Consider the following 697,231-nt stretch of genomic DNA (forward strand, 5'->3'; position numbering starts at 1 on the left):
GCATCAAGGCATTGCCTGGCATCGTGAATGCCGTTGGTAAAGATATTGAAGTTTGGATGGATGGCGGCATTCGGTCCGGCCAGGATGTTTTGAAGGCCTGGGCATTGGGTGCACGTGGCACGATGATTGGTCGACCTTTCCTCTATGGCTTGGGCGCCATGGGCGAAGCTGGTGTTACCAAATGCTTAGACATTATTCATAATGAATTGGATATCACGATGGCGTTTACAGGTCACCGTGACATTCAAAATGTGACTAAAGATATTTTATATCCAGGAACTTTTTAAAATTCCACACTTAGCCAATTACCCTGTACTAGTTTTTGTCATTTCCGCTGTAGTCCTCTCGGGCTCAGTGTGGTTTGGCAATGCGGTACTGAGTGCATTCCGCACCAAAGATACTGAGACCTCGGCAGACCTGGGCATTATTCAGACTGCAACACTGACCTTGCTGGGTTTGATTATTGGCTTTACCTTCTCTATGGCCATGGCTCGATACGACTTGAGACAGACTTATGAAGAGGCCGAAGCAAATGCAATTGGGACTGAATTCCTGAGGGCAGATCTTTTGCCTAGCAAAACTGCCGAGAGCATCAAAGGCTTACTCAACGAATATGTAGATCAGCGGATCTTGTTTTACTCTAAGCAAGATAGAGAGACTGCCAAACAAATTACCCAGCGCACTCTTGCACTTGAAAATGCGATGTGGAATGAATTGCTTCCTATTGCTCGCACACAATCAACACCCACGATTGCGCTGGTGATTTCCGGCATGAATGATGTGATTAACTCCCATGGCTATACTCAGGCAGCTTGGTGGAATCGTATCCCCACTGCTGCCTGGTGGCTCATGGCTGCAGTTGCTGTATGCGCAAATGTATTAGTTGGTTTTGGCGCGCGAAACTTTCAGCGCAACGTGGGACTATTTATGATTTTTCCCATCATGATTTCAATCGCATTCTTTTTGATTGCCGATATTGATAGTCCTCGTGGTGGCGTTATTCGTATTGATCCACGAAATTTGATTGATTTAAAACACAATATGAACTCCGCACAGGGCTCCGTCTCTACTATAGGTGTTAAAAAATGAAGCGTGTAGTAGATGTCTATAAAGATAGAGGTCGTGAACTCGTATGGACTTATGTCATTCACCTTGGCAATTTGGAGTTTCATCCAGCTCAGATTGATTTTGAACAAGAGGCTCTCAGACTGTCTCAGATTGACAAACGTGGCGCCCCGAATGAGTTGAGCGCTAGAGCTAGACTCACCATTAGATAATTTTTTTACTTCAGTTCAGATCTATGAAACCTTTAAGCAAAAAAGCCAAGATGGCAGTTGGATGGACCATCTTAATGACCGTCATTGGCACAGCCATGCTCCATCAATGGGAATTCTTTGCAATGGGTTGCGCATCTATTGCTATGCTGATCCTAGCCAACCAATATGGACTCTTAAAAGATCCTGACGATAAAAAATAAGGCCCCCATCTCTCGATAGAGGCCTTGATCGATCTTTAGATTACAGCGTTGGGTAGTCTGTATACCCTACTTCTGCCCCACCGTAAAACGTTGCACGGTTATAAGCATTGAGTGCTGCGCCCTGCTTAAAGCGTTCGGCTAAATCTGGGTTAGCGATATACAAACGTCCATAAGCGACTGCATCGGCTAGGCCGGCCTCAAGCACAGCTTCTCCCATCGCTTGATCATATCCACCGGCACTAATAAATTGACCTTGATATGCAGCCCGGAAAATCTCCGAGGTAATTGGGGCATCTCCATCAATCTGATCATTGCCACCCGCAGTCGTTGAGCGTGGCTCAATCATGTGAACATAGGACAGCTTGTAGCCGTTGAGCTTTTGAATCACCGCAGTGAACAAAGCAACCGGATCGCTATCAGCCATGTCATTAAAGCTGCCATATGGTGATAAGCGAACACCGATGCGATCGCTTGGATAGACCTTCGAAACTGACTCAACTACCTCGCCCAATAAGCGAATACGGTTTTCAATTGAACCACCGTAGTCATCAGTGCGTTGATTGGTCTTGTCTTGCAAGAACTGATCTAGCAGGTAACCGTTAGCTGAGTGGATTTCTACACCATCAAAGCCGGCTGCTTTTGCATTAACAGCGGCTAATTCAAAATCTTTGAGCAGCCCAGCAATATCTGCAGTTGTCATTGCCTTTGGAGTTTCGTAATCATGCAACTTCCAATCGGCACCGTAAGTTTGACCAGCAGGTGCAATCGCAGACGGTGCTTCTGGCAAGCCTTGCTCAGGATGCAAGGAGGAGTGAGAGATGCGGCCTACATGCCATAGCTGAGCTACCATCTTGCCACCTTTGGCATGCACTGCACTCACAATCTCTTTCCAAGCAGCAGTTTGCTCAGCAGAATAGATTCCAGGAGTTGCTGGGTAGCCTTTTCCAAGCGGAGAAATCTGTGTGGCCTCACTAATGATGAGACCAGCACTCGCTCTTTGCTCGTAATATGTTTTTGCCAAAGGACTTGGCACATCCCCTTCAATAGCACGCATTCTAGTGAGCGGTGCCATCACAAGACGGTTCTTGAGCTCAATTGAGCCAAGCTTAACGGGGGTAAACATGATTTCTTTTCCGGACATGAGACTCTTTCTTTTTTACTGATATAAATTATTGAATGCCGACTGTAGCAAGAATGCTCAATTCTTGCTTACTCCTTACGCAAACCCTTGACGGCGCCACGTGCAGTCTTTGCACCTCTCTTAAAACGAGCCTGTATGCAATCGGAGAAAGCCTGAAACTCGTCTAGGTGAGCAGTAGAAGAGCGAGCTACTAAAGCAATCACCCGCTTTGGTGCAGGAGGTGCAAGTGGACGTGCCTCTAAGCTGGTGCCATTTAACAAGCCGCCCCTAACAGCCATCTCCGGAAGCAATGCAATTCCCATTCCAGAGTCCACCATCTGGAGAAGAGTAAGTAAACTCGTAGCCTCCATTCCATCTGCATTACGAATATCTGAGCGCTTACAGGCTTGCAGTGTGTGTTCACGCAAGCAGTGCCCTTCCTCTAAAAGCAATAATCTCTCCGCCATTTTTGCAGGTAGGTGAATCTCTTTTCCTTTAAGGGCGGGATCATCCTCTGGAGCAACCAACCAAAACTCATCATCAAATAACTCTTTGACCAATAAGCCTGAGGTTTCATAGGGCAAAGCAATCAGAATGAAATCCAATTGATGCTCAGCTAATCTAGTTAATAGATTAGCCGTCAGGTCTTCTCTCAAAGCAATTTTTAGACTTGGGAAACGCGTCCGAATATCAGGCAGGACATTTGGTAACAAGAATGGTGCAATCGTTGGAATCACACCTAAGCGAATAGTTCCAGCCATTGGCTTTCCAACGGCATCGGCGTATTCCACAAGATCTTCAGAGGATGCCAAGATTGCCTTTGCCCTCTCCAAAATTTCCAAGCCAATGGGGGTGATCGCTACGTTTTGGCGGTCCCGCTCGACTAGGCGCACTCCGAGCCCATCTTCAAGCTCTTTAAGGCCCGCACTCAAGGTGGATTGACCTACAAAGCAGACCTCAGCCGCACGAGTGAAATTAAGTTCTTGAGCAATAGCTACAAAATAACGAAGTTGACGTAATGAAGGGAGGGCAGCCATGATTTGCAAAAGCTCCTATAATCAATTTATTAGATAAATAATATCATTGTTATTTGCTGTACAGATAATCTGTCGCCCAGCAATGAATACCATCCAAAGCCTAGAGTCTGCTCTTGCAGGCGCCTTTCAGAAATAAAACGAAATTAAATTTAAACTGATCCAATTATCTTTAAGGAAACATCATGAATTCTTGGCAATGTATCGTATGCGGCTTCATCTATGACGAAGCAAAGGGCTTACCGGAGGATGGCATTCCTGCCGGCACTGCCTGGGCTGACGTCCCTGAAGACTGGGAATGCCCAGACTGTGGTGTAGCTAAATCCGATTTTGAAATGGTTCAAATTTCTTAATTTAAGCGATACACCAATCATTCAACTGCATTATTAGGGAGTCCTGCTTTGGATCATCAGAATCAAGCATCAGAAATTGTCATCATTGGTAGCGGCTTAGCTGGATACACCGTCATTCGCGAACTTCGCAAACTCGATAAGACCGTCCCGGTGACGCTAGTAACCCGTGAGCCAGGCTATTTCTATTCAAAGCCTATGCTCTCTACTGCCTTAGCAAGCAACAAGTCTGCAGAGCAACTGGTTTCCACCAATGCTGAAGGCATGGCCACGCAACTAGAGATGACTATTCTGGGTGATGTTGATGTCACCGCAATAGATACTGTTGCCCAAACCATTACTACATCCAAAGGAAGTATTTCTTATGGAAAGTTAGTTCTAGGATTGGGTGCAGATCAAATTCGCCTGCCTTTGCAGGGCAATGCCGCAAATGAGGTCATCACGGTCAATGACTTAGAAGAATATGCGCAGTTTCGTAAAACAATTACAGGCAAAAAACGGGTTGCCATCCTAGGAGCCGGCCTGATTGGATGCGAGTTTGCCAATGATTTGGTTTTGGGATCCCATGAAGTGGATGTGATTGACTTAGCACCGCAAGCTTTAGGTCGTCTCCTCCCAGAAGCTGCAGCACAAGCACTTCAAGCCAAGCTTAGTGAGGTAGGCGTACGCTGGCACTTTGGAACTACCGTACAGTCCGTTGATCGTAACGGTGACTCCCTATCAATCACTCTAGCCAATGGCTCAGTGATTACTAGTGATGTATTTCTGTCGGCTGTTGGCCTCAAGCCTCGCATGGACTTAGCCAAAGCCGCTGGAATTGCAACTGGCTCAGGCATCACCGTCAATCGTCAGTTAGAGACTAGCGCCAAAAATGTATACGCCATTGGAGACTGTGCCGAGGTTGAAGGCTTAGTTCTCCCTTATGTCATGCCAATCATGCAGGCAGCGCGTGCGTTAGCTCCAAACCTCCTCGGACAGCCAGCCACTCTTACCTACCCAGCCATGCCAGTGATGGTGAAGACGCCCGCATTACCAACCATCGTTTCACCACCAGCCAAAGGTGCGAAAGGCGAGTGGAAAATCAATTTAGTAGAAGGTGGATTAGAGGCACGCTTTGAATCTGGCGAGGGCAAACTACTAGGCTTCGCGCTTCTCGGTGCAGCAACAGCTCAACGTGGCGCACTCACCAAAGAACTGCCTCCGATACTGCCATAACTGCTTATTCTGACTTCAGATTTCCAGTAGATATTGAATAAGAAAAGGCCCGCAATTGCGGGCCTTTTTAATCATACAAGCAGCTTCATTATGTAACGATCACAAACCATGTTGAGTTGTGTGATTGCGCCACCATCAAAAACAGCATTGGCACAGAAAGCATGGTGTTGAAGCGTGAAGTCAGCATTGCAACGCGTGCAGACTTTGCTTTTATATCCGGCTCAACCGCAACAATACCTAAGGCACGTTTTTGATTTGGCCAAATAATGAACCAAACGTTAAAGGCCATCACTAAAGCAATCCACATACCCAGACCAATTGCGCGGAATGGAGCTTGCAAAGTAAATGCTTGATGTGCATAACCATTCAACACAGCCAAAATTAAACCGCTAACTACCGTAAATAAGGCTGCCCAACGGAACCAAAACAATGCAGTTGGAGCAATGACTTTTCCAATCGCAGGTTTTTGCTCATCTGGGATCTTAGGCATCGAAGGAATCTGCACAAAATTGAAATACCAAAGCAAACCAATCCACATCACGCCAACCATCACGTGAATCCAACGGAATAAGAATGGCAGTTCAATAGAGCTGAGGTTTGCACCCAAAGCTAAAACAATTAAAACGAGAAGCACAAAACCAGCTAAAACTGTGCGCCCTAATGAGGTAAAGATAGATGACATAAAAGCTCTCTTGGTGAAAATGTAGGTATCAGCAGGTTTTAAGCAAAATTCTTGCTAGCAAAATCCCAGTTCACTACATTCCAGAAATTCTCTACGTACTTTGGACGAGCATTACGAGTATCGATGTAATAAGCATGCTCCCAAACGTCGCAAGTCATCAAAGGCTTGGCATCCGTTGTTAAAGGTGTAGCCGCATTGCTTGTAGAAACCAAATCAAGGGAGCCATCGGCCTTCTTCACTAACCATGCCCAGCCTGAACCAAATGTGCCAACTGCACATTTTGTGAACTCTTCTTTGAATTTATCGAAAGAGCCCCACTTAGCATTGATTGCATCAGCCAAGGGACCGGTTGGTGCACCACCGCCGTTTGGCTTCATGCTATTCCAATAGAAAGTATGGTTCCATACTTGGGCTGCGTTATTGAAAACACCGCCAGATGATTTTTTAATGATGTCTTCTAAAGAAGCATTTTCAAACTCGGTGCCTTTAACCAAGTTATTCAAATTGGTTACATAGGTTTGATGATGTTTGCCATAGTGAAACTCTAGAGTTTCTTTTGAGATGAATGGTGAAAGCGCATCTAATGCGTAAGGTAGTTGAGGTAATGTATGTTCCATCATTTTTTCCTTGTAAGACGTATTAATCGGTAGCTATAGCAGCCATATTCGCCCTAACTATAGACGATTCTGGCAATTTTGTTTGGGTAGGGAAAAATGGGGGCTGGCATGCAATCCCCCCTTATTAGATTACTGGGCAGTCCAGCCGCCATCCATATTCCAGGCCACTCCGCGCACCTCAGAGGCATCGGGTCCGCAGAGGAAAACAGCTAATGCGGCTAATTGCTCAGGAGCGACAAATTCGCCCGAAGGTTGCTTCTCGGAAACCAAGGCTTTTTTGGCTTCTTCATTTGAAATCCCATCGCGTTCTGCGCGCGCATCCACCTGCTTTTGCACCAAGGGGGTAAGGACCCAGCCCGGGCAAATTGCATTGCAGGTAATACCGGTCTTGGCATTCTCAAGCGCGGTTACTTTAGTCAAGCCTACGATGCCATGCTTTGCCGCCACGTAAGCCGACTTTTGAATAGAACCAACCAAACCATGAACCGATGCGATATTGATAATACGACCCCAATTACGCTGCTTCATTCCAGGCAAGGCGTGGTGAGAAGTGTAGAAAGCCGAACTTAAGTTAATTGCGATGATCGATTCCCATTTATCTGCTGGAAAGTCTTCAATATTGGCTGTGTACTGAATACCGGCGTTATTAACCAAAATGTCGAGGGAGCCAAATCGCTTTTCAGTTTGCTTGATGAGATCTTCAATCTCAGCAGGCTTACTCATATCAGCACCGTGGTAATCAACCTCAACACCACAGGCCTTAATGGCAGCAATAGCTGCATCCTTGTCACCAAAACCGTTCACCATAATATTGGCGCCCTGCTTTGCCAGGCCAATTGCCATTGCCAAGCCAATGCCACTAGTAGAGCCAGTAACCAGAGCGGTTTTACCTTTTAAATGAGACATGTTCTTATTCGCTATATCAAGTTAATCGCAGACCCCCTCTTGGGGGTCTGCGGATGTTCAAAGCTTGATGTTACAGGATGCAGCAGCCCATTTAATATGGGGAATGCACTAATTCAGATGAGCCCTTAATTAGACCTTGCCAAGCGCTTTCAGAATCTTTTCACAGGTAATAGGCTGATCGAATACTGCAGTATTAAAAGGCGCTAAGGCATCGTTAATTGCATTCTGAACCGCTCCGGGAGCACCAGCAGTACCAGCCTCGCCAGCACCTTTTGCCCCCAACTTAGATGACTGGGTTGGAGTCTCAACGTGAGCGACTTCAATATCTGGCATTTCGTTAGCCATAGGGACCAAATAATCAGCCATACTGCCATTGCGAAGCAAGCCACTATCGTCATAGAGACACTCTTCGAAAAGGACGCCACCAATACCCTGAACAATGGCTCCGCGCACTTGCTCATCCACCAACATGGGATTAAGCACACGGCCACAATCCTCGACTGCCCAATGCTTTAAGAGCTTTACAAATCCAGTGTCAGGATCCACCTCAACATATGAAGCCTGAACACCATTGGTAAAGATAAATGGATATTCTTTTTGAGTGTAATGGCGTGTAACCATCAAATCAGCAGAGAATCCAACCGGCAAAGTATCAGTGCGGAAATAACCAATGCGACCAATCTCGCTAAATGGTAGCAATTGTTCCCCGCTGGCCTTGTCCAAAACATGGCCACGTCGCACTGATAACTCCTCTACCGGCCTATTTAAGATTGCGCCGGCAAGTTTTAAGATATTCTCTTGGAGCGCCTGACATGCCAATAACACTGCTTCACCACCAACTCCAGCACCACGAGAGGCCCACGTACCCCCGCCATAAGGGGTGACATCCGTATCGCCAGTAATGATGCGAACATCTTTTATAGAGAGTCCAACAGCATCGGCAGCAATTTGTGCATAGATACCTTCAGTACCCTGACCTTGCTCGCCAACACCAATCAATATTGAAACCACGCCACTAGGATCAAGTCGCGCAGAGGCGCCATCCTGAGATGCAATACGAGCACCACCTACACCATAGAAGGCTGGACTTGGATTGGTTAACTCAATTAATGTGGCAAAACCAATTCCACGATAGATGCCCTTTTTTCGCAACTCGGCTTGCTCCTTGCGCAAAGCAGAGTAGTTCATCATCTTTTCAATCGTTCGCAAGCATTGCTCATGCGACAACACTTCTAGCTTAATTCCCGAAATGCCAGAGCAAGGATACGCATCATCAGGAATCACGTTACGCTTACGGAACTCCAAAGGGTCCATCTTTAACTTTTGCGCAGCTAAATCCACCAAACCCTCAGTCACAGCGCAGGCAATCGGATGCCCCACTCCACGATATTGGCAGGTAGGCGTTTTATTCTGAAAAACTACATTGAGCTTGGCTCTGTAATTTTGATGCTTGTATGGACCACCAACCAAGTTAACCACTTGATTACCCTCAATAGCACTGGTTCTAGGAAACATAGAATAGGGGCCAATAGCAGTAAGGTCATCAATCTCAAAGGCCAAGATGTCGCCATCTTTATTGGCCGCAATTCGTCCCTTAATTCGATGCTCGCGGGCATGAATGTCGCTTGTAAACGATTCGAGTCGATCTGCAACAAATTTGACCGGACGCTCTAACATCATCGCCAAACCCACCGTTGCAAAATCATCTGGATATGCGTGAACCTTAATGCCAAAAGATCCACCCACGTCTTTACAAATAACATGGACATCAGACTCAGAAAGACCAAACTGGCGGCAATATAAGTCTTGCATCATGTGTGGCGCTTGCTGGGAGTGATAAACCGTCAGACGGCGATCGCCAGGGTTATAGTCTGCAATTTGGCAACGAGGCTCAAGGGTCACGCCAGTGTGGCGACCAAAGCCAAAAGTAGCCTCTGCAACTACATCGGCCGTTGCAAAAACCTCATCAACCTGACCAACATCCAAGCTACGAGTAAAGCAGAGGTTGTCACCAAGCTCTGGATGAATGACTGGCGTCTCTGGATCCAATGCTGTTTCCATAGAAACTACTGCAGGCAACTCCTCCCACTCAACATCAATTAATTGCAAAGCATCCTCTGCCTGAGCACGAGTTTCAGCAACAACAGCAACGACCGGCTCACCTTGCCAGCAAGCCCTATCAATTGCTAATGCATATTGAGGGGCAGACTTCATGCCAGCTAGATGACCTAAAGTAGCAACCCATGGCTTGCACAGCTCTGCCATCTTGACACCATCCACTATGGCAAGTACACCAGGCATCTTGCTTGCTTGCTCTGTATGAATTTTTCCAATCTTCATATGAGCTACTGGGGAACGCCAATACACCACATGCCCCATTCTGGGCAATTGAATGTCGTCTACATAGGTACCTTGACCCTCGATGAGTCGACGCGCCTTATGCCTGGGCTCACTATTACCTATGTAGCGTTGATCATTTGTTACCGGATCAAGCACCAATCCTTTGAGGTCTGCTGGCTTATTCATAATCAGTTTTTCCAGTCTACTTAAGCGAGAGCAACAACGGGTTTGATTTTTTCGCCTTTGGCGCGAGCTTCAAGCACGGCCATGATGGCGTCTACGATAGAGTGATAGCCAGTGCAACGGCAGTAATTGCCAGAGATCCATTCACGCACTTCTTCACGCGTAGCATTTGGCTGTTTTTCAATCAACTCCGCAGCGGCAAGCAACATTCCGGAGGAACAGAATCCGCATTGCATCGCGTTGTGACGCATAAAGGCTTCTTGCAAGTCCCCTAATGCACCAATTTTCGTGAGGCCCTCAATCGTCTCGACAACACATCCATCAGCTTGCACGGCTAAGTACAAGCAACCACGAATGATTTGCCCGTTAACCTTGACAGTACATGCACCGCATGCACCCTGCTCACAGCCAAGGTGAGGGCCCTTTAAGTGAAGATCTTCACGCAAAAAATCCACCAAATGTCGACGCGGCTCAATCTCAGCATTGACCACTGAACCATTAACAGTCAACGTAATTTTTTTCTTTAAGCTCATTTCAATCTCCGAACTTGATTTATTTTTCTGATAATTAGTTAAGCAATTAAATGCTTTAAGCCGCGCTCTAATAAAACACCAATTAAATGTTGTTTAGTTTCTGCACTGTTAGTGATATCTGCAATCGCCTCAATCTCGCCCCTAGCGGCGGCAACTGCGCTAGCAATCAAATCATCGTTTAGAGACTTACCCTCAACCAAGGCTTGAGCTTTTGTCGCCATTACCGGCGTAGCACCAACAGAGAAGAAAGTGAAAGTGCACTCGCTTAGAACATTGCCGGCTTTATTTGCAACTAAAGCAAGGCCAGCAACAGCATAGTCTCCATGGCGACGAGCTAACTCATGAAAATAAAAAACTTGATCACTGCTTGCAATTGGCATTTCAGTTGCCACAAGAATTTCATTGGGCTCTAGGGATGTGGTGTACAGATCAATGAAAAAGTCTTGCGCTGAAATGCGACGCTCACCATTAGGGCCGGCAATCAACATCGTTGCATTGAGTGCCAAACTACAGGCAGGCCATTCAGCCGCAGGATCACCGTAAGCCAATGAGCCGCCCCAAGTTCCGAGATTTCGGATGGCTCTATGTGCGATGTGCGGCACAGCAGCCTTGAGTAGCGGCGCATGTTGCGCAATCAATTTTGAGTCTTCAATTTCGGTGTGAGTGACTAAGGCTCCAATGCGCAATTGGTTGCCGATTACAGAAATCCCTTTGAGCTCATCGAGATTGGTAATGTCAATGAGAATGCTAGGCTCTGAGAGGCGGAGGTTGAGCGTAGCCAAAAGCGTCTGACCTCCAGCAATTAAACGAGCATCTTCACCCGCTTCAGCCAGCAATGCTATGGCCGCACTAAGCATCTTCGGTTTTGCATAATCAAATGCTGCTGCTTTCATTAAATCTCCTCCACCGCTTTTATATTTATATCGCTAAACCTTATTTGGCCTGCGCGTCCGACTCTAAGGGCGCCACCTCACCACCCAATTCTTTTGCAAATCGCTGAAAAAAGTCATCTGCAATCTTTTTGGCTGAAGCGCTAATTAAACGTCCGCCAATTTGTCCCAACTTACCCCCAATAGAGGCCTCTGTCGTATAAGAGATCAAAGTTCCACCTTCGGCAGCCCTCAATTCAACTCGTGAGCGCCCTTTTGCAAAGCCTGCAGCGCCGCCCGACCCTTCAAATGCCATTGAGCAGGATTGATCGGGAACAACATCACTCAGCAAAAGCTTTCCAGCGAATCTAGCTCTCACGGGCCCAATCTTGAACATGACCTTAGCGTGTATCTCCTCGGGCGAGATACGGCTAATTTCCTCACAGCCAGGAATGGACTTCGCTAGAACATCAATGTCATTCAAACCCTTCCAAACATCTGGGATTGGAGCAGCAATGAGTTGCTCGCCATTTAGTTCCATTACTTCTCCTTGGGGTTTGTACGAATAGAGTCTTATCTACCAATTGTTCAACAATGTACCATTATTTAACTTTTGGTCAATAAGGCCAAATTCGGATAAACCCTGATGACAATGAGTTTCGATCGAGACCGCAGCACAAGAAACAGTGTCGCTTCAGAAGTGACTGTCTCTGAGGTGCCCGCTCGTCGCAGAATGAGTACGGCAGATCGTAAGCGTCAAATACTGGATCGCGCAATTCAGTACTTTGCAAAACATGGAATTGATGGGCAACTCAGAAACTTAACAAAAGGGCTAGGTGTTACTCACACCCTGCTCTATCACTACTTTCCTACAAAGGATGCCTTAATTAAAGCCGTCTATGAGGATGTGTTTGAATCACGCTGGAAGCCAGAATGGGAGCAGTTACTAGATGACAAGCAGCTTTCACCAGAAGAAAAATTTAACGCGTTTTACACCGACTACTCAAATACGGTTCTCACCTACGATTTCGTGCGCATTTTGATTTTCTCAGGCTTAAGTGATCACTCAATCAGCGATCGATTCTTTGAGCTATTGCGCGATCGCCTATTGCCTAGACTCATTCGAGAAACTCGCAAACACTGCGGTCGCAGCACACGCGGCAAGCCTTCGCAGCGGGAATTAGAGTTTTTAATGGGTCTGCATGGTGGTATTTTTTACATCGGCATGCGCCGCTGGATTTATGGTCAAGCCATCTACGACTCAGGCAATCCCAATACAGAACAAGAAATCATCCAAGATCGCATTAGCTCTTACCTTATCTCAGCAAAAGCTTTATTTACTACCAGTAGAAAATAATATGACAAACCTCAGCCTAAATCATTTTTCCATACGAAGTCTTGAGATTGAGAAGACCACTCAGTTTTACAGCGAAGTACTAGGCCTGACAGTGGGGCCACGCCCAGAGTTTCCATTTCCAGGAGTTTGGCTTTACAACGGCGATGTAAACGATTGGGCTAATTCAGTCCTGCATTTAATTGCGATTGATAAGAATGATCCAAACGGCCTAAAGCAATATCTGGGTGAGCGTGACCCAAGTTCACTATATGGCTCTGGTGCCGTTGATCACATAGCATTCTTTGCCAAGGGACTGGAATCTAAATTAGCCCATCTTGATAAATTAGGCGTTCCGTGCAGGCAGCGAACAGTGCCAGCCCTGCAGCTTCACCAGCTTTTTTTAGACGACCCTAATGGCATCGTGATTGAGTTAAATTACCCTGCAGCTGAAAAAGCAGCGCTGGATGCCAAGGCTGCATAAGCAAAAAATGTCAAAAATTCTAGTCATCGGCGGATCCCTTGGAGGCTTATTTATAGCCAACATATTGCTGCGCCAAGGTCACGATGTCACCCTACTGGAAAAGACCGTTGGGTCTTTAGATGGTCGAGGCGCCGGAATCGTGACACATGATGCACTGGCAGATGCATTGCGTGAAGCAGGCATTGCTGTTGATAACAGCCTAGGAATTGCCGTATCGAAGCGCGTTACCTTGGGTGTCGATGGTGAGAGCTTAGGTGAAATGCAGCTTCCACAGATCCTAACTTCATGGAGCCGCCTTTACCACTTATTAAAAGAGAATTTTCCAAGTGAGCGTTACTTACAGGGCAAGAATGTATGCACAGTAAATCAAGACTCTAGTAGTGTTCAGGTAATCTGCGAGGATGGCAGCACCTATGGGGCAGATCTGCTAATTGCTTCTGACGGCATCCGCTCAGCAGTAAGGGCCCAAGTAGCACCAAATATTCAACCCGAATATGCGGGATATTTTGCATGGCGCGGTGTTTGCGATGAAAGTCATTTGTCGAATTACACCTTGGACACTTTATTTAATTATTTTGGATTCTGTCTGCCGAATGGCGAACAGATGCTTGGTTATCCAGTCGCAGGCCCCGGCAATGACACCAGGCCAGGTAAACGCCGCTATAACTTTGTTTGGTATCGCCCCGCGTCTGAGGATGTTGAGCTAGTCAAGCTTTTGACTGATGCGGATGGCCACCATTATCCAACTGGTATCCCACCACTAAAAGTGTCATGGAAGCATATCGCCGAAATGCGAACTGTTGCTCGAGAAATTCTGGCGCCCCAATATGCAGAAATTTTAGAAAAAACGGCCTCACCCTTCCTGCAAGCAATTTACGACCTTCGATCAGAGCAAATAGTCTTTGGCAGAATTGCCTTAATGGGTGATGCAGCTTTTGTTGGTCGACCACATGTTGGGATGGGCGTTACTAAAGCAGGTGATGAGGCAATGGCGATTGCGCGTCACATTAAGGCATTGGGTGCAAGCCCTGCAGCGCTCATGGCATACAGCAATGAACGACTCAATCTTGGGCAGCAGGTTGTTGCGAGAGCCCAATACCTAGGGCGTTACATGCAAGCCCAAGGCGGCAAAGGTACGAGGGATGGTAATAGCCTTCGCAGAAATGCAGACACCGTGATGGCGGAGACAGCAATTGATATCAGCAACTTGCTAGCCGAAGGGAAAGCAGTTCCAGAATCGCATTAAAAACTTGATGTAGATTTACGTATTACCAGAAGCGTTCAGTTAAGATTTACGAAGCAAAAAGTATTCTTATTAACAAACTGTTTTAAATGGAGGAGACAACCATGAAACAAAAAGTAACGAATCAAACCAGAAGAAAGATGTTGATCGGCGGAGCTGCTGCAGCTAGTACCCCGCTTTGGATGAACATGGCGAGTGCCCAATCTGAAACTATCAAGATTGGCTTCCCTACGCCGCTAACAGGCCCCTTCTCCGCCGAAGCACAGGATCAAGTAAAAGCGGCTGAACTGGCTATTAAAGAATTCAACGATGCAGGTGGCTTCAATGGTCGCAAAGCTGAACTGTTGGTGCGTGATGACAAGCTCAATCCAGGCGAAGCTGCAACGCGTACCCTGGAATTGATTGAAAAAGATAAGGTGAATTTTGTTGTGGGCTCACTGTCTGCAGCAACCCAACTCTCCATTAATGCCGTTTGCAAAGAGCGCAAGGTACTTTTTAATTCCATCAGTCAATCTGATGCTATTAATGAAGCAAAAGATTGGAGCGTATACACTTTCCATGAAGCATTGAATCCAACCATGACAGCTGGCGCAGTAGCTCGCTACTCTATCCCGCGTTTTGGCAAAAAAATTGTATACCTCACTGCTGACTATGCTTATGGTCATGAGATGGTGCGCGCCTTTGAACGTGCAGGCAAAGAGATGGGCGCTACTACTTTGGCAGATATTCGCCATCCGTTAGGTGCATCTGATTATTCCGCGTTCTTGCCACGTATTAAAGCCCTGAACCCGGACATTTTGGTTCTCTGTAACTTTGGTCGCGATCTGGTGAATGCTGCAAAACAATGTACCGATTTTGGCCTGAAGTCCAGCATGAAAATTGTTACTCCCGTATTGCTCTACACTGCTCGCCTAGCTGGAGGCCCGGAAGCATTCGAAGGAATTATCGGTGGCACTTCTTACTATTGGGGTCTCGAGGATCGCATCCCAACAGCAAAAACATTCAACGATGCATTCCGCAAAATGTACAACGGTTCAGTGCCATCAGACTACGGTGCACTAGGTTACGCTGGCGTAAAAACCGTTCTTGCAGCTGTTAAAGTCGCCAAATCTACCGACACAATGAAGGTGGTTACTGCCTTAGAAAATCTCAAATACGACTTCTATAAGGGTCCTGAGTACTACCGCAAGTGTGACCATCAAGCTGTTCAAACAGTCATCATCGTGGAGTCCAAATCAAAGAATATGAAAGATAAGTATGACGTCTTCAATATTCTGACGATTGAACCAACAACTGAGAAGAATATGCGTAGTTGCGCGGAGCTGGGCCACAAGGCTTAAATCTGAAATTTCAGGGCAGATCAACTGATTTGTCCTGAACCCTCCCCCGATGCCTATGGTTGAAGGGGAGTTTTTATGAGCACTAATATGACCGGCCTTACATTTGAACTTCTTTGCATGCAGCTACTAACCGGGGTTGCCCTGGGTAGCATCTATGCACTACTCGCCCTTGGCTTATGCCTTATTTTTGGCATGCTCAATGTGGTGAACTTTGCCCATGGCGCCTTTTTTATGGTTGGCGCATTTATGGGTGTCTATTTCCTGGGTGTAACCGGGAATTTTTGGTTTAGCTTAATTCTGACACCGCTTGCTACTGGCGTCCTTGGATTATTGACTGAGCGATTCTTAGTGCGCCCCTTATACGGTCGCGGCATAGATTACCCGCTTTTACTTACCTTTGGACTGTCTTATGTCCTTATTGAGGCAATGCGCGTCACTTTTGGCATTGAAGGTTTACCTTCAGTCACTCCAGACGGATTAAAAGGCACCATGGACGTTGGTATTGGCTTTTTCCCAAAATATCGTCTATTCCTGATTGCAGCTACAGCGGTCATTATTTTCGGGGTCTGGTTTTTCATTCAAAAGACACGCTTCGGTCTCATCATTAAGGCGGGTGCTGCTGACCAAGAGATCGTAAAGGTACTTGGTGTTGACATTGCCAAGGTGTGGCTAATGGTGTTTGGACTTGGTTGTGCGATCGCCGGTCTATCTGGAATACTAGCCTCACCTACTCGCTCCGTTAACCCTGAAATGGGTATTCCAATCTTGGCAGAGTCTTTTGTTGTTACGGTTGTTGGGGGTATGGGCTCGCCAGTCGGCGCTGTTGTCGCAGGATTATTGGTTGGCATTGTCTATAGCATGACATCCTTATTTTTCCCAGATCTTGCAGAGCTCTCCATCTTTGTCTTGATGGCAGTAGTTCTTTTAATCCGACCACAAGGTTTATTTGGCAAAGCGGGGGCGATGGGTTAATCCCCCGAATATTTATGAAATCATTTTTCCAACTCATTGGACGCCATCGCGTGCTCGCAAGTAGCCTCTTCCTGATGATCTTTCCATTCATCATGCCGTATGAAGCGCTTGCCATCAATATCTTGATCTTTGGCTTATTTGCCATGGGCTTCAATCTCCTGTTCGGCTACATGGGGCTTCTATCGTTTGGGCATGCGGCCTTCCTTGGTATTGGCAGCTACCTCACTGGCATTGGAATCGTCCACTACGCCATGCCTTGGGGTGCGGCAATCATAGTGGGCGTGATTGGTGCAGCTATTGGTGGACTCATTATGGGCTTCCTAGCCATTCGTACCAGAGGTATTTACTTCTCAATGGTCACGCTAGCTTTAGGTCAAATTGTGTTTTATTGCTTTTATAAGGCAGAAAGTTTGACTGGCGGAGAGAATGGCTTAAGAGGGGTACGGGTTGATTCCTTCAATATTCTTGGCATCCCAGTAGATTTTCTAAATCCACTAGTAAAGTACTACATCATTCTCTTTTTTGTAGTCATTGCTATTTGGCTCATCTCTCGAATTCTGAGCTCCCCTCTTGGCGCTGTAATGGAGGCTATTCGCGAAAATGAGAAACGTGCTGCGGCCTGCGGATTTGATGTCGCCCGTACGAAGCTATTGGTATTTGTATTGTCAGCCGCCATCTGTGGCCTAGCCGGTTCATTACGTGCACTCCATCTGTCGATTGTTCCGATAGACTCACTCCACTACCTCCAATCAGGACAGGCTGTAATGATGAGTATTTTGGGCGGTATGGGCACTTTCTTTGGGCCATTTATTGGTGCCGCAGTCATGCTCTATTTAGAGGATGTGGTAACCACTTTCACCAAGCACTGGATGGCCGTCATTGGACTAGTGTTCATGTTCTTTGTATTGTTCTTCCCCAAAGGAATCTGGGGAACCATCTTGAGCAAGCTAAACCTCAATCAGGATTCGAAATAATGAGCAGCTCAAACCAAACCCCTATCCTCGAGGCCCGCAATGTCAGCAAGAGCTTTGGGAAATTTAAGGCCCTGCAAGATGTATCGACCACATTTATGCCTGGCTCACTCACAGCAATCATTGGCCCCAATGGCGCAGGAAAGAGCACATTCTTCAATGTCCTCAGCGGCGCCTTTCCCCCTACAAGCGGTCAAATATTATTTAACGGTAAAGATATTACCGGCATGCAGCAATATGAATTTGCTCGTATCGGTATCTCTAAGAGTTTTCAGATTACAAATGTTTTTAAGCAACTAAGCGTTCATGAAAATGTCCGCGTTGCCGCACAAATGGAAACGGCGCGCTACAACTTTTTACGAAATGCCCAAAGCTATCCAGGGCCAATCGAGCTTGCTGACCAACTCTTACGTCGCGTCAATCTAGAGCACCTGCGCAATAAAAAAACGGGTGACTTGGCTCATGGTCAGCAACGTGCATTAGAAATCGCTATGGCCCTGGCTTGTAACCCTAGTCTTCTGTTGCTAGATGAACCAACTGCGGGCATGTCCCCTGAAGAGACCCTCGTGATGATGGATCTTATTCGCACGCTAGCAAATGAAAGAACGGTTATTTTGGTTGAACATAAGATGAAACTTATCATGGGTTTATGTAAACGCATCATCGTTCTGCATCATGGTGAGTTTTTGGCCGAAGGTACTCCAGAAGAAATTCAAAATAATGCAGAGGTACGACGTGTGTACCTAGGCCAAGGTTAACGAAGGTTTATATATGTTGCGCGTAGAAAATTTAAATGCCTGGTATGACCGTAGCCATGTTCTACAGGGAGTATCTTTGGAAGTAAATAAGGGTGAAATCGTTACATTAATGGGCCGCAATGGTGCTGGCAAGACGACCACCCTACGCTCCTTAATGGGCCTGCTCTCAAAAAGGGAGGGCAAGGCCTCTATTGATGGCATCTCATTCTTGAATCTTGCTGCGCATGAGCGCTACCACTTAGGTTTGGCATACGTCCCGGAGGATCGGCGTATTGTTCCAGGATTAACTGTCAAAGAAAATTTAGAGCTGGGCGTTATTGCCAAGAAAAGTCGTGGTGATATGAGCGCCATGGTCGACGAGATCGCAGAAACCTTTCCCCGCCTCAAGGAGAGATTGCATCAAGATGGAACCTCTATGTCAGGCGGTGAACAGCAGATGCTAGCCATCGCACGAGCTATGATTGCAAAGCCTAAAGTCATTCTTTTAGATGAGCCATCAGAAGGCATCATGCCAGTCTTGGTAGAAGAAATGTTTGAGCTGTTTGCCAAACTCAAGCAACAAGGTATAACGATCTTATTGGTTGAGCAAAATGTTCAACAAGCACTCAAGATTTCTGACCGTGCCTATATCTTGGATCAAGGCGAAATTGTTTTCCATGACACCGCCCAAAATCTTTTAAATAATGATGAGATTCAGCAAAAATATTGCGCTGTATAAGTCTTAAACGCCTTGTTTAAATGATATGAAGCCAATGCCCCAGTTGGTGCCAGACGCTATTAGGGACTAAGGTTAAAAGCCAGGTCATGGTGAGATAACGCAGCAGTTTGCCTATAAACATATATACGAGACAAGGGGCCCAAGCCAACCTGAGCCAGCCTGCCGCCAAACAAAGGGGGTCACCAAAACCAGGCAACCAAGACAAGAGGAGCATCTTAGGCCCCCGCTCTTCCAGCCAGCGCTGCATTCTGCTGTTAGAAGGCCCCTTTAGAGACTCGAAACTATTACGGCTAATCAGCCCTAGCCACCAATCCAACATACCCCCTAAGGTGTTCCCAATAGTGGCAACCATAATCGCGACCCAATATAAATGGGGGTTGACTGAAACATACCCAAAAAGGATGGGCTCAGAGCCGACAGGTAGCAAAGTGGCAGAGACAAAGGCGCTGATAAAAACTGCCGGCAAGCCAACTGATGGCATCCCAAAAAATTCAAAAAACTGGCTCAGCATTTGCTCCATTAAGCAAGGAGTCCTAGCGGGTTTACAAGTGAGCATCTGGTCATCCCTCAAGTATGCCCCAATAGGTATCGAAACCGTCCGCCATCTGAGTTTGATGCCTACTCTGGCTCGCCCGAAATTCTCAATTCTTGCTTAAACTGTAGGTATTAACCCATTTATCAACCACCTTTTTATAGATAGTCACATGAATCACCCCATTCCCAAGCCCGACCAATACCAAGACATGCGTGAAGCCTTACGCGACCTTTGCGGCAGTTTTGACTCCGCTTACTGGCAAAAAGTAGATCATGAACGGGCTTACCCAGAAGCTTTCGTTGATGCAATGGCAGAGGCTGGCTGGTTGGCTGCCTTGATTCCCGAGGAATTTGGTGGCTCAGGCTTAGGCCTTGCTGAAGCCTCAGTGATCATGGAAGAAATTAACTTCTCTGGTGGCAATGCGGGTTCTTGTCACGGCCAGATGTACAACATGGGCACCCTGCTGCGCCATGGCTCTGATGTGCAGAAGAAGCTCTACCTTCCCAAAATTGCTACTGGTGAATTGCGCCTCCAAAGCATGGCGGTTACTGAACCCACAACAGGTACCGATACCACCAAGCTCAAAACGACTGCCGTCAAAAAAGGTGACAAGTATGTTGTGAATGGCCAGAAGGTGTGGATCTCCCGTATTCAGCATTCTGACTTGATGATTCTTTTAGCGCGCACTACTCCGCTGGCAGAAGTAAAGAAAAAATCTGAGGGCATGTCGATCTTTATCGTTGATCTCAAACAGGCGATTGGCAACGGCATGGCAATCCAGCCGATTGCCAATATGGTCAATCATGAAACCAATGAAGTCTTCTTCGACAACCTCGAGATCCCTGCAGAGAATTTAATTGGTGAAGAAGGTCAAGGGTTTAAATATATTTTGGATGGCCTCAATGCAGAGCGTGTCCTGATTGCAGCGGAGTGTATTGGTGATGCCTATTGGTTTGTCGATAAATCACGTCGTTATGCCAATGAGCGCGTCGTGTTTGATCGCCCTATTGGTAAGAATCAAGGTATTCAGTTTCCAATTGCGGACTCTTTTATTGAGACTGAAGCTGCCAATCTAATGCGCTTTAAGGCTTGTGAGCTATTTGATACCAAGCAAGCTTGTGGCGCCGAATCCAATATGGCCAAGTACTTAGCGGCTAAAGCATCTTGGGAAGCGGCTAATGTCTGTTTGCAAACCCACGGCGGCTTTGGTTTTGCTAATGAATATGATGTCGAGCGCAAGTTCCGAGAAACCCGCCTCTATCAAGTAGCGCCAATCTCGACCAACCTCATCTACTCTTACGTAGCTGAGCATATCTTAGGCCTGCCTCGCTCTTTCTAATTCTTTAGAATTTTTTTCTTTTATTCAGTTTTCGGACCAGTAATTACATGAGCATTCGCCCTTTAGATGGCATTACCGTAGTGTCTTTGGAGCACGCTATTGCTGCTCCTTTTTGTACACGCCAATTAGCGGATTTAGGTGCACGGGTCATTAAGGTGGAGCGGCCTGGAGCTGGCGACTTTGCCCGAGCATATGATGAACGCGTCAACGGCATGTCATCTCATTTCACTTGGGTGAATCGCTCTAAGGAAAGCCTAACCTTAGATCTCAAGCAAGAATCTGCCCTCGCAGCTCTCAAGGCACTTCTCAAAACAGCGGATGTGCTCGTGCAGAACTTAGCACCTGGCGCGGCAGCTCGTATGGGCTTAACTGCAGAGCTCTTACAGAAAGACAATCCAGGTTTAATTTTGTGCGACATCTCTGGCTATGGAATCGATGGCCCTTATCGCGACAAAAAGGCCTATGACTTGCTAATTCAAAGTGAAGCTGGATTCTTATCAGTTACCGGCACTCCCGAGACCCCCAGTAAGGCGGGTAATTCAATTGCTGATATTGCTGCAGGCATGTACGCCTACACGAATGTGCTGGCTGCCCTCTTGCAAAGAGGTAAGACTGGTAAGGGATCAACTATCGACGTTTCCATGCTCGAGTCTTTAGGTGAATGGATGAGCTATCCGCTCTACTACGCTTATGAGGGCGCCGCCCCTCCTCCTCGTAATGGTGCATCTCATGCCACGATTTATCCTTATGGGCCATTTAAGGCGGGCGATGGTGGCACGGTCATGCTGGGACTTCAAAACGACCGTGAGTGGGTTTTATTTTGCGAGGTAGTGCTCGAAAATTCAACGCTAGCCAAAGATGCGCGCTTTGATAAAAACTTCAAACGCAATGAGAAGCGAGATGAATTGCTCTCCATTATTGATGCTTGTTTTAGCAAGCTCACTACCGAGCAAGTGATTGCAAAGCTGGATCAAGCCCAAATTGCTAATGCACGTCTGAATGATATGCAAGGCTTATGGAATCATGAGCAACTCAAAGCAAGGGATCGCTGGGTACAGGTGGAGTCGCCCGTAGGCCTTGTTCCAGCTATGCTACCTCCCGGTAGCAACAATAGCTTCGACTACCGCATGGATGCTATTCCCGCTGTGGGCCAGCACACCAATGCAATCCTATCTGAGCTGGGCATATCAACAAGTCAAATCGAATCGATGCGCGCTCAAGGAGCGATTTAAAGTAGAGGTGAAGACAGGTGGGCAGCGTTCTCAAGCATGACACGCCAACGTGGTCGCTTAGCCCACTTGACCGGATCGACCATATCGGATTGGGCCAGGTAGGACTCAATCAAAGTCTCTAGCTTGGCGCAAAACTCATCGTTGTACACAATTAAGCTAATTTCAAAATTCAGTCGCAAGCTGCGCTGATCAAAATTGACTGAACCGAAAACCGCTACTCGCTTATCTATCAATAAGCTCTTAGTGTGCAGCAGCCCACCATGGAACTCGGCAATATTGACGCCAGCACCCATTAAGTCAGCATAGAAACTGCGACTACTCCAGGCGACTAATGTCGAATCGTTTAATTTAGGAACAATTAAAGTGACCTTCACGCCACGACCAGCAGCCGCCATCAAGGCCTGAATTAAGCCATCATCTGGACCAAAGTACGGCGTCGTAATAATGAGCTCTTCACGCGCATCCATGATGGCTGAGAGCAACACTTGATACAAGATATCGTCACGATAAACGGGTCCAGAAGAAAACTCTTGAGCCAGTACACGACCTACGGCGGGAGTAGATGCTGGTATCACGTCATCGAAATGTGTAATGCTGGGATTATCTACACTCCAATCGAAAGAGAATGTCAGCTCAAATTGAGATGCTACCGGTCCTTCGATTCTGACCATGGCATCGACCCACTCACCCACACCAGAATCCTGTTTAAAACTGCGCGGATCAACCATGTTCATGCTGCCAGTCCAAACAATGGTGTTATCGATCACAAATATTTTTCGATGTAGCCTGAGGTCAGCACGGCGAAACTGGAAGCGGCCAATCTGAATTGGCAATGCTTCAGTGACCTGAATGCCAGCATTTCTGAAGCGGCTAGGCCAGCTTGATTTAAACCAGTCTTTGCTGCCCAAGGAATCTAGTAAGACCTTGCAAGCTACACCTCGTTTAGCCGCCGCAATTAAAGCCTCACCCACGCGATCTGCATCACCGCCAAGAGCCCAAATATAAAATTCTAGATGTAGTGATTTCTTTGCCTGATTTATTTCATCAATAAAATCTTGCAGAATGTTCAGTGAATTCGTGTGAAGTTCAATCTGATTACCGGCAATCACCGGGGAGCCATTCTTAGACTGCGCCAAGAGACTTAGCGCCCTACCCTCAACTGGTAGCAATTGCCTATCGGCCTGATAGTGCGTACGCATTGCTTCCGTAATGGCAGCGTACTCTTTATCCATGCGAATAATTTTTCGCGTGAGCTTTCGACCTACTGGACGTTCGCCAATCAAAACGTAGAGACTGATACCAAGAAGCGGGAACAAAACCACAATGAGGAACCATGCAAGAACCACTCCTACCGGCCTTCTGACGGAGATTAATCTGAAGCCAAACAGAAGCACAATAAGAATGTGGAGTAATGGAACCCAAATAAGAGAGAAGCCAAAAGTAGTTCCCAATAAATAATTTAAAAAGCTCATTCGATTTCCAGTTCAGCAGTAATACCCAAGTGATCAGAAAGCTTCATCCATTCGCGCAGTATTTCTGCAGAATGAATCTTCAAGCCTCGCACATAAATTCGGTCCATCGGCAAAATCGGCTTCACGCTGGGAAAAGTTTTTGCAGGGGCGCCTGTGAGCGCCTCAAAAACTTCACTAAACCCAGCGGCACGCATCGGTGCGCTGACGCGATTACGCCAATCATTAAAGTCACCAGCCACAATAGTGGGGCCACCATTAGCAAGCGTATCAATGTAGCGAATAATTTCTTCCAATTGACGCTCTCGCCCTCTTTCAAATAAAGCCAGGTGCACACAGAAACAATGGATTGGGGTTGTAACACCCTCCAACTGAGTAATGCTATGGAGTAAGCCACGCCGCTCAAATCGATAGGCCGAAATATCGTAGTTTTCACCCTTGTGCAAAGGTCTTTTAGACAGAATGGCATTACCGTGATGACCATCTGGATATTCAACATTTTTACCGTAATGCCAATCATGCCAAAAGTCTTCAGATAAAAAATGGGTCAGCTCTGTCACAGGCCATTGACCAAATCTCCTAATACGCCCGCGATGCTCTTGCTGAAGCTCTTGCAAAAACAGTAAATCAGGATGATGACTGCGCATCTTCTGACGCAACTCATAAATCGTGGATTTTCTATGCAAGGGTGATAAGCCCTTATGCACATTCATCGTCATGACGCTAAAGCGGCCCAACTGCAATTGCGTCATTAAAACTGTCCTGCAGCACGCTGCCGTCGCACACGTGCTAAATAGATTTCACCCTCAACTAGATCTTGGCATTGCATGCATTTATTGCAAATCGATGCCTGCTCACGCAACTCATCAATCGAGTCGATGGGATGGGTATCGAGATATTCACGAAGATCAACATCGAGAACCTCATTACAGAGGCAAATGACTTCAGCCATGAACTTAAGAAAAGGAAATTGTGTGCATTTATGCCATTTTGCCATCGCCTTGCTAGAATCAAGCCCATGTTGATGACCTTTCAGGACGCCTTTAAGCTTCTCGCGCATTTAGATGCCGGGGTGATGGGTATTGTCCTGGTCTCCTTACAGGTCAGTTTGACGGCGCTGCTCTTGGGCACACTGATCGGACTCCCTTTAGGAGCACTTCTAGCGACCGAAGAATTCAAAGGCAAAAAGACCATTACGGTCACCCTAAATACCCTGATGGGCGTTCCCACGGTCATCGTTGGCGTGGTGGTCTACCTCATGCTCTCCCGAACAGGGCCTTTGGGGGTATGGGGATGGCTTTTTACACCCAAAGGTATGATCGTGGCCCAAACACTCCTTACAACCCCCTTAATCGCTGCCCTAAGCCGTCAAATCCTGGAGGATTCCTGGAGAATTCATCGGGATTCCTTTATGGCGCTCCGCTTACCCAGAATATCCTCCCTGAAATGGCTGATTTGGGACTGCCGCTTCTCACTCACAATTGCCGTCCTGGCTGGACTTGCCAGAGCGATATCCGAGGTTGGCGCTGTGATGATCGTCGGCGGCAATATTGATAAATCCACCCGCACCATGACAACGGCGATTGCTCTAGAGACCAGTAAAGGCGATCTACCTTTAGCGCTAGCCCTTGGCATCGTCCTACTGGGTATTGTGTTGCTGGCAAATCTCTTTACATTTGCAGTACGAGAAATTGCGGAGCGTCGCTATGGTTAATGCCATCGAACAATTTGTACAATTCATTGAATTGAAAGGCGTCATCGTCAAAAGTGATGGACGCATCATCTTAGATATTCCACATGCAGTCATTCCTGCCGATCGAATTTGCGCCTGCATTGGTCCTAATGGCGCAGGAAAAACAACCTTCCTCAAATTGATTGATGGTTTGATCAAACCAGATTCAGGCACGGTCACCCACTCCAGCGGCTCGATCAAATCATCTCTCGTATTGCATCACACACCCATGATTAAGGCTTCGACAAAAACCAATATTGCCATGGTGAAAGATGCTGATCCCTCTATTCAGTCTGGTGCGATTGAAGCAGTGATGGAGCAAATCGGCTTAAGTCATCTTGCCAACAGCCCTGCGCATAAATTGTCAGCAGGCGAAAGGCAAAAACTCTGCCTAGGTCGAGTCATTCTGCAAAAACCCAATTTGGTTTTGCTTGATGAGCCTACAGCCAATTTGGATCCCAATACCACCGAGCAAGTAGAAGAAATCATTCGTCAATTTAAGCATCAAGGCTCCAACGTGATCTTCACGTCTCACCAACTTGCACAAGTACAACGTATTGCAGAGTACATTCTCTTCATCGATCAGGGTCAGCTAAAAGAAAAAGGACCCGTAGGTCCTTTCTTTACTGATCCTCAAACACAAGCAGCTAAACGCTACTTACATCAAGAGTTACTCGCCGAGTAATTACTTTGCTGCTGGCGCTGCAGCTACAGGCGCAACAAATGGAGGTGGCGCAACACAGGCTGCAGGAGCCGGTGTTCCAGGCACTCTAAATTGATCCGCAACCTTGTTTTGAGCTTGGCATAACTTAAATGCACCAACTCGATCGCCATAAGCAGCCTTTGCTTTAGCCAAAGTAGCAGCCTCTTGAGCTTCAGGGCTTAACGGTGGCAAAGCAGCAAAAGCAGCTGCGGTAGCGAATGAGAATAGTGTGAAAGCGATGATTTTTTTCATGGCCATGTCCTTATTTATTAACCTTGTCATGCCAGAGCTCATGATGCTCCTTAGCCCAAGTAGCATCTACGTAGCCGGTCTTCATACCGTCCAAAGAACCTTGCATACCAATAGAGCCGATGTAGATGTGTCCCATTGCCATGGCAGTCATCAAGATCGCTGTTGAGCTATGAATGATGTTAGCTAGCTGCATAGTACCGCGCAGATATTGAACGTCCATGAATGGCACGATCATATCGAGTACAAAACCAGAAGCTGAAATGGTCAATCCCAAAACAACCATACCAAACCAGAACCAGATCTTTTCACCCATGTTGAAAAAACCTGCAGGTGGGTGCTTGCCAGTCAAGGCGCCACCAAGCGTCATCAACCAGTTGAGATCGCCCTTACCTGGAATATTGCGAGTAGCAAACAGTAAGAAGAAAATCACCACGCTCAAAGTGAACAACGGACCAGAGTAGTTATGGATATTCTTGCAAACCATCAGGAAGGAGCCATAAGCAGCACCACCCATTAGTGGTAGCGCAAAAAACTTGCCCCACATAATCAGGATACCGGTTAATGCCAGACCAACAAAGCTAGCTGCCATTACCCAGTGAGTAAAGCGCTCAAAGCCATTAAAGCGTTTGATCTTGACACCTGACATCGGGGCATGCAGCTTGATTGGACCCTTAATCAAGTAGAGCGCAGCAATAGCGAAGAAAGCAATCGCTAGCAACCACCCTCCGTAAACAGTGATCACACCGTTACGAATCAAGCGCCACTGTTGACCTGCACGCTGAATTAATACGCTTGCCTCTTTGTCCGGAATACTGACATAGTTGTAAGGGTCGCTATTAGCTGTATCCCAGATAGCACCCTCTTTAGGGGCAGTGTTTGCTGGTTGAGATTGCGCTTGGGTGCCATTAGGAATCGCATTGAGATTCTTAGGAATATCAATTCCACTTGGCGATGGCAAAGGTTGCATAGGCGCACGATCGGCCAATGAAACCCCGCTCAATAAACTCAGTGATACGCCCAGAGCCAAGACCCAGGAGCGACTAACACTTGAAAATGATCGATTCATACGAATATCCTTAAACGTTTTCGTTTTATTTATTGTTGTTTAACTGATCACTTAGCGCGTGAATACTCAGATTGCTTCTGATTGCGCTTGTTAATCGCCTCCGTCCAACTAGCTTGATCACCTGGAGTCCAACCCTTCGTCATAAATCCGTTATCAGCACCCATATAAGGAGCTACATCAGGACGCTTTGCAGCTTTGGCTGCAATTTCAGGAGGTTCGGAGCAAGCGGCTAGCAAAGCACCGGCCGCTAAACAGACGCCGAGAGTTTTGAAATTGAATTTCATGACTTTGCTCCTGGAATTTTGTCAGCAGGTGTTGGTTTAGGTGCAGGTGAGCCTGAAGGGCCGTAGGCGGTTGACCAACCAAAAATATCGGTACTTGGATATCTGCCATTGGCTTCACGTACTGAAACACGTTTAGCGTAAATAGAAGAAATCACTTCGTCATCGCCACCAATCAAAGCCTTGGTTGAGCACATCTCAGCACATAAAGGTAACTTACCTTCTGCCAAACGATTGCGACCGTATTTCTCGAATTCAGCAACACTTCCATTGGCTTCTGGACCACCGCTACAGAAGGTGCACTTATCCATTTTGCTGCGTGAACCAAAGGCGCCTTGGCTTAAGAACTGAGGCGCGCCAAATGGGCAAGCAAATGAGCAGTAGCCACAACCGATACAGATGTCCTTGTCATGCAAGACCACACCCTCGTCGGTGCGATAGAAGCAATCCACTGGGCAGACAGCCATACAAGGGGCATCTGAGCAGTGCATACAAGCAACTGAAACGGATTTCTCTTGACCAACTACACCGTCATTTACCGTAACAACTCGGCGACGGGTAATACCCCAAGGTACTTCGTTATCGTTTTTACAAGCAGTGACACAGCCGTTGCACTCAATGCATCGTTCTGTATCGCAGATAAATTTCATTCTTGCCATGGTGTTCTCCTGACTTTATTTTTTAACTTAGGCAAATTTTTCGATTTGGCACATGGTGGTTTTGGTTTCTTGCATCATCGTTACCTGGTCATAGCCATAGGTAGTTGCAGTATTAACCGCTTCACCTAGAACTACTGGGGCTGCGCCCTCAGGGTAATGTTTACGCAAGTCGTTACCTTGCCACCAGCCGGCAAAGTGGAATGGCACAAACGCTGTGTCTTGGTCAACACGTGGCGTTACCAAGGCGCGAACCTTGATCTTGGCACCCGTTGGTGACTTGACCCAAACGTAGTCCCAATTCTTAATGCCGCGTGCTTCAGCAGCCTTAGGATTGATCTCCACGAAGTTTTCTTGTTGCAACTCAGCCAACCATGGGTTGGAACGAGTCTCATCTCCTCCACCTTCGTACTCAACCAAACGACCAGAGGTCAGGATGATTGGGAACTTCTCGTAGAGCTTCTCATTCAAGTTCTTGTCTTGAACTGTCTTGTAGAGAGTCGGCAAGCGCCAGAAATTCTTCTTGTCGGCAGATGTTGGGTACTTACGCATCATCGCTTCATTGGTACTGTAGAGCGCTTCACGGTGAGTTGGAATGGCATCTGGGAAGTTCCACACTACTGCACGAGCCTTCGCATTACCGAATGGATGGCAACCATTCTTCATGACAACGCGCTGAATACCACCAGACAAGTCGGTCTTCCAGTTCTTACCATCAGCAAGCTTCTGCTCTTCTTCAGTCAACTGATTCCACCAACCCAGTTTTTTCACGAGTACGTGATCAAACTCTGGGTAACCAGTGGTAATCGCTGAGCCCTTAGAGTAGGAACCATCTTCAGCCAACAAATTCTTGCCATCTTTTTCTACACCAAAGTTCGCACGGAAGTTACCGCCACCTTCCATCACACTCTTACTGGTGTCATAGAGGTTTGGTGAACCTGGATGCTTGATAGCAGCTGTGCCGTAACAAGGCCAAGGCAAACCGTAGTAATCACCTGTTGTGTCGTAACCCGTTACTGGATCAACACCACCACGTGACTTCAAAGTCTTCGGATCGAATACTCCAGCCATTCTCATGTGCGCTTTCAAGCGCTCAGGAGTTTGACCTGTGTAACCAATTGTCCAAACTGAACGGTTGATCTCACGCAAGATATCTTCGATCTGCGGCTCTTTCCATTGCTTACCAGCAAATTTGGAATTGAGCATCTTGAAGTTCTTGGAAAGCTCATCACCGAAACCAAGGCGATCAGCAAACGCTTGCATGATCACGTGGTCAGGAACAGACTCAAACAATGGATCGATAACTTTCTCGCGCCACTGTAATGAGCGGTTAGAGGCTGTGCATGAACCAGTTGTTTCGAACTGCGTTGTAGCTGGCAACAAGTACACATTGCGATTTTTGTTTACAGACTGACCTTCAGCAGGAGGCATTGCTGCCATTGCCGCAGTCGCACTTGGATATGGATCAACAACAACCAATAAATCCAGCTTATCCATCGCGCGCTTCATATCGAGACCGCGAGTTTGTGAGTTTGGTGCGTGACCCCAGAAGAACAAACCTTTTACATTGGTCTGTTGATCGATCATGTCATTCTTCTCAAGTACTGCATCGACCCAACGAGAAACCGTAGTACCGGATTTCTCCATCATGTCAGGCGCATAGCGACCTTTGATCCACTCGTAGTCAACGCCCCATACAGTTGCGTAGTGCTTCCAAGAACCCGCTGCAAGACCATAGTAGCCAGGCAATGAATCTGGGTTAGGACCAACGTCAGTAGCACCTTGAACGTTATCGTGACCACGGAAAATGTTTGCGCCGCCACCAGACTTACCGATGTTGCCCAAAGCCAATTGCAAAATACAAGACGCACGAACCATGGCATTACCAATGGTGTGCTGTGTTTGACCCATACACCAAACTAAAGTGCTTGGGCGATTCTTGGCCATAGTTTCAGCAACTTTGTACATCTGCGCTTCTGGAACACCGCAAGCCTCTTCTACATTCTTCGGAGTCCACTTTTCCATTACTTCTTTGCGGATCTCATCCATGCCGTAGACGCGGTCATTGATGTACTTCTTATCTTCCCAGCCGTTATTAAAGATGTGATACAGAACGCCGAACAAGAAAGGAATATCAGTACCGGAGCGAATACGAACATACTGATCTGACTTCGCTGCAGTACGTGTGTAGCGTGGGTCAACTACGATAACTTTGCAACCATTCTCTTTTGCATGCAACAAGCTGAGCATGGACACTGGATGCGCTTCTGCAGCGTTAGAGCCAATGTAGAGAGCTGCCTTGGCATTCATCATGTCGTTGTAGCTATTGGTCATCGCACCATAGCCCCAGGTGTTAGCAACACCAGCAACTGTTGTGGAGTGACAGATACGTGCTTGATGGTCTGTGTTGTTAGTTCCGAAGAAAGAAACCCACTTACGCATTAAATAAGCTTGCTCGTTATTGTGCTTTGATGAGCCAATAAAGAAGAGTGAATCTGGGCTGTACTTACTACGCAAATCTTTCATCTGCGCAGTAATTTCAGTCAGAGCTTGATCCCAGGAAATGCGCTGATATTTACCATCCACTAACTTCATTGGGTAACGCAAACGGAAGTCACCGTGGCCATGCTCACGCAAAGATGCGCCCTTGGCACAGTAAGCACCCAAGTTAATCGGGGAATCAAATGCGGAGTCTTGACGAACCCAAACACCATTCTCAACAGTCGCATCCGTAGCGCAACCTACTGAACAGTGAGTACAGATTGTTCTTTTAACTTCAATCTTGCCCTTACCGTCTAGCATGGCCTTACCAGGCTCTGCTACCGCTTTTTGCACCAGACTTAATTGGCTCGCTGCGATACCAGCACCAACGCCAACACCTGAGCGCTTGAGGAAGGTACGACGATCCATCGTTGGCACCGCAGACTGAAGTCCACGTGAGAGGCTGCCGATGAGGCGTGATGCAGGCGTGGCACGACTGCTTTGTGGGGTATTGGATTTACGAGTCAGACTCATATGTTGTCCCTGAAAAATATTTTTATTTAATTATTTGGAAACGACTTCATTAACAACTAGGTTTAAAGCATTGTGGTTTCGTAGTACTTACGAATGTGCGCAGATAACTGGTAACCGTCATCTTTACCTTGAACAGTACTGCCGATTTCTTGAATTACTGCCTTACCGATTGAAGTTTGCGAAGCTACTGCAACAGCACCAACAGTGGCACCCGCTCCAATAAAAAACTTTCTGCGTGAAGGCTTGTTTTCTTCATTTACTGCAGTTGCGGATTTAGTAGTCATCGCATGCTCCTAGTTAGTGCAAATTTGATATAGATCAAGTGTAATTGGTAATTGTATTTTTTGCATATTTGCAATTAATTTTCTTCTAGGGGTTTTCCTCTTGTGCAGCGCAACATCAAATCATGTCAAAGCTCTGCCCTTCGATAGCCAGAAATTCCCTAGTTAAGGCAGCTACAGAATGGTAGAGATGCATATCTGGAATCGCCTCTATTGCATCGCACAATTCGTCATACCAAGGACGAACATGGCTGTTGAAAAAGGCGCGTTGGTTTGTGAGGTTAGAAATCTCGACATCGTCCCCTGCTATGAGATATCTCATGACTTCGCATAAGGCAGATAGATGATCCTCAGTCTCCGTAACCTCTTCAGCCGACTCCAGACCAAAAGTATCTAGATCGCGACGGATGTCCACCAAAGGCTTCTCATTTAAATGGCCGGCCATATAAAAAGAGCCATTCAAAATCACATTAGGGCGACCTACGCTAATGAAATTGCGATCAAATTCCTCATGCCAGGCTTTGGCAGGGTTGTTTTTAGCAACTTCAACTACGCTATGCCAAACCTTAGCCAGGGGAGCATCCTCCACCTTAGGCTCCTCTCCATCCGGAATCGAGGCTGCTATTTGATCCAATAATTCCTGATCGGGCGGCTGATGAAAGAATCGAGCAATCAAACCGTATAAATCCGCTCTAGCCAAATCCTCTGGGAGGCCTACGTCACCCACTTCGGTAGAGGCGCCCTCTTTTATCTGCTCGCTCATAACTCTTTCTTCACCATATCGACAACACGACAATCACCGCACATCTTCAGTCTATCGAGTGCTGCGCCAGCAAATGCGCCATGTGCACCCAATTTCACCAGCATTAAATCCACCATCTTGGCGGTTCCAAATACTTTGCCGCAGCTGATGCAATGGAAAGGCTTAGTCTCATTAATCTCGACTCTTTGTTTGCGCTCTTCTACCGTCTGCAAACGAGGTGCCAAGACTAAAGCTTGCTCCGGGCAAGTTTTGACACAGATGCCGCACTGCACGCACTGCTTTTCAATAAAGGAAAGCTTAGGCTCGTCAAGGTTATCTAGCAGCGCACCCTCAGGGCAGCTTCCCACACAAGACATACACAGCGTGCAGGCATCCTTATTGATATTGAGCCCGCCCAAGAAAGAAGATTTAGGCAGAGCAACCCCGCCCGCAGGAAGCGGTGTTTTAGCTTGCTTTTGTAGATGCTCCAAAACCATCTCAACGGTTTCGCGCTTTTGATTGCTTAAACCGAAGCTAGCAGGTGAGCAAATTGCTGGCAGAGCGCCGCGCTGACGCAGCTTAGCCATTGCAGTAGATACTGGTTGCAGATCTTCTACGGAGTCGAGTTGTATTAGTGAGAACCTAGCATCGAAACCATATGCAGCCAAAATCGCATTGCCCAACTCAGTCTGTGTTTCTAGTGCAGCACGATACGATGGATCTTCATCGCCAGTAAGCAATAGAACTACTTCACCAAAACCATAACTGAGTGCACCAAGCCATAAATCCAAACCGGTGGAGGCGATATGCTCAATGCCGTAAGGCAATACAAAGGATGGCAAAGATTCATATTGCTTCGGTCTTAAGTGAGCCAAGCGTCCTAAGGAATCTAGTGCTTGAGTTCCAGCCTTGAGTGAATGTAACAACAAAGCAGGTGCTTGGGCCTGCTTAGTCTTGGCGCTCTCAGCAGTAAAAACATTGGCAAGCGTTTTAACTTCTTTGCCTTGATGAGTCACGCTTGGGTAGTTGTAGCGCATTGCACCAGACGGACAGACTGTTGAGCAAGCACCACATCCCATACAAAGATTTGGATTGACCTCTACAGTGCCTTGCCCGTTTTTAAACAAGGAAGATATTGCGCCTGTAGAACAGACATCGATACAAGCGTTGCACCCTACTTTACCGTTACGACCATGTGCGCAAATCTTTTCGGTATAGGCAAAATATTTAGGCTTTTCAAACTCGCCAACCAAACCGAGCAATTGGTTTGCAACCAAGGATTGCTCGAATGGATCCTGACCAGGAGCAAAGTAACCTTGTGGAGTTTGGCTCATACGCATCTGCGGATCAGCGCGCAGATCCATAATCAAATCAAACTCCGAGCTACGTTGACGCTCAACACGATCAAAGTTAATTGCGCCGATACCAGCACATGCCGTGACACAGTCGCGATGGGATTTACATTTATTTAAATCAATCTGGAACGATTCATCAATCGCGCCCTCAGGGCATACCTCAACACAAGCTCCACAGCGGGTACACATCTCTGGATCGATTGGGTTTTTCAGATCCCATTCCACAGTAAAGTTACCGAGATAACCATCGAGCTTAGTAAGCTTGCCTGTATAGATTGGGAAGTTTCTGGCGATTGGCAATGCACCAGGTTTAGTGCATAAAACAGAAACATCAAGAGAGTCACTGAGTTTTTCAGCCCAAGGAAGTGCTTGATCTCCAGCGCCAACAATGAGCAAGCGGCCTTGGCTTTCATAATTCACTACTGGCACAGGCTCTGCCTCTGGCATATCAGCCAAGGCGAGCAAAGCGGCAATCTTTGGAGTGGAGTTTTTAGCCTCTTGCGTCCAGCCAGCCACCTCACGAATATTGACAAAACGCAATGGCGCTACCAAAGGCTTTTCAGATTGCTCGGCCAACTCACCAAATAAAGCACGCTCTTGAGTGCAAGCAATAACAATCGAGTCGCTACCATCAAATGCTTTGATAACTGAGCCGACTTCCTGTCTACATAAGGAAGTGTGCATGGTGACGCCTAGAGACTTTGCATCCAAAGGCATGGTTCCATTGCAATTACAGACTAATTTTTGACTCATCGATATCTTCTTAACTGGTTTTCTTATCCACGGGTATGGGGTCGATATCCCCCACTTCCTGAATAGGCATTGGTGTGGATGTTAAATCAGTCTGAGGAGTTAGGGGTAAAGCCTGCTCTTTTGGCTCAGACACTTCCTTGGCGGAAGTTTGTGTATCCGGAACTTTCTCATCATCCTTGCGGAAAATATTGAGCATGTCTGACTGCACCATGCGTTTGAGCATTTCCAATGGAATGGGATCCGGTTTGGAGTAATCATCAATATAGATGTCCAGACCATCCATGATGTTGAAGTGTGGGTCTGAGAACATCTTCTTCATCGCTGCTTGCTGAACTGCAGGATCTACATCCGGCTTCATAAAGGCGGAAAAATCAGGGGCAAAGCGGTCTATTTTCTCCACATCCTCAAGAGTTGCCGATGGAGGTGCATCTTGGACATTGGTATTGGGAGTTTCTGCCTCTGAGCTAGATACTAATTCTTGCTTGGGCGGATCGGCGGGTTTTTTCTCAGGCTCGAGCTGCTCTCCAGACTTGAGACGCGACCAACGATTTAAAAATCCGCCAGCCATTAATCCTCCACCCCACGATTAGCGCCTTTGAATGATTCAGGACGATGTCGCTTTTTCGGCTCAGGGCGGTAATGCTCATTCACAAACTCTTGCAACCAAGAAGCGTGCTCTGCCGATAAAGGAACGTTATCCACCGATTCACCGCCATCTAACAAGCGACCCGCTTCGTTGTAGCTCACACAAATGCGATGTGGGACGGCAATCGTAGACTCCGATTTCGCTAGTTCGATAGACTGCGCATCAATATAACGCTCGAGGTCATCTTCTAAGCGCCACATTACGAACCAACAGGGTTGGGCTGCAGACAGGTTGAGGTAGTAGCCCTCACTTTCATCCGGGAACAGGTTGAGCTCATATCCAGTGAACAACCAAGACTCACCTTGATCATCGCGGCCTAAAAACTGGCCAACAATTTTTCCCTCATCGGCGGATGCATGATTGAACTGCCCAAAATCTGGCAATACCTCCTGCGGCGCCCACCGATAGGAAATCCAGGGGTTATCAACGAACTGCTTACGCATGAGAACTGCAAAACGCATAAGGCCTTAAGTGTTCTGAACCACGATGTTAGGAAATTTACTGCTCATATCTTTTGAAAGCGCCGCTACTTTAATGGCGACCTGTCTTGCAATCGTCTTATAGATTGCACTGATAGCGCCATCAGGATCAGCCACCACTGTTGGGCGTCCTGCATCAGCTTGTTCACGAATTGACAAATTGAGAGGCAATGAACCCAAAAAGTCTGCGCCATATTCTTGACACATCTTCTGGCCACCGCCAGTGCCAAACACATGCTCCTCATGACCGCAGCTTGGGCAGACATAAGTACTCATGTTTTCGATGATGCCGACAATCGGAACACCAACCTTCTCAAACATCTTGAGACCCTTGCGTGCGTCAAGCAAAGCAATATCTTGAGGAGTAGTCACAATGACCGCACCAGTAACAGGCACCTTCTGAGCCAGTGTTAACTGAATATCGCCAGTACCTGGCGGCATATCCACAATCAGGTAATCCAGATCGCGCCAGCGAGTCTGACGCAGCAGTTGTTCTAAAGCAGAGGTCACCATTGGGCCACGCCACACCATCGGCGCATCATCATCAATCAAGAAACCAATTGAGCTCGCTTGAAGACCGTGACCCTCCATCGGCTCCATCGTGTTTTCTTCAATGGACTCCGGTCTACCGGTGATGCCCAACATCATTGGTTGACTTGGGCCATAAATATCTGCATCCAACATGCCCACTTGTGCGCCTTCAGCAGCTAAAGCAAGAGCAAGATTAACTGCGGTAGTTGACTTTCCAACCCCACCCTTACCGCTGGCTACTGCAATAATATTTTTTACATTCGGCAACAACTTGACTCCGCGCTGGACGGAATGTGCAACGATTTGACTGCTGACATTCACGCTGACATTTTTAACCTCAGGTAATTCACGGAGTACTGCAATCACTGATTTACGAATGGCGTCAAACTGACTTTTCGCTGGATATCCCAGAACTATGTCTAGACTAATATCTCCACCCTCTACACGCAGGTTTTTGACGCTCTTTGCCGACACAAAATCCTTTTTTGTATTTGGGTCAACCAAAGCTTTTAATGCTGTTTGCACAGCCTCTACAGTAAGCGCCACCGAATTCTCCTAAGATAAACAAGCCCGTGAGGGAATCTCAATAAGACCTATTGAGATTTATTACAAATAATCAAATAGTGGGTAGATTAACCGCACATGCAAAAAATTGCTAAAGCCGAATTTTAGGCTTATTGAGAAACAGGAAATCCTGCCTCTGTGATTAGCTGCGCTGCTAGCTCATGGGAAAGCTTGGTTTCGAGGCTTACTACCTGTGTTGCTAGGTCTGCTTGAACTTGGGCCTGAGGGTCTTGAGCCTGAATGGCCCGGGTAACGGCATTAATACAACCACCACACGTCATTCCTGAAACCTTGAGCGTAAACATAACTACCCCTTTAAAGCTGTCAAAACACGGTTGTTGATGGCTTTTTTTCGCCTTGCGGTAGATTATCTTCTACATGAGCCCCCAAAAACCGACCAATTCAGAGTTTTTTAGCCTCGATATCGGCGGAATGACTTGCGCCTCGTGCGTGAGTCGCGTAGAAAAAGCTTTGAGCAAGATTCCTGGGGTTGAGGCAGCTACTGTCAATCTAGCCACTGAACAAGCCAGAGTTCGGATAAAGCGTGGCTCATCTAATCTCGCAGAAATCATCGCCTTAGTTAAAAAGACAGGTTACGAGGCTAAAGAGAGCTCCGTTCGGGGTAGTTTGGATCAGAAAAGCGTTAAATCTTTTTGGGCAGCCGATGGCTTGGGTCGTGTTGTCTTGAGTTTTCTACTCTCCGCTCCACTCTTCTTGCCGATGCTCTTCATGCCTTTTGGCATTCACTGGTCTTTGTCAGGATGGTGGCAACTAGCTCTAGCCACACCAGTGCAATTGATCTTAGGCTGGCGTTTCTATGTAGCAGGCTACAAATCCTTAATGGCTGGTGCGGGCAATATGGACTTACTGGTTGCTCTGGGCACCAGCGCTGCCTTCGGACTGAGCCTGTATACCTTGCTCACCTCAAGCCATGCACATGAACTTTACTTTGAGGGATCAGCAGTCATTATTTGCATGGTCCTATTAGGTAAATGGCTAGAGGCACGCGCTAAGCAACAAACCAGCGAAGCGATTCGCGCCCTACAAAAGCTCTGGCCTGAACATGCCAAAGTATTAAACGCGGATTGTGATCTCAAAAGTAATACAGGTGTAAGTGACGATCAATACCGCGACTTACCTTTGGATCAAGTGCTGCCTGGAGATCGGGTATTCATACTTCCCGGTGAACGCATTCCAGTTGATGGGGTCATTATGTTGGGCGCTAGCCACGTTGATGAATCCCTACTCACTGGTGAAAGCGAGCCTGTCAAGAAATTAGCTGAATCAAAAGTCATTGGTGGGGCCTTAAATGGAGAAGGGTCGCTGATAGTGGCCGCTCAAGCGGTTGGCGTTGAAAGCGTGCTCTCAAAAATCATCAACTTAGTAGAAGAGGCGCAAACACAAAAAGCACCAATTCAAAAATTGGTTGATCAGGTAAGTGCAATCTTTGTGCCTTCCGTCATGATTCTTGCGCTCATGACTGGCATCGGCAACTGGCTTTACTTAGACTCCATCTCTATCGCCATCTTGCGTGCCGTCTCGGTTCTCGTGATCGCATGCCCTTGTGCGCTTGGCTTGACCACTCCAGCAGCAATCATGGCTGGCACCGGTATAGCTGCACGCTTTGGCATTCTGATCAAAGACCCACAAGTATTGGAGTTAGCCCACAAACTCAATATAGTTGCCTTTGATAAGACTGGCACATTAACTATTGGCAAGCCACGCATGCTTGCCCTACTTCCTTTTGATCACTCCTCTGCCGATGTTGATCAAATACTCGCCACTGCTGCAGGCCTGCAATTAGGTAGTGAGCATCCTTTGGCTAAAGCCCTCCTGGATGCCGCTAAAGAAAAAGGTGTCGCACCAATTGCTAGCTCATTGAGCAAAGGCTTGCCCGGCATTGGAATTGAAGGCGTACCCAGTACGGGTTCTTTTATGGGTCAAACGCTTCGCTTGCAAAGCGTGGCTTCGTTGGAAGGTAGCAGTCAACACAATCTCATTTTGCAAAAGGCGCAAACCTGTTTTGAGCAGGGTCACACTGTTTCCGTCTTGATGAACTTAGGAGGTAATGACGGGGAAACGTCAACTCCAATTGCTGTAATTGCTTTTGGAGATGAGCTCAAGCCCAATGCCAAATCCGCGGTTGATGCATTACATGCATTACAGATTCGTACAGTGCTGCTCTCTGGTGATAATTTATCTGCCGCTACCCGCGTAGGAAAGGCTATTGGGATTGATGAAGTGTTTGCTCAAATCATGCCCGGCAATAAAGCGGAAATTATTCAACGCTTGCAAACTGGTTCCGGAGGACAACGGCAGTTTGTGGCGATGATTGGTGATGGCGTGAATGATGCGCCAGCACTGGCTGTGGCAGATGTTGGCATGGCGATGTCTACTGGTACTGATGTCGCAATGCAAGCCGCTGGAATTACCTTAATGCGTGGAGATCCCACTCTAGTAGCTGATGCGATTGATATCTCGAAGAAAACTTGGGACAAGATTCGTCAAAATTTATTTTGGGCATTTGCATTTAATACGATTGGTATACCGCTGGCAGCTTTGGGTTACCTATCGCCCATGCTAGCCGGTAGCGCGATGGCGCTCTCGAGCTTCTGCGTATTGAGCAATGCTCTACTCTTAAAGCGCTGGAGCCCTCAGCACGCTTGAGTTATTTCGGATTCTTGCGCACCAAGTCAATGTCGCCGTAAAGAGCACGGGTTTCTGATTTAGTGTTATCGGTATCAGTCAGCAGTGCAATACCAATGACATTACCCGGAGCTTCACCATAAGCTAACTTGTAGTCTGCAGCTAGGTCTCGTTCGTGTTTTTTCCACTCACCCAAACCATCCCAACCAGAATCAACCACAATCATCTTCACTCGGGATGTGTGCGCATTGTTCAATACTGTATTGATTGGGTTCTTGCCCGACCATACATACATCACTGTGGCGTAAGGCATCTCTTGACCACTAATCAAGCTAGCCATCTCAAAGGTCATCTTTTCTTTTAAAGGCAGCTTTGACTTATTGCCATCAAAAGCAACCAAAATACGGAGTGGTGCATCGTCATGCTGGCTTTGTGCATTGTCTGCTTGCGGTATCGCGCCTACTGCCTTCCACTCCCATTGCAGCCATAAGTTTTGCGCTGAACGGGGGCGGAGTTTAACTGCAAGCCCTGAAGCTGAAGTTTTGGAATTGGCTGCAAGCACCGTGCGACCCTGATATTTTTCGAGTCGGTAAATGGTGTTCTTTTTGTAAGGTGCTATACGATAGAAATGCCAACCATCTGGCATGCCATCGCGCGGCTTCTCAGCAGAGAATTTCGGTAAATCCTCTTGGGCTGGCAGCTGGTCGGCATTAAATGCTTGCCCAGCCTCATTCTCGATGGAATTGCCAGTTAAGCCCGCACAGCCAAGCAAAGAGGTGGCCATAGCAGCGAGCAGCAAAAGGGATCGAAAGCTGTTTTTTGTAAGCATCTATTGAATTGTCCCAAAGAATGGGGTGCTAAGTCTAAAATCGTGTGATGCGCCATCATTCACCCTCAAGCTGGGCTGCTATCAGCATCTGCATTGCTGCGGTGGTGCATTTTGCCCTGGGCTTCTCGATTGAGTTTTCTGTTGATGAAGCCCATTACGCTTTATACGCACAGCATCTTGCTTGGAGCTATTTTGATCATCCGCCACTAGTGGGCTGGATCCAGTGGCCACTAGTGGCCCTGACCTCATCCGAAGGAATTATTCGCCTGATTCCAGAATTGCTTTGGATCATCTCTGCACTCTTGGTCTATCAAGTCACTGTTGAAATCCATCGTTTGATACAAGGGCGCAATGCGGGCTACCTCACTACCACTCTCCCTTCCGCAAACCTTTGCGGATTGATGGCTGTTTTAGCAATCATCGCAGCCCCACTTCCCCATGTGTTAGCAATTGGTCTTTTACCAGACACACTACTGGCTCCCTTAAGCCTGGGCTTGATGCTGATGGCTTTGCGCTGGACTCGAAAGGATCACTTCTCACTTGTTGACTGGATCATCACCGGCTCAATACTGGGCTTGGCGGGACTGAGCAAATACACCGCGGCATTTACCGCATTTGCCTTGCTCTTCGTTTTTTTAGCTTCACCCAAAAAAGCTTGGCTCAGTAGTGCAGGTTTCTGGATAGCCGCAGTCATCGCCTTACTCTGCATTAGCCCAGTGCTGTATTGGAACTGGATGAATGATTGGATCTCATTCAAATATCAAATTGCGCATGGCAGCGGTGGCACTTGGGCATGGCGTAGGGTCGGCGCCTTTATTGGCATTCAGATTGCCTGCTTTGGACCTCTATTACTTTTAGGTGTCTATACATTCCTCAAGAATTGTCTGCACTCACAAAAGCTTGTTCTGATTGCTTTGCTGAGTTTTTTCATCATCCCCTTTGCAATTTTTGCATCGCTGTCTGGAGGCGGTAGCCTGCCTCACTGGACCACACCCGCGTGGTTTTGCCTAGCGCCATTTGCTGGCATTGGTCTAGCTAAGGCATGGGCTTTACAACATCGCATAGCAATTCGAATCTTATTTATTGGGCAGCTGCTGATTTGCTTGCTAGGCTTTGGCTATGTTTTAGCAGGCGGGGTGAATACCGCTGCCATCAAATCCAATCCCATTGCCGACCTTTATGGCTGGAAGATTGCCGGAGCAAAAGCTGCTCAGTTAGTGCAGGCTACTAAAGCAAACGGAATTGCAGTACAAAACTGGACTTTGGGTAGTCGCGCCGCTTGGTATGCCCAGCCTCTTCCAGTCTTTGTGCTGGATCAACGACAGGATCAGTTTGACCTTTGGTTTGGGCAATTACCAGCCGGGGCAAGCGTTGTTCTCCTGAATTGGTCAGGAATGGCTTTTAAGCCTCCTGTAGGCAGCAATCTCGCCTTTGAGCTGTGCGAACCCTTGGACAGCCTGGAAATCATTCGGTTTGGGCAGGCTTTATCCAAATTTGACTACAGTCTTTGCCGCAACTGGCAGGATGCTGGCGTAGCGCGTTAATTCCCCAAATTCAATACCTTAGGGGGCTTAGGCATTATCCTTACGCCTATGAGTTCACAACCCCAAGTCACCCCAAAAGCCACATCTGGGTGGAAAGCAATCCTCAAGCGGGCTTGGCCCACGATTCGTGTTTTGCTGTCGGTCGCCCTCCTCTGGAAAGCAACCAGTGGAATTGATTGGCATGCACTCCTAGATTCTGATATTCAAATGCAGCCTTGGTGGTTTTTGGCCGCAGGACTCACGATGCTCTCAGCGTTTATTTGCGGCGGACTTCGCTGGGGATTTTTAATGCGCAAAGTGGGGTTTCAGGGAAGCCTCACTAATTTTGTCGCACTCTACTTAGCTGGTGGATTGATTAACCAAGGATTGCCGAGCACGCTGGGTGGTGACAGCTATCGCGCTATTACTGCAACCCATTTAAATAGCAGCGGCAAGTTGACTGAAGAAAAAGAGTTAGATGAAGAGCTTCATCACTCCGTTGACTTGGAGCATGCCACCCCTAAACTGCGTCTGAGTTTTTCCATGGTTTTAGTGGATCGCCTACTAGGCTTAGCCGGAAATAATTTGCTCGGTGGCCTTGGTCTCATTTTGGGTGGCGCTACTTTGGCTGCCTGGGGAACAGACTTAGGCTATGCCGTGACTGGCGTCATGCTTGTATCAGGATTGTTGATCGCCGCAATTTTGGCCTGGGGTCCTAGCTGTAATTTGCTGCAAAAACTATTAGACCGCCTACAAATGAATCACGCACTACCTGGTATTAAGCTGGCATTTTCTTGGCCTATGAATGTGGCTCAAGCCGTCTTTGCAATTGGGATTCATTTCCTAACTATCTTGACACTGCTCTTCTGCCTCAAGGCCTATGGAGTGGATGCACCGATTGAAGCCCTCATGATTGGCCTGCCTGCATTAAGCCTGCTGTTGATGCTGCCAATTAGCATCTCTGGCTGGGGTTTGCGCGAGGCCACACTCTCTTCAGTACTAGCATTGTGGGGTGTAAGCCCTTCCATGACAGTACTCGCATCCATTAGCTACGGCGCCATTACCGTGTTATCGGTTTTGCCTGGTGCTTACTTTTTATTAAAACGGAAGTAATTCTTTTAGAGCCCTACTATGAGTATTAGCGTTAACACCATGCGCGCCATTGACCATTGGGTTGGTGTACCCCTCTGCGCGTTAGCAAGTCCGATAGTTGCCCTAATGGATAGCGTCAAAAATATCTTTAGTCGTAGTCCAGATGCGCCACGCAATCTACTCTTTATTGAGTTATCAGAAATGGGTAGTGCGATCTTGGTAGATCCAGCTATGCGTAACGCACAGGCTCGTGGTGCTGAATTATTTTTCCTGATCTTTAAAAGTAATCGTGCCAGCCTCACTTTATTAAATACCGTTAAGCCTGAGAATATTTTCACCATTGACTCTTCAAGCTTGGGCGGCTTAATTAAAGACACGCTTAAATTTTTACTACTAGCTCGCAAGCATCGTATTGACACCGTCATTGATCTAGAGCTGTTCTCTCGCTTCACCGCATTACTTACCGGCCTCTGTGGTGCACGTCGTCGTGTGGGTTATCACATCTTTCATGGTGAAGGCTTGTGGCGTGGCTTTATGTTGACACGCAAGGTTCATTACAACCCGCACATTCACATTACCAAGAATTTCCTTTCTTTGATTCATGCGGCCTTTGCTACGCAGATTGAAGTACCGTTTAGCAAAATACATATTCCCGACTCTGAAGTGCGTTTGGAGCAAGCGGCAATCGATCCAACCGTATTGAACAAAGTTCGTGAGCGTATTGAGAAGCTCAGTGAGACTTTTGGCATTCAGTTTAAGCAAGGTGAGCAACGCCTTATTTTGGTCAATCCCAATGCAAGTGACTTATTGCCGCAAAGACGCTGGGCACAGCAGCGCTTTTCCGAACTCATTCAAGGTTTGCATCAACTTTATCCGAATGATCTGATTTTGATTACCGGCTCCCCTGCCGAATTTGAGTATGTTGAGAAAGTACGCTCCGTTGCTAATGTCAAAAATGCATTGAACTTTGCAGGCCAAGTGAGCTTTGCAGAATTACCGCCGCTCTATACGCTGTCCGATGTGATGGTGACCAATGATTCTGGCCCCGGTCATTTTTCTGCTGTTACGCCATTACGAACAGTCGTCCTATTCGGACCAGAAACCCCAGCACTCTATGGCTCTGTTGGTAAGTCAATTGCGATTACGGCAAATCTAGCTTGCTCTCCATGTGTCAGTGCAGCTAATCATCGCAAGACGCCATGCCATGACAATGTCTGCATGCAAGCCATTACTGTTCCTCAAGTATTGGAGAAGATGGTGCATCAACTCAAGGAAGCCGACCAAGGGCGAACACGTTAATTCGCATGACTGAGCAGCGCAAATCCGTTTTTGCAATTGCATCCATTTGGATTTGGTGCATCCCGCTGCTACCTCTCGGTTTAGCAATCGCCATTTACTTTGGTGAATTACAAACGCCGACATTTTTATTCATCAATCGCTACACCCAGGTTCTTCCGGATCCCATTTGGACTTGGCTTACCTTTATTGGTAATGGCTGGGGCATCTTTGCACTGTGCTTTCCATTGCTGGTACTAGCCCCCCGCTTACTCTGCGCAGGACTATTAGCCTCTGCAATTGGTGGCACGCTTAGTCAAATCATTAAACCTTTTTTAGCATTTCCTCGCCCTGCGGGAGTCTTGGCTTTAGAAGATTTTTACCGAATTGGTGAGCCTTTGTTGCATAGAGCTATGCCCTCCGGACATACGCTCACTGCTTTTGCCGTGATCTCCGGAATCTACTTTGCTCGTGATCGAGATAAAAGAACCTCTTTGTGGTGGATCTTCATCATTGCTAGCTTTTCCGGTATTTCCCGAAATGCATTAGGCGCTCACTGGCTCACTGATGTCCTAGCCGGCTGTGCTATTGGTCTGTGGTCCGGAATGCTTGGAGCGGCATTGGCTAGACTGATTCCAGAGGCGCGACTGGCCGCCAATCAGATTGGGCCACGCTTACTTGCTCTTGGTGGTCTCGCAACTATCTACGTACTTCTCACACAAACTCTAGACTCTGCCCTCAATCAATCCTTACAGTATGCGTGTGTGGCATTAATCAGTATTACCTTAGCTTTATTTATTAAAGCGCAAAAACCTAGGGCCATATAAGTATGTTTAGCTATCGCCATGCTTTCCATGCAGGCAGCCATGCCGATATTTTGAAACATCTGGTGATGATTCATTTGGTGGAGTATCTACAAGAAAAACCTGGGGCTTTGACCATGGTTGATACCCATGCAGGTGCCGGTATTTATAGTCTGATTGACGGTTTTGCAGCGGTCAGCAATGAAGCGGATCAAGGTATTTATCGTTTAGCTAAATTTGCGGAGACTAACGCCGTAAGTCCTGGGATTTCCAATTATCTCGACTTCATTCGGGCGGAGAATGCTGCCGAAGAGATTACGATCTATCCTGGCTCTCCATTTATTCTGGCGCGATTACTTAGAACACAAGACCGTCTGAAACTCTTTGAGCTACACCCAAAAGAGATTGATATCTTGCATCACAATATTAGCGAGCTCAAGCAATCAAAACAAATTGATATCTATGCAGAGGATAGCTTTGCAAGGTTAAAGGGCTTGATGCCGCCGCCGAGTAGACGTGGACTGGTTTTAATTGATCCCTCTTACGAAGATAAGCAGGACTATCGGTATCTCGAGACTACGATGGAGGAGGCGCTACATCGCTTCGCCACCGGATGTTATGCAATCTGGTATCCATGCCTTTCTCGCAGAGAGTCAGCAGCCCTACCCGATCATATGAAAAAGATTGCGGCAGCTCATAAACGCTCTTGGTTACATGTTGAGCTGCGAGTTGAGAATGCCCCTAAAGAACGACGTCTTCAGGCTAGCGGCATGTTCATCATCAATCCACCGTGGACTTTAGAAAAACAATTGGCTGAAAGTCTGCCTATTCTAGTGAAAGCATTGGGGCAAGATGGTGGTGCTGGGTTTGTATTGAAGAGTTTTGAGGCTTAATCCAAGACTTGAATCATGACCTCATTCCGACGCATGAAGGGTAGCGTCCAGGGTGGGTTGTAGCGCGCAAACTGAGGCTCACCGGTTGACTTCAGATTCTTGAGCTTCATCCAATCACGCAGTGCCTGGGTTTTTTCTTTGACCTTCTCTTCGTTGTAAAAACCAGAAAAAATAATTACCGCCTTTTTCTCTGCGGGCAACTCTCTTATTTTGACTTGTGGATCTAATGGTTTTGGCAGACTAGCTAAGGTGTACTCAGCAGGCATAACAAACGATACCGTCCATTGATTGCCCGAACTTTCAATTCCTACAGGAGCGGTCATCGCAATCTTTGCACTCTTATTTTGCTCACTTGACTCTATGCCAACTGGCGCAGTCATGGCAATTTTTTCAGATACCTGATTTTTTCCAAAGATATAGGCGGCAATCAAACGAAATCCTTGGCTAGACGCCGCATCTAAATCACCATCCACTTTAACCTCGGCCACGATGAGGGGTGCATAAGCACGCAATTCAAATGGCTCGGATTTCTCGAGAAGAGTGTACTTTGGTTCTTCAGTTGCCATTGCAGCGCTCGCAATCAATATGCTGGTGAGGAATACTAAAACTCGCAAGGAGAAATCCTTAATGTGAAAGTGCTACCACTGAGACTGAATAGTAAATCCCGAGGCATCATATTGAATATGCGCTTGCGCACCCACTGGCAAAGTCAGCTTCTCGGCTTGATGCCCAAATGGCAAACCAGTCAAAATGGGAATATGGTCAGGAAGGCGCTTGCGAATAGCCTCGATCGCACTCTCTAGCGTGTAACCACGATCATGGTCATACAGGCGATAGGCTGAGAATCCACCTAAGAGGATAGCGCTTTGATTGCTTAATATGCCCGCATCCAATAACTGCATCAACATCCGCTCAATCCGGTAAGGGTGCTCATTCACATCCTCTAAAAATAAAATCCCGCCTTGTGTTTGTTCTTTGCTTGGCAAGTAAGGTGTTCCAACTAGACCAGCCAGTACTGTTAAGTTTCCACCCCACAGCATGCCCGAAGCTTGACCCGCAGTTGACTGTCTTAAGAAATCTTGATGAGTCTTGATGGTGCAATCGAATTGACGTTCGTTGACGGCTTTCTGAAAATATGCCCACATCAATGCATTGGGTGTAACGCCCTGCCCGCCCTGACAAGAAAAATCAAAATTCAGCATAGGGCCTGCCAAAGTGACTGCACCAGTCTTTGCCAGTAAGCCCAATTGAAAGACCGTGAAATCGCTATGTCCACAAATCTGCAGACCACTTTTGATCGCTTTCGCAATCGCATCCCACTCAATATCTGGGAGTAAGCGATGTAATCCATAGCCACCACGCATGGCGACAACAGCAATCTCAGGGGAGAGCTTGGCGAGTTGATTTATTTCAGCCAAACGCTCAGCATCAGAGCCAGCGAAACGTTGCTCGATTCGGTCTACACAGGCAGTATTGAGAACCTCAATGCCTTGCTGTTTGAGCCACTCGATTCCAGCTAATGGACTACGAGTATCTGGACTCGCTCCTGAAGGAGCAATCAAATGAATTTGCTTCAACGCCGCTCCTTAAAAAAATTGCGCAGTATTTGCCCGCACTCTTCGCTCATGATGCCACCTTCAACTTGAGTCTGGTGGTTAATCTGCTTTTCTGAGAATACATTGAGAACACTGCCTGCAGCACCAGTTTTCGGATCCGTGGCACCAAATACAACACGATCAATCCGAGCATGAAGCATCGCTCCAGCGCACATGGTGCAGGGCTCAAGAGTGACATAGAGAGTGGTGCCGGGTAATCGATAGTTCGATTCGTCTAAGGCGGCAGAGCGTAAGGCCATCATCTCAGCATGGGCACTAGGATCACTATTGCTAATTGGCTGATTAAAACCAGTGGAAATAACTTGACCATCTCGCACCAATACAGCGCCGACCGGCACTTCACCAGCGACTGCAGCGAGCTTGGCTTGGTCCAAAGCTTGCTGCATAAATTGGCGATCAAGCTCTGCTTGCATATTGCTTCTTAAGCGTGAGTAACGTCAGCCCAGCAATTGGGAGTTTCATAAAGACGAATGGCTGCCAGCTTGAGTCGACCATCGAAGGCTTTTTCAAAAACGGGCTGCAACACCTTGAAGGCTGCGCTAGCTAAGTTCTCAACAGTAGGCACATGCTCCATGACTACGGTCTTGTGATTTGGAATGGAATTTAAATAATCCACTAATCCAGCATCTTCCCTGGCTACTAAGAATGCATGGTCCCAAGGCTCAACCACATATTGATTCGTAAGACGCTTGATATCTCCAAAATCTAAGACCATGCCATCGTCTGCTTTACCAGGATGATCTGCGATTACGCCAGTAAGCGTAACTTCAATTGCATAGCGATGGCCATGCAGGTGACGACACTGCCCATCATGATTCGGAATGCGATGACCTGAGTCAAACTCAAGTCGACGGGTAATGGAGATAGCTTCTTGCTTGGCGGTCATGATTGCTTTTCTAAATACTTGAATAAGGCGTGGTGAAATACTATCGAATACCGATCATTTTATGGGTCTGAACACTCAAACGCCATAAAGGTCGCTTTTGACACAGGCGAACTGCTAATGCGAGGTTTTCTTGTAGGTTTGGGCCGTCCATAGCTTGCAAGAAGCGATTGCGATAATCCATCTTCTCAAACCGAGCCAATAAGCTCTCAAGGGAAATATGGCCTTGCTGAGGAATCACCAGCTTAATCTCATCGGCCTGCAACACAATAAGCTCAGATCCAGCTTTAGGGCTCACACATACCCAATCCACTCCCTTAGGAACCTTAATCGTGCCGTTGGTCTCAATCGCAATAGCAAACCCTTTAGCATGTAAAGCGTCGATTAAATCGGTATCGAGTTGCAATAGTGGCTCGCCACCAGTAAATACAACATAACGCTGCTGCGGTCCCGCTGAGGTACTGTTCCAGACCTCCTCAATGGTGTCAGCCAACAGAGAGGCAGTTTCAAATTTACCGCCGCCAACGCCATCACTTCCCACGAAGTCGGTATCGCAAAATTGGCAAACTGCAGTAGCGCGATCTTCTTCGCGACCACTCCAGAGATTGCAGCCGGCAAAGCGACAAAATACAGCTGCACGACCAGCGTGGGCGCCCTCACCCTGAAGGGTTGGAAAGAGTTCTTTTACGGTATACATAGCAATCTGCTGATTTTAAGCGCTTTACTTACTTCCAGGACACCAGCTCCCACTCTAAGTAGTCTTCCCAGAGGGCATTACTCCAAAACATACCAGCCCATAAATAGCGTCCATAGCCACGCCGGATAACCCAACGACCGACTTCCGGGGAAAACCAAACATCTTCTTGGCGATAGTTGGCGACTCGAGAAAAGTCATTGCTAGTGAAGAATGGTGCTTCATTTTGATACTTCAAGACCGGAAACTGCCCAGCAGGGGTGCCGACACCCTCCCACCCTAGTGCCGATATATTAAGGCCCCAGTAATAATCATTATCCGGATAACCAACTACTTGATAGCGGTCGCGATAAAAACCAGACCATCCCGGGACGAGTTGCTCAGGCCATAAAGGAATCGGCTTCAAAAACTTTTGCGGTGGATTCCAATGGGGATCCTGCAAAACATAACCCCAAGGCTGCTGGATCTCATCGGGAAGTGGCCCTGCTTTTAGTCCACTGCGCTCAATGCGAATCTGAGGCCCAACAGAAATGACTCTCTCGGTAACAATATCCACTAACTCTTGGTTGAAGACATTGCGCACGTTGTAGACCCACTGCTGCCCTACTTGCGGTGCCCTCACCTTCGGAGGGTTCACGGGTTGAGGTAAAGGCGTTGAAGTTGGGTAAGGTTGACCGGCGATACAGGCTGCCAGCAACGCTGGCGACAATAGCAAAAGCAATCTTCGCACAGCGTTTATTTGTAGGAGTTGAGTTGCCATTGATAACTACCTTCCAGAATGACTGCACCAATTTGCCCCTGAATTTGATAAGAACCGGATGTTTCACGCGCGACCCAGCGGCCAATTTGTGGAGCAAACCAAACTATTTCCTTGCGAATGCAGTCGACCTTGTTGGGATCTTCACTCTCATAATTAATCAGAGTCTGAAAACGTAGCGCTACAAACTCTCCAGCAGGAACAGTAATTTTTTCCCAGCCTTGCACGCTCATATGTTCTTGCCAGTTCATTCGCAAGTCTGAATAGCCTGCAATACTGTACTTAGTGTTGAACTGCTTTGCCCAGGTGGTAGATAGCTGCTCAGGCCAAAGCGGCAAAGAAGGGCTGAAGTTCAACAAGCGTGACCACTGCGTATCCGTAGAAACCATTCCCCATGAAGTCTGAATTTCACTGGGTAGACGAGCACCATCAGCAGTCATACGATCGATCACAATCGTGGATCCGATATTAGAAACACGCTCAGTAATTACATCCAAAGTTTTGCCATCAAAGATGTTTTTCTTGATGTAAGTCCACTCTTGTCCAATTTGTGGAGAGCGAACCATTGGCAGTGGTTTTGGTTGAGCAACCGGAATGCCACGCTCATATGAAAGTCCGCCACAAGCAACTGGAGCCAAGGCGGCTGACATGATAAAAGTGCGTCGAGATAAATTCATATTGCTATCCATGATGATTTATTGATGATTTAGTCCTTTTGCTATTTTATTGCGCCCTACTGTAGTTTTTGGAATACCCGACACATCAAACCACTTGTGCGTCTCCTCCTCAAAGCCCACGCCGTGCATAAAGTTATAAATCGCTTTTTTGAGACCAAGGCCCAGAAGATCATGATCTACCCCGGTAGGATCAATAAAGGCAACATCATTCTTAGCAAAACTAATAGGTGGCAATGGAACTAACTCAATTCCATAAGCAGTCGGATCAAGCCCTACCGGAGAATGCACTGTACAAGTAAAGCGATGGAAGAAGCCGCTCTGGATGCAGCCATTTTCAAAAAGCTGACGAACGTATTCGAGTGAGTCGACGGTCTCTTGAACGGTTTGCGTTGGGAAACCGTACATAAGATAAGCATGCACCAAGATGCCAGCATCCGAGAATCCTTTTGTTACTTTAGCAACCTGCTCAACAGAGACGCCTTTTTTCATCAGATCGAGAAGTCTGTCGGAGGCAACCTCTAGCCCACCGGACATAGCGATGCAACCACTTTGAGCTAATAACTCACATAACTCAGGCGTGAAGGTCTTTTCAAAGCGGATATTGCCCCACCAAGAAATCACCACCTTGCGCCGAATGAGTTCTTCAGCAAGGGCTTTCAAGATCTTCGGTGGCGCAGCCTCGTCTACAAAATGAAATCCTGTCTGACCAGTCTCTGCAACGATTGCCTCGATACGATCAACCAATAGACTTGCTGAAGCAGTTTCATAACGAGAAATGTAATCTAGGCTGACATCGCAAAAGCTACATTTTTTCCAATAACATCCATGAGCAACTGTGAGCTTATTCCAGCGGCCATCACTCCACAAGCGATGCATGGGATTGAGCATATCTAGCAGCGATAAATACGAATTTAGTGGAAGACCATCCCAAGTGGCAGTACCCACCTCTTCAAAAGGTACATCAGGCTCTTGCCAATTGATGTAACGCACTTCATTACCAGCAGTTCGGATAAATGTACGTACCAACCTTTCGGCAGAGCGCTTGTCATTTAAATGCTCTAACAGAGCAAGCAAAGGCCGCTCACCGGAATCTAGTGTGATGTAGTCTACAAAATCAAATAGGCGTGGATCAGTGAGCTCACGTAACTCGGTATTCACGTAGCCGCCGCCAAGACCAATCCGAATATCAGGGTAATGTTGTTTGATAGTTTGGGCAATTCGTAATGCGGCGTACATTGCCCCAGGAAATGGCACTGAGAGTAGTACCAAGCTAGGTCGATGCTTTTCAATGGAAGATTTGGTCAGATCTTGTAGATGCAAATCCATTAATGTGGGGCTTGCTGCTAGAGCATCTGCTAAAGGCGTGAACGTAGGCTGACTCCCTGCCAAAGATTCTGCATAGCGAACAAACTCAAAACGCTCATCTACAGCATCACGTAGGACATCGGATAGATCATTGAGATATAGGGTAGCTAAATGACGTGCCCGATCCTGAGATCCCAGCGCACCAAATGCCCATGCCAATGAATCTCCACCCTCTTCCTCATCATATGCATCTAGAGATACAAAGCGTGGGCCTTCAGGCAATAAAGTGCGGCTGTTAATGCGATGGGCAAGGGTACTATCGCGCCCTTGCAAAAATGCAATCGACAAAGTAATCGTGCTTTGATAATCCGCAAAGTAATCCAGGAAGAAATTGACGCTCGCGCTACGATCTTCTTCTGAGACTTTTAATGCTTGATTTTTAATCTCTAGCAAACCCTGCGGAGTAAAAAAACTCAGAACCAAGGCTAATGCTAAATCCTCTTGAACGGCATCAAAACCCCGTGAGCGTAGAAAGCCAGTGAGATAGGCCGTAGAAGGATACGGCGTATTAAGCTGAGTCATCGGCGGAATGATGCTCAGAATCTTCATGCTGCCTGTGTCCGTTTATCGCTAAGCAATTCCAACAACTCTAACTCCTCAGAGCTAAAGCCAGCTTGCTCACGCGCATCAAAGTTAAACGGCCCCCTCAAGGTAGGTGCACGGTATTTTTCGGCTAAGTCCCGATAAGTTGTAATCGGCGATAAGTTGTCATTGGCGCACAAGAAATTAAACCAGCGATTGCCAACCAGCACATGTCCAATCTCATCACGAAGAATGATCTCTAGAATTTCTACAGCACGATTGTCTTGAATTTGCTTGAATCGATCCCGAATCTCCGGAACCGCATCAAGACCCCTGGCCTCCATTGTCCGAGGAACTAGGGCCATGCGAGCAATCACTGAATCAGTCGTTCTCTCAACCATCTCCCACAAACTATTGTGGGCCGGAAAATCTCCATAGCAAAACCCAAAGGACTGTAAATGGGCATTAATCAGACTGAAATGATATGACTCCTCTTTGGCAACTCTGAGCCAGTCTTCGTAATACGCTTTAGGCATATTCGGAAAACGCCAAATTGCATCGAGCGCTAAATTCATGGCATTAAATTCAATATGCGCCAAGGAGTGCCAAAGAATAGCTCTGCCCTCAACTGTATCCATTTTTCTTTTGGGAACAAACTTTGGTGCCACTAAGTCAGGCTTAGCAGGTCGCCCAGGAAGGCAATGATTTTGACTATCGGGGTTGGCCGCTGGATTTACAGCAATGTGTCCGGCTTGATACTCATCGAACAAGTTGGCCAACTGGCCAACCTTGGATTGCACATCGGTATTTGCCAGTATTGCGAGGGAAGTTTCTCGTAACTCAAGCATGGTTATGGGCAAAGGCGAGCTAAAGTCGCCTATTCCCACTCAATAGTTGCTGGCGGTTTTCCGCTAATGTCGTAGACGACACGATTAATGCCACGTACTTCGTTGATGATGCGGTTAGATACCTTACCTAATAAATCATGCGGCAAGTGGGCCCAATGTGCAGTCATAAAGTCTTGCGTTTGAACGGCTCTGAGAGCAACTACATATTCGTAGGTTCTGCCGTCACCCATAACTCCCACAGACTTCACCGGCAAGAATACTGCGAAGGCTTGACTGGTGAGGTCATACCAAGATTTTTGACTGACTTCATCAATCGTATTGCGCAGCTCTTCAATAAAGATCGCGTCAGCACGTTGCAGTAAGTCGGCAAATTCTGATTTCACCTCACCTAAGATGCGCACGCCCAGACCAGGGCCTGGGAATGGATGGCGATAGACCATTTCACGCGGTAAGCCTAAGGCAACGCCGAGTTCGCGGACTTCATCTTTAAATAACTCACGCAATGGCTCAAGCAGCTTGAGGTGCATATCTTCAGGCAGACCACCCACATTGTGGTGGCTCTTAATCGTATGCGCACCCTTCTTGCCTTTACCAGCAGACTCAATGACGTCTGGATAAATAGTGCCTTGAGCAAGCCACTTGGCATTTTGAATCTTGCCAGACTCAGCCTGGAAAATCTCAACGAATTCTTTACCAATAATTTTGCGTTTCGCTTCTGGATCCGCAACACCAGCAAGCTCAGACATAAATTTCTCTTTGGCATCTACCCGAATTACTTTGACACCGAGGTTACGAGCAAACATTTCCATCACCATGTCGCCTTCGTTTAAACGAAGCAAACCATGGTCAACAAATACGCAAGTGAGCTGCTCACCAATCGCACGATGGATTAATGCTGCTGCTACGCTGGAGTCGACGCCACCAGATAAACCGAGAATGACTTCTTCATCACCAACTTGCTTACGAATATGCTCAACCGCTTCGCTAATGTAGTCGCCCATTACCCAGTCAGGTTTGCACTTGCAGATATCGTGTACAAAGCGACTCAAGATAGCCTCGCCTTGCAAGGTATGCGTTACTTCAGGATGAAATTGGAATGCATAGAAACGACGCTCTTCATCCGCCATACCGGCAATTGGGCAAGACTCCGTTGAAGCCATCAACTTAAATGCTGGGGGCAGTGTCGTTACAGAGTCGCCATGACTCATCCACACTTTGAGAATGCCATGGCCTTCACTAGTAGAAAAGTCTTGGATGCCTTTGAGCAAATTAGTATGGCCATGGGCACGCACTTCGGAGTAGCCGAACTCACGGGCTTTACCCAAGGATTCTGCAGAAGCAACTGCGCCACCCAATTGGGTTGCCATAGTTTGCATACCGTAGCAAATACCTAAAACAGGAACGCCTAATTCAAAAACGATTTGTGGTGCGCGAGGACTACCCTCTTCTGTAACCGAGCTTGGTCCACCAGAAAGAATGATTCCCTTGCCACCCTGCTCTTGAATGAATTTACGAATAAATTCTGGATCGCAATCGTATGGATGGATTTCAGAATAGATGCGGGCATCACGCACGCGCCTGGCAATTAATTGGGTGACTTGTGAACCAAAGTCGAGAATCAGTATTTTGTCGTGCACGAAAGGAACAGTCTTAATCAATATGGTAATTCGGGGCTTCCTTCGTGATCTTCACATCATGAACGTGTGACTCGCGTACACCCGCTGAAGTGATTTCCACAAAATTCGCTTTCTCATGAAGTTCATCAATCGTCTTGCAACCTAAGTAGCCCATTGAAGAACGAATACCACCAGTCAGTTGATGCAAGATAGCGAGCACGCTGCCTTTATAAGGCACTTGACCTTCAATACCTTCTGGCACCAGCTTCTCAGCATTAGCTGCACTGATATCGCTTTGGAAATAACGATCAGCAGAGCCATCAGCCATCGCGCCCAAAGAGCCCATGCCGCGATAGCTCTTGTATGAACGACCTTGGTATAAAAACACTTCACCAGGAGCTTCTTCGGTACCAGCAAACATACCACCCATCATGACCGAACTTGCACCAGCAGCTAAGGCTTTAGCAACATCACCGGAGTAACGCACGCCACCGTCAGCAATCAGAGGAATGCCTGTACCTTTGAGTGCGGCAGCCACATTCACAATCGCGCTAATTTGAGGAACGCCTACACCAGCAACAATACGAGTTGTACAAATAGAGCCTGGCCCAATACCCACCTTAACGCCATCAGCACCATGATCAGCCAATGCTCTAGCAGCATCACCAGTAGCAATGTTTCCACCAATCACTTGGACGTGAGGATAATTTTTCTTAACCCATTTCACGCGATCCAAGACACCTTGGCTATGACCGTGAGCGGTATCCACCACAATCACATCAACACCCGCACGGACTAAGAGCTCAATACGCTCATCGTTATCAGGGCCTACACCAACAGCAGCACCAACGCGCAACTTACCTTCACCATCTTTACAAGCATTTGGATGCTCAGTCGCTTTCAAAATATCTTTAACAGTAATGAGGCCACGCAATTCAAATTTGTCATTGACAACTAAGACTCGCTCTAAGCGATGCTGACTCATCAAGCGCTTCGCCTCTTCTAGGGAGCAACCTTCTTTGACCGTGATCAAGCGCTCACGTGGAGTCATCTTGGATTTCACTGGCGCATCTAAGTCTTCTTCAAAGCGCAAGTCGCGATTGGTAATGATGCCCACCACTTCTTTACCAGTGAGTACTGGGAATCCAGAGAAGCCATGCTCTCGAGACAGTTGAATGACTTGACGTAGCGTGACATCCGGACTCACCGTAATGGGGTCACGCAAAATACCAGATTCGTAGCGTTTGACTTTAGCTACTTCTCTAGCCTGCTCAGCAGGCTTGAGATTTTTATGAACAATACCAATACCACCTTCACTGGCCATGGCAATTGCCAAACGGCCTTCAGTGACGGTATCCATCGCTGCGGACACCAACGGTGTATTAAGTGAAATATCTCGAGTTAACTTACTTGCCAAGCTGGCATCTCGAGGGAGTACCGAAGAATAAGCCGGTACGAGGAGCACATCGTCAAAAGTGAGTGCTTTTTGAATGAGTCGCATGCAAAACCCCTAGTCGCAAAAACCGATTATAGCCTCCTAGCCTTTCTTTTAGCTGCGGCGGCCTGGAATTTGGCATCCTGGTTCTGGTTAGCCTTCTTGCGGCGGACAGCCTTGGGGTCTACCAGGAGGGGTGAATATAGCTCCAGACGATCGCCCTCATAAATGGGGCTATCCCAATCCTTGCGCTTGCCAAAGACGCCAAAACAGCCTTTTCTGGCCAAGATAGGATCATCGGGACCTTGGGCGATTCCGGCTTTGACCAAGGCCAGACCCACTGTGGGGCTCTCAGATACAGATAAATGGAGCGTGAAGGGGTTTAGTTTGGGTTCACCTAGGCGGGCATCACAAATCAGGATCTCCATAGACTGATTAGCCATATAGGTCTTCAGCTCGCTTGACGAAGCAATCTACAAAGGTGCCTGCAATATGGCCGAATACTGGGCCAATGACCTTGTCGAGAATGACGCTCTTAAATTCCCAGTGGAGTTTAAATTCCACCTTACAGGCATCTTCCTTGAGAGGAATAAAGTTCCATTGCCCAGAAAAATGCTTGAATGGGCCATCCACAAAGACCATATCAATGGTTTCAGGGCGATGATTGATGTTTCGAGTATGAAAGTACTGATTAATACCCTTGAAATGGATATTGATTTTGGCATCCAAAACAGTCTCAGATTGCTCAAAAATTTCCACCCCGCCACACCAGGGCAGGAACTCAGGGTAGTGCGCAACGTCGGTGACTAAGCCATACATGCGGTCAGCCGATTGGCCAATTAAAACGGTCTTGTAGACGTCTGCCATAATCGATCTTGAGAAGCTAAATAAATATGAGTATCGTCGATAACAAAAAAGCCTTCTTCGATTATTTTATCGAGGAACGGTTCGAGGCAGGGCTGGTTCTGGAAGGCTGGGAAGTAAAAGCCATTCGCGCTGGTCGAGTCCACATTAAAGAAGCGTATGTTGTCATCCGTCGGGCGGAGCTATTCCTGATCGGCTGTCACATCACCCCTCTGCTATCGGCCTCTACTCATATCGTTCCTGATAGCACCCGCACCCGCAAACTTCTCCTCAACGCCATTGAGATTAAAAAGCTGATCGGCAAAGTTGAGCAAAAGGGCTACACACTCGTCCCACTGAACCTACATTTCTCTAAAGGCAATGTGAAGTGCGAGATTGGGCTGGCTCGAGGCAAGAAACAGCATGACAAGCGTGCGGCAACCAAAGAGCGTGAATGGGAAGTCCAAAAGGGACGTATCGCTAGAGGCGACCTCAACGCTTAATCGGATTAATGCACCAATAAAGTGCATAGAGCACCAAGCTGCTCCATCCCATCGCTTTTTCAATACTCAAAGGCATTAGTTTGTAACTATGAAATTGCCTTTTGATGAAATGCTCGACGCCAGCGGAAAAGCGCGTCCCCATTACCAAGTTTTCCATAACTGGCTTAAGCAGCAAAGCGATACCCTCATGGGCCTCAAGCGAGCTGAAGCTGATCTCATCTTTCGACGAGTTGGCATTACTTTTGCGGTCTATGGAGATGATCTTGGATCCGAGAGAACCATTCCGTTTGATCAAGTTCCCCGCATCTTTACCGCCAAAGAGTGGGAACAATTAGAAGCTGGCCTGCGTCAACGGGTAAAAGCACTCAATCGCTTCATTTATGACGTCTATCACGAGGAAGAAATTATCAAAGCAGGAATCATTCCTGCTGAGCAGATTTATAACAACGCGCAATATCGTCCAGAGATGCGCAATGTCAATGTGCCACGAGACATCTACGCTCAGATTGCTGGAATCGATATCGTACGCGCTGGTGAAGGCGAGTTCTACGTTCTAGAAGATAACTTACGCGTTCCATCCGGTGTTTCTTATATGGTTGAGGATCGCAAAATGATGATGCGACTCTTCCCAGATCTATTCCAAAAATATCGGGTTGCGCCTGTTGAGCACTATCCCGACTTTTTATTAGAGTGTCTGAAGTCTGTCAAACCCGATGACGTCAAAAAACCCAATGTCGTAGTACTCACACCGGGCATGTATAACTCGGCCTATTTTGAGCATAGCTACCTCGCCCAACAAATGGGGGTTGAATTAGTTGAAGGCAAAGATTTGTTTGTGAAGAACGAGCAAGTGTTCATGCGCACAACTCAAGGCCCCGAGCGTGTGGATGTGATTTATCGCCGCGTTGATGATGATTTCTTGGATCCGCTTGCATTCCGCTCTGATTCAACATTGGGGGTTGCTGGACTGCTTTCAGCACATCGTGCAGGTAATGTGACTTTAGCCAATGCAATTGGTACCGGCATTGCAGATGACAAGTCAATCTATCCCTACGTGCCTGACATGATTGAGTTCTATTTGGGTGAGAAACCCATTCTCAATAATGTGCCAACCTTCCAATGTCGTCAGCCAGATGATCTCGCTTACACCCTGGCTAATTTAGACAAATTGGTGGTGAAGTTAACGCATGGTGCTGGCGGCTATGGCATGCTAGTTGGTCCAGCATCCACCAAAGCAGAGATAGAAGAATTCCGTGGACATCTGATTGCTAATCCGGATAAATATATTGCCCAACCAACACTGGCACTCTCCACTTGCCCAACCTTTGTTGAATCTGGTGTTGCACCCCGCCATATTGATTTGCGCCCATTCGTATTGTCCGGAAAAACCATCAAGATGGTTCCAGGCGGCCTCACACGGGTTGCTCTTAAGGAAGGCTCTTTAGTTGTGAACTCCTCTCAGGGTGGCGGCACTAAAGACACCTGGGTTTTAGAAGAATAAAAAGGATAAGCCAATATGTTGAGTCGTACCGCTGATTGCCTTTACTGGATGGCCCGCTATACAGAACGTGCAGAAAATACTGCCCGCATGTTAGACGTCAATCACCAAACATCCCTTCTTCCACAGCCTGCAGAATTTTTAGAGCAAAGCTGGAAAAAATTACTGACGATCTCCAAGCTAGAAGATGCGTTCTTGATGAAATATGATGTAGTCACTCGTGAGAATGTCTTGGATTTCATGATTTATGAGACTAGCAATCCTTCCAGTATTGTGTCTTGCTTATTTGCCGCTCGTGAGAATGCCCGCGTCATTCGGGGCAAGATTACGTCTGAAGCATGGGAAACCCAGAACACTACTTGGCTGGAGTTACAGCGCATTCTAGAAGCTCGTAATCAAGCCGACCCCAGTAGATTATTGGAATGGGTAAAGCATCGCTGCCACCTATTTAGAGGTGTCATGCATGGCACCATGCTCAAGAATGAAGCCTTCTACTTTATGAATGTTGGCACCCTACTAGAGAGGGCTGATAACACTGCGCGGATTTTAGAAACGAAATATGAAGGTCAAGCCGCACTAAAGGTATTACGTACCGATAAAATAGATCCAGCAGCTGGGGGTGATGGCAACTTCTTTGATTTTTATCACTGGGCCGCCCTACTGCGATCTGTCTCTGCTTTTGAGATCTATCGACAGATCTACTCCGATCAAGTGACCCCTAAACAAGTGGCGCAACTCCTCATATTTAATAAACAAATGCCGCGCTCATTGGTGTGCTGTGTCAACGAGCTCATTCCTCTGATTGCAGAGATGAAGAATCAGCAATCCAAAGAAATTGAACGCCTGCTAGGCAAACTTAAGGCAAGCCTAGACTACTCCGATATTGATGAGGTCTTCTCGCAAGGCTTAGAGGAATTCATCAAAGAGTTCTTAGAGCGCATCAATCATATTGCTGATGAATTCAGCAATGCCTACCTCATACCATTAGCTGTAGCTTAAAGATCGCCATGCACCTGAAGATTCGTCACCGCACAGAATATCGCTATGAAACGCCCGTGCGTTATTCCATTCAAGAGTTACGCCTCACACCACCCGATGTCGCCGGTCAAGCGATCGAGAAGTGGAAAGTCAGCACCCCTATTAAGGCAAGCACCTCTCTGGATGCTTTTGGAAACCTCTATAGCGTATTTGTTCAAGAAAATGCATACACCTCCATGATGATTGAGGCTGAGGGTGAAGTACATACACAAGATGCTTTTGAGTTTATGGATGAGGCCAAAGCAGTCTCTCCCTATCATCTCCTGCAGCAAACCAATTTAACTGAGCCTACAGCAGAAATGCTGGAGTATTTTGCAGCCTCCCTTCCCAAGACAAACTCAATTGATGAGGTACTAGCATTAGCGGCAGCAGTTCAAGGAACGATTCTGTATTTCCCAGGGCAAACTAATTCAGCAACCACCGCCGCCCAATCTTTTGCGATGAAGTCGGGTGTTTGCCAAGACCATGCGCACATCATGTTGGGTCTGTGTCGTGCTTCGGGGATTCCGGCACGCTATGTCAGTGGATACTTTTTTGCTGAGGATTCACCAAACCTAGCTAGCCATGCCTGGATTGATTTCTGTGCAGATATTGATCAAGGACTTTGGCTAAGCATCGACATTACCAATGCTTGCTTTACCGATGCTCGCCATGTTCGCCTGGCAATTGGCAGAGATTACTACTCAGCGGCACCAGTTAAAGGAGTACGCTCCGGCGGAGTTGGTGAGGAGTTAAGTGCCAGCATCTCGATTATCGAAGTCAAGTAAGCGATAATTCAGAGAAATAGTTAAAGGGGTTGTGGGATGACGTATTGCGTTGGGCTTTGCCTAAAAGATGGCTTGGTATTTTTATCTGACACTCGCACCAATGCAGGCGTTGATCAAATTGGCACCTTCAGAAAAATGTCTTTATTCCAGAAGGATAAAGATCGCTTTTTCACCCTGATGAGTGCTGGCAACCTTGCCATTACTCAAGCGGTTAAAGAGATCTTGCTACAAGGCCAGCTTCTCAATGGGAAAAATCTGTGGAATGTAGATAGTTCTCACGATGCAGCTGTTGTCATTGGCGATGCCATCAAGCAGGTTTACGACCGAGATCACAAAGCCCTAGAAAAGGCCGGGATTGATTTCAATTGCAATCTCATTTTTGGTGGGCAGATTAAAGGTGAACGCCCGAGACTCTTTAATATCTATTCGGCCGGTAACTTCATTGAAGCTACACCAGAGACTTGTTACTTCCAGATCGGGGAGTCCAAATACGGTAAGCCAATCTTAGATAGAGTGATCAGTTTTGATACGCCACTCAACTTAGCCACCAAGTGCGCATTGATCTCTATGGATTCCACTCTAAACAGCAATATTTCTGTTGGCCTACCGCTAGACCTATTGGTTTATGAAAAGAACTCATTGCAAGCTAGCAAGCTAGTCACCATGGATGAGTCCAACCCCTACTTCCAAATGATTCATCAGCTATGGGGTGAAAAATTACGCTCTGCATTTAATTCGATTGCAGAGCCAAGCTGGTCTGGAGCAACCCCCTCCCGCTCGATTGCGTCACCTGCCAAGAAGATGGGTGCGGTGCCGATTCATCGAGCCACTAAAAAAATTCCAGTTAAAACTACGAAAGCATCTGCTAAGTCGACTACAAAGAAACCCAAAGTCACAGCAAAGACCCGAAGCAGAGTCTAATCAATCATTGGTCGAGATAAATTTCGCTGATCTCAATTAAGTTGAGATCGGGGTCGCGTACATAGACAGAATTGATTTTTGAAGTTGCACCTGTTCTGATAATGGGACCCTCAATAATCGGCCATCCTTCTTTCTTCAGTTGTGAAATCACTGCCGTCAATGGACGGTCCGCGATAAAGCAAAGATCCTGGGATCCCGGCGTTGGAAAATTCGCTTTAGGCTCGAACTCTTTACCCTTGATATGCAGATTCATTTTCTGAGCGCCGAACTTAAATGCCTTACGTTCAACTGGTGGCGTTCCCCCAATAAAGGACTCTAACTTCATCCCCAATACGCGAGTGTAGAAGTCAATGCATGCAGCTTCATTTGCTGTTGTTATTACCAAGTGGTCTAGGTGATCAATCATATATCCTCCAAGTTGATTTTCTAACGCAATTCATCAACATAATCTGGGGTTGGATGCAGGTCGCAAGTACTTCCAGCTTTAGCAATTTGACCTGGCACAGGGTGTCCAACAATCAAAGGCAGCTCCCTTGCCAAATGAATTAATCTTGGGACATTAATACCAGTCTCATAACCCATGGCATCCAGCATATAAATTGCATCTTCGCTGGAAATATTGCCACTAGCTCCGGGAGCGTATGGGCAACCACCTAAACCTCCAAGCGACCCATCAAAACGTGTAATACCAGATTGCACTGCCGCTAACACATTGGCAAGACCCATTCCCCTGGTGTTATGAAAATGCATCGTGAGCTGTAGATTTGGAAATCGCTTTTGCAAAGCCGCTGACATTTGCGCCACCTGCTTAGGATTGGTCATGCCAGTCGTGTCGCAAATCGTTAAGCCTCGAACCCCAAGATCCGCAAAGCGCTCAGCAAACCCCTCCACTACATTTTCCGGCACCTCACCCTCCATGGGGCAACCAAAACAGGTGGATAAAGAAACGTTGATGGGCGTCCTTCCATCAACATATTTGATAACTTCTGCCAACCCAGAAAAACTCTTTTCTCTTGTCATCCGAAGATTGGCGAGGTTATGCGTCTCTGAAGTCGACATGACCAGATTAAATTCATCTGCACGAGACTCGAAGGCACGCTCAGCACCACGCAAGTTAGGCACTAACACCGTGTATTCAACCCCCGGAACTCGCTGGATTTTTCCCATGACTTCCTCAGCATCGCGGAGCATCGGTATCGCCTTAGGGGACGTAAATGAGGTCACCTCAAGCTTGGCGAAACCGCATTGACTCAACTCATCAATGAGTCGCACTTTATCTGCTGTCGGGATAAAGCTTGGCTCAATCTGAAAGCCATCCCTTGTCACTACGTCATTGAAATAAATTCTAGTCATGCGCTTCTCTTTTCATTATTTAGTAAATGCAACACCGCGCGCCTTGAGTGATACTACCTGTGAGTCGCTCAAGCCAATATCACGTAATATTTCTTCGGTATTTTGACCAATATCGGGCGCTAATGTTTTGATTGAACCTGGGGTGCGGGAGAGTTTGGGGAAAACACCAGGAACATCCACACTTGTTCCATCTTGCATCTTGATGGTCTCGATATTGCCTCGAGCTTTGTAGTGCGGATCCTTTGCGATATCGGCTACGGTATAGATTTTTCCAGCTGGAACTGCTACAGAATCTAGGGCCTCCAATGCCACATCAGTACTGACCGTTTTAGCCCACTCACCAATTACCTGATCAAGTTCCATAACGCGCTTGACCCGCCCATCATTATTTTCTAATTGCGGATCATCGCCCAAATCCTCTCGACCAATCAACTTCATTAGTCGTTTAAAAATACTATCCCCGTTGCCAGCAATCAGAATGTAACCACCATCTGCACATAAGTAGGCATTGGTAGGAGCAATTCCCGGAAGTGCACTACCCGCAGCCTGCCTTACTTCACCAAATGCGCTGTACTCAGGCAAGAGACTCTCCATACAATTAAAAACTGCTTCATACAAGGCAATATCTATTACCTGACCTTTGCCACTCCGATGACGCTCCTGTAAGGCCATCAAAATGCCGATCACTCCATGCAAAGAAGCCAATGTATCGCCAATGCTAATACCTACACGGACAGGAACTCTTCCAGGCTCAGCGGTTAAGTGGCGTAAACCACCCATCGCCTCCGCTACAACTCCAAAGCCAGGCTTATCCCTGTATGGGCCGGTTTGGCCGTATCCACTAATTCTGAGAACAATTAAGCGAGGATTAATTTTAAGCAGCTCATTTGGATCAAGCCCCCAAGCCTCTAAGGTCCCTGGACGAAAATTCTCGATCAAGATATCTGCATCTTTTGCAAGCGTTCTGACAATATCTTGCGCCTCTACTTGCTTCAAATCCAACGAGAGAGAGCGTTTATTGCGAGACTGCACTTGCCACCAGATTGAAGTGCCATCTTTTAGCAATCGCCACTTGCGCAGAGCATCGCCCACCTTGGGCGGCTCAATCTTGACAACATCTGCTCCAAAGTCCGCTAAGGTTTTAGCGGCAAATGGTCCAGCAATGAGCTGACCCATTTCAATGACTTTCAGACCGGATAATGGCTCCATTGGGCCTCCTTGTTTGCAATTTCAACAACATAATGCCCAATCTAAACCTTGTAAATTGCTATCCCAAGGGGCAGCCTTCTCATTTTGCGAAGGCTTGGCTAGAATAAACCTATGAAGCCCTACATCAACCCCGCCAGAATCGACTTTGTCACCCTTAAGCTCTTTTGCGCCACTGCCCAGTCGGGAAGCATCACCAAAGGCGCAGCAGAATGCAATCTAGCGCTATCAGCTGCAAGCAGAAGAATTTCAGAACTGGAAGATGTGATTGGTAATGCACTCTTAGAGAGGAGTGCCAAGGGGGTCACGCTAACCCAAGCTGGTCACGCAGTAATGCAGCACGCTCTGCGTCTCTATCAAGGATTTGAACAATTTAGCGAAGAGTTAGGTGCATATGCAAGTGGCACCAAAGGGCATGTTCGACTTTGGGCAAATATGTCAGCCCTAACCGAGTTTCTGCCAGCTACATTAGCCAGCTTTTTAAAGGTACATTCTGAAATTCAAGTAGATCTTGAAGAGCAGCTTAGCGGGGATATTGTGAAGTCCTTGCTAGACGGTATTTCAGATATTGGTGTATTCGCTGAAGGCACCCCCACTGCTGGATTAAGTACCCATATCATTGGTCATGATGAATTAGTGATTGTTTGCAGTAAATCACACCCACTCAAAAGCAGAAAGCAAATTGCTTTTGAAGAATGTCTTGATTACGACATCGTAGGCTTAAATCGTGGAAGCTCTTTATTAGAGCTAACCTCAAGATCAGCTGAGCGTCTTGGCAAAGCAATGCGACTCAGAATTCAAGTTCGAAGTTATGACGCCATGTGTCAAATGATTGCCGCTAACTTAGGCATCGGAGTTTTACCGCTTCAGGCTTGTGAATCTCAAATCAAGGCAATGAATTTGGGGTACATCAAGCTAAGCGATCCTTGGGCAAAACGCAATTTATTACTAGCAAGTAAAGAAGGTGTCGCCCTGTCCCCAGCATCAACCCTCTTAAGAAAACATCTTATTGAGGCGCTCGTTAAAAAATAAGGCGCAAATAAATTGCGCCTTATTTTGTTAACTGACTATCAGCAGAACTTATTTCTTACCCAACATTTCCCAAGTAGCCACTACGCTATCTGGGTTGAGGGAGATGGAAGTGATGCCCTTAGCAACCAACCAACGGGCAAAGTCTGGGTGGTCTGAAGGGCCTTGACCGCAAATACCAACGTATTTGTTTTGTTTGCGGCAAGCCTCAATGGAGCGGGCAATCATGAACTCAACCGCAGGATCGCGCTCATCAAAGTCAATTGCCAACAATTCCATACCGGAGTCACGATCAAGACCCAGAGTTAACTGAGTCATATCGTTTGAACCGATTGAGAATCCATCAAAATGTTCGAGGAATTGGTCAGCCAAGATTGCATTGGAAGGAATCTCGCACATCATGATGAGACGCAAGCCATTGACGCCGCGCTTAAGACCAAATTTCGCCATCATGTCGATCACGCGCTCAGCCTGCTTAATGGTACGGACAAAGGGAACCATGATCTCGACGTTATCCAGACCCATCTCTTCGCGAACACGCTTCATTGCAGCGCACTCTAAGGCAAAGGCTTCGCCGAAATCTGCTGATACGTAACGGGATGCGCCACGGAAACCGAGCATTGGATTCTCTTCGTCCGGCTCATAGCGTGAACCACCGATGAGTTTCTTGTACTCATTTGACTTAAAGTCAGAGAGGCGAACGATGACTGGTTTTGGATAGAAAGCAGCAGCAATTGTTGCTACGCCCTCAACTAATTTATCTTCGTAGAACTGACGTGGGCTTGCATAACCGCGAGCAACACTTTCTACAGCGCGCTTGAGATCAGGATCAATATTTGGGTACTCCAGAACAGCGCGTGGATGTACGCCAATGTAGTTATTGATGATGAACTCGAGACGAGCTAAGCCAACACCAGCATTGGGGATTTGGCAGAAATCAAAAGCCAACTGAGGATTACCGATATTCATGGTGATCTTGACTGGAATCTCTGGCAATACACCACGAGAAACTTCAGTCACTTCAGTCTCAATCAAGCCATCATAAATATGGCCCTCATCGCCTTCTGCACAAGAAACTGTCACCATCATGCCGTCTTGCAAATGCTCTGTTGCGTCACCACAACCGACAACTGCAGGAACGCCCAACTCACGAGCAATAATCGCTGCATGACAAGTACGACCACCGCGGTTAGTCACAATCGCGGAAGCGCGCTTCATCACAGGCTCCCAGTTAGGGTCAGTCATATCAGCAACCAATACGTCGCCTGGCTGTACACGATCCATTTCGCTTGGATCACGAATCACACGTACTGGACCTGCACCAATCTTTTGACCAATCGCACGACCCTTAGCAAGAACCTTAGACGTACCCTTGAGCTTGTAGCGCATTTCTACTTGGCCAGCTGCTTGACTCTTTACTGTCTCTGGACGTGCTTGCAGGATGTAAATGCGACCATCTTGACCATCTTTACCCCACTCGATATCCATTGGACGACCGTAGTGCTTTTCAATAATCACGGCATATTTGGCTAATTCAGTAATATCAGCATCTTCTAATGAAAAACGATTGCGCTTCTCTGGAGCCACATCCACAGTCATCACCTTCTCAGCAGAACCTGCTGGGGCGAATTGCATCTGAATTAACTTGGAACCTAAAGAGCGGCGAATGATCGCCTTTTTATCTTGAGCCAAAGTGGTTTTGAACACATAGAACTCATCTGGGTTCACTGCGCCCTGCACCACTGTCTCACCCAAGCCATAGCTTGAGGTAATAAACACGACATCCTCAAAGCCAGATTCAGTATCCAGAGTAAACATCACGCCAGCAGCACCGAGGTCAGAGCGAACCATGCGCTGGATACCAGCAGATAAGGCTACTTCAGCATGAGCAAAACCCTTGTGAACGCGATAAGAAATCGCACGATCGTTGTACAGGGAAGCAAATACTTCACGAATCTTCTTCAAAACATCATCAATACCTTCGACGTTCAAGAAAGTTTCTTGTTGTCCAGCAAATGAAGCATCAGGCAAGTCTTCGGCAGTCGCAGAAGATCGCACCGCGAATGAACCCTTACCGGAGTCATCTAATTTTTTAAAAGCTGCTCGGATTTCTTCATCAAGGCGTGCTTGAAACGGTGCAGTCTCAATCCAGCCACGAATTTCTTTACCAGCCTCAGCCAGTGCACGAACATCATCAATATTGAGGTTTTCCAAACGTTTCTGAATACGCTCGGTCAAATTGTTGTGCTCTAAGAAATCACGAAACGCCAATGAGGTAGTTGCAAATCCAGTGGGCACACGCACACCCGTGGAGGACAACTGAGAAATCATTTCACCGAGTGAGGCATTTTTACCGCCGACCGACTCAACGTCAGTCATTCGGAGTTGCTCAAAAGGCAAAACATAGGCATTTGCTACATCGTTACTTTGTTGCTGTTGGTTGGACATAAAATACTCTCTAAAGATAAGGAAACTGGTCGAGCGGCCGAATAAAATACGGCATACTTCATTAACTACATATTGTAGTGCTGACCACGATTTTTTAGGCCAATCTCATGTCTACCCAAACCCGCATTGTTTTTATCGTTTCCGATGGCACCGGCATTACCGCAGAGAACTTCAGCCAGTCGATTTTGGCCCAATTTGAGGCCACTTTTAAGCATATTCGGGTGCCTTTTGTGGATAGCCCTGAAAAAGCCCATGATGCTGTTTCTAGCATCAATCAGGCAGCCTCTAAATATGGGGTGCAACCTATCGTTTTCACCACTTTGGTGAATCCCGAACTGAATCAGATTGTCAGCAAGGCTAATGGCTTGATTTTGGATATGTTTCAGACCTTCGTGGCACCTCTAGAGCAAGCCTTAGGGGTCAAATCGACTCATGCCATGAACCGCCTGCACCACAATGCCGATACCGAGGCCTATAAAAACCGTATTGAGGCGATTAACTACTCATTAGCCCATGATGACGGCCAGTCCAACCGTAACCTAGCGGAGGCAGATGTCATCCTAGTAGGCATATCTCGCGTCGGTAAAACGCCAACCAGCCTATACCTGGCAATGCAATATGGCATGAAGGCGGCCAACTACCCCCTCATTCCGGAAGATTTTGAGCGTGGGCAATTACCAAAAGATTTAATTCCTTATCGCAATAAGATTTTTGGCCTCATGATTGATGCTGAACGTTTGTCCGAGATTCGTAATGAGCGACGCCCTGGCAGTAACTATGCGAAGCTAGAAAACTGCCGCTACGAAATCAATGAAGCCACCGCGATGATGAAAAAGGAATCCATTCCTTGGGTGGCTACCACCAGTAAATCCATTGAAGAGATTGCTACTACCGTATTGCAATCGATTAAGTCGGATAAAACAATTTTAGGTTAAGACTGCATTTTTTAGTTCCTACGGACCCGCACAGTTTCAAATAAACAAACTGCCGCTGCTGTAGATACATTGAGCGATTCGACTCTGGGATCAATCGGAATAGATACGCCTTTGGCTTGAGCCATAAGGTCTTCAGAAACGCCCTGACCTTCACTTCCCATTACCCAAGCAACTGGATGAATCAATACCTTGGGCATATTAAATAGATCGAGCTCGCCATCGGCAGTAGCGGCCAGTAAAGGTGAGGTTACGGCGCTAAGGACTTGCTGAGTTGACCAACCTTCATAAAGATCTAGCAAGCGATGAGCGCCCATGCCGGCGCGCAATACCTTGCTTGACCACAGATGAGCACAACCCGTTAAAGCAATCACTTGAGTAAAGCCCGCTGCTGCGGCAGTACGCAAGATAGAACCCACATTGCCTGCGTCTTGAATGCGATCCAAAATAATCACATCACCAGCAATCGTCGCAACCGACTTTTGGGGATTTAATGCAGTTTGAGGAAGATCTAGCAAGCCTGCAATCTGCGGAGCATTCACCAAATCAGAAAGCAGATCCCATAAACCTTTATCCAATTGATAAACGCGAGTCTCAGGACAAACTTCGACATGGTCATAGACAGCCTGGGCAATCTCTGGATTTTGCAAGCCTAACTCTGAGGTAATTAAAGTCTTGAGTGCTGGATTACCCACCCAAGTTTGTACTAAATGAATTCCTTCAAGCAATGCCTGACCACAAGCAAACCTCGCCTTTTGACCTTTAGGGCCGGTAGCTTGTAATTGACGAATCTCTTTAAACAGAGAATTGTCTTTTGAGCTGATAAATTCCATTTTCATACTTGGGATTATCGACTATGCAGTGACAGTACATTGCGAACAGGTGAAAAGCTGCGACGATGTTGATCGCAGGCACCAAATTCCTTTAAGGCAGCAAAATGCGCCTCTGTTGGATATCCCATATGTTGAGCAAAGCCATACTGAGGATGGAGCTCATGCAAAGCCATCATTTGACGATCACGTGTCACTTTCGCCAAGATGGAGGCTGCAGAGATAGCGGGCTCTTTTGTGTCGCCCTTCACAATAGCTTCTGCCGATATCGGCAATTCAGGGCAGCGGTTGCCATCAATCAAAGCTTTATCTGGCCATACGCCCAAACGCGTAGTGAGATCTTCAATGGCACGGCGCATTGCCAACATCGTTGCTTGCAGAATATTGATCTCATCAATCTCAGCGGGACTCGCTTCACCGATACCCCAAGCTTTTGCCTTGAGCTGAATTTGCTCAAATAAAAACTCGCGCCTGGCTGCGGATAATTTCTTTGAATCTTTTAATCCAGTAATAGGATTTTCAGGATCAAGAACAACTGCGCCAGCGACCACCGCTCCAGCTAATGGACCACGCCCTGCTTCATCAACACCACACACCCAAATTACGCTCACGCAGTAATCCGATTTTTAGCGGCACTCATCGTTTGCGCAACAGCTTGCGCTACTAATAGGCCGGTCGGCCTACGCAAGGTCTCATGCATTTCCGCAAAACGGGTTTTTAGTTGAGCGACTTTACTAGGATTGTTTAACCAGGCTAGCAAGGCATCGGCCAACTTACTCGGAGTAGCATCGTCCTGTAGAAGTTCAGGAACGACAAACTCGCCACAGAGAATGTTCGGCAAACCCACATAAGGTAAGTAGCCCTGTCTTTTCATGATCTGCGCTGTTAGCCAAGGCACCTTATAAGAAATAACCATCGGCTTTTTCCAGAGCGCTGCCTGTAATGTTGCTGTGCCACTAGCAATGAGCACAACATCGGCAGCCTCGAGAACTATGTCAGCCTCACCATCAATCAAATAGATATGAAGATCTGAGTTCTTCTCTAGAGTGGCTTTGAGTAGAGATTCCAAGGGGTCACGTAGGCGTGGTGTTGCCACTGGGATTACAAAATGTAGAGCCTGTCCTGGCACACGCTTCACAAGCTCTGCGATGGTTTCAAAAAAGACAGGTGCGATGAGTTCAATCTCAGAGCCGCGGCTACCTGGCAGAACAGAAACCACAATTCCATCCAATGTGTTGGCTGACAGGTTTAGGATTTTTTCAATTTTCTGCTTAGCGGCGGCCGGGTTTGGCTCCAATGGAATCTCACTTGCTAGCGGATGTCCAACGTAAGTAGCAGCAATGCCAGCACGTTCATAAATCTCAGTTTCGAAGGGGAAGATGCAGAGCATGCGCTCTACTGCTTGCTTGATCTTCGTAATGCGCCCTGCTCGCCAAGCCCAAATCGATGGGGAAACAAAATGTAAGGTTGGAATACCCGCCTTGCGCAAAGCCAACTCAACCCCTAAATTGAAATCTGGAGCATCAATACCTAAGTAGACATCGGGACGTCCTTCACCGAGCAAGTTGGCAATCAGTTCTTTTCGGAGTTTCAGAATAGCTGGCAATTGTTTAATTGCCTCAACATAACCACGAACACTGAGTGTCTCCATTGGCCAATCTGAGCGCAGACCTTCGGCCTGCATACGGGGACCGCCAATTCCATAGACCTCCAAATTGGAGGTGTCGGGGATCTGCTTTAATGCGCTTAATACTGGCGCTGCCAGCAAGTCACCCGAGGGCTCCCCGGCAACACAAGCAAGTTTGGACACTCGATTTACTCTATCGAATAATGCCGCGCGTGGAGGCAGCAATAAAATCATGGAACTCGGTCAGCTTTTCTGCAGTAGCAGCATCTGAGGTGCTAGCAAGTGCCATCTTCTGAATCTCCACCTTCGCCTCTTCGAAACTCAAGCCGTCTTTATAGAGAACTTTGTACGCCTGACGTAATGCAGAAATCGTTTCGCTTGAGAAACCGCGACGCTTTAAGCCTTCCACGTTAATACCATGAGGAGAAGCCTTATCGCCAGCCGCAATCACAAATGGCGGAATATCTTGCACTAATGCAGAGGCGCCACCCAACATAGCATGTTGACCGATGCGGGCAAATTGATGCACACCAGACATGCCACCCATAATCGCCCAGTCACTCACCTTCACGTGACCAGCAATTTGTGCATTACTCGAGAAAATCGTATGGTTACCGATTTGGCAATCATGCGCAATGTGCACATAAGCCATGATCCAGTTGTCATCACCAATTCTGGTGATGCCCTCATCCTGAGACGTACCAGTATGAATAGTGGTGAACTCACGAATCGTATTGCGATCGCCAATAATCAACTGGGTAGGCTCGCCACGGTATTTCATATCCTGAGGAGGGCCACCAATGGCAGCAAAGTGAGCAAACGTATTTTCTTTCCCGATCGTGGTGCAACCCTCGATCACAGTGTGAGAGCCAATTTTGCTACCAGCGCCAATTTTGACGTTTGGGCCAATAACAGAATATGGGCCAATCTCTACGTCACTAGCGATTTCAGCCTTACTGTCAACTACAGCGGATGCATGAATCCGAGTCATTACGCACCTTTCGTACGAACAGCACAAGTGATATTAGCTTCAGCAGCAAGCTCTCCATCAACAGTGGCTTGAACCTGAAACTTATAGATACCAGCACGCTCACGCTCTAATTTAGCCGTCATGATCAACTGGTCGCCAGGTAATACTGGTTTCTTAAAGCGAGCACCATCAATACCGGCAAAGTAGTAAATAGCATTCTCTTCGCGCACTTCTGAAAAAGTAAGAAGTGCGGCAGTTTGAGCAAGTGCCTCAATAATTAAAACGCCTGGCATTACCGGAAAATCCGGGAAGTGCCCCTGAAAGAACGGCTCATTCATAGTCACATTCTTTAAGGCAGTAATACTTTGACGAGGTTCAATCTCCAACACCCGATCAACCAATAAAAATGGGTAGCGATGTGGTAACAACTTCAAAATTTGATTGATGTCGATAGCGATGGGTTTGCTCATGTGTTTACCTGCTGAATAAAGTATTTATATTAATTAATATGCTGATAAGTTTATTTAGACTTATCCAATAATCGTAAGCGTTGGCGTATTTTATCGAGACCGCGCAGAATCGCAGCGTTTTTCTCCCAAGCACCGTGGAGCATTGATGGATAAACGCCTGTGTAATGCTGACCAGGCTCGATAATCGAACGAATAATGGAGGTATTACCGGATACCGTTGTTCGATCCGCAATAGTGAGATGTCCAGCAAAATTAGCTGCACCGCCAATAATGCAGAAATTACCAATCTTGGTGCTACCCGAGATCGCTGCACAACCAGCAATCACACAGCAGCTACCCACTACTACGTTGTGCGCAATTTGTACTTGGTTATCAATCTTTGTGCCATTACCAATGATGGTATTACTCATAGCGCCACGATCAATTGTGGTTGATGCCCCAATTTCAACATCATTGCCAATCACTACGGCACCCGTTTGAGGGATCTTCACCCACTCACCACCCGCGGCAGAAAAATCAGGGGCAAAACCAAAACCATCTGCACCAATCACAGCGCCGCTATGAATAATGCAACGCTCGCCAATAGTAGTTTCTGAATAAATAGAGACATTTGGGTAAATCAAAGTGTCACCACCGATAGTGGAATTGCTAGCAACTGCAGTATTACCCAATAAGGTGACCCGCTCCCCTAATTTCACGCCAGGGCCAATTTGGACAAACGGACCAATATGGCAGGATGCAGGAATAGCTACTGAAGAATCAATGGCTGCACTTGGGTGAATTCCAGGCGCATAAACAGGCGCTGAAGCTTTAGCAAAGTGCTGCGCCATTCTGGCAAAAGTTGCATATGGATTTTTAGAGACAAAATACACGCGCTGCGCAGAGTTTGCGCTTGGATTTGCCTGAAGAAAATCCAAATCCGCCTGGCTAACAATCAAGCCACCAGCAGCGCTATCTCTAGCCTGCTGGCGATACAAGGGATTGGAAAGAAAGGAGGTTTGGGTGGACTGCGCTCGCTCTAGAGGAGCAAGGCCCTGAAGCGCGAGGGAGCCATCCCCCACCAAGCTTACTTGAAACTGTTCGGCTAGCTCGATGGCGGTGGGCATAAAACTTACTTGAGACTGTTCAAGGCCTTGATGACATCATCAGTAACATCAACCTTTGGATTGGCATAGGCTGGATCCTGAATAATGACATCAATTTTTCTTTGGTCAGCGATTTGCTTAAGGGCTTGATTGGCTTTTTCAGCAATCTTGGCTCGCTCTTCGAAGTTACGCTGATTGAGATCTTCTGTGTACTCACGTTGCTTGCGTTGCAATTCACGATCTTGATCTGCTAACTCACGTTGACGACGCAAACGCTCTGCCTCGGACATCACCGCCGAGTCACGATCTAACTTTTCAGCTGCAGCCTTAATTTTTTCAGCGCTACTACGAATTTCATTCTGACGCTTCATAAATTCATTTTGCAACTTAGTCTGGCTTGCCTTAGCCATATTCGATTCGTTGAATACTTTTTCAACGTTTACAGCTGCAACTCGTGTTCCAGCATCTTGAGCAAATGCCTGCGGTAAAGCAATTATTGATAACACGGCTATTAAACCGCATTGAATCCATGTAGAAGATTGATGAAGCTTCATAAAACTTTCCTTAAACAATTAAAACGCTGTACCCACTTGGAACTGCAAACGCTGAATGTTATCCGTTGGTAACGATTTGATCGGAATACCATAGCTGAACTTGAGTGGACCCAGTGGTGATATCCATGATAATCCTAAGCCATAAGAATATCGTAAGACGAGATTGATATTTTCGTTATAAACGTTACCACCATCCACGAAACTAAATACGCGCAAGGTTTTATCAACTCCAGATCCAGGAACCGGGACGGTGTACTCAACATTACTGACGATTTTAGACTGACCACCGGAAGGCTGATTCAGGCCGGTAAAGGTATTTCGGTAGGTGGGTCCAAGCGACCCTGGAGCATAGCCTCGAACTGACCCAATACCACCCACATAGTAGTTTTTAGTGATTGGGAATGGGTACTTGCCGTAGGCCTCACCATAACCAACTTCACCATTAAAGGACAGAATATTGCCCTTTGAGAAGGAGTGATATTTTTGATACTGGCCAAAGAGGCGGTAGAACATCATGTTTCCGACAGGAGTTCCCACTTCAGCATTCAGTTGCTGCAAAGATCCTGTAGACGGAATCAGCGCACTATCACGTCCGTCACGGGACCAACCTATAGTAACTGGCACGTTATATGTAGTCAGCGTATTAGGGTAACCGGGTGCAGGCACGCCATAGTCTTGCATGTAAGTCAAATAAGGTTGCGGAGTATTTGAGCTTGAAGAGATTCTGAACGCCTCAATACCGGTTCCAAAGAAAACTCGATCAACCTCAGTATAGGGAACACCGAATTTGATATTGCTACCAACAGACTTAATTTGATAATTAGGATCGCCGGTGTAATACAGTGGCTTGGATGAGCGGTAGTACAAATCAGTGAAACGACTAATACCATCTTCAGTGAAGTAAGGATCGTAATTTGACAATGCCAAGCTTTGATTGATCTTGCCGAGAGAGAAATTCAAACCCACCGCAGTACCCGTTCCAAAGGCGTTCTCTTGGTTAATACCAGCAGAGAGAATTAATTTTTCAGTTGAGGAGAAACCTGCGCCAATCGTAATGGCACCTGTTGGCTTTTCTGTCACCTTCACGTTTACGTCAACTTGATCTGGAGATCCAGGAACATCTTGCGTAGATACATCAGTCTCCGTGAAATAGCCTAACCTACCTAAACGTTTCTTAGATAGCTCAATTTTTTCAGTGTCGAACCAAGAGCTTTCAAATTGACGCATCTCACGACGAATTACCATGTCGCGAGTCTTGGCATTTCCCGTAACGTTTACCTGACGGACATAAACACGACGACCTGGGTCTACTACGAGCGTCAAATCAACTTCACTCAGTTCGCGACGAATATCCGGTTGCGGGTTAATGGTTGCAAACGCATAACCATACGAACCTAAAATTTCTGCAATCGCCTTGGTGCTCTCGGTCAACTTAGCTGAGGAGAAAGTATCTCCCGGCTTGAGGCTAACTAGCTGAATTAACTCAGCCTCTTTACCCAATAATTCACCAGCCAAGCGGACATCTTTAACCTTGAACTTATTACCTTCACGAATACTAACGGTGAGGTAGATACCTTTTTTGTCCGGAGTAATGGAAACCTGAGTGGATTCAATCACGAATTCAAGATAACCCCGATTCAGGTAGTAAGAGCGGATGTTCTCTAAGTCGGCCGTGAGCTTTTGCTTGGAGTACAAATTGTCTTTGCTGTACCAAGAAAGCCAGCCACCAGTTTTTAACTGCATCTGGCTTTTCAGCGTGCTCTCGCTAAACACATTGTTACCGATGAAATTAATCTCTTGGATCTTGGCCACAGGGCCTTCATCGATATTGAAATAAATCGCTACTTGATTGCGCTCCACCGGAGTGACGGTTGCAACTACCTGAGCCGCATACATACCCTTGCCGACATATTGACGCTTGAGCTCTTGCTCAGCTTTATCAATCAACGCTTTGTCATAGAAACGCGCTTCAGCCACACCAACTGCTTTTAAGGATTTACGCACCACTTCCTGGTCAAACTCTTTCATCCCAGTAAATTCAATGCGAGAAATTGTGGGACGCTCTTCAACAATAACAATCAGCACGTTACCCTGGGCTTGAATTTGTACATCCCGGAAAAAGCCAGTGCTGTACAAAGCCTTGATGGACTCAGCACTCTTCTCTTCTGTAAAGGTATCACCTACCTGAACTGGCAGATAACTAAAGACTGTACCCGGCTCAACTCGCTGCAGACCTTCGATTCGAATGTCTTTGATAACAAATGGATCAGCTGCTTGCGCATTAAGGCAGAAACCTGCCGCAAGAATGAAAGCGACTTGAGCAACAAATCGAGTGATGGAGCGAAAAGAAGGGGTCAAAAAATTCAAGGTGAAAGATAGCGTTGCAAATCATTAAACAAGGCCAGTAAGGAAATACCTATCAGCAGCAAAAAACCCACTTTTTGGAGCTTTTCCTGAAGGGATAATGAAATTCGCTTACCAGCAACTAACTCCCATGCATCATACAGGAGCTGACCCCCATCTAGCATTGGTAAAGGCACTAAATTCAAGAGCCCAATACTGATGCTCATGAGGGCTAAGAAGGCCACAAATGGCTGCCAGCCTACTTGGGCAGACTTCCCTGCCATATCCGCAATGCTCAGTGGCCCACCCAGCTGTTTTAGGGTCGTTTTGCCAGTGAATAAACCCAGCATTAGCCTCATGGAGACCTTGCTGATTAAGTAGACTCGCTGACTAGCAAAAGCTAGGGCATCAATAGGGCCTAATTTAAGCTCTGTCCACTCTGAGGGCAGACTCATTTGGGGAAGCAGGCCAAGAGCCTGAAATGGGTCGGATTCTGGTGCGACTGGGGGTAAATCACTCTGTCTAAAAGACTTCAGATGGCGAGCGCCAGTGGCATCTTGCATCTCCAACGCAAAGCCCTGCTCCGCGGTAAGTGCATCCAATAAAAGCCAACGTAAGGCATTCCAACTAGGAACAGCCTCAAACTCTTCCAGAATCGGGGTACCGCTATTGTCAGATGAGAGGGATTGCCATCCAATTACCTGGTCACCTGCTGCAACCCCCAGTTTTGCAGCAATGGATTGCTCCGGTGGAGCTTGGAGCCGAGCAGGCAATTGAGGTACGCCCGATACATAAATTACAGAGAACAAAATGACTGCCAGTAGGAAGTTGGCGAAGGGCCCTGCTGCTACGATCAAAGAGCGTTGCCAAAGCGGCTTTACATCAAAAGATTCAGAACGCTCTTTTTCTGAAATGGTTTGCTGACCATCGCGACCATCGAGCAGTTTGACGTAACCACCCAGAGGAATAGAGGCGAGGACCCACTCAGTACCATTTTGAGCACGAAAAGTAACAATGGGTTTACCAAAACCCAAAGCAAAGCGCAGTACCTTAACCCCACATAAACGCGCTGCCAAAAAATGGCCATACTCATGAAAGCTCACCAATACACCCAATGTTGCTAGGAAGGCAGCAAGAGTAATTAAGGCCTGCATCAATCTACCAATTTATTTCTGAAGAGCGCGAATGAACTGATTCGCGGACTGGCGGGCAAGCGCATCAGCCTCAAGAATGGCCTCCAAAGAATCTGCTGCAACCGGAGGTAAGGTATTCAAACAGTGCTCGACAACATCCGCAATCTTTAAGTAAGGCAAGCCATCATACAGGAAGGCTGCAACAGCAACCTCATTGGCAGCATTCAATATAGCGGGAGCAGTAGCGCCCGCCTTTGCGGCAGCAAAGGCTAAACTCAAACAAGGAAATTGAGCGAAATTGGGCTCCGTAAAGCTAAGGCCAGATAGCTGCGTTAGGTTTAAGGGGGTGACACCAGCATCAATACGCTCAGGCCAAGCTAACCCATAAGCAATTGGAGTGCGCATATCGGGCTGGCCCATTTGCGCCAGCACGGAGCCATCGCGATAACGCACCATCGAGTGCACTACGCTCTGCGGATGAATTAGCACCTTAATTTTTTCTAGAGGCAAACCAAACAACCAAAAGGCTTCGATCACTTCCAGACCCTTGTTCATCATCGTCGCCGAATCAACTGAAATCTTTCTACCCATCACCCAGTTAGGATGCGCACAAGCTTGCTCAGGGGTAATGCCGACTAAATCTGCAAGTGTTTTATCTCTGAATGGCCCACCAGAAGCAGTTAACCACAACTCTTCAACACCCAAATGCTCGGATGGATTTTTAGTAAAGCGATCTGGCAGACATTGGAAGATTGCGTTGTGTTCGCTATCAATCGGGAGTAGCTCACCACCACCTGCTTTCATGGCCTGCATGAATAAATTACCTGACATCACCAGCGCTTCTTTGTTGGCTAGTAATACTCTCTTGCCAGCTTGTGCTGCGGCTAAAGCAGGCACTAGGCCGGCCGCCCCCACAATCGCTGCCATGACAGTCTCACATCCAGATTCGGTTACGGCCTCAACCAATGCCTTTGGTCCGAAGAGAACTTGAGTAGCAATCTTTTTGTCTTGCAAAATTCGACTTAGTTGAGCGGCACCATCGGCATCAGCGACCACCGCAATAGCCGGATTAAATTCAATACATTGCTCAGCCAAACGTTCAACCTGTTTTGCGGCGGTTAAAGCCACCACTTTGAAGCGATCAGGATGGGCGCGGATCACATCTAAGGTGTTAACACCAATCGACCCCGTAGACCCCAGGATGGCAACGTGTTTCAAAGACATTAAATGAATCCAGCCAACAAAGCGGCAATGGGCATAGTTGGTATCAGCGCATCAACACGATCAAGCACACCCCCATGACCAGGCAATAGATGACTACTATCCTTCACTCCAGCTAGGCGCTTGAGCTGAGACTCAAACAAATCTCCGAAGACGCTGAACGCTACCAATACGGTGACCATTACCAACATGGGTACCCAACCAAATTGGATAGCCCAAGCACCAAACAAAGTATCGCCTAGCGGTAAATAGGTGACGCATAAGAATGCGTAGACATAACAAAGAAATAGACCGCCCACAGCGCCCTCGATCGACTTGCCTGGGCTAATCTGAGCTGCTAGCTTGTGCTTACCAAATGCTTTACCAACAAAATAGGCACCTATGTCAGCAACCCAAACTAAAGCCATACTGCTGAGTAAGAAGACTAGACCGAGCTCACGCAAGAAGACCAGGGCGAACCAAGTCGCTGGAAGAATGATCAGGCCCAGAATGCTGTAGAAAGATTTGAACTTTTCAAGAGAGAGGTTCATGCCTTTTGCCAAAATGAATGGCGCTATAAAAAACCAAAATAGAACTGCCATCATCAACAAAGAGAACTGCCATGTGATTGCCTGCATACCTAGCAACAACAGAATAATAGCCAGGCAAAAAACAGCATAAAGCCAGGCGGCCTTCTTGGCTCCTGGTGCAATCATGCGACTCCACTCCCATGCGGCAGCCACTAGCGCCACTAGAAAAAATCCACCCAAGTAGATCGGAGGCAATAAGAACAAGATAGGCAATAGCACTGCCATCAAGATAGTGGCAGTGATGATTCGGGTTTTAAGCATATGGAAGTATGTGAGGTAATTTAGACTGCGTCGCTCAATGGCTCGGAAGCCAACTGAGCACTTGTGCGTCCAAAGCGACGCTCGCGCTGACTAAACCAATCGAAAGCTTTATGTAATTCAGCTTCATCAAAATCAGGCCAAAGGGTATCCGTGAAATACAACTCGGTATAGGCTAACTGCCACAATAAGAAGTTGCTCACCCTTTGCTCACCACCGGTACGAATAAATAAATCGGGCTCTGGTGCATAAGCCATTGATAGATGGGTCTGCAATAATTCTTCGGAGACTTGCTCGGGCTTCAAGCCGGGGTTGGCAACTAAACATTGACGCATCGCCTGCAAAATATCCCAGCGTCCACCATAGTTGGCGGCAATGGTAAAGGTCAGCCCCTTACAACCTGCTGTCTTTTCTTCGGAAAATTGCACCATCTCTTGAATCGCAGAATCAAAACGACTTAAGTCGCCAACGAGGCGTAAAGAGATGTCGTTTTCAGCAAGACGTGAGACTTCACTTTTTAATGACTTTAAAAACAATTTCATTAAAAAGCCCACTTCTTCCGGTGGACGACGCCAATTCTCAGAGCTAAATGCAAAAACGGTGAGGTATTCCACACCAAGGCGGCGGCACTCTTGAACAATTTTACGGACTGCTCCCAATCCTTCTGAGTGCCCCGCTACGCGCGGCATGAAACGCTTACTTGCCCAACGCCCGTTGCCATCCATGATGATGGCAACATGGCGAGGAATAGCACTAATCTCCGGAACAACCAGGGTAGAGCTAGTGTGCTGTGTCATGAAGCGAATAATGGAAAGTGAATCTGACGATTAAACCGTCATGATCTCTTTTTCTTTTTCAGCGACGAGCTTGTCGATCTCAACAACTGTACGATCTGTCATCTTCTGAATATCGTCAGTAGCACGACGCTCGTCATCCTCAGAAATTTCTTTATCCTTAGTTAAGCGCTTGAGGTGTTCATTGGCATCGCGACGCAAATTACGCACAGCGATTTTGGCATCTTCACCTTCGTTCTTCACTACTTTAGTTAAATCACGACGGCGCTCTTCTGTCAAAGCAGGCATTGGCACACGAATTACCGTGCCCTGTGAAGCCGGATTAAGTCCTAAGTCAGAATCACGAATCGCCTTCTCAATAGCACCAACCATCGTTTTTTCAAATGGCTGAACATTAATGGTTCTAGCGTCAGCCAAACCCAAGCTAGCCACTTGGCTGAGCGGCGTTGGATTACCGTAGTAATCCACCTGAATGTGCTCCAGAATTCCTGGGTTTGCACGGCCAGAACGAATCTTCGCCAAATTGGATTTCAAAGCCTCAAGAGACTTCTGCATCTTTTGATCGGTAGTGGTTTTAATTTCTGCTGCGGACATCAAGCCTCCTATTAAACGTGTACTAAAGTACCTTCAGATTCACCCTGAACCACACGCATCAATGCGCCTGGCTTGAGAATTGAAAATACTTTGATTGGTAATTTACGATCACGACACAAAGCAAATGCAGTTGCGTCCATCACTTGCAAGTTTTTGATGATGGCCTCATCAAAAGTAATTGTTTTATAAAGAGTGGCCGTTGGGTCTTTCATTGGATCAGCACTATAGATACCGTCAACCTTGGTAGCCTTTAGAACGATCTCTGCAGCCATCTCGGCGCCGCGTAAGGCAGCAGCGGTATCAGTTGTAAAGAATGGGTTACCCGTACCCGCAGCAAAGATCACTACTTTGCCTTCACTTAATGCACGGATCGCACGCGGACGAATGTATGGCTCAACCACTTGATCCATTCTCAAAGCAGATTGCACGCGAGCTTCAACCCCTTTTTGGCGCAATGCATCTTGCAGTGCAAGCGAGTTCATCATGGTGGCAAGCATTCCCATGTAGTCAGCCGTTGCACGATCCATACCGGCCGCACCACCTGCTACACCGCGGAAAATATTTCCTCCACCGATCACGATAGCCAGCTGAACACCGCTATTCACTACATCGGCAATTTCTTTCACCATGGAATCAATAGTGACTGGATTGATGCCAAAAGCATCGTCTCCCATGAGGGCTTCACCAGAGAGTTTTAAGAGAACACGTTTGTAGGCTGGCATCGTTTTATTTTCCGTAATTTGCTAAGCAATTTACTCGCTTAGCTTATTGATCTTTAAGTACTTTTTAATAGCTTGCCCAAATTATAAAGGGCTTGGCACGGATCAAACAAAAGGGCATAGAAACCGAGGTTTCCATGCCCTTTTGGGTATTACAGCCTTACTGGGCAAGCCCAGCAGTTTTGGAGCTAATTAAGCACCTTTAGCAGCGGCAACCTGAGCAGCAACTTCTGCTGCAAAGTCGTCTTGACGCTTCTCAATGCCCTCGCCCACAACAAACATGGTGAAACCCTTGATTGTGGTGTTAGCGGCCTTGAGCATTTGCTCAACTGATTGCTTATCGTTTTTCACGAAAGTTTGGTTCAACAAAGAAACCTCTTTGAGGTACTTCTGAATAGAACCTTCAACCATCTTCTCAACGATTTCTGGTGGTTTGCCAGATTCAGCAGCTTTTTGAACAGCAACACTACGCTCAACAGCAATTGCTTCAGCAGGAACATCCGCCATCGACAAAGCCACTGGCTTCATCGCAGCAATATGCATGGCTACGTCTTTAGCTGCAGTCTCATCGCCTTCGAACTCAACCATGACACCAATACGAGTGCCGTGGAGGTAAGAAACCAACTTGTTGCTACCAGCAAAACGTTTGAAGCGGCGTGGCATGATGTTCTCGCCGATCTTACCGATCAAGGCGCTACGAACTTCATCAACAGTTTGACCGTTCATTGGCAATGCAAGTAATGCAGCAACGTCAGCTGGATTCTTTTCAGAAATCAGATTTGCGCAGGCTTGTGTGAATGCTAAGAAATCATCGTTCTTTGAAACGAAGTCAGTCTCACAGTTCACTTCAAGCAAAGTACCTGTAGTGCCATTGATAGCTGAAGCAACAATACCTTCGGCAGTAACGCGGGATGCCGCTTTACCAGCTTTGCTACCCAGCTTTACACGCAGAATTTCTTCTGCACGAGCCATATCGCCATCAGCCTCAGTCAATGCTTTTTTGCACTCCATCATCGGAGCATCAGTCTTGGCGCGTAACTCGCCAACCATTGCAGCGGTAATAGCGGCCATTATTCAGCTTTCCCTTCTTCAACAAACTCTTCTTCGCCTTCTTTAACGGCAGTCAAGATTTCTTGAACAGAGTTTGATTTACCTTCGAGGATTGCATCAGCAATACCACGAGCGTAGAGAAGAACAGCTTTGCTGGAGTCATCGTTACCAGGGATGATGTAATCAACACCTTCTGGTGAGTGGTTGGTATCCACTACAGCGATAACAGGAATACCAAGCTTGTTAGCTTCTGTAATAGCAATCTTGTGATAGCCAACGTCCACTACGAAAATAGCATCAGGAACGCCGTTCAAATCTTGAATACCGCCAAGCGCTTTTTGCAACTTGTCGAGATCGCGATCGTTAGTCAAAGCCTCTTTCTTGGAAAGCTTTTCCCAATCGCCAGCTTCTTTAGCAACTGCCATATCCTTCAAACGCTTGAGGGAACCTTTAACAGTTTTGAAGTTCGTGAGCGTACCGCCCAACCAACGGCTGTCGATGTAAGGCATACCAGCACGAGCAGCTTCTTCAGCAATGATCTCGCGTGATTGACGCTTAGTACCAACGAATAAGATGGTTCCACGATTAGCAGCAACTTGTTTTGCAAATTTCAGGGCGTCCTGAAACATTGGCAATGTTTTTTCTAAGTTGATGATGTGAATTTTGTTGCGATGGCCGAAAATATAAGGGGCCATTCTTGGGGACCAGAAACGGGTTTGGTGACCAAAATGGCAACCGGCTTCCAGCATTTGACGCATAGTTACTGACATAACTTCTCCTAAGGGTTAGTTTCTAAGATTGAGTCCTAGCTGCGCTAAAAAACGCCACCCTGGAAGGCTCAACCCGCGATTTCAGATCAAAATTGACCTGAGAGCGAAATTATAGCTTAAATATCAATGGTCTAGACGCCCCACCCCTAGCCCCTAACTAGAAAACCTGCTCAGAAATGCCATTTAATGATGCATTTGCCTATTATTTAAGCATTACGAATCTACCAAAAAGCCCCAAGTCGTTGATAATCAAGGCATGAATAGTGTATTTACCGCCGAAAAAGACATCCAAGGGATGCGCGAAGCTGGCCGTTTAGCCAGTGAAGTTCTTGACCACGTTGCGCCACACGTTAAAGCTGGCGTCAGTACAGCTGAATTGGATCGCATTTGTCATGAGTACATGCGCGATGTCCAAAAGACCATTCCAGCGCCACTCAACTATCAGCCGCCAGGCTACCCACCCTTTCCGGCATCCATCTGCACTTCGGTCAATGATGTGATTTGCCATGGCATTCCCGGTGAGAAGATTTTAAAAACCGGGGACGTTGTGAACCTGGATATCACCGTCATTACGCCAGATGGTTATTACGGCGATACCAGCCGCATGTTTATGGTTGGTGAGGTTTCAGTATTAGCTAAACGTCTCACCCAAATTACCTTTGAATGCATGTGGCTTGGCATTGCACAAGTCAAACCTGGCGCATCGCTTGGTGACATTGGTCACGTCATCCAGACCCATGCTGAAAAAGCAGGCTACTCGGTTGTTCGTGAATATTGCGGACATGGGATTGGCAAAGTATTTCATCAAGACCCACAAATTCTTCACTATGGTCGCCCCGGCACTGGTGAGAAATTGAAAGAAGGTATGACCTTCACGATTGAGCCAATGATTAATGCTGGCAAACGCGACATTCGCACGATGCCTGATCAGTGGACAGTCAAGACCAAAGACCGCAGCCTCTCCGCACAATGGGAGCACACGCTTTTGGTAACGGCAACTGGCGTTGAGGTGTTAACTTGGTCAGAGGGCAGCAATCCGGCTCCAGATTGCGTTAAGGGTCTGTCTTTTAGACCAAGCCTAGCCAACGCTTAATTACTCAATTAACTCAAGCGCAATGGGTGAAACTCTCGCAGCAATGAAGCCCATTGCAGATATTGCCAGTTTAAGAGCTGCACGCGAGCTCGCTTATGCCGAATTTCGCGAGCACCAAGTTGTTGGGCGACTAACCAAGCAACTAAGCAAGCTCAGTGATGAACTCCTCATCAGCTTATGGAACTCATGTGACTTAAATACAGATGCTGCTCTAGTAGCTGTGGGCGGATTTGGTAGAGGCGCATTATTTCCCTATTCGGATATTGATATTCTGATTTTGCTACCCGCAGATAAGCAATTCTTCGAAGAAGTATTGGCTGCCAAGATTGAAAAGTTTGTAGCGCAATGTTGGGATACTGGCTTAGAGATTGGGTCCTCCGTTCGCACTGTTGCCGAATGTGTTTCTGAGGCAGAGCAAGATATTACCGTTCGTACCTCCCTATTGGAATCACGACTCATCTGCGGCAAGAAAGCCCTCTTCAAAGAATTTGAATCTGTTTATGAGAAGACCTTAGATCCAAAGTCATTCTTTCAGGCCAAGCTGGCAGAGCAAATCCAGCGTCACTACAAATACCAAGATACGCCTTACTCTTTAGAGCCCAATTGCAAAGAGAGCCCTGGTGGATTACGTGACCTTCAAGTGATTTCTTGGGTCAGTAAAGCAGCGCACCTAGGTAATACATTTAAAGATCTCAGTCTTGCTGGGCTGGTAACTCAACGTGAGTTAACCGAGCTCAATCGCAACCAGCGTTTTTTAGAAACCCTGCGCGCTAACTTGCACCTCCTTGCAAAGCGTAGGCAAGACGTATTGGCGTTTGACTTACAGGCCCCTCTTGCTGCAGCTATGGGCATCGAAGAAGAATCTTCTAGATTAGCCAGCGAAGCAATCATGCGTCGCTACTATTGGGCAGCGAAAGCAGTCAATCAATTAAACGATGTGCTTTTGCAAAATATTGAAGCACTTCTCTTCCCTCAAGAATCTAAAACAACTCATGCTATTGCCGGCGAAGGCAATGAATGCTTTTTTGAGCGTCAAGGTGTTCTAGATATCACCGATCCTCAGTTGTTTCAGAAACACCCAGAGCAAATTCTGCGAACCTTCTTAGTATTTGCACAAACAGCTAACGTCAAAAGTCTATCTGCAACGATCTTTAGAGCTCTGTACAACGCACGCCAGAAGATGGATAGCAAATGGCGCAAGGATCCAGTTAACCGCGCACTCTTTATCGAGATCCTGAAAGAGCCTGAGGGAGTTAGTCGTGCATTCCAGCTTATGAATCGCACTAGCGTCCTCGGTCGCTATCTACCAGCCTTCAGAAGAATCGTCGGTCAAATGCAGCATGACTTGTTTCACGTTTACACAGTCGATCAACATATCCTGATGGTGCTGCGTAATGTGCGTCGCTTTATGGTGGTTGAGCATACGCATGAGTTTCCTTTTTGCAGCAGCTTGATCGCCCATTTTGAGAAGCCTTGGCTCTTAGTCATTGCCGCCCTCTTTCATGACATTGCCAAAGGACGTGGTGGTGATCACTCCGAGCTTGGTAAAGCTGACATGCGCAAGTTTGCAAAAGATCATGGTCTAGACAAAGCAGATACCGAACTCTTGGTTTGGCTAGTTGCAGAGCACCTAAACATGAGTCAAGTTGCCCAGAAACAAGACATTACAGATCCAGAGGTAGTGCAAGCATTTGCTAATAAGGTGGGTGATGAGCGCCATCTCACTGCGCTGTACCTATTGACGGTTGCCGATGTTCGTGGAACTAGCCCTAAAGTATGGAATGCCTGGAAAGGCAAACTATTGGAGGATCTGTATCGAGTTACCTTACGTGTATTGGGTGGCGCAAAGCCAGACGCATCTTCAGAGCTGGCACAACATCAAGAAGAATCCCGTGCCAAGTTGCGTCTTTACGCAATTGAGGACTCTGCTTACGAGAATCTTTGGAAGCAATTGGATGTTGCCTTCTTTTTACGTCAAGATGCCGCAGATATTGCCTGGCTTACACGTCATCTCTATAACAAGGTGGATAGCGATATTCCTGTCGTACGAGCCCGCCTCTCACCGGTTGGCGAAGGTTTGCAGATTGCCGTCTACGTGAAGGATCAAGAAGATCTCTTCGCCAGAATTTGCGCTTACTTTGAGCGCCACGGTTTCTCAATTTGGGATGCCCGTATTCATACAACAAAACATGGCTATGCACTAGATACCTTCCAGATCTCAGGCAGTAATTTGGTGGATGAAGGTGGAAGCTATCGTGATCTGATTCAACTAGTGGAATACGAGCTCACAGCTGCATTACAAAATAATGATCCCCTGCCATCACCTAGCATGGGAAGACTTTCAAGACAGTCTCGCACCTTCCCTATTCAGCCACGCGTGCACATGATTCCGGATGAGCGTGGTCACTACTACGCACTGTCACTATCGGCTAGCGATAGAACCGGCCTTCTTTATGCAATCTCCAGGGTCTTGGCTAAGCATCAGGTTTCACTTCACACCGCGCGCATCAACACCTTGGGTGAGCGAGTAGAAGACGTATTTCTATTGGATGCGGCTAACTTGAGCAAGAATCCAAAGTTACAGATCTTGCTGGAGACGGATTTGCTCGAGGCACTAGGGGCTTAAGGGTCTTAAGTCAAGAGTTGAAGCATGCTTGCTTCATCAATTACCGGAACACCCAACTCTTCAGCTTTAGTGAGTTTGCTGCCAGCATCTGATCCTGCAACTACGTAGTCGGTTTTCTTGGAGACTGAGCCAGCGACTTTAGCACCTGCTTTTTCGAGAAGAGCTTTTGCTTCGTCACGCGTCATTGTTGGGAATGTACCTGTAAGTACAAAGGTTTTTCCTGCAACTGCTGCGCTGATGACTTTTTCTTCTACGGAGAGCTGCATTCCTGAGGCCAGGAGTTGCTCAATCACTTCGCGATTGTGAGCTTCTTCCATGAAGCTAGTGATGGAGTCTGCTACTACAGGGCCAACGTCTTTAACCGTCAGCAAGTCTTCGAGGGTGGCATCCATCAGGGCATGCATAGTTTGGTAGTGATTGGCCAAGTCTTTGGCAGTAGTCTCACCCACATGACGAATACCTAAGGCAAAGATAAATCTCGCTAGGGTCGTGTTTCTAGATTGGTTAATTGCCTGGATCAGGTTATCAGCAGACTTCTCACCCATGCGCTCTAGGTTGGCGATTGCAGTAAAGCCGAGGCGATAGAGATCAGCCGGGGTTCTAACTAGATTGTGATCGACTAATTGATCAACGATCTTCTCGCCCAAACCTTCAATATCTAAAGCCCTTCTATGGGCAAAATGAATTAATGCCTGCTTGCGCTGTGCGCCACAGAATAAGCCGCCACTACAGCGGGCTACTGCTTCATCGGCCAAGCGCTCGATATGTGAATCACATACAGGGCAATTTGTTGGCATGACAAACTCTTGCGCATCATTTGGCCTACGCTCTTTGACTACCGAAACCACTTCCGGAATGACATCCCCTGCTCGTCTCACTGAAACGGTGTCGCCAATACGCACATCTTTACGCTTCACTTCGTCTTCATTGTGGAGGGTGGCGTTAGTGACGGTGACACCCCCTACTTCAACTGGAGCAAGTCTTGCAACTGGGGTGATAGCGCCCGTGCGTCCTACTTGCACATCAATTCCGAGAACGGTAGTTAAGGCTTCTTGTGCAGGGAACTTGTGGGCTAAAGCAAAACGAGGAGCTCTGGATACAAAACCCAACTTGGCTTGTTCAGCAAAGGAGTTGACCTTATAAACCACACCATCAATGTCATAAGGCAAAGAATCGCGTTTGGCACCAACTTCGTTATAGAAAGCCAAAATCTCTTCTACAGATTTAAGAACACGGCGCTCTGAGCAAACTGGTAAACCCAGCTTGACGTAAGCATTGAGTAATTCTTCATGGGTTTTTGGCAACCAAGATTGCGGCTCTAGCGCCCCAAGTCCATAAGCAAAGAATGAGAGCGGTCTCTTGGCAGTGATCTTGGAATCTAACTGACGCAAACTACCCGCTGCAGCATTACGGGGGTTGGCGAACTCCTTCTCACCATGGGCAGCAGCTTGCTCATTCATGCTCTGGAAGTCTTTGAGATACATAAAGACTTCACCACGCACTTCTAATACTTTTGGGATATTGTCTCCAGAGAGCTTGAGTGGAATAGCCCGAATCGTTTTGATGTTGGCAGTGACATCTTCACCGCTAGCGCCATCACCACGAGTAGCCGCCCTCACTAGGGATCCATCTTCATAGCGCAAGGAGATTGCTAAACCATCAAATTTGAGTTCGCCTGCGTAATCTACTTGATCAACATGCAAACCCTCGCGACAACGTCGATCAAAAGCAGCGAGCTCTGCATCTTCAAACGCATTATTCAAGGAGAGCATCGGCACAGCATGGGTTACGGAGTCAAACTCTTTTAATGCAGCACCGCCCACTCTTTGTGAAAGTGAATCTGCAGTAATCCATTCTGGGTGACTTGCCTCTATCTCGATGAGCTCTCGATATAGACGGTCGTACTCGCTATCAGGAACTATGGGGTTATCGAGGACGTAATAAGCATGCTCTAAGCGTGCTAACTCAGTCTGTAAGAATGCGTAGCGATCCGCTAAATTTGTCGGACTTAAGGACGACAAAGCGATTCCTTAGCTAAAGAGTCTGCTGGCAGTAGAAGAGCCAGCCGGAACGCCACCCTTCTCAAGATTGGCATATAAGGCATCAAGGTGCTGACGAATGCTGATCACTGCAGCTTCAGTCAAATTGATGCCGTTGTCATCAACCAAGCGACCATGGGCAGCTTGAGAAATCTCAAAGCCCTCACTGAGCATGCGTTCAAAAGCACGTTCTTCATGCGACACCAAGGGGACTTCAAGCAATAAGGTGACTTGCTTAACAGGTGCATTTGGATCGATCTCTGCACTGGTAAAGATGAGCGTGCCATTGCTATAAAACTCATAGGCACGGCCATTGCGAGAAAGTCTAAAACCGCGTTTGCGCATCAAGGCATCGAAATTAGCACCAGGAGTCGCCTCATCGAAAAGCACATTGATACTTAATTGAATATCGCTTTCAGCAGCCATGGCATCGAGCTCTTTAGCACTTTCGAGCATGGTATTCACGCTGGGCATATCAATTTGGGAACCCAAGGTCTCCGCCAATGCTTGAGCACGAGAACAAAAATCAGATAGCTCCAGAACACCAATTGGGCCGCGGCGACTCGCCAGTTGAATAGCCAGCTGTAGCTCAGAGTAAGACGCTTCCGGGCGCAACGCCTCCCAGTCTTCAGCAGCATCTATATCCGCATTTAAGCCCTCACACATCCAACGTGCGGCTGAAGTTACAGGAACATCATTCCAAGCATTGATTTCTTCTAAGATTTCAGCGCCACTAATCCCTTCGTCAAAACGCAGGGTAATGACGCAATCAATGCGAGGGTCAATTGAGAAACTCTCAGGAATCGAGGGGGTTGAAAAATTGACATCACCAAATGTAGGCTCAGCACGCTCTTCAGCCTCAGCAAAGCCTGAGCCAAAAGAAGGCTCCTTTGCAAAGCGATCATCAGCAGAATATTCACCAGCAGCTTTTGCCTTGCGGCGTGCACGAGCGTATTTAAGATTCAGAATGGCGACTGATATGAGAATCAGTAGGCCAATCACAGCCAAAGCGAACTGCAAGTCAGACAAACCTAGCATTGTCATGAATTGCTCTAGATCCACTTAAGCCGCCTCCACCATAGATACCGCAGAAGAAATATCCACCGCCACAATACGAGATACACCCTGCTCTTGCATGGTCACACCAATCAACTGATGAGCGATTTCCATAGTGATCTTGTTATGTGAGATGAACACAAATTGTGTCTTATTCGACATTTTGGCAACCATCTGCGCATAACGCAAGGTGTTCGCATCATCTAAAGGTGCATCAACCTCATCAAGCAAGCAGAACGGTGCAGGATTAAGGAGGAATAAGGAGAAGACCAAGGCAATCGCAGTCAAGGCCTTTTCACCACCAGAGAGTAAGTAGATCGAGCTGTTCTTCTTGCCTGGAGGCTGAGCCATCACTTGAACGCCAGCATCCAAAATTTCTTCACCAGTCATTACCAACTCGGCATGACCGCCACCGAATAGTTCGGGGAACAGTTTTCCGAAATGGGTATTCACCTGATCAAACGTACCTTGCAAGAGATCACGAGTTTCCGCATCGATCTTGGCAATCGCATCCGTCAAAGTCTGCATCGCTTCGTTCAAGTCAGCCGATTGTGCATCCAAGAACTGCTTGCGCTCACGTGAACTGGAGAGCTCATCCAAGGCGGCCATATTGACCGGACCCAAAGATTGAATTTCTGAATTGAGGCGGTTTACTTCGGTTTGCAAAGCACCAACCTTCAAATCTGGACTAAAGCTCGCTTCTAATGCGGTGAGGTCTGCTTCGGCATCAGAGAGTAAGGTTGCAAACTGCTCAAAGTTCAAACGGGCAGCCTGTTCACGCAACTGCAAATCCACGACCTTGTCACGCATTGGCTGCAGACTACGCTCAATTTGCAAGCGCACTTCATCCGCTTCACGTAATTGATGCAATAAAGCATCTTGCTCAGTACGGGCATTTGCCAATGCTGCTTCGCGAGCACTGCGAGCTAGCAGGAGGCCTTGTAATTTATCTTGCGCCTCTTCATCGCTGAGCGTTTCCAACTCTTGCTCGGAAGTAGCTTGCTTATCCTGAATCTCCATAATCTGCACACGTGCAGTACTTTGATCACGTTGCAAATCCGCAATACGTTGCTGTAAAGAACGTGTGGCAAATGCTGCCTCTTGAGCTGACATCTCAGATGAGCGCAACGCTTCACGCAGACGATCACGCTCTTGAGTAGCTAGCTCGAGTTTTTCTTGAGCGATCGCCAGATTCTCTTGCAAGCCTTGCTTAGACTCTTCTGACTGAGCAAGCTCTTCCGCTGATTGCTCTTGAGTTTGAGTCAATTGCTCCATCTGCTGACGCAACTCGCTTAACTCACCCTGAATTTGTTCAGCGCGTTGGCTGTACTTTTCTTCAGCTTGAGTTAATTGCATTCTTTCTACTTCAAAGCCGTGTACTTCTTGTACAGCTTGCTCTGCAGCAATACGAGTTTGCTCAGCAGCTTGATGTGCGGCCTGATAGTTGGCAACACATTGATCCAACTCACCCTGCAACTCACTTTGAATTAACTTCTGTGCACGCAATTGCTTCTCGAGACCTTCCATCTCTTGAGCGCGTGCCAACATGCCAGCTTGCTCAGAGTCAGCGGCGTACAACTGCACACCTACACGACTGACTAAGTGACCTTGTTGAGTAACAAAAGCACCACCAGCGGGTAACTTCTCACGGCGATTCAATGCATCTTCCAGGCCATTGGCAATGTAGATGTTATCTAACCACTCTTGCAATACGCCAGCAACACCGGGTGCGCCTGCGCTCTGAACACGAGTCAATAAAGGTGTGAAATCTGCTGGCACAGTTGTGTGCGCAGGAGAAATATCTTCCGTTAACAAAATGGCTAAACGACTTGGAGGGGCATCATTTGCTAAAGCTAAAGTTTCTTGAACGCTCTTGGCTGTAACAGCAGCCAAACGCTCGCGCAATACGGACTCCAGAGCAGCTTCCCAGCCACTCTCCACTTTGAGCTCTTGCCATAAACGCTTGCTCTCTTTTAAGCCTTTGCTCTCAAGCCATGGGCCAATCTTGCCTTGAGCTTGAACGCTAGCTTGCAATGCAGTCAGTGCAGTGAGCTTTGCTTCGGTTTGAGCCAACTCTTGGTTAGCTGATTGAATCTGTTGTTGCGCAGTGTTACGAGCCTCATCAGCTGCAGGAACACGTTGTTGTGCCTCTCCCGCTTTTTGTCTAGCCTCATCCACCTTGCGTTGTGCCATCGCATGACGATCAATTGCCATTTGCAATGCCTCAGCATCGGGTCTGCGCATACCTGCAAGCTCAGCCTCAAGACGGGTATCGCGCCCTTTGAGCTCTTCTACTTGTGTAGCGATAGCTTTAACGCGCTCACCTAAACTAGCTAAGCGCTGATCAATCGTGGCCAGGTTCTCACGGGCATCATTGAGTTCACGTGCATGAACTTGATAAGCCTCTTCGCGAGCTGGCATTTGCTCTTGCAAGCCAGATAAATCTGCAATGAGTGTTTGCTCTTTTTCTGCAGCGAGGCTGAGCTCTTGCTCGGCCGAACGCTGTGCTTGCGCAGCATCCGTTTCTTGAACGGTCCAGCGTTGTAGTTGAGCTTGTAAATCTAGGGATTGTTGTTGCAGACGCTGACGCGCTTCTTGCACATAACGAATCTGTGACTCAACCTGACTCACATCAGCATTGGTTTGATACAAGTCACCTTGAGCTTGAGAAACCTTGTCTTGTAAAGCGTACTGTTCAGTACGCATGGTTTCAAGTTCAGTTTCAGCATGACGCATTTTTGCGGTCTGCTCTTCCAGGCTGACTTGAGTGTCGCGAATGCCGTTAGCGTGACGCTCTTGCTCTTTGCCAGCTTCAGTCTGGCGCACAAACCAGAGTAACTGTTGCTGAGACTTCATCTCAGTAGAGAGTTCAGCATGACGCTCAGCTACGGTTGCCTGCTTCTCTAAGCGGGTGAGCTGTTGATCGAGCTCACGTAGGATATCTTCTACGCGTACTAAGTTTTCTTTTGTATCTTCAAGACGGGAGGCTGTTTCTTTGCGACGCTCTTTGTATTTAGAAACACCAGCAGCCTCTTCCAAGAAAACACGTAGCTCTTCTGGCTTTGCTTCTAAGATGCGATTGATCGTACCTTGTCCGATGATGGCATAGCCTCTTGGCCCCATACCCGTACCCAAGAAAATATCTTGAATATCTTTACGACGGACCACTTGATTGTTCACGTAATAACTAGAGTTACCGTCACGTGTCAGAACGCGTTTAATACCTAATTCTGTAAAAGCACTCCATTGACCTTGAGCGCGTCCTTCTGAATTATCAAAAATGAGTTCTACGCTGGCACGACCAGATGGTTTGCGCAATCCAGAACCATTAAAAATAACGTCCTGCATGGATTCACCACGCAATTCACTGGCGCGAGACTCACCCAAAACCCAACGTACCGCGTCAATAATGTTCGACTTTCCGCAACCGTTAGGACCCACAACACCGATCAATTGACCTGGCATTTCGAAATGGGTTGGGTCGACGAAGGACTTAAAGCCGGAAAGTTTGATGGATTTCAGTTGCACGGCGTACTTTGCAGGGAAAAAAGGGGTTCAAATAAGGGGGTAAAAATTATTACTAAAGTGGGAAGATGATAGCAAGCTTGGGGCTCCTCACACGGGTTTTTGCCCCACCGATATAATGATTAATCTACTTCCAGGGGCAAAACCCCTTAACAATCTGATAGTTAACTGAAAAGCATGAGCCAATCACCACAAAGCATCATCGAACAAGCCTGGGAAAACCGCGCAAACCTGTCTCCGGAGGCTGTTTCCGGGGAAATCCGTAACGCCGTGAACGCCGTTCTCGAGGGCCTGAATACGGGCAGCATTCGCGTAGCTGAGCGCCGTAGCGTCGGCAAATGGGAAGTGAACCAGTGGGTTAAAAAGGCAGTTTTGCTGTCTTTCCGCCTGGAAGACAACAAGCCCATGGGCGCTGGTGGCTATACCCAGTTCTACGACAAGGTGCCTAGCAAGTTCGAGAACTACACCGCTGAAGACTTCGCCAATGGCGGCTTCCGCGTAGTTCCCCCTGCAATGGCTCGCCGTGGCTCATTTATTGGCAAAAATGCCGTTTTAATGCCTTCATACGTCAATATTGGCGCCTATGTAGGCGAAGGCACCATGGTGGATACCTGGGCAACTGTAGGTTCATGCGCCCAAATCGGTAAAAACGTTCACCTTTCTGGTGGTGTTGGCATTGGTGGTGTTTTGGAACCAATCCAAGCTGGCCCAGTCATTATTGAAGATAACTGCTTTATTGGCGCCCGCTCTGAAGTCGTTGAAGGCGTAGTTATTGAAGAAAACGCTGTTCTCTCAATGGGCGTATACATTGGTCAAAGCACCAAGATCTACGATCGTGAAACCGGTGAGATCCATTACGGTCGCGTTCCAGCAGGCTCTGTTGTGGTGCCAGGCTCCCTTCCTTCTGCTTGTGGCAAGTACAGCCTCTACGCTGCGATCATTGTAAAGAAGGTGGATGCTCAAACTAGAGCAAAGACTGCCATTAACGAACTCTTGCGCGATTAAGCCAAAGCTATGAGCTCTACCCTTGAGTTAACTGAAGCCCTCATCTCCTGCCGCTCGGTAACGCCAGCGGACGGAGGCTGTCAGGAGCTCATCGCCAAGCGTCTTCAAGCAATTGGTTTTCATACTGAGAGTGTGATTAGTGGTCCTGAGAGTTTTCAGGTCACCAATCTGTGGGCAATCAAAAAAGGTAGCGCCGGAGATCAAGGTGAAGTCTTGATGTTTGCCGGCCATACCGATGTTGTGCCAACCGGTCCACTGGAAAAATGGACCAATGATCCATTTACCCCCACCATTCGGGATGGCATGCTCTACGGTCGTGGCGCTGCGGATATGAAAACCTCTCTCGCAGCATTTGTTGTGGCTACAGAAGAATTCGTCATCACTCATCCCAATCACAAAGGCTCCATTGCCTTTTTGATTACCAGTGATGAAGAAGGTCCGGCTAACGATGGCACTGTCATCATGTGCGAGCGCTTGCAAAAGCAAGGGCAGCGTTTAGATTATTGCGTCATTGGTGAGCCGACTTCAGTTGACCAGCTGGGCGACATGATTAAGAACGGTCGCCGTGGATCACTTTCAGGCAAGCTTCGAGTTAAAGGTATTCAGGCACATATCGCCTACCCTCACCTTGGTAAGAACCCGATTCATATTTCTGCACCAGCGATTCAAGCACTGGTAGAGACTGAGTGGGATAAAGGTAATCAATACTTTCAGCCTACTAGTTTTCAGATTTCCAATATTCATGCCGGCACTGGCGCAAACAATGTCATACCTGGTGAACTGGCTGTGGATTTCAACTTCCGCTTCTCTACTGAGAGTAAGCCAGAAGAATTACGTAGCCGTCTAGAGGCAATTCTGATTGCTGCAGGTCTCGACTTTGAGATTGACTGGGTCTTAGGTGGCAGTCCATTTATTACGGGCGATGGCGAACTAGCAGGCGCTCTGCGCAAAGCCATTAAAGCAGAAACCAAAATCGATACAGAACTCTCCACCACTGGCGGTACAAGTGATGGCCGCTTCATTGCCAAGATCTGCAAAGAGGTTGTGGAGTTTGGTCCACTCAATGCAACAAGTCACAAAATTGATGAGTGCGTGATCGTGGATGATGTTGTGCCACTCAAAAATATCTTCCGCAAGACTCTCGAGCAACTCGTTGCTTAAGCGTATTTAGCCAATCACCTCTCTTACCAATTTCTAATGGACCCTGCGCCCCAGCAATCTCTGACGCTTGATCAATGCATTGATCAAATTGCCCAACGACTAGAAGCAGCGGATTTACATTACGGGCATGGTGCAGTTGATGCTGGGAGCGAGGCTCTATGGATTGCTAGTAAGCAATTGGATCTGAGTCCTGCAGATGCACTTGATCATCTAGAGCAAGTCATGACTGTGGAGCAAATTGCCAAAGCATTTGAGGTTGCACACACCCGTATTTCTACACGCAAGCCTTTGGCCTATATTTTGGGTGAAGCTTGGTTGATGGGTGTGCCATTTTTCTCCAGCGAGCAAAGTATTGTTCCTCGTTCTTGGATTGCCGAGTTAATCGTTGATGGCTCACTAGAGCCTTGGCTACCAGCGGATGGTAAAGCCCTAGACCTTTGTACCGGCAATGGCTCTCTAGCGATTTTATTAGCATTAGCTTGCCCTGATATTCATGTGAGTGCTTGTGATATCAGCCTGCCTGCATTAGCAGTGGCCTCCCGCAATCTGGATCGTCATGGCCTCACTTCACAAGTAGAACTCTTTGAAGGTGATCTATGGGATGCATTACCAGAACCCCATGAAGATAATCTCTTTGATCTCATTATTTGTAACCCGCCTTACGTCAACGCCAACTCCATGAATGCCCTACCCGCTGAATACCATGCAGAGCCCGCTCTCGCATTGGCTGGAGGTGATGACGGGATGGATCTGATCCGCAAGATTATTGCTGGCGCGCCTGACTATCTATCCGAACGTGGCGCCATTCTGATTGAGATCGGCAATGAGTATGAGCACTTTAAAAAAGCGTTTCCACAGATCCCCGTGATTTGGATGGAAGTATCTGCGGGTGATGAGCAAGTACTACTCATTCAAGCGGAAGACTTACGCTAAGTTTTTGTTGCTTTAGCTCAGCTCAGCTGCTGCAGAGATGGCTTGATCAATACGCTCTACTGGTATCACTCTTAATCCTGGAATCTTTGTCTTCGGCATATTGGCCTTCGGAATGATGGCCACAGTAAAGCCAAGCTTAGCTGCTTCTTTCAGGCGCTCCTGACCACGTGGGCAGGGACGAATCTCTCCAGCCAAACCAACCTCTCCGAATACGATTAACTCTTTTGGAAGCGCTTTATTACGAATAGAAGATTGGATTGCTAACAGCACTGCTAAGTCAGCTGCCGGCTCTGAGATCTTCACGCCACCAACGGCATTCAAGAAGACATCTTGATCAAAGCAGGCGACACCTGCGTGACGATGCAATACCGCTAAGAGCATTGCCAAGCGCGCCTGCTCCAAACCAACGGCCAAACGGCGTGGATTCGGAATATGCGCAGTATCTACGAGCGCCTGAATCTCTACCAAGAGTGGACGACTACCTTCTTGTGTAACCAACACACAAGCACCAGGCACCATCTCCGCATGCTGAGATAGGAAAATCGCTGAGGGATTAGCAACGCCACGTAGACCTTTTTCGGTCATGGCAAATACGCCCAGCTCATTGACTGCGCCAAAGCGATTTTTAATGGAGCGTACCAATCTAAATGAAGAGTGAGTATCACCCTCAAAATAGAGAACGGTATCCACAATATGCTCAAGCACGCGAGGACCAGCTAAGTGGCCATCTTTAGTCACGTGACCCACCATCAATACACAGATACCGCTGGATTTAGCAGCTCTCGTTAATTGCGCAGCACACTCCCTTACCTGCGCCACAGAACCTGGAGCAGAACTCAGTACCTCGGAATACAAGGTCTGAATGGAGTCCACCACTAAGACCTGCGGCTTCACCGTATCCATGATGGATAGAAGCTTTTCTAGCTGTATCTCTGCGAGTACTTCTAATTGGGGCGCATCCAATGCGATACGTTTTGCACGTAAAGCGATTTGTGCAGCAGATTCTTCACCGCTACTGTAAAGAACATTCATGCCAGCAGCACTCATCTCAGCGAGTGCTTGAAGCAATAAGGTCGATTTACCAATGCCGGGATCACCACCCAATAAAACGACTCCGCCAGGAACCAATCCACCACCCAGTACGCGATCAAACTCCTCTACGCCAGTACTAAAGCGTGGAAGATCTTCTGCGCTGATAGCGGAGAGCTTTTGACGAGGAAGTGACTGCGCCAGACCTTGAAAGCGGGGATTCGAACTCACCTCCGGCAAGCCCTCCTCCAGCGTATTCCACGCCTGACATGAAGGGCACTGCCCTTGCCATTTAGCAGAGGTGCCTCCACAGGATTGACAGATATAGATTGTTTTAATCTTGGCCAAAGTGTTACCTAGTAATTAATAAGTGGGTGCAGCAGTAAAAATCAATTAATCGAGCTGTGTGCCCGCTTTGTTCTCTTGAGCACGCTTAGGCGCATCTTTGCGGCGTTGCTCCACATCGGCTGCGCGAGCAGCTGCTGCTTTTTGCTTTTCTTCAAATTCTTTTTGATTGGCTGAGCGCTCAGCAGCTTTTTCAGCAGAAGCGCGTTCAGCGATCTTAGCGGCATCACGCTGATCCTTAATGCTGGCGCGCAACTTGCGCTGTACTTCATGCAACTCCACTTCCTGCGCACGAATGGGATCAATCTCTTTACGATACTCTGCACGAGCATCCCTCAAGCAGCTATTCACCCAATACTTTTGATAGCACTCAGAGTTCTTTTTATCCCAGCGGTATTTAGCCCAATCGCGCTGCAATTCGAGCTGACCCTCAATCTTGTCAAGCTGCTCTAGCTGCGCTTCTTCAGCAGGGGTACCTAGCACCAAATTGCTGAAGGAACAAACCACAAGGAATGCCCCCAGGGAGAACAGGGTGCGCAAGGTGACAGACTTTCTCAAATCTCTACCTTTGCGCCGAGCTCAACTAAACGATTAGCAGGGATCTTGAAGAAGTCAGATTGGCGGCCGGCATTTTGGTACATCCAACAGAAGAGACGTTCACGCCAAATTGCCATACCCGGAATTGCTGATGGAACGATCGTATCGCGCGATAAGAAGAATGAGGTATTCATTAAATCAAACTTCATGCCAAAGGTCTTCTCGATGAGATCAATAATGGAACCCATGTCTGGAGTTTCTTTGAAGCCATAGATAGCACGTACCACATGGATATTGCCACCAAGGTCCTTCATAGTGATGCGCTCTTCATCGCTAACATAAGGCACGTCCCAAATACTGACCTTCAAGAAGAAGACTCGCTCATGCAGAACATGGTTGTGCTTCAGGTTGTGCAAGAAAGATACTGGCAAGTAATCAACGTGCGCTGTGAGGAATACTGCAGTACCCTCAACCCGATGTGGCGGATGCTTCAGTAGGGACTCAATGAAGCTACCCAACTGAATGCCCTCTTCCATTGCGCGCTGGCGCAGAATCTGACGACCTCTATACCAAGTAATCAGGCAGGTAAAGCACAATAAGCCCAAAGCCAATGGATACCAACCACCATCTTTAATCTTAATTAAATTCGCGGTCCAGAAAGCAATATCAACAACAAAAAATAAGGCTGTAATTACGCTGACTAATATGATGTTCATCTTCCACTCACGGAACATCACCACGGCCAATAAGATGGTAGTAATCAACATCGTTGATGTCACAGAAATACCGTAAGCTGCCGCTAGATTGACTGATTCCCTAAACTCAATAATGGTGACTACGACCATAAAGAGTAAGGCCCAGTTCACTATCGGGATATAAATCTGCCCCTGCTCAGAATCAGAAGTATGCTGAATATTCATACGCGGCATAAAGCCGAGCAAGATCGCCTGACTCACCAGCGAATAAGCTCCAGAAATAACCGCCTGCGAGGCAATCACAGTAGCTGCCGTTGCCAAACCTACTGTTGGCCATAAAGCCCAATCCGGCACCATCAAATAAAACGGGTTTTTAACAGCCTCTGGATTCGACAGAAGTAAGGCGCCTTGACCTAAATAATTAATTAATAAACTAGGTAACACAATCAGCAACCAAGCATAACGAACTGGAGTGCGCCCGAAGTGACCCATATCTAAATACAAAGCCTCGACACCAGTGACAACCAAAACGACAGCACCCATCACGATATAAGCGGTAGTTGGGTGCTCAATGATGAAGTTCATGGCATACCAAGGATTGAATGCAGCAACAATCTCTGGTGCATCACCAATATTAATAATGCCTAAGGCAGCAAGAGTTAAAAACCAAGCCAAAGTGATTGGGCCAAACAACTTACCAACAGCAGCGGTCCCAAATTTTTGGATCAGAAATAGGCAAACCAAAATCACTAATGAAATCGGGATAACAAATTTACTTAGGCCAGGCGCCGCAATCTCAATACCTTCAACGGCAGATAAAACAGAAATTGCTGGCGTAATGACAGATTCGCCCAGCAACATACAGGCGCCCAACATACCGATAATCATGAAGAAGAAGTAACTCTTTGACTTGCTATCAAATGAACGCAGAGCCAGAGCCATTAATGAGAGAACGCCACCCTCCCCTTTGTTATCCGCACGCATCACGAACAGAACGTACTTCACTGTCACCACCAAAATGAGAGCCCAGATCATCATGGAGATGACGCCAAAGAGAGCTTCAGGTGTATATGCGATCCCATGATGAGGATCGAAACATTCTTTCAGGGCGTAGAGTGGGCTAGTACCGATGTCGCCAAAGACCACACCAATTGCCGCAAGCATCATTACGCCGAGGCTTTTTTTATGCTCGCCACCTGATCCATGAACCTCAACTGGATTCAAAAGAGTGGAACTAGAAAATTCTGGATTGCTAATGGACATCTCAAAACCTTAAGGTGATGTTGCACGGCAATATGTTACTCCTTATGCAGCCTGACTCGGGAGTGATATTTACACTTCAAAACCGCATATTTCAGCTCTATTTAAAGGTATATCTCGACAGAGACCCCTAAAAAATGGTAGAATCTCAGCTTCAGACGCGGGGTGGAGCAGTCTGGCAGCTCGTCGGGCTCATAACCCGAAGGTCGTAGGTTCAAATCCTGCCCCCGCAACCACAAACCCTTGATTTCAAAGGGTTTTTTGGTTTCTGAAGGTCCGAAAAGCACTAAAGTTAAAACTTTGGTGCTTTTTTGTTTGAACAGCCAGCCCAATGTTCATATGGTTTTAAGCTAAAAATGAGCTTTCCAAGGTAGCTCAAAATCATCTACGAATTGAGACATGACTATATGTGGGGGTCGTGGATAAAGTGTTCCAAGCCTCTTCATTAGTAACTCAAGCATTTTTTCAGCCTCAACCCTTCTGGGTACCGTAAAGGCGTTCATCTCATCTATCTCAAGATTCTGGTTTTCGTTTTGAATATGAATACGATTTCGGAGGCTCACCAGCTTTCCAAGATAGTTATAAACATTGGGGTCGCTTGTTTGTAGAAGATTAAGCTCCTCGATTAACTTAATCTTTTTATCCATGTTATAGGACTTTCTATTCCTCAACTTCTCCAAATTTTCACTCGATAATCCGTCAATACCCTCTCGAGTAAAAAGTTTTGACCTACCAATAAAGTCATAAATTATGGCTTCACAAATGGAAACAAGAATTACGGTTATCGGCTTCTCAAGAAACCCTTTTTGTTGAACTGGGAGACCCTCTCTCGAAATATAAAGAGCCCTCAAAACATCAAGGTTGTAGTGAATGTTGTCACCGAGCTTGAAGCTACCAATAAAAGAGCTTGAGACCTTGAACATATTCAGGTGGATAGTTGGTTAATCTTCAATCATAATAACTTTGTTACTAAAAATTAAATCTAATTCATCCATGAGAAAAATCCATCTTTACATAGCTTTAACCAGCCTCCTACTCATATTAGGTGGATGTAATCGTCCCATCGACTTAACGGGAACATGGAAATTGGATACGGAAAAAACAACATCCTCTGAGAGTCTTAAAAAGTGGATGAACTACCTTAAAGAAAATTCAAACGACAAAATGGCTGAGGATTACAAAAAATTGTTGAGAATACTGGAACCCTTATGGGGTCCATTGATATTAAGGACAACAAATTTCTATTTGGTGGCTATTCGTGTGAAGTCGTAAAGTTTAGTAAAACAGAGGGGGCTCGATGTCTGGATCTAGGTACCAAGGAACAAAAATATCTAGGATTCGAGGTTGAGTCAAACGATCTATACATCTACCTGACACCCACCCTACCACCATTCATATACAAAAAATAAACGGACTCTAAATCATGTGGATTTTAATCACCCTCGGAATGTTGAGCCTACTATTAATTGGCTCATCCATAGATCTAGCTTTTTACAGATCGAAAGATGAAACTGGATCAGAGAAAATTATTCAATTCATCAAAACAATTATTGTTCAGATAATTATTTCAGCCATCATTCTCGTAGCTTCAGGCTACTTGATGATTTCACTTGAAGAAGCAAACGCTATTCGAGATACAACAAGCAATACACCAGAATTTTTTAGAGCCATCTTCAAAGGTATTGGGTGTGTTGTTGGATTGGGATTCCTCTATTACGCTTTCATCAAACAACGAGCTGTTGTTAAGGGTGAGGATTAACTAGTAAGGCTCTCATCGAGGAATAGTTCAGCTTAATATCCATTTCACCGTTAAGCCACCTATGAATAGCCAACATTGATTCACCGTTGGCTTTTTTCTTTTTCATTTCAGCTATTAACTTTTGTTCTTTAAGGTTGGGAACCTTTTTACCCTTAACCACATTAAATCCAAACCCTCGTCGACCACCAACGAAGTAACCCTGACTTTTTCTCATTTGCTTCACTTCGCTTATTCGTGAAGCAATTCTTTCTCGTTCGAAGGAAGCAAAAGCTGAAAGGATTGTGAAAATAATAGCCCCAACACCGTTTCCAGTGACATCCCCTCCAAGGTCAATTGAATGGACACTACAGTTTCGCTCCTTGAGTAAATGAAGCGTATTCAAAGCATCTCGTGTGTTACGGAAGCCTCTATCGAGCTTTGGGAAAATTAAAATGTCACCCGACTGAATTACATCAAGCAATTTCGAGCCCTCAGGTCGACTATTAAATTCAAGTCCACCACTAACCCCTCTCTCGACAAATACACAGCTCTCTTCAAGGCTTAAGCCTCTCGACAAAGCGTAACTAGTAACTTGCTTAATTTGGGCTTCGAGTGAATCACCCTCATTAGCCTGTTGAATCGTTGAAACCCGAACATAACCATAAACAGCCATTTTTAGCCCTTTTCAAAAATCGATCGAGACGAACTATTGATGGTTTTCGAATTAAAGACAACAACGATTGTTGGTTAGATACATCTTTCCTTCAATTTGTAATATTGATAGACTTACTTTAATTATGAAAAATATACCTTGTGAAGACTTTTGGAATTTAGTTGTAAAACCAACGATTGATGAGTTTCTTGAAAACCCAAATTCTTTTCAGAGAACTGTTTTAGCCGTTTGGTCACTAGATTCAATGGTTAGTCATATGTCTTATGAGAACAAATACAATCCAAACAGTCTAAATGAAGTAGACTTCAAAAATAAATTGGCTGTTGAGGTGAAGACATTTAACTCCATAAGAGAAGCCTCAAACTCTCTGAAACACGCTGTCAGGAATTCAAATTCTCAAACCGAAGGTTCAAATTCAATTGAAATAAGAGAGCGAGGATGGGGAGAGGCTGAGTGGGGTGTTGACGAATTTGGGGGAACCCCAATACCTCTAGTTAATTTTAAAACCGGTAGTTCATCAAGCCTAAAATACTCAATTGATGATTTTTCAAGCTGGATTCAAATAAAAATTTTCAGTTAATTAAACTAGTCTTTAGCTCAACCAAATCGGACTCAATAGAGCCAAAACAGCTATACCCATTGATATCCACTGTCCTATCCGAGCCCTCTTTTCTACACCATCAATGTGCCTTTGAAAAAGTATTTGATTTATTACCATCGCTTGAATAATCGCTCTGTGTTGAACAAAGTCGTTAATTATTGGCTCTAAAGATAGTCGACTAAGAATTTCTTTTAATTCTTCATCATTTTTTTTAGAAATTACTTCAAAATTAAATTCATTCATATCTAATCCTTTTAAGGGAATAAACCTTTACCTACATTTTGAACAGATAAGGAAGCTTTCTTCTTGAGCCTTCCAATGATAGCTGTGATTATTCTTCTTTTTAGTTCAGCCTCTCTTGGTGGATCGTTAGGTTTTAAACGCTCTTTATCTCTCAGGATATCTAAATCCATAGCCACCTTCCAGTATGGCTTCTTAACTCCCTTTAGCTTCAGCCACTCTAAATGGTCATAAACCTTTAAAGCCCTTTCTAGACCCTCGAAGTTTGGCTGACCCTTGAATTGATATTTGGCTTTACTATTTTTTGCTTGTTGAACACCACGCTGACCCTTATGGTGTTTTATCAATAAGTCATTCAATCGCTTCTTTAAGTGTCTTTTAGGGAGGGAAAGTGGAAAACTGATTGTTAGCTGATTTTCTCCAGTAACAACATCCCCAACCTCTAGTACTCGAACAGTTGATTGGGCTACAGGGTTCGAGAATAGATTAGCCCCTCGATCACCTTCAGACCACCACTTCTGAAAATCATCCGATCGAACGTCCCCAAAATCTTGATAAAGCTTGTTCAGCTTCCCCGATCCTTCAGATTCACAACACTTCAAGTATTCCTGATTTCTCTTCAAATAAGACCACCACCAGTAATAGACAGTCTTTTTCCAAGAATCTGGATGTTTTTTCTTTGTTACACGACCAAATGTGGGGTGTTGATAGGGAAAGTTTCTCTGGATGGAATTTTTATTCTTTTTCATACCCAAAATATAACAAATATTCATAACACTTTAAATAACTCATTTAATCACATACTCTGATTTAATTCACTTTTCTGAAATAATAGAGATATGAATTAAACGATGTAAGTCATTGTTTTAAATCATATTTTTAATAAATTTTACTTATAGGATTAATAACATGGGAAATTTAACTGAATACTTCAATCCAGATTACGAACAGGAAGAATTTGAACGGAAACACAGATTTTTAAGTGAGATAAAAACCAAGAGAGACCATTATGAAAAATTATTAGTCGAGTTTCTTCATGACTTTGTACTTGATGGAAAGCCTCTTTCCGAATCGTATCTAGTAGCTTATGAAGAACTTCTTGAAGATACCCAAAAAGGAAGGCTACCTTCCTCGATGTTTATTTTTGAACATATGGTTTTTTCTGTAGATGAACTTCCATATGACCCAGGATACGAAAACCTACATTAATTTTTTTATAAATAGTTTTACGGTCGTTTTACCTGAGTGAGTTTTGGACTAATAGATGGACATGATCCCCTAGTCTGAAGCTCACTTTACAACTTGAAATTAAAGAACCACTTCGAGAAGGGGTATGACCTTACTTTGTCAAAAAATACTGAAATAGAAAGAATTGAATGAAACCTGAATATCTAGAACCGTGGAAACAAATCTACCCGACTAAAACTGAACTAACTAAAGCTTGGTCTGATTGGTTTCAATCTAAAACTGATGAATGGGAACTATTTACTATGACTGTAGTTTTTAAGTCCGGCGGGAAAGTAGCTAGACCAGATAAATGGTGTTCTGAATATAAAACCAGAGTTCTACAAAAAATTAGACGAGCAATTGAACCAAACCAAAAAAACCAAGAACTAGCTATACCTTTTGAGGAGTTCTTTTATTACGAGAAAGATGATTCTCCATTCTATAGAGTTTCACGGTCACATAAACCACATCACATACACTCGTTAATACCAATCAGAAAATCTCAAGTCTATCGTTTTTGGTCTATTGATAAAAATGACTTAAAAAGGAAAATTAAGAAAGATTTAAATTCCATTAAAACTATTCAATCAGTTGATGTTGAAAGAATAAAGCCTGATCAAACTATAGACTGGATTAGTTATATCCTAAAAGGTAAATCAATTTAGTCTATGAAGTTTTCCGCGAGTACTGATGATGTAGTCTGAACTAAAGCTAGACCAGTTCCAGATGTAGTTGAAATACTGGTTCATGTAGAGAGGATTAATGATCGTAAAGATTGTTCCATTAAATAACCCGAATCTTTTGTACTGAAACTTAAGTTCACTAGGTTCAAAGTCTCCATCAAACTCTAGCTCTGAATTTCCGTTCTTAAACCCACTTTCTGAAACATAAAAGAATTCTTCTGTACCCGTCTTTTTCCTAGATGAACCAAGAATCGGAAGATAAGTTCTTTCATAGTCCGTTAATAGAGCCTCTTTAAGACCGATAGGAGCTTGGTTCACTTTTATTTCAAACGAGGGCTTTCCTTCGACTTGATAAAAGCCGTAGAGATCGTTTTCGTTGTTTCTCGTTGTTTTAAGACTCTCGTACAGTTCACCTGTTCGACCAGTTTTGATTAACTGTTTCAATTCCACCTTAGATATTGGTGTCGTAGATAACCGAAACATCTTTCCTTGAGCTAATAGCTTATTTTTCATACTTCCTCCTGTGATCTATTTATTTCACCGAATTACTTACGTTAAAAATTAACTAAATAGAAATACCATCAAAAACACAAGGAGGGGCTTTGACAAAGGTCTTAAATAGAAATCAAATTTTAGGAATCAGAACTACAGAAGATTTTGTTAAGAGATTCGATTCTTTATGTAATCGACTGGGTTACAACAGAAGTGAAATCATTAGATACGCTTTAAAACGCTTTTATAACGAGCATTTCAACAATCCAGAGGGCTTTTCGAGAGTCAGAAAGGAACTTTACTGATGATGGGATTTTTAGAGTGGGTCGAATTTAATAAGAAGAAAAAGCAAAAGGAAGAAAAGAATGTCGGATCAATTAGCCAAGCAGGTTCAAAAAACGGGAATGTCGATATCAAAAGAGAAGCTGATCGATTTGATCAAGAAATCCCAGAACCAATCGTTTACCGTTTCTCAGACCCAAGGTAGTAAAGCGCTTGTGGTCGTCATTTAACTAGGGATTCTTAAAGTACTTTTCAACAATCGAGTCAAATCCACTCATAGAATGGCTAACCACACGACTTTTAGGCTTTTGAATTAAGTCGTTAACCAAAAAGACTCGACCATTCGTCTTAAGCAGCTCGGTGATCTCCTCGTAACTATCCAACACATAAAAGTAAGCACTTTCATGTTGAATACATTTATTTTTGACTACTAAAGTATTCCCAGCTGAGGTAAGTAGGAGGGTTAAATCTTCACTGTCCTTTTTACAATTCACGCTTGGATTCACATAATAGAAACAAATATCTTTACACGTAATACCTAGCTCAGAATCCTCGTTATTAATCGTATGAGCGTTTTTATAACTTCCACCGATTGTTAGCTTCCATTCGTCAATTGGATTTGATCTTGAAGAAAAAGATACAAAAGCGAGTGATAGGAATAGCAGTCTTAAAAACATCTGAGCTAGATTGAGCTATTTAAGGACTCATTAAGCTGTTCATAACTACGATGAAGCTTATTGGTAGGTGAAATCACCCTCTTTCGACCGTCTTCCTTTGATTCTGAGATTGTTATCCAATCACTGTCCTTTAATTTCATAACGTGATTTCTAACACCGATATCACTATGGTTAACGCTTGTATAAATGTGTTTAAAGGTTAGCTCTTTACCCTCTAACTCATACAACATGATGAGATTTAAAAGGTCTAATCTAATAAATGAATTGTTTATTGGTAATAAATGTGAGCTCTGCTTCCTAATTTGACTTAGAGCTAATACAAATTCAATTTGATTAGGTGAATTATTGATAATTTTCATAAGAGATTCGTAAATATCTCTTAAGGGGAGAAAAAGATCAAAGTAAATTAGTTAAAAACTTTTAATGTATTTTTGATCTATCAGAGTTCATGACTCTTTTTGTACCCAAAAAACCTCTATTTGGCTTAACCACAACACTTATACAGAGATTTATCTCCTTTTAATGGGCTTTTATTCAAAATAGTTGTATAGCTAACTAAATCTGTTATAGTGAGAACATGTTTGAACACTGTCTCTACTTCAATACGACCTCACTAGCCCGTCAATTAGAACGGGAGTGGACAGTAGCCTTTAAGCCATTTGGCTTAACACCCTCTCAGGCTTTTATGATTCGTGTCATCCTTGATAAGGAACAGATTACTGGTTCCGATTTAGCGCTGGAGCTCAATATCTCTAAAGCTACTTGTTCCCGAACTCTTGATGGTCTTTTTGAGCTTGGCTTCGTTAAAAAGGTTCACACAGGTAAAGACGCTCGAAGCTATGAGCTCCACCCTACCCCAAAAGCCAAGTCTCTTAAAGCTCAAATCAATCAAGCCAGTGGTGATGTAACCAAAAGAATTAAGAAGGTAATTGGTACAGACAGTTTCGAGACCACCGTTTTGAGCCTGAGAAACATCGGCTCATCTATTAAGTAGTTTTTTTTGACAAAGTAGTTGTATAGCTAACTAAATGGAGAAGTGAAAATGCCGATTTTGACCGTGAAAGTAAGTGGTAAAAAGTCTCAAGAGCTAACTAAGCAAATTGGGGAGTTATTGATGGACTTAACGAGCCGTATTCTCAAAAAGAAGAGAGAGGTGACAGCTATAGCTATTGATTATGTAGATCACGACTCTTGGTTTGTTGGAGGTGAGCTACTAAGCGTGGTCGGAAAAAATAGCTTTTATTTCGACATCAAGGTCACAGACGAAACAAATACTAAAGACGAAAAGGCTCAATACATTAAGGAGGCTTTTGAAGGATTTAATCGAATTCTCGGAAATCTTCATGAAGAAAGCTACATCTATGTTCAAGATGTAAGAGCCACTTCATACGGGTTTGGAGGTAAAACCCAAGAATACCGTTACCACCATTAATAGCTTAAAGAGCCACTCTAAAGTGGCTCTTTTTTTATGTCCCGAGCCTTCTGAGGTTTCTTATCAATAAATGAATGTAGTTGTTTTCGAGCCTGAGCCGTTGTTAAATGAGCCCCATAGAACTGTTCAATAACAGCTTGTGAAGTTCGAGCATTTTTAGCTAGAACTAATGTGTCTACCTGAGAATAGATCAATCTAAACATGATTGAGGTGTGACGAAGACTGTAGAGCTGAATATTCTTACCAGTCTTTTCCTGTAGCTTTGATTGAGCCACCACCTCACGGAATAGACGACCCCAAGTACTCATCATGGTGGTTCTGTTTAAGTAGCTCGGGAAGAAAACATAATCATCAGGCTTAATGTACGGTGATCCTTCAAGCTCCTCTAGAGCCTTCTGACGCTTCTTATCATCCTGAATTACTTTTGCTTCTTTGGTTTTTCTAGCGTGTTCAGCTTTTCTAAACTTCACCAGCTCTTCATAAATCTCAACACACTCCGGCATTGTTTGAACTTCACGAGCTGTGGTCTTGGTAGCTGGGTGAGTGAGAACCAACCACTCGACTGGCTCTCCATCAATATCTTTATCGATCTTACGGGTCACATGTTTGTGTTTTAGAACTTTGATGTCCGATGGTCTTAAGAATGAATTGACCATGAACTTATTCAAAAGCCTCATCTCTTCAGTAATCGGGACACCTCGAACCACCACCCCTTCTTTAGCTAAATCACGAGCTGTATTGTTTAGCTTGGTGTATTCACCCATCGTAAGGAAATCACGCTTTTCTTTAGTCTTTAATCGTTCAGAGATTTTTGGAAATAATGGAATCGCTTTAATCACACCCTCTTGAACAGCGTGTTTGAAGATTTTGTGGGTCAGAGAAAGATAGTGTTTCTTGGTGGCTGGAGAAAGCTCCTTTTCGTTAAGCTTTTCCATCATCCCTACTAGATCCTTGTGGTCAATCTCGGAAATGAGCTTTTCACCAAAATGAGGGATCAGGAAATTGTTGATTTTTCCCTTATCGTTCAAATACAGGCTTTTCTTAGCTGTGGTCTTTTCAATATCCAGTAGAGAAACGGCTAAACCAGAGAAAGAGCGAGTTTTTACCTTTGACCCAGACTTACCCCCTTTATTTTGTAAAAGTTCATAGAAGAACTCTTTAGCTACCTCTATAGCTTCCTTTTTGACCTCGGTTTTGGTCGATCTCATCCTCATCTGACCATTCACATAAACCCGAGCCCACCAAAAACGGGAACATTCGACCTTAAAAATGACCAGTTTTTCAGGAAATTTAGGGATACTTTGTTTGGTTCCCTCTACGATTTTGGCTCGTCCCACGGTGTTTTAACCTCTTAATGACTTTGGTGCTCAGTTTAGTGCTTTTTAGGGAATAAGCCTAGAGCCTATATGAAATATAGGTTAAAAAGTCTGGTGCTTCGGGACACTGGCTCTCATAACCCGAAGGTCGTAGGTTCAAATCCTGCCCCCGCAACCAGTAATTCAGTACTAAGCCCTTAATTCTTAAGGGCTTTTTGCTTTTCTGGGCCTCCATAAAAACTCAAAAGCTTCAAAAGTCATTAGTTTGGCACCCTTAAACACCTGCTTTCATTGAATATGACTCAATGCTCTAATAAGCAGAAATCAAGTTACGGAACTTAGTTATGACAGATCAATCCAATCTAGAGCACTTAGAAGAAGCCGGGACTGCTAAGGCCGCTTCTTTGACTGAGGGCGCTACTAATGCGATTGCCGGTAGTGATGAACATCAGGCTGATGCGGAAAAGCATGGAATCAATCGCTCAACAAAGGCTGCCAAGAGTAAGCGTGAAATTATGGAAGACTTAAGTCGTGAGCGATTTCCTTGGGAAGAGTAAGTTCTGAGTCATCCAATGAAAAACCGCCCGAGGGCGGTTTTTTGCATTTCCTTAATTGAGTCTAATGTGTGTGACCTTGTGAGCTCATGGGCTTTTTATTGGAATTAGCATTTGGCATGCTTCCACCATTCATCATTTTCTGATGTGCCCCCTTCATCTCTTCATGCATTTCTGGATGACAGAACTCATGGTCATCATTACTGCTGGCACCGCCCATTTGATGCGAGCTTGCCCCCTTGTAACCCAGGAGAGAAGGATCAAGCATCCCAGCAATCATAGCGATATGTCCAAACACTAGAAATAAAGCGACGCAGATCGCATGAATTTTCAGCTTACCCATTTGATCTAAGGTTTTATTCACAAAACCAAACTCCTGCAGGGCTATCCAAATGAGAGGCAAGCCCCCGATGAGATAACTAGCAACTGCAATTACATCTATAGCGGTGCGCCATTCATTACTCCTGGTAATCGGTAGCACGGCAGTAGTCATTAAATAGGCAATGATGCCAATGAAATACAGGCCAACTGTCGTACCTGCAAATCGATTGAGATGATAAACAAAGCCATCAAATTTTCTAGTGAATAAGATATACAGCTCAGTAATTGCCAAAGTTTCAGCAAGCACGATCGGGATAGCCATAAAGATTAAGAGATTCCAAGGCTGATTGACAGCCAATAACTCCATGTAGTGAGTCATGTTCATTACTATTCTCCAAAACGGAAATTATCAAAGGCATTTAAATGCCGCAATCAAAAGTGATTACAGGTAATTTCTGGGAGGCTTGTAAATGGACTCGGCAATATTAGATGCAGGTGTTGAAATATCGCCATGTAGGTATACGTCGACCTGCTTGGTTGAAACTAACTCAGGCGAAATAGTCAGAATCGCAACGACAGCACAGCAATAATGCGTAGCACTAGTATTGCTACTCGACTTGCCTTCCTCAACATGACTAACTGATGCCACTCCTTGGCAATGGTCATGCAATGAGGTCATTACTTCGGCACTTGATGTATTTAAGTCGACAGGCATCATCGCAGCATTGATTTGGCTGGCAAAGAAGCTAATAAGTAAAAAAGTGATGAATTTCTTCATATATTGAGTTTACGCTCTATTGGGGTTGCCTGTGCCACAAGCGCTTACTATGCTGCCGCCAAAATACTACCTCGTCCTGCTTCAGTCTTGATTTTGATAAAAATTCCCAAACTTGTGCACCCGTGCTCGGCGTCTGATAAAAAGGAATGTCCATGCCTTGATATCGAGCCGTAACAGTTGGGTGTGGATGCCCATAACGATTGCGATACCCATTTTGCGCAAATGCTTGATCAGGACCCAGTGCTGATAAGAGCTCTTGAGATGAGGATGTTTTACTGCCGTGGTGTGGCGCCATGAATATCAAAGTCCTATCCTTTAAATCATTGAGGGCTGCTTGAGTTAAGCGCTCAGTAATTTTTGCCTCACCCTGCTTTTCTACATCACCCGTCAACCAAAATGAAGTTCTTGAGTTGCGCACTTCCAAGACGCAACTCACTTCATTGGGCTTTCGGGGGTGCTGGTCCTCAAAAACCGTATGCTCATGCGGATGCCATATGTGAAACTCCACTCCATCCCATGACCATCGTTGACCAAAGCGACAGGGTATGGCGGGAATTTTTCTATCCTCCAAATTGGCGAGCAAGGGATTGGTGCTCGGTAACGAACCCATCATCGAATCAAAGTGAATATCTTTTAATAGGGTTGCAGCTCCTCCAATGTGATCGCTATCACTATGGCTAATGACCATCCGATCAATATGATCAATCCCCCTCCCTCTTAAATACGGCAGGATAATTCTTTGACCAGCATTGTCTTTTCCCTGAATGGGGCCGGTGTCGTATAGCAAGCGTTTAGTTTTAGTTTCGATGAGGACTGCAGTACCTTGGCCGATATCCAGTACAGATGCCCGAAACTCGCCTTTTGCTAAATTGAAATTTATCATGGGCTGAACAAATAGAGTTGTACACAACGCCAGGCCACCAGCTCTAGATACCCAATTCTCTCTTATGCACCCGGGACGAATCGTAATAACGATGCCAATGGTTGATAAGGCTATTGCCCACCAAGCTGGCTGACTGGACCAAGCAATTGCCCATCGCCAACTCGCCATCCAAGTAAGCATGATCGCCAAGCAATCCATCGTCGTATGTGCTGGTATCAGTAGCCATTTACCAATGAAGTCAGGCAATAAAGCGCCGGCAATGGCCAGAGGCGTCACGATGTAACTCACCACAGGAATGGCAACAGCATTTGCCAGCGGGGAAACGATTGAGACTTGATAAAACCAATATAAGGTCAATGGTAGGAGCGCGATCGTGACAACTGCCTGCACTCGACAAGCCTCTCTTAGAGCTTGAGTAAGTCTGTAACGCCAAGCAAGCTCCAGCTCTCTGCCAGTAGGCAAACCTAATAAGCCATCCGAACTCTGCATCGCATACAAAATAGCCGCCACTGCCCCATACGAGAGCCAGAATCCTGGCGTGTAAGGTGCCATTGGATCAATCAGCAGAACAACAAATAGAGCCCACCACCAGATATCAAATGATCGCGGGTTTCTGCCAGACCATAGCGCAAATGCCACTACTCCCACCATATACATAGTTCGCTGTGCCGGAATCTGAAATCCCGCCAACCAGGCATATACAAATGCCGTCAAAAACCCAACTGCCGCTGCAAACTTGTTAACGGGAATCCAAAGCGGCAGAGTATTGCGACGCCATAAAAACCTGGCAAGCATGGCCCCAAATCCAGCCAACATCGTCACATGGAGGCCTGATATGGAAATGAGATGCCCAATACCGGTAGCATTAAATACGCGCCAATCTTCTTGATCGATCGCATTTTGATCCCCCATCACCAACGCTGCAATGACACCGCCATAGCGCGCGTCCTTCGAAAGCAAGCGCTGAATCTTTTGTCTTAATTTCCAACGCTGGTACTCCATGGCTAGAGCAAACTCAGTCAAGCCGATATCTTTCTCGAGCAATAGCTTTCCCGATCTCACTGATCCGCTGGCGCCAAAATCTTGATGAAAGGACCAACGCTCAAAATCGAAAGTATGGGGATTGAGGGATCCATAAGGCCTTTTGACTTTGACCTTGAATTCCCATCGCTGTCCTGGAATCACTTGGGGAATATCTTGTGGGTTGCGCCATGCTGGTTGCCAACTCAAATACACCTGCGGCGGGAAGGACTCAATGAACTCCTTACCCAAAAATGCCCGATCTACCTGAAAAGAAAATTTGGCACCCCCAGGAGAGCTCTGCGGCAAAGCATTGACCCTGCCCTCGAGAACCAAATCTTTGCCCTCATACTCGATTGAAAGGATATTCGCTAGTCGACTTTGTGCGTAATGCGCATTCCAAGCAAAACCCAAAATAAAACAGCATGCACTTAGTAATACGCTACTTAGATAACTGCATTGAATTAATGAGCCATTGATGTAAACGCTAGATAGAAGAATGAAGATAGTTGTAATGCATATCCAAGGCCAATACTCAGGCACGGCTGGCAAAAATAGAAGGAGCGATCCCCCGGCGATGAACGCCGCAATATTGATTCGCAAGCTCTTAAGAAGCGGATTTTGGGTTTAGGTTGTTAGCCATTAGAGATGACCAACGGGGTAATACTTGCATGGCATTTTGCCAAACTGCTTTTGAAAAGACTTCCTCACTGACGCCACGAATGTCTGCTAAATGCTGAGCAATTCTGGGAAGTAAAGCGGGTTCATTAAATTGCCCACCTTCCTCCCTTAGCCAGGCGGGTGGAATATCGGGCGCATCAGTTTCAGTAACGATGCTCTCTAGCGGCAGCTCTTTTAAGAGGCGGCGAATCTGTAATGCTCGTGTATAAGTTGCAGCACCGCCAAATCCTAACTTAAAACCCAGCTCGATGAATTGCTCAGCTTGCTGATGGCTGCCATTAAAAGCATGCGCAATACCACCAGGAACTTTTCTTTTGCGCAGCGCTTTAAGAATGGCATCTTGCGAACGACGCACATGCAAAATGACTGGTAACTGAAACTGTTGAGCTAAATCGAGCTGCGCATGAAAGAAATGCTCTTGGCGCTGAGGATCGAGGCCTTCCACAAAATAATCTAGACCGATCTCGCCAACACCCACGAAGCGAGGATCATATAATGATTGTTCAATTTGCTTTTGAAGAATATCGATATCACCCTCTTGGGCTTGATTGATATACAGAGGATGAATACCTAGGGTGTAAACCAATCCTGGTATTTGATTACCGTACTGGTTTGCTAAATTTTTAGCCAGCCCCCAATCAGAGGCTTGAACTGTCGGCAGCAAAATAGCTTTAAGACCTGTATTCGCTGCACCTGAAATAATTTCCGGAAGAATATCTTTAAACTCCGGAGCATCTATATGGCAATGGGTATCAACCCATGCGAGTTCTTGAGCAACTTCACTCATTTAGAGAAGGTCTTTAATACTCCGCGCTCTAAATGCAAAATTCGGTCGCAACGTTTAGCGCGAATCGGATCATGAGTGACGATCACAAAAGCAGTGCCCTGCTCACGTGCAATATCTAACATTAAGTCAAATACGCCATCTGCAGTTTCAGTATCAAGATTGCCTGTTGGCTCATCTGCTAAGACGCAAGCAGGATTACCTACTAAGGCGCGGGCAACTGCAACACGTTGACGCTCCCCGCCAGATAGCTCACCCGGGGTGTGCTGCACTCGCTTTGATAGTCCAACTGCGTGCAACATTGTGTTGGCACGCTCCATGGACTCTTGATTGCTCAGCCCACGAATACGCAGAGGTAGCGCTACATTCTCAACAGCACTGAATTCATCCAAGAGATGATGGAATTGGTAAATGAATCCCAAACTGTGATTGCGCAGTTGATCTAGCTTTTTGATAGACAACTGATGAAGATTCTCGCCAGCCAGCATGACTGTCCCTGAGCTTGGTGTATCCAAACCACCCAAGAGATGCAGTAAGGTACTTTTACCTGAACCAGAGGATCCAACGATAGCCACCTTCTCAGAAGCGCTCACTTGTAAATCAATTTCCTTCAGGACATCAACTGCTGTTGGTCCTTTGCCGTAGGTCTTTGCCAGACCAGAGGCGCTGAGAATGATTGGGTTGGGATTATTCATAACGTAATGCCTCAGCAGGCTGAACTTGAGCCGCTCGTCTACTTGGGTAAAGGGTAGCTAATACAGAAAGGCCAAAAGCCATTAAGCCCACTGTAACGACATCAGACAAACGCACGTCTGAAGGTAGCTCACTAATAAAGTAGACATCACGTGGCAAGAAGCGAACCCGGAAGATCGCCTCAATCGCAGGAACAATCACATCAATATTTAAAGCAATCAGAAGCCCCAAGCCAACGCCCGCGAGAGAACCTAATAAACCTATTGCTAAGCCTTGAACCAAGAAGATCCGCTGAATAAGTCCTGGACTCGCACCCATCGTTCTTAAGATAGCAATATCTGCCTGCTTCTCGTTCACAGTCATGACTAAAGTCGATACCAGATTGAAGGCAGCCACAGCAATAATCAATGTGAGGATGATGAACATCATCTTTCTTTCGGTTTGCACAGCAGCGAACCAATTTCGGTTAGATCGTGACCAATCGCTGACCCATAAAGCTTGGGGAACAACTTGGGCTAATTCAGCAGCAATTTCTGGGGCACGCTGCATATCGTCTACCTTAACCCGCAAACCAGATGGGTCTTGCAAGCGCAATAAAGCGGCAGCATCTTTCCAATGCATGATGGCTAAAGAACTATCGTATTCATAATGACCGCTATCGACAATTCCAAGAACTTGTAGTGTTCGCATTCTGGGCATAGCACCTGCAGGAGTCAGGTCACTCTCTGGCACGATTAAATTCACGCGATCACCGACGCGGGCACCAACAATATTCGCGAGTTGTGCTCCTAGGGCAACACCAAAAGTACCTGGCTTGAGATCCTCAATACTGCCGGCAACAAACTGCTTTGGCAGATCAGAAACCTTACCTTCTTCACTAGGTAGCACTCCACGAATCGCGACACCACGCATCACACTATCGCGACTCAATAAGCCTTGCGAGCTGACCATAGGGGCAACGCCCACGACGTGAGGCTGCGCAGCCACCTTCAGCGCAATCGGCTCCCAATTAGCCAAGCCATCTGGGGCAGTAATTTCAACATGGGAGAGAACCGACAGCATGCGGTCACGAACTTCCTTCTGGAAGCCATTCATGACAGAAAGCACCACAATCAGGGCGGCAACACCCAAGGCGATGCCAGCGGTTGAGATTCCGGAAATAAAGGAAAGGAAGCCATCACGCTTACCCACGGTCTTGCGACGCTTAGATCGGGTGTAGCGCAGGCCAATTTCTAGCTCAATAGGAAGTCTCAACATAGATACAGTTTAGTGAATTCAACGAGCAAACTGATGGATTCTGTAAATGCCACCTAAAATCAGGGGAATGACTGCTAATTTAAGACCCCAATCCAGCGCTTTGCGCCGTTTCACCCTTATGGTGTCAGGGGAAGATGCCATTGACGCCGGATTAGAGCAAAATGTGCCGCCTAGCGGTTTGCCACAAGAACGCTTCTTATTAGGAGACCGGCTACCTATTGCCCCAGTCTTGCTATTAGGACAAAGTGATTTAGCAGTCAATCCAAATGAAACGATTGTCTGCCTTCAGCCAGTTCACCTGCACGCTACCCGGGATCATTTGATCTTAATGGCTCAAAGTGAGATTGATCTGACTAAAGATGAATCTGCCCGATTACTCAATGTTGTCCTACCCTTTATCGAAGAAGATTTTGGAAGCAAAATCTTATTTCAAGGGCAGCGTGATTGGTTTATTCCAGCAGGGCCATTTGCTAGTCTCGCAACACACTCCATTGATCAGGCGCATGGTCGCAATATTGATTGGTGGATGCCGCGCGATACCAGCGAACTTGGTGTTGCTAAGCTCTGGCGCAAACTCCAAAATGAAATACAGATGCTCTGGCACATTGATCCAGTCAATGCGGAGCGGGAACAACGCGGATACCCCAGCATGAATTCTCTTTGGATTAGCGGTATTGGCAAGTTGACTGATATTCAGACACCGCAATTACTGAAGAACGTAACCCAGTTATACGGAGATCATCCCCTCTTAGCTGGATTAGCCAAATACCTTGGAATCCCACAGCAGAATGAAATTGATTTTTCAAATCTGCAAAATACCTTTGCATGGATTGATCGCCCTGAGAACACTTGGGACAAGCTGAGAGAGAGCCTCTTAAATAATAAGTTGGATGAAATTGAAATCATTGATTTCCCCAAGGGCCAAGTTCGCCACCAGATACTCACAGCTAAAGACTTAAACAAAAAGTCATGGGCATTCTGGAAAAAACCAGAACCCTTGACTTGGCAAGAAATCATTTCAGCATGAGCGTATTTTCTAGGCGCCCCTTCTCTGACAGAACGGCTAGCTGGCTACAGCAAAGCGGTCTACACCCATTACTGGCCAGACTGTATGCGGCACGCGGCATTGATAAACCAGATGAGCTCTCATTAGATCTGAAGCAGTTACTCTCGCCAGTGGAGCTAAAGAACTGTATTACCACCGCTTCTCTATTAGCAGATATTCTGGGGCGCAAAGAATCGATGCTGGTAGTGGCCGACTATGACTGCGATGGCGCTACTGCCTGTGCTGTTGCACTCCGTGGTTTAAAGATGCTGGGTGGAGCAGATACCCCTATTCAGTTTTTAGTACCTAACCGTTTTACGATGGGCTATGGACTCACTCCAGAGGTAGTAGATCTATCGGCCCTACAAACTCCCAAACCCAAATATCTCATCACTGTAGATAACGGCATTGCCAGCGAGGCTGGGGTTGATCGAGCTCGCGAGTTAGGCATGGAAGTCATCGTGACTGACCATCATTTGCCAGGCGATCGACTACCTAAAGCCACTGCAATCGTAAATCCCAATCAGCCTGGCTGCAGTTTTCCAAGCAAAGCGCTTGCAGGCGTGGGTGTGATGTTCTATTTATTGGTGGCTCTACGCGCCGAGCTTCGAAAGCGCGGAAAATTTACTGCTGAGACTCAACCTAAGATTGAGAACCTATTAGATCTCGTGGCATTAGGCACCGTGGCTGATGTTGCTCAACTGGATCGCAATAATCGCATCTTAGTTTCCAATGGCTTGAAGCGTATTCGCGCAGGAGTATCCCAAGCGGGTATGCAGGCACTATTTCAGGCTGCAGTTCGAGACCCTCGTAAGGCCAATACATTTGATTTGGGATTTGCTATCGGCCCTCGCCTCAACGCGGCGGGACGCTTAGCAGATATGACCTTAGGCATTCGCTTATTACTAAGCGATAAACCCGACGAGGCTATAGAGCTCGCTTATGAACTTGACCGTATTAATCGCGAGAGACGCGTGATTGAGGGCGGAATGCAAGAAGCCGCCCTCGCCCATCTCGCAGAAGATCAATTAGCAGGCACTATGGCAGAGCGCTCGAGCATTTGCCTCTGGAATGCAGAATGGCATCAAGGCGTGGTTGGTATCGTAGCCTCACGCCTCAAAGAACGCTTTAATCGTCCTGCGATTGTTTTTGCGCCCGCCGATGGTGCTAGCGGAGAAGAGTTGCGTGGCTCCGGCAGATCATTGACAGGCTTTCATCTACGCGATGCCTTGGACATTGTTTCCAAACGCGAGCCAGGTCTGATTCTCAAGTTTGGTGGTCATGCCATGGCAGCAGGCCTGAGCATTAGAAAAGCTGATTTTGAAAAGTTTGATACTCTGTTTCAGCAGGTGGCTAATGAATTGCTGAACGATGAGCTATTGGAGCGTCGCCATATTCATGATGGCTCGCTCGATCTTTCTGAATTCACACCCGAAACGGGCGATCTCCTTGCCGAAGAAATCTGGGGCCAGGGCTTTCCTCAACCCATTTTTTATGGGGAATTTGAGGTTGGGCAGCAAAGCCTCATGAAAGAAAAACATCTGCGCTTGCAGCTTCGTCCTATTGGCGATGGTCAACTGGCTAGCAAACCCTTTACAGGGGTTTGGTTCAATCGAACCCAGCCTTTGCCAGCCAAGGCCAAGCTGGCATATCGCCTAGTAACAGACCGCTTCCAGGGGCAGGCACGCGTGCAACTCATGATTGAGGCCCACGACGAGGCATAAGCTGCAATAACCCCCTTATAATTAGGGGATGGAAGCCGAACAACTTAATATTATTTCAAATACCCTTTCCGATCTGCTCACTCGTGAGCAAGCACTTCGGGGGTATCTTTGACTTCGAAGTAAAGTCACGACGCCTTACTGAAGTTAACTCTATTCTTGAAGATCCCACCATTTGGGACGATCAAAAGAAAGCACAAGCCCTCGGCAAAGAAAAGAAATTGCTCGATGGTGTTGTTGCCACCCTTACCGATTTAAATAGCAATATCACTGGCGCCCTCGAATTATTCGACATGGCTAAAGAAGAAAGTGATTTTGAAACGATCGCCGCGATCGAGCAAGATGTTGAGAGCTATAGCAAGATCATTCATGATCTTGAGTTCCGCCGTATGTTCCATAACGAGATGGATTCCTGCAATTGCTTTATCGATATTCAAGCGGGTGCCGGTGGGACAGAAGCTTGCGACTGGGCTAGCATGCTCTTCCGTCAATACCTCAAGTATTGCGAGCGCAAAGGCTACAAAACAGAAATTCTTGAAGAATCGGATGGTGATGTTGCAGGTATCAAAAGTGCAACAATCAAAGTCGATGGTGAATATGCTTATGGCCATCTTCGCTCAGAGACTGGCGTACACCGCTTAGTACGTAAGTCACCCTTTGATTCATCGAATGGTCGTCACACCTCTTTTGCCAGTATTTATGTGTATCCAGAGATTGATGACTCGATTGAGATTGATGTCAACCCCGCGGACATTCGTACTGACACCTATCGCGCTTCGGGTGCAGGCGGTCAGCACATCAACAAAACTGACTCAGCCGTTCGTTTAACTCACCTCCCCACCGGAATTGTGGTGCAGTGTCAGAACGACCGAAGCCAGCACCGCAATAGAGCTGAAGCGATGACGATGTTGAAGTCACGCCTTTATGAGCACGAGATGCAAAAGCGTCGCGCTGAACAGGATAAGCTTGAAGCCAGCAAAACAGATGTGGGCTGGGGTCATCAGATCCGCTCATACGTGCTCGATCAAAGCCGCATTAAAGACTTGCGTACGAACGTTGAGATTTCCAATACACAAAAGGTGTTGGATGGTGATCTCGATGCCTTTATTGAAGCCAGCCTGAAGCAAGGCGTCTGATTTACCACCCCCATTCCAGCTATAAATATTCCATATGAACGATCAAGCGAACTCCAATACGAACCCAGCTGCAGCTACTGAAGCTGTTGATGAAAATCACATCATTGCTGAACGCCGCGAAAAATTGGCCAAGCTACGCCAAGGCGGAGTAGCGTTTCCAAACGACTTTGTGCCAACCCACTTAGCTGCAGATCTACACACTCATTACGACAGCCTCACTAAAGAAGAGTTAGCCGCCAAAAAGGTGCATGTGAAAGTTGCTGGCCGTATGGTGCTCAAGCGTGTCATGGGTAAAGCGAGCTTTGCCACCATTCAGGATCGTAGTGGTCAGATTCAGTTCTACATCAATGATGAAATCAGTGGTGCAGATACTCATGGTGCTTTTAAACACTGGGATATGGGCGACTTTATTTCTGCTGAAGGTAATTTATTTAAGACCAATAAGGGTGAGCTTTCAGTCGAATGCAGTAATCTGCGTCTCCTCAGCAAATCCCTACGCCCTCTTCCAGATAAATTCCATGGCCTCTCAGATTTAGAGACTAAGTACCGTCAGCGCTATGTTGATTTAATTGTAAATCCAGAAAGTCGCAATACTTTCAGAGCGCGAAGCAATACGATTGCCTCCTTGCGCCGTCATATGCTCGATGCTGACTTCATGGAAGTTGAAACACCGATGCTCCACCCAATTCCGGGTGGCGCTACAGCTAAACCATTTATCACTCACCACAATGCTCTAGACATGCAAATGTTTTTGCGTATTGCGCCAGAGCTGTACTTGAAGCGCCTAGTAGTCGGCGGCTTTGAGCGCGTCTTTGAAATCAATCGCAACTTCCGTAACGAGGGCGTCAGCCCACGTCACAATCCAGAATTTACGATGATGGAGTTCTATGCAGCCTATACGGATTACCGCTGGTTGATGGACTTCACTGAAGGCTTGATTCGTGCAGCGGCGATTGATGCGCAGGGTACTGCAGTATTGACCCATCAAGGCCGTGAGCTTAATCTCAGTAAGCCATTCCAGCGCTTAACGATTACTGAAGCTATCTTGAAATATTGCGGTCAGTCCAATAAGAGCTATGAGCCTGCTCAATTAGAAGATGCTGCATTCATTCGTGCTGAGTTGAAAAAAGGTGGCGAGAATCCAGATAGCCCTACTCTGAAGAACGCGGGTATTGGCGCACTGCAATTGGCATTATTTGAATTGGTTGCTGAGTCACACCTCTGGGAGCCAACCTACATCATCGATTACCCAATCGAAGTAAGCCCTCTCGCCCGTGAATCTGATACACGCCCTGGTATTACTGAGCGTTTTGAATTGTTTATTACCGGTCGTGAGATTGCCAACGGCTTCTCAGAGTTAAACGATGCCGAAGATCAAGCCAACCGCTTCCGCAAGCAAGTGGAGCAAAAAGAAGCTGGCGATGAAGAAGCAATGTACTTCGACCATGACTTCATTCGCGCGCTGGAGTATGGCATGCCTCCAACCGGCGGTTGTGGTATCGGCATTGATCGCTTAGTCATGTTGTTGACGGATGCGCCCAATATTCGTGATGTGATTTTGTTCCCACATCTGCGTCGCGAAGAAGAGTAATTAGTTCAATCGTCGACCTCAGGAAATCAAAAAGCCGCAGAATTCAACTTCTGCGGCTTTTTTACGGAATGGAAGCACTCAACTTGCTGGATAAAGCTTCGTGTTTTCGCTATCGATTACCGTGACATTGACTGGAATGCCCAAGCTAACACTAGAAGATACGGTACAGAAATCCTGAAACTGAGCCAATACACGCTCTAGGTTTTCGAGTGTATTTCCTGGTACACCAATACGAATCTCTACCGCAATTGACAGAATACGCAGACGGTTTTCTGAATTTCTACCGATCTCGCAACTGGCTTTAGTCTCGATTGGCTCTGGATTTTGCTTAAACTTTCTCAGCGCAAAAAGAAGTGAGTCAGACAAACAATTAGCCACACCTGCTAGTAAGAACTGGGATGGAGTTGCACCTTGAGATCTACCTAAGGGCGGAGGCTCATCCCCATAAATGGGATCACGTTCTTCATTGTAATAAATAGCAAATTGATAGTCCGATTGCTGAACTAGTCTTACAGAAGGTTGGCCACTCATAAAAGCTCCAATAACTTAAAACACCATCTTAATAGATAGCGGGAATTAATTTCTTGACCCTGTACTGATATTCCCGATAACTCGGAAAACGCTCTGCAAGCCAAACCTCTTCCCGCCTAGCTTTGATGTCAAACAGGAAAAATAGGCCAATGGAGTATGCAAGCACATAAACACCAGGAAATAGACACAGCCAAGCAAGTGCCGCTAGCAGAACCCCAAAATAGATCGGGTGCCGCACAAAACGATATAACCCAGTCTGAATCAGTACAGCATCATCTTTGGGGCAAGGCAAGGGAGTGAAGTTTTTTCCCAGATTGATCACCGCTATCGCCATAATCAGGCAGGCTAGAAAACTAATGGCGATTCCGCAGGATTGAAGAATGGTGGTGAATGGTTCAGAACTCACCAATGGAGCCCCTTGAGGCCCAAACAGAATGAGGCAAATCAACGCCCCCTGAATCACTACATACCATGCACCTCTTGCAAAGATAGTTTGAGGGGCTGATGAATTCATGATGTGACCTTAAGGAGATAAGATCACAGTCTATCTTGATTTAGTAAGTTACAGCCTTACTAAAGTGCTCATCAATACTGGTCTCGTCTTGACTCAAAACATGTTGTGCAATCAGGAAAACGCCGGAAATAAAGCTGAGGGCAACAAGTACGCCAAAGGCATGATATTGATTTAAGCCACTCTGATTCAGCGCCTCTAGATAAAGGGCGCTTTCAAATGCTAGGTGGGTAGATAAGCTCAATAGAGCCAAACCCAAAAATATCTGGGTGATGGTCAAAAATAAGGGTTTTTGGACTTTAGGCTTTGTGGACATACGATTCTTTCAATTGGGTATGAGTGGATCATATGGGGCTAGCAGGCATAAGTAAAAGAATCCCTTTTTATAAGCTAAATACTTTTTTATCTATAGATCCATCCCCAGAATGAGGATAATTAAGGTTTTGCATCCACTATTAAGCACTTATGGCAGCCTACAACACCGAAACCGTTCTTACCGTTCACCACTGGAACGACACCCTCTTTAGCTTTACCACCACCAGAAATAAAGGTCTGCGCTTTCGTAGCGGCCATTTTTTGATGATTGGCCTAGAGGTTGAAGGTAAGCCTTTAGTCAGAGCTTATAGCGTTGCTAGCCCCAATTATGAAGAGCACTTGGAGTTTTTAAGTATCAAAGTTCAGGATGGCCCCCTTACCTCCCGCCTTCAGAAGATTCAGGTGGGCGACCCGATTTTGGTGAGCGAAAAGTCCGTTGGCACACTGGTCATTGATGACTTGAATCCAGGCAAGCATCTATACCTTTTTAGTACTGGTACAGGATTGGCGCCATTTATGAGCATCATTCGTGATCCCGATACCTATGAAAAGTTTGAAAAGGTAGTGCTCATACACGGTGTACGTTTGGTGAGCGAATTGGCTTATGGCGAATACATTAAAAATGAATTAACTCAGGATGAATATATTGGCGAAATCATCCGTGAGAAGTTAATTTATTACCCAACGGTGACACGTGAGGCTTTTAAGCACACCGGTCGCCTGACTACTGCAATTGAATCGGGGCAACTCTTTAAAGATATTGGTCTGCCTCCATTAGACCCAGCAGTAGATCGCGCCATGATCTGCGGCAGCCCATCTATGCTCAAAGAGACTGCTGAGATGCTAGATGCTAAAGGCTTCAAGGTGTCTCCAAGCCTCGGTCAATTAGGTGATTATGTGTTCGAGCGTGCTTTTGTAGAAAAGTAATCCGAGTCATATACCTAAAAGTAATTTAGGCATAGCTATATGTTCCTTGTGAATATATAGACCCCTTGGTAAATTATTCCTAACAAGATTTTTTACCAAGGAACGCAGATGTCCCCAGTACGCGAACACTACAACCCGATCATTACCCAGCTTTTGCGTGAGCATGATCAACTGCCACACGAGAATGTGATTGAGCGAAAAAACTTCCAGCGTAGAATTTTATTCTTGATGACCACCATCAAGATGGAAGAGTTTGAGGATTCTTACGCTTAAAAAAATTACCAAGAACTGGTAATGAAAATTAAGCCGATTGCCGCAATAAATAAAGTTTCAACAACTAACATCACCACTGGCTGCCAACCCAATTTGGCCAACTCTTGAAAATTGGTTTTTAGTCCGGCTGCACCAATAGCAATTACCAGCATCCAACGAGAAATATCGCCAATAGAATGTGTTGCTGAACTTGGCAAAATCTGCATGGATGCAACAACTGATAAGGCAACAAAACCCAATAAGAATGTTGGTATCAGGCGCAAGCTGCCCCACCCTAAGCGTTGAGATGATTTTTCAGCTCCAAAGAAAATGGAGATAAACAAAACAACAGGTAGCAGCAGAGCTACACGGAAAAGCTTCACAACGGTTGCAACGTCACCCGCCTCAGGCCCAAACAACATACCTGCAGCAACCACCTGCGCTACATCATGAATCGTTGCCCCTAAGAAGATGCCCGCTGGCAAAGCAGTGATATTCAATAACTGCAAGGCAAAGGGATAAACAACCATGGCAATAGTAGAAAGGACTGTTACCCCCACCACTACCAGCAATGTAAATCGCTCATTCTCTTTTGTTTTGGGAAGAACAGAGGCAACAGCTAACGCAGCAGAGGCTCCACATATACCAACAGATCCACCTGCAATCAAACCGAAGTCGGGAGAGAGCTTTAATAGTCTCGCAAGGAAAAATCCAAGCGTTACCGTAGCTGCAACCGCAAACATCACCATTAATCCGGTATTCAAACCAATTGCACCAATATCTGCAAACGTAATACGAATGCCCAGAAACGCAACGCCTAATCGCAATACTGTTTTTGCGCAGAAATCGATTCCTGGCTTAACAGTCTCATTGAGGTATAAAAAATGAAGTGATAAGCCTATTAACAAGGCATAGAGAAGCTGGGGTCCACCATAATTCTCGGAGAGAAAGCTGGTGGACATGGCGATGACAAGACAAACCAACAGCCCTGGGATATTTTTGCGAGCAGTAATGAACATCTAGGCTAGGCCACTAACTCACTAAAGTACTCATGTTGGCTCGTATTCAGAGTGGAGACACGCCACTCCAAGGGTTCATCCTGAATACCCAGCGCCACCCTTCTGATCACCAATACAGGCGAATCCGGATTTAATCCAAGCCATTCTGCATGTTGCTTACCAGCAAGACCAGCGCGCAAACGTTCACTGCTTCGCACAACAGTCTGGCCGTATTCCATTTGATACATCTGATAAATACTTCCCTTGCGCTCAATAAAATCGGCGCGGGTTAAATTTTTGAACCGCTTTTTATCTAGCGTGATCTGATCGATCATCACGCACTGGCCCTCCAATGAGAGCCGATTGGTAATTCGCCAAACTGGAGAGCCTTCTTTAATCTGCAGCTTGCCAGCCTCTTCTTTATTGGCAGCTGCTGTATTTAATGAGACTAGCTCAACCTTGGGATAAACCTTCTTTTCAACGTCATGCTTTACGACATGAAAAAAGTAATACAACAGTCTTTTGAGATCATGCTCAACAACATAGGTGCCCCTGCCTTGGCGCCGGACCACGATACCTTCCGCGACTAACTCATCCACTGCCTTGCGCAGGGTTCCTATTGATACATCTAACTCTTTCGATAAATCCTTTTCGGCAGGCAAAGCCTGCCCCATAGGATATCGACCCCTGACCAGATCCTCGGTGATCTTCTGCTTGACTTCTTGATAAGCGGTCAGGTTTCTCATGCTAGAGACTTAAGCTGATTCGTATAAACGAGTTAATACGAACTCACGATGGCCAAGAATCTCTGAGGCAGTCAATTCACCATCGGCTGTGCGCTTTAAGCACTCCAACAGTTTGTTGCCTGCATCGTCCATATTCTCTTCGCGACGCAATAAGCCAGAGACGTCAACGTCAATGTGCTCACCCATTGTGCGAACAGTCTTTGGATTTGCGCAAATCTTAATTACTGGAAGAATTGCATTACCAATGACGTTACCCTGCCCTGTTGGGAAGAAGTGAGCCGTGAAACCAGCTGCTGCGCACAAAGTCACCATTTCAGCGGCTGCTGATGATGAGTCCATAAAGTGAAGCCCAGGAATGGTTGGCTCTTCACCCTTATCCAGCACGCTATCCACAATACATTTCTTACCAATTTTTTGGATATTGCCTAAGGCCTTCTCTTCGATGGTTGTCAAACCGCCCGCAATATTGCCTTTTGTTGGCTGAGAATCAGATAAGTCACTTGTCTTATGACGCTCAATCACATCCTGGTAGCGATCAAACATCTCGCGGAATTTTTTCTTGACCTCAGGAGTACGGCAACGCGCTTCAACTAAATGCTCGCCACCAGTTAACTCGGTAGTTTCACCGAATACCAAGGTAGAACCAATTCCATACAACTTATCAAAGGCATCACCTACGGTTGGGTTTGCACCGCAACCAGAAGTGGTATCAGACTCACCGCACTTGGTGGAAACCCACAACTCTGAGAGAGGAGCGGAAACACGTTTTTGCTTAGACGCATGCTTCATCATGCTGTAAGCAGCTTTACTGGCGGAGGCAATCGTCGCTGTATCGCCATTGCCCTCAATCCAGAAGCCCTCAACTGGCTTGCCTGATGCCTTGATGCCATCAACAATGATTTTTGTCCACTGTGGCTCAATACCAATGACCACTACAGCGGCTACGTTTGGATTGCAACCTGTTCCAATCAAAGTACGGAAATGCAAATCCAAGTCGGCTCCAAACTGTAAACGACCATAGGAGTGAGGAATTGCCATGGTTCCTTTGATATTGTTTGCTACTGCCTCACAGGCTGCATTAGACAGGTCGTCTAAAGGCAAAATCAATACATGATTACGAATACCCATGCGGCCGTTTTCACGGCGATAACCTAAAAAGGTCGCGTCTTTCAAATTAGTCATTTTTTATATCTCTTTCAATGAATAGGTAAATAAGGTGCCGGATTACCAGCGCTTAGTTTTTACGTTTTGGACGTGAAGGTGCTCGCCTTTTTTGATTGGAGCTACTACCTTGCCAATATCAACGCCGTATTTCATGACAGTGTCGCCTGGCTTGAAATCGTTCAATGAAATTTTGTGACCAATAGGAATATCACTTTCAGACTTGATATTTAAGGTGAGATCACCATCCATAACCCAACCAATCAAATCAGTACCAGCTTTTACACCCTCAACCACAACTACACCTACGCCATCTGCTGGCTCATGCACGACAAAGTGGATCATTACTATCTCCTCAATAATCTCATTTATAAAAAACTACTTAGTCCATGACTGGCGAATACCAGCCTGAATTTCTTCTACAACAACATCAGAAACTGTTACCCCGCCTTTAAAACCGGCAGCGCGCTGTTGAAAACGGCGCTGACCAGGTAGGCGGGTTCCCGCATCTGCACTTAATTCCCTCAAGAAGTCTTGAATGCGATTGGCAAAAATAGTGGGGCCTGCCAAACCAGGATCAATAGTTAAGATCAGTTGACCAATGCGTGGGCGATTTCCTTTGGGGTCAAAAAAGGAATCTGCCTCATAGGAAAATCTGCTGCCTGAGAGACCAACTACTAGTAATTCAACGATCAAGGCAAGCAAAGCACCCTTATCACCACCCAAGGGAACCATTAAGCCCTGAAGACCTTCCTGCGGATCGGTGGTTGGCTTACCGTCAGCGGTCAACGCCCACCCCTCCGGGATTTTTTGGCCATTTTTTGCCGCCACCAATAATTTTCCACGGGCAACTGCTGAAAGCGACATATCAATCACTAGCGGATCGGCAGCATCAATTGGAAAAGCTGCGGCCAAGGGATTGGTCCCAAACATCGCTCTTGCACCGCCAACCATGGGCATTGCGGCTGGAGTATTTCCAAACAACAAAGAGATATATCCCGCCCTTGCTGCAGCCTCAACGTAATGTCCCGCAACACCAAAATGATGGCTATTAGTTACTGCCACCAAACCAAGGCCATTTTTTGAGGCTAAATTTACTGATAGGTCTGTAGCAAAGCGAAGTGCTGGAAAGGCCAATCCATCGCGCGCATCAACCAAAGCGGCTGAAGTTTTAAATGGTCTTACCTTAAGCTTAGGCGCCAATTCAATACGGCCATTTTTAGCATGTCCGGCGTATTGCGCCACTCTAGCCAATCCATGCGATGCGAGACCATCTAGCTCGGCTAAAGCCAAAAATTGAGCTGTTTCATGGGCCGCCTTAGGGTCTAAGCCAGCAGCCTTCAGACCCGAATCTGCCAAAGTCAGTATTTCAGAGTAGGTGAGATTCATGCGTAGATCCTGCAATCATGAGCAATCAAAGTCCGCCCTTCAAAACACAGGGTTTTAGGGGCTTGACTTAGTCGATTGTTAGGGATCAAAATAGAGCACATATCTGAATCATATAGATGATTTAGATATCTTGCAAGAACCAATTCATTGTGCGGCGCAACGAATACAAAGCGGTGCTTCAGGATGGGCGGGGGAGACAGTAGTGACATATAAGCATATAACTATTAAATCGCAGTTGAGTATGTTTTTTTGATAACTAAGTAACTAAGATACAAAGATCAAATTTCCACTGGAGGTCACCGATGTTTAAGATTCAAAAATATAAGTTGAGTAGACGTTTAGTTTTAATAGCTGGGGCACTTACCCTGGCACTACCCCAATTAGCGACAGCACAATCTTGGCCAACAAAGCCAATTAAATTAATCATTCCATTTGCAGCCGGCGGTACCACTGACATTCTTGGTCGACTCTTAGCTCAACAACTAACAAAGGATCTAGGGCAAAACGTTATTGTTGAAAACAAAGGTGGTGCCGGTGGAAATATCGCGGCAGAATTTGTGGCTCAAGCCCCTGCTGACGGCTATACCATCATGCTTGCATCAGGCAGCATGCTTACTGTGAATCCTAATTTGTATAAAAAATTACCTGTTAATTATGCAAAAGACTTTGTTTACATCACCAACGTAGCAAGTGGTCCAATGTTGTTATCAGTAAGTACAAAATTACCTGTTAAGAATTTCGGTGAGTTTATTGCCTACGCAAAAACCAAGGACCTGAACTTTGGCTCAGCTGGAATCGGTAGCCAGGTTCATATGGCGGGTGAGAATTTGACTTATGCCGCCAACATTCCAGCAACGCATGTTCCATATAAAGGTGAGTCTGCCGCAATTAATGATTTAGTCTCTGGTCAAATTGACTTCATGGTGGGCAACCTGACCGCGGCAACTGGCTTTGCTAAGAATGGTCAAATTAAACCATTGGCTGTAACTAGTGCTAAACGCGTCAAACAGTTACCAGACATTCCAACTGTTGCTGAATCTGGCATCCCTGGATTTGAGAGCACCGGTTGGTTTGGCTTAGTGGCACCAGCAAATACACCAAAAGCAATTACCGAGAAAATCTATGATGCCACTGTAAAAGCGGTGAGTTCCGAAGCTATGAAAAAGAGTTTGGACCTTAACGGTTTAACAGCCGTTGTCAATAATCAAAGAGACTTTGAAGCTCAAGTGAAGGCCGAGTCAGCCTCATGGGAGAAGGTTATTAAGGGTCGCAATATTAGCGCTCAGTAAGAACTGCTAGCGGCAAGTAAAAAGCGAGGATACGTCCTCGCTTTTTTTATTTTCTCGGAAAATATTTTTATGTAATTTGCCTCAGCAATAACATGGAACCAGAAAATACCAATATGGATCCATAGGCGATACGCATAGAAGCATTGCTCAGCTTAGTGTGGACATGGGAGCCCACCCAAATTCCCAAGAACGTCACTGGCATTAAGCAAACCGCAAGGCCAAGCACCTCCCAACTTAAGATAAGCCCCGTAACCAACATTAATGCGAGCCGCAAAAATGTCAGCATAAAAAGAATGAAGGCCATAGTTGCGCGCAGCACCTTTGGATTGGCAATTCGTAAACCAAGGTAGGAAACGTACAGCGGGCCACCAGTAGCAAATAGAGCAGTAAATACACCCCCAAAGAAGCCGGCAGGTATTGCCCACCATCTACTAATGGGATCGAAAGTTTCTACATTTCTCTTCACCAATACGCGCAGGCCATTGATGGCTGCAAAAATACCGAGAACGAGTAGTAAAGGCTCACCTGGTGCCTTCACCAATAAAAAGATACCTAAGACCATCCCGACCAAGCTACAAGGGAATAGCCACTTTAATTCTTGGGTATTCGCATCGCCAGATGACTTTCTGCCGATATACAGCGCTGCACACATATCGATGATGACCATCATCGGAACCACAGCTTTGAGAGGGTATATCTGTACCAGCAAGGGGACGGCTACTATTGATGAGCCGAACCCGGAAACTCCAAAGATAAAAAATGCGCAAAGAACAATAACTGCTGCTAACGCAAATGAAGCTGGTTCAATTAATTCAAAAATAATTAAGCCTCTACCAAAATAGTTTCACCAGGTTTAATCATCGTAAATTGAACTGGTTTATTTTTAATCATAAGCCCATCTTTACCCAACTGAACTGCAGTGAAGTAAGACTCCTCCAAAGAGCCGGGTTGAGGAAAATCATCGCGATAATGAGCGCCCCTCGAGTTTTCTCTAGAGAGGGCAGCCTCTGTTACCGACTTACTTACCAAGATGAGATTACTTAAATTCATCCAATCTTGCCAGGTAATGCTGTATTCCCTCTGAATGTCGCCGACCCCCATTTGATGCAATTGCTGATCCAGTTGATCGAGCTTCACCCGGGCACGCAATAAACTTTCTCTCGTTCTAGAAATGCCCACATCATCCCACATACATTCTGCTAAGGCATCGCGGATCGCTTCAATATCTCCTGCCGGCTTCTCCAGTGGAGCCTCATGCGCCTGAATGCTGGCATGAACCTCATCCATATTGCATTCATGCAAACTCCGGGACGTTACCCAATTCGCCATTTCTTCACCGGCAATACCACCGAATACCGTTGAGTTAGCTACGCCATTACCACCCAGACGATTTGCACCGTGTACACCACCAGTATCCTCGCCTGCTGCAAATAGACCTGGCAACTCAGTACTGCAATCTGCCTTAAAAATCAAACCACCCATCATGTAGTGTGCAGTTGGAACAACCTCCACAAGATCTCCGGCTAAATCAAAGCCGCTATCGGCGCATCGCTCAACCATGCCCTTGAATTGCTTACGAACATTATCTGGGCCAAGGTGACTCATCTGAATATAGACACCACCATTCGGTGTTGCTCTACCCGCCCTGATTTCAGAATTAATGGAGCGCGAAACAATGTCTCGTGTAGCACGCTCATTGCGAGGATCATAGTTACCCATAAATCGCTCGTGATTGCCATTGAGTAAATATCCGCCTGCACCGCGCAAACCTTCCTCAAGAACGGTTCCGGTCATCCTGGTGCCAGGCCCTGCCAACATGCCTGTTGGATGAAACTGCACCATCTCCATGTCACGCAGAGTGAGTCCAGCGCGCAGTGCCATAGCCAGGCCATCACAACTCTTGTCACCTGAGGGGGTGTGGTACTTGTACATTGTGGGCCCGCCACCAGTAGCCAAAAGCACTGCTTTAGCTCTTACTAGCGTGAACTCACCAGTCTGCATATTCAGCATGAGCACTCCAGCTAAGGACTTACCGTCAGCACTATGAATTAGCTCAACCGCCCTATGCTCCTCAAGGCGATGGATTCCTCTGGCCCATACTTGCTCAGCAAGGCGACTAATAATTTCAATACCAGTCAAGTCACCTTTATGGACTGTGCGATCGAAGGTTTGGCCAGCGAATGCCTTTTGATGCACTGTTCCGTCTGGATTGCGATCAAAGAAACAACCAAGCTCATTTTCAAGCTCATGAATACGTTCAACTGCTTTGTTTACCAGTGTCCAGGCTAGCTCTTGGTCTGATAACCATTTGCCACCTTCAATCGTATCCATAAAATGGCGCTCAACTGAATCGCCCTCTGCCAAAGCGACGTTGTAGCCGCCTTGAACCATTCTGGTACAACCACACTTACCAAGCAGACCTTTTACAGCGATGGTGATGTGAAGATCTGGATTGGTTTGGTGGGCGTGCAGTGCTGCAAAAAGCCCTGCTCCACCAGAGCCTAAGATCAGGATGTCGGTTTCAAGAGTGGTAATGCTCATGACGGAATTCCTAGACTCTTTAATACAGCCTCTTTATTTCGAGCAACATCGCTTTTTACCTCTTGATAAATACTGCCGCCATGACTATCCATAGCGACTAATAGAGGGCCAAAGTCTTTAATCTTAAAACGCCAAAGTGACTCTGGATTGAGATCGTCCATATCAACATCTTCAATCTGCTCGATCCAGGTTGTTTCTAGTGCTGCCGTACCGCCAATGATTGCAAGATACACACCACCAATTTCCTGGAAGGCTGCAGCAGATCCTTCGCGCATGCCACCCTTACCCACAATCATTCGTACGCCATTTTGAGTCATCAAGGGATGTGTAAAACGCTCCATACGATCTGATGTAGTAGTACCAATACAAATCGGCTGATATCCTGCCGGGAACCCCTCACTGACAGGGACCTTGCGCACATTCGGAGCCGTATGAATGACCGCGTGCCCATTAAGATCAAATCGGGTTTTTCTGCCCTTATCAAATAAGTGGATCTGCGTAGCATCCCGAATACCAAACAAGGTGTTTTGCAAAGTCACCGTGTCATTAATGCGAAGCTTACGAATGTCAGCTTCGCTAACAGGAGTTGGAAGGTTGTAGTGGGCCATCTTTATTCCTAGAATCCGTAAGTCACACCGTCAGGCGTGAAAGTTGCTCGCGCCCTGCGAGCAGAATGGCACTGCATATTCACTGCGACAGGATTTAAGGTGATATGCGTGTGAGCAAGTTCTACATGAACAGCAAATGCCGTACCATCACCACCTAAACCTTGGGGACCAATGCCCAGCTTGTTCACAGCGGCAGTCAACTCCTGCTCCAATTTAGCACCCTCTTCATCGCTGCATACACTACCCAATGCTCTTGTGGCAGCTCGCTTAGCCATCGCAACACATTGTTCAGATGTGCCGCCAATACCAACCCCCACAATGGTTGGGGGGCAGGTCTTGCCTCCAGCAGATACAACGCTCTCTATAACAAAGGCTTTAACACCATTAATTCCATCAGCAGGAATGGCCATCTTTAAAAAGGAATTATTTTCCGAGCCACTTCCTTTGGGAACCATCTCAATCTCAAGCATTTGGTCATCGTCACAAAAATCAATACTGATTGCAGGCATATCAATGCCGCAGGAAGTGTGATTATTTTTACGTGTAATAGGATGGACAACTGAGGAGCGTAGTGGATATTCAGTAGTTGCACGCTCACAGCCTTTGCGAATAGCTGCCTTAAGCTCCATGCCATCAAGCTGAACATTGCGGCCAATCTTGACTTTGTAAATAGGTAAGCCAGTATCTTGGCAGAGAAGGTTATCCTCGCGCTCAGCTACTGAAATATTGGTGATCATCGTTTTTAAGACAACCTGGGCACGCGCATCGGACTCACCTTGATTTAAACGCTCAATACCAGCCTTCACATCATCTGGCAGAACTTTTAAAGCACGGATATAGAGCTCCTTACAAGCCTCTTCAACTGCTTTCATTTGTAACTGCATCGCATTACCCAATCAGTTTGCTAAATACAAAAATAGAAGGCCACAAGCTATGCCGAATAAGATGGCTGCTTGCGTCCAAGCCTTACGAAGGCCGCGCCACGGACCAAACTCAATCATGAGCAGTCGAATGCCACCGACCAAATGAATGGCTAGCAAAATAACGAGAGCCCATTCACCAAATTTGAATATCCAAAAATCAGTTAGACCTAAATAGCGCTCAAAGCCACTAGCTCCACGTAATGACTGAGAAAGCATTAAGAAATGCAAAGGAATAAAACAAGCTAATAACAAGCCAGAGAAACGATGGCATGCGAAGGCAAAATAAGAGAGATGACTTTTTGCGCGTAAATCGAGTGTTGGCCTAGATCTCATGGAGTACCTCCGGTATAGAGGCCAATCACCGCTGTAGTTCCGAGAATAATAATGAGAGCCCCTAGGATCCAAGATAGCGCCTTGGAAACAAATCCCTTGCAACATGTTTCTTCGAGAATATTAGCCAATCCAATAGGTGCATGCACAAAACAGGCCAAGACAAAAATCTCATAAAAAATAGCAAAGGCGATATTGCCTTGGGTGCGCCCCAAGATCTCTTCAGCGGTTAAGCCGCCTCGAATTGCGTAGAAAATAATCATGAGATGAATTGCCACGCACAGGCCCAAAACCATTGCACTAATTCTTTGGGCATACCAAAGTTTCGCCTGCAATACTCCTTGGCTCATAACTTACCCCACTTGCTGCCACGCACTGCAGCCCTGGCTACTAGTTTCTTAAGACCAGCAATGCTGGCTGTAGGTTCCAGCTTCTTGGGACAGCGCTCAGTACAAGATCCCTGCGTATGACATGCATGACAACCTTCATCACCAGCAACAGCACGCAGGCGATCCAATTGCTGCACATCACGCACATCGTTTGTTAGTGTCCAAGCACGATTCAGGGCTGCAGGGCCAAGATAGTTGGGGCGCTTTTCAACAACCTCACAAGAGGAATAGCAAACTCCACAACCAATACATTCGATGCCAGCATTAGCCAACTGGCGCTCAATCGATTCTGGCTCTACTTTCGCAAAATTATCATGACGTGTTTTATCGCCCTTGAAGAAACCGACAGCACCTTTCCACTTGTTAAAGAACTCTCGCATATCTGTTGCAAGATCTTTAATGACAGGAAGATTATTTAAGGGTGCGATCTCAAGTGAGTCACCCTCCACAATCTGAGAAACGTGCGTGCGACATGTCCAGCGAGCAACGCCATTCACTGTCATAGCGCAAGAACCACACATACCAACTCGACAAGCGAAGCGATAACTTAGGGTTGGATCGAGCTTGCGCTGAATATAGGTAACAACATCCAGCACCGTTTGATTTGGATTTCGAGGCACCAAATACTCAACAAACTCACCTTCTTGAGCACCGCGCCAGACTTTGACTTTGAGATCTACATTGGACATGGCCTGATTATATCGATAGATAGTAAAAAATAAATCGAATATAATTTTCTTTGAGATAAATAAATACTTTATATTTAATACCATGCCTAGCATCCGAGTACTCAAAAACTTCCTGGCCATTTCAAGACACAAGAGCGTGGCGGCGGCTGCACGTGAGATAGGTCTTACGGCTGCCGCTGCGGGTCAGCAATTGCAGCAATTAGAGGCAGATATTGGTGTTGAGCTTTTTGACAGAACCAAGCGCTCTATGACCTTAAATCATCATGGCAGAGCCTTAGTTGAGCCAATCCAAGAAATCATCGCACGCTATGAAGCCTTGGGCTCTGACTTTAAATCTGAACTTAGCGGAACTATTGTTCTAGGTGCCCTCGTTTCAACCTTAATGGGAGCATTTGGAAACACATTGAATGAGCTCAAGCAGAACTACCCAGAACTCGAAATCAAACTCATTGCAGGTCTTTCGAATAACTTTCTTGATCAGGTAATTGAAGGCAGTCTAGATGCGGCGATTGTGACCGAATCCCCCTACGCATTACCGCAGAACATTCAATGGACGGAGTTATATACGGAGCCAATGGTTCTCATTTCTCCGGCCCGCACCAGCAAAAAAGGCGCTACACCCAAAGAGATTGCCAATGAACTGCCATTTATGCGCTTCGAAAGAAATACTTGGACAGGTCACCTAGTAGATCAAACTATTCGAGCAAACAAACTCAGCATTAAAGAAGGCATGGAACTCAATTCAGTTGAGGCGATTATTGAACTTGTCAGACAGGGACTTGGGTACTCAATTGTTCCCAAACTTGCCAATGTATCCTGGGATAACGATCGCCAACTCAAAATCTCCGCACTCCCCGGCAAAACGATTTTCCGAAAAGTGGGTTTGCTGGAAAAACGCAAACACTCACGTGAAAATATCACCCAAGAAATTAAAAAGTACTTCCTAGATGAGGTATCTGCAAAAAGAAAAGCCACCCCTTAGGGTGGCTTGAAAGAAAATCTATGGAGGTAAAACTAAAGAATGAACAACAAGTTCATCGTATTCCCCTGCCCCCTCCCTGAATTATTGTTTTGCCTGCTTTAAGTGCGTTATGCTTTAATTTGGTGCATATTTTCAGATATGTGCCATTCGGTAAAATCAATACATATTCAACCTATATAAAGGGGTGCCAATGTTGGCAACAAAGAAGATGGGCATTCCATCTCGTTTCATAGCAAGTCTACTCTCGGCTGCACTCATTATTCCTGCGACAGCTCCTGTGGCATATGCCCAGAACACGAGCCAACAGCAGACAGCAAAGCTTACGCAAGCACAACTAGAAGCCTTGGTAGCGCCGATCGCTCTCTACCCAGATGCACTAGTCTCACAAGTGCTGATGGCATCGACCTACCCTTTGGAGATTGCTGAGGCATCCAATTGGGTTAAATCCAATGCCAACTTAAAAGGTGATGCTCTGAATAAAGCATTGCAGCAGCAAAACTGGGATGCCAGCGTCAAATCTTTAGTGTCATTTCCACCGGTACTGGAGATGATGGGCTCTCAATTAAGCTGGACTCAACAATTGGGTAATGCAGTTTTGGCTCAGCAATCTGATGCCATGAATGCTATCCAAGCATTGCGTGCCAAGGCGAAAAAAGCCGGCACATTGGAGTCAAACTCTCAGCAGACAGTTAGCACTCAAGGTAGTGGCAGCAGTCAGACCATCATCATTGAGCCTGCGAACCCTCAAGTTGTCTATGTCCCCACTTATAACCCAACCGTTGTTTATGGTGCATGGGCCTACCCAGCATATCCTCCATACGCCTACTATCCACCTGGATACGTAGCGGGCACTGCCCTCCTCTCCTTTGGGGTTGGCATGGCAGTTGGAGCAGCACTTTGGGGTGGTTGCCATTGGGGTGGCGGTTATGGCGGTGGATCGCTGACCGTAAACAACAATAACTTCAACAATTTCAATAAGAACACCAACAATAACTGGAACGGCAATCGCAATGGTGGGTCCAGCGACTGGAAACCAGATCAGCAACGCCGCAATGCCAATCTTGGTGGAGGCGCCGGAGCGAACGCGAGTCGCGACGCTGAGCGTGATCAATTACGCCAGAACCTCCAACGTGGAGATTTGAGCGGCAATCGTGCTGGCGATCGAGCTGCAAATCGCTCGGGTGCCGATCGAACAGGTGACAGAAGTAGCGCTGACCGCGGCGGTAATTTTGGTGGCGGAGATCGTGCTGCTAGCCGAACTTCCGGTGGTGGTGATCGATTTGGTGGCGGTGGCGGATTTGGCGATACACGCGGTGCTCGCTTTGATGGCGGCGGTGATCACTTTGGTGGTGGCCATGGTGGTGGCTTTGGCGGTGGTGGTCGTGGTCGCCGCTAATTACTCACGCTTATCTACATTGACATATATAAAATTGATTAAAGGAATGAACATGAAGAAATTTTTAATTGCAGCTACCCTAGCCTTCGGAATGGCAACTAGCATGCAAGCAGCCAACGCAACTACTACTGATGAACTGCTTCAATACTGCAAAGGCGATGGAAGCACAAACGTTACTTGCCAAATTTATGGCCAAGCTGTTTATGACACCTACCTTGCAACACGTAACCCAAAAACTGCTCCTAGTAAGATTTGCGTCAAGCAACCTGCACCATCACGTATTCAGGTGGTAGATGAATACATTGCCTGGGCCAATGCAAACCCATCTAACGGACCAAAACCAGCAGCAGAAACGATGTTGAAGTTTTTAGAGGGTGTGTTCCCTTGCGGAAAGTAATGCATTCAATTGCTTGATCTTCTAATCTAGCATTAAAAAAGCCACCCCTAGGGTGGCTTTTTGTTTCTTGAAAACTTTAAATCAATTAATGATTTTCTTTGGCGTGATTGATAGAGTACTTCGGAATCTCAATCACCAGATCCTGACGTGCAACAATTGCTTGGCAAGACAATCGTGACTGGGGATTCAGACCCCATGCGCGATCAAGCAAGTCCTCTTCATTCTCATCAGGCTCATTAAGGCTCTGATAACCCTCTTTCACAATCACGTGACAGGTAGTGCAAGCACAAACCATATCGCAAGCATGTTCAATTGGAATATTGTTTTCTAGCAAGGCTTCACAAACAGAGGTACCTGGAGTTACTTCCAGCACAGCGCCTTCGGGGCAATACTCGCTATGGGGTAGAACAACGATCTGAGTCATCTTAATAATTTTCTTTTCTTAAATTTCAGCAACATTCTTACCAGCTAAAGCCTTCTGGATACTTGCGTTCATGCGCTTTTGAGCAAAGTCATCAGTAGCCTTGGCGGCATGATCTACCGCTTTCCTCAAAATATCGCTATCCGCCTCTTCTGTCAGAACCTTTCGCAAGGTGGACATCTCTTGATCAACACTCGCTTGCTCTTGCTCATTCAACAATCCACGATCAGAATCTAAGGCAGTTTGCACAGCATCCAATAAACGCTGTGCATTCACCTGCTCTTCACGCAAGGATCTCGCTAAGAGATCTACTTTGGCTGAAGCAAAACCATCTTGCAACATCCGGGTAATCTCAGCATCGGTTAAACCATAAGAAGGCTTAATATCAATCGAAGCTTGTACGCCAGAGCCCTGCTCCATAGCGCTAACAGAGAGCAAGCCATCCGCATCTACCTGAAATGTCACCCGAATACGGGCAGCACCAGCAGCCATAGGTGGAATGCCACGCAATTCAAACTTACCGAGAGATCGACAATCTTGCGCTAACTCGCGCTCACCTTGAACTACCTGAATTGCTAGCGCAGTTTGGCCGTCTTTAAAGGTCGTAAAGTCTTGTGCACGCGCTACTGGAATAGGCGTATTGCGCGGAATAATTTTTTCTACCAAACCGCCCATGGTTTCAAGACCAAGGGAAAGAGGAATCACATCTAGCAATAACCACTCATCATCTTTACTTTGATTGCCAGCAAGTAAATCTGCTTGCATGGCTGCACCCAAAGCAACCACTTGATCTGGATTGAGATTATTTAAGGGTTTAGTGCCAAACAATTCGCCAACTGCACGTTGCACATGAGGCATGCGAGTCGCACCACCCACCATCACCACACCCTTCACTTCTTCAGCCTTGAGGCCGGCGTCGCGCAAAGCCTTTTTTACTGCTGTTAATGTTTTGCTAATGAGGTTCTGAGTAATCTCAAAGAACTGGGCCTGACTGATGCCGACATTCACTACTGTGCCATCGGCAAGAGTTTCGTGAACGCGAGCTAAGGGGTTGTGACTCAATTGTTCTTTTGCATGCTTGCAAGAGAGTAATAATTTACGATGATCATGAATCGAGAGCGGAGGAAGTTTTGCTTGCTCGATGACCCAGCAATATAAGCGATGATCAAAGTCATCACCACCTAGAGCAGAGTCACCGCCAGTTGAGAGCACTTCAAATACTCCCCTGCTCATACGCAAGATCGAGATATCGAAAGTTCCGCCACCCAAGTCGTATACAGCGTAGGTACCTTCAGATGCATTATCTAATCCATAGGCAATTGCAGCTGCAGTAGGCTCGTTGAGCAATCGCAATACTTCAATGCCAGCCAATCTAGCAGCATCTTTAGTGGCCTGGCGCTGTGCATCATCAAAATATGCAGGTACAGTAATCACTGCGCCAACAATATCGTCATTTACAGAATCTTCAGCCAGTTGACGCAAGCGCGCCAAAATTTCTGCAGAGACTTCAATGGGACTCTTATCGCCAGCCACTGTTCGTAACTTCAACATTCCTGGCTCATCTACAAAGTCGTAAGGTGCGTTCTCAATGTTTTCTACATCGGCAATGCCGCGACCCATGAAGCGCTTGACAGAAACAATCGTATTTTTGGGATCAGCAACAATACTTTCAATCGCCTCAAAGCCAGCTTGTGTTCTACCGTTAGGCAAGTAACGCACTACTGAAGGCAATAGTTCGCGCCCTTCTGCATCCGGAAGAACTTTAGGCAAAGCATCTCGCACGATCGCTACCAAGGAGTTGGTAGTGCCCAAGTCAATGCCGATCGCAATCCGCCGCTGATGCGGAGCAAGTGATTTACCAGGTTCGGAGATTTGTAATAAGGCCATGGGGACTAGAGTGTAAAGCTATACCAAAGCAGAGATGGCATCATTTAGCTCGAGCGCAAACTTATCAATAAAAAGAAGACCTCTGAGCAACTCAGCAGCACGCTCATAATTCTTGGCGCCATCGATAGCTTGCGTAATCTCTACCAAGGTATCGCGCTTGGACTGATCAACCTCTTCGGCTAAAGCCTCTAGCGCACCGAGATCCTCATCTTGATCTTCAAGACTCTCACGCCACTCCATTTGCTTCATCAGAAAAGCGGCTGGCATGGCAGTATTCGTTTCCAGACGAGCGTCTACTCCATGGAGTTGGCATATATAGAGCCCGCGCTGGATAGGATTCTTGAGTGTCTGAAAAGCGGTATTAGCTAATGTAGCCATTTGCATGGCCAATCGCTGCTCAGCATCACTTCCACGAGCATGGCGATCCGGATGAACCTCTTTTTGGATTGCCAGATAAGTCTGATCTAATGCAGACAAATCCAGCTTGAATTGTTGCTCTAAACCAAAGAAACGAAAGTAATCGTCAGACGCGGAAGGATTCACCACAACCACACTCATCTTTTACATTCGGATTCTGAAACTTAAAGCCTTCGTTGAGGCCCTCACGAACAAAATCCAATTCAGTGCCATCTAAATAGGCCAAGCTCTTGGGATCAATAAAAATAGTGATGCCATTGGATTCGAACTTTGTATCCTCTGGAGCGGCCTCATCTACGTACTCTAGTTGATAGGCTAAGCCAGAACAACCAGTAGTGCGAACACCTAAGCGTAAGCCACAGCCTTTGCCGCGCTTATCTAAATTGCGCTGAACATGTTTTGCTGCTTTGTCGGTTAAGGTAATTGCCATGGTGAAAGCCTCTTTATCTTTACTGAGCTGGATGCTTTTCTTTATAGTCAGCAACTGCGGCCTTAATGGCATCCTCAGCCAAAATTGAGCAGTGAATTTTTACAGGGGGCAAAGCCAACTCTTCTGCAATTAAGGAGTTTTTAATCTCTAAGGCTTGGTCCAAAGTTTTACCTTTAACCCACTCGGTTACCAAAGAAGAAGATGCAATCGCAGAGCCGCAACCGTAAGTTTTGAACTTAGCGTCTTCAATCACGCCTTGGTCATTGACACGGATTTGTAATTTCATAACATCGCCGCATGCAGGTGCACCAACCATGCCAGTACCTACCTGGTCATCACCTTTTTCAAAAGAACCCACGTTACGGGGATTTTCATAATGATCAATTACTTTGTCGCTATATGCCATGGTATTTCCTCGTTATTTCTCTTATCTATTGTTTAGCTTAACTATCTTGAATACTGTTTAGTGTGCTGCCCACTGGATGGTGCTGAGATCAATACCATCTTTAAACATTTCCCAAAGTGGTGAAAGTTCGCGCAACTTCGCAATCTTCTCTTTCACCAGCTTGATTGTGAAATCCACTTCCTGTTCGGTAGTAAAGCGCCCCAGAGTAAAGCGAATTGAGCTATGGGCTAATTCATCGTTACGACCAAGTGCCCGCAATACATAAGAAGGCTCTAGGGATGCTGAAGTACATGCAGAACCAGATGAGATGGCCAAATCTTTCAATGCCATCAACATCGATTCACCTTCAACATAGTTAAAGCTGATATTCAGGTTATGTGGAACACGGTGATCCATATCACCATTCACATAAACCTCTTCAATATCTTTCAAACCATTGAGCAAGCGATCACGCAAAGCGCGGATGCGAGCATTGCCTGAAACCATCTCAAGACGGGCAATGCGGAAAGCCTCTCCCATGCCAACAATTTGGTGAACCGCCAAAGTACCAGAACGCATGCCACGCTCATGACCGCCACCGTGAATCTGTGCCTCAATACGAATACGAGGCTTACGACGGACAAACAGTGCGCCAATACCTTTTGGACCATAAGTCTTGTGAGCAGAGAAACTCATTAAATCGACTTTAACTTTCTCTAAATCAATCTCTACCTTGCCAGTCGCTTGCGCTGCATCCACATGCAATATCACACCACGGGAACGGCACAATTCACCAATTTTCGGGATATCTTGCACTACACCAATCTCGTTGTTCACGTACATAACTGATGCCAAGATAGTGCCTGGCTTCATTGCTGCCTCTAGCTGAGCAAAATCAATCAATCCATTAGGCAACACATCTAAATAAGTTACTTCAAAGCCTTCGCGCTCCAACTCACGGCAAGTATCTAAGGTTGCTTTGTGCTCAGTCTTCACGGTGATGATGTGATTACCACGCTCTTTATAAAAGTGAGCGGCACCTTTGAGAGCCAGGTTAATACTTTCAGTTGCGCCACTGGTGAACACAATCTCTCTAGGGTCAGCATGAACTAGCTGGGCTACTTCTGAACGCGCCCACTCAACCGCCTCCTCCGCAGCCCAACCATAGGCGTGACTACGGGATGCCGCATTACCGAATTGCTCACGCAAGTAAGGCAACATCTTATCGACCACGCGTGGATCAATCGGCGTAGTAGCTGAATAGTCCATATATACCGGGAAGTGCTTAGGACTAAACATGGGAACTGCCTGCTGGGGAATGTCTTGTGGTGCGTTCATTTTTATTTATCTATCAATGGGCTAAGAAATTAATCGCGCGACTCAACTTTGCTGAGCCAAGTTAAAAACAGAATTCACAAGAGGCCGCTTGGGGGCGACTTCTTTTGTTGCTGCGACTGCTGTTGCCGGCTTTTCTGCCTTTACGCTATCAGTCTTGGCTTTTTTGGGACGTAAATCGTGCAATACGATTCCACGCCCTGATTGCTGCTGCACCAAGTCACGCAAAGTTACCGAGCTGAGGTACTCCACCATCTTGGCATTCAGGTTTGACCATAAATCATGGGTCATACATCGACCATGGTTTTCTTCATCACTATGGCAATTGCCTTTGCCACCACATTGGGTAGCGTCTAAGGGCTCATCGACTGCCACAATGATGTCGGCCACACTAATCTCTTCCGACTTGCGGGCAAGGGTGTAACCACCACCTGGGCCACGAGTGCTATCAACAATATTGAAACGGCGTAATTTGCCGAACAATTGCTCGAGGTAAGACAGGGAAATCTTCTGTCTCTGGCTAATTCCGGCCAAAGTTACAGGCCCGTGCGTTTCACGCAGGGCTAAATCAATCATTGCGGTTACTGCAAAACGGCCTTTGGTTGTAAGTCTCATATGTCACCTTGGTAATGGATTGTTATGGACAGCTAACAGCCGGGCGGGTAATACCCGACCATTCCACTCAACTTTAACATATACCCAACTATTTTGCTCAGGATTGAAAGACCCCTAGATAGCGTCCCGTGAGCGCGCCCCGAAAGCCATTTCCTTAACCTTTGTAAGGCGATCACGGGTAGCTGCGGCCTTTTCAAACTCCAGATTCTTGGCTTCCGAGTTCATTTGCTTCTCTAAGCGCTTGATTTCGCCTGCCAGGTCCTTCTCGCTCATATCTTCATAGCGAGCCCGCTCCTGCTCCACTTGCATCTCAGAGCGCTTCTCTTTGACGTCATAGACCCCATCAATGATGTCCTTGATACGCTTCTGAACTCCTCTTGGCTCTATCCCATTTGCTTTGTTAAAGGCCACCTGTTTGGTGCGGCGGCGCTCAGTCTCACCCATCGCACGCTTCATGGAATCGGTAATTCGGTCGGCATACAAAATTGCCTTACCTTTGACATTTCGCGCCGCCCTACCAATCGTTTGGATCAAGCTACGCTCAGAGCGTAAGAAGCCCTCTTTATCTGCATCCAAAATGGCAACTAATGAGACCTCAGGAATATCCAAGCCCTCACGCAATAAATTAATACCCACCAAGACATCGAAGACACCCAAACGCAAATCGCGCAGAATTTCTACCCGCTCAACCGTATCAATATCGGAGTGGACATAACGTACCTTTACGCCGTTATCCGATAAGTAATCAGTTAACTGCTCGGCCATCCGTTTTGTTAAGACTGTAACCAAGACACGCTCATGCACCTTGACGCGCTCATGAATCTGACTGAGTAAATCATCTACTTGCGAGCTTGCTGGTAACACTTCAATTTCTGGATCCACTAATCCCGTTGGCCTAGCCACTTGCTCGACTACTTGTCCAGTGTGCGTATTTTCATAATCAGCTGGTGTAGCAGAAACAAAAACGGTTTGACGCATCTTTGTTTCAAACTCAGTGAACTTGAGTGGTCGGTTATCCATTGCTGAAGGCAAGCGGAAACCAAACTCCACCAAAGTATGTTTGCGAGATTTATCACCGTTGTACATGGCATTGAGCTGTCCGATAAGTACGTGACTCTCGTCCAGGAACATCAAGGCATCATTTGGCAAGTAGTCCACCAAGGTAGGTGGCGCCTCTCCAGGCATAGCGCCCGAGAGGTGGCGGGAGTAGTTCTCAATACCCTTGCAGAAACCCAATTCATTGAGCATCTCCAAATCAAAGCGAGTGCGCTGCTCGAGACGCTGAGCTTCAACTAACTTGCCGTCCTTAACGAACTCATCTAAGCGAATACGTAGTTCAGCCTTAATCGTTTCAATCGCCTTCAGAACCGTGTCGCGGGGAGTAACGTAGTGTGAACTTGGATAAACGGTGAAGCGTGGAATTTTCTGACGAATTTTTCCAGTGAGGGGATCAAAAAATTGCAAACTCTCAATGACATCATCAAAGAGCTCAACGCGCACAGCTAATTCATTGTGCTCAGCTGGGAAAATATCAATTGTGTCGCCGCGCACTCGGAAAACGCCACGCTTGAAATCCATTTCATTGCGGTCGTATTGCATTGCAATTAAACGCATCAAAATATCGCGCTGACTCATCTTGTCACCAGGACGTAAAGTCATCACCATGCTGTGATAGTCACCTGGATTACCGATACCGTAAATTGCAGAGACAGTCGCCACAATGATGACATCCCGTCGCTCTAACAAACTCTTGGTAGCAGACAGTCGCATTTGCTCAATGTGCTCATTGATGGATGAATCTTTTTCAATAAACAAATCTCGCGTCGGCACATAGGCCTCTGGCTGGTAGTAGTCGTAGTAACTGACGAAATACTCCACTGCATTTTTTGGGAAAAACTCCCGAAACTCACTGTAAAGCTGGGCAGCCAAGGTCTTATTAGGGGCAAAAATGATCGCAGGACGGCCCGTTCTAGCAATCACATTGGCCATCGTGAAGGTTTTACCCGAACCAGTAACCCCTAAAAGGGTCTGGAAAGTCAATCCATCCTCAATTCCAGCCACCAGAGCATCAATAGCAGCTGGCTGATCCCCTGCTGGCGGAAATGGCTGATACAGCTGAAATGGGGAATCCGGGAACGAAATGAACTTAGCCGGATCCAGGTCGTGACCCACCTCGCCCAAAGGATCGGCTACCGGGGTTTTCTTGCTTTCAGCGACTTTGGAATTTGAGGAACTTTTAGGCAACTTAGGGGGCATCTCAGCTATCATTTCACTTGTGACAATTAGTTCACAGCGAATTTTGTACAAACATTGATTTTGCCGTTTTTATTTGGAAATAGTTGAATCTAGACTCAAAAACAGCCATTTAAAGTAAATTTAACTGAATTTAACGTCAATTAACACTGAAATACCCTTTTTAACCTACATTACCACCCCCTTTTCGACCCCCAAATGAACCTTTTTACCTCAGTCCAGTTAGCCCCTAAAGACCCCATTTTTGGCCTCACAGAAGCCTATGTCGCAGATCAACGTGCAGACAAGGTGAACTTGGGTGTTGGCGTCTATTACACCGATGAAGGCAAGGTACCTCTCTTAAAGGCAGTCATTAAAGCTGAGGAAGCAATTGTCGCGAAGCAGTCTCCGCGCAGCTATATTCCAATCGAAGGCCCTAACCCCTACAACAGTGCAGTACAGAACCTCTTGTTTGGCGCAGACTCTTCGCTTATTAAAGACGGTCGCGTTGTCACCGCGGAATGCCTTGGTGGCACTGGTGCGTTGCGCGTTGGCGCAGATTTTATTAAGCGTCTTAATTTAAATGCACCTTGCGCGATCAGCAACCCAACCTGGGAAAACCATCGCGGCATTTTTGAATCCGCAGGATTTGAAGTGGTTGAGTACACCTATTTCGATGGCAAGACTCGTGGCGTTGATTTTGATGGCATGGTGAAATCTTTAGAGTCTTTCCCAAAGTTCACCACAGTCTTATTGCATGCTTGCTGCCACAACCCAACTGGCGCCGACATTACTGAAGCGCAATGGCGTCAGGTAATTGAGATTTGCAAAGCAAAGCAACTGATTCCATTTTTAGATATGGCTTACCAAGGGTTTGCTGCTGGTATCGAGCAAGACGGTATTGCTGTTCGTTTATTTGCTGACTCTGGCATGTCTTTCTTTGTATCAAGCTCTTTCTCTAAATCCTTCTCACTCTATGGTGAGCGAGTTGGTGCACTGTCTATCGTGACTCAAAGCAAAGATGAATCCACTCGCGTACTTTCTCAATTGAAGCGCGTGATTCGCACAAACTACTCCAACCCCCCAACTCATGGTGCTGCAATTGCAGCCGCCGTTCTGAATTCGCCAGAACTCAGACAGCTATGGGAAGATGAGTTGGCACAAATGCGTGATCGCATCAAGGCAATGCGTCATGGACTTGTAGAAAAATTGGCCGCCGCTGGCGCAAAGCAAGACTTTGCTTTTATTGAAGCTCAGCGCGGTATGTTTTCTTACTCCGGATTAACTGCGGAACAAGTAGAACGTTTACAAAAAGAGGATGGCATTTATGCCCTCTCCACTGGCCGCATTTGTGTGGCCGCCCTCAATACCAAAAATATTGATAAGGTAGCTCAAGCAATCGCCCGCGTATTAGCGTAACAACCGGTAATAAGCGGTTACACGGATTTACTAGGAGTCAACATGCTATATCAGCTACACGAATTTCAAAAAGCCTTACTTCAACCAATGAGCTCATGGGCTCGTGCTGCTTCTGAAGCTTTTATCAATGCTTCAAACCCTGCATCAAAGGTTCCTGGCTCAGAACGTTTAGCCGCAAGTTACGAACTCCTATACCGCCTAGGGAAAGACTATAAGAAACCCGAATTTGGTATTCGCTCCGTGCAAGCACATGGTCGCGAAGTGGCGATTCATGAGAGAACTATCGTAGCCAAACCATTTTGCAATCTGATTCGCTTCAAGCGTTTCTCTGATGATCTTGATGTCATTAAAAAGCTCAAAGATGATCCAGCGGTTTTGGTTGTTGCACCTTTATCCGGCCACCACTCAACACTATTGCGTGACACTGTGCGCACCCTCCTGCAAGACCACAAGGTGTATATCACCGATTGGATTGACGCACGCATTGTTCCAGCTGATGCTGGTGATTTTGGTTTAGATGACTATGTGCATTATGTTCAGGATTTCATCCGTGCAATCGGCGCTGAGAACTTGCATGTGATCTCCGTATGTCAACCAACAGTTCCTACATTAGGCGCAATCTCTTTAATGGCTTCCGCTGGTGAAAAGACACCAGCCTCTATGATCATGATGGGTGGCCCAATTGATGCACGCAAGTCACCGACTGCTGTGAATAACTTGGCCGATCAAAAATCGTATGACTGGTTTGAAAGTCATGTAATTTATAAGGTACCACCTAGCTACCCAGGTGCTGGTCGCAAAGTGTATCCAGGCTTCTTACAACACACTGGCTTTATCGCCATGAATCCTCAGAACCACCTGCAGTCACATTGGGATTACTTCCAGAACTTAGTGCGCGGCGATGAACAAGATGCCGAAGCGCATATTCGTTTCTATGATGAGTACAACGCAGTACTCGATATGGATGCGAAGTTCTACTTAGACACGATCAAGACGGTATTCCAGGACTACTCATTACCAAACGGTACCTGGGAAGTATCTGGCGATCTAGTGAAACCACAGGATATTAAGAAAACCGCCCTTCTCACCGTTGAAGGTGAATTAGACGACATCTCTGGCAGTGGACAAACCCGCTCAGCCCACGCCTTATGTGCTGGCATTCCAAAAGCTGATAAGGACCACTACGAAGTTGCGGGCGCTGGTCACTACGGCATCTTCTCTGGCCGTCGTTGGCGTGAGAAGGTATATCCAAAAATTAAGTCGTTTATTCGTGAGCATCAAGGTGTTCAGAAGAAAACAAAAGCTCGACCCCCAAAACTGGGATCTAAAAAGGCTGCATAAACCAGCGGCGCGACTCTCGGGTCGCGCTTCTAGTTTTAGGGCGCCTCAATTGCAATGAACATCCAGCAGACGAAAGAACTAGCTAATCGTCTCGAGGATATTCTTCCTCAAACCCAATGTACTAAATGTAGCTATCCTGACTGCAGAGCTTATGCAGAGGCCATGGCGACTGGTGAGGCTCTACCAAATCGTTGTCCACCGGGAGGTGTGGAGGGCATTCAAAGGCTCAGCGCTATCCTCACCCCCATCTTCCCTCAGGATGCTTTTGAACTACATCCTGAAATCAACCCCGAATGTGGCATCGAGCGCCCCAGACCAGTTGCCCTTATTGACTCCAAGACTTGCATCGGCTGCACCTTGTGCATTCAGGCATGTCCTGTAGATGCCATTGTCGGCGCCTCTAAGCAAATGCACGTAGTCTTGAGCGATTGGTGCACTGGTTGTGATCTCTGTATACCGCCCTGCCCTGTAGATTGCATCACGATGGTTGATGTCACTCAGGAGAAAACTGGTTGGGATGCCTGGACCCCGGAATTAGCCGCACTGGCACGTAGACGATACGAATCGCGTGACCTGCGCTTAGATCGCGAGCAGCGCGACAATGATGAGCGACTGGCAAAGAAGGCTGCTGCAAAATTAGTCGCCGTCAACGCAGAGAACCCAGACTCAGAAGAAGCCATAAAAGAACAAGAGAGAAAGCGCGCAATCATTGCTGCCGCCATTGCAAGGGCCCAGCAAAAGAAATGATGAATCTTGAAAAACGTCAGGCTTTCTTCGAATTGCTCAGGGAAAATAATCCACATCCAGAAACGGAACTGGAGTACAGCTCCCCATTTGAGTTACTGATAGCAGTTTTACTCTCTGCACAAGCAACCGACATTTCAGTAAATAAAGGCACTCGCAAGCTATTTCAGATTGCCAATACACCTCAAGCACTTTTGGAACTGGGTGAGGAAGGCGTTAAACCCTATATTCAGCACATTGGTTTATTCAATTCCAAAGGAAGGCATATTCAAGAGACCTGCCGACTCCTAATCGAAAAGCATGGTGGCGAAGTGCCTCAAAATCGGGAAGATTTAGAGACACTTCCAGGTGTCGGCAGAAAGACCGCGAACGTTATTCTCAATACTGCTTTTGGTCAGCCCACCATGGCAGTTGATACCCACATCTTTAGAGTCTCAAACCGAACTGGCTTAGCGCCCGGCAAAGATGTTGTAAAAGTGGAAGAGCAATTACTCAAGCGTGTACCAAAAGAATTTTTGATGGATGCGCATCATTGGCTTATTCTGCATGGTAGATATACCTGCAAAGCACGCAATCCCGATTGCGAGCAATGCATTGTTGAACCGCTGTGTGAGTTCAAACAAAAAACTGGTAAAGGAAAAGTTCGTGGCAATATTTAATCCAACCCGTGAAGAAGTGCGTCGCTTTTTTTGCGATACCTGGAAAAAGAAAACCGAAGATCACATTCTGACGCCAATGGAAATACTTGCAAGCGACTGGATGACTGAACACCCGGAGTATCATGCCCTGCTCGCCGATCCAGAAGGCGCTGTTGCGCAAGACTACACGCCAGAGCGCGGGGAAACCAATCCTTTTTTGCATCTCTCGATGCACTTATCAATTAGCGAACAAATCTCCATCGATCAACCATCAGGTATCAAGGCGATTGCGGAGAGGCTTGCTAAGAAACTGGGCTCGGAGCATGAAGCTCAACATGCCATGATGGAATGCCTAGGACAAGTGATGTGGGAAGCACAACGAGAGGGTCAGCCACTGAGCCCCGAAAAATATCTAGAGGCCTTGCAGCGTCTCAATTAGTGACTGCGCTTTACCAGCATCTGCTTGCTCAGGATGACAGTAGAAACCACCAGAAAAGCAAATACCATATTCATTGCCGTGAGGTGATCGCCTAAGAAGAAGCTTGAAGCTAGCAGCGTGCAAAAAGGCTGAATCAACTGAACTTGACTGACCCTTGCAATCCCACCAACTGCAAGCCCCTCATACCAAAAGAAGAAGCCCAAATACATTGGAAACAAGCTCAGGTATACAAAACTGGTCCAAGCAATGGCATCTGCATTCAAATAGATAGAAGAGTATGTGAAATACGTCATGATGAAGTTGATGGGCAATGAAATCACTAGCGCCCAAGAAATCACGATGCGAGGATTCATCTTTCGGGAGAGCTCACCCCCCTCTACGTATCCAATACAGGCACAAACCCCACCAAGCACCAAGAGGCCATCGATATAAGTAAAACTGCCAGAACTTTTGAGTAGCGCATAAATGATTACCAAGCCAGCACCCAACATCGACACTAACCAGAAGCCAACGGAGGGACGCTCCTTGAATCGAATCACTCCGATCACCGTAGTCGCTAAGGGCATCATTCCCAAAATCACGGCGCCATGTGAGGAGGAACCCTCTTTCATAGCGACAGTAGTAAAGATTGGAAATCCAAATACAACACCCAAAGCAATTACTGCAAGCTTAGCTAAATCAGTTTTACTGGGAAGCGGTACCTGTTTATAAGAAAGATAGGCCAAGGCAACTAAGCCCGCTAAAGCGGCTCTACCAAATGCAATGAAATAGGGGCTGAAGCTGACAACTGCAATCTTGCTTATCGGCAAAGTTAGACTAAATACGAGAATGCCGACAAAGCCAATCAGCATTCCCTTTGTTTCTTTATTCACATGTACACTCAAAAAGGTAAATGATCCTAGAAACTAGGATCAAATAATTTACGGTTCGAGGTCAAAAACAAACCCCCTCAGCTGAATAGAATATCCAAATTTGGGGGTCAGCTAAAAGTGGTTTTTTACCCGGGAACTACGCGGTAATAAAAAGCATTTCCACCATAAAGAGGCCTCATTCGGAAGCCTTGACACTGATAGAAGTTAATGCCATTTCTTGGAGCCAGAAAACATCCAGGCAACAGATTTGGAAAAGTTGAGCCGATTGGTGGGATTGAATAGCCAACAGGAGCTGCTGGTCCGGGGGCAACTACTACTGGTGCAGGCTGCTGCACATAAACAGGCGCTGGAGCTTGCTCAACTACCACCGGAGGTGAGGTAGAGCCTTCAACTACCTCAGCACCCGCCACAACTGCTGCAGGCCCCACCCAACCAGGTCCGCAACGCCAGCAACCGCCGCCACCCCAGCCTGGGCCGCGCCACCCCCCACGATAACCATGCCAATAAGCTTCAGCATCCGTTACAGCAGTTAATGTAGTTAAACCAACTAAACCCAATAAAACGTACGAAAAAATTTTCATATGATGTCCCTAATGCTTTTAATTAAGTGGCGCATCAGGCTGCGCAAATTCAATAGTGAGGGCCTTTGAGAATCTACTAGCATCAAAGCGCACCCCTGGAATACTGGAATTGAGTTTCCAGTTTTTATATTGCAGCGTTGTTCTTGGCAAAGATTTGTCACCCAAGTAAATCCATGAGGCCATATAAGGAAGATTATCTTTTGCGCCAATCCAGATTTGACCCTGAAGCTCTCTACCAGCCATCACAATGACATTAGTCTCAACCCCGCCTACTAACTTTGTCTTACCAACGATAAAAGCATCGGTGAGGCCTTGAGTTAAGTGAGCATATGGGTTGGATAGGATGAGATCATCACCAGGAAAAAATAACCCCGCTTTGTCGTACGCAAATTTGGCAGCCTCATCGATATTGCTAGGCGCACTAGTGACGGCCACGAGATTTTTTTCTGGACTATAGGCAAATAATTGCTTGCCATTAAATAGAACCTCACTTGATGGCCCATCACCCCAAACAACTACATCAAATTTATTAGGTCGCTGAAGCGCTACTTTTGCGGCAGTTGAATAGATCACCGGAAGACCGTCAATAGACGGAAACTCTGATAAGACTAGGGCCTCAAACTGCATAGACTTGGCAGCGGCTAACTTATCCGTCATTGCCTTAAGCAACTCCAAGGCTGCAGGCTCAATTGCCGTCATGCCTTTTGGTAACTGGGGTCTTTTCCCCGCCTCAGGCCGATTGATATTCGCAGACTGAGCGCTGGCAACACCCAAAATGCAGCATGAAACCAGAGCAGCAACGATCTTGCTAAAGGAATACATAAACGACCTTAAGATTGAGTTGGTGTAATACAAATTCTATTGCAATAGTGATGACTATAAACAAAGAATTAAGCGGGCAAACCCCTATACAGAGATTTGATACTTATTGACTAACGCCTTTAATGTGTAAATTCTCTATATCAGCAACTAATTTGCTCAGGCGCTCTTTATCAGCAGCACTTAATGCCTGATCATTCTTTTGGGCTTGCAGCGAAACCTCAGCATCTTCTAAGTCGAGAACCACTTCAATTGCGCGTTTACTTTTTTCCTTATCAGTACCATCAATTAACTGATAGAGATTGAAATACAAAGCAGATAGACTTTGATTTTCCAAAGTGGGACTTAAAGGGAACTTACTTTTAAATACACTGGCCAAAGCAGACTTAGCGTCACCGACTGTTTTTGCATGGCGCAAAAAGTACTTCATATTTTGGATGCGATTACCAATCTCAAATTGATACTCGATTAATTGAGCCTTATTTTTTTGCTCAGTCTCATAATGATGTTGAATTTGCTGAAGTCCAGCGGCACCACCAGTAATCACTACCGAGGACAAAAACCACATACCCACGGAAGAGTTGAGAAACTCCATTAACTTGGCTGAGAATTTTTTCTCTACCAATTTCACGTCTTCTTCCAGTAAATTAAGGCCTGATTTAAGGCTTGCAGTCTCGGCCTCTAACTTTATCTTTAGCTCGTGACGAAATTTCTCTTCAGCCTCGATAATGGATTTTCTATCGTTACTCAACATGTGGCGTTACCTATTTAATGGACCCAAGAGAGACTTCAATACTGCGCTGTATTTAATAAGATGTGCACTCATTCCCTTGAAAATGAGCTTGCACTACAACATTATTTTGAATCGAGAAGACGGTAGAGCAATACAAGGGAGTAACAGTCCTCCCCCAGTAACCACCCTGAACATAAACACCATCATTACGGGCATAAGTTAGATACCTTGTATTTCCGCTAATCACAATCGATGAAGGCAGCCCCCAACCAGCCTCTAGCGCTTGCTCAGATTGGCCAACCCAGGCCTGCAAATTTGCCTGGTAATTGGCTGCCGTTGAACAGCCAACCAATATCAGCGCAATACTTAAATAAAGCGACTTTAAAAATTTCATGGGTATTTTTGCAAAATCATTAGGAAAGTGCTGCTATTGCCGACTTAATCGCCTTTGGCAACTCTTGAGCCAGTTTTTTTCTATGCTCTAAATTGCTTGCTAGAGTTTGCTGAGTCTTTGCAGACCAAGCCGATCCCGGAAAGAAGGCATCGTCCTTGTATCTCGGAATGATGTGCCAATGAATATGCGGCACCATATTACCCAAGGCAGCAATATTCACCTTGTCTGGCTGCATCATATGACGCACCGCTTCCTCCACAGCAAATACCAAGGCCATGAGGTGCTCACGCTCACCATGAGTGAGATCAGTCATTTCGGCGACATGACGATTCCAGATTACCCGGCAAAAACCAGGTAGGTCAGGATCGTTTACCAGGATGACTCGGCAGTCATCTCCACGCCAGATCAATTGACCCTCTTCAGGCTTGAGTTCTTCTTTACAGAGCACGCAATTAGTCATGTGAAGAATGTATACGAAAACGGCATCTAAGTCACCCTTGTGGGGTAATTTAGATGCCGAGACAGTAAGGATAGATTGATTACTGCACCACTGCTATGAACTGCTTAGGGATTTCTTAGTGGAACTGCTCTTCTTCTGTAGAACCAGTCAATGCTGTTACTGAAGACTTACCACCTTGGATCACTGTGGTTACATCGTCAAAGTAACCAGTACCAACCTCTTGCTGATGCGATACGAATGTGTAACCACGATCACGAGCAGCAAATTCTGGCTCCTGTACTTTCTCGATATAAGCAGTCATACCGCGCTGCATATAGTCTTGGGCCAAGTCGAACATGTTGTACCACATGGAATGAATACCAGCCAAAGTGATGAACTGATACTTGTAGCCCATTGCACCTAATTCACGTTGGAACTTCGCAATCGTTGCGTCATCCAAGTTCTTCTTCCAGTTGAAAGATGGTGAGCAGTTGTAAGCCAACATTTTGCCTGGGAACTTCGCACGAATTGCTTCTGCGAACTTACGGGCAAATTCCAAATCAGGCGTACCTGTCTCACACCAAACCATATCAGCATATGCAGCGTATGCCAAACCACGAGAGATAGCTTGATCCAAGCCCTTACGTGTTTTGTAGAAGCCCTCAGCAGTACGCTCACCTGTCAAGAATGGCTTGTCGTTTGCATCGTAGTCGGATGTCAATAAGTCAGCAGCTTCAGCATCAGTACGAGCCAAGATGATGGTTGGAACACCCATGACGTCAGCAGCCAAACGTGCAGAGATCAATTTCTGAACTGATTCAGTAGTAGGCAACAATACCTTTCCACCCAAGTGACCGCATTTCTTTACAGAAGAGAGTTGGTCTTCGAAGTGAACGCCAGCAGCACCCTGCTTGATCAATGCTTTGCTTAATTCAAATGCATTTAGTACACCACCGAAACCCGCTTCAGCATCAGCAACGATTGGAGCAAAGTACTCAATGTAACCAGCATCGCCTTTGTTAATGCCTTTAGCGGTTTGGATTTCGTCGGCACGTTGGAATGAGTTGTTAATACGCTCAACCATCTTTGGAACTGAGTCAACTGGATACAAAGATTGATCTGGATACATTGCTGCGTAAGAGTTACCGTCAGCAGCAACTTGCCAACCTGACAAGTAGATTGCCTGAACGCCAGCTTTAACTTGTTGCATTGCCTGTCCACCAGTCAATGCACCTAAACAGTTAACGTAAGCTTCGTTATTCACCAACTCCCAGAGACGCTCTGCACCATGTTTGGCTAATGTGTGCTCAATCTTCAATGAACCACGAAGACGCACAACATCCTCAGCTGTGTAGCCACGGGTAATACCTTTCCAGCGTGGATTGGTATCCCAGTCCTTTTGTAGTGCTGCGATTTCTGCTTTGCGATCTGCCATGTTTTTCTCCCTAAGTTAAACAAGTACTTCAAATATTTGGACATTCAAGTCTTATGTCTTATATAAGAGTTTAAGGATCTAGAAACAGCATGCAAGAACTATTTAAATAAATTATGAAAATAATTAACTCAATTAATTCAGCTACTTAAAAAGATTTTTTTATATTGTGAAACGCTTCTCCAAAGGGTGAGAGTACGCCCAAGGGGAAATATTGCACTGCATTTTGCGTACGGGAATGTCTTTTCACATTATGAAAAGAGAGAAGGTCTTTTAGGCGGCTTGAGGCTTGCCAATAGAGGCGACCTTAAATCCAGTCAAAATAATCATGAGCTGTAGGATCGCCACTCCGACAAATAGCAGCTTAGGTAAACCGATATCTAGGAAGATTCCAAAGATCAATGGGCTCATAGCTGCACCGAGATCAATCCCGGAATACACAATGCCATACACCCTACCGGATGAGCCGGAAGGTGTTGCAGAGCGAATCATCAAATCACGTGATGGTGCGGCAATGCCCAGACCAAGACCAATCACAATGAAGGCAATCACAATCAACTCGATTGGAATCAAACCTGTCGCCAACAATAGCCCCATCACAATATTTACAGTGAAGCAAATCGTAATAATGCGTTCTGGCACTTTTAATTTAGTTGCTAAATAACCGCCCAATAACATACCGCCTGCACCACCCATAGACATCAGAGTGAGATAGTAATTTCCAGAACTGACAGCGATGTCATAGATTTTAAAAAGTGCCGTTGGCGCAAATGATTGCAAGCCGGTCGTTGCAGCCATGCTGAAGAAAAAGAAAATCCAACAAAGCCAAACAACGGGCAGCTTCAGAAAACCAAAGGTACTCATGGGCGCACCACCAGGATTGCTTTGAGCATGACTAGCCTGAGATTCCTCGCGTCTTGCATGGACATCATCAATTAAGCGCGCCCTACCAATCCACAGGGTGAGTAGGATCAGGGCCTCAAGTACTGCAGCAGAGAGAAATGCAATCCGCCAATCAGCAATACTTGCTACCGCCACCATAAAGGCTGGAGCTGCGGCCCAACCAATATAACCCGTTACTCCATGAATGGAATAAGCATAGGGCAAATTCGGAGGTGAGATTTTATGGTTGATTAATGTGTAATCGACCGGATGAAAGACGCCATTGCCGCAACCTGCAATCACCGCGCCCAACACCAACATAGCATAGCCATTACTTTGAGAGTAAGTGAGTGCAGCCAATGCCAGTAAACCGACGCCAGCGAACAATACTGGGCGAGCACCAATCCGATCAACTAAAAATCCAGATGCCGCCTGAACAATGCAGGAGACTACGAAGAAGATGGTCATGAGCAGACCCAACTCAGCGTAGTTAAAGCCAAATTCTGCCTTCAACCATGGGAACATGGGCGGCAGAATTAAATGGAAGAAATGGGAGCTGCCGTGAGCCAGGCTAATCAGACCAACCACCCGGACATCACTGGCGCGCCTCATTACTAGGGCATCAGTCATGTACCGAGTTTACTGGCACAGGAAAGTTCCTGCTGAAATACAGCGGTATTACTTGCTGAAGCTGAAATCGCCGTTCTGATCGACGCCCACGGGAACGGTGTCCTTAGGGCCAAACTTACCTTCCAAGATCATCTTAGACACTGGGTTCTCGATATATTGCTGAATCGCACGCTTGAGTGGTCTTGCCCCAAATACGGGATCAAAACCAACTTCCGCAATCTTACTCAGAGCAGCATCGCTAACTTCCATCTGCATATCGACCTTCGCCAATCGATCAGATAAGTTCTTCAGCAAGATCTTCGCAATATTAGCGATATTGCCTTTATCCAAGCCATGGAATACCACGATCTCATCAATACGATTGAGGAACTCAGGACGGAAGTGATTCTTCAACTCTTCAAATACGGCATCCTTGATCTCGGATTGTTTCTTATCGGTCATAGACTGAATGAGATGGGAACCAATATTGCTAGTCATCACAATCACCGTATTTTTAAAGTCGACAGTGCGACCTTGACCATCGGTTAAGCGGCCATCGTCTAACACTTGTAGAAGTACATTAAAGACATCTGGATGTGCCTTCTCAATCTCATCAAATAAGATCACGCTATAAGGATGGCGACGCACTTGCTCAGTTAAGTAACCACCCTCTTCGTAACCCACATAACCTGGAGGCGCGCCGATCAAACGAGCAACGCTATGCTTCTCCATGAACTCACTCATGTCGATACGGATGAGATGATCTTCGCTATCAAACAAGAAACCAGCCAAAGCTTTGCAGAGCTCAGTCTTACCAACACCCGTTGGCCCAAGGAATAAGAATGAGCCATAAGGACGATTCTCTTCAGCGAGACCGGCACGGGAGCGACGAATCGCATCCGATACCGCACGTATAGCCTCCTCTTGACCAACTACTCGCTTATGCAATAACTCTTCCATCTTCAGCAGCTTGTCGCGCTCACCCTGCATCATCTTCGATACCGGAATACCTGTGGCACGTGAGACTACTTCCGCAATCTCTTCGGCGCCCACTTGGGTACGTAAGAGTTTGTTTTTGACTACGCCATCTTTATCACCTTTTGCTTCGGCAGCGGCGGCAGATTTAAGCTTCGCTTCGAGCTCAGGCAACTTTCCATATTGCAACTCTGCAACTTGCTCTAACTTACCATCGCGTTGCAACTTAGCAATATCGGCACGAACTTTTTCAATCTCCTCTTTGAGATGAGCGGCACCCAGCACAGCACCTTTTTCCGCCTTCCAGATTTCTTCCAGATCTGCATACTCAGCGCCTAAGCGTTTGATCTCATCTTCAATGAGACCAAGGCGCTTTTGAGACGCTTCATCCTTTTCTTTCTTGACGGCTTCACGCTCAATCTTGAGCTGAATGAGGCGACGCTCCAGCTTATCCATCACCTCTGGCTTGGAATCAATTTCCATCCGAATGCGTGATCCAGCCTCATCAATGAGGTCGATCGCCTTATCTGGCAAGAAACGATCCGTAATGTAGCGGTGTGATAGCTCGGCTGCTGCCACAATAGCAGGATCGGTAATCTCAATGCCATGGTGAAGCTCATAACGTTCTTGCAAACCACGCAAGATGGCAATAGTTGCCTCAACACTAGGCTCTTCCACCATCACTTTTTGGAAACGGCGCTCAAGTGCTGGATCTTTCTCAATGTACTTTCGGTATTCATCCAGAGTGGTAGCACCGATGCAATGCAATTCACCACGCGCTAAGGCGGGCTTCAGCATATTGCCGGCATCCATTGCGCCATCACCCTTACCAGCACCAACCATCGTATGGATCTCATCAATAAAGATGATGGTTTGACCTTCGTCTTTAGCTACATCGCTCAAAACAGCCTTAAGGCGCTCTTCGAATTCACCACGATACTTAGCGCCAGCCAATAGCAATGCCATATCCAGCACTAGGACGCGCTTGTTCTTGAGGGTCTCAGGGACTTCACCATTAATAATGCGTTGGGCTAAACCCTCGACGATGGCAGTCTTACCTACACCTGGCTCACCAATCAGCACTGGATTATTTTTACCGCGACGTTGCAAAATCTGAATGGTGCGACGAATTTCATCATCGCGACCAATCACAGGATCGAGCTTACCCATGCGGGCACGCTCAGTTAAATCGACGGTGTATTTCTTTAAGGCTTCACGTTGACCTTCAGCATCTGCACTATTCACTGATTCTCCTCCGCGTACTAAATCAATAGCCGCCTCTAACGATTTACGATTTAGACCATTCTCACGAGCAATCTTGCCAAGCTCGCCTTTGTCATCTGCCACCACCAGCAAAAAGAGCTCGCCAGCAATAAATTGATCATTGCGCTTATTGGCTTCTTTCTCACATAAGTTGAGCCAATTGCTTAAATCACGGCCGACCTGAACTTCACCGCTAGTACCCTGCACTTCAGGCAAGTTGCTAATCAGTTTTTCGGTAGCCTTCTCAAGACCCGGAACATTCACGCCCGCACGGGTTAATAAACTCTTGGCGCCGCCATCGGAGTCACGCAACATGGCCAACAGCAAATGAGCCGGCTCGATGTATTGATTGTCTTTTGCCAAAGCAAGACTTTGCGCCTCGCTGAGCGCCTCTTGAAACTTCGTAGTTAATTTATCTATTCTCATTTTCTAAATCCTATCTACTTGATCTATTTTTATATATTTATATCTATAGAATATAGGGGCATTCTTGGTAATTTCAAGTCCGTTAGACCTCTTTTTAAGCGAATTTCTCCCTATTTTGACCTGGCTTGTTTACCTCTTAGAGTGCTCTGATGGCAGCTATTACGCTGGGATTACGAACCGCCTAGAACATCGCTTGGCAGCCCATAATTCCGGGGAAGGTGCGCGTTATACGAGAGCGCGCAGACCAGTTACCCTTTTGGCCACGCAAGAGCACCCAGATCGATCTGAGGCCTCCAAGGCGGAGGCTAGATTGAAGAAATTACCTAGATCTGAAAAGTTGGGGTTTTTTAAACCCTAGGCTAGCGATTGGATTTACGCAGGATCTTTGAGCATTAAAGGGATTACTTGATTCTTAAAGCTTCCGGCCAGTGCCTTTTTTAAGATCTTATAAATATCTAGGTCAAATTCAGCCTCTCCTGAGTCAGCCAATTCATAAAGCTCTTCCTCGTTGATCGCCGTACCTAGATAACGCCAGCGATCAACTACGAGCATATGGCCTGCCTCTTTGATTGCAACGGGCCCTGAATAAGGCCAAACCTGAACCTGAAATAATTCCAATGCAGTCTTCAACTGAAGATTATGTAACTCGATAGGAGATTGACTGATACAAGCACCCCCGCATTGCTTCACTTGATAACCAAAGCAAGCCTTACCCTCAATACGCTTCTCTAAACCCAGAAGCGCTTCACAGAGACGATATTTTTTGGCTATTGCCTTGAGATAGGAATTGGCCTCTCTTTTGCTATAGAACAAGCCAAACAAATTTTCTTGAACCCCGGGATCCAGCTCACGGTGGCCAACCAACTCTGGACTGAGCACGCCATGCTCATCTAACCCCAACTTCCAAGCACAAAGATCTTTAGAGCGGCGTAATTTAATGTTCATGCTAGGCATGCGCTCTTTAATGAGCTGTGACTCTAAAATCAGTGCGCCCAACTCTCCGCTAGTTTCAATCCAATCGATATCCCTTACCTGCAAGGAGAGCTTCATCTCCTTACGCAAACTTAGCGCACCTTGAAAATGCCCCATCACTCTACTGCGCAAGGAGATACTCTTACCAATGTAGAGTGGGAGCCGATTCTCGCCATAAAAAATATAGCAGCCCGGCTTCTCTGGAATGGAATCCACCAGAGCTTTATCAATATTGGGTGGCAAGCTCGCATTGCCAATGAGCTGATTCACTGCTTTCAGCAGGGCCTCGCGCCCCAGCTTTGCTTCGCATACTCGCCAAAACTGAAGCAGCAAATCCGCATCACCCAAGGCGCGATGCCGTGAGCTAATTTTGAGACCATGTGCGCTGATGATGGTGTCCAGATTATGTCTAGCCTGCTCAGGAAATAGCAATCTAGAGAGTTTCACGGTGCAAAGTACCTTAGGCTTGAAGTCGATACCCACACGCTTAAAGGAGGCCTTCAAAAATCCATAATCAAATCGGGCGTTATGGGCCACAAAAATCTTACCCTCTAGCTCTCGAGCAATGTCTGTCGCCAAACCCTCAAAGGGAGGTTGCTTGCTCACCATGTCTGGGCGGATGCCAGTCAAGACCTGTATGTTTTGCGGAATAAATGTTTGGGGATTAATGAGGCTTTCCCAAGACTCCACCTGATCATGAATCAGGGATTTGATACCTACCTCAGTAATGCGATCGCGCTCAAAATGAGAGCCCGTTGTCTCAATATCAACAAATGCCAACGGGGGATACTCGAGGTGATTCGCCGACATCAGGGCTCAAGAATTACTTTTTAGCTTGATACTTCGCAATACTCGCTTTGAGATCGCTGTATTCTTCGCACCCAAATAGGCAGGCCTTATCCAACCTAGCCAACATTGCTTCAGCCCCAGGTAAGTCCTTCTTCATCAACAGTAGTTCACCGTAATACTCCAAAGCCGATCTATGACTTGGATCAATCTTGAGTGCTGCCTGGTAGTACTTTTCGGATAACACCAAATCAGGTGGCTGCTTTTTACGAAGGCTATATCCCATGAGGTTATTCCAGTCCGCTGAATTGACCTCATTGGCTGACTGCAGTTGCTTTAATGCCTGCTCATAGTTATTGGATTTAATGCTGGCACGAGCATCCGTTAGCCAAGCAGGATCTGATCTAGTTGGAGCACTGTCAGCAGCAACAGAAACTACCCATGGCGCTATTGATATCACTAAAAATATAAATATCTTGCTAAGTAAATTCCGTTTCATTGCTTTCTTCTCCTGGAGCCTTATATTGAATCTGCTTTATGCAGGTAGTCACCAAAACTGAAAATAGAATTTGGCCCTAGCGGAACATCCTCCACCTTCTTAAAAGGCGTCTTAATTACCCTCTGAACCTCACCCTTAGATGGCTTATGCACTTTTAATTCTGGGTAAGAAAAAGTCTGACGCTCTGGCGCGGTTTTGGCATCACTAAATCGCGGCACATAATCTTTAATGGCATCAGAAAGATTCATATTGGCCATACAGCTGAGCATATATGTCTCTAGGGATTGGTATAGCTCACTTGCAATATCGCAAGCCTCAACCTTACGCTTTTTGATGTAATTCATGGCCAGCACAACATCCTTAATGGTGACCATCCGGGGATCTTGCAAGAGTGTGTAGCCGCCGTTTCGACCCTTTGTGCCCTTGACAATGCCGGCAGCACGCAATGCGCTGAGCAATAACTCAATTCGACTAATCGATAATTTTTGACGTTGCGCTAACTCTAGACCAGTAACTGGCTGAAGACTGCTCGAATGGGAGGCTATGTCCACCAGGGTATTGAGCGCGGCTTTTACTGCTGTATTGACATTCATGATGAATTTAGAAGAAATGTTAGATTTAAATCAGTATCAGCTTAAATTGTTATTTCTGCAGGAGAGCAAGATTTAACCCTTGCGTACCCATGGTTGCAATCAACTTAAGTAAGGTCGTAGCTCAGCAATGAGGCTCTTCAATTGCTCGCGCCTAAGAAACTGACCGAGCTCAACCCTCTGCCCTGTCTGCTCAATAAAAAAGACCTTTGCATGCTCTTCCGGATGGGAGAGCTTGGCCCAGTGAGTATTAAATTCAGTCACAGTCTCTTTATAGGCAATAAACTTTCTCACCAATAAGCGCGTACCGCTAATTTCAATTGATTCAAAATCTAAGGCATGACGGCAGTAGATCAAAAATCCAACAGTGACTGCGGTTAACTCTATCGCAGTGAAAATGAGGATAATTTTTACCCCAGCCAACAAAAACCCAGTGGCCACAGTTAATGAGAGGCAAACCAGGGCGATATAAAACTTCAGCAACTGACCTGGGGTCAGCGCACAATTGCGCCTCATCTTCCAGATTTTCATGATGGAATAAGGATCTCTATAAAGCAGGCAGCCTAGTTATTGGCAGACTGAGCTTGCTTAGCCTTTTCTAGCTGATCAGCACTACGCTGCTGAAAATCAACCATAGAGTGGTAGCCCATTTGGTAGCAAGGGCAATGTTTTCCCAGAATCCAGCGTGCGAGCTTAACCCGTAGTTTTTGCATCATTTTTAATCTCCTGTGAACAGCATCATTTTGGCTGAAATCCGGAATTACTGCTGAAGAGGCTATGAATTCAAGGGCTCAGCAAACTCAACGCAAATCCTTTAAATTAAATGTATGACAAATAATCCCACCACAGCCAGCTGGATACCTCTTTTCCCCCTAGGAACCACCCTATTCCCAGGTGGCGTCATTGCCCTCAAAATTTTTGAAGCACGTTATCTAGATATGATGAAACGTTGCTTACGTGAAGACTCGCCTTTCGGGGTTGTCAGCATTCTCGACAACCAGCCGATTGATTCAGATGCAAGTGCGCTCGCCAACTTTTCAAATATTGGCACCCTAGCGAAATTGGAAGAGTTTGATCCAATCCAGCCCGCTCTTTATATGACCAAGTCCTATGGGACTCAGCGCTTTCATGTTTTAGACATGAAGCAAGAAGCCGATGGTCTATGGATGGGTCAAGTTGAATTGATTGATGCTGATCCTGAGATACCGCTACCAAAAGAACATGAAAAGGTAGCCGCAATTCTTCATGAAATTATTGCTGTCATCAAAAGCGAGGATTTACTTGGGGATGATGCCTTCAAAATCCCAGAAAATCTGGATGATTGCGGATGGGTCTCCAATCGATTGGCTGAACTTCTACCGCTTCCCCCAGCTCAGAAAAACCACTTACTTGCTCAAAGTAACCCCCGAATCCGACTCGATTTAATTTCAGAGATCATTGAAGATAACGATCTTCGCAACACCCTAATTCATTAAAAAATATGATTGATGAGCTAATTCGTCGATCAATTCGAGAAATGGTAGGCGGTGGTGGTCCACCAGTCGCATTTTTGGAGCCCGCTGGTGACAGAGGCTTGTTCGGGCCAGAATCTGTAGCCTGGAAAGTACATGCAGATTTTATTTCAATGATGATCGGCGGCATCAGCTCATTGGTCATGCAAGCCTTGCATCCTAAGGCGCTTGCTGGCGTATGGGATCACTCCAGCTTCAGAGAGGATCTCAAAGGTCGATTAGGAAGAACTGCATTTTTCATTGCCGCAACTACTTATGGCTCAAATGAAATGGCTAATCATGCTATTGATCGCGTCAATCAGATCCACCAGAAGGTCACTGGCTTTGATGAATTTAACGAGCCTTATAGGGCCGATGACCCCCAGCTACTGGCATGGGTTCATTTAACAGAAACCCGAAGCTTTATGCGCTCTTATGAGTCATATCGAAGCGAGCCTCTCCATGCGCAAGCAAAAGATCAGTATTTCTTAGAAATGAAAATGCTAGGTGAAAGGTTGGGAGCAATTGATCTTCCAGATAGCTATTCCGGTACTGAGCATACGATCAGGCAGTACATCCCCCAACTTCACTATGGTGACAGGGCCAAAAGCATTATTGGGATGCTCGACAATTTTCCAAGCAATCTCAGCGCCAAGCCTTTTGTCAAAATGATCAGTCGCGCAGGGTTTCTGAACCTACCAGATTGGGTATATCCCATCATTCATCGACCCCAACCAAGCAGACTAGAGAGATTGGCCATGAGTTCTGCCATTCGACTCATGGCGATACCAGTTAGAGAGGCGCTAAAAGATGGCGTAGCTGCTCACTCCCTGCGTAGGGTAAATGGACTTACCAAATAAAAAAGGAAGCCAGTAAAACCTGTGTTAAAGGGGGTCCTGGGATTCGGGCTTAGCTTGATCAACTTCGGAATCTGGTTTTATAGCCTGAGTTTTTGCTGACAATAAAGGGGGTGCGCTCATTTTCTCGCCATCCCACACTTGACCGCACCAACACTCACCCGCTTGATTGATGATGCAGACGCCCGAGCCACAGCAACGCTTATCTGGTGCTTTCATAATTAACCCATTCATCCTGAACAATTCATAATGGAATCTATTCTAGAGTTTTTATTGAAATAGCGTACTCAACCCAGCCTGATTCACTAGCCATGCAAAACCAGTTATTTGATCGACAAGACGTCACAGAGCCAGTGCTACTGTTGGCAAAAGATGGTCGAGTTGAATATCTCAACAGTTTTTACGACGCAGAAACTGCTGATGGCCTGTTTAACAATCTACTGGATTCGCTTACCTGGGAATCGGATGAACTTCTCATGTTCGGGAAATTGGTCCGAACCGCCAGAAAAGTTGCTTGGGTGGGTGACCCAGGGTGCCTGTACGCCTACTCTGGAGTTCAAAAAAAGCCGCAGCCTTGGAGCAAAGAGTTGACTCAAATGAGAAATAAGCTCGAGCAATTTACTGGGCATAGCTATAACTCTTGCTTACTGAATCTGTATCACACTGGCGATGAAGGCATGGGTTGGCATAGCGACAACGAGAAAGAATTGGATAGTGCAGTCCCTATCGTATCCATTAGCCTGGGTGCTCGACGCAAATTTGCATTTCGCCACAAGCAAGACAATATCACTAACTCAGTATTCCTAGAGCATGGCAGCTTACTTATCATGCACCCTCCAATTCAAGAGCATTGGCAACACAGTCTTCTCAAGACAAAGACTGTTACAAGTTCACGAATCAATCTCACCTTTCGAAAAATACTTCCCCACATATGAATAGCAATACAGAAATGAAGAAGGTGGCAATTATTGGCGCGGGAATTGCAGGCCTCTCCTGTGCGCAGGAGCTTCAGTCACATGGTATGTCGGTGGATATCTTTGAAAAAAGTCGCGGCCCTAGTGGCCGGATGAGCACCCGTCGAAGCAATGATTGGTCAGCAGATCATGGCGCACAATACTTCACCGCCAGAGATCCCCGCTTTATGCAGGAAGTGCAAACTTGGGTTCAGGCCGGTACTGCAGTGATCTGGAAACCCAAGCTTAAGGTATACGAGGCTGGCTTATGGCGCGAAAGCAAGTCTCAAGAAATCCGCTATGTTGGCACCCCCAACATGAACTCACCTGGCAAGCATCTTGCCAAATCATTATCAATTCAGTATGAGACCACCATCTCACAATTAGAGCGTCGAGATGATCAATGGCATCTTCGGTGCAATGAGAATGCAGAAATCAATGCGGCATATGATTTTGTTGTTTTAGCTATACCTGCCCCCCAGGCTCACGCTTTACTGAAGGATATTGATGCGAGGGCTTCTGACATTACCTCCTCAGCCCAGATGAAAGCCTGCTGGACCATGATGGCGAACCTTCCGAACCAAGCCAGAACCGATTTTGATGCCGCTTTTATCAATCAAGAAATCATTAGCTGGATTTGTCAAAATGAGTCCAAGCCAATGCGCCAAGGCAATATGTGGACTATTCATGGCAGTCCTAACTGGAGCCAAGAGAATGTTGAGCTCAGTAAAGAGGATGCCCAAGACCAGATGGTGAAATGCCTGACTGATCTCGGATTGAATTGTCAGGATGCTGAAATCAGTATGCACCGCTGGCGCTATGCAAGTGGCGGCTTAGAAAATCCAATCGGCTTTTTTACGCTGCCAGATATCGGCTTGGGACTTTGTGGGGACTGGCTGAATGGTGGCAGAATCGAAGGTGCTTGGTTAAGCGGTCTCGAATTGGCTTTGAAACTCAAAGAGTTATCGAGCTAAATTATTTCCAACGCGCCATTGCGGCGTCATCAGTCACGCGAGCATCCACCCACTTACTGCCTTCTGGGGTTTCTTCTTTCTTCCAAAATGGCGCCGCAGTTTTCAGGTAGTCCATGATGAACTCGCAAGCAGCGAATGCTTCTCCCCGGTGAGCACTAGTAACCGCAACTAAGACAATTTGATCTTCCGGCAGAAGCGGGCCCACTCGATGGATCACTAGAGTCTTGTAAAGATCCCAACGGCCTCTAGCTTGTTGGATGATTTCTTCTAGGGATTTTTCTGTCATGCCGGGATAGTGTTCCAGCGTCATACCCTTAACTTGACTACCATCATTCATATCTCGGACGGTACCCACAAAAGTTACTATCGCACCAACACGAGGATCATCCTTGCGTAACGCCTTTACTTCAGCAGTGAGATCAAAGTCTTGCTCTTGAATGCGGATGAAATCGTTCTGCATCTTATCCGCCAGTAACTGGAGGGAAGAAAGCCACTTCAGCGCCTTCTACTAGCGCAGTAGAGTCGCTCACCATCACTTGATTCAAGGCGCAACGAATTACCTTACCACTTGCCAATACTTCAGCCCAAGGATTGCCACGCTGAACAAGATGATCTCTTAAGTCAGCAATCGTTTTAACTTCTGCTGGCGCAGTAATAGTCTCACCAGAAAGACCAAGGCCCTCTCTCAAGGAAGCAAAGAATCGTAATTCAAGTTTCATATGCGAATCCTAATACGATTAAGAGAGGAGTGCATTAAATGGAATGTACTTCACCATATCGCCGGCTTTAATTGCTTGTCCCGGAGGGCAATCGAGTAAGCCGTCGCCCCATGAGGCGCTTGTCAGTACGCCAGAGCTCTGGTTTGGAAATAGATCTAACCCACCCTGCGCATTGATCTTGACTCTCAGAAACTCGTTACGACGATCACCTTTAAGCCAATCAAAGTCGGCTCGCATTGGGTAGGACTGTGGCATACCTGCATCCCGCCCTTGTAGCTTCAGAATAAACGGGCGGACAAATAGGAGAAATGTCACAAAACTAGACACTGGATTGCCAGGGAGTCCAATAAACCAAGTTTCCCCATCCTTACTCTCAGTTGATTTGCGCACAGCACCAAAAGCCAAAGGCTTGCCGGGCTTAATAGCAATCTGCCAAAGATCCAATCTACCCTCAGCAGTCACTGCAGGCTTAATGTGATCCTCTTCACCAACAGAGACACCACCAGAAGTAATAATCAGATCATGATCCTTACTAGCCTTGCGAAGCGTTTCTTTGGTTGACTCAAGACTATCGGGAACGATTCCAAAATCAGTGGCCTCACATCCCAAGGATTTAATACAAGCTAACAAAGTATCGCGATTGGAGTTGTAGATGCCGCCCGGTTTGAGTGGTTCGCCTGGTAGCGAAAGCTCATCACCAGTGAAAAATGCAGCAACTCTCACTTTACGTTTTACATTCAGATGCGTTAAGCCAGCAGATGCCGCAACACCTAATTCTTGTGGCCTCAAATAAGTTCCCGCAGTTAGGGCTGTTTTGCCGGCAGTCAGGTCTTCACCTCTGCGACGGATCCATTGACCTGATGTTGGGGCGATATTGACTTGTACTTGATCAGTTGAACCCTCTGGAATGGCGCAATCTTCTTGCATCACAACCGCATCAGCACCCGGAGGAACAGGAGCCCCAGTGAAGATTCTGGCGGCAGTCCCTGGCTCTAGCTGCGTACCCATGGATCCCGCCGGAATACGTTGCGCAATCTTGAGAGCACTTCCAGGAGTTTGGGTATCTGCAGTACGCACCGCGTAACCATCCATTGAAGTGTTATCGAGCGGAGGCACATCCACCAAGCTATTCACATTTTCTGCCAGTACACGGCCGAGCGCGGCTTGCATAGCGACCGTCTCACTCTCACCTACAGCCTTTGCATTTGACAGCAGGTGGTCTAAAGCCTGCTGAGCAGTCAACATCGGAGGCTTAGTCATAGCGCTTAATTTCTGAGTTAATTAACGTGGGCAGTTATGAAGCTTTTCACTTGATTGACATCAGCATCGATATTTTCAACGCGCTGCGGCTTTGACTTGATATCTTTAAATGCTGGCGGGCATTCTGCTGGACGCCCCAATGCCACTTCAATCGTTTCTTCAAATTTAATAGGCAATGCAGTTTCCAAAACAATCATCGGAATACCTGCCTGCAAATGCTCACGCGCCACCTTCACACCATCAGCAGTATGCGTATCAATCATCACGCCATACTGCGAATCAATATTACGAATTGTCTCTAGGCGGTTTTCATGAGTGCTGCGACCAGATTGAAATCCATACTGAGCAATATCTTTAAAGACAGCATCCTTGGAAATATCAAAGCCACCAGCCTCATCTACCTGCTTAAACATCCCGGCAGTTGCCTTACCATCTTTGCCCATCAGATCAAATACAAAGCGCTCAAAGTTACTTGCCTTAGAGATATCCATAGATGGGCTGGAGGTGTGCAAGGTCTCAGCAGACTTACGTGCACGATACACACCGGTGCGAAAGAACTCGTCGAGAACATCATTCTCATTCGTAGCGGCAATCAAATGCGCAATTGGTAAGCCCATCATACGGGCAATGTGACCAGCGCAGATATTACCAAAGTTACCTGATGGCACAGTAAAAGAGACTTTCTCTGCGCTTGATTTGGTTGCCAGCAAATAACCTTGGAAGTAATACACCACCTGAGCCACTACACGACCCCAGTTAATGGAGTTCACGGTGCCAATTTGGTGATTCGCTTTATAACTGTGGTCATTGCTGACTGCCTTGACAATATCTTGGCAGTCATCAAATACGCCAGCAACTGCCAGGTTAAAAATATTGGGGTCTTGCAAAGAATACATTTGTGCAGATTGGAAAGAGCTCATCTTGCCACGTGGTGACAGCATGAACACTTTCACACCCTCTTTGCCACGCATGGCATATTCAGCTGCACTACCTGTATCGCCAGAAGTCGCGCCCAAAATATTGAGCTTCTGACCTTGCTTCTTCAAAGCGTATTCAAAGAGATTGCCGAGCAACTGCATCGCCATATCTTTGAACGCCAATGTGGGTCCGTTAGACAAACTCAGTAAACCAATGCGTGTACCCTGCTCTTCGCCCAACCAATGTAATGGGGTGATGTCTTTGGCATTATCTTCAGCACGACCATTGCAATAGACTTGCTCTGTATATGTCTTACGCAGTAAGGCGCGTAAATCTGCCTCAGGAATATCGTCACAATAGAGACTTAAGACTTCATAAGCGAGATCAGCATAAGACAGGCCACGCCAAGAATCCAGCTGCTCTTTAGTGACTTGCGGGTACTCAGTAGGTAGGTATAGGCCACCATCTGGCGCCAATCCACCGAGCAGGATTTCTAAAAAGGATTGCTGTGGGCTATTGCCCCGAGTTGATTGGTAACGCATGTATTTATCTTAGGAAAGATTTTCTAAACGGATCTTCACCACTTCGCCTGCAACCGTTTTCAGATTTTGAATTTCCTGAATTGCTGCCAGCATGTGCTTTTCTTTAGTCTCGTGAGTCAGTGCAACTAAATCAGTTTGACTTTCACCCTCGTCCGCCTCTTTTTGCAAGAGCGCATCAATGGAGATACTATGCGACGCCAAAATCTTCGTGATATCAGCCAATACACCTGCCTGATCAGCCACTCGCAAGCGCAGGTAATAACTGGTGGTGATTTCACCCATTGGCAATACGGTGATGTCGCGCACTGCATCAGGCTGGAATGCTAAATAAGGGACACGGTTCTCAGGGCTTGCGCCCAATAAACGGGTGATATCTACTAAGTCAGCAATGACAGCAGAGGCGGTTGGCTCAGAGCCTGCACCTTTACCGTAGTAAAGCGTTGTACCAACCGCATCGCCAAATACCTGAACGGCATTCATAGCGCCTTCTACGTTTGCAATAAGACGCTTGGTCGGAATCAAGGTTGGGTGCACGCGCAACTCAACACCTGTTGTTGTCTTCTTGGCAATGCCCAACAACTTGATGCGATAACCCAACTGCTCAGCATATTTAATATCGATGGCATCTAACTTCGTAATACCTTCAACGTGGGCTTTTTCAAATTGCATTGGGATACCAAATGCAATTGCACTCATGATGGTTGCCTTGTGAGCAGCGTCTACACCTTCAATATCAAATGTAGGATCCGCTTCTGCGTAACCCAAACGCTGCGCTTCTTTCAAGACGGTCGCAAAGTCCAAACCTTTGTCACGCATCTCAGAAAGAATGAAATTCGTTGTGCCATTAATAATGCCGGCGATCCACTCAATACGGTTTGCAGTTAAACCTTCGCGAAGTGCTTTGATAATCGGAATACCACCAGCAACAGCAGCCTCAAACGCGACCATCACACCCTTTTCGTGGGCAGCTTTAAAAATCTCGTTGCCATGAACGGCAATCAAAGCCTTGTTGGCTGTCACTACATGCTTACCCGCGGCGATTGCTTCGAGTACTAAATCTTTAGCAATACCGTAACCACCGATCAACTCAACAACGATATCGATTTCAGGATTGCTAATTACGGCACGAGCGTCACTCACCACTTGCGCACGGTCTTTTACCAACTCCTTAGCGCGCTCTACATTGAGGTCAGCAACAGTATTGATGCGGATACCACGACCAGCGCGACGGGTAATTTCATCCTGGTTGCGCTCGAGAACAGTAAATACACCACCACCTACAGTGCCAATACCTAATAGACCAACTTGAATCGGTTTCATGATGCCTTTGTTGCTGTTGAATTAGCCGCTTTACGACTATGTTTTTGACGATAACGCTCAAGAAAACGTGCAAGGCGGCTGATAGCCTCTTTAAGCACATCCTCATGGGGTAAGAACACTACACGGAAGTGGTCCGGCTTGACCCAGTTAAAGCCGGAGCCCTGCACTAACAACACTTTTTCCTCTTTCAAAAGATCGGCTACAAACTGCTGATCATCTTCGATTGGATACATTTCAGGATCCAGCTTTGGAAATAGGTACAAAGCAGACTTGGGTTTAACGCAAGTCACACCAGGGATTTCGGTAATGAGCTTCCAGGCGAGATCGCGTTGCTTCGCCAAACGTCCGCCTTCATTCACCAAATCATTAATACTTTGATAGCCACCCAATGCTGTTTGAATTGCATACTGACCTGGCACGTTGGCGCACAAACGCATTGAGGACAACATATTGAGACCTTCGATGTAATCTCGAATCATCTCTTTGTCGCCAGAAACCACCATCCAGCCAGCACGGTAGCCGCATGAGCGATAGTTCTTAGATAAGCCATTAAAAGTGATAGTGACTACATCGGTAGATAAGGATGCTAAGGAAATATGTTTCTCATGGTCATACAACATCTTGTCGTAAATCTCATCAGCAAACAGAATCAATCCATGCTCACGGGCGATGGAAGTTAGCTCTGTGAGCACCTCTTTGGAATAAATGGCGCCAGTCGGATTGTTGGGGTTAATCACCACAATAGCCTTAGTGCGAGGCGTAATCTTTTTGCGCAAGTCTGCTAAATCAGGCGCCCAGTCTTTGGACTCGTCGCAGAGGTAGTGAACAGGGGTGCCACCAGACAAACTTACGGCTGCTGTCCACAATGGATAGTCGGGAGCTGGCACCAATACTTCATCGCCGTTATTGAGTAATGCGTTCATTGCTAATACGATTAACTCAGAAACGCCATTACCAGTGTAGATGTCATCCAAAGTAACGCCCTGGATGCCTTTTTCTTGGCAATACTGCATGATGGCCTTGCGAGCTGCAAAAATCCCCTTGGAATCGGAGTACGCTGAGGCATTACCCAAATTACGAATCATGTCTAGCTGAATCTCTTCAGGAGGATCAAAACCAAAAACACCCACATTCCCGATGTTTAATTTGATGATTTTGTGACCCTCTTCCTCCATGCGCTGAGCGAGCTCCAGCACGGGTCCACGAATGTCGTAGCAGACGTGATTGAGTTTTTCGGACTTTAGGATCGGTTTCACAATAAATTAAAGGGTAAGTTCTTGAAAACTAGGAAAAAACAGCTGGCTATAATCCTCATAATTATGACAGAGAGTCCACGTGAAGCTTCAATCTGACCCCCATTCCGGAGCCAATACGATCACCGGTTACGGTGATGGCTACATTGAGATCAATAAGATCCCCTACAGTCACGCCGTTTTATTGAGCTCAGATGGGGAAATACTGGAGTGGGCTGTGAAGTCCTTTGACGAGCTAAGCACAGCAGATTTCGCCAAAATGGCCTCGCTTAAGCCTGAATTGATCATTATTGGGACCGGTAAACGCCAGCGCTTCCCAAAGCCTGAGCTCTTAAAAACCCTGATCGAAGCCAAGCTTGGCTTCGAAGTCATGGATTCCCAAGCTGCTTGTCGCACTTACAACATTCTGGTTGGTGAAGGTCGCCAGGTACTACTCGCCCTGATCGTGGAAGCCGTCTGATGCAGTTTGGTCAAATTCGGCAGTCCAGCGCCCTCAACCCAGCGTCTATTTTGATTCTGGTCCTCATTTATGCCTTGCTGTGGTTTGGCACCCTCAACTATCGCCACCTCATTCCGTCTGACGAAGGGCGTTACGCCGAGATTGCACGTGAGATGCTTGTCACTGGAGACTGGGTTACTCCCCGCTACAACGGCTACAAGTATTTTGAAAAACCTCCCTTACAAATTTGGGCTACCGCCACTGCATTTAATCTTTTTGGCATCGGCGACTGGCAGGCGCGCTTGTGGACTGCACTTACCGGCTTTCTAACAATTGTATTTATTGGGTTTACGGGCGCTCGCGTATATAGCGCAAGGGCAGGCTGGTTAGCTGCAATTGCTTTAGCATCCAGCCCAATGTGGGTCATTGGTGGGCACATCAACTCACTTGATATGGGGTTATCAGCATTTTTAGTTGCTGCACTCTGCAGTCTTTTATTGGCACAAACTGCACGCAACTCGAGTGACACCAGAAAATGGATGTGGGCCTGCTGGGCCTTTATGGCCTTAGCTACCTTATCCAAAGGCGTCATCGGGGTTGCTATCCCCGGTATGGTCTTTGTTGCTTATTCCATTACAGCGTGGGACTGGAAAATCTGGAAACGGCTGCACATTATTAGTGGCACGATTTTGTTTTTAGCAATTACTGCACCTTGGTTTGTTCTAGTGGCGCAACGTAATCCAGAGTTTCTAGAGTTCTTCTTTATTCATGAACACCTGCAACGTTTTACGCAAACAGCACACAGCAGAACGGGCCCGATTTATTTCTTCATCCCACTGCTGCTGCTAGGCTTTTTGCCATGGCTTGCACAAACCCCTGGAGCCCTTGCTCAGGCTTGGCGAGAGCGTAATCGCGAGTTCTCCAGCGGCTGGTTACTCACCTGCTGGTTTGCCGTCATTATGGGATTTTTTAGTATCTCTCAATCTAAATTACCGGGCTACATCATCCCAGTCTTTCCAGCACTGGCAATGCTTGTTGGGCATTGCTTAGATCGCAAATTAGACTCTAGCAATTCACTGGGATTGTCTTGGAAGTTACAAACTCTCTTCTTTGCAATTTTGGGTGGAGTTGGATTTTTCTTTTTGGATCAGGTTGGAAAGCAAGCCCGGCCTGATGAGATCGAATCCTATGCTCAATACACGTATTGGATTATTGCAGCACTCATTGCATTAATTACATTCAGCCTACTGGCGCTCATGCAAAGTAAACGCAATGGCCTGAGCAGCATCATCAGTTTTGCGAGTGGCTTTTTTCTCTGCGCAATCATCGCCGGCACAGGGCACGAAACTCTCGGCCGCGCAGTGTCTGGTATCGACTTAGTGGAAAAAGTGAAAGCCGGCATCCCAGAAAAAGTTAATTTTTACTCCATACGAATCCTGGATCACACGGTGCCTTTTTATTTGGGTAGAACCATGATCATGGTGGAGTCTCCAGATGAGCTTGGATTTGGTGTGAAACAAGAGCCCCATTTGTGGCTCCCCACCTTTGAGGCCTTTATCGAGCGCTGGAAAGAAGATCAGACAGCTTATGCATTAATGGTTCCAGAGCAATATATTGAGTTACAGAAACTCAATGTCCCCATGCAAGAAGTGGGTAGAGATTCTCGGCGCGTCATCGTGAAACACCCAGAATCACCAAGCAACTCGGCACAATAAATACCTAAGGCCACTATGTCAGTCACCCAAAGTACTCTGCCTTTTATTCCGTTTACGCGCCCACACTTCAATCAAGAAACAATTGATGCGGTTGCAGAGGTATTACGCTCTGGTTGGGTAACTTCGGGACCAAAACTAGCAGAGTTTGAGGCTGCCTTAAGTCAATACTTTGGTGGTCGCCCAGTGCGTTGTTTTGCCAACGGCACAGCGACTATGAAAATCGCATTGCAAGTTGCGGGCATTGGCCCTGGTGATGAAGTCATTACTACTCCAATCTCGTGGGTTGCCACTTCCAATGTCATTTTGAGCGTAGGTGCTACGCCTGTGTTTGTGGATATTGATCCTGTCACTCGCAATATTGATTTAAGCAAGCTGAGTGCAGCAGTTACATCGAAGACGCGCGCCATCATGCCGGTTTACTTGGCTGGGCTACCCGTCAATATGGATCAACTCTATGAGCTTGCGAAGCAATACAAGCTACGCGTGATTGAAGATGCAGCGCAAGCATTTGGCTCGCAGTGGAATGGGCAAAAGATCGGTAGCATCGGTGATCTTGTGAGCTTTAGTTTTCAAGCCAATAAAAATTTATCTACCGTTGAAGGCGGCTGTCTAGTTCTCAACAATGCTGACGAAGCAAAGCTTGCAGAGAAGCTTCGTCTGCAAGGTCTCACACGCCAAGGCATGGATGGGATGGACGTAGATGTACTTGGCGGTAAGGACAATTTGACAGATGTGAACGCCGTGATTGGATTACATCAACTCAAACAGTTACCAGAGTTTCAGGCACGCAGGACTGCCTTAGCTAGACAGTACTTTGATGTCATTCGTAGTGAAGTGCAATCTGCTGGTTTAGGTATTTTGAATTTAGAACTGCCAGTTGAAAACTTCACCGACAGTAATTGGCACATGTTCCAAGTCGTACTCCCTCTTGAGCAACTGAATGTGGATCGCGCGCAAGTAATGACTGAACTGAAAGATCTGGGTATTGGCACTGGAGTGCATTACCCGGCAATTACTGGCTTCACGCTGTATCAAAAGCTGGGTTACCAAGTTTCAGCCACTCCGGTAGCGGAGCGTATTGGTCGCTCTATCTTGACCCTCCCCCTTTTCCCGGGCATGGCAGATGCAGATATTGGCCGCATAGCTAGCGCTTTTGTTGGAATTCTGAAGAAACACTACAAAAACTAGAGTCGAGAGCAGAATCAGGCAAAATTGCAGCATGACTGCAAATTTAGCTACCCAAGCCTGCAATCCAACACTCAGCATTGTTATCCCCGTTTATAACGAGGAAGACGGCCTTCAAGCCCTCTTTGATCGCCTATATCCTGCGCTAGATGTTATGGCCAGCAAGCGCAACATTGCCTATGAAGTGGTGTTTGTGAATGATGGCAGCAAAGATCGCTCTGCCGGCATCTTGGCCAAGCAAGTTGAATTGCGTCCTGATGTCACTCGTGCAGTCTTGTTTCACAGCAACTTTGGTCAGCACATGGCCATCATGGCTGGCTTTGAATATTCCCGCGGGGAACACATCATTACCCTCGACGCTGATTTACAGAATCCCCCCGAAGAAATTGACGCCTTGGTAAATGAATTACTGAAAGGTCATGACTACGTTGGCACTATTCGCGCGGATCGTCGTGACAGCTTCTTCAGAAAATTTGCCTCCCGCGCCATGAATCATTTGCGCGAGAAAATTACTCGTATCACCATGACTGATCAAGGCTGTATGCTACGTGGCTACAGCCGTCGCATCGTCGACCTGGTGCGTCAGTGCGATGAAAGCAACACCTTTATTCCAGCGCTGGCTTACACCTTCGCATCCAATCCCACTGAGATCAGTGTCAAGCATGAAGAACGCTTTGCTGGTGAATCGAAATACAGTCTCTATCAACTCATACGCTTGAACTTTGATTTGGTGACCGGCTTCTCCGTAATGCCTTTGCAGATTTTCTCGATCTTGGGAATGTTGCTGGCAATGGCTGCAGGCAGCCTTTTTATATACCTCTTAGTTCGCCGCTTCGTTTTAGGTGCCGAGGTTGAAGGGGTTTTCACACTCTTCGCCCTCACCTTCTTCTTAATTGGCGTAATGCTATTTGGCCTTGGCTTACTCGGTGAATACATTGGTCGCATCTACCAACAGGTTCGTGAGCGTCCACGCTATGTTGTGCAAACTGTTTTAGAGAAAAAATAATTGCACGCAGTCGTCTTTGCTTATCACGATGTTGGCGTGAATTGCCTGAAGGCATTACTGGGCGCAGGCATTCAAATAGATCTAGTGGTTACCCATCAAGATGATCCAAATGAGAATGTCTGGTTTGGGAGCGTTGCTAAACTTTGTGAGGATAAAAAAATTCCTTACATCACACCAGATGCAAATCAGTTAATCGATCTCGTGCCGCAGATTCAGAAACTGGTACCCGATTACCTTTTTTCTTTTTACTACCGCCACATGATTCCAGCGGAACTCTTGGCCTGCGCCAAGATTGGTGCCTTGAATATGCACGGCTCATTGCTGCCAAAGTTCCGTGGGCGAGCGCCAGTCAATTGGGCCATTCTTCATGGAGAAACTGAAACTGGCGCCACATTGCACATCATGGAAGCCAAGCCAGATGCGGGAGATATTGTGGGACAGTCAGCCATCTCGATTGGCCCCAATGAAACTGCTACGGAAGTGTTTGGCAAAGTCAGTCAAGCAGCGGTTAAGGTAATAAATCAGGTATTACCTGAGCTAGTTCAGGGTCACATCCCCAGAAAGCCCAATAATCTGGCTCAGGGTAGCTATTTTGGCGGTCGTAAGCCTGCAGATGGGCAAATTCTTTGGCAACAGACGGCCCAGCAGGTACATAACCTTGTGAGAGCTGTTGCACCCCCTTATCCCGGGGCTTTTACCGACTGGCAAGGTCAACGCAGGATCGTGGCTCGTACCAGCCTAGAGGGGCCGTTTCCAGAGGAGCTAGATCTTCAGGTTCCCGGCATCCAAGTGGTTGATAATCAGGTATTCGGCGTTTGCGGTGACCAAAAAGTAGTAGCGATACTGGAATGGTTCCCAGCAAATAGCTAACAAATTAAAAGTAGCACCCTTTAGATTAAAAACGAGGCAGTAAAGATGAAAAAAGTACTCATTCTTGGCGTAAATGGCTTTATCGGTCACCACTTATCAAAGCGCATCCTAGAGACAACCGATTGGGATGTCTATGGCATGGATATGCAAAATGATCGCCTTGGTGATTTGGTAAACCATCCCCGCATGCATTTCTTTGAGGGTGATATCACCATCAATAAAGAGTGGGTTGAATATCACATCCGCAAATGCGACGTCATTCTGCCTTTGGTAGCAATCGCGACCCCAGCAACTTACGTTCAGCAGCCGCTCAAAGTATTTGAGCTCGACTTCGAAGCCAATTTACCTATCGTGCGCTCAGCCGTTAAATACAAAAAGCATTTGGTGTTTCCATCTACCTCCGAAGTCTATGGCATGTGTGAAGATGGCGAATTTGACCCCGCCAAATCCAATATGGTTTACGGTCCGATCAATAAACCACGCTGGATCTATGCTTGTTCTAAGCAATTGATGGACCGCGTAATTTGGGGTTACGGCATGGAAGGTTTGCGCTTTACCCTCTTCCGCCCATTTAACTGGATTGGCCCTGGTCTAGATAGCATCTACACACCAAAAGAAGGCTCTTCACGTGTAGTAACTCAGTTCCTAGGTCACATCGTTCGTGGCGAACCAATCAATGTTGTTGATGGTGGCGCCCAGAAACGCGCCTTTACTTACGTTGATGATGGTATCGACGCCTTAATGCGCATCATCGATAACAAAGATGGTGTTGCGAACGGCAAGATCTATAACATTGGTAACCCAAAGAACAATCACTCTATTCGTGAACTCGCGAATCAAATGTTGGAAATTGCTCGCAGCATTCCAGAGTACGCAAAGACAGCGAATGAAGTGAAGATTGTAGAAACGACTTCTGGTGCTTACTACGGCGAAGGCTATCAAGACGTTCAGAATCGCGTTCCTGCAATTGACAACACGATGAGTGAATTGGGCTGGAAGCCAACCACCAATATGAACGATGCGCTGAAGAATATTTTTGAAGCCTATCGTGAAGATGTGGAAAAAGCACGCCACCTGGTTGATAACGAATAAGCACCGAGGTTCATGGCTAAGATTGCACTCAAGGTAGATGTTGATACCTTACGCGGTACCAAAGAAGGCGTCCCTAATCTAGCGCGTACACTTGAGCGCTTTGGCCTTAAAGCCACCTTCTTATTCAGCTTAGGGCCAGACCATACTGGCTGGGCACTTAAGCGCGTCTTTAGGCCAGGCTTTCTCAAGAAAGTGAGCCGCACTTCCGTTGTGGAGCACTACGGTATTAAGACTCTGCTTTACGGCGTTCTTCTTCCCGGACCAGATATTGGCAAACAAGCGGCAACTGAAATGCGTGCGATTGATGCTGCTGGCCATGAAACCGGAATTCATACTTGGGATCATGTGGCTTGGCAAGATGCCGTGCGCAATCGTGACCCTGAGTGGACTAAAGCGCAGATGCAAAAAAGCTGGGATCGTTTTGTGGAAATCTTTGGCCACCCACCAGTTACTTATGGCGCAGCTGGCTGGCAAATGAATGAGGCTGCTTTTGAGCAGCTTGATCAATGGGGCATCAAATATTCTTCCGATGGCAGAGCTGAACCTAACTTGATGCCCTATCGTTTTGTACTGCCCTCTGGCAAAGCAAAACATGTCCAGTACCCCACTACACTCCCGACTTTTGATGAGTTGATTGGTATTGATGATGCTGATGAGTTTGGTGCCGTGAAGAAGCTCCTGGAAATCACCCAAAGCAATCCAAATGATCAAGTTTTTACACTGCATGCCGAGCTTGAAGGTCAAAAGCTCCTACCCGCCTTTGAGCAACTCTTGGCTGGCTGGCTGAATCAAGGGCATGACCTGGTTACCATGGGTGAGCTTCATCAATCTTGGGAAGCCACCAAGCAACTCGATAAAATAGCCGTACAGCCCGTCACCTGGGGAGAGATTCCCAACCGAAGTGGCGAACTCATTTTGCAAGCCGTATAAGTAGTACAAAAGTTAATTAAGAGAGTCTCATCATGACAGTAGAAATCGGTAAACCAATGCCCCAATGCGCAATCCCAGCAACATCAGGATTGACCTTCACACCAGATTCAGCCAAAGGTAAAAAACTGGTTGTCTACTTTTATCCAAAAGACATGACTCCTGGTTGCACTGCGGAGTCTGGTGAATTCCGTGACAACATTGATGCCTTTACTAAAGCCAATACTTTGGTTGTTGGCGTATCTCGGGATAGCCTCAAATCTCATGACAACTTCCGCAGCAAGCTTGAGTTGCCATTTGAGCTTGTTGCTGACACCGAAGAAATCCTATGCCAAATTTTTGGCGTAATGAAGATGAAGAATATGTACGGTAAACAGGTTCGTGGTGTTGAGCGCAGTACCTTCCTTTTTGACTCTTCGGGCAAGCTCGTTAAAGAGTGGCGCGGCCTTAAGGTTCCCGGTCATGTGACAGAGGTATTACAAGCCGCCCAAGCTACTCAATAATTTTTTTAAATTAATTTAATCCGGGGTACTTGCAAAGCCCCAAATTTGGGGTAAAGTTGTTCATATGCACCGTAAACGACGGGAAAGTCTAACAGTCCGTTTGACTCATCAGCCTGAATACTTCATAACAGGCTCGGTAAACAACCCCCGCCGTTTTACAGATCGTTTTGCACCCAGTTTCGTTATAAACCGTCAATGCAATCCGCTTGACGGTTTTTTCTTTTAGGAGAGTCTGCATGCCATTGCCCCCAATCCCAACTCAAATTGCTGGCCAAGTAAAAATTAGTAGCAAAGACACTCCAAATTTAAAGAAACGTCCTGCCCCAGCAAAAACCGTTGCGATGGAAAGTCATGCTCCAGATTGGGCGATAGATACAGAGGAAGATCTTTCTGCTGCCGAAGTAGCGCTCGAGAAAATCAAAAGTGATCGCAGTCCAATTGCGCCACGTAATGACCGTAGCGATAAGAGGGCAGCAATCGTCCCAGAAAAACCAAAGCGCATTATTCGCACTGGTCCGCCAAGCCTCTTTGTACTCGATACCAATGTATTGATGCATGACCCTAGCTCTCTGTTCCGCTTTTCTGAACATGACCTCTTCTTGCCAATGACCACCTTGGAGGAATTGGATAATCACAAGAAAGGGATGACAGAAGTTGCTCGTAATGCTCGTACCGTCAGCCGCTCTCTTGATCAACTGGTCGCCGGAACTAGCGGCACCCTAGATGAAGGCATTCCGCTCAATAAGCTTGGCAATCAGGATGTCTCGGGCCGTCTCTTTTTCCAGACCAAACTTACCACCCAGGCATTGCCAGAGGGTCTGCCTGAGGGTAAGGGTGACAATCTGATCCTCGCTGTTGTGAGCGAGCTCCAAAAGACACGTAAAGGCCAAGAAGTTGTTCTGGTATCCAAAGATATCAATATGCGTATTAAGGCTCGTGCCTTAGGTCTGCCTGCTGAAGACTATTTCAATGACCAGGTGCTGGAAGACCGAGACTTAATGTATTCCGGAGTCATGGCATTACCAGCAGACTTTTGGCCAAAGCATGGCAAAGATATGGAAAGCTGGGCTGACGGCAAATCCGGCACGATGTTTTATAGAGTCACCGGCCCTTCAGTGCCAAGCATGTTAGTCAATGAGTTTGTCTATCAAGAAAATCCAGACGGATCTACACCTTTTTATGCGCAAGTAAAAGAGATTAATGGCAAGACCGCCCTGCTGCAGACTTTGAGAGATTTTTCACATCAAAAGAACAATGTGTGGAGTGTGACTGCGCGCAATCGCGAACAAAACTTTGCAATGAACTTGCTGATGAACCCTGATGTGGATTTCATTACCTTGTTAGGTCAAGCCGGTACTGGTAAAACCCTTCTAGCCTTAGCCGCTGGCCTGGAGCAGGTCCTAGATAGCAAGCGCTATAACGAAATCATCATTACTCGCGCTACCGTTCCCGTTGGTGAAGATATTGGTTTCTTGCCCGGTACCGAAGAAGAAAAGATGCAGCCGTGGATGGGTGCATTTGACGACAACCTGGAGGTGCTGCAACGCAATGAAGATGGTGCTGGCGAATGGGGTCGCGCTGCTACGCAAGAATTGATTCGCTCACGCATCAAAGTAAAGAGCATGAACTTCATGCGCGGCAGAACCTTTGTGAGCAAATTTGTGATTATTGACGAAGCGCAAAACTTAACTCCTAAACAAATGAAGACTTTGGTCACTCGTGCAGGCCCAGGAACAAAGATTATCTGTTTAGGCAATATTGCACAGATCGACACACCCTATTTAACTGAAGGATCTTCAGGCCTAACCTATGTAGTGGATCGCTTTAAGGGCTGGCGTCATGGTGGTCATGTGACTCTGGCTCGTGGCGAGCGCTCACGTCTTGCGGATCATGCTGCTGACGCACTCTAAGCGCCCTCCCTCATGCCGCACTCTGATAGGGTGCGGCATTTTTATTTGTGCCCTGCTCTCGCTCTCAGGATGCAGTAGCTTTGGCTCAAAAAATAATGCAGCTAAAGTTTCTCAGTTCAAACAAGATACCAGTGTAGGCACAGAGGACATCTCTATTGCGGCTGTAGGTTTAGTTGGAGTGCCCTATCGCTATGGCGGCAACAATCCCAAGGGTGGATTTGATTGCAGTGGGCTAATTGCCTACGTCTACCAGAAGTCGGCCAATATCAAACTCCCAAGAACCATTCAAGAGATGAGCAACCGCGGCCAAAGCGTAGATAACGGACCACCTGCGCCGGGAGACCTTGTCTTTTTTAATACTACCGGCGCGAAGTATTCACACGCGGGCATCTATGTGGGTCAAGGTAGGTTTGTCCATGCCCCAAGCGCTGGTGGAACAGTGCGCTTAGAGTACATCACCACCCCATATTGGGCGGCAAGGTTTACTGAAGCAAGAAGATTGACGCCTTAGCTATTAGCCTTTCAGTTGATAGCATTTACACCGTATTCCCAAAATATCCAATATTGTTTACATTTGCATGTAGAACAATTGGTTCTTTAGATTACTCATTTGGGAGTGGCTCGCATGAAGAAAATTATCATCGCCTTAAGCATTGCATTCAGTTTTGTAATTCCATCTGTTGCTTTTGCAGATCAAGCAGCCTGTGAAGCCAAAGCAGTTAGCAAAGAAGGTAAGCCACTGTATGGTGCCGCTAAAGACGCGTCTATCAAGAAATGTATGGGTGATGCCAAGCCCAACGATTGCGAAGCTAAGGCAGTAAGTAAGGACGGTAAGCCACTGTATGGTGCCGCTAAAGCTGCATCGATTAAGAAGTGTGAAGGCGGAAAGTAAATATCTTTTACATCAAGTAAAAAGCCTCGCAGTGCGAGGCTTTTTTTTCAACTGTTTTTTAGTTGTGAGTTAGAAAGGCTCGTAGCCACCAGACGAATAGCCAACTGACCCCATCGCTAAGTTATCAAACTTGGTATACGGACCCTGCCAGCTCAAACGTACAGTACCAATTGGTCCGTTACGCTGTTTGCCAATAATAATCTCTGCCATACCTTTATCTTGCGTTGTATCTGGGTGATATACCTCATCACGATAGATGAACATAATTAAGTCGGCATCTTGCTCAATTGCACCTGACTCACGCAAATCAGACATGATTGGGCGCTTATTAGGGCGCTGCTCTAGACCACGATTTAGCTGTGACAAGGCTACAACTGGGCACTGCAATTCTTTTGCAAGCGATTTAAGGGAGCGTGAGATTTCAGAAATCTCCGTTGCTCGGTTCTCAGAACCCGAACCGCTCATTAACTGCAGGTAATCAATCACAACGAGACCAAGTGTTCCGCCAAAGTTACGAGCAATACGACGCGCACGTGCACGTAACTCTAGGCTAGATAGAGCGCCAGTCTCATCAATCAAAATTTGGGTATTACTTAAACGGGCAATGGCATCAGTAACGCGTGGCCACTCATCATCTTGCAACTTTCCGGTACGCATACGACCTTGGTCAACGCGCCCTACTGAACCCAGCAAACGGGCTGCCAATTGCTCGCCTGACATCTCCATTGAGAAAACAACAACTGGTAATCCTTCGGCTAGGGCAACGTTCTCGGCAATGTTTAATGCGAACGCCGTTTTTCCCATCGACGGTCTTCCAGCAACAATTACCAAATCGCCCTTTTGCAGACCGCTTGTTTGTTTATCTAGATCAATGAATCCAGTTGCAATACCGGTGATGTCGCTACCACCCTGGCGGTTGTAAAGCTCATCGATACGAGCAACAACGGTTTTAAGCAAGGGCTCGATCTCGAGGTAGTCGGCTTTGCGACTACCCTCTTCACCAATTTGTAGAATGCGTGATTCCGCTTCATCCAACAGTGTTCTGACTGAACGACCCTCTGGGACAAATGCAGAGTTCACGATATTGTCAGAAACTTCAATTAGGCGACGCAGAATGCTGCGATCGCGAACAATGTCGGCATAACCTTTGATGTTCGCTGCACTTGGCGTGCTTTGCGCTAATGAATTGAGGTAGTCAATCCCAACTAAATCACCACCCTGCTCAGACTTAACAGCCTCATGAACAGTAATGACGTCAGCAGGATGATTGTCGCCAACTAAACGCTGAATGACCTTATAGATCAGAGCATGTTCAGGACGATAGAAATCTTTATCAGTTAACACGCCACCTAGACGATCCCAGGCTGTGTTATCGATCAGTAGACCGCCGAGCAAAGATTGCTCGGCTTCTACAGAATGCGGTGGTACTTTTAAAGCCTGCAAGGCTGCATCCCCAGAACCCATCATGCCAGGATTTGACATAAGGGAGCGTGAGCGGGATTCAGCCATGAGGCTAGCTTACAGATCTAAAACTTACGCTTGCTCGCCAACTACACGGATAGTGATGTCAGCCACTACATCGGTATGAACAGCTACCGCTACAGGGTGATCACCAACCATCTTCAACGGACCAGTAGGCATACGAACAGAAGCTTTTTCGATTACAAAGCCTTTTGCTTTCAAAGCATCAGCGATGTCATGGTTGGTTACAGAACCAAACAAACGACCGTCAACACCTGCTTTTTGACCGATTTCAAGAACCAAGTCTTTGAGCTTTGCGCCAACTGCTTCGGCAGCAGCTAATTTCTCAGCAGCCAACTTCTCTAGCTCAGCACGACGTACTGCGAAGTCAGCGATTGCTGTTTCGGTTGCACGACGAGCTTTACGTTGTGGGATTAGGAAATTACGAGCGTAACCGTCTTTAACACGAACGATGTCACCGAGGTTGCCCAGGTTAATTACTTTTTCTAAAAGAATGATTTGCATTGAGGGCTCCCAATTATTTCTTGTGTTGATCAGAGAATGGCAACAAAGCCAAATAACGAGCACGCTTGATAGCAGTGTCTAACTGACGCTGATACTTCGCTTTTGTGCCTGTCAAACGTGCAGGAGTAATCTTGGCGTTCTCGCCAATGAAGTCCTTCAATGTGTCTACATCTTTGTAGTCAATCTGCTCTACGCCAGCAACAGTGAAACGGCAATAACGCTTACGCTTGAACAATGGGTTCTGAGCTGGTTTCTTTTTGAAATCGGGTTTCTTTCCAAACGCCATGATGATTTCCTCTTTAATTTTTCAATTGAATATGGGTGATATGGAAAACCAGTCTTTGATTACGTAGAGTCTTGGGTGCCAAGAATCCTTCAAACACTGCCTCGGCTCCTAAATCCATTTGCTCTAAGCCCTTTTGTATCGGACCTATTGCTATGGCTTCAACACTCATCTGAATTTTCCTAGCCACTCCTACCTCGTTTACCTCGCCACTATGTTCTAGCTGGCAATGCATCACCGGTATTCCTGCTGGTGTAAATCGAATCGCGTCTTTAGCTACCAAGAATGCAGTTAGGGTGAAATGATTCAACGCCGCTCCGTCACTCTGATACGTTTTCTAGTCTGTGTATTCCTCTTCAAATTTCTAACTTAAGCCGCCGCTACAGGAGCGTCGGATTGAGCTGATTTGCGCGCTTCTTCACGTTGCACTTCTTTCATCATGATGGAAGGCTCTGTTTCAGCTTTCTTAGTCTTGATAATGAGGTGACGCAAAACAGCATCGTTAAATTTGAATGCGTGCTCGAGCTCGTCCAGAGTTTTCTGGTCGCACTCAATGTTCATGCAAACGTAATGGGCTTTAGCAAGTTTGTCGATCATGTAAGCCATCTGACGACGACCCCAATCTTCCATACGATGAATTTTGCCGCCAGCAGCAGCTAATGTCGCTTTGTAGCGATCGATCATCGCAGGCACTTGCTCGCTTTGGTCCGGGTGGACGATAAAGACGATTTCATAATGACGCATCTAACACTCCTTAAGGATAAAGTCACCTGGGCGTCTTGCTAACTTCCGATGGTTTTAAAGTTAGCGCCAGTGTGACAAGGTAGTAACAAATTGTAGGTAAAACTAACTACACAAATTTACAGCTTTTAAGTCCTTACCGAATTTCAGGTAAGTCCGCTATTCTAGCAAAAAAATCCTGCCAAGTCAGGGGTTTACCGGCTTTATTTGCCTGCTTTGCGGCATTTAAGGCCAATTGGAGTGCAATTCTGGCTCTAGGAGCAGTCAATGCCCCTGAAGCACAACATCCAGCCGGATCCACCTCGGGAATATTTCTCAAGGTAGCGCCAGCGCCGGTTCTGGTGGTTCTCACCAAGGCAATGCCTTGAGTCATGGCCTGATGTAAAGGCTGTGCCCAATCATCATGAAAGCCGCCATGCCCTGTTCCTGCCACTAAAAAGCCCTGAACGGGGGTTTTGAGCCAATGGGCAATAGTTTCGGGGCGGGCACCTGCATGACTAGTCAAAATCTCAACCCAAGGCCAATCACCTGCCCCAGGAATCGGTAAATCTTCATTCCAAGCTGCCTGAACGGCCTTCACGCCAGATAACCAAGATGGATTAATGAGGCCCACCGAACTGGTTGGAGCGTCTTGTAACGGTGCATTGAGGGCTGTGGCGTGGCGCTTGGCTAGATCGAGCGCCATACATCCGCGCCCGTCCATCACCGCATAAATGCCACCAGGGCAGTTATCAATCGATGTGGAAGCCCAGCGCAAAGCATCAAGCAAATTAGAAGGGCCATCCGCACCAGGCGCGTTACTTGGCAGCATCGCCCCTGTCAGAATGACCCTCTTAGACTGAGTCTGAGCTAACTTTCCGCAAGTTACTTGCAAAAATAAGCCCGTCTCTTCAATCGTATCGGTACCGTGGGTAATCACAATTCCCTTTACAGCAGCCTCTAATAGAGCCTTTCTTACAGTAAGCCCAAGATCAGTAAGGTGAGCATCGGTCAAATTGCGACTATTAATATTCTCCAACTGCCGTGAAACCAGCTTGACCCCCTCAGGAACCACTGACTGAACCTGCGCCACTAAGGCATCCACCCCGACCTTGCCAGCTTCATATTGAAGGGGGTTTTCTTCGGGTTTGGGCGCAAGGCCTGCAATAGTCCCACCCATACCCAAGATGAGGAGATGGGCCGTGCTTTCAGAAATGCTGGAGTTTGTGCTCATTTCTTTATTATCCGCTTCCAAATGACTTGAATATTCAAATAGTGCTGTATACAATCCCAGTATGGACATAAATACAGTCGATTTTCCAGAGGAGCTGACTGCCCTCCCCAAGCTGACCTCACGCCAAAGTGAGATTTTGGAATTGATCACCAAAGCCATCGATGAAAGCGGTTCACCTCCAACGCGTGCCGAGATCGCAACCCAACTCGGCTTTGCTTCTGCGAACGCTGCTGAAGAGCACTTACGCGCATTAGCAAAAAAAGGATACATCGAGCTGACGCCAGGAACTTCGCGTGGCATTCGTATTCCACAGCGCTTTAACCAGACTCACAATCCAAATAAATATCGTCAGATGTCTTTACCTTCTGGCGCACTTCAACAACTCACACTGCCGCTCATTGGTCGTGTTGCTGCAGGCTCTCCAATCACAGCTATCGAGCATATTGAAAAACAAGTGCCGATTGATCCAAGCTTATTTAGCAAGGGTGCTGATTACTTGCTAAAAGTAGTTGGCATGAGTATGCGCGATGCTGGAATTTTAGATGGTGACTACCTGGCTGTAAGAAAAACTTCTGAAGTGCGTAACGGCGATATCGTAGTTGCGCGCCTAGATGATGAAGTCACAGTAAAACGTTGGAACCAAAAGAAAACTGCGGATGGTATGGTGATTGAATTACAGGCTGAGAACCCAGACTTTAAAAATATTTTGGTGGATAGACGTCAACCAAACTTCGCCATAGAGGGTCAGGCTGTTGGCCTCATTAGGGCTGGCGGGCTATAAGACTTAGCCTGGAAAGCAAAAGGCCTCGTTTAGAGGCCTTTTTCTATAGATGAGCGATATAACTATTTTTATTTTTTGGTCGGCGTAACGACATTTGCATTCTTTGGTGATGCGGTAATCGTGATGATTGTTTTAGGTCCACCAAATGAGCCTTCATTTAACTCAATGGTTGAAGTACGATCACCTTTAGTAAAAACCAAAATACTGGTTTTTGATTTCACGGCACTAATCGTGGTCCAACCAGCCCTTGGATATTCAGCTTGGAAAAATGCATAAATATCCGTTGGGGTCTGCACACCAGATAAAACTACGCGACCCACCCAGTTATCACCGCGACCAATGATTAAAGAATCTGCACCAATAATTTTTGATGCTGCGGGTAATGGCATATCACCCAATAGTTGAGACTGAATTTCTTGAACTTCACTAGGCGTCCCGGTTGGAGAATCCCCCGAAGAAGCGCAGGCTAGCAATAGACCAGATAGCGCTAAGGCTAATATGAATTTTTGGAGTCTTTTCGGTTGCATCATGTTCTTGCCCTGGTAATCAATCTAAATTACTGGAGGCGCGTGAGGGAATCGAACCCCCGTACGAAGCTTTGCAGGCTCCTGCCTAACCACTCGGCCAACGCGCCATATGCTTGAATCAAAAAATGGGAAGCTTTTTAGGGCTTCCCATCGAACTTGGAGCGGGAAAGGAGGTTCGAACTCCCGACCTATACCTTGGCAAGGTATCGCTCTACCAGCTGAGCTATTCCCGCATAACAGGGCAGTAGTTTAACAAACAATTTAAGAGAACGCATTATTTGTCAGTAAGCCTAAAAACTAATAAGACTGACGTTTCGATCAAACCCTTATCAGCTATGGGTTTGTGGACTTTATTCAGCCTTATCAACTAGCTGAGGCAAAGCCTTTTTCATGTAATAGAACATGGACCAAAGCGTCAAAAAGCATGCAATCCAAATCAACCAAGTGCCAACTTGTGCACAATTCAACCAACCAAATAAGGTGTCGTTTAACAATAAAAATGGAATCGCTACGAGTTGAGCAGTGGTTTTTAACTTACCAACCATGTGCACGGCAACGCTTTTTCCAGCACCCAATAGCGCCATCCACTCCCTTAATGCCGAGATGGTAATTTCACGACCAATAATGATGAGGGCCACCCAGACTTGGACGCGATCCATATTGAGCAAAACAAGCAATGAAGCAGCTACGATTAATTTATCTGCCACGGGGTCTAAGAATTGACCGAATGCTGATTCTTGTTTCATCTTGCGAGCCAAGAAACCATCCAACCAATCAGTTACTGCCGCAAAAACAAAAATCACGGTAGCAGTGAGGTTTTTGTCGAAAGGAGTCAGCCAGCTACCAGGCAAATAGAACACTGCAACCACGAGCGGAATTGCGGCTACGCGCAACCAAGTCAGGGCAATGGGCAAATTAAAAGGCATGGCACAAGCATAAACCAATGTGAGCGCACTGGGAAATCAATGGAGTTGCTTATAGATTTGCTCGGCCAGTGCAGTGGAAATTCCCTCAACACTAGAAAGCTCTTCAATCGTGGCGTTAGAAACACCCCGCAAACCCCCAAAACGGGCGAGTAATTTTTGGCGTCGCTTAGCCCCTATCCCCTCGATCTCCTCTAACTGAGAAACTGCTCTAGCTTTTGCTCGTTTAGCCCGCATGCCGGTGATAGCAAAGCGATGCGCTTCATCACGGATTTGCGCTACCAACAGCAAAGCGGCACTATCAATACCCAGCTCGAGCGATCTACGTCCATCTGCAAAGATAAGTGTCTCAAGACCTACCTTACGACCCTCGCCTTTGGCAACACCAACGATCAATCCAATATCCATACCGAATTCAGAAAGGACTTGTCTTGCCATTTCAACTTGACCTTTACCACCGTCGATCAATATGACTTGCGGCATCTTCTCAACAGGGAGTTCTTGAAAGTTCGCATAACGGCGTTGCAAGACCTGACGCATGGCTGCGTAGTCATCACCTGGGGTAATGTCGTTGATATTGAAACGGCGATATTCGCTAGGCTGCATTGCGTTTTTGGAATACACCACACAAGACGCTTGAGTAGCCTCTCCAGAAGTATGGCTAATATCAAAACATTCAATACGTAGTTGCTCAAGACTTTCTAATTCCAACGCCAGGACATCAGCTAATGCTCGGGCTCTCGCCAATTGACCACCTGTCTCTACCAAACGCTTCGCTATCGCAATCTTGGCATTACCCTCAGCCATACCCAACCAATGCCGTCTCTGACCTTGTGGCTGATGCAGGAAGGTAATGCGCTTACCAGCTTGTGCGTTCAATAAATCGTGTAAACCTTCCGGAGCTGTTTGCCCGGAAACATCGTCAGTACTTTCTTCCGGTGCCGCAATATCATCAACCAGCTTTCTCAGGGGGTGGTTCAGAATCAATACGGGTGGAATTAAATTAGTCGTCGCTTCACCATCGCCTGACTTCTCCTCCAGATAATGCTGAGCAATAAAGGCCTCGAGAATTTCTGCAGGTGGTGGCAGCTCCCCTGAACTAGAGCGCAGGCCCTTAGGGAAGTAAGCACGATCTCCCAAATGGCGACCTCCACGAATCATTGCCAAATTGACGCAAACTACACCTTCCATTTGGGCTACAGCAATCACATCGACATCACCTTCACCATCAGCGACGGTATCCATGGATTGCTGTTGCAGGACGCTCGAAAGATCCGCAATACGATCCCTCAGCACTGCAGCCATTTCAAACTCCATAGCATCGCTATAAGCATGCATTTTCTTTTCAAGCTCAGACAGCACGCGACTATGGTCGCCTTCTAAAAAACGGGTTGCTTGAGCTACATCCTGCCCATATTGCTCTGCGTTCAGACGACCAACGCAAGGCGCACTACAGCGATGAATTTGATGCAATAAGCATGGTCGACTGCGGTTTTTAAATACAGAGTCCTCGCAGGTTCTCAAGCGAAACACTTTCTGCAAAATCTGCACGCTATTGCGCACCGCCCATGAATTTGGGAATGGGCCAAAGTAGTGATTGCGCTTATCCGTTTTGCCACGATAGGAGGCCAAGCGAGGAAACTGGTGACCTGTCAACATGACATAGGGATAAGACTTATCATCTCTAAAGAGAATGTTGAATGGAGGGGCCAACTCCTTAATGAGATTGTTCTCTAGAATTAAGGCTTCGGTTTCTGAGCGTGTTACTGTAGTTTCGTAGCGAGCAATTTTTCCCACCATCAGCTCTATTCGTGGTGAAAGCTGGGTTCGTTGGAAGTAACTAGATACACGCTTTTTGAGGTTGCGCGCTTTACCGACATACAGAATATGTCCCGCCTCATCAAAGAAGCGATACACCCCCGGCAATCCGGGTAGCCGTTTAACATCCTGCTGAAGGGTTTCAAAAAGCGAATTGCTCATGCGTTGGGATATTTTCTGTCAAATCGTAGACAACTATGGTGATGCCGGTGTTTGCTGGCGTCTAGCAAGAAGCTTAACAAGCCTTCACGGCCAAGACGTGCGCATTTTCTGCGACGATCTACCAACCCTTAATTTACTCGCTTCTGGTGTTGATCCAGAAATCAAGCGCCGTATCGACATTCAACCCTGGGAAGCAAGCCATCACAATAGCCGTCATCCAGTAGAAACGCCTGACGTGGTGATTGAGGCATTTGGGTGTGACCTCCCCGAGCGCTACCTAGCAGGCCTACTCATTGCCTCCAAAAAACCCATCATCCTGAACCTAGAGTACTTAAGCGCAGAACCTTGGATTGTGGACTTTCATCAGAAAGCCTCCCCACAGGCACACGGCATTCCAAAGTACTTCTTCTTCCCAGGCTTCCAGGAAAATGCGGGCGGCATCTTGATTGATCCAATCCCTAGGGACTCGTCACTCACTGAGCAATGCATTCCGGAGAGTCTAAAGACTAGCTGGAAACTCTTGCGACCCAATACCAAACGTATCAGTGTTTTTTGCTACCCGGGTGTACCGCTACTGAAATGGCTGGAAGATCTATCGACATTAGATGAGGACTTCGACATCGTGTTGACACATGGTCAACGTGAACAATTGCAATTCAGCTCCACTCACCCTACCCAGCCACTTACTTTGCCCGACTCTATTCAGTTGATCTCTATTCCATTTGTTTCTCAAGATGAATACGACTGGGTCCTTTCTCAATGCGATTTCAATATCGTTCGAGGCGAAGATTCTTTCGTCCGAGCTCAACTCGCTGGAAAGCCCTTCATTTGGCATATTTACCCCCAAGAAGATGGCGCCCATAAAACTAAGTTAGCCGCCTTTTTAGACCTCTATCTTGAAAATGCATCGCAAGAGCTTAAACATGCCGTCATAGCCGCCATGACTTGGGCAATGCCTAGCGAGTGGTATCAATCTATCAATGAATGGAGCGCCCATTCCAAGGCTTGGCGAGCAGATTTACTTGAAAAACAAGCTGATGGTGGCCTGGCTGCCCGTCTAATGGGCTTTGTAGCCTGATCTTGTGCGAAATCCACCTGCGGGCGGTTACAATCTTGTTTTTGATAAAAACCGCAGAAAATCAGCTCTGCACCCAGGAATAGCAAGATGAAAACAGCACAAGAACTCCGCGTTGGTAACGTAGTAATGATCGGCACCGATGCCATGGTCGTTTTAAAAGCGGAATACAGCCGCTCAGGCCGCAACTCTTCAGTTGTAAAAATGAAATTTAAGAACTTGTTAACCGGCGCACCTAACGAAGGTGTTTACAAAGCTGATGACAAATTCGATGTAGTGATCCTCGACAAGAAAGACTGCACCTACTCTTACTTCGCAGATCCAATGTATGTATTTATGGACGGCGACTACAACCAATATGAAGTTGAAGCTGAATTCATGGGCGATGCATTGAACTACCTCGAAGAAAGCATGCCTTGTGAAGTAGTGTTCTACGAAGGTAAAGCACTCTCAGTAGCAATGCCAAACTCTTTAGTTCGTGAAATCATTTATACAGAGCCAGCAGTTAAAGGGGATACCAGCTCAGGCAAAGTATTGAAGACTGCAAAACTAGCTACTGGCTATGAATTGCAAGTTCCATTGTTCTGCAACACTGGTGACAAGATCGAGATCGATACTCGTACTGGTGAATATCGTAGTCGCGCTAACTAATTAGCTCGCTCGATAGCAAAAAGCCCGGCATGCCGGGCTTTTTTATTACTGAAAGTTTTTACTTATCACCTAGGCAATGAGCTTTAGCTGCTGGAGCAAGCCTTTGGCATGCTGGTATTGCGCCTCAGACTGCAACGCATCCCAAGCTGGAGCCGTGGAGGTTGGCATCAAGCGATTTAATCGAATGGCAGACTCCGCTTGTTTTGCTTTTGAGACTTTCAACTGACTAAGCAATTGATCTGCAAGGTCCGGGCGATTACAAATTAACACCGCATCACATCCAGCCTCAAGTGCCATATCTGCGCCCTTCACTACAGAACCGGCAACGCTCGCACCCTCCATCGAGAGGTCATCACTAAAAATTACGCCTTCAAAGCCCAGCTCTTGACGCAAAATGGAATGTAACCAAACTTTAGAAAAGCCTGCTGGGTTCTTATCTACTTTCGGATAAATCACATGGGCTGGCATTACTGCAGTTAGACTCAGATCCAACCATTCATAAGGCTTAGCGTCGTCATTCAGAATTTGTTTCAAAGGACGCTCATCCACCGGAATGGCCACATGAGAATCCGCTTCTGCCCAGCCATGGCCTGGGAAGTGCTTACCGCAGTTGGCCATACCGGCAAGACGTAAACCTTCATTCAAGCTCTTGGCTAATGCAAAAGTAATTTGTGGATCACGACTAAATGCGCGATCTCCAATTACACCGCTGCGACCAAAATCAAGATCTAGGACTGGAGTAAAGCTAAAGTCCACACCACAAGCACGCAATTCGGCAGCCAAAACATATCCACAGGCAGTAGCTGCTGCCATTGCAATCGCAGCCGATTCTGCGGGATGTTTTGATTTATCCGTTGATTTATTTTTGGATCCCCAGAGTTCACCAAGCTTACGCATAGCAGGTAAATGGGTAAAGCCGTCAGTCCTACAGCGCTGCACACGGCCACCCTCATGATCAATCGAGATTAATACGTCAGAACGGAGTTTTTTAATTTCTGCAGTTAGTTTGGTAAGTTGCTTACGATTGGCAAAATTTCTACCAAATAAAATCACGCCACCAGTCAGTGGATGCAAGATGCGACGGCGATCTTCGGCATTTAACTCAAGACCAACAACATCTAAAGTAACTGGGCCTGGTTTCATAGTCGACTTACTCATGTATTCCTCGAAATTTTTTAGTTTTATCTATTTTTGATGCTTGTTTATTTTTGAACTACGATGACATGAGCTATTGCCATGTCTTGCTCGTCACTTACAGTCACTTGAGCTTCCCAGTTTTTCTCTTTCATGAATACCGCTAACGCACCAAGATAAGATGTCACCGGCTTTCCACTAGGTTCATTCAGGGTCTGGAGGGACCTCCAAGTCATTGGCATTCTCATGCCAAGACCAATTGCTTTAGAGAATGCTTCTTTTGCAGCAAAGCGCGTTGCCAAGAAAGCAATGCCCCGCTTGTGATTTCTGGCTAAGCGATGCTTGAACACCGCCATCTCATCTGGTCCCAGAATTTTTTCAGCTAATCGACCGTGAGTACGATCGTAAGCAGCTTGAAGCCGCTCGATTTGCAGGATGTCTGTGCCAATACCGATGATCATTTTTATATTACTAAGCTTATTCTGATTTGGAAGCGTTAGCCCTACCCTGATCCATCAGAGCTTTCATGTCCGTGATTGCTTTTTGCCAACCCTTAAAGAGGGCTTCAGCAACAATAGCATGACCAATATTCAGCTCAGAGAGCTCAGCAATAGCTGCTACCGGCATCACATTACCCTCATGCAAACCATGGCCTGCATTAACACGTAGTCCAATACTTCTGCCAAACTGAGCGGCTTTTCTGATGCGCTCAAGCTCTTGCTTCTGTTGATCACCAGCTAGATCTGCGTATCGACCGGTATGCAATTCGACTACTGTTGCGCCAACATCTTTGGCAGCCTGAATTTGCTTTTCTTCTGGATCAATAAAAAGTGAGACCCTGATGCCTGCAGCTTTTAACTGTGTAGTGGCTGCTTTGACTGCATCAAAGTGACCCAGCACATCCAAGCCGCCTTCAGTAGTGACTTCTTCGCGCTTTTCAGGAACCAGGCAAACATCATGCGGCTGAACTCGACAGGCGATGTTGATCATCTCTGGTGTTACGGCGCACTCCAAATTCATACGCGTCTGAATCAAAGGACGCAAAGCCATCAAATCCGCATCTTTAATATGGCGGCGATCTTCGCGTAAATGCAGGGTAATTAAATCAGCGCCAGCCTCTTCAGCTAAATGGGCAGCTTTTAAAGGATCTGGATAAACCGTGCCACGCGCATTACGTAAAGTAGCGACGTGATCGATATTGATGCCAAGCTCAAGAGTATTGGAGTCGCTCATATTTGTAGCTTACTAGATTTTCTTGAGATCAATCAAAATTTGGCGGGTAGTGAGCACTTGATCCTGAAGGTGTAGACCCAATAAGAAACGCATCAACTGCTTGCTCTCAGAAAGCGTCTCTTGATCAGAAAAGTCGCCCGCTGCAATAGCTAGCAATGATTTTCCACTTAAGACTGGCCAGTGGCCTGGATCATCGCCTTGAGCAGGCCTTACGCCACGCTCTGGTTGATATACATATTGCTCATTGGAAATAGGAGTGCTATTAGTTTCGACACAGCGATCCAGCGCTGCTGCATAACCCGTTTCCTGCAAGAGTGTTAACTCGAAAGGACGCAGAATTTCTTCTAAGCCTTTGGATTCAAATTCAAGATTCGATAAAGCGGAGATCGTATCGGTGTAATGGTCGTAGAGTCTTTCATAGTCGTCTTCACGCGCCAGAAACTTGACTAACAACTCATTGAGATAAAACCCACAGAGTAAGGCGTCGCCAACTAAGGAAGGAGTACCGCCAACCCACTCGGACTTCGTTAAAGTTCGTAACTCAGACTTCCCGCTCCAAGAAACCAATAGAGGCTGAAAGCGCTGTAAGACTGGACGCAATACTGAGTGTGGGCGCTTGGCACCCTTGGCAATCAAGGCCATGCGACCATGCTGACGTGTAAACACATCCAGAATTAAGCTAGTTTCCTTGTAGGGAATGCTGTGCAATACAAAAGCGGGTTCGTCAGCAACACGAATGGAGGCCATGAATAATTACTCTAGACCCTGCGCCCGTAATTCAGCGCGATCATCTGCCCAGCCACGTTTGACCTTAACCCAAGTCTCCAAGAAGACCTTTCCATCAAAGAGCTTTTCCATATCAATGCGGGCATCGGTAGAAATCTTCTTGAGTCGCTCACCCTTGGCACCAATAATCATCGCCTTGTGGCTATCGCGATCAACCAAAATGGTTGCTGCGATACGGCGCATTTTGCCGTCCATCTTGAACTGATCAATCACTACTGTGCTGGTGTAAGGCAACTCTTCCCCGGTAAAGCGGAAGACCTTCTCGCGCAGGATCTCAGCTGCCAAGAAACGCTCACTGCGATCAGTAATGGTATCGCCATCGTAGACCGCTGGTGCCTCAGGTAAGTAGCCTTCGAGTACGTCTAACAATCTTTCAACATCCCCAGGACTCTTAGCACTCATCGGCACGATTTCAGCGAACTCAGACTTCTGATCTTCGTGACCGCCCAATTCACACCAAGGGCGAGCCATCTCTTTAATAAAGTTCAGTAGCGCCTGATCCCGCTCAGAAGGAGTCTGAAAGCGACTATTAAATAGATCTAATTTATTTAAAACCAAGACAATGGGTAAATCATCTGGCAGTAACTTCAAAACTTTCTTGTCATCTTCGCCAAAGTAGCCTGCTTCAACCACAAAGCAAGCCACATTCACATCTTGCAAAGCCGTAGTGACCGTGCGGTTCAAGGCCTTATTCAGGGTATTCATCAAACGAGTTTGAAAGCCCGGCGTATCGATGAAGATGAACTGCGTCTCTTCGCGATTCTGAATACCTAAAATACGGTGCCGCGTGGTTTGTGCTTTACGGGATGTAATACTGATCTTCTGACCAACCAAGGCATTCAAGAGGGTTGATTTGCCCATATTGGGACGGCCAACAATGGCGATAGTGCCGCATCTAAACACGATTAGCCCTTCAGCTTAAGATTTAACTGCTCTTCGGTTGCTACTTTTTTCGCTGCCTTCTTTTTCGCTGACCGAGTCTTTTTAGGTTTACCTAGCGCTTGTGGCAAAGCTTTCAGGGCTGATACCAGGGCTAGCTTAGCTGCCGCTTGCTCAGCCGCACGTCGCGACGCGCCCTCACCCTTAACTGCAACCTTGAGATTAGGTATTAAACACTCTACCTCGAATTGCTGATTATGAGCTGCACCGCTAGTCCCAGTGACGTTATAAGTAGGCAACGGTAACTGATAGCTTTGCAAACATTCTTGCAATAAAGTTTTGTCATCCTTACCCAAAGTTTTTGGGTCAACATTAGCCAGAATGATGGAATACAGTTTGCGCAAGCAGTTCTTGGCAGCATCAAATCCGCCATCCAAGAATATGGCACCAGTGACTGCTTCAAGTGTGTCAGCAAGGATGGATGGGCGACGGAAGCCGCCACTCTTTAACTCACCCTCACCTAAGCGCAGATAGTCTGATAGCGATAGGGTTTGAGCAATCTCATAGAGCGCTTGTTGCTTAACTAAGTTGGCCCGTACGCGAGAAAGATCACCTTCATCTAAATCGGAATAACGCTCATAGAGCATTTCAGCGACGACACAATTGAGGATCGAGTCACCTAAAAACTCCAAGCGCTCATTATTTTTCTTGCTGTGACTGCGATGCGTAAGAGCTTGATTCAGTAACTCTAGTTTTTTAAATGTGTAGCCCAGTTGCGCTTGCAGCGGTGCAGTTTCAATGACGGCGCGGGCGTTCATAGTCTTATTCGAAGCCGCCAATACGGCCAAGATTTCCGAGATTCAACCAAACAAAGAATGCTCTACCGACAATATTTTTATCTGGCACAAATCCCCAGTAACGAGAATCAGCACTGTTATCACGGTTATCACCCATGGCAAAGTAATGCCCTGCTGGGACCGTACAAGTCAGACCGGCATAAATGTACTGGCAGTTTTCAAATCCAGGGAAACGCTCTGCAGGAAACATGCCAGCAGGACGATCAGGATCGTTCAGAATCTCATGCTTGTTGCCACCCAAGTCCGCAGGAAATGATTCTGCAAAGCGCTTGGCATAACGCATATTTTCTGGATCAAGATAAGACTCACCACCACTGTATTGCAATGGCTGACCATTCACTGTTAAACGCTTGTCTTGATAGGTAATAGTGTCGCCTGGCAAAGCCACGACGCGCTTAATGTAATCAATGGATTCATCGCGGGGATAGCGGAATACCACGACATCGCCACGTTTTGGGGAACCCAGATCAACCACTTTCTGATTAATCACCGGCAAACGAATACCGTAGGTAAATTTATTCACCAGAATAAAGTCGCCAATCTGCAGAGTCGGAATCATGGAGCCCGATGGAATTTTGAATGGCTCCACAATAAAAGAGCGCAATACAAACACCGCACAAATGACTGGGAAGAAACCAGCCGTGTATTCCAACCATAAAGGCATACGGTCGATACCAACCATACGTCTTTGCGGAGCAAAGTAGTAGCGATCAGCAATCCAGGCAACGCCCGAAACTACTACCAAGATAAATAGGATGAGTGCAAAGTTCATTAGTCGTCTACCTGCAAAATGGCTAAGAAGGCTTCTTGTGGAATCTCCACGTTACCTACCTGCTTCATGCGCTTCTTACCTTCTTTTTGCTTCTCTAATAATTTGCGCTTACGAGAGATGTCGCCACCATAGCATTTTGCCAATACGTTCTTACGCAAGGCTTTCACGTTTTCACGGGCAACAATATTGCTACCAATTGCCGCCTGAATAGCCACATCAAACATTTGACGCGGAATGATGCCGCGCATCTTAGCAACCACTTCGCGCCCGCGATGTTGACTGTTACTGCGGTGAACAATCACCGACAGCGCATCCACACGCTCGCTATTAATCAGGATGTCGACTTTCACTACATCTGCCGGACGATATTCTTTGAACTCGTAATCCATCGATGCATAGCCACGGGAGATCGACTTCATCTTGTCGAAGAAATCGAGAACAATCTCAGCCATAGGTAGCTCATAGGTGAGCTTTACTTGGCGACCGAGGTAATTCATATCCATCTGAATACCGCGCTTACCAACGCACAGGGTAATGATCGCTCCCACATACTCTTGTGGCATGTACAGATTGACCGTCACAATAGGCTCAAGAATCGTATTGATCTTGCTAGCCTCAGGCATCTTTGATGGGTTATCTACCGATAAGATAGTGCCATCAGATTGCTCCACTTGATACACCACCGTTGGTGCGGTAGTGATGAGATTCATGCCGTACTGACGCTCTAAACGCTCTTGCACAATCTCCATATGGAGCAAGCCCAAGAAGCCACAACGGAATCCAAAACCCAGTGCTTGGGAAACCTCAGGCTCATACAAGAGTGAGGCATCATTTAGCTGCAACTTCTCTAAAGATTCACGAAGTTGATCGTATTCGCTGGACTCTACTGGATACAGACCCGCAAAGACTTGGGGTTTTACTTCTTTAAAGCCAGGCAGCGGTTCACTCGCAGGTACTCGACCTTGTTGCCCAGTGGTATGTGTGACGGTATCACCTACCTTGGCAGCTTTTAATTCCTTAATACCAGCAATGACGAAGCCCACTTGGCCAGCAGACAACTCTGGGCGGTCTACAGACTTTGGACTAAATACACCCACATGCTCCACTAGGTGGGTTGAACCATTGGACATCAAGGTAATTTTTTCTTTTGGCTTGAGGGTGCCATTCACGACACGCACCAACATCACCACACCAACGTAATTATCAAACCAAGAATCAATGATTAAAGCTTGAAGTGGATCCGCTGCATTGCCTTTAGGGGGTGGTACGCGAGCAATCATTTCTTCAATGACATCCTGCACACCTAACCCCGTTTTAGCTGAACAAGTCACCGCTTCCGATGCGTCAATACCAATCACATCTTCAATTTCTTTTTTAGCGCGATCAGGATCGGCCTGGGGCAAGTCAATCTTATTCAGAACTGGGACTACTTCAACACCCAACTCTAGCGCCATGTAGCAGTTAGCCACCGTTTGTGCCTCAACACCTTGGCTGGCATCGACCACTAATAATGCGCCTTCACACGCTGAGAGTGAACGACTCACCTCATAGGAAAAGTCGACGTGTCCCGGCGTGTCAATCAAATTGATGTTGTAGGTTTTACCGTCCTTAGACTTATAAGTCAGCGCCGCTGTTTGGGCCTTAATAGTGATGCCGCGCTCACGTTCGATATCCATCGAATCTAGAACCTGAGCTTCCATTTCACGATCAGAGAGACCGCCACAGAGTTGAATAATGCGATCAGCAAGCGTTGATTTGCCGTGATCAATGTGGGCGATGATAGAAAAATTGCGGATTAAATCCATAGCGTCTTATGTGGTCTTCAAAAAACGCCTTGTCAGAGCGCACCACAATGATGCGCTGCAAAAAGCCGTCTTAGAGAGATTGTAATGGGTGGCGCCAAAATAGCGCCAAACCCGTTTATTTCATCTAAAAACCCTGCTTTTGGCTTATTTTGGCCTGACAGGAATAACCATGGTGCTGTCGGCTCGACGGACGAAAACCGGGACCGACTTATTGGAGTCCAAACCCTTCACCAAGCTCTCAAACTGCTTTACGCTGGTGATATCCGCATCTGCAATCCGAATAATGACGTCCCCAGGACGAACCCCTGCACGTGCCAAGGGGCCATCTCCTAGACCAGTAACCTCAACGCCACCACGGATATTGAGCTCCTTCCTCTTGCTATCGGAGGGCTCAGAGACTGCCACCCCAAGAGAATTGGCATTTCCGCCTGATGAACCCGAGTTATCCGATTTCTTCACGGCAGCTTGACCGGCTTCGGTATCCACTACGGAAACCATCAAGTCCCTGGTGGATCCTTTGCGCCAAACCTGTACGCTGGCACTGGTGCCTGGCTTGGTATCACCAACAGCTCGGGGCAGATCGGTGGATTTGCCAATATCACGGCCATTGAAACTGAGAATCACGTCACCAGACTCAATGCCACCCGCTGCTGCTGGTCCACCTGGTTCAACATTGCGAACATAGGCGCCACGAGGCTTACCAAGTCCAAGGCTCTCGGCAATTTCTTTGGTCATTTCACCTAAAGCAACCCCAATCCGACCACGAGTCATTTTTCCATTGGTACGCAGTTGCTCTGCAACACGCATCGCTTCATCAATTGGAATGGCAAAAGAGATACCCATGTATCCACCAGAGCGACTAAAGATTTGCGAGTTAATACCAATGACTTGTCCGGCGGTATTCAATAAAGGACCGCCAGAGTTTCCGGGGTTAACTGCGACGTCAGTCTGAATAAAAGGCAGGTAGTCGCCAGTATCACGACTCTTGGCAGACACAATGCCCGCGGTCACGGTATTTTCTAAGCCGAATGGGGAGCCAATCGCCAATACCCACTCTCCCACTCTCACACGAGAGGAGTCGCCCAGAGACAATCTTGGCAAATCACGCGCGTCGATTTTGACAACCGCCACATCAGTGCGTTTATCCATGCCTAATAACTTAGCTTTGTACTCACGCTTGTCGGTCAAGGTGACATAGATCGTATTGGCGCCCTCGACTACGTGGGCATTAGTCAATATCAAACCATTGGATTCAATAATGAAACCAGAACCTACCCCACGATCCGCCTCTTGTGGCTTGCCGGGATTAGGTTGAGCTTGTTTGGGTCCCCCAGGCAAACCTGGAATAGGTACGCCGAAGAAGCGACGAAAGAATTCAGCTTGATCCTCTGGCATGCCTGGAAAGCCACCCTGAGATTGCTGCTGCATCACTTTTTCAGTGGTGCGAATATTGACTACAGCTGGACTAGCTCGCTCAACTAAATCAGCAAAATCAGGAATAGAGACGCGTGGACTCTGAGCATAGGCCTGTGGAATAAACGCAATTTGCCCCAAGCTAAGAATAGCTACGAGCGCAATAAGATACTTTTTCATAATGCTATAGACCTGCTTGGTAAAAACCAATAATTAAAGAAACGAAGGAGTGAAACAACCTAATTAGGATATTAGGTCAGTTTGCCAAAAATCAAGGTACCGTTAGTACCCCCAAAGCCAAAGTTGTTTTTGACGGCGTGGTCGATCTTCACGTCGCGAGCAGTATTGGCGCAGTAGTCCAAATCACACTCTGGATCTTGATTGAAGATGTTGATTGTTGGTGGAGATTTCTGGTTATGTAGGGCCAGAATAGTAAAGACAGACTCCAAGCCGCCAGCACCGCCTAAAAGGTGGCCAGTCATCGACTTCGTGGAGTTAATCAAAGTCTTCTTGGCATGATCGCCAAGAGCAGCCTTGATAGCGCCAGTTTCGTTCTTATCACCCAAAGGTGTCGACGTACCATGCGCATTAATGTATTGAATCTGATCGGCGTTTAAGCCGGCATCGCGCATCGCATTCACCATGCAACGACGTGGACCATCCATATTTGGGGCAGTCATGTGATATGCATCACCACTCATACCGAAGCCCAAGAGCTCACAGTAGATTTTTGCACCGCGCGCCTTAGCATGCTCATACTCTTCTAAGACAATCACGCCAGCACCCTCACCTAGAACGAAACCGTCACGGTCTCTATCCCATGGACGTGAAGCTGTAGCCGGGTCATCGTTACGAGTCGAGAGTGCACGAGCTGAGGCAAAGCCACCAACGCCCAATGCGGAGATGGTGGATTCAGCGCCGCCAGCAACCATCACATCGGCATCGCCATACTGAATTAGGCGCGCTGCCAATCCAATACTGTGCAACCCAGTAGTACAAGCTGTTACTGCAGCGACGTTTGGACCTTTAAGGCCAAACAAGATGCTGAGGTGGCCAGAAATCATATTAATGATTGAGCCTGGCACAAAGAATGGGGAGATACGGCGAGGACCGCGAGCTAGCAACTCAGCGCCGGTTTCTTCAATCATTGGCAAACCACCAATACCCGAACCAACCATCACGCCAATGCGCTCGGCGTTCTCTTCTGTTACTTGCAGACCGCTATCGCGAATAGCTTGCGTACCAGCAGCGATGCCGTAATGGATAAAGGTATCCATATGGCGCGCCTCTTTGGCAGAAACATATTCTTCCACATTGAAATCTTTCACCTCACCGGCGAAATGCACGCTCAGCGGAGTGTGGTCAAACTTCGTGATGGTAGCAATGCCTGATTTGCCCGCGAGCAAATTAGACCAAGCTACATCAACCGAGTTACCAACTGGTGAAATCAGGCCTAAGCCGGTAACAACAACCCGGCGACGGCCATTTGATGCTGACACAGTATTAGCTTTTGACTAAGCTAGGGAATTAACCCTGAGCTTTTGACTGAGCAAAATCGATAGCGAGCTGAACAGTAGTAATTTTTTCAGCTTCTTCATCCGGAATTTCAATCCCGAATTCGTCTTCCAAAGCCATTACCAATTCAACAGTGTCAAGAGAGTCTGCGCCCAAGTCGTTCACAAAAGAAGATTCATTTTTGATATCTGCTTCTGCGACGCCCAATTGCTCAGCGACGATCTTCTTAACGCGTTGTTCGATGTTATCCATTAATTCCCCCAAGGGTTGTAAAAAAACGATGAAAAGGATTTTATCAGCTTGACGGGCTAAATTAGTAAATCCGCCAAAAAATGATCAAATTTCTGCTTTATTTTTAGGCTAAATAGAGGCCACCATTGACGTGCAAGGTGTTCCCAGTGATGTATCCAGCTGCTGGAGAGGCTAAAAACGCCACTGCCTGAGCGACATCTTCCGGGCTGCCTAGGCGAGCCAAGGGAATATTCGCTTTTAGGCTATTTTGCTGCTCTTCGCTCAAGGCACGGGTCATATCAGTATCAATAAAGCCAGGGGCTACACAATTGACGGTGATATTACGGCTACCAATTTCACGAGCCAGGGCGCGGGTCATTCCGGAGACACCTGATTTAGCCGCAGCGTAATTGGCTTGTCCAGGATTGCCCATATGGCCAACAATTGAGGTGATATTAATAATGCGGCCAGCACGCGCCTTCATCATTGGGCGCATTACCGCCTGCGACAACCGGAACACCGCACTTAAGTTGGTATCGATCACATCGGTCCACTCATCTGTTTTCATGCGCATAGCCAAGTTATCGCGAGTGATGCCTGCGTTATTCACCAAAATATTGATGCCGCCAAAATCTTTGACAATCAAATCAATGATGTCTTCGCAAGCCTTTGGATCTGTCACATTTAATACTTCGCCACGACCGCCGCTCGCTTGCAAACGGGCATTGATTGCTTTGGCGCCATCCTCAGACGTTGCAGTACCAATCACCTTGGCACCACATTTCACCAATTCATCCGCAATGGCTTGACCAATACCGCGCGACGCGCCGGTTACCAATGCAATTTGTCCGCTTAAGTCGAGATTCATATTTGTCTTCCGTCGTTTCTGGATGGTTTCTTTGATGCTGCTTATTGATATCTTTACTTTACTGTAGCCAAGGCTTCGGCAAGGCTGGCTTCATCAAAAATAGGAATGCCAACGACATTCTCATTAATACGCTTAGTCAGTCCAGCCAATACCTTGCCAGGACCGCATTCCACTACTTGAGTAATACCCTGCTGCGCCATGGCATTGATAGTCTCTTGCCAACGTACAGGCTTAGCAGCTTGACGCACAAGAGCATCCTTAATCGCTGCCGGATCATTCAGCACATTGACATCAACGTTATTGACTACAGAAATAGTGGGAACCTTAAATTCAATACCCGCTAAGTAGCCTTGAAGTTTTTCTGAGGCCGGCTGTAGCAATGATGAATGAAATGGTGCAGATACTGGCAATGGCAAAGCGCGCTTTGCACCAGCAGCCTTGAGTAATTCACAGGCCTTGGTCACCGCATCACTGCCACCCGCAATGACGACTTGTCCTGGGGCATTGAAGTTCACTGCCTCAACTACACCACCAGAGGCTACAGCAGCTTCAGCACAAACTGCCTTCACAATCGCATCGTCCAAACCCAAGATCGCAGCCATACCGCCAGTACCAACCGGCACCGCTGTCTGCATAGCTTGCGCACGAAAGCGCACTAAAGGCACAGCGTCCTTAAAGGAGATTACGCCGGCAGCGACTAAGGCAGAGTATTCACCCAAGCTATGACCAGCCATCATCTGAGGAACAGCGCCACCAGCAGCCAACCAAGCGCGATAAAACGCGATCGCAGCAGTCAACATCACAGGCTGGGTATTGGTTGTTAAAGACAATGCTTCTGCAGGGCCTTCAGCAATCAGTTTTGCAACATCTTCACCCAAAGCTTCTGAAGCTTCTTGCAAAGTCGCACGTACCTCTGGGCGATCCGCAATCGAGTTGAGCATCCCAACGGATTGGGAACCTTGGCCAGGGAATACAAATGCAAATGTCATAGGATTAATCGCTGAATAATAGTTGTGAATGTATTTTTAGCTTTTGTGCTTTGTTTAGTGCTTCGCTTTAGTACTTAATGACTGCCGCGCCCCAAGCAAAGCCACCGCCCACACCCTCTAGCAAGAGGTGCTGGCCTCGTTGGATTTGACCAGAACGAACACCAACATCCAAGGCAAGCGGTATAGATGCAGCGGACGTATTACCGTGTTCATGAACAGTCACAATGACATTGTCCATCGACATGCCCATCTTACGAGCCGTGCTTTCCATGATGCGAATATTGGCTTGATGTGGCACTAACCAATCAATTTGTTCTGGTTTGAGATTGGCTTTTTCTAAAGCCTCATGCGCGACTTGTTCAAGCACTTTAACGGCCAACTTAAATACTGCAGGGCCATCCATAGTTAAATAAGCAGTTCCTTCAACACCACCCTGCTTTGCGCGCCCTGGAACACAGAGGATGTCGCGTTGACTACCATCAGCATGCAAAGCTGTTGCCAGAATGCCAGGCTCAGAAGAAGCCTCTAGAACCACTGCACCAGCGCCATCGCCAAACAAAACAGAAGTAGTGCGATCTTGAAAATCCAAAATGCGAGAGAAAGTTTCTGCACCCAAAACCAATACTTTTTTGTAAGTACCTGTACGAATAAATGCATCTGCAATAGCGAGTGCATAAGTGAAACCAGCGCATACCGCCTGTACATCAAATGCTGCGCAATTGGTATGAGCGCCTAATTTGTCTTGCACTACGCACGCCGTACTTGGGAAGCCGCCCAAATGATCTGGTGTTGATGTTGCCAAAATAATGAGGTCAAGATCTTCTGAAGTGCAGTTAGCCGCTTTTAATGCAGCTTCAGCAGCTTTGACTGCCAAGTCACTGGTGAGCTGATTATCTGCGGCAAAGTGACGAGCAGAAATTCCGCTGCGAGTCACAATCCATTCATCACTAGTCTCAAGACCAATCTTCGCTAAACGCTCAACGAGGTCTTGATTGCTTAAACGCTGCTCCGGGAGATAGCTCCCAGTTCCTGCTATCCGTGAATAGATACTCATGATTATTTTGTCTCCGCCACAAAAGCTTGAGCGATACGCTCTACCATGCGATTTTTTGCTGCTTCATATGCCCTATCGAGCGCAAAACCAAATGCAAAACGATCTGCTGAGCCATGGCTCTTAATTACACAACCGCGCAAACCTAAAAGTACTGCGCCGTTATAACGACGATGATCCACGCGCTTGCGTACACGCAACAATGGCACCATGGCGCAAATCGCCATGAGCTTGGTAAGCCATGATCGATTAAATTCTTCTTTAATTAAGCCACTCATCATCTTCGCCAAGCCTTCGCTTGCCTTAAGGACGACGTTGCCAACAAAACCGTCGCACACCACGATATCCGTAGTGCCCTTGAAAATATCATTACCTTCTACGTTGCCATAAAAGTTCAAGTTAGTTTGGCGTAGAAGCTCGCTCGTCTGCTTCACCACTTCATTGCCCTTAATTACTTCTTCACCAATATTGAGAAGACCGATAGAAGGGTTTTGTGTGCCATCGACCACTTGAACCATTACGTTAGCCATTTGGGCAAACTGCACTAGATGCATAGGCTCGCAGTCTGCGTTAGCACCGAGGTCCAGCATAGTAGTGCCGCGCCCTTTTTCATTAGGGATCGCAGTGGCAATTGCAGGGCGATCTACTCCATCAAGGGTTTTGAGAATGTAGCGGGAGATTGCCATCAAGGCACCCGTATTACCTGAAGAGATGATTGCGTCAGCTAAGCCTTCTTTGACTTGCTCGATAGCAACGCGCATCGAAGAATCTTTTTTACGGCGCAGTGCTACCTCAATCGGATCATCCATCAAGACAACCTCACTTGCGGGAATAATCTGGATGCGCTCTATTGGCGCTTTTGGAAATTTACTCAAGGCTTGCTTGAGCACTTCCGGATTGCCAACCAAGGCAATCTTCACATCGGCATGTTTTTCGAGAAAATCGCAACAAGCGGGGACCGTAACGACTGCCCCATGATCTCCGCCCATGGCATCGATAGCAAGAGTGACACTCATAAAATCAAGTATTGCTGCAAGTGGTTTTTTTCAAAGAAAAAAGCGGCTTTTATTGGAGCCGCTTCTATCTTTTAGACTAAAGAATTAGTCGTTTTTTGTTTTAACAACTTTACGACCACGGTAGTAGCCGTTTGGTGAAATGTGGTGGCGCAAATGAGCCTCACCAGTTGTGGCTTCAACAGCCGTAGCAGGTGCGGTCAAAAAGTCGTGCGCACGGTGCATGCCACGTTTGGATGGGGATTTTTTATTCTGTTGGACGGCCATATTGAACTCCTAAGCAAGGCGACATTCTAGCATGTAAATTGAGCTAAATGCTTGATTAATTGATAAAACAACTTTGAAAAGCCACCACCAATGCAAGTGGTCTAATCAATTTTTCTTCATATTTTTCAATATGTTAAAGGGATTCTGAGGCTTTTCAGAGGCATCTGCAGCTTCCCCGCCCTCTCCAAATGAAGATGCGTGGGGTTGGCAAGCACCATCTGGATGCTTTGGAATTAAGGGCAAGGAGAGCAGGATTTCATCCTCGATTAAGCCTAGGAGGTCAAAGTGCTGACTTGCCACTAAGGGCTCCTGCTGGTCATCCTCCATAGGAAAGGCGTCCGCCTCCTCTTCGGTGGCCACCAGAACAAACCGACTAGCTTGAGCCAAATCTAAGCCGCAATCCCGTAAACAGCTCTGACAAACTAAGTGAATACGACCTTTTACGGCCAGTTCCAACACTTGCTGGGGATCAGAACCTGGAGAATCTACAAAATGGGTTTTGACCTCCCAATGAAATCCATCTCCTGGCTCAATGCTAGAAGCCTCTTCAGCTACCCTCGGCAAGGCTGAAATCTCTAAAAAACCAGTGCCTTGATAGGATTGGGGGGCGCAAAAATCGATCCGGCTCAAAGCCTTGGGATCAGCGGATAACTCAACTTGAGGTAAAACTTGATTACGATTCATGACATCAGTCTAAATGAAGGCTTCACCGAAAGTACAAGCAGTGATGATTAATTCACCAAAAAAACTAATCCTGGCATCTACCTCAGTCTATCGTCGCGAGCTCCTAGAGCGCCTGCGCATGCCTTTTGATGTCATTTCGCCGAAGGTTGATGAAACCCCCCTCCCTGGTGAAGGAACCGTGGATTTGGCCCTGCGCCTAGCCAAAGCAAAAGCTGCAGCGGTAGCCAAAGATCACCCTGAGGCTTGGGTCATTGGCTCCGATCAAGTGGCCGATCTTTGTGGCGCCGCGATTGGTAAACCAGGAAACTTTGAACGCGCTATGGCGCAACTACAACTGATGCGCGGTGCCACTGTGACTTTTCAAACAGCACTATGTCTGATGCATGGCGATGTCGAAACAACCGTCAACATTCCTACGGAAGTTACCTTTCGCAAACTCTCAGATGATGTTTTAGAGGCATACCTTCATGCCGAAGAACCCTACGACTGCGCTGGTAGCGCCAAATCCGAAGGCTTAGGAATTTCACTCTTAGAATCCATCAGGAGTGATGATCCTACAGCCTTAATTGGCTTGCCTTTAATTGCTTTGAGCGGCCTCTTGCGTGAAGCTGGCTTTGTTATTCCGGCAAAGAAATAGACACAGAAAAATTAAATTAATGAGCTCTACCCTTGGCACCCTCTTTTTAATCCCCAATACTTTGGGTGACGATGCTCGCGTCGAACAATTACCTTGGGTACTACCAAGCGAAACCATTACCCAAACTGCCAAGCTGACTCATTGGATTGTTGAGGATGCCAAAACTGCGCGTGCTTTTTTAAAGGCAGTCGATAGCGTTTCTCCTTTAGCTTGCACCATTCAAGAAATGCAGATGAGTGAGTGGCGTGGTGTTGCACGCAACGCCAAGTACGGCGATGCAGTCAAACCAATGGATTTACTCAAACCACTGATCGCCGGCAAAGACATGGGACTGATGTCAGAGGCAGGTGTTCCAGGTGTTGCGGATCCCGGCGCAGAGCTCGTGCTAGCAGCACATAAGCTGGGTGCTAAAGTAAAACCACTGGTTGGCCCAAGCTCTATTTTGCTAGGTCTGATGGCTAGCGGTTTGAATGGTCAGCGCTTCGCATTTCAAGGCTACGTTCCTCATGATGCGCAAGATCGCATTGCGCGATTGAAACAGTTGGAATCGGAATCTAGAAAGTTACAGCAGACGCAAATTTGGATTGAGACACCGTATCGCAATACTGCGATGTTGATGGCCTGCCTGAATACACTGTCACCGCAATCGATGCTTTGCATGGGAATGGATCTCAGCCTGCCAAGCGAGATGATTGCAACACTCTCGATTGCTGACTGGCGTAAGCGCTTCCCTAATGAGGCTGCCTGCGCTTCATTACAAAATAGGCCAGCAGTATTTCTATTGCTGGCCTAGGCATTTGGCTTGCTACTACCTTGATCGATTTTTTTACTTTAGGTCAGGTGTCTTAACTAAAGCTTTGCCTGCTGCAGCGCCAAACTCAGCACCAAAACGTTTCGCAACACGTTCAGCGAAATTCTCCTTCATGGTGTAGTCCAGGATATCTGGTGCTTTAAAGATATCGCGCGCGACAGTCTCTACTGTTCCGTAGCCATCCACCAAGCCAATTTTGATTGCTTGTTCGCCGTTCCAAACGCGACCTGAGAACATCTCTGGTGTTTCTTTTAGACGGTCGCCGCGACCCGCTTTGACCACCGCAATAAATTGCTGATGGATCTCATCGATCATAGTTTTAATCATCTCGACTTGCTGAGGATTTTCTTTGGAGAATGGGTCCATCATTCCCTTGTTTGAGCCTGCGGCAATCATGCGACGGGTTACGCCTAACTTATCCATCAAGCCAGTGAAACCAAAGCCTTCCATAATTACGCCAATAGATCCCACCAAGCTGGCCTTATCAACCAAAATCTGATCGCCAGCAACGGCTACGTAGTAACCACCTGAAGCGCAGATGTCTTCGACTACGACATAAAACGGTTTGTTTGGATAGAGCTTGCGTAAGCGATGAATTTCGTCATTCATCATGCCGGCTTGAACTGGAGAGCCGCCAGGACTATTGATGCGCAAGACTACGCCAGCACTATTTTCATTTTCAAAAGCAGCTGTTAAAGATGAATTGATATCCAATGCATTGGCCATTGAACTAGAGGAAATCTCCCCTTCCAGAGTAACTAAAGCCGTGTGCTTCTCCATTCCCATGCCGCGCCCTGGCAGATGGAAATCAAATACTGCGAGCACTATGCCAACAAAAACAATGAGAGTCAGAATACGAAACACGGCTTTCCAGCGACGCGCCTTACGAGTCTCTTTTAAGTTCTCGAGCAGCAAGTGCTCTAGAGCTTGGCGCTCCCAATTTTGATTGGCGTTCTCGGATTGATTTTGATCCATCTTTTTAATCCTTAATGACTAACTAGTTTTTAACAGTGAGATTGTCGCTAAGCCATTGGCCCAACTGCGACACATCATCCACATGAATCAATGATGGCGCTTCTTTTAAAGTGCTCGGAGGATGTGCACCATACGTTACCGCAACCGCATCCACCCCCGCATTAGCTGCCATATCTAAATCATGGGTAGTATCACCAATCATCAACATACGACGCATCGGTACTTGCATGACATCTGAAAGCTCTAGGAGCATTCCAGGATGGGGCTTAGAGAAGGATTCATCTGCAGTGCGCGTTTCATGAAATATCTGCTCTAGCTGGTGATGTTTTAAGGATCGATCCAATCCAACACGAGATTTGCCTGTCGCAACACCCAACAAGTAACCATCTTCCCGCAAACTGTGTAGCAGTTCACGAATACCTGGAAACAAATCAAGCTCGTGATCCTTGGCGAGATAGTGATAACGAAAGCGCTCGGTTAACTTGGGAAAATGTGCCGGCTCAATCCACGGAACCGCCCTTCTCAGTGAATCCTGGATACCCAAGCCAATGACAGAGCTAGCTAAGGTGTCATCAGGTGCCTTGAAACCTAAGTCACGGCAAGCTTGCTGAATACAGTTCACGATCGTTGGCGTGGAGTCCATGATGGTTCCATCCCAATCCCACACAATCAGGTCGTAACGTCTATCGGGCTTTTGCTCTTCAAGCATTGTTGGGCACTTCAAAAGTTTTCATCATTGCAGTAAATTCAGCGGGTAGTGGCGATTCAATCCGCATTTTCTCGCCAGTACGGGGATGCGTAAAGCCAGCTAAATGGGCATGCAGATATAAGCGCTTGGATTTCACCATCTTGTCTTGATCTTCAAACCCGTACTTATCATCGCCCAAAATGGAGTGACCTAATTTTTGTAGATGCACGCGGATTTGATGAGTACGCCCCGTTTTTAACTGGGCTTCAGCTAGAGTAATCGCCACCTCTCCACATTTCATCAATTTAGTGACACGCAAGGCGGTATGGCTTGGTAGGCCATCTGGGTCAACGCGAACGCGACGCTCACCATTGGCCAATAAGTATTTATGTAATGCAAACTTGAGCTGCATCGTGCCCGCACCCTGAGCAATCTCGCCATGGGCTAGCAAGTAGTAACGTTTGTCGGTTTGCCCTTCGCGGATTTGGCGATGCAATTCCACTAGAGCGCTGCGCTTCTTTGCCAAAAGCAAGACACCCGAGGTATCTCGATCCAAACGATGAACTAATTCCAAGAATTTGAGCTCAGGGCGGGTAATGCGCAGAGTTTCAATAACGCCCAGGGCAATACCTGAACCGCCATGCACTGCCAAACCTGCTGGCTTATTCACGATTAATAGGGCTTCATCTTCAAACAAAATAGGCATTTTGTCGGAGTACCCCTGCGCCCGAGATTTAGTTTGAGCAGTATTAACTGCTGCCATTTGGGCGGGCTCAGCAATCCGAACTGGTGGGACTCTGACTACATCCCCCTCAACCAAACGGGTAGTCGGCTCAGCCCTTTTCTTATTTACCCGAACTTCCCCAGAGCGAATAATCCGGTAAACATGGCTTTTGGGGACCCCTTTAGCCCAACGCAACAGGTAGTTATCCAGACGCTGGCCGGCCTCTTCAGGACCAATGGTTTGAAGATGAACGGCGGCTGGAGCGGTGGTTTTTGCCTGCGAGGGCTTGGAAATGGGTTCGGATTTCATGATTTATCTCTCTTGCCACCTCGACGAGGGTCGACAAGGGACTTAACAATACCCCATTGTCGTTCAACTTGTGCCGTATAATCAACGCTCTAGCCAATTTATTGGCCCGGGACTTACCTGATTCAGGTTGGAATCGTGGAGCTTGGAGTCGCCCTTAATAGACTCCCGGGGTTGCCCCTCCCCCGTTGTAATGAGGCGCAGGGTTGGTGTGCCGTATGCCGCGACCCGCGATTAGAAGACAGTTTTCAGGCGCGCGCCTGCATTGATGACCTAAAGGAGGTCTCTGCGGCGATCGTCAAGTGTGGCACCGGTTTAACAACATTGAACTTGGTGTACTAGGCAATAAGTGCCTGGATTTGCTTGATCCACACTCCAAAGCCGCCAATGGGCTATGCCCCAAGCGGTATCTAACTTGTCCCTAACGCAGCGCGCAACGACGCACTCCCAATAGGAGAGTGTTATGAAACGCATGTTATTTAATGCAACTCAACAAGAAGAGTTGCGAGTTGCCATCGTCGATGGTCAAAAACTCATCGATATCGATATCGAAGCTGCCGGTCGTGAACAACGTAAAGGCAATATTTATAAAGGTGTTATTACCCGCATTGAGCCTTCGCTCGAAGCTTGCTTTGTAAATTACGGCGAAGAACGCCATGGCTTCTTGCCATTTAAAGAAGTTGCCCGCACCTACTTTAAAGAGGGTATTGATGTCCGTAATGCCTCTATTAAAGATGCTTTACGCGAAGGCCAAGAAATCATTGTCCAGGTAGAAAAAGAAGAGCGTGGCCAAAAAGGCGCTGCCCTCACCTCTTTTGTCTCCCTAGCAGGTCGCTATTTGGTATTAATGCCAAATAACCCACGTGGAGGCGGCGTTTCTCGTCGCATTGAAGGCGAAGACCGTCAAGAACTCCGCGAAGCAATGTCCCAATTGCAAGTACCAGATGGCATGAGCATCATTGCTCGTACAGCCGGTATTGGCCGTGACGCTACTGAATTGCAGTGGGATTTAAGCTACCTCATGCAATTGTGGACAGCGATTGATGAAGCCGCTAAAGGCAACTCAGCACCATTATTGATTTACCTCGAGTCCAGCTTAGTGATTCGCGCAATCCGCGATTACTTCCAACCAGATATCGGTGAGATCCTCATCGATACGGACGATATCTACGAGCAAGCTGCGGCATTTATGTCAGTAGTGATGCCAGATAACTTGCCACGCGTGAAGCGTTACCAGGACGATGTTCCATTGTTCTCTCGCTTCCAAATCGAGCACCAAATTGAAACTGCGTACTCACGTACCGTGCCATTGCCTTCTGGTGGTGCGATTGTGATTGACCATACCGAAGCTTTGGTTTCAGTGGACGTCAACTCTGCACGCGCAACCCGCGGCTCTGATATTGAAGAGACTGCAACTCGCACCAACTTAGAAGCCGCCGACGAAATTGCCCGTCAAGCACGTTTACGTGACTTGGGTGGTTTGATCGTCATCGACTTCATTGATATGGAATCGAGCAAGGCTCAGAAGGATGTTGAGAATCGCTTACGCGATGCTTTGCGTCATGACCGTGCTCGTGTTCAGATGGGCAAGATCTCCAAATTTGGTTTGATGGAGATGTCGCGCCAACGTTTACGCCCTGCTCTCTCCGAAGGTAGTCACGTAACCTGCCCACGTTGTAACGGAACTGGCCATATCCGCGATACCGAATCATCTGCATTGCAAGTCTTGCGCATTATTCAAGAAGAGGCAATGAAAGAAAATACTGCCGCTATTCATACACAAGTTCCAGTTGAAGTAGCTGCGTTCTTGCTCAATGAGAAGCGCGCTGAAGTCATCAAGATTGAGTCACGCTTTAAAGTCAATGTCTTGATGGTTCCTAATAAGCATTTAGAAACTCCGCATTACAAGCTTGAGCGTTTACGTCATGACGACCCCCGTCTTGATGACCAAAAAGCCAGCTATGTGATGGCTGAAGAAGCTGCCCGTGAACTTGAAACCGATACCGCAGTAAGCCGTAAGGATGCAGATGTAAAAGCTCGTCCTGAAGCCGCTGTAAAAGGTATTACGCCTAATGCACCAGCGCCGGTAAGTCAGCCACGCCCTGCGCGTGCTGAAAAGGCTGCTACTGAGACTGCAAGCTCTGGTGGATTCTTCGGTTTTATTAAGAGCCTATTCTCTTCAGCGCCTGCGCCAGAAGCAAAGCCTGCTCCTAGTGCACCACGTGGTCGCAATCAAAATAACCGTAACGGTAATAACCGTAACCGCGGTCGTCGTGGTGATCGTAATGATCGTGGTGAGCGTCCAGCCGAAGGAGCAGCAGCTTCTGAAGGTACAAACACGCCACGCGAAGCAGGCTCAGGTAGAGGTCGTCAAGACGGCCGTAACCGTAACGGCAATCGCAACCAAAACAATCAAAATCCAAAGCCAGAAAATCAAGCTGCGGTAACTCCAGCAACCGAGGCCGCTCCTGGTACGGATGCAGCTCCTAGCGTTGATGGTGAAGAGCGTCGTGGTCGTGGTCGCAACCGTCGTGGTCGTGGTCGCGGTCAACGTGGTGAACGTAGCGAGTCCACTGGTGATGCAGCAATTGCATCTGTTGTTGCAGTAGCGACTTCATTCTCAGGTCCTCCAGCAGGAATGGGTGGAGCCTCTGCCTCCATGCCGATTCAAAACATTGCTCAAAGCTTTGGAAATACAGTTGCATCGGCAGCTTCTAATGAAGTGAAAGAGCGTGCACCGCGTGCGCCTAGAGAGCCAAGAGAGCAACGCGCGCCGCGCCAAAGCAATCGCCCTGATAACGCTTCAGCAGCACCTGCCCCACAAGCAGTAGCAGTAGCTGCACCAGCACCAGCAATTGAGGTCATTGCAAAACCAATGCCTGAACTCCCAAAGGTTGCCTTCCAGGCACTTGAAGAGACTCCATTGCATAGCGTAGTTCAGTCTGCTGGCATGGTTTGGGTTGCAACAGACTCTAGCAAGCATCAGGAAGCGCAATCACAGATCAAGGCAGAGCCAGAAGTTTTGCCGATGGGTAGAACGCCAAAGGCGCCTGTGAGCCTGCAAAATGGTCCAATGGTTTTGGTAGAAACCGGCGGCCAAGAAAAAACGGTTTAATCTCATTTCTCCAGACTGCTATTTATCCCAAAAGGATATTTGGCAGTTTGGCAGAAACACCGTTTCACGGCCATAATTACACATGGTTGAAAAAGTAATCCCGATACGTTTAGATGAAGGCAAAGGCCTAACGCCGTCCATTCCAGGACAGCTCTTGCCTGCGAACACCTCAACCAAAGATACTCGTGGACGCCCTTTACGTGATTTACGCATCTCCGTCACAGATCGCTGTAATTTCCGCTGCACTTATTGCATGCCCAAAGAAATCTTCGATAAAGATTATCCCTATCTTTCTCATAATGAATTACTGAGCTTTGAAGAGATCACTCGCCTCACGACGATCTTTGCTTCATTGGGTGTAGAAAAAATTCGACTCACTGGTGGCGAACCTTTGCTGCGTAAAAATCTCGAGGTGTTGATTGAGATGTTAGCCAAGATTCGTACCACGGCAGATCAGCCTCTTGATCTCACACTCACTACGAACGGCAGTATTTTGCGCAAGAAGGCGGCTGCATTAAAAGCAGCTGGCTTGCATCGCCTCACTATTAGTCTTGATGGTCTGAATGATGACATCTTCAAAAAAATGAATGATGTTGACTTCCCGGTCACAGACGTGCTGGATGGAATTGCTGCAGCTCAAGAAGTTGGCTTTACCAACCTCAAAGTCAATATGGTTGTTAAGAAAGGTACAAACGACCAAGAGATTATTGGCATGGCTAAGCACTTCAAGGGAAGTGGCGTAACACTGCGCTTTATTGAATTTATGGATGTAGGCAGCTCTAACGGCTGGGATATGTCTCAAGTACTTCCATCTCAGGAAGTTGCCAACCGGATTAACGCCATCTTTCCGATAGAGCCTATTGAGGCCAACTATCCTGGTGAAGTTGCGCAGCGCTGGCGCTATGTTGATGGCTCCGGTGAAATTGGCTTCATCTCTAGCGTCACACAAACTTTCTGTCACGAGTGCACACGTGCTCGCATCTCGACAGATGGTCAGCTTTATCTTTGCCTATTTGCAAATGAGGGTTTTGACTTCAAAACTCTCTTGCGTTCTGATAGAAGTGATTTAGAAATTGCCAACGCCATTATGTCAACCTGGTCTGGACGCAATGATCACTATTCGGAGATTCGCGGATCCAATACTGCTGGATCGACTTCCGGTCGTAAAGTAGAAATGTCTTACATCGGCGGCTAATGATTACCTCAGAGCAAATTACGGGTTTAATTTTGGCGGGTGGCCGCGCCCAAAGAATGGGCGGTATTGATAAAGGCTTGATTCCCTTTCATGGCAAAGCGCTGATTGAATCCGCCATCAGTCGACTTAAGCCTCAAGTCAGCACTATTCTGATTAATGCGAACCGCAGCATTACAAAGTATTCACACTATGGCTACCCAGTACTCATGGATGAAACACCTGACTTCTCTGGCCCATTAGCTGGATTCTCAGTCGGTCTGAAACATTGCAAAACCCCTTACTTGCTGACATCGCCTTGCGACTCCCCTTTATTGCCAATTGATCTTGCTATCAGGATGGCAACTCAACTTGAGGACCATGATTTAGAACTCGTTTTTGCCTCATCTAAAGAAGATGATGGAAAGATTTGGTCACAGCCGGTTTTCTGTTTGATGAAAAGTGGCTTGAAAAATTCCTTGGATGCTTTTTTAAGCAAAGGGGATCTAAAGATTGATCGCTGGTTTAAAGAATTACGATCTGGCACGGTAGTTTTTGAAAACCCACAAGCATTTGCGAATGTGAATACACCAGAAGAATTGGCTGCCCTAGAAAAAGTATCGTCATGACAGACTCAATCAAGCACTCCCCAAATAGCCCTATTCTTTTGACTGCTTCACTTCATGTGGATGAAGCACGTAAGGCTATCGCCAATCTCGTCGATGAAATGCTTCAAGAGTCTCGCAAGCTAAATCATGCGAGCGATATTGAGTCGGTCACTTTAGACCAAGCGATCAACCGCATCTTGGCGGAAGATTTACTTTCCCCGATCGATGTCCCAGCCGCCGATAACTCCGCTATGGATGGCTTTGCCTTTCATGGTGATTGCTTGGGAAATAGTGAAACCCTAGTTACCCTGAAGATCGTTGGCACAGCCTATGCTGGCAAACCTTATGAGGGGGCTATTGGTACAGGTGAATGTCTCAAGATTATGACCGGCGCAGTTATGCCTCACGACTGCGATACCGTTATCCCGCAAGAATTCACCGAATCTGCAAATGAATCCCTTGTCAGCTTTAAACAAAACCAATTGAAGCATGGAGAGAACCGTCGACTACGTGGTGAAGATTTGCAAAGTGGCAAAGCCGCTATTACAGCTGGTCGTTTATTGCGACCATCTGATCTTGGTCTAGCTGCATCACTCGGTATCGCCAAGCTCAAAGTACATCGCAAACTCAAGGTTGCCATTCTTTCCTCTGGAGATGAGTTGCGCCCTCTTGGAGAGTCTCTTAATGCAGGTAGTATTTATGACAGCAATCGTTACAGTCTAACTGGCCTACTCAATCGCCTCAATATGGAAATCATGGATTGCGGAATTGTGCGCGATGATCCCGCCTCACTAAAAGCCGCATTCTTAGAGGCCGCCACCAAAGCAGATGTCCTCATTTCGTCGGGCGGAGTATCGGTTGGCGAAGCGGACTTTACCAAGCAAATCATGCAAGAGTTGGGCGATGTAGGCTTTTGGAAAATTGCTATGCGCCCGGGTCGCCCCATGGCCTTTGGCATGGTCAAGCCAGTCGAGGGATCTCAGCGGAAAACTCTCTTCTTTGGCCTACCTGGCAACCCAGTGGCTGTGATGGTGACTTTCTATCAATTTGTCCGCTCCGCTTTATTGCAACTCAGTGGCGCAAGCCAGACTGAGCCACCAATGACCCAGGCGATTGCCGAGGCTCCGATTCGGAAAAAGCCAGGTCGGACAGAGTTTCAGCGGGCCATTGTGGGGCGTGGTTCAGATGGAAAGCCAACAGTCAAACTGACCGGCAGCCAGGGCGCAGGAATTTTGCGATCGATGAGTGAGGCAAATTGCTTTGTCATTCTGCCGCACGACCAAGGCAATGTGGCCGCCGGAGACTGGGTTGATGTGGCGCTTTTCGACGGACTGCTTTAAGATTGCACCTCATGAAGCTCACCAAAAAAGAAATTGTCTACGTCGATCCAATGCATACCGCCAAAACCCTGGTTTTGGTTTACCTCTGCTTCTCTGTGCCAATTGTGTTGTTAGCCTTGTTTGTAGCCTTCATTCGTGACGGCGCCATTCCTGGTTTTACCGTTCTCTCCGCATTGATTCTGAATGCTCTACTTGGCTTTGCTTTGCTGTGGATTGCGTGCAAGGTCTACAACTGGGTAGCAGGCAAATTTGGTGGGATTGAACTTGCTCTGCGTGAGCTCCCCGAAGAAATCGAAGCCGATTAATTCGTAAAGGCTTCAGAATTAATTAAGCTTGGCGGTTTCTTTCCATCTAGCGCTGCTCGCAAATTATCAATCGCAAGATCCACCATCGCTCTCCGTGTTTTTTCTGTAGCACTGGCAATATGCGGAGCCAACACAATATTGCTGCACTTGAGTAACTCTGGATGCACTTGAGGCTCACCCTCGAATACATCCAAGCCAGCTGCAAATATCTTTCTGCTTTGCAATGCTTGTGCTAAAGCCACATCATCCACAATACCGCCGCGGGCAATGTTAATCAGGGTTGCAGTCGGTTTCATCATGGCGATTTCTGCTGCGCCAATCGTGTGATGATTTTGTGCGGTATAGGGCAGCACTAACACCACATGATCAGCAGTGCGGAGTAATTCTTCTTTGGAAACGTAAGTGGCACCACAAGCTTTTTCATCTGCCTCAGAGAGATGGCTGCGGTTGTGATAAATCACTTTCATACCAAAGCCTAATGCGCGCTTTGCAATGCCCTGCCCAATACGTCCCATGCCAATAATGCCAACAGTGCTGTGATGTAAATCCATGCCAAGGGGATTGTTCACAATCGACCATTGATCCCACTGACCACTTCTCACCCAATGCTCAGACTCTGTAATCCGTCTGGCAGTTGCCATCAATAAAGCAAAGCCAAAATCCGCGGTTGTATCCGTAAGGACATCAGGGGTATTGGTAGCCATGACACCAGCAGCACTAATGGCCGGAACATCAAAGTTGTTATAGCCAACGGAAATATTGGCGACCACCTTCAGATTTTTCGCCCCAGCGAGGGCTGCCGCGTCAATTCTCTCGCTACCAGCAACCAAAGCCCCCTCCACCTCTGAAAGCGCTTTTTTAAGCTCTTCTGGGCTCATTATTTTGTCGGACTGGTTAGAGTGAACCTCATAGGACTGCTCTAATTTGGCTAGTGCCTCAGGAAATATCGCTCTTGCAACTAAGATCTTCGGCTTGGAGGTATTTGTAGAGTTATTGGCTGGAGTGTTCATAGCGTGACTTTACCTCAAGTAAATTAGGGCTTTTGCCTGAAAAATAGGCTGATTCAGCTAAAATTGAGTTTTATAACTTGGCAGTCCATTGATCTGGACGCCTCACCAGTAAACCACCATGACTTACGTTGTTACCGAAGCCTGCATCCGTTGCAAATACACCGATTGCGTTGACGTCTGCCCAGTCGATTGTTTTCGTGAAGGCCCTAACTTTTTAGTAATCGATCCAGATGAATGTATCGATTGCGCAGTGTGCGTACCTGAGTGCCCAGTGAATGCGATTTATGCGGAAGATGATGTTCCAGGAGATCAACAGGCATTCATCAAGTTGAACGCTGAGCTGTCTCCCTCATGGACATCGATCACGAAATCCAAAGCCGCCCTCCCGGAAGCGGAAGAGTGGAAAGATGTTAAAAATAAACTTGACCAACTGGTAAAGTAAATTGCACTCCCCCATTGAAACCGATGCAGTCATTATTGGCGCCGGTCCGGTGGGGCTCTTCCAAGTCTTCGAACTTGGACTCCTAGAAATTAAAGCGCATGTCATTGACTCACTACCCGAAGTGGGAGGCCAATGCATTGAGCTCTATCCAGATAAACCGATCTATGACATTCCGGCGATTCCGATTTGTACTGGTCGTGAGCTGGTGAGCAATCTACTGAAACAAATTGAGCCATTCAAACCACAGTTTCACTTAAATCAAGAGGTCTCTACCCTTGAGAAACAAGCGGATGATCGCTTTTTGATTCGCACATCCCAAGATCAGCAATTTTTGAGCAAAGCTATTTTTATAGCTGCCGGTGTTGGTGCATTTCAACCCCGTACACTCAATCTCGATGGCATAGAAACTTTTGTGGATAAGCAAGTCTTCTATCGCGTCAGAAATCCTGAGCAATTTGCTGGCAAGCGAATGGTGATTTGTGGTGGCGGAGACTCCGCATTGGACTGGGCTTTGCATTTTGCCGATCAAGCAGCTAGCGTGACACTAATCCACCGCAGGGATGAATTCAAAGCGGCACCTCAATCGGTTGCCAAGATGCGCGCCCTTTGTGCCACCGGTAAGATGCAACTCATCATCGGACAAATTACCGGTCTTGAGTCTTCCAATGACAAGCTCACTGAAATTGCCGTCACCAATATTGATGGCGAAGTGCAGATGCTTAGATTAGATGCACTCTTACTCTTTTATGGACTCTCACCTAAATTGGGCCCTATAGCTGACTGGGGCTTAGATATCGATCGCAAACAAATTGCCGTCGATACCGCCTGCTTTCAGACCAGCACACCCGGTATTTATGCTGTTGGGGACATCAATATCTACCCAGGCAAGAAAAAACTGATTTTGTCAGGCTTTCATGAGGCAGCCTTAGCAGCCTTTGCTGCAGCTGCCTATTTGGCCCCTGAAAAGCAGATTCAACTGCAGTACACCACCACCTCTCCGAAGCTGCATAAAGCGCTTGGGGTAAGCCCGCCGACATTCGAGTAAGCTCTTAATATCACTGAATCATCTAGCTGAATAAACCTATGCATCAATATCACAATCTCATGAAGGAAGTCCTTGAAAAAGGCGTCCAGAAATCCGATAGAACCGGCACTGGCACTATCTCCATCTTTGGTCATCAGATGCGCTTTAATCTGGCCGAAGGCTTTCCGATGGTCACGACTAAAAAGTTGCATCTCAAGTCCATCATCCTGGAATTACTTTGGTTTCTCAAAGGTAGTACGGATAACAACTGGCTTAAAGAGCGCGGTGTTTCCATTTGGAATGAGTGGGCAGCTCCAGATGGTGACTTAGGTCCAATTTATGGTTACCAATGGCGTTCATGGCCAGCGCCTAATGGTGAGCACATTGACCAAATTGCTGAAGTTGTAGAGACCCTTAAAAAGAATCCGGATTCGCGTCGCATTATTGTTTCCGCCTGGAACGTGGCCGATATCCCTCGTATGGCTTTAGCACCTTGCCATGCTTTCTTTCAGTTTTACGTTGCCGATGGCAAGCTCTCTTGCCAGTTGTATCAACGTAGTGCGGATATTTTCCTGGGTGTGCCCTTCAATATTGCCAGCTATGCCCTACTGACCCACATGATGGCTCAGCAATGTAATTTAGAGGTGGGTGACTTTGTGTGGACTGGTGGCGATTGCCATCTCTACAGCAACCACTTAGAGCAAGTTGATCTTCAGCTATCCAGAGACTTTTTCCCCCTACCTAAGCTCAATATTTTGCGTAAGCCGGATTCTATCTTTGATTATGAATTCGAAGATTTTGAAATTGCTGGCTATGAATCTCATCCCGCCATTAAAGCTCCTGTAGCTGTTTAAGAAATTAGATTACCTATGACTACAAATCAGCACCCCGCAATCTCCATGATTGTTGCCCGCTCACGCAATCATGTGATTGGCCGCGACAATCAAATGCCCTGGAAGATTTCTGCTGATTTGCAGTTCTTCAAAAAGGTAACGATGGGACACCCTGTCATCATGGGTCGTAAGACCTGGGAATCCATTGGTCGCCCGCTTCCAGGGCGTCGCAATATCGTTGTGAGTCGCAATGCCGATCTCAAGCTGACAGGTGCGGAGGTGGTTAACTCACTCGATGCAGCACTCGCGACCTTGAATGAATTCCCCCGCGTATTTGTGATTGGTGGAGAGCAACTCTTTACTCAAGCTTTCCCAATGGCAGATCGTCTTTACATTACTGAAATTGATATCGATGTTGACGGGGGCGATACTTTCTTTACCGTACCCAATGAATCTGAGTGGAAGGAAGTTGAGCGCACCCCAGCATCTGAGGGTGAGATTACTTTTCACTTCATTACACTCGAACGCAAGTAACTAGACGAACTGTACTTAAAAAGATAAAGGGCCCTAAGGAGCCCTTTTCTACTCCACTGATTACACTTTGAGCATCACAGTTTCTTTGCAAAACTATATTGAGAAAATGCTTGCTCAGCCACATTGAACCACTGCGCTTCCATGTTTCTAAAGGCTCGATAGTCTTCGAAGATTTTCTTGAACTGGGGATTCTTGGCAGACTCTTCAGCATAGGTTTCTTGGCTAGCCTTAAAGCAGGCGTCCATTACTGAGGTATTGAACTTACGCAAAACTGCACCACCTTGTACGAGGCGCTGCAAGGCTGGTGGATTCAAAGCATCGTACTTAGCGCACATATCTGTGTGGGCCTCAAAACATGCTGCCTGCCATGCCGCTTGATACGACGGAGGCAATGAATCCCACTGCTTCTTGTTTACCAAGAATGAAAGTCCGGCCGCACCCTCCCAGAATGCAGGGTAGTAATAGTTTTTAGCGACCTTAGCAAGACCCAATTTCTCATCATCGTAAGGGCCGACAAATTCAGCAGCGTCAATCGTGCCTTTTTCTAATGCAGAATAAATTTCACCAGCAGGTAACTGTTGCGGCACGACACCTAACTTCGCAAGCACCTGTCCAGCAAAACCAGCAATACGGAATTTAAGACCCTTAAGATCTTCTGGAGACTTGATCTCTTTGCGGAACCAGCCACCCATCTGAGTACCAGTTTGTCCGCCTAAGAAGTTCACGATGTTGTAACTGGCGTAGAGCTCACGCATCAGCTTCATGCCATTACCATGCAACATCCAAGCAGATTGCTGGCGTGCTGTCATGCCAAAAGGAGCAGCCGTATCAAAAATAAATGCGCTGTTCTTACCTAAGTAGTAATAGCTGGCGGTATGACCACACTCCACCGTACCGTTTTGAACTGCATCTAACACTTGTAATGCTGGCACCACTTCACCAGCGGCAAATACTTTGACATTGAACTTACCATCGGTTGCTTTACGCAATGCATTAGCAAATACTTCTGGCGTACCAAACAATGTATCAAGTGATTTAGGAAAGCTCGAGACTAAACGCCAATTAAGAGTTGGCAAACCCTGCGCAATAGATGGTGCCGCTAATGCCGCAGCGCCTGCGCCGATAGTAGCTTTCTTTAAAAAGGAACGTCTTTGCATCTTCATCTCCAAAATAATTTTTTTGCTGTTCTGTTGTTCTGTTGTTCTGCTTTTTCTTTATTTACCGCCAACTGTCATAGATCCAATTAAGATAGAACCGGTTTCTTTCGTGCCGCGAATTAATGAATCACTGCCAATCATCTGAATATCCATCAGCATATCGCGCAAGTTGCTTGCAATCGTAATACCTTCTACTGGATATTGGATCTCGCCGTTTTCTACCCAATATCCAAAGGCACCACGAGAATAATCGCCAGTAACGTAGTTCACTCCCTGACCCATCAGCTCGGTAACTAGTAGGCCGGTACCCATTGCTTTTAAGAGTGCAGGCAATCCCCCTTTAGGCGTCTTACGACTTTGCAATGTGAGATGGTGAGAGCCACCAGCATTACCAGTAGTTTTCATACCCAGCTTTCTGGCGGAGTAGGTGGACAGGAAATAGCCTTGCAACACACCCTTATCGACTACTGTTCTTGCGCTTGTCTTTACACCCTCTTCATCAAAAGGTGCGCTACCTGTCATTGACTTAAGGTGAGGGTTTTCAAACAGGCTGACGTGTTTTGGCAATACTTGCTTCCCCAAGCTATCCAATAGAAAACTGGAGCGGCGATATAGAGCGCCACCAGATACCGCTTGCACTAATCCACCCAAAAGACCAGCAGCTAAAGGGGCTTCGAAAATGACTGGGCAACGGCGAGTGGTAAGCGACCTAGCCTTAAGGCGTGAGAGTGCGCGCTCTGCTGCGTACTTACCAATCAAAGCTGGATCGGCCAACTCTTCAGGGATACGGGAACTGGAGTACCAATCATCACGCTGCATGAGTGCCTTTTTTCCGCCCCCATTTGCAATCGGTGCGCACGAAATGTAGTGGCGTGAGAATGGATAGCCCCCCATAAATCCGTGACTAGTTCCCATCATGAAATGTGCATGATGTGCAGATACTGAAGCACCATCACTATTTTGAATTTGCTTACTCACTGCAAAAGCGGCGCCTTCAGCAGCACGCGCAATATCGATTGCCGTCGCCGAGTCCAAGTCCCATGGATGAAATAAATCGAGATCCAGCGGATGCTTTTCCAGAAGCTCTTTTTCAGCAGGGCCGGCACACAGATCTTCCGCCGTATGTTGAGCGATATGGTACGCAGCCTCAACTGTCGCCTTTAAAGAATCTTTGGAGAAATCACTCGTACTAGCATTACCGCGACGATGCCCTAAAAAGACCGTCACACCAACCTGCTTGTCTAAACTTTGCTCTATGGTCTCGACCTCGCCTTTGCGAACAGTGACCGAGAGACCTTGCCCCTCAGAAACCTCCGCCACGGCATCCGAGGCGCCCCGTCTTTTGGCTTCTGTGAGCATGAAATCAATGATTTCTTGAAACTGATTTGATGAGTATGTAAACATGCCCTAATAATAGCTAGAATAGAAACATGAAGCATACCGAAGCTTGGAAAAGATCCACCCCCAACGAAATCAAAATTGGCCTAATCTCGATCTCTGATAGGGCGAGTAAGGGCGTTTATACCGATGAAGGTATCCCTGCCCTGCAATTATGGCTAGAGACTGCCATTAGCACCCCCTGCGTTTTTCATGAGCGCCTGATTGCCGACGAGCGAGAGGTTATTACTGAAACCATCGTAGAGCTGACGGATGATCTGGGTTGCGATCTAGTCCTCACCACAGGCGGCACAGGCCCCTCCAGTAGAGATGTGACCCCTGAGGCCACAATGGATGCCGGAACCCGGGAAATGCCCGGATTTGGCGAGCAAATGCGTCAAATTAGCCTGCGCTTTGTACCTACCGCTATTTTGTCCCGTCAAACAGCTGTTTTACGAGAAATCGAGGGACACACCGCCCTCGTCATTAATTTGCCAGGTCAACCTAAATCCATCAAAGAAACCCTCGAAGGCTTAAAAGATTCCGAGGGAAAGTCGATTGTTCCAGGGATCTTTGCTGCCGTGCCCTACTGCATTGATCTCATCGGCGGCCCCTACATTGAAACCGATGAGACCATCGTCAAATCTTTTAGACCTAAGAGCGCAATCAAGAAATAAACCGCGGGATTTTCATTCAATAAAAAGGGCCTATTTCCAGGCCCTTTTGTTTATTGCGAATGCCAGGATTTACTCCGGCAAAGGAACGATAAACTTTTCTCGGTAATACTTCAGCTCTTCAATAGACTCTTCAATATCTGCCAAGGCGGTGTGAGCCTGTTTTTTGGTGAAGCCTTTCACCAATTCAGGATGCCAACGCTTACACAGCTCCTTGAGAGTGGAAACATCAATATTCCGATAATGAAAGAATGCCTCTAGTTTTGGCATGTATTTCGCCATAAAGCGGCGATCCTGGCCAATCGTATTGCCACACATTGGGGCGATACCGGGCTTGATGTATTTCTTCAGAAAAGCGATACATTCAGCTTCAGCTGTGGCTTCGTCTGTGGTTGATGCCTTGACCTTATCAATAAGCCCAGAACGTCCGTGGGTACCCTTATTCCACGCATCCATTGCATCCAGCAAAGCGTCATCCTGGTGGATCACCCAAACAGGGGCGGTGGCAATAGTGTTGAGATAGGCATCAGTCACGATCACGGCAATTTCCAAAATCCGCTCTTTTTCAGGGTCTAGGCCTGACATCTCCATATCCACCCAAATCAGGTGCTCGTTGGCTGGCGCCGTTTTTACTGCCGGGGTAACATTTTTTTCACTCATATCTATAATCATCTCATGACATTCACAATCGTTTTTCTAATCGCCTTCATCGCCAGCTTTGGTCTACGCCACTGGCTATCTCAACGCCAAATCCGCCACGTCGCCATCCACCGCGATACGGTGCCCGCCGAGTTTGCCTCTCAGATCTCCCTGGCAGAGCATCAAAAGGCTGCTGACTATACGATCGCCAAACTGCGCCTTGGTATTTTAGAGAACGGTGTCAGCGCAATTATCTTGATTGGCTTTACGCTCTTGGGTGGCTTGCAGATCTTAAACTTCTCACTCTTACAGCTTTTGGGCGAAGGCGTTACGCAACAAATTGCTTTGCTTGTATCGATTGTGCTGATCTCCGGAATTATTGATCTACCCTTCTCCTGGTACAAACAGTTTTACTTAGAAGAGCGTTTTGGCTTTAATCGCATGAACACCAAACTCTTCTTTAGCGATATGTTTAAGGGTATCGGCGTTGGTGGTGCGATTGGCATCCCGCTCCTCTGGGTCATCCTCAGTCTGATGGCCCAAGCGGGTGACTTTTGGTGGCTTTGGGCCTGGGGTGTTCTCACTGCTTTCAGCCTATTAATGCAATGGATCTTTCCGACCTTTATCGCACCGATCTTTAATAAGTTTGAGGCGCTTGAAGAAGGCTCACTTAAGACACAAATTGAAGACTTGCTAAAACGTTGTGATTTTGCAAGCCAAGGTCTTTTTGTGATGGATGGCAGCAAACGTAGCGCGCATGGCAATGCATTTTTTGCTGGCATGGGTAAAGCGAAGCGGATTGTCTTTTTTGACACGCTGATTGAAAAACTCAATCCGGGCGAAGTAGAAGCGGTGCTTGCTCACGAACTCGGCCATTACAAGTGCAACCATATCCGCAAACGCCTGCTAGTTTCATTTGCACTGAGCTTCGCCACTCTTGCACTTCTAGGCTGGGTCAGTACTCAGCCCTGGTTCTACAGCGATCTCGGTGTGATGCCTAATCCGAATGGTTATAACGGCGGCCTGGCATTAGCACTCTTCATGCTGGTATCACCTGTCTTTAGCTTTTTCTTAACTCCACTGTCTAGCCTGGCATCACGTAAACATGAATACGAAGCGGATGGCTTTGCTGCAGATAAATCCTCTGCAAGCGATTTGATCTCCGCCCTAGTCAAGCTCTATCAAGATAATGCATCGACCTTAACGCCAGACCCGATCTATACGGCTTTTTATAGTTCGCATCCACCTGCCCCATTGCGCATTGCCAATCTCAAGCGATTTAGCTAAAAAGTATTTGGCCTAATGGAACAATTTCATGCGCTACTAACTGCCTCTTATGGAAGGCATTATTTAGCGCAGCGCTTAGTCAAAGATGAGCGCGGAAATGAATCCCCTGTTGGCGATTTAATTCAGGTTAGCACACCGGCCAAGCAGCACATTGGCGCCGTGGGCGATCGCATGTTGCTGGAGATGACCTCAGCAGATCAAGCACGCATTATTCGCATCGAGCCGCGAGAGAATTTACTATATCGATCCGATGCCTTTAAAAGCAAATTGATTGCCTCAAATGTAGATCAAATATTGGTGGTGCTAGCTACGCAGCCCGCCTTCTCGCCTGATCTTTTAGGAAGGGCAGTTGTTGCTGCAGAGACCAATCAAATTGGTTTGCATATCTTGCTGAATAAATGCGACCTCAAAGATAACTTAGAGCACGCTCGCAAAATGATTGCGCCCTATGCACGTATGGGCTACCCCGTAACAGAGGTATCTGCGAAGTTTGATGAGGCCTCCATCGAAGCATTACGTCCTGCTATTTGTGGCAAGGTGTCAGTGTTCGTAGGCCAATCCGGCATGGGCAAATCCAGCCTACTGAATGCCTGGGTTCCCAATGCAGCAGCCATCACTCAAGAATATTCAGTACGCCTAGACACCGGCAAACACACCACCACTGCTTGTCGCTACTTTGAACTGCCAGAGGCTTGGGGGCGTGATGCTAGCGGTAAATTAGGCGCTTTAATTGATTCCCCAGGCTTTCAAGAATTTGGTTTAGCCCATATGTCGGTCAGCGAACTAGAGCATGCCTTTAGAGAGTTTCATGATCTACTGGGTAAGTGTCGCTTTCATAACTGCGCGCACCAATCAGAACCCGATTGTGCAATACGCGAAGCCGTCGACAGAAATGAAATAGCGCCAGAAAGACTGGCGCTATTTAGACAATTACGCTCTGACTCAAAAACAGCCGATACGCAGATTCAGGGAATTAGCCAAGCCAAAGAGCGATGGTCAGCATTAGCAATAAAGCCATCCAAGCGATAACCAAGCGCCATACCAAGCCGATGGCGGAGCGCATAGTACGCTCATTCGGCTCAAGACCTACTTCATAAACAACTGGTTCACCAGCTTCAGCCATACGCAAAGCTTCGTCACTATCAGGCTCACTCATAGGCTCACCCAAGCGAACACCCAAGGCGCCGCTTCCTGATGCCAAGATGACTGCTGACAAAGAGTCAGCCCATTTGCCAGTCAAGTGGCGCCATGCATAGACAGCACCTTCAAAGTTACCAACAATCGCAAAGCCCATTGCCGTAATGCGTGCAGGAATCCAATCCAGTACGTAGAAGAAATGGCGTGCCGCTTCACTTAAGTTGAAATCGCCCTTCTCTGACCAGCGCTGTGCGGCCGTATCCACCAAGCGATACAAGACTACACCTGCAGGACCCATTGGCATTAAGAACCAGAACAACACACCGAATACATGGTGATGCGAGCCAATAATGGCGCGCTCTAGCGCAAGGGAAATCACTTCAGTCTCTGTGAGATTGGAAGCATCCAACTCAGGACCATACCACTCACCTAGGGCTTGGCGGGCTGCCGGCAAATCATGGTTTGCGATTGCCTCATGTACCAGTGTGAAGGAGTGGCTAAATTGACGGAAACCAAAAAATAAATAGGCAATTAATACGTTCCACACGAATCCCAAAATTGGGAAGGTCACCATGAAGATAACGTAAATTACGAAGACAAGAAACGTTGGCAAAATAAAAGCGACTAAACAAGCCATACGAGCACCAATTGGGCTCGCACCATCTTCCGTCTTACCACCAAATTCGCCGGCGACCCAATCCAACCAACGAGCGCTCATCCGCGCGATCCAATGAGTCGAAGTGACTGGGCGATATTGCTCAGCAATGAGGGCGAAGAGGATAGAAAAGAAAGTCATACTTTTAGTAAATGATAAAGGTTACGCAACATTCCAGCAGTAGCACCCCAGATAAAACGATTTTCATAGGGCATTGAATAAAACCGACGACTACCCTGATCACTCTCCCAGACCCGTACTTGATGATTTACAGGATCCATTAAAAAATGTAAAGGCACTTCAAAAACATCCGCCACTTCAAAGGTATCTAAGACATATTCTGCCTGAGGTTGCACCAATCCCACAACTGGCGTCACACTATAGCCCGAAACCGTTAAATACTGGGGCAAATGGCCAATGATCTCAACCCCACGGCGATCTAGGCCGATTTCTTCTTCACTCTCTCGTAAAGCGGTGTCATTAGGACTGGAATCACCTGGATCCATGCGCCCACCGGGGAAACTAATTTGGCCAGCATGGTCATGCAGATGATCTGTTCTTTGGGTCAATAACACCGAGAGACCCTCGCCCCTCTGAAGCAAAGGAATTAATACAGCTGCCCGAGTTACCTTTCCAGCAGCCTGACGTTGCTGAATAATCCCTGCTGCGATCACTTGTCGATTCTCATCCGTGATCTCTGGCTGCCAAGCAGGTGGATTCTGAAAGCGGCTCTTTAGACTCAAAGGATCCAAATGATGCTGAGCAACTTTAGGTTGACTACCGCAGACCTCATGAATTGGAATTGCTTGCGCATCAAAACTCAATGGCGTGACTGCGCTCAATCTCTGCTCTTGGGGTTTCGGGTTTTGAGTCATTCGTTTATTTTAGGGCAATAAAAAAGGCGACCTAGGCCGCCTTCTTTTTGGATTAAAGCAAACCTTATTCCGCTACTGTCTCAGCAACTGCTTTAACTTTGCGTGCAGGAAGTTTTTCTTTAATACGTGCAGACTTACCTGAACGATCACGCAAGTAGTACAACTTCGCGCGACGTACATCACCGCGACGCTTCACTTCAATGCTAGCGATCAATGGTGAGTAAGTTTGGAATGTACGCTCTACACCTTCGCCAGATGAAATCTTGCGAACGATAAAGCTGGAATTCAGTCCGCGATTGCGCTTAGCAATCACAACGCCTTCAAAGGCCTGGGTACGCTTACGTGTACCTTCAACTACGTTTACGCCAACAACTACTGTATCGCCAGGAGCGAAAGTAGGAAGCACTTTGTTAGCACTTAAGCGAGCAATTTCTTCTTGCTCAATTTTTTCGATCAAATTCATTATTAATCCTTAAACATCTTGTCAGCGTTTAATCCCGAGACTTTCGTCAACGGACCAGACAGAGGATGCAGTTAAAACTATTTCACTAAATCAAAACACAAACACTTCATTCAAAACCATAATTACTTACAGCGTTCGAAGAAATTGCTCATCTTCTTTACTTAGCAACCCATTAGCTCTTGCCGATTTAATTAAATCAGGTCTAAGCCTTAGCGTCAGCTCTAAAGACTTCTGCCGACGCCAATCCGCTATTTTAGCGTGATGTCCGCCCAAAAGCACGTCCGGAACAGATAAATTTTCATATATTTCAGGGCGGGTGTAGTGTGGGTAGTCCAAAAGGCCATTCATAAAGCTATCCTGGACAGCGGATTCGCCATCACCAAGGGCGCCTGGAATGAGGCGAATAACCGCATCCATCATGGTCATAGCAGGTAATTCGCCACCAGAAACCACAAAATCACCCATAGAAAGCTGCAAATCGACGTTCCGATCAATAAAACGCTGGTCAACAGCCTCATATCGACCGCAAATAAAAGTTAAATTGCCATAATTAAGGATATCTGTCGCTATCTTCTGAGAAAAGACCTCCCCCTGAGGTGCCAAGAGGCAAATTGGCCCAGAAGCGACATTGTGAGTTTGATGGGCAGCCTTAACAGCAGATATGGTGTCTTCCAATGGTTTTGCCATCATCACCATACCGGGGCCACCACCATAAGCGCGATCATCTACTGTCTTGCGGGGATCAGAGCAGTAGTCACGGGGATTCCAGAGATTGACACTGGCAAGGCCCTGCTCACAAGCGCGCCCAGTAATCCCCCACTGCGTTAAAGCAGGAAACATTTCGGGAAATAAGGTGACTACATCAAAGCGCATATTGGAAATGGGGGATCAATAACGTTTTTGTATTTAAGGCTGACTACCAGTCAGGTTGCCAGTCTAGAGTAATCAGTCTATTTGGCAAGTCAACGTTTTGTACTGCTTCTTTTACGAATGGCACTAGTTGTTTAACTGTTTTGGTTTCTGGATCGCCAAGAGCAATGATTCCATGGGCGCCGTTATCGTTGATATCAATCACCTCACCTAGACTCTCGCCTTGAAGATTAATTGCTTTGCAACCAATTAGATCAACCCAGTAATAACTATCACGCTCTGCCTTTGGAAATACTTCGCGCGCAACTAAGATGCGAGCACCTTTTAAGGCCTCAGCCTGATCGCGATCAGTGATGCCATCCAATGCAATCACTACGGTACCGCTATGCATCTTGGCCTGCTTCACCTTGTAAAGCTTTAATGAGGCCTGCTCATGAGATGTAGTAACACCCGCACTCCGACGAGGAATGAGGGATAACCAAAGTTCTTTGCTAGATAAGAGCGCTACGGGATCGGAAGAATGAGGGCGAACCTTAATCTGACCCTGTAAGCCTTGAGCGTCCTGAACTGCACCGAGCTCAATCAAATCATCTAGGGAAGGTGTATTCATATTGAAGCCACCTCAACTCCCCAAATAACACTACAAGTAAATTCTGCTACCAAAGACTTTATCGTTGAGAGAAAGTCTTTGGATATGAAGTCTTTAGACTGCAGGATTGTTTTTGATCAAACGAACAACTGTTGGAGAGATCTGCGCGCCAACACCAGTCCAATAGGTCAAACGATCTTGAGCAATACGCATTGCCTGCTCTGTCGCTGCTGCCTGTGGATTGAAGTAACCAATACGCTCGATAAAGTTCGAGTCGCGACGATTGCGCTTGTCTGTAGCCACGATGCTATAAAAAGGGCGCTTCTTTGAACCGCCGCGTGCCAGTCGAATGACGACCATACTTATTCCTTAAAATCTAAAATGAAAACAGGTTGATTACAACCCAATGAAATTACTACAAAATCTTGGGCTCCAGCTAACCGAGCAAATTATCAAAACAAATGCACGGTATGGCGGAAAACCTCATATTCTAGACGAAAACCCCTACTTGATCCACCTATTTAAGCGGACGTGTTTTTAGCTTCAACAGTAGAATAGAAACCAGAAATTCTTAAAATAATTATTAAAAACAATAACTTACAGAAATAGTGCTATGAAAACCGCCATTTTTAGATCCCCCAGAGGCCCTATAAAGCGCTTTTTTATCATTCTTTCTTGCCTCGGTTTAGGTTTTTTGACCGCCTGCGCCAATGTCATACCACCGTGTACTGCCAAAACGAGCCCGCCAAGCAGTGAGTTCAGAAACACCAAATGGGAGTTGACTCGCTGGAATCTCCCGCCCAATAGCAAAGGCGAAGTTCGTACTCGGCAGATACCTCAAGGCGAAAACAGCAACCCCATCCAAATCATCTTTGATGCCAATGGTGAGCGTGTGAGTGGGTCTACAGGCTGCAATCGTTTCACCGCACGTATTACTGAAGATGCCAGAGGCTTCACGCTAGATCAGATCGCCAGTACGAAGATGGCCTGCGCGCCTCAACGCATGGAATTAGAAAATGATTTTCTCTACGAATTAAATGACTACCGCTCAATCGTTCGCAATGGCGATCAACTGTTGATGATTGGCGCAGATCGTGAAGTGTTAAGTTTTATACAAAAAAGTAATTTGCCAAAATAAAATGTCCTTTATTGCAATACCAATTCGTCACCGAAAGTCTGAATGAAAAAATACAAACTCCTATTCTGTTCACTTGGATTATTTTTCCCGGGGACTGGCTTTAACTGTTTTTATTTACAAGGGTTTAAATCCTTCTGGGGCTGGGCTCAACTATTTTCATTTGTTGGCGGAATCGCTGGCTGGCTAATTCTCAAAGAGACGCAGTTTCACTCTGCACCGGGCTGGGTATTAATCACCTTCGGCTTTATTACATTTGAGGCAAGTTGGTTAACAACGATTGCTTATGGCCTACGCGCTGATGAAAAGTGGGATGCGCAATTTAACCCAGGCCTAGAGCCAAGTCGTGCAACCAAATCAGGTTGGCCGGTTGTGCTGACGGTTATTTTTTCTTTGGTGTTTGGTGCAGGCGTCATGATGACCTTCCTAGCAATCGCATTTGAGCAATTCTTCATCTCCCAGCTTCAGGAAGCAAGAAAGCTATCCCAGTAATGCGGATAGCTTTTTATATCTGAAATACACCCCGTTAATAACGGGGTCGACTCTATGAGAGCGCTTTAGTTAGCTCTGGAACAGCCACATTCAAGTCGGCAACCAGGCCATAATCAGCAACACTAAAGATTGGCGCTTCTGGATCTTTATTAATCGCCACGATCACCTTGGAATCTTTCATACCGGCTAAGTGCTGAATCGCACCAGAAATACCAACGGCAACGTAAAGCTGTGGAGCCACAATCTTGCCAGTCTGACCAACCTGGTAATCATTTGGAACATACCCAGCATCAACCGCAGCACGTGATGCACCCAAGGCAGCACCAAGCTTATCCGCCAAGGGCACAACAATCTCTTGATACTTCTCGCCAGAACCTAAGCCGCGACCACCAGACACAATGATTTTGGCGGCAGTCAATTCTGGACGATCAGACTTAGTTAATTCACGTCCAACAAAAGAGGACTTATCCTCAGAGTTCGTTGCCGCAACTTTCTCAATAGCAGCAGATCCTCCCGTACTTGCCACCGGATCAAAGCCGGTGGTGCGAACGGTAATGACTTTAACTGGGTCAATTGACTGCACAGTCGCAATCGCATTACCTGCATAAATCGGACGCTCAAAGGTGTCAGATGAAATAACCCTGGTGATATCTGATAGCTGAGCTACATCTAACTTCGCAGCAACGCGTGGTAATACATTCTTACCATTGGCAGTAGCTGGGGCAAGAATATAAGCATAGTCATTGGCAATCGCCAATATTTGAGCAGCTAAAGGTTCAGCCAGTTGATCGGCCAAAGATGCCGCATCCGCCTGAATCACTTTACGCACTCCAGCAATTTGACAAGCTGCAGTAGCTACAGCATCAGCACCACTACCAGCAACCAATACATCCACCTCGGGAGAGCATTGCAAAGCAGCAGCAACTGCGTTGAGCGTAGCGGCCTTTAAAGATTGATTATCGTGTTCAGCAATCACAAGTGCGGCCATTTAAATCACCTTCGCTTCATTTTTAAGTTTATCGACTAAGGCAGCCACATCAGCCACCATCACACCAGCAGAGCGCTTAGGCGGATCTTCTACTTTGAGAGTCTTCAGGCGTGAGGCAATGTCAACACCAAGCTCTTCTGGCTTCACAATTTCTAAGGTCTTCTTCTTTGCCTTCATGATGTTAGGCAAAGTGACATAACGTGGCTCATTTAAACGTAAGTCGGTAGTAATGACTGCAGGCAAGGTAATAGCAATGGTCTCTAGACCACCATCGACCTCACGCGTCACACTCGCTTTACCATCAGCAACCACTACTTTGGAGGCAAATGTCGCCTGAGGAATATCCATCAAGCTAGCCAACATCTGACCGGTCTGATTGCTGTCATCATCAATCGCCTGTTTACCCAGGATCACGATCTGCGCCTGCTCTTTTTCAGAAAGTGCTTGGAGAATTTTTGCGACGGCTAAAGGCTGTAACTCAGCATCAGTCTCCACCAAAATAGCTCGGTCTGCACCGATCGCTAAAGCAGTGCGTAGTGTTTCTTGACATTGGGTTGGTCCAGCGGACACCACTACTATCTCAGTTGCAATGCCGGCCTCTTTCAGGCGCACAGCCTCTTCAACGGCAATCTCATCAAATGGGTTCATGCTCATTTTGACGTTTGCCAGATCGACACCAGAGTTATCTGACTTTACTCGAATTTTGACGTTGTAATCTACAACACGCTTTATTGCTACTAAGATTTTCATGCTTCATTCTCAATTATTTGAAGTGACTCTAGTATTTTATCTTCCCATTGCGATTCATTGCTCAAGTTGAATCGCATTTTCAAACTCATACTAGATATCGGCTAGCGCCTTAACGTGCGCCACCACACTTCGACCTAAAGCAGAAAGGTTGTAACCACCCTCTAGGCAACTAACGATGCGGCCTTGAGCATACTGGTTGGCAACCCCTTTAAGCTGTTTGGTAATCCAAGCATAGTCGTCCTCTACTAAGCCCATCTGCCCTAAATCATCCTCACGGTGAGCATCAAAGCCTGCGGAGATGATGATGAGCTCTGGCTCAAAGTCCCGTAGACGCGGCATCCACTGCTCTTCCACTATCGAGCGCACTACATCACCCCGTGTAGAGGCAGGAAGCGGCACATTCACCATATTGTTTGCTCCATCCAAGCCGCTGTATGGATAAAACGGATGCTGAAAGAAGCTACACATTAGGACATTAGGGTCATTGAAAAATGCTGCTTCAGTACCGTTACCGTGATGCACATCAAAATCGATGATGGCCACACGTTCGATACCGTAAGTCTCCATCGCATACCGAGCTGCTACAGCGACATTATCAAAGACACAAAATCCCATGGAGCGGGTCGGCTCCGCATGATGTCCTGGTGGGCGAATGGCGCAAAATACATTGTCAACCTCACCCTTCATTACTGCATCAACACCCGCAATTGCAGCACCTGCTGCACGTAGTGCAGCGCTCCAAGTATGGGGGTTCATAATAGTGTCACCATCGAGCATGAAATAACCACTGGCTGGTGAGCGCTCTTTAACAAAGGCAATATGATCTGGACTATGGACTAACTCCAGCTGATCTTCAGTTGCTAATGGTGCATCCAAGTGGTGCAGAAAGCGGTCGATGCCACTACGAATCAATTGATCATTGATTGCCTGAATCCGCTCAGGGCACTCGGGATGATGGCTACCCATCTCATGTTTTAGAAAATCTGGGTGAGTTATGTATCCTGTTGTCATGACTAGAAATCCTCAATAGCAAAACTGTAGTTTTTATAATGTAATCAAACCTGCTAAAACCTTAAAAATCCACTTCCTTATCCATGAATTTTCGTGTCTCCTACCTTGCTTCAATACTATCAATAGCGCTACTACTTGGCGCCTGTTCCAGCGCCCCCGTTCAGCAAGCTAGCCCTACAGAGACTATCGTAAACCAGTCCGAGGATACTGCGACAGAAGCTCGATTTAGCCAAAACCTCAACCAGTTAATTGCGCAAGTTGCTCAAACCCAGGGAATCCCTCAGGCGAGCCTGGAATCAGGCTTCTCAGATGCCAAAACGATTCCATCCATTCGCAAACTGGTACTACCCCCGTCGGGTAGCTTTAAAAAGAATTGGGTAGCCTATCGTAAGCGCTTTATTGAGCCGGTCCGCCTGAAGGCAGGCAAAGCGTTTTGGGAACAAAACCAGGCATTCCTGAATAAAGTTGAGCAAGAATCAGGCGTTCCGGCTGAGGTCATTGTCTCCATTATTGGGATTGAAACCATCTATGGCCGCCAAACTGGAAATTTCCGGGTAAAGGATGTGCTTTCTACGCTTGCCTTCAGCTACCCAGATACACCCAATAAGGCAAGTCGCGAACAGCTTTTTAAAGATCAGCTTCAGGAACTGATCCTCATGTGCTGGACTGAGGGTGGCGGAAGCCTTCCTGCAAAGAACAGTACTCAAGGATTAAATCCGGTGCGATTTAATGCCTGCCTTAATCAAAATAGCTCCTACGCTGGCGCAATGGGTTTGCCGCAATTCATGCCAAGTAGTATTCGCAGCTTTGCTGTAGATGGTGATGGTGATGGGCGCATTGACCTCAAGCAAAGTCCTAAAGATGCTATTGCTAGCGTGGCCAATTTCATGAGAAAACATGGCTGGCAGCCTGGCATGCCGATTTACTTCCCCGTGCAGGATGGAGCAATCAGTGAAGCGAGAGCCTTAGCAGACGGTGAGCCGCAACTCAAATACACCATTCAAGATCTCATCACAAAAGGTATCTTGACTAAAGAACAGGGCGACCTGCAAGCAGGTGGCGTTGAGCCGCAAAGCAAGGCACTTATTGTCGATCTTCCCTACCCCGATAAGGATGGCAATGATCAAGTTCGTTATGTAGTTGGCTTGAATAATTTTTTAACGATTGTACAGTACAACCGCAGCTACTTTTACGCGCAAAGTGTTGCTGAGTTTGCAGAAGCTCTAGGATACAAAAATCAAAGCGTCGTTACTGCTCCAGCAAGCAAAGTGAAGTCAGAAACAAAGTCAGGTGAGCCAGCCAAACCCAAACCGAAGAAGCCTGCTAACAAGAAAAAACAAAAGCAGGCTTAACGTAGCTCAGACCAAATGCATTACGCTGGGAAAACCCCAGTAGAAAGATAACGGTCACCACGGTCGCAGACGATAAATACAATCGTTGCATTCTCAACCTGGCGAGCGATGCGCAAGGCAACTACTAAAGCACCCCCAGCTGAAATACCGCAGAAGATACCCTCTTCGGCCGCAAGACGGCGAGCCATCTCTTCTGCATCTGCTTGACTGACATATTCAATACGATCAACCTTGTCGCCTTGATAAATCTTAGGCAGGTACTCTGGAGCCCATTTACGAATACCTGGAATCTGAGAACCTTCTTCTGGTTGCGCGCCAATAATCTGAATATTGGGATTCATGGACTTGAGATAAGTGGAGACTCCGGTAATGGTTCCAGTAGTACCCATCGATGAAACAAAGTGGGTAACTTGGCCATCAGTATCACGCCAGATTTCTGGGCCAGTGGTCTCGATATGAGCGCGGGGGTTATCTGGATTTGCAAATTGATCCAACAATCTTCCGCGACCCTCTTTCTGCAATTGCAATGCATAGTCGCGAGCAAACTCCATGCCACCAGAGGCTGCTGTCAAAATTAACTCAGCACCGTAAGCAGCCATACTTTGTCGACGTTCAATACTTTGATTTTCAGGCATCACCAAAACCATCTTGTAACCCAACATCGCAGCAGTCATTGCCAAGGCAATGCCCGTATTACCGCTGGTAGCCTCAATGAGGGTGTCGCCAGGTTTGATTTCGCCGCGCTCTTGTGCGCGCAGGATCATCGACAGCGCAGGTCGGTCTTTCACCGACCCGGCTGGATTATTACCCTCCAACTTTCCTAAGATCAGATTATTTTTAGAATCGTTTTCTGCGCCAGGAATGCGTTGTAAACGAACCAGGGGTGTATTACCCACGGTCTGTGAAATAGTTAAGTAGGAAGGTGTGCTCATGAAACCATTTTAGCCATAAGCCAGGCTAGACGTAAAAGGGTTTAATTTCGGCGACTTGGTTCCGCACGATCCGAATGATGACGCGAACCACTTTGACCGCGTGAGCTACGTCTGCTAGCCTTGGAACCCTCTTTATTAGTCCTGCCGTGCGGTTCACGAAAAGAGCTCGGGGCCTCAATAGTTAAACCGTTATCCACCATCTTTTCCACGGATTTCATACCAATTCCGCGAACCCGTTTTTGCAGGTCATTCGCATCCTGGTAATGACCCCCATCTAAGCGCTCCGCAATAATGGTTTTCGCTTTAGATGGCCCAATACCCTTAATACTCTCCAACTCAGACTGAGTTGCAGTATTGACATTCACTGGTGAAGCTGTAGCCAATGCAGAGACAGCCACTAATGCCGAAAATACCAAAGACTTTAATAATTGATTCATTTAATCTCCATCAGTTAATAAAAAATCCACCTACACAAAGTGCAAGTGGATCAGTTACAACGAATGGGGGTTCAGTTAGTTTACTGTTTTTAAGCTCTTAAAGCGGGCTCGCCAAGAAATCTGCATTGGCTGATAGCCAAGCTATATAACGGCTGACACCCTGCTCCACATTGAGGAAGGGCTCTGAGTATCCAGCGGCACGCAACTTAGTTAAATCCGCTTGTGTAAAACACTGGTACTTACCTTTGAGCGCATCCGGAAACGGAATGTATTCAATCGCTTTTTCTTTAACCAACTCTTCTAAGCTAGCAGGATTGGCATGATCAATTTTGCGCATGGCATTGGCTACTGCATGAGCAACATCGTTAAATGGTTGCGCACGACCGCTGCCGAGGTTGAAGATACCGCTGATTTCTGGGTGATCCAAGAAATATAAATTTACTTTCACCACATCTTCAACTGATACAAAGTCACGACTCTGCTCACCAGCAGCATAGCCACCATATTCACCAAAAAGCTTTACTTTGCCATTGGCTTTGTATTGGTGATATTGATGGAATGCTACTGAAGCCATTCGACCTTTATGTGATTCACGTGGACCGTACACATTAAAGTAGCGGAAACCAACCACCTGAGCAGTATTAGCTTTTTCAGCAAAACGCTTACGCATCACTTGGTCAAATAGGAATTTGGAGTAACCATAAATATTTAATGGCTTCTCATGCTCACGACTCTCTACAAACACGTCGGAGCCACCGTAGGTTGCTGCCGAAGAGGCGTAAAGCAATTGCACTTTTTGCTCTGTGCAGATATCGAGCAAGTCCATGGTGTAACGATAATTATTCGCCATCATGAAGATGCCGTCGGTTTCCATCGTATCGGAGCAAGCTCCTTCATGAAACACTGCCCTCACCTTGCCAAAACGACCACTTCTAAATGCCTCCAGAAATTCGTCTTTATCAAGGTAGTCAATGATGTCTAAGTCCGCTAGATTGCGATACTTATCAGCGGGACGTAAATCATCGACCGCAATAATATTTTTCTCACCACGCGCATTGAGCGCCTGAACAATATTGGCACCAATAAAGCCAGCAGCGCCAGTAACGATAATTGTCATTGCAATTCCTCTGAAGTAACGGTAGCGGTACCCAATTTACCAACCACAATACCACCCGCACGATTCGCTAAAGCCATCGCTCTTTCAAGCGGCCAACCTGCTGCTAATGCCACTGCGAGAGTGCCGATGACCGTATCCCCTGCGCCTGATACATCAAATACTTCACGCGCTTGCGCCTTAACGTGACTGACGCCCGCCTCTGTGAATAAACTCATACCCTCTTCTGAGCGGGTCAGCAATAAAGCTTCGAGGTTTAATGACTTTCTGAGGTCTTGCGCTCTCTTAGTGAGATCCTCTTCACTGGTCCATTGACCAACTACCTGACGGAGTTCACTTCGGTTTGGAGTGAGTACGGTGGCACCGCGGTACTTAGCATAGTCATCACCCTTTGGGTCGACTAGGATCATTTTCTTCTGGGCACGCGCCTGCTCAATCATTAAGGCAACTTGGCCCAACGCACCTTTGCCATAGTCAGACAAAATCACGACATCAGCATCACCAACAAGCTTTTCATAACGCTCTAACTTATGCGCTAGCGCTGACTCACTAGGAGCTTCTTCAAAATCTAAACGAATCAATTGTTGCTGTCTTGCAATGACGCGCAGCTTCACAGTGGTTGGCACTTTGCCATCGACTTCAAGCTGACTATCTACACCGCTTGACTTCAGCAACTCGGTAACGCGATGTCCTGGCTCATCGTCACCAATCACACCCAAAATCGTTGTCTTTGCGCCAAGGGCTGCAACGTTACGCGCCACGTTAGCCGCACCACCCAAACGTTCATCAATCTTACCAACCTGAACAACTGGCACCGGTGCCTCTGGAGAGATCCGATTCGTATCACCAAACCAATAGCGATCCAGCATGACATCGCCCACTACCAATAAGCGGGCTTTAGAAAATTGTTCTCGGTTGGCTTTTTCCACGATGTAACTAATCTCTCTAATCTTTCGAATGGATTCTGTTGTACTGGTAATTAATTATGACGACCAATACCCTGGTACTCAATGCCTAATTCTTGCATAGCTTGTGGCTCATACAGATTACGGCCATCAAAGATGATGGGGTTCTTCAATTTGGCTTTCAGAAGATCAAAATCCGGACTACGGAAGGCTTTCCACTCAGTGACTATCACTAGGGCATCAGCACCTTGGGTGGCTGCCATTGGATCATCCACCAAACTAACCTGTTTGAGACCTTCTGGATTGCCTTTAAAGTCCACTTCTAGGCAGTGCTGAGTTTCTGGCATCGCTACTGGGTCATGAGCTACGATCTGGGCACCTCGCTTGACTAGCTCTTGAATAATGACTCGACTAGGGGCTTCGCGCATATCGTCGGTATTCGGTTTAAATGCTAAACCCCACATGGCGAACTTCTTACCCTTCAGGTCGGCACCAAAGCGTTTTTCAATCTTCTCTACGAGGATGTACTTTTGAGCTTCGTTCACCGCCTCAACAGCATCGAGAATCTTCAAATCGCGACCATACTCAATCGCAGTCTTCGACAGGGCAGAAACATCCTTTGGAAAGCAAGAGCCGCCATAACCAGTACCGGAGTATAAAAACCCGTAACCAATACGAGAGTCCGAACCAATGCCTTGGCGCACTGCTTCAATATCCGCTCCAACCAAGTCAGCCAGATTCGCTAACTCGTTCATAAAAGAGATGCGGGTGGCTAACATCGCATTGGCTGCGTATTTAGTAAGCTCAGCACTCTTCACATCCATGTAGTAGGTACGCTCATGGTGGCGGTTAAAGGGGGCGTAAAGTTTGCGCATTTGTTCCTTAGCACGCAGACCAGCCGGGGTGCTTTGTGTACCAATCACAATACGATCTGGGCGCATAAAGTCTTCTACAGCTGCACCCTCTTTCAGAAACTCGGGATTAGAAACTACGGAGCACAGCTCTGGGGAGAGACTTCTCTTTTGGAGCTCTTCAGTAATAGCGGCTTGCACCTTATCAGCAGTGCCTACTGGCACAGTCGATTTATCGACAATCACCTTAGGGGTGGTCATATGGCGACCAATATTTCGGGCTGCTGCTACGACGTACTGCAGATCAGCAGAACCATCTTCATCAGGAGGGGTACCAACGGCAATAAATTGAATATCGCCATGAGCAACTGAAGCAGCAATGTCAGTAGAGAACTGCAAACGCCCCGCCGCGCGATTGCGCTCAATCATCTCTTTGAGGCCTGGCTCATAAATGGGAACACCGCCAGAGTTGAGAATCTCAATCTTCTTGGGATCTACGTCCACACAAAAGACGCTATTACCTTGCTCCGCTAGGCAGGCGCCCGTAACAAGACCAACGTAACCGCTGCCGATGATAGTGACTTTCAATATATCTCCAAATAACTCTATTTACATTGAAGGGCCGCTAGGAACGGCTCCTTCGCTGCGTCTCGGGGAGTATGCCTCCCAGTGATTGCAACCCGGACACTGCCAGTAAAAACGTCTCGCCCTAAAACCACAGTTACCGCAGGTGTAACGAGCCAAACTGGTTGTGCGCTGCTTTAATAAACTTAATGTAGCCTGCAAATCCGATACCCGCTCTGGCGTACCGTTGCTCTCCGCCAAGGCCAAACGGGTCTCAGCCAACTTGGAGAGCGCACTCAAGCTTGGTGAATGTTGCATCACCTCAACGAGCATCACTTCCGCAGCTTGTGCGCCACGAATTTGAGTCATATGCTTTTGCACAATATCGAGCAACTCACCAGAAGCCTGGGTTTTTAATAGCTCACAAAGTGCACTTAAGCCTTCATCTGCTTTATTTAGCGCAGTGTGTGCCGCCATCCAACGATCCGCAAGTAAATGCATATAGGCAGGATGTGTTTTCGCAATCACGGCCCATACCTCAATTGCCTGGGCTGGGCGATCCATGGCAATTAAATAATCACCCTGCAAAATCAATGCGCGCGCATGGTGGGGAACTACCTGCAATGCTAATTGCACCGATTGCTCAACCTCTGGCAAATCCTTGCGACGTAGTGCCTCTTGACCAATCTCGCAATGAAACTGAGCAATTTCCGTGTGATGGGATTTTCCTTGCAAGCCTTCTAGCTCACTGGCGGCAATAATGGCTTTTTTCCAATCCCGCTCAATTTGGTACATCTCCAACAAACTCTCTTTTGCAGGCGCTGCAAACTTGCCTTCACCCACGCGATTTAATGAAGCTTCAGCACGGTCTAATAATCCAGCTCGGAGAAAATCACGGCCCAATTCATAAGCGGCATGATCTCGATCGCGTGGCTTTAAGTCATCACGATTAGCCAAGTGCTGGTGAACTCGAATGGCACGCTCAGTTTCGCCGCGGCGACGGAATAAATTACCTAAAGCAAAATGAAGTTCAATAGTTTCGGGATCGAGCTGAGCAATCTTGACCAAGGTTTCAATCGCTTGGTCTGGCTGTTCATTTAATAAAAGGCTTAAACCTTTAAATGTGGAGCGTTGCTGACGCATACGCTCACGTTCATCCATACGGTTTTCAAGATGGAGATCCCAGCGCGAAGCCAGCCAACCAATAGCAAACATGACTGGTAATAACAGTAGCCAGGAGGTTGCGATCTGAATCATGCTGTGCAGAACATCAATAAAAAAATGGTCCGAATGGACCACTGGATATGCGCTATGTGACTAGGCACCAGAACCCTCTTTAGGGCTCACTTGCTTCAAAGGCTTATAGTCAACACGCTCACGTAATTCTTTTCCAGGCTTGAAATGGGGCACCCGTTTTTCTGGGATCAATACTTTCTCACCAGATTTTGGATTGCGGCCAGTACGCGCAGGACGGTGATGCAAAACAAAGCTACCAACACCGCGCAACTCAATCCGCTTGCCTTCGGCTAAAGCGTGAGTCATGGTGTCTAGCAAAGTTTTTACTGCTAACTCCACATCACGAGGTAATAGCTGGGGAAACTGTTCCGCCAAGCTCTCCACGAGTTCGGAGCGAGTAATTGCTTGTTGCTCTTGATCTGACATGATCTATCAATAAAAAACCGCCGCTCTCCTAATGGAAAGCGGCGATATTGATTTAGCCTTGATTGTCCAACTTCGCTTTTAACAAAGCACCCAAGTTGGTTGTGCCGGACTGCGCATCACCTTGGAGTTTGCTCATAGCGTCTTGTTGGTCAGAGCTGTCTTTAGCTTTGATTGAAAGATTGATTGCACGTGACTTACGATCAATGTTGATGATCATTGCAGTTACAGTGTCGCCTTCTTTCAATACATTGCGTGCATCTTCAACGCGATCTGTTGAGATCTCAGAAGCACGCAAGTAAGCTTCAACTTCATCGGCCAAGTGAATAGTTGCACCCTTAGCATCAACAGCCTTCACAGTACCAGTTACAAGGCTGCCCTTGTCGCTTACGGATGTGTAGTTATTGAATGGGTCACCAGACAATTGCTTGATACCAAGAGAGATACGCTCTTTCTCAACATCAATAGCCAATACAGTAGCTTCAACTTCATCGCCTTTTTTGTATTTCTTAACAGCTTCTTCTCCTGGCTCATTCCATGAGAGGTCTGAGAGGTGAACCAAACCGTCGATACCACCAGGCAAACCAATGAACACACCGAAGTCAGTAATAGACTTGATTGCGCCAGTCAACTTGTCGCCTTTTTGTTGGCCACGTGAGAACTCTTCCCATGGATTTGCTTTGCACTGCTTGATGCCCAAGCTGATACGACGCTTGTCTTCATCAATGTCCAGAACCATGACTTCAACTTCGGTTCCTAATGCAGTAGCTTTGCTTGGAGCAACGTTCTTGTTAGTCCAATCCATTTCAGAAACGTGTACCAAACCTTCGATACCAGATTCGATTTCTACGAATGCGCCGTAGTCAGTCAGGTTAGTTACCTTACCGAATAAACGGGTGTTTGGTGGGTAACGACGAGCGATACCAACCCATGGATCATCACCAAGTTGTTTCACACCGAGTGAAACACGGTTCTTCTCTTGATCGAACTTCAAAATCTTAGCGGTAACTTCTTGACCAACAGTCAACATCTCGCTTGGGTGACGCACACGACGCCATGCCAAGTCGGTAATGTGCAAGAGGCCATCGATACCACCGAGGTCCACGAATGCGCCGTAGTCAGTGATGTTCTTAACGATACCTTGAACAACGCTACCTTCTTTGAGGTTAGACATCAACTTCGCACGCTCTTCACCTTGGCTAGCTTCAACAACTGCACGACGTGATAACACTACGTTATTACGCTTACGGTCAAGCTTGATAACCTTGAACTCCATCGTCTTACCTTCGTAAGGGCTGGTGTCCTTGATTGGGCGTGTATCAACGAGTGATCCAGGCAAGAATGCACGGATACCGTTAACCATGACTGTCAAGCCGCCCTTAACCTTACCAGTAACAGTACCGGTAACGATCTCAGCTTGCTCGAGAGCTTTTTCCAAATTCATCCATGATGCCAAGCGCTTAGCTTTGTCACGGGAAAGGATTGTGTCGCCATAGCCGTTCTCAAGAGCGTCAATAGCAACAGAAACGAAATCGCCAGGAGCTACTTCAATCTCGCCAGCATCGTTATGGAATTCTTCAACAGGAATAAACGCTTCGGATTTCAATCCAGCGTTAACAACGACGAAGTTATGGTCGATGCGAAGTACTTCAGCCGAAATAACTTGGCCGGTCTTCATATTCGATCGGGTTAATGATTCTTCAAATAGTTCTGCAAATGATTCAGACATTTATATATTCACTTTGTGCCGCCAGAAGGCCTGACGGGTTAGATTAAAAAAGCCCCAAGAAACACGCTAAATTAGAAAATCGCGTTGTAGAGTTTCTTAAGACGCCAAAACAACTTCTACTACCGTTTACTTCCCACCAAAAACTAAGCTATTTTTGATTGATACCAATCTAAAACCGTCTTAACTGCTTGATCTATCGATAATTCTGATGTTTCAAGCACTTTAGCGCCGTCTGCAACTAACAAAGGTGCGGCACCTCGACTACTGTCTCTGGCATCGCGCTCTTGCAAATCCTGCAGCAAGTCATCGAGTTTAGCAGAAATTCCCTTAGCTATCAATTGCTTATACCGACGTTCGGCCCTAGCTTCGGCCGTTGCCGTCAGGAAAACCTTCAAAACTGCATCTGGAAATATCACGCTAGCCATATCCCGGCCATCAGCAACCAAGCCCGGAGTAGCCCTAAAACCATGCTGGACTGCAACTAAAGCCTGCCTCACCTCAGGATGGACTGCAATTGCCGAAGCACGTAAGCCAATGCTTTCCGTACGAATGGCCTCAGTTACATCTTCAGAATTGAGCAGAATTTGGCCATTTTTGAAGGAAATCACCAGTTTTTTAGCCAAAATACCTAGTTCTGGGCCATTTTTGGGGTCAATGGATGCTTTTTGACTGCCCAGGGCAACCAGTCGATATAGCGCCCCACTATCCAGGTAATGAAAACCCAACTTTTCCGCCACCAAGGAGGCAACCGTACCCTTGCCAGAAGCAGTAGGTCCATCAATCGCGATGACTGGAGGCAAATTCATCAAAAAGGCTTTTAAGAAACGATCTTTGCAAACTCTGCAAAGTAAGTGGGGAAGGTTTTGGCAACGCAATTGGGATCATTGATCTGCAGCGCATTAGGGCCAAAAGCGGCCAATGAGAAACACATCGCCATGCGATGGTCATCATAAGTATCAATGCCTTCGGCAGGAGACTTCCAATTAGCGGGGATTTGAGGAGCTTGCACCACGATGTAATCGGCACCCTCCTCAACGATAGCCCCAACCTTTTTCAACTCTTTTGCCATCGCTGCGATGCGGTCGGTTTCTTTTACGCGCCAACTAGCAATATTGTTCAAGCGGGTTGGTCCTTCAGCAAACAATCCAGCAACAGCAAGTGTCATCGCCGCATCCGGAATTTCCGTGCAATCAATCGTGATGCCCTTGAGTTTGCCATTGGTATTCTTCACGCCAGCAACCTCGATCCAATCTTCTCCAGAAGAAATCTTAGCGCCCATCAATGCCAATGCATCTGCAAATGCAACATCCCCTTGAATGCTCTCATTACCAACACCCAGGACGCGCACCGGTCCGCCACCAATCGCGCCAAGCGCCAAGAAATAAGATGCCGATGATGCATCACCCTCAACCGATAAAACGCCAGGACTTTGATAGACCGCATCAGCAGTTTTGGCAGGAATCACAAATGACTGCGCATCAGGGCAAGCCACTCTGACACCAAAGCGCGCCATGAGCTTGAGTGTGATGTCGATATAAGGGCGAGAAATCAATTCGCCTATGACTTCAATCTTGACAGGCTCTTTAGCCACTAAAGGCAAGGCCATCAATAAGGCGGTTAAGAACTGACTAGAGACATCGCCACGTACCTTAACAACATCTTGGATTGAAATATCCGCCGCAACAATCTTGATCGGTGGATAGCCTTCTTGTAATTCGTAATCAATCTTTGCGCCGACTTGTCGCAATCCATCTACCAGATCCCGAATAGGACGTTCATGCATACGAGGCACGCCAGATAGACGATAGTTACCACCTTGCATTGCAAGGGCAGCTGTTAGCGGACGAATTGCCGTTCCCGCATTACCCATAAAAAGATCTGCGTTTTGGACTGGGAACTTGCCCCCACAACCCTCAACGACACAGACTTTGTCTGCTTGATCGATTACAGATAAACCCAACTGACGAAGCGCATTACGCATCACCTGGGTATCGTCAGCATCTAGTAAATTTTTGAGGGTAGTTGTGCCTGAAGATAAAGCGGCCAATAACAAGGCGCGATTCGAAATACTCTTAGAGCCTGGTAAGACTATCGAACCCTGTGCTCGCTTGAATGGTCCAATCTTGATGTCTGGCAAACCGCTCATCAAAGTACATCCAAATCTTGGCGAGCTTTGCTAGCTTTATTAAATAACTTCTCAAGACCTGCACCATCATTGTCGGCAATCAATTTACGCATGTGATTGACGATGAGTAGGTATTGATCGAGCTCTTTTAGAACTGCGGTGCGATTACCTAAGCAAATATCGCGCCACATTTCAGGACTCGAGGCAGCAATTCGCGTGAAATCTTTGAAACCTGCGCCAACATGACTCAGTTTTTGATCGGCATCTTCAGAATTCACAACGCTGGCCATTAATGCATAAGAAAGGATGTGCGGCAAATGGGAAACAGCTGCGTAGATCGCATCATGCTGGACGCAAGAAATCTTTTTCACGACTGAGCCAGCCGACTGCCAAAAACCTTCGATTAAATCGGTGTCTTGCGGCGAATTTTCTTGTAGCGGGCAAAGAATGGTTTGCTTGCCTTCAAATAAATCTGCCTTGGCAGCGCTAGCGCCATGTTGTGCACCACCAGCAATAGGGTGTGCAGGAACAAATTGGCAAGCCTTTTTACCCAACACTTCCTTGGCAGCCAAAATCACATCGCCCTTAGTGCTGCCAGCATCTGTCAGCATGGTCCGAGGTTCTAAGTGCGGCTCAATCGTTTCAAAAGCAGTACGCATCTGCGCCACCGGCACACACAACACAATCACATCGGATTGTTTTGCTGCCTCGACTAAATCCACCACTGCATCAATTGCACCCATCTTGAGCGCTTGATCTAAATTTTTAGCGCTACGACCAACACCCAAAACCTTGTTCACTACACCTGCTTTTTTTAATGCCAAACCCAAGGAGGCACCAATCAAGCCAACACCAACAATAGTGACGGTGCCGTAATTACTGGATGGATTAATGATGGCCATGGGGCTTTTTGAATGATCGATTTATTTTGAATTACTGCTTCGCCAAAATATCTTTAAGCGCAACAATAAAAGCGGCATTTTCTTCGGGCAAGCCGATAGAAATACGCAACCATTGTGGCAAACCATAGTTACCAACTGGACGAACAATAATGCCGCGCTTTAGCAACTCCAAATTAATACGAGCGCCAGCACCATCATCCTCACCCACTTTTACCAACACAAAATTACCAGCCGATGGAAGGTAAGTTAGGCCAAGTGCATCAAAAGCTTGGGTTAATTGGGTAAAGCCAGCACGATTGAGTTCAAAACCTTGCTGCAGGAAATGAGAATCCTGAAATGCGGCTATTGCTGCTGCTTGCGCAAGACTATTCACGTTAAATGGCTGACGAATTCGATTGAGCAAATCGGTTAAAGCAGGTTGAGCTACACCGTAACCAATGCGTAAGCCTGCTAAGCCATAAGCCTTGGAGAAGCTGCGCGACAAAATCATGTTTGGAAAACGTTTTACCCAAGAAATTGCGTCATAACGCTGTTCTGGAGTGAGGTACTCGTTATAAGCTTCATCTAAGACCACTACTACGTGAGATGGCAACGCAGTCAAGAAATCTTCGATTTCTTTCGCTGTCAGGTAGCTGCCAGTCGGATTATTTGGGTTAGCCACAAATACCAACTTAGCTTTATCACCAGCAGCTTTCACTGCCTGCAACATGGCAGGTAAATCATGGCCATACATTTCAGTAGCAGCTACTTCCACTGCTTTTGCACCAACTGCTTGAGTCGCTAATGGATAAACAGCAAAAGCATGTTTAGAGAAAATAACCTCATCACCAGCTTGGGCTACTGCGCGGGCAGCCAACTCCAAAATATCGTTACTACCATTACCCAAGGTAATCCAATCAGTTGGAACACCTAAACGCGCCGACAGCACATTCTTGAGTTCAAAACCATTGGAGTCTGGGTAACGACCCAAATCACTCGCAGCCTTGAGCATCGCATCTTGAGCTGACTTGGGCATACCCAATGGATTTTCATTCGATGCGAGCTTCACAATCTTGTTTTCATCAAGACCGTATTCACGCGCAACTTCACTAATAGGTCGCCCGCCAACATAAGGCGCTATGGCATGAATATGCTTTAAACCGATATTAGATTTTGTTGTCATACTGAATGAGGATATGAGCCGAGATTTTTATAAAAAGCAGCGGTCGTTTTTAACTCTTCTAATGCTTTTGCTACTTTCGCGTCTTCAGCATGTCCTGACACATCAATATAAAAGTGATACTCCCAAGTACCCTTGCGAGCAGGACGAGACTCAAAGCGATTCATGGAAACACCATGCCTTGCCAGGGGCTCCAATAAACGATGTACAGCTCCCGGTTGGTTATCGACCGATAGGACTAAGGAAGTTTGATCTTTGCCGGTAGGCTGACACTCATAAGTGCCAACTACGACAAAACGTGTTCGGTTATGCGGATCATCCTGAATCTGTGCAGCGACCGCCTGCAATCCATAGGCTTCTTGAGCGGGATCACCAGCGATTGCTGCCAAGCTTGGATCAATCGAGGCCATGCGGGCAGCCTCAGCATTACTGCTAACTGCCTCACGCTTTAAGTGGGGAGCATGCAAACTCAACCATTGCTGACATTGCGCTAGAGCTTGGGCATGTGCACATACGGTTGTGACGCCATCTAGCTTGCCACTCTTAGTTAAGAGGTGGTGACGAATAGGCAGCACTACTTCACCGCTGATACGCATTGGAGAATCTAAGAGCAAATCTAAAGTACGGGAAATGGCGCCCTCGCTAGAGTTCTCAACTGGAACTACTCCAAATTGAGCGGCGCCCTTTTCAACAGCTTTAAATACTTCATCCAGGCTATTGCAAGGCAAACCTGCAATCGAGTGACCAAAATAGGTTTGCGCTGCTTGCTCTGAGAATGTTCCTACTGGGCCAAGATAAGCAATCGTCTGACGCGCTTCTAAGGCGCGACAAGCAGACATCACTTCACGCCAAATTGCGGCGATGCCATTGGGCAACAAGGGACCCTTACTGAGCTCCTGCAAGCGCGCTACAACCTGACGCTCACGCTCAGGCCTAAATACTGGAGAAGAAAAGCCACCTTTGATGTGACCTACTTCTTGGGCAGCCTTAGCTCGCTGGGTGAGTAAATCTAAAATTTGTGCATCGAGTGTGTCGATCTTGTCACGAATTGGCGCTAAGCGCTGCTCTTCAGTACTCTGGTCTTTGGAGCTCATTAGGCACGCCTTTCAAAGTCACGCATAAATTCCACTAAGGCCTTTACGCCCTCTAGCGGCATTGCATTGTAGATACTGGCGCGCATACCTCCAGCCGCCTTATGGCCACGCAAGGCAACCAAGCCTGCTGCATTAGATTGCTCCAAGAACTGGGCATTTAAATTTTCATCCTTCAAGAAGAAGGTGACATTCATTCTGGAGCGATATTCTTTAGGAATACGATTTTCGTAAAGACTGCTTTGATCCAAAAAGCTGTAGAGTAATTGCGCTTTTTCTTGGTTGCGCTTCTCAATCTCTTTTACGCCACCTTGTTTTAGCAACCACTTAAAGCCCAACCCAGCCATATAAATTGAAAAAGTTGGTGGTGTGTTGAGCATCGAATCAGTCGCCGCCTGCTTAGACCAATCCCAAATCGATGGGGTGATCTTCATGCTGTGCCCCATCAAGTCCTTACGCACGATCACGATCGTCACGCCAGATGGGCCAATATTCTTTTGTGCACCACCAAACCAGACGCCGCATTTTGTGACATCCATTTCTTTAGAAAGGATGTTGCTAGAAATATCGGCAACCAGTAACTTGCCATTCACGTCTGGCACATCAGGAAACTCTACACCGCCAATAGTTTCATTAGCGCAGTAGTGAACATAAGCAGCATCGTCCGATAGTTGCCAAGTAGAGCGATCTGGAATCGTATTGAATTTTTCAGATGCTGAAGATGCAGCTAGATGAGCAACACCAAATTTTTCCGCTTCTTTAAATGACTTTTCAGACCAAACGCCAGTGACTAAAAAGTCTGCCTTAGGGCCATTTTTAGCCAAAGGCATCAGGTTCATTGGAATAGCAGCATTTTGACCTAAGCCACCACCTTGAAGCATCAAGATTTCATAGGAATCCGGAATACCCATGAGAGTGCGCAAGTCTTGCAGCACCTCCTCATAAAGAGCCATGAACTCTTTACCGCGATGACTAACTTCCATCACGCTGGCGCCTAAGCCCTGCCAGTTCAACATCTCTGCAGCGGCCTGCTGCAAGACCTCTTCAGGCAAGGTAGCAGGCCCCGCAGCGAAATTGAAAATGCGGCGGTCAAACGTCATGATGAATTAATTAACCTTGTATGAATGCCAATTAGGCATCACCAGCTTCATCAGAATTGGAATCAACTGCTGGATCGGCGGAAGCATCACCACCTTCGCCGTCTTCTCCATCATCCAAATCATTCTCATCATCAGAATCGCTTTCAGCAATACGCTGCAAGCCAGACAAACGCGTACCTTCATCGACGTTGATCAAGGTGACGCCTTGCGTTGCGCGCCCCATCTCACGAATCTCTGAAACACGAGTGCGCACCAAGATACCGCCTGTAGTGATCAACATAATTTGATCTTCAGGCGATACCAAAGCAGCAGCGACAACTTTACCGTTACGCTCAGTGGTCTGAATAGCGATCATGCCCTTAGTGCCGCGGCCATGACGGGTGTATTCACCGATCGGCGTACGTTTACCAAAACCATTTTCGGTTGCCGTTAATACGCTGCTTGGAATAGCAAGTCCATTTGCGTCAACGACAACTGCTTCAGCACCTTCGGCAGCTTCAGCCGGGGCAACCAACATGGCAATCACTTGATGACCTTCGCCCAAGTTCATACCGCGCACACCACGTGCAGTACGGCCCATTGGACGCACATCGTTCTCATCAAAGCGAACGGCTTTGCCGGCATCAGAGAACAACATCACATCATGCTGACCATCAGTAATAGCCGCGCCAACTAAGAAGTCATTTTCATTTAAGTCGACCGCAATAATTCCGGCTTTGCGTGGATTGGAGAAGTCAGACAAGCGTGTCTTCTTCACAGTGCCCAAGCTGGTAGCCATAAAGACGTAATGATCATCTTGATACCCCTTAATCGGGAGAATCACCGTAATCTTTTCGCCTTCAATCAGCGGGAACATATTGACTATTGGCTTGCCACGTGAGTTACGGCTACCTTGTGGAACCTCCCACACTTTGAGCCAGTACATACGTCCACGATCCGAGAAGCACAGAATGATGTCATGCGTATTCGCAACGAAGAGCGTTTCAATCCAATCTTCATTCTTGGTAGCTGCTGCTTGCTTGCCACGACCACCACGTTTTTGCGCACGGTATTCACTCAGAGGCTGACTCTTCATATAACCCGTGTTGGAAAGTGTGACCACCATATCTTGCGGAGTAATCAAGTCTTCAGTGAACAACTCGGTTGCATTCATTTCAATAAATGAACGACGACCACTATCTCCACCAGCAATACCAAACTCAGCTTGCACTTCTTTCAACTCAGACTCAATGACTTGAGTGACCCGCTCTGGCTTAGCAAGCAAGTCGAGCAAATCAGAAATCTCTGCCATCACATCTTTGTACTCATTCACAATCTTGTCTTGCTCAAGGCCAGTCAAGCGTTGCAAACGCATCTGCAAAATTTCTTGTGCTTGGCTATCAGATAAGCGATAAAGACCGGTCGTTTGCATACCGTATTCAGGCAACAAACCTTCAGGACGATAAGCATTGCGGCCGCCCGGGGTATCGGTCTCTGCACGCGCCAACATCTCGCGCACCATAGAAGAGTCCCAAGCTTTACTCATTAATTCTGACTTAGCAACCACTGGGTTTGCTGCAGCTTTAATAATGGCAATGAATTCATCAATGTTTGCCAAGGCGACTGCCAAACCTTCTAAGACGTGACCACGCTCGCGCGCTTTGCGTAATTCAAAAATCGTACGGCGTGTCACCACTTCACGACGATGCTGCAAGAAGTATTCCAGCATTTGCTTCAGATTCAATAGGCGTGGCTGGTTGTCCACTAGGGCAACCATGTTCATACCGAAGTTATCTTGCAGCTGAGTACTCTTGTACAAATTATTGAGAACCACTTCAGGCACTTCACCGCGCTTGAGCTCGATCACTACGCGCATACCTGACTTATCAGATTCATCACGCAGATCAGAAATACCTTCTACTTTTTTCTCATTCACCAACTCAGCAATACGCTCGAGTAAGTTCTTTTTATTTACTTGGTATGGCAACTCGTCAACGATGATGGCCTGACGCGCACCCTTATCAAGGTCCTCAAAGTGGGTCTTGGCACGCATCACGACACGGCCACGGCCAGTGCGATAGCCCTCTCGAACCCCTTGAACGCCATAAATAATGCCGGCAGTCGGGAAATCCGGAGCAGGGATGATCTCAATCAGCTCGTCGATCGTGCATTCTGGGTTGTGCAGGACGTGCAAGCAGGCTGAAACCACCTCATCCAGGTTGTGGGGAGGGATATTGGTCGCCATACCCACCGCGATACCTGAACTGCCGTTAATCAGCAAATTAGGTACTTTTGCAGGAAGAATCAGGGGCTCTTTCTCACTACCGTCGTAGTTTGGCCCGAAATCCACGGTTTCCTTGTCTAAATCGGCCAAAAGCTCATGGGCGATCTTGCGGAGGCGGATCTCGGTATACCGCATTGCAGCAGCGTTATCGCCGTCTACGGAGCCAAAGTTGCCCTGTCCGTCAACTAGCATATAGCGCAGAGAGAAGTCCTGAGCCATGCGAACAATCGTGTCATACACCGCAGAATCGCCATGTGGATGGTATTTACCGATCACATCGCCAACTATACGGGCAGATTTTTTGTAAGCACGGTTCCAATCGTTGTTTAATTCATACATCGCGAATAAGACCCGGCGATGAACCGGTTTGAGTCCGTCACGCACGTCTGGCAGGGCTCTGCCGACAATGACGCTCATTGCGTAGTCCAAATAGGACCGCCGCATTTCGTCTTCTAGGGATATTGGTAGTGTTTCTTTAGCGGCTTGTTCCATTTAGAAATAATATCATTTTGATGACTGATAGCCCCTATGCTAAGATTCTGTCAGTTTGTACGAAATTGAGATGTGTCGCTTTGCGGTTTTTTGCTTCAAAGTAGGGCGAATTACATTTAAGTTTGACTTTAATTAAAAAAGAGATTTTTGAGGACTAAAAATGAACAAAACCCTAAAACTGGTACTTGCTGGCGTAATTTCTGTTGCTGCTACTGCTACTTCCGCCCAAAACGTTGACAACTGGGTCAACTCAAGTGGTTTAGCTTGGAAAAACGGCGATGGCACATTGTGCTGGCGCGATGCTAGCTGGACACCTGCAACTGCAGCCAAAGGTTGCGACGGCTTCCTAACACCAAAACCAGCTGCATCTGGTGTAAGCCAAAGCAAGATCACTTTGCAAGCTGACACACTCTATGACTTCGACAAAGCAACATTGAAGCCAGAAGGTCAAGCAACTTTAGACAAAATCGCTAAAGACTTAAGCAAGATCAAATTAGAAGTCATTATTGCTGTTGGTAACACTGATAGCGTTGGTACTGATGCTTACAACATGGCTCTCGGCCAGCGTCGTGCTCAGTCCGTTAAAGCTTACTTGGTAAGCAAAGGTGTTGACGGTAGCCGTATTTACACAGAATCAAAAGGCAAGAGCAATCCAGTTGCAAGCAATGCAACTGCTGAAGGCCGCGCTAAGAACCGCCGTACCGATATCGAAGTTGTTGGTACAGCTGCAGTTAAGTAATTCTTCTTACTTGTAAAAAAGCCCGGTTCTGCCGGGCTTTTTTATTTCCGCTATATTCGTAATTCATTTATCTCAGCGTGCTTAAAGCACCTTTATCCCCATGAACGTCGATCAATCCGAAATCGCCAAATTTAGCGCCCTAGCCCATCGTTGGTGGGATCCCAATAGTGAATTCAAGCCTTTACATGCCATCAACCCCCTGCGCCTTAACTGGATTAAGTCCTTTGTTGATTTGGACGGCAAGAAAGTTGTCGATATAGGTTGTGGTGGTGGCATTTTGGCCGAGTCCATTGCGCAATCAGGTGCCCATACCTGCGGCATCGATTTATCGGAAAAAGCCCTCAAAGTTGCTGAATTACATGCACTCGAGGTAGGCGCCAAGCTTAAATACCGCGCGATTTCAGCTGAAGCGCTCGCTGAGGAAGAGCCAGAACAATATGACGTTGTGACATGCATGGAAATGCTAGAGCATGTCCCAGACCCAGCATCTATTGTTCGAGCTTGTGCAAAACTCTGCAAGCCTGGTGGCACCCTCTTTTTTAGCACCCTAAACCGCAATCCTAAGTCCTACTTATTCGCCATTATTGGTGCCGAATACATCCTCCGCTTGCTTCCAAAAGGCACTCATGAGTACGCTAAATTCATTAAACCTTCTGAATTAGTGGCTTTTACTCGCCAAGCTGGACTTGAGATGATCGGCATCAAGGGGATGAGTTACAACCCTATTACTCAGGTCTACAGCCTAGGTGAAGATGTCGATGTGAACTACATGATTGCGGTGCGTAAATGAGTAGGGGGTTAGCGAGCCCTTACAAGGGTGTCTTTTTTGATCTCGATGGCACTCTGGCTGACACAGCCCCAGACCTCGTAGCGGCAGCCAATCAACTCCTCATCGCCAGAAACCTTCCCCCTAAGCAATATGAAGTATTACGGCCTTGTGCCTCTGCTGGAGCACGTGGACTGATTGGTGGCGCCTTTGGAATCAATACCGATCACCCAGACTTCATTCCTTTGCGTGATGAATTCTTTGCGAACTATGAGAAGGATTTGCTGGTAAACAGCGTACTTTTCGAGGGTGTAGACCATCTCCTCAATCAATTGGATAGCGCCAAGCTTCCCTGGGGCATTGTGACCAATAAGAGTGAGCGCTTTACTCATCCCCTCACAGAGCTGATGGGTCTGCGCCAAAGAGCGGTATCAACGATCTCTGGCGACACCACTCCTCACTCAAAACCACATCCTGAGCCCATCTTGCATGCAGCTAGAGTTGCCAATATTGACCCCAGTAAATCGGTTTATGTAGGTGACGATATTAGAGACATCGTGGCAGGCAAAGCGGCAGGAATGAAGACGATTGCAGCAGCGTACGGCTATTGCGGCTGTGAAGAGCCTCCAGAGGCCTGGGGCGCCGATTACTTAGTGCGCCACCCAAGGGAACTACTGGAAATCATCTTCCCGCAGTAGGGCTTAATTACCCGTCTGCAAGATATCCAACAATTTAAGGCCAAGAGCCTTAAAATAGAGCTTCCAATGCATGAACTCCGGGGTCGACATGGTTTCGACGTGGATTACAAAGCATCAAGGGCATACCGAGGACCCGTTATCTCGTAAATCAATGGGAATGCAATAACTGCAAACGACGAACGTTTCGCACTAGCCGCTTAATTGCGGTTGCCCCTGAACTGACTCTCTCTTGGGTCAGCTAGCGCAAGCTAGATCAGGGTCATTTACAAGAGATAAGATCATTTCATGTCACGGGGAATGATTCGAAAACTAAGTGAATCGCCAGCGTGGAACATGTCAGTCTGTGACTAGCTAGCTAAATTAAATGACATGACTAAGTATGTAGAACTTGTTGTAGAGGATTTGCGGACGCGGGTTCGATTCCCGCCGACTCCACCAATTAGCAGTCAATTGATTTGATCAATAGTCAAACGCCACCTTCTTGGGTGGCGTTTTTCTTTGCTGCTATTTTTTACTTCGCATACATTGGATTAACGCTTGGGTGTTTTACCAACCATCTTTGCAGCTCTCAAGAAATCAAAGTCAACACCCTTATCCGCCTGTGTCACTGTATCCAAAAATAGCTTTAAGTAACCACGCTCTGCAGTGGGCTCAATCACTGGGTTTTCTTTTGCACGCTTAGCCAACTCTTCCTCAGAGACCAATAAACTAATCTCACGATTTTTTACGCTCAAGCGAATGTGATCGCCATTCATTACATGCGCGAGTGGCCCACCGACTGCAGCTTCTGGAGTCACGTGCAACACAATTGTTCCAAACGCCGTTCCACTCATACGACCATCAGAGATACGAACGATATCTTTCACACCAGCACGCGCAAGCTTCATTGGAATCGGAATGTATCCTGCCTCAGGCATGCCAGGTGCACCTTTAGGGCCAATATTCTTGAGCACCAAAATATCATCTGCCGTGACATCTAAGTCTGGGCTATCAATTCGATTAGCAAGATCCTCACTATTCTCAAAGACGACTGCGCGACCTTCATGCTCCATGAGTTTTTCATGGGCTGCAGATTGCTTGATGATAGCGCCGCCAGGGGCAAGGTTCCCATGCAAGACCGCAATACTGCCGCGTGGATAAATTGGGTTATCGAACTGGCGAACCACATCCTGCTTAAAGCTTGGTGGAGCTGCATCAATCTCTTCACCTAAAGTGCGGCCAGTCACCGTCATTGCATTCAGCTTCAACAAAGGCTTTAGCTGACGCAACAAGGTTGTCATGCCACCGGCATCATGGAAGTTCTCCATATAGTGATCACCAGATGGTTTCAAATCAACCAGTACCGGCGTCTCGTCACCCATCTTATCGAGAGCATCTAAGTCAATTTCTAGACCCATACGTCCAGCGATAGCGGCTAAGTGAACAATGCCATTAGTTGATCCGCCAATCGCTAGCAAAACACGCATTGCATTTTCAAAAGCGTCCGCAGTTAATACTTTGTCAATGGTTAAACCATCTTTTGCCATCTGTACTGCACGAGTACCGGTCTCTTCTGCAATTCGAATGCGATCTGCCGTTACCGCTGGTGGGCTAGCCCCTCCAGGCACGGTCATACCCAGTGCCTCAGAGATGCAAGCCATCGTACTAGCGGTACCCATCACTGAGCAGGTACCAACACTCGCCACCAACTGATCATTGACTTCATCTTTTTCAGCTTCATCAATTTCACCAGCGCGGAATTTTCCCCAATAGCGGCGACAGTCGGTGCACGCACCTACGCGCTCACTTCGATGCGAACCAGTTAGCATTGAACCAGTGATTAACTGAATGGCAGGTAAGCCCGCTGAGGCCGCACCCATCATTTGTGCCGGCACTGTTTTATCGCAACCACCAATCATGACTACCGCATCCATTGGTTGAGCGCGTAGCATCTCCTCGGTATCCATGGACATCAGGTTACGCAAATACATACTGGTCGGGGCAGCAAAGCTTTCATGAATGGAAATCGTCGGAAAATCCATCGGCAAACCGCCCGCCAACATCACGCCGCGTTTTACAGCCTCAATTAACTGCGGCATATTGCCATGACAGGGGTTGTAAGCACTGCCAGTATTGATGATCCCAATCACAGGACGATCTAAGGCGCTATTGGTGTAGCCAGCACCCTTGATAAATGCCTTACGTAAAAATAAAGAGAAGCCTTTATCACCATAACTTGTTAAACCCTTACGCAAGCCACTTTCGCTTGCCTGCTTTTTCTCTTTACTCTTATCGGTTGTCATAAAACATTCTTTAATTTAAAAATAGTGAACTCAATTTTGATATTCAGTCGGCTCTTATTCAGCCTTAATATCTGCATCTTTAATGACTTTTTCCCAGCGCTTCACCTCACCCGCTAACAAGGTTGCAGATTGTTTTGGCCTTGTTGGAGCTGCAGCGTAAACACCCTGCTTTAAGAATGCTTCTTTAACTTCTGGATTTACTAGTAACTTAGCAATCGCAGTATTCAACTGATCGATGATCGCCACGGGTGTGCCAGTTGGCGCCAACACACCAAAGGTGGAGCTAACCTCTAATGCAGGCATACCCGATTCAGCTGTCGTAGGCACATCAGGCAACATTGAAATGCGCTTTGCAGTAGTGACAGCTAATGGTCGGAGTTGTCCAGAGGTAATAAACGGTAGCGCAGCTGGAACCGTTTCCACCATCAAGTTGACCTGACCTGCAACCAAATCAGTCATCGCTGGTCCACTACCCTTATAAGGAACATGTGTAATTTTTAAGCCAGCTTCTCGCTGGAAAATTTCGGCGCCCATACGTTGAGGAGCTCCAGGGCCTGATGAGGCGTAATTCATCTTATCTGGATTGGCTTTTGCATACTCGACTAAGCCTTTTAATGTTCTTACAGGAACATTGGGATTAACAACCACTACCAAAGGTACTGAACCCACAATCATGACCGGTGAAAAATCCTTGAGAAGGTCGTAGCGCAACTTGCCTTTTTCAAGGGTTGCCATAGTCGAGTGTGAGGTCACAGCGCCCATTAATAAGGTGTAACCATCTGGACTTGCTTTAGCAACGGCCTCTGCTCCGATATTGCCGCCAGCGCCACCGCGGTTTTCAACAATGACTTGCTGCCCTAGGGAGTCCCCAAGATTCTTAGCCAGAATGCGCCCGATCACGTCGGTAGCCCCTCCTGGGGGATAGGGAACAACTAGTTTAATTGGCCTATCCGGATAAGCGGCATGCACCATGCCAGAAAAACCCAGGACTAGGGCTAACTGAACAATGGAACGGCACAATCTACCTGCTTGAAAGTTGATCATTTTTGTCTCCTTGAAACATCTTTATTTTTTATGATTTCAATATACTAAACTTTTACTAATCTCAGCACTTGAGCGTGCTAACCTTCCTCAATTCTCTCCACAAGGATCGCCATGTCTAACATTCAACCCTTCCATCTTGCGTTTCCAGTGGACAACCTAGCCGCTGCGCGAACTTTTTATGGCAAGACCTTAGGCTGCCCAGAAGGGCGCAGTTCGGATGAGTGGATTGATTTTGATTTCTTCGGACATCAGCTTGTTGCCCACCTCGCACCTGAAGAATGCGGCCATGCGAGCTCAAATGAGGTTGACGGACATCAAGTTCCGGTAAAACATTTTGGAGTTGTGCTGACGATGCAAGATTGGCATGCCCTAGCTGATCGCCTACGTAATAGCGGCATGAAGTTCATCATTGAACCCCAAATTCGCTTTAAGGGGATGGTTGGCGAACAGGCAACAATGTTCTTCCTCGATCCCGCTGGCAATGCCCTGGAATTCAAAGCATTTGAAGATCCAAGCCAGCTATTTGCAAAATAATTGACTTGGATGATTGGACTACCAATTTTTAAAAGAATTGGTAGCTCATACCCGCCTGAAAGTTTAAGGGTGCACCAGCAAATATCCCATCTGGACTTCTGCTAGAAATATAACGTCGATTTAATAGATTATTGACGACCCCAAATACTTTTAAAGCCTTATTCACCTCATAATTAACACTCCAGTTCACAGTCGTGATCGAAGGAATCTCCCCCAAAGTACCAATCGCATTTTGAACCACAGTATTCGCGGAATCTGCGTATTGGGGTGATAGGTAATTGAGACTCAGCAGTGTTTTAAAACCATTTTTCTGATAATTGACCCCTAGGTTTGAAACCAGCTTGGCGGTATACGGAATTCGATTTCCATCTTTACCCATAGAGGAATTTCCCACAAACCTTGCAACAGGGATGTAAGTAAGATTTCCATTAAGTCCCCATCCTCCAGCTAGTTGATACCCCAAAGCCAACTCCGTACCTTGATGCAAACTCTTGCCGCCATTTGCCTTAGTAATACCTGAGGCTAGACTTTGATTCACAATCTGATTGCTAAAGTTCATACTAAAAACAGCTGCGTCATATGTGAAGCCCGCATTTTTACCCCGCAATCCGAATTCAACATTAGTAGAACGCTCTGGATCTAGTTGCTGATCTACACCTTTTTCACTGATAGCAGTTGCGAGCTGTGCCGGTGCAAACCCTTTGTACATGCTGGAATAAATCTGTAGCTCTGGCGCAATCTGCCAAGTTGCTCCAATTTGGGGAACAGATTCGAGGTTTTTGGCACTCCCCGAAGTATTGGTGATGATGTTATTTCTACTCTGTCGGTAACTCTCGAGTCGCAACCCAGGAATAATGGCTAAGTTCTTACTGAGTAAGAAACGATTCTGCAGATACATTGCCATTGAGTTAGCCTTGTTTTCCTCGTGACCCAAAACACTGCCGGACTTCAGGAAACTAGTAGAGCCCACCATTTGATTAATTTGTGATTCAGTGTGCAGGCGTATTCCAAACTCCAGCTCGTTATCAATCCCCATAGCATTGAAGGCTTGATTCAAGCGGGAGTCCACCCCCAACATTTGGAACTCACGATTACGCCCGAACATGCAGTTAGTGGAACCATTGCAGGGGTTGAAGACTGTTTGATCAGCATTTCGGGCAGCAACACTTTGCCGCCAATAGTCACGATCCAATTTACTCCAATAGACCAGAGTATTGAGCTTCGTACCATGGCCAATCTCCCAGGAGTGATTGAGGTCAACTGCATTTCGTTGTGTAACGAAATAATCATTTGGTGCCGGGTTTGAAGAATACTTACCGATGTATTGATTTGGTCTTAAGCCTACGTACGAAGTATTGATATTGTTGTCGTAGTGGGTGTACTTCAGACTAAGCCATTGATCCTGATCAATGGCTATCCCACCCTTAAATAAAATATCGTACATCTTGTAACCATTTGCCTGATAACCATCAGACTCTGATTTGATGATGTTGATCCCTGCAACTGCGCCATTTGATTCAGACTTACCGCCTGCCTCAATCTGAGCCAATCGATAACCATAATTACCAGCCTTACCAGATAACTTAAACCCTTGTTCAGGCGTCTTGGTAAGGTAGTTAATGACACCACCAATATTCGAAGGGCCATACTGAAGTCCAGACGCACCTTTGAGCACCTCTATTCCACTCATGCGGTCCACGGGAGGACTGTAATAAGACGCGCTGGAAATAAACAGGCTTGGGTGAATTGGTGCGCCATCCTCTAAGAGCAATACTTTTTGGCTGCGGCTAGGATTCAAGCCGCGTATACCAATATTTGGTATTGAGCCGAGCCCACCCTCGTCTCCACGAATAGTGACACCTGGAACCGTCTTTAGTGCATCTTGAAGCGATAGGGGCTGAAGTATCTCTAATTGTTGTTGATCGATAACATCAACTGTGCCGGGAATCTTCGAGCGTGCACCCTCCTCTCGACCCACAATATCTATTCGCGGTAACTCCACATCTTGAGCATAAACACTCATCGCCAATGTCCCTCCATACGCCAATATGGCGCTTGAGGCCAAAGCCATTCCTTGCTGCTTCATATGCAATCTCCAGAGATATAAACAAAAAATCGCTGGCTACTTGCATATCAAAAATACGTTTGCTGGCTAAAAGGGGTACGGTTTTTTACTTGGTCAAAATTAACTTTCCAAGCTTGGTAATACTTAAAACGTATCGCTGATCATCATGGACAATCACGACCGACTTTTCTTTTCCAAGTAAGTTTGCACTGGGTATCACCTTGCCAACAATAGAGCCGTAACTGGAAACTGCTTGAGCAAGATCGTCAATACGCTCACTCATTTCAGGACTCCAATTGAAAGTGGATTGGCAATTGATAACACTCAGATACATTTTCTGATGTCGTACTCAAAGCTGAAAATCTCCAAGCCTTTACAGCCTCCATAGCTGATCGATCTAGGTTTTGATATCCAGAGCTTTGGCTGAGTCGTACGCTCTCGACAAAGCCGTGAGATCCAATACATAACCTTAGATGAACCGATCCTTGCTCACCCATGCGCCGACTCGCAAGCGGGTAAGGAGGTTTTGGGTTGAAAAATAAACTCCTTTGAGCAAGCCCCTGATCGCCTTGTTTTGATGGCGATCCACTACTGGCAACCCTCTGTGTCTCACCCTTGCCTTGAGTGGCGCCAGAAGTAGTGGCGATAATGACATTAGCATCACGATGATTTGATCTTAGTGTGGGGACATTTAGCTGATTTTGAGATTGAGAGCGATGCTCACCAAGCTTTAGGCTGACGGTAATAACCTCTTGCAAATCGGGGTTCAACACTCTGAATGGATGATGCAAAATCCAAATCACTAAGCCTGCATGAACTGCAATCACCAAACAAACAAATGGGAAATATCTTTCAATGGTTGATTGCTGAGTCTTCAAAAAACACCTTTACATACATCGATACATTTACATTAGATGATAATTATTCTCATTTATTGTATGTAACAGCATGAGTATTAACAACCCCTGAAGTTAAGGGGGTGAATACCGTAGGGATATTAGAATTTTGTGAAAGTAATAAAAATTACTTAACTGCCAGACGCCACAAAGAAGTTGTTTCAGCAGATCTCGCAAAGTACAGCAGATCGGATTGATCAAACGGCTTACTGTGTTTTGGCTTCGTGTCGATACGGCTAATCACCTTAAGGTCCGCTCTATCAATCCACTCTAGCAATTCTTGCCTGGATCTTAGGCCGAGATGCTCAGCTAAGTCAGACAAAATTAACCAGCCCTCTCCATTTGGTAGCAAATGGTTTTTCAAACCATCTAAAAATCCTTTGAGCATTTGACTGTCGGGGTCATACACTGCATGCTCAAGAGTAGAGCTTGGTCTTGCTGGCACCCAAGGCGGATTACACACAATCAAAGTAGCCTTTCCTGCTGGAAATAAATTGGCTTTCATAATCTCTACTTGAGAATTTAAATTCAAAAGTGCAATATTTTCTTTAGCGCATGCAAGCGCCCTGCCATCTAGATCGGTAGCGATAATATTATTGATGCCGCGCATAGCCAGGATCACTGACAGGACACCAGTACCAGTGCCAATATCGAAGGCTAATGACTCAGCCTCCAAGGCTTGGGGTAGAGGAGCGCTGCAAACTAACTCGAGATACTCACCGCGTATCGGCGAAAAAACTCCGTAATGGGGATAGATAAAAATAGGTTCGCCTTCCTCATCAGCAAGGACCGGCACACCATTTTTACGCCACTCATGCGCACTGATTACCCCTAAGAGCTCGCGCATGGAAATCACATAGGGGTCACTAGTTGAACCATAGGCCTCAAGGCAAGCTATTGCTACATCAGGAGCTCTTCGCAAAGGGATGGAGTGATCGGCATTGCACTCAATCAGCAACATACCCAGCACCCGCGCCCGCTGTGACTGAATCAAGCGATGCTTATTAAATAAATCAATCGGTGATGGCGCCTGAGAAGTCTTAGAAGATGGATCTACCCTCTTGCTTGCACGCTTAGATTTCTTGGAGGGTTTATCAATGCGCCTTACTAAGGCTTGTAGTAGCTGACGGGCATTTTGGAAATCACCTCGCCATAAGATGGCAGTTCCCTCACAAGCTAAATGATAAGCATCGTCCGCTGTGAGAGTGTCATCAGCAATGACTAATTTTTTATGAGGCGCTATGCCATTTTCAGAATGCCAAACCGCTGAACAGGTCTGGCCGCCCTCTTCCCAGTGAATGGAACTGCTCTGATTCATGAATTACTCAGGAGGATGCTCCTCAGGATTCACATCCAAGGCAATCAGAAATCGAGAAACCATGTTGTAAGCTGCCACCACAGTGACCAGCTCAACCGTATCGGTATTGCCAAGCGCGGCTTGCAAACGCTTCATCAGAGCGCTCTCAACCTGAATATTGCGAGTCATCTGAAACGTCAATTCCGCTGCATCATTTTCAACTGCGGAAAATAGATTGCTTGGGAAACTAGGTTGGCCAATTAAACGTAGCGCCTTTACCTGTTCCTCAGTACCCCCTGCTTTGATGAATGGAGGAGCATGATGAAAAAACTCATACTCAGCACCATTGAGGACGGCTACCCCACACATGGCGAGTTCACGCAACTTTGGATCTAAGGAGAGGTTATTACGTATCTCACCCACAAAATGATTCCAACCCTCGGCAATCGGGGTGCTATGCAGCAGCATGCGGTCTAAATTGATGAACTGACCACCCCGACGCTGGCGAATTGCAGCTACTAGCTCGGCTGGTTCTGCCAAATCCATTGGCTGGTAAGGAATTAAACGTTCAGACATGGGTGCTCTTGGGGTATTTTTATGAAAATGATAGGTTAGGACTTAGATTATCACTCGAATACCGTCTTCCTCGATAATGTCGATATCGCCACACAATATTTGCCATGAAACCGATTCTGAACATAGCCGCCTACTTATTTGTCAGCCTAGACAATCTGGTTGAGTTGCGCGCCAAAATTCTGGATGAGTGCAACACCCGGAATCTCAAAGGAACGATCTTGTTAACCGGTGAAGGTATCAATATGTTCTTGGCTGGCAATGATTCTGAATTACGTGGCTTCTTAGACTGGCTTCGACTAGACCATCGCTTCAAATCATTGGTGTCAAAAGATAGTCGGTCTGAATCACAACCATTCAAAAAAATGTTGGTCAAAATTAAGAATGAAATCATTCGCATGAATCACCCAACGATTCGTCCGGAAGAGGGTCGTGCCAATTTCATTGCGCCCAAAAAATTACAAGAGTGGCTTGATCGTGGTACGGATGACTTAGGGCGCCCTGTAATCATGGTAGATACACGTAATGCATTCGAAGTTGAGTATGGAACTTTTGAGAATGCACTGCATTTCAATATCGAAAAATTTACAGAGTTTCCTGCGGCAATTTCGGCAAAAAAAGATGAGTTAGCTGATAAGACCCTAGTGAGCTTTTGTACTGGCGGAATTCGTTGTGAAAAGTCAGGTCTTTACATGCGCGAGATTGGCATGGAGCATAGCTATCAACTGGAAGGTGGCATCCTCAAGTACTTTGAGGAGGTCGGATCAGCCCACTACACGGGCACTTGCTTTGTGTTTGATGAGCGAGAGGCTTTGGAGCCCAACCTGGATTCCATTCCAGTGGAGCACTCCATTCGCAAAAAACTCAAAGACTAAACAAAGCGATTACTTTGACTTACCCACCAAAGTCATATGCTCAACAAAAGGTGGTTTTGCAAAGAATGGGCCAACAATGGCTCGCCAATCAGCAAAAGCCTCTGACCCACGAAAATCTACCGTATGATTTTCCAGAGTATCCCAGTAAATCAACAATAGGTAACGCGCCGGATTCTCAATGGTGCGATTAACCTTAAAGCCTTGAAAACCCTTGGCTTTGGCAATAACAGTATTTACGCCGCGCAAAATAGCCTCCTCAAACTCGGCAGACTTGCTCGGATCAATTTCAATATCGCAGTGTTCCAAAATCATCGGTATTCCTTTTGTCAAAATCAATGTAGATAGATAGTAAACTTAATCAGCATAATAAATAACGATATTAGAGACATGGCCAATTTACCTAACGTTGTCATTCTTGGTGACTATGAGCGCGCCCTTCGTCGCTTTTCCAGTTGGACTAAAGTGGATCAGCTTTGCCAGATCGCCATTCATCATGAACCCCTATTCGGCGAAGCCCTATATGAGGCGGTTAAAGATGCTGATGTGATTGTGCTGGTGAGGGATCGCACCCCAATTAACGAAGCTTTGATTGCGCGCCTACCAAAGCTCAAGCTTTTCATGTTCACCGGCAAGCGCAATGGCACCCTAGATGCATCAGCCCTGATATCGCGCAATATTCCGATTGCCTGCACCCCCGGCGGTCCCTCCAAAGAAACTACTACCGAGCTAACCTGGGCATTGATTTTGGGAGCCTCAAAACAATTGCTCACTCAACATCATCTGGTGCGCTCTGGCAGCTGGCGCGATGATCTTTCCGTTCTACCAATGCTGTCTGGCGAACGCCTGGGAATTATTGGTCTAGGCTCGATCGGTAGCTCTGTTGCACGCGTAGGGAAAGCATTTGGAATGGAGCTTGTCGCATGGAGCCCTAATATGACAGCCGAGCGAGCTGCCGCTCAAGATGCCAAGTCCGTCAGCCTAGAAGAGCTTTTGAAAACATCCAAGGTTGTCAGTCTTCATCTTGTAGCTGGGCCCAATACCAAAGAATTGATTGGTGCTGAAGCCTTGGCAATAATGCGCCCCGATGCAGTCTTAGTAAACACTTCGCGCTCTGCCCTCATTGATACACGGGCTCTACAAGATGCACTTGCTGCTGGTAGGCCTGGTCAAGCGGCAATTGATGTCTTCGATACCGAGCCACTCCCTTCAAATGATGTTCTGAGAAATACGCCGAACTTACTCACCACACCACACCTCGGGTTTGTGGCTGAGCCTGTTTTTGCAATGTTCTCTAAAGGCATCGTCGATACCTTGGAAGCATGGATTGATCAAAAGCCAATTCCCCATCCATTCGAACCTTAATTCACTTGAAGACACTGACCCCCGCAGAATTATTTATCAGCTTTAGCAAAATCGGGATGTCTGGTTTTGGTGGTGTACTACCGTGGGCACGTCGCACCCTGGTTGAGCGAGACAAGGTATTAAGCTCTGAAGAATTCAGTGCCATTTTGGGTATCTGCCAAATTGTTCCGGGCCCCAATATTGTCAATCTTGCAGTATGTGTTGGTTCTCGCTTTGCTGGCGCTAAGGGCGCATTAGCTGCCGTTCTGGGTTTAACGCTAGGCCCTATCTGCATTGTGATGCTACTGGCTATTCTGTATACACATTACAGCTACCTAGACTCAGTGCAAGGAGTACTGCGAGGCATTTCTGCAGTTGGCGTCGGATTAATCGCATCCACCGGAATCAAAATGTTGCGCGATGAATTTCGCTTTCCAGCAATGCTATTGGTAGTGCTTGTCACTGTTATTGCTGCCAGCTATTACCAACTTGGTCTTGGTTGGGTGGTTCTCATTGCATCGCCACTTGCTTGGATTTTGGCGCAAAAGAAAGCTCGCAAAATATGAGTATTTTGCTGAGCCTCTTTCTGAAACTTTCTGCGTTTTCGCTGATTGCATTTGGAGGAGTAAACGCCCTACTCCCAAGTCTGCTCAATTTATCGGTTTATCAAGAGCATTGGATTGACCTGCAGACCTTTGCTGATTATTTCGCTATTGCTCAAGCCGCACCGGGACCCAACTTCATGACGGTGACTCTGATCGGCTGGCATGTCTATGGCGCTTTAGGTGCTGTGATTGCAACGATTGCAATTGCTTGGCCATCATCCATTCTGGTCTACCACCTGCAGCGCCTAATATTGGGTATGCGGGATGCGCATAAAAAGAAATCGATTCAGTATGCGGCTGCAGCACTTGCTATTGGTCTAGTCTTATCTTCAGCATGGCAGATTGCCCTACAAATCAATCATAGCTACGCAGCCTATGGGCTGACGCTATTTACTATCGGCATCACTGTTTTTACTCGCTGGCACCCTTTGTACCTCATTGGGCTAGGCGCTATTCTGGGAGCATTAGGCTTAATATGAAAATCATTCCAATCTCTCAAATCTTCATTCTATTTTTGACAAGCCTGGGCACAGCTTATGCGCAGTCGAGCTATCCCAATAAACCGATTACTGTAGTTGTGCCTTACGGCGCCGGAGGAAGTGCGGATTCCCGAAGTAGGCAGTTAGCCCAAAAAATGAGTTTGAGTCTGAAGCAACCGTTTGTGATTGACAATAAGCCGGGTGCCGGCGGAAATATTGGTACTGAATTTATTGCAAAGGCTGCACCAGATGGCTACACCATTGGTATGGGCAACTTTGCACCACTGGCTGTGAATAAAACGTTGTTTAGCTCCTTACGTTACGACCCCGAAACAGATCTTAGCCCCATTATCTTGATTGAAAAGGGTCCGCTGATTTTGGTGGTGAATCCGAATTCGCAATACAAATCTATCCAGGATATTGTTAGCGCAGCCAAGGCAAAGCCAGGAACCTTGACATTCTCTTCAGGAGGCATCGGTGGCAGCCATCAACTGTCAGCAGAACTATTTATGCAGAATGCTGGCATCCAAATGATCCACGTGCCATATAAAAGCGGTTCTGCTGCGCTCACTGATTTGATGGCGGGTAATGTAGACATGATGTTTGATCAAATGTACTCCGCAGTTCCTAGCATCAAAGCAGATAAATTGCGCCCTATTGCGATTACAAGCAAAAAGAGATCCCCACTCTTTCCAAACGTACCCAGCTTTGCAGAACTCGGCTACCCCAAAGTGGAAGTACTCAACTGGCAGGGATTTATTGCCCCCGCAGGAACTCCTAAACCAATTATTGATAAGTTAAATAAAGCTGCGAATGAGGCGCTTAAGGACCCACAACTACGAGAATTAATGCTGTCTCAAGGTAATGAAATTGGTGGTGGTAGTCCCGCTGATTTTGCAGCGCTCATCAAATCAGAATCTGCAAAATGGAGTGCCGTAGTCAAGGCCGGCAATATCAAGCCTGAGTAAGCTTATTTAAAATACTTACTTCAGCGCTTGATAAGTCAAGATACCCAAGAAGGTTAAGACGAGCGAGCCCACCAAATTCATTAAGGCAGTACCCAGCGCCCAAGTGACCTCTCCGCGCTGTAAAAAACCCACCACTTCTGCTGAAAAGCTAGAGAAGGTAGTGAGACCACCTAAGAAACCCGTAACAATGAACAACTTCCACTCAGGAGAAAGGCTTGGGTTATTGCCAAAGAAAGCCACGGCGATTCCAATCAAGTAGCCACCAACCATATTGGAAATAAAAGTTCCTAAAGGAAGTGTCGCTGCAAGGCTGACTGTTGCAAGATTAAATCCCGCTCTTAGTAAAGCACCGAGACCAGCACCACAGAAGACTGCAAGAATAGATAGCCACATATTGAATATTTATTGAATTGAAAAAGTCAGCATACTGATAGAGCCCATTTCCACTCCATCAACCAATATCTTAGGAGCCTCACCATGCTCTTGCAGGGCAAGCACATACAAAGCAGGCCAATAATGCTCAGGGGTCGGAATAGACAAGTGAGCAGCATCCCCGAATTGCTCCCAATTGATCAGAGTCTCATGGTGGTTTGCTTTCATCTCTGAAACAAAGAAATCATTGAACTCACTAGCCCAAGGATAAGGCGCTGCACCCTCCTCCCAGTGAATGGTCCGCAAGTTGTGCACAACATTGCCGCTAGCCAAAATCAAAATGTTCTCATCCCGCAAAGGGCGTAATTTCTTGGCGAGCGCATAGTGCTCTGCAGCTGATATAGAGCCATCTAAACTCAACTGAACCACAGGAATATCGGCATCTGGATAAAGGTACTTGAGAACAGACCAGGCACCGTGGTCAATACCCCATTCATTCTCTTCCAATACAACAGGAACATCTAGCAATTCTGTGATGCGATCAGCTAAGGCAGGACTACCCGGCGCTGGATATTGAATATCAAATAAGGCTTGCGGGAATCCACCAAAGTCATGAATCGTTTTGGGTTTAGGCATTGCAGTAACCCAAACTCCGCGGGTTACCCAATGAGCCGAGATGACTAGGATGGCATCTGGGCGTTTGAGTGATCTGCCAAGAGTTGCCCAAGCTGCTGTATAGCGATTGGGCTCAATGGCATACATCGGACTGCCATGGCCAGCAAATACTGCAGGTTGGCGATGGCTAGTCATTAATGCAGATTAGCCGAATACGTAACCAGTATGAGCTGCAACCAATGCAAACAAAATAGCCAAGCTAGTAGCGGCTGCCAACATCACGATCAAAGTGATGATTTTCTTATTGACTTCGTCTTTCGACTCTTTATGCCATTCGTTCATGCTAAATCCTCGTTAAACACATTAATTAGTGTTGCAATTATCCACTATCGGCCTCGGCCAGCCTTACGCATCATGGCTTTTCCGCCTCCAAAGCCTGCCTGAGGCCTACCGCCTGGGCCAGATGGGCCTTTTGGGGCGGGTGGACGGGCTACCGGCTTGGCTGCAACAGGCTTAGCTGGGGTTTTTGATTCAGGTTTTTTATCGTCAGTCACTTTTTGCTCCTATAGATATCATATTGCCATGATTACTGACTATTCTATCCAAGCTATCGCCATCAACGCGATTCCTTTGATTTTTGCCATCACCATCCATGAAGCAGCCCATGGCTATGCAGCCCGCCAGCTTGGTGACAATACCGCTTACATGCTCGGCAGGGTTAGCCTCAACCCCATTAAACATATTGATCCCATTGGGACCATCCTCATCCCTTTGCTGCTCATTTTGTCGGGATCCCCGTTTTTAGTGGGCTACGCCAAGCCCGTACCTGTCAATTTTGGGCGCCTACGCCATCCCCGCATTGACTCTATTTGGGTGGCCTTGGCTGGCCCTGGATCGAATTTCATCCAAGCATTGATTTGGCTGACACTGCTGATTGGGATAGTGGGGTTTGGGGTCAACGAAAAGTTCTTGATCTCGATGTCCCAGGCTGGCATTACCTGGAATTTGGGTTTACTAGTTTTTAATCTATTTCCATTGCCGCCACTGGATGGCGGACGTATTCTTGCAGGACTTCTGCCGGCGCGCCAATCTATTGCCCTAGGAAAACTAGAGCCTTGGGGTTTCTTTATCGTTCTTGGATTAGTTTTCACCGGCCTGATAGGCAGCTTCTGGATGACCCCTCTAATGGCCTTTTTTGAATGGCTCATCCTTCTTTTGACCAGTCCTTTGAGAATGATTTTCTAAGTAAATTCGCGTCGACAACAGCCAGCATTCAAGAGTATGCTGATCACATAGCCTTATCCCTGAATTGATTGAACTTACTGGAGCTCCTGATGAAATTCAAACACCTTGTTTTAGCGACCCTTACACCGACCTTGCTACTTAGCGGCATTGCCTACGCTCAGTTTAAGAAGCCTGAGGATGCAATTAAGTATCGTCAGAGCGCATTTACCGTGATGGCCAATTCTTTTGGAAAGATTGGCGCAGTAGTTAAAGGTGAGGCACCGTTTAATAAAGATGAAGTAGCTAAAAATGCAGCTGTTGTTGCAATGCTCTCCACTTTGCCATGGCAAGCATTTGGTCCAGGCACCGAGGGTGGCAATGCGCTTCCAGGCGTTTGGTCAGACAACGCTAAATTTAAAGCTGCTGGAGAAAAAATGCAGCTGGCTGTAGCAAATCTCAATACTGCCGCACAGTCAGGCGATCAAGAGGCGATTAAAAAAGCGTTTGGCGCAGCTGGCGCCACCTGTAAAGGTTGCCATGACGACTTTAAGAAAAAGTAATCAGCGAGTAATCAAGTAACCCAAAATTACGGCAATCACGCTCAGTAGCACTAAAGCGAAGCCACGTTGTAAACCTCCATCCTTGGAGGCTTGACCCAAGTCAGATGGCAAATACCTTGCCTCCTCGCTTGGGTCAATTTCTTTATCACCCAATAACATTGGCTTAATTAAATTCTCACCCTTGAACTTTTGGTAATAAAAAATTGCGCAGAGGTGGGTAACAATTAAAACAATCAAGACCTTTTCATTGAAGTAATGAATTGAAGTAAGTAACTCAACTGTGCTGCTAGAAACATATTTCGAAAATGGTCCCTCAAAAGCAATATCGTCGTTTGCAAACAGGCCGGTAATTGCTTGAAGTCCGACCGAGCAGAGTAAGGCCAGAACAGATAAAGCACCTAAGGGGTTATGACCAAGACCAGCTTTCGCTTTTCCTGAGAGGTAATTGAGCAAGCCTCTAGGACTTGGGACAAAATGGATAAAGCGGGCATGGTGCGAACCAATGAAGCCCCAGCAGATCCGAAAAATAATTAAGCTTAAAACACAGTAGCCAACTCGCGCATGCCACTCCATGGCATTGCCACCGATCTTGACGGTAATGAAGCTACCAACGATGCAAATGACCAAAAGCCAATGAAATAGGCGAATCGGTAAATCCCAGACGCGAATGATTTTTTTCATCATTGCAGAATAAATCAAAGCATGGGATTGCTCCTGTTTTATTTAATCTCGGGCAGATCCTTCTGAATGATCTTTAAACCTTCGCGAAGAGCTTCTTGATAACGCTCTCGTTCCGCCTTCATTGTCTCGGTGGTCCAAGAGTAAAAACCTTCACCAGTTTTCATGCCTAACTTGCCACTGGCGATGCGATCACTTAAACATTTCGCAATCTCAGGGGAATTATTCAGAGTTGGATAAATCGTCGCCCCGCCAGCGCCATGCACATCTAAGCCGGCATGATCCCTCTGCATCGCAGGTCCTGCGGCGATATAGCGAAAGCCAAAGCCAAAGCGAACAGCCTTATCAATATCTTCCAAACTAGCAATCCCAGCATCAACCATCGCAAAGGCTTCGCGCGACAAGGCATGCTGCAGACGATTCGCCAGAAAACCTGGTAAATCTTTTTTCACAGTGACGGGCACCATGCCGCAAGCGGTCATTAAACGAGACAAGCTTTCGCCAACCATCGGCGAAGTCTTTTGGCCGTAGACCACTTCTACGCAAGGTACTAGATGCGCCGGCATGAAGAAATGCAAACCGATCATCCGTGCTGCGGTTTTCAACCCTTTTGAAATATCGCTAATGGGAAAGCTAGTGCTGTTACTAGCCAGGACAGCTTCCGGTTTTGCGTATTGCTCCAACTTGGCAAATAACTCTTGCTTGATATCGAGGCGCTCAGGCACACACTCAATTACCAAATCAATTTCAGACCAATCTATTTCTTCTAATGAACCTGCCGTAGACAGCAAATGCAGACGATGTTCGTAACCCAGATCAATCATGGTATTGGCAAAGTAGTCTGGCAACAGTGCGCGACGCTCCGTGGTCGGCTCAAGCACCTGAACCGCACAACCCCCGCGAGCACATACAGCTGCCACATCAGCACCCATGGTGCCACCACCAACGATGACAACTTTAGTTTCAGATGGGGTAAACAACATCTCAATTTCTCCTTTGGGGGCAAGATAAGGATTACAAATCCTCTTACAATGCTTTCATTATTCCAATAAAAAAGTAAGTGAGACATGATCCCAGTCAATTCAGTACTGCAGGTCGGACAATTTCCAGAAGTAATGCAAACGGCAATCGACCAGCGCATTACCCCGGTGCGCTATCCCGACCTTAGCGCCAGCATTCCGCCTGGTTCTTTCGAAAGTATTCTGATTCGCTCAAATACGCAGCTACCCATCCAATTGCTGGAGAAACTCCCTTCAGTCAAGATGGTGGCTACATGTGGTGTGGGCTATGACAACCTGCCCTTGGATTACCTCAAAGAAAAAGGTATCAAAGCAAGCAATACTCCAGGCGTTCTCAATGATGCGGTTTGCGAACTAGCCATTGGCATGCTGTTTGGTTTGTTGCGCCGCATACCGCAGGCACATGAGTTTGTTAAAAGCACAGCTTGGTCTAAGGGTTTATTCACGGTCACTACAACGCTGGCTGGCAAGCAAGTAGGCATTGCCGGAATGGGTCGTATTGGTCAAGACCTTGCTAAGCGTCTAGAGCCTTTCAAAGTCAAGATTGCCTATACCGGTCCTGGCCGAAAAGAAGTCCCCTATGAGTACTATCCCGACATTCAGTCTCTGGCCAAGGCTAGTGACGTCCTATTTCTGGCTTGTCCTGCAACTCCAGAAACAGAAAAAATGGTTGGCAAAGCCGTCTTGAAGGCCTTAGGACCGAAGGGCTACTTGGTTAATATTGCCCGCGGTAGCGTCGTGGATGAGGCCGCACTTTTGGTTGCACTGCAGCAAAAAGAGATCGCTGGAGCAGCACTCGATGTGTTCGAAAATGAACCAAATCCGAACCCTGGGTTCCTAAATATTGATAATGTCTTACTAACCCCGCATATTGGAAGCGCAACTTCTGAAACGCGACAATTAATGACGAACTTAGCAATAGATAATTTAGAAGCTTTCTATAATAAAAAACCACTTCTGACTGAAGTACAAAATTAAATTGGAGTAAGTAATGACCATTTCCCTACACCCTTCCACACTGCCTGCGGTGCTGTCGCCCGTATTGACTCCATTTAAAGAAGACGGCAGTCCTGATGCACAAAAATTACTAAAGCAATGCAAATGGCTTGAGGCGAATGGTGTCGGCCAAGCCATCTTTGGAACAAACTCCGAAGCCAACTCGATGTCTGCCCGTCAAAAGATGGCGACATTAACAACTTTGGTTGAGGGTGGCTTGAACCCAGCCCACATGATGCCTGGTACAGGTGCCACATCCATCGATGCCACAGTCAATATGACTCGCCATGCGCTTGAGCATAAGTGCGCTGGAGTATTGATGTTGCCGCCGTTCTATTACAAAGATATTACTGATGATGGCCTCTTCGCATATTTCTCTGAAGTGATTCAAAAAGTGGGTGAGTCTGGATTGCAAATTTATATCTACAACATTCCACCTGTTACCAAGATCAATCTGAGCCTTTCTTTGCTGGAGCGCCTAGTAAAAGCCTATCCAAAAACAGTTGTCGGCATGAAAGACAGTTCTGGTGATTGGGCGTATACAGAATCCGTCATCAAGCTCTTGGCACCGTCAGGTTTCCGCGTTTACGCAGGTAGCGAAGTATTTCTGATGCGCGCCTTGCGTGCCGGTGGCGTTGGCTGTATCTCCGCTACGGCTAACGTAAACCCTAGGGCTATCGCTGAATTGGCAGCCCATTGGAGGGAATCTGACGCAGATCAACGCCAGACCGCCTTAGATCAAGTACGCTCTGTATTTGCTCAATATCAGATGATTGCCGGTATGAAAACAGCAGTTGCACACTTCAGCAAAGACTCCGAGTGGTTGCGTGTTCGCCCACCACTCATGCAGTTGAGTGCAGACCAGCAAGCCAAATTACTGAGTGAATTGCAAAAAATTAATTTCAGCATGCCAGGCCTTTAATTAAATAGAACCAAAACAGGAGACAAAAAATGAAGCTTATTAAAGTAATTGCTGTATCTCTCACGATGATGTTTGGTGCCGCACAAGCGCAAAACATCTCTATTGCAACCGGCGGCACGGGTGGCGTTTACTATCCAATGGGTGGAGGCCTAGCCTCAGTCTTATCGAAGCATGTACCAGGAATGTCAGCAACTGCTGAAGTGACAGGTGGCTCAGTTGATAATTTAAAACTTGTTGGTACTGGCAAACCTTACGTTGGCTTCTCTATGGCAGATGCTGCCAAAGATGCAAAAGATGGTGAAGATAAATTTAAGGGTAAGCCAATAGATTTACGAAATCTCTTGATCCTCTATCCAAACCAAATGCACGTTGTTACCGTAGAGTCCACCGGCATTAAGACAATGAAGGATCTCAAAGGCAAGCGTGTTAGTACAGGTGCCCCAGGTAGCGCAACTGAAGTGATGGCTTTCCGCCTCCTCGAAGCAGCTGGCTTAGACAAAGACAAAGACGTTAAGCGCGAGCGTTTGAGCGTTGCAGAGTCAGTCAATGCTGTTAAAGATCGCAAAATCGATGCATTCTTCTGGGTTGGCGGCTTACCAACAGCGGCTGTGACAGATCTTGCCAACAGTCCAGGCATGAAAATTGTCATGGTAGACAGCGCTGCTGAAGTTCCTGCTATGAATAAAAAATATGGCAATCTCTATTTCCCAGCTGTGATTACAAAGCAAACTTATAGCGGCATGGAAAAAGATAACAATGTGGCAGCGGTTGCAAATCTGCTGGTTGTGAATGCCTCTATGCCAGATGCAGAAGCATACAAAATTGTTAAAGCTGTTTTTGATAATCAACTTGAACTGGTCCGCTCACATGCTGAGTACAGAAATATCAAGTTAGAGAACCAAAAAGCGAATGCTACACCGATTGCATATCATCCAGGCGCTTTAAAGTACTTTAAAGAAAAAGGCGTCAAAGTAAATTAAATCAAATTGATTTTTGAGAACAGGAGTGTCTTTGGGCACTCCTGAATTTTTTGATAGTTCCGTATTAGCAAGACAAAAAAGTTGTAAACAAAAAAATAGGTAGAGACATGACACAAGCTGCAATTGACAATGAAACACAAGAAAAATTAGACGCCTTTATTAAGCAAGAAGAGGGCGACTCAAATGACTATAAAGGCCTACTAGCTATCTTCATCACGCTAGTGGCAGTGGGCATGTCTTTGTTTCATTTATATGCAGCCTACTCGATCGTTCCAACTCACCAACTCAGAGTCGTTCACGTTGCTCTAGTCTTGTTTTTAGTGTTCTTAAGCTTTCCTATTGCCGCTCGTTTTAAAAACAAATTGATGTTTTGGGATGTTTTACTTGCCGTAGGCTCAATCGCTATCGCTTATTACATTCTGGCTGGTGGCGATGATCTGATGGACAGAAATACTGACCCAAATTCTACTGATGTCATGGTTGGTATTGCCCTCATCCTCATCATCTTAGAAGCTGTCAGAAGAACAAATGGCATGGTGCTCGTCACCGTTACAGTGCTTTTCTTGCTGTATGCCTTCTTTGGCAACTACCTCCCGGCTCCATGGACCCACAAAGGTTATGGCTTAGATAGGCTGGTAGGCTATATGTATATGAGTCTCGAAGGAATCTACGGAACTGCGGTCGATGTATCTGCAACCTTGATTATTCTTTTCACGATCTTTGGCGCCTTTTTACAATTTACTGGCGCAGGGAAATTCTTCATCGACTTCTCTTTTGCCGCCATGGGCGGTAAATCATCTGGAGTAGGCAGAACGATTGTTCTATCCTCATTCCTAATGGGTGGCCCATCAGGATCAGGTGTTGCTACTACTGTGACTGTTGGTTCGGTAGCCGCCCCAATGCTCGACAAAGTCGGATATGAAAAAAATGCAGCGGGTGGCTTACTAGCAGCTGGTGGCTTAGGAGCAATTATTTCTCCACCAGTACTGGGCGCGGCAGCATTCTTGATTGCTGACTTCCTCAAAATCTCCTATTTAGATGTGTTGCTCATGGCAACCATACCTACGATTCTGTTCTACCTTGGCTTGTTTGTCATGGTGGAAATCGATGTACGTAAGTACGGCATGAAAGGCATTCAATTCCCATCCGCAGAAAGTGCTTGGCAGTTAACTAAAAAGTATTGGTTTCATTTTTTCTCTTTAATATCCATCGTGGTGTTCATGATGCTGGGCTTCTCGCCTGTGATGTCAGTCTTTTGGGCGACCATTGTTTCTGCACTGTCTAGTATGTTGCGTGAAGATACTGCAATCATTCCATGGGCCTGGTTTAGAGGCAAAGAACCCATTCTTTCTGGGATTTATCAATCCAATTTAGTTAAAGCACTCTCGTCGGGCTCTACAGGTGTACTCGCGATTGCCGCAACGTGTGCTGGCGCAGGTCTGATTGTTGGTACCGTTACCCTCACCGGCCTTGGTCTCAAATTTAGTTCGATTGTGATTCAGTACGCGGGTGGCTCATTACTTCTCACAGCCATCTTTACAGCATTGATTGTCTGGATCGTCGGCCTCGCAGTACCGGTAACCGCTTCTTATATTATTTGTGCCGTGATCGCCGCACCAGCCCTCATTAACTTAGGTGTGCCTGCATTTGCTGCACATATGTTTATCTTCTATTACGCAGTGCTTTCTGAGGTTTCCCCTCCGACCGCCCTTTCACCTTTTGCTGCTGCAGCGATATGCAAAGGCAACCCGTATAAAACTACTTTGCAAACCTGGAAGTATGTTGCGCCCGCCATCCTAGTGCCATTTATGTTTGTACTTGATGAGTCTGGTGTCAGCTTATTGTTGATGGGCTCGACATCGGCCTTAGAACAGGCAGACTGGTCTCAGATTGCATGGATTTCATTTACAGCTGTAGTTGGCATCATTTGTTTGGCCGGCGGCTTACAAGGTTGGTTCATTGAAAAAACCAAGGTATTTGAGCGAGTCATTATGGTGATCTCTGGGGTAGCGCTAGCCTATCCTTCAACAGAAGCAGACTTAATTGGCTTCGCTGGTTTTGGCTTAGTACTCATTACTCAGTTCATGACCCACTATAAGATGAGACCTAAAGCATCTTAAAGTTATGCAGCTCACTGCTGCAGTTCACAATGAGTGAAGCGCAGCAACAAAAAATAATCCCGCTCAGTGCGGGATTATTTTTTACTATTAACTACTCAGCAATGCAACAGATACGTTAGAGAATCTTTGTCCAGGCTGCCTTGCCAGCATATTTTTTGATTGCGGCTTCATCAAACTCAAATCCCAATCCGGGGGTTTTATGCAGAATCAAATCACCGTTTTTGAAAGTGAGCTGTTTATTAATCAATCTGCGGAAGTTCAATACTTGATCATCTAAGAAGAATTCCACAAAACGTGCATTCGGAGTTGCGGCCACCAGAGGGGCATGTAAGTCATGCATCCAATGCGGGCAAACAATCACGCCTTTTAAGTCCGCGTAAGCAGAAATACGGCGCCATTCGGTAATACCGCCACACACCGCCGCATCTGACTGCAAAATTGCAGCGCCCCCCGCATCAATTAGCTCTCTAAAACGCCAGCGTCCAGCCTCCATCTCACCGGTAGCGACGTTAATCGTAGTTTGGCGGGCCAGAGCTGCATGCAGGTCAATCGCATCTGGTGAAAATGGCTCTTCAATCCAGTAGGGGTTATAAGCCTCAAAGCGTCGAATGTATTCCAAAGCTGTTGGTAAATCACGCCATGCATTATTGGCATCCAAGGTCAACAGAACATCCTCACCCACTGCCTTACGAGCAGCCTTAACGCGTGCCTCCTCTTCCCTTGGGGAAAGACGTCCTACTTTCATTTTGACAGCCTTAAAGCCTTGTTTAACGTAGGATTCCATCTCTTTACCCAACTTAGCAGGGGTTTTACCATCCAAATAGTAACCACCGCTGGCATAAGCCGGAACTCGATCATCGACGACCGATCCTAGATATTGGTGAAGTGGCAGCTTTGCAGCACGGGCATTTAAATCCCAGAGCGCTGTATCCAGAATGGAGATGCCACGCATCACGGCGCCAGCGCGCCCCTGCAAAATAGACTCGTTGTACATATCCATCCACAAACCTTCACTGCGATGGCTATTTTGACCAATGAGCTTAGGAGCCAGCAATTGTTCAACTGCAATCTTGGCAATATCCCCACCAGCACTACCGACATAGCAGAATCCGATGCCCTCATTACCGTCCTTACCCCTCACCTTCACTAAGCAATAGTGGCGCTCTGAAACGGTTCGCGTTGAAAAGGAGGTGACCTTATCTAGAGGCACCGCAACCGCTGCAACTGATACTGACTCAATGATGGGCATGAAAATTCCTTTAATTAAAAATTTATTGTATCTACAACTTTTTTCACTTTCCTTGACCAACTTCAATAGAAAATTGCTGCACTACAACATAAAAAACATGCAGGCTGACGACAATATTGGATAATTGAATAGTGAATAAAAAAGTGAGCCCCTTACCTTACTTGCTGAAAAACCTGATCAAGGCTATCGGACTCTCTCTGATCGTTTTCATGTCTAGCGCGCAAGCGCAACAAGCAAATCAAGCTGGCAAAGTAAACAAAACCCCTCAGGTAAAACAAAAAGTTGCCAGCACCAGCAATAAGCAGGCTGGTATTCAGCTTAAAGAAAATTCACTGAGTCGTGGCAGCAAGAGCATGAGCTTAAATCCTGAGCTATTCAAACGGATTGAGGGCACACCCATTAATGACGGTGGCGCAAACTTAGATTACCGCGTCCAACGTGGTTGCCTACGTCGCAGCTTTAACGAAGAAAATCTCCCGGCCAATTTAGGCCTAGAGGATCGCAGTTTCAATGACTTCTTCAAATCCCAAACCAAGGGGTTCTTCGATAGGATGCGCGGGAATTGCATTCCTTATGCTTTAGCCCTGGGTAGTCGGAATCGCTTCGAATCGCTCAGCATCATGAATGGTCCGCTTCAAGACGCCAAGACAGAGGTTTGGACCTTTACTCCTTCGGCGGCTGGAAGCTTCTTGATTCAACAAGACTACTTAAAGGATGAGTCGAAGCGATTTACGGAAATTCAACTCCCCCTGAGGGATGTTTTATACGACCCTAAAAAAGTAGGCGATAAATTACCTGTTGAATTAGTTTGGGAACTGAACTCTGTAATCAAGCAAATTTATCCCGAGGAAAATAATTCGCTTGAAAATACGAACAGCATTGTTCGTCTGATTGTGGACTTTGGTGACAAAGAACGCTGGGCACAAATTTGGGCCGCAGAAATCATTGATCCAGCATCTGGCGAAGTATTTTCAAGCGCATTCTGGGTTGATAGAAGTGATATTCCAGGCGGCTTTTATACGGCTGATGGAGAATCTATCGAACGTACCTTTTGGACTAACCCCTTAAGCTATCGACGCATCTCACGGGGTGTCGGCAGCGTACGAGCCTCTAGCAAGAAGGCTGCGCCCCCGAAGAATGGCGCCCCCGTAGCGGCGCCTAAACAGCGATATCGCACTCATATGGGGATTGATTACTCAGCACCTACTGGGACACCAATCTTTAGCGTGGCTACAGGTAAGGTAGTTCATTTAGGCTATAGCGGTGCGTTTGGCAATCTCATTATTCTTGAGCACCCTGGAAACTATCGCACCTACTATGCCCATTTAAGTAATTACAACGTAGAACTAGAGGTAGGCAATGAAGTTCGGCGCGGTTTAGAAATTGGCTACGTTGGATCAACTGGACGATCCACTGGGCCACACCTTCATTTTGAATTAAGAAAAGATGGAGTCTATGTTGATCCTTATGCCACCAAGACTCAGCTGGACTTATGGAATATGCGCGATAGTGATAGCGGCCTACTCACTAGAGAAATTTTATTGCTCGGTACTCCGCCAGCGAACTAGTTACTCATCAAAATCAAAAATGATGAGCAAAGAAAAGGGGGCCACGAGGACCCCTGCATTTATCCAGAGCGTGGGTATTAACCAAGGACCAATACTGGTAATTTGGAGTGCACAATTACTTCATGTGTTTCACTACCCAATAAAACACTCTTAATTCCGGTACGCTTGTGTGAAGCCATCACAATGACATCAGCCTTCGATTTCTTGGCGCCCTCTAAAATACCCTCAGCCAAATTGCTATTGGACACATGAAGGGTATTCACCTTCAGACCAGCGCCTAAGGCAAGGCTAGCTTTTTTAAAGATGTCCTTAGCGAATGCTTCGCACACCTTTTGATGATCTTTTTGAGAAATTCCATAACCCATGGTGCTGTCGGAATAGATCATTGGTGGCATTGGGTCGGAAACATAGGCCAATGTGACCGAAGCTTTATCTGCCTTAGCAAGTTCAGCCACTTTTTTTAAGGCCTTTTTACTGACGTCGGAACCATCAACTGGTACTAATAGGTGCTTGAACATATTGACTCCTGTTAAATTAAACACTGGTGTCTCTCAATCCATCATAATCCTTATTATCAAACTGTAAAAGCATAAAAAAGGGAACTGAATTGCTCAAGTACTTTGCAGTGTATTTCTCATTTCTACTGTCGCTAGTCGTGATTGATTTGATTTGGCTGCTTGGCATTGCCAAAAACCTCTATCGTGACGAGATGGGCTCACTGATGGCTAGCGAGCCCAAACTGCTTGCTGGACTGGCTTTTTACCTCTTGTATGCGCTGGGTGCATCCATTTTTGTCATTCTGCCGGCAATCTCCAAACAATCTTGGCTATATGCATTGCAATATGGCGCTCTTTTTGGCTTCTTTTGCTATATGACTTACGATTTAACTAATCTGGCAGTCATTCGCGATTTTCCAACGCGATTAGCATTGATCGATATTGCTTGGGGGTCTGCTGTTACGGCCTTATCCGCAGCAATAGCCTATTGGTTTGGCAGCCGCGTAGCCTAAAGATCCCTCTCAAATGCATTTCTTTCACCCAAAACTACTGGATTGTTTCAAGGGCTATAACGGCGCTCTTTTCAGCAAAGATATCTTGGCTGGCATTACCGTTGGAGTCGTTGCGCTACCTTTAGCAATGGCATTTGCGATCGCGAGCGGTCTCAAACCGGAAGCAGGCATTTTTACGGCAATTATTGCTGGTGGATTAATTTCCCTATTAGGTGGAAGTCGCGTTCAAATCGGCGGTCCAGCTGGCGCCTTTATCGTGATTGTTTACGGCATTGTTGAGCACTATGGCCTTGCTAATTTACTTTTAGCAACTGCTATGTCTGGAGTGTTTTTATTCCTGATGGGACTCTTTCGACTTGGGACATTAATTCGCTTTATTCCAGTCGCAGTCATTATTGGATTTACAAACGGCATCGCTGTGCTAATTGGCCTATCTCAAGTTAAAGAATTTTTTGGCTTGCAAATTACCAAGATGCCTGCTGAATTTTTTCAAGCAGTCCAAACTCTGTATGATGCTGCCGACACTATCAACCCCACTGCCTTAGGCTTATCACTTGGAAGCTTGGCACTCTTAATTGCTTGGCGTTGTTTTCAAAAATATCTCGGCCATCTTCGTCACCTTCCGGGAACGGTAGTTGCAATGGCTGCAGCCACCATAATCACCAGTCTCTTTAGCCTTCCTGTAGATACGATCGGCAGTCGTTTTGGCGGCATCCCTTCCGGCCTACCCAGCTTTGAATGGATCCCAATTAGCTGGAGTACTGCGCAATTTGTCATCGCCCCAGCAATTACGCTAGCTCTGCTTGGCGCCATTGAATCTTTACTCTGTGCGCGAATCGCTGATGGACTGATTCATGATCGCCATGAATCCAATCAAGAGCTGATGGCCCAAGGTGTTGCCAATTTAGTCAGTCCATTTTTTGGTGGCATGCCAGCTACTGGGACCATCGCAAGAACAGTCACTAACGTACAAAGCGGCGCTAGCACTCCGATTTCTGGAATCATTCACTCCATAACCTTGTTGGCGATTGTTTTGTTTGGTGCCCCTCTAGCCAAAAATATTCCCTTAGCCAGCCTAGCAGCGATCCTGATGTATGTCGCTTGGAATATGGGTGAGTGGAGAAAGTTTGCAGACCTGAAACAATTCCGTCTGCCCTATCGCTTGACCATGCTAAGCGTCTTTTTCCTGACGATTGTCCTCGACCTCACTGTTGCAATACAGGTAGGACTACTTCTAGCATTCATTACTTTTATCTACCGCATCTCAAGTCTATCGCGCTATGAATCAGCTAGTACCACCGACTTTCCAGAACTACAGCAACACCAAGGTCAGATTGCTGCAATCAGAATCTATGGCGCGATCTTTTTTGGCGCAGTCAAATTGTTGGAGAGTATCGAAAAAGAGTTGCCCTCCAAAGTTTTAGTACTTGACCTCAAGAACGTAATCTATATCGATGTCTCTGGCATGGATGCCCTGCTTGAGCTTGAGGAGACCTGTAAGAATCATGGTGTCAAGCTCATGATTTGCGGTTTAGTACATCAGCCTTACGAGATGGCTGTACGTGGAGGTCTTTTTGAGCGGCTAGCAGATGATTACATTTACCCAGATCTAAAACAGGGTATCGCCACAGCAGTCAGCCACCTGAACACGCATTAACTAATACAGAATCCGCCTTTGAGTAAGGCTTCTGGCAAATACCAAGCACGATAAAGACCAAAGAGTCCCGCAGACAATAAAAGGCCTGCGGCGATGTATCTGACCCAAACGTATCGCCCAAATTGGGTCAGGGCTGCCGAAAATTTAGAAATCAGCAATAAATTAGGCAAGGTACCCAAACCAAATGCCAGCATGAGTGCCGCCCCCGTTAAGACATCACCCGACAAAAAGGCGAGCGGTAAAACACTGTAGACCAAGCCGCAAGGAACAAGCCCCCAAACCATGCCACTAAACCAGCGGGATGAGCGCCCCGTAAAGGTTCCTAAATATTTAGCCCAGTATGTTGCCATCCGCGCACCAAGCCACTTTCCAACAACGAAGCGTTGACTTGAGTCCTGTCGTAAAAGACGCATCCCCATCACCAATAAAATCAATGATGTGAAAGCAAATAAAGGTCGCTGAATAGGTACGACATTTTGTTGCCACAAGGCAGCGCCAATCCAAGCAGCGACAGCGCCAAGCAATACATAGGTCGTTAAGCGCCCTAAATGCATGATGAGCTGAAGATAGAAGAGTTGAGACTTAGTTTGTAATGGGGTGTAAGTGAGCTCCCGAGGGCTTCCCTGGCGCTCAATTGCAGCTGCAATGCCGCCGCACATTAAAGCGCAGTGCCATCCACTGACTAGGGCACCTAAGAAGACGGCTAACAAAAGACTAGAAGTCAGCATTTGGGATCCAGTGGTACGGAGAAATCATCAAATTGGACATTATCCGAGTAGAATAAACTCATCTGATAACTTGATCTAATATGAATTACACCAACTCAGATGTCCCTAGCGGTAAATGCTCAGTCTGCGTGCTGGGTCAGTTTTGCCTGCCAGTAGGGATTAGCTCAAGTGATATTGCCAAAATTGATACCCTCGTAAAAGAGCGTGTCCACCTACAAAAAGGTGAAAGCCTTTACCGTCATGGTGACCCACTTACCGCCGTATATAGCGTCCGCTTTGGAACCCTGAAGACTGAATATGGGCTAGAGGATGGACGTCAACAAGTGATTGGCTTTTATCTGCCTGGGGAGATCTTGGGGCTCGATGGTATTGGCGAGGGAAGCTATCAATCCGAAGCGATTGCCTTAGAAGAGAGTGAAGTCTGCATTATTCGCTATGAGGCATTTGAGGATTTAGCGCGCCAAATTCCAGCTCTACAAAAACAGTTTCACCGCATTCTGAGCCGCGAACTTACACAAGATCAACGTCACCTACTCTCATTGGGCAGTATGCGCGCAGAAGAGCGTTTGGCGGCTTTCTTATTGAGTCTTTCTCAACGCCTAGCTGCTCGCGGCTATCAAAATAATGAATTTGATTTACGCATGAGTCGCGTAGAAATTGGAAGCTATCTTGGCATCCAGATTGAGACGGTCAGCAGAATGCTTTCACGCTTTGCTGAGTCGGGACTGATTCAAATCAAACAGCGTCACATTAAACTGATTGATATGGATGGGCTGCATGAACTAGCTGGCGTCCCCAATCCAGACCGCACTGTTCAAATCAAGCCCATACACGCTTAGATCAAGCCGCGATCGTGCCCCTTAGCGCCATCCGAGTCGATGCCTGGCAGGATATAGGCTGTAAGAGCGCTCGAGAATGAGCAAAAACTCCAAATAATAAAAAATCCAATGGTGTAAATACCTTCATCCGAGATATTGGGGTGATAACCAAAGAATAAAAGCTCGGCAGGATGTACAACGCTAAAAAGCAGGCCCTCAGCCAAAATAGAAACTAAGAATGATGGCCACATGATCCAGATGAATAGACGGTACTTCATTTGCGACCCTGCTCTACTTTAAGTTGCTCTACCTTTAATCCACGTTTCACCACGCCATCGCGAACAGGCTTATCTGAATAGAGATTGATAGCCAAATAAATCGTAATCACGCAACCGATAGCGGCGACTGCTGGTCCGCTAATGAGTAACCAAGGCCATAGCTGCTTAAACCAAGGTTTGTTTGTTTCATGTTGTGACATATTCAGCCTCTCTATCTCTTGCAATATAGCTTAGCGGGGAACAATAAAACTAGATTTTTCTTCGCGAGTTCTGGTGATCAACGTATTGCCAGACTTCTCATGACCAATCACATCAAAATGAATTGGGTAGTTACCGGGCTCATGTGCCCCAACAGTAGTACTTACTTTAACCGGAATTAATAGATTGCTAGCCGGACCCACCTCAACCTCAGTAACAACTTGCCCCTGTGAATTCAGGATTCTCAAGTCAGATAAACCGCTGGCCTTCAGCTCTACATTCATATCGTGTTCGGAAGCATTCATGATCTGAATGCGATAGATATTTTCAATACGAACACCATCCACCTCGCGAGCCAGAGCGCCTCGATCTCTCATCACATCAACTCGTAATGGATTTCGGGTAATTAATGAAATCAGGAAAGCGCTAGTCAGAACCGTAATGAAAGCAGCATAAATCAAAACGCGTGGACGCAAAATATGGCGTATAGCACTCTGATTGCTTTCTTGATCTTCAATAGCCCTCTCAGTGGTATACCGAATTAAGCCCTTTGGATAATCCACTTTCTCCATCACCTGATCACAAGCATCAATGCAGGCACCACAACCAATACACATGTACTGAAGGCCGTCACGAATATCAATCCCAGTTGGGCAGACCTGCACGCAAATACTGCAATCAACACAATCGCCTAAGCCTAAAGTAGCATGGTCGGCAGACTTACTACGACTACCTCTTGGCTCTCCACGAACTTTGTCATAGGTCACCAGGAAAGTATCTTTATCGACCATCACGCTTTGAAAGCGTGCGTATGGGCACATGTACTTACACACCTGCTCACGCATGAAACCGGCATTACCCCAAGTTGCAAAGCTGTAGAAACATAACCAGAAGGTTTGCCATGGACCAAGCGAAAAATGCAGAATCGCCGTAGCCAGAGTTTCAATTGGAGTGAAATAGCCAATGAAAGTAAAACCAGTCCAGAAAGCAATCAAGAACCAGAGGAAATGCTTAGTGATTTTGAGGCGCCACTTACGCAAACCCCATGGCCACTCTTCTCCGTCTAAACGAATACGCGCAAATCGATCACCCTCAACCTTGCGCTCGATCCACATAAAGATTTCGGTATAAACCGTTTGTGGGCAGGCATAGCCACAAAATAATCGCCCTGCAATTGCGGTAAATAAAAAGAGGGCTAAAGCGGACAAAATTAATAGGAGTGTGAGATAGATCACATCCTGCGGCCACAGAACTAAGCCAAAGATATAAAACTTACGCTGAATTAAATCAAATAGAACTGCTTGGCGATCGTTCCAGCTAAGCCATGGGAGTCCGTAAAACAGTAACTGTGTGGCAATCACTAAAATAATGCGCCAGCGGGCAAAGAGCCCGCTAACAGATCGTGGATAAATTTTTCGCCGAACCTCGTAAAGAGATTCCTCGATGACATCTATAGGAATAGGCTTCCCAATCGGCGAATGATCTGACACTATTTATTTAGCCGCAGCAGTTTTATTATTAGACAAACCCCAGACGTAGGCCGTTAAAAGATGAATCTTTTCGGGGCTCAATACTTTGTCTTGAGAAGGCATCATCGCCATCCGGCCCTTAGTCAGGGTCTCCACAATAGTTGCCTCTGATCCACCATATAACCAGGTTTTATCAGTAAGGTTAGGTGCACCCATGGCAATATTGCCTTTACCATCCGCGCCATGACAGGCTATGCAATTAGTTTTAAATAATTCTGCGCCACGAGCAACTTTTGCATCATCAGCAGGTAGCCCAGACAAACTGCGAACATAGTTAGCTAAATCCACAATCTGCGCACTCTCGAGATGTCCATATGCAGGCATCACTCCATTGCGGCCGTTAATCAGAGTTGTCTTAATATTTTCAGGGGATCCGCCGTAGAGCCAGTCACCATCGGTTAAATTTGGAAACCCTTTAGAGCCACCAGCATCTGAACCATGGCATTGAGCGCAGGAGTTTAAAAACAAACGTTGTCCCATTTCACGAGCCTTAGGATCAGCAGCAACCTGCTCAATATCCATTTGCACGTATTTAGCGTACACCGGCTTTAACTCATCATTAGCCTCTGTCATGGAGCTCATCAATGCGCCATCAGTAGAGTAGCCCACCACACCTGGATATGAACCGAGGCCAGGGAACAGTACTAAATAAACTAACCCAAAGATGCAGGAGAACAAAAACATCCACATCCACCAGCGAGGCAATGGATTATTGAGCTCACGCAAATCACCGTCCCAAACATGTCCAGTATCAGCCACAGCACCATCAGCTGTGTGAACTACCTTAGTTTTGCGCTGAGAAAACAGCAACCAGATACACCAAACAATACCGACTAATGAAACCAGCGCGATGTAATTGCTCCAACCGCTATTAAAAAAGTCACTCATGATTTGTCCTTGCTAAATTCATCTGGAAGATCAAATGGCAGCTCAGCCGACTCTTCGTTGGCTGACTTTCTGCTAGGCGACCAAGCCCACCAAATAATCCCAACAAAAAAAACGAGTCCGATGACTGTTGAAAAAGCGGAGAGATAAGCTGTGATCTGTTCCATTTGATTTATATAGTTTTTAAATTAATAAGCTGGTTGATTACTTCGCTACAACTTCATCGACGATGATGTAACGGCGATTAACACCCAAACCTTGAAGGTAGGCAATCAATGCATCTTCTTCAGTCTTGCCTTCCAACTCTTTAGGAGCTTCTGCAATCATTTCATCGGTGTAAGGAACACCTAAACGACGCATCGCCACCATATGAGACTGGATTGAGGAAGCATCAGCAGCATTCTTTTGCAACCAAGGGTATCCAGGCATATTGGACTCAGGCACCACATCACGAGGATTGCGAAGGTGAATACGATGCCAATCATCCGAGTAGCGGGCACCAACACGGGCTAAATCAGGACCGGTACGTTTACTGCCCCACAAGAATGGGCGATCGAATACGGATTCGCCAGCTAATGAGTAAGGACCGTAACGCTCCACCTCTGAACGTAATGTACGGATCTGCTGTGAATGGCAACCTACACAACCTTCACGCTGGTAGATATCACGACCAGCCAAACGCAGTGCAGTATATGGTGCCACGCCAGGACTAGGTTCGGTGGTTGTGTGCTGAAAAAATAGCGGCACAATTTGAACCAAACCAGCAATCGAAACCACAATGATGGTGGCAATAATTAACCAACCAACGTTTTTCTCAAGCGTTCCGTGGGAAAAGAATTTATTTTCATTAGACATGTTCTTCTCCTTAGTGAGCAGTTACAGATGCTTGTGGAATTGGGGCATTCACGAATGTTTTGCCAGTCACTGTTTTATAAACGTTGTATGCCATCAAGAACATGCCGCTTAAGTAACAAATACCACCCAACAGACGAATCACATAGAAGGGATAGGTTGCTTTTACAGATTCAACGAAGCTGTATGTGAGAGTTCCGTCTGGCTCGAAGGCTCTCCACATCAAACCTTGCATCACGCCAGCAATCCACATCGCAGCAATGTAGAGAACAACACCGACAGTAGCGATCCAGAAATGCACTTCAATTAAGCGCGTGCTGTACATGTCTTTTTGACCCACTAAACGTGGAATCAGGTAGTACAAAGAACCAATCGTAATCATGGCAACCCAACCTAGAGCGCCCGAGTGCACGTGACCAATAGTCCAGTCGGTGTAATGTGACAGGCTGTTCACAGTCTTGATAGACATCATGGAGCCTTCAAAGGTAGACATCCCGTAGAAAGACAATGCCACTACCAAGAATTTCAAGATGGGATCGGTGCGCAATTTAAACCAAGCGCCAGATAAAGTCATGATGCCGTTGATCATGCCGCCCCATGATGGAGCCAATAAAATAATGGAGAACACGGTTCCCAGTGACTGAGTCCAGTCTGGCAAAGAAGTGTGCTGCAAATGGTGAGGACCTGCCCACATATAAGTGAAGTTCAAAGCCCAGAAATGGACGATGGACAAGCGATATGAGTAGATTGGGCGCTCTGCTTGCTTAGGGATGAAGTAGTACATCATGCCCAAGAAGCTGGTTGTGAGGAAGAAACCAACTGCATTGTGGCCATACCACCACTGCACCATGGCATCCTGCACACCCGCATATGCAGAGTAGGATTTCCACAAGCTCGCTGGCATTTCTAAGTTATTAAAAATATGCAGAATAGCAATTGTCAGAATGTATGCGCCAAAGAACCAATTGGAAACATAAATATGTTTTGTTTTGCGCTTCATGATGGTGCCAAAGAACACCACTGCGTAGGCAACCCAAACCAAGGTAATGAGGATGTCAATAGGCCACTCAAGCTCCGCATACTCTTTGGAGGTGGAGATACCTAAAGGCAAGGTCACTGCGGCCAATACGATTACTAATTGCCAGCCCCAGAAGGTGAAGGCCGCTAGCTTGTCACAAAAGAGTCTTGCTTGGCAGGTACGCTGCACGATGTAATAAGACGTGGCAAACAAGGCAGATCCACCGAAGGCAAAAATCACTGCATTGGTATGCAATGGACGCAAGCGACCGTAGCTTAACCATGGAATATTAAAAGTGATGTCTGGCCAAATGAGCTGCGCAGCGAGGATGACCCCCACGAGCATGCCCACAATTCCCCAAAGTACCGTAACAATGGCAAATTGGCTGACAACCTTGTAATTGAAGGTATCTTGATTGCTCCCCACGGTAAGTCCCATGGTTTCTCCTTTTTTGTGACCAAACAGCGACATAATCCAAATAGACTGAGATGATTATCAAAGTAAGGCTTTGGGTGCGTTTTGATCTATATCAAAAAGGATGCGTGCATTTGCGCTATCTGATACTTCAATGAATTTGCTGTATTAGCTAAATACCTAAAAAATATAGTTATTTTTTCTAGTGGTCACTCATATTTTTGGACTTGGGAGTATCGTCATCCATCAAAATAGCCTCCCCCGGCCCTTCTAAATCATCAAACTGACCCGCCTTTACGGACCAATAGAAAATCCAGGCCAAAAGACCAATTAAGAGCAGGGAAATAGGGATTAATAGAAAAAGGCTTTCCATACCTCTAGTCTAGGCCTTTCTGAGTCGCCAGGCATTTAATGTGACCGCGAGGGAGGATAAGGACATTCCAATGCCAGCAACCCAGGGATTGACCCAACCCATCATTGCCACGGGAATTGCCAGCAAGTTGTAAACCAAAGCCCAGCTTAAGTTTTGCTTAATGATCCGCTGAGTTTTATCCGCTAGCAATAAAGATTGGGCCAAGGGAGCTAAGGAACTTGCTGTCAAAATTGCATCCGCACCTGCTGTAGCAAGTGGCGCACCAGCACCAACAGCAATAGAGACATCTGCTCTCGCCAATAAAGGGGCATCGTTAATGCCATCACCAATTGCCCAGACGAAATGACCTTTATTTTGTAAAGCTTCAATGTAGTGATATTTATCTTCTGGTGAGCAAGCGCCTTTGAAGGTATCGATACCAACTTGATGTGCCCACCACGATACTGTCGCAGGATCATCCCCTGAAACTAAATGCACTCTAATTTTGCGAGCTTGCGCTGCAGTTAATAATTTCTCGAGACCCGCTCTTGGGGTATCTAAGAACAAAAAGCTCGCAATCAAACCCTTGTCATCTGCTAAATGCACTTGCCCATATTGCCCCTCTTGCGCAATCCGCTGAGCACCTACCCAAGCAGCACTGCCGAGTTGATATACGCCAGAGCTGAGCCCTTTGCCTAATTGATTGGTAACAGGTGTAGGCAAGACTACTAGCGGCAGACTCTCAGCCTCAGCAGCGCGTAATAATGACAAGGCAAGTGGATGCTTTTGCCCAGCCTCCATCGCTGCGACAAGACTTAATACGTCTGACCTTGAAAATTCTGATCGAGCGATCCGAATTTCTTTTAACTCTGGTTGACCCATAGTGAGCGTACCCGTTTTATCGAGCACTAAATCTGTAGCTTTAACTAAGCCCTCTAGCACATGACCACGCACAATCAATAAACCTAGTTTAGTTACTGCACCCTGGGCTGCAGCCATTGCCGTTGGCACAGCAAGGGATAAAGCACAAGGGCAGCTCGCCACCAGCACTGAAACTAATACTATCCAAGCCCTACTGGGATCGACGTACCACCAAATTGCCGAGGATAAAAAAGCGGTAATCAACAAAAAGCCAACAAAATATCCAGCCCATTTTTCTGCGAGACTCACCATGAGAGGTTTGGCTTGCAGCGCCTGATCGAGCAATGAGGCGATTCCTGCGATGCGCGTGGATTGACCTACTGCATCAATTCTCATGAGCATCGGATTGAGGATATTGTGCGTACCTGCATACACCCGATCACCAATCTTTTTATCAATTGGTTTGGATTCGCCAGTGAGCAGTGACTCATCTAAAGAACTCTCGTACTCAATCAAAGTGCCGTCAGCCGGAACAATATCGCCAGGAGGAACGCGTAGAACTTCACCGGGATTGCAATTAACCACTGGCACAATTTCTACTTGCTGAGATGCGGGATAGTTCGGCACTCTTTCACAAGTAGCAGGCAACTGTTTAGCCAAGGCTTCCGCTCCACCCTGAGCATCCTGACGAGCCAATAGCTCCACATAGCGGGCAGCCAAGATAAAGGCGACAAACATCGTGATGGAATCAAAGTAGCCCTGTCCTGAGCCAGTAGCGAGATTCACAGTACCAGCAGAGAATGCTAAGGCTAAGGCTAAAGCAATCGGCACGTCCATGCCCAACATATGTGTTTGGCGAAACGAGATAACACTGCGCCATGCCGCTTGGAAGATTGGTCCTGCTGAATACAGCATGACTGGCACAGTAAGGGCCCAGCTAGTCCAACCCAGTAAAAGATCGTACTCTGCCGTGATATCACTATCACCCACATAGCTGGGCCATGCATACATCATGACTTGCATCATGCCTAGCAATGCCACTCCAAGACGGGTGAGTAGTTGACGACGTTCTTTTTTGGATTTCTCAATCGACAGTGAGGGCTCGAAAGGCCAAGCCTCATAACCAATCCGCTCTACTTCAAATAGCAAACGTGCCAGACTAGTTTGTTCTGGTGAGAATTCAGCCTTCAGCTTTTGACTAACGTAATTAATCTGTACATCTTTAACACCAGGAATGCGTCGCAAGTGTTGCTCACATAACCACACGCAAGCAGCACAGCGAATCTTTTCAAGTCGTAAAGTGGTTTCTAAATTACCCTCTTCCCCACTGGACCGAGTATATCGACCGAGCAAAGAGGGATCGTCGTAGGGGGCAAGATTATCGGGAATTTCATTTGAGGCTAGATAAGCTGCTGGCTTATCGCTTGACTGTGCTCGGCGCGCATAAAACACCTCAAGACCTTCGCCATGAATTGTTTGCGCAATTGCCATACAACCAGCACAACAGAATTTTTTCTTGATACCAGCTAACTCTAGTTCGTATGAGTCACCTGGAAGAATAAAACTTCCACAGTGATAGCAGCTATTACCTGGCAAGCTAGAGCTCATGAAGAATTATTAATTTCGGGTTAGCGGCTTGCTTACCCAACCATTGCGACGTTCGTATAGAACAAACAGCACACCCCAGATCACTACCGCAGCATAAGCCCAGACCCAAGAAACTTCTGAGGCACGCGAACCTGTTAGGTCAAGCACAAAGCCAAAGATAGCTGGGCCCAACAAACCGCCACCAAAGCCCATCAATGAATGCAAACCCATTGCAGCGCCTTTGATATTTTCTTGAGCACTAACAACTAAGCCCGCAGTCAAAGTCGCAGAATCGGCCATGATGAAAATGGTATGCCCTACAGCCAAAGCAATAATCAACCACCAGGATTGGCCCGTTGATAAAGCGAGCGCAACACCACATGCTGCGCTAGATATCATGACAAAGAAAATCCATTTTTGACGACCTATTCTTAAGGCAATCTCGTTCCCAATAATGGATGCGGGAACGCCGAAGAAATTAATCACGCCCGCAAGAGTGGTAGCAGTTAGTAGAAAAGGAGCGCCCGTCACAATGGCACAGAAACCAAAAAAAGCGACGATCCAGCTACGAGAAGCAAATAATTCGATCGAATGCACGGTATAGCCAAAAATAAATCCTGAAGCTGTTTTGTCTTGCAAGACTAGGCGCCACTTATCAACCGGGAAAATGTCATGCAAGCGAATCCGAATTGGGCCATGCCACTTCTCATGGGTAAGTGCAGGAATAAATATGAACACAATCATCGAGGCAGTGAATGGGCCTAAGGCAATGATTCCAAAAACATAGCGCCAGCCCAAACTATCCAAGATCCAGCCGGAGCAGAGATAAGAGAAGCCAGTACCAATGCCAAAGAAAGCGGTATAGAAAGCAATATGGCGACTTAACTCACCTGTCTTAATGCGATCCGACAGAATTTTTAAGCCAGGCATGTAGGTGCCTGCCAAGCCAGCCCCATTGAGCGCCATAAAGATCAAAGCAGTCCAAAAGTTATAGGCTAAGAAACCCATACCCAGCAATCCACAAGTGGCTGAAAGACCACCCATGAGATAGACCTTTTTTGCATCGACACGATCCGTCAGAGCAGTTGCTAATGGAACCATCAGCATGTAACCAAAGAAGAAGGCGCTAGCAATCAGTCCAGACTGTAAATTAGTGAGCTGCCATTCGTCTTGTAGTGTTGTCAGCACTACGGCATAACAGGCAAAGCCCAACAGCGCGCAGGTTTGCGCCATGAGCATGAACGGGGTGTAACCGGTAGGTTTAAAGCGCATGGGACCTTACTGCTGACTTCGATCAGGCGAATCCTGGAAACCATTCGAGCGGAAGGTAAGCACCAAGGTATCTCTATAGCCATGAGGACCCAATGGCTGAATGGGAGTAGATTCATGAATCATGCGCTCATCATTCATGAGCAATAAAGACCATGGTTCAGTCAATGTAAATCTCAAGCCAGAAGAGCCACCCGCATCAAAAATACGGGTCTCACCACCTTTGATACCTACGCGATTGAGCAAAAAGACGGCTACAAAATCTACGCCATCGCGATGCGCACCCTCAGGAGTTGGGCGCCCAATTCCATCGGTTGTATCAATTCGAAATTGATGCGCCTCCACGAACCAAGTGCTTACCTGTTTGACACTACTGAGTACACGAGCCAATCCCAATAAGAGAGATTGCCAGGCTGGATTGCTAGTGAGCTGAGTCTGTGAAGGTTCAAACCAGCGCTCGATGCCGCCATGTAAGGCGTTGTAGTTGACCGACTGCCAATGGGCTCGATGCGGCACCATCAACAAAGATTCGCCCTTAATCTCAAAGCTGGAATGGCGACGAAAGCGGTATCGCCCACCATCCTTTAAATAAGGATCGCGTGGCAAACCCTCCCAGAATTGAGTGAGATTGAGCAACTGATCAAGATCAACATGTGCAATTTCTGAGACGTCCTGCGCGGAAATCACTGCAAAACCACCATCTCGAAGAGATTGAGCTACACCCTTTGCAGGAGTCAGTGGCGGCAAAAGGTTTGAAAGAGTCATGGATCTATTTTAGGCGCTTACCAAACGATTTAGGAATACAGATTTAAACGACCGCGTACTTCCCCTACATGCCCCTTTAAGTCGTATAACTCTTTCGCATCCAGCATAGAGACCTTGATATTACCCACTCTTCTCTCAATATCCTCCAAGTCCCTAAAGTTCTTTTCCTTGAGCTCTGGATTGGATGCGTTTTTTTCTATTTTCTTGAGCTCGTCGTATACCCGAGATAACTTGAGTCGCAAGAGTAAATTCTTAGCTGCAGGTATATAAGTAAATAAGGGAATCAAAATTACCAACAGTGGGATCACAATTTTTGCAAATCGTCCAATCCATACAGCCGTCCAAAACGGAAGATGACGATGCAGCAAAGAGGGGCCATCTTTTAAATAAATTTCTGCATCTACATGCAAGGGGAAGTCCAGGCCAGTGCCGGACGGAAACTCCCCTGGCTTTTGTAAGTAGGAATATGTTTTGAGAATCTCGTAAGTTTCGCCAAGCAATAAGGTCACTAATGCAGGACTGACATCCTGCTTACCCACCAAGGTCGCAGTTGCCGCTAAGACCTGTATATCTTGACGCGGAAGGTCATATGCAATGCTCACTACCCCACGCGGCACTGTCACCTTAGATAAAAAAGGAAATAGGTGAACATAGGCTTCAGCCTGCTCAAAACTCATTAAGCGAATACCGGGAGTTTCATAGAAACTCTTCACTAATGGTGCCTCGGCTGCACTGACCAAAAATACAGCGTCTAACTCACCCTTTTTAAACTTCTCTAAGGCATCGAGTGGCTTTAGCTTTTCAGCACGTATATCACCCAAAGATAATCCACTTGCCTCAAGCAAATGAGAGGCCAATGAGAGAGTGCCACTACCTTCATTACCGATGGAGACCCGCTTACCTTTGAGCTGGCTCAACAAACCCAATCGTCCAGATTCATTTGGGAAACTCGACTCTCGATACCAGACCCAAACTGGTTCGTAAAAGACACCGGCAATTGAGACAAAATTGGGGTGCTTTGATAAGTCAGCCACGCCACCCTGAACCATTGCAAAATCAACCCCAGAATCAGGGTTGTTAAGTAAAGCTAAGTTGTCGCTAGTGCCGCCAGTGGTACGTAACTTGAGTGATACACCTTCTTGAGCTAATTCAGTCTGGAGTTTTTTACCAAACTCCTGATACAAGCCGGTCGGAAAACCAGTAGCCAATTCAATAGATCTAGGTGGAGGCGGAACCAGAACCCAGAGTGTTGCAAACAGTATGGCAACCAGAATCAAAAAGGCAATACCAACTGCCAGAGGGTTATAGATATTTTTGCGTATGAAGTCCATAAGAATACTTTTCGTTTTTGCCATTATGCCCCGAGCCTAAAGATCAGGAGCGGAATGAATTCATTCAAATTATTTCGAGATAAGATGGGGGTTTTCACAGAATCATCAGGATTGCAATGAACTCAGACCTCAATAAAGTAGCCCTTGTCACAGGGGCTGGAACAGGTATTGGTAAAGCAGCGGCAAAAGCGCTTTTGCAGGGTGGGTTTCGTGTTGTCCTAGCCGGCAGAAACCTGGAGAAACTCAATAGAGCTATTGAGGATATAGGTGGGAGTAAGCAAAACTGCCTCGCCCTGAGCTGTGATGTTGGCAATCCCGAGCAAGTCAAACACTTATTTTCAGAGATCCAAAAACAGTTTGGCCGTATTGATGTACTTTTTAATAATGCCGGCATGGGTGCCCCAGCCATTCCCATGGAGGAGCTAAGCTACGAACAATGGATGAATGTCGTGAACGCCAATCTCTGTGGCGCTTTCTTTTGCTCCCAAGAAGCTATTCGCATGATGAAGATGCAATCCCCACAAGGAGGCCGAATCATTAATAACGGCTCTATCTCTGCGCATGCGCCTCGTCCAATGTCCGCTCCATACACAGCTACTAAACATGCCATCACTGGTTTAACAAAATCGATTGCATTGGATGGCCGCCCGTTTCATATCGCTTGCGGTCAAATTGATATTGGTAATGCGGGCACTGAAATGACCATCCCCATGGCTGCTGGTATTTTGCAGCCGGATGGCTCAAAAAAGGTAGAGCCACTTATGGATGTGGATCATGTTGGGCAAGCCGTCTTACATATGGCTCAACTACCCCTAGAAAGTAATATTCTTTCTATGACTATCATGGCAACCAACATGCCATTTGTTGGTCGGGGCTAATTAAGGCCGAATCTGATCAATCAATAAACGGGCATTGGTGGTGCCAACCTTGATGGTTTGGGGTGCAGATATCAAGTCTCCAGATTCTGGCATTGCCATCCCTGTTTTTGAGATCCGCACTTCCACTGACACCTCAGGCAATTGAGAGATCAATGCATTTGGGCTCATTGCTAAAGAATCATTGAGAACAAAACTAATAGGAAATGCAGTAACTGAAGTTTTAAGTACTGCTACTGGCATGCGCTCCCCTGGCTTACGAGCAATCACCATTAAGATATCACCCGCTTTCACTTTGGACTGAAGCGCAGAGGATATTCCGACCTGCCCACTCACCCCTTGATTGCTGATCGCCGGAGTACTAGCTGGGGCAAGACCTCCCTTTTTACGGGCTTCAGCAATAGATGAAGCAATTGCACGAGCTTCATCTGTATCAGGAGGAAGCTGGATTGCCAACTTTTCCCAAGACTGGACGGCAGCTTTGTAGTTTTGTGCATTAAAGGCTGCCGTACCAGAAAGCCATAGAGCCAATAGATTGTTAGGATCGAGCGCTAATGCTTTATTAATGAGTTGTTGTGGCTTGCCAGCAAAATTACCATTGGCATTTGCCGCCAACACATCGGCATAGTCTGCCAGTAATTGCGGATCAGAATCAATGAAAGAGCCTGCGCGAGCATAAGCATTGGCAGCTTCAGCATTGCGACCCAAAATTCGATAGGAGCGCGCTAACATCGCCCAACCCTTCAAATTGTCAGGCTCTTTTTCCATCTTGGCAGCAAACTCAGTAACCATCTGCTCAACAGACTCTTGAGTCATTGGCTTTTCAGCATTCTTTTCAGCGATCCGAGATGCATCGCCAAGATAGAAATAAAAGCCTGCTGAAAGTAGAACTACAAAAAGGCAAATTCCAATAATCGTTTTCTTGGGTGAGCCCAATACAGCCAGGTCATCTGCCTCATCGGTATCCTGAAACAGTCGCTGACGCATTTCTGCATGGGTCTGTTCATAGCTATCGTTATCTACCCTGCCCGCCAAATGATCAGCCTCAAGCTTATCAAGCTCTTCTCGGTAAATAGCTGCATTCATCTGGCGACGCGATGTAGCGGACTCTCTCTCTGGAAAAAATAATGGGCGCAATAACAGCACCAAGACCAAGATCAACAAGAGGGCGGCGGGTATTAAAAAACTAGTCATGTAGATTTTCTGTTGAACTGGATTTTGCATCCCGAAGTAGCGCATCAATGCGCCGATTATCTGCTTCGGATAAGGTGGCGCTAGGCATACTCTGATTTCTGCGACGCAGATAAACCATGAGGCCAATAATGCCTGCTAGCAAAATCACAAAAGGGCCTATCCACAAGAGCCAGGTAATCGGCTTCACAGGCGGTCGATACAAAACAAAATCGCCATAACGCTCGACCATAAAATTCCGAATTTGCTCGTCAGTCTTGCCCTCGTTGATGAGAATACGAATTTCTCGACGCAAATCATTTGCCAAATCTGAGCGCGAGCCTGCCAGGGATTCATTTTGGCAGACTAGACAGCGCATTTCTTCTGAAATCGTAATGAGGCGCTGCTCTGTCACGGGATCATCTGCAAGGGGAACTGCATCTTTAGCAAAAGAGCTATTGATTGCACAAGCTAGTGCAATAGTCGCCAAGGTAGATAGGAGCAGCTTTTTCACAATCACTTGAGCTCACCCAATAGAGGAATCATCTTCTTATTCAGTAATTCCATCGTGATGGGGCCAATATGCTTAAACCGAATCACCCCAGCCTTATCAATTACATATGTCTCTGGAACGCCATACACTCCATAGTCAATACCAACGCGCCCATTAGCATCAAAGGCAGATAAAACATAAGGATCACCTTGGCGAGCAAGCATTGCCATAGCATCATCACGCTTATCTTTGTAATCCAAACCAATAATCGGTGCTAGCTGCAACTTGCCAAGCTCAACGAGAACAGGATGTTCTTCACGACAAGCAACACACCAAGAGGCCCATACATTCAAAATCCAGACTTTCCCCTTCATGCTCTCGGGTGAAAAGGTTTTCTGAGGATCTGCCAGTTGCGGCAATTCAAAAGCAGGAGCTTGCTTACCAATGAGAGGAGAAGGTAGTTCGTGTGGATCACGACTTAAGCCTACTGCTAAAAACCCAACCAACACGACAAACAAAACGAGTGGAATTAAAAACTTGGCTTTCATGCTGCCACTTTCTTCAACTTCATGCGATAACGTTTATCTGACATAGCTAGAACGCCACCCAGCGCCATCAATAAGCAACCACCCCAAATCCAATCCACAAAAGGTTTGTAATAGACTCGTACCGCCCAGGCTTTATCGTCCAACTCCTCGCCCAAGGAAACGTAGATATCCCTTGTCAGACCTACGTCAATCGCAGCCTCAGTCATTGGCATGGTTGAAGAAAAGTAGCTACGTTTTTCTGGATACATCGTGGCTTCTAACTTCCCATTGCGGGTGAGTAAGAAAGTTCCTTGCATCGCTTTGTAGTTTGGGCCCGGAACTGGGTCAACACTCTGAAGCTGAATTTCGTAACCACCCACACTAACGCTCTCACCCGCAAGCATGCGCACATCTTTTTCTTCTTGATATGCGCCTACCATGGTGACGCCAATGACAAATACCGCTATACCGAGATGCGCTACCTGCATACCGATAAATGATCGTGTTGGCTTACCTGCTTTTGCTTGACGAATGATTTGCAAAATGCCGGAAGCAATGACCCAGAAAGCCAATAAGAAACCAAGGCTACTGAGCCAAGTAAATTCACCCATGGCAAATGGAATCAAAGCGGCAGCTATCACCGCCACCAGAGCTGCGATCCATAGCCGCTTGATCACATCCACGAGGTTGGAATTCTTCCAGTTTGTCCAAGGCCCAATTCCCATCAACACCAACAGAGGAATCATGATGGGTACAAAAACACTATTGAAGTATGGAGGGCCGACTGAGATCTTGCCCAAATGGAGAGCATCGATCAGCAAAGGATAAAGGGTGCCCAAGAGCACCGATGCAGCAGACACCACCAAGAACACATTACCCAGCAAAATAAAAGTCTCACGGGATGTGAAGCTGAACTTACCACCCATCGTGCTCTTGGGAGCACGCCAAGCGTAGAGGATTAAAGAGGAACCCACTACCAATACTAAGAAGATCAAAATAAAGATGCCGCGTTTTGGGTCAGTCGCAAATGCATGCACTGAAGTCAGCACTCCTGAGCGCACCAAGAATGTTCCTAGAAGTGAAAGTGAGAAAGCGGTAATCGCCAACAATACTGTCCAGCTCTTAAAGCCGCCACGCTTCTCAGTCACCGCCAAAGAATGGAGCAAGGCAGTGCCTACCAGCCATGGAATGAATGAGGCATTCTCAACGGGATCCCAGAACCACCAACCACCCCAACCCAACTCGTAATAAGCCCACCAAGAACCCAAGGCAATACCCAGCGTTAGAAATACCCAAGCGGCGGTTGTCCATGGGCGTGACCAACGCGCCCAAGCGGCATCAAGGCGACCAGATAATAAAGAAGCAATCGCAAATGCAAATGCTACTGAGAAGCCAACGTAACCCATATACAACATCGGTGGATGAAAGACCAATCCTGGATCTTGTAAAAGCGGGTTTAAAGAGCGCCCATCCTGGGCTGCCGGTAAGAGTCGCTCAAACGGATTAGAGGTCAAGAGAACAAATAAAAGCAGTCCGGTAATCACTAAGCCCAAGACCCCGATCACACGAGCGACCATAAATTCATCTAAAGCCTTAGAAAGCTGGGCCACTAAAAATGTCCAAGTAGATAGCAAGAAAACCCAAAGCAATAAAGAGCCTTCATGACCGCCCCACACAGCGCCCAAGCGATACATCACGGGCATTTGTGAGTTTGAATGATCTGCTACATAGAGGACAGAAAAGTCATTCGAGTAGAAGCTCCAGGCCAAAATCACAAATGCAATGGCGAGCAATAGGAAAACGGATTGTGCAGCAGGTCTTGCCAACAGGATCCATTCGCGTCGACCTTGATGAGCGCCCACCAAGGGCAGGATCCCCTGGAGGATGGCAATACATAGGGCCAGAATTAATGCGTAATGCCCAAACTCAGGAATCATTATTTATTTCCATTTTTTTGAGCTTGCTCTAAAGCATGCTGAGCCTCTGGAGGCATATAGTTTTCATCATGCTTAGCCAATACTTCGCTAGCAATAAATTGCCCATTTGAATTGAGACGCCCTTGAATAACTGCGCCCTTACCTTCTTTAAATAAATCTGGAAGAATGCCGGTGTAAGCCACAGGAATATCTTTCACCATATCAGTGATCACAAAGTTCACGGTTAGGCCATCGCGTTTAACCGATCCATCTTTGACCATACCGCCAATTCGGAAAACCTGGCCATCTGGGGACTTACCGGCAGCTACTTCACTTGGTGTAACGTACAAAGCAATATTACTATTGAGCGCATTCAAAATCAGTACTGCCGCAATGCTGATAGCAATGAGTGCGCCAACAATCATGGCTGCTCGTTTATGTCTTGGTTTCACTGACTACCCTTTTGATCAAACTGTTCTGCCATCACTTCACGTTGCAGCCTTCGTACGATTGCTTTATGGCGCACGCGAATAGCCAGTGGCTCTAAAAAGAGCACCAGAGCACAAGCACCAAAGCTACACCAGACATACAGGGCATAACCGCCCATCGCAAAGAATTCGGCTGGACTATTCCACATCAACGCTTTACCTCGTTTAATTGCTTAACCCAATCAGTATGAGCCTCGCGCTCCAAAATGATGGCGCGTACACGCATTAACCCTACTGCGATTGAGTACATCCAGAAGCATAGAGCCATTAACAGCATCCCCCAGAGCATGGTCTGTGCCATCGCTGGAGCCTTGGTTAATGAGACGGAGGCGCCTTGATGCAAGGTATTCCACCACTTCACTGAAAAATAAATAATGGGCACGTTCACTACACCAACCAAGGCCAAGATCGCGCCCGCCTTATCGGCGCGGCGAGCATTGTCAATGGAGGCTTGTAAAGCAATAAATCCGAGGTATAGAAAGAGCAGAATTAATTCGGAAGTTAAACGCGCATCCCACACCCACCAAGCACCCCACATGGGCTTACCCCAGAATGCACCAGTCCACAAAGACAGGGAAGCCATCCAAGCACCGATAGGGGCTAAGGCCTGCGCCATCATTGCTGATAGGCGCGTATTAAATACCAACCCTAATCCAGCCCAAGCGGCCATCACTAGGTAGATGAACATAGACATCCAGGAGGCGGGCACATGAACAAAAATAATACGGTAACCCTGACCCTGTACTGCATCTACGGGTGCCACAAAGAAGCTCACCCATAAACCAGCAGCACCAAAAATAAACGTGAGTGCCCAGAACCAAGGAATCATTTTTCCAGCGAGCGGATAAAAGGTGCTTGGGCTCGAGAATTTGAACCAATTCAGGATGCGACTAGAAGATAAATTATTTACATTACTCATTCGATGGCAATCTTTACAGCATTAGCACTAACCCAAGGCATAAATGCTAATGCCAAAATGAATAAAGCGCCCAATAGGGAAAAATGTCCTGTGACATCAAGACCCACACTACTGGCGTAGACAGCGCCAGCGCCAAAAATCAAAACAGGGACATAGAGAGGCAATATCAGAAGGCTCATCAAGACACTAGCGCCCCTAACCCCGAGAGTTAAAGCCGCACCAATCGAGCCCAGTAAAGACAAGACTGGCGTCCCCAGCAATAATGCTGCCATCAGCACCTTCAGAGATTGCGCATCCAAATCAAACTGAATACCAATCACTGGCGCCAGCACAACCAGGGGCAGCCCACAAACCAGCCAATGGGCAACAATCTTGCCAAATACCAAGGCCGTAAATGAATTGGGGGACAAGACCAATTGCTCTAAAGTGCCATCGGCGTAATCAGCCGCAAACATCCGCTGCAAACCTAGCAATGTCGACAGTAAGGCAGCAACCCAAATGACCCCAGGCGCAATCTTTCTGAGTAAGGCGGTATCAGCACCAATTCCCAACGGGAACAAGCTGGTCACAATCACGAAGAAAAATAATGCGGTTAAGACTTCGCTCTTGCGACGCATCACCAGCAATAGATCACGATGAACAATAGCTATAAAGGCATTCATAGATCTAATACCCTCAGACCAGGAATCGCTAGTGGCTGATGACTTGTCAGCACCACCAAGCCATTAGCCTCAAGATGCTCCGCTATCAAGTCTTGTAACTCCTGTACGGCATGGGTATCTAAGGCATTAAAAGGCTCATCCAAAATCCAGACCTGCGCCCGTCGCGTCACCATGCGTGCCATCAAGACTCGTTTTTTTTGACCCGCTGATAAGCAGTTCGCAGGTAGATCTTCGCGCCCCTTGAGTCCAAATCGCCAAAGCGCAGAAAAAGCATCTTGCTCGGAAAGTTCAACCCCATCAATCGCTGCATACATACGCAAATTTTCGATGGCACTCAGATCCTCTTTCAGCGCATCGCGATGACCTAAAAATAAGAGCTTGCTGTGATATTCAGATGCCTCTTTTTGAATGGAATGGCTATTCCAGACAACTTCTCCAGCCTCAGGGGAGGCTAGGCCAGTGAGAAGGCGCAATAGACTGGTTTTACCAACGCCATTCTCACCACGAACATGCAAGCACTGACCAGCAAATACCTGCAAATGAAGATCTTTAAAAAGCTCTCGCTCACCCCGCACGCAAGATATCGCCCGAGCCTCAAGGGCTGCGGTTAAAGGCGCTGGGAAGGAGGAATTAATAGCTGTCATGGGAAGAAATGGCTTGAATCAAACCACCCCACGCATTGTCCAAGACCCACTTGGGGCTGTCAAACAAGCAAAAAACGGTCTTTAAAGAAGAAAATTCTTTTAATTCAATTGCTTAGCCAATTATAAGCGGAGTGGGTGGGAAGCATTCTCCCCCTTGATCCCACTCCCAAACAGGCTTAATGCCCTTCTGACCAGCTTTAAGGGAGCTTTGCCACTGACAGGCCCTGCACCTGATATTGAGCAATCAGATCAGCCACCAAACCAGATCGAATGAATTCCGCCACACAGGCATTTAAAAACTCAAGCGACTCCAGGTGGGATTTTTTAGCAGCAACTGCCTGCTGAATTCCTGTGAATTGACCCTCTAAAAGTCTAGATCCAGGAATATCTTTAGAGACAGAAACGAGGCCGGTTTTCAAGCCCGCCAAGGCCTCTAATTTTTCGCTGATAAACAATTCATTGCTAGCTTTCACGCTATCAGCATGGGCTAGGCTCGCATGTTTGAGATTGCGTTGTAACCATAGGTCATAAGCACTCTTATGAAAAGATGCAATCCGAATGCCTGGCTGATCTACCTGAGATAACTCAGTGATGGGTGAATGAGCGGGTACCAGGTAAGTAGCCTCTAGCTCGACATAAGCAGGTGTGAACGTAATATTTTGAGCGCGAGATGGATCAGAGCCCAACAAAGAGATACCGCACCTCCCACTCACAACAGCCTCAACTACCTCATTCTGCGTATTAAAGCCTATCAGATTTACTTCCACACCCAAACGCTTTGCAATGGCTCGACAGATATCTGGCGAGATACCAGTCGGCTCGCCAGAGGGTGATCTACCGGTCACTAATAGGATATTACCCAAATAGACCCCAGCAGTTAGAACACCATTCGGTGCGAGCTGTTCCAATACTTTAGGTGAAATGTTATTCAAACGTGACCCCAGATTTGTATGTGTTTTTTGAACTATAACGGATAAAGAATCAATATAAAAAAGCCCCGCTTCATCAGCGAGGCTCTCAATCAAACTGCATGAGTCAGCCGATTACTCGGCAAGCAAAAAATTAAGGTGTAATGATGATCGCACCTGAAACTTTTCTTCCCTCTGCTGCCTTGTGCGCATCAGCTGCTTGCTCGAGCGAGAACTTAGCGCCAATTTGTACTTTCACTCGACCCTGAGCGATTGCATCAAATACTGCACGGGCGTTTTCTTGAAGAAGCTCTGGAGTAGCGTTGTGCGGGAACACAGAAGGTCTAGTCAAGAATAGGCAACCCTTCTTGTTTAGAATTTCTGGGTGAATATCTGGCGCTGGGCCGGAGGCAGCTCCGAACAGAGCCACAGTTCCAAATGGCGCAGCACAATCAAGCGATCCCAAGAAAGTGGTTTTAGCCACTGAGTCATAAACAATATTTGCCTTGCGGCCACCGGTTGCTTTGATCACCTCTTCAACCCAATTCGGCTTTGAGTAATCCACTACAGCATCGCATCCCGCCTCTTTTGCTGCAGCGAACTTAGCTTCAGATCCTACAGTGCCCACCACAAAAGCGCCCAAGGACTTTGCCCAACCCGCTAAGATTTGCCCAACACCACCAGCAGCAGCATGCACTAAGACAACGTCGCCAGATTTCACTTTATATGTCTTCTGAATCAAGTATTGCGCAGTCATTGCCTTGAAGAACACGGCGGCGGCAACTTGATCCGACACATCATCTGGAACAGATACCAACTTATCTACCGCAACATTACGTGCGCTGGCATAAGCACCGATACCGGCATTCATATACATCACGCGATCACCCACTTTGAATCGCGTAACGCCTTCACCAAGCGCCTCGACCACACCAACCGCTTCGTGACCTAAACCTGTTGGCAACTCTAATGGATAAACACCAGAGCGCTGGTACACATCAATAAAGTTAAAACCAATCGCAGTTTGACGAAGTTGCACTTCACCTTTACCTGGAGCTGGCAGCTCTTTATCAATTAACTGAATCACATCGGCATTACCGAGTTCTGAAAGACTAACAATTCGAGCAGTTGTCACAAGTCACCTTATTATTTTTATGTAAAAAATTATCTTACCGCAAGCGAAGATGACGCAGGCTCATCTTCTTCGACAACAGCCCATGTACTGTCGCCAAGTTTTTTAACAGCCATGGAATAGGTCCAAGCATCAGGAATACCGCAACTCCACTGATCCGGGCCATTCTGAATCAATACGTTCGTACCAATACGGCTATCAAAATACAGGTGATAGGTTTTGCCATGCAAAGGGTTAAAGCTAAATTTAGCGCTATGCACCATTTCTGTAGCATCTAATCGCGCTTGAAGTGATCTAGCCTGCTTCATCAGCACTTCAGCCTGCTCCATAATGCGGTCGTATTCGAGCTTGGCATTTTGGCGGGCAACGTTAACCGCTTTGTCTTTTTCCTCTAGAACCTTGATTGGCGCAAAAACAGGTGCGCCCACTTCCATAGGATATTCAATACCAGCATGTCGCGCTGGATCAGTGTCTTCAATTCTCATGACTTTTTAACCTGCTGATTTATATGGCGAAAGTGTGACACAAATTCACAAAATGCGTTGTAGCAGGCTACTGGAGGGATAAATACCTTATAGGGAGTTCAAATCCCCTAAAAGACCCTTGGCATGCGCCTGAATTGCCTGCTGATCTGCATCGCTAATTCGGGATAAATTCGCGGTCATTAAGCGGGTACGCGGACTTGCCTCAAATTGTTTGCGATGCTTGATCAAGAAATTCCAATACAAATTGGTCATAGGGCAAGCACTCTCACCAAAGCGCACATCAGGCTTGTATTGGCAAGAATCGCAGTAATTACTCATCCGTTTTACATAGGCGCCACTGGCGACATAGGGTTTGCTAGTAAAGCGACCCCCGCTCGCAAATAAAGCCATGCCCGCTGTATTAGGAAGCTCGACCCATTCAATCGCATCAATATAAATAGCGAGATACCAATCACATACTGCTTTGGGTAGCACCTCCGCTAGCAAAGCAAAATTTCCCGTAACCATCAGACGTTGGATGTGATGGGCGTAACCATAATCGAGCGTTTGACCAATTGCCTGCTGCATACAACGCATTTTAGTTTTACCAGTCCAGTACCACTCGGGCAATGGATTGTGGTGATCATAAAAATTGTCTTGCGCCATCTGCGGCATATCAAGGTAGTACATACCGCGCACAAATTCACGCCATCCCAAAATCTGACGAATAAATCCTTCCACCGTAGCTAGATCTAAATCATCTTTCTTCCACGCTTTGAGGACAGCAGCAATCACTTCTCTAGGATTGAGCAACTTTAAATTCATTGAGCTGGAGAGCAAGGAATGCCACCCAAAAGGCGTATCCGTCCACATCGCATCTTCATGAATACCAAAAGTCGGCAAGCGATGGTCCACAAACCCTTTAAGCGCCTGCAATGCTTGTGCGCGGGTAACTGGCCACTGAAAGTGTGCCAAGGACCCAGGATGCTGAGGAAATGTTTTCTCAACAAGTGCAATCACTTCTTGAGTGATGTCATCTGGCTCAAATAACTCTGGTGGCGGAATTAAGCCTGGTCCCTTTTTTGGAAACGGTTTGCGATTGTCTCGGTCAAAGTTCCACTGTCCACCCTCAGGGTTACCTTCTTTATCAACCAGAATATTGTGGGTCTTGCGCATCAGTCGATAGAAATACTCCAAGCGCAATTCTTTTTTGCCAGCAACCCAATTCTCAAACTCATGGCGTGAGCAATAAAAATGGGGATCCTCTTGCATTTCCAAGTGGATGTTTAACTCAGATGCTAAGCCCTCTATTTCGCACTTGAGTCGATACTCCCCTGGCTCAAGACATGCTAAATGTGTAAATTTTTTCTTGGCAATCAACTCTCGTAGCGTATCGCCAATCGACTGTGGCGACTGCTTCATGTAAATGAGCGGCAAACCCCGCTCTTCAAGTTGCTTAGCAAAATGCCGCATCGCCGATAAGAACAAAACGATTTTGGCCTTATGCGACCAAACATACTGAGCCTCATCAATGGACTCAATCATCACGATATGGTCACTCTGAGGATTGAGGCTTTCTAATATCGGGCTATCGATATCTAGCTGGTCACCCAGAATGAGAACGAGCTTTTTCAATGCAAATCTTTCAAAGAGACATCAAATATTGGATATAAAGTGGGCAAGATCAGAGGGCTATTTAGCGCTTGTAAAAGCTGAGCGTCACTTCACCCAAATTGATACCAAATTTACTCATTTGAGCCTTATTAATCATGACCTTCGGGCTGACTAGGTACATCCAGTCATCAAATTGCACATGGTAGATGGAGTTATCAACAGGCAGGGCTAGTGTGTAGGCCCAGTTCAAGGCATTGCCAGCAGATTCACCAATAGCTTCGCCGATGACGTCATCTGCAGTGCCAGTGTATTTGCCGGGAGCCGTTTCCACTAGAGTCCAGATACGCTTTTGCTTAGTGCCATCGGAGTACTCAAAGCTCTCATCCAAAATACCTGTCTTCTTGCCATTCACAACCGACCATTTGGCAACCAATAAAACGGTGAAGCGTTTTTTAACTTCACCACTACGATCCGTGAAGATGCCGTATGCATCAATCGTGCCATTGAAGTATTCACTTAAATCCAGTTTTGGTGTTTCTTGCGCGTATTGCTTCACTGAAGGTGAAGAGCAGCCCAATAAACCGAATGCAATCAAAGAAATAACTAAATACTTTTTAAGGTATTGGATTTTAGACATTAACAGGCTCCAGTAATCAGTGGGGGTGGGCAACCATTACCCAGCAATTCAGATCTCAGCTTTGGTACGCTTGTTTTGGAATCAAGCCAAATTCCAAAGAAGGCTTTAGAAAAATCTGCCCCAGGAATTTGGGCAATTTTCTTACCGTCATAAAACAAAGTGGTGCCTTGTTTTGGTGAGTAGACTCCAGTGAGCGTTTGTCCTGGCTCTACATTAGGCAAGATTGCTGCAAGCTCTTTACCCCAAATAGCAGACTGCGCTTCAGACACACCAATATTCCTCATCTCATCAGCAGTCCGACTCGCGATGGCCGCACCAGAAAATGACTTTTGATATTTGATATCCAAGGCAAAGTCAGCAGAATCCTTGCTTGCAGGGCGATATAGGGTTGCATCATAGACATGAAAGCCCCAAAAGTTGAGCCGGCCAGTACCCTGAGGCTGCACTTGATTTATTACGCCTTCAATATGCGCCAAGCTCTTGGCTGATAAAGGGCCACTCAGCAGAGCTAAGGACAGCAATAGGGCAGTACTGCTTTGTGAAATTATTTTCATCATCCTCCCTTTATTTGTGTTTACCAGTTACATTAACCAACCATAAGGCGGATGGCCCAAATAGACCGGAAATTGCATGACGGTGCTTGGCAAAAAAACGATAAGCCCAAACTAAGGCTGGGCGAAGGCTTGGTCGAGAAAATAACCAGGCCAACTTGGGCAAGTTCGCTCTTGCGTAAGCGGCCGAGAAGACATCTACACCATTAATCAGTTCGCCGTCATCGTACTGAGCGTACATTGAATCTAAAGCTTGCTGGCAAGATATACCAATCTCATCAGCGCTGTAGCGATTGGAGTTCACATCTACAAAGCTCAGCAACCCTGATTGATTACGACCAGACAAAAACAATATCTCTGCCTGACATAAAGGACAGAGGCCATCATAAAACATGGTGAGCTTTCTCATGGTCATCACTTTTGCTTGTACTGCATTGAGCAATACGCGCGCGTTACCAACTTACTTCTGAGGGCGACATGCTTAGTTGCTCTACCCGTTACCCGCTGACGCCATAAATTGAATGAGCCTCTCTTGAGCTCTTTACGCATCAGCGCAATCACTTGCGGCTCGGATAGTCCAAAACTTTGCTCAATCGCATCAAATGGTGTGCGATCTTCCCATGCCATTTCGATCACTCGTGAGAGCTCAGCTGTAGAGAGTGCTTGTGTTGTCTTGGTACCCATCAAGCAAGTTTAAGACTTATTCAATAAACTAGCTGAGCACCATTTTTCTCCCCTTTTTAGCGCAGCCCTTATGCCTCTTGTCCCACAACCCTTTCGTGCTTTGATTATTGGATCCTCCGGGACTATTGGGACTGCTTTTATGGAGTTATTAGAAGCCTCCCCTGATTGTGAGGCGGTTTACGGCCTTCATCGCAACTCAGAGCACCCAATCGATTACCAAGATCTCACCACGATTGAATCTGCAGCAGCGAGCTTGACTCAAGAAGGCCCTTTTCAGCTCATCATTAATACGATTGGTGTATTGCATTCTGAGAACTGGATGCCTGAGAAGAAACTGGATGACCTCAATGCAGAGCAATTGCAGATGTTGATGCAAATTAATGCCATTGGGCCCGGATTAACCATCAAGCACTTCGCCAAATTACTTGATCCAGCGGGATCGGTGATGGCAACCCTCTCTGCCAAAGTGGGCAGCATAGAAGACAATCGTTTGGGAGGTTGGTTTAGCTATCGCGCCTCGAAGTCAGCATTAAACATGCTCATCAAAACAGCCTCGATTGAATTTGGCAGAACGAAACCCAATACAGCCTTAGTAGCCCTGCATCCAGGAACCGTGAACTCACGTCTATCCAAACCCTTTAAGGGCGAGCAAATTGGTAGATCTCCTTTGGATGCTGCCAGCGACATGCTCACACTATTGCTAGCACTCCAAAAAACTGACTCAGGTAGTTTTCTGAGTTACTCTGGAGAAAAGTTGCCCTGGTAACCCAATTATGAAGATCAAATTTTTACCTGCACTACTTGTTTCGCTAGCAACCCTCATTGGAGCTCATGGCAGTGCTCTCGCCCAAACTGAGTTAGCTAATGCCATGCAAGATGGTCAACACGTTTTACTCATGCGCCATGCCGATGCGCCCGGATATGGCGATCCTAGGGGCTATCAATTAACGCAGTGCTCAACCCAACGCAATCTGGGTGAAGCAGGTAAGCGCCAGGCTCAGCAGACTGGTGAGTGGCTGGCCAAGCAGGGCATCACTCAAGCGCAAGTCTACAGCAGCCCCTGGTGTCGCTGTGTAGATACGGCAACCCTTCTCAATAAGGGCTCAGTTAAAAAGGAGGCAGCACTCGGGTCTTTCTTTGACGATATGAGTCAGGCCCAAAGGCAAACTGATGATTTAGCCAAACTCATTCAGGCTGAGCGCAAAAAATATCCTCATGCACCGATCATCATGGTGACCCATCATGTCAATATCCAATCCTTCGCAGGCAAAGTTCTCAATTCGGGTGACATGATCTTGGTCAAAGTCAATTCCTCGGGTCAAGCCGTGTCTCACAAGCTCTTCCCTAGCCCCACCTAAGTCATAATTGATCCATCACCACATCATCACTTAAAGAGCTTCCATGTCGACTGAATTACCCCTGAATGTATTAGGCCAACCATTAGTTCCCTGCTCTTTTGATCCTTTGACAGGATTTTTTAGAGATGGCTGCTGTAAAACAAATGAACAAGATCTAGGCAGTCATTTGGTCTGCGCGATTGTCAGCAATGATTTTCTGCAATTTAGCCTCAAGCGCGGCAACGACCTCATTACCCCGCGTCCTGAATATCAATTCCCTGGACTCATTGCTGGAGATCAATGGTGTCTTTGCTTGAATCGCTGGATTGAAGCTTTGGAAGCCAACTGTGCACCCATGATCAAACTAGAGAGCACCCACATCAAAGCTTTGGAGAAAGTTTCTCTAGAAGTGTTGGAGCAATACGCAGCAGTGGAACAGCTATAAAACTGTACTAAGACGAGAGCCAAAGTTTGCGGTAGATTTCTCTTGGATCGTGGTCTTGAGTTTGCTTGGCCACATTAAAAGGTCTGCCACCTCTAGGGTCTGTTCCGCGACCAGCAATGTAAAGCCAATTACCTTGATTGCTATACACATCATAGTCAATCAGTTGAGACTCAAACCACGCTGCGCCTGCACGCCAATCACCCTGCATGTCGTATATCCAGTAACTAGCCACAATTTGGCGCATCCGATTAGAGAGATAGCCGCTTTGATGTAATTCGCGCATACCTGCGTCGACTAAATCAGTGCCCGTATTACCAGTACACCACTGTTCAAAGCTGGGTGCATAGGATGGCTTTACAGGCACGCCTGTTAGACCACTGGCGCGATATAACTTCTGACCGTACTTAAAGTGAATAAAGCGGAAATAGTCACGCCACAGTAACTCAAACCAAAGCCAGTAAGTACCATCATTAGCACCATAGCGATTTTCATAATCACTTAACTGTGCGGCAATATCCCGCGCTGAAATACAACCCAAGGCAAGCCATGCGGAAAACTTACTAGAGTAATCCATGCCAATAAGTTGATTACGAGTCTCCTTATAGCTATCGGGTAAACGCCGCTCAAGATATTGCTTGAGGTGCGCTTGCGCATGACTGGCTCCCCCCAATAAATAGGGGTGTGAAACTGATTGAGCTGTTGTAGGCAGCATTGAAGCCTGAGACAAAATTGCTGGTAGCGATGGAATTTTCTTAGGCGCATTGATGGGCTGAGCGAACTTCAGTTGCGCTCGCTCTACCTCGCGACGAAATGCAGTGAACACATCCGGCATTTTTGCTAACTCAAATGGGAGGGTCAACGGATCTAACATGCTGGATTGCCAGAACTCATTAACATCGGCACCCTGCTCCTGCAACATTCGCACTTGCTCAATTTCTTCAGGCGCTTCAATTTGCTCGCAGTAGATTGCATCCGCAGCGCTATCCTTCAATAGCTGTAGCAATACTTCTGATGGCTGACCAGAAAACTCCAGCAAGTCAGAGCCCTGCGCACGTAACTGAGCCTTCAAGTCATCTAGGGATGCCCTTAAGAAAGCCTTCCGGTGCAGTCCCAGTCGCTCAAAACCATAAACCGTTTCTTGCTCTTTGGAGTCATGAATGAAAACCGGCAAAAGAGAATCTGCCTTTAAACAGGCTTGTGTAAATGCTGGGTTATCCGCTAAGCGCAAATCATTGCAAAACCAGTAAATCAATGTGCTCATAGATTAGGCCTCAGCCTTATTGCTCGGCTTTTTAGAGCGGCAGGCATCAGAGCAATATTTGACCTCATCCCAGTTTTTAGCCCAGGATTTACGCCAAGTCATTTCTTTGCCACAGACTAGGCAAGTCTTGCTGGGCAAAAATGATTTATTTCCCTTAAAACCTGATTTTTCAGATCGAGCCATACCTACCTATAGAAAAACGAATAGACTATCCAACACACGTCAAAGTCAAATGAAGACAAAATTGTTTTGAAAGCTTTTTATACCGACCACTATGTTTTACCACTTCCACCGGGGCACCGCTTTCCGATGGAAAAGTATAGTCAGCTAAGAGACCGTGTTAGCAATCTAAATGGGGTTCAGCTTGTCGAGGCGCCATCCGTTACCGATACGGAGATCCTATATGCACATGATCCAAGCTACCTCATCAAAATCCTCTCAGGGGAAATAAGCGCTCAGGAGCAACAAGAAATTGGCTTTCCCTGGAGTGAAAAGATGGTTGAGCGCTCACGCCGTTCTGCTGGCGCTACGCTTGCAGCTGCTAAAGCAGCGCTCAGCGAGGGCTTGGCTGCTAACTTGGCTGGTGGCACTCATCATGCCTACCGTGATAGAGGTAGTGGCTTTTGCGTATTTAATGATTCCGCAATTACTGCAAAAGCATTACAAAAAGAGATTCATCCAAAACTGAAGATAGCCATCGTAGATTTGGATGTACACCAAGGAAATGGCACAGCATCCATTCTTCAAAATGACAAATCCATCTTTACGCTATCGATTCATGGAGAAAATAATTTCCCATTCACTAAAGAGCAGAGTGATCTGGATATTGGACTGCCTAATGGCTGTGAAGATGCTGATTACCTCAACGCCCTTAATCAAGGCTTTGATGTCCTGAACACATTTAAGCCCGACTTCATTATTTACCTAGCGGGTGCAGACCCCCACGAAGGCGATAGGCTGGGAAAGTTAAGCATTAGCAAAGATGGCATGCGCCAGAGAGATGAATGCGTTTTCCAGTATGGCTTAGATCGCCAAATTCCAATTGCATTTAGTATGGCAGGCGGTTACGGCAGAGAAATTCAATCGACTGTAGATATTCACTTTCAAACCATTCAAACTGCACTGCGATACCAACAATAATTTTCGTGAATTACTGTTTCTTAGACGGCAAGGAATTTAAAGTTTTTACATCATTTAATTGCTTGTCGACTAGGTATAGTGTTCCACCATAGTTTGCCTGTAGATCATATCCAGACAAGCCAACTGTATAGATTGAAATATACGGATTGAAAGAGCGGACAGTTCCACCAGAGCCTGCAGAGAAGTTTGCATCCACATCCATGCCACCACGCTGTCCATCAATTGACGTTAACAAAAACTGATCGATGGCATCCGTATTTTTAAAGATGATGACTTGGTACTGTTGCTGATATCCAGCACCGACACCCTCACCTGTTTTCATGGCTTCCATAAAAACGGGTTCAGAACGACGCTTATCAAATAGCACGCCCTCACCTCTAGCAAGGACCAGCAAGACAACGTTCACATTGGTTGTATCAAATACGGCGTAAGCTGGGGCGGCCTCGATCTCTTTTTTAATTGCTGGATTTTGTTTAATTAAAGCCGCTAAGCCTGTCTTTGACATCGCGAGAGTGGCTTGTCTTTTCTGCAGAATTTCTTGCTCAGTTAAAGGCTTTCCATCGCTACCAGTCGACTGACAGCCCACCAGAATCAATGCACAAAGAGCAGCCAATAACCTTGAGAGAAGCAACATGAGAACCCTAAAATGAAGAAGTTTAAAGTCCACAAAATCTATAAGGACTATGGAAATAGATATAAAAACCATATTTTATATGGTTTGTAGAGGGGCTATCACCAAGTATGCTGGTAATTACCCACTAAAGTCATCGCCTTTATATCTAGCTGTAGATAAAATACGAGCGCTATGTTTCGCACTCGACTTCTTGTTCTCTTATTTACTCTTTTTACACCGTTCATGGTGTGGGCAGTTGATTTGCAGCCAAACGATATTGTTGCCCCTTTACCCAATAAGAATTACATCACGGTGAGTTACCTCAATACCGAGAACAACACCCTCTATAGAAATGGTAGCGTTGTATCGAGTAGCCCTGTTATCGAAACCCAGAGTGCGATTTTTCGTGGTACTCGAACGTATGATCTTGGCAGTCTGCCAGCAGTCAGTTTTATTCAACTACCCTATGGCTCTATTCAACCAGGGGGCTCACTAGCGAGCCAAGCAGGCGATACTGGCGTTGGTGATCTCACTATTGCAACAGCAATATGGCCGTATCACAACAGAGTCACCAGAACCTATTTCGGTCTAGCGGGTTATCTGATTAGTCCAACTGGTAGCTATTCTAGTCAGCGAGCGTTTAATGTTGGTGAAAATCGCTTCCGTACAGACTTGCAGATGGGCTTTCAAACGCCGATTACTTCTAATGTGGATGGCATGATTGCAGTAGACACCATGTGGTTTGGTGGCAATGGTCAATGTGCAGCTGCATGCGGCTTAAGTACTAACGGATCCTTGACCCAAAAGCCCCTGACCACTACACAGCTAGGCCCTATCTATCGTATCAATCCAATCTTTACCGTAGCGGCCTCTTACTTTTATGTAACTGGTGGCGCCACCTCCGTTAACAACACCTATAGAAATGATGTAGCAAATACGCAAAGATTTTTATTAAGTGGGCAAGCTCACACACCAATTGGCAGACTCTCTTTGCAGTATGGGCGAGATACAGAAATCAAAAACGGCTTCGCTCAAACCCGCTTGCTTGCCGTGCGACTCATGAAAGAGTTTTAATCACAAAACAGTACTGATTAGTATTGCTAATGAGGATTGTTTAATACTGATTCGATTTATAGTTGGTCCAGTATTTCTGCATCTCAATGAATAAGAATGATGCGGACCAGGTAATTAGGATGAAGCCCGTCAGCGCCTCCACTCCAGTCAAATAGCGTAGGTAGCCTTGCGCCACAATCTCGCCGTAACCCAAAGTGGTGAAGGTAACAAATGACAGGTAGGCGCAATCTAACAAAATGCCGTGACCTGATAGCTCACCAACAAGTCCACCCATAACGGGGAACTGCAGGGTAAAGAAGTAGCCTAAGGCAAACAACCAGATCTCTGCTACATGGGCCATAAAGATGGCGCCAACCCCTACGAGCACGCGAAAACGCGGCGCAATATGGGATATTTTGGGTAGCAGCTTATCAAGCTGAAAAAGCGCTTCGTAATGCATCAGGATCGCAATAAGCGCTAGGGATCCATTGATGATGAAGGCGGTAATGAGCAACATCGGTAAATTATCCCCCATTTTCTGGGGGATAAATCATCAACCAGTAATGACAGTATCGCCTTTTAGGGCATCGACTTTGGCAAAGTACTTTTTAGCGTAGGCAAGTAACTGTCCATCAGTAGGATGATCCACGGTCTCAATACCAACCACTTTATCGGCAATGTTGTGATCATGCTTAGTGGCATGCTTCATCAAATCCAATTTTGCAGAGCCAGGCCCCACAATCAAAATCTCTTTAGATTCCATAACTGCTTGAATGACTTCATGCAGGTAATGCTGATCTGGTTCAGCACGTGCGCCACTCACAGAGCCACTCTTGTGATGAACGTTTTTATGTGTCGATCTAGTCTTGATGACTTCACTTTCACTAGCAGTGGGGTTGAAGTAAATAACGTGAGCCTCTTGATGGTCGATCCAGATGACTGAGTGATTAAATGACATATTTTTTCTTTCTTTTAAAAAATGGAATACTTAATACAGCGGAAATAATTAATCTAAAACTAGATCATGACTAAAAAGGTGGACAGCCCCATCTACAGCAAAGCCATTCAATATCTTTTGCTCAGCAATTGAAAGCAGCTTTAATTGGTGATTTTTAAATAATTGCAATGCATTTGTCTCGACGCCATCAGGATCTAAGTCCTGAAGGGCCTCATAACTAAAGGTGCATTTGAGGGGCTTGCCATCAAGCATTGCTGGATAAGAGACGTCGCCATTCTCTAAAACGACTGCGGGACCAACAAATTCAAGCTTCATGGGGGCTCACCTTATTAAAATAGTCAAAGACCCTAATAGTTTGAACCTTATAAGCAAAGTGTACTTGATATACATCAAACTCTTCGCCACTAGCTAGTGTGCATCGATCTTTCGTTGGGCTAAAAAGTTCTGAGTAGTTCTGGCTAGATGAATATCGTGAGTCCTAGCTAAGACTGCGGATCGCCTCAGGAGGTCTTCAGATGGAGTCTCCAAACTAGAGTCTTTTCCTACAAAGAGAATTTGGTTCATTCGATCATCCTCCACTACCAATACAGATGGATGATCAAAGACTCGATCAATTCGCTCTTGATAGACCTGGTTCAGCCCTGCCGCACCAGAGAAGTTAATAACTAAGACACCATGGGGATTTAAGCATGCCAGACAGCTGGCATAAAAATCCTCACTACACAGTTGAGCTGCTTGTCCTAACTTGGTATATCCATCAACCAGCAATACATCAAATTTTTCTTCTGTATTTCTCAAATAAGCTGCACCATCAGCCTCAAGAACCCTGAACTGATTACTATTTTCCGGGACATGAAACTGATCCTTTAGTGCAATGACTTTTGGATTATTTTCAAGTACCAGAATGGATGCTTTAGGTAAGTGATGATGGCAATATTTAGCGATTGATCCGCCACCCAAACCAATCATAGCAATGCTCTGAGGATCAGGATGAAAGAGAAGGAAACCCATCATGGTCTCGGTATAGCTCACTACCAGGCGAATAGGCGCCTGCATATCCATCAGACTTTGGGTGGATTCGCTATCAAAATAGAGCGCCTTGAACTTCTTGCTCTCGACGATATAGGGCTCTCCTTGAACACCATCAAACCTTTCTTTTAATTTAGAAAGGCCTTCCTTAAGGCTTTGGATTCCTGCTGAGTGGATGAGCGACATCCCCCATCATAAAGCCCTGGAGCGAAGCCAAGCGAGACTAGCTGCGCCAAGAAATAGAATGGGGAACGACTTAGAAATGGTTTTCTATCACCATCTCTGATTCAGGAATAAAGCCTGGCTTTGGCCAAGCTGCTTGTACGCCTTTCCCGATAGCCAGCATTGCGGCAATGGCATAGTCTTTGGGCAAGTGAATAAGCTCAGCCACCTTGTCGAAATCAAATCCTACCATTGGGCATGAGTCATAGCCCATTCCCTTGGCAGCAAGCATGAGAGTCTGGAGCATGATTCCAGCAGAACGCATCGCCTCATCTCTTTGTAATTGCTCTTTGCCTGCATAAAATGGATGAATCCACGGCACCAAGATATCTTGCGCTTCTTTTGGAGCATTTACCCAGTAGCGCGCTGGATCTTTTTCCCAAGCCTTGATGTCTACGGTAACTACAAACAGCAAGGAAGCATCAGTCACTTGCGCTTGGTTGTTCGCAGCTGCGCGCAATTGGGTTCTCAAGCCCTTATCGGTCACATTGACTAAGCGCCAGTGCTGGATATTGAATGATGAAGGAGCCAGTTTGGCCAACTCAATCAACTGATTGGTTTCTTGCTGAGTAAATTGATGGGTGGGATCAAAGTACTTCACTGATCTGCGTTCACGAATGGCGTCAAAGGTATTCATAGGCTTTCTTGATGTCTAGGTTAAGTGCTTTAGTTAGGAGAATCACAGCGCGGGACTGTTTCAACTGTAAAAAATTATCGTTATCGATATTTTGCATGACTTTGCATCATTCTGTATGAGACTAAAGCCGCTAAGTAGATTGCCCGCTATATCTTTAGCGTAAATTTGCTTTAATCAAGCTAATAATCTCGTCATAGCATTGACGAAGCTTTCGCCAAAGCATCTGGATTGGTCTTAATGGATTCATATCCCCATATTAATCGGCATTGGTAAAGTGTCGCAGCCTGTGGCTCAAGCCCTCATAACTTGAAGGCCAGCAAAGATAGGGGATTTACGCTACATTGCTTAGAGAACCCATCAAGAAAGCCCTGTATGCCATCAAGCGCATTTGTAGAACTGAAAGATCTAGTGCTGAGTACCCAAATAGGCACTTACGCTCCTGGGGCGGTTGTTCCTGATCGGCACCTCTTGGATCTCACGCTGGCAATTGATCCTGGTCTTGTACTGATTGAGGATGATGTCATGGGAAATGTTTTTGACTACGACCCACTTGTTTTACAAATAGACCAGCTTGCGCAAGATGGCCATTATGAAACCCAAGAACGCTTGATGACCAGAATTGTTGAGGCTTGTGCACAGTATCCGCAAATTCAGTCTCTGACGATGAGTCTACGCAAGACTCCCGTTAGGCAAGGTTCAGGCGTCCTAGGTATACGCCTGGAGATTGATGCTCAAACCCTCGATCGGATGAGGCCAAGAATCTAGCCCTGCTCTTCCACCGCCTCAATGAGATGGTCATACTTTAAGAAGTTTTCACGATGCCTTCTGTAATACAGCAACCCTTCCTGAAGGCTAGCAACACTAGCGCCCTGCTCTAGCATTTTGTCCCACAGGTTCCAGTCCTCTTGAGCATGAACTCCATCAGCATATCTGCGCTTATATCCAATCTTCTGAGCTAAGTCAGTGCGATACATCATGGAGCCATGATGCTTACCTTCTCGATCCCAATACAAATCACCTTGATAGGTAATGGTTTCACCAGGAACACGATCATGGATTTCTTCCTTGAGTTCGCCGGTGACCACGATGTCGTAGGTCACAATATCAGCACTCGCTTTAGACAGCAGCTCGATAGCATCTGAACGCAGCCAATTATCAGCACCGATGAACAAGGTGTATTCCGTATTAATGCGGGATAACAGCTCATGAAAGTTATCAACCGTGCCTAGATTCTTGGGTCTGAGAACATACTCCAGCTCGGGATAGAGTATCGGCAAATGACCGCAGTCCAATGCACCATCATCAGCAAAAATAATTCGGCTAGGCGCTACTGTTTGGGAGAGTAAGGACTCAATGCAGTGTGCTGCAAGATGGCCATACTGATAGGAGGCGATAACGACTGTAATCATAGTGCTGGCATTAGAGCACGGATAGAAGTCATTTGTATTTTGAGGGTAAAAAAATGCCAACCCTAGGGTTGGCACTCTTCATCCTAAAGGCTTTTGTAATTAATTCATCGGCCTTGGTTTCTTGGTCTCTGAAACCGGGATAACCTTACCGCCCAATACAGTGGCATGTACGGCAACATCTTTAATCTTGATTGCAGGAATTGCCTGTGGATCAGAATCTAAAACGGCAAAGTCGGCAAACTTACCAGCTTCTATTGAGCCCACCTTACTTTCCACCCCAAGGGTGTAAGCAGCATTGATGGTGATCATCTTCATCGCATCTGAAGCCGTTACCGCATCGGCTGGCGCCCAGACCTTGCCATCCTTATAAACGTCCCTGCGAGTAACCGCAGTCCACGCCTCTTTTAACGGTGCTGGCGCTGATACAGGAGCATCGGAGTGGATAGAAGTTACGATGCCACTACGAACTAAAGTACCAAGACGAGTTGCGTAGGATGCGCGATCAACGCCTAACATTGGATACTCTAATTGAGCACGCTCTGAGATATAAGACATATTGGCACTTACGACTGCACCCAATGTCTTAATCTTCATCACCATGGCAGTCGATGGAATGCCGAAATGATTAATGGTATAGCGATGATCAAAGCGGGGTTTTGAGTCTAACAACAATTGCAATGAATTAATTGAATGGGCGTTACCGACATCCCCGTTGCTGTGAATATGAATATGAAAACCTGCATCCCACCACGGTTTCATTGCACCAGCAAAGTCTTTAGCTGACTGATAGTTGGTTGACCCTATCGTGCCATTCGTATAACCGGGGCTTTCCATCCGCATCGTCTCAGGTAGGTAACCGCCATCACTGTAAAACTTCACGCCTTGGAAAATGAGACGGTCATTATCTTGTTGCGAGAGATTCTGAGCCTCTTGAATCGCCTTATCGCCGTACTTCTGAATGAATGGCTCCGCATAAACAACCGGGACAATACGCAAAGCCCCATTAGGTGACGTAGTGTAGGCCTTGGCAATCTTGGTTTCCATGTCAATATTCATGGTTCCAAACGCCAAATCTCCCGATGTCGTAATGCCAGCCTGCTGCATCAAGTCATTGATGTACATAAAATCGTTTGGAATCTCATTCGGCTTCAGGATATCTTTACCTGCAATCTTCAGAATAAATTGCATGGCTGGAATCTCTAAAAATTGACCGTTTAATTGACCATCTTTGTCTAGACCAACTCCTTTGATATTTTTCACCATATCTGGCGTTATTCCGTAATGCTTGATCGTGGCTGAATTGACGTACATGTCATGGCCAGAGATGTCCCATACGATGATAGGCCTTGTAGTGGAGGCCTGGTCTAACAGCTGGCGATCAGGCTGCTTTCCCATTGCCACGACGTCATAACCCCAAGTCAGCAAAATCTCATTGGGATCCTTAATGGCATCCGAATACTTCTTTAACTGCGCAATTGCAGCCGGCAGATTTGGTACACCAGCAAATGGAGTCCCCCATGGATTAGGCATAGGTGAAGGAGTCAACAGCGGCCTATTAAACAGAAGGCCCGCAAGCAAAGGATGTGCGTGCGGCTCAATAAATCCGGGATACATGACCTTATTAGCAAATTGACGATCAATCTTGGTTGGGTACTTGTCAGTCCAAGGCTTCATATCTTCCAATGAGCCTACTGACAAAATGCGTCCATCAGATACAGCAACCGCAGTAGCATTTGGAATGGAGGGGTCCATCGTGACAATTTTCTTTGCCACGAAAACAGTAATCTCACTGACCTTAGGTGTTGATGGTGGGTCAATTAATTGAACAGCTGAAGCTAGGCCTGAAACAAGCCCCAGTGCACATAAATAGATAATCTTTGCTTTTACATTCATAAAAATCCCTTAACTTTTCTAATTAATAACCAATTCAAGAATCTCATGCTTTACGCATTATTACTTAATAGATGTCCCGTTTTCACAAAGATTGTGCAGCCTTCCCTGCTAAAAGGCTGATGCAGGCTAAGGTGTGGACTTCGAATCCATGAGCCTGCTGGATAGCGCCCATGCTCATCTTCAAACACGCCCTCCACCACAAAAATTTCCTCCCCGCCATAATGCTTGTGCGGATTAAAGTAGGTTTGGGGTGCCCAACGCACCAATGTAGATCCTGCACCCTGCCTCATTAAAGGTATTACGGTTAAACCTGGAACCATGCCTTGAAACCAGGGTGTTGAATGAGTATCCACAATCTCACGCTCAACTTGCTCAGAGCCGAGGTGTCTCAACTTAACAAACAGAATGCAGCCATGCTCGCTAAATGGTGCGTGGGAAGATCCAGGAGGATTCATGATGTAAGTACCGGCAGGATAGTTGCCTGTCTCATCGCTAAACACGCCCTCCAAAACAAAAATCTCTTCACCCAATTCATGGATATGAGACGGAAACTTTGCTCCAGCTTCATAACGAACAATTGAGGTGGCCTTGGCAATCTCATCGCCTTGACGATCCAGTATCCGCCTCTCAACGCCCGCGGATGGGCTAGAAATCCAAGGTAGATCATGATGGTTAAGAACCACACGCTTACTGTAGTCGGAATGTATATCCATTAAACAATCTTTGCATAAATTGATGGGAATATTCAAGAATACCAATGGAGCGGAATTACCGCACAAAGAAAAACCCTCGTCATTGCTGACGAGGGTTACTCATAAACATCTGTCTACACCCTAGGGCAAGTAAGAGTACTTAGTGTATTACTTCAAAATAACTACAGTCGCTGTTGCACGCGCACCCCAACCTGATGGGCCGCCTGGCGTATTGCTCACATAGTACATCGGGCCAGCTCCAAAGGAAAAGGGGATGCCATCAATTACCAATAACTTAGATGCACCTACATACAAAGGATTGGAAGTACGACGCGCATCGTAGTTATATTGCGCTTCCATATTGGCGGTATAAGTCCATGCCGTTTTAGTTGTGTACGCCAAAAAGGGTTGGCCATACAGATTGTTCTGTGTACCAAAGGCTGGATTGCCGCCAACACTCCAAGATTGGTAGCCGAGTAAACCGTATGTCCAAGGACCATCCCGATTAAGCACAACAGCAGTGACACCAGCCGCAGTTTGCTGTGAACCAAACCTACCGCTATTACCTGACGGTGATTGCGCGTATGGACCAATACCCCAAATCCATGAAGAGTTGGTATTAGGTGCATAAAAGGATTCGAGGGTCACGCTCGCAATACCGTAACCAGAATAAGATTGTCCTGGAGCATATTGAACGCTAGTCTCTCTCACGCCCGCTACGATCGGTCGAACGATAAAGGTATCGCCACCGCCTAAGTTAAATGGCATGACTGGTTGGAACAGCAGGGTTTGCTCTGAACCACCTTGATTGAGACCAACACCACGGTTGAACTCGTACTGCAATGGCACGGAGATCATATTGGCGATCGGGTTAGCTAACTTCTTAGCAATATCAACACTATCAACTGCTGGTTTAGGTGCAGGTAGTGCGCCAGATTTTTCAGCGGCAATCGTTCCAGTACGAGCAGCTGCTTCTTGAGCCAATGCGGAGGATACAAAAGTCAAAGCTGAAGATGCAATGACTACTGTTTTAAGAATATTGTTCATGAAAAAGTTTAAGTAAAGATTAGAATTTGAAGGTCACAGCGATTTGCGGTCCTAACATGGTAGTTTTTTGCAAAACACCACCAGCTTTCATATCGTAGTAAAGCGCGCGATAAGTTAAAGAGGCGTCAATCAAGCTGTTAAAGGTTTTACCCACACCCGCCATCGCCTGCCACGTCAGGTTAGTAGTGCCGCCCCCGCTTCCAATGTCGCCATAAAACGGCACATACCAAGTAGATCCAGCAATTCGATAACGTCCTTTAGCTCCAATAATTGGATCTACTGTCGACGTCGTCTTGGAGACTGTCTCTTTGTCTGGAGTGTTGTTGAGATTTGCATTCAAAGTAGCTGTAGCGTAGATGGCGCGAACACCAAGCAAGGCATCGACATAAGCATCTTTAGTATTTGCCACAGTGTAGGTGGCGGCCCCTGTCAGGAGGGTCTGCTGAAGAGTCACTTTACCTGAAACCGTATCTGGACCATAAGGCGTAACTACAGGAACAGTACCCGATTTTTGCAAAGTGGCAGATACTAAATCACCCATCACACCCCATTTACCCTGATGTGCTTCTGCTGCAATCATGCCGCCTGATTTCAGGGCTCCGAGCACATCACTAGTTGTAAAGTCCGCTGACTTAGCAAGCCCGCTATCTAAACCCATAGTTCCTTTGATGCCAGAACCCCATAGATAAGGTGTTACTTCAAAACGCCATGCATCAGCCACTTTAGGAATGGGGCTGAGATCATCTGCCGCGTTAGCTAAGCCGATAGACGCAAATACTGCAAAGGTTGCAAGGATTTTCTTATTCATAAAAGTGATTTAGTTGAGTTGAAGATGATACAAGAGCGAGGTTGGGGTAGAAATGAGTTCCATGTATTCTAAATGATTGATCTATATCAAATATATGAAAATATTATGGTAAGTCCCTACAAATTCCTACAAAACAATATATTTACGAAATAAAGGCTGGAAGCCATCATCCCCCGCCCCCACAATAGCTTTTTAGACAACCCTGAACTCCAGAGTCACATTGAATATCTCGTTGATGGATTCACGACAAATCGCCAAAAGCTAGAAAAAAGGCTCCAATAAGTACCCTCAACATTAGAAGTTAAAAGACACTTTCGCATAGCTTGACCAATCGTATTGCCTATAGGTTTGAACTATCTGCTTGCTCGCGCCAACAGCCACAACCCAGTGCTTTGCAAGTCGATGAGTCACCATTGCATCGATTGGTACAAACCAACCACCGCCAGCAGAGTTATAAACCATGCCATTCTCATCCCAAAAGCGCAGCATTGTGTTAGTACTTAACTGAAAACCAATGGTTGGAAACATTTGGAGGCTTCTCTGAAATGCTGGTTGATTCGGATTGGTAATAATGCTGTTATTTTTACTATCAAATCCGTACATATAGCGAATCAGCGGTGAAAAATCTGTCACATGCAATTTGCTATCCACTTCAGGTATGAATGACCAACCCAATTGCGGCCCAACCGCCCATTGACCATTATTTCCAAAAGGGAAAATAACGCGGCCGCCAACTAATGCACCTAGTGGTTTTAGAAAGTGCTTATCTTGCCCCCAGATCGTCACCATCGTATTACCAGAACTGTATTGACCGGAATTATTTTCAGAGCTAATCGAGTTGAAATTAGCTACGTAAGCAGTATCCAGACGAATGCGTCCTCGCCAGTCACCTGCCTTAAGCGGGTTGTAGTAACGCACTTTCAAAGTATTCTGATAGTTATCGCTGCCTTGATAATTATGATATCCCCAAAATTCCAACACCCTACTGTTCGTTAATTGCTGGGAATCATTATCAAATTTAGACAGGGGAACAAGTAGGGCTTCAGCATAAGTGGCTGAAATATAAAAACTAAAAAGAAGTGATAGAACAAATTTCATCATAAAAAGTGGTGCTGCATCCTGCTTAGTTACCATCCTTTAATTTACATTCTTCAGAATTTTTGTGGATTCCTAGGCCAATACAATATTTTTCTGTCACCCTTATTTTATCTTGATGGTTAGCACCTACCCGGCCCTGTATTCAGAATACATTTTGATTTAAGGTTTTTTTAGAAATTAATGATCGCTATTGAGTGATGCCAATAGAATGCAATAATTGCTGAAAATCTCCCAAACATTTTTTGACGAGGGTTTTCTAAAGCCCATCTCATGAATCCTTGAGGAACTAAAAAATTAGTCAAAGGTAATTTTTTATCTTAAATAGATAGCCTATCTAAATTTTAGGACACCCACTTTCCAAAGGCTTTCCAGCAATACGATCTTTTACCCATTCAAGATACATAGGTGCTGAAACCCCAGGCGTCGTAAAGTGGGTTTGCTCCCCAGGCAATTGATTTCTGCCTACATTCGCCCCCATGGTACACATTTGCTTTTGATATAGCTGATGCATGATTGGCGGAACTGCAGTATCTTTGGTGCCCCAGTAAATCACTACCGGCGCTACCGGTTTAACCGGTTTGACACTGCCATCAACAAATGCCTTTACCCATGCCAAAGCATTACTTGGTTCGGGCTTCAAGAGAGATTTGTAGCTATCTCCATAGGCATAATTAAAGGTATCTGCTAGCGCATGGATACATTTATTTTTCGATAACTTATCGACAACCTTAGCCCCATCCTCTGTTAGCACATCAGTCAGTTGTAATCCGGGAAATGCTGCTTGGGTTCCCCATAGGCCAATCATGTAGTGAGCAAATAAGAATACATTGGGGACGTTAGCCTGAGTAAATCCATTCATGAGCTTTTTTGCAGCAGCTTCATCAGTTGGTACATTAGGCAACATGGCTGCTACATCATCTGGTGCTAATGCAACAAACCCAACATACTCAAGATTATCTGCAGCAGTACCTTGGAGTGCGTGGTAGTCAGGCAGGCTAGCAGCGGCGATAGTAGCGCCACCACCCTGTGACCATCCATACACTACGGTCTTCTTACCAGCGCCAACTTCCTTCATAGAGCTCGCTGCTCTTGCAGAGTTAATAACGTCTCTACCATTTGTTTGTGCCACGGCATATTGATGCTTGCCACCACCACCCAGGCCTTGATAGTCTGTAGCGACAACGACATAACCTTGATTGATAAATTCTTGACCATTGGGAATACCGTAATCAGTCCAAGAGTTACCACCCATCAAGAAATATTCATTTAAGGCAGCTGTTGGATCAATGATTTGAGATGGTCCGCAATTTTGCGCTGAGCCTGTTGTGCCATGTGCCCACGCCAAAATAGGCCGCCCTTCTTTTGGGGCTGGACCAACCGGGGAAATAATTGTTCCCGTAGCAATCGTTTTACGGCCCGCCACATCAGATGAGATATAGGCAATCTTCCAAGCTTGCGCACCTTTTAAAGATGTCGCAATTTTCTCTTTGGAGATCACTTGCCCTAACTTACCTTCAGGAGCCATTTTCATGACAGAGGTATAAAAAGGAGCCATAGGTGGATCGGCATAGGCAGCAGAAGACAATACGCCCAGAGCTGTGCCGAGTGCCACGATTGAAAGCTTAGTAAATATTTTCATGGTCTAGATTACTAAAAATGTTGTGAAACTCGATACTAATTTAAAACTTTCCATCATTGCAAATAGAGTTAAACCACCTGACAGTACTTTTACTAGGGGCGAATATAGAGTTCTTTACCATTCTTAATCGTCCTCACAACCTGAATATCCTTAATTTCCATTGGGTCGACTTTCAGTGGATTGCGATCTAGTAGAACCATATCAGCTAGCTTTCCAGCGGCAAGACTACCCTTTGATGCCTCTTCTTTATATTGATATGCAGCTACAGCAGTAAATCCCCGGAGCGCAAAGTACGGGTCAATGCGTTGATCAGGGCCCAGAGTGGTTCCCGCATATGTCTTACGATTAACAGCAGTCCAGATCGTAAATAGAGCACTTGGGCCCGATGATGGAGTGTCATTATGAATACCAAATTGCATGCCTTTTGTATGAGCCAAATTGAGTGGCACCATATTGCTAGCCCGATCTTCCCCTAGAATTTGTCTATATACATCGCCATACATCCAGATGTGGTTAGGCATAAATTGGGGCAAGATCTGATTGGTCTTATATTGATCTAATTGATCATCTCGAATAAAGAAAGAGTGTGCAATCGCTGTTCTGCGATCCCCGGTGGAACCCGTTTCTTTGATTGCTTTTGCAATTGCAGAGAGAGTCATATCAATCCCAGCATCGCCATTGGAATAGCCGTAATACTGGATATTCTTTTGATAGGCTAGCTTTGCATAATGATCAACTAAATCCTGGGTGGCAACAGCCATGCCGCGCCAATCCTTTGGGAATCCCGTAGTGTCGTTATAGGGTTTAGTGAAGTACGCCAAACGCAATTGCGGCGCGCCATCAGTGGAAACTAAAATTCCAGCAACCTTGAAACCACCATCACCCTTTGTGTAAATTCCAAATGGATATTTTTGGTTTGTTGCCAGTAATTTATCCACTACATCATAGGTTGGTAGTGCAATCAGATCTAGGCTGATCACATTGCGATCTACTGCTTGACGCATATTGCGAATATCTTCAAGCGTAGTCTCATAGCTTTGCGCAGTGGTAAAGCCATTTGAGGCATAAATCTTTTCAGCCTTGCGATATGTTTCCATCATTAAGTCTTGGGAATACTTACCAAACACCTTAGCAGTTGCGCTGATGTTGGGACTGCCAATTAATTCACCGGTCAGCTTTCCAGTTTTTGGATCTACCGGAATCATTCCTTGCACAACTTTGGTGGATTTAGTAATGCCTAATTTTTTCAAGCCAGCGGAATTGACAATTCCCGTTAATGTAGAGATGTTGTTAACAAATACAGGCTGATTAGGGAATGCCTCGTCTAATTGGGCAATCGTTAAAGGGCCGTCGGTAAGAAAGGCATCTGCATACTCTGCCCCTATGATCCAACCATTAAAAGGTTTAGCCTCAGACTTCAAGCGCCCAATGAGCTCCTGAGTTGTATGGGGAGGCTTCTTTGAAAAATAGCCGAGATTCACACCCAAAGTATTTTGGGCAATCAAAGTGAAGTGGCCCCAAGCATCAATAAAACCTGGGATTAAGGTTTGACCCTTTAAATCATGAATCACTGGATTAGTGCCAGCTTCATTTAAGGCATCTTTCATACTGCCGGAGTAAGCAATCTTCTTACCCTTCACTACTACCGCTTCAACATACTGGGGCTTATCGCCCTCCATAGTCAGAATGTCGCCATTGAAATACACGCTTGCGCTTTCAGCAAATGCTTGAGCACTAATTAAAAGCAAGCATGCGAAAAAATATATTTTGAAGGTTTTCATAATTGGGTCGCTAATGGATGGATCGGGGATCTAGTGGAGCATGTTTGAGAAGGCGAAGCCAACTAACAACTGAGATGGCCCATTATTACAAAAGCCAACCGAATTCACCAGAAAATTAAGTCTCTAAAAGCATTTACTGCATAGGGATTGCCCAACAAAAAACCACCCGTAGGTGGTTTTTCTCATGCTCAATAAATCAATTACCAAAGATTAGCTCAGCCAGTTAATTCACTGGAACCATCAATTTTGGTTGATCCAACTTTGTGTACTTAATTTCTTTTGCATTCATATCCATCTTTTTCATATCAAAAGTATAGATATTATTATTTTCATACATTTTGACGTTGTAGGTCATGCTCTTGTTGTTAGCAACAACAACCCACTCAGTTACTTCATATCCACCTGCGCCACCACCATAAGGATTGCTAGCTGGCAATGTGACTGATCCTGGAGGAATATCAAAGCTACCTAAAATATGCCAGGCTGCAGAATCCATCTGGGCAGTTGTAAAGGTCTTTGGAACTGAATCGGCTAAGAAGAGTGCACGAATAAAACGGCTAGGACTCAAGAAGTCTCCTGGAAGACCATGCAAGCCATTACCAGAGCTGGGCGCTGGAAATGCGACGCCATTAATGACTCGTGGTGCTTGCTCAACTTTAGAGAGATTGGAGTAGTTGCCAATATTCTTAAGATGATCTTGGAATGGTGGATCATTTGTCATTACACCTACTGGGTTATCAGCAAGCACTAACTGCCCCTTGATGTACTCAACAACCACACTTTTACCAGCAGCATCATGGAAAGTGAAATGCGCAGCAGGCACTTGATTGCCATAGAACCCAAGCTTGGCACCATTCACTTTGAGGCTGCGCAAACCAGCCTTAATCTCATCTACCGTTGAATAATTGGTCAGCACATAAGTCAGTAACTGACTTGCGTTGATGCTGTTCGCTGAGTCTGCTGGAGCAACCACTGGGAAGGATGCGCTATTTGGGAAATTCAGGAGTCCAGCAGTTAAACCTTTTTCATTCATGCCATCAAATAAGATGGGCTGATTGAGTCCATTCATTCCTACTGCAGCGTACTTGCCAGTCCAGCTCATTCCAGAACCATATTTGCCATCGGTACCAATGCCTTTAAATTGATAGCCTCTTGGAATGGACGTCATCTGCGAACCCAGCTGCAGACCAAACTCCATAGAGCGACCATAGACCGTGCCGCCATCACTGCCTTTAAGCAAGAAGCTGGTGCAAGCATTACTTGCCAGAGGGGCAAATGCCAAAGTAGCAGAAACTGAAGCAGCTACTATTTTTTGAATCATTTTTTGTTTCATTGGAACTCCTTAGAACAGATCAAATTGGATATGAAAAGGATAACATTTATAAATAGCTTGATCGAGCCCATTTTGCAAAAAACTCCGCATTGGGACGCAAGGGCTTAAAGGCGCCTCCTAAGTAAGCCCTGACGAATACTGCTGCCCAAGGCATTTATAGCGTTTATTCAAATGCTAATATGTCACTTTGAGCAAACCACTACAAACTGGACCTGATAATGCCCTTTAATAACCCACTACGCGGTTTAAATGCTAACTTGATGCGGGGCATTTATTTAACGATAGCTGCTACTTTCATTTCTCTGAGCCTGAGCATTCCGGCACAAGCGCAAGAAAAGCCTGAAATTAAATACGCTCCAGTGAATGGCGTGAAATTAGCCTACTACCTTAAAGGTAAGGGCGATCCCATGATTCTGATTATGGGTTATGCCGGTACTTTGAGTGCATGGGACCCTGCCCTACTTGATGAACTGGCAAAGAATAACCAACTGATTATCTTTGATAATCGCGGTGCCGGACTATCTACAGATACTAAAGAAAATAACACCACCATTCCGCAAATGGCAGATGATGCCGCGGGCTTAGTCAAGGCACTAGGCTTTAAAAAGGTCAACGTATTCTCATGGTCAATGGGCGCTCGAATTGGACAACAACTTGTCATCAGACACCCAGAGCTGATTAATAAAGCCATTCTGTTAGCACCAAATCCGGGCGGAAAATATCAGATTGCCATTAATAAAAAAGTTGGCGAGGAGTTGAATAATCCAAGTCTTTCTCCGATGGAGAATTTCGAGTTGCTGTTCCCAATGACGCCAGAAGGTAAAGCGGCTGCTAAGGCTGTGTATGAGAGATGGGCAGCAGCAAAAGCAGCAGGGACTATTCCTGATGATTTTGTAGTATCTAAAGAAACTAAGGCGCGCCAAGTTCGTGCACGCATAACCCTTTGGAATACTGACAATCAGAACTTCAAGGACCTCAAGAATATTAAAGTTCCAGTGCTAGTTGCAGATGGCCGCGAAGACATCATCGACAGCCCTCAAAATTCAGTTGTTATTGCCAATCAAATCCCTTTTGCTTGGCTGGCTTTTTATGAAGGTGGACATGCATTCTTATTCCAAAGTTATAAGAAGCTATCTGAAACGGTAAATGTCTTTTTGCAAAAAGACTAACTAATCCAAAATTACAAACCCAAAGGCCGCTCAATCTAGCGGCCTTTTTAATATCAATTTGCGGAATAACAAATTAAGAGAGCTCCTATTTACCGAAAGCGGCTCCTCAAAAGTCTTTACTTAAAGTAACGTTAAAAAAATACCAACCTGATGGTTGGTATTTTCATTTCTGGTGGGCCCACCAGGACTTGAACCTGGGACCAAAGGATTATGAGTCCTCTGCTCTAACCAACTGAGCTATAGGCCCGTTAGTCTTTGGATCAATCTTCTTCGAGGAAGGTTTTGAGTTTGTCGCTGCGGCTTGGATGACGCATTTTTCTCAAGGCCTTAGCTTCGATCTGACGAATACGCTCACGCGTCACGTCAAACTGTTTACCCACTTCTTCGAGAGTATGGTCTGTGCTCATCTCAACACCGAAGCGCATACGCAATACTTTTGCTTCACGTGGTGTTAATGAATCGAGAACATCCTTAACAACATCGCGCATCGAATCATGCAATGCCGCTTCAGCTGGAGCCAATGTATTGCCGTCCTCAATAAAGTCGCCTAAATGAGAATCTTCATCGTCACCAATCGGTGTTTCCATGGAGATAGGCTCTTTAGCAATCTTCATAATCTTACGAATCTTGTCCTCAGGGATTTCCATCTTGAGGGCCAAGGTTGCCGCATCTGGCTCATGACCAGTTTCTTGCAGGATTTGACGGCTAATACGGTTCATCTTGTTGATTGTTTCAATCATATGAACTGGAATACGGATCGTACGAGCTTGGTCAGCAATAGAACGGGTAATTGCCTGACGGATCCACCAAGTTGCATAGGTAGAGAACTTATAACCACGACGGTATTCAAACTTATCTACCGCTTTCATCAAGCCGATATTGCCCTCTTGAATCAAATCTAAGAACTGCAAACCACGGTTAGTGTATTTCTTCGCAATCGAGATCACCAAACGTAAGTTGGCTACAGTCATCTCGCGCTTCGCTTCACGCGCACGCTTCTCGCCCGCAATCATTTGCTTATTCACTTCTTTTAATTCTGGAAGCGGCAATACAACACGAGTCTGAATATCAATTAACTTCTGCTGTAGTTCCTGAATCGCTGGAACGTTACGCTGCAACAATGCTGTGTATGGCTTGTTTTCTTTGAGTAGCTTATTGACCCACTCTAAGTTCATGGACATCTTCGGGAAGTCTTTTAATACATCGCCACGATTGACGCCAACCTTATCTACCAACAAACTCACAATCCCACGCTCGAGTTTCCAAACCTGATCTACCTGTGAACGCATGGTGTCGCATAACTTCTCAACACTCTTAGCAGTTAAACGGAAACCAAGTAACTCACCACGAATCGCTTCTTGTGCCTTGATATACGCTGGGCAGTTATAGCCCTCTTTATCAAAAGCACGACGCATCTTGTCAGCTTGTGTGCGAACAATTGCAAACTTCTCTAAAGAGATTTGCTTCAACTCTTCTAATTGCTTGGCATTCGCTGTAGCCGCACCACCGCCGCCACCGCCGCCTTCATCCTCGCCGCCTTCTTCGTCACCCTCTTCAGCATCTGGGTCAACTTCTGGCTCTTCTGGTCCAAGCTTAATATCTTCAGCATTAGGGTCAACCAATCCATCAACGAACTGGTCAATCTCCATCTCGCCACTAGCAATCTTGTCTACGTTAGCCAAGATCTCGCCAATCGTGACAGGGCAAGCAGCCAAAGCCATCACCATATCTTTAAGGCCCGCTTCGATCTTCTTCGCAATGACGATTTCGCCTTCACGAGTCAAGAGATCAACAGTACCCATCTCGCGCATATACATACGCACTGGATCGGTTGTACGACCGAACTCTGAATCAACAGTAGCTAAAGCAGCTTCAGCTTCTTCTTCAGCCTCTTCTTCGGAAGTAGTTGCTGAAGCATTTTCATTGAGCAACAATGTTTCAGCATCTGGAGCTTGCTCGTAAACAGTAATGTTGATGTCGTTTAAGAGGCTGATCAATGTTTCTAACGCATCCGCATCAGACAACTCATCTGACATTACGTCATTCATTTCGCCATGAGTTAAGTAACCCTTGGACTTACCCATCTTGATCAAGATCTTTAGGCGGGTACGACGTAATTCTTGTTGCTCTTCAGAGCCCAACTGTTGTGCTGCGAATTCTTTTAGGAGTGCTTTTTCTTTTGCTTTACGTTCGCGTGCTTTTTGACGATCCGTCAATACCGGCTCAGCACCTTCTGCAGGAGCATCCGCTTTTGGCTTGCGACCCTTCTTCACTTCTTCAGTCGCAACAAGCTCAGTCTCGACCTCAACTGCTTTCGCTTTTTTACCCTTAGCTTCTTTGACTTCTTTTGCTGGCTTAACGTCCTTCACCGCCTCAACTTTAGGAGCAGCTACCTTACCCTTTTTAGGAGCCTCAACCTTGGCGGCTTTAGCTGGAGCTTTTGCAGGAATCTTGGCTACTGGCTTAACCGGTGCTTTGCTTGGCTTTGCTGCTGCTTTTGCAGGAGCCTTCACTGGTTTAGCAGGCACCTTCGCTTTTGCTGCAGGTTTAGCTGGAGCTTTTGCTTTTGGTGCTGGCTTAGCTGCTTTTGCAGGAGCCTTAACTAGCTTAGCTGGTGTCTTCGCTTTTACTGCAGGCTTAACTGGGGCCTTTGCTTTCGGTGCTGGCTTAGCTGCTTTTGCAGGAGCCTTTGTAGGTTTAGCAGCCACCTTTGCTTGCTTGGCTGGCACTTTCGCCTTAGGAGATGACTTAGCGGGTGCCTTGGCTTTTGCCACTGGCTTTGCTGGTGCTTTCGCTTTCGCTACTGGCTTGGCTGGTTTGGCTGCTGGTTTTTTCTTGGTATTAGGCATTTATTAGCACTTACTCACGTTACTGATGATTGTTCTCGACTGCGTATGCGCAGCTACTTTGTCCGCTTGCCCCAAATTTCTTCAAAATAAAGCGCAAGTGGCTGAATTAAATCGGTTTTTTTCTGGGAATAGAGGATTATAGTCGATTGCGACTTTTTTACCCCTTCCACTACTAAAAATATGGGGTCAATTTCGGGTTTTTCTAGGGTGAAATCAGAAAATGCTTAGGAGAATTTCAATCTTTCGCCCAACTCGCGATATCGAGCTCGATCCTGCTCTGTAGCAGTGCTACTAGCGATCTTTTTAGCGATTTCTGTCATTTCCGCTTTGAGGTGTGTGAGTTCGAGCTTTTTAAACGCCCCATCAAGGTCAGCAACTGCACCATCGAGGTCTAAATCTGAACCCATCACCCGCTTTCTCAAGACCTCATAGAGCGGAGCTAACTCACTTCGGGACAACTGCTCTTGGAATAAAGCAAATGCGCCAGCACCTACTGCTGGTGGCTTGCCATTTTCACTAGGAATCAACTCAATGCGATCGCATTGCGCCAACAAATCCTTCATGAGTTCCAGGGCTTTTTCTGAGCGCAACTCGGAGGCCTGTAAAGCAAGCGCCCGCTTGTTGGCATCCAAAGCCTTTCCTAGATGCGGAAACTGAATCAAGACACGTAACATCTGCTCAGCTAAATCGGTGGGGGCTTGAGGAGGCGGAATATTTTGTGCTGGAGCTCTTTTTGCTGAACCCTTAGATGCTTGCCAAGGAGCGCCTTGCGATCTGTTGCCACTATTGGCTTGTACGAAGTTAGGTGCGCGTTGATTGCTTGCCGCATAAGAACCCTGCTGCACTGGTGCAGGGACTACTGTTAATCCACAGAAAGACTCCAGCTCTGCCGGTGTTGAATTTGTTCGAATGGCCAACTCACGCAAAATTTGCGTACGTAGCGCAATTGGTGGCATTGATAACAGCAAAGGTTTTGCTGCATGGTGGGTTTGCGCTCTACCTTCGGGCGTTGTCAACTCATGATCTTGGCTAGCAATTTTGAAGAAGAAGCTGGAGATCGACATAGCTTCTTTAATGACTTTTTCAAAGGCAGGTGCACCATAGGCACGAACATAACTGTCAGGGTCATGCTCTGTCGGCAAAAATAAGAAACGAATCTCTTTGTCATCTGACATCAATGGAAGGCATGCCTCTAATGCACGCTGTGCAGCACGCTGACCAGCTGAGTCACCATCAAATGAAAACACGACTTTATCCGTTTGTCGCAACAACATCCGTACGTGATTGGCAGTGCAGGCTGTACCCAAAGTAGCTACCGCATTGGGGAAACCCAATTGCGCGAGTGCTACGACATCCATATAACCCTCGCATACGAGGACGTACTCTTGAGAGCGGATGGCTTGCCTTGCTTCGAACAATCCGTATAGCGTATTGCCTTTAGAGAACAGTGGTGTCTCTGGAGAATTTAAATACTTCGGCTCACCTTGATCCAAAATGCGGCCACCAAAACCAATCGTCTGACCCTTGGGGTTGCGAATCGGGAACATGATGCGATCACGAAAGCGATCGTAGCGTCTTGCAGTCTGATGATTGTCAGTCTGCTCGCTCTGAATGAGCAAGCCACCTTCAAGCAAAGTCTTAGCCACTTCATCATTGGCATAGGTACCAAAGACTGCTTCAAGACCCTGCCAACCATCAGGCGCATAACCTAAGGCATAGCGTTTAGCAATCTCACCAGTCAGGCCGCGCCCCTTCAGGTATTCCACTGCACGAGGCGCTGTTTTGAGTTGTTGGCGATACCAATCTGTAGCCGCACTCATGACCTCACTCAAAGCCATGGTCTGCTGTTGGCGTGCAACATCATTCGCAGTGCGCTCTTCGCGTGGTACATCTAATCCTGCAGAACGCGCTAAGTCTTCAATAGCGTCTACATAGCCAAGGCCGGAATACTCCATGAGAAAGCTAATCGCAGAACCATGCGCTCCGCAACCAAAGCAGTGATAAAACTGCTTGGTAGGTGACACGGAAAATGAAGGAGATTTCTCAGAATGAAAGGGGCACAAACCTTGATAGTTCGCGCCCGCTTTTTTTAACTTCACGTGCTGCCCAACCACATCCACGATGTCAACCCGATTCAATAAATCGGCAATGAAGGATTGGGGGATGAGAGCCATCAGTTATGGATGAGGCTGTGTTTTTAAGTGTTGAGTGTTAGCTTATTTTGAATTTACTTCGCAAGCGCAGCTTTGACTAAACCAGAAACTTTACCCATATCAGCCTTACCAGCCAACTGACCTTTCAGAACGCCAATGACTTTACCCATATCTTGTGGACCAGCAGCGCCAGTCGATGCAACCGCTGCAGCTACAGCCGCCTCTAATTCTGCATCAGATAATTGTGCAGGTAAGTAGTCTTGCAGAATAGCCATCTCTGCAGCTTCAATTGCAACCAAATCATCGCGATTGGCTTTTTCAAATTGAGAGATCGAATCTTTACGTTGCTTGATCATCTTCTCAACGGTAGCAATCACGCTCGCATCATCCATCACAATACGATCATCTACTTCACGCTGTTTGATGGCGGCCAATAAAAGGCGAATAGTTCCAAGACGTGCCACTTCTTTTGCACGCATCGCGTTTTTCATATCTTCGGTGATTTGATCTTTCAGACTCATGGCATTTTTCCCGGTATTCAGTATCTAATAATTACTGGTGATTCAAAAGCAAAAACCCGCTGCGTTTCACCGTCAGCGGGTTTCAAAGCCTCTCGGTGAGGAGAGCTTTTAAATTCGATTAGTAAAGCTTTTTAGGCAACATCTGGCTGCGAATACGCTTGTAATGGCGTTTAGCAGCAGCGGCCTTCTTGCGCTTACGTTCAGCCGTTGGCTTCTCGTAGAACTCGCGGGCACGCAAGTCTGTCAAAAGGCCATTCTTTTCAATGGTGCGCTTGAAACGGCGCAATGCCACTTCAAAAGGTTCGTTCTCACGGAGGCGGACTGTAGTCATACTTGTTTAACTCGTATATGCTCGAAAAATATCGAAAAATTAACTGAAACGCGATTCTAGCACGACCAAGCAAAAAAATGATTGTTTTAGGCATAGAAACTTCTTGTGACGAGACCGGGGTGGCCCTATACGACACCTCCCCTTGGGAAAACCGTGCCCCAGCCCATCAGGGCATCCTAGGACAGGCTTTGCACTCCCAAATTGCCATGCACCGGGACTATGGGGGTGTAGTCCCAGAATTGGCCTCTAGAGACCATATTAGGCGGGTTTTACCCCTTTTAGACGATGCATTGCATGAAGCCGGGCTCAAATTAAAGGATCTGGATGCTGTGGCCTACACCCAGGGCCCAGGATTAGCAGGCGCCCTGCTCGTTGGTAGCGCTTTTGCCAAATCCTTAGCCCAAGGCCTCAATCTACCCTCGATTGGGGTACATCACCTTGAAGGACACCTACTTTCCCCACTTTTAGGGGTTTCCGTACCGGAATTCCCCTTTATTGCCCTCCTAGTCTCAGGTGGGCATACCCAGCTGATGCTGGTCAGCGGGGTTGGTAAATACCAACTTCTAGGCGAAACCTTGGACGATGCTGCTGGCGAAGCCTTTGATAAAACGGCCAAATTATTAGGTTTGGACTACCCTGGGGGTGCTGCCATCTCCAAGCTGGCAGAAAAGGGGCAATCTGGACGTTTTGATCTGCCCAAACCAATGTTGCACTCAGGGGATTTAGATTTTTCTTTCTCGGGACTCAAAACTGCCGTTCTCAATCAAGTCAAAAAGTTTGAGGTACTCGGAATTACAGATCCTACTGAGATTGCAACATTTCATGCGGATCTGGCGCGTAGCTTTGTCGAGTCCTTAGTGGCGGTCTTAGTTAGCAAATCAGAGAAAGCGCTCAAGCAAACGGGCTGCAAACATGTGGTTCTAGCTGGTGGCGTAGGAGCGAATTTGCAATTACGCACAGCTCTCAATGCCAGCGCTAAAAAGAATCGCTTTGAAGTGCACTACCCACCAGTAGATCTCTGCACTGATAACGGTGTCATGATTGCATTTGCTGGTGCACTGCGCATGTTGGCAGAAAATAATGGCTCAACGACTTCGGGTGCTTTTGATATCAAACCCCGCTGGGATTTGGCAAGCAATAATCTCGCGTAAGTAAAAATCGTTTTAGTGCTGCTTACTTAGTGAGACTAATTTTGGCGTAGGCGCTGTGGTTGTGAATAGACTCAAAGTTCTCAGCCTCAACTACTAAAGACAAAATACGATCATCATCTTTCAGTTGACCAGCCACATCACGCACCAAGTCTTCTACAAACTTAGGGTTGTCATAAGCGCGCTCAGTCACCCACTTCTCGTCAGGGCGCTTGAGTAAGCCCCACAACTCACTAGAGGCTTGGCTCTCGGCGGCTGCAACCAAATCTTCTACCGTCATTTTGGTCTGCGAATCCAGCTCAACAGACATCGTGACATGTGAACGTTGATTGTGTGCACCGTACTCAGAAATCTCTTTAGAACAAGGGCACAAACTCATCACTGGAACTAAAGCACGAAGCGTTAATTCAACATCGATTGCGCCAGCCGCATTGTGTTTTGCCTTCGCTGTCCAAGTCACTTCGTAATCCATCAAGCTTTCAACACCGGATACAGGTGCGGCTTTTTTCACAAAATGGGTATACGTAAATTGAATGCGACCTTCTGTTGCATTCAATAAAGGCAACATCTCACGCACCATGGCAACCACAGATGCACTATCAATTGGTTCAATATGTTTTTGCAAAAGCGCAATGAAACGGGACATGTGTGTGCCCTTCACGTGCGCCGGTAAAGCCACATCCATTTCGAAATTACCAACAGCTGGCATGACACCAGTCTGAGTGCGAATAGTTAATGGATGACGCAATCCACGAATCCCCACCTGCTCAATTGGTAAGGCACGCTCATCATGCGAAGACTGAATGTCCGGCATGGTTTGCGGTTTGAGAAAGGCGGTGTTGATGTCGTTCATGGCTCTATTTTCAGGCAAAAATGACTTATTTGCCTGCGGCCACAGGATTTGTAGCGGTTTTTACTGGAAAACGTTGGGAAATAGCCTTGGTAATACCCTCAGAATCAAGCCCACATTTGCTCATCAAGAGTTTGTAATCACCATGCTCTACGAATGCATCTGGAAGACCTAATTGCAATAGGGGTTTGTTGATGCCCATGGCAGAAAGTGCCTCTAAGCACGCACTTCCAGCACCGCCCTGAATCACGCCATCCTCAATCGTCACAAAATAATCATGATCTTGCGCCAAAGATTTAAGTAGTTCTAGATCCAATGGTTTCACAAAACGCATATTGGCAACAGAGGCATCGATTTGCTCAGCAACCTCGAGCGCTGGGTAGAGCAAAGTGCCAAAAGCCAAAATCGCGATACGCTGACCGGCAGGGGCATTGGACTTGCGACGTAATTCACCTTTACCTAATGGCACGGTACGCAATTCTTTTGAAGGAGTGGTTCCAACACCAGCGCCACGCGGGTATCGAACTGCGCTTGGGTGTGGCTGATGAAAAGCGGTTGTCAACAAATCACGGCACTCTGCTTCATCTGCTGGAGTCAATACCAACATATTCGGAATGCAACGCAAGAATGGAATGTCATACGCGCCGGCATGCGTCGCACCATCTGCGCCAACCAAACCAGCGCGATCCAATGCAAACAGCACCGGCAAATCCTGAATGGCCACATCATGAATCAATTGATCGTAAGCACGCTGCAAGAAAGTTGAGTAGATTGCCACGACGGGCTTCATACCTTCGCATGCCATACCGGCAGCAAAAGTCACCGCATGCTGTTCTGCAATACCGACGTCGTAATAACGTTTCGGGAAATTCTGCTCAAACTCGACAAGGCCAGAACCTTCGCGCATTGCTGGCGTGATACCAATTAATAATGGATCGGCGTGCGCCATATCGCACAACCACTCACCAAAGACTTGTGTAAAGGTTTTTTGAGAAGGCGTAGCGGACTTCTTCACACCCTCTTCTGGGTTGAATTTGCTAGGGCCGTGATACAGAACTGGGTCCGCTTCAGCTAACTCATAACCCTGACCTTTGCGCGTCACTACGTGTAAAAACTGTGGGCCACGACCCTCGAGCGCCAAGCGACGCACGTTTTGCAGCATCGGAATCAGAGCATCCAAATCGTGGCCATCAATTGGCCCAAAGTAGTTAAAGCCAAACTCTTGAAAAATGGTTGATGGTGAGACCATACCCTTGGCATGATCTTCCAAGCGTTTTGCAAACTCACGCAAAGGAGGCGCAATGGATAAAACACTATCGATACCCTTCTTGGTAGCCGAGTAAATATTGCCACTCAATAATCTAGCAAGATGTCGATTGAGCGCGCCCACTGCAGGTGAAATCGACATGTCGTTGTCATTCAGAATGACTACTAATGGCAAGTCGTCATACACACCGGCATTGTTCATGGCTTCAAATGCCATGCCGCCAGTCATCGCGCTATCACCAATCACTGCAACAGCAACTTGTTTCTCGCCCTTGGTTTGAAAAGCGCGCGCCATGCCCATGGCTGCAGAAATACTCGTAGAGGAGTGACCAGTACCAAAGGCATCGTATTCACTTTCAGCACGACGTGGAAAACCAGACAAACCATCGAACTGACGCAGGGTATTCATGCGCTCACGACGACCAGTCAAAATTTTGTGCGGATAACTTTGATGACCCACATCCCACACAATTCGATCTGCCGGCGTATCAAAAACATAATGCAAAGCAATCGATAACTCTACCGTACCTAAATTAGAGGAAAGATGTCCACCTGTTTTTGAAACAGAATCCAATACAAACTGGCGCAACTCATCTGCGAGCGCAGGAAGCTGCTCACGAGGAAGTTTTTTTAAATCTGCAGGGGAGTGAATAGAATTTAAAGTCATCAAATCTTCAGTAATCTTATTTGCCTCTATTAACTACCAACAGAGCCAAATCTTTCAGGGCTTGGGCTTTAGTGCCAAAACTCTCTAAGCTAGCAATTGCGGTTTCTTGCAAATCTTTTGCTGCTTTCAGTGCATAGTCTAAACCCATCAAGGTCACATAGGTCGGCTTGTCGTTCGCAGCATCTTTCCCGGCAGTTTTACCAAGAGTTTGACTATCTGCAGTGGCATCGAGCACATCATCCACAATTTGAAAAGCTAAGCCCAAGGCTTGGGCGTAGTTTTGAAGATGCTGCATTTGACCTGGACTCAGTTTGGCAGCAATGCCGCCCATCTGCACTGAACAAGAAAGCAGGGCACCGGTTTTCATCGCATGCATTTGCTTTAAGCCGGCAAGATCTAGTTTCTTACCCACGCTATCCAGATCGATCGCTTGGCCACCAGCCATGCCACGTGAACCAGATGCACTAGCTAATGCACTAATCATGGCTAGGCGAATATCGGCATCGCACTGTGCGTTTGCCAAGACTTCAAATGCGCGGGTTTGTAATGCATCACCAACCAATAAAGCAGTCGCTTCATCAAAAGCCTTATGCACCGTAGGTCGACCACGGCGCAAATCGTCGTCATCCATGCAAGGCAAATCGTCGTGCACCAATGAATAGGCATGAACACATTCAATCGCTACGGCAGCAGCATCTAATGCATTTGGATTGGTATCGTCACTCAAGGCGCCAGCGGCATACACCAATAAAGGACGAATACGTTTGCCGCCACCTTGGGCGGCGTAACGCATGGCTTCATGCAAACGCGCAGGGTTGGTATTGGCGGAATCAAGCAAGCCCTCTAAAGCCAATTCAGTTCGCTGCCCGTGAGCCCGAACCCAATCCTCAAATGAAAGTGCGCTGTTCATGAAGGTCAAATCTCAGTGCAGCTTAAGCTTCAAATACACGTACTTGCTGCTCAACTTGAGCAAGCATGGCCTGACAATGTTTGAGAAGTGCTGCACCACGCTGATAGGCCAAAAGTGTTTCCTCCAGGGAGAATTTGCCAGACTCCATGTCAGAAATGAGCTTTTCTAGCTCCTTTACAGCCTGCTCATAACGCAAGTTGGGGTCGATTTGAACCTCAAGTCCGGGTTTCTGACCCTCAGATTTCTTTGCTGGCATTGGCTTATTTCCTTCAAATTTCTTACAGATATAGCCCTACATATTAAAGCGAGATGGGGGTCAGATGGGTATAATCCCCTCCTTCCTTTCCAATATCGATCCGTCGATAGTTGGATTGGTTATTCCGCTTAGCTTCGGCTGACGTTTTCGGGGGTGGGGAGAATGACTAATCTGGCTACCGCGCAGCAGCTTGCGCCGTCCAATTTACAACTGCCGGTTTCGGCCTATTTTGACGTTGATCTCTATCAGCGTGAAATTGAACTGCTTTTTAAGCAGGGTCCAGGCTATGTTGGTCACGAACTCATGGTTCCTGAAGTTGGCTCTTACCAAACCTTGACCTCAGAAAACGAAGGTCGCCTACTAGTTCGTAATGCCCAAGGCGTTGAACTCCTTTCCAATGTCTGCCGTCATCGTCAAGCACTCATGCTCAATGGCAAAGGCAAGGCGGACAATATTGTTTGCCCCTTGCATCGCTGGACCTACGATTTAAATGGTCAACTCATGGGTGCACCGCACTTTGAAGATAAGCCTTGTCTCAATCTAGGCAAATCCCCTTTACAAAATTGGCAAGGGCTCTTGTTTGAAGGTCCACGTGATGTGCGTACCGATCTTGCCAAACTCGGCGTTGCTGATGACCTCAACTTTGAAGGTTACGTTCTGGATCATGTTGAAGTCCACGAATGTAATTACAACTGGAAGACTTTTATTGAGGTCTACCTAGAGGACTATCACGTTGCTCCATTTCACCCTGGCTTGGGTAAGTTTGTTTCTTGCGAAGACTTGCGTTGGGAATTTGGTGACTGGCACAGCGTACAAACTGTTGGCATCCACAAGAACCTAGAGAAACCTGGCTCACCGGTTTATCAAAAGTGGCATGAAGCGGTATTGCGCCACCATGAGGGCAAGACGCCGCGCCATGGTGCCATTTGGCTTACCTACTATCCCAACGTTATGGTGGAGTGGTACCCAGGCGTTTTGTGCGTTTCAACATTACACCCAATGGGTCCAAACAAGACACGCAACATCGTCGAGTTTTATTACCCAGAAGAGATCGCCCTTTTTGAACGCGAGTTCGTAGAAGCAGAACGTGCAGCCTATATGGAAACCTGCATTGAAGATGATGAAATTGCAGAGCGCATGGATGCTGGTCGTGCCGCCCTGCTGGCTCGCGGTCAAAATGAAGTGGGCCCCTACCAAAGCCCAATGGAAGACGGCATGCAACATTTCCATGAATGGTACCGTCGCGCCATGAGTTACAAAGGCGCATAATTCAACAACACTCACTCGCTCTAAACAGGAAGCCATCATGACGCCTCTCATTACTGCAAATCAGTTAGAAGAAATCATCAACAGCGGCGAAAATGTTTTAGTCTGCGACTGTCGCTTTGATCTCGTAGATCCGCTGGCAGGCAAAAAATCTTACCTAGAAGGTCATATTCCTGGCGCACTATATGTCGACCTAGACCACGATTTATCCGGTGCAAAAACAGGTAAGAATGGACGTCACCCACTACCTAGTCCTGAGGCTTGGGCGCAAACCAAATCCCGCTTAGGCATTGACCCCAATACTTTAGTGATTGCCTATGACAATCAGGGCTCCGTATACGCTAGTCGCTTATGGTGGATGCTCAAAGCCACTGGTCATGCGAATGTGCAAGTCTTAGATGGTGGCTTAGATGCTTGGAATGGCCCGATTGGCACCATACCGCGTGAAGCTAAATCCACAACAACACCAGTACCCACAATGCCTTATGTTGGCTTAGTGACAGTAGAAGAGGTTGTGCATAACCTACAGGCCAAAATGAATGTCGTGGTTGATGCTCGTGCAAATGATCGCTTCCATGGACAAAATGAAACCTTAGATCCTGTTGGCGGACATATCCCTAATGCGATTAATTATTGCTTCAGAGAAAATCTTTCCAGAAAAAGTTTCAAGGACCCAGAACAACTGTACAAAGACTTTGTAGGCCTCTTGGGCTCAACCAAAGCCTCTGAAGTAATTCATCAATGTGGCTCTGGAGTCACGGCCTGTCATAACTTGCTAGCCATGGAAATCGCTGGCCTCAAAGGCTCACGTCTGTATGCGGGTAGCTGGAGTGAATGGTGTGCCGATCCAAGTCGGCCAGTTGCGCTTTAATGCAAAAGCGAAAGCAAGATTACGAAGCCAACACCACAAGCAATCAAGATTGTTTGACGTAAAGACTCAACCCAATGTGGGCGGCGATGCATTTGCGGAATGAGATCACTCACAGCAATATAGATAAAACTACTTGCAGCAATCACCAGCAAATAAGGCATTGCCGCATGCGCCTTCTCCAAGAAGAAGTACGCCAATACCCCACCTATCACTGCAGATAAACCACAAATCAGGTTGTACATTAATGCACGAGTGCGAGTGAATCCGGCATTCAGCAATACGATGAAATCACCAATCTCCTGCGGGATCTCATGAGCAATGATGGCGATTGCAGTAAAGATGCCCACCTGGTAATCAGCCATGAACGCAGCAGCAATCAAAACCCCATCAACAAAATTATGCAAACCATCACCAACCAAAATCATCCAACCGCTGCGACCTGCCACTTCCGCATCATGGCCATGGTGATGGCCATGGCCATCACCTTCGTGATGATGGCTGTGACGTAGTAATGCAATTTTCTCCAGCAAGAAAAATCCTAAGAGGCCTGCAAGTAAGGTTGCAAATAGCAGTTGGGGGTTGACGCCCGGCATCGTGAATGCCTCAGGCAAGGAATGTAGCAAGGCGGTGGCCAGCAAGATACCTACCGACACACTCACCATGCTATGAACCATCTTTGACAGAAAAGCCAAAGAAAAGCTTGCAGCAACCAGAACGCTAACGGTTCCCGCAAGCGCTGTTACCAACAAAATGCTTTGCAGTACTGACATGAAGATTAAGCAACCCCGTTTTGTTTAAACCAGGCGATACATTTTTCCCAGCCATCTTTAGCAGGCCCTTCGCGATAAGTGGCGCGATAGTCAGCATGGAAGGCATGGGGCGCATCAGGGTAGATTTCAAAGCGGGAAGCTTTAGCTGCTGGATTTTTTGGAGCTGCCTTTGCAAGTGCTGCACGCATTTGCTCGACGCTCTCTAAAGAAATACCGGTATCAGCACCGCCATACAAGCCCAGAACTGGAGCCTTCAGCTCAGCAGCAATATCCACCGGATGACGCGGGTTACCTTCAGTTTTCTCACCAATGACGCGACCGTACCACGCTACACCAGCCTTAACTTGAGGCAGTGTCGCCGATAACCAAGTAATGCGGCCACCCCAACAGAAGCCAGTAACGCCAACCTTCTTAAGGTCTCCACCATTTTTACCAGCCCACTGAATGGCCGCCTGCAAGTCATTGAGAACTTGAGCATCCGCAGTTGGGGCAACAATATTTTTTTGAATCTCAGCAACAGTGCCGTAGGTGTTCGGATCGCCCGCGCGTGTAAAGAATTCCGGAGCAATAGCCATGTAACCCAATTTAGCAAAGCGTCTAGTGACGTCTGCGATATATTCATGCACACCAAAAATTTCACTAGCGACGATCACTATCGGTAAATTACCTTTGGCTTTTTCTGGACGAGAAATATAGGCTGGCATTTGAAAGCTGCCAACTGGAATCATTTGCTCACCCGCTTTAATGCCCTTGAAATCCGTTTCGATTGCCTGCGCCATGACCGGCTCTGAAGCAGCTACAAAACCAATTCCCATGGTGGTTGCTGTAATAGCAGAAGCTTTCATAAAACCTCTTCTATCGCTGGACACCATATTTGAACCCTGATCTTTTTTTGTTGTCATCTCTTAGTCTCCTGATTTAGTGCGCTTCTTCCCAATTATCGCCAATCCCAATACCAACTACCAAAGGAACCTTCAGTTCAGCCACCTTACACATTAAATCGGGTAGCTTTGCCTGCAAGAGCTCCAATTCGTCCAAGGGTACGTCAAATACCAATTCATCATGAACCTGGAGCAGCATACGGGTCTTAAGACCCTCTTTTTCTAGCCAATTTTCGACTGCCACCATAGCCAATTTAATCAGGTCAGCCGCCGTTCCTTGCATGGGGGCATTAATCGCAGCCCGCTCCGCACCTTGGCGACGAGGACCATTTGAACCCTTAATCTCGGGCAGCCATAGGCGTCTGCCAAAGACTGTCTCGACATAGCCATTCTCTCTGGCCTCCAAGCGGGTGCGCTCCATATATTGAGCCACCCCTGGGTAGCGATCAAAGTACTTGGCAATGTAGCTCTGGGCTGCTGAGCGCTCAATACCCAAGTTACCCGCCAAACCAAAAGCACTCATGCCGTAGATCAGGCCAAAGTTAATCACCTTGGCATAGCGACGCTGCTCCGAGTTGACACTCTCGAGCGGCACACCAAAAATCTCAGCGGCAGTTGCTTGGTGCACGTCTTTACCAGCAGCAAATGCAGCCAATAGATTTTCATCTTCGGCAATATGCGCCATGATGCGCAATTCAATTTGAGAGTAGTCAGCAGAGAGTAACTTGCAACCTTCAGCCGGAATAAATGCTTCACGAATACGACGACCCTCCTCTGTCCGCACAGGAATATTTTGCAAGTTCGGATCGCTTGAAGCCAAACGCCCTGTCACTGCAGTCGCTTGAGAAAAACTCGTATGCACGCGCCCTGTTTTAGGGTCTGCCATACGGGGCAGCTTCTCGATATAGGTCGACATCAACTTAGCAAGACTGCGATAGTCCAGAATTCGCGCAGGCAAAGGATAGTCTTCAGCCAACTTCTGTAGAACTTCTTCATCGGTCGATGGTGCGCCCGACGGCGTCTTCTTAATCACCGGAAGCTCTAGCTGCCCAAATAAAATTTCTGCAATCTGTTTAGGCGACTGAATATTGAAGGGTTGCCCAGCCAGCTGATGAATCTCACCCTCCAATGCAAGCAGACGTTTGCCGACCTCTTGACCCTGCTTAGACAGTAGTCCAGAGTCAATCCGAATCCCATTACGCTCCATGATGCCCAATACACGCATAGCTGGCATCTCAATATTTTCATAAACGTATAGGAGGCCTTGGCTTGCTTGGATTTGCGGCCACAGCACTTGATGCAAGCGCAAGGTAATGTCAGCATCTTCTGCGGCGTAGTCAGTGGCGATCTTGAGATCTACTTGATCAAAGCCAATCTGATGCACGCCCTTACCGCACACTTCTTCATACTTAATGGTCTTCATGCCGAGATGTCGCTCAGCTAAGTTATCCATATTGTGTGGCATGTGTGACTCAAGCACATAAGACTCCAGCATGGTGTCAAACACAATGCCCTGCAAAGTAATGTCATAGTTCGCAAAAATATGGCTGTCGTACTTCAGGTTTTGACCCACCTTCAGATGGGTAGCGCTTTCTAGCCAGGGCTTCATGCGCGCTAAAACTAGTTCACGACTGAGTTGAGTTTCTCCGTTACGGTGCGCTACAGGGATGTAGCATGCTTCTCCAGGAGTAACGCAAAGCGAGATACCGACAAGCTCGGCAGCCAGCGCATCCAAGCTAGTAGTCTCAGTATCAACCGCAGTGAGATCGGCGCCTTCAATCTTTTTAATCCAACGATCTAATGCCACTTCATCAACAACGCATTCATAGTGCTTAGCTATCGCACCTTGTAGATCGGTAGTTTCTTGCGATAAGGCGGTTGTTGCTTCCGTAGCGGTAGGGCCAAATTTCTTAGCCGCTGCTTTTACATTTTCTTCGGCAATATTTTTGATAGGACTTCCAGCCAAATCAAAGTTACTGACAGTTTCAGGCGCTACTCCACACAACTGCTTCTCTACATCACGCAACCAAGTCTTAAATGCGTAACGCTCAAACAACTCACGTAAGAGTGGTGCATCCTCTGGTTTTGCATGCAGATCATCCAAGCCTGGAAGGTGAGGAGATAAATCGCAATCTGTTTTGACAGTAATGAGCTGACGAGCCTGCGGAAGCCACTGCAAACTGTTTCGAAGATTCTCACCCACAACACCCTTCACCTGATAAGCATTTGCCATCAAGTTGTCTAAGTCACCAAACTCTGCCAACCATTTATTCGCTGTTTTAGGACCCGCTTTCGGAACGCCCGGTACGTTGTCAACCGTATCGCCAATGATCGAAAGGTAATCGACGATGCGCTCTGGAGGTACGCCAAATTTTGCAATCACCCCATCGATGTCCAACTTTTCATCGGTCATCGTATTAATCAGCGTTACGGAAGAATTGACTAACTGAGCCAAATCCTTGTCACCAGTAGAAATAATGGTTTCCCAGCCAGCTTGGGTAGCCTGGCAAGCCAAAGTACCAATCACATCATCGGCCTCAACCCCAGAAACCATCAGCACTGGCCAACCTAAGGCCTTCACCATGGCGTGGATCGGCTCAATCTGTTTGACCAAATCTTCCGGCATAGGAGAGCGATGCGCCTTGTACTCAGAGTACATTTCATCTCGGAAAGTCTTGCCTTTGGCATCAAAAACACAGGCAATGTGGTCAGCTTTGAGTTCCGAGCGAGCCCGGCGCATCATATTGACCATTCCATAGATTGCCCCCGTTGGGTCTCCTGCCCCATTTCTGAGGTCTGGCATGGCATGAAAGGCGCGATAGAGGTAGCTAGAGCCGTCTACCAACAAGAGTCTATGTTTAGTCATACCGCAATCGTACAATCTAGTTGCTAACTGCCTACAGATCAGGTTCAAATCCTCCTGAAAAGAGGCCTATAAAGGTGAAAAATGATGCATGCTCTAACTAACTTATTCCACGCTTCTGCGAGCCAAACCCTTGTTCTAACAAGCTTTTTAGTGGCTTTTGCCTCTTTTGGCATGCATTCAGCACATGCCCAGAATAATTCTCAGGCATTAAGCCCATCCGAGCTACAACGTATTAATAACCAGCCATTAGCGCCTGCCGTCAGCGCATCTCAAGCCACTAACGCACCTGAAGGCCGAAAACCGAGCTTTCAGCATAAGGAAGCGACCGGCACCGAAATTACCGAATACAAAGATACCAATGCGCCCACACAGGTGGATGTAAAGACACGCTTTACCAGTTACGAAATGGCGCCCCCAGCGACCGTTATGCCGGGCGTACCAAAAGAAACTGATCTCATTAGCGTTCCGAGCGTCAAGATTCCTTTTTAATCATTGACACTTTGCTCCTCACCATTCGCATCTTTCATTTTTAGTCATGGCCGTATTCACACCCGTTGAACTGAGTGACATCTCAGATTGGATCGCTAGCGATTTTGACATCGGGCAAGCCATCGATATTCGTGGCATTCATGGTGGTATCGAGAACTCTAACTTCTTTCTCGACACCGAGAAGGATGGCAAGAAGCAAGAATATGTTCTGACTATTTTCGAAAGACTATCAGCAGAGCAACTTCCCTACTATTTAGAATTGATGCGTCACCTGGCTAACAAAGGTACTCCAGTACCTAAACCACTAGAGAATAAACAAGGGCAAATTTTATTTACTCTTAAAGGCAAGCCTGCAGCTATTGTGAGCAAGCTTCCGGGCCTCTCCAGACTTGCTCCCGAAGCAAACCATTGCGCCTTAGTTGGTGAAAATTTAGCCAAGATGCATTTAGCTGGCAGTGACTTCAAGCAGACTCAAGAAAATCTTCGCAGTCTTTCTTGGTGGCAAAAAACGGTGCCTCAAGTTTTGTCACACCTAAGTGATTCTCAAAAAGAATTACTCACAACTGAGCTCGCTACTCAAGAACAATTCTTTGACTCTGCAGCCTATGCAGCACTGCCGCAAGGGGCAAGCCATTGCGACCTCTTTAGAGATAACGTGCTGTTCGACCCTCAGTGTGCAAGCGATAGCTCCCAAGATCAACTCGGCGGTTTCTTCGACTTTTATTTCGCCGGTACTGATAAGTGGTTATTTGATTTGGCAGTCACCGCAAATGATTGGTGTCTGGCTGATAACAAACAAGATTTAGATCCTGCCCGCTTCAAGGCATTGATGGATGCATATCAATCTGTTCGACCACTTACCAAAGAAGAGCAAGCAAGTTGGCCTCTCATGGTGCGTGCTGCAGCTTTGCGTTTTTGGATTTCTCGCTTGTGGGATTTTTACTTGCCACGCGATGCTCAAATGCTGACCCCACATGACCCCCGTCATTTTGAAAATATTCTCTTAAGCCGCAAAGCAATATGAAACTAAACTCCGTTGCACCCAAAGAGGGCTACACCTGGATTCGTCAAGGTATCTGGCTATTTAAACAAAATCCTCTAGGGTTTTTGATGCTGGTATTCATGTATGTGTTTGTAGCTCAGCTAGCAGTACTCGTTCCAGTGATTGGTATTTTTGCTGTTTTATTACTCACACCCACTTTATCGGTTGGCTTCATGACTGCCTGTCGGCAAGCAATCCAGAAAGAGCGCATTCGTCCATCAGTCTATCTAGCCGCCCTTCAGTCAACGCCTATCTTACGTAAGCGCATTCTGCAACTAGGCTTAGTCTATGCAGCACTGATTCTGGCTCTCAGCTTTATCTTAAGCTTACTAGTGGATTTTGAATTACTCATCCCACTCATGACAAACGATAAGCCCATTACTCCTGAAGCCATTCAGCAGATCTACCTCATTCTCTTTTTTGGTGGCTTGCTATATGTCCCGGTAGCGATGGTGATGTGGTTCTCACCTGTACTCGTGGCTTGGGCTGATATGCCGGTAGCAAAAGCACTATTTTCTAGTGCTATTGCTTGCTGGTCGAATCGTGGGGCATTCTTTTTGTATATCGCTATTTGGGGTGCGATCTTAATCGCCATTCCTTTGACGATTGGTTCCATCTTTGATTTACTTGATTTGGGTCAAGCCGCCTCATTCATTATTGCCCCTATCTCTATGGCAGGATTGACAGTAATGCATTGCTCTTTCTTTGCCACTTGGAAAGCATGCTTTGCTGAAAAAGAATCAGCAAGCTTGATTGCGTAGTTTCTTATTTAACTTCTGGATCAGTCTATCGCAGCGAGTTTGGCAATACTGAGCTGCAACCATTTCACACCATGGCGCTTGAAGTTCACTTGAGCGCGCGCATCAGCATCATTACCCTCTAAGCCTGTAACTCTTCCCTCGCCAAACTTGGTGTGGAATACATTCTGTCCAATAGTAAAGGGATAGTTGCCACGTGGTGGTGAAGCCATTCTGGTTACCGAGGTAGATGCAGATCCTACGCGACCAATTTGTCTTGCAGGTCGCTCACGCTCATTGCCGGAATCAAAGAAGTCATTCGACCCAAACTCGCGCTGACGGGTGTAGCCATCCTGCCAAGTTGATCCGGCGCGACCGCTATTCCCCGATGTAGCCCCGCCCCAACGTGCATCTTTTACTTTTGGCGTGAGCCACTTCAATGAATCCGATGGCAACTCTTCCAAGAAACGAGAAGGCATGTTGTAGCGTACTTGACCATGCAACATTCTTGACTGCGTATGAGAGAGATAGAGCCGTTCCTTGGCACGGGTAATCGCAACATACATCAAACGTCGCTCTTCTTCTAAGCCGTTTTGTTCATTGATACTGTTCTCATGTGGGAACAGACCCTCTTCTAAACCAGTAATAAATACCGAGGTGAACTCCAAGCCCTTGGCAGAGTGCACCGTCATCAATTGCACCGCATCTTGGCCCGCCTGCGCCTGGTTATCACCAGCCTCTAGTGAGGCATGCGAGAGGAATGCTGCTAATGGCGAAACCTCCACCGTGCCAGGCGCATTCTCACCTGGTAGCGTGGCAGCAGTGGCGTCCTGACCATAGCCCTCTTCTGCAATAAATGCGGTTGCGGCGTTAATGAGTTCCTGTAAGTTTTCTACGCGGTCTTGACCTTCGCGCTCTGTAAGGTAGTGCTGAATCAAGCCGCTATGCTGAATCACAAACTCGACCGTCTCAGGCAAAGTATTGTGACGAGTGGCTTCACGCATGTGATCTACCAGACGCACAAATCCACCCAAAGCTGCACCTGCCTTGCCATCTAATGTCGAAGCGGCCAAATACAGTGAACTGTTTTGGGCGCGAGCTGCATCTTGCACAGCCTCAATCGATCTCGCACCAATACCACGCGTCGGGAAATTCACTACACGTGAGAAGGAGGTGTCGTCATTCGGATTTTCTAGAAGACGTAAGTAGGCTAACGCATGCTTAATTTCAGCGCGCTCAAAGAATCGCAGTCCACCATACACACGATATGGAATCGCTGCAGAGAATAGGGCATGTTCAATGATGCGTGACTGTGCATTACTTCTATAGAGCAAAGCAATTTCAGTACGCTTGATACCGCTATTCACCAAGGCTTTAATTTCATCAACAAGCCAAGCGGCTTCAGCATGATCGCTTGGCGCATCATAAATACGGACAGGCTCGCCATGACCAGCATCGGTGCGCAGGTTTTTACCAAGGCGATCCGTGTTGTTAGAAATGAGGTAGTTGGCCGTATCTAAGATGTGGCCGTGCGAGCGGTAGTTCTGCTCAAGCTTCACCATCATCGGGTGATATTGCTTTTCATAAAGGCGCATGTTCTCAACATCCGCACCACGGAAAGCATAAATACTTTGATCGTCATCGCCCACTGCGAATACCGCACTACTTCCCATGCCACTGACGTTGACGCGACTAGCATCGTGACCGGATAGTAATTTAAGCCAGGCATATTGCAAGGCATTGGTATCTTGAAACTCATCAATCAAAATATGACGGAATCGTTCTTGGTAGTGCGTACGAATCGCTTCGTTGTGTTTGAGTAATTCGTAACTGCGCAATAAGAGTTCAGCAAAGTCGACTACACCCTCACGCTGGCACTGCTCGTCATAGGCCTCGTATAACTGAGCCATCTTGGCCTGAAAGTCATCCCCTACGGATAATTCTCTGGCGCGCTGACCACGCTCCTTGGCATGGGCAATGAAATATTGCAACTGCTTAGGGGGGTATTTCTCATCATCGACCTTCAGACCCTTCAAAAGTCGCTTAATCGCAGAAAGCTGATCTTGGGTATCCAAAATCTGGAAAGTGGACGGTAAACCTGCTTCTTTGTGATGCGCACGTAGCAAACGGTTGCAAAGACCGTGGAAAGTGCCAATCCACATACCCCGAGTATTAATGGGCAACATGGCACTTAAGCGCAACATCATCTCCTTAGCGGCCTTATTGGTGAAGGTCACCGCCAGGACGCCAATCGGCGAAACCTGGCCTGTTTGGATCAACCAAGCTATACGGGTCGTTAGGACGCGGGTCTTTCCACTGCCGGCACCAGCCAAAATCAGGGCTGACTGAGCCTGGCCATTTTCATTTACTGGCGGGAGGGTCACTGCCTCGCGTTGTTCTGGATTAAGGTTTGCGAGTAGGTCTGAGTACATCGCCCCAATTATAATTTGCCTCTTATGCCAAATGCTTCGAATACCCCTAACTCATCAGCGGCTAGCTCCCTAGACGAACTAGCCAAATCCTATGAACCTGCCCCAATTGAAGCCTATTGGGGTCCGGAATGGGAACGCCGAGGCATTGCCGACGCCACCCTAGATGAGGGCAAGGGAGATTTCTCGATTCAGTTGCCGCCACCGAATGTGACCGGTACCCTGCACATGGGCCATGCTTTTAACCAAACCATCATGGATGGCTTGGTGCGTCATGCCCGTATGTCCGGCAAAAATACCTTATGGGTTCCAGGCACGGATCATGCTGGTATCGCCACACAAATTGTTGTTGAGCGCCAACTCGATGCACAGAAAGTTTCTCGTCACGACTTAGGTCGCGAGAAATTCCTAGAAAAAGTATGGGAGTGGAAAGAAACTTCCGGCAATACCATCACCCGTCAGATTCGTCGCTTAGGCGCTTCGATTGATTGGGGTAAAGAATATTTCACAATGGACAGCAAGATGTCCAAAGCGGTTGTCGAAGTGTTTGTTCGTTTACATGAGCAAAGGTTAATTTACCGCGGCAAACGTTTGGTGAACTGGGATCCCGTTTTAGGAACTGCTGTCTCTGATCTAGAAGTAGTTAGTGAAGAAGAAGATGGCTCTATGTGGCACATCCGCTATCCATTGGCAGATAGCTCCGGACATCTCACCGTTGCCACTACTCGCCCAGAGACCCTATTGGGTGACGTGGCCGTAATGGTCAATCCTGAGGATGAGCGCTACAAACACCTTATTGGCAAGTCAGTGCAGCTACCACTGTGTAATCGTGAAATTCCGATCATTGCTGATGACTATGTGGATTTAGCATTTGGTACTGGTGTAGTTAAAGTAACGCCTGCCCACGACTTTAATGACTATGCTGTTGGACAACGCCACCAATTGCCAATCATTAACATCCTCACCCTGGATGCCAATATCAATGAGAATGCACCCGCCGCTTATCAAGGGCTTGAGCGTTTTGCTGCACGCAAACAAATCGTTGCTGATTTAGATGCTGCTGGTTTATTGGAAAAAGTACAGCCGCATAAATTGATGGTGCCACGCGGTGATCGCACCCAAACCATCATTGAGCCTATGCTGACTGACCAGTGGTTTGTAGCAATGTCTAAACCCAGTCCAGACAATCAATATCAACCAGGCTCATCTATCGCTGGCGCTGCTTTAGATGCGGTCACGAAAGGTGACATCAAGCTCGTTCCAGAAAATTGGATCAATACCTATACCCAGTGGCTAGAAAATATTCAAGACTGGTGCATCTCACGTCAACTCTGGTGGGGCCATCAAATTCCCGCTTGGTATGGTGATGATGGACAGATCTTTGTAGCTCGCTCCGAAGAGGAAGCCAAGTCTAAGGCTGCCGCTGCCGGATACAAGGGCCAACTGAATCGCGACCCTGACGTCCTGGACACCTGGTTTAGCTCAGCACTGGTGCCGTTTAGCTCCTTAGGCTGGCCTGAAGAGACGCCTGCACTCAAGCACTTCTTACCGTCCTCAGTATTGGTGACTGGTTTTGACATCATCTTCTTCTGGGTAGCCAGAATGGTCATGATGACTTGTCACTTCACTGGTAAGGTGCCATTTAATACGGTGTACGTTCATGGCCTAGTTCGTGATGCTGAAGGTCAGAAGATGAGTAAGTCCAAAGGCAATACTTTGGATCCAATCGACCTCATTGACGGCATCAAGATTGAAGACTTAGTTGCTAAGCGTACTACTGGCTTGATGAATCCTAGGCAAGCTGAAAGCATTGGCAAAAAAACTAAGAAAGAGTTTCCGGAGGGTATCCCTGCATTTGGTACGGATGCACTGCGCTTTACCTTCGCTTCACTCGCATCACTTGGTCGCAATATTAACTTTGACCAAAAGCGCTGTGAAGGCTATCGCAATTTCTGCAACAAACTCTGGAATGCCACTCGCTTTGTCCTCATGAATTGCCCTGGCAATGATCAAGAGAATGGCTTTGCTCCTTGCGACAGCCAATGCGGTCCAGAGGGTCAACTTGATTTCTCTCCAGCAGATCGCTGGATTGTTTCTCTACTGCAAAGAACCGAAGCTGATGTTGCTAAAGGCTTCCAAAACTATCGCTTTGACAATATTGCTACCAGCATCTATCAGTTTGTTTGGGATGAGTATTGCGATTGGTACCTAGAGTTAGCGAAGGTTCAATTACAAACTGGTACGCCTGCACAGCAACGCGCTACCCGCAGAACCCTCTTACGTGTTTTAGAAACCATCTTGCGCATGGCGCACCCACTCATTCCATTCATCACTGAAACCCTCTGGCAAACCGTTGGGCCTAAGGTTGGTAAAGAGCTAGCGAAACAGGATAAACAAACCATTGCTCTGCAGCCCTACCCTGTTGCTCAGCTCGATAAGATTGATGAGCAGAGTGAAGCTTGGGTTGCCCAGATTAAATCCATTGTGGATGCTTGCCGTAATTTACGTGGTGAGATGCAGGTTTCTCCAGCACTCAAGGTACCCCTCTGGATTAGTGGGCCGCAAGAATTCTTGCAGAAGGCCAGTCCATACCTGACTGCCTTAGCCAAGCTATCTGAAGTCAAAATTTATGATGACGAATCCGCCCTTGAGAAAGACGCTCCAGGTGCCCCAATGGCTCTGGTTGGCAATCTCAAGCTATTACTCAAAATCGAAGTAGATGTGGCAGCCGAGAGAATTCGCTTGAGCAAGGAAATTGAGCGCCTAGCCAATGAGATCACTAAAGCGCGTAGCAAGCTTGGTAATGAAAGCTTCGTGGCTCGCGCCCCAGAAGAGGTTGTAGCCCAAGAAAAGCAGCGTCTTGCTGGCTTTGAGCAAAACCATGAGAAGCTTGTTGCACAATTAGAGCGACTGAAATAAAGCAGCAACCAAACAGATCGGAATTGCCATGCCATTAAGCACTAAAGCCGTTACGAAAGCCGTCTTCCCTGTTGCAGGTTTGGGGACACGCTTCTTGCCAGCCACTAAGGCCAGTCCAAAAGAGATGCTCAACGTAGTGGATAAGCCCTTAATTCAGTATGCGGTTGAGGAAGCGATTGCCGCCGGCATTACTGAAATGATTTTCGTGACTGGTCGCAGTAAGCGCGCCATCGAAGATCACTTTGATAAGGCTTATGAATTGGAAGCCGAACTCGAAGCTAAAAATAAGCAGGCACTCTTAGAAATCGTACGTAGCGTGAAGCCAAGCCATGTAGATTGCGTGTATGTTCGTCAACCAGAAGCTCTTGGATTAGGTCACGCCGTCTTGTGCGCAGAAAAGCTTGTACGAGATGAACCTTTTGCCATCATCCTTGCAGATGACTTGCTCGATGGGCAGCCGCCAGTGCTAAAGCAAATGCTCAAAGTATTTGATGAGCAAAATGGCTCAGTATTAGCAGTAGAAAAAATTGACCCATCTAAAAGTAGCTCTTACGGCATTATTTCCGGAGCAGAGGTATCCAAAGGGATCTATCGTTTAAATGGGATTGTGGAGAAGCCGCAACCCAAAGATGCGCCATCCAATCTAGCAGTCGTGGGTCGTTATGTTTTATCTTCAGACATCTTCAATCACATTCGCAATCTCAAGCCAGGCGCTGGTGGAGAAATCCAACTCACCGATGCGATTGCTTCATTACTTAAAGAAGAGCCGGTATTCGCTTATGAGTACGATGGTGTGCGATATGACTGCGGTAGCAAGCTAGGCTACCTCAAGGCTTCCGTGGAATTTGCTTTGCGCCACCCAGAGGTGAGTACTGAATTTGCAGCATATTTAAAGGGCCGCTCCCTAACCTAGGCTCCACAATCAAAATCCAACTGGAGAAAAGCAAAAAGGCAGAAAGTGATTTCTGCCTTTTTCTTTTGTGCTGAAATTATTCAGCGCTTGGAATCGCTTATCTTCTCTTAAGGAAGAACACCAATACATCACCTTCTGTAGTGCTCGAGAGGAGCTCATTACCAGTCTGCTTGGCAAATGCAGGAAAGTCATGGGCTGCACCAGAATCCGTAGCTTTCACTTTGAGCACTTCGCCCGACTGCATAGTGGCTAAAGCTTTCTTGGTACGCAAAATCGGCAGTGGGCAATTCATGCCAATAGCATCTACCTCAAGATTGAATTCAATAGCACCACTCATTTAGAAGCCACCCAATCTTTCACGCCGGCTAATGCCGCGCCCAATTTACTTGGATCAGTACCGCCAGCCATCGCCATCTCTGGTTTGCCGCCGCCCTTACCGCCAACTTGCTGAGCAACAAAGTTCACCAGGTCGCCTGCTTTCACTTTGGCAATCGAATCTGCAGTCACGCCGGCAATCAAGCTGACCTTATCGCCCTGCACAGAAGCCAACACAATTGCCGCTGTTTTCAGCTTCGCCTTGAGTGCGTCCATAGTCTCGCGTAATACTTGTGCATCTGCACCATCCAAGCGGGCTGCTAAGACCTTGATGCCATTGATGTCAATCGCCTGTGTTGCTAACTCATCACCTTGGCTAGCGGCAAGTTTGGAATTCACTTTATCCAACTCACGCTCAGCCTGGCGAAGGCTTTCTTGCAACTGAGCAACACGATTCACCAAATCACCGGGATGGGTCTTCAGAATCGTCGCTGCTTCATTGATCTTATCCTCCAAGCCCTGCAGGAAGTTCAAAGCATTTCTGCCAGTGACTGCTTCAACACGGCGAATGCCGGCTGCTACACCACTTTCAGAAACAATCTTTAAGCTACCGATGTCGCCAGTACGGCCCACGTGGGTTCCACCGCACAACTCTTTAGAGCTACCGATTTCTAGCACGCGAACTTCATCACCATACTTCTCACCAAAGAGCATTGTCGCCCCAGTCTTTTGTGCATCATCTAAAGACATTACTTTTCCGGAAGTCGCAGTGTTGGCCAAGATCTCCGCATTCACAATATCTTCTATCCGACGAATTTCTTGTGCAGTGATAGGTGCGTTGTGAGTAAAGTCAAAGCGGGTTTTGCTTGCATCAACCAGTGAGCCTTTTTGCTGCACGTGATCGCCCAAGACTTCACGTAATGCTTTATGCAAAATATGCGTAGCACTATGGTTGCGCATTGTTTCCGTTCTTTGCTCGGCATCCACTAAAGCATTAACTACATCACCTACCTTGAGCTCACCTTCTTGTACTTCACCTTGATGGCCAAACACATCGGCCTGAATCTTGAAGGTATCCTCAACTGCAAAACGCACCACTTCATTACGTAGCTCACCCTGATCGCCAATCTGTCCACCAGACTCAGCGTAGAAAGGGGTGTTATCTAAAACAATTACTGCCGCGTCACCCGCTTTGACGGACTGCACAGCAGAGCCGTCAACATAGAGCGCCGTTACTTTGGCGCCTTCATGCTTCAAGGTGTCGTAGCCGTGGAACTGGGTTGGCTTGCCGGAGTACTCCAAGCCTTGAGCCACCTTGAACTTGCCAGCTGCTCGTGCTTGATCACGCTGCTTTTGCATGGCTAAATCAAAGCCTTCCGCATCCACCGTGACATCGCGCTCGCGACACACGTCAGCAGTTAAATCCAATGGGAAGCCGAAGGTGTCATGTAAACGGAAAGCAGTTTCACCATCAACTGTCTTGGCGCCGCCAGCAAGTGCACCTTCCAAGATTTCCATACCGTTAGCGATGGTCTGGAAGAAACGCTCTTCTTCCTGCTTAATCACGTCACTTACTTTATCTTTTGCTGCTTGCAACTCTGGATAAGCCAGACCCATCTCTTTTACAAGAGCCGGAACCAGTTGATAGAAGAATGGTTTACGAGCGCCTAATTTATAGCCATGACGAATCGCGCGACGAGTAATACGACGCAGTACATAGCCACGCCCAGCATTACCTGGAATTACGCCATCGACCACGATAAAACTACAGGCACGAATATGATCAGCAATCACTTTGAGTGATGGGCTAGTTGGATCACAATTCTCACCGCCAGCCGCATCAACCGCTTCTTTCGCTGCTTTTAGCAAATTCACAAAGAGGTCGATCTCGTAATTGGAATGCACGTGTTGCAACACGGCTGCGATACGCTCAAGACCCATGCCGGTGTCGACGCTAGGCTTGGGCAATGGATGCATATTGCCGGCCTCGTCGCGATTGAACTGCATGAATACGTTATTCCAAATCTCAATATAGCGATCACCATCCTCATCAGGACTTCCCGGAGGGCCTCCAGCAATATGAGGACCATGGTCATAGAAGATTTCTGTACAAGGACCGCATGGGCCTGTGTCGCCCATCATCCAGAAGTTGTCTGAAGCATAGCGAGCGCCCTTGTTATCGCCGATGCGAATAATCCGCTCAGCCGGGACTCCAATTTGCTTATTCCAAATCTCATAAGCCTCGTCGTCTTCTGCATAGACGGTAACGAGCAGCTTTTCTTCTGGCAATTTAAAGACCTCAGTCAATAAACCCCAGGCAAACTGAATGGCATCCTTCTTAAAGTAATCCCCAAAAGAGAAGTTGCCCAGCATCTCAAAGAAGGTGTGATGACGGGCTGTATAGCCCACGTTATCCAAGTCATTGTGTTTGCCGCCAGCACGGATACATTTTTGGGCTGTGGTTGCACGGCTGTAAGGACGCTTATCAAAGCCTAAAAATACGTCCTTAAACTGATTCATTCCCGCATTAGTAAAGAGCAGGGTGGGGTCGTCTCCAGGCACCACAGGGCTGGAGGGGACAATTTGGTGGCCTTTTTGGGCGAAGTAATCCAGGTATGCCTGGCGAATTTGGGAGACTTTCATGCCAATAATTATCGCATTGGCACTAGTCGGGGGCAAACCCTTGGTAAACCTCCTCAATCCTGCCTTACAATCCCGTAACACTATTAAATAGATCGGCATTTAAGTCGATATAAGGAGCTCAACTTGAAAATTCGCAATCAACGGGATTTTGGTGCCGGAATCATGTATATGGTTATTGGCCTGTTTTTTACAATCGTAGCCAAGCAATATCCTATGGGTACTGCAGCCAAAATGGGTCCAGGCTACTTCCCTTTCTATTTAGGGATCCTCATGACGCTTTTAGGACTTCTAGTTCTAGTGAAGTCCATGGGCGCTAAAGCGACGATTGAGTCCATTCCCAAGTTCAACTGGAGGGTCATGGCGCAAATTACTGGCTCTGTAGTCCTTTATGGCTTATTGCTTCCTAAGATGGGCTTCTTGGTAGCTGTAGTGGTTCTGGTGTTTGTAGCGGCAAGCGCAAGCAAGGAATTTACATGGAAAGGCACCGCAATCAATGCCGCCTTTTTGGTGACTTTCACTTACTCAGTCTTCGTTGTGGGCCTGAAGCTTCAGTTCCCACTGCTACCTTTCTTCTTACAACAATAACGAACCGGGACTCTGAAAAATGGATTTATTTGCTAATTTAGCTCTCGGTTTCGATACCGCATTTACCTTACAGAACCTGATGTACTGCCTAGTAGGCTGTATCTTAGGTACTTTAATCGGCGTTTTGCCAGGTCTTGGCCCGATCGCAACGATTGCGATGTTATTGCCAGCAACCTATGCATTACCTCCAGTTGCCGCTTTGATTATGTTGTCCGGCATCTACTATGGATCACAGTACGGTGGCTCGACAACAGCGATTTTGCTCAACATCCCGGGGGAGACGTCCTCGGTGGTGACGGCGATTGATGGCTACCAAATGGCCAGAAATGGCCGAGCAGGTGTGGCGCTATTTACTGCCGGTATGGGCTCATTCTTTGCTGGTTGCGTAGCAACACTGGTTTTAGCTGCATTTGCTGCACCACTCTCAGAGCTGGCATTTAAGTTTGGCCCCGCCGAATACTTCTCCTTAATGGTTTTAGGGTTAATCGGTGCGGTCGTACTAGCCTCAGGCTCTCTGATTAAAGCGATCGGCATGATTATTTTGGGTCTGTTAATGGGCCTGATTGGTACTGACGTGAACTCTGGCGTATCACGCTATGCCTTCGACATTCCTGAGCTGAGTGACGGTATTGGATTTGTGAGCGTCGCGATGGGTGTATTCGGTTTCGCTGAAATCATGGGTAACCTAGAGAAAAAGGGAGATGACGAGGGCTTCCTCAACAAGCTCACCAGCATGGTTCCTACCAAGAATGATGTCAAGCGCATGATTCCTTCTATCTTGCGCGGCACCACCATTGGCTCCATCCTCGGCATTCTGCCAGGCGGTGGCGCAGCTTTGGCTGCCTTTGGCGCTTACTCTGTTGAGAAGAAGTCCTCCAAGTACAGCCATGAATTCGGCAAAGGTGCTATTGAGGGTGTAGCAGGTCCAGAAGCAGCTAACAATGCTGCAGCTCAAACCTCTTTCATTCCATTACTCACATTGGGTATTCCACCAAACGCTGTGATGGCCTTGATGGTTGGAGCGATGACTATTCATAACATTCAACCAGGTCCACAAGTGATGACCAGCAACCCAGCTTTGTTCTGGGGTCTGATCGCCTCTATGTGGATTGGTAACGTGATGTTGATTCTCTTGAACTTGCCACTCATTGGTATTTGGGTAAAGCTCTTGAAGATTCCTTATCGCTTCCTGTATCCAGCGATTCTCGTGTTCTGCTGTATCGGCGTATATACCGTGAACAACACTGTATTTGATGTTTATGTGACCGCAGCCTTTGGCTTAATCGGTTACCTCTTCTTCAAACTGGGTTGCGAACCTCCTCCATTGCTCTTGGGCTTTGTGCTCGGACCAATGATGGAAGAGAACTTCCGTCGCGCTCTACTGTTGTCACGCGGCGATTTCACCACCTTCGTAACTCGCCCACTATCTTTGAGCCTGCTCATTGCAGCCGCCCTCTTAGTTGTGATCGTGGCCTTGCCGGCGGTTAAGAAGACCCGTGAAGAGGCTTTTGTAGAAGATTAATTCTCGAATACTTCTCAGAAACGAGCCCGCAGCTGTTTGCGGGCTTTTTTCTTTCTGGGCGGGGGTTTTCTCTACAATGAGTACATGTCCCAAGATAGCAAACCCTCCAAATCGCTCGCCAGCACTGTTGCTGAGCCTTCCAACTTTTTGCGCCAGATCATCGATCATGACCTGGCGAGTGGCGCCTACCAGAACCGTAGTGATCGTAGCGGTCAAGCTATCCCCTCCATCATTACGCGCTTTCCACCAGAGCCCAACGGCTATCTCCATATTGGTCACGCCAAAAGTATTTGCTTGAACTTTGGTCTAGCCGCTGATTACAACCATCAAGCGGGTGGTGCACGTTGCAATATGCGCCTGGACGATACCAATCCAGTTAAAGAAGATATTGAGTACGCTGACAGCATTTTGGATGCCGTTAAATGGTTGGGATTTGATTGGGGCACACACCTGTATCACGCAAGTGATTACTTTGATCAACTCTATGAGTTTGCAGAAATTCTGATTCAGAATGGCAAAGCCTATGTGGATAGTCAAAGTGCAGATGACATCCATACCAATCGTGGCAACTTCGGCCAGGCTGGAAAAAATAGTCCTTATCGCGCTCGCACTGCCGATGAAAATCTTGCCTTATTTCGTGAGATGCGTGATGGCAAATACAAAGATGGTGAGCATGTACTGCGATTGAAGATTGATATGGCGCATCCGAATATCGTGATGCGCGATCCTGTGGTCTATCGCATTCGTCATATCGATCACCACCGTACTGGTAGCAAATGGTGCATCTATCCTTTATATGATTTCACGCACTGCATTTCGGATGCGCTGGAAAATGTTTCACACTCCATTTGCACTTTGGAGTTTGAAAATAATCGCCCTCTCTACGACTGGATAGTGGCTTCACTGGCAGAGCTAGGGATCTTCAAAAATCCAGTACCGCACCAATATGAATTCGCCCGCCTCAACCTCACTTACACCATCACTAGCAAGCGCAAGCTGCTGCAACTGGTAGAAGAAAAACATGTTGATGGCTGGGATGATCCCCGCATGCCCACTATCGTAGGTATTCGTCGCAGAGGCTATACGCCTGAGAGCATTCGCTTGTTCTGTGAACGCATTGGCGTTTCTAAAGCAGATAGCTGGATTGATATGAGCACTTTGGATCAAGCCCTGCGTGATGATCTGGAAGCTAAAGCGCCACGGGCTACAGCAGTGCTTAAGCCACTGAAACTCGTGATTGAGAATTTTGATGCATCTGCGAGCGAGCCTTGCTCAGCCCCGCGCCACCCTCAGCATCCTGAATGGGGCAATCGTGAGTTTCATTTCACAAAAGAATTGTGGATTGAAGAAGATGATTTTATGAAAGATCCTATTAAAGGATTCTTTAGACTCTATCCACCGATTGGCGATCAAGCGGGTGGACGTGTTCGTTTGCGTCATGGTTTTGTGATCGAGTGCACAGGCTTTGAAGTGGATGCTCAGGGCAATGTGATTCAAGTCAATGCAACTCATTTCCCCGATAGCAAGAGCGGCACTCCTGGCTCAAATAACTACAAGGTCAAAGGCAATATTCATTGGATTAGTGCGGCAGAGGCTGTCCCCGCACAAGTGCGTCTCTATGATCACTTATTTAATGATCCGCATCCAGATAGCGGTGATAAAAATTTCCTTGACGCCATCAATCCAAACTCCAAGCAAACGATTACTGCCTTCTTAGAGCCTTGTATGAAAGACACTAAAGCAGAAGATCGTTTTCAGTTTGAACGCCACGGTTACTTTGTGGCAGATCAGAGTGACTCCAAACCAGGTCAACCCGTATTTAATCGTACAGTCGGGCTTAAGGATTCTTGGAAATAGTTTTCAGAAACTCTGTCACGCTGGGATAGCGTAGCGGGGTTTTCAATTCTGCTAGTCGCGCATTCGTTACGCGCCGAGACTCCCGCATAAAAGACCACAGCATTGGAGATACGATTTTCTCCAGCTGCTCAGCAGGCATTCTGGGTGGTCGATCTAAGCCAAAGGCATCAGCCACTTCATCAAAATAATCACCCATCTTGGTCTCGCCGCCGTCACAAGCATTAATCACGCGCTGCGGTTTACCGTGATAAACGGCGGCACAAATTAACCTTGCTAAATCATCACTCTGTATGTGATTTGAGTAAGCGTCCTCAGCTGGATTTAAGGCGGGGGTGCCCGCCTGTATGCGCTCCACCGGCAATCGATCGGCAGCATAAATACCTGGTACTCGCAAAATGGTGAGGGCGACTCCATGAGCTGGAGCCCAAAGACGCAGGCAATTTTCTGCATCCACTCTGCGCTTGGCTCGCTCGCTTTGGGGCTTGACGGGGGTCACTTCACTTACTCTACCGCCCGCATGATCCCCATAAACACCCGTAGTACTCACATAAATCAAGCGCCCAACGGTATCAGAGCCTTGGGCTAAAATTCGGAGGAGGTTGCGAGTTCGGCAATCACGATGACCTGTATTTTGGGGTGGTGCTAAGTGGATCACGGTTTGCGCTAATCCACTTAAACGCCACAAGCTATCGGGCTTATCCAGATCCCCCAAAACCGGAATCGCGCCAACTGCTCTCAACTCCTGAAAACGGGTTTTCTGGGAAGTTAAGGCGTATACGCGATGACTTCGAGCGAGCTGCTTGGCAACACGCAGGCCAATGTCACCACAGCCGACGATCAGAATTCGAGATTTACCAAAAGATTGCATAAGTCACATCGTAACGATTTATTGAAAGGAATGAGAGTGTCTTACCAAGTCACGCTCAAAGCGAGCGGCAAACAATTTACCGTCCAACAGGATGAAACTCTGCTCGAAGCAGCATTACAGCAGGGCATCACCCTGCCCTATGGCTGTAAAAATGGTGCTTGTGGATCCTGTAAAGGCAAGGTTTTAGAAGGTCAGGTGGAGCATGGCCAACATAGTACTGCAGCCTTAAGTGCGACTGATGAAGCCGCTGGCGGAACCTTGTTTTGTTGTGCTCATCCCAAGTCGGACCTACTCATTGAAGCCCGGGAAGTACAGGGTGCAGGCGATATCGCCATCCGCAAAGTACCTTGTCGCGTGAATAGCATTACAAAACCCAGTAGTGATGTGGCGATTCTCAAACTGCAATTACCGGCTGCTGAGCGCTTTCAATTTCTGGCTGGACAGTATGTAGAGTTTCTACTCAAAGATGGGCAGCGCCGCGCCTATTCCATTGCCAATGCACCAGATCAAGAAGGCCCTCTGGAATTGCATATTCGCCACTTGCCAGGTGGACTCTTTACTGACTTTGTCTTTGGTGCAAAAGATCCGGCACTAAAAGAAAAAGATATTCTGCGTTTTGAAGGCCCATTAGGCAGCTTCTTCTTGAGGGAGGACTCTAAAAAACCCATCATCTTCGTTGCGGCAGGTACCGGCTTTGCGCCGATTAAATCCATCGTCGAGCAAATGCGGCTCAAAAAAATTCAGCGCCCGATACATCTGTATTGGGGTGGTCGGCGCCCAAGTGACCTCTATCTCGATGCGCTCTGTCAGTCATGGGCAAGCGACATCCCAGACTTCAAATACATCCCCGTTATTTCAGATGCCCTCGCAGAGGATCAATGGGCCGGGCGTATAGGTTTTGTTCACCAAGCTGTAATCGCCGACCATCCTGACATGAGCCTTTTCCAGGTCTATGCCTGCGGAGCTCCGGTCATGGTCAATGCAGCCCGCCAGGACTTTGCATCTCAGTGCAAACTGCCAGAAGAGGAGTTCTTTGCGGATTCCTTCACTAGTGCTGCTGACCTCGCGACAAACTAGCCTGCTAAGCGCGATAATAGAAACTCATTTGACCTCACTTTGCACACGATATGAATAAGCCAGCCCAATCCGTAGATGCCCACTCGGTGATGTTTATTACCCCACGACCAGAAGTGATGATGGTTGAGGGTAAAGGCTCTTGGCTGACCGATAACAATGGCAAGCGCTACTTAGACTTCCTACAAGGCTGGGCTGTGAACTGTTTAGGTCATAGCAACCCAGGCATGATTGAAGCGCTTAATGCACAGGCTCAGAAGCTCATCAATCCGAGCCCAGCTTTTTATAACGAGCCAATGATTCGCTTATCGAATCTTCTGACTGAAAACAGCTGCTTCAACAAAGTGTTTTTTGCTAATAGTGGAGCTGAAGCCAACGAAGGCGCTATCAAGCTGGCGCGTAAATGGGGTCAACTTCATAAGTCAGGCGCTTTTGAGATCATTACCTTTGATCACAGCTTTCATGGACGTACTTTAGCAACCATGAGTGCGTCCGGTAAGCCCGGTTGGGACACGATGTTTGCCCCACAAGTTCCTGGTTTTCTAAAAGCCGATTTAAATGATTTGGAGTCTGTCAAAAAACTGGTGACCGATAAAACTGTTGCCGTCATGCTCGAACCAGTTCAAGGCGAAGGTGGCGTGATCCCCACTACGAAAGAATTTATGCAAAGCCTGCGTAAATTCACTAAAGAAAATAATATTCTGCTGATCGTTGATGAAGTGCAAGCTGGCTGTGGTCGCACCGGAAAACTATTTGCCTATCAACACTACGGCATTGAACCCGACATCATGACCTTAGGCAAAGGTATAGGTGGTGGCGTTCCCCTAGCAGCACTCATGGCAACTGATGCAGTTGCTTGCTTCGTTCCGGGCGATCAAGGAGGCACCTATAACGGCAATCCATTAATGACCGCTGTTGGCGTTAGTGTGATCGAGCAACTATTGGCGCCAGGCTTCCTGGAATCGGTTCGCGCCAAAGGCGAGTTGCTGAGCAAAGAGTTGTTGGCGATCTCCGCGGAATTTAATTTAGATGGGGAACGTGGTGAAGGCTTATTACGCGCCCTCATGTTAAGCAGTGATATTGGCGCCAAGTTGGTTGAACTTGCTCGCGATAGGGGCCCGGAAGGATTGTTGATTAACTCACCGAGACCTAACCTCTTGCGCTTTATGCCAGCACTCAATGTATCCGATGATGAAATTCGTCAGATGTGCAATATCTTGAGAGAGCTACTCAAGCAAGTTGCTTAAAGCTTCTCGATAAAATGTAATAAAGGAGCCCAGGGCTCCTTTATTTTTTATAGCTAACCAACTAAATTCTTGGGTAACGAGAATGTGATGTCTTCAACCACACCTTCCAAGTTACGAATACTGCGTGGACCAAACTCTTGAATCCTCTCCACAATCGAGAGGGCTAGACTTTCTGGGGCTGACGCACCTGCAGTAAGACCCACTCGCCTCTTACCAGCAAACCATTCGGCTCGCAGTTGGTCTGGGGCATCCACCATGTAGGCGGGTACACCTAACTTTTCAGCTAATTCACGCAAGCGATTCGAGTTCGAACTTGCTTTGCTACCCACCACAATAACGATCTCCACTTGAGGCGCCATAAATTTGACAGCATCTTGGCGGTTCTGAGTGGCATAACAAATATCTTGTTTGCGCGGCTGAACAATATTTGGAAACTTTTGAGTTAATGCATCAACAATTTCTTTTGTCTCATCTACAGAGAGGGTGGTTTGCGTCACAAAAGCAATTTTTTCATGCTCAGTAAAAGGCAGCTGAGCAACATCCGCTATCGTTTCAATCAGATGAACGCCTTTTTCTACTTGCCCCATCGTACCTTCAACTTCTGGGTGGCCAGCATGGCCAATCATCAAGACCGTGAAACCATCTTTACACATCTTGACGACTTCAAGATGCACCTTAGTAACCAGAGGGCAGGTAGCGTCATATACCTGCAACCCGCGCGCCTCAGCATCTTGGCGCACCTCTTGAGAGACACCATGGGCACTAAACACCACGATGCCACCTTTAGGAACCTCATGCAACTCTTCCACAAATACAGCGCCTTTTTCACGCAGGCCATTTACGACATAGGCATTGTGAACAATCTCATGACGTACATAAATTGGTGCGCCAAAACGAGTCAGCGCTTCATTGACGATATTGATTGCACGATCTACGCCTGCGCAAAAACCGCGTGGCTGCGCCATCAAAATTTCTGCCGTGTCTTGCACGCTAGATGGGTTACTCATGAGTTACAGAATCGCAACGATTTCAGCTTCGAAGGTAACAGGCCTTCCAGCAAGAGGGTGATTGAAATCAAACCATGCACCCTCTTCATTAATGGATTGCAATACACCAGCATATTGCGCGCCACCAGGGGCATTAAATTCAATGACATCGCCAGGATTAAATTCCACATCATCATCGCGACCCTCTTTGAGCGCGCCCAAAGAAACCCACTGAATTAATTCCTCTTTACGCTCACCAAAACTTTCTTCCGGTGGCAGTAAGGCGCTTTTCTTTTCACCCACACCCAGTCCGATTAATACCTTTTCAAAACAAGGCGCAAATTGACCCGAACCCATCAGCACCGTCGCAGGACGATCGATAAAAGTATTGATGTAATCATCCCCGCTAGGCAAAGTCAGCCGATAGTTGAGAGTCAGGAAGGAATTGGGCAAAACCGTAAGCTTAGTCATAAGGTAATTGTATCTAGGCCGGACCTGAGCGTGCACTCACCGATTACGGATTGGCCAAAAATGGAGCAGCCTCGCGAGAAACTACGGGCCCTCGGAGCATCCGCCTTGAGCGACGCTGAATTGCTTGCAATCTTTCTGCGGGTTGGCGTCAAAGGCAAAACCGCAGTGGCTTTAGCTGAAGATCTTCTTCACCATTTTGGCAATTTGCCACGCCTACTGTCCTGTACGCCAGAGGAATTAACCCAGATTCACGGCATGGGTATTTCCAAATGGTCACAAATTCAGGCGGCATACGAGCTTGTTAAGCGCAGCCTTGAGAAAACCCTCTCCCAGGAATCCGTATTCTCATCACCAGGGTATGTCAGGGAGTTCTTACAAGCTCGATTTGGCCGTCTGCCACATGAAGTCTTCCTTTGCCTATACCTTGACTCCAGACTGCACCTGATTGAGTGCCAGGAGCTTTTTAGAGGCTCCCTAACCCACACTGCGGTCTACCCCCGAGAAATCCTGAAGGAAGCACTTTCGAGGAATGCCAGCGCCCTCATCGTGGCCCATAACCATCCCAGTGGTAACCCACTCCCCAGCATTGCCGACCAGGAATTAACCAAAATACTGTCTAAGGCCCTACAGTTGGTGGATATTCCACTCTTAGATCACTGCATAGTCAGCGATAGCGGTTTTTTCTCATTTTCAGATGCTGGCCTTATGAAAAATGACCATAAACAGAAGTAATCACTAACTTAATAGCATGTTTTGGCCAATACTTGAGCTGAGATTGTTATATCCTCAAAACTAAAGCCAATTAGGGGTAGATCAAAGTGCTCGGAGACTGATACAATCTTCTTTTTTCGCAATTAATGGAGTTATGTCATGGCAAAAGTTTGCCAAGTCACTGGGAAGAAGCCGATGGTTGGCAACAATGTATCCCATGCAAACAATAAAACGAAGCGTCGCTTTTTGCCGAATTTGCAAAATCGTCGTTTCTGGGTTGAATCTGAAAACCGTTGGATTAGCTTGCGCTTAACCAATGCTGGTTTGCGCGTTATCGACAAAAACGGCATTGATGCTGTGTTGTCTGATCTCCGTGCACGTGGCGAAATTTAAGGAGCGCACAAATGGCTAAAGGCGGCAGAGAAAAAATCAAATTAGAGTCATCAGCAGGTACTGGTCACTTCTATACAACTTCAAAAAACAAGCGTACTAAGCCTGAGAAAATGGAGATCATGAAATTTGATCCAACCATTCGCAAGCACGTTGCTTATAAAGAAACAAAGCTCAAATAATTTATCGATTCGATATTCATTTGCAGCAAACAAAAAACCCGCTACATCAGCGGGTTTTTTATTGCCTAGATTTTTCTCTTAAGCGTAACGACGCAATCTCAAAGAGAAGTCACGTAGACTCGATAAACCACTCTCTTCAGCGCGCTGACACCAAGTGTGCAACTGAGAAACCAGTTGATCACCTGTAGCATTGGAGCGGCTCCAAATCGCTTGCAAATCACGACGCATCTCAATCATCTTACGAAGCTGCGCATTGCTAGCCATCAACTCTTCTAGCTTCATTTTTTCTTCTGCAGTTAAACGAGATTCATCTTTACCCAACCAGGTGCGTGCATCTTTCAGGTGGGCAGCCAACACTTGCATATGCTGAACCTCATTATTGAAGAAGGCCCTCAGGGTCTTGCTATAGCGAGCCATGATTTCATAACGGTTTGCAATGATAGCTTCGAGCGTGCCGTGATCAGCAGGACGTAAATCGCTCAGCACAGGCTTAGGAGAGGTCTTCTTCACTTTAGCCAAGCCCACAGCACTCATCATTTGAATGTACATCCAACCAATATCAAACTCATACCATTTGCTAGAGAGCTTGGCGCTAGTGGCAAAGGTGTGATGGTTGTTATGTAACTCTTCGCCACCAATCAAAATACCCCATGGGAAAATATTTCTTGAGGCATCTTCATTGTCGTAATTACGATAGCCCCAATAGTGACCAATGCCATTAATAACTCCAGCAGCGGTGATGGGAATCCACAACATTTGTACTGCCCACACGGTCAAACCAATTGCACCAAACAAAATGACGTCGATGATCAACATCAAAGCTACGCCCTGCCAAGAGAACTTGGAGTAGATGTTGTGCTCGAGCCAATCATCTGGCGTGCCATGACCAAACTTATCTAGGGTCTCTTGATTACGTGACTCTTGTTTATACAACTCAGCACCACGCGACAGAACGGTATTGATACCGAGAACTTGCGGGCTATGCGGATCATCCACAGTCTCGCACTTGGCATGGTGCTTGCGATGAATCGCCGCCCACTCCTTAGTCACCATGCCGGTGGTTAGCCATAGCCAAAACCGGAAGAAGTGGGACATGATGGGATGCAAATCCAAGGCACGGTGCGCTTGGCAGCGATGCAAGAAAATGGTCACGCTGGCAATCGTGATGTGAGTGGCCGCCAAAGTAAAAACGAGGATCTGCCACCATGCCCAATTTAAGTAGCCATGGGAAAGCCAATTCAGAAATAAATCAAAACCAGAAGCTGTGTTCAAAGGGTATCCCTAAGGAGATCTAAACCCTTATTTTAGTTCTTTAGAGCCTTCTTGGTTTTGACCTTAGTCTCTTTTTCCCCGTCTTTTGCTTCGCCCTGATCAATCTTTTCTAAAGGAGCGGAGGCCTTTTTCTGGAAAACAGCTCCAAAGAAGCCATCCGTACCGTGAATATGAGGCCAGAGCTGCCACCAAGGATTGTCCGGACTACATCCCATAGGAATTTTATCCTTTGGAAACAATGGCTTAAGAACCTCAGCCGCTGGGACAACCTCAAAATTAGGGTGCTTTGCCAAGAAATCTTCTGCAATTTGCTGGTTTTCTTGTGGTAGCAGACTGCAAGTGGCATAAACCAGACGACCACCCGGTTTGAGCAAGCGACTTGCAGAGGCCAAAATATTCATCTGCTTTTGATTCAGCTCCAGCACGCCCTCTGGGGTCTGACGCCATTTGAGATCGGGGTTGCGGCGCAAAGTACCCATGCCACTACAAGGGGCGTCCACCAAAACGCGGTCAATCTTACCGGCTAAACGTTTGATCTTGGTGTCATTCTCGCTATCAATCCAGACGGGATGCACATTAGAAAGGCCGCTACGAGCCTGACGTGGCTTTAAATTGGCCAGGCGACGCTCAGATGTATCTAGGGCATACAAACGCCCTGTGGAGCGCATGATTGCCCCGATTGCCAAAGTCTTGCCGCCAGCACCGGCACAAAAGTCCACCACCATCTCGCCACGCTTAGGGGCAAGCAAATAGGCTAGCAGCTGGCTACCCTCATCTTGCACTTCAAACATCCCCGCTTTAAAGCCAACGGTGTTTTGTAAGGCAGGCTTACCCATGATGCGAACACCATCGGGTGCATATGGAGTTGGGATGGCTTGATAGCGACCACCTAAAGCATTCATCTCCGCAAGCAATTGCTCGCGAGTTGTCTTCATGGTGTTCGCACGTAAATCTAAAAGAGCTGGATGCATTAGTGATTTAGCCAATGCTTCACGGGATTCTTCGCCGGGATATTTTCCAAACGCATCCCACAACCATTCCGGCAAATTATTTTGAACCAAGGGATTAAGTGCTGACGGATCAACGGTCGCAAAACGCTGTAACCACTCGTACTCACCCGTCTTCAACACGTGAGCCAAATCGGCAATGGCACTCTCAGCACGGTTAGCAGAACCGAGGCCACCTTCAGACAGAGCAGACAGCAAACCCAATAGGGCTAAGCGTCTAGCCTGTGAACCTTCGCCACTTGAAGCAAATTGTGAGAACTCATTTTTACGACGCAAAATGGCAAAAGCACTCTCAGCAATTAAGGCACGATCACGATTACCTAGCTGAGGTTCTGAGCGGAAATAGCGACTCACTACGCGATCAGCTGGTTGCTCAAAATTCAGCAACTCTGGAAGCAGACGCTCCAAATGAATTGCATGCTGAGGCAAAGCCTTAGCATTAGAAAAGTTTTTCTGACCTTCGGGCGCAATGATGTTGCCACTAGCATTACGACGCTCTGGGCGGCGCAATGGATCTTTGGATTTAGCAGCGTAACTTTTTTGTGGGCCTAGGCGTGATCCGGATCTTGATCCAGACTTTGAGCCAATACCGGCTCCGCGGGATGAACGTTCTTTACTCATAATTTAATTAATTGCGACTCCGGTGGTTGAACCTGAACTTGATTACCTTCTATTCGCAATCGTCCATCAAGGAACCATTTTACGGCCCGCGGGTAAATCTGATGTTCGGCAGCCAAAACGCGTGCGGCTAAACTGCCCGCATCATCGCCTGGAAGAACTGGTACCGAGGCTTGGCAGATGATGGGGCCTTCGTCCACACCCTCGGTCACAAAGTGCACGCTAGCGCCATGTTCAGCTACGCCCGCCTCCAAAGCCCGCTCATGGGTATGTAAACCAGGGAAGGCCGGCAGTAAGGCGGGGTGAATATTAATCAGGCGACCCTCAAAATGACGAATAAAGCCAGGGGTCAAAATACGCATAAAACCAGCCAGAACCACTAAATCAGCCCCCAATTCATCGATTTTCTGGATTAGGGCAGCATCAAAGGACTCACGCGTGGCATGCTCTTTGTGCTCAATGGCAAAGGCAGGAATGCCCTGAGAGCGAGCAAAATCAAGGCCCTTAGCTGCAGAGTGATTAGCGATCACCCCTGCAAAAGTGACGGGCCACTGCTCTTTTTGAGCTGTTTTGACGATGGCCTCGAAATTGGATCCGCGGCCTGAGATTAAGGTGACGATAGATGGCATGCCCACAATATAATTGATGGTTACCCCGAAAGCGACCCTGAGAGCGATTTAGTGAACGTATTCCGTGGCCCCACCCAGTTTTCTGCAGGACCGGCTTGTGCCTTAACCATCGGTAATTTCGATGGCGTGCACAGGGGTCATCGCGCCCTGCTCAAACAACTCAAGGATGGCGCCCAAGAGCGTGGCTTGGTTAGCTGCGTAATGACTTTCGAACCACACCCTAAAGAATTCTTTTCCCCAGAACAAGCTCCGCCACGAATTCTGAATTTACGCGACAAGCTTGCTGCCTTTTCCGATATTGGCATCGATCGTGTAGTGGTAGAACATTTCAATTCCGCATTTGCTCGTCTCAATCCCACAGAATTTGTTTCTGAAATTATTCTTAAGCAGCTCAATGCGAAATGGATTTTGATTGGTGATGATTTTTGCTACGGAGCAAAACGCGCAGGAGATTTTGCAAGTCTCAAAGAAGCAGGTGAGAAATTGGGTTTTGAAGTGTCAAGCATTCATACCGTGCAAGAAGATGGCGAACGCATTTCCAGCTCGGCATTGCGCAATGCATTAGCTAGCGGCGATATGGATCAAGCAACAAAATTATTGGGGCGCCCTTACGGCATCTCTGGTCATGTCATCCATGGACAAAAACTGGGGCGCACCTTAGGCTTCCCCACCCTGAATCTCGCCGTTGCCAATCACTTGCATCATCGCAAGCCTGCCTGCTCTGGAATTTTTACCGCCCAAGTTTTGGGGCTTGGAGACAAGCCACTGCCTGCTGTAGCAAGTCTCGGCGTGAGGCCAACGGTAGAGGATGAAGGTCGCGTATTGCTTGAGACCCACATCTTTGATTACAGCGCCGATGTCTACGGAAAAATTATTACCGTAGAGCTCTTAGAAAAAATCCGTGATGAGGCGAAGTACTCTGACCTCGACACCCTTACCAAGGCGATTGCATCTGATGCAGCGCATGCCAGAAATTATTTCCAGAAAAAAGCTTATGTCTGAAAAAGAAAACTCTTATCCCGTCAATCTTCTAGAGACGTCGTTCCCGATGCGGGGAGACCTACCTAAGCGAGAGCCTCAATGGGTTGCGCAATGGCAGAAAAATAAGCTCTACGAAAAGATTCGCGCAGCACATGCCAATCAACCAAAATTTATTTTGCATGATGGCCCTCCCTATGCAAACGGCGATATTCATATTGGTCATGCGGTCAATAAGATTCTGAAGGACATGATCGTCAAGTCCCGCTGGTTAATGGGCTTTGACTCTGCATACGTCCCAGGCTGGGATTGCCACGGCATGCCAATTGAGATTCAGATTGAAAAAGAATTTGGTAAAAATTTACCGACTGCTGAAGTCCAGTCAAAAGCACGTGCGTATGCCAAGGTGCAAGTAGATAAGCAGAAGAAAGACTTTGAGCGTTTGGGCGTGTTGGGTGATTGGAACAATCCTTACCTCACCATGAACTACCGTAATGAGGCAGATGAAATTCGTGCACTTGGGAAGATCTGGGAAAAAGGTTACGTCTTCCGCGGCCTCAAACCGGTGAACTGGTGTTTTGATTGCGGCTCTGCATTAGCTGAAGCCGAAGTGGAATACCAAGACAAGACTGATCCAACTGTAGATGTGGGATTTGCTTTTGATGAAGCGCAGCGTCCACAACTTGCAAAGGCATTTGGTCTGACTGAAATTCCAGCCAAGCCTGGAATGATTGTGATCTGGACAACAACTCCTTGGACTATTCCATCAAACCAAGCACTCAATGTTCATCCTGAGCTCAGCTACGCCCTCGTTGACACTGGCGACAAGATGCTCATCTTGGCAGAAGACCGTGTAGAAACCTGCCTGCAAGATTTTGGCCTTGAAGGAAAAGTGATTGCCACTTGCTTAGGTAGTCAGTTAGCCAATATCTCTTTCTGGCATCCGCTCGCTCCATTGCATGAAGGTTACAAGCGCCTCTCACCCATCTACCCAGCTGAGTACGTCACACTCGATACTGGTACTGGCGTAGTGCACTCTGCACCAGCCTATGGTGAAGAAGACTTCAAGTCTTGCAAAGCAAACAAATTGGCGGATAAAGACATTCTGAATCCAGTCATGGGTAATGGTGTGTATGCATCTTGGTTACCGCTCTTTGCCAATGAATATATTTGGAAAGCCAATCCCAAGATTGTCGAAGCGATGCGTGAAGCAGGCAGTCTCTTGCGTGACAAGACTTATATCCACTCCTACATGCACTGCTGGCGTCACAAGTCACCGATTATTTATCGTGCGACCTCACAGTGGTTTGCGAGTATGGATAAGAAACCATCCGATGGCAGCGCCAGTTTGCGCGAGACTGCACTCGCAGGGATCGAAAACACTGAGTTCTTCCCAGCGTGGGGTAAGCAGCGTCTAAACAGCATGATTGCCAACCGTCCTGACTGGACCCTGTCACGTCAACGCCAATGGGGTGTGCCCATGGCTTTCTTTGTTCACAAGGAAAGTGGTGAGCCACATCCACGTACAGCCGAGTTGCTCGAGGAAATTGCCAAGCGCGTTGAAAAAGAAGGTATTGAAGCTTGGCAAAAACTCGAAGTGGCTGAACTGCTTGGCGAAGAAGCTGCTCAATACGAAAAGAATCGCGACACCCTAGACGTTTGGTTTGACTCTGGTACCACCCATTGGCACGTCATTCGTGGCTCACACCGCAATGAACTCTATCGACCAGAAGCGGATAATGCAGACGGTCGTTTAGCTGACCTTTATTTAGAGGGCTCAGACCAACATCGTGGCTGGTTCCACTCCTCTCTTCTCACCGGCGCAATGCTTGATGGCAAGCCACCATACAAAGCACTGCTGACACACGGCTTTACCGTTGATGGCCAAGGCCGCAAGATGAGTAAGTCTGTAGGTAATGTGATCGCTCCACAACAAGTTGCCGATAAGTTGGGCGCAGAGATCATTCGCCTGTGGGTAGCGTCTACCGATTACTCCGGAGAGATGACGATCTCTGATGAAATTCTGAAACGCGTGGTAGAAAGCTATCGTCGCATTCGCAATACATTACGTTTCTTATTGGCGAATCTGTCTGACTTTGATCCAAGCAAGCATGCAATGCCCGCAAGTGACTGGCTAGAGATTGATCGCTATGCTGTTGCACTCGCCAATCAATTGCAACAAGATGTTCAAGCGCACTACAAGGCCTATGAGTTCCAACCTGCGGTAGCGCGTATGCTGACTTTCTGCTCAGAAGATTTAGGCGGCTTCTACTTAGACATTCTGAAAGACCGTCTGTATACCAGCGCACCGGATTCGAAAGAACGTCGTGCTGCGCAGAACGCCCTCTTCCACATCACCCGCAACCTACTCAAGTGGCTAGCCCCCTTCCTCTCCTTTACTGCTGAGGAAGCCTGGCTGTCATTCCCGCATAGTGCGGATGAAAAAGCTAAAGAGTCTATCTTCATGGAAGAGTTTGGGGCTTTCCCAGAAATTGCCCAAGCTACTGAACTCCTTGCTAAATGGAACCGTGTACGTGAAATTCGCTCTGAGGTAACTAAGGCGATTGAGATTGAACGTGAAGCCGGCAATGTAGGCTCATCACTGCAAGCGGAACTCACTATCAAGGTGGGTGATGTCGATTTTGCGATTTTGCATTCTCTTGAAGATGACTTACGCTTTGTGACAATTACTTCTAGCGCCAACATAGAGCTGAGCAATGCAGGTCTTGAGGTACTCGTACGCGGTAGTCAATATAAGAAATGTGGCCGCTGCTGGCATCACACCCAAGATGTAGGTACTAACGCTGAACATCCAGAGTTGTGTGGTCGTTGCATTAGTAATCTTTTTGGTGACGGCGAATCACGTTTGTTTGCATAACAAAAAAGTGCAAACTCATTAGGATCTATGAACGCCAACCTATCACTTCTCCGTTACTTAGCGATTGCAATCGTTACGCTTTTGCTAGACCAACTGAGTAAATGGTCTGCCCTCAGTAATCTGCAATTAGGTGTGCCAGAACCTGTTTTGCCATTTATGAACTGGTTATTGCTTTTCAATCCAGGAGCAGCGTTTTCTTTTTTGGCGGAGAGCTCAGGTTGGCAGCGCTGGTTCTTTACAGTCCTTGGCTTAGCTGCTTCTGCTTATATCCTCTGGTTGCTACGTAAGAGCCTGGGTGACAAAATGCTCTGCTGGGCTCTCAGCCTCATTCTGGGTGGCGCACTAGGTAATGTCCTAGATCGCATCATGTATGGTGCTGTGGTGGATTTCATTGACCTCCATTACGCTAACTGGCATTGGCCGGCATTCAATATTGCTGATAGCGCCATTTGTATCGGTGCAGCCCTTATTATTTGGGGCGAGTTGCGCAAGTCATTTGGCAAAACCTCCCAATCCCTTTAAGCTGGCGCCATGCAATCACTTTTAAATAAGAAAATCGTACTCGGCATTTCTGGTGGCATTGCGGCCTATAAGTCCGCAGAGCTAGCGCGCCAATTAATGCAAGAAGGTGCTAGCGTTCAAGTGGTCATGACAGAAGCTGCTCAGCAATTTGTAACAGTGGTCACAATGCAGGCGCTGACAGGCAATCCGGTTTACACCAGCCAATGGGATAGCAGTATTCCTAACAATATGGCGCACATTGAACTCTCTAGAGCAGCTGATGCCATTCTGATTGCGCCAGCAAGCGCAGATCTGATGGCCAAACTTTCTCTAGGCTTGGCTGATGACTTACTCACTACGCTTTGCCTAGCAAGAGATTGCCCTCTATTACTTGCACCCGCTATGAATAAGCAAATGTGGGAACATGCAGCAACACAAAGAAGTGCTGAACGACTCGTTGCAGACAAAGTCACATTACTTGGGCCAGCAAGTGGCTTTCAGGCATGTGGCGAAGTAGGTTTTGGACGCATGCTCGAACCAGCTGAAATTACCGAACAACTCATTGCCTTCTTCCAGAAAAAACCATTGGCGGGTAAACGGGTGCTCATTACTGCAGGCCCTACCTTTGAAGCGATTGATCCCGTCCGCGGTATTACCAATCGCAGCTCTGGCAAGATGGGCTTTGCAATCGCTCGCGCTGCTGTTGAGGCTGGCGCAGAGGTTCACCTCATAGCCGGCCCTTGCGATTTAGATACTCCTTTAGCAGCCACTGGAAAAATTACCCGTACCAATGTCATCAGCGCTAAAGAGATGCATGCAGCTACCATGCAATCAAATGATTGCGATATTTTCTTTGCTGTAGCGGCAGTTGCAGACTGGGGTATTGCCAAGCCAGCCAAAGAAAAGATCAAGCGCCAAGGAAAAGAGGCCCCAACTCTCGAGTTCGTAGCTAACCCTGACATCCTTGCCGATGTGGCAAAGACAGTGAAAACCAAAGGCGGCAAGGCGCATCCCTACTGCGTAGGCTTTGCAGCAGAGTCTACCGATCTCCAAAATCATGCTGAAGAGAAGCGTAAGCGCAAAGGCATTCCAATGGTCGTTGGCAATATTGGCCCAGATACCTTTGGCAGCGATCTCAACCAATTACTTATCGTTGATGAGAGCGGTAGCAAGAAAATTGCAAAGGCTGAAAAACTTCAGCTTGCACGTCAGCTCATTCAACTAGTCGCCAGGAAAATTTAAACTCGTTTTAGGAAATTCCATGCAAGAACTTCAAGTCAAAATTCTCGATGAGCGCATGCGCGACCAATTGCCTACCTATGGCACCCCTGGTAGCGCTGGTTTAGATTTACGCGCTTGCATTGATGAGACTATTGAAATTGCTCCGGGACAAACGGTGCTGATCCCAACAGGCCTAGCAATCTATGTTGAAGATCCACGCTATGCAGCATTCATCCTCCCGCGCTCCGGCCTAGGTCATAAGCATGGCATCGTTCTTGGAAATCTAGTGGGGTTAATTGACTCTGACTATCAGGGTCAACTGATGGTGAGCACTTGGAATCGCGGCTCTACAGCATTCAAACTCGAACCGATGGAGCGTCTAGCTCAGCTAGTAGTTATGCCAGTACAACAAGTAGAACTCAAAGTGGTTGAGGAGTTCACTGAAAGTAGTCGTGGTGCCGGCGGGTTCGGAAGTACTGGTAGAGTTTGATCATCTATCAATGATGGGGCGCAGAATTGTTCCTCGAGTATCAATAATTGTTTTATATCCAGTTATTGGATCAATGCTCTCTGTATAGAAACCCAATACTCTAGCCGACGATACTTGCTGCGGTTTTTCAAATTGAGCTGATTGCTGTTTTTGCAATTCCCTTTCCTGATGTTGGCGCAACTTAATACAACTAGGCGCTGCTGCAGAATACTTACTGGTACATTTAATGGCCAATGCATCTTCAAACATCCCTGCCTGATCGAATGATCTTGCTGCCTCAAATGTCATACATTCAGTTGCCTCCCAGGATGAGCCAGCACTAAAGCCAAAAAGCACTGCAGTACCCCCAATCGATGTAGATCCCATGCACGGAGCGGTAGGGTGATTGGCCGGGGAAAATGCTGTGGCGACAGGAATCTTAGGAGCAGCATAGGTTGATGTGACGGTTGTATTGCCCGAAGTATTCCCCTGCGAGCTTGAAGCACCTGTAGAGATATTACCTACAGACCCGCCAGTACCCCCGGCGGAAGTCGAGGCGCCTGTTGTGATGCTTCCCACTGATCCACCGGTGCCACCTTGAGATGTTGATGAAGAGGCTCCAGTTGTTGAAACAGAATTGCTAAGCGGGCTACTCGTTACAGCACCACCTGTAGTACCACCAGTAGTATCAACTGTAATTTGGGCAAAAGGCTTATTAAATACGAGTGCAATCAAACTTGCCAATGCAAGTTTTTTTAACATATAAGAATTTTCTGAGAGGGGTGAGACCTACTCTAATTCGCTAGAGAGGACGACTGTTACGTGATGTTGAAAAGCCCAATGCTGTAACAGTTATCAGCTGTGGGTTGCCCTTAAGATACTCTCTAAACTCAACAATAGATACAACTGATTACTAAAGAGCCTCGGCACCCGAATGAGTCCTAAGCAGCAGATGGCACGGATAACATTAATTATTTAGGGTTATTCTGAAATGCAAAAACCACCCGAAGGTGGTCTTTGCAGTCTGTCATCACTTCAGAAATACATTCGCAAGACTTAGATCTCTTCGACTGGAGCTACATCAGCTTTTGGTCTCTTACCTTGAATCACCGGGGCATCAAACTGCAGTTGAACTTTGCCATCAGTATCAATGTCGACATCCACATGACCACCCTGAGCTAATTTTCCAAAGAGTAGTTCGTCAGCAAGTGCTTTACGAACCGTATCTTGGATGATGCGTTGCATTGGTCTTGCACCCATGAGCGGATCAAAGCCATGCTTAGCTAAATGTGCACGCAATGCCGGGCTAAATGTGGCATCTACCTTCTTCTCATGGAGTTGCTCTTCTAGCTGCATTAAGAACTTATCCACCACGCGCATGATGATGGTCTCATCAAGTGCCTTGAAGGAAACAATCGCATCTAAACGGTTGCGGAACTCTGGTGTAAAGAACTTCTTAATATCCGCCATCTCATCGCCAGACTCACGCGCATTGGTAAATCCAATAGTCGATTTTTGCATCGCTTCGGCACCAGCATTCGTTGTCATGATGATGATCACATTACGGAAATCCGTCTTACGACCATTGTTATCTGTGAGAGTGCCGTGATCCATTACCTGCAAGAGAATATTGAAAATATCCGGATGAGCCTTTTCAATTTCATCTAGCAAGAGAACGCAATGCGGCTTCTTGTTAACAGCCTCAGTCAGCAAGCCGCCTTGATCAAAGCCTACGTATCCTGGAGGCGCACCGATTAAGCGACTGACAGCATGACGCTCCATGTACTCAGACATATCAAAACGTAAAAGCTCAATACCTAAAATGTAGGCAAGCTGCTTAGCAACTTCAGTCTTACCAACCCCAGTAGGGCCGGAGAATAAGAATGAGCCGATCGGTCTATCGATCTTGCCAAGACCTGCGCGAGTCATCTTAATGGCACTTGCTAAGGCCTCAATGGCAGGATCCTGACCAAACACCACACTCTTAATATCACGATCTAAGGTTTGGAGTTTGCTACGGTCATCCACAGTTACAGACTGCGGCGGTATACGAGCAATCTTCGCTACGATCTCCTCAATCTCTGGGCGACCAATGGTTTTCTTCTGCTTGGATTTTGGCAAAATACGTTGCGCTGCTCCAGCTTCATCTATCACATCAATTGCCTTATCCGGCAAATGGCGATCATTGATATAGCGTGAAGACAGTTCAGCAGCAGCTACTAATGCAGCTGAAGCATATTTAACGCCATGGTGCTCTTCGAAGCGAGACTTGAGGCCACGCAAGATTTGCACAGTCTGATCAACAGTTGGCTCAACCACATCCACCTTCTGGAATCGGCGTGACAGCGCAGCATCCTTCTCAAAAATACCGCGGTACTCAGTAAAGGTAGTGGCACCGATACATTTCAGTTGGCCATTCGAGAGCGCAGGCTTTAATAAGTTACTTGCATCCAAAGTTCCGCCCGATGCAGCACCCGCACCAATTAAGGTGTGAATCTCATCGATAAATAAAACACCGTGGGCGCTATCTTTTAAAGACTTCAACACACTCTTGAGGCGCTGCTCAAAATCACCGCGGTACTTTGTACCTGCCAATAACGCGCCCATGTCTAATGAGTAGACTGTGGCATCAGCCAAGATCTCGGGCACATCACCTTTGACAATCCTCCAGGCTAGACCCTCAGCAATTGCAGTCTTACCGACGCCAGCCTCGCCTACCAATAGTGGATTATTTTTACGGCGGCGGCACAGAACTTGTATCACCCGCTCAACCTCGCTATCGCGACCGATGAGCGGATCAATCTTGCCCTGCTTAGCCAGAACATTGAGGTTTTGGGTGTACTGCTCTAATGGACTCTCCTTACCACCAGAGGAAGTATCTTCAGCCTCTTGAGTCGACTCAGCGGGTTTCACGCTCTCTGCTTGATCTTTACGTACACCATGGCTAATAAAGTTCACGACATCTAAGCGGGTCACGCCTTGCTGCTGCAAGAAATACACTGCATGCGAATCTTTTTCACCAAAGATGGCTACCAGCACGTTTGCACCAGTCACTTCTTTTTTGCCACTTGAAGTTGACTGTACGTGCATGATGGCGCGCTGAATGACACGCTGAAAACCGAGGGTTGGCTGCGTATCAACTTCATCATTACCAGGAACAACGGGTGTGTTGTCATTAATAAAATTTTTGAGTTGTGCACGCAACTCTGCAATATTGACGGCGCAGGCTTTTAAGACCTCGACTGCGGTTGCGTTATCCAGCAAGGCGGCAAGCAAATGCTCGACCGTAATAAATTCATGCCTTGAAGCTCGCGCATCAACAAACGCCATATGCAAACTGACTTCTAGTTCCTGGGCAATCATGCTTCCTCCATAGTGCACTGTAGTGGGTGACCCGCTTCGCGGGATAGCTCGATAACTTGATGCACTTTTGTTGCCGCAACATCACGTGTGAATACACCGCAAATGCCTTTGCCAACTAAATGAACCTGCAACATGATCCGTGTAGCTGTCTCATGGTCTTTATTAAAATACTCCTGAATGACCATCACCACAAATTCCATTGGCGTGTAATCGTCATTCAATAGTAAAACTTTATACATCGAGGGAGCCTTCAGTTTCTCGGCCTGCTTTTCGAGAAGAATGGTGTCCTCAATGTAGGGGTTGTTGGGATTACCAACAGTAGGGTTTTTCGTTGTACGACTCATGAGAAACATTCTAAACACAGATATAAAAATATGGATTTGAGGGCTTTGTTGCAAAAAACCATCAAGAAAGCCCTCTTAAGCCCATATTGGGGCATTTTTCAATAAAAAAAGGGGTCTTTAGCAGTAACTATCTTTACCCACCCCCTTGACACCCCACCATAAAGGGCAAACAATCAGGGGGTAGGCTTTATTTGAAGTCCTATTTAGGCGTGTTGTAGAGCGAGACTGATTAAAAAGTATTCACCCTCATCACGGTTGTTTTAAGTTTATGTAATGGAGTTCGCATGGCGACCGGAATTGTTAAGTGGTTCAATGATGCAAAAGGTTTTGGCTTTATCAAACCTGATGATGGTGAAGAAGAGTTGTTTGCGCATTTCAGCGCAATCACAATGCCTGGGTTCAAAACCCTCAAGGAAAACCAAAAGGTAACGTTTGACATTACCCAAGGCCCTAAAGGCAAACAAGCTACTAATATCCAAGCAGCTTAATCTGCTTTAGATCATTATTAAAAACCCAGGACTTGTTCCTGGGTTTTTTTTCGTCCACATTTCTTTGCAAGGTAAGCCCTGCCTTAGAATTGACTGCACCTTTACCGATCACTCAGAACACCATGCGCTTAATCATTATCAAACAATTTATTTTTTCACTGGTAGCGATCGTTAGCATTTTTTCAAGCGTTACGTTTGCACAGCAGAATGTTGGCCTGCCAACAATTGAACTCAAGACTGGCATCTATCGCATACAAGCGGAGTTAGCCGATACACCTAAAGCACGTGAAGTCGGGCTTATGAATCGCACCAGTATGCCCACCAACTCTGGCATGCTCTTTGTCTTTGAGCAAAAAGCTGGTCATTGCTTCTGGATGAATAACACCAAGATTCCTTTGTCTATTGCCTTCATTGCTGACGATGGCAAGATTGTGAATATTGAAGAGATGCAGGCCGAGACCACCAACAACCACTGCCCTAAAGCAGCAGTGCGTTATGCATTGGAGATGAATAAACAGTGGTTCTCTGAAAGAGTGATCGTGCCAGGCACAGTCATTCAAGGCCTACCCAAGAAATAAGAGGTAGGCTGAAGCTACGAAACAAAAAACGCAGACCGAGGTCTGCGTTTTCTTTTGGATGCAAGAGGTATACCCTCCTTGCTTACTTATTCAAAGTGGCAAACATAGTGCACTGGTGATTCGGCGCGGATGATGAAATAACCGCCCTTTTCTACTTCCCAGCTTTGGCCAGCTTTGAACTCGACCTCTGGAGCGCCGTTAATGCTGACAAAGGCATTGCCATCCACTACTTCCATGATCTCTTTGGTGCTGAGGTCAAAACGCAAAGTGCTTGGCAACACTACGCCAACAGATTTACGAACACCATTTGGCAGGGTCACAGTATGGGATACGCACTTACCGTCAAAAAATACATTGGCTTTTTTGCCTACAGAAACTTGATCAAATTGCATCTTTATTCTTTCTAATCTAAATTATTAGTGAGTTATTTATCTAAATTATTTGGCACGCTTACGTCTTGCCGTTTCAGCAATCCGCATACGCAAAGCATTGAGCTTAATGAATCCACCCGCATCTGCTTGGTTATACGCGCCACCATCATCATCAAAAGTGGCAATCGTTTGATCAAACAATGTGTTCGCTGAATCACGTGAGATCACAGAAACAGATCCCTTGTAAAGCTTCAGACGTACAACACCATTGACCATCTGCTGCGTGTGATCAATCAAGGTTTGCAAGGCGAGACGCTCTGGCGCCCACCATAAACCGTTATAGATCAAGCTGGCGTAACGTGGCATCAAGTCGTCTTTAAGGTGTGCCACTTCACGATCTAAAGTAATACTCTCAATACCGCGGTGCGCCTTCAACAAAATGGTGCCGCCAGGAGTTTCATAGCAACCACGGCTCTTCATACCAACAAAACGGTTCTCAACCAAGTCAAGGCGGCCAATACCATGCATGCCACCGATGCGATTAAGTTCGGCCAACAATTCATGTGGCTTATAGGCTTTGCCATTAATTGCTACTGGATCACCAGCACGGAATTCAATTTCAATAATTTCTGGGGCATCTGGAGCTTTCTCAGGAGAGACCGTCCAACGCCACATTGACTCTTCAGCTTCGGCATTTGGGTTCTCGAGATGACGACCTTCGTAACTGATGTGCAACAAGTTGGCATCCATAGAATAAGGTGAGCCACCTTGCTTATGCTTCATCTCAACTGGGATCCCATGCTTTTCTGCATAAGCCATCAACTTTTCACGTGAGAGCAAATCCCATTCACGCCATGGAGCAATTACTTTGATTCCTGGCTCAAGCGCGTAGTAGCCCAACTCAAAACGAACTTGGTCGTTACCTTTACCGGTAGCGCCGTGCGATACAGAGTCAGCGCCAGTCTGGCGAGCAATTTCAATTTGACGCTTAGCGATCAATGGTCTGGCGATAGAAGTACCTAAAAGGTACTCACCTTCATAAATCGTATTGGCGCGGAACATCGGGAATACAAAGTCACGCACAAATTCTTCACGCAAGTCATCGATAAAAATATTTTCTGGCTTGATGCCAAACTGCAAGGCCTTAGCACGTGCTGGCTCCAACTCTTCACCCTGGCCCAAGTCGGCAGTGAATGTAACAATCTCGCATTGGTAAGTGTCTTGAAGCCATTTCAAGATCACGCTAGTGTCAAGACCACCGGAATACGCTAAAACTACTTTTTTAATATCGGACATGATTTCTATTCAATCAAAAAAATTAAGCAACAACTAATAAAAATAAATTACTTCAGCAATCAATCCAAACGGCCGCAGAGCAGATACTCCATTAAAGCCTTTTGAACATGCAGACGATTTTCAGCCTCTTCCCAAACGATACTTTGAGGACCATCAATCACTTCTGCAGAAACCTCTTCGCCACGATGTGCTGGCAAGCAATGCATAAACAGAGCATCTGGTTTGGCCAAAGACATCAACTCTTCGTCCACCATCCAATCCTTAAAGGCAGTCATGCGTGAAGTATTTTCATCTTCGTAACCCATGCTGGTCCATACATCCGTGGTGACTAAATCAGCACCTTTGCAAGCATCTTTTGGGTCGGCGCAAATCGTCAGGTGCTTCAAGGCTTTGGCAGTCAATCTGGAGTCATCCAATTGATAACCACTAGGAGCGGAGAAGCGAATTTGGAAGTCCAAACACTCGGCTGCCTGTATCCAGGTGTAGGCCATATTGTTGGCGTCACCTACCCAAGCAACGGTTTTACCCTGAATCGGACCGCGCGCCTCTACAAAGGTAAAGATATCGGCCAATACTTGGCAGGGATGGTATTCATTGGTTAAGCCATTAATCACTGGCACACGGGAGTTAGCAGCAAAGCGCTCGATAATCTCTTGGCCAAAGGTGCGGATCATGATGATGTCAGTCATTCTTGAAATGACCTGCGCAGCGTCCTCTACAGGCTCGCCACGACCCAACTGGGTATCTCTGGTGTTGAGGTATACGGCGTGACCGCCAAGCTGGTGTATGCCCGCCTCAAAGGAAAGGCGAGTACGAGTCGAATGCTTCTCAAAGATCATGGCTAAAGTACGATCGTGTAAGGGGTGCCAAGTCTCATAACTCTTAAACTTAGTCTTGAGCCAAGCAGAGCGTTTCAGGAGATAGTCGTACTCTTCGCGAGTCAGGTCAGCAAATTGCAAGTAATGCTTAACCTGGCCAGGCACTTGAGGCTTTGCCAAAGATGTCATTGTTGAGCTTTCTACTAAAGTTTTAGCTTGCATTTTTTGTATGAGGCATCAGACTGCACGAAAATAGTTCCTAAAGTCATCTTATGGCCATCTCAGACTGTTAAGCTAGAGGGCTCATTAATACTTATCTTTACAACGATTCTTACGCCAACTTGAACCACAAAAAGCTTTTCATTCAAGGCATTACAACTTCTGGCAAACCTTTTCGTCCCAGCGACTGGGCCGAACGTCTTTGCGGGGTGATGGCCACTTTTCGCCCACCAGGCGATGCTGGCGACCCCCGCTTCACTTACTCGCCTTATGTCAGACCAGTGGTTATTGCACAAGTGAAATGCGTTGTTATTGATACCAGACTAAGAGATCTTGATCCAAGAGCACTCGACTTTGTCATGAACTTTGCCAAAGACAACAGCCTACCAATTGAAGAAGCTTGCGAATTCGAGCCGAATCCGCCATCCCAGTCCTAAAAACAAAAACCCGCTCTGATAAGGAGCGGGCTTAGGCTCAGATTACTCTCGAGCCTGCCTAAAACTATAAAAGTCTTACGCTGCCATTGCCTTGATGGCTGCAGACAAACGTGACTTCTGACGTGATGCAGTATTTTTGTGAGCAATCTTTTTGTCAGCAATCTTGTCGATTGTTGATTGAGTTGCTGCGAACACTTTAGCTGCAGCAGCCTTGTCGCCAGTTTCAATTGCTTTACGAACTGCCTTGATGGAAGTGCGAAGCTTTGAACGCAAACTGGAGTTGTGTTCATTCTGTTTTACTGCCTGCCGTGCGCGTTTACGCGCTTGTGCGGTATTGGCCATCTTTAAACCTTGCTATATAAAAATTACAAAATACGATTAACTGAAAATCTGCGTGGGTTCGCCAAATTTGCAAGCTGACTCACCAAAACCCAAGATTTTACATTAAAGGACTAAAAAAGCCCAGTCGCTTGATAAATAGGGGAAAATTGGCCCATGAATCTGCTTTCCGCTGCCGCTAAGGTCAGCTCCCTCACGATGCTCTCCAGGATCACCGGACTTCTCCGGGAGACCCTGATTGCCCGTAGTTTTGGGGTTTCAGAGTGGACTGATGCGTTTAATGTGGCCTTCAGACTGCCGAATTTACTGCGCAGACTCTTCGCTGAAGGGGCCTTTTCCCAGGCATTTGTACCCATTTTGGGGGAAATCTCCAATAAGGGGGATGTAAAACAGTCCCAAATCCTCGTAAATGCCGTTGCTACGCTCTTATTTTGGGCTTTACTGCTCACAGTACTCCTGGGGGTCATTGGCGCCCCCCTGTTGATTCTGGTGATTGCTACAGGCTTTGAGGGCGGTCCAGCCTATGAGGCGAGCGTAGTCATGACCCGCATCATGTTTCCTTACATCGGACTCATTTCGATGGTTTCACTGTCAGCCGGTATCCTCAATACCTTTGGCCGCTTTGCCGTCCCAGCATTTACTCCAGTTTTACTGAATTTAGCCCTCATTGGTAGCGCCATCTTTATGGCACCCCACCTAGAGCAACCCATTTATGCCCTGAGCATCGGCGTGCTCTTGGGTGGCTTCCTGCAACTGGCGATTCAGGTTCCAGCACTTTCCCGTCTGGGCTTATTACCTAAAGTGGGTCTCTTGCCGGGCGCTCTCAAAGCAGCCATTAAAAATCCCGACGCTAGGCGTGTCATGAAGCTCATGGGGCCGGCCGTATTCGCTGTTTCAGTCGCCCAAATTTCACTCATCATCAACACCAACATTGCCTCTCGTTTACAAGCAGGCAGCGTATCTTGGCTCTCCTATGCCGATCGCCTGATGGAATTCCCAACAGCCCTCTTGGGTGTCGCTCTGGGTACGGTCTTGTTGCCGAGTCTGAGCAAGGCAAATGCAAAAAATGACCTAGTACATGCTGGCGAGCTCTTGATTTGGGGATTGCAGCTAACTTTTTTACTAGCAGCCCCTTGCGCAATTGCCCTCTTTATTTTTGGCGAACCACTGGCAGCGGTTCTGTATCACTACGGCAAGTTCAATGCCTTAGATGTCTTGATGACACAGCGCGCACTGGCCGCTTATGGTGTTGGACTCATTGGCCTCATTTTGGTGAAAATCTTGGCTCCTGGCTTTTACTCGCGCCAAGATATCCGTACACCAGTCAAGATTGGCCTTCTGGTCCTGGTAGCAACGCAATTAGCCAATTTAGTTTTTGTTCCTTGGTTGGGACATGCCGGGCTCGCACTCTCCGTTGGCGCTGGCGCCTGTCTGAATGCCGCACTACTGTGGGTAGGTCTACATCGCCGTGGCGCCTTACCTAGCGCTGCATGGTTGAAGTATCTGGGGCAGCTATTGCTAGCCTTAATCCCTTTTGCATTCCTCCTGTATTACGCAGCCACTGCACATGATTGGATTGCACTGCAATCTAGCCCCTGGATCCGGGTTGGCTTACTGGCCGCCTGGTTGGCTGCTGCTGCGGTGGTTTATTTTGTAGCTTTAGGGCTTGTTGGCATCCGCTGGCAAAAATTCCTACGTCATGCAAAATAGCCTTTATGCCAACACAACAACTCGACTATTTCACATCCCTCGTTGCTGAAGATGAGCACTTTCCCTTAACCGAGGCAACAGTAGCTGTTGCACAACACGCCTACCCTGACCTCGATGTTCAGGGAGTACTGGATCAGATTGATCAGTGGGGCAATAAACTCAAGCAGCGTATTACTCCAGATACGCCACCGATTCAGCGTCTGCAGTTGCTCAAGCATTTCTTTTATAACGAGCTCGGTTTTGGTCCAAACCCGAATGACTTTTATGCTCCCGAGAATTCTTATCTACACCAGATCATCGAGAATCGTCGTGGCATTCCAATTTCATTAGCCATCTTGATGATGGAACTCGGGCAGCAAATTGGCTTAAATATCCGCGGAGTATCTTTCCCGAATCACTTCATGATGCGCATCTCCTTGCAGCAAGGTGAAATCATCATGGATCCATTGAATGGCGAATCTCTCTCAAAGAATCAACTCCAAGAAATGCTCGACCCATACTTGGATGCCAAAGGATATCGCGGCGAACTCAGCCTGCCACTGAATATCTTTTTGAGGGCCTCTAGTTCTCGAGAAATTCTCTCGCGTTTTATGAGAAATCTCAAAATGATCTATTCAGAAGATGAGCGCTGGGAGCGTCTCCTTGGGATTCAAGAACGTCTAGTCATCTTGTTGCCAGACTCAACCGAAGAGGTTCGTGATCGCGGATTGATCTTTGCGCAACTAGAATATGTCCGCCCTGCAATAGCGGATTTACATCGCTACTTAAGTGAAATGCCTGGCGCAGAAGATGCAGCAGACATTCGCGAACACATTGCCACTCTAGAGAGTCAAACCAAGCTACATTAATGAGAGCTAGGGCTATTTACTTCTTTTTACCTTGAAATATTTTGTAGAGAGCAGCCAGCACAATTGGAATAGCTGCGGCACCAATACCGATCAATACGATCACATTGAGGTTTTGGCGGATGATGGGAATGTTGCCAAAGAAGTAACCTGCAACAACTAAACCAAAGACCCATATAAGAGCGCCAGTAATATTAAAAAACTGGAAGCGCGAGAAGTTCATGGCTGAAACGCCGGCAACAAAAGGTGCAAAGGTACGAATGATCGGCAAAAAGCGCGCCACAATAATTGTTTTGCCACCGTGCTTCTCATAAAAAGAGTGTGTCTTACGTAAAGCTGCTTGATCAATCCAGCGTGATTCACTGCTAAAAATTCTTTCGCCAATCCAACGGCCAATAAAGTAATTCACAGTATTGCCGGCAATCGCAGCAATTAATAAACCAATACAAAGCGTCCACAGATTGAAATGCTCGGTAGCGCAATAGGCTCCAGCAATAAACAGTAAAGAATCACCAGGTAAAAAAGGAGCGACTACTAAACCAGTCTCTGCAAACACGATGGCGAAGAGTAAGCCATAAGCCCAATAGCCGTATTGCTGAATCACCACATCTAAATGACGATCAATGTGCAAAAGTAAGTCGCCTAACTGCAATAAGGTATCGATCAAGTCGTGCTCCATGTATTAGTTGCAAGGATATTAACAGGCTGGCCATACCGATTGAGATATTTCATTCTTATAATGCGGTATGCAAACTGAACTTCACATTCAGCCTACGCATTTATCTGATCAGCCACCCATACTGTGTATTGTTGGCCCCACAGGCGCAGGCAAAACCCATCTCGCAATGGCATTAGCAGAGCATGCTAATTCCATTGGTCGAACCATTGAATTAATTAGCATGGACTCCGCCTTGGTATATCGCGGACTAGATATTGGTAGCGCAAAACCAAGCAAGGCAGAACAAGCGGCAGTTCAACACCACCTAATTGATATATTAGATCCCACCGAATCCTATTCTGCGGCGCGTTTTGCAAATGATGCCAAGCGACTATGCAAAGAAATTCGAGAGCGCGGAAATACCCCTGTTGTGGTGGGCGGCACGATGTTGTATTGGCGAGCCTGGGCATATGGCCTCTCTTCTCTTCCACCGGCAGATCCAAAAATACGTGCCCGTCTTGATGAGCAAGGTAAGGTTATCGGCTGGCCTGCAATGCATGCTGAACTTGCTCAGGTAGATCCCATTACTGCCGCACGCTTACAGCCTAATGACTCTCAACGCGTACAACGCGCTTTGGAGGTTTATGAAATTACCGGCAAACCCATGTCGCAACTATTGGCAGATTCGCCAAGCGAAGACGGCCGAGAAGGTTCTGCAATACCGGAGTGGATTGACCTGATCTCGCTGGAGCCCAGCGATCGCTCACGCCTCCACCAGAACCTAGAAAAGCGCTTCGATGAAATGTTGATTGGCGGACTGCTAGAGGAAGTCGAGCTACTGAGAAAAAATCCAGATTTGCATGGCGATCTACCAGCCATTCGTTCAGTAGGCTATCGACAAGTGTGGGAGTATTTATCAGGCGAGGTAGACCGAGCAGAGATGCGCTACAAAGCCTTGGCAGCTACTCGGCAGCTTGGTAAACGACAGTTGACTTGGTTGCGTGCGATCGCTGGAAGAAAAACATTTGATCCTTTCAACCCAAGCGAATTGAACGCAGCCTTAGAGTACTGCAAGCAAAGCCTAAATCAATAGACTTTTACCGCGGATTAAATAACGATAGTTTGTGGTGCACCGGCTGGACGCTCGACAACTTCGCCAACAGTCCAGGCATGCAAACCTTCAGCCTTGAGCGATTGGATTGCAAGATCCGCTTGATCGGCCGACACAATCACCACCATGCCAATACCGCAGTTAAATACGCGCACCATTTCTGCATCTGCTACGCCACCCTTCATCTGCAACCAGCGGAAGAGTTCTGGCATTTGCCAGCTATCACGATGCAATACAGCTTGGGTATTTTCTGGGAGCACACGTGGCACGTTATCCACCAAGCCACCGCCAGTAATATGCGCCATACCCTTCACATTGATCTCATTGATCAACTTCAATAACTGCTTCACGTAAATTTGTGTCGGGGCCATCACCACATCACCCAAAGAGCGACCACCCAAATCATCAGTAGGCTTAGCGCCAGCACGCTCAATAATTTTACGAACCAATGAATAGCCATTGGAGTGCGCACCGCTTGAGGCGATTGCTAAAACAACATCACCTGGGGCAATCGTTGCACCAGTAATAATTTTAGATTTTTCAACCGCACCAACAGCAAAACCGGCTAAGTCGTATTCACCTGGAGGATACATGCCAGGCATCTCAGCAGTTTCACCACCAATGAGGGCACAACCGGATAACTCACAACCTTTAGCAATACCACCAACTACTGTTGCCGCAGTATCTACAGTGAGCTTGCCGCAGGCAAAGTAATCCAAGAAAAAGAGGGGTTCAGCACCTTGAACCAAAATGTCATTCACACTCATCGCTACCAAATCCTGGCCGATCGTATCGTGGCGGTTCCACTCGAAAGCCAATCGGAGCTTGGTACCCACACCATCGGTACCAGATACCAAAACTGGTTCTTTATAGCGCTTTGGCACCTCAAACAGGGCGCCAAAGCCGCCAATCCCAGCCAATACGCCTTCGCGCATGGTTTTTTTGGCCAAAGGCTTGATGCGATCCACTAAATCGTCCCCGGCGTCGATATCGACACCAGCGTCACGATAGGAAAGGCCTTTTGAGGAAGAATTGGTAGATGAGTTCATGGCAGAGATAGAAGATTAGTAAGAAACGCTACTTGGTCGGTAGAATCATTGAATTCTAGAGGATTCGAGCACGATGGCTGAAATTTTTACCCCTTTTCTCACTGCATTTATTCTGGCTTATGCCCTACGCCCAGTTTGCTTGTGGCTTGAGAGGCATCGCCTACCCCGTGCAGCTGCCGCTGGGATTGCCATGATTATTGGCTTGGCAGTCGTATTTTCGATTTTGACCCTCTTTATTGCCCTCCTTAAAACTGAAATTCCCATGATCAGGGCCCAATTTCCAGATTGGATCCAAAACACCCAATCATGGCTTGGACCTAAGTTAAGTGAATTCAATATCAATGTGGATTGGAATACGCTCAAATCCAGCGCCACCCAAAAAATCACAACACACCTCAACGACAATTCCGATGCATTGATGAGCTCCACACTAGAGACAGTGTTGATGTCTGGTAGCTCTGTCATTACGGCATTCGTGAATGCAGTACTGACGCTATTTGTCATGTTTTATCTACTGATCGACTGGGACCATTTTTTCAAACTAGTCAAATCAATTGTTCCAGTACGCGCCCAGGAAACCATCCATCACCTTGTAATGCATGCTGATGGCTTACTCTCCCAATATCTCAGGGGTATGCTCATCGTCATTTCAATCATGTCTGTTTTCTACAGCGCTGGATTGAGCGTCATCGGAATTAAAGGGGCTGTGGCATTGGGCGTATTCACTGCGCTCATGATTGTGATTCCCTACATCGGCATTACTTTAGGCTTTACCCTGGCCATCCTTGCAGCCCTTTTACAATTTGGGCCTGGCGGTGCAATCATTGGCGTTCTAGTGCTATACGGACTCGGTCAATTCATTGAAGGCTTCTTCCTGACGCCCCGCCTGGTGGGAGAGCGTATAGGCCTTCATCCGGTTGCCGTGCTCTTTGCCTTGCTGCTGTTTGGAAAACTATTTGGCTTCTTTGGTGTTCTGCTTGCATTGCCAACGAGCGCAGTCGGCTTAGTACTCCTGCAATATGGTTGGTCACGCTATACGCAAAGCTCGTGGTATCAAAAGTAAGTATCCGCAGTAATGAATAACTCCTCACTACCAAAACAGTTTGCGCTCGACATTGGTCATACACCCAAACCCAGCTTAAGTAATTTTTTAGCTGGAGAAAATCTCGCGCTGTACTCTGCTTTGCTGGCTTTAGCTCAATCCTGGAAAGTGAATACTCCAAGACATGTTAGTGAGAACCCTCTAAATCAACGTTGGTTCTATTGGTGGGGACCAGAAGGCTCTGGTCGCACCCATTTACTTAGCGCCATTGGCGGGACCGCGCAGGAATTGGGTTTGGAAAACTTCCACCTCACTCCTAATGAGCCGATTTCTTGGGTACGCCTGGAAGAAAGCCTCCCCGCCCTCTGTGTGAGCGATGTGCCCTCGACTATTACTGTTGATGACGTAGACCGGCTCGATGAGCGCTTGGTAGCCTCTTTATTTCGTATTTTGAATGCTGTTCAGGGCAGTAAAGCGGTTCATATTTTCATGGCAGGCAATGCTGCCCCTGGCGCTTTAAAGCTTAGAGAAGATCTTCGTACCCGTCTGGGATGGGGTTTGATCTTTCAAACTCACATTTTGGGCGATGATGAGAAAATAGAGGCGCTACAACAAGCAGCGCAGGCACGCGGCTTGGTTTTATCCCCAGATGTATTGCCTTGGTTATTAAATCGCTTCTATCGCGATATGCCCAATCTGATGGCCTTGATTGATGCTTTGGATGCTTACTCACTAGAAACAAAACGTGCTGTCACTTTGCCCCTCGTACGAGAGCTCTTGCAGCCAAAATAAATATTCATGACTCAATTAGCACTCTTCGACTTAGATCACACTCTTCTCCCCTGCGATAGCGATTATGAATGGGGTCAATTCTTAGCGCGTATTGGCGTAGTAGATAGCCAATACTATGCACAGCAAAATGAACGCTTCTACCAAGATTACAAAGATGGCAAGCTCAATATTCAGGAGTTTTTACGCTTTGCTTTGAAGCCGCTCTCGGAGCATTCTCGCGAACAACTCAAAGAATGGCATGACGCTTTTATGAAAGAGGTGATTACCGGTCAACTACGTCAACAGGCCATTGATCTAGTCAAGCGCCACCAGGATGCTGGTGATCTTTGCTGCGTTGTTACTGCAACGAATAGCTTTGTTACTCGCCCTATTGTGGAAAGCTTTGGTATTGAACATCTCGTAGCTACGGAACCTGCTACGGTGGGAGATCAGCCTCTTGCTAACTTCACCGGGGAAGTCAAAGGCATCCCCAGTTTTCGGGAAGGCAAGATTCAACGAGTTCACGATTGGCTTGCCACTCAAAATCTTGAACTAAATCAGTTACCACAAAGTTTTTTTTATTCAGACTCCATGAACGATTTACCCCTCCTGGAAAAAGTTAGCAATCCTGTTGCTACCAATCCAGATGTTCGCCTACGTGATGAAGCCTCAAGACGTCACTGGCCCATACTTGAACTGTTTGCATGATTACCAAATTCATTAAACGTATTTTGCGTCGTGACCCAATGGTCCGACATACTGCAGCCCATACTTCTGGCGCACCGAAACGAATCCCTAAAAAAACTCACCGGATTGACCCGCATTTGCTATCTAAAAATGCAGTGAAGGTGACCCAAACATTGCAGCAGGCTGGCTATGATGCTTTTATTGTCGGTGGTGCAGTTCGAGATTTAGCCTTAGGAATTGGTCCAAAAGATTTTGATGTGGCAACTAATGCAACACCAGAGCAGGTACAAAAGCTGTTTCGCAAAGCCCGCCTGATTGGTCGTCGCTTTCAGATTGTGCATGTGACATTCTTTGGCAAAGGCCAGCCTGAAATCATTGAAGTATCTACCTTCAGAGCCTTATTGGAGAACGCTGGCGAGCATGTCGCGGAAAATGGTCGTATCTTGCGTGACAACGTCTGGGGCAGCCAACATGAGGATGCTGCGCGTAGAGATTTCAGCATCAATGCGATGTACTACGATCCTGCCACTGAAACTGTACTCGACTATCACGGCGGTATGGCTGATATGCAGAAGAAAACTCTGCGCATGATTGGTGATCCCGCTAAGCGCTATCGTGAAGATCCGATAAGGATGTTGCGCGCTATTCGTTTTGCCGCCAAGACAGGCTTTACCTTAGATACTGCTACACGCGCACCTATCGGCAAATTGGGTAAGTTGATTCATGATGTTCCATCTGCTCGCCTCTTTGATGAAATCCTCAAACTACTCATGTCTGGTTATTCATGGGCTGCAATTCAAGGCCTGAAAGATGCAGGACTACATCACGGCCTACTACCTTTACTCGATCACATCTTGGATCAAAGCGCAGACTCTAAAGAAGCTAATGATTTTGTTCGGATTGCCCTCGGTAATACTGATCAACGCATTCAAGCAGGCAAAAGCGTTTCAGCAGGCTTCTTATTTGCAACTTTGCTATGGCCTGATCTACTGAGTAATTGGAAAAAGAATATCGCTAAAGGGATTTCCAACATTCCCGCACTGCATGATGCGATGGATGAGACGATTGCAAGCCAAAGTAGTGGCATGGTGATCCAACGCCGCTTTGAGAGTGATATGCGAGAAATCTGGTCCATGCAGCCCCGCTTTGAAAAGCGTGTTGGACGCTACCCTTATCGCCTCATTGAATCTCCCCGTTTTAGGGCAGGTTATGACTTTATGCTCCTGCGCTGTGCCACAGGCGAAAAACCCCCGGCACTAGGAGAATGGTGGACCAGCTTCATTGCAAGCGATCCAGAGGGGCAAGAAGCCTTGATGGCCAGCGTCAAAAACGAGACTGGCAATAGCGCTGCCCCCGCAAAACGCCGTCGTCGTAGGAAGCCCAAATCAGCCACGCCCACCGAAGGTTTAGCAGACTAAGCAGACTTGAGAAAAATTCAGTAAAGTAGATTCGGTAGTTTCGTGTACTTTTCTCTCGTTTGGAATAAGCATGGCTCGAGCTTTTATTGGATTTGGTGGCAATATCGGTGATACACGTCAGCTTATTACTGATGCGATCGTGTGCCTTGCGCAACGTTGCGAGCTCCAAATCCTAGCCAAAAGCTGTTTCTACCAAAGCGCGCCCTTTCAGGCTACCGGTGGCGACTATATCAATGCCGTAATTGAAATTGAGACGCAACTCAGTCCTTATGGCTTATTGCATGTTTGCCAAGCAGTAGAGCAAGAATTTGGTCGTGAGCGTCCTTATGCCAATGCGCCCCGCACGATTGATTTAGATATTTTGGCATTTGAAGGCGTCTCTCAAACAGATACTGAACTCACCATTCCCCATCCTCGAATCATTGAGCGCTCTTTTGTTCTGCTGCCTTTACTGGAAATTGCCCCAGATTTCTTTTTGCCCAACTGGGGTGAACTCAAGTCCTACTTACCCAATGTAGCAGACCAGCGCATTGAAAAACTCCCTTGCCGCAACTGTAATTGCGTTGAAAAAGACGTTTATAGCCAATCAGCGCATTAATTCATTAAACTCACGCCATGGGTTACTTACAAGGCGAAAAGCCAATTACGATTTCTAAACTCCTCTCCATGCGTGTTGAGGGTGAAAAAATTGCTATGCTGACAGCATACGATTCAACAATGTCTGCCTTGTTAAATCGATGCGGAGTGGAAACCATACTTATTGGCGACTCCTTGGGTAATGTGATTCAAGGTCACTCCAGCACAACACCTGTAACTGTTGAACAAGTGGCTTACCACACTGAATGCGTAGCCCGCGCCAACTCCCATGCTTTCATCATTGCTGATCTCCCTTTTGCTAGCTATGGCGATCCCGTGCAAGCCTTGGATTCAGCAGCTGAGCTAATGCGTGCAGGCGCTGATATGGTGAAGCTTGAGGGTGGTGATTGGCAAATCGACATCATTCAGTATTTAGTAGAACGCAGCGTTCCTGTTTGTGCTCACTTGGGCTTGTTACCTCAGTCCGTTCATATTTTGGGTGGTTATAAGGTTCAAGGCAAATCTAAGGATGCAGCAAGCTTGATGCTCGAACAAGCAATTGCTTGCGAGCAAGCTGGTGCCCAAATGATTGTCCTCGAGGCAATTCCATCTTCGCTGGGAAGACTCATTACCGAATCACTCTCCATCCCCACCATTGGTATTGGCGCAGGAGCAGATTGCTCTGGTCAGGTGCTGGTACTACAAGATATGCTGGGCATTAGCCCTGGAAAGCCACCAAAGTTTGTCAAAAACTTTTTGGATGGTCACGCCTCAATTGAGGCAGCAGTCAAAGCCTATGTTCGAGAAGTGAAATCCGGAAAGTTTCCCGGACCCGAACATGGCTTTGCTGGCTAAGCTTGAACTACTAGTTAGCTAAAAAAACTCTTTACTCCGTCAAACCAACCCTTTTGATGCGGGTTATGTTTATCGCCACCCGATTTCAAGCTGTCATCAAACTTCTGTAGTAATTTTTTCTGTTCATCAGTCAGCTTGACTGGGGTCTCAACAGCAATATGAACGAAGAGATCGCCCACCATCGTGGAGCGCAAGCCTTTAATACCTTTGTTACGCAAACGGAATGTTTTGCCAGTCTGCGTACCCTCAGGAATCGGAAATTCCACGCGCCCAGAAAGCGTTGGCACTTCAATATCTCCGCCAATCGTTGCCGTTGCAAATGAGATTGGCATCTGGACATGTAAGTCACTACCATCACGCTCGAATACTTTATGGGGCTTTACTCTAACTTCTACATAAAGATCACCAGACGGCCCACCATTGACACCGGGTTCGCCATTACCAACAGATCGCACGCGCATGCCATCATCAATACCCGCAGGGATTTTAATTTCCAGTGTTTTTTGCTCTTTATGCTTACCGCTGCCATGGCAGGTTTTACATGGCTTCGGAATGTATTCACCTGTACCGCGGCACTTAGGGCAAGTTTGTTGCATTGAGAAGAAACCTTGCTGAACACGAACTTGGCCATGACCATCGCAAGTAGTGCATCTCTCTGCTTTACTACCAGGCTCCGCTCCGGAACCGTGACATGGCTTGCAGTCACTCCAACTTGGTACCCGAATTTGCGTGGTGTAACCCTCGGCAGCTTGCTCAAGAGTGATTTCCATGTTGTAACGTAAATCGGCACCCTTATAGACCTGCGGCCCTGACTGACGCCCACCGCCTTGGCCGAAGATATCGCCGAAGATATCGCCGAAGGCATCGGCAAAACCACCGCCGCCACCGCCAAAGCCACCGCCTCCAAATCCGCCAGATTGATCGAGGCCAGCGTGACCATACTGATCATAGGTGGCACGTTTGTTTGGATCCGTCAGTGTTTCGTACGCTTCTTTAACTTCTTTAAATTGCGCTTCCGCCGTTTTGCTATCGGGATTGCGATCAGGGTGATGCTTCATCGCCATTTTCCGATAAGCCTTCTTCAGCTCCTCATCGCTGGCACCTTTCGCAACACCAAGCACTTCGTAATAATCGCGTTTACTTTTAGGCACAAAATTCCTCTCAACAACCTGAATGACACAAGTCGGCACGAGGCCGACTTGTTATTTAAGTACTTCTAAACTACGTTAAATGGCTTTCAATATAAGGGATTACTTCTTGTCATCCACTTCTTTGAAATCGGCATCCACTACGTCAGCATCCGGGGCGGCTGCTTGCGCACCACCAGGAGCTGCACCGGGAGCAGCACCACCAGCTTTAGCTTGTTCAGCAGCCATAGCTTTTTCGCCTAACTTCTGACTTGCCTTGCCCAAAGCCTCAGTCTTAGCTTCAATTGCAGCCTTATCGCTACCCTTGATTGCCTCATCCAATTCCTTCAAGGCGGCTTCAATTGCTTCTTTCTCAGAAGCCTCTAAAGCAGAACCATGCTCTTCCAAAGCTTTCTTGGTTGAATGGGCCAAAGCATCAGCAGTGTTGCGCGCTGTTACAAGCTCCAATGCTTTTTTATCTTCATCGGCATTCGCCTCAGCGTCTTTCACCATGCGTTGAATTTCTTCTTCAGTCAAACCAGAGTTTGCCTTGATGGTGATCTTATTTTCTTTGCCAGTTGTTTTGTCTTTTGCAGTGACATGCAAAATACCGTTGGCATCAATATCAAAAGTCACTTCAATTTGTGGCATACCGCGCTGAGCTGGAGCAATGCCTTCCAAATTAAACTCACCGAGCAATTTGTTGGCAGCAGCCATCTCACGCTCACCCTGGAAACACTTAATCGTTACCGCAGGCTGGTTATCTTCCGCTGTGGAGTAAACCTGTGAATGCTTAGTAGGAATAGTCGTGTTTTTTGGGATCATCTTGGTCATTACACCGCCCAAGGTTTCGATACCCAATGACAATGGAGTGACGTCCAAGAGCAATACATCCTTACGATCACCAGACAATACAGATCCCTGAATCGCAGCGCCAACTGCAACAGCTTCGTCTGGGTTCACGTCTTTACGTGGCTCTTTGCCGAAAATCTCTTTTACCTTGTCCTGAACCGCAGGCATACGGGTTTGACCACCAACCAAAATCACGTCATCAATGTCAGCCACGTTTACGCCAGCGTCTTTGATTGCAGTTAAGCAAGGACCAGCCGTACGGTTGATCAACTCTTCTACCAAAGACTCCAACTTAGCGCGAGTAAGCTTCAAGTTCAAATGCTTAGGACCGCCTGCATCAGCAGTCACGTATGGCAAATTGATTTCAGTTTGTTGTGCAGATGACAGCTCGATCTTGGCCTTTTCAGCAGCATCTTTTAAACGTTGCAATGCCAATACGTCTTTACTTAAATCGACGCCTTGCTCTTTCTTGAACTCAGCAATGATCCAATCAATGATGCGTTGGTCAAAGTCTTCGCCGCCCAAGAAGGTATCGCCGTTAGTAGAGAGCACTTCGAACTGCTTCTCGCCATCCACGTTAGCAATTTCAATGATGGACACGTCGAATGTACCGCCGCCCAAGTCATACACGGCGATCTTACGATCCACTTTGTCTTGCTTGTCCAGGCCAAATGCCAATGCCGCTGCAGTTGGCTCGTTAATAATGCGCTTGACATCCAAACCAGCGATACGGCCTGCGTCCTTTGTTGCTTGACGTTGGCTGTCATTGAAGTATGCAGGAACAGTAATCACTGCTTCAGTCACTTCCTCACCGAGATAATCTTCGGCAGTCTTTTTCATTTTGCGCAGGATTTCTGCTGACACTTGTTGTGGTGCCATTTTTTTATCACGCGCTTCAACCCAAGCGTCGCCGTTATCTGCTTGAACAATTTTGTAAGGCATCAAGCTGATGTCTTTTTGCACTTCAGCATCAGTAAATTTACGACCCATTAAACGCTTTACTGCGTAAATCGTGTTCTTCGGGTTGGTAACTGATTGGCGTTTTGCAGGCGCGCCCACTAATACTTCGCCGTCTTCAACGTAAGCAATGATGGATGGAGTTGTACGGCCACCTTCGGCGTTCTCAACAACTTTAGGTGCATTGTTTTCTACAACTGAAACGCACGAGTTCGTGGTTCCTAAGTCAATTCCGATAATCTTTCCCATAATGGCTCCAAAAATTAAGTTATGTGTAATTTCGTAATGCTGCGAATAAATCGATATTCAATAAATGGGGTCAAAAAGAGGGAATTCAAGGGCTGAAAATACAAAAAAGGCAGATTTCTGCCTTTTTATCCCGCTTTTGGATCAAAAACCCCAGATTTGGGGGTTTGAATGGCTTATTTGGGTGCGCTCACGGTGACCAGGGCTGGGCGCAAAATGCGATCGGCAATGGAGTAACCCCTCTGGAGCACTGAAACCACGGTATTAGCTTCTTGATCCGAAGGCACTGAAGCAATTGCCTGGTGGTGATGGGGATCAAACTTGTCACCTACAGCAGGATTAATCTCGGTCATTCGGCCTTTTTCAAAGGCTGAGAGCAACTGTTTTAAGGTGATCTCCAAACCTTCTTTAAAGGCTTTGGCGTCGACTGCCTCTGCATTTAAGGCGGCATACAAACTATCTGTGACTGGCACAAGATGCTCTGCGAAACTTTCAATTGCAAACTTATGCGCCTTAGAGATGTCCTCAGCGGCACGGCGACGAATGTTCTCACCTTCGGCCTTAGCGCGGAGATAGTTGTCCTGCATCTCTGTTAGCTTTTGATTTAACTCCGCAATCTCTTGCTCTGGAGTCTTTACTTCATCGGGAGTAGCAGCTGCATCAAGACTACCCTCAGCTTGAGGATCGGCGGCAATATTTTCCTGGTCCGGAGATGGATTTTGATTTTCTTGGGTCATGGGTACAAATTCACTTTTCTATCAGAATGGCTACTTCTCAATGATATGGGGCCGATTAAAGCAATTTCAAGTGCGCTGAGTTTAGGTAATTCTCGCTTTAGCCAACTCAGCTAGGCGATCACGCTCCTGTAACACCGCATCAGACTCGACGCCCAGACTCCAGCCAGATAAATGCTGCTGAGCAATGTCGTACATCGCATCAATCCATTTTGGATTGCTATTGAGGCAAGGAATGTAACGGTAATCTTTGCCACCATGCTCTAGAAAGATCTCGCGCGCTTCCATAGCAATCTCTTCCAATGTTTCCAAGCAATCTGCTGGAAATCCTGGACAAAAAATATCGACTCGTTTGCAACCTTGTTTGCCCAGCTCTTCAATCATGGGAGCCGTATAAGGCTTGAGCCACTCGGCTTTACCAAAACGGGATTGGAAGGTGACCAAGTATTGTCCAGGCTCTAAGCCTAATGACTCACCAAGTAGGCGACCTGTTTTTAAACATTCGCAATGATAGGGATCGCCCTTCATTAAATTGCGCTTAGGCAAACCATGGAAAGACATCACGAGACGATCACCGGCAGCAAAATCTGGGCGGCCATCCTTATCCCATGCACCGAGCACTTGATCACGTAGTGCGGCAATGTATGCAGGGTTGTCGTGATAGTGCTTTATTAAGCGCAGCTCAGGTTGGTTGCGCCAAGTTCCAAGTACACGAAACACTTCATCAAAACTGGAAGCGCTAGTTGTCGCTGAATACTGTGGATACAGCGGTAGCAACAGGAGGCGCTCCATACCCTGTGCCTGCAAGGCTTCCAAGGCTTGCTTAGTAGAAGGCTCACCATAGCGCATGGCCAAATCCACCAGCACCACTTCACCGTGATTAGCAAATTTCTCACTCAGCTCTTTAGCTTGAAGGCGGGAGTAATGCATCAAAGGGGAGCCTAATTTTGGCAGCCAAATGGAAGCGTATTTCTTTGCCGAAGCACCGCTCCGAATCGGCAAAATAATGCCATTCAAAATGCACCACCAAATAATGCGAGGAATTTCAACTACACGTGGATCAGATAAAAATTCTTTTAAATAGGCTCTCACTGCTTTAGCAGTTGGTGCAGATGGAGTACCTAAGTTCAGCAAGAGCACTGCTGTCTTAGAGGGGCGTAGGTGGGGATTTTGATTCAAGAGGGATCCGTCTTAATTAAAGAGAGCTAAAAATAATGTTCATTGAAAGTTCACTGGGGAACTTAATGCGCCTGATAACAACTTGGAGGTGATATCGACAATCGGAATCACCCGATCGTATGCCATACGAGTAGGACCAATCACGCCGAGAGTTCCAACGACCTGACCATCTACGCTATACGGCGCACTGATGACCGCCAAATCTTCATATGGCAATAAATCACTTTCACCGCCAATAAAAATTTGAATACCGTCTGCATGACTCGATACATCCAGTAACTGCATGAGTACCGACTTTTGCTCCAACATGTCAAACATCTTACGAAGCTTGTCTAAATTCGTACTGAGGTCACCGACATTCAGCAGTCGTCGCTCGCCAGATAGCAACATATCCCCTTGACCCATACCGTAGTCACTGACGCCACTGTGCAACGCCAAAGCCATCAAACCGGAGATATCACTACGAAGATTATCTAGATCGGAGGCGAGGTGGGCACGTACCTCGGCAAAACTTTTGCCGGCAAACTGCATATTGATGTAATTACCCGCCTCTACCAACTGACTTGGCGTGTAGTCCTGCGTAGTTGGGAGGATACGGTTTTGGACATCACCCTCAGGGGTCACCATGATGAGCAAGATCTTGCCTTCACCTAGGCGTAAAAACTCGATGTGCTTGAATACTTGGGCCCGCTTGGGCGTCATCACCACTCCAGCAAAATGGGTCAAATTAGACAGAATTTGGGCAGCGGAGTTGAGCACCCTTTGCGGGGAGTCCGGCAAAAGCCCTTTCTCCACCTCGCGGGCAGCGATTTCTTCCAAGGGGCGAACCGTCACCATCGTATCCACGAAGAGACGGTAGCCTCTTGGGGTAGGGATGCGACCGGCAGATGTATGAGGGCTCGTGACCAGGCCCATTTCCTCTAAATCAGCCATGACATTACGAATCGTGGCCGCAGAAAGATCCAGCCCCGAGAAGCGGGACAGGGTGCGAGAGCCGATAGGCTGCCCCTCTTCGATATAGCGCTCGATGAGGGTTTTCAGTAAGGCGCGGGAACGATCATCCATAGTGGAAGGGATTTTATGCGTATGGTTTAATCGTTATATGTTAAGCCCATCCCCAAATTCCAGCAAAAAGGCATTTAGCCGGGTTGCACTTGTCGGCAAATATCAGGCTGATGGTATGCAAGAGCGCCTGAATGACCTAGCGGTGCTGCTGAGCCAACAAGGCTGTGAAGTCCATGTCGAGAGCGCTACTGCTAGCCATCTCGGTCTGACCGCCTACCCCATCAAAAAAGTTGAGGAGTTTACGGGCGCCATTGATTTGGCAGTGGTTTTGGGTGGTGATGGCACGATGCTTGGCATTGGTCGTCAACTGGCCGGTAGCAAAGTCCCCTTAGTTGGGATCAATATGGGTCGTCTGGGTTACATGACTGATATCCCCATTCAAAACGTTCAAACAGTCTTGCCGCAAATTATTGCCGGTGAATATGAAGCTGACACGAGGACTTTGCTCGATGCAGTTGTCATGCGCAATGGCAAAGAAATTAATCGGGCTCTTGCACTAAACGATGTAGTTGTGAATCGCTCTGGAATTTCTGGAATGGTCGAACTTGCAGTACGCGTCAACGGCTCATTTATGTATAACCAACGCTCTGATGGTTTGATTGTGTCGACTCCTACCGGTTCAACCGCTTATGCCCTTTCTGCTGGTGGACCTATTTTGCATCCGCGCGTAGCAGGAATTTTGCTGGCACCGATTGCACCCCACTCCTTATCTAACCGACCCATCGTATTGCCACAAGATATCGTCGTGAGTATTGAGGTGGTTGATGGCAGGGGCGTCATTGTGAACTTTGATATGCAATCACAAACGAATTTGCAATCAGGCGACACCATTGAGGTAAGTCAATCTAAAAAAACCATCACCTTACTTCACCCTCGCAGTCATAGTGACTACAAAACTTTGCGAGAGAAGCTGCATTGGAATGAGTATCCATCGACATTCTGATATCGAATTTTTTGGTACGCTAAGGTATGATTCAAACACTATCGCTCCGCGACTTTGTCATTGTTGACCAGCTAGAGCTAGACCTTTCCTCAGGCTTCACTGTCCTCACCGGTGAAACCGGCGCTGGTAAATCCATCCTCTTAGACGCACTCAGCTTGGTTCTGGGTGAACGTGCAGATAGCAGCCAAATTCGTGAAGGCTGTAACCGCGCCGAAATTAGCGCCCTCTTTCGAATTGATCCCCAGCAAATTCAACACCTCAATCAATGGCTTGATGAGCAGGGTTTTCCTATTGAGGATGGAGGGCAAAGTCTATTACTTAAAAGAACAGTTGAGGCCAATGGCCGTAGCCGTGCTTTCATTAACGGCAGCGTAGCAACCTTGGCGCAACTGCGAGAAGCGGGCGATCAGTTGGTGGATATTCATGGTCAACATGCACATCAACTTTTACTCAAAGGTGGTGCGCAACGCGAGCTTCTAGATCGCCACGCAAATCACATGGATCTTGTTGCTGAGGTCTCTCAATTATTTAAAGCCCTCAATGAATCGCGCCGCAAACTAGAACAAGCTGAAAATGCCGGACAAGATATTGAGCGCGAACGGGAGCGTTTGGAATGGCAATTAGAAGAGCTCACTGAACTCTCTCCGCAAGACGGTGAGTGGATTTCCATTCAAAGTGAACATGCTCGTCTAGCTAACGGTGCAAAGATTATTAGTGGCTGCCAAGAAGCAATTGATGTTCTCAGTGATGCCGATAACTCCGTGGAATCTATCCTGTCTAAAGCTAGCACCAATATGAGTGCCTTAGCCGAGCATGACTCCGCATTAAGCGATATCAGCCAGGCCTTAGAGTCAGCACAAATTCAGATTGATGAAGCAGTCCATAGCCTCAATCGCTATCTACAAAAACTCGATTTAGATCCAGCGCGCCTCAGTGAAGTAGAGGAGCGTATGCAAGCCCTCCATGGTGCAGCCAGAAAATACCGCACAGAAGCAGATGACCTGCCAAAGCTGCTGTTGGATACTGCCGAACGATTAGATGCACTAACAGCCTCACAAAACATCGAAGCCTTACGCGAAAAAGTAAAGCAAGAAGAGCTGATCTATCTGAAGCAAGCAAAACAACTCTCACAAAAACGCAATAAAGCTGCCTCAGATTTGGGCAAGCAAGTTACCGCTGCGATGCAAGACTTATCCATGGCAGGCGGGCAGTTAGAGATCGCTTTGCTGCCTTTGACTGAAGGGAGTGCTCATGGTCTGGAGCAAATTGAATTTTTGGTTGCAGGTCATGCCGGCAGCACTCCCCGCTCACTAGCGAAAGTTGCGTCGGGCGGTGAACTGGCTCGGATTAGCTTAGCCATCAGCGTCATCACCAGTAAAGCGTCATTTACGCCCACACTCATATTCGATGAGGTTGATGCAGGCATCGGAGGGGCTGTTGCAGAGACGGTTGGAAAATTATTGCGCCAACTTGGCGAATCACATCAAATTCTTTGTGTGACCCATTTGCCACAAGTAGCTGCGCAGGGTAATCACCACCTCAAAGTCAGCAAATCTCAGACGGGCGATAAAACCTTGTCCCAAGTTACCCCACTAGGAAGATCTGAGCGCGTTGAAGAAGTGGCTCGCATGTTAGGTGGTGCAACCATTACTGACACGACGCGTCGCCATGCACGAGAACTCCTAGAGCAACATTAAGCCTTTTCAAGCATTCGAGGGGGCAAGAAATACTTCTTGCCACAAAACTAGCACACGCTCTCTTACCTCCACTAGTTGAGGCTCAAGACCCAAATCTACACGTGTCTTTTCTGCACCATCTAAACGCAAGCGATGTTGACGGGCTCGAAGCAAACGGTATGCATCTCCGACCTGCCGAGCTATTGAAGCTTGAATTAAACCCGCTTCTCCAGCAATGCGAAGGAGGGCAATATTTCCTAAATTACCAATCAGCTGTGGGTGAGTATTTGAAAATGCGAGGACTAAAAATTGCACAATAAATTCAATATCAACCATGCCGCCAGCATCATGCTTTAAATCAAAATCGGGAGTGGGATTTGGATGCCCAGCATGAACCTTGCGACGCATTTCTAAAATTTCATTACGTAACTGATCAATATCACGCTTCTGACTTAAGACCTCAAAACGGACATCGTCAAAGAATTCTCCAACCGCTACACTTCCAGCTGAAAAACGTGCGCGCGTCAGCGCTTGATGTTCCCAAACCCATGCCGCGTTATCCCCTTCACGTAACTGATACTTCTTAAAGGCATTCGCATTGGTCACCAAAAATCCTGCGGAGCCATTCGGGCGAAGGCGCGTATCAATTTCAAACAGGCTGCCAGCAGATGTATAGGCCGTTAACCAATTAATCATGCGCTTAGCAAGTAAGGCATAAATTTCTTGGGCAGCAAAATCCGTTTCCTCGGCTTGATATAAAAAAACCAAGTCCAAGTCGGAGGCATATCCCAATTCTTTACCGCCTAACTTTCCATAGGAAATCACTGCAAATGGCGCAGTTGCATCATGAGGCAAGTCAAATTTCTTGGCAACGCTAGGCCATACACGCTCAAAAGTAGTCTGCAATATCAAGTCAGCCAAAGCGGATAAATGATCGCTAACCTTCTCTACAGAGAGCTCATGATCAACACCAATTCCCAAATCTGCCAACAAGGTAATGAATGTTTCGGTATGGTGGGTAATGCGCAAAATATCCATCGCCTGTTCTGAGCCATCACCATCAGCCATCACATCATCTAGACGCACATCTAGGGTGGTCTTTACTTCTTGCCAATATTGCTCCGGATGCTCAATCAGCGCCTTCTCAGTTCGCGAATTAAGTAAGTAATCTAATAGATGGGGGTGCCGAGTTAAATACTCCGCGCCCCATTGAGAAGCCTTTAGTAAGGCCAATACGTTGGATAGCGCCTGCGGATACTCTGAAAGAATCGACAGATAAGCACTTCGCCGAGCAACCGCCTCCAACAAATCAAAGAAGCGCAGTAAAGTCTGATCAGCGCTAATGGCAATAGGCTGATCCGCTTGCAAGCTGTCTGCAGCTTTACGAATCAAGTTATCAAAAATAATTCTGCTTTTCTCCGGCAACTGTCTTTGCTTTGAGCTATCAGACCAAGCCAACCACCGAGCTGCTGACTCTGGAAACAGACTGCCATCAGGCCCCCATCCCACTGGCAATGAGGTGCTATCTAGGCGCGCAGCATCATCCAGTACAAAGGCTTTTTCAAAATATTGGGCTACTGCCGCCTGGTGTTTATCGAGCTTCGATAAGAAAGTAGTTTGCTCTTGAAGCTGATCAGGACCAGCCATACTCACCGCCAATCGAGTGCGAGCGCCTTCATCTTCAGGTAAGTAGTGTGTCTGCTGATCTTCCCATACCTGAATGCGATGCTCTAAGCGACGCAGGTAAACATAAGCTGACTTGAGATCATCCACCTCATTAGCAGGCAAAATTCCTTGCTGCTTTACAAGCTCCAATACCTCTAGGGTAGGTCGAATACGAAAACGGGGATCTGTTCCACCTCGCATCAACTGGAACATTTGCGCCAAGAACTCAATTTCTCGGATGCCGCCTCGACCCAACTTAATATCTCTAGATCTCCCATGATGATTGGAGGAGCGCTTTTCAGCCTCATGTTGAATCTGCGCATGCAATTCACGAATGGATGCAATCACGCCGTAGTCCAAATGACGGCGATAGACAAACGGGCGAATCAATTGATCGAGCTCACGATCACAATAAGCAAAGGCTGGGGAGTCAGGCAAAGGTGAAATCAACCGGCCCTTAATCCAAGCGTAGCGCTCCCACTCTCGACCTTGCACCAATAGATATTCTTCGAGCATATCGAGACTGCAAACTAAAGGGCCAGAGTCTCCATTAGGTCTGAGGCGCATATCCACCCGAAACACAAAACCATTCGCATCATGCTCTGCCAATAGCTTGATCAAGCGCTTGCCCATTCGAGTAAACCACTCGTGGTAAGACAAGCTTTTGGGTCCACCTTGAGTGTCGCCCTCATGCTCGTACAAAAAGATGAGATCGATATCAGAAGAAAGATTGAGCTCTAAACCGCCCAACTTTCCCATACCGACGACCATCAAAGGCATCTCAGAATCAGTGACCTTGCTCCATGGCAAACCAAAGCGACGCTGCAGATCCTCACGAACATAAGCAATCGAGAGAGCCACAGTCTCTTGCGCAAAATGGCTCAAGGCATGCGTTACCTCACTGAGATCAGCCATACCATTGAGATCCCTGAAGGCAACCCAGAGCATGAGGCGCTGTCTTGCCAGCCTCAAATCTGCCATAAATTGAGCCTCATCTTGCTCTGAATTCCCCAAAGCGTCCTGGCAAGGACTTAATAGACCCCTAATCCCAGCAACATCTACTTTGCATAAGCTCTGCAAGCGAAGCCAGTCCAGCCATTCAGGGCGAGAATTCAGCCAGCGTTGGGCGTAGCTGGAGTGCTGCTTGAGGAATTCAATTTGGGCGGCAAATTCGGTCATTTCTCCATCTTAATCCGACTCTAGACTCAAACCACAGAAGCTTGGCGATCGCGCAATGGCTGACGGATAATAGAGGCCATGCTTCGAAATATTATCCGGACTCGCCTGCAGAGCGTGCTTCAAAGACGTCCTCCAGGTTTTGGCGGTCGCTTGCGAAAGCGCGCCCTCATTCTTGCCGGTATCACCGTGGCTTTTTTTGTTTTCGGCCATTTTGGGGTGCGCTTTATTTTGTGGCCTCAGATCGAAAAATCAAAACCTTCCTTGGAGCGCTTAATGAGCGCTCGCTTAGGCACAAAGGTCACGATGGATGCAGTGCAAGTTTCTTGGACTGGAATTCGTCCGAAATTTGCGATTCAAGGATTGCGCTTTAACAGCGAGACCACATCTGCCCCACCCTTATTTATTCAAAGCATCAACGGGCAACTTAGTTGGTTATCTTTTTATCACCTAGCCCCCTACTTTCATGAGATCTCGTTTGATCAGGTTCAGCTGTATGCTCAACGAGATGCTAAAGGCGCGGTCTCTATTGCCGGAATTCCCATCGAGAACAATACTGACAATTTTGCAGTCGAGAACTGGTTGCTTGCTCAAACTGATATTGAGATTAACAATGCGAAAATTTTTTGGGAAGACCAGCAAAGTCAGAAGCTGAAGACCTCTATTGATATTCAAAATGTCCATCTCAGTAATGGCATTCGCAGTCATGAAGGTCAGCTAGTTGTGCAAACGCCCTGGAGTCCTAATCCAATCAAATTGCAGGCCGACTTTGTACATCACCTTGGTGGACAAGCGGGTAATTGGCGCGACTGGGTTGGAAGTTTTTCATGGAATTTCTCCGAATTAAACCTTGGTCAGATTTCTAAAGATCTCAATCTTCCCCTGTATGAATTGGCTGGCAAGCTCAACTCCTCAGGCAGCCTAAAGCTTGATGGCGGAAAGACCAATGGCGGACAAATGTCTTTAACGGCTGATCGACTCAGAGTGCAGCTAAACAAAGGTGAGGATCCGCTTGAGTTTGGCAGACTAGAGACTGATCTAGTTCAAGATACAGATGGCGGCCTCAATTCCATCACCACAAAATCTTTGTCATGGCGAAATATCGATAGCCCCGCCACCGCCCCCCTAGACAAATTAAGCCCAATTACTTTCCGCTGGCGCCCACCAAAAGATGGTGGCGAGATCAAAGAGTTTGGGTTCTCCTCCCCTAAAATTCAAGTGGAAGATATCGCACTCTTCGCACTGAATCTTCCTCTCCCAAAAAAGATTCATCAGTGGATCAAAATTTCTGAGGCGGATGGTGAGCTACAGAATTTAGAAATGAATTGGTCTGAAAGTCAATCTGCGCTTTCAGCCTTACCAATACCTGGTAATTGGTTTTCTTCCAACAAGCTCGATTTCACCGTCAGCGCAAAGCTTAATGACATTAGCTTCACTGGCGTAAATAAATCAATGCCCTCAGCCTCAAATTTATCTGGCAACTTAGTCAGCAATCAGAAGCAGGGTAACTTCACACTGGATTCCAAAAATCTTGAGTTGGGGATGAATGATTTTTTATCCGATCCTGAAATTCAACTGGATCGCGCAAAAGGTGAGATTAGCTGGTCCAAGCAAAAAGGTGGTTGGCAAATCAATGCCAAGAAAATGCAGCTCAGCAATCCTGAAATTACCACCAACTTTGACCTTAGCTATCTCATCGGCGCCCCTAAGCAGCCCGATCAAATAACACTAGACATGGAGTTTGTTAAAGCCAAACTGGCGACCGCCCATCGCTATCTGCCAGTTAATATTGATAAAGAAACCCGGCAGTTTCTCAGCAAAGCATTTGAGGCAGGAGATATTCAGAATGGCTCCCTTCATATTAAGGGAGACCCCAATCAGATTCCCTTCCCCGTGGGAACGGTTGGTGAGCTTGACCTTCATCTTCCCATTTCTAAAGCAATCTATAAACCAGCACCCTTGCTGCCAAAAAGCCAGGGGGTTTGGCAGGCATTTAGCAACGTCAGCGGCAATATCGATATGAAGCAAGCGAGCCTGAATGTTGTCATTGATAAAGCTAATTACAAAAAAGTGGTTCTGACAAATGTCAAATCACAAATTCCCAATCTCAGCGCGAAAAATCTAATCGTATTAATCAATGGCTCAGTCGAGGGTGATGGCTCCGAAATACTGGAATATTTATTTACATCTCCAGTAGGTGTGCAGCAAGCCAATCTAGCTAAGAACCTCACTTTAAAAGGTCCAGTTAGTCTAGGTCTTGATTTAAAGATTCCTCTATCTGGAAGCGATGATGTCAATTTCGATGCAAAAATTGTCCTTCCAGGAAATCAAGCGCAGTGGGGGGAAGTTCCGCCGCTCGATAATTTAAAAGGCAAGATACGAATCACTGAAATTAATCCTGAGTTTGAAAATGTCACTGCAAACTTCTTAGGTGGCGCCTTTAAGATTTCGAGTGCACCCTCTACAGCAGGAAATTCTAGCTTCAGCATTGGCGGCGATATCAATGCTAAGTTTATTAAAGATTATGTTTCGGGAAATTTAAAGTCTCGTGCTCATCCAGCGCTGCTATCTGCGATGAGCGGATCAGCAAAATATGAGGGCTTGATCAACTTTAATAAAGCAGGAAGTCAGACCAATCTGAAGTTTGATCTACGTAATTGGGCAAGTTCTGCCCCTGCCCCTGCCAAAAAGTTAGTGGGAACCCCCATGCTCGGTGAGTTCAATTTTAAAATTTACCCAGCAAGCAAAAATAATTTAGTGCGTGCCGATTGGTCTGGAAAATTAGGAGATCAGTATTTCATTCAAGGCAATCTAAATTCTGCCAACGAAGTAAAAAATGCACTAGGAGTTGGGTCTTTAGCGCCATTGCCACAACAAGGCACTTCGCTGCACCTTGCAAGCAATGAACTGGATCTCGATCAATGGATAGAGTTTTTGGGGACAGGAAAACAGAAGATTGAAGTGAAAAAATCGGATGCTCCAGAAGGGGATATTCAAATCTCCGCGCAAATTAAAAAATTAACTGCGCTAGATCGTGACTGGATTGACGTCAACCTGCAGTCACAGAAAAAGAATGCCGTCTGGCAGCTGCGCCTGAATGCACCTCAAATTGCCGGTCAAGCTCAATGGCACCCAAGCAGTGGCGATCATCCCAGCGGATTGATTGCCGGAAGACTTGCGCGGCTGAAGCTACCGGATCAACGCATTTCTCCAGACTCGATTAACAAGGAGGATGTCTCTCAAAAGCCACCTCCTCTTAAGACCCCCGTCAGCCCTAACGCGATTCCTAGTTTAGATTTAACAATTGACGACTTGAGCTGGACAAAAGCAAAGCTAGGTGCAGTGAAGATCAAATCCAAAACTAGCCAGGATCTATTAAAAGTCGAGTCTATTCAGATTAACAATCCTCAAGGTAATTCGACAATCAAGGGTCAGTGGAGCGCGCGCACTCAAAGTGCTACCGAAAAGAGTTCGATCACCGTCGATATGAATATCAAAGACGCCGGTCAAATCATTAACCACTGGAGTAATGCAAGGTCTGTGGAAGGCGGGGAAGGAACGCTCAATGCCTCACTTTCATGGTCTGGGCCACTCTTTTCACCAGCCTATGATTCTCTTGCAGGCAACGTTAGTCTTGATCTCACTAAGGGTCGATTACTCGAAGTCAATACTGATGGAGCAAAGTTGCTAGATGTTCTCAGCCTGCAGAGTCTCTTTAGATTTGCGACCTTGGACCTAAAAGGCAGTCTCGGAAACTTAGCCACTAAAGGCACATCATTCAATTCAATTAATAGTAATTTTGAAGTTGCGCAAGGAATTGCACAAACCAAGCAATTCACCATGATTCTCGATCAGGCCCGAGTTGCAATGACCGGGCAGATTAATGTTCCCAAAGAAACTCAAGATTTACGCATCACTATTTTTCCAACAATTGATGCTACAGCCGGCTCATTGGCTGCATTCGTAATTAACCCCATCATCGGCCTGGGTGCGGTAGTTGGTCAGTACCTTATTACCAATCAAATTAATCGAACCTTGCAAACGGATTATTTGATTCAGGGCTCTTGGGATAATCCAGAAGTGATTCCGCTTGATCAAAAGGGCCAACCGCTTGATGCAAAAACGCTAGAGACAATTCGCACTAAAAATCTCTTGAAAGAGCAAACTAAACCCAGCTCACCAAATTCTGCGCCCGCAAACCCGCCCATAAACCAAAATCTTTCTACCCAAATACCAGGCTAAGTAGATGAACATGCCAAGAAATTCCTCTGAACTCAGCATAGCCTCGATACAAATGGTGTCGACCCCTAGCCTCAATGAGAATCTCGAAGTTGCAGCACGTTTAATTAAAGCAGCTGCGGACAGCGAGGCCCAGCTTGCCGTTCTTCCAGAATACTTTTGCTTAATGGGGTTGAAAGATACCGATAAAGTAAAAATCCGGGAGGCAGCAGGATCTGGACCGATTCAAGAGCGTCTTGCCGAGATGGCAAAAGAAAATAGCATTTATCTAGTTGCTGGCAGTATTCCTTTGGAGGCAAAAGAATCCAATAAGGTTCTGAATACCTCTTTGGTATTTGATCCAACGGGGAAGCAAATCGCTCGATACGACAAAATGCATTTGTTTGGCTTTCAGACTGAAGATGAGCGTTACGAAGAATCCGAAACAATTGCTGCAGGCAGCCAACCAGGTAAATTTGCAATCAGCGTGAATGAAGTTGACTGGTACTTCGGCTTAAGCATTTGCTATGACTTACGTTTTCCAGAGCTTTACCGCGCCCTTGGGCAAGTTGATTGCCACATCATTCCGGCTGCTTTCACCTACACTACCGGCAAGGATCATTGGGAGATTCTCTTGCGCGCCCGCGCTATTGAAAACCAGTGCTATGTACTATCTTCAGCTCAGGGTGGCTTACATCTCAATCAACGTCGAACTTGGGGTGAGAGCATGCTAATTGATCCCTGGGGAGATGTATTGAGCAATCTACCTGAAGGGGAAGGTTTTATTCAGGGCAAACTCAGCAAAAATAAATTAAAAGAGGTACGCTCTAAGCTACCGGCACTAAAACACCGCAAGCTTTAATACAGAAAGTTCAGCAAAATCAAGATGAGAGCACCAGAAGCATTATTTCCAAGCGATTGGACGAAGCCCAAAAAACAGGCTGACCTTCTCAAGCTAGCTAAATCTATTCTGCTCGAGCCAACCGGCCTCACCGAGCAAGATTTGCATCACACCTTTGGCAATATGTTTACACATCAGCTCGACGATGCTGACCTTTATTTTCAGCATACTCGCAGCGAGAGCTGGAGTCTTGAAGAAGGTATTGTGAAATCTGGCAGCTTCAGTATTGACCAGGGTGTTGGAGTGCGTGCAATCTATGGTGATAAAACAGCCTTTGCTTACTCCGATGAAATTAATTTAGAAGCCCTCAATAAGGCCGCTAAATCTACTCGTGTCATTGGACCTCAAGGCGGTACACGAGCAGTTGCAAGCAAAATATTTACACCCGTCTCAAACGGACTTTATTCAGATTTAAACCCCCTTGACTCACTGGCTCCCCAAGAAAAGATTGCCTTGCTTGAGGGCATTGAGCGTCGCGCAAAAGCACGTGACCCCCGCATCATTCAGGTCATGGCCAGTCTTGCCGGTGAGTTTGATGTAGTGCTCGTGGTAAGGGCAGATGGTTTGTTGGCTGCCGACGTACGTCCGCTGGTGCGGGTATCGGTTCATGTGATTGCCGAACAAAATGGTCGTCGCGAATCCGGCTCATCAGGCGGTGGCGCTCGTCACGATTACCATTACTTCAATACAGAGCTCATTAATCAATATGTTGATGAGGCTGTTGATGGTGCGCTCATTAATTTGGATTCCCGTCCTGCGCCAGCCGGTCCAATGACAGTGGTTATGGGACCAGGATGGCCAGGAGTGTTACTACATGAAGCGGTAGGTCATGGCCTAGAGGGTGACTTTAATCGCAAGGGCTCATCTGCTTTTGCTGGCTGTATTGGACAGCGGGTTGCAGCTAAAGGTGTCACCGTAGTAGATGACGGAACGCTGTCTGGACGTCGAGGCTCGCTCAATATCGATGATGAAGGCACGCCCACTCAATGCACCACCCTGATTGAAGATGGCATTTTGAAGGGCTATATTCAAGATAGTCTAAATGCGCGCCTGATGAATATGCCCCTCACTGGCAACGGCAGACGCGAGAGTTTTGCCTCCCTACCGATGCCCCGCATGACCAATACCTACATGCTCGCTGGCAAAGATGATCCTCAAGAAATCGTGGCCAGCATCAAACGCGGCCTGTATGCAGTGAATTTCGGCGGTGGCCAAGTCGACATTACCAGCGGCAAATTCGTGTTTTCAGCCTCAGAGGCCTATTGGGTTGAAAACGGCAAAATTCAATATCCCGTCAAAGGTGCCACCATCATCGGCAGTGGCCCTGAATCCCTAAAACAGGTCTCTATGATCGGAAATGACCTGAAATTAGACGGTGGCATTGGGGTTTGCGGCAAGGAAGGTCAAAGTGTCCCTGTGGGCGTTGGGCAGCCCACTTTACGTATCGACAGCCTGACTGTCGGGGGAACCGCTTAATACGGCTTAAAATAGTCGCATGAGCCAACAAAACACTAATCCCGCAAACTGGTACGCTGCCGTTGATAAAACGTCAGATACGGATGATCAACGTATTCACAACATTACTGTTCTGCCGCCGCCAGAGCATTTGATTCGCTTCTTCCCAATCTCGGGAACTCCTACTGAAGCACTTATTAGCAAAACGCGTAAAAAGATTCGCGACATCATTCATGGAAAAGATGACCGCCTACTTGTCATCATCGGACCATGCTCGATTCATGATCCCAGCGCAGCGGTTGAGTACTGCCAACGCTTGCTCGCAGAGCGCGCTCGTTTTGCTGGTGAACTCGAAATTGTGATGCGTGTCTATTTTGAAAAACCACGCACGACAGTTGGCTGGAAGGGTTTGATTAACGACCCATACTTAGATGAGAGCTATCGCATTGAAGAAGGTTTGCGTATTGCCCGTCAAGTATTGATGGAAATTAATCGCCTTGGCATGCCGGCTGGCAGCGAATTCTTAGACGTTATTTCTCCACAATATATTGCCGACCTGATTTCTTGGGGCGCGATCGGAGCACGCACAACAGAGAGCCAAGTTCACCGTGAACTCGCATCAGGTCTTTCTGCACCAATCGGATTTAAGAATGGTACTGATGGCAACATCAAGATCGCCACCGATGCGATTCAAGCTGCTAGCCGTCCACACCACTTCTTATCGGTACATAAGAATGGTCAAGTTTCTATTGTGGAAACTAAAGGCAATAAAGACTGTCACGTTATTTTGCGTGGCGGTAAAGAGCCTAACTATGAAGCGCAGTATGTTCAAGCAGCCTGCTCCGAGCTTGAAGCAGCAAAGCTTCCAGCCAGTTTGATGGTTGACTTATCCCATGCGAACTCCAGCAAAAAACATGAGCGTCAAATTGTGGTGGCAGAAAATATTGCCGAACAAATTGAGTCCGGCTCAAATCAAATTTTTGGCGTGATGATTGAGAGCCATTTAAACGATGGCGCACAAAAATTCTCGCCTGGAAAAGATGATCCAAGTAAATTGGAATACGGCAAAAGTATTACTGATGCCTGCATTAACTGGGAAGACTCAGTTAATGTATTGCAACGTCTAGCTTTAGCTGTGAAGAATCGCAGAAAAGCAAAGAAATAAATTGACCGAATAAAGCGAGACAGCTTTATTAAGCTCAAAAGAGACTAATTTATTTAGTCTCTTTTTTTTCATGCTTCCATAAAACATCTTGACCACCTGCAGCACGATTGAGTACACGTGCCAATACAAACAGAAGGTCCGATAAGCGATTGACATATTGACGGGGAGCGTCGTAGAGAGGCTCCTCCCAACCTAAGCGCACAATCGATCTCTCAGCACGTCTGCAGACTGTTCGACAGACATGTGCCTGAGCTGCTGCACGAGTACCACCTGGAAGAATAAATTCAGTCAGGGGAGGCAAAGTTGCATTGTATTTTTCTAGCCAGATATCTAGCTGGGCTACATGCTCTGGTTTTAGCAAGGTGTAATTAGGGATGCAAAGCTCACCACCCAGATCAAATAAGTCATGCTGCACTTGCAAAAATAAGTCGCTCAACTCCTCAGCAAGACTCTCAGGGATGGATTCAGTCATCAAAACGCCGATTTCGGAGTTCAATTCATCTACATCCCCCATGGCGCAGACGCGCAGATGATCCTTTTCTACTCGGCTACCATCGCCTAGCCCGGTCATGCCAGCATCACCAGTTCTGGTGGCTATTTTTGAAAGTCGATTTCCCATAAAACTAATTATAGGTAAATGGCTAAAATGATTCCTATGAATATGGTGACCCCACCCCCCGAACTCGCGGCTATTACCGCCCTTCAATCCAAACTGGTATCGGCCCTGCGCCCCATCCTCCCAGAGCATGCCTTGCTATGGGAGCCTGAGGACACGATTCCTTATGAATGTGATGGCCTGGCAGCCTATCGACGCATGCCGCTGGCAGTTGCTCTGCCAGAGACCGAAGCGCAGGTTGCACAGATCCTCAAGGTTTGCTTTGACATGCAGGTGCCTATCGTTCCACGCGGATCTGGCACCGGCCTATCTGGTGGCGCCATGCCTATTTCCCAAGGCTTGGTTCTATCGCTAGCCAAACTCAAAAAGATTATCAGTATTGATCCTTTCACCAGAACGGCAGTTGTTCAGCCCGGCGTACGTAATCTAGCTATCTCGGAAGCAGTTGCCCATCTTGGCCTGTATTACGCACCAGATCCATCCTCGCAGATTGCCTGCTCTATTGGTGGCAATGTGAATGAGAACTCTGGCGGTGTGCACTGCCTTAAATATGGCCTAACACTTCACAACGTACTCAAAGTTCGCGGTATTTTGATGAGCGGTGAGATCGTGGAATTTGGTAGTCTTGCGCCAGACTCTCCAGGTCTCGATTTATTAGCAATTGTGATGGGTAGTGAAGGCATGCTTGCCGTGGTAACCGAAGTCACAGTAAAGCTCATTGCAAAGCCAAAATTAGCACGCGTCATCATGGCCAGTTTTGACGATATTGAAAAAGGTGCCGATGCGGTTGCCGCCATCATCGCCGCAGGAATTATTCCTGCTGGATTGGAGATGATGGATAAAGCCACTACTCGCGCAGTAGAAGAATTTGTTCATGCAGGTTATGACCTCGAAGCCGAGACCATTCTTCTGTGCGAGTCCGATGGTACGCCTGAAGAGGTTGCAGAAGAAATTGAGCGCATGACTAAGGTGCTCGAACAAGCAGGGGCTAGTGGTATTCAGATTTCTCAGAATGAAGCAGAACGCCTGAAGTTTTGGAGTGGTCGTAAAAATGCATTCCCTGCGGCTGGACGCTTAGCGCCTGATTACTACTGCATGGATGGCACTATCCCACGTAGAAATATTGGCACTCTACTAAGGCGTATTCAGGGCATGGAAAAGAAGTATGGCCTTGCTTGCCTAAATGTTTTTCATGCTGGTGATGGCAATATGCATCCCCTCATTTTATTTAACGGCGCAGATCAAGAAGAGTGGCATCGCGCTGAGGAATTCGGCACTGAAATTTTAGAAGCCTGTGTTGAGCTTGATGGCACGATTACGGGTGAACATGGTGTGGGGATTGAAAAGATTAACTCCATGTGCGTTCAATTTGGTGAAGGTGAACGCGAATCTTTCTGGGGTGTTAAAGCAGCATTTGATCCAGAGCGATTATTAAATCCTGACAAGGCTATTCCTACCCTGAATCGCTGTGCCGAGTATGGTCGTATGCGCATTAGTGGCGGCAACTTACCGCACCCTGAGTTGGAGCGCTTCTAATGTCCACCACCAACAATATGCAGATTGATTTATTTCGTGAGCAAATTCTGGCAGCAGTCAAAAATAAAACGCCTTTATCCATTGAAGGTGGTGGCACGAAATCTTGGTATGGCAATGCTAATTCCTATACCAAGTTGGATACCCGCCCCTACGCCGGCATCCTGGAATATCAACCTGAAGAGCTTGTGATTACGGCTTGTGCCGGCACTCCATTAAAAGAGATTGAAGCGGTTCTGGCGGAAAAGAATCAAGTACTCGCATTTGAACCCCCTCACTTTGGCGACACTGCCACCTTCGGTGGAGCGATTGCTGCAGGCCTAGCGGGCCCTGGGCGCATTAGTGCTGGCAACTTACGCGACTTTGTTCTAGGCGCACGCATCCTCGATGGAAAAGGTCAAGACTTATCGTTTGGCGGTAAAGTTATGAAGAACGTTGCCGGCTATGATGTTTCACGTTTACTGCCTGGTTCCATGGGAACCTTATCGCTGTTGCTCGAGGCTTCTGTAAAAGTATTGCCAAGGCCGGCAGCGACTACAACTCTACGCTGCCAGATCCCTCAAGAAAAAGCCTTACAGGTTTTAAATGAATGGGCTGGGCAACCACTACCACTAACAGCCAGTTGCTGGATTGGTAAACCAGGACAAGATGGTGAGCTGACCATTCGTTTAGCTGGTGCGCTTGCAGCAGTTAAAGCTGCTATTCCTCTGATGAATGCCGCTATTGATGCTGTTGAAGTAGACCCAGCAGTTGCGCAGATGTTTTGGGCTGACTTACGCGAACAGCGCCTAGCCGTTTTCGCTAACCTACAGGACAATGACACGCTCTATCGTTTGGCGCTGCCAGCTGCCTGCGGACCACTGAGTCTTGAAAACACGAGTGGTGACATTATTTTGGAATGGCATGGTCAGCAGCGCTGGATTCAAGCGCCTAGTGATGATGCAACTTTTGCATCCCTCAAAGCTGTAGCCCATACCCATGGCGGACATGCAACTCGGTTTAAACAAGGTAGTCATGTTGATCCAAGTAATCAACGATTTACCCTTCTGAGTGAACAAGTGCACTCAACTGCTTTAGAGGCAGTACAAGCACGCCTAAGAGCCGCCTTTGATCCAGCAGGCGTATTTGCTACTTCACGCCTTCCATAAATCCTTATATGCAAACTCAACTCGCCCCCCAATTCGCCAATACTCCAGAAGGTATTGAAGCTGCCAGAATTCTTGGTAAATGCGTCCACTGCGGTTTCTGCACTGCGACTTGCCCCACTTATCAAATTTTGGGTGATGAACTCGATGGTCCACGTGGTCGCATCTATCTCATCAAGCAAATGGCTGAGGGACAAGTACCTACCGAAAAAACACGTATGCATTTAGACCGCTGCCTGACTTGCCGTAATTGCGAAAGCACTTGTCCCAGCGGCGTGCAGTACGGAAACCTTGTGGATATTGGTCGTAAGTGGGCAGAAGAAAATACTCCTGAGCGCCCCCTTGGTCAGCGGCTCACGCGCTGGGCTCTCAAAGAAGGTTTAACCAGTCCCAAGTTATTCAATTCCGCAATGGCGATTGGTCGCTTAGTTCGCCCACTAATGCCAACTGGTATCCAGCGCAAAATTCCTGAAGCTAAAAATAAAGCTTTAGCGGGTAACACCGATCCCTATGCAAGGCCACAGACTAGCCACTCTCGGAAGATGCTATTACTGGAGGGCTGCGTTCAACCGGGCATGCTGCCAAATATCAACTCAGCAACGGCACGTGTTTTAGATGCACTCAAGATCCAATTAATCAGTGCGCCTAATGCCACTTGTTGTGGCGCATTACGCTACCACCTCAACGATCAAGCTGGCGGCTTGGATAATGCGAAGCAAAATATCGATGCCTGGTGGCCACAAGTTGAGCAAGGTGTAGAAGCTATTGTGATGACAGCCTCTGGTTGTGGTGTGATGGTCAAAGACTATGGACATCTATTTGCAGATAATCCTCAATACGCAGTCAAGGCAAAGACAATCTCTGAACTCACCAAAGATATTTCAGAAATACTGCCTGCACTTCAGGAAGAGCTCATTGCACTAGTGGGTACCGATCCTAGATCTGGCGTGGTGTATCACCCTCCATGCACACTTCAACATGGACAACAAATTCGCGGGAAGGTAGAGGGTCTCCTCTCCAGCATTGGCATTGGCGTGCGCTTGTGTGCTGATAGTCATCTTTGCTGCGGCTCTGCGGGAACCTATTCAGTAACCCAACCAGAACTCTCCGAGCAGTTACGCAATAACAAACTGGCCCACCTCAATGCTGCTTGCGAAGAGTCTGGCGCAAAAGTCATTGTTTCTGGAAATATTGGCTGCATCACCCATCTTCAGCAAGATGACACTCCAGTGCTGCATTGGATCGAGATTGTTGATCAACTCATTAGCCAACAAGGCCAAACCAAACAATGAGTCAAGTCACCACCAACCTGATGTTGCTAAAGCAAAGATTGGAGTTGGCAGCTTTGGCAGCCAAACGTGAACCAGAAGACATTCAACTACTTGCGGTAAGCAAAACATTTCCAGCAATAGCGGTTGAGGAGGCTATGCATGCCGGTCAAACTGCCTTTGGTGAGAACTATGTTCAAGAAGGCGTTGAGAAAATTCAGCAACTCGCCAAATTACGTCCTTGGCTAGAGTGGCATTTCATTGGCCCACTGCAAAGTAACAAAACGCGTGATGTTGCAGAACATTTTGACTGGGTACATAGTATTGATCGCCTCAAAATCGCAGAACGTCTTTCAACCCAGCGTGGAGAATTTTCTAACTTAGGCCCATTGCAAGTTTGCGCTCAAATTAATGTCAGCGAAGAGGAATCCAAAAGCGGAATAACCCTTGAGGAAGTCGAGGCGCTTTGTGATGCGATCGCCAAACTACCCCACCTTGTTCTTCGTGGACTCATGGCTATCCCTGCGCCTAGCCAAGATATCCAGCAACAACGCCAAGCTTTTGCCGCCGTTCGTGAGTGTTTTGTTGGAATTAAGGCAAAGCACAGCCATGATCTTGGGTATGACTTCTTTGACACCCTTTCGATGGGAATGTCAGATGATATGGAGGCTGCAATTGCCGAAGGCAGCACCATGGTGCGCATAGGAAGCGCTATTTTTGGGAAGCGCGATAAGATTAAAGTATGAGTACACAACACATCAATCAAAATGCCCACATCACTTTTATTGGTGGTGGCAATATGGGCCGCGCATTAATTAGTGGATTGTTAGCCAACGGCTTTGAAGCCAAGCAACTTTCTGTAGTCGAAGCCAATGCCAGCACTGGTCTGCAATTACATCAAGATTTTGGTGTGCAAATCATCGGCGCTCTGGATCAAATTGCATTTGACTTCTCCAAGAACAATGTTGTGGTCATGGCGATTAAACCTCAAGATTTCAATGTAGTAGCCAAGTCTTTAAGTGCCAAACTCAAACATGCAACAGGACTAGGCCCCCTCATTTTGAGCATTGCCGCGGGTATTCGTCTTAAGGATATGAGTCGCTGGCTTGATCATGATCGTTGTGTGCGTGCGATGCCCAATACCCCCGCTCTGATTGGCAAAGGCATTACTGGTTTATTCGCCGATGCTGCAGTAAATCCAGCCGATCGTGCCTTAGCGGAAACGATTTGTAATGCAGTGGGTCAAGCAGTCTGGGTCAATGAAGAAAAACTGATGGATGCGGTTACTGCTGTCTCTGGTAGTGGCCCTGCCTATGTCTTTGCTTTCTTAGAGGCAATGCAATCGAGCGGTGAGAAGCTTGGACTTGATCCCACTACTGCTCGCAAATTAGCTTACGCCACCCTAGAGGGCGCCACACAGCTTGCCCATAACTCCGATGAACATGCAGGGGTACTGCGCGAACGGGTCACCTCAAAGGGCGGCACAACCGCTGCTGCACTAGATATGCTGAAGCAACTCGATTGGCATGGTGCACTTGAAAAAGCAATTGATGCTGCAAGCCAACGTGGCAAGGCCATGGGTGATGAGTTAGGTAAGACCCAATAGGATTCCTAGAAATAGGAATCCACCCAACCAGTTGTTGTGACGAAAAGCCTGAAAGCATTCCTCGCGTTTGCGAGTAGCTACTAGCTTCAGGTGATATACAGCGCAAGCTAAAGCCAAACACCATCCCACCCAAAAGTAATTGCTGAGATTTGCTAATTGAGCCACCCAAATCTGACTCAGAAATAGCGCACCGTAACTTAGGGCAATTGCGAGAACATCAAAGCGACCGAAAGTAATAGCTGAAGTACGCAAACCTAAACGCAGATCATCATCACGATCGACCATGGCATAAGCCGTGTCATAAGCAATGGCCCAGAAGATGTTTCCTGCAAATAAAATCCACGCCTCCAGCGGAATAAAGCCCAGGACCGCTGCATAGGCCATCGGAATGCCAAAGCCAAAGGCAATGCCCAAGACTGCTTGTGGAATAGCAAAGAACCGCTTGGTAAAGGGATAGAGAATCGCAACTGCCAAAGCAAAGAAAGAAAGTTCTTTGGTCAGGGCATTTAGAGGCTGGATCAGAAGGAGTGCGATTAAAGCCAATAAGGCCGCTAGAACTAATGCTTCTTTTCCAGAAATCTTGCCACTGGTAATTGGCCGATCTTTAGTTCTCAAGACATGACGATCAAAGTCTTGATCTGCATAGTCGTTGATAGCGCAGCCGGCGCTGCGCATTAAAAAAGTACCTAAGGTAAAAATAATGAGGAGATGCCATTGGGGAAAGCCACCGCTGGCTAACCATAGCGCCCACAAAGTAGGCCACAATAGCAATAGCGTTCCGATTGGCTTATCTAGGCGAATCAAATAGGCATAAGCAAGAATACGATCACGCATCAGATAAATAGTCTTTTTTTATTAACAATCCCGCTCATGGCGTCATTATCAAGCTTTTAGAAATTCCGTACGAGAGCCTAACCAGCGCTCGAGATGACGCTCCACTAAATCACCATGCTCTGCCAGTAAACGCTCTGCTGCTGTCTGTGCCAACTCAATCAACCACGCATCGCGCTGCAGATCGACAAACCGCAACATTGCATCACCAGATTGCTTAGCCCCCAATAACTCACCAGGACCCCGTAGCGATAAATCTCGCTCCGCAATCACAAAGCCATCTGAAGTTTCTCGTAAAGTCTGAAGGCGCTCCTTAGCAGCTAAAGATAGGGGTTCTGCATACATCAAGATGCAAACTGAATCTGCCGAACCGCGCCCTACACGCCCGCGTAACTGATGAATCTGCGCATAGCCAAAACGCTCAGCATGCTCGATCACCATGAGGGCTGCATTAGGTACATCCACACCCACTTCAATTACCGTGGTTGCTACTAGCAATTGAATTTCATTGGCCTTAAACGCAGCCATCACAGCAGCTTTCTCTTCACTTTTTAAACGGCCGTGCACTAAGCCAACTTTGAAGTTTGGCAATGCTTGTGTCAGCTGCTCAAAACTTTCAACTGCAGTTTGTAATTGCAATACTTCTGACTCTTCAATCAAAGGGCAAACCCAATAGGCTTGCAGCCCCTTTGCTAGCCAGTCATGTAAACCGCTAATTACTTCATCTCTACGCGCCGCCTTCACCACCTTAGTAGCAATCGGCTTTCTACCGGGAGGTAATTCATCAATCACAGAAACATCCAAGTCGGCGTAATAGGTCATCGCTAAGGTGCGAGGAATAGGAGTCGCTGACATCATGAGCTGATGACAATAAAAAAGTTCAGAACCAACCCGCTGCTGAATCTCTAAACGCTGCCTCACACCAAAACGATGTTGCTCATCGATTACTGCTAAACCCAACTTAGCAAAGCTCACCTTATCTTGAATCAGGGCATGTGTACCGATAATGAGTTGAGCCTCACCACTCTCAATCATTTCTTGCGCCAGTCTTTTTTCCTTGGCTTTCAAGCTACCAGAGAGCCAAGCAATCTTGACTCCTAAGGGCTCAAACCATTCCTGCATTTTGAGGTAGTGCTGTTCAGCCAAAATTTCCGTGGGCGCCATGATGGCGGCTTGATAGCCATGATCCATCGCGCGCGCAGCAGCCAGAGCTGCAATCACTGTTTTCCCACTGCCTACATCACCTTGCAGCAAGCGATTCATGGGATAAGTATTCGAGAGATCAAGCCCAATCTCGGACCAGACACGCGCTTGAGCACCTGTCAAACTGAATGGCAGAACTTTGAGTAAGCCATCCTCAATGCTGGAATTTTTTTTGTTTGCTTTACTTGCTTGCTGATCCTTCGAAAAACTAGGAGCGCGTCTTTCTCTACGAATAGCATGAGCTCGCTTCAAAGAAATTTGCTGGGCGAGTAATTCTTCAAACTGCACGCGGCGCCAAGCAGGATGTGTGCGCTCTAAAAGTGATTGGGTATTGGAATCAGCAGGCGGTTGATGCAAATAGGTAATCGCATCTTGTAGCGGTGGCCAATCATTTGTTGGCAAAATTTCTGCCATGAGCTTGGATGGTAAAAACTCTGCCAAACTTTCTTTGAGGCTAGCATCCTGGAGAGCTTTGAGCACCGCCTTGCGAATAATGGTTTGCGAAATACCAGCACTTGCTGGATAAACAGGAGTTAAGCTCGCTGGCAATGGTGCCTCTGGAATAACTGCACGGACAGTAGGGTGAACCATCTCAGCGCCTTGATAGCCCTCTCGAATTTCACCCCGTACCCGGACATGACTACCGACTGCCATTTGTTTTTGCTGACTGGGATAGAAATTGAGGAAGCGGAGCTGTAGCGAGGCAGTGTCATCTTCAATCGTGACCAAAAGCTGCCTTCTAGGGCGGAACGTCACCTGATTGCGAATGACAACACCCTGAGTCTGAATCGAGTGAAATCTTCCCAATCCCAAAGCTTCCTCAATGGTAAACAGCTCAGTCTCGTCCTCGTAACGGGAAGGTAGGTGCAAAGCAAGTGCCATAGGGCTGTTTAAACCCATCTTTTCGAGTGCAGTTGGCGGTCGCTTAGTCGTCATCGTTAAAATCCAATACCTGATGGTAATGCTATGCAACTTTCCGACTTCAATTACGACCTCCCGCCCGAACTAATTGCCCAGCATCCCCTGGCCAATAGGACCGATAGCCGCCTCTTAGAACTGAATATAGAGGGGGGTAATGTCGCCCAATTGATCGATCGGCAGTTCCCTGACATTCTTAACCTTATCAAGCCTGGGGATTTGCTCGTCTTCAATGACACCAAAGTCATTCCTGCTCGCCTGCACGGCAAAAAAGAGACCGGGGGTAATGTTGAACTCCTCATCGAACGCATTAGCGGCGAGCAGCAAGCCTGGGTACAAATTAGAGCCTCCAAGGTTCCCAAGACCGGCAGCATTGTTCATATCCACAACCAGGCTGGTGAAACCTTCCCCGTAGAAATGATTGGCTATGACGGCCGATTCTATGAAGTACGCTTCCCTGAGAATGTATTTGCTTTACTGGAGCGCTTCGGTGAATTACCGCTTCCGCCCTACATTGAACATCAGCCAGACCAAGAAGATGCTAATCGTTATCAAACTGTCGTCGCCAAGAATCCTGGTGCCGTTGCGGCTCCCACGGCAGGCTTGCACTTTGATGAAGCTATTCTTAAAAAGCTCAATGAACTTGGAGTTCAGCAGGCTACCATTACCCTACATGTGGGTGCAGGCACCTTTACACCGGTTCGCGAAGAAGATCTCAGTAAACACAAAATGCATTACGAGTGGTTTTCAATTCCTGCAGAAACTCTTGCAGCAATAGAGGCCACTCACAATGCAGGCGCTAGGGTCATTGCGGTGGGTACAACCAGTCTGCGAGCCCTTGAGAGTCAGGCCCAGACACGGCAAACCAGCGGCGAAACCAATTTATTTATTACGCCAGGATATACATTTAAAACCGTAGACTGCTTAATTACCAACTTTCATCTGCCAAAATCAACCCTATTAATGCTGGTATGCGCCTTTGCGGGCGTAGACAATATTCGCAATGCCTACCAACATGCCATTCAAAATGAATATCGCTTTTTTAGCTACGGCGATGCGATGTTCTTAAGCCGCACCAACTAAACAAGCTCATGACAAAACCCGTTCACTTTAATATTCTCGCGCGCGACTCTGCGAGCCCTGCACGGCTTGGCCAGCTTGATCTTCCGCATGGCAGCGTACAAACACCGATCTTTATGCCAGTAGGAACATATGGCACGGTGAAGGCCATGACGCCTCGCGATTTAAATGAGGCAAAAGCACAAATTATTTTAGGCAACACCTTTCACCTTTGGCTCCGACCTGGTTTAGATGTCATCAAAAAACATGGTGGCTTACATCGCTTCATGGGCTGGGATAAGCCTATCCTCACTGACTCTGGTGGCTTTCAGGTCTTTAGCTTGGGTGCTCTGAGAAAAATCTCCGAAGAAGGCGTGACCTTTGCCTCCCCCATCAATGGCGATAAATTATTTATGTCCCCAGAAGTATCGATGGAAATTCAGGCGGTACTCAATAGCGATATCGCTATGCAGTTTGATGAGTGCACGCCATACGAAATCAAGGGACAAGCCACTTCAGAAAAAACCGCACGCGCCTCATTGGAGATGTCGCTTCGTTGGGGTGATCGCTCCTTAAAACGCTTTCGCGAACTCGAGACGGGCAATGGCCTCTTTGGCATTGTTCAGGGCGGGATGTTTGAAAACCTCCGTGAGTTTTCCCTAGATGCAGTCAGTCAGCAGGGATTTGATGGCATTGCCATTGGGGGCCTTTCAGTGGGTGAGCCAAAGCCGGAGTTTGAGCGCATCCTCAATTTCACTGCCCCCAAGTTGCCAGAGCATATGCCCCATTATTTGATGGGGGTTGGGACACCCGAGGACCTGATGCTAGGTGTCAGCCTAGGGATTGATATGTTTGACTGCGTGATGCCGACTCGCAATGCCCGAAATGGCTGGCTTTTTACCCGATTTGGCGACCTGAAACTTCGGAATTCAGGCTACAAGGACGATGATCGCCCTGTAGACCCGACCTGCGCCTGCTATACCTGCAAAAATTTCACCAGATCCTACTTAAACCACCTCCAAAAGGCGAATGAGATCCTCGGATCGCAGCTCAACACCATCCACAATCTGTCCTATTACCTCCAACTCATGGAAGAGGTTCGAGAATCCCTAGCGAAAGACCGTTTTAGCGCCTATCGCGAGGAATTTCATCAGAACCGTCAACGCGGCGTAGAGCCCGGACAGGATTAATAGCCCTAAGATAGCAAATCAGCCCTCAAAGCCCCATACAGTTTAGAATTGCGGGTTTACGGCTTCGCTTTAAAAGCCTAAAACTGAAGCAGTTTCCGATTGGTAATTAATGGAGGTTTTGTATGTGGATTAGTAACGCTTTTGCCCAGGCTCCAGCCGCGGGTGCAGATTCCGGTGGCTTGATGAGCTTCCTTCCGCTGATTTTGATGTTTGCAGTGCTGTACTTCATCATGATTCGCCCACAAATGAAGCGTCAAAAAGAAACTAAAGCAATGCTTGAGTCTCTTTCAGTTGGCGATGAAGTTGTGACTGTTGGCGGCATCATCGGCAAAGTGACTGCATTAAAGGATCAAGTTGTGACTGTTGAAATTTCTGCTGGTACTGAAGTACAGATGCAAAAAGGTGCCATCACAACAGTATTGCCAAAAGGCTCACTGAAGTCTGCTTAATCAGCTTGTTTAAAAGTATCTCAATATGAATCGCTACCCTCTCTGGAAATACATAGTCATCCTATTTGCTTTATTAATAGGAGGACTGTATTCATTACCCAATTTCTACGGAGAGGCTCCAGCGGTTCAAGTCTCATCCGCCAAACCAACCATTAAGGTTGATTTGGCGACTCAGTCTCGAGTGGAAAAGATTCTGACCGATGACAACATTAATAACACCGGCATCTTCTTTGAATCTACAGGCAATGTAGGCTCAATCAAAATTCGTTTTAACAATACTGATATTCAATTGCGTGCTCGTGACTTGTTGCAGCAGAAATTGAACATCGATCAAAACGAACCCAATTTCACAGTTGCATTAAACCTACTCTCCAATACACCGGGTTGGTTAAATGCACTCAACGCATTACCAATGCCCCTCGGCCTCGACTTGCGTGGTGGCGTTTACTTCCTGCTCCAAGTAGATATGAAGGGCGCCGTTCAAAAGAAGGTGACTTCCTTAGCTACCGATATTCGTAGTCAGCTTCGTGACAAATCGATTCGTCAACAAGGTATCGAGCGTGGTCAAGATTCCATTACTCTGACTTTCGGCAGCACCGAAGATGCTGAAAAGGCTCGCTCCGTCTTGATGACTAGCCAGCCTGATCTGACTTGGCAAATTAAGCCAACTGGCCTGTCTCTGAAACTCGTGGGCGAATTTAAACCTACCGCCCTGAAAGAGATTCAAGATAACGCAGTAAAACAAAACATTGTTACGCTCAATAAGCGCGTGAATGAATTAGCAGTTAAAGAGCCGGTTATTCAACAACAAGGTGCTGAGCGCATCGTTGTTCAACTCCCGGGCGTACAAGATACTGCTCGTGCCAAAGACATTATTGGACGCACTGCAACCCTCGAATCTAGATTGGCTGACCCAATCGTTTCGACTATCGCCATTGGTGAAACTCCACCTCCAGGTATGGATGTATTCCGCTTCGGAGAGAACCGGCAAGGCGTATTCAAAAAATCAGTTATTTTCAGTGGTGATCGCATTACTGATGCAAGCGCCGGATTCGATCAAAATCAACGCCCTGCTGTGAATATCTCCCTGGATGCTGCTGGTGGCCGAGTGATGCAAGAAGTCACTCGTGAAAACATCGGCAAACCGATGGGCATGATCTTGTTTGAAAAAGGCAAAGGCGAGGTTCTCACCATCGCTACGATTCAAGGCGAATTTGGCTCCAAGTTTCAGATTACTGGTCAACCCACCACTGAGAGCGCGAATGATTTAGCTCTCTTGTTACGTGCAGGCTCACTTGCAGCACCTATGGAAATCATTGAGGAGCGCACGATTGGACCCAGCCTGGGCGCAGAAAATATTGAGAAGGGCTTCAAGTCACTCATCATTGGTTTTGGAGCTATCTCCATTTTCATGATTGCCTACTATCTGCTTTTTGGCACATTCTCAGTTGTAGCGCTTGCAGTGAACTTATTGCTACTGATCTCCGTGTTGTCGATGTTGCAAGCCACTCTCACCTTACCAGGCATCGCTGCGATGGCGTTGGCGCTCGGTATGGCGATTGACTCGAACGTCTTGATTAACGAACGTATTCGTGAGGAGTTGCGCAATGGTGCCGCCCCACAAACAGCGATTGCTGTTGGCTTTGATAAAGCATGGGCAACGATCCTGGACTCAAACGTCACCACCTTAATTGCTGGTCTTGCATTGCTCGCATTTGGCTCTGGTCCAATCAAAGGCTTTGCGGTAGTGCATTGCCTTGGTATTTTGACTTCGATGTTCTCAGCAGTCTTTTTCTCACGTGGCCTAGTTAATCTCTGGTACGGCAGAGGTAAAAAAGTTCAGAAACTCGCTATCGGCCAAGTTTGGCGCCCACAGGAGAAATAAGTCATGGAATTTTTCCGGATCAAAAAAGATATTCCTTTTATGCGCCATGCATTGGCGCTCAATGCGATCTCTTTATTCACTTTTTTTGCTGCTGTTTTCTTCCTCTGGCAAAACGGTCTTCACCTATCGATTGAGTTCACTGGCGGCACAGTGATGGAGGTTTCCTATCCACAAACCGCTCCTCTCGATTCAATTAGATCGAAGGTAGAAAAGCTCGGCTACGCCGATACCCAAATCCAAAACTTTGGTAGTTCACGTGACGTCATGATTCGTCTGCCGCTACAGAAAGATGCTGAAGGAAAAATCATTTCCTCTGCTGATCAAAGTGCAGCCGTTATGCAAGCGCTTGAGCCGGCCAATTCTGGAGTCAAGTTGCAGCGCGTAGAGTTTGTTGGCCCCCAAGTTGGTCGTGAGCTAGCGATCGATGGATTGATGGCTCTACTATTTGTGATCATCGGGATCGTGATTTACCTCTCCTTCCGCTTTGAGTGGAAATTTGCTGTCGCAGGCATCATCGCAAACTTGCATGACATCGTGATTATTCTTGGCTTCTTTGCCTTCTTCCAATGGGAATTCTCACTCTCCGTATTGGCTGCAGTTTTGGCTGTATTGGGCTACTCTGTAAATGAATCTGTGGTGATCTTTGACCGTATTCGCGAGAACTTCCGCAAATACCGCAAGATGAGTACCCGCGAAGTGATTGATAATGCAATTACGAGCACCATTAGCCGTACCGTGATTACACACGGCAGTACTGAAATGATGGTTTTGGCAATGCTGATTTTTGGTGGCCCCACCCTCTTCTACTTTGCCCTAGCACTCACTATCGGTATTTTGTTCGGTATCTACTCCTCGGTATTCGTGGCAGCAGCTCTAGCTATGTGGCTTGGTGTCACCAGAGAGGATTTGATTAAGGGCGATAAAAAGCCAGATGATGTTGCCCGCAACGATGACCCCAACTTTGGGGCGCAAGTTTAATTTAGACTGAAATTCTGATGCTCAAGGGCGGCTAATATTTTCTTAGTCGCACCTTGATGCTCAATCGAGTAAGCCCTTGCGGCGCTCGACATCTTTGCCAGTTCGGCAGTATTCAAAAGCAATTCTTTTAATGTTTCCATCAGAGCAATTGGTTCGCCCAGGATGAGCTCACCCTTGACGCGCTTTGCAGCGCCCATCTCGATAGCATCTAATGCGGCCTGCTGGAAATTATAGGTATGCTCACCAAGCAATACTGGACATCCAGTGGCACAGGCCTCAATCAGGTTCTGTCCACCAAAAGGAAGCAGGCTGCCACCCATGACTACAAGGTCAGCAGCACTGTAGTACATCGGCATCTCGCCCATGGAGTCACCCAAAATTACATCCACATCGACATCAATATTGGGTATTTCGCTCCACTCCGTACGACGTCTAAAACTCAAGCCAGCTTCATGAATTTGATTGGCAACATCGGAGAAGCGCTCAGGATGACGCGGCACTAAGCAGAGTAATGGCGCAATCCCAAAGGCATTAGAAAGTAAGAGGTCCTTCCAGGCCTTGAGAATGATTACCTCTTCACCGTCACGAGTACTGGCAGCGCAAATCATCAAACGCCGATTCAAATGCAACTCTTGCTTCCAAGATTCACCTCGCTGAACTAATTCTGAATCAAGCGGCACATCAAATTTGAGATTACCAACGATCTCCACCCTCTTAACACCAAGACTACGATAGCGATCAGCATCGAGTTGCGTTTGAGCCAAGATACTCGTAAATGCCTGAAATAAAGATCTACCGGCGCTACCGAATCGATTGACTCGACGAGCGCTACGCTCGGATAGGCGCGCGTTTACTAAAAATAATGGCAGGCCAATTTCTGCGCAATAAAACACAACAGTTGGCCAAGCCTCAGTCTCCATCAGCAAACCGAACTTGGGCTTGAATGCGCGAATGAAGTTAGCAACAGACCAGCATAGATCATAGGGAAGATATACCTGGCGCAGCGTACCTGCGGCAATGGCTTTCGCAAATAAAGCAGTACCAGTACGACGACCATTGAGGGTCATATGGGTCAGTAGTACTGTTTCACCGCGCTTGAGATAAGCCTCTATCAGAGGCTGAGCAGCTCTAGTTTCACCAACAGACACCGCATGAATCCAAACCGACCCCCGAGTAATCGTATTGCCATAGGAAAAACCAAGGCGCTCAGCGAAGTGATTTAAATATTCAGATGAGTGTCGCGTGCGCCAGGCCAGACGAATGAATGCAAACGGCAATAAGAGATGCCAAAGCAGTTGATAAACAGCAAACCAGATCTTGGGGCGGGCACCGTATTGCGAATCCTGCGGTGCGCGCCCAAGGCTTGGAGTCAAACTCACTTTTTCAGACGTTCGGTCAACTCGACCGCCTTACCTAAATAAGAAGATGGGGTCATCTCAAGCAACAAAGCTTTGGCATCATCCGGAATTTGCAAGCCGCGAATGAAAGTTTGTAAATCGGCTTGATTAATTCCTTTGCCGCGAGTGAGCTCTTTGAGTTGCTCATACGGATTCTCAATCCCATAACGACGCATTACGGTCTGCACTGGCTCTGCCAATACTTCCCAGCACTCATCTAAGTCTGCAGCAATTGCAGCATGGTTCACTTCCAGCTTACCTAAACCACGCAAGGCGCTGTCATAAGCTAAAACGCTGTGACCAAAGGCTGGGCCTAGGTTGCGTAATACGGTTGAATCAGTGAGATCACGCTGCCAGCGAGAAATCGGTAACTTCTCGGCTAGATGACGCAATAAGGCATTAGCTACGCCTAAGTTACCTTCAGAATTTTCAAAGTCAATTGGGTTCACTTTGTGTGGCATGGTTGATGAACCAATCTCACCAGCCTTAGTGCGTTGCTTAAAGTAACCAATCGAAATGTAGGCCCAAAAATCACGATCCATGTCCAACAAGATTGTGTTGGCGCGAGCAATTGCATCAAACAACTCAGCCATCCCATCGTGTGGCTCAATCTGAATCGTATATGGATTAAATGTGAGGCCTAAGCGCTTCTCAACGACATTCTTAGAAAAATTTTCCCAATCAAAATGAGGGTAAGCAGATAAATGCGCGTTGTAATTGCCAACCGCACCATTCATTTTTCCCAGTAAGGGTACTGCCGCAATCGTTGCAATCGCTCGCTCTAAGCGCTTAGCGATATTAGCCAGCTCTTTACCCAATGTGCTTGGTGAGGCAGGCTGGCCATGGGTACGCGACAACAAAGGTACCTTGGCATTCTCGATCGCTAAATCAGTTAATACAGAAAGGACTTTTCTGAGTTGTGGCAACAATACTTCGTCGCGTGCCCCGCGCAACATCAAACCATGCGAGGTGTTGTTGATATCTTCTGAGGTACAAGCAAAGTGAATAAACTCACTGGCTTTCAATAGGTCTGGACGACCAGCTACTTTTTCTTTTAAGAAATATTCAACCGCTTTGACATCATGATTGGTTACTGCCTCGATATCTTTAATGCGTTGTGCATCGGCATCGGAAAAGTTTTCAGGCAGTGACAATAAAAACGCTTCATCTGCCGCGCTAATTTTAGGCACATCTGGCAGACCTGCGGCAGCCAAAGCCAACAGCCAATGAATCTCTACAAACACCCGCTGACGCATAAATGCAGCTTCGGATAACCAAGGGCGTAAGGCATCTAGCTTTCCGGCATAGCGGCCGTCTAAGGGAGAAAGTGCATTGAGGGTAGAAATCGGCTGACTCACGAATATTGCCTTTACATTGAATATGTCAATAAACCCTGATTTTAATCGTTCTTGGGGACAACCCAATTTGGCTATACTGAGCCACATGAAACTAATCGGATCTCTCACCAGCCCCTACGTACGCAAGGTACGCATTGTTTTTTCGGAAAAAAAGGTTGATGTAGACCTCGAGCTCGAGAATGTCTGGGCCGCAGAAACCAAAATCGCCCAAAACAACCCCTTAGGCAAGATTCCCTGCTTAATTTTGGATGATGGCGAAGTCATTTATGACTCCCGAGTCATTGCGGAGTATGCCGATACCCTCAGTCCTGTAAGCAAACTCATTCCAGCCGGTAGCCGCGAGCGTGCCGCAGTCAAAACATGGGAAGCGCTGGCTGATGGAGTGGATGATGCTGGTATTTTGGCTCGTTTAGAACATACATTTCATACACCAGAGCAGCAGAGCAATGCCTGGCTAGAACGCCAAATGGGCAAAATTAATGGCGCATTAGCCCAAATGTCTCGTGAATTAGGTGAAAACGCCTGGTGCCATGGCAACCAGATGACCTTGGCAGATATTGCAGTGGGATGCGCATTAGGTTACATGTTGTTCCGCTTCCCTAATGTCGCCTGGCAAGCCCAATACCCGAACCTGGACGCTTTATATCAAAAGTTGATGCTCAGGCCTTCCTTTGCTGAAACAGCGCCTCCAGCAGCCTAAATCAGGTAATAGCTAATGAAAGGCGCTTAGGCGGAAATAATTCCGCCGCCTAAGCAGATATCTCCGTCATATAGAACGGCAGACTGGCCTGGGGTCACTGCCCACTGAGCCTCTGGAAAAGCCAGTTCAAAGCTCAAAGGTCCTTCTACTCTAGTAGTAAGTGAGCATGCTGAGTCGGCCTGGCGATAACGGGTTTTTGCTGAATACTGCCCAGGTGTAGGCGCCACTCCATCTACCCAGCTAGCATCTATTGCAGAGAGTTGCTTAGCCAACAGCCATGGATGTTCGTGACCTTGCGCTACATATAGCGTGTTGTTGGCCACATCTTTACGCGCCACATACCAAGCATCGCCATTGCCATCTTGACTGCCGCCTAGACCAATGCCCTTGCGCTGCCCTAAGGTAAAGAAGGCTAGCCCCATATGCTCTCCTACCGTTTTACCTTCTGGAGTTTTAATCGGCCCTGGGGTGCGCGGCAAATAGCGGTTTAAGAACTCCCGGAAAGGGCGCTCACCAATAAAGCAAATACCAGTGGAATCTTTTTTGCGCGCATTGTGCAAACCAATTTGCTCGGCAATCTTACGCACTTCTGTCTTTGGAATCTCCCCAAGTGGGAAGAGCACATTTGCTAATTGAGTTTGAGTTAAGCGGTGTAAGAAGTAGCTTTGGTCTTTACTAGCATCCAGCGCTTTCAATAACTGTACCCGGCCACCCTGATGTCGAACCCGCGCATAGTGGCCAGTGGCAATAGCATCTGCACCCAAACTCATGGCGTGATCTAAAAAAGCTTTGAACTTAATTTCTGCATTACAGAGCACGTCGGGGTTGGGGGTTCGCCCTGCAGCGTATTCCCGCAAAAACTCCGCAAATACCCGTTCGCGATACTCAGCAGCAAAATTGACCGCTTCGACATCAATTCCAATCAAATCAGCCACAGACACCACATCCAACCAATCCTGACGGGCGGAGCAATACTCATCACTGTCATCGTCTTCCCAGTTTTTCATGAAAAGGCCAATCACCTCATAGCCTTGCTGCTTCAGCATCCAGGCCGCAACAGACGAATCTACCCCTCCAGACATGCCCACAACGACTTTGGATGGTTTTGAGGCGGGTATTGCGGAAGAATTGAGCGGGATCATCAAAAAATGCGAGAATTCAATATAAGCTGAAAACCCCATTGTAGAAGCCTTAACTCAAGTTAGCCTCAAGAGCTGTAATGAGATGGCATAAAACATCAGGGTATGCATATATATGTGTATTCGCGTATATATACCTAAAATAGATTATTTGAATCATTAGCATTTGGAGACATGCCATGCGCATAGGAGTACCGCTGGAAATCAGACCTGGGGAAACTCGGGTTGCCGCCACACCGGAAACCGTTAAGAAGCTGATTGGCCAAGGCCATACAGTTGTTATTCAAAAGGATGCAGGTGTTACCGCCAGCCAACCAGACTCTGCGTACGAAGCAGTTGGGGCGACTATTGGTAGCGCAGCAGATGCCTTTGGAGCGGAGATCGTTCTGAAAGTGCGTGCGCCCGAAGCAGCAGAGCTAAAGCAAATTAAAGCAGGCAGCGTGCTACTTGGCATGCTCGATCCATTTGATAACGACAATATTGCTGCGATGGCTGCACAAGGTGTGACTGCATTCTCTCTAGAGGCCGCCCCACGAACCACTCGCGCCCAAAGCATGGACGTTTTATCTTCACAAGCGAATATTGCAGGTTACAAAGCAGTGATGGTCGCTGCCAATGAGTATCAGCGTTTCATGCCGATGTTGATGACTGCAGCAGGAACCGTTAAAGCAGCTCGCGTACTGATCTTGGGTGCCGGTGTCGCTGGTCTCCAAGCGATTGCAACTGCAAAGCGTTTAGGCGCTGTTATCGAGGCATCTGATGTACGCCCTGCCGCTAAAGAGCAAATTGAATCTCTTGGCGCTAAGTTTGTCGACGTTCCTTATGAGACGGATGAAGAACGTGAAATCGCTCAAGGTGTTGGTGGCTATGCGCGTCCAATGCCAGAAGCTTGGATGAAGCGTCAAGCAGCTCTGGTTGCTGAACGTGCTCAACAAGCTGACATCGTTATTACTACCGCTTTGATTCCAGGTCGTAAGCCACCAGTCTTATTGCACAGCGATACCGTTGCCAATATGAAAGCGGGCTCTATCGTGATTGACTTAGCAGCTGGTCGCGGTGACAACGGTTCAGGCAACTGCCCTTTGACAGAGGCTGACAAGATCGTCGTAAAAAATGGTGTGAAGATTATTGGCTACACCAATCTAGCTAGCATGGTAGCTGCAGATGCTTCCGCTCTGTATGCGCGTAACTTGCTTGACTTCATGAAGCTCATCGTTGACGCAGAAGCGAAGTTAGTTATCCCAACGGATGACGATATCGTTAGCGCCTGTCTCATGTGTCGTGACGGCCAAGCCGTCCGTAAAAACTAATAGAACCCATTCGAAGGAAACATCATGGATCTCGCTGCTTTTCAAAGCATCCTCACAGTCCAAAACATCACCGTGTTTGTATTGGCCATTTTTGTTGGCTATCACGTAGTTTGGAACGTTACCCCTGCACTCCACACTCCACTCATGGCGGTTACCAACGCTATTTCTGGAATCATTATTGTTGGCGCCTTACTTCAAACTGAAGTGATTGGTGGCGATGAAATCACCCTCACCAGCATCATTGGTGCAGTGGCAGTCTTCTTAGCCTCAATCAATATTTTTGGTGGCTTTATGGTCACCCGTCGCATGCTTGAAATGTTCAAGAAAAAGGCCCCTAAGGCTGATGCGGCTGGAACTAAATAAAACTAGAACAAGATCTTATAGAGACCACAATAATGTCAAACATAACCGCGATTTCCTATCTCATTTCCTCGGTGCTTTTCATCCTCGCTCTGCGTGGATTGTCTTCGCCAACTACTTCACGCCAAGGTAACACCTTCGGCATGATCGGCATGCTGCTTGCCGTGATTACTACCTTCATGATTCCCGACTTCAAGCCAGTCTTCTCATTGATAGTTGGTGCAATTGTTGGCGGTGCTGTCATTGGAATCATTGCTGCTAAGCGCGTGCAAATGACTAAAATGCCTGAGCTCGTAGCGCTCATGCACTCATTTGTTGGCTTATCAGCTGTATTGATTGCTATCGCAGCGGTATACAACCCAGCGCATGACCATACTGGCGCTCAAAAGATTGAACTCTTTATTGGCGCATTCATTGGTGCAATCACCTTTACTGCTTCAGTCATTGCCTTCGGCAAACTTTCCGGTAAAGTGAGCGGCAAGCCAGTGACATTTGCTGGACAGCATTTACTGAACCTCATCCTAGCAATTGGTATGGTTGGTGGTGGCGTCATGTACTTCATGACCGGTAGCCACGAAGCATTCTTAGTGATGTGTGCAATCGCATTGGTATTGGGTGTGACTTTAATCATCCCAATCGGCGGAGCGGATATGCCAGTTGTTGTATCGATGCTCAACAGCTACTCTGGGTGGGCAGCTGCTGGTATTGGCTTCACCTTAAATAACCCAGTCCTGATCATCGCCGGCGCCTGCGTAGGCTCTTCTGGCGCAATTCTCTCTTACATCATGTGTAAAGCGATGAACCGCTCCATCTTGGCTGTATTGCTTGGTGGCTTTGGTGCTGAAGCTTCTGCTAGTGGCGCTGATGATGGCGGTCCAAAGAACTACAAAACTGGCTCCCCAGAAGATGCTGCCTTCCTAATGGAGAATGCGGACACCGTTGTGATCGTTCCTGGCTACGGCTTAGCAGTTGCGCGCGCTCAGCATGCGCTGAAAGAATTGACCGAGAAGTTAACTCATCACGGCGTCACTGTGAAGTATGCGATTCACCCAGTTGCCGGTCGTATGCCTGGTCATATGAACGTATTGCTGGCAGAGGCTGAAGTCCCCTACGATCAAGTATTTGAGATGGAAGACATCAACAGTGACTTTGGTCAGGCTGACGTGGTTCTAGTACTTGGTGCGAACGACGTGGTCAACCCTGCCGCCCGCACACCAGGTAGCCCAATCTTCGGTATGCCAATCCTAGAGGCATTCAAAGCTAAAACCATTATCGTGAACAAGCGCTCCATGGCTGCCGGTTATGCTGGCCTTGATAACGAACTGTTCTACATGGATAAAACCATGATGGTCTTCGGTGACGCGAAGAAAGTAGTTGAAGATATGGTGAAGTCTGTCAGTTAAGTATTAAATCTTTCCAATAAAAGGCCGCCTACGGGCGGTTTTTTATTGCGTTAATATATCTATAGGCGCCTCTAGAGCGCTCAAAATAATATGAATTCGAGACAAAAATGAATATCAAAAAACATCTATTTCTAGTAATGGGTTTGGCTTGGATTGCATCCGTGCAGGCTCAGAATACTTACCCTAATCGACCAATTCAAATGATCATGCCTCTTCAAGCTGGTAGCGGTGTTGATATTTTGATGCGCCCAATTGTGCAAAAGATGGGCGAAAACTTAGGTCAAGCCATCACGATTGAAAATCTCCCTGGGGGTGCTGGTTTAATCGGGGCAACTAAAGTAGCCCAAGCTAATTCGGAAGGTTACATATTGGGCGCCTTTAACGACAGCATCTTGACGATGCTACCCAATCTGCACAAGAAAATTGATTACGACCCCGTCCAAAGTTTTGTCCCAGTCGCTGAAGTTGCTGCAATTACATTCGTGATGGTAGCCAACCCGTCTTTTCCGGGAAACACAGCTGCAGACTTAGTGCGCATAGCCAAGGAAAATCCAGGGAAAATTGATTACGCCTCAGGCGGTAATGGCTCTCCTCAGCATATTGGCATGGAAATCTTTCGTCAGTACACCGGAGCGCCATTAGTGCATATTCCCTACCGAGGAGCTGCGGCAGCAGTAACTGATGTCATGGCAGGCCAAGTTCCTGTGATGATTAGCGCTTTATCAGTTGTACTCCCTCACATTCGATCGGGGAAGTTAAAGGTATTAGGTATCACGAGTAAATCACGCTCTCCACTACTACCAAATGCGCCAACAGTCAGCGAGAGTGTAAAAGGCTATGAGTTCTCAACCTGGGGCGCCATCGTTGCACCCAAAGGCGCATCTCCAGCAGTTATTAGCAAACTTAATGATTCGCTGGCATTAGCACTGAAGGATCAGAAGCTACGCGATCAACTAGTTCAGCAAGGTTTTGAGTTTGTACCTTTGGGTCCAGATCATCTAAAAGAAATGATTGCCCAAGGTCTGGTAAAGATGAAAAAAGTTATCAAGGATGGTGGTATACAACCAGACTAAGCACTAACACTCGAAACACTTCAATAAAAAACGCCTGGTCTTTTGAACCAGGCGTTTTAGTTTCTACAGCTAGATAGCTGAGGAAATTTACGGCAATTACATCATGCCGCCCATTCCACCCATACCACCCATGCCGCCCATATCAGGCATGCCACCACCAGCGGAATCATCCTTTGGTGCTTCGCAGATTGCGCAATCAGTAGTCAACAATAAGGCTGCAACAGAAGCGGCATTAACCAATGCAGTTTTTGTTACCTTAGTTGGATCGATCACACCTTGAGCTACGAGGTCGCCGTATTCACCAGTTGCTGCGTTGTAGCCGTTGTTGCCCTTGCTAGCCAACACTGCATTAACAACTACGCTGGCTTCGTCACCTGCGTTAGAAACGATGATGCGAATTGGCTCTTCCATCGCGCGCAATACGATGTTGATACCAGCGTCTTGGTCAGCGTTATCGCCTTTCAAGCCCTTGATACCTTGCATTGCACGTAACAAAGCTACGCCACCGCCAGGAACAATACCTTCTTCAACCGCTGCACGAGTTGCATGCAATGCATCATCAACGCGGTCTTTCTTTTCTTTCATTTCAACTTCAGTAGCAGCACCAACACGAATCACTGCAACACCGCCTGCCAACTTGGCAACGCGCTCTTGCAATTTCTCTTTGTCGTAGTCACTAGTCGCTTCTTCGATCTGAACACGAATGTTCTTCACGCGCGCTTCGATTGCTTTAGCATCGCCAGCACCGTCAATGATGATGGTGTTTTCTTTGCCAACCTCGATGCGCTTCGCTTGACCCAAATGCTCGAGTGTTGTTTTCTCAAGTGTAAGGCCAATTTCTTCAGCGATTACTGTACCGCCAGTCAAGATTGCAATGTCTTCCAGCATGGCTTTACGACGGTCGCCAAAGCCTGGAGCCTTAACAGCGCAAGTCTTGATGATGCCGCGAATATTGTTCACAACCAAAGTTGCTAAGGCTTCGCCTTCAACATCCTCTGCAATGATCAACAATGGACGGCCAGACTTCGCTACTTGCTCGAGTACTGGGAGCAAGTCACGAATGTTGCTAACTTTCTTGTCAAACAAGAGAACGTATGGAGTTTCCAATACGGCAACTTGCTTTTCAGGTTGGTTAATAAAGTATGGGGAGAGGTAACCGCGGTCAAACTGCATACCTTCTACAACTTCAAGCTCATCTTCCAATGACTTACCATCTTCAACAGTGATAACACCTTCTTTACCTACTTTTTCCATTGCTTCAGCAATGCGCTGACCAATGCTGTGGTCGCTGTTAGCTGAGATTGAACCAACTTGAGCGATTTCTTTAGTGGTTGTGCAAGGCTTGCTGATTTTCTTGAGCTCTTCGATTGCAGCTGCTACAGCTTTGTCGATACCGCGCTTCAAGTCCATTGGGTTGTGACCTGAAACTACGTATTTCATACCTTCGCGAACGATAGACTGAGCCAATACAGTAGCGGTAGTTGTACCGTCACCAGCGATGTCATTAGTTTTGGAAGCAACTTCCTTCACCATCTGAGCACCCATGTTCTGGAGCTTGTCTTTGAGTTCGATTTCTTTTGCTACGGATACACCATCTTTAGTGATGGTTGGGCCGCCAAATGAACGCTCGATAACCACATTGCGACCTTTTGGCCCCAAAGTTGTTTTTACTGCGTTCGCAAGAATGTTTACGCCTTCTACCATCTTGGTACGGGCGTTATCTCCAAATACGACGTCTTTTGCTGCCATGATTGAGTTCCTTTCTTAGGTACCGATTACTTCTGTACAACAGCCATGATGTCTTCTTCGCGCATTACGAGAAGCTCATCGCTGCCGACCTTAACTGTTTGACCTGCATATTTGCCAAATAACACGCGATCGCCAACCTTGACGTCTGGTGCATTCAACTTGCCGCTGTCATCACGCTTGCCTGGGCCAACTGCCAATACTTCGCCTTGATCAGGCTTTTCAGCAGCAGCGTCCGGAATAATGATTCCAGAGGCGGTTTTTGATTCTTGATCTAAACGTTTAATGATTACGCGATCATGTAAAGGACGCAGATTCATTCCTTCTCCTATGTTAGTAAGTGTTAACTAATTAAAAAACCAATATAAATCAATGTGTTGCAATCTCTTAACACGAAGGCAACAAGCTTTTCAGCTGAATAAGCCTGTTTTAGCACTCGCGTGTAGGGAGTGCTGATTATATAGGTCTGAATCTAAAGATTTCAAGGGCGTATTCACCTTAAATTTCAAAAGGACTTCCTGCACTTTCTATAATGAAGGCAGGAAAGTAGGTAGATTCCTACATATAAATAAGCCTTAAGCCCTTACCGCTCCAATCCGTCCTGCCTAGACTGGCTATTCAATGATTGGAGAATGCTGATGAGCCCGAAATCCCGGCTGTACACGCTTGTAAAGGCTTGGAAGAACAAACCCTTCCAAGAAGTGCGCGATGCCTGCGGCCAGCCTTGGCTTGGTCTTAGCGGAGAAGCGCTAGAAGAGCACCAGTCCTGGTCCCAGCGACAAGCGATTAGTAACGAACCCATCTTTAATAGCCAAGGAAGCAAGCTGACGAGCTCTTTATTTAGACCATTACTGACTGCCAACGACAAACAGCTCCTCAGATTATTCATGGAGGGCCTGGATACGATTACCTATTGGTATCGCAGCGGTCGCTTTATTCCTGGCATCTTGCCCATACCAGCGAAAAACCTCACTTCCAGTGACTTCATTGATGCTTTGAGCGACCTGATCTTGAATTCTCGACTACCCGTTGGTCTAGTAAGCCTGGGAGTACACAAACTTGAGGATGCCGACTCCATGGATTCCTGCATGGAAGGTCTATTGCGCATGCGCCGCCTTGGCGTCTTAATCCATGCCCTCGATTTTTGTGGGGCCAACTCACAGATTCAATGGATTAAACACATGGAACCGGAGGGCATTCATATCGAGATGGGGCAATTCCGTACCGAAGGCTTGCCAAATGAAATGATTTCTCTTGGCCAGCAATTCCATTCCCAAATCTATGCCAGGAACATTACCTTGGTTAAGGATTTAGAAAATGCCATGGCGATGGGAGTACACCACTGCTATGGCGGACTGATGATGCCACCCTTAAGTCGTCATCAAATGCTACACGCGAGCGATAGCCGCATCGCCAAAGCCATTTTTTCGCTGCACCCTCATAAAAACCTAAATGGAGACAAGTAATGAGAAAACGCGTGATGTTGGTAGATGACCATCCAGCTATGCTGATGGCATTAAAAAGTATGTTGCAGGATCAATTGCTTTTTGAGATAGCAGGACAGGCGCAGCATGGAGAGGAGTGTCTACGCTCAATCAAAGAAGTAAATCCCAATATGGTGATATTGGATTTAGACATGCCCAAAACTGATGGCTTTGATGTAATCCGTCGGATTGGATTGATGCATCCAGAGGTTCGCATTCTGGTGCTATCTAGCCTAGATGAAGCAGTCTATGGTGGCAGGGTGCGATCCCTGGGCGCGCACGGCTTTGTGAATAAAACCGCTGGGGCAGATGTCATTTTGGCTGCATGCGTGGCCATCTCACAGGGATACACCTTCTTCACTCATGGAAAAAATGGCAATACCTCACTAAGCGATAACGATAAATTGGCGCTGATATCCGATCGCGAGTTGCAAGTCATGAAGTATCTCGGCAAAGGCAATACCAATCAGCAGATATCGGACTTATTGCACATTAGCAATAAGACAGTGGCAACCTATAAGACTAGAGTCTTTGACAAACTAGGCATTAACAATATTGCTGATTTGATCTTGTTCTGCCGCATGAACAACATCATCGAAAGCTAAAGCCAGTATGCATCGATTCATCTTGAAAAAAGTATTAGCGCTCTACTGTATCTATGGAGGCCTAGCGTATGCAGGTCCCTTTAGTACTGCAGAGCAATCATGGATCGATGCCCATCCTGTTGTGCGATTTAGTATTCATGAGAAATATGCGCCTTACCTCACTCCGGAAAATATGCGAGAAAGTGCGGGGCCTTTTAAGGCGCTGCTGTCAGAAATTGAAGAGTGCACAAAGCAGCAATATGTAGCAGTATGGAGAAAAACAGATTCAGAAGGCTTGAAGCAGCTCCGAACAGGCGAGGTAGATTTCATCATCGATCCGCCAAATATTAACGACCATGTTTTGAAATTCGGCTCTCTATCTGAAGCCATCTTTTGGGGGCATGATGCCGTCATCAGCAAAGCCTCTAGCAGACTGGACTCAGCCAATCTCAAGATTGGCTACTTTGATCGAGGTCTTGAAAATGCACCCTACAGTGAGAGCAAGGAAAGCCAAGCACCAGGCAACTTAATTCAATCCCTCATTAAAAGTGATATCGAGGCACTAGTTATGCCTATTCGCTTAGCACGTCAACTAATCCGTGAGGCCAACAATTCAGAGCTCAAAATTGACGGTTTATATCGTCGAGATCCTTTTGCATATCGCTGGCTCATTTCAGAGCAAGATGCCCCTTTACACGATGTATTAAGGCACTTTCTGAATGACTTAGATCCGATTGCTTCACGCCAGCTTTTTGCTTTAGACGATGAGCTCCAGTCAAAATCAACCCTGTTGCCTTGGCTCAGTGCCATCTTTGTGCTGATGATTAGCGGGGTCATGTTTTACCAACTACACAGAAAATATTTCCATCAAAAGAAAGCTGCCCTTGAGCTGCTGCACTCCAAGGAGTTAGCTGAAAAAGCAAATGCTGCCAAGTCTGCTTTTCTAGCGACGATGAGTCATGAAATTCGTACGCCAATGAATGCCATCTTGGGTGTTCAAGAACTACTTCTCGGTAGTGCGCAGTTTCCAAATAAAGATAAGCCTCTATTAAAAAGTGCTCAAGCATCCGCTGAATCTCTCTTGGGCATGCTAAATCAAGTGCTAGATATTTCTAAGATTGAGGCTGGCAAACTGACTCTCAATCTAGAGCCCTGTAATCCACATCAATTGATCATGGATATTCATGCGGCATTTTCTACGGTAGCTAAAAAGCAAGGGCTACTTCTCCACACTTCAATTGACCCCAGAATCGCCGAAGTACTCATGATTGATTCCTTGCGACTACGACAAGTTCTACAGAATTTACTCAGCAATGCAATTAAATTCACTTTCGAAGGTGAGGTGTACTTTTCGATCACCATCCTTGCAGATGATCATGCCGGCCAATTAATCGAGTTCCGGGTAATTGATACTGGGGTCGGAATGGGTAGCGATCAAATCAAGCTGGCTCTGCAGGCTTTTGAGCAATTACCCGCTGCCCAAGAGTCTTACCTATCCGAGCAAAAAAGGGGAACAGGACTTGGACTCACCATCACTAATCACCTAGTGAACTCGATGAATAGCCACCTCTATTTTGAAAGTGCCCCAGGCTTTGGAAGTAATGTTCACTTCTCAGTCGCCTTTCCCAGAACCAGCGCTGCAGCTCCACAGACTAAAAGCTTTGATTCAATCACCATAACACCTAAAGGCTTAAGGTCAAAAAGACCGGGGCGAAAAAACTGTGGCATCCATGCTCTGGTGGTTGAAGATCACCCAGCAAGTCGCCAAATTTTGTCACTTCAATTGGAGGCGCTTGGTATTCATACTTGTGTTTGTGAGAATGCTGATATTGCACTAGAGTTAATCAAAGACCATCACTTTGATCTCATGCTGACAGATCAATCTATGCCCGGAATGCAAGGCTCTCAATTAGCTCAACATATCCGAGCCCTAGGTAATCGTGACCTCATCATTATTGGTGTCACAGCCGATATCTATGCCCTAGACTCACGCCATCAATTTTTATCCTCGGGGATGAATGGCATTCTTATCAAGCCGCTGAGCTTAAGCGCACTTGAGAATGAACTCATGCGCTATTTTGATTCCGGCCCAGATTCCGTCTGTACGGATGAGCCTTATTCGTTTGATGCCTTCTCTAATCTCATCAAAGACGATCCGCATCAGATCTGCGTGATCTTGGAGGAGATTGAAAAAGTGCATCTGGACGCCTTGATGCAATTACGTCAAAACAATAATCAAGCCCCACTTAATGAAAAACAATTTCAGAGCCTGGTTCATAAAGTCAAAGGTGGCGCACAACTACTCCAAGCTACTCAATTCATTCAAGCCTGCCAAGCTCTTGAGGTCAGCAGCCCCCTTTTAGAGGGTATTGAGGAATTCATCGCATTACTAGAAGAGCAAAATCAAATAATCGAGGCCTACAAGAAAAGATATCAAGAGTAATGATGGGTAGTCTGCAGATCTTGCGCGCCAAGGTTTATCCTATAGGGAATGCACACTCGAAACACTTCGCTCGCTACCTCTGTCCTGCTGGCCAGCTTATTGAACTGCCTACTTCTCAGTACATGGGCACATTCTGCCGATCTAGTTTCCCAAGAAACTGCCCTTCAGTACATTCCGAAAGCTGTAGCCACTAGCCTTGAAAAGAGCCAAATCCCCAAAGAGGCCATCAGTATTTCAGTAGTGGAGATTGAGCCAGGGCGGGCTGGGAAAGTAATAGCAAAAACAGAGCTCGATTGGCGCTCTAAGCAGGCGATGAACCCTGCTTCTACTATGAAGCTCATCACCACCCTTACTGGCTTGGATGTATTGGGGCCCCAGTATCGTTGGCGCACAAACATTTATACCGATGGACTGATTCGACAAGGAACTCTCAAAGGCAATCTGTATTTACAGGGTACCGGTGATCCAAAGTTAATTCCCGAAGAATTCGCCAAAATGATGAAGGCCCTGCAAAATCTGGGCATCCAGAAAATTGATGGCAATTTATTTTTTGACAGAAGCGCCTATGCCCCCAGCGTCATGGAACATAACACCATTGATGGTGAATCATTACGCGCCTATAACGTACCACCCGATCCGCTGCTATACGCTTTTAGAACACTTTCATTTCAACTTGGCAAATCTCGTACCGCAGACTTTATCGATATTGGCTACACACCACCGCTATCTCAACTCAAAGTAATCAACCAAATGCAATTGGTAGATCAATCTTGCGATAGCTGGAAAAGCAATATTCGCTTTAACCTCGATCCAGAAGGCAATGGAACCACCACCAACCAACTGCTCACTGCGCAGTTCTCTGGTAGCTTTCCAAAAGCCTGTAAGGGCGTGAACTATAACGTTGTGGCTTTAGACGCCAACACCTTTCTGACGCAAGGTTTTGCAGCGGCCTGGGAGCTAGCTGGTGGATCTTGGACTCAAGCACCCATTGGAAAATCTGGTACCGTGCCTCTAGCAGCACGACTCCTGCTGCAGTTTGAGGGCATTCCTTTAGCTGATGGTGTACAAGACATTAACAAGTACTCCAATAATGTTATGGCCAGACAACTCATGCTGACCCTAGCTTTAGAAAAAATGGGTAAACCAGCGACTACTGAAAATGGTGAACTCGTCATTCAGAGTTGGTTAAAGGGTTTAGGGCTTCAGTTCCCAGAACTCGTGATTGAAAATGGTTCTGGGCTATCTCGCAATGAAGCCATTTCAGCCGAGCATTTGAATCAATTATTAGTTGCAGCTCGCAACTTGTCTGTGGCAGATACGTTTTATAACAGTCTACCGATTGCCGGCACAGATGGCACCATGCGCAATCGCCTCATGACGCATTTACGGAAATTTCTGCATTTAAAGAAAAAGCCTGAAGCGCGAATCAAGACGGGCTCACTTGCTGATGTCAGAGCCATATCAGGCTATGTGATGAGTAAGTCTGGAAAAATGTATGCAGTGACCTCATTCATTAATCACCCCAATGCTTGGAGAGGTTTAGAGGCGCATGATCAACTATTGGCGTGGCTACTAGATGATGGCCCAGAACCAAAACACGCACGCTGAAGACGATCTCGCACGCCATCCCACTCTTCCCCTGCTGGCGGCTCCGGAAATAAAATGAGATCCCAACCTTGTTGATCTAAATCTCGCAAAGAGCGATATAAACGACTTGCAAATGTAGTGCTATCACTTGGCACAATCACTTCCTCAAAATGTACCGATGGATGTCCATCCTCACCCAAGGAGGAATCTGAATCCCAAACCGCAACCGCTACCCGTGACTTAATATCCGGAAACTCGCTAAGCGCATCCAAGACTCTGCCTGATGAGTACATTCTTAATGGGGTTGTTGGGGCGTAATGGGCACGCAGACTGCCAGAAACTCTTGGTGTTTCGTTACCCTGTTTTGTTGAGTTGCTTTGACCAGGCAAATAGACTTTGATACCTGTCTTGGCAAAAATTTCTCCAGGCGTAATGAGCCCTGGTCGCAATAAGACTGGGTGATCACTAGAGGACAAATCGATGATGGTAGATTCAATTCCAACTTCGCAATCACCACCATCCAAAATCATCAGATCAAGCATGCCTTCAAACTCGCTGCGGACGTCGGCTGCACTGGTTGGTGACACCTTGCCAAAACGATTAGCTGATGGAGCAACTACTCCGCCCTTAAATTTACGCAATAGTTCTTGTGCAATAGGATGAGCGGGCGCACGAATGGCTACCGTATCCTGACCACCCGTAAGTTCATTTAGAACACTTTTATCTTTTTTAAAGACCAGAGTCAGCGGACCCGGCCAAAAGGCACTAACTAGTTTTAATGCGTCTTCTGACAAATCTCTTACCCACGGGGCTAAAACTGGAAGCCAATCAACTTGTGCTTGATCAAACTTATCAGGGGCTGCCAAGTGAACAATCAGCGGATGATTGGAGGGTCTACCCTTGGCAGTAAAGATCTGTTTGATTGCATCAGGGTTCTTTGCATCTGCCCCCAAACCATAAACTGTCTCAGTCGGAAAGGCGACTAAGCCACCATCTCGCAAAGTTTGAACTGCTTCATTAATTACCGCAGATGATTGTAGTGGGCTACTCTCGCTAGACATTTCTAGGGCTCAATCCCTACTTCAACTGCGACAGCCGCACAATTTTGGCGGGCTTGATTGAGTGACTCTCCCAAGCAGTTGATGTGACCCATCTTACGGCCCATGCGTGGATCAGATTTTCCGTAGAGATGTAACTTCGCATCTGGGTGAGATAGCACCTTATCCCAAGCAGGCTCTCTTGTCTTATCTTCGCTACCCTCGTACCAGAGATCCCCCAAGAGATTGAGCATAGAAACGGGTGCTAGCAAGCGGGTATCACCCAGAGGTAGACGAGCCATGCTTCGAACCTGCTGCTCAAACTGACTACTGACACAGGCATCCATGGTGTAGTGGCCGGAGTTATGTGGACGGGGAGCAATTTCATTTGCGACGATGTCACCGCTCTTGAGCACAAAAAACTCAACGCATAAAACACCTACGTAATCAATCTTACGAATGAGCGCTTTAGCAGCTTCAATAATTTTTTTCTCTTGAGCAGGCTTAAGAGATGGTGCTGGCACGGTGGAGGTATGCAAGATACCGTCGCGATGGATATTTTGAGAAACAGGATACGCAACTACCGCATCATCATATCCACGCACCACCAAAGCGGATACCTCAAAATCTAAATCCATGCGCTTTTCAAGAACACAAGGCACCTTACCCAGTTCAGCCCAAGCAGCAACGAGGTTGGCCGAGTCATAAACAGTAATTTGACCTTTGCCGTCGTATCCCATGCGGGCTGTTTTCAGAATGCCGGGAAATAGATCTGCAGGCACATGCTCAATATCTGCATCATGTTCAATAACGCAGTAAGGCGCAGGACCAATATTGGTTTCCGCTTTCCAGGTCGCCAAAAACTTTTTCTCGGCAACGCGGTTTTGAGCCAGCGATACGCAACTACTGCGAGGTGCTACAAAGACACCTAAGGATTCGAGCTCATCTAAAGCTTGTGCAGGGACATTTTCAAATTCCGTACTAACGGATTTGCATAATGCTGCCATCTCTTTCAGCGCAACAGAGTCGGTGTAATCTGCTTGAATAAATTTTTCTGCAATGGAACCAGCGGGACTATCCGATCCAGGATCCAGAACGCAGACCTTGTATCCCATAGCTTGAGCAGCTTGTGTAAACATCCGCCCTAATTGACCACCACCTAAAATTCCTAAATACGAGCCCGGCAAAATGGGCTCCAAACGATCTGCCATCTTCTTAATATCCCGGCAAATTCATAGAGCGCGCAGTATCGGACTGCTTCGCGCGAAACTCTGCTAGCTGTTTTGCTAAAGCAGGATCATTCACTGCCAAGTTGGCAATCACATGCAAAGCTGCATTGGCAGCACCCGCCTCACCAATCGCAAATGTTGCCACTGGAATGCCCTTCGGCATTTGCACGATGGAATACAGAGAGTCCTCACCGCGTAAATATTTGCTAGCAACCGGAACGCCATAGATTGGAACGATGGTTTTGGATGCCAGCATGCCCGGTAAATGCGCAGCGCCACCAGCACCAGCAATAATCGCCTTAAGGCCATTTTTGGAAGCATTTTCTGCATAGGCAAACATGTCATCTGGCATGCGATGAGCAGAAACCACTTTAGCCTCGTGAGCAATACCAAATTGCTCCAACATTTGAGCGGCATGCTGCATGGTGTCCCAATCTGAATTGGATCCCATTACTATTCCGACTACTGGCTTTTTGCTCATTTACCTCTCCAAATGCCCTGATTTACATCGTTAATCTATCTAAGACCTTATTATCCCAGCCTTTTTAGGGCTTCAAGGAAATCAAGCCTTAGTTAAGCGAGCAAGAGCTTCGCGATACTTTTCCGCTGTTTTATCAATCACATCCGCCGGCAATGCAGGTGCAGGGGCTGTTTTGGGCCAAGGCTTGCCATCCACCATAGCTGTTTCGAGCCAGTCCCGCACAAATTGCTTGTCATAGGAAGGGGGATTGGCACCCACATAGTAGGTTTCAGCAGGCCAAAAACGGGAAGAATCAGCGGTGAGGATTTCATCCATCAATACCAGCTGGCCAGCATCATCCAAACCAAATTCAAACTTAGTATCAGCAATAATGATCCCGCGAGTAGCAGCATATTCAGATGCTTCTTTGTACAAACGAATGCTCACTTCACGAATCTGATTGGCCAACTTCTCACCAATCATCTCGATTACCTTGTCAAAGGAAATATTCTCATCATGCTCACCCACTTCTGCTTTAGCTGCAGGAGTAAAAATGGGTTCAGGTAACTTCTGTGCATTTTCCAAACCTTCTGGCAATGCAATCCCACAAACTTTTCCAGTCTCTTTGTAATCTTTCCAGCCGCTACCAGCAAGGTAGCCACGGACTACCGCTTCAACCAAGATTGGCTTGAGTCGTTTCGCTACTACTGCACGACCTTTAACTTGATCTACTTCATCAGCGGGGACAACGCTCTCAGGATCAATACCCGTCAGGTGATTCGGAATTACCTTAGCTAACTTGTCAAACCAAAAGTTAGCCATCTGATTGAGTACGATGCCCTTCTCAGGAATCGGCTGACCCATCACTACATCAAACGCAGATAGACGATCAGTGGTGATCATGAGCAGCTTGTCCTCACCTAATGCGTACACATCGCGGACCTTGCCCTTGGAGAGTAACGGTAATGACTTAATAGAGGTAGCGTACAAAGCTGGCATATTTATCTCACTTCACGATCTGGGCTAATTTGCCACTCTTGTACAGCTCAGCCATTTTTTCCAGGGGAATTGGCTTAATTTTGGATGCCTGACCTGAACTACCAAAAGCATTGAAGCGCGCAATACATACCTTCTTAGCAGCTTCACGCGCAGGCTTAAGGTAATCACGTGGATCAAACTTGCTTGGGTTCTCAAACATGTAACGGCGGATCGCACCAGTCATTGCCAAACGAATATCGGTATCAATATTGATCTTACGCACACCGTTCTTAATGCCCTCTTGAATTTCTTCAACGGGCACACCGTAAGTTTCTTTCATATCGCCACCAAACTCACGAATCTCCGCAAGTAACTCTTGTGGAACACTGGATGAACCATGCATCACTAAATGCGTATTCGGAATGCGCATATGAATTTCTTTAATACGATCGATTGCTAAGATATCGCCTGTCGGCTTCTTCGTAAATTTGTAGGCACCATGACTAGTACCAATCGCAATCGCCAAAGCATCACATTGAGTTGCTTTTACAAAATCAGCCGCTTGCTCAACATCTGTCAATAACTGCTCGCGCGTCATCTTGCCATCGGCACCATGACCGTCTTCTTTGTCGCCCTGCATCGTCTCCAACGAGCCGAGAACACCCAACTCAGCTTCAACAGTAACTCCAATAGAGTGGGAGAACTTCACCACTTCTCTCGATACATCGACGTTGTACTCATAGCTAGCAACCGTCTTACCATCAGCCTCTAAAGAGCCATCCATCATCACACTGGTAAAGCCACTCTTGATGGCAGCCATACATACTGCAGGGCTTTGACCATGATCTTGATGCATCACAACAGGAATATGCGGGTAAGCTTCAACTGCAGCAGAAATCAAATGACGTAAAAACGATTCGCCAGCATATTTACGAGCGCCAGCAGAGGCTTGCATGATCACCGGAGAATCTGCTTCATGAGCAGCCTCCATAATCGCTGTTACTTGCTCTAAATTGTTAACGTTAAATGCTGGCAAGCCGTAGCCGTTTTCAGCAGCGTGATCCAAGAGTTGTCGCAAAGATACTAAAGCCATGATGGTCTCTTAATTAGAAATGTTAGTGATAAATAGTTTGAATAAAAATCTTAAGGGATGAGTTACTTCACCTGAATAATCTTGAGTGAATTGGTACCACCTGGCTCGCCCATAGGCTCACCCGAAGTCAGCACCACAACGTCACCCTGCTTTACTGCGCCCAACTTCTTCAGGCAATCCTCCACCTCTTGCAAGGCGGTGTCTCGTTGCTTGGTGTAATCCAAGCCAATAGGGAATACATTGCGATACGTACTCAAGGCGCGCTGAGTTGCAATCTTTGAGGTTAAGGCAAAGATGGGCAAATGAATATTGTGACGACTCATCCAAACTGCTGTAGATCCTGAGTCAGTTAAAGCAGCAATAGCATTGGCATTGAGATGATGTGCTGTAAATAGCGCTCCCAAGGCAATCGTTTGATCAATCCGCGAGAAGGTTTGATCCAAGAAATCCGTATCCAGTTTTACGCGATCTGACTTTTCTGCCTCAACACAAATCTCAGCCATTGCCTTGATAGTTTGAACAGGGTACATACCCGCAGCCGATTCTGCAGACAACATGACGGCATCTGTGCCATCTAATACAGCATTAGCTACGTCACTGACTTCAGCACGAGTAGGCACTGGAGCATTGATCATGGACTCCATCATTTGCGTAGCAGTAATTGTGAATTTGTCAGCCTCTAGTGCAAGCTTAATCATGCGCTTTTGCAAAGCAGGCACTGCAGCATTACCCACCTCAATCGCTAAGTCGCCTCGTGCAACCATAATGCCGTCGCTCTCCGCAATGATGCTATTGAGCGCAGCAGGTTCAATCGCTTCGGCACGCTCTACCTTTGCAATCGTGCGCACTTTACCAACGCCATGTTTTGCACTGGCTGCATCAGCTAGCTTGCGAGCATAGGCCATATCTGCACCATCTTTTGGAAAACTGATTGCTAAGAAATCGACGCCCATCGCAATCGCTGCATCCAAATCAGCAATATCTTTTTCTGTCAGTGCTGGAGCAGTCAAGCCACCACCAGCACGGTTAATGCCTTTGTTATTGGAGAGAGGTCCACCTTGCTCAACCGAGGTAAAAATTTCTCCACCCCGAACATTCTCAACGCGCAGTACAACTAAGCCATCATTTAACAAGAGACGATCGCCAGGTTTGACATCTTGCGGCAGCTCTTTGTAATCTAAGCCCACGCGCTCTTGATTGCCGAGCTCGCAAGCTACATCCAAAATAAATTGGGCGCCTTCTTTTAAAAGAATTTTGTTATCAACAAATTTACCTACGCGAATTTTTGGGCCCTGAAGATCGGCCATGATGCCAACCTCTTTGCCAACTTCAGCAGAAATACTGCGTACCAAATCGTGACGAGCTTTGTGGTCAGCAACAGTGCCGTGAGAAAAGTTCATTCTCACAACATCCACACCTGCACGAATCATCTCGCGCAATACTTCAGGCTTTTCTGATGCAGGCCCTAATGTGGCAATGATCTTTGTTGCTCTCAACATATTTAATCTTTCGCTCTTTCAGCCAATACCGCAAAGGCTGGCAAGGTTTTACCTTCTAAGAATTCTAAGAAAGCACCACCGCCAGTAGAGATGTAATCCACTTGATTCTCAATACCGTACTTTGCAATTGCAGCTAAGGTATCGCCGCCACCCGCAATCGAGAAAGCTGGCGAATGGGCAATCGCTGCCGCCAACATCTTGGTGCCACCACCAAACTGGTCAATCTCAAATACACCTAATGGGCCGTTCCACACAATCGTGCCGGCATGCGCCAACATAATAGATAGGCGCGCAGCAGTTTTAGGTCCAATATCCAAAATCATGTCGTCTTCTGCAACTTGATCTGCAGGTACGCGGTTCGCACGCGCCAATGGTGATAGTTCATTCGCAACTACGACATCCTCGGGAATAGGAACATGCGCACCGCGCTTTTCCATAATCTCCATGATTTCGCGCGCTTCATCAACCAAGTCAGGCTCAGCTAGTGACTTACCAATTGGTAAACCTTTAGCCAACATAAAAGTATTAGCAATACCGCCGCCAACAATCAACTCATCCACCTTATCAGCTAAAGCCTTCAGAATGGTTAGCTTTGAAGACACTTTAGAGCCTGCCACAATCGCCACCAATGGGCGCTTGGGATTTGCTAGGGCACGACTCAAGGCATCTAACTCAGCGGCCATCAAAGGTCCAGCGCAAGCAATCGGGGCGAATTTAGCTACACCATGGGTAGTTGCCTCAGCACGGTGGGCAGTGCCAAATGCATCATTGACATAGACATCACAGAGAGCAGCAATCTTCTTAGCTAACTCATCGTTATTCTTTTTCTCACCTACATTGAGGCGGCAGTTTTCAAGCAAAACCAATTCACCTGGATTCACTTCAAAACCACCATTAACCCAATCACTAATTAAAGGAACTTTGCGATTCAAAAGGCTTGCTATCCGATCGGCTACTGGCGCCAAACTATCCTCGGGCTTAAATTCACCTTCCGTTGGCCGTCCCAAGTGGGAAGTCACCATAACCGCCGCCCCGGCATCCAAACACATCTGTACCGCCGGCATCGAGGCTCTGATACGCGTGTCTTCGGTGATATTGCCCACATCATCCTGAGGGACATTGAGGTCGGCGCGGATTAAAACCCGCTTTCCCTTGAGAAGTCCTGCTGAAGCTAATTCGCTAAGGCGTTTTACTTTAAAGAGAGATTCCGGCATGAGAATGGGTAAATTGAGTGGTTTATGGGGAATGCTCCATTCTAAATCGTCCGAGCCCCTCACCCCAAAGGAATTGGGCTACTCCGCCACGCTCCCTGCTCTACAATAAAGCCTTGGTCGCTTTATTGGGCCTAGGGGCTAAAACCTCGGTCTAGCGCCCTGTTTTACCCAATTGAATTACCCAATTTATTACATATTTAAAAGGTAGAGAAAATGTCGATGTCCGACCGCGATGGCTTTATTTGGTCCGATGGGAAGCTCATTCCCTGGCGTGAGGCCAATGTTCATGTGCTAACCCACAGCCTCCACTATGGAATGGGTGTATTCGAAGGCATTCGCGCCTACAAAACCCCCCAAGGCACCGCCATTTTCCGCCTTCCAGAGCACGTTAAGCGCCTATTTAATGGAACCAAGATTTTCCAGATGAGCATGCCTTGGTCTCCAGAGCAGATTAGCAAGGGCATTATTGAGGTGGTTAACAGCAATAAGCTGGAATCTTGCTACATTCGCCCAATTATCTTTATCGGCTCCCAAAAACTCGGCATATCTCCAAAAGGCAACAGCATCCACACCGCAATTGCTGCCTGGGAATGGGGCGCCTATTTGGGCGAGGATGGCATCAATAAAGGTATTCGCGTTAAAACCTCCTCATTTACACGCCACTTTGTGAACTCTTCACTAGTTCGTGCCAAGGCCTCTGGTTACTACATCAACTCCATCTTGGCCAATCAAGAAGTCACTGCCAATGGATATGACGAAGCTTTGCTGCTCGATACAGAGGGCTACGTATCCGAAGGATCTGGCGAAAATATCTTTATTGTTAACAACGGCATTATTTACACCCCAGATCTAGCTTCTTGCTTGGATGGCATCACTCGTAACTCCATCATGCAAATTGCCAAAGACCTTGGCTATGAGTTACGTGAGAAGCGCATTACTCGTGATGAAGTGTATTCAGCGGATGAAGCCTTCTTCACTGGCACTGCTGCTGAAGTAACGCCAATTCGTGAGTTGGACGATCGCACTATTGGGGATGGTAAGCGCGGCCCAATTACCGAGCAAATCCAGAAGACCTACTTTGATGCGGTTTACGGTAGAAGCGAGAAGTACAAGTCTTGGTTAACTTACGTTAAGTAATAGGAAATCAGAGAATGAGTGAAGCTCAAGTTGTGAAGGTGAATGGCAATACTGATTTGCCTTTGCATTGCCCAACCAATAAAACCCCTAGCTGGAATTCGCATCCGCGCGTATTTCTCGATGTTGCTAAGACGGGCGAAGCAAAGTGTCCTTATTGCGGCACTGAGTACAAACTCATTCCTGGTACCGAGCCCCACGGGCACTAAACCCATCAGCACCCCAGCATGGGGTGCTGTGTCGGGATACCTGATATGAATCGTATTCTGATCATCGCCCCCAACTGGATTGGTGATGCCGTAATGTCCCAGCCCCTGCTGGCAAATCTGAAAACTATTTATCCACAGTCTCAAATTGATGTTTTAGCAAGCCCTTGGGTTGCGCCCATTTATCGCGCCTGCGATGAAGTTCATCAGGTGATTGAAGCACGCCTAGAGCATAAGCAATTGCAATGGGGTTTACGCAAGCAACTCGCCAGGCAACTGGAATTAAATCAATACGATGCTTGCTTTGTTCTGCCCAATAGCCTGAAGTCTGCTCTCATTCCTTGGCTTGCCAATATTCCGTTACGAATTGGCTATCGCGGAGAGATGCGCTTTGGTTTAATCAATCTTGCCTTAGACAATCCCAGCAAGATTGATCGCCCTCCAATGGCAAATCATTACCTTGCACTCTGCAATGTCATAGATCATTCAGAAAAAATTGATACCCATAAGCCTGTTGACCCTAGGCTCAATATCTCTCCTGAGGCTAAGAAATCGGTTAGCGATAGGTTACAAGCAACTGCGATTCAGGAAAAATCGGTTTATGTTTTTTGCCCTGGGGCTGAGTACGGCAAAACAAAACGCTGGCCTACCGAGCACTTCGCCACTCTCGCACAACAGTTAATGGCTCAAGAGCCAGATGCTCACATCATTCTTTTAGGCAGTAAGAGTGATCACGAACTAGGTGAGGAAATTATTGCCAAAGCCACAAACGCTACACAAATTCAGAACTGGTGTGGAGAAACTTCGCTAGATGAAGCGATTGCTCTTATTGGCATGGGTAAGGCACTCATCAGCAATGATTCTGGATTAATGCATATCGGCGCTGCATTAAAAGTGCCTCAAGTAGCGATCTTTGGGTCAAGCGATCCACAGCATACCCCACCACTGTCTGAGAAAGCTCAAGTTATTTGGCTTCACTTGCCGTGTAGCCCTTGTCACAAGAGAGAGTGCCCATTGGGACATCTCAAATGCTTAAAAGATATTTCGCCAAGCAATGTATTTCAAGCCATTCAGAATATTCATTAATTTTGCATCAATCTAAGCCACCAGAAAGTAAGCCATGTCAAAACTAGCCAGACTTTTTCATAATGCAGATGATGTAGTAGATGCCTGGCGCGACGCCTTAAAACATCGTGATGTTAAAGGTGCTCTAGCAATTTGGCTGGATGATGACTCAATTACTTGTGTACTTCCGGAAGGTCAACGCCTTAGTGGTCATGCAGAAATTCGAGCCGGCCTGGAGCGCCTCCTAGCCAAGCAAGCGCTATTTTTAGAGCCCATTGCCTGCATTAGCCATTCAGTTTTAGGTGCCGCCATCTACGACACTACGGAAGCAGTTCATCTGCGTGCCGATCAAATTGAGGCAGAGTTTTTCCTCAATATCACTTTAGTTTTGTTACAAGATAGTCAAGGGTGGCGTATCGCCCACCTGCATGCAAGTCATTCAACTGAAGATACTTTTGACGCACCCTCAACTCCACACGGACTGCATTAATTCCTAATGGTGCAAAGAGTGCTATCTCATGGATGAGCAAGTTCTAAGGTCTCTCATTAAGTGGCCCAATGTTCCCCACTGCTTTGGCTGGCTAGCACTTGATCGTCGTGGGCAATGGCGTATGCGTGATGAATTCGCACAAGCCAATCAATTAGCGGGAAGCGTCATTCAGCATACTGCTCTCAATGAATTCATCTCCAGAAATTACGCTTGCGATTCTTTGGGTAGATATTTTTTTCAGAACGGGCCTCAGCGGGTTTTCATTACACTGGATGCAACGCCATTCATTGTTAGAATCATTCCCACTGAAAATGGTCCTCAGCTATTAACCCAGTGTGGCACAGAGATAAAACCGCAGGGCGCCCTGAGTGATGAAAAAGGCAATATCTATATCACTGGATTCATTCCGCAATCACTCTCTGATCAAATCGAGAGTGCGATATTTAATAGGACAGAATTGCTATCGGTTGCACTACTTCATGATCATGATTTAGATTTATTCTCAGATCAATCGAAAGTACTAGAGGATGCCTGTAGCTTTAGAGGCTCTTGGCAGTGGAATGGAAAAGATTTACCAATTGAACCTATCCACTCAACCGAACTGGGTGAGCGCTTTCACTTCATGAAAGTACCCAGCAATTAATTAGCCGGGCATATTTTTACCCTGCTCCTTCAACTCCTCTTGATATTGCTTTTGCATTTCTCGAAGACGTGCATCGATGCTGGAGGCTTGATAGAAATCTACCCCGCCAGAAGATCGAGCAATCTTGAGTTGTTCAATGGCAGAAGGCCAAGCGCCCTCGAGCGCATACTTTTCTCCAAGAGCGTAATGGCGCATTGGCACGTTCTTTGCTTGGTCATAGGCATTCGATAGCATGGTCCACCACACGACCTCATTGGGCTGCAACCTAGTACGCGCTTTTAACCAGGCAATGGCGTCATTAGTACGACCTAGCTTGAGATAGGCATTCATCATTGCTGCTCCAGCAGCATAGGATTGTGGGTAGGCTTTTAAAGTCGCCTGAGCAATTTGCAGGGCCTCCTCGTTTTTACCTCTCGCCAATGCCAACTCGGAGGCTGTAATGTCCAGGGAAAGACTTTGCCGCTGAATTGGTGAGCCCGGTGCACTGGCGTTGTTAGCTAAATTGCGCGCTTGCTGTAAAAAGCCTGCAGCCTGATCAAACTTGCCCTGCTTTTGAGCTACTAGCGCAAGTCCATAAAAGCCTTCCATCTGCTTTCCTGGGGCTGACTGTTTGCTTAAAGCTTCAAAGGTATTTTTTAAGTCATACATCTGACTCGAGCTTCCGGATTGCTCCATGCGAGCACGTGCTTTAATGAAATAAAACTCTACTGCCGTCGATACATTTTTGTTGGCGATATTACGAGCACGATCTTGCATATCTGCAATACGATCGGTGGTTAGAGGGTGGGTACGTACATAGGATGGTACGCCGCTGTCCATGATGCCCGTGGCTTTTTGTAAGCGCTGAAAAAATCCTGGGGCACCATTTACGTCATAACCACTCGCTGCCAGAATCTGAAAACCAATTCGATCCGCTTCGCGCTCGGCATCTCTTGAGTAGGAGAGTTGGTTATTTACCGCCACTGCTTGACCGCCCTGCATCAGGCCAGATGCTGCACCTGGATTACGTGAGGCAGCTAAAGCGCCCAATAATATGCCCGCAAGAGCGATCATAGTATTGGTGGTCTGCTTATCCATTTGTCGCGCTAGGTGGCGCTGTAACACGTGGCCTGTCTCGTGACCCATGACTGAAGCAACCTCAGAGTCAGTCTCGGCGCTAACTAGTAATCCCGTGTGAAAGCCAATAAATCCACCTGGTAATGCAAATGCATTAATACTGCTGTCTTTAACAGCGAATACCTCAAAGTTATAGGCTCCACTACCCTGCTCATTAGCACCACCTAATTGCAAGCGTTTTGCAGCTTGCAATAGCCGTCGCTCCATCTGGTTTAAAAAATCATAGATTGGTAAATCATTCGAATAATCTGCATCCGGACGAATCTGGCGCATGATCATCTCGCCATATTTTTTCTCATCCATCCGACTTAAGGTATCGCCACCAGGATCACCCATATCTGGAAGCACAAAGCTTGGTTGGATTTGAGGTGCATTACGTGACGGCAGATTCGAGGAGCGGGCATCAGGCGACTGAACCGCTCTACCCAGGTTTTGTAAAGCTGCCGACTCACCTTGAACCGACACATCACCTGTTACCAAGGAAGGCGCAGGTCCAGCTGCGTAGACCAAGCTGGCACTAGGGCAGGCTAAGCTCAGAATGAGCTGGCCTGCCAAAATTTGCTTAAATAGCGATGATTTATGTGATGTCTTTATGACTTGCATCCCTATATGGTAAAACTTATCCCATGAACAAACTAACTCATTTTGATGCCAGTGGCCAAGCCCATATGGTTAATGTTGGAGACAAGCCCAATACCCACCGGATTGCCATTGCTACAGGCAAAATCACCATGCTCCCAGAGACCTTCGGAATGATCGAAGCTGGTACCCATAAAAAAGGGGATGTTTTGGGTATCGCCCGAATTGCAGGTATTCAGGCATCCAAGAAGACATCCGACTTAATCCCACTCTGTCACCCACTAGCTTTGACACACGTGAGCCTAGAGTTCACTCTCAACAAAGATGCCAGCAGTATTACCTGCCAAGTCAGAGCCGAGACCACTGGCCCTACTGGCGTAGAAATGGAAGCCCTCACCGCAGTCCAAGTCGCCCTCCTCACAATCTACGATATGGCCAAAGCAGTAGATAGAGGTATGGTGATGGGTGATGTCCATCTACTAGAGAAGAGTGGTGGGAAATCTGGGGAGTGGAAGGCTTAATTTATTAGCTACTCGATTGAAATGATGAAGCCACCCTAGGGTGGCTTGATTTCTTATAGAGCACTAATCACTAGATTACTTCGTGATGCGGCACTCAGAAGGCAATAGCTGAGGCAGTAGATTTGTTTCACTCGAGCGACAAGACCAACCGCCAGCCCAAGTCGATCCCTCTGGCTTGGATAAATCAATTGCTTTGGGTATGTTGGCATCTGGATTATTTGTGGGAATGAGATGTAAGGTATTTTTATTTTCCGGGGCGACGTTATTCTGAAAGTCGATGGCAATAGCACCGGATGGTGTGATCTCAATTAACTTCACACTTCGAGTTGGTACAAAAGTAAAGGAGCCATGGGTTGCATCATCCATTGGCACAGTGCCTCTACTAGCAAAAGCTTCTGTGACAGCCAGCTTTGCGCTTGAGGAGAGATTCATACCCTCCACGACGCGGCTGCGAGCAATGTAATCTTGATATTGAGGAACGGCTACCGCTACCAGAATGCCAATGATGGCAACTACCACCATTACTTCAATCAAGGTAAATCCAGACTCTTGCTGCTGATCTTGTGTAGACATATTCATGAGCTCCTGAGGTTTAAATGCCTCATCATCCAGTCTATACCCAACACACTCAAGACGTCCAAATGTAAGAAAAGCCGGCTGTTAAGGCCGGCTTTTCTGATTAATACGAAAGGAAACAATTACGCTTTTTTACTGCTCCGCTTCGCAAGCTCTCCAAGAGCCATAACGCCGATAGCACCTACAGCACCTGCTAGCAAGCTATAGCTTTCGACTCCAGCCCCAAAGAACTTCATCACACCAGGGTCGGAAAGCATCATGCCGCCAGCAATCCAGCCTAGTAAGCCAGCACCAGCCGTAACAATGATCGGGAAGCGATCGATGAGGTACAAAACGATACGGCTGCCACCAATGATGAGCGGCACAGAAACCAACAAACCGAAAACAATATAGCCAAGCTGATGGGCTTGATCGTCTACCTGACCTGCTGCACCTGCAATCGCTAGAACGTTGTCTAGACTCATGACAATATCCGCAATGATGATGGTCTTGATGGCTGCAAATAGCTTGTCAGGCGCTTGAAGATCATGACCCTCATCACCACCTGTATCTACCATTAACTTGTAACCAATCCACAGGAGTGCAAGAGCACCAACAAACTTCAAGAAAGGGATTTGCAGCAAAGTTACCGCGAAGGCAACCAGCACAATACGCAAAATAATTGCGCCAGCTGTTCCCCATAAGATACCCTTACGACGCTGATTAGGGTGTAGGTTTCTGCAAGCTAAAGCAATCACTACCGCGTTATCGCCGCCCAACAGAATATCGATCAAGATGATCTGCGCAACGACAGACCAATCTAGCATTGTTAAAAACTCCATGTCATCCTCTTATATTTTTATGTTTTAACCACAGGTGCTACAGAAAAGGATGCTATCAGGCATCCTTTTCCTAAAGCGTAATTACAACATGGCTTTGAGCAAAGCTGCCATTTCTGATGGATTTCTTGTTACTTTAAAGCCACATTCCTCCATAACAGCCAGCTTGGCGTCTGCTGTATCGGCACCACCAGAAATCAATGCACCAGCGTGGCCCATGCGTTTTCCAGGAGGCGCTGTTACACCAGCGATAAAGCCAACAACTGGCTTTTTCATATTGGCCTTGCACCAACGAGCAGCTTCAGCTTCATCTGGACCGCCGATTTCGCCAATCATGATCACCGCATCGGTATCTGGGTCTTCATTAAACATACGCATCACATCAATATGCTTCAAGCCATTGATTGGGTCCCCACCGATACCTACCGCTGTGGACTGACCTAAACCGATTGCTGTCAATTGACCAACCGCTTCATAAGTCAGGGTGCCAGAACGGCTAACTACACCGATACGACCCTTTTTATGAATATGGCCAGGCATGATGCCGATCTTGATTTCGTCAGGCGTGATGATTCCAGGGCAATTTGGGCCAAGCAGCAAAGTCTTCTTACCACCAGCTGCTTCTTTGGCAGTCATCTTATTGCGCACTTCTAGCATGTCCTTGACTGGAATGCCTTCAGTAATACAGATCACAAAATCGAGGTCAGCTTCAACAGCCTCCCAAATTGCAGCAGCAGCGCCAGGAGGTGGAACATAAATTACAGAAGTGGTTGCACCAGTTTGCTGAGCAGCTTCTTTTACAGTTCCATAGATTGGAATGTTGAAAATAGACTCGCCTGCTTTTTTAGGATTTACACCAGCTACAAAACAGTTTTTTCCGTTTGCGTATTCCTGGCACTTCTCAGTGTGGAATTGACCAGTCTTACCAGTAATACCTTGAGTAATTACTTTAGTATTTTTATTTACCAAAATAGACATATTGAAGTTCCTTGATTATTTGTTTTTCGCAACAGCGGCAACTACCTTAGTAGCAGCTTCTGCCATTGAATCGGCACTAATGATTGGCAAACCAGAGTCAGCAAGAATTTTCTTGCCCAACTCTTCATTGGTACCCTTCATGCGCACAACCAAAGGCACAGTCAAGTTCACAGCCTTACATGCTGTTACTACGCCATCAGCAATCACATCGCAACGCATAATGCCACCGAAAATATTGACCAAAATTGCTTCAACACTCTTGTTCTTGAGCATGATTTTGAATGCTTCAGTTACTTTTTCTGCAGTCGCGCCACCACCAACGTCCAAGAAGTTTGCTGGCTCGCCGCCAAACAACTTAATCGTATCCATCGTAGCCATTGCTAAGCCAGCACCATTCACTAAGCAACCAATGTTGCCGTCAAGTGAGATGTAGGCCAAGTCAAACTTAGAAGCTTCGATCTCAGCTGCATCTTCTTCATCAATATCGCGATAAGCCACGATTTCTGGATGACGATACAAAGCATTCGGATCGAAATTGAATTTAGCGTCAAGCGCCTTGATCTTGCCATTACCTTCGAGAATCAATGGGTTGATCTCAACCAATGAAGCATCGGTTTCCCAATAGGTCTTATACAAATTCTTAAACACATCACTAGCCATTGGAATAGACGCATCTGGAACTCCGATGCCTTTCGCAATGATCTGGCAATCAGCGTCAGTTAAACCAATCAATGGATCAACAAACACTTTGATAATTTTTTCTGGGTGAGATTCTGCAACCTCTTCAATATCCATACCGCCTTCGCTAGAAGCCATGATCACATTCTTTTGTGTGCCACGGTCAGTAACGATACTGAAGTAGTACTCTTTTTTAATATCTGCGCCATCTTCAATTAAGAGGCGATTTACTTTTTGACCTTCTGGACCAGTTTGATGGGTCTTCAACTGCATACCCAAAATTTCAGAAGCGTACTTTTTCACTTCGTCCATGCTGCGTGCTAATTTCACACCGCCGCCTTTACCGCGACCACCTGCATGAATTTGAGCTTTCACAACCCATACTGGGCCACCTAATTTTTCAGCGGCTTTAATTGCCTCATCAACACTAAATGCAGGGATGCCATTTGGAACAGGCACATTAAATTGGCGTAGTAATTCTTTGCCTTGGTACTCATGAATTTTCATTATTACTCCCGAAACGGTATCTTTTGCAAGCGATGAGGATTAGTAAAACCGGTTTTTCCTTGACCACCTATTTACCCAATAAACAACCCAAAAGCGGTTTATCTGAATAAATGGGAGGGGTTTAGCCGACTCCATAAGTCTATCATGCTGCAATGCGGCAACATGGCCTATCTGCTCCGTAATTGCCCTAGTCTGGGCGTCCGGCGACCACCTTAGAAACAACATCCAAACTGAATCCCTTGGAGGCCAAAAAACGGTATTGACGGGCACGCTCCTTTTGCTCTGTTGCCAAAGCACCAAATTTACGCAGCCATAGCTCATGGGCGCGTTGATATTCAGTCTCTTTAAGATTTTTGAGTAGATCGGCCGTCTTTGAGCTATCTACCCCAGCCTGTGCAAGTTCATCCTGTATTTTTCGGGTACCAAAGCGCTCGCTGCGGCGGCGAACCAGAGCTTCTGCAAAGCGTTGATCAGAAAGCCAGCCACGAGCCTCAAAATCATCTAAAACAGCCTCAATCTGGGCGGTTATAGGAATAGCTGGGGCAATTTCCCCGGAATCTTCCTCGGAGGACTTCAACTTCAGCATCCTTGCCGCTGACTCTTCTAGTTTCGCTGCCAGCCCCTTGCGGCTGTACTCTCGCATAGACAAAAGCCGCAAAGCCCGAGCTTTGAGACTCGGGCTTTGTTTTTTACTTCCTTTAACGGTGCCACCTAATTCTGACATCGAAGAATTACGCTTCCTCTTCTTCACTCAAAACGTCGCTCACCACTGCTGTACCAGCCTTGACGCCCAATTTCGCACGAATCTTGGCTTCAATGTCTTGAGCAATAGCTGGGTTCTCTTTTAAGAACTCGCGCACATTATCTTTTCCTTGACCAATGCGATCACCGTTATAGGCATACCAAGAACCAGACTTTTCAACGATATCGGCTTCAACACCCATATCAATAATTTCGCCTTCTCTGGAAATTCCAGCGCCGTACATGATGTCGAAGATGGCTTCACGGAATGGTGGGGATACCTTGTTCTTTACAACCTTCACGCGGGTCTCGTTACCAACCACTTCATCGCCTTTCTTGATACTACCGATACGACGAATATCCAAACGCATAGAAGCGTAAAACTTGAGTGCATTGCCACCAGTAGTTGTCTCAGGTGAACCAAACATCACACCAATCTTCATACGAATCTGGTTAATAAAGATCACTGTTGTATTGGTACGCTTGATTGCGCCAGTCAGCTTACGCAAGGCTTGGCTCATCAGGCGGGCCTGGAGACCTGGCAATGAATCGCCCATATCACCCTCAATCTCCGCCCTTGGCACCAAGGCCGCTACAGAGTCAATAACAATCAAGTCAATGGAACCGGAGCGCACTAGAGCGTCAGCAATTTCCAAGGCTTGCTCACCAGTATCTGGTTGTGAGATCAATAAATTATTGACGTCCACACCTAAGCGTGAAGCATATTGAACATCTAAGGCGTGCTCAGCATCAATAAAGGCACAAGTTCCGCCAATCTTTTGCATCTCTGCAATGGCATGCAAAGTTAATGTTGTCTTACCTGAAGATTCTGGGCCGTAAATCTCAATCACGCGCCCACGGGCTAAACCGCCAACTCCAAGTGCAATATCTAAACCCAATGAACCACTAGAAACGACCTGAATATCTTGATGAATCTCTGCATCGCCCAATCTCATGATTGAGCCCTTGCCAAATTGCTTCTCAATTTGCGCCAAGGCTGCAGTCAATGCCTTTTGCTTGTCTCCGCTCATGCCGTCAAATTCTGATGAGGCTGATTTTTTCTTATCATCCAAGGCCATTTTTTAATTCCTTTTCGCTATGTATTGGGCTATTTCCCGAAGTTTTTGTGCTTTTCAACAACTCAGAAGTTACTGTATATAAAAACAGTATTATTTGCAAGCGGCTTTTTACAGGAATTTACGGATTTTTTACTAGGCCATCGTTGATTGAGGTGCGATCCCAGTAAAAAAAGAGGGGTATGGCAACTCCCCAGGCCAGTCCAAGCAGAACAAGGCCGCCGATTTGGCCGTTGACGCCCCACGCCCCCGCACCCATTCTGACCCCAGCCTCGTAAGACATAGGGCCGGCAATGGCACCCAGAACCACTCCCAGGATGGATCTACCTCGTAACCAAGCCAAAGAGCTATTAATGGTGCTAGCGACTAAGGCCCAAAGAGTCCACATCCATACTGGCGAGAGGTAGGCACTAGGCCAGGAATTCTCAAAGTTTAAGAAACCCCAATAAGCAATGAGAGTGTCGACTACCGCCCCAAATAAGGCTGCCTTCAGGAGCAGTTTTAGCTCCGCAAGAGGTCGTGGCGCAAACCAGACATGAATTGCAAGATAGGCCAAAGTAGCAACAACAGGCCAAAAGACCTGTTGATTGGCTGCACCAATGACGCAAGCAAACCAACCAGCTTGGAAAAAGACGAAATTCCAAAATTTAGCCATCAATCGAACCCGAGTGACATTACTTAAGAAAAAGGCCACTGCCGGTGGGCAATGGCCTTTTGATATGGTGGCGAATCAGGGATTTGAACCCCGGACCTGCGGATTATGATTCCGTCGCTCTAACCAGCTGAGCTAATTCGCCGAACTCGTAATTGTAAATGATCAGACGCCTTCTGTCTAAACCAAAAGGGGTTGATTTACTTAATCTGAAAGACGCTTATCGCATCATCCCGGTTATAGCGGACAAAAACCTCGATTTTCTTAGCCAGAAAGAGCTTTTTTAGCACTTCATCTTTGTTCTCAAAAATGATGGCGGTTTGCTCCGGATAGCGTGAAAAAGGATCGCTCATCACCTCGATAGACTGTCCATCCACCTTGATCATACGAATAGTACGCTTATAAAGACGGTCAGGCTGAATAAAAATCAGCCGCTTGACGTACTTATCTAAAACCAATTTTTGCCCCTGCTCATTGGTCTTGAAGTAATAAACCAACTCATCCTTGCCGTTAGTAGTGACGTCCCGCTCCTCATCCCACTTAGCAAATGCAGTCTGGCTGCTCAGCGCATAAAGAATTGCCACCACCAATAATCTATAAAGAGGCATTATTCACTTTCTTAGTTTGATTATTTCATCTTATCAGTCATCTACACCTATGCAACTTCTCTCCATATCTTCTGGCAAAGTCATGCCACTCTTTGGATCGCATCACCCAAATTACTCACAAGTAGCCTCAGCCATTCATAAACAATCGATTAGCAATCTTGCCTCCCCCACTCCCGTTGAAATTACTCGACTTGGTGTTGCCGGCGATGAGCAGGCAGATCCCTCAGTGCATGGTGGAATAGAAAAAGCGATTTATGTATATCCAGTTGAGCACTATGCTTTTTGGAATGAATTACTTTCTCGTGAGACTAAGAAGCCCGTTGACCTAGCGCTGGGAGCTTTCGGTGAAAACTTCACCATTCAAGGCTTGCTGGAAACGGAGGTATTTGTCGGGGACCAAATGCAGATTGGTGAACTTCAATTTACCGTAGTCAAACTTCGTGAACCCTGCTTTAAGTTCAATGCCAAGATGCACTACAAGGGCGCAGCCAAAGCCATGCTGCAATCCGGTTTTAGTGGGTGGTATCTACGTGTAAATCAAACTGGTCTTCTCGCAGCAGGCGCCGCAATCACTGTTCTGCCAGGCCAAAGAGTGACCTCGATTGCGGATCAAAACCTAGCGCTCTTTAATCGAGGCAATCAAAAAGATCTTTGGGATTAATCGCTGTACTGAATTTTTAGCAATAAAAAAACCCGACCACATCGTGGTCGGGTTTAGTTTTTGAAACAGCCTAGTAAAGCTTAGTCTTTAGCGTAAATGTCTACGTCTTTGGTTTCTTTAATAAACAGTGTACCGATTACCAATGTCACCGCAGCGATGATGATTGGGTACCAGAGACCGTAGTAAATATTACCGTTTTGCGCAACCAAGGCAAAGGCGATTGTTGGCATCAAGCCACCGAACCAACCGTTACCAATGTGGTATGGCAAAGACATAGAGGTGTAGCGAATACGGGTTGGGAACATCTCAACCAACATCGCAGCAATTGGGCCATAAACCATGGTTACCAAGATCACCAAAATTACCAAAATACCAAGAATCGCAGCATGGTTGATGCCAGCAGGATCAGCCTTTGCAGGATAACCAGCAGCATTCAATGCCTCACGAATCGCTTTCTTGAACTCAGCATCTTTTGCTTTTGCATCAGCTGGAGCTAGACCTTTTGCAGAGTAACCCTGAATCTCTGTATCGCCAATCTTCACAACAGCAGTACCGCCGGCTGGGCCAGGGATTGTTGTGTAGCTTGCAGAGTTAGAAGCCATAACTTGCTTTGCAATGTCGCAAGAACTTGTGAACTTCGCAGTACCTGTTGGGTTGAACTGGAAAGTACATTCGTTTACATCAGCAGTAATACTTGCTGGTGCAGTAGCCATCGCCTTTTCTAACGCTGGGTTAGCAAAGTGAGTTAAACCGTTGAACAAGGAAACTGGTGTGTTCGGGATGTACAGAATGATGGCGAGCAACAAGCCACCCATGATGATGACCTTACGGCCGATCTTGTCTGACAAAGTACCGAAGATCACGAAGAATGGTGTGCCGATTACCAATGAAGCAGCAATCAACAAGTTCGCAGTCTTAGGATCTACCTTCAACACTTGAGTGAGGTAGAACAAAGCGTAGAACTGACCTGTGTACCAAACCACCGCTTGACCTGCAACCAGACCAAACAATGCCAAGATAACAATCTTCAAGTTCTTCCATTGACCGAATGATTCTGTCAAAGGCGCTTTAGAAAGTTTGCCCTCTTCCTTCATCTTCTTAAATGCTGGAGATTCGTTCATCGATAAACGGATGTAAACAGAAACGCCCAACAATACGATTGAGAGAAGGAATGGAACGCGCCAGCCCCAGACATCAAAGTCTGCGCCAGTGAATTCACGTGTGAACAAAATCACTAACAAGGACAAGAACAAGCCAAGAGTAGCTGTTGTCTGAATCCAAGCTGTGTACGCGCCACGCTTACCGTGAGGAGCATGCTCCGCAACGTAAGTAGCAGCACCACCGTACTCACCACCCAAAGCCAAACCTTGAAGCATACGCAATGCGATCAAGATAACTGGGGCAGCAACACCGATAGTTGCATAGTTAGGCAAACAACCTACGACGAAGGTTGCGCCACCCATCAAGAGGATCGTCACCAAGAAGGTGTACTTACGACCAATCAAATCACCTAAGCGACCAAATACCAAAGCGCCGAATGGGCGAACGATAAAGCCGGCAGCAAATGCTAACAAAGCAAAAATGAAGGCTGAGCCAGCATCTAAGCCTGAGAAAAACTGCTTGGCCATAATGGCAGCCAATGAACCGTAAAGATAAAAGTCGTACCACTCAAAAACCGTACCTAAAGAGGAAGCAAAAATAACTTTGCGTTCTTCAGCGGTCATTGGGGCTGCTTTAGTTGATGTTGACATCAGTAGCTCCTAACTATTTTTATTAAATGAAAAACAACGGGACGATTATGCTTTGAAAAAATTCAAAGAAATCCACTAGTTAGGGTAATTCCCCATCAAATTGGATCGGGGTTTTCCCGATAAAACTGCAAACTAGAGGCCATAAAGCAACATTTATTAGCTTAGCGTCTAATACCAAAACAACGCATTCATTATTTGGAACCAAAAATCATGCAACAAAAATGGGGTATTCGAGGTATGGCGGTAGCGCCACACTCGCTGGCATCTGAATCTGCTTTAGCAGTCCTGCGCGAAGGCGGCAATGCACTTGAGGCCATGATTGCTGCAGCCGCCACAATTGCAGTTGTCTATCCCCACATGAACTCCATTGGTGGAGACTCTTTCTGGGTGGTTCACTCCCCTGGTAAAGCCATGGGCGGAATTGATGCCTGCGGTGCAGCTGCCGGCCTAGCAACTAAGCAGTGGTACGCCGAGCGCGGAATCACTAAAGCCATTCCTTTTCGAGGTGCTATTGCAGCCAATACAGTTGCTGGCACTATTTCTGGCTGGGGTGCCGCACAAAAGCTTTCGCAACAGGGCCTCAGCGGCAAACTCCCCCTCTCACGCCTACTGGCAGATGCGATTCACTATGCAGAAGCTGGGGTTCCGGTTACCTATAGCCAATCTAGCCTCACCGCCAAAAAACGAGCTGAGCTGAGTGATATTCCCGGATTCGCTGAAACATTTCTAGCTGATGGCCAAGCACCTAATGTAGGCAGCATCTTCAAGCAAGAACGTCTTGCGAAAACCTTGCGCCAAATTTCTCGTAAGGGCACAGAAGATTATTACCGTGGTGATTTAGCTGAATTACTTGCTAAGGAGCTCACGGAAATCGGCAGCCCTCTTAGGTTATCGGATCTTCATCGCCATCAAGCCAAACTGATTGATCCGCTTGAACTCAAACACAGCATGGGCAATGTCTACAACATGACCCCGCCAACCCAAGGCGTTGTGTCTTTAATGATCATTGGTATCTTGGATCAACTCAATCTCAAGCGCTTTAAGGTTGATGGCGCTGAGTATGTTCATCATTGTGTTGAGGCTACTAAACAAGCCTTCATGGTCAGAGATCAATATGTGACTGATCCCGCCTATATGACAAAGCATGCTCAATCTTTCTTGTCCCCCGCCTTTTTAAAGAAGTTGGCAAAAAATATTGATCCTGAAAAAGCTTTACCTTGGGGTCAAGGCAAAGGGCCTGCAGATACGATTTGGATGGGCGTAATTGATGGAGATGGAAATTGCGTTTCCTTCATTCAAAGTATTTATCACGAGTTTGGTGCCGGCATCGTGCTACCTAAATCTGGTGTGAATTGGCAGAACCGCGGATGCAGCTTCTCGCTAGATCCAAAAACACTCAACCACCTTGAACCCTATCGCAAACCATTCCATACATTGAACCCAGCCATGGCTCTATTTAAGGATGGTCGGTCTATGGTGTACGGCACGATGGGTGGCGATGGCCAACCCCAAACGCAGTGCGCCGTCTTTACCCGCACGGCGACATATGGTCTTGATCCACAAGATGCGATTAGCCGCCCACGTTGGCTGCTTGGTAGAACCTGGGGTCAAACTAGTGACAGCCTTAAATTAGAGTCACGCTTTAGTCCATGGGTTGCCAAAGAACTACACGCCCTGGGACACGAAATTGAAATGCTCGATGCCTTTGATGAAACTGTTGGCCATGCGGGTTGTATTATTCGTGACCCATCCGGCACGCTGCATGGTGGCTGGGATCCTCGCAGCGATGGCGCTGTTAGCGCGTTTTAGTAATAAACAATTTGGGTACGCGCAGATCCCAGTGAATAGCAGCTGCGCGTAATCCAAAAATAGCGAGCATACAAATCACTGATCCCTCAAGCGTGAACTCAGGGAAGAAATTGAGAATCAGGATATAGATACAGCAACCCAATGTGACAGGAATTGCATACAGCTCATGCGACATCAATAAAGTTTTTCTACCAGCCAAGATGTCACGCAGTAAGCCGCCGCCAATCGCAGTGACAACCCCCAAGATTACTGGTGCAACTGGCAAGCCAAAGCCCAGGCTCCAAGCCTTATCGGCCCCCTGAATTCCAAACAAGGCAGCGCCAAGGCCGTCGATATACAGCATCCATCGATAAATCTGAGGTTGCGTAAAAAAAGATTCGGCTACAAAAGTCACTATGCATGCGCCCAATGCCACCCAAATATAAATCTGAGCAATCGACCAAAAAGCGGGCACTTCTAAAATGATGTCTCTCAGAGTTCCGCCGCCAATGGCGGTAATCACACCCAATACCAGCACACCAAAAAGATCAACGCCGCGATCGGCAATAGCCAGCACCCCAGTCACTGCAAAAGCGACTGTGGCAATCATTCCAATCCAGAAGTTGATTTGATCCATGGCATCTAGTCTAAATCACCGACTCCGGCCAATCAATGAAGCCCTGAATATACTGAGGGTAATGACATCAAGGAATCTTTATGAATACTCAGCTTTATAGTTTTTGGCGTAGCTCAGCAGCCTTTCGGGTGCGCATTGCGCTTAACTTAAAAGACATGGAATATGAAGTTATCCCAGTACACCTTCTCAAAGAGGGTGGCGGACAACGCGCCCCTGAATATGCAAGGAAGAATCCCAATCGTTTAGTACCGCTTTATACCGATGGCACTCACACCATCCACCAATCGCTTGCCATCATCGAATACCTTGATGAGATTCAAGCAAATCCGCCGCTATTACCTCAGTCTGCAATTGATCGAGCATGGGTTCGCGCAGTAGCAATGGACATTGCAATTGAAATTCATCCGCTGAATAATTTGAGAGTGTTGCGCTACCTCATGAAAACCTTAGGCGTGAGTGCAGAGGCAAAAGATGCCTGGAGTCAACATTGGATGACTGTAGGTTTAGATAGCCTAGAAAAACAATTAAGTGCAGATAAGAGAGTGGGCCGTTTTGCTTATGGTGATCAACCCGGCTTGATTGATATTTTCTTGGTGCCACAAATATTTAATGCACTCAGTGTAAAGATGGATATGAAAGCCTATCCAACGCTGATGAAGATATTTAATGAATGCATGCAGCTACCAGCATTTATTAATGCCTCTTGGGAAAATCAAATCGATGCGGAAGGTTCAAATCCTCCCCCACCATCAGATCAATAGTGCAGCGAAGGTCAGGAGATCTTTTTCAGGGTTTGCTGATATCGCTGCGCATTTTTGACATAACGACCAGCGATATCTTCAATGCCTGCAATCTGCTCTGGTGTCAGCGTTTTGACTGCCTTAGCAGGCGAACCCAAAATCATCGAACCATCAGGAAATTCTTTGCCTTCTGTGACTAATGCGCCAGCCCCAACTAAACAGTTCTTACCAATTTTGGCGCCATTCAAAATGACCGCCCCAATGCCAATCAAACTACCATCGCCAATTTGACAGCCGTGAAGCATCACTTGATGTCCAACAGTAACTTGCTTACCAATAATGAGGGGATAGCCAGGGTCAGTGTGCAGAATTGAGGCATCTTGCACATTACTACTCTCGCCAATTTGAATCAGGTCGTTATCGCCACGGATAACCACCTTAGGCCAGACACTCGCGTTCGCATGAAGCTCAACCCGACCGATTACTTCTGCGCTCTCGGCAACCCAAGCTCCCTCCGCTAAGCGGGGAGCATTTCCATCTAGTTCAAATATAGCCATGACTCATTATAGGTAACGGCTATATTTAGGAAAGCTTACCAATTAGGCTCACGATCAGGCGTGGAAGAAATGCGGTGAATACTCAAATCTGCCCCTTCAAACTCTTCCTCTTGTGACATCCGGATACCTAAAGCCGCCTTGAGCAGTCCATAGACCACAAAGCCACTAATCAAGGCAATGGCTACTCCTAAGCCACTACCAATGAGTTGTCCCAAGAAAGTCACGCCGCCAATACCACCAAGCGCTTTTGTTCCAAAGATACCGGCAGCCAATCCACCCCACAAACCACAGAGACCATGTAGCGGCCACACACCCAACACATCGTCAATCTTCCAGCGGTTTTGCACTAAGGTAAACATGTACACAAACAGGGCGCCAGCGATTAAGCCCACCACCAATGCGCCCATAGGGTGCATCAAATCTGAGCCAGCGCAAACTGCCACCAAGCCAGCTAAAGGGCCGTTATATGTAAAGCCAGGATCGTTACGACCGATAATCCATGCAGCCAAAGTTCCGCCAACCATCGCCATCAAAGAATTCATAGCTACCAAGCCACTGACCTTATCGATAGTCTGTGCACTCATAACGTTAAATCCAAACCAACCTACCGCCAGAATCCAAGCACCCAATGCCAAGAAGGGAATGCTTGAAGGAGGATGGGCTGCAACGTTGCCATCTTTGGTGTAACGACCACGACGTGCACCTAACAGGATGATTGCTGGTAACGCAATCCAACCACCCACTGCATGGACAACAATCGAACCCGCAAAGTCATGGAACTCTTCACCAGTCAGTGACTTGATCCATGCCTGGATGCCGTAATGTTGATTCCAGGCGATGCCCTCAAAGAAGGGGTAAATGAAGCCTACCAAAATAAAGGTAGCAATCAATTGAGGGTTGAACTTCGCGCGCTCAGCAATACCGCCAGAAATAATGGCAGGGATAGCAGCAGCAAAGGTCAGCAAGAAAAAGAACTTAACGAGTTCATAGCCATTTTTCTCAGCCAATAGCTCAGCACCAGAGAAAAAGTCGACGCCGTAGGCAATGCTGTAGCCAATGAAGAAATAGGCAATAGTAGACACTGCAAAGTCGACCAAGATTTTCACTAAGGCATTGACTTGGTTCTTTTTGCGAACAGTGCCTAGCTCAAGAAATGCAAACCCCGCGTGCATGGCTAAAACCATGATGGCACCGAGCAAAATAAACAAGACATCGCTGCCTGATTTCAAAGTTTCCACTGAATAACTCCCCATATTTTTTGCATCATTATGGGGAATTTAGAGGTGGATGCCCAGCAATAATGCACTTATTTAGTGCAATTTAATGCCCTCAACATGGTTTATTATGAAATTTACATACACCCAAGGGAGAACCCATGAAAAAAGTTTTAGTTCTATTAGCCGCTCTCGGCGCATTTTCTGGCTTAGCCCAGGCCCAAGAAAAAGTGCAAGTTTTGAGCACTCAAGAGCTTGTCAATGTCTGCAAATTACCTGCGAGCCCAGAGTCACGCAGCTTTTGTGTAGGCTATACAACTGCGATTTACGACACTTATTTAGCAACACGTCACCCACAACGTGCCAAGGCATACATTTGCGTAAAGCAACCAGCACCGTCACGTGACGAAGTAATTGGTGACTTTGTAAAATTTGCTCAAACCAATCAACAGACTGCTGAGAAACCAGCGGCAGGTGTTTTCTTGGGCTTCTTGGCATCACGTTTTCCTTGCGCCAAAAAATAACAAAAGATATTTAGCCAATTCAATTTATATATAAGGAACAGCTGACATGAAAAAAATTATCGCTATTACTGCTGCAACTCTAGCAATCGCAGGTTGCTCCAACATGAGCAATACAGAACAACGTACTTTATCCGGTGCTGGTATCGGCGCAGCTGCTGGTGCAGTGGGTACAGCCATTTTCCACGGCAACCCAATCTGGGGTGCAGTTGGTGGCGCAGCAGTTGGCGCAGCATCTGGTTATGTATACGATGCCTATAAAAAAGATCAGGCTGCTGAGTACAACTCTGGATACAATGCGGGCAAAAATAATCAACCTGCTAAAGCTCCTCAGTAATACTGGGGTAGCTGTACAAGCTAGATAAGTTCTAGTTGCAGCAAAACAAAAAACCCGACTTGCATGACGCAGGTCGGGTTTTCCTTTTTAAGTCTTGTTGATTAAGAAAGTAGTAACTGATTAATGCGCTTTACATATGCAGCCGGATCATTCAACTGGCCGCCTTCAGCCAAGAGCGCCTGATCAAATAAAACCTGAGTCCATTCATCAAAGTGCAGATCATCCGACTTCAGTTTGAGGAGCAAAGGATGCTCTGGATTAATCTCCAAAATAGGCTTGGTATCTGGCGCCTGCTGGCCCGCTGCTTTGAGCATGCGCAATAAATTTCCAGAGAGCTCATTCTCATCAGAGACTAAACATGCTGGAGAATCAGTCAAGCGGAAGGTCACGCGCACATCTTTAACCTTATCGTCTAGGGTCGCTTTCATACGATCAAGCAAATCTTTGAAACTCTTCTCGGTTTCTTCATGCTCTTTCTTTTCTTTCTCATCGCTGAGATTACCGAGATCAAGTCCACCCTTGGCGACCGAAGTCATATACTTACCTTCAAACTCAGTGAAGAAAGAAAGCATCCACTCGTCAACTCGATCGGAGAGCAACAGAACCTCAACACCTTTTTTGCGGAAGATTTCTAAATGCGGACTATTTTTCGCAGCATTAAAAGTGTCGCCAGTGACGTAATAAATCTTGTCTTGACCTTCCTTCATACGTGAGATGTATTCAGCCAAAGAAACTGTCTGATCTGCAGAATCCGTATGTGTACTTGCAAAACGCAAGAGCTTGAGGATACGCTCTTGATTGGCTTGATCTTCACCAACACCCTCTTTAAGCACCTGCCCAAACTGAGTCCAGAAGGTGCGGTACTTTTCTTTTTTGATCTCATCGTCGCTATTTGCCAAATCCTCCAACATGCTCAGCACACGCTTGGTGGAGCTTTCTCGAATAATTTTGACATCACGTGATTCCTGCAGGATTTCACGGGAGACATTTAAAGGCAGATCAGTTGAGTCAATCACTCCAGTAACAAAACGCAGGTACATCGGCATTAATTGCTCAGCATCATCCATGATGAATACCCGCTTCACATATAACTTAATACCCCCACGCTTATTGCGATCCCATAAATCAAATGGCGCACGTGCAGGCACATAGAGTAACTGCGTAAATTCACTGCGACCTTCAACTCTGTTTAATGAATAGCACAAGGGGTTTTCATAGTCATGTGATAGGTGCTTATAAAACTCGTCGTACTGCTCTTCTGTAATGTCAGATTTAGAGCGGGCCCATAAAGCGCTGGATTGATTAATGCTCTCGAGCTCATCCTTGATGACTTGCTCTTTTTTATCCGCATCCCACTCTTCTTTATTCATCTGAATAGGCAAAGAGATGTGATCGGAATACTTACGAATGATTGACTTGAGTTTATGGGTAGAGAGGAAATCATCTTCACCTTCACGCAGATGCATCGTGATCGCAGTCCCACGCTGTGGTCGATCAATACTTTCTACTGTAAATTCGCCTGAGCCATCGGACTCCCAGCGAACTCCATCGGTGGCCGGTAGGCCAGCTCGACGAGTCTCAACGGTAATGCGATCCGCCACAATAAAAGCCGAATAGAAACCCACACCAAACTGCCCAATTAAAGCGGCATCTTTTTGTTGGTCGCCAGAGAGCTTAGAGAAAAATTCTTTCGTACCAGAGCGAGCGATTGTTCCCAAGTTGGAAATCACTTCATCGCGACTCATTCCAATGCCGTTATCCGAAATGGTGACGGTTCTAGCGGTTTTATCAAAGCTGACCTTGATCTTCAGATCCGGATCATCGCCATACCAATCAGGATGCTCGATCCCTTCAAAACGAAGCTTGTCTGAAGCATCGGATGCATTGGAGATTAATTCACGTAGAAAAATTTCCTTGTTGGAATACAAGGAATGAATCATGAGTTGTAAAAGTTGCTTTACCTCGGCCTGAAAGCCTAAGGTTTCTTTACTGGCTACAGTCATACAAATACCCTCTTCATTAATCAACATAACCCCCAGTAAATGGGGGCCATTCAATACATTTCAAGGTCTATGACGTTGGAAATTTATCCTGGGTGTGGCTTTGCATGCTTTTCCGCAACAGGCAATTCAGCCTTCTTCCAGGCGCTAAAGCCACCCTCAAGGTGACAAATCCCAGGAACCCCCATCTTTTGGAGGGTTTCTGTGGCCAAAGCGGAGCGCCAAGCAGAAGCGCAATAGAGCACTAAGCGCTTACCCTCTCCAAAAACCGGCTTGTAATAAGGACTTTCTGGATCAACCCAAAATTCCAGCATGCCTCGGGGTGCATGAATGGCGCCTGGAATCATGCCATCGCGCTCCAACTCCCTCACATCCCGAATATCCACAAACACCGTGTTTTCCTCATCCAAGAATTTTTGCGCTTGCTCCAATGGAACGGTCTCAATTTGAGCCATCGCATTGGCAATTAATTCTTGATAGCCTAATTTCAATTTCATCCAAATCTCCTAAATTACTAATACTTTTATTTACTTGCTGTTAAGGGCGAATTCTTGATGCTGCCCTGATAATATGTACCCATGAACTTTACCCCCACAGAGCTTGGTGCAAGCATTATTTTTGCTATCGCGGTGCTGCATACCTTTTGCACTTCGTATTTTGAAACCCTGGCTAAAAAATCTCCAAGACATGCTGGTCTGTGGCACCTCCTCGGCGAGGTAGAAATCGTCTTTGGTTTTTGGGCAGCTATTCTGATTATTTTTATGTGGCTTGCAAACGATCTCGCCACAGCAAAAGAGTACGCCAATAAACGCAACTTTACAGAGCCGCTATTTGTGTTTGCCATTATGGTGGTTGCAGGTAGCAAGCCTATTCTGCATTTTGCAACTCAACTTCTTTATCAGCTCGGTAAGGCAATTCAATTGGTCTTGCGCACCAAACAAGCGCCAACACTATATTTCTTAACCCTCAGCATCACGCCGCTATTAGGCTCACTGATTACTGAGCCTGCTGCAATGACGCTGGCCGCTTTTTTATTGCGCGACCTAGTCTATCGCCATAAATGCTCTACATCGCTGTTATTTGGCACTCTAGGTGTTCTGTTCGTCAATATTTCAATCGGTGGCACACTCACCAATTTTGCTGCGCCGCCAGTACTCATGGTGGCATCTACATGGGGCTGGAGCACTGCTTTTATGTTTGCGAACTTTGGCCTTGAAGCAATGGTCGCTATTTTTATTAATGCTGGCGTCATAACCCTACTCTTTCACAAGCAACTTGTTGAACCTAGCAGCAAATCTGGTCACGTGCGTATTCCGCTCACCATTACAGTAATTCACCTTTTATTTTTGCTAGGTATTGTGGGCTTCGCGCATGACCCAGTCATCTTCATGTGGCTGCTACTCTTTTTTATTGGCTACACCACCGCTTATCCAAAACATCAAAGCCCACTCATCTTGCGTGAAGCTTTGCTAGTAGGATTCTTCTTAGGTGGATTAGTTGTCTTGGGCGCCTTACAAGGTTGGTGGCTTCAGCCGATCCTTGAAACCATGAGTCCCACTGCTGTGTTCTATGGCAGCCTGGCATTAACGGCAATTACCGATAATGCGGCACTCACCTATTTAGGCTCATTGGTGCAAGGCACTTCACCAGAGTTCAAGCTGGCATTAGTTGGCGGCGCAGTAGCGGGTGGTGGCTTAACCGTGATCGCAAATGCTCCCAATCCTGCTGGACTGGCTATTTTGCGCAGTTACTTCCCAAATGCAGCAGTTTCTGCGGGTTTGCTGTTCCTGGCCGCTATTCCGCCAACAATTGTTGCGATTCTGGCGCTACGTCTGCTCTAAACGCCTTATCCCGTAAAATCTGAGCTTCGCCCCCAGCTATAAACCTGAGAACGGCATATGAAAAAGCTCTATATCAAAACCTTTGGCTGTCAAATGAACGAGTATGACTCGGGCAAGATGGCCGACCTTCTACATGCCGATGAAGGCATGGTCATGACCGATACACCGGAAGATGCGGATGTCGTTCTACTAAACACCTGCTCGATTCGCGAAAAAGCAGAAGACAAAGTATTTTCAGACTTAGGGCGCCTACGTGAGCTCAAGAAAACTAAGCCTAATTTGTTAATTGGTGTAGGTGGTTGCGTTGCTAGCCAAGAAGGTCAGCAAATTATTAGTAGAGCGCCATATGTTGACGTAGTCTTTGGTCCACAAACCTTACATCGCCTCTCAGACCTCATTACGCAACGTCGCGAGACTGGTAGACCTCAGGTAGATATTTCTTTCCCAGAAATAGAAAAGTTTGATCACCTCCCAGCATCTCGACAAACTCGTGGTTCTGCTTATGTATCCATCATGGAAGGCTGCTCAAAGTATTGCAGCTACTGCGTGGTTCCCTACACTCGCGGTGAAGAAGTATCGCGCCCATTTGATGACGTATTGACTGAAGTAGCCGGTCTTGCAGCCCAGGGCGTAAAAGAAATTGTCCTGCTTGGTCAGAATGTGAACGCCTATCTTGGCAAGATGGGTGGCGGTGAAGAGATTGCAGACTTTGCATTACTGATTGAATACATTGCCGAAATTCCGGGCGTTGAAAGAATTCGCTTTACTACTAGCCACCCTAAAGAATTTACACAGCGCTTGATTGATGTTTACGCTAAAGTTCCGAAGCTTGTGAGTCACCTCCATCTTCCAGTACAGCATGCATCTGATTCGGTTTTATCTGCGATGAAACGTGGCTATACCGCACTTGAGTACAAAAGCATTATTCGTAAGATGCGTGCTGTGAGGCCTGATCTGACGCTCTCTAGTGATTTCATTGTGGGCTTTCCTGGTGAGACCGACGAGGACTTTGCAAAGCTATTGAAAATGGTTGAAGAACTGAATTTTGACAACAGCTTTTGCTTTATCTTTAGTGCGCGCCCTGGAACACCCGCTGCTAATTTGAGTGATGACACTCCTTATGAGGTCAAACTCAAGCGACTACAAACATTACTCGCCCTAGTTGAGTCACAAGCAAATCAAATTAGTAAGAATATGTTGGGCAACACTGAGCGAGTACTCGTTGAAGGCCTCGCCAAAGATGGTGTCAACCTACAGGGTCGCGCAGCCAATAATCGCGTGATCCACTTCACAGCACCAAATGACGATATTGAATCCCTCATAGGTCAAATAGTAGATATCCGGATTACCGAAGTACTCAACTACACACTTCGAGGTGACCTCATGATTGAGTCTATCCCTGTCCCTACTCATACCCACTAAGATGGCAAGCAAGAAAACATCCCCCACTAAACTCGAGATTGATATTCAATTTGCTAGCGCAACTATTGAAGAGAAAGTGCTTGCGATAGCATCTCTAGCAGCAATTAAAAAATGGGTGAAAGCAGCGGTTCAATTCAATGGCCTCATCACTTTGCGCTTTGTCAATGCAGCTGAAGGCAAAAAACTGAACTTTGCTTTTCGCAAAAAAGACTATGCAACCAACGTACTGACCTTTCCATATGAGTTAACTACAAAGACATTGGTGGCTGATGTTATTTTTTGTCTTCCCGTGATTCAAAAAGAGGCATCAGAGCAAAACAAATCTGTGAAGGCTCATTTGGCTCACCTGATCATTCATGGCTGTCTACATGCGCAAGGCCTTGATCATGAGAACGATCAAGAGGCAAAGAAAATGGAGGGCAAGGAGATTGCCCTCTTGAAGTCTTTAGGCTTTGCAAATCCCTACGCACCCATTTAAAGCATCTTTAAGACTTCCTTCATTGAATTTACTGATTTCTACGATATTCTTGCTATATGCCTGACCCCAATAAATCCCTTTTAGAGCGCTTGGCCGATTTTTTAACGCCACAGCCAACCAGCCCAATTGAACGTCGTCAAGAACTGATTGATACCCTTAGAGAAGCTCAGGCTGAGGGCTTAATTGATGCAGATGCCCTCTCCATGATTGAGGGTGTATTCCAGGTGGGGCAATTATGTGCTCGCGATATTTTGATTCCCAGAGCCCAGATTGACTGGATTGATATCAACCAGCCTTTATCGGAAATTATTAAAAACGTCATTACTGCTGCTCACTCACGCTTCCCAGTATTTGAAGGTAACCGTGACAATGTCATCGGCACCTTGCTGGCAAAAGATTTATTGCGTCACTCCACTGAAAAAGATTTTCAGGTTCGCGATTGGCTTCGCCCCGCTGTATTTATTCCTGAATCTAAACGCTTAAGTGTGTTGCTACGTGACTTCAAAGATAACCGCAACCATTTGGCCATTGTTGTTGATGAATACAGTGGCGTTGCAGGTGTGATTACGATTGAGGATGTGCTCGAGCAAATCGTTGGGGACATTGAAGATGAGCACGATGTTGATGAGGAAGCAGATAACCTCATCTCATTAGACAATGGCGATATTCGGGTTAAAGGGATTACTGAACTTGATCAATTTAATGAGACCTTGGGCACCCAATTTGAGGTTGAAGATATTGAAACGGTTGCTGGCTTAGTCATTCAGCATCTCGGTAGAGTACCCAAAATGGGTGAGCTTATTGAGATTGATGGCGTTGAATTTGAGGTTCAGCGTGCTGACCCAAGACAGATTCATATTCTGCTTGCACGACAACTCCCGAAGAAACCTTCCTGAGAATTACTTTGATTGATCTGCAATCAGCAAGGGCCAGCAATAGCATTCATTTATTGCTGCTGTTTTTCCTAGGAGCCTTACTGGCTTTCGCTGCAGAGCTGCCGTATGGTGGCTGGATACAAATCCCGATCCTCGGTTTGATTTGGTGGCGGATGAATCAGCAACCCAATCCATCCATCAAGAAACAATTTATTTCTGGCATGTCGTTTGGCCTAGGTTACTTTGTTCTCGGGCTCTGGTGGATCTATATTAGTCTGCATGACGTAGGTGGAATGCATGCTGTGGTTTCTTGCTTAGCCGTTTTTTTACTGGCGGCAGGCATGGGTTTATTTTTCTCCAGCGCCACCCTCGCCCTTTGCCTACCTCAGCGTAGATACCTTACGGGCTTGGTATTGGCGGCATCTTGGGTATTCATTGAATACCTTCGTAGCGTAGTGTTAACCGGCTTCCCTTGGATGGGATTTGCTGAAGCCCAATTCAATGGTCCCTTTGCACCAGTAGCACCATTCTTCGGCGGCTTGGCCTGCACATTTTTAGTAGTGTGGGTCTCTTGGGAAATCAGCCAGTTAAAGAAAAACATCTTTTTTAGTAGTGCCTGCATTATTTCGACGATTGCACTTGCGCAACTTGCAAGCTTTTGGACATTCACAAAGCCGGTTGGCGAGCCGCTCAGTGTTCGCTTAATTCAAGGCAATTTTGAGCAAAGCCTCAAGTTCAACCGCAAAGCCATTGAAGAGCAATTTAGTTTTTATACCAACGCCATCGAGAGTCAATCAGCTGATCTCATCATTACCCCAGAAACTGCTTATCCTTGGCCGCAAAGCAATCTTCCTGTCGGCTTATTAGAATCGCTTCAACAGTTTTCTAACAATACCTCTAGCAATGTCTTGCTTGGTTTAATTGGAGAGGTGAGTAATTCCACTGGAGTGAAATACACCAATCGCGCTCTTGGACTCTCTCCCAACACGCCGGGCTATCTATACGACAAATCCCATTTGGTGCCCTTTGGTGAATTTATTCCCCCCGGCTTTCAATGGTTTGTAAATGCATTTCATGTCCCCATGAGTGATTTCGCACGTGGCACATTAGATCAAGCTCCATTCAGTATTGTTCGCTCAGGCCAAGATGCGATTCAGGCAGCCATCACGATTTGCTATGAGGATGTCTTTGGCGGGGAATTAGCCTCCCGCATTCGCGAGAGTAGTAAGCCCGTTAACTTGTTGATCAATATGACTAATCTGGCCTGGTTTGGAAATTCTCAAGCACCAGCCCAGCAATTACGCCTATCCCAGTTACGCTCTTTGGAAACTGGTCTTCCAGCACTACGTGCTACCAATACCGGGATTACGGCAGCCCTTGGTCCGGATGGCAAAGTACTGTCACAGCTAGGTGACTTTACTCAAGGCGTGCTCAGTCTCAAGATCCAAGCCTACTCCGGCAAAACTCCATATGTACTTTGGGGAAATGCGCCTATTTTGGGCCTTTCTTGCCTCTTGCTAATCCTAGGTCTGATTCGCCAAAAACGAATCTAATCGCTATTTCATGCTTCGCTAGCTTAGCCATGTAAAATCAAAGGCTTAGCCAGGTAAATCATGCTTACTTTTCAGCAAATCATTCTCAAACTCCAAGATTACTGGGACCAACAAGGTTGCGCCCTATTGCAACCTATTGACCTTGAGGTCGGTGCCGGTACATCTCATACAGCCACTTTCTTGAGGGCCATTGGTCCCGAGCCATGGAAAGCGGCTTACGTGCAACCCTCGCGCAGACCAAAAGATGGCCGCTATGGAGAAAATCCAAACCGTTTGCAGCACTACTACCAATACCAAGTAGTACTGAAACCTGCGCCAGAAAATATCCTTGAGCTCTACTTGGGCTCCCTTGCCGCTCTGGGCCTTGATCTTCAAAAGAACGATGTACGTTTTGTTGAGGACGACTGGGAAAACCCAACTTTGGGCGCTTGGGGCTTGGGGTGGGAAGTTTGGCTTAACGGTATGGAAGTGACACAGTTCACCTACTTCCAGCAAGTTGGCGGCATTGACTGTAAACCTGTTTTAGGCGAAATCACATACGGTATTGAGCGCCTAGCGATGTACATCCAAAATTGCTCCAACGTATACGACCTCGTTTGGGCGGATGGCATCTCGTATGGTGACGTGTATCACCAAAATGAAGTGGAGCAGTCTTGCTACAACTTTGAACACTCCAATACCGACCTATTATTTGCAAACTTCACCAATTACGAAAGTGAAGCTAAGCGTTTGATGGAAGTGCCATTAGCATTACCCGCTTATGAAATGGTACTGAAGGCTGGACACACTTTTAACTTACTTGACGCTCGAGGCGCCATCTCCGTTACCGAGCGTGCGGCCTATATCGGACGCATCCGTAATCTCTCTCGTGCAGTAGCACAGGCTTACTTCGAGTCTCGTGAGAAATTGGGATTCCCGATGTGTCAACGTCAATCCAAAGCCTAAGCAGCTCGATCTAATTATGAGTACACCAAACTCCCTCTCTCAATCAGATAATCTTCTGATTGAAGTATTTACCGAAGAGCTTCCTCCAAAATCATTACGTCGCTTGGGCGATGCTTTTAGTGAGGGCATCTATTCAGTCCTGAAGGCCGCCGGGCTCTTGAGTGAAAACTCCGTTGCCACCGGGTATGCGACCCCGCGCCGCCTTGCGGTTCAAGTAACAAATGTATTGAACCAAGCCCCAGACTATCCAGTACGTGAAAAGTTATTACCAACCAGCATTGCTTTTGATGCAGAAGGCAAACCTACCGCACCATTACAAAAGAAATTAGCCTCCTTGGGTTACGCTGATATCGATCTCTCGAGTCTTGAAAAATCGGGCGAAGGAAAAAATGAAGCGCTGTATCTCAATATTGTTGCCAAAGGTGCAGCGTTAGAGCAAACCGCTCAACAAGCACTTGAGCAAACACTCAGCAAATTACCAATCGCCAAAATGATGCACTATCAAGTGCTCCAAAAAAATGGTGAATTGGCGGATGTTGAGTTTGCACGTCCGGCACACCGCATCATTGCCCTGCATGGTAAACAAGTCCTTAATATCAGCGCCCTAGGCATTGATGCAGCCAACCAAACAGAAGGCCATCGCTTTTTAGCTCCAGGCGTCATTACGATCATATCCGCCGATCAGTACGAGTCCGATCTGACTGCTAAAGCCAAGGTGTTGCCTAGCTTTAATAAGCGCCGTGAATTTATTGAGTCTGCTTTATTAAAAGCTGCTGGCACCGATTTAGTTTTGATGCCAGAAAGTTTATTAGATGAAGTAACCGCCCTAGTTGAGTGGCCAGCAATTTATGAATGCCATTTTGATCAAGAGTTCTTGGAAGTGCCACAAGAGTGCTTGATTCTGACTATGCAAACCAACCAAAAATACTTTGCTTTGACTGATCAGCAAGGCAAGTTACGCAATCGTTTCCTCATTGTTTCTAATATCGAGACGGATAAGCCAGAGGCAATTATTTCTGGCAATGAGCGTGTAGTGCGCCCGCGCCTCTCTGATGCGCGCTTTTTCTTCCAACAAGATCAAAAGCGCCCATTAGCATCCCGTGTAGCTGATCTTGGAAAAGTGGTTTATCACAATCAGCTCGGCAATCAATTAGATCGCACCAAACGTGTTCAAGGAATTGCAGTGGGTATTGCTAAAGCTCTATCAGCCGATGAGATGCTAGCTAGCCGTGCTGCTGAAATTGCTAAAACCGATTTACTAACCGATATGGTTGGCGAATTCCCAGAGCTCCAAGGCATCATGGGTCGTTACTATGCAACGCATGACGGCGAAAATCCTGAAGTAGCCTCTGCTTGTAGCGAGCATTACATGCCTCGCTTTGCTGGCGATGCGTTGCCACAAACTCAAATCGGCACCATATTGGCAATCGCTGACAAGCTAGAAACTCTGGTAGGTATTTGGGGGGTTGGCCTTGCTCCTACTGGTGATAAAGACCCTTATGCTTTGCGTCGTCACGCTCTCGGCATCTGCCGCCTCCTACTAGAGAAGAATCTCAGCTTGAGCTTGCCTGATTTAATTGAGCTGGCTCGTAAGCAATTCCCGCAGAAAGATGTTCAAGAAAAAGCGAAGGCTGAAGATATTTACGCCTTCATCATTGATCGCCTGCGTGCTTACTTGCGTGATCAAGCAGTTGCTGGCAAGCCCTTCACCACTGAAGAGATTGATGCCGTATTGAGTCAGTCACCTGCTCAACTCAATGATTTAATTGATCGCTTAACTGCCTTGCGTGAATTTAATGCCTTGGTAGAAGCTGCTCAGTTAGCCGCTGCCAATAAGCGTATCAGCAATATTCTGAAAAAGAATGCTACTGCTATCCCTGCAGCCTGCTCAAGCAAGCTCTTACAAGTCCCAGCTGAAGTTGCATTACATCAGGCGCTTGAGAAGCTGACTCCGACATTGACTGCTGCTTATGAGCAACGTCAGTTTGTACATCTATTAAAAGCACTCGTAGCCTTAAGCGCCCCTATTGATCAGTTCTTTGCCGATGTCATGGTGATGGATCCGAATCCAGAGCTGCGCGATAACCGCCTGGCTCTCTTGCAACAACTTCACCAGAAAATGAATCTCATTGCCGACCTCGGCAAATTGGCATGAGCAACAGCTCTTCTAAACTCATCATTCTTGATCGCGATGGTGTGATCAATGAAGATCGCGATGATTATGTGAAGTCGAGTGACGAGTGGATTCCACTGCCGGGCAGTCTTGAAGCCATTGCACTACTGAATCAGGCTGGCTATCAAATTGCTGTAGCAACCAATCAATCCGGTCTAGGGCGCGGCTATTTCAATATCAATGACCTCCATGGCATGCATCTCAAAATGGAGAAACTACTCAAACCCTTGGGCGGTCATATCGATAGTATTTTCTTTTGCCCGCACACCGATGCCAATGCATGCGATTGCCGCAAGCCTCTACCAGGAATGATGAAAGAGATTGCCCTGCGCTACAAAAAAAATCAGAGCAGCACACCACTATTAGGAGTACCGATTGTTGGGGATTCCTTACGCGACCTTCAAGCAGGCATTGCTTTAGGCGCTAGCCCACACCTAGTATTAACGGGTAAAGGTAGCAAGACTTTGGATAAAGGCGGCCTCCCAGAGGGAACACAGATTCATACGAATTTGATGGCATTTGCTACTGCACTCTTAGAAGATCAGGTTTAATGCCAATATGACTTTTATTCGCTCAGCCCTATTTACACTCTTTTTGTTGATATTCACCCCAATTTGGTCGGTGCTTTGCATCCTCGTTTTCCCCTTCCTGAATCCTGAAAATCGCTATCGCTTCATTGGACTCTGGAATAAGGTAGTCATCTGGATCTTACAGCCACTCTGCGGAATTCGTTATGAGATTCGTGGGATAGAAAACATGATGGCAGTTTTAGATAAGCCTGTAGTTGTGCTGAGTAAGCATCAATCGGCATACGAAACTATTTTTTACATTGCTAAGCTTCCTAAGCAAGTCTGCTTCGTTTTCAAAAGAGAATTGCTTTGGATCCCTTTCTTTGGCTGGGCCTTAGCTTTGCTCAAGATGATTCACATTAATCGCAACAGTAAAGAGACTGCTGCACTTTCCGTTGTCAGCCAAGGAAAAAAGCGCTTAAGTGAAGGTAAGTGGATCTTGTTGTTTCCGGAGGGAACCAGAATGCCTACCGGGTCTCACAAACCCTATAGCAAAGGTGGTGCAAGGCTAGCGAGTGCTACCGAGGCACTAGTGATTCCAATTGCCCACAATGCGGGTCGTTGCTGGCCTAAGAATAGCTTTCTCAAGCAACCCGGAACAGTCATTTTCTCAATCGGACCTGCTATTAGCTCTACTGGAAAAACCGGTGGTCAACTTCATCAAGAAGTAGAAAAGTGGATTGAAGCAGAAATGCGGGTAATTGATCCTACTGCTTACGAGTAAAACTAGAAGCCTAGTGGGCCAGAGTTTTAGCCCACTCAATATAGCGCTCCACTGAAATATCCTGGGCACGCGCCTTTAATTCCGATTCAGATAAAGACAGTCGATCAGCAAAGGCTGATAAGTTAGTTCGCAGCATTTTTCTTCTCTGAGAAAACGCTGCTGCCACTACTTTTTCCAAAGCATGCCACTGAGCATCGCTTAAGCTGAAATCCCTACGCGGAATCATTCGCACTACCGCTGAGTTTACTTTGGGCTGCGGATCAAAAGCTTCTGGTGGAACTTCTAACACTTGCTCCATATCGTAGCGAGCTTGTAACATCACAGACAGCCGACTAAATTCAGAGCCACCCGCCTTCGATACCATGCGCTCAACGACCTCGGCTTGAAGCATGAATACCTGCTCATCAATCACATGAGCAGCAGAAACGAGATGGAATAGTAATGGAGAGGAAATGTTGTAAGGTAGATTACCAACTACCTTACAAAGACCACTATTGGCGGGTCGTGTGTTCGCCCATTCCAAAAAGTCAAACTTGAGTGCATCCCCCTCAATCACATGAAGACCCTTGAGATTCTCTTGATTCCAGTAAGCCACTAAATCTCGATCGATTTCTAGCAGATCTAAATGATCGAGGTTACTCAATAAAGGTCTTGTAAGCGCGCCAAGGCCTGGACCAATTTCAATCACGTGCATATTTTCACTAGGATTGATTGCAGCAACGATGGAATAAATGACTCCGGAGTCCTGCAAAAAGTTTTGGCCAAATCGTTTACGAGCGCGATGCGTCATGTCTCTAGTTTCTTTACATTAACAGCTAATTGATAGGCGAGTCGCAAAGCCTCTAACATGCTGCCGGAGTCTGCTAAGCCTTTACCAGCAAGGTCTAGCGCCGTACCGTGATCTACTGAAGTGCGAATAATCGGCAATCCTAAGGTGACATTTACGCCACCCCCAAAGCTCACAAACTTAAATGGTGCCAAACCTTGATCGTGATACATCGCAATAAAAGCATCCACACTATCCAAGGCATTTGCATCAAACATCGTATCGCCTGGATAGGGCCCACTTACTTGAATACCCAAATCTTTCGCTGCTTCGATTGCGGGAGCAATTATGTTAATTTCTTCGCGACCAAGATAGCCTGATTCACCTGCATGGGGATTTAGTCCCGCCACTCGAATCACCGGCTTAGCGATACCAAATTTTGTCCGCAAGTCCTGATCGACGATCTGGATTGTTTCCAGAATATTCTGAAAACCAAGAGCGCCTGGAACTTCTCTTAAAGGCAGATGGGTTGTAACCAAAGCTACCCGGAGGTCGCGACTTTTCTGTAGCCCTAAAAAACCTGCTGGTAATGTCGCACACAACATCATGACAACATGCTCTTGCTGGCAAAGCTTAGCTAGATATTCAGTATGTCCAGTAAATAGGTCTTTGCTTGCTGTATCCCCATCATTGATCACACTTTTTTGTATAGGCGCAGTCACCATTGCATTAAAGCGTCCTACAAGACATCCCTCAACTGCAGCATCTAGCATATTCAGGACATACTGAGCGTTAGCGGGATCGAGCTGACCGGCTATTACAGGGGCGGCCAAGGAAATCGATTCCACCTTCAAGCGATTTGATAACTCTTGAGGAATCTTAGTTGCTGGAATTAAGCTGGGGTCACCAAGCAAAGTAATCATGCTTGCGGGCTGCTCTTGCAAAAAGGCTACAGCAGCCGCAACAGAAACTTCTGGACCAACCCCTGCAGGCTCTCCAGAGCTAATGACTAAATTAACGAGGGCTGGCTGCTGGATCATCTGCGTTAATGATCTTTACCGTAGCGGTGTCGCGTAGTTCACGTAGCCAATCTTGATAAGCCTGCTCAAACTTACGCTCACGAATTGCTGCACGAGCAAATTGACGCTGCTTCTCAAGAGTTAACTGCGCCTCACGACGCTCAAGCACCTGAATCAAATGCCAACCAAACTCCGTCTTTACTGGATTACTCACTTCACCAATTTGCAAGCGGTTCATTGCTTGATCAAATTCGGGAACTAAATCACCAGGACCCATCCAACCGAGATTACCGCCGTTAGCTGCAGATCCATCTTCGGAATACTTTTTAGCTAACTCACCAAAATCAGCAGTCTTTGCACGAACCTGATCACGATAACCAGCGAGGCGTCTTTCAGCATCTTGATCGGTTAAGCCAGCGCGACTACGCAATAAAATATGGCGAGACAAAGTCTGCGTCACCATAATGTTTTGTGGGGTAGTCGCACCCTCTTGAGGTGCAGTCTGCTGTGGCTCAGGAGCACCGGCAACTAGCGCACGACGATCGAGAACTTTCAGAACGTGGTAACCAGCGGGGCTCTTAACGACTGCATTAGCAAGCTGTCCGCTACCGGTATTTCTCACAGCCTCATAGAACAGTTGCGGCAACCGATCTGGAGTACGGTAACCCAAATCCTGAAACTTGATTTTTGGATTATCTTTCGCGGCCATTGCACCCAATTGCAAGAAATCAACATCGCCGCGCGCTTCGCGCAGGAGAGACTCTGCCCTCTTCTTCGCCTCAGCTTGAGCGCCAGCACCAGCACTTGCGTCAGCGGGGATAAAAATCTGTGCGACATCAATTTCTTCAGGCTCACCTTTTGCAGCCGGAGTTGAGCGTGCTGGTCTTCCTCCGCTAGCTACTTCACGATTGCGATCAGAAATAAAGTTATCCACTTCTGCATCAGAAATCTTAATCTTGCCCTCTACCTCACGTTCACGATAGCGACTAATAATCACATCATCACGCAACATTTGGCGATAGCGATCATAGGTGCTGCCTGTAGCAGCAATTTTTACCTTCAACTCAGCAATGGTTAATTTATTCTTGACTGCAATATCACCAATAATCTTGTCGAGCTCTTTATTACTGACCGCAACACCTTCTTGCTCAGCATTTTGCAACTGGATCTTTTCGACAATCAGACGCTCAAGTACAGTCTTACGTAAAGTCGCCGCATCAGGAAGTTTGCCTCCCTGCTTTTGTAGAGCTGCGATGCGATCGTCAATCTCTTTACGTGTCACGTAGCCGGTATTCACAACTGCTGCAACACCATCAATATTTCGAATTTTGCTATCAGCTGAATTCTTTGAGCTATCTTGTGCAAATGCGATGTGAGGCAAGAAAACAGCTCCAGCCAAAAGCATCGCTGCAAGAGCTTGAATAAATCGATTCCTACGCATCATTGATAGTTCTCATATATTGAAGGTGGTATAGGCTTGGAAGTAGGCATATATCCGGGAACATTAAGTCTCATGATATCAACTGGATTGCTGCCAGCGCTACCAAAGCCCCTAAATTCTATTTGGAATAAAACCTGGGTAGTAGTTATTTGTGAGGTATTCAGCATCTGTGAGTAGGCCCCACGCAAAGTCCAGCAGTCACGCATCCACTCTAAACCCACTAAAGTGTTGAGCGTTTTAGTCGTTAATGCGTCATAACCCCAGCGGCCTAACACCGATACCTCGCGCGTCAGAGGCCATTGCCCTGAAATATTGTATTGATCAGTCGTGGTCTGAGCCAGAGTCCCTGGCGTATTGTTCTGAAGTGAGGCCTGGGTGGGTGGCGACCATACGTTTCTATAGCCAAAATTCAAATTCCTTCCAGGGGTGGGACGCCAGCTTCCACCAACCGTAGTCTGAACAAATCTATTTAATTGAGTGTTGTACTGACCAAACATATCCGCACTAAAGTTGCCTAGCAAGCGAATCGAGGCTGAACCTAAGGTATCTGAATAAGTTGTAGGGTTGGCAATATTTCCATTAAGGCCAACTTTCTGTCCCGTAAAGGCTTGGCGTTGTGCAAGGGTGACGTTTGCGCGTTCTGCACCGGTATTAGCCTCAATCATACGGCTAGTTAAACCACCAGTTAGCTTGTTGTTATCTGCAATACGGTCATTACCAATAAAAGTATTTTCACTAAAAATTTGAGTCACACCAAAACCAGTATCTGCCGTATCAAACAAAGGGGTTTGGGCTTGACTCTGATATGGGGTGTAAACATAAAACGCCCTTGGTTCCATTGTGAGCAACATATCTCGCCCAAAGAAGCCTTTTAATTCTGCAGCATCTCTTTCAAATGCCAAACCTGAATCAAGGCTGAATGTGGGTATCGTAAAACCTTGCGCAGCTGGTGCCCCTACAGGGTTGTATGGGGTTGCGTTATAGGTGTTCGACTGAAAGCTCACCTTAGGAGTGATGTAATACCCAGGCGTAATCTGAGGGAGCGCCATTGCACCTTTAATAACAGTTCGGTCTGCCTGACTAAATGCGCCTGGGGCAGTGGCCTGCAGGTTTCCGCCAATGTTGTAAGCAAATCGAGTGTAATCGGTTGAAAACGTCGTTACTGGGCCTGATGGCAAGGTAATGTATTTGCCACTGACGTCTGCCACCGCTGGGGTTAAGCGGTTGTTATAGGTCGCAGTAATATTCGGCAAAATATTGTATGGGGACTGTACGGTCACTGTTGGGTCTGGCTGTAAGGTCTGGAACGTCATCGCTCTTGCAGCAACAGTCCAGTTACTCAAGCTTCCGGTCAAGTTCTTGGTGGTGCCCACTTCTTGGCGAAACTGGTTGGTTACTGCGCCAGCCATACTTTGTGAAAAATCTGTCGGGTATAAATTATCTGAGACTCGAGCCACATTGGCATATCCAGTCCAGGCGCCAGCAATCGGGATGCCGCCCATGCCCAATAAATCACCGCTAAAATTTTGCCTCTGCTGCCAGTCGTAGCGCCAACGATCAGTACCAGTCTTTCGGTCATAAGGGAGGTAATCGCCCATTAAGTTACCAGCGTACTGTTTATCTAAAAACTGATACTTGGCACCTAACTGCACTCCACGCTGACCCATTACTCGAGGCAATAAAAGCAAGTCACGATTAGGTGCAATATTGACGTAGTAAGGCTGCGTTACATCAATACCATTATTGGAGTTGTAGCCAGCTACTGGTGCCAGAATTCCAGAACGACGTTGATTGGATGTTGGTGCAGTGAAGTAAGGTACGTAAGCAATAGGTACATCAAAGAATCGCATGACACCGTTCGTGCCAACCATTTCTTTTTGTTCGTTATCAATCTCTAGCGTACTAGCCGTGAAATACCAATCTAAATTTTCTGGGGTGCAAGTGGTGTAAGTGGCTTTATCAAACACAAACACATCAGAAGTTTCGATCGTTAACTTCTTTGCTGTACCGCTGGCTCGGTTATCGCGCAGTTCGTAAGTCGGGGATTCCATTTCCCCTTCACGCGCATCTACTCTAAGGCGTGCTTTTGGCCCTTTGAATAATGCATTGCCTTTTGAAAATTCAGTATTGCCAGATAAGTTTGCAACGTCAGAATCGGGGTCGTATTTAATTTCATCCGCTTTAATCACTGCGCCATTTCGACGAATTTGTGCACGCCCTTTTAAGCGCATTTCGCGATCGACGATTCCATCTATCGAATCACTAGAGGTAAAAGTTAAAGCTTGTCCATCATTAATAGGTTTACCAACCCGTAATTGATCATCCAACTTTAAGACGGTGACATCGCCACGATCAGGAATTAAAACGGAGTTGGCGGAGCTACCCAACGACTGCGCCGATGGGGGCAAAGGTGCGGGTGCCTGAGCCATACTTGAGAGGGCAAATTGCGGCAATGTAACCCCCATCATTACGCGCAGGGAGACAGATAAAAAAAGAGGGGCGCAAAGGCCGGCGCGACGGCGATAATGACTCATAGATCCAGACCCGCCTTATTATACGAATCGACCATGACTGACTCTCGCTTAGACTCCCTCCTTAGCTGGCTAAAAGGCCTTGAACCTAGCTGGCAATTAGATCTATCCACTTTAGCCCCTGCCTCGGCTGATGCCAGCTTTCGGCGGTATTTCCGGATTGGGTCCAAAAACCCGGATTTTCCGACTTTAATCGTGATGGATGCCCCACCCCAACATGAGCCCTTAGATGCCTTCATTAAGGTCGATTTATTGCTCGAAAATGCCGGCCTAAATGTCCCGAAAATTTTAGAAAAAAATGTAGCAGATGGCTATCTTTTACTCAATGATTTGGGCACCAAAACCTATCTTGCGGAACTCAATTCTGAGAGCGCTGATCACCTCTATCAAGATGCAACCCATGCTTTGGTACAAATGCAATTAGCAAGCAAACCAGATGCATTACCAAACTATGATGAAGCGCTATTACAACGTGAATTGGATTTATTTCCAGAGTGGTACCTGCATAAACATTTGCATATCGAATTAAGCGAAGTTCAGATTTCTCAAATCAAGCAAGCTTTTGAACTCATCATTCAAAATAATCTTGCGCAAGCAAAAGTCTATGTACATCGCGATTACCACTCACGCAATTTGATGGTGACCGATAGAAATAATCCTGGTGTGATCGATTTTCAAGACGCGGTCTTTGGCCCCATCACTTACGACGCAGCCTCACTTTGGCGTGATGCTTACATTGCGTGGCCAGAAGAGCGCGTGATTGATTGGGTAATTAAATTTTGGGAGGCTGGCCGCAAAGCAGGATTACCAATGCCCGATGATTTTGGTCAGTTCTATCGTGACTTTGAATGGATGGGTTTACAGCGGCATCTTAAAGTTTTAGGTATTTTTGCAAGGCTGTTTCATCGCGATGGTAAAGATGGCTATCTCAAAGATATCCCATTGGTGCTGGAGTATGCGATTGCCACTGCCAATCGTTATATTGAATTAAAGCCCTTGGCACGTATTTTGGAATCGACACGCCCTACTAAGGAATAACAGCAAACCGTCATGAATCAGCGCAATCTCATTCCGTGCTTTTTACTGGCCGCTGGTCGAGGCGAGCGCATGCGTCCACTAACGGATGAATTGCCCAAGCCACTCCTCACCATCAAAAACAAATCCTTACTTGCCTGGCATTTAGAGGCACTTAGTGCAGCAGGCATTGAAAATGTGGTGATTAATCATGCTTGGCTTGGCCATAAGATTGAGAAAGCTTTAGGCAATGGCAGCCAATTCGAGCTCAACATCACCTACTCTCCAGAAACTAGCGCCCTAGAAACTGCAGGCGGTATTCGCAAGGCGCTCCCCTTGCTAAACCCCAGCGATTATTTCTTAGTGATGAATGGGGATGTTTTTAGCCCAAGCCTGCCAATTCCTGAGCTTTTAGAGCAGGTTATTCGTTTTCGCAATATGCCAAACAAGCCTTTGGCACACCTTTTGATGGTTCCCAATCCGGTTCAGCACCCTGAGGGGGACTTTTACCTGAAGGGCTCCCAAGTAGCTGCTGAGCCTTTGGGTGAAGCTGAAAAGCTCACTTTTTCCGGAATTGGGCTGTATCACCGAGACCTCTTCAAAGATATAGAGTTGGATGTACCCACTAAGCTAGCCCCACTCCTCCGAGAGGCCATGACTGAAAATAGAGTGTCCGGTGAAAAATATACTGGACCGTGGCACGATGTAGGTACGCCCCAACGATTACAAGAACTCAATGCAGCAAATGAATAATTCCCGCATTTACCAACAACGCCGAGTCGAACTAGCAAAACTGATCTGCGCTAAAACTGGTGGTGGCATTGCCATCATTACTACAGCGCCTGAAACTGCGCGCAATCGAGATAGCGAATTTCCTTATCGTCATGATAGTGATTTTTTCTACCTCACTGGTTTTGAAGAGCCGGGCGCAACCCTCGTATTAAAGATGACTGGGTCGGCATCACAAACCCAACTCGAATCACATCTTTTTTGCAGACCTAAAGATGCAGAGCGTGAGATTTGGGATGGCATTCGTTTGGGGCCAGACGCAGCACCTACAACCTTAGGGGTGGAATACGCCCATAGCAATCATGAGTTAGATAAAAAACTGGGTGAGTTATTGGCAGATCAAGATGCTGTCTACATTCGCCTCTCAGAAAGTGCTGAGACCGATCGCCGTTTACGCCATTGGATGAAGCAGGTGCGAGCGCAAGCACGTGCTGGAGTTAATCCCCCTTCAGAATTCCATGATGTAGAAAGTTTGATTCATGAAATGCGTCTTTTCAAAGATGCACATGAAATCGACATCATGCGTCGTGCAGCCCAAATTTCTGCGCGTGCCCACATTCGTGCAATGCAAGCCTGCAAACCTGGTATGCGTGAATATCATCTCGAAGCTGAACTTCTGCATGAGTTCCGCTATAGCGGTGCACAAAGCGTTGCATACAACAGCATTGTTGCTGGTGGAGCGAACTCCTGCATTCTGCATTACCGCGCTGGTAATACTGAACTGAGTAGTGGCGAACTCTGCTTGATCGATGCAGGTTGCGAGCTTGATGGCTACGCATCGGATATCACCCGCACTTTTCCGGTCAATGGGAAGTTTTCAGGGGCACAACGCGCCCTCTATGACATCACGCTAGCTGCGCAAGAGGCGGCTATTGCAGCAACTAAGCCTGGCAACACATTTATGCAACCACATGAAGCCGCACTCAAAGTTCTGACCCAAGGATTGCTTGATGAAAAACTTCTCAAGCTGTCGGAATTGGGCTCGCTAGATAACGCGATTGAAACTGGCGCCTATCGTCGTTTCTATATGCACCGTACCTCACATTGGTTGGGTATGGACGTGCATGATGTTGGCTCATATCGCGAACCACTAAGCACAGCAACAGACTCTTCAGAAAAACCATGGCGCCTTCTCAAGCCTGGCATGGTCCTTACTATTGAACCAGGCCTATACGTTCGTCCAGCAGATGATGTAGATGAGCGCTTCTGGAATATCGGCATCCGCATTGAGGATGATGCTGTGGTAAATGATTCAGGATGTGAATTAATCTCTCGCGGCGTACCAGTCAAAGCCGATGAAATCGAAGCACTGATGAAGAATAATTAAATTGCCAAGCATGTCAGCAACAAAATTTGATATGGTGATTCAGGGTGGCGGGCCCGTTGGCTTGGCCTGTGCAGCATGGTGCTTGCAAAAATTTCCTCAAGCAAAAATTGTCTTACTCGATCGCAACCCCGCTGATGACGCTGATTTAGCTGCTGCGGATAGTCGAGGGATTGCCTTATCGCATGGCAGCAAGCTATTGCTCGATACTATTAATGCGTGGCCCACTGAATGTGCTGACATTCATCGAGTACATGTGTCACAAGCAGGTCGTTTTGGTCGCGCCCTCATGACTCGGGAAGAGCTTGGGCAGGATGCCTTAGGTCACATCGTTCGTTATCGCGATATTCACCTGACATTGCGTAAAGCTTTAAGAGCTATTCAGACAAAAAGTTCGAATTTTATTTGGGAGCATATTGATGGGCAGGCAGACACATCAAATATTCAAGCCCAATGTGTAGTTCATGCTGAAGGGGGTTTATTTAAAACTCAGGATTGGGTTGAGTCTGGTCGAGACTATGAGCAATCCGCTTTGGTTGGCTTAGTTGAGGTTGAGAATGCAGCACCTCATCAAGCATGGGAGCGTTTTACTTCTGAAGGGCCTTTGGCAGTTTTGCCAAGTCACTATGGCCCCAACATCCTGAATCTAGTTTGGTGTGGAACCCCAAGTTCTTCACAAGCACGTCTCGCTTTAAGTGATGCTGAATTTCTGAAAAGTCTGCAAGACGAGTTTGGTTCTCGTATTGGTCAGTTTCTCAAAATCCAAGATCGTCGCCTTTATGAGTTAGGACTCAATTACCGCAAAGAAATTACTCAGGGAAATGAGGTTTGGATTGGCAATGCTGCTCAGACTTTGCACCCCGTTGCAGGACAGGGTCTAAACCTTGGATTGAGGGATGCCTATCTTTTAGCTGAAAAACTCAGCGCCCTCTTTTCCAAGCCTGATGATCAAAAAACACCTCTCGCTATTGAAAATACCCTGCAGGACTACGCTCAAAGTCGCAAGCTAGATCGCTCTGCCACAATTGGCTTAACTGACTTTATGGCCAGAATCTTCACTTCCAACCTACTACCCATCGTGATTGGTCGTGGATTGGCTTTATCGGCTCTCCAATGGCTCCCGCCTATCAAAACAGCCTTAGCTCGCCAGATGATGTTTGGCAGGCGCTAAGAGGCTGAAATAGCCTCCCAAATCCAAGTATTCCCCGTTTGATCTAAATTAGTGAATCTGCCTATTTTTTAGGCAGATTTAGGCCGACTTGTGCTAAAGTGACACCCTTCCCCAGCACTAGAAGCCCTCCAGAAATCAGCCCGCAACCCATGAAGATTGGCCCACACCTTCTCGCAAATAGATTATTTGTCGCCCCAATGGCTGGGGTAACGGATCGTCCATTTCGTCAGCTTTGCAAAAAGCTTGGAGCCGGCTATGCCGTATCTGAAATGATCGCTTCCAATGCTTTGCTATGGAAGAGCGAGAAAACCCAGCGTCGCGCCAATCACCAAGGCGAATTTAAGCCGATTGCAGTCCAGATTGCTGGCGCCGATCCGCAGATGATGGCCGCAGCTGCCAAGCTCAACGTCGATCATGGCGCCCAGATCATTGATATCAATATGGGTTGCCCAGCCAAAAAGGTATGCAATGTTGCAGCTGGTTCCGCGCTATTGAGAGACGAGCCTTTAGTACAGCAAATTTTGGAAGCCGTAGTTCAGGCTGTGGGCGTAGGTCCCGATGCAGTTCCTGTGACCTTAAAAATTAGGACAGGCTGGGATCGCGAACATAAAAATGCAATAGACATTGCACGTCTCGCTGAGAAATCTGGCATCTCCATGTTGACCGTTCACGGCCGCACGAGAGCTGACCTGTATCACGGTGAAGCGGAGTACGAAACCATTACCGCAGTAAAAAATAGTATTGCCATTCCAGTAGTTGCTAACGGTGACATCACCACTCCAGAAAAAGCAGAATTTGTTTTAAAAGAAACTGGTGCCGATGCCATCATGATTGGCCGTGCTGCTCAAGGACGTCCCTGGATTTTTCGTGAGATCAATCACTTTTTAGAAACGGGCGGCAAATTACCAACACCGCAGATTAATGAGATTCAAGAGATCATGAATGCACATTTGATTGATCACTATGAGTTCTATGGGGAGTATGTCGGCTTGCGCACAGCGCGTAAGCATATCGGTTGGTATTGCAAGGGCCTACGTGACTCACATGCATTTCGCCAAAGAATGAATACCGCCGATGATTGCAAAACCCAATTACAAATGGTGAATGATTTTTTCAATGAAATGAAATCCCATTCTGATCGTTTGTTATTTTTAGAAGCAGTCTAAATTTAGTTTTCTAGTTATTTAATTTACCCATGACCAATAAGCACCCCATCACCGAATGTATTGAGACCCAACTCCAAGGTTATTTGAATGATCTCAAAGGAACACCCCCGTCTGACTTGTACCAAATGGTTCTCGCAGTCGTTGAGAAGCCCATGCTTGAATTAGTAATGCAACATGCAAAGCAGAATCAATCTTTGGCAGCGCAATATCTCGGCATCAACCGTAATACCTTGCACAAGAAACTGGTTGAACACCAGCTTTTGAAGTAAGTAGATCCCATTCGCAAATTCTTGATTAATTACACCTTCTGAAAAAATATGATCCGCACAGCCCTACTCTCTGTTTCCGATAAAAATGGCATCGTGCCGTTCGCTAAAGCCCTTCATGAGCAAGGTGTCAAGCTGATCTCTACTGGCGGTACCGCAAAACTCCTGGCTGAAAATAATTTGCCCGTAGTGGAAGTATCTTCACTTACCAAGTTCCCGGAGATGTTGGATGGCCGCGTAAAGACCTTGCATCCCATGGTTCATGGTGGCTTATTGGCTCGCCGAGATTTCCCTGAGCACATGGCTGCTTTGAAAGAACATGGCATCGATACGATCGATATGCTCGTGATCAACCTCTACCCATTTAATGAAACAGTGGCTAAAGCAGATTGCTCATTTGAGGATGCAGTTGAGAACATCGATATTGGTGGTCCAGCGATGTTGCGTGCCGCTGCCAAAAACCATCAAGATGTGACCGTACTCATTTCACCAGAAGATTACGCACCTGTACTCGAAGAAATGAAAGCCAATAAAAATGTAGTTTCTTATAAGACCAATTTGGGTCTGGCTAAAAAAGTATTTGCCCATACCGCCCAATACGATGGCGCGATTGCAAATTATCTATCTGCATTAGGTGATGACCTCGATCACAAGAAACGATCTGCCTATCCAGAAACGCTGCACCTTGCCTTTGAAAAAGTGCAAGAAATGCGCTATGGCGAGAACCCACACCAATCAGCAGCTTTCTACAAAGACATTTATCCAGTTGATGGTACGCTTGCCAACTACAAACAATTACAAGGCAAAGAGCTCTCCTACAACAATATTGCCGATGCTGACTCTGCCTGGGAATGTGTCAAAAGCTTCACCGGTAATGCTGGCGGTGCTGCAGCGTGCGTCATCATCAAGCATGCGAACCCTTGCGGTGTAGCTGTTGCTGCCAATGCCCTCGAGGCCTATCAAAAGGCATTCAAAACAGATCCGAGCTCAGCCTTTGGCGGAATTATTGCCTTCAACGTGCCATGTGATGGCGCCGCAGCTGAAGCGATTTCAAAGCAGTTTGTAGAGGTATTGATTGCGCCAAGCTTTAGCGCTGAAGCAAAAGCCATCTTTGCCGCCAAACAAAATGTACGTCTCTTAGAGATTCCTTTAGGTACTGCATTTAATACTTTTGACTTCAAACGTGTTGGCGGTGGCTTGCTCGTTCAATCTCCTGATGCGAAGAACGTCCTTGAGAACGAAATGCGCGTTGTCAGTAAGCGCCTCCCAACTCCAAGCGAAATGCACGACATGATGTTTGCATGGCGCGTTGCCAAGTTTGTAAAGTCCAATGCGATTGTGTATTGCGCTAACGGTATGACTCTCGGTATTGGCGCTGGCCAAATGAGCCGCGTAGACTCCGCACGTATGGCTAGTATTAAGGCTGAGAACGCAGGTTTAAGCCTCAAAGGCTCTGCAGTAGCTAGTGATGCCTTCTTCCCATTCCGCGATGGTTTGGATGTGGTTGTGAATGGTGGTGCAAGCTGCGCTATTCAGCCTGGTGGCAGCATGCGTGATGATGAAATCATTGCGGCAGCTGATGAGCACGGCATCGCCATGATCTTTACTGGCACACGTCACTTTCGTCACTAAGCACTTATGCGCTGGATAGGAATCGACCCAGGTCTTCGAACAACGGGTTTTGGCGTCATTGATGTTGATGGCCAAAAACTGAGCTACGTAGCCTCTGGGACGATTGAAAGCGGTGACCCAGACCAAGGTCTTCCTGTGAGATTAGGAATCTTGTACTCAGGCATTAAAGAGGTTCTAGAGACCTACCAACCAGAGCAAGCAGCTATCGAAGAAGTGTTCCTGAACGTCAATCCTCGTTCTACCCTGATGCTGGGTCAGGCTCGAGGTGCAGTGATTGCAGCCCTCGTATCCGACAAACTCCCTGTTGCAGAGTTCAGTGCACTCAGAGTAAAGCAGTCCATCGTAGGAACCGGTAGAGCTACCAAGCCTCAAGTTCAAGAAATGGTGAAGCGTTTACTCCGTCTAAGCCGTGCTCCCGGCACCGATGCAGCCGATGCTTTGGGAGTAGCCATTTGCGCTGCGCATCATGCCCAGATTCCGAAAGTAATTACCGCAGCTCTTGCACCCAAAAAGACTAGCAAGAAATAACAATACAAACAGGTTAAGATCTTTACATGATTGGTCGCATACAAGGCATTCTCGTTTCAGTTCACCCTCCTCGCCTCTTGGTAGATTGCCAAGGCGTTGGCTATGAGATCGATGTGCCAATGAGCACCCTGTATCAACTCCCAGAGACCAATCAAAAAATTACGCTTCTCACGCACTTCCAAGTTCGTGAAGATGCGCAACAGCTCTTTGGCTTTGCCACTGAAACAGAGCGTGAAGCATTTAGACAATTGATTAAGATTAGCGGTGTCGGCTCACGCACTGCCCTTGCCGTACTTTCTGGCATGAGCGTTAACGAATTGGCTCAAGCCATTACTATGCAAGAAGCAGGACGCCTGACTCAAGTCCCCGGCATTGGTAAAAAGACTGCTGAACGTCTTTGCCTAGAACTCAAAGGCAAGTTGGCCCCAGATTTAGGAATTGTTGGCGGCAAACCTCAAGCGATTGAAGCAAGCAGTGAAGTTTTGCAGGCCCTCTTGGCGCTGGGTTATTCAGAAAAAGAAGCGCATCTTGCCCTCAAACAAATACCGCCCGATACCACTGTATCGGATGGTATCCGCATGGGCCTCAAATACCTCTCGAAGTCTTCTTAACTAGTCACCCAAACACCACTACACTTGCAGTATGGCAATCCACACAGAAGACCTCAGCTCAATTCCTGAAGATTTACCGGAAGGCAATGACCGCATCGTTAGCGGTGCAGCCGGAAACTCGGAAGCCGTCTTCGAAAGAGCTTTGCGCCCAAAACAGCTTGATGAGTATGTTGGCCAAACTAAGGCGCGTGCCCAACTAGAGATCTTCATTACTGCAACTCGAGCTCGCCAGGAAGCGCTCGATCACGTACTACTCTTCGGACCTCCAGGTCTTGGTAAAACCACCCTAGCGCACATCATTGCTAGAGAGCTTGGTGTGAACTTACGCCAAACTAGCGGCCCTGTTCTCGATAGACCGGGTGATCTCGCTGCATTGCTGACCAATTTAGAAGCAAACGATGTGCTCTTTATTGATGAGATTCATCGCCTCTCTCCAGTGGTGGAGGAGATTCTGTACCCAGCGCTAGAGGACTACAGCCTAGACATCATGATTGGTGAAGGTCCTGCAGCGCGCAGCGTCAAAATTGATCTCAAGCCCTTCACGCTTATTGGCGCAACAACACGTGCCGGCATGCTCACCAATCCACTGCGTGATCGCTTTGGCATTGTGGCAAGACTGGAGTTCTACACCACTGAAGAGCTCACCAAAATTATTACGCGTTCTGCCAGCTTGCTAAAAGCCGATATTGACCCAGAGGGATCAATTGAGATTGCGAGGCGTGCTAGAGGCACTCCACGTATCGCTAATCGCCTATTACGTCGAGTGCGCGACTACGCCGAAGTCAAAGGCACGGGCACCATTACTAAAGAAATGGCCGATGCCGCATTAAAAATGCTCGATGTCGATCCAAGTGGTTTTGATGTGATGGACCGTAAATTACTCGAAGCCATCTTGCATAAGTTTGATGGTGGCCCCGTAGGAATTGATAACTTAGCAGCTGCAATTGGTGAAGAGCGCGACACCATTGAGGATGTCTTAGAACCTTATCTGATTCAACAAGGCTATCTACAAAGAACCTCACGTGGCCGAGTGGCAACACGCCAAGCCTATGAGCACTTTGGCCTCACCCCACCTAGCGGCTCTGCTAGCCTCGATATTTGAGATCTAGCTCAGCGTAACCTTGGCAAACTTACGCTTGCCTACCTGCACTACGTAAGTGCCAGCTTCAACCTTCAATTGCTTATCAGCAACTGTTACACCATCAATCTTCACACCGTTTTGTTCGATGTTGCGATTGGCTTCTGATGTTGATGGAGCTAAGCCGGCTACTTTCAGAAGATTGGCGATTTGCATTGGCGCTCCAGTGAGAGTTACTTCTGGAATATCGTCAGGTACACCACCTTTAGCGCGGTGATTAAAGTCTTCCAATGCTTTTTCTGCAGCAGCTTGCGAATGAAAGCGTGCAACGATTTCTTGTGCGAGTAGCACTTTGCAATCTTTAGGATTTCTGCCGGCAGCCACTTCTTGCTTCATTAAATCAATTTCAGCCATCGGGCGGAATGAGAGCAAGGTGAAGTAATCCCACATTAATTCATCGGAGATACTCAAGAGCTTGCCAAACATTTCGCCAGCAGGCTCGCTGATGCCAATGTAATTGCCTTTGGACTTACTCATCTTGTCTACGCCATCCAAACCAACAAGGAGGGGCATAGTCAAAATACATTGTGGTTCTTGGCCATACTCACGCTGGAGCTCGCGCCCAACTAAGAGATTAAATTTCTGATCAGTACCACCAAGCTCCAAGTCGCTCTTCAAGGCAACAGAGTCATAGCCCTGCATTAGCGGATATAAGAACTCATGCACAGAGATAGGCACACCGTTACGGTAGCGCTTGGTAAAGTCATCGCGCTCTAACATTTGGGCAACGGTATATCGCGCTGCCAACTGAATCATGCCGCGTGCACCCAGAGGATCGCACCACTCGCTGTTGTAACGGACTTCCGTTTTAGCAGGATCAAGCACCATACTAGCTTGACGATAGTAGGTCTGCGCATTGACAGCGATTTCTTCAGCCGTCAGTGGTGGACGGGTTGCATTACGTCCCGAAGGATCACCAATCATGCTGGTGAAGTCACCAATCAAGAAAATGACCGTATGACCCAAATCTTGTAACTGACGTAACTTGTTCAAAACAACGGTATGGCCTAAATGGATATCAGGTGCAGTTGGATCCAAACCCAACTTAATACGCAAAGGCGTACCTGTAGCTTGGCTCTTGGCTAACTTCTGAATCCAATCCGTCTCGACCAATAACTCATCACAACCCCTTTTGGTTACTTCAAGGGCTGCAAAAACTTCAGGAGTCAGTGGGTATTTTTGTTCTGGTTTAGCCGTCATGCTGATTGGGTTAGCTTAGTGACTTACTTAGTCGGTTAAATTAGTATTTAGATTGCTAAAGCATAATTGTCGCATTCCTGAGAACAAAGCCCTGATACTGCATGAATAAGCCTCAATCCCTCTATATTGGCCTGATGTCTGGCACTAGCCTAGATGGGATCGATGCCGTGCTGGCAAAGATTGAAGCCTCCGGGGCAGCATACCTTCTAGGCTCCGTAAGCACCCCCTTTAGTCCGGAGTTGCGCAAAGCACTTGCCGACCTACAAAGTCCCGGACCAAACGAAATTCACCGGGAGAATCAGGCTGCTAATGCCTTGGCAGTAGCCTATGCGGATGCAGTTAAGCAATTACTTACTCAGGCCAAGCTATCCCCTGCAGATATCAGCGCAATTGGTGCCCATGGTCAGACCATTCGTCACCAAGCTGATCTTGCTCATCACTTAGCTTATACGCACCAAACCCTCAATCCAGCCCTATTAGCGGAGCTCGCTGGCATTGATGTCATCGCAGACTTTAGAAGTCGTGATTTAGCAGCAGGCGGTCATGGTGCGCCTCTAGTGCCAGCCTTTCATGCGCAACAATTTTCTACAGATAAAAATATCGCCGTGCTCAATCTTGGCGGCATTGCTAACCTGACGCTATTACCCAAAGAGGGTGAAGTGAGGGGCTTTGATTGCGGCCCCGGCAATATGTTGATGGATGCCTGGATTGCGGATCAACAAGGACACACCTTTGATGAGAACGGCACTTGGGCATCACAAGGCAAGGTCAATCAAGCGCTGTTATCACGAATGATGGCCGATGCATTTTTTGCAAAAGCTCCGCCAAAAAGCACGGGGCGTGATGACTTTCATCTAGAGTGGTTGCAAAAGCAAATTGGCTCGGACAACATCAATGCCGAAGATGTCCAAGCCACCCTCTTGCAATTAACTGTGGACTCAGCCCTGCAAGCCTTGGAGCGCTACGCCCCGCAAACCCAGACATTCATTATCTGTGGTGGTGGTGCGCGCAATAGCGCATTACTCAATTTATTTAAATCTAGAGCTGAAATCTTATTTACGAACAAACTTGAGATTGTTACCAGTGATGCGCTTGGCATTGACCCACAACTAGTCGAAGGCCTTGCATTTGCATGGCTTGCATGGGCCCATAAAGAAAAACAGCCAGCAAATTTGCCAGCCGTTACGGGAGCGAAGGGTCCTAGAATTCTAGGCGCTTGCTACCCTGCGTAGTTAAATTAACTTTTCTCTTTATGCAGAGAAAGAAGAGCCGCAACCACAAGTAGTTTGGGCATTAGGATTCTTAATCACAAACTGTGAACCATTGATGTCTTCTTTGTAATCAATCTCAGCGCCAACTAAATATTGGAAGCTCATTGAATCTACCAATAAAGTCACACCATTTTTTTCAAAGAGCGTGTCATCTTCATTCACAGCATCATCAAATGTGAAGCCATACTGAAATCCTGAGCAACCACCACCTTGAACAAACACGCGCAGTTTTAATTCAGGATTGCCTTCTTCAGCAATCAAGTCAGCCACTTTTGCAGCAGCGCTATCCGTGAACACCAATGGAACTGGTGGCTCGGCTAAATCTTGTACAGTATCTTGCGTAGCTAATTGGGTCATGATTTACTCCTAATTCAAAAGGCAATGATTCATTTTAGGCTTTTAATTCCAAGTGTGCTGAAGGGTCTTTCCAGCACGCCTGATTATGGTGAAACGGCGATCTGTGTCAATCCAGTGGTCTCAGGTAAGCCAAACATCAGGTTCATACACTGAACACCCTGGCCCGAAGCACCCTTCACCAAATTATCCTCAACTACCAAAATAACCAAAGTATCACCATCTCCAGGACGATGAATAGCAATCCTTAAGCCATTACTACCCCTTACAGAGCGTGTTTCTGGATGACTACCAGCCGGCATCACATCCACAAAAGGCTCACCTTTGTAGAAACCCTCATACAGCTTTTGGAAATCCACCTTCATTCCCGCCTCAGTCAAGCGCACATACAAGGTTGAATGAATCCCTCTAATCATTGGTGTCAAATGCGGCACAAAGGTCAAACCAATCTGGTCGTGACCAGCGATAGCCTTCAATCCTTGGACGATTTCTGGAAGATGGCGATGGCCTTTAACGCCATAAGCCTTAAGGTTATCACTGGACTCTGACAACAAGGTGCCAATCTCCGCCTTACGGCCAGCACCAGATGTGCCCGACTTCGAGTCAGAAATAATATGGGTGCCATCAATCAATTGCTTACCACCAGTAGACTTTGGTGAAAGCAATGGCGCAAGACCCAACTGAACTGAAGTTGGGTAGCAACCCGCTAAACCTACTACGCGGGCTTTTTTAATTTCTTCCCGATTGATTTCAGCTAAACCATAAACTGCTTCAGCCAAAATTTCTGGGCAGCCGTGCTCCATACCGTACCACTTCGCAAATTCTTTGATGTCCTTTAAACGGAAGTCAGCTGCGAGATCCAAAATCTTCACGTTATTTGCAAGCAGCTCTTTGGCTTGTGCCATTGCTACGCCATGTGGTGTTGCAAAGAACACTACATCGCACTCATTTAGCTTGGCTTCATCTGGTGTCGTGAATTTGAGATCAATCCGGCCACGTAAAGAGGGGAACATCTCAGCCACTGGCATGCCAGCTTCCGTGCGGGAAGTAATTGCCTGAATTTTGACTTCGGGGTGCTGCGCTAACAAACGCAGTAATTCCACTCCGGTATATCCAGTGCCGCCAACGATGCCAACTTTAATCATGCCATTCTCCAAAATACCGACAGATGAATTTTATTTCTTGAATACCTAGATTGTAGAAACAAAAAGGGCCGCTTGCGCGACCCTTTCGATAAAACTTTAAGCGACTGAAAGAAATTAGCGCTTGCTGAACTGCTTACGACGACGCGCGCCATGCAGACCAACTTTTTTACGCTCAACTTCACGGGCATCGCGAGTTACCAAACCTGCTTTAGACAGAGTTGGCTTCAAAGCGTTGTCGTAGTCGATCAATGCACGAGTAACACCGTGACGAACTGCACCAGCTTGGCCAGTTTCACCGCCACCGCTAACGTTTACTTTGATATCAAAGGTAGTTAGGTGGGCTGTGAGAGCCAAAGGCTGACGAGCGATCATGCGTGATGTTTCGCGAGCAAAGTAAGCATCGATAGGTTTACCGTTAACAGTAATCTCACCTTTGCCAGATTTAATGAATACACGTGCTACAGAGCTCTTGCGACGACCTGTACCGTAATTCCAATTTCCGTAATTAATAGCCATTTGGTTTCCTTAAATCTCTAACGCTTTTGGCTGTTGAGCCGCATGCGGATGACTGGCATCGCCATAGACTTTTAATTTCTTAATCATGGCATAACCTAGTGGGCCTTTTGGCAACATACCCTTCACAGCCTTCTCTAAAGCGCGACCTGGGAAACGATCTTGCATCTTGTCGAAGTTAGTCGAGCTAATACCACCTGGGTATCCGCTGTGACGGTAATAAATTTTGTTCAAGCCTTTTGTGCCTGTAACACGCAGCTTAGAAGAGTTGATGACAACAATGAAGTCGCCGGTATCAACGTGTGGGGTGTATTCAGGCTTGTGCTTGCCGCGTAGACGGAGTGCCACTTCACTGGCGACACGACCGAGGACTTTGTCCGTAGCGTCAATCACGAACCATTCATGCACTACCTCATGGGATTTTGCAGAAAAAGTTTTCATGATTTCTCAAATTGTTATAGTCAAAAAAATTACCCCAACCAAACTACGTCCACCTTGGCCCTGCTTATGTTTGCAAGCTCGCAGATTCTGTAATTCACTTGGTACAACAAATCACCGCTGACTGGTTCGGTAATTCAGTAAAGCCTTGAATTGTAACCCAAAAAAAACCCAGGAACGAGTCCTGGGTTGGAATCCACCTATGTTTAAGTGGAGGAGACACTGGGAGGCACATCGATCTCTTATATAAGACTGACTGCCAATATGGTTATTCTACACAAAAAATATGGTGCAACGCAAGAATATTGACCAAAATCAATTTTTTGATGTTTTTTAGCAAAACTAGCCTCAAAACTAAGCATCGCCATTATTGGTAAACTATTGATAATATTGATTAATTTACTGATTTAGGGGTCACTAACATGGAATGTCGAGTATCTTGGTTGGGTAATGGCGGAATGGCATTTTCAGCAGAAACTGGGAGCGGCCATCAAGTCACCATGGATGGCCCACCAGAGGCTGGAGGGAAAAATAGCGCCCCAAGGCCCATGGAGCTGATTTTGGCCGGCACTGGCGGTTGCTCTGCCTTCGATGTCGTGTTAATCCTTCAAAAGGCACGTCAAGAGATTAGCGCCTGCGATGTCAAACTGACCGCCGAGAGAGCTGAGATTGAGCCCAAGGTATTTACCAAAATTAACCTGCATTTCACCGTGAAAGGTAAAAATCTCGATTTAAGCAAGGTTGAGCGCGCAGTGAAGCTATCTCATGAAAAGTACTGCTCCGCGACAACGATGCTCGCCAAAACAGCTGAGATTACTTATTCCATTGACGTCCTGAACGACGCATAAGTATTGAGAAAAGTGCAGAGTCAATCGATAAGCCGGATTCTGTCGCCCAGATTTGCATCTAGGGGCAATCATTCCTCTAGGCCGGCAGTTACCTGACGGCTCAAGCTCCCTACCCGCAGACTCAGCGGGACGCCTCATCGCCTGCTTACTTGGGATTGCTCCAGGTGGAGGTTACCGCGTTTCACCGTAACTAAATACGCTCGTCTCTGTGGCCCTATTCCTCACGTCACCGTGGATGGCCGTTAGCCATCACCCTTCCCTATGGAGTCCGGACTTTCCTCCCCCTCAATAAAGAGGCGGCGATTGCCCAATTGACTCTGCGCCTGCAGTCTAACGCAGTCGCAGAAATTTAGTTTAAAAAGTAAATTGTGGGGCTGTTGAAATACTTAAGCCAATGTCCAAGCGATAGTCTCACCAGCGCGCAGCGGCACGATCGTGGCATCACCCAAGGGTAGCTCTTTTGGAATACTTTGCGCCTGCTTCACCAAGGTAATTTTCTGGGTGTTGCGTGGCAAAGAATAAAAATCCGGTCCAAAGAAACTGGCAAAGCCCTCAAGCTTATCTAGCTTAGCAACACTCTCAAATGCCTCAGCATATAAACCAAGCGCATTAAAGGCGCTGTAACAACCAGCACAACCACAAGCGGCCTCTTTTGCACCCTTGGCATGTGGCGCACTATCAGTACCTAAGAAAAATCGCGGGCTGCCACTGGTTGCTGCTTCTAGTAAAGCAACGCGATGTTCTTCACGCTTGAGTACTGGCAAGCAATAATTGTGCGGACGAATGCCACCAGAAAAAATCGCATTGCGATTCATGAGCAAATGTTGCGGAGTAATAGTTGCAGCTATTGTATTTTTTCCAGCAGTTTGTGAATCACGCACATAGTGTGCAGCCTGCTTAGTAGTGATGTGTTCAAACACGATTTTGAGATCAGGAAAATCCTTACGCAAAGGCTCGAGTACTTGATCAATAAATACTGCTTCCCGATCAAAGATATCAATCTCAGCACTGGTCACTTCACCATGCACTAACAATGGCATACCAACAGACTGCATCGCCTCAAGTGCACCATAGCAACGCTTGATATCACTCACACCAGCATCGCTATTGGTTGTGGCGCCAGCAGGATAAAGCTTAAATCCAATAATGCCAGCACCTTTTGCCTTACGTACTTCATCCGCTGAAGTGTTATCCGTGAGATACAAGGTCATTAATGGAGTAAAGGTAGTCACACCTAAAGATTGAAGGTTAGCTTCAATGCGACCGCGATATGCATTTGCCAAATCAACTGTCGTTACTGGTGGCTTTAAATTTGGCATGATGATGGCTCGCGCAAATTGGCGTGCAGTGTCCATCAGGACATCCTTCATGACTTCGCCGTCACGAATATGTAAATGCCAGTCATCTGGCTGAATCAGTTGAATTTTTGCTGGGCTATTGGTCATAATTAATTATCAAGCAAGATGATGCGGAAATCATTCACATTTGTCAGTGTAGGGCCAGTTTCCACCAAAGCATCTAATTGCGCAAAAAAACCGTAGCAATCGTGCTGATTCATATAGCGAGATGGAATTAAGCCTTGCTCATTAGCAAGCTGGCGGATCTCGGGGCTAAACCACGCACCAGCATTCTTTTCACTACCATCGATACCATCGGTGTCAGCAGCTAGAGCAGAAATATTAGTAATATCTGAGGAGGCTGCAAACAATGAAAGTAAATATTCGCTGCAACGACCACCGCGGCCTTTAACTCCATTCGGAATCGTGACGGTGCACTCGCCACCTGAGATAAGGGCGATGGACTTGCCATTCTTGACCGGCGAATGCTGACGTGCCAAGGCAGCTTGTTCGATACCCACATCCTGAGCTTCACCAGTAATGGTGTCACCCAAAATTACTGGCTCGTAACCTTGTGTGCGAACATATTCCGCTGCAGCCTCGAGACTCTTGTAAGCAGTGGCAATCACATGATTACTAACTTCAGTATTTTGCAGGTCAGACTCTTTTAAGGTTTCTGGGACTTCACCAGTAACACCGCGCTGTAAGTGAGCTAAAACAGATCCTGGAATTGCGTCAGCACCTAAGCGATGTTTGGCCAAAATATCCAAGGCATTCTGGTAAGTCGAATAATCTGCAGCACAAGGACCGCTGGCAATATCAGCTGGCGCATCTCCGGTGACATCAGAAATCAGCAAAGCCTCAACTCGAGCACCTCGTGCAATCGCCAGTCTTGCTAAATTACCACCCAGAATTGCTGACAAGTGCTTACGCACCACATTCATTTCTTCGATCGGTGCACCAGAACGCAAGAGCGCCTCAGTAGTCTTACGCATATCCTCAATACTGATGCCAGCTTGAGGCAAAGTGAGCAAACTAGACCCACCTCCTGAAATCAAGGCAATCAGAATGTCACCGGCCTGTAACTCGCCCACCAAACGATAGATTTCTTGAGCGCCATCCATGCCCGCTTGATCTGGCACAGGGTGACCCGCTTCAATAATCTGAATCTGACTAGTTGACGAATTGTGCCCATATCGAGTCAGCACTACCCCCTCAAGAACTGCATGAGGCCAATGGCTGTTTGCATAAGACTCTAGAGCAGTTGCCATAGATGCACTCGCCTTACCTGCGCCTACTATCAAACACTTTCCGCTCGGCTCTGAACCTAGTGGAAATATCTTACTGAGATATGCAGGGATAATTTTCTTTGGATCCGCAACTGCCAAAGCTGCTGCAAAGGCATTTTTGAGAATGGTTTCTTGCTGGCTCATGCAGATATTCTAATCAAGAGCGCTTCGCTCTTGCATCTGCCACATCTCAGCATATCGACCATTAGCAGACAGCAGCTCAGCATGCGTTCCGCGCTCAATAATCTGACCATGATCCATCACTAAAATTTGATCCGCATGGACAATCGTAGAAAGCCTGTGGGCAATGATCAAAGTGGTACGGTTCTTTGCGAGGCCAAGTAGCTCCTCCTGAAAGGCTCGCTCTGTTTTAGAGTCTAGCGCCGATGTTGCCTCATCAAAAATGAGCATCGCCGGCTTTTTCAGCAAGGTACGTGCAATCGCAACGCGCTGCTTCTCACCGCCAGATAACTTCAAGCCACGTTCACCCACTTGGGTGTCATAACCATCTGGAAGATGCTTGATAAAGCGATCGATCTGAGCGGCTCTAGCAGCCTCATGCACCTCTTCAATCGAAGCATCGGGATTGCCATAAGCAATGTTATAGCCAATCGTGTCATTAAACAGCACCGTATCTTGTGGGACGATACCAATCGCCTTACGCAGGCTTGATTGAGTCACATCCACAACATTTTGATCATCAATCAGAATCTTGCCAGACTGAACATCATAAAAACGAAATAGTAGCCGAGCCAAAGTACTCTTGCCTGCACCGCTCTGGCCTACGACTGCCGTAATCGTTCCCGCAGGAATATTAAAGCTCACATCCTTCAAAATTTCACGCTTAGCATCGTAATGAAATGAGACATTCTCAAAACGCACATCGGGTCCACGACCTTGATTGCTGATCAGCAGAGGCTTTGCGTTGGGTGCATCAGCAATCTCTTTCTCAGTATTAAGAAGCGAGAACATGCGATCCATATCCGTTAGGGCCTGTTTAATCTCACGATAAATCACCCCTAAGAAATTCAATGGAATGTACAACTGAATCATTAAGGTGTTCACCAGGACTAAGTCACCCAAGGTCATAGAACCATCAATCACACCCAAGGTCGCACGCCAAAGTATAAGAACTAAACCGACTGCAATAATGGTTTGCTGCCCAAAATTCAGGACTGCTAAAGATTTCTGAGATTTAACAGCGGCGGCTTGATAGCGCAGTAAATTCTGATCGTAGCGACTCGCTTCAAATGCCTCGTTACCAAAATACTTGACTGTCTCAAAATTCAATAGCGAATCAATTGCTTTTTGATTGGCCTTGGAATCCATATCGTTCATGGTGCGACGGAAATGGGTTCGCCATTCGGTAACAACAACCGTAAACGCAATGTAGAGTACTAACGCGACCAGGGTAATGATGGCAAACCAAATATCGTATGCATAGGCCAAGAAACCAAGCACCAAACAAAATTCAATTAGGGTTGGAAGAATGCTGTAAAGCGAATAGGAGATCAGAGACTGGATGCCACGGGTACCACGCTCAATATCTCGACTAACTCCGCCAGTCTGACGGGCCAAATGGAAGCTCAGAGCCAAGGAATGTAAATGCTCAAAAACCTGGAGTGCTACTTTACGCACCGCATTTTGGGTGACGCGTGCAAAAAGAGATTCACGCAACTCAGTAAAAATTGAAGCGGAGATTCTTAAAAGGCCATAGGCCAATATCAATCCAGCGGGTACTACTAGCAAAGCTTGCGGAGAATCTGCCTTGATATTGAGAGTATCAATTAATTGCTTCATCAAAATCGGAATACCGAGGTTGGTAACCTTGGCAGCCACCAAACATGTCAGGGCAATCGCAACCCTAAACTTATATTCAAGTAGATAGGGAAGTAAATCGCGAATGACTTTCCAATCACTTCCCTGTGAAGGTTTAGAAGCTGCTGCCGAATGATGATGCCCTGATGAATGTCTCATCGCTCTATCTTAGTCACTTCTGTACTAAGGCGCAGAGAACAATTGCAGAATGGCAGCACCATTGCTGGGAGAAAAACATTTAGTAGCAGCCTCTTCAAATGGCAGCCATTGATAGGCAACATGCTCCCTAGGAGCTAATCGGACTTGAGTAGTATCTGGAACCAATAATGAAAACCAATGCTCGGTATTTTTAGTCACCCCAGGGGCATAGCGAAAACGCCACTGTGGGTAAATCTCGTATTCGATTTGATGATGCATATCCTGCAAAGAGTTGGCTGGTAGTGATTGGACATCGATGCCGGTTTCCTCAAGGACTTCGCGCGCCGCAGCCACACCAAGATCTTCATCAACAGCATCTACACTGCCCGTAACCGATTGCCAGAAGTTGGCCTTGTCAGCCCGCTCTATGAGCAAGACCTCCCCATTCGATTTGTAGATAACAACTAAAACCGAAATGGGGATTTTCAAGATGCTTTAAATGCTTTCTTGTTTAAGCGGCCGGAGTTGCTTGGCGCAAACGAATATGCAACTCTTTTAACTGACGCTCATCTACTGGGCTAGGAGCCTGAGTGAGCAAGCACTGTGCGCGCTGAGTCTTAGGGAAGGCGATCACATCGCGAATAGACTCGGCACCGGTCATCATAGTGACAATGCGATCCAAACCGAAAGCAATACCACCATGCGGAGGTGCGCCATATTGCAATGCATCCAATAAGAATCCAAATTTAGCCTGCGCTTCTTCAGCGCCAATCTTCAATGCACGGAATACCTGACTCTGAACCGCCTCTTGGTGAATACGAACCGATCCGCCACCAATTTCGCTACCGTTTAGAACCATGTCATAGGCCTTAGCTAAGCACTTGCCTGGGTTGGATTCGAGATACTGCATGTGCTCATCTTTAGGGCTTGTAAATGGATGGTGACATGCAACCCAACGGGCATTATCTTCATCGTATTCAAACATCGGGAAGTCAACTACCCACAATGGCTTCCAACCTTCAGTAGATAGGCCATGCTCTTTACCCCAAGCAGAATGACCAATCTTCAGACGCAAACCGCCGATAGCATCATTGACCACTTTTTCTTTATCAGCGCCGAAGAAAATAATATCGCCGTCTTTAGCACCAGTACGCTTCAAGATACCTTCAATAGCGGCATCATGTAAGTTCTTCACGATGGGTGATTGCAAGCCATTACGGCCTTCAGCAACTGAGTTCACTTTGATCCACGCCAAACCTTTAGCACCATAGATCGCTACAAATTGAGTGTAGTCATCAATTTCACTACGGCTAATCTCGGCACCACCAGGCACGCACAAACCAACCACTCGGCCACCCTCTTGATTTGCGGCACCAGCGAACACTTTGAAATCGACATCTTTCATTAAATCAGTCAATTCAGTGAATTCAAAATTCACACGTAGGTCTGGCTTATCTGAACCAAAACGCGCCATACCTTCTGAGTAAGGCATTGTTGGGAATGGATTTGGCAACTCGACATTCATCGTTGTTTTGAAAATATGACGAATCATGTTTTCAAATAATTCACGGATTTCTAATTCATCCAGGAAGGCTGTTTCACAGTCGATCTGAGTAAATTCAGGCTGACGATCAGCACGCAAATCTTCATCACGGAAACACTTCGTAATTTGGTAGTAGCGATCAAAACCAGCCACCATCAACAACTGCTTAAAGAGCTGAGGAGACTGTGGCAAGGCAAAGAACTGGCCATCATGCACACGTGAAGGAACTAAATAGTCACGCGCGCCTTCAGGAGTGCTTTTAGTCAACATGGGTGTTTCAATATCAATAAAACCAGCAGTATCTAAGTAGCGGCGGCACTCCATGGCCACGTTGTAACGCAAACGTAAATTCTTTTGCATTTGCGGGCGACGCAAATCGAGTACACGGTGAGTTAAGCGAGTAGTCTCAGATAAATTCTCATCCTCCAATTGGAATGGAGGAGTAATAGATGCATTCAAAATAACTAAGCTATGGCAAAGCACTTCAATCTTGCCGCTAACCAAATCATTGTTCTCAGTACCGGCTGGACGCGCACGTACTAAACCATTGATCTGAATACAAAACTCATTACGAACTTGCTCAGCCAGGGCAAACATCTCTGGGCGATCTGGATCACATACCACTTGCACAAAACCTTGATGATCACGTAAATCAATAAAAATCACACCACCGTGGTCACGGCGACGATTCACCCAACCGGAGAGAGTAATTTCTTGACCAATGAGTGATTCAGTTACCTGACCGCAGGTATGGCTTCGCATCGACATAACAATTTCCTATAAATCAAAGATGTTGGTTTGACTTAATAGCAGTCAAACCAGTTGAACTGGTTGGAGGAACGGACCCCATTGAAACAATATGTTTGAGAGCCTCTTCAACACTCATCTCTAATTCAATGGTGTGTGAGCGTGGGACAATCATAAAAAATCCAGAAGTTGGATTTGGTGTAGTTGGCAGAAATACGTTGACGTAATCCTCCCCCAATTTGGCAGTCACTTCTTTTGCTGGCATGCCAGTCTGGAATGCAATTGCCCAAGAATCTGCATGGGGATAGCGAATCAATAAGGCTTTACTAAAAGCTTGTCCGCTTCCAGAAAACAAGGTTGAAGATACTTGCTGCACACTGGAATAAATCGAGCGCACGATTGGAATGCGGTTCATAAACCGATTCCACACTTTCATCCACCACTGCCCTGCAAAGCTAATTGCGAGCAATCCAGTAATCATGATGACTGAAACAACAATCAGAATGCCTACGCCTGGTAACTCACGGAAATGCTGCAAATCACCGGCAAACTGATTTGGGAATACAGCGATGATGGCGTGCATCACGGAGCCAAAAACGCCGTCGAGCAAGCCAAGACCCCATGCAATCACCCAAATGGTGATTGACATCGGTGCCCACACCAGAATGCCTGCGATAAAGTATTTTTTCATGTGCCTATGCTTGCGCTTTGCCTAACCTGGCATTTTAGCGGTTTAAGCGCCGGCAGGCGACAGACTAGTAAAGACCAAGGCCGATTATTAGAATCCCAGCCAAAAAGCCCCCTGCAAACAGCAAAGCCCCCACCAAAAGGCGATGCGTGCGCCTTTCCTGCAATAAAAGGCCTTTTAAGACCTCTAATTCAAGATTTTGGTCCTTCTGTGGAGCGCGCCCTTGAGCCAAACTTTCCGCAATCAGGCGGGGTAAGGTTGGCAATATTTGCGCCCAGCTGGGAGCTTCAGCCTTAAGACCATCGATCAAAGCCCTCCAGCCCAACTGCTGGCTGATCCATTTTTCCAAAATTGGCTTAGCAGTTTTCCAGAGATCTAGATCTGGATCGAGCTGACGAGCGAGACCCTCAACATTCAACAAAGTCTTCTGAAGCAAAGTGAGTTGTGGCTGAATTTCTACCTTGAAGCGGCGTGATGTTTGGAACAAGCGCATTAATACAATGCCCAGGGAAATTTCTTTTAGGGGGCGATCAAAGTAAGGTTCACAAACAGATCGAACCGCGCCCTCAAGCTCCTCAACTCGCGTATTAGCAGGAACCCAACCAGACTCGATATGTAATTCAGCAACACGACGGTAATCGCGATTAAAGAAAGCAAGGAAATTGAGTGCCAAGTAACTTTTATCAGACTGACTTAGCGCACCAACAATACCGAAATCCAAAGAAATAAATCGGCCGAATGTTTCTGGCTCAAGACTGATCATGATGTTGCCAGGATGCATATCTGCATGAAAGAAGCCATGCTCAAATACTTGTGTGAAAAATATTTCTACGCCATCTGCTGCAAGCTTTTTAAAGTCAATACCGGCAGCACGCAACTCTGCGGTGCGCCCAATCGAGATGCCATCCATCTTTTCCATGACGATGACATTGGTGTGACATAAATCCCAATACATCTCAGGAATCATTAATTTTTTAGAATCTACAAAATAGCGACGCAACTGACTTGCATTGGCTGCCTCACGCATGAGATCCAATTCATCATGTAGGTGAGTATCAAATTCAGCAACGTTTTCACGCGGCTTTAAGCGGCGGCCATCCTCGGATACTCTCTCAATAATTTTTGCCAAGTCATACAGTAAAGCAAGATCACCATCAATGATTGGCAAAATACCTGGGCGCAACACTTTGACTGCGACTGGACGACCCTCCCACTCTGGATGCTTCTGAGTTCCACGCAATAAAGCAAAGTGCACTTGAGCTACAGAGGCACTAGCTACGGGGGTTGCATCAAAACTAATAAATACTTCTTCGATGGATTGCCCAAGTGCTTGTTCAATCAATCGGCAAGATTCATCATTTGAGAATGGCGGCACCTGATCTTGTAACTTGGCCAATTCATTAGCAATATCTTCTGGCAATAAATCACGTCGTGTCGAAAGTACTTGTCCAAATTTCACAAAGATTGGACCCAGTGCTTCCAGCGTTAAACGAATGCGCTCACCCCTAGGTAAAGACTGGCCTGGTGAGGTCCAACAAATGACAGTCAACACACCACGACGAATGCCGGGCTTTAAAATATCGCGTAGCAATGGCAGCATGCCATAGCGCCATGCGGTGAAGAAAATAAATGAGAGACGAGCTAGACGACGCACAATGAATTAACCTTTTCGCTCTAAAAGTTGGATGCGTTTTTCTATCCGATCAACCGCATCACGCAATGCGCTTAACTCATTCTTGCGAACTAAAAAATCTCGTTTATTCAAAAGTACTTTTCTTTCTTCGCTAACGTACTCAATCACATTTTCAAGCAAATCTGTAGCCGCGGATTTTCCAGCAGAAACCCATTTCTTACCTTGTCGTACTGCAAAGTTAGCAGGCGCATCGCCAATGAAGCGTGCTAAATCCTCTTCATATTCCCAGCGAATTTGACCCGCTAGACGACCTAATAATTGCGCTAAGTCAGCATCCCCAGTAATCTTGACCGACTTCATTGCCTGCTCCCGTAAATTACCCTGACCGCCAGCTAAAGCACTAAATACTTCCGGAGAAATCTCAAGCTCCAAGGATGGGGTATCAACATTCGTCAAGGAAAGCAAAGAGCCATCAGGCGCTATCTCAAAACATAAGTTACCGATTGGCAAACCTAACAAAATCACTTTTCCAGCATGACGTGCCAACTCCGCCATAGCCCACGGCTCTGCTTTGAGGACATGATTAATCCCTCGGCAAGCGGCTGAAGCCGCAATATGGTGAGTGGCAGGAGAAGCGGTGGTCATAAGTGTAAAAAACCCGCACAAGTGCGGGCTTTCAGTGGAAAGTACCTCAAGCTTAAACTAACTGAGAAATACCCGCTAGTACCCAACCTCCAGGGCCGTTCACCGGCTTGCTTAAGTTCCAAATTTCAGAGAAGTTATTTGCCTGTGCGCCTGCTTGCTCACGAATCATGCCCGTGAACTGCACACTACAGTAATACACATTGTCAGCTGTCTCAATTCCCAGCAACTGCGCATTGAGTGTGACAACATCAGTTTGATTGGCGCTATCAGCACGGCCAGACAAGTCTTGTTCGATCGTTGCAAACATGTCTGGTGTTGTGTACTCACGCAATGCAGCTAAATCGCCCTGATCCCATGCTTTTTGAAGTGTTGAGAAATACTGCTTTGCATTATCCAAAAATGCATATTCATCAAATCCTGGTGGCAAGGTTGATTGAAACGGCGCTGGCTCAGCAGCAACACCGCCAAATGCATTTGCGGCTGGTGTAAAGGCAGGCTCCTGTCTAGGAGCTTGATCCATATTGGCACGCTGCATTCCTTGCGAAGTGACTTGAGGACCTTTGTTCGCGCCAGACAAAGCAGGCATCATTCTTCTCATCACAAACATGATGACAAAGCCTGCTAGAACAGCAATCAATAATCCAGTAATCAATGAAGATGCTGCTTCACCCAAACCAAAATGAGACAAGAGGTATCCAATACCTAATCCCGCAGCAAGACCGCCTAGAATTCCACCCATGCCACCAAAGCGACTAGGTGCTGGTGCTTGAGGAGCTGCAGCCGGTGTAGCTGGTTGTGCCTGTTGAGTTGGTTTTTGTGCAGGAGCAGCTTGCTTTTGCATTGGTGCACTTGGTGCCTTACCAACACTTTTGCCGCCACCTAAACGGGCAGCATTCGCATGACCAACGGTAGCAAATATTAAGCTAAGGCTTAATACAACTGCTTTGAAAAAATGCTTATTCATCTTTTTATCTCCTATGGAACTACTTTAGTTCTGGACTGCTAAAAACTACAAATTCACTAGTATTTAATACCAATATGAAGCGCAACAATACCCCCAGTCATTCTGTGGGTATCCACCTCATCAAAACCGACCCCCAGCATGATTTCCTTGAGGGTTTGCGCATCTGGATGCATGCGGATGGATTCCGCTAAATAACGATAGCTCTCAGAATCTTGGGCAATTTTTTCACCCAGCCAAGGCAATACCTTGAATGAATAGGTGTCGTAAACCGGTTGTAAAAAAGCATCTGGCTTAGAGAACTCCAATACCAGTACTCGACCACCCGGCTTGATCACGCGCAACATCTCTTTCAAGGCAACATCCTTGTGAGTCATATTGCGCAAACCAAATGCCACCGTCACTACATCAAAGTGATTGGCAGGAAACGGAATTTTTTCTGCATCAAACTGCACACAGGGTAAAGCCAAGCCTTGATCTAGTAGGCGGTCACGACCAACACCCAACATCGAAGCATTAATGTCACTTAACCATACTTGAGCTTCCGAGTTATTGCCCCAAGCTGCTGCACGCGCAAAGGCGGCAGCCAAGTCACCAGTGCCGCCAGCAATATCCAATACTTTTTGACCGGGGCGCACTTGAGCACGAGCAATGGTCACCTTCTTCCACAATCGATGCAGTCCGAAGGACATGAGGTCATTCATGACATCGTATTTACTGGCTACAGAGTGAAATACTTCTGCGACCTTACCCGCTTTTTCCGCTTCATCAACGCTTTGGTATCCAAAGTGAGTCTTACTCATATTCTTCGCTTTATCTAATGGGATGCTCAATGACTACCGCAGGCTTTACCACCAGCAACACTCATTGGAGCATCGCGGTCTAGCCCAGCAGCTGCCAATTTATCTAAATGCTCTTTCCACAATGCTTCGTGGTTCTCACATAAAAATTGGAGGAAGTCCCAGGAGTACAAGCCAGAATCATGCCCATCCGAGAAAGACGGCTTTAATGCGTAATGTCCTACCGGCTCAATATTGGCGATGAGTACCTCACGCTTACCGGTCTGCAAAGTCTCCTGCCCTGGGCCGTGACCTTGCACTTCAGCTGAAGGAGACACTACCCTTAAGAATTCAAAAGGCAGGCGATAGGTATTGCCATTCTCATAAGTGAGTTCCAATACTTTTGATTGCTGATGCACTACAACATTAGTTGGAATCATTAAACCAATACCCTCTCGATACCACCTTGATTTGCCTTAGAAACATAGTCTTGCATCCAATCTGGACCCAATAATTTTTGCGCCATTTCAACCACGATGTAATCCGCAGTCGTGTCACTATCTGCATCAAAGCGAGTCAGACCTTGTAGGCAAGATGGGCAGCTTGTTAGCACTTTGACATCGCCAGTGAAATCGTCCTTACGCAATTCATTGGCAGCCTTCTCCATTTCAATCTGCTTACGGAAACGCACTTGAGTAGAAATATCAGGGCGCGTCACTGCAAGAGTTCCAGACTCACCGCAGCAACGATCATTCTTCTGAATAGCTTGGCCATCTTCCAATTGAATGAGTTCATTTACTGTCTTCATTGGGTCTTGTAATTTCATGGGTGAGTGACATGGATCGTGGTACATGTATTTCACGCCAGTCACATTTGAAAGTTTGACGCCTTTTTCAAGCAAATACTCATGAATATCAATAATGCGGCAACCTGGGAAGATTTGTTCAAACTGATAACCTGCTAACTGGTCATAGCAAGTGCCGCATGAAACAACGACAGTCTTGATGTCCAAGTAATTCAGTGTGTTGGCAACGCGATGAAACAGGACACGATTGTCCGTAATCATCTTGTCCGCTTTATCAAAATCACCATTGCCGCGCTGCGGATAACCACAACATAGATAGCCCGGCGGTAATACGGTTTGTACACCCACATTCCATAGCATTGCTTGCGTAGCCAAGCCCACCTGAGAGAACAAACGCTCAGATCCGCAACCCGGGAAGTAAAACACTGCCTCTGTATCAGCGGAAGTAGTTTTTGGATCCCGAATGATGGGGACGTAATTTGCGTCCTCAATATCCAAGAGTGCACGCGCAGTTTTCTTAGGTAAATTGCCCGGCATCTTCTTATTCACAAAGAAAATAACCTGCTCTTTTACGGTCGGCTTGGTAACGGTTGCAGGCGGATGGGCAGTTTGCTTGCGAGCCAACTTACGGAACACATCATTACCTAATCTCTGTAGCTTATAGCCCCAACCAATCATGGTCTTACGAACTAATTTGATAGTGTCTGGATCGGTAGCATTCAAGAAGAGCATGGATGCTGCTGTTCCTGGATTAAAGCGCTGTTGACCCATCTTGCGTAGCAAGTTACGCATGTTCATGGTGACATCACCGAAGTCAATTTTGACCGGGCATGGAGTTAAACACTTATGACAAACGGTGCAGTGCGCCGCAACGTCATCAAACATTTCCCAATGGCGAATCGATACGCCACGACGCGTCTGCTCTTCATACAAGAAGGCTTCAATTAACAATGAAGTTGCTAAAATTTTGTCACGTGGGCTGTACAGCAAATTAGCACGTGGTACGTGCGTAGAACAGACCGGCTTGCACTTGCCGCAACGTAAACAGTCTTTCACGCTATCAGCAATTGCACCAATATCGCTCTGCTGCATGATGATGGACTCATGGCCCATCAAACCAAAGCTCGGAGTGTAAGCAATGCTGAGGTCCGCTTGCGGCATTAACTTGCCTTTGTTGAAGCGACCCTCAGGATCTACGCGATTTTTATAAGCGCGGAAATCTTTGAGCTCCTCCTCAGTCAAATACTCAAGCTTTGTAATACCAATGCCATGCTCACCAGAAATCACGCCATCCAATGAGCGGGCTAATTTCATAATCCGATCGACTGCACGATGTGCGTCTTGCAACATCTCGTAGTCATCTGAATTCACCGGAATATTGGTGTGCACATTACCGTCACCAGCATGCATATGTAGCGCTACAAACACCCGCTTACGTAGGATATTTTTATGAATCGTCTCTAGCTCATTGAGGATGGGCTCAAATGCTAAGCCCCCAAAAATGATTCTGAGTTCAGCACGAACTTCCGTCTTCCATGAAGCTCGCAAACTGTAATTCTGCAGATCTGGGAAATACGTATCCATCTGCGTAAGCCAGCCTGACCAACGCGCCCGAACTGTGGCAATAAGCTCTAGCGCTTGCTGGACACGATCACCTAAAATTTCAGCGCTCGGAATCTCATAATCTTCATCATTCTTGCCAAGCGGCAAGGCGCTCTTTGTCAAAAATGCTTGAAGGCCATCTAAAACTTGTAATTTGTTTTTAAGAGAGAGTTCGATATTGATACGCTCAATACCATTGGTGTACTCGCCCATGCGTGGCAATGGGATCACCACATCTTCATTAATCTTAAAAGCGTTGGTATGACGAGCAATCGCAGCAGTGCGTGCGCGATCTAGCCAAAACTTCTTACGGGCCTCAGCACTAACCGCCACAAAGCCTTCGCCCACACGATTGTTGGCCATACGCACAACTTCACTGGTCGCCGCAGCTACCGCCTCTTCATCATCCCCAGCGATATCGCCAATCAATACCATCTTTGGCAAAGCATTGCGCTTAGACTTGGTGGAATAACCAACCGCCCGCAAATAGCGATCGTCTAAATGCTCAAGGCCAGCCAAAATTGGGCCGCCATTTTTAGTCAGTCCATCAAGGTAGGCTTTGATTTCTACAATACTTGGAATGGCTTCTTGCGCTTGGCCAAAAAACTCCAAGCAAACCGTGCGCATAAATTTAGGCATGCGATGCAAAATCCAAGTAGCGCTCGTAATTAATCCATCGCAGCCTTCTTTTTGAACGCCAGGTAAACCTGATAAAAACTTATCAGTCACATCCTTACCCAAGCCCTCTTTGCGAAAGCGCTTACCTTCTACTTCCAAGGTCTCCGTTTTGAGAATGCGTTCGCCTGGCTCACTCAGACCATCAGACCAAGTCAGTTGAAAGCGCACTTTATCTACAACGTGGATTTTTCCGAGATTGTGATCAAGACGTTCGACATCAAGCCAATTACCCTCTGGATCAACCATGCGCCAGCTAGCTAAATTATCGAGCGCAGTACCCCATAGAACAGCTTTCTTGCCCCCAGCATTCATAGCGATATTGCCGCCAATACAGCTTGCATCAGCTGAAGTAGGATCGACTGCAAATACCAATCCAGCGCGCTCTGCAGCGTCCGAAACTCTACGAGTTACAACACCAGCACCGGTAAAGATCGTAGATACATCATGATCCACACCTGGCAAACGCTTAAGCTTAACGGCATCGATTTGTTCAAGCTTCTCAGTATTAATGACTGCTGACATAGCGTAGAGAGGAATCGCACCACCGGTGTAACCAGTGCCACCTCCACGCGGAATGATGGTTAGACCTAATTCAACGCAAGCTTTCACCAAGCCAGGGATTTCAGATTCGTAATCTGGCTTGAGAACAACCAGCGGAAACTCAACACGCCAGTCCGTTGCATCAGTTACATGCGCTGCACGAGAAACACCATCAAAACAAATATTGTCGGAGGCAGTGATGCGACTCAACTCTTTACGAGCACGCTTACGAATTTCTGCAACCTCTTTAAAACCCTGCTCGAAATTTTCGACCGCACGATGAGCGGCATTCAATAAAACCTGAACTTGCTCAACGGATTCGCCGCTAGATCTTTTCTTCACCTCGCCAAGGCGGTGCCATAAAGCGTCAATTAATAGTTGACGGCGATTAGCGTTATCCAACAGGTCATCTTGCAAGAAGGGGTTACGTTGAACCACCCAGATATCACCCAAAACTTCAAACAACATGCGAGCTGAACGGCCAGTTCGGCGAACGCCACGCAAATCATTCAGAACGCGCCAGGACTCCTCGCCTAACAGGCGAATCACGATTTCACGATCGGAAAAGGAGGTGTAGTTATAAGGGATTTCGCGAAGGCGGGGTGAACCCGCTTCGGCGTCCAACAACTGGTTCAAAGCTAATGGAGCGTTCATAGCGTCATATTTGATAAATATGCATTTTAATTGAGGGATCTTGATATTGGCAGGAAACCAAGAAAGATGTTGATCTAAGGCGATAAACCCTTGCAAATTTAAGGGCTTAGAGCCCATTCATGGTACGCTCATCGCATGGCAACGAACTATTTAAAGAAAATTTTATCGGCCCGAGTCTACGATGTGGCCAGGGAAACAGAGCTCCAAGTAGCCCCCGAACTCACAAAGCGCTTAGGCAACCAAGTTTTGCTCAAAAGAGAGGATAACCAACCGGTTTTCTCCTTCAAATTGCGTGGCGCCTACAACAAAATGGCCCATTTACCCCCTGAAGCCCTAAAACGGGGGGTTATTGCAGCCTCAGCAGGCAATCATGCCCAAGGCGTGGCCCTGGCGGCAGCCAAAATGAAGTGCAAAGCAGTCATCGTGATGCCACTAACCACCCCAAGCGTCAAAATTGATGCCGTGAAGGCGCGCGGCGGATCTTGGGTTGAGGTGATCTTGCATGGCGAATCCTATAGTGACGCCTTCAAATACTCCGAACTTTTAGAGAAAAAACGGGGTCTAACCTTTGTTCACCCTTTTGATGATCCCGATGTCATCGCCGGGCAAGGGACGATCGCCCAGGAAATCTTTCAACAATATCAAGAGCCCATCGATGCCATTTTTGTAGCTATCGGTGGTGGCGGTCTGATAGCTGGAATTGGCGAATACGTTAAAGCGGTCAGCCCCAAAACCAAAGTGATTGGTGTCCAGTCAGTGGACTCAGATGCAATGCGAAGATCGCTCGCAGCAAATAAGCGCATTGAAATGAAGGATGTGGGCCTCTTCTCCGATGGCACCGCAGTCAAACTCGTTGGCAAAGAAACTTTTCGCATTTGTAAACGCGTAGTCGATGACATCATCACGGTTGATACCGATGAAATCTGCGCTGCGATCAACGACGTCTTCACAGACACCCGTAGCATTCTAGAGCCTGCTGGCGCCTTAGCGATTGCGGGCATGAAGAAGTATGTAGAAAAGCATCGCTTGAAAAAGAAAACATTGGTAGCGATTGCTTGTGGCGCGAATATGAATTTTAGTCGCCTGCGCTTTGTCGCTGAGCGCGCTGATGTTGGCGAATTCCGTGAAGCGGTTTTTGCTGTCACTATTCCTGAAGAGCGTGGCTCCTTCAGACGCTTTTGTGAATTACTCGGCAATCGAAACGTAACGGAATTTAACTATCGCATCGCTGATCAAAGTGAAGCGCATATCTTCGTTGGCATTGGCACACAAAAAGCAACTGATAGCACCACCATTGCAAAGCATTTTCGTAAGGCGAAATTTGCGACCATCGATCTCACCCATGATGAGCTAGCAAAGTCTCACCTGCGTCATATGGTAGGCGGTCGCTCCACCCTTGCTCAAGATGAACTGCTTTACCGCTTCGAATTTCCGGAGCGCCCAGGCGCTTTGATGAAATTCCTCACTAGCATGGCCCCCAATTGGAATATCAGTCTTTTCCATTACCGCAATCACGGCGCAGACTATGGTCGCATCTTGGTAGGCCTCCAGGTTCCCAAAAATGAACAGAAGAAATTTCAAAGTTTCTTAGCATCGCTTGGTTATCCTCATTGGAATGAAACTGATAACCCGGCTTACCGCTTATTTCTTAAATAATGTCATACACACTTACCGGGAAACTCGTCGTTGCGATTTCATCGCGCGCGTTGTTTGATTTTGAAGAAGAGAATCGCATCTTCGAATCGACTGATGACAGCGCCTATATGAAGCTGCAATTAGATCGCCTATCTAATGCTGCTCAAACGGGTGTTGCTTTTCCCTTGGTAAAAAAATTACTCGCCTTTAACGAAGAGGGTGAGCAACGCGTTGAGGTTGTAATTCTTTCTCGCAATGACCCAGTAAGCGGCTTACGTGTCTTTCGCTCAGCCGAACATCATGGCCTACATTTAGAGCGCGGTGTCTTTACAAGAGGTCGGCCACCCTATCACTACCTTCGCTCGCTACATGCCAACTTATTTCTCTCGGCTAATGAAGATGATGTGCGCGCTACGATTGATGCCGGGTTTCCTGCGGCACGCGTATATCCAGAGTCGAGCAAAACTGCAGAGTCTCACCCCAATGAAATTCGCATTGCCTTTGACGGTGACGCCGTTCTCTTTTCAGATGAAGCAGAGCAAGTATTTCAGAGCGAAGGCTTAGTAGCCTTTGTTGATCATGAAAGCAAGAAGGCCGCAATTCCTTTGCCACCAGGCCCATTCAAGCCCTTGTTAGAAGCCTTACATCGTCTGCAACGCTCTACTAGCGAAAAGGGCATGCGGATTCGTACCGCCCTGGTAACTGCTCGCTCTGCGCCCGCCCATGAGCGCGCCATCCGCACACTCATGGCTTGGGGTATTGATGTTGATGAGGCCATGTTTCTCGGCGGACTCTCTAAAAGCGAATTCTTACGCGAGTTTGAGCCAGATTTTTTCTTTGATGACCAAACTGGTCACTGCCAATCCGCTGCATCAGTAGCACCTACTGGTCACGTTGTATCTGGTGTTTCTAATAAACCTAAAAGCTAATGCCCATAATTCCTCTAGGTAAGTCAACAGAATATCCGGATCAATATGATCCGAGCTTGCTCTTTCCGATTACTCGCTCTGAAAACCGCCTCAAGCTAGACATCAAACCAAATCAAGCTTTGCCTTTTGTTGGTGTTGATATTTGGAATGCCTTTGAACTTGGTTGGCTCAATAAAAAAGGGAAGCCCCAGATTGCTCTAGCGGAATTTCAAATTCCAGCAGATTCTCCCAACATGATTGAGTCGAAGTCATTCAAGCTTTATCTAAATAGCCTTAACAGCGCCCGCTTTGAAGATGAAGCTGAAGTGCGCGAAAGGTTGATTGCAGATTTGTCGGCAGTGGCTGGCAGCAAGATTACCACTCGCATCAATCCAGCCGAAGTAATTGCCAAAAAAGGAATGCAGGAGATGAGTGGCGTTCTGATGGATCGCCTCGATATCGAGATCGATCCAAGCCTATCAGCCGACCCCACCTTGTTGGAAGTAAATGAATCTTTTGGGCCGATCGAGCAGTGCTTGGTTTCTCATCTACTCAAATCAAATTGTCCAGTGACTGGCCAACCAGATTGGGCTAGCGTGCAAATTCGCTATCAAGGTCGCCCGATTTTGGAGGAAGGCTTGCTGCGCTATCTGATTGGGTTCAGGCAAAAAGGTGAGTTTCATGAGCATTGTGTTGAAACCATCTTCACCGATATCAAGCGTCAATGCAAACCAGAAAAACTCTCCGTCTACGCTCGCTACACCCGACGTGGCGGTCTAGATATCAATCCCTTTCGCACTGATCACAATGCGCCTTGGCCAGACAATACGCGCCATGCAAGGCAGTAATAAAGTTAGTAGATAAATAAAAAGCCCTTCTTAAAGGGCTTTTTACATTAGGCAATACACATCAACGCAATACTTAAAACGGAATATCGTCATCCATTGCGCCTAGGGATGCAGCATTTGATGATGCTGGTGCAGACTGCTCAGCCGGCTTTGAACGGCTATAACTTTCACCACCATCACCGCCGCCACCTACTGGCTTGCCACCAAGCATTTGCATTGTTTCTGCAACGATCTCAGTGGAATACTTTTCCTGACCACTCGCATCAGTCCATTTACGTGTGCGTAAACGGCCTTCTACATAAACCTGTGAACCCTTTTTGAGATATTGGCCGGCGATCTCTGCGAGTTTTCCAAAGAATGCAACACGGTGCCATTCTGTGGTTTCTTTCATTTCGCCAGACTGCTTATCTTTGTAACGATCTGATGTCGCTACTGAAATGTTTGTAACGGCGTCGCCGCTTGGCATGTAACGTGTTTCTGGATCGCGTCCTACGTTACCTACGATGATGACCTTATTTACCGAAGCCATGTTGTCTCCCGAAGAAAAATACTGCTGTTATTACTGCTAAAAAACTGCTCACTTTAATTAAACCAAAGAAGCTACGGTGATGCCTTTGCTACTACATCCTTTGAATCCACTACTTTCGTGGGTAATTCGCGCATCGACCAAGCAATTATAAGCCAGCATAAAAGCAGCACTGCGCCCATCACAAAGACCGATAAATCGCCATGGCTATCCATCAAGTAACCCCCAATTACAGCGCCTGAGAAGAGGCCAATCGATTGCGTAGTGTTGTAAACACCTAATGCAGTGCCCTTAGATTCTTTGGCAAAACGAGAGACTAATGATGGTTGCAATGCTTCAAGTAAGTTAAAGCCTACAAAGTAAATTAATAATGCAATAGCAATGCCTGTAATTGAGTGGGTGCTTGTAAAGACAAATTCTGCAATGAGGAGCAGCACAATTGCTACTAACAAGACCGTTCTGAGTTGCTGCTTCTTTTCACCAAAAATCAAAATCGGCGCCATCAAGAAAAAAGACAGTAAAACAACGGGAAGATAAACTTGCCAATGCGATGCCAACGGTAAGCCTGCTTCCAGCAATAAGCGCGGTACCACCAAGAACATGGCCACTTGAGTTGCATGCAATACAAATACGCCTGCATTCAGACGCATCAACTCAGGGCGCAGAAATACCTGCTTCAAACTCGCTTGCTGAACCTTGGCTTCAGGCTTAGTGCTAGGCAGAACGTAATAAGCCACAAACATCGCCCCCACTCCCAGCACTGCCAGCACGACAAAAATTCCACTCAAACTAATCAAGCGATAAATTGGGGCAGCAATCACCAGCGATAGCGCAAATGAAAGTGCAATGCTGCCTCCCACTAAGGCCATTGCACGTGTACGAACCTGTTCACGGGTTAAATCAGCAACCCAAGCAGAAATCGCTGCCGAAACTGCTCCAGCCCCCATTACCCCGCGGCCAATCGCTATCCAAAGAAGATCATCCTGAGCAGCGCAAATTAAGGCTCCTGCGACAAATAGAGATAGCCCCCATAAAACAACCGGTTTTCGGCCGATCCGGTCAGAAAGACGGCCTAAGGGGATATAGAAGCAAGCCTGGACAATATTGAAGATCCCCAGGGTTAAACCAACCCATAGGGCGTGCTCGCCACCAGGCAGGCCATGCGCATGAATGCTGAAAACAGGCAAAAGCAGAAATAGGCCCAGCATACGGAGGCCAAAGATGCCTGCTAAGGCCAGAGTAGAGCGAAGTTCAGAAGGATTCATGGGAAAGGGCTATATTAACAAGTTACGCTAAAAAATCATGAATAACGAAATTAAGATCCGCGGTGCACGCACGCACAACCTCAAAAACATCAATCTAGATATCCCTAGAGAGAAATTGGTCGTTTTGACTGGTCTATCTGGCTCGGGTAAAAGCTCTCTCGCTTTTGACACCCTGTATGCCGAAGGCCAACGTCGTTACGTAGAGTCCTTATCTGCCTATGCCCGTCAATTCTTGCAGCTAATGGAGAAACCTGACGTCGATACGATTGAAGGTCTCTCCCCGGCAATCTCTATTGAGCAAAAGGCAACTAGTCATAATCCTCGCTCGACTGTGGGTACGGTTACAGAAATTCATGATTACCTGCGTTTATTGTTTGCACGTGCAGGAACGCCTCACTGCCCAGATCATGATCTGCCACTAGCAGCACAAAGTGTTTCTCAAATGGTTGATACGGTTTTGGCAATGCCGGAAGACACCAAGCTCATGATTTTGGCTCCCGTAGTAAGTGAGCGCAAAGGTGAATTCGTAGACTTGTTCCAAGATCTTCAAGCACAGGGTTTTGTGCGCTTTCGCGTGCGCTCTGGCGGCGGCACAACGAATACTGCCAAAGCAGAAATCTTTGAAGTTGATCAACTACCAGCACTGAAGAAAAACGATAAGCACTCTATCGAAGTAGTTGTAGATCGCATTAAAGTGCGTCCCGATATTCAGCAGCGTTTAGCAGAATCTTTTGAAACCGCTCTGCGCCTTGCTGACGGTAAAGCGATGATAGTCAACATGGACTCTGGCAAGGAGATGATTTTCTCCAGTAAATTTGCTTGTCCCATCTGTTCGTACTCTTTGCAAGAATTAGAGCCACGCCTCTTCTCATTCAATAATCCGATGGGTGCGTGCCCATCTTGTGATGGATTGGGCCATCAATCCTTCTTCGATCCAAAACGCATTGTTGCGCATCCCGATTTATCACTAGCCTCGGGTGCTATCAAGGGATGGGATCGTCGTAATCAGTTTTATTTCAAACTCTTACAGACACTAGCCAAACATGGTGGCTTTGATGTCGAGAAGCCTTTTGAGACTCTCAATAAGAAGCAGCAAGATCTTATTTTACTGGGCTCTGGTGACGTCACCATTCCATTTGAATACATCAATGAGCGTGGCAAGAACAGTATTCGTCAACACGCCTTTGAAGGTATTGTTGCCAATTTTGAACGTCGCTATCGTGAGACCGAATCTGCGACAGTCCGCGAAGAACTATCTCGATATCAAAATGTGCAAACCTGCCCAGCATGTAGTGGCAGCCGTTTACGCAAAGAAGCACGCTTTGTCAAAGTAGGTGAAGGCAAACAATCCCGCGCCATTTATGAAATCAGCGCCCTACCACTCAAAGAAGCTAAAGAATATTTTGAAGCTCTCGAGCTCAAAGGCGCTAAACGAGAAATCGCCGACAAGATTGTCAAGGAAATTGGTTCGCGTCTGCGCTTCCTCAATGATGTTGGCTTAGATTACCTCTCGCTAGAGCGCAGTGCAGATACGCTATCTGGTGGTGAAGCTCAGCGTATTCGTCTGGCTTCTCAGATTGGCTCTGGTTTGACCGGTGTGATGTACGTTCTAGATGAGCCCTCTATTGGTTTACATCAGCGCGATAACGATAGACTCATCGGCACCCTCAAGCACCTACGCGATCTAGGCAATAGCGTATTAGTAGTAGAGCATGATGAAGATATGATTCGCGCCTCCGACTATGTGATTGATATTGGTCCTGGTGCAGGTGTGCATGGCGGTGAAGTGGTAGCTGAAGGCACTCCCGCACAGGTAGAAGCAAACCCCAAGTCCCTAACAGGCGCCTACTTATCTGGTCGCGAGTGGATCGCGGTTCCAGAAAAACGTATTCCCGTAAATGATAAGTTCCTAGAAATCATTGGTGCGCGCGGCAACAACTTGCAATCTGTTCACGCCAAAATTCCAGTCGGCTTATTAACCTGCGTTACTGGCGTATCTGGCTCTGGTAAATCAACGCTGATTAATGACACTTTGCATCACGCGGTTGCACAACATATCTACGGCTCAAATGCGGAACCAGCAGCACATGATGCAATTAAAGGCTTGGAGAACTTTGACAAGGTTATTAGCGTAGACCAATCTCCAATTGGTAGAACACCTCGCTCTAATCCCGCCACTTACACTGGATTGTTTACCCCCATCAGAGAACTCTTTTGCGGCGTACCTGCTGCGCGCGAGCGTGGCTATGAAGCAGGACGTTTTTCTTTCAACGTCAAAGGTGGTCGTTGTGATGCCTGCGAAGGTGACGGCGTCATTAAAGTAGAAATGCATTTCTTGCCAGACGTCTATGTACCTTGCGATGTGTGTCACGGCAAGCGCTATAACCGTGAAACTTTAGACATTCGCTACAAAGGTAAGAATATTCATGAAGTTCTCTCGATGACGATCGAGCAAGCTCATGAATTCTTTGAAGCGGTACCGATTGTTAAACGCAAGCTTAAAACATTGCTGGATGTCGGCTTAGGTTATGTGAAGTTGGGTCAAAGTGCCACAACCTTATCGGGCGGTGAAGCCCAGCGCGTCAAACTCTCGCTAGAACTTTCTAAACGCGATACTGGTAGAACACTGTACATCTTAGATGAGCCAACTACAGGCTTACATTTTCACGATATTCAACTCTTGCTAACAGTACTGCAGACCCTCAAAAAACAAGGCAACACGATCGTCATCATTGAGCACAACTTAGATGTGATTAAAACTGCCGATTGGATTATTGATCTGGGTCCTAAGGGTGGCGCTGGCGGTGGGCAAATTATTGCTACAGGCACACCCGAAGAAGTGGCAAAGAATGAGGCTAGCTTTACTGGTCACTACTTAGCACCACTGCTAGTTCGCAAACCAATCGCCAATAAAAAGAAAAAGTAATTAGAGCAACTTAGATTCGGCTAAATCAGTCGCTTCTGAGTTGCCCGAGAGCACTAAGATATCGTTAGCCTGCAAGCGTAAGTCTGGAGTGAGCTCTAATTTGACATAATCAGAGCCGCCCACTTTTCGTCTAACTGACTGCACACTAACACCCTCATTTTCAAGATGCAATTCCTCAAGAGTCTTCCCAATGCTGGCTGACTCAGGCAATAAGGTAACCGAATGCAAACGCCACGATTCCTTGGTGTCTACCTCATCATCAACTCCACGGAAGTAGCCACGCAATAGACTGTAGCGAGCTTCACGCGCACTCGTAATACGTCTAACTACCTTACGCATTGGCACACCCATCATTAATAAAACATGGGAGGCCATCATCAAACTGCCTTCAATTAACTCTGGCACTACCTCAGTCGCGCCCGCAGCCTGAAGCTTTGCTAAGTCTGCATCATCTTTGGTGCGCACTAGCACTGTCATGCCTGGACGGAGGTGCTCCACTTGATGCAAGACTTTGAAGCTTGCCGGTGTATCTGCATACGTAATCACCACTGCCTTTGCTCTTGCTAAACCTGCTGCAACTAAATAATTTTCTCGGCTAGCATCGCCATAGACCACGTTATCTCCAGCAGCGGCGGCTTCTTTGACGCGGTCTGGATCCATATCCAAGGCAATGTAAGGAATTTTTTCTTGATCAAGCATGCGCGCTAAGCTTTGGCCCGAACGACCAAACCCACAGATGACCACATGGTTTTCTGTACGAACACTTTTAGCTGCAACACGCGTCAGCGCTAATGATTGCAGCAACCATTCGTTACTAGAAAAACGCATCGCAATCCGATCACTATATTGAATCAAGAAAGGTGCGCCAAACATCGAGAGCAGCATTGCTGCCAATACCGCTTGACTCAAAGCGGGGTCAATTAAGTCCAAGCCATCAATTTGATTTAAAAGAACGAATCCGAATTCACCAGCCTGCGCTAAACATAATCCCGTCCGAATTGAGATACCAGGACTTGAGCCGAAAGCACGTGACAACAATGCAATCAAACCGAACTTGAAAATCAGAGGGCCAATCAATAATAGTAGGACCAACATCCACTGCTGGTGGATCACTTCAAAATCGAGCAGCATGCCAACGGTAATAAAGAAGAGGCCCAACAGCACATCCCTAAATGGCTTGACGTCCTCTTCTACTTGATGACGATAAGGCGTCTCTGCAATCAACATTCCTGCCAAGAAAGCACCGAGCGCTAGCGATAAACCAAAGTGCTCAGTAAGACCTGCCATACCCAAAACAATGAGCAAGAGGTTCAGCATGAAGAGTTCTTGGGAGCGTAGCTTGGCGACCAAACTAAACCAACGACTCATCAAAGTTTGGCCAATAACAAAAATCAGTACTAATGCCACCGCAATCTTGATAGAGGCAGCAGTCAGCGCTAAAAATAGGTCACCGGGATTCTTGCCAAGCGAGGGCAACAAAATCAACAGGAAAACCACTGCCAAATCCTGGAACAGCAAAATACCGATGATGTTGCGGCCATGCTCAGTTTCGATCTCAGAACGATCAGCAATGAGTTTGGTGACGATGGCCGTTGAGGACATTGCCAGAGCACCACCCAAGGCAATGGCTGCCTGCCAGGAGATCGGGTAAATCCAGTTCATCAGCAGACTAGCTGGGACTGCTAGCAGCATAGTCAAAATGACCTGGCTACCACCCAAACCAAATACGATGGTCCGCATAGCCCGAAGCTTGTGGAGGTTAAATTCCAAGCCAATCGAAAACATCAAGAAAACCACGCCAAATTCAGCCAAATACTTCACTGTGGCTGAATCATTAGCCAAACTAAGGGCATGCGGCCCAATTAGGACGCCAATGGCGAGATAGCCCAAAATAGGGGGTAGCCCAAAATAGCGGAAAATAACTACCCCGGCCACTCCGGAGGCCAGCAAGATGAGAGTTAACTGAAGGACTGACGGCATATACTCACCCCATGATAGCTAAGACTCGTGATCGAACCCTAAAGCTTGCACGCGACACCCTCACAATCGAGGCTGCTGCACTGCACACTATGCGTGACCGCCTTGAAGGCGCGAATGCTGACGCCCTGGTATTGGCGGTGGATTTACTGCACTCCTGCAAAGGCCGTATCGTCGTTTCTGGAATTGGCAAATCCGGGCATATTGCCCGTAAGATTGCTGCCACCTTTGCCTCTACTGGCTCTCCTGCTTTTTTTGTTCATCCTGCGGAAGCCAGCCATGGCGACCTGGGAATGGTGACTCGTGATGATGTCTTTGTTGCACTTTCTAATTCTGGCGAGACTGATGAGCTTCTCACCATCGTGCCAATCGTCAAGCGCACTGGCGCAAAACTCATTGCATTGACTGGCGCACCAAACTCTTCTTTAGCAAAGTTGGCGGATGCCCATTTAGACACCAGTGTTGAAAAAGAAGCTTGCCCACTGAACTTAGCGCCAACCACCAGTACAACCGCAGCACTCGCTATGGGTGATGCCTTAGCCGTTGCCTTACTAGATGCTCGTGGCTTTCAGGCTGAAGATTTCCAGCGATCACACCCAGGTGGACGGTTAGGCCGCAAACAACTCATGCATGTCAGCGAAGTCATGCGTAGCTTTGATGAGACTCCTAAGATTGCAATCTCTGCTTCCTTACAAGATGCTTTACTAGAAATGACAGCTAAACGTATGGGCATGGTAGTGACCTTAGATAGCTCAAATAAAGTTGCTGGTATTTTTACTGATGGTGATTTACGTCGCCTTCTAGAGAAGAGTACCAATCTAGATGGTCTCACTTTAGAAAAAGCGATTACTTCAGCACCGCGCACTATTCCCCCTGAACTACTAGCAGAAGAAGCTATTGAGATGATGGAAAAACATCGCATTAATCATTTGGTGGTAACTGATCCAAAAGGCGCATTACTGGGAGCGCTGAATCTCCATGATTTATTTGCTGCCAAAGTAATTTAAGCCCCTTACTTTCTAACAATTTATTGACCCATTTCTATGCCTAGCGCCTTTCATGCCCACAACACTAACCCGCTAAGCCAATATCCACAGGCCTGGGATCGCGCCGGGACAGTTAAACTACTTGTACTCGACGTTGATGGTGTCCTGACGAATGGTCAAGTATTGATTGGCGAGAATGGCAAAGAATCTCTGAAGGCTTTCGATATTCAGGATGGTTTAGGGATTAAGCTATTAGAAAAAATTGGTATACCAACTGCCATCATCACTGGGCGTAGCTCCAAAATGGTTTTGGCTCGCTGTGATGAACTCGGCATCAAACACGTACACATGGGTGTTGAGAATAAAGCAGCGGCCTTAGAAAAAATTCTGCAATCGCTTGGTCTCAAGTCATCTGATTGCGCTGTGATGGGTGATGACTGGCCTGACTTTCAAATGATGAAGTCTGCCGGTCTAAAGATCTGCCCTGCACAAGGCCATAATGCCGTGAAAGAAATAGCTCACTTTGTAACTACTCAAGCGGGTGGTACGGGTGCGGTACGAGAAGTCTGCGATCTGATATTGAAGGCGCAAAACCGCTATGAGGAACTATTAGCTCAGGCGCGCGCTTAAGATCATTTCGCCATGGAACTAAATGCCCAAAAAATCAAACTAAGTATCTGGCGTACATTGTTACGCCTGATGCCATTGATCTTAATGGGCACTCTAACTCTCGTTACGTTTTGGCTGGTCAAGAAAAATACTCCAGCGGAAAAATCGGCTATAGAGCGCGTACGCTTACACGAACCCGACTATACGATTACCAATGGCGCTCTATCTGCCCTCAATGAATTTGGTAATACGAAATACCGAGTGCTGGGCAAGAAAGTGATTCACTATGATGATGACGCTTCTATCGATATAGAAACACCTCGCATACGCTTGTTCCCGCCTGAAAAATCACCGATTACCGTCAAAGCGGATAAAGGCCATTTAGATGGCGATCTAACGATCTTAGATCTCATGGACAACGCCGAAATATTTCGGCCACCTCAGGCTGCTACAGCAACTGAACCGGCAAGACCGCGCATGCTGGCACGCTCTTCCTACTTCAAGGTGCTCATTAACGACGATATTATTGAAACCGATAAACCCATTACGCTTGAGCAAGGAGTTTCTGTAATGCGCTCAACCGATGGCGGCGTATTCAACAATATTGAACAAAGTATGGTGTTATCTGGACAAGTAAGAGGTCGTATCGAGCGTGCTCAACCTGGAGTACAGCCATGAGCTTCTTGCGCAAACTGGCCATGCACTATGGATTGATAGTGGCTTGTTTTATCAGCACTGCTCATGCTGAAAAAGCAGATCAAGATAAGCCGGTTGTTTTGGAAGCGGAAAAAGTTTCTGTGAATGACGTACAACAGGTCTACGAGCTCGACGGTCAGGTACTCTTAACCAAAGGTAGCATTCTAATTACCGGCGATAAAGGCAACATCAAAGTTGATCCTGAGGGTTATGAATATGTTGATGTTCAAGGTAATCCAGAGTCGACCGCCAGTTTCCGACAAAGACGTGAAGGTCCGGCAAATGAGTTTATGCAAGGTCGAGGCCAAACGGTTACCTACAACGCCAAGACTGAGCTCCTGACATTGACAGGGGATGCCAACTTAAAGCGTCTGCACAATATGCAAATCCTGGATCAATTGCGCGGCTGGAAGATCGATTACGACGATGTACTACAGCGCTATCAAGTCACGCCGCCGCCAAATGCTAAAGCAGAGGACCTACCTTTAGCTAGATCGATCCTTTCACCAAGAAGAAAAGCTACACTAGAGAAATGACCACGGATTCCAGCAGCTCTCAAAAGCCAGCAACCCTCAGCGCTCAGCACCTTCAAAAGCGTTATGGATCTCGTACCGTAGTGCGGGATGTATCTGTCGAGGTTCAGTGCGGTGAAGTCGTTGGACTCTTGGGGCCGAATGGTGCTGGCAAAACAACCTCTTTCTACATGATTGTTGGCCTAGTTCCTTTAGATGGTGGCAGCATTCTTTTAGATGGCACGGATATCACCCATTTACCTATTCATGAGCGAGCCCGCATGGGCTTGTCCTACCTCCCGCAGGAGGCCTCTGTTTTCAGAAAGCTGAATGTAGCTGAAAATATTCAGGCTGTATTAGAACTACAAGTGCAGGGCGGCAAACCATTAAGTAAGGCTGAAATAGCTCATCGTTTAGATGAGCTCTTGGGTGAACTCCAAATCAGTCACCTGCGTGACAACCCTGCTCTTTCTCTGTCCGGTGGCGAACGTCGTCGTGTTGAGATTGCTAGAGCTCTAGCCTCCCAACCGAAGTTCATTCTTCTAGATGAGCCCTTTGCTGGCGTTGACCCGATTGCAGTTGGAGAGATCCAGCGGATTGTGCGTTTCTTAAGGGATCGCCAGATTGGCGTTCTCATCACGGACCACAACGTTCGAGAAACTTTAGGTATTTGTGATCATGCCTACATCATCAGCGAAGGCAGCGTGCTGGCAGAAGGCAAGCCAGACCAAATCATTGAGAATGATGCCGTGAGAAGAGTCTATCTAGGCGAAAACTTCCGCATGTAAATATTCAGATTTTTTCGAATATTTATTAAATAAACATGATCTGCCCCCTTGGTTTTCAGCAAAATCGCTGATACGCTGGAGGTTCATGAAGTTCATTTCCGTATAAACAAGTACAACATTACAGGGGCCTGCTGCGCACCCCAAGTAATTATTTGCGCATGCATTTTGTTTTGCTATGAATAGGAGCTGCTGATGAATCTGAAAATTAATAGCCGTCATGTTGAAGTTACTCCAGCTATGCGTTCCCACCTTGAGGCTGGGTTAGCAAAAATTCGCAAACACTTTGACCACGTCCTAGATGCCTCCGCATTTTTAATTGTCGATAACGCCAAAGAGAAAAATCTTCGTCAAGCAGCTGAGATCACTATTCACCTCAAGGGCAAAGAACTTTTTGCTGAAGCACATCACGCTGATCTCTACCATGCAATGGATGCAGTGGTCGATAAGCTTGAACGTCAAGTAGTCAAGCACAAGGAAAAGATCCAAGACCATCATCACGAAAAGCACTTTGAGTGATTCTTGGCGTCAGGACACCTATAATCAACCGACATGAATGCCCTGACCGATCTTTTCGCTTTAGACCGCATTGCCTTAAATAGCCCCGCTAAAAATCGGGCTGAGGCATTTGCGGCCGTAGGACAACTATTTGCTAAGCAGGCGGGACTTGAGGCTGAAGCAATTGTTGGCTTCTTAAATGCTCGCGAGGACTTAGGATCTACAGCTCTAGGTGCTGGCGTTGCTATCCCGCACGGCAGGGTAAAAGGCCTCAAGAGCCCGATTGCCGCATTTGTCAAATTAAAAGATCCGATTGAATTTGCCGCACCCGATGGTGAGGCTGTTTCTACTTTGATCTTTTTGCTCGTCCCTGAAAAAGCGACTCAGCAACATCTAGAAATTCTGTCCTCGATTGCACAACTGCTCTCCGACCAAGATGCCCGCAAATCGCTTGCCTCGGAAGACAGTCCAGAAAAGGTGTGCCAGTTGTTACAGACTTGGGGCTCCGCTTGACAACTCAACCCCTACTCCTTGAGGGAGTCACAGCCCAGCAGATCTTTGATGACAATGTCTCTGACTTGAAGCTTTCCTGGATTGGGGGTCTAGAAGGTGCAGATCGCACCTTTCCTCCAGAAGCTGTTAAGGCGGCTGCAGCCAGCTCAGACTTAGTAGGCCATTTAAACCTCATTCACCCAAGCCGGATTCAGATTTTTGGTGAGCAAGAGGTTGACTACCATGCTCAGTTAGAACAAAAGCAAAGGCAAGATCAGATCTCCAGCTTGATTTCTAAAACGCCACCTTGTGTGATTGTGGCTGATGGGAAAACAGCTGATGCTGATCTGCAACTGTTCTGCCAAAGATCCTCCACTCCGCTCTTTACAACGTCCATCTCGGCAGCCGAGGTGATTGACCACCTACGTACGTACCTCACCAAGATTGGCGCGCCCCAGATCACCAAACATGGCGTATTCATGGACATCTTGGGCTTAGGTGTCCTGATCATGGGTGAATCTGGCCTGGGCAAAAGTGAATTGGGCTTAGAGCTCATTTCTCGCGGCCATGGTTTAGTAGCAGATGACGCCGTGGATTTTGCTCGCCTAGGGCCAGACTACATCGAAGGTCGCTGCCCCGTGATTCTGCGTAACCTCTTAGAAGTTCGTGGGCTGGGTTTACTGGATATCCGCACCATCTTTGGTGAAACAGCTGTGCGTCGTAAATTGAAATTACGTTTGATCGTTCAGCTCGTTCGTCGTAATGATGGTGAATTTGAGCGCCTTCCATTGGAAGCGCAACATATCGATGTCCTGGGCATTCCAATTAGAACCGTCAAAATTCAAGTGGCTGCAGGACGCAACTTAGCGGTTCTAGTTGAGGCTGCAGTTCGCAATACTATTTTGCAACTGCGTGGAATTGATACCTTAAAAGAATTTATGGAGCGCCAACGTTTGCAAATGAATGCTGAGGCAGAGTCCACCAAGTCACAAGGTCGTCTCATTTAATATGCAAATCAATCTGATTACCGGTATTTCCGGCTCAGGTAAATCTGTTGCGCTGAGAGCCTTTGAGGATGCAGGGTATGACTGTGTAGACAATCTACCAGTAGCTTTATTAGCAAATCTGATTGAGACCCTAGAAAAAGAGAAAAGTGATCGAGTGGCAGTGGCAATTGATGCGCGCCGCGGTCAAACCATTTCAGAACTACCTACTATTTTAGAAGCCTTACGGCGTCACCATGATGTACGCATTATTTTTCTGAATGCGGATACCAATACCCTAATACAGCGTTTTTCAGAAACACGTCGCCGACACCCACTCTCTGGAAAGACACAAGAAACACAAGAAACTACTTTGATAGAGGCAATTGATAAAGAGCGCAGCCTGCTTGAGCCATTGCGCACTCAAGCCCATAGCATTGATACCAGCAATCTGCCATCCCATGCGCTGCGCTCTTGGATACAAGACCTTCTAAAAGATAAGCCTCAAGGCCTCACCGTGATTTTTGAATCTTTTGGATTTAAAAAGGGTTTGCCAAGTGAAGCTGACCTGGTCTTCGATGTTCGCTGTTTACCTAACCCCCACTATGACAAAGCTTTACGCCCCCTATCAGGCAAGGATCAAGCTGTCCGAGAATTTTTAGAAAAAATTTCTGAAGTAGTCAGCATGGAAAAAGATATCACTGCGTTTATCGAAAAGTGGTTGCCACACTACATTGCAGACGGACGCAGTTACCTGACTGTTGCGATTGGCTGTACTGGCGGACAACATCGCTCTGTTTATTTGGTAACGCGCCTTGTTGAACACTTCCAAGCCCAGAAAGAGTTAGCAGCACTCCAAATCAATTTCTTGACTCGCCATCGCGAGCTAGACTCAAGCCCTGTAAAAGCAGCTTAATTGGCTGAGGTAGGCCGTATTTACCAAGCTGACGTAAGGGAACCCACTTTAAGTTCTCGCCTGAGAATTTCACAGCATCACTTGAAGTCACATGCCAAATCTGCATCCATAAACGGCGATGCGTAAAGACATGCTTGATCTCTACCCCCCGCTCAATAGATTGACAACTTTTCAAAGCGCTAGAGATCTGTTCATCTGGCAGTACCAGCTGAAATAATTCTTTCGCAGTTAAATTCATTGAATTGTTGGCTGAAGGTTCAGAGATTTTTTCTTTTGCTCTCCACGTAGATTCGGGCAAAGACCATAATCCTCCCCAGATGGCTTTGTCTGGACGCCTTTGTAGCAAAACAGAATTAGCATGCCGGAGTAACAGCATGTCACAATTAAATTCGGGAGATTTTGCTTTAGCCAGCTTACGAGGTAATAACAAAACTTGATCGCTAAGATTAGCCTGACATTCTTTTTCGAACGGGCATTTCTTCTCACCACTCAAGCAGACTGGCTTACGAGAGGTGCACCACGTTGCCCCAAAATCCATCAAAGCCTGTGTGTATACCGGCATATCCGTAGATTTTTTAGGCAGGAGTGTTTTGGCTAGCGACCATAACGCTTCACTCACTACTTTTTCTTGGATGGCGCCATCTATACCAAACAGTCTTGCCAAAATTCGTTTGACGTTTGCATCCAGAATGGGTGCGCGCTCATGAAATGCAAATGCAGCTACAGCACCTGCTGTAGATTTACCGATGCCCTTGAGTTGTTCAAGTAATACCGGATCCTGTGGAAATACTCCCCCAAACTCTTCCATAACTTGCTTGGCGCAGGCATGAAGATTCCGAGCACGCGTGTAATAGCCGAGCCCCGCCCATTCAGCCAAGACATCATCTAATGGTGCAGCAGCCAGCTTCTTCACGTTCGGAAAGCGCCTCATGAAGCGGGGATAGCGCTCCAAAACAGTCGCGACCTGAGTTTGCTGCAGCATGATTTCAGAAACCCATACTGCGTAAGGATCTCGAATACTTTGCCATGGCAAACCTTGGCGCCCGTCCTTGCCATGCCAAGCGATCAGCTTGGTGGCGAAGTGCTTGATCAGCGCTTCTGACATTGGGGGCAAAAATAAGTAGAGCGTTGACCTTGCACTATTTGTTTAATCTGTGTCTTGCAAACCTTGCATGGCCGATCTTTACGATCGTAGACTTTGGTCTGCACCATGAAGTGTCCTGGGTCACCTTCACTATTCACAAAGTCTTTGAGAGAACTGCCACCTGCAGCAATCGCTTTTTTCAAAATCAATCTCACAGCGGCAGCTAGCCGAGAACATTGGGGACGAGTGAGCTTTCCAGCAGCCTTTGCCGGATGGATTCCAGCCTCGAACAAACTTTCAGAACAATAGATATTGCCAACGCCCACCACCGCTTGTCCTGCTAGTAAAAATTGCTTCACGGCAACACTACGCTTGCGTGAGGATTGATATATGACATCCGCGCCAAGCTCACCTTCAAACTCTAGTGAAAACGGCTCCACCCCGAGTTTTTGCAAGAGCGCATTACTCTCAATAGGGCCTTTAGATTTTGGATGCCATAAAACTGCGCCAAACTTTCGGGGATCATGTAAGCGCAAACTGAGCTTGCCAAACTCGAATGTCACACGATCATGCGGCTTCAGGGAATCGCTACCAGGAAGCACTCGCAATGTTCCTGTCATGCCTAAGTGGAGTAATAGATATCCAGTATCGAACTCCATTAAAAGATACTTCCCGCGGCGCTGTATTCCCAATACCTTCTGACCCGAAAGTAAGGCATTGAGATTGCTAGGAACGGGCCAACGTAGGCGACCATCAATAATTTTGACTGCACTCACCCTACGACCCTCTAAATGGGGCTGGATACCCAATCGGGTAACTTCGACTTCTGGGAGTTCTGGCATAAATGAATTGTAGATTCGCGGATTAGAATGTGCTCATGACCAAATTTTCATTCAAGACTTCTTTAAGGGTCTTATTGCTCGCAACTGGACTTGGCTTAGGTCTTTCCTCCAGCTATGCCATTGCCAAAAATAGCAGTCTAGATAGCGGTCAAGCTGTCTTTGAGGTCTTGGCCTCCGAAATCGCCTTACAACGCGGTGAAGCTGGGCTGGCATATAGAACCTACTTGGAGCTCGCCCGCCAACTCGACGATCCCCGCTTAGCGCAAAGAGCGATGGAAATTGCTATCACTGCAGGCGCACCGGAATTGGCGCTGCAAGCAGCTCAAACCTGGGATAGTTTGGCTGGGTCTAAGCAAACTAAACCCAAAGAAGTGCTCGTCACACTCTTAATCTTGAATCAACGCTGGTCCGATGCAGTCAAACCAGCCATCTCCCTTTTAAATCAGCAGACACCGGCGCAGCGTGAAAATACCTTGCTACAGATTCAGTCGCTACTAGCTAAAGCAAATGACGAATCAGAAGCCTTAAGAGCTTTTTATGAAATCGTCTCAACCTTAAAGCCAGAACCAAAAGATCCTGGGCTGCTCTATACCTATGCGATGTCTGCTGAAAAATCCGGACACATCGATGTTATGGAAAAAATTCTGCGAGAAATCTTGCGGAAAAATCCAAATGATGCGAATAGTCTGAATGCACTTGGTTACTCGCTGGCTGATCGCAATCAGAAATTGCCGGAGGCATTCAAACTCATTAGCAAAGCACATCAACTCTCACCTAAAGATGGGTTTATTTTGGACAGCCTTGGTTGGGTGAACTTTCGTATGGGCAAAAATGCGCTTGCGCTTGAGCAACTGCAACAAGCTTTTAATATGAAACCTGAAGCTGATATTGCTGCGCATATCGGGGAAGTCTTATGGGCCATGAATCGTCCAGTCGAAGCAGAAGATATATGGCGTAAGGGGCAGCAGTTAGATGCTAACAATCCCACACTCAAAGAAACCTTGAAGCGCTTGAAGCCGGACTGGTCAGTTGCAGATACGCCCCTCAAAGGCTCATGGGACGGGCGTTTTGCAGTGAAGGTTACTGGTCTCACCGAAGGTAAAAATCAAGGTGGATCAGGTGGATTTACTTTGACTCAAGATGCACTGACTGATGTATTGGAAATACGTAATCCAATGGGTGGATCAATTGCCAAAATTACGATTAAACCTGGTGAAGCAATTCTGGAGCGTGATGGTCAACTCACCACCGCAATTGATGCCGATACTCTCATTCAAGATACATTAGGACTGCCGCTCCCTGCTCGTGGTTTATCAGACTGGTTACGTGGACAGACTCGTCCTGGTAGCAATGCCAGCGTTGAAAGAAATGCAAAAGGGCAAGTGAGCAAAATCACGCAAGATGGTTGGACGTTAAATTACAACTGGAAAGATGCTCGGTACTTAGAAAAACTCACGATGAATCGTAGCTCCAATATCGGATCAATTGATATCCGCTTAGTTTTTGACACTCCGAATGAGTGAAGTGCGAATGATGAGTAATGCGTTAGAACTACGTTGTCCCGCAAAACTCAATCTCTTTTTGCACATTGTTGGACGCCGAGAAGATGGCTATCACCTACTCCAATCCGTTTTTCAGTTGATTGATTGGTGTGATGTCCTCACATTAAAACGTATTCCAGAAAATGTAATTCGTCGCATCAATCCCATTCCTGGAGTCCCTCCTGAGCAAGACTTAGTTGTTCGCGCAGCCCAACTCCTCAAAGAGCACTGCAAAATTGATCAGGGGGTTGAAATCGGCCTTGAGAAAAATATCCCCATGGGCGCCGGTTTGGGTGGGGGCTCTTCAGATGCGGCATCCACCTTAATTGGCCTGAATACACTTTGGGATCTCCATCTCGATATCGCTACGCTTTGCCAACTTGGCCTAAAACTCGGGGCTGATGTGCCATTTTTCATCTTTGGCCAAAACGCCTTCGTTGAGGGGGTTGGGGAGAAATTACAAGCAATTTCCTTGGAAACCCAAGACTTTGTAGTGATCTTTCCCAACCAGGGAATTGCTACTTCTCAGATTTTTCAAGACCCTCAATTGACCCGAGATCACGCTCCGATTACAATAGATGGCTTTCTTGCATCGCCAAGGTCATTTCAGTCAAATGATTGTCAGGCTGTAGCGGCGCAGAAATGTCCTGAAGTGAAGCTAGCATTAGATTGGATTTACAAGGCAGTGCCAAATTCGGCGCCTTGCATGTCCGGCTCTGGAAGTAGCGTATTTGCCGCCTTAGACCCTAAGACGGACACCGCAAATCTGGAAAATCTTCTGCAAAATCTTCCAAAAGGATGGATAGGTCGAATTGTTCGAGGGCTAAATAAAAATCCCGCTTACAATTTGATTTCTTCAGATTGACCTGTAGGGGAATCGCCAAGCTGGTTAAGGCACTGGATTTTGATTCCAGCATGCGAAGGTTCGAATCCTTCTTCCCCTGCCAACTACTGTAGACACGACCAAAAGACATCCATTCGACCCCTACCAAAATTCCAAAATCACCTATGTCCGCCCCAATGAACGCTGATTTACTGACTCTTTTCACAGGCAATGCAAATCCAGTTTTGGCCCATGCGGTAGCCAAAGAGCTCAATCTCCCGATGGGAAAAGCATTTGTTGGTCGGTTCTCCGATGGTGAAATTCAGGTAGAAATTCAAGAAAACGTTCGCGGCAAGAACGTGGTCGTAATTCAATCCACTTGTGCTCCAACGAACGATAGTTTGATGGAGCTCATGATCATGATTGATGCCCTAAAGCGAGCATCAGCAAGCCGCATAACCGCAGTGATCCCTTACTTCGGTTACGCTAGACAAGATCGTCGCCCACGCTCAGCACGGGTTGCTATCTCCGCCAGAATCGTTGCAAACATGCTCCAGTCGGTTGCTGGCGTTGAGCGCGTCCTGACCATGGATCTCCATGCCGACCAAATTCAAGGCTTCTTTGATATCCCTGTGGATAACATTTATGCCTCACCGGTGCTCTTGGCTGATTTAGAAGCTCAGAAGACTAAAAAAGATCTCATCATTGTTTCGCCTGATATCGGCGGCGTAGTTCGAGCCCGTGCCATGGCTAAGCAATTAGGTACAGATTTAGCGATTATCGATAAACGCCGCCCCAAGGCAAACGTATCAGAAGTAATGCACTTAATCGGCGAAGTAGAGGGTCGTCATTGCGTGATCATGGATGACATCATCGATACCGGCGGAACGCTCTGTAAGGCTGCTGAAGCGCTTAAAGAGCGTGGTGCTAAGGGTGTTACTGCCTACTGTACTCATGCCGTGCTTTCTGGCGGTGCTATTGCGCGCATTGCCGCCTCTGAATTAGATGAATTAGTGGTTACCGATACCATTCCATTGACCCCAGAAGCAATGAAAATCGCTAAAATTCGTCAATTGAGCGTTGCCCCTATCCTGGCCGAGACCCTTTCCCGCATTAGCAAGGGTGACTCAGTGATGTCGATGTTCGCTGAATAAGCCAAAAATAGCGTTTCTATCCCCATTTTTGGCAGTTTTGAGCCTTTTCTAGGCAAAAACCACGATTCCCAAGATATAATCAAAGGCTTTTCTGTTTGGTCGCGAACGGAAATTAACCTTAATTTAGGAATTCGATATGAAAGTAGTAGCCTTTGAAAGAAGCGTACAGGGAACGGGTGCGAGCCGCCGTCTGCGCAACTCCGGTAAAACTCCGGGCATCATCTACGGCGGTAAAGACGCCGCAACTGTAATTGAGTTGGATCACAACGCACTGTTCCATGCTCTCCGTAAGGAAGCATTCCACTCATCTATCCTTGATCTCGAAATCGGCGGCAAAGCACAAAAAGTGTTGTTGCGCGATTACCAGATGCATCCATTCAAGCCTTTGGTTCTGCACATCGACTTTCAGCGCGTTTCTGCGACTGAAAAAGTTCACATGCGCGTTCCGTTGCACTTCATCAACGCTGAGACTTCAGCTGCAGTGAAATTGCAAGGCGCTGTAATCAGCCACATCTCAACTGAATTGGAAGTATCTTGCTTGCCAGCAGACTTGCCAGAGTTTATTGAAGTGGACCTGAACAAGATTGAAGTTGGTCATGGTATCCACGCTAAAGATATCGCGCTACCAAAAGGCGTGAGCTTGGTATTGCATATTGAGCAAGAAAACCCAGTATTAGCTAATGCACGTATCCCAGCAGTGAAATCTGCCGATACTGAGCCTGCTCCTGCAGCTGCTGCGGCTCCTGCTGCTGAAGCACCAAAGGACAAAGCTTAATTATTTAAGCCTTATCTTTGCGACAGAGGAAGCCCGCTTACAAGCGGGTTTTCTTTTTTGCAGAAATACTTTTATCCTTAAGCACTCATCATGACTAAATTAATTGTTGGCCTTGGCAACCCAGGCGAAGAACACCTAGAAGATCGGCATAATGCTGGCTTCTGGTTTGTTGACGCCCTTGCCAAACAATTGAACACACGCTTTGAAACTGAAAAGCGATTTCATGGGAAAGTTGCAAAAGCTAAATGGGAAGGCGAAGATCTCTTCTTGCTTAAGCCCAGCACTTATATGAATCTGAGCGGTCAGGCTGTGGGGGCGCTATGCCGCTTCCACAAAATTACACCCAAAGATGTTCTGGTAGTGCAGGATGAACTCGATCTCAAGCCCGGTACTGCTCGTATCAAACTCGGTGGTGGCACCGGTGGACATAACGGTTTAAAAGATATTCAAGCTCACCTAGCAACACCTGACTATTGGCGCCTGCGCTTAGGCATTGGTCATCCACGCGATCTCGCGGCAGAAGGTGCACGAGTGATGGATGTTGCAGACTATGTACTGAGAAGACCTTTGCAGGCCGAACAAAAACAGATTGATGCCAGCATCGAAAACGGCTTACAGATTCTGGGTTTGTTTATGAAAGGCGATACTCAGGCAGCCATGCTGGAACTTCATTCAAAAACGAACTAGGGCCGATATCGACCACCTATCCGCAGGCTCTACTTATTAGCTAGTGCTTTTTTGGCAGCAGTTAGGGTTTGATACTTCACCATTAACTGCGTCTGATTTTCTGGAAACGCAGGGTTCAGTGGAATGCAGTCAACAGGACATACCTGCTGACATTGTGGGGCATCGTAATGACCTACACATTCAGTGCACTTATTGGGATCAATCTCATAGATCTCTAGACCCATGTAGATTGCATCGTTCGGACATTCTGGCTCACACACATCGCAATTGATGCATTCGTCCGTAATCATTAAGGCCATCCTGTTTTCCTGCCAGCCCTACGCTTTGCTTTGCTTAGTAGCAGCAATCTTATTAACCAGCCATTTTTCTACAGACGGGAATACAAACTTACTCACATCCCCACCCATCGAAGCGATCTCGCGAACAAAGGTTCCAGAAATAAATTGGTACTGGTCTGAAGGCGTCAGAAATAGTGTCTCAACATCAGGTAATAAATAGCGGTTCATACCAGCCATCTGAAACTCGTATTCAAAATCAGAGACTGCGCGTAAACCACGCACAATGACTCGTGCATTATGTTCGCGGGCAAAGTCTTTTAATAAGCCCGTGAAACCAACAATCTTGACATTGGAATAATGGCCTAGAACTTCTTTAGCAATCTCTATGCGCTCATCTAGAGTAAAGAAGGGGTGCTTGCTACGACTATCAGCAACACCAACAATGAGCTCGCCAAAAATGCTTGAAGCACGGCGCACCAAGTCCTCGTGACCACGAGTAAAGGGATCAAATGTTCCAGGGTAAACAGCTACAGTCATAACGCTCCTAAGGCTTTTTCAGCTACAGGCAAGAGTTTAGTCCCTTCTAGAGCGAAATAGACAAGCTTTTACCTGACCAGCCTCTAGGTACTTCCTACAATACCAATCAGGTACTAGGGCCTCAATCTGCTCTCGAGGGCGATGAGCCGGAAACTCCACATAAATTCCCCCACCTGCACTGTCATCGCAGATACGGGCCGCCTCTACAAGCGCTTGATTTAATAAGCCCTCCTCCTGAAAGGGTGGGTCTATAAAGATCAAATTGCTGGAGCGATCGGCCTGTTGCTTTAAAAACTCCAAACTATCTCTGTGCAAAATCTGCACTACTCCTGGAACAGGAGACGACTGGAGCAAGGCAAAATTAGCCAAGAGCTTGGCATGCGCTTTCTTGTCTTTTTCTAAAAGAGTTACTGAATACGCCTGTCGTGATGCCGCCTCAAAACCTAAGGCACCAGTACCAGCAAATAAATCTAAGCAATTCAAGCCCACCAAATCCTGGCCAAGCCAATTAAACAAAGTCTCACGAACGCGGTCAGTACTTGGGCGTAGGCCAGGCAAATCCATCACACTCAATAAACGACTGCGCCAAATACCGCCAATAATGCGGATTTTTTGAGGGGGCTCGGAACGCTTAACTAATGAAGCGGACTTTACTGGTTTATTTATTTTTAGCTCCTAAGACCACAATCTTCATGCGATCCATAGCCAAATTCCTCTGGAATGCGGCCTTCACTTGCTCTAGGGTAACTGCTTCCACTTGCTTCGTCCAAACCTCCATCGTATCGAGAGGTAAATTATTCCAAGCAATAGATGACACGTTATCGAGCAACTTACGGTTGTTATCAATTCTCAAGGGGTAGCCATTTACTAAATTCGCTTTGGCGGCATCGAGCTCAGATGGGGTCGGTCCATTGGCAATAAATTGAGAAATCGTCGAGCTCATGACATCGAGCGCCAAAGCAGCCTGGTCACTCTTAGTTTGCAAGCCTGCTTGAAAAATTCCTGCATCTTTTCCAGGGGCAAAGTAGCTGGACACACTATAGGCAAGACCTCGTTTTTCCCTAACTTCTGACATCAGGCGTGATACAAAGCCACCACCACCCAAGACATAGTTCCCTACTAGCAATGGAAAGTAATCAGGATTACTTCGGGTGACCGCAGTCATGCCCATAGCAATATGCGCTTGCTGAGAATCAAATGGAATGATCACTTCACGTTGACTGAAAGGCTCGACAGGTGAGCGCTCAAACTCTGGCAACTTAGCTATAGGAGATCCAGACTGAGGTACTCTTTGCAATAAGCCCTGAACGATTTCTACAGCTTCAGTCTTAGTGACATCACCTACGATGCTGACGATCATGCGATCGCCACGATAAAACTGTTTATGAAACTGCTGCAGGTCAGTAGCACCAATATTAGCGATGCTTTGCACCGTTGGAGAATTGGCTAATGGATAGTTACCGTAAACCGATTTTCTAAAACGACGATCCAGAACTGACTCTGGCTTGGTCTGCGCCTCTTGCAATGCGGTTGTCATTCTTTGCTTCTCACGCGCCAAGATCTTGGCATCGTAGGTGGGCGCACTCAACATGGCTGATGCTAATTGAACGGCACGATCGCGTAGATCTTTACGGCTCAAAGTCCGAATCCGCATAATGGCACGCTCACCACCAACAGAAACGCCGAGGTTTGCACCTAAGTCAGCAATCTCATCAGCAATCTGAGCCTCGCTCAATAAACCCCTCTCTGACCTAGCGCCATAGTTCATCAGGCGTCCAGCCACAGTAGCTAAACCACTCTTGACAGCTGGATCATAGCGATCACCTGCATCAATGCTGATTTCAATATCAATCATCGGCAGGGCTTTGGTTTGAACCAAATAGGCTTGTGCACCCTTGAAAGAGTCTAACTTTTCAATGGGTAATATTGCCTGAGCAGATGCCATCATTCCAACCACCAATGCGATTGTCATGCTGGCTTGCTTGATCAATTCATTTAGCAGCACGATTATCTCCTTGCTTATTCTCGCCCGACTGGCGAGCCTGCGGATCTAATACGGCAACAGTCAAACCTTCATCAACTAAATATTTTTTTGCAACAGCCTGGACTTGCGCAGGGGTAATGGTCTGCATCTTTTCTAGCATCACATCAATATCTCGCCATGAGAATCCTGCCATCTCTGTGCTACCAATTTCCATTGCCTGACCAAAGATTGAATCGCGCTTATAGATTTGATCAGACAGAATGCGTACCTTAATACGCTTGAGTTCCGACTCCAGAATTCCTTTATCACCAACTTCTTTTAAGGCTTTCCGAATACTACTCTCGGCCTGCTCTACTGTTTTGCCTTTAGCCATACTGGTACTAATTAAAAATAGTTCTGGCCCTCTCGAGATCATGTCGTAACCAACACCCACATCATTTACTACACGCTCTTGCTTCACTAGAGTGCGGTTCAAACGAGCATTGTCATAACCATCCAGCACCGCAGCCAGAAGTTCTAGTGCATACGGCTCATCATCGTCTAGCTTACCCGGCTGTAGCTTGGGAACCTTCCATGCCATTGCCAGCTGCGCATTATCTGCAGGTGCCTTGACTTGCACGCGCTTAATACCTTTTTGCACAGGCTCAATCTGTGGCTTGCGATCTGGCAACTCTCTTGCAGAGGCAACCCCATAATATTTTTCTACTGCTTTCAAAATGGCTTTAGGATCCACATCACCTGCAATCACCACTGTTGCATTGTTTGGTTTGTACCAGCTGCGATACCAATCACGTGCATCTACAGCTTTCATATTCATGAGGTCATTCATCCAACCCACTACCGGATGACGATAAGGCGAGCTCATGTAAGCAGTAGCCATGAGTGATTCATTCAGAAGGCTACTAGGGTTGTCTTCAGTACGTAGACGACGCTCTTCCATCACCACCTGAATTTCTTTCAAAAACTCAGCATCATCAAAGTTGAGGTTGGACATTCGATCGGCCTCTAGCTTCATCACCTCATCTAACTTGGATTTTTCAACTTGCTGGAAATAGGCGGTGTAGTCACGGGAGGTAAAAGCATTTTCTCGACCACCAACTGCAGCGACTAAGCGAGAAAATTCCCCCGACTTCACTTTGTTAGTGCCCTTAAACATCATGTGCTCGAGTACATGGGCAACCCCAGTTTTACCGTTGACCTCATCCATGGAGCCAGCACGGTACCAAACCATATGCGCAACCGTCGGAGCCCGATGGTCCTCACGCACAATCAACTTAAGACCGTTAGAGAGTTGAAACTCGTGTGTATTTGCTTGACCTACGTCTGTGGCTGCCCAGGCACTGGGGCAGCAAAGTATGAAATAGAAAGAAAAGCGTAATAAAGTGGAGCGCATCTGTAAGATCACCTATCCCAAGAATTAAATTGATAAGATGCAAGGATTAAATTGTATCGATTATGTTCGGCCTACGTAAAACCCTCGGATCCCTATTCAAATCCAATCAGACTGATGAAGCCTGGTTTGATGCCCTAGAAGAATCGCTCATTCTGAGTGATGTGGGCCTACCCACGACCGAACAACTGATCAGCAAACTTCGTAAGGCTGCCAAATCAGAAAAGGCTAGTAGCCCCGAAGACTTGAAGCAACTACTCATTCAAGAGGTGGCAAGTCTTCTGCAGCCTTTGGAGCCAAAGCCCAATCCTTTGTACGTGCATGATCAAAAGACCATGCCAGAGGTGTGGCTAGTTATCGGCGTCAATGGTGCAGGCAAGACCACCACTATCGGCAAGCTGTGCAAACTCTTTCAGTCGCAAGGCAAATCCGTCTTGCTAGCAGCCGGAGATACTTTCCGTGCAGCAGCTCGTAATCAACTCCTGGAATGGGGTGGTCGCAATCAAGTGGACGTCATCATGCAAGAGAGTGGTGATGCTGCAGCGGTCGCGCATGATGCTATTCATGCGGCGATTTCCCGTAAGAGCGACATACTGATTATTGATACTGCTGGAAGGCTCGCGACTCAAGACCATCTCATGGAAGAGTTGAAGAAGGTTAAAAGAGTCATCGGCAAGGCCCTTCCCGGGGCGCCTCACCAGACTTTGCTCGTTCTTGATGGCAATACCGGTCAAAACGGTTTAAGCCAGGTAAAAGCCTTTCATGCCGCTTTAGGGCTTTCCGCTTTAATCGTGACTAAATTGGATGGTACCGCTAAGGGCGGGGTTATCTGCGCCCTCGCCCACACCCTGAATGATGGGCCAAAACCCGCAGTTTTAGCCCTAGGCAAAGGTGAAGGAATTGACGATTTGGCCCCCTTCACTGCCACCCAATATTCTTCTGAATTATTCAATTAAATCAGTTACTTACAGAAGTAAAAAACCATTAGCACTCTCTTGACAAGAGTGCTAAAATAGAAACTTATTAATACCAAAATATATAAAAAGAAAATGGTTCAAAAGAAAGCATACAAACCGCAATTGCAAGCAAGGCAAACTCTGCCAGCAGCGCAGACTGCTGCGGCTTCGCTTGCCTTTCCGATGCTGCCTTCCCTTGGGGTCGGTACGCTCGACTCTTATATCTCGTACGTAAATCGCGTGCCCATGCTGAGCGCTGCAGAAGAACTGCACCTCGCGCAGGAATTTCGTCGCACTGAAAATGTCGATGCTGCGAAAACTTTAGTTCTCTCACATCTCCGCTTGGTGGTGTCGGTTGCACGTCAATACTTAGGCTATGGCATTCCACACGCCGACCTCATTCAAGAAGGCAATATTGGTTTGATGAAAGCCGTAAAACGCTACGACCCCAACCAAGGTGCACGCTTAGTCTCTTACGCAATCCATTGGATTAAGGCGGAGATTCATGAGTACATCCTCAAGAACTGGCGCTTAGTCAAAGTAGCGACAACTAAAGCACAACGTAAGTTGTTCTTTAACTTACGTAGCAACAAACCTACTCTAGCTGCTCTAACACCAAATGAGGTTGAGGCTTTAGCTAAGGCTTTAGATGTCAAAGGCTCCGACGTGAAAGAAATGGAAATGCGTCTGGCTGGGGGTGATGTTGCCTTAGAAGGCGATGACACTGATGATGATTCAGCTTATGCACCGATTCAGTGGCTAGCTGATAACAGTCAAGAGCCTACTGAGATGATGGCTGCCGCTGCAACCGATGCTTTGCATGGTCCACAGCTTGATCAAGCGCTCATGGCCTTGGATGAGCGTAGTCGCAACATTGTGCAGTCCCGCTGGCTGGCAATGGATGCAGATGGCAATGGTACGAAGACATTGCATGATCTCGCTACTGAATATGGCATCTCTGCAGAGCGTGTTCGCCAGATTGAGACTGCTGCCCTTAAAAAGATGCGTGGCCTCTTGCGAGCTGAGGCTGCTTAAGCAGCCCTCTCTGCAACTTTTACTTCAGTAGTTCTCTCAAGTCTTGCGCCAAGGTATCAGCACCTTGCGCATGCTTGATATAGAGGCGTAAACGTCCCTCTGGATCAAAAGCATAACTTCCAGCTGTGTGATCCATGGTGTATGAACCCGGGCTTGTACCAGGTACCTTCTGGTAATAAATCTTAAAGTCCTTGGTCACTTTTTCTAAAGCTGCTTCATCAGCCGGACGCAAGCCCAAGAAGCGTGAATCAAATGCAGGCACATACTGCTTTAAGATGCTGGCGCTATCTCGCTCAGGATCGACGGTGACAAACAATACTTGTACCTTATCTGCCTGGGGACCCAATATGCTCATGACCTGCTGCATCTCTGTGAGAGTTGTAGGACAAACATCTGGACACTGCGTATACCCAAAGAACATCACCACTGCTTTACCTTTAAAGTCAGCCAAAGTCCTGACTTTGCCATCGGGATCAAGCAGACTAAAGTCAGTGCCAAATGCCTTGCTACCAGTAATGTCGACATTTTTGAAACTCGGCTTGGGGCTGCAGGCTAGCAACGCTACACCAATGAAAGACAGCATCAAGATGCGGGCGAGACGGATGGAGAATGTAGATAAATTCATATTCATCTCAAATGAAATAATGATCGATTAATAGCGCTGCAAACAGTAGAGACAAGTACGTAATTGAAAAACGGAAAGTCTTTTTCGCAAGCTCATCACTATAGGAAACAAATAGAGCAACAACATAAGCTAGGAATATCAGACCCAGAATAATTGCAGAGATTAAATACACTAACCCGCTCATACCGTAGATGTAAGGCAGCAAAGTGGCGGCAATCAAGATTAAGGTGTAAAGCAAAATATTGAGTAGCGTAAAACGTTCGCCATGAGTCACCGGCAACATCGGCAAACCACTTTGCACATAATCATCACGACGATACAAAGCAAGTGCCCAGAAGTGTGGCGGTGTCCAAACAAAAATAATGAGCACCAAGAGCCAAGCTTCGGCAGAGAGGCCATTAGTGACGGCAGCCCAACCTAAGGCGGGTGGCATAGCACCAGAAAGCCCACCAATCACAATATTCTGTGGTGTGGCAGGCTTCAGTAGCCAGGTGTAAATCACGGCGTAACCAACAAAGGTAGCTACGGTGAGCCACATTGTTAATGGATTACAGAATTTCCACAAAATGACCATTCCCAAGCTACCGAGAACGATCGAGAAAATAGTAATGTGTAAAGGCGTGACTTCGCCAGTTGCAGATGGCCTCCAAGAGGTACGCTTCATTTTGGCATCGACGGCCTGCTCAATCAAACAGTTCATCGCAAATGCTGCGCCTGCCAACAACCAAATACCGACAATGCCACCAATCAGAACTGGATAGGGAACCATGCCAGGGGTAGCCAAGAACATCCCGATCACTGCGCAGAAGACTGCCAGCTGAGTAACGCGTGGCTTGGTAAGAACCCAGTATTGACGCCAACGTGGCATCACTACAGGCGCGGAGGAGGTGGGGCTGCTCATAATGATTTAACCATCTTAATATGAATGGGGGCACTCCAGGCAGACCATTGAGTCAGGCGAACCAAACAGAAAACCAGCGCAGCAGAGCCAGCGGTATGCATTAAGGCAGCAAGGAGCGGCCACTGAAAGACTACATTGGAAATGCCTGTCAGAGCTTGAAGAATCAATAAGCTGAGTAATAGTTTGGCAATTCTACCCATTCCAGATAATTGAGAATTGCTTAACTGGAGAGCGCTGGCTCCCAAAAGACCGAGAGCTGTTACGGCAACTACAGCAAATACACGATGTGCCCAGTGAATCGTTTGTAAGGCGACAGGAGAAATAGATTCACCTTGAGCATTCAGTCCTAGGGCACGCCAAAAAGTGAAGCCCTCATGCCAATCTGTCTCTGGAAAAAACGTTCCCATGCAGGTCGGAAAATCTGGGCAGGCTAATACAGCGTAATTCGTACTTACCCACGCACCTAAAAAGATTTGAATGCACAAAGTTGCTGAGGCGAGTAGGAGCAACTTTGCAGAAAGCGGCTTACTCTGAATGCGAAGAGCCGAGGAAGCTTTCTCTTCCCAGTCTTGCTGCGCATAAATCGTTAAACAAGCCAGCAACACTAAAGCCAGCATCAAATGAATAGTCACGATGATAGGTTGCAATTTAAGTGTGACTGTCCAAGCACCAAACGCACCTTGAATACACACTAAAACTAACAAGCCAAGGCTACCTAGTAGAGGATTTTTTTCCAAGCTGCGCAACTTGCTCCAGGCTACTGCCACCTGAATCAAAATCAAGGCTCCGACTGTCATTGCTAAATAGCGATGAATCATTTCTATCCAAGCCTTCATGACTGTGACGGGGCCAGTAGGCATATTCGCTTCAGCTTGCTGTATCTCACCGATTGCATGCCATGGATTTGATGTGCCATAGCAACCTGGCCAATCTGGGCAACCGAGACCAGAGTCCGTAAGGCGGGTAAAGGCACCAAACACAATCAAGTCGAAGGTCATAAAGACTAAAACCCAATTGAGCTTTTGGAAAAAGTTATAAGTCGGTCTAGTCCAGAGATAAACCAAAGGTAGTCCCGCAAAAATAATTGCAATTGCAGCTAACTCAGCGAGCAATAACAAACTACTCATTGCAATTTTTCGCCCTTGCGATTGAGGCGCAACAGTTTCTCGAGATCCTTTTTGATGCTGCCAAACTCTTTCGGAGAGTTTGTCACTGGAAAGAACATCATCTTGGCTGGGCTTGGGTCAATCAACTGAATCTTCTGACCTGCGCCATCGCGATTAAGCCAAGCATCAAATTCAGCCTTCAGCTGAGGGTCTGTTGGCAAACTGAGGATCTGAAATCCTGCCGTTTTTTGATCGTAGGCCAGCAATACCTCTGGATCAATTGGCTTTCCGTCTGTATTCACCCAAACTAATTGAACACGACTACTTTCGCGACCAACTGCGATGCGCAACTGGCGCATCAGAAATAAGGCCTCAAGACAAGATTCGTTTTTAATAGTGCATTCACCAGCCGGCCTCGCCACTAGCAAGGTCCACTTTCCATTAAAAGGAATATCAAACCATGCGGGGTTTACTTCTTGAACAGGTTGAACCAGGGTCCCGAAGTTCGTTTTTCCACCCTCCGGCTTAAAAACGTAATACGCCAAGTAGGAGGCGATCACTGGTGCGGCGCAGGCAAGCAACAACAGCAGCATCTGAATACGGCCACGTCGAGTTTGTGCATTAATCGCAGATGCATCTGTTTGTGATGCTGGAATCAATAGCTCTTTATCACTCACCCTTTATCTCCATTCGCAGCAAGCTCTCGCCGATATTTCATGAGCCCATTAATGAGCCAAAATAAAAACCCAGTAAATGCTAAAGCAAACCACTGGAATGCATAAGCATAATGGCGATCGACTCCGTTCGTTGGGGAAGGCCAATTTCTGAGTAAACCATCCTCTTTCGAGGAGCCAGACTCTCGAACGATGAAAGGAAGTTGCTGCCATTGATGAGTCTGAGCTTCAAGACCCAAATCAAAATTTTGCTCAATCCGAGGACTTGATTGCGTAGCGTCCTTTTTGCCCAACTCATAAACCCTTCCGGGGTGAGGGAAAGCAACTCCCTCAATAGCCACCTCGTTACCCACGGTTTTCACTGAGGGTAACTCAACGCGATTTTCGCCATTGCGAGGTGCCCAACCACGATTAACCCAAAGCACAGCCTCCTGACCATCCAATTTCATGGGCATCATCACATAAAAGCCTGATTGCCCAGATCCGCCAGTAGCACCCTCTGGAATCGGCTTGGGGCGGTTATCGAGCCAAATAGCCTCATCTGGCATAAAACGCCCCCGGGCAAGAATCCGGCGTTCTGTAGCCTGCTCTAAGCTCAAGCTGTCTGTGTTGGCATTGAGAATGGGCATTTGGAGTTTGGCTGCTAAAGACTGGCCCAAACGAATCTTTTGGTCTGCTCGATTTAACTGCCAGATACCAGCACCACAGCCCACTAAAATCACCAGAAGGGCTGATAAAGTAGCGACTATACGACTAGTAATTAAGCTAGAAAACATATTCACAGGGGTATTTTGAGATGAAATGGATTATTCCAGTTGCACTGCTAATGATTGTAGGGAGCTTGGGCTCTGCACTCTACTTCATGATGAAAGACAAAGGCGGGAGCTCAAGAATGGTTCAGTCTCTCATGCTGCGTATTGGACTTTCAATAGTTCTGTTTCTTGGCATCTTGATTGCCCACTACTTTGGCTATATTGAAGCTACCGGTGTTCGGGTAGGAACAAACTAGGCAAAATAAAAACGGCAACCCAAAACAAATCGGGGCTTAACGCCCCGATTTTTATTTCCTTACATCCAGTAAACAGCGATGTAGAGGCCAAGCCAGACGACGTCAACGAAGTGCCAGTACCAAGCAGCACCTTCAAAGGCAAAATGGTTTTCAGCAGTAAAGTCACCACGGATCATACGACGCAACACAATCGCCAACATCAAGCCGCCAAGGAATACGTGGAAACCATGGAAGCCGGTCAACATAAAGAATGTTGAGCCATAGATACCTGAAGTTAGTTTCAAATTCAGGTCAGCATAAGCGTGATAGTACTCATAAACCTGGAAACCTAGGAAGATAAGGCCCAGTAGAACCGTAGCCGCCAAGCCATTAATGGCTTGCTTCATATGGTTCTCACGAATTGCATGGTGAGCGTAAGTCACTGTTACACCTGAGCTCAGGAGCAATAAGGTATTGATGGTTGGAATTGGCCACGGACCCATGGTCGTGAATTTCTCTACCAAGCCAGCTGGGCCATCATTAGGCCAAACAGCCTGGAAGTCAGGCCAAATTAATTTGCTTTCGACATCACCCATCCAAGGCATCGCAATGTTGCGTGCATAGAACAAAGCCGCAAAGAATGCGCCGAAGAACATAATCTCTGAAAAGATGAACCAAGCCATCGACCAGCGATAAGAAATATCTACGTTCACACCATTTTTGCCAGCATTAGACTCAGCAATAGTGTCCCCAAACCAGTTGTACAAAACGAATATCACCCAGAGCACACCGACTGCAGTTACTGGGCCGCCCCAAGCTGCATGGTTTACCCAACCAGACATACCGGCGCCAAAAGCAAGCAAACCTAAGGCCGCCGACGCTGGATGACTGGATAGTCCAGGAACGAAATAGTAAGGGGTTGAATTGGATGACATCTTATTCTCTCTATTCAATCAAAAAATAATCAATGGGATACAACTGCTTTAACTATCAACAGGAGTATGCCCATAAAAATCAAGGCACCCACAACTCCCGCAATAACAATGTGGACAAAACTTAATGAAGCTACATCTTCCTGCAATCCTGATTTTTTACGCACGCCCAAGAAGGCCCACAATACAGCGATCATCGATTGCATAAAAGTACTTTTCTTACTCATGACGCCGTTTTCGATTTAGGAGTTGTTGAGCCTGCTGGCTGCTGACCAACCCCCAATTCAAAGAAGGTGTACGACAAGGTAATGGTTTTCACATCAGCGGGTAGTCCCGCATCAATCACAAACACCACTGGCATCTTCTTCATTTCATGAGGCGCCAAAGTTTGCTGCTGAAAACAAAAACAATCTAACTTAGTGAAGAACTCCATGGCACTTTTAGGTGCGTAACTCGGAATAGCTTGAGCGTCTACAGAGCGGCTCAAATTATTTGTTACCTCATAAACAATCTCGGTCATTTCGCCAGGATGAACTTCTAAAAAGTTTTTTACTGGGCGAAACGTAAAAGGTCCGCGGCTATTGGAATCAAACTCGATAGTCACCTTACGGGAATAGTCCACTTGAGTATTGCCAACCTTATTGGCGCTATAGGCTCGAATCCCGTAATCGTTCTTGCTAGTGACGACGTTAATACCGGTCACTTCGCACAAAGCTTTATACATTGGCACTAGTGCATAACCAAAACCAAACATCATCACTGAAGCGATCAAGAGCTTCAGCAAGATTTGGCGGTTAACGGAGGCAATAGCAGACATGATTATTCAGCGGGCTTTAACCCAATAAGCCCCGTTTAATCAGGATGCCGAGGAAGAACACGACGACGACACTTAAAAGAATAAAACCCAATCTGCGGTTACTGGCAGATTGGGATTTGTGTGCGGCTAGTTTAGATTCCTGCAGCATGTAACTCTGCAGCAGTTGGAGGTGTTTCAAATGTGTGGTGTGGCGCTGGTGATGGCACTGTCCACTCCAAACCTTTAGCACCATCCCATGGCTTCATTGAAGCTTTTTCGCCCTTGCCGTTGTAAGCTGGCAAAACAACGAAAAGCAAGAAGTAAACCTGAGACAAACCAAAACCAAGCGCGCCAATAGAGGCAATCGTGTTGAAATCAGCGAACTGAGTTGGGTAGTCAGCGTAACGACGTGGCATACCTGCTAAGCCCAAGAAGTGCATTGGGAAGAAGGTGATGTTAAAGAAAATCATGGAAGTCCAGAAATGGATCTTGCCGCGAGTTTCATTAGCCATGTAGCCAGTCCACTTTGGACACCAGTAATAGAAACCAGCAAACATGGCAAACAATGAGCCAGCTACCAAAACATAGTGGAAGTGGGCAACTACGTAGTATGTATCTTGTAAGCCAATATCAATTGGTGCCATCGCTAGAATCAATCCAGTGAAGCCACCCATTGTGAATACGAAAATAAATCCAACTGACCACAACATTGGAGTTTCAAAGGTCATGGAACCTTTCCACATAGTTGCAACCCAGTTAAAAATCTTGACGCCTGTTGGAACTGCAATCAACATCGTGGCGTACATAAAGAACAGTTGGCCAGTAACCGGCATACCAGTTGCAAACATGTGGTGAGCCCAAACGATGAATGACAAGATCGCAATAGATGCGGTTGCATAAACCATTGAGCTATAGCCAAACAAAGTTTTTCTTGAAAAAGCAGGAATGATTTCGCTCACGATTCCAAATGCCGGAAGAATCATGATGTAAACCTCAGGGTGACCAAAGAACCAGAAAATATGCTGGAACATAATTGGATCACCACCACCAACTGCAGAGAAGAAAGAAGTGCCGAAGTGACGATCTGTCAAAACCATGGTGATCGCGCCTGCCAATACCGGCATCACAGCGATTAACAAGTAAGCAGTAATCAACCATGTCCAGCAGAACATTGGCATCTTCATCAAAGTTAAGCCAGGAGCGCGCATATTCAAGATGGTCACGATGATGTTAATCGAGCCCATGATTGAAGAGGCACCCAACAAATGGAGTGCAAAGATGGCCATATCTAAACCTGGGCCCATCTGTGATGTCAGTGGAGCATATAAAGTCCAACCGCCAGCAGGAGCGCCACCAGGGGCTAAGAATGAACCAAATAACAAGCAAGCAGCTACTGGCAAAATCCAGAAGCTAAAGTTATTCATACGTGCGAAAGCCATATCTGATGCGCCGATTTGAACGGGGATCATCCAGTTCGCAAATCCAACGAATGCAGGCATGATCGCGCCGAACACCATCACCAAACCGTGCATCGTAGTTAACTGATTGAAGAACTCAGGTCGCAAGAATTGCAGGCCCGGTTGGAATAGCTCCAAACGAATACCCAAAGCCATCACGCCACCAGCCAACAAGCTAATGAATGAGAAGATCAAATACATCGTACCGATGTCTTTGTGATTCGTTGCGAACAACCAACGACGCCAGCCATGTGGCGTGTGATCATCGTGTGCGTGATCGTGTGCGTGATCGTGGGTGGTAGAGACTGTGCTCATGGATTACTCCAGTTTAGTTTGATCTGTATTAATAAATAAATTACTTGCCAGCGCGCGCAGAAACAATATCTTGGGTTTGAATAATCTCGCCCGTTTTATTGCCCCAAGCATTGCGGGTGTAGGTCATAACAGCAGCAATATCGCCATCAGAAATCACACCAGCCCACTTCGGCATTGCACCCTTACCATTGATAAGAATGTCGTATTGAGCCGCTTTTGGTCCAAGAACCATCTTGCTGCCATCAAGTGCTGGGAATGCACCCGCACCTTTGCCATTTGGCTGGTGGCAAGCTGCGCAGTTGGCTGCATAGACCTTAGCGCCACGCTCTTTTTGCTCATCCAAGGTGTAAACCTTGGTTGGATCATCAGAAGCCGCGCCCATTTCTTTTTTCTTCTCGTTTACCCACTTGGTGTAATCCTCTTGGGAAACTACTCTCACTACGATCGGCATAAAAGCGTGCTGTGCACCGCATAACTCCGAACATTGACCGCGGAAAGTGCCGATCTTATCTGCACGGAACCAGGTATCGCGGACAAAACCAGGAATCGCATCTTGCTTTACGCCAAAGGCTGGAACTGCCCACGCATGAATCACGTCATTTGCAGTGGTAATCATGCGAATCTTTTTGCCAACTGGGACAACCATTTCGTTGTCTACTTCCATCAAATACGTATTTGATTTTGCTTCCAAGTTATTAATGGCTTCACGTGGTGTGGATAAGGTGGATAAAAAGCTAATACCTTCACCCTCACCCTTAATGTAGTCGTAACCCCACTTCCACTGATAACCAGTGGTCTTAATGGTGATATCAGAATTGGTTGTGTCTTTCATCGCTACAACTGTTTTTGTTGCAGGCAAAGCCATACCGATAACAATCAACAATGGAATCACCGTCCAGATAATCTCAACAGTGGTGCTTTCGTGGAAAGAAGCAGATTTAGCACCCAAAGATTTACGGTGCTTGAGGATGGAATAGAACATCACCCCAAAAACACCAACAAAAATCAGTGCGCAAATAATCAACATCATCCAATGCAACCAATGGATTTCTTGCATGATTTTGGTCGCCGCGGGGGTAAAGTTCAGCTGGTTTACAGCCGGACCACCTGGCATATCTTCTGATGCCTGTGCAATTGCAGTGCCAAAGGCTGCTACTAAGTAGAGCGAAGCCCTAGTGACTTTTCCAAATAAATTCATCTTATTCTCTGTTTATTGTCATGAGCTTCTGCAGCAATACAGCTTCAGAAAGCCCAAAAAAACGGTATCAAGCAATTCAACTAGCGCTAATTATAGGGTTATTTAGACTCAACAACAAACCAGCTGAACTGGGCTAGCCTCAATCTTGGCAATGGTTTAAAAGATAGTGAATACTCACACTTAAGCAGAATCACTCCTAGTCTTGCGTCCGATTTGGTTTAGATCAATATAAGCGACATGATCTTGTGATTTAGCAAGGTGCTTACCCAAAGCCCAGGCATGCCCATAAATCACTTCTAAGGTCAGTTTTTTGGGTAATAAAGTAGTTAAGGGGCTATTTTGATCAATAGGATCAAGCAAATGGAGTGCCTTGGCATCTGAGAGCAGGATGTCATCACTGTCATAGTCCAGTCCCAAGAACTCCATATCCATGACTGGGTCTGAGAAGCGCTCACCCAGCAAAGCATCCCCCATATCGTGCATATCCCAAGGGCTAGCCAAGCTCTTGAGCGGTAATTGCTGAGTCAACATCTCGGATCGAAGTTCTTTAGCGGTATCCGGACCTAGATAACTGAAAGTCAGCAATCCACCCTCCTTCAGTACCCGCCAGCACTCTTGCAAAAAATGCTCGGGATCAGATAAGTCTTGAATGAAAAGAACGCTCACTACTAAATCGACAGAATTACTAGGGAGGTTGATGCGGCCTGTTTTTTTGTAGTCATTAAGTGAAATCACAGATGCCGATTTCATTCTTGAATTCCACAATCGAGCCGTCCGTAATTTCAATAAATCAAAACCCGTTATTTGAGATTCCGGTGCACTATGAAAGCGAAGGCCTGGAAAACGTTTCGTCAGAAAAGGAGCATGCGCTCCAGGGAAATCTGGAAGTAACAAGACGTCCTTTACTTCTAGCTTAACGATGTCTAATTTTTGCAACATGCGAGCTGCAATTTCATCCTGAAGCCATCTAATTGATTGGGTCATTCGCTCAGTATACTCAGCGACCCATGCGAACAATAGAGAATATTTTCGAAGTTATTTCTTCTCGCTTATTGCCAAGTGCTTGCATTGTTTGCGGCGTGTTTGGGCAACGTACGGTCTGCGTTGACTGCTCTTCTCGACTTGCCTTAGAGCAACTATTGAATTACGAATGTTGTCAGCAGTGCGGGCTCACTCTTCAAGTAAGCGAACTCAAAGATAAACGTTGTCAAGAGTGTGCCTTCAATGCACCCTACTTTGATCAGACCTTTTGCCTTGATCGCTACGATGGCAGACTGCAATCCGCTTTGCATCAATTGAAATATCAACGACGACTTGCTTACGCTCACGGACTGGCATCAGCATGGAATCATCTCATGCCCAAAGACCTCCATTCTTTACAAGCAGACTTTTTACTTCCGGTACCACTCAGTCCGGAAAAATTGTGTTTACGTGGTTTTAATCAAAGTTGGGAATTAGCCAGGCGAATTCATTGTGACAAACGCATTCATAAAAACCCGCACATTCTGAAGCGCCATCATCACAACCGACATCAGGCTTCTGAAAATCGTGCCAATCGTCAACTCGCTATTCAAGATATGTTCTTCATCAACCCTCGATATCAAGGCCAACTGGCGTCGACCTCAGTAATCGTATTTGATGATGTCATGACAAGCGGGGCAACCTTGAATGAAATCGCTCGCGTATTGAAGGACAATGGCGTATCTCGTGTTATTAATTGGGTTCTACTAAGAACACTTCGTCCATCGTAAAGATCTGAGCATGTTTAACATTGTTTTATTCGAACCAGAAATTCCGCCCAATACAGGCAACATCATTCGCCTGTGTGCAAACACAGGTGCAAAACTCCATCTCATCGAGCCGCTTGGCTTCCCCATGGAAGATGCCAAACTTCGTAGAGCAGGGCTGGACTATCACGAGTTTGCCAAAGTAAAAGTTCATAAAAACTGGTCGCAGTTTCTTGCTGATGAACAGCCTAAGCCAGAACATATTTTTGCCTTGACCACTAAGGGGTCTGGCAAGTTTCATGATGGCAAATATTCGCCCGAAGATTATTTTGTTTTTGGCTCAGAAACCAAAGGCATTACTGAAGAAGTGAGAAATTCGATCCCAGCGCCCAATCAAATGCGCTTAGCGATGCAAGATAGTAGCCGTAGCCTGAATCTCTCGAACACGGTAGCAATTGTGGTTTATGAAGCTTGGCGCCAAAACGGATTACTTGGCGGAAGTTAAGAAGCTTAAACTTCAACCTTGGGGTCGCGACCCATCAGCTTTTTTACCGCCTCATGCGGTGACAGTTTTCCAGACAAGACTTCGCCCATCATGGCAGTAATTGGCATCTCGACACCCAGACGTGTCGCTAAATTGCCAACCGCGGAGGCGCACAAGACGCCTTCAGCCACATGTCCTAAGCTACCCAAGATTTCAGGTAAAGGCTTTCCTTCCGCAAGCGCCAAACCAACACGACGATTACGCGAGAGATCGCCAGTGGCAGTCAATATCAAATCTCCTACGCCAGTCAGCCCCATACAAGTCTCTGGCCGGCCGCCAGCAGCCTTTACTAAGCGCATCATTTCTGCGAGGCCACGAGTTAATACTGCAGCACGAGCATTTAAACCAAGGTCTAGGCCATCACCAATACCAGCAGCAATTGCCAGGACGTTTTTAATCGCACCACCCAGCTCAACTCCAACCAAATCGTCACTGGCATAGATACGCATATTGCCGTGATGAAAAGCGCCCTGAACAATGTCACATAAGGTATTTGATTTACTAGCAATCGTTAATGCGCAGGGCATGCCATTGCCAACTTCTTGCGCAAAACTAGGTCCAGATAAAGCACCGTAAGAATGCTGAAGGCCATGACTATGTAACTGATCTTCGCGCGCTACTACTTGGTGTGGTAACAAAGTAGTGCTGGGCTCTAAGCCCTTGCACAACCAAACGATATTCAGCGGGTGCTTTGTGAGGCGCAGTACCTGAGCTACTGTTTCTGACAAACCTGACATTGGAGTTGCAATCACCAAAAGATCATTCTCAGAAAGGCGTTCAATGGCACTGTCAAAATTCACTTCTAATTGCAAGCCTTTAGGCAAGATGACGCCAGGCAAATAATCCACGTTCTCGCCCGACTTTTGAATACCTTCTAACTGCTTAGCGCTTCTTGACCACAAACACACGTCGCCTGACTGAAGATGGCGCGCTGCTTGCGCTGCCATAGCAGTGCCCCATGAACCAGCTCCAAGCAGCGTCACTTTCATGATCTGTGGGCTTTAATTAAATCAACTTAGTGAGGAAGAATGATTTTGCTTTCATCGGCAGATTCACCTTCCGTTGCAGCTGCTTGGGCAGCCTGCATCAGGCGGTGTTCATACATGCCGTGGAAATTAATCTCATTTAAATGGATAGGCTGGAAACCTGCGCGGCTAATGGTGTCAGCAATATTGGAGCGCAAGTAAGGATACAAAATCGTTGGGCAAGCAATACCTAACATCGGATCAATTTGCTCCGGAGGGATATTGCTAAATTCAAAAATACCTGCTTGCTTCGCCTCAACCAAAAACAGTGCCTTGCTATCAACTTTGGCAGTTACTGTCGCAATTAAAGCAACTTCAAAAATCTCATCACCCAAACGAGTAACAGCAACATCTACCTCAACCTCTACTTGAGGCTCAGCTGAAACCAATAAAATCTGTGGGGCATGTGGCTGTTCTAAAGATAAATCCTTGAGGTAGATCCGCTGAATACGGAAACCAGGCTCTTTTGAGTTATCAGCTGCATCTGGAGTGGAGGTAGTTTGTTCAGTCATGGAAAACTTTCTGAGTAATTTTTTAAGCCAATAGTGGATCAAGTTGACCGGCACGATCTAAGGCTACTAGATCGTCATAACCACCAACATGGGTTTCACCAATATAAATTTGCGGCACTGTGCGACGGCCCGTACGAGTCATCATGATCTCGCGCTGCGCAGGATCGCGATCAATCAAGATCTTCTCTAGATTTGCAACGCCTTTCTTCTGCAATAGCTTCTCCGCCATAACGCAGTAGGGGCAAACTTGGGTGCTGTACATTGTGACTGGTGGCATAACTGAGACCCGCTGAATTATTTAACTAATGGCAGAGCTGCAGCCTGCCAACCTTGAACGCCGCCATCTAAGACCGCAACCTCCATAAATCCTAGCTTCTTCAATTCAGGAACGATTTTGCGGGCGCTGACACCGGATTCGCACACCAAAACGATGGGGTTTTTACGGTCCAGCTTAAGCTTATCAATTCCAGATGGAATTTGCTCGGCCAAAATATGTTTTGCTCCAGGCAAATGACCAGCCCTGAAGTCAGATTCTGGGCGTAAGTCCAAAACGGCCGCTTTGCGGCGATTCATCCAAATAGTTGCTTCCGTAGGCGATAAGCCTTTTCCGCTAATAAGCGTAGATAATGTGGGAAGGAAGAGCGCTGCGCCCGAAACTAGCAGGAGGGCGATAAGCGCTAAATTATCAATTTGCGTGAGAAAGTTCATCACCGGATTATAGAATGGCTCTATGAAACAACTTGTCCTTATTCGTCATGGCGAATCTGCCTGGAACCTTGAAAACCGCTTCACTGGCTGGGCGGACGTTGACTTAACCCCAAAAGGCACTGAACAAGCACTTGCCGCAGGTGAAAACCTGCGCAAAGCAGGCTATGAGTTTGATGTAGCCTACACCTCAGTCCTCAGAAGAGCTATCCGCACTCTATGGCATGTCCAAGACACCATGGATCTCATGTGGTTGCCTGTAGTTCATAGCTGGAGACTAAACGAGCGTCACTACGGCGCGCTGACCGGACTCAATAAAGCTGAAACTGCCCAACAGTATGGAGATGCTCAGGTTCATATTTGGCGCCGTTCCTATGATGTTCGCCCGCCACTCCTAGAAAAAGGTGATGAGCGTAATCCGCAAAATGATCGCCGTTACGAAAAACTGAGCGCCTCTGACATTCCCTTAGGCGAGTGCCTAAAAGATAACGTTGAGCGTGTATTACCCCTTTGGAACGAATCTATCGCCCCCGCCCTGAAGGCAGGTAAGCGCGTATTACTAGTTGCACACGGCAATAGTATTCGCTCTTTAATTAAGTATCTTGACCAGGTTTCTGACGAAGACATTATGGAAATCAACGTTCCTAATGGCATCCCGCTTGTTTATGAGCTCGATGACAACCTCAAACCCATTCAGCATTTTTATTTGGATTAAGGTAAAACAGAAACATGCGCGTATTTTTCAAGAACTTTGCCCTAGTTTCTGTTGGCCTCATCGCCGGGGTTGCAGCCACCATTCAATTGTCCGCTACTGCCCAGCAGAACACGACGCTACCTCTAGACGAACTACGCACTCTATCCAATGTCTTTGCTCAAATCAAACGTGAGTATGTTGAGCCGATTGAAGATAAACAGTTACTGACCGATGCCGTCAAAGGCATGGTGAGCAGTCTTGACCCGCACTCTACCTATCTTGATAAAAAAGATTTTTCTGAAATGCAAGAGCAAACTAGCGGTAAGTTTGCTGGTCTTGGTATTGAAATTACTTCAGAAGACGGCGTGGTGAAGGTACTTAACCCAATTGAAGATAGCCCTGCAGCACGTGCCGGCTTGCAAGCCGGCGATCTCATTACTCGCTTAGATGACAAACCTGTTCGAGGCATGTCGCTGGATAAAGCGGTACGCACCATGCGCGGTACACCGGGTACAAAAATTACTCTGACTGTCTTCCGTAAAAGTGAAGAGCGCAGCTTTCCAGTAACTATTACCCGCGCTGAAATTAAAGTGCAGTCAGTCAAAGCCAAAATTTTAGACAACAACATTGCCTGGGTCAGAGTAACGAGCTTTCAAGAACGCACTGTTCCTGATCTCGCTAAAAAATTAGCTGAGCTTGCGAACCAAGATCCGAAAATGAAGGGCATCATTCTTGACCTCAGAAACAATGGTGGTGGCTTGTTGCAAGGCGCAGTCGGTGTTGCTGCTGCCTTCTTGCCAGCAGATGCTGTGATTGTTTCTACCAAAGGTCAGACAGCTGACTCAAAGCAAGTATTCAATGCAACGCCGGCAATGTATCGCCTGAGCGAGCCTGGTGATCCTTTATCCAGCGTACCGGCGATGTATAAAAAATTACCAATGGTAGTTTTGGTAAACGCCTATTCCGCATCAGCCTCTGAAATTGTGGCTGGCGCTTTGCAGGATTACAAACGTGCAACGATTATTGGCAAGACTACTTTTGGCAAAGGCTCCGTGCAAACAGTCCGCCCCCTTACTAATGATTCCGCACTCAAGATCACTACGGCTTATTACTACACGCCAAGTGGTAAATCGATTCAGGCCTACGGCATCAAGCCGGATATCGCAGTAGATCAAAATAAAGATGGCGATCCTGATGATGTATTAATCACTCGCGAGATCGACAGTGAGAAGCATTTGCGTAATAAGCAATCTTCAGAAGAAAAGCTTGTTGCTGATCGCGAGAAACGCCGCCTAGAGGAGTTACAGCGCATCGAAGAAAAAAATGCCAAGAAGACTCCTGAAGAGAAAGAAAAAGATAAGGCCAAAAAGCCTGTCGAACTTGGCAGCGCGGACGACTTCATGCTTTCTCAGGCAGTTGCATTTATTAATGGCGAGCCTGTGAAACGCTCTGCCTCCAAGCTAGAGTAAGTTCTAGCTATTAGGCATAGATATGAATGATGAGCAGCTACTTCGCTACTCGCGGCATTTACTGCTAGATGAAATTGATGTTGCTGGCCAAGAAAAACTGCTTGGCTCGCACATCCTCATTATTGGTGCCGGTGGCTTAGGTAGTGCTGCTGCGCCTTATTTAGCTGCGGCTGGAGTGGGGCAAATAACACTAGTCGATCATGACAAAGTTGAGCTCACCAATTTGCAACGCCAAATCATGCATACCCAAAAATCGATTGGTCAATACAAGGTGGATTCGGGTAAACATTTTTTACAGAGCATCAATCCCACACTCATAATTAATGCAATCTCAGAGAAAGCATCAGAGAATTTATTAAAAGAAGTATTGCCAACAGTGGATCTTGTTTTAGATTGCACGGATAACTTTGCTACCCGTCAGCTGATCAATGCGAGCTGCTTCACACATCAAGTGCCACTCGTCTCTGGATCTGCCCTTAAATTTGATGGTCAATTAAGCGTCTTTGATTTTCGTAATGACGCATCACCCTGCTATGCCTGCCTCTTCTCCCCAGCCGATCAGCCTGAGGAAGTGAGCTGTGCCAGTATGGGAATCTTCTCCCCTTTGGTGGGCATTATTGGCGCCATGCAGGCAGCGCAAGCACTACAGGTATTGATTGGCTTTGGTCAGCCTTTAGTGGGAAGAATGCTGCTGTGGAATGCGCTGAACACTCAAATTGACGAGATTCGCATCTCGGGAAATCCTGAGTGCTTAGTTTGCGGTCAAATGCACTAAGCCCTGCAGCCTCACAAATTCGGAATAATTTAAGAGAGCAATTTTTCTAGTGCCTCAGCCTGCTCTTCAGGTTCAATCGCTTTGAGCACTGCACCAATTCGGGACTTAAGTAAACCAACATCAGCTCTCAAGATTTCACGCTTGACCAATAGTAGTTGGCTAAAGTGCATAGAGAAGTCGGTCAAACCCAAGCCTAGCAATAGCTTAGTCATTGAAGGATCACCCGCCATCTCTCCGCACACTGCTACCGGGATGTTGGCCCGCTTAGCTTGATCAATGATGTTGAATAACAAATTCAGAATAGCTGGGTGATAAGGGTCGTAGAGATGCGCAACCGCATGATCTGCTCGGTCAATAGCCAGGGTGTACTGAATTAAATCATTAGTACCAATCGATAAGAAATCAAAGCGATTAATAAATAAAGGTAATACCAAAGCAGCCGCAGGAATCTCAATCATGGCGCCCACTTGAATGTTGGGATTAAATGCCTGACCACGTTGATGCAACTGTTGCTTGGCTTTTTCAATCAACCGTAAGGTCTCATCAATCTCTTTGACATGGGCTAGCATGGGAATCATGATCCGTGCCTGTCCATGCGCTGAAGCCCTCAAGATTGCTCGCAACTGCGTTAAAAAGATCTCCGGCTCAGTCAAAGACCAGCGAATAGCGCGCAAACCAAGAGGTGAGGTACCGGTCTCAGATAGATCAGAACCCGAACCCAGCGCTTTATCTGCACCTACGTCAATCGTGCGAATGTTGACTGGTAAACCATGCATCAGATCCACTACACGACGATATTCTTGATATTGCTGCTCTTCATCTGGAAGCGCTTGCTTGCGATCCATGAATAAAAACTCTGACCGAAATAGACCCACACCAATGGCGCCCAAATCTACCGCTTGAGTAGCGTCTTCTGGTAATTCAATATTGGCCAACAATTCAATTGCAACATGATCAACCGTAGTGGTGCGTGAGTGCTTTAGTTCTTGTAACTTACGGGTCTCTTGAATGGCCTTCTCTTGTAAAAGACGGTATTCAGATAGCAACTGCTCATCAGGCGCAACGACGACGACACCATGCTCACCATCAATCACTAACCAATCGCCATGACGAATCATCTCGCTGGCATGGCGCACACCGACTACCGCAGGAATTTCCATACTGCGGGCAACAATTGCTGTGTGCGAAGTCTTGCCACCTAAGTCTGTCACAAATCCAGTAAAGGCATGCTCTTTGAAGCGCAACATGTCATGTGGTGCAATATCGTGCGCCACGATAATGGCATCTACCCCAACATCACTTGGTGACAATAAATCAGAATCACCTAAAGCATCTTTTTGCTGAGCATTCAGGGCTTTAAGCACCCGCTCTGCCACTTGGCGAATATCGTTGGCTCGCTCTTTTAAATATGCATCTTCAATCTCTGCAAATTGCTCCAGAAGATCATTGAGCTCGGTAGTCAAGGCCCAAGCAGCATTCAAGCGTTGCGTACGAATCAGCTTCAGCGGCTTTTCAGCTAAGGCTGGATCTGCAAGAATCATGCCATGCACGTCCAAGAACGCAGCCATTTCTTGTGGTGCATCCTTTGGCAAACCTTGACGTAACTGTGCAAGCTCTAGGCGCACTTGCTCAAAAGCATCCAATAACTTTTTGGCCTCAGCCTCCTCTTTGCCAGCTTCAATGAGGTAATGACTAACTTCTAATGCTGCACGTGAAATCAGTACGGCTTTGCCAATGGCAATGCCTTTAGATACTGCAATTCCGTGCAAAGCAAAAGTCATCCTTATTCGCCCTCACCAAATCGATCATTAATCAATGCAGTTAAAGCCTGCATTGCTTCATCCTCTTTCTCGCCAATAGTTTCAATTGTGACCGTACTGCCAATACCAGCAGCCAGCATCATGACGCCCATAATGCTCTTGGCATTAATTTGGCGTCCATTGCGGGATAAAAAGATTTCACAAGGAAATTCGGCAGCAAGCTGAGATAACTTCGCAGATGCACGAGCATGCAATCCCAGCTTGTTAATGATTTCAATTTCAGCAACAGGCATAGTGAGTCCTATTTCTCCGTAGTGGCTTGTGGTGTTTTAGTGCCTAAGCGCAGAATTCCATTTTGACCACCTAGAAGCGCCTTTTTAGCCAGCTCTTCCAAGTCCTCACCACGATGAGAGATGCAGCGCATCAGCATCGGTAGATTTAATCCAGCCAAGACAATCACGGGTGCATTTAAACCGGATAATGGTCCCAAAGCTTCAAGCTTAGATGCCACATTAGCTGGGGTCGCGCCCATGACATCAGTCAGTATTAAAACGCCCTGTCCTGTGTTAACTCCATAGGCCGCTTTCAACAATCGGTCGAAGCTGGCTTTTGTATCTTCGTAGGGCGGAATATCAACAGCCCTTACCCTCTCTGGCACCACACCAAATGCATGCTCAGCAAAACCAAGCATCGCGCTTGCTACTGGGGTGTGGGCAACTATAACGATTCCAACCATGTTTATGCCAATGCCTTTTCAAGCGCTGTTAACCAAAATTTCGGAACATCAAATCCGCTTTGCTCAGTAATTTCTACAAAACACGTTGGGCTAGTCACATTAATTTCGGTGACATATGCGCCAATTAAATCCAATCCTACCAAGAACAAGCCGCGGGCATTCAATACAGGGGCAAGACGCTCTGCAACCTTTATCTCAGCATCTGTTAGTGCCATAGCTACCCCTTTGCCACCGGCAGCTAGGTTGCCTCTAATTTCACTGCCTTGTGGAATGCGGGCTAGTGCAAATGGCACCACCTCACCACCGATCAGCAACACTCGTTTATCGCCTTGGGATATTTCTGGCAAGAATCTTTGCACCATAAGAGTACGCGCACCATTTTCACCAAGCGTCTCAACGATGCTGGCAAGATTTAAACCATCGGGCCCCACGCGAAATACGCCCATGCCACCCATACCATCGAGGGGCTTAATGACAATATCTTGATACTCTTGATGAAATACTTCAATCGCACTGAGTTCACGTGTCACTAAAGTTGGTGGAATGAGTTCCGGAAACTCTGTGATAGATATCTTTTCGGAGTGATCCCGAATAGCTGTTGGATTATTAAAAACTTTCGCACCCTGACGAACGGCAGCTGACAATAGCCAAGTGGTATTGAGATATTCAATATCAAACGGTGGATCAGTACGCATCATGACTGCGTTAAAGGTATTTAATGGGCGATCTTCTATGGGACCCAATTCAAACCAGGATGTACTGCTTGGCTTAATTTCGAGGGACTGACAATCAGCCACTACAAAGTCATCTCTCCAGAGAATATTTCGACTTTCGCAAAACCAAAGTTGGTGTCCTGCTTCTTGCGCAACTCGCATCATTGCCAAGGTAGAGTCTTTACTAATCTTAAAAGACTCTAGAGGATCAGCAATGAAAAGAAAGTTCATTTCAATATTCGAGTAAGTTAAGCAGCTTCAGCATTAGGATCGGAGCGCTCTAACTCTAAGGAGGCTGCCAACAAAGCTAGGCGAGCGACAACGCCATAGAGATAAAAGCGATTGGGAGGTGCGCTACCAGGCTTAGCGCCCAGATCTGGAATGGAGTTTTGCTCGAATGCCAAAGGTACAAAATGCATTCCCGGCGCGTTCAGATTCTCATCAGGGCCACGGTCTGTATGCACTCGATAGAAGCCACCGATTACATAGCGGTCAATCATGTACACCACGGGCTCAGCAACTGCCTCATTCACCTTCTCAAAGGTATACACGCCTTCCTGAATCAAGACATCGCTTACTTCAAGGCCTTCTTTGACAACACTCATCTTGTTGCGGTCTTTACGATTCAAACCTTTTAGCTGAGCAGGATCATTCACCACCATCACACCCATGCCATATGTACCAGCATCTGCTTTGACAACGACATATGGTTTTTCTTTAATACCGTACTCACGGTATTTCTTCGCAGTTTTCTTGAGAACTTTCTCTACAGCTGCTTGCAATTCTTCCTCACCTTTGCGCTCATGAAAATTTACATTAGAGCAACTAGCAAAGTAAGGATTAATCATCCATGGATCGATATCTACTACCTTCGCAAATTTTTTGGCGACCTCATCATATGCAGCAAAGTGATTTGATTTGCGACGAACATGCCAACCTGCATGCAGGCCTGGCAAGAGATATTGCTCGTGCAGATTTTCTAAGATCGGAGGAATACCCGCCGATAAATCATTGTTCAGCAGAATTGAGCATGGATCAAAATCTTTTAGTCCGAGACGTTGCTTCTTCAAACCCAAACGAGATAGCGGTTCCATCAAGAGACGATTACCATCGGGTAAATCAATCCAAGTTGGTTTTTTTATTTCGTCAGACAAAGTGCCAAGGCGGACATTGAGACCCGATTGACGCAAGATTGATGATAGGCGCGCAATGTTCTGCAAATAGAACGTATTGCGAGTATGTCGCTCGGGTATCAATAGTAAATTTTTTGCCTCAGGGCAAATCTTCTCAATCGCAGCCATAGCAGCCTGAACAGCTAAAGGCAGCATTTGGGGCGAGAGATTATTAAAACCGCCCGGAAAGAGGTTGGTATCAACCGGTGCAAGCTTAAAGCCTGCATTACGCAGATCTACGGAACAGTAGAACGGCGGAGTGTGCTCCTGCCATTCAAGCCTGAACCAGCGCTCAATCGTTGGGGTTGCTTCTAATACCTTCGACTCGAGATCGAGAAGAGGGCCGCTAAGGGCAGTGATGAGATGTGGAACCATTTCACCATTGTAAGATTTTTAAAAGAAAGACGCGGAATCCGAGGATCCCGCGCTTAAAAACCGGGCAGCCAACTAAAGCCGCCCAGAAGGGGTAAAAACGCTAATTAAGACTCGTAAGCGGACTCACCGTGGGAGCTGATATCCAAACCTTCGCGCTCTTCATCTTCCTTAACGCGCAGGCCGATCACGATATCCACTAATTTGAAGGCGATATAAGAAACTACGCCAGACCAAATCAGGGTAACAATCACGCCTTGGCTCTGAATCCACAGTTGGCTAGCAATAGAGTAATCAGGGGCTGCAGCATTAGCTACGTAATCCCAAATACCTGTTCCGCCCAAAGCTGGATCTGCGAACACACCAGTTAACAATGCGCCTAAGATACCGCCAACGCCATGCACACCGAATACGTCCAAGCTGTCGTCTGAACCCAACATCTTCTTGAGACCAGAAACACCCCATAAGCAAACTACGCCAGCAAGAGCACCGATTACGAGTGCGCCCATTGGGCCAACAAAACCAGCAGCTGGAGTAATTGCAACTAAACCACCTACGCAACCAGATGCAGCACCCAACATAGAAGGCTTGCCTTTTGTAATCCACTCAGCAAATGACCAGCCCAATACTGCAGCTGCTGTTGCCAACAATGTATTTACGAATGCCAAGACTGCACTTCCGTTTGCTTCCAGAGCAGAACCCGCATTGAAGCCAAACCAACCGAACCACAACAGTGAAGCACCAATCATGACGAACACTAAGTTATGTGGCTTCATCGCTTCTTTACCGTAACCCAAACGTTTGCCGATTACAAATGAACCTACCAAACCTGCAATCGCAGCATTGATGTGAACAACGGTACCACCAGCAAAGTCGAGAACACCTTTCTGCCACAACCAACCAGCACGAGCTGTAATAGCTTCGAGTGATGCAGCATCTTTAATGTCATCAGGACCGGGCCAGAACCAAACCATGTGAGCGATTGGTAAGTAGCTAAAAGTGAACCACAAAATCACAAACAAAATGATTGCGGAGAACTTTGCACGCTCAGCAAATGCACCAACGATCAAGCAGCAAGTAATCGTTGCAAAGGCAGCTTGGAAGGCCATAAATACAAACTCAGGAATCACAACACCCTTACTAAAGGTAGCTGCAACTGAGTCAGGAGTAATGCCCTGCAAAAACAAGCGATCTAATCCGCCAATGAATGCGCCGCCTTCACTAAATGCAAAGCTATATCCATAAAGAGACCATAAAACAGTCACCAATGAAAAGACAAACATGCACTGTACGAGTACAGAAAGAATGTTCTTACTGCGTGTTAAGCCGCCGTAGAACAGAGCCAAACCAGGCAATGTCATCAAGATTACCAATGCAGTACACACTAATAACCAAGCTGTATCAGCCTTGTTAGGAACCAATGCAGGAGCGGCTGCAACTGCTGCCGCTGCTGCTGCAGCCACTGGCTTTGCTTCATCAGCAAAAGCTGGTGAAGCTACCATCACACTAGTTGCGCCAATAGCCAAGGCCATTGCGCTTCCAGCTAGGAGTCGTTTCATCCAAGTTAACATTTTGAACCTCTCTTTAAAGTGCTGACGCGCCGGTTTCACCGGTACGAATACGAATGACGTGTTCAACTGGAGAGACAAAAATCTTGCCATCACCAATTTTTCCAGTACGGGCAGATTTTTCAATTGCTTCAATCGCTCGCTCCAAGATGCCATCTTCAACAGCAGCTTCAATTTTTACTTTAGGTAAAAAGTCGACAACATACTCAGCACCGCGATATAACTCAGTGTGACCCTTTTGACGACCAAAGCCTTTAACTTCAGTGACGGTGATGCCCGAAACTCCCACTTCCGAGAGAGCTTCGCGCACTTCGTCAAGCTTGAAGGGCTTGATGATTGCGGTAATTAATTTCATACGTTTCTCCGTTCAGAGGAAGGAATTAGAAAGTTTTTGTAAGTGTAAGAACGCCTGTTGAACCAGCTAAATTCTTACCCGTTGGTGATACATAGTTGTATACACCTGAAGAATTTTTTCCTGCGTTAGTACCGATATAAGCAGCAGCTAAAGATAGGCCGCCACCAAAGTCCTTTGTTACGCCCAATTTCCAATCGGTATAGCTATATAAACTGGAGTTAGATGTACCGGCGACAGATCCAGCAATATATTGGTAACCAACGTGTGCATTTACTCCAAGTCCCCAAACGCCAGTATCGTAGTTAACTGTCAAATCAGGATAGTAAGAGCCGGAGCTGTTTTGATTTCCAAATGTATTGGTTACTGCATAAGAAAACTTCAAGAAACCAGTTACCGGGCCGAATGTATAGTTTTGAGCTGCATAAATCTCTGTTGTATTTGGATTTACATTGGTGCCGGAAAAGTTTCCGGTTGTTGGATAGTAGTACTGCAATACACCTAAGTCAGACGCAAAACCTTCGCCAATTAATTCCTTTTTTACACCAGCATAAAAATCCATCTCAATGCTTGAGGCTACTGAAGGGTTTAGGTTATTTACCCAAGAGATTGAACTATTCCAGTTACCAATGTAGAAGCCACTCTCATGAGCGTAGTCAAAGCCACCTTGAATAGCTGGTCTCAAGTTCGACTGGGAGACACCACGATAGCGGTAGTCGCTTACCAAAGAAACGTTAGCTGTAATTGGGCTGACTTCTGGAGCCGCTGGCGCAGCTGCAGGAGCTGATTGTGCAAACGCTGCAGTTGTAAATAAGCCAGATGCTGCGAGAGCGATGGCTGTCTTTTGAATAGTTTTCATGTGTTGCTCCTTGCTGTGTGTAATGAAAAAGGGATAAATGCTTTATTGCATGGAGTAATCATGAATCTCGGCCACCCTTCTAATTTGGTGCAATTCCCCTAATTAAGGCCTATGCCCCCCTTTAGTGCGTATATTTGCACCAATTTGGTTCATTTTGGTGCGATTGCAGCATTTTTGGCTGGTTCTGCCTGTTTTTGGCCCAACAACATAAAATAGATTCTGTATCTTTTAAGCAACTTTCAACAGAACGGCGGGCAGCATTATGCAAAAACCAGGCGAAATCCTAGAACAAATCCAGCGCATTGCTAGCGATATGCAGAACAAGGTTGGGGATGCTATTCGCAATTCACCTGCACAAGAGATTGAAAAGAATGTGCGTGCAATGATGAATCAGGGATTTCAGAAAATGGACTTAGTTACTCGTGAAGAGTTTGATCTGCAATCTAAGGTGCTGGCCAAGACTAGAGAAAAGTTAGAAGCTCTAGAAGCCAAAGTAGCCGCCCTAGAAAAATCTTAAACAGAATTTCAGTTTCGTCTAGAAACTATTCTGGACGAAACTCATCAAAGAAGTTGGAGTAAGCCTCTTCAGAGAAAAATTGTTTTGCATCCACCCTTGCTGGAGCAGCATGCAAAACCGAGATCTGATAAATCCATGTCCCATTATTTGGCGCAATCCTGGTAATCCAACGTACACGCATTGATTGCTCTACTGCACCAGTAGATTTAAATTCCAAGAAGTAATCCTTAGTGGCAATACGCTGTTTGTTTGCAGTCTGATAAAGAGTGTCTGTACTAAGCGCACTTTCCAAACTGACATTCGCACGATTTAATAAATTGCCCTGTAATTGCTCTAACAATTTAGGCACCAGGGTAGCTTGATCCTTACTCAAGCGAATCGTACTTATAGAATAAATATCATCCTCAATTTTTACCGCTTCTAAGGTTTGAGGAATTTCTTGATTTACGTAGGACAGTCGTCGCTCCATTTTTTCAGGCTTACCTGGAAATAAAGCGCTATAGCCTTCTTGAGGAGACTGTACAGTCCGCCAATCTAACTTGGGGCTACAAGCGGTAAGTAGAAATGCAAGTGCTAGGACTACACCAAACTTTTGGAGCATGAGTTTAGACAACGCCTGCACTGTGGGCTTGTTGATCAGCATGGTAGCTAGAGCGCACCATTGCACCCACGGCGGCATGTGAGAAGCCCATGGCATAAGCCTCTGCCTCGAAATGCTTAAACACATCTGGGTGAACATAGCGCTGTACTGGGAGGTGGTGACCTGATGGAGCTAAGTACTGTCCAATCGTCAGCATATCGATATTGTGCTCACGCATATCACGCATCACTTCCAAAATTTCTTCGTCTGTCTCACCCAAACCAACCATCAAGCCACTCTTGGTTGGAATATGTGGGAAGCGCTCTTTAAAGTCTTTTAATAACTTTAATGAGTGCGCGTAGTCTGCACCGGGACGAGCTTGCTTATAGAGACGAGGTACGGTTTCTAGATTGTGGTTCATTACATCGGGCAAACCTTGTGGTGCGTGCTCAGAAAAAATATCCAAAGCTTTATCTAGGCGACCACGAAAATCGGGAACCAAGACTTCAATACGCGTACCTGGTGAAAGATCTCGTGATTGAGAAATACAGTCCACATAATGCATAGCACCGCCATCACGTAAATCATCACGATCTACGCTGGTAATCACCACATAATTTAATTTCAGGGCCGCGATCGTACGCGCTAAATTGCTGGGCTCTTTAGTGTCTAGTGGATCTGGTCTGCCATGGCCTACATCACAAAATGGGCAACGACGTGTACATTTGTCGCCCATGATCATGAAGGTAGCAGTGCCCTTGCCAAAGCACTCTCCAATATTGGGGCAACTCGCCTCTTCACATACTGTCACCAACTCATTCTCACGCAAGATTTTTTTGATCTCGTTAAAGCGAGAATTGCCTGAAGCAGCTTTGACGCGAATCCAGTCTGGCTTTTTGAGTACTTGCTCCAAAGGCACGATCTTGATTGGAATACGCGCAGTTTTCTCACTCGACTTCTGTTTACGTGAAGCATCGTAATTAAGGTCTTGGCGACTATTGCTAGTAGTGGCGGTATCGAGGTCCGGCTTATTGGTAGTCATGATGGAATCAGTTGCTTTTGCAAATGCCCTAAAAGGGTTTGGCTAATAATGTCTATATTGTCCTTGATCCCAAGGGTTTGCATATCTACTGTCCTTAAGCCCTCATACCCACATGGGTGAATGCGGGAAAAAGCGGCCAGATCAGTCGATACATTGAGGGCAAGCCCATGATAGGAGCACCCTTTTGAGACTTTGAGGCCCAAAGCAGCAATCTTTGCACCCCGATACTCCAATGAAACTCCGCTCTCCCGAGCAATATAAATACCGGGCGCACCAGCATGTCTTTCTGCCTGAATGCCAAAATCTGCCAGGGTATCAATTAAGGCTTGCTCAATTCGGGAGACAAGTTCTTTTACAAAAATCCCCAAACGCCGCAGATCGAGCAATAGATACACCACGATTTGCCCAGGGCCGTGATAAGTAATCTCACCACCGCGATCTACCTGCACTAGGGGAATTTGATTGCTAGGGGAGTGTAAGTTACTCGCATCTCCAGCTAAACCTAGTGTAAATACTGGAGGATGTTCCAGAATCCAAATTTCATCTGGAGTATTGCTATCTCGCTTCTGCGTAAAATCCCGCATCGCTTGATAGCTTGACTCGTAGTCAGCTACCCCTAAATGTTTTACTAAAAAACTCATGCAAATAATTTAGAGAACCACACTAACGAGAGGATGTGTAGATAGAGTGCGATACAACTCATCCAATTGCTCACGACTAGTTGCAGTGATCGGTAAAGTAATACCCAGATAATTTCCGTCTTTAGAAGGTCGTTGCTCAACCTTGCTCTCATCAAGGGTAGGATCAAATTGACGGGCAATATGCAAAACTGCTGGCAAGTATTCTGGATTGGTCTTACCCATCACCTTTATCGGAAATTCAGATGGGTACTCGATAAGGGATTTTCTATCTTCAGTCATATTTTTTATCTCTCTAATGTACTTTGTAGTTTATGGATTGCGATGATCAGGCATACCCAACCAAGCACCAGTGATGATGTTGCGTATGCAATGTAGACGTCGGTGGAAAAAATGGTCTGCGCCTGGCACCACCTGTACTGTTAGCTCTTGAGGACGCGCCCAATCCAAGACGTCGATCAAGGGAATAGTTTCATCGACCTCACCATGTATCAAAATCGTATCAGCAGGTACAGGCGCTAAGACCCACTTTCCTGCCGCACTACCCACCATGACAAGTCGCTCAGCTGGGCGTCCGAGCCCTGCTAAACGCTGCACTAAATGGGTTCCAACAAAACTGCCAAATGAAAATCCAGAAACCACTAAAGGCAAAGTATTTGCAGTCTGAGTCCACGCTTGTTGTGAAGTCGCATCAAATTCATTCCAGCTTGAGGGCGTGCGCATCCAATCAGTGACATGTAGCAGATCTTCCATCTCGCCAACACCGTCATCATGCACACCAGCAGTAGCGCCAACACCGCGGAAATTAGGACGCACGCTAACGTAACCGAGTTGATTAAAGGCACGCGCCATAGTCTGTGCAACCTTGTTATCCATTGTTCCGCCCATTAGCGGATGAGGATGTGCAACTAAAGCTAAACCCCTCACCAAAAAATCAGGATTATTTTTTAATTCGTCAGGCAGATCAATCGACATTTCAATTTGACCTACAACGCCTTCAATATGAATGATTTTTGTACGGCTATTCATGAGGAAAACTTTCCGAAATCTTTTTTAAGCTAACTGCAGACGCTCTACAGGTCGCCCTTGTATTAAGTGTGACTGAATAATTTCTTCAATGTCTTCAGTATCCACAAAGGTATACCAAATACCCTCTGGGTAAATTACGGCTACTGGGCCATCAGCACAACGATCTAAACATCCCGCCTTATTGATGCGGATATTTCCAGGGCCAGACAATCCCAACTCTTTCACGCGTTTTTTTGCATAGTCAAATAATGCAAATGCGTTATGGCGATCGCAACAATCTTCGCCATTACTTCGCTGGTTTAAACAGAAAAAAACATGGTGTTTGAAACTCATAAGTAATCTCAATCAAGGTTTTAAATTAAAAGTAGTCCGATTTCGAAGCACCCACAATAAAGCTAATGGCAACCATACTACTGAAACCCATTGCATTAACTCATTAAAGTGTAATAGTCGGCCTTGGTGCCAATGTCTTAATGTCAGAATGAAATAAGGGTTATCCGGTAACAGATTAATTGCCAGAGTAGCGCTCAGCAAGCAAGCGATCGCAAGCCAGGTTTTATTGGACTCAGAAAATTGGAGGGTCCATTTCAGCAATAGACTTCCCAATACCATCCCCCACAGAGCTCCTGCAGTAAGCCATAGCAAGCCAAACTCTGCCCCAAATTGCAATGCAGTAAAGGCAATCTTGATCAAAACGGTGAAGCAAAGCAGACTGTTTAAGATTTTCCACTGTGGCGCTTTTGCACGCATACCCAGTGATAGCAAGAGCCCAGTACCGAGCCAGCAAATCGCCGTAATGATCGATTCCTGAACAACATGGTTCACGACCATCGTCCCCCAATCGACCGAGGCAAAGATCGCGTGACCCCATACACCGGTGCCCAACCAAGAGCTTTGGGGGTAGATTTGAGCCCAAGGAAAAAGTAGAAATAGAGCACATGCAGCCCAGTTCAAACCAAACCACTGGTCAAAACGACGGCGTATTGCACTACCGGAGAGCCACTGGGGCCCCAAGGGAATGGCTAATAAGCCGCCCATCAAGCCACCCAGTAGATTGGCCCACCAATCCATTTGGCTCGGAATACGCGTGGGAAGCCAAGTTTGCAAAGATTCGACACTAAAAGCCAGCGCCGCACTAAAGCTCAAGGCAATGCCTAGAGCAACAAAATTACGCCACCGGGGGTAGCAGGCAAAGACCAGCAAAAATCCCAAGGGGATATAGGCCAAGATATTGACCGAGACATCAAATAGCGTAATAAAGCGGGGTAAGGGGGCGTCTAACCACGCCCATGGGGCAATGCCATTGTCAAAGTTGAAATCAAATGGGTTTAAGCTGACATAGATGATTAACAGCGCATAGCTCAGGCTAATGGCTCTGGCCAAAGGCATGGCCTGAAGTGGCCAAACAAACTTGCGAGGACGCTGATCTTCGTGATGCATCCCACCATTCTAGGTCAGCCTGGTCAGATCTTTCTACAATAGGAAAATGAGTACGAATTGCATCCTAGAGCGCGTTGCCACCACCAAATCAACTAATGATGATTTATTGGCCCGTTGGCGCGCCGGGGAATTAATTGATCCAGTTGCCCGTATTGCTCAAGAGCAGACCTCCGGTAAAGGTAGAGCCGGAAGAGTTTGGCTTTCAAGGCCGGAAGACACCCTGTGCTTCTCCCTGGCCTACCCCTTTCACAAAAGCCCCAATGAACTGAGCGGGCTGAGTCTAGTTATTGGCCTAGCGCTTATTTCCGGAATTGCAGCAGCACTAGGATTGAGTGAGGACGCATTGCATCAACAAGGCTTGCGCCTGAAGTGGCCTAACGATTTGCTTCTCAACAATGCCAAGCTTGGCGGCATCCTCATTGAAGGTGGGCAGAGTAGTCCAAGCTTGCCTACTTGGATGATTATTGGGCTAGGCCTTAACTTACGCAATGCAGCGCTAATTGAAAAGAGCTTAGAAGGAAAGGTCGCTTTAGGGGTTGGAGATCTGGAGCAACTCATGCCTCACCAAAGAGCGCTTCCGGACACCGAATTTGTTTGGCTAAAACTCATTGAATCCTTTGAGAAATATTTAACTCAGTTTGATCAACATGGATTCGGTCACTTTAAGAATTCGTGGGAGCGATGGGATGCCTTTAACGGACAATCTGTTTGCATCTCAGGCGCGGGCAAAGAACCCATCATTGGTATTTCTGCTGGAGTTGATGACACTGGCGCGCTTATCCTAAAACAGCATGACAAATCCGTTGCCATTCATGCAGGCGATATTTCTTTACGAGTTCAATCATGAGTTTGTATTTAGTATTTGATCTTGGCAACACTCGGCTCAAGTGGGCCGCTGTCGAATCCACACAAAATATTTCAGATCGTAACAAAAAGTTGTGGGCGTATTCTGGCTCTATTAGCACTAAATCATTTCAATCACCAGAGCTGCGTGCCGAACTATCTGACTACATTTCTAAAACCTTGCCTAAGCCAGATGCGATTGGATTTGCTTGTGTGGCGGGCGATACCGCCATCAATCATCTACGTAGCCTCTTTCCACAATGGCAAGATCTTGAGTGGAAGCAATTTACAGGCAGCAGCCCTTACGATGGTGTTCGGACGCTCTATCAAGACCCAAGCAAGTTGGGTGCAGATCGATGGGCGGCATTGATTGGTGCAAGAGCGCTCTCAAACACCAACACACTAGTGATTAACGCTGGGACAGCCACGACTATTGACCTGCTGGGCGGCAATGGTGTTCATTACGGCGGCTGGATACTGCCAGGCCTGAGTATGATGCAAGAAGGCCTGCAACAACATACGGCCCAACTTCCATTGGCAGTTCGCTCTAGTAATAATGCAACTCAAGCAAGCTTTGGCACAACAACAGATGACGCTATTACTGGTGGCTGCGATGCTGCACAAATTGGCGCAATACTACGCGCAGCATATTTAGCTAAAGCCATGAATCATCCTGTTGAACGAATTTGGCTTGATGGTGGCAATGCCAAAGTGTTGGCGAATGAAATTAAACAATTTCCTGAGTTGGCAACACTGCCAATTGAGCCCATTGAAGGTTTGGTGCTGCGAGGACTTTGGGCTTGGCTCTTGCAAAATCTTTGAGCGCTAGACAGCTTTAAATAATTTATTCTTAGCTAGTACGAATCTTGCCCAACAAAGTGGTTGTAGAGCGCTCATATAGGAATGGAATAGCGACTGCTTTGCCACCCCAAGTTTTCACTAAGCGAGTTTCTTCGAGTGTATCGATTTCATAATCTCCACCCTTGACATAGATATCTGGATGAATTTTTGCAATGAGGTTCACTGGGGTTTGTTCTGTGAATAACACTGCTAAATCGACGCTCTCGAGCGCTGCTAATAGAGCTTGGCGATCAGCCTCTGTATTGATAGGTCTATCGTCACCCTTACCCAACATCTTGACTGAAGCATCTGAGTTCACACCTACCACCAGACTAGCGCCCAATGCTCGGGCCTGAGCTAAGTAACTAGCATGACCTCGATGCAAGATATCAAAGACGCCATTCGTGAACACCAGAGGTCTTGGCAATGCAGCAATGCGCGCCTCCAGCTCTGTTGGGGCGCACACTTTGGACTCAAATGAAGGTAATGGTAGAGAGCTCATAACGTCATATTAATGGCATTGAGCTGAGGCCAACGATATTTGCCAGAATGTCTTAGACTTGGACATCCCCACCCAGTCCATAGGTTCAAGATGATTCGTAATATGCAGAGCTACTTACTGGCACTACTTTTGCTGCTACCAGCAATGCAATTGGTTCAGGCGGCACCGCCAGCCTCGCCCAGCTGTAACCCCCTTTTATCGCACACCTTTCCCAGATTGCAGGATGAGGCGCCTCAAAACCTCTGCCAATACCAAGGAAAAGTCATTTTGGTCGTTAATACGGCCAGCTTTTGTGGTTTTACTAGCCAATATGAGGGTCTAGAGAAGTTATATGCCAAATATAAAGATCGTGGCTTGGTGGTATTGGGATTTCCATCAAACGATTTTGGGCAGCAAGAGCCGGGAAGCAACAAAGACATTGCTGACTTCTGCAAAAATACCTATGACGTGAAGTTCCCCATGTTTGCTAAAAGCTCAGTGAGTGGCAGTAATCCCAACCCTTTATTTAAAATGCTCATTGCCAAGACGGGAACAACACCGAAATGGAACTTTTATAAATACCTGATTGATCGCAATGGCAACGTGGTGGATGCATTTGGCAGTATGACTAAGCCAACAAGTAGCAGTATTACTGGCGATATAGAGAAACTTCTTGGAGAGAAAATTTAGTGGGTAAGAAAAAAGTTGCCATCATTGGCGCCGGTATTTCTGGACTAGGTTGTGCTTATGCGTTAAGACAGCACCCAGATTTAGACATCACCATATTTGAAGGCGGCAACCATATTGGCGGTCACAGCAATACTGTAGATCTCACACTAGAAACTCCTCAAGGCAAGATGACCCATGGAGTGGATACTGGATTTTTAGTATTTAATCGCAAAACCTATCCTCGCTTAGTTCGGTTGTTTGAGGAAATTCAGGCACCAATAGCACCATCAGAGATGTCTTTTTCAGTATCGATTGATGCTGGCAAAAAAACTGGGGTCAATAAAAAAATCGAGTGGGCTGGAAACGATCTAAACTCTTTCTTTGGACAAAGAAGCAACTTATTCTCCCTGTCGTTTTGGAGAATGGCTTATGACATCTTACGCTTCAATCGTCTCGCCACTCGGCTCGCAGAAGAGCAAATCACTGCCAAGCTTGAATATGCAGAGCCGGATGAACGCATTAAAGATTTTTTAGATCGCAATCGTTTTAGCACGAGCTTTAGGGAAAATTATTTCTTGCCGATGATTGGCGCCATCTGGTCATGCTCTGTCGAGCAGATGCTGGAGTTTCCAATTCAGACCATGGTTCGTTTCTGTCACAACCACGGACTTTTGCAAATTCAAAATCGCCCGCAATGGCTTACTGTTAAAGGCGGTTCACGAGAGTATGTGAAACTTTTAGTAGCTGCTCTGGAGAAGCGACAAGTCAAGTTTGTGCGCGAGACAGTTGTTCGTGTCAATGCACGTCAATCTGAAAACTCTCAGGCTGAAGTGATTACATCCTCTGGATCACATTGGTTTGATGAAGTAGTGATGGCGTGTCATAGCGACCAGACTTTAGATCTGGTGCACGGCATCGATCAAGATGCCCGTAATATTTTGGCCTCGGTGCCTTATCAAAAAAATCGAGCCATTTTGCATACAGACATCAATTTCTTACCAGCTACCGAGCGCTGCTGGGCAGCTTGGAATTACACTGCAAAATCAGGTGCAACACCGACTGCACAGCAACACGTCAGCGTGAATTATTTAATTAATCGCTTACAGCCACTACCCAAAGCATTCGAGAGCACACAGATTATTGTGAGTTTGAACCCGCTGACTGATCCCAATCCAAAATTGGTGCATGAGGAAATTCATTACTCGCACCCAGTGTTTGATATGCGTGCTGTTCAGGCACAAAAAGAGCTACCACTAATTCAAGGCAATGCCTCAATTTGGTATTGCGGCGCATGGACTGGATTTGGCTTTCATGAGGATGGTCTTCGCTCAGGTGAATTGGTGGCAATGGATCTAATGGAAAAAATTGCACATCGCGTTCTACCCAACTCCATTAAAGACGTTCAGTAAATGAATTTGCCAACGATTAATTTTGGGACGGTAAAGCATCGGCGCTTTCGCCCCGCTAAAAATGCGTTTGGCTACGGTGTATTTACGCTATCCATTCCGATGCGCGCTCGAAGGAGTGACCCAACATTACTGAGCATGCATGGTCTTAGAGATAATCAATTCGGACTTTTCTCATTCTTCGACCAAGATCATGGATTGGGCAATGCAGATAGCCTGAGCTGGATTGAAGCAACCTTGGAAGCAAATCATATTAAGTCTATCGATGGCGAGATCTGGTTACAAACCTTCCCGCGAGTATTGGGATATGTCTTTAATCCTGTGAGCTTTTGGATTTGCACTCAAGCCAATGGACAAGTTCAGGCGGTATTAGCCGAGGTGAACAACACTTTTGGTGAACGGCACTGCTACTTGCTCAACCATGACTCTGGCAAAGCCTTGCAATCCGGAGAGACCTTGGTGAGCAAGAAAGTGTTTCATGTGTCGCCTTTCTGTGACGTACGCGGGGAATACCACTTTCGCTTTTTGTTTCCTCAGGATAGCAATTCAAAGCAGCATATCGTTTGTCGGATTGAGCTTCATGAAGACGGCGCTCCATTGATCAATACCAGCATCAGCGGGCTAGCTCAGCCCTTAAACAAAAGCACTCTCTACCTTGCCTTCCTTCGCTACCCCCTGATGAGTCTGGGTGTTATTGGTCGAATTCATTGGCAGGCATTGAAATTATGGTTAAAAGGTGTACCCTTTCACTCAAAACCTAAACCACCAGAACTTGAAATTACCCGATGAATCGCCCCGGCCAATCACTACTGTCCCGCCTAACCTTCTCACGTACTGAGAAGCGCGAATCTAAACAGCAACAATATCGCTCGAGTACAGAAACCTTATTGGCTCTTTTGGGGCAATTACGCAGCGGATATTTGGTGCTCACCCTGCCAAATAAAGAAGTCAAAGAATTTGGAAATAGTACAGATCAATTGCATGCAGAAATCCAAGTTTTAGATTGGTCCGTGTTTAAACAAGTGTTATCTCATGGTGATATTGGCTTTGCTGAAAGCTATATTCGGGGTGAATGGAATACACCTGATCTCAAAGCAGTTCTGGAATTGGCTATTCGTAACCGCACCATCTTAGAGAAAGCAATCTATGGAAGCTGGCTTGGATCCATAGCGTATCGCCTGAGGCATTGGTTTAGAGATAACTCCAAATCTGGAAGCCGTAAAAATATTCATGCGCACTATGACTTAGGAAATGCCTTCTACACCCTTTGGTTAGACCCCACTATGAGCTATTCAAGCGCGTGGTTCTCTGAGGGTGACAAACAATCACTGATGGATGCGCAACGTGCCAAGATCAAACGTATCTTAGATTCCATAAACACCAAGCCAGGTGATCAACTCCTAGAAATTGGCTGCGGTTGGGGTGGCTTTATGGAAGAGGCTCTGCGGAATGGCAATCAAGTTACCGGCCTGACTTTGTCGACAGAACAAAAAGCTTTTGCAGACACTAGACTTCAAAAAGTAGTTGCAGAGATAAATAGTTCCCGTCAATTCGAAGTGCGTCTCCAGGACTATCGAGACTGTGCAGAGCAATTTGATGGCATTGCCTCCATTGAAATGTTTGAGGCAGTTGGTGAAAACCATTGGGGTGAATACTTCCAAACCGTTGCCAATCGACTAAAAGCAGGCGGCCGAGCTTGTATCCAAACAATTGTGATTGCAGAAGATTTATTTGATCGCTATCGCCATAGTACCGACTTTATCCAACAGTATGTTTTTCCAGGCGGCATGCTGCCATCACCAAGTAAGTTCAAGGCTGCGGCCGCTAGTGCAGGCCTAGAGGTTGAGGCAGAGTTTGCTTTTGGTGCCGACTACGCTAAAACCTTATGTCTATGGCGTGATAGCTTTAATCACAAGATTGAAGAAATCTATCGCCTCGGATTTGATGAAGCTTTCATTCGACTTTGGAATTTCTATCTCATGTATTGCGCAGCTGGATTCTCCGAAAAGAATATTGATGTCGTGCAGTACACCCTCAAACACCAAGATGTTATTCACTCAAGTGATGCCCTGCGCCCATGAAACAAAAAGGAATTGATTCATTTATCAATCAACGTATTTGGATCATTGGAGCATCCAGTGGAATTGGTGAGGCCTGTACAAAAGCTTTTATCAAAGCAGGTGCAAAGGTGGCACTCTCAAGCCGTCGTGTTGAACGCCTAAATACTCTTGCGCAATCCGCGGATCCAGAACAAAGCTTGGTTCTCCCGCTGGATGTGACCCAGCAAGAACAGCTTATTTCAGCTCATCAAACTATCCTAGAAGCGTGGGGCGGATTAGATCTGCTGCTATTTGTTTCCGGCGTATACACACCCTTGCGCGCTGATAATTTTGACTTTGATGTTGCACAACAAACCATTGATGCCAACTTACTAGGCCCCATGCGGGCAGTCGGAATAGTCTTGCCGAATATGCTCGAGGCTCACTCCGGTCACATTGCGATTGTTGGAAGTGTTGCTGGATATAGCGGACTCCCAAAAGCTTTGGCCTATGGGCCAAGCAAAGCGGGGATTATTAATTTCTGTGAAACACTCTATTACGACTTACTACCGCAAGGCGTAAGTGTGCATATGATTTCACCAGGCTTCGTGGCAACCGAAGCAACTGCTCAAAATGATTTTGAGATGCCAGCGCTAATCACTGCTGATGAAGCTGCTAAAGAAATCCTTAACGGAATTCAGGCGGGAGAGTTTGATATTCACTTCCCTAAACGATTTTCAGGATTCTTAAAGTTCCTCAGAATCCTGCCTTACCCTCTTTACTTTTGGATCGTACGACGCTTCGTCAAAATCTAAGATTCGGACTTACTTGTACTTATCCTTACGGATTTTTTGCTCCAAGAAATCCATTACTGCGATCGCTTTAGCTTTGGTTCCAGCAATTGATGGGGAGGTCACATAGCGACCCTGCATCACAACAGTTGGCACACCATCAATGCGGTAAGCATCAGCCATCTGCCTTGCAGCACGTGCCTTCGATACAACGGCAAAGGAACGATAGGTGGCCAAGAAAGTATTGCGATCAATACCCTGAGACGCAACCCAATCTGCAATCTCATTTTCTGTCATGAGGCGCTTATTTTCTTTATGCATGGCGTACATGACTTTGTCATTCATCGCATCACCCTTGCCCATGGCCTCTAAGGCATAGAACAATTGGCTGTGTGGCATAAAGTCATCACGGAAGGCAACAGGCACTTTGCGGAATGTCACATCCTTTGGTTGGCGCTTAAGCCATGCATTGAGCTCCGGCTCAAAGTCATAGCAATGTGGACAGCCGTACCAAAAGAACTCGATGACCTCAACCTTGCCTTTAGATTCAACTGGCTGAGGAGTAGGCAGAATACGGTAATCAAACCCCTCTTCAATCTTAGGGCTTTGCGCAGTAGCAAGGCCTGAAACAGAAAAGGCCATACCAAGAATCGCCGCAGATAAAAGGGCTCGCTTAGACTTAGACAATGTGATCATGATTTGCTAGATTTAATAACGCTCGGTTTAATGCCCATGCTATTTAACTTATCTCGCACAGGATTGCTTTCTTCGACACTATTGTATGGGCCAACACGAACACGCCAGAGCGTGTTGCCCTCGCTACTAATTTCACTTAGTTGGGACTGGATGCCCTGAATAGCCAAGCTGGCTTTTTGAGCATCTGCATCAGCTCGCTTATTAAAGGCGCCCACTTGTAAGAAATAAATTGCATCCGATTTTGCAGCTGGTGCGGGGGTCGATTCTGCCGGCTTCTTCCCATTGACTAAATCAGCAATAGGGTCTGGGGTATTGGCCGCAGGTGCCGCCGACTTGCCCTGCAAAGGCTTATTCAAATCAAGAGACTCCGCAGGGGCGGCTGCTTCGCCCTCGGCAGGCGCTGGACCTGGCTTAATTGTTAATGGGAGATTAGGGGCTCTGACTCCAGGGCGCTCTTGAGGTGTGTTTTTGGAAAGGTAAAAGGCAATCACAAAAGCAACGCCGAGACCAACCCCAAGACCTAAAATAAAGCCAAGGATAGTGCCACCATACTCCGGACTCGAAGACGGCGTGTTGGGAGTGAAGCTGGTGTTTTGATTATTTTGTTTCATCGTGTCCCCATCCTTCTTTTTACTTCTTGAGTGCTAGCGGTTGATACAGCCTACATCTTAGCGGGTGCTGAAACACCTAATACTTTTAATCCATTTTCAAGCACCTGGCGCGTTGCCGAAAGTAATGCCAGACGAGCCAATTTCAAAGCAGGATCATCCACCAGAACGCGATCTGCATTATAAAAAGTATGGAAGTCTCCAGCTAAATCACGTAAGTAGAAGGCTAAAGCATGTGGCGATAAATCCGCAGCTGCATCCGTGAGCATTTCTGGATATTCAGCCAAACGACGCAAGAGATGATCTGAAGCCTTGCTTTGTAAAAGAGAAAGATCCGCACCCTTCAGGTCAGAAACCTGCCCACCCCACTGAGTCAAGATAGAGCAAATACGCGCATGGGCGTATTGCACGTAGAACACGGGGTTCTCGTCATTTTGCTGCAATGCTAAATCAACATCAAATACAAATTCAGTATCAGCTTTGCGGGAGATGAGGAAAAAACGTACCGCATCACGTCCGCGCTGTAGCGCAAGCTCGCGCTCATCAGCTGTCATTTCTGGCGTAACACCACCAGACCACTCAACTAAGTCACGTACAGTCACATAAGAGCCTGCACGCTTAGAAATTTTGACCTCTTCACCATGGCGCATAACTGTCACCATCTTATGCAATACATAGTCCGGGTAGGTTTTTGGAATATTCCAACCGCGCTTCTGCGCTACGCCCTGCAAGCCTGAACGTACACGGGCGATCGTGCCATGGTGATCACTGCCTTGGACGTTAATCACTTTTTCAAAGCCACGATTCCATTTACTGGTGTGATAAGCGACATCAGGCACAAAGTAAGTAAAACTGCCATCGGACTTACGCATAACGCGATCTTTATCGTCACCATCATCCGTTGTCTTTAGCCAAAGTGCACCTTCAGATTCGTAGGTCTTACCAATATCCTGCAACTCTTCAACAATCTTGGCAACACTACCGTCGGTATACAAGGAAGATTCTAGGTAGTAGCAATCAAACTTCACACCAAATGTTTTCAGATCGATATCTTGTTCATTACGTAAATACGCCACAGCAAATTGACGAATAGCTTCAAGATCATCTTGATATTCAGAGGAAGCCTTAAAAGCAATCGCAATCTCTGCAATGTACTCACCGTTATAAGCGCTCTCTGGCCAAGCGGCATCGCCCGGTTTAAGCCCATTTAATCTGGCCTGCACAGAGAGCGCCAAATTAGCGATCTGTACTCCAGCATCGTTGTAATAGAACTCGCGGTGCACCTTAATGCCCTGAGTTGCCAATAGGTTTGCCAGCGCATCACCTAACGCAGCTTGACGGCCATGGCCAACGTGGAGGGGGCCAGTAGGATTGGCAGACACAAACTCAATCATGGCACTAGAGACAGGTGCTGCTTCTGGAGCCAACTGACCAAACTGGGCTCCCGCCGTGAGAATCTCTTGCACCACGGCAGTTTTAGCGGCGTTGCTCAGGCGAAAGTTAATAAAACCAGGCCCTGCGATTTCGCAAGAGGCAATGAGATCGGCATAGCCGGGTTGCTGCTCCAGACGCTCAACCAGTGCTTGCGCTAATTCCCTGGGATTTAGCTTCCAAGCCTTGGAGAGTTGGAGGGCAATATTACAAGCGACATCGCCATGGTCTACAGCCTTAGGGCGCTCTAAACGAGGTGCCGGGGCATCGCCCAAGCCACGCTCCTGAGCCAAACCTTGCAGGGCCACACCGAGCATCTCAATTAAACGATTTTTATTAGTTAACAACATAGATAAGTGAGTTTATCAGGTGGTAAGCTATCGAAATGATCTATCAATTTCGCTCCAAAGCGGGTCCTGACGTCATCATGCTGGCTGATCTGACCCAGCGAATCTTTGAAATTTTGGGTCGCCCATTAGAGCCCAGAGGTATTTTGACGGTTGAGCAACTGCCAGCCCTCATCATCGCCCTAGAAACCGCCATTCTGAAAGATTTGGAAGAGCGAGCTAAAAGCAATACTGCCGACCCAGAAAATGCTGAGAAACCGAAGCTTGCAGACAGGCTGGGGCAGCGTGCCTACCCCTTCCTAGAGCTCATGAAACAGGCTAAAGCCAAAGATGAGCCGGTGATGTGGGGCGTTTAAGCACTTCACCCCACACTACTCCACACCAGCCAAATCTAATCTAGTCTATTGAGCTTGCCAGCTGGCGACGGATATCTTCAACTGACTCGTTGCGACGCTTAGCAAGATCTTCAATCTGATCCGCAGAAAGCTTACCAACGTTGAAATAACGCGCATCTGGGTGGGCCAGATAAAAGCCGCTGACACTGGAGGCCGGATTCATGGCCATCGACTCAGTCAAGGTCATACCAATATCTTCTGAACCAATGACGCGCAATAAGTCTTTTTTAACTTCATGAGCAGGACAAGCAGGATAACCAGGGGCTGGACGGATACCGCGGTATTCCTCATTGATCATTTGATCATTCGTCAAAATCTCGTCAGTTGCATAACCCCATAGGTCCGTACGAACACGGTGGTGCATTAATTCTGCAAATGCTTCCGCTAAACGATCAGCCAAGGATTGCAACATGATTGCGCTGTAATCATCATGCTTCGCATGAAACTCAGCCACTTTTTTCTCAACGCCGTGACCAGTCGTCACAGCAAAGCAGCCAAGGTAATCAGCCACATTGGAATCTTTTGGCGCTACATAATCTGCCAAGCAACGATTAGGTCGACGAACACCATCTATTACTGGGCGCTCAGCCTGCTGGCGCAGGTTATGCCAAACAAACACTGGATGCTCACGAGATTCATCGCTATACAAGACAATGTCATCACCTATTGTGTTTGCTGGATAGAAGGCCACTACAGCGTCTGCTTGCAACCACTGACCTTTGATTAATTTATCCAGTAGTGCCTTGCCATCTTCAAATACTTTACGAGCCTCTACGCCAACGATTTCATCGTCCAAGATTGCTGGGAACTTACCAGCTAAATCCCAAGTTTGAAAGAATGGTGTCCAGTCAATATATTTGGCAATATCACTGAGAGAGAAATTCTTGAAAACACGACGCCCAATAAACTTGGGCTTCTCAGGCACATAATTAGCCCAATCAATCAGCTCGCGATTCTTGCGCGCAGCTTCTAAAGAGATGGTTGGCGATGCTTTCTTGTTGGCATGTTGCTCACGAATACGTACATAGTCATCGCGCAAATCTTGAATAAATTTCTTAGCACTCTCATCGGATAGTAAGCTCGATGCCACCGATACAGAGCGGGAAGCGTCAGGCACATAAACTACCGGGCCATCGTAATGCGGTGCAATCTTCACTGCAGTATGAACGCGTGAAGTAGTTGCACCACCAATCATCAATGGAATTTGACGTTCACGGAAATAGTCATCACGCTGCATCTCTTGAGCAACGTAGGTCATCTCTTCCAAGGACGGAGTGATTAAGCCAGAAAGACCAACAATATCTGCTTTTTCTTCTTTGGCGCGCTTGAGGATTTCTGCGCAAGGTACCATCACACCCATATTGGCAACTTCAAAGTTATTACATTGCAGCACTACCGTCACAATATTTTTACCAATATCGTGTACGTCACCCTTAACAGTCGCCATCACAATCTTGCCCTTGGCTTTGGCTTCGCCACCAGAGGCAATATGTAAACGTTTTTCTTCTTCAATGTACGGGATCAAAATCGCAACCGCCTGCTTCATTACTCGCGCACTCTTGACCACCTGGGGTAGGAACATCTTGCCAGCACCAAATAAGTCGCCCACGACGTTCATGCCATCCATCAAAGGGCCTTCAATCACCTCGATTGGACGACCGCCTGCACCCATAATTTGCGCACGCAACTCTTCAGTATCTTCTTCAATAAAGGTGGTGATGCCATGTACCAATGCATGGGTTAAACGCTCACGCACCGGGGATTCGCGCCAGACCAAGTTCTCTACTTGCTTTGCGCCTCCACCCTTAAATTGGTCGGCAATATCGAGCAAGCGCTCCGTCGGAGTCTTGCCATCTTTTTCTTTAAAACGGTTTAGCACCACATCTTCGACGCGCTCACGCAATTCAGGATCTAGGTCTGCATATACGCCGAGCTGTCCTGCATTGACGATGCCCATATCCATGCCCGCCTGAATGGCGTGATACAGGAACACCGTATGAATCGCTTCTCGAACGCGATCATTGCCGCGGAAAGAGAAGCTCACATTAGAGACGCCGCCACTCACTTTCGCGCCCGGCAGATTTTCTTTAATCCAACGAGTAGCGTTGATGAAATCTACCGCATAGTTATCATGTTCTTCAATACCCGTCGCAATGGCAAAGATATTGGGGTCAAAAATAATATCTTCTGCTGGGAAGCCAATCTCATTCACGAGAATTTGATAGCAACGCTGGCAGATTTCGGTCTTGCGCTTGAAAGTATCTGCTTGGCCTACTTCATCAAATGCCATCACTACGGATGCTGCGCCGTAACGTCGGATTAGTCGCGCCTGTTTTCTAAAAGACTCTTCTCCCTCTTTGAGAGAGATCGAATTCACAATCGGCTTACCTTGAATACATTTCAGGCCGGCTTCGATCACACTCCACTTGGAGGAGTCAATCATGATCGGTACACGTGCAATATCCGGTTCTGAAGCAATCAAATTCAAGAAGCGCGTCATCGCCGCTTCAGAATCTAACATTGCCTCATCCATATTGATGTCAATAACTTGAGCACCATTCTCAACTTGCTGTCTCGCAACTACTAGCGCTTCATCAAATTGATTATTCAAAATCATGCGCGCAAATGCTTTGGAGCCTGTGACGTTTGTACGTTCACCAATATTCACAAAGCCGACATCAGTAGTGACATTAAAAGGCTCTAAACCTGAAAGCTTCATCGGCGGCATTGTCTTTGTTGTCTTACTCATGCCGACACCTCCGCGCTCTCACGGTAGAAGGCACGTGGCTTGCGCTTAGCAACCGCATTTGCAATCGCACGAATATGATCGGGCGTCGTGCCACAGCAACCGCCCACGAGATTGACTAAGCCATCTTTTGCAAAGCCATCAACCAAGCTAGAGGTAATTTCTGGAGTTTCATCAAAGCCAGTATCACTCATTGGATTAGGTAAACCAGCATTGGGATAGCAAGATACAGCGGCATCACAAATACGAGCAAGCTCAGCAATATAGGGACGCATCAGCGCTGCACCTAAAGCGCAGTTCAAGCCAAAGGTCAGTGGCTTGATGTGGCGCAAGCTATTCCAGAACGCCTCAACTGTTTGTCCAGACAAAATGCGACCAGAGGCATCTGTCACCGTTCCTGAAATCATCACCGGTAAACGTTCACCCGTTTCTTCAAAGAATTCATCTAATGCAAACAATGCAGCTTTGGCATTGAGTGTGTCGAAGATTGTTTCGACCAAAAATAAATCAACACCACCCTCAAAGAGACCTTCAATCTGCTCGCGATAAGAAGCGCGCAACGCATCAAATGTCACATTACGTGCGCCTGGATCATTTACGTCCGGAGAAATACTCGCTGTCTTTGGAGTAGGGCCAATTGCACCAGCCGCAAAGCGTGGCTTATCTGGCGTAGAGTATTTTTCACATGCAGCGCGCGCCAATTGAGCAGAGATGACGTTCATCTCTCTCGCCAAGCCGGCCATTTTGTAATCCTCTTGAGCCACAGAAGTAGCGCCAAAAGTGTTGGTTTCAATAATGTCAGCGCCCGCGTCTAAATACTGCTCATGAATCTTGCTAATAATTTGGGGTTGCGTCAGAACTAAGAGCTCGTTATTGCCCTTGATATCGCCCGGATGATTTTCAAAGCGGGCATTTGCCGGCAATCCGCGATAGTCCGCTTCGTTCAGCTTGTATTGCTGAATCATGGTGCCCATAGCGCCATCCAAAATCAGAATGCGCTGCTTCAGTAGCTCGGGAAGTGCCTGACCGCGGGTGTAAGGCTGGGATAAACCATTAGATTGCATTGCTTAACCGGGATTAATCTCTAGAATCTCTTATTGTATTGGCAATAAGCCACTTTTATCTGACCCGGAGCCCGCCCTATGTTTGGAACTATCCCTGAATTCAATCAAAGCCTTGAAATGATGAAAACCATGTGGGGTCAGGGAGCAGGCGGATCGACACCAGGTCAATTCCCTTTCACTACAGACGCCTCTAAGGCTGCTGGGGGGTTTGGCTCCGCATTTCCAGGGCTAGACACAGATGAGCTTGAAAAGCGCATCAAAGACCTCAAAAGCGTTGAAAACTGGCTAAACCTCAACCTCAATGTCTTGAAGTCGACGATTCAGGGCCTAGAGGTGCAACATGCCACCATGATGGCCCTCAAATCTTTTGGTGATGCCGTTTCAGCCACTGCAGCCGCTGCTACCAGTGGAGCTGCCGAAGACTCCGGAACAAAAGCTGCTAAACCACGCAAAACCGCAACACGCCGTCGTCGCAAAGCTGGCGACTCAACCTTCCTCGACGAAGTAGGTAATTCAGATGGGCAATAGCCTCACCCATGGCAAATGTCATTTGGTGAATATCTAATTCACGCTTAAATAAAACCGGCACTATCTCTCGAGCAGTTGCCGGTTTTTTACATGCCCCGAGCGTTTCTGCCAAGCGCTCATCATGGTGCAATTTCAACTGATCAATTCGCGGCTTCATCCCTGTAAATGGCTTGCCATGAGATGGGAGCACTAGAGTGTCATCAGGTAACGGCAAGTATCGATCTAAAGAGCTTAGATATAAACCGAGAGGGTCTGCATCAGGATCCGCATCGTAGACACTGACATTAGTGGAAATCCGCGGTAACAACATATCCCCAGAAATCAACACACCTAGATCTTTACAAAATAGCGAAGCATGTTCTGGAGCATGACCAAATCCCATAATCACTTGCCACTCGTGTCCACCAATCAATATCATTTCGCCATCGATGATGCGGCGGTACTGCCTTGGCACACCCGGAACCATGTTGCTGTAGTAGTTTGATCGCGCCCGAATTTTTTCTAAATCTTCAGGTGCAATGAGTCCATGTCTTTGAAAATGGTCTGCAGAACCACCCCCACCAGCACGCGCACCAACTGCAGCGCCACCTTCCTTATGACTGAGCCATTGCGCAGTTAAATAATCCGTCATGGAAATCCAAAGTGGTGCATTCCATTTTTCACAAAGCCACTGAGAGAGTCCCACGTGGTCTGGATGCATATGGGTCACGATCACCCGTAATACCAGCAAGCCCTCTAGCTGAGTGGCAAAGATCTGCTCCCAAGCCGCTCTAGTCTCTTCATTGGCAATCCCACAATCCACGATGGTCCAACCCTGAGTGCCTTCAAACTCATCACGTAGCAGCCATAAATTGATGTGATCCAAAGCAAACGGTAGACGCATCCGCAACCAACGCACGCCTGGAGCAAGCTCCATCGAACTTCCCACTTCCGGCAAAGCATCGGCTAAGGGATAATGAATAGCACTAAGATCACTGGATTGGTTTTTAGTATTCATCTTTTTCTATTTTAGGTTTGCTTTGACAACAGTTCCATCACCTTGCATCAACTGGTGCGACATCAACCCTGAGAATGGTTTTTGCCGTGGCTGCTATCGCACGCTATCGGAGATTGCAAACTGGTCTGAACTTGCTAACTCTGAAAAACTTGAGGTCTGGGAAAAACTAGAGGCACGTAAACCTCAAGCGCCACAGTAAGCATTATTCATTGCTTATTTATTGACATCCACAATTAAGCGGCCGCGTACATTGCCCGCCATCAGCTCTGACGCATATTTAATGGAATCTTCCAAACTAATTTCGTGAGAGATTTCTTCTAAGGTTTTAAGGTCCACCAGCTTACTCAATTGCTCATAAGCAGCAATACGTTTTGCTTTAGGCACTGTCACGCTATTAATGCCATACAAAGTCACGCCACGCAAAATGAATGGCGCAACAGTCGAGGGAAAATCCATTCCCTGAGCTAGTCCGCAAGCAGCAACTGCACCGTCGCTTTTGGTTTGTGCACAGGCATTAGCCAAGGTGTGACTACCAACGCTATCGACGACTGCCGCCCAACGCTCTTTAGCCAAAGGCTTGCCAGGAGCTGACAATGCGGCGCGATCGATCACTTCGCTTGCGCCCAATTTCTTCAAATAATCCGCCTCAGACATGCGTCCAGTGCTGGCAACAACGGTAAAGCCCAATTTGCTTAATAGGGTAATGGCGAAACTTCCCACCCCACCAGCAGCACCAGTCACCAATACTTCGCCATCACTCGGCTTCAAGCCATGCTTTTGTAAAGCCATCACACACAGCATTGCTGTGTAACCTGCAGTACCAATCGCCAAGGCTTGCTTAGCAGTAAAACCTTTTGGTAGCGGAATGAGCCACTCTGACTTCACACGTGCTTGCTGCGCCAAACCACCCCAATGCCCCTCTCCAACGCCCCAACCATTGAGCAGCACCATATCGCCCACCTTAAATTCTGGGCTAGCGCTCTCTAACACCTCGCCTGCAAAATCAATCCCCGGAACCATCGGAAAGCTGCGCACTACCGGCCCTTTGCCGGTAATTGCCAAACCATCTTTGTAATTCAGCGTGGAATAGAGCACCTTCACCCTGACATCACCATCAGGCAAGCTAGCTTCATCAACCTGAGAAAGCTCAGCCCGATAACCTTGATCGTCTTTATTTACCAAAATAGCCTTAAACATGTCTCTTCCTTTTAAATACGCCGCATTCCCCGCAGCAAGTGCCTAATAGGTTTATCCTAACGAGCATTGCTGATTATGGAGGTGTCCATGAAAAAAATTCTACTATTAACTACGATTTCTGGCTTAGCGCTAGCTGGATGCTCCTCAAGCCAAATTAATATGTCCATGGGCAATATGCGCCTCATTACCTCCAGCGCAGCACCACAAGATGTCATGAATTTTGCTAATACAGCCTGTAAGAATGATTTCTACCAAGGTGCCAGCTTTCTGTCTAAGGCAGGCAAGGAATATCGTTTCAAATGCGTTAAAGCAGAAGAAAATGAAATCCTAACCCCGATTCCTGGCACCAGCATTCCTTCTGATGCGCCAACTCCAGCTGCAACAAAATAAACAAATTACTTAATAGATAAAGCAAGATGACCCCATTCACCTCCCAAGAGCTGCGCAAAGGCTTTTCCTCTTTTGCGACAGGGGTCACAGTCATTACTTGCCTCGATCCCGACCAGAACGCACACGGCATCACGATCAGCTCTTTCAATACCGTTTCATTAGAGCCACCACTCATTTTGTGGAGCCTCAAAAAACATTCACGTTTAATGCCCCACTTTGAGGTAGGTCACAAACAACTTATTCATGTCTTAGAGCGTTCGCAGGAAGCGATGGCGATGCACTTTGCAACCGTTAAAGAAAATCAGTTCATTAACATTCCGCATCAAATTGCAGCTAGTGGCCTCACTCAAATCGATGGATGCTGTGCTTACTTTGAATGCGAGACTGTATCAGTGCATACCGGCGGCGACCACAACATCATTGTTGCCAAAGTGATCAACCTAAAACACACACCAGAAAGTCACCCCCTCATATTTGCACACAGCAAATTTATGGGGCTAGATACACCCCTTTAAATACAACTAAATAGGAGTTCTCATGATGCGTTTGTGGGGAAGAAAAACTTCAATCAATGTCCAGAAGGTGTTGTGGTGCCTGGCAGAGTTAGGGCTAGAGGAGGGCAAAGATTTCGAGCGCATAGATGCCGGCCTTCATTTTGGCAAGAATCGCACTCCTGAATTCTTAGCGCTTAATCCCAATGGTTTGGTTCCAACCCTACAAGATGGTGATCTTGTGCTTTGGGAATCTAATACCATTTTGCGCTATCTGGTTCGCCAGTACGATCAGTCAAAACGATTCACAAGTGATATTGCTACCCACTATCGATCAGAGAAGTGGATGGACTGGCAGTTGAGTACCATGTGGCCACCACTAAGAGTTGCGCTACTTGGACTCACTCGCACTCCGGAAGCAGATCGTAACTACGAATTAATTCAAAAGTCTTACCAAGAGGCAGATTCTTTGCTTGCCTTACTTGATCAGCATTTAGCAATGCACTCCTACTGCTCTGGTGAGCAATTCAATATTGGAGATATTCCATTAGCCTTATGTGTCAGTCGATGGGTATTACTGCACCAAACCTTTCCTGAAAAAACTGGGCCACGTTCACAATTAAGCAATATTGATGCATGGATGAAACGCATAGAAGCAAAAACCAAATACAGCGTTGTAGCTGAAAAAGAACTCAATATTGTTAAATAAGATCAGAGTTCAATAAGAAAAGGGTGAACTCAGTTCACCCTTTTTCTTTATCGCCATAACAAGCAGATTACTGTTGCTTGAATTTTTTCTGATGGTGATCAGCGCCAATAAATAAATACATGGCAGGCACTACAAAGAGCGTGAACAAGGTGCCAATCGATAGGCCAGTAAAAATCACGATGCCCATAGATTGACGGCCAGCTGCACCTGCGCCAGAGGCAATCACCAAAGGCACTACGCCTAATACCATGGCGGCAGTGGTCATCAAGATTGGGCGTAGACGCACGCTACTCGCTTCTACGATGGCATCTAACTTGCTACGACCAGCTTCTTGTAACTCATTAGCAAATTCCACAATCAAAATACCGTGCTTACTAATTAATCCCATCAGTGTGACCAGTCCAACCTGGGTATACACATTCAAGGTGGTGAATCCTAAATTAATAAAGATCAAGGCTCCAAATAAGGCGAGCGGCACTGAAACCAAAATCACGATCGGATCGCGGAAGCTTTCAAATTGCGCCGCTAAGACCAAGAACACAATCAAGATCGCAAAGAACATCGTCACCAAGAAACCGCCAGACTCTGCCATGAACTGACGGGATGGACCGGCGTAATCCATGGTGTAACCATTGGGTGCCACTTCTTTTAAAGTTTGACGCATGAACTCCAGCAGGTCTGCCTGAGAAATAAACGGCGTACTTACACCAGAGATGGTTGCAGAGTTGAGCTGCTGAAAGTGATTAATAGATTGTGGAACTACTTTTTGCTTAATTGTTGCAATCGTACGCGCCTGAATCATCTGCCCACTTGGAGTGCGTATGTAGTAATCCAAGATCTGATCAGGGTTGAGGCGATCCACTTGCTTCACTTGCGGGATCACCCGATAGGAGCGGCCGGCAACAGAGAAGTAATTCACAAAGCCACCACCCAAGGCCGCGGAGAGTGCGCTACCTACTTGCTGTTGAGTCATGCCCAGCGCAGCGACTTTCTCACGATCGATTTCTAATACGTCTTGTGGCTTGTCAATCTTCAAGTCTGAGTCTACGAAGAAGAAGTTGCCACTACGACGCGCTTTATCGAGTACCGCTTGAGACACTTCATTCAGCTGCTCATAAGACTCAGTAGTATTGATCACTACCTGAACAGGCAAGCCCTGTGCGCCTGGCAAAGCTGGGAATTGGAAGGCGGCTACTCGAGCGCCGGCAATCGCATTCCACTTACTCTGCATATCCTCTTGAAACTTGGTGGCGTTGCGACTACGTTGATCCCAGTCTTTTAGCAATACGCCACCAAAGCTACTAGTGGGGCTGGTGATCTGGAACATCTGCTCATACTCTGGCTCTGCTGCTGAGATTTGATAAATCTGATCAGCGTAGGTCTGCATCTGATTGACGGTACTGTTCGGTGGGCCTGAGGCCTGCATCAGCACAATGCCCTGATCTTCTGTTGGCGCTAATTCAGAGTGGGCAGTAGCGTAGAGATAAGCAACCCCACCCAATAAAATGACACCCATCACGATGATCACTTGCCAGGTACTCAAGAGCTCACGCAAGGTTGTTTGATAGCTGTGGTGGACCTTTTCAAATATGCGGTCAATCTTTTGCACAAATGATGAGGCTTCTTGCTCTTCAGTAAAGATGCGGGAACACATCATTGGAGAAAGCGTCAAGGCAATCAATCCTGATACCGCGACTGCACTAGCTAAAGTAAAGGCAAATTCCGTAAAGAGTGCGCCAGTTAATCCGCCTTGGAAGCCAATTGGGATATATACCGCGATCAATACAATGGTCATCGCCAAAATAGGACCGCCCAGCTCACGCGCAGCGATTAAGGAAGCTTCTAACGGAGACTTGCCTTCCTTCATATGACGGTCAACGTTCTCAACCACAATAATGGCGTCATCGACGACTAAGCCAATCGCCAGCACGAGGGCAAGTAATGTCAGCAAGTTAATGGAGTAGCCTAGGACCTGCATTAAGAAGAATGTCCCGATTAAAGAGAGTGGCATCGCAATCACAGGCACAGCAACCGCACGCGCACTTCCTAGGAAGAGATAGATCACCACCGTCACAATCAATAGTGCCTCTAGAAGAGTTGCAACTACCTCATCAATCGAAGTTGTAATAAATTTAGTCGAGTCGTAAACCACCTTGCCCGACATGCCAGTGGGTAACTGCTTCTGAATATCTGGCACCACGGCGCGGACACGCTCAGCTACATCGAGTAAGTTAGCTTGAGGCGCTACCTTAATAGCAATAAATACTGAGCGCTTGCCACTAAATGCGACATTCGTGTTGTAGTCCTCGGAGCCCATGGTCACAGTAGCCACTTGGTCAAGGTACACAATATTGATGCCGTCTTTCTTGACGACCAGTTTACGGAACTCATCAAGTGTATGGAGATCAGTGCCTGCCACCAAATCCACAGCAACCATATCCCCTTTAGTGCTACCTACTGCGGATAAATAGTTATTGGCTGCCATAGCACTGTAGACGTCATCCGCACCCACACCAAGCCCTGCCATCTTCTCGCGATCAAGCCAAGCGCGCAGAGCAAATTTTCTGCCACCAGTAATTTCAGCATTCTGAACACCGTCCACAGAATCTAGCTTTGGCTTCACTACCCGTAACAAGTAATCGGTAATCGCATTATTCGGAATGTCATCGCTATAAAAGCCCATATACATTGCCGCAGTGGACTGGCCAATTTGCACAGTCAATATAGGCTGCTGAGCTTGGGGTGGCAGTTGATTCTTCACCGAACTAATCTGGGTCTGAATCTGCGTTAATGCAGCATTGGAGTCGTAATTGAGCTTGAGAGTTGCGGTGATAGTCGATAGGCCGCTCACACTCATCGAAGACAAATAGTCGATACCTTGAGCCTGTGCAATCGCCGTCTCTAGTGGCTGCGTAATAAACCCTGCAATCGTCTCTGGGTCAGCGCCATAGTAAGCGGTTGTAATCGTAACGATCGCATTTTGAGTTTGTGGATACTGATTAACTGGCAAAGATCCAACTGCCCTTAAACCAAATACCAAGACGAGTGCACTCACTACCAGCGAGAGTACCGGCCTACGAATAAATATGTCAGTCCAATTCATCTAGGACTTATTCCTGTGGCTGTGGGTTTGGTGAATTCGATGGCAACACCTTGTTATTCACAATCAGTGGTGTGCCATTCTTCAACTTAAGCTGGCCACTAGTTACAACTGTGTCCCCCTCTTCAACCCCTTTGAGAATCGCCACTTGATCCCCACGCGTTAAACCAGTGGTTACAAAGACTTGTTGCGCCTCAAGCGCAGGCTTACCCTGCTTATCCTTTTTGCCGGTTGGCTTAGCAATAAAGACTGTCGATCCATATGGGTTATAAGTTACGGCAGTTTGAGGTAGCGTCAGCAACTTCACTTCATCGCCCAACTTAATATTCACATTGGCAAACATGCCGGGCAAAATCTTTTTATCTGGATTAGCCAGCTGAGCCTCAATCTGAATATTGCGGGTATTAGTATCTACTTTAGGACTCACAGCAGTAACCTTGCCAGTAAAGCTTGAGCCCTTAAATGCATCGGTCGTCACTACAATTTCTTGTCCGACCTGAATCTGCTCCGCATTACTTTGCGGAAGATTAAAGTCCACAAAAATAGGATCTAGGGTTTGGAGGGTAAGCAACTTATCGCCCGGGTTAACAAACTGTCCAGGGTTGATCATCACAATACCAACACGACCACTGAAGGGGGCTTTTAGATTCTTCTTGGCCACTAAAGCGGTTTGCTGTTCTACCTGAGCCTGCTTAGATTTGGCATCTGCTTTACTAGTATCAAATACGTTCTTACTAATAGCCTGAATCTCTAACTGTTGTCTATCACGCTCATTTATTACCTTAGCCAAATCTGCCAATGCTTTTAAAGAATTGAGTTGCGCAACATCAGAGGCGTCATTCAATTTAATGAGCAAGTCACCCTCTTTCACATCCATGCCGGATTTAATGGGTACGTTTTGCACTAGGCCACCAATTTCAGTGCTGAGCTCAACGCCTCTAAATGCACGCACATTACCAACACTAGATAACTTAGGTTGCCATGCTGTTGTTTCCACCACCATCGTCGAAACCGTTGCTGGAGGTAAACCCATGCCAGCAATGAAATGCTTAATCATGAAAGTCTTGAGTTGATTGAATCCAAATATCAAGCCCAATAACAAAAATACGCCACACAACATAATTGTCATGCGTCGACCCAAAGGCGTCATGGATTGCAGCCTGGCATTGGCCTTACTGCGGATGAAGCGTTCGCGCAAACGTACCCAGAACCCTTTTACCTTTTCCCAAAGTGCAATGAGCTTCTCGCGAAGTTTCCACTCGACAGCCTTCGCACACATCCAAGTCCACAAGGCAAGTACTGCCGCAGTTACCTTGGTTTTAATTGTTTCCAGAAGTTTCATTTTGATCTTTGTTCGCTATGGCTTTTGGTTGAAAGGCTGGGCCGGTGCGATTCCACCAACCACCACCCAATGCTGCAAATAAGGCTGCTGTGTCAGAGAATCGAGTTGCTTGTGCAGAAACGGATTTGACTTTAGCAATTTGGTATTGATTTTGATAATAGAGAACGGCCAAGTAGCTGGCGGTGCCCAGCTTATATTGCTGCTGGACCAACTCTAGCGTTTCATAAGCATAGCGCTCTGCATCCGATGCAGACTTCAATGCCTGAGCTCCGGTCTCTAAGGCACGCAGAGAATCTGCCACTTCTTGAAATGCTTTGAGCACAGTCGCTTGATATTGAAAAACTGCTTGTTCGTAATTGGCCATGGCGCCACGGCGTTGCGCTAATAGCTGCCCACCCTGAAAGAGTGGCTGAAAGATCCCCCCAGCAATCGACCATAGCGTCGCGTTTGGCCCAAAGAGGGCTGCACTAGTTAGGGCTGCAGAGCCAATTGCGCCAGTAATATTAAATTGCGGCAATAAATTAGCAGTGGCTACTCCCACCAAAGCATTGGTAGCCTTGAGTTGTGCCTCTGCTGCACGCACATCCGGACGCTGGCGCACCAAGCTTGATGGCACGGAGAGTGGTAGCTTCTCTGGCAAATGCAAAGACTTCAAGTCGAACTGGGTGATGTTGGCATTACTGGGCAACTCACCAACCAATACCGCTAATTGATTTCGTGCAAATGATAGATTGCGTTCGTAAGTAAATAAATCTACTTGCGAGTTAGAAACTAAAGTTCTTTGTGATGTCACATCCACTCGAGAAACTGTACCAATCACCAATTGCTTCTCTGTTACTTCAGCCAAATTCGTTTGCGCCTTCAGAATTTCTTCTGTGGCCTGCATCTGCGCACGTAAAGCAGCTTCACGTACAGCACTGGTCACAATATTCGCCGTCAGGGAAAGGTATGCACCTTCTAGCTGAAACTGTGCAATCTCCGCTTGCGCTCTCGCACCTTCAACTGCGCGGCGAGCACCACCAAATACATCGAGCTTGTAGGTAACGTTTACAGAAGCGTTGTAGAGGTTGTAGGTATCAGAACCATACGGTAAGCCATAAATACCGGCTGGCTGTAACTGCCGAGAGGTACCACCATTCAAACCAATCGCCGGAAAGTACTGCCCACCAATTTGTGCGCTGACATTTTCTTGGCTGGCACGTAGCGCAGCATCAGCTGCCCCTAAATTGGGATTTTGCTGCAAGGCTTTTTTAATGAGTACATCGAGCTCTGGAGATTTAAATAACTCCCACCATTGAGCCTCAATATCGGCGCCCTCAATAAACTCTTGATCTGTTCCGCCGGGCACACCAGGTGCAGTGGCTAACTTCTGTGAGAGAGTCTTCTCTGTATATCTTGATGTATTTGGAGCATCAGGTTGTTTGAAGTCTGGACCCACCGCGCATGCAGAAAGGAATCCCGCAAAAACAAGCGGAAGCCAACGCAAACTAGAGAAATCTTTGGAGCCGAGCATGAGTTGTGACAAATATCCTTTTCTTCACTTGCTATTAGAACACAGTTTTACCAGTGATTTTTTGTAACATATTGATTTAATTGGTTATTTTCTTGTACACAGCCAAACAAAGAAGTCAAATGGAATTTTGATGCTGTTGATTTTTAATGGGCAATTCTTCCAAAGCTGCCGCTATTGAAATCCTGCATTGCCTGAGCAATCTCTTCCTTGGTGTTCATGACAAATGGACCGTACCCAACGATGGGCTCATTAATCGGCTCACCACTCAACAGCAAGGCAATCGAGTCCTCGAGCACATTGACTTGAATATCTTGACCCTGGTTACTAAACATCAGCATCTGAGCGTCTTTAGCCACTGCACCTTCACCTGCTTCAATAGCGCCCTTCAGCACCACTAGAGAAGTATTCCAGCCCTCAGGCACAGGAATGCTTGTTGAGCCCTTCTTCAACTTGAGGTCAATGACATTCATAGGGGTAAAGGTATGCGCAGGCCCCTCATGACCATCAAACGTCCCAGCAATGATGCGCGCTTTTCCTGCACCATTATTCAAATCAATTTCTGGAATCTGCTTGTCCAAAATGGCTTGGTAGCCTGGCTCAGTCATTTTGAGTTTTGCGGGGAGATTTACCCACAATTGCACCATTTCTAAAGTTCCACCATTTTTGGCAAAGTCTTCAGAATGAAACTCTTCATGCAAGATGCCAGAACCAGCAGTCATCCACTGCACATCGCCGGGACCAATCACTCCGCCTTGACCTGTGGAATCCTTGTGAGCCACTTCGCCTTCATACACAATGGTGACCGTTTCAAAACCGCGATGAGGATGTGAGCCCACACCCTTACGATCTGTTGTTGAGGGGAACTGTGCTGGACCCGCATAATCCAACATTAAGAATGGACTCATTTGCTTTCCCAGATCTTGATAGAAGAACAAGGTACGCACTGGAAAGCCATCGCCCACCCAATGACCTCGATCATTACCTTGTATGCCAATGAGTTTTTTCATCATCCCCCCAATTTTTCAGAAAATAAATTCTTACTTTGCTTTTAGTTCGCCAGCAATCTTTGCAATACGCTCGCCATAGAGACGTGCAGTTTCTAAGTCGCCCACATTCACTTCATCAGCACTTGCATCTGAAGGTGTTTGCATCATTGCGCCAGCAGATGAACCAACATAGTTCACATCATCACGCTTCGCTGCTTTCGAATTGGAGGGCATCAAACCAGTGCCCACCCAAACACCTGAATGCTGCATTGCTAGCGTAAAAAAGTAATGCAAGGTGGAATGCTTATCACCGTTCATCGTTGCAGAATTTGTGAAGCCGCCAAATACTTTATCTTTCCACTGCTGTGAAAACCATTGCTTAGAGCTAGCATCAGCGAACTTCTTAAACTGCCAGCTCACAGTACCCATGTAGGTTGGTGAGCCAAATACGATGGCATCAGCATTATTTAAAACTTCCCACTGTGCATCAGTGATATTGCCTTCAGCATCAATGGCTATCAATGTCCCATTTGCACCCTTAGCAAGGGCCTCAGCTTGTTTAACTGTGTGGCCATAACCACTATGAAATACAACGGCTACTTTAGTCATGATCATTTCCTTTGAAAAATTGTTTTAACTTCTTTTAACACCGTTACTGCTTGCTCTAATTCTTTCTTGCCGAGCTTCCCGAAAGCTTTGCCGAGATACTCAACATGCTCCGGAAATACTTTCTTAAATAACTTATCGCCCGATTTGGAGAGGGCAATCTTATAGCTTCGGCCATCGTCAGTATTCATCAACTTTTCTATCAGCCCTTTATCTTCTAGGCGCTCAAGAACGCCTGTCATGGTTCCCTTAGAGACCAGCGTCTTCTCGCCCAGCTCCTTGCAAGTCATTGGCGGCTGATTGCCCAAAGTCGCGACAATATCGAACTGGGTAATAGTTAAACCCATCTCTTTGATATGCACCGCAGAATAGCCCTCAAATGCCTGATATGCCTGAACCAACTCCTTAACAAGCGATAGGTGATTCATTTAGTTACCTCAATTTAGTCTGTATACGTACTATTTTAGTACTAGTTCGTACTAATTGCAAGGACTTACGAAATTTAAGGGCATAAATCCAGCGAATTCGCTTCCGCCTGGTTTAGTACGCCTACAAAAAGTTTAGGATGCATCCACCCCAGAGGAATTACTCGACCGTAACGCTCTTCGCGAGATTACGTGGCTTATCGACATCAGTGCCTAGGGCGCAGGCTGTGTGATACGCCAAGAGCTGTAATGGAACAACGTGCAGGATTGGGGATAGATTGCCATAGTGCTCAGGCAAGCGAATCACATTGATGCCTTCGCTACTAGCAATCTCAGTATCTTGGTCGGCAAAGACATATAACTTACCGCCTCGTGCCTTTACTTCCTGCATATTGGATTTGAGCTTCTCCAATAAATCATCCTTAGGCGCTACGGTAACAACTGGCATCTTTTCAGTAACGAGCGCAAGAGGACCATGCTTTAACTCACCAGCTGGGTAGGCCTCAGCATGAATGTACGAAATCTCTTTCAACTTAAGCGCGCCTTCAAGGGCAATTGGGTAATGCATACCGCGCCCGAGGAACAAAGCGTTTTCACATTTAGCAAATCCTGTACTCCAAGCCATGATCTGAGGCTCAAGTGCGAGTACTGCATGCAAGGCTTTTGGCAAATGGCGCAAGTCACGCAAGAGCTCTTTCTCTTGCTCAGGACTCACCTTGCCTGCGCGTTTAGCTAAGGAAACAGCCAACAGATAAAGCGCAACTAATTGAGTTGTAAATGCTTTAGTGGAGGCTACGCCAATCTCGGTACCAGCCTTGGTCAAGAAACTCCAATTTGTTTCGCGAACCATTGCACTGGAAGCCACGTTACAAATTGCGAGAGTGTATTGATGACCTAAGGACTGTGCGTGACGTAATGCCGCCAAAGTATCGGCAGTCTCGCCGGACTGAGAAACCACCACAATTAAGGTATTTGGATTAGGAACCGTGGTGCGATAACGATACTCACTGGCAATCTCAACTTGGGTCGGAATGCCAGCCAAATCCTCTAACCAGTATTTAGCAACACAGGCGGAGTAGTAGCTAGTACCGCAAGCTAAGATCAAAATTTGATCGAACTTTTTCCACTGCTCAGGATCGGCATGAAAGAGTTCCGGTCCAAAACTAGCAATATTGGCAAGCGTGTCACCAATTGCTCTGGGCTGCTCAAAAATTTCTTTTTGCATGTAATGCTGATAAGGGCCTAGATCGACTGAATCAGCCTGAGCAGGCATGGGCTTTTGCTCACGCTGTGCTGTCTTGCCCGCTTGATCAATGATCTCAACACTCTCCGCCTTGAGAATAGCAACATCACCCTCCTCGAGATACATCATCGAATGTGCGCGACCAGCCAAAGCTAGCGCATCAGATGCGAGGAAGTTTTCATTTTCACCAAGAGCTACTACCAGTGGAGAGCCAACGCGCGCCCCGACCAAAACATCTGGGCGATCCTGTGCAATCACACCAATTGCATAAGCACCATGAAGGCGCGGTAATACAGAACGAACTGATGCAACCAAATCCGCTTGATTGCTAGCTACATAAGCTTGATGAATTAAATGTGCAATCACTTCAGTATCCGTCTCTGAGGAAAATACATAACCTACAGATTTCAGCTCAGTGCGCAGTGATTCGTAGTTTTCAATAATGCCGTTATGAACAACAGCAATCAATCCACCAGAGATATGAGGATGTGCATTTTGTGTATCTGGCTTACCGTGAGTTGCCCAGCGTGTATGCGCAATTCCTAAGGTGCCATGAAAATCTTTGCCCTGCTCTGCCAACTCAGAAACACGGGCAGTGGTACGAGCGCGCTCAATCGGGTGCTTAGTATCATCACCGTTAATTACGGCAAAACCACAAGAATCATAGCCACGATATTCAAGGCGACGCAGGCCTTCGATCAATACCTCAACAATATTCTTGCGCGATGCTGCGCCAACAATTCCGCACATTATTTTTTAGCCTTCACGGATTTTTTGGCGGCTACTTTCTTTGTCGCTAACTGCTTATCAGCTACTTTCTTTTCCTTCTTTACTGGGCGTTGCCACTGTAAAGAGATTTGCTTAGCGCGCGACACGGTAAGTTGGTTAGGAGGCGCATCCTTAGTCAGAGTCGTGCCCGCACCCAATGTGGCGCCACGACCAACACGCACTGGGGCAACCAACTGAGTATCCGAACCAATGAATACATCGTCCTCAATAATGGTTTGGTGCTTATTCACACCATCGTAGTTACAAGTAATCGTACCTGCGCCGATATTAACTCTAGAGCCCACAATCGAATCACCCACATAGGCCAAGTGATTAGCTTTACTGTTAGCGGCAATCTTGCTGTTCTTCACTTCGACAAAGTTGCCAATATGGACATCATTGGACAAATCTGCGCCAGGTCGTAAACGTGCGTATGGCCCAATCAGAGAATTTGCCCCAACCTGAGCTCCGTCGATATGGCTGTATGGGTGAATGGTGACATTCTTACCAATCACGCTATTACGAATGATGCAGTACGGCCCTACTTTTGTGCCGGCGGCCAAAGTGACGCAACCTTCAAATACACAACCTACATCAATGAAGACATCAGTACCGCACTCCAGCGTTCCACGGATATCGATGCGTGCTGGATCGGTCAAAGAAACGCCAGCATCCATTAATACATTCGCTTGATTGAGCTGATGGACTCGCTCTAATGCCGCCAACTGATCACGACTGTTAACACCAACCGTCTCATATTCAGCATCGGCTTGCGCAGTGCGAATAGGCACACCATCCTTTACTGCCATCGCAATGACATCAGTTAAGTAGTATTCACCTTGAGCATTACTAGCCCGTAAAGCCTTCAACCATTTCTTCAGTGAGTTTGTTGGCAGCACCATAATGCCGGTATTGATTTCTTGAATACGCTTTTGCTCATGCGTTGCATCTTTTTCTTCAACAATCTCTTTTACGGAGCCATCGATATCTCGCACGATGCGACCGTAGCCCGTTGGATTACTCAAGTTTTGGGTTAGCAGCGCTAATGCAGAATCTTGGCCACGCACACCATCAGCCAATTTGGCCAATTTAGAGAGTGTTTTCTTACTTGTCAGAGGTACATCGCCATACAGAACCAAAGTAGGCTCATTCACATCGAGCTTAGGCAAGGCTTGTAATAAGGCGTGGCCTGTTCCCTTTTGCTCAGCCTGTAATGCAGTGCCCACTTTGCCAAATCGATAATCCTGCTCGTTAGCTATTTGAATAAATTCTTTAACATCGGCTGCGCCGTGACCAATAACAACGATGGGGCCAGTTTTAGCGCTCTTACCTTGTAAATCTAGGGCTGTATTGAGAACATGCTGGAGAAGGGGTTTCCCGGCCAAGGTTTGAAGAACCTTGGGTAATGCGGACTTCATCCGCTTTCCCTGCCCAGCAGCCAAAATAACGATGTTCATATGGAGGGATTATAAGACCCCTGAATGAGTGTTCCACAGGCTATTTCATCGATTTCAGTCTCGTCAATTGCCTTATCGCCAACCGATCTTGCGGCAATACCCGATAGCTCTGTAGAAATCTCCAGATTCTTGAAGTCAAAGGCCTCGCCATCCATTAAATGGGATGGCACGATGTGGTGCATTGAACGAAAGAGATTCTCGACGCGCCCTGGATGCTTCTTCTCCCACTCGCGCAACATCTCTTTCATGGCGCCACGCTGTAAATTAGGCTGACTGCCGCATAGATTGCACGGAATAATGGGGAAGTTCATATCAACCGCATAACGTTCAAGCAACTTTTCAGGAACATATGCGAGTGGACGAATCACAATATGCTTACCGTCATCTGATCGTAGCTTTGGCGGCATGCCTTTGAGCTTGCCTGCAAAGAACATATTCAGCATCAATGTTTCTAAGATGTCATCACGGTGGTGACCCAAGGCAATCTTTGTTGCACCCAGCTCGTCTGCCACGCGATACAAAATTCCACGACGCAAACGAGAGCAAAGACCGCAGGTAGTTTTACCTTCTGGAATGACACGCTTGACGATGCTATAGGTATCTTGGTTTTCAATATGGTATTGAACACCCAAAGCTTTTAAATAGTTCGGCAAAATCTCTGCCGGGAAGCCTGGTTGCTTCTGATCCAAATTGACAGCAACGATTTCAAAATCAATTGGGGCGCGCTCGCGAAGCTTCAGAAGAATATCGAGCATGGCGTAACTATCTTTACCGCCTGACAAGCAAACCATCACCTTGTCACCATCCTCGATCATGCCAAAGTCTCCGATCGCTTGACCAACCAAACGACAGAGCTTTTTCTCTAGCTTGTTTTCTTCGAAGACTACTTTACGGATATCACTCATAGCTGCTAAATTTTTCTGGATTCTCTTTAAACCTGCTTCATCCGAAATACTTCAACACCAACGGAGTGGCAATCTGGATAGACATCGGGCTTAGCTGTACTAACACGAGCAGCAATGACCTTGGGATGCAAGAGCATCGCGGCAACGATGTCATCGCAGAAAGTTTCTTGCAGATGAATATGGCCCTGGGAAGACCGTGCCTTAATGGTTTCACGCATGAAGTCGTAATCTACAACCTCCTCCAATAAGTCTTTAGAAGGGGTATTCATTTCCAAAGGAATATAAAGATCTACGTTCAAAATAACGCGTTGCTCTGCCTTCTTCTCAAAATCATGAACACCAATATTGATATAGATTTCATAGTCACGCAGAAATAAGCGGCGGCAATCAGCAAGGGCTGGATGAGAAAGAATGGCATGCATAATTTTTATGAACTCTTTTTAATTTTTATTCTGTATTAAATTCTTAATTTGTTTTAAACATCACATCGCGTGATGATGGCAGCAGATGTTGTCCACCATCTACATATAGTGTTGTGCCTGTAATCGCATTCGAGTTAGCCAAAAATACAGCTGCTAATGCAATATCACTAGGTGTTGATGACTTTCCTAGTGGCGTCATCTGATGTGCTTTAGTAAACCCAGCTTCGGTTTGGTCACCTGAAGTTAGCGTAATGCCAGGAGCCAAACCAATTACCCGTAAGTGCGGAGCGAAATCTACCGCCAGTACCTCAACTGAAGTGAGGAGTGCTGCTTTAGATAATGTATAAGACAAATAATCTGGATTGAGATTAATTAATTTTTGATCGAGCAGCTGAATCACTGAGGGGATAGATAAATCAGCCTCGCCTGCTTTCTTTGTTTGACTCTTTTGATACTTAAACATTAACTGGGCCAGCAGTATGGGTGCGGCCAAATTAACTTGCATGTGGTCTTGCAAACTTTTGTCGCTAAGCGGGGTATCTGAATTGGCGCGATCATATTCAAAGATTGAAGCGCTATTTACGAGACACTCGAGGTTTTGAAACTCAGCAACAACAGTGCCAAACAGAGAATGAATTTCTGCTTCGCTAGCGAGGTCAGCCTTAAATGCCACAGCCCTTCGCCCCAGTTTCTGAATTTCGGCTACGGTGGCCTTGGCATCGGACTCCGAACGGCCATAATGAACTGCCACATCCCAGCCCTGACGAGCAAATTCCAAGGCAATTTCCCGACCAAGACGCTTGGCAGCGCCGGTCACTAAAACCGCTTTATTTTGCTGAGGTGATGGGTTTGAACTCAAGTTCACTTAAATTCTCTTAGACTAGCGAGCTATGGATATTACCTTGACCAGCCTTGAAACGGCTCATACCGAGCTTCTTAGCCAAAAAATAATGGCTGAAATCGCCTCTAAAGGCGGCTGGATCCCCTTTTCAAGGTATATGGAAATGGCTCTGTATGAGCCTGGAATGGGCTATTACAGTGCTGGGGCTCATAAATTGGGTGCTGGCGGTGATTTCACAACCGCACCTGAGCTCTCCCCCTTATTTGGCGCAGCTATTGTAGAAACGCTTTTACCGATTCTGGAGGGCCTCCAAGCCCAAGGGCTGCCTACCCAGATTCTGGAGTTTGGCGCTGGCACCGGAAAATTGGCTGAATCCATTCTCACCCGCCTGCACGATCTTGAGTTCTCCTTGGATCACTACGACATCATCGAGATATCACCAGACCTAGCTCAAAGACAAGAGGAGCGCCTCAAGCAACTTATCCAGAAACTAGGCCTATCTACTAAATGTAATTGGTTAAGTGCTTTGCCTAGCAACTTCAAGGGCATCATTCTGGCCAACGAGGTAATTGATGCCATCCCTTGTGATGCCATCATTTTTCAAAATGGCTTTTGGTATCAACAAGGAGTCGTTGTAGTAGATGGCAAGCTTACTTGGTCAGTAGGACAACCCCTTGAGCAGTCACTGCTTCCAGAGACTTTGCTCACCGGAGACTTTTCTGAAGGCTACGCTACTGAATTGCATGCCCCAGCAAATGCTTGGATGCGCCAAGTAGCCAAGCATCTTGATACCGGACTCTTCCTCACTTTTGATTATGGATTTCCGGAGAGTGAGTATTACCATGCACAACGCCTAGAAGGCACACTCATGGCACATCATCGCCATCATGCCATTCAAGATCCGTTTCACCTTCCGGGGCTATGTGATTTAACGACACATGTGGAATGGTCGCAGATTGCACGCAGTGCACTCCAAGAAGAAGTTGATGATGTCTATCTCAGCAATCAGGCAAGTTACTTACTAGATGCAGGCATTGGCGATATTGCACTAGAAGTTGGAGATCCCAGCAATCCAGAAACTTTCTTACCAATCTCCAATGCGTTACAAAAACTATTATCTGAAGCGGAGATGGGTGAGCTCTTTAAAGTCTTTGCGTTCTCAAAGAAACTAGCTGACGTATTGCCAGACCATGTCCTAGAAGACTTACCTGGCCTTCGAGGCAGAAATCGGTTGTAGTAGTTAAATGCTTACGGCTGCGGTAATAGCCAAGAGCCTCGCAGCATCTACCGCACAGCGAATGCTTTCCCCGTTGGACCGGTCTTCTGCGGGAATGCCTCCAATAATTTTTGCTGTGTCGAGTGCCTGAGAATTTTGCATTGCCAATATTAAAGCGCTCACGCTGAAACCAATACGTTCAGCTAAATCTAACAATGCATGCCCACGATCCGGCTTACGCCATACATCAGCTCGATTAAACCAAGCCAGTACATCAGCAGGCTGAAATACACCATTTTTAATCTTTGCCGTATTTTCAATGAGCAAATGGAGCTCACTAAATATTTCACTGAAATCCCGCACTTCATTTGGCATCTTGACGCACTCTGCCCATGAGCGAATTTCACTAGCAGGCAAATGCATGAGTGTTACGGCGCAGCGATCTTCAAGACGGCTAGCTGCTGCATGCAAATAGGTGATAAGTTGCTCGCGGAACTCTTCTTTAGCTATAAGGGATGTCAGTGTTGACGGCAGCAGCACTTTGGCTGCATCAGCATCCAGCAAAACCTGAAACATCCGCATAGGCTTAGTAGCAGTAAAGCCTCTAGCTAACTCCTGCCAGATTCTCTCAGCCGAGAGTGCTGATAATTCATTGGACTGAACGATGGCCTGTAAAGCATCCATGGTTTCGGACGCCACCGTGAATTCAGGAAAGCGCGCTGCAAAACGGGCGATACGCAAGAGACGTAAGGGATCTTCAGCAAACGCATCAGACACATGACGAAATACCTTAGCCGCCAAATCTTGCTGGCCGTTATAGGGATCCAAAATAGGTCCCACCCATTTACCATCAGCACCCACCTCTTGAGCCATTGCATTGATAGTCAGATCGCGACGCTCTAAGTCCTGCTCTAGCGTGACAGTCGGGTCAGCATAAAACATGAAGCCTTTATAACCCTTGCCCGTTTTACGCTCGGTGCGCGCTAAGGCATATTCAGCTTGGGTCTCTGGATGCAAGAACACTGGAAAATCTTTTCCCACCGGACGATAGCCCTGGGCAATCATTTCTTCTACGCTAGAACCAACCACCACATAATCGATGTCATGCACCGGCAAACCCATCAGGGTATCCCGAATAGCGCCACCGACTGCATAGATCTTCATCGACTTATTTCATGCCTTCTAAGGTGCGACGACTAATGCCAAAAACTTTAGTCAAGGCATCTACGCCATTCAGCGGCAAGATATTTGGCAACTGCATTGAGGCAATATTGTCGCGTGACATTAAAGTGGGGACAGGCAGAAATTCGAAAGCCAAAGCCTGGAGATAACCAACGAAATCTGGCACAGGAATAATGGCGCATTTTGTATTTACCTTGCGCGCAGCAAATTCCACAATCTCTTTCATGGTGTAAACCGTCGGCCCCACTAAATCATAAGACTGATGAATAGTTGATGGCATTTTTAGAGCCTTGGTAAAGGCAGTTGCCACATCATCTACGCTCACCGGCTGGAACTGTGCTCCAGAGTTAGCTAGCGGCATTGCTGGAAATAATTTTGTTAACTTGGAAAATAAATTAATAAATTGATCTTGAGAACCAAAAATGACTGAGGGTCTAAAAATAGTCCAATCGAGGTTGCTAGCTTTTACAGCAGCCTCTCCATCACCCTTGCTGCGCTGATACATCGATGGGCCATTCGAATCCGCGCCTAATGCACTCATGTGCAGGTAACGCTTGAGACCATGCAATTGCATCGCAGTCATGATGCTCTTTGGGAGCTCGACGTGAGCTGCTGAAAATACCTTGCCATAAGGCTGAGCAGGCTTGTCATGCAACACGCCAACTAAATTAATGACTGCACCACCAGGCTTAATTCGTGAGCAAAGCTCTTGCAAAGAATCAAACTCATGCACATCAGCATCTTCTAAGTGCACTTTCGGCAACATACGCAATTCACGTGCAGATGCTAAATGTCTAGTGGGTAGCAAAACGGAACAGCCCTCTGCTTGCAATTGAGCAGCTAAGACTCTACCTACAAAACCGTTACCACCAATTAGCAGAATGTCATATTTCATAAAACTCCAATGTAATTGAAATACTAGGGTAGTTCAGATGCGTTTGCCGCTTTAGGAGTAATCACACCTAAACGCTGCTTTAAAGACTGTGTCTGTCCATGCATCACCGATGAATAATACGTTGCATTGGCTAATACATTTTTTACATAAGTTCGCGTTTCATTGAACGGAATCGTTTCCGCAAAAATTGCACCCTCAGTAGGACTCGTCAGCTTTTCTCGCCAAGTCTTTGAGCGTGATGGACCGGCGTTATAAGCAGCAGATGCTAGAACCCAAGAGCCATCCAGGTCCACCAAGACCATATTCAAGTAATTGCTACCTAAAGTGAGGTTGGTATTGGTATCAGTAAGCTTGTCATTGGTATATGAGGTCATGCCAATTTTCTTAGCAACATACTTGGCAGTGTTTGGCATCACCTGCATCAAGCCTGAGGCGCCGACTGAAGAAGAGGCATTCATGATGAAGCGCGATTCTTGACGAATCAAACCATAGGCCCAAGCCAAATTCAAATCAATTTGCTTAGCAATTGGCGATAACTCGTCACGATAAGGCGTTGGATAGCGCAAGCTAAAGTCATGCTCTTGCTTAGTACGATCGGCTGTATTTACAACGCGATCATATAAGCCAATACGCTTAGCGTATTCAGCAGCCGCCAGTAATTGCTTGTCACTCATATTGCGCAGCTCCCAATTCCAATCGCGGTTGCCTTCAAAGCGCAAATTCATGGCGTAGAAACGCTCACCCCGAATAAAGCCTTTACGTTGAGACATCGCTTCGATTTCTGCATCACTCACTTTGGTGCGGGCAGGCGCATGATTGGATTTACCCAAATCTTCACGCGCAAGCTGTCCATAAAAGTTGTACTGATCAGCAACCAGCTCCAGATTCTCGCGGGCTTTCTCATTTTGGCCGTCGACTTTTAATGCGCGCGCATACCAATAAGTCCAAGCGGGATCTTTACTGCGAACTGCTGGGTTCATACCCTCAATGGCATTCTTTACTAGAGCCCAATCTTTAGCCCGCAAGCCTGCGCGCACTTTCCACTCCTGACCTTCAGTAGAAAGAAGTTCGTTGTAGCCTAACTCTTGCTGTAGACGATACGCATCATCCGCATTAGGATCTAATTTTTTCGCAAGGAATTGGCCAATCACACCCCAAGCTACAGCCTGGTTTTCTTTGCTATAGCGCGATGCATTTTGTGAAAAATCTTTAAACGCTTTTGCAGGATCGGCTTTGGCGGACTTGACAATCTCAGCAATAGGATCCTCGCCACCCAAGCGTCGTGACATGGTGTCAAAACCCATCTCACTAGCAGCACGACCAATGGCCTTTGCTTCGCTTGGCGTCATGCCGCCAGCCCCAACCAAGATGGGGACGAGCTCTTGGCAAGCCTGACCGAAATAACGTGGATCCAATAATATTGCGCGTGCGTCTATTGCTACTTTGCTTGGGTTCTCACCTTGGGCCAATTTTGACTGCAGTGAATAGCACTTCACTTGAGTGTCATCATCCAAAACAAACTTAGGGTATTCGACATCAAAACGCGCCCAATCTTTTCGCTTACCCAAGACGAGTAGCCAGTCATTGCGCATCCGGTCAGCCAAAGCCGTACCTTGGTACTGATTTAGAAAAGCCACCACCTGAGAGTCAGCATTACTATCGGCACGTGCACCACCAGCACTATCAAATAACTGGGGCTTAATACGAAAATAAGCTACATAGTCCTCATACGGATAATTAGAGAGGCTAGCAGCCAATGTTTGCGCCCGGGCTACATCATTTCGTTTAGCGGCCTCACGTAATTCAATAAAAGTACGATCACCTTCCGTGATCTCAAAGGCTGAAATCCGGCTTTCTTTTGCAGGAATAGTTTTCTTCGCTTTTTCAGCAAAAATGCTGGGCGCAGAAACAGCAAGGGCTAGAAATAGAATCCCGCCCACGGTTTTTTGCCAGCCATCAAAAACATGAAACTTCTTTTTCACCGTCATACCTTATCGATTTACTATATCTCTTAATTTTCGCCTGATAATGGTCTATATGCACGGCAATTCTCCAAAATCGCTACGGCAAGACTTGCTAGCCCAAAGGAAACAGTTTGCGGCTAGCGCAAGCTATTCCATAGCTCAAGAAGCCATTTTGGCTAGCCTAGCTGCTTTTCTAGAGAACCATGACACCCAAATTCAATCCATAGCCTTGTATTGCCCTATACAAGATGAGCCTGACCTAAGACCCGCACTACTAGCATGGGCTCAGAGTAAGACAGGTAGAGCGTTAGCTCTTCCATTTGCGCGTCCCGATAAGCATCTGGATTTTTATGCCTGGGAAGCGGGGGATCTCCTGATTCCTAGTCGCCATGGCGTGCCGGAGCCGGATCCCAATAACCCTCGCAGACCTCAAGTCACTCCAGACTGCATCCTGATTCCCTGCGTAGGCTGGTCAGAATCCAGGGTGGGCGATAAAACACATTATTGGCGGCTTGGGTATGGGGGTGGCTACTTTGACCGCACCCTAGCCCAGTTGCGTAAAGCTAAACCAAGCCTACTGTGCGTAGGCATTGGCTTTGATTGGCAAAAATTAGAGGATTCTCATTGGCAGGCTCAAGCGCATGATGAGCCTTTAGATGCCATGCTGACTGAGTCAGGCTTATTCATTACTTATTGAGACTGAGATTGTCTGCAATCGCTAAAACAGCATCTGCCTGATTGAGTGAATAAAAATGTAGTCCAGGTGCGCCAGCCACTAAAAGCTGATCACACAGATCTGTCACCACTTCCTCACCAAACGCACGAATCGAAGCGGTGTCATCGCCATAAGACTGCAAACGCAAACGAATCCAACGCGGAATTTCTGCGCCACAGGCATCAGAAAAACGCAGTAGCTGAGTACTGTTAGTAATTGGCATGATTCCAGCAATCACTGGCTGAGTAACGCCCAAGTCATAGGCCTCATCCACAAAGCGGAAATAGGCGTCGCTGTTATAGAAATACTGAGTCACTGCTGAATTAGCTCCAGCTTTCATCTTCTGCACAAAGAAATCCACATCCGTCGCCGGCGACTTGGCCTGAGGATGACATTCTGGATAGGCGGCTACATCAATATGAAACCAGTCACCAGTTTCTGCACGAATAAATTCGACTAATTCATTGGCATGATGGAACTCACCATACTGGCCCATGCCAGATGGTAAGTCGCCACGTAAAGCCACAATCCGCTTAACACCTAAAGCTTGGTACTGCTTCAACATTTCGCGCACGCTTTCACGTGAACTACCAACGCAAGATAAGTGGGGGGCAACCGCTGCACCTGCAGCGTGAATATCGCTCACCACTTTCAATGTGCCAGATTGTGTAGAGCCACCGGCACCAAAAGTCACAGAATAAAAAGCGGGCTTGAGCGTTTCACTAAAACGCTCGCGCACGAGATGCAGCTTATTCTCACCTTCAGGTGTTTTTGGAGGGAAGAATTCAACGCTTAATTCCATGATCTTGGGCCTGTATCTCTATTTCTCTATTGAACAATATCTAGCAAGGGGTAGATTAATAACGATAGTGGTCAGCCTTGTATGGGCCTTCCTTCGTTACACCAATGTAAGAAGCTTGCTGATCTGACAATACAGTTAACTGTGCATTCAATGTCTTGAGCTGCAAACGCGCAACCTTCTCATCCAAATGCTTTGGCAATGTATAAACACCAACTGGGTATTTATCTGTGCCAACTGCATTCCACAATTCAATCTGCGCAATCACTTGGTTCGCAAATGAAGAGCTCATGACATAAGATGGGTGACCTGTACCGCAACCCAAGTTCACTAAGCGGCCTTTAGCCAAGATGATGATGCGCTTCTCGGGATTGCCATTCTCTGCTGGGAAAATCACGTGATCTACTTGTGGCTTGATTTCTTCCCACTTGTATTTCTCAATACCAGCAACATCAATCTCGTTATCGAAGTGGCCAATGTTACAAACAATGGCTTGATTCTTCATCTTCACCATGTGGTCATGTGTAATCACATGATAGTTACCAGTTGCTGAAACAAAGATATCTGCTTTATCTGCAGCGTAATCCATTGTGACAACGCGGTAGCCTTCCATCGCTGCTTGCAATGCACAGATTGGGTCTACTTCAGTAACCCAAACTTGAGCTGACAAAGCACGTAGAGCTTGGGCTGAACCTTTACCCACATCGCCGTAACCACAAACCACTGCAACCTTACCGGCAACCATGACGTCAGTAGCACGCTTGATCGCATCAACTAAAGATTCGCGGCAACCATAGAGGTTGTCGAACTTGCTCTTAGTAACAGAATCGTTTACGTTAATTGCTGGGAACTTCAAGTCACCTTTAGCGAACATCTGATAGAGGCGATGTACACCAGTAGTAGTTTCTTCAGTTACGCCTTTTACTTTTTCTAAGCGTGTGGAATACCAAGTTGGATCTTGCGCCAATTTCTTTTTAATAGCTGCAAACAAAATAGTTTCTTCTTCGCTGGTTGGATGATTCAAGCAAGCTTGATCTTTCTCAGCACGTGCACCGAGGTGCAATAACAAAGTGGCATCGCCACCGTCATCCAAAATCATATTGGTGAAGCCGCCATCAGCCCACTCAAAAATACGGTGGGTGTAATCCCAATACTGCTCAAGAGTTTCACCCTTGATCGCAAACACTGGAGTGCCATTGGCGGCAATCGCTGCAGCAGCGTGATCTTGTGTGGAGAAAATATTGCAAGATGCCCACTGCACTTCAGCGCCGAGCGCTTCAAGCGTCTCGATCAATACTGCAGTTTGAATGGTCATGTGCAATGAGCCAGTGATACGCGCGCCACGCAATGGTTGCTGTGCTGCGAACTCGTCGCGAATCGCGATGAGGCCTGGCATTTCTGTTTCAGCAATGGCGATTTCTTTACGGCCAAAGTCAGCCAAAGAAATATCGGCAATAGCGCAACGGGTTGCTACAAAGTTGTTTAAATCGGAAACGGTACTCATGAATGCTCCAGCTAAATACGATCCAATGCTGGAGTAGAAACTCGCTAGCCATTGAATCATGGGTTAGCGAGCGCAGTTGCAATTAGCAAACTCTGGGATTACCTAGGAGTCCACTCCCTTCAAGCCTGGGGAAACGCTGGTTCTCAGCATTCCTTGCAACGCTCCTTGAAGGTATGGCGAAATTGTAATCAATTTCGCCATATTTCGCCTCAATACAACTACTTACTGCAAATTTACCACTTAGAAGGCCGATTACAGACCAGCTGCTGCACGTAAGGCAGGCGCTTTATCGCACTGCTCCCAAGTGAATTCCGGCTCTTCACGACCAAAGTGACCATAAGCAGCAGTCTTACGATAAATCGGACGTAAAAGGTTCAACATCTTCACGATGCCTTTTGGACGCAGGTCAAAGTGCTCAGATACTAGTTGTGCAATCTTCTCGTCAGAGATCTTGCCCGTGCCAAAGGTGCTCACCATCACTGAAGTTGGCTTCGCTACACCAATCGCATAGGAGATCTGAATCAAGCACTTGCTTGCTAAACCAGCAGCAACTACGTTTTTCGCTACATAACGACCTGCATAGGCAGCGGAACGGTCAACCTTGGATGGATCCTTGCCAGAGAACGCGCCACCACCGTGAGGAGCCGCACCGCCGTAGGTGTCCACAATGATCTTGCGACCTGTCAGACCACAATCGCCTTGCGGGCCGCCGATAACAAATCGACCTGTTGGGTTTACCAAGAAGTTAATTGCGCCTTTGATCAAATGCTTAGGCAATACGGGCTTGATGATTTCTTCAATCACTGCTTCACGCAACTTCTCCAAAGAAATATCTTCATCATGTTGTGTGGAAAGAACCACGGTGTCGATTGAGTCAGGCTTGCCATCAACATAGCGCAATGTCACTTGTGACTTCGCATCAGGACGCAACCAATTTAAACGGCCATCACGGCGCAGTTGGGATTGACGCTCTACTAAGCGGTGTGACAAGTGGATTGGTAAAGGCATAAGCTCTGCAGTCTCATCACAGGCGTAACCAAACATCAAACCTTGGTCACCAGCGCCTTGATCTAAACCGTCGTCATGTGCTTTGTCAACACCTTGAGCAATGTCAGGACTCTGTTTGTCATAAGCCACCAACACGGCACAGCCTTTGTAATCAATACCGTAGTCAGTATTGTCGTAACCAATTTCACGCAAAGTATTGCGAGCTACCTGGATATAATCTACATTGGCATTTGTTGTGATCTCACCAGCCAACACTACCAAGCCGGTATTACACAAAGTTTCTGCAGCAACGCGCGCAGTTGGGTCTTGAGCCAGGATTGAATCCAAGATGGCATCAGAGATTTGGTCTGCTACTTTATCGGGGTGACCTTCAGAAACCGATTCTGAGGTAAAGAAGTAATCATTTGCCATTGCATATTCCTTTAAAAATTAACACGATCTAAGGGACAACTCGACGTGCCAGGAACTACAACGGCGACGCTTTAGCAGAATTTATGAATCGCCCTGCAAGTTGCCTTAACTCAGCGATAGACGAATTCTATCCGAAAAATGCCTTATTCATCAAGCATCACCATAAATTTGGCCCTATCGCCCGCATTGAATATCATTAGAGGGTGCGCAAACTCCTTCTCAAGCTAACCCTCGCTGCAATTGCAGTGTTGCCCTTGTTCCTAGTTCAGGTAATTGGGGCTGCCTTAGGGATACTGGCCTATCTAGGGTCGAAGCAATATCGATCACTTTTTCGCCCTCAATATGAGGCCGTTGTTAAGAGTCATCATTTACCCCTGCAAATTTGGCGTGCGGCGGCAGCCTCAGGACAGCTCTTTTCAGACAGCCTATGGATTTGGCGAAATCCCAAAAAAGCACTTGCCCTGGTTGAGGTACAAAACTGGGATCTGGTTGAGGCAGCTATCAATGAAGGTCATGGCCTAGTCATGCTGACACCCCACCTAGGTGGCTTTGAAATCATTCCTCGAGTCTTAGCTCAGCACTTCCCGGCTACCATCCTCTATCGACCCTCACGTCAAGAATGGCTCAACGAAGTGGTGGAAGAAGGTCGGGCCTATCCCAATATGCATTTCGTGCCAACTAACCTGAATGGCGTTCGCCAGATGACGCGGGCGCTGACACGTGGAGAAGCCATTGGCATTCTTCCAGATCAAGTGCCTAGTGGCGGCGAAGGAGTTTGGGTACCCTTTTTCGGGCGCCCCGCCTATACAACCCCACTTCCTGCTCGCTTAGCCAATCGCAATAACACGCCGGTTGTGATGTTTACCGCTAAACGCAAAGGCCTTGGTAAAGGCTGGCTAATGCAGGCCAAGAGATTAGCGCCGCTCTCCGAAGACTCCATGCTTGCTGCTGCAGAACTCAATGTCGCAATTGAAAATGCGATCCTAGTTGCACCCAATCAATTCATCTGGGCCTATAACCGCTACAAACATCCCAGCGGAGCAGAATTACCACCAAGCAATTAGTTAATAAATTTATAATTTATTCAACATGACCTGGTTACAAAACGTTTTTAATTTCCTAGCGCTGAACTTATTGCGTCTTTTTGCCTTTCTACCTTACACCCTCACCATCTATATTGGTTACGGGCTTGGCTGGCTAGCTGCCCATATTCCGAACGAACGTGCCAAGGTCGTAAAAACTAACCTGCGTTTGTGTTTCCCCAATCTGAGCGAAGATGAAATTGATGCACTTGCACTAGAGCACTGGAAGTTATTTGGACGTAGCGTAATTGAGCGAAGTCGTATCTGGCTTGGCAGTGGAAAGCAGATTACTGACATCGTCACCATCAACTCTGCGATTACGCTTGGCGATCGTAAGCCGAGACTCTTAATCAACCCCCACTTCGTAGGACTCGAGGGCGGCTTCATGGCACTCTCCGTTTTAGCAAGTCAGCATGATTGGCCGCGCGGTGCGGGACTCTACCAGAACATGAAGAACCCATTCTTTAATCAAAAGATGATTGAATGGAGAAATCGCTTCGGCGGCAAATCCATTGAGCGTCAAAGTCGCTTACGTGATTTGATTCGGGAAATTCAAACGGGTAACTTTATTTTTATTGCGCCTGACATTGATCTCGGACCACGCGACTCTGTTTTCGTGCCGTTCTTTGGAATTCAAACTAACACGATCACTTCAGTCTCTCGCTTAGCCAGACTGAGTGGCGCAGAAGTCTGTCTCATGACTACAACCTTAAATCCGGATCGCAAAGCGTATACCTGCAACATCAGCGCACCACTTCCCAACTTCCCAACGGATGATGTGGAAGCCGATACTGCACGCCTGAATAAATATATCGAAGACCTTGTTCGAGAAAGGCCAGCGGAGTACTATTGGGTACATAAACGCTTCAAACATCGGCCGCCTGGCGAGCCAAATCTTTACAACTAATTGGAATTCTTTTGAGTACGAATTTAAACAAGCCAGCACGTACTTTACGCTTCACCAAAATGCATGGTGCCGGCAATGATTTCATTGTGCTCAATGGGATTGATCAAGATCTCGGTGGCATTACACGTGAGCAGTGGCAAAAACTAGCTCATCGCCAATTTGGAATTGGTGCTGATCAAATTCTGCTGGTTGAAAAAGCCACACGTCCTGATGCTGATTTTCGTTATCGTATTTTTAATTCTGATGGCGGTGAAGTTGAGCAATGCGGTAATGGTTCACGTTGCTTTGTTCGCTTTGTACTTGACCAAGGCCTTTCCACAAAGAACCCTTTGCGCGTAGAGGTAGCGCATACCGTTCTCACCTTGAGATCTCATGATGATGGTCAAGTAGAGGTGGATATGGGCGCGCCGATTTTTGAGCACAGCCAAATTCCTTTTAACGCAAACGGCTTAGCAAGTAAGCAAGAGTTCCATGAGATGCTCTATGCGCTGCCGATTGCTACGCCCGCTCCACACGACAGCTGGATCGGCGTTGTATCGATGGGTAACCCCCATGCCGTGCAAGTAGTCGGTGATGTTGATAGCGCGCCCGTACTCGAAGAAGGTCCATCGATCGAAAAGGATGCAGCATTTCCGAAAAGAGTTAACGCGGGCTATATGCAGATCCTTAATCGCAATGAAATCAAGTTGCGTGTCTACGAGCGTGGTGCTGGTGAGACTCTCGCTTGTGGCACTGGTGCGTGCGCTGCAGTAGTCTCGGGTATTCGTCGTGGTTTACTCGACTCCCCCGTCAAAGTACATACACGGGGTGGCGATTTGATAGTTGCCTGGGGTGGCATGATCAACGAAGTAGCTCAGAGCGTCATCATGACTGGGCCAGCCATTACCGTGTTCGAAGGCGAAACAGCAATCTAAAGAGCTGAGCTGCTCTTTAGATTAAATCCCGTATTTCTCGCGATAAGCTTTTACTGCTGGTAGATAGTTAGTTAACTCGGTATTGCTGGAAGCAGTTAAGAAAGCCATCAAGTCTGCCAAGTTCGCAATTGCCACTACCGGCAACCCAAACTCTTGTTCGACAGCTTGCACTGCGGACTTATCGCCAATCTCCGTAGCAGTCCCTGATTTTTCCATACGATCTAAAGCAATTAATACCGCCGCTGGTTCAGCACCTGCATCGCGAATGAGTTTTACAGACTCTCTCACCGAAGTCCCAGCTGAAATCACATCGTCAATGATGACTACTTTGCCTTTGACTGGGGCACCTACCAATGAACCGCCCTCACCATGGTCTTTGGCTTCTTTACGGTTATAGGCATAAGGCACATTACGGCCCGCATCGGCCAAAGCGATTGCAGTGGCAGCAGCTAAAGTGATGCCTTTATAGGCTGGCCCATAAAGCATGTCGTATTGCAGGCCAGATTCTTGCAGGGCTTTAGCGTAATAACGACCTAAGGCACTAAGGCGAGCACCATCATTGAATCCACCCGCATTAAAGAAATAAGGGGAAAGGCGCCCTGCTTTAGTTTTAAACTCCCCAAACGACAAAACATTTGCCTCTAAGGCGAATTGAATAAAGTTATCTTGATTAGAATTTTTTGAGCTCATAGGCCTATATGTTACGCATCATTTCTGCCAACCTCAACGGTATCCGTTCTGCAGTCAAAAAAGGCTTTCTGCCTTGGGTTGTAAAGCAAAAAGCAGACTTTGTCTGTATGCAGGAGCTCAAAGCTCAACAGGACGATTTGGAGAGTGCCATCCTTAATCCAGATGGCCTGCATGGCTTCTTTCATCATGCTGAGAAAAAGGGTTACAGCGGTTGTGGCATCTATACCCCTCACAAGCCTGATGAGGTGCTCTATGGCTATGGCAATGAAGAGTTTGATGCTGAGGGGCGCTATGTAGAGGCCCGCTTCAAGAATCTCTCAGTAATCTCGGTATATATGCCCTCAGGCTCAAGCTCGCCAGAAAGGCAGGAGGCGAAATATCGTTATCTAGATTCTTTCTTGCCACACCTAGTGGAGCTCAAAAATTCAGGGCGTGAGATTGTGCTGTGCGGGGATGTCAATATTGCCCATAACGAGATTGACCTCAAAAACTGGAAAGGCAACCTAAAGAATTCAGGATTTTTACCCGAAGAGCGCGCTTGGCTAAGCAACTTATTTGGCAAAGTCGGTTACGTAGATGTCTATAGAAAGCTAGAGCCCGAAGCAGCAGAGTCCTGCTACACCTGGTGGAGTAATCGGGGTCAAGCTTATGCAAAGAACGTGGGCTGGCGCATCGACTATCACATCACCACACCAGGGATTGCAGCAAGCGCCAAAAATACTGCTGTATATAAAGATGAGCGCTTCTCAGATCACGCTCCACTCACAGTGGATTACGACTGGTCTATTTAGCGACTTGTGAATCGTGCTTTTTAAACTCCACTACTTTGAATTGAATAGTGAGCCAAATCAGAATTAATACTGGTGCACCAATAATTGCAGTACTAATAAAAAAGTTTGAATAGCCAAAGTTATTTACAAATACGCCTGAGAATCCAGCTAACCACTTTGGTAATAAGAGCATCATCGAACTAAATAATGCGTACTGGGTTGCGGAATATTGAATGTTTGTCAGCGCTGATAGGAATGCGATAAACGCAGCTGTAGCAATTCCGGAACTGAGATTGTCAGCAGAGATAACCCAGATCAGCCCATGCAAGTCATGGCCCTGTGTCGCAAGCCAAGCAAATAATAAATTGCTGACGGCCGATAAAATTGCGCCCAAGAACAAGATGCGCATGACACCAAAGCGCAAAGTGAGCACGCCGCCCACGAATGCGCCCACTAAGGTCATCACCACACCAAAAACCTTACTAACTGCTGCAACTTCATCTTTGGTGTAACCCATGTCTACGTAAAACGGATTGGCCATAATGCCCATCACTACATCACTAATACGATAGATGGCGATTAAGGACAAAATCAAAATAGCATGCCAGCCATAGCGCTTGATGAAATCTGCAAAGGGCTCAATGAGGGTTTGATGTAGCCATGCCCTTGTATTACGGGCTTTTGCAAGCTCAATGCGAATGGGCTCTTTACTAAACAAAGTGGTGACAACACCCACACCAATCGAGAGCGCCATGCAAAGATAAGCAAATTGCCATGCAGCTGGGTCGTAGCCAGTAAGACCAGATTCAGCGCGGGCAGCCAACCAGAGAACACCGGCACCAGACCAAATCAATGCGAGGCGATAACCTGTTTGATAGGTCGCAGCCAATGCGGCCTGATGGTCGCTATCGGCAGACTCAATACGAAAAGCATCTAATGCAATGTCTTGGGTTGCAGAACCAAAAGCGACTAGGAGCGCGCACCACACAATCGGCGTCAACTGAACCTTGGGATCAATACTTGCCATACCCACTAGACCCAGAACAATCAGCAACTGCGCAAACAGCAGCCAGCCACGCCTTCTGCCAAATAAATTGGATAGCAAGGGAATGGATAGTCGATCTACCAGAGGGGCCCACATCCACTTAAACGCGTAGATTAAGCCAACCCAAGTGAGGTAACCAATGGTGCTGCGATCAATACCCGCCTCTCTTAACCAAAAGCTGAGTGTTCCTAAAATCAGTAGTAGGGGTAGGCCTGCAGAAAAGCCCAAGAAGAGCATTCGAAGACATGGCCATTCGAGATAAACCCGAAAGTCTTTCAGCCAGGACTGGGCGCTACTAAGCACGTCGAACGCGGAACAGCGCTAGGCTTCCAAAAAGATTAGGCATCAAAGTAACCTGACGACCCTCATGCAAAATGCATTGATCCAGTATCTGCAAGCCCAAGCTCGAAGCTAGCTTTTCAAAATCGGCCACCGTGAGAACACGTACGTTAGGTGTGTTGTACCACTGGTATGGCAAGCTCTTAGAGACAGGCATGCGACCAAAGCCAACAGCCAGGCGATGAGACCAATGGCCAAAGTTTGGAAATGAAACAATCGACTCTTTACCAACTCGAACCACTTCACGCAAGATCTTTTCAGTTTCATGAATGGTTTGTAATGTCTGGGAAAGCACTACCGTATCAAAGCTATGATTCTCAAAGAGCGCTAAGCCGCCTTCCAGATTTTGCTGAATGACGTTCAAGCCTTTTTGTACACAAGACAGCACGCGCGCATCATCAATTTCAACTCCATAAGCGTGCACCGGTTTTTGCTTTTGCAAATACTCCAAGAAGCTTCCGTCACCACAGCCAAGATCCAACACTTCACTATTGGGCGCAATCCAATTCGCTATTGCGGCAAAGTCTGCGCGCTTCATGATTGAGCCTCTAGCATTTGTTCAAAATAAGCACGAATCAGATTGTGATATCTCGGATCATCTAATAAGAAAGCATCATGCCCATGTGGTGCATCAATCTCTGCATAACTGACCTCACTCTTATTGCTGAGTAAAGACTCCACAATTTCACGACTGCGATTAGGCGGGAAACGCCAATCGGTGGAAAAGCTTACGACTAAAAACTTGGCTTGCACTTCAGCAAGGGCGCGATTCAAGCTACCCTCATAACGACGAGAAGGGTCAAAGTAATCTAGCGCTCGGGTAATCAGTAAATAAGTATTGGCATCAAAGTAAGTGGAGAACTTATCGCCTTGGTGGCGCAAATAACTTTCTACCTCAAATTCCACATCAAAGCTGAAGCGGTAGTCTTGGGATTCACCGCTAGGTCTTTGTAACTCGCGCCCAAACTTTTCTGCCATGTCATCATCTGACAGGTAGGTAATGTGCCCAACCATGCGAGCTAGTCTGAGGCCGCGCTTTGGCACTACGCCATGTTCGTAGTAGTTACCACCATGAAAATCCGGGTCAGACAAAATGGCATTACGAGCCACTTCATTAAATGCAATGTTCTGCGCGCTCAGTTTTGGTGTCGAAGCAATGACCAAGCAATGGGCAAGTCGTTTTGGGAACTGGATAGACCAAGCTAATGCTTGCATACCACCCAAGCTTCCACCCATTACCGCAGCAAAACGACGAATGCCCAACTTATCAGCTAAACGCGCCTGAGTATTCACCCAATCTTCCACCGTGATCACTGGGAAATCTGCGCCATAAGGCTTACTGGTGGCCGGATTGATACTCATTGGCCCAGTGGATCCGAAGCAAGAACCTAAGTTGTTAACGCCGATAACAAAGAAGTGATTTGTATCTACTGGCTTACCTGGCCCAATCATGTTGTCCCACCAGCCGATATCTTTTGCATCATCGGGATTGGGTCCAGCCACGTGGTGTGATGCATTCAGCGCATGACAAACCAGCACGGCATTACTTTTATCGGCATTGAGCTTGCCGTAGGTTTCAATAACTAAATCGTAGCCCGATAAGATGGCGCCACTTTGCAAAGGCAAGGGCTCGGCAAAATGGATAGTGTTTCTAGAGAGATGTAGCTCGCTCATTCGGACAGAAGAATACGAAGACTAATATCAGATGCTTCGGTTGGAAGCTTCTTAAAGCCGCTACGCGCAAAACGGTGCCAGCGCCCCAAAACATAACTCATCAACATTGCTGCGCGAATACTAACTTCATCTTGAGATACGTTTGCCCAGTTACCACCCTGAGTTTGCGCAATGCGCAGTGCTTGCTTTAAGGATGCCTCTACACGATCAAGCACCTGTGTAATACGGTCTTGCAAGCGATCATCTTCCTGCAAGAGTGCGTCACCTAGAAGAACACGAGTCATGCCAGGATTCTTTTCAGCGAAGAACAAAAGCATCTGCAAAATGCCACGAGCTTGGGCAAGTCCGGATTCTTCTTTTTGATTAATCTGATTAATCAAACCAAAAACGGTTTGTTCAATAAACGAAATCAAGCCTTCAAACATCTGCGCCTTACTGGCGAAATGTCGATAGAGTGCCGCTTCTGAAACTTGAATTTTTGCCGCTAATGCCGCAGTGGTGACGCGCTCACCCTTAGGGTTTTGCAACATCTCGGCCAATACTTGCAAGATTTGCAAACGGCGCTCGCCAGGGCGTGGACGCTTACGTGTCTTACCCTCTTCAGCAACTGTTGCCTCGATCTCTGATGCACTAGGGTCTAAAGAATCACGCATGTCTATATCTCTTATCAACTCTTAACGAGAGCGAATCATTGTTCCAAAAGCTTGCTCTGTCAGAATTTCTAACAACAAAGAGTGCTCAATTCGGCCATCAATAATATGAACAGAATTCACGCCACTCTTGGCCGCATCTAATGCAGAAGAAATTTTTGGCAACATACCGCCAGAAATCGTGCCATCAGCAAAGAGGCCATCAATTTCACGTGCGGTCAGGTCTGTTAAGAGCGTGCCATTTTTATCCATCACACCAGGAATGTTGGTCATCATGACCAATTTCTCTGCATGAAGAATTTCCGCCATCTTGCCAGCCACCAAGTCAGCATTAATGTTGTATGCCTGACCTTCTTCGCTAAATCCAATTGGGGAGATCACCGGAATAAAGGCATCGTCTTGCAATGCTTTAACCACTGCCGGATTAATGGCTTCGATTTCGCCAACAAAACCTAAATCAATCGTTGCACCAGCCTTCTTTTCATCGGCAACAAACATTTTCTTCGCCCGAATCAAACCACCGTCTTTACCAGTCAAACCAACGGCCTGGCCGCCAAAGTGATTGATCAACATCACGATGTCTTGCTGCACCTCACCGCCGAGGACCCACTCCACCACTTCCATGGTTTCTTCATCAGTTACACGCATACCTTGAATGAAGGTGCCGGTCTTACCAATCTTCTTGAGGGCCTCATCAATTTGCGGTCCACCACCATGAACGACGACTGGGTTCATACCAACCAGTTTCAGCAAGATGACATCGCGCGCAAAACTTTCTTTAAGGCGCTCCTCAACCATTGCATTCCCACCATACTTAATCACGATAGTCTTACCGTGGTACGCACGAATATAAGGCAAGGCCTCGGCCAAAATCTCCGCCTTCAGTAAAGGGGAGATTTCGCTAATAGATGGAGATTGCTTGGTCATTGCTACTTTTTTATTTGATCTGGTAATTAATCGCCAAACAACTTTTGACGAAGCTCACGACGCTCTTGTGCCTCGAGAGAAAGATTGGCTGTTGGGCGTGCAATTAAACGGTTCAAACCAATTGGCTCACCAGTTTCTTCACACCAACCGTAATCACCAGACTCAATACGAGCCAAAGCCTGCTCTACTTTTTTCAACAGCTTGCGCTCACGATCGCGTGTGCGCAACTCAAGAGCGTGCTCTTCTTCAATCGTTGCACGATCCGCAGGATCAGGAACCAAAATGTTTTCACGTAAATGCTCTGTAGTTTCAGAAGCATTTTTCAAAATATCGTCTTTTAAGGTCAGAAGCTTTTGACGGAAAAAATCGAGCTGAGCTGCATTCATATAGTCCTTTTCGGACATCTTGAGCAATTCAACCTCTGTTAAAGGAGCACCCTTAGCAACCTTTGCACTTGCTGCCTTAGAAGGCGCCTTTGCTGTAGCTGAAGATTTCGTTGGTGTTTTTACAGTCATTTCATTCTTTCCATGGATCTAAACCATTATTACTTCATTCTGCCAAACTTTTGCTGCGCTTTTGCCAATATTTATCAATATTGCCTGTGGCGGCGGATTGTACTTGATATTTCCTAGACCAAACAGCCCTCAAGCCCAGCCAGTAGGGTGTCTTTAGGCAAATCAATGCCAATAAAGACCATGCGAGTTTGCTTGGGTTCGGTGCCCCATAAACCAGCCATATCGCTCCCCATCATCTGATGGACGCCCTGGAACACAACTTTTCGGTTACTACCCTTCACATAAAGCACGCCTTTGTAGCGCAACATCTTCTCTCCAAAGACCTCCAAAATGCCTCCCAGGAAGTCCTCTAATTTTTTATGATCAAAGGGTTTATCACTACGAAAAACGAAGGATTGGATACGGTCTGTATGCCCAGCATGGCCATGATGATCATGACTATGGTCGTGCCCACAAGTGCTGTGATCATGGTGGTCATGGCTGTGATCGTGGCCACAATTAGCGTGATCATGATCATCTTGCCCCAAGAAGTGAGGATCAATGTCGAGCTTCGCATTCAAATTAAAGCCCTTGAGATCCAAAACAGCCTCCAAAGGAACTACCCCCTTAGAAATACCCTGAATTGGTGCGCGGGGATTCATGTGCATCAAACGATTACGTAAGGCATCCACTTCAGCAGGCGTTACTAAATCGGTCTTAGTGATGAAGATTTGATCAGCAAAGCCTACTTGACGCTGCGCTTCTTCATGCTCAGTCAGCTGTTGTGGGCCGTGCTTGGCATCCACAAGGGTGACCACCGCATCTAATACGTAATGATCTGCGACATCATCATCCATGAAGAATGTTTGCGCCACCGGGCCCGGATTGGCTACACCAGTAGTCTCAATGACAACGCGATCAAAGCTAATTTTTTTATCTTTGCGCTGTTCCCAGAGAGCGTTCAGCGCCTCAACTAAGTCACCGCGAATAGTGCAGCAAATACAACCATTGCTCATTTGCACAATATTCTCTTGATTGTCTTGAACCAAGATGTCGTTATCAATATTCTCTTCACCAAACTCGTTCTCAATCACAGCTATTTTTTTGCCATGCTCAGCAGTCAGGATGTGTTTGAGCAAAGTGGTTTTGCCGCTACCTAAAAAGCCCGTGAGAATTGTTACCGGAATTAACGCCATCATTGATCCTATCAAAATCTATAAATAGATTTCCCAAATGGGAAACCTTCTATCTTACCGAGTTCCTCAGGCTTTGCCAGCCTTTGCGCGAGGATGGGCTTTATCGTATGCCTGCGCTAGGTGCTGGAAATCTAAAGAGGTATAAATCTGGGTGCTAGCAATGCTGGCATGCCCCAGCATCTCCTGCACTGCCCGTAAATCTTGGGACGATTGCAGGACATGGCTAGCGAAGCTATGGCGCATCATATGTGGGTGCACATGGGTTGGTAGACCGGCTCTCATTGCCAAAGTTCGCAGGCGTGCCTGCACCGTCCGAGGGGATAAACGCGCACCCGTAGCGGAGATAAATAAAGCTATCGATACATCCGCTTGCTCTAGTTGATCACGGATCGTACGCCAGACTTTGAGAGATTGCATTGCAGGTCCGCCAATTGGGACTGAGCGGCGCTTGCCACCCTTACCCAAAACCGTTACTTCTGCTGCATCCCAATCCAACCAGCCAGCAGATTCATGTTGACGATCTTTGCTTTGCATCACATCAATGCCCAGCAACTCTGATAGTCGTAAACCAGAGGAATACAGCAAATCAATGATTGCTGCGTCACGTATCGTCTCTAAATCCTTTTTTTCTTCAGCCTCTTTTAGGGCTTGATTTACTAAAGAGAGTGCCTGTTCAACCGAAAGTGCTTTAGGTAAAGACTTCAAACGTTTAGGAGCTTTCACATCATCGACTGGATTAGCTACTAGGTTTGCAGTCACCCTGCCTGCTTGGGCATCGCGACGCGCGTCTTTCTCGGTTAACCAGTCATACCAACCGCGCCATGCAGACAGCGCTCTTGCAATCGTACGAGATGATTTTCCCTTCGCATGCAAACGGCCTGCCCAGCGACGCACATGAGCATTTGTTACCTTTAGCAAGTCAACGGCATCATCCGTTGCCAGTGCTTGCAACTCACCCAGATCCATGCGATACGCTTTGAGCGTATGAGGTGAGAGCTGCCTCAATACATGCAGCTCGTGCAAATACTCCTGCACCAAGGGATGAAGATCAGCTGGTGCTTGGCTCATAAGCCTGGATACGATCCAAAGCTGCAGCAGTCAGTTCAGCAATCTGACGTAAATAGAATGCGCCCATGTCGGCGGTAAAGCGCGACTCGTCTTTACTTGCCAGCAAAAGGACGGCTGGCGATTGCACCACGCCAATACTCTTACCTAATGGCAAACCAATCGCCACCATACTTTGCCACTCAGGATCAATGCTTACCTGCGTTGCCAGCAGATCCACACTTGCAGCTGCCAGCTCCTTAGCGGAACCACATAACGGCGTATCAATCCAGGGGCCAAATGCTGTATTGGGCGACAAGAGTTGTGCGGACTCCACTTCAAATACTTCTGCTAAGCCTGTAGTCACTGCAGACTCTACGTCTGCTTTTGTGTTTGCAACCATCAAACGTAATAACCAAGCCACCAAACTCTGTTGAGTCTTGTCATTACGACTACCGAAATGCAGCATCTCACTCAAGCGACGATTGAGCTCTTGATTCTGTGTACGCAACAGAGTCATCTGGCGCTCTTGCAAGGAGATCGCGCGATCTTCATGAGGATGCTTCAAGCGAATTTCATTTAAGAGATTGGCATAGCGCTCAAAGAAACCGGGGGTTGCACGCAACCACTCCGCTACCAATTCTTCTTGCTCAGCTTGCTTAGGATCGATCGCGCTCATCTATGTCTTTCTCGCTTATTTTTTATTTAACTATTTAGCTCAGCTTCTTACGCAGCAACTCATTTACTTGGCCTGGATTGGCTTTACCTTGCGAAGCTTTCATGATCTGGCCCACCAAAGCATTAAATGCTTTTTCTTTACCAGAACGGAACTCTTCTACCGACTTCTCGTTAGCTGCCAATACCTTATCGATCAGGGCTTCAAGCTCACCACTATCGCTAATCTGCTTCAAACCCTTAGCGTCAATCACTTGATCAACAGTACTAATAGCCTTACCTGCGATGGCCTCTTCCCACAGAATTGCAAAGATGTCTTTTGCAATCTTGTTAGAAATAGTGCCATCTGCAACGCGGGTTAATAACGGCGCCAAATGCTCCGCTTTCAAGGGTGCAGCTGAAGTAGCAATACCGGCACGATTCAGTGATGAAGCAAACTCACCTGCAATCAAATTAGCCGCAGCCTTTGCCAGAGGCTTACCAACAATCGCAAGCAGCTCTTCAAATACCTTGGCAGTATCGCGATCTTGTGTAAGCAATTGTGTGTCGTAGGCGCTCAAGCCAAATTCACTTTGCCATTGCTCTCGTAGCTGTGCTGGTAATGCCGGCATCTTGCTGCGTACATCAGCAATCCATGCGTCATCAATCACCACCGGCAATAGATCAGGATCCGGGAAATAGCGATAGTCATTAGCATCCTCTTTACTGCGCATGCTCCGGGTTTCTTGACGATCAGGATCGTATAAACGGGTTTCTTGTACGACTGTGCCGCCATCTTCTATTAATTCAATTTGACGACGCACTTCATATTGAATCGCTTCTTCTAAGAAGCGGAAGGAATTCAAGTTCTTAATTTCGCAACGAGTGCCAAATTCTTTTTGGCCTACAGGTCGAACAGATACGTTGGCATCGCAACGGAAAGAGCCTTCTTGCATATTGCCATCACACACCCCAAGCCAAACTACTAAGGTATGAAGTGCTTTGGCATAAGCCACCGCTTCAGCTGCGCTGCGCATCACTGGCTCAGTCACAATTTCTAGCAATGGTGTGCCGGCACGATTTAAATCGATGCCACTAGATGCTTCGCCGTGCGGCCCCAAGAAGCCTTCTTCGTGAACCGACTTACCTGCGTCCTCTTCCATGTGGGCGCGCGTGAGCTCAACTACTTTGACTTGATCGCCGACTAAGATTTCAAGATGACCGCCCACAACTACAGGTAGATCCATCTGGCTAATCTGGTAGCCCTTTGGTAGGTCGGGATAGAAGTAATTCTTACGCGCAAAAATACTTGCAGGCGAAATCTTGGCATTCACTGCCAGACCAAAACGAATGGCATGCTCAACTGCTTGGCGGTTCAGCACAGGCAAAACCCCTGGCAACGCTAAGTCAACAGCACAGGCTTGTGTATTGGGGCCTGCACCAAAACGCGTACTCGCACCACTAAAAATTTTGGATTGCGTCTGTAACTGCGCGTGAGTCTCTAGACCAATAACGATTTCCCACTGCATCATGCCACCTCGCTTGCTTGACGCAAATGCCAGTCGCTATTTTGCTGATATTGGTGCGCCACTTGAAGTAAGCGTGCTTCAGAAAAATAATTCCCAATGAGCTGCATGCCGATTGGCAGCTTGCTTGAATTAAAGCCGCAAGGAACACTCATCGCCGGCAGTCCTGCTAGATTGGTTGAGAGCGTGTAAATATCCTCTAAGTACATTTGCACTGGATCTTTTGATTTTTCACCTAAGCGCCATGCAACATCGGGTGCAACTGGTCCTAAGATGACATCGCACTTTTCAAATGCTGCCTGAAAATCGGCTGCAATGATGCGACGAATTTTTTGAGCCTGTAAGTAATAAGCATCGTAGTAGCCATGACAAAGCACATAGGTACCAACCAAAATGCGACGCTTTACCTCTGCACCAAAACCTTCGGTACGAGACTTCTTGTACATATCGGATAAATCACGATATTCATTTGCGCGATGACCATAGCGCACACCATCAAAGCGACTCAAATTACTTGAAGCCTCGGCAGGCGCTAAAACGTAATACACCGGAATAGATAACTTGGTTTTAGGGAGGCTTACTTCAAGCAACTCTGCGCCTAAATCTTGCAAGGCTTTTGCGGCAGCATTAACTGCATTAGCGACTTCGGGCGCAAGTCCTTCTGCGAAGAATTCTTTTGGCAGGCCGACGCGCAACCCTTCTAATGGATTTGCTGAATTAGAACCGCCCTCTTTCCAGGACTGCGTGAGATAGCGACTGTAATCCTCTCCAGAATCAGCCAAGGATGTCGAGTCTCGTGGATCATGTGATGACATGGCTGTGAGCAATAGAGCGCAGTCTTCTGCGGTCTTGCCCATTGGACCAGCCTGATCGAGTGAAGAGGCATAAGCAATCATCCCGTAACGAGAAACGCGCCCATAACTTGGCTTGATTCCAGTTAATCCGCAAAAAGCAGCAGGCTGACGTATTGAGCCCCCAGTATCTGTACCTGTTGCAATTGGGGCTAATCCTGCGGCTACTGCCGCTGCAGAACCTCCAGAAGATCCGCCAGCAACATATTCTGAATTCCAGGGATTTAAGACTGGGCCATAGGCTGAATTTTCATTCGAGGAACCCATCGCAAACTCGTCCATATTGGTTTTGCCAAGGCAAACCATGCCGGCTCCATTGGGATTCAATTCATCCGGAATTCCGAGATTTGCGACTACTGTGGCATCAAATGGACTGAGGTAACCCTCGAGCATTTTGGATGCGGCAGTGGACTTCCAACCACGGGTTACAAAGACATCTTTATGGGCAACAGGAATGCCTGTCAATTTTCCAGCCTTGCCCGATGCTAATAATGCATCTGCTTTAGATGCTTGCTCTAAACTTAAGTGAGCACTTACATCAAGATATGCGTTCCAGTGCTTTCCAGCTTCAATACGGTCGAGAAAGTACTTGGTCAGCTCAGTACTGGAGACCTCTTTAGCAGCCAAGGCTTTGGCCATTAGCGCGATGGGGGTTTGGTGCCAACTCATTCGATCACCCGCGGAACTAAGAAGTAGCCATCCTGCACGGCAGGGGCAGATTGCATATTTTCAGCACGATGGTCGGTTTCCGTCACTGCATCACTACGCAGGGGTTGCGCCAAATCACGCAAAAAGAGGATGGGGTGAGCTAAAGGGGCAAGACCGCTCGTATCGACAGCCTGCATCTCCTCAACCAAGGCAAAAACGGCCTGTAATTGGGGCAATACTGCCTCGGCTTCTGCCTGACTTAACTCAAGGCTGGAAAGGTGCGCAATGCGCTGGACATCATCAAGTTTCATGGGGCGCTAGAGTATCATTCCTATATATATTTTTTAACACTTACTTATTTTCCCACTACATCATGTTTGGTTTTTTCCGCAGCTACTTTTCTAATGACCTGGCCATCGACCTAGGTACCGCTAACACCTTAATTTACATGCGTGAACGGGGTATTGTGCTTGATGAACCGTCAGTCGTGGCAATTCGCACTGAAGGCGGCCCAAATGGCAAAAAGACCATTTTGGCAGTCGGAAAAGAAGCAAAAGCCATGTTGGGACGTGTTCCTGGAAATATTGAGGCTATTCGTCCGATGAAAGACGGCGTTATTGCCGATTTCACGATTACCGAGCAAATGCTCAAGCAATTTATCAAAATGGTGCATGAGAGCAAGCTTTTAAAGCCTAGTCCACGCATCATCATTTGCGTTCCTTGTGGATCCACTCAAGTTGAGCGTCGCGCAATTCGCGAATCTGCATTAGGTGCAGGCGCATCCCAAGTATTTTTAATTGAAGAACCAATGGCTGCTGCAATTGGTGCAGGTCTGCCAGTTTCTGAAGCGGCTGGTTCGATGGTTGTTGACATCGGTGGCGGTACAACTGAAGTTGGCGTGATGTCATTAGGCGGCATGGTTTATAAAGGCTCTGTTCGTGTTGGTGGCGATAAGTTTGATGAAGCAATCACCAATTACATCCGCCGTAACTACGGCATGTTGATCGGCGAACAAACTGCTGAGTTGATTAAGAAGACAATTGGTTCTGCATTCCCGGGACAAGAAGTCCGCGAGATGGAGGTTAAGGGTCGCAATCTTTCTGAAGGCATTCCACGTAGCTTCACTGTGACAAGCAATGAAGTACTCGAAGCCTTGACTGATCCATTAAATCAAATCGTGACTGCAGTAAAAGCGGCCTTAGAGCAAATTCCTCCTGAGCTTGCATCTGATATCGCCGAACGCGGCATGATGCTGACCGGCGGTGGCGCACTATTGCGTGACCTTGATCGCTTGTTGCTGGAAGAAACTGGCCTGCCTATTCATGTTGCAGAAGATCCCCTCACTTGCGTCGCTCGTGGTTGCGGTATTGCCTTAGAGCGCATGGACAAGCTGGGTGGCGTGTTCTCACAAGAGTAATTGACTTAAGCGTCGATTAGGGAATTGCAACATAGCGCTCCTCCTCTTTTCAGACAAGGCGTTCCAGCTTTAGTCAAACTGATTGTCTGTCTATCGATCAGCATCGCATTGATGTTGATCGATTTTCGTTTTAAAGCACTTGATCCGATTCGCAATAACGTCAATTGGTTATTGCGTCCTTTAGAGTATGTGATGATGATGCCGCGCAATGCATACGATGCCAGCTCTGAATATTTCACAACACGCGGAACGCTTGATAAAGAAAATCAAGAAATGAAAGTGCGTCAAGCAGAGCTTTCTTTGCTTGCAAATCAATCTGAGTTTCTGCTTCTAGAAAACCAAAATCTCCGTCAGTTGATGGACTTGCAAAAGCAGGTGCCTTTCAAAACATTACCAGTCGAAATTTTATTTAATCCACCCAATCCAATTTCTCAACGCATTGTGATTAACCGTGGGAGCGATGATGGCCTTAAGCTGGGCAATCCCATTGCGAATGATTCAGGCATCTTGGGCCAAGTGGTGCGTATTTATGATCGCTCTGCAGAAGTATCGCTACTAGAAGATCGTGACTTTGCAGTACCAGTTCAAGTTGCACGCAACGGCTTAAGGGCCGCTGTTTTTGGCGCAGGTCGCGGCAATCCACTTGAGCTTCGCTACCTTCCCGTGGCCAGCGATTTAGAAGTGGGCGATGTATTGATTACCTCTGGTATCGATGGCATCTACCCTCCTGGGTTTGCGGTAGCCGTAATTAGTCGCATTGAACGCAATGCAGATAAAAACTCATCAAACGTTTTTTGTGAGCCAGTTGCGCCAGTCAATCGCTATCGCCAGGCCTTAGCCCTGCTTTACGATCCGCAATGGGATGCCAAAGCATCTGCCGCAAGTAGTAAGCCTGGCGCACCACTGACTAATACTCCAGGTCGTCGCCAAACTCGTGCGCGAGGAATGCAATGATCGACTTTCAAAGCGGCTATATCCTGCGCCCGGTCAGTCCGGTCTTTATTTACTTCAGTCTGTTTTGTGCGCTACTACTCAACCTGTTGCCTATTGGAAATTACGGCTGGGTTCCTGACTGGCTCATTATTTGCATCGTGTTCTGGAATATTCACCAGCATCGCTATGTTGGCGTCATCATTGCATTCATTCTTGGTATGCTGATGGACGTCCACAACTCTGACTTATTGGGCCTTCACGCATTTAGCTACTCATTAGTGGCATATATCGCCATCTCTTGGCATCGCCGCATCATTGCCTTGACAGTTTTAACGCAAGCCCTGCATTTACTACCCATCTTCTTATTAGTTTCCTTATTTCCAGTGCTGGCTCATTGGCTATTAAGTGGTGAGATTTATTGGTGGGCTTTAACTGGTGCTATTCAGGCTCTAATTGAGGCATTACTGTGGCCTTTAGCAACGCGCATCTTGTTGTCACCTCAACGTCGTCCTATTGACGTTGATCACAACCGTCCAATTTAAGTAGCGCCATGGTTTCGTTTAAAAAACCAGACCTCGACTCCTTTCAAGAGCGCATACATATTGCGACCCTGTTTGTCACTTTCTGCTTCCTATTGCTCATCACCCGTCTAGTGTGGCTGCAAATGGTGAGTCATGGCAAATATGCCCTGCTCGCAGAAAATAATCGTATTGCCCTAGTTCCAGCACCTGCGAATCGCGGTCTTCTCATAGATCGCAATGGCATTGTGATTGGCAGAAACTATTCGGCGTTGACCTTGGATGTGAATGCAGCAGAGGTTAAGGGAAACGTAGATGAGCTGATTGATGAGCTATCCCAAATCGTATTAATTTCTCCGCGGGACCGCCGCAATTTCAAGCGCTCCCTAGAAGATTCTCGAAAAATGGGCACTTTTCCACTCAGATCCATGCTTACCGAGGCTGAAACTGCCCGATTTATGGCCAATCGCTATCGCTTCCCCGGGGTAGAGATCCGCGCCCGCAGCTTCCGAGAGTACCCCTACAACGAGCTAGCCTCCCATTTAATTGGCTACATTGGGCGCGTTTCTCAAAGAGATAAAGAGAAAATGCAGGCCGAAATTGAGAACTCCAAAGCAGACGATCCCGATGCTCTGCAGGCCTCTTTTTTGCCAGGCATTCAATACGTTGGCAAGATTGGTCTAGAGCAAAGTTACGAAACAGTTCTTCGTGGCGTGCCAGGATATGACCAAGTAGAAATTACTGCAGGCGGCAAACCAGTGCGCACACTTTCTAGCTCGCCTTCAATCCCCGGAAAAAATGTGGTGCTGTCAGTTGATATCAAACTGCAATATTTAGTAGAACAACTTTATGGAAATTTCCGTGGCGCATTTGTTGCGATTGAACCTGAGACTGGGGACATCTTGGCATTTGTATCCAAGCCCAATTTTAATCCCAATGATTTTGTTGAAGGCATTGATTCGGTAACGTGGAAAGAGTTGAATGAATCACCTCAAAAGCCACTCTATAACCGCCCCCTCAAAGGAATCTATCCTCCAGGATCAACCTATAAACCATTCATGGCACTGGCTGCTTTAGAAACCAAAAAGCGTACACCATCACAATCTATTTCCGATCCAGGTTATTTTGATTTCGGCAATCACACCTTCCGCGATGATAAAAAAGGTGGGCACGGTATTGTCGATATGCAAAAGTCAATTGTCGAATCTTGCGACACTTACTACTACCTACTTGCGCGCGACATGGGCGTGAATATGATGCACGACTTCATGAAGCCATTTGGTTTTGGGCAAATCACTGGCATCGATTTACAAGGCGAATCCAAAGGCGTACTGCCATCCACTGAGTGGAAGAAAAATACCTTCAAAAAACCAGAGCAGCAAAAGTGGTATGAAGGTGAAACTATTTCTCTTGGAATTGGACAGGGTTACAACGCATTCACTATTTTGCAGTTAGCCCATGGAATGGCGAATTTGGCAAACAATGGCATTGTGATGAAGCCGCACTTGGTGAAAGCCATTGAGGATCCATTTACGAGAAATCGTACTCTTACAACTCCGAAAGAAAGCTATCGCATTGATCTTGCCCCGGAGAATATTGAGGTGATTAAAAAGGCAATGCTTGAAGTGAACATCTCCGGAACATCTGCATCCGTATTTAAAGGTGCTGGATATCAAGCGGGCGGTAAAACAGGAACGGCTCAAGTCTTTAGCTTAAATTCAAAAGAGTACAACCATGGATCAACCGCAGAATTTTTAAGAGATCATGCTTTATATGTTGCGTTTGCTCCCATAGATAAGCCAACTATTGTGATTGCTTTAGTTGTAGAGAATGCAGGATTCGGAGCACAGCATGCTGCGCCGATTGCACGTAAAGCACTTGATTTTTATCTTGAAGGTAAATGGCCCAAGGAGATTCCTGAATGGAAAAGAGCGCCATAGGAAAAGCGAAAAAAATATTTCTGAGTATTTTTAGCGGGCTTGATCGCCAGCTAGGCCTTATTTTACTTGGCTTAGCGGGAATTGGATTTATCATATTTTTATCTGCAAGTCAGAATACGCCTGTTCGTTTTGAAGATGAACTGCGTAACCTTGCTCTTTCATTTGCAGTGATGTGGGTCGTTTCACGTATTCCACCAAAATGGTTGGAGATGGCTGCAGTCTGGATTTATGGAATTGGGGTTGCACTACTCATTGCTGTTGCTGTGTTTGGATTGATTAAAAAAGGTGCGAGGCGTTGGCTTAACATTGGTTTTGTAATTCAGCCTTCCGAGATCATGAAAATTGCAATGCCACTCATGCTGGCCTGGTATTTTCAGAAGCGTGAAGGTATACAAAAATCTTGGGACTATGGAGTAGCAGCAATCATTCTTGCGATTCCGGTATTCCTGATTGCGCGTCAGCCCGACCTAGGCACAGCGCTCTTAGTTTTCGCTGCGGGTATGTATGTGATTATTTTGGCGGGACTCCCATGGAAATGGATTCTGCCATTTATTGGCCTCGGTGCTTTTGGCATTATCTTGATTATTATTTTTGGCAGCACTATTTGCGCACATGATGTTGTTTGGCCCTTCGTTCATAACTACCAAAAACATCGCGTCTGTACTTTGCTTGATCCCAGTAGCGACCCTCTTGGTAAAGGCTTTCATACTATTCAATCCATGATTGCAATTGGCTCTGGTGGATTTTTTGGTAAAGGTTGGTTTCAGGGTACGCAAGCGCATCTGGAATTTATTCCAGAAAAGCATACCGACTTCGTCTTTGCTGTTTTCTCTGAAGAATTTGGTTTGCTAGGCAACCTCGTCTTACTTGCTCTATTCTTTGCGCTGGTTAAAAGAGGTCTAGCCATCTCCGCTAGCGCACCTAATCTTTTTACCCGCTTACTTGGCGCATCAGTGACGATGATTTTCTTTACCTACGCCTTTGTCAACATTGGCATGGTCAGTGGCCTATTACCAGTTGTGGGCGTTCCATTACCTTTTATTAGCTATGGAGGCACCGCTCTAGTCACACTGGGTTTTGGTGCTGGAATTTTGATGAGCATCCATCGTCATCGACGTCTAGTGCAGAGTTAGAAATTTGGCAGCGGCATTCGCAAGCCTGCTGCCTAAATAGTGAAAATAAAAAAGCCCGGCATGCCGGGCTTTTTCATCAACAATGCAAGAATTACTTCTTACGCTTGTTAACTGAATCTTTAAATGCCTTACCAGCAGAAAACTTAACAGTTTTAGCAGCAGCAATTTTGAGTGGCTCGCCAGTTTTTGGGTTACGGCCCATACGTGCAGCGCGCTTACCAGAAGCAAAAGTACCGAAACCGATCAGTTGTACTGAGTCGCCTTTAGTAACAGCTTTAATGATTTGCTCAATAGCAGAATTCAATGCAAATTCAGCTTTGGCTTTTGAGATCTCAGCGTCGTCAGCAATCGCTGCGATTAGTTCTGCTTTGTTCAAGTGAAGCTCCTTATAGATATTGATATCAGCGCACCTTGCGCTTACATGATTTTAACCACAAAAAATTACAAAAATAAAGCTGCATCACAGCAAATTTTTTTATAACTACTTTTTACTCTTCTATAACAGTCACATCTGATACAAAATACTCGGTATCGCCGAAACAACTTGTAGGCAATCCGATGTGCTGATCATATTTCAGGGCAACTTTTTTACCCAAATTAGCATTGATTTTTTGCGCCACAGCATCTTCGCGCACTGTAAAGAGGAATTTTTCTGACATAGTTCCCGGCATAGAAACCATGGCTAATTCACCTTCCCAGGTTTTACATACGTAGCCGCGATTGGAAAACTTCTGGACATAGCCTGCGCGCTCACCACTGCCATAGCTCCAATTAAGCATAATCCAGGTATAGGCCGCCAAACCAGCTAAGCCAATCAATACAAGGCTTAAAAGCCATTTTATGAATCCATTCATGTGATTTTCCTTAACAAATCCCCCATGCAGCCCTAATTAGGTGCATGACCTGTAAGCCAGTTTTGACCCCAATCAACATTTGAGCATATTCATTACAAAAATAGGGATGAAATAGCGGTCCATACAAATTAAAATATTAGTGTTAACGCTAATTGGTAAATTCCATGGAACTTCGTCACTTTATCTTTCTGATTTTTGTTGTCTCGGCTATTTATGTCTATTTCAGAGGGAATGTTCGATTTGGTGTGGTGCGCTCTCTAACGGATTACCAAGTACTTTTAGCGCCAATCAATAGCCTGCTGTACTTATTTTCGAAAACTAAGGCTGGGGCATTTATTCCAGTTGCTGATTTTCCTGAAATGAAGCCCCTTCAAGATAATTGGCAAATGATTCGTGATGAGGCCCTCGCCTTAAATGCAGATGGCGCAATTGCTGCCGCTACGGGATACAACGATATTGGGTTCAACTCCTTTTTCCGCACAGGCTGGAAACGATTTCACCTCTATTGGTATGGGAAAGAATTGCCATCAGCACAGCTCAATTGCCCCAAAACCGTTGCGCTCCTGAAATCCATCCCCTCGATCAAGGCGGCAATGTTTGCCTCCTTACCCCCTGGAGCAACGCTAGTACGCCACAGAGACCCCTACGCTGGCTCACTGCGCTATCACATTGGCCTTGTCACCCCGAACGATCCAAAATGCTTTATCGATGTGGATGGAGAGCGCTACTACTGGAAAGATGGTGAGCCCGTGATGTTTGATGAAACCTATATCCACTTTGCTGCCAATGAAACTGATCACCAGCGCATTGTCTTGTTTTGTGATGTCGAACGGCCTGTTCACACTAAATTGGTGCAACTATTAAATCGCTGGTTTGGTCGCTACGTAATGAGTGCAGCCTCCTCCCAAAACGTTGAGGGGGAGAAGGTGGGGCTCGTCAACATTCTCTTTAAATACTTTTATCACCTTAGAGCGCAAGCTAAAAAGCTGAAAGCAAAGCATCGCGGCGTTTATTACATTGGGAAGTGGGTGCTCATTTTAGGGATTTTGTGGGCAATTTTTTGGTAAGCCTTAGGGGCTCAGCACTTCAATAATTTGCTCTGGGGTAATTGAACCCCAGATCTCCACCCTTTTAATGCGGCTACTTTGCCCAGATAAGAGTTGAATTTGTTTTTGTGGCACTCTCAACTGCTTGGAAAGCCATGATAAAAGCATCTCATTTGCCTTATTTTCCTGGGCAGGAGCCTGTAGCGATATCTTTAGGCAGCCGTCATGAAGTCCAACCACTTTGGTCAGCTTTGCGCCCGGCTGGCAATGCAAATTGAGGACAATGCCAGTGGGGGTTTGTTTTAACCAAATAGGCATCATTAAAGTACTTTAAACTCAAATCATGATTATGAAGAACTCCAACGCCTTAGACCAGCTATTTGCCAATAACCGCGAGTGGGCAGAAGCCATGATCGCCAAAGATGCTAATTTTTTTAAGCGTCTAGTCTCACAACAGGCACCAGAATATCTTTGGATTGGTTGCTCGGATAGTCGTGTACCTGCAAACGATATTGTTAATCTGCTACCAGGCGAGCTCTTTGTTCATCGCAACGTTGCGAACGTCGTCGTTCACACTGATTTGAACTGTTTATCTGTGATTCAATTTGCAATCGACCTTTTAAAGGTCAAACACATTTTGGTAGTTGGTCACTACGGCTGCTCTGGCGTGCATGCTGCGCTTACTGATAAACGAGTTGGACTTGCTGATAATTGGTTGCGTCATGTCAAGGATGTGCATCAAAAGCATGAACGTTATCTCGGCGAAGTCATCCCCAGCCCAAAACGTCAAGATCGCTTATGCGAGCTTAATGTCATTGAGCAAGTAGTCAATGTTTGTGAAACCACCATCGTTCAAGATGCGTGGGCGAGAGGGCAGGATCTCACTGTGCATGGGTGGGCCTATCGCCTTGAGACCGGCTTAGTAAATGATTTAGGCATGTCTATTAGCTCCACCGAAGAAATGCATGTGCGTTACGCCAAATCCTTATCTCGCTACGATGCCGAATAAATTTAGTTTTGTTTAAAAACTTTTCAAACTATTCTGGGGTGGCACTCCTCAGATTTCTAGTATCGCTACCATACAAAACCCTAGTCTCTATTGGCTATGGCTTAGGTTTTTTGGCGGCGCACATTCCTAGCGATCGTAATCGGGTGGTTCAAAAAAATTTAGAGCTGTGCTTCCCTGAGCTGAATGATCAGGAAATTGATCGACTCAGAAAACAGCATTGGCGACTACTAGGTCGCAGCCTGGTAGAGAAAAGTATTATTTGGCTTGGGAGTAAAAAACAGCTTGCCGACATGATTGAGGTTCAGTCGGAAGTTGATCTCAATGATCGGCAACCACGCATCTTAGTAAACATGCATTTTATTGGTATCGAGGGCAGCATTATTTTAAGTGCGCTTGCAAAAGATAAAGGCTGGCCTCGCACCTCTGGATTTTTCCAAAGAATGAAAAGCCCCTTTTTCAATAAAAAAATTGTTGAGTGGCGTAATCGTTTTGGCGGAAACTCGATTGATCGCCAGGGAAACTCGCTTGAGTTGATTCGAGAAATCCGCAAGGGCAGTTTTATTATCATCGCGCCCGATATTGATCTGGGCCTGAAAGACTCTGCCTTCGTTCCCTTCTTTAATATTCAAACAAATACAATCACTGCTGTATCGCGTCTTGCCAAGATTACGGGAGCACAAGTCTGCATGATGGTCACCACTTTAAAAAAGAATGAGGCTGGCTACATTTGTACTATTAGAAAGCCTCTTGAGAATTTTCCAACTGATAATCCTGAAGCTGACACCGCAAGGCTAAATCAAATTTTTGAACAAGAAATACGACTGAGACCCGCCGAATACTACTGGGTTCATAAGCGTTTTAAAAATAGGCCATTTAACGAAGCCAGCCCCTATTAAGCCTTCTGCTGGACGCGCTTTTGTCCTATCATTAAAGGATGACTGAACGCATTGGGCTATTTGCCGATCTACATAGTAATTTAGAAGCTTTTGATGCCTGTATGGAGCAGGCAAAAGAGTTGGGTGTAAGCCGCATGGTTTTCTTAGGAGATATTGTTGGCTACAACGCAGATCCCGGCGCTCTGATTGATCGTATTGGGGAATTGGTTGCTGATAAAAAAGCAATTGCGGTACTAGGCAATCATGATCAAGCAGTATTTGAAGACCACCGCCACCAAATGAATGCCAGTGCAAATGCAGCAATCGAGTGGACCAAGGCACAGCTGAATTCCACTCAAGTTCAATTCCTGAAAGATTTGCCGCTCATCGTTCAAGAGGAGGCGATGTGTTTTGTTCATGCATCAGCTCACAATCCCGCAGACTGGAATTACATTACTGACAGCATGAGTGCGTGGCGTTGCGTTCAAAGCTCAGGCAAGACATACACTTTTGTTGGTCACGCGCATGAGCAAGCCCTGTTCTATCAAAGCGCCGTTGGTAAGCTCATTCGTTTTTCACCACATCCTGGCGATGAAATTCCTGTCATGAACCATCGCCAATGGGTTAGCGTAGTGGGTTCGCTTGGTCAGCCACGAGATGGAAATCCTGAGGCTTGCTTTGCTGTCTTCGAGCCAGCGTTAGAGGCGCTTACTTTTCACCGCACTCCCTATGATCAATTCACCGCTGCAGACAAAGTTCGTCGCGCTGGATTGCCCGAAGACCTTGCTAACCGCCTCATTACTGGAAAATAATTTTCCTATGTCGATCAATACTGATATTGAAGCGGTTGATGATATTTTCCAGGAAGGCAAAGTTGTTGATGGATTTGTACTAGGTCCCGAGGTTCATCGCGGTGGTATGGCCAGCCTATACTCCGCAACTAAAGAAGGCGTCGATGTTCCTATTCTTCTGAAGATTCCTAGGGTGGGTCGCGATCAACCGGTAGAAAGTCTAATTGGCTTTGAGACTGAGCTCACGATTTTGCGCTCACTAAAGAGCCCCTATGTCCCCAAGTATCTCGGCTCCGGCAATATGGCAACCCGTCCCTATATTGCAATGGAAAGAGTGGAAGGTAGGCCACTTGAGGATCTCATCAAAGAAGGTAAGGTTTTTACGATTGATGAGGTTGTACAGATTGGCGCGGACCTAGCACAAGCAGTGCAGTCCTTGCACGCACAAGACGCCATCCATTTAGATATCAAACCAGAAAATATTTTGATTGATGAAAAAGGCAAGCTCACCATAATTGATTTTGGCTTATCTCATCATGCACGCTTCCCTGACTTACTTGTAGAAGAAATGCGCAAGGGAATCGGTTCGGCTCCATATATTGCACCAGAGCAAGTGATGGGTATTCGCTCAGATTACCGTAGCGATATTTTTTCTATTGGCGTCATCCTGTATGAGCTGTTAACGGGAGAGCTCCCGTTTGGTAACCCGCAGAGCATGAGTGGTTTACGCAAAAGAATGTGGGCGCAAGCTTTTCCTCCGCGTGCAATCCGCAAAGAGATCCCACGCTGGTTACAAGAAGTTGTTTTACGCTGTCTAGAACCACGCGCAGCAGATCGTTACCAAAGCGCTGCACGTCTGCGTCAAGTGCTACGCGATCATGAGAGCGTCACTTTGACTGAGCGCGCAGATCGCGTTGACCCTCTGAGCTTTTGGGAAAATCTCAAGCGCATGTTCCGTGCGGCGGGCTACGAGCCCTCTCCCAGCCCACGCCCTAGCGTCGGAAATTACGATGCACCTCTCATGATTGCTGCGATTGACACACGCCAATCGGATGAGAGCTTGCGTGATCGAATGCAAACAACTGCAAAGAATTTATTTCTAGCCTATCCCGAAAGTCGCCTTGTATGTATTAGCACCATTGCTAGCACACCCACTTTTGAAGGCAATCAAGAAAGCGAAACAGCTAGCGGTATTGTGCGCGGGCATCTCGTACAACTCATGGAGTGGGCGAAGCCTTTGAAGCTGCCCCCAGAACGGATTTCCTATCACGTACTGGAGGCGCTTGATCCAGCTAGCCGCATTGTAGAATTTGCCAAGGACAACGATGCCTCGCTGATCTTGATTGGCGCCTCTCATAAACTACCCAATAAAGTCACGCCATGGCGCACCTCAATGACAAAGATTGTTGAGGAAGCCCCGTGTAGCGTTCATATTGTCAGGACCTAGAGCTTAATCTGGCCTGGGTGACAATTAGTGCATCTTGTCTTGCTTACGATCCAAAATCACTTCGGGCTCCTGAGCCTCAATCCAACTATCACGATTTAGTGCAGCTGTTAATTGCTGCTGATTTAACTCACCGGTCCAGCGAGCTACAACAATAGTTGCCACACCGTTACCAACTAAATTAGTTAGTGCGCGAGCCTCAGACATAAAGCGATCGATACCCAAGATAATGGCAAGGCCTGCAACAGGCACATTTCCTACCGCAGACAAGGTTGCTGCCAAGACAATAAAGCCACTACCAGTAATGCCTGCAGCCCCCTTGGAGGTCAGAAGCAAAACTAGCAATAAGGTAATTTGCTGCGTAATAGTCATTGGCGTGTCTGTAGCTTGCGCAATAAATACCGCTGCCATTGTTAAGTAAATAGAGGTGCCATCAAGATTGAATGAATATCCCGTTGGGATGACTAAACCGACGCAGCTTTTCTTGGCGCCTAGCAACTCCATTTTCTCCATCATGCGCGGCAAAACCGACTCCGATGAGGATGTTCCTAAAACAATGAGCAACTCTTCTTTGATATAGCGTACAAATTTAAAAATGTTAAATCCATTGAAGCGCGCAATGATTCCAAGAACAACAAAGACAAAAAGTAAGCAGGTGATATAAAACGCGCCCATCAGCTTGCCCAATGAAAATAAAGAGCCCACTCCATATTTTCCAATCGTGAATGCCATTGCACCAAAAGCACCAACAGGGGCAAATTTCATGACGATGCCAATAATGTCAAAAAGAACATGGGAGGTTTTTTCGATCAAGTCAAATACCATCGTTCCCCTGCCGCCAAATTTATGCAATGCAAACCCAAATAAAACGGCAACAAAAAGCACCTGCAAAATTTCTCCTTTTGCAAAAGCATCGACTACTGTATTGGGAATAATGTTTAACAAGAATTCAGTGGTCGTGGCCATCTTGTCTGGACCCGTATAGGCAGCAATAGCCTTGGTATCCAAGCTGGCAGGATCAATATGCATGCCCGAACCCGGCTGGAGGACATTGACTACGATTAAGCCAACCATCAGCGCGATGGTACTAACAACCTCAAAATAGAGCAGGGCTAAGCCACCCGTCTTGCCGACCTTCTTCATATCTTCCATGCCGGCAATACCCAACACAACCGTGCAAAAGATAATGGGGGCAATCAGCATTTTGATGCCCTTGATGAAGGCATCACCAAATGGCTTCATCTCTACACTCAAGGATGGGTATAGGTGGCCTAACAATACACCCACTACAACCGCTACAAGCACCTGAAAGTAAAGGATTTTATAAATTGGAGGCTTTTTTAGTGTGGGTGTCAATTGAACTTCCTTTGCATAATGGATAGCACCGTCCGAATAGGGCATCTAAACCCAATAATACCCTCCGGCAAAATGATGAAATTGTCAGCTTGCCCGATAATGCAATCATGGAAGAAAAAATACGCGTATCCAAGCTGCTCTCTGAGCTAGGTCTATGCTCCCGTCGTGAAGCAGACTCTTATATTGAACAAGGTTTGGTCACCGTCGATGGTGAGGTGGTCAATGAACTAGGATCCCGAGCTTTTCGTCACCAAAAGATTGAGCTCCAGTCTGGCGCCAAGGCGCAACAAGCATCTCGAGTTACAGTTATTTTGAATAAACCAGTTGGCTTTATCTCTCACTTTGATGATGAGCAAGAGTATCAGCCCGCAGCCTCTCTCATTACTCCCGATAACTACTTTGCTAGCCCACTCGATAAAGGTCGTAATCCACGCTTTAATACCCGTGGCCTAGCGCCCGCTGGTCGCCTCGATATTGATTCGACTGGCATGCTGGTATTAACTCAAGATGGTCGTATTGCAAAACTGCTAATTGGCGAAAACAGTCCCATTGAAAAAGAATATTTGGTCCGAGTCGAAGGTGCGCTCTCTTTTGAAGATTTGGATAGACTAAAACATGGCCTGGAGTTAGATGGCGTTGTTTTGAAACCGGCTCAAGTTAGTTGGCAAAACGAAGATCAACTTCGCTTTGTTTTACGAGAGGGTCGTAAGCGTCAAATCCGTCGTATGTGCGAGATGGTTGGCCTCAGGGTGTTAGGTCTTAAGCGCGTCCGTATGGGTAGAATTTCGCTGGGCGCCTTACCCCCCGGAAAGTGGCGCTTTGTTAGGCCCGAAGAGCAATTCTAAGAAGCTGCGCCCGCTTATAATTCTGTCAATTAGATTAAGCGCAGAATTACCATCGATACCATCACCTCCAGCACTCCCGGCGCAGAAGTTTTAAGACGCCGCAGCTTTGCCATCATCTCTCACCCAGACGCTGGCAAGACCACACTTACCGAAAAACTCCTTCTGTACGCAGGGGCGATTCAGATTGCAGGTAGTGTAAAAGCCCGTAAAGCTAGTCGACATGCAACATCCGACTGGATGGAAATTGAAAAACAACGTGGTATTTCCGTGGCTAGCTCCGTAATGCAAATGGAGTATCGCGATTGCATTATTAATCTTTTAGATACACCAGGACACCAAGATTTCTCTGAAGATACCTATCGCGTATTAACTGCCGTAGACTCCGCGCTCATGGTCATTGATGCTGCCAATGGTGTTGAATCACAAACCTTACGCCTGCTTGAAGTCTGTCGCGCACGCAACACACCGATCGTCACTTTCATCAACAAAATGGATCGTGAAGTAAAGCCGCCCATGGAGTTGATGGACGAGATTGAAACTGCGCTCGGCATTGAGGTAGTTCCCTTTACTTGGCCAGTAGGCATGGGTAAATCATTTGCCGGCGTCATTGATATTGCCAACTCCCACATGCGCATGTTCAAGGCTGGCGAAGATCGTGTCACTGAAAATTCTCATGCGATTGTTGATGTCAACGATCCGGCCTTAAAAGAGCGCTTAGGCACTGATCTTGAAAATGCACTTGCCGAAGTCGACCTGATTAAAAATGCAATGCCTGCTTTTAATAAAGAAGCCTTTTTGGCAGGCCGTCAGTCACCGGTATTCTTTGGCTCAGCGATTAATAATTTTGGTGTGCGTGAAATTCTCAACACCTTAGTAGAGCTCGCACCATCACCAGGATCACGCAAAGCATTGCAACGGGAAGTTAGCCCAGCCGAGAATAAATTTTCTGCAGTGGTGTTTAAGATCCAGGCCAATATGGATCCAGCCCACCGAGATCGTGTTGCCTTCTTGCGTATTTGCTCGGGGCACTTTCAGCGCGGTATGAAACTGAAGATTTGTCGCAATGGCAAAGAAGTGCGTACCAACAATGCGCTGTCTTTCTTGTCACAACGCCGCGATATTTTGGATGAAGCCTTCCCTGGCGACATTATTGGATTGCCAAACCACGGGCTTCTTCGACTGGGCGATACGCTCACCGAGGGAGAGCAATTGCAATTTACAGGACTGCCATTTTTTGCGCCTGAGATTTTCCGCATGGTGGAGTCTGCTGATCCATTGCGCTCAAAACAATTACGCACGGGCTTAATGCAGCTTGGCGAAGAAGGCGCGATTCAGGTGTTCCGCCCTATGACTGGCGGCACGATGCTGCTCGGTGCATTTGGGCAGTTACAGTTTGAAGTGGTCAGTCATCGCCTGCAAACTGAATATGGTGCAGAAGTGCGTTTATTGCCCGCCCGCTACAACCTAGCCCGCTGGGTCAGCTCAGATGATCCTGTGGCACTGAAGAAATTCATTCAAGAAAATATTCACCGTATGGCCGAGGATGTTGTGGGAGCCTCAGTATTTTTGGCCAGCCATAAATCTGAATTAGATGTTGCTCAACAACGCTGGGAATCCATTCAATTCCACGCGCTTAGAGAGCATGCAGGTCTTATCTACCAATCTGACCTCGCTGGTTAAATCTAGCGTGGGCTTGATTGCGGCCAATTGCAATCAAATACTGTAACTAACTGAGTGTCACTCTTTCTAAAAGAGGCAGTCTTGCCATATTGAGCACAATAGGCATTAGCCTTTGATGTAAGTGAGGCAATAGACTCGCCATCGCTATTCAAAAAAGTAACGTGATTTGAGTCTGAGGCATCGGTATAAACTGCGGCGCAAGCACTCAAGCCAACAATACTCAGCAAAACAATATATTTAAGATGCTTCATTTTTAATCCTCTTGACTAAGCGGGCAGTGAGTTTGCTTGCGAACGGACGATAAATCAAAATGCAAATCATCGCCACTGGATAGGCGACCGCCCAAACCTCCAGCCATACCCAAAAGAAATTTTGCGCAAAACCTACGCGCACCAAGGTAGTGGCGAAAGTAATACTCAATGACATGAGTCCGCCCATGATGGCGGCAAAAATAAGATTGGGAATATTCATCATCCAATCATAGCGCCTTGACTGCTTAGCTGTTATTCTGATTTGTGATCACTATTCCGCGCCCTACTTAGGGGAGTCTACTGAGCAAGCTCAGAGGTTCATCATTTCAAGACTCTAGGAAAAAATATGGCTGTTGGCCAAAATCAAAGAAATAGAAAAAACGATCCCATGCTGAGCAAAACTGGCAAAGCTAAATTGGGCCCACTAACCGTTACTCAACTCACGAAATTGCTTGAATCTAGTACTAAGCCTAAAGAGAAGGCAAAGATTCAAAGGGCTCTAAACAAGCGTCCTCTGCTACCAGCGCCTGTCGCTGAGGCTGTTGCAGCCTAAGTACTAAGCCCCGAAATTACCGGGGCTTTTTCTTATGTAATATGCTCTCATCATGAAAGCATTACCGCAAATTCACTCTATCTATATTGCCTCTCGCGCGGGCGAATCGATGGTGCAACTTACTCAGGCTGAGATTGTTGCCGGCGAAGGAATTGTGGGTGATCGCTATGCCTTGGGTATCGGCGCATTCTCAAAATCGAAACCCAAGATCCGTCATGTCTCCCTCATTGCGCTATCTGCTATCGAGAACGCTAATAACGAACTGCTTGCAAAGCAACAAGTAGTTTTTGATCATGGCGATACTCGCAGAAATATCGTGATCAGTGGCATTTCGGAGGATATGCTCAATGGGCTAGTGGGCAAGACCTTCTCTTTGGGTGGTCTTGCTTTTAAAGGCACTGAATTATGTGAGCCTTGTCAGCGACCTGCTAACTTGCTAAAAAGACCAGATTTTATGAATGTATTTGAAGGTCGGGGCGGCCTCAGAGCACAAGCCCTCGAATCCGGATACCTCGCCCCAGGAAACACTCTGCTTCTCTCGGTCGCCGAAGAAAATTAACTCAACCCCTGATTGAAATATGTCCACAACAACACTCTGCTTGATTCGCCATGGCGAAACTGCCTGGAATGCCGAAAGACGCCTGCAAGGGCATACCGACACCCCCTTAAATACCAAGGGTGCAGTTCAAGCCCGACAAATGGCTCAGGCTCTTAAAAATATCAAGCTCTCGTTTGACGTCTTGTACACGAGTGATCTGAAGAGAGCAGCTGACACTGCAAACGCTGTCGTTGAATTATTTGGGGTTGAGCCACAGATCGATAGCGCTTTAAGGGAGCGGCATTTTGGGGCGCTTCAAGGCCTCTCCATTAGTGAGGCGCCATTACTTCAGCCCGAGATTTGGCAAGCCCACATTACTCGTGACTTGGAGCATGATCTTGGTGGCGGGGAAAGCATTCAGCAATTTGCATCGCGCGTTCAAAATGCTCTAGACAAAATTCAAGAGCGTCATGTTGGTAAAACTATTTTGCTAGTTAGCCATGGTGGCACACTTGACATGATGTATCGCATTGCAAGTAAGCAAGACTTGCGCGCCGAAAGAGTGGCTTCCGTGCCCAATGCTTCATTAAATTGGATTACTCATAGCAAGGCTAGTGGTTGGGAAGTAAAGCAATGGGGAGACACTCGCCACCTTGAGGGTCCCGCCCTAGAGAATGTTGACCTCTAAGTAAAAAAGTCACCCGAAGGTGACTTTTGAGTTTTCAGAAAATATTTACTTTCTGATGTGTGCGTGACGGGCTGCATCTTGTGACATACCCTCACCCTTTGGCTTACCCTCAAGCGCTTCTTTTTCAGCAGTAATTTCTTTGCGACGCTCTTTGCAAGAACCAGCGATCTCTTGTAAGGCCTTGCGTGCTCTTGCAGCAGAAGCTTTGACTCCCTTTCCATGGAACTTTTCGTTCTCTGATTGGTATGTTTCGAAAGCAGCAATTAACTTGTCATGATGGGACATATTTTTCCTTATGAATAATTGAAAGAATCGGCTTAAGGAGCACTTTAACCCAATATATGCAAATCACTCCAATTTATTGCGTCCAGCGATTAATAATCTCTTTTAGCTTTTCTGGGCCCAACTCAGCAAGATAGAGATTAAAGTCATCGCGCAATTTAGAGCCTTTTTTGAAGGCAAATCCCAGATTATCAAATCCAACCACTTGGTAGCTACTGCTTACTGGAAGATTTAAGGATTTTTGATAGTTGACTAACATCACGTTATCCACAAATACTAAGTCCACAGTACCATTTTGCAAGGCAAGCAAAGCTTCCGTGGGCGATGGATATAGCTTTACTTGCTCCACTGAGTAATAGCCTTTTGGTTGCAATACAGTCTTCACATAATCGTCGAACACACTACCCGTCGGATAGGCAATGGTGTATTTCTTTAGCTGAGATAGATCCGTAATTTTGATATGGCGGTTCTTTAATCCAATTAACTGCCATGTACTTGTGAAATACGGATTAGAAAAATCCATCACTTCTTTCCGCTTGTCGGTAATGGAGATTCCCGAGAAAGCAACATCAGCCTGCCCGCTGGTGACGGCACCTAACATCCCCAGCCAATCGTAGGCGGTTGTTTTAAATGTACAAGCACGCGACTTACAGTAGCCCTCAAATATCTCCAAATCTATGCCCGTGTATTTACCGTCTTTTTCAAACAGCATTGGAGGAATAGCAGGGGACACGGCAACCTGAATGACATTAGCCTGCTCTTCTTTGGAGCATCCGCTAACTAAGATTAACGCAATAAATATGTTGGAAAGTAGACGGGTAAGTCTCATGATGTACTCAAAATTAGATTGGATAAATGATCTTATCAAGAATTGAATATAAAAAAACCACCCGAAGGTGGCTTTTCCTTTTCAACTCAGGCTCGCGAATTACTTGGCGCGACTTTTTGTTGATTTTGCTGTCTGGCCAAACTGACCTTGTGCACTTTTCATTGCCGTTTCAACACTTTTCTCAAAGTTTGCAAAAGCGTCTTGAGTGCTTGAACGCACTTGATCAAAATTTTGCATTGCCGTATTGAATGCAGATGTGAAGGCGCTGACATATGCCTCAGAACCAGCAGGCGCTTTTGATGTAGCTGTCGCCACAAAGCTCTTCAAATCATCCTGTGATTGGTCAATGGCAGCTTCTACGGCCTCAACCAACTCCTGGTTACCACGGCGTAGCACCGCTGCAACTTTTTTCTGATAAGCGGCAACTTCAGCAACGGCTTCTTGTACCTCTGGGCTTTGTAAAAGATCTAATGCGGCTTTGGCATCTTTACCTTTTAACAACTCCGCAGCTTTTGCTTGCGCATTTGCTACAGCTTGTTGCGCTGCTTGATAATTGATTTCTGCCAACTCTTGGGCATTCTCAAAGGCGGTTTGACCCAGAGCACGAGCGCTCTCTACGGATTTAGCCTGATTTCCTGCGAATTGATTATTGAACATGGTATTTCCTTTAAAAGTTTATTTGTTGCACTGCACCATATTAATAGCTTAATTTGGGCTTAGCAAGCAAATATTGTTGCAAAGCAACATATAATCTCGTCAGCTCAGGTGTTTTCTTATAAAAACAGCATTAACCCTCAATTGAGAGACGCTTTTCTTTGTCCGGCTTAGAAATATTCGTTATGCGTCGTAAATTCATCGTCTTTTTACTCTTATGCATGCCATTGGCTGCGCCCCACGCTGAAAGCGTCTCGGACTGGTTTCAAACCACAACAACTCATCTGGAGTCTGTTTGGGATAAAGGCAGAAATGAGCTTTATATCCCTCTCTACACCTATCACATGCCCTATGCGTACTCTCAAGACAAGATCAATCAATACACCGAATACCCCATGGGAATTGGTTTTGGTAGAGGCTTAATCAATGAGAGCGGCAATTGGGAGGGCATTTATGGAATGACCTTCAAGGACTCTCATGGAATTTACCAGTACATGGTGGGTTATGGATGGATACCGATGTGGAACATTGGCAATAGCGCGGACTGGAAATATGGCGTTGGAGCAACTGCTTTCATCATGTCGCGGCAAGACATCATGAACTACGTCCCCTTCCCTGGGGTACTCCCAATTGCTTCAATCAGCTATAAAGATCTCAGCATTCAAACTGCCTACGTGCCCGGCGGACAAAACGTTGGAAATGTCCTGTTCACCTGGGCCAAATACAATTTGCCTTAATGCAAATCAGGCGGGATTATTGGTTAAATAATCGATAACCCAGGCTGGATCACTGTCACTTGGAAAAATTGGGTAGTGCACAGCTTCAATCACACCGTCATTCGCCACCAAGGTGATCCGCTTTAGCAGAGTCATTCCGGCCGCAACAAAAGTAGGCAATTGCAGAGCTTGCTGAAATTGATAATCCACATCACTGAGCACAGCAAATGGTAAATGTAGGCGATCTGCCATCTCTTGCTGATATTCGGTAGATTGCACACTCAAGCCAACAACCTCTGCACCCAAAGAGCGAAGCTCCTGGTAGTGATCTCTGAATGAGCAACTTTGTGGCGTACATCCTCTTGCTCCTGGTATCTGATCCCACCCATCAGGTAAGGCTACATTTGGCTGCCCCGTCATTGGGTAGCAGTAAATCACCAAGCGGCCCTGAATCTCACCGGGGTTCAATTGCTTGCCGGTGGTTGTATTTAAAGAAATGGCGGGCAAACGCATGCCCACTAGGTGCTTGGCTGCCCCATCATCCTGAGGAATAGGGAGATCAGTAGGCAATTGATTGAGATTTGTCATAAATTGAATCTTAGCCTAAAAACTGGCCTACTTGCACGACTTTGAAGGGACTGACTTCTTGAGTGATGCCATCTCAGCCATGGACTCGAACTGACGATGGACAACATTTTTAATGAAGTACTCGATCACCACTGATGGCACCAAAGAGCTTGGCTCAACCTGCGCATCATATTTAAAGACTGTGGAATTCTTCTCGGGCAATAGTCGCCAGCTTCCCTTGTAATACTTAGTGTCTCCACTGAGCTGCTCAAAGAACAAGGCTTTATTGGGGACTTCAACGTACTGAAGCTCGGATCGCATCTCAAATGGAATAAATAAAATTCTCTCTTCAAGCAAGCGGGCAACCCTGACTTTATTACCCGTTCTGGAGAGTACTTTTGAATCAACTACTCCAGGTAAATTTTTGATGCCTTCATAGTCAGTAATAAATGAGAAGGCCTCGCATACAGTAATGGGTACCTCATAGCTAGCAATCACTTGAAAGCGATCGCCCAATTTAGTGACTCCCACTCTTAAGTCAAAAGGAGTGGATGCCTCTTGCGCAAGAGCAACACCAAATGATGCAATCAGAAGAAAGTGGATTAGCAGCCTCATACCAATAGTGTAGAGGCTATTAGGTGCACTGCCTTTACATGAAGCTCAAAATCCATACCGTATGTACTCTCGCTTTATAGCAAGACTACGCGCCGCGATTATTCTGCAGACGCGCGCATTAACCTCAGGAGCTCGATGTCATGCTCTGGCAAACCATCTAATACTCCAGTGAGGCTTGGCATCTTTTCAAGAATTTCTTTTGCCAAGAAAAAACGCATTGACCAGGCAGGGAAGCTTCTGGCTGTAATTTCCTCCATCTTCAAAAGGCGTACCTGTTGATGTCGAGGATCTGCTTGAATTTTCTCCCATATTTTCAGGACCTCACTACGAGGCCCCTCTAATATTTGACCAAAGTGTTGGTTTTCGTAGAAGAGCACCCCGGATATACCTAGCTTTTTATTGCGCTGCGCCGCTTGATCCGTAAGGCGCATTAAAGCCAAGACACCCATATCCTGCGTTGCCTTACTGATATAACTTACGGAAATCAATGTGGACTCACTCATGCTCTTATCTCAGCGCTAGAAACCTAAACCGCTCTAAATTAAATCAAGTCAATAATGACCGATCTTAGCTTTTGATATGGCGAGAATCAATGCTGATTTACCCGCGAGACCCGAAACTCTAGCCTAGCTCTGCCTCATTAAAAGCATCGCGTATATATACGGGTAGATCTATTGGTGGCGGCCTAAAACCGGATTGGTAAAACATATCCCCAATGTGGCCCCGATGAAACGCTTTGTGATTACAGATATGAATCAATATGTCGCCTCTAGTCATTTCACCGACACCACCATCGACAAATGAAAAGCATACTTTTTCGCTCAACAAGGACTCACTCATCGTATCGGCGTATTGAACATACCAGTCGCCCATTTCGCCTAACTTGTCTGAAAGCAGCTCTAAAGAATCTGGGGACTCAGTCGTACGGGATGTAAAGCCGTGATCATTGCCAAGCAAATGGGCTCTCCATATTTGATCAACAATCGCTATATGAGCCAAAGCGAATGCCATTCCACCAAATGCAGCAGCACGTTTTTTGCTGAACTCCTCATATGGCAGCTTAGAAATAGCCGCTAAGAGCAAATCATTTGCCCACTTGTTGTAGCGCGTAAGCATTCGGACATTTCGAACAGCAGACATAGGACCTCTTTTGAGCAAGTAAGTACAGTCTAACAAATGAGAAAACCACCCGCAGGTGGTTTTGGTATTTCTTAGTAGTCAGTAGCCAAGATTAAATCGCTTCTTTATAAATTAGACGAGTGCAATTGAAAGCTCAAATGCGCATCTACGGCAGGAAATTCACCCGCCAGAATGCTGTATACACAGGTATCTCGAAGACTATCTTTGGCATCTGGATGGCGATTAATCTGGTGGCTTCGCAATACACCGTCTAGTTTTGCGCCCAATCTCTCAATGCCTTTTCGGCTTTGATGATTAAAAAAATGTGTACGAAATTCGACGGCAATACAAGCTAAGTCAACGAATGCATAACGTAATAGCATTAATTTACATTCAGTATTGATCGCCGTGCGCTGAACTGACTGGCGGTACCAAGTAGACCCTATCTCCAGCCGACGATTTTCTTGATCAATATTCATATAAGTAGTCATGCCAATGGGTTCACCTTTGGCATCCAAAATACAAAATGGATTCATGGAACCTAGCTTCTGCAGATTCAAACGCCTTTCAATTTCCTTTGACATTGCCTCAGGCGAAGGTACGCTTGTATACCAAAGCTTCCAAAGTTCACCATCCCTAACGGCCTCACACAAGCCGTCATGATGCGCCATAGTTAATGGCACTAATGAGGCATGCTTGCCTTGTAAGGTAACTGCATCGGAGAATTTCATCTCATATCACTTTCAAAACCTGGCTGAGAGAGTCGCCCTCATAGTTTGGGATTTCACCAATCTCTTCAAAAGGATGGTTCAAGCGATTAACCCAAAATACATCAAAGCCGAACCACTTTGCCGCTAGAGCATCCCAAGCATTACTGGATACAAATAGTATCTCGTCTTTCTTGACCGGAAAAGCCTTCAGTAGAAGTTCATAGGCTTGTGGGGCAGTTTTAAATAGGCGAATATCTTCAATGGTTACCACTTTATCGAGATAGGGATTTAAGCCGTTACTCTCCACCACTGTAGCCAACATTTCTCTACTGCCGTTCGACAATATAGCCGTTGAAATGCCCTTCTCTTTAATTGCCTTGAGCACACTCAGACTATCGTCAAACCCGGTGAGCTTGGCATACTGATCCATCAGTCGCTTCTCATATTCAGGAGTGAGGTTTAATCCCATGCGCTTACAGACATATCTCAATGAGCGAATCGTTAATTCCCAAAAAGGAAGATAGTGCTTACTGCCATTGGGATTGGGGTCGCTCATGGTTACTAAGCGGGTATATTCGATTTGGCGATCACGCCACATCAAAGCAAAAGCCTGTCCATGACCTGGAAATAATTCTTCTGCCAACTGCCCCATGGAATACACATCAAATAAAGTGCCATAGGCATCAAAGGCTATAAGCTTGTACACGCTGTCTCCCTGCTTTTTAATATGAATTGATATTGTCGTTTAAAACAATATTGCGCGATGAACTCACCATGCGTCGTGATGCCAGGGCATGCCATGGGCTAACATAAATGAAAAACCACCCGTAGGTGGTTTTGGTATTTCTGGATACTCAAACAGTAATCGATCAATGCGCTTAGGATACCAATTTCACTTGATCAAGCCACACGCAATTCTTGGGCCAGAATTTCCAGCTGGCTGAGATTTATAGTCATCAGGATCGCGATGAACTACGACGGATCTTCCCAATATTCCAGCTGGCCCAGTATTGACAGTAAATCCACTTAGCTTTGCCGAATAAACCGCGTTACCATTCGCGTCTGATTTGATGTTTGGCATATCGCCAGCATGATTCGACCCGCTTCCTGGCATGCCGTGTGATTTTGTATCGGGGTTGAAATGACCGCCTGCGCTAGTCGCATCAGCTGCGGAGCAATCCCCTTTTTCGTGAACATGAAACCCCTGCTCAGCATTTGGCTTCAAACCGGAAAAATTCCCAGTGACCAATACATCATGCCCTTGCCATACAAAATTTACCGTTCCTTTAGCATTGGAGCCTGAACGCGAATCTAGGGTGGCCGATGCTTTTTGACCAGTGCCGTGCTCCATAGACTGACATCCAGCCAATGATAAAAGTGCCAAACTGCTCACCGATAAGATCATTTTCTTATTCATCATGCTCTCCCCACTAAATGCCTATTGAAATAGTTTTTTGATTCTCCCACCTTTATCCAGCCAAAACGCTTATCCGAGGGTTTGTACTAAACAGTAAATAGCTTATATATAACCCAACCCAAGTTGAGCACTGCTAATGAGATAAGTGTTCCAAAGGTCAATTTCATGCCCAATACACGCTTACTAAAATCTGGCGGGGGCACATTGATGCCTTTAGCATGAACCAATCGGCCAATAATGAGAGTGATTCCCGGGAGGGTAACTAACCACCAAGGCGCTCCATTTAGTTCAAGACAGGCAATTAAGATAATTCCAAATGGAACATATTCAGCAAAGTTGCCTTGAGCTCGAATGGCCCTCTCAAGGTCATCATGGCCACCGCTTCCTAATCCAATCTGATTTTTTCTTCTAAGGCCAATAACGGCAAATGAAAGTTTTACAAAGATGATGGTTAAGGCAGCGGCAATGACAGAGGTAATCAACAGCATTTAGAGCTCCCGAGAAGATTTCTAGATACTAATCGGAAATGAAAATCCACCCGAAGGTGGTTTTGGTGTTTCTTGGTGGCCCGGGGCGTAATCGACCAAGGCCCATGATGCCTAATCCTGCTTTAGACTAATCAATAACCATTTCTTCTTGAGGCTTAAATGACTTGGATCATTACCAAATACTTACTAACAGCAGGAATGGTTGTATTCATTTCTGAAATGGCCAAGCGAAGCGATCGACTGGGTGGTTTTATTGCAGCATTACCCGTAATGACTTTTTTAACCCTTCTATGGCTTTATATAGAAAACCAGCCTGAAGAGAAAATTGCAAATCACGCGTATTACACCTTCTGGTATGTAATTCCGACATTGCCCATGTTTTTACTACTTCCATACTTACTTCCAAAGCTGGGGTTTTGGATGGCTATGGGTGCATGCGTAGTGGCAACAGTTATTTGCTTTGGCTTATTTGCCTTGATGATGAAGGGCTTTGGAATTAATCTGCTCTAAATGAAAAAACCACCCGAAGGTGGTTTTGGTGTTTCTTGGTGGCCCGGGGCGGAATCTACTGGCGCCCAAGATATATGATCCTATTTAGAACTTATAGCCAACACCAGCCAAGAAGTTATAGGAAGATGTTGATGGGCTAAAGTTAGTGATGAGGCTTGTATCGCATAAGCTACTTGTGCCCATAGATGTTTTGCCATAGCTATAGTAGTTAGCTTCAGTGAACCCATAAAAACCACTTGAGATTATTTGCTTGTAACCCAAGCCAGCTAAGAATCCCTGAGCATTTCCACTGCCCATAGAGTCCCCATTACAAGAGCCACCACCGTCATCATAGTAAGAGGCTTTTACTTTTTGCGTTGAATAGCCAACCTTGGCATAAACCAATTTATCTTTATCAAAGGCATAGCCAGGGGCTAAAAAAATATTTAATCTATTTGATGCTTTATAAGTTGTTCCGGTTCCCGCATAACTACCATTTATATTTGCCGTTCCAATCGTTGTTTCAAGAAAGGAATAATCAAGCCCCAACCCAAGCAATATGTTTTGTGAAATAGGGTAGTTGTAACCCACGCCCAATATGACTGGGGCGCTACCCTTAGAGGGATTATTGTTACCACCCGGGAAATTGCTTTGATTATTCATTGTTAAGCCGGTATTGCTAACAGAGTTATTTTCATATCCAGTAGCAATCTGGCTATAAAAGCCTTGAAACCCACTTTGGGCGAAGATGCTTGGTGTGAAGCAAATCAATCCTAACGCCAATAATTTCGTAAATTTATTCATGTCTTTTTTTTCCTAATTATTCTATTCATTAGAGGCATTATCACTCAATTCACTTAGTGATATAAAAGGTGATTGTCTAGTTAAGAAAAAACCACCCGAAGGTGGTTTTAGAGTTTCTTGGTGGCCCGATGCGGAATCGAGCCGGGGCTGAGGATGTCTGACCCTAAATTGTCCTTTAAAACGAACTCGACTGACCTAGGGATAAATAACTGATTTTTTCTTTAGCGCTTACTTTTTCTTGAATACCACTTCATTATCTTTGCCATTCCAAGGCAATATACCCACCCATGTATCGCCCACCACTTTTCCTGAAAAGGTTACATGGGGGCATTGAATTACAGGCAAAGGTTCTGTTTTAAAAGAAACTACGTCACCAGAAATTTTGCCCGATTCAATTTTGGTATTACCTAGGCATCGAACGGGGCCAGTAAATTGCATTTCACCCAAAAATGTCCCATCTGTGTTCTTTTCAATTTTCAGGATTACAAATAATCTGAAATCATCGGGGGGCATACCTCTTGAAAAGGATTGGTTCCCTCTCCACGGAGGAGTAAAAGATGTTTCCCATGTTTCTTTAACTTGGGCAAATGTAGACTGTATTGCCATTAAAAGAGTTAAAAAGAGTAGCTTTTTCATCGTTAACCTCAATATTTATCTGTTGATATTAATGGTCTTTAAACATTAAACGCAAGAATTTGGTTCGTAAATAGTCAAAAACTTTGGTGACTTTTATATTAATTGCGGGGATTAAGACTTTATTTTCTTAGTTGCCTTTAAGAGAATCCACAAATGAAAAAACCACCCGAAGGTGGTTTTAGTGTTTCTTGGTGGCCCGGGGCGGAATCGAACCACCGACACAAGGATTTTCAATCCTCTGCTCTACCGACTGAGCTACCAGGCCAAGACTTAGGATTATAAATGAAACTGATTTGCAGGATTAAAAACTCAGTTTGCGATGCCAGCCTTACTCAATAGACTTATAAATTAGCATTAGAGAGGCCGTATTTAAAGGCTCTTATGGAATGTTCGTAAGCTATTCAGCAATCTGGCCGGCTAATTGCTCTGCTTGCTTGGCAATAGCGCTTGCAGCAACGACATCGCCCAAGCTGCCCATAGTTGCCGGCCCAATCATCCATAAACTGCTCCACCGATCCGATGGCAAGTGACACACTCTACAGCTTTCATCAACTGCAATAGCATGCCCAAGAGGGTCCCTGATTGCCAATCGGTCTTCAATGAGTTGATTTAATAAAGGGTCGGATGCAACGCCAGTGCAATTGATGATTCGATCTCCCTCAACTTCAATGCCATTTCCTAGGAGTACCTTCACCCTAAATTCAGAGCATTGAATTTCTGTAGCGCGTCCCAATACAAATTGAATTTGATTTTTTGACCTTAGCTTTTCATATGCAGCAATCGTCTGGGGTGATGCTCGAAAACGATACAAGCTCCAAAGCCAGCCCAACCTCTTAAATAAAGTCCGCTTTTGTCGCACAGAGAATTGCTGCCAAATCATACTTATATTTATCCTCAACTCTTCCCATGCGCTTTGCCACTCCGAACTCGTGGTTGATGTTGAGGGCAAATAGTCCCGCATAAAACGAATGAATTTGGCTGGGGTTAAATTCTGCGGCCATATGGGCTGAACTTTTCTCTCCCAATTCGCCTGAGCCGGAGGAAAAATGGCTCGCGGACTAATCACATATATTGGTCCAAGATGCTTACGCTCTCCTAAGTTATTAATAGCGTCTAAGGCTGTTAGTCCTCCACCAAGCAAAATAATGTGGTCTTGAGTTTTTGCAACGTCTAATCCATGACCCGCCCAAGGATTCTCAACAAGACATGATGCAGATGAGTCTGGTTTCGAATTGGTGACAAGGCAAGGCCAAGTGGGCGGGGGATTTCCCGTGGCAATAATAACTTTCCTTGCGCTAATTACGCTTTGATTATCCAGGGCAAGACTCCAGGAATGATCGACCCCATTTAAGCTAAGAACTTTAGCTTTAATTTGCTCAATGTGACTCGATTTGGATTTGCTAGCAACGAGCTCAGAAACATAACGTCCAAAATCTTGGCGACGATAAAAATATCCGGCATCAGTCTTTGCATCTAGATCATTTATGTTCTCTTTTGCCCACCTTGCAAAATGCAAAGGGTCATTGGAAAAAATGGTCGGCAAACTCTCGCGTATATTGAGCCGAAAATGTGGGTTATCGCAACCATATGCATTACCTTTACCCAGAGCGCCCGAGCCAATCACTGTTATAGCGGTAGGGGCGATACCCCTGCGCAATAGATGCACCACCATTACAGCGGCAGCAAAGCCGTCTCCAATGATCACTAGCTCTTTGATATTAGACATTGTTCGGCCTAAAAAACAATTAGCCCCCTATCCAACAGACCGGGCAAGATGTAATTTTTTATAACTGTCGATTAAACGGTGATGCCTCTCTAAACCCTCTAACTTAGTACTTGTAGGAGTTAATCCAAAGAAGCGGACATTACCATTTACCGATCCCAACACTGCATCCATTCTATCCATGCTAAACATACGTTGTAGGTTAAGCAGGTAGTCATTAAGTTCCAAATCACCATCAAGCATAATCTCGAGCACTGCATTTAAAGCCTGATAAAAAAGCTTTCTCTCGACGGTATTGTCGTTGTATTGAAGAAAGGCACCTACCAATTCTTGTGCTTGCTCGAATCGTTTCAAGGCTAGATTAATTAAGAGCTTTAACTCAAGAACTGTTAATTGCCCCCAAGGCGTGTTCTCATCAAACTCGATGCCAATCAATGTAGCGATATCACCATACTCATCCAGCTCATTATTTTCTAGTTTTTCTAATAGTTTGCTTAACTTCACATCATCTAGTTGATGTAAATTCAAAATATCAGCACGGAACAATAGCGCTTTATTGGTGTTATCCCAAACCAAATCCTCAACTGGATAAATCTCAGAGTAACCTGGAACCAAAATCCGACATGCTATAGCGCCTAGCTGCTCATATACCGCCACATAGGCTTCTTTTCCTAGAGATTCAAGAATGCCAAATAAGGTGGCTGCCTCCTGCGCATTAGAGTTTTCACCTTTGCCAGAGAAATCCCATTCAACAAAGTCGTAATCTGAGTGTGCGCTGAAGAAGCGCCAAGAAACAATTCCACTTGAATCAATAAAGTGCTCAACAAAATTATTTGGCTCGGTAACTGCCTCACTTGCAAAAGTGGGTGGGGGTAAATCATTCAGGCCCTCTAGGCTACGACCCTGCAGCAACTCCGTCAAACTCCGCTCTAGTGCCACCTCTAAATTTGGGTGGGCGCCGAATGATGCAAATACGCCACCTGTTCGAGGATTCATCAAAGTAACGCACATCACTGGGTAGACACCACCCAAGGAGGCATCCTTAATCAGCACTGGAAAGCCCTGCTCTTCAAGGCTTTGAATGCCGGCCAAAATACCGGGATACTTTGCAAGCACTTCTTGCGGCACATCCGGCAAAGCAATTTCACTTTCAATAATTTCTCGCTTCACTGCCCGCTCGAAAATCTCTGAGAGGCACTGCACCTGAGCTTCAGCGAGCGTGTTGCCGGCACTCATGCCGTTACTAACATATAAGTTTTCAATGAGATTCGATGGAAAATAAACCGTCTTGCCATCGGACTGACGAACATATGGCAAAGCGCAAATCCCGCGCTCGACATTACCCGAATTGGTATCAATTAAATGGGAGCCACGTAACTCACCATCAGCGTTAAAAATCTTTAAACAATAGTCGTCAAGAATTTCTTTTGGTAGCGTATCTTTAGGACCTGCCTTAAACCAACGCTCATTGGGGTAATGCACAAAAGGGCTATTGGCGATCTCTTCGCCCCAGAAAGCGCCGGCGTAGAAATGATTATTACTAAGTCGCTCGATATACTCACCCAAAGCTGATGCCAAGGCACTTTCCTTCGTAGAGCCTTTGCCATTTGTAAAACACATGGGTGAATGCGCATCACGAATATGCAAGGACCATACATTTGGTATGAGATTACGCCATGAGGCGATTTCGATCTTAATTCCTAGGTTTGCCAACACACTAGACATATTCGCAATCGTTTGCTCTAGCGGTAAATCTTTTCCTGGAATGTAAGTACTTGCGTCGGAAGCTGAGTTCAAAGCCAATAGACTTTGCGCGTCAGCATCTAGATTCTTCACCTCTTCAATAACAAACTCTGGGCCAGCTTGTACGACCTTCTTTACCGTACAGCGCTCGATAGATCGCAAGATGCCCTGACGATCATTTGCAGAAATATCTTCTGGTAACTCAACCTGGATTTTAAATATCTGTTGATAACGGTTTTCTGGGTCAACAATATTGTTTTGTGAGAGCCGTATGTTCTCGGTTGAAATATTGCGTGTATCGCAATACAGCTTTACAAAATACGCTGCGCATAAGGCTGATGAGGCCAAAAAGTAATCGAAAGGCCCAGGGGCTGAACCATCACCCTTGTATCGAATGGGCTGATCAGCAATCACCGTAAAGTCGTCGAACTTAGCTTCAAGGCGCAACTTATCGAGAAAGTTAACCTTTATTTCCATGGGAATAATTCCGAAATGATATGAGCGCTATTATCCGTCGCAACAGCGATGCTGTGTGCCCTATCAATAAACCCAAAGAATCAGTGCCACTAACTCATGGGGTAGTTTCTTATTGCTCGGCCTTATTGCGTGAAGTATCGATTCCCAAAGCCTTTAGCTTGCGATAGAGGTGGGTTCGCTCCAGGCCCGTGTATTCAGATATCTTGGTCATGCTGCCACCCATGATGATCATTTGATGCTCAAAGTAGGCTTTTTCGAACAAGTCTCTAGCTTCGCGTAGTGGTAAATCAAAGTATGTTTTTGCAATGCCACTGATGTACTCACCATCCGGGGCTTGCGGAGTCGGCTCACTGGCTACTACCTTAGGGCTTGGGGTTGATGTGGGCGCTGTAGACGCCTTTTCTTCAATGGGCTCAATGTACTTCGGTGAACTCTCCAGCGCCTTATTGACAGTCTTCAGTAATTTTTGCAGTGCGATGGGCTTTTCTAAGAAGTTGAGCGCCCCAATACGCGTGGCTTCAACCGCTGTATCAATCGTGGCATGCCCCGACATCATGACGACCGGCATTGTCAGCTGCCCAGTCTTGGACCACTCTTTTAGCAAGGTGATGCCATCCACATCTGGCATCCAGATATCGAGCAAGACGAGGTCTGGGCGCATCTGCTCGCGGATTGTGCGCGCCTGCACAGCACTCTCAGCCGCATAAACAGTGTGGCCTTCATCCGTCAGAATCTCATTGAGAAGCTCGCGAATTCCCATCTCATCATCGACCACCAAAATACTTGCCATTCTTATGCTGCCTCTTTTGCCAGATTCATAAACAAAATTGATATTTGCGCACCAATTACTTCATCTCCCTGCATGCGATTCCGAACTTCAATTTTGGCACCGTGATCATCCACGATTTTCTTCACCACTGCTAAGCCTAATCCAGTACCTTTGCTCTTCGTCGTTACGTAGGGCTCAAAAGCCCTTGCCAATATCTTAGCTGGAAACCCTGAACCACTATCACTTATTGTTAAACGTACCGCATTTTGCGGCACGCCATTTAATTCACCATAGGGCACTAATTCCGTTTTCACTTCAACTGGCTCAGCTTGGTGGGCGCCCTCAAGAGTAGCATCTTGTGCATTTTGTAAAAGATTATGAATAATCTGTCTCAACTGTGTAGGGTCACCCATAATGCTCGGACAGCGTGGATCGAGCTGAGTCCGCAAAGGACTTCCCTCATATAAACCTAGAATCTCTTGTGTCAAAGTATTGATCGACACGGATTTCAATTGAGGGCTTGGCGTTTTAGCAAAGTCTCTGAAATCATTCACCATCTCTTTCATTGCCTGCACCTGCCCAATGATGGTTTCGGTGCTGCGATTCATCATTTCTTCGTGCTCAGGACTCAATTTACCAGCCAACTTATGCTGCAATCTCTCTGCTGAGAGCTGAATCGGAGTTAGTGGATTTTTAATTTCATGAGCCAAGCGCCTTGCTACCTCACTCCAGGCAATGGAGCGCTGTGCACTGACGACATCAGTAATATCATCAAAAACCACCATACGTAAGTCGGCAGTCAACTCAGTTCCGCGGATAAACAAAGTAACGCCAGGTTCATTTTCAAACTCGTTTGTACTGTGAAGCTGAATTTGTTTTTGCCATACTGGTGCCGCCTTATCTGCACTTACGCCTTGCTGCTTGCCCTCTACCCCCACTGCCAGCTTCATCGTAGCAAAACCTTCTTTAATGGCTTGATCAAACTCAATCAGGCTCGGGCTATCACTTAATGGGCGGCCATCCATTTGTGTTAAATCTTGCGCGAAGATTCGATCGGCACCAGCATTGCTAGAAACCACATTGAAATTCTTATCAAAGATACAAACACCGGCAGTGAGGTTTCCCAATACCGTCTCTAAAAATGATTTTGATTCCTGCAAGGAGGTTCTGGTGTCGGCCAGTTGGCGCGTCATCACATTAAATTGACGCGTCAACATGCCTAGCTCATCACCAGTATCAAGCTCTGGCTTAGGCGATAAATCCCCCTGAGCAACTGCTTGCGTTCCCTTTAGGAGCATCAATAGCGGTCTAGCAAGCTGACGACCCAAAATTAAAGCCAATGTCACGGCCACAAACAATGCAAAGAACAAAGTTAATGTCAGCGTACCCACAAACATTTTTCTTAGGCCGGTTCGACCCAATGACTTCTCTTGATAATCGCTATAGGCAGACTCAACCGCAACAATATTTTTGGCCAATGGCCCGGGAATGAAGCGTACTAGCTGCAAAAAGTATTTGTCTTCTACTTCTTTGCCAGAATCTAACTTGCCGGGACTGTATTTCTTGCGCACAATCGGCACAATTGCTCTTACTCGATAACCGCGCTGCCCTCCATCCATTTCAATTTGGTCGACAGATGTGATGCCCTTCTTCTTGAAGGCTTCGGCAATCACATCAGCACTTGGTGCGGGTAAGTATTTTTTAGCTCTTACCTCGCTAGTCAAAATCAAATTTCGTTGAATGCTGAAAAGGCTCACTTCTTGAATGCCAAATTGATTACGGATCTTCATGACCATCGCGCCAACTTGTTCGGAGCTGGTGCCTGATGGAACCTGCACTATTTGCTCAGCAATATAGTTACCCTCAGACAAGATTTCTTCTTGAGCAAGACGAAGGGTAACGCGCCCCAATTCGAGGCCAGCATCCAGTGCGGACTCTACCTGGACATCAAACCAGGTTTCAATGCTCCGAGAAACGAACTGCAGGGAAACGCCATACAAAATTAATCCTGGAACAACGCCAACCAGAGCAAAAATCATGGCTAACTTTGCTACTAAGCGTGTGCCGAATCGACCCTGACGCCAACGAATAGCAATCACAATCACCAAAGTCAGAATCACTAAAGTTAAGCAAATGCCAACAATAAAATTGGCTGCATAGAGCCAAATAAAATAGTTATCAAAAAATTCGGTGTTTGATGTTGCAACAGATAACAGCACCAACAACAAAAGCGCAAAAGCACCAATTACTGCCATTGCTATAGGCAGAGCACGCCTTTTCCAGGCATCTTTCTCGAAGGCGTTTGACCCAATGAAGTCTAAAGATATCTTCATCGTTTAATTAGGTTGGGGCCATTTGGTAAAAACGGAAATCGCACCCAATCACTGCTGACATTCCAATCACGATTGTTAAGTGCATTTACTTGGAATGGTTTGGGTAGCTTAGCCAAATCTAAGGTCATTCTGATTGCTGCAGTGTAAGACTTACTCGAATCAATTTGGCTACCCTCTACTACCCGCCAGCCTCCGATACTACCCGCCGCCTGCAATGCCTCAAACATCGTTCTTGCAGAAAAAGTAAAGCCCTCAGATGCAATGCGATATTGCTGTGTCATTGGTTGATAAGATAAGCGCGTTAATCGTTGAGCCAGCGCAGGCTTTTCATCAAACCAATACCAACGCGAACGAGTTACATCAAACTCTGTCTGAAAATATAAGACTACCCCTTTTTGAACTGCATCTTCCAAGCCTGGTGTTAATTCAATCTTAAATGTGGCATTTAAAAGCCAATCGTTATCCACCCGCTCTAGCTCGGCAGATTTCAGCTTGATGCCCTCTGCATTTACAGCAGCCGAAAATAAACTCAGCGCTATCAAAATACAAAGAATGAATTGTTTAATGCCTTGGCTCATGGCCCATTTTTCTTAAACAAAGCATAGTAAAAACCATCATTTAGCTCCGCAGGCAAAATTTGTCCCGGAGCACTTAATCGTAACGCATCAAGATGCTCTGTCACAAACCACCTTGCCTGCTCCTCACCTTCTTCAGGAAATACCGAGCAAGTCACATACAAGAGCGTACCGCCAGCCTTTAGCATCATCCAAGCTTGCTCCAAAATTGCGCGCTGTCGCGCTTGCAGCGCTTTAATGTCTGCTTCACGACGCAAGAAAGGGATATCTGGATGTCTTGCAACAATACCCGATGCTGAGCAAGGCGCATCTATGAGAATTTTGTCGAACGCCTTTCCATCCCACCAGGCTGACTTTGAGGCATCGCCGCGAACAACCCGCACTGCATCAGACTGAAGGCGCAAGCGATCGAGATTGCCGCTAATTTTCCCAAGACGCTCACCATCGAGCTCCAAAGCAATCATCTCGGATTGCGCAAGCTCTAGTAGATGAGCAGTTTTTCCTCCGGGAGCCGCGCAAGCGTCTAATATCCGCTCGCCAGGTTTTGGATCGAGCAATACCGCTGCAATTTGTGCGCCCGCATCCTGAACAGAAACAGCGCCACTATAAAAGCCAGGCAACTCTGAAACAGGTACCGGCTCACGCAACAACAAAGCAGAATCTAGTGGAACCCCAGCAACGCTGGTGATGGGCTCTGCAGCAATGCCAACCTGATGCAATAGGTCTTGATATTCCTGGCGTGTATGTTGTTTAGCGTTTACTCGCAATATCAACGGTGCACGTTGAGCTTGCTGAATGAGCATGGCCTGCCAAGACTTAGAATAATTACGCTTTAGACTAGCCCTCCACCAGGGCGGGAAAAACATGGGGATAGGGTCTGGCGGATAAGGTTTTTCATTCTCCGCCTGAACTGCCAGACTCACCTTGCGCAGTACGGCATTCACCAAGCCTTTGGCATACATCGTAGGTTCATATTCGCTACAGGCTTTTACTGCCTGATCGACAATCGTATGTGCTGCATAGCCCTTACCCTCCACCCCATTCTGAAGAAATAAAGCGATCGCAACGCTGAGTAAGTACTCCACTTCTTGCGGTGGTGCCTTTGGAATGAACTGCTTAATAAACTCGTGTGACCTTACCCACTTACGTAGAGCATCAAATGTAAGGCTTTGCACGATGGGGCGCTCGTGAGCATCTAACTGATCCAAAACCTCTGTAAGCGATCGACCCACCATCACCTCGCCAATTGCTTGCGCTGAAATAGTAATCGCCTCCGATAGCGGAAGAGTACGTGGTGTTTTTTGGTCGATCAAATTATTCCGCTCCGGGGTAAGCCCCGTTTTTTGCCATGCTGATTAAACGAGCTACTCGCTCCTCCATTGGGGGATGGGTAGAAAAAAGTTGCGAGAGGCCGCCAGCAGTCAAAGGGTTAATAATCATCATCTGTGCTGTTTCGGGATGTCGCTCAATTGCTTGAAATGGAATGCCTTGGGCATAAGCATGAATTTTTTGCAGCGCCTGCGCCAAGGCCTCTGGATCAGCACTCATTTCGGCGCCACCTCGATCAGCCTCATATTCACGAGCACGAGAAATGCTCATCTGAATTAGGCTGGCCGCAAGCGGAGCCAAAATCATTACTAATATTGTTGCCAGCGGATTACCTTGTCGGCCCTCTGAATTGCGACCACCAGCAAACATGGCCAGGTTGGCTAATGCAGAGATTGCACCGGCCATTGTTGCAGCCAAAGTAGAAATTAAGATATCTCGATGCTTAACGTGTGCAAGCTCATGTGCCATGACGCCACGCAATTCACGGCTGGAAAGAACTCTCAAAATGCCAGTGGTTGCAGCAACAGAAGCATGCTCAGGATTTCGACCTGTTGCAAATGCATTGGGCGCATCTTCATCAATTACAAAAACTTTTGGCATCGGGATCCCAGCTTTCTCAGCCAACTCTTTCACCATGGCGTAGAGCTGTGGGGCGGAACGCTCATCCACCTGCTGTGCGTTCGTCATCTTCAGCACCATCGTATCTGAGAACCAGTAGCTAAAGAAGTTCATTCCAATCGCTATCAATAGCGCCATGAGCATTCCTTGCTCGCCACCCAGCATGCCACCAACGACAACAAAAAGTGCGGTGATTGCCGCCATCAACATAGCCGTCTTTACCAAATTAAACATTCGCGCCCCCTTGCTGATTGGTGAATTTTTCAAATCTCATTACAGGATTTACATTCATGCCGCTAGAAATACATAGGTTGGCAGCAATCCGTTTTCCGCCGGGCCTTTGCATTTCTAATATTTCAATCACGCCCTCGCCACATTGAACATAAACCCCGTTTCCACTAAGCCCCACAACCTGCCCCGGAATGGCATCTTGAAGTTGCGCCTTGTCAGACATGCGAGAGCTCCAAAACTTCAACTGCTCCCCGTAAAGGCTGCTGGTGGATCCAGGAAATGGATTGAAAGCTCGAATACGTCGATCGATTTCAATGGCGCTTTGCTGCCAATCAATTTCTGCTTCGCTCTTTAATATTTTTTCTGCGTACGTAATGCCTTCGGCAGGCTGCGGCGTTCTTACAACAGAACGATTTTGATCTAAGTCGTTTAAAACTTTTACCATCAACTCAGCACCCAAAACCGCAAGACGATCGTGTAGTGATGCGCTAGTTTCATCAGATCTTATTTTCAAATCACCCACTAAAACAGTATCGCCAGTATCCAAACCTGCATCCATTTGCATGATGCTCACACCGGTCATGAGATCGCCACTCTCTATGGCGCGCTGTATCGGCGCCGCACCGCGCCACCTAGGCAAAAGAGATGCATGAATATTAAAGCAACCATGCTTGCCAGTGCGAGAGGCAAGGTCAAGAATGTCTTGAGGAAGAATCAGCCCATAGGCAACAACGACCATTGCATCAAAATCAATGTCAGATAAATATCGATACGTCTCTTGTGCTGCTGCTCGTTTCTGCAAGTCAGCATGGCTCTGCTTGAGTGTTGCTGGCTGTAATACGGGAATATTTTTCTCTTGCGCAAATATTTTGACAGGGCTCGCTTGAAGATGCATGCCACGACCTGCGCGGCGATCTGGCTGGGTAAGCGCTAAAACAATTTGATGGCCAGCCTGTTCTATTGCGCGCATTGCTTGCGCAGCAAACTCTGGGGTACCAGCAAAAACAATTCTCATTGGGCGCTTAGCGCTCGCCTACTAATTCTTTTGCGCGCTTTTTCATTTTGAGAGATATGCGATTGCGCTTCAACATCGAGAGATACTCAACAAACACTTTGCCCTGCAAGTGATCCATCTCGTGCTGCAAGCAGACCGATAACAAACCATCTGCCTCAACTTCAAATTCTTTTCCATTGATGTCGAGTGCTTTTACCCGCACTACCGCCGGGCGATCAACTTCATCGTAATACTCCGGCACAGAAAGACAGCCTTCGCGCCATGATTTTTTTTCTGGGCTTGCCCAAACCAGCTCAGGATTAATAAAGACCATTAACTCGTCTTGATTATCCGAAACATCAATTACAACAATTCGCTCATGAATATCTACCTGCGTTGCCGCTAAACCAACACCAGGTGCGTCATACATAGTCTCGGCCATATCGGCCACAATTTTTTTGATGCGTGCATCTACCTGCGCTACGGGTTTGGCAACCTTGTGTAGGCGTGGATCTGGGTAACAAAGGACGGTTAATAAAGCCATGTAGGAATTATCCAACAGAGTAATCAGGCTGTCCCGATAGTTCTCAACAGCCCCATGCTGAAAATTGCTTTATGTGCATACTCAAAAACCCAAACATCGTCCAAATTCAACGAAATTCCCCAGGCTACCCAGCTCGCCTGCTGGATTTATACGATCCACCCAACTCACTCTATATATATGGTGATATTCGCCTACTCAACATCCCGGCGATTGCTATCGTAGGCTCAAGAATTGCCAGCCCAGAGGGGGTCAAAAATGCTCACTATTTTGCGCAAGCCCTATCTGCCGAGGGTTACCTCATTATTTCCGGGCTGGCTCGAGGCATTGATGGGGCAGCCCATTTGGGCGCCCTCGGGCCAAATCGGGACCACCCAACCATAGCAGTATGTGGAACAGGGCTAGATATCGTGTACCCAAGTGAACACCTTGGATTGGCCCAGGCCATCGGTAGCGCAGGCCTCCTAGTGTCTGAACTAGCCTCAGGATCGGGACCAAAAGCATGGCACTTCCCACGCAGGAACCGCATCATTGCCGCCCTCTCCCTAGGAATCCTAGTGGTTGAGGCGGCTGAGCGCTCTGGTTCGCTTATTACAGCAAGGCTGGGCTATGAGCTTGGCCGAGAGATTTTTGCTATTCCGGGGTCAATACATAACCCCCTTAAAAGGGGCTGTCACCAGCTACTGCAGCAAGGGGCCAAACTGGTCCAATCCCCGCAAGACATCCTTGAGGAGTTACCAAAATGCCAAAAAACCTCATTTAAAGCTATTTAAAGCCCATTTTTAAGAAAAACTAGGCCCTGTACTGGGGTCTTACTAGGTCTAGAAAAAGAGGGTTTTGGACTTTTGTCAATTTATCGGTTAATAATAAAAAAGGGGTGTGATGGGGGTCTGACCAGGATCTGGTTTAAATTGGTCACCCGTTTTCACCCATTTAAAACATCATTTCAAGCTCAAATTTAGGCAAAACGCGTGGCAACTAAAGCAACTACCAAAAAAAGCAGCTCAAAGACTTCAACCGTTGATCACCCAAAGGCGTTGATCATTGCGGAGAAACCTTCCGTTGCGAATGACATTGCCAAAGCTTTAGGTGGCTTCACTAAATATGAGGATTATTTTGAGAGCGATGACTTCGTTATCTCTTCTGCGGTTGGTCATCTATTAGAAATCGCCGCCCCCGAGGAATTTGATGTCAAACGCGGGAAGTGGTCGTTTGCAAACCTGCCTGTTGTGCCCCCCTATTTTGATTTACGCCCAATCGCCAAAACTGAATCGCGACTTAAGGTATTGCAAAAGCTGATAAAGCGCAAAGATATTCATGAACTGATTAATGCATGTGACGCGGGGCGCGAAGGCGAGCTGATCTTCCGTTTGATTGCACAGCACGCAAAAGCACCTCAATCAATCAAGCGACTTTGGTTGCAGTCGATGACACCAGCAGCTATTCGTGATGGCTTTGCTTCCCTGCGAAGCGATAGCGACATGCAACCCCTAGCCGATGCAGCACGCTGCCGCTCTGAGGCTGACTGGTTGGTTGGAATCAATGGCACTCGTGCCATGACAGCATTCAATAGTAAGAGCGGTGGATTCTTTCTGACAACAGTTGGTCGTGTGCAAACGCCAACACTCTCAATTGTTGTGGAGCGCGAAGAGCTGATTCGTAAATTTATCTCTAAAGACTACTGGGAAGTGAAGGCGGAATTTATCGCTGCAGCTGGTATATACGAAGGTCGTTGGTTTGATCCGAAGTTCAAGAAAGATGCTGCGTCTCCAGATGCGCGTGAAAATCGCCTCTGGAGTGAAGCCGCTGCACAAAGCATTGTTGCGGCCTGTCGCGATAAAAAAGCAAGCGTTAAGGAAGAGGCGAAACCAGCTACTCAGCTCGCACCACAACTATTTGACTTAACTAGCTTGCAACGCGAAGCTAATGCGCGCTTTGGCTTCTCCGCTAAAAATACCTTGGGTTTGGCTCAAGCACTTTATGAGCGCCATAAGGTACTTACTTATCCACGTACAGATGCCAAGGCCTTGCCCGAGGATTACTTGGATACCGTAAAACAGACCATGGAAAACCTGGCTGAGAACTCACAAGAATATCGTCCCTTTGCTAAGCAAATTTTGCAAGGCGATCCCAAGGATCCAAAAGCTAAAGCAGGGTATGGTTGGATCAAACCGAATAAACGTATTTTTGATAACTCAAAAATATCAGATCACTTTGCGATCATCCCCACCTTGGAGTCTCCGAAAAGTCTCAGCGAACCAGAGCAAAAACTGTATGACTTAGTTGTGCGTCGCTTCTTGGCAGTGTTTTATCCAGCAGCTGAATTCCGCGTCACCACGCGCATTACAGAGGCTTCGGGTCATCACTTTAAAACTGAAGGTCGGGTGCTTGTCACGCCAGGTTGGTTGACGGTCTATGGCAGATCCAATCAAGCAGATGATGAATTGGTAGCAGTGCAGGAAGGTGAAACCGTCCAAAATGAATCTATTGCAGCCATTCCATTAAAAACCAAGCCGCCAGCTCGATATACCGAGGCAACTTTGTTATCAGCAATGGAAAGCGCCGGTAAGTGGGTGGATGATGATGAGATGCGAGAAGCCATGGCTGAAAAAGGCTTGGGTACACCTGCAACACGTGCTGCCATTATTGAAGGCCTTTTAGCAGAAAAATATATGGTTCGGGAAGCGCGTGAGCTCATTCCCACCGCTAAAGCATTTCAGTTAATGACCCTCTTGCGCGGCTTAGATGTTGAAGAGTTAACACGGCCCGATCTCACGGGTAGCTGGGAAAACAAACTCTCTCTGATTGAGCGCGGCGAGATGAATCGCGACACCTTCATGCAAGAAATTGCACAGATGACGCAGCGTATCGTCAAGCGGGCTAAGGAATATGACAGCGATACCATTCCAGGCGACTATGCGACCATGTCTACACCTTGTCCACACTGCAAAGGTGCGGTTAAAGAAAACTATCGTCGCTTTGCATGTGAGAAGTGCGGATTTACGATTAGCAAAACTCCAGGCGGGCGAGCATTTGAATATCCCGAGGTAGAAGAATTGCTTCGCGAGAAAACCATTGGGCCATTGCAGGGATTCCGCAGCAAAATGGGTAGACCATTTGCGGCAATTATCAAGTTAAGCGAAATCCCTGAAGATGACGCGGATTATCCGAATGCGGGCTTTAAGCTTGAGTTTGATTTTGGCAACACCCAAGAAGACGAATCGGAAGCAATTGACTTTACTGGTCGTCAAGCTTTAGGTGTCTGTCCAAAATGCTCTGGTGCCGTATATGAAGATGGCATGCGTTACTTGTGCGAGAGAAATACAGGGCCCGATAAGTCGTGTGATTTCAAAACAGGCAAGGTGGTTTTGCAACAAGAAATTTCTGCTGAGCAAGTTCAAAAATTACTTGCCGAGGGTAAAACTGACTTGCTAACCAATTTCAAATCCAATCGGACTGGTCGTGGCTTTAAGGCTTATCTTGCCTTGGGTCCCGATGGCAAAATTGGTTTTGAGTTTGAAGCTAAAGCACCGAAGGCGGGGGCTACATCCAAGGCGCCAGCGAAGAAACGCGCAGGTGCCAGTGCGGCTACTAAGTCTGTGGCAAAACCGAAGCGTGCCAGCAAAGCAAAATCATCTTCAAGCACTTGAGCTGTAATCAGCTTAGCCGCCAAGGCTGACCAAAGAGCGCCTCTAGACCCCAGGGCTGTTGCCAGAAATATCCCTGGGCGTTGAGTCAGTGCGCCAATGATGGGCAAACGATCGCCCGCAACGCAACGCACACCCACAAAACTACCTAGCTTTTGAAGGTGGCCAACATCGCCTTCTGCATAATTTAGCAAACCCTTTGCCTGCTCACGATTAAAGTCATCACTTGAGTCCCAATCTTCTAGATCGGACTCTCCCTCATCAAAACTAGAGCCCACTATCCACTGGTAATTTCTATCAGATAGTTTCTTGGCTGGCAAACAATAACCATCGCCCGATATAGCGGTGCGAGGTAGTTTTGCTGCCCACGAACTATTTTGATCAATAGAGAAAATACTGAGTTGTCCGCGAACTGGTCTTAAGGGAAGTCGTACGTTGATGCTGGCGGATAACTTTTTGGATTCGAGCGCTGCAGCAATAATAACTTTGCCAGCGGTCATGATGAGCTTATCTTGAGGGTCGATTAACTGCCAGCCAGTATCCACTTTCTCTAGTCGGGCTACAGAAATATTCCAACAGCAAGTCAGCTTTGGGTGCGGTTTGAGCGCATCTGTTGTTGCTTCCAATAAATTTAATGATGCTCCACGTGGAAGCCAAATGCCGTCTTGATTAATGCCACATGCTTGGATTGCATCATCCGCATAAAGTGCTTGCGCTAGATCCTCATCAAGATCAAGTGACCGCAAATAACTTGCGACATCATCATGATTAAAGGTCTTATCTTTTTTGTTTGGCTGAAAGATGCCATGCTGCTTCCATACATTACCCCAGCGAGCTTCAGCCATCAAAAATGCAATGCGGGTTAAGCGTAATAGACGGGGGGCTCCACGACCTACATGAGGGTGGGCAATAGCGTAAGCGTGACTAGAGCATGCTGATGCGGGATGGGGCGCTGAGTCAACTATACAAACTGTTTGACCGCGCTCGAGCAGCTCATTGGCAATGCTGGATCCAGCAATGCCTGCCCCAATCACCACGATGTCATGGTGTTGGGGTAAGGTCATTCAATAAAGATGTTTTTAAAAAGGCTTCTTAAATTTCTAGGGGATGCCTAGGCGTTTAAGCGCTTCTCAATTTTGCTACGAGCTTCGATTAACTCTTTAGGCAAACGATCACCTAAGTGCTCAAACAATTCTGAATGCAATTTGAGCTCGTTCTTCCAATCATCAACAGCGACGGTAATGGCTTTTTCAAACTTGTCCACTGAGTAATCGAGGCCGTTCCAATGCATATCAGCGTGCTCCGGGCAAATACCAAACACTGTTTCCTTGCCTTTGGCTGTACCTTCAGCACGACCCAAAATCCAAGAAAGTACGCGCATGTTTTCACCGAAGCCAGGCCATACAAACTTGCCATTCTCGTCTTTACGGAACCAGTTCACACAATAGATCTTTGGCAACACAGCGCCTTCAGCAGCAAGCTTGCTACCGATGTTTAACCAATGTTGGAAGTAATCGCTCATGTTGTAGCCAGCAAATGCAATCATTGCAAATGGATCACGACGAACAACACCAACTTGACCAGTAATCGCAGCGGTAGTTTCAGAGCCCATTGTTGCGGCCATATAAACACCCTCTACCCAGTCACGCGCTTCGCTGACCAATGGAACTGTGTTTGAGCGACGGCCACCAAACAAGAATGCGTCAATCGCTACACCTTCAGGGTTATCCCAATTAGGATCGACTGCAGGGTTATTAGTGGCAGCTACGGTGAAGCGTGAATTTGGGTGTGCGGCTTTGCGACCAGCAGCGCCGTCAGCTGGAGTCCAGTCCTTGCCTTGCCAGTCAATTAAATGTGCTGGAGGTGTATCAGTTAAACCTTCCCACCAAACATCACCATCATCAGTTAGACCAACGTTAGTAAAGATCACATCTTGATTTAATGAGTCGAGACAGTTTGGATTGGTTTGGCGGTTTGTTCCTGGAGCAACACCAAAGTAACCAGACTCTGGGTTAATTGCAAACAAACGTGTCTTACCTGTAACAGGGTCTTTGCGCGGCTTAATCCATGCAATGTCATCACCAACTGTAGTGACCTTCCAACCCTCAAATCCCTTTGGAGGAATCATCATGGAGAAGTTGGTTTTTCCGCAGGCAGATGGGAACGCAGCAGCGATATGGTATTTCTTGCCTTCAGGTGAAGTCACGCCCAAGATCAACATGTGCTCAGCCAGCCAGCCCTGATCGCGACCCATATTGGATGCAATGCGTAATGCAAAACATTTTTTACCCAATAAAGCGTTACCGCCGTAGCCAGATCCGAAAGACCAGATCTCGCGAGTTTCTGGGTAATGAACAATGTACTTGGTTTTGTTATTCGGCCAAGCAACATCTTTTTCGCCAACAGCCAAAGGCTTGCCAACAGTGTGAATACAAGGAACGAATTCGCCAGTAGCGCCAAGCTGATCAATCACCGCTTTACCCATACGAGTCATCAAACGCATGTTGATAGCAACATATGGACTATCAGAAAGCTCAACACCAATATGTGCAATTGGGGAGCCAATTGGGCCCATGGAGAATGGCACCACATACATTGTTCTGCCACGCATGCAACCATCAAAAAGCGGTTGAAGGGTGGCGCGCATTTCACTTGGCTCTACCCAGTTATTTGTTGGGCCGGCATCTTCTTTGTTTGCGGAGCAAATAAACGTGCGGTCTTCAACGCGCGCTACATCATCTGGATCAGATAATGCCAAGAAAGCGTTTTTGCGCTTAGCTGGGTTAAGGCGCTTAAATACCCCTGCGCTTACCAGCAGGTCACAAAATTCATCATATTCAGCCTGGGAACCATCACACCAGCGAATCTTATCTGGCTTGGTAAGGGCGGCAACTTCAGCAACCCATTGAATCAGTTTTTGATTTTTTACGTACTCAGGTGCATTGGTATTGATAGTCATGAGAGTCCTATGAAATGTAATTTTTTTGATCGCACTATTTTAACATTTTGGGCATATTTTTAGCGGCACGCCCACCAAGCGCAAACCCTCTACTTGCCAATACAAAATTGGCTAAAGATCTTGCCCAGCAGATCGTCTGGGAGCAGCTTCCCGGTGATTTGTCCGAGTTGATCTTGCGCCAAACGGAGCTCTTCTGCGAACAACTCCAGCGATATGTTGCCATCTGCTGCGAATTGTTGGGATTTGTCCAAGTGGGTGGCTGCCCTGTCTAAGCAATCCAAATGCCGTCTGCGGGCAAGGATGGCGCCCTCCTGATTACCGCCCCAACCAACCGACTCTAGAATTCTCTGTTTTAGAGCCTCAATACCCTCACCCGTCTTGGCTGAAATAAGCAAAGATTGGTTTTCGCCTTGTTGAGCTGTCGCTTTTTCTAACAAATCTGACTTATTGCACACCTCTAAAACAGGGCATTTCGGCGGGAGCGCCTTCAATATTTGGGCTTTTAACCCTAAAGCCTCAGCACCATCAATGGTTTCTTTAGCGCTTGGATCTTGCAAAAAAATAACCAGGTCTGCTGCCCGAATGGCATCCCATGATCTTTCAATGCCCTTAGCCTCAACCAGATCGCTGGTTTCGCGCAAACCGGCAGTATCAATAATATGCATCGGAACGCCGTGAATGGTGATGCTCTCCTTAACGCGATCTCTCGTGGTCCCAGCGATCGGAGTGACGATAGCGACCTCCTCGCCAGCCAAACGATTGAGGAGGGAGCTTTTCCCAACGTTAGGGGCGCCAGCTAAAACCAACTGAATACCATCGCGCAAAATTTTTCCCTGTTTCGCGCCCTCTCTTAATGCTTTTAACTTTTGCATCACCGTGCTGAGACGTTCACGGGCCTGGGCATTCTCCAAAAACTCAATCTCTTCTTCAGGGAAGTCTAGGGTGGACTCCACCAAAATACGAAGCTGGGTAATTTCTTCAATCAGGCTATTGATGTCATTTGAGAAAGCACCCTGCAATGAGCGCGCTGCCCCACGAACTGCTGCCTCACTTTGTGCATCAATTAAATCTGCAATTGCTTCTGCTTGAGCTAAATCGATTTTGTTATTGAGATAGGCACGCAAAGAAAACTCGCCTGGCTCGGCGATAACCAAACCCTGATCTTTTCCCAGCTCGAGACAGCGCTTCATGACCAACCCTAAAAGCTGCGGACCACCGTGGCATTGCAGCTCTATGACATCTTCGCCCGTAAAAGATGCAGGGGCAGCAAAGTAAATGGCAATGAGTTGATCGATTGACGCGCCCTGCGCATCTCGAAGGGTGAGTAAGTTAGCCTGTCGTGGCGCAAGTGCTTTATGAAATAAAGCTTCGGCCATCGGCAAAAGGTGTGGTCCGCTAATGCGGATAACGCCAACCCCCGCCTTCCCGGGCGCGGTAGCAACCGCAATGATGGGTAGTTTTCTGGTCATCATTGCAGGTACTCTTTTTATTTTTCAGCAGCTAAAAATTTATTTAGCTAACTTCTTCCCAAACATTTGATTGATCTGCCATTGTTGGGCAATCGAGAGCAAGTTGTTCACAACCCAATATAAAACCAAGCCGGCAGGGAAGAAGAAGAACATGACAGAAAACACTAAAGGCATGTACATCATGATTTTCGCCTGAACTGGGTCAGGTGGAGTTGGGTTGAGTTTTGTTTGCACAAACATTGAGGCAGCCATGATGATTGGCAAAATGTAATATGGGTCTGGAACTGATAAGTCATGAATCCAACCAATCCACGGGGCATTACGCATCTCTACAGAAGAGAGCAGAACCCAGTACAAAGAGATAAATACAGGGATCTGAATCACAACTGGCAAGCAACCGCCCAAAGGATTAATTTTTTCCTTGCGGTACATCTCCATCATGGCCTGATTCAGTTTTTGTGGCTCACCCTTGTATTGCTCTCTCATTGCAAGCAGACGTGGTTGAACTTCTTTCATTCGCGCCATTGACTTGTAGCTGGCTGCAGACAATGGGAAGAACACCAACTTAATCAAGATGGTCAAAAGAATAATTGACCAGCCCCAGTTACCAACATAAGCGTGGATATTTTCTAGCAACCAGAAAATAGGTTTCGCAAGAATGGTGAGGTAGCCATAATCTTTTAATAATGCAAACCCAGGAGCAATCGTTTCTAAAACGCTTTCTTCTTGCGGGCCCACAAACAGCTTTGCTTTTTCAACAACCGTTGTGCCTGGTGCAACGACTCCCAGCGGCGTTTGCATGCCAATGCGGTAGAGGTTGTTGTCGATTTTTCCAGCATAGATGTCGCGCGCGGCTTTATCGCCAGGAATCCAGGCGCTGGCAAAGTAGTGCTGAACCATAGCAATCCAAGCAGGATCGCCAGCAGGCACTACTGTAGGAATAGTAATTTTGTTTTTATCAATTGCCGTGAATTCCAGCTTATTGAATTTTTCTTTTTCGGTGTAAGCGGCCGGTCCGGTAAATGTGCTTGCTGAGAACGCACCATCAAAAGGTCCAATTTTTGCCTCTTGTGATGCATCGCGCACGATCTCTGTATATAGAACTAGTGGCGCTGCATTCGCATTGCTTTGAGTGACGCGATGGCCAACATCAACAACGTAGCTGCCAGGACTCAATACAAAAGTCTTCTCAAGTTTTACACCATTGCGCTCACTTGCCAGAACTATAAAAGGTTTTCCAGAGCCATCTTTACCAGATTGCACCAATTTAAATGTGCTGGTGTGGTTGGGAAGGTCCGCATTGCCCAAAGCAATTAAGCCAGAACGAGCAAAATATTTATGGTTTGGTGCGTACTGAAATAACTCGATTGGTTTTTGTTCTGCAGTAAGTTGCTTTGGTAACTTTGCATCAATTACGTTGGCGCCATTTGCGCTGATTTCTAAAATCAACACATCGTTTTGCAACACAAACTTTTCAGATGTTTCGATTCCCCCAGCCATTACAGCGGGCGCTTGATTAGGCGCAGAAATGCTTGGGCTTTGTATTGGCGCCGGAACATCTATCTTATTTACTGGAGCCTTGTCAGAGACCGCAGCTGAGCTTGTAGGGTTACCACCAAACATAGATGGTTTGCCTTCATGAACTTGCCAGTTGTTGTACAACAGCAGGGCCGACATGGAGAAAACTGCCCAGAGGATTGTTTTTTTAAAGTCCATTTGCGTTCACTTAATGATGATGAGGTGTTGGTTTTACTGCAGGATCATATCCGCCATGTGACCATGGGTTACAACGCAAAATGCGCCACACCATTAAGCCAAAGCTTTTAAAAAATCCGTAATTTGAAAAGCAATCACAAGCGTATTGCGAGCAGCTTGGTACAAACTTACATTGCATACCTACAAAGGGGCTGAGTGCTATTTGGTAAAGCCTCACAACCTTAATGGCTAGCTGATTGAATAGGCGCACTTTAAATTAGTCCTGCAATCTGATTTCGCAGAACATCTTTTTCTTTGCTCCTGAGCCTGCCGCGGGTTTCGCGACCAATGGGTTTTTTCAGCTTCACCACAACATCGCTATTAAGGGTGCTTGCTTGTGCACTCCTGACTAATTCGCGAATCATGCGTTTTATTCGGTTGCGGTCTACGGCCCGCTTCGCTAATTTTTTAGCTACCGCAATACCCAAGTCTGGTCTTGAGCCCTGATCCAAGGATGCCAAATACAAACCCCAATACAAACTTGTCTTGGGGCGTGTTTTTAGTAATTCAGAAATCCTGGCGCTATTCAACTGCTAAATTAAACAGCTAAGCGTTTGCGACCTTTAGCGCGACGTGCGTTTAATACTGCGCGCCCACTCTTAGTTTTCATACGAATACGAAATCCGTGTGTGCGTTTACGACGTGTTACTGAGGGTTGGTATGTTCTTTTCATGATTCATCCTGCAAAACCCAGTATTTTCCTTGTTGCAAGGCAAAAGGTCAACCGCCACAGATGAATATATAGGTATTTTTCTCTATTTAATTAACCCTAATTTTATAAACCACTGATTTTGTTTGGTTTTTTAATTTTATTCACAAGTTATCCACAGGTTTTCCACGTTTTTCCTGCTTGTGGATAACT

717 protein-coding genes, 7 tRNA genes, 2 other RNA genes, 2 pseudogenes and 1 riboswitch (1 of these 729 cut by a window edge) are annotated in these 697,231 nt (G+C 46.7%); of the genes and pseudogenes, 281 read left to right on the forward strand and 447 right to left on the reverse strand.

Going from position 1 to position 697,231, the window contains the following annotated elements; genetic code table 11:
* The 4 genes from AOC19_RS05650 to AOC19_RS05665 form a co-directional block, all read left to right on the forward strand.
* A protein-coding gene (locus tag AOC19_RS05650) for an alpha-hydroxy acid oxidase (protein WP_215374630.1) crosses the window boundary here: on the forward strand, positions 1–287 show its 3' end. Its footprint begins 859 nt before the window's first position; 287 of the gene's 1,146 nt are visible here — the last part of the coding sequence; its start codon lies beyond the left edge, outside the window; the stop codon is at positions 285–287.
* Positions 288–354: 67 nt separating this feature from the next.
* Positions 355–1,089: a hypothetical protein gene (locus AOC19_RS05655; protein ID WP_251367994.1), complete on the forward strand. Its 735-nt coding sequence runs from the start codon at positions 355–357 to the stop codon at positions 1,087–1,089.
* Positions 1,086–1,277, forward strand: a complete 192-nt coding sequence (locus AOC19_RS05660; RefSeq protein WP_215374633.1) for a hypothetical protein — start codon at positions 1,086–1,088, stop codon at positions 1,275–1,277. Before AOC19_RS05655 ends, AOC19_RS05660 begins: the two co-directional genes overlap by 4 nt.
* A gap of 23 nt (positions 1,278–1,300) precedes the next feature.
* A complete protein-coding gene (locus AOC19_RS05665) occupies positions 1,301–1,477 on the forward strand; it encodes a hypothetical protein (RefSeq protein WP_215374635.1) in 177 nt (58 codons plus the stop codon).
* A gap of 40 nt (positions 1,478–1,517) precedes the next feature.
* Here the strand turns inward: AOC19_RS05665 and AOC19_RS05670 are convergent, their stop codons facing one another.
* The gene (locus tag AOC19_RS05670; protein ID WP_215374638.1) at positions 1,518–2,618 is read right to left on the reverse strand and encodes an alkene reductase; all 1,101 of its coding nucleotides are present in this window, start codon (positions 2,616–2,618) and stop codon (positions 1,518–1,520) included.
* A 68-nt stretch (positions 2,619–2,686) separates the two neighbouring features.
* The gene (locus tag AOC19_RS05675) at positions 2,687–3,634 is read right to left on the reverse strand and encodes a hydrogen peroxide-inducible genes activator (protein ID WP_215374640.1); all 948 of its coding nucleotides are present in this window, start codon (positions 3,632–3,634) and stop codon (positions 2,687–2,689) included.
* A gap of 182 nt (positions 3,635–3,816) precedes the next feature.
* Between AOC19_RS05675 and AOC19_RS05680 the strand changes: the two genes are divergently transcribed.
* Together AOC19_RS05680 and AOC19_RS05685 are read left to right on the forward strand one after the other, a co-directional pair.
* Entirely contained in the window at positions 3,817–3,984 is a 168-nt protein-coding gene (locus AOC19_RS05680) for a rubredoxin (RefSeq protein ID WP_215374643.1), read from the forward strand.
* 48 nt (positions 3,985–4,032) lie between these two features.
* Entirely contained in the window at positions 4,033–5,196 is a 1,164-nt protein-coding gene (locus AOC19_RS05685; RefSeq protein WP_215374645.1) for an FAD-dependent oxidoreductase, read from the forward strand.
* Positions 5,197–5,284: 88 nt separating this feature from the next.
* Here the strand turns inward: AOC19_RS05685 and AOC19_RS05690 are convergent, their stop codons facing one another.
* The 7 genes from AOC19_RS05690 to AOC19_RS05720 form a co-directional block, all read right to left on the reverse strand.
* Complete coding sequence (locus AOC19_RS05690; protein WP_215374648.1) at positions 5,285–5,878, reverse strand: urate hydroxylase PuuD; 594 nt, start codon at positions 5,876–5,878, stop codon at positions 5,285–5,287.
* Positions 5,879–5,916: 38 nt separating this feature from the next.
* Positions 5,917–6,495, reverse strand: coding sequence for a superoxide dismutase (gene sodB, locus AOC19_RS05695; RefSeq protein ID WP_215378167.1), 579 nt, complete (start codon positions 6,493–6,495; stop codon positions 5,917–5,919).
* A 129-nt stretch (positions 6,496–6,624) separates the two neighbouring features.
* Positions 6,625–7,401 carry a 3-hydroxybutyrate dehydrogenase gene (locus AOC19_RS05700; protein ID WP_215374650.1) on the reverse strand — a complete coding sequence of 259 codons (777 nt, stop codon included), beginning with the start codon at positions 7,399–7,401 and terminating at the stop codon, positions 6,625–6,627.
* A gap of 129 nt (positions 7,402–7,530) precedes the next feature.
* Positions 7,531–9,927, reverse strand: a complete 2,397-nt coding sequence (locus AOC19_RS05705) for a xanthine dehydrogenase family protein molybdopterin-binding subunit (RefSeq protein ID WP_215374653.1) — start codon at positions 9,925–9,927, stop codon at positions 7,531–7,533.
* A 20-nt stretch (positions 9,928–9,947) separates the two neighbouring features.
* Entirely contained in the window at positions 9,948–10,457 is a 510-nt protein-coding gene (locus AOC19_RS05710; RefSeq protein ID WP_215374655.1) for a (2Fe-2S)-binding protein, read from the reverse strand.
* Positions 10,458–10,495: 38 nt separating this feature from the next.
* On the reverse strand, positions 10,496–11,350 hold the full coding sequence (locus tag AOC19_RS05715; RefSeq protein ID WP_215374658.1) for an FAD binding domain-containing protein: 855 nt from the start codon (positions 11,348–11,350) through the stop codon (positions 10,496–10,498).
* A 40-nt stretch (positions 11,351–11,390) separates the two neighbouring features.
* The gene (locus tag AOC19_RS05720; protein ID WP_215374660.1) at positions 11,391–11,867 is read right to left on the reverse strand and encodes a CoxG family protein; all 477 of its coding nucleotides are present in this window, start codon (positions 11,865–11,867) and stop codon (positions 11,391–11,393) included.
* Positions 11,868–11,978: 111 nt separating this feature from the next.
* On the opposite strand from AOC19_RS05720, the gene AOC19_RS05725 reads away from it, so the two are divergent.
* From AOC19_RS05725 to AOC19_RS05760, 8 genes are all read left to right on the forward strand, one after another.
* Positions 11,979–12,683 carry a TetR/AcrR family transcriptional regulator gene (locus AOC19_RS05725; RefSeq protein ID WP_215374663.1) on the forward strand — a complete coding sequence of 235 codons (705 nt, stop codon included), beginning with the start codon at positions 11,979–11,981 and terminating at the stop codon, positions 12,681–12,683.
* A gap of 1 nt (position 12,684) precedes the next feature.
* Positions 12,685–13,143, forward strand: coding sequence for a VOC family protein (locus tag AOC19_RS05730; RefSeq protein WP_215374665.1), 459 nt, complete (start codon positions 12,685–12,687; stop codon positions 13,141–13,143).
* 7 nt (positions 13,144–13,150) lie between these two features.
* On the forward strand, positions 13,151–14,389 hold the full coding sequence (locus AOC19_RS05735; protein ID WP_215374668.1) for an FAD binding domain-containing protein: 1,239 nt from the start codon (positions 13,151–13,153) through the stop codon (positions 14,387–14,389).
* Between the two features lie 101 nt (positions 14,390–14,490).
* Positions 14,491–15,726 carry an ABC transporter substrate-binding protein gene (locus AOC19_RS05740; protein WP_251367995.1) on the forward strand — a complete coding sequence of 412 codons (1,236 nt, stop codon included), beginning with the start codon at positions 14,491–14,493 and terminating at the stop codon, positions 15,724–15,726.
* 75 nt (positions 15,727–15,801) lie between these two features.
* Positions 15,802–16,698, forward strand: a complete 897-nt coding sequence (locus tag AOC19_RS05745; protein WP_251367996.1) for a branched-chain amino acid ABC transporter permease — start codon at positions 15,802–15,804, stop codon at positions 16,696–16,698.
* 14 nt (positions 16,699–16,712) lie between these two features.
* Positions 16,713–17,672 carry a branched-chain amino acid ABC transporter permease gene (locus AOC19_RS05750; RefSeq protein WP_215374670.1) on the forward strand — a complete coding sequence of 320 codons (960 nt, stop codon included), beginning with the start codon at positions 16,713–16,715 and terminating at the stop codon, positions 17,670–17,672.
* The gene (locus AOC19_RS05755) at positions 17,672–18,427 is read left to right on the forward strand and encodes an ABC transporter ATP-binding protein (RefSeq protein WP_215374673.1); all 756 of its coding nucleotides are present in this window, start codon (positions 17,672–17,674) and stop codon (positions 18,425–18,427) included. The genes AOC19_RS05750 and AOC19_RS05755 overlap by 1 nt, the downstream gene beginning before the upstream one ends.
* A gap of 13 nt (positions 18,428–18,440) precedes the next feature.
* The gene (locus AOC19_RS05760) at positions 18,441–19,145 is read left to right on the forward strand and encodes an ABC transporter ATP-binding protein (RefSeq protein ID WP_215374676.1); all 705 of its coding nucleotides are present in this window, start codon (positions 18,441–18,443) and stop codon (positions 19,143–19,145) included.
* 16 nt (positions 19,146–19,161) lie between these two features.
* On the opposite strand, the gene AOC19_RS05765 is transcribed toward AOC19_RS05760, so the two are convergent.
* Positions 19,162–19,665 (reverse strand): YqaA family protein, encoded by a 504-nt coding sequence (locus AOC19_RS05765; RefSeq protein ID WP_215378175.1) that lies wholly within the window; start codon positions 19,663–19,665, stop codon positions 19,162–19,164.
* 184 nt (positions 19,666–19,849) lie between these two features.
* Here AOC19_RS05765 and AOC19_RS05770 point away from each other — a divergent pair, with 184 nt between their 5' ends.
* Together AOC19_RS05770 and AOC19_RS05775 are read left to right on the forward strand one after the other, a co-directional pair.
* A complete protein-coding gene (locus tag AOC19_RS05770; RefSeq protein ID WP_215374679.1) occupies positions 19,850–21,019 on the forward strand; it encodes an acyl-CoA dehydrogenase family protein in 1,170 nt (389 codons plus the stop codon).
* A gap of 47 nt (positions 21,020–21,066) precedes the next feature.
* Entirely contained in the window at positions 21,067–22,251 is a 1,185-nt protein-coding gene (locus AOC19_RS05775; protein WP_215374681.1) for a CaiB/BaiF CoA transferase family protein, read from the forward strand.
* Here the strand turns inward: AOC19_RS05775 and cls are convergent.
* From cls to AOC19_RS05790, 3 genes are read right to left on the reverse strand one after another with little or no spacing between them, the layout of a single operon-like run.
* Positions 22,248–23,723 (reverse strand): cardiolipin synthase, encoded by a 1,476-nt coding sequence (gene cls, locus AOC19_RS05780; protein ID WP_215374684.1) that lies wholly within the window; start codon positions 23,721–23,723, stop codon positions 22,248–22,250. The genes AOC19_RS05775 and cls overlap by 4 nt on opposite strands.
* A complete protein-coding gene (locus tag AOC19_RS05785; RefSeq protein WP_215374687.1) occupies positions 23,720–24,472 on the reverse strand; it encodes an endonuclease/exonuclease/phosphatase family protein in 753 nt (250 codons plus the stop codon). Before AOC19_RS05785 ends, cls begins: the two co-directional genes overlap by 4 nt.
* Positions 24,472–24,672: a hypothetical protein gene (locus tag AOC19_RS05790; RefSeq protein WP_215301164.1), complete on the reverse strand. Its 201-nt coding sequence runs from the start codon at positions 24,670–24,672 to the stop codon at positions 24,472–24,474. The genes AOC19_RS05785 and AOC19_RS05790 overlap by 1 nt, the downstream gene beginning before the upstream one ends.
* Positions 24,673–24,738: 66 nt before the next feature.
* On the opposite strand from AOC19_RS05790, the gene AOC19_RS05795 reads away from it, so the two are divergent.
* Both AOC19_RS05795 and AOC19_RS05800 read left to right on the forward strand, forming a co-directional pair.
* Positions 24,739–25,434, forward strand: coding sequence for an ABC transporter permease (locus AOC19_RS05795; RefSeq protein WP_215374690.1), 696 nt, complete (start codon positions 24,739–24,741; stop codon positions 25,432–25,434).
* Entirely contained in the window at positions 25,427–26,137 is a 711-nt protein-coding gene (locus tag AOC19_RS05800; protein WP_215374693.1) for an ATP-binding cassette domain-containing protein, read from the forward strand. The genes AOC19_RS05795 and AOC19_RS05800 overlap by 8 nt, the downstream gene beginning before the upstream one ends.
* Here AOC19_RS05800 and AOC19_RS05805 read toward each other — a convergent pair whose 3' ends face one another.
* From AOC19_RS05805 to AOC19_RS05860, 12 genes are all read right to left on the reverse strand, one after another.
* Positions 26,138–26,407 (reverse strand): hypothetical protein, encoded by a 270-nt coding sequence (locus tag AOC19_RS05805; RefSeq protein WP_215374695.1) that lies wholly within the window; start codon positions 26,405–26,407, stop codon positions 26,138–26,140.
* 10 nt (positions 26,408–26,417) lie between these two features.
* Positions 26,418–27,473 (reverse strand): formate dehydrogenase subunit gamma, encoded by a 1,056-nt coding sequence (locus tag AOC19_RS05810; protein ID WP_215374698.1) that lies wholly within the window; start codon positions 27,471–27,473, stop codon positions 26,418–26,420.
* Between the two features lie 47 nt (positions 27,474–27,520).
* The gene (locus AOC19_RS05815) at positions 27,521–27,757 is read right to left on the reverse strand and encodes a hypothetical protein (protein WP_015421359.1); all 237 of its coding nucleotides are present in this window, start codon (positions 27,755–27,757) and stop codon (positions 27,521–27,523) included.
* Positions 27,754–28,413: a formate dehydrogenase FDH3 subunit beta gene (gene fdh3B, locus AOC19_RS05820; RefSeq protein ID WP_215374701.1), complete on the reverse strand. Its 660-nt coding sequence runs from the start codon at positions 28,411–28,413 to the stop codon at positions 27,754–27,756. Before fdh3B ends, AOC19_RS05815 begins: the two co-directional genes overlap by 4 nt.
* Positions 28,414–28,440: 27 nt before the next feature.
* Positions 28,441–31,425: a formate dehydrogenase subunit alpha gene (locus AOC19_RS05825; protein WP_215374705.1), complete on the reverse strand. Its 2,985-nt coding sequence runs from the start codon at positions 31,423–31,425 to the stop codon at positions 28,441–28,443.
* 62 nt (positions 31,426–31,487) lie between these two features.
* The gene (locus AOC19_RS05830) at positions 31,488–31,709 is read right to left on the reverse strand and encodes a hypothetical protein (RefSeq protein WP_015421362.1); all 222 of its coding nucleotides are present in this window, start codon (positions 31,707–31,709) and stop codon (positions 31,488–31,490) included.
* A gap of 115 nt (positions 31,710–31,824) precedes the next feature.
* Complete coding sequence (locus tag AOC19_RS05835; protein ID WP_215374708.1) at positions 31,825–32,469, reverse strand: TorD/DmsD family molecular chaperone; 645 nt, start codon at positions 32,467–32,469, stop codon at positions 31,825–31,827.
* On the reverse strand, positions 32,466–34,556 hold the full coding sequence (locus tag AOC19_RS05840) for a 4Fe-4S binding protein (protein WP_215374711.1): 2,091 nt from the start codon (positions 34,554–34,556) through the stop codon (positions 32,466–32,468). The genes AOC19_RS05835 and AOC19_RS05840 overlap by 4 nt, the downstream gene beginning before the upstream one ends.
* Positions 34,557–34,566: 10 nt before the next feature.
* Positions 34,567–35,124: a DUF3306 domain-containing protein gene (locus tag AOC19_RS05845; protein WP_215374713.1), complete on the reverse strand. Its 558-nt coding sequence runs from the start codon at positions 35,122–35,124 to the stop codon at positions 34,567–34,569.
* Positions 35,124–35,645: a DUF3305 domain-containing protein gene (locus AOC19_RS05850; protein ID WP_251367998.1), complete on the reverse strand. Its 522-nt coding sequence runs from the start codon at positions 35,643–35,645 to the stop codon at positions 35,124–35,126. The genes AOC19_RS05845 and AOC19_RS05850 overlap by 1 nt, the downstream gene beginning before the upstream one ends.
* 24 nt (positions 35,646–35,669) lie before the next feature.
* Positions 35,670–36,758, reverse strand: a complete 1,089-nt coding sequence (gene apbC, locus AOC19_RS05855) for an iron-sulfur cluster carrier protein ApbC (RefSeq protein ID WP_215374719.1) — start codon at positions 36,756–36,758, stop codon at positions 35,670–35,672.
* 128 nt (positions 36,759–36,886) lie between these two features.
* On the reverse strand, positions 36,887–37,081 hold the full coding sequence (locus AOC19_RS05860; RefSeq protein ID WP_215374722.1) for a heavy-metal-associated domain-containing protein: 195 nt from the start codon (positions 37,079–37,081) through the stop codon (positions 36,887–36,889).
* 73 nt (positions 37,082–37,154) lie between these two features.
* Here AOC19_RS05860 and AOC19_RS05865 point away from each other — a divergent pair, with 73 nt between their 5' ends.
* Positions 37,155–39,443 carry a heavy metal translocating P-type ATPase gene (locus AOC19_RS05865; protein ID WP_215374725.1) on the forward strand — a complete coding sequence of 763 codons (2,289 nt, stop codon included), beginning with the start codon at positions 37,155–37,157 and terminating at the stop codon, positions 39,441–39,443.
* A gap of 1 nt (position 39,444) precedes the next feature.
* On the opposite strand, the gene AOC19_RS05870 is transcribed toward AOC19_RS05865, so the two are convergent.
* Positions 39,445–40,206 (reverse strand): DUF3047 domain-containing protein, encoded by a 762-nt coding sequence (locus AOC19_RS05870; RefSeq protein ID WP_251367999.1) that lies wholly within the window; start codon positions 40,204–40,206, stop codon positions 39,445–39,447.
* 92 nt (positions 40,207–40,298) lie between these two features.
* Between AOC19_RS05870 and AOC19_RS05875 the strand changes: the two genes are divergently transcribed.
* Genes AOC19_RS05875 through AOC19_RS05895 form a run of 5 tightly spaced genes read left to right on the forward strand, consistent with a single transcriptional unit; the run spans position 40,299 to position 45,837 of the window.
* The gene (locus AOC19_RS05875) at positions 40,299–41,795 is read left to right on the forward strand and encodes a glycosyltransferase family 39 protein (protein ID WP_215374731.1); all 1,497 of its coding nucleotides are present in this window, start codon (positions 40,299–40,301) and stop codon (positions 41,793–41,795) included.
* A gap of 48 nt (positions 41,796–41,843) precedes the next feature.
* A complete protein-coding gene (locus AOC19_RS05880) occupies positions 41,844–42,887 on the forward strand; it encodes a lysylphosphatidylglycerol synthase transmembrane domain-containing protein (protein ID WP_215374733.1) in 1,044 nt (347 codons plus the stop codon).
* A gap of 18 nt (positions 42,888–42,905) precedes the next feature.
* Complete coding sequence (locus tag AOC19_RS05885; protein ID WP_215374736.1) at positions 42,906–44,165, forward strand: glycosyltransferase family 9 protein; 1,260 nt, start codon at positions 42,906–42,908, stop codon at positions 44,163–44,165.
* 5 nt (positions 44,166–44,170) lie between these two features.
* Positions 44,171–44,968 carry a phosphatase PAP2 family protein gene (locus tag AOC19_RS05890; protein WP_215374739.1) on the forward strand — a complete coding sequence of 266 codons (798 nt, stop codon included), beginning with the start codon at positions 44,171–44,173 and terminating at the stop codon, positions 44,966–44,968.
* A gap of 2 nt (positions 44,969–44,970) precedes the next feature.
* Entirely contained in the window at positions 44,971–45,837 is an 867-nt protein-coding gene (locus AOC19_RS05895; RefSeq protein WP_215374742.1) for a 23S rRNA (adenine(2030)-N(6))-methyltransferase RlmJ, read from the forward strand.
* On the opposite strand, the gene AOC19_RS05900 is transcribed toward AOC19_RS05895, so the two are convergent.
* From AOC19_RS05900 to AOC19_RS05960, 13 genes are all read right to left on the reverse strand, one after another.
* Positions 45,834–46,403 carry an SOUL family heme-binding protein gene (locus AOC19_RS05900; RefSeq protein ID WP_215374745.1) on the reverse strand — a complete coding sequence of 190 codons (570 nt, stop codon included), beginning with the start codon at positions 46,401–46,403 and terminating at the stop codon, positions 45,834–45,836. The genes AOC19_RS05895 and AOC19_RS05900 overlap by 4 nt on opposite strands.
* 72 nt (positions 46,404–46,475) lie before the next feature.
* Positions 46,476–47,414 (reverse strand): LD-carboxypeptidase, encoded by a 939-nt coding sequence (locus AOC19_RS05905; RefSeq protein WP_215374749.1) that lies wholly within the window; start codon positions 47,412–47,414, stop codon positions 46,476–46,478.
* Positions 47,411–47,866: a tRNA adenosine(34) deaminase TadA gene (gene tadA / locus AOC19_RS05910; protein ID WP_215374752.1), complete on the reverse strand. Its 456-nt coding sequence runs from the start codon at positions 47,864–47,866 to the stop codon at positions 47,411–47,413. Before tadA ends, AOC19_RS05905 begins: the two co-directional genes overlap by 4 nt.
* 8 nt (positions 47,867–47,874) lie before the next feature.
* Entirely contained in the window at positions 47,875–48,339 is a 465-nt protein-coding gene (gene queD, locus AOC19_RS05915) for a 6-carboxytetrahydropterin synthase QueD (protein ID WP_215374755.1), read from the reverse strand.
* Positions 48,340–48,379: 40 nt separating this feature from the next.
* Complete coding sequence (queE, locus tag AOC19_RS05920) at positions 48,380–49,033, reverse strand: 7-carboxy-7-deazaguanine synthase (RefSeq protein ID WP_215374758.1); 654 nt, start codon at positions 49,031–49,033, stop codon at positions 48,380–48,382.
* Positions 49,034–49,061: 28 nt separating this feature from the next.
* Entirely contained in the window at positions 49,062–49,790 is a 729-nt protein-coding gene (locus tag AOC19_RS05925; protein ID WP_215374761.1) for a hypothetical protein, read from the reverse strand.
* On the reverse strand, positions 49,766–50,464 hold the full coding sequence (locus tag AOC19_RS05930; RefSeq protein WP_215374764.1) for a hypothetical protein: 699 nt from the start codon (positions 50,462–50,464) through the stop codon (positions 49,766–49,768). Before AOC19_RS05930 ends, AOC19_RS05925 begins: the two co-directional genes overlap by 25 nt.
* A gap of 18 nt (positions 50,465–50,482) precedes the next feature.
* On the reverse strand, positions 50,483–52,378 hold the full coding sequence (locus AOC19_RS05935; protein ID WP_215374767.1) for a B12-binding domain-containing radical SAM protein: 1,896 nt from the start codon (positions 52,376–52,378) through the stop codon (positions 50,483–50,485).
* Positions 52,375–53,199: a ferritin-like domain-containing protein gene (locus AOC19_RS05940; RefSeq protein ID WP_215374770.1), complete on the reverse strand. Its 825-nt coding sequence runs from the start codon at positions 53,197–53,199 to the stop codon at positions 52,375–52,377. Before AOC19_RS05940 ends, AOC19_RS05935 begins: the two co-directional genes overlap by 4 nt.
* A gap of 29 nt (positions 53,200–53,228) precedes the next feature.
* Positions 53,229–54,836, reverse strand: a complete 1,608-nt coding sequence (gene guaA / locus AOC19_RS05945) for a glutamine-hydrolyzing GMP synthase (protein ID WP_215374774.1) — start codon at positions 54,834–54,836, stop codon at positions 53,229–53,231.
* Positions 54,837–54,849: 13 nt separating this feature from the next.
* Entirely contained in the window at positions 54,850–56,316 is a 1,467-nt protein-coding gene (gene guaB, locus AOC19_RS05950; protein ID WP_215374776.1) for an IMP dehydrogenase, read from the reverse strand.
* 26 nt (positions 56,317–56,342) lie between these two features.
* A complete protein-coding gene (locus AOC19_RS05955; protein ID WP_215374779.1) occupies positions 56,343–56,693 on the reverse strand; it encodes an RnfH family protein in 351 nt (116 codons plus the stop codon).
* Positions 56,686–57,117, reverse strand: coding sequence for a type II toxin-antitoxin system RatA family toxin (locus tag AOC19_RS05960; RefSeq protein WP_215374782.1), 432 nt, complete (start codon positions 57,115–57,117; stop codon positions 56,686–56,688). The genes AOC19_RS05955 and AOC19_RS05960 overlap by 8 nt, the downstream gene beginning before the upstream one ends.
* 26 nt (positions 57,118–57,143) lie before the next feature.
* Between AOC19_RS05960 and smpB the strand changes: the two genes are divergently transcribed.
* From smpB to AOC19_RS05985, 5 genes are all read left to right on the forward strand, one after another.
* Positions 57,144–57,596, forward strand: a complete 453-nt coding sequence (gene smpB, locus AOC19_RS05965; protein WP_015421400.1) for an SsrA-binding protein SmpB — start codon at positions 57,144–57,146, stop codon at positions 57,594–57,596.
* Between the two features lie 88 nt (positions 57,597–57,684).
* Positions 57,685–59,097, forward strand: a complete 1,413-nt coding sequence (locus tag AOC19_RS05970) for a circularly permuted type 2 ATP-grasp protein (protein WP_215374786.1) — start codon at positions 57,685–57,687, stop codon at positions 59,095–59,097.
* A 15-nt stretch (positions 59,098–59,112) separates the two neighbouring features.
* Positions 59,113–60,093 (forward strand): alpha-E domain-containing protein, encoded by a 981-nt coding sequence (locus AOC19_RS05975; protein ID WP_215374789.1) that lies wholly within the window; start codon positions 59,113–59,115, stop codon positions 60,091–60,093.
* Between the two features lie 8 nt (positions 60,094–60,101).
* A complete protein-coding gene (locus tag AOC19_RS05980) occupies positions 60,102–60,899 on the forward strand; it encodes a transglutaminase family protein (protein ID WP_215374791.1) in 798 nt (265 codons plus the stop codon).
* Positions 60,900–60,935: 36 nt separating this feature from the next.
* Positions 60,936–61,820 (forward strand): proteasome-type protease, encoded by an 885-nt coding sequence (locus tag AOC19_RS05985; RefSeq protein ID WP_215374794.1) that lies wholly within the window; start codon positions 60,936–60,938, stop codon positions 61,818–61,820.
* Positions 61,821–61,824: 4 nt separating this feature from the next.
* On the opposite strand, the gene AOC19_RS05990 is transcribed toward AOC19_RS05985, so the two are convergent.
* From AOC19_RS05990 to AOC19_RS06000, 3 genes are read right to left on the reverse strand one after another with little or no spacing between them, the layout of a single operon-like run.
* Complete coding sequence (locus tag AOC19_RS05990) at positions 61,825–62,226, reverse strand: VOC family protein (RefSeq protein WP_215374797.1); 402 nt, start codon at positions 62,224–62,226, stop codon at positions 61,825–61,827.
* A 20-nt stretch (positions 62,227–62,246) separates the two neighbouring features.
* Positions 62,247–63,173, reverse strand: a complete 927-nt coding sequence (locus AOC19_RS05995) for a hydroxymethylglutaryl-CoA lyase (protein ID WP_215374799.1) — start codon at positions 63,171–63,173, stop codon at positions 62,247–62,249.
* Positions 63,174–63,188: 15 nt separating this feature from the next.
* On the reverse strand, positions 63,189–64,382 hold the full coding sequence (locus AOC19_RS06000; RefSeq protein ID WP_215374802.1) for a CaiB/BaiF CoA transferase family protein: 1,194 nt from the start codon (positions 64,380–64,382) through the stop codon (positions 63,189–63,191).
* A gap of 111 nt (positions 64,383–64,493) precedes the next feature.
* Here AOC19_RS06000 and AOC19_RS06005 point away from each other — a divergent pair, with 111 nt between their 5' ends.
* A complete protein-coding gene (locus AOC19_RS06005) occupies positions 64,494–65,411 on the forward strand; it encodes a LysR family transcriptional regulator (RefSeq protein ID WP_215374805.1) in 918 nt (305 codons plus the stop codon).
* Positions 65,412–65,459: 48 nt separating this feature from the next.
* On the opposite strand, the gene ppsA is transcribed toward AOC19_RS06005, so the two are convergent.
* On the reverse strand, positions 65,460–67,856 hold the full coding sequence (gene ppsA, locus AOC19_RS06010) for a phosphoenolpyruvate synthase (RefSeq protein WP_215374807.1): 2,397 nt from the start codon (positions 67,854–67,856) through the stop codon (positions 65,460–65,462).
* Between the two features lie 107 nt (positions 67,857–67,963).
* On the opposite strand from ppsA, the gene ppsR reads away from it, so the two are divergent.
* The gene (ppsR, locus tag AOC19_RS06015; RefSeq protein ID WP_215374809.1) at positions 67,964–68,791 is read left to right on the forward strand and encodes a posphoenolpyruvate synthetase regulatory kinase/phosphorylase PpsR; all 828 of its coding nucleotides are present in this window, start codon (positions 67,964–67,966) and stop codon (positions 68,789–68,791) included.
* Positions 68,792–68,802: 11 nt separating this feature from the next.
* Here the strand turns inward: ppsR and AOC19_RS06020 are convergent, their stop codons facing one another.
* The 16 genes from AOC19_RS06020 to rpsB form a co-directional block, all read right to left on the reverse strand.
* Positions 68,803–69,627 (reverse strand): TrmH family RNA methyltransferase, encoded by an 825-nt coding sequence (locus AOC19_RS06020; RefSeq protein ID WP_215374812.1) that lies wholly within the window; start codon positions 69,625–69,627, stop codon positions 68,803–68,805.
* Positions 69,628–69,635: 8 nt separating this feature from the next.
* On the reverse strand, positions 69,636–70,229 hold the full coding sequence (gene rnhB / locus AOC19_RS06025; RefSeq protein WP_215374815.1) for a ribonuclease HII: 594 nt from the start codon (positions 70,227–70,229) through the stop codon (positions 69,636–69,638).
* Positions 70,226–71,479, reverse strand: a complete 1,254-nt coding sequence (lpxB, locus tag AOC19_RS06030; RefSeq protein WP_215374818.1) for a lipid-A-disaccharide synthase — start codon at positions 71,477–71,479, stop codon at positions 70,226–70,228. Before lpxB ends, rnhB begins: the two co-directional genes overlap by 4 nt.
* Positions 71,439–72,236, reverse strand: a complete 798-nt coding sequence (lpxA, locus tag AOC19_RS06035; protein WP_215374821.1) for an acyl-ACP--UDP-N-acetylglucosamine O-acyltransferase — start codon at positions 72,234–72,236, stop codon at positions 71,439–71,441. The genes lpxB and lpxA overlap by 41 nt, the downstream gene beginning before the upstream one ends.
* Complete coding sequence (gene fabZ, locus AOC19_RS06040) at positions 72,236–72,685, reverse strand: 3-hydroxyacyl-ACP dehydratase FabZ (protein WP_015421422.1); 450 nt, start codon at positions 72,683–72,685, stop codon at positions 72,236–72,238. The genes lpxA and fabZ overlap by 1 nt, the downstream gene beginning before the upstream one ends.
* Before the next feature lie 50 nt (positions 72,686–72,735).
* Positions 72,736–73,791, reverse strand: coding sequence for a UDP-3-O-(3-hydroxymyristoyl)glucosamine N-acyltransferase (gene lpxD / locus AOC19_RS06045; protein ID WP_215374824.1), 1,056 nt, complete (start codon positions 73,789–73,791; stop codon positions 72,736–72,738).
* Between the two features lie 5 nt (positions 73,792–73,796).
* Complete coding sequence (locus AOC19_RS06050) at positions 73,797–74,324, reverse strand: OmpH family outer membrane protein (RefSeq protein ID WP_215374827.1); 528 nt, start codon at positions 74,322–74,324, stop codon at positions 73,797–73,799.
* An 18-nt stretch (positions 74,325–74,342) separates the two neighbouring features.
* The gene (gene bamA / locus AOC19_RS06055; RefSeq protein WP_251368094.1) at positions 74,343–76,631 is read right to left on the reverse strand and encodes an outer membrane protein assembly factor BamA; all 2,289 of its coding nucleotides are present in this window, start codon (positions 76,629–76,631) and stop codon (positions 74,343–74,345) included.
* 56 nt (positions 76,632–76,687) lie between these two features.
* Entirely contained in the window at positions 76,688–77,821 is a 1,134-nt protein-coding gene (locus AOC19_RS06060) for a M50 family metallopeptidase (protein ID WP_215374833.1), read from the reverse strand.
* 12 nt (positions 77,822–77,833) lie between these two features.
* Complete coding sequence (gene ispC / locus AOC19_RS06065) at positions 77,834–79,024, reverse strand: 1-deoxy-D-xylulose-5-phosphate reductoisomerase (RefSeq protein ID WP_215374836.1); 1,191 nt, start codon at positions 79,022–79,024, stop codon at positions 77,834–77,836.
* Positions 79,024–79,851 (reverse strand): phosphatidate cytidylyltransferase, encoded by an 828-nt coding sequence (locus tag AOC19_RS06070; RefSeq protein WP_215374838.1) that lies wholly within the window; start codon positions 79,849–79,851, stop codon positions 79,024–79,026. The genes ispC and AOC19_RS06070 overlap by 1 nt, the downstream gene beginning before the upstream one ends.
* Before the next feature lie 20 nt (positions 79,852–79,871).
* Entirely contained in the window at positions 79,872–80,645 is a 774-nt protein-coding gene (gene uppS, locus AOC19_RS06075) for a polyprenyl diphosphate synthase (RefSeq protein ID WP_215374841.1), read from the reverse strand.
* Positions 80,646–80,675: 30 nt separating this feature from the next.
* Positions 80,676–81,236 carry a ribosome recycling factor gene (gene frr / locus AOC19_RS06080; RefSeq protein ID WP_215374844.1) on the reverse strand — a complete coding sequence of 187 codons (561 nt, stop codon included), beginning with the start codon at positions 81,234–81,236 and terminating at the stop codon, positions 80,676–80,678.
* Between the two features lie 11 nt (positions 81,237–81,247).
* On the reverse strand, positions 81,248–81,958 hold the full coding sequence (pyrH, locus tag AOC19_RS06085) for a UMP kinase (protein ID WP_215374847.1): 711 nt from the start codon (positions 81,956–81,958) through the stop codon (positions 81,248–81,250).
* A 189-nt stretch (positions 81,959–82,147) separates the two neighbouring features.
* On the reverse strand, positions 82,148–83,026 hold the full coding sequence (gene tsf / locus AOC19_RS06090) for a translation elongation factor Ts (protein ID WP_046330462.1): 879 nt from the start codon (positions 83,024–83,026) through the stop codon (positions 82,148–82,150).
* The gene (gene rpsB / locus AOC19_RS06095; RefSeq protein WP_015421433.1) at positions 83,026–83,775 is read right to left on the reverse strand and encodes a 30S ribosomal protein S2; all 750 of its coding nucleotides are present in this window, start codon (positions 83,773–83,775) and stop codon (positions 83,026–83,028) included. Before rpsB ends, tsf begins: the two co-directional genes overlap by 1 nt.
* Positions 83,776–84,031: 256 nt before the next feature.
* Between rpsB and map the strand changes: the two genes are divergently transcribed.
* Together map and AOC19_RS06105 are read left to right on the forward strand one after the other, a co-directional pair.
* Positions 84,032–84,868: a type I methionyl aminopeptidase gene (gene map, locus AOC19_RS06100; protein ID WP_215374850.1), complete on the forward strand. Its 837-nt coding sequence runs from the start codon at positions 84,032–84,034 to the stop codon at positions 84,866–84,868.
* Positions 84,869–84,890: 22 nt separating this feature from the next.
* Positions 84,891–87,494, forward strand: coding sequence for a [protein-PII] uridylyltransferase (locus AOC19_RS06105; RefSeq protein WP_215374853.1), 2,604 nt, complete (start codon positions 84,891–84,893; stop codon positions 87,492–87,494).
* Positions 87,495–87,499: 5 nt separating this feature from the next.
* On the opposite strand, the gene ligA is transcribed toward AOC19_RS06105, so the two are convergent.
* Genes ligA through smc form a run of 3 tightly spaced genes read right to left on the reverse strand, consistent with a single transcriptional unit; the run spans position 87,500 to position 94,117 of the window.
* Positions 87,500–89,515 (reverse strand): NAD-dependent DNA ligase LigA, encoded by a 2,016-nt coding sequence (gene ligA / locus AOC19_RS06110; protein WP_215374856.1) that lies wholly within the window; start codon positions 89,513–89,515, stop codon positions 87,500–87,502.
* A 9-nt stretch (positions 89,516–89,524) separates the two neighbouring features.
* The gene (locus AOC19_RS06115; RefSeq protein ID WP_215374859.1) at positions 89,525–90,577 is read right to left on the reverse strand and encodes a cell division protein ZipA C-terminal FtsZ-binding domain-containing protein; all 1,053 of its coding nucleotides are present in this window, start codon (positions 90,575–90,577) and stop codon (positions 89,525–89,527) included.
* A gap of 18 nt (positions 90,578–90,595) precedes the next feature.
* The gene (smc, locus tag AOC19_RS06120; protein WP_215374862.1) at positions 90,596–94,117 is read right to left on the reverse strand and encodes a chromosome segregation protein SMC; all 3,522 of its coding nucleotides are present in this window, start codon (positions 94,115–94,117) and stop codon (positions 90,596–90,598) included.
* A gap of 174 nt (positions 94,118–94,291) precedes the next feature.
* On the opposite strand from smc, the gene dapD reads away from it, so the two are divergent.
* Genes dapD through prmB form a run of 3 tightly spaced genes read left to right on the forward strand, consistent with a single transcriptional unit; the run spans position 94,292 to position 97,213 of the window.
* A complete protein-coding gene (gene dapD / locus AOC19_RS06125) occupies positions 94,292–95,119 on the forward strand; it encodes a 2,3,4,5-tetrahydropyridine-2,6-dicarboxylate N-succinyltransferase (RefSeq protein WP_015421440.1) in 828 nt (275 codons plus the stop codon).
* A 9-nt stretch (positions 95,120–95,128) separates the two neighbouring features.
* Positions 95,129–96,280: a succinyl-diaminopimelate desuccinylase gene (dapE, locus tag AOC19_RS06130; RefSeq protein WP_215374865.1), complete on the forward strand. Its 1,152-nt coding sequence runs from the start codon at positions 95,129–95,131 to the stop codon at positions 96,278–96,280.
* A gap of 36 nt (positions 96,281–96,316) precedes the next feature.
* Positions 96,317–97,213 (forward strand): 50S ribosomal protein L3 N(5)-glutamine methyltransferase, encoded by an 897-nt coding sequence (prmB, locus tag AOC19_RS06135; RefSeq protein ID WP_215374868.1) that lies wholly within the window; start codon positions 96,317–96,319, stop codon positions 97,211–97,213.
* A 12-nt stretch (positions 97,214–97,225) separates the two neighbouring features.
* Here prmB and radA read toward each other — a convergent pair whose 3' ends face one another.
* From radA to AOC19_RS06150, 3 genes are read right to left on the reverse strand one after another with little or no spacing between them, the layout of a single operon-like run.
* Positions 97,226–98,590 carry a DNA repair protein RadA gene (radA, locus tag AOC19_RS06140; RefSeq protein ID WP_215374871.1) on the reverse strand — a complete coding sequence of 455 codons (1,365 nt, stop codon included), beginning with the start codon at positions 98,588–98,590 and terminating at the stop codon, positions 97,226–97,228.
* A gap of 45 nt (positions 98,591–98,635) precedes the next feature.
* On the reverse strand, positions 98,636–99,145 hold the full coding sequence (locus tag AOC19_RS06145) for a hypothetical protein (protein WP_215374874.1): 510 nt from the start codon (positions 99,143–99,145) through the stop codon (positions 98,636–98,638).
* Positions 99,142–100,986, reverse strand: coding sequence for a potassium transporter Kup (locus tag AOC19_RS06150; RefSeq protein ID WP_435367690.1), 1,845 nt, complete (start codon positions 100,984–100,986; stop codon positions 99,142–99,144). The genes AOC19_RS06145 and AOC19_RS06150 overlap by 4 nt, the downstream gene beginning before the upstream one ends.
* A 252-nt stretch (positions 100,987–101,238) precedes the next feature.
* On the opposite strand from AOC19_RS06150, the gene AOC19_RS06155 reads away from it, so the two are divergent.
* Positions 101,239–101,315: transfer RNA gene (locus AOC19_RS06155), tRNA-Met, on the forward strand.
* A 114-nt stretch (positions 101,316–101,429) separates the two neighbouring features.
* Here the strand turns inward: AOC19_RS06155 and AOC19_RS06160 are convergent.
* Positions 101,430–102,002: a hypothetical protein gene (locus AOC19_RS06160; RefSeq protein WP_215374880.1), complete on the reverse strand. Its 573-nt coding sequence runs from the start codon at positions 102,000–102,002 to the stop codon at positions 101,430–101,432.
* 500 nt (positions 102,003–102,502) lie between these two features.
* Here AOC19_RS06160 and AOC19_RS06165 point away from each other — a divergent pair, with 500 nt between their 5' ends.
* Positions 102,503–102,838 carry a hypothetical protein gene (locus AOC19_RS06165; protein WP_215374883.1) on the forward strand — a complete coding sequence of 112 codons (336 nt, stop codon included), beginning with the start codon at positions 102,503–102,505 and terminating at the stop codon, positions 102,836–102,838.
* Here the strand turns inward: AOC19_RS06165 and AOC19_RS06170 are convergent.
* Positions 102,822–103,490 (reverse strand): recombinase family protein, encoded by a 669-nt coding sequence (locus AOC19_RS06170; RefSeq protein ID WP_215374886.1) that lies wholly within the window; start codon positions 103,488–103,490, stop codon positions 102,822–102,824. The genes AOC19_RS06165 and AOC19_RS06170 overlap by 17 nt on opposite strands.
* A gap of 124 nt (positions 103,491–103,614) precedes the next feature.
* On the opposite strand from AOC19_RS06170, the gene AOC19_RS06175 reads away from it, so the two are divergent.
* Positions 103,615–104,070 carry a hypothetical protein gene (locus AOC19_RS06175; RefSeq protein ID WP_215374889.1) on the forward strand — a complete coding sequence of 152 codons (456 nt, stop codon included), beginning with the start codon at positions 103,615–103,617 and terminating at the stop codon, positions 104,068–104,070.
* Positions 104,071–104,082: 12 nt separating this feature from the next.
* Here the strand turns inward: AOC19_RS06175 and AOC19_RS06180 are convergent, their stop codons facing one another.
* Positions 104,083–104,334 (reverse strand): hypothetical protein, encoded by a 252-nt coding sequence (locus tag AOC19_RS06180; protein WP_215374892.1) that lies wholly within the window; start codon positions 104,332–104,334, stop codon positions 104,083–104,085.
* An 11-nt stretch (positions 104,335–104,345) separates the two neighbouring features.
* A complete protein-coding gene (locus AOC19_RS06185; protein ID WP_215374895.1) occupies positions 104,346–105,080 on the reverse strand; it encodes a hypothetical protein in 735 nt (244 codons plus the stop codon).
* Between the two features lie 160 nt (positions 105,081–105,240).
* Here AOC19_RS06185 and AOC19_RS06190 point away from each other — a divergent pair, with 160 nt between their 5' ends.
* The gene (locus AOC19_RS06190) at positions 105,241–105,540 is read left to right on the forward strand and encodes a hypothetical protein (protein ID WP_215374898.1); all 300 of its coding nucleotides are present in this window, start codon (positions 105,241–105,243) and stop codon (positions 105,538–105,540) included.
* A 167-nt stretch (positions 105,541–105,707) separates the two neighbouring features.
* Positions 105,708–106,223, forward strand: a complete 516-nt coding sequence (locus AOC19_RS06195; RefSeq protein WP_215374901.1) for a hypothetical protein — start codon at positions 105,708–105,710, stop codon at positions 106,221–106,223.
* Here the strand turns inward: AOC19_RS06195 and AOC19_RS06200 are convergent.
* Positions 106,215–106,754: a hypothetical protein gene (locus AOC19_RS06200; RefSeq protein WP_215374903.1), complete on the reverse strand. Its 540-nt coding sequence runs from the start codon at positions 106,752–106,754 to the stop codon at positions 106,215–106,217. The two genes, AOC19_RS06195 and AOC19_RS06200, sit on opposite strands and share 9 nt — an antisense overlap.
* An 89-nt stretch (positions 106,755–106,843) precedes the next feature.
* On the opposite strand from AOC19_RS06200, the gene AOC19_RS09390 reads away from it, so the two are divergent.
* The 4 genes from AOC19_RS09390 (at position 106,844) to AOC19_RS06220 (ending at position 109,124) form a co-directional block, all read left to right on the forward strand.
* Positions 106,844–107,038, forward strand: a complete 195-nt coding sequence (locus tag AOC19_RS09390) for a ribbon-helix-helix domain-containing protein (RefSeq protein WP_215374906.1) — start codon at positions 106,844–106,846, stop codon at positions 107,036–107,038.
* 60 nt (positions 107,039–107,098) lie between these two features.
* The gene (locus tag AOC19_RS06210) at positions 107,099–107,245 is read left to right on the forward strand and encodes a hypothetical protein (RefSeq protein WP_215374909.1); all 147 of its coding nucleotides are present in this window, start codon (positions 107,099–107,101) and stop codon (positions 107,243–107,245) included.
* A 1,024-nt stretch (positions 107,246–108,269) separates the two neighbouring features.
* Complete coding sequence (locus AOC19_RS06215; protein WP_215374912.1) at positions 108,270–108,686, forward strand: MarR family winged helix-turn-helix transcriptional regulator; 417 nt, start codon at positions 108,270–108,272, stop codon at positions 108,684–108,686.
* 48 nt (positions 108,687–108,734) lie between these two features.
* On the forward strand, positions 108,735–109,124 hold the full coding sequence (locus AOC19_RS06220) for a tautomerase family protein (protein WP_215374914.1): 390 nt from the start codon (positions 108,735–108,737) through the stop codon (positions 109,122–109,124).
* A gap of 17 nt (positions 109,125–109,141) precedes the next feature.
* On the opposite strand, the gene AOC19_RS06225 is transcribed toward AOC19_RS06220, so the two are convergent.
* Complete coding sequence (locus AOC19_RS06225) at positions 109,142–110,332, reverse strand: hypothetical protein (RefSeq protein ID WP_215374917.1); 1,191 nt, start codon at positions 110,330–110,332, stop codon at positions 109,142–109,144.
* A 452-nt stretch (positions 110,333–110,784) separates the two neighbouring features.
* On the opposite strand from AOC19_RS06225, the gene AOC19_RS06230 reads away from it, so the two are divergent.
* Positions 110,785–110,997, forward strand: a complete 213-nt coding sequence (locus AOC19_RS06230; RefSeq protein ID WP_215374920.1) for a hypothetical protein — start codon at positions 110,785–110,787, stop codon at positions 110,995–110,997.
* 61 nt (positions 110,998–111,058) lie between these two features.
* Here the strand turns inward: AOC19_RS06230 and AOC19_RS06235 are convergent, their stop codons facing one another.
* Genes AOC19_RS06235 through AOC19_RS06260 form a run of 6 tightly spaced genes read right to left on the reverse strand, consistent with a single transcriptional unit; the run spans position 111,059 to position 117,408 of the window.
* Positions 111,059–111,700, reverse strand: coding sequence for a DUF6803 family protein (locus AOC19_RS06235; protein ID WP_215374922.1), 642 nt, complete (start codon positions 111,698–111,700; stop codon positions 111,059–111,061).
* A 57-nt stretch (positions 111,701–111,757) separates the two neighbouring features.
* A complete protein-coding gene (locus tag AOC19_RS06240; protein ID WP_215374925.1) occupies positions 111,758–112,093 on the reverse strand; it encodes a hypothetical protein in 336 nt (111 codons plus the stop codon).
* A 16-nt stretch (positions 112,094–112,109) separates the two neighbouring features.
* Entirely contained in the window at positions 112,110–114,599 is a 2,490-nt protein-coding gene (locus AOC19_RS06245; RefSeq protein ID WP_251368001.1) for a DNA internalization-related competence protein ComEC/Rec2, read from the reverse strand.
* Positions 114,600–114,603: 4 nt separating this feature from the next.
* On the reverse strand, positions 114,604–115,464 hold the full coding sequence (locus AOC19_RS06250; RefSeq protein ID WP_215374928.1) for a TatD family hydrolase: 861 nt from the start codon (positions 115,462–115,464) through the stop codon (positions 114,604–114,606).
* Positions 115,461–116,156, reverse strand: a complete 696-nt coding sequence (gene lolD / locus AOC19_RS06255; RefSeq protein WP_215374930.1) for a lipoprotein-releasing ABC transporter ATP-binding protein LolD — start codon at positions 116,154–116,156, stop codon at positions 115,461–115,463. The genes AOC19_RS06250 and lolD overlap by 4 nt, the downstream gene beginning before the upstream one ends.
* Positions 116,149–117,408, reverse strand: coding sequence for a lipoprotein-releasing ABC transporter permease subunit (locus tag AOC19_RS06260; RefSeq protein WP_215378181.1), 1,260 nt, complete (start codon positions 117,406–117,408; stop codon positions 116,149–116,151). The genes lolD and AOC19_RS06260 overlap by 8 nt, the downstream gene beginning before the upstream one ends.
* A gap of 70 nt (positions 117,409–117,478) precedes the next feature.
* Between AOC19_RS06260 and AOC19_RS06265 the strand changes: the two genes are divergently transcribed.
* The 4 genes from AOC19_RS06265 (at position 117,479) to lysS (ending at position 122,904) form a co-directional block, all read left to right on the forward strand.
* Positions 117,479–118,438, forward strand: coding sequence for a hypothetical protein (locus AOC19_RS06265; protein WP_251368002.1), 960 nt, complete (start codon positions 117,479–117,481; stop codon positions 118,436–118,438).
* The gene (recJ, locus tag AOC19_RS06270; RefSeq protein ID WP_215374936.1) at positions 118,435–120,180 is read left to right on the forward strand and encodes a single-stranded-DNA-specific exonuclease RecJ; all 1,746 of its coding nucleotides are present in this window, start codon (positions 118,435–118,437) and stop codon (positions 120,178–120,180) included. The genes AOC19_RS06265 and recJ overlap by 4 nt, the downstream gene beginning before the upstream one ends.
* A 28-nt stretch (positions 120,181–120,208) precedes the next feature.
* A protein-coding gene (gene prfB / locus AOC19_RS06275; RefSeq protein ID WP_144050716.1) for a peptide chain release factor 2 occupies positions 120,209–121,313 on the forward strand; the annotation gives its coding sequence in 2 pieces (ribosomal slippage) (positions 120,209–120,289 and positions 120,291–121,313; 1,104 coding nt in all).
* Between the two features lie 34 nt (positions 121,314–121,347).
* Positions 121,348–122,904: a lysine--tRNA ligase gene (gene lysS, locus AOC19_RS06280; RefSeq protein WP_215374939.1), complete on the forward strand. Its 1,557-nt coding sequence runs from the start codon at positions 121,348–121,350 to the stop codon at positions 122,902–122,904.
* A 78-nt stretch (positions 122,905–122,982) separates the two neighbouring features.
* Here the strand turns inward: lysS and AOC19_RS06285 are convergent, their stop codons facing one another.
* From AOC19_RS06285 to AOC19_RS06295, 3 genes are read right to left on the reverse strand one after another with little or no spacing between them, the layout of a single operon-like run.
* Positions 122,983–123,435 (reverse strand): OsmC family protein, encoded by a 453-nt coding sequence (locus AOC19_RS06285; protein ID WP_215374942.1) that lies wholly within the window; start codon positions 123,433–123,435, stop codon positions 122,983–122,985.
* A 28-nt stretch (positions 123,436–123,463) separates the two neighbouring features.
* On the reverse strand, positions 123,464–123,949 hold the full coding sequence (locus AOC19_RS06290; RefSeq protein ID WP_215374945.1) for a methyltransferase family protein: 486 nt from the start codon (positions 123,947–123,949) through the stop codon (positions 123,464–123,466).
* Positions 123,950–123,989: 40 nt separating this feature from the next.
* On the reverse strand, positions 123,990–124,262 hold the full coding sequence (locus AOC19_RS06295) for a hypothetical protein (RefSeq protein ID WP_215374947.1): 273 nt from the start codon (positions 124,260–124,262) through the stop codon (positions 123,990–123,992).
* Between the two features lie 149 nt (positions 124,263–124,411).
* Here AOC19_RS06295 and AOC19_RS06300 point away from each other — a divergent pair, with 149 nt between their 5' ends.
* Positions 124,412–125,188 (forward strand): ferredoxin--NADP reductase, encoded by a 777-nt coding sequence (locus AOC19_RS06300; protein ID WP_215374950.1) that lies wholly within the window; start codon positions 124,412–124,414, stop codon positions 125,186–125,188.
* A gap of 108 nt (positions 125,189–125,296) precedes the next feature.
* Positions 125,297–125,461 carry a hypothetical protein gene (locus AOC19_RS06305; RefSeq protein WP_215378300.1) on the forward strand — a complete coding sequence of 55 codons (165 nt, stop codon included), beginning with the start codon at positions 125,297–125,299 and terminating at the stop codon, positions 125,459–125,461.
* 5 nt (positions 125,462–125,466) lie between these two features.
* Here the strand turns inward: AOC19_RS06305 and AOC19_RS06310 are convergent, their stop codons facing one another.
* The 5 genes from AOC19_RS06310 to AOC19_RS06330 are packed head-to-tail and all read right to left on the reverse strand — an operon-like array spanning position 125,467 to position 129,734.
* Positions 125,467–126,459 carry a YeiH family protein gene (locus AOC19_RS06310; RefSeq protein ID WP_215374953.1) on the reverse strand — a complete coding sequence of 331 codons (993 nt, stop codon included), beginning with the start codon at positions 126,457–126,459 and terminating at the stop codon, positions 125,467–125,469.
* Between the two features lie 5 nt (positions 126,460–126,464).
* The gene (locus AOC19_RS06315; protein ID WP_215374956.1) at positions 126,465–127,184 is read right to left on the reverse strand and encodes a GntR family transcriptional regulator; all 720 of its coding nucleotides are present in this window, start codon (positions 127,182–127,184) and stop codon (positions 126,465–126,467) included.
* 9 nt (positions 127,185–127,193) lie between these two features.
* Positions 127,194–128,366 (reverse strand): UxaA family hydrolase, encoded by a 1,173-nt coding sequence (locus AOC19_RS06320; RefSeq protein WP_215374959.1) that lies wholly within the window; start codon positions 128,364–128,366, stop codon positions 127,194–127,196.
* A gap of 42 nt (positions 128,367–128,408) precedes the next feature.
* Positions 128,409–128,690, reverse strand: a complete 282-nt coding sequence (locus AOC19_RS06325) for an SAF domain-containing protein (RefSeq protein ID WP_015421504.1) — start codon at positions 128,688–128,690, stop codon at positions 128,409–128,411.
* Between the two features lie 33 nt (positions 128,691–128,723).
* On the reverse strand, positions 128,724–129,734 hold the full coding sequence (locus AOC19_RS06330; RefSeq protein ID WP_215374962.1) for an Ldh family oxidoreductase: 1,011 nt from the start codon (positions 129,732–129,734) through the stop codon (positions 128,724–128,726).
* 302 nt (positions 129,735–130,036) lie between these two features.
* Between AOC19_RS06330 and AOC19_RS06335 the strand changes: the two genes are divergently transcribed.
* The gene (locus AOC19_RS06335; RefSeq protein ID WP_215374965.1) at positions 130,037–131,023 is read left to right on the forward strand and encodes a Bug family tripartite tricarboxylate transporter substrate binding protein; all 987 of its coding nucleotides are present in this window, start codon (positions 130,037–130,039) and stop codon (positions 131,021–131,023) included.
* A 67-nt stretch (positions 131,024–131,090) separates the two neighbouring features.
* Here the strand turns inward: AOC19_RS06335 and AOC19_RS06340 are convergent, their stop codons facing one another.
* From AOC19_RS06340 to AOC19_RS06370, 7 genes are read right to left on the reverse strand one after another with little or no spacing between them, the layout of a single operon-like run.
* Positions 131,091–131,846: a sulfite exporter TauE/SafE family protein gene (locus tag AOC19_RS06340; protein ID WP_215378185.1), complete on the reverse strand. Its 756-nt coding sequence runs from the start codon at positions 131,844–131,846 to the stop codon at positions 131,091–131,093.
* Positions 131,846–133,564 (reverse strand): L-aspartate oxidase, encoded by a 1,719-nt coding sequence (locus tag AOC19_RS06345; protein ID WP_215374968.1) that lies wholly within the window; start codon positions 133,562–133,564, stop codon positions 131,846–131,848. Before AOC19_RS06345 ends, AOC19_RS06340 begins: the two co-directional genes overlap by 1 nt.
* The gene (locus tag AOC19_RS06350) at positions 133,561–134,172 is read right to left on the reverse strand and encodes a fumarate hydratase C-terminal domain-containing protein (protein WP_215374971.1); all 612 of its coding nucleotides are present in this window, start codon (positions 134,170–134,172) and stop codon (positions 133,561–133,563) included. Before AOC19_RS06350 ends, AOC19_RS06345 begins: the two co-directional genes overlap by 4 nt.
* Before the next feature lie 8 nt (positions 134,173–134,180).
* Positions 134,181–135,044, reverse strand: a complete 864-nt coding sequence (locus AOC19_RS06355; RefSeq protein WP_435367665.1) for a fumarate hydratase — start codon at positions 135,042–135,044, stop codon at positions 134,181–134,183.
* Between the two features lie 24 nt (positions 135,045–135,068).
* Positions 135,069–135,428, reverse strand: coding sequence for a succinate dehydrogenase, cytochrome b556 subunit (gene sdhC, locus AOC19_RS06360; protein WP_215374977.1), 360 nt, complete (start codon positions 135,426–135,428; stop codon positions 135,069–135,071).
* Entirely contained in the window at positions 135,425–135,775 is a 351-nt protein-coding gene (locus AOC19_RS06365; RefSeq protein ID WP_215374980.1) for a succinate dehydrogenase, read from the reverse strand. The genes sdhC and AOC19_RS06365 overlap by 4 nt, the downstream gene beginning before the upstream one ends.
* Positions 135,772–136,503 carry a succinate dehydrogenase/fumarate reductase iron-sulfur subunit gene (locus tag AOC19_RS06370; protein ID WP_215374983.1) on the reverse strand — a complete coding sequence of 244 codons (732 nt, stop codon included), beginning with the start codon at positions 136,501–136,503 and terminating at the stop codon, positions 135,772–135,774. The genes AOC19_RS06365 and AOC19_RS06370 overlap by 4 nt, the downstream gene beginning before the upstream one ends.
* Before the next feature lie 82 nt (positions 136,504–136,585).
* Here AOC19_RS06370 and AOC19_RS06375 point away from each other — a divergent pair, with 82 nt between their 5' ends.
* The 3 genes from AOC19_RS06375 (at position 136,586) to AOC19_RS06385 (ending at position 139,278) form a co-directional block, all read left to right on the forward strand.
* Positions 136,586–137,485, forward strand: coding sequence for a LysR family transcriptional regulator (locus tag AOC19_RS06375; protein WP_215374986.1), 900 nt, complete (start codon positions 136,586–136,588; stop codon positions 137,483–137,485).
* A gap of 190 nt (positions 137,486–137,675) precedes the next feature.
* On the forward strand, positions 137,676–138,881 hold the full coding sequence (locus AOC19_RS09365; protein ID WP_285896590.1) for a DUF3300 domain-containing protein: 1,206 nt from the start codon (positions 137,676–137,678) through the stop codon (positions 138,879–138,881).
* 52 nt (positions 138,882–138,933) lie between these two features.
* A complete protein-coding gene (locus AOC19_RS06385; RefSeq protein WP_215374989.1) occupies positions 138,934–139,278 on the forward strand; it encodes a Rap1a/Tai family immunity protein in 345 nt (114 codons plus the stop codon).
* A gap of 85 nt (positions 139,279–139,363) precedes the next feature.
* On the opposite strand, the gene fdx is transcribed toward AOC19_RS06385, so the two are convergent.
* The 8 genes from fdx to uvrB all read right to left on the reverse strand — a co-directional run bounded on the left by fdx (position 139,364) and on the right by uvrB (position 147,036).
* Entirely contained in the window at positions 139,364–139,702 is a 339-nt protein-coding gene (gene fdx / locus AOC19_RS06390) for an ISC system 2Fe-2S type ferredoxin (RefSeq protein ID WP_215327626.1), read from the reverse strand.
* An 18-nt stretch (positions 139,703–139,720) separates the two neighbouring features.
* Positions 139,721–141,586 carry a Fe-S protein assembly chaperone HscA gene (hscA, locus tag AOC19_RS06395; protein WP_215374991.1) on the reverse strand — a complete coding sequence of 622 codons (1,866 nt, stop codon included), beginning with the start codon at positions 141,584–141,586 and terminating at the stop codon, positions 139,721–139,723.
* 18 nt (positions 141,587–141,604) lie between these two features.
* Positions 141,605–142,144: a Fe-S protein assembly co-chaperone HscB gene (gene hscB / locus AOC19_RS06400; RefSeq protein WP_215374994.1), complete on the reverse strand. Its 540-nt coding sequence runs from the start codon at positions 142,142–142,144 to the stop codon at positions 141,605–141,607.
* Positions 142,110–142,433: an iron-sulfur cluster assembly protein IscA gene (gene iscA, locus AOC19_RS06405; protein WP_215301393.1), complete on the reverse strand. Its 324-nt coding sequence runs from the start codon at positions 142,431–142,433 to the stop codon at positions 142,110–142,112. Before iscA ends, hscB begins: the two co-directional genes overlap by 35 nt.
* A 19-nt stretch (positions 142,434–142,452) precedes the next feature.
* Positions 142,453–142,839 (reverse strand): Fe-S cluster assembly scaffold IscU, encoded by a 387-nt coding sequence (gene iscU, locus AOC19_RS06410; protein WP_015421522.1) that lies wholly within the window; start codon positions 142,837–142,839, stop codon positions 142,453–142,455.
* A gap of 57 nt (positions 142,840–142,896) precedes the next feature.
* Positions 142,897–144,156 (reverse strand): IscS subfamily cysteine desulfurase, encoded by a 1,260-nt coding sequence (locus AOC19_RS06415; protein WP_435367666.1) that lies wholly within the window; start codon positions 144,154–144,156, stop codon positions 142,897–142,899.
* Between the two features lie 42 nt (positions 144,157–144,198).
* Positions 144,199–144,768, reverse strand: coding sequence for a Fe-S cluster assembly transcription factor (locus tag AOC19_RS06420; RefSeq protein ID WP_215374997.1), 570 nt, complete (start codon positions 144,766–144,768; stop codon positions 144,199–144,201).
* Between the two features lie 114 nt (positions 144,769–144,882).
* Positions 144,883–147,036 (reverse strand): excinuclease ABC subunit UvrB, encoded by a 2,154-nt coding sequence (gene uvrB / locus AOC19_RS06425; RefSeq protein ID WP_251368004.1) that lies wholly within the window; start codon positions 147,034–147,036, stop codon positions 144,883–144,885.
* Between the two features lie 183 nt (positions 147,037–147,219).
* Between uvrB and AOC19_RS06430 the strand changes: the two genes are divergently transcribed.
* From AOC19_RS06430 to AOC19_RS06450, 5 genes are read left to right on the forward strand one after another with little or no spacing between them, the layout of a single operon-like run.
* Positions 147,220–148,419 carry an amino acid aminotransferase gene (locus AOC19_RS06430; RefSeq protein ID WP_215375000.1) on the forward strand — a complete coding sequence of 400 codons (1,200 nt, stop codon included), beginning with the start codon at positions 147,220–147,222 and terminating at the stop codon, positions 148,417–148,419.
* A gap of 42 nt (positions 148,420–148,461) precedes the next feature.
* Positions 148,462–149,760, forward strand: coding sequence for a polyhydroxyalkanoate depolymerase (locus AOC19_RS06435; protein ID WP_215375003.1), 1,299 nt, complete (start codon positions 148,462–148,464; stop codon positions 149,758–149,760).
* A gap of 54 nt (positions 149,761–149,814) precedes the next feature.
* Positions 149,815–150,507 carry an electron transport complex subunit RsxB gene (gene rsxB / locus AOC19_RS06440; RefSeq protein WP_215375006.1) on the forward strand — a complete coding sequence of 231 codons (693 nt, stop codon included), beginning with the start codon at positions 149,815–149,817 and terminating at the stop codon, positions 150,505–150,507.
* The gene (gene nth / locus AOC19_RS06445) at positions 150,507–151,163 is read left to right on the forward strand and encodes an endonuclease III (RefSeq protein WP_215378196.1); all 657 of its coding nucleotides are present in this window, start codon (positions 150,507–150,509) and stop codon (positions 151,161–151,163) included. The genes rsxB and nth overlap by 1 nt, the downstream gene beginning before the upstream one ends.
* Positions 151,156–151,581, forward strand: a complete 426-nt coding sequence (locus tag AOC19_RS06450) for a DUF1841 family protein (RefSeq protein WP_215378198.1) — start codon at positions 151,156–151,158, stop codon at positions 151,579–151,581. Before nth ends, AOC19_RS06450 begins: the two co-directional genes overlap by 8 nt.
* Here AOC19_RS06450 and AOC19_RS06455 read toward each other — a convergent pair.
* From AOC19_RS06455 to clpB, 9 genes are all read right to left on the reverse strand, one after another.
* Positions 151,578–152,453: a DMT family transporter gene (locus AOC19_RS06455; protein WP_215375008.1), complete on the reverse strand. Its 876-nt coding sequence runs from the start codon at positions 152,451–152,453 to the stop codon at positions 151,578–151,580. The genes AOC19_RS06450 and AOC19_RS06455 overlap by 4 nt on opposite strands.
* Positions 152,454–152,578: 125 nt before the next feature.
* Positions 152,579–153,034 carry a hypothetical protein gene (locus AOC19_RS06460; protein WP_215375011.1) on the reverse strand — a complete coding sequence of 152 codons (456 nt, stop codon included), beginning with the start codon at positions 153,032–153,034 and terminating at the stop codon, positions 152,579–152,581.
* 18 nt (positions 153,035–153,052) lie between these two features.
* Positions 153,053–153,856 (reverse strand): DUF2092 domain-containing protein, encoded by an 804-nt coding sequence (locus AOC19_RS06465; RefSeq protein ID WP_215375014.1) that lies wholly within the window; start codon positions 153,854–153,856, stop codon positions 153,053–153,055.
* Between the two features lie 103 nt (positions 153,857–153,959).
* Positions 153,960–154,607 (reverse strand): hypothetical protein, encoded by a 648-nt coding sequence (locus AOC19_RS06470; protein WP_215375017.1) that lies wholly within the window; start codon positions 154,605–154,607, stop codon positions 153,960–153,962.
* A 52-nt stretch (positions 154,608–154,659) separates the two neighbouring features.
* Positions 154,660–154,980, reverse strand: a complete 321-nt coding sequence (locus tag AOC19_RS06475) for a hypothetical protein (protein WP_215375019.1) — start codon at positions 154,978–154,980, stop codon at positions 154,660–154,662.
* A gap of 19 nt (positions 154,981–154,999) precedes the next feature.
* The gene (locus AOC19_RS06480) at positions 155,000–155,440 is read right to left on the reverse strand and encodes an HIT family protein (protein WP_215375022.1); all 441 of its coding nucleotides are present in this window, start codon (positions 155,438–155,440) and stop codon (positions 155,000–155,002) included.
* 115 nt (positions 155,441–155,555) lie between these two features.
* Complete coding sequence (gene aceA, locus AOC19_RS06485) at positions 155,556–156,854, reverse strand: isocitrate lyase (RefSeq protein WP_215375025.1); 1,299 nt, start codon at positions 156,852–156,854, stop codon at positions 155,556–155,558.
* Positions 156,855–157,124: 270 nt separating this feature from the next.
* Positions 157,125–158,363: an MFS transporter gene (locus AOC19_RS06490; protein ID WP_215375028.1), complete on the reverse strand. Its 1,239-nt coding sequence runs from the start codon at positions 158,361–158,363 to the stop codon at positions 157,125–157,127.
* 48 nt (positions 158,364–158,411) lie between these two features.
* Positions 158,412–161,006, reverse strand: coding sequence for an ATP-dependent chaperone ClpB (gene clpB / locus AOC19_RS06495; RefSeq protein WP_215375030.1), 2,595 nt, complete (start codon positions 161,004–161,006; stop codon positions 158,412–158,414).
* A gap of 115 nt (positions 161,007–161,121) precedes the next feature.
* Here clpB and AOC19_RS06500 point away from each other — a divergent pair, with 115 nt between their 5' ends.
* Complete coding sequence (locus AOC19_RS06500) at positions 161,122–161,364, forward strand: GIY-YIG nuclease family protein (RefSeq protein WP_215375033.1); 243 nt, start codon at positions 161,122–161,124, stop codon at positions 161,362–161,364.
* 14 nt (positions 161,365–161,378) lie between these two features.
* Here AOC19_RS06500 and AOC19_RS06505 read toward each other — a convergent pair whose 3' ends face one another.
* The 5 genes from AOC19_RS06505 to AOC19_RS06525 all read right to left on the reverse strand — a co-directional run bounded on the left by AOC19_RS06505 (position 161,379) and on the right by AOC19_RS06525 (position 164,569).
* The gene (locus AOC19_RS06505; protein WP_215375035.1) at positions 161,379–162,788 is read right to left on the reverse strand and encodes a 3'-5' exonuclease family protein; all 1,410 of its coding nucleotides are present in this window, start codon (positions 162,786–162,788) and stop codon (positions 161,379–161,381) included.
* Positions 162,789–162,801: 13 nt separating this feature from the next.
* Positions 162,802–163,263 carry a tetratricopeptide repeat protein gene (locus AOC19_RS06510; protein ID WP_215375037.1) on the reverse strand — a complete coding sequence of 154 codons (462 nt, stop codon included), beginning with the start codon at positions 163,261–163,263 and terminating at the stop codon, positions 162,802–162,804.
* A 20-nt stretch (positions 163,264–163,283) separates the two neighbouring features.
* Entirely contained in the window at positions 163,284–163,856 is a 573-nt protein-coding gene (locus AOC19_RS06515; RefSeq protein WP_215375040.1) for an RrF2 family transcriptional regulator, read from the reverse strand.
* 99 nt (positions 163,857–163,955) lie between these two features.
* The gene (locus tag AOC19_RS06520; protein WP_215375042.1) at positions 163,956–164,384 is read right to left on the reverse strand and encodes a DUF2244 domain-containing protein; all 429 of its coding nucleotides are present in this window, start codon (positions 164,382–164,384) and stop codon (positions 163,956–163,958) included.
* A 32-nt stretch (positions 164,385–164,416) separates the two neighbouring features.
* Positions 164,417–164,569: a hypothetical protein gene (locus tag AOC19_RS06525; protein WP_215375045.1), complete on the reverse strand. Its 153-nt coding sequence runs from the start codon at positions 164,567–164,569 to the stop codon at positions 164,417–164,419.
* A gap of 111 nt (positions 164,570–164,680) precedes the next feature.
* Between AOC19_RS06525 and AOC19_RS06530 the strand changes: the two genes are divergently transcribed.
* Both AOC19_RS06530 and AOC19_RS06535 read left to right on the forward strand, forming a co-directional pair.
* Entirely contained in the window at positions 164,681–165,328 is a 648-nt protein-coding gene (locus AOC19_RS06530) for an LON peptidase substrate-binding domain-containing protein (RefSeq protein ID WP_215375047.1), read from the forward strand.
* A 5-nt stretch (positions 165,329–165,333) separates the two neighbouring features.
* Positions 165,334–166,203, forward strand: coding sequence for an oxygenase MpaB family protein (locus AOC19_RS06535; RefSeq protein WP_215375049.1), 870 nt, complete (start codon positions 165,334–165,336; stop codon positions 166,201–166,203).
* Between the two features lie 24 nt (positions 166,204–166,227).
* On the opposite strand, the gene AOC19_RS06540 is transcribed toward AOC19_RS06535, so the two are convergent.
* Positions 166,228–166,419, reverse strand: coding sequence for a hypothetical protein (locus AOC19_RS06540; RefSeq protein WP_215375051.1), 192 nt, complete (start codon positions 166,417–166,419; stop codon positions 166,228–166,230).
* Positions 166,420–166,511: 92 nt separating this feature from the next.
* Here AOC19_RS06540 and AOC19_RS06545 point away from each other — a divergent pair, with 92 nt between their 5' ends.
* Both AOC19_RS06545 and AOC19_RS06550 read left to right on the forward strand, forming a co-directional pair.
* The gene (locus tag AOC19_RS06545) at positions 166,512–167,135 is read left to right on the forward strand and encodes an alpha-ketoglutarate-dependent dioxygenase AlkB family protein (RefSeq protein WP_215375052.1); all 624 of its coding nucleotides are present in this window, start codon (positions 166,512–166,514) and stop codon (positions 167,133–167,135) included.
* Positions 167,132–168,127, forward strand: coding sequence for an NAD(P)/FAD-dependent oxidoreductase (locus AOC19_RS06550; protein WP_215375054.1), 996 nt, complete (start codon positions 167,132–167,134; stop codon positions 168,125–168,127). The genes AOC19_RS06545 and AOC19_RS06550 overlap by 4 nt, the downstream gene beginning before the upstream one ends.
* 1 nt (position 168,128) lies before the next feature.
* Here AOC19_RS06550 and moaE read toward each other — a convergent pair whose 3' ends face one another.
* Genes moaE through AOC19_RS06580 form a run of 6 tightly spaced genes read right to left on the reverse strand, consistent with a single transcriptional unit; the run spans position 168,129 to position 174,142 of the window.
* Positions 168,129–168,587: a molybdopterin synthase catalytic subunit MoaE gene (gene moaE, locus AOC19_RS06555; protein WP_215375056.1), complete on the reverse strand. Its 459-nt coding sequence runs from the start codon at positions 168,585–168,587 to the stop codon at positions 168,129–168,131.
* A gap of 1 nt (position 168,588) precedes the next feature.
* On the reverse strand, positions 168,589–168,846 hold the full coding sequence (gene moaD / locus AOC19_RS06560; protein ID WP_215375058.1) for a molybdopterin converting factor subunit 1: 258 nt from the start codon (positions 168,844–168,846) through the stop codon (positions 168,589–168,591).
* A gap of 18 nt (positions 168,847–168,864) precedes the next feature.
* Complete coding sequence (locus AOC19_RS06565) at positions 168,865–170,106, reverse strand: molybdopterin molybdotransferase MoeA (RefSeq protein ID WP_251368005.1); 1,242 nt, start codon at positions 170,104–170,106, stop codon at positions 168,865–168,867.
* Positions 170,107–170,123: 17 nt separating this feature from the next.
* Positions 170,124–171,566 carry a threonine synthase gene (thrC, locus tag AOC19_RS06570; RefSeq protein WP_215375060.1) on the reverse strand — a complete coding sequence of 481 codons (1,443 nt, stop codon included), beginning with the start codon at positions 171,564–171,566 and terminating at the stop codon, positions 170,124–170,126.
* Between the two features lie 9 nt (positions 171,567–171,575).
* On the reverse strand, positions 171,576–172,886 hold the full coding sequence (locus AOC19_RS06575; protein ID WP_215375062.1) for a homoserine dehydrogenase: 1,311 nt from the start codon (positions 172,884–172,886) through the stop codon (positions 171,576–171,578).
* Positions 172,883–174,142 (reverse strand): pyridoxal phosphate-dependent aminotransferase, encoded by a 1,260-nt coding sequence (locus tag AOC19_RS06580; RefSeq protein ID WP_215375064.1) that lies wholly within the window; start codon positions 174,140–174,142, stop codon positions 172,883–172,885. The genes AOC19_RS06575 and AOC19_RS06580 overlap by 4 nt, the downstream gene beginning before the upstream one ends.
* 79 nt (positions 174,143–174,221) lie before the next feature.
* On the opposite strand from AOC19_RS06580, the gene AOC19_RS06585 reads away from it, so the two are divergent.
* From AOC19_RS06585 to AOC19_RS06635, 11 genes are all read left to right on the forward strand, one after another.
* Positions 174,222–174,599: an Mth938-like domain-containing protein gene (locus tag AOC19_RS06585; RefSeq protein ID WP_215375066.1), complete on the forward strand. Its 378-nt coding sequence runs from the start codon at positions 174,222–174,224 to the stop codon at positions 174,597–174,599.
* Entirely contained in the window at positions 174,599–176,293 is a 1,695-nt protein-coding gene (locus AOC19_RS06590; RefSeq protein ID WP_215375069.1) for a glycosyltransferase family 39 protein, read from the forward strand. The genes AOC19_RS06585 and AOC19_RS06590 overlap by 1 nt, the downstream gene beginning before the upstream one ends.
* A gap of 15 nt (positions 176,294–176,308) precedes the next feature.
* The gene (locus AOC19_RS06595) at positions 176,309–177,481 is read left to right on the forward strand and encodes a DegT/DnrJ/EryC1/StrS family aminotransferase (RefSeq protein WP_215375071.1); all 1,173 of its coding nucleotides are present in this window, start codon (positions 176,309–176,311) and stop codon (positions 177,479–177,481) included.
* A gap of 31 nt (positions 177,482–177,512) precedes the next feature.
* Positions 177,513–178,484 carry a glycosyltransferase gene (locus tag AOC19_RS06600; protein WP_215375073.1) on the forward strand — a complete coding sequence of 324 codons (972 nt, stop codon included), beginning with the start codon at positions 177,513–177,515 and terminating at the stop codon, positions 178,482–178,484.
* The gene (locus AOC19_RS06605; RefSeq protein ID WP_215375076.1) at positions 178,485–179,354 is read left to right on the forward strand and encodes a formyltransferase; all 870 of its coding nucleotides are present in this window, start codon (positions 178,485–178,487) and stop codon (positions 179,352–179,354) included.
* A 45-nt stretch (positions 179,355–179,399) separates the two neighbouring features.
* A complete protein-coding gene (locus AOC19_RS06610) occupies positions 179,400–180,446 on the forward strand; it encodes a bifunctional UDP-4-keto-pentose/UDP-xylose synthase (protein WP_215375078.1) in 1,047 nt (348 codons plus the stop codon).
* A 12-nt stretch (positions 180,447–180,458) separates the two neighbouring features.
* A complete protein-coding gene (locus tag AOC19_RS06615; protein WP_215375081.1) occupies positions 180,459–181,376 on the forward strand; it encodes a polysaccharide deacetylase family protein in 918 nt (305 codons plus the stop codon).
* A 32-nt stretch (positions 181,377–181,408) separates the two neighbouring features.
* Positions 181,409–181,876: a peroxiredoxin gene (locus AOC19_RS06620; RefSeq protein WP_215375083.1), complete on the forward strand. Its 468-nt coding sequence runs from the start codon at positions 181,409–181,411 to the stop codon at positions 181,874–181,876.
* 236 nt (positions 181,877–182,112) lie between these two features.
* Complete coding sequence (locus AOC19_RS06625) at positions 182,113–183,786, forward strand: PhoH family protein (protein ID WP_215375086.1); 1,674 nt, start codon at positions 182,113–182,115, stop codon at positions 183,784–183,786.
* Entirely contained in the window at positions 183,767–184,297 is a 531-nt protein-coding gene (locus AOC19_RS06630; RefSeq protein WP_215375088.1) for a C40 family peptidase, read from the forward strand. The genes AOC19_RS06625 and AOC19_RS06630 overlap by 20 nt, the downstream gene beginning before the upstream one ends.
* 114 nt (positions 184,298–184,411) lie before the next feature.
* A complete protein-coding gene (locus AOC19_RS06635; RefSeq protein WP_215375090.1) occupies positions 184,412–184,678 on the forward strand; it encodes a hypothetical protein in 267 nt (88 codons plus the stop codon).
* A 69-nt stretch (positions 184,679–184,747) separates the two neighbouring features.
* Here the strand turns inward: AOC19_RS06635 and dnaB are convergent, their stop codons facing one another.
* From dnaB to AOC19_RS06665, 6 genes are all read right to left on the reverse strand, one after another.
* Positions 184,748–186,187, reverse strand: a complete 1,440-nt coding sequence (dnaB, locus tag AOC19_RS06640) for a replicative DNA helicase (protein ID WP_435367667.1) — start codon at positions 186,185–186,187, stop codon at positions 184,748–184,750.
* Positions 186,188–186,211: 24 nt separating this feature from the next.
* Positions 186,212–186,664: a 50S ribosomal protein L9 gene (gene rplI, locus AOC19_RS06645; RefSeq protein WP_015421571.1), complete on the reverse strand. Its 453-nt coding sequence runs from the start codon at positions 186,662–186,664 to the stop codon at positions 186,212–186,214.
* A gap of 13 nt (positions 186,665–186,677) precedes the next feature.
* The gene (rpsR, locus tag AOC19_RS06650; RefSeq protein ID WP_011902267.1) at positions 186,678–186,950 is read right to left on the reverse strand and encodes a 30S ribosomal protein S18; all 273 of its coding nucleotides are present in this window, start codon (positions 186,948–186,950) and stop codon (positions 186,678–186,680) included.
* 13 nt (positions 186,951–186,963) lie between these two features.
* Positions 186,964–187,257: a primosomal replication protein N gene (gene priB / locus AOC19_RS06655; RefSeq protein ID WP_215375093.1), complete on the reverse strand. Its 294-nt coding sequence runs from the start codon at positions 187,255–187,257 to the stop codon at positions 186,964–186,966.
* Between the two features lie 59 nt (positions 187,258–187,316).
* Positions 187,317–187,691 (reverse strand): 30S ribosomal protein S6, encoded by a 375-nt coding sequence (gene rpsF, locus AOC19_RS06660; RefSeq protein ID WP_015421573.1) that lies wholly within the window; start codon positions 187,689–187,691, stop codon positions 187,317–187,319.
* 133 nt (positions 187,692–187,824) lie between these two features.
* Positions 187,825–188,901, reverse strand: a complete 1,077-nt coding sequence (locus AOC19_RS06665; RefSeq protein WP_215375096.1) for an asparaginase domain-containing protein — start codon at positions 188,899–188,901, stop codon at positions 187,825–187,827.
* A gap of 61 nt (positions 188,902–188,962) precedes the next feature.
* Between AOC19_RS06665 and lexA the strand changes: the two genes are divergently transcribed.
* On the forward strand, positions 188,963–189,682 hold the full coding sequence (gene lexA / locus AOC19_RS06670) for a transcriptional repressor LexA (protein ID WP_215375098.1): 720 nt from the start codon (positions 188,963–188,965) through the stop codon (positions 189,680–189,682).
* Between the two features lie 68 nt (positions 189,683–189,750).
* Here the strand turns inward: lexA and AOC19_RS06675 are convergent, their stop codons facing one another.
* The 5 genes from AOC19_RS06675 to uvrC form a co-directional block, all read right to left on the reverse strand.
* The gene (locus AOC19_RS06675) at positions 189,751–190,212 is read right to left on the reverse strand and encodes a hypothetical protein (protein WP_215375101.1); all 462 of its coding nucleotides are present in this window, start codon (positions 190,210–190,212) and stop codon (positions 189,751–189,753) included.
* A 30-nt stretch (positions 190,213–190,242) separates the two neighbouring features.
* Positions 190,243–190,316 (reverse strand) — tRNA-Cys (locus AOC19_RS06680).
* Between the two features lie 50 nt (positions 190,317–190,366).
* Positions 190,367–190,442 (reverse strand) — tRNA-Gly (locus AOC19_RS06685).
* A gap of 117 nt (positions 190,443–190,559) precedes the next feature.
* On the reverse strand, positions 190,560–191,135 hold the full coding sequence (gene pgsA, locus AOC19_RS06690) for a CDP-diacylglycerol--glycerol-3-phosphate 3-phosphatidyltransferase (protein ID WP_215375104.1): 576 nt from the start codon (positions 191,133–191,135) through the stop codon (positions 190,560–190,562).
* Positions 191,136–191,171: 36 nt separating this feature from the next.
* A complete protein-coding gene (uvrC, locus tag AOC19_RS06695; protein WP_215375107.1) occupies positions 191,172–193,112 on the reverse strand; it encodes an excinuclease ABC subunit UvrC in 1,941 nt (646 codons plus the stop codon).
* On the opposite strand from uvrC, the gene earP reads away from it, so the two are divergent.
* On the forward strand, positions 193,111–194,190 hold the full coding sequence (gene earP / locus AOC19_RS06700; RefSeq protein ID WP_215375110.1) for an elongation factor P maturation arginine rhamnosyltransferase EarP: 1,080 nt from the start codon (positions 193,111–193,113) through the stop codon (positions 194,188–194,190). The genes uvrC and earP overlap by 2 nt on opposite strands.
* An 87-nt stretch (positions 194,191–194,277) precedes the next feature.
* A complete protein-coding gene (efp, locus tag AOC19_RS06705; RefSeq protein ID WP_215301485.1) occupies positions 194,278–194,838 on the forward strand; it encodes an elongation factor P in 561 nt (186 codons plus the stop codon).
* A 69-nt stretch (positions 194,839–194,907) separates the two neighbouring features.
* Here efp and nagZ read toward each other — a convergent pair whose 3' ends face one another.
* The 17 genes from nagZ to AOC19_RS06790 form a co-directional block, all read right to left on the reverse strand.
* Positions 194,908–195,996, reverse strand: coding sequence for a beta-N-acetylhexosaminidase (gene nagZ, locus AOC19_RS06710; RefSeq protein ID WP_215375113.1), 1,089 nt, complete (start codon positions 195,994–195,996; stop codon positions 194,908–194,910).
* A gap of 44 nt (positions 195,997–196,040) precedes the next feature.
* Positions 196,041–196,433: a holo-ACP synthase gene (gene acpS, locus AOC19_RS06715; protein ID WP_215375116.1), complete on the reverse strand. Its 393-nt coding sequence runs from the start codon at positions 196,431–196,433 to the stop codon at positions 196,041–196,043.
* Between the two features lie 16 nt (positions 196,434–196,449).
* Positions 196,450–197,205: a pyridoxine 5'-phosphate synthase gene (gene pdxJ, locus AOC19_RS06720; RefSeq protein ID WP_215375119.1), complete on the reverse strand. Its 756-nt coding sequence runs from the start codon at positions 197,203–197,205 to the stop codon at positions 196,450–196,452.
* Between the two features lie 12 nt (positions 197,206–197,217).
* Entirely contained in the window at positions 197,218–197,952 is a 735-nt protein-coding gene (gene recO, locus AOC19_RS06725) for a DNA repair protein RecO (RefSeq protein ID WP_215375122.1), read from the reverse strand.
* Between the two features lie 6 nt (positions 197,953–197,958).
* Positions 197,959–198,894, reverse strand: a complete 936-nt coding sequence (era, locus tag AOC19_RS06730; protein WP_215375125.1) for a GTPase Era — start codon at positions 198,892–198,894, stop codon at positions 197,959–197,961.
* Between the two features lie 2 nt (positions 198,895–198,896).
* Complete coding sequence (rnc, locus tag AOC19_RS06735) at positions 198,897–199,688, reverse strand: ribonuclease III (RefSeq protein ID WP_215375128.1); 792 nt, start codon at positions 199,686–199,688, stop codon at positions 198,897–198,899.
* 4 nt (positions 199,689–199,692) lie between these two features.
* On the reverse strand, positions 199,693–200,499 hold the full coding sequence (gene lepB, locus AOC19_RS06740; protein WP_215375131.1) for a signal peptidase I: 807 nt from the start codon (positions 200,497–200,499) through the stop codon (positions 199,693–199,695).
* Complete coding sequence (lepA, locus tag AOC19_RS06745) at positions 200,499–202,304, reverse strand: translation elongation factor 4 (RefSeq protein ID WP_215375134.1); 1,806 nt, start codon at positions 202,302–202,304, stop codon at positions 200,499–200,501. The genes lepB and lepA overlap by 1 nt, the downstream gene beginning before the upstream one ends.
* Before the next feature lie 144 nt (positions 202,305–202,448).
* Entirely contained in the window at positions 202,449–203,897 is a 1,449-nt protein-coding gene (locus AOC19_RS06750) for a DegQ family serine endoprotease (RefSeq protein ID WP_215375137.1), read from the reverse strand.
* A gap of 71 nt (positions 203,898–203,968) precedes the next feature.
* Complete coding sequence (gene fabF / locus AOC19_RS06755) at positions 203,969–205,216, reverse strand: beta-ketoacyl-ACP synthase II (protein ID WP_215375140.1); 1,248 nt, start codon at positions 205,214–205,216, stop codon at positions 203,969–203,971.
* Positions 205,217–205,244: 28 nt separating this feature from the next.
* Positions 205,245–205,484: an acyl carrier protein gene (gene acpP, locus AOC19_RS06760; RefSeq protein WP_015421596.1), complete on the reverse strand. Its 240-nt coding sequence runs from the start codon at positions 205,482–205,484 to the stop codon at positions 205,245–205,247.
* Positions 205,485–205,587: 103 nt separating this feature from the next.
* A complete protein-coding gene (gene fabG / locus AOC19_RS06765; protein WP_015421598.1) occupies positions 205,588–206,331 on the reverse strand; it encodes a 3-oxoacyl-ACP reductase FabG in 744 nt (247 codons plus the stop codon).
* 53 nt (positions 206,332–206,384) lie between these two features.
* Positions 206,385–207,320 (reverse strand): ACP S-malonyltransferase, encoded by a 936-nt coding sequence (gene fabD, locus AOC19_RS06770; RefSeq protein WP_215375143.1) that lies wholly within the window; start codon positions 207,318–207,320, stop codon positions 206,385–206,387.
* A gap of 67 nt (positions 207,321–207,387) precedes the next feature.
* Positions 207,388–208,374: a beta-ketoacyl-ACP synthase III gene (locus tag AOC19_RS06775; protein WP_215375146.1), complete on the reverse strand. Its 987-nt coding sequence runs from the start codon at positions 208,372–208,374 to the stop codon at positions 207,388–207,390.
* Between the two features lie 2 nt (positions 208,375–208,376).
* Positions 208,377–209,387, reverse strand: coding sequence for a phosphate acyltransferase PlsX (plsX, locus tag AOC19_RS06780; RefSeq protein ID WP_215375149.1), 1,011 nt, complete (start codon positions 209,385–209,387; stop codon positions 208,377–208,379).
* A gap of 84 nt (positions 209,388–209,471) precedes the next feature.
* A complete protein-coding gene (gene rpmF / locus AOC19_RS06785; RefSeq protein WP_011902241.1) occupies positions 209,472–209,651 on the reverse strand; it encodes a 50S ribosomal protein L32 in 180 nt (59 codons plus the stop codon).
* A 105-nt stretch (positions 209,652–209,756) separates the two neighbouring features.
* Entirely contained in the window at positions 209,757–210,335 is a 579-nt protein-coding gene (locus AOC19_RS06790) for a YceD family protein (RefSeq protein ID WP_215375152.1), read from the reverse strand.
* A 13-nt stretch (positions 210,336–210,348) separates the two neighbouring features.
* On the opposite strand from AOC19_RS06790, the gene AOC19_RS06795 reads away from it, so the two are divergent.
* Together AOC19_RS06795 and AOC19_RS06800 are read left to right on the forward strand one after the other, a co-directional pair.
* The gene (locus tag AOC19_RS06795) at positions 210,349–210,972 is read left to right on the forward strand and encodes a Maf family nucleotide pyrophosphatase (RefSeq protein WP_251368006.1); all 624 of its coding nucleotides are present in this window, start codon (positions 210,349–210,351) and stop codon (positions 210,970–210,972) included.
* 19 nt (positions 210,973–210,991) lie between these two features.
* On the forward strand, positions 210,992–211,765 hold the full coding sequence (locus AOC19_RS06800) for an SAM-dependent methyltransferase (RefSeq protein ID WP_215375155.1): 774 nt from the start codon (positions 210,992–210,994) through the stop codon (positions 211,763–211,765).
* 33 nt (positions 211,766–211,798) lie between these two features.
* On the opposite strand, the gene AOC19_RS06805 is transcribed toward AOC19_RS06800, so the two are convergent.
* From AOC19_RS06805 to AOC19_RS06815, 3 genes are read right to left on the reverse strand one after another with little or no spacing between them, the layout of a single operon-like run.
* On the reverse strand, positions 211,799–212,758 hold the full coding sequence (locus AOC19_RS06805; protein WP_215375158.1) for a S49 family peptidase: 960 nt from the start codon (positions 212,756–212,758) through the stop codon (positions 211,799–211,801).
* A gap of 22 nt (positions 212,759–212,780) precedes the next feature.
* Positions 212,781–213,467: an HAD-IIIA family hydrolase gene (locus tag AOC19_RS06810; RefSeq protein ID WP_215375161.1), complete on the reverse strand. Its 687-nt coding sequence runs from the start codon at positions 213,465–213,467 to the stop codon at positions 212,781–212,783.
* Entirely contained in the window at positions 213,460–214,479 is a 1,020-nt protein-coding gene (locus AOC19_RS06815; protein WP_215375164.1) for an RluA family pseudouridine synthase, read from the reverse strand. Before AOC19_RS06815 ends, AOC19_RS06810 begins: the two co-directional genes overlap by 8 nt.
* A gap of 460 nt (positions 214,480–214,939) precedes the next feature.
* Here AOC19_RS06815 and AOC19_RS06820 point away from each other — a divergent pair, with 460 nt between their 5' ends.
* The 5 genes from AOC19_RS06820 to AOC19_RS06840 all read left to right on the forward strand — a co-directional run bounded on the left by AOC19_RS06820 (position 214,940) and on the right by AOC19_RS06840 (position 221,015).
* Positions 214,940–217,591: an Rne/Rng family ribonuclease gene (locus tag AOC19_RS06820; protein WP_215375167.1), complete on the forward strand. Its 2,652-nt coding sequence runs from the start codon at positions 214,940–214,942 to the stop codon at positions 217,589–217,591.
* An 82-nt stretch (positions 217,592–217,673) separates the two neighbouring features.
* Complete coding sequence (moaA, locus tag AOC19_RS06825; RefSeq protein ID WP_215375169.1) at positions 217,674–218,786, forward strand: GTP 3',8-cyclase MoaA; 1,113 nt, start codon at positions 217,674–217,676, stop codon at positions 218,784–218,786.
* Positions 218,786–219,391 (forward strand): molybdenum cofactor guanylyltransferase MobA, encoded by a 606-nt coding sequence (gene mobA / locus AOC19_RS06830; RefSeq protein WP_215375172.1) that lies wholly within the window; start codon positions 218,786–218,788, stop codon positions 219,389–219,391. The genes moaA and mobA overlap by 1 nt, the downstream gene beginning before the upstream one ends.
* Positions 219,388–220,710, forward strand: a complete 1,323-nt coding sequence (moeA, locus tag AOC19_RS06835) for a molybdopterin molybdotransferase MoeA (RefSeq protein WP_215375175.1) — start codon at positions 219,388–219,390, stop codon at positions 220,708–220,710. Before mobA ends, moeA begins: the two co-directional genes overlap by 4 nt.
* An 11-nt stretch (positions 220,711–220,721) precedes the next feature.
* Complete coding sequence (locus tag AOC19_RS06840; RefSeq protein WP_215304809.1) at positions 220,722–221,015, forward strand: hypothetical protein; 294 nt, start codon at positions 220,722–220,724, stop codon at positions 221,013–221,015.
* Here AOC19_RS06840 and AOC19_RS06845 read toward each other — a convergent pair.
* Positions 221,012–222,025, reverse strand: a complete 1,014-nt coding sequence (locus AOC19_RS06845) for a 2-hydroxyacid dehydrogenase (RefSeq protein ID WP_215375178.1) — start codon at positions 222,023–222,025, stop codon at positions 221,012–221,014. The genes AOC19_RS06840 and AOC19_RS06845 overlap by 4 nt on opposite strands.
* Positions 222,026–222,143: 118 nt before the next feature.
* Here AOC19_RS06845 and fdxA point away from each other — a divergent pair, with 118 nt between their 5' ends.
* Genes fdxA through AOC19_RS06865 form a run of 4 tightly spaced genes read left to right on the forward strand, consistent with a single transcriptional unit; the run spans position 222,144 to position 224,858 of the window.
* The gene (fdxA, locus tag AOC19_RS06850; protein ID WP_041485149.1) at positions 222,144–222,467 is read left to right on the forward strand and encodes a ferredoxin FdxA; all 324 of its coding nucleotides are present in this window, start codon (positions 222,144–222,146) and stop codon (positions 222,465–222,467) included.
* A 1-nt stretch (position 222,468) separates the two neighbouring features.
* Complete coding sequence (locus AOC19_RS06855) at positions 222,469–223,512, forward strand: NAD(P)/FAD-dependent oxidoreductase (RefSeq protein WP_215375181.1); 1,044 nt, start codon at positions 222,469–222,471, stop codon at positions 223,510–223,512.
* Positions 223,513–223,550: 38 nt separating this feature from the next.
* The gene (locus AOC19_RS06860; protein WP_215375184.1) at positions 223,551–224,345 is read left to right on the forward strand and encodes a thymidylate synthase; all 795 of its coding nucleotides are present in this window, start codon (positions 223,551–223,553) and stop codon (positions 224,343–224,345) included.
* A gap of 15 nt (positions 224,346–224,360) precedes the next feature.
* Positions 224,361–224,858: a dihydrofolate reductase gene (locus tag AOC19_RS06865; protein ID WP_215375187.1), complete on the forward strand. Its 498-nt coding sequence runs from the start codon at positions 224,361–224,363 to the stop codon at positions 224,856–224,858.
* A 74-nt stretch (positions 224,859–224,932) separates the two neighbouring features.
* On the opposite strand, the gene AOC19_RS06870 is transcribed toward AOC19_RS06865, so the two are convergent.
* Both AOC19_RS06870 and pmbA read right to left on the reverse strand, forming a co-directional pair.
* A complete protein-coding gene (locus AOC19_RS06870) occupies positions 224,933–226,015 on the reverse strand; it encodes a TRAP transporter substrate-binding protein (RefSeq protein WP_215375190.1) in 1,083 nt (360 codons plus the stop codon).
* Positions 226,016–226,072: 57 nt separating this feature from the next.
* Positions 226,073–227,374, reverse strand: coding sequence for a metalloprotease PmbA (gene pmbA, locus AOC19_RS06875; protein WP_435367691.1), 1,302 nt, complete (start codon positions 227,372–227,374; stop codon positions 226,073–226,075).
* Positions 227,375–227,445: 71 nt separating this feature from the next.
* Between pmbA and mog the strand changes: the two genes are divergently transcribed.
* The gene (gene mog / locus AOC19_RS06880; RefSeq protein ID WP_215375196.1) at positions 227,446–228,069 is read left to right on the forward strand and encodes a molybdopterin adenylyltransferase; all 624 of its coding nucleotides are present in this window, start codon (positions 227,446–227,448) and stop codon (positions 228,067–228,069) included.
* 69 nt (positions 228,070–228,138) lie between these two features.
* On the opposite strand, the gene orn is transcribed toward mog, so the two are convergent.
* Positions 228,139–228,726 (reverse strand): oligoribonuclease, encoded by a 588-nt coding sequence (gene orn / locus AOC19_RS06885; RefSeq protein WP_215375199.1) that lies wholly within the window; start codon positions 228,724–228,726, stop codon positions 228,139–228,141.
* Positions 228,727–228,741: 15 nt separating this feature from the next.
* Here orn and AOC19_RS06890 point away from each other — a divergent pair, with 15 nt between their 5' ends.
* Both AOC19_RS06890 and rsgA read left to right on the forward strand, forming a co-directional pair.
* The gene (locus AOC19_RS06890; RefSeq protein WP_215375202.1) at positions 228,742–229,992 is read left to right on the forward strand and encodes a M48 family metallopeptidase; all 1,251 of its coding nucleotides are present in this window, start codon (positions 228,742–228,744) and stop codon (positions 229,990–229,992) included.
* 15 nt (positions 229,993–230,007) lie between these two features.
* Positions 230,008–231,021: a ribosome small subunit-dependent GTPase A gene (rsgA, locus tag AOC19_RS06895; protein WP_215375205.1), complete on the forward strand. Its 1,014-nt coding sequence runs from the start codon at positions 230,008–230,010 to the stop codon at positions 231,019–231,021.
* On the opposite strand, the gene AOC19_RS06900 is transcribed toward rsgA, so the two are convergent.
* The 6 genes from AOC19_RS06900 to rpsP form a co-directional block, all read right to left on the reverse strand.
* The gene (locus AOC19_RS06900; protein ID WP_215375208.1) at positions 230,966–231,925 is read right to left on the reverse strand and encodes a CobD/CbiB family protein; all 960 of its coding nucleotides are present in this window, start codon (positions 231,923–231,925) and stop codon (positions 230,966–230,968) included. The genes rsgA and AOC19_RS06900 overlap by 56 nt on opposite strands.
* Complete coding sequence (locus AOC19_RS06905; RefSeq protein WP_215375211.1) at positions 231,922–232,659, reverse strand: CoA pyrophosphatase; 738 nt, start codon at positions 232,657–232,659, stop codon at positions 231,922–231,924. Before AOC19_RS06905 ends, AOC19_RS06900 begins: the two co-directional genes overlap by 4 nt.
* 64 nt (positions 232,660–232,723) lie before the next feature.
* Positions 232,724–233,122 (reverse strand): 50S ribosomal protein L19, encoded by a 399-nt coding sequence (gene rplS, locus AOC19_RS06910; RefSeq protein ID WP_215375214.1) that lies wholly within the window; start codon positions 233,120–233,122, stop codon positions 232,724–232,726.
* A 126-nt stretch (positions 233,123–233,248) separates the two neighbouring features.
* Positions 233,249–233,995 carry a tRNA (guanosine(37)-N1)-methyltransferase TrmD gene (gene trmD, locus AOC19_RS06915; RefSeq protein ID WP_215375216.1) on the reverse strand — a complete coding sequence of 249 codons (747 nt, stop codon included), beginning with the start codon at positions 233,993–233,995 and terminating at the stop codon, positions 233,249–233,251.
* A gap of 43 nt (positions 233,996–234,038) precedes the next feature.
* Entirely contained in the window at positions 234,039–234,602 is a 564-nt protein-coding gene (gene rimM, locus AOC19_RS06920) for a ribosome maturation factor RimM (protein ID WP_215375219.1), read from the reverse strand.
* A gap of 93 nt (positions 234,603–234,695) precedes the next feature.
* Entirely contained in the window at positions 234,696–234,941 is a 246-nt protein-coding gene (gene rpsP, locus AOC19_RS06925; RefSeq protein WP_011902362.1) for a 30S ribosomal protein S16, read from the reverse strand.
* 253 nt (positions 234,942–235,194) lie between these two features.
* Here rpsP and AOC19_RS06930 point away from each other — a divergent pair, with 253 nt between their 5' ends.
* Positions 235,195–235,719: an META domain-containing protein gene (locus tag AOC19_RS06930; protein ID WP_251368007.1), complete on the forward strand. Its 525-nt coding sequence runs from the start codon at positions 235,195–235,197 to the stop codon at positions 235,717–235,719.
* A 42-nt stretch (positions 235,720–235,761) separates the two neighbouring features.
* Positions 235,762–236,208, forward strand: coding sequence for a hypothetical protein (locus AOC19_RS06935; RefSeq protein WP_215375222.1), 447 nt, complete (start codon positions 235,762–235,764; stop codon positions 236,206–236,208).
* Positions 236,209–236,260: 52 nt separating this feature from the next.
* On the opposite strand, the gene AOC19_RS06940 is transcribed toward AOC19_RS06935, so the two are convergent.
* The 3 genes from AOC19_RS06940 to AOC19_RS06950 form a co-directional block, all read right to left on the reverse strand.
* Positions 236,261–237,196 carry an electron transfer flavoprotein subunit alpha/FixB family protein gene (locus tag AOC19_RS06940; RefSeq protein ID WP_215375224.1) on the reverse strand — a complete coding sequence of 312 codons (936 nt, stop codon included), beginning with the start codon at positions 237,194–237,196 and terminating at the stop codon, positions 236,261–236,263.
* Positions 237,197–237,946, reverse strand: coding sequence for an electron transfer flavoprotein subunit beta/FixA family protein (locus AOC19_RS06945; RefSeq protein WP_215375227.1), 750 nt, complete (start codon positions 237,944–237,946; stop codon positions 237,197–237,199).
* Between the two features lie 90 nt (positions 237,947–238,036).
* Positions 238,037–238,957 carry a histone deacetylase family protein gene (locus AOC19_RS06950; RefSeq protein ID WP_215375230.1) on the reverse strand — a complete coding sequence of 307 codons (921 nt, stop codon included), beginning with the start codon at positions 238,955–238,957 and terminating at the stop codon, positions 238,037–238,039.
* An 83-nt stretch (positions 238,958–239,040) separates the two neighbouring features.
* Here AOC19_RS06950 and AOC19_RS06955 point away from each other — a divergent pair, with 83 nt between their 5' ends.
* Positions 239,041–240,309, forward strand: a complete 1,269-nt coding sequence (locus AOC19_RS06955; RefSeq protein WP_215375233.1) for a lytic murein transglycosylase — start codon at positions 239,041–239,043, stop codon at positions 240,307–240,309.
* Positions 240,310–240,329: 20 nt separating this feature from the next.
* On the opposite strand, the gene cysM is transcribed toward AOC19_RS06955, so the two are convergent.
* The 15 genes and pseudogenes from cysM to gyrA form a co-directional block, all read right to left on the reverse strand.
* Entirely contained in the window at positions 240,330–241,241 is a 912-nt protein-coding gene (cysM, locus tag AOC19_RS06960; protein ID WP_215375236.1) for a cysteine synthase CysM, read from the reverse strand.
* 41 nt (positions 241,242–241,282) lie between these two features.
* Entirely contained in the window at positions 241,283–241,678 is a 396-nt protein-coding gene (locus tag AOC19_RS06965) for a ComEA family DNA-binding protein (protein ID WP_215375239.1), read from the reverse strand.
* 97 nt (positions 241,679–241,775) lie between these two features.
* On the reverse strand, positions 241,776–242,795 hold the full coding sequence (gene rfaD, locus AOC19_RS06970; RefSeq protein ID WP_215375242.1) for an ADP-glyceromanno-heptose 6-epimerase: 1,020 nt from the start codon (positions 242,793–242,795) through the stop codon (positions 241,776–241,778).
* Positions 242,792–243,721, reverse strand: a complete 930-nt coding sequence (gene rfaE1 / locus AOC19_RS06975) for a D-glycero-beta-D-manno-heptose-7-phosphate kinase (RefSeq protein ID WP_215375246.1) — start codon at positions 243,719–243,721, stop codon at positions 242,792–242,794. Before rfaE1 ends, rfaD begins: the two co-directional genes overlap by 4 nt.
* A gap of 50 nt (positions 243,722–243,771) precedes the next feature.
* Positions 243,772–245,136 (reverse strand): UDP-glucose dehydrogenase family protein, encoded by a 1,365-nt coding sequence (locus AOC19_RS06980; RefSeq protein ID WP_215375249.1) that lies wholly within the window; start codon positions 245,134–245,136, stop codon positions 243,772–243,774.
* A gap of 21 nt (positions 245,137–245,157) precedes the next feature.
* The gene (gene lapB, locus AOC19_RS06985; protein ID WP_215375252.1) at positions 245,158–246,369 is read right to left on the reverse strand and encodes a lipopolysaccharide assembly protein LapB; all 1,212 of its coding nucleotides are present in this window, start codon (positions 246,367–246,369) and stop codon (positions 245,158–245,160) included.
* A gap of 108 nt (positions 246,370–246,477) precedes the next feature.
* A pseudogene (locus AOC19_RS06990) lies at positions 246,478–246,774 on the reverse strand (integration host factor subunit beta); the annotation flags it as partial.
* A 52-nt stretch (positions 246,775–246,826) separates the two neighbouring features.
* Positions 246,827–248,500, reverse strand: a complete 1,674-nt coding sequence (gene rpsA, locus AOC19_RS06995) for a 30S ribosomal protein S1 (protein ID WP_215301598.1) — start codon at positions 248,498–248,500, stop codon at positions 246,827–246,829.
* 143 nt (positions 248,501–248,643) lie between these two features.
* On the reverse strand, positions 248,644–249,306 hold the full coding sequence (gene cmk, locus AOC19_RS07000) for a (d)CMP kinase (RefSeq protein WP_215375255.1): 663 nt from the start codon (positions 249,304–249,306) through the stop codon (positions 248,644–248,646).
* Positions 249,307–249,317: 11 nt separating this feature from the next.
* Positions 249,318–250,637, reverse strand: a complete 1,320-nt coding sequence (gene aroA / locus AOC19_RS07005) for a 3-phosphoshikimate 1-carboxyvinyltransferase (protein ID WP_215378212.1) — start codon at positions 250,635–250,637, stop codon at positions 249,318–249,320.
* An 8-nt stretch (positions 250,638–250,645) separates the two neighbouring features.
* Positions 250,646–251,527 (reverse strand): prephenate dehydrogenase, encoded by an 882-nt coding sequence (locus tag AOC19_RS07010; protein WP_215375258.1) that lies wholly within the window; start codon positions 251,525–251,527, stop codon positions 250,646–250,648.
* Between the two features lie 31 nt (positions 251,528–251,558).
* A complete protein-coding gene (gene hisC, locus AOC19_RS07015) occupies positions 251,559–252,689 on the reverse strand; it encodes a histidinol-phosphate transaminase (RefSeq protein WP_215375261.1) in 1,131 nt (376 codons plus the stop codon).
* Complete coding sequence (gene pheA, locus AOC19_RS07020; protein ID WP_215375263.1) at positions 252,686–253,780, reverse strand: prephenate dehydratase; 1,095 nt, start codon at positions 253,778–253,780, stop codon at positions 252,686–252,688. The genes hisC and pheA overlap by 4 nt, the downstream gene beginning before the upstream one ends.
* Positions 253,780–254,877, reverse strand: coding sequence for a 3-phosphoserine/phosphohydroxythreonine transaminase (serC, locus tag AOC19_RS07025; protein WP_215375266.1), 1,098 nt, complete (start codon positions 254,875–254,877; stop codon positions 253,780–253,782). Before serC ends, pheA begins: the two co-directional genes overlap by 1 nt.
* Before the next feature lie 31 nt (positions 254,878–254,908).
* Complete coding sequence (gene gyrA, locus AOC19_RS07030; protein WP_215375269.1) at positions 254,909–257,632, reverse strand: DNA gyrase subunit A; 2,724 nt, start codon at positions 257,630–257,632, stop codon at positions 254,909–254,911.
* A gap of 160 nt (positions 257,633–257,792) precedes the next feature.
* Between gyrA and ompA the strand changes: the two genes are divergently transcribed.
* The 4 genes from ompA (at position 257,793) to ssrA (ending at position 260,273) form a co-directional block, all read left to right on the forward strand.
* Positions 257,793–258,371: an outer membrane protein OmpA gene (gene ompA, locus AOC19_RS07035; protein ID WP_215375271.1), complete on the forward strand. Its 579-nt coding sequence runs from the start codon at positions 257,793–257,795 to the stop codon at positions 258,369–258,371.
* 100 nt (positions 258,372–258,471) lie between these two features.
* Positions 258,472–259,161 carry a bifunctional 2-polyprenyl-6-hydroxyphenol methylase/3-demethylubiquinol 3-O-methyltransferase UbiG gene (gene ubiG, locus AOC19_RS07040; RefSeq protein ID WP_215375274.1) on the forward strand — a complete coding sequence of 230 codons (690 nt, stop codon included), beginning with the start codon at positions 258,472–258,474 and terminating at the stop codon, positions 259,159–259,161.
* Positions 259,158–259,835 carry an HAD family hydrolase gene (locus AOC19_RS07045; protein ID WP_215375276.1) on the forward strand — a complete coding sequence of 226 codons (678 nt, stop codon included), beginning with the start codon at positions 259,158–259,160 and terminating at the stop codon, positions 259,833–259,835. The genes ubiG and AOC19_RS07045 overlap by 4 nt, the downstream gene beginning before the upstream one ends.
* 79 nt (positions 259,836–259,914) lie before the next feature.
* Positions 259,915–260,273, forward strand: a transfer-messenger RNA (tmRNA) gene (ssrA, locus tag AOC19_RS07050).
* Positions 260,274–260,365: 92 nt separating this feature from the next.
* Here the strand turns inward: ssrA and AOC19_RS07055 are convergent.
* Together AOC19_RS07055 and AOC19_RS07060 are read right to left on the reverse strand one after the other, a co-directional pair.
* The gene (locus tag AOC19_RS07055; protein WP_215375279.1) at positions 260,366–262,117 is read right to left on the reverse strand and encodes an IlvD/Edd family dehydratase; all 1,752 of its coding nucleotides are present in this window, start codon (positions 262,115–262,117) and stop codon (positions 260,366–260,368) included.
* Between the two features lie 54 nt (positions 262,118–262,171).
* Complete coding sequence (locus AOC19_RS07060) at positions 262,172–263,161, reverse strand: Bug family tripartite tricarboxylate transporter substrate binding protein (RefSeq protein WP_215375282.1); 990 nt, start codon at positions 263,159–263,161, stop codon at positions 262,172–262,174.
* A gap of 111 nt (positions 263,162–263,272) precedes the next feature.
* Between AOC19_RS07060 and AOC19_RS07065 the strand changes: the two genes are divergently transcribed.
* Positions 263,273–263,695, forward strand: coding sequence for a VOC family protein (locus AOC19_RS07065; RefSeq protein ID WP_215375284.1), 423 nt, complete (start codon positions 263,273–263,275; stop codon positions 263,693–263,695).
* 28 nt (positions 263,696–263,723) lie between these two features.
* Here the strand turns inward: AOC19_RS07065 and AOC19_RS07070 are convergent, their stop codons facing one another.
* The 5 genes from AOC19_RS07070 to AOC19_RS07090 all read right to left on the reverse strand — a co-directional run bounded on the left by AOC19_RS07070 (position 263,724) and on the right by AOC19_RS07090 (position 268,529).
* Positions 263,724–265,781, reverse strand: a complete 2,058-nt coding sequence (locus AOC19_RS07070; protein WP_215375286.1) for a TonB-dependent receptor family protein — start codon at positions 265,779–265,781, stop codon at positions 263,724–263,726.
* An 85-nt stretch (positions 265,782–265,866) separates the two neighbouring features.
* A complete protein-coding gene (gene hemP, locus AOC19_RS07075) occupies positions 265,867–266,043 on the reverse strand; it encodes a hemin uptake protein HemP (RefSeq protein WP_215375288.1) in 177 nt (58 codons plus the stop codon).
* Between the two features lies 1 nt (position 266,044).
* On the reverse strand, positions 266,045–266,638 hold the full coding sequence (locus AOC19_RS09330; RefSeq protein ID WP_251368008.1) for an energy transducer TonB: 594 nt from the start codon (positions 266,636–266,638) through the stop codon (positions 266,045–266,047).
* Positions 266,639–266,783: 145 nt separating this feature from the next.
* Entirely contained in the window at positions 266,784–267,974 is a 1,191-nt protein-coding gene (locus AOC19_RS07085) for a 50S ribosomal protein L11 methyltransferase (RefSeq protein WP_215375290.1), read from the reverse strand.
* Between the two features lie 3 nt (positions 267,975–267,977).
* The gene (locus AOC19_RS07090; RefSeq protein ID WP_215375292.1) at positions 267,978–268,529 is read right to left on the reverse strand and encodes a carboxymuconolactone decarboxylase family protein; all 552 of its coding nucleotides are present in this window, start codon (positions 268,527–268,529) and stop codon (positions 267,978–267,980) included.
* Between the two features lie 104 nt (positions 268,530–268,633).
* Between AOC19_RS07090 and AOC19_RS07095 the strand changes: the two genes are divergently transcribed.
* Positions 268,634–269,401, forward strand: coding sequence for a sulfurtransferase (locus AOC19_RS07095; protein ID WP_215375294.1), 768 nt, complete (start codon positions 268,634–268,636; stop codon positions 269,399–269,401).
* A gap of 9 nt (positions 269,402–269,410) precedes the next feature.
* Here AOC19_RS07095 and AOC19_RS07100 read toward each other — a convergent pair whose 3' ends face one another.
* On the reverse strand, positions 269,411–269,713 hold the full coding sequence (locus AOC19_RS07100) for an antibiotic biosynthesis monooxygenase family protein (RefSeq protein WP_215375296.1): 303 nt from the start codon (positions 269,711–269,713) through the stop codon (positions 269,411–269,413).
* 75 nt (positions 269,714–269,788) lie between these two features.
* Between AOC19_RS07100 and AOC19_RS07105 the strand changes: the two genes are divergently transcribed.
* From AOC19_RS07105 to AOC19_RS07120, 4 genes are read left to right on the forward strand one after another with little or no spacing between them, the layout of a single operon-like run.
* Positions 269,789–270,763, forward strand: a complete 975-nt coding sequence (locus AOC19_RS07105) for a D-2-hydroxyacid dehydrogenase family protein (RefSeq protein ID WP_215375298.1) — start codon at positions 269,789–269,791, stop codon at positions 270,761–270,763.
* A gap of 5 nt (positions 270,764–270,768) precedes the next feature.
* Complete coding sequence (locus AOC19_RS07110) at positions 270,769–271,308, forward strand: chromate transporter (protein ID WP_215375300.1); 540 nt, start codon at positions 270,769–270,771, stop codon at positions 271,306–271,308.
* Complete coding sequence (locus AOC19_RS07115; protein WP_215375302.1) at positions 271,305–271,826, forward strand: chromate transporter; 522 nt, start codon at positions 271,305–271,307, stop codon at positions 271,824–271,826. Before AOC19_RS07110 ends, AOC19_RS07115 begins: the two co-directional genes overlap by 4 nt.
* Positions 271,823–272,794 (forward strand): Bug family tripartite tricarboxylate transporter substrate binding protein, encoded by a 972-nt coding sequence (locus tag AOC19_RS07120; protein WP_215375304.1) that lies wholly within the window; start codon positions 271,823–271,825, stop codon positions 272,792–272,794. Before AOC19_RS07115 ends, AOC19_RS07120 begins: the two co-directional genes overlap by 4 nt.
* A 15-nt stretch (positions 272,795–272,809) precedes the next feature.
* On the opposite strand, the gene crcB is transcribed toward AOC19_RS07120, so the two are convergent.
* The 4 genes from crcB to AOC19_RS07140 are packed head-to-tail and all read right to left on the reverse strand — an operon-like array spanning position 272,810 to position 274,335.
* On the reverse strand, positions 272,810–273,187 hold the full coding sequence (gene crcB, locus AOC19_RS07125) for a fluoride efflux transporter CrcB (RefSeq protein ID WP_215375306.1): 378 nt from the start codon (positions 273,185–273,187) through the stop codon (positions 272,810–272,812).
* A 9-nt stretch (positions 273,188–273,196) separates the two neighbouring features.
* A complete protein-coding gene (ygiD, locus tag AOC19_RS07130) occupies positions 273,197–273,976 on the reverse strand; it encodes a 4,5-DOPA dioxygenase extradiol (RefSeq protein WP_215375308.1) in 780 nt (259 codons plus the stop codon).
* A 9-nt stretch (positions 273,977–273,985) separates the two neighbouring features.
* A complete protein-coding gene (locus tag AOC19_RS07135) occupies positions 273,986–274,123 on the reverse strand; it encodes a hypothetical protein (RefSeq protein ID WP_174221123.1) in 138 nt (45 codons plus the stop codon).
* Between the two features lie 44 nt (positions 274,124–274,167).
* Positions 274,168–274,335, reverse strand: coding sequence for a hypothetical protein (locus AOC19_RS07140; RefSeq protein ID WP_015421675.1), 168 nt, complete (start codon positions 274,333–274,335; stop codon positions 274,168–274,170).
* Positions 274,336–274,363: 28 nt separating this feature from the next.
* Between AOC19_RS07140 and AOC19_RS07145 the strand changes: the two genes are divergently transcribed.
* Together AOC19_RS07145 and AOC19_RS07150 are read left to right on the forward strand one after the other, a co-directional pair.
* On the forward strand, positions 274,364–275,026 hold the full coding sequence (locus AOC19_RS07145) for a site-2 protease family protein (protein ID WP_215375310.1): 663 nt from the start codon (positions 274,364–274,366) through the stop codon (positions 275,024–275,026).
* Positions 275,027–275,115: 89 nt separating this feature from the next.
* Entirely contained in the window at positions 275,116–275,565 is a 450-nt protein-coding gene (locus tag AOC19_RS07150; protein WP_215375312.1) for a c-type cytochrome, read from the forward strand.
* Here the strand turns inward: AOC19_RS07150 and AOC19_RS07155 are convergent, their stop codons facing one another.
* Positions 275,566–276,246, reverse strand: a complete 681-nt coding sequence (locus tag AOC19_RS07155) for a cytochrome b/b6 domain-containing protein (RefSeq protein ID WP_215375314.1) — start codon at positions 276,244–276,246, stop codon at positions 275,566–275,568.
* Between the two features lie 38 nt (positions 276,247–276,284).
* Positions 276,285–277,226: a 3-hydroxyacyl-CoA dehydrogenase family protein gene (locus AOC19_RS07160; RefSeq protein WP_215375316.1), complete on the reverse strand. Its 942-nt coding sequence runs from the start codon at positions 277,224–277,226 to the stop codon at positions 276,285–276,287.
* 84 nt (positions 277,227–277,310) lie between these two features.
* On the opposite strand from AOC19_RS07160, the gene AOC19_RS07165 reads away from it, so the two are divergent.
* From AOC19_RS07165 to AOC19_RS07180, 4 genes are all read left to right on the forward strand, one after another.
* On the forward strand, positions 277,311–278,240 hold the full coding sequence (locus tag AOC19_RS07165) for a 2-hydroxyacid dehydrogenase (RefSeq protein WP_215375319.1): 930 nt from the start codon (positions 277,311–277,313) through the stop codon (positions 278,238–278,240).
* 13 nt (positions 278,241–278,253) lie between these two features.
* Complete coding sequence (locus AOC19_RS07170; protein WP_215375322.1) at positions 278,254–279,180, forward strand: dihydrodipicolinate synthase family protein; 927 nt, start codon at positions 278,254–278,256, stop codon at positions 279,178–279,180.
* A gap of 29 nt (positions 279,181–279,209) precedes the next feature.
* On the forward strand, positions 279,210–280,160 hold the full coding sequence (locus AOC19_RS07175) for a TAXI family TRAP transporter solute-binding subunit (RefSeq protein ID WP_215375324.1): 951 nt from the start codon (positions 279,210–279,212) through the stop codon (positions 280,158–280,160).
* A gap of 107 nt (positions 280,161–280,267) precedes the next feature.
* Positions 280,268–282,280, forward strand: a complete 2,013-nt coding sequence (locus AOC19_RS07180; RefSeq protein ID WP_215375327.1) for a TRAP transporter permease — start codon at positions 280,268–280,270, stop codon at positions 282,278–282,280.
* Positions 282,281–282,395: 115 nt separating this feature from the next.
* On the opposite strand, the gene AOC19_RS07185 is transcribed toward AOC19_RS07180, so the two are convergent.
* Positions 282,396–283,529, reverse strand: a complete 1,134-nt coding sequence (locus tag AOC19_RS07185) for a mandelate racemase/muconate lactonizing enzyme family protein (protein ID WP_215375330.1) — start codon at positions 283,527–283,529, stop codon at positions 282,396–282,398.
* A gap of 209 nt (positions 283,530–283,738) precedes the next feature.
* Here AOC19_RS07185 and AOC19_RS07190 point away from each other — a divergent pair, with 209 nt between their 5' ends.
* On the forward strand, positions 283,739–285,097 hold the full coding sequence (locus AOC19_RS07190) for a M23 family metallopeptidase (RefSeq protein WP_215375333.1): 1,359 nt from the start codon (positions 283,739–283,741) through the stop codon (positions 285,095–285,097).
* Between the two features lie 77 nt (positions 285,098–285,174).
* Here the strand turns inward: AOC19_RS07190 and AOC19_RS07195 are convergent, their stop codons facing one another.
* Entirely contained in the window at positions 285,175–285,615 is a 441-nt protein-coding gene (locus AOC19_RS07195) for a universal stress protein (RefSeq protein WP_215375336.1), read from the reverse strand.
* Positions 285,616–285,722: 107 nt separating this feature from the next.
* Between AOC19_RS07195 and AOC19_RS07200 the strand changes: the two genes are divergently transcribed.
* Both AOC19_RS07200 and AOC19_RS07205 read left to right on the forward strand, forming a co-directional pair.
* On the forward strand, positions 285,723–286,106 hold the full coding sequence (locus AOC19_RS07200; protein WP_251368009.1) for a DUF2177 family protein: 384 nt from the start codon (positions 285,723–285,725) through the stop codon (positions 286,104–286,106).
* Positions 286,107–286,119: 13 nt separating this feature from the next.
* Entirely contained in the window at positions 286,120–287,763 is a 1,644-nt protein-coding gene (locus AOC19_RS07205; protein WP_215375342.1) for a SulP family inorganic anion transporter, read from the forward strand.
* Here the strand turns inward: AOC19_RS07205 and AOC19_RS07210 are convergent.
* The gene (locus AOC19_RS07210; RefSeq protein WP_215375345.1) at positions 287,760–288,491 is read right to left on the reverse strand and encodes a sulfite exporter TauE/SafE family protein; all 732 of its coding nucleotides are present in this window, start codon (positions 288,489–288,491) and stop codon (positions 287,760–287,762) included. The genes AOC19_RS07205 and AOC19_RS07210 overlap by 4 nt on opposite strands.
* An 80-nt stretch (positions 288,492–288,571) precedes the next feature.
* Here AOC19_RS07210 and AOC19_RS07215 point away from each other — a divergent pair, with 80 nt between their 5' ends.
* On the forward strand, positions 288,572–289,330 hold the full coding sequence (locus AOC19_RS07215; RefSeq protein ID WP_215375349.1) for a helix-turn-helix domain-containing protein: 759 nt from the start codon (positions 288,572–288,574) through the stop codon (positions 289,328–289,330).
* On the opposite strand, the gene AOC19_RS07220 is transcribed toward AOC19_RS07215, so the two are convergent.
* The 12 genes from AOC19_RS07220 to AOC19_RS07275 all read right to left on the reverse strand — a co-directional run bounded on the left by AOC19_RS07220 (position 289,327) and on the right by AOC19_RS07275 (position 300,648).
* Positions 289,327–289,587 carry a hypothetical protein gene (locus AOC19_RS07220; RefSeq protein WP_215375352.1) on the reverse strand — a complete coding sequence of 87 codons (261 nt, stop codon included), beginning with the start codon at positions 289,585–289,587 and terminating at the stop codon, positions 289,327–289,329. The genes AOC19_RS07215 and AOC19_RS07220 overlap by 4 nt on opposite strands.
* Positions 289,584–289,787, reverse strand: a complete 204-nt coding sequence (locus AOC19_RS07225; protein WP_215375355.1) for a FixH family protein — start codon at positions 289,785–289,787, stop codon at positions 289,584–289,586. Before AOC19_RS07225 ends, AOC19_RS07220 begins: the two co-directional genes overlap by 4 nt.
* A gap of 30 nt (positions 289,788–289,817) precedes the next feature.
* Complete coding sequence (ccoG, locus tag AOC19_RS07230) at positions 289,818–291,275, reverse strand: cytochrome c oxidase accessory protein CcoG (protein ID WP_215375358.1); 1,458 nt, start codon at positions 291,273–291,275, stop codon at positions 289,818–289,820.
* A gap of 3 nt (positions 291,276–291,278) precedes the next feature.
* Positions 291,279–292,202 (reverse strand): cytochrome-c oxidase, cbb3-type subunit III, encoded by a 924-nt coding sequence (ccoP, locus tag AOC19_RS07235; protein WP_215375361.1) that lies wholly within the window; start codon positions 292,200–292,202, stop codon positions 291,279–291,281.
* Positions 292,199–292,366, reverse strand: a complete 168-nt coding sequence (locus AOC19_RS07240) for a cbb3-type cytochrome oxidase subunit 3 (RefSeq protein ID WP_435367668.1) — start codon at positions 292,364–292,366, stop codon at positions 292,199–292,201. Before AOC19_RS07240 ends, ccoP begins: the two co-directional genes overlap by 4 nt.
* Positions 292,367–292,403: 37 nt before the next feature.
* Positions 292,404–293,054, reverse strand: a complete 651-nt coding sequence (ccoO, locus tag AOC19_RS07245; RefSeq protein ID WP_215375365.1) for a cytochrome-c oxidase, cbb3-type subunit II — start codon at positions 293,052–293,054, stop codon at positions 292,404–292,406.
* Between the two features lie 10 nt (positions 293,055–293,064).
* Positions 293,065–294,507: a cytochrome-c oxidase, cbb3-type subunit I gene (gene ccoN / locus AOC19_RS07250; protein WP_215375367.1), complete on the reverse strand. Its 1,443-nt coding sequence runs from the start codon at positions 294,505–294,507 to the stop codon at positions 293,065–293,067.
* Positions 294,508–294,685: 178 nt separating this feature from the next.
* Positions 294,686–294,856, reverse strand: coding sequence for a cbb3-type cytochrome oxidase assembly protein CcoS (gene ccoS / locus AOC19_RS07255; RefSeq protein ID WP_215375369.1), 171 nt, complete (start codon positions 294,854–294,856; stop codon positions 294,686–294,688).
* A gap of 9 nt (positions 294,857–294,865) precedes the next feature.
* Positions 294,866–297,304 carry a heavy metal translocating P-type ATPase gene (locus AOC19_RS07260; protein ID WP_215375372.1) on the reverse strand — a complete coding sequence of 813 codons (2,439 nt, stop codon included), beginning with the start codon at positions 297,302–297,304 and terminating at the stop codon, positions 294,866–294,868.
* A gap of 9 nt (positions 297,305–297,313) precedes the next feature.
* Positions 297,314–298,555: an MFS transporter gene (locus tag AOC19_RS07265; RefSeq protein ID WP_215375375.1), complete on the reverse strand. Its 1,242-nt coding sequence runs from the start codon at positions 298,553–298,555 to the stop codon at positions 297,314–297,316.
* Positions 298,556–298,561: 6 nt separating this feature from the next.
* Positions 298,562–299,317 (reverse strand): 2OG-Fe dioxygenase family protein, encoded by a 756-nt coding sequence (locus AOC19_RS07270; RefSeq protein WP_215375377.1) that lies wholly within the window; start codon positions 299,315–299,317, stop codon positions 298,562–298,564.
* A 29-nt stretch (positions 299,318–299,346) separates the two neighbouring features.
* A complete protein-coding gene (locus AOC19_RS07275) occupies positions 299,347–300,648 on the reverse strand; it encodes a TAXI family TRAP transporter solute-binding subunit (RefSeq protein WP_215375380.1) in 1,302 nt (433 codons plus the stop codon).
* A 116-nt stretch (positions 300,649–300,764) separates the two neighbouring features.
* On the opposite strand from AOC19_RS07275, the gene AOC19_RS07280 reads away from it, so the two are divergent.
* Positions 300,765–301,526, forward strand: coding sequence for an SDR family oxidoreductase (locus AOC19_RS07280; protein WP_215375383.1), 762 nt, complete (start codon positions 300,765–300,767; stop codon positions 301,524–301,526).
* Here AOC19_RS07280 and ccmI read toward each other — a convergent pair whose 3' ends face one another.
* The 17 genes from ccmI to AOC19_RS07365 form a co-directional block, all read right to left on the reverse strand.
* Positions 301,527–302,717: a c-type cytochrome biogenesis protein CcmI gene (ccmI, locus tag AOC19_RS07285; RefSeq protein ID WP_215375386.1), complete on the reverse strand. Its 1,191-nt coding sequence runs from the start codon at positions 302,715–302,717 to the stop codon at positions 301,527–301,529.
* Positions 302,710–303,207, reverse strand: a complete 498-nt coding sequence (locus tag AOC19_RS07290) for a cytochrome c-type biogenesis protein (protein ID WP_353055741.1) — start codon at positions 303,205–303,207, stop codon at positions 302,710–302,712. Before AOC19_RS07290 ends, ccmI begins: the two co-directional genes overlap by 8 nt.
* A 2-nt stretch (positions 303,208–303,209) precedes the next feature.
* Positions 303,210–303,734, reverse strand: a complete 525-nt coding sequence (locus tag AOC19_RS07295) for a DsbE family thiol:disulfide interchange protein (RefSeq protein ID WP_215375389.1) — start codon at positions 303,732–303,734, stop codon at positions 303,210–303,212.
* The gene (locus AOC19_RS07300; RefSeq protein ID WP_215375392.1) at positions 303,731–305,650 is read right to left on the reverse strand and encodes a heme lyase CcmF/NrfE family subunit; all 1,920 of its coding nucleotides are present in this window, start codon (positions 305,648–305,650) and stop codon (positions 303,731–303,733) included. Before AOC19_RS07300 ends, AOC19_RS07295 begins: the two co-directional genes overlap by 4 nt.
* Positions 305,650–306,081, reverse strand: coding sequence for a cytochrome c maturation protein CcmE (ccmE, locus tag AOC19_RS07305; RefSeq protein ID WP_215375406.1), 432 nt, complete (start codon positions 306,079–306,081; stop codon positions 305,650–305,652). Before ccmE ends, AOC19_RS07300 begins: the two co-directional genes overlap by 1 nt.
* Complete coding sequence (ccmD, locus tag AOC19_RS07310) at positions 306,078–306,266, reverse strand: heme exporter protein CcmD (protein WP_215375422.1); 189 nt, start codon at positions 306,264–306,266, stop codon at positions 306,078–306,080. Before ccmD ends, ccmE begins: the two co-directional genes overlap by 4 nt.
* Entirely contained in the window at positions 306,266–307,036 is a 771-nt protein-coding gene (gene ccmC, locus AOC19_RS07315) for a heme ABC transporter permease CcmC (protein WP_215375425.1), read from the reverse strand. Before ccmC ends, ccmD begins: the two co-directional genes overlap by 1 nt.
* Positions 307,033–307,698 (reverse strand): heme exporter protein CcmB, encoded by a 666-nt coding sequence (gene ccmB, locus AOC19_RS07320; protein ID WP_215375428.1) that lies wholly within the window; start codon positions 307,696–307,698, stop codon positions 307,033–307,035. The genes ccmC and ccmB overlap by 4 nt, the downstream gene beginning before the upstream one ends.
* Entirely contained in the window at positions 307,695–308,342 is a 648-nt protein-coding gene (ccmA, locus tag AOC19_RS07325; RefSeq protein ID WP_215375430.1) for a cytochrome c biogenesis heme-transporting ATPase CcmA, read from the reverse strand. Before ccmA ends, ccmB begins: the two co-directional genes overlap by 4 nt.
* Positions 308,343–308,539: 197 nt before the next feature.
* Positions 308,540–309,274 carry a transporter substrate-binding domain-containing protein gene (locus AOC19_RS07330; protein ID WP_215375433.1) on the reverse strand — a complete coding sequence of 245 codons (735 nt, stop codon included), beginning with the start codon at positions 309,272–309,274 and terminating at the stop codon, positions 308,540–308,542.
* Between the two features lie 130 nt (positions 309,275–309,404).
* Positions 309,405–310,385, reverse strand: a complete 981-nt coding sequence (locus AOC19_RS07335) for a quinone oxidoreductase family protein (RefSeq protein WP_215375436.1) — start codon at positions 310,383–310,385, stop codon at positions 309,405–309,407.
* 29 nt (positions 310,386–310,414) lie between these two features.
* Positions 310,415–310,867: a DUF2452 domain-containing protein gene (locus tag AOC19_RS07340; RefSeq protein ID WP_215375439.1), complete on the reverse strand. Its 453-nt coding sequence runs from the start codon at positions 310,865–310,867 to the stop codon at positions 310,415–310,417.
* Positions 310,868–310,954: 87 nt separating this feature from the next.
* Positions 310,955–312,481 carry a cryptochrome/photolyase family protein gene (locus AOC19_RS07345; RefSeq protein ID WP_215375442.1) on the reverse strand — a complete coding sequence of 509 codons (1,527 nt, stop codon included), beginning with the start codon at positions 312,479–312,481 and terminating at the stop codon, positions 310,955–310,957.
* A 61-nt stretch (positions 312,482–312,542) separates the two neighbouring features.
* Positions 312,543–313,097, reverse strand: coding sequence for a DUF3833 domain-containing protein (locus tag AOC19_RS07350; RefSeq protein ID WP_215375445.1), 555 nt, complete (start codon positions 313,095–313,097; stop codon positions 312,543–312,545).
* A complete protein-coding gene (locus AOC19_RS07355) occupies positions 313,097–313,651 on the reverse strand; it encodes a chalcone isomerase family protein (RefSeq protein ID WP_215375447.1) in 555 nt (184 codons plus the stop codon). The genes AOC19_RS07350 and AOC19_RS07355 overlap by 1 nt, the downstream gene beginning before the upstream one ends.
* Before the next feature lie 10 nt (positions 313,652–313,661).
* A complete protein-coding gene (locus tag AOC19_RS07360; protein WP_251368010.1) occupies positions 313,662–314,057 on the reverse strand; it encodes a thiol-disulfide oxidoreductase DCC family protein in 396 nt (131 codons plus the stop codon).
* Between the two features lie 5 nt (positions 314,058–314,062).
* Positions 314,063–314,332, reverse strand: coding sequence for a TIGR03643 family protein (locus AOC19_RS07365; protein WP_215375453.1), 270 nt, complete (start codon positions 314,330–314,332; stop codon positions 314,063–314,065).
* Between the two features lie 139 nt (positions 314,333–314,471).
* Between AOC19_RS07365 and AOC19_RS07370 the strand changes: the two genes are divergently transcribed.
* Genes AOC19_RS07370 through AOC19_RS07380 form a run of 3 tightly spaced genes read left to right on the forward strand, consistent with a single transcriptional unit; the run spans position 314,472 to position 316,114 of the window.
* The gene (locus AOC19_RS07370; protein WP_251368011.1) at positions 314,472–315,098 is read left to right on the forward strand and encodes an SDR family oxidoreductase; all 627 of its coding nucleotides are present in this window, start codon (positions 314,472–314,474) and stop codon (positions 315,096–315,098) included.
* Between the two features lie 7 nt (positions 315,099–315,105).
* Positions 315,106–315,690, forward strand: coding sequence for a histidine phosphatase family protein (locus AOC19_RS07375; RefSeq protein ID WP_215375459.1), 585 nt, complete (start codon positions 315,106–315,108; stop codon positions 315,688–315,690).
* Between the two features lie 43 nt (positions 315,691–315,733).
* Positions 315,734–316,114: a DUF2237 family protein gene (locus tag AOC19_RS07380; protein ID WP_215375462.1), complete on the forward strand. Its 381-nt coding sequence runs from the start codon at positions 315,734–315,736 to the stop codon at positions 316,112–316,114.
* Positions 316,115–316,121: 7 nt separating this feature from the next.
* Here the strand turns inward: AOC19_RS07380 and AOC19_RS07385 are convergent, their stop codons facing one another.
* Complete coding sequence (locus AOC19_RS07385) at positions 316,122–317,375, reverse strand: DASH family cryptochrome (protein ID WP_215375465.1); 1,254 nt, start codon at positions 317,373–317,375, stop codon at positions 316,122–316,124.
* Between the two features lie 3 nt (positions 317,376–317,378).
* Positions 317,379–317,558, reverse strand: coding sequence for a DUF2256 domain-containing protein (locus AOC19_RS07390; RefSeq protein ID WP_215375468.1), 180 nt, complete (start codon positions 317,556–317,558; stop codon positions 317,379–317,381).
* A gap of 66 nt (positions 317,559–317,624) precedes the next feature.
* Here AOC19_RS07390 and AOC19_RS07395 point away from each other — a divergent pair, with 66 nt between their 5' ends.
* Positions 317,625–318,515 (forward strand): histone deacetylase family protein, encoded by an 891-nt coding sequence (locus AOC19_RS07395; RefSeq protein WP_215375471.1) that lies wholly within the window; start codon positions 317,625–317,627, stop codon positions 318,513–318,515.
* A 10-nt stretch (positions 318,516–318,525) separates the two neighbouring features.
* On the opposite strand, the gene AOC19_RS07400 is transcribed toward AOC19_RS07395, so the two are convergent.
* Positions 318,526–319,149 carry a hypothetical protein gene (locus AOC19_RS07400; protein ID WP_215375473.1) on the reverse strand — a complete coding sequence of 208 codons (624 nt, stop codon included), beginning with the start codon at positions 319,147–319,149 and terminating at the stop codon, positions 318,526–318,528.
* A 171-nt stretch (positions 319,150–319,320) separates the two neighbouring features.
* Here AOC19_RS07400 and AOC19_RS07405 point away from each other — a divergent pair, with 171 nt between their 5' ends.
* Positions 319,321–320,202, forward strand: a complete 882-nt coding sequence (locus AOC19_RS07405; protein WP_215375476.1) for a transporter — start codon at positions 319,321–319,323, stop codon at positions 320,200–320,202.
* 40 nt (positions 320,203–320,242) lie between these two features.
* Here AOC19_RS07405 and AOC19_RS07410 read toward each other — a convergent pair whose 3' ends face one another.
* The 5 genes from AOC19_RS07410 to AOC19_RS07430 all read right to left on the reverse strand — a co-directional run bounded on the left by AOC19_RS07410 (position 320,243) and on the right by AOC19_RS07430 (position 323,027).
* Positions 320,243–320,698 carry an ion channel gene (locus tag AOC19_RS07410; protein WP_215375479.1) on the reverse strand — a complete coding sequence of 152 codons (456 nt, stop codon included), beginning with the start codon at positions 320,696–320,698 and terminating at the stop codon, positions 320,243–320,245.
* A 36-nt stretch (positions 320,699–320,734) separates the two neighbouring features.
* Positions 320,735–321,139 (reverse strand): translational machinery protein, encoded by a 405-nt coding sequence (locus tag AOC19_RS07415; protein ID WP_215375481.1) that lies wholly within the window; start codon positions 321,137–321,139, stop codon positions 320,735–320,737.
* A gap of 48 nt (positions 321,140–321,187) precedes the next feature.
* A complete protein-coding gene (locus AOC19_RS07420; protein ID WP_215375484.1) occupies positions 321,188–321,454 on the reverse strand; it encodes a DUF1488 family protein in 267 nt (88 codons plus the stop codon).
* Positions 321,455–321,547: 93 nt separating this feature from the next.
* Entirely contained in the window at positions 321,548–322,354 is an 807-nt protein-coding gene (locus AOC19_RS07425; RefSeq protein ID WP_215375487.1) for a fused MFS/spermidine synthase, read from the reverse strand.
* 70 nt (positions 322,355–322,424) lie between these two features.
* A complete protein-coding gene (locus tag AOC19_RS07430) occupies positions 322,425–323,027 on the reverse strand; it encodes a nitroreductase family protein (protein ID WP_215375490.1) in 603 nt (200 codons plus the stop codon).
* 372 nt (positions 323,028–323,399) lie between these two features.
* Between AOC19_RS07430 and AOC19_RS07435 the strand changes: the two genes are divergently transcribed.
* Positions 323,400–323,792, forward strand: coding sequence for a dihydroneopterin aldolase (locus AOC19_RS07435; protein ID WP_215375492.1), 393 nt, complete (start codon positions 323,400–323,402; stop codon positions 323,790–323,792).
* On the opposite strand, the gene AOC19_RS07440 is transcribed toward AOC19_RS07435, so the two are convergent.
* The 9 genes from AOC19_RS07440 to AOC19_RS07480 form a co-directional block, all read right to left on the reverse strand.
* Complete coding sequence (locus tag AOC19_RS07440; protein WP_215375494.1) at positions 323,789–324,436, reverse strand: glycosyltransferase family 2 protein; 648 nt, start codon at positions 324,434–324,436, stop codon at positions 323,789–323,791. The two genes, AOC19_RS07435 and AOC19_RS07440, sit on opposite strands and share 4 nt — an antisense overlap.
* A gap of 99 nt (positions 324,437–324,535) precedes the next feature.
* Positions 324,536–326,329: an amidohydrolase gene (locus AOC19_RS07445; RefSeq protein WP_215375497.1), complete on the reverse strand. Its 1,794-nt coding sequence runs from the start codon at positions 326,327–326,329 to the stop codon at positions 324,536–324,538.
* Positions 326,330–326,379: 50 nt separating this feature from the next.
* Positions 326,380–327,042 (reverse strand): cupin domain-containing protein, encoded by a 663-nt coding sequence (locus tag AOC19_RS07450; RefSeq protein ID WP_215375499.1) that lies wholly within the window; start codon positions 327,040–327,042, stop codon positions 326,380–326,382.
* Positions 327,043–327,189: 147 nt separating this feature from the next.
* Positions 327,190–328,068, reverse strand: a complete 879-nt coding sequence (locus AOC19_RS07455) for a hypothetical protein (RefSeq protein WP_215375502.1) — start codon at positions 328,066–328,068, stop codon at positions 327,190–327,192.
* Between the two features lie 19 nt (positions 328,069–328,087).
* A complete protein-coding gene (locus AOC19_RS07460) occupies positions 328,088–328,876 on the reverse strand; it encodes a hypothetical protein (protein WP_215375505.1) in 789 nt (262 codons plus the stop codon).
* 294 nt (positions 328,877–329,170) lie between these two features.
* Positions 329,171–329,800, reverse strand: coding sequence for a hypothetical protein (locus AOC19_RS07465; RefSeq protein WP_215375508.1), 630 nt, complete (start codon positions 329,798–329,800; stop codon positions 329,171–329,173).
* A 508-nt stretch (positions 329,801–330,308) separates the two neighbouring features.
* Positions 330,309–331,613, reverse strand: coding sequence for a lipase family protein (locus tag AOC19_RS07470; protein ID WP_215375511.1), 1,305 nt, complete (start codon positions 331,611–331,613; stop codon positions 330,309–330,311).
* A gap of 92 nt (positions 331,614–331,705) precedes the next feature.
* Positions 331,706–333,361, reverse strand: coding sequence for an amidohydrolase (locus tag AOC19_RS07475; protein WP_215375513.1), 1,656 nt, complete (start codon positions 333,359–333,361; stop codon positions 331,706–331,708).
* Between the two features lie 256 nt (positions 333,362–333,617).
* The gene (locus AOC19_RS07480) at positions 333,618–334,727 is read right to left on the reverse strand and encodes a linear amide C-N hydrolase (protein WP_215375516.1); all 1,110 of its coding nucleotides are present in this window, start codon (positions 334,725–334,727) and stop codon (positions 333,618–333,620) included.
* A gap of 218 nt (positions 334,728–334,945) precedes the next feature.
* Here AOC19_RS07480 and AOC19_RS07485 point away from each other — a divergent pair, with 218 nt between their 5' ends.
* Positions 334,946–335,896, forward strand: coding sequence for an alpha/beta fold hydrolase (locus tag AOC19_RS07485; protein ID WP_215375519.1), 951 nt, complete (start codon positions 334,946–334,948; stop codon positions 335,894–335,896).
* Between the two features lie 170 nt (positions 335,897–336,066).
* On the opposite strand, the gene AOC19_RS07490 is transcribed toward AOC19_RS07485, so the two are convergent.
* The 5 genes from AOC19_RS07490 to rpsU form a co-directional block, all read right to left on the reverse strand.
* Positions 336,067–336,143: transfer RNA gene (locus AOC19_RS07490), tRNA-Ile, on the reverse strand.
* A 13-nt stretch (positions 336,144–336,156) separates the two neighbouring features.
* Positions 336,157–338,745 (reverse strand): RNA polymerase sigma factor RpoD, encoded by a 2,589-nt coding sequence (gene rpoD / locus AOC19_RS07495; protein ID WP_215375522.1) that lies wholly within the window; start codon positions 338,743–338,745, stop codon positions 336,157–336,159.
* Positions 338,746–338,969: 224 nt separating this feature from the next.
* Entirely contained in the window at positions 338,970–340,919 is a 1,950-nt protein-coding gene (gene dnaG, locus AOC19_RS07500; protein ID WP_215375525.1) for a DNA primase, read from the reverse strand.
* Between the two features lie 53 nt (positions 340,920–340,972).
* The gene (locus AOC19_RS07505) at positions 340,973–341,419 is read right to left on the reverse strand and encodes a GatB/YqeY domain-containing protein (RefSeq protein ID WP_215375527.1); all 447 of its coding nucleotides are present in this window, start codon (positions 341,417–341,419) and stop codon (positions 340,973–340,975) included.
* 118 nt (positions 341,420–341,537) lie between these two features.
* The gene (gene rpsU, locus AOC19_RS07510; protein ID WP_011903537.1) at positions 341,538–341,750 is read right to left on the reverse strand and encodes a 30S ribosomal protein S21; all 213 of its coding nucleotides are present in this window, start codon (positions 341,748–341,750) and stop codon (positions 341,538–341,540) included.
* A 77-nt stretch (positions 341,751–341,827) separates the two neighbouring features.
* Here rpsU and tsaD point away from each other — a divergent pair, with 77 nt between their 5' ends.
* Positions 341,828–342,901, forward strand: coding sequence for a tRNA (adenosine(37)-N6)-threonylcarbamoyltransferase complex transferase subunit TsaD (tsaD, locus tag AOC19_RS07515; protein WP_215375530.1), 1,074 nt, complete (start codon positions 341,828–341,830; stop codon positions 342,899–342,901).
* Between the two features lie 22 nt (positions 342,902–342,923).
* Here the strand turns inward: tsaD and folE2 are convergent, their stop codons facing one another.
* Genes folE2 through xseB form a run of 4 tightly spaced genes read right to left on the reverse strand, consistent with a single transcriptional unit; the run spans position 342,924 to position 346,847 of the window.
* Positions 342,924–343,751 carry a GTP cyclohydrolase FolE2 gene (gene folE2 / locus AOC19_RS07520; protein ID WP_215375532.1) on the reverse strand — a complete coding sequence of 276 codons (828 nt, stop codon included), beginning with the start codon at positions 343,749–343,751 and terminating at the stop codon, positions 342,924–342,926.
* Between the two features lie 25 nt (positions 343,752–343,776).
* Positions 343,777–345,681 carry a 1-deoxy-D-xylulose-5-phosphate synthase gene (dxs, locus tag AOC19_RS07525; protein ID WP_215375534.1) on the reverse strand — a complete coding sequence of 635 codons (1,905 nt, stop codon included), beginning with the start codon at positions 345,679–345,681 and terminating at the stop codon, positions 343,777–343,779.
* A 16-nt stretch (positions 345,682–345,697) separates the two neighbouring features.
* A complete protein-coding gene (locus tag AOC19_RS07530; RefSeq protein ID WP_215375537.1) occupies positions 345,698–346,591 on the reverse strand; it encodes a polyprenyl synthetase family protein in 894 nt (297 codons plus the stop codon).
* 22 nt (positions 346,592–346,613) lie between these two features.
* Positions 346,614–346,847 (reverse strand): exodeoxyribonuclease VII small subunit, encoded by a 234-nt coding sequence (gene xseB, locus AOC19_RS07535; protein ID WP_015421852.1) that lies wholly within the window; start codon positions 346,845–346,847, stop codon positions 346,614–346,616.
* 162 nt (positions 346,848–347,009) lie between these two features.
* On the opposite strand from xseB, the gene AOC19_RS07540 reads away from it, so the two are divergent.
* The gene (locus AOC19_RS07540; RefSeq protein ID WP_215375540.1) at positions 347,010–348,116 is read left to right on the forward strand and encodes an aromatic ring-hydroxylating oxygenase subunit alpha; all 1,107 of its coding nucleotides are present in this window, start codon (positions 347,010–347,012) and stop codon (positions 348,114–348,116) included.
* A 37-nt stretch (positions 348,117–348,153) separates the two neighbouring features.
* A complete protein-coding gene (locus tag AOC19_RS07545; RefSeq protein WP_215375543.1) occupies positions 348,154–348,984 on the forward strand; it encodes a sulfurtransferase in 831 nt (276 codons plus the stop codon).
* On the opposite strand, the gene AOC19_RS07550 is transcribed toward AOC19_RS07545, so the two are convergent.
* From AOC19_RS07550 to polA, 3 genes are read right to left on the reverse strand one after another with little or no spacing between them, the layout of a single operon-like run.
* Positions 348,981–349,754 (reverse strand): ZIP family metal transporter, encoded by a 774-nt coding sequence (locus AOC19_RS07550; RefSeq protein ID WP_215375546.1) that lies wholly within the window; start codon positions 349,752–349,754, stop codon positions 348,981–348,983. The two genes, AOC19_RS07545 and AOC19_RS07550, sit on opposite strands and share 4 nt — an antisense overlap.
* Before the next feature lie 5 nt (positions 349,755–349,759).
* Entirely contained in the window at positions 349,760–350,656 is an 897-nt protein-coding gene (locus AOC19_RS07555) for a dienelactone hydrolase family protein (RefSeq protein ID WP_215375549.1), read from the reverse strand.
* Positions 350,657–350,672: 16 nt separating this feature from the next.
* Positions 350,673–353,501: a DNA polymerase I gene (polA, locus tag AOC19_RS07560; RefSeq protein ID WP_215375552.1), complete on the reverse strand. Its 2,829-nt coding sequence runs from the start codon at positions 353,499–353,501 to the stop codon at positions 350,673–350,675.
* Between the two features lie 81 nt (positions 353,502–353,582).
* Between polA and AOC19_RS07565 the strand changes: the two genes are divergently transcribed.
* The 3 genes from AOC19_RS07565 to AOC19_RS07575 are packed head-to-tail and all read left to right on the forward strand — an operon-like array spanning position 353,583 to position 355,793.
* A complete protein-coding gene (locus AOC19_RS07565; RefSeq protein WP_251368012.1) occupies positions 353,583–353,990 on the forward strand; it encodes a hypothetical protein in 408 nt (135 codons plus the stop codon).
* A 46-nt stretch (positions 353,991–354,036) separates the two neighbouring features.
* Positions 354,037–355,014, forward strand: a complete 978-nt coding sequence (locus AOC19_RS07570) for a homoserine kinase (RefSeq protein ID WP_215375555.1) — start codon at positions 354,037–354,039, stop codon at positions 355,012–355,014.
* Positions 355,011–355,793: a BPSS1780 family membrane protein gene (locus AOC19_RS07575; RefSeq protein WP_215375558.1), complete on the forward strand. Its 783-nt coding sequence runs from the start codon at positions 355,011–355,013 to the stop codon at positions 355,791–355,793. Before AOC19_RS07570 ends, AOC19_RS07575 begins: the two co-directional genes overlap by 4 nt.
* 20 nt (positions 355,794–355,813) lie before the next feature.
* Here AOC19_RS07575 and AOC19_RS07580 read toward each other — a convergent pair whose 3' ends face one another.
* Positions 355,814–358,201 (reverse strand): UvrD-helicase domain-containing protein, encoded by a 2,388-nt coding sequence (locus AOC19_RS07580; RefSeq protein WP_215375561.1) that lies wholly within the window; start codon positions 358,199–358,201, stop codon positions 355,814–355,816.
* Positions 358,202–358,225: 24 nt separating this feature from the next.
* Here AOC19_RS07580 and AOC19_RS07585 point away from each other — a divergent pair, with 24 nt between their 5' ends.
* Together AOC19_RS07585 and galU are read left to right on the forward strand one after the other, a co-directional pair.
* Positions 358,226–361,117, forward strand: coding sequence for a valine--tRNA ligase (locus tag AOC19_RS07585; RefSeq protein ID WP_215375564.1), 2,892 nt, complete (start codon positions 358,226–358,228; stop codon positions 361,115–361,117).
* Between the two features lie 28 nt (positions 361,118–361,145).
* Positions 361,146–362,030 (forward strand): UTP--glucose-1-phosphate uridylyltransferase GalU, encoded by an 885-nt coding sequence (gene galU, locus AOC19_RS07590; protein ID WP_215375567.1) that lies wholly within the window; start codon positions 361,146–361,148, stop codon positions 362,028–362,030.
* 97 nt (positions 362,031–362,127) lie between these two features.
* Here galU and AOC19_RS07595 read toward each other — a convergent pair whose 3' ends face one another.
* Complete coding sequence (locus AOC19_RS07595) at positions 362,128–362,355, reverse strand: sulfurtransferase TusA family protein (protein WP_041485182.1); 228 nt, start codon at positions 362,353–362,355, stop codon at positions 362,128–362,130.
* 8 nt (positions 362,356–362,363) lie between these two features.
* The gene (gene alaS, locus AOC19_RS07600) at positions 362,364–364,988 is read right to left on the reverse strand and encodes an alanine--tRNA ligase (RefSeq protein ID WP_215375570.1); all 2,625 of its coding nucleotides are present in this window, start codon (positions 364,986–364,988) and stop codon (positions 362,364–362,366) included.
* A gap of 123 nt (positions 364,989–365,111) precedes the next feature.
* Between alaS and AOC19_RS07605 the strand changes: the two genes are divergently transcribed.
* From AOC19_RS07605 to AOC19_RS07615, 3 genes are all read left to right on the forward strand, one after another.
* On the forward strand, positions 365,112–365,573 hold the full coding sequence (locus AOC19_RS07605) for a tripartite tricarboxylate transporter TctB family protein (protein ID WP_215375573.1): 462 nt from the start codon (positions 365,112–365,114) through the stop codon (positions 365,571–365,573).
* A 19-nt stretch (positions 365,574–365,592) separates the two neighbouring features.
* The gene (locus AOC19_RS07610; protein WP_215375576.1) at positions 365,593–367,095 is read left to right on the forward strand and encodes a tripartite tricarboxylate transporter permease; all 1,503 of its coding nucleotides are present in this window, start codon (positions 365,593–365,595) and stop codon (positions 367,093–367,095) included.
* Positions 367,096–367,179: 84 nt separating this feature from the next.
* Complete coding sequence (locus AOC19_RS07615; protein WP_215375579.1) at positions 367,180–368,952, forward strand: glutamine--tRNA ligase/YqeY domain fusion protein; 1,773 nt, start codon at positions 367,180–367,182, stop codon at positions 368,950–368,952.
* Here the strand turns inward: AOC19_RS07615 and AOC19_RS07620 are convergent.
* Positions 368,933–369,820, reverse strand: a complete 888-nt coding sequence (locus tag AOC19_RS07620) for an SDR family oxidoreductase (RefSeq protein WP_215375582.1) — start codon at positions 369,818–369,820, stop codon at positions 368,933–368,935. The genes AOC19_RS07615 and AOC19_RS07620 overlap by 20 nt on opposite strands.
* 36 nt (positions 369,821–369,856) lie before the next feature.
* On the opposite strand from AOC19_RS07620, the gene AOC19_RS07625 reads away from it, so the two are divergent.
* Positions 369,857–370,897: a CDP-6-deoxy-delta-3,4-glucoseen reductase gene (locus tag AOC19_RS07625; RefSeq protein ID WP_215375585.1), complete on the forward strand. Its 1,041-nt coding sequence runs from the start codon at positions 369,857–369,859 to the stop codon at positions 370,895–370,897.
* A gap of 50 nt (positions 370,898–370,947) precedes the next feature.
* Positions 370,948–372,141 carry an acetylornithine transaminase gene (locus AOC19_RS07630; RefSeq protein WP_215375588.1) on the forward strand — a complete coding sequence of 398 codons (1,194 nt, stop codon included), beginning with the start codon at positions 370,948–370,950 and terminating at the stop codon, positions 372,139–372,141.
* Between the two features lie 53 nt (positions 372,142–372,194).
* Here the strand turns inward: AOC19_RS07630 and ispH are convergent, their stop codons facing one another.
* Positions 372,195–373,148: a 4-hydroxy-3-methylbut-2-enyl diphosphate reductase gene (gene ispH / locus AOC19_RS07635; protein ID WP_215375591.1), complete on the reverse strand. Its 954-nt coding sequence runs from the start codon at positions 373,146–373,148 to the stop codon at positions 372,195–372,197.
* A gap of 3 nt (positions 373,149–373,151) precedes the next feature.
* On the reverse strand, positions 373,152–373,598 hold the full coding sequence (locus tag AOC19_RS07640; RefSeq protein ID WP_215375594.1) for an FKBP-type peptidyl-prolyl cis-trans isomerase: 447 nt from the start codon (positions 373,596–373,598) through the stop codon (positions 373,152–373,154).
* A 30-nt stretch (positions 373,599–373,628) separates the two neighbouring features.
* On the opposite strand from AOC19_RS07640, the gene radC reads away from it, so the two are divergent.
* The 3 genes from radC (at position 373,629) to rpmG (ending at position 374,881) form a co-directional block, all read left to right on the forward strand.
* Positions 373,629–374,330 (forward strand): RadC family protein, encoded by a 702-nt coding sequence (gene radC / locus AOC19_RS07645; RefSeq protein ID WP_353055742.1) that lies wholly within the window; start codon positions 373,629–373,631, stop codon positions 374,328–374,330.
* Positions 374,331–374,468: 138 nt separating this feature from the next.
* Complete coding sequence (rpmB, locus tag AOC19_RS07650; protein WP_011903570.1) at positions 374,469–374,702, forward strand: 50S ribosomal protein L28; 234 nt, start codon at positions 374,469–374,471, stop codon at positions 374,700–374,702.
* An 11-nt stretch (positions 374,703–374,713) separates the two neighbouring features.
* Entirely contained in the window at positions 374,714–374,881 is a 168-nt protein-coding gene (gene rpmG / locus AOC19_RS07655) for a 50S ribosomal protein L33 (protein ID WP_015421876.1), read from the forward strand.
* A gap of 78 nt (positions 374,882–374,959) precedes the next feature.
* Here the strand turns inward: rpmG and AOC19_RS07660 are convergent, their stop codons facing one another.
* From AOC19_RS07660 to purN, 3 genes are read right to left on the reverse strand one after another with little or no spacing between them, the layout of a single operon-like run.
* Positions 374,960–376,153, reverse strand: a complete 1,194-nt coding sequence (locus AOC19_RS07660; protein WP_215375597.1) for a DesA family fatty acid desaturase — start codon at positions 376,151–376,153, stop codon at positions 374,960–374,962.
* Between the two features lie 32 nt (positions 376,154–376,185).
* Positions 376,186–377,781, reverse strand: a complete 1,596-nt coding sequence (locus AOC19_RS07665) for an RsmB/NOP family class I SAM-dependent RNA methyltransferase (RefSeq protein WP_215375600.1) — start codon at positions 377,779–377,781, stop codon at positions 376,186–376,188.
* Positions 377,778–378,407, reverse strand: coding sequence for a phosphoribosylglycinamide formyltransferase (purN, locus tag AOC19_RS07670; RefSeq protein ID WP_215375603.1), 630 nt, complete (start codon positions 378,405–378,407; stop codon positions 377,778–377,780). Before purN ends, AOC19_RS07665 begins: the two co-directional genes overlap by 4 nt.
* A 51-nt stretch (positions 378,408–378,458) precedes the next feature.
* On the opposite strand from purN, the gene AOC19_RS07675 reads away from it, so the two are divergent.
* The 5 genes from AOC19_RS07675 to dut are packed head-to-tail and all read left to right on the forward strand — an operon-like array spanning position 378,459 to position 384,475.
* Complete coding sequence (locus AOC19_RS07675) at positions 378,459–379,409, forward strand: bifunctional riboflavin kinase/FAD synthetase (protein WP_215375606.1); 951 nt, start codon at positions 378,459–378,461, stop codon at positions 379,407–379,409.
* Positions 379,384–382,263 (forward strand): isoleucine--tRNA ligase, encoded by a 2,880-nt coding sequence (gene ileS, locus AOC19_RS07680; RefSeq protein WP_435367692.1) that lies wholly within the window; start codon positions 379,384–379,386, stop codon positions 382,261–382,263. The genes AOC19_RS07675 and ileS overlap by 26 nt, the downstream gene beginning before the upstream one ends.
* 27 nt (positions 382,264–382,290) lie before the next feature.
* Positions 382,291–382,785, forward strand: a complete 495-nt coding sequence (lspA, locus tag AOC19_RS07685) for a signal peptidase II (RefSeq protein ID WP_215375612.1) — start codon at positions 382,291–382,293, stop codon at positions 382,783–382,785.
* A gap of 9 nt (positions 382,786–382,794) precedes the next feature.
* Positions 382,795–384,006: a bifunctional phosphopantothenoylcysteine decarboxylase/phosphopantothenate--cysteine ligase CoaBC gene (gene coaBC / locus AOC19_RS07690; protein ID WP_215375615.1), complete on the forward strand. Its 1,212-nt coding sequence runs from the start codon at positions 382,795–382,797 to the stop codon at positions 384,004–384,006.
* Between the two features lie 19 nt (positions 384,007–384,025).
* Positions 384,026–384,475: a dUTP diphosphatase gene (gene dut / locus AOC19_RS07695; RefSeq protein ID WP_215375618.1), complete on the forward strand. Its 450-nt coding sequence runs from the start codon at positions 384,026–384,028 to the stop codon at positions 384,473–384,475.
* On the opposite strand, the gene AOC19_RS07700 is transcribed toward dut, so the two are convergent.
* The 3 genes from AOC19_RS07700 to clpS form a co-directional block, all read right to left on the reverse strand.
* Entirely contained in the window at positions 384,476–385,216 is a 741-nt protein-coding gene (locus tag AOC19_RS07700) for a hypothetical protein (RefSeq protein WP_215375621.1), read from the reverse strand.
* Positions 385,217–385,510: 294 nt separating this feature from the next.
* The gene (clpA, locus tag AOC19_RS07705; protein WP_215375624.1) at positions 385,511–387,817 is read right to left on the reverse strand and encodes an ATP-dependent Clp protease ATP-binding subunit ClpA; all 2,307 of its coding nucleotides are present in this window, start codon (positions 387,815–387,817) and stop codon (positions 385,511–385,513) included.
* Positions 387,814–388,170 (reverse strand): ATP-dependent Clp protease adapter ClpS, encoded by a 357-nt coding sequence (gene clpS, locus AOC19_RS07710; protein ID WP_251368013.1) that lies wholly within the window; start codon positions 388,168–388,170, stop codon positions 387,814–387,816. The genes clpA and clpS overlap by 4 nt, the downstream gene beginning before the upstream one ends.
* 275 nt (positions 388,171–388,445) lie before the next feature.
* Between clpS and AOC19_RS07715 the strand changes: the two genes are divergently transcribed.
* Positions 388,446–388,649, forward strand: coding sequence for a cold-shock protein (locus AOC19_RS07715; protein WP_011903586.1), 204 nt, complete (start codon positions 388,446–388,448; stop codon positions 388,647–388,649).
* Positions 388,650–388,771: 122 nt separating this feature from the next.
* Positions 388,772–389,227 carry a DUF192 domain-containing protein gene (locus tag AOC19_RS07720; protein WP_215375627.1) on the forward strand — a complete coding sequence of 152 codons (456 nt, stop codon included), beginning with the start codon at positions 388,772–388,774 and terminating at the stop codon, positions 389,225–389,227.
* 86 nt (positions 389,228–389,313) lie between these two features.
* Here the strand turns inward: AOC19_RS07720 and AOC19_RS07725 are convergent, their stop codons facing one another.
* From AOC19_RS07725 to argF, 3 genes are read right to left on the reverse strand one after another with little or no spacing between them, the layout of a single operon-like run.
* Positions 389,314–389,619 (reverse strand): pyrimidine/purine nucleoside phosphorylase, encoded by a 306-nt coding sequence (locus AOC19_RS07725; protein WP_015421889.1) that lies wholly within the window; start codon positions 389,617–389,619, stop codon positions 389,314–389,316.
* A gap of 45 nt (positions 389,620–389,664) precedes the next feature.
* Entirely contained in the window at positions 389,665–390,894 is a 1,230-nt protein-coding gene (locus AOC19_RS07730; RefSeq protein WP_215301905.1) for an argininosuccinate synthase, read from the reverse strand.
* Positions 390,895–390,953: 59 nt separating this feature from the next.
* The gene (argF, locus tag AOC19_RS07735; RefSeq protein WP_215375630.1) at positions 390,954–391,901 is read right to left on the reverse strand and encodes an ornithine carbamoyltransferase; all 948 of its coding nucleotides are present in this window, start codon (positions 391,899–391,901) and stop codon (positions 390,954–390,956) included.
* Positions 391,902–392,053: 152 nt separating this feature from the next.
* On the opposite strand from argF, the gene AOC19_RS07740 reads away from it, so the two are divergent.
* Positions 392,054–392,368, forward strand: a complete 315-nt coding sequence (locus AOC19_RS07740) for a DUF3579 domain-containing protein (RefSeq protein ID WP_215375633.1) — start codon at positions 392,054–392,056, stop codon at positions 392,366–392,368.
* Positions 392,369–392,443: 75 nt separating this feature from the next.
* Here AOC19_RS07740 and rpsT read toward each other — a convergent pair whose 3' ends face one another.
* Complete coding sequence (gene rpsT / locus AOC19_RS07745) at positions 392,444–392,710, reverse strand: 30S ribosomal protein S20 (protein WP_015421893.1); 267 nt, start codon at positions 392,708–392,710, stop codon at positions 392,444–392,446.
* A 153-nt stretch (positions 392,711–392,863) separates the two neighbouring features.
* Here rpsT and murJ point away from each other — a divergent pair, with 153 nt between their 5' ends.
* The gene (gene murJ, locus AOC19_RS07750) at positions 392,864–394,417 is read left to right on the forward strand and encodes a murein biosynthesis integral membrane protein MurJ (RefSeq protein ID WP_215375636.1); all 1,554 of its coding nucleotides are present in this window, start codon (positions 392,864–392,866) and stop codon (positions 394,415–394,417) included.
* A 5-nt stretch (positions 394,418–394,422) separates the two neighbouring features.
* Complete coding sequence (locus AOC19_RS07755; RefSeq protein WP_215375639.1) at positions 394,423–395,265, forward strand: SirB1 family protein; 843 nt, start codon at positions 394,423–394,425, stop codon at positions 395,263–395,265.
* A gap of 16 nt (positions 395,266–395,281) precedes the next feature.
* On the opposite strand, the gene AOC19_RS07760 is transcribed toward AOC19_RS07755, so the two are convergent.
* On the reverse strand, positions 395,282–395,941 hold the full coding sequence (locus tag AOC19_RS07760) for a VTT domain-containing protein (protein ID WP_215375642.1): 660 nt from the start codon (positions 395,939–395,941) through the stop codon (positions 395,282–395,284).
* Positions 395,942–396,008: 67 nt separating this feature from the next.
* Between AOC19_RS07760 and miaA the strand changes: the two genes are divergently transcribed.
* Entirely contained in the window at positions 396,009–397,013 is a 1,005-nt protein-coding gene (gene miaA, locus AOC19_RS07765; protein ID WP_215375645.1) for a tRNA (adenosine(37)-N6)-dimethylallyltransferase MiaA, read from the forward strand.
* Between the two features lie 14 nt (positions 397,014–397,027).
* On the opposite strand, the gene purM is transcribed toward miaA, so the two are convergent.
* Entirely contained in the window at positions 397,028–398,080 is a 1,053-nt protein-coding gene (purM, locus tag AOC19_RS07770) for a phosphoribosylformylglycinamidine cyclo-ligase (protein WP_215375647.1), read from the reverse strand.
* A gap of 73 nt (positions 398,081–398,153) precedes the next feature.
* On the opposite strand from purM, the gene AOC19_RS07775 reads away from it, so the two are divergent.
* From AOC19_RS07775 to panB, 6 genes are all read left to right on the forward strand, one after another.
* Positions 398,154–399,143 (forward strand): AI-2E family transporter, encoded by a 990-nt coding sequence (locus AOC19_RS07775; protein ID WP_215375650.1) that lies wholly within the window; start codon positions 398,154–398,156, stop codon positions 399,141–399,143.
* Positions 399,144–399,155: 12 nt separating this feature from the next.
* Complete coding sequence (gene hda, locus AOC19_RS07780) at positions 399,156–399,914, forward strand: DnaA regulatory inactivator Hda (RefSeq protein WP_215375653.1); 759 nt, start codon at positions 399,156–399,158, stop codon at positions 399,912–399,914.
* 6 nt (positions 399,915–399,920) lie between these two features.
* Positions 399,921–400,601 carry an HAD family hydrolase gene (locus AOC19_RS07785; RefSeq protein ID WP_215375656.1) on the forward strand — a complete coding sequence of 227 codons (681 nt, stop codon included), beginning with the start codon at positions 399,921–399,923 and terminating at the stop codon, positions 400,599–400,601.
* Positions 400,598–401,998: a polynucleotide adenylyltransferase PcnB gene (gene pcnB / locus AOC19_RS07790; protein ID WP_215375659.1), complete on the forward strand. Its 1,401-nt coding sequence runs from the start codon at positions 400,598–400,600 to the stop codon at positions 401,996–401,998. The genes AOC19_RS07785 and pcnB overlap by 4 nt, the downstream gene beginning before the upstream one ends.
* Positions 401,999–402,068: 70 nt before the next feature.
* Positions 402,069–402,596: a 2-amino-4-hydroxy-6-hydroxymethyldihydropteridine diphosphokinase gene (gene folK, locus AOC19_RS07795; RefSeq protein WP_215375662.1), complete on the forward strand. Its 528-nt coding sequence runs from the start codon at positions 402,069–402,071 to the stop codon at positions 402,594–402,596.
* 17 nt (positions 402,597–402,613) lie between these two features.
* On the forward strand, positions 402,614–403,429 hold the full coding sequence (gene panB, locus AOC19_RS07800; RefSeq protein WP_215375665.1) for a 3-methyl-2-oxobutanoate hydroxymethyltransferase: 816 nt from the start codon (positions 402,614–402,616) through the stop codon (positions 403,427–403,429).
* Between the two features lie 14 nt (positions 403,430–403,443).
* On the opposite strand, the gene dnaJ is transcribed toward panB, so the two are convergent.
* The 5 genes from dnaJ to hrcA all read right to left on the reverse strand — a co-directional run bounded on the left by dnaJ (position 403,444) and on the right by hrcA (position 409,589).
* Positions 403,444–404,580 (reverse strand): molecular chaperone DnaJ, encoded by a 1,137-nt coding sequence (gene dnaJ, locus AOC19_RS07805; protein ID WP_215375668.1) that lies wholly within the window; start codon positions 404,578–404,580, stop codon positions 403,444–403,446.
* 99 nt (positions 404,581–404,679) lie between these two features.
* Positions 404,680–406,614, reverse strand: coding sequence for a molecular chaperone DnaK (gene dnaK / locus AOC19_RS07810; protein WP_215375672.1), 1,935 nt, complete (start codon positions 406,612–406,614; stop codon positions 404,680–404,682).
* A 173-nt stretch (positions 406,615–406,787) separates the two neighbouring features.
* The gene (gene grpE / locus AOC19_RS07815) at positions 406,788–407,348 is read right to left on the reverse strand and encodes a nucleotide exchange factor GrpE (RefSeq protein ID WP_215375675.1); all 561 of its coding nucleotides are present in this window, start codon (positions 407,346–407,348) and stop codon (positions 406,788–406,790) included.
* 81 nt (positions 407,349–407,429) lie between these two features.
* Positions 407,430–408,524, reverse strand: coding sequence for a ferrochelatase (hemH, locus tag AOC19_RS07820; protein WP_215375678.1), 1,095 nt, complete (start codon positions 408,522–408,524; stop codon positions 407,430–407,432).
* Between the two features lie 39 nt (positions 408,525–408,563).
* On the reverse strand, positions 408,564–409,589 hold the full coding sequence (gene hrcA / locus AOC19_RS07825; RefSeq protein ID WP_215375681.1) for a heat-inducible transcriptional repressor HrcA: 1,026 nt from the start codon (positions 409,587–409,589) through the stop codon (positions 408,564–408,566).
* 37 nt (positions 409,590–409,626) lie between these two features.
* Here hrcA and AOC19_RS07830 point away from each other — a divergent pair, with 37 nt between their 5' ends.
* Positions 409,627–410,532 (forward strand): NAD kinase, encoded by a 906-nt coding sequence (locus AOC19_RS07830; RefSeq protein WP_215375684.1) that lies wholly within the window; start codon positions 409,627–409,629, stop codon positions 410,530–410,532.
* Between the two features lie 26 nt (positions 410,533–410,558).
* A complete protein-coding gene (gene recN, locus AOC19_RS07835; RefSeq protein WP_215375687.1) occupies positions 410,559–412,229 on the forward strand; it encodes a DNA repair protein RecN in 1,671 nt (556 codons plus the stop codon).
* 6 nt (positions 412,230–412,235) lie between these two features.
* Here the strand turns inward: recN and glnE are convergent, their stop codons facing one another.
* Complete coding sequence (glnE, locus tag AOC19_RS07840) at positions 412,236–415,052, reverse strand: bifunctional [glutamate--ammonia ligase]-adenylyl-L-tyrosine phosphorylase/[glutamate--ammonia-ligase] adenylyltransferase (RefSeq protein WP_215375690.1); 2,817 nt, start codon at positions 415,050–415,052, stop codon at positions 412,236–412,238.
* A 78-nt stretch (positions 415,053–415,130) separates the two neighbouring features.
* On the opposite strand from glnE, the gene AOC19_RS07845 reads away from it, so the two are divergent.
* The 4 genes from AOC19_RS07845 to AOC19_RS07860 are packed head-to-tail and all read left to right on the forward strand — an operon-like array spanning position 415,131 to position 422,788.
* A complete protein-coding gene (locus tag AOC19_RS07845) occupies positions 415,131–419,291 on the forward strand; it encodes a YhdP family protein (protein ID WP_215375693.1) in 4,161 nt (1,386 codons plus the stop codon).
* A 10-nt stretch (positions 419,292–419,301) separates the two neighbouring features.
* Complete coding sequence (locus AOC19_RS07850) at positions 419,302–420,129, forward strand: carbon-nitrogen hydrolase family protein (protein WP_435367669.1); 828 nt, start codon at positions 419,302–419,304, stop codon at positions 420,127–420,129.
* Between the two features lie 24 nt (positions 420,130–420,153).
* Entirely contained in the window at positions 420,154–421,644 is a 1,491-nt protein-coding gene (gene tldD / locus AOC19_RS07855) for a metalloprotease TldD (RefSeq protein ID WP_251368014.1), read from the forward strand.
* Positions 421,645–421,663: 19 nt separating this feature from the next.
* Positions 421,664–422,788 carry a 3-deoxy-7-phosphoheptulonate synthase gene (locus tag AOC19_RS07860; RefSeq protein ID WP_215375698.1) on the forward strand — a complete coding sequence of 375 codons (1,125 nt, stop codon included), beginning with the start codon at positions 421,664–421,666 and terminating at the stop codon, positions 422,786–422,788.
* Positions 422,789–422,837: 49 nt separating this feature from the next.
* Here AOC19_RS07860 and AOC19_RS07865 read toward each other — a convergent pair whose 3' ends face one another.
* Positions 422,838–423,407 carry a cob(I)yrinic acid a,c-diamide adenosyltransferase gene (locus tag AOC19_RS07865; RefSeq protein WP_215375700.1) on the reverse strand — a complete coding sequence of 190 codons (570 nt, stop codon included), beginning with the start codon at positions 423,405–423,407 and terminating at the stop codon, positions 422,838–422,840.
* A 27-nt stretch (positions 423,408–423,434) separates the two neighbouring features.
* Here AOC19_RS07865 and AOC19_RS07870 point away from each other — a divergent pair, with 27 nt between their 5' ends.
* Genes AOC19_RS07870 through proC form a run of 5 tightly spaced genes read left to right on the forward strand, consistent with a single transcriptional unit; the run spans position 423,435 to position 428,956 of the window.
* Positions 423,435–424,940 (forward strand): FAD-linked oxidase C-terminal domain-containing protein, encoded by a 1,506-nt coding sequence (locus tag AOC19_RS07870; protein ID WP_215378232.1) that lies wholly within the window; start codon positions 423,435–423,437, stop codon positions 424,938–424,940.
* Positions 424,940–426,085 carry a glycolate oxidase subunit GlcE gene (gene glcE / locus AOC19_RS07875; RefSeq protein ID WP_251368015.1) on the forward strand — a complete coding sequence of 382 codons (1,146 nt, stop codon included), beginning with the start codon at positions 424,940–424,942 and terminating at the stop codon, positions 426,083–426,085. The genes AOC19_RS07870 and glcE overlap by 1 nt, the downstream gene beginning before the upstream one ends.
* Before the next feature lie 8 nt (positions 426,086–426,093).
* On the forward strand, positions 426,094–427,374 hold the full coding sequence (gene glcF / locus AOC19_RS07880) for a glycolate oxidase subunit GlcF (protein ID WP_215375703.1): 1,281 nt from the start codon (positions 426,094–426,096) through the stop codon (positions 427,372–427,374).
* Positions 427,371–428,096, forward strand: coding sequence for a YggS family pyridoxal phosphate-dependent enzyme (locus AOC19_RS07885; protein ID WP_215375707.1), 726 nt, complete (start codon positions 427,371–427,373; stop codon positions 428,094–428,096). Before glcF ends, AOC19_RS07885 begins: the two co-directional genes overlap by 4 nt.
* On the forward strand, positions 428,093–428,956 hold the full coding sequence (proC, locus tag AOC19_RS07890; protein WP_215375710.1) for a pyrroline-5-carboxylate reductase: 864 nt from the start codon (positions 428,093–428,095) through the stop codon (positions 428,954–428,956). Before AOC19_RS07885 ends, proC begins: the two co-directional genes overlap by 4 nt.
* Here the strand turns inward: proC and ubiA are convergent.
* Both ubiA and recG read right to left on the reverse strand, forming a co-directional pair.
* The gene (gene ubiA, locus AOC19_RS07895; RefSeq protein ID WP_215375713.1) at positions 428,939–429,790 is read right to left on the reverse strand and encodes a 4-hydroxybenzoate octaprenyltransferase; all 852 of its coding nucleotides are present in this window, start codon (positions 429,788–429,790) and stop codon (positions 428,939–428,941) included. The genes proC and ubiA overlap by 18 nt on opposite strands.
* 48 nt (positions 429,791–429,838) lie before the next feature.
* Positions 429,839–431,926 (reverse strand): ATP-dependent DNA helicase RecG, encoded by a 2,088-nt coding sequence (gene recG / locus AOC19_RS07900; protein ID WP_215375715.1) that lies wholly within the window; start codon positions 431,924–431,926, stop codon positions 429,839–429,841.
* Positions 431,927–431,956: 30 nt separating this feature from the next.
* Here recG and queA point away from each other — a divergent pair, with 30 nt between their 5' ends.
* From queA to secF, 5 genes are all read left to right on the forward strand, one after another.
* Positions 431,957–432,991 carry a tRNA preQ1(34) S-adenosylmethionine ribosyltransferase-isomerase QueA gene (queA, locus tag AOC19_RS07905; RefSeq protein WP_215375718.1) on the forward strand — a complete coding sequence of 345 codons (1,035 nt, stop codon included), beginning with the start codon at positions 431,957–431,959 and terminating at the stop codon, positions 432,989–432,991.
* 8 nt (positions 432,992–432,999) lie between these two features.
* Positions 433,000–434,157, forward strand: a complete 1,158-nt coding sequence (gene tgt / locus AOC19_RS07910) for a tRNA guanosine(34) transglycosylase Tgt (RefSeq protein ID WP_215375721.1) — start codon at positions 433,000–433,002, stop codon at positions 434,155–434,157.
* A gap of 122 nt (positions 434,158–434,279) precedes the next feature.
* Positions 434,280–434,606 (forward strand): preprotein translocase subunit YajC, encoded by a 327-nt coding sequence (gene yajC / locus AOC19_RS07915; RefSeq protein WP_215375725.1) that lies wholly within the window; start codon positions 434,280–434,282, stop codon positions 434,604–434,606.
* 25 nt (positions 434,607–434,631) lie between these two features.
* On the forward strand, positions 434,632–436,491 hold the full coding sequence (secD, locus tag AOC19_RS07920; protein ID WP_215375727.1) for a protein translocase subunit SecD: 1,860 nt from the start codon (positions 434,632–434,634) through the stop codon (positions 436,489–436,491).
* 3 nt (positions 436,492–436,494) lie between these two features.
* On the forward strand, positions 436,495–437,469 hold the full coding sequence (secF, locus tag AOC19_RS07925) for a protein translocase subunit SecF (RefSeq protein ID WP_215375730.1): 975 nt from the start codon (positions 436,495–436,497) through the stop codon (positions 437,467–437,469).
* Here secF and AOC19_RS07930 read toward each other — a convergent pair.
* Both AOC19_RS07930 and purB read right to left on the reverse strand, forming a co-directional pair.
* On the reverse strand, positions 437,466–438,848 hold the full coding sequence (locus AOC19_RS07930) for a 3-deoxy-D-manno-octulosonic acid transferase (protein WP_353055743.1): 1,383 nt from the start codon (positions 438,846–438,848) through the stop codon (positions 437,466–437,468). The two genes, secF and AOC19_RS07930, sit on opposite strands and share 4 nt — an antisense overlap.
* A complete protein-coding gene (gene purB / locus AOC19_RS07935) occupies positions 438,845–440,224 on the reverse strand; it encodes an adenylosuccinate lyase (RefSeq protein ID WP_215375732.1) in 1,380 nt (459 codons plus the stop codon). Before purB ends, AOC19_RS07930 begins: the two co-directional genes overlap by 4 nt.
* 85 nt (positions 440,225–440,309) lie before the next feature.
* Between purB and AOC19_RS07940 the strand changes: the two genes are divergently transcribed.
* Positions 440,310–440,924 (forward strand): glutathione S-transferase N-terminal domain-containing protein, encoded by a 615-nt coding sequence (locus AOC19_RS07940; protein ID WP_215375735.1) that lies wholly within the window; start codon positions 440,310–440,312, stop codon positions 440,922–440,924.
* Between the two features lie 26 nt (positions 440,925–440,950).
* Here AOC19_RS07940 and mnmA read toward each other — a convergent pair whose 3' ends face one another.
* Positions 440,951–442,066 carry a tRNA 2-thiouridine(34) synthase MnmA gene (gene mnmA, locus AOC19_RS07945; RefSeq protein ID WP_215375738.1) on the reverse strand — a complete coding sequence of 372 codons (1,116 nt, stop codon included), beginning with the start codon at positions 442,064–442,066 and terminating at the stop codon, positions 440,951–440,953.
* A 176-nt stretch (positions 442,067–442,242) separates the two neighbouring features.
* On the opposite strand from mnmA, the gene AOC19_RS07950 reads away from it, so the two are divergent.
* From AOC19_RS07950 to AOC19_RS07965, 4 genes are all read left to right on the forward strand, one after another.
* The gene (locus AOC19_RS07950) at positions 442,243–443,373 is read left to right on the forward strand and encodes a Re/Si-specific NAD(P)(+) transhydrogenase subunit alpha (RefSeq protein ID WP_215375741.1); all 1,131 of its coding nucleotides are present in this window, start codon (positions 442,243–442,245) and stop codon (positions 443,371–443,373) included.
* A 24-nt stretch (positions 443,374–443,397) separates the two neighbouring features.
* On the forward strand, positions 443,398–443,736 hold the full coding sequence (locus tag AOC19_RS07955; protein ID WP_011903634.1) for a proton-translocating transhydrogenase family protein: 339 nt from the start codon (positions 443,398–443,400) through the stop codon (positions 443,734–443,736).
* A 32-nt stretch (positions 443,737–443,768) separates the two neighbouring features.
* The gene (locus AOC19_RS07960; protein ID WP_215375744.1) at positions 443,769–445,136 is read left to right on the forward strand and encodes an NAD(P)(+) transhydrogenase (Re/Si-specific) subunit beta; all 1,368 of its coding nucleotides are present in this window, start codon (positions 443,769–443,771) and stop codon (positions 445,134–445,136) included.
* Between the two features lie 107 nt (positions 445,137–445,243).
* Positions 445,244–446,209 carry a Bug family tripartite tricarboxylate transporter substrate binding protein gene (locus AOC19_RS07965; protein ID WP_215375747.1) on the forward strand — a complete coding sequence of 322 codons (966 nt, stop codon included), beginning with the start codon at positions 445,244–445,246 and terminating at the stop codon, positions 446,207–446,209.
* A gap of 96 nt (positions 446,210–446,305) precedes the next feature.
* Here the strand turns inward: AOC19_RS07965 and groL are convergent, their stop codons facing one another.
* Entirely contained in the window at positions 446,306–447,958 is a 1,653-nt protein-coding gene (gene groL, locus AOC19_RS07970; protein ID WP_015421938.1) for a chaperonin GroEL, read from the reverse strand.
* Between the two features lie 26 nt (positions 447,959–447,984).
* Positions 447,985–448,275 (reverse strand): co-chaperone GroES, encoded by a 291-nt coding sequence (locus AOC19_RS07975; RefSeq protein ID WP_015421939.1) that lies wholly within the window; start codon positions 448,273–448,275, stop codon positions 447,985–447,987.
* 318 nt (positions 448,276–448,593) lie between these two features.
* On the opposite strand from AOC19_RS07975, the gene AOC19_RS07980 reads away from it, so the two are divergent.
* From AOC19_RS07980 to dacB, 4 genes are read left to right on the forward strand one after another with little or no spacing between them, the layout of a single operon-like run.
* Complete coding sequence (locus AOC19_RS07980; protein ID WP_215375750.1) at positions 448,594–449,421, forward strand: diguanylate phosphodiesterase; 828 nt, start codon at positions 448,594–448,596, stop codon at positions 449,419–449,421.
* A complete protein-coding gene (locus AOC19_RS07985; RefSeq protein WP_046330786.1) occupies positions 449,421–450,044 on the forward strand; it encodes a response regulator transcription factor in 624 nt (207 codons plus the stop codon). The genes AOC19_RS07980 and AOC19_RS07985 overlap by 1 nt, the downstream gene beginning before the upstream one ends.
* A gap of 22 nt (positions 450,045–450,066) precedes the next feature.
* Positions 450,067–452,466 (forward strand): response regulator, encoded by a 2,400-nt coding sequence (locus tag AOC19_RS07990; RefSeq protein ID WP_251368016.1) that lies wholly within the window; start codon positions 450,067–450,069, stop codon positions 452,464–452,466.
* A gap of 48 nt (positions 452,467–452,514) precedes the next feature.
* On the forward strand, positions 452,515–454,074 hold the full coding sequence (gene dacB / locus AOC19_RS07995; protein WP_215375757.1) for a D-alanyl-D-alanine carboxypeptidase/D-alanyl-D-alanine endopeptidase: 1,560 nt from the start codon (positions 452,515–452,517) through the stop codon (positions 454,072–454,074).
* On the opposite strand, the gene AOC19_RS08000 is transcribed toward dacB, so the two are convergent.
* From AOC19_RS08000 to AOC19_RS08030, 7 genes are all read right to left on the reverse strand, one after another.
* Positions 454,020–455,114, reverse strand: a complete 1,095-nt coding sequence (locus AOC19_RS08000; RefSeq protein ID WP_215375760.1) for an L-threonylcarbamoyladenylate synthase — start codon at positions 455,112–455,114, stop codon at positions 454,020–454,022. The two genes, dacB and AOC19_RS08000, sit on opposite strands and share 55 nt — an antisense overlap.
* Positions 455,115–455,116: 2 nt before the next feature.
* Positions 455,117–456,301, reverse strand: a complete 1,185-nt coding sequence (locus AOC19_RS08005) for a 5-(carboxyamino)imidazole ribonucleotide synthase (RefSeq protein WP_215375763.1) — start codon at positions 456,299–456,301, stop codon at positions 455,117–455,119.
* Between the two features lie 4 nt (positions 456,302–456,305).
* Positions 456,306–456,800 (reverse strand): 5-(carboxyamino)imidazole ribonucleotide mutase, encoded by a 495-nt coding sequence (purE, locus tag AOC19_RS08010; protein ID WP_215375766.1) that lies wholly within the window; start codon positions 456,798–456,800, stop codon positions 456,306–456,308.
* 81 nt (positions 456,801–456,881) lie between these two features.
* Positions 456,882–457,778, reverse strand: a complete 897-nt coding sequence (locus AOC19_RS08015) for a phosphoribosylaminoimidazolesuccinocarboxamide synthase (RefSeq protein ID WP_215375769.1) — start codon at positions 457,776–457,778, stop codon at positions 456,882–456,884.
* Between the two features lie 7 nt (positions 457,779–457,785).
* Positions 457,786–458,850 (reverse strand): class II fructose-bisphosphate aldolase, encoded by a 1,065-nt coding sequence (gene fba, locus AOC19_RS08020; RefSeq protein WP_215375773.1) that lies wholly within the window; start codon positions 458,848–458,850, stop codon positions 457,786–457,788.
* Between the two features lie 62 nt (positions 458,851–458,912).
* The gene (pyk, locus tag AOC19_RS08025; RefSeq protein ID WP_215375776.1) at positions 458,913–460,349 is read right to left on the reverse strand and encodes a pyruvate kinase; all 1,437 of its coding nucleotides are present in this window, start codon (positions 460,347–460,349) and stop codon (positions 458,913–458,915) included.
* A gap of 2 nt (positions 460,350–460,351) precedes the next feature.
* Positions 460,352–461,563, reverse strand: coding sequence for a phosphoglycerate kinase (locus AOC19_RS08030; protein WP_215375779.1), 1,212 nt, complete (start codon positions 461,561–461,563; stop codon positions 460,352–460,354).
* Between the two features lie 213 nt (positions 461,564–461,776).
* On the opposite strand from AOC19_RS08030, the gene AOC19_RS08035 reads away from it, so the two are divergent.
* Genes AOC19_RS08035 through AOC19_RS08055 form a run of 5 tightly spaced genes read left to right on the forward strand, consistent with a single transcriptional unit; the run spans position 461,777 to position 465,101 of the window.
* Complete coding sequence (locus AOC19_RS08035) at positions 461,777–462,700, forward strand: branched-chain amino acid transaminase (RefSeq protein WP_215375781.1); 924 nt, start codon at positions 461,777–461,779, stop codon at positions 462,698–462,700.
* Positions 462,701–462,714: 14 nt separating this feature from the next.
* Positions 462,715–462,906 (forward strand): zinc-finger domain-containing protein, encoded by a 192-nt coding sequence (locus tag AOC19_RS08040; RefSeq protein WP_215375784.1) that lies wholly within the window; start codon positions 462,715–462,717, stop codon positions 462,904–462,906.
* A 45-nt stretch (positions 462,907–462,951) separates the two neighbouring features.
* A complete protein-coding gene (waaF, locus tag AOC19_RS08045) occupies positions 462,952–463,989 on the forward strand; it encodes a lipopolysaccharide heptosyltransferase II (RefSeq protein ID WP_215375787.1) in 1,038 nt (345 codons plus the stop codon).
* A gap of 34 nt (positions 463,990–464,023) precedes the next feature.
* Positions 464,024–464,458 carry a nuclear transport factor 2 family protein gene (locus tag AOC19_RS08050; RefSeq protein ID WP_215375790.1) on the forward strand — a complete coding sequence of 145 codons (435 nt, stop codon included), beginning with the start codon at positions 464,024–464,026 and terminating at the stop codon, positions 464,456–464,458.
* Positions 464,459–464,486: 28 nt separating this feature from the next.
* Positions 464,487–465,101 carry a DUF2946 family protein gene (locus tag AOC19_RS08055; RefSeq protein ID WP_215375792.1) on the forward strand — a complete coding sequence of 205 codons (615 nt, stop codon included), beginning with the start codon at positions 464,487–464,489 and terminating at the stop codon, positions 465,099–465,101.
* On the opposite strand, the gene AOC19_RS08060 is transcribed toward AOC19_RS08055, so the two are convergent.
* A complete protein-coding gene (locus tag AOC19_RS08060) occupies positions 465,102–466,820 on the reverse strand; it encodes a M48 family metalloprotease (RefSeq protein WP_215375794.1) in 1,719 nt (572 codons plus the stop codon).
* A 23-nt stretch (positions 466,821–466,843) separates the two neighbouring features.
* Between AOC19_RS08060 and moaC the strand changes: the two genes are divergently transcribed.
* A complete protein-coding gene (moaC, locus tag AOC19_RS08065; protein ID WP_215375797.1) occupies positions 466,844–467,317 on the forward strand; it encodes a cyclic pyranopterin monophosphate synthase MoaC in 474 nt (157 codons plus the stop codon).
* 75 nt (positions 467,318–467,392) lie between these two features.
* Here the strand turns inward: moaC and AOC19_RS08070 are convergent, their stop codons facing one another.
* The 9 genes from AOC19_RS08070 to AOC19_RS08110 all read right to left on the reverse strand — a co-directional run bounded on the left by AOC19_RS08070 (position 467,393) and on the right by AOC19_RS08110 (position 473,951).
* A complete protein-coding gene (locus AOC19_RS08070) occupies positions 467,393–467,890 on the reverse strand; it encodes a pilin (RefSeq protein WP_285896591.1) in 498 nt (165 codons plus the stop codon).
* Positions 467,891–468,015: 125 nt separating this feature from the next.
* Complete coding sequence (locus AOC19_RS08075; RefSeq protein ID WP_215375803.1) at positions 468,016–468,714, reverse strand: TerC family protein; 699 nt, start codon at positions 468,712–468,714, stop codon at positions 468,016–468,018.
* Between the two features lie 81 nt (positions 468,715–468,795).
* Entirely contained in the window at positions 468,796–469,689 is an 894-nt protein-coding gene (gene sucD, locus AOC19_RS08080) for a succinate--CoA ligase subunit alpha (protein ID WP_015421981.1), read from the reverse strand.
* A 15-nt stretch (positions 469,690–469,704) separates the two neighbouring features.
* The gene (sucC, locus tag AOC19_RS08085) at positions 469,705–470,874 is read right to left on the reverse strand and encodes an ADP-forming succinate--CoA ligase subunit beta (RefSeq protein WP_215354929.1); all 1,170 of its coding nucleotides are present in this window, start codon (positions 470,872–470,874) and stop codon (positions 469,705–469,707) included.
* 187 nt (positions 470,875–471,061) lie between these two features.
* A complete protein-coding gene (gene recX, locus AOC19_RS08090) occupies positions 471,062–471,598 on the reverse strand; it encodes a recombination regulator RecX (RefSeq protein WP_215375806.1) in 537 nt (178 codons plus the stop codon).
* Between the two features lie 7 nt (positions 471,599–471,605).
* Positions 471,606–472,688: a recombinase RecA gene (gene recA / locus AOC19_RS08095; RefSeq protein WP_370624697.1), complete on the reverse strand. Its 1,083-nt coding sequence runs from the start codon at positions 472,686–472,688 to the stop codon at positions 471,606–471,608.
* 124 nt (positions 472,689–472,812) lie between these two features.
* Positions 472,813–473,346: a DUF2878 domain-containing protein gene (locus AOC19_RS08100; RefSeq protein WP_215375812.1), complete on the reverse strand. Its 534-nt coding sequence runs from the start codon at positions 473,344–473,346 to the stop codon at positions 472,813–472,815.
* A 65-nt stretch (positions 473,347–473,411) separates the two neighbouring features.
* A tRNA-Met gene (locus tag AOC19_RS08105) sits at positions 473,412–473,488 on the reverse strand.
* Positions 473,489–473,543: 55 nt separating this feature from the next.
* Positions 473,544–473,951, reverse strand: a complete 408-nt coding sequence (locus AOC19_RS08110; protein ID WP_215375816.1) for a hypothetical protein — start codon at positions 473,949–473,951, stop codon at positions 473,544–473,546.
* Between the two features lie 49 nt (positions 473,952–474,000).
* Between AOC19_RS08110 and AOC19_RS08115 the strand changes: the two genes are divergently transcribed.
* Positions 474,001–474,612: an MOSC domain-containing protein gene (locus AOC19_RS08115; RefSeq protein WP_215375818.1), complete on the forward strand. Its 612-nt coding sequence runs from the start codon at positions 474,001–474,003 to the stop codon at positions 474,610–474,612.
* An 80-nt stretch (positions 474,613–474,692) separates the two neighbouring features.
* On the opposite strand, the gene AOC19_RS08120 is transcribed toward AOC19_RS08115, so the two are convergent.
* Entirely contained in the window at positions 474,693–476,363 is a 1,671-nt protein-coding gene (locus tag AOC19_RS08120; protein ID WP_215375821.1) for an MFS transporter, read from the reverse strand.
* Between the two features lie 210 nt (positions 476,364–476,573).
* Here AOC19_RS08120 and AOC19_RS08125 point away from each other — a divergent pair, with 210 nt between their 5' ends.
* Positions 476,574–478,172: a gamma-glutamyltransferase family protein gene (locus tag AOC19_RS08125; protein ID WP_215375824.1), complete on the forward strand. Its 1,599-nt coding sequence runs from the start codon at positions 476,574–476,576 to the stop codon at positions 478,170–478,172.
* Here the strand turns inward: AOC19_RS08125 and AOC19_RS08130 are convergent.
* Positions 478,159–478,788 (reverse strand): trimeric intracellular cation channel family protein, encoded by a 630-nt coding sequence (locus AOC19_RS08130; protein WP_215375827.1) that lies wholly within the window; start codon positions 478,786–478,788, stop codon positions 478,159–478,161. The two genes, AOC19_RS08125 and AOC19_RS08130, sit on opposite strands and share 14 nt — an antisense overlap.
* Before the next feature lie 80 nt (positions 478,789–478,868).
* Here AOC19_RS08130 and maiA point away from each other — a divergent pair, with 80 nt between their 5' ends.
* Positions 478,869–479,549, forward strand: a complete 681-nt coding sequence (gene maiA / locus AOC19_RS08135; RefSeq protein ID WP_215375829.1) for a maleylacetoacetate isomerase — start codon at positions 478,869–478,871, stop codon at positions 479,547–479,549.
* A gap of 11 nt (positions 479,550–479,560) precedes the next feature.
* Here the strand turns inward: maiA and AOC19_RS08140 are convergent, their stop codons facing one another.
* Entirely contained in the window at positions 479,561–480,085 is a 525-nt protein-coding gene (locus AOC19_RS08140; RefSeq protein WP_215375832.1) for a gamma carbonic anhydrase family protein, read from the reverse strand.
* Positions 480,086–480,120: 35 nt separating this feature from the next.
* Positions 480,121–481,338 carry an ammonium transporter gene (locus tag AOC19_RS08145; protein ID WP_435367670.1) on the reverse strand — a complete coding sequence of 406 codons (1,218 nt, stop codon included), beginning with the start codon at positions 481,336–481,338 and terminating at the stop codon, positions 480,121–480,123.
* Positions 481,339–481,460: 122 nt separating this feature from the next.
* Between AOC19_RS08145 and AOC19_RS08150 the strand changes: the two genes are divergently transcribed.
* On the forward strand, positions 481,461–481,823 hold the full coding sequence (locus tag AOC19_RS08150) for a Rap1a/Tai family immunity protein (protein ID WP_215375838.1): 363 nt from the start codon (positions 481,461–481,463) through the stop codon (positions 481,821–481,823).
* A gap of 46 nt (positions 481,824–481,869) precedes the next feature.
* Positions 481,870–482,157 carry a glycine zipper domain-containing protein gene (locus tag AOC19_RS08155; protein ID WP_215375840.1) on the forward strand — a complete coding sequence of 96 codons (288 nt, stop codon included), beginning with the start codon at positions 481,870–481,872 and terminating at the stop codon, positions 482,155–482,157.
* 101 nt (positions 482,158–482,258) lie between these two features.
* Here AOC19_RS08155 and htpG read toward each other — a convergent pair whose 3' ends face one another.
* On the reverse strand, positions 482,259–484,160 hold the full coding sequence (htpG, locus tag AOC19_RS08160) for a molecular chaperone HtpG (RefSeq protein WP_215378241.1): 1,902 nt from the start codon (positions 484,158–484,160) through the stop codon (positions 482,259–482,261).
* An 83-nt stretch (positions 484,161–484,243) separates the two neighbouring features.
* Positions 484,244–484,654, reverse strand: a complete 411-nt coding sequence (locus tag AOC19_RS08165; protein ID WP_215375843.1) for a rhodanese-like domain-containing protein — start codon at positions 484,652–484,654, stop codon at positions 484,244–484,246.
* Between the two features lie 81 nt (positions 484,655–484,735).
* Here AOC19_RS08165 and AOC19_RS08170 point away from each other — a divergent pair, with 81 nt between their 5' ends.
* The 9 genes from AOC19_RS08170 to AOC19_RS08210 are packed head-to-tail and all read left to right on the forward strand — an operon-like array spanning position 484,736 to position 494,737.
* Positions 484,736–485,998, forward strand: coding sequence for a putative Na+/H+ antiporter (locus AOC19_RS08170; RefSeq protein WP_215375846.1), 1,263 nt, complete (start codon positions 484,736–484,738; stop codon positions 485,996–485,998).
* Between the two features lie 57 nt (positions 485,999–486,055).
* Positions 486,056–487,420: a tRNA (N6-isopentenyl adenosine(37)-C2)-methylthiotransferase MiaB gene (gene miaB, locus AOC19_RS08175; protein ID WP_215375848.1), complete on the forward strand. Its 1,365-nt coding sequence runs from the start codon at positions 486,056–486,058 to the stop codon at positions 487,418–487,420.
* A 1-nt stretch (position 487,421) separates the two neighbouring features.
* A complete protein-coding gene (gene ybeY / locus AOC19_RS08180; protein WP_215375851.1) occupies positions 487,422–487,898 on the forward strand; it encodes an rRNA maturation RNase YbeY in 477 nt (158 codons plus the stop codon).
* 56 nt (positions 487,899–487,954) lie between these two features.
* Entirely contained in the window at positions 487,955–488,794 is an 840-nt protein-coding gene (locus tag AOC19_RS08185; RefSeq protein WP_215375854.1) for an HlyC/CorC family transporter, read from the forward strand.
* An 8-nt stretch (positions 488,795–488,802) separates the two neighbouring features.
* Complete coding sequence (gene lnt / locus AOC19_RS08190) at positions 488,803–490,326, forward strand: apolipoprotein N-acyltransferase (RefSeq protein ID WP_251368017.1); 1,524 nt, start codon at positions 488,803–488,805, stop codon at positions 490,324–490,326.
* A gap of 60 nt (positions 490,327–490,386) precedes the next feature.
* Positions 490,387–491,271 carry a glycine--tRNA ligase subunit alpha gene (gene glyQ, locus AOC19_RS08195; RefSeq protein WP_015422011.1) on the forward strand — a complete coding sequence of 295 codons (885 nt, stop codon included), beginning with the start codon at positions 490,387–490,389 and terminating at the stop codon, positions 491,269–491,271.
* Positions 491,272–491,287: 16 nt separating this feature from the next.
* Entirely contained in the window at positions 491,288–493,426 is a 2,139-nt protein-coding gene (gene glyS, locus AOC19_RS08200; protein WP_215375857.1) for a glycine--tRNA ligase subunit beta, read from the forward strand.
* Complete coding sequence (gmhB, locus tag AOC19_RS08205; RefSeq protein ID WP_215375860.1) at positions 493,423–493,995, forward strand: D-glycero-beta-D-manno-heptose 1,7-bisphosphate 7-phosphatase; 573 nt, start codon at positions 493,423–493,425, stop codon at positions 493,993–493,995. Before glyS ends, gmhB begins: the two co-directional genes overlap by 4 nt.
* 7 nt (positions 493,996–494,002) lie before the next feature.
* Positions 494,003–494,737: a lysophospholipid acyltransferase family protein gene (locus tag AOC19_RS08210; protein WP_215375863.1), complete on the forward strand. Its 735-nt coding sequence runs from the start codon at positions 494,003–494,005 to the stop codon at positions 494,735–494,737.
* A gap of 10 nt (positions 494,738–494,747) precedes the next feature.
* Here the strand turns inward: AOC19_RS08210 and rsmA are convergent, their stop codons facing one another.
* From rsmA to AOC19_RS08230, 4 genes are read right to left on the reverse strand one after another with little or no spacing between them, the layout of a single operon-like run.
* The gene (gene rsmA, locus AOC19_RS08215; protein ID WP_215375866.1) at positions 494,748–495,527 is read right to left on the reverse strand and encodes a 16S rRNA (adenine(1518)-N(6)/adenine(1519)-N(6))-dimethyltransferase RsmA; all 780 of its coding nucleotides are present in this window, start codon (positions 495,525–495,527) and stop codon (positions 494,748–494,750) included.
* Entirely contained in the window at positions 495,524–496,543 is a 1,020-nt protein-coding gene (gene pdxA / locus AOC19_RS08220; protein WP_215375869.1) for a 4-hydroxythreonine-4-phosphate dehydrogenase PdxA, read from the reverse strand. The genes rsmA and pdxA overlap by 4 nt, the downstream gene beginning before the upstream one ends.
* Positions 496,518–497,966, reverse strand: coding sequence for a peptidylprolyl isomerase (locus AOC19_RS08225; RefSeq protein ID WP_215375872.1), 1,449 nt, complete (start codon positions 497,964–497,966; stop codon positions 496,518–496,520). Before AOC19_RS08225 ends, pdxA begins: the two co-directional genes overlap by 26 nt.
* Positions 497,963–500,497: an LPS-assembly protein LptD gene (locus AOC19_RS08230; protein ID WP_215375874.1), complete on the reverse strand. Its 2,535-nt coding sequence runs from the start codon at positions 500,495–500,497 to the stop codon at positions 497,963–497,965. The genes AOC19_RS08225 and AOC19_RS08230 overlap by 4 nt, the downstream gene beginning before the upstream one ends.
* A gap of 33 nt (positions 500,498–500,530) precedes the next feature.
* Between AOC19_RS08230 and AOC19_RS08235 the strand changes: the two genes are divergently transcribed.
* From AOC19_RS08235 to ruvB, 10 genes are all read left to right on the forward strand, one after another.
* Positions 500,531–501,532, forward strand: a complete 1,002-nt coding sequence (locus AOC19_RS08235; protein ID WP_215375877.1) for an aminoglycoside phosphotransferase family protein — start codon at positions 500,531–500,533, stop codon at positions 501,530–501,532.
* A gap of 12 nt (positions 501,533–501,544) precedes the next feature.
* Entirely contained in the window at positions 501,545–502,261 is a 717-nt protein-coding gene (gene murU, locus AOC19_RS08240) for an N-acetylmuramate alpha-1-phosphate uridylyltransferase MurU (protein ID WP_215375880.1), read from the forward strand.
* Entirely contained in the window at positions 502,254–503,624 is a 1,371-nt protein-coding gene (locus AOC19_RS08245) for an aminopeptidase P N-terminal domain-containing protein (RefSeq protein ID WP_435367671.1), read from the forward strand. The genes murU and AOC19_RS08245 overlap by 8 nt, the downstream gene beginning before the upstream one ends.
* A gap of 10 nt (positions 503,625–503,634) precedes the next feature.
* Complete coding sequence (locus AOC19_RS08250) at positions 503,635–504,792, forward strand: FAD-dependent monooxygenase (protein WP_215375887.1); 1,158 nt, start codon at positions 503,635–503,637, stop codon at positions 504,790–504,792.
* A 149-nt stretch (positions 504,793–504,941) separates the two neighbouring features.
* Positions 504,942–505,958: a tRNA dihydrouridine synthase DusB gene (dusB, locus tag AOC19_RS08255; protein WP_215375888.1), complete on the forward strand. Its 1,017-nt coding sequence runs from the start codon at positions 504,942–504,944 to the stop codon at positions 505,956–505,958.
* 29 nt (positions 505,959–505,987) lie between these two features.
* Entirely contained in the window at positions 505,988–506,227 is a 240-nt protein-coding gene (locus tag AOC19_RS08260; protein ID WP_215375891.1) for a helix-turn-helix domain-containing protein, read from the forward strand.
* A 48-nt stretch (positions 506,228–506,275) separates the two neighbouring features.
* On the forward strand, positions 506,276–507,856 hold the full coding sequence (gene purH, locus AOC19_RS08265) for a bifunctional phosphoribosylaminoimidazolecarboxamide formyltransferase/IMP cyclohydrolase (protein WP_215375894.1): 1,581 nt from the start codon (positions 506,276–506,278) through the stop codon (positions 507,854–507,856).
* 6 nt (positions 507,857–507,862) lie between these two features.
* On the forward strand, positions 507,863–508,384 hold the full coding sequence (gene ruvC, locus AOC19_RS08270; RefSeq protein ID WP_215375896.1) for a crossover junction endodeoxyribonuclease RuvC: 522 nt from the start codon (positions 507,863–507,865) through the stop codon (positions 508,382–508,384).
* A gap of 26 nt (positions 508,385–508,410) precedes the next feature.
* On the forward strand, positions 508,411–508,995 hold the full coding sequence (ruvA, locus tag AOC19_RS08275; protein ID WP_215375898.1) for a Holliday junction branch migration protein RuvA: 585 nt from the start codon (positions 508,411–508,413) through the stop codon (positions 508,993–508,995).
* 31 nt (positions 508,996–509,026) lie between these two features.
* Positions 509,027–510,097, forward strand: coding sequence for a Holliday junction branch migration DNA helicase RuvB (gene ruvB, locus AOC19_RS08280; RefSeq protein ID WP_215375901.1), 1,071 nt, complete (start codon positions 509,027–509,029; stop codon positions 510,095–510,097).
* Positions 510,098–510,100: 3 nt separating this feature from the next.
* On the opposite strand, the gene tyrS is transcribed toward ruvB, so the two are convergent.
* The gene (gene tyrS / locus AOC19_RS08285) at positions 510,101–511,333 is read right to left on the reverse strand and encodes a tyrosine--tRNA ligase (protein ID WP_215375903.1); all 1,233 of its coding nucleotides are present in this window, start codon (positions 511,331–511,333) and stop codon (positions 510,101–510,103) included.
* A 101-nt stretch (positions 511,334–511,434) separates the two neighbouring features.
* On the opposite strand from tyrS, the gene AOC19_RS08290 reads away from it, so the two are divergent.
* Complete coding sequence (locus AOC19_RS08290; RefSeq protein ID WP_215375906.1) at positions 511,435–512,565, forward strand: anhydro-N-acetylmuramic acid kinase; 1,131 nt, start codon at positions 511,435–511,437, stop codon at positions 512,563–512,565.
* An 18-nt stretch (positions 512,566–512,583) separates the two neighbouring features.
* Here the strand turns inward: AOC19_RS08290 and erpA are convergent, their stop codons facing one another.
* The 4 genes from erpA to rplM form a co-directional block, all read right to left on the reverse strand.
* On the reverse strand, positions 512,584–512,961 hold the full coding sequence (erpA, locus tag AOC19_RS08295; protein WP_215375908.1) for an iron-sulfur cluster insertion protein ErpA: 378 nt from the start codon (positions 512,959–512,961) through the stop codon (positions 512,584–512,586).
* A gap of 83 nt (positions 512,962–513,044) precedes the next feature.
* Entirely contained in the window at positions 513,045–514,103 is a 1,059-nt protein-coding gene (gene argC, locus AOC19_RS08300) for an N-acetyl-gamma-glutamyl-phosphate reductase (RefSeq protein ID WP_215375911.1), read from the reverse strand.
* A gap of 114 nt (positions 514,104–514,217) precedes the next feature.
* On the reverse strand, positions 514,218–514,619 hold the full coding sequence (gene rpsI / locus AOC19_RS08305; RefSeq protein ID WP_015422033.1) for a 30S ribosomal protein S9: 402 nt from the start codon (positions 514,617–514,619) through the stop codon (positions 514,218–514,220).
* 9 nt (positions 514,620–514,628) lie between these two features.
* Positions 514,629–515,057: a 50S ribosomal protein L13 gene (rplM, locus tag AOC19_RS08310; protein WP_015422034.1), complete on the reverse strand. Its 429-nt coding sequence runs from the start codon at positions 515,055–515,057 to the stop codon at positions 514,629–514,631.
* 419 nt (positions 515,058–515,476) lie between these two features.
* Between rplM and AOC19_RS08315 the strand changes: the two genes are divergently transcribed.
* A complete protein-coding gene (locus AOC19_RS08315) occupies positions 515,477–515,902 on the forward strand; it encodes an OsmC family protein (RefSeq protein ID WP_215375914.1) in 426 nt (141 codons plus the stop codon).
* A gap of 12 nt (positions 515,903–515,914) precedes the next feature.
* Here the strand turns inward: AOC19_RS08315 and rnpB are convergent.
* The 13 genes from rnpB to AOC19_RS08380 form a co-directional block, all read right to left on the reverse strand.
* An RNA gene (gene rnpB / locus AOC19_RS08320) (RNase P RNA component class A) lies at positions 515,915–516,221 on the reverse strand.
* 67 nt (positions 516,222–516,288) lie between these two features.
* A complete protein-coding gene (gene pyrC / locus AOC19_RS08325) occupies positions 516,289–517,347 on the reverse strand; it encodes a dihydroorotase (protein ID WP_215375918.1) in 1,059 nt (352 codons plus the stop codon).
* Positions 517,348–517,349: 2 nt separating this feature from the next.
* Positions 517,350–518,672: a glycerate kinase type-2 family protein gene (locus tag AOC19_RS08330; protein ID WP_215375920.1), complete on the reverse strand. Its 1,323-nt coding sequence runs from the start codon at positions 518,670–518,672 to the stop codon at positions 517,350–517,352.
* Between the two features lie 9 nt (positions 518,673–518,681).
* Positions 518,682–520,505: an ABCB family ABC transporter ATP-binding protein/permease gene (locus tag AOC19_RS08335; RefSeq protein WP_215375923.1), complete on the reverse strand. Its 1,824-nt coding sequence runs from the start codon at positions 520,503–520,505 to the stop codon at positions 518,682–518,684.
* 24 nt (positions 520,506–520,529) lie between these two features.
* A complete protein-coding gene (nudB, locus tag AOC19_RS08340) occupies positions 520,530–520,973 on the reverse strand; it encodes a dihydroneopterin triphosphate diphosphatase (protein ID WP_215375925.1) in 444 nt (147 codons plus the stop codon).
* A 22-nt stretch (positions 520,974–520,995) separates the two neighbouring features.
* Positions 520,996–522,795 (reverse strand): aspartate--tRNA ligase, encoded by a 1,800-nt coding sequence (gene aspS / locus AOC19_RS08345; RefSeq protein ID WP_215375928.1) that lies wholly within the window; start codon positions 522,793–522,795, stop codon positions 520,996–520,998.
* 16 nt (positions 522,796–522,811) lie between these two features.
* Positions 522,812–523,465: a DUF502 domain-containing protein gene (locus AOC19_RS08350; RefSeq protein ID WP_215375930.1), complete on the reverse strand. Its 654-nt coding sequence runs from the start codon at positions 523,463–523,465 to the stop codon at positions 522,812–522,814.
* Between the two features lie 64 nt (positions 523,466–523,529).
* Complete coding sequence (gene ubiB, locus AOC19_RS08355) at positions 523,530–525,116, reverse strand: ubiquinone biosynthesis regulatory protein kinase UbiB (protein WP_215375933.1); 1,587 nt, start codon at positions 525,114–525,116, stop codon at positions 523,530–523,532.
* A 6-nt stretch (positions 525,117–525,122) separates the two neighbouring features.
* On the reverse strand, positions 525,123–525,740 hold the full coding sequence (locus AOC19_RS08360; RefSeq protein ID WP_215375935.1) for a ubiquinone biosynthesis accessory factor UbiJ: 618 nt from the start codon (positions 525,738–525,740) through the stop codon (positions 525,123–525,125).
* Positions 525,741–525,792: 52 nt separating this feature from the next.
* Positions 525,793–526,704, reverse strand: a complete 912-nt coding sequence (locus AOC19_RS08365) for a Tim44 domain-containing protein (protein ID WP_215375937.1) — start codon at positions 526,702–526,704, stop codon at positions 525,793–525,795.
* Positions 526,705–526,760: 56 nt separating this feature from the next.
* A complete protein-coding gene (gene ubiE / locus AOC19_RS08370; protein WP_215375939.1) occupies positions 526,761–527,504 on the reverse strand; it encodes a bifunctional demethylmenaquinone methyltransferase/2-methoxy-6-polyprenyl-1,4-benzoquinol methylase UbiE in 744 nt (247 codons plus the stop codon).
* Positions 527,505–527,530: 26 nt separating this feature from the next.
* Positions 527,531–527,920, reverse strand: coding sequence for a gamma-butyrobetaine hydroxylase-like domain-containing protein (locus AOC19_RS08375; protein ID WP_215375940.1), 390 nt, complete (start codon positions 527,918–527,920; stop codon positions 527,531–527,533).
* Positions 527,920–531,759: a DUF3683 domain-containing protein gene (locus tag AOC19_RS08380; protein WP_215375943.1), complete on the reverse strand. Its 3,840-nt coding sequence runs from the start codon at positions 531,757–531,759 to the stop codon at positions 527,920–527,922. The genes AOC19_RS08375 and AOC19_RS08380 overlap by 1 nt, the downstream gene beginning before the upstream one ends.
* A 135-nt stretch (positions 531,760–531,894) precedes the next feature.
* Between AOC19_RS08380 and ilvA the strand changes: the two genes are divergently transcribed.
* From ilvA to queF, 3 genes are read left to right on the forward strand one after another with little or no spacing between them, the layout of a single operon-like run.
* On the forward strand, positions 531,895–533,415 hold the full coding sequence (gene ilvA, locus AOC19_RS08385; protein WP_215375945.1) for a threonine ammonia-lyase, biosynthetic: 1,521 nt from the start codon (positions 531,895–531,897) through the stop codon (positions 533,413–533,415).
* Positions 533,415–534,323, forward strand: a complete 909-nt coding sequence (locus AOC19_RS08390; protein ID WP_215375948.1) for a 5'-nucleotidase — start codon at positions 533,415–533,417, stop codon at positions 534,321–534,323. The genes ilvA and AOC19_RS08390 overlap by 1 nt, the downstream gene beginning before the upstream one ends.
* The gene (gene queF, locus AOC19_RS08395; RefSeq protein WP_215375951.1) at positions 534,323–535,150 is read left to right on the forward strand and encodes an NADPH-dependent 7-cyano-7-deazaguanine reductase QueF; all 828 of its coding nucleotides are present in this window, start codon (positions 534,323–534,325) and stop codon (positions 535,148–535,150) included. Before AOC19_RS08390 ends, queF begins: the two co-directional genes overlap by 1 nt.
* Positions 535,151–535,223: 73 nt before the next feature.
* Here the strand turns inward: queF and ssb are convergent, their stop codons facing one another.
* Both ssb and AOC19_RS08405 read right to left on the reverse strand, forming a co-directional pair.
* Positions 535,224–535,679, reverse strand: coding sequence for a single-stranded DNA-binding protein (ssb, locus tag AOC19_RS08400; protein ID WP_015422053.1), 456 nt, complete (start codon positions 535,677–535,679; stop codon positions 535,224–535,226).
* Positions 535,680–535,750: 71 nt separating this feature from the next.
* A complete protein-coding gene (locus AOC19_RS08405; RefSeq protein WP_215375954.1) occupies positions 535,751–536,941 on the reverse strand; it encodes an MFS transporter in 1,191 nt (396 codons plus the stop codon).
* A gap of 37 nt (positions 536,942–536,978) precedes the next feature.
* Between AOC19_RS08405 and uvrA the strand changes: the two genes are divergently transcribed.
* Positions 536,979–539,867 carry an excinuclease ABC subunit UvrA gene (gene uvrA / locus AOC19_RS08410; protein ID WP_215375957.1) on the forward strand — a complete coding sequence of 963 codons (2,889 nt, stop codon included), beginning with the start codon at positions 536,979–536,981 and terminating at the stop codon, positions 539,865–539,867.
* Here the strand turns inward: uvrA and AOC19_RS08415 are convergent, their stop codons facing one another.
* Positions 539,868–541,847: a monovalent cation:proton antiporter family protein gene (locus AOC19_RS08415; protein ID WP_215375960.1), complete on the reverse strand. Its 1,980-nt coding sequence runs from the start codon at positions 541,845–541,847 to the stop codon at positions 539,868–539,870.
* 11 nt (positions 541,848–541,858) lie between these two features.
* Here AOC19_RS08415 and AOC19_RS08420 point away from each other — a divergent pair, with 11 nt between their 5' ends.
* From AOC19_RS08420 to rapZ, 9 genes are all read left to right on the forward strand, one after another.
* Complete coding sequence (locus tag AOC19_RS08420; RefSeq protein WP_215375963.1) at positions 541,859–542,851, forward strand: KpsF/GutQ family sugar-phosphate isomerase; 993 nt, start codon at positions 541,859–541,861, stop codon at positions 542,849–542,851.
* Positions 542,852–542,887: 36 nt separating this feature from the next.
* Complete coding sequence (locus AOC19_RS08425) at positions 542,888–543,460, forward strand: KdsC family phosphatase (RefSeq protein WP_215375966.1); 573 nt, start codon at positions 542,888–542,890, stop codon at positions 543,458–543,460.
* A gap of 12 nt (positions 543,461–543,472) precedes the next feature.
* Complete coding sequence (gene lptC, locus AOC19_RS08430; RefSeq protein WP_215375968.1) at positions 543,473–544,117, forward strand: LPS export ABC transporter periplasmic protein LptC; 645 nt, start codon at positions 543,473–543,475, stop codon at positions 544,115–544,117.
* On the forward strand, positions 544,114–544,671 hold the full coding sequence (lptA, locus tag AOC19_RS08435; protein WP_215375971.1) for a lipopolysaccharide transport periplasmic protein LptA: 558 nt from the start codon (positions 544,114–544,116) through the stop codon (positions 544,669–544,671). Before lptC ends, lptA begins: the two co-directional genes overlap by 4 nt.
* Positions 544,668–545,435 (forward strand): LPS export ABC transporter ATP-binding protein, encoded by a 768-nt coding sequence (gene lptB / locus AOC19_RS08440; protein WP_215375974.1) that lies wholly within the window; start codon positions 544,668–544,670, stop codon positions 545,433–545,435. The genes lptA and lptB overlap by 4 nt, the downstream gene beginning before the upstream one ends.
* A 192-nt stretch (positions 545,436–545,627) precedes the next feature.
* Positions 545,628–545,951 (forward strand): ribosome hibernation-promoting factor, HPF/YfiA family, encoded by a 324-nt coding sequence (gene hpf, locus AOC19_RS08445; RefSeq protein WP_215375976.1) that lies wholly within the window; start codon positions 545,628–545,630, stop codon positions 545,949–545,951.
* Between the two features lie 33 nt (positions 545,952–545,984).
* On the forward strand, positions 545,985–546,443 hold the full coding sequence (locus AOC19_RS08450) for a PTS sugar transporter subunit IIA (protein ID WP_215375979.1): 459 nt from the start codon (positions 545,985–545,987) through the stop codon (positions 546,441–546,443).
* Positions 546,440–547,429 carry an HPr(Ser) kinase/phosphatase gene (gene hprK, locus AOC19_RS08455; RefSeq protein ID WP_215375982.1) on the forward strand — a complete coding sequence of 330 codons (990 nt, stop codon included), beginning with the start codon at positions 546,440–546,442 and terminating at the stop codon, positions 547,427–547,429. The genes AOC19_RS08450 and hprK overlap by 4 nt, the downstream gene beginning before the upstream one ends.
* Before the next feature lies 1 nt (position 547,430).
* Positions 547,431–548,321 (forward strand): RNase adapter RapZ, encoded by an 891-nt coding sequence (rapZ, locus tag AOC19_RS08460; RefSeq protein ID WP_215375984.1) that lies wholly within the window; start codon positions 547,431–547,433, stop codon positions 548,319–548,321.
* On the opposite strand, the gene mutY is transcribed toward rapZ, so the two are convergent.
* Positions 548,266–549,426 (reverse strand): A/G-specific adenine glycosylase, encoded by a 1,161-nt coding sequence (gene mutY, locus AOC19_RS08465; protein ID WP_215375987.1) that lies wholly within the window; start codon positions 549,424–549,426, stop codon positions 548,266–548,268. The genes rapZ and mutY overlap by 56 nt on opposite strands.
* Positions 549,411–550,247, reverse strand: coding sequence for a bifunctional DNA-formamidopyrimidine glycosylase/DNA-(apurinic or apyrimidinic site) lyase (gene mutM, locus AOC19_RS08470; RefSeq protein WP_215375989.1), 837 nt, complete (start codon positions 550,245–550,247; stop codon positions 549,411–549,413). The genes mutY and mutM overlap by 16 nt, the downstream gene beginning before the upstream one ends.
* Before the next feature lie 35 nt (positions 550,248–550,282).
* Between mutM and AOC19_RS08475 the strand changes: the two genes are divergently transcribed.
* From AOC19_RS08475 to pth, 6 genes are all read left to right on the forward strand, one after another.
* Positions 550,283–551,770 (forward strand): lipoprotein insertase outer membrane protein LolB, encoded by a 1,488-nt coding sequence (locus tag AOC19_RS08475; RefSeq protein ID WP_215375992.1) that lies wholly within the window; start codon positions 550,283–550,285, stop codon positions 551,768–551,770.
* A 7-nt stretch (positions 551,771–551,777) separates the two neighbouring features.
* Positions 551,778–552,653, forward strand: coding sequence for a 4-(cytidine 5'-diphospho)-2-C-methyl-D-erythritol kinase (gene ispE / locus AOC19_RS08480; protein WP_215378247.1), 876 nt, complete (start codon positions 551,778–551,780; stop codon positions 552,651–552,653).
* 5 nt (positions 552,654–552,658) lie between these two features.
* Positions 552,659–552,735: transfer RNA gene (locus tag AOC19_RS08485), tRNA-Gln, on the forward strand.
* A 73-nt stretch (positions 552,736–552,808) separates the two neighbouring features.
* Complete coding sequence (locus tag AOC19_RS08490) at positions 552,809–553,765, forward strand: ribose-phosphate pyrophosphokinase (RefSeq protein ID WP_215378250.1); 957 nt, start codon at positions 552,809–552,811, stop codon at positions 553,763–553,765.
* A 136-nt stretch (positions 553,766–553,901) separates the two neighbouring features.
* Positions 553,902–554,540 (forward strand): 50S ribosomal protein L25/general stress protein Ctc, encoded by a 639-nt coding sequence (locus AOC19_RS08495; protein ID WP_215375995.1) that lies wholly within the window; start codon positions 553,902–553,904, stop codon positions 554,538–554,540.
* A gap of 90 nt (positions 554,541–554,630) precedes the next feature.
* On the forward strand, positions 554,631–555,227 hold the full coding sequence (gene pth, locus AOC19_RS08500) for an aminoacyl-tRNA hydrolase (RefSeq protein WP_215375998.1): 597 nt from the start codon (positions 554,631–554,633) through the stop codon (positions 555,225–555,227).
* A 29-nt stretch (positions 555,228–555,256) separates the two neighbouring features.
* Here the strand turns inward: pth and AOC19_RS08505 are convergent, their stop codons facing one another.
* Genes AOC19_RS08505 through AOC19_RS08525 form a run of 5 tightly spaced genes read right to left on the reverse strand, consistent with a single transcriptional unit; the run spans position 555,257 to position 559,419 of the window.
* Positions 555,257–555,526 (reverse strand): YfhL family 4Fe-4S dicluster ferredoxin, encoded by a 270-nt coding sequence (locus AOC19_RS08505; RefSeq protein WP_215376001.1) that lies wholly within the window; start codon positions 555,524–555,526, stop codon positions 555,257–555,259.
* A gap of 18 nt (positions 555,527–555,544) precedes the next feature.
* Positions 555,545–556,042, reverse strand: a complete 498-nt coding sequence (gene coaD / locus AOC19_RS08510) for a pantetheine-phosphate adenylyltransferase (RefSeq protein ID WP_215376004.1) — start codon at positions 556,040–556,042, stop codon at positions 555,545–555,547.
* A gap of 36 nt (positions 556,043–556,078) precedes the next feature.
* Positions 556,079–556,708 carry a 16S rRNA (guanine(966)-N(2))-methyltransferase RsmD gene (gene rsmD, locus AOC19_RS08515; RefSeq protein WP_215378252.1) on the reverse strand — a complete coding sequence of 210 codons (630 nt, stop codon included), beginning with the start codon at positions 556,706–556,708 and terminating at the stop codon, positions 556,079–556,081.
* Positions 556,701–558,047, reverse strand: a complete 1,347-nt coding sequence (locus AOC19_RS08520; protein ID WP_251368019.1) for a M16 family metallopeptidase — start codon at positions 558,045–558,047, stop codon at positions 556,701–556,703. The genes rsmD and AOC19_RS08520 overlap by 8 nt, the downstream gene beginning before the upstream one ends.
* Positions 558,034–559,419, reverse strand: coding sequence for a M16 family metallopeptidase (locus tag AOC19_RS08525; protein ID WP_215376007.1), 1,386 nt, complete (start codon positions 559,417–559,419; stop codon positions 558,034–558,036). Before AOC19_RS08525 ends, AOC19_RS08520 begins: the two co-directional genes overlap by 14 nt.
* Before the next feature lie 62 nt (positions 559,420–559,481).
* Between AOC19_RS08525 and ftsY the strand changes: the two genes are divergently transcribed.
* Entirely contained in the window at positions 559,482–560,372 is an 891-nt protein-coding gene (gene ftsY / locus AOC19_RS08530) for a signal recognition particle-docking protein FtsY (RefSeq protein WP_215376010.1), read from the forward strand.
* A 93-nt stretch (positions 560,373–560,465) separates the two neighbouring features.
* Complete coding sequence (rpoH, locus tag AOC19_RS08535) at positions 560,466–561,407, forward strand: RNA polymerase sigma factor RpoH (RefSeq protein ID WP_215376012.1); 942 nt, start codon at positions 560,466–560,468, stop codon at positions 561,405–561,407.
* 19 nt (positions 561,408–561,426) lie between these two features.
* Here the strand turns inward: rpoH and AOC19_RS08540 are convergent, their stop codons facing one another.
* Genes AOC19_RS08540 through AOC19_RS08560 form a run of 5 tightly spaced genes read right to left on the reverse strand, consistent with a single transcriptional unit; the run spans position 561,427 to position 565,489 of the window.
* Complete coding sequence (locus tag AOC19_RS08540) at positions 561,427–562,032, reverse strand: SCO family protein (protein ID WP_215376015.1); 606 nt, start codon at positions 562,030–562,032, stop codon at positions 561,427–561,429.
* 7 nt (positions 562,033–562,039) lie between these two features.
* Complete coding sequence (gene cyoE / locus AOC19_RS08545) at positions 562,040–562,933, reverse strand: heme o synthase (RefSeq protein ID WP_215376018.1); 894 nt, start codon at positions 562,931–562,933, stop codon at positions 562,040–562,042.
* On the reverse strand, positions 562,930–564,060 hold the full coding sequence (locus AOC19_RS08550) for a COX15/CtaA family protein (protein ID WP_215376021.1): 1,131 nt from the start codon (positions 564,058–564,060) through the stop codon (positions 562,930–562,932). The genes cyoE and AOC19_RS08550 overlap by 4 nt, the downstream gene beginning before the upstream one ends.
* Complete coding sequence (locus AOC19_RS08555; RefSeq protein ID WP_215376024.1) at positions 564,057–564,716, reverse strand: hypothetical protein; 660 nt, start codon at positions 564,714–564,716, stop codon at positions 564,057–564,059. The genes AOC19_RS08550 and AOC19_RS08555 overlap by 4 nt, the downstream gene beginning before the upstream one ends.
* Positions 564,713–565,489, reverse strand: coding sequence for an SURF1 family protein (locus AOC19_RS08560; protein WP_251368020.1), 777 nt, complete (start codon positions 565,487–565,489; stop codon positions 564,713–564,715). Before AOC19_RS08560 ends, AOC19_RS08555 begins: the two co-directional genes overlap by 4 nt.
* Positions 565,490–565,509: 20 nt before the next feature.
* Here AOC19_RS08560 and AOC19_RS08565 point away from each other — a divergent pair, with 20 nt between their 5' ends.
* Positions 565,510–565,722, forward strand: a complete 213-nt coding sequence (locus AOC19_RS08565) for a twin transmembrane helix small protein (protein WP_215376027.1) — start codon at positions 565,510–565,512, stop codon at positions 565,720–565,722.
* A gap of 59 nt (positions 565,723–565,781) precedes the next feature.
* Here the strand turns inward: AOC19_RS08565 and AOC19_RS08570 are convergent, their stop codons facing one another.
* From AOC19_RS08570 to AOC19_RS08600, 7 genes are all read right to left on the reverse strand, one after another.
* On the reverse strand, positions 565,782–566,636 hold the full coding sequence (locus AOC19_RS08570) for a cytochrome c oxidase subunit 3 (RefSeq protein WP_215376030.1): 855 nt from the start codon (positions 566,634–566,636) through the stop codon (positions 565,782–565,784).
* Positions 566,637–566,665: 29 nt separating this feature from the next.
* A complete protein-coding gene (locus tag AOC19_RS08575; RefSeq protein ID WP_215376033.1) occupies positions 566,666–566,860 on the reverse strand; it encodes a DUF2970 domain-containing protein in 195 nt (64 codons plus the stop codon).
* Complete coding sequence (locus AOC19_RS08580) at positions 566,857–567,450, reverse strand: cytochrome c oxidase assembly protein (protein WP_215376035.1); 594 nt, start codon at positions 567,448–567,450, stop codon at positions 566,857–566,859. Before AOC19_RS08580 ends, AOC19_RS08575 begins: the two co-directional genes overlap by 4 nt.
* Before the next feature lie 16 nt (positions 567,451–567,466).
* Positions 567,467–567,682: a cytochrome oxidase small assembly protein gene (locus tag AOC19_RS09395; RefSeq protein ID WP_435367672.1), complete on the reverse strand. Its 216-nt coding sequence runs from the start codon at positions 567,680–567,682 to the stop codon at positions 567,467–567,469.
* On the reverse strand, positions 567,582–569,201 hold the full coding sequence (ctaD, locus tag AOC19_RS08590) for a cytochrome c oxidase subunit I (protein WP_215376041.1): 1,620 nt from the start codon (positions 569,199–569,201) through the stop codon (positions 567,582–567,584). Before ctaD ends, AOC19_RS09395 begins: the two co-directional genes overlap by 101 nt.
* A gap of 40 nt (positions 569,202–569,241) precedes the next feature.
* Positions 569,242–570,399 (reverse strand): cytochrome c oxidase subunit II, encoded by a 1,158-nt coding sequence (coxB, locus tag AOC19_RS08595; protein ID WP_215376044.1) that lies wholly within the window; start codon positions 570,397–570,399, stop codon positions 569,242–569,244.
* A 180-nt stretch (positions 570,400–570,579) separates the two neighbouring features.
* Positions 570,580–571,383, reverse strand: a complete 804-nt coding sequence (locus AOC19_RS08600) for a methyltransferase domain-containing protein (RefSeq protein ID WP_251368021.1) — start codon at positions 571,381–571,383, stop codon at positions 570,580–570,582.
* Positions 571,384–571,406: 23 nt separating this feature from the next.
* On the opposite strand from AOC19_RS08600, the gene AOC19_RS08605 reads away from it, so the two are divergent.
* Together AOC19_RS08605 and trmL are read left to right on the forward strand one after the other, a co-directional pair.
* Positions 571,407–572,150 (forward strand): ComF family protein, encoded by a 744-nt coding sequence (locus tag AOC19_RS08605; RefSeq protein ID WP_215376047.1) that lies wholly within the window; start codon positions 571,407–571,409, stop codon positions 572,148–572,150.
* Between the two features lie 10 nt (positions 572,151–572,160).
* On the forward strand, positions 572,161–572,631 hold the full coding sequence (trmL, locus tag AOC19_RS08610; RefSeq protein WP_215376050.1) for a tRNA (uridine(34)/cytosine(34)/5-carboxymethylaminomethyluridine(34)-2'-O)-methyltransferase TrmL: 471 nt from the start codon (positions 572,161–572,163) through the stop codon (positions 572,629–572,631).
* 5 nt (positions 572,632–572,636) lie between these two features.
* Here trmL and AOC19_RS08615 read toward each other — a convergent pair whose 3' ends face one another.
* From AOC19_RS08615 to AOC19_RS08630, 4 genes are read right to left on the reverse strand one after another with little or no spacing between them, the layout of a single operon-like run.
* The gene (locus AOC19_RS08615; protein ID WP_215376053.1) at positions 572,637–573,659 is read right to left on the reverse strand and encodes an NAD(P)H-dependent glycerol-3-phosphate dehydrogenase; all 1,023 of its coding nucleotides are present in this window, start codon (positions 573,657–573,659) and stop codon (positions 572,637–572,639) included.
* A 26-nt stretch (positions 573,660–573,685) separates the two neighbouring features.
* Positions 573,686–574,207: a protein-export chaperone SecB gene (gene secB / locus AOC19_RS08620; RefSeq protein WP_215376056.1), complete on the reverse strand. Its 522-nt coding sequence runs from the start codon at positions 574,205–574,207 to the stop codon at positions 573,686–573,688.
* A gap of 22 nt (positions 574,208–574,229) precedes the next feature.
* Positions 574,230–574,484: a glutaredoxin 3 gene (gene grxC / locus AOC19_RS08625; protein WP_215376059.1), complete on the reverse strand. Its 255-nt coding sequence runs from the start codon at positions 574,482–574,484 to the stop codon at positions 574,230–574,232.
* Between the two features lie 17 nt (positions 574,485–574,501).
* A complete protein-coding gene (locus tag AOC19_RS08630; protein ID WP_215376062.1) occupies positions 574,502–574,915 on the reverse strand; it encodes a rhodanese-like domain-containing protein in 414 nt (137 codons plus the stop codon).
* A 22-nt stretch (positions 574,916–574,937) separates the two neighbouring features.
* Here AOC19_RS08630 and gpmA point away from each other — a divergent pair, with 22 nt between their 5' ends.
* From gpmA to AOC19_RS08645, 3 genes are read left to right on the forward strand one after another with little or no spacing between them, the layout of a single operon-like run.
* Positions 574,938–575,627, forward strand: coding sequence for a 2,3-diphosphoglycerate-dependent phosphoglycerate mutase (gpmA, locus tag AOC19_RS08635; RefSeq protein WP_215376064.1), 690 nt, complete (start codon positions 574,938–574,940; stop codon positions 575,625–575,627).
* Between the two features lie 14 nt (positions 575,628–575,641).
* Complete coding sequence (locus tag AOC19_RS08640) at positions 575,642–577,075, forward strand: S41 family peptidase (protein ID WP_215376067.1); 1,434 nt, start codon at positions 575,642–575,644, stop codon at positions 577,073–577,075.
* A gap of 22 nt (positions 577,076–577,097) precedes the next feature.
* Positions 577,098–577,850: a HesA/MoeB/ThiF family protein gene (locus AOC19_RS08645; RefSeq protein WP_215376070.1), complete on the forward strand. Its 753-nt coding sequence runs from the start codon at positions 577,098–577,100 to the stop codon at positions 577,848–577,850.
* A 29-nt stretch (positions 577,851–577,879) separates the two neighbouring features.
* Here the strand turns inward: AOC19_RS08645 and ptsP are convergent, their stop codons facing one another.
* The 8 genes from ptsP to AOC19_RS08685 all read right to left on the reverse strand — a co-directional run bounded on the left by ptsP (position 577,880) and on the right by AOC19_RS08685 (position 585,382).
* Complete coding sequence (gene ptsP / locus AOC19_RS08650; RefSeq protein ID WP_215376073.1) at positions 577,880–579,631, reverse strand: phosphoenolpyruvate--protein phosphotransferase; 1,752 nt, start codon at positions 579,629–579,631, stop codon at positions 577,880–577,882.
* 2 nt (positions 579,632–579,633) lie between these two features.
* Positions 579,634–579,903, reverse strand: a complete 270-nt coding sequence (locus AOC19_RS08655) for an HPr family phosphocarrier protein (protein ID WP_215376075.1) — start codon at positions 579,901–579,903, stop codon at positions 579,634–579,636.
* 8 nt (positions 579,904–579,911) lie between these two features.
* On the reverse strand, positions 579,912–580,346 hold the full coding sequence (locus AOC19_RS08660; protein ID WP_215376078.1) for a PTS sugar transporter subunit IIA: 435 nt from the start codon (positions 580,344–580,346) through the stop codon (positions 579,912–579,914).
* A 2-nt stretch (positions 580,347–580,348) separates the two neighbouring features.
* Positions 580,349–581,290 (reverse strand): glutathione synthase, encoded by a 942-nt coding sequence (gene gshB / locus AOC19_RS08665; protein ID WP_215376081.1) that lies wholly within the window; start codon positions 581,288–581,290, stop codon positions 580,349–580,351.
* A 17-nt stretch (positions 581,291–581,307) separates the two neighbouring features.
* Positions 581,308–582,606 carry a glutamate--cysteine ligase gene (gene gshA / locus AOC19_RS08670; protein WP_215376084.1) on the reverse strand — a complete coding sequence of 433 codons (1,299 nt, stop codon included), beginning with the start codon at positions 582,604–582,606 and terminating at the stop codon, positions 581,308–581,310.
* 104 nt (positions 582,607–582,710) lie between these two features.
* A complete protein-coding gene (locus AOC19_RS08675) occupies positions 582,711–584,174 on the reverse strand; it encodes an ammonium transporter (protein ID WP_215376087.1) in 1,464 nt (487 codons plus the stop codon).
* Positions 584,175–584,187: 13 nt separating this feature from the next.
* Entirely contained in the window at positions 584,188–584,526 is a 339-nt protein-coding gene (locus AOC19_RS08680) for a P-II family nitrogen regulator (protein ID WP_011903792.1), read from the reverse strand.
* Positions 584,527–584,551: 25 nt separating this feature from the next.
* Positions 584,552–585,382, reverse strand: a complete 831-nt coding sequence (locus AOC19_RS08685; protein WP_215376090.1) for a TorF family putative porin — start codon at positions 585,380–585,382, stop codon at positions 584,552–584,554.
* A 262-nt stretch (positions 585,383–585,644) separates the two neighbouring features.
* Here AOC19_RS08685 and AOC19_RS08690 point away from each other — a divergent pair, with 262 nt between their 5' ends.
* Positions 585,645–585,899 (forward strand): accessory factor UbiK family protein, encoded by a 255-nt coding sequence (locus AOC19_RS08690; protein WP_015422110.1) that lies wholly within the window; start codon positions 585,645–585,647, stop codon positions 585,897–585,899.
* Between the two features lie 25 nt (positions 585,900–585,924).
* Here AOC19_RS08690 and AOC19_RS08695 read toward each other — a convergent pair whose 3' ends face one another.
* The 7 genes from AOC19_RS08695 to AOC19_RS08725 are packed head-to-tail and all read right to left on the reverse strand — an operon-like array spanning position 585,925 to position 590,628.
* Positions 585,925–586,500, reverse strand: a complete 576-nt coding sequence (locus tag AOC19_RS08695; RefSeq protein ID WP_215376093.1) for a hypothetical protein — start codon at positions 586,498–586,500, stop codon at positions 585,925–585,927.
* Positions 586,501–586,504: 4 nt separating this feature from the next.
* The gene (gene lipA, locus AOC19_RS08700) at positions 586,505–587,521 is read right to left on the reverse strand and encodes a lipoyl synthase (RefSeq protein ID WP_215376096.1); all 1,017 of its coding nucleotides are present in this window, start codon (positions 587,519–587,521) and stop codon (positions 586,505–586,507) included.
* Entirely contained in the window at positions 587,518–588,162 is a 645-nt protein-coding gene (gene lipB, locus AOC19_RS08705; protein ID WP_215376099.1) for a lipoyl(octanoyl) transferase LipB, read from the reverse strand. The genes lipA and lipB overlap by 4 nt, the downstream gene beginning before the upstream one ends.
* A 9-nt stretch (positions 588,163–588,171) precedes the next feature.
* Complete coding sequence (locus AOC19_RS08710; protein ID WP_435367673.1) at positions 588,172–588,441, reverse strand: YbeD family protein; 270 nt, start codon at positions 588,439–588,441, stop codon at positions 588,172–588,174.
* 30 nt (positions 588,442–588,471) lie between these two features.
* Positions 588,472–589,188, reverse strand: a complete 717-nt coding sequence (locus AOC19_RS08715) for an alpha/beta hydrolase (protein ID WP_215376102.1) — start codon at positions 589,186–589,188, stop codon at positions 588,472–588,474.
* A gap of 24 nt (positions 589,189–589,212) precedes the next feature.
* Complete coding sequence (locus AOC19_RS08720) at positions 589,213–589,521, reverse strand: (2Fe-2S) ferredoxin domain-containing protein (protein ID WP_215376104.1); 309 nt, start codon at positions 589,519–589,521, stop codon at positions 589,213–589,215.
* Between the two features lie 12 nt (positions 589,522–589,533).
* Entirely contained in the window at positions 589,534–590,628 is a 1,095-nt protein-coding gene (locus tag AOC19_RS08725; RefSeq protein ID WP_215376107.1) for a VanZ family protein, read from the reverse strand.
* Between the two features lie 46 nt (positions 590,629–590,674).
* Between AOC19_RS08725 and AOC19_RS08730 the strand changes: the two genes are divergently transcribed.
* Both AOC19_RS08730 and AOC19_RS08735 read left to right on the forward strand, forming a co-directional pair.
* Positions 590,675–591,475 (forward strand): biotin--[acetyl-CoA-carboxylase] ligase, encoded by an 801-nt coding sequence (locus AOC19_RS08730; RefSeq protein ID WP_215376109.1) that lies wholly within the window; start codon positions 590,675–590,677, stop codon positions 591,473–591,475.
* Complete coding sequence (locus tag AOC19_RS08735; RefSeq protein WP_215376112.1) at positions 591,472–592,293, forward strand: type III pantothenate kinase; 822 nt, start codon at positions 591,472–591,474, stop codon at positions 592,291–592,293. The genes AOC19_RS08730 and AOC19_RS08735 overlap by 4 nt, the downstream gene beginning before the upstream one ends.
* Positions 592,294–592,321: 28 nt before the next feature.
* Here the strand turns inward: AOC19_RS08735 and rfaE2 are convergent, their stop codons facing one another.
* On the reverse strand, positions 592,322–592,813 hold the full coding sequence (rfaE2, locus tag AOC19_RS08740) for a D-glycero-beta-D-manno-heptose 1-phosphate adenylyltransferase (RefSeq protein ID WP_215376115.1): 492 nt from the start codon (positions 592,811–592,813) through the stop codon (positions 592,322–592,324).
* A gap of 90 nt (positions 592,814–592,903) precedes the next feature.
* On the opposite strand from rfaE2, the gene AOC19_RS08745 reads away from it, so the two are divergent.
* The 5 genes from AOC19_RS08745 to AOC19_RS08765 are packed head-to-tail and all read left to right on the forward strand — an operon-like array spanning position 592,904 to position 597,721.
* Positions 592,904–593,482: a glutathione peroxidase gene (locus AOC19_RS08745; protein ID WP_215376118.1), complete on the forward strand. Its 579-nt coding sequence runs from the start codon at positions 592,904–592,906 to the stop codon at positions 593,480–593,482.
* The gene (locus AOC19_RS08750) at positions 593,482–594,870 is read left to right on the forward strand and encodes an NAD(P)/FAD-dependent oxidoreductase (RefSeq protein WP_215376121.1); all 1,389 of its coding nucleotides are present in this window, start codon (positions 593,482–593,484) and stop codon (positions 594,868–594,870) included. The genes AOC19_RS08745 and AOC19_RS08750 overlap by 1 nt, the downstream gene beginning before the upstream one ends.
* On the forward strand, positions 594,871–595,656 hold the full coding sequence (locus tag AOC19_RS08755; protein WP_215376124.1) for a DUF1365 domain-containing protein: 786 nt from the start codon (positions 594,871–594,873) through the stop codon (positions 595,654–595,656). It begins immediately after the preceding gene.
* Positions 595,653–596,948: an SAM-dependent methyltransferase gene (locus tag AOC19_RS08760; RefSeq protein WP_215376127.1), complete on the forward strand. Its 1,296-nt coding sequence runs from the start codon at positions 595,653–595,655 to the stop codon at positions 596,946–596,948. Before AOC19_RS08755 ends, AOC19_RS08760 begins: the two co-directional genes overlap by 4 nt.
* On the forward strand, positions 596,945–597,721 hold the full coding sequence (locus AOC19_RS08765; RefSeq protein WP_215376130.1) for an SDR family NAD(P)-dependent oxidoreductase: 777 nt from the start codon (positions 596,945–596,947) through the stop codon (positions 597,719–597,721). The genes AOC19_RS08760 and AOC19_RS08765 overlap by 4 nt, the downstream gene beginning before the upstream one ends.
* Before the next feature lie 9 nt (positions 597,722–597,730).
* On the opposite strand, the gene AOC19_RS08770 is transcribed toward AOC19_RS08765, so the two are convergent.
* From AOC19_RS08770 to argS, 3 genes are read right to left on the reverse strand one after another with little or no spacing between them, the layout of a single operon-like run.
* Complete coding sequence (locus AOC19_RS08770) at positions 597,731–598,393, reverse strand: thiol:disulfide interchange protein DsbA/DsbL (protein WP_435367674.1); 663 nt, start codon at positions 598,391–598,393, stop codon at positions 597,731–597,733.
* Positions 598,390–599,004, reverse strand: a complete 615-nt coding sequence (locus AOC19_RS08775) for an SPOR domain-containing protein (protein WP_215376133.1) — start codon at positions 599,002–599,004, stop codon at positions 598,390–598,392. Before AOC19_RS08775 ends, AOC19_RS08770 begins: the two co-directional genes overlap by 4 nt.
* A 50-nt stretch (positions 599,005–599,054) precedes the next feature.
* On the reverse strand, positions 599,055–600,782 hold the full coding sequence (argS, locus tag AOC19_RS08780) for an arginine--tRNA ligase (protein WP_215376136.1): 1,728 nt from the start codon (positions 600,780–600,782) through the stop codon (positions 599,055–599,057).
* Between the two features lie 35 nt (positions 600,783–600,817).
* On the opposite strand from argS, the gene AOC19_RS08785 reads away from it, so the two are divergent.
* On the forward strand, positions 600,818–601,135 hold the full coding sequence (locus tag AOC19_RS08785) for a DUF1840 domain-containing protein (RefSeq protein WP_215376139.1): 318 nt from the start codon (positions 600,818–600,820) through the stop codon (positions 601,133–601,135).
* Positions 601,136–601,175: 40 nt separating this feature from the next.
* On the opposite strand, the gene metH is transcribed toward AOC19_RS08785, so the two are convergent.
* Both metH and AOC19_RS08795 read right to left on the reverse strand, forming a co-directional pair.
* Positions 601,176–603,923 (reverse strand): methionine synthase, encoded by a 2,748-nt coding sequence (gene metH, locus AOC19_RS08790; RefSeq protein ID WP_215376141.1) that lies wholly within the window; start codon positions 603,921–603,923, stop codon positions 601,176–601,178.
* A complete protein-coding gene (locus AOC19_RS08795; protein ID WP_215376144.1) occupies positions 603,920–604,984 on the reverse strand; it encodes a homocysteine S-methyltransferase family protein in 1,065 nt (354 codons plus the stop codon). Before AOC19_RS08795 ends, metH begins: the two co-directional genes overlap by 4 nt.
* A gap of 78 nt (positions 604,985–605,062) precedes the next feature.
* On the opposite strand from AOC19_RS08795, the gene AOC19_RS08800 reads away from it, so the two are divergent.
* Positions 605,063–605,512 carry a PhaM family polyhydroxyalkanoate granule multifunctional regulatory protein gene (locus AOC19_RS08800; protein WP_215376146.1) on the forward strand — a complete coding sequence of 150 codons (450 nt, stop codon included), beginning with the start codon at positions 605,063–605,065 and terminating at the stop codon, positions 605,510–605,512.
* Here the strand turns inward: AOC19_RS08800 and AOC19_RS08805 are convergent.
* Positions 605,424–606,509, reverse strand: a complete 1,086-nt coding sequence (locus AOC19_RS08805; protein ID WP_215376149.1) for an MBL fold metallo-hydrolase — start codon at positions 606,507–606,509, stop codon at positions 605,424–605,426. The two genes, AOC19_RS08800 and AOC19_RS08805, sit on opposite strands and share 89 nt — an antisense overlap.
* A gap of 22 nt (positions 606,510–606,531) precedes the next feature.
* Between AOC19_RS08805 and AOC19_RS08810 the strand changes: the two genes are divergently transcribed.
* A complete protein-coding gene (locus tag AOC19_RS08810; RefSeq protein ID WP_215376152.1) occupies positions 606,532–606,708 on the forward strand; it encodes a DUF1289 domain-containing protein in 177 nt (58 codons plus the stop codon).
* 14 nt (positions 606,709–606,722) lie between these two features.
* Here the strand turns inward: AOC19_RS08810 and acuI are convergent, their stop codons facing one another.
* On the reverse strand, positions 606,723–607,706 hold the full coding sequence (gene acuI, locus AOC19_RS08815; RefSeq protein WP_215376155.1) for an acrylyl-CoA reductase (NADPH): 984 nt from the start codon (positions 607,704–607,706) through the stop codon (positions 606,723–606,725).
* Between the two features lie 87 nt (positions 607,707–607,793).
* Between acuI and AOC19_RS08820 the strand changes: the two genes are divergently transcribed.
* From AOC19_RS08820 to AOC19_RS08830, 3 genes are read left to right on the forward strand one after another with little or no spacing between them, the layout of a single operon-like run.
* Positions 607,794–608,096, forward strand: a complete 303-nt coding sequence (locus AOC19_RS08820) for a hypothetical protein (RefSeq protein ID WP_215376158.1) — start codon at positions 607,794–607,796, stop codon at positions 608,094–608,096.
* A gap of 26 nt (positions 608,097–608,122) precedes the next feature.
* A complete protein-coding gene (locus AOC19_RS08825; RefSeq protein ID WP_215376161.1) occupies positions 608,123–608,611 on the forward strand; it encodes a flavin reductase family protein in 489 nt (162 codons plus the stop codon).
* A 22-nt stretch (positions 608,612–608,633) separates the two neighbouring features.
* Positions 608,634–609,296 carry a glutathione S-transferase family protein gene (locus AOC19_RS08830; protein ID WP_215376164.1) on the forward strand — a complete coding sequence of 221 codons (663 nt, stop codon included), beginning with the start codon at positions 608,634–608,636 and terminating at the stop codon, positions 609,294–609,296.
* 67 nt (positions 609,297–609,363) lie between these two features.
* On the opposite strand, the gene AOC19_RS08835 is transcribed toward AOC19_RS08830, so the two are convergent.
* From AOC19_RS08835 to AOC19_RS08885, 11 genes are all read right to left on the reverse strand, one after another.
* Complete coding sequence (locus tag AOC19_RS08835) at positions 609,364–612,399, reverse strand: efflux RND transporter permease subunit (protein ID WP_215376167.1); 3,036 nt, start codon at positions 612,397–612,399, stop codon at positions 609,364–609,366.
* 7 nt (positions 612,400–612,406) lie between these two features.
* Entirely contained in the window at positions 612,407–613,546 is a 1,140-nt protein-coding gene (locus AOC19_RS08840; RefSeq protein WP_215378271.1) for an efflux RND transporter periplasmic adaptor subunit, read from the reverse strand.
* 169 nt (positions 613,547–613,715) lie between these two features.
* Positions 613,716–615,263 carry an efflux transporter outer membrane subunit gene (locus AOC19_RS08845; protein WP_251368022.1) on the reverse strand — a complete coding sequence of 516 codons (1,548 nt, stop codon included), beginning with the start codon at positions 615,261–615,263 and terminating at the stop codon, positions 613,716–613,718.
* Between the two features lie 131 nt (positions 615,264–615,394).
* On the reverse strand, positions 615,395–616,258 hold the full coding sequence (locus AOC19_RS08850) for a pirin family protein (RefSeq protein WP_215378278.1): 864 nt from the start codon (positions 616,256–616,258) through the stop codon (positions 615,395–615,397).
* 30 nt (positions 616,259–616,288) lie between these two features.
* Complete coding sequence (locus tag AOC19_RS08855; protein ID WP_215376170.1) at positions 616,289–616,846, reverse strand: flavodoxin family protein; 558 nt, start codon at positions 616,844–616,846, stop codon at positions 616,289–616,291.
* 2 nt (positions 616,847–616,848) lie between these two features.
* Complete coding sequence (locus tag AOC19_RS08860) at positions 616,849–617,271, reverse strand: MarR family winged helix-turn-helix transcriptional regulator (protein WP_215376172.1); 423 nt, start codon at positions 617,269–617,271, stop codon at positions 616,849–616,851.
* Between the two features lie 157 nt (positions 617,272–617,428).
* Complete coding sequence (glmS, locus tag AOC19_RS08865; protein ID WP_215376175.1) at positions 617,429–619,261, reverse strand: glutamine--fructose-6-phosphate transaminase (isomerizing); 1,833 nt, start codon at positions 619,259–619,261, stop codon at positions 617,429–617,431.
* Positions 619,261–620,736, reverse strand: a complete 1,476-nt coding sequence (gene glmU / locus AOC19_RS08870; protein ID WP_215376178.1) for a bifunctional UDP-N-acetylglucosamine diphosphorylase/glucosamine-1-phosphate N-acetyltransferase GlmU — start codon at positions 620,734–620,736, stop codon at positions 619,261–619,263. Before glmU ends, glmS begins: the two co-directional genes overlap by 1 nt.
* Positions 620,733–621,641 carry a tRNA 2-thiocytidine(32) synthetase TtcA gene (gene ttcA / locus AOC19_RS08875; RefSeq protein WP_215376181.1) on the reverse strand — a complete coding sequence of 303 codons (909 nt, stop codon included), beginning with the start codon at positions 621,639–621,641 and terminating at the stop codon, positions 620,733–620,735. The genes glmU and ttcA overlap by 4 nt, the downstream gene beginning before the upstream one ends.
* 26 nt (positions 621,642–621,667) lie before the next feature.
* Positions 621,668–622,063 carry a dihydroneopterin aldolase gene (locus AOC19_RS08880; RefSeq protein WP_215376184.1) on the reverse strand — a complete coding sequence of 132 codons (396 nt, stop codon included), beginning with the start codon at positions 622,061–622,063 and terminating at the stop codon, positions 621,668–621,670.
* A 43-nt stretch (positions 622,064–622,106) separates the two neighbouring features.
* Positions 622,107–622,928: an SDR family oxidoreductase gene (locus AOC19_RS08885; RefSeq protein ID WP_251368023.1), complete on the reverse strand. Its 822-nt coding sequence runs from the start codon at positions 622,926–622,928 to the stop codon at positions 622,107–622,109.
* A gap of 85 nt (positions 622,929–623,013) precedes the next feature.
* Between AOC19_RS08885 and AOC19_RS08890 the strand changes: the two genes are divergently transcribed.
* Positions 623,014–624,141 carry a class I SAM-dependent methyltransferase gene (locus AOC19_RS08890; protein WP_251368024.1) on the forward strand — a complete coding sequence of 376 codons (1,128 nt, stop codon included), beginning with the start codon at positions 623,014–623,016 and terminating at the stop codon, positions 624,139–624,141.
* 3 nt (positions 624,142–624,144) lie between these two features.
* Here AOC19_RS08890 and AOC19_RS08895 read toward each other — a convergent pair whose 3' ends face one another.
* Genes AOC19_RS08895 through AOC19_RS08905 form a run of 3 tightly spaced genes read right to left on the reverse strand, consistent with a single transcriptional unit; the run spans position 624,145 to position 628,185 of the window.
* Positions 624,145–625,284: a polynucleotide adenylyltransferase gene (locus tag AOC19_RS08895; RefSeq protein ID WP_215376189.1), complete on the reverse strand. Its 1,140-nt coding sequence runs from the start codon at positions 625,282–625,284 to the stop codon at positions 624,145–624,147.
* A 4-nt stretch (positions 625,285–625,288) separates the two neighbouring features.
* Positions 625,289–626,197: a complex I NDUFA9 subunit family protein gene (locus AOC19_RS08900; RefSeq protein ID WP_215376192.1), complete on the reverse strand. Its 909-nt coding sequence runs from the start codon at positions 626,195–626,197 to the stop codon at positions 625,289–625,291.
* Between the two features lie 23 nt (positions 626,198–626,220).
* Positions 626,221–628,185, reverse strand: coding sequence for a lytic transglycosylase domain-containing protein (locus AOC19_RS08905; protein WP_215376195.1), 1,965 nt, complete (start codon positions 628,183–628,185; stop codon positions 626,221–626,223).
* Between the two features lie 49 nt (positions 628,186–628,234).
* On the opposite strand from AOC19_RS08905, the gene AOC19_RS08910 reads away from it, so the two are divergent.
* Complete coding sequence (locus tag AOC19_RS08910; protein ID WP_251368026.1) at positions 628,235–628,858, forward strand: 5-formyltetrahydrofolate cyclo-ligase; 624 nt, start codon at positions 628,235–628,237, stop codon at positions 628,856–628,858.
* Here the strand turns inward: AOC19_RS08910 and metF are convergent.
* The 3 genes from metF to metK all read right to left on the reverse strand — a co-directional run bounded on the left by metF (position 628,848) and on the right by metK (position 632,598).
* Entirely contained in the window at positions 628,848–629,678 is an 831-nt protein-coding gene (gene metF, locus AOC19_RS08915) for a methylenetetrahydrofolate reductase [NAD(P)H] (protein WP_215376200.1), read from the reverse strand. The two genes, AOC19_RS08910 and metF, sit on opposite strands and share 11 nt — an antisense overlap.
* A 55-nt stretch (positions 629,679–629,733) precedes the next feature.
* Positions 629,734–631,179: an adenosylhomocysteinase gene (gene ahcY / locus AOC19_RS08920; RefSeq protein WP_215376203.1), complete on the reverse strand. Its 1,446-nt coding sequence runs from the start codon at positions 631,177–631,179 to the stop codon at positions 629,734–629,736.
* A 61-nt stretch (positions 631,180–631,240) separates the two neighbouring features.
* Positions 631,241–631,352, reverse strand: a riboswitch (S-adenosyl-L-homocysteine riboswitch).
* A gap of 79 nt (positions 631,353–631,431) precedes the next feature.
* Positions 631,432–632,598: a methionine adenosyltransferase gene (gene metK / locus AOC19_RS08925; RefSeq protein WP_015422158.1), complete on the reverse strand. Its 1,167-nt coding sequence runs from the start codon at positions 632,596–632,598 to the stop codon at positions 631,432–631,434.
* A 203-nt stretch (positions 632,599–632,801) separates the two neighbouring features.
* Between metK and AOC19_RS08930 the strand changes: the two genes are divergently transcribed.
* From AOC19_RS08930 to dapF, 3 genes are read left to right on the forward strand one after another with little or no spacing between them, the layout of a single operon-like run.
* Entirely contained in the window at positions 632,802–633,662 is an 861-nt protein-coding gene (locus AOC19_RS08930) for a lysophospholipid acyltransferase family protein (RefSeq protein WP_215376206.1), read from the forward strand.
* A 25-nt stretch (positions 633,663–633,687) separates the two neighbouring features.
* The gene (locus tag AOC19_RS08935; protein ID WP_215376208.1) at positions 633,688–634,587 is read left to right on the forward strand and encodes a lipid A biosynthesis acyltransferase; all 900 of its coding nucleotides are present in this window, start codon (positions 633,688–633,690) and stop codon (positions 634,585–634,587) included.
* A 59-nt stretch (positions 634,588–634,646) separates the two neighbouring features.
* Positions 634,647–635,501, forward strand: coding sequence for a diaminopimelate epimerase (dapF, locus tag AOC19_RS08940; protein ID WP_215378284.1), 855 nt, complete (start codon positions 634,647–634,649; stop codon positions 635,499–635,501).
* A gap of 21 nt (positions 635,502–635,522) precedes the next feature.
* Here dapF and pyrE read toward each other — a convergent pair whose 3' ends face one another.
* Entirely contained in the window at positions 635,523–636,191 is a 669-nt protein-coding gene (gene pyrE / locus AOC19_RS08945) for an orotate phosphoribosyltransferase (RefSeq protein ID WP_215376211.1), read from the reverse strand.
* An 8-nt stretch (positions 636,192–636,199) separates the two neighbouring features.
* Between pyrE and AOC19_RS08950 the strand changes: the two genes are divergently transcribed.
* Positions 636,200–636,982, forward strand: coding sequence for an exodeoxyribonuclease III (locus tag AOC19_RS08950; RefSeq protein WP_215376214.1), 783 nt, complete (start codon positions 636,200–636,202; stop codon positions 636,980–636,982).
* On the opposite strand, the gene AOC19_RS08955 is transcribed toward AOC19_RS08950, so the two are convergent.
* From AOC19_RS08955 to gatC, 12 genes are all read right to left on the reverse strand, one after another.
* Positions 636,975–638,309: an AmpG family muropeptide MFS transporter gene (locus tag AOC19_RS08955; RefSeq protein ID WP_435367675.1), complete on the reverse strand. Its 1,335-nt coding sequence runs from the start codon at positions 638,307–638,309 to the stop codon at positions 636,975–636,977. The genes AOC19_RS08950 and AOC19_RS08955 overlap by 8 nt on opposite strands.
* A complete protein-coding gene (gene metW / locus AOC19_RS08960; protein WP_215376220.1) occupies positions 638,302–638,883 on the reverse strand; it encodes a methionine biosynthesis protein MetW in 582 nt (193 codons plus the stop codon). Before metW ends, AOC19_RS08955 begins: the two co-directional genes overlap by 8 nt.
* Complete coding sequence (gene metX, locus AOC19_RS08965; RefSeq protein ID WP_215376223.1) at positions 638,880–640,019, reverse strand: homoserine O-succinyltransferase MetX; 1,140 nt, start codon at positions 640,017–640,019, stop codon at positions 638,880–638,882. Before metX ends, metW begins: the two co-directional genes overlap by 4 nt.
* The gene (gene slmA / locus AOC19_RS08970; protein ID WP_215376225.1) at positions 640,016–640,672 is read right to left on the reverse strand and encodes a nucleoid occlusion factor SlmA; all 657 of its coding nucleotides are present in this window, start codon (positions 640,670–640,672) and stop codon (positions 640,016–640,018) included. The genes metX and slmA overlap by 4 nt, the downstream gene beginning before the upstream one ends.
* A 21-nt stretch (positions 640,673–640,693) precedes the next feature.
* The gene (argB, locus tag AOC19_RS08975) at positions 640,694–641,596 is read right to left on the reverse strand and encodes an acetylglutamate kinase (RefSeq protein WP_215376228.1); all 903 of its coding nucleotides are present in this window, start codon (positions 641,594–641,596) and stop codon (positions 640,694–640,696) included.
* Between the two features lie 26 nt (positions 641,597–641,622).
* Positions 641,623–642,000, reverse strand: a complete 378-nt coding sequence (gene dksA, locus AOC19_RS08980; protein ID WP_062307316.1) for an RNA polymerase-binding protein DksA — start codon at positions 641,998–642,000, stop codon at positions 641,623–641,625.
* Positions 642,001–642,224: 224 nt separating this feature from the next.
* A complete protein-coding gene (locus AOC19_RS08985) occupies positions 642,225–643,289 on the reverse strand; it encodes a CobW family GTP-binding protein (protein ID WP_215376231.1) in 1,065 nt (354 codons plus the stop codon).
* Positions 643,290–643,352: 63 nt separating this feature from the next.
* Entirely contained in the window at positions 643,353–644,354 is a 1,002-nt protein-coding gene (locus tag AOC19_RS08990) for a tyrosine recombinase XerC (protein ID WP_215376233.1), read from the reverse strand.
* Positions 644,335–645,009, reverse strand: a complete 675-nt coding sequence (locus tag AOC19_RS08995; protein ID WP_215376236.1) for a DUF484 family protein — start codon at positions 645,007–645,009, stop codon at positions 644,335–644,337. The genes AOC19_RS08990 and AOC19_RS08995 overlap by 20 nt, the downstream gene beginning before the upstream one ends.
* Before the next feature lie 34 nt (positions 645,010–645,043).
* Positions 645,044–646,516 (reverse strand): Asp-tRNA(Asn)/Glu-tRNA(Gln) amidotransferase subunit GatB, encoded by a 1,473-nt coding sequence (gatB, locus tag AOC19_RS09000; protein WP_215376239.1) that lies wholly within the window; start codon positions 646,514–646,516, stop codon positions 645,044–645,046.
* Complete coding sequence (gene gatA / locus AOC19_RS09005) at positions 646,513–648,030, reverse strand: Asp-tRNA(Asn)/Glu-tRNA(Gln) amidotransferase subunit GatA (protein ID WP_215376242.1); 1,518 nt, start codon at positions 648,028–648,030, stop codon at positions 646,513–646,515. The genes gatB and gatA overlap by 4 nt, the downstream gene beginning before the upstream one ends.
* Positions 648,027–648,320, reverse strand: a complete 294-nt coding sequence (gatC, locus tag AOC19_RS09010; protein WP_215376244.1) for an Asp-tRNA(Asn)/Glu-tRNA(Gln) amidotransferase subunit GatC — start codon at positions 648,318–648,320, stop codon at positions 648,027–648,029. The genes gatA and gatC overlap by 4 nt, the downstream gene beginning before the upstream one ends.
* Before the next feature lie 62 nt (positions 648,321–648,382).
* Between gatC and AOC19_RS09015 the strand changes: the two genes are divergently transcribed.
* From AOC19_RS09015 to rodA, 5 genes are read left to right on the forward strand one after another with little or no spacing between them, the layout of a single operon-like run.
* Complete coding sequence (locus AOC19_RS09015; RefSeq protein ID WP_015422176.1) at positions 648,383–649,426, forward strand: rod shape-determining protein; 1,044 nt, start codon at positions 648,383–648,385, stop codon at positions 649,424–649,426.
* A 24-nt stretch (positions 649,427–649,450) separates the two neighbouring features.
* The gene (gene mreC, locus AOC19_RS09020) at positions 649,451–650,380 is read left to right on the forward strand and encodes a rod shape-determining protein MreC (RefSeq protein ID WP_215376247.1); all 930 of its coding nucleotides are present in this window, start codon (positions 649,451–649,453) and stop codon (positions 650,378–650,380) included.
* The gene (gene mreD, locus AOC19_RS09025; protein WP_215376250.1) at positions 650,377–650,901 is read left to right on the forward strand and encodes a rod shape-determining protein MreD; all 525 of its coding nucleotides are present in this window, start codon (positions 650,377–650,379) and stop codon (positions 650,899–650,901) included. The genes mreC and mreD overlap by 4 nt, the downstream gene beginning before the upstream one ends.
* A gap of 8 nt (positions 650,902–650,909) precedes the next feature.
* Positions 650,910–652,817, forward strand: coding sequence for a penicillin-binding protein 2 (gene mrdA / locus AOC19_RS09030; protein ID WP_215376253.1), 1,908 nt, complete (start codon positions 650,910–650,912; stop codon positions 652,815–652,817).
* Positions 652,799–653,950 (forward strand): rod shape-determining protein RodA, encoded by a 1,152-nt coding sequence (rodA, locus tag AOC19_RS09035; RefSeq protein ID WP_215376255.1) that lies wholly within the window; start codon positions 652,799–652,801, stop codon positions 653,948–653,950. Before mrdA ends, rodA begins: the two co-directional genes overlap by 19 nt.
* A 91-nt stretch (positions 653,951–654,041) precedes the next feature.
* Here the strand turns inward: rodA and AOC19_RS09040 are convergent, their stop codons facing one another.
* Together AOC19_RS09040 and AOC19_RS09045 are read right to left on the reverse strand one after the other, a co-directional pair.
* Positions 654,042–654,344, reverse strand: coding sequence for an HU family DNA-binding protein (locus AOC19_RS09040; protein WP_353055748.1), 303 nt, complete (start codon positions 654,342–654,344; stop codon positions 654,042–654,044).
* A gap of 94 nt (positions 654,345–654,438) precedes the next feature.
* Positions 654,439–654,804 carry a hypothetical protein gene (locus AOC19_RS09045; RefSeq protein ID WP_215376257.1) on the reverse strand — a complete coding sequence of 122 codons (366 nt, stop codon included), beginning with the start codon at positions 654,802–654,804 and terminating at the stop codon, positions 654,439–654,441.
* 164 nt (positions 654,805–654,968) lie between these two features.
* Here AOC19_RS09045 and AOC19_RS09050 point away from each other — a divergent pair, with 164 nt between their 5' ends.
* Positions 654,969–655,871, forward strand: coding sequence for an aspartyl/asparaginyl beta-hydroxylase domain-containing protein (locus AOC19_RS09050; RefSeq protein ID WP_215376260.1), 903 nt, complete (start codon positions 654,969–654,971; stop codon positions 655,869–655,871).
* Positions 655,872–655,874: 3 nt separating this feature from the next.
* Here AOC19_RS09050 and AOC19_RS09055 read toward each other — a convergent pair whose 3' ends face one another.
* Positions 655,875–656,171 (reverse strand): DUF167 domain-containing protein, encoded by a 297-nt coding sequence (locus AOC19_RS09055; RefSeq protein WP_215376263.1) that lies wholly within the window; start codon positions 656,169–656,171, stop codon positions 655,875–655,877.
* A 22-nt stretch (positions 656,172–656,193) separates the two neighbouring features.
* On the opposite strand from AOC19_RS09055, the gene can reads away from it, so the two are divergent.
* Genes can through AOC19_RS09075 form a run of 4 tightly spaced genes read left to right on the forward strand, consistent with a single transcriptional unit; the run spans position 656,194 to position 659,972 of the window.
* Positions 656,194–656,859 (forward strand): carbonate dehydratase, encoded by a 666-nt coding sequence (gene can / locus AOC19_RS09060; protein ID WP_215376266.1) that lies wholly within the window; start codon positions 656,194–656,196, stop codon positions 656,857–656,859.
* Positions 656,860–656,867: 8 nt separating this feature from the next.
* Positions 656,868–657,755, forward strand: coding sequence for a lipid A biosynthesis acyltransferase (locus AOC19_RS09065; RefSeq protein ID WP_215376269.1), 888 nt, complete (start codon positions 656,868–656,870; stop codon positions 657,753–657,755).
* A gap of 38 nt (positions 657,756–657,793) precedes the next feature.
* Positions 657,794–658,546 carry a metallophosphoesterase family protein gene (locus AOC19_RS09070; RefSeq protein ID WP_215376272.1) on the forward strand — a complete coding sequence of 251 codons (753 nt, stop codon included), beginning with the start codon at positions 657,794–657,796 and terminating at the stop codon, positions 658,544–658,546.
* Between the two features lie 7 nt (positions 658,547–658,553).
* Positions 658,554–659,972: a serine/threonine protein kinase gene (locus AOC19_RS09075; RefSeq protein WP_215376274.1), complete on the forward strand. Its 1,419-nt coding sequence runs from the start codon at positions 658,554–658,556 to the stop codon at positions 659,970–659,972.
* A gap of 24 nt (positions 659,973–659,996) precedes the next feature.
* Here the strand turns inward: AOC19_RS09075 and AOC19_RS09080 are convergent, their stop codons facing one another.
* Entirely contained in the window at positions 659,997–661,370 is a 1,374-nt protein-coding gene (locus AOC19_RS09080) for a dicarboxylate/amino acid:cation symporter (RefSeq protein WP_215376277.1), read from the reverse strand.
* Positions 661,371–661,432: 62 nt separating this feature from the next.
* On the opposite strand from AOC19_RS09080, the gene AOC19_RS09085 reads away from it, so the two are divergent.
* Positions 661,433–662,170 (forward strand): pseudouridine synthase, encoded by a 738-nt coding sequence (locus AOC19_RS09085; protein WP_215376280.1) that lies wholly within the window; start codon positions 661,433–661,435, stop codon positions 662,168–662,170.
* Positions 662,171–662,230: 60 nt separating this feature from the next.
* On the forward strand, positions 662,231–663,850 hold the full coding sequence (locus AOC19_RS09090; RefSeq protein WP_435367693.1) for a peptide chain release factor 3: 1,620 nt from the start codon (positions 662,231–662,233) through the stop codon (positions 663,848–663,850).
* 2 nt (positions 663,851–663,852) lie between these two features.
* Here AOC19_RS09090 and AOC19_RS09095 read toward each other — a convergent pair whose 3' ends face one another.
* Both AOC19_RS09095 and AOC19_RS09100 read right to left on the reverse strand, forming a co-directional pair.
* Positions 663,853–664,101 (reverse strand): hypothetical protein, encoded by a 249-nt coding sequence (locus AOC19_RS09095; RefSeq protein ID WP_215376283.1) that lies wholly within the window; start codon positions 664,099–664,101, stop codon positions 663,853–663,855.
* Positions 664,088–664,324: a DUF2798 domain-containing protein gene (locus tag AOC19_RS09100; protein WP_215376286.1), complete on the reverse strand. Its 237-nt coding sequence runs from the start codon at positions 664,322–664,324 to the stop codon at positions 664,088–664,090. Before AOC19_RS09100 ends, AOC19_RS09095 begins: the two co-directional genes overlap by 14 nt.
* Before the next feature lie 123 nt (positions 664,325–664,447).
* On the opposite strand from AOC19_RS09100, the gene AOC19_RS09105 reads away from it, so the two are divergent.
* The 3 genes from AOC19_RS09105 to AOC19_RS09115 are packed head-to-tail and all read left to right on the forward strand — an operon-like array spanning position 664,448 to position 665,880.
* A complete protein-coding gene (locus tag AOC19_RS09105; protein WP_215376289.1) occupies positions 664,448–664,654 on the forward strand; it encodes a hypothetical protein in 207 nt (68 codons plus the stop codon).
* 52 nt (positions 664,655–664,706) lie between these two features.
* Positions 664,707–665,213: an MOSC domain-containing protein gene (locus tag AOC19_RS09110; RefSeq protein WP_251368027.1), complete on the forward strand. Its 507-nt coding sequence runs from the start codon at positions 664,707–664,709 to the stop codon at positions 665,211–665,213.
* Positions 665,214–665,232: 19 nt separating this feature from the next.
* Positions 665,233–665,880, forward strand: a complete 648-nt coding sequence (locus AOC19_RS09115; protein ID WP_215376292.1) for a histidine phosphatase family protein — start codon at positions 665,233–665,235, stop codon at positions 665,878–665,880.
* A gap of 45 nt (positions 665,881–665,925) precedes the next feature.
* Here the strand turns inward: AOC19_RS09115 and AOC19_RS09120 are convergent, their stop codons facing one another.
* The 3 genes from AOC19_RS09120 to AOC19_RS09130 form a co-directional block, all read right to left on the reverse strand.
* Entirely contained in the window at positions 665,926–666,165 is a 240-nt protein-coding gene (locus AOC19_RS09120; protein ID WP_215376295.1) for a hypothetical protein, read from the reverse strand.
* A 73-nt stretch (positions 666,166–666,238) separates the two neighbouring features.
* Positions 666,239–666,991 (reverse strand): transporter substrate-binding domain-containing protein, encoded by a 753-nt coding sequence (locus tag AOC19_RS09125; RefSeq protein WP_215376298.1) that lies wholly within the window; start codon positions 666,989–666,991, stop codon positions 666,239–666,241.
* Between the two features lie 99 nt (positions 666,992–667,090).
* Positions 667,091–667,648: a phasin family protein gene (locus AOC19_RS09130; RefSeq protein ID WP_215376300.1), complete on the reverse strand. Its 558-nt coding sequence runs from the start codon at positions 667,646–667,648 to the stop codon at positions 667,091–667,093.
* Between the two features lie 182 nt (positions 667,649–667,830).
* Between AOC19_RS09130 and pagP the strand changes: the two genes are divergently transcribed.
* Positions 667,831–668,382 (forward strand): lipid IV(A) palmitoyltransferase PagP, encoded by a 552-nt coding sequence (pagP, locus tag AOC19_RS09135; protein ID WP_215376303.1) that lies wholly within the window; start codon positions 667,831–667,833, stop codon positions 668,380–668,382.
* Positions 668,383–668,388: 6 nt separating this feature from the next.
* Here the strand turns inward: pagP and AOC19_RS09140 are convergent, their stop codons facing one another.
* The 8 genes from AOC19_RS09140 to AOC19_RS09175 all read right to left on the reverse strand — a co-directional run bounded on the left by AOC19_RS09140 (position 668,389) and on the right by AOC19_RS09175 (position 673,277).
* Positions 668,389–668,949, reverse strand: a complete 561-nt coding sequence (locus AOC19_RS09140; protein ID WP_215376305.1) for a peroxiredoxin — start codon at positions 668,947–668,949, stop codon at positions 668,389–668,391.
* Positions 668,950–668,976: 27 nt separating this feature from the next.
* Complete coding sequence (locus AOC19_RS09145) at positions 668,977–669,543, reverse strand: SRPBCC family protein (protein ID WP_215376308.1); 567 nt, start codon at positions 669,541–669,543, stop codon at positions 668,977–668,979.
* A 98-nt stretch (positions 669,544–669,641) separates the two neighbouring features.
* A complete protein-coding gene (locus AOC19_RS09150) occupies positions 669,642–670,046 on the reverse strand; it encodes a BLUF domain-containing protein (RefSeq protein WP_215376311.1) in 405 nt (134 codons plus the stop codon).
* 118 nt (positions 670,047–670,164) lie between these two features.
* Complete coding sequence (locus tag AOC19_RS09155; RefSeq protein WP_215376314.1) at positions 670,165–670,683, reverse strand: DinB family protein; 519 nt, start codon at positions 670,681–670,683, stop codon at positions 670,165–670,167.
* Positions 670,684–670,787: 104 nt separating this feature from the next.
* Positions 670,788–671,393 (reverse strand): GNAT family N-acetyltransferase, encoded by a 606-nt coding sequence (locus AOC19_RS09160; protein WP_215376317.1) that lies wholly within the window; start codon positions 671,391–671,393, stop codon positions 670,788–670,790.
* Position 671,394: 1 nt separating this feature from the next.
* The gene (locus tag AOC19_RS09165; protein WP_215376320.1) at positions 671,395–672,078 is read right to left on the reverse strand and encodes a haloacid dehalogenase type II; all 684 of its coding nucleotides are present in this window, start codon (positions 672,076–672,078) and stop codon (positions 671,395–671,397) included.
* A 186-nt stretch (positions 672,079–672,264) separates the two neighbouring features.
* Positions 672,265–672,792 (reverse strand): superoxide dismutase family protein, encoded by a 528-nt coding sequence (locus tag AOC19_RS09170; RefSeq protein ID WP_215376324.1) that lies wholly within the window; start codon positions 672,790–672,792, stop codon positions 672,265–672,267.
* 83 nt (positions 672,793–672,875) lie between these two features.
* Positions 672,876–673,277 (reverse strand): MAPEG family protein, encoded by a 402-nt coding sequence (locus tag AOC19_RS09175; RefSeq protein WP_215376327.1) that lies wholly within the window; start codon positions 673,275–673,277, stop codon positions 672,876–672,878.
* Positions 673,278–673,436: 159 nt separating this feature from the next.
* On the opposite strand from AOC19_RS09175, the gene AOC19_RS09180 reads away from it, so the two are divergent.
* Complete coding sequence (locus tag AOC19_RS09180; protein ID WP_215376330.1) at positions 673,437–673,787, forward strand: DUF3147 family protein; 351 nt, start codon at positions 673,437–673,439, stop codon at positions 673,785–673,787.
* Between the two features lie 84 nt (positions 673,788–673,871).
* Here AOC19_RS09180 and AOC19_RS09185 read toward each other — a convergent pair whose 3' ends face one another.
* From AOC19_RS09185 to def, 12 genes are all read right to left on the reverse strand, one after another.
* Positions 673,872–674,570: an outer membrane protein gene (locus tag AOC19_RS09185; RefSeq protein WP_215376333.1), complete on the reverse strand. Its 699-nt coding sequence runs from the start codon at positions 674,568–674,570 to the stop codon at positions 673,872–673,874.
* A gap of 228 nt (positions 674,571–674,798) precedes the next feature.
* Positions 674,799–675,206 carry a hypothetical protein gene (locus AOC19_RS09190; protein ID WP_215376336.1) on the reverse strand — a complete coding sequence of 136 codons (408 nt, stop codon included), beginning with the start codon at positions 675,204–675,206 and terminating at the stop codon, positions 674,799–674,801.
* Between the two features lie 189 nt (positions 675,207–675,395).
* Positions 675,396–675,471 (reverse strand) — tRNA-Phe (locus AOC19_RS09195).
* A gap of 132 nt (positions 675,472–675,603) precedes the next feature.
* On the reverse strand, positions 675,604–676,932 hold the full coding sequence (locus AOC19_RS09200) for an FAD/NAD(P)-binding protein (protein WP_215376339.1): 1,329 nt from the start codon (positions 676,930–676,932) through the stop codon (positions 675,604–675,606).
* Positions 676,933–676,959: 27 nt separating this feature from the next.
* Positions 676,960–679,149: an OsmC domain/YcaO domain-containing protein gene (locus tag AOC19_RS09205; RefSeq protein ID WP_215376342.1), complete on the reverse strand. Its 2,190-nt coding sequence runs from the start codon at positions 679,147–679,149 to the stop codon at positions 676,960–676,962.
* Positions 679,150–679,258: 109 nt separating this feature from the next.
* Positions 679,259–679,939, reverse strand: a complete 681-nt coding sequence (locus AOC19_RS09210) for a response regulator (RefSeq protein WP_215376345.1) — start codon at positions 679,937–679,939, stop codon at positions 679,259–679,261.
* Between the two features lie 2 nt (positions 679,940–679,941).
* Positions 679,942–682,251 (reverse strand): sensor histidine kinase, encoded by a 2,310-nt coding sequence (locus AOC19_RS09215; protein WP_215376348.1) that lies wholly within the window; start codon positions 682,249–682,251, stop codon positions 679,942–679,944.
* Positions 682,248–682,829, reverse strand: coding sequence for a DUF4390 domain-containing protein (locus tag AOC19_RS09220; protein WP_215376351.1), 582 nt, complete (start codon positions 682,827–682,829; stop codon positions 682,248–682,250). Before AOC19_RS09220 ends, AOC19_RS09215 begins: the two co-directional genes overlap by 4 nt.
* Positions 682,826–684,139: a 16S rRNA (cytosine(967)-C(5))-methyltransferase RsmB gene (gene rsmB, locus AOC19_RS09225; RefSeq protein ID WP_251368028.1), complete on the reverse strand. Its 1,314-nt coding sequence runs from the start codon at positions 684,137–684,139 to the stop codon at positions 682,826–682,828. Before rsmB ends, AOC19_RS09220 begins: the two co-directional genes overlap by 4 nt.
* A gap of 1 nt (position 684,140) precedes the next feature.
* Positions 684,141–685,007, reverse strand: a complete 867-nt coding sequence (gene htpX / locus AOC19_RS09230) for a zinc metalloprotease HtpX (protein ID WP_215376353.1) — start codon at positions 685,005–685,007, stop codon at positions 684,141–684,143.
* Entirely contained in the window at positions 685,000–686,019 is a 1,020-nt protein-coding gene (fmt, locus tag AOC19_RS09235; protein ID WP_215376356.1) for a methionyl-tRNA formyltransferase, read from the reverse strand. The genes htpX and fmt overlap by 8 nt, the downstream gene beginning before the upstream one ends.
* A gap of 7 nt (positions 686,020–686,026) precedes the next feature.
* The gene (def, locus tag AOC19_RS09240; protein ID WP_215376359.1) at positions 686,027–686,542 is read right to left on the reverse strand and encodes a peptide deformylase; all 516 of its coding nucleotides are present in this window, start codon (positions 686,540–686,542) and stop codon (positions 686,027–686,029) included.
* 71 nt (positions 686,543–686,613) lie between these two features.
* Here def and dprA point away from each other — a divergent pair, with 71 nt between their 5' ends.
* A complete protein-coding gene (gene dprA, locus AOC19_RS09245) occupies positions 686,614–687,312 on the forward strand; it encodes a DNA-processing protein DprA (RefSeq protein WP_215376362.1) in 699 nt (232 codons plus the stop codon).
* Between the two features lie 198 nt (positions 687,313–687,510).
* The gene (locus AOC19_RS09250; RefSeq protein ID WP_215376365.1) at positions 687,511–690,189 is read left to right on the forward strand and encodes a DNA topoisomerase III; all 2,679 of its coding nucleotides are present in this window, start codon (positions 687,511–687,513) and stop codon (positions 690,187–690,189) included.
* 59 nt (positions 690,190–690,248) lie between these two features.
* Here AOC19_RS09250 and mnmC read toward each other — a convergent pair.
* The 7 genes and pseudogenes from mnmC to rpmH form a co-directional block, all read right to left on the reverse strand.
* A pseudogene (mnmC, locus tag AOC19_RS09340) lies at positions 690,249–691,250 on the reverse strand (FAD-dependent 5-carboxymethylaminomethyl-2-thiouridine(34) oxidoreductase MnmC); the annotation flags it as partial.
* 47 nt (positions 691,251–691,297) lie between these two features.
* Positions 691,298–693,145, reverse strand: a complete 1,848-nt coding sequence (locus AOC19_RS09255; RefSeq protein ID WP_215376371.1) for a phosphoenolpyruvate carboxykinase (GTP) — start codon at positions 693,143–693,145, stop codon at positions 691,298–691,300.
* A gap of 89 nt (positions 693,146–693,234) precedes the next feature.
* On the reverse strand, positions 693,235–694,614 hold the full coding sequence (gene mnmE / locus AOC19_RS09260) for a tRNA uridine-5-carboxymethylaminomethyl(34) synthesis GTPase MnmE (protein ID WP_215378297.1): 1,380 nt from the start codon (positions 694,612–694,614) through the stop codon (positions 693,235–693,237).
* A gap of 39 nt (positions 694,615–694,653) precedes the next feature.
* Complete coding sequence (gene yidC, locus AOC19_RS09265) at positions 694,654–696,330, reverse strand: membrane protein insertase YidC (RefSeq protein ID WP_215376373.1); 1,677 nt, start codon at positions 696,328–696,330, stop codon at positions 694,654–694,656.
* Between the two features lie 10 nt (positions 696,331–696,340).
* Complete coding sequence (yidD, locus tag AOC19_RS09270; protein ID WP_215376375.1) at positions 696,341–696,580, reverse strand: membrane protein insertion efficiency factor YidD; 240 nt, start codon at positions 696,578–696,580, stop codon at positions 696,341–696,343.
* A 1-nt stretch (position 696,581) separates the two neighbouring features.
* Positions 696,582–696,830: a ribonuclease P protein component gene (gene rnpA / locus AOC19_RS09275; protein ID WP_251368030.1), complete on the reverse strand. Its 249-nt coding sequence runs from the start codon at positions 696,828–696,830 to the stop codon at positions 696,582–696,584.
* 77 nt (positions 696,831–696,907) lie between these two features.
* The gene (gene rpmH, locus AOC19_RS09280; RefSeq protein WP_011903922.1) at positions 696,908–697,042 is read right to left on the reverse strand and encodes a 50S ribosomal protein L34; all 135 of its coding nucleotides are present in this window, start codon (positions 697,040–697,042) and stop codon (positions 696,908–696,910) included.
* Between the last annotated feature and the right edge of the window lie 189 nt (positions 697,043–697,231).

The organism is Polynucleobacter asymbioticus (assembly GCF_018687575.1).
Classification (GTDB): domain Bacteria; phylum Pseudomonadota; class Gammaproteobacteria; order Burkholderiales; family Burkholderiaceae; genus Polynucleobacter; species Polynucleobacter asymbioticus_C.

Bases quoted from the DNA above. Each gene is read 5' to 3' on its own strand.
- AOC19_RS05660 (WP_215374633.1), top strand. From the start codon at position 1,086: ATGAAGCGTGTAGTAGATGTCTATAAAGATAGAGGTCGTGAACTCGTA.
- AOC19_RS05665 (WP_215374635.1), top strand. From the start codon at position 1,301: ATGAAACCTTTAAGCAAAAAAGCCAAGATGGCAGTTGGATGGACCATC.
- AOC19_RS05670 (WP_215374638.1), bottom strand. From the start codon at position 2,618: ATGTCCGGAAAAGAAATCATGTTTACCCCCGTTAAGCTTGGCTCAATT.
- AOC19_RS05675 (WP_215374640.1), bottom strand. From the start codon at position 3,634: ATGGCTGCCCTCCCTTCATTACGTCAACTTCGTTATTTTGTAGCTATT.
- AOC19_RS05680 (WP_215374643.1), top strand. From the start codon at position 3,817: ATGAATTCTTGGCAATGTATCGTATGCGGCTTCATCTATGACGAAGCA.
- AOC19_RS05690 (WP_215374648.1), bottom strand. From the start codon at position 5,878: ATGTCATCTATCTTTACCTCATTAGGGCGCACAGTTTTAGCTGGTTTT.
- sodB (WP_215378167.1), bottom strand. From the start codon at position 6,495: ATGGAACATACATTACCTCAACTACCTTACGCATTAGATGCGCTTTCA.
- AOC19_RS05700 (WP_215374650.1), bottom strand. From the start codon at position 7,401: ATGTCTCATTTAAAAGGTAAAACCGCTCTGGTTACTGGCTCTACTAGT.
- AOC19_RS05705 (WP_215374653.1), bottom strand. From the start codon at position 9,927: ATGAATAAGCCAGCAGACCTCAAAGGATTGGTGCTTGATCCGGTAACA.
- AOC19_RS05710 (WP_215374655.1), bottom strand. From the start codon at position 10,457: ATGAGCTTAAAGAAAAAAATTACGTTGACTGTTAATGGTTCAGTGGTC.
- AOC19_RS05715 (WP_215374658.1), bottom strand. From the start codon at position 11,350: ATGAAAGCAGCAGCATTTGATTATGCAAAACCGAAGATGCTTAGTGCG.
- AOC19_RS05720 (WP_215374660.1), bottom strand. From the start codon at position 11,867: ATGGAACTAAATGGCGAGCAACTCATTGCTGCTCCAATCCCAGATGTT.
- AOC19_RS05725 (WP_215374663.1), top strand. From the start codon at position 11,979: ATGAGTTTCGATCGAGACCGCAGCACAAGAAACAGTGTCGCTTCAGAA.
- AOC19_RS05730 (WP_215374665.1), top strand. From the start codon at position 12,685: ATGACAAACCTCAGCCTAAATCATTTTTCCATACGAAGTCTTGAGATT.
- AOC19_RS05735 (WP_215374668.1), top strand. From the start codon at position 13,151: ATGTCAAAAATTCTAGTCATCGGCGGATCCCTTGGAGGCTTATTTATA.
- AOC19_RS05740 (WP_251367995.1), top strand. From the start codon at position 14,491: ATGAAACAAAAAGTAACGAATCAAACCAGAAGAAAGATGTTGATCGGC.
- AOC19_RS05745 (WP_251367996.1), top strand. From the start codon at position 15,802: ATGAGCACTAATATGACCGGCCTTACATTTGAACTTCTTTGCATGCAG.
- AOC19_RS05750 (WP_215374670.1), top strand. From the start codon at position 16,713: ATGAAATCATTTTTCCAACTCATTGGACGCCATCGCGTGCTCGCAAGT.
- AOC19_RS05755 (WP_215374673.1), top strand. From the start codon at position 17,672: ATGAGCAGCTCAAACCAAACCCCTATCCTCGAGGCCCGCAATGTCAGC.
- AOC19_RS05760 (WP_215374676.1), top strand. From the start codon at position 18,441: ATGTTGCGCGTAGAAAATTTAAATGCCTGGTATGACCGTAGCCATGTT.
- AOC19_RS05765 (WP_215378175.1), bottom strand. From the start codon at position 19,665: ATGGAGCAAATGCTGAGCCAGTTTTTTGAATTTTTTGGGATGCCATCA.
- AOC19_RS05770 (WP_215374679.1), top strand. From the start codon at position 19,850: ATGAATCACCCCATTCCCAAGCCCGACCAATACCAAGACATGCGTGAA.
- AOC19_RS05775 (WP_215374681.1), top strand. From the start codon at position 21,067: ATGAGCATTCGCCCTTTAGATGGCATTACCGTAGTGTCTTTGGAGCAC.
- cls (WP_215374684.1), bottom strand. From the start codon at position 23,723: ATGAGCTTTTTAAATTATTTATTGGGAACTACTTTTGGCTTCTCTCTT.
- AOC19_RS05785 (WP_215374687.1), bottom strand. From the start codon at position 24,472: ATGACGCAATTGCAGTTGGGCCGCTTTAGCGTCATGACGATGAATGTG.
- AOC19_RS05790 (WP_215301164.1), bottom strand. From the start codon at position 24,672: ATGGCTGAAGTCATTTGCCTCTGTAATGAGGTTCTCGATGTTGATCTT.
- AOC19_RS05795 (WP_215374690.1), top strand. From the start codon at position 24,739: ATGTTGATGACCTTTCAGGACGCCTTTAAGCTTCTCGCGCATTTAGAT.
- AOC19_RS05800 (WP_215374693.1), top strand. From the start codon at position 25,427: ATGGTTAATGCCATCGAACAATTTGTACAATTCATTGAATTGAAAGGC.
- AOC19_RS05805 (WP_215374695.1), bottom strand. From the start codon at position 26,407: ATGAAAAAAATCATCGCTTTCACACTATTCTCATTCGCTACCGCAGCT.
- AOC19_RS05810 (WP_215374698.1), bottom strand. From the start codon at position 27,473: ATGAATCGATCATTTTCAAGTGTTAGTCGCTCCTGGGTCTTGGCTCTG.
- AOC19_RS05815 (WP_015421359.1), bottom strand. From the start codon at position 27,757: ATGAAATTCAATTTCAAAACTCTCGGCGTCTGTTTAGCGGCCGGTGCT.
- fdh3B (WP_215374701.1), bottom strand. From the start codon at position 28,413: ATGGCAAGAATGAAATTTATCTGCGATACAGAACGATGCATTGAGTGC.
- AOC19_RS05825 (WP_215374705.1), bottom strand. From the start codon at position 31,425: ATGAGTCTGACTCGTAAATCCAATACCCCACAAAGCAGTCGTGCCACG.
- AOC19_RS05830 (WP_015421362.1), bottom strand. From the start codon at position 31,709: ATGACTACTAAATCCGCAACTGCAGTAAATGAAGAAAACAAGCCTTCA.
- AOC19_RS05835 (WP_215374708.1), bottom strand. From the start codon at position 32,469: ATGAGCGAGCAGATAAAAGAGGGCGCCTCTACCGAAGTGGGTGACGTA.
- AOC19_RS05840 (WP_215374711.1), bottom strand. From the start codon at position 34,556: ATGAGTCAAAAATTAGTCTGTAATTGCAATGGAACCATGCCTTTGGAT.
- AOC19_RS05845 (WP_215374713.1), bottom strand. From the start codon at position 35,124: ATGGCTGGCGGATTTTTAAATCGTTGGTCGCGTCTCAAGTCTGGAGAG.
- AOC19_RS05850 (WP_251367998.1), bottom strand. From the start codon at position 35,645: ATGCGTAAGCAGTTCGTTGATAACCCCTGGATTTCCTATCGGTGGGCG.
- AOC19_RS05860 (WP_215374722.1), bottom strand. From the start codon at position 37,081: ATGTTTACGCTCAAGGTTTCAGGAATGACGTGTGGTGGTTGTATTAAT.
- AOC19_RS05865 (WP_215374725.1), top strand. From the start codon at position 37,155: ATGAGCCCCCAAAAACCGACCAATTCAGAGTTTTTTAGCCTCGATATC.
- AOC19_RS05870 (WP_251367999.1), bottom strand. From the start codon at position 40,206: ATGGCCACCTCTTTGCTTGGCTGTGCGGGCTTAACTGGCAATTCCATC.
- AOC19_RS05875 (WP_215374731.1), top strand. From the start codon at position 40,299: ATGCGCCATCATTCACCCTCAAGCTGGGCTGCTATCAGCATCTGCATT.
- AOC19_RS05880 (WP_215374733.1), top strand. From the start codon at position 41,844: ATGAGTTCACAACCCCAAGTCACCCCAAAAGCCACATCTGGGTGGAAA.
- AOC19_RS05885 (WP_215374736.1), top strand. From the start codon at position 42,906: ATGAGTATTAGCGTTAACACCATGCGCGCCATTGACCATTGGGTTGGT.
- AOC19_RS05890 (WP_215374739.1), top strand. From the start codon at position 44,171: ATGACTGAGCAGCGCAAATCCGTTTTTGCAATTGCATCCATTTGGATT.
- AOC19_RS05895 (WP_215374742.1), top strand. From the start codon at position 44,971: ATGTTTAGCTATCGCCATGCTTTCCATGCAGGCAGCCATGCCGATATT.
- AOC19_RS05900 (WP_215374745.1), bottom strand. From the start codon at position 46,403: ATGGCAACTGAAGAACCAAAGTACACTCTTCTCGAGAAATCCGAGCCA.
- tadA (WP_215374752.1), bottom strand. From the start codon at position 47,866: ATGCAAGCAGAGCTTGATCGCCAATTTATGCAGCAAGCTTTGGACCAA.
- queD (WP_215374755.1), bottom strand. From the start codon at position 48,339: ATGACCGCCAAGCAAGAAGCTATCTCCATTACCCGTCGACTTGAGTTT.
- queE (WP_215374758.1), bottom strand. From the start codon at position 49,033: ATGTATACCGTAAAAGAACTCTTTCCAACCCTTCAGGGTGAGGGCGCC.
- AOC19_RS05925 (WP_215374761.1), bottom strand. From the start codon at position 49,790: ATGGCAACTCAACTCCTACAAATAAACGCTGTGCGAAGATTGCTTTTG.
- AOC19_RS05930 (WP_215374764.1), bottom strand. From the start codon at position 50,464: ATGAATTTATCTCGACGCACTTTTATCATGTCAGCCGCCTTGGCTCCA.
- AOC19_RS05935 (WP_215374767.1), bottom strand. From the start codon at position 52,378: ATGAAGATTCTGAGCATCATTCCGCCGATGACTCAGCTTAATACGCCG.
- AOC19_RS05940 (WP_215374770.1), bottom strand. From the start codon at position 53,199: ATGCTTGAGTTACGAGAAACTTCCCTCGCAATACTGGCAAATACCGAT.
- guaB (WP_215374776.1), bottom strand. From the start codon at position 56,316: ATGCGACTCATTCAAAAAGCACTCACTTTTGACGATGTGCTCCTCGTA.
- AOC19_RS05955 (WP_215374779.1), bottom strand. From the start codon at position 56,693: ATGGCTAATCAGTCTATGGAGATCCTGATTTGTGATGCCCGCCTAGGT.
- AOC19_RS05960 (WP_215374782.1), bottom strand. From the start codon at position 57,117: ATGGCAGACGTCTACAAGACCGTTTTAATTGGCCAATCGGCTGACCGC.
- smpB (WP_015421400.1), top strand. From the start codon at position 57,144: ATGAGTATCGTCGATAACAAAAAAGCCTTCTTCGATTATTTTATCGAG.
- AOC19_RS05970 (WP_215374786.1), top strand. From the start codon at position 57,685: ATGAAATTGCCTTTTGATGAAATGCTCGACGCCAGCGGAAAAGCGCGT.
- AOC19_RS05975 (WP_215374789.1), top strand. From the start codon at position 59,113: ATGTTGAGTCGTACCGCTGATTGCCTTTACTGGATGGCCCGCTATACA.
- AOC19_RS05980 (WP_215374791.1), top strand. From the start codon at position 60,102: ATGCACCTGAAGATTCGTCACCGCACAGAATATCGCTATGAAACGCCC.
- AOC19_RS05985 (WP_215374794.1), top strand. From the start codon at position 60,936: ATGACGTATTGCGTTGGGCTTTGCCTAAAAGATGGCTTGGTATTTTTA.
- AOC19_RS05990 (WP_215374797.1), bottom strand. From the start codon at position 62,226: ATGATTGATCACCTAGACCACTTGGTAATAACAACAGCAAATGAAGCT.
- AOC19_RS05995 (WP_215374799.1), bottom strand. From the start codon at position 63,173: ATGACTAGAATTTATTTCAATGACGTAGTGACAAGGGATGGCTTTCAG.
- AOC19_RS06000 (WP_215374802.1), bottom strand. From the start codon at position 64,382: ATGGAGCCATTATCCGGTCTGAAAGTCATTGAAATGGGTCAGCTCATT.
- AOC19_RS06005 (WP_215374805.1), top strand. From the start codon at position 64,494: ATGAAGCCCTACATCAACCCCGCCAGAATCGACTTTGTCACCCTTAAG.
- ppsA (WP_215374807.1), bottom strand. From the start codon at position 67,856: ATGTCCAACCAACAGCAACAAAGTAACGATGTAGCAAATGCCTATGTT.
- ppsR (WP_215374809.1), top strand. From the start codon at position 67,964: ATGTCTACCCAAACCCGCATTGTTTTTATCGTTTCCGATGGCACCGGC.
- AOC19_RS06020 (WP_215374812.1), bottom strand. From the start codon at position 69,627: ATGAAAATGGAATTTATCAGCTCAAAAGACAATTCTCTGTTTAAAGAG.
- lpxB (WP_215374818.1), bottom strand. From the start codon at position 71,479: ATGATTTTATTGCTGCCTCCACGCGCGGCATTATTCGATAGAGTAAAT.
- lpxA (WP_215374821.1), bottom strand. From the start codon at position 72,236: ATGACTCGGATTCATGCATCCGCTGTAGTTGACAGTAAGGCTGAAATC.
- fabZ (WP_015421422.1), bottom strand. From the start codon at position 72,685: ATGAGCAAACCCATCGCTATCGACATCAATCAAATTTTGAAGTTGTTA.
- lpxD (WP_215374824.1), bottom strand. From the start codon at position 73,791: ATGCCCACCGCCATCGAGCTAGCCGAACAGTTTCAAGTAAGCTTGGTG.
- AOC19_RS06050 (WP_215374827.1), bottom strand. From the start codon at position 74,324: ATGAAGCTTCATCAATCTTCTACATGGATTCAATGCGGTTTAATAGCC.
- AOC19_RS06060 (WP_215374833.1), bottom strand. From the start codon at position 77,821: ATGCAGGCCTTAATTACTCTTGCTGCCTTCCTAGCAACATTGGGTGTA.
- ispC (WP_215374836.1), bottom strand. From the start codon at position 79,024: ATGTCTTTGAAACACGTTGCCATCCTGGGGTCTACGGGGTCGATTGGT.
- AOC19_RS06070 (WP_215374838.1), bottom strand. From the start codon at position 79,851: ATGCTTAAAACCCGAATCATCACTGCCACTATCTTGATGGCAGTGCTA.
- uppS (WP_215374841.1), bottom strand. From the start codon at position 80,645: ATGACACAGCACACTAGCTCTACCCTGGTTGTTCCGGAGATTAGTGCT.
- frr (WP_215374844.1), bottom strand. From the start codon at position 81,236: ATGTCCGCAGCAGAAATTAAAACCACTACCGATCAAAAGATGCAGAAG.
- pyrH (WP_215374847.1), bottom strand. From the start codon at position 81,958: ATGCCAGCCTACAAACGTGTTCTCTTAAAACTCTCTGGTGAAGCCCTC.
- tsf (WP_046330462.1), bottom strand. From the start codon at position 83,026: ATGGCCGCTATTACCGCTGCAATGGTTGGCGAGTTACGCGCCAAGACT.
- rpsB (WP_015421433.1), bottom strand. From the start codon at position 83,775: ATGTCAGTAACTATGCGTCAAATGCTGGAAGCCGGTTGCCATTTTGGT.
- map (WP_215374850.1), top strand. From the start codon at position 84,032: ATGAATAGTGTATTTACCGCCGAAAAAGACATCCAAGGGATGCGCGAA.
- AOC19_RS06105 (WP_215374853.1), top strand. From the start codon at position 84,891: ATGGGTGAAACTCTCGCAGCAATGAAGCCCATTGCAGATATTGCCAGT.
- AOC19_RS06115 (WP_215374859.1), bottom strand. From the start codon at position 90,577: ATGACAATGCTAGGTTTGTCTGACTTGCAGTTCGCTTTGGCTGTGATT.
- dapD (WP_015421440.1), top strand. From the start codon at position 94,292: ATGAGCCAATCACCACAAAGCATCATCGAACAAGCCTGGGAAAACCGC.
- dapE (WP_215374865.1), top strand. From the start codon at position 95,129: ATGAGCTCTACCCTTGAGTTAACTGAAGCCCTCATCTCCTGCCGCTCG.
- prmB (WP_215374868.1), top strand. From the start codon at position 96,317: ATGGACCCTGCGCCCCAGCAATCTCTGACGCTTGATCAATGCATTGAT.
- AOC19_RS06150 (WP_435367690.1), bottom strand. From the start codon at position 100,986: ATGATGCTTGCGGCAATTGGTGTGGTCTTTGGCGACATCGGTACTAGC.
- AOC19_RS06160 (WP_215374880.1), bottom strand. From the start codon at position 102,002: ATGTTCAAGGTCTCAAGCTCTTTTATTGGTAGCTTCAAGCTCGGTGAC.
- AOC19_RS06165 (WP_215374883.1), top strand. From the start codon at position 102,503: ATGTGGATTTTAATCACCCTCGGAATGTTGAGCCTACTATTAATTGGC.
- AOC19_RS06170 (WP_215374886.1), bottom strand. From the start codon at position 103,490: ATGGCTGTTTATGGTTATGTTCGGGTTTCAACGATTCAACAGGCTAAT.
- AOC19_RS06175 (WP_215374889.1), top strand. From the start codon at position 103,615: ATGAAAAATATACCTTGTGAAGACTTTTGGAATTTAGTTGTAAAACCA.
- AOC19_RS06180 (WP_215374892.1), bottom strand. From the start codon at position 104,334: ATGAATGAATTTAATTTTGAAGTAATTTCTAAAAAAAATGATGAAGAA.
- AOC19_RS06185 (WP_215374895.1), bottom strand. From the start codon at position 105,080: ATGAAAAAGAATAAAAATTCCATCCAGAGAAACTTTCCCTATCAACAC.
- AOC19_RS06190 (WP_215374898.1), top strand. From the start codon at position 105,241: ATGGGAAATTTAACTGAATACTTCAATCCAGATTACGAACAGGAAGAA.
- AOC19_RS06195 (WP_215374901.1), top strand. From the start codon at position 105,708: ATGAAACCTGAATATCTAGAACCGTGGAAACAAATCTACCCGACTAAA.
- AOC19_RS06200 (WP_215374903.1), bottom strand. From the start codon at position 106,754: ATGAAAAATAAGCTATTAGCTCAAGGAAAGATGTTTCGGTTATCTACG.
- AOC19_RS06210 (WP_215374909.1), top strand. From the start codon at position 107,099: ATGTCGGATCAATTAGCCAAGCAGGTTCAAAAAACGGGAATGTCGATA.
- AOC19_RS06215 (WP_215374912.1), top strand. From the start codon at position 108,270: ATGTTTGAACACTGTCTCTACTTCAATACGACCTCACTAGCCCGTCAA.
- AOC19_RS06220 (WP_215374914.1), top strand. From the start codon at position 108,735: ATGCCGATTTTGACCGTGAAAGTAAGTGGTAAAAAGTCTCAAGAGCTA.
- AOC19_RS06225 (WP_215374917.1), bottom strand. From the start codon at position 110,332: ATGAGATCGACCAAAACCGAGGTCAAAAAGGAAGCTATAGAGGTAGCT.
- AOC19_RS06230 (WP_215374920.1), top strand. From the start codon at position 110,785: ATGACAGATCAATCCAATCTAGAGCACTTAGAAGAAGCCGGGACTGCT.
- AOC19_RS06235 (WP_215374922.1), bottom strand. From the start codon at position 111,700: ATGAACATGACTCACTACATGGAGTTATTGGCTGTCAATCAGCCTTGG.
- AOC19_RS06240 (WP_215374925.1), bottom strand. From the start codon at position 112,093: ATGAAGAAATTCATCACTTTTTTACTTATTAGCTTCTTTGCCAGCCAA.
- AOC19_RS06250 (WP_215374928.1), bottom strand. From the start codon at position 115,464: ATGAGTGAAGTTGCTCAAGAACTCGCATGGGTTGATACCCATTGCCAT.
- lolD (WP_215374930.1), bottom strand. From the start codon at position 116,156: ATGAATAATCCCAACCCAATCATTCTCAGCGCCTCTGGTCTGGCAAAG.
- AOC19_RS06265 (WP_251368002.1), top strand. From the start codon at position 117,479: ATGACTGCTAATTTAAGACCCCAATCCAGCGCTTTGCGCCGTTTCACC.
- recJ (WP_215374936.1), top strand. From the start codon at position 118,435: ATGAGCGTATTTTCTAGGCGCCCCTTCTCTGACAGAACGGCTAGCTGG.
- lysS (WP_215374939.1), top strand. From the start codon at position 121,348: ATGAACGATCAAGCGAACTCCAATACGAACCCAGCTGCAGCTACTGAA.
- AOC19_RS06285 (WP_215374942.1), bottom strand. From the start codon at position 123,435: ATGAGTGGCCAACCTTCTGTAAGACTAGTTCAGCAATCGGACTATCAA.
- AOC19_RS06290 (WP_215374945.1), bottom strand. From the start codon at position 123,949: ATGAATTCATCAGCCCCTCAAACTATCTTTGCAAGAGGTGCATGGTAT.
- AOC19_RS06295 (WP_215374947.1), bottom strand. From the start codon at position 124,262: ATGTCCACAAAGCCTAAAGTCCAAAAACCCTTATTTTTGACCATCACC.
- AOC19_RS06300 (WP_215374950.1), top strand. From the start codon at position 124,412: ATGGCAGCCTACAACACCGAAACCGTTCTTACCGTTCACCACTGGAAC.
- AOC19_RS06305 (WP_215378300.1), top strand. From the start codon at position 125,297: ATGTCCCCAGTACGCGAACACTACAACCCGATCATTACCCAGCTTTTG.
- AOC19_RS06310 (WP_215374953.1), bottom strand. From the start codon at position 126,459: ATGTTCATTACTGCTCGCAAAAATATCCCAGGGCTGTTGGTTTGTCTT.
- AOC19_RS06315 (WP_215374956.1), bottom strand. From the start codon at position 127,184: ATGAGAAACCTGACCGCTTATCAAGAAGTCAAGCAGAAGATCACCGAG.
- AOC19_RS06320 (WP_215374959.1), bottom strand. From the start codon at position 128,366: ATGACTAATTTGAAAGACGCGACCTTTTTAGGTTATCGCCGTGAAAAC.
- AOC19_RS06325 (WP_015421504.1), bottom strand. From the start codon at position 128,690: ATGATCCACTTTGTCGTGCATGAGCCAGCAGATGGCGTAGGTGTAGTT.
- AOC19_RS06330 (WP_215374962.1), bottom strand. From the start codon at position 129,734: ATGAATCTCACCTACTCTGAAATACTGACTTTGGCAGATTCGGGTCTG.
- AOC19_RS06335 (WP_215374965.1), top strand. From the start codon at position 130,037: ATGTTTAAGATTCAAAAATATAAGTTGAGTAGACGTTTAGTTTTAATA.
- AOC19_RS06345 (WP_215374968.1), bottom strand. From the start codon at position 133,564: ATGAGCATTACCACTCTTGAAACCGACATCCTGATCTTAGGCTCTGGT.
- AOC19_RS06350 (WP_215374971.1), bottom strand. From the start codon at position 134,172: ATGGCCCACTACAACCTTCCAACTCCTGTTAGCGAAGCTGACATTCGT.
- AOC19_RS06355 (WP_435367665.1), bottom strand. From the start codon at position 135,044: ATGAAAGCAGTTGAAGAGGCTTGTAAGGAGCTCTATATCCGTGCTTTA.
- sdhC (WP_215374977.1), bottom strand. From the start codon at position 135,428: ATGAGATCTAGGCCAACACTCGATTTACGCGCAAAAAGTCATCTCTCT.
- AOC19_RS06365 (WP_215374980.1), bottom strand. From the start codon at position 135,775: ATGAGCCAAGGAGTATTGCAGGCGAAACTTTGGTATGCCCAAAGAATT.
- AOC19_RS06370 (WP_215374983.1), bottom strand. From the start codon at position 136,503: ATGTCCAATGTAGATCTCAAAGTCAAAGTCTGGCGCGGTGCTCAAGAA.
- AOC19_RS06375 (WP_215374986.1), top strand. From the start codon at position 136,586: ATGCCTAGCATCCGAGTACTCAAAAACTTCCTGGCCATTTCAAGACAC.
- AOC19_RS09365 (WP_285896590.1), top strand. From the start codon at position 137,676: ATGTTGGCAACAAAGAAGATGGGCATTCCATCTCGTTTCATAGCAAGT.
- AOC19_RS06385 (WP_215374989.1), top strand. From the start codon at position 138,934: ATGAAGAAATTTTTAATTGCAGCTACCCTAGCCTTCGGAATGGCAACT.
- fdx (WP_215327626.1), bottom strand. From the start codon at position 139,702: ATGACTCAGATCGTTGTTCTACCCCATAGCGAGTATTGCCCCGAAGGC.
- hscA (WP_215374991.1), bottom strand. From the start codon at position 141,586: ATGGCCTTATTACAAATCTCCGAACCTGGTAAATCACTTGCTCCGCAT.
- hscB (WP_215374994.1), bottom strand. From the start codon at position 142,144: ATGAGTGTGGTTGTGGTGAATCCTTCCGCGTCTGACGATTACTTTCGT.
- iscA (WP_215301393.1), bottom strand. From the start codon at position 142,433: ATGGCAATTACCTTAACCGACAAAGCAGCAAAACATGTTCAGCGCAAT.
- iscU (WP_015421522.1), bottom strand. From the start codon at position 142,839: ATGGCATATAGCGACAAAGTAATTGATCATTATGAAAATCCCCGTAAC.
- AOC19_RS06415 (WP_435367666.1), bottom strand. From the start codon at position 144,156: ATGAACGCACCACAAGACATTCCCCAGCAGGCAGTTCCCATGTTTAGT.
- AOC19_RS06420 (WP_215374997.1), bottom strand. From the start codon at position 144,768: ATGAGACTTACAACCAAAGGCCGTTTTGCAGTAACCGCAATGATTGAT.
- uvrB (WP_251368004.1), bottom strand. From the start codon at position 147,036: ATGATAGCTGAGATGCCCCCTAAGTTGCCTAAAAGTTCCTCAAATTCC.
- AOC19_RS06430 (WP_215375000.1), top strand. From the start codon at position 147,220: ATGAACCTTTTTACCTCAGTCCAGTTAGCCCCTAAAGACCCCATTTTT.
- AOC19_RS06435 (WP_215375003.1), top strand. From the start codon at position 148,462: ATGCTATATCAGCTACACGAATTTCAAAAAGCCTTACTTCAACCAATG.
- rsxB (WP_215375006.1), top strand. From the start codon at position 149,815: ATGAACATCCAGCAGACGAAAGAACTAGCTAATCGTCTCGAGGATATT.
- nth (WP_215378196.1), top strand. From the start codon at position 150,507: ATGAATCTTGAAAAACGTCAGGCTTTCTTCGAATTGCTCAGGGAAAAT.
- AOC19_RS06460 (WP_215375011.1), bottom strand. From the start codon at position 153,034: ATGAAAATTTTTTCGTACGTTTTATTGGGTTTAGTTGGTTTAACTACA.
- AOC19_RS06465 (WP_215375014.1), bottom strand. From the start codon at position 153,856: ATGTATTCCTTTAGCAAGATCGTTGCTGCTCTGGTTTCATGCTGCATT.
- AOC19_RS06470 (WP_215375017.1), bottom strand. From the start codon at position 154,607: ATGTTGAGTAACGATAGAAAATCCATTATCGAGGCTGAAGAGAAATTT.
- AOC19_RS06475 (WP_215375019.1), bottom strand. From the start codon at position 154,980: ATGAAATTTTTAAAGTCGCTTTATTTAAGTATTGCGCTGATATTGGTT.
- AOC19_RS06480 (WP_215375022.1), bottom strand. From the start codon at position 155,440: ATGACTAATTGCGTGCTCTGTAAAGAAGAACTCAAGCCTGAAGAGGGT.
- aceA (WP_215375025.1), bottom strand. From the start codon at position 156,854: ATGGCAGATCGCAAAGCAGAAATCGCAGCACTACAAAAGGACTGGGAT.
- AOC19_RS06490 (WP_215375028.1), bottom strand. From the start codon at position 158,363: ATGACTGATGCCCTAGTAATGAGGCGCGCCAGTGATGTCCGGGTGGTT.
- clpB (WP_215375030.1), bottom strand. From the start codon at position 161,006: ATGAGAATAGATAAATTAACTACGAAGTTTCAAGAGGCGCTCAGCGAG.
- AOC19_RS06505 (WP_215375035.1), bottom strand. From the start codon at position 162,788: ATGTCGGCGAATCACCTCGAGTATCCCCCGTTGGCATTTGTTGATATT.
- AOC19_RS06510 (WP_215375037.1), bottom strand. From the start codon at position 163,263: ATGAAACGGAATTTACTTAGCAAGATATTTATATTTTTAGTGATATCA.
- AOC19_RS06515 (WP_215375040.1), bottom strand. From the start codon at position 163,856: ATGAATGTCAATACAGCAGTAAAAGCCGCGCTCAATACCCTGGTGGAC.
- AOC19_RS06520 (WP_215375042.1), bottom strand. From the start codon at position 164,384: ATGAAAATCTGGAAGATGAGGCGCAATTGTGCGCTGACCCCAGGTCAG.
- AOC19_RS06525 (WP_215375045.1), bottom strand. From the start codon at position 164,569: ATGATGCAAAAACTACGGGTTAAGCTCGCACGCTGGATTCTGGGAAAA.
- AOC19_RS06530 (WP_215375047.1), top strand. From the start codon at position 164,681: ATGACAAATAATCCCACCACAGCCAGCTGGATACCTCTTTTCCCCCTA.
- AOC19_RS06535 (WP_215375049.1), top strand. From the start codon at position 165,334: ATGATTGATGAGCTAATTCGTCGATCAATTCGAGAAATGGTAGGCGGT.
- AOC19_RS06540 (WP_215375051.1), bottom strand. From the start codon at position 166,419: ATGAAAGCACCAGATAAGCGTTGCTGTGGCTCGGGCGTCTGCATCATC.
- AOC19_RS06545 (WP_215375052.1), top strand. From the start codon at position 166,512: ATGCAAAACCAGTTATTTGATCGACAAGACGTCACAGAGCCAGTGCTA.
- AOC19_RS06550 (WP_215375054.1), top strand. From the start codon at position 167,132: ATGAATAGCAATACAGAAATGAAGAAGGTGGCAATTATTGGCGCGGGA.
- moaE (WP_215375056.1), bottom strand. From the start codon at position 168,587: ATGCAGAACGATTTCATCCGCATTCAAGAGCAAGACTTTGATCTCACT.
- moaD (WP_215375058.1), bottom strand. From the start codon at position 168,846: ATGAAACTTGAATTACGATTCTTTGCTTCCTTGAGAGAGGGCCTTGGT.
- AOC19_RS06565 (WP_251368005.1), bottom strand. From the start codon at position 170,106: ATGACTAAGCCTCCGATGTTGACTGCTCAGCAGGCTTTAGACCACCTG.
- thrC (WP_215375060.1), bottom strand. From the start codon at position 171,566: ATGCGTTACCAATCAACTCGGGGCAATAGCCCACAGCAATCCTTTTTA.
- AOC19_RS06575 (WP_215375062.1), bottom strand. From the start codon at position 172,886: ATGAAACCGATTCAAGTTGGTCTATTAGGTATTGGCACTGTAGGTGGT.
- AOC19_RS06590 (WP_215375069.1), top strand. From the start codon at position 174,599: ATGCAGTTTGGTCAAATTCGGCAGTCCAGCGCCCTCAACCCAGCGTCT.
- AOC19_RS06595 (WP_215375071.1), top strand. From the start codon at position 176,309: ATGTCAGTCACCCAAAGTACTCTGCCTTTTATTCCGTTTACGCGCCCA.
- AOC19_RS06600 (WP_215375073.1), top strand. From the start codon at position 177,513: ATGACTGCAAATTTAGCTACCCAAGCCTGCAATCCAACACTCAGCATT.
- AOC19_RS06610 (WP_215375078.1), top strand. From the start codon at position 179,400: ATGAAAAAAGTACTCATTCTTGGCGTAAATGGCTTTATCGGTCACCAC.
- AOC19_RS06615 (WP_215375081.1), top strand. From the start codon at position 180,459: ATGGCTAAGATTGCACTCAAGGTAGATGTTGATACCTTACGCGGTACC.
- AOC19_RS06620 (WP_215375083.1), top strand. From the start codon at position 181,409: ATGACAGTAGAAATCGGTAAACCAATGCCCCAATGCGCAATCCCAGCA.
- AOC19_RS06625 (WP_215375086.1), top strand. From the start codon at position 182,113: ATGCCATTGCCCCCAATCCCAACTCAAATTGCTGGCCAAGTAAAAATT.
- AOC19_RS06630 (WP_215375088.1), top strand. From the start codon at position 183,767: ATGCTGCTGACGCACTCTAAGCGCCCTCCCTCATGCCGCACTCTGATA.
- AOC19_RS06635 (WP_215375090.1), top strand. From the start codon at position 184,412: ATGAAGAAAATTATCATCGCCTTAAGCATTGCATTCAGTTTTGTAATT.
- dnaB (WP_435367667.1), bottom strand. From the start codon at position 186,187: ATGGCTGAATCCCGCTCACGCTCCCTTATGTCAAATCCTGGCATGATG.
- rplI (WP_015421571.1), bottom strand. From the start codon at position 186,664: ATGCAAATCATTCTTTTAGAAAAAGTAATTAACCTGGGCAACCTCGGT.
- rpsR (WP_011902267.1), bottom strand. From the start codon at position 186,950: ATGGCGTTTGGAAAGAAACCCGATTTCAAAAAGAAACCAGCTCAGAAC.
- rpsF (WP_015421573.1), bottom strand. From the start codon at position 187,691: ATGCGTCATTATGAAATCGTCTTTATCGTCCACCCGGACCAAAGCGAG.
- AOC19_RS06665 (WP_215375096.1), bottom strand. From the start codon at position 188,901: ATGAGCACAAACTCCAGCATTTCTGAAAGCACGGCCCATCTCCTCATC.
- lexA (WP_215375098.1), top strand. From the start codon at position 188,963: ATGGACATAAATACAGTCGATTTTCCAGAGGAGCTGACTGCCCTCCCC.
- AOC19_RS06675 (WP_215375101.1), bottom strand. From the start codon at position 190,212: ATGATGCAACCGAAAAGACTCCAAAAATTCATATTAGCCTTAGCGCTA.
- pgsA (WP_215375104.1), bottom strand. From the start codon at position 191,135: ATGCCTTTTAATTTGCCCATTGCCCTGACTTGGTTGCGCGTAGCCGCA.
- earP (WP_215375110.1), top strand. From the start codon at position 193,111: ATGCGTTGGGATATTTTCTGTCAAATCGTAGACAACTATGGTGATGCC.
- uvrC (WP_215375107.1), bottom strand. From the start codon at position 193,112: ATGAGCAATTCGCTTTTTGAAACCCTTCAGCAGGATGTTAAACGGCTA.
- efp (WP_215301485.1), top strand. From the start codon at position 194,278: ATGAAAACAGCACAAGAACTCCGCGTTGGTAACGTAGTAATGATCGGC.
- nagZ (WP_215375113.1), bottom strand. From the start codon at position 195,996: ATGAGTAAGTCGACTATGAAACCAGGCCCAGTTACTTTAGATGTTGTT.
- acpS (WP_215375116.1), bottom strand. From the start codon at position 196,433: ATGATCATCGGTATTGGCACAGACATCCTGCAAATCGAGCGGCTTCAA.
- pdxJ (WP_215375119.1), bottom strand. From the start codon at position 197,205: ATGAGCGACTCCAATACTCTTGAGCTTGGCATCAATATCGATCACGTC.
- recO (WP_215375122.1), bottom strand. From the start codon at position 197,952: ATGGCCTCCATTCGTGTTGCTGACGAACCCGCTTTTGTATTGCACAGC.
- rnc (WP_215375128.1), bottom strand. From the start codon at position 199,688: ATGAACGCCCGCGCCGTCATTGAAACTGCACCGCTGCAAGCGCAACTG.
- lepB (WP_215375131.1), bottom strand. From the start codon at position 200,499: ATGAACTTTGCACTCATCCTATTTATCTTGGTAGTAGTTTCGGGCGTT.
- lepA (WP_215375134.1), bottom strand. From the start codon at position 202,304: ATGGATTTAATCCGCAATTTTTCTATCATCGCCCACATTGATCACGGC.
- AOC19_RS06750 (WP_215375137.1), bottom strand. From the start codon at position 203,897: ATGAAAAAGTATCTTATTGCGCTCGTAGCTATTCTTAGCTTGGGGCAA.
- acpP (WP_015421596.1), bottom strand. From the start codon at position 205,484: ATGGATAACATCGAACAACGCGTTAAGAAGATCGTCGCTGAGCAATTG.
- fabG (WP_015421598.1), bottom strand. From the start codon at position 206,331: ATGAATCTCGACTTAAGCGGACAAATTGCATTGGTAACCGGCGCGTCG.
- fabD (WP_215375143.1), bottom strand. From the start codon at position 207,320: ATGACATTTGCATTTGTATTCCCTGGCCAAGGTTCCCAATCCGTTGGG.
- AOC19_RS06775 (WP_215375146.1), bottom strand. From the start codon at position 208,374: ATGAGTATCTATTCACGGATAGCAGGAACTGGGAGCTATCTCCCGGAG.
- plsX (WP_215375149.1), bottom strand. From the start codon at position 209,387: ATGAGTGTCACTCTTGCTATCGATGCCATGGGCGGAGATCATGGGGCA.
- rpmF (WP_011902241.1), bottom strand. From the start codon at position 209,651: ATGGCCGTCCAACAGAATAAAAAATCCCCATCCAAACGTGGCATGCAC.
- AOC19_RS06790 (WP_215375152.1), bottom strand. From the start codon at position 210,335: ATGAATCGTAATCAAGTTTTACCTCAAGTTGAGTTATCCGCTGATCCC.
- AOC19_RS06795 (WP_251368006.1), top strand. From the start codon at position 210,349: ATGAAGGCTTCACCGAAAGTACAAGCAGTGATGATTAATTCACCAAAA.
- AOC19_RS06800 (WP_215375155.1), top strand. From the start codon at position 210,992: ATGAGCTCTACCCTTGGCACCCTCTTTTTAATCCCCAATACTTTGGGT.
- AOC19_RS06805 (WP_215375158.1), bottom strand. From the start codon at position 212,758: ATGGATCAAAATCAATCCGAGAACGCCAATCAAAATTGGGAGCGCCAA.
- AOC19_RS06810 (WP_215375161.1), bottom strand. From the start codon at position 213,467: ATGCTTGAAGAGCAAAAGCCCGATAGACGTTACGACCTGATTGTGTGG.
- AOC19_RS06815 (WP_215375164.1), bottom strand. From the start codon at position 214,479: ATGAAATCCGAACCCATTTCCAAGCCCTCGCAGGCAAAAACCACCGCT.
- AOC19_RS06820 (WP_215375167.1), top strand. From the start codon at position 214,940: ATGAAACGCATGTTATTTAATGCAACTCAACAAGAAGAGTTGCGAGTT.
- moaA (WP_215375169.1), top strand. From the start codon at position 217,674: ATGGTTGAAAAAGTAATCCCGATACGTTTAGATGAAGGCAAAGGCCTA.
- mobA (WP_215375172.1), top strand. From the start codon at position 218,786: ATGATTACCTCAGAGCAAATTACGGGTTTAATTTTGGCGGGTGGCCGC.
- moeA (WP_215375175.1), top strand. From the start codon at position 219,388: ATGACAGACTCAATCAAGCACTCCCCAAATAGCCCTATTCTTTTGACT.
- AOC19_RS06840 (WP_215304809.1), top strand. From the start codon at position 220,722: ATGAAGCTCACCAAAAAAGAAATTGTCTACGTCGATCCAATGCATACC.
- AOC19_RS06845 (WP_215375178.1), bottom strand. From the start codon at position 222,025: ATGAACACTCCAGCCAATAACTCTACAAATACCTCCAAGCCGAAGATC.
- fdxA (WP_041485149.1), top strand. From the start codon at position 222,144: ATGACTTACGTTGTTACCGAAGCCTGCATCCGTTGCAAATACACCGAT.
- AOC19_RS06860 (WP_215375184.1), top strand. From the start codon at position 223,551: ATGCATCAATATCACAATCTCATGAAGGAAGTCCTTGAAAAAGGCGTC.
- AOC19_RS06865 (WP_215375187.1), top strand. From the start codon at position 224,361: ATGACTACAAATCAGCACCCCGCAATCTCCATGATTGTTGCCCGCTCA.
- AOC19_RS06870 (WP_215375190.1), bottom strand. From the start codon at position 226,015: ATGCAAAGACGTTCCTTTTTAAAGAAAGCTACTATCGGCGCAGGCGCT.
- pmbA (WP_435367691.1), bottom strand. From the start codon at position 227,374: ATGCTCACAGAAGCCAAAAGACGGGGCGCCTCGGATGCCGTGGCGGAG.
- mog (WP_215375196.1), top strand. From the start codon at position 227,446: ATGAAGCATACCGAAGCTTGGAAAAGATCCACCCCCAACGAAATCAAA.
- orn (WP_215375199.1), bottom strand. From the start codon at position 228,726: ATGAGTGAAAAAAATGTTACCCCGGCAGTAAAAACGGCGCCAGCCAAC.
- AOC19_RS06890 (WP_215375202.1), top strand. From the start codon at position 228,742: ATGACATTCACAATCGTTTTTCTAATCGCCTTCATCGCCAGCTTTGGT.
- rsgA (WP_215375205.1), top strand. From the start codon at position 230,008: ATGGAACAATTTCATGCGCTACTAACTGCCTCTTATGGAAGGCATTAT.
- AOC19_RS06900 (WP_215375208.1), bottom strand. From the start codon at position 231,925: ATGACTTTCTTTTCTATCCTCTTCGCCCTCATTGCTGAGCAATATCGC.
- AOC19_RS06905 (WP_215375211.1), bottom strand. From the start codon at position 232,659: ATGACTCAAAACCCGAAACCCCAAGAGCAGAGATTGAGCGCAGTCACG.
- rplS (WP_215375214.1), bottom strand. From the start codon at position 233,122: ATGAATTTGATCGAAAAAATTGAGCAAGAAGAAATTGCTCGCTTAAGT.
- trmD (WP_215375216.1), bottom strand. From the start codon at position 233,995: ATGCGCTTTGATGTAGTCACCTTATTTCCCGAAATGTTTCCTGCTTTA.
- rimM (WP_215375219.1), bottom strand. From the start codon at position 234,602: ATGAATACACCTTCCCTAGATGATTTGATTGAGCTCGGTGCAGTTCAG.
- rpsP (WP_011902362.1), bottom strand. From the start codon at position 234,941: ATGGTCGTCATTCGACTGGCACGCGGCGGTTCAAAGAAGCGCCCTTTT.
- AOC19_RS06930 (WP_251368007.1), top strand. From the start codon at position 235,195: ATGAAAACCGCCATTTTTAGATCCCCCAGAGGCCCTATAAAGCGCTTT.
- AOC19_RS06935 (WP_215375222.1), top strand. From the start codon at position 235,762: ATGAAAAAATACAAACTCCTATTCTGTTCACTTGGATTATTTTTCCCG.
- AOC19_RS06940 (WP_215375224.1), bottom strand. From the start codon at position 237,196: ATGGCCGCACTTGTGATTGCTGAACACGATAATCAATCTTTAAAGGCC.
- AOC19_RS06945 (WP_215375227.1), bottom strand. From the start codon at position 237,946: ATGAAAATCTTAGTAGCAATAAAGCGTGTTGTAGATTACAACGTCAAA.
- AOC19_RS06950 (WP_215375230.1), bottom strand. From the start codon at position 238,957: ATGACAACAGGATACATAACTCACCCAGATTTTCTAAAACATGAGATG.
- AOC19_RS06955 (WP_215375233.1), top strand. From the start codon at position 239,041: ATGAATTTTCGTGTCTCCTACCTTGCTTCAATACTATCAATAGCGCTA.
- cysM (WP_215375236.1), bottom strand. From the start codon at position 241,241: ATGAGCACACCTTCCTACTTAACTATTTCACAGACCGTGGGTAATACA.
- AOC19_RS06965 (WP_215375239.1), bottom strand. From the start codon at position 241,678: ATGAATCAATTATTAAAGTCTTTGGTATTTTCGGCATTAGTGGCTGTC.
- rfaD (WP_215375242.1), bottom strand. From the start codon at position 242,795: ATGACAATTATCGTTACTGGCGCTGCTGGCTTTATTGGTGCCAATATT.
- lapB (WP_215375252.1), bottom strand. From the start codon at position 246,369: ATGATTCAGATCGCAACCTCCTGGCTACTGTTATTACCAGTCATGTTT.
- rpsA (WP_215301598.1), bottom strand. From the start codon at position 248,500: ATGTCTGAATCATTTGCAGAACTATTTGAAGAATCATTAACCCGATCG.
- cmk (WP_215375255.1), bottom strand. From the start codon at position 249,306: ATGAATTTGCCTCCAGTCATCGCGATTGATGGACCTACTGCTTCTGGC.
- AOC19_RS07010 (WP_215375258.1), bottom strand. From the start codon at position 251,527: ATGGCCATCATTAATCCATCCAGTAATTACGGCACCGTCACTATTGTT.
- hisC (WP_215375261.1), bottom strand. From the start codon at position 252,689: ATGACAACAAAATCTAATATCGGTTTAAAGCATATTCATGCCATAGCG.
- pheA (WP_215375263.1), bottom strand. From the start codon at position 253,780: ATGAGCTCCAAAGACCAGAGTACTGAAGAGCAGCGCTTAGCGCCAATT.
- serC (WP_215375266.1), bottom strand. From the start codon at position 254,877: ATGACGTTTGACCGCCGCATTTTCAATTTCGCTGCGGGGCCTGCTACC.
- gyrA (WP_215375269.1), bottom strand. From the start codon at position 257,632: ATGGAACAAGCCGCTAAAGAAACACTACCAATATCCCTAGAAGACGAA.
- ompA (WP_215375271.1), top strand. From the start codon at position 257,793: ATGAACAAAACCCTAAAACTGGTACTTGCTGGCGTAATTTCTGTTGCT.
- ubiG (WP_215375274.1), top strand. From the start codon at position 258,472: ATGAACGTCGATCAATCCGAAATCGCCAAATTTAGCGCCCTAGCCCAT.
- AOC19_RS07045 (WP_215375276.1), top strand. From the start codon at position 259,158: ATGAGTAGGGGGTTAGCGAGCCCTTACAAGGGTGTCTTTTTTGATCTC.
- AOC19_RS07055 (WP_215375279.1), bottom strand. From the start codon at position 262,117: ATGACAACCGATAAGAGTAAAGAGAAAAAGCAGGCAAGCGAAAGTGGC.
- AOC19_RS07060 (WP_215375282.1), bottom strand. From the start codon at position 263,161: ATGATCAACTTTCAAGCAGGTAGATTGTGCCGTTCCATTGTTCAGTTA.
- AOC19_RS07065 (WP_215375284.1), top strand. From the start codon at position 263,273: ATGTCTAACATTCAACCCTTCCATCTTGCGTTTCCAGTGGACAACCTA.
- AOC19_RS07070 (WP_215375286.1), bottom strand. From the start codon at position 265,781: ATGAAGCAGCAAGGAATGGCTTTGGCCTCAAGCGCCATATTGGCGTAT.
- hemP (WP_215375288.1), bottom strand. From the start codon at position 266,043: ATGAGTGAGCGTATTGACGATCTTGCTCAAGCAGTTTCCAGTTACGGC.
- AOC19_RS07085 (WP_215375290.1), bottom strand. From the start codon at position 267,974: ATGAATCAGAGCAGTTCCATTCACTGGGAAGAGGGCGGCCAGACCTGT.
- AOC19_RS07090 (WP_215375292.1), bottom strand. From the start codon at position 268,529: ATGTCTGAACGTTTAATTCCTTACCAGCCAATGGATTTGGCAGAACCA.
- AOC19_RS07095 (WP_215375294.1), top strand. From the start codon at position 268,634: ATGAAACCGATTCTGAACATAGCCGCCTACTTATTTGTCAGCCTAGAC.
- AOC19_RS07100 (WP_215375296.1), bottom strand. From the start codon at position 269,713: ATGATTTTGGAACACTGCGATATTGAAATTGATCCGAGCAAGTCTGCC.
- AOC19_RS07105 (WP_215375298.1), top strand. From the start codon at position 269,789: ATGGCCAATTTACCTAACGTTGTCATTCTTGGTGACTATGAGCGCGCC.
- AOC19_RS07115 (WP_215375302.1), top strand. From the start codon at position 271,305: ATGAGTATTTTGCTGAGCCTCTTTCTGAAACTTTCTGCGTTTTCGCTG.
- AOC19_RS07120 (WP_215375304.1), top strand. From the start codon at position 271,823: ATGAAAATCATTCCAATCTCTCAAATCTTCATTCTATTTTTGACAAGC.
- crcB (WP_215375306.1), bottom strand. From the start codon at position 273,187: ATGTGGCTATCTATTCTTGCAGTCTTCTGTGGTGCTGGTCTCGGTGCT.
- ygiD (WP_215375308.1), bottom strand. From the start codon at position 273,976: ATGACTAGCCATCGCCAACCTGCAGTATTTGCTGGCCATGGCAGTCCG.
- AOC19_RS07135 (WP_174221123.1), bottom strand. From the start codon at position 274,123: ATGAACGAATGGCATAAAGAGTCGAAAGACGAAGTCAATAAGAAAATC.
- AOC19_RS07145 (WP_215375310.1), top strand. From the start codon at position 274,364: ATGATTACTGACTATTCTATCCAAGCTATCGCCATCAACGCGATTCCT.
- AOC19_RS07150 (WP_215375312.1), top strand. From the start codon at position 275,116: ATGAAATTCAAACACCTTGTTTTAGCGACCCTTACACCGACCTTGCTA.
- AOC19_RS07155 (WP_215375314.1), bottom strand. From the start codon at position 276,246: ATGAAAAAAATCATTCGCGTCTGGGATTTACCGATTCGCCTATTTCAT.
- AOC19_RS07160 (WP_215375316.1), bottom strand. From the start codon at position 277,226: ATGTTGTTTACCCCATCTGAAACTAAAGTTGTCATCGTTGGTGGTGGC.
- AOC19_RS07165 (WP_215375319.1), top strand. From the start codon at position 277,311: ATGATCCCAGTCAATTCAGTACTGCAGGTCGGACAATTTCCAGAAGTA.
- AOC19_RS07170 (WP_215375322.1), top strand. From the start codon at position 278,254: ATGACCATTTCCCTACACCCTTCCACACTGCCTGCGGTGCTGTCGCCC.
- AOC19_RS07175 (WP_215375324.1), top strand. From the start codon at position 279,210: ATGAAGCTTATTAAAGTAATTGCTGTATCTCTCACGATGATGTTTGGT.
- AOC19_RS07180 (WP_215375327.1), top strand. From the start codon at position 280,268: ATGACACAAGCTGCAATTGACAATGAAACACAAGAAAAATTAGACGCC.
- AOC19_RS07185 (WP_215375330.1), bottom strand. From the start codon at position 283,529: ATGCCCATCATTGAGTCAGTATCAGTTGCAGCGGTTGCGGTGCCTCTA.
- AOC19_RS07190 (WP_215375333.1), top strand. From the start codon at position 283,739: ATGTCTAGCGCGCAAGCGCAACAAGCAAATCAAGCTGGCAAAGTAAAC.
- AOC19_RS07195 (WP_215375336.1), bottom strand. From the start codon at position 285,615: ATGTTCAAGCACCTATTAGTACCAGTTGATGGTTCCGACGTCAGTAAA.
- AOC19_RS07205 (WP_215375342.1), top strand. From the start codon at position 286,120: ATGCATTTCTTTCACCCAAAACTACTGGATTGTTTCAAGGGCTATAAC.
- AOC19_RS07210 (WP_215375345.1), bottom strand. From the start codon at position 288,491: ATGCTGACTTCTAGTCTTTTGTTAGCCGTCTTCTTAGGTGCCCTAGTC.
- AOC19_RS07215 (WP_215375349.1), top strand. From the start codon at position 288,572: ATGAATTACACCAACTCAGATGTCCCTAGCGGTAAATGCTCAGTCTGC.
- AOC19_RS07220 (WP_215375352.1), bottom strand. From the start codon at position 289,587: ATGAAGTACCGTCTATTCATCTGGATCATGTGGCCATCATTCTTAGTT.
- AOC19_RS07225 (WP_215375355.1), bottom strand. From the start codon at position 289,787: ATGTCACAACATGAAACAAACAAACCTTGGTTTAAGCAGCTATGGCCT.
- ccoP (WP_215375361.1), bottom strand. From the start codon at position 292,202: ATGAGTGACTTTTTTAATAGCGGTTGGAGCAATTACATCGCGCTGGTT.
- AOC19_RS07240 (WP_435367668.1), bottom strand. From the start codon at position 292,366: ATGGAACAGATCACAGCTTATCTCTCCGCTTTTTCAACAGTCATCGGA.
- ccoO (WP_215375365.1), bottom strand. From the start codon at position 293,054: ATGTCTAATGAAAATAAATTCTTTTCCCACGGAACGCTTGAGAAAAAC.
- ccoN (WP_215375367.1), bottom strand. From the start codon at position 294,507: ATGGGACTTACCGTGGGGAGCAATCAAGATACCTTCAATTACAAGGTT.
- ccoS (WP_215375369.1), bottom strand. From the start codon at position 294,856: ATGGAAAGCCTTTTTCTATTAATCCCTATTTCCCTGCTCTTAATTGGT.
- AOC19_RS07260 (WP_215375372.1), bottom strand. From the start codon at position 297,304: ATGAGCTCTAGCTTGCCAGGTAATAGCTGCTATCACTGTGGAAGTTTT.
- AOC19_RS07265 (WP_215375375.1), bottom strand. From the start codon at position 298,555: ATGCGCTTTAAACCTACCGGTTACACCCCGTTCATGCTCATGGCGCAA.
- AOC19_RS07270 (WP_215375377.1), bottom strand. From the start codon at position 299,317: ATGACTCTTTCAAACCTTTTGCCGCCACTGACTCCTGCAAAGGGTGTA.
- AOC19_RS07275 (WP_215375380.1), bottom strand. From the start codon at position 300,648: ATGGACTTCATACGCAAAAATATCTATAACCCTCTGGCAGTTGGTATT.
- AOC19_RS07280 (WP_215375383.1), top strand. From the start codon at position 300,765: ATGAACTCAGACCTCAATAAAGTAGCCCTTGTCACAGGGGCTGGAACA.
- ccmI (WP_215375386.1), bottom strand. From the start codon at position 302,717: ATGACTAGTTTTTTAATACCCGCCGCCCTCTTGTTGATCTTGGTCTTG.
- AOC19_RS07295 (WP_215375389.1), bottom strand. From the start codon at position 303,734: ATGAAAGCCAAGTTTTTAATTCCACTCGTTTTGTTTGTCGTGTTGGTT.
- AOC19_RS07300 (WP_215375392.1), bottom strand. From the start codon at position 305,650: ATGATTCCTGAGTTTGGGCATTACGCATTAATTCTGGCCCTATGTATT.
- ccmD (WP_215375422.1), bottom strand. From the start codon at position 306,266: ATGTGGAATAGTCCAGCCGAATTCTTTGCGATGGGCGGTTATGCCCTG.
- ccmC (WP_215375425.1), bottom strand. From the start codon at position 307,036: ATGAGTAATGTAAATAATTTATCTTCTAGTCGCATCCTGAATTGGTTC.
- ccmB (WP_215375428.1), bottom strand. From the start codon at position 307,698: ATGAATGCCTTTATAGCTATTGTTCATCGTGATCTATTGCTGGTGATG.
- ccmA (WP_215375430.1), bottom strand. From the start codon at position 308,342: ATGACAGCTATTAATTCCTCCTTCCCAGCGCCTTTAACCGCAGCCCTT.
- AOC19_RS07340 (WP_215375439.1), bottom strand. From the start codon at position 310,867: ATGAGAATTGAAGACACTGATCCAGCGCGACATGCTGGTATTGAATAT.
- AOC19_RS07350 (WP_215375445.1), bottom strand. From the start codon at position 313,097: ATGTCTAAAATCCAATACCTTAAAAAGTATTTAGTTATTTCTTTGATT.
- AOC19_RS07355 (WP_215375447.1), bottom strand. From the start codon at position 313,651: ATGAAAATAATTTCACAAAGCAGTACTGCCCTATTGCTGTCCTTAGCT.
- AOC19_RS07360 (WP_251368010.1), bottom strand. From the start codon at position 314,057: ATGAGAAAGCTCACCATGTTTTATGATGGCCTCTGTCCTTTATGTCAG.
- AOC19_RS07365 (WP_215375453.1), bottom strand. From the start codon at position 314,332: ATGGGTACCAAGACAACACAAGCACTCTCTACAGCTGAGCTCTCACGA.
- AOC19_RS07370 (WP_251368011.1), top strand. From the start codon at position 314,472: ATGGAGTTATTAGAAGCCTCCCCTGATTGTGAGGCGGTTTACGGCCTT.
- AOC19_RS07375 (WP_215375459.1), top strand. From the start codon at position 315,106: ATGAAGATCAAATTTTTACCTGCACTACTTGTTTCGCTAGCAACCCTC.
- AOC19_RS07380 (WP_215375462.1), top strand. From the start codon at position 315,734: ATGTCGACTGAATTACCCCTGAATGTATTAGGCCAACCATTAGTTCCC.
- AOC19_RS07385 (WP_215375465.1), bottom strand. From the start codon at position 317,375: ATGAGCACATTGATTTACTGGTTTTGCAATGATTTGCGCTTAGCGGAT.
- AOC19_RS07390 (WP_215375468.1), bottom strand. From the start codon at position 317,558: ATGGCTCGATCTGAAAAATCAGGTTTTAAGGGAAATAAATCATTTTTG.
- AOC19_RS07400 (WP_215375473.1), bottom strand. From the start codon at position 319,149: ATGTTGCTTCTCTCAAGGTTATTGGCTGCTCTTTGTGCATTGATTCTG.
- AOC19_RS07405 (WP_215375476.1), top strand. From the start codon at position 319,321: ATGTTTCGCACTCGACTTCTTGTTCTCTTATTTACTCTTTTTACACCG.
- AOC19_RS07410 (WP_215375479.1), bottom strand. From the start codon at position 320,698: ATGTTGCTCATTACCGCCTTCATCATCAATGGATCCCTAGCGCTTATT.
- AOC19_RS07415 (WP_215375481.1), bottom strand. From the start codon at position 321,139: ATGTCATTTAATCACTCAGTCATCTGGATCGACCATCAAGAGGCTCAC.
- AOC19_RS07420 (WP_215375484.1), bottom strand. From the start codon at position 321,454: ATGAAGCTTGAATTTGTTGGTCCCGCAGTCGTTTTAGAGAATGGCGAC.
- AOC19_RS07425 (WP_215375487.1), bottom strand. From the start codon at position 322,354: ATGTCGCTCATCCACTCAGCAGGAATCCAAAGCCTTAAGGAAGGCCTT.
- AOC19_RS07430 (WP_215375490.1), bottom strand. From the start codon at position 323,027: ATGAATACCTTTGACGCCATTCGTGAACGCAGATCAGTGAAGTACTTT.
- AOC19_RS07435 (WP_215375492.1), top strand. From the start codon at position 323,400: ATGCCATCAAGCGCATTTGTAGAACTGAAAGATCTAGTGCTGAGTACC.
- AOC19_RS07440 (WP_215375494.1), bottom strand. From the start codon at position 324,436: ATGATTACAGTCGTTATCGCCTCCTATCAGTATGGCCATCTTGCAGCA.
- AOC19_RS07445 (WP_215375497.1), bottom strand. From the start codon at position 326,329: ATGAATGTAAAAGCAAAGATTATCTATTTATGTGCACTGGGGCTTGTT.
- AOC19_RS07450 (WP_215375499.1), bottom strand. From the start codon at position 327,042: ATGGATATACATTCCGACTACAGTAAGCGTGTGGTTCTTAACCATCAT.
- AOC19_RS07455 (WP_215375502.1), bottom strand. From the start codon at position 328,068: ATGAACAATATTCTTAAAACAGTAGTCATTGCATCTTCAGCTTTGACT.
- AOC19_RS07460 (WP_215375505.1), bottom strand. From the start codon at position 328,876: ATGAATAAGAAAATCCTTGCAACCTTTGCAGTATTTGCGTCTATCGGC.
- AOC19_RS07470 (WP_215375511.1), bottom strand. From the start codon at position 331,613: ATGAAAATATTTACTAAGCTTTCAATCGTGGCACTCGGCACAGCTCTG.
- AOC19_RS07480 (WP_215375516.1), bottom strand. From the start codon at position 334,727: ATGAAACAAAAAATGATTCAAAAAATAGTAGCTGCTTCAGTTTCTGCT.
- AOC19_RS07485 (WP_215375519.1), top strand. From the start codon at position 334,946: ATGCCCTTTAATAACCCACTACGCGGTTTAAATGCTAACTTGATGCGG.
- rpoD (WP_215375522.1), bottom strand. From the start codon at position 338,745: ATGCCTAATACCAAGAAAAAACCAGCAGCCAAACCAGCCAAGCCAGTA.
- dnaG (WP_215375525.1), bottom strand. From the start codon at position 340,919: ATGGCTCTCATCCCCCAATCCTTCATTGCCGATTTATTGAATCGGGTT.
- AOC19_RS07505 (WP_215375527.1), bottom strand. From the start codon at position 341,419: ATGAGTCTGAAAGATCAAATCACCGAAGATATGAAAAACGCGATGCGT.
- rpsU (WP_011903537.1), bottom strand. From the start codon at position 341,750: ATGACTACAGTCCGCCTCCGTGAGAACGAACCTTTTGAAGTGGCATTG.
- tsaD (WP_215375530.1), top strand. From the start codon at position 341,828: ATGATTGTTTTAGGCATAGAAACTTCTTGTGACGAGACCGGGGTGGCC.
- folE2 (WP_215375532.1), bottom strand. From the start codon at position 343,751: ATGAACGACATCAACACCGCCTTTCTCAAACCGCAAACCATGCCGGAC.
- dxs (WP_215375534.1), bottom strand. From the start codon at position 345,681: ATGACTTTAAATTCTATTCACTCCCCTGCAGATTTAAAAAAACTTCCT.
- AOC19_RS07530 (WP_215375537.1), bottom strand. From the start codon at position 346,591: ATGAACAGCGCACTTTCATTTGAGGATTGGGTTCGGGCTCACGGGCAG.
- xseB (WP_015421852.1), bottom strand. From the start codon at position 346,847: ATGCCAGCAAAGAAATCTGAGGGTCAGAAACCCGGACTTGAGGTTCAA.
- AOC19_RS07540 (WP_215375540.1), top strand. From the start codon at position 347,010: ATGACTAATCTGGCTACCGCGCAGCAGCTTGCGCCGTCCAATTTACAA.
- AOC19_RS07545 (WP_215375543.1), top strand. From the start codon at position 348,154: ATGACGCCTCTCATTACTGCAAATCAGTTAGAAGAAATCATCAACAGC.
- AOC19_RS07550 (WP_215375546.1), bottom strand. From the start codon at position 349,754: ATGTCAGTACTGCAAAGCATTTTGTTGGTAACAGCGCTTGCGGGAACC.
- AOC19_RS07555 (WP_215375549.1), bottom strand. From the start codon at position 350,656: ATGACAACAAAAAAAGATCAGGGTTCAAATATGGTGTCCAGCGATAGA.
- polA (WP_215375552.1), bottom strand. From the start codon at position 353,501: ATGACTAAACATAGACTCTTGTTGGTAGACGGCTCTAGCTACCTCTAT.
- AOC19_RS07565 (WP_251368012.1), top strand. From the start codon at position 353,583: ATGATGCATGCTCTAACTAACTTATTCCACGCTTCTGCGAGCCAAACC.
- AOC19_RS07570 (WP_215375555.1), top strand. From the start codon at position 354,037: ATGGCCGTATTCACACCCGTTGAACTGAGTGACATCTCAGATTGGATC.
- AOC19_RS07575 (WP_215375558.1), top strand. From the start codon at position 355,011: ATGAAACTAAACTCCGTTGCACCCAAAGAGGGCTACACCTGGATTCGT.
- AOC19_RS07580 (WP_215375561.1), bottom strand. From the start codon at position 358,201: ATGTACTCAGACCTACTCGCAAACCTTAATCCAGAACAACGCGAGGCA.
- AOC19_RS07585 (WP_215375564.1), top strand. From the start codon at position 358,226: ATGCCAAATGCTTCGAATACCCCTAACTCATCAGCGGCTAGCTCCCTA.
- galU (WP_215375567.1), top strand. From the start codon at position 361,146: ATGCCATTAAGCACTAAAGCCGTTACGAAAGCCGTCTTCCCTGTTGCA.
- alaS (WP_215375570.1), bottom strand. From the start codon at position 364,988: ATGAAAGTCTCCCAAATTCGCCAGGCATACCTGGATTACTTCGCCCAA.
- AOC19_RS07610 (WP_215375576.1), top strand. From the start codon at position 365,593: ATGGATTTATTTGCTAATTTAGCTCTCGGTTTCGATACCGCATTTACC.
- AOC19_RS07615 (WP_215375579.1), top strand. From the start codon at position 367,180: ATGTCCCAAGATAGCAAACCCTCCAAATCGCTCGCCAGCACTGTTGCT.
- AOC19_RS07620 (WP_215375582.1), bottom strand. From the start codon at position 369,820: ATGCAATCTTTTGGTAAATCTCGAATTCTGATCGTCGGCTGTGGTGAC.
- AOC19_RS07630 (WP_215375588.1), top strand. From the start codon at position 370,948: ATGAATAAGCCAGCCCAATCCGTAGATGCCCACTCGGTGATGTTTATT.
- ispH (WP_215375591.1), bottom strand. From the start codon at position 373,148: ATGAGTAACCCATCTAGCGTGCAAGACACGGCAGAAATTTTGATGGCG.
- AOC19_RS07640 (WP_215375594.1), bottom strand. From the start codon at position 373,598: ATGACTAAGCTTACGGTTTTGCCCAATTCCTTCCTGACTCTCAACTAT.
- rpmB (WP_011903570.1), top strand. From the start codon at position 374,469: ATGGCAAAAGTTTGCCAAGTCACTGGGAAGAAGCCGATGGTTGGCAAC.
- rpmG (WP_015421876.1), top strand. From the start codon at position 374,714: ATGGCTAAAGGCGGCAGAGAAAAAATCAAATTAGAGTCATCAGCAGGT.
- AOC19_RS07665 (WP_215375600.1), bottom strand. From the start codon at position 377,781: ATGAGTAAAGAACGTTCATCCCGCGGAGCCGGTATTGGCTCAAAGTCT.
- purN (WP_215375603.1), bottom strand. From the start codon at position 378,407: ATGCCATCTATCGTCACCTTAATCTCAGGCCGCGGATCCAATTTCGAG.
- lspA (WP_215375612.1), top strand. From the start codon at position 382,291: ATGAACGCCAACCTATCACTTCTCCGTTACTTAGCGATTGCAATCGTT.
- coaBC (WP_215375615.1), top strand. From the start codon at position 382,795: ATGCAATCACTTTTAAATAAGAAAATCGTACTCGGCATTTCTGGTGGC.
- dut (WP_215375618.1), top strand. From the start codon at position 384,026: ATGCAAGAACTTCAAGTCAAAATTCTCGATGAGCGCATGCGCGACCAA.
- AOC19_RS07700 (WP_215375621.1), bottom strand. From the start codon at position 385,216: ATGTTAAAAAAACTTGCATTGGCAAGTTTGATTGCACTCGTATTTAAT.
- clpA (WP_215375624.1), bottom strand. From the start codon at position 387,817: ATGATTGCCCAGGAACTAGAAGTCAGTTTGCATATGGCGTTTGTTGAT.
- clpS (WP_251368013.1), bottom strand. From the start codon at position 388,170: ATGTTTCTCATGAGTCGTACAACGAAAAACCCTACTGTTGGTAATCCC.
- AOC19_RS07715 (WP_011903586.1), top strand. From the start codon at position 388,446: ATGGCGACCGGAATTGTTAAGTGGTTCAATGATGCAAAAGGTTTTGGC.
- AOC19_RS07720 (WP_215375627.1), top strand. From the start codon at position 388,772: ATGCGCTTAATCATTATCAAACAATTTATTTTTTCACTGGTAGCGATC.
- AOC19_RS07725 (WP_015421889.1), bottom strand. From the start codon at position 389,619: ATGCAATTTGATCAAGTTTCTGTAGGCAAAAAAGCCAATGTATTTTTT.
- AOC19_RS07730 (WP_215301905.1), bottom strand. From the start codon at position 390,894: ATGTCCGATATTAAAAAAGTAGTTTTAGCGTATTCCGGTGGTCTTGAC.
- argF (WP_215375630.1), bottom strand. From the start codon at position 391,901: ATGACATCTTTGGCAAAGCCTCAAGTGCCTGGCCAGGTTAAGCATTAC.
- rpsT (WP_015421893.1), bottom strand. From the start codon at position 392,710: ATGGCCAATACCGCACAAGCGCGTAAACGCGCACGGCAGGCAGTAAAA.
- murJ (WP_215375636.1), top strand. From the start codon at position 392,864: ATGAATCTGCTTTCCGCTGCCGCTAAGGTCAGCTCCCTCACGATGCTC.
- AOC19_RS07755 (WP_215375639.1), top strand. From the start codon at position 394,423: ATGCCAACACAACAACTCGACTATTTCACATCCCTCGTTGCTGAAGAT.
- AOC19_RS07760 (WP_215375642.1), bottom strand. From the start codon at position 395,941: ATGGAGCACGACTTGATCGATACCTTATTGCAGTTAGGCGACTTACTT.
- miaA (WP_215375645.1), top strand. From the start codon at position 396,009: ATGCAAACTGAACTTCACATTCAGCCTACGCATTTATCTGATCAGCCA.
- purM (WP_215375647.1), bottom strand. From the start codon at position 398,080: ATGAACTCATCTACCAATTCTTCCTCAAAAGGCCTTTCCTATCGTGAC.
- AOC19_RS07775 (WP_215375650.1), top strand. From the start codon at position 398,154: ATGGCTGAAATTTTTACCCCTTTTCTCACTGCATTTATTCTGGCTTAT.
- hda (WP_215375653.1), top strand. From the start codon at position 399,156: ATGAATAACTCCTCACTACCAAAACAGTTTGCGCTCGACATTGGTCAT.
- AOC19_RS07785 (WP_215375656.1), top strand. From the start codon at position 399,921: ATGACTCAATTAGCACTCTTCGACTTAGATCACACTCTTCTCCCCTGC.
- pcnB (WP_215375659.1), top strand. From the start codon at position 400,598: ATGATTACCAAATTCATTAAACGTATTTTGCGTCGTGACCCAATGGTC.
- folK (WP_215375662.1), top strand. From the start codon at position 402,069: ATGGCTCGAGCTTTTATTGGATTTGGTGGCAATATCGGTGATACACGT.
- panB (WP_215375665.1), top strand. From the start codon at position 402,614: ATGGGTTACTTACAAGGCGAAAAGCCAATTACGATTTCTAAACTCCTC.
- dnaK (WP_215375672.1), bottom strand. From the start codon at position 406,614: ATGGGAAAGATTATCGGAATTGACTTAGGAACCACGAACTCGTGCGTT.
- grpE (WP_215375675.1), bottom strand. From the start codon at position 407,348: ATGACCCAAGAAAATCAAAATCCATCTCCGGACCAGGAAAATATTGCC.
- hrcA (WP_215375681.1), bottom strand. From the start codon at position 409,589: ATGGATGATCGTTCCCGCGCCTTACTGAAAACCCTCATCGAGCGCTAT.
- AOC19_RS07830 (WP_215375684.1), top strand. From the start codon at position 409,627: ATGTTAAGCCCATCCCCAAATTCCAGCAAAAAGGCATTTAGCCGGGTT.
- recN (WP_215375687.1), top strand. From the start codon at position 410,559: ATGATTCAAACACTATCGCTCCGCGACTTTGTCATTGTTGACCAGCTA.
- glnE (WP_215375690.1), bottom strand. From the start codon at position 415,052: ATGACCGAATTTGCCGCCCAAATTGAATTCCTCAAGCAGCACTCCAGC.
- AOC19_RS07845 (WP_215375693.1), top strand. From the start codon at position 415,131: ATGCTTCGAAATATTATCCGGACTCGCCTGCAGAGCGTGCTTCAAAGA.
- AOC19_RS07850 (WP_435367669.1), top strand. From the start codon at position 419,302: ATGCCAAGAAATTCCTCTGAACTCAGCATAGCCTCGATACAAATGGTG.
- tldD (WP_251368014.1), top strand. From the start codon at position 420,154: ATGAGAGCACCAGAAGCATTATTTCCAAGCGATTGGACGAAGCCCAAA.
- AOC19_RS07860 (WP_215375698.1), top strand. From the start codon at position 421,664: ATGAGCCAACAAAACACTAATCCCGCAAACTGGTACGCTGCCGTTGAT.
- AOC19_RS07865 (WP_215375700.1), bottom strand. From the start codon at position 423,407: ATGGGAAATCGACTTTCAAAAATAGCCACCAGAACTGGTGATGCTGGC.
- AOC19_RS07870 (WP_215378232.1), top strand. From the start codon at position 423,435: ATGATTCCTATGAATATGGTGACCCCACCCCCCGAACTCGCGGCTATT.
- glcE (WP_251368015.1), top strand. From the start codon at position 424,940: ATGTCCACCACCAACAATATGCAGATTGATTTATTTCGTGAGCAAATT.
- glcF (WP_215375703.1), top strand. From the start codon at position 426,094: ATGCAAACTCAACTCGCCCCCCAATTCGCCAATACTCCAGAAGGTATT.
- AOC19_RS07885 (WP_215375707.1), top strand. From the start codon at position 427,371: ATGAGTCAAGTCACCACCAACCTGATGTTGCTAAAGCAAAGATTGGAG.
- proC (WP_215375710.1), top strand. From the start codon at position 428,093: ATGAGTACACAACACATCAATCAAAATGCCCACATCACTTTTATTGGT.
- ubiA (WP_215375713.1), bottom strand. From the start codon at position 429,790: ATGCGTGATCGTATTCTTGCTTATGCCTATTTGATTCGCCTAGATAAG.
- recG (WP_215375715.1), bottom strand. From the start codon at position 431,926: ATGACGACTAAGCGACCGCCAACTGCACTCGAAAAGATGGGTTTAAAC.
- queA (WP_215375718.1), top strand. From the start codon at position 431,957: ATGCAACTTTCCGACTTCAATTACGACCTCCCGCCCGAACTAATTGCC.
- tgt (WP_215375721.1), top strand. From the start codon at position 433,000: ATGACAAAACCCGTTCACTTTAATATTCTCGCGCGCGACTCTGCGAGC.
- yajC (WP_215375725.1), top strand. From the start codon at position 434,280: ATGTGGATTAGTAACGCTTTTGCCCAGGCTCCAGCCGCGGGTGCAGAT.
- secD (WP_215375727.1), top strand. From the start codon at position 434,632: ATGAATCGCTACCCTCTCTGGAAATACATAGTCATCCTATTTGCTTTA.
- secF (WP_215375730.1), top strand. From the start codon at position 436,495: ATGGAATTTTTCCGGATCAAAAAAGATATTCCTTTTATGCGCCATGCA.
- AOC19_RS07940 (WP_215375735.1), top strand. From the start codon at position 440,310: ATGAAACTAATCGGATCTCTCACCAGCCCCTACGTACGCAAGGTACGC.
- mnmA (WP_215375738.1), bottom strand. From the start codon at position 442,066: ATGATCCCGCTCAATTCTTCCGCAATACCCGCCTCAAAACCATCCAAA.
- AOC19_RS07950 (WP_215375741.1), top strand. From the start codon at position 442,243: ATGCGCATAGGAGTACCGCTGGAAATCAGACCTGGGGAAACTCGGGTT.
- AOC19_RS07955 (WP_011903634.1), top strand. From the start codon at position 443,398: ATGGATCTCGCTGCTTTTCAAAGCATCCTCACAGTCCAAAACATCACC.
- AOC19_RS07960 (WP_215375744.1), top strand. From the start codon at position 443,769: ATGTCAAACATAACCGCGATTTCCTATCTCATTTCCTCGGTGCTTTTC.
- AOC19_RS07965 (WP_215375747.1), top strand. From the start codon at position 445,244: ATGAATATCAAAAAACATCTATTTCTAGTAATGGGTTTGGCTTGGATT.
- groL (WP_015421938.1), bottom strand. From the start codon at position 447,958: ATGGCAGCAAAAGACGTCGTATTTGGAGATAACGCCCGTACCAAGATG.
- AOC19_RS07975 (WP_015421939.1), bottom strand. From the start codon at position 448,275: ATGAATCTGCGTCCTTTACATGATCGCGTAATCATTAAACGTTTAGAT.
- AOC19_RS07980 (WP_215375750.1), top strand. From the start codon at position 448,594: ATGAGCCCGAAATCCCGGCTGTACACGCTTGTAAAGGCTTGGAAGAAC.
- AOC19_RS07985 (WP_046330786.1), top strand. From the start codon at position 449,421: ATGAGAAAACGCGTGATGTTGGTAGATGACCATCCAGCTATGCTGATG.
- dacB (WP_215375757.1), top strand. From the start codon at position 452,515: ATGCACACTCGAAACACTTCGCTCGCTACCTCTGTCCTGCTGGCCAGC.
- AOC19_RS08000 (WP_215375760.1), bottom strand. From the start codon at position 455,114: ATGTCTAGCGAGAGTAGCCCACTACAATCATCTGCGGTAATTAATGAA.
- AOC19_RS08005 (WP_215375763.1), bottom strand. From the start codon at position 456,301: ATGGCAGATCGTTTGGAGCCCATTTTGCCGGGCTCGTATTTAGGAATT.
- purE (WP_215375766.1), bottom strand. From the start codon at position 456,800: ATGAGCAAAAAGCCAGTAGTCGGAATAGTAATGGGATCCAATTCAGAT.
- AOC19_RS08015 (WP_215375769.1), bottom strand. From the start codon at position 457,778: ATGCCAGCTTTGTACGCTACCTCTATTAAGTCATTACCGTTACTCTCC.
- fba (WP_215375773.1), bottom strand. From the start codon at position 458,850: ATGGCTTTAGTATCTTTGCGACAACTCTTGGATCACGCTGCTGAAAAC.
- pyk (WP_215375776.1), bottom strand. From the start codon at position 460,349: ATGTTGAGAGCAACAAAGATCATTGCCACATTAGGGCCTGCATCAGAA.
- AOC19_RS08030 (WP_215375779.1), bottom strand. From the start codon at position 461,563: ATGCCGGAATCTCTCTTTAAAGTAAAACGCCTTAGCGAATTAGCTTCA.
- AOC19_RS08035 (WP_215375781.1), top strand. From the start codon at position 461,777: ATGTCGATGTCCGACCGCGATGGCTTTATTTGGTCCGATGGGAAGCTC.
- AOC19_RS08040 (WP_215375784.1), top strand. From the start codon at position 462,715: ATGAGTGAAGCTCAAGTTGTGAAGGTGAATGGCAATACTGATTTGCCT.
- waaF (WP_215375787.1), top strand. From the start codon at position 462,952: ATGAATCGTATTCTGATCATCGCCCCCAACTGGATTGGTGATGCCGTA.
- AOC19_RS08050 (WP_215375790.1), top strand. From the start codon at position 464,024: ATGTCAAAACTAGCCAGACTTTTTCATAATGCAGATGATGTAGTAGAT.
- AOC19_RS08055 (WP_215375792.1), top strand. From the start codon at position 464,487: ATGGATGAGCAAGTTCTAAGGTCTCTCATTAAGTGGCCCAATGTTCCC.
- AOC19_RS08060 (WP_215375794.1), bottom strand. From the start codon at position 466,820: ATGCAAGTCATAAAGACATCACATAAATCATCGCTATTTAAGCAAATT.
- moaC (WP_215375797.1), top strand. From the start codon at position 466,844: ATGAACAAACTAACTCATTTTGATGCCAGTGGCCAAGCCCATATGGTT.
- AOC19_RS08070 (WP_285896591.1), bottom strand. From the start codon at position 467,890: ATGTCTACACAAGATCAGCAGCAAGAGTCTGGATTTACCTTGATTGAA.
- AOC19_RS08075 (WP_215375803.1), bottom strand. From the start codon at position 468,714: ATGGAGTTTTTAACAATGCTAGATTGGTCTGTCGTTGCGCAGATCATC.
- sucD (WP_015421981.1), bottom strand. From the start codon at position 469,689: ATGTCTATTTTGGTAAATAAAAATACTAAAGTAATTACTCAAGGTATT.
- sucC (WP_215354929.1), bottom strand. From the start codon at position 470,874: ATGAAAATTCATGAGTACCAAGGCAAAGAATTACTACGCCAATTTAAT.
- recX (WP_215375806.1), bottom strand. From the start codon at position 471,598: ATGTCAGAATTAGGTGGCACCGTTAAAGGAAGTAAAAAACAAAGCCCG.
- AOC19_RS08100 (WP_215375812.1), bottom strand. From the start codon at position 473,346: ATGGCTAAATTTTGGAATTTCGTCTTTTTCCAAGCTGGTTGGTTTGCT.
- AOC19_RS08110 (WP_215375816.1), bottom strand. From the start codon at position 473,951: ATGCCTCTTTATAGATTATTGGTGGTGGCAATTCTTTATGCGCTGAGC.
- AOC19_RS08115 (WP_215375818.1), top strand. From the start codon at position 474,001: ATGCAACTTCTCTCCATATCTTCTGGCAAAGTCATGCCACTCTTTGGA.
- AOC19_RS08120 (WP_215375821.1), bottom strand. From the start codon at position 476,363: ATGTCAACATCAACTAAAGCAGCCCCAATGACCGCTGAAGAACGCAAA.
- AOC19_RS08125 (WP_215375824.1), top strand. From the start codon at position 476,574: ATGCAACAAAAATGGGGTATTCGAGGTATGGCGGTAGCGCCACACTCG.
- AOC19_RS08130 (WP_215375827.1), bottom strand. From the start codon at position 478,788: ATGGATCAAATCAACTTCTGGATTGGAATGATTGCCACAGTCGCTTTT.
- maiA (WP_215375829.1), top strand. From the start codon at position 478,869: ATGAATACTCAGCTTTATAGTTTTTGGCGTAGCTCAGCAGCCTTTCGG.
- AOC19_RS08140 (WP_215375832.1), bottom strand. From the start codon at position 480,085: ATGGCTATATTTGAACTAGATGGAAATGCTCCCCGCTTAGCGGAGGGA.
- AOC19_RS08145 (WP_435367670.1), bottom strand. From the start codon at position 481,338: ATGGGGAGTTATTCAGTGGAAACTTTGAAATCAGGCAGCGATGTCTTG.
- AOC19_RS08150 (WP_215375838.1), top strand. From the start codon at position 481,461: ATGAAAAAAGTTTTAGTTCTATTAGCCGCTCTCGGCGCATTTTCTGGC.
- AOC19_RS08155 (WP_215375840.1), top strand. From the start codon at position 481,870: ATGAAAAAAATTATCGCTATTACTGCTGCAACTCTAGCAATCGCAGGT.
- htpG (WP_215378241.1), bottom strand. From the start codon at position 484,160: ATGACTGTAGCCAGTAAAGAAACCTTAGGCTTTCAGGCCGAGGTAAAG.
- AOC19_RS08165 (WP_215375843.1), bottom strand. From the start codon at position 484,654: ATGAAATTGAAATTAGGCTATCAAGAATTAATTGCCAATGCGATGGCT.
- AOC19_RS08170 (WP_215375846.1), top strand. From the start codon at position 484,736: ATGAACTTTACCCCCACAGAGCTTGGTGCAAGCATTATTTTTGCTATC.
- miaB (WP_215375848.1), top strand. From the start codon at position 486,056: ATGAAAAAGCTCTATATCAAAACCTTTGGCTGTCAAATGAACGAGTAT.
- ybeY (WP_215375851.1), top strand. From the start codon at position 487,422: ATGGCAAGCAAGAAAACATCCCCCACTAAACTCGAGATTGATATTCAA.
- AOC19_RS08185 (WP_215375854.1), top strand. From the start codon at position 487,955: ATGCCTGACCCCAATAAATCCCTTTTAGAGCGCTTGGCCGATTTTTTA.
- glyQ (WP_015422011.1), top strand. From the start codon at position 490,387: ATGCTTACTTTTCAGCAAATCATTCTCAAACTCCAAGATTACTGGGAC.
- glyS (WP_215375857.1), top strand. From the start codon at position 491,288: ATGAGTACACCAAACTCCCTCTCTCAATCAGATAATCTTCTGATTGAA.
- gmhB (WP_215375860.1), top strand. From the start codon at position 493,423: ATGAGCAACAGCTCTTCTAAACTCATCATTCTTGATCGCGATGGTGTG.
- AOC19_RS08210 (WP_215375863.1), top strand. From the start codon at position 494,003: ATGACTTTTATTCGCTCAGCCCTATTTACACTCTTTTTGTTGATATTC.
- rsmA (WP_215375866.1), bottom strand. From the start codon at position 495,527: ATGACGCATCGCGCTCGTAAACGATTTGGCCAAAACTTTTTGCAGGAC.
- pdxA (WP_215375869.1), bottom strand. From the start codon at position 496,543: ATGATCCAGCAGCCAGCCCTCGTTAATTTAGTCATTAGCTCTGGAGAG.
- AOC19_RS08225 (WP_215375872.1), bottom strand. From the start codon at position 497,966: ATGATGCGTAGGAATCGATTTATTCAAGCTCTTGCAGCGATGCTTTTG.
- AOC19_RS08230 (WP_215375874.1), bottom strand. From the start codon at position 500,497: ATGAGTCATTATCGCCGTCGCGCCGGCCTTTGCGCCCCTCTTTTTTTA.
- AOC19_RS08235 (WP_215375877.1), top strand. From the start codon at position 500,531: ATGACTGACTCTCGCTTAGACTCCCTCCTTAGCTGGCTAAAAGGCCTT.
- murU (WP_215375880.1), top strand. From the start codon at position 501,545: ATGAATCAGCGCAATCTCATTCCGTGCTTTTTACTGGCCGCTGGTCGA.
- AOC19_RS08245 (WP_435367671.1), top strand. From the start codon at position 502,254: ATGAATAATTCCCGCATTTACCAACAACGCCGAGTCGAACTAGCAAAA.
- AOC19_RS08250 (WP_215375887.1), top strand. From the start codon at position 503,635: ATGTCAGCAACAAAATTTGATATGGTGATTCAGGGTGGCGGGCCCGTT.
- dusB (WP_215375888.1), top strand. From the start codon at position 504,942: ATGAAGATTGGCCCACACCTTCTCGCAAATAGATTATTTGTCGCCCCA.
- AOC19_RS08260 (WP_215375891.1), top strand. From the start codon at position 505,988: ATGACCAATAAGCACCCCATCACCGAATGTATTGAGACCCAACTCCAA.
- purH (WP_215375894.1), top strand. From the start codon at position 506,276: ATGATCCGCACAGCCCTACTCTCTGTTTCCGATAAAAATGGCATCGTG.
- ruvC (WP_215375896.1), top strand. From the start codon at position 507,863: ATGCGCTGGATAGGAATCGACCCAGGTCTTCGAACAACGGGTTTTGGC.
- ruvA (WP_215375898.1), top strand. From the start codon at position 508,411: ATGATTGGTCGCATACAAGGCATTCTCGTTTCAGTTCACCCTCCTCGC.
- ruvB (WP_215375901.1), top strand. From the start codon at position 509,027: ATGGCAATCCACACAGAAGACCTCAGCTCAATTCCTGAAGATTTACCG.
- tyrS (WP_215375903.1), bottom strand. From the start codon at position 511,333: ATGACGGCTAAACCAGAACAAAAATACCCACTGACTCCTGAAGTTTTT.
- AOC19_RS08290 (WP_215375906.1), top strand. From the start codon at position 511,435: ATGAATAAGCCTCAATCCCTCTATATTGGCCTGATGTCTGGCACTAGC.
- erpA (WP_215375908.1), bottom strand. From the start codon at position 512,961: ATGACCCAATTAGCTACGCAAGATACTGTACAAGATTTAGCCGAGCCA.
- argC (WP_215375911.1), bottom strand. From the start codon at position 514,103: ATGATTAAAGTTGGCATCGTTGGCGGCACTGGATATACCGGAGTGGAA.
- rpsI (WP_015422033.1), bottom strand. From the start codon at position 514,619: ATGGCTATTAATTACGGAAATTGGAATTACGGTACAGGTCGTCGCAAG.
- rplM (WP_015422034.1), bottom strand. From the start codon at position 515,057: ATGAAAACTTTTTCTGCAAAATCCCATGAGGTAGTGCATGAATGGTTC.
- AOC19_RS08315 (WP_215375914.1), top strand. From the start codon at position 515,477: ATGGAATGTCGAGTATCTTGGTTGGGTAATGGCGGAATGGCATTTTCA.
- pyrC (WP_215375918.1), bottom strand. From the start codon at position 517,347: ATGACCAATAGCCCAGCAAAAATTCAACTGATTCAGCCAGATGACTGG.
- AOC19_RS08330 (WP_215375920.1), bottom strand. From the start codon at position 518,672: ATGAGCCAGCAAGAAACCATTCTCAAAAATGCCTTTGCAGCAGCTTTG.
- AOC19_RS08335 (WP_215375923.1), bottom strand. From the start codon at position 520,505: ATGAGACATTCATCAGGGCATCATCATTCGGCAGCAGCTTCTAAACCT.
- aspS (WP_215375928.1), bottom strand. From the start codon at position 522,795: ATGTCGATGCGAAGCCATACCTGCGGTCAGGTAACTGAATCACTCATT.
- AOC19_RS08350 (WP_215375930.1), bottom strand. From the start codon at position 523,465: ATGAAAAAATACTTTATCGCAGGCATTCTGGTGTGGGCACCGATGTCA.
- AOC19_RS08360 (WP_215375935.1), bottom strand. From the start codon at position 525,740: ATGACCACCGCTTCTCCTGCCACTCACCATATTGCGGCTTCAGCCGCT.
- AOC19_RS08365 (WP_215375937.1), bottom strand. From the start codon at position 526,704: ATGAATAAGCATTTTTTCAAAGCAGTTGTATTAAGCCTTAGCTTAATA.
- ubiE (WP_215375939.1), bottom strand. From the start codon at position 527,504: ATGAGTAAGACTCACTTTGGATACCAAAGCGTTGATGAAGCGGAAAAA.
- AOC19_RS08375 (WP_215375940.1), bottom strand. From the start codon at position 527,920: ATGATTCCAACTAATGTTGTAGTGCATCAGCAATCAAAAGTATTGGAA.
- AOC19_RS08380 (WP_215375943.1), bottom strand. From the start codon at position 531,759: ATGAACGCTCCATTAGCTTTGAACCAGTTGTTGGACGCCGAAGCGGGT.
- ilvA (WP_215375945.1), top strand. From the start codon at position 531,895: ATGGCAACGAACTATTTAAAGAAAATTTTATCGGCCCGAGTCTACGAT.
- AOC19_RS08390 (WP_215375948.1), top strand. From the start codon at position 533,415: ATGTCATACACACTTACCGGGAAACTCGTCGTTGCGATTTCATCGCGC.
- queF (WP_215375951.1), top strand. From the start codon at position 534,323: ATGCCCATAATTCCTCTAGGTAAGTCAACAGAATATCCGGATCAATAT.
- ssb (WP_015422053.1), bottom strand. From the start codon at position 535,679: ATGGCTTCGGTAAATAAGGTCATCATCGTAGGTAACGTAGGACGCGAT.
- AOC19_RS08405 (WP_215375954.1), bottom strand. From the start codon at position 536,941: ATGAATCCTTCTGAACTTCGCTCTACTCTGGCCTTAGCAGGCATCTTT.
- uvrA (WP_215375957.1), top strand. From the start codon at position 536,979: ATGAATAACGAAATTAAGATCCGCGGTGCACGCACGCACAACCTCAAA.
- AOC19_RS08415 (WP_215375960.1), bottom strand. From the start codon at position 541,847: ATGCCGTCAGTCCTTCAGTTAACTCTCATCTTGCTGGCCTCCGGAGTG.
- AOC19_RS08420 (WP_215375963.1), top strand. From the start codon at position 541,859: ATGATAGCTAAGACTCGTGATCGAACCCTAAAGCTTGCACGCGACACC.
- AOC19_RS08425 (WP_215375966.1), top strand. From the start codon at position 542,888: ATGCCTAGCGCCTTTCATGCCCACAACACTAACCCGCTAAGCCAATAT.
- lptC (WP_215375968.1), top strand. From the start codon at position 543,473: ATGGAACTAAATGCCCAAAAAATCAAACTAAGTATCTGGCGTACATTG.
- lptA (WP_215375971.1), top strand. From the start codon at position 544,114: ATGAGCTTCTTGCGCAAACTGGCCATGCACTATGGATTGATAGTGGCT.
- lptB (WP_215375974.1), top strand. From the start codon at position 544,668: ATGACCACGGATTCCAGCAGCTCTCAAAAGCCAGCAACCCTCAGCGCT.
- hpf (WP_215375976.1), top strand. From the start codon at position 545,628: ATGAATCTGAAAATTAATAGCCGTCATGTTGAAGTTACTCCAGCTATG.
- AOC19_RS08450 (WP_215375979.1), top strand. From the start codon at position 545,985: ATGAATGCCCTGACCGATCTTTTCGCTTTAGACCGCATTGCCTTAAAT.
- rapZ (WP_215375984.1), top strand. From the start codon at position 547,431: ATGCAAATCAATCTGATTACCGGTATTTCCGGCTCAGGTAAATCTGTT.
- mutY (WP_215375987.1), bottom strand. From the start codon at position 549,426: ATGTCAGAAGCGCTGATCAAGCACTTCGCCACCAAGCTGATCGCTTGG.
- mutM (WP_215375989.1), bottom strand. From the start codon at position 550,247: ATGCCAGAACTCCCAGAAGTCGAAGTTACCCGATTGGGTATCCAGCCC.
- AOC19_RS08475 (WP_215375992.1), top strand. From the start codon at position 550,283: ATGACCAAATTTTCATTCAAGACTTCTTTAAGGGTCTTATTGCTCGCA.
- ispE (WP_215378247.1), top strand. From the start codon at position 551,778: ATGATGAGTAATGCGTTAGAACTACGTTGTCCCGCAAAACTCAATCTC.
- AOC19_RS08490 (WP_215378250.1), top strand. From the start codon at position 552,809: ATGAACGCTGATTTACTGACTCTTTTCACAGGCAATGCAAATCCAGTT.
- AOC19_RS08495 (WP_215375995.1), top strand. From the start codon at position 553,902: ATGAAAGTAGTAGCCTTTGAAAGAAGCGTACAGGGAACGGGTGCGAGC.
- pth (WP_215375998.1), top strand. From the start codon at position 554,631: ATGACTAAATTAATTGTTGGCCTTGGCAACCCAGGCGAAGAACACCTA.
- AOC19_RS08505 (WP_215376001.1), bottom strand. From the start codon at position 555,526: ATGGCCTTAATGATTACGGACGAATGCATCAATTGCGATGTGTGTGAG.
- coaD (WP_215376004.1), bottom strand. From the start codon at position 556,042: ATGACTGTAGCTGTTTACCCTGGAACATTTGATCCCTTTACTCGTGGT.
- AOC19_RS08525 (WP_215376007.1), bottom strand. From the start codon at position 559,419: ATGCGCTCCACTTTATTACGCTTTTCTTTCTATTTCATACTTTGCTGC.
- ftsY (WP_215376010.1), top strand. From the start codon at position 559,482: ATGTTCGGCCTACGTAAAACCCTCGGATCCCTATTCAAATCCAATCAG.
- rpoH (WP_215376012.1), top strand. From the start codon at position 560,466: ATGGTTCAAAAGAAAGCATACAAACCGCAATTGCAAGCAAGGCAAACT.
- AOC19_RS08540 (WP_215376015.1), bottom strand. From the start codon at position 562,032: ATGAATTTATCTACATTCTCCATCCGTCTCGCCCGCATCTTGATGCTG.
- cyoE (WP_215376018.1), bottom strand. From the start codon at position 562,933: ATGAGCAGCCCCACCTCCTCCGCGCCTGTAGTGATGCCACGTTGGCGT.
- AOC19_RS08550 (WP_215376021.1), bottom strand. From the start codon at position 564,060: ATGAGTAGTTTGTTATTGCTCGCTGAGTTAGCTGCAATTGCAATTATT.
- AOC19_RS08560 (WP_251368020.1), bottom strand. From the start codon at position 565,489: ATGTTTTCTAGCTTAATTACTAGTCGTATAGTCGCTACTTTATCAGCC.
- AOC19_RS08565 (WP_215376027.1), top strand. From the start codon at position 565,510: ATGAAATGGATTATTCCAGTTGCACTGCTAATGATTGTAGGGAGCTTG.
- AOC19_RS08570 (WP_215376030.1), bottom strand. From the start codon at position 566,636: ATGTCATCCAATTCAACCCCTTACTATTTCGTTCCTGGACTATCCAGT.
- AOC19_RS08575 (WP_215376033.1), bottom strand. From the start codon at position 566,860: ATGAGTAAGAAAAGTACTTTTATGCAATCGATGATCGCTGTATTGTGG.
- AOC19_RS08580 (WP_215376035.1), bottom strand. From the start codon at position 567,450: ATGTCTGCTATTGCCTCCGTTAACCGCCAAATCTTGCTGAAGCTCTTG.
- AOC19_RS09395 (WP_435367672.1), bottom strand. From the start codon at position 567,682: ATGGTGCTAAAGGTTTGGAGTGGACAGTGCCATCACCAGCGCCACACC.
- ctaD (WP_215376041.1), bottom strand. From the start codon at position 569,201: ATGAGCACAGTCTCTACCACCCACGATCACGCACACGATCACGCACAC.
- coxB (WP_215376044.1), bottom strand. From the start codon at position 570,399: ATGAATTTATTTGGAAAAGTCACTAGGGCTTCGCTCTACTTAGTAGCA.
- AOC19_RS08600 (WP_251368021.1), bottom strand. From the start codon at position 571,383: ATGACCCAATCAATTAGATGGCTTCAGGATGAAATTGCAGCTCGCATG.
- AOC19_RS08605 (WP_215376047.1), top strand. From the start codon at position 571,407: ATGCGAACAATAGAGAATATTTTCGAAGTTATTTCTTCTCGCTTATTG.
- trmL (WP_215376050.1), top strand. From the start codon at position 572,161: ATGTTTAACATTGTTTTATTCGAACCAGAAATTCCGCCCAATACAGGC.
- AOC19_RS08615 (WP_215376053.1), bottom strand. From the start codon at position 573,659: ATGAAAGTGACGCTGCTTGGAGCTGGTTCATGGGGCACTGCTATGGCA.
- secB (WP_215376056.1), bottom strand. From the start codon at position 574,207: ATGACTGAACAAACTACCTCCACTCCAGATGCAGCTGATAACTCAAAA.
- grxC (WP_215376059.1), bottom strand. From the start codon at position 574,484: ATGCCACCAGTCACAATGTACAGCACCCAAGTTTGCCCCTACTGCGTT.
- AOC19_RS08630 (WP_215376062.1), bottom strand. From the start codon at position 574,915: ATGAACTTTCTCACGCAAATTGATAATTTAGCGCTTATCGCCCTCCTG.
- gpmA (WP_215376064.1), top strand. From the start codon at position 574,938: ATGAAACAACTTGTCCTTATTCGTCATGGCGAATCTGCCTGGAACCTT.
- AOC19_RS08640 (WP_215376067.1), top strand. From the start codon at position 575,642: ATGCGCGTATTTTTCAAGAACTTTGCCCTAGTTTCTGTTGGCCTCATC.
- AOC19_RS08645 (WP_215376070.1), top strand. From the start codon at position 577,098: ATGAATGATGAGCAGCTACTTCGCTACTCGCGGCATTTACTGCTAGAT.
- ptsP (WP_215376073.1), bottom strand. From the start codon at position 579,631: ATGACTTTTGCTTTGCACGGAATTGCAGTATCTAAAGGCATTGCCATT.
- AOC19_RS08655 (WP_215376075.1), bottom strand. From the start codon at position 579,903: ATGCCTGTTGCTGAAATTGAAATCATTAACAAGCTGGGATTGCATGCT.
- AOC19_RS08660 (WP_215376078.1), bottom strand. From the start codon at position 580,346: ATGGTTGGAATCGTTATAGTTGCCCACACCCCAGTAGCAAGCGCGATG.
- gshB (WP_215376081.1), bottom strand. From the start codon at position 581,290: ATGAACTTTCTTTTCATTGCTGATCCTCTAGAGTCTTTTAAGATTAGT.
- gshA (WP_215376084.1), bottom strand. From the start codon at position 582,606: ATGGTTCCACATCTCATCACTGCCCTTAGCGGCCCTCTTCTCGATCTC.
- AOC19_RS08675 (WP_215376087.1), bottom strand. From the start codon at position 584,174: ATGTTAACTTGGATGAAACGACTCCTAGCTGGAAGCGCAATGGCCTTG.
- AOC19_RS08680 (WP_011903792.1), bottom strand. From the start codon at position 584,526: ATGAAATTAATTACCGCAATCATCAAGCCCTTCAAGCTTGACGAAGTG.
- AOC19_RS08685 (WP_215376090.1), bottom strand. From the start codon at position 585,382: ATGAAAACTATTCAAAAGACAGCCATCGCTCTCGCAGCATCTGGCTTA.
- AOC19_RS08690 (WP_015422110.1), top strand. From the start codon at position 585,645: ATGCAAAAACCAGGCGAAATCCTAGAACAAATCCAGCGCATTGCTAGC.
- AOC19_RS08695 (WP_215376093.1), bottom strand. From the start codon at position 586,500: ATGCTCCAAAAGTTTGGTGTAGTCCTAGCACTTGCATTTCTACTTACC.
- lipA (WP_215376096.1), bottom strand. From the start codon at position 587,521: ATGACTACCAATAAGCCGGACCTCGATACCGCCACTACTAGCAATAGT.
- lipB (WP_215376099.1), bottom strand. From the start codon at position 588,162: ATGAGTTTTTTAGTAAAACATTTAGGGGTAGCTGACTACGAGTCAAGC.
- AOC19_RS08710 (WP_435367673.1), bottom strand. From the start codon at position 588,441: ATGACTGAAGATAGAAAATCCCTTATCGAGTACCCATCTGAATTTCCG.
- AOC19_RS08715 (WP_215376102.1), bottom strand. From the start codon at position 589,188: ATGAATAGCCGTACAAAAATCATTCATATTGAAGGCGTTGTAGGTCAA.
- AOC19_RS08720 (WP_215376104.1), bottom strand. From the start codon at position 589,521: ATGAGTTTCAAACACCATGTTTTTTTCTGTTTAAACCAGCGAAGTAAT.
- AOC19_RS08725 (WP_215376107.1), bottom strand. From the start codon at position 590,628: ATGCATCACGAAGATCAGCGTCCTCGCAAGTTTGTTTGGCCACTTCAG.
- AOC19_RS08730 (WP_215376109.1), top strand. From the start codon at position 590,675: ATGAGTACGAATTGCATCCTAGAGCGCGTTGCCACCACCAAATCAACT.
- AOC19_RS08735 (WP_215376112.1), top strand. From the start codon at position 591,472: ATGAGTTTGTATTTAGTATTTGATCTTGGCAACACTCGGCTCAAGTGG.
- rfaE2 (WP_215376115.1), bottom strand. From the start codon at position 592,813: ATGAGCTCTCTACCATTACCTTCATTTGAGTCCAAAGTGTGCGCCCCA.
- AOC19_RS08745 (WP_215376118.1), top strand. From the start codon at position 592,904: ATGATTCGTAATATGCAGAGCTACTTACTGGCACTACTTTTGCTGCTA.
- AOC19_RS08755 (WP_215376124.1), top strand. From the start codon at position 594,871: ATGAATTTGCCAACGATTAATTTTGGGACGGTAAAGCATCGGCGCTTT.
- AOC19_RS08760 (WP_215376127.1), top strand. From the start codon at position 595,653: ATGAATCGCCCCGGCCAATCACTACTGTCCCGCCTAACCTTCTCACGT.
- AOC19_RS08765 (WP_215376130.1), top strand. From the start codon at position 596,945: ATGAAACAAAAAGGAATTGATTCATTTATCAATCAACGTATTTGGATC.
- AOC19_RS08770 (WP_435367674.1), bottom strand. From the start codon at position 598,393: ATGATCACATTGTCTAAGTCTAAGCGAGCCCTTTTATCTGCGGCGATT.
- AOC19_RS08775 (WP_215376133.1), bottom strand. From the start codon at position 599,004: ATGAAACAAAATAATCAAAACACCAGCTTCACTCCCAACACGCCGTCT.
- argS (WP_215376136.1), bottom strand. From the start codon at position 600,782: ATGTTGTTAACTAATAAAAATCGTTTAATTGAGATGCTCGGTGTGGCC.
- AOC19_RS08785 (WP_215376139.1), top strand. From the start codon at position 600,818: ATGATCTATCAATTTCGCTCCAAAGCGGGTCCTGACGTCATCATGCTG.
- metH (WP_215376141.1), bottom strand. From the start codon at position 603,923: ATGAGTAAGACAACAAAGACAATGCCGCCGATGAAGCTTTCAGGTTTA.
- AOC19_RS08795 (WP_215376144.1), bottom strand. From the start codon at position 604,984: ATGCAATCTAATGGTTTATCCCAGCCTTACACCCGCGGTCAGGCACTT.
- AOC19_RS08800 (WP_215376146.1), top strand. From the start codon at position 605,063: ATGTTTGGAACTATCCCTGAATTCAATCAAAGCCTTGAAATGATGAAA.
- AOC19_RS08805 (WP_215376149.1), bottom strand. From the start codon at position 606,509: ATGAATACTAAAAACCAATCCAGTGATCTTAGTGCTATTCATTATCCC.
- acuI (WP_215376155.1), bottom strand. From the start codon at position 607,706: ATGTTTAAGGCTATTTTGGTAAATAAAGACGATCAAGGTTATCGGGCT.
- AOC19_RS08820 (WP_215376158.1), top strand. From the start codon at position 607,794: ATGAAAAAAATTCTACTATTAACTACGATTTCTGGCTTAGCGCTAGCT.
- AOC19_RS08825 (WP_215376161.1), top strand. From the start codon at position 608,123: ATGACCCCATTCACCTCCCAAGAGCTGCGCAAAGGCTTTTCCTCTTTT.
- AOC19_RS08830 (WP_215376164.1), top strand. From the start codon at position 608,634: ATGATGCGTTTGTGGGGAAGAAAAACTTCAATCAATGTCCAGAAGGTG.
- AOC19_RS08835 (WP_215376167.1), bottom strand. From the start codon at position 612,399: ATGAATTGGACTGACATATTTATTCGTAGGCCGGTACTCTCGCTGGTA.
- AOC19_RS08840 (WP_215378271.1), bottom strand. From the start codon at position 613,546: ATGACGCCTTTGGGTCGACGCATGACAATTATGTTGTGTGGCGTATTT.
- AOC19_RS08850 (WP_215378278.1), bottom strand. From the start codon at position 616,258: ATGAAAAAACTCATTGGCATACAAGGTAATGATCGAGGTCATTGGGTG.
- AOC19_RS08855 (WP_215376170.1), bottom strand. From the start codon at position 616,846: ATGACTAAAGTAGCCGTTGTATTTCATAGTGGTTATGGCCACACAGTT.
- AOC19_RS08860 (WP_215376172.1), bottom strand. From the start codon at position 617,271: ATGAATCACCTATCGCTTGTTAAGGAGTTGGTTCAGGCATATCAGGCA.
- glmS (WP_215376175.1), bottom strand. From the start codon at position 619,261: ATGTGCGGAATTGTTGGCGCAGCATCGCGCAAGAATATTGTTGAGGTA.
- glmU (WP_215376178.1), bottom strand. From the start codon at position 620,736: ATGAACATCGTTATTTTGGCTGCTGGGCAGGGAAAGCGGATGAAGTCC.
- ttcA (WP_215376181.1), bottom strand. From the start codon at position 621,641: ATGAGTGATATCCGTAAAGTAGTCTTCGAAGAAAACAAGCTAGAGAAA.
- AOC19_RS08880 (WP_215376184.1), bottom strand. From the start codon at position 622,063: ATGCATGCCATTCTTTCTCATCCAGCCCTTGCTGATTGCCGCCGCTTA.
- AOC19_RS08890 (WP_251368024.1), top strand. From the start codon at position 623,014: ATGGCTGAAATCGCCTCTAAAGGCGGCTGGATCCCCTTTTCAAGGTAT.
- AOC19_RS08895 (WP_215376189.1), bottom strand. From the start codon at position 625,284: ATGAAGATCTATGCAGTCGGTGGCGCTATTCGGGATACCCTGATGGGT.
- AOC19_RS08900 (WP_215376192.1), bottom strand. From the start codon at position 626,197: ATGAAATATGACATTCTGCTAATTGGTGGTAACGGTTTTGTAGGTAGA.
- AOC19_RS08905 (WP_215376195.1), bottom strand. From the start codon at position 628,185: ATGACGGTGAAAAAGAAGTTTCATGTTTTTGATGGCTGGCAAAAAACC.
- AOC19_RS08910 (WP_251368026.1), top strand. From the start codon at position 628,235: ATGCACGGCAATTCTCCAAAATCGCTACGGCAAGACTTGCTAGCCCAA.
- metF (WP_215376200.1), bottom strand. From the start codon at position 629,678: ATGGAATTAAGCGTTGAATTCTTCCCTCCAAAAACACCTGAAGGTGAG.
- ahcY (WP_215376203.1), bottom strand. From the start codon at position 631,179: ATGAGTACCGTTTCCGATTTAAACAACTTTGTAGCAACCCGTTGCGCT.
- metK (WP_015422158.1), bottom strand. From the start codon at position 632,598: ATGGCAAATGATTACTTCTTTACCTCAGAATCGGTTTCTGAAGGTCAC.
- AOC19_RS08935 (WP_215376208.1), top strand. From the start codon at position 633,688: ATGACCTGGTTACAAAACGTTTTTAATTTCCTAGCGCTGAACTTATTG.
- dapF (WP_215378284.1), top strand. From the start codon at position 634,647: ATGCATGGTGCCGGCAATGATTTCATTGTGCTCAATGGGATTGATCAA.
- pyrE (WP_215376211.1), bottom strand. From the start codon at position 636,191: ATGAGCTCAAAAAATTCTAATCAAGATAACTTTATTCAATTCGCCTTA.
- AOC19_RS08950 (WP_215376214.1), top strand. From the start codon at position 636,200: ATGTTACGCATCATTTCTGCCAACCTCAACGGTATCCGTTCTGCAGTC.
- metW (WP_215376220.1), bottom strand. From the start codon at position 638,883: ATGAAGCGCGCAGACTTTGCCGCAATAGCGAATTGGATTGCGCCCAAT.
- metX (WP_215376223.1), bottom strand. From the start codon at position 640,019: ATGAGCGAGCTACATCTCTCTAGAAACACTATCCATTTTGCCGAGCCC.
- slmA (WP_215376225.1), bottom strand. From the start codon at position 640,672: ATGCGTGATTCTTTAGACCCTAGTGCATCAGAGATCGAGGCAACAGTT.
- argB (WP_215376228.1), bottom strand. From the start codon at position 641,596: ATGACCAAGCAATCTCCATCTATTAGCGAAATCTCCCCTTTACTGAAG.
- dksA (WP_062307316.1), bottom strand. From the start codon at position 642,000: ATGTCCGAAAAGGACTATATGAATGCAGCTCAGCTCGATTTTTTCCGT.
- AOC19_RS08985 (WP_215376231.1), bottom strand. From the start codon at position 643,289: ATGATGGCGTTAATTCCGGTAACAATTCTCACGGGCTTTTTAGGTAGC.
- AOC19_RS08990 (WP_215376233.1), bottom strand. From the start codon at position 644,354: ATGAGCCAAGCACCAGCTGATCTTCATCCCTTGGTGCAGGAGTATTTG.
- AOC19_RS08995 (WP_215376236.1), bottom strand. From the start codon at position 645,009: ATGAGCGCGATCGATCCTAAGCAAGCTGAGCAAGAAGAATTGGTAGCG.
- gatB (WP_215376239.1), bottom strand. From the start codon at position 646,516: ATGATGCAGTGGGAAATCGTTATTGGTCTAGAGACTCACGCGCAGTTA.
- gatA (WP_215376242.1), bottom strand. From the start codon at position 648,030: ATGAGTTGGCACCAAACCCCCATCGCGCTAATGGCCAAAGCCTTGGCT.
- gatC (WP_215376244.1), bottom strand. From the start codon at position 648,320: ATGAAACTTGATGATGTCCAGCGCATTGCGCACCTTTCCAGCCTTGAG.
- AOC19_RS09015 (WP_015422176.1), top strand. From the start codon at position 648,383: ATGTTTGGTTTTTTCCGCAGCTACTTTTCTAATGACCTGGCCATCGAC.
- mreD (WP_215376250.1), top strand. From the start codon at position 650,377: ATGATCGACTTTCAAAGCGGCTATATCCTGCGCCCGGTCAGTCCGGTC.
- mrdA (WP_215376253.1), top strand. From the start codon at position 650,910: ATGGTTTCGTTTAAAAAACCAGACCTCGACTCCTTTCAAGAGCGCATA.
- rodA (WP_215376255.1), top strand. From the start codon at position 652,799: ATGGAAAAGAGCGCCATAGGAAAAGCGAAAAAAATATTTCTGAGTATT.
- AOC19_RS09045 (WP_215376257.1), bottom strand. From the start codon at position 654,804: ATGAATGGATTCATAAAATGGCTTTTAAGCCTTGTATTGATTGGCTTA.
- AOC19_RS09050 (WP_215376260.1), top strand. From the start codon at position 654,969: ATGGAACTTCGTCACTTTATCTTTCTGATTTTTGTTGTCTCGGCTATT.
- AOC19_RS09055 (WP_215376263.1), bottom strand. From the start codon at position 656,171: ATGATGCCTATTTGGTTAAAACAAACCCCCACTGGCATTGTCCTCAAT.
- can (WP_215376266.1), top strand. From the start codon at position 656,194: ATGATTATGAAGAACTCCAACGCCTTAGACCAGCTATTTGCCAATAAC.
- AOC19_RS09070 (WP_215376272.1), top strand. From the start codon at position 657,794: ATGACTGAACGCATTGGGCTATTTGCCGATCTACATAGTAATTTAGAA.
- AOC19_RS09075 (WP_215376274.1), top strand. From the start codon at position 658,554: ATGTCGATCAATACTGATATTGAAGCGGTTGATGATATTTTCCAGGAA.
- AOC19_RS09080 (WP_215376277.1), bottom strand. From the start codon at position 661,370: ATGCCCTATTCGGACGGTGCTATCCATTATGCAAAGGAAGTTCAATTG.
- AOC19_RS09085 (WP_215376280.1), top strand. From the start codon at position 661,433: ATGGAAGAAAAAATACGCGTATCCAAGCTGCTCTCTGAGCTAGGTCTA.
- AOC19_RS09095 (WP_215376283.1), bottom strand. From the start codon at position 664,101: ATGAAGCATCTTAAATATATTGTTTTGCTGAGTATTGTTGGCTTGAGT.
- AOC19_RS09100 (WP_215376286.1), bottom strand. From the start codon at position 664,324: ATGATGAATATTCCCAATCTTATTTTTGCCGCCATCATGGGCGGACTC.
- AOC19_RS09105 (WP_215376289.1), top strand. From the start codon at position 664,448: ATGGCTGTTGGCCAAAATCAAAGAAATAGAAAAAACGATCCCATGCTG.
- AOC19_RS09110 (WP_251368027.1), top strand. From the start codon at position 664,707: ATGAAAGCATTACCGCAAATTCACTCTATCTATATTGCCTCTCGCGCG.
- AOC19_RS09115 (WP_215376292.1), top strand. From the start codon at position 665,233: ATGTCCACAACAACACTCTGCTTGATTCGCCATGGCGAAACTGCCTGG.
- AOC19_RS09120 (WP_215376295.1), bottom strand. From the start codon at position 666,165: ATGTCCCATCATGACAAGTTAATTGCTGCTTTCGAAACATACCAATCA.
- AOC19_RS09125 (WP_215376298.1), bottom strand. From the start codon at position 666,991: ATGAGACTTACCCGTCTACTTTCCAACATATTTATTGCGTTAATCTTA.
- AOC19_RS09130 (WP_215376300.1), bottom strand. From the start codon at position 667,648: ATGTTCAATAATCAATTCGCAGGAAATCAGGCTAAATCCGTAGAGAGC.
- pagP (WP_215376303.1), top strand. From the start codon at position 667,831: ATGCGTCGTAAATTCATCGTCTTTTTACTCTTATGCATGCCATTGGCT.
- AOC19_RS09140 (WP_215376305.1), bottom strand. From the start codon at position 668,949: ATGACAAATCTCAATCAATTGCCTACTGATCTCCCTATTCCTCAGGAT.
- AOC19_RS09145 (WP_215376308.1), bottom strand. From the start codon at position 669,543: ATGAGGCTGCTAATCCACTTTCTTCTGATTGCATCATTTGGTGTTGCT.
- AOC19_RS09150 (WP_215376311.1), bottom strand. From the start codon at position 670,046: ATGAGTGAGTCCACATTGATTTCCGTAAGTTATATCAGTAAGGCAACG.
- AOC19_RS09155 (WP_215376314.1), bottom strand. From the start codon at position 670,683: ATGTCTGCTGTTCGAAATGTCCGAATGCTTACGCGCTACAACAAGTGG.
- AOC19_RS09160 (WP_215376317.1), bottom strand. From the start codon at position 671,393: ATGAAATTCTCCGATGCAGTTACCTTACAAGGCAAGCATGCCTCATTA.
- AOC19_RS09170 (WP_215376324.1), bottom strand. From the start codon at position 672,792: ATGATGAATAAGAAAATGATCTTATCGGTGAGCAGTTTGGCACTTTTA.
- AOC19_RS09175 (WP_215376327.1), bottom strand. From the start codon at position 673,277: ATGCTGTTGATTACCTCTGTCATTGCCGCTGCCTTAACCATCATCTTT.
- AOC19_RS09180 (WP_215376330.1), top strand. From the start codon at position 673,437: ATGACTTGGATCATTACCAAATACTTACTAACAGCAGGAATGGTTGTA.
- AOC19_RS09185 (WP_215376333.1), bottom strand. From the start codon at position 674,570: ATGAATAAATTTACGAAATTATTGGCGTTAGGATTGATTTGCTTCACA.
- AOC19_RS09190 (WP_215376336.1), bottom strand. From the start codon at position 675,206: ATGAAAAAGCTACTCTTTTTAACTCTTTTAATGGCAATACAGTCTACA.
- AOC19_RS09200 (WP_215376339.1), bottom strand. From the start codon at position 676,932: ATGTCTAATATCAAAGAGCTAGTGATCATTGGAGACGGCTTTGCTGCC.
- AOC19_RS09205 (WP_215376342.1), bottom strand. From the start codon at position 679,149: ATGGAAATAAAGGTTAACTTTCTCGATAAGTTGCGCCTTGAAGCTAAG.
- AOC19_RS09210 (WP_215376345.1), bottom strand. From the start codon at position 679,939: ATGGCAAGTATTTTGGTGGTCGATGATGAGATGGGAATTCGCGAGCTT.
- AOC19_RS09215 (WP_215376348.1), bottom strand. From the start codon at position 682,251: ATGAAGATATCTTTAGACTTCATTGGGTCAAACGCCTTCGAGAAAGAT.
- AOC19_RS09220 (WP_215376351.1), bottom strand. From the start codon at position 682,829: ATGAGCCAAGGCATTAAACAATTCATTCTTTGTATTTTGATAGCGCTG.
- htpX (WP_215376353.1), bottom strand. From the start codon at position 685,007: ATGTTTAATTTGGTAAAGACGGCTATGTTGATGGCGGCAATCACCGCA.
- fmt (WP_215376356.1), bottom strand. From the start codon at position 686,019: ATGAGAATTGTTTTTGCTGGTACCCCAGAGTTTGCTGCGCAAGCAATG.
- def (WP_215376359.1), bottom strand. From the start codon at position 686,542: ATGGCTTTATTAACCGTCCTTTGTTACCCAGATCCACGCCTACACAAG.
- dprA (WP_215376362.1), top strand. From the start codon at position 686,614: ATGTGCATACTCAAAAACCCAAACATCGTCCAAATTCAACGAAATTCC.
- AOC19_RS09255 (WP_215376371.1), bottom strand. From the start codon at position 693,145: ATGACTATCAATACCAATGCACCTGAGTACGTAAAAAATCAAAAACTG.
- mnmE (WP_215378297.1), bottom strand. From the start codon at position 694,614: ATGACCAGAAAACTACCCATCATTGCGGTTGCTACCGCGCCCGGGAAG.
- yidC (WP_215376373.1), bottom strand. From the start codon at position 696,330: ATGGACTTTAAAAAAACAATCCTCTGGGCAGTTTTCTCCATGTCGGCC.
- rpmH (WP_011903922.1), bottom strand. From the start codon at position 697,042: ATGAAAAGAACATACCAACCCTCAGTAACACGTCGTAAACGCACACAC.